The organism is Clostridium taeniosporum (assembly GCF_001735765.2).
GTDB classification, from domain to species: Bacteria; Bacillota; Clostridia; order Clostridiales; family Clostridiaceae; genus Clostridium; species Clostridium taeniosporum.
Window position 1 is genome coordinate 2090657 of record NZ_CP017253.2, and the last position, 922746, is coordinate 3013402.

General features: G+C 26.2%; 786 protein-coding genes, 3 tRNA genes, 13 pseudogenes, 7 riboswitches and 6 other annotated features (2 of these 815 only partly in view). Of the genes and pseudogenes, 139 read left to right on the forward strand and 663 right to left on the reverse strand.

The genetic code is table 11. From position 1 onward, the window contains the following. The 7 genes from BGI42_RS09625 to BGI42_RS16240 all read right to left on the reverse strand — a co-directional run. Positions 1-705: the 5' portion of a tetratricopeptide repeat protein gene (locus BGI42_RS09625; RefSeq protein ID WP_069680100.1), read on the reverse strand. Its footprint begins 384 nt before the window's first position; only the first 705 of its 1089 coding nucleotides appear in the window; its start codon is at positions 703-705; its stop codon lies off the left edge, out of view. Between the two features lie 99 nt (positions 706-804). Beyond that, positions 805-2532, reverse strand: coding sequence for a phospho-sugar mutase (locus BGI42_RS09630; protein WP_069680101.1), 1728 nt, complete (start codon positions 2530-2532; stop codon positions 805-807). A 163-nt stretch (positions 2533-2695) separates the two neighbouring features. Beyond that, positions 2696-3427, reverse strand: a complete 732-nt coding sequence (locus tag BGI42_RS09635) for a 2-thiouracil desulfurase family protein (protein WP_069680102.1) — start codon at positions 3425-3427, stop codon at positions 2696-2698. 48 nt (positions 3428-3475) lie between these two features. After that, entirely contained in the window at positions 3476-5833 is a 2358-nt protein-coding gene (locus BGI42_RS09640; protein ID WP_069680103.1) for an endonuclease MutS2, read from the reverse strand. Positions 5834-5846: 13 nt separating this feature from the next. After that, positions 5847-8192: a U32 family peptidase gene (locus BGI42_RS09645; protein WP_069680104.1), complete on the reverse strand. Its 2346-nt coding sequence runs from the start codon at positions 8190-8192 to the stop codon at positions 5847-5849. Positions 8193-8341: 149 nt separating this feature from the next. Beyond that, positions 8342-9958 carry a cell division protein ZapA gene (gene zapA, locus BGI42_RS09650; protein WP_069680105.1) on the reverse strand — a complete coding sequence of 539 codons (1617 nt, stop codon included), beginning with the start codon at positions 9956-9958 and terminating at the stop codon, positions 8342-8344. 442 nt (positions 9959-10400) lie between these two features. Further along, positions 10401-10547, reverse strand: a complete 147-nt coding sequence (locus tag BGI42_RS16240) for a hypothetical protein (RefSeq protein ID WP_192875371.1) — start codon at positions 10545-10547, stop codon at positions 10401-10403. A gap of 293 nt (positions 10548-10840) precedes the next feature. Between BGI42_RS16240 and BGI42_RS09655 the strand changes: the two genes are divergently transcribed. Then, positions 10841-12082 (forward strand): MFS transporter, encoded by a 1242-nt coding sequence (locus BGI42_RS09655; protein ID WP_069680106.1) that lies wholly within the window; start codon positions 10841-10843, stop codon positions 12080-12082. Positions 12083-12128: 46 nt separating this feature from the next. Here BGI42_RS09655 and BGI42_RS09660 read toward each other — a convergent pair whose 3' ends face one another. From BGI42_RS09660 to ytxC, 13 genes are all read right to left on the reverse strand, one after another. Further along, positions 12129-13358 carry a GGDEF domain-containing protein gene (locus BGI42_RS09660; RefSeq protein WP_084023870.1) on the reverse strand — a complete coding sequence of 410 codons (1230 nt, stop codon included), beginning with the start codon at positions 13356-13358 and terminating at the stop codon, positions 12129-12131. A gap of 51 nt (positions 13359-13409) precedes the next feature. Next, a complete protein-coding gene (locus BGI42_RS09665) occupies positions 13410-15086 on the reverse strand; it encodes a putative bifunctional diguanylate cyclase/phosphodiesterase (RefSeq protein ID WP_242984722.1) in 1677 nt (558 codons plus the stop codon). A gap of 480 nt (positions 15087-15566) precedes the next feature. Continuing rightward, entirely contained in the window at positions 15567-16454 is an 888-nt protein-coding gene (locus BGI42_RS09670) for a ComEC/Rec2 family competence protein (protein ID WP_069680108.1), read from the reverse strand. Between the two features lie 355 nt (positions 16455-16809). Beyond that, on the reverse strand, positions 16810-17727 hold the full coding sequence (locus BGI42_RS09675) for a S66 peptidase family protein (RefSeq protein ID WP_069681067.1): 918 nt from the start codon (positions 17725-17727) through the stop codon (positions 16810-16812). A gap of 272 nt (positions 17728-17999) precedes the next feature. Then, complete coding sequence (gene pheT / locus BGI42_RS09680; RefSeq protein WP_069680109.1) at positions 18000-20375, reverse strand: phenylalanine--tRNA ligase subunit beta; 2376 nt, start codon at positions 20373-20375, stop codon at positions 18000-18002. Between the two features lie 289 nt (positions 20376-20664). Further along, complete coding sequence (gene pheS, locus BGI42_RS09685) at positions 20665-21684, reverse strand: phenylalanine--tRNA ligase subunit alpha (protein WP_069680110.1); 1020 nt, start codon at positions 21682-21684, stop codon at positions 20665-20667. Positions 21685-21733: 49 nt separating this feature from the next. After that, positions 21734-21968 (reverse strand) — a binding site (T-box leader). A 56-nt stretch (positions 21969-22024) separates the two neighbouring features. After that, complete coding sequence (locus BGI42_RS09690; protein ID WP_069680111.1) at positions 22025-22807, reverse strand: TrmH family RNA methyltransferase; 783 nt, start codon at positions 22805-22807, stop codon at positions 22025-22027. Positions 22808-22821: 14 nt separating this feature from the next. Then, complete coding sequence (locus BGI42_RS09695) at positions 22822-23490, reverse strand: potassium channel family protein (protein ID WP_069680112.1); 669 nt, start codon at positions 23488-23490, stop codon at positions 22822-22824. A 13-nt stretch (positions 23491-23503) separates the two neighbouring features. Next, the gene (locus BGI42_RS09700; RefSeq protein WP_069680113.1) at positions 23504-24853 is read right to left on the reverse strand and encodes a TrkH family potassium uptake protein; all 1350 of its coding nucleotides are present in this window, start codon (positions 24851-24853) and stop codon (positions 23504-23506) included. Positions 24854-25000: 147 nt separating this feature from the next. Further along, entirely contained in the window at positions 25001-25360 is a 360-nt protein-coding gene (gene rplT / locus BGI42_RS09705; RefSeq protein ID WP_069680114.1) for a 50S ribosomal protein L20, read from the reverse strand. Between the two features lie 27 nt (positions 25361-25387). Further along, a complete protein-coding gene (gene rpmI, locus BGI42_RS09710; protein WP_003373773.1) occupies positions 25388-25585 on the reverse strand; it encodes a 50S ribosomal protein L35 in 198 nt (65 codons plus the stop codon). A gap of 21 nt (positions 25586-25606) precedes the next feature. Continuing rightward, the gene (gene infC / locus BGI42_RS09715; RefSeq protein WP_069680115.1) at positions 25607-26128 is read right to left on the reverse strand and encodes a translation initiation factor IF-3; all 522 of its coding nucleotides are present in this window, start codon (positions 26126-26128) and stop codon (positions 25607-25609) included. A gap of 155 nt (positions 26129-26283) precedes the next feature. Continuing rightward, the gene (gene ytxC / locus BGI42_RS09720; RefSeq protein WP_069680116.1) at positions 26284-27192 is read right to left on the reverse strand and encodes a putative sporulation protein YtxC; all 909 of its coding nucleotides are present in this window, start codon (positions 27190-27192) and stop codon (positions 26284-26286) included. Positions 27193-27341: 149 nt separating this feature from the next. Here ytxC and BGI42_RS09725 point away from each other — a divergent pair, with 149 nt between their 5' ends. Then, positions 27342-28046 (forward strand): DUF6873 family GME fold protein, encoded by a 705-nt coding sequence (locus BGI42_RS09725; protein ID WP_069680117.1) that lies wholly within the window; start codon positions 27342-27344, stop codon positions 28044-28046. A gap of 338 nt (positions 28047-28384) precedes the next feature. Here BGI42_RS09725 and hslO read toward each other — a convergent pair whose 3' ends face one another. From hslO to BGI42_RS09740, 3 genes are all read right to left on the reverse strand, one after another. Continuing rightward, positions 28385-29269 carry an Hsp33 family molecular chaperone HslO gene (hslO, locus tag BGI42_RS09730; RefSeq protein WP_069680118.1) on the reverse strand — a complete coding sequence of 295 codons (885 nt, stop codon included), beginning with the start codon at positions 29267-29269 and terminating at the stop codon, positions 28385-28387. Positions 29270-29286: 17 nt separating this feature from the next. Further along, positions 29287-30024 carry a class I SAM-dependent DNA methyltransferase gene (locus BGI42_RS09735; RefSeq protein WP_069680119.1) on the reverse strand — a complete coding sequence of 246 codons (738 nt, stop codon included), beginning with the start codon at positions 30022-30024 and terminating at the stop codon, positions 29287-29289. Positions 30025-30259: 235 nt separating this feature from the next. Further along, on the reverse strand, positions 30260-30529 hold the full coding sequence (locus BGI42_RS09740; protein ID WP_069680120.1) for an alpha/beta-type small acid-soluble spore protein: 270 nt from the start codon (positions 30527-30529) through the stop codon (positions 30260-30262). A 282-nt stretch (positions 30530-30811) separates the two neighbouring features. Between BGI42_RS09740 and BGI42_RS09745 the strand changes: the two genes are divergently transcribed. The 3 genes from BGI42_RS09745 to dapB are packed head-to-tail and all read left to right on the forward strand — an operon-like array spanning position 30812 to position 33467. Beyond that, entirely contained in the window at positions 30812-31804 is a 993-nt protein-coding gene (locus BGI42_RS09745) for an aspartate-semialdehyde dehydrogenase (RefSeq protein WP_069680121.1), read from the forward strand. 16 nt (positions 31805-31820) lie between these two features. Beyond that, on the forward strand, positions 31821-32699 hold the full coding sequence (gene dapA / locus BGI42_RS09750; protein WP_069680122.1) for a 4-hydroxy-tetrahydrodipicolinate synthase: 879 nt from the start codon (positions 31821-31823) through the stop codon (positions 32697-32699). Between the two features lie 9 nt (positions 32700-32708). Beyond that, positions 32709-33467 (forward strand): 4-hydroxy-tetrahydrodipicolinate reductase, encoded by a 759-nt coding sequence (gene dapB, locus BGI42_RS09755; protein ID WP_069680123.1) that lies wholly within the window; start codon positions 32709-32711, stop codon positions 33465-33467. Positions 33468-33530: 63 nt separating this feature from the next. On the opposite strand, the gene BGI42_RS09760 is transcribed toward dapB, so the two are convergent. From BGI42_RS09760 to BGI42_RS09790, 7 genes are all read right to left on the reverse strand, one after another. Continuing rightward, positions 33531-35183 carry a peptide ABC transporter substrate-binding protein gene (locus tag BGI42_RS09760; RefSeq protein WP_069680124.1) on the reverse strand — a complete coding sequence of 551 codons (1653 nt, stop codon included), beginning with the start codon at positions 35181-35183 and terminating at the stop codon, positions 33531-33533. A gap of 168 nt (positions 35184-35351) precedes the next feature. Beyond that, positions 35352-36332: an ABC transporter ATP-binding protein gene (locus tag BGI42_RS09765; protein WP_069680125.1), complete on the reverse strand. Its 981-nt coding sequence runs from the start codon at positions 36330-36332 to the stop codon at positions 35352-35354. Then, positions 36332-37342 carry an ABC transporter ATP-binding protein gene (locus BGI42_RS09770; protein ID WP_069680126.1) on the reverse strand — a complete coding sequence of 337 codons (1011 nt, stop codon included), beginning with the start codon at positions 37340-37342 and terminating at the stop codon, positions 36332-36334. Before BGI42_RS09770 ends, BGI42_RS09765 begins: the two co-directional genes overlap by 1 nt. 13 nt (positions 37343-37355) lie before the next feature. After that, on the reverse strand, positions 37356-38300 hold the full coding sequence (locus tag BGI42_RS09775) for an ABC transporter permease (RefSeq protein WP_069680127.1): 945 nt from the start codon (positions 38298-38300) through the stop codon (positions 37356-37358). Between the two features lie 17 nt (positions 38301-38317). Next, positions 38318-39244: an ABC transporter permease gene (locus tag BGI42_RS09780; protein WP_069680128.1), complete on the reverse strand. Its 927-nt coding sequence runs from the start codon at positions 39242-39244 to the stop codon at positions 38318-38320. Positions 39245-39776: 532 nt separating this feature from the next. Then, positions 39777-41450, reverse strand: a complete 1674-nt coding sequence (locus BGI42_RS09785) for a peptide ABC transporter substrate-binding protein (protein WP_069680129.1) — start codon at positions 41448-41450, stop codon at positions 39777-39779. Between the two features lie 557 nt (positions 41451-42007). Then, positions 42008-43153: a pyridoxal phosphate-dependent aminotransferase gene (locus BGI42_RS09790; protein ID WP_069680130.1), complete on the reverse strand. Its 1146-nt coding sequence runs from the start codon at positions 43151-43153 to the stop codon at positions 42008-42010. Positions 43154-43558: 405 nt separating this feature from the next. Here BGI42_RS09790 and dapD point away from each other — a divergent pair, with 405 nt between their 5' ends. Further along, positions 43559-44269 (forward strand): 2,3,4,5-tetrahydropyridine-2,6-dicarboxylate N-acetyltransferase, encoded by a 711-nt coding sequence (dapD, locus tag BGI42_RS09795; RefSeq protein WP_069680131.1) that lies wholly within the window; start codon positions 43559-43561, stop codon positions 44267-44269. A 64-nt stretch (positions 44270-44333) separates the two neighbouring features. Here dapD and BGI42_RS09800 read toward each other — a convergent pair whose 3' ends face one another. Together BGI42_RS09800 and BGI42_RS09805 are read right to left on the reverse strand one after the other, a co-directional pair. Beyond that, positions 44334-44984 (reverse strand): single-stranded DNA-binding protein, encoded by a 651-nt coding sequence (locus BGI42_RS09800; RefSeq protein WP_069680132.1) that lies wholly within the window; start codon positions 44982-44984, stop codon positions 44334-44336. A gap of 88 nt (positions 44985-45072) precedes the next feature. Next, complete coding sequence (locus BGI42_RS09805; protein WP_105165915.1) at positions 45073-45843, reverse strand: polysaccharide deacetylase family protein; 771 nt, start codon at positions 45841-45843, stop codon at positions 45073-45075. A 127-nt stretch (positions 45844-45970) separates the two neighbouring features. On the opposite strand from BGI42_RS09805, the gene BGI42_RS09810 reads away from it, so the two are divergent. Next, the gene (locus tag BGI42_RS09810) at positions 45971-46504 is read left to right on the forward strand and encodes a DUF4364 family protein (protein ID WP_069680134.1); all 534 of its coding nucleotides are present in this window, start codon (positions 45971-45973) and stop codon (positions 46502-46504) included. Here BGI42_RS09810 and BGI42_RS09815 read toward each other — a convergent pair. After that, positions 46488-47381, reverse strand: coding sequence for a YncE family protein (locus BGI42_RS09815; protein ID WP_069680135.1), 894 nt, complete (start codon positions 47379-47381; stop codon positions 46488-46490). The genes BGI42_RS09810 and BGI42_RS09815 overlap by 17 nt on opposite strands. A 168-nt stretch (positions 47382-47549) precedes the next feature. Between BGI42_RS09815 and BGI42_RS09820 the strand changes: the two genes are divergently transcribed. Continuing rightward, the gene (locus BGI42_RS09820; protein ID WP_069680136.1) at positions 47550-47807 is read left to right on the forward strand and encodes a TIGR03905 family TSCPD domain-containing protein; all 258 of its coding nucleotides are present in this window, start codon (positions 47550-47552) and stop codon (positions 47805-47807) included. Positions 47808-47830: 23 nt separating this feature from the next. On the opposite strand, the gene BGI42_RS09825 is transcribed toward BGI42_RS09820, so the two are convergent. The 7 genes from BGI42_RS09825 to BGI42_RS09855 form a co-directional block, all read right to left on the reverse strand. Next, positions 47831-49798 (reverse strand): HIRAN domain-containing protein, encoded by a 1968-nt coding sequence (locus tag BGI42_RS09825; RefSeq protein WP_069680137.1) that lies wholly within the window; start codon positions 49796-49798, stop codon positions 47831-47833. 41 nt (positions 49799-49839) lie between these two features. After that, positions 49840-51147, reverse strand: coding sequence for a bifunctional folylpolyglutamate synthase/dihydrofolate synthase (locus BGI42_RS09830; RefSeq protein ID WP_069680138.1), 1308 nt, complete (start codon positions 51145-51147; stop codon positions 49840-49842). Between the two features lie 192 nt (positions 51148-51339). Then, entirely contained in the window at positions 51340-51660 is a 321-nt protein-coding gene (locus BGI42_RS09835) for a putative heavy metal-binding protein (RefSeq protein WP_069680139.1), read from the reverse strand. Between the two features lie 383 nt (positions 51661-52043). Continuing rightward, positions 52044-54686 (reverse strand): valine--tRNA ligase, encoded by a 2643-nt coding sequence (locus BGI42_RS09840; protein ID WP_069680140.1) that lies wholly within the window; start codon positions 54684-54686, stop codon positions 52044-52046. A gap of 708 nt (positions 54687-55394) precedes the next feature. Beyond that, positions 55395-55751 (reverse strand): nucleotidyltransferase domain-containing protein, encoded by a 357-nt coding sequence (locus tag BGI42_RS09845; protein ID WP_069680141.1) that lies wholly within the window; start codon positions 55749-55751, stop codon positions 55395-55397. Between the two features lie 143 nt (positions 55752-55894). Next, positions 55895-56713 (reverse strand): alpha/beta fold hydrolase, encoded by an 819-nt coding sequence (locus BGI42_RS09850; RefSeq protein WP_069680142.1) that lies wholly within the window; start codon positions 56711-56713, stop codon positions 55895-55897. A gap of 42 nt (positions 56714-56755) precedes the next feature. Next, positions 56756-57616, reverse strand: coding sequence for a S66 family peptidase (locus BGI42_RS09855; protein WP_069680143.1), 861 nt, complete (start codon positions 57614-57616; stop codon positions 56756-56758). A 364-nt stretch (positions 57617-57980) separates the two neighbouring features. On the opposite strand from BGI42_RS09855, the gene BGI42_RS09860 reads away from it, so the two are divergent. Next, positions 57981-58952, forward strand: coding sequence for a glycosyltransferase family 2 protein (locus tag BGI42_RS09860; protein WP_069680144.1), 972 nt, complete (start codon positions 57981-57983; stop codon positions 58950-58952). 9 nt (positions 58953-58961) lie between these two features. Further along, complete coding sequence (locus BGI42_RS09865) at positions 58962-59441, forward strand: GtrA family protein (protein ID WP_105165916.1); 480 nt, start codon at positions 58962-58964, stop codon at positions 59439-59441. A gap of 101 nt (positions 59442-59542) precedes the next feature. Here the strand turns inward: BGI42_RS09865 and BGI42_RS09870 are convergent, their stop codons facing one another. From BGI42_RS09870 to BGI42_RS09880, 3 genes are all read right to left on the reverse strand, one after another. Beyond that, positions 59543-60706, reverse strand: a complete 1164-nt coding sequence (locus BGI42_RS09870; RefSeq protein WP_069680146.1) for an iron-containing alcohol dehydrogenase — start codon at positions 60704-60706, stop codon at positions 59543-59545. Between the two features lie 212 nt (positions 60707-60918). After that, a complete protein-coding gene (locus BGI42_RS09875; protein ID WP_069680147.1) occupies positions 60919-61605 on the reverse strand; it encodes a 23S rRNA pseudouridine(2604) synthase RluF in 687 nt (228 codons plus the stop codon). A 28-nt stretch (positions 61606-61633) separates the two neighbouring features. After that, positions 61634-64849 carry a ligand-binding sensor domain-containing protein gene (locus BGI42_RS09880; RefSeq protein ID WP_069680148.1) on the reverse strand — a complete coding sequence of 1072 codons (3216 nt, stop codon included), beginning with the start codon at positions 64847-64849 and terminating at the stop codon, positions 61634-61636. Positions 64850-65378: 529 nt separating this feature from the next. Between BGI42_RS09880 and BGI42_RS09885 the strand changes: the two genes are divergently transcribed. Genes BGI42_RS09885 through BGI42_RS16635 form a run of 4 tightly spaced genes read left to right on the forward strand, consistent with a single transcriptional unit; the run spans position 65379 to position 67893 of the window. After that, complete coding sequence (locus BGI42_RS09885; RefSeq protein WP_069680149.1) at positions 65379-65867, forward strand: hypothetical protein; 489 nt, start codon at positions 65379-65381, stop codon at positions 65865-65867. Positions 65868-65897: 30 nt separating this feature from the next. Next, positions 65898-66779, forward strand: coding sequence for a glucose-1-phosphate thymidylyltransferase RfbA (gene rfbA, locus BGI42_RS09890; protein WP_069680150.1), 882 nt, complete (start codon positions 65898-65900; stop codon positions 66777-66779). A gap of 44 nt (positions 66780-66823) precedes the next feature. Then, on the forward strand, positions 66824-67366 hold the full coding sequence (locus BGI42_RS09895; RefSeq protein ID WP_105165917.1) for a hypothetical protein: 543 nt from the start codon (positions 66824-66826) through the stop codon (positions 67364-67366). Positions 67367-67404: 38 nt separating this feature from the next. Then, positions 67405-67893 carry a glycosyltransferase gene (locus BGI42_RS16635; RefSeq protein ID WP_420825943.1) on the forward strand — a complete coding sequence of 163 codons (489 nt, stop codon included), beginning with the start codon at positions 67405-67407 and terminating at the stop codon, positions 67891-67893. Between the two features lie 104 nt (positions 67894-67997). Here the strand turns inward: BGI42_RS16635 and BGI42_RS09905 are convergent, their stop codons facing one another. The 12 genes and pseudogenes from BGI42_RS09905 to BGI42_RS09965 all read right to left on the reverse strand — a co-directional run bounded on the left by BGI42_RS09905 (position 67998) and on the right by BGI42_RS09965 (position 81013). Beyond that, positions 67998-68663: a glycosyltransferase family protein gene (locus tag BGI42_RS09905; protein ID WP_069680152.1), complete on the reverse strand. Its 666-nt coding sequence runs from the start codon at positions 68661-68663 to the stop codon at positions 67998-68000. After that, on the reverse strand, positions 68664-70367 hold the full coding sequence (locus tag BGI42_RS09910; protein WP_069680153.1) for a bifunctional glycosyltransferase family 2 protein/class I SAM-dependent methyltransferase: 1704 nt from the start codon (positions 70365-70367) through the stop codon (positions 68664-68666). It lies immediately after the preceding gene. Between the two features lie 14 nt (positions 70368-70381). Continuing rightward, positions 70382-71527 (reverse strand): glycosyltransferase, encoded by a 1146-nt coding sequence (locus tag BGI42_RS09915; RefSeq protein WP_069680154.1) that lies wholly within the window; start codon positions 71525-71527, stop codon positions 70382-70384. A 1021-nt stretch (positions 71528-72548) separates the two neighbouring features. Beyond that, positions 72549-72911 (reverse strand): annotated as a pseudogene (locus tag BGI42_RS16640) (hypothetical protein); the annotation flags it as partial. A 178-nt stretch (positions 72912-73089) separates the two neighbouring features. Beyond that, positions 73090-73899, reverse strand: a complete 810-nt coding sequence (locus BGI42_RS09930; RefSeq protein ID WP_069680155.1) for a DUF11 domain-containing protein — start codon at positions 73897-73899, stop codon at positions 73090-73092. Between the two features lie 258 nt (positions 73900-74157). After that, complete coding sequence (locus BGI42_RS16080; RefSeq protein ID WP_069680156.1) at positions 74158-75318, reverse strand: hypothetical protein; 1161 nt, start codon at positions 75316-75318, stop codon at positions 74158-74160. 43 nt (positions 75319-75361) lie between these two features. Further along, positions 75362-76171 (reverse strand): DUF11 domain-containing protein, encoded by an 810-nt coding sequence (locus tag BGI42_RS09940; RefSeq protein WP_069680157.1) that lies wholly within the window; start codon positions 76169-76171, stop codon positions 75362-75364. A 128-nt stretch (positions 76172-76299) separates the two neighbouring features. Beyond that, positions 76300-77541 carry an SPOCS domain-containing protein gene (locus BGI42_RS09945; protein ID WP_069680158.1) on the reverse strand — a complete coding sequence of 414 codons (1242 nt, stop codon included), beginning with the start codon at positions 77539-77541 and terminating at the stop codon, positions 76300-76302. Positions 77542-77556: 15 nt separating this feature from the next. Then, a complete protein-coding gene (locus BGI42_RS09950) occupies positions 77557-78039 on the reverse strand; it encodes a DUF3794 domain-containing protein (RefSeq protein ID WP_069680159.1) in 483 nt (160 codons plus the stop codon). 13 nt (positions 78040-78052) lie between these two features. Further along, positions 78053-78529 carry a DUF3794 domain-containing protein gene (locus BGI42_RS09955; protein WP_069680160.1) on the reverse strand — a complete coding sequence of 159 codons (477 nt, stop codon included), beginning with the start codon at positions 78527-78529 and terminating at the stop codon, positions 78053-78055. Positions 78530-78619: 90 nt separating this feature from the next. Continuing rightward, positions 78620-79087, reverse strand: coding sequence for a hypothetical protein (locus tag BGI42_RS09960; protein WP_069680161.1), 468 nt, complete (start codon positions 79085-79087; stop codon positions 78620-78622). A gap of 231 nt (positions 79088-79318) precedes the next feature. Further along, entirely contained in the window at positions 79319-81013 is a 1695-nt protein-coding gene (locus BGI42_RS09965) for a COG1361 family protein (RefSeq protein ID WP_069680162.1), read from the reverse strand. A 206-nt stretch (positions 81014-81219) separates the two neighbouring features. On the opposite strand from BGI42_RS09965, the gene BGI42_RS09970 reads away from it, so the two are divergent. The 6 genes from BGI42_RS09970 to BGI42_RS09995 all read left to right on the forward strand — a co-directional run bounded on the left by BGI42_RS09970 (position 81220) and on the right by BGI42_RS09995 (position 85035). Continuing rightward, positions 81220-81537, forward strand: coding sequence for a hypothetical protein (locus BGI42_RS09970; protein ID WP_105165920.1), 318 nt, complete (start codon positions 81220-81222; stop codon positions 81535-81537). A 769-nt stretch (positions 81538-82306) separates the two neighbouring features. After that, the gene (locus BGI42_RS09975) at positions 82307-82516 is read left to right on the forward strand and encodes a hypothetical protein (RefSeq protein WP_105165921.1); all 210 of its coding nucleotides are present in this window, start codon (positions 82307-82309) and stop codon (positions 82514-82516) included. Between the two features lie 9 nt (positions 82517-82525). After that, a complete protein-coding gene (locus BGI42_RS09980) occupies positions 82526-82933 on the forward strand; it encodes a hypothetical protein (protein ID WP_069680164.1) in 408 nt (135 codons plus the stop codon). Positions 82934-82944: 11 nt separating this feature from the next. Beyond that, positions 82945-83448: a hypothetical protein gene (locus tag BGI42_RS09985; protein WP_069680165.1), complete on the forward strand. Its 504-nt coding sequence runs from the start codon at positions 82945-82947 to the stop codon at positions 83446-83448. Between the two features lie 3 nt (positions 83449-83451). Beyond that, on the forward strand, positions 83452-84573 hold the full coding sequence (locus tag BGI42_RS09990; RefSeq protein ID WP_069680166.1) for a glycosyltransferase: 1122 nt from the start codon (positions 83452-83454) through the stop codon (positions 84571-84573). Positions 84574-84585: 12 nt separating this feature from the next. After that, positions 84586-85035 (forward strand): hypothetical protein, encoded by a 450-nt coding sequence (locus tag BGI42_RS09995; RefSeq protein WP_069680167.1) that lies wholly within the window; start codon positions 84586-84588, stop codon positions 85033-85035. 232 nt (positions 85036-85267) lie between these two features. Here the strand turns inward: BGI42_RS09995 and BGI42_RS10000 are convergent, their stop codons facing one another. From BGI42_RS10000 to BGI42_RS10020, 5 genes are all read right to left on the reverse strand, one after another. Next, positions 85268-85663: a hypothetical protein gene (locus tag BGI42_RS10000; RefSeq protein WP_069680168.1), complete on the reverse strand. Its 396-nt coding sequence runs from the start codon at positions 85661-85663 to the stop codon at positions 85268-85270. Between the two features lie 27 nt (positions 85664-85690). Beyond that, entirely contained in the window at positions 85691-86176 is a 486-nt protein-coding gene (locus BGI42_RS10005; RefSeq protein WP_069680169.1) for a hypothetical protein, read from the reverse strand. Between the two features lie 17 nt (positions 86177-86193). Next, the gene (locus BGI42_RS10010; RefSeq protein WP_069680170.1) at positions 86194-86664 is read right to left on the reverse strand and encodes an SPOCS domain-containing protein; all 471 of its coding nucleotides are present in this window, start codon (positions 86662-86664) and stop codon (positions 86194-86196) included. Between the two features lie 116 nt (positions 86665-86780). Next, complete coding sequence (locus BGI42_RS10015; RefSeq protein WP_069680171.1) at positions 86781-87194, reverse strand: hypothetical protein; 414 nt, start codon at positions 87192-87194, stop codon at positions 86781-86783. Between the two features lie 60 nt (positions 87195-87254). After that, the gene (locus tag BGI42_RS10020; RefSeq protein ID WP_069680172.1) at positions 87255-90770 is read right to left on the reverse strand and encodes a DUF11 domain-containing protein; all 3516 of its coding nucleotides are present in this window, start codon (positions 90768-90770) and stop codon (positions 87255-87257) included. A 153-nt stretch (positions 90771-90923) separates the two neighbouring features. On the opposite strand from BGI42_RS10020, the gene BGI42_RS10025 reads away from it, so the two are divergent. Genes BGI42_RS10025 through BGI42_RS10035 form a run of 3 tightly spaced genes read left to right on the forward strand, consistent with a single transcriptional unit; the run spans position 90924 to position 92394 of the window. Next, entirely contained in the window at positions 90924-91397 is a 474-nt protein-coding gene (locus BGI42_RS10025) for a hypothetical protein (RefSeq protein ID WP_069680173.1), read from the forward strand. 14 nt (positions 91398-91411) lie between these two features. After that, positions 91412-91909: a hypothetical protein gene (locus BGI42_RS10030; protein ID WP_069680174.1), complete on the forward strand. Its 498-nt coding sequence runs from the start codon at positions 91412-91414 to the stop codon at positions 91907-91909. A gap of 23 nt (positions 91910-91932) precedes the next feature. Further along, positions 91933-92394, forward strand: a complete 462-nt coding sequence (locus tag BGI42_RS10035; protein ID WP_069680175.1) for a helix-turn-helix domain-containing protein — start codon at positions 91933-91935, stop codon at positions 92392-92394. 77 nt (positions 92395-92471) lie between these two features. On the opposite strand, the gene BGI42_RS16245 is transcribed toward BGI42_RS10035, so the two are convergent. From BGI42_RS16245 to BGI42_RS10050, 5 genes are all read right to left on the reverse strand, one after another. Further along, complete coding sequence (locus BGI42_RS16245) at positions 92472-92615, reverse strand: CPC_1213 family protein (RefSeq protein WP_192875372.1); 144 nt, start codon at positions 92613-92615, stop codon at positions 92472-92474. A gap of 257 nt (positions 92616-92872) precedes the next feature. Then, positions 92873-93019, reverse strand: coding sequence for a hypothetical protein (locus tag BGI42_RS16250; RefSeq protein ID WP_192875373.1), 147 nt, complete (start codon positions 93017-93019; stop codon positions 92873-92875). 61 nt (positions 93020-93080) lie between these two features. After that, entirely contained in the window at positions 93081-94148 is a 1068-nt protein-coding gene (locus tag BGI42_RS10040; RefSeq protein WP_069680176.1) for a galactose ABC transporter substrate-binding protein, read from the reverse strand. Positions 94149-94391: 243 nt separating this feature from the next. Further along, positions 94392-94823 carry a UDP-N-acetylglucosamine pyrophosphorylase gene (locus BGI42_RS10045; RefSeq protein WP_069680177.1) on the reverse strand — a complete coding sequence of 144 codons (432 nt, stop codon included), beginning with the start codon at positions 94821-94823 and terminating at the stop codon, positions 94392-94394. A gap of 287 nt (positions 94824-95110) precedes the next feature. Next, the gene (locus BGI42_RS10050; RefSeq protein ID WP_069680178.1) at positions 95111-99415 is read right to left on the reverse strand and encodes a 2-hydroxyacyl-CoA dehydratase; all 4305 of its coding nucleotides are present in this window, start codon (positions 99413-99415) and stop codon (positions 95111-95113) included. Positions 99416-99607: 192 nt separating this feature from the next. On the opposite strand from BGI42_RS10050, the gene BGI42_RS10055 reads away from it, so the two are divergent. Further along, positions 99608-99961 carry a tetratricopeptide repeat protein gene (locus BGI42_RS10055; RefSeq protein WP_069680179.1) on the forward strand — a complete coding sequence of 118 codons (354 nt, stop codon included), beginning with the start codon at positions 99608-99610 and terminating at the stop codon, positions 99959-99961. Positions 99962-100010: 49 nt separating this feature from the next. On the opposite strand, the gene BGI42_RS10060 is transcribed toward BGI42_RS10055, so the two are convergent. Genes BGI42_RS10060 through BGI42_RS10070 form a run of 3 tightly spaced genes read right to left on the reverse strand, consistent with a single transcriptional unit; the run spans position 100011 to position 103014 of the window. Then, entirely contained in the window at positions 100011-101075 is a 1065-nt protein-coding gene (locus BGI42_RS10060; RefSeq protein ID WP_069680180.1) for a transglutaminase-like domain-containing protein, read from the reverse strand. A gap of 12 nt (positions 101076-101087) precedes the next feature. Beyond that, positions 101088-101726, reverse strand: coding sequence for a recombination regulator RecX (gene recX, locus BGI42_RS10065; protein WP_069680181.1), 639 nt, complete (start codon positions 101724-101726; stop codon positions 101088-101090). Positions 101727-101772: 46 nt separating this feature from the next. Continuing rightward, positions 101773-103014, reverse strand: a complete 1242-nt coding sequence (locus BGI42_RS10070) for a M16 family metallopeptidase (RefSeq protein ID WP_069680182.1) — start codon at positions 103012-103014, stop codon at positions 101773-101775. A 181-nt stretch (positions 103015-103195) separates the two neighbouring features. On the opposite strand from BGI42_RS10070, the gene BGI42_RS10075 reads away from it, so the two are divergent. Together BGI42_RS10075 and BGI42_RS10080 are read left to right on the forward strand one after the other, a co-directional pair. Next, positions 103196-103870, forward strand: coding sequence for a response regulator transcription factor (locus BGI42_RS10075; protein ID WP_069680183.1), 675 nt, complete (start codon positions 103196-103198; stop codon positions 103868-103870). Continuing rightward, positions 103867-105375 (forward strand): HAMP domain-containing sensor histidine kinase, encoded by a 1509-nt coding sequence (locus BGI42_RS10080; protein ID WP_069680184.1) that lies wholly within the window; start codon positions 103867-103869, stop codon positions 105373-105375. Before BGI42_RS10075 ends, BGI42_RS10080 begins: the two co-directional genes overlap by 4 nt. Positions 105376-105451: 76 nt before the next feature. Here the strand turns inward: BGI42_RS10080 and BGI42_RS10085 are convergent, their stop codons facing one another. From BGI42_RS10085 to BGI42_RS10120, 8 genes are all read right to left on the reverse strand, one after another. Beyond that, complete coding sequence (locus tag BGI42_RS10085) at positions 105452-107443, reverse strand: fructose-bisphosphatase class III (RefSeq protein WP_069680185.1); 1992 nt, start codon at positions 107441-107443, stop codon at positions 105452-105454. 278 nt (positions 107444-107721) lie between these two features. Continuing rightward, positions 107722-108582, reverse strand: coding sequence for an NAD(P)/FAD-dependent oxidoreductase (locus BGI42_RS10090; RefSeq protein WP_069680186.1), 861 nt, complete (start codon positions 108580-108582; stop codon positions 107722-107724). Positions 108583-108598: 16 nt separating this feature from the next. After that, positions 108599-108913 (reverse strand): thioredoxin, encoded by a 315-nt coding sequence (gene trxA / locus BGI42_RS10095; protein WP_069680187.1) that lies wholly within the window; start codon positions 108911-108913, stop codon positions 108599-108601. A 297-nt stretch (positions 108914-109210) separates the two neighbouring features. Further along, positions 109211-110917 (reverse strand): ABC transporter ATP-binding protein, encoded by a 1707-nt coding sequence (locus tag BGI42_RS10100; protein ID WP_069680188.1) that lies wholly within the window; start codon positions 110915-110917, stop codon positions 109211-109213. Positions 110918-110935: 18 nt separating this feature from the next. Next, positions 110936-111607 (reverse strand): ABC transporter ATP-binding protein, encoded by a 672-nt coding sequence (locus BGI42_RS10105; RefSeq protein WP_069680189.1) that lies wholly within the window; start codon positions 111605-111607, stop codon positions 110936-110938. Beyond that, complete coding sequence (locus tag BGI42_RS10110) at positions 111597-112361, reverse strand: ABC transporter permease (RefSeq protein WP_069680190.1); 765 nt, start codon at positions 112359-112361, stop codon at positions 111597-111599. Before BGI42_RS10110 ends, BGI42_RS10105 begins: the two co-directional genes overlap by 11 nt. Continuing rightward, on the reverse strand, positions 112336-113316 hold the full coding sequence (locus BGI42_RS10115; RefSeq protein ID WP_069680191.1) for an ABC transporter substrate-binding protein: 981 nt from the start codon (positions 113314-113316) through the stop codon (positions 112336-112338). Before BGI42_RS10115 ends, BGI42_RS10110 begins: the two co-directional genes overlap by 26 nt. Before the next feature lie 226 nt (positions 113317-113542). After that, positions 113543-113962 (reverse strand): YaaR family protein, encoded by a 420-nt coding sequence (locus tag BGI42_RS10120; RefSeq protein WP_069680192.1) that lies wholly within the window; start codon positions 113960-113962, stop codon positions 113543-113545. A 321-nt stretch (positions 113963-114283) separates the two neighbouring features. On the opposite strand from BGI42_RS10120, the gene BGI42_RS10125 reads away from it, so the two are divergent. Further along, positions 114284-114583, forward strand: coding sequence for a hypothetical protein (locus BGI42_RS10125; protein ID WP_069680193.1), 300 nt, complete (start codon positions 114284-114286; stop codon positions 114581-114583). A 56-nt stretch (positions 114584-114639) separates the two neighbouring features. Here the strand turns inward: BGI42_RS10125 and asnB are convergent, their stop codons facing one another. After that, positions 114640-116484, reverse strand: coding sequence for an asparagine synthase (glutamine-hydrolyzing) (gene asnB, locus BGI42_RS10130; protein ID WP_069680194.1), 1845 nt, complete (start codon positions 116482-116484; stop codon positions 114640-114642). Between the two features lie 252 nt (positions 116485-116736). Between asnB and BGI42_RS10135 the strand changes: the two genes are divergently transcribed. Next, the gene (locus BGI42_RS10135; protein ID WP_069680195.1) at positions 116737-118140 is read left to right on the forward strand and encodes a spore germination protein; all 1404 of its coding nucleotides are present in this window, start codon (positions 116737-116739) and stop codon (positions 118138-118140) included. A gap of 81 nt (positions 118141-118221) precedes the next feature. Here BGI42_RS10135 and BGI42_RS10140 read toward each other — a convergent pair whose 3' ends face one another. Together BGI42_RS10140 and BGI42_RS10145 are read right to left on the reverse strand one after the other, a co-directional pair. After that, on the reverse strand, positions 118222-119058 hold the full coding sequence (locus BGI42_RS10140) for a CvfB family protein (protein WP_069680196.1): 837 nt from the start codon (positions 119056-119058) through the stop codon (positions 118222-118224). A gap of 22 nt (positions 119059-119080) precedes the next feature. Beyond that, entirely contained in the window at positions 119081-119590 is a 510-nt protein-coding gene (locus tag BGI42_RS10145; protein WP_069680197.1) for a gamma carbonic anhydrase family protein, read from the reverse strand. 143 nt (positions 119591-119733) lie between these two features. Between BGI42_RS10145 and BGI42_RS10150 the strand changes: the two genes are divergently transcribed. Next, positions 119734-120729: a CehA/McbA family metallohydrolase domain-containing protein gene (locus BGI42_RS10150; protein WP_069680198.1), complete on the forward strand. Its 996-nt coding sequence runs from the start codon at positions 119734-119736 to the stop codon at positions 120727-120729. 246 nt (positions 120730-120975) lie between these two features. On the opposite strand, the gene BGI42_RS10155 is transcribed toward BGI42_RS10150, so the two are convergent. Next, positions 120976-121311 carry a hypothetical protein gene (locus tag BGI42_RS10155; protein ID WP_069680199.1) on the reverse strand — a complete coding sequence of 112 codons (336 nt, stop codon included), beginning with the start codon at positions 121309-121311 and terminating at the stop codon, positions 120976-120978. A gap of 230 nt (positions 121312-121541) precedes the next feature. On the opposite strand from BGI42_RS10155, the gene BGI42_RS10160 reads away from it, so the two are divergent. From BGI42_RS10160 to BGI42_RS10170, 3 genes are all read left to right on the forward strand, one after another. Beyond that, entirely contained in the window at positions 121542-122009 is a 468-nt protein-coding gene (locus BGI42_RS10160) for an Lrp/AsnC ligand binding domain-containing protein (protein ID WP_069680200.1), read from the forward strand. Positions 122010-122077: 68 nt separating this feature from the next. Continuing rightward, positions 122078-122278 carry a DUF378 domain-containing protein gene (locus BGI42_RS10165; RefSeq protein WP_069680201.1) on the forward strand — a complete coding sequence of 67 codons (201 nt, stop codon included), beginning with the start codon at positions 122078-122080 and terminating at the stop codon, positions 122276-122278. A 147-nt stretch (positions 122279-122425) separates the two neighbouring features. Continuing rightward, entirely contained in the window at positions 122426-123187 is a 762-nt protein-coding gene (locus BGI42_RS10170; RefSeq protein ID WP_069680202.1) for a putative ABC transporter permease, read from the forward strand. Positions 123188-123224: 37 nt separating this feature from the next. Here the strand turns inward: BGI42_RS10170 and BGI42_RS10175 are convergent, their stop codons facing one another. Further along, positions 123225-124976, reverse strand: a complete 1752-nt coding sequence (locus tag BGI42_RS10175; protein WP_069680203.1) for a phosphoenolpyruvate carboxykinase — start codon at positions 124974-124976, stop codon at positions 123225-123227. Between the two features lie 213 nt (positions 124977-125189). Between BGI42_RS10175 and BGI42_RS10180 the strand changes: the two genes are divergently transcribed. Beyond that, a complete protein-coding gene (locus BGI42_RS10180; RefSeq protein WP_069680204.1) occupies positions 125190-126077 on the forward strand; it encodes a ComEC/Rec2 family competence protein in 888 nt (295 codons plus the stop codon). 102 nt (positions 126078-126179) lie between these two features. On the opposite strand, the gene BGI42_RS10185 is transcribed toward BGI42_RS10180, so the two are convergent. Together BGI42_RS10185 and BGI42_RS10190 are read right to left on the reverse strand one after the other, a co-directional pair. Then, on the reverse strand, positions 126180-126905 hold the full coding sequence (locus BGI42_RS10185; RefSeq protein WP_069680205.1) for a ribonuclease H-like domain-containing protein: 726 nt from the start codon (positions 126903-126905) through the stop codon (positions 126180-126182). 14 nt (positions 126906-126919) lie between these two features. Then, the gene (locus BGI42_RS10190) at positions 126920-127648 is read right to left on the reverse strand and encodes an HAD-IB family hydrolase (RefSeq protein WP_069680206.1); all 729 of its coding nucleotides are present in this window, start codon (positions 127646-127648) and stop codon (positions 126920-126922) included. A 230-nt stretch (positions 127649-127878) separates the two neighbouring features. On the opposite strand from BGI42_RS10190, the gene BGI42_RS10195 reads away from it, so the two are divergent. From BGI42_RS10195 to BGI42_RS10205, 3 genes are all read left to right on the forward strand, one after another. Beyond that, positions 127879-128100, forward strand: coding sequence for a FeoA family protein (locus BGI42_RS10195; protein WP_069680207.1), 222 nt, complete (start codon positions 127879-127881; stop codon positions 128098-128100). Positions 128101-128115: 15 nt separating this feature from the next. Next, positions 128116-129879, forward strand: coding sequence for a ferrous iron transport protein B (gene feoB, locus BGI42_RS10200; RefSeq protein ID WP_069680208.1), 1764 nt, complete (start codon positions 128116-128118; stop codon positions 129877-129879). A 210-nt stretch (positions 129880-130089) separates the two neighbouring features. Further along, the gene (locus BGI42_RS10205; RefSeq protein ID WP_105165922.1) at positions 130090-130242 is read left to right on the forward strand and encodes a FeoB-associated Cys-rich membrane protein; all 153 of its coding nucleotides are present in this window, start codon (positions 130090-130092) and stop codon (positions 130240-130242) included. Between the two features lie 187 nt (positions 130243-130429). Here BGI42_RS10205 and BGI42_RS10210 read toward each other — a convergent pair whose 3' ends face one another. Beyond that, entirely contained in the window at positions 130430-131542 is a 1113-nt protein-coding gene (locus BGI42_RS10210; protein WP_069680209.1) for an AI-2E family transporter, read from the reverse strand. Between the two features lie 370 nt (positions 131543-131912). Next, positions 131913-133604: an arginine--tRNA ligase gene (gene argS, locus BGI42_RS10215; RefSeq protein WP_069680210.1), complete on the reverse strand. Its 1692-nt coding sequence runs from the start codon at positions 133602-133604 to the stop codon at positions 131913-131915. Between the two features lie 142 nt (positions 133605-133746). Next, positions 133747-133976, reverse strand: a binding site (T-box leader). A 158-nt stretch (positions 133977-134134) separates the two neighbouring features. Here argS and BGI42_RS10220 point away from each other — a divergent pair. Beyond that, entirely contained in the window at positions 134135-135640 is a 1506-nt protein-coding gene (locus tag BGI42_RS10220; protein WP_069680211.1) for a Ppx/GppA phosphatase family protein, read from the forward strand. A 100-nt stretch (positions 135641-135740) separates the two neighbouring features. Here the strand turns inward: BGI42_RS10220 and BGI42_RS10225 are convergent, their stop codons facing one another. From BGI42_RS10225 to BGI42_RS10235, 3 genes are all read right to left on the reverse strand, one after another. After that, positions 135741-136379 (reverse strand): site-2 protease family protein, encoded by a 639-nt coding sequence (locus BGI42_RS10225; protein WP_069681069.1) that lies wholly within the window; start codon positions 136377-136379, stop codon positions 135741-135743. Between the two features lie 205 nt (positions 136380-136584). Further along, entirely contained in the window at positions 136585-137616 is a 1032-nt protein-coding gene (locus BGI42_RS10230) for a dipeptidyl-peptidase IV (RefSeq protein WP_069680212.1), read from the reverse strand. 19 nt (positions 137617-137635) lie between these two features. Further along, the gene (locus BGI42_RS10235) at positions 137636-138685 is read right to left on the reverse strand and encodes a phosphodiester glycosidase family protein (RefSeq protein ID WP_069681070.1); all 1050 of its coding nucleotides are present in this window, start codon (positions 138683-138685) and stop codon (positions 137636-137638) included. Between the two features lie 253 nt (positions 138686-138938). On the opposite strand from BGI42_RS10235, the gene BGI42_RS10240 reads away from it, so the two are divergent. Next, a complete protein-coding gene (locus BGI42_RS10240; RefSeq protein ID WP_069680213.1) occupies positions 138939-139907 on the forward strand; it encodes a biotin--[acetyl-CoA-carboxylase] ligase in 969 nt (322 codons plus the stop codon). 46 nt (positions 139908-139953) lie between these two features. On the opposite strand, the gene asnA is transcribed toward BGI42_RS10240, so the two are convergent. Continuing rightward, positions 139954-140967, reverse strand: coding sequence for an aspartate--ammonia ligase (asnA, locus tag BGI42_RS10245; protein ID WP_105165923.1), 1014 nt, complete (start codon positions 140965-140967; stop codon positions 139954-139956). A 161-nt stretch (positions 140968-141128) separates the two neighbouring features. Continuing rightward, positions 141129-142079, reverse strand: a complete 951-nt coding sequence (locus BGI42_RS10250; RefSeq protein WP_069680214.1) for an L-lactate dehydrogenase — start codon at positions 142077-142079, stop codon at positions 141129-141131. A gap of 307 nt (positions 142080-142386) precedes the next feature. Here BGI42_RS10250 and BGI42_RS10255 point away from each other — a divergent pair, with 307 nt between their 5' ends. Further along, a complete protein-coding gene (locus BGI42_RS10255) occupies positions 142387-143001 on the forward strand; it encodes a 3'-5' exonuclease (RefSeq protein ID WP_069680215.1) in 615 nt (204 codons plus the stop codon). Positions 143002-143172: 171 nt separating this feature from the next. Further along, on the forward strand, positions 143173-143331 hold the full coding sequence (gene rd / locus BGI42_RS10260; RefSeq protein WP_069680216.1) for a rubredoxin: 159 nt from the start codon (positions 143173-143175) through the stop codon (positions 143329-143331). Between the two features lie 214 nt (positions 143332-143545). Here rd and pflA read toward each other — a convergent pair whose 3' ends face one another. From pflA to BGI42_RS10320, 12 genes are all read right to left on the reverse strand, one after another. Beyond that, positions 143546-144253 (reverse strand): pyruvate formate-lyase-activating protein, encoded by a 708-nt coding sequence (gene pflA, locus BGI42_RS10265; RefSeq protein ID WP_069680217.1) that lies wholly within the window; start codon positions 144251-144253, stop codon positions 143546-143548. A 198-nt stretch (positions 144254-144451) separates the two neighbouring features. After that, positions 144452-146680 carry a formate C-acetyltransferase gene (pflB, locus tag BGI42_RS10270; protein WP_069680218.1) on the reverse strand — a complete coding sequence of 743 codons (2229 nt, stop codon included), beginning with the start codon at positions 146678-146680 and terminating at the stop codon, positions 144452-144454. Between the two features lie 741 nt (positions 146681-147421). Further along, positions 147422-148096, reverse strand: a complete 675-nt coding sequence (gene pyrE / locus BGI42_RS10275; RefSeq protein WP_069680219.1) for an orotate phosphoribosyltransferase — start codon at positions 148094-148096, stop codon at positions 147422-147424. Positions 148097-148215: 119 nt separating this feature from the next. After that, positions 148216-149112, reverse strand: coding sequence for a dihydroorotate dehydrogenase (locus BGI42_RS10280; protein ID WP_069680220.1), 897 nt, complete (start codon positions 149110-149112; stop codon positions 148216-148218). A gap of 20 nt (positions 149113-149132) precedes the next feature. Then, complete coding sequence (locus BGI42_RS10285) at positions 149133-149876, reverse strand: dihydroorotate dehydrogenase electron transfer subunit (RefSeq protein WP_069680221.1); 744 nt, start codon at positions 149874-149876, stop codon at positions 149133-149135. A gap of 11 nt (positions 149877-149887) precedes the next feature. Then, positions 149888-150760, reverse strand: a complete 873-nt coding sequence (gene pyrF / locus BGI42_RS10290) for an orotidine-5'-phosphate decarboxylase (protein ID WP_069680222.1) — start codon at positions 150758-150760, stop codon at positions 149888-149890. Positions 150761-150894: 134 nt separating this feature from the next. Further along, positions 150895-152091, reverse strand: coding sequence for a dihydroorotase (locus tag BGI42_RS10295; protein WP_069680223.1), 1197 nt, complete (start codon positions 152089-152091; stop codon positions 150895-150897). A 23-nt stretch (positions 152092-152114) separates the two neighbouring features. After that, a complete protein-coding gene (locus tag BGI42_RS10300; RefSeq protein WP_069680224.1) occupies positions 152115-152546 on the reverse strand; it encodes an aspartate carbamoyltransferase regulatory subunit in 432 nt (143 codons plus the stop codon). A gap of 1 nt (position 152547) precedes the next feature. Further along, positions 152548-153471 carry an aspartate carbamoyltransferase gene (gene pyrB, locus BGI42_RS10305; protein WP_069680225.1) on the reverse strand — a complete coding sequence of 308 codons (924 nt, stop codon included), beginning with the start codon at positions 153469-153471 and terminating at the stop codon, positions 152548-152550. Between the two features lie 486 nt (positions 153472-153957). Then, entirely contained in the window at positions 153958-154815 is an 858-nt protein-coding gene (locus BGI42_RS10310) for an undecaprenyl-diphosphate phosphatase (RefSeq protein ID WP_069680226.1), read from the reverse strand. Positions 154816-154883: 68 nt separating this feature from the next. Beyond that, positions 154884-156011: a hypothetical protein gene (locus BGI42_RS10315; protein ID WP_069680227.1), complete on the reverse strand. Its 1128-nt coding sequence runs from the start codon at positions 156009-156011 to the stop codon at positions 154884-154886. Between the two features lie 253 nt (positions 156012-156264). Further along, a complete protein-coding gene (locus tag BGI42_RS10320; RefSeq protein WP_069680228.1) occupies positions 156265-158037 on the reverse strand; it encodes a tetratricopeptide repeat protein in 1773 nt (590 codons plus the stop codon). Between the two features lie 368 nt (positions 158038-158405). Between BGI42_RS10320 and BGI42_RS10325 the strand changes: the two genes are divergently transcribed. After that, positions 158406-159767, forward strand: coding sequence for a Mur ligase family protein (locus BGI42_RS10325; RefSeq protein ID WP_069680229.1), 1362 nt, complete (start codon positions 158406-158408; stop codon positions 159765-159767). 20 nt (positions 159768-159787) lie between these two features. Further along, positions 159788-160522, forward strand: coding sequence for a type 1 glutamine amidotransferase (locus tag BGI42_RS10330; protein WP_069680230.1), 735 nt, complete (start codon positions 159788-159790; stop codon positions 160520-160522). Between the two features lie 68 nt (positions 160523-160590). Here BGI42_RS10330 and BGI42_RS10335 read toward each other — a convergent pair whose 3' ends face one another. Then, positions 160591-161334 (reverse strand): polysaccharide deacetylase family protein, encoded by a 744-nt coding sequence (locus BGI42_RS10335; protein ID WP_069680231.1) that lies wholly within the window; start codon positions 161332-161334, stop codon positions 160591-160593. A gap of 224 nt (positions 161335-161558) precedes the next feature. Here BGI42_RS10335 and BGI42_RS10340 point away from each other — a divergent pair, with 224 nt between their 5' ends. Together BGI42_RS10340 and BGI42_RS10345 are read left to right on the forward strand one after the other, a co-directional pair. After that, positions 161559-162836 carry a D-alanyl-D-alanine carboxypeptidase family protein gene (locus tag BGI42_RS10340; RefSeq protein ID WP_069680232.1) on the forward strand — a complete coding sequence of 426 codons (1278 nt, stop codon included), beginning with the start codon at positions 161559-161561 and terminating at the stop codon, positions 162834-162836. A gap of 205 nt (positions 162837-163041) precedes the next feature. Further along, positions 163042-163650 (forward strand): flavin reductase family protein, encoded by a 609-nt coding sequence (locus tag BGI42_RS10345; RefSeq protein ID WP_069680233.1) that lies wholly within the window; start codon positions 163042-163044, stop codon positions 163648-163650. Between the two features lie 48 nt (positions 163651-163698). Here BGI42_RS10345 and BGI42_RS10350 read toward each other — a convergent pair whose 3' ends face one another. The 3 genes from BGI42_RS10350 to BGI42_RS10360 all read right to left on the reverse strand — a co-directional run bounded on the left by BGI42_RS10350 (position 163699) and on the right by BGI42_RS10360 (position 167611). After that, complete coding sequence (locus tag BGI42_RS10350; protein ID WP_069680234.1) at positions 163699-164037, reverse strand: arsenate reductase family protein; 339 nt, start codon at positions 164035-164037, stop codon at positions 163699-163701. A gap of 285 nt (positions 164038-164322) precedes the next feature. Next, entirely contained in the window at positions 164323-165660 is a 1338-nt protein-coding gene (locus tag BGI42_RS10355) for an MATE family efflux transporter (RefSeq protein ID WP_069680235.1), read from the reverse strand. Between the two features lie 160 nt (positions 165661-165820). Further along, on the reverse strand, positions 165821-167611 hold the full coding sequence (locus tag BGI42_RS10360; RefSeq protein ID WP_069680236.1) for an N-acetylmuramoyl-L-alanine amidase family protein: 1791 nt from the start codon (positions 167609-167611) through the stop codon (positions 165821-165823). 283 nt (positions 167612-167894) lie between these two features. Between BGI42_RS10360 and BGI42_RS10365 the strand changes: the two genes are divergently transcribed. Further along, positions 167895-168779: a 5'-nucleotidase, lipoprotein e(P4) family gene (locus BGI42_RS10365; protein WP_069680237.1), complete on the forward strand. Its 885-nt coding sequence runs from the start codon at positions 167895-167897 to the stop codon at positions 168777-168779. Between the two features lie 749 nt (positions 168780-169528). Next, the gene (locus BGI42_RS10375) at positions 169529-170686 is read left to right on the forward strand and encodes a dicarboxylate/amino acid:cation symporter (protein ID WP_105165924.1); all 1158 of its coding nucleotides are present in this window, start codon (positions 169529-169531) and stop codon (positions 170684-170686) included. 152 nt (positions 170687-170838) lie between these two features. Here BGI42_RS10375 and BGI42_RS10380 read toward each other — a convergent pair whose 3' ends face one another. From BGI42_RS10380 to BGI42_RS16575, 3 genes are all read right to left on the reverse strand, one after another. After that, the gene (locus BGI42_RS10380; RefSeq protein ID WP_069680238.1) at positions 170839-172065 is read right to left on the reverse strand and encodes an MFS transporter; all 1227 of its coding nucleotides are present in this window, start codon (positions 172063-172065) and stop codon (positions 170839-170841) included. 186 nt (positions 172066-172251) lie between these two features. After that, on the reverse strand, positions 172252-172764 hold the full coding sequence (locus BGI42_RS10385) for an EFR1 family ferrodoxin (RefSeq protein WP_338028388.1): 513 nt from the start codon (positions 172762-172764) through the stop codon (positions 172252-172254). Positions 172765-172772: 8 nt separating this feature from the next. After that, positions 172773-173012, reverse strand: a complete 240-nt coding sequence (locus BGI42_RS16575; protein WP_338028389.1) for a flavodoxin family protein — start codon at positions 173010-173012, stop codon at positions 172773-172775. 216 nt (positions 173013-173228) lie between these two features. Between BGI42_RS16575 and BGI42_RS10390 the strand changes: the two genes are divergently transcribed. The 5 genes from BGI42_RS10390 to BGI42_RS10410 all read left to right on the forward strand — a co-directional run bounded on the left by BGI42_RS10390 (position 173229) and on the right by BGI42_RS10410 (position 177161). Beyond that, a complete protein-coding gene (locus BGI42_RS10390) occupies positions 173229-174257 on the forward strand; it encodes an ABC transporter substrate-binding protein (RefSeq protein ID WP_069680239.1) in 1029 nt (342 codons plus the stop codon). 21 nt (positions 174258-174278) lie between these two features. Beyond that, positions 174279-175046, forward strand: a complete 768-nt coding sequence (locus tag BGI42_RS10395) for an ABC transporter ATP-binding protein (protein ID WP_069680240.1) — start codon at positions 174279-174281, stop codon at positions 175044-175046. Continuing rightward, positions 175039-175839 carry an ABC transporter permease gene (locus BGI42_RS10400; protein WP_069680241.1) on the forward strand — a complete coding sequence of 267 codons (801 nt, stop codon included), beginning with the start codon at positions 175039-175041 and terminating at the stop codon, positions 175837-175839. The genes BGI42_RS10395 and BGI42_RS10400 overlap by 8 nt, the downstream gene beginning before the upstream one ends. 238 nt (positions 175840-176077) lie before the next feature. Next, positions 176078-176464, forward strand: a complete 387-nt coding sequence (locus BGI42_RS10405; RefSeq protein ID WP_069680242.1) for a CidA/LrgA family protein — start codon at positions 176078-176080, stop codon at positions 176462-176464. After that, entirely contained in the window at positions 176448-177161 is a 714-nt protein-coding gene (locus tag BGI42_RS10410) for an LrgB family protein (RefSeq protein ID WP_069680243.1), read from the forward strand. The genes BGI42_RS10405 and BGI42_RS10410 overlap by 17 nt, the downstream gene beginning before the upstream one ends. A gap of 87 nt (positions 177162-177248) precedes the next feature. Here BGI42_RS10410 and BGI42_RS10415 read toward each other — a convergent pair whose 3' ends face one another. The 11 genes from BGI42_RS10415 to polA all read right to left on the reverse strand — a co-directional run bounded on the left by BGI42_RS10415 (position 177249) and on the right by polA (position 195193). Next, positions 177249-179405, reverse strand: a complete 2157-nt coding sequence (locus BGI42_RS10415) for a type IA DNA topoisomerase (protein WP_069680244.1) — start codon at positions 179403-179405, stop codon at positions 177249-177251. Between the two features lie 157 nt (positions 179406-179562). Then, the gene (locus tag BGI42_RS10420) at positions 179563-180063 is read right to left on the reverse strand and encodes a TspO/MBR family protein (RefSeq protein ID WP_069680245.1); all 501 of its coding nucleotides are present in this window, start codon (positions 180061-180063) and stop codon (positions 179563-179565) included. 175 nt (positions 180064-180238) lie between these two features. After that, a complete protein-coding gene (locus tag BGI42_RS10425) occupies positions 180239-182272 on the reverse strand; it encodes a sensor histidine kinase (RefSeq protein ID WP_192875374.1) in 2034 nt (677 codons plus the stop codon). Beyond that, positions 182265-183734 (reverse strand): sensor histidine kinase, encoded by a 1470-nt coding sequence (locus BGI42_RS10430; protein WP_242984724.1) that lies wholly within the window; start codon positions 183732-183734, stop codon positions 182265-182267. The genes BGI42_RS10425 and BGI42_RS10430 overlap by 8 nt, the downstream gene beginning before the upstream one ends. Before the next feature lie 743 nt (positions 183735-184477). Then, positions 184478-186760, reverse strand: coding sequence for a YhgE/Pip domain-containing protein (locus tag BGI42_RS10435; protein WP_069680247.1), 2283 nt, complete (start codon positions 186758-186760; stop codon positions 184478-184480). Between the two features lie 11 nt (positions 186761-186771). Then, positions 186772-189048 carry a YhgE/Pip domain-containing protein gene (locus BGI42_RS10440; protein WP_069680248.1) on the reverse strand — a complete coding sequence of 759 codons (2277 nt, stop codon included), beginning with the start codon at positions 189046-189048 and terminating at the stop codon, positions 186772-186774. Between the two features lie 642 nt (positions 189049-189690). Further along, positions 189691-189774, reverse strand: a tRNA-Leu gene (locus tag BGI42_RS10445). Positions 189775-189798: 24 nt separating this feature from the next. Then, positions 189799-190911: a glycosyl hydrolase family 8 gene (locus BGI42_RS10450; protein WP_069680249.1), complete on the reverse strand. Its 1113-nt coding sequence runs from the start codon at positions 190909-190911 to the stop codon at positions 189799-189801. A 36-nt stretch (positions 190912-190947) separates the two neighbouring features. After that, a complete protein-coding gene (locus BGI42_RS10455; protein ID WP_069681072.1) occupies positions 190948-191514 on the reverse strand; it encodes a lytic transglycosylase domain-containing protein in 567 nt (188 codons plus the stop codon). A 441-nt stretch (positions 191515-191955) separates the two neighbouring features. Beyond that, on the reverse strand, positions 191956-192555 hold the full coding sequence (gene coaE / locus BGI42_RS10460) for a dephospho-CoA kinase (RefSeq protein WP_069680250.1): 600 nt from the start codon (positions 192553-192555) through the stop codon (positions 191956-191958). Positions 192556-192577: 22 nt separating this feature from the next. Further along, the gene (gene polA / locus BGI42_RS10465) at positions 192578-195193 is read right to left on the reverse strand and encodes a DNA polymerase I (RefSeq protein ID WP_069680251.1); all 2616 of its coding nucleotides are present in this window, start codon (positions 195191-195193) and stop codon (positions 192578-192580) included. Between the two features lie 435 nt (positions 195194-195628). Between polA and BGI42_RS10470 the strand changes: the two genes are divergently transcribed. After that, the gene (locus BGI42_RS10470; RefSeq protein ID WP_069680252.1) at positions 195629-196858 is read left to right on the forward strand and encodes an aminopeptidase; all 1230 of its coding nucleotides are present in this window, start codon (positions 195629-195631) and stop codon (positions 196856-196858) included. Positions 196859-197224: 366 nt separating this feature from the next. Here BGI42_RS10470 and BGI42_RS16255 read toward each other — a convergent pair whose 3' ends face one another. The 6 genes from BGI42_RS16255 to BGI42_RS10495 form a co-directional block, all read right to left on the reverse strand. Beyond that, complete coding sequence (locus tag BGI42_RS16255) at positions 197225-197362, reverse strand: clostri-philic family protein (RefSeq protein WP_192875375.1); 138 nt, start codon at positions 197360-197362, stop codon at positions 197225-197227. An 82-nt stretch (positions 197363-197444) separates the two neighbouring features. Beyond that, entirely contained in the window at positions 197445-197966 is a 522-nt protein-coding gene (gene dcd, locus BGI42_RS10475) for a dCTP deaminase (protein ID WP_069680253.1), read from the reverse strand. A gap of 151 nt (positions 197967-198117) precedes the next feature. Further along, the gene (locus BGI42_RS10480; RefSeq protein ID WP_069680254.1) at positions 198118-199326 is read right to left on the reverse strand and encodes an NADP-dependent isocitrate dehydrogenase; all 1209 of its coding nucleotides are present in this window, start codon (positions 199324-199326) and stop codon (positions 198118-198120) included. A gap of 174 nt (positions 199327-199500) precedes the next feature. Then, positions 199501-200511 carry a YeiH family protein gene (locus BGI42_RS10485; protein WP_069680255.1) on the reverse strand — a complete coding sequence of 337 codons (1011 nt, stop codon included), beginning with the start codon at positions 200509-200511 and terminating at the stop codon, positions 199501-199503. A gap of 125 nt (positions 200512-200636) precedes the next feature. Then, positions 200637-201512, reverse strand: a complete 876-nt coding sequence (locus BGI42_RS10490; protein WP_069680256.1) for a LysR family transcriptional regulator — start codon at positions 201510-201512, stop codon at positions 200637-200639. Positions 201513-201785: 273 nt separating this feature from the next. After that, entirely contained in the window at positions 201786-203555 is a 1770-nt protein-coding gene (locus tag BGI42_RS10495; protein WP_069680257.1) for a methyl-accepting chemotaxis protein, read from the reverse strand. Positions 203556-203988: 433 nt separating this feature from the next. On the opposite strand from BGI42_RS10495, the gene BGI42_RS10500 reads away from it, so the two are divergent. The 3 genes from BGI42_RS10500 (at position 203989) to BGI42_RS10510 (ending at position 207223) form a co-directional block, all read left to right on the forward strand. Next, positions 203989-205281, forward strand: a complete 1293-nt coding sequence (locus BGI42_RS10500) for an ABC transporter substrate-binding protein (RefSeq protein WP_069680258.1) — start codon at positions 203989-203991, stop codon at positions 205279-205281. Between the two features lie 134 nt (positions 205282-205415). Then, the gene (locus tag BGI42_RS10505; protein ID WP_069680259.1) at positions 205416-206282 is read left to right on the forward strand and encodes a carbohydrate ABC transporter permease; all 867 of its coding nucleotides are present in this window, start codon (positions 205416-205418) and stop codon (positions 206280-206282) included. Next, complete coding sequence (locus BGI42_RS10510; protein ID WP_192875376.1) at positions 206282-207223, forward strand: carbohydrate ABC transporter permease; 942 nt, start codon at positions 206282-206284, stop codon at positions 207221-207223. Before BGI42_RS10505 ends, BGI42_RS10510 begins: the two co-directional genes overlap by 1 nt. A gap of 89 nt (positions 207224-207312) precedes the next feature. Here BGI42_RS10510 and BGI42_RS10515 read toward each other — a convergent pair whose 3' ends face one another. The 11 genes from BGI42_RS10515 to BGI42_RS10565 form a co-directional block, all read right to left on the reverse strand. After that, entirely contained in the window at positions 207313-207999 is a 687-nt protein-coding gene (locus tag BGI42_RS10515) for a DNA alkylation repair protein (RefSeq protein ID WP_069680260.1), read from the reverse strand. A gap of 145 nt (positions 208000-208144) precedes the next feature. After that, positions 208145-210196, reverse strand: coding sequence for an N-acetylmuramoyl-L-alanine amidase (locus BGI42_RS10520; protein WP_069680261.1), 2052 nt, complete (start codon positions 210194-210196; stop codon positions 208145-208147). A gap of 178 nt (positions 210197-210374) precedes the next feature. Continuing rightward, positions 210375-211004 (reverse strand): PilZ domain-containing protein, encoded by a 630-nt coding sequence (locus BGI42_RS10525; RefSeq protein ID WP_242984767.1) that lies wholly within the window; start codon positions 211002-211004, stop codon positions 210375-210377. Positions 211005-211708: 704 nt separating this feature from the next. Next, positions 211709-212317 (reverse strand): DUF554 domain-containing protein, encoded by a 609-nt coding sequence (locus tag BGI42_RS10530; RefSeq protein WP_338028390.1) that lies wholly within the window; start codon positions 212315-212317, stop codon positions 211709-211711. 62 nt (positions 212318-212379) lie between these two features. Further along, complete coding sequence (locus BGI42_RS10535; RefSeq protein WP_069680264.1) at positions 212380-213198, reverse strand: MerR family transcriptional regulator; 819 nt, start codon at positions 213196-213198, stop codon at positions 212380-212382. 248 nt (positions 213199-213446) lie between these two features. Beyond that, positions 213447-213629 (reverse strand): (2Fe-2S)-binding protein, encoded by a 183-nt coding sequence (locus BGI42_RS10540; protein ID WP_069680265.1) that lies wholly within the window; start codon positions 213627-213629, stop codon positions 213447-213449. Positions 213630-213772: 143 nt separating this feature from the next. Further along, positions 213773-215230 carry an N-acetylglucosaminidase gene (locus tag BGI42_RS10545; protein ID WP_069680266.1) on the reverse strand — a complete coding sequence of 486 codons (1458 nt, stop codon included), beginning with the start codon at positions 215228-215230 and terminating at the stop codon, positions 213773-213775. A gap of 459 nt (positions 215231-215689) precedes the next feature. Next, complete coding sequence (locus tag BGI42_RS10550; protein WP_158523402.1) at positions 215690-216595, reverse strand: Na/Pi symporter; 906 nt, start codon at positions 216593-216595, stop codon at positions 215690-215692. Between the two features lie 93 nt (positions 216596-216688). After that, positions 216689-217537, reverse strand: a complete 849-nt coding sequence (locus BGI42_RS10555; protein WP_069680268.1) for a hypothetical protein — start codon at positions 217535-217537, stop codon at positions 216689-216691. Between the two features lie 866 nt (positions 217538-218403). Beyond that, positions 218404-219459: a hypothetical protein gene (locus BGI42_RS10560; protein ID WP_069680269.1), complete on the reverse strand. Its 1056-nt coding sequence runs from the start codon at positions 219457-219459 to the stop codon at positions 218404-218406. A 242-nt stretch (positions 219460-219701) separates the two neighbouring features. Then, complete coding sequence (locus BGI42_RS10565) at positions 219702-220262, reverse strand: restriction endonuclease (protein WP_069680270.1); 561 nt, start codon at positions 220260-220262, stop codon at positions 219702-219704. A gap of 231 nt (positions 220263-220493) precedes the next feature. Between BGI42_RS10565 and tnpA (BGI42_RS10570) the strand changes: the two genes are divergently transcribed. The 3 genes from tnpA (BGI42_RS10570) to tnpC all read left to right on the forward strand — a co-directional run bounded on the left by tnpA (BGI42_RS10570) (position 220494) and on the right by tnpC (position 222885). After that, entirely contained in the window at positions 220494-220826 is a 333-nt protein-coding gene (gene tnpA / locus BGI42_RS10570; protein ID WP_069679809.1) for an IS66 family insertion sequence element accessory protein TnpA, read from the forward strand. Further along, positions 220814-221164, forward strand: coding sequence for an IS66 family insertion sequence element accessory protein TnpB (tnpB, locus tag BGI42_RS10575; protein ID WP_069679810.1), 351 nt, complete (start codon positions 220814-220816; stop codon positions 221162-221164). Before tnpA (BGI42_RS10570) ends, tnpB begins: the two co-directional genes overlap by 13 nt. 170 nt (positions 221165-221334) lie before the next feature. Further along, positions 221335-222885, forward strand: coding sequence for an IS66 family transposase (gene tnpC, locus BGI42_RS10580; RefSeq protein WP_069681052.1), 1551 nt, complete (start codon positions 221335-221337; stop codon positions 222883-222885). Positions 222886-223093: 208 nt separating this feature from the next. Here tnpC and BGI42_RS10585 read toward each other — a convergent pair whose 3' ends face one another. From BGI42_RS10585 to BGI42_RS10605, 5 genes are all read right to left on the reverse strand, one after another. After that, on the reverse strand, positions 223094-223258 hold the full coding sequence (locus BGI42_RS10585; RefSeq protein WP_012449630.1) for a CPCC family cysteine-rich protein: 165 nt from the start codon (positions 223256-223258) through the stop codon (positions 223094-223096). 2 nt (positions 223259-223260) lie between these two features. Then, complete coding sequence (locus tag BGI42_RS10590) at positions 223261-223494, reverse strand: hypothetical protein (RefSeq protein WP_069680271.1); 234 nt, start codon at positions 223492-223494, stop codon at positions 223261-223263. Continuing rightward, positions 223472-223981 (reverse strand): DUF3990 domain-containing protein, encoded by a 510-nt coding sequence (locus tag BGI42_RS10595; protein WP_069680272.1) that lies wholly within the window; start codon positions 223979-223981, stop codon positions 223472-223474. The genes BGI42_RS10590 and BGI42_RS10595 overlap by 23 nt, the downstream gene beginning before the upstream one ends. Next, on the reverse strand, positions 223971-224192 hold the full coding sequence (locus BGI42_RS10600; protein ID WP_069680273.1) for a DUF3791 domain-containing protein: 222 nt from the start codon (positions 224190-224192) through the stop codon (positions 223971-223973). The genes BGI42_RS10595 and BGI42_RS10600 overlap by 11 nt, the downstream gene beginning before the upstream one ends. A gap of 141 nt (positions 224193-224333) precedes the next feature. Next, a complete protein-coding gene (locus tag BGI42_RS10605; protein ID WP_069680274.1) occupies positions 224334-225038 on the reverse strand; it encodes an N-acetylmuramoyl-L-alanine amidase in 705 nt (234 codons plus the stop codon). A 126-nt stretch (positions 225039-225164) separates the two neighbouring features. Here BGI42_RS10605 and BGI42_RS10610 point away from each other — a divergent pair. Continuing rightward, positions 225165-225758 (forward strand): annotated as a pseudogene (locus tag BGI42_RS10610) (sigma-70 family RNA polymerase sigma factor). 102 nt (positions 225759-225860) lie between these two features. Here the strand turns inward: BGI42_RS10610 and BGI42_RS10615 are convergent. From BGI42_RS10615 to BGI42_RS10650, 8 genes are all read right to left on the reverse strand, one after another. After that, on the reverse strand, positions 225861-226211 hold the full coding sequence (locus BGI42_RS10615) for a hypothetical protein (RefSeq protein ID WP_069680275.1): 351 nt from the start codon (positions 226209-226211) through the stop codon (positions 225861-225863). Between the two features lie 63 nt (positions 226212-226274). Then, on the reverse strand, positions 226275-226997 hold the full coding sequence (locus BGI42_RS10620; RefSeq protein ID WP_084023873.1) for a hypothetical protein: 723 nt from the start codon (positions 226995-226997) through the stop codon (positions 226275-226277). A 172-nt stretch (positions 226998-227169) separates the two neighbouring features. Beyond that, positions 227170-230136, reverse strand: coding sequence for a type I restriction endonuclease subunit R (locus BGI42_RS10625; RefSeq protein ID WP_069680276.1), 2967 nt, complete (start codon positions 230134-230136; stop codon positions 227170-227172). A 106-nt stretch (positions 230137-230242) separates the two neighbouring features. Then, positions 230243-230656 (reverse strand): hypothetical protein, encoded by a 414-nt coding sequence (locus BGI42_RS10630; RefSeq protein WP_069680277.1) that lies wholly within the window; start codon positions 230654-230656, stop codon positions 230243-230245. After that, the gene (locus BGI42_RS10635) at positions 230649-231479 is read right to left on the reverse strand and encodes a hypothetical protein (RefSeq protein WP_069680278.1); all 831 of its coding nucleotides are present in this window, start codon (positions 231477-231479) and stop codon (positions 230649-230651) included. The genes BGI42_RS10630 and BGI42_RS10635 overlap by 8 nt, the downstream gene beginning before the upstream one ends. A gap of 96 nt (positions 231480-231575) precedes the next feature. Continuing rightward, on the reverse strand, positions 231576-232931 hold the full coding sequence (locus BGI42_RS10640) for a restriction endonuclease subunit S (protein ID WP_069680279.1): 1356 nt from the start codon (positions 232929-232931) through the stop codon (positions 231576-231578). Positions 232932-232936: 5 nt separating this feature from the next. Further along, entirely contained in the window at positions 232937-235063 is a 2127-nt protein-coding gene (locus tag BGI42_RS10645; protein WP_069680280.1) for a type I restriction-modification system subunit M, read from the reverse strand. Positions 235064-235159: 96 nt separating this feature from the next. After that, positions 235160-237025: an N-6 DNA methylase gene (locus BGI42_RS10650; protein WP_069680281.1), complete on the reverse strand. Its 1866-nt coding sequence runs from the start codon at positions 237023-237025 to the stop codon at positions 235160-235162. A gap of 573 nt (positions 237026-237598) precedes the next feature. On the opposite strand from BGI42_RS10650, the gene BGI42_RS10655 reads away from it, so the two are divergent. Continuing rightward, positions 237599-238321, forward strand: a complete 723-nt coding sequence (locus tag BGI42_RS10655) for a site-specific integrase (protein ID WP_242984725.1) — start codon at positions 237599-237601, stop codon at positions 238319-238321. Between the two features lie 167 nt (positions 238322-238488). Here BGI42_RS10655 and BGI42_RS10660 read toward each other — a convergent pair whose 3' ends face one another. Further along, positions 238489-239490 (reverse strand): GGGtGRT protein, encoded by a 1002-nt coding sequence (locus tag BGI42_RS10660; protein WP_069680282.1) that lies wholly within the window; start codon positions 239488-239490, stop codon positions 238489-238491. 25 nt (positions 239491-239515) lie between these two features. Beyond that, entirely contained in the window at positions 239516-240208 is a 693-nt protein-coding gene (locus BGI42_RS10665) for an iron-sulfur cluster assembly scaffold protein (protein WP_069680283.1), read from the reverse strand. A gap of 238 nt (positions 240209-240446) precedes the next feature. Between BGI42_RS10665 and BGI42_RS10670 the strand changes: the two genes are divergently transcribed. Next, positions 240447-240529, forward strand: a tRNA-Leu gene (locus BGI42_RS10670). A gap of 212 nt (positions 240530-240741) precedes the next feature. Here BGI42_RS10670 and BGI42_RS10675 read toward each other — a convergent pair. After that, entirely contained in the window at positions 240742-241452 is a 711-nt protein-coding gene (locus BGI42_RS10675; RefSeq protein ID WP_069680284.1) for an MBL fold metallo-hydrolase, read from the reverse strand. A 297-nt stretch (positions 241453-241749) separates the two neighbouring features. Here BGI42_RS10675 and BGI42_RS10680 point away from each other — a divergent pair, with 297 nt between their 5' ends. Continuing rightward, positions 241750-242286, forward strand: coding sequence for a GNAT family N-acetyltransferase (locus BGI42_RS10680; protein ID WP_069680285.1), 537 nt, complete (start codon positions 241750-241752; stop codon positions 242284-242286). Between the two features lie 244 nt (positions 242287-242530). Here the strand turns inward: BGI42_RS10680 and BGI42_RS10685 are convergent, their stop codons facing one another. The 14 genes from BGI42_RS10685 to trxA (BGI42_RS10750) all read right to left on the reverse strand — a co-directional run bounded on the left by BGI42_RS10685 (position 242531) and on the right by trxA (BGI42_RS10750) (position 253131). Continuing rightward, positions 242531-243130 (reverse strand): hypothetical protein, encoded by a 600-nt coding sequence (locus tag BGI42_RS10685; protein ID WP_069680286.1) that lies wholly within the window; start codon positions 243128-243130, stop codon positions 242531-242533. 346 nt (positions 243131-243476) lie between these two features. Beyond that, a complete protein-coding gene (locus BGI42_RS10690) occupies positions 243477-244940 on the reverse strand; it encodes a SulP family inorganic anion transporter (protein ID WP_069680287.1) in 1464 nt (487 codons plus the stop codon). Positions 244941-245083: 143 nt separating this feature from the next. Then, entirely contained in the window at positions 245084-245485 is a 402-nt protein-coding gene (locus BGI42_RS10695) for an iron-sulfur cluster assembly scaffold protein (protein WP_069680288.1), read from the reverse strand. Between the two features lie 34 nt (positions 245486-245519). After that, complete coding sequence (locus BGI42_RS10700; protein WP_069680289.1) at positions 245520-245966, reverse strand: DUF134 domain-containing protein; 447 nt, start codon at positions 245964-245966, stop codon at positions 245520-245522. After that, positions 245959-246408, reverse strand: a complete 450-nt coding sequence (locus BGI42_RS10705; protein ID WP_069680290.1) for a Fur family transcriptional regulator — start codon at positions 246406-246408, stop codon at positions 245959-245961. Before BGI42_RS10705 ends, BGI42_RS10700 begins: the two co-directional genes overlap by 8 nt. A 17-nt stretch (positions 246409-246425) precedes the next feature. Beyond that, positions 246426-246782: a NifB/NifX family molybdenum-iron cluster-binding protein gene (locus tag BGI42_RS10710; protein ID WP_069680291.1), complete on the reverse strand. Its 357-nt coding sequence runs from the start codon at positions 246780-246782 to the stop codon at positions 246426-246428. Positions 246783-246878: 96 nt separating this feature from the next. After that, a complete protein-coding gene (locus tag BGI42_RS10715; RefSeq protein ID WP_069680292.1) occupies positions 246879-247238 on the reverse strand; it encodes a C-GCAxxG-C-C family (seleno)protein in 360 nt (119 codons plus the stop codon). A 36-nt stretch (positions 247239-247274) separates the two neighbouring features. Then, positions 247275-248120, reverse strand: coding sequence for an ATP-binding protein (locus BGI42_RS10720; protein WP_069680293.1), 846 nt, complete (start codon positions 248118-248120; stop codon positions 247275-247277). After that, on the reverse strand, positions 248111-248941 hold the full coding sequence (locus tag BGI42_RS10725) for a P-loop NTPase (RefSeq protein WP_069680294.1): 831 nt from the start codon (positions 248939-248941) through the stop codon (positions 248111-248113). The genes BGI42_RS10720 and BGI42_RS10725 overlap by 10 nt, the downstream gene beginning before the upstream one ends. Positions 248942-248958: 17 nt before the next feature. After that, positions 248959-249324, reverse strand: coding sequence for a NifB/NifX family molybdenum-iron cluster-binding protein (locus tag BGI42_RS10730; RefSeq protein WP_069680295.1), 366 nt, complete (start codon positions 249322-249324; stop codon positions 248959-248961). Positions 249325-249438: 114 nt separating this feature from the next. Further along, entirely contained in the window at positions 249439-250278 is an 840-nt protein-coding gene (locus BGI42_RS10735; protein ID WP_069680296.1) for an MBL fold metallo-hydrolase, read from the reverse strand. Between the two features lie 37 nt (positions 250279-250315). Beyond that, positions 250316-251143, reverse strand: coding sequence for an Mrp/NBP35 family ATP-binding protein (locus tag BGI42_RS10740; protein ID WP_069680297.1), 828 nt, complete (start codon positions 251141-251143; stop codon positions 250316-250318). 382 nt (positions 251144-251525) lie between these two features. After that, the gene (locus BGI42_RS10745; RefSeq protein ID WP_069680298.1) at positions 251526-252812 is read right to left on the reverse strand and encodes a cytochrome c biogenesis protein/redoxin; all 1287 of its coding nucleotides are present in this window, start codon (positions 252810-252812) and stop codon (positions 251526-251528) included. Between the two features lies 1 nt (position 252813). Then, positions 252814-253131 carry a thioredoxin gene (trxA, locus tag BGI42_RS10750; RefSeq protein WP_069680299.1) on the reverse strand — a complete coding sequence of 106 codons (318 nt, stop codon included), beginning with the start codon at positions 253129-253131 and terminating at the stop codon, positions 252814-252816. Positions 253132-253407: 276 nt separating this feature from the next. On the opposite strand from trxA (BGI42_RS10750), the gene BGI42_RS10755 reads away from it, so the two are divergent. Further along, positions 253408-255225: a thiol-activated cytolysin family protein gene (locus tag BGI42_RS10755; protein WP_069680300.1), complete on the forward strand. Its 1818-nt coding sequence runs from the start codon at positions 253408-253410 to the stop codon at positions 255223-255225. 142 nt (positions 255226-255367) lie between these two features. Here BGI42_RS10755 and BGI42_RS10760 read toward each other — a convergent pair whose 3' ends face one another. The 5 genes from BGI42_RS10760 to BGI42_RS10780 form a co-directional block, all read right to left on the reverse strand. Next, positions 255368-257488: a methyl-accepting chemotaxis protein gene (locus BGI42_RS10760; RefSeq protein ID WP_069680301.1), complete on the reverse strand. Its 2121-nt coding sequence runs from the start codon at positions 257486-257488 to the stop codon at positions 255368-255370. A 407-nt stretch (positions 257489-257895) separates the two neighbouring features. Next, on the reverse strand, positions 257896-258060 hold the full coding sequence (locus BGI42_RS10765; protein WP_069680302.1) for an aspartyl-phosphate phosphatase Spo0E family protein: 165 nt from the start codon (positions 258058-258060) through the stop codon (positions 257896-257898). Positions 258061-258187: 127 nt separating this feature from the next. After that, on the reverse strand, positions 258188-258994 hold the full coding sequence (locus BGI42_RS10770; protein WP_069680303.1) for an EcsC family protein: 807 nt from the start codon (positions 258992-258994) through the stop codon (positions 258188-258190). Between the two features lie 80 nt (positions 258995-259074). After that, a complete protein-coding gene (locus BGI42_RS10775; RefSeq protein ID WP_069680304.1) occupies positions 259075-259578 on the reverse strand; it encodes a GNAT family N-acetyltransferase in 504 nt (167 codons plus the stop codon). Between the two features lie 102 nt (positions 259579-259680). Next, complete coding sequence (locus BGI42_RS10780) at positions 259681-259908, reverse strand: hypothetical protein (RefSeq protein WP_069680305.1); 228 nt, start codon at positions 259906-259908, stop codon at positions 259681-259683. A gap of 322 nt (positions 259909-260230) precedes the next feature. On the opposite strand from BGI42_RS10780, the gene BGI42_RS10785 reads away from it, so the two are divergent. Continuing rightward, the gene (locus tag BGI42_RS10785; RefSeq protein ID WP_069680306.1) at positions 260231-260710 is read left to right on the forward strand and encodes a hypothetical protein; all 480 of its coding nucleotides are present in this window, start codon (positions 260231-260233) and stop codon (positions 260708-260710) included. Positions 260711-260829: 119 nt separating this feature from the next. On the opposite strand, the gene BGI42_RS10790 is transcribed toward BGI42_RS10785, so the two are convergent. Both BGI42_RS10790 and BGI42_RS10795 read right to left on the reverse strand, forming a co-directional pair. Further along, a complete protein-coding gene (locus BGI42_RS10790; protein ID WP_069680307.1) occupies positions 260830-261732 on the reverse strand; it encodes an EamA family transporter in 903 nt (300 codons plus the stop codon). A 316-nt stretch (positions 261733-262048) separates the two neighbouring features. After that, a complete protein-coding gene (locus BGI42_RS10795; RefSeq protein WP_069680308.1) occupies positions 262049-262576 on the reverse strand; it encodes a hypothetical protein in 528 nt (175 codons plus the stop codon). A gap of 236 nt (positions 262577-262812) precedes the next feature. Between BGI42_RS10795 and lepB (BGI42_RS10800) the strand changes: the two genes are divergently transcribed. Then, positions 262813-263352, forward strand: a complete 540-nt coding sequence (gene lepB, locus BGI42_RS10800) for a signal peptidase I (RefSeq protein ID WP_069680309.1) — start codon at positions 262813-262815, stop codon at positions 263350-263352. Between the two features lie 294 nt (positions 263353-263646). Here the strand turns inward: lepB (BGI42_RS10800) and BGI42_RS10805 are convergent, their stop codons facing one another. Together BGI42_RS10805 and BGI42_RS10810 are read right to left on the reverse strand one after the other, a co-directional pair. Next, a complete protein-coding gene (locus tag BGI42_RS10805) occupies positions 263647-265380 on the reverse strand; it encodes an oleate hydratase (RefSeq protein WP_069680310.1) in 1734 nt (577 codons plus the stop codon). A 332-nt stretch (positions 265381-265712) separates the two neighbouring features. After that, on the reverse strand, positions 265713-265931 hold the full coding sequence (locus tag BGI42_RS10810; protein WP_069680311.1) for a DEAD/DEAH box helicase: 219 nt from the start codon (positions 265929-265931) through the stop codon (positions 265713-265715). 221 nt (positions 265932-266152) lie between these two features. Here BGI42_RS10810 and BGI42_RS10815 point away from each other — a divergent pair, with 221 nt between their 5' ends. Then, a complete protein-coding gene (locus BGI42_RS10815) occupies positions 266153-267196 on the forward strand; it encodes a serine hydrolase (protein WP_069680312.1) in 1044 nt (347 codons plus the stop codon). Positions 267197-267324: 128 nt separating this feature from the next. Here the strand turns inward: BGI42_RS10815 and BGI42_RS10820 are convergent, their stop codons facing one another. The 7 genes from BGI42_RS10820 to BGI42_RS10850 form a co-directional block, all read right to left on the reverse strand. Further along, entirely contained in the window at positions 267325-268596 is a 1272-nt protein-coding gene (locus BGI42_RS10820; protein ID WP_069680313.1) for an ABC transporter permease, read from the reverse strand. Then, entirely contained in the window at positions 268587-269324 is a 738-nt protein-coding gene (locus BGI42_RS10825) for an ABC transporter ATP-binding protein (protein ID WP_069680314.1), read from the reverse strand. The genes BGI42_RS10820 and BGI42_RS10825 overlap by 10 nt, the downstream gene beginning before the upstream one ends. After that, the gene (locus BGI42_RS10830; RefSeq protein ID WP_069680315.1) at positions 269317-270762 is read right to left on the reverse strand and encodes an HlyD family secretion protein; all 1446 of its coding nucleotides are present in this window, start codon (positions 270760-270762) and stop codon (positions 269317-269319) included. Before BGI42_RS10830 ends, BGI42_RS10825 begins: the two co-directional genes overlap by 8 nt. Before the next feature lie 18 nt (positions 270763-270780). Then, positions 270781-271986: a viral A-type inclusion protein gene (locus tag BGI42_RS10835; RefSeq protein ID WP_069680316.1), complete on the reverse strand. Its 1206-nt coding sequence runs from the start codon at positions 271984-271986 to the stop codon at positions 270781-270783. Between the two features lie 305 nt (positions 271987-272291). After that, a complete protein-coding gene (locus BGI42_RS10840) occupies positions 272292-272780 on the reverse strand; it encodes a biotin transporter BioY (protein ID WP_069680317.1) in 489 nt (162 codons plus the stop codon). 364 nt (positions 272781-273144) lie between these two features. After that, positions 273145-273687: an NADH peroxidase gene (locus tag BGI42_RS10845; protein ID WP_069680318.1), complete on the reverse strand. Its 543-nt coding sequence runs from the start codon at positions 273685-273687 to the stop codon at positions 273145-273147. A 365-nt stretch (positions 273688-274052) separates the two neighbouring features. Further along, entirely contained in the window at positions 274053-274595 is a 543-nt protein-coding gene (locus BGI42_RS10850; RefSeq protein WP_069680318.1) for an NADH peroxidase, read from the reverse strand. 322 nt (positions 274596-274917) lie between these two features. Between BGI42_RS10850 and BGI42_RS10855 the strand changes: the two genes are divergently transcribed. Beyond that, positions 274918-275790 (forward strand): DUF5685 family protein, encoded by an 873-nt coding sequence (locus BGI42_RS10855; protein WP_069680319.1) that lies wholly within the window; start codon positions 274918-274920, stop codon positions 275788-275790. 47 nt (positions 275791-275837) lie between these two features. On the opposite strand, the gene BGI42_RS10860 is transcribed toward BGI42_RS10855, so the two are convergent. Continuing rightward, the gene (locus tag BGI42_RS10860) at positions 275838-277862 is read right to left on the reverse strand and encodes a methyl-accepting chemotaxis protein (protein ID WP_069680320.1); all 2025 of its coding nucleotides are present in this window, start codon (positions 277860-277862) and stop codon (positions 275838-275840) included. A 445-nt stretch (positions 277863-278307) separates the two neighbouring features. After that, entirely contained in the window at positions 278308-279324 is a 1017-nt protein-coding gene (locus BGI42_RS10865; RefSeq protein ID WP_069680321.1) for a pyruvate kinase, read from the reverse strand. 178 nt (positions 279325-279502) lie between these two features. Here BGI42_RS10865 and BGI42_RS10870 point away from each other — a divergent pair, with 178 nt between their 5' ends. Both BGI42_RS10870 and BGI42_RS10875 read left to right on the forward strand, forming a co-directional pair. Next, positions 279503-279988, forward strand: coding sequence for a DUF4883 family protein (locus BGI42_RS10870; protein WP_069680322.1), 486 nt, complete (start codon positions 279503-279505; stop codon positions 279986-279988). Between the two features lie 171 nt (positions 279989-280159). After that, positions 280160-280990: a PHP domain-containing protein gene (locus BGI42_RS10875; protein ID WP_069680323.1), complete on the forward strand. Its 831-nt coding sequence runs from the start codon at positions 280160-280162 to the stop codon at positions 280988-280990. 98 nt (positions 280991-281088) lie between these two features. Here BGI42_RS10875 and BGI42_RS10880 read toward each other — a convergent pair whose 3' ends face one another. The 4 genes from BGI42_RS10880 to BGI42_RS10895 all read right to left on the reverse strand — a co-directional run bounded on the left by BGI42_RS10880 (position 281089) and on the right by BGI42_RS10895 (position 284435). Continuing rightward, positions 281089-281343, reverse strand: a complete 255-nt coding sequence (locus tag BGI42_RS10880; protein WP_069680324.1) for a phage holin — start codon at positions 281341-281343, stop codon at positions 281089-281091. A gap of 245 nt (positions 281344-281588) precedes the next feature. Continuing rightward, positions 281589-282980, reverse strand: a complete 1392-nt coding sequence (locus tag BGI42_RS10885; protein ID WP_069680325.1) for an aminopeptidase — start codon at positions 282978-282980, stop codon at positions 281589-281591. 336 nt (positions 282981-283316) lie between these two features. Continuing rightward, positions 283317-284231, reverse strand: coding sequence for an HPr(Ser) kinase/phosphatase (hprK, locus tag BGI42_RS10890; RefSeq protein WP_069680326.1), 915 nt, complete (start codon positions 284229-284231; stop codon positions 283317-283319). Positions 284232-284246: 15 nt separating this feature from the next. Next, the gene (locus BGI42_RS10895; protein WP_069680327.1) at positions 284247-284435 is read right to left on the reverse strand and encodes a DUF896 domain-containing protein; all 189 of its coding nucleotides are present in this window, start codon (positions 284433-284435) and stop codon (positions 284247-284249) included. Between the two features lie 413 nt (positions 284436-284848). Here BGI42_RS10895 and BGI42_RS10900 point away from each other — a divergent pair, with 413 nt between their 5' ends. Further along, positions 284849-285064: a hypothetical protein gene (locus BGI42_RS10900; protein ID WP_069680328.1), complete on the forward strand. Its 216-nt coding sequence runs from the start codon at positions 284849-284851 to the stop codon at positions 285062-285064. A 442-nt stretch (positions 285065-285506) separates the two neighbouring features. Here BGI42_RS10900 and BGI42_RS10910 read toward each other — a convergent pair whose 3' ends face one another. From BGI42_RS10910 to BGI42_RS11015, 22 genes are all read right to left on the reverse strand, one after another. Continuing rightward, positions 285507-285905: a hypothetical protein gene (locus tag BGI42_RS10910; RefSeq protein ID WP_069680329.1), complete on the reverse strand. Its 399-nt coding sequence runs from the start codon at positions 285903-285905 to the stop codon at positions 285507-285509. Positions 285906-285916: 11 nt separating this feature from the next. Beyond that, positions 285917-286171, reverse strand: a complete 255-nt coding sequence (locus BGI42_RS10915) for a DUF1292 domain-containing protein (protein WP_069680330.1) — start codon at positions 286169-286171, stop codon at positions 285917-285919. A 118-nt stretch (positions 286172-286289) separates the two neighbouring features. Further along, positions 286290-288575, reverse strand: coding sequence for an RNA polymerase recycling motor HelD (gene helD / locus BGI42_RS10920; RefSeq protein WP_069680331.1), 2286 nt, complete (start codon positions 288573-288575; stop codon positions 286290-286292). Between the two features lie 216 nt (positions 288576-288791). Beyond that, positions 288792-289337, reverse strand: coding sequence for an ECF transporter S component (locus BGI42_RS10925; protein ID WP_069680332.1), 546 nt, complete (start codon positions 289335-289337; stop codon positions 288792-288794). A 201-nt stretch (positions 289338-289538) separates the two neighbouring features. Beyond that, a complete protein-coding gene (locus tag BGI42_RS10930) occupies positions 289539-291950 on the reverse strand; it encodes a homocysteine S-methyltransferase family protein (protein WP_069681075.1) in 2412 nt (803 codons plus the stop codon). After that, positions 291940-292629: a methionine synthase gene (locus BGI42_RS10935; protein ID WP_069680333.1), complete on the reverse strand. Its 690-nt coding sequence runs from the start codon at positions 292627-292629 to the stop codon at positions 291940-291942. Before BGI42_RS10935 ends, BGI42_RS10930 begins: the two co-directional genes overlap by 11 nt. Then, entirely contained in the window at positions 292619-293074 is a 456-nt protein-coding gene (locus tag BGI42_RS10940) for an S-ribosylhomocysteine lyase (protein WP_069680334.1), read from the reverse strand. Before BGI42_RS10940 ends, BGI42_RS10935 begins: the two co-directional genes overlap by 11 nt. Positions 293075-293095: 21 nt before the next feature. Further along, positions 293096-293974, reverse strand: a complete 879-nt coding sequence (gene metF / locus BGI42_RS10945; RefSeq protein WP_069680335.1) for a methylenetetrahydrofolate reductase [NAD(P)H] — start codon at positions 293972-293974, stop codon at positions 293096-293098. A 269-nt stretch (positions 293975-294243) separates the two neighbouring features. After that, a riboswitch (SAM riboswitch) is annotated at positions 294244-294345 on the reverse strand. Positions 294346-294425: 80 nt separating this feature from the next. Next, complete coding sequence (locus BGI42_RS10950) at positions 294426-295376, reverse strand: MraY family glycosyltransferase (protein ID WP_069680336.1); 951 nt, start codon at positions 295374-295376, stop codon at positions 294426-294428. Between the two features lie 203 nt (positions 295377-295579). Then, entirely contained in the window at positions 295580-297310 is a 1731-nt protein-coding gene (locus tag BGI42_RS10955; RefSeq protein WP_069680337.1) for a 5'-nucleotidase C-terminal domain-containing protein, read from the reverse strand. Between the two features lie 297 nt (positions 297311-297607). Continuing rightward, positions 297608-298249 (reverse strand): V-type ATP synthase subunit D, encoded by a 642-nt coding sequence (locus BGI42_RS10960; protein WP_069680338.1) that lies wholly within the window; start codon positions 298247-298249, stop codon positions 297608-297610. A gap of 3 nt (positions 298250-298252) precedes the next feature. After that, positions 298253-299632 carry a V-type ATP synthase subunit B gene (locus BGI42_RS10965; RefSeq protein ID WP_069680339.1) on the reverse strand — a complete coding sequence of 460 codons (1380 nt, stop codon included), beginning with the start codon at positions 299630-299632 and terminating at the stop codon, positions 298253-298255. After that, on the reverse strand, positions 299625-301403 hold the full coding sequence (locus BGI42_RS10970) for a V-type ATP synthase subunit A (protein ID WP_069680340.1): 1779 nt from the start codon (positions 301401-301403) through the stop codon (positions 299625-299627). The genes BGI42_RS10965 and BGI42_RS10970 overlap by 8 nt, the downstream gene beginning before the upstream one ends. A gap of 17 nt (positions 301404-301420) precedes the next feature. Beyond that, on the reverse strand, positions 301421-301732 hold the full coding sequence (locus BGI42_RS10975; RefSeq protein ID WP_069681076.1) for a V-type ATP synthase subunit F: 312 nt from the start codon (positions 301730-301732) through the stop codon (positions 301421-301423). Next, positions 301725-302726, reverse strand: a complete 1002-nt coding sequence (locus tag BGI42_RS10980; RefSeq protein WP_069680341.1) for a V-type ATP synthase subunit C — start codon at positions 302724-302726, stop codon at positions 301725-301727. The genes BGI42_RS10975 and BGI42_RS10980 overlap by 8 nt, the downstream gene beginning before the upstream one ends. A 12-nt stretch (positions 302727-302738) precedes the next feature. Further along, entirely contained in the window at positions 302739-303329 is a 591-nt protein-coding gene (locus BGI42_RS10985) for a V-type ATP synthase subunit E (RefSeq protein WP_069680342.1), read from the reverse strand. Between the two features lie 34 nt (positions 303330-303363). Next, on the reverse strand, positions 303364-303849 hold the full coding sequence (locus tag BGI42_RS10990; RefSeq protein ID WP_069680343.1) for a V-type ATP synthase subunit K: 486 nt from the start codon (positions 303847-303849) through the stop codon (positions 303364-303366). 14 nt (positions 303850-303863) lie between these two features. Beyond that, positions 303864-305828, reverse strand: a complete 1965-nt coding sequence (locus tag BGI42_RS10995) for a V-type ATP synthase subunit I (RefSeq protein ID WP_069680344.1) — start codon at positions 305826-305828, stop codon at positions 303864-303866. Next, the gene (locus BGI42_RS11000; protein WP_069680345.1) at positions 305815-306141 is read right to left on the reverse strand and encodes an ATPase; all 327 of its coding nucleotides are present in this window, start codon (positions 306139-306141) and stop codon (positions 305815-305817) included. Before BGI42_RS11000 ends, BGI42_RS10995 begins: the two co-directional genes overlap by 14 nt. Positions 306142-306356: 215 nt before the next feature. Further along, positions 306357-308021, reverse strand: coding sequence for a B12-binding domain-containing radical SAM protein (locus tag BGI42_RS11005; protein ID WP_069680346.1), 1665 nt, complete (start codon positions 308019-308021; stop codon positions 306357-306359). Then, on the reverse strand, positions 307996-308550 hold the full coding sequence (locus tag BGI42_RS11010) for a hypothetical protein (protein WP_069680347.1): 555 nt from the start codon (positions 308548-308550) through the stop codon (positions 307996-307998). Before BGI42_RS11010 ends, BGI42_RS11005 begins: the two co-directional genes overlap by 26 nt. A gap of 182 nt (positions 308551-308732) precedes the next feature. Next, a complete protein-coding gene (locus tag BGI42_RS11015; RefSeq protein ID WP_069680348.1) occupies positions 308733-310040 on the reverse strand; it encodes a PQQ-dependent sugar dehydrogenase family protein in 1308 nt (435 codons plus the stop codon). Between the two features lie 195 nt (positions 310041-310235). Here BGI42_RS11015 and spoVB point away from each other — a divergent pair, with 195 nt between their 5' ends. After that, positions 310236-311735, forward strand: coding sequence for a stage V sporulation protein B (gene spoVB, locus BGI42_RS11020; protein ID WP_069680349.1), 1500 nt, complete (start codon positions 310236-310238; stop codon positions 311733-311735). 372 nt (positions 311736-312107) lie between these two features. On the opposite strand, the gene BGI42_RS11025 is transcribed toward spoVB, so the two are convergent. The 5 genes and pseudogenes from BGI42_RS11025 to BGI42_RS11045 all read right to left on the reverse strand — a co-directional run bounded on the left by BGI42_RS11025 (position 312108) and on the right by BGI42_RS11045 (position 320457). After that, entirely contained in the window at positions 312108-313715 is a 1608-nt protein-coding gene (locus BGI42_RS11025; protein ID WP_069680350.1) for a putative polysaccharide biosynthesis protein, read from the reverse strand. A 9-nt stretch (positions 313716-313724) separates the two neighbouring features. Continuing rightward, positions 313725-314693 (reverse strand): RluA family pseudouridine synthase, encoded by a 969-nt coding sequence (locus BGI42_RS11030; RefSeq protein WP_069680351.1) that lies wholly within the window; start codon positions 314691-314693, stop codon positions 313725-313727. Positions 314694-314723: 30 nt separating this feature from the next. Beyond that, entirely contained in the window at positions 314724-315905 is a 1182-nt protein-coding gene (locus BGI42_RS11035) for a M20 metallopeptidase family protein (RefSeq protein ID WP_069680352.1), read from the reverse strand. Positions 315906-315930: 25 nt separating this feature from the next. Then, positions 315931-318054, reverse strand: coding sequence for a cell division protein FtsA (locus BGI42_RS11040; RefSeq protein WP_069680353.1), 2124 nt, complete (start codon positions 318052-318054; stop codon positions 315931-315933). Positions 318055-318451: 397 nt separating this feature from the next. Then, a pseudogene (locus tag BGI42_RS11045) lies at positions 318452-320457 on the reverse strand (ATP-dependent helicase). Between the two features lie 181 nt (positions 320458-320638). Between BGI42_RS11045 and BGI42_RS11050 the strand changes: the two are divergent. Further along, entirely contained in the window at positions 320639-322117 is a 1479-nt protein-coding gene (locus tag BGI42_RS11050; protein WP_069680355.1) for a nicotinate phosphoribosyltransferase, read from the forward strand. Between the two features lie 78 nt (positions 322118-322195). Here BGI42_RS11050 and BGI42_RS11055 read toward each other — a convergent pair whose 3' ends face one another. The 3 genes from BGI42_RS11055 to BGI42_RS11065 all read right to left on the reverse strand — a co-directional run bounded on the left by BGI42_RS11055 (position 322196) and on the right by BGI42_RS11065 (position 323527). Next, on the reverse strand, positions 322196-322402 hold the full coding sequence (locus BGI42_RS11055; protein WP_069680356.1) for a hypothetical protein: 207 nt from the start codon (positions 322400-322402) through the stop codon (positions 322196-322198). Between the two features lie 252 nt (positions 322403-322654). Then, the gene (locus BGI42_RS11060) at positions 322655-322972 is read right to left on the reverse strand and encodes a hypothetical protein (RefSeq protein ID WP_069680357.1); all 318 of its coding nucleotides are present in this window, start codon (positions 322970-322972) and stop codon (positions 322655-322657) included. A gap of 237 nt (positions 322973-323209) precedes the next feature. After that, on the reverse strand, positions 323210-323527 hold the full coding sequence (locus BGI42_RS11065; RefSeq protein WP_069680358.1) for a hypothetical protein: 318 nt from the start codon (positions 323525-323527) through the stop codon (positions 323210-323212). A 290-nt stretch (positions 323528-323817) separates the two neighbouring features. On the opposite strand from BGI42_RS11065, the gene perR reads away from it, so the two are divergent. Together perR and BGI42_RS11075 are read left to right on the forward strand one after the other, a co-directional pair. Further along, a complete protein-coding gene (gene perR / locus BGI42_RS11070; protein ID WP_069681077.1) occupies positions 323818-324228 on the forward strand; it encodes a transcriptional regulator PerR in 411 nt (136 codons plus the stop codon). Positions 324229-324341: 113 nt separating this feature from the next. Beyond that, positions 324342-325238 carry a hypothetical protein gene (locus BGI42_RS11075; protein ID WP_069680359.1) on the forward strand — a complete coding sequence of 299 codons (897 nt, stop codon included), beginning with the start codon at positions 324342-324344 and terminating at the stop codon, positions 325236-325238. A 321-nt stretch (positions 325239-325559) separates the two neighbouring features. Here BGI42_RS11075 and BGI42_RS11080 read toward each other — a convergent pair whose 3' ends face one another. From BGI42_RS11080 to BGI42_RS11155, 16 genes are all read right to left on the reverse strand, one after another. Beyond that, positions 325560-326147: a hypothetical protein gene (locus BGI42_RS11080; RefSeq protein ID WP_069680360.1), complete on the reverse strand. Its 588-nt coding sequence runs from the start codon at positions 326145-326147 to the stop codon at positions 325560-325562. Positions 326148-326259: 112 nt separating this feature from the next. Continuing rightward, positions 326260-326526 (reverse strand): hypothetical protein, encoded by a 267-nt coding sequence (locus BGI42_RS11085; RefSeq protein WP_069680361.1) that lies wholly within the window; start codon positions 326524-326526, stop codon positions 326260-326262. 30 nt (positions 326527-326556) lie between these two features. Next, the gene (locus BGI42_RS11090) at positions 326557-327027 is read right to left on the reverse strand and encodes a hypothetical protein (RefSeq protein ID WP_069680362.1); all 471 of its coding nucleotides are present in this window, start codon (positions 327025-327027) and stop codon (positions 326557-326559) included. Between the two features lie 183 nt (positions 327028-327210). Continuing rightward, positions 327211-327807: a ribosome biogenesis GTP-binding protein YihA/YsxC gene (gene yihA, locus BGI42_RS11095; RefSeq protein ID WP_069680363.1), complete on the reverse strand. Its 597-nt coding sequence runs from the start codon at positions 327805-327807 to the stop codon at positions 327211-327213. Then, positions 327797-330130 (reverse strand): endopeptidase La, encoded by a 2334-nt coding sequence (gene lon / locus BGI42_RS11100; protein WP_069680364.1) that lies wholly within the window; start codon positions 330128-330130, stop codon positions 327797-327799. Before lon ends, yihA begins: the two co-directional genes overlap by 11 nt. Positions 330131-330408: 278 nt before the next feature. Then, on the reverse strand, positions 330409-331698 hold the full coding sequence (clpX, locus tag BGI42_RS11105) for an ATP-dependent Clp protease ATP-binding subunit ClpX (protein ID WP_069680365.1): 1290 nt from the start codon (positions 331696-331698) through the stop codon (positions 330409-330411). A gap of 39 nt (positions 331699-331737) precedes the next feature. Beyond that, complete coding sequence (gene clpP, locus BGI42_RS11110) at positions 331738-332337, reverse strand: ATP-dependent Clp endopeptidase proteolytic subunit ClpP (protein ID WP_069680366.1); 600 nt, start codon at positions 332335-332337, stop codon at positions 331738-331740. Positions 332338-332496: 159 nt separating this feature from the next. Further along, on the reverse strand, positions 332497-333780 hold the full coding sequence (gene tig / locus BGI42_RS11115; protein WP_069680367.1) for a trigger factor: 1284 nt from the start codon (positions 333778-333780) through the stop codon (positions 332497-332499). 92 nt (positions 333781-333872) lie between these two features. Next, positions 333873-334679 (reverse strand): hypothetical protein, encoded by an 807-nt coding sequence (locus BGI42_RS11120; protein ID WP_069680368.1) that lies wholly within the window; start codon positions 334677-334679, stop codon positions 333873-333875. A gap of 98 nt (positions 334680-334777) precedes the next feature. Then, positions 334778-334984 (reverse strand): hypothetical protein, encoded by a 207-nt coding sequence (locus tag BGI42_RS11125; protein ID WP_069680369.1) that lies wholly within the window; start codon positions 334982-334984, stop codon positions 334778-334780. Between the two features lie 190 nt (positions 334985-335174). After that, the gene (thiI, locus tag BGI42_RS11130) at positions 335175-336332 is read right to left on the reverse strand and encodes a tRNA uracil 4-sulfurtransferase ThiI (RefSeq protein WP_069680370.1); all 1158 of its coding nucleotides are present in this window, start codon (positions 336330-336332) and stop codon (positions 335175-335177) included. Then, the gene (locus BGI42_RS11135; protein WP_069680371.1) at positions 336332-337477 is read right to left on the reverse strand and encodes a cysteine desulfurase family protein; all 1146 of its coding nucleotides are present in this window, start codon (positions 337475-337477) and stop codon (positions 336332-336334) included. The genes thiI and BGI42_RS11135 overlap by 1 nt, the downstream gene beginning before the upstream one ends. A gap of 238 nt (positions 337478-337715) precedes the next feature. Next, positions 337716-338153, reverse strand: a complete 438-nt coding sequence (locus BGI42_RS11140) for an ACT domain-containing protein (RefSeq protein ID WP_069680372.1) — start codon at positions 338151-338153, stop codon at positions 337716-337718. Then, positions 338153-339049 (reverse strand): homoserine kinase, encoded by an 897-nt coding sequence (gene thrB, locus BGI42_RS11145; protein ID WP_069680373.1) that lies wholly within the window; start codon positions 339047-339049, stop codon positions 338153-338155. The genes BGI42_RS11140 and thrB overlap by 1 nt, the downstream gene beginning before the upstream one ends. A gap of 3 nt (positions 339050-339052) precedes the next feature. Further along, positions 339053-340516 (reverse strand): threonine synthase, encoded by a 1464-nt coding sequence (gene thrC / locus BGI42_RS11150; RefSeq protein ID WP_069680374.1) that lies wholly within the window; start codon positions 340514-340516, stop codon positions 339053-339055. A gap of 117 nt (positions 340517-340633) precedes the next feature. After that, a complete protein-coding gene (locus BGI42_RS11155) occupies positions 340634-341572 on the reverse strand; it encodes a DUF6414 family protein (RefSeq protein WP_069680375.1) in 939 nt (312 codons plus the stop codon). A 205-nt stretch (positions 341573-341777) separates the two neighbouring features. Between BGI42_RS11155 and BGI42_RS11160 the strand changes: the two genes are divergently transcribed. Then, on the forward strand, positions 341778-342761 hold the full coding sequence (locus BGI42_RS11160; protein ID WP_069680376.1) for an alpha/beta hydrolase: 984 nt from the start codon (positions 341778-341780) through the stop codon (positions 342759-342761). 274 nt (positions 342762-343035) lie between these two features. Here BGI42_RS11160 and BGI42_RS11165 read toward each other — a convergent pair whose 3' ends face one another. The 9 genes from BGI42_RS11165 to BGI42_RS11205 all read right to left on the reverse strand — a co-directional run bounded on the left by BGI42_RS11165 (position 343036) and on the right by BGI42_RS11205 (position 352973). Continuing rightward, complete coding sequence (locus BGI42_RS11165; protein ID WP_069680377.1) at positions 343036-343593, reverse strand: DUF3867 domain-containing protein; 558 nt, start codon at positions 343591-343593, stop codon at positions 343036-343038. A 327-nt stretch (positions 343594-343920) separates the two neighbouring features. Then, entirely contained in the window at positions 343921-344718 is a 798-nt protein-coding gene (locus tag BGI42_RS11170) for a sirohydrochlorin cobaltochelatase (RefSeq protein WP_069680378.1), read from the reverse strand. Continuing rightward, a complete protein-coding gene (gene hemL, locus BGI42_RS11175; RefSeq protein WP_069680379.1) occupies positions 344708-345991 on the reverse strand; it encodes a glutamate-1-semialdehyde 2,1-aminomutase in 1284 nt (427 codons plus the stop codon). The genes BGI42_RS11170 and hemL overlap by 11 nt, the downstream gene beginning before the upstream one ends. A 75-nt stretch (positions 345992-346066) precedes the next feature. Next, complete coding sequence (hemB, locus tag BGI42_RS11180; RefSeq protein ID WP_069680380.1) at positions 346067-347032, reverse strand: porphobilinogen synthase; 966 nt, start codon at positions 347030-347032, stop codon at positions 346067-346069. Positions 347033-347181: 149 nt separating this feature from the next. Next, positions 347182-348657 carry a uroporphyrinogen-III C-methyltransferase gene (cobA, locus tag BGI42_RS11185; RefSeq protein WP_069680381.1) on the reverse strand — a complete coding sequence of 492 codons (1476 nt, stop codon included), beginning with the start codon at positions 348655-348657 and terminating at the stop codon, positions 347182-347184. A 117-nt stretch (positions 348658-348774) separates the two neighbouring features. After that, the gene (gene hemC, locus BGI42_RS11190) at positions 348775-349647 is read right to left on the reverse strand and encodes a hydroxymethylbilane synthase (RefSeq protein ID WP_069680382.1); all 873 of its coding nucleotides are present in this window, start codon (positions 349645-349647) and stop codon (positions 348775-348777) included. Positions 349648-349819: 172 nt separating this feature from the next. Continuing rightward, on the reverse strand, positions 349820-350497 hold the full coding sequence (locus tag BGI42_RS11195) for an NAD(P)-dependent oxidoreductase (RefSeq protein ID WP_069680383.1): 678 nt from the start codon (positions 350495-350497) through the stop codon (positions 349820-349822). Then, positions 350455-351660, reverse strand: a complete 1206-nt coding sequence (gene hemA, locus BGI42_RS11200; protein ID WP_069680384.1) for a glutamyl-tRNA reductase — start codon at positions 351658-351660, stop codon at positions 350455-350457. Before hemA ends, BGI42_RS11195 begins: the two co-directional genes overlap by 43 nt. A gap of 455 nt (positions 351661-352115) precedes the next feature. Then, positions 352116-352973, reverse strand: a complete 858-nt coding sequence (locus tag BGI42_RS11205) for a 4Fe-4S binding protein (protein ID WP_069680385.1) — start codon at positions 352971-352973, stop codon at positions 352116-352118. A gap of 213 nt (positions 352974-353186) precedes the next feature. On the opposite strand from BGI42_RS11205, the gene BGI42_RS11210 reads away from it, so the two are divergent. Beyond that, positions 353187-353828, forward strand: coding sequence for an undecaprenyl diphosphate synthase family protein (locus tag BGI42_RS11210; RefSeq protein ID WP_069680386.1), 642 nt, complete (start codon positions 353187-353189; stop codon positions 353826-353828). Positions 353829-354112: 284 nt separating this feature from the next. Continuing rightward, on the forward strand, positions 354113-354382 hold the full coding sequence (locus BGI42_RS11215) for a DUF1294 domain-containing protein (protein WP_069680387.1): 270 nt from the start codon (positions 354113-354115) through the stop codon (positions 354380-354382). A 230-nt stretch (positions 354383-354612) separates the two neighbouring features. Here BGI42_RS11215 and BGI42_RS11220 read toward each other — a convergent pair whose 3' ends face one another. The 3 genes and pseudogenes from BGI42_RS11220 to BGI42_RS11230 form a co-directional block, all read right to left on the reverse strand. Beyond that, positions 354613-355965, reverse strand: a complete 1353-nt coding sequence (locus BGI42_RS11220; RefSeq protein WP_069680388.1) for a sodium-dependent transporter — start codon at positions 355963-355965, stop codon at positions 354613-354615. Between the two features lie 211 nt (positions 355966-356176). Next, on the reverse strand, positions 356177-357394 hold the full coding sequence (locus BGI42_RS11225; protein ID WP_069679528.1) for an IS701 family transposase: 1218 nt from the start codon (positions 357392-357394) through the stop codon (positions 356177-356179). A 255-nt stretch (positions 357395-357649) separates the two neighbouring features. Then, positions 357650-357859: pseudogene (locus tag BGI42_RS11230) on the reverse strand (homoserine O-acetyltransferase/O-succinyltransferase family protein); the annotation flags it as partial. A gap of 373 nt (positions 357860-358232) precedes the next feature. Between BGI42_RS11230 and BGI42_RS11235 the strand changes: the two are divergent. Then, complete coding sequence (locus tag BGI42_RS11235; protein WP_069680390.1) at positions 358233-359291, forward strand: lactonase family protein; 1059 nt, start codon at positions 358233-358235, stop codon at positions 359289-359291. Between the two features lie 102 nt (positions 359292-359393). Here the strand turns inward: BGI42_RS11235 and yidA are convergent, their stop codons facing one another. After that, the gene (yidA, locus tag BGI42_RS11240) at positions 359394-360203 is read right to left on the reverse strand and encodes a sugar-phosphatase (RefSeq protein ID WP_069680391.1); all 810 of its coding nucleotides are present in this window, start codon (positions 360201-360203) and stop codon (positions 359394-359396) included. Positions 360204-360451: 248 nt separating this feature from the next. Between yidA and ytaF the strand changes: the two genes are divergently transcribed. After that, entirely contained in the window at positions 360452-361075 is a 624-nt protein-coding gene (ytaF, locus tag BGI42_RS11245; protein ID WP_069680392.1) for a sporulation membrane protein YtaF, read from the forward strand. A 333-nt stretch (positions 361076-361408) separates the two neighbouring features. On the opposite strand, the gene BGI42_RS11250 is transcribed toward ytaF, so the two are convergent. The 25 genes from BGI42_RS11250 to BGI42_RS11370 form a co-directional block, all read right to left on the reverse strand. Continuing rightward, positions 361409-362914: a cobyric acid synthase gene (locus BGI42_RS11250; protein ID WP_069680393.1), complete on the reverse strand. Its 1506-nt coding sequence runs from the start codon at positions 362912-362914 to the stop codon at positions 361409-361411. A gap of 50 nt (positions 362915-362964) precedes the next feature. Continuing rightward, on the reverse strand, positions 362965-363618 hold the full coding sequence (locus BGI42_RS11255) for a Dph6-related ATP pyrophosphatase (RefSeq protein ID WP_069680394.1): 654 nt from the start codon (positions 363616-363618) through the stop codon (positions 362965-362967). A 60-nt stretch (positions 363619-363678) separates the two neighbouring features. Continuing rightward, positions 363679-364755: a threonine-phosphate decarboxylase CobD gene (gene cobD, locus BGI42_RS11260; protein ID WP_069680395.1), complete on the reverse strand. Its 1077-nt coding sequence runs from the start codon at positions 364753-364755 to the stop codon at positions 363679-363681. Continuing rightward, a complete protein-coding gene (gene cbiB / locus BGI42_RS11265; RefSeq protein WP_069680396.1) occupies positions 364748-365698 on the reverse strand; it encodes an adenosylcobinamide-phosphate synthase CbiB in 951 nt (316 codons plus the stop codon). The genes cobD and cbiB overlap by 8 nt, the downstream gene beginning before the upstream one ends. 28 nt (positions 365699-365726) lie before the next feature. Then, complete coding sequence (locus BGI42_RS11270) at positions 365727-366329, reverse strand: histidine phosphatase family protein (RefSeq protein ID WP_069680397.1); 603 nt, start codon at positions 366327-366329, stop codon at positions 365727-365729. Next, complete coding sequence (locus tag BGI42_RS11275; protein WP_069680398.1) at positions 366322-366702, reverse strand: bifunctional adenosylcobinamide kinase/adenosylcobinamide-phosphate guanylyltransferase; 381 nt, start codon at positions 366700-366702, stop codon at positions 366322-366324. Before BGI42_RS11275 ends, BGI42_RS11270 begins: the two co-directional genes overlap by 8 nt. Positions 366703-366998: 296 nt before the next feature. Next, positions 366999-367754, reverse strand: coding sequence for an adenosylcobinamide-GDP ribazoletransferase (locus BGI42_RS11280; protein ID WP_069680399.1), 756 nt, complete (start codon positions 367752-367754; stop codon positions 366999-367001). Between the two features lie 23 nt (positions 367755-367777). Continuing rightward, positions 367778-368317, reverse strand: coding sequence for a bifunctional adenosylcobinamide kinase/adenosylcobinamide-phosphate guanylyltransferase (locus BGI42_RS11285; RefSeq protein WP_069680400.1), 540 nt, complete (start codon positions 368315-368317; stop codon positions 367778-367780). Between the two features lies 1 nt (position 368318). Next, on the reverse strand, positions 368319-368849 hold the full coding sequence (locus BGI42_RS11290) for a cob(I)yrinic acid a,c-diamide adenosyltransferase (RefSeq protein ID WP_069680401.1): 531 nt from the start codon (positions 368847-368849) through the stop codon (positions 368319-368321). 621 nt (positions 368850-369470) lie between these two features. Beyond that, the gene (locus BGI42_RS11295) at positions 369471-371045 is read right to left on the reverse strand and encodes an ABC transporter permease/substrate-binding protein (RefSeq protein WP_084023875.1); all 1575 of its coding nucleotides are present in this window, start codon (positions 371043-371045) and stop codon (positions 369471-369473) included. A gap of 1 nt (position 371046) precedes the next feature. Then, positions 371047-372174 (reverse strand): ABC transporter ATP-binding protein, encoded by a 1128-nt coding sequence (locus tag BGI42_RS11300; protein WP_069680403.1) that lies wholly within the window; start codon positions 372172-372174, stop codon positions 371047-371049. A 99-nt stretch (positions 372175-372273) separates the two neighbouring features. Continuing rightward, entirely contained in the window at positions 372274-372903 is a 630-nt protein-coding gene (locus BGI42_RS11305; protein ID WP_069680404.1) for a GntR family transcriptional regulator, read from the reverse strand. 210 nt (positions 372904-373113) lie between these two features. Further along, positions 373114-373596 carry a thiol peroxidase gene (gene tpx, locus BGI42_RS11310; RefSeq protein ID WP_069680405.1) on the reverse strand — a complete coding sequence of 161 codons (483 nt, stop codon included), beginning with the start codon at positions 373594-373596 and terminating at the stop codon, positions 373114-373116. A gap of 146 nt (positions 373597-373742) precedes the next feature. Then, positions 373743-374840 carry a nicotinate-nucleotide--dimethylbenzimidazole phosphoribosyltransferase gene (gene cobT, locus BGI42_RS11315; protein WP_069680406.1) on the reverse strand — a complete coding sequence of 366 codons (1098 nt, stop codon included), beginning with the start codon at positions 374838-374840 and terminating at the stop codon, positions 373743-373745. A gap of 181 nt (positions 374841-375021) precedes the next feature. After that, complete coding sequence (locus BGI42_RS11320) at positions 375022-375786, reverse strand: cobalt-precorrin-6A reductase (RefSeq protein ID WP_069680407.1); 765 nt, start codon at positions 375784-375786, stop codon at positions 375022-375024. Further along, a complete protein-coding gene (cobJ, locus tag BGI42_RS11325) occupies positions 375786-376523 on the reverse strand; it encodes a precorrin-3B C(17)-methyltransferase (protein ID WP_069680408.1) in 738 nt (245 codons plus the stop codon). The genes BGI42_RS11320 and cobJ overlap by 1 nt, the downstream gene beginning before the upstream one ends. Before the next feature lie 12 nt (positions 376524-376535). Next, positions 376536-377603: a cobalt-precorrin 5A hydrolase gene (gene cbiG, locus BGI42_RS11330; RefSeq protein ID WP_069680409.1), complete on the reverse strand. Its 1068-nt coding sequence runs from the start codon at positions 377601-377603 to the stop codon at positions 376536-376538. Continuing rightward, complete coding sequence (gene cobM / locus BGI42_RS11335; RefSeq protein WP_069680410.1) at positions 377600-378358, reverse strand: precorrin-4 C(11)-methyltransferase; 759 nt, start codon at positions 378356-378358, stop codon at positions 377600-377602. The genes cbiG and cobM overlap by 4 nt, the downstream gene beginning before the upstream one ends. Positions 378359-378441: 83 nt before the next feature. Beyond that, the gene (locus BGI42_RS11340) at positions 378442-379107 is read right to left on the reverse strand and encodes a cobalt-factor II C(20)-methyltransferase (protein WP_069680411.1); all 666 of its coding nucleotides are present in this window, start codon (positions 379105-379107) and stop codon (positions 378442-378444) included. 3 nt (positions 379108-379110) lie between these two features. Continuing rightward, positions 379111-379689 (reverse strand): precorrin-6Y C5,15-methyltransferase (decarboxylating) subunit CbiT, encoded by a 579-nt coding sequence (gene cbiT / locus BGI42_RS11345; RefSeq protein WP_069680412.1) that lies wholly within the window; start codon positions 379687-379689, stop codon positions 379111-379113. Between the two features lie 10 nt (positions 379690-379699). Continuing rightward, a complete protein-coding gene (cbiE, locus tag BGI42_RS11350; protein WP_069680413.1) occupies positions 379700-380302 on the reverse strand; it encodes a precorrin-6y C5,15-methyltransferase (decarboxylating) subunit CbiE in 603 nt (200 codons plus the stop codon). A 7-nt stretch (positions 380303-380309) separates the two neighbouring features. Next, positions 380310-381455 (reverse strand): cobalt-precorrin-5B (C(1))-methyltransferase CbiD, encoded by a 1146-nt coding sequence (gene cbiD, locus BGI42_RS11355; RefSeq protein ID WP_069680414.1) that lies wholly within the window; start codon positions 381453-381455, stop codon positions 380310-380312. A 317-nt stretch (positions 381456-381772) separates the two neighbouring features. Continuing rightward, positions 381773-382399 (reverse strand): precorrin-8X methylmutase, encoded by a 627-nt coding sequence (locus BGI42_RS11360; protein WP_069680415.1) that lies wholly within the window; start codon positions 382397-382399, stop codon positions 381773-381775. A 74-nt stretch (positions 382400-382473) separates the two neighbouring features. Further along, on the reverse strand, positions 382474-383790 hold the full coding sequence (locus BGI42_RS11365; RefSeq protein WP_069680416.1) for a cobyrinic acid a,c-diamide synthase CobB: 1317 nt from the start codon (positions 383788-383790) through the stop codon (positions 382474-382476). A gap of 165 nt (positions 383791-383955) precedes the next feature. Further along, positions 383956-384786 carry a sirohydrochlorin cobaltochelatase gene (locus tag BGI42_RS11370; RefSeq protein ID WP_069680417.1) on the reverse strand — a complete coding sequence of 277 codons (831 nt, stop codon included), beginning with the start codon at positions 384784-384786 and terminating at the stop codon, positions 383956-383958. Positions 384787-384955: 169 nt separating this feature from the next. Beyond that, positions 384956-385208, reverse strand: a riboswitch (cobalamin riboswitch). Between the two features lie 125 nt (positions 385209-385333). Between BGI42_RS11370 and BGI42_RS11375 the strand changes: the two genes are divergently transcribed. Continuing rightward, entirely contained in the window at positions 385334-385882 is a 549-nt protein-coding gene (locus tag BGI42_RS11375) for a DUF4200 domain-containing protein (RefSeq protein WP_069680418.1), read from the forward strand. A 129-nt stretch (positions 385883-386011) separates the two neighbouring features. Here the strand turns inward: BGI42_RS11375 and BGI42_RS11380 are convergent, their stop codons facing one another. Beyond that, positions 386012-387325 carry a sodium-dependent transporter gene (locus BGI42_RS11380; protein ID WP_069680419.1) on the reverse strand — a complete coding sequence of 438 codons (1314 nt, stop codon included), beginning with the start codon at positions 387323-387325 and terminating at the stop codon, positions 386012-386014. A 267-nt stretch (positions 387326-387592) separates the two neighbouring features. Next, entirely contained in the window at positions 387593-387757 is a 165-nt protein-coding gene (locus tag BGI42_RS16260) for a hypothetical protein (RefSeq protein ID WP_192875377.1), read from the reverse strand. A gap of 208 nt (positions 387758-387965) precedes the next feature. Between BGI42_RS16260 and BGI42_RS11385 the strand changes: the two genes are divergently transcribed. Continuing rightward, positions 387966-388040: transfer RNA gene (locus BGI42_RS11385), tRNA-Glu, on the forward strand. 77 nt (positions 388041-388117) lie between these two features. On the opposite strand, the gene BGI42_RS11390 is transcribed toward BGI42_RS11385, so the two are convergent. The 3 genes from BGI42_RS11390 to BGI42_RS16265 all read right to left on the reverse strand — a co-directional run bounded on the left by BGI42_RS11390 (position 388118) and on the right by BGI42_RS16265 (position 389586). Then, positions 388118-388315, reverse strand: coding sequence for a hypothetical protein (locus BGI42_RS11390; protein ID WP_069680420.1), 198 nt, complete (start codon positions 388313-388315; stop codon positions 388118-388120). A gap of 66 nt (positions 388316-388381) precedes the next feature. Next, complete coding sequence (locus BGI42_RS11395; RefSeq protein ID WP_069680421.1) at positions 388382-389074, reverse strand: hypothetical protein; 693 nt, start codon at positions 389072-389074, stop codon at positions 388382-388384. A 344-nt stretch (positions 389075-389418) separates the two neighbouring features. After that, complete coding sequence (locus BGI42_RS16265) at positions 389419-389586, reverse strand: hypothetical protein (protein ID WP_192875378.1); 168 nt, start codon at positions 389584-389586, stop codon at positions 389419-389421. A gap of 403 nt (positions 389587-389989) precedes the next feature. On the opposite strand from BGI42_RS16265, the gene BGI42_RS11400 reads away from it, so the two are divergent. Genes BGI42_RS11400 through BGI42_RS11410 form a run of 3 tightly spaced genes read left to right on the forward strand, consistent with a single transcriptional unit; the run spans position 389990 to position 393423 of the window. Further along, positions 389990-391123, forward strand: a complete 1134-nt coding sequence (locus BGI42_RS11400) for a tyrosine-type recombinase/integrase (protein WP_192875379.1) — start codon at positions 389990-389992, stop codon at positions 391121-391123. After that, the gene (locus BGI42_RS11405; RefSeq protein ID WP_084023876.1) at positions 391110-393047 is read left to right on the forward strand and encodes a tyrosine-type recombinase/integrase; all 1938 of its coding nucleotides are present in this window, start codon (positions 391110-391112) and stop codon (positions 393045-393047) included. The genes BGI42_RS11400 and BGI42_RS11405 overlap by 14 nt, the downstream gene beginning before the upstream one ends. Then, complete coding sequence (locus BGI42_RS11410) at positions 393037-393423, forward strand: DUF6262 family protein (RefSeq protein WP_069680424.1); 387 nt, start codon at positions 393037-393039, stop codon at positions 393421-393423. The genes BGI42_RS11405 and BGI42_RS11410 overlap by 11 nt, the downstream gene beginning before the upstream one ends. A gap of 97 nt (positions 393424-393520) precedes the next feature. Here BGI42_RS11410 and BGI42_RS11415 read toward each other — a convergent pair whose 3' ends face one another. Next, the gene (locus BGI42_RS11415) at positions 393521-393799 is read right to left on the reverse strand and encodes a helix-turn-helix domain-containing protein (RefSeq protein WP_069680425.1); all 279 of its coding nucleotides are present in this window, start codon (positions 393797-393799) and stop codon (positions 393521-393523) included. 218 nt (positions 393800-394017) lie between these two features. Here BGI42_RS11415 and BGI42_RS11420 point away from each other — a divergent pair, with 218 nt between their 5' ends. After that, complete coding sequence (locus BGI42_RS11420) at positions 394018-394224, forward strand: helix-turn-helix domain-containing protein (RefSeq protein WP_069680426.1); 207 nt, start codon at positions 394018-394020, stop codon at positions 394222-394224. Between the two features lie 83 nt (positions 394225-394307). On the opposite strand, the gene BGI42_RS11425 is transcribed toward BGI42_RS11420, so the two are convergent. From BGI42_RS11425 to BGI42_RS11630, 46 genes are all read right to left on the reverse strand, one after another. Continuing rightward, positions 394308-395048 (reverse strand): N-acetylmuramoyl-L-alanine amidase, encoded by a 741-nt coding sequence (locus BGI42_RS11425; protein WP_069680427.1) that lies wholly within the window; start codon positions 395046-395048, stop codon positions 394308-394310. A 42-nt stretch (positions 395049-395090) separates the two neighbouring features. Next, positions 395091-395510, reverse strand: coding sequence for a phage holin family protein (locus tag BGI42_RS11430; RefSeq protein WP_069680428.1), 420 nt, complete (start codon positions 395508-395510; stop codon positions 395091-395093). Positions 395511-395608: 98 nt separating this feature from the next. Continuing rightward, positions 395609-395905, reverse strand: a complete 297-nt coding sequence (locus BGI42_RS11435; protein WP_069680429.1) for a hypothetical protein — start codon at positions 395903-395905, stop codon at positions 395609-395611. A 32-nt stretch (positions 395906-395937) separates the two neighbouring features. Further along, positions 395938-396312, reverse strand: a complete 375-nt coding sequence (locus tag BGI42_RS11440; RefSeq protein ID WP_069680430.1) for a hypothetical protein — start codon at positions 396310-396312, stop codon at positions 395938-395940. Between the two features lie 11 nt (positions 396313-396323). Next, on the reverse strand, positions 396324-399707 hold the full coding sequence (locus BGI42_RS11445) for a hypothetical protein (protein ID WP_069680431.1): 3384 nt from the start codon (positions 399705-399707) through the stop codon (positions 396324-396326). An 18-nt stretch (positions 399708-399725) separates the two neighbouring features. Next, complete coding sequence (locus BGI42_RS11450; protein WP_069680432.1) at positions 399726-401573, reverse strand: phage tail spike protein; 1848 nt, start codon at positions 401571-401573, stop codon at positions 399726-399728. Then, the gene (locus tag BGI42_RS11455; RefSeq protein ID WP_069680433.1) at positions 401570-402238 is read right to left on the reverse strand and encodes a phage tail protein; all 669 of its coding nucleotides are present in this window, start codon (positions 402236-402238) and stop codon (positions 401570-401572) included. Before BGI42_RS11455 ends, BGI42_RS11450 begins: the two co-directional genes overlap by 4 nt. 10 nt (positions 402239-402248) lie before the next feature. Beyond that, positions 402249-404987, reverse strand: coding sequence for a phage tail tape measure protein (locus BGI42_RS11460; protein WP_069680434.1), 2739 nt, complete (start codon positions 404985-404987; stop codon positions 402249-402251). Positions 404988-404991: 4 nt separating this feature from the next. Next, on the reverse strand, positions 404992-405297 hold the full coding sequence (locus tag BGI42_RS11465) for a hypothetical protein (RefSeq protein WP_069680435.1): 306 nt from the start codon (positions 405295-405297) through the stop codon (positions 404992-404994). 2 nt (positions 405298-405299) lie between these two features. Further along, on the reverse strand, positions 405300-405599 hold the full coding sequence (locus BGI42_RS11470) for a hypothetical protein (protein ID WP_069680436.1): 300 nt from the start codon (positions 405597-405599) through the stop codon (positions 405300-405302). Then, on the reverse strand, positions 405600-406163 hold the full coding sequence (locus tag BGI42_RS11475) for a hypothetical protein (protein ID WP_069680437.1): 564 nt from the start codon (positions 406161-406163) through the stop codon (positions 405600-405602). Further along, positions 406163-406516 carry a hypothetical protein gene (locus tag BGI42_RS11480; protein WP_069680438.1) on the reverse strand — a complete coding sequence of 118 codons (354 nt, stop codon included), beginning with the start codon at positions 406514-406516 and terminating at the stop codon, positions 406163-406165. Before BGI42_RS11480 ends, BGI42_RS11475 begins: the two co-directional genes overlap by 1 nt. After that, positions 406517-406927 (reverse strand): HK97-gp10 family putative phage morphogenesis protein, encoded by a 411-nt coding sequence (locus tag BGI42_RS11485; RefSeq protein ID WP_069680439.1) that lies wholly within the window; start codon positions 406925-406927, stop codon positions 406517-406519. Further along, the gene (locus tag BGI42_RS11490; protein WP_069680440.1) at positions 406920-407234 is read right to left on the reverse strand and encodes a hypothetical protein; all 315 of its coding nucleotides are present in this window, start codon (positions 407232-407234) and stop codon (positions 406920-406922) included. The genes BGI42_RS11485 and BGI42_RS11490 overlap by 8 nt, the downstream gene beginning before the upstream one ends. A 4-nt stretch (positions 407235-407238) precedes the next feature. Then, positions 407239-407556 carry a phage head-tail connector protein gene (locus BGI42_RS11495; RefSeq protein ID WP_084023877.1) on the reverse strand — a complete coding sequence of 106 codons (318 nt, stop codon included), beginning with the start codon at positions 407554-407556 and terminating at the stop codon, positions 407239-407241. Positions 407557-407594: 38 nt separating this feature from the next. Continuing rightward, on the reverse strand, positions 407595-408482 hold the full coding sequence (locus BGI42_RS11500; protein ID WP_069680441.1) for a phage major capsid protein: 888 nt from the start codon (positions 408480-408482) through the stop codon (positions 407595-407597). A 19-nt stretch (positions 408483-408501) separates the two neighbouring features. Next, the gene (locus BGI42_RS11505) at positions 408502-409110 is read right to left on the reverse strand and encodes a phage scaffolding protein (protein ID WP_069680442.1); all 609 of its coding nucleotides are present in this window, start codon (positions 409108-409110) and stop codon (positions 408502-408504) included. 172 nt (positions 409111-409282) lie between these two features. Next, positions 409283-409450, reverse strand: coding sequence for a hypothetical protein (locus BGI42_RS16085; RefSeq protein WP_158523403.1), 168 nt, complete (start codon positions 409448-409450; stop codon positions 409283-409285). A gap of 2 nt (positions 409451-409452) precedes the next feature. Beyond that, positions 409453-410961, reverse strand: a complete 1509-nt coding sequence (locus BGI42_RS11510) for a minor capsid protein (protein ID WP_084023878.1) — start codon at positions 410959-410961, stop codon at positions 409453-409455. Continuing rightward, entirely contained in the window at positions 410951-412417 is a 1467-nt protein-coding gene (locus BGI42_RS11515) for a phage portal protein (RefSeq protein WP_084023879.1), read from the reverse strand. The genes BGI42_RS11510 and BGI42_RS11515 overlap by 11 nt, the downstream gene beginning before the upstream one ends. A 29-nt stretch (positions 412418-412446) precedes the next feature. Then, positions 412447-413847, reverse strand: coding sequence for a phage terminase large subunit (terL, locus tag BGI42_RS11520; protein ID WP_069680443.1), 1401 nt, complete (start codon positions 413845-413847; stop codon positions 412447-412449). Beyond that, positions 413840-414319, reverse strand: coding sequence for a transposase (locus BGI42_RS11525; protein ID WP_069680444.1), 480 nt, complete (start codon positions 414317-414319; stop codon positions 413840-413842). Before BGI42_RS11525 ends, terL begins: the two co-directional genes overlap by 8 nt. Before the next feature lie 56 nt (positions 414320-414375). Beyond that, positions 414376-414891 carry a YfbU family protein gene (locus BGI42_RS11530; protein ID WP_069680445.1) on the reverse strand — a complete coding sequence of 172 codons (516 nt, stop codon included), beginning with the start codon at positions 414889-414891 and terminating at the stop codon, positions 414376-414378. A gap of 418 nt (positions 414892-415309) precedes the next feature. Continuing rightward, on the reverse strand, positions 415310-415546 hold the full coding sequence (locus BGI42_RS11535) for a hypothetical protein (protein WP_125461020.1): 237 nt from the start codon (positions 415544-415546) through the stop codon (positions 415310-415312). Beyond that, positions 415528-416052, reverse strand: coding sequence for a hypothetical protein (locus BGI42_RS11540; RefSeq protein WP_069680447.1), 525 nt, complete (start codon positions 416050-416052; stop codon positions 415528-415530). The genes BGI42_RS11535 and BGI42_RS11540 overlap by 19 nt, the downstream gene beginning before the upstream one ends. Before the next feature lies 1 nt (position 416053). Next, entirely contained in the window at positions 416054-416233 is a 180-nt protein-coding gene (locus BGI42_RS16270) for a hypothetical protein (RefSeq protein ID WP_192875409.1), read from the reverse strand. Between the two features lie 3 nt (positions 416234-416236). Next, positions 416237-416554 (reverse strand): hypothetical protein, encoded by a 318-nt coding sequence (locus tag BGI42_RS11545; RefSeq protein ID WP_069680448.1) that lies wholly within the window; start codon positions 416552-416554, stop codon positions 416237-416239. Then, positions 416554-416805: a sporulation transcriptional regulator SpoIIID gene (locus BGI42_RS11550; RefSeq protein WP_069680449.1), complete on the reverse strand. Its 252-nt coding sequence runs from the start codon at positions 416803-416805 to the stop codon at positions 416554-416556. Before BGI42_RS11550 ends, BGI42_RS11545 begins: the two co-directional genes overlap by 1 nt. An 87-nt stretch (positions 416806-416892) precedes the next feature. Beyond that, entirely contained in the window at positions 416893-417093 is a 201-nt protein-coding gene (locus BGI42_RS11555) for a hypothetical protein (protein WP_069680450.1), read from the reverse strand. Positions 417094-417105: 12 nt separating this feature from the next. After that, positions 417106-417507: a single-stranded DNA-binding protein gene (locus BGI42_RS11560; RefSeq protein ID WP_069680451.1), complete on the reverse strand. Its 402-nt coding sequence runs from the start codon at positions 417505-417507 to the stop codon at positions 417106-417108. Positions 417508-417525: 18 nt separating this feature from the next. Next, complete coding sequence (locus BGI42_RS11565; RefSeq protein ID WP_069680452.1) at positions 417526-417921, reverse strand: RusA family crossover junction endodeoxyribonuclease; 396 nt, start codon at positions 417919-417921, stop codon at positions 417526-417528. A gap of 235 nt (positions 417922-418156) precedes the next feature. Continuing rightward, complete coding sequence (locus BGI42_RS11570) at positions 418157-418543, reverse strand: DUF6262 family protein (RefSeq protein WP_069680424.1); 387 nt, start codon at positions 418541-418543, stop codon at positions 418157-418159. After that, positions 418533-420470: a tyrosine-type recombinase/integrase gene (locus BGI42_RS11575; RefSeq protein ID WP_084023876.1), complete on the reverse strand. Its 1938-nt coding sequence runs from the start codon at positions 420468-420470 to the stop codon at positions 418533-418535. The genes BGI42_RS11570 and BGI42_RS11575 overlap by 11 nt, the downstream gene beginning before the upstream one ends. Continuing rightward, positions 420457-421590, reverse strand: coding sequence for a tyrosine-type recombinase/integrase (locus BGI42_RS11580; protein WP_192875379.1), 1134 nt, complete (start codon positions 421588-421590; stop codon positions 420457-420459). Before BGI42_RS11580 ends, BGI42_RS11575 begins: the two co-directional genes overlap by 14 nt. A gap of 152 nt (positions 421591-421742) precedes the next feature. Beyond that, positions 421743-422063 (reverse strand): hypothetical protein, encoded by a 321-nt coding sequence (locus tag BGI42_RS11585; RefSeq protein ID WP_069680453.1) that lies wholly within the window; start codon positions 422061-422063, stop codon positions 421743-421745. Positions 422064-422066: 3 nt separating this feature from the next. Further along, a complete protein-coding gene (locus BGI42_RS16090; RefSeq protein WP_158523404.1) occupies positions 422067-422237 on the reverse strand; it encodes a hypothetical protein in 171 nt (56 codons plus the stop codon). A 39-nt stretch (positions 422238-422276) separates the two neighbouring features. After that, entirely contained in the window at positions 422277-422780 is a 504-nt protein-coding gene (locus BGI42_RS11590) for a hypothetical protein (RefSeq protein ID WP_069680454.1), read from the reverse strand. A gap of 29 nt (positions 422781-422809) precedes the next feature. Next, entirely contained in the window at positions 422810-423553 is a 744-nt protein-coding gene (locus tag BGI42_RS11595; protein ID WP_069680455.1) for a hypothetical protein, read from the reverse strand. Positions 423554-423563: 10 nt separating this feature from the next. Then, on the reverse strand, positions 423564-424142 hold the full coding sequence (locus BGI42_RS11600; protein WP_084023880.1) for an ERF family protein: 579 nt from the start codon (positions 424140-424142) through the stop codon (positions 423564-423566). Positions 424143-424154: 12 nt separating this feature from the next. Next, on the reverse strand, positions 424155-424667 hold the full coding sequence (locus BGI42_RS11605; protein ID WP_069680456.1) for a host-nuclease inhibitor Gam family protein: 513 nt from the start codon (positions 424665-424667) through the stop codon (positions 424155-424157). A gap of 13 nt (positions 424668-424680) precedes the next feature. After that, entirely contained in the window at positions 424681-424872 is a 192-nt protein-coding gene (locus BGI42_RS11610; protein ID WP_069680457.1) for a hypothetical protein, read from the reverse strand. Between the two features lie 58 nt (positions 424873-424930). Further along, on the reverse strand, positions 424931-425101 hold the full coding sequence (locus tag BGI42_RS16275; RefSeq protein ID WP_192875380.1) for a hypothetical protein: 171 nt from the start codon (positions 425099-425101) through the stop codon (positions 424931-424933). Further along, positions 425076-425288, reverse strand: coding sequence for a hypothetical protein (locus BGI42_RS11615; RefSeq protein WP_069680458.1), 213 nt, complete (start codon positions 425286-425288; stop codon positions 425076-425078). The genes BGI42_RS16275 and BGI42_RS11615 overlap by 26 nt, the downstream gene beginning before the upstream one ends. Before the next feature lie 17 nt (positions 425289-425305). Beyond that, positions 425306-426136 carry a phage antirepressor N-terminal domain-containing protein gene (locus tag BGI42_RS11620; RefSeq protein ID WP_069680459.1) on the reverse strand — a complete coding sequence of 277 codons (831 nt, stop codon included), beginning with the start codon at positions 426134-426136 and terminating at the stop codon, positions 425306-425308. A 24-nt stretch (positions 426137-426160) separates the two neighbouring features. Beyond that, positions 426161-426403, reverse strand: coding sequence for an excisionase family DNA-binding protein (locus BGI42_RS11625; RefSeq protein WP_069680460.1), 243 nt, complete (start codon positions 426401-426403; stop codon positions 426161-426163). Further along, positions 426403-426615, reverse strand: a complete 213-nt coding sequence (locus BGI42_RS11630) for a helix-turn-helix transcriptional regulator (RefSeq protein WP_069680461.1) — start codon at positions 426613-426615, stop codon at positions 426403-426405. The genes BGI42_RS11625 and BGI42_RS11630 overlap by 1 nt, the downstream gene beginning before the upstream one ends. Positions 426616-426839: 224 nt before the next feature. On the opposite strand from BGI42_RS11630, the gene BGI42_RS11635 reads away from it, so the two are divergent. The 4 genes from BGI42_RS11635 to BGI42_RS16540 all read left to right on the forward strand — a co-directional run bounded on the left by BGI42_RS11635 (position 426840) and on the right by BGI42_RS16540 (position 429592). After that, positions 426840-427352 carry a helix-turn-helix domain-containing protein gene (locus BGI42_RS11635; RefSeq protein WP_084023882.1) on the forward strand — a complete coding sequence of 171 codons (513 nt, stop codon included), beginning with the start codon at positions 426840-426842 and terminating at the stop codon, positions 427350-427352. 13 nt (positions 427353-427365) lie between these two features. Further along, the gene (locus tag BGI42_RS11640) at positions 427366-427839 is read left to right on the forward strand and encodes a hypothetical protein (protein ID WP_069680462.1); all 474 of its coding nucleotides are present in this window, start codon (positions 427366-427368) and stop codon (positions 427837-427839) included. A 14-nt stretch (positions 427840-427853) separates the two neighbouring features. Beyond that, entirely contained in the window at positions 427854-429026 is a 1173-nt protein-coding gene (locus BGI42_RS11645; RefSeq protein WP_069680463.1) for a tyrosine-type recombinase/integrase, read from the forward strand. 437 nt (positions 429027-429463) lie between these two features. Continuing rightward, positions 429464-429592, forward strand: coding sequence for a hypothetical protein (locus tag BGI42_RS16540; protein ID WP_275542682.1), 129 nt, complete (start codon positions 429464-429466; stop codon positions 429590-429592). Positions 429593-429913: 321 nt separating this feature from the next. Here the strand turns inward: BGI42_RS16540 and BGI42_RS11650 are convergent, their stop codons facing one another. From BGI42_RS11650 to BGI42_RS11705, 13 genes are all read right to left on the reverse strand, one after another. Beyond that, positions 429914-430426 (reverse strand): GrpB family protein, encoded by a 513-nt coding sequence (locus tag BGI42_RS11650; protein ID WP_069680464.1) that lies wholly within the window; start codon positions 430424-430426, stop codon positions 429914-429916. A gap of 154 nt (positions 430427-430580) precedes the next feature. Continuing rightward, positions 430581-431627: a galactose ABC transporter substrate-binding protein gene (locus BGI42_RS11655; RefSeq protein WP_069680465.1), complete on the reverse strand. Its 1047-nt coding sequence runs from the start codon at positions 431625-431627 to the stop codon at positions 430581-430583. Positions 431628-431980: 353 nt separating this feature from the next. Beyond that, positions 431981-432154, reverse strand: a complete 174-nt coding sequence (locus BGI42_RS15980) for a hypothetical protein (protein ID WP_125461021.1) — start codon at positions 432152-432154, stop codon at positions 431981-431983. An 82-nt stretch (positions 432155-432236) separates the two neighbouring features. Continuing rightward, entirely contained in the window at positions 432237-432905 is a 669-nt protein-coding gene (locus BGI42_RS11660; RefSeq protein WP_069680466.1) for a response regulator, read from the reverse strand. Further along, positions 432902-434473: an ATP-binding protein gene (locus BGI42_RS11665; RefSeq protein WP_069680467.1), complete on the reverse strand. Its 1572-nt coding sequence runs from the start codon at positions 434471-434473 to the stop codon at positions 432902-432904. The genes BGI42_RS11660 and BGI42_RS11665 overlap by 4 nt, the downstream gene beginning before the upstream one ends. A 192-nt stretch (positions 434474-434665) precedes the next feature. After that, complete coding sequence (locus BGI42_RS11670; RefSeq protein ID WP_069680468.1) at positions 434666-435664, reverse strand: 2-hydroxyacid dehydrogenase; 999 nt, start codon at positions 435662-435664, stop codon at positions 434666-434668. Positions 435665-435696: 32 nt separating this feature from the next. Further along, on the reverse strand, positions 435697-436755 hold the full coding sequence (locus tag BGI42_RS11675) for an AEC family transporter (protein WP_069680469.1): 1059 nt from the start codon (positions 436753-436755) through the stop codon (positions 435697-435699). A gap of 128 nt (positions 436756-436883) precedes the next feature. Next, positions 436884-437564, reverse strand: coding sequence for a hypothetical protein (locus tag BGI42_RS11680; protein ID WP_069680470.1), 681 nt, complete (start codon positions 437562-437564; stop codon positions 436884-436886). 374 nt (positions 437565-437938) lie between these two features. Next, positions 437939-438892 (reverse strand): carbohydrate kinase family protein, encoded by a 954-nt coding sequence (locus BGI42_RS11685; protein WP_069680471.1) that lies wholly within the window; start codon positions 438890-438892, stop codon positions 437939-437941. 48 nt (positions 438893-438940) lie between these two features. Beyond that, complete coding sequence (locus tag BGI42_RS11690) at positions 438941-439327, reverse strand: VOC family protein (protein WP_476695890.1); 387 nt, start codon at positions 439325-439327, stop codon at positions 438941-438943. 37 nt (positions 439328-439364) lie between these two features. Next, positions 439365-440414: an NAD(P)-dependent alcohol dehydrogenase gene (locus BGI42_RS11695; protein WP_069680472.1), complete on the reverse strand. Its 1050-nt coding sequence runs from the start codon at positions 440412-440414 to the stop codon at positions 439365-439367. Positions 440415-440571: 157 nt separating this feature from the next. Continuing rightward, positions 440572-441699, reverse strand: a complete 1128-nt coding sequence (locus BGI42_RS11700; protein WP_069680473.1) for a PTS transporter subunit EIIC — start codon at positions 441697-441699, stop codon at positions 440572-440574. Positions 441700-441956: 257 nt separating this feature from the next. After that, on the reverse strand, positions 441957-443084 hold the full coding sequence (locus BGI42_RS11705; protein ID WP_069680474.1) for an ROK family transcriptional regulator: 1128 nt from the start codon (positions 443082-443084) through the stop codon (positions 441957-441959). 273 nt (positions 443085-443357) lie between these two features. Here BGI42_RS11705 and BGI42_RS11710 point away from each other — a divergent pair, with 273 nt between their 5' ends. Beyond that, positions 443358-443846 carry a flavodoxin family protein gene (locus BGI42_RS11710; RefSeq protein WP_069680475.1) on the forward strand — a complete coding sequence of 163 codons (489 nt, stop codon included), beginning with the start codon at positions 443358-443360 and terminating at the stop codon, positions 443844-443846. A gap of 214 nt (positions 443847-444060) precedes the next feature. On the opposite strand, the gene BGI42_RS11715 is transcribed toward BGI42_RS11710, so the two are convergent. The 4 genes from BGI42_RS11715 to BGI42_RS16095 form a co-directional block, all read right to left on the reverse strand. Then, positions 444061-445287, reverse strand: coding sequence for an IS256 family transposase (locus BGI42_RS11715; protein ID WP_069680476.1), 1227 nt, complete (start codon positions 445285-445287; stop codon positions 444061-444063). Positions 445288-445450: 163 nt separating this feature from the next. Continuing rightward, on the reverse strand, positions 445451-445918 hold the full coding sequence (locus tag BGI42_RS11720) for a chemotaxis protein CheX (protein WP_069680477.1): 468 nt from the start codon (positions 445916-445918) through the stop codon (positions 445451-445453). After that, positions 445900-446775: a response regulator gene (locus BGI42_RS11725; RefSeq protein ID WP_069680478.1), complete on the reverse strand. Its 876-nt coding sequence runs from the start codon at positions 446773-446775 to the stop codon at positions 445900-445902. The genes BGI42_RS11720 and BGI42_RS11725 overlap by 19 nt, the downstream gene beginning before the upstream one ends. Positions 446776-446953: 178 nt before the next feature. Beyond that, the gene (locus BGI42_RS16095) at positions 446954-447094 is read right to left on the reverse strand and encodes a hypothetical protein (RefSeq protein WP_158523405.1); all 141 of its coding nucleotides are present in this window, start codon (positions 447092-447094) and stop codon (positions 446954-446956) included. A gap of 546 nt (positions 447095-447640) precedes the next feature. Here BGI42_RS16095 and BGI42_RS11730 point away from each other — a divergent pair. Beyond that, positions 447641-448771 (forward strand): iron-containing alcohol dehydrogenase, encoded by a 1131-nt coding sequence (locus BGI42_RS11730; RefSeq protein ID WP_069680479.1) that lies wholly within the window; start codon positions 447641-447643, stop codon positions 448769-448771. A gap of 128 nt (positions 448772-448899) precedes the next feature. Here the strand turns inward: BGI42_RS11730 and BGI42_RS11735 are convergent, their stop codons facing one another. The 5 genes from BGI42_RS11735 to BGI42_RS11755 all read right to left on the reverse strand — a co-directional run bounded on the left by BGI42_RS11735 (position 448900) and on the right by BGI42_RS11755 (position 455131). Then, positions 448900-450165 carry a uracil-xanthine permease family protein gene (locus tag BGI42_RS11735; protein WP_069680480.1) on the reverse strand — a complete coding sequence of 422 codons (1266 nt, stop codon included), beginning with the start codon at positions 450163-450165 and terminating at the stop codon, positions 448900-448902. 331 nt (positions 450166-450496) lie between these two features. After that, positions 450497-451387: a glycine betaine ABC transporter substrate-binding protein gene (locus BGI42_RS11740; protein WP_069680481.1), complete on the reverse strand. Its 891-nt coding sequence runs from the start codon at positions 451385-451387 to the stop codon at positions 450497-450499. 769 nt (positions 451388-452156) lie between these two features. After that, entirely contained in the window at positions 452157-453047 is an 891-nt protein-coding gene (locus BGI42_RS11745; RefSeq protein WP_069680482.1) for a glycine betaine ABC transporter substrate-binding protein, read from the reverse strand. Positions 453048-453108: 61 nt separating this feature from the next. Beyond that, positions 453109-453939, reverse strand: a complete 831-nt coding sequence (locus tag BGI42_RS11750; RefSeq protein ID WP_069680483.1) for an ABC transporter permease — start codon at positions 453937-453939, stop codon at positions 453109-453111. Position 453940: 1 nt separating this feature from the next. Next, complete coding sequence (locus BGI42_RS11755; RefSeq protein ID WP_069680484.1) at positions 453941-455131, reverse strand: quaternary amine ABC transporter ATP-binding protein; 1191 nt, start codon at positions 455129-455131, stop codon at positions 453941-453943. Between the two features lie 322 nt (positions 455132-455453). Here BGI42_RS11755 and BGI42_RS11760 point away from each other — a divergent pair, with 322 nt between their 5' ends. After that, entirely contained in the window at positions 455454-456656 is a 1203-nt protein-coding gene (locus BGI42_RS11760; protein ID WP_069678787.1) for an IS701 family transposase, read from the forward strand. Positions 456657-457032: 376 nt separating this feature from the next. On the opposite strand, the gene BGI42_RS11765 is transcribed toward BGI42_RS11760, so the two are convergent. The 5 genes from BGI42_RS11765 to BGI42_RS11785 all read right to left on the reverse strand — a co-directional run bounded on the left by BGI42_RS11765 (position 457033) and on the right by BGI42_RS11785 (position 464356). Beyond that, positions 457033-457815 (reverse strand): lysozyme, encoded by a 783-nt coding sequence (locus BGI42_RS11765; protein WP_069680485.1) that lies wholly within the window; start codon positions 457813-457815, stop codon positions 457033-457035. Positions 457816-458183: 368 nt separating this feature from the next. Next, the gene (locus tag BGI42_RS11770) at positions 458184-459047 is read right to left on the reverse strand and encodes an MBL fold metallo-hydrolase (protein ID WP_069681081.1); all 864 of its coding nucleotides are present in this window, start codon (positions 459045-459047) and stop codon (positions 458184-458186) included. Between the two features lie 16 nt (positions 459048-459063). After that, entirely contained in the window at positions 459064-459897 is an 834-nt protein-coding gene (locus BGI42_RS11775; protein WP_069680486.1) for a methyl-accepting chemotaxis protein, read from the reverse strand. A 399-nt stretch (positions 459898-460296) separates the two neighbouring features. Beyond that, complete coding sequence (locus tag BGI42_RS11780; protein ID WP_069680487.1) at positions 460297-462132, reverse strand: ABC transporter ATP-binding protein; 1836 nt, start codon at positions 462130-462132, stop codon at positions 460297-460299. Further along, positions 462125-464356, reverse strand: a complete 2232-nt coding sequence (locus tag BGI42_RS11785; protein ID WP_069680488.1) for an ABC transporter ATP-binding protein — start codon at positions 464354-464356, stop codon at positions 462125-462127. The genes BGI42_RS11780 and BGI42_RS11785 overlap by 8 nt, the downstream gene beginning before the upstream one ends. Before the next feature lie 270 nt (positions 464357-464626). Here BGI42_RS11785 and BGI42_RS11790 point away from each other — a divergent pair, with 270 nt between their 5' ends. Then, complete coding sequence (locus BGI42_RS11790; protein WP_069680489.1) at positions 464627-465085, forward strand: MarR family winged helix-turn-helix transcriptional regulator; 459 nt, start codon at positions 464627-464629, stop codon at positions 465083-465085. 550 nt (positions 465086-465635) lie between these two features. Further along, positions 465636-466418 carry a zinc transporter ZupT gene (zupT, locus tag BGI42_RS11795; RefSeq protein ID WP_069680490.1) on the forward strand — a complete coding sequence of 261 codons (783 nt, stop codon included), beginning with the start codon at positions 465636-465638 and terminating at the stop codon, positions 466416-466418. A gap of 225 nt (positions 466419-466643) precedes the next feature. Here zupT and BGI42_RS11800 read toward each other — a convergent pair whose 3' ends face one another. Then, positions 466644-467420: a DUF4931 domain-containing protein gene (locus tag BGI42_RS11800; RefSeq protein ID WP_069680491.1), complete on the reverse strand. Its 777-nt coding sequence runs from the start codon at positions 467418-467420 to the stop codon at positions 466644-466646. Between the two features lie 468 nt (positions 467421-467888). Between BGI42_RS11800 and BGI42_RS11805 the strand changes: the two are divergent. Together BGI42_RS11805 and BGI42_RS11810 are read left to right on the forward strand one after the other, a co-directional pair. Further along, positions 467889-468867 (forward strand): annotated as a pseudogene (locus BGI42_RS11805) (DUF1002 domain-containing protein). Between the two features lie 296 nt (positions 468868-469163). Next, entirely contained in the window at positions 469164-469631 is a 468-nt protein-coding gene (locus BGI42_RS11810) for a hypothetical protein (protein ID WP_069680492.1), read from the forward strand. Between the two features lie 113 nt (positions 469632-469744). On the opposite strand, the gene BGI42_RS11815 is transcribed toward BGI42_RS11810, so the two are convergent. The 27 genes from BGI42_RS11815 to tlp all read right to left on the reverse strand — a co-directional run bounded on the left by BGI42_RS11815 (position 469745) and on the right by tlp (position 506059). After that, positions 469745-470419, reverse strand: coding sequence for a nitrite/sulfite reductase domain-containing protein (locus tag BGI42_RS11815; RefSeq protein ID WP_069680493.1), 675 nt, complete (start codon positions 470417-470419; stop codon positions 469745-469747). 565 nt (positions 470420-470984) lie between these two features. After that, positions 470985-471530, reverse strand: a complete 546-nt coding sequence (locus BGI42_RS11820) for a folate family ECF transporter S component (protein WP_069680494.1) — start codon at positions 471528-471530, stop codon at positions 470985-470987. A 60-nt stretch (positions 471531-471590) separates the two neighbouring features. Next, positions 471591-471690, reverse strand: a riboswitch (THF riboswitch). Between the two features lie 58 nt (positions 471691-471748). Further along, positions 471749-472816: an HD-GYP domain-containing protein gene (locus BGI42_RS11825; protein WP_069680495.1), complete on the reverse strand. Its 1068-nt coding sequence runs from the start codon at positions 472814-472816 to the stop codon at positions 471749-471751. A gap of 281 nt (positions 472817-473097) precedes the next feature. Next, complete coding sequence (locus BGI42_RS11830; RefSeq protein WP_069679135.1) at positions 473098-474708, reverse strand: IS1182 family transposase; 1611 nt, start codon at positions 474706-474708, stop codon at positions 473098-473100. A gap of 120 nt (positions 474709-474828) precedes the next feature. After that, on the reverse strand, positions 474829-475719 hold the full coding sequence (locus tag BGI42_RS11835; protein ID WP_069680496.1) for a DUF368 domain-containing protein: 891 nt from the start codon (positions 475717-475719) through the stop codon (positions 474829-474831). Positions 475720-475885: 166 nt separating this feature from the next. Beyond that, positions 475886-476044, reverse strand: a complete 159-nt coding sequence (locus BGI42_RS16280) for a hypothetical protein (RefSeq protein WP_192875381.1) — start codon at positions 476042-476044, stop codon at positions 475886-475888. A 216-nt stretch (positions 476045-476260) separates the two neighbouring features. Next, the gene (locus tag BGI42_RS11840; RefSeq protein WP_069680497.1) at positions 476261-476668 is read right to left on the reverse strand and encodes a cytidine deaminase; all 408 of its coding nucleotides are present in this window, start codon (positions 476666-476668) and stop codon (positions 476261-476263) included. Positions 476669-477009: 341 nt separating this feature from the next. Continuing rightward, on the reverse strand, positions 477010-477963 hold the full coding sequence (locus BGI42_RS11845; RefSeq protein ID WP_069680498.1) for an ABC transporter permease: 954 nt from the start codon (positions 477961-477963) through the stop codon (positions 477010-477012). 1 nt (position 477964) lies between these two features. Further along, a complete protein-coding gene (locus BGI42_RS11850) occupies positions 477965-479110 on the reverse strand; it encodes an ABC transporter permease (protein WP_069680499.1) in 1146 nt (381 codons plus the stop codon). After that, positions 479107-480630 (reverse strand): ABC transporter ATP-binding protein, encoded by a 1524-nt coding sequence (locus BGI42_RS11855; RefSeq protein ID WP_069680500.1) that lies wholly within the window; start codon positions 480628-480630, stop codon positions 479107-479109. Before BGI42_RS11855 ends, BGI42_RS11850 begins: the two co-directional genes overlap by 4 nt. Positions 480631-480850: 220 nt before the next feature. Next, positions 480851-481954: a BMP family lipoprotein gene (locus tag BGI42_RS11860; RefSeq protein WP_069680501.1), complete on the reverse strand. Its 1104-nt coding sequence runs from the start codon at positions 481952-481954 to the stop codon at positions 480851-480853. 129 nt (positions 481955-482083) lie between these two features. Further along, positions 482084-483103 carry a LacI family DNA-binding transcriptional regulator gene (locus BGI42_RS11865; protein ID WP_069680502.1) on the reverse strand — a complete coding sequence of 340 codons (1020 nt, stop codon included), beginning with the start codon at positions 483101-483103 and terminating at the stop codon, positions 482084-482086. A 488-nt stretch (positions 483104-483591) separates the two neighbouring features. Beyond that, on the reverse strand, positions 483592-484761 hold the full coding sequence (locus BGI42_RS11870; protein ID WP_069680503.1) for an aminotransferase class I/II-fold pyridoxal phosphate-dependent enzyme: 1170 nt from the start codon (positions 484759-484761) through the stop codon (positions 483592-483594). Then, positions 484758-485237, reverse strand: a complete 480-nt coding sequence (locus tag BGI42_RS11875) for an Lrp/AsnC family transcriptional regulator (RefSeq protein ID WP_069680504.1) — start codon at positions 485235-485237, stop codon at positions 484758-484760. The genes BGI42_RS11870 and BGI42_RS11875 overlap by 4 nt, the downstream gene beginning before the upstream one ends. A gap of 514 nt (positions 485238-485751) precedes the next feature. Next, positions 485752-486001, reverse strand: a binding site (T-box leader). A 106-nt stretch (positions 486002-486107) separates the two neighbouring features. Further along, complete coding sequence (pulA, locus tag BGI42_RS11880) at positions 486108-488057, reverse strand: type I pullulanase (protein ID WP_084023884.1); 1950 nt, start codon at positions 488055-488057, stop codon at positions 486108-486110. Between the two features lie 245 nt (positions 488058-488302). Continuing rightward, positions 488303-488416: a MetS family NSS transporter small subunit gene (locus BGI42_RS11885; RefSeq protein WP_105165926.1), complete on the reverse strand. Its 114-nt coding sequence runs from the start codon at positions 488414-488416 to the stop codon at positions 488303-488305. A 22-nt stretch (positions 488417-488438) separates the two neighbouring features. Beyond that, positions 488439-489935 carry a sodium-dependent transporter gene (locus BGI42_RS11890; RefSeq protein ID WP_069680505.1) on the reverse strand — a complete coding sequence of 499 codons (1497 nt, stop codon included), beginning with the start codon at positions 489933-489935 and terminating at the stop codon, positions 488439-488441. 573 nt (positions 489936-490508) lie between these two features. Then, complete coding sequence (locus tag BGI42_RS11895; protein ID WP_069680506.1) at positions 490509-491936, reverse strand: aminotransferase class I/II-fold pyridoxal phosphate-dependent enzyme; 1428 nt, start codon at positions 491934-491936, stop codon at positions 490509-490511. A 241-nt stretch (positions 491937-492177) separates the two neighbouring features. Further along, complete coding sequence (locus BGI42_RS11900) at positions 492178-493383, reverse strand: M16 family metallopeptidase (protein WP_069680507.1); 1206 nt, start codon at positions 493381-493383, stop codon at positions 492178-492180. A 396-nt stretch (positions 493384-493779) separates the two neighbouring features. Next, positions 493780-495459, reverse strand: a complete 1680-nt coding sequence (locus BGI42_RS11905) for a methyl-accepting chemotaxis protein (protein WP_069680508.1) — start codon at positions 495457-495459, stop codon at positions 493780-493782. 448 nt (positions 495460-495907) lie between these two features. Next, positions 495908-497263, reverse strand: coding sequence for a thioether cross-link-forming SCIFF peptide maturase (gene scfB / locus BGI42_RS11910; protein WP_069680509.1), 1356 nt, complete (start codon positions 497261-497263; stop codon positions 495908-495910). Positions 497264-497327: 64 nt separating this feature from the next. Next, positions 497328-497465: a six-cysteine ranthipeptide SCIFF gene (gene scfA, locus BGI42_RS11915; protein WP_003371542.1), complete on the reverse strand. Its 138-nt coding sequence runs from the start codon at positions 497463-497465 to the stop codon at positions 497328-497330. Positions 497466-497864: 399 nt separating this feature from the next. After that, positions 497865-499793 carry a molecular chaperone HtpG gene (gene htpG / locus BGI42_RS11920; protein WP_069680510.1) on the reverse strand — a complete coding sequence of 643 codons (1929 nt, stop codon included), beginning with the start codon at positions 499791-499793 and terminating at the stop codon, positions 497865-497867. 341 nt (positions 499794-500134) lie between these two features. Beyond that, on the reverse strand, positions 500135-503677 hold the full coding sequence (locus BGI42_RS11925; protein ID WP_069680511.1) for an AAA family ATPase: 3543 nt from the start codon (positions 503675-503677) through the stop codon (positions 500135-500137). Further along, positions 503664-504884: an exonuclease SbcCD subunit D gene (locus tag BGI42_RS11930; protein WP_069680512.1), complete on the reverse strand. Its 1221-nt coding sequence runs from the start codon at positions 504882-504884 to the stop codon at positions 503664-503666. The genes BGI42_RS11925 and BGI42_RS11930 overlap by 14 nt, the downstream gene beginning before the upstream one ends. 15 nt (positions 504885-504899) lie before the next feature. Further along, complete coding sequence (locus BGI42_RS11935) at positions 504900-505457, reverse strand: GNAT family N-acetyltransferase (protein ID WP_069680513.1); 558 nt, start codon at positions 505455-505457, stop codon at positions 504900-504902. Positions 505458-505831: 374 nt separating this feature from the next. Continuing rightward, on the reverse strand, positions 505832-506059 hold the full coding sequence (gene tlp / locus BGI42_RS11940; protein WP_069680514.1) for a small acid-soluble spore protein Tlp: 228 nt from the start codon (positions 506057-506059) through the stop codon (positions 505832-505834). A 278-nt stretch (positions 506060-506337) separates the two neighbouring features. On the opposite strand from tlp, the gene rpsD reads away from it, so the two are divergent. The 3 genes from rpsD (at position 506338) to BGI42_RS11955 (ending at position 509160) form a co-directional block, all read left to right on the forward strand. After that, entirely contained in the window at positions 506338-506934 is a 597-nt protein-coding gene (gene rpsD, locus BGI42_RS11945; protein ID WP_069680515.1) for a 30S ribosomal protein S4, read from the forward strand. Between the two features lie 103 nt (positions 506935-507037). Next, positions 507038-507739 (forward strand): hypothetical protein, encoded by a 702-nt coding sequence (locus BGI42_RS11950; protein WP_069680516.1) that lies wholly within the window; start codon positions 507038-507040, stop codon positions 507737-507739. 374 nt (positions 507740-508113) lie between these two features. Beyond that, the gene (locus tag BGI42_RS11955) at positions 508114-509160 is read left to right on the forward strand and encodes a YdcF family protein (RefSeq protein ID WP_105165927.1); all 1047 of its coding nucleotides are present in this window, start codon (positions 508114-508116) and stop codon (positions 509158-509160) included. Between the two features lie 129 nt (positions 509161-509289). On the opposite strand, the gene surE is transcribed toward BGI42_RS11955, so the two are convergent. From surE to BGI42_RS11970, 3 genes are all read right to left on the reverse strand, one after another. Beyond that, on the reverse strand, positions 509290-510045 hold the full coding sequence (gene surE, locus BGI42_RS11960; protein ID WP_069680517.1) for a 5'/3'-nucleotidase SurE: 756 nt from the start codon (positions 510043-510045) through the stop codon (positions 509290-509292). Between the two features lie 373 nt (positions 510046-510418). After that, positions 510419-512101 carry a methyl-accepting chemotaxis protein gene (locus tag BGI42_RS11965; protein ID WP_069680518.1) on the reverse strand — a complete coding sequence of 561 codons (1683 nt, stop codon included), beginning with the start codon at positions 512099-512101 and terminating at the stop codon, positions 510419-510421. 321 nt (positions 512102-512422) lie between these two features. Beyond that, complete coding sequence (locus BGI42_RS11970) at positions 512423-513217, reverse strand: Cof-type HAD-IIB family hydrolase (RefSeq protein WP_069680519.1); 795 nt, start codon at positions 513215-513217, stop codon at positions 512423-512425. A gap of 121 nt (positions 513218-513338) precedes the next feature. Here BGI42_RS11970 and BGI42_RS11975 point away from each other — a divergent pair, with 121 nt between their 5' ends. Then, complete coding sequence (locus tag BGI42_RS11975) at positions 513339-514103, forward strand: DeoR/GlpR family DNA-binding transcription regulator (RefSeq protein ID WP_069680520.1); 765 nt, start codon at positions 513339-513341, stop codon at positions 514101-514103. Between the two features lie 342 nt (positions 514104-514445). Here BGI42_RS11975 and BGI42_RS11980 read toward each other — a convergent pair whose 3' ends face one another. The 8 genes and pseudogenes from BGI42_RS11980 to BGI42_RS12015 form a co-directional block, all read right to left on the reverse strand. Beyond that, positions 514446-515882, reverse strand: a complete 1437-nt coding sequence (locus BGI42_RS11980; protein WP_105165928.1) for a 6-phospho-beta-glucosidase — start codon at positions 515880-515882, stop codon at positions 514446-514448. A gap of 153 nt (positions 515883-516035) precedes the next feature. After that, positions 516036-517439 (reverse strand): annotated as a pseudogene (locus BGI42_RS11985) (PTS transporter subunit EIIC); the annotation flags it as partial. Between the two features lie 212 nt (positions 517440-517651). Further along, positions 517652-518449: a MurR/RpiR family transcriptional regulator gene (locus BGI42_RS11990; protein WP_069680521.1), complete on the reverse strand. Its 798-nt coding sequence runs from the start codon at positions 518447-518449 to the stop codon at positions 517652-517654. A 235-nt stretch (positions 518450-518684) separates the two neighbouring features. After that, complete coding sequence (locus BGI42_RS11995; RefSeq protein WP_105165929.1) at positions 518685-519926, reverse strand: endonuclease; 1242 nt, start codon at positions 519924-519926, stop codon at positions 518685-518687. A gap of 226 nt (positions 519927-520152) precedes the next feature. After that, entirely contained in the window at positions 520153-520842 is a 690-nt protein-coding gene (locus BGI42_RS12000; RefSeq protein WP_069680522.1) for a radical SAM protein, read from the reverse strand. Beyond that, a complete protein-coding gene (locus BGI42_RS12005) occupies positions 520835-521398 on the reverse strand; it encodes an ECF transporter S component (protein ID WP_069680523.1) in 564 nt (187 codons plus the stop codon). The genes BGI42_RS12000 and BGI42_RS12005 overlap by 8 nt, the downstream gene beginning before the upstream one ends. Before the next feature lie 91 nt (positions 521399-521489). After that, complete coding sequence (locus BGI42_RS12010) at positions 521490-522470, reverse strand: nucleoside hydrolase (RefSeq protein WP_069680524.1); 981 nt, start codon at positions 522468-522470, stop codon at positions 521490-521492. A 270-nt stretch (positions 522471-522740) separates the two neighbouring features. Next, positions 522741-522786: riboswitch (PreQ1 riboswitch) on the reverse strand. A gap of 77 nt (positions 522787-522863) precedes the next feature. Beyond that, positions 522864-523745, reverse strand: coding sequence for a DMT family transporter (locus tag BGI42_RS12015; RefSeq protein WP_069680525.1), 882 nt, complete (start codon positions 523743-523745; stop codon positions 522864-522866). A gap of 1003 nt (positions 523746-524748) precedes the next feature. Between BGI42_RS12015 and BGI42_RS12020 the strand changes: the two genes are divergently transcribed. Further along, complete coding sequence (locus BGI42_RS12020; protein WP_069680526.1) at positions 524749-525291, forward strand: NADH peroxidase; 543 nt, start codon at positions 524749-524751, stop codon at positions 525289-525291. 47 nt (positions 525292-525338) lie between these two features. Beyond that, a complete protein-coding gene (locus BGI42_RS12025; RefSeq protein WP_069680527.1) occupies positions 525339-525656 on the forward strand; it encodes a DUF1540 domain-containing protein in 318 nt (105 codons plus the stop codon). 120 nt (positions 525657-525776) lie between these two features. On the opposite strand, the gene BGI42_RS12030 is transcribed toward BGI42_RS12025, so the two are convergent. The 7 genes from BGI42_RS12030 to BGI42_RS12060 all read right to left on the reverse strand — a co-directional run bounded on the left by BGI42_RS12030 (position 525777) and on the right by BGI42_RS12060 (position 533924). Continuing rightward, positions 525777-525950: a FeoB-associated Cys-rich membrane protein gene (locus tag BGI42_RS12030; protein WP_084023887.1), complete on the reverse strand. Its 174-nt coding sequence runs from the start codon at positions 525948-525950 to the stop codon at positions 525777-525779. 60 nt (positions 525951-526010) lie between these two features. Then, entirely contained in the window at positions 526011-528161 is a 2151-nt protein-coding gene (gene feoB / locus BGI42_RS12035) for a ferrous iron transport protein B (protein ID WP_069680528.1), read from the reverse strand. Positions 528162-528232: 71 nt separating this feature from the next. Further along, positions 528233-528454: a FeoA family protein gene (locus BGI42_RS12040; RefSeq protein ID WP_069680529.1), complete on the reverse strand. Its 222-nt coding sequence runs from the start codon at positions 528452-528454 to the stop codon at positions 528233-528235. A gap of 13 nt (positions 528455-528467) precedes the next feature. Further along, a complete protein-coding gene (locus BGI42_RS12045) occupies positions 528468-528677 on the reverse strand; it encodes a FeoA family protein (protein ID WP_069680530.1) in 210 nt (69 codons plus the stop codon). Between the two features lie 411 nt (positions 528678-529088). Then, positions 529089-530423 (reverse strand): CoA-disulfide reductase, encoded by a 1335-nt coding sequence (locus tag BGI42_RS12050; protein WP_069680531.1) that lies wholly within the window; start codon positions 530421-530423, stop codon positions 529089-529091. A 647-nt stretch (positions 530424-531070) separates the two neighbouring features. Then, positions 531071-531700, reverse strand: coding sequence for an HAD family hydrolase (locus tag BGI42_RS12055; protein WP_069680532.1), 630 nt, complete (start codon positions 531698-531700; stop codon positions 531071-531073). A 211-nt stretch (positions 531701-531911) separates the two neighbouring features. Next, on the reverse strand, positions 531912-533924 hold the full coding sequence (locus BGI42_RS12060; protein WP_069681084.1) for a M13-type metalloendopeptidase: 2013 nt from the start codon (positions 533922-533924) through the stop codon (positions 531912-531914). Between the two features lie 262 nt (positions 533925-534186). Here BGI42_RS12060 and BGI42_RS12065 point away from each other — a divergent pair, with 262 nt between their 5' ends. From BGI42_RS12065 to BGI42_RS12075, 3 genes are read left to right on the forward strand one after another with little or no spacing between them, the layout of a single operon-like run. Further along, entirely contained in the window at positions 534187-534339 is a 153-nt protein-coding gene (locus BGI42_RS12065) for a spore coat associated protein CotJA (protein WP_242984769.1), read from the forward strand. Positions 534340-534353: 14 nt separating this feature from the next. Next, positions 534354-534605, forward strand: a complete 252-nt coding sequence (locus tag BGI42_RS12070; protein WP_069680533.1) for a spore coat protein CotJB — start codon at positions 534354-534356, stop codon at positions 534603-534605. Positions 534606-534621: 16 nt separating this feature from the next. Next, on the forward strand, positions 534622-535185 hold the full coding sequence (locus BGI42_RS12075; protein WP_069680534.1) for a manganese catalase family protein: 564 nt from the start codon (positions 534622-534624) through the stop codon (positions 535183-535185). Positions 535186-535278: 93 nt separating this feature from the next. On the opposite strand, the gene BGI42_RS12080 is transcribed toward BGI42_RS12075, so the two are convergent. The 33 genes from BGI42_RS12080 to BGI42_RS12235 all read right to left on the reverse strand — a co-directional run bounded on the left by BGI42_RS12080 (position 535279) and on the right by BGI42_RS12235 (position 574614). Next, complete coding sequence (locus tag BGI42_RS12080; RefSeq protein WP_069679528.1) at positions 535279-536496, reverse strand: IS701 family transposase; 1218 nt, start codon at positions 536494-536496, stop codon at positions 535279-535281. Between the two features lie 397 nt (positions 536497-536893). Next, on the reverse strand, positions 536894-538285 hold the full coding sequence (gene gltA, locus BGI42_RS12085) for an NADPH-dependent glutamate synthase (RefSeq protein WP_069680535.1): 1392 nt from the start codon (positions 538283-538285) through the stop codon (positions 536894-536896). After that, positions 538285-539172: a sulfide/dihydroorotate dehydrogenase-like FAD/NAD-binding protein gene (locus BGI42_RS12090; protein ID WP_069680536.1), complete on the reverse strand. Its 888-nt coding sequence runs from the start codon at positions 539170-539172 to the stop codon at positions 538285-538287. The genes gltA (BGI42_RS12085) and BGI42_RS12090 overlap by 1 nt, the downstream gene beginning before the upstream one ends. Positions 539173-539344: 172 nt before the next feature. Continuing rightward, positions 539345-539815 (reverse strand): SsrA-binding protein SmpB, encoded by a 471-nt coding sequence (smpB, locus tag BGI42_RS12095; protein ID WP_069680537.1) that lies wholly within the window; start codon positions 539813-539815, stop codon positions 539345-539347. 104 nt (positions 539816-539919) lie between these two features. Next, positions 539920-542130 (reverse strand): ribonuclease R, encoded by a 2211-nt coding sequence (gene rnr / locus BGI42_RS12100; RefSeq protein WP_069680538.1) that lies wholly within the window; start codon positions 542128-542130, stop codon positions 539920-539922. A gap of 400 nt (positions 542131-542530) precedes the next feature. Next, positions 542531-544558, reverse strand: coding sequence for a sodium-translocating pyrophosphatase (locus tag BGI42_RS12105; RefSeq protein ID WP_069680539.1), 2028 nt, complete (start codon positions 544556-544558; stop codon positions 542531-542533). A 304-nt stretch (positions 544559-544862) separates the two neighbouring features. Beyond that, the gene (secG, locus tag BGI42_RS12110) at positions 544863-545096 is read right to left on the reverse strand and encodes a preprotein translocase subunit SecG (protein ID WP_069680540.1); all 234 of its coding nucleotides are present in this window, start codon (positions 545094-545096) and stop codon (positions 544863-544865) included. A 246-nt stretch (positions 545097-545342) separates the two neighbouring features. Further along, a complete protein-coding gene (eno, locus tag BGI42_RS12115) occupies positions 545343-546638 on the reverse strand; it encodes a phosphopyruvate hydratase (RefSeq protein WP_069680541.1) in 1296 nt (431 codons plus the stop codon). A gap of 384 nt (positions 546639-547022) precedes the next feature. Beyond that, positions 547023-547607, reverse strand: a complete 585-nt coding sequence (locus BGI42_RS12120) for a protein kinase (RefSeq protein WP_069680542.1) — start codon at positions 547605-547607, stop codon at positions 547023-547025. Positions 547608-547933: 326 nt separating this feature from the next. Beyond that, a complete protein-coding gene (gpmI, locus tag BGI42_RS12125) occupies positions 547934-549472 on the reverse strand; it encodes a 2,3-bisphosphoglycerate-independent phosphoglycerate mutase (protein WP_069680543.1) in 1539 nt (512 codons plus the stop codon). Positions 549473-549872: 400 nt separating this feature from the next. Continuing rightward, positions 549873-550475 (reverse strand): HD-GYP domain-containing protein, encoded by a 603-nt coding sequence (locus BGI42_RS12130; RefSeq protein ID WP_069680544.1) that lies wholly within the window; start codon positions 550473-550475, stop codon positions 549873-549875. A 250-nt stretch (positions 550476-550725) separates the two neighbouring features. Continuing rightward, on the reverse strand, positions 550726-551472 hold the full coding sequence (gene tpiA, locus BGI42_RS12135) for a triose-phosphate isomerase (RefSeq protein WP_069680545.1): 747 nt from the start codon (positions 551470-551472) through the stop codon (positions 550726-550728). A gap of 122 nt (positions 551473-551594) precedes the next feature. After that, positions 551595-552785 carry a phosphoglycerate kinase gene (locus BGI42_RS12140; protein WP_069680546.1) on the reverse strand — a complete coding sequence of 397 codons (1191 nt, stop codon included), beginning with the start codon at positions 552783-552785 and terminating at the stop codon, positions 551595-551597. Between the two features lie 115 nt (positions 552786-552900). Beyond that, positions 552901-553917 (reverse strand): type I glyceraldehyde-3-phosphate dehydrogenase, encoded by a 1017-nt coding sequence (gene gap, locus BGI42_RS12145; RefSeq protein WP_069680547.1) that lies wholly within the window; start codon positions 553915-553917, stop codon positions 552901-552903. 82 nt (positions 553918-553999) lie between these two features. Continuing rightward, a complete protein-coding gene (locus BGI42_RS12150) occupies positions 554000-555031 on the reverse strand; it encodes a sugar-binding transcriptional regulator (RefSeq protein ID WP_069680548.1) in 1032 nt (343 codons plus the stop codon). 233 nt (positions 555032-555264) lie between these two features. Next, positions 555265-556635 (reverse strand): RNA polymerase factor sigma-54, encoded by a 1371-nt coding sequence (gene rpoN, locus BGI42_RS12155; RefSeq protein ID WP_069680549.1) that lies wholly within the window; start codon positions 556633-556635, stop codon positions 555265-555267. Positions 556636-557099: 464 nt separating this feature from the next. Then, positions 557100-557936, reverse strand: coding sequence for a DegV family protein (locus BGI42_RS12160; protein WP_069680550.1), 837 nt, complete (start codon positions 557934-557936; stop codon positions 557100-557102). A gap of 18 nt (positions 557937-557954) precedes the next feature. Further along, on the reverse strand, positions 557955-558416 hold the full coding sequence (locus BGI42_RS12165; protein ID WP_069680551.1) for a tRNA (cytidine(34)-2'-O)-methyltransferase: 462 nt from the start codon (positions 558414-558416) through the stop codon (positions 557955-557957). A gap of 193 nt (positions 558417-558609) precedes the next feature. Then, positions 558610-560139, reverse strand: a complete 1530-nt coding sequence (locus BGI42_RS12170; RefSeq protein ID WP_069680552.1) for a VanW family protein — start codon at positions 560137-560139, stop codon at positions 558610-558612. A gap of 210 nt (positions 560140-560349) precedes the next feature. Next, positions 560350-561291 carry a glycoside hydrolase family 25 protein gene (locus BGI42_RS12175; protein WP_069680553.1) on the reverse strand — a complete coding sequence of 314 codons (942 nt, stop codon included), beginning with the start codon at positions 561289-561291 and terminating at the stop codon, positions 560350-560352. Between the two features lie 81 nt (positions 561292-561372). Further along, positions 561373-562899, reverse strand: a complete 1527-nt coding sequence (locus tag BGI42_RS12180; RefSeq protein ID WP_069680554.1) for a sensor histidine kinase — start codon at positions 562897-562899, stop codon at positions 561373-561375. After that, positions 562889-563599 carry a response regulator transcription factor gene (locus BGI42_RS12185; protein WP_069680555.1) on the reverse strand — a complete coding sequence of 237 codons (711 nt, stop codon included), beginning with the start codon at positions 563597-563599 and terminating at the stop codon, positions 562889-562891. Before BGI42_RS12185 ends, BGI42_RS12180 begins: the two co-directional genes overlap by 11 nt. 463 nt (positions 563600-564062) lie before the next feature. Continuing rightward, a complete protein-coding gene (locus BGI42_RS12190; RefSeq protein ID WP_069680556.1) occupies positions 564063-564968 on the reverse strand; it encodes a D-alanine--D-alanine ligase in 906 nt (301 codons plus the stop codon). A 459-nt stretch (positions 564969-565427) separates the two neighbouring features. Next, positions 565428-566054, reverse strand: a complete 627-nt coding sequence (gene nth, locus BGI42_RS12195; protein ID WP_069680557.1) for an endonuclease III — start codon at positions 566052-566054, stop codon at positions 565428-565430. 18 nt (positions 566055-566072) lie between these two features. Further along, a complete protein-coding gene (locus BGI42_RS12200) occupies positions 566073-566777 on the reverse strand; it encodes a lysophospholipid acyltransferase family protein (protein WP_069680558.1) in 705 nt (234 codons plus the stop codon). A 47-nt stretch (positions 566778-566824) separates the two neighbouring features. Further along, entirely contained in the window at positions 566825-567826 is a 1002-nt protein-coding gene (gene queG / locus BGI42_RS12205) for a tRNA epoxyqueuosine(34) reductase QueG (RefSeq protein ID WP_069680559.1), read from the reverse strand. 11 nt (positions 567827-567837) lie between these two features. Further along, positions 567838-568422: a serine O-acetyltransferase EpsC gene (gene epsC, locus BGI42_RS12210; RefSeq protein ID WP_069680560.1), complete on the reverse strand. Its 585-nt coding sequence runs from the start codon at positions 568420-568422 to the stop codon at positions 567838-567840. A gap of 270 nt (positions 568423-568692) precedes the next feature. Next, complete coding sequence (cysK, locus tag BGI42_RS12215) at positions 568693-569604, reverse strand: cysteine synthase A (RefSeq protein WP_069680561.1); 912 nt, start codon at positions 569602-569604, stop codon at positions 568693-568695. Between the two features lie 248 nt (positions 569605-569852). Further along, positions 569853-570105: a binding site (T-box leader), on the reverse strand. Between the two features lie 113 nt (positions 570106-570218). Further along, positions 570219-570905 (reverse strand): ABC transporter ATP-binding protein, encoded by a 687-nt coding sequence (locus tag BGI42_RS12220; protein ID WP_069680562.1) that lies wholly within the window; start codon positions 570903-570905, stop codon positions 570219-570221. A gap of 1 nt (position 570906) precedes the next feature. Continuing rightward, positions 570907-572070 (reverse strand): ABC transporter permease, encoded by a 1164-nt coding sequence (locus tag BGI42_RS12225; RefSeq protein ID WP_069680563.1) that lies wholly within the window; start codon positions 572068-572070, stop codon positions 570907-570909. Next, positions 572063-573196 (reverse strand): ABC transporter permease, encoded by a 1134-nt coding sequence (locus BGI42_RS12230; RefSeq protein ID WP_069680564.1) that lies wholly within the window; start codon positions 573194-573196, stop codon positions 572063-572065. The genes BGI42_RS12225 and BGI42_RS12230 overlap by 8 nt, the downstream gene beginning before the upstream one ends. A 2-nt stretch (positions 573197-573198) precedes the next feature. After that, entirely contained in the window at positions 573199-573357 is a 159-nt protein-coding gene (locus tag BGI42_RS16100) for a hypothetical protein (RefSeq protein ID WP_158523406.1), read from the reverse strand. 6 nt (positions 573358-573363) lie between these two features. Beyond that, positions 573364-574614, reverse strand: a complete 1251-nt coding sequence (locus BGI42_RS12235; protein WP_069680565.1) for a magnesium transporter MgtE N-terminal domain-containing protein — start codon at positions 574612-574614, stop codon at positions 573364-573366. Between the two features lie 655 nt (positions 574615-575269). On the opposite strand from BGI42_RS12235, the gene BGI42_RS12240 reads away from it, so the two are divergent. Beyond that, positions 575270-577291 carry a YgiQ family radical SAM protein gene (locus BGI42_RS12240; protein WP_069680566.1) on the forward strand — a complete coding sequence of 674 codons (2022 nt, stop codon included), beginning with the start codon at positions 575270-575272 and terminating at the stop codon, positions 577289-577291. Between the two features lie 298 nt (positions 577292-577589). Here BGI42_RS12240 and BGI42_RS12245 read toward each other — a convergent pair whose 3' ends face one another. From BGI42_RS12245 to BGI42_RS12255, 3 genes are all read right to left on the reverse strand, one after another. Beyond that, a complete protein-coding gene (locus tag BGI42_RS12245) occupies positions 577590-578045 on the reverse strand; it encodes a DIP1984 family protein (RefSeq protein WP_069680567.1) in 456 nt (151 codons plus the stop codon). 97 nt (positions 578046-578142) lie between these two features. Further along, entirely contained in the window at positions 578143-578799 is a 657-nt protein-coding gene (locus BGI42_RS12250; protein ID WP_069680568.1) for a hypothetical protein, read from the reverse strand. 68 nt (positions 578800-578867) lie between these two features. Next, positions 578868-579746 (reverse strand): YegS/Rv2252/BmrU family lipid kinase, encoded by an 879-nt coding sequence (locus BGI42_RS12255; protein WP_069680569.1) that lies wholly within the window; start codon positions 579744-579746, stop codon positions 578868-578870. 208 nt (positions 579747-579954) lie between these two features. Between BGI42_RS12255 and pssA the strand changes: the two genes are divergently transcribed. Continuing rightward, the gene (gene pssA / locus BGI42_RS12260; protein ID WP_069680570.1) at positions 579955-580476 is read left to right on the forward strand and encodes a CDP-diacylglycerol--serine O-phosphatidyltransferase; all 522 of its coding nucleotides are present in this window, start codon (positions 579955-579957) and stop codon (positions 580474-580476) included. Between the two features lie 55 nt (positions 580477-580531). On the opposite strand, the gene BGI42_RS12265 is transcribed toward pssA, so the two are convergent. The 23 genes from BGI42_RS12265 to BGI42_RS12375 form a co-directional block, all read right to left on the reverse strand. After that, positions 580532-580888, reverse strand: coding sequence for a hypothetical protein (locus tag BGI42_RS12265; protein ID WP_069680571.1), 357 nt, complete (start codon positions 580886-580888; stop codon positions 580532-580534). Between the two features lie 230 nt (positions 580889-581118). Beyond that, positions 581119-581523, reverse strand: a complete 405-nt coding sequence (locus tag BGI42_RS12270) for a hypothetical protein (RefSeq protein WP_069680572.1) — start codon at positions 581521-581523, stop codon at positions 581119-581121. 14 nt (positions 581524-581537) lie between these two features. Further along, on the reverse strand, positions 581538-582083 hold the full coding sequence (locus BGI42_RS12275) for a rubrerythrin family protein (protein WP_069680573.1): 546 nt from the start codon (positions 582081-582083) through the stop codon (positions 581538-581540). 298 nt (positions 582084-582381) lie between these two features. Then, complete coding sequence (locus tag BGI42_RS12280) at positions 582382-583752, reverse strand: SpoVR family protein (protein ID WP_069680574.1); 1371 nt, start codon at positions 583750-583752, stop codon at positions 582382-582384. 4 nt (positions 583753-583756) lie between these two features. Further along, positions 583757-584932 (reverse strand): sporulation protein YhbH, encoded by a 1176-nt coding sequence (gene yhbH, locus BGI42_RS12285; RefSeq protein ID WP_069680575.1) that lies wholly within the window; start codon positions 584930-584932, stop codon positions 583757-583759. 8 nt (positions 584933-584940) lie between these two features. Then, positions 584941-586863, reverse strand: a complete 1923-nt coding sequence (locus BGI42_RS12290; protein WP_069680576.1) for a PrkA family serine protein kinase — start codon at positions 586861-586863, stop codon at positions 584941-584943. Positions 586864-587034: 171 nt separating this feature from the next. Next, complete coding sequence (recQ, locus tag BGI42_RS12295) at positions 587035-588798, reverse strand: DNA helicase RecQ (protein ID WP_069680577.1); 1764 nt, start codon at positions 588796-588798, stop codon at positions 587035-587037. 229 nt (positions 588799-589027) lie between these two features. Continuing rightward, positions 589028-589540 carry a hypothetical protein gene (locus BGI42_RS12300; protein WP_069680578.1) on the reverse strand — a complete coding sequence of 171 codons (513 nt, stop codon included), beginning with the start codon at positions 589538-589540 and terminating at the stop codon, positions 589028-589030. 3 nt (positions 589541-589543) lie between these two features. After that, positions 589544-589945 carry a DUF4430 domain-containing protein gene (locus BGI42_RS12305; protein ID WP_069680579.1) on the reverse strand — a complete coding sequence of 134 codons (402 nt, stop codon included), beginning with the start codon at positions 589943-589945 and terminating at the stop codon, positions 589544-589546. Between the two features lie 518 nt (positions 589946-590463). Continuing rightward, positions 590464-592440 carry an ABC transporter permease gene (locus BGI42_RS12310; RefSeq protein WP_069680580.1) on the reverse strand — a complete coding sequence of 659 codons (1977 nt, stop codon included), beginning with the start codon at positions 592438-592440 and terminating at the stop codon, positions 590464-590466. Then, complete coding sequence (locus BGI42_RS12315; RefSeq protein ID WP_069680581.1) at positions 592433-593200, reverse strand: ABC transporter ATP-binding protein; 768 nt, start codon at positions 593198-593200, stop codon at positions 592433-592435. The genes BGI42_RS12310 and BGI42_RS12315 overlap by 8 nt, the downstream gene beginning before the upstream one ends. Positions 593201-593456: 256 nt before the next feature. Next, on the reverse strand, positions 593457-594473 hold the full coding sequence (locus BGI42_RS12320; RefSeq protein WP_069680582.1) for a sensor histidine kinase: 1017 nt from the start codon (positions 594471-594473) through the stop codon (positions 593457-593459). A gap of 1 nt (position 594474) precedes the next feature. Beyond that, the gene (locus tag BGI42_RS12325) at positions 594475-595149 is read right to left on the reverse strand and encodes a response regulator transcription factor (RefSeq protein ID WP_069680583.1); all 675 of its coding nucleotides are present in this window, start codon (positions 595147-595149) and stop codon (positions 594475-594477) included. Between the two features lie 40 nt (positions 595150-595189). Further along, complete coding sequence (locus BGI42_RS12330) at positions 595190-595636, reverse strand: MarR family winged helix-turn-helix transcriptional regulator (RefSeq protein ID WP_069680584.1); 447 nt, start codon at positions 595634-595636, stop codon at positions 595190-595192. Positions 595637-595838: 202 nt separating this feature from the next. Next, entirely contained in the window at positions 595839-596462 is a 624-nt protein-coding gene (locus BGI42_RS12335; RefSeq protein ID WP_069680585.1) for a class I SAM-dependent methyltransferase, read from the reverse strand. A gap of 197 nt (positions 596463-596659) precedes the next feature. Next, positions 596660-597016: a hypothetical protein gene (locus tag BGI42_RS12340; protein ID WP_069680586.1), complete on the reverse strand. Its 357-nt coding sequence runs from the start codon at positions 597014-597016 to the stop codon at positions 596660-596662. A 196-nt stretch (positions 597017-597212) separates the two neighbouring features. Further along, positions 597213-597824 (reverse strand): fasciclin domain-containing protein, encoded by a 612-nt coding sequence (locus BGI42_RS12345; RefSeq protein WP_242984726.1) that lies wholly within the window; start codon positions 597822-597824, stop codon positions 597213-597215. Positions 597825-598226: 402 nt separating this feature from the next. After that, positions 598227-598589 (reverse strand): response regulator, encoded by a 363-nt coding sequence (locus tag BGI42_RS12350; RefSeq protein WP_084023889.1) that lies wholly within the window; start codon positions 598587-598589, stop codon positions 598227-598229. A 35-nt stretch (positions 598590-598624) separates the two neighbouring features. Beyond that, entirely contained in the window at positions 598625-601474 is a 2850-nt protein-coding gene (locus BGI42_RS12355; protein WP_069680587.1) for a response regulator, read from the reverse strand. 16 nt (positions 601475-601490) lie between these two features. After that, on the reverse strand, positions 601491-602561 hold the full coding sequence (locus BGI42_RS12360; protein WP_069680588.1) for an HD-GYP domain-containing protein: 1071 nt from the start codon (positions 602559-602561) through the stop codon (positions 601491-601493). A gap of 415 nt (positions 602562-602976) precedes the next feature. Continuing rightward, the gene (sdaAA, locus tag BGI42_RS12365) at positions 602977-603855 is read right to left on the reverse strand and encodes an L-serine ammonia-lyase, iron-sulfur-dependent, subunit alpha (protein WP_069680589.1); all 879 of its coding nucleotides are present in this window, start codon (positions 603853-603855) and stop codon (positions 602977-602979) included. A gap of 1 nt (position 603856) precedes the next feature. Then, positions 603857-604537, reverse strand: a complete 681-nt coding sequence (gene sdaAB / locus BGI42_RS12370; RefSeq protein ID WP_069680590.1) for an L-serine ammonia-lyase, iron-sulfur-dependent subunit beta — start codon at positions 604535-604537, stop codon at positions 603857-603859. Positions 604538-604980: 443 nt separating this feature from the next. After that, positions 604981-606621, reverse strand: coding sequence for a nucleoside kinase (locus BGI42_RS12375; protein WP_069680591.1), 1641 nt, complete (start codon positions 606619-606621; stop codon positions 604981-604983). Between the two features lie 134 nt (positions 606622-606755). On the opposite strand from BGI42_RS12375, the gene BGI42_RS12380 reads away from it, so the two are divergent. The 5 genes from BGI42_RS12380 (at position 606756) to argH (ending at position 612095) form a co-directional block, all read left to right on the forward strand. Then, positions 606756-607454: a DUF421 domain-containing protein gene (locus BGI42_RS12380; RefSeq protein WP_069680592.1), complete on the forward strand. Its 699-nt coding sequence runs from the start codon at positions 606756-606758 to the stop codon at positions 607452-607454. Continuing rightward, on the forward strand, positions 607454-607834 hold the full coding sequence (locus BGI42_RS12385; RefSeq protein WP_069680593.1) for a DUF4363 family protein: 381 nt from the start codon (positions 607454-607456) through the stop codon (positions 607832-607834). Before BGI42_RS12380 ends, BGI42_RS12385 begins: the two co-directional genes overlap by 1 nt. Positions 607835-608025: 191 nt before the next feature. Continuing rightward, on the forward strand, positions 608026-608958 hold the full coding sequence (gene fba, locus BGI42_RS12390; RefSeq protein ID WP_069680594.1) for a class II fructose-1,6-bisphosphate aldolase: 933 nt from the start codon (positions 608026-608028) through the stop codon (positions 608956-608958). A 513-nt stretch (positions 608959-609471) separates the two neighbouring features. Then, positions 609472-610695 carry an argininosuccinate synthase gene (locus BGI42_RS12395; RefSeq protein ID WP_069680595.1) on the forward strand — a complete coding sequence of 408 codons (1224 nt, stop codon included), beginning with the start codon at positions 609472-609474 and terminating at the stop codon, positions 610693-610695. Positions 610696-610697: 2 nt separating this feature from the next. Next, complete coding sequence (argH, locus tag BGI42_RS12400) at positions 610698-612095, forward strand: argininosuccinate lyase (protein WP_069680596.1); 1398 nt, start codon at positions 610698-610700, stop codon at positions 612093-612095. A 261-nt stretch (positions 612096-612356) separates the two neighbouring features. Here the strand turns inward: argH and BGI42_RS12405 are convergent, their stop codons facing one another. Further along, positions 612357-613397 (reverse strand): nucleoid-associated protein, encoded by a 1041-nt coding sequence (locus tag BGI42_RS12405; RefSeq protein ID WP_069680597.1) that lies wholly within the window; start codon positions 613395-613397, stop codon positions 612357-612359. Positions 613398-613715: 318 nt separating this feature from the next. Between BGI42_RS12405 and BGI42_RS12410 the strand changes: the two genes are divergently transcribed. Further along, positions 613716-614276, forward strand: a complete 561-nt coding sequence (locus BGI42_RS12410; protein ID WP_069680598.1) for a class IV adenylate cyclase — start codon at positions 613716-613718, stop codon at positions 614274-614276. Positions 614277-614599: 323 nt separating this feature from the next. On the opposite strand, the gene BGI42_RS12415 is transcribed toward BGI42_RS12410, so the two are convergent. The 10 genes from BGI42_RS12415 to BGI42_RS12460 all read right to left on the reverse strand — a co-directional run bounded on the left by BGI42_RS12415 (position 614600) and on the right by BGI42_RS12460 (position 623592). Then, entirely contained in the window at positions 614600-615577 is a 978-nt protein-coding gene (locus tag BGI42_RS12415; RefSeq protein ID WP_069680599.1) for a type I phosphomannose isomerase catalytic subunit, read from the reverse strand. A gap of 276 nt (positions 615578-615853) precedes the next feature. Further along, entirely contained in the window at positions 615854-616780 is a 927-nt protein-coding gene (locus BGI42_RS12420; RefSeq protein ID WP_069680600.1) for a 1-phosphofructokinase family hexose kinase, read from the reverse strand. Positions 616781-617107: 327 nt separating this feature from the next. Next, entirely contained in the window at positions 617108-617965 is an 858-nt protein-coding gene (locus BGI42_RS12425; RefSeq protein WP_069680601.1) for a tagatose bisphosphate family class II aldolase, read from the reverse strand. A gap of 36 nt (positions 617966-618001) precedes the next feature. Continuing rightward, entirely contained in the window at positions 618002-618433 is a 432-nt protein-coding gene (locus BGI42_RS12430; protein WP_105165930.1) for a PTS sugar transporter subunit IIA, read from the reverse strand. Between the two features lie 132 nt (positions 618434-618565). Beyond that, complete coding sequence (locus BGI42_RS12435; RefSeq protein ID WP_069680602.1) at positions 618566-619729, reverse strand: SIS domain-containing protein; 1164 nt, start codon at positions 619727-619729, stop codon at positions 618566-618568. 48 nt (positions 619730-619777) lie between these two features. Continuing rightward, positions 619778-620506: a GntR family transcriptional regulator gene (locus tag BGI42_RS12440; RefSeq protein ID WP_069680603.1), complete on the reverse strand. Its 729-nt coding sequence runs from the start codon at positions 620504-620506 to the stop codon at positions 619778-619780. Positions 620507-620790: 284 nt separating this feature from the next. After that, positions 620791-621639 (reverse strand): PTS system mannose/fructose/sorbose family transporter subunit IID, encoded by an 849-nt coding sequence (locus BGI42_RS12445; protein WP_069680604.1) that lies wholly within the window; start codon positions 621637-621639, stop codon positions 620791-620793. Next, positions 621629-622396: a PTS N-acetylgalactosamine transporter subunit IIC gene (agaW, locus tag BGI42_RS12450; protein WP_069680605.1), complete on the reverse strand. Its 768-nt coding sequence runs from the start codon at positions 622394-622396 to the stop codon at positions 621629-621631. Before agaW ends, BGI42_RS12445 begins: the two co-directional genes overlap by 11 nt. A 56-nt stretch (positions 622397-622452) precedes the next feature. Next, positions 622453-622929, reverse strand: coding sequence for a PTS N-acetylgalactosamine transporter subunit IIB (gene agaV, locus BGI42_RS12455; RefSeq protein WP_069680606.1), 477 nt, complete (start codon positions 622927-622929; stop codon positions 622453-622455). A 105-nt stretch (positions 622930-623034) separates the two neighbouring features. Continuing rightward, a complete protein-coding gene (locus BGI42_RS12460) occupies positions 623035-623592 on the reverse strand; it encodes a hypothetical protein (protein WP_069680607.1) in 558 nt (185 codons plus the stop codon). 173 nt (positions 623593-623765) lie between these two features. Between BGI42_RS12460 and nagA the strand changes: the two genes are divergently transcribed. Then, positions 623766-624896 carry an N-acetylglucosamine-6-phosphate deacetylase gene (gene nagA, locus BGI42_RS12465; RefSeq protein WP_069680608.1) on the forward strand — a complete coding sequence of 377 codons (1131 nt, stop codon included), beginning with the start codon at positions 623766-623768 and terminating at the stop codon, positions 624894-624896. A 283-nt stretch (positions 624897-625179) separates the two neighbouring features. Here nagA and BGI42_RS12470 read toward each other — a convergent pair whose 3' ends face one another. The 13 genes from BGI42_RS12470 to aroF (BGI42_RS12530) all read right to left on the reverse strand — a co-directional run bounded on the left by BGI42_RS12470 (position 625180) and on the right by aroF (BGI42_RS12530) (position 640155). Next, the gene (locus tag BGI42_RS12470; protein ID WP_069680609.1) at positions 625180-627756 is read right to left on the reverse strand and encodes a helix-turn-helix transcriptional regulator; all 2577 of its coding nucleotides are present in this window, start codon (positions 627754-627756) and stop codon (positions 625180-625182) included. Positions 627757-627959: 203 nt separating this feature from the next. Then, positions 627960-628931, reverse strand: coding sequence for an ABC transporter permease (locus BGI42_RS12475; RefSeq protein WP_069680610.1), 972 nt, complete (start codon positions 628929-628931; stop codon positions 627960-627962). Further along, positions 628925-629665 (reverse strand): ABC transporter permease, encoded by a 741-nt coding sequence (locus BGI42_RS12480; protein WP_069680611.1) that lies wholly within the window; start codon positions 629663-629665, stop codon positions 628925-628927. The genes BGI42_RS12475 and BGI42_RS12480 overlap by 7 nt, the downstream gene beginning before the upstream one ends. A gap of 11 nt (positions 629666-629676) precedes the next feature. Beyond that, positions 629677-630615, reverse strand: a complete 939-nt coding sequence (locus tag BGI42_RS12485) for an ABC transporter ATP-binding protein (RefSeq protein ID WP_069680612.1) — start codon at positions 630613-630615, stop codon at positions 629677-629679. Between the two features lie 331 nt (positions 630616-630946). After that, positions 630947-631780 (reverse strand): prephenate dehydrogenase, encoded by an 834-nt coding sequence (locus BGI42_RS12490; protein ID WP_069680613.1) that lies wholly within the window; start codon positions 631778-631780, stop codon positions 630947-630949. 17 nt (positions 631781-631797) lie between these two features. Next, positions 631798-632811 carry a 3-deoxy-7-phosphoheptulonate synthase gene (gene aroF / locus BGI42_RS12495; protein ID WP_069680614.1) on the reverse strand — a complete coding sequence of 338 codons (1014 nt, stop codon included), beginning with the start codon at positions 632809-632811 and terminating at the stop codon, positions 631798-631800. A 174-nt stretch (positions 632812-632985) separates the two neighbouring features. Continuing rightward, positions 632986-633483, reverse strand: a complete 498-nt coding sequence (locus BGI42_RS12500) for a shikimate kinase (RefSeq protein ID WP_069680615.1) — start codon at positions 633481-633483, stop codon at positions 632986-632988. Between the two features lie 12 nt (positions 633484-633495). Beyond that, on the reverse strand, positions 633496-634308 hold the full coding sequence (aroE, locus tag BGI42_RS12505; RefSeq protein ID WP_069680616.1) for a shikimate dehydrogenase: 813 nt from the start codon (positions 634306-634308) through the stop codon (positions 633496-633498). A 26-nt stretch (positions 634309-634334) separates the two neighbouring features. Further along, on the reverse strand, positions 634335-635477 hold the full coding sequence (pheA, locus tag BGI42_RS12510; protein WP_069680617.1) for a prephenate dehydratase: 1143 nt from the start codon (positions 635475-635477) through the stop codon (positions 634335-634337). Positions 635478-635613: 136 nt separating this feature from the next. Continuing rightward, a complete protein-coding gene (gene aroC, locus BGI42_RS12515; protein WP_069680618.1) occupies positions 635614-636687 on the reverse strand; it encodes a chorismate synthase in 1074 nt (357 codons plus the stop codon). Then, a complete protein-coding gene (aroA, locus tag BGI42_RS12520; RefSeq protein ID WP_069680619.1) occupies positions 636665-637966 on the reverse strand; it encodes a 3-phosphoshikimate 1-carboxyvinyltransferase in 1302 nt (433 codons plus the stop codon). Before aroA ends, aroC begins: the two co-directional genes overlap by 23 nt. A gap of 43 nt (positions 637967-638009) precedes the next feature. Then, a complete protein-coding gene (aroB, locus tag BGI42_RS12525) occupies positions 638010-639074 on the reverse strand; it encodes a 3-dehydroquinate synthase (RefSeq protein ID WP_069680620.1) in 1065 nt (354 codons plus the stop codon). Positions 639075-639141: 67 nt separating this feature from the next. Then, positions 639142-640155 (reverse strand): 3-deoxy-7-phosphoheptulonate synthase, encoded by a 1014-nt coding sequence (gene aroF, locus BGI42_RS12530; protein WP_069680621.1) that lies wholly within the window; start codon positions 640153-640155, stop codon positions 639142-639144. Between the two features lie 850 nt (positions 640156-641005). Here aroF (BGI42_RS12530) and BGI42_RS12535 point away from each other — a divergent pair. Next, positions 641006-642874, forward strand: coding sequence for a glycoside hydrolase family 18 protein (locus tag BGI42_RS12535; RefSeq protein WP_069680622.1), 1869 nt, complete (start codon positions 641006-641008; stop codon positions 642872-642874). A gap of 151 nt (positions 642875-643025) precedes the next feature. Here BGI42_RS12535 and cls read toward each other — a convergent pair whose 3' ends face one another. Both cls and putP read right to left on the reverse strand, forming a co-directional pair. After that, positions 643026-644459 carry a cardiolipin synthase gene (cls, locus tag BGI42_RS12540; RefSeq protein WP_069680623.1) on the reverse strand — a complete coding sequence of 478 codons (1434 nt, stop codon included), beginning with the start codon at positions 644457-644459 and terminating at the stop codon, positions 643026-643028. A gap of 455 nt (positions 644460-644914) precedes the next feature. Further along, positions 644915-646381 (reverse strand): sodium/proline symporter PutP, encoded by a 1467-nt coding sequence (gene putP / locus BGI42_RS12545; protein WP_069680624.1) that lies wholly within the window; start codon positions 646379-646381, stop codon positions 644915-644917. 236 nt (positions 646382-646617) lie between these two features. Beyond that, positions 646618-646835 (forward strand) — a binding site (T-box leader). Positions 646836-647115: 280 nt separating this feature from the next. Between putP and leuS the strand changes: the two genes are divergently transcribed. Next, positions 647116-649566 carry a leucine--tRNA ligase gene (gene leuS / locus BGI42_RS12550; RefSeq protein ID WP_069680625.1) on the forward strand — a complete coding sequence of 817 codons (2451 nt, stop codon included), beginning with the start codon at positions 647116-647118 and terminating at the stop codon, positions 649564-649566. Between the two features lie 94 nt (positions 649567-649660). Here leuS and BGI42_RS12555 read toward each other — a convergent pair whose 3' ends face one another. From BGI42_RS12555 to BGI42_RS12565, 3 genes are all read right to left on the reverse strand, one after another. Continuing rightward, positions 649661-651763 (reverse strand): methyl-accepting chemotaxis protein, encoded by a 2103-nt coding sequence (locus BGI42_RS12555; protein ID WP_069680626.1) that lies wholly within the window; start codon positions 651761-651763, stop codon positions 649661-649663. A gap of 104 nt (positions 651764-651867) precedes the next feature. Beyond that, positions 651868-652605 (reverse strand): acyltransferase, encoded by a 738-nt coding sequence (locus BGI42_RS12560; RefSeq protein ID WP_069681087.1) that lies wholly within the window; start codon positions 652603-652605, stop codon positions 651868-651870. Between the two features lie 287 nt (positions 652606-652892). Further along, positions 652893-652984: riboswitch (cyclic di-GMP riboswitch) on the reverse strand. 290 nt (positions 652985-653274) lie between these two features. Beyond that, positions 653275-654030: a polyamine aminopropyltransferase gene (locus BGI42_RS12565; protein ID WP_069680627.1), complete on the reverse strand. Its 756-nt coding sequence runs from the start codon at positions 654028-654030 to the stop codon at positions 653275-653277. Positions 654031-654296: 266 nt separating this feature from the next. Here BGI42_RS12565 and BGI42_RS12570 point away from each other — a divergent pair, with 266 nt between their 5' ends. Beyond that, positions 654297-654626 (forward strand): HesB-like protein, encoded by a 330-nt coding sequence (locus BGI42_RS12570; RefSeq protein ID WP_069680628.1) that lies wholly within the window; start codon positions 654297-654299, stop codon positions 654624-654626. 50 nt (positions 654627-654676) lie between these two features. On the opposite strand, the gene BGI42_RS12575 is transcribed toward BGI42_RS12570, so the two are convergent. The 5 genes from BGI42_RS12575 to yjbM form a co-directional block, all read right to left on the reverse strand. Next, on the reverse strand, positions 654677-655363 hold the full coding sequence (locus tag BGI42_RS12575) for a hypothetical protein (RefSeq protein WP_069680629.1): 687 nt from the start codon (positions 655361-655363) through the stop codon (positions 654677-654679). A 22-nt stretch (positions 655364-655385) separates the two neighbouring features. Further along, positions 655386-656717, reverse strand: a complete 1332-nt coding sequence (locus tag BGI42_RS12580; protein ID WP_069680630.1) for a vWA domain-containing protein — start codon at positions 656715-656717, stop codon at positions 655386-655388. Between the two features lie 90 nt (positions 656718-656807). Next, the gene (locus tag BGI42_RS12585; RefSeq protein ID WP_069680631.1) at positions 656808-657896 is read right to left on the reverse strand and encodes an AAA family ATPase; all 1089 of its coding nucleotides are present in this window, start codon (positions 657894-657896) and stop codon (positions 656808-656810) included. A gap of 252 nt (positions 657897-658148) precedes the next feature. Further along, positions 658149-658928, reverse strand: a complete 780-nt coding sequence (locus BGI42_RS12590) for a hypothetical protein (protein ID WP_069680632.1) — start codon at positions 658926-658928, stop codon at positions 658149-658151. Between the two features lie 91 nt (positions 658929-659019). Next, a complete protein-coding gene (gene yjbM / locus BGI42_RS12595) occupies positions 659020-659811 on the reverse strand; it encodes a GTP diphosphokinase (RefSeq protein WP_069680633.1) in 792 nt (263 codons plus the stop codon). Positions 659812-660064: 253 nt separating this feature from the next. On the opposite strand from yjbM, the pseudogene BGI42_RS12600 reads away from it, so the two are divergent. Then, positions 660065-660746 (forward strand): annotated as a pseudogene (locus BGI42_RS12600) (DUF2225 domain-containing protein). A gap of 45 nt (positions 660747-660791) precedes the next feature. Beyond that, positions 660792-661757, forward strand: a complete 966-nt coding sequence (locus BGI42_RS12605) for a methyl-accepting chemotaxis protein (RefSeq protein WP_069680634.1) — start codon at positions 660792-660794, stop codon at positions 661755-661757. Between the two features lie 366 nt (positions 661758-662123). Here BGI42_RS12605 and BGI42_RS12610 read toward each other — a convergent pair whose 3' ends face one another. The 7 genes from BGI42_RS12610 to BGI42_RS12640 all read right to left on the reverse strand — a co-directional run bounded on the left by BGI42_RS12610 (position 662124) and on the right by BGI42_RS12640 (position 670149). Continuing rightward, positions 662124-662816, reverse strand: coding sequence for a metallophosphoesterase (locus BGI42_RS12610; protein ID WP_069680635.1), 693 nt, complete (start codon positions 662814-662816; stop codon positions 662124-662126). A 31-nt stretch (positions 662817-662847) separates the two neighbouring features. Then, a complete protein-coding gene (locus BGI42_RS12615) occupies positions 662848-663108 on the reverse strand; it encodes an EscU/YscU/HrcU family type III secretion system export apparatus switch protein (RefSeq protein WP_069680636.1) in 261 nt (86 codons plus the stop codon). A 33-nt stretch (positions 663109-663141) separates the two neighbouring features. Further along, on the reverse strand, positions 663142-665028 hold the full coding sequence (locus tag BGI42_RS12620; protein ID WP_069680637.1) for a hypothetical protein: 1887 nt from the start codon (positions 665026-665028) through the stop codon (positions 663142-663144). A 344-nt stretch (positions 665029-665372) separates the two neighbouring features. Continuing rightward, entirely contained in the window at positions 665373-665804 is a 432-nt protein-coding gene (gene tnpA / locus BGI42_RS12625) for an IS200/IS605 family transposase (RefSeq protein WP_069679164.1), read from the reverse strand. Positions 665805-666017: 213 nt separating this feature from the next. After that, positions 666018-667238 (reverse strand): tyrosine--tRNA ligase, encoded by a 1221-nt coding sequence (tyrS, locus tag BGI42_RS12630; RefSeq protein ID WP_069680638.1) that lies wholly within the window; start codon positions 667236-667238, stop codon positions 666018-666020. Positions 667239-667633: 395 nt separating this feature from the next. Next, complete coding sequence (locus BGI42_RS12635; RefSeq protein WP_069680639.1) at positions 667634-668752, reverse strand: Ger(x)C family spore germination protein; 1119 nt, start codon at positions 668750-668752, stop codon at positions 667634-667636. Then, positions 668752-670149, reverse strand: coding sequence for a spore germination protein (locus BGI42_RS12640; RefSeq protein WP_069680640.1), 1398 nt, complete (start codon positions 670147-670149; stop codon positions 668752-668754). The genes BGI42_RS12635 and BGI42_RS12640 overlap by 1 nt, the downstream gene beginning before the upstream one ends. 330 nt (positions 670150-670479) lie before the next feature. On the opposite strand from BGI42_RS12640, the gene BGI42_RS12645 reads away from it, so the two are divergent. Continuing rightward, a complete protein-coding gene (locus BGI42_RS12645) occupies positions 670480-671565 on the forward strand; it encodes a GerAB/ArcD/ProY family transporter (RefSeq protein WP_069680641.1) in 1086 nt (361 codons plus the stop codon). A gap of 166 nt (positions 671566-671731) precedes the next feature. On the opposite strand, the gene BGI42_RS12650 is transcribed toward BGI42_RS12645, so the two are convergent. After that, a complete protein-coding gene (locus tag BGI42_RS12650; RefSeq protein WP_069680642.1) occupies positions 671732-672280 on the reverse strand; it encodes an ECF transporter S component in 549 nt (182 codons plus the stop codon). A gap of 239 nt (positions 672281-672519) precedes the next feature. Between BGI42_RS12650 and trpS the strand changes: the two genes are divergently transcribed. After that, a complete protein-coding gene (gene trpS, locus BGI42_RS12655; RefSeq protein ID WP_069680643.1) occupies positions 672520-673536 on the forward strand; it encodes a tryptophan--tRNA ligase in 1017 nt (338 codons plus the stop codon). A 42-nt stretch (positions 673537-673578) separates the two neighbouring features. Here trpS and BGI42_RS12660 read toward each other — a convergent pair whose 3' ends face one another. From BGI42_RS12660 to galU, 3 genes are all read right to left on the reverse strand, one after another. Further along, positions 673579-675600 carry a methyl-accepting chemotaxis protein gene (locus BGI42_RS12660; RefSeq protein WP_069680644.1) on the reverse strand — a complete coding sequence of 674 codons (2022 nt, stop codon included), beginning with the start codon at positions 675598-675600 and terminating at the stop codon, positions 673579-673581. Between the two features lie 629 nt (positions 675601-676229). Then, positions 676230-678230 carry a methyl-accepting chemotaxis protein gene (locus BGI42_RS12665; protein ID WP_069680645.1) on the reverse strand — a complete coding sequence of 667 codons (2001 nt, stop codon included), beginning with the start codon at positions 678228-678230 and terminating at the stop codon, positions 676230-676232. Positions 678231-678612: 382 nt separating this feature from the next. Beyond that, entirely contained in the window at positions 678613-679485 is an 873-nt protein-coding gene (gene galU / locus BGI42_RS12670) for a UTP--glucose-1-phosphate uridylyltransferase GalU (RefSeq protein WP_069680646.1), read from the reverse strand. A gap of 353 nt (positions 679486-679838) precedes the next feature. Here galU and brnQ point away from each other — a divergent pair, with 353 nt between their 5' ends. Further along, complete coding sequence (brnQ, locus tag BGI42_RS12675) at positions 679839-681110, forward strand: branched-chain amino acid transport system II carrier protein (protein WP_069680647.1); 1272 nt, start codon at positions 679839-679841, stop codon at positions 681108-681110. A 55-nt stretch (positions 681111-681165) separates the two neighbouring features. Here brnQ and BGI42_RS12680 read toward each other — a convergent pair whose 3' ends face one another. The 10 genes from BGI42_RS12680 to BGI42_RS12725 all read right to left on the reverse strand — a co-directional run bounded on the left by BGI42_RS12680 (position 681166) and on the right by BGI42_RS12725 (position 693919). After that, a complete protein-coding gene (locus tag BGI42_RS12680; RefSeq protein WP_069680648.1) occupies positions 681166-682269 on the reverse strand; it encodes a Gfo/Idh/MocA family protein in 1104 nt (367 codons plus the stop codon). A gap of 68 nt (positions 682270-682337) precedes the next feature. Then, the gene (locus tag BGI42_RS12685; protein WP_069680649.1) at positions 682338-682943 is read right to left on the reverse strand and encodes a sugar transferase; all 606 of its coding nucleotides are present in this window, start codon (positions 682941-682943) and stop codon (positions 682338-682340) included. Between the two features lie 137 nt (positions 682944-683080). Continuing rightward, positions 683081-684301 carry a glycosyltransferase family 4 protein gene (locus tag BGI42_RS12690; RefSeq protein ID WP_069680650.1) on the reverse strand — a complete coding sequence of 407 codons (1221 nt, stop codon included), beginning with the start codon at positions 684299-684301 and terminating at the stop codon, positions 683081-683083. 438 nt (positions 684302-684739) lie between these two features. Further along, positions 684740-686725 (reverse strand): methyl-accepting chemotaxis protein, encoded by a 1986-nt coding sequence (locus BGI42_RS12695; protein WP_069680651.1) that lies wholly within the window; start codon positions 686723-686725, stop codon positions 684740-684742. 36 nt (positions 686726-686761) lie between these two features. Then, positions 686762-688000, reverse strand: coding sequence for an extracellular solute-binding protein (locus tag BGI42_RS12700; protein ID WP_069680652.1), 1239 nt, complete (start codon positions 687998-688000; stop codon positions 686762-686764). Positions 688001-688184: 184 nt separating this feature from the next. Further along, the gene (locus BGI42_RS12705) at positions 688185-690200 is read right to left on the reverse strand and encodes a methyl-accepting chemotaxis protein (protein WP_084023890.1); all 2016 of its coding nucleotides are present in this window, start codon (positions 690198-690200) and stop codon (positions 688185-688187) included. 228 nt (positions 690201-690428) lie between these two features. Next, positions 690429-691067 carry an NAD(P)-dependent oxidoreductase gene (locus tag BGI42_RS12710; protein WP_069680653.1) on the reverse strand — a complete coding sequence of 213 codons (639 nt, stop codon included), beginning with the start codon at positions 691065-691067 and terminating at the stop codon, positions 690429-690431. 25 nt (positions 691068-691092) lie between these two features. Then, positions 691093-691698, reverse strand: coding sequence for a DsbA family oxidoreductase (locus BGI42_RS12715; protein ID WP_069680654.1), 606 nt, complete (start codon positions 691696-691698; stop codon positions 691093-691095). A 152-nt stretch (positions 691699-691850) separates the two neighbouring features. Beyond that, on the reverse strand, positions 691851-692282 hold the full coding sequence (locus tag BGI42_RS12720; RefSeq protein ID WP_069680655.1) for an Rrf2 family transcriptional regulator: 432 nt from the start codon (positions 692280-692282) through the stop codon (positions 691851-691853). A gap of 386 nt (positions 692283-692668) precedes the next feature. Further along, on the reverse strand, positions 692669-693919 hold the full coding sequence (locus tag BGI42_RS12725) for a glycosyltransferase (protein WP_069680656.1): 1251 nt from the start codon (positions 693917-693919) through the stop codon (positions 692669-692671). 264 nt (positions 693920-694183) lie between these two features. Here BGI42_RS12725 and wecB point away from each other — a divergent pair, with 264 nt between their 5' ends. Further along, positions 694184-695248, forward strand: a complete 1065-nt coding sequence (gene wecB, locus BGI42_RS12730) for a non-hydrolyzing UDP-N-acetylglucosamine 2-epimerase (protein ID WP_069680657.1) — start codon at positions 694184-694186, stop codon at positions 695246-695248. Between the two features lie 41 nt (positions 695249-695289). On the opposite strand, the gene BGI42_RS12735 is transcribed toward wecB, so the two are convergent. The 4 genes from BGI42_RS12735 to BGI42_RS12750 form a co-directional block, all read right to left on the reverse strand. Next, complete coding sequence (locus BGI42_RS12735) at positions 695290-696780, reverse strand: O-antigen ligase family protein (protein WP_069680658.1); 1491 nt, start codon at positions 696778-696780, stop codon at positions 695290-695292. A gap of 2 nt (positions 696781-696782) precedes the next feature. Then, on the reverse strand, positions 696783-698645 hold the full coding sequence (locus tag BGI42_RS12740) for a polysaccharide biosynthesis protein (protein ID WP_069680659.1): 1863 nt from the start codon (positions 698643-698645) through the stop codon (positions 696783-696785). 64 nt (positions 698646-698709) lie between these two features. Then, on the reverse strand, positions 698710-699693 hold the full coding sequence (locus tag BGI42_RS12745; RefSeq protein WP_069680660.1) for a glycosyltransferase family 2 protein: 984 nt from the start codon (positions 699691-699693) through the stop codon (positions 698710-698712). Between the two features lie 231 nt (positions 699694-699924). After that, positions 699925-700806 carry a LicD family protein gene (locus tag BGI42_RS12750; protein WP_069680661.1) on the reverse strand — a complete coding sequence of 294 codons (882 nt, stop codon included), beginning with the start codon at positions 700804-700806 and terminating at the stop codon, positions 699925-699927. Positions 700807-701005: 199 nt separating this feature from the next. On the opposite strand from BGI42_RS12750, the gene BGI42_RS12755 reads away from it, so the two are divergent. Continuing rightward, the gene (locus BGI42_RS12755; RefSeq protein WP_069680662.1) at positions 701006-702013 is read left to right on the forward strand and encodes a glycosyltransferase family 2 protein; all 1008 of its coding nucleotides are present in this window, start codon (positions 701006-701008) and stop codon (positions 702011-702013) included. A gap of 384 nt (positions 702014-702397) precedes the next feature. Here the strand turns inward: BGI42_RS12755 and BGI42_RS12760 are convergent, their stop codons facing one another. The 13 genes and pseudogenes from BGI42_RS12760 to BGI42_RS12820 form a co-directional block, all read right to left on the reverse strand. Continuing rightward, positions 702398-703309: a carbohydrate ABC transporter permease gene (locus BGI42_RS12760; protein WP_069680663.1), complete on the reverse strand. Its 912-nt coding sequence runs from the start codon at positions 703307-703309 to the stop codon at positions 702398-702400. A 292-nt stretch (positions 703310-703601) separates the two neighbouring features. After that, entirely contained in the window at positions 703602-704489 is an 888-nt protein-coding gene (locus BGI42_RS12765) for a carbohydrate ABC transporter permease (protein ID WP_069680664.1), read from the reverse strand. Between the two features lie 277 nt (positions 704490-704766). Further along, on the reverse strand, positions 704767-706086 hold the full coding sequence (locus tag BGI42_RS12770) for an ABC transporter substrate-binding protein (protein WP_069680665.1): 1320 nt from the start codon (positions 706084-706086) through the stop codon (positions 704767-704769). A 424-nt stretch (positions 706087-706510) separates the two neighbouring features. Further along, positions 706511-707491, reverse strand: a complete 981-nt coding sequence (locus BGI42_RS12775) for a DMT family transporter (protein ID WP_069680666.1) — start codon at positions 707489-707491, stop codon at positions 706511-706513. 382 nt (positions 707492-707873) lie between these two features. After that, positions 707874-708581, reverse strand: coding sequence for a collagenolytic protease (locus BGI42_RS12780; RefSeq protein WP_069680667.1), 708 nt, complete (start codon positions 708579-708581; stop codon positions 707874-707876). 172 nt (positions 708582-708753) lie between these two features. Then, a complete protein-coding gene (locus BGI42_RS12785) occupies positions 708754-710220 on the reverse strand; it encodes a flippase (RefSeq protein ID WP_069680668.1) in 1467 nt (488 codons plus the stop codon). Positions 710221-710302: 82 nt separating this feature from the next. Further along, positions 710303-711001, reverse strand: coding sequence for a sugar phosphate nucleotidyltransferase (locus tag BGI42_RS12790; protein ID WP_069680669.1), 699 nt, complete (start codon positions 710999-711001; stop codon positions 710303-710305). Positions 711002-711014: 13 nt separating this feature from the next. After that, positions 711015-712874 carry an NTP transferase domain-containing protein gene (locus BGI42_RS12795; protein ID WP_069680670.1) on the reverse strand — a complete coding sequence of 620 codons (1860 nt, stop codon included), beginning with the start codon at positions 712872-712874 and terminating at the stop codon, positions 711015-711017. A gap of 511 nt (positions 712875-713385) precedes the next feature. Beyond that, a complete protein-coding gene (locus tag BGI42_RS12800; protein ID WP_242984727.1) occupies positions 713386-713937 on the reverse strand; it encodes a YcxB family protein in 552 nt (183 codons plus the stop codon). Between the two features lie 952 nt (positions 713938-714889). Continuing rightward, positions 714890-717853 carry a cadherin-like beta sandwich domain-containing protein gene (locus BGI42_RS12805; protein ID WP_069680671.1) on the reverse strand — a complete coding sequence of 988 codons (2964 nt, stop codon included), beginning with the start codon at positions 717851-717853 and terminating at the stop codon, positions 714890-714892. 646 nt (positions 717854-718499) lie between these two features. Further along, complete coding sequence (locus BGI42_RS12810; RefSeq protein WP_069680672.1) at positions 718500-720515, reverse strand: N-acetylmuramoyl-L-alanine amidase; 2016 nt, start codon at positions 720513-720515, stop codon at positions 718500-718502. Positions 720516-720905: 390 nt separating this feature from the next. Continuing rightward, the gene (locus BGI42_RS12815; RefSeq protein ID WP_069680673.1) at positions 720906-722777 is read right to left on the reverse strand and encodes an N-acetylmuramoyl-L-alanine amidase; all 1872 of its coding nucleotides are present in this window, start codon (positions 722775-722777) and stop codon (positions 720906-720908) included. A gap of 500 nt (positions 722778-723277) precedes the next feature. After that, a pseudogene (locus BGI42_RS12820) lies at positions 723278-725514 on the reverse strand (N-acetylmuramoyl-L-alanine amidase). A 320-nt stretch (positions 725515-725834) separates the two neighbouring features. Here BGI42_RS12820 and BGI42_RS12825 point away from each other — a divergent pair. The 3 genes from BGI42_RS12825 to BGI42_RS12835 all read left to right on the forward strand — a co-directional run bounded on the left by BGI42_RS12825 (position 725835) and on the right by BGI42_RS12835 (position 728428). Next, complete coding sequence (locus BGI42_RS12825; protein ID WP_069680674.1) at positions 725835-726104, forward strand: ATP cone domain-containing protein; 270 nt, start codon at positions 725835-725837, stop codon at positions 726102-726104. Between the two features lie 261 nt (positions 726105-726365). Beyond that, positions 726366-727193: a Cof-type HAD-IIB family hydrolase gene (locus tag BGI42_RS12830; RefSeq protein ID WP_069680675.1), complete on the forward strand. Its 828-nt coding sequence runs from the start codon at positions 726366-726368 to the stop codon at positions 727191-727193. 407 nt (positions 727194-727600) lie between these two features. Beyond that, on the forward strand, positions 727601-728428 hold the full coding sequence (locus tag BGI42_RS12835) for a pyridoxamine kinase (RefSeq protein WP_069680676.1): 828 nt from the start codon (positions 727601-727603) through the stop codon (positions 728426-728428). 159 nt (positions 728429-728587) lie between these two features. Here the strand turns inward: BGI42_RS12835 and trxA (BGI42_RS12840) are convergent, their stop codons facing one another. Both trxA (BGI42_RS12840) and BGI42_RS12845 read right to left on the reverse strand, forming a co-directional pair. After that, on the reverse strand, positions 728588-728899 hold the full coding sequence (gene trxA, locus BGI42_RS12840) for a thioredoxin (protein ID WP_069680677.1): 312 nt from the start codon (positions 728897-728899) through the stop codon (positions 728588-728590). 143 nt (positions 728900-729042) lie between these two features. Next, the gene (locus BGI42_RS12845) at positions 729043-729909 is read right to left on the reverse strand and encodes an NAD(P)/FAD-dependent oxidoreductase (RefSeq protein ID WP_069680678.1); all 867 of its coding nucleotides are present in this window, start codon (positions 729907-729909) and stop codon (positions 729043-729045) included. 405 nt (positions 729910-730314) lie between these two features. Between BGI42_RS12845 and BGI42_RS12850 the strand changes: the two genes are divergently transcribed. After that, the gene (locus BGI42_RS12850) at positions 730315-731112 is read left to right on the forward strand and encodes a histidinol-phosphatase HisJ family protein (RefSeq protein WP_069680679.1); all 798 of its coding nucleotides are present in this window, start codon (positions 730315-730317) and stop codon (positions 731110-731112) included. A gap of 219 nt (positions 731113-731331) precedes the next feature. Here BGI42_RS12850 and gltA (BGI42_RS12855) read toward each other — a convergent pair whose 3' ends face one another. The 22 genes from gltA (BGI42_RS12855) to BGI42_RS12960 all read right to left on the reverse strand — a co-directional run bounded on the left by gltA (BGI42_RS12855) (position 731332) and on the right by BGI42_RS12960 (position 769899). Beyond that, positions 731332-732723 (reverse strand): NADPH-dependent glutamate synthase, encoded by a 1392-nt coding sequence (gene gltA, locus BGI42_RS12855; RefSeq protein WP_069680680.1) that lies wholly within the window; start codon positions 732721-732723, stop codon positions 731332-731334. Next, positions 732723-733610, reverse strand: a complete 888-nt coding sequence (locus BGI42_RS12860) for a sulfide/dihydroorotate dehydrogenase-like FAD/NAD-binding protein (RefSeq protein WP_069680681.1) — start codon at positions 733608-733610, stop codon at positions 732723-732725. Before BGI42_RS12860 ends, gltA (BGI42_RS12855) begins: the two co-directional genes overlap by 1 nt. A gap of 291 nt (positions 733611-733901) precedes the next feature. Beyond that, entirely contained in the window at positions 733902-735068 is a 1167-nt protein-coding gene (locus BGI42_RS12865; RefSeq protein WP_069680682.1) for an iron-containing alcohol dehydrogenase, read from the reverse strand. A gap of 337 nt (positions 735069-735405) precedes the next feature. Next, positions 735406-737316 carry a sigma-54-dependent Fis family transcriptional regulator gene (locus BGI42_RS12870; RefSeq protein WP_069680683.1) on the reverse strand — a complete coding sequence of 637 codons (1911 nt, stop codon included), beginning with the start codon at positions 737314-737316 and terminating at the stop codon, positions 735406-735408. Between the two features lie 265 nt (positions 737317-737581). Further along, a complete protein-coding gene (locus tag BGI42_RS12875) occupies positions 737582-738025 on the reverse strand; it encodes a 3D domain-containing protein (protein WP_069680684.1) in 444 nt (147 codons plus the stop codon). Between the two features lie 178 nt (positions 738026-738203). After that, positions 738204-739799 carry a peptide chain release factor 3 gene (locus BGI42_RS12880; protein WP_069680685.1) on the reverse strand — a complete coding sequence of 532 codons (1596 nt, stop codon included), beginning with the start codon at positions 739797-739799 and terminating at the stop codon, positions 738204-738206. Positions 739800-740355: 556 nt separating this feature from the next. After that, positions 740356-741114, reverse strand: a complete 759-nt coding sequence (locus tag BGI42_RS12885) for a MurR/RpiR family transcriptional regulator (RefSeq protein WP_069680686.1) — start codon at positions 741112-741114, stop codon at positions 740356-740358. Positions 741115-741514: 400 nt separating this feature from the next. After that, a complete protein-coding gene (locus tag BGI42_RS12890; protein ID WP_069680687.1) occupies positions 741515-742840 on the reverse strand; it encodes a 6-phospho-alpha-glucosidase in 1326 nt (441 codons plus the stop codon). A gap of 188 nt (positions 742841-743028) precedes the next feature. Then, a complete protein-coding gene (locus tag BGI42_RS12895) occupies positions 743029-744606 on the reverse strand; it encodes an alpha-glucoside-specific PTS transporter subunit IIBC (RefSeq protein WP_069680688.1) in 1578 nt (525 codons plus the stop codon). A gap of 559 nt (positions 744607-745165) precedes the next feature. Beyond that, on the reverse strand, positions 745166-749221 hold the full coding sequence (locus BGI42_RS12900) for an InlB B-repeat-containing protein (protein WP_069680689.1): 4056 nt from the start codon (positions 749219-749221) through the stop codon (positions 745166-745168). 96 nt (positions 749222-749317) lie between these two features. Continuing rightward, positions 749318-749884 (reverse strand): hypothetical protein, encoded by a 567-nt coding sequence (locus tag BGI42_RS12905; protein WP_069680690.1) that lies wholly within the window; start codon positions 749882-749884, stop codon positions 749318-749320. A 209-nt stretch (positions 749885-750093) separates the two neighbouring features. Further along, entirely contained in the window at positions 750094-752181 is a 2088-nt protein-coding gene (locus BGI42_RS12910) for a sensor domain-containing diguanylate cyclase (RefSeq protein WP_069680691.1), read from the reverse strand. A gap of 43 nt (positions 752182-752224) precedes the next feature. Then, on the reverse strand, positions 752225-753652 hold the full coding sequence (locus tag BGI42_RS12915; RefSeq protein WP_242984728.1) for a cadherin-like beta sandwich domain-containing protein: 1428 nt from the start codon (positions 753650-753652) through the stop codon (positions 752225-752227). A 629-nt stretch (positions 753653-754281) separates the two neighbouring features. Then, positions 754282-755508: an N-acetylmuramoyl-L-alanine amidase family protein gene (locus BGI42_RS12920; protein WP_069680693.1), complete on the reverse strand. Its 1227-nt coding sequence runs from the start codon at positions 755506-755508 to the stop codon at positions 754282-754284. Positions 755509-755658: 150 nt separating this feature from the next. After that, a complete protein-coding gene (locus BGI42_RS12925) occupies positions 755659-756711 on the reverse strand; it encodes an N-acetylmuramoyl-L-alanine amidase family protein (protein ID WP_069680694.1) in 1053 nt (350 codons plus the stop codon). A gap of 97 nt (positions 756712-756808) precedes the next feature. Beyond that, complete coding sequence (locus BGI42_RS12930) at positions 756809-757726, reverse strand: N-acetylmuramoyl-L-alanine amidase family protein (RefSeq protein ID WP_069680695.1); 918 nt, start codon at positions 757724-757726, stop codon at positions 756809-756811. A 572-nt stretch (positions 757727-758298) separates the two neighbouring features. Then, on the reverse strand, positions 758299-759915 hold the full coding sequence (locus BGI42_RS12935; RefSeq protein WP_069680696.1) for a collagenolytic protease: 1617 nt from the start codon (positions 759913-759915) through the stop codon (positions 758299-758301). A 496-nt stretch (positions 759916-760411) separates the two neighbouring features. Continuing rightward, on the reverse strand, positions 760412-760729 hold the full coding sequence (locus BGI42_RS12940) for a collagenolytic protease (RefSeq protein ID WP_069680697.1): 318 nt from the start codon (positions 760727-760729) through the stop codon (positions 760412-760414). Between the two features lie 146 nt (positions 760730-760875). Next, the gene (locus tag BGI42_RS12945) at positions 760876-762636 is read right to left on the reverse strand and encodes a PspC-like choline-binding domain-containing protein (RefSeq protein WP_069680698.1); all 1761 of its coding nucleotides are present in this window, start codon (positions 762634-762636) and stop codon (positions 760876-760878) included. A gap of 778 nt (positions 762637-763414) precedes the next feature. After that, on the reverse strand, positions 763415-765649 hold the full coding sequence (locus BGI42_RS12950; RefSeq protein WP_069680699.1) for a cadherin-like beta sandwich domain-containing protein: 2235 nt from the start codon (positions 765647-765649) through the stop codon (positions 763415-763417). A gap of 342 nt (positions 765650-765991) precedes the next feature. Further along, complete coding sequence (locus BGI42_RS12955) at positions 765992-767710, reverse strand: cadherin-like beta sandwich domain-containing protein (RefSeq protein WP_069680700.1); 1719 nt, start codon at positions 767708-767710, stop codon at positions 765992-765994. Between the two features lie 242 nt (positions 767711-767952). Further along, positions 767953-769899, reverse strand: coding sequence for a PspC-like choline-binding domain-containing protein (locus BGI42_RS12960; protein WP_069680701.1), 1947 nt, complete (start codon positions 769897-769899; stop codon positions 767953-767955). Positions 769900-770391: 492 nt separating this feature from the next. On the opposite strand from BGI42_RS12960, the gene BGI42_RS12965 reads away from it, so the two are divergent. Then, positions 770392-771858 (forward strand): DUF2334 domain-containing protein, encoded by a 1467-nt coding sequence (locus BGI42_RS12965; protein WP_069680702.1) that lies wholly within the window; start codon positions 770392-770394, stop codon positions 771856-771858. 178 nt (positions 771859-772036) lie between these two features. Here BGI42_RS12965 and BGI42_RS12970 read toward each other — a convergent pair whose 3' ends face one another. The 18 genes and pseudogenes from BGI42_RS12970 to BGI42_RS13060 all read right to left on the reverse strand — a co-directional run bounded on the left by BGI42_RS12970 (position 772037) and on the right by BGI42_RS13060 (position 795826). Then, positions 772037-774076: a M13 family metallopeptidase gene (locus BGI42_RS12970; protein ID WP_069680703.1), complete on the reverse strand. Its 2040-nt coding sequence runs from the start codon at positions 774074-774076 to the stop codon at positions 772037-772039. A gap of 491 nt (positions 774077-774567) precedes the next feature. Next, positions 774568-776283, reverse strand: coding sequence for a methyl-accepting chemotaxis protein (locus BGI42_RS12975; RefSeq protein WP_069680704.1), 1716 nt, complete (start codon positions 776281-776283; stop codon positions 774568-774570). Positions 776284-776633: 350 nt separating this feature from the next. Further along, positions 776634-776762, reverse strand: a pseudogene (locus BGI42_RS16645) (PD-(D/E)XK nuclease domain-containing protein); the annotation flags it as partial. 35 nt (positions 776763-776797) lie between these two features. Beyond that, entirely contained in the window at positions 776798-777766 is a 969-nt protein-coding gene (locus BGI42_RS12985) for an RpnC/YadD family protein (protein WP_069680705.1), read from the reverse strand. A 110-nt stretch (positions 777767-777876) separates the two neighbouring features. Beyond that, positions 777877-778800 carry a phage replisome organizer N-terminal domain-containing protein gene (locus BGI42_RS12990; RefSeq protein WP_069681090.1) on the reverse strand — a complete coding sequence of 308 codons (924 nt, stop codon included), beginning with the start codon at positions 778798-778800 and terminating at the stop codon, positions 777877-777879. A 343-nt stretch (positions 778801-779143) separates the two neighbouring features. Continuing rightward, positions 779144-780079, reverse strand: a complete 936-nt coding sequence (locus BGI42_RS12995) for an Rpn family recombination-promoting nuclease/putative transposase (RefSeq protein ID WP_069680706.1) — start codon at positions 780077-780079, stop codon at positions 779144-779146. 219 nt (positions 780080-780298) lie between these two features. After that, positions 780299-780601, reverse strand: coding sequence for a nucleotidyltransferase domain-containing protein (locus tag BGI42_RS13000; RefSeq protein WP_069680707.1), 303 nt, complete (start codon positions 780599-780601; stop codon positions 780299-780301). 513 nt (positions 780602-781114) lie between these two features. Next, positions 781115-781975, reverse strand: coding sequence for a hypothetical protein (locus BGI42_RS13010; RefSeq protein ID WP_242984729.1), 861 nt, complete (start codon positions 781973-781975; stop codon positions 781115-781117). 58 nt (positions 781976-782033) lie between these two features. Continuing rightward, positions 782034-783233, reverse strand: coding sequence for a Coenzyme F420 hydrogenase/dehydrogenase, beta subunit C-terminal domain (locus BGI42_RS13015; protein WP_069680709.1), 1200 nt, complete (start codon positions 783231-783233; stop codon positions 782034-782036). Between the two features lie 12 nt (positions 783234-783245). Continuing rightward, entirely contained in the window at positions 783246-784334 is a 1089-nt protein-coding gene (locus BGI42_RS13020) for a polysaccharide pyruvyl transferase family protein (protein ID WP_069680710.1), read from the reverse strand. A 19-nt stretch (positions 784335-784353) separates the two neighbouring features. After that, on the reverse strand, positions 784354-785337 hold the full coding sequence (locus tag BGI42_RS13025) for a glycosyltransferase family 2 protein (protein WP_069680711.1): 984 nt from the start codon (positions 785335-785337) through the stop codon (positions 784354-784356). Positions 785338-785391: 54 nt separating this feature from the next. Then, entirely contained in the window at positions 785392-786945 is a 1554-nt protein-coding gene (locus BGI42_RS13030; RefSeq protein ID WP_069680712.1) for a glucosyltransferase domain-containing protein, read from the reverse strand. Positions 786946-787017: 72 nt separating this feature from the next. After that, a complete protein-coding gene (locus BGI42_RS13035) occupies positions 787018-790119 on the reverse strand; it encodes an HAD-IA family hydrolase (RefSeq protein WP_069680713.1) in 3102 nt (1033 codons plus the stop codon). Between the two features lie 23 nt (positions 790120-790142). Further along, on the reverse strand, positions 790143-791327 hold the full coding sequence (locus BGI42_RS13040) for a class I SAM-dependent methyltransferase (protein WP_069680714.1): 1185 nt from the start codon (positions 791325-791327) through the stop codon (positions 790143-790145). A 26-nt stretch (positions 791328-791353) separates the two neighbouring features. Continuing rightward, complete coding sequence (locus tag BGI42_RS13045) at positions 791354-792613, reverse strand: ABC transporter ATP-binding protein (RefSeq protein ID WP_069680715.1); 1260 nt, start codon at positions 792611-792613, stop codon at positions 791354-791356. 12 nt (positions 792614-792625) lie between these two features. Then, positions 792626-793420 carry an ABC transporter permease gene (locus BGI42_RS13050; protein ID WP_069680716.1) on the reverse strand — a complete coding sequence of 265 codons (795 nt, stop codon included), beginning with the start codon at positions 793418-793420 and terminating at the stop codon, positions 792626-792628. Between the two features lie 37 nt (positions 793421-793457). Next, complete coding sequence (locus tag BGI42_RS13055) at positions 793458-794837, reverse strand: hypothetical protein (RefSeq protein ID WP_069680717.1); 1380 nt, start codon at positions 794835-794837, stop codon at positions 793458-793460. Continuing rightward, positions 794810-795826 (reverse strand): glycosyltransferase, encoded by a 1017-nt coding sequence (locus BGI42_RS13060; protein WP_069680718.1) that lies wholly within the window; start codon positions 795824-795826, stop codon positions 794810-794812. The genes BGI42_RS13055 and BGI42_RS13060 overlap by 28 nt, the downstream gene beginning before the upstream one ends. A gap of 265 nt (positions 795827-796091) precedes the next feature. Between BGI42_RS13060 and BGI42_RS13065 the strand changes: the two genes are divergently transcribed. Next, a complete protein-coding gene (locus BGI42_RS13065; RefSeq protein WP_069680719.1) occupies positions 796092-797522 on the forward strand; it encodes an undecaprenyl-phosphate glucose phosphotransferase in 1431 nt (476 codons plus the stop codon). An 18-nt stretch (positions 797523-797540) separates the two neighbouring features. Next, a complete protein-coding gene (locus tag BGI42_RS13070) occupies positions 797541-798677 on the forward strand; it encodes a glycosyltransferase (RefSeq protein WP_069680720.1) in 1137 nt (378 codons plus the stop codon). 58 nt (positions 798678-798735) lie between these two features. Here the strand turns inward: BGI42_RS13070 and BGI42_RS13075 are convergent, their stop codons facing one another. The 3 genes from BGI42_RS13075 to BGI42_RS13085 all read right to left on the reverse strand — a co-directional run bounded on the left by BGI42_RS13075 (position 798736) and on the right by BGI42_RS13085 (position 800473). After that, positions 798736-799074 carry a type II toxin-antitoxin system PemK/MazF family toxin gene (locus BGI42_RS13075; RefSeq protein WP_069680721.1) on the reverse strand — a complete coding sequence of 113 codons (339 nt, stop codon included), beginning with the start codon at positions 799072-799074 and terminating at the stop codon, positions 798736-798738. Continuing rightward, complete coding sequence (locus BGI42_RS13080; RefSeq protein ID WP_069680722.1) at positions 799074-799319, reverse strand: AbrB/MazE/SpoVT family DNA-binding domain-containing protein; 246 nt, start codon at positions 799317-799319, stop codon at positions 799074-799076. The genes BGI42_RS13075 and BGI42_RS13080 overlap by 1 nt, the downstream gene beginning before the upstream one ends. Before the next feature lie 338 nt (positions 799320-799657). After that, entirely contained in the window at positions 799658-800473 is an 816-nt protein-coding gene (locus BGI42_RS13085) for an RpnC/YadD family protein (protein WP_069680723.1), read from the reverse strand. 413 nt (positions 800474-800886) lie between these two features. On the opposite strand from BGI42_RS13085, the gene BGI42_RS13090 reads away from it, so the two are divergent. Then, entirely contained in the window at positions 800887-802728 is a 1842-nt protein-coding gene (locus BGI42_RS13090) for an O-antigen ligase family protein (protein ID WP_069680724.1), read from the forward strand. Positions 802729-802911: 183 nt separating this feature from the next. Here BGI42_RS13090 and hepT read toward each other — a convergent pair. The 3 genes and pseudogenes from hepT to BGI42_RS13105 all read right to left on the reverse strand — a co-directional run bounded on the left by hepT (position 802912) and on the right by BGI42_RS13105 (position 808161). Next, positions 802912-803287 (reverse strand): annotated as a pseudogene (hepT, locus tag BGI42_RS13095) (type VII toxin-antitoxin system HepT family RNase toxin). A gap of 83 nt (positions 803288-803370) precedes the next feature. Further along, positions 803371-805170 carry a PspC-like choline-binding domain-containing protein gene (locus tag BGI42_RS13100; protein WP_069680725.1) on the reverse strand — a complete coding sequence of 600 codons (1800 nt, stop codon included), beginning with the start codon at positions 805168-805170 and terminating at the stop codon, positions 803371-803373. A gap of 675 nt (positions 805171-805845) precedes the next feature. After that, positions 805846-808161, reverse strand: coding sequence for a cell wall-binding protein (locus tag BGI42_RS13105; RefSeq protein WP_069680726.1), 2316 nt, complete (start codon positions 808159-808161; stop codon positions 805846-805848). Positions 808162-809450: 1289 nt separating this feature from the next. On the opposite strand from BGI42_RS13105, the gene BGI42_RS13115 reads away from it, so the two are divergent. Then, entirely contained in the window at positions 809451-809702 is a 252-nt protein-coding gene (locus BGI42_RS13115; RefSeq protein WP_069680728.1) for a hypothetical protein, read from the forward strand. Between the two features lie 396 nt (positions 809703-810098). Here BGI42_RS13115 and BGI42_RS13120 read toward each other — a convergent pair. After that, positions 810099-812266 (reverse strand): annotated as a pseudogene (locus tag BGI42_RS13120) (MBL fold metallo-hydrolase). 647 nt (positions 812267-812913) lie between these two features. Beyond that, complete coding sequence (locus tag BGI42_RS13125; RefSeq protein WP_069680730.1) at positions 812914-814203, reverse strand: M18 family aminopeptidase; 1290 nt, start codon at positions 814201-814203, stop codon at positions 812914-812916. 961 nt (positions 814204-815164) lie between these two features. Between BGI42_RS13125 and BGI42_RS13130 the strand changes: the two genes are divergently transcribed. Then, positions 815165-816340: a cation diffusion facilitator family transporter gene (locus tag BGI42_RS13130; protein WP_069680731.1), complete on the forward strand. Its 1176-nt coding sequence runs from the start codon at positions 815165-815167 to the stop codon at positions 816338-816340. Between the two features lie 129 nt (positions 816341-816469). After that, entirely contained in the window at positions 816470-816805 is a 336-nt protein-coding gene (locus tag BGI42_RS13135; protein WP_069680732.1) for a hypothetical protein, read from the forward strand. Positions 816806-817172: 367 nt separating this feature from the next. Here the strand turns inward: BGI42_RS13135 and BGI42_RS13140 are convergent, their stop codons facing one another. The 16 genes from BGI42_RS13140 to BGI42_RS13215 form a co-directional block, all read right to left on the reverse strand. Then, positions 817173-818804, reverse strand: a complete 1632-nt coding sequence (locus BGI42_RS13140; RefSeq protein WP_069680733.1) for a thiamine pyrophosphate-binding protein — start codon at positions 818802-818804, stop codon at positions 817173-817175. Next, positions 818791-819258: a hypothetical protein gene (locus tag BGI42_RS13145; RefSeq protein WP_069680734.1), complete on the reverse strand. Its 468-nt coding sequence runs from the start codon at positions 819256-819258 to the stop codon at positions 818791-818793. The genes BGI42_RS13140 and BGI42_RS13145 overlap by 14 nt, the downstream gene beginning before the upstream one ends. 442 nt (positions 819259-819700) lie before the next feature. Further along, entirely contained in the window at positions 819701-820072 is a 372-nt protein-coding gene (locus BGI42_RS13150; protein WP_069680735.1) for a hypothetical protein, read from the reverse strand. Positions 820073-820261: 189 nt separating this feature from the next. Continuing rightward, entirely contained in the window at positions 820262-820633 is a 372-nt protein-coding gene (locus tag BGI42_RS13155; RefSeq protein ID WP_069680736.1) for a hypothetical protein, read from the reverse strand. A gap of 336 nt (positions 820634-820969) precedes the next feature. Beyond that, positions 820970-822442, reverse strand: a complete 1473-nt coding sequence (locus BGI42_RS13160; protein ID WP_069680737.1) for a methyl-accepting chemotaxis protein — start codon at positions 822440-822442, stop codon at positions 820970-820972. Positions 822443-822846: 404 nt separating this feature from the next. Beyond that, the gene (tnpA, locus tag BGI42_RS13165; RefSeq protein ID WP_069679164.1) at positions 822847-823278 is read right to left on the reverse strand and encodes an IS200/IS605 family transposase; all 432 of its coding nucleotides are present in this window, start codon (positions 823276-823278) and stop codon (positions 822847-822849) included. Positions 823279-823475: 197 nt separating this feature from the next. Continuing rightward, complete coding sequence (locus BGI42_RS13170; protein ID WP_069680738.1) at positions 823476-824198, reverse strand: amino acid ABC transporter ATP-binding protein; 723 nt, start codon at positions 824196-824198, stop codon at positions 823476-823478. Further along, positions 824185-824844: an amino acid ABC transporter permease gene (locus BGI42_RS13175; protein ID WP_069680739.1), complete on the reverse strand. Its 660-nt coding sequence runs from the start codon at positions 824842-824844 to the stop codon at positions 824185-824187. Before BGI42_RS13175 ends, BGI42_RS13170 begins: the two co-directional genes overlap by 14 nt. A 65-nt stretch (positions 824845-824909) precedes the next feature. Further along, positions 824910-825722, reverse strand: coding sequence for an ABC transporter substrate-binding protein (locus BGI42_RS13180; RefSeq protein ID WP_069680740.1), 813 nt, complete (start codon positions 825720-825722; stop codon positions 824910-824912). A gap of 759 nt (positions 825723-826481) precedes the next feature. After that, positions 826482-828593: a HelD family protein gene (locus BGI42_RS13185; protein WP_069680741.1), complete on the reverse strand. Its 2112-nt coding sequence runs from the start codon at positions 828591-828593 to the stop codon at positions 826482-826484. 425 nt (positions 828594-829018) lie between these two features. Further along, a complete protein-coding gene (gene ftsH / locus BGI42_RS13190; RefSeq protein ID WP_069680742.1) occupies positions 829019-831100 on the reverse strand; it encodes an ATP-dependent zinc metalloprotease FtsH in 2082 nt (693 codons plus the stop codon). A gap of 45 nt (positions 831101-831145) precedes the next feature. Then, the gene (locus tag BGI42_RS13195) at positions 831146-831364 is read right to left on the reverse strand and encodes a DUF3006 domain-containing protein (RefSeq protein ID WP_069680743.1); all 219 of its coding nucleotides are present in this window, start codon (positions 831362-831364) and stop codon (positions 831146-831148) included. Between the two features lie 133 nt (positions 831365-831497). Beyond that, a complete protein-coding gene (lepB, locus tag BGI42_RS13200) occupies positions 831498-832025 on the reverse strand; it encodes a signal peptidase I (protein ID WP_069681091.1) in 528 nt (175 codons plus the stop codon). 76 nt (positions 832026-832101) lie between these two features. After that, positions 832102-832620 (reverse strand): signal peptidase I, encoded by a 519-nt coding sequence (gene lepB / locus BGI42_RS13205; RefSeq protein WP_069680744.1) that lies wholly within the window; start codon positions 832618-832620, stop codon positions 832102-832104. A gap of 357 nt (positions 832621-832977) precedes the next feature. Further along, entirely contained in the window at positions 832978-834273 is a 1296-nt protein-coding gene (gene lysA, locus BGI42_RS13210) for a diaminopimelate decarboxylase (RefSeq protein WP_069680745.1), read from the reverse strand. 225 nt (positions 834274-834498) lie between these two features. Beyond that, positions 834499-834666, reverse strand: a riboswitch (Lysine riboswitch). Positions 834667-835608: 942 nt separating this feature from the next. Then, the gene (locus tag BGI42_RS13215; RefSeq protein ID WP_069680746.1) at positions 835609-836376 is read right to left on the reverse strand and encodes a peptidoglycan recognition protein family protein; all 768 of its coding nucleotides are present in this window, start codon (positions 836374-836376) and stop codon (positions 835609-835611) included. Between the two features lie 462 nt (positions 836377-836838). Between BGI42_RS13215 and BGI42_RS13220 the strand changes: the two genes are divergently transcribed. After that, positions 836839-838023: a pyridoxal phosphate-dependent aminotransferase gene (locus tag BGI42_RS13220; RefSeq protein WP_069680747.1), complete on the forward strand. Its 1185-nt coding sequence runs from the start codon at positions 836839-836841 to the stop codon at positions 838021-838023. A 175-nt stretch (positions 838024-838198) separates the two neighbouring features. Here the strand turns inward: BGI42_RS13220 and BGI42_RS13225 are convergent, their stop codons facing one another. From BGI42_RS13225 to BGI42_RS13310, 18 genes are all read right to left on the reverse strand, one after another. Further along, entirely contained in the window at positions 838199-840637 is a 2439-nt protein-coding gene (locus tag BGI42_RS13225; RefSeq protein WP_069680748.1) for a vWA domain-containing protein, read from the reverse strand. A gap of 57 nt (positions 840638-840694) precedes the next feature. Next, positions 840695-841240 (reverse strand): PilW family protein, encoded by a 546-nt coding sequence (locus BGI42_RS13230; protein WP_105165931.1) that lies wholly within the window; start codon positions 841238-841240, stop codon positions 840695-840697. Between the two features lie 16 nt (positions 841241-841256). Next, positions 841257-843719 carry a pilus assembly PilX N-terminal domain-containing protein gene (locus BGI42_RS13235; RefSeq protein WP_069680749.1) on the reverse strand — a complete coding sequence of 821 codons (2463 nt, stop codon included), beginning with the start codon at positions 843717-843719 and terminating at the stop codon, positions 841257-841259. An 11-nt stretch (positions 843720-843730) separates the two neighbouring features. Continuing rightward, complete coding sequence (locus tag BGI42_RS13240) at positions 843731-844678, reverse strand: type IV pilus modification PilV family protein (RefSeq protein ID WP_069680750.1); 948 nt, start codon at positions 844676-844678, stop codon at positions 843731-843733. 9 nt (positions 844679-844687) lie between these two features. Further along, a complete protein-coding gene (locus tag BGI42_RS13245) occupies positions 844688-845941 on the reverse strand; it encodes a pilus assembly protein PilO (RefSeq protein ID WP_069680751.1) in 1254 nt (417 codons plus the stop codon). Positions 845942-846101: 160 nt separating this feature from the next. Next, entirely contained in the window at positions 846102-846662 is a 561-nt protein-coding gene (locus BGI42_RS13250) for a PilN domain-containing protein (RefSeq protein ID WP_069680752.1), read from the reverse strand. Positions 846663-846677: 15 nt separating this feature from the next. Continuing rightward, the gene (pilM, locus tag BGI42_RS13255) at positions 846678-847841 is read right to left on the reverse strand and encodes a pilus assembly protein PilM (protein WP_069680753.1); all 1164 of its coding nucleotides are present in this window, start codon (positions 847839-847841) and stop codon (positions 846678-846680) included. A 202-nt stretch (positions 847842-848043) separates the two neighbouring features. Further along, positions 848044-848502, reverse strand: a complete 459-nt coding sequence (locus BGI42_RS16545; RefSeq protein ID WP_069680754.1) for a prepilin-type N-terminal cleavage/methylation domain-containing protein — start codon at positions 848500-848502, stop codon at positions 848044-848046. Positions 848503-848697: 195 nt separating this feature from the next. Next, complete coding sequence (locus tag BGI42_RS13265) at positions 848698-849117, reverse strand: prepilin-type N-terminal cleavage/methylation domain-containing protein (RefSeq protein WP_069680755.1); 420 nt, start codon at positions 849115-849117, stop codon at positions 848698-848700. Positions 849118-849136: 19 nt separating this feature from the next. Further along, on the reverse strand, positions 849137-850318 hold the full coding sequence (locus BGI42_RS13270; RefSeq protein WP_069681092.1) for a type II secretion system F family protein: 1182 nt from the start codon (positions 850316-850318) through the stop codon (positions 849137-849139). 271 nt (positions 850319-850589) lie between these two features. Then, entirely contained in the window at positions 850590-852281 is a 1692-nt protein-coding gene (locus tag BGI42_RS13275; RefSeq protein WP_069680756.1) for a GspE/PulE family protein, read from the reverse strand. 222 nt (positions 852282-852503) lie between these two features. Beyond that, positions 852504-853262 (reverse strand): prepilin peptidase, encoded by a 759-nt coding sequence (locus BGI42_RS13280; RefSeq protein ID WP_069680757.1) that lies wholly within the window; start codon positions 853260-853262, stop codon positions 852504-852506. A 326-nt stretch (positions 853263-853588) separates the two neighbouring features. Continuing rightward, a riboswitch (cyclic di-GMP riboswitch) is annotated at positions 853589-853672 on the reverse strand. A gap of 583 nt (positions 853673-854255) precedes the next feature. Continuing rightward, positions 854256-855215 carry a hypothetical protein gene (locus tag BGI42_RS13285; RefSeq protein ID WP_069680758.1) on the reverse strand — a complete coding sequence of 320 codons (960 nt, stop codon included), beginning with the start codon at positions 855213-855215 and terminating at the stop codon, positions 854256-854258. A 261-nt stretch (positions 855216-855476) separates the two neighbouring features. Further along, positions 855477-856124: an ABC-2 transporter permease gene (locus tag BGI42_RS13290; protein WP_069680759.1), complete on the reverse strand. Its 648-nt coding sequence runs from the start codon at positions 856122-856124 to the stop codon at positions 855477-855479. Next, positions 856124-856984, reverse strand: coding sequence for an ABC transporter ATP-binding protein (locus BGI42_RS13295; RefSeq protein WP_069680760.1), 861 nt, complete (start codon positions 856982-856984; stop codon positions 856124-856126). The genes BGI42_RS13290 and BGI42_RS13295 overlap by 1 nt, the downstream gene beginning before the upstream one ends. Next, positions 856984-857361: a GntR family transcriptional regulator gene (locus BGI42_RS13300; protein WP_069680761.1), complete on the reverse strand. Its 378-nt coding sequence runs from the start codon at positions 857359-857361 to the stop codon at positions 856984-856986. The genes BGI42_RS13295 and BGI42_RS13300 overlap by 1 nt, the downstream gene beginning before the upstream one ends. A gap of 336 nt (positions 857362-857697) precedes the next feature. After that, positions 857698-857997, reverse strand: a complete 300-nt coding sequence (locus tag BGI42_RS13305; RefSeq protein WP_069680762.1) for a hypothetical protein — start codon at positions 857995-857997, stop codon at positions 857698-857700. A 138-nt stretch (positions 857998-858135) separates the two neighbouring features. Continuing rightward, the gene (locus tag BGI42_RS13310) at positions 858136-858318 is read right to left on the reverse strand and encodes a hypothetical protein (RefSeq protein WP_069680763.1); all 183 of its coding nucleotides are present in this window, start codon (positions 858316-858318) and stop codon (positions 858136-858138) included. Positions 858319-858648: 330 nt separating this feature from the next. Here BGI42_RS13310 and phnD point away from each other — a divergent pair, with 330 nt between their 5' ends. Then, positions 858649-860532, forward strand: coding sequence for a phosphate/phosphite/phosphonate ABC transporter substrate-binding protein (gene phnD / locus BGI42_RS13315; RefSeq protein ID WP_069680764.1), 1884 nt, complete (start codon positions 858649-858651; stop codon positions 860530-860532). A 298-nt stretch (positions 860533-860830) separates the two neighbouring features. Here the strand turns inward: phnD and BGI42_RS13320 are convergent, their stop codons facing one another. Genes BGI42_RS13320 through BGI42_RS13330 form a run of 3 tightly spaced genes read right to left on the reverse strand, consistent with a single transcriptional unit; the run spans position 860831 to position 863816 of the window. Beyond that, positions 860831-861034: a heavy-metal-associated domain-containing protein gene (locus BGI42_RS13320; RefSeq protein ID WP_069680765.1), complete on the reverse strand. Its 204-nt coding sequence runs from the start codon at positions 861032-861034 to the stop codon at positions 860831-860833. Positions 861035-861083: 49 nt separating this feature from the next. After that, positions 861084-863513, reverse strand: coding sequence for a heavy metal translocating P-type ATPase (locus tag BGI42_RS13325; protein WP_069680766.1), 2430 nt, complete (start codon positions 863511-863513; stop codon positions 861084-861086). Positions 863514-863549: 36 nt separating this feature from the next. Beyond that, a complete protein-coding gene (locus BGI42_RS13330; RefSeq protein WP_069680767.1) occupies positions 863550-863816 on the reverse strand; it encodes a metal-sensing transcriptional repressor in 267 nt (88 codons plus the stop codon). Between the two features lie 224 nt (positions 863817-864040). On the opposite strand from BGI42_RS13330, the gene bcp reads away from it, so the two are divergent. Continuing rightward, a complete protein-coding gene (bcp, locus tag BGI42_RS13335) occupies positions 864041-864502 on the forward strand; it encodes a thioredoxin-dependent thiol peroxidase (protein ID WP_069680768.1) in 462 nt (153 codons plus the stop codon). Positions 864503-864645: 143 nt separating this feature from the next. Here bcp and BGI42_RS13340 read toward each other — a convergent pair whose 3' ends face one another. The 47 genes and pseudogenes from BGI42_RS13340 to BGI42_RS13570 form a co-directional block, all read right to left on the reverse strand. Continuing rightward, positions 864646-865872, reverse strand: a complete 1227-nt coding sequence (locus BGI42_RS13340; protein ID WP_069678411.1) for an IS256 family transposase — start codon at positions 865870-865872, stop codon at positions 864646-864648. A gap of 427 nt (positions 865873-866299) precedes the next feature. After that, positions 866300-867985: an esterase/lipase family protein gene (locus tag BGI42_RS13345; RefSeq protein ID WP_069680769.1), complete on the reverse strand. Its 1686-nt coding sequence runs from the start codon at positions 867983-867985 to the stop codon at positions 866300-866302. Between the two features lie 105 nt (positions 867986-868090). Further along, positions 868091-869422, reverse strand: coding sequence for an esterase/lipase family protein (locus BGI42_RS13350; protein WP_069680770.1), 1332 nt, complete (start codon positions 869420-869422; stop codon positions 868091-868093). A gap of 955 nt (positions 869423-870377) precedes the next feature. Beyond that, a complete protein-coding gene (locus BGI42_RS13355) occupies positions 870378-871286 on the reverse strand; it encodes a PLP-dependent cysteine synthase family protein (protein ID WP_069680771.1) in 909 nt (302 codons plus the stop codon). Then, positions 871270-871722: an S-ribosylhomocysteine lyase gene (locus tag BGI42_RS13360; protein WP_069680772.1), complete on the reverse strand. Its 453-nt coding sequence runs from the start codon at positions 871720-871722 to the stop codon at positions 871270-871272. Before BGI42_RS13360 ends, BGI42_RS13355 begins: the two co-directional genes overlap by 17 nt. Continuing rightward, entirely contained in the window at positions 871715-872866 is a 1152-nt protein-coding gene (locus BGI42_RS13365) for a trans-sulfuration enzyme family protein (RefSeq protein ID WP_069680773.1), read from the reverse strand. The genes BGI42_RS13360 and BGI42_RS13365 overlap by 8 nt, the downstream gene beginning before the upstream one ends. Positions 872867-872883: 17 nt before the next feature. Continuing rightward, positions 872884-873510 carry a class I SAM-dependent methyltransferase gene (locus tag BGI42_RS13370; protein WP_069680774.1) on the reverse strand — a complete coding sequence of 209 codons (627 nt, stop codon included), beginning with the start codon at positions 873508-873510 and terminating at the stop codon, positions 872884-872886. Between the two features lie 227 nt (positions 873511-873737). After that, positions 873738-873988, reverse strand: a binding site (T-box leader). A gap of 256 nt (positions 873989-874244) precedes the next feature. Further along, a complete protein-coding gene (locus tag BGI42_RS13375; RefSeq protein WP_069680775.1) occupies positions 874245-875009 on the reverse strand; it encodes a pseudouridine synthase in 765 nt (254 codons plus the stop codon). Between the two features lie 96 nt (positions 875010-875105). Continuing rightward, positions 875106-875222, reverse strand: a pseudogene (locus tag BGI42_RS13380) (helix-turn-helix domain-containing protein); the annotation flags it as partial. Between the two features lie 283 nt (positions 875223-875505). Then, positions 875506-876324: an FAD binding domain-containing protein gene (locus tag BGI42_RS13385; RefSeq protein WP_069680776.1), complete on the reverse strand. Its 819-nt coding sequence runs from the start codon at positions 876322-876324 to the stop codon at positions 875506-875508. Further along, positions 876318-876794 carry a (2Fe-2S)-binding protein gene (locus BGI42_RS13390; RefSeq protein WP_069680777.1) on the reverse strand — a complete coding sequence of 159 codons (477 nt, stop codon included), beginning with the start codon at positions 876792-876794 and terminating at the stop codon, positions 876318-876320. Before BGI42_RS13390 ends, BGI42_RS13385 begins: the two co-directional genes overlap by 7 nt. Beyond that, entirely contained in the window at positions 876791-878923 is a 2133-nt protein-coding gene (locus BGI42_RS13395) for a xanthine dehydrogenase family protein molybdopterin-binding subunit (RefSeq protein WP_069680778.1), read from the reverse strand. Before BGI42_RS13395 ends, BGI42_RS13390 begins: the two co-directional genes overlap by 4 nt. A gap of 140 nt (positions 878924-879063) precedes the next feature. Further along, positions 879064-880431 carry a 23S rRNA (uracil(1939)-C(5))-methyltransferase RlmD gene (rlmD, locus tag BGI42_RS13400; RefSeq protein ID WP_069680779.1) on the reverse strand — a complete coding sequence of 456 codons (1368 nt, stop codon included), beginning with the start codon at positions 880429-880431 and terminating at the stop codon, positions 879064-879066. Positions 880432-880593: 162 nt separating this feature from the next. Continuing rightward, the gene (locus BGI42_RS13405) at positions 880594-880962 is read right to left on the reverse strand and encodes a DUF1540 domain-containing protein (protein ID WP_069680780.1); all 369 of its coding nucleotides are present in this window, start codon (positions 880960-880962) and stop codon (positions 880594-880596) included. Positions 880963-881566: 604 nt separating this feature from the next. Further along, positions 881567-882982, reverse strand: coding sequence for a pyruvate kinase (gene pyk / locus BGI42_RS13410; protein WP_069680781.1), 1416 nt, complete (start codon positions 882980-882982; stop codon positions 881567-881569). 59 nt (positions 882983-883041) lie between these two features. Continuing rightward, positions 883042-884004, reverse strand: coding sequence for a 6-phosphofructokinase (gene pfkA / locus BGI42_RS13415; protein WP_069680782.1), 963 nt, complete (start codon positions 884002-884004; stop codon positions 883042-883044). Between the two features lie 364 nt (positions 884005-884368). Further along, complete coding sequence (locus tag BGI42_RS13420) at positions 884369-887980, reverse strand: DNA polymerase III subunit alpha (RefSeq protein WP_069680783.1); 3612 nt, start codon at positions 887978-887980, stop codon at positions 884369-884371. Between the two features lie 59 nt (positions 887981-888039). Next, on the reverse strand, positions 888040-888324 hold the full coding sequence (locus tag BGI42_RS13425; protein ID WP_069680784.1) for a Dabb family protein: 285 nt from the start codon (positions 888322-888324) through the stop codon (positions 888040-888042). 35 nt (positions 888325-888359) lie between these two features. After that, on the reverse strand, positions 888360-889307 hold the full coding sequence (gene whiA / locus BGI42_RS13430; RefSeq protein ID WP_069680785.1) for a DNA-binding protein WhiA: 948 nt from the start codon (positions 889305-889307) through the stop codon (positions 888360-888362). 15 nt (positions 889308-889322) lie between these two features. Beyond that, positions 889323-890684 (reverse strand): gluconeogenesis factor YvcK family protein, encoded by a 1362-nt coding sequence (locus BGI42_RS13435; RefSeq protein WP_069680786.1) that lies wholly within the window; start codon positions 890682-890684, stop codon positions 889323-889325. Continuing rightward, the gene (gene rapZ / locus BGI42_RS13440; protein WP_069680787.1) at positions 890681-891565 is read right to left on the reverse strand and encodes an RNase adapter RapZ; all 885 of its coding nucleotides are present in this window, start codon (positions 891563-891565) and stop codon (positions 890681-890683) included. Before rapZ ends, BGI42_RS13435 begins: the two co-directional genes overlap by 4 nt. 311 nt (positions 891566-891876) lie before the next feature. Beyond that, complete coding sequence (gene murB, locus BGI42_RS13445) at positions 891877-892791, reverse strand: UDP-N-acetylmuramate dehydrogenase (RefSeq protein WP_069680788.1); 915 nt, start codon at positions 892789-892791, stop codon at positions 891877-891879. Between the two features lie 72 nt (positions 892792-892863). After that, entirely contained in the window at positions 892864-894738 is a 1875-nt protein-coding gene (gene uvrC, locus BGI42_RS13450; RefSeq protein ID WP_069680789.1) for an excinuclease ABC subunit UvrC, read from the reverse strand. A gap of 204 nt (positions 894739-894942) precedes the next feature. Next, complete coding sequence (locus tag BGI42_RS13455) at positions 894943-896421, reverse strand: peptidoglycan D,D-transpeptidase FtsI family protein (protein ID WP_069680790.1); 1479 nt, start codon at positions 896419-896421, stop codon at positions 894943-894945. Positions 896422-896423: 2 nt separating this feature from the next. Further along, the gene (locus BGI42_RS13460; protein ID WP_069680791.1) at positions 896424-897614 is read right to left on the reverse strand and encodes an FtsW/RodA/SpoVE family cell cycle protein; all 1191 of its coding nucleotides are present in this window, start codon (positions 897612-897614) and stop codon (positions 896424-896426) included. A 51-nt stretch (positions 897615-897665) separates the two neighbouring features. Next, positions 897666-898109 carry an FHA domain-containing protein gene (locus BGI42_RS13465; protein ID WP_069680792.1) on the reverse strand — a complete coding sequence of 148 codons (444 nt, stop codon included), beginning with the start codon at positions 898107-898109 and terminating at the stop codon, positions 897666-897668. Between the two features lie 380 nt (positions 898110-898489). After that, on the reverse strand, positions 898490-901312 hold the full coding sequence (gene uvrA / locus BGI42_RS13470; RefSeq protein ID WP_069681093.1) for an excinuclease ABC subunit UvrA: 2823 nt from the start codon (positions 901310-901312) through the stop codon (positions 898490-898492). A gap of 4 nt (positions 901313-901316) precedes the next feature. Next, entirely contained in the window at positions 901317-903290 is a 1974-nt protein-coding gene (gene uvrB / locus BGI42_RS13475) for an excinuclease ABC subunit UvrB (protein WP_069680793.1), read from the reverse strand. 276 nt (positions 903291-903566) lie between these two features. Then, the gene (locus BGI42_RS13480) at positions 903567-904853 is read right to left on the reverse strand and encodes a PDZ domain-containing protein (protein WP_069680794.1); all 1287 of its coding nucleotides are present in this window, start codon (positions 904851-904853) and stop codon (positions 903567-903569) included. 10 nt (positions 904854-904863) lie between these two features. Continuing rightward, complete coding sequence (locus BGI42_RS13485; RefSeq protein WP_069680795.1) at positions 904864-906123, reverse strand: S41 family peptidase; 1260 nt, start codon at positions 906121-906123, stop codon at positions 904864-904866. A gap of 186 nt (positions 906124-906309) precedes the next feature. After that, complete coding sequence (ftsX, locus tag BGI42_RS13490) at positions 906310-907206, reverse strand: permease-like cell division protein FtsX (protein ID WP_069680796.1); 897 nt, start codon at positions 907204-907206, stop codon at positions 906310-906312. Continuing rightward, positions 907196-907882: a cell division ATP-binding protein FtsE gene (gene ftsE, locus BGI42_RS13495; protein WP_069680797.1), complete on the reverse strand. Its 687-nt coding sequence runs from the start codon at positions 907880-907882 to the stop codon at positions 907196-907198. The genes ftsX and ftsE overlap by 11 nt, the downstream gene beginning before the upstream one ends. Before the next feature lie 117 nt (positions 907883-907999). Further along, positions 908000-908851 carry a YitT family protein gene (locus BGI42_RS13500; RefSeq protein WP_069680798.1) on the reverse strand — a complete coding sequence of 284 codons (852 nt, stop codon included), beginning with the start codon at positions 908849-908851 and terminating at the stop codon, positions 908000-908002. Positions 908852-909520: 669 nt separating this feature from the next. Further along, positions 909521-910465 (reverse strand): transketolase family protein, encoded by a 945-nt coding sequence (locus BGI42_RS13505; protein WP_069680799.1) that lies wholly within the window; start codon positions 910463-910465, stop codon positions 909521-909523. Continuing rightward, positions 910465-911289: a transketolase gene (locus BGI42_RS13510; RefSeq protein ID WP_069680800.1), complete on the reverse strand. Its 825-nt coding sequence runs from the start codon at positions 911287-911289 to the stop codon at positions 910465-910467. Before BGI42_RS13510 ends, BGI42_RS13505 begins: the two co-directional genes overlap by 1 nt. 403 nt (positions 911290-911692) lie before the next feature. Next, the gene (locus tag BGI42_RS13515) at positions 911693-912046 is read right to left on the reverse strand and encodes a type II toxin-antitoxin system PemK/MazF family toxin (RefSeq protein WP_069680801.1); all 354 of its coding nucleotides are present in this window, start codon (positions 912044-912046) and stop codon (positions 911693-911695) included. A gap of 9 nt (positions 912047-912055) precedes the next feature. Then, on the reverse strand, positions 912056-912310 hold the full coding sequence (locus BGI42_RS13520) for a hypothetical protein (protein ID WP_069680802.1): 255 nt from the start codon (positions 912308-912310) through the stop codon (positions 912056-912058). Positions 912311-912663: 353 nt separating this feature from the next. Continuing rightward, complete coding sequence (locus BGI42_RS13525; protein WP_069680803.1) at positions 912664-913293, reverse strand: germination lipoprotein GerS-related protein; 630 nt, start codon at positions 913291-913293, stop codon at positions 912664-912666. A 65-nt stretch (positions 913294-913358) separates the two neighbouring features. Continuing rightward, positions 913359-914858, reverse strand: coding sequence for an NAD(P)H-hydrate dehydratase (locus BGI42_RS13530; protein ID WP_084023892.1), 1500 nt, complete (start codon positions 914856-914858; stop codon positions 913359-913361). Then, positions 914859-915230 carry a holo-ACP synthase gene (gene acpS / locus BGI42_RS13535; protein WP_069680804.1) on the reverse strand — a complete coding sequence of 124 codons (372 nt, stop codon included), beginning with the start codon at positions 915228-915230 and terminating at the stop codon, positions 914859-914861. A 73-nt stretch (positions 915231-915303) separates the two neighbouring features. Next, positions 915304-915618, reverse strand: a complete 315-nt coding sequence (locus BGI42_RS13540) for a DUF6514 family protein (protein WP_069680805.1) — start codon at positions 915616-915618, stop codon at positions 915304-915306. A 537-nt stretch (positions 915619-916155) separates the two neighbouring features. Further along, a pseudogene (locus BGI42_RS13545) lies at positions 916156-916510 on the reverse strand (single-stranded DNA-binding protein). A gap of 75 nt (positions 916511-916585) precedes the next feature. Next, positions 916586-917428, reverse strand: a complete 843-nt coding sequence (locus BGI42_RS13550) for a YihY/virulence factor BrkB family protein (RefSeq protein WP_069680806.1) — start codon at positions 917426-917428, stop codon at positions 916586-916588. A gap of 371 nt (positions 917429-917799) precedes the next feature. Next, positions 917800-919116, reverse strand: a complete 1317-nt coding sequence (locus BGI42_RS13555) for a nucleotide sugar dehydrogenase (RefSeq protein WP_069680807.1) — start codon at positions 919114-919116, stop codon at positions 917800-917802. Then, positions 919117-919707, reverse strand: a complete 591-nt coding sequence (locus BGI42_RS13560; RefSeq protein WP_069680808.1) for an acyltransferase — start codon at positions 919705-919707, stop codon at positions 919117-919119. It abuts the gene before it with no gap. A gap of 14 nt (positions 919708-919721) precedes the next feature. After that, a complete protein-coding gene (locus BGI42_RS13565; protein ID WP_069680809.1) occupies positions 919722-920906 on the reverse strand; it encodes a DegT/DnrJ/EryC1/StrS family aminotransferase in 1185 nt (394 codons plus the stop codon). 539 nt (positions 920907-921445) lie between these two features. Beyond that, positions 921446-922036, reverse strand: coding sequence for a DUF1836 domain-containing protein (locus BGI42_RS13570; RefSeq protein WP_069680810.1), 591 nt, complete (start codon positions 922034-922036; stop codon positions 921446-921448). 613 nt (positions 922037-922649) lie between these two features. On the opposite strand from BGI42_RS13570, the gene BGI42_RS13575 reads away from it, so the two are divergent. After that, on the forward strand, positions 922650-922746 hold the start of the coding sequence (locus BGI42_RS13575) for an AbrB/MazE/SpoVT family DNA-binding domain-containing protein (RefSeq protein WP_003369321.1). The gene runs 149 nt beyond the window's last position; the window shows 97 of its 246 coding nt (coding positions 1-97); the start codon lies at positions 922650-922652; its stop codon lies beyond the right edge, outside the window.

Genomic DNA, 922746 nt, shown 5'->3' on the forward strand with positions numbered 1-922746 from the left:
TGCTTTTTCTGGCTTTTCATTTAAAAGTTCTATTGCTTTTTCATATTGACTTACATTATTAATATCATTAATTATTTGCTCTATATCTTCAGTCTTTACTCCACCTTTATTTAAATAAGCATTTATTTCTTCTTTAGCATTTATAAAGTCACCATCATCTCTTAAAATAAGTGCATTATATAAATATGGTTCAGGCATATTCTTAAATTTAATTTTTCCTTCCTCAATATCTTCACTTAATACAGATTTAAATTCCGAATTTTTCTCTCTTATAGCTTCTCCAGTTAATAATAAATTTTTAAATACTTCTTCTTCCCTATTATATTTATACAATCCTTTTAATAATACATATGCATCTTCTAATCTATCCTCTTTAATCCTATTTGCTATAAGTCCCTTTGTAGACTCTTCTGCATTAGGGATATATGTTAAAATAACGCCATAATCATCATTGAATCTTAATTTTTCATCACAAGCAAAACATATAAACATACCCTCAATAAAATAATATATAGGTAAATTTTTCATTTTTATTTCATCATTAACATTAGATGTTATATATTCTGAACTTATAGGCATATATAAATCCTTATTTTTAAATGTTACATATTCAGGAATATTTATAGTTTTCTTAAAACCGTCTATATCCATTTCTAAAAATAATATTTTGCCTAATTTTTCTTTTAACATTGTTTTATAATCCATTACGTTACACCACCTAAATTTATCTTGATAGTATTTAAGAACAAAAGCTGTCTTAAGTGATTATTATATCACTTAAAACAGCTTATTTGTAGAATTAATTTAGTTTAATTTCTCATTAATTAAGTTCATAACATTTTCTTTAAATTCTGATATTTGTTTTTCTGCGTCATCTAAGCTATTTCCTTTAATAGCTAAGTAAACTTTCATTTTAGGTTCAGTTCCTGAAGGTCTTACTACAAAATAAGAATCATCTTCAAGTATAAATTTTAATACATTAGATTTTGGTAAATTGATTGATGCTTTACTTTCTTTTATTAAATCTTTATCTATGCTTAATTTATAATCCAATTTTCTAACAACTTTTACATTATTAACATCTTTTATATTACTATTTCTCATAGCATCTATACAAGAAGCTATTTTTTCTTGTCCTTCTTTTCCTGCTAACTCTAAAGATACAAGAGTTTCTTTGAAATATCCATACTTTTCATATAATTCTATTAATGCATCATATAAACTCTTGCCATGTTCTTTATAATATAAACACATTTCACATACTAGCATTGAAGCTATTACTGCATCCTTATCACGAACAAAATCTCCCCCAAGATATCCATAACTTTCTTCAAATCCAAATAAATAAGTATATTCTCCTGATTCTTTAAATTCTCTTATTTTCTCTCCTATATATTTGAATCCAGTTAACACATCTAAAATTTTAATATTAAAATCATCAGCAATGGCTTTTGCACCTTCTGTAGTTACTATTGTTTTAATAACTACTCCATTTTCAGGTAATTTATTTGTTTCTTTTAATGAACTTAATATATAATGAGTTAATAATAAACCTGTTTGATTACCAGTTAAAACTTTATATTCTCCTTTGCTGTCTTTTACAACAACGCCTATTCTATCGCAATCTGGATCTGTTCCAAATATTATATCTGGATTTGTATTTTTAGCCATATTTAAAGCTAACTCAAATACATCTGGATTTTCTGGATTAGGATAAGAAGCAGTTGGAAAATTACCGTTTGGTTCTTCTTGTTCTTTAACAACCTCTACATTTTTATAACCTAATTCTTTTAATACTCTTCTAACTGGAATATTACCAGAACCATGTATAGGAGTATATATAACATTTAAATCTTCTGCTTTTTTATCAACTAAATCTTTTCTTATTGTTAATGATTTTACTTTTTCCATATATATCTTATCTAATTCTTCACCAACATAATTTAGTAAGCTCTTTTCTAAAGCAATCTTTTCATCTATAGATTTTATTTGTGAAAAATCTTCTATTGCATTAACACAAGTTATTATCTTATTAGCTTTAGCATCTGTAACTTGTCCTCCAAATTCATCATATACTTTATATCCATTATATTGTTTTGGATTATGTGAAGCAGTTATAACTATTCCTCCACTACATTTTAATTCTCTTGTAGCAAAAGATAACATTGGAGTTGGTCTTAAACTTTCATATAAGTATACTTTTACATCATTTGCACACAATGTAAGTGCTGCCGCCTTTGCAAATTCTTTTGACATATTTCTAGAATCATATGCAATAGCAACTGCTGGTTTATTAAAGTTTTCATTTAAATAATTAGCAAATCCTTGAGTAGCTTTTGAAATAGTATACACATTCATTCTATTGCTTCCTGCTCCAATCACACCTCTTAATCCACCTGTACCAAATTCTAAATCTTTATAAAATCTGTCTTCTATTTCTTTTTCATCACTTACAGCTTTTAATTCATTCTTTGTCTCCTCATTTATACTTTCTGAATTAAGCCACAAATCGTATTTTTCTTTGTAGTTCATATATATTCCCTCCCATTGTATAAATCATTAGCTAAACATTTATACCGACTTAACAAAATTTTACTTAATACTTCTATTATTATACAATACTTATCCTTATTTAAAAATACTTTTTTAATATTTTATAGTATTTTTGAATAAATTTTTCCAATTACTAGAATGTTTATTTCTCACATTCATTTTTTATTTTTACTATTTCATCTATAGATAAACCTGTGGCTTCTGATATCTCATCTAATTCAACAAATCCAAGAAGATCTTCTGCTAAAGATATCACAAGCCTTTTTACATTGTTTTTAACCCTTTCTGGCAAATCCGAAACATCATCTATACATTCAGTTAAATCTAATGCTTCATCATAATAAAATTCATCATCATCTAATTCTAAAAATTTCCTTCTTTTTAACTTATTCTTAAAATATTCATCTAAATATACTAATTTTTCATCATTAGGTTCTATATCTTCTTCTGAAAATACTTCTATTCCTTCTTTTTTTAATAAATAAGCCGTGATCCCTATTCCATAAATCTTATTACCATTAAAAGTACCATCATATACTTTATTCACCCCACATGATGGGCTCTTTTCTTTTAATATAGCTTTTGCCGCTCCTGCTTCTTTAGCAATTTTTAATGTTTCATAAGCTCCTTTTACGAATTTTTCTGTAACATCTATACCATCTTTTGTAATAGCAATTCCATTTCCACTCAATATATCACAAGCTGAAGATTTTAACTCCACTGGTGTTCTTGGAGTACTTAATCCTCCAAGTTGTTCTGGACATACTAAAATAGCTTTTCCTTTTCTAAATAAATCCATACACTTTTCATTTAAATTATTTTCACCATTATATTTACAGTTAACTCCACATAAACATGCACTTATAATATACATGTGCTCACCTCAAAATTTCATCATATTTATTTTTTAATTAACATGACCTTATTTTAGTTCAACTATTGTTGCACCATTTCCACCTTCACCATAGCCACCTAATCTATAACTTTTAACATGAACATGTCTCTTAAGCATGTCATTTATAGCTTTTCTAAGTATTCCTGTACCTTTTCCATGAACTATTGTTACTTCTCCTAGATTACCCATATAAGCATCATCTAAATATTTATCTACTCTATAACAAGCCTCTTCTGCATCTAACCCTCTTAAATCTATACGACTTTCAACTTTACTAAAATGTAATTTTAATTCTCTTTTTTTCTTTACTTTTTCAACTTTAGATTGTTTAGTTTTTCTTAAATCTTTTAATTTAACTGAAACTTTCATAATTCCAGCTTCAACTTGTACTTCGCCCTTATTATCAGGCATAGAAATTACTACAACATTTTGATTTAGTGATGGTAAAAATGCTTCCATTCCTAGCTTTACTTTTTCAATTACTTCACCATCATTTTCTTTCATTTTATAAAGATTTTTTTCTTTTTCTTCTAAACTATCTTTAAGTTTTTTACGTTCGTCTTCTAATCTTTGTCTTCCACCACTTGCTATACCCATTTTTTCAAGTTCTCTCATTGCCTTTAATATATCATCTGCTTCTTCTTTTGCATCAGCAATTATCTTTTTAGCCTCTTCTCTTGCATCCATATAAGCTTTATCCTTAACTTTTTCAAGCCTTTCAAGTTTTTGCTCATATTTTTTCTTTAATTCATCTGCTTCTTCTCTAATTATTTTTGCATCTCTTGCATCTTTTTTTGCAATAATACTCTTTTCTTGAAGATCTCTTATTAAACCTTCAAATTCTAAATTTTCTTTAGACATATACTTTTTAGCACATTCTATAACATCTTTATCTAATCCTATTCTTTTTGAAATTTCAAAAGCATTAGATTTTCCTGGAATACCAATTAATAATCTGTAAGTAGGTCTTAAGGTATTAATATCAAATTCAACTGATGCATTTTCAACCCTATCTGTTTTTAATGCATATGCTTTTAATTCACTATAGTGAGTTGTTGCTATTAATTTTGCACCCTTACTACTTAAATTTTCTATAATAGCCATTGCAAGTGCTGCACCCTCTGCTGGATCAGTCCCTCCACCTAATTCATCAAATAAAATAAGTGATTGCCTATTATCATATTCCATAATATTTACTATGTTAGTTAAATGAGACGAGAAAGTAGATAAACTTTGTTCTATACTTTGTTCATCTCCTATATCTGCAAATATTTCTTTAAAAAATGATATAGATGAATTAGCGCTTGCAGGTATAAGAAGACCACTTAGTGCCATTATATGAAGTAAACCTACAGTTTTTAGTGTGACAGTTTTACCACCTGTATTAGGTCCTGTTATCATTAAAGTATCAAAATCATCACCTAAGTTTACACCTAAAGGTACAACTTTATCTTTTTCAATTAATGGATGTCTACCAGACATTATATTAAATATTCCATCTTCTCTAACAGCTGGTTTTGTAGCATTTAATTCACATGCATACTTTCCTTTTGAAAAAATAAAATCTAAATTTGTAAGTATCTTAAAATTGCTTTCACAATGATCTGAGCTCATCTTTACTTTTAATGATAATGCTGCAAGTATTCTATCTATTTCAGCCTTTTCTTTAAGCATAAGTTCTTTTATTTCATTATTTAAATTAACTAATCCCATTGGCTCTATAAAAAGAGTAGCACCAGTTGAACTTTGATCGTGTACAAGTCCAGGTACTGCTCCCTTATATTCTGCTTTTACTGGAATTACATATCTGTCTCCTCTCATTGTATATAAAGAATCTTGTAAATACTTAGAATTACTTCTAACTATAGAATTTATCTTCTCTCTAACAGAAGAATTTTTTTCTTTTAAACTTCTTCTTATGTTATATAATGTAGTACTAGCATTATCACTTACTTCATCATCTGATAATATAGATCTTTCTATTTCTTTTTCTAAATCATTAATAGGCATTAATATATATGTTAAATCTTCTAATCTTGGAAAAGCTTCTTCCTGTTCCTCTCTTTTGAAAAATTCTTTCATTTTTCTAGTTGCTGTAAGCATCCCTAGTACTTTTAATAATTGTTCTGGAGTTAATGTTCCTCCTTTTTTGGCTCTTTGAAGTATATCATTAATATCACAAAGTCCTTCTATAGGCGGATTTCCTTTTTTCATCAATATTTCAAGTGCTTCGTTAGATTCTTCCAATCTATTATTTATTTCATATGTATTATCATAAGGTACTAGTTCATCTACTAATTTTTTAGCAGATCTGCTATATGCATACTTCTTTAATATTTCTTTTACTTTATTAAATTCTAAAACTTTTAAAGATCTTTTATTCATTTATAGTTCCCCTCTATTCTACACCTCGTTTATAATGACCTTTAGTATAGACTCTATTTTCGCTCTTTTTAAGCTTTTTAATTTCTGATAAAATTGTTTTTACCTCACTATACTTTTCATCTTTAAAATCAACTCTAAACGTAGATATATTAAATGTTTTTAACTCTTTAATTTCTTCTACTAAATTTAAAGCAAGTGAATTTAATATATGGCTTCTACATCTATTATCACCTAATACTTTAAACTCTTCTTTTTTTCTATCTATTAGTGTAAACTCATCTCTCATACAAGCACCATTACACTCTTTAGAATTAGATTTATTTCCAAAGGTACTTCCTATTGGACAATATTCACTAACCATCAATTCAGTTTTTCCATAAACTCCAATTGCAACATTATAATCAACTGTTTTCATAATTTCTTTAATTTCTTTTCTATTTAATTCTAAGCTTAATGTTGGAATATCTATATCTTCCCTATAAAAATTTAAAGCTTCTTTATTAAATAAATTTAATTTATAATCTCCTATTATAAATAATTTATCTTTATATAAACTAATTATTCCTACGTTAGAAGTTATTAAACCCTTTATATATGGAAGAACTTCATCAATTTGTTTTACTATATTTTCAAACTCTTCTTTTATTATATTAGGAGTCATAAAAAATAGGTTTTTATTTTTTATATTTTTAAAATCCTCTATATTTAATGCACCTTTATGCTTAGTATATGATATATCTAATGCAATATTTTTAACAGTATTATCTTCTAATAATGCTTTTAATTGATCTTTGTTTATACAACTATAAACATATCCCAAATCTTCTCCTATTTTTAATTTCTTTTCTGAAATATCACATTTAAATCTTTTTCTTCTATATGAAGATGTCTCTTCCTTTGATATTTTTTCAAATAATTCTCTTCTTAAATTATTTAAGGAAGATATTCTTATAAATCCATCTTCAAAAGTATTAAATAATATTTTTTTAAATTTATATGGAATTTCTCCAGACTTCATTAAACATTCTTCTACTCTACTCATGTCTAGTGGTGATTTTTGAGCTACCTCTACTATATCTCCTAAAACTTCATATTCTTTGTTATTAAATTTGGTTTTAAGCTTTAAAGGTAAACCAACTTTAAATTCTAATTCTCCTTGAAGTAATATCTTTCTTTTATATGGCTTAACATAGTCTTTTAATTCATCATACATCTTTTTATCAGACATTCTATATATTAAATCACCTTTTTTATAACCACTAGGTACTAACTTAACTTTATCACCTTTAAAAGCTTCTTTCACTTCTTTACCTTTTCGTATTATTTTTCCTAATACAAATCCGTCATCTTTATATCTTATCCCATCACCAATACTTATATTTCCATCTAATAAAACTTCATTTTTATCAATAGCTTTACCTATAAGAATTCCAGTATTTTTAGGAAAATTATAACTCATCATATCTCTTCCTATATTTCTATAAAGATATGCTTTTGAAAAACCCTCTCTATTAAACAATTGTGTTAATTTATCTCTTCCTTTTTTTAAATCAAATTTTTGCTTATAAATTACCTTATCAATTGCTCTTCTATATGTATCTACAACTCCAGCTACATATTCTGGTCGTTTCATTCTACCTTCTACCTTTAAAGATGATGTTCCACTTTTTATTATTTCTTCCACATCATCAATCAAACACATATCCTTTGGACTAAGTAAATATGCTTTTTTAGAAGAAGTCTTTTCACCTTTTAAAGTATACTCCATTCTACATGGTTGAGCACATCTGCCTCTATTTCCACTTCTGCCACCTATCATAGAACTCATTAAACATTGGCCTGAATAACATACACAAAGTGCTCCATGTACAAATATTTCTGTTTCTATTCCTAAATCTTTTGATATATGCTTAATTTCCTTTAGAGAAAGTTCTCTTGATAAAACTATTCTTGATAAACCTTTTTCAGTAAAATATATAGCTCCTTCACCATTATGTACTGTCATTTGAGTTGATGCATGTAATTCAAAATCTTTATATGTTTTTTGTATTAAATTAATTAATCCTGTATCTTGTATAATTAAAGCATCTACTCCTATATCATAAAGATACCCTGCATATTTTAAAGCTTCTTTTATTTCACTTTCTTTTAATAAGGTATTTATTGTTACATATACCTTAACTCCATAGCTATGTGCATAATCTACTGCTTTCATCATCATTTCATTATCAAAGTTAGATGCATATGCTCTTGCTGAAAACTTATTTCCCCCTAGATAAATGGCATCAGCTCCTCTATTTATAGCTGCTATTAAACTTTCCATACTACCTGCTGGCGCCAACAGTTCTATTCTTTTCATTAACTTCCTCCTGATGTTTATACTTAAACTCATTTTAAACAAACATTAATATTTTAATATACATATTATTTTTATAGATTTACAAACCTTTAAAAACTGCTATTTAAAAATAGCAGTTTTTAAAATTATAATAATTTTATTATATTATCCTACTTTTTATGTGAAAGTGGTGCTATAACCTTTTTAGTCTTACTATTTAAAAATTGTTTATTCTTTAACGCTGCTAATTCTATTTCTGCATTTAATAGTTTATCCGTTAATTCCATAACTTTATACTTAGATGTTCTAAGATTATTATTGACTGTTTTACTTCTTTCCATAAGCTTACTCTTATGATCATTTAATTCTTTAATTTTATTTTCTAATTCAACTACAGAAGCATCTTTATTAAGTAAATTCTCTCTTAAATCTTCTAATAATTTTTCTTTTTCATCTAATGTAAGTTTTAAATTTTCTAATGAGTTTTCTTTACTGTCTAATACTTCCTTAATATCAATTAAAGACTTTTCTTTGTTGTTTAAGTTATCTTTTAATTCCTCTATTTCTTTATGTTTTATATTAATAGTTTCCTTGCTATTATCTTCATCAATAAGTAACTTAGAATTTTTTTCTCTTAATATTTCAAGTTCTTTATTTAATTTTTCATTTTCTTGTTCAAACTTATTCTTTTCAGTACTTACTAAGTTAATATCATCATTTAACTTTTTAACGTTGTTTTCTAATTCATTTCTATTTTTTATCTCTAAATCTAATCTAGAATTTAATTTTTCTTTTTCCTCATTGATTCTTTCTATGGTTTCTTTAAATCCTATAACCTCTTTATCTGCTTCATAATAAATGTCCCTTATATCTTTAAGTTCTTCTTTACATTTTATATACTCTTCTTGAATTAATTTTTTATTATTTTTTTCATTAGAAACTAAACTTGTCAATTGTTCTATTTCACTCTGTAATTTCAAACACTTTTCTTCTAAAGATTTAGTATTTTTAATTAAAACAGAATTTTCTTCTTCTAGAGAAGATTTATCTTTTACTACTCTTTCAAGTTCTAATGAATTTTCTGAATTTAATTTACTCAATTTATTAAATTCATTATTTAAGTCATCAAAATTATTTTCCAAAGAAGTTGTCTTATTTTCTAATTCTTTAACAGTATCATTTGAAACCTGTAATTTATCTTTTAATTCAAGTTCTTTAACTTCAAATTCATCTACTTTTTTGTATAGTACTTTATTTTTTTCTTTAATATCTTCCACTTCTTTATTTAATACTTCATTTAAATTATTAGATTCTTTTAATTCATCTTTAAAATTCTTATTCTCTTCTAATAACGATTGTTTTTCTTTTTGTAAAGCAGTTGCTTCTTCTTTTAATGTATTAAATGCTTGTTCTAATTCCGAATATTTTTCCTTTAAAGACTGCTCTGTATTTACTAATTGTTCTTGAAGTTTTGTTTTTTCAACCAATGTTGTTTTTAAATCTTCATTTAACTTGTCTACTTTTTGTATTAATTCATTCTTTTCACTTTCTGTGCTTTTCTTTTTATTAATGGCATTTCTTAAATTAAAATCACATTCATAAAGTTCATCTGCTATATTTACTGCTGCTAATACCGTTGCTGCACTAGTACTTAATCTAGAATTTTTACTCATTATCTCTTTTACTTTACTATCAACAAAGTCAGCTAAATCAACTAAATATTGTTCACTTTTATCACCTTTTAAGTTGTAATCCATACCATTTATATTAACTGTTACCTTAATCATAAATTACACCTCTTAAAATTTCTTTCTCATTATTTAATTATATTCTATATTGGCACATAACACAATTGTATTAACCTATACTTATAGTATAAAAATATTTACTTTTTTCTTACTTTTTCTAATATTAAAAGTCTTTTTATATCTAATGTGAAAACTTAATATTTTTTATAGTCGAATAATGGTTAGTCACATTCAAATAAATAACTATTTTTTTGTGCATTACTTCTTTCTTGGAATATACTAATAGTACAACTATTAGTATATTCCAAGTCATTGTATTTCACAAAATATCTATCACATCTTTGTATTATTTATTTTCATATCTCTTATTAAATTTAACAGACAAAATAGATAATTAATTGTTAATATAAAATTATAAGAACCAAGATACAAATCTAAAAATTTTATACCTTGGTTCTCATAAAAATTTCAATTTAAAATTCTATAATTTATTTTTTAAATTATTAGCATGTTCTTTAATTATATCTCCACTTTCTTTTGTTTTTCCTTTTATATCTCTTGCAGTTTCTTTTATTTCACTTGTAACTTTTCTTGCTTTATCTTTTATGTCTTTTCCTAATATTTCCATGTTTTTTCTCCTTTCATAAATAAATTTATACATTAAAAGTTTGTGCAAAATTGTAGATATTATTAATAAATATTTATATTGTTTATTAAATGTATTTATTATTATGGATTTTTTTATAATAATTTGAATATTAAACCATATTATTGTATAATTTAATGATTATATTTATAATAGAGTTTTAAAAAAATTAAAGTAAATTACAAAAATTATAATTATTTAAAAACTTTCAATAAATATTAATGCTAAAAACTTAAATTTATTCCAAGTAATATACAGTTAAATGAGGTTAAATAATGAATAAAAAAAATAATTATAAAAAAATGCTTTCTATATATTCCGGACTTCCAAAAGAAATTTATATTTTATTTTTAGGCAAGATAATAAATTGTATAGGTTCATTTATACATCCTTTATTATCATTAATACTGATTAAAAAAATTGGATTAACAATATCTCAAGCTGGTGAATTCGTAACATTTTTAGCCGTGTTACAAGCTCCATGTATATTAATAGGTGGCAAATTAGTAGATACTATAGGTAGAAAAAAAATAATTCTAATATTTCAAGGCTTATCTGCTTGTACTTTTATTATTTGTGGTTTTTTGCCATTATCCAATATATTAACTAATTTTATATTAATAGCATGTTGTTTTTCCTCTGTATCTTCTCCTGCATATGATGCCTTAGTCTCTGATCTTACAAATGCAAAAAATAGGCGTGCTTCCTTTTCTTTAATATACATAGGATTAAACTTAGGATTTTCAATAGGTCCATTGCTTGGAGGATTTTTATTTAATAATTATTTAAACTTAATCTTTATAGGAGATGGAATTACTACAATAGTTTATCTTTTATTGATAACATATTTTGTAAAAGATATTAAACCAAAAATTTTATACAATTCAATACAAGAAAATTTAAATCCATTGGAAAAATTTGAAAATTGTTCTGTGTTTAGAATATTTCTAAAAAGACCTATTTTAATTTATTATTCATTTTTACTATTAATATTTCAATTTGCTTATTCACAATGGAGTTTTGCAATTCCAATACAATTAAATGAACTTTTTAGTTCTAATGGTGCTAAATATTTTGGTTTTTTAGGTAGCTGTAATGGTATAGTTGTAGTTTTATTCACTCCATTAATAGCAAGTTTAACTAAAAAGTATAAAATTCTTTCAATTATTTCAATGGGTGGCATATTATATTCAATATCTTTCGGTTTATGCAGTTTTATTTCTAAATTTTTATTATTTATTATAGTGATCATTATAATGACTATTGGTGAAATAGCTATTTCTATTAATTCACAAACTTTTATAGCTAATCTTAGTCCAGCATCTCATAGGGGACGAATTAATTCTTTTTTACCATTAATATATGGTATGGGTAATGGTATAGGCCCTATTCTAATGAGTAAAATAATATCTGCTACTGGAATACGAGAAGCTTTTTTAATAGTTAGCTTAATTGTTGGTATTGGTGGATTATTAATGTATTTTCTTAACTATATTAACACATCCATATATAATTAAAGCATTATGATATAGCTAATCCATATCATAATGCTTTTAATTTAAACTAATAATTTTCTCTGGATTTTTTATTATTTTTTTTAAATTTATACATTCTCTTATCTGCTAAATCTATAATATGCGATGGTGTTACATTCTCATTTTTGTTTACATGAGTTACTCCATAACTTATAGACATAACATATTCTTTTTTTATATTTTTTGATTGATAAACTACTCTTTCAAACAAATCCTTTGCTCTTTTAAGTGCTGATTTCTCATCGCAGTTAGGAAGTAATATTAAAAATTCATCCCCACCAATTCTACACACTCTATCATCACCATAAAATTCTATAGAAATAATATCAGAAATTGTTTTTATGTATTCATCACCCTCATTGTGACCTAATATATCATTTACATATTTAAGTCTATCTATATCTATAAAACAGATAGAAAATTCAAAATTATTTTCTAATAAATATTCTAAACTAAGCATTGCAAATCGTCTATTATAAATTCCTGTTAATTCATCAACAAACGCTATTGATTCTAATTGTCTTTGATTCGCTTTATTTTTAATAAGTTCATATTCTAAATTTATTGATTTTCTTTTATATTCACCCATAACAACTATTTTTAGAGTTCTATTTAAAAGGTTATATAAAGCTAAAAATATCATTATTGATGTTGATAAAATCAATATAGATACTAAATTATTAACAAAATTTTTATTATATAATATACTAGTAATTACTATATATAAATTCATTATAATTAAAAATATATCTAAATATTTTAATTGTTCCTTATTTTTAATTATTAATTTTATATTTTTTGATTTAACTATAGAATTAAAAATAACTAAAAATATGCTTAATAAAATTGTAGATATTATTATAGACATAGTATATAAAATTTTATTATCTAGTATGTTATAAATACTACTATCAAATATTATAGAAAATATACTTAATACTAACATTCTTACTAAAGTAATATGTAAAATAAAATTTTTAACTCCAAATACTATTGCCATTACTTCTGAATCATATAATATTATAAATTCAATAAATAGAATAACTATAAATATTAAATACATGAATGCTACAAAAATTCTTAAATACAATACTAAATAAATTAATTTTATATTTATTATAGATACAATTATATATGGAACTTTTCCTTTAAATCTTCTATCAATAATAGTATCTGAATAAAAAAACATTTGTAAATTATATATAAATATCATTATAAATGATATTACCTTTAACATTATAACTAAATTTGTATTCATATTTATTCCCTACCTTTTAATAATACAAATTAGTGAATTTTAAAATATATTTTAAATTTTTACCAATAATTGTTCTTTGGTATTTATAAATTTTTCATAGAACACCTTAGTACTCTCAGGTTTTCCAAACAAATATCCTTGAATATAATCTGGATTTACTTTATTTATAATTTCAAATTCTTCTGATGTCTCAACACCTTCAATACATACTCTAATATTTATACTATGCATAAGCTTTACTACATACTCTATAAATGTGAAATTATAACTTTTTTCAGTAAGTTGCCTTACAAAAGATCTATCTATTTTTACAATATCTACCGGCAAATTTCTAAGATAATTTAAAGATGAATACCCCGTTCCAAAATCATCTATAGCCATATTTATTCCATATCGTTCAAAATCATCAAACTTTTTAATTAAAAATTTAAAATCCGATGCCCAACAACTTTCTGTTAGCTCCAAAATAATAGAATTCTTTTTTATTTGAAATTCATTTATACATTTATCTAAATATATTTTAAAATCTTCTTCTTTTAATTGAATATAAGATACATTTATACTTATCTTGAAGTCTTCAACTATACTTTGCCAATATCTACACATTTTTAATGCTTCTCTAATAACCCATTTTCCAACCTGTATAATTAACCCGCTTTCTTCTAAAAACGGAATAAATTCCAAAGGAGATATTTGCCCAAATTCAGGTGAATTCCATCTAAGTAAAGCTTCAGCCCCTTTTAATTCGTAGTTAGATGCTTTAACTTGTGGTTGATAATATAATTGAAATCCCTGAAAATTATTTCTTATGCTTTCCCTTAATTGTTCTTGAAGTGTTAATAATCGTATTTTTCTACTATATAATTTCTTTGAAAAGAACTCCAATTTATTTTTTCCCTTTATTTTAGCAAATTCCATTGCACTATTGGCCCTTTCAAATAGTTCCATACTTTTAACAGCATCATTAGGATATAATGCAACACCACATGATACAGTACAAAAATAATAATTATTATCGATTTCATGAAATGCATTCATATATTCTTTAATGCTCTTAAATAGTGATTTTATCTTTTGCTTATTTGTATCTTTATAAAAAACGGCAAATTTATCCCCATCTATCTTGTATACATTTGCATTTTTAGGAATAATAGAAGCTATTTTTTCACCTACACTTCTAATAACTTTATCCCCAAATAAATACCCATATTTCTCATTTATATTTTTAAAATCATCAATTCCAATAACCATTATAGAGCTAATAAAGTCAAACCTCTTATTAAAAAAATTTATCATATCTTCTTGAAGTTTGCTCCTGTTTAATAATCCCGTTATAAAATCTATCTTTGTATTTTTTCCTATATTAGTTATATATCCAAATATAATTTGAGAATGTCCATTTTTATCTTTTAATGAACTTCCACGAAAAGAAACCCAAATTATTTCATTTTTTTTATTTAAAAGACGACATTCAAAAAAATTCATATCAGAAGTTCCTAATTTTATTTTATTCATGCTATAAAAAAACACTTCTTTATCTTCATCATATATAAATTTATCCCAATACTTTTTTAAATTATTAGTTGTTGTTCCTTCTAAATCAAATTCTTTTAAAATAGATGGAGATATTTTAAATATATCATTTATAATATCCCAAACAAAAAAATAATCTTCAGTATTATTATCAAGCAAATCGCATATTGTAGAAGCTTGATCAAAATTTATCATTTTAGAATTGTACTCCATCCGCATCACTTCTTTCTAAAATATTTAAGTTTAATTATATTTCTAATAGAAAAAACATACTTTTAAAGATATTATATCATATAATGGAATATTTTTATATAAATGTGTCAAAAAATATCTATTTCTGTTAATAGCACTATTCAAATTCATAATTAACCATTTTATACTTATATATTCGTATATATAAATGAAACTTTTATATAAATAAACAAATTAATAAAAAAAACAGAATTTAATTGAACTATTTTATAAGTTCATTATAAATTCTGTTTTTCACTTAATAACTATTTATTAACATTTTTTATTAAGGCGCATTCAAATCAATAACTAGTCAGTATGCTAGTTTATTTTGTGAACTACTTCTTCCTTTAAACCTACTAATAGTAGAACCCAAATCATTTTATTTCACAAAATATCCGTCATATCTTTGATTTGTTATTTATTTTCATATGCTTAAATTGATTATTTTTCAGTTTTTATTGATATATTTTTTCCATCAGATGTTAAAGTTATTTCACCTTGTAAATCTGTTCTATAAGCTTTTATTTGATTTTTAGAAATCTTATTCATAGTTTCTTTATGTGGATGTCCATAACTATTATCCTTACCACAGCTTATTATTCCATATTTAGGTGATACAGCTTTTAAAAATTCATTACTTGAAGAAGTACTTGACCCATGATGTCCAAATTTTAATACATCTGATTTAAGATCTTTTAAATGTCTTGATAAAGCTTCTTTCTCTGCTAAAGTTTCTGCATCCCCAGTAAACATTAATTTTGTCTCCCCGTAAGTTAATTTCATTATTGGTGAATAATTATTAAAATCATCATATGAATCTTTGATAGGAGAATATACATCAAATTTTGCACCATCACCCAAATTAAATTGCATACCTTCTTTTAAGGTTTGAACTTTTAAACCTTGTTTTGAAACTGATTTTAACATATTTTGAAATGTCTTTGTTGTATGTGTAACTTTAGGCATATAAAAATTTTCTACCTTGTATTTCTCGAATACTTTACTCATTCCCCCTATATGATCTTCATGTGGATGAGTAGCTATTACCATTTCAAAATCATCTATATTTTTATCTTCAAGTTGTTTTAATAAATGATCTGATTCACTTTTCGGACCAGCATCTATCAATATATCAAAATCATTAATTCTTATATATTCAGCATCACCTTGTCCAACATCCAAATAATAAACTTGTAAATTTCCACTTACTTTTTTTGTATTATTAAAACTAAAGTCATTTCCAAAAATAAACTTCATTAGTCCTATAATAACAAAAAGTACTATTGTTATAAATTTAGTTATTTTAAATTGTCCATTATTATTACCCAAATTATTCCCTCCATCTTAAGAATTCAAAATTCTTTTTATCTTATTGTTAAACTATTTTTAAATAAATATATGTTTTAAATATGCTTATATAAAAACTTTACTAAAATATAGTATACAACTTAAAACATACGTTCGTCAATTTATTGCATAAACTTATAAAGTATAAAATAAAAACTCTTATTTTAGGCTATGTTTTAAATATTTGTTTATATAATAAATAAAGTTATATTATAAATTAAGCTTTATTTATACATATATAAACAATTTCTTATAAAGCATAGCCTTATTTTAAATAATAAATGTATATTTTCTAGTTATTCTAATAAAAACAAAAGGTATTAATCCCTAGCTAAGTTTATTCAAGTATATTTATTTCTCTATTAGTGGCATTAATTTTTACTTTAGCTCCTAACGGAAGAGTCATTGTAGGTAAGCAATGTCCACAACAAAAATTATATATAATTGGCTTCTCTTCTTCTCCTATTAATTCATCAAATATTTGCATTAATGATAAACTGTCTCTTCCCTTAGGTGGTAAACAATCTGTCCACTTCCCTAAAATTATCCCATTAGCATCTTTAAATTTATTGCATTGTTTTAATTGCATTATCATTCTATCAATTTTATATGGATACTCATCAATTTCTTCTAAAAATAATATTTTTCCCTTTGTGTCTATTTCATAGGGTGTTCCTAAAGTTGAACAAATCACAGAAAGATTTCCTCCAACTAATTGTCCTTCTGCCTTTCCATTAACTAGTGATTTCATTTCCATTCCCTTTATGTTAATTATTTTCCCTAAAGGTTTTGATTTAAAAATACTTTTTTCGAAATAATATTCACTATATTCATCTAAACCTTTGTAAATTTCAGTAGCAGGCATTGGAGCATGAAATGTAATTAAATCACATCTACAATTTATTACATTGTGTATTGCTGTTACATCACTATATCCTGCAAATACTTTAGGATTTTTCTTTATAACATTATAATCTAACTTATCTAATATTCTTGTTGCTCCATATCCTCCTCTTATAGCAAAAATTCCAGATATAGATTTATCAAAAAACATTTTATTTAAGTCATTAGCTCTTATTTTATCTTCTCCTGATAAATATCCATAATGAGATCTACAACTTTCACCAACTATAACTTCAAATCCTAAATCTGTCATAACTTTGATTGACAAATCCAATCTCTCTTCTGTCGTTGGACTAGATAATCCTAACAATGCTATTTTATCTCCTTTTTTTAATGGTTTAGGTCTTCTCAATGCATTTCCATCCTCTATAATTACTTTAATATCAATATATTTTAAATTAAGCTTATTTATCATTAAAGTTTTTATATTTTTCTTTCTTTATTATATTTTATAAAAATTCTATATTAATTTTCTTCTTAATTCTCCACTTTTTACTCTTCTATCTAAACTAATATTTAATTTAACTTAGATTTTATTAGCCTTCAAGCTTTAATATTTATATACATAAAAAGAGGATTAAATCTTATAAATTTAAGATCTAATCCTCTATATTTTAAATATAATTAGTCTCTCAAAGTAGCACCTAATTTATATTCTAAAGCTCTTAATATTTTATCATGTACTTTATTAACTTCCTTATCAGTTAATGTTTTATCAGCTCTATATGCAATAGCATAAGCTATACTTTTCTTACCATCTGGAATTTGCTTTCCTTTATATATATCAAATAGTTCTACTTTTTCTACTAAATTTCCGCCAGCTTTTCTTATGCAATCTTCAATTTCTTGAACTAATATGCTATCATCTACAAGCAATGCAATATCCCTTGTAACAGCTGGAAATTTAGGTAATGCCTTGTATTTTCTATCCATATCGGCACTTTCATATAATACATCTAAGTTAAGTTCTGCAATAAAACAAGGTACATCAATACCATAATTTTCAGTTACATCTAAATGAACTTCACCTAAAGTACCTGCTACATTTTTTCCAATAACAAGTTTTGCAGTTTTACCTGGATGATAACTTACATTTTCACTTTCTCTTTCATACTTAGAATTCTTTATTCCTAAACCTTCAACTATGTTTTCAACAGCACCTTTAAGGTCTAAATAATCACAATCACCATACATACCAATTGTTAATATATTTCTTTCAGTTGGAATCTTAGTTTCATCTTCATTTTTAATATATACTTTAGCCATTTCAAATAGTCTAACATAATCATTATTTCTTGAATAATTTCTTCCTAAACATTCCATCATTGAAGGTATAGTTGTAGTTCTCATAACACTGTAGTCTTCACCTAAAGGGTTCTTAATTTTCACTACATTTCTAAGCTCACTATCTTCTGGTACATTGATTTTATCAAATACTTTTGGAGATACAAATGAATAGCTTATAGATTGATTTAATCCACTACCTGTAGCAAGCATTACCACTTTGTCATCTAATAATCTTTTTCTATATTTAGGCTCTCTTGATGTAGAAACACTGAAAATTGTTGCAGGTATAACATCATATCCATAAATTCTAGCTATTTCTTCTGCAACATCTTCTCTAATAGCAATATCAATTCTGAATGTAGGGGCTGTTACAACTAAACTATCCCCCTCTATTTCTGTAAATAAATCAACACTATCTAAACATTCTTTCATTTCTTCTTTAGAAAGATTTGTTCCTAAAAATTTATTAACCCAACTAGAATCAACAATTACTTTACTTTCTTCTTTTTTCTTATTATAAATATCTATAGTGCCTTCTATAACTTCTCCTGCTCCTAATTCACAAATCAAAGCACACGCTCTATCTAAGGCAAGCTTAGCTAAATTAGGATCTATATCTTTTTCAAATCTTCCAGAAGCTTCACTTCTTAAATTTAACTTCTTAGAATTAACTCTTATATTTGTACCATCAAAGTTTGCACATTCAAAAATAACTTCTGTTGTATCTTCTTTTATTTCTGAATTTAATCCACCCATTATTCCTGCTAATCCAACAATCTTATTGTCGTCTTTTATACAAAGCATTGAATCATCTAATTCTCTTTCTACTTCATCTAAAGTAGTAAATTTTTCTCCTTTGCTTGCTCTTTCAACTACTATTTTATTAGTAGAAATTTCTCTAGCATCATATGCATGCATTGGTTGACCTAATTCAAGCATAACGAAATTCGTAATATCAACTATATTATCTATAGGTCTTATTCCTGCTTCAAGAAGTCTTTCTTGCATCCAACTTGGTGATGGTTTTACTTTTACATTTTTAATTTTTCTTGCCATATATCTTAAGCATAATTCATCTTTAACTTCAACTTTTAATTCATTATTAACATCTTCTTTGCAACCTACTTCATATTCTAAATTAGGCATTTTATAAGTTGTTTTTAATGCTGCGGCAGTTTCTCTAGCCATACCAACTATACTTAAACAATCAGGTCTATTTGATGTTATCTCAAAATCTAATATAGCTTTATTTAATTTTAATAATTCTTTAAGTTCCACTCCAAGTTTAGTATCAGTAGGTAATATCATTAAACCATGAACTGGTTCATCACCTGCTATACCTAATTCTTCTTCTGAGCAGAACATACCATTTGACGGAACTCCTCTAAGCTTACCTTTTTTTATCTTACTTCCATCTGCTAATGTTGAACCATGTAAAGCTACTGGAACTACATCTTGTTCTTTCATATTTGTTGCTGCCGTAACTATTTGAATAGTTTCAGTTCCAATATCAACTTGACAAATACTTAATTTATCTGCATCTGGATGTTTTTCTATTTTAGTAATTTTTCCTGTAACAACTTTATTTATAACATCACCTTGAATTATTAATTCTTCTAATTGTGATCCAGTTAAAGTTAATTTATCCCCTAATTCTTTAGGACTAACATTTATATCAACATAATCTTGTAGCCAACTAAATGGTACTTTCATATTTTTTCCTCCTTATTTCCCTTAATTAAGAATATAAAATTAAAACTTTAGATTTTATATTTTGTTAGTTAAACTTTCCTCATAAGGGTATTTTATATTTGTCTCTTTGAACATACTTATAAAATATATATAAAGAAACTTACATATTCTCTTAAAATCACATTCTACAAGTAAATTCTTAACTTCTTATATTCTAAAATTCTTTAGAATTTATATTTTTATATTATTAATAAATATATTTATAAAACTTATGATAATTTCATAATAATCTATTAACTATAAATTATATTTAGAATTGATTTAAAAATCTCATATCACTTTCGTATAATAATCTTATGTCATCTATACCATACTTAAGCATTACCATTCTATCAACACCAAATCCGAAAGCAAATCCACTATATACTTCTGGATCTATTCCACAATTTCTAAGTACATTTGGATGAACCATACCACAACCTAAAAGTTCTATCCATCCGCTATTTTTACATACTCTGCAACCTTTTCCTCCGCATACAAAACAAGTTGCATCCATTTCAGCTGATGGTTCTGTAAATGGGAAGTGATGAGGTCTAAACTTAGTTTGCACTTTATCACCAAACATTTTTTTAGCAAATAATTCTAAAGTTCCCTTTAAATCAGCAAAGGTAACTCCCTTATCTATAACTAATCCTTCCATTTGATAAAATATAGGTGAATGTGTAGCATCAACTGAATCTGATCTATAAACTTTACCTGGTGAAATCATCTTAATTGGTGGTTTTTGATTTTCCATAGTTCTAACTTGAACTGGTGAAGTTTGAGTTCTAAGAACTATATTATCATTTATATATAATGTATCTTGCTCACTTCTAGCTGGATGATTTTTAGGTATATTTAATGCCTCAAAGTTATAATGATCATATTCAACTTCTGGACCTTCTTCTATTGTAAATCCCATTGATATAAATATGTCTTCCATAGTTTGAAGTGTTAATTCTAAAGGATGTCTCTTCCCTATAACTTTCTTTTTACCTGGAAGTGAAATATCTATAGTTTCACCAGCAAGTTTTTCAGCTTTTTCTTTATCTTTTATCTTCTTTATAGCTATTTCTAACTTTTCTTCAACTTTAGCCTTTGCTTCATTAACTAACTTTCCTACTAAAGGTCTTTCTTCAGGAGCTATTGATCCCATACCTCTCAATATTGTAGTAAGTTCTCCTTTTTTTCCTAAGAACTTAACTCTTATTTCTTCTAATTCATTACTATTCATTGAATTTTCAATTTGCTTTAATGCAAGTTCTTGTAATTCTATAAGTCTTTCTTTCATGTTATTTCTCCTTTCAGATATTTTTTTACAATAAAAAAATCGTCCCTATAAAAGGGACGAATTATCCGCGTTACCACCCTAATTGAAACGTATAATAATACCTAAAAATACATCATACGAATCCAACTTAAAATTTAACGGCATTTACCGCTAGCTACTACTTAATTTCACAGCTAGAACTCCTGAGTGAACTTCAATATTATTCCATTTGAATAAGCTTACAGTCTATGACTTATTCTCCCTTAAAACTTTCTAATATCTACTCTCTCATTCACAGTTTATAATTATTTAATTCCCTATAATTATACAAATAAACTAATTAAAATTCAATACCAAAAATTTAATTAGAATTTTGTCTTACTTTTTCAAAAATTATAATTGAAGTAGCTATAGCTACATTTAGAGATTCTGCCCCACCTGGCATTGGTATTTTAACCCTTCTATCAGCTAAGTCTAATATCTCATTAGAAACACCATTTCCTTCATTACCAACTGTAAGAATTGTTTTTCCTTTTAAATCTTCTTTAAAAAAATCTTTACTACTTTCTAATGATGTAACCACTAATTTAAAGCCATCTTTTTTCAATGATTTAATTAATGAAAATTTGTCATCATCATAATATATTGGCATATAAAAAAGTGATCCCATTGTAGATCTTATTGTTTTTTCATTGTATATATCTACTGTTCCTTTTGAAAGTATTATTCCATTTACTCCTGCTGCATGAGCAGTTCTTATTATAGTTCCTAAATTTCCAGGATCCTGTACTTTATCACAAAGCAAATAAAAATCTCCATGAAAATCTAAATTTTTATTTTCCATATTAACTATAGCAATAATTCCCTGTGGATTTTCTGTTGATGTTAAATCCTTAAATAAATTATCAACTATACAATACTTTTTTTTATTCTCTACTTTATTTATATCTATATAATTATTTAACTTTTCATATCCAGCTTGTGTTAATATTAAATAATCTATATCTAAATTAGCTTTTATAGCCTCATCAACAAGTCTAAAGCCTTCAATTACATATTTATTTATTTTATTTCTATTTTTTCGTTCTTTAAGTTTTTTAGCTTCTTTATATACAGTATTTTCTTTACTTTCGATAAAAATCAAAGTCTACACCTCAATTAATTTAATCTTACTATCATACCTTCAAGTTTACTTAAATCTTCTGCTGAACCAATTGCTACTATTATATCATTAGAATTTACAATATGATCTGCTGATGGTGATATATTTATATCTTCACCTGTTTTAATTGCCATAACATTTATTCCATATTGACTTCTTAATTTTATTTCTCTTAAACTTTTTCCATTCCATTCATCTAATGCTTGAATTTCCATTATACTATAATCTGAAGATAACTCAATATAGTCTAATATACTAGAAGAAACTAAGTTATGTGCAACTCTAACTCCCATATCTTGTTCTGGTAAAATTACTCTGTCAGCACCAATTTTATATAAAACTTTAGAATGTATCTTATTATTAGCTTTTGCAATTATATATTTAACACCTAACTCTTTAACAAGTAAAGTTGCCATAATACTAGCTTGTATATTAGAGCCTATAGTTACAATTGCAACGTCAAAATTTCTAATTCCTAATGTTCTTAAAGCATTTTCGTCATTAGCATCCATTTGTACTGCATGAGTTACATTATCAGAAATGTCTTGAATTATGTCTTCATCTTTATCTATTACTAAAACATCATTTCCTAAATCATATAAAGTTTTAGCTACCGAAGCACCAAATCTTCCTAATCCAATTACTACAAATTGTTTATTTACCAAAGCTAAACCACTCCTATCCTATCAATATCTTACCTTCTGGATATCTATATCCCTTCTTTTTCTTTCTATTTAACAATGCTAAAATTACAGTTAATGGGCCTACTCTTCCACAATACATTGTAATCATTATAACAATTTTCCCCGTAAATGATAATTGTTGAGTTACACCTGTTGTTAACCCTACTGTACCAAAAGCTGAGGTTGCCTCATAAAGCAAATTTATAAATGATTGATTCGGTTCTACTATTGTAAGAATCATTGTCACAACAATGACAATCATCATTCCTATAAAGAATAAAGTAAAAGCTTTATATACCAAATCTTTAGAGAATCTTTTTTCAAAAACTTCAGTATCTTCTCTTCCTTTTAAAATAGAAATAACAGTTAAAACTAAAATACCAAATGTAGCAGTTTTTAGACCACCTGCTGTAGATCCTGATGATCCACCTATAAACATTAATAGAATAGTAATTAATTTTCCAGACATAGTCATATCATCAGTTGATATACTATTAAAACCTGCTGTTCTTGGAGATACTGATGCAAAAAATGAGTTTAGGATTTTATCCTTTAAAGACATTCCACCTATTGTTTTCATATTATTATATTCAAGTAGAAATATGCATATAAAACCAAAAATAATCAATGATATAGTAACTAATAATACAAATTTAGAATTAATAGAAAATTTCTTAGAATTTTTATTATAATTATAGACTTCAAGCCATACGGTGAAACCTAAACCACCAATTATTATTAATGCACTTAAACTTAATATTACTACTATATTACTAGAATATCCAGTTAGACTAGTGAAATTTCCAAACAAATCAAACCCTGCATTACAAAATGCTGAAATAGAATGGAAAAAACTATAAAATAATCCCTTTAAGAATCCAAACTTTGGTATAAATTGAGTTGATAGTAATAATGCTCCAAAAAATTGAACTGAAAATGTTAATGCAAATACATATTGAACCATTCTAACTAATCCTTCAATATTAAAAGTATTCATAGCTTCTTGCACTAATAATCTATCTCTTAAGGTTATTTTCTTTCCAAGTAGTATTGCAATAAATGTGGTAAAAGACATAAAACCCATACCACCAATTTCTATTAAAATTATAATTACAACTTGACCGAAAGTGCTCCAATAAGTACCTGTATCCAACGTAACTAGACCAGTAACACATACTGCTGATGTTGAAGTAAAGATAGCATCTATAAAATTTGTACTTTCACCACTCACAGAAGAAATAGGCAGTGTTAATATAAGTGCACCTACTAAAATAACTAAAGCAAATCCTATAGCTAATACCTGAACTGCATTAAGTCTTGATTTTTTTGTTAAAACTTTTGCCATATACTCACCTCAAAAGGTTAATTTAAAATCGCTTAATTTTATTTTATCTATTTAATATAAGATTTATGTAAACTAAATATATTTAATAACTCTAAAATATAATATTTTCCAATATATAAAATAAAATGCGACCTAAGTCGCATTTTATTAAGCGTTTAATTGTTTTTTAGCTACTTCTACTAAATCAGCAAATGCTTTTGCATCATTGATAGCGATTTCTGATAACATTTTTCTGTTTATATCTATTCCAGCTAATTTAATTCCGTTCATGAATTTAGAATATGAAAGACCATTCATTCTAGTTGCTGCATTTATTCTAGCAATCCATAATCTTCTGTAATCTCTCTTCTTATTCTTTCTTCCAACATAAGCATTTCTTAATGCTCTTATTACTGATTCATTAGCTGTTTTAAATAACTTACTCTTTCCACCGTAATATCCTTTTGCAAGTTTTAAAACTTTTTTATGATTCTTACGAGCGTTTTTTGCTCTCTTTACTCTTGCCATGCCTTAAACCTCCTGTAATCTCTTCAATTATAGATATGGTAATAATTTTTTCATTACTTTTTCTTCTGATTTTGATACGTATCCACCTTTTCTAAGATTTCTCTTAGTCTTAGGACTCTTCTTTGTTAATATGTGGCTTTTAAATGCTTTTGCTCTTTTAAGCTTTCCTGTACCTGTTTTCTTAAATCTTTTTGCTGCACCTCTGTGGCTTTTCATTTTTGGCATAAATAAAATCCTCCTCTCAAGTTATCCCTTTTTAGGGCCTAAAACCATTATCATATTTCTGCCTTCTCTTTTTGCTGGCTTTTCTATTTGACAGACATCTTGTAATTTATTTGCGAAGTTATCGAGAATCTTTGCACCAAGATGAGTTAATTCCATCTCTCTACCTCTAAATCTAACAGTGATTTTAACTTTGTCTCCCGCTAACAAGAATTTTCTAGCATTTTTTGCTTTTATAGCAATATCATGTTCTTCTATTGTAAGACTTACTCTTACTTCTTTAATACTTACTACTTTTTGTTTCTTTTTAGCTTCTTTTTCTTTTTTAGATTGTTCATATATGAACTTACCAAAGTCCATTATTTTACACACTGGAGGGTTTGCATTTGGTGAAATCATCACTAAATCTAATTCTTGTTCCTCAGCCATTCTCATAGCTTCTCTTGATGAAATTACACCTAGTTGTTCTCCATCATTTGCAATTGCTCTTACTTCTCTTTGTCTTATTTGTTCATTAATAAAATAATCTTTACTAATACTTTTCACCTCCGAGGAATTTTATACATAATAAAAGACGGCAACAAGCCGTCTTACACTATCACTTTTAATAAAATCTAGAGATATAACCATACCAGTAATTAAAACTGTACGGTGAGAAACGGCTATGTTTCTTCTTTACGAACTAAATTATATCAAGCATATCATAATGTGTCAATACTTTTTATTATTATTTTTTTATTTTCACATTTTATACATCCTTCACAGTATTCGACTCTCTCTCCAAACACACTATTAATAGTATCTAAAAACTCTCCATTAGTAGAATTTTTCTTATTATGAACTATTATTTTTTTAGGAGTGTTGGTAATTAATCCACTAATTAATATATCTTCTGTACTCACATCGCTCATCTTTCCGCACTCTGAAAATTCTTCCTTAAAGATTTTTAATAAATCTGTTCCCTTATTGTCTTTTACTGTATAGTTTCCATCTTCTTCTATTAAAATATCTATTAACTCAATTTTGCAATCCTGTATATCTACAAAATATTTTAATAATTTTACAAATTCCTTATATTCTTTTTCAACGATATAGTTTTCAACTACTTTTTGTATTATTTTCTCTATATCACCTCTAAGTTTTTTCATTCTAAATGTTATAAATCCATTTATATTAATTTCTTGTTTTTCCTTTATACATTCTTTTATTTCTTCTATAATTCCATTCATTTTATTTAAATAATAAATAGAGTTGCCATCTTTTAATCCATTTTCACATTGCAAAACTTTAATAACAGCATCTTCTATTTCTAATATTTCATCTTGCTTTAAGAAAAAATAATTTTCTGTTAAAAATTCTAACATTTCTTTTTTTCTATAATTATCAATAACTATTTTATATAAAATATTACTTACATATAAGTTAATAATATCTTTTACCTTTTCATTATAATACTCTTCTTCACAAATAATCTTTACAATATGAGTAGTATCTTCTATGCTTTCCACCAATCCTATTATTATACCTTTTTTCTTTAGCAATTCTCTTAGATCTTGTAATTCACTAACAAAATCTAATTCATCATTATAAGCTAGTTTTAAAACAAGCATGGATTTCACTCCCTTCTTACATTAGTATGTAATAAACTTAAAGCTCTTATACTCATAAAAATGCTAAATTTAGATTTTAATATCTATTGTTTTTTTTTAATTCTATAGTAATTTTTTATTATAAATTACTATATTAAAGGAGTATTGCTATGTATTGTTTTATTGATTATAGAACTACAAAAGAAGAAATTAATAATTTATACAAACTTAATCTTGAGCCAATTTTAGTTCCAAAATCTGATGAAGTATACGAGGCTATAAATGGTCATCCTGATATTCAACTAAATATATTGAAAAATAATTCTGAAAATAAGATTATTGTACACAAAAATATCTCCTCTAATTTTTTAAATATATTAAATAATAAGAATATCAAATATATTGTTTCTGAATCATCCTTGTCTAATACATATCCTAAAGACATTATTTTAAATTCTTTAATTTTAGATAATTATTTTATTCATAACTTAAAATATAGTGACAATAACCTTATGCTTTCTCAATCAGATAAAATAAAAATTAATGTTAATCAAGGATATACTAAATGTTCCATACTACCTATTAGAGATAAAGCTCTTATAACAAGTGATATTGGTATTTATTCTACACTAATAAATTATGATTTTGATGTTCTTTTGCTCCCTTCTGGTGATATACTTCTTCCAAACTTAAATTATGGATTTATTGGTGGTACTGGTGGATTAATTTCTGATAGCAAAATAGCTTTCTTTGGTGAACTAAGTCATTATGAATGGGGAAATGAAGTGAATAATTTTTTATATAAGTATGATGTTTGTCCTATTTACTTAAGAAAAGGTAAATTAATAGATAGAGGTAGTTTATTGGTACTTTAAATATGGCTTACAAATTTATTATATCCACTATTAATAATATGATTTTATTTTTTTTGTGTTCCTATTTTATTAAGGTACATTCAAATAAATAACTAGTTCGTATAATAGTTTATTTTGTAAACTACTTCTTCCTTGAAACATACTATTAACACAACTATTGGCAGAACACGGGACATTTTATTTCACAAAATATCTGTCCAATCTTCGACTTGTTATTTATTTACATATACTTAACTATACTGATTATTTATAATTTTAAAATAATATTAAATAAAAAAATGTACTTTAGCTTAAAACTAAAGTACATTCTTATAATATCTAACATATTATCTAAATAATTATTTTGTTGAAGATTTTAATAATTCGCCTACATTTTCAGTTGTAAATATATATTTTGTATTACAGAAATTACATATTATTTCTTCATTTTTTCCATCATCATAAATTTCTTGTAAATCTTTCTTTCCTATGGAAGCTAAAGCTTTTTCTACCTTTTCTCTTGAACAATCGCATTTATATGATGGTTCAATAGAATCTAATATATTTAAATCCATACCTTCAAATATAAATTCTAATACTTCTTCTATAGTTTTTCCTTCAGATATTAAAGTGGTTATAGGTGGTATCTCTTCTAACCTGTAAGTTACTAAGTCTGCTAATAATTCATCAGCATCCGGCATCATTTGAACTATAAATCCACCTGCTGCCTTTATAGATAAATCTTTATCAACTAACACTCCTAAAGATACTGCTGATGGTGTTTGTTCAGATACTGTAAAATAGTAAGCAAAATCCTCCGCAATTTCTCCTGTATATATAGGAACTTGACCTACATATGGTTCTTTTAACCCTAAATCTTTAATTACATATAATAAACCATCTTTCCCAATGGCTCCACCAACATCTAATTTTCCTTTTACATTTAATTCTCTATTAACATAAGGATTACCTATAAATCCTTTAACACTTGCATCATTATGTGCAGTAACTGTAATACCTTTTGCTTCTCCACCACCATCTATCTTTAATGTAACAGATTCTTTTTCACTCTTTAATGTAATTCCAATCAAAGTTCCAGCTGTAAGCATTCTTCCTAATGCTGCTGCAGCTAATGGAGTACATTCATGAATTTTACTACCTTCATTAACTAGATTTGTAGTAATTCCCCCTATTATCCTAACCATTCCGTTTTTAGCTGTTGCTCTTACAATTTTATCTTTCATACAAAATATCGCCTCCTCTATTTACTAACAACATAAACTATTCTTTCGCTTTGTTTAAATACAGTTTTATCATTATAACTATCAAACTTACCTACTAATTTAAATTTGCAATCTTTTAAAGCTTGTTCTAGTTCTTCTTCTTTATAAGCTCTCTCTATATGTTGCTCTTCAAATTTTTCATATAAGTCTTCTTTGCTTTTTACAAAAAAAGTTAAATACATGTTAAGTATATTTTCTTCAAATACATTTTCCCATGTATAAAAAATATCTTCTGAATTATATGTATAAATATTATTTCCCAATATATTTGATAATTTGTAATATGAATTTATATCAAATACAAATATACCATCATCTTTTAAATGTTGATACACCCTATTAAGATAACTAATTAAATCATCATATTCTGTTAAATAATTTGTTGAATCAAGAACAGATGTTATTAAATCAAATTTATGATTTAGCGATAATTCACACATATCTTGACATATTATTTTCGCTTTAACTTTGTTTTCCTTAAATTTATCAAATGCTACATTTAACATTTCATCTGATAAATCAACTGCATATGTATTTTTAAAATATTTTGCTACATTTATTGAAACATTACCTGTCCCACATGCTAAGTCTAAATAATCTTCATATTGAATATTATTTTGTTTACACAATTCTATAATTCTATTACTTACTAATTCATAATTTATATCTTCATATATTAATTTATCATAAATATTTGCAAATTCGCCATAAACCATAAATATTACCCATCCTTAAAATATCATATATATTTCCAACAATTATATTATATCTTAATAGTTAATTCGTCAACTTTAATAAATATTAATAATATCATCACATATACAAATTACGTTTATTAATATACACTTTAGATACTTAACTTATAACAAAACATAAATAAATATATACTTAATTGTTAATATTGCTCTTACTTATCAAATACATTTTCATATCTTAACTTTAAAATATATATTATTTTTTCTTATTTTTACTAGATTTTTGTAATATCTGATTATTAGTTGGCATATTTAGCATTTTCTTTCTTTTTGTCATAAGACCACCTATACGACCTGTTTCTTCTGCTGAAAGTCCACCCCAACCTTCTTCATCAACTTTATCTTTTAATCCAAGTTCTTCTGCAATTTCATACTTCAATTTTTCTCTCATCTTTTCTGCTTCAGTAAGTTCTTTATTAGATTTTATCTTGGATTTTATTATTTTTTTTAATGGTGTACCACTCATGGTTATACACTCCTTTCAAAAAACAAATTATTAATACTATATAATATCTAATAAAGCGTATATTATTTTCTTAATTTGTTTTATAACACTATTCACTTATAATATGTTCTGAATATATTGTTAGTATGTACAAAATTCTTTATTTATATTAATTATATTTAATTTTTTAACTTATTTTGTACATCTACTTGATATTTTTATCATATTTAACTATAGTATTTGTATATTAAATAATTTTTAATAATAAATTATACTTAATAAAAATAATTAGGAGGGATTAATGTGTATAATGTCGCAATAGTTGGGGCTACTGGAAATGTAGGAAGAAAATTTCTAGAAATTCTAGAACAAAGAAATTTTCCAGTAAAAAATTTATATCTTTTTGCATCAAAAAGATCTGAGGGAAAAACTTTAAAGTTTAAAGGAAAAGATTATTTAGTTGAAGAAACTTGCGAAAAGAATATAAAAAATAAAAAAATAGACTATGCACTTTTTTCAGCAGGTGGAGATGCTAGTAAAGAATTTGCGCCTATATTTGCTTCAAACGGAGCTGTAGTAATTGATAATAGTAGTGCTTGGAGAATGGATCCTGAAGTACCTTTAGTAGTACCTGAAGTAAATCCTGAAGATATAAAACTTCATAAAGGAATAATTGCTAATCCAAACTGTTCTACTATACAAGCCATGCCTGTAATTAAGGCATTACATGATAAGTATGGACTTAAAAGAATAGTATATTCAACTTACCAAGCTGTATCAGGTGCTGGAATTCAAGCTATAAAAGATTTAGAAGATGGAGTAAAAGGAATCGCTCCAAAGAAATTTCCACATCCTATAGCTGGTAATATTTTACCTCATATAGATGTTTTTTTAGATAATGGATACACTAAAGAAGAGGAAAAAATGATTAATGAAACAAGAAAAATTCTTCATTGTCCTGATTTAAAAATAACAGCTACAACAGCTAGAGTTCCAGTATTAAATGGGCATAGCGAAAGTATAAATGTAGAATTAAATTCTCCATTTGAAATTGATGATATTTTTAAATTATTAAGAAACACTACTGGTGTAACTGTATATGATGATGTAAGGGAATTAAAATATCCTACCCCTCTTATGGTATCAGGAAAAGATGATGTCTATGTTGGTAGAATTAGAAGGGACTTCAGTATTGATAACGGCCTAAATCTATGGGTTGTTGGAGATAATATAAGAAAAGGAGCAGCTCTTAATGCTATTCAAATTGCTGAAATAATGATCCAATCTAACAATTAAAAATGGAGGAATTTTAATGTCAGTATTTGAAGGTTCAGGTGTAGCTATTGTTACTCCTTTTAACGACAAAGGAGTAGATTATAATAAATTAAAAGATTTATTAGAATGGCATGTTAAAGAAGGAACAGATTCTATAGTTATTTGTGGAACTACTGGTGAAGCAACTACAATGACAGAAAAGGAGAAAAAGACTGTAATTAAATTTACAGTTGATACTATAAATAAAAGGATACCAGTAATTGCTGGTACAGGGTCAAATAATACTTTATCAGCTATTGAAATGAGTAAATATGCTGAAAGTGTTGGTGTTGATGCCATACTTGTAATTACTCCTTATTATAATAAAACTTCTCAAAAAGGATTATTTAAACATTTTAAAGCAGTAAATGATTCTGTAAATATACCTATAATTCTTTATAATGTACCAGGCAGAACAGGTGTAAATATAACACCTAAAACTTTAGTAAAAATATCAGAATTAAGAAATGTAGTTGCTATAAAAGAAGCTAGTGGAAATATAAGTCAAATTGTAGAAATGAAAGCATTGTGCAAAGATAAAATAGATATTTATTCAGGCAATGACGATCAGATAGTTCCTATAATGTCTCTGGGTGGCAAAGGAGTTATATCAGTTTTAGCTAATATTATTCCAAAGGAAGTTCATGAACTTACTAAAAAATGTTTAGAAGGTAATTTTAATGAAGCACTAGATATTCAATTAAATAGATTAAAATTAACAAATGCTTTATTTATGGAAACAAATCCTATTCCTGTTAAAACAGCTATGAATCTTATAGGATTTAAAGTTGGTTTTCTAAGACTTCCATTATGTGAAATGGAAGATACCAATTTAGAAACACTAAAAGCTATTTTAAAAGAAAATAAATTAATATAAGGTGATTAAATGATAAAAATAGTATTAAACGGTTGCTGCGGCAAAATGGGTAAAGTCATAACTGAATGTGCTGGCAAATTTAATAATTTACAAATTATAGCTGGTATAGATAAAGTTCCTTATGAAACATCTTATCCTATATATAAAACACCTGAAGACTTAGACATAGATTATGATGTGCTGTTAGATTTTTCAAGAGCAGATGCTTTAAAAGATTTATTATGTTTAACAGAAAAAACTAAAAAACCATTAGTTATTTGCTCAACAGGATTTTCTAATGAAGAGTTATCATTAATAGAAGAAAAAAGTAACACTCTTCCATTATTTCGATCTGCTAATATGTCACTTGGAATAAATTTAATAAATTCATTATTGAGAAAAATAACACCACTTCTTTATGGTAATTATGATATTGAAGTTATAGAAAAGCACCATAATCAAAAAGTAGATGCCCCTAGTGGTACTGCTGTTTTACTTGCAGATACAATAAAAGATTCTATAAGTGAAGAAACAAAGTTTGTTTATGGACGTTCAGGATTATCTAAAAGAGAAGAAAACGAAATAGGAATCCATGCTATTAGAGGTGGTTCTATAGTTGGGGATCATGATGTAATCTTTGCCGGAGTTGGTGAAGTAATAGAATTATCCCACAAAGCTATATCTAGAGAAGTATTTGCTATAGGAGCTTTAAAGGCTTGTGAATACATGGGTAATATATCAAATCCTGGTTTATATACCATGGATGATGTTATAGGTATAACTAAATAAAACTATAATGATATTTAAATTCAAAAAGAGGAGATTTTAAAATCTCCTCTTTTTATTTAAATTTTATTTTCCTTCTATATATGCTTTATCAAAGTAAACATGTCCAAATGGTGATACTTTAACACCTTTTACATAATCTTTGATACCTTTAGTTTTTATTTGATAATTTAATGGAATTACTGGCATATCATCCATTAATATATCTTCTGCTTGATGTAACATCTTAAATCTCTTATCTTTATCTTGTTCAACTTTAGCAGCTCTTATTAACTTATCATATTCTGCATTATTATATCCTGCACAATTTTGTCCTGATGTACTTTCCCACATATCTAAAAATGTCATTGGATCTATATAATCAGCACCCCAAGCATGGAATGCAATTTCATATTGTTTAGCATTTCTAGTAGTTTGGAATACTTTCCATTCTTGACTTTGAAGTTCAACATTAATTCCTAAATTATTTTTCCACATATTTTGAAGAGCTTGGGCAACATCTCCATTTGGATTAGTTGGGTTAATAAGTGTCACAAGTGTTGGAAATCCCTCTCCATTTGGATATCCTGCTTCTGATAATAATTTCTTAGCTTCTTCTATATTACCTTCAGGTTTAAAATATTGTTTATTTGCGAAATCTGAACCATCTGAATCCTTAATCCCTTTTGCTACAAAACTAGTTGCTGGTGTTTGTCCACCTTTTAATATATTCTTAATTATTGAAGGTCTATCTATTGCAAGATTTAAGGCTTTTCTTACTCTCTTATCTTGTAATACTTTTGTAGCATTAGAGTCAATTGCATTTACTGTATCAGAAACGTTTATTACATAAAATCCTGTTCCTAATAATGGGAAGTTTTTCCCTGTTCCATCAGCTAATGCAGACTCCATTTCTGATGTTGGGACAATATCTACCATATCAAAATCTCCTGTTTGGAAACTAGCCCATGCAGATGTAGCTTCAGTAACAAGTTTTACATTTAACTTATCAAGTTTTATATTATTAGAATTATAGTAATTTTCATTTTTTTCTAATACTATTTCATCTTTCATTCCATATTTAGTCATTTTGAAAGGACCATTTGAAATATAAGTTTCAGCATTAAGAGCCCAACTATCTTTATTAGCTTCAACCGTAGCCTTATTTACTGGAAAATAACAAGGAAATGCTGTTAATTCTAAAAAGTATGAACATGGAGCAACTAATGTTACCTCTAAAGTCTTATCATCAATTGCTTTAATCCCAACATCCTCTAAACTTCCTTTTCCTTTGTTATAAGCTTCTGCTCCTTTAATATATGACATTTGGAATGCATATTTTGAAGCTGTTTCTGAATTTATTACTCTTTTCCATGAATATTCAAAATCATTTGCTGTAAGTGGTTCTCCATTAGACCATTTAACACCATCTCTTAAATGAAATGTATAAACTGTTCCATCTTCTGAAACATCACATTTTTCAGCGATTCCTGGAATTGCCTTATTATTTTCATCTAACTTATATAATCCTTCAAATGTATTTACCATAATAGTTGAACTATCAATAGCTTCACCTAATGCTGGATCTAAAGTTTTAGGATCAGCATTTAAATTATAAGTTATAACTTGTCCATTAGAACCATTTTTGCTAGATCCGCTTCCACAACCTACTAAAGTTGAAAGACCTAAAGTTAATGCTAATGTTATTGCACATAACTTTTTAATTTTACTAGTTTTCATTAAAACTTTCCCCCTTAAAATCATAAAAATCCTCTTTACAAGTAACTATCTTTTAAAATAACAATGGCAACCTATAAACAGTATTTTAAAGATTCAGATAAAGTTTTTAAAACTTTATCTGAAAGCTTAAAATTTAATTTTATTATAATTATCTATTAAAGATATTTATTAATCATATAAATGACATGCTACGAAATGCCCTGGTTTCACTTCCTTCAATTCAGGATCAATTTCTTTACAAATTGGCTTAGCATATCTACATCTCCCTTGAAATCTACATCCTGGTGGTGGATCAATTGGAGATGGTATATCGCCTTCTAATATTATTCTTTCATTACTCTTAGCTTCTTCAGGATCTGGAATTGGTACAGCTGAAAGAAGTGCTTGAGTATATGGATGTAATGATTCTGAGTATACAGCGTTACTTTCTCCTTTTTCAACCATTCTTCCTAAATACATAACTCCAATATGCGTTGATATATGTTTAACCATAGAAAGATCATGAGCTATAAAAAGATAAGTTAAGCCTAATTCTTTTTGAAGATCTTCAAGCATATTTATAACTTGAGCTTGAATAGAAACATCAAGTGCAGATATTGGTTCATCGCACACAATTAAAGATGGCTGAACTGCTAAAGCTCTTGCAATACCTATTCTTTGTCTTTGGCCACCTGAAAATTCATGTGGGTATCTATTTATATGATCACTTGCAAGACCAACTTTAGTTAATAAACTTCTTATTCTTTTAGTTCTTTCTTTGCCTTTATATAAACCATGAATATCAATAGCTTCTCCTATAATATCACCAACAGTCATTCTTGGATCTAATGATGCATATGGATCCTGAAATATCATTTGCATCTCTTTTCTTAATGAAACCATATCTTTTACAGAATACTCTGTTATATCTTTTCCTTTAAAAATCACTTTTCCCGATGTTGGATTATATAATTTTAATATTGTTCTTCCTGTAGTTGTTTTACCGCAACCTGATTCTCCTACTAGTCCTAAAGTTTCACCTTTATTTATTGTGAAAGAAACTCTATCAACAGCTTTAACATAGCTTTTTCCTTTAAATAAGCCTTTGCTTACTGGGAAATATTTGCATAAATCTTTTACTTCTAAAATTACTTCTTTATCTTTTCCCACTATTCTTCCCTCCTCTTTATAGGTGATTCTACCTTAGGTGCATGTTCATGACATAACCAACATGCTACCTTGTGATTTTCTCCCATTTCAAATTGTGGAGGTTGTTTTTGTAAACAAATTTTCATTGCATAATCACATCTAGCTGCAAATGGACAACCTACTGGTGGTTTTAATAAATCTGGTGGTTGACCTTCAATGGGTCTAAGCTTTTCTTTAGAATTTTCCTTAGGATTCGGAACACTTCTTAAAAGACCCCAAGTATAAGGATGTTTACCTCTATAAAAAATATCTTCTGTAGTACCTGTTTCTACTACTATACCACCATACATTACATTTATTCTTGAACAAAGATCTGCTACAACTCCTAAATCATGCGTAATTAATATTATAGAAGTATTAAGCTTTTCCTTTAAATCTTTCATTAAATCTAAAATTTGCGCTTGAATTGTAACATCTAATGCTGTTGTTGGTTCATCAGCAATTATAAGTTTTGGTTCACAAATTAGACTCATTGCGATCATAGCTCTTTGCCTCATACCACCTGAAAACTCATGTGGGTATTGTTTTATTCTTTTTTCTGGACTTGGTATCCCAACTAATTGAAGCATTTTTATAGCTTGCTTTTTAGCTTCTGATTTACTCATACCTTTATGTTTTATTAATGGTTCTATCAATTGATCACCAATAGTATAAACTGGATTTAAAGATGTCATCGGATCTTGGAATATCATTCCAATGTCATTCCCTCTTATACTTTCCATATCTGATTCTTTTATATTTGATAAATCTTTACCATCAAATTTGATTTTTCCACCTACTAATCTTCCATTATCAGCAAGTAACCTCATAATTGACATCATGGTAACACTTTTACCACATCCTGATTCTCCAACTATTCCTAAAGCTTCTCCTTTATCTAAATAAAAAGATACACCTCTTACTGCATGCACTTCTCCTACATTAGTCTTAAAGGAAGTTTTCAAATCTTTTACTTCTAATAATTTTTTCATTTATCTCTTCCCCCTATCTCTTATTCTTAGGATCTAGTGCTTCACTTAATCCATCTCCAAAAAGATTAAATGCTAATATTATCAAACAAATTGCTAATGCTGGGAATAACAATTGGTATGGATATTGATATATTGCTTTCATAGCTTCGTTAGCTAAAGTACCTAATGATGCTTTAGGAGGAACAAGTCCTAAACCTATAAAACTTAGAAATGCTTCTGTAAATATTGCTTGTGGTATAAGTAATGTCATAGTAACCATTATTGATCCAATACAGTTAGGTATTAAGTGTCTTATTAAAATCCTAGTATTAGAAGCACCTAAAGCTTTTGCTGCAAGAACGAATTCTTGTTGTTTTAACTGTAAGACATCTCCTCTAACTATTCTTGCCATTCCTATCCAATAAGATATAGAAAGTGCTATTATAATAGTTGTAATACCACTTCCACCACTTCCTGGTTTATTTAAAATAGTCATTAATATTATTACATAAATAATTAATGGAATTGAATATAATACATCAACAATTCTCATCATAAAATTATCTATTTTTCCACCCAAAAATCCTGATATTCCACCATAGATTACTCCAATAAATAAATTAATAAATGCTGCTGCTACGCCGATCATTAATGAATATCTAGCTCCAAAAAATACTCTTACAAATATATCTCTTCCTAATTGGTCTGTTCCGAACCAATGTTCTGCTGATGGCTTTAAATTAACAGCAGATAGTATATTTTGATCATAAGAATATTGTGATATTCTAGGAACTAAAATTGCTGCTGATGTTATAATTATTATTCCTATTAATGATATAATAGCCATTTTATTCTTCTTTAATCTGTTCCATGCGTCTTTCCAATAACCAATACTAGGCCTTACAATAACCTCTACCTTTTTTTCATCTGCAGTTAGAGGAGTAAATAAGTCCTTTTCTAAATTTATTTTTTCTTCCATCTCTTTTCTCCTCTCTATTAAACTTCTGCATCTTCTAATTTTATTCTTGGATCTATTATTACATACATAATATCTACTAAAAAGTTAAATATTATAAGTAATGCACAATAAAATACAGTAACTCCAAGTAACATAGTATAATCTCTGTTTGTAACTGATTGAACAAATTCATTTCCCAATCCTGGAATTGCGAATATTTTTTCTACAACAAAACTCCCTGTTAAAATACTTGCTATTAACGGTCCAACATAAGTTACTATAGGAATTAAAGAATTTCTAAGTGCATGTTTTAATATAACTTTTTTCTTACTTAATCCCTTAGCTTTTGCTGTTCTTATATAATCAGATTTTAATACATCTAATAATTTGTTTCTTGAAAGTCTTGTGATAAAAGCCATTGATGCTAATGATAATGCTATTACTGGCATTATATAATTCTTCCAACTACTAAACCCTGTTGCTGGTAACAATCTCAACTCAACAGTTAAGAAATAAATTAATACAGCTCCTATTACAAAACTTGGTATAGTAATTCCTAAGGTAACTAAAAGCATAATTAATGAATCTGCCCATTTACCTTTTTTTAATGCTGCTACTATTCCTAATCCAACTCCAACCAGAACTGATGAAGCCACACTCACTAAACCAATTTCTGCAGATGCTGGGAATGAATACGATATTGTTTCCGATACCCTTCTTCCTTTGAATACCATAGATTCACCAAGATCTCCTTTTACTAAGTTCTTCATATACATTACATATTGCTCACTTAGTGGTTTGTCCATTCCATATTTTGCTTCCATATTAGCTTTAATTTCAGGTGTTAATTTTTCACTATCGAAAGGTCCACCTGGCATAAGTCTCATAAGGAAGAATGTTAACGTTATGACAACCCATATTGTTAATATACTTGCTAATAACCTTTTTCCAATATATTTTAGCATTTTTCTCTCTCCCTTTTTACAAAATTCGATATTTAAAATAATATCAATTTATTTAATAATTATATAATAATATTAATTTTTGTCAATAAATTAGAACCATCTCTATTGATCAATTAATAATTCACTATGTTTTTTTATACACCTTAGCCCTTGTATTTCAACGAAAAACACTTGTATTTCAAAATGTTTATTATGCATTTTTTAAAGTATTTTTTTATAAATATACACATATAAAAATTAATACATGTATCATTGTATTAATTTTATTTATATTTTTTTAACATTTCATTATTTTTAACATTTTTAATTAATTAAATTTCTTAAATCTTTTAATTCTTTATAAATTCTTTAATACTTCATAAAATTAAATAACCTATAATTATACAAGAAAATATTATTTTTATAGACTAAAATTTTCTTAATTTATATAATCAAATAAAACTTGATATAAAATTTAAAATTCTATTTTCCATAATAATTAAAAATTGCTTCAAATATAATCCATATATATTTGAAGCAATTTCAATCTAAGTTACTTTCCTTCTATATAGGCTCTATCAAAATATACAAATCCTAAAGGTGATACTCTAACATCTTTAACATAATCTTTTATACCTTTTGGTTGAGTTTCATAGTAAACAGGTATTATAGGCATATCTTCCATTAATAAATCTTCTGCTTCATGCATTATTTCTAATCTCTTATCTGGATCTTTTTCCGTTTTAGATGCTTTTATTAGTTCATCATATTTTGGATTATTATATCCTGCATTGTTTTGACCTGAAGTACTGATCCACATTTCTAAGAATGTCATTGGATCAACGTAATCTCCAACCCATCCATGTCTAGCAATTAAATAATCTTTATTGTCTCTAGTTGTTTGGAATACCTTCCACTCTTGACTTTGAAGTTCTATATTTATTCCTAAATTATTTTTCCACATGTCTTGTACTGCTTGAGCAATAGTTCCATTTCCTTTTTCAGGATTAAATGTTAATACAATTGTAGGGAATCCTTCTCCGTTTGGATATCCTGCTTCTGCTAATAATTTCTTAGCTTCTTCTACATCACCTTCTGGTTTAAAGTACTTTTTACTTGCAAAATCTTTTCCTTTACTATCTAAAATACCCTCTGGAACAAAACTATGTGCTGGTATCTGTTCTCCTTTTTTTACATTATTAACTATTGAAGGTCTATCAATAGCTAATGCTAACGCTTTTCTTACTCTTGCATCAGACAATGCCTTAGCAGCTTCTGGATTCAAAGTCTTAGCCTTTTCAGATACATTTATACAATAAAAATAAGTTCCTAACTGTTCAAATATTTTAGCACTACCATCCTTAACAGCAGTTTGGATTTCTGATAATGGAACAATATCTACCATATCAAAATCCCCTGATTGATAACTTGCCCATGCAGAAGTTTCTTCTGTAACTAATTTTACATTAAGTTTGTCAAGTTTAACATTATTTGTATCATAATAATTTTCATTTTTTTCTAATACTATTTCATCTTTCATTGCATATTTAGTCATTTTAAACGGACCATTTGAAACATATGTTTCAGCATTGTTAGCCCAAGTTGGAGTTGATTCAACTAAATCTTTGTTAACTGGAAAATAACATGGAAATGATGTTACTTCTAAGAAGTAAGGACATGGTTCATTTAAAGTCACTTCCAATGTTTTATCATCAATAGCTTTAACACCAATTTCATCTGCTGTAGCTATTTTTCCATCCCCATCAATATCTTTATTTTGATTATATTCATCAGCATTTTTTAAATAACTCATTTGATATGCATATAACGCTGCTGTTTTTGGATTTAATACTCTTTTCCATGCATATTCAAAGTCTTGAGCTGTAACAGACTCCCCATTTGACCATTTACTATCTCTTAAATGGAATGTATAAACCGTTCCATCCTCTGAAACATCCCATTTTTCAGCTACCCCCGGTATAGCTTTATCATTTTTATCTAATTTACATAATCCCTCAAATGTATTTACTAACATTATTCCTCCATCCAATGAGTTATTTAATGCTGGATCTAGAGTTTTGGGATCTGCATTTAAGTTATAAGTCATAACTTGTTCATTAGATTTCGTTTGATTATCAGTTGATTTACCACAACCTGCAAAAACTGTTAATCCTAAAGTTAAAGCCAAAGTTAAAGAAAGTAACTTTTTAAGTTTATTCTTTTTCATAAATTATATTTCCCCCTTATTTTTATAAGGCACCTTCAAATAACTAACTAGCAGTATGCTAGTTTATTTTGTGAACTACTTCTTTTTTGGAACCTACTAATAGCACAACTATTAAAAGAACGCAAGTTATTGTATTTCGCAAAATATCCATCGCATCTTTTTCTTGTTATTTATTTCTATGTGCCTAAATGATATAGTACCTACTTATAACAATGCACCAATATCATTTTTTTATTTTTATTTATTAATATTTATTAAATTATATAATATTTAATGCTTTTGTCAAATATTATTATTTTTTAAAAGCATTTAATTAATATATTAATAATATCAATTCATTAATAATTTTTAATATTAATGATTTTTTTTCTTATATCTAATATTTGTTTAACTGTTTTTTAACAGTTTAGTATATTTTAAAAAATTGCCCAATATTTATAATTATTTTTAAAAATAACTATTAAACAATAATATTGTAAATATGAATCAATTTAATAGAAAATCTAAAAAATACTTAATTATATAAAATTTAAATATATAATATAATAATCTTATATTTAATAGTTATTATTTAATTTTTTTATAAATTTTTCTAATCTATTAAAAGCTTCAGACAAAACTTCATTGCTATAACAATAAGATATTCTCATATAGCCTTCTCCTAGTGTTCCAAAAGCAGTTCCTGGAACACAAGCTAATTTTTCTTCTTTTAAAAGTCGAGTACAAAAATCTTCTGAGCTCATATTAAACTTTTTAATAGATGGAAATATATAAAATGCTCCTTTAGGTTCAATAACTTCTATTCCAATATCATTTAATCTCTTAATACAATATCTTTTTCTTAATTCAAAAGTTTTTCGCATATTTTCTACATCATCAAGAGATTTCTTTAATCCTTCTAAAGCTCCCCATTGTGCTATAGACGGTGCACAAGAAACAGCATATTGATGTACTTTTATTATTTCTTTCATAAATTTATTTTTACATGCAAAATATCCCACTCTAAGTCCTGTCATAGAAAATATTTTTGAAAATCCACTTACATATATAACCTTATCTAATATTTCACTTTCTTGAGCTACAGAGTAATATTCATCAAATATTATAGCTGAATACATTTCATCAGTTATTACAATAATATCATTTTCTTTTATAAGCTTTATTAATTCATTTCTATTTTCTTTAGATAATATTGCACCAGTAGGATTAGACGGAAAAGAAATCAATAAATATTTAATATTTTCTTCTTTTATTTTTCTCTTTATTTCATCTACATTTAATGTAAAATCATCATTCAAAGAATAATTTACTACTTTTGCCCCTATTATATTTGATATACTCTCATAAGCTGGATATGCTGGAGATGGTATTAATATTTTATCTTCTTGATTAATTATGGCAGATAATACTGCAAATAATCCTTCACTGCCTCCAACTGTTATACATATTTCTTCCTTATCATAGTTAATATTAAATTTTCTTAAATAATTACTTATTTCTTCTCTTAAAGGTTCTATGCCGGCATTAGAAGTATATGTAGTTTTATCTTTTTTTATAACATCTATCATTGCTTTTTTTATATCAATTGGAACATTAAAATCTGGTTGCCCTATTGTTAGTGATATTGCCCCTTCAACTTTTTGAACTTTTTCATAAAATCTTCTAATTCCAGAAATTTGTATTTTTTCTACTCTACTATTCATCGTAACTCTCCCTTGTACTCTATTTTCTATTTTTATTTTAATAAATATTTGTAACAATAGTTATTAAAGATTACTACTATAAACTATAGTATATATTTTATAGATTCTTACCATTCATTAAGTTTAACATTTTAAACTTAATGAATGGTAAGTAAATCTAAATATTTTTACATTATTTTAATGTATATACTTTTAATTACATCATCAATCTTTGAAATTATATTAACATATGTAATAATAAATAAAAATATTTATTATTATTCTAATACATATTTTAAATAGATTATTATCACATAATAAAACATAAATATTTTTATTTATATTTTATTATAAATCTTCCCCTTTTATTTTCACTATTTTTTTATTATAATTAACTTAATTGTAATTAAAGAAAGGATGATAAACTTGTCTTATAATTTAACAGATCCATATGAGATTGCTAGATTTATTAAGGAGTCAAAAAAATCTACTCCCGTTAAAGTATATGTTAATGGAGATTTAAGCAAAGCTTCAATGGATAATATTGAATGGTATGGCTCAAATGGTTTTTATATATTAATAGGAGAATCTGATTTTATTGCACAAATCATTTTAGATAATAAACATCTTATAAAGCATTTTAGATTAGAAAATGATAGAAGAAATTCTGCAATTCCTATGCTTGATTTACTTGAAGTTGATGCTAGAATTGAACCTGGTGCTATTATCAGAGATAAAGTAACTATAGGGAAAAATGCTGTAATAATGATGGGTGCTGTAATTAATATTGGTGCTGAAATAGGTGATGGCACTATGGTAGATATGAATGCTGTAATTGGAGCACGTGGTAGATTAGGTAAAAACGTTCATCTTGGTGCTGGTGCTGTTGTTGCAGGTGTTTTAGAACCACCAAGCAAAGAGCCATGTACAATAGGTGATAATGTTTTAATTGGTGCTAACTCTGTTATTTTAGAAGGAGTTAAAATTGGTGCTGGTTCTGTTGTTGCTGCCGGTTCTGTTGTTGCTGAAGATGTTCCTGAAAATGTTGTAGTAGCGGGTTCTCCTGCAAAAATAATTAAGTCAGTTGATGATAAAACTAAAGGTAAAACTCAATTATTAGATGATTTAAGAAAATAATACATATGAAAAGAGGATTTCATAAAGAAATCCTCTTTTCATTTTCATTCAAATATTAATTACTCTAGACTGCTCCTTCTTCTTTTGAAGAATTATCAGCCTCTACTTTTTCCATCTTAGAAATGGATACTTCATAAGCAATCTTCTTCACAGTTTCAGTCTCAGAAATTTTCTTTTGATATTCCCTACTTTGAACTCTACCCCATACTCTTATATTATCTCCTACATTTAGACTTTGACAAAATCTTGAATTTCTTCCCCATGCAATTGTTGGAATATAATCTGATTTATTATATGCCCTGTTTACTGCAAGTAATACATCTGCAATTTCACGACCAAAAGGTGTTGTTCTATAAACTGGTTCTTTGCAAATATAACCATCTAAGAATATTTCATTTGGGTTTTTACTTCTTTCTAAGCATGGTTCAATATTTCTAGCAAATACAGTAAGTATAAGTTTATTAGATCCATCTATAAATTTATTGTATGATCTTAATTGACCATCAATAATAACTTCTGCTCCAATACTTAAATCAATATTTGTAATTAATCTTTCTGATATGGTTATATTTAACCTATCAACTGAATCGCTTAATCTCATAACATCTAAATTAAAAGTATAAAATCCTTCTCCATACATTTCATGACTATATTCTAATTCAGAAGCTATTTTGCCTTCTAGATATATCTTGTTATTTAACATTAAATTATCCATTGTTACCCCTCTCTCTACTGTTAATAATTTGGTAAACAGTACTCCCACTAGCACTTATTACCATTATAATACAAATCCTGGTTTATTTTCAATCTTTATTATTTTTTTTGTGCTGAATACCATTTTCGTCTATATAATATTCCTTAGAATATATTAAATCTCCTATTGTTTTAAATTCATATCCTTGAGATTTTAATTCTTTTATTATTCTTTCTAAATTAGCTGGAGTATATTTCGCATTATTATGAAAAAGTAATATTGCTCCTGGTGCTACTCCCTTCATAACTCTACTATACTCTTTTTCTTGCCCTCTTTCTCTCCAATCTACTGAATCTACATTCCATTGTATTGGAATGTAGCCTAATGTTTTTACTCTTTGCACAGCTTGTTTATTATAAGATCCACTTGGAAATCTAAAAAGTTTAGGCTTTTTTCCTATATTATTTTCTATAATTTCATCAGTTTTTTTAAGTTCTTCTTCTAACTTTGTTTCGTTTATCTTTATAAAGTCAGGATGTTTATAACTGTGATTACCTATCTCATGCCCCCCTTCGTTAATTTCTTTTAATTTTTTAACATTATCACTACTATGATTAACCCATCCCCCCATTATAAAAAATGTTCCTTTTACATTGTATTTATCTAATATTTGTAATATGCTTTTAAGATTATCCTTTTCTGCCCAATTTATATCAAAAGTTAAACTAATAGCTTTTTCTTCTGTATCAACAGAATATATAGGATGCTCATCTAGATTTACAGAAATTGCATTTACATTTTTTTTAGATTCTATTGATATAAAAATTACTATTATTATTAAAAGTAAATCTAAAACTATTCTTAGCCTTCTCCAACTCACCTCAGAACTCTCCTTACTTTTTTGTTTTTTTATTCTACTTAACTATTATTAATATTAACTATATTCAATAAATCATATTTTATGATATAATATATATATTATTTAAACGATCATGGGGGTTTAGTTTATGTACGAAAGTTCAGCAGAATTAGCGGAGAATAAATTATTAATACTCTATGTATTAAAAGCAATAAAAGATCCAATATCTAATACTCAGTTAACTGAAATAGTACTTGAAAACAATTTTATTAATTACTTCACACTTCAACAATACTTATCTGAATTAGAAAGTGCTAATTTTGTTGTTTACAAAGAAAATAATGAGAAAAAATTATTGTGTTTAACAAAAAAAGGAGATACAGTTCTAACTTTATTTAAAGATAGAATATCTCCTTCAAAAATTTCAATCATACAACAATATATAACAGAGAAATTAGAACTTATAAAAAAAGAGCTTACTATACATAGTGATTATACACTTGATAACAATGACAATTTTTTAGTCGATCTAAAGGCTATAGAAAATGATGGTGTACTTATGGAATTAAAGTTAACTGTTCCAACTAAAAAGCAAGCTATTCTCCTTTGCAATAAATGGAAGAAAAACCCATCTAGTATTTATAATAATATAATAAGTATGTTATTTAGTGAAGATTCTTAATTAAAAGCATAGCATTAGGTTCTTTTCCTATTGCTATGTTTTTTATTTCTTTATCTTTTAAATTAATAATTTTTAATTTTCCATTTAAATAATCTCCAACAAAAATTTTTTTATTAACTTTAATTATTCCTCGTGGCATACCCGATATATATATTTTACTTTCTTCTTTTAATTTTTTTATATTCACAACACTAATTGATCCTTCTACAAAATTAGAAACATAGAGATAATTGTCTTCCTCCCAAAAATCAACTGGTCCATTACCAACTTTTATAGTTGCCTTTAAAGAAAAATCTTTTAATGATATTATAGCTATACTCCCCTTTAAAGCATAACCTATATGGCTTTCACATATATATAAATATTCTCTGTTATTAGATACAGCTATCTTTGTAGGATATTTATTGCATTTTATCCTTTTTATTTCCTTATTATATATACAATCAACAACAGATACTGTATCATCTCCCATATTACTTATAAATACTTTGTTTTGTTCGTTATAAAGAGCTATGCTATGAGGAAATACTCCTATTGGTAATTCCACAACAACTTCCCTTTTAAGTAAGTCATATATTGTAAGAGAATTAGCCTCTCCACATAAAACATATAACTTATTATTGTAAATTGTTAAATCATTAGGATGGGCTCCTATATATATATTTCCTTCTTCTTTAAAAGTCCCTGGATCTATTAATGATATAGTGTTGCTATAATTATTAGCTACTAAAACTTTTTTATCATACAATGACAATCCATGAGGTCCACTCTCTTTTTCATCTAGAGATAAATTTAAAGTTTTAATCTCCAAATTTTCAACATCAACTTTACTAAGTGTACTTGACCCAGTATTACATATAATAATTGATTCTTCCATCTCTTTCTCCCCCCCCTTGGATAATCATTCTTGTATTTATAATATATTCTCAAAAGATATTAATGATACTACTATTTTTCTGTAATATCTTTATTTCTTGACAAAATACTACTATAATTAAAATATTAATTTGTTTTTATTAAAAATATAAAGGGAGAGATAGTTAATATGTTTTCATACAAAACTCGTGGTGTTTGTTCAAGTACTATAAATATTGAAATTGAAAATAATGTAATAAAATCTGTAAATTTCATTGGTGGCTGTGTTGGAAACCTCTTAGGTATTGGGGCTTTAGTTAAAAATATGGACATTGATATAGCAATAGAAAAATTAAAAGGTATTAAATGTGGAAATAAATCTACTTCTTGTCCTGATCAATTAGCACAAGCTTTAATGGAATGGAAAAAAATCAAAGGTGTATCTTAATTAAGATACACCTTTAATTTATCTTATTGTAGGTATTTTCCTTTCTTATTATATAGTAATGACATTGTATTAGTTATTTCATCTATTACATCCTTATAACTCAAATAAATCATAATATCAATTTTCTCAAAATCTCCACTTACTTTACTTATTAATGCATAAAAATATTTACCATTATCAATCATATTTTTTATTATTAAATTATATCTCCTAGGAATATATCCTAAAACATATCCTTGTTTAGTCACTATTTTTATAGCATTTTCATCATAAGGATTACCATTATCTCTAAATAAATAAAGCATTTCTTCTTCTAAATTAATATTTTTTATAACACTTAAATCTCTATATCTTATATCATCTATATAAGTTGACATAAGATATATATCTTTAACATGGGGTATTATTTTTTGAATATTGATTTCCATATACTCTCTTTTTTTATTAGAACCACTGTCTATTAATGATAGTAATGAATTTTTTAAACTTTCCTCTGTTAATTTTTCTTCTATAAATTTCTTATCTTCCTTAGAAAATTCATCTTTAATTTTTATAAGGTTATTAGTAGCTAATTTATAAGTTTCTACTAAACTAGCATTTAAAGCATCAAAATTAATTCTCTTATATTCTTTTGGAAGTTCATCATATTCAATACCTTTAACCAAAAAATAGAAACACAGATGATACATGGGTTTAATTATAAGATCATCTAAATCTATAGTTTCTTTTTCTCTATTGCAAATATCTTTCATTGGAAGTCTGTTATATGCAGCATCGTAAATACTTTTTTTAAGTTCCTTATTCCCTTTTTCTAAACCATATCTATATAAAGCTGGATTAGTATAATCTCTTTCTAATAATCCTATAAATTCATCGTTAGAAATTTCAAAATTAGTTTTTTCCATTGCCTCTACTAAAACTTCAATATCTAAATCTATATTGCCTATTTCTTTTAAAATAACTTTTCCCCAAATACTTTTTATATATATTTCCCCAGCTAAATCACATAACTTATCATACTGTGGAACTATTGATGTTATTTTATCTATTGAATCAAATCCATACTCCTGAAATATAAATGTATCAATTGAATAAATTCCACTTATAACACCATATAAACTATATATATCTTTTCCATACATATTAACTAATTTAAAGTATTCAAAACATACATTAATTCCATTTTCTATGTCATTTACTGCATATTCTGAAAACAACACACTAAAAGATTTAGATAAAAGTCTGATATTACTTTCATTTATTCTTCCTGATTTTAAATATTTTAAAAGATTAACCGATAACATTGAATATTCTAATGATTCTAAATATCCAAAATTATCTTCTAAGCCATATAATATTAACCATTCGATTATTTCATTACTTACAGGTTGTAATTCATGTACACATATAGCTTTTCCATATCCTCTTGAATTTTGAGCTAAATAAAAAACTCTTTCATTACAATTATTCATTGTTTCATATACTTTTATTACATAAAATATATATTCATTGCTTATTGATAAAACTCTTAAAACTTCTTCTATATTATTTATTTTTATTGTGCATGACATCATAAGTCCAAGTTTTATTTCATCATGAGAATTACCTTCAAATATTAGTTTCTTTAAGAATAAAGTTAAATCATCTTTAAACTGTTTAAAACTTTCTATAAGTGCTTTAAAACTTTTAATGAATTCTTCATAATAATCACTTACTGGATTCAGTGCCATATATCCTTTTATATTTTCAAATACTTCTTTTTTAGGTTCTCTTATATAATCTATCAACAAATCAATAAGTTCATTACCTAGTTTTACTCTTTGATTTTTTTTCAATGGTTTTATTTTATTATATAGAACCTTAAATTCTCTTAACCCTGTAATTTCAAAATCTTGATAACTAAATGTTACTCCAGGTTTATCATGGTAAAATCCTTTTAAATCCTCATATATGTTTTTTTCTTTATTTTTACATATATTAAAATCAAACATTTAAATTCTCATCCCCTTCATACATAAAAAATAATTGTTAACTAAATAATTATTTTCTGTGTTATTATTTTTCTCATATCTCCAATCATATATAACGAACCACTTATCAATATTAAATCTTCAGCATCGGCTTCATTTAATGCCTTTTTAACGGCTTCTTCATAACTATCTAAGGCTACAGTATTTTTATTATATTTTAAGATTTCATTTCTTAATTCTGTATTTAATTCTGCTCTATCGCTATGAGGAGTTAATGCATAAATCTTATATGCTATAGGTGTTATTTCTTTAATTATTTCTTCCACTTGTTTATCAGCTAAAACTCCTAATAATAAATAAATTTTATTGTACTTAAAGTATTTTTCAACATTAGTTCTTAGCATTTTTATTCCTTCTATATTATGTGCTCCATCAATCACAATGAAAGGTTCTTTTCCTAATGCTTCTAATCTTCCCTTCCATGTTACAGATTTAAGTGAGTTTTCTATAACCTCTTTATTAATCTCTAATTCTTCTATTTTACATAATATCTCTACAGTAGTTAAAGCTACGCTTAAATTTAAAATTTGATGTTCACCCATTAATGGTAATTCTATATTATATAATCCATTAATAGTTCTAATTTGAACTCTTTGATAAAGTTTATCATCATAATTTACTTCTATAAATGTTCCACTGTTCCTACTAACTTCATAAATTTTGCTGTTTTCTTTTATAGCCTTTTCTTTTATAGCTTTCATAGCTTCATCTTTTTGTGGATAAACTACTACTGGAATATCTTTTTTTATTATTCCTGCTTTTTGCATAGCGATTTCATATAGAGAATTCCCTAAAATATTCATATGATCAAAACTAATTGATGTAATAACACTAACTAGGGGAGTTATCACATTTGTTGAATCTAATTCTCCTCCAAGTCCTACTTCAATCACAGCATAATCAACATTTTCATTATAATAATATAAATACATAACAGTTGTTAAAATCTCAAATTCAGTTGGATGATCATATCCTTCTTCTATAACTTGATCTACAGATTTCTTAACTATATTAATTAAATCAGTTAACTTATCCTTAGGAATATTTTTACCATTAATCTGAATTCTTTCTTCAAACTCTTCTAAATATGGTGATGTATACATTCCAACTTTATATCCCATTTTTATTAAAATTGAAGTTATCATTGATGTTGTAGAACCTTTACCATTAGTTCCTGCTATGTGAATTAATTTTAACTTTTTTTGAGGATCTCCTAATATCTCTAATAACCGATACGTCCTTTTAAGACCATAATTAGATCCAAATCTTCCCACACTATTTATATAATTCATTGCTTCTTCATAATTCATTTCATTCGTTTCCCCTTTAATTATTTATCAAATTTGCTTATTTAACTTATACAATTAAATGTATTATTACTTATTTCCTATTTAATATATAAGAACAAAAGTGGCTACGCCACGCTTTTTTAGCTGATAGTGGATAATTTTTTTTGAAAATAGAAAGATATAAATTTCTACTTAATAAAAACTCTTTCCATATTACTCACAATAAACAGCAGTTCCTGAAGCAGTAACCATAAGCATCCCGTTATCTGCACCTAATACTTCATAATCAATGTCTACTCCAACTACGGCATTAGCTCCTAGTTTTGCTGCTCTACTTTCCATTTCTTTCATAGCGTTTTCTCTAGCTTCTATCAATTCATCTTCATAAGTATTAGAGCGTCCCCCAAAGAAATTAGTTAATCCTGCTGCAAAATCTTTTATAAAATTAACTCCTGATATTACTTCTCCAAATACAACTCCTTTATATTCTAAAATATTTTTTCCTTCTATAGATGGTGTTGTTGTTATAATCATTTGAAAACTCTCCTTTTTTTATAATTATTAACTTATCATTTTATATTTATTATTAAAATGATTATAATATATTCTTTAACATTAAACCATATTTTACACTTATCTTAAGATTTAAATAACAAAGTGCTATAAAATTATTTTGCTAGTTGAAAATTAACATTTTAGTGGAAATTCTTTGAAACTTTCTAAAATATATATTTTACAATTGCACTATAATTTTTTTTGATTGTACTGTTTCTATACTCAATTTTTAACTGATATTTGTTTATAAACTTTAATTTTATTAGTCTCTAAAATTAAAGTTTTCTATACAAAAAAGTTGTACACACATTAAAATATGTGTACAACTTTCTACTTAAAATTATTTACTTGAATGTGCCTAATTAATTTAAAGCTTCAATTCTTACTTTAACTGCATCAAGCATTTCAACATACTTTTCTCTCTTTGCTTTTTCTCCATCTACAACAGCTGCTGGAGCTTTAGAAACGAAACCTGCATTTCCTAACTTTTTATCTATTCTTTCAATTTCGCCTTCTAATTTCTTAAATTCTTTATTTAATCTTTCAAGTTCCTTATCTTTATCTACAAGATCAAGTAATGGCATAAATAATTCTCCACCCTTAACTACTAGTGACACTGCATTTTCTGGAACCATTGCTTTGTCAGTTATAAATTCAACTTCTGAAGCTGATGCCAACTTTTCCATATACGCTTTACCAGCTGTGAATGCTTGCTTTGCATCTTCTGCAATATGGCAAATAACTTTGGCTTTTCTTGATGGTGGTACATTCATTTCAGCTCTTACATTTCTTAATCCTTTAATAGCTTCAATAACATAAGCCATATCATTTTCTGATTCTTCGCTTACTAAAGCGTCATCAAATACCGGCCAAGAAGATGTTGTTATTGTTTCTTCGTCTGTTAAATGAGTGAATATTTCTTCTGTTATAAACGGCATAGCTGGATGTAATAATTTTAATCCTGTAACTAATACAGTATTTAATACATTGTAAGCTACTCCTTTAGCTTTTTCATCTTCACCATAGAATACTGGTTTAACAAGTTCTATATACCAGTCACAAAATTCAGTCCACATAAAGTCATAAACCTTTTGCATAGCAATTCCAAGTTCATATTTATCCATATTTTCTGTAACTTCTTTAACTAATGTGTTCATTTTTGATAATATCCATTTATCAGCTAATGAATACTCTTTGCAATTCTTATATTTGTTCATAATTTCTTTATCAAGGTTCATCATAACAAATCTTGAAGCATTCCAAATCTTATTAGCAAAGTTTCTTGAAGCTTCAACTCTTTCAGGATAATATCTCATATCATTTCCTGGAGCATTACCAGTTGCAATCATAAATCTTAACGCATCAGCACCATACTTTTCTATAACTTCAAGTGGATCAACACCATTACCTAATGACTTACTCATCTTTCTTCCTTGAGAATCTCTTATAAGTCCATGAATAAGTACAGTATTAAATGGAGTTTCTCCCATACAGTGTAATCCTGAGAATATCATTCTAGCAACCCAGAAGAAAATTATATCGTGTCCAGTAACTAATACATTATTTGGATAGAAATATTCTAAGTCTTCTGTTTTGTTTGGCCATCCTAAAGTTGAGAAAGGCCATAATGCTGAAGAGAACCATGTATCAAGTACATCTTCATCTTGTTTTATATTAGTAGAACCACATTTAGAGCATTTAGTTGGAACTTCTTCAAGCACCATCATTTCACCACAGTCTTGACAGTAGTAAACTGGTATTCTATGTCCCCACCATAATTGTCTTGAAATACACCAATCTTGAATGTTTTCCATCCAGTTATAATATATTTTATCAAATCTTTCTGGAACAAATTTAGTTTTTCCATTTTTAACCACTTCTATAGCTGGTTTTGCTAAAGACTCCATCTTAACATACCATTGTCTAGATATTATTGGTTCTACTGTAGTACCACATCTATCATGTGTACCAACATTATGAGCATGGTCTTTAATCTTAACTAAAAGTCCTAAGCTTTCTAAATCCTTAACCATAGCTTTTCTAGCTTCATATCTATCTAAGCCTTTATATTTTCCACCTTTTTCATTAATAATACCCTTATCATCCATAACTCTTATAATTTCAAGATTGTGTCTCTTACCTACTTCAAAATCATTAGGGTCATGGGCTGGAGTCATTTTAACTGCACCAGTACCGAATTCTAAATCAACATAGTCATCTCCAACTATAGGAATTTCTCTATTTACAAGTGGTAATATCACAGTTTTTCCAATAAAATGTTTGTATCTTTCATCATTAGGGTTAACAGCTACCCCACTATCTCCAAGTAATGTTTCAGGTCTCGTTGTTGCAATTTCTAAGAATCCACTTCCATCAGCTAATGGATAGTTTATATGCCAGAAATGACCTGCTTGTTCTTCATATTCAATTTCAGCATCAGAAAGTGCTGTTTGACAGTGAGTACACCAGTTAGTTATCCTATTTCCTTGATATATTAAACCTTCATTATAAAGCTTAACAAATACATGCTTTACAGCTGCACTAAGATTTTCATCCATTGTAAATGCTTCTCTTGTAAAATCAGCAGAAACCCCTAGCTTTTTAACTTGATTTCTTATTGTAGCTCTGTACTTATCGCTCCATTCCCAAACTTTTTCAAGGAAAGCTTCTCTCCCCATTTCCTTTTTGTTATATCCTTGCTCAGCAAGTTGATTTGCAACCTTAACTTCTGTTGCAATAGATGCATGGTCTTCACCTGGAAGCCATAACGCTGCATAACCTTGCATTCTCTTAAATCTTATAAGCATATCTTGAAGTGTATCATCAAATGCATGACCTAAGTGAAGTTGACCAGTTATATTTGGTGGTGGCATGATTATTGTAAATGGCTTCTTCTTTTTATCTATAACAGGGGTAAAGTAACCTTTTTCCTCCCATGTCTTATAAATTCTGTCTTCAAATTCTTTTGGATCATAAGTTGTTGCAATATTTTTTGTTTCTGACATTTATTTTCCTCCCTATTATTTAAATTAGCTAAATTATTTTAAACTAATTAATTATCATTTTTATAGTCTTGTTTTAAAACGTGTTTATATATACATAAATAAAATGAACTAAGTAATTTAACTTTATCTATTACATATATTAAAACATATTTAAAATAAAAAAAGCCCTCAATCCAAAAAGGACGAAGACTCGCGGTACCACCTTTATTTCCACGCAAACATAATTTAATGTTTTTAATGGACTCTTAATTAATTAACGATTTAGACAAACCGTCCTTAGCTACTCTTATTTCACTAAAGAAGCTCAAAAGCTACCTTCAAAACTTTCCATATAAGGGCTTTCACCTATTCCCTCTCTCTTACTTGTTCTTTTTTATCGTATATTACTAATAAAAAAGAACCATACTCCTATGCTTATGTAAGCTAGTTTCCTTTAATATTTTCAGTTTCTACTCCTCTTTTTCATTGCTTTTATTATTAATTTGTATTTTCTTTATCTTATAATATATTAATGGTCATGTTTTGTCAATAATCGTAGTTTAAATACTTAAACTGTTTTTAGGATTATATATTGTTCCTTATTTCTTTTAATTCTCCTAATAATTCATAAAAATTATCTATATATTCTTTATACTCATCATCACTTAAAAATTCATAATCATCTGAAGCATATCTTCTACTAAAATAAAAATCCTTTAAATCTCTACTTTACCAACCTCCTATGTCAACTAAATCTTTAAGTATTGCTTGCTCAAAACAAGGCTTCTTACAAAGCTCATTATATCGTTCTTTACTATAAAGTTTAATATCTACATCCCTTTCCAATCTAAACGTATCTAAAACATCTTCTATTTCATGTCTTAATACTCTTAACTCCTTAGTGGATTTATTTTCATCAATTATAACAAGCAAATCTATATCACTTTGCTTTGAATATCTACCTTTTGCTATTGAACCAAAAAGATATATATCAGTATTATATAATTTAGATAAAATTATATTTTTAATTTTAATTATACTACTTTTTAAATTTTCATCTAATGAATAATCAACATCATTTTTCAATTAAATTCATCCTATCTTAAATTAAACTATTATATTATTTTATAATATTTTAATCATTATTGTAAATAAAAGAAATCCTATAATTATAAAGAAAACTATATTTTCTAAATTAAATTTTATTTTTTGTTTTAAACAATACTAAGTTATAATTCATCTACTTTATTTAACCATTCACTTACTAGTGAATTAAATACTTCACTTTGCTCTATTTGTAAATTATGTCCTGATCCATCTAACACAGCAAAAGTTCCTCTTGCAAAGTTATCTAATATACTCCAAGCATCTTTATATCCTACACAAGAATCTTGTTTACCTAATAAGATAAGTACAGGTTTCTCAAACTTTTTATTTAATTTATCAACATCAAAAGATAATTCATAGCCCTCTTCTTGGAAATTCTTTAAAAACTCCACATCCCCTATTCTTATAGGCTCTAGAACTTCATTTTTATATCTTTTGTAAATTTCTTCATTTTGTGTTACTAAACAATTATTAATTTCTTTTGCTTCTTCAAAACTAAGTTTAGATAATAATACCTTATCTTTTTTTACGACAACATGTTCTGGTACATTTCTATTTTTCTTATCAGGTTTTATAACTGGGCATATTAATATAACTCCATCTACTTTATCTATCATCTTATACACTATTCCTCTTGATATATAACCACCATATGATTGACCTATAATTAAAAAATTTTCATTTGGAATAATTTCATTTATAAATTCAATTAAAATATCAAGCATAACATCACAATTAATAATCCATTTAGCACTATCGGATTTTCCCATACCTGGTAAGTCTACATATATACGTTTATATCCTTTCCTCTTTTCAAATATATTTTCCATACAACCAGTCATTAATCTATGATCCACACAGTATCCATGTAACATTATAATTGGTTTGCCTTCACCTATTATTTCATAATTTATATTAATATCTTTTACTTTACATATCATAATTTCACCCTCATAACCTTTATAAAATTTACTTCAATATTGTTATTTCAGTTCTATATTCTTTCCTATAACAATACACTTTGAATCTGAATCATGACCAATTTCACTTGTCTTTACTATAGGTATATTAGGATTATTTACTATTTCTTGTACTAATTCAATAATACTAGGACTATACTTCTTATTTTCCATTTCTGTAAAACTGCCTAATATTATTCCTTTTATATCTTTAAATACACCTAGCTGTTTATACTGAGTTAAATATGTAGTCATTTTTGCTACATCACCACTTAAGCTTTCTAATAATAAAATTTTATCTTTAAAGTTAGGAATATATTCTGTTCCAGCAAGTTTTAAAAAACAGCGTATATTTCCTCCTACTACTATTCCATTCATAAATTTTCCTTGTATCCATTCATATTCAAATTTAAAAAGACTTTTTTTATTTTCCATAAATGTTTCTATAAAATCTTTAATTTGAATTTTAGAATTATCTCCAATTAAATTTCTTATTTGATATAAATACGTTTCAACACCACTTTTAGCATATAAGGCATTTATAACTACTGATAAATCACTATATCCAAAAAATAACTTAGGATTTTTCTTAATAATATCAAAATCTAAATATTCTAAAATACCATTAGATAAATCTCCACCTGAAATATCAAAAATAGCTTTTATACTCTTATCTTGAAAAAATTTCATAAGTTCAATTGCTCTTTCTTTTCCACTTCCATTAAATATAGAATATTTTTTAAATATTTTATTTGAAAAAACAACTTTTAAACCAATTTCATTTAAAATCTTTTTTAATTTATTTATTTTTACTTCCATATTTTTATCAAGTCCATTAGAACACGCTAAAATCCCAACTTTATCACCATAATTTAATCTTTTCATAAAATTCTCCTTTATTTAATTTTGACTATATTTTAACAGAGTGTTGATATATTTAAAATAGGACCTTAATTTTATATGACACTAAATTCGCTTTTTGTATTTTTTTATTATATATCTCTTTACTTTCACTCTAAATTATTCATAAATCTAAGATTTTTATATTTTCCGAAAGAATAGTAAAATATTCACATTTTAAAACATGATTATTTGAGTTTATTTCTTACACACTCTTGATTTAAAGTAAAATTTTGTTTACAATTTGAATATTATGATTTATAGTTATTTTTGTATTTTTAAACTTATATAACCATTTATGAATATACATAAATAAAATTTATATGTTAACAATTTGGAGGTATTATATATGAAAGGTTGCCTATACTTGGTAATTCCTTGTTATAATGAAGAAGCTGTATTACACGAAACAGCAAAAAGATTATTAATAAAAATGAATTCTATGATAGATAAAGACTTTGTGTCAAGTGACAGTAAAATTCTATTTGTCAATGATGGTTCAAAAGATAAAACATGGGATATAATTAAAGAGCTTAATTCTCAAAATTCCATTTTTAGTGGAGTAAATTTATCTAGAAACAAAGGGCATCAAAATGCTCTACTAGCTGGTTTAATGACTGCGAAAGATTGTGCTGATATAACAATATCATTAGATGCTGATCTTCAAGATGATATTGAAGTAATTGATAAGTTTGTTAATGAATATTATTCTGGAAGTGACGTTGTTTATGGGGTTAGATCATCTAGAAAAACGGATACTTTCTTTAAAAGAACAACTGCTTTAGGATTCTATAAATTCATGAACGCTCTTGGCGTAAATATTATGTACAACCATGCTGATTATAGACTTATGAGTAAAAGAGCCTTAGAAGGATTAAGTCAATTTAAAGAAGTCAATTTATTCTTAAGAGGCATTGTACCTTTAATAGGTTATAAATACTCCGTAGTAGAATATGAACGTCATGAACGATTTGCTGGTGAATCAAAATATCCATTAAAGAAAATGCTTGCTTTTGCATTAGATGGAATTACATCTTTTAGCATAAAACCAATAAGAATAATTACTGAATTAGGTTTCTTTATATTTTTTGTTAGTTTTATAGCTTTAATTTATTCACTTATCGTTAATTTCTTAGGCAAAACAGTTACTGGTTGGACTTCTTTAACTTTATCAATTTGGATGCTTGGTGGAATACAACTTTTATCTTTAGGAGTAATTGGTGAATATATAGGAAAAATATATAATGAGACAAAACAAAGACCACGCTTTATCATTGCTGATAAACTAATAAAAAATAATAAAGATAAAATTGATATGTAGGTGAATTTATTGGATAAGCTTATATTAAAAATAAAGAATACATTTTTTACAAAACAATTTTTTATTTTTGTAACTATAGGAGTCATTAATACATTTATTGGTATAATATTTGCTTATATATTTTCAAAATTTTTAAATGAAAATATAGCTTTCATTGTAGGATATATTTGTGGATTATTTGTGTCATACTTATTAAATAGTTTCTTTACATTTAAAGAAACTCTAGATTTGAGTAAATTCATAAAATTTGCAATCTCATACATTCCAAATTTTATTATACAAAATATAGTTGTGCTTATAGTATTTAATATTATGGGATTATACAAGCTTATAGCCTATATTTTAGCTGCTATAATTGGAGTTCCTTTAACATTTATATTAATGAAATTTTTCGCATTCAAACATAGGGAAAAAAAAATATTTAAATTAAATAAAGTTACTACATTTAGAATATATTTTAAATGTAGTAACTTTTATTTGAATTATTAAATAATCCTCCATATTATATATGTTTTAAATATATATTTTATAAATTCACTTACGCAGATTATCTTTGATTATTTATATATAAAATTTATCTAAAAACATATTTATAATGAAGCTTTATATATATTTACTACATCTTGTGAAGTAAGTGGTTTAAATCCATATTTTAATCCAGATTTAACTGCTTTTTGTGCCATTATTTCAAAATTTTCTTCTCCAATCCCTACTTCTCTTAATGTTGATGGAATTCCTATTTCTTTAAAAAACTCAGCAGTTTTATCTATTGCAGTATTAGCTATAGTATATTTATCTAAAGTTTTATCTAAATCCCATACATTAATTCCATATTCAACGAATTTATATAAAGTATCATCATTTAAAACATATCTCATCCAATGAGGTGTTAAAATAGCTAATCCAACACCATGAGTTATATCATAAAATGCACTTAATTCGTGTTCCATTGGATGTACTGACCATGTACCTTTAGTTCCATATGATATTAAACCATTAATAGCTAAACTAGATGCCCACATTAAATTTGCTCTTGCCTCATAATTATTAGGTTCTTCTATTGCTATTTTTCCATACTTAATACATGTTTTTAGAAGTCCTTCTGCAGTTCTAGCTTGAATAAATGCTTCTTTAGTATTATTAAAATAATTTTCAAATATATGACTCATTATATCTGCTGTTCCTGCGGCTGTTTGATTTTTAGGAACAGAATAAGTATATTCTGGATCTAATATAGACACCTTAGGTTTCATTTTGTCATTACCTATACCTAGTTTTTCATTTTTGCTCATATCTGATATTACTGCAAATGGATCCATTTCTGAACCTGTAGCTGATAAAGTTAAAATAGTTATTATAGGTAATACTGTTGTAATCTTACTTGAATCTAATACAATATCCCATGGATCATTATCATAGTTAACTCCTGCTGCAATGATTTTAGCACAATCTATTGTACTTCCTCCTCCAACAGGTAAAACAACTTCTATATTATTTTCTCTACAAAGTTTTATACCTTCTCTAACAGATTCTATTCTAGGATTTGGTGCTATATTTGAAAGTTCAACAAATGATATATTATTTTCTTTTAATATTTTTATCATTTCATCATATAGACCTATTTTTTTAATACTTCCCCCACCATACACTACAAGTACTTTATTACCATATCTCTTTATTACATTTCCTAAGTTTTTAATTTGGCCTTTTCCAAAATAAACTTCAGTAGGTATTGAATAATTAAAATTTTCCATATAAACCTCTCTCCTTACAATTATATTTATATATTTATACTTGGCTATATTTTCAACATATATTAGTATAATTTAGATGTAATTATATGAACTTTAACATTATATCTAAATTATTGTTTATCAATAACTTTATACTACTTATATTTATTTACATATTAACTAATACCATAAAAAAAAATACAGCCTTATATGTATATACTTAAAAATTTATTTTATTCTATAATATTTTTTAACCCCTTTATCTCATCACTAGTTAAATAACGCCATTTACCATATTCTAACTCTCCAAGTTTAATGTTAAGAATCCTTATTCTTTTTAGCATATTAACATTATATCCAAATGACTTGCTCATCCTTCTTATCTGCTTATTAAGACCTTGAGTTAAAATAATATTAAATGTGTTTTCTGAAACTCTTCTTACTTTGCATTTCCTTGTTTTAACATTGCATATATCAACCCCATTTGACATTCCTAAAATAAACTCATCGTCAAAAGATTTATCTAAAGTAACTATATATTCTTTTTCATGTTCATTTTCTGATTCTAAAATTTTATTACCCAGATCGCCATCATTAGTTAATAAAATCAATCCTTGCGATGCTTTATCTAATCTACCTACTGGAAATATATATTCAGGATAATTCATAAAATTTATTATATTGTCTTCAACCTCTTCTGCTGATGTACAAGTTATTCCTATAGGCTTATTTAATGCTATATATATTTTTTTCTTTATAGGAAGTGGCTTATTATCAAAAAGAATTTCATCTTCTAATTCCACCCATTGGCCTTGTATACAGGAAACTCCATTTACTATTATCCTATTTTCTTCAATTAACTTTCTAGTTGCTTTTCTTGAGCAGATTCCTAAGTTACTAAATAATTTGTTAATTCGCATATTTTATCTTCCAATCTTAATATTAAAATCATTTTATATTTGTAGGTAATATTATAACAAATTCACATCCCTTTCCAATATCGCTATTAACATATATTTTCCCCTTATGTAAATCTATAATATGCTTGGTTATAGTTAATCCTAATCCACTTCCACCTTTTACTTCTGAATTAGCATCTACAATTTGATTAAATCTATCAAATATAGCTTTATGGTACTTGGGATCTATTCCTATTCCGTTATCTTTAACTATAATTACGACCTTATCATTTAGGTCTTTTAAGATTACTCTTATCTCTCCACCTTCTGATGTAAATTTAGCTGCATTGCTTACTAAATTAACTATACATCTTTCAATTTCATAACTGTCACACATTATAATTTTTTCTTCTATTTCTGGATCTATGATTAAATTTATTCCCTTATTTTTAATATAATCTTTTAAACTTAAAGAAGTTTCTTCTACTAAATATACTATATCATGTTTTTCCAAATTTATCTCATATCTTCCACTTTCAATTTTATTTGTATCTATTATATTATTTATTAATCTTAATAATCTACTAGAATTTCTTTTTATTATTTTCATATAATAATTTAGTTTTTCTTTACCTATTCCAGATTCTTGCTTATTTAATTCTGAAATCAACTGTTCTGTTGATGATATTACATTTAAAGGAGTTCTTAGCTCATGAGATAAATTAACAAAATAATTATTTTTTCTTTTTTCTAAATCTATTACTTTATCAAATAATTTTCTGTTTTTCTCCATTTGTTCTCTTAATTGCTTTGTTCTTTTTTCAACCATCCTATCTAAATTCTTTAATTTAGTAATGCTTAAATATATTATTAAGACAATTAAAAGAATATAAATACTTATAGCTCCTGAACTTTTCCATAAAGGAGGTTTTATAGTAAATGTAACTTGACTTTCTTCACTTATACTACCATCTGGCATTTCAATTTTCACCTTTAATGTATGCTTTCCTGGCTTTATATTATTATACGTAAATTCATTAAAATTCCCCATATTCCAATCGTTATCTATTCCCTCAAGCTTATAAAAGTACTTTATAGCATCTATATTCTTATAATCTGGAACAAACATTTTAACTCTAAACATGTTTTCATATGAATTGAATTTTAATCCATCTATATTTTTATACTCTTTTCCCTTTACTTCAAATTCTTCAAAAAAGACTTTAGGTACACTTCTATTTTTATTTATTTCTAATGGATTAAATATATTTAATCCATTAATCCCACCAAATAAAAATTCTCCATTACTATTTTTAAAATAACTATTTCCATTAAACTCATTACTTTGAAGTCCATTTGATATATTTAAATTAGTGAATATATTATTGCTTAAATCTAATTTCGATATTCCATTATTAGTGCTTACCCAAGGATTACCTAAATCATCTATCAAAATTCCATAAACATTATTATTAGCTAGTCCATCTTTTTCTGTGTATCTTGTAAATTTTTCTGTACTCTTGTCTAATTTATTTAATCCATATTTAGTTCCTATCCATATATTATTTTTTTCATCCTCTACTATTGAAGCTATAGCATTACAACTTATTGTATTGTTATCACCTTTAACTTTAGTATAATTTTTTATAGTCATATCATGTGGATCTAATCTTACTAATCCTCCATTCATATACAACCCTATCCAGTAAATCCCTTCTTTATCCTGATATATACTATCAACATAAGTATCTACTATATTATTATTTTTTAAAATATATGTCATATCCACTACAGTATCATCTTTTAAATTTAAAACATTAATTCCATCTGCTGTTCCTATCCATAAACAATCTTTATTGTCTATGAATAAAGTTCTTATTTGGTTATTTGTTAATCCATTTTCAGTTGTATATACTTTAATTTCATCAGTATTTTTATCAATTTTATTTAGACCATTATCTGTAGCTATCCAAACTTCATTTTCTTTTCCTGTTATAAATTTAATTTTATCACTTACAAGATCACTATTTTTAGAATTTATCCTTGTTACATTTTCAGTTTTAGGATTCATTATATTTAATCCTTTATTAATAGTACCTATCCAGACTAATCCGTCATCATCTTCATAAATACCTTGTATGGAATTATCACTTAATGTATTAGTTAAAAAGGGATGGTGTTTATAATGTTTTATTCCATTATTAGGATCGAATCTACTTATTCCACCAGATGTACCTACCCATATCAAGCCTGTTGAATCTTCCATTATAGAAAAATTGCTTTTATTTATTGAACTAAATTTATAATATTCCTTATTTATATAAGTAATAAAATTATCCTCATCTTCATTGTACATAGATAGTCCGTAGTCTGTACATACCCATACAACGCCCCTAGTGTCTTTTAATATATCTTTAACTACTCCACCTTTTAAATTTCCTTTTTTACATCCTTTTTTTATTTTAAAGTGCTCAGGTTTATATTCAACTATATTATTTGTTTTTATATCCACTTTTAATAATCCTGCTCCAGATGTACCTACCCATACTTTCCCATCATTATCTGAATATACTTTATGTATAGAATTTTTATAAGTATTATTAGTATTATATAAAAATTCTATTTCTTTAGTTTCCATATTTACTTTATTTAACCCATTCTCAGTTCCAATCCATATATTATGATCTTCATCTTCATCTAAACTGTATATAACTTGATTTGTAAGAACTTTTTTATTATCATCATATAGAATTCTTTCAAATTTATCTTCAGCTTCATTGTAAATATTTAAACCATCAGCTGTTCCAACCAATATTTTTTCATCATGAGTAATTAAAATATCGCAGATATTATAATTAGATAAATTTCCTTCTGCTTTCTTATCATAATAATTTTTAATCGTATCATCTTTTAAATTAATCTTACTTAACCCATTTGCTGTCCCGACCCATAAATTTCCTAAATCATCTTCTTTAATTACAGTTATACTATTACTTGCAATACTCTTACTTGAATCTTCTTCATATTTATAAACTTTAAATTCTTTTCCATTATATTTATTTAATCCATCATGAGTACCTATCCAAACGTATCCACTGCTATCTTGAAAAATATCTTCAACACTAGATTGAGATAACCCATCCTCTATACTAATGTTTTTAAAATTAATATTATTATATGCCTTAACATGGTTTTTAGCATTTATTACAAAACTAAAAAATATTACTAAAATTATTATTTTTTTCAATATCAATCTTTTTTTCATTTTTACTTCCTTTTCGACAATATTTATACAATAATTATACTACAATATTATTTTTTAATACAATATTTTATATTAATAACTCAATATTCCTATTGAAATTCATGTTATTTTTTATTTTTTAATTATTTATATAAATATAATAAAAATCAGTTTATATTAAAACTAATTATTCTAACTTTAAAGATTAATACATAATTTTAATATAAATTATATAATCATCTTTTACTTTTATACCAACTAGATATCCATGCTCCTATTAAACATACTATAATAAATATTATTAAAATCATATACCATGGCATAAATAACACATCCTTATTAAAAATTTCTTCATTAAAAATTTCTTCTTATTTATAATGATTTGTTATTTTAATTATATTTATTCCTATATAAACAGTATTTTCAACTTAAAATTCAATTAAAAATATATTTTTTTAAATTAATTATTATTTTTGTAACACATTATTGTTAAAGTTTATATTATATAACGAAATAGATTTTAAAAATATATTGAAAGAAGGGTGTTACTATGAATGAAAATGATTTTAAACATGATGAAATAAACTATATGAATGAAGAGATTGATGATAACTATTTAGATAATGATATACCTTATAATAAAGATAATTACTTAAATAATAATAATAATAACAATTCTTACTTACTAGGAAACAGCGTTAATTTCTCAGTCAATGATAATGATAATGAAATTAAAGCTGATATGATTGTACAACCTAAAAAAACAGTTAGAATATGGGGACAAATTATGGATTGCAATGGTAATAAAATACCTTGTGCTTATGTAAAGTTATTGAAAGTCACTCCTAATGGATTAATTGGTGTTGCACATACTTTAACAGATTTTGAAGGATTTTATCAATTTGATATTTGTGCATGTAAAAATGGAAATAAATACACAGTTGTAGTTGGTAAGGCTGCTACTGGATGTGAAAGAGTTGTCTCAACAGGCTTAACACCAAAAAACTGTGATTGTGATGATTTTAAAGATTGTTACTAGAATCTTTAAACTTGAAAGAAGGGATTATTTTTGACTAAAGGCATAATCTTAGCTGGTGGAAGTGGTACAAGACTATACCCTTTAACTATGATAACATCAAAACAATTTTTGCCTATATATGATAAACCAATGATTTACTATCCTCTTTCAACATTAATGCTTGCCGGTATCAAAGACATCTTAATAATTTCAACTCCCCACGATCTTCCTAATTTTAAAAAATTATTAGGTGATGGTACCTGTTATGGAATTAATCTATCATATAAAGAACAACCTTCTCCAGATGGATTAGCCCAAGCTTTTATATTAGGTGAAGATTTTATAGGTAATGACAATTGCGCAATGATACTTGGTGATAATATATTTCATGGTAATGGCTTTACAAAACAATTAAAAAAAGCAGTAGAAAACAATAATGGTGCAACAATTTTTGGATATTATGTAGATGATCCTCAGCGTTTTGGTGTTGTAGAATTTAATAAAAAAGGTCAAGTACTTTCATTAGAAGAAAAACCTAAAAAACCAAAATCAAATTACGCTATTACAGGACTTTATTTTTATGATAACAATGTATGTAGTTATGCAAAGACTTTAACACCATCTAAACGTGGTGAATTAGAAATTACTGATTTAAATAAAATTTATTTAAGTAAAAATAAATTAGATGTAATAACTTTGGGACGTGGATATACTTGGTTTGATGCCGGAACTGTAGATAGCTTAACTCAAGCTACTGAATATGTAAAAATCATAGAATTGAAACAAGGTCTTAAAATAGCTTGCCTAGAAGAAATTTCTTATAAAAATAATTGGATTGATAAAAAAACATTGCTTAAGAGTGCTGAAGCCTATGGCAAAAGCCCTTATGGTGCTCATTTAAAAAATGTAGCTAATGAAAAAATTATTTACTAAAGCATTAAACAAATTTTAAATATTCGTTAGAAAGTGAGCCCTCTATGAAAAATTTCACATTATTTTTATCAAATATAAACAATTCTCTTCTTACAAAAGATGTTGGTGTTATACCATTTGTTATGCAAAAATATTATGGTTACAAATCCAGCATTATTACTATGCATAAAGAAGATAGTTTAATTGATAATAATCTATATTTAGATAATATGGATGTTAATCTTATAACAGATGAAGACTACTTAGTGCAATCATTAAAAAAAACAGATGTACTTATGCTTATTGGAATTTATGATTTTAATCTAAATATTATAAATAAATATAAAAACATAAATTCTACAGGTAAAATATATCTTAAACTTGATGCTAACAGATATTGGATGAATAGACTAAATGAAAATATAAATCCGACAATACTTAAAACTTTAAAAAAATGCGACTTAATAACTGTAGAAGATAGCAAACTTCAAAAGTTTTTAAATCTAAATTGGGGATTAAATGTACAAGTTTTCCTTAATGGATATTATGATTTTGTACCAGAAAAAATAATAAATTATGAAAATAAAAAAATACCATTTTATTTGTAGGTAGAGTTGGTGCCCCTGAAAAATCTAATGAAATTTTAATAGAGGCATTCAAAATCATACAAGATAAAATAAGTAATTGGAATGTAGAACTAGTTGGAAATATAGATCCAAATTTCTCAAATTATTTAAATAAATATTTTAAAGAAAATCCTAATTTAGTTGATAGGATTATTTTAAGTGGAAGGTTAGATAAAAGATTATTAAAAAAAAGCTATGAAGATGCTAAAATATTTTGTTTAACTTCCCAATGTGAAGCATGTGCTAATGTATTTGCTGAGTCCTTATCAAACGGATGTTATTTAATCTCTTCTGATGTAGATGGTGTATTAGATATTACTGATTTTGGACACTACGGAAAGATACTTCCAACAAACAATGCATATGTACTTGCTCAAATTCTGTTAGAAACTTGTAATAATGATAATTTGCTAAAAACAAATTGTAAAAATTCTCAAATATATGCAAAAAGTAATTTAAAATGGATTGATATTTGTCATAGATTAGATAATTTAATTAAGTATGTATAAATAAAGTGGACAGAATGTAAAACAAACCAAACTTTAAAATAAGCTGTATTAAAATAGAATTTCTAATTACTATTTTAATACAGCTATTTTAATTAATTTATATATTAATTAAGCTTTTTATAAGTCTTAATAAATAAATCTCTATCTGAATAAAAACCATTTGAAGTATTAACTATACCACAATCATGAGTGCACCATGGTATATCTTGTTTAGGGACAACAACTTTATATTCTTTATTTTTAAATTCTAAACATTGAGATATATCATAAAAATGCCATCCTTTAAAGATGTCTTCTCTCCAATGAAGATCATATTGTGTTATCATAATTAGCCCATCAATACATTCTACCTCTTCATACAATTGATTCGGATTTTCAAAATCTAACAGTGCAAGTACTCCTGTACTGCTTTGATAAATTTTTCCAAATTTATTTATTCCTTCCCACCATATACCACTATCAGGTATAGTTTTAACACCGCACATTCCAATTAATCCTATTTTTTCATCTGAATTAAATATATTTAATATATCTTCTATAAAGTTTTTATTAATTATCATTACATCTTGATGGAGATAAACCTTATACTTAGAATCACAATTCTCTATAGCATAATTATAGGCTTTTGTTATACTTTCTGCATTTCTGATAGGTAATATTTCAATATCAAACCCCACTGGTACTGTAAGATTATCTATATAATACTTACTTTCTTTATATGCTAATTCATCATTAACAGTAATTATAAAGCTTATTTTATTATTATTCATTTACATTAATCCCCCTAAAGAAATAATAAGTTCATCTAAATTTCTATTAGAAGCTTCTTGTTTTATTTTATCAATAACTTTTTCTTTATTGATAATCTCTTTATTAATAAAATACTTAATATCATATATAAAATAATCTTCATTATTTTCATACATATTAAATATATAATCGATAGTTTCAATATCATAAACATCATTATCAATTCTCATAAGCATATATTTTAACTTAATTAACTCTGGTTTAATATACCTATTAGGATCTATAATTTTACCCGCTTTTATACGATACTGATATATATAATATTGACTCCTCATTTCTTCATTTGTAATTCTACAAAGTTCGTTTATTAATTGATGATCTGGTTCATTTACATAAATATTATTATATTTTATATCATTAATTTCATATCCAGTCACAGTAAATAATTTTCTTATTTCTTCTAAAGTAAAAAATCTTAAATGTGTTCTATCTAAAATTCCTTGATCTGTATAAGTAAATTTCCCATTAAGAATATCTCTAATAATCGTTATATGGATTAAATTTGGAATACTCGCTATAATTTTTCCTGATAATTTCAAATATCTTTTCAACTTACCCATAACTTCCCACGGATTTATTAAGTGTTCTAATACATCTCCTAAAATTATATAATCAAAAAAATTTTCTTTATAGCTAATTTCCATGTTTTCTATATTACCTACTATAATATTAGAAATTCCTTTAGCTATTTCAGCTGCTTTTTCATTTATCTCAATTCCATAGGTTTCTACATTTTTAAATTTATTTTTTAATTCTATAAGTGTTGCTCCTGCTCCACACCCTACTTCTAATACCTTTATTTTTTTTCTTATATCACAATCCATCATTTCTATCAAATCATTTCTTGCATTATTACTATAACTAACATTAAATCCCCACTTATAATCTAATTTAGCCCTATTTATTGAAAAGTACATAGAAAATTTATTCATATCTTTACTAAAAGAAACACTTCCAAAATGATGTATAAAACAATCATTACATAATAATAAATAATAACCTTCTTTTAATATCCTTAAAGATATATCATCATCTTCATAATTTCCTGGAGTAAATAAAGGATCTAATAAGCCTGTTTTGTTTAAAACTTGTTTTTTTATAAGATAACAAAATCCTATCAATTTAGTTTTGTAAAGCCATTTTTCTTCATTTGATATATTGATTTTGTCAGAAAACTCTAACATTTCTTGTATATCATTATATGCTACACCAATTTGCTGTCCATTAGAGCAATTATTAGTTATTGCCCCAACAGCACCTATATTATCTTTACTATATAAAGCCTTATCCAAATTATTTAACCAATTAGGAGTAACTATTGTATCATTATTTAACAGTAGTATATTTTCTCCTTTAGCTACATTTATCCCTTGATTACACCCTACTGGAAATCCCAAATTCATTTGATTTAATATTAATTTTAAATCTTCTTGTTCATTTAACCACTCTACAGTTCCATCTGTGGAATTATTATCTATTACTATTATTTCATAATAATTTTCAGGTGTAAATTTTCTAATACTTTCAATACATAATTTTGTATATTCTAATTGATTATAAGTTAAAATAATTATGCTCGTAAATCGTACTTTTTCAGTAATAACAACATTATAATCTCTTATATAATTTAACGTCTCTATACCTGTACTTATATTACCATTCATAAATAAAAAACTCCTTATAAATATTTAATGTAATCACTTATTTTTATTGGATATTCTATTTTTGGTGGAAATACCTGTCTTCTTTTAAATTCTCCTTTAAAATATTTTCTATTATATTCAATCTTATCTAAATCTGGTACAAATGTTGCTGCTAACTCATTAAAGAAATAAGAACAGTTTAATTTCCCCATTTGAAAGTAACATACACATAATTGAAGACTTGGGATCCATGTATAGTAATCTTTAAAATCAATTGCTGGATTTTCTTTTTCATGCCTACAATCTAAAGCTGTTCTGTACCAAAATGCTGCTTGTTTAAATTTAGATTTTTCTAAATAATATTCTCCAAGTGAACAACAAATATCTGCTCTAGGAATATCTACTTGAAAACATTCAAAAATTATTCTTGGTATCTTATCTTTCATATCCATTAATTTATAACAATCAACTATTTTGGAATACGCTGTTTTTACATCTTCTATCCACCCTTGTTTAGTTTCTAAAAATTTCCTGTAATTTTTAACAGCTTCTTTATAATATCCATTATCCTTTAATTCATTTGCATAATATAAAAGATCCCTTGGAGTAAAAATAACCTTCTTCTTCTCCATATCTCTAAATATTTGAAGATTTCTATCTGTATATTCTTTTACCTTACCATGCTCTATTGCAAACTCTCCAACCAATCTTTTTCCATAAACTTCTAAATATTCATGTACATGTCCTATCCATTTAAAATTCATAGATCTTTTTACAATTCTATTTCTTCTTAAAGAATAATTAATTTCGCCATTAGAATTTCGTCCTAAAATATATTCAGCACTTACATAATCATAACTTTTATTAAAGCTTGATAATAAATTCTCAATAATTTTTATATTCTTTTGATCTATAAAATCATCACCATCTAACCATAAAATATAGTCACTAGTTGCTTTACTAAATGAAAAATTTCTAGCTTTAGAAAAATCATTTACCCATTTGAAATCATAAATTTTAGCATTAAATTTTTTTGCAATATCTTTTGTAGAATCCTTAGATCCAGTATCAACAATTATAATTTCATCAATAAAAGATTTTACTGAATTTAAACAACGCTCTAATGTTTTTTCTTCATCTTTTACTATCATGCATAAACTTAGTGTTATTTTCTTTCCCATATAATAACTCCCTTCATTTAAAATCGTTCTGTTAATTTATATGAACATTAATCTTATCAATCTTATAAAATAGAATAAATTTAACAAGAAAACAATATTCCTATTAAAAAAATCACTTATTTATAATATGAAACTTAATCAAAATATGTACCATAAATTTTTTCTTTTATGTTGCTGTCATTCTTTGTCAACTTACAAATAGCACTCTATCTCCCACACTAACTAGAAGTATTAATCCTGATTGTCCTCTAGTAGATACTGTATTTAAAGATGTTATTGTTGTATGACGTTCTTATGGGGCTTGCCCATAGAGTCTTGGATTTTCTAAATTATATAAACCTTTTAATACAGGAATAAGTCGAATACAAATCTGCTAAATCCATCTCCTCTACAAATTCACTTAGTAAACGTACTGAATCATTAACTGGTATCATATAATTAATATTTAATTGAAGTTTTAATTGATATAACTCTGAGGAGTTTGAGATTTATTTTTTTGCACTAAAAAAGAGCTTCGCACTATTTTTTAGTGCGACAGCCCCATTCATTGGTTTTATAAATCAAATACAACTCTATTTAATCTATATCTAATTTATTAAGCTAATTTTACAATAGAAATTTGAACGTCATCAAATGTTCTAGTTCCTCCAGATGCATTTATTAGTTGTAAAATATTTGGTCCAGCTCCAGTGTTTACAATAGCTGTTCCAGTCATTTCTGGACTAGGAGGTGTTCCAGTTGAAGTAGAACCTGCATCTGTTCCACCAACCAAAATTCCATCTAATGTTAAATTAAGATTATAATAACTACCTGCTGGTAAACCTGTATCAAACCCAACGGCTCTATAAACGACCAAATATTGTTGATTTGGTGCTAATACAATATCAGTTGATCCTGCAGTATGAGTAATTGCTGTTCCATTAATTACTACATTTGTAGTAAGTGGAATAGGAGTTGTATCTGCTATTGCTTGAGTTGGCTGTTCACTTACTATAAATGCATTATTTGAAGTTATTAATGGACCGGTTGCTCCGGTTGCTCCGGTTGCTCCTGTTTCTCCGGTTGCTCCGGTTACTCCTGTTTCTCCTGTTTGTCCTGTTACTCCTGTTGCTCCTGTTGGGCCTGTACAACATGGACCTGTTGCTCCTGTTAACCCAATTGGACCTGTTGCTCCTATTGCTCCGGTTACTCCTGTTGCTCCTGTTGGACCTGTGCAACATGGACCTGTTGCCCCTGTTAACCCAATTGGACCTGTTGCTCCTATTGCTCCGGTTACTCCTGTTGCTCCTGTTGGACCTGTACAACATGGACCTGTTGCTCCTGTTAACCCAATTGGACCTGTTGGACCTATTTCTCCTGTTGCTCCTGTTGGGCCTGTTGATCCCTTAGGACCTATAGGACCTGGAGGACATACTCTAGTAACACCATTAGAACTGCAACAAATATTACAGTCATTATATCCTTTATTACAGTCATTATATCCTGTATTATTTCTATTATATAAATATTGATTTCTCATATAATAACACTCCTCTTAATTAAAATCATCACTTTGTTTTTCATTAGCATTGTAAAATACTATCAAGAACTTTAGTTATTACCTCACAACTACAAGCTTCGCCTAAAGAAGTTACTGGAATTCCATTATCTAAAATGGTATAACTAAATTCTATTGTTGAACTATTCTTTAATAATTTCGAATTCGGTAATGAAACTATTACAACTTGGAAACTTATCATAATACTTGAATAAGCATTTAATGTTCCTAAAGGTATTCCACCATCAAAGTTTTCATTATATTGAGGCTCTAAATTTATTAAAACACTTGCTGGTAATAATTGTACTTCTTCTGGTAATGAATCATAAAATACAACATCGTCAATTTTGATATTACTATTATTAGTAATTAATACAGAATAACTTACTATTTCACCAACTTTTGCAGTGCATTTATCAACTGTCTTTTTCATCCCAACATTTATTCTAATTACAGGTATTGTTAACACTTGACTGTAAGCAGTTAAAATATTAGTATTTTCGTCACAATAAGTCACTATAGCTTGATCTTCTATTTGTGATGGTGGATTATACTTTACTACCTCAACATCAAAAGTAACTATTATATTTGAACCTGGTTTTATTGATCCTATATTAATATTGCTATTAATTTCATTTATATCTGTACAGCAACCATTTATTGTAAAAGTGCCTGGTATAAAGTATGCTCCTTTGCTCATTATATCTCTTATTTTTACACAATTAGCTTTTGTATCTCCTACATTAGTTATAACTATAGAATATTTTACCCTATTTGATATACCAAAAAATATATAGCTTTTATCAGCGCTTTTTACTACTTTTAAATCTACCACGTGTTATTTTTCTCCTTTCTAAAGCATTTCTAATTATAAATAAACTAAATTTAGTTTATTTATTCTAAGCATCATAAATCATTATATGATTTCTTATATCCATTTGTTCTTCTTCATTTCTATAACACTGATACCTTATTTACTAATAATTTATATTACTAAAAAGCACATGTCTTAAATAAAACATGTGCCTTAAAATTTATTTTTGATTATCTATATTTTAATAATACTAAATTATATTTTCAATTTATATATTTTCTATACTGATGGTCCATCTGCAAATTTAAATACACGTAAATCAGCTGCAGAACCGCCACCAACTCCTGAGATAGTTCTAGTTACACCACTAGTATTAACTAAAGTAATAGTAACTGGAGTTGTTGTTACATTAATTAATGTTCCACCTGCTATATTACCTCCACCATTAGGTCCTAGTACAGGCTCTGGAGCTGCAACAGTTATATTACCATCTACAAATAAAGCAAAAGAACTTGGACCATCTGGCTCAGTGACACCGACAGAAAAATCTGCATAATAAAGACCTGGTTCATTAATAGTTATAGTATCTGTACCATTAAAGCTAAGAGCAGTTCCTGCAGTGCTTACAGGTGTAAAATCAACTGTATCATTAGCATTCAAAGTTTGATCTGTATTACGTGAAACCTCAATAAAACTAGATAAAAATGGGCCTGTAGGTGCAGTAGGGCCTGTAACTCCAGTTGCTCCTGTTGGACCTATTTCTCCTGTTGCTCCTGTTGGACCTGTACAGCATGGACCTGTTGCTCCTGTTGGACCTATTTCTCCTGTTGCTCCTGTTGGGCCTGTTGGACCTTGTGCTGGAACTCCAGTGTCTACTCCACCAATAAACCAATTTCCATTAGGTCCTATAACTGGACTATCTCCTGTCGCTCCTGTTGGGCCTGTACAACATGGACCTGTTGCTCCTGTTGGGCCTTGTGCTGGAACTCCAGTGTCTACTTCACCAATAAACCAATTTCCATTAGGTCCTATAACTGGACTATCTCCTGTTGCTCCTGTTGGGCCTGTTGGGCCTTGTGCTGGAACTCCAGTGTCTACTCCACCAATAAACCAATTTCCATTAGGTCCTATAACTGGACTATCTCCTGTCGCTCCTGTTGGGCCTGTACAACATGGACCTGTTGCTCCTGTTGGGCCTTGTGCTGGAACTCCAGTGTCTACTTCACCAATAAACCAATTTCCATTAGGTCCTATAACTGGACTATCTCCTGTTGCCCCTGTTGGGCCTTGTGCTCCTGTTGATCCCTTAGGTCCTACAGGACCTGGAGGACATACTCTAGTAACACCATTAGAACTGCAACAAATATTACAGTCATTATATCCTTTATTACAGTCATTATATCCTGTATTATTTCTATTATATAAATATTGATTTCTCATATAATAACACTCCTCTTAATTAAAATCATCACTTTGTTTTTCATTAGCATTGTAAAATACTATCAAGAACTTTAGTTATTACCTCACAACTACAAGCTTCACCTAAAGAAGTTACTGGAATTCCATTATCTAAAATGGTATAACTAAATTCTATTGTTGAACTATTCTTTAATAATTTTGAATTTGGTAATGAAACTATTACAACTTGGAAACTTATCATAATACTTGAATAAGCATTTAATGTTCCTAAAGGTATTCCACCATCAAAGTTTTCATTATATTGAGGCTCTAAATTTATTAAAACACTTGCTGGTAATAATTGTACTTCTTTTGGTAATGAATCATAAAATACAACATTATCAATTTTGATATTACTGTTATTAGTAATTAATACAGAATAACTTACTATTTCTCCAACTTTTGCAGTACATTTATCAACTGTCTTTTTCATTCCAACATTTATTTTAATTATTGGTATTACTAACTCTTGACTTTCAGCTACTAATACATTCCCATTCTCATCACAATAAGTTACAATAGCCTTATTTACTATTTCTGATGGAGGGTTATATTCTACAATCTCAACATCAAAAGTTATTATTGTATTGGATCCTGGTTTTATTGAGCCTACATTAATGTTTCTGTTAATTCCATTTATATCTTGGCAGCATCCATTTATTGTAAAAGTACCTGGTATAAATTGTGCTCCTTTGCTCATTAAATCTTTTACTTTTACAGAGGTAGCTTTAGTATCCCCTATATTAGTTATAGAGATAGAATATTTTATTCTATTTGATATTCCAAAAAAAACGTAGCTTCTATCAGCACTTTTTAAAACTTTTAATTCTACCACGCGCTATTTTTCTCCTTTCAAAGCATTTATAACCAATACTAATAACCAAAAAATTATTGTTTTGATTTGCTTTATAGATAATATATTATATGATTACATAATATATTTTGTTACAAATATTTTATTGATTAACAAGACATTATTTTAGCATTAATTAAAATTGTAATATTTTTAAAGAAACATCTAGAATCTATTTTCTTATAATAAATATCTTCAACTTTACCCTCTATATCTATTTTACTTCCAACTACATAAGTTGATGGTAATATTAAAAAACTTGAAAATGGTATTGAATAATGTGCTGAATGTACTGATTGTTCTTCAGTAGCAGATGTATATTCAACTAATTCCTCTAACACACCTCTAACAATTAATTTATATCCTGATAATATTTGTCCTTCATTTGATATAATTGATGGAGTGCTTATAACATGACATTCTAATATTTTGGCTTCCACTTTCATATCATTTATTTCTTCTATATCTGGTTTTACACATGGTATACATAATTTATCATCTATTGATATTTGTTTAAACGTACTTATTCCAAGACTAACTTCACTTGTTTCATATTCATTACATCTAGAAATTTTTTTACCAAAATCCCCATTGCATATATTATAATCAAAATTTACTGAAGCTTTGTTTATAATTAATCCACTGCAATTTGAAGATTTAACAATAACTCTATAAGTTACTATAATATATTCTCCAGGATTTATAGAGCCTACGTATACATCTATATCATGACCTATATTATTAATTGGGTTTCCATTCACTTCAAAAGTATCATCAACTAAACAAACTTCAGGCGGTAACTTATCGGTAAATAAAATATTTCTAGCTTCCAAAGTTCCAACATTTATAAGTTTAACTTCATATGATACAATATCTCCTCTAGATGCTATTTTTTTATCTGCAGTTTTTATTATTTTTACTTCAGCAACATCTATTTTTATAGATACTATATTACTAGTCTCATCCATTGTCTTCAAACAATTATCTAAATTGGCATCATAATTAAACTTTGCAATAGCACTATTTTCTATATATCCGCTACTAGGCCTGCATATAACTCTAGCTTTAAATGTTAATGTCTTAATTTGTCCTGGTTTAAGACATCCAATATCAATTCCAGATAATACACTCTCATCTGGTAATGGTATATCACATAAAACTACACTACCCATTTTAAATTCTAATTCACTTACTAAAGTATCTATAATTGTAACATTATTAACTAATATATCACCTTGATTAATAATAGATATATTATATTTTATAATATCTCCTACTACTGCATTTTCTTTATCTACACTTTTTTGCAATATTATATTACTATTACATTCATCTATATTATTAACAGCCATAACTTCCTCTCCTTTCTAACAGAACTTTACATCTATAAATAAAAGTATACATTTAAATATATTTCTACAATCTAACTTTCTTGTATGAACAGACTCTACATAACTGTTTACGCTTATTCTGTTAGCTCGAAGTAAATCACATACATTATGTCCATCTATTTCATTAGGTACTATGACAAAAAAACTCTTAAGATTTTCATAATGAGCTGCATGAACAGATTGCGTTGGCTCATCTGCTACATAAGTTATTTTTTCTTTTAATCTTAATTCAATTACAAGTTTACTACCTGTAAGAACTTGACCTTCATTTGATTTTCCCACTTCAGTTTCTACAATTCTTAAATCTTCAATTTCTGGTGAAACAATAACTGATAATATATTTTCTATATCTGGTTTTTCACATGGTATTGTTAAAATTTCTGATATCTCTTCTTCCTTAAAATAAGTTGCCTCTTTAGGTAATATACCTTGTGTACAGGTTCCTTTAAATATTGCCATTTTTGATCCTCCTTTAACAACTTATATCCGCAATTAGTAATAGATTTATATTTCCATATACGCATCTTTCATCCATTTGTTCTACTGATATATCTTCTACTAATGCTGATGGATTAATATATGAATCTTTATTAAATTTTTTTGGTAAAACTATATACCCACAAAATGGAATACTTTCATGAAATGTATGCACAGATTGGGTAGTTTCATCTGCAACGTATTGTATTTTGTAATTTATATCACCACTAACTAATAATTTATAGCCTGTTACTTTTTGGCCTTCTAATGATAATCCTACAGGTGTTTTCACTATTTCATATTTTAATATTTTAGTATCCGCTGATACCTTTATAATTTGTTCTATATCAGGTTTTTGGCATGGTACACAAAAAGTACTTTCAAAATTAACTTGTTTGAAATTTTTCATACGACTTCTTATGCAATTATCAATTCCATTATACTCAATTAATCCCCTAACAACAGATGCCATATTCATCCTCCTTACAATCTCTATCAAATTTAAACTCATAAAATGATTTGCTAGTATTAATATACCAGCAAATCAGTTTTGCATTATAAGCTATCTACAATCACATTTTGGTGTTCCACATGGTACACATGGATTGCAATTTGTTCCATCTAATCCTGTTGAAACTATTTTTTCTTCTCCACCAGTAGATGCCTTACCTACTAATAATCTAAATGATGTTCCATCTGTACATGGACAAATATCAAATTGGTAGAAACCTAAGCAGTCTGCTATTGTATGAGCAACTCCAACATATTCACCATTGCTTGTAACTTTTATTAATTTTAAATATGCATATGGTACTGGTTGACATGAACAATCTCTTACTTGTCCCCAAACTCTTACACTCTCTCTGTAACTAACAGTAACATCTGCTTTGATTTCGCTATCACAATTATCAATAGTAAAATCAATACTATTTCCTACCACATATGAATCATCTACACATTGTTTTGCCCCTGAATTAGATGGAGCTCCATATTTCATATTTTCACCATAATTATAATAATTTTTACTCATAACTAACCTCCTAAAGTTATCTTTGCATTAATAATATATTCTTTTTTTATTTTATTGTTACAATATAACAATTAATAATCTCTAAATTGTTATTACTGTATTCTCATAATAATTATTGTATTAAAATATTTTTAAATGGTGATTATAAATTATAAAAAAAAATTAGGATACTTAAATTAATAAGATATCCTAATTTAGTATTTTATTATTAAATTTTAATTTTAAATATTTTTAAGACTTTATAGATATATATGGTCTTATTTTGGCTACAAACAACAAACATATATTAGTATATACAGATACCTTATTTCTCCTTTCAAAACTTATATCTTCTATACTATAATCTATGTTTATTTTACTGCCAATTTTAAAGTTGTCTGGCAACACAATAAATGTTGAGAACGGTATATGTTCATTTGTTATATAAATTGATCTGTTGCATTCATCTGACGAATATTCTATTACTTCTTTTATTATTCCCTGCAAAACTATCTTATATCCAGTTAATTTTTGTCCTTCATTTGATTTTCCTTCTATTGTTTTAACTATATGATATTCTAATATATCTATATCTGCACTTACATTATCAACTTCTCCGATAAATGGTTTATCCTTTTCTTTGTATATTTTTTCTGATCTAGATAAATACTTAAATGTAGAAATTGTTGATGTAACTTCTAATTTATTTTCAATCTCTTTTCCTCTAAATACTAATCCTGTACTTTGTTTATAATCAAAATTAACCTTTGTAGTATTAATAATTCTTCCATAACTACTAGCTTTATCATATTTAACACTATAACCTATAATTCTTTTTTCTCCAACCTTTAAATTGCCTATTAATATCCCTTTAGATAAATCTATATTATTTACAACTTGATTATCAATATTAAATTTACCATCAATTAATGTTAGTGATTCTTCAATTTCTTCTTTTACTACTATATTTTCAACTTCCAAAGTTCCATCATTCTCTAGATTAATTATATAAGTAATTTCATCACCTAAAGATATATTATCTTTATTACATTTCTTAGTTATCATTATACTTGCCAATTGTATTAAAATACTATTTTCATTACTTACGGCATTACCTTCTCTTAATTTATCTTCACCTGGTATACTGTACTGATACTGACCAATAGAAACATTAGTTACTATTCCCGATTTTGGTCTTGAGATTATTTCTGCATCAAATGTTATTTCCTTAGTACATCCTACTTTTAATAAACCTATATTTATTCCTGACAATATGCTTTCATTAGGTTCACTTAATCCATTAATTTTAATAGTATTATCTAAGAATTTTAATTCTGGTTTTAGTATATCCCTAATTATTATATTATCTAGGTCTACATTTCCTTCATTCTCTGCTAAAATCTTGAATTTCACTATATCTCCCACTATAGCTTCTACAACTAACGATTTTTTTCTTATTATTAATTCAGGTTTTATTAAATTAACAAGGCATGTATTAGAATTAGCTATTATATTATTTTCTTGTTTATTTTCTCTATATTTTCCTTCCAATTTTATTTCACTTAAAATATTTTCCTTATCATTAGCACTTATAACTTCGACTATAACTTCTATTATTTTAGTATCTCTAGCTTTTATTTTATCTATATAAAAAGTTATAAATTCATTGTAACTATCTACAGTTTTTAATTTTATAGAACCCATGGTAATATCACATAACCTTAATTTTTTTTCTATCTTTTGTGCTACATTTACATCTATCAATTCACAATCACTATTATTTTCTATCTCTATTATATAAGTAAACATTTGTCCTAAACCTATATCTATATTACTAGATTTAAGTTGTATGTTAATCAAATTATCTAAATCTATATTATTTTTTAAGTTTAGATCATTTTCAATAACTTTGTTTTGTTGAATTGTATTATCAAAATCATTTTCCATTAATCTCCTTCTCCCTTTTAAGTTTTTAATTAATATACATTGTCTTAATTACAACACATAATCAATATTATAATTATTCAAATTACAATCTCTTTATTACAAAATATATTTGCTATTTCATGTATCTAAATATTTTTATAATTACTTATATTTTATAAATCCATTACATAAATATTAATATAGTTAATTTTTATAGGGGGGATTCAGTGTTTTTAGATAATTCATTTAATTATAATCAAAATAATATGGATTTTAGCTCTATTAAAAATATTAATATAAAGTTAGAAGACATAGACAATATCAATATTATTTCTTATAATTGCGATAAAATCATTGATAATTGGGATGTCATTAACAATACCCTAATATTAAATATCTCCTTTATACTTAAAATTTTATATACCAAAGAAGGGTCTTCATCATTAAATGTCTTAAAATATAAATCTTATTCTCATGAAATTATTAATTTACCTAACAAAATTGATGGTTTTGATTTACATAAGATTAATGTAAAAAAAAATTAAAACCTACTTGTGATATTCTTTCACTTTCATTAATAAATATGACTTCTTCTTATATTTGTTTTTCATTATTACTATTTAGTCAGATTAAAGTTTTATATTCATTAAGTATTATTTATAAAATAAGTGATAATAAAAAAATAATTATTTATATTCATCTAATATTTTTTTTGATAATTTAGTTCAGCTTAATTTTATACCCAAAACTTATGAATATATTTGTTTCTCTTCTTATGATGATGTTTTTTTTTATTATAACAACAACAGTATTTACGAATATTCATTAATAAATAACAATGAAACTTTACTATTCACTGATAAATATTTAAAATGGTTTTACCCTATTTCAAAAAATAAGTTTATTATTTATAAATCCTATGAAAATAGTAATTGTATCTCTCTTATAGATATAACTGATAAAGAAATTTTACTATATAAATACAATGGTAAATGTAAATTTAAATGTTTTAATTTTAATTCTAATATATTAAGCTTCATAATTCATAGTGATAAAGAAAAGCAACTAGTAGCTTTAAATATATACAATGAAATTCTACTTAATATTAAATGGGAGTTCGATAATTTATTTCTTAGCCAATTTACTCCTATATTATTAAGCTGCAATAAAAATAATTTAAAGATAATTAATATATTAAATAAATCAATACAGGAAATTCTAATTCCATTTGATGATTTTATTTTAAATAATATAGTATTTTTTTCTGACAAAACAGCTATTATTTCGGGTGTCTCTAATAATACAAGCTATTTATTGTCATTTAATATTGAAAATTTAACATTTAATGAATTATTTAAGGGAGAGTTCATAATTTCAAATATAGATACTGATAATAGAGGAAACTTAATATTTTCATCTAATGAACTTAATCTTTTTAATATATATACTCTTAAACTTGGTGAAAAACCTAAACTATCTTTAAAATTATTTTCTCAAAATTTAAATTTTTTAGTTAGAAAGTAGGGAGACTTTATGAATACATTTTCCAAAGATTTACCAATTGAATATTATGGTATAGATAATGAATATAACGATCTTAATGCAACTATAACAGAAAAAATAATACATCTTCCTGATAATGTTAAGCCTAAAAATATTATTCGAGTATATTCTAACTTAGATTTAATTTTTAATAGTGAAAATAATACATTTAAAAATATATATTATTGTATTTGTAATGTTTCATTGAGCATAGAATATATAGATTATAATGATGATAGTACTATAAATATATTTAATGATTATATTTATTGTCCTCTACATTTTTCTATTGCTAATAGTTTTGACATTAATAAATTTAATCCAAAAATTTCACATATTCACTTAAAGCTATTAAATACATCTACTATTTATATATATTTATCTATATCGCCTTATTGAAAGTTAATAATATGAATAAATCTATTTTTATTAAAGGTTTAACAGATAAAGAAACTTTAAGTGATAAACTTCTTCAAAATATGTCAATAGATATAGTAAAAGATACTATTACAACTACAACTTCCATTAATGATTTATTTGAAATCTCTATTAATTCAAGTATAGTTGATACTTCATCTATACTATTTCAAGATATGAATTTAAATATATTTAATTGTGAATTCAAATTTAATATCATAGGAATAGATGCTTTCAACAAAGGAATTTTTTATAATTATACTTACAATTTTATACTAAAATATAAATCATTTAATAAAATTTCTCATTGTAATTTACTTTTATTAGATGGATATGCTTATAAGACTTCTGATTTTAGTATAGATTTTAATATAGTTACTGCTTTAGATTTTTCCATTGAGCATAAAATTAATACTAAACAGATTGTTAATCCAAACATTAATAATGATGTTACTGACCCTAGAATTAAATTATTATTTGATAAGGAGTTTATCTAATTTATGAATATTTTATATTATGCTTTGCCATGTTTTTTAGGATATGGTGAATCCTTTAAATACTCTATTAGTCATTTAAAAACATTATTTACTTATAGTTCTTTAAAAAATATTAATCCTGTAATTATAAAAGAAAAGAACCTTTCTGAAAAACATTTAGATAATATTAATAATACACTTCCTAAAATTAAATCACTTGATTTTTCTTTATCAAATAACAATTTATTAATGAACTTTATAAATAATAACAATATAAGTATATATCATTGTTTTCACAATGGTTTTTCGTTATGTAGAGATTTTAATACAAAAAAAATATCTACTATATATACTACTCTACCATTAAATATTTCAAGCTCTTTAGATGATTTATATTGGAAAATTTATTTAGATAGGATTATAAATACTCTAAATATTTCTGATTATATTATTGTTCCTTATAGATTTATGAAAAAAGATTTATGTGATTTTTTTTCAATCTCTGGTGAAAACATATATGTTATTCCTCCTGCCATTACATTTGACTTAATTGGGAAAAGTAAACTTTTAAGTAAAACTTATGTGAAAACTAAATTTAATATTAACTGTGATTACTATATCTATATTGGTGAAATAAATACTAGAAATACCCTTATTGATACCTTAAAATTATTTAAGCACTATTCTGAGAATAGAGATGTAAAACTTGTTTTATCCCTGAAATATCTCAATAAGAATAGCTCTATATATTATGAATTAATTTCTTTTATTGATCGTATTAATTTAACATCAAAAGTAATTTTTATAAATTCTTTGTGTTATAACGATTTAATCAACTTAATAAATGCATCTTTATGCTTTATAAATTTAAATACCTTTAATGAATTAAATGTAACTACCTTATATGCACTATTTTTAAACACAAAAATATTAACATATCAAACTTATAGTAATTTAGAATTTTTAGAAAATTACCCTATATATATTTCTGATTATTCAGATGCATACAATATTGATTTTCACTCTGATAATTATGAAGAAAATAATATTGATAAAGAAGAATTCTATTCTATTTTAGATAAATTTAACATAGATTGTATATTTAATTCTATTTTTGATATTTATAAAACTGTTTTGAAAATATAAGGAGATGATTTTATGGAATGGCAAAGAGTAGAAAATTCGTTTATATTAACTATTGATAATATAAAAAATATTAATAAATCTAATAATTTTAAAACTTGTTCTAATATATGTGATCTGAATTATTCATTAGATTTTTCCTTAGATGATATTACAAATATATCATATGATCTATCTATCTCTAAATTATCATCTCCAATATCATTTTATGATAAAAGTATAACTTCTTCTAATACATCTAAATATATAAATAACTTAAAAATATTGATTTCACTAAGAATTGAATATAAAATCAATTCTGGTATTAAAATACGTAATTTGTATTCCTCAATTGGAAATTTTATAGTCTCTGATAACATTAATTCAAATATTAATATATGCCCTAAATTAATGTGTTTGTGGAAATCTAATTATAATGATCTTTTTTTAACTATGATTTATGAATTAGTAGAAAATACTTTTTAATTTTATCTTCTCTATTTAGGTATATGAAAATAAATAACAAGTCAAAGATGCCACGGATATTTTGTGAAATACAGTGGCTTTGATTCTGCTAATAGTTGTGCTATTAGTAAGTTCCAAAGAAAAAGTAGTTCACAAAATAAACTATCATACTGACTAGTTGTTTATTTCAATGTGCCTTAACAAAATTGGATGTATATTTATTTTTACTTTAAATATACATCCAATTTTATAATTATAAAATACATGAATCAAAATTCTTATATTTATTCTTATTCATTATCATATTTATGGATATGTTTATAAATATAGTATTCCCTTCAATTAGTCTAAAACCTTTACTAACTATTTCCGTATTTTCTATATTATTTTCTTTATAGAATATTGAATTGTCTAAATTCACAAGTTTAGATATTCGCTTTACAATTTCTAAATTCCTAATTTCTAATTCTCCTTTTGGTATATATTCTATATCAAAGATTATCTCTCCTGTTATTATTACACTTCTATTAATATTTTCAACATAATTATATTTTATATTCCTTAACTCAACTTCCATATTAATTAATTCTTGTATTTCTATTTTATCATCTAATACTTTATGCATAAATTCTATATCTATCTGTATCATCTATTTCCTCACTTTATTAATAATAATTTAACTTTCATTAAAATCAGCAATTATTATTGCTGATAAATTTGTATATAATATATTTTTTTCTCTTAATTCACAATATATATCTTCTACATATGAATTTATTATTATTTTTCTTTTTCTTAATAAATCAATCATATTTGTATTATTATATTCTAATGGAAGAACTATATATATGGTTTTTATTATTTTATCTTTACTCAATCCTAAAGTATTTTCATACATATACTTTATTTTCATATCAATTATTAATTCAACCTTCAGTTTATAACCACTAAAAAATACTCCTTCATTTGATAACATTATTGGTGTTTTTATTATATCGAAATCCCCTATGTTTATATTAACATTAATTGATAAAATTTTTTCTACTATTATCCCCTGTAATTCTTTATTTACTTGAAAATCAAATTCTTTAAAATAATTAGATCTTATGTCTATACAATCAGCTACTCCAAAAACTTCTATACCATTATCTAAGCTATTCATTTTATCTCTCCTTTAAGTTACACTTCAACTGTTGATAGTAATGTAGTAATTACTAATGCCTGTTCATTACTTAATAATTCTGCATTAATTTGTTCTATAAAAATAGATGGTATAAGTATAGAATTATTTACTATATTTCTATGTAAAATTATACCACTAGAAAAGTTCTGTTTATAACGAGTACAATGTACTTTATTATCTTCAGTTTCGCTTAAATAATCTATTCTTATATTAACTTGTCCTTCAATTATATATTTTTTTCCTGTTAGCTCTTGACCTTCTAATGATTTTCCTGTTGGAGTATTAATTATTCTTGTACTATTTATTTTAGGTTTTATGCTTGTCTTTATTATTTCTTTCATTTTAGGTCTATCAAAAGATAAATTTATTACACTTTCTAAATTAAATTCTTTATAACAAGAAATATCTTTAGGAATATACTCTGATACTCCTGAATATTCAATTAAATTTTCATATATGTTGATCATTACATCCTCCTTTATTTATATACTAATATGTTTCTTATCTAAATTGAGACTAACGTGTGAATTAATAAACTAAAAACCCACACGTAATCTAAAATTCAAATAAAAAATATACAAAATTATCCATTTAAAACTTTCACTATATAATGAGTATTTGTATAATCCTCCTCTATTAATGCTTCATATAACCCTCTTTCATCTGTAATCATATCGCAAACAGGAATATATTCAGTTTTATAATTCACTAACTTACTTTTAAATAAAGTAATTTTCTTATTTTTAACTATATTTCCTTTTGAATCTTTAAGTGTTCCAAATATTCTAATATATTTTAATTCATCCATTTGTATATCTAAATACTTTTCATTACATGTTACTTCTAAATTTAAATCTATATATTTACTTTTATAAATCTTCTCCTTTTTTACTTTTAAATCATAAATATAATTGTCTTCTTTTTTTTTCTTCTTATAATTTTTGTACTGGTTATAATATCCTTCATCACTTATGTGTTCATTATATATAACAGCCATAATTCCACACCCCTTATTTCTTTATCAATATACTGCTCCACCATATTAATATATGATATTTTATATATTTGTGTTTATTAATATATTCGCATTAATAAACATCTTAGTTTCATCTATAACTTTATAGCTTGTATCTAATACCTTTAATTTAATATGGAATTCTTCCCCTTCCATAAAATCATATGGTAACAGCATACTTGAAGTAAAAATATTTTCATTTGAAAATAAATGTATTTCCTCACTATCTTCATATGATATATACTCTATTGTATAGTTTATTTTTCCAATAAACTCTACTTTATATCCAATAACTTCTTTAGAATTATAACCGTAACATCTTTGTATCTTTCTAATCTTCTTATTAATTATACTTGGTGTTAAATATATTTTTATTATTTCATATATCTTAGGCTTTATAGTTGTTATATCTATTACTTCTTCAACTAAAAGCTCCTTAAATATTGTATTAGTTATTTGCGTCTTTAATAATTCCGTTTTTATCTCTTTATACTTTTCATATTGACTATCATTATTTTCATAATATATATTTGCAATACCTTGCAACAATACTTCATTAATACCCCTAGTTCCTTTATATCTAAAAGTTTTTTCTATGACAATACCATCATTAGGGTTTATTTTCATTAAACCTCTTAATTCCCCAGAAACTTTACCATTTAATATAGTAGAACCTTTAACCTCTTCTAACTCTTTACCTTTATCTAACTTGTAATTAATACTTATAGGTAATGTTCCATCATTAATTAATGTAGATGTATACTTTATTTTTTCGCCATTTAATAATATGTTTTTGTCCGCTGTTAAAAATGCTTTTAAACTAATCTTCTCTATCTTATTAATTAATGTATTGCTCTTATATTCCTTATATATCTTATTATTATTGTTATTTATATTGTAATAACCTTCTATTTTATAATATGTGTTAATTTCTTTTTTAAGATTTATTTTCTCCATTTTTCCTGAATATTTTATAGATACTTTCTCATCTGCCAATATACTTCCTATTCTTATTCCTTTTGTTATATCAAAATAACTATATGGCTTATTTTTAATATATATTAATTCTTCTATAACTTTTATTTCTTTTGGTATATATATTTTTAAAAAGGCTTCTTCTAAATCATGATTTCCTATATTATCTATAGTAATATTAAATTGCACGATATCATCTACTAGAAAATCACTTTTATCACTTTCTATTGTACATTTTACTTGTTCATCTATTGTTTCTATCTCTATCCCATTAATCTCCTTATTTATAATGATATCTTTTTTATTTAATTTATAATTAGCTTCTAAATCAATGCTAAAATTTATATTCTTTATTTTATCAAAATCATCTAGGATTATAGATAAAGGAATAGTTATTTTATTATTAGGACTTACTATTTTTTCTAAATATTCACTTTCTTCGTTCACTATTTTTAATCTATCCATATATTTACTTTTGTATGAATTAATTTTTATATCATACAGCTCAACATTTCCTATGTTTTCAATTTCTATAATTCCTTCTGTTTTTTTATTATTTAACATATATGGTTTATCTATTATTACTTTTGCATTAAAATCTCCATAGATAATATTATATTTTTGATTTTTTAAAATTAATGTACCAAATTCTTCTTTTCCATCTACTCCAAAATAGCTAAATGTTACTTGTCCATTTATTTCAAATTCATAATTTGCCTTTCCTTCAATGAAATTTAATTCTATTTCTATATTTTTCTCTTCATGTTTTTGTATAATTGGAATCTTTAATATATTGTTGCAAAAATAATCTTGATCAACTTTTAATCCATCAATTTTTATATTCTCAAAATTTATATAATCTGGTTTTTTTAAATCTATTTTTATATTATTAAGCTGGGTATTTCCTATATTTTTTAACTTAATAACATAATTTTCTATATTTTCTTTTTTACTATAATGTATTTCATCATCATTATAAACTTCAATTAATTCTGGATATATTATTCTAGTTTCTTTACAAGTAGTATCTACTATCTTAGGTATTTTTTCTTCTATATACTCTAAATGTGAGGTACTTATTAACCAATCTATCTTTGCAATTTGTTTAACTTCTAATTTATATGATATATCTAAATTCTCTCCTATATCTAAATCTCCTATATATACTCCTTTATATATATCTGCTTCAGAAATAAATTCATCATTTACATTAAACGAGTCTATTACAAAATCACTATTCTCATTAAATTCTTCTTTAAATTTTAACTTTTTACATTTTCTATTACCACTATTCTTTATACTTAAAGTATAATTTACAACATCACCAATTAAGCAAGCTTGTTTATTACATTTTTTACATAATTTATTGCCATTTAAATCAGTCAAAATGGCACCGTATCCTTTCACACTTACTTCATTAGATTCATATACTTTTTTTACATATTCATTTTTTTCCTTATTAAAATATTCGTATTCTATTAAAACTTTAATATATTTTTCTTCTATACTAAAATCATTTACCTCAATATTAGCATCAAAACTTATTTTCTCACCAGAATTAATATTATTTAATTCTATTCCTTTTAATATGTCTTCTTTATCTTCTTTAATTTCTTTGTTTCCAATTATTAAATCTAATACATTAATACCATTGGATATTTCCAACTTAATAAAAGCATGTTTTATAGATAAGTTTCCTATATTATATGTTTTAAAACTTAATTTTGTTGGTTTATTAAACCATATTCTATCACTATATAATTTTAATGAGTTTTTTTCTATTGATTTATTTCCAATATGAGCCTCTTTTATATAAATTGGTATACTATTTTCTATTTGATTTTTTAGTATATAATTATCTTTATAATCATCAAAATAATCATAATTTAAAATAGTTTTTATGTCTTCAACAATTTTATTTACGCCTATTACTTTTCCATAAAATTTAATTTCTACTGATTTTGATGGTTCTAAATTTCCTATAGGAATGCTATTATTAGTACCTATAATCTGATTATTATTTATCACAATAGATTCTAACATTATATTTTCTGGTACTATTTCTTCTAATGTTATATTAAATGCCTTTATATTGCCTTCATTTCTTATTATTATATTTTCAGATATTTTATCATTAATACATATTTCTTCCTTGTCTAACTGCTTAATTATATCTAACTTTACACCTTTTATTTTTGTAATAATTTCATTACTCTTTATTTCATTAATATACTCATCATTATTTTCTGAATATGCTATACTTATATGATTGTTTATCCCACCACTTTTAGGTATTTTCTTTACATATACTTTATAACTTACTTTTAATGAATCTCTAGATTTAAATATTGGTATTTTAAATATTCTGCTACTGTCTAAAAAATAACTAATATTATTTACATATAAACTTTCTTCTTTATATTTTGTATCCTTTGGGATATTTATAAATAAAGTTAAATTATATATATCTATTGGTAACTTATTTTCAAAATATATATTGTATTCTATCTCACTATATAATGTTGCATTTTTTTGATTTGTATTTATTGATAACCCACTTGCTAATAAGTACTTTTTATCCACTATTCTCACTCCATTTTGATAAATATAATTACATATTAATTTTTATTTTGTAAACTTCCTCTCATATTAAAAAATATATGCTTAAAGATACTTAAATTAGTATTATTTTCATAAAATAAATAGTAAACATATATAAAAGGAGATGAACTTAAATTGGAGAATAGCTTAAATACACATTCAATAAAATATATTGGTATATCCTCCCCTTATAAATATAGTACCTCTAACTTTAAATTATTTAACGTGTTTCATTTAGCTAAGATAAAAATTAAGGATTATCATATAGAAAATATAATTCAAATTAAGTCTGATATTAACATATTAAATCATAATATTATAAAAACACCAAAAGGTACTTCATGTGAGGGATGTATCTTTACTGGTAATAAATTATTTTTTACTGGTAATATTGATTTTTCTATTCAATATGTTCTAAATAATGATTTAAATAAAATTTGCATTTATAAATCTAGAGAGTTTTTTGTTGAATCTATACAATTGCCAGAATATTTTTCTTGTAATTCTAATATTACATTATCGACTAATATAATAGATATAGATTGTACCCAATTAGATAGTTCAAAAATCTATTTAACTTTTACATTATATGTAGAGGCCAATCTCTAAAGGAGGATATAGATGTGGATTTAAACAATATTTTTAAGGCCAATTTAGAAAATTCAAAAGAAATTAAATATTTTAAAGAAACTAGTGTAAGTGATTATATATTACTTCCTGATAAGTTTGAAGATATAAAAAAACCAATGAATTTATTTAGCAATGTATGTTTAAATTCAGTCAAACTTTTTTCAAGTAATAAATTAGTATCTAATGAAGGACAAATGTTGAATAATAAAATTTTACTTATTAATTATTCCTTAAAGGAGAACTTAAAATATATTGGCTATAATACGTTTAGTAATGTATTCTTTTTTTCATTTCCAGAAATATTAAGCTCTTGTTATATAGTTCTTCCCGATACTATTAATAATATAAATATTGAAGAAATAGTTAGTAAGAATTTATATAATATTTCATATTACTTAGAAAATATAGAGCTTTATTGTATAAATAAAAGAACTTTTTACTATAATATAACCATTCTTTTTAATTTTTGTCCTATTATTAATTATATTTAAAAATATAGATAGGAGGTTTTGTTTTGTGTAATGATAAAAACAACTTAAATAAATCTAATACTTCAAATAAAAATAAATTTAACAATTTAAATAAAGATACAAAATACTATATTGCAATAATTATATTTTCCCTTTGTTTTTTGCTTAATGCTATAATTATAAGCAACAGTATACAAAGCTTAGAATATTCTTGTAGTAGAGGATTTCATTCAATATCTAACCAAGTCTCTAACCTATCATATTCATTAAATTCTCTACATTCATCTAACAATAAAGAAAATAAATCTGTTTCACAACATACTTTATCAATTCAAGATGCTGCTACTTATTTAGGCATTGCTCCTGATGAATTATGGAAAGTAGTTAATGATCCTAAATCTAAAATCCCCCACTTCCAAGTTGGTAAAAGCAGATGTTTTTTTACTGAAAAAGGTTTAGATAAATGGTTAGAGGGTACTTATACCCTTAATTTTAATATAAAATAAAAATATTTTACATGTATTTAGATAAAACATGAACAAATTAAATTTATTCATGTTTTATCTTTTAATTCTTTTCTTATTTAAATCTTAAAGTCTGTTGGATCATATGTTTTTGCTTTTGGTTCTCCAAAAACTGCTTTTACACTTTCAGCCTGAGGATTATGATTTACATTTTTCTTTTTTCTTTCATTTTTTGCTTTCATTTTATTACTTTTGTTACTCATTAATATCACCTCAATTTTATGATATACACTTGTACTTAATTTATACTTTTTATATGTTACTTTAATTTATTTTTTAATTATATTTTTAAATGGTATTAATATTTTAATAATTATTATATTTTATTCTTTATTGTTACTAATTAAATATAGTTGGCAGCTTATATATTAAAAAATACCTAAACTAAAAAAAGTATAGCTAAATCTTATTAGATATTTTTTAACTATACTTTCTTTTTTAATTAGATATTATTATCTTTTTAAAAATGATCTTTTTCCTTATGTGGTGGAGCTCCTATTTTTTTACCATCAATAATTCCTAAATCAGAATTATCTTTAGGATCCATCTTTCTACGTTTAGCATTAGACTTTGGTCTATCTTTTAATCTGTTTTTGTTATTATCCATTTATCTCACCTCACTCATTAATATAATGTTCTTATAATTATAATTTATTCTAATAAATATATTATTTTTTATTAATGTTATTTTGTGAATTATAAGTATACGGCTGATACGGTAAGCGAATTGTAACTCCTGAATCATCAAACTTATATTCTGTATTTTCAATAGCATTTTTACCTGAAATCAAATTCATACCTAAATTATAGAGAACTACTGCTTCTTCTTTAGCATCTTGAAAAACAGTTCCTGCCATAAATCCTTTTTTTATTAATTCTTGTGCTTCTGGTATTGCATCAACTCCAACAACAGTAATTGTCTTATTTTTATCATACTTATTATAATTTTGTTCCTGTAACGCTTCAATAGCACCTATAGCCATTTCATCATTATTTGCAATTACAACTTCAATCTTATTACCATATTGATAAAGTAATGAAGTCATAGCTTGTTTTGCTAAGTTTCTATCCCAATTAGCAGGTCTCCTTGCAAGTTCTTCAATTTTTATTCCATTATTCTTAATAGTTTCAATGGAATACTTAGTTCTAGAAATAGCATCTATACTAGTAGGTTCACCAACTAATATGACATATTGCATTATATTATCTCTATTTTTATCTATCTTAAATCTTTCATTTTTCCATAAATTAGATACAATTTCTCCTTGTAAAATTCCTGCTTCTGGTTCTCTTGCTAAAACAATAGCATTTTCATAAGATTTTATAGGAATTTTACTTATTGGTTCTCTGTTAAACATGATTACTGGAATGTTCTTTTCTTTAATCTTATTAATTACTATCTGTGTTGACTCTTCACTTGTATCAACTAAATTCACTAATAAAAGGTCTATATTTTCTTGTAATAATTTGTCTATCTGTTCATTTTGTTTTTTTTGATCCCCATTAGCATCAAGAAAAACAAATTCTACTGTTCCTTTGTTTTCCTTTTGAATTTCGTCTAAGTCTTTTTTTACTAAAGAAATATATTCATCACTTAATTTATATAATAACACTCCTATTTTAGCCGATTTTTCTACTTTTAAATTATTAGTAATTATTATATTTTTACTACATCCTAAAAATATTAAAGTAATAATAATAAATACTATACTAATGTTTAAAGTCTTTTTTATCATAAACCTGCCTCCATATAATTTTACTTATATTGATTATTTAGTATTTACTTTTCAAATATAGTTTTTTCATAAAGTACTTTACACTATCTAAATTTATATTTTTCTATACTACTAAAACTAATATTATTAATATTATTAGTTTGTTAAATTAAATTATCCATAAAAACAATAAATACCCCGTTAAATACTAAAATCAGTCTTAATATTTAACAAGGTATTTCATAATAATATTTTTAAATAATTTTATTTTATAATATCTATAATTTCATCCATACTATCTTTTATAGTAAATATAATATTTTCATCAATTCGTAATTTACATTCTTTTTCACTAACTTTTATTTCATTTTCATCTATTTTATTTTTACAAGACAACTCTATATATTTAGTAGGAGATATATCTACATTAAACTTCCTTCCTTTAGCTCCAATAATTTTTATTATATTGCCTTTATCATCATTATCTTTACTGTTCTTTATTTTTATATCTATAATATTATTTCCTTTATTATTGCAACCTAAAGTTAATGCTGGTACTTTTTCTATAATAGCATTTCCTGTAAATGTCATCCATCCACCACTTAAATTTGATTTAACTAGCAAATTTAATTCATATTTTGTTTCTAATTTTTTCAAAATTTGTCCTAATTGAAATATTGTTAATTCTAATTTCATTTAACGTTCACCTCTTCATTTTCCAATAAGTTCATTTAACGTATACCTTAGTCATATTAAAATAAATAACAAGTCAAAGCTGCAACGGGTATTTTGTAAAATACAATGACTTAGGTTATGCTAATATTTATGATATTAGTAAGTTTCAAGAAATAAATAGTTTACAAAACAAGCTATCATACTTACTAGTTATTTATTAGAATGTGCTTAACCTGAAACTAATTTAAATATAATCAAACTAATAAAATACTTTGATAAATATAAGTATCAAAGTATTTTATTTATATTTAATTATTTTTTTCTAGTGTTAAACTGACCTCTTTTTTTAATTTTTCTTGATTAGTTTCTATGTCCTTACATAATAAATCTTTATTTTCTATATTTTTAAATGCAACTGAAAGCATTAATTTAATTCTATTTAATTGATTTACATTTGATGCCCCAGGATCATAATCAATTGCAACTATATTAGATTCAGGATATTTTTCTTTTAGTGCTTTTATCATTCCTTTTCCTGTAACATGATTAGGTAAACATGCAAATGGCTGCATACACACTATATTTTTAACATCACTCTCAATTAATTCAATCATCTCTGCTGTTAAAAACCATCCTTCACCAGTTTGATTTCCAAGAGACACTATCGGCGATGCCATTTTAGCTAATTCTGTTATATGTTTTTGTGATGTAAATCTCTCACTCTTATCCAAATATTTTTTCATACATTTTCTAAATGTTTCAATATAACCTATTGCAACTTTACTAATTATTTTGTTTTTTAAACTACCAGCAAGATAATCATGTTTAAAAACATCGTCATATGCTGAGTATAAGAAGAAGTCTAATAAATCTGGAACTACAGCTTCTGCTCCTTCTCTCTCTAATATTCCCACTATATCATTATTAGCTGTTGGATGAAATTTAACTAATATTTCTCCTACAACTCCAACTTTTGGCTTCTTAATATCTAACAATGGTAGTTTATCAAAAGCTTCTATTATTTCTTTTATATTTTTTTCAAATTCTTTTTTACTACCAGTCTTTATATTTTCTTCTGCTTTTTTATTAAATTTTTCATATAAAGCATTAGCAGAACCCTTTTCTTTTTCATATGGTCTAGTTCTATACAAAGTTTTCATAAATAAATCACCATATATTAAAGCCATAATTGATTTATTTAAAAATTTAAAAGTAATTTTAAATCCTGGTTGTTTTTCCATACCTACTGCATTCAAAGATATTATAGGTATATTTTCAAATCCTGCATGCTTTAAAGCCATTTTTAAAAATCCTATATAATTAGTTGCTCTACATCCACCACCAGTTTGACTTATCATAACTGATGTATTATTCAAATCATATTTACCTGATTTTAGTGCATTAATCAATTGACCAATAACTATTATAGATGGATAGCACGCATCATTATTTACATACTTTAATCCTTCTTCAATTGCTTTCGTATCCATAGAAGGTAATACTTCAACATTATATCCACTAGCCCTTGCTGCTTCTTGGATTAATTTAAAATGAATTGGTGACATTTGTGGCACAAGTATTGTATGATTTTTCCTCATTTCTTTTGTAAATACTGGATTCTTATATTCTATTTTTTCATCTACAGGCTTATAATTTTTTCTTATTCTTTCTTCTATTGCTGCTTTTAAGGATCTAATTCTAATTCTTGCTGCTCCTAAATTATTTCCTTCATCTATCTTAAGCAAAGTATATATTTTCCCTTTAGAACTTACAATTTCAGAAACTTGATCACTTGTTACTGCATCTAATCCACAGCCAAAAGAATTTAACTGTATAATTTCAAGATTATTGCTATCGGCTACTACTTGTGCTGCTCTATATAATCTTGAATGATACATCCATTGATCTACAACTCTAAGTTTACTTTTTAAATTTCCTAAATGCGATATACTATCCTCTGTTAGTACAGCCATTCCATAAGAAGTTATAACATCAGGAATTCCATGATTTATTTCTGGATCTATATGATATGGTCTACCACATAAAACTATTCCATATTTATTGTTATCTTTAAGATATTTTAAAACTTCTTCACCTTTTTTTTGAATATCTTTTTTATATATTTCCATTTCTTTCATTCCTAAAGAAACAGCTGATTCTGCTTCTTTTAATGTGACATTATAATCTTTAAATTCATCAACTATTCTTTTAGCTAATTCTTTTTCATTATCTAAAGAAAAGAAAGGTGCTATATATTTTATATTCTTATTTTTTAATTCATCAACATTATTTTTTATTACTTCTGGATATGATGTTACCATAGGACAATTGTAATGATTATCTGCATCACTAAATTCTCTCTTTTCATATGGTATACAAGGATAAAAAATAGTTTTTACTCCTGAATTTATAAGTGACATTACATGCCCATGAACTAATTTTGCTGGATAACATGCTGATTCAGATGGTATTGTTTCTATTCCTTTTTCATATACTTTTTTACTTGATGAAGGTGATAATTTTATACTAAATCCAAGAGAAGTTAAAATTTTAAACCAAAATGGATAATTTTCATACATATTTAGCACTCTTGGAATTCCTATTACCCCTCTTTTAGCTTCACTTTCTTTAAGAGAAATATAATTAAATGTTCTTTTATACTTATATTTATATAAGTTAGGAATGTCATTTTTAATTTTATTTACTCCAAGTGCTCTTTCACATCTATTACCTGAAATAAATTCCTCATCAGTAGAAAATTTATTAACAGTTAAAAGGCAGTTATTTCCACATTTCCCACATCTTTTGAATACTGTGGTAATATTGAATTTATCGATTTTATCTTTAGACAAAATTTTAGATTTTGTTCCTTCAAGATATCTTTCCTTTGATATTATTGCACATCCAAAAGCCCCCATAAGCCCTGCTATATCTGGTCTAACTGCATTTCTGCCTGAAACAAGTTCAAAACTTCTAAGAACGGCGTCATTATAAAATGTTCCACCTTGTACTATTACTTTATCGCCAATATCTTTTTCATCTCTTAATTTAATAACTTTGAATAAAGCATTCTTTATTACCGAATATGATAAACCAGCAGATATATCAGAAACTTCAGCACCTTCTTTTTGAGATTGCTTAACTCTTGAATTCATAAAAACAGTACATCTTGAACCTAAGTCAACAGGTGCCTTGGATTTAATTGCTTCTTTTGCAAAATTTTCAATTTTCATGTTTAATGATTTTGCAAATGTCTCTATGAAAGAACCACATCCAGACGAACAAGCTTCATTTAATAATATACTATCTATTGCTCCGTTTTTTGTTTTTAAGCATTTCATGTCTTGTCCACCAATATCTAAAATAAAATTAACTCCTGGCAAAAAATATTCCGCTGCTTTATAATGAGCAATTGTTTCTATTTCTCCAATATCAATATGTAGTGCTGATTTAATTAAAGCTTCTCCATAACCTGTTACAGTAGCATTTACAATTTCAACTTCATTAGGTAATTTTGAATATAAATCCTTTAACATTTGTATCACTTTTTTAAGTGGGTTTCCTTCATTGCTCTCATATAAAGAGTATATAAGTTCACTTTTGTCATTTATTAATGCAATTTTAGTAGTTGTAGAACCTGCATCTATACCTAAAAATGCTTTACCCTTATAAGTATTTAAATCTCCTCTTTTTACCTTAGATTTTTCATGTCTTTTTTTAAATTCTATATATTCCTCTTCATTTTTAAATAAAACATCTAACCTATCTACATTATCATCTTTTATTTTAGATAAACTCTTTACTTTTTTTACTATAATTTCAAGGTCTATAAAATTATTCTTTTTAGATAATAATGCTGCTCCTTGTGCAACAAATAATTGAGAATTCTTAGGGAAAATAACTTGTTCTTTTTTTAAATTTAATGTTTCTATAAATCTTTGTCTTAATTCTGATAAAAAGAATAATGGTCCTCCTAAAAAGGCAACATTTCCTTTTATAGGTTTTCCACATGCTAGTCCACCTATTGTTTGATTTACTACAGCTTGAAAAATAGATGCAGAAATATTCTCTTTACTTGCACCTTCATTTATAAGAGGCTGTACATCTGTCTTAGCAAAAACTCCACATCGTGAAGCTATTGGATATATAACATTAAAACTTTTAGCATATTCATTTAATCCACTTGCATCAGTATTCAATAAAACAGCCATTTGATCTATAAATGCACCTGTTCCACCTGCACAGCTTCCATTCATTCTTTGCTCAAGTCCACCTCTAAAATAAGTTATTTTAGCATCTTCCCCACCTAATTCTATTACAACATCTGTTTCAGGGATTACAGTTTCAACTGTTTTTGAACATGCAACAACTTCTTGTACAAACTCTATATTAAGCCACTTAGAGACTGAAAGACCTCCTGAGCCTGTTACAGATAATGTACAAGAAATATTTCCAAATACTTTATATGCTTCTTCTATTAATTTTATAATGGTATTTTTTATATCTGAATAATGTCGTTTATACTTGCTATAAACTAATTCGTCTTTATTATCAAGAACAACTAATTTAACTGTTGTTGATCCAATATCTAACCCTATTCTATAGTTCTTCATCTTTAAATTCACCTACTCTAAATTAAAATACAAACTCTCTATTAATATTTTTATTTGTATACAACATTATTATTTTAATTTTATTTCATTTATGTATAGTAGTTATTCTACATGTCTATAATTTAAATGTATTTAATTAGTATATTTGTTTTTATTTTAATAACTTATAAAATAATGTATTTGGAGGTTAAAATGAACTATTTTAATGAAGGAAATAAATTATACAATACTCAAGATTATTTAAGAGCCATTGATTGTTATAAAAAATCTGCTACTCAAAAACAAAATGAGGCTTGTTCATATTATAATGCTGGTGTTTGTTTTATTAAATTAAAAGAATTTGATAAAGCAATAACTATGTTAAAAAATGCTATTACTATTCAAAATCAAAGTAAATATTATTTTAATTTAGGTTATTGCTATACAATGAAAAATAAATTAGATAAAGCCCTTCAATTTTTTAATGTTGCTTGGGCAATTAATAATAATGATAATGATTGTGAAAAAGCTATAAACTTAATACTATCAAAACTATCAAAAAAATAATATACTTCTTATATTTTATAAGAAGTATATTATAAATATGCCTCTTAACCTACCATTCCCCAGCAATATTATCATTTATATGTATATCACTAAAATTTTTAGAATCAAAATAATCTCCTGCATTGTAAAATGTTGGATCAATTTTAATCCATTTATTTTCATCGCTTAAATATACTTCATTCCATGCATGACTTATATAATTTTCTCCATTATAAGCTTCCCCAGTTACTAATCTCACCTTAAAATTTGTGGCTCTTGCCATAGCTACATAAAGACAGGCATAATCAAAACATATACCATTTCTTTCTTCATATGCACATATAGCTCCGCTATTTTTTACATTTTCTGAATTTAAAACTCTTCTAGCTTTATCATAATCATAAGTTATATTAGAGCCAATCCAAGAGTATAATTTTTTCGCCTTTTCTCTGTCGCTATTACTTGATGAGACTATTTTTTTTGCCTTTTCGTTAATCGCATTATTAGACTTTACCCCTTCATCTAATGTAACTCCATTATAATAGATAATTCTATTAGATGCTATATCTTTAATCAATCCATTATTTACAATTTTTGATTTATTTTTATCTATAATCTCTTCAACCTTGTTATAAGCAGAGAAATCATTAAAAATATTTATTTTATAAGGATTATTCTGAATAGAATTAAACATTATTATTGGAACAAATAATATTAATATAAAAATACATGCCCTAACAATACCAAATATAACTGAAAAAATAATTAATAAAGTTTTACTTTCATTTATAACTTTCTTTCCACCACTAAAAATAGTTGATTGTATTATTGAAATTGTAAATTTTATTATAAATTTAATAATTATAAACAAAATTATAATTCCAATTATTTTGATTATTCCATTATTTAAGTATAAATCTCCTAAAATATTTTTAATACAGTATAATAATATATTATTAATATTCTCATATTTTAGCAAAATCAGCACAAATGTCAATATGCTTGCTATTGTGTCTATTATAGGAGATATAATATAATCAATATCAGAATTTCTTACTGACTTTATTATGCTAAACAGTATTGACATGCCTATTATACCAAAAATTATAATTTTGTATAAAAGAATTTTTTCCATTTCCTTTCTCCTTTAATCTACAAATTCAAACTCAATTATTTCTTTAACTATTTCTTTAATAATCTCATAATTATATCCCTTTGATAATAGAAATCTATACAGCTTATTAGATAATTTATATTTATCATTTTCAGTTTTTTTTAGATTATTTAATTTTTTGTAAGCTAAAGAATGTGCTATTTCCTTCTCGTTTTCTTTGTCTATACTATTTAATTCTTCTTCTATCAACTCTTTTGCTATTCCTTTTTGCATAAGAGAATACTTAATTTTATTACTACCTTGAGATTTCAACTTATCTTTTATAAATTTCTTAACATAATCTTTGTCATCTAAAAAATTATACTTCTTTAAAAAATCTATTGACTTATTTATTGCTTCTTCTTCATATCCCTTTAAATTTAGCTTATCTCTAACTTGTTTTTCAGTTTTTAAGCTTCTTTCTATAGTTCTTATTGCAGCCTCTCTACATTTTATAATACCATCTTTTTTAGCTAAATCTTTAAGTTTTTCTGAATTTACTTCGTCTTTTACCTTAATTCCTTCTTTATATATGAGTTCAGTACTTATAGAAAATGCATACTCATAATCTAGAAATACATTAACTCTTTCTTTATTTCTTTTTTGTACTTCTAATTTCGTTATTTTTTCCATTAAAAATTCTCACCTTAATCTATTTTTAATTTAAACTATTTGTATATTAACTAGACTTTAATATATGAATAGTTGGATTTTTTAATACTTTTTTGCTAACTTCATTTATCTTAGCTTTATCAATATTATTTAATCTCTCCATATCTTTTACAAATTCAAATATATCTTCACCTTCTAGCTCTTGATGTAATATATAATTACAAAGTTCCAAAGAATCTTCTAATGTTGAAATTACTGCAGTTTTATGAACTTTTTTCATAACCTCTAAATCCCTATCACCAATTTGAATTTTTCCATTAATAATATTATTTAATGTTTCTTCTATTGCACCTTTAGCTTCTTCTAGATTTTCTTCCGCTACAGAAGTATATATATATATTGTTTTTATATTACTACTTATTTCTAAATTAGTATATATATCATAAGCAAGTCCTCTATTTTCTCGTACTTCTCTAAATAAAAGAGAATTGGCACTTTCACCAAGTCTATGATTTAATATTCGTAGAGGTAGTTCATCTTCTTTTTCCAAATCATTAAAAGTATACAAATAAGTTATTGTACTTTGTTCTATATCCTTTTTGTATGTGGTTTTTATTATCTTATTATTTTTTTCTTTAATAACATTTATTTTTTCTGGCTTTTCTCCACTCCAATTTCCAAAATTATCTTCTATTAATTTTATTGCTTCATCATGGCTTAATGAAGAAACCATTGTAATTAATGAATTTTTAGGCGTATAATACTTTTCATAATAGTTTTTAATATCTTCCCTTGTAAATTTCATAACATTCTCTTCAAGACCTGCAACTTCATACTTTAAAGGGCTTTTAGTAAATGCTATATTATTTACATTCTTAAAACTATAATCTTCTAAATCATCTTTACCCATTCTTATTTCAGCTAAAATCACTCCCCTTTCTTTCTCTATTTCATTTTCTTCAAATTTTGAATTTATAATCATATCACTCAATATAGATATACTATTTTTAAATTCTTCCATTAAACAGCTAATTGTATACACAGTAGCTTCATAATCGGTATATGCATTATATTCTCCCCCTAAGGCCTCTAAATCACTATTAAGTTCTTCATCATTTCTTGTATATGTTCCCTTAAATAAACAATGTTCAATAAAATGACTTATGCCTTTTTCGTCTAAACTCTCATATAATGCTCCTACTTTAACTCCTATATTTATAGAAGCTATTTGTGTGTCCTTCTTTATAGTTATTACATCTAAACCATTTTTTATCTTATGCCTCTTTATATCAAAATTTAATTTTATCATTCATTCTTCTCCTATTAAATTATAACTAAATATATATATATTCTATATCTAAAATAAAATTATAACACATTATTTAAACTTCATTAATATAAAGCTACTCTTATATAGATATATTCTTAAAGTAATGCTAAAATATATAAAAAGTGTATAATTCTAATTTTAAAGGAGTGAAATATAAATTATGAAAAAATCAATCTTAATTGTGGAAGATGAACTTAAAATTAGATTTTTAATTAGGGACTATCTTTTAAAAGATGGTTTTAATATTTTTGAAGCATCAAATGGTGAAGAAGGTTTATTTCAGTTTAGTAGAGAAAAAATTGATTTAATAATATTAGATATAATGATGCCAAAAATGAATGGACTTGAAATGCTTGAAAAACTTAGAGATGTATCAAATGTTCCTGTTATTTTGCTTACAGCTAAAGGCGAAGAGGAAGATAAACTTGAAGGTTACGAATTTGGGGCAGATGACTACATGACAAAACCCTTTAGCCCCAAAGTTCTAGTTGCAAAAGTTAAGGCATTACTAAAAAGGACAAGAGATGACTTAGACTCAAGTATTCAAAATTTCAATGGATTAAGTATAAATCAGCTTTCACATGAAGTTAAAGTAGATGATAAAATTATTACTCTATCCCCTAAAGAATATGAACTTTTAATTTATTTAATAAATAATGAAGGTATTGCCTTGAGTCGTGATAATATACTAGATAATGTATGGGGAATTGATTACTATGGTGATATTCGCACTGTAGACACTAATATTAAAAGACTTAGAGAAAAATTATTAGATAAATCATCATATATAATCACTGTTCGTGGTAGTGGTTATAAATTTGAGGTTAAACAATGAAACATAGTTTATCAAAAAGATTATTTATAATAACTCTTTGTCTTATATTTGGATTATTGTTATTAATTTACTTTACACAATCTTTCTTATTTGAAAAGTTTTATTTTTATAGAAAAACTTCCTTTTTAGTTAAAGAAATAAGTAAAATTCAAACTTTATACTCTTATCAAAACACTGATGATTATGCTTTATATCAAGTTCTTGATAAATTTGAAAACGACAATAACTCAAAGGTTGCAATTTTCTCTCTTAATGGTGAACTTATGTATTTACCTAGTAAAATTGAAAGTAAAGATAATATAGCCATATTAACTAAATTTTGTGATGAACTTATAAATGATAAAACTTTAATTTTAGATGTAATAAAATCTTCTAAAATTAGAGTTACTCGATTTTACAAGCAAGGATCTGGAAATCAAAAAATTGGAATAATATCTCCTATGTCATTAAAATCTCAAAATGATAGCGTCATAATTTCAGTTTCGTCAATTCAACCTATTGAGGAAGCTTCAAAAATAATAGATGAATTTTACATCTATGTGTTTTTAGGTTTAACTATAATAGCCTGGATACTTTCTTCTATTTATTCTAATTTAATATCTAAGCCTCTTACCAATTTAAATACTGTAGCAAATAAAATGTCTAATATGGATTTTACTGTTTCGTGTGATATAGACAGAGAAGATGAAATTGGTAACTTAGCTAGAACTTTAAATTTTCTATCTAATAATTTGCAAAATGCTTTAACTGATCTAAAACAAAAAAATCAAAAGTTAGAAGAAGATATTGAAAAAGAAAGAAAACTTGAAAATATGAGAAAAGAATTTGTTGACAATGTAAGCCATGAATTAAAAACTCCAATAGGTATAATTGAAGGTTATGCAGAAGGACTTAAGGATGGAATAGTAGCTGGAGATGATGCAACTACTTACTTAGAAACTATTATTAGTGAATCTCAAAAAATGAGTACTTTAGTTAAAAATATGTTAGAATTATCAAAGCTTGAATCTGGAACTATCAAACCAAAACCAGAATCTTTTAACATAAATAGATTAATTTCTAAAATATTAAAGAATAATCACTTAAAATTTGAAGAAGCAAATTTAACTGTAAATTTCACTTCTAGTAATCCATATAGCTATGTTTATGCAGATATCTTTCAAATGGATCAAGTAATAACTAATATTATAACTAATGCAATAAAATATACACCAACTAATAATTTAATAGATATATGTGTAAATGAAGAAAATGATAAATTTAAAATATCAATAAAAAATATGGGAACAAATATTCCTGAAGACGATATTAAAAAATTATTTGATAAATTTTATAGAGTTGATAAATCAAGAGAAAGAACAAAAGACAGCACTGGTCTTGGGTTATCTATAGTGAAAAATATATTAAAGCTTCATAATAGCGAATTTAATCTTATAAATATAAAGAATGGAGTTGAATTTTATTTTTATCTAAATAAAATTGTTGTAAATAATAATTCCGAATAACTTAAATATAATTTATATATTCTAGAATGAAAATATATACTAGAAATAAAAGAAATAAAATAAGGTCAAATAAACCTTATCTTATTTCTTTTATTATTCCTTTTCTGTATATTGATAATAACTCTTTTAAATCTTTAATTTGATCCTTTAACTCTTTTCCTATATCTGTGTCTCCTACAGTTTTTCGTTTAAGCTTCTGCTCCACTATTAGAGTTGTTGATAAAATATCTTTTTCTTTCATTATACACTCTTCAGTAGATGAAAAATGTTCATGTGAAACTAGTTGTAACCCATAAGAATTATAAATCAAAGTATATCCTGCAATACCCGTTTGTTTTTGATAAGCCTTAGAAAAGCCACCATCAATAACTATAAGTTTACCATTAGCCTTTATTGGACTTTCTCCATTTTTTCTCTTTACTGGAACATGTCCATTTATAATTCTTGATTCATTGGGATCTAACCCAAATTCCCTAAGTATCATATCACATATTTCTTCTCTATCCCTTAATTTATAATATTCAGTTTTACTTTCTATATGAGTAATTTCATTATCTATAAAGTATCTCTCAAAGGTTGCCATTTGTTTCTTACCAAATAATGGTGATGCTGACCCTGTCCATAAATACCACATTATATCCATTCCATAAAGCTTTTCTTCGCTTCCATTTTTTTCAAAATACCCTTCTCTTGATAACGAATCGAATTTTTCTAACAATCTTCTTCCCTTATATTCTTGTCCTTGGATACAAACACTGTTTAAATTTCCATCTTTATCTAAAGGTATACATCCATGAAATAATAAATTAGAATTAAATTTTAAATACATATTTCCCTTAGAAAATAAAAATCTAACATGTTTTTGCAACTTATCACTATTTACAAAAGAATATACTAATTTATCTATCAATATTGATTCTTCCTCGGTAAGCTTATATGGTTCTTTAGGATCTATAGTTGGGAAATTAGTATCTTTTAATTTATATTCTTTGCCATTTAATAATATAGTTCCCTTTTTATAATCTATTTTATCTAATAATAACCTTTCTTCTAACTTAAACTCAGGTCTTCTATCTATTACTTCCTTTTCTAATTTAAACTGTAGTATAGTTATTGCCTTGTGCATCTTAGACACTAAATCAACATCTTGATTAGCTGATGGATTCTCTTCTTTTACTTTTGGAATAAATGATTCACATGAATCATCCTTATAATATTTCAAAGCAAATGTAGCTAAAGGTAAAAGATTTATTCCATAAATTTCTTCTACCAAATCTAAATTAGCATATCTTGTAGATATTCTAACAACATTGGCTACACAAGTTCTTACACCAGCAGCTGCTCCCATCCAAAGCATATCATGATTTCCCCATTGAATATCAACTGAATGATAATCCATAAGTGTATCTATTATAATATCTGGCCTTGGTCCTCTATCATATATATCACCTATTATATGAAGCCTATCAATAATCATTCTTTGAATAAGTTTTGATAAAGCAATTATAAACTCTTTTGCTCTTCCTATATCTATAATTGTAGTTATTATTCTATCATAATATTCTTCTTTATCTATTCCATTAAATTGTTCATGTAATAACTCTTCTATTATATAAGCAAAATCTGTAGGTAAAGCTTTTCTTACTTTTGATCTTGTATACTTAGAAGAGCAGAATCTGCAAACTTCTATAAGTCTATTTAAAGTAATCTTATACCAATCATCGATATCAGTTTCTTCTTTCAATACTATATCTAATTTTTGTTCCGGATAGTATATTAAAGTTGCTAAGCTTTTAATATCACTTTCTAATAAAGATTTACCAAAAAGGTCCTTTATCTTTCTTTTTACTACTCCAGAACCATTTCTTAATACATGAACAAAGGGTTCATACTCTCCATGTATATCACTTAAAAAATGTTCTGTACCTTTTGGTAAATTAAGTATTGCTTCTAAATTTATAATTTCTGTTGCTGCTAAAGCTATATTCGGATACTGCTTAGCCAGTAATTTAAAGTATTTTAACTTCTTAATGTCTTCCTGTTCATTATTATTCATTTTACCCTCCATAATTCACATAAAATATAATATTTTAATTACCATAATATTTAAAGTACCCTTATATAAAATATTAAACCATTTTATACAATTTTTGTCTACGTATACATTGATAAGTATTTATTATTTTTATGATATACTTTTTCGTGTAAATTGGTTCATTAATAGCCATTTTTAACATTCTATATAATACATTCTAAATATTTTACACTATAAATTTTATATTTAAATATAATAAGAACACACCTTAAACTACAAACATTTAAAATGTGTTCTTATTATATATTAACTTATTTTAATGAATCTAAATATTTAATAGCACTTAATACTGCAACATTACCTTCTCCTGCTGCTTTAATATACTGATAAGGCTTACCAGTGCAGTCTCCTGCTGCAAAACATCCTTTTATATTAGTTTGCATATTCCTTTTAACTTCAACATGTCCATCAATTATTTTTAATCCCGGAACTAATTCTTTTGGTGATACTGAATCCTTAAGTAAGAATACTCCTTCTGTTTGTAAATTATTTTCTTTTAAAATTAATTTTTCTACCTTTTTTTCACCTGTAATTTTTATAGGCTTATCTTTTATTATAGTGATATTATCATTTATATCATATATTCCTTTATACATAGGTATATAATATACTGTTTTAGCTAATTCACCCACATAATTAGCATCTCTTTCACCATTTTTATTATATGAAATTATTGATACAACCTTATCTCTATATAAAGGTGCGTCACATGTTGCACAATAGCCTACTCCTCTACCTAAAAACTCTTCTTCTCCATCTAGTGCTTTAGTATATTCTATTCCTGTTGCTATTATTACAGTAGTAGATTCATATATTTTCCCATTACTCATCAAAGTAAAATAATCACCCATAGCATAAACATTATTTATTCTTTCATCTTTTATATTTATTTTCATAGATTTTATATGATCCAAAAATATATCTTTTAATTCTTTACCGCTTATGCTATAAAACCCTAAATAATTATTAATTTTAGGTGCTATTTCTAATTTTTTACTCAAATTATTATTTCCAAAAATAATAAATTTTTTATTCCTTATCTTAGCATTTAAAGCTGCTGACAGACCTGCTGGACCACTTCCTATTATTGCAATATCATAACGTTCTTGCATAAGCTTAACTCCTAAATTATAAATTTTCTCTAATTATAGCTGATAAATCTTCTTTAGGTAAAAAGCCTATTGATGTCTCTATTGGTTTTCCATTTTTAAATAATTTTATAGTTGGTATACTTCTTATTTCATTAACCCTAGAAGATAATGGATTTTTATCAATATCTATTTTAGTAAACTTAACATTTTTAAATTCACCTTCTAATTCTTCTAATACTGGTGATAACATCCTACATGGTCCGCACCAAGTTGCCCAAAAATCTACTAAAACTAATTCATCACAATTTAAAACTTCATTTTCAAAATCCGAATCATTAATATGCTTTATCATAATTTTCCTCCTAAATTATTTCAAATACTTAAAAATTAATATTCTCTATACAAACTATTCACCTACTAATACTATTGTTCTTATTAAAATATTGATAAATTCACTTTTTAGTTGAAAGTTTTAATTAAAAACCTTTAGTAATTTCTAAAATTATATATTTAAAAACTTTATTATAGATATAATTTTCTATACATAACAAAGTACCTATAAACGAAGCACTTTTTTCAAAGTGTCCTGTTTATAGGTACCATTTTAATCTAACTTAATTTCATTAACTCTCTTTATCATATATATTTTTTAAATAGAAGCTATTTTTTGTAATTTGCTATACTCTCCATTTAACTTCATTAATTCATCATGACTTCCTTTTTCTATTATTCCCTTATTCCCTATAACAACTATTTCATCTGCATTTTGAATTGTAGACAGCCTATGTGCTACAACTATAGTTGTTCTTCCTTCACATAGCTTCTTAAGTGATTCTTGAATAATATGCTCTGTTGTATTATCTAAAGCTGATGTTGCTTCATCAAGTATCAAAATAGAAGGATTCTTTAAAAATACTCTAGCAATTGATATACGTTGCTTTTGTCCCCCTGATAATTTTACGCCTCTTTCTCCAATATAAGTATCATATCCGTCTGGTAAACTCTCAATAAATTCATGAATATTGGCCATTTTAGCTGCTTTTATAATTTCACCATCACTAGCATCAGATTTACCATATAATATATTATCTCTTATAGTTCCAGTAAATAAAAATACTTCCTGCTGTACTATTCCTATATTTTCTCTTAATGAATCTAATGTAACATTATATATGCTTTTTCCATCTATGAAAATATCACCATCATCAACATCATAAAACCTAGGAATTAAATTACAAATTGTTGTTTTTCCTCCTCCAGAATGTCCAACTAAAGCTAACATTTTTCCATTGTCTATATTAATTGAAAAATCATCTATCACCTTTTCACCTTCATAGCTAAAACTAACATTCTTAAATTCTATATTTCCTTTTACATTTTTTAATTTTACAGCACCTTTTTTATTCTTTTCTTGAGATTCATTCATTATCTGCATATATCTTTGAAATCCAGTTATTCCATTTTGAAATTGTTCCATAAAATTAATTAACTTCTTAATAGGATCTGTAAATAATCTTATATATAACATATAAGCCATAAAATCTCCAATATCTATTATTCCCTTAAAAGTAAATAGTCCACCTCCTATTAGACCTACATAATTTAATATATCTATTCCAAATCCTGCACCTGAAAAATATTCAGCCATAACTTTATACGCTTTTTCCCTTGCAGATATAAATTTATTATTTCCCTTTTCAAATTTTTCTTGTTCTACTTCATGACTAACAAAAGCTTTAGATATGCTTATTCCTGAAATACTATTTTCAAGCCTTGCATTTATTGCACCTGTTTTTACCTTTGTATCTAAAAAAGCTTTATTCATCTTTTTTCTTTCATACATAGTAAATAAAATAATAAAAGGTATAAATATAAAAATCAATACCGTAAGCGGAATATTAATAGTACACAATATTACAAATGATCCTATAAGCATAACTATTGATATGAATATATCTTCTGGTCCATGATGTGCTAATTCAGAAATTTCCATTAAATCATTTATTATTCTAGACATAATATCACCAGTTTTATTATTATCAAAATATTTATTAGGTAATCTTTGAAGATGATTAAATACATCTCTTCTCATATCACCTTGCATTCTTACACCCACAACATGTCCCCAATATTGCATAAAGTAACCACATAATGCCTTAATTAAAAATATAATTAATAAAGTTATTGCAAATACTACTATTAATCTTATATTTTTATTAGGAATCGAATCATTTATTAATGTTCTCGTCATCATTGGATAAACTAAATCACACATTGCTAATATAAATGCAGCTATTAAATCTATAAAAAATAATTTTTTATATGGTTTATAAAAACCAATAAATTTTTTTAACATGAAAGTCTCTCCCCCTTATTACTTAATTAAATCAATAATCTCACTTTTGTAATCTTTCAAGTTTTCTCTAAAGACACCTTTAATTTCAACTGGTCTCTCACCTAAAACTATTATATTTCCATTAAAATATATAGCTTCATCAACATCATGTGTAACTAACACTACTATTCTATTTTCATCTAATATGATATTCTTAAATTCATCAATTATTTTATATTTTAATGTATAATTTAATGATTTAAATGGTTCATCCATTAATATAACTTTAGATGGTTTTCCAAAGGCTCTTGCTATATTCACTCTTTGCTTCATCCCACCACTTAATTCTTCTGGATATTTATCTTTAACTTTTTCCAAACTAAGAGATGACAAAATAGATTCTATTTTCTTAGTTATTTCTAATTTTTTATAATATTTCTTCAAAGCAAACTTTAAATTTTCTTCTACGGTAAGCCATTCTATTAACCTATCTTCTTGAAATATGTAACTGACTTCATTTTTTGATATTCCTAAAATCTTACCATTATCAAAATTAAGAATTCCAGCCAGTATATTAAGTAAAGTACTTTTACCACATCCTGATTTTCCAACTATACAATTTACTTTACTGTTTTCTAAAGTTAAATTAAAATTTTCAAAAATTTTCTCTTCATTATAAGTTTTACTTAAATTTTTAATCTTAATTTCCATTTTCCTTCCACCTATATACCCTAATTCTAAATAAGTTATTTATTATTTCAAAAATTAATGATAATAAAGCAATTATTACTATCCATGCAAATATTCCACTAGTATTAAAATTTATTTTTTCTAATTGTATAGCAGATCCAATTCCATACTTAGGTTGTCCATGAACTTCTCCTGCAATAACTACTTTAAAAGCTAAAGAAAATGTTGATACAAATATACTTACCAAATGAAATTTTATAACAGGTAAATATACTGTTTTTATTTTTTCAATAATTGAAACTTCATATATATCCATCATATCTATTAATTTCTTATCTATACTATTAAGACTTCCTAATATCCCTTCATATAGTATTGGAAGTGTTATAGCAAATCCAACTATAAATGGTGTATTTTCTTTATTAAACCAAACTAATACTAATACAACTAATACCATAGTTGGTATGGTCTTTGCAAAAGAGTTTATCGGTGTTAATAAGTATTTAAAAAAGGGATACATATATGTAAGTACCCCTAAAAGTATAGCTAAAGCTATAGCTAGAATATAACATAATATTGATCTATATAAACTACTCATAAGCATTAAATTAAAATCATCTTTCTTTACAATATTAATAATCTCGGTTAATACTTGTTGGATTTTAGGTAAATATATATCATTGTTTATAAAAATGGCTAAGCTTTGCCATACTGCTAAAAAGAATAAACATGATGCTAGAATATAAATTCTATTTTTCCATGTATATTCCTTCATCTGGTATTTTCCCTCCTACAGTTTTGCTATCAAAATCATATAAATTTTTAAAGTAGGTGTTATATTCATTAATAGAATCTTTTATATTAATATATTTTATATTAGCTCTTTCCATTGCAGATATTATTATATCTTTATTAGCTGTTACCCCTATTTCTTCACAATAATCTCCTAAAGCTTCTTTATCTTTGTATGCCCATAAAGTACTATTTTCTATTTCTCTTAATATATTTTCAACTAATTTTTTATCATTTTCTATTAAATCTTTTTTTACTATTACAGTGGCCTGAGGATAGCCATATTTAGAATTATTTTCTTTTTTCCACTCTTCATTTAAATTTAAAAGTATATTTAAACCTTCTTTTTTATTTAATACTGTTGATAATGCTGGTTCTGGTAATACTGCATAATTAGCTTTTCCTGATAAAATTACAGGAGCTATTTCCGTTACTCCTCCTACATAACTAAGATTAATATCAGTATCTGGATTTATATTATTATTCTTTAAAATAGATTTTGCTATAATATCTGGTGTTAATCCTTTTCCAATATTGTAAAGTTCCTTTCCCTTTAAGTCCTCTATACTTTTTGAATCATCAGTAGATACTATATAAAAAGAACCGAATCCTACTGTTCCTGCTATTTTATAATTTCCATTTTTATCATAAGATATAGCTGATACATTTGATGGAACTATTGCTATATCAGCTTCACTTTTCATTATAGAAGTAACTATATTTTCAGGTACTTTTTCCATATCATAATTTATACTATATCCTTTTTGAATTTCTGGTTTTTCTTTTATCATCTTAGCTACAGATATTGCTGGAAGTCCATCTGGAACTACAAAATTAATTTTTTTAACTTCATCTAAATTTGCAGTATTGCTTTTATTACATCCTACAAACATAAATATTGATAAAATTGTTATTAAAAATATAGATAATTTCTTCATTAAACATCACCTTCCTTAAATTTTACTATAATCATCATAACACAATAATTATAAAAAACCATCAAATTAAGTATATCCATAATTTGATTTTAAAATGTAATTTTTCTTTAGGCATATGAAAATAAATAATAAGTAAAAGATGCTACAGATATTTTGTGAAATACCATGAACATAAATAAAGTTTAACACTAAAAAATTTTAAATTAGTGTTAAACTCATATGTACTTTATCTATATATGTCTACTATTAACCCTTGAATTTCATCTATGGTTGCTGCTAAATTTAAGTTTTCTTTTTCTTCAGATAATAACATATTTGTAAGCTCTTCTAATTTCTCATCTATAGTTTCAACAGTAACAAAATATTGAGTTTGCCAAAAACTAATATCTTTTTTGGTATCATACATAAATTTTAATATTGATTCTAAATATTCTTTTATCATTTTTTTATACATAACAACATCAACATAGGTCTTAGTTAATACAAGTTTATTTCCTCTTTTTTTAATATCATCCATCAGCTTACGAAGTTGTTCTTCTGATTTTCTTTCTCTAGCATGATTAAAACTTTGAGAAAAATCTTTTTTTTCCGATACAATTTTTCTTTCAGTTGATACATTACCCCTTTGTACTCTTCCAATTTCCATTACTGATCCATCCTTTCTTTGATAATCATTATATCAAAAAAAACATTACTTCTCTATAAATTATAATTTTTTACTATTTTTAATTGTTTTTTTTATGATTTCTTCTAGTATAAATTCCAAAAATTTTATACTACTATTTAGTTAAGGCATATGAAAATAAATAATAAATCAAAAATGTGACGGATATTTTTTGAAATACAATGACTTAGGTTATGCTAATAGTATATTCTGAGAAAAAAGTAGTTCACAAAATAAACGGGCATACTGACTAGTTATTTATTTGAATGTGCCTAAAGTTTTAATACTAGGAGGAGATTTTAAATGATAGTTAAATGTATAGATAATAATTTATGCGAAGATTTAACTTTAAGTAAAGATTATTTAGTTATAGAAGAAGCACCTGAATACTTTGTATTAATAAGTGATAAAAATGAAGAAATAACTTGTAGAAAATCTAGATTCAAAGTAATTCAAGATGGTGAATTAGCTAAAAAAACTAAAGCTACTATTAATGAATTAACTTATCAATTAAATAATGAATTTTCTGATATAAAACAATTTAATATAAGAAAAAACTCTAAAGGTGAAATTAAAGAAATTTCTATTAAATTTAAATATTAATATAACATTTAGTAAAAAATGATTACCTAAAATTTATGGTAATCATTTTTTTATCATCAAATTAATATATTAATTTTATATTCTTCTAACCACATATTTACTTGAATTAAATAAGCTATTAATTGAGGACCTGTCATCAATTGACCATACCAAGGTGACTTATATGATTTCCCTCTTGTTTCTACAATTTTTCTTACTGTATCTTCATCAATAATTTCATGAATAGGTGATGACTTCTTTTGTAATATTTCATCCATCATATTACAAACTATATCTGTATATATAGGATTATGAGTTTTAGGATACGGACTCTTTTTTCTATAAATAATCTCATTTGGAAGAATTCCTTCTAAAGCTGCTCTTAATAACCCTTTTTCCCTTCCCTCATACAATTTTATTTCTGATGGTAAATTAAATGCATAATCTACTAATCTAATATCCGCGAAAGGAACCCTAACTTCTAAACCATTATACATGCTAACTCTGTCTTTTCTATTTAAAAGATTAACCATAAACCATTTTAAATTCAAATATGCCACTTCTCTCATTCTATAATCTCTTTTGTTTTCATTTTCCAAATGTGGAACCTTACTTAATGACTTTTCATATTGATACCTTACTGTATCTTCTACTCTTATATTTTTTAACCTCTTATTAATTATAACCTCTCTATTGTTAACAAACCTTGACCATGGAAAAGTATCTAAATAAAACATTTCTTCATTTGTATACCATGGATATCCTGCAAATATTTCATCTGCACATTCTCCTGAAAGACCTACCACAAAATTTTTACGAATTTCTTTGCAAAATAATAATAATGATGAATCTATATCTGCCATACCTGGTAAATCTCTAGCTATTACTGCATCTTTTAAAGCTTTAGCTAAATCTTTATGATTTAAAGTGATTTTTTTATGATTGCTTCCTATTTCTTTTGCCATAACTTCTGCCCAATATTCATCAGAAGTAGGTTGAAATAATGATGACTTAAAATATCTATCATTATCCTCATAATCTATAGAATAAGTAGTTAATTTTTTTCCCCTCTTATTAAATTCTTCTGCTGCTATTGCAGAAATTGCAGATGAATCTAATCCTCCTGAAAGAAATGTACATATTGGCACATCACCTACTAATTGTCTTTTTATTGAATCCTCTAATAAATATCTTACATGCTCTATAGCTTCATCTGTTGTTTCTTTAAACTCCCTTGCTTCAACGCTCCAATATTCCCATGTTTTTATATCTCCATTTTTAGAAATTAATAAACAATTAGCTGGTGCTACTTCTTTTATATTTTTAAATATTGCTCTTCCTGGTGTTATAGATGGACCTAATGCAAATAGTTCTGTTAATCCATCCTCATCTATCTCTCTTTTTACACTTGGATTTGCTAAAATTGTTTTTATTTCTGATCCAAATATAAAAATCCCATTACACATTGTATAAAATAATGGTTTTACTCCCATTTGATCTCTAGCTAAAAAAACCTCATTATTTTTTTCATCAAAAATAGCAAAGGCAAATATTCCATTTAATTTATCAATGCATTTTTTTCCCCAACATATATATGATGTAAGCAATACTTCTGTATCTGAATATGAATCAAAATTAAATCCTTCACTTTTTAATTCTTTTCTTAATTCTTCTGTATTATATAATTCGCCATTATACACTAAGACATATTTATTACCTTCAACAATCTTAATCATTGGTTGATTACCACCGTCTGGGTCTACAACCACTAATCTTCTATGGCCTAATAAAACATTTTTATTAATATAATATCCTTTGTTATCTGGTCCTCTTTTTTTTAATGTTTTTACCATATCTTCTAATACATTTTTATATTTTGATATATCTTCTTTGAAATTTACTAATCCGGCAATACCACACATAATGTTCATCTCCCATATAAATATAATTTGTATTTCAGTATTATATCTTCAATACTTCGCATTATAAAATATGATTAATTAAAAATTTTGGTGCAAACTTTTGATTTTTAATAATTAATTATTGAATAATTAAATTTTGTATATTATTACATAAATTATTTTATTAGAAATACTTTGCATATTTTTTTTTATATATCACATAATATTTCATGAACCTACCGTTATCATAAAATATGAAAGAGGTGTAGTTTTTTGAAAATAACATCAAATTTTGATAATAATATATCACTAGTAAAATCAAAACTCAAAGTTAAAGAGAGTTTTGATATTATTCAAAGAAATATAATTATTGGTAATAAAAAAACAACTATGTTTTATATAGACGGATTTACTAAAGATGATGTAATGGAAAGAATAATGAATGGCTTTTTTAGCATAAAACCTGAAATAATGAATTCTTATAAAACATCAAATGAATTTATTGATAATGCTATTCCTTATATTGAAGTAGCTGAAGAAGTTGATTTAGATAAAATAATTGATGCTGTGCTTTGTGGGCAAACTTCAATGTTTATTGATGGATATGATAAATGTATAATAATGGATATGCGTACTTATCCTGTACGTGGACTTGCTGAACCTGAAAAGGAAAAAACCTTAAGAGGTGCAAGAGATGGATTTGTTGAAACAATAGTTTTTAATACTGCATTGATTCGTAGACGAATTAGAGATTCTAGGTTAGTTTTTGATATGCATACCATTGGAAGTATCTCAAAAACCGATGTTTGCATAGCTTATATGGATGGAGTTGTAAACAAACGTGGTTTAGATATTGTGTTAAAAAAAATTAAAAATATTAATGTAGATACTCTTACATTAGGAGATCAAAGTTTGGTAGAAACTTTGAGTAATAAAAACTATCTTAATCCATTTCCTAAAGTTAGATATACAGAAAGACCAGATGTAGCTTCTTCTCATCTAACTGAAGGAAATATAATTATTCTTGTAGATAATTCTCCTACTGCTATGATTTTACCAACTTCTATTTTTGATTTTTTGCAAGATGTAGATGACTATTATTTCCCTGTATTTACAGGAAATTATTTAAGAATCATTAGAAATATAATAACTATATCAACAATTGTTTTGACACCATTATACTTACTTTTCGTTAATGGAAATATACATTTACCACCTAATTTTAATTTTTTGTTTCCAAAAGATAGTTATTATATTCCAATTTTTTGGCAATTTCTAATACTAGAAGTAGCTATTGATGGCTTAAAATTAGCATCCTTAAATACTCCTAATTCTCTTGGAATGTCTTTATCAGTTATTGGCGGACTAATACTTGGAGAATATACAGTAACTGCTGGATGGTTTATACCTCAAACAATACTTTATATGTCTATAGTTGCCTTAGCTAGTTTTGAGCAATCTAGCGTAGAATTAAGTTACGCTTTAAAATTCATGAGAGTATTATTATTAATTTCAAGTGGATTACTAGGATATTGGGGATTTATAGGTGGATTAATATTAATTTTAATTATTATGTATTCTACTAAAACTGTTACAAATGATCGTTATTTTTATCCTTTGATTCCTTTTAATTGGAAAAAACTAAAGAATTTATTATTTAGAACAAGAATTAAATAATTTTTTAAACCAAAAGTGTAAAATGTAAATATATAAAAAGATATGCTCTTAACTAAAAAGCATATCTTTTTTATGTATTTATTATATTAATCTTGTTCCTTCTTTATCTTGAGCTATTAATTTTTGTTTCATTAATCCACCAAGAGCTATTTTAAAATAATTTTTACTAGTGTTAAAAGTATTCTTTATATCTTCTGGAGAAGATTTGTCATTAAATGGCATAAACCCTCCATTTTCTCTTAAATATTGAAGTATTTCTCTTGATAATAAGTCTCTTTCATCCAATCTTGTTTTTCTTGTTGTAATACCTATTACTCCATCTTCATATATTCTTTTAACTCTTGCTTTTACTTCTTGACCTGGATACAAATATTCAAAATGTTCATTTCCTAATATTATCCCTTTATATTTTTTATTAATTGCTACTTTTAAAGTTCCGTTATATCCACTTTCATACACTACTGCTTCTATTTCATCTGAAACTTTAAATTTTTCTTCTGGTGCAAACTCTAAATATGCATCAATTTTTGTTGTAAGTGCTATTCTATCTGTTTTATCTAAATACATATAAAATAAATATTTTTTTTCTGTTTTTAATTTAAATATTTGTTCCTTAATTGGTATAAATGCATCTCTTTCAAGTCCAAAATCTGCAAATGCACCTATTGCGCTTTGACCTACTACTTCTAAATAACCTATTTTTCCAACTGTTAAAAGTGGAGTTTTTAAAGTTGATATTACTCTATCTTTAGAATCCCTATAAACAAAAGCTTCTATTTTATCTCCAATTTCTATTTTTTTATTATTTAAAGATCCATTAGGTAATAGTACTTCCTCTTCCATTTCATTTTCTAAATAATATCCAAAATCAACTTTTTTGCTTACCTTAAAATTATTATATTCACCTATTAGTATCATATTTCCTCCATTTATTTGTTTATTAGTTGCTCTTTTTCATATTTTCAGCTAATTTAGTATAAGTTAAAGAACTAATTTCATTAGATTTAATTTCTTCATCAGTTAATTTTCTTATAACCTTTGCTGGATTTCCAAGTATTAATGATCCTTCTTCAAATTCTTTATTTTGAGTCACTAAACTTCCAGCAGCAACAATAGAATTTTTGCTTATTTTAGCTCCATTTAGTATTATAGCTCCCATTCCAATTAACACATTATCTTCTATAGTACATCCATGAATTATAGAACCATGACCTATAGTAACATTATCCCCTATAGAAACTCCATTATTTCCATCACCATGAACAACAACATTATCTTGTAAATTACTTTCTTTACCTATTGATATAGATTGCTCATCTCCTCTAATAACTGCGCCAAACCATACACTAGAATATTCTTTAATTGCAACATCGCCAATAATAACAGAAGTTTCTGATATATAAGCTTTCTCTGATATATTGGGAACATTATTCAAAAAATTCTTTATCATTATTTTTCCCACTTTCTTCTTTTTCTATAATTAAATTTTACTAAAAATATCTAAACTTATTTTATCATTACATTTAGTTGTTGTCATTATTTTGCCTAAGAAGATATATTATATACTGTAAGCAATTTTATAGGTAGAATAATTTGAGTAAAAAAAAGGCAAATATAAATTTTAAAAACTTAAAATTTTACTATGGTATTCCTCATGCACATTGTGGATTTTCTACTGGAAGAGGTACACCTACAGAAGCTTTTGATTATGCGCGTCATAACGGATTAGATTTTCTAATTTTAACAGATCATAATAACTATCTTACTAAATCTGTTCGCATTAATGGAAATGAAGTAACTAAATGGGAAGCTTTGAAATACTTAAGAACAAAATATAGAAAAAAACATAATAATTTTCTACCAGTACTTGGTTTTGAAAGTAAAACAGATAGTCTAGGGGATATGAATATAGTAAATTCTAATAGATTTTTTACTGGTACAATTAATAATCTAAAACTACTAATCTTATGGATGTTTAATAATCCAAATGCTTTTATAAGTCTTAACCATCCTCATAAAAACATAAATTACTTAGAATATAATCCGTTATTAAATAAATTAATAACATCTATTGAAGTTGGTAACGGCTCTTATCCAAATAAATATTCTAGGTATGATAAATATTACTATAATCTCTTAGATAAAGGTTGGAAACTTGGTGCTATTAATTCACAGGATAATCATAGAATGAATTTTGGTGATGATGAAAATTTAACCTGCATAATTTCTAATGAACTTACTTTAGATTCTTTAATAACTGCATTTAGGAACAGACATACTTATTCAACTGAATCTAAATCTCTAGTTATGTACTTTACTATAAATAACGCTTTTATGGGCGAGACTATACCTCTTTCTAATACTGAACTTGAATTTTATATATTTGTTGAAGATAACAATTATAAGATTAAAGAAATAGACATAATCTCCTTTTCAGGAACTATAATAAAAAAAATAAATAATTTGGATTTAAATCGTATAAAATATATTTATAGGCATAAAGCTGAAACCAAAGAACATTGGTATATTATAAAAATAATATTGGAAAATGGGAAATTTGGTATTAGTTCTCCTATTTTTCGTGTTTAATCTTAATATTTAACATTTTCTTAGTAAACATATATTTAAATTATATTGACTAATTTTTATTAATTAACATTTGTTTTTTATATTAAAGTAAATTGTAATTATCTATAAAAAACTCTATACAATTATAAGGGATACTATTTAAAACAGTATCCCTTATAATTTTCAGCATTTAAATTATGTTGTTTAATGTTTGTCTATTCTTAAATAATAAAAATTTTTTATAAAAATATAAATGCTTAAGTAGTTTTATTTTCCATTATTTCTATGCTTTACTCTGTTAGGTTTAGCTTTCGGTTTTATAACAATTTTCTTTTCTTGCTTTTTAGGTCCACCAGTTTGAAGTATATCCATAAACCACAAGAAAAATATCACAGATAAAACTGATAATAACATTTGTAATGGAATTACTTGTTTTATAGTTGTAAAAAACATTTGAACTAAAAATAACACAATTGCTATTGAAAGGGGGACCCATTTATTCACTCTTACTTTTTTAAATATATACTTTCTACACCCCCAATAAATTAAAAGGGTAAATGCTAAAACACCTATAAAAGTAAGAATCATCATAAAAATACCCATATGTCCATTCCTCCTTAAATGTATCTATTAAATAGTTTATTAGATATTATATATATAATCAAGTTTTACTGGCATTTTTTTATTTTTATGAAAATTTTATTATGATGTAAATTATTACTTTAATAAAATTTTTTTAAAATAATTAATAAATTTATTGATTTTTACTTTTATAATCCTCCAATATTTGATAAAATTAAATTTGGATTTTATGATTATTAAGAGGTGATAATATGAAACTAGTTGCAAATGCTCATTTAGATGAGTTAGATTTACAAATTTTGGATTTATTAATAAAAGATTGTCGAACCCCTTATTTAGAAATAGCAAGAATATGTCATGTTAGTGGAGGTACAATTCACGTAAGAATGAAAAAAATGGAGGATTTAGGTATTATAAAAGGTACTAGAATTCTTTTGAATCTTCCCAAATTAGGTTATGATGTTTGCTGTTTTGTTGGTATATATGTAGACAAAGCTTCTTGCTTTAATGCTGTATTTGAGGAAATGTCTAAAATAAATGAAGTTGTTGAACTTCATTTAACTACTGGAAACTACTCAATGTTTGCTAAAGTAGTTTGTACTAATATTTCCGATTTACAAGACCTTTTACTTAATAAAATTAATAATATAGATGGAATTTCAAGAACTGATACATTTATATCATTATCGCAACCAATAGATAGAAATATTTCTTTATAAATTATTTCTGTTTACAAGTAATAAAAACATACTTATTGATGAATACTATTAATAAGGAGTGTGATTTTATGAAAGCATTAGATTATATTGCGCTTATTTTAGTTATTATAGGTGCAATTAATTGGGGTTTGATTGGATTTTTTCAAATAAATATAGTAGATATCTTATTTGGATATGCTACAATTTTTAGCAGAACAGTCTATTCTTTAGTTGGAATAGCTGGAGTATATTCTCTTTCTTTTTTTACAAAAGAAAGAGTTACTGCATAAATTAATTTTAAGCATCATTCCTTTCAGGAAGGATTTGATGCTTAATTTTTATATTAATTTAAGAAAAATTAATGTAAAATTAATCTTTTTATAGTATATAATATTTAAGTTATATACTATAATTTAAATGTTACATTAGGAGGTATTATGCATATATTGAATAATTTTAGCTTATATAATTTAATTTACTTTTTTATGATATATTCTTTTTTAGGATGGTGCGTAGAAATAAGTTATGCTTATAAAAATAATCATTATTTTATAAATAGAGGATTTTTATATGGTCCATTTTGCCCTATTTATGGTTTTGGAATTGTTTTTATGTTAGTTACATTACATAATTTCACAGATAACTTATTGTTGTTATTTATTTTAGCTACATTATTGACTTCATTTATAGAGTATCTAACTGGTTTTATTTTAGAAAAAGTCTTTAAATCAAAATGGTGGGATTATACTGAAGACCCTTTTAATCTTCATGGAAGAATTTGTCTTGGTTTTTCACTGCTTTGGGGTGCTGCATCTGTAATAGTTATTAAAATTCTTCATCCTATAATTGAATACTTAATTGATAATTTGCCTATAACTATCGGAACATATATTTTTCATATTATAATAATCTATTTTATTATTGATTTTATTTTCACTATAAATTCTTTAGTTGATTTCAAAAATCTTCTAATTAAACTTCAAACTGATAAAAGTGGTTTACTAGAAAAATGTATAGAATTTATATCTTTTACTAAAAAGAAAGCTAGTAATAAATCAAAAAACTTAGAAGCTAAATTTTCAAAATTTATCTTAAAATTAAATCACATAAGATTAATCAAATCTTTTCCAAATGTTTCTTCAAAATCATTTGATTCAATTCTAAAACCATTAAAAGAAAAGATACTAAAAAAAGATTAAAAATCTTTTTTTAGTATCTTTTAATTTTATATTGATATTATAATTTTTTAATTTCTTCAAATAATTCCAATGCTGCTTTCTTAGGACCGTTCTTTTCTTCTCCACATATTCCTAAACAAGTTTTTATTTGTCCAACCTTAACATATTCTGATTTAAACATAAAATTAAAATATTTTTCTATAAGTATATTAGTTTCATCTTGTTTTTGAACTGGACCAAATGGATTTGCAAAAAATGATTCTACTAGACCTTTCTCACTTGTAGTTCCCTTTGCCATTCTTGCACCTGAACTAAATACTTTTATAGCTTCTTCTACAGAATTAAAATATTCTAAATGTTTTTCATTTTCTTTTACATCTTCATAATTATTTGCATAAAAGAAGAAATCTACTTTATATCCTTCCATTATTTCTTTATAAGATGCTACTGGCATAACTAATCTAGCATTTACCTTATCAGGATTCATAAATATACTTCTATCCATTTCTTTAAATGCATAACCTTGATCTAAATCATCTAATCTAACAAATGCTCCTATTTCTGTTCCATACCCTTTAATTGTGCCATCTTCTAATTTAAAAGTTCCCATATCATCAAATATTATAGTCATATCAGATATATAATCTTCACTTAAACTTCTAAATGCCTCTAAACTTTCAGATTTCCCTGCGCCACTATCTCCCATAATAACAACATTAGCCGTTTTTCCATTTTTTAATATAATATTTACCATAGCTCCATGGATTGGTAAATATCCTTTTTTAATCATTATTAAATTGTGAAGAGTTAATGACATTTTCTTCATGTATCCAAAATAGTCAATTTTATCTGAATGATTTATATATCCAAGCATTATATCATTCTTTGTATCATTATAAAATACAGTTTTTAATTCTTTTCTATTTTCATCATTAGCTCCAAATACATATACTATATCTGGTCTTTTACCTCTTATTTCTTCTGTTCTAGCCATTTCAAATAAGTTACATAAAGTTATTCCATGTTCCATATAATCTCTATGAAAATATATATATGCTAATGATTCTCCTATTTTAGCTGGATAACAGAACCAATGTTCTTTATTTATATTTGCATACTTCAATGGATTTTCATCTATTTCTGAAAATACACCATCTCTTGTATTTCTTTTTGGATAAGTTATAAATGGTGTCTCTAATAAAATATTATCTATAAAAGGTATATCTTCTAATATTTCATATCCTCTAGGAATTGGCCACTCCATTTGATGAATCATAATACAAGCATTTCCACCAGCTGGTATTTGTCTATAAACTTTAGGTTGATAACCTAATATATTTTTTTCTACCTTTCTATATAATTTAAGTATAATTACTGAAAATTCTGCATTTGCTTCTGTAAAACTCATAGCTGCTAAGCCTTGTCTTATTTTATATCTATGAATTATTGTATATCTTTCTAATCTTCTCCAATAAGAATAAAATTCTTCTACAAATCTAATAAAACTATCTTTATTATTAAGTAGAACTTCAAATCCTGGACTTAATTCTATAATTTCATCTGAACCCATTATAGTTAAGAATTTTATAGCCTTTATTAAAGATTTACAAATTTTAGATATGTCATTAGATTCTAATGAATCTATTAAAAATCTATATGTTAAGGTATTTTTTCTTTTAGATTTTTCCAAGAAACTATTTAATACCCTTCTAAAACCTTCACTTTCTAAAACTGAATCAATATTATTGCAATACTTTGTAGTAAAATTAATCATTACCTTATCATTGCTCATAGAAAATTCTTTTTTCATTTATTTGCCCCCTATATGAATTTTTAGACACGACAATATTGCATTTTTTTTATAAAAACTGCATATTGATTTAATTATAACACAATTTTTGCAATATTCAACCTTGCAATTTTTCATTTTTAAGTTTTTATACATATTATTTTTAATGAAATCCTTATCTTTTTTAAGATTTGTTTTACATTTAATGGTAGAATAATTTAAAGGAGTGTTATTATGAGAATTAGAAGAAATTTAAAATTTAATCTATTACTACTATTTATAATATTCATTATATTATTTATGATAAAACACCTGAATTTTAACTCAAAAAACTATACTACTACTAATAATATAGTTATACATTACATTGATGTTGGCCAAGGTGATGCATCTCTTATACAAGTAAATAATATGAATATGCTAATAGATTCGGGTCCTAAAGAATCTAGAAAAAAGATTTTAAATTATCTTAATTCATTAAATATAGAAAAATTAGATTATGTTATTGCAACACATCCTCATGAAGATCACATAGGAAATATGGCAAAAATTATACGTAACTTTAAAGTGGATAAATTTTATGCTCCTAAAGTAGAAAATTCTTCTTCCTCATTTGAAAAAATGGTTGATGCTTTAAAAGATAAGAAGTTAAAGATTAATGTATTAAATAAAAATACAACTTCATTATATTTAGGTAATAACACACGTATTACAGTATTTTCACCTACTAAAAATTCATATGATAATTTAAATAATTATTCACCTGTTATGAAAATTCAGTATGGTAATACTTCATTTCTATTTACAGGAGATGCTGAAAAAGAAATAGAAAATGAAATTTTATTAGATTCAAATAATAATATAAAAAGTGATGTTATAAAAATAGGACATCATGGTTCTTCTACTTCTTCTACTAAAACTTTTATCGAAAAAGTAAATCCATCAATAGCTATAATCTCTGTAGGTAATGATAATAAATTCAATCATCCTAATAAATCAGTAATAGATCGTTTAAAGAAAAATAACACAAAAATTTATCAAACAAATAAAGAACATACAATTATTTTATCTTCTAATGGACATAAAATAATAAAAAATAATAAAACCCCTCTTGCATATTAAATAATTATGCAAGAGGGGTTTTTAAGGTACTGTATTATTTAATTATTTAGATTTCTTAACTTTAAAACATAGAATTAAAGCTAAGAAATCCTTAATTTTAATTTAGTGATTTATTATTGACTTATTTTCATAATTAAACTCATTTATATCTTCAATATTATTATCTAGTTGTTCTATTTCATTATCAAATATATATTTTTTCCATTTTACATAAATATGATATAAATTTACAACATCTTGTTCATTATAAAGAAGAATTTTTTCTATTTTTTCTTCTGGCATTCTCTTAAAATAATTCTTATCTTTTAATACTTTATGAAAGGTTTTAGCTAAATTTGATCCACTAATAACTTCTCCTTCTCTTATAATATCAAATAATTTTTCTAAATTCTTTAATCCTATAGAAGTAGGTTTATTTTTTTCATATTCTTTTTGTATATCTATAGAATCAAATTCTTTATCAAAATCATATTCTATTCCATATTTTTTAAAAAGATAATTTATAACAGTAAAATCATTATTTCCTGAAAATGTAACAATAGCTTTTTTCCCAAACTGTTTCATTCTAATAAAATAACTTTTAGCTAAATATAGTATATCAATTGCTTCATCTCTATCTTCTATCATATATTGAGTAACTAAAATTTCATTTCTTTTTTCACTAAATTCACATGCACCAAATACTCCAATACATTTTGGTTTTTTATAAACATAATGTTCAAGATCAAAAAATATTAGTTCATTTGGGGAATATTCTCTATTTTCAGGTTTTATCATAAATTCATCACTAAATTCTTCTACCTTTACGTTGTTCTCACGAATAATCACAGTACCACTCTTTCCTATACAAATTGTATATCTTCAATATTTAAGTTATATATTACATCCTTTCTTTCTACTACAACATTAACTTTTTTGGTTAACTCTTTGTCATTCTTAACTTTTTGTAAAAGTTCTTTTGTAGGATTAATACAAAATGGATGTCCTACATACTTAAACATAGTATAATCTCCAGATGTATCTCCATAAGCATAACTTTTGTTAAGATCTATATCATATTTTTCTACAAGTTCATTTATAGCTTTAGATTTACTATTACTATCCCACATTGCTACAACTTCGCTTGTATACATATTATTTTTGTCTATTTTATAAATTGTTCCTTTATAATCATTAAAATTATATTTCTTAGCCATTTCACTAACAAGCTCAGATGGTGAACCCGATATTATCATTATAATATGCCCCTGATCTTTATGCCACTTTATTCTATCTCTTGTAAAAGTGTAGACTCTATCACCTTTTTGCTCAACTACTTTTTGTGCAATATGCTCTACTTCATATTTTTGTAACCCTTTAATAGCTTCCAAATAAACATCTACCATTTTTAAAAGATAATTGTCATAATCTCCTTGTCTTTTATCCCATTTTAAAAAATGAGGCTTTACTTCATTATACCATCTTTCAGGCGCTATAATCTCATATTTAACCATTTTTTTAAATACTTCTGTAATTAAACCTTCCCTATATAATGTTCCGTCCAAATCAAAAAATGCTCCTATTTTTGACATTATCTCACCCCTTGTTTCACACTATAGTGTATTTTTTTATATTTTATTATACTGTATTTTTTTTATTAATTAAAGATTATATCATATTTTTCTTATTTCTCTTCAATTATTTATATTTTTTCCATTATATAATATATTATGTTTTTAATCTTCAACTATTGACTAAACAGCAAAAAAGATGCTATTATTATATACTGAACGATAATAATTTTCAATTAGAGGTGATTTTCATGTGTATTTGTGATTTAAAACCTGGCGAAAAAGGAATTATAGATTTTATTGAAGGTAATTTAAAATTAAAAAAAAGATTATCTGCCTTAGGATGTATTAAAGGTACTGAAATTGAATTTAGGAGAAAAGCTCCTTTAGGTGATCCTATAGTTATAAATTTTAGAGGATTTGATTTAGCTATTAGAAGAAAGGATGCTAAAAATATATTTTTATCGGTATAGGGAGGACTTAAACTTATGACAAACATAGCTTTGCTTGGAAACCCTAATGTAGGAAAAACTACTTTATTTAATGCTTTAACTGGTTCCAATCAATATGTTGGAAATTGGCCTGGAGTAACTGTTGAAAAAAAAGAAGGATACATAAATGACGTAAAAGTTGTAGACTTACCAGGAATCTATGCAATGGATACTTTCTCAAATGAAGAAAAAGTAGCAAAAGATTTTTTAAAAAATGGACAAGTCGATTTAATATTAAACATAGTAGATGCTTCTAATTTAAATAGAAATCTTTACTTAACTACTCAATTAAAGGAATTCAATAAACCTATAATTTTAGCAGTTAATATGATTGATATCGCAGAATCTAAAGGTATTTTTATAGATTATAAAAAGCTTTCAAAATTATTAGATGTTGAAATAATACCTATATCTGCTGGTAAAAATATTGGTATAGAAAAGATTTCTCATGCATTACAAAATATAAATTTTAAAACTCCAGTAAATAATGATAAATTTACATTTTCTAGTGAAGAAGATGCTTATTTATTTATTGAGAATGTATTAAAACAATGTATAAAATCTGAGCCTAAAGAAAAAATAACTATTACAGAAAAAATAGATAAAATTTTACTTAATCCATATTTTGCTTATCCAATATTTCTAATGATAATTGCTTTAATGTTTCAAATCACATTTTCTTGGATTGGGCAACCATTATCAGATTTATTAGATGAATTTTTAAATGACTCTTTTGTCCCATTTGTAAGTAATTTATTATCAACTACTAAGCCGTGGTTTCAATCTTTAATAGTTGATGGAATAATTGCAGGAGTCGGGGGAATACTAGTACTATTGCCAATAATACTTGTTTTATTTATATGTATAACCTTATTAGAAGACAGTGGTTATATGTCTAGAGTAGCATTTTTAATGGATAAACTAATGAGAAAAATGGGTTTATCAGGGAAGGCATTTATCCCTATGTTAATTGGATTTGGGTGTACTGTCCCTGCAATAATGACTGCAAGAACTTTGGAAAGTGAAAAAGATAGAAAACTTACATCTTTACTCGTTCCTTTAATGTCATGCAATGCTCGTTTACCTGTTTATGTTGTATTCGCTTCTGTATTTTTTACAAAGCATAGAGGGCTAGTTGTTGCATCATTATACTTTTTAGGAGTTTTATTGGCATTCTTATTAGGTATATTATTTAAAAATACATATTTCAAAAAAGACGAAGAACCATTTATAATTGAAATTCCTGAATATAAAATGCCAAAGTTATCATCCGTTTTAAGACAAACAGGAGATAAAGGAAAAGATTTCTTAAAAAAAGCTGGAACAATAATATTTGCTATGAGTGTAGTAATATGGTTTTTATCAAATTTTAATTTTAGTGGTATGGTAAACGAAATAAATGATAGTATTTTAGCCTCTATAGGTAATACAATTGCCCCTATATTTTCACCATTAGGATTTGGAAATTGGCAATCCGCTGTTTCATTACTTTCAGGTCTACTTGCTAAAGAATCTGTTATAGCTTCAATGCAAGTGATTTTCGGAGGTAATCTAGATGTGGTTTTAACTTCACATTTCACAGCGTTATCTGCTTATACTTTCTTAGTATTCATATTACTATATACACCTTGTATTTCTGTAATAGGAACTATGAAAAAAGAATTTGGAGTTAGATTTACTTTATTTTCTATATTTTATCAATTGGTTCTTGCTTGGATAGTTTCATTTTTGATATTTAATATAGGAAATATGATTATTTAAATTTATGAGTCTATATTTTAACTAAGACATATGAAAATAAATAATAAGTCAAAGATGTGACGGATATTTTATGAAATAAAGTATCTTGGAACCTGCTAATAATTATGCTATTAGTAGGTTCCAAGAAGGAAATAGTTTACAAAACAAACTAGCACACTGATTAGTTATTTATTTGAATGTGCCTAATTATTACATAAGGTGATGTTATTTATGATAGAAATAATTTGTACTATACTAATTGTTTTATCTTCACTTTTTATAATTATAAAATCTATAAAAAGTTCATCTAAAGGTAATTGTAATTGTAGTAGTAATTGTAAAAATTGTTCTAAAACATGTGGTGATATTTTAAATAAAAAATAGATTATATTCTAGAGTGTTGATATATTTTCAACACTCTTTTAAATATAATCTATTTTTGAGTTATATTTATGTAGTATATTAACATATATAACAAAAGCAATAAAATGAATCAACTTAATAATTTAAAATTATAATACCAATTTATCTATTCATACATGAGCATCTATTAAAAACGTAATGCTTCTTTTTATAATTTTTTAAATAAACTTGGATCTTTACGCTTATAGTATTCTACTAGTCTAATATAATAAATATTAATTGTAGCTAATGTAGGTGATGCCAATAACATTCCTATAGGCCCCCAGAATGCACCCCCTATTATTACCCCCATTATAATCCAGAATGGTTTTACCCCTACTTTTGCTCCTATAAGTTTAGGGTCAAGATACCATGCATCAAATTGTTGAATTAAAAGTAAAAGTATAAATACTATAAGAGCCTTCATAGGTGAAACAAAAATACACATTACAACTCCAACTATTTCTCCTATAAAAGGTCCAAAATACGGTATCATATTAGTAACGGCTACTATAATTGATAATAGTAAAGCATATGGTGATTTAACAATCACTAAACAAATCAGAGCTATAAAACCTATTATAGCTGAATCTATAGCCTTTGTTCCTATATATACACCTATCATCTTATTATAAATTTTACAAGCTTTAATCAATTTATCAGCTTTCTTTTCTTTTAAAATTATATGCATTAAAGTTTTTAACCCATTTATTAACTGCTCTTTATCATTTAATACATATACAGCTATTAAAAATCCAAATATTATTTTTACTAAATTTCCCGTAAAAGACAATAGATAACTTAACATTCCTTGCAATAAGGTTACTGTAAAATTCCCCATTTTAATTGATAAAAATTCAATTTTATCAACTAAACCTGCATTAATTATTAATTGGCTTATTTTAGGATTTTTTATAGCCTTATCAATCCATTCTTGAATTGTGTCCATATAATTTGGTACTTCTTTACTTATACTACCTATACTATCTATTAAGCTAGGTATAGTAAAAAAGAAAAATATTATTACTATTCCTGTTATAATTGCATATGTTGCTAAAATAGATTTTCCCCTTGACATTTTAAACTGCCTTTCTAAAAACATCATTATTGGATTTAACATATAAGCAAAAACTATGGCATATATAAATGGTGAAATAATGGACATAAAACGATTTGTTATTTTAAATAAAATTTCATAATTATCTATTAATTTGTATAAAATAATTGCTATTATAGCAATTGTTAGTATATCTCTATATTTTACATTCTTATTTATATTCATTTTTTCCCTCCCTTCCAAAAGTAATTATTACCAAATATTATATCATATATTATTTTTATAAAAATTAATTCTTTGTTAATTTAAGTTTAGTAATTTATAAAATATCTACACCATGATTTTTTAATTGAAAGTAGATAATTGAGAGTTTAGAATTTTAATTTAAAATCGTAAAACTTTTCTAAAAATACATATTTAAAAATTTCCCAAGAAATTTTTTCATTAACTCTTAACCTTTTGTTCTCCTCTCTCAACTAATATTTGATCTAACTTAAATTTTATCAATCTTTCAAATTTTGAGAATTCTATGCTTTCATAAACATTAAAAAGCAGCTAGAAACCTAATTAAAACTTCTAACTGCCCTTGATTTTGTTACATTTTTTCTACTACATCAATTCCTAATAATTCCAAACCATTTTTTATGACTTGTAAGCTACTCTTTACTAAGTTTAATCTAGTTGCTTTTAAAACTTCATCTTCTAAATTTAATACTGAATGTGCATTATAAAATTTATTAAATGCTTTTGCAACTTCTATTACATATCTTGTTAAGATTGAAGGCTCTAATTTATCTATAGCAAGTTTAATTTGTTTATTAAAATTAGCTAAAACTTTAACTAATTCAAATTCTTCTTTTGAAGATAATTTACTGTAATCAACTTCTGAAGAAATATTTTCAGCCCTACTTAATATACTATTAGCTCTAGCATATGAATATTGAACGTATGGACCTGTTTCTCCTTCAAATGATAATATTTCCTTCCAGTCGAATACAATATCTTTTTCTCTTGAATTCTTTAGATAAGTGAATATAACAGCTCCGACACCAATTTTCTTAGCTACTTCTTCTTTATTTTCAAGATTTGGATTTTTTTCATTTATAACATCTAAAGTTTTTTCTATTGATTCTCTTATTAAATCATCAAGTAATACAACTTCTCCCTTTCTTGTTGAAAGTTTTCTATCTGCAAATTTAACTAATCCAAATCCTACATGAACACAATCCTTTGCCCATTCATGTCCTGCAAGTTCTAATACTTTAAATACTTGTTTAAAGTGTAATGCTTGAGGAGTTCCAACAACATAGATACTCTTATAAAAATCATAAGTTTTCTTTCTATACATTGCTGCTGCTAAATCTCTTGTTGCATATATAGAAGCACCATCACCTTTTAAAACTATACAAGGAGGCATATTGTAATCATCCAACATCACAACTTGTGCTCCATTACTTTCAACAAGTAGCCCTTTATCTTTTAATTCATTAACTACTACATCCATTTTATCATTATAGAATGCTTCTCCAGCTAAAGAATCAAATTTAACACCTAGTATATCATAAACTCTTTCAAATTCTTTTAAACTTAAATCTCTAAATCTCTTCCATAAAGCTTGTGCTTCTGGATCTCCTGTTTCTAGCTTTTTAAAATACATTCTACCTTCATCTTCTAAGCTAGGATCTTTTTCAGCTTCTTCATGGAATTTAACATATATTCTTAAAAGTTCATCAATTGGAGCTTTTTCTAAAGCTTTTTCGTCTACCCATCTGTTATAAGCTGATATAAGCTTACCAAATTGTGTTCCCCAATCTCCTAAATGATTTATCCCAACAACATCATAACCTTCTTTTTTAAACATCTTATATAAAGAATTACCAATAGCTGTTGTAAATAAATGACCTACATGGAATGGTTTGGCAATATTTGGTGAAGAATACTCAACACAAACAGTTTTTCCTTCCCCTATATTAGATTCTCCATATTTTTCTTCTTCTTTTAATATATTGCCTATAGTATTTTCAGCAAATATTCCTTTATCAACAAAGAAGTTTAAATATGGTCCTAAATTTTCAATTCTCTCAAATCCATCTTTGTTAATAGCATCTTTTAAAGTTTCAGCTATCATATTTGGTGCTTTTCTCATTACTTTTGAAAGTTGGAAACATGGAAAAGCGTAATCACCCATTTCAGACTTAGGTGGTATTTCAATAAGTTTCTCTATAGTAGCAACATCTAATTCTACATGTTCTTTTATTAGCTGTGCAATTTTATTTTTATAATCCATTAATATATCCTCCTAGAGTTTATTGATTTTAATCATATTCAAATAAATAACTAGTCAGTATACTAGTTTATTTTCATATGCCTTAATAGTATCAACAAAAAATTATGTATTTTTATAAATAAAAAAATCCCCCTCTAAAAAATTAAGAGACGAATTATCCGCGGTACCACTCTAATTGTATTTTTATAATATATTTATACTACAAAAATACCACTTAACTTTTAACGCAAGTTGTTGCGATCATCCCTACTTTTTTAAAATTTCAGGTGATTTCTCCAAGGCTCTTTTCCTATAATATATCTCATAAGGCTTACACCATCCCTTACTCGCTTTAAGAATCAACTATAGTACTCTCCTCTTCACAGAAATTCTCTATATTAATCTTCATTCATTATACAAATCCACCTTAAATTTGTCAATGTAAAAACAATAAAAACCAACTCATCATATGAATTATTTTTTAAATGATGTATAATGGTAATATTAATTTAATAATTAATATTAATATTAGTACTTTAAGGAGTTATAAAATGAAAAAAATAGGTGTTATATATATTGGTTCTAATTCAGTTAAATTTACATTAATGAATGTAATGGAAAATGGATATTACAAAATTATTGGAGAATCTAGTAATGATATTAAACTTGCTTTAGATTTATTAGATGATACTAAAATATCGGATAATAAAATAAATGAAACACTATCAAATGTTCGTTCATTTAAATCACTATGTAACTTTTCAGAAGTAAAAGAAATTATAGCAGTTGCTACTTGTGCTTTAAAAGAAGCCTCTAACTGTAACGAATTCCTTCAAAAAATTAAAGATCAATTTAATATAACTGTTAATTTATTATCATATGAACAAGAAATGCATTATAGTTATCTTGGAGTAACAAGAAGTATTTATGTAAAGAATTCTCTTATAGTAGATATTTGTGGCTCTTCTACTCATTTAACTTGGGTTAAGAACGGCAAAATGGAAAAGAACACCACAATACCACTAGGTTCTTTAACTTGTACATTTAAATATAATTTACAAGATAGAGTATGTTACGAAAATTTAGAAAAAGCTATTTTATATTTAACTAATATACTTAATGATATTGAATGGTTAAAAAAAGAAAATTTTGATTCTATAATCACTGTTGGAAGTACGGCTAGAACTCTTTGTAAAATTGATAAAGCTAAAAAAAGATATCCTTTTGATATTCTTCATAACTATAAACTAAATGAAAATGATGTTTACAAAATATATAATTTAATAAAATGTAAAGATTTTAAACAAAGAACTAAAATTGAAGGATTAACTGTAGAAAAATCCGATTTAATAGTTGGTGGTTTAAGTATTTTAAATACTATAATTGAAAAAGTGCCTTGTGACGATATAATAATTTCAGGTCGTGGTTTAAGAGAAGGTATAATGTTTGAATATATAAATAATCATTATAAACCTATTGATGATATATTAGATTATAACTTAAATGGTATAATTGAATATTTAAATATAAATAAAGTACATGCTGAACATGTTTTTAATATAACTTCAACTTTATTTAACGAATTAAAGCCTCTCCATAAATTAGGAGATAAGTATAATAACATATTAAAAACTGCTACATTATTACATGATTCAGGAATTAGTATTGATTATTATCATCATCATAAACATTCTTTTTATGTAATATTAAATTCAAATATTAACGGTCTTAGCCATAGAGAATTGTTTATGAGTGCAGCTATTGCGGCTACTAATAATGAAAGAGATAAAATAGCTTTACCCCCTTTCTTCTCAATAATAAATAAATTAGATATAAAAGCTATAAATTACATAAATATATTACTTATGATTGCTGAACATTTAGATTTAAGTCTTGAAAGAGCTGTAAATTATTTAAGTATAGATATAAAAGGTGATGCTGTTTTAATTAATTTATCATCTCATTTAAATATAGATTTAGAAATTAAACAAGTTCTTAAGTTTAAAGATAGATTTAAAGAGATTTATGGTAAAAACTTAGAAGTAAAACAAATTTAAAAAAAATAAGTTCGAAAACAGTTTAAAGTTTTCGAACTTATTTTTAAGTTATGTTGAATACTTAATTTCTTTATGTCATCTATTGTAATAAATTTTATAATTAAAATAAAGTAAATACAAATGATGCTAAATTCATTAACTGACCATATAAAAAATTTACTGGTGTTCTAATTATAAAACCACCAAAAAACACTATTCCTATTAACATTAATATTTGATATTTATATAATTGATCTCCCATTTTACGAAATTTCTTTGGCATTAAATCCTGTAATACCCTAAATCCATCCAATCCCGGAATAGGTAATAGGTTAAATACAGCAAAGCTAATGTTAAGATATATAATATTCAAAATCATACTATATATAACTTCATAATATGATTTAGATAAAATATTAAGTGCAAATCTAACAAATATACCAGCTATAATTGAAAATATTAATGCTATAAGTAAATTAGCACATACCCCTGCTATGCTAACTTTTAAGTCATCTTTATAATAATTCTTATATGCAGATGGATTAGTTCTAATTGGTTTTGCCCATCCAAATTTAAATAATAATAACATCAAAAATCCCATGGGATCAATATGATATATAGGATTTAACGTTAATCTTCCTTCATACCTTGGAGTACTATCTCCTAACATATCTGCTATCTTTCCATGAGCATATTCGTGAAATGTAAATGCAAGTAATATTCCAGGCATTACTAAACATACCTCAAGTATTTTTTCCATTGCAAATTTAATATCAAGACTATACATATGCTTTCTCCTTACTTTTTTAATCTGAGACTATAATTGTCCACAAATTAAAGACTTTATATTATTAAACATTTTTTAAGATTTATAAACAATAAAATAATGAAATTATCTCTAAATTGAATTTTTAACTAATAAAGCATAAAATCAATATTTTAGAGATAATTCCATTAAAAAAATTTTATTCTTCTGTTAAACTAGTGTATGATAATTTTTCATCTACAACAGTTGCAATAAACTTTTCTTTTATTTCAATTAATTTTCCATCATATGAAATCATCTTACCAGTTGTAAGATTTTTAACTATTCCTTGAAGATTATCATTAATTAATATTTCACTCTTACTATTAAAGTATATATCAGTTGGATTTACTACTTCTGCTAGCTCCATATTCTTCCATGTAGATGTATCTTCATCTACTGTTCCATATATTATTTTTGATACCTTATCAGCTGTTATTTCTCCTATATATATAACTCCTTCAGCATCAATTCCAAGTAAGGCTAATTCTTTATCTGACTTAATTACTAATCTCTTGCTAGGACTTGTAGCATAAAATGTATTATTAAGTTCATCTTCATAAATCAACCTATCATAACGTGGAATAACTTTCATATTTCCTAATACCTCAGATCTAAGGTTTACTCTTGTTAAATCATGATTTATATCTATTCTATATACAGTACTTCTCATTCCACCTCTGTCTATATCAACATAATACACACCCGTTAAAACTGAAACACTTATTTTCTTAACTTCCATATCATCTCTATATCTACATACTTCACTTACATCACTTTGAGTTTTATTAGTGGGATCATATGTTACAAGTTTTATCTTTTCTATTCCATCTATATGAACTTTTTCAGCTATAACTATTCTATCTCTATCAGATAACCATTTATAATATAATATTTCTCCCTTATTTTCAGTTTTTATTTCACTTTTCTCATTTGTTGATGTATCTTCTATGTATACTTTATTATTAAGATTATAAGTTAAGTATCTTCCATCATAAGATATCTTTACATCCTCAGCTTCTGATGAAATTGTTGCATTTACATTCTTAGTATCTGCTACATTAGTTTCAACCTTTTTCATTTTAAAATCTGAAGAATGTTTAAAAACAAAACTATCTAAAATGAACAAACCAGCAAATTGTAATATTAGAGATAGAATTGCCCAAGAAATCAGTCGTTTAATAACTTTCATTAACTTTGTCTCCCCTTTTTTACTCAACAATAATTGCTGTTGGTATTGCTCTTTCTCCTAAACTATCTGATGGATTATTTATTATTTTATCATTATAGTACATTGTTGTAGATTTACCACCATCTAAATTTATAGCATTTACAGCTCCACACTTATATATTACCTCTTGTGCTTCTTTTAATGTAGCACCTAAACTTGTTGCACTTCTACCATCTATAACCAGAAGAAGAATTGCTCCATCTGCTCTTTGTCCTATAACGGTTCTTGGAGCTACACCCCAACCACCATCACCAGCCATTGGAGTCATTTTACCATTTACAACTAAAGTTGGTGTAAAACTCAAAGCTTCCTCTACATTTAGTTTTTTAAGTTCATTTACAGAATACTTTCCTACTATTAATTTTCCTTCTTTAGTAACTCCTAATAAATCTGCTTTTCCGTTCTCACCTTTATCATTGAATATTACTTTTCCTTTACTCATTATTATTCCAGTTGGAAGACCCCCATTGCCAGTCCACTTAGCTGTTGAAGAACTATCTGTAAATCCACCTCCATTTATTGCTGCTATTGCATTGTTATTCTTTGCAATTTGTGAAGTGGTTTCTCCTTCTACATTTAATTTAGAAGTGTATCCAACTTTAATTCTAGTAGGATCTTTTATTGTTAAAAGATATCCATTATATTTAGGATTTTCTATTGTATGTAATTCTATATTAGAATCTTTTATTTTTGGTATTTCTACTTCATCCACATTGGTATTTTCAGAAGTTTGAGTTTGCTCCATTGATGAAGTACCTAAAATTTCAGCTATCTTTTCATCTGATAAAAACCATGTTGCTAAAAATTGATGATTCATAGATGTCATTGCTGCTCCAACAAATGTTCTTTTTGCATTTTCAAAAGGGCCATACAAAAGTACAAAAGGGCCTGTACAAGCTGTAAAAGCAATCATAAATACTAAAAATCCTAAAATTCTTTTAAAAGAAGACTTTTTTCTTTTTTTCTTTTTTTTAGAATTATTTGGCCTAGCTTTTACTGCTTTCTTTTGCTTTTTTATGTTTTTATCCATGAAATTTTTCCTTTCTTTTTCATTTCTAAAAATATTTACATTATTATAAATTAAAATTAGACTATCTGTATAATTATATAATACGATTTTTAAAAATTCAATAATTATGTCACTAATTATTTTCAACATTCATCTTTATTATATATAATTTAAAATTTTTTTCTTATTATGATATAATTTATTAAATAATTATAAGTTAATAATTATTTTTATAATAAAAGTAAATTTAAATAATTTAAGGAGATTTTAAATTATGGAAAATAAAATTTTAAATAAATTAAAAAATTCTTCTGAATATATTTCTGGAGAAATATTAAGTTCAGAATTAAATATTTCAAGAAGTGCTATTTGGAAACATATTAAATCATTAAAACTTAAAGGATATGTAATAAAAGGAGTTTCAAATAAAGGTTATAAATTAATTTCATCTCCTAATACATTATTTCCAAATGAAATACTTCCATTTTTAAAGACAGAAAAAATAGGGAAAGAAATAAAGTATTTTTCTGATCTTGCTTCAACAAACAAAACAGCTAAACAATTAGCTGATAATAATAAGGCTATTGATGGAACTTTAATTGTAGCTGAAAAACAAACTTTAGGTAAAGGTCGTTTTGATAGAGAATGGATTTCTCCTCCAAGCGGAATTTGGTTTAGCTTAGTATTAATGCCTAATATTCCTCCATCAGAAGCGTCAAAAATAACACAAATAGCAGCAGCATCTGTTTACAAAGCGCTTAAAATTTTTGGAATTAAATCATATATAAAATGGCCTAACGACATCTTTATTAATGGTAAAAAATTATGTGGAATATTAACTGAAATGAAATGTGACATAGATAGAATACATTATCTTGTATTAGGTATAGGATTAAATGTAAACTTAGATGATAACGAAATTCCAGCTGAACTTAAAAACATTGCAACTTCATTAAAAATAGAATTCAAAAAAATATTTAATAAAAGCTTATTACTTGCAGAAATTATTAATGAATTTGAACCTCTTTACGAAAAATTTATATCAAAAAACGATATATCAGAAGTTATACATATATGTAGAAAAAATTCTAACCTTTTAAATAAAAAAGCACGACTTATAACTTATCATAAAGAAGAAATAGTAACTTGTATTGGAATTGATGATAATGGTGAACTTATAATAGAGGATTCTAATGGAAATAAAAAACCTGTAACTAGTGGCGAAATTAGTTTTAAGATTTAGAAAAAATAGGCTCTGTATAAAAAACAGAGCCTTAAAATATATGTTTTTATAATAATCTTATATTGTGTTTTTCACATATTGTTAGATTTTTTTCATCCCAAATTGAAGCCTGAACTTCTCCTATATGAGCTTTTCTTAAAAAGAACATACATATTCTTGATTGACCTATTCCTCCACCAATTGTGTATGGTAACTTTCCATCTAATAACATTTTATGAAATTCAAGATTTTTTCTTTCTTCGCAGTTAGCTTCTTTTAATTGTCTTTCTAGAGCTTTTTCATCAACTCTAATTCCCATTGATGATACTTCAAATGCTCTATCTAAAACTGGATAGTAAAAAATTATATCTCCATTCATAGTCCAATCATCATAGTCAGGAGATCTCCCATCATGTTTTTCTCCTGATTTTAATAATCCACCAATTTGCATTATAAATACTGCGCCTTTTTCTTTTGCTATAAGATCTTCTCTTTCCTTAGCTGTTTTTCCTGGATACATATCTTCTAACTCTTGGGTAGTTATAAAGAATATATCTTCTGGTAAAAACTTTTCTTGATCTAATAATTCTTTGCAAGCAAAATCTTCAGCTTTTTTAAATACACTATAAATTTTCTTTACTGTATCTTTTAATGTATTTAAGTTTCTATCTTCTTTATTTATTATTTTCTCCCAATCCCATTGATCAACATATATAGAATGAATATTGTCTAAATCTTCATCTCTTCTTATTGCGTTCATATCTGTGTATAGGCCTTCTCCTGGTTTAAATCCATATCTATGTAAACTATATCTTTTCCATTTAGCCAATGAGTGAACTATTTGTACATCTTTTCCTGTTGCTAAGACATCAAAACTTACGGGTCTTTCAGAGCCATTTAAATTATCATTCATTCCTGTTTCAGGTTGAACAAACAAAGGTGCTGATACTCTAATTAAATTTAAACTTTCCGCAAGAGCTCTCTCAAAAAAATCTTTAATCTTTTTAATGTGAATTTCTGTTTCTATTAATGAATTCTTACTTTTATATCCTTCTGGTACAATAATATTTTCAATCTTCATATATAAATTCCCCCTTAAATTTTTTATATTACTTATACTTTTATATTTAAAAAAGTTTTAATAAAAAGGAGGTCTTAGAATGCATTCGCATACTCGACCTCCTAAACATCCAAATTCTCTCATTTAGTATAATGAATTACTAATAACTTGTCAAATAAAATTTAAATTTCACATTTTGATATATGTTCTTTTAAAACATTAGCTGAATTTCTTAGGTTTATTATCTCTTTCTCAGTTATATTGGGATCTACTATTCTTACTGCTCCATTTCTATTAACTATAGTAGGTATAGCTAAATACATATCATTAATACCATATTCCCCTTGCATTAATGATGAAACAGTCAAAATAGCATTTTCATCTCTAAGTATTGATTCTGCTATTTTAGTTATAGCCAATGCAATTGCATAATAAGTAGCTTTTTTTCTACTTATTATTTCATATGCTGCATTTTTAACATCACTTTCAATAACACTTTTTATCTCTTCATCCCATTCTAATGAGAATTTCTTTGTATAATCATCAAAACCTTCTCCTGCAATGCTTGCAGTACTCCAGCTTATAATTTCACTATCTCCATGTTCACCTAAAACGTAAGCATGAATATTATTATTATTTACATTTAAATACTTACCTATAACATATTTTAATCTTGATGTATCTAATACAGTACCTGTTCCTATAACCCTTTCTTTAGGAAATCCTGATAATTTATATGTAATATATGCTAAGATATCTACTGGATTAGATGCAACTAATAATATAGCATCTGGACTTACCTTAGCTATTTCAGGAATAAATCCTTTAAATATTTTATAGTTCTTTTCTATTAAATCTAATCTAGTTTCTCCTTCTTTTTGAGCTGCACCAGCTGTTATTATAACTACATCCGAATCTTTAGTTTCAGCTATACTACCTGCATATATATTAACTGGCTTTACAAATGAAGTACCATGAACTAAATCCATAACTTCTCCTATAGCCTTATCCATATTTATATCACATATACAAATTTCTGTAGCAACCCCACTATTCATTAGCGCGAAGGCTGTTGTTGAACCAACAAATCCTGCACCTATAATTGATATCTTACGTTTTCTTTCCCTTACCATATCTAGTCCTCCTAAGTATTCTATTCTTTAATATATTATTATCAAAAAATTTGTAAATTATTATTTTTTCTATATTCAACTAATAAACTAATTTAATTTTAAAATTTCGTTTTATTTCTTTAGCAATAGTATACATTAAATAATAATTAAATTCAATAGTACTTAATAATAATTATTATTTATTTAGATGATTGAAAAACTTTCAAAATACTATATAATTAAGTAAATGAATTAATTTAAATTAATAGATTTTTCTGACTATGAATATCTATTAATTTTTAAAACTACTAAGGAGGTTAATTATATAATGAAATTATTATTTTTTGACACAGAAACTACTAGCATAAAACCAGGTAGTATTTGTCAATTGAGTTATATAACTGTAGATGCAAGTGCTAAGCCACAAATAACAACGGGAAAAAATTTCTTTTTTACAGTTGATGAAATGAGTCCTTCAGCTCAACAAGTTCATGGTTTTTCTTTAGAAAAATTATATGAATTATCAAATGGACAATACTTTGAAGATTTAGTGCCTGAATTTTTTAATGATTTTAGAGAAGCAGATTTTTTAATAGGACATAATGTAAACTTTGATATTAAATTTTTAAAGCATGAACTTTCCTTACTTGGAGAAGAATTTCTACCAAAACATTCTTTTTGTACTATGTCTCACTATAAGGATATATGTAAAATCCCCAAGGCAAATGGCGAAATAAAAAATCCAAAATTAGAAGAAGTAATAAATTTTCTTGGAATAACAAAAGAAAAAATAACTAAAACTTCCGATAATTTATTTAAAGGTAGTGGAAATTATCATGATGCAAGATTTGATACAGCAGCAACTTACTTAACTGTAATTGAAGGATTAAAAAAAGGATATCTTCCAAGAGGATATTTTACAAATTTGTTAAAAAACAGATAATAACTGCTTTTTATTTGCCTTATAAATTCATACGTTTAAATATTTGCAGTATATTTATTGCTATATTAACTTAAATATTTAGAGGATTACATTAATTTTTATTAACATTAATGTAATCCTCTAAATATTATATATTATCAACAAATATTCTATTGAATGAGGTGAATTCATATGAAAAAATATATTTGTGATATTTGTGGATATATATATGATCCTGAAATAGGTGATGTAGATAGTAATATCAAACCTGGTGTAAAATTCGAAGATTTACCTTCTAATTGGATTTGTCCTATATGCCATTTTGAAAAAGAACACTTTTCCTTGTTATAATCTTTCTTATTATAATCTTTCTTAAAAATAATTAAGCTATCTTTTTATTTAAAAGTGGAGAGTAAATAATTAAAATATTATATTTTAGAATTACGAGATTATGTAAATCAAAATTACTCTTAAAATTAAATAATTTATACTCTCCACTTTTTAAATTAATTATATATCTTTACCACATTAATAAAAATAGTCATATTTAAAATTATTTCTTATTTTATTCTTTAATAATATTTTCATATTTTTTAATTATTTCTTTATCCATAGCAGGTATACCTTCTAATGGATAATCAATATTTAAAACATCATATTTATTTTTTCCTAGTAAATGATATGGTAATAATTCTATTTTTTCTACACCTTTTATATTTGATATATATTTCTTAAAATTTCTTATATGATCTTCTCCATCAGTTAAACCCGGGACAACAACATGCCTAATCCAAATAGGAGTTTTTGTTTCCTGAATTTTCTTTAAAAATCTCAATGACTCATCAATATTCATATTAGTTACATTTTTATACCCATCTTTGTCATAATGTTTTATATCAAACAAAACTAAATCCACATACTTTAATATCTCAGCATAATTTCCTACACCAAATCCTGAAGTATCTAAACAAGTATGAATCCCTCTTTCTTTACATAATTTCAACACTTCTAGAAGAAATTCTGGCTGCCTTAATGGTTCTCCACCGGAAAAAGTAACTCCACCATTAGAACTTTTAAAATAAGTCTTATATCTTTCCAATTTCTTTACTAACTCTTCTGGCGTATATTCCTCTCCCCCGTCATATGTCCAAGTATCTGGATTATGACAATACTTACATCTTAAAGAACATCCTTGAAAAAATACAACTACTCTAATCCCCGGTCCATCTACTAATCCCATTGTTTCTATTGAATGAATTCTTCCTTTAACCATATTTTATCCTCCTAGAACTACACCCCTGTCAATTAAAGACAGGGGTATTAATTAAATTATGTTATGAACTTATAGTAATTTTATACTATATTTTATTAATATGCTTCTACATATATAAACAAAGTGAACTAATTAAAATACCACTTATTTATTGGATCTATAGACTAATATTTAAAATATAACTTTAATTATCTAATCTTAAATACTTTCATGGAAAGTTCTGCTTATAACTTCTAATTGTTGTTCTTTTGATAATCTGCTAAAGTTAACAGCATATCCAGAAACTCTAATTGTTAATGTTGGATATTTATCTGGATTTTCCATGGCATCTATTAATGTTTGTCTGTTAAGAACATTAACATTTAAATGGTGTGCACCTTGTACAAAATATCCATCTAATATTGAAACTAAATTAGATATTTTTTGTTCTTCATTTTTTCCAAGTGCGTCTGGAACAATTGAAAATGTATTTGATACACCATCTTGACAAATTTCATTATAAGGAATCTTAGCAACTGAATTTAATGATGCTAATGCTCCATTTTTATCTCTTCCATGCATTGGATTAGCTCCTGGTGCTAATGGTTCACCTTTTTTTCTTCCATCTGGTGTCGTACCTGTCTTCTTACCATACATAACATTAGATGTTATTGTAAGTGCTGATAATGTATGTTTAGCATCTCTGTATAAAGGATGTTTTTTAAGTTCACTTGAGAACTTAGCTACTAATTCTACCCCTATATCGTCTGCTCTGTCATCATCATTTCCGTATTTAGGGAAATCTCCTTCTACTACAAAGTCTATAGTTATTCCTTCTTCATTTCTTATAGGTTTAACTTTTGCATATTTGATAGCTGATAATGAATCTATTGCAACTGAAAGTCCTGCAATACCAAATGCCATTAATCTTTCTACCATAGTATCATGTAAAGCCATTTGTCCAGCTTCATAAGCATATTTATCATGCATATTATGAATTATATTCATTGTATCTACATAGATTTTGGCAACATATTCCAAAACTTTAAAATAGTTTTCTCTAACTTTATTAAAATCTAAAACTTCATCACCAATGGGTTCAATTCCTGGAACTACCTTCATACCTTTTAATTCATCATAACCACCATTTATAGCATATAAAAGTGATTTAGCCAAATTACATCTAGCTCCAAAAAATTGCATTTGTTTACCAACCTTCATTGCTGATACACAGCAAGCAATTGCATAATCATCACCATAAATTGGTCTCATAATTTCATCATTTTCATATTGAATCGCATCTGTCTTTATTGATATCTCTGCACAATACTTTTTAAAGTTTTCTGGTAATCTATCTGACCATAAAACTGTTAAATTAGGTTCTGCTGACGCACCTAAATTAATTAAAGTATGTAGATATCTAAATGAATTCTTAGTTACTAATGACTTGCCATTTATACCTATTCCACCAATTGATTCAGTAACCCATGTTGGATCTCCACCAAATAATTCATTATATTCTGGAGTTCTTAAATGTCTTACTAATCTTAATTTTATTATAAGTTGATCTACTAATTCTTGAGCTTCTTTTTCAGTTATTAATCCTGCCTCTAAATCTCTTTCGATATATATATCTAAAAATGTTGAAGTTCTACCAAATGAAGTAGCAGCTCCATTATTTTCTTTAATTCCAGCTAAATATCCAAAATATAATCCTTGTACAGCTTCTTTTGCATTAGATGCTGGTTTAGATATATCAACGCCATATTTAGCTGCCATCTCTTTGATTTCCTTTAAAGCTCTAATTTGCATAGATACTTCTTCTCTTTTTCTTACTAATTCATCAAGCATATCTCCTTGAAGATTATCAAGATCGTTTTTCTTTTCTTCTATTAAATAATCTATACCATAAAGAGCAATTCTTCTATAATCACCTATTATTCTTCCTCTACCATAAGCATCTGGAAGACCTGTTAAAAGTCCTGCACTTCTTGCAAGTCTTATTTCTTTTGTATATGCATCAAAAACACCCTCATTATGAGTTTTTCTATATTGAGAAAAATATTTATCTATATCTTTATCTAATTCATAACCATATTCCTTTAATGAAGTTTTAACCATTCTCATTCCACCAAAAGGATTTACTATTCTCTTAAGTGGAGCATCAGTTTGTAAACCTACTACTACTTCATTATCTTTATCTATATATCCTGCTTCATAGTTGTTTATTCCTGAAACTCTATCAGTTGCAACATCTATTATTCCTTTTTTAACTTCTTCAACAATTAATTCATATGCTTTTTCCCATACCTTTGTTGTTTTTTCACTTATACCCTCTAAGAAGCTCGAATCACCTTCATACAATTTATAATTTTTTTGTATAAAATTTCTTACATCAATACTTTCTTGCCAAGTACCAACTTTAAAACCTTCCCATTCTTTAAACATAATTTTGCCTCCTTTTTAACATATACCATTTCGAAAGTTTGTTAAATCTTTCTCAAGATTATTATAATATAAAATCATAAAAATTCAAAGTTTTTTCTTATTTTTTCTTAAAATATATGTTATATATGCTAATTAAGTATTTAAATTACTTATTTTATATTTTCTCTATTTTATTAACTTATACTCTTATTTATGGAATTTTTCTCATATATTACTCTGTAAAGATTGTTAAATTTTTCTCAATTGAATTTACCTTTTACTAATTATAATCTAATATATAATATTTTTCAATATAAAATTATTCTCAATTGATATTTATTACTAATAACTATTGATTTATTTATTTTTAATTATCATCATAAAATTAAGCACCTATTTTCTTATTCCTTATAATAATATTACCAAAAAAAAAAAAATTAACTATTATAAACAATAAAATGCATTCAAATTTGTTACTAACAAGCAATTAAAAAAATACTTATATATCAAAAACTAAATTTCATGATATTCCTGTTAAAGATGTGTCTGATCTAACTTTAAATATTTGAATTAAAAAATCTTATAAACAATTTAATTAGGGGTTACCTTAAATATAATTAAAGGTAACCCCTAACTTTTATTATTTATATTGCTACATACATTCTAATCTAATAAACCCTGTGAAATTAAAATTTTAGGACTTTTAACATCTATATATTTTCCTTTTATATAATTAATAAATATTATTTTAAGATTACCACACTACTTAGTTCCATATTCTTTATAGTATTCATCTATTCTAGCTTTTATTTCATCATTAATTATTACTTTCCCATCAACTTCTTTATTATGTAAATATTGTACAACTTCATTCATTGTAACTATTGAACAAGCTTTAAACCCATACTTTTCTTCTAACTCTACTAATGCAGATTTTTCACCTTGACCTTTTTCCATTCTATTAACAGATATAACTAACCCTATAACATCTACATTTCCTTGTTCCTTTAATATAGGCATTGTTTCATAAATAGATTTTCCTGATGTAGTTACATCTTCTACTATTAAAATTTTATCCCCATCATTTAATTTACCTCCAAGAAGTATGCCTTTGTCTCCATGATCTTTAACTTCTTTTCTATTTGAACAATAGCTTACATCTATTCCATATTTATCACTTAAAGCCATTGTAACTGTAACGCTTAGTGGAATTCCTTTATACGCTGGTCCAAATACTATATTATAATCTTCACTATAATTTGCTTTTATAGCTTCTGCATAATATTCTCCTAGTTTTTTTAATTGACTTCCAGTTTTATAATTACCTGTATTAACAAAGAATGGTGTCTTTCTTCCACTTTTAGTTATAAAATCTCCAAAAGTTAAAACTCCACACTCTATCATAAATTCAATAAACTCTTTTTTATATGCTTCCATTCTCTATTCCTCCAAAATTTCATACTGTATTTTAAATAATACATGTTAGTGTGTTTGTATATCTTAAATAATTAAATTTCTTTGTTCATCAAACCATATATTCTAACATTAATAACCCTTTAAATTACACCAACAATTTCATTTATGTCTTTTATTCCTTGTTCTTTGCAGAAAGATTCCATTTCTTCTATGATTTCTTTTCCTGCCATAGGATTTACAAAATTTATTGTTCCTATTTGAATAGCTCTAGCTCCTGCCATCATAAACTCTATTGCATCTATTCCATTAGATATTCCACCAAGCCCTATTACTGGTATACTAACGGCTTTGCTTACTTCGTGCACCATTCTTAATGCTACTGGTTTTACTGCTGGACCTGAAAGTCCTGCATACACATTATTGAATATAGGTTTTCTCTTATATGGATCTATTGCTAAACCTTTTAATGTATTTATTAAACTTAACGAATCTGCTCCTGCTTCTTCACATTTAGCTGCCATTTCAACTATATTTTCAGCATTGGGTGATAATTTAACCATAAGTGGTTTTTTACAAATTTGTTTTATTTGTTTTACAAATTCATAAGCAACCTCTGATTTAATTCCATATGCCATTCCACCACATTTTACATTTGGGCATGATATATTTAATTCAATCATATTTACTACAGTATTATTTAATTTTTCAATAGCTTCTGCATAATCTTCAAAACATCCACCACCAACATTAGCTAAAATATTAGTATTTAATTCTTGCATTTTAGGTAGCTCATTTTTTATAAATCCATCTATTCCCGGATTTTGTAATCCTACTGAATTCATCATTCCTGATGGAGTTTCATATACTCGTAATCCATCATTACCTGCTTTAACATTAAGAGTTAACCCCTTAGAAGATATTCCACCTAACATACCTACATCGTAAAAATTGTTATATTCTGCACCAAAACCAAAAGTTCCTGAAGCTGCTATAACTGGATTTTTAAATTCCACACCATTTATATTTACTTTTAACATAACTTCAATCTCCTCCTGATTTATAATTCCACATAATATCCATCAAATACTGGACCATCTTTACATGTTCTTTTATTTCCATCTTTAGTTTTACAAGTACAAACTAAGCAAGCCCCTACGCCACAAGCCATATGCTTTTCCATTGAAACATGCACTTTAACATTTTTTTCTTTACACATTTCAACAACTTTCTTCATCATGATTTCTGGTCCACAACATAATACAATATCATATTCTTCTGGCTTTAATATATCTGTAACAAAACCCTTATGACCATGCTTTCCTGTATTAGTTGTTACTTGTACTTTATTAGCATATTTAGATAGCTCATCTATTAAGTAAACATCATCTCTAAATCCTGCATAAACATCTATAAGTCCATATTTATTATTTCTTCTAAGAACCTTGCATACCTCAACCATAGGCGCTGTTCCAATTCCTCCTGAAACAACTGCAACTTTTCCTAGATATTCATCTAAATCAAATCCATTTCCCAGAGGTCCTGTAAGATTTATAAAATCTCCTTCTTTAAGTTTTGCAAATTCTTCTGTGCCTTTTCCTACTACTGCATATAAAAATGTTACTTTATTATCTTCTTTTTCGCATATACTTATAGGTCTTGGAAGCAATGTTTGACCATTAATCTTAAGCATATAAAACTGCCCTGCTTTTATGGCATTATCATCTTCACATACCATCTTATATATATTATCAGTCACTTTTTCATTGGAAAATATCTTTGATTTTTTATAATTTGTACTCATTCTATCACCTCTTAAAGACTGTCTACCGCTTTTCTTATTTCATCTCTCATTCTTATAGCTTCTTCTCTTGCACACAATGCAAAATCTTTTTCTCTATTTTGTTTTTTATAAGCAAGTAATATTCCTCTTGATGAATTCACAACTCCACCATTCCCATTATTTAAATACATCGCTACATCTTGTGCCTTACCACCTTGAGCTCCATATCCAGGAATCAAAAAGAACATTGAACTAAATCTTTTTCTTAATTCTTTTCCTTCTTCAACATGAGTACATCCAATTACTCCACCTAATGGGTTATAACCACATTTTGAAATCATATTTTTTCCCATTTCCATAAGTTTATCGCCAACCACATGATATACTTTCTCACCAATAATAGTATCTAAGTATTCAATATCTTCTGCTCCCTTATTTGATGTCCTAACTAAGCTAAACACACCTTTTTTACCATTTTCTAGATATGGGATATATGGTTCTATACTATCCATTCCCATATAAGGACTTAAGGTTATAAAATCCGCTTCAAAATCTCCCTCAAAATGAGCTTTTGCATACATTTTGGCAGTAGCTGCTATGTCTCCTCTTTTTATATCTGCTATTATAATTTCATCTTTTTCTCTTAAATATTCCAATGTTTTTTTATAAGCTAATAATCCTTCTAATCCTAAAGCTTCATAATAAGCTATTTGAACTTTAAAACACGCTGCTATATCAGAAGTAGCATCTATAATTTGTCTATTAAATTCAAATATAGCTTCACTTGATGTTTTATCTTCTTTTATATGATTAGGTATATAATCTAACGAGGTATCTAATCCAACACACACGACTCCTCTTTTTTCAACTCTACCATATAGCTTATCCATTATATTAATCATCATAGCAACTCTCCTCAAATTTATATTAAAAATCGTAAAATTTTAAATTTATATTGATATATGCAATAGACATAATGTAATTTCAGCTTACTTCGCTTATGCATATATCAACATTCTCTTAAACTAGCACCCTTCTCCTATTTCTTATATTTAATTTTTCCACCCTTTATTGTTGAAAGTATTTCTCCATAATACTCCATTCCTTCAAATGGTGTATTCATACCTTTTGATGCAAATTCTTGTGAATTTATCTTTATCTTTTTATCTATATCTATCAAAACCAAATCTGCATCTAATCCTATACTAACCTTTCCTTTATTCATTTTAAGCAGGTTAGATGGATTAAGTGACATAAGTTTACTTAACTCATTTAATGAAATATTATTTTCTTTTACTAATTTTGTATAGCATATAGAAAAGGCTGTTTCTAATCCAACCATTCCAGGAGAACCTTTAGCTTTTTCTTCTAATGTATGCGGTGCATGATCTGTTCCTATTGTATCTATCATTCCTAATTTAATTGCTTTAATAATCTCTTCTACATCCTCTTTTTCTCTTATTGGTGGATTAACTCTATAATCATTTATTTCCTTAGTTAAACCTATGTGATGTGGTGTTATTTCTAATGTAATGTTAATACCTTTATTTTTAGCATCAATAATGTATCTTAATGCCTCTTTAGTACTTACATGACACATATGTAAATGTGCACCTGTTAATTTTGCAAGTTCAACATCTCTAATAGTCATCATATTTTCAGCTATTCTCATATCAACTTTTGAAAACTCAGAACTTTCAGCATGTGACATAAGTACCCAATTATTTTCTTTTGCAATTTTCATAGCTTCAAGCATTGTATTTGAATTTGATATTCCAATACCATCATCTGAAATAGCCCTTACTTCATTATCATTTTTAAATTCATTTAAATGTTCTAAAGTTTTTCCATCAAAATTATGTGTTACTGAAATACATTGATGTATATCAATTAAATCTAATTCTTTTGATTTATTTCTAACATACTCCACTACTTCCCTTGACGAACATATAGGCTTAGTATTTGCCATTAAGCAGACACCTGTATACCCTCCTCTCAGAGCTGATTTAGAACCACTTTTTAAATCTTCTTTCCATGTAAGTCCTGGATCTCTAAAATGAGCATGTGTATCAACAAATGATGGCATTAATATATTTTCTTTACAATCAAGTATTTCAACATTTTCTTTATTTATTTCTTTACCAATTTCATTTATCAATCCATCTTTTATATAAATATCACCATGAAAATCTTGAATTGCATCTATAATTCTTGCATTTTTAATTAAAAGTTCCACTGTAAATCACTCTCCCAACTCTATTAAACTTCAGATAGTTTTGTTATTTCATCACAATATTCACATCTGTAAGTACCTTTTTCTTTATCTAATAGTACAAAAGAATGAGCCACATATTTTTCGTCTTGAGTTATACATCTTGAATTTTTACATTTTAATATGTTGTTTACCTTGATAGGTAATTTAGGTTTTATCTTACCTATTATTTTTTCATTTTCAACTTCGTTTATAGTTATGCTTGGTGAAAGTAATCCTAATATTGTATAATCTAATTCTTTGCAGTTTTCTATTTTTATTATGTCCTTCTTGCCTAGTATTTCACTTTTTGCATTAATTATTAAGGCAACACTATAATTGCTTTTATCCAGTCCTAAATAGTTAAATATTTTTATTCCCATACCTGCTTCAATATGATCTATAACTAATCCATTTTTCAAACTTGTAATTTCTAACATTTTATAACACCCCCAAAAGTTTAGCCATTAATGCCATTCTTACATACATTCCATATTCAGCCTGTTTAAAATATGCCGCTCTTTTATCATTATCAACTTCACATGTAATTTCGTTTACTCTTGGAAGTGGATGCATAACTATCATATCTTCTTTTGCTAAATTCATTTTTTCTTTATTTAAAATATAACTATCTCTTAATCTTAAGTATTCTTTTTCATTAAAAAATCTCTCTTTTTGAATTCTAGTCATATATAATATATCTATATTATCTATAGCTTCTTCTAATCTTTCTACTTCTAAAAACTCAATATTATTCTTTTTAAGTATTTCTTCTCTTATATAATCTGGTATTCTTAATTCTTTTGGGGAAATAAGTAAGAATTTATTACCTTTATATCTAGACATTGCTTTTATTAAGGAATGAACAGTTCTTCCATATTTTAAATCACCACATATACCAATTGTGTGATTATTTAAACCTTTTTTAAGCATTTCTATTGTTAATAAATCAGTAAGAGTTTGAGTTGGATGTTGATGACCACCATCTCCTGCATTAATAATTGGAACACTTGAATAAAGACTTGCTACTTTAGCTGCACCCTCTTTAGGATGTCTCATTGCTATTATGTCTGTATAAATTGATACCATTTTTATTGTATCAGATAAAGTTTCACCTTTTGATGTTGATGATGAATTAGGCTCAGAGAAGCCAAGAATTTTTCCACCAAGTCTCATCATAGCAGCTTCAAAACTAAATCTAGTTCTTGTACTTGGTTCATAAAATAATGTTGCTAATATTTTTCCATCACATACATGTGAAAATTTTCTAGGATCCAAAATTATCTCATGAGCTAAATTAAAGATCTCTTCTAATTCTTCTACTGTAAAATCCATTGGATCTACTAAATGTTTGTTTTTTATCATATTGATATCACTCCTTTTTAAGTATACAGAAAAACTTATAAAAAGTTATATCAAATCTATCTAAACCTCCTATAGATAGCGCCATATATCCTGGATTTAATTAATTTTATTATTTTACACTCTTAATTATTTCAAATAACCAACTACACTTTTATATAATTAATTGTATAAAAAAAGCCTTCTTCACATGTGAAGGAAGGCATAACGAACCCTATAAATATGGTATTATATAACTTCCTTGCTGATCTCTCTGGATCAAATTAAAGGTTATTCTTTGTGTAAAAGAATAACATTTATTTTTTCTCATGTCAAGAAAATTTTTTTCCTTCACTCCATACTTGAATTTTAAAAATTTAGCCAATTCTCTTTAATAAATTTCTATACAAAAAAACAAAAAGATTGCACCAATGAATCTTAAACCATTCACTGATACAATCTTATGTTATGCAATTCTTATAATTATTATAATTCTTTAAACTATTTTTCCTATAAATGTGGTGTTACTATTCCTTTATACATAAGTATTGCAAATACTATACCTGCAATCACTCTATATACTGCAAATACTCTCATAGGCTTCTTCTTTAAGTAAGCAACAAATCCTTCCATTACTACTAATGAAACTATAAACGCTACTATAAACCCTACAATTAAAGCAACCCAAGTATTTAAGTTCATAAGTGAAAAATCAAATTCAAAAAGATCTTTTGCTGATGATCCAACCATAGCTGGAATTGCTAAAAAGAATGAAAATTCTGCTGCGACTGGTGTTGAAAGCCCAGCTACCCAACCACCCATAATTGTGGATGCACTTCTTGACATTCCAGGCCACATTGATAATACTTGAAATAATCCAACTTTTATAGATTGCATTGGAGTTATTTTATCAATATTCTTAACAGCATGTCTTTTTTTTCTAAATATATTTTCTATTACTATTAACAAAATACCACCAACTATAAATGCAACAACTACAGCTTGAGGTTTAAATAAAGCTTTTATTTTACTATAAAATAATATCCCTATTACCCCTGCTGGTATTGATCCTATTAAAACATTTATTCCAAATTTAAATCCAACTTCACCTTTTTTTCCACCTGTAAATATATATGCAAAGAATTCAATAACACTATCTTTTATCTTTTTCCAATATAATACTACAACTGCAAGTATTGCTCCTAATTGTATTACAATTTCAAACATCTTAACAAATTCCCCTCGGAAATTAATTAAATCTGATGCAAGTATCATATGCCCCGTTGATGATACAGGAACAAATTCAGTAATACCTTCAACTATTGCTATAATAATTGCTTTAAGTATGAACAAAAAGTCTAATCCCATCTTTTTTTACCACTCTCTTTCTAATAAGTTTCCAATTTAAATTATAATACTTATTATGTTATATATTATTAATTTTTCCTTAAAATTATCTTGCCTATTGAATTTATTCCATCTATAGAAAGATTTAATTCTGTTTCACCTTTTGATATTTCAATTTCTTTATATTTATTAATTTTTTCATATTCAGAATTATTAATGCTTAAATAATATTCATTCATAATTTTACCGTCTTTAAATGCCCCTAAAATCATAAACGTACTATCTTTATTTTGATCTTTACCTTGATTGTTTTCAGTAATTTTGACCAAATCTTGTTTTTCCATTAAAATTAAATATGCTTTTTCATCTTGTCCTATATTATTTTCTTTTGGACTCTTATCAAAAAGTTTTGTATCCTGTGTAAAAATTGTTGGTGGAGCAAATTTATCCTTAAATTTAATATTTAAAGCTTTTTCATTTTTCACATAAGTTACTAATGTATTACTTTTCTTGTTTTTTATAGTATTATCTATTTCTATACTATACGTATCTAAATATTTTTTTAAATTCTTTTTGTAGTCTTTTTCTTTAGTTTTACCAACATAAAATATTGGATTATAATCTTTAGTCATTACCTCTGTTGCTGATAATAAGGTGTCTTTTTCTCTAAAATAACCTCTATCTAAAGGATCTATCATTATCCATTTATTATTTTCATTACTCCAATATTCTACAACATAATAGCTATATTTATCTTTAGTAGCAGCATCTTTATTTCTAAAAATCCCCACTCTACTCTTCAAACCATATGAAGCTAATAAATCACGTTCTATTATTGACATATCTTTAGCAGATACTTTTTTTCTTCCACCCATTTTTTGGAAAATATCATAAGCAGATCTTTGATTTAAATCATCTATATCATCATATTGACAAATGACATGTAAAATATCTACACTTTTTAAAACTTTATCTATCTCATTATCACATTCATTTAATACTTGCTTTACTTTATATGTATTATCTAAAGATTTAATTTTTTCATTATTTTCATCATCATAGAAAAAAGCTATATTATTCTCATTGTAATAATTATTCCAAGTTAACACTTCAAATTCTTTAACTTTATTAGTTTTAGAAAAATATACAAAAAATAAAGCTATAAAAATTAAAAATACTAAAATTGCTTTCATACTATTTTTAACTTTCTTATTCACAATTTTGTTCCCCCTTAGATTCATCATTTTTAACATTTAGGCACATTCAAATAAATAACTAATCAGTATGCTATTTTATTTTGTTAAACTACTTCTTCCTTGGAACTTACTAATAGCACAACTATTAGCATAACCCAAGTCATTATATTTTACAAAATTTCTGTCGCATCTTTGACTTGTTATTTATTTTCATATGCCTTAAATATATTTTAAAATCAGAGAATTACTCTTCTGATTTTAAAATATAATAATATTAATTTTCTATTAATTTAAATTGAGAAATAGTTAATACACTACTTTTATCTTTTTTATATGTTTTAATCCTATTATAATTATCAGTTATCATCTCTTTTACCTTACTATCAGTGTCTTCCTTGATATCCTTGTAAGCTGCTTTAAAATTAACTAAAGCTCTATCAGCATCACCTTCAACACATATATAATAATATCCTGCATTATTTAAATTTATTATGTCATTTTCATCAATGGCATAAGCTGATCTTATAGCATTTATGGCTTTTTCATTTTTACCTTTATTTAAGTATACGCTTCCTAACATTCTATAGTATTTTGCATTACTACTATCTAATTCAATACTCTTATTTAATAACTCTATTCCTTCATCTTCTCTTTGATTATTTATTTTTATCAATGCAGAACTATAATATATATCAGGATTTTTAGAATCTATTTTAGAAGCAAGTTCATAATATTCTAGGGCTTTATTTGAATCTTTAACTATATCTTGATAATACTTTGCTGTATTTATTAAGATTTCTGGATTAAATAATTCTTTTTCCAAAGCAGTTCTAAAATATGATATTGTATTATCAATTTTTCCTTCTTCTGCTTTCTTAGATTCTTTTAATAATATGTTTGGAATTAATTCTCCATACACATTAGGATAATCCTTATTTAGTAATATAGATTTTTTAGCATTTTCAAAAGCATCTTTGTATCTTCTACATTCATAATCATATAAAGATAACATATACCAATTTATGTACGATTCATCATCTCTATCAATAATTTCTTTTAAACAATTAATAGCAGTCTTATTGTCATTTATATTCTTATATGCAGTATATTCTATAAAATCAAGACTAAACTTTTCTGTTTCATTTAAATTTTCGTTTTTTAATTTATTAATTATGTCAATGCTTTTTGATACATTTTTTTTATCTAATGAATAAATTTGAGCAAGCCATATTCTATATATTTTTTCATCGTTATATTTATCTTGTAATTTTAATATCTCTTTTACTATTCTGTCTTTATCACATAGTGATAGTTGTTTTACAGCATCTAAAGTAATCAATGGATCTTCATTTTTATCACATGCATCTTTTAATAAAGTTAAACCATTTTCCCAATTTCCAAGTAAGATATTCATTTTCGAAATAGTTATAAGGTCTTCTTCACTATTTGAATTATCGTAACTTTTTAAGATTTCTTTTGCTTTTTCTTTTTCATTGTTACTGATATAAATGGTAAACATAGTGTTTTTTAAAGTTTTATATGTAGGATTATTTTTTAAAAACAATTCTCCATAGTCTATAGCCTTTTTACTTTCACCATTTATAAAACTTGTTAATACCACTTCATTAGTAATTTTTTCATCTTGTTCTTTTAATTCTTCCCTATTATTAGAATCTATTGACTTGTTTCTTGCTTCATAAACTTTACTTATTAATTCATTTGATTCTACATAATCACCTTTTATAGAATATATCTCTGCAATCTTCATATCATATTCTGGCCAAAGATTTTTACCTTGTAATTTTGTATATTCTTCAATAGCTAAATTATAGTTTCCATTAAAGAAAGCTTCTTCTGCTGGATTTGTTCCTATTGTTATAGTTTCTTCGCCTGGCATTAAATTTTTTACTACAATAACAATACCAAGAGCGGTTACTAAAGTTAAAATCATTGTAATTATAGAAGTAAAGTATTTATTTGATTTAGCAATTTTTTTATATGTACAAATTATTCCTTTTAGAAAAGAACTTTTATTTGTGTTTTCCATATGTACACTCCTTACATATTTCTAATACATTTAAACCTTCTTTCTATTTTAACAAACCTTTATACAAAAATCTACATTTATTGATATATTCAAAAATGTTAAATTACTTGGCATATAAAAATTTTGTGCTATACTTATATTTGTTTTCATGAAATTAAGGCACATTCAAATCGATAACTAGTGAGTATACTCGTTTATTTTGTGAACTACTTATTCCTTGGAACCTACTAATAGCACAACTATTAGCAAAATCTAAGTCATTGTATTTCACAAAATATCCATCGCACCTTTCATTTGTTATTTATTTTCATATGCCTAACAACTGATTTATGATAAAATTTTATATTATTAAATAAAATAATTAGGTGGTGACTACAATAAATATTAAGTCGATTTTAAGTATAATTTCAGCTAAATGCATAGCATTTCTTTCAAAGCATCTAATAAAAGGGGGAAGTACTTTTCCTGGTAAAATAGCACTAAAATTTGATAAAAATATTCTAAAAAAAGTTAGTGATGGTTACAAAGTAATTCTTATAACTGGTACAAATGGTAAAACTACTACTACTAGTATGATAACAAATGTCTTAAGAGAAAATGGATTTGATGTAATAACTAATAATACAGGTGCCAATTTATACCCTGGAATTACAGCTTGTTTTATATCTAATTATAATTTTTTTAGTAAACCTAAAAATAAATATGCTGTAATTGAAGTGGACGAAGCAAATGTTAAATTTATTACCGAACATATTTCTCCTGAAATAATAACCATAACAAATCTATTTAGAGATCAATTAGATAGATATGGTGAAGTTTATACAACTTTAAATAAGATTTTAGAAGGTATTGTTAAAGTTCCAGATTCAAAATTAATTTTAAATGGTGATGAATCATTACTAGGAAAATTAGATTTAAAAAACCCTATGTTATATTATGGTTTTAATACTTCTATTAATGAAAATACCTCTATTGATATAAATGCTGATTCGAAATTCTGTAAAATTTGTAAAGCAAGGTATTCTTATAATTTTGTAACTTATAATCATCTTGGTGATTTTTATTGCCCTGAATGTGGATATAAAAGACCAAAACTAAATTATGCTGTTAATAAAATATTTGATTTAAATCCTGAAAACTCTTCTGTTCTTATTAATGATACTGAAATTTTAATAAGTCAGTCTGGAGCTTATAACATTTATAATGCTTTATGTGCTTATTCAGTGGCTAAAGAACTTGGAGTTACTGATGATGTTATTGCAAATTCTTTACAAAACCAAAATTCAAGTTTCGGTAGACAAGAACAAATTACCATTGGAAATAAACATGCTGAAATAATTTTAGTAAAAAATCCTGCTGGTTATAATCAAGCATTAGATACTCTTTGTCTTAATAAACATGATTTTTCAGCAACTTTCTTATTAAATGATAATTATGCTGATGGAAGAGATATTTCATGGATTTGGGATGTTAATTTTGAAAAAATATCTTCACTTCCAATAAAAAATATATTTATATCTGGTACTAGAATGTATGATATGGCTGTAAGATTAAAAATTGCCGGACTTAATAAGGATAGTTTTTTATTAGAAGAAGATTATGAAAAATTAACTGAGTTAATTAAAAATAATTCTTCTGCTAATAAAGTATATATATTAGCAACTTATACTGCTATGATAAATTATAGAAAATACCTTCATTCAAAAGGTTACATCAAAAAACTATGGTAATTATAAAGGAGGTAAATACTTTGGAGTTAAATATTTGTCACTTATATCCTGATTTGCTAAATGTATATGGTGATGTAGGAAATGTATTAATTTTAAAACATAGAGCTGAAGAAAGAGGAATAAAAGTAAATTTAATAAATGTCTCTATAAATGATGTTATTAATAAAGATCAAATAGATATCATATTTTTTGGTGGTGGTCAAGATTATGAACAATCAATAGTATCTAATGATTTAAATACCGTAAAAAAAGATTCTTTAATATCTTATATTGAAGAAGGAAAAGTTTTATTAGCTATTTGTGGTGGTTACCAATTATTAGGTAAATATTATACAGCTCCAAATGGAGAAAAAATAAACGGTTTAGGCTTATTAAACATTTATACTGAAGGTGGAGACAAAAGATTTATAGGTAATACAGAAATTTATAATGAATTATTTGACCAAACTTATGTTGGTTTTGAAAATCATTCCGGAAGAACCTACATAAACAATCATAAACCTCTTGGGAAATGTATTCATGGATATGGAAATAACGGAGAAGATGGATATGAAGGATGTATATACAAAAATACTTTTTGCTCATATTTTCACGGTTCTTTCCTTTCTAAAAATCCAGAATTTGCAGATAAACTTTTAAGTTTAGCATTAAAAAATAAGTATGGAGATGAAATTGCTTTAGATTCTTTAGATGATGACTTTGAAATTAATGCAAAAAAATCTATTCAAGATAAACTAAATTCAACATCTAATTAATTTTAAAAATAATATAGAACAATATTGAATCTTAAATATTATTCTATATTATTTTTTTATATTTCAAATTACCTATTTATAACTCTTCTATCTGTTAAATATTCAACTTCCCACTGTTCCATTTCATCAAAAGTTTTGAATTCATATCCTAAATCTTTATATTTATTTATAATATGTTGTAACGCATTAGTTGTTGTAACTTTATTTTCTAAATCGTGCATTAAAATAATCTCTATATTATGAGTACCTGCTTTACTTTCAATATTATTAGTTATTTCTTCTTTAGATACCATAGCTGCACATGTATCTCCACAATCTATATTCCAATCTATATAATCTATTCCTCTTTTTTTTAATTCAATTTTTATATTCTGCAAAGTTTGATAATCACTTACTGTATTACTTGATCCTCCTGGCATTCTTACAAATCTAAAATTTCTATTTTTTCCTGTAACATCATTTATGATTCTAATACATTTATCAAGATCATCTATGTAATATTCTGTAGATGAATATAGTTTCTTGTATTCATGATTATTACAATGAGGTATAAGTCCCATATCATATTTATTTAATTGTCTTAAAATCCCTTTATATTTCAACGCATTAGAACCAACTATACAAAAAGTAGCTTTAACATTATTTTTATTTAATATTTGTAGTATATTTTCTGTATTGTTAGGTGATGGACCATCATCAAATGTTAAATAAACAATTTTCTTTTGAGTCTGATCTAACGCACTAATATTATACGTATTAAAAAAAAGTAAAATAATAATAAATAATGCTAAAAACTTAAGATATTTTTTCATATATTTCACCCCTCTCTTAGCCTATTTATAGTTTGTTCCAAAAAATAAAATATATAGGTGTAATTTATAGGTAAATACTAAAAAATCCTGTTAAAATAAGTATTTTTAAAAGATTTGCTTATAAAAAACCTATATTATCCCCTGTATTTTATTGTTATTAAATAGCATAAATGATATACTTATGTTGATTTAAATATTATTAAATAGAGATGGGGAGATTTTACTTGAAAAGAAATTTAATCTTAAAAACACTTGCATTAACTATTACTCTTTCGCTCTTTGCTCCTTTTTCAGTAAAAAGTTATGCAACTGAAAATACTACACAAAGTTTACCTAGTATTCAAGCTGAATCAGCTTTAACTATGGATTATGAAACTGGTGAAATAATTTATACTAAAGATGCTGATAGTAAAAGGTATCCTGCAAGTACTACAAAATTATTAACAGGTTTATTATTAGCTGAAAAATTTGAAAAAAATTCTGAAATTACATTCACTCAATCAGCAAAGGAACAACCTGAATATTCATTAAATATAAATTACATGCACAACAGAATGCAAATTGGAGACAAAATGCTTGCTGATAATGTTATGAAAGGATTATTACTTTTCTCTGGAAATGATACTGCATATATGATTGCAGATAACGTTGCTGGTAGTGCTGAAGCATTTTCAGAATTGATGAATAAAAAAGCCAAAGAACTTGGAGCTAATAATAGTAACTTTATTACTGCTAATGGACTTCATGATCCAAACCATTATACAACAGCTTATGATTTATCTTTAATAACTAAAGCTGCTTTTGAAAATCCATGGGAAAGAGAAACTATGTCTCTAAAAGAAGCTCCTATAGACATAAATGGTTCTAGAATTATATTAGAAAATAGAAACCTAGGATTAGGTAAAAATGGAAATCTTGGTGGTAAAACTGGATTTACCAATGCTGCTGGCGGTTGTTTAGCTGCTGTATATGAAAAAGATGGTCGAAAAATAATAGGTGTTGTTTTAAAAAGCAGACAAATTAATAATGCCGACATGACTAAGTTTAATGATATGGATTCTATTATTGATTATAGCTATTCTACTAATAAAGAGATTTATAAAAAAACTAATGAAGAAGTAGGTACTACTGATTTACAATATAAATCTTTTGGTTTTTTTGGACCTACAAGAACAATTACTGTTCCTATAGTTTTAAGTCAAGATGTTATGTATTATAAAAATGATATTAATGATGCTGAATCTTCAATAACTTATAATGCTTCAAATAATAGTGCTTGGAATTTAGCATTTAACAAGAACACTAATTTAACTTATTCAACTAGAAATCACGTTGAAGAAGTTAAGGGTATGATAGATATTTCTGTAGGAAAAATATTAAAAGACAATATATTATTATATTCAACGGTTTTAGTAATTGCTATAATTATGATTACATTAATAATACTTATAAGAAATATGGCTAAAAATAATAGAAAAAGACGTTACAGAAGAAGATATTAGGTATATTCAAATGAATAACTAGTCAGTATGCTAGTTTACTTTGTGAACTACTACTTTCTTGGGTTCTACTAATATTAATGCTATTAGCAGAACCCAAGTTATTGTATTTAACAAAATATTCGTGGCATCTGTCACTTGTTATTTATTCTCTCATATGCCTTAATAAAAATATTTTAAAATTTTATTAGTACAATAGGTGAAGAAAATGAATAAATTAAATTTTAAAGGTAGTGTTATGTTAAATCCTACACCAGTAGTGCTTGTTACTTCTAAAAATAAAGAAGGAAAAATAAATGTATTTACTGTTGGTTGGATAAGTACAGTTTGTACAAAAGCTCCTATTCTTGCAATGGGAGTAAGACCTGAAAGATTATCTTATGATTATATAAAAGAATCTGAAGAATGTGTTATTAATTTACCAAATAAGCAAATGGTTAAAATAGTAGATTATTGTGGAGTTAGATCTGGAAAAAAAGAAGATAAAATAAAAACTCTTAATTTAAAATTAAATGAAGGAGTAAAAATAAATACACCTTCATTAGAAGATGCTCCATTTGCGCTTGAGTGTAAATTAAAATCTATAACACCATTAGGTACTCATGATTTATTCTTACTAGAAGTAGTTAATGTTAAAGTAGATGAAAATCTACTAGATGAAAATGGTAAAATAGGATTTAATAAAGCAAATTTAATATGTTATAATCACGGAGAATATTTTGAAGTTAATCCCAAACCATTAGGATCATTTGGCTATTCCGTAAGAAAAAAGACAAACAAAACCTCAAAAAAGAAATTCAGAAAAAAATCTAAATAATCTTACTAAAAATGCTTACATGACTTCATTTAATCATGTAAGCATTTTTTATTCCCAATTGTTCCATACATCTGGATTATATCCAACTGTGGCCTCTTTACCATTTCTTACAATTGGAGTAGTTATTACTTTAGGATTTTTTAATACTATTTCTTTTTTTATATCAGTACTTCTTATATTATTTAAATTCAATTTACTATAATCTTTGCACTTACTATTTATTAAATGATTAATTGATACTGAATTTAAAACACTATTAAGTTCACCTTTACTTATTCCTTTTTCCATTAAATCAATAAATTGAAATTTAATTCTTCTTTCTTTAAAATATCTTTCTGCTTTTTTTGTATCAAAACATTTCTTTATTCCAAATATCTGTATATTCATTACAATCCTCCTACATTTAATTTTATAATATATTACTTTATCCTAAATTTGGGCAAATTTAAATAAATAACTAGTCAGTATGCTAGTTTATTTTGTAAACTAATTCTTCCTTTGAACCTACTAACAGCACAACTATTAACAAAGCCTACGTTAATGTATTTCAAAAAATATTCTACCTTCTTTGCTCTTTGACTTTTTATTTATTTTAATATATCTTAATTACAATTTTATTTTAAATCAAAATTACAAGAAATAAAATACTTGCAAAGCATTAAATTTTATTTCTTATACAAGCTTACCCATTTTCCATTTTCCACTTCTATACCTCAATACAGATATTGTAGATGCTAATATCCATCCTAAAGGTATAGCCCACCATATGGCTTTTGACCCAATAAAATATGATAAAACATATGCAGCTATTACTCTTAATGATAAATTACATAATGTACTTATCATAAATACTTTAATATCTCCTGCTCCTCTAAGCACTCCATTTGTCGTTATCATAATTCCCATAAGTACATAAAAAACGGAAACCACTGTAATGTATTGTATACCTATATTAATAGCTTCCTTATTAATATCTGAATCAATAAATATTCCTATTACATTTTCAGCATATTCATGTAATAAAATTGCAATAATAAAACAAAATATTCCTATCATCTTCAAAGCAGCTTTATATCCGTTTTTTACACGCTCTATTAAGCCTGCTCCAATATTTTGAGCTGTAAATGTAGATACTGCACTACTTATATTAACCATAGGCATAATGATTATAGAATCTATTCTTGTTGCTGATGTATATGCTGCAATAGTTACAACGCCATAAGTATTCACTAACACTTGAACAAATAAGTTTCCTATTGATACTATTGCCTGTTGTATTATTGATGGTATAGCTATCTTACAAATTTTTTTTAATATATAGATATCAAATATTCTATATATATCATCATCTTTTATTCTTTTTAATTTTATTAAAAGATAGGTTAATGAAGCCATTGCAGAAATTCCTTGAGCTATTAAAGTTGCATATGCAGCTCCTACTACTCCACTTTTAAACTTTACTACAAATAAAAAGTCCAATACCACATTCAAAATAGAAGAAAAGATTAAAAAATACAATGGTATTTTAGAATTTCCTAAAGCATTAAATACTCCTGTATTAATATTATAAACAAATAAAAAAACTACTCCTATCATATATATTTTCATATAATTATCGGCATCTGTTAATATCTCCTCTGGAGTTTTCAGAATTTGTAGTACAGAATTACTTGTAGTTATTCCTAAAATCATTAATATTGTGCTAAATATTGTTATGGATATGATTGATGTATAAATTGCAGTTTTCATATCACCTATTTGCTTTGCACCAAACATTTGAGATATTATAACTGAACAACCAATACTTGCTCCTGTAGCAATTGTTATAAATAAAAAAGCCATAGGATATGATGCACCTACAGCAGCTAATGCATTTGCTCCTATAAAATTTCCTACAATTACAGAATCTACAATATTGTAAACTTGTTGAAATATATTTCCTATAACCATTGGAATAGCAAATAAAAGTACTATTTTTCCAGGTTTACCCTTTGTCATATCCCTTACCATTTAACTCCTTCTTTCAAACTTCTTAATTATTGTATCGTTTATTTATAATAAAAATTTTTTTTCTAAATATAATAAAAAAAATCAAAGGAGAAATTTAAAATATATTTCATCCTTTGAGATTTATAATTAAATATATGATTATTTTGTACTTTATATACTTTTATCTTATCCAAGCTCCATTATAACCTAATCTATATCCATTAATAGTTGTATTACTAACCATTGCTCCTGAATAATCTAAATAATACCATTTGCCACTATAACAAACCCAACCTGTTAGCATTTTTCCATCTTCACTTAAATAATACCATTTACCATTTATATTTTTCCATCCAATTACCATATCACCGTTATAGTTTAAATAATACCAAGAACCATTTAAATTAACCCATCCTCTTTGCATTATTCCAAAAGAATCCATATGGTACCATCTTCCATTTATAAAGTTCCATCCAGTAATCCTTTTTCCACCTACTATATATTGCCAATTACTATTATTAAACATACTCCATCCTTCATTAAATGATACTGTAGTTGAAAGAGGAGTTTCACTTAATACATAATCTGAGCAATGAGTTATTGTAAATGACACTTTATCATATTTTACTTTAACATCTGATTCAACTAACTCTAATGATTTTGTATTTTTATTATAGTAATAAACATACATATTTTTACCATTATATTTAGAACCTATTTCAGCTTCAATCTTTGCTTTTCCAGGTAATTTCCCGTCATATTTTAAATATAAATTAACTACATTTACTCCATTTAAAATATTTTTTATTTCTGATTCATTAGGAGAAGTTGTATCAATAGTTGTATCTAGCTTATTATCCATTTCTGAAACATTGTCAATATCATCTCCATCAAAAGTCCAACTATAATCATCACCTTCAAGAATTAAGGTCTTATCATCATTATCCTTTAAACATTCAAAAACATCCTTTTCTACCTTTGGATAATCTGAAACATCATAAGATATATTATCAGCTCGTGAGTCTTCAATTTTATCATTTATTCTATCAGTATCAACAGTACTTCCTGATCCCCTACCTGATGATCTATGATGCCTTGAAGATCTTTTTTCATCAATACTACTTGTTCTATCACTCATTACTTTTACTTCTTCACCATCTATAGTAACTATTACTTCTACTTTTATATACTTATCTTCATCACTACTTCTTAATTTATATTCATTATCTGTTTCACCAGATATTTTACTAAAGTCTTCATCTTTATGCTTTGATCTATACCATTGATACTTTACTTTATCTGGAGATATAATCTTACCATTTTTATAAGCTGTTACATTAGCCTCTAATTCTCTTCCAACTCTTTCACTTCCTGAAATTGATACTGTAGCATATTTTTCTCTTTGAACAACTACTTTTAATGATGTTTTTACTAAAACTTCATTTTTATCATTAAGCCACTCATATTTATATAAGTCATTTTTATAAGTATTTACTGTCGGCTCCCATACACTTCCTTTTTTGATTGCTACAGGTATATATTTAATGTAACTTCCACCCTTTACTTCATTTGAACCAGATAATAATACATATTCTTTGTTAGAAGATAAATCTTTTATTTTAGATGGTTTAATACTTGCTGGAGTAATAAGTTTCACCCCTATATAGGCAGTGTTAGCTGTTGAATCAATAGTTCCTTTTAAACCTCCTAATTTTTTGCTTTGTTCAGTATTAAAATTATTAGGCAAATTAATAGTTATAGTTCCTGATGTTGTAGTAGTTACATTTATTCCTGTTCCTTTAACATTTGAATATGGCTCTATCTTTTGATTAACTTCATTAACTGTACTAGCTTCATCAGCATAGGCTTTAACATTAAAAAGTGTGGAATTTGGTACAATTGCTCCTGCTTGCATTCCAGTTATAGCTGCAAGAACTAATGCTATAGTCTTTGAATGCATATTTTTTTTCATTAATATCTCCCCTGTCTTTTCTTACCATTAAAATGTAATTTTTTATTTGTACTATGTATAAATAAAAATATAAGTTTAATAATACTTAATAATTTAATTATATACACCTTTCATATAATTATAACATTATTGGAAAATTTTTTCATACCTTTTAAATAACACAAAACTTATTAAAAATTAATTTAATCTTATATAAAATAATTAAACTCAAATGAAGGAAAAAAATTAAATACTTAGAATATATATTATATATGGTATTATTTGGAAATAGGAGGTTTTTATTATGTTAAAAAATAAAAAGAAATTTATAATGTCTATGGCACTAAGCCTTGTACTTATGTCATCTTCTGTACCGGCATTAGCAACTACTACACAAGATAAAGACACTAATCAAAAAGTAACTTCAGAATCTTCTTATGACTTAAAAGATTTAAATGAACAACTAGTTATGGGAGTAACTTGGATGCAATCTTCTGCTGAATACAGAGCATTATGTTATCAAGCTTACAATACCGGGAAAACAATTGTAAATGAAGCTGCCTCAAATTTTAAACAAGGTGACAAACCTTTAGCAATAATTACTGATTGTGATGAAGCTGTTATTGATAATAACGAATATGAAGCAGGTTTAATAGGTCAAAAAGCTGGTTATAGTGAAAAAACATGGACACAATGGGTAGATCATGCTGATGCAAAAGCCATGCCTGGAGCAAAAGAATTTTTGAATTATGCTGCTGATAAAGGTGTTGAAATATTCTATGTGACCGGTAGAAATGAAAAAACTTGCCTTGATGGAACTATTAAAAATCTAAAAAAATTAGGCTATCCATGTGTAGATAAAAAACATATGCGTTTGAAAACTGATAGTAGTAATAAACAACCTAGGATGGATGAAATAATCAAAGACTACAATGTAATAATATATATGGGAGATGATGCTGGTGATTTTCCTATAAACTCTTACGGTAAAGATGTAGAAGACAGAAATCAATTAGTTGATGTAAACAAAAATAATTTTGGAACACATTTTTTAATATTACCAAATCCAGTATATGGACATTGGGAAAGTGCTCTTGCTAAAGATTATTTTAAATTAAGTCCAGCTGAAAAAGATAATGTAAGAAAATTACACTTAAAAACTTGGACATCTAATGAAAATAATAATTAAATAAAAAAATCCTAAAATGGAAAATTAATTAATAAAAATAGTAGATTAGTTTATTTACATAAAATAACTAATCTACTACTTATATAATTCCTAATAAATTAAAATGATGCGTTTTAAGAGATTCAACCCCCTAATCCATACCTTAGAGAGGCGTTACTCTATCCAACTGAGGTAAAAACGCATATATTCAATACACAAGTATCTACATAAAACTACTATAAACAATTTGCTCGTTTATTACATGTTACATAATTAAAATTGTCAATATTATTTTATTAAAATATTCAATGTAATAAATATTTCATCTAGAATACTTCTTCTTTATAAGCATTTGACTTGTTAAAAAGAAAATTATGTAAAATGTGGATAATAGTATTGACTTAAAAACTAAAATTGTTTATACTATATCATAGTAAAACGATAAGAATTAAATGCAATGATTAGAAAAGTAGATATATATACTTTACACAGAGATAGTCTTATTTGCTGAAAAAGACTTTAAAGTAATTTATCAATGAGTGCATCTATGAGCTATTTTTTCGAAAAGCTAAAGCTAAGTAGATCAAATCGGTTAAACACCCGTTATAGTGTTATGATATGTTTGTATCTAATTAGAACGAGTTATATGTATTTTAAATATACATATAAACAGAGTGGAACCGCGGAGTATATAACTTCTGCCTCTGTAATTAAGAGGTGGAAGTTTTTTTATACATTTTATACATATTAATAAAAAGGGGAATTTAACAATGAAAAAACTTTTTAATAACTTTATTTTCAAACTAGTTATAGCTGTACTAATAGGTGTGTTAATAGGAACTTATTCTAGCACTAATTTAATTCAAATTATATCTACTATTAAGTACGTGCTTGGACAAATAATATTCTTTTCTATACCATTAATAATATTAGGTTTTATTGCACCTTCTATTTCAAAACTTAAAGGAAATGCTAGTAAATTACTAAGCTATGCAGTAGTAATTGCATATTCATCTTCTGTATTTGCAGCAATTTTCTCTATGTTTGCAGGATATAGTATTATCCCTAAATTATCAATAATTTCTAATAATACTGTAACAAAAAAATTACCTGAATTGCTTTTTAAACTTGACATACCACCAATTATGAGTGTTATGAGTGCATTAATACTGGCACTATTCTTAGGACTAGCAACAGCATGGACTAAATCTGATTTAGTTGAAAAATTATTAGAACAATTTCAAAATATAATATTAAGTATTGTTGAAAAAATTATAATTCCTATACTACCTTTATTTATTGCTACAAATTTTGCATGTTTAGCTTATGAAGGTGGTATAAGTAAACAATTGCCTATTTTCTTTAAGGTTGTAATTATAGTAATTATCGGACATTTTATTTGGCTTACTATTCTATATTCAATTGCTGGAATTATATCAAAAGAAAATCCATGGCAAGTTTTTAAAAATTATGGTCCAGCTTATTTTACTGCTGTTGGTACAATGTCAAGTGCAGCAACATTGCCGGTTGCATTAAAATGTGCTAAAAAATCTAAAATTATAACAAAAGATATTGTGGATTTTGCCATACCTTTATGTTCAAATATACATTTATGTGGATCAGTTTTAACAGAAGTATTCTTTATAATGACAGTTTCACAAATTCTATATGGTAATTTACCTAATATTTCAACTATGATTCTATTTATAGTATTACTTGGAATATTCGCTATAGGTGCACCAGGGGTTCCAGGTGGAACTGTTATGGCTTCATTAGGACTTATTACAGGTATACTTGGATTTAATGAAGCTGGAACTGCTCTTATATTAACTATATTCGCACTTCAAGATAGTTTTGGAACAGCATGTAATGTAACAGGAGATGGAGCTATTGCCTTAATGCTTACAAGAATAAGAAGTAAAAAATAATTTTTATAATAATATATAAAAGAGACCGTAAACGTATAAGTCAATATGTTTATTGTCTCTTTTAAAATATAATATTTAGTTAAAGCATAACTTCATATTTTGAAAAACTTATACTTTAATAAAAGCTTAAATATTTAACTTTTTATATTAGATTAAGTTCTCTTATGTTTTAGTACACCTATACTAAAAAGCATGATAATTGGAAAAACAATAGCACATAATAATCCTACTTTTAATCCAACGTTATTTGTACTAATATTAGATATGAAATTTATAATATTAGAACTCTCCTTTTCAACTGAGCTAGAAACCATTCCAACTAATCCTGGACCTACAGCACAACCTACATCCCCAGCTAATGCAAGAAATGCAAACATACTTGTACCACCTTGTGGACAATATTTGGCAGATAAACTAAACACACCTGGCCACATAATACCAACTGATAAACCACATAGTCCACATCCAATTAATGATACAATAGAAATCGGAGCAAATACTGCAATAAAATAACTAACTACACAAAGCATACTACTAAATGAAATAAATTTTTCTAAATTAATTTTTTCACCAAAATTTCCATAAAATGCACGAGACACTCCCATAAGAGTTGCAAATAAGCATGGCCCAAATAAATCACCAATTGTTTTTGAAACATTAAGTCCTGCTTCTGCAAAAACAGATGCCCATTGGCTCATAGCTTGTTCAGCTGCACCTGAACATATCATTAACAACAAAAATAAACAAAAATATTTAAGCTTAAATATGCTTTTCATAGGAAGCTTTATTTCTTCTTCACCAAATATATTAATAGGCACTCTTGTAAAGCATATAGCATTTATAAATGGAATAGTAGCCCAAATTATAGCTAAATAATTCCATTTATTTATTCCAAATATGACAAAATAAATGGTAGAAATAATTACAACAAATACATGTCCCCAGCAATAAAATGAATGGAGTAAACTCATTGCAGAAGCTTTTGCATCATTAGGTAATGCTTCTACAATTGGGCTTATTAGAACCTCAATTATCCCACCACCAATTGCATATAATATAATAGAAATTACTAGCCCAATAAAAGGATTAGAAAATATGTATGGAAATACACCTAAGCCAATTAACCCTAATGCTGAAAAAATATGAGCACCAACTATTGATACACGATAACCTATTTTATCTACATATCGTGCTGATAAAAAATCAACGAAAATCTGTGTGCCAAAATTAAGGGTAACAAGCAAACTAATTTGATCTAAGGATATTTTAAATTCCCTTTGAAAGGTTAAAAATAATAATGGTACAAAATTATTTACAATTGCTTGAGTAATATATCCTACATAACTAGCATACATAGTCTTTTTATAATTATTTTTCATATAACACCTCTTATACTATAATTTTAGTTCTTACTACGTTTTTTCTAAAACAATTCTTTAATATAATTCTACATTTTCACATATACTCTGAAAATAAATTACCTATTAAATTTATATTTCGCATCATAATATATTTTAAATTATTAAATCTTAAACAATAAAAATCCATAGTATGTTTTTTTAATATTATAAATAATTATCAACTCTATATTGTTCATGTACTTTCTTTCCTAATAAAGTAATTGCTTGTTTTGGACAACTGCTTATACATCTATAACACATAGTACATTTTTCTTTTACTTCAATTTTACCATTTAGTAATTTGAGGTTACCCATTGGACATAATTTTACACAAAGGCCACAACTTGTACACTTCGTTTTTTCTATCTTTAATTTATCAGAATAATTTTTTGTTTTATTAAAAAACCATAATCGCTGACCAAACAATCCTGCAATATGATAAAAAGCATTAATACCTTCTTTGGGAGGCCTTCCCTCTTTTAATCTTTTCACAGCATCATTAATTTTCTCATCAGCTTCTTTTATAATCTGCTTATTCTGTTCTAATGATTTCTTCAATAATTTTACATCACAAATACAATCAGGCATTTTTAAGTGAAGTCCACCTACAACTTTTGCACCATATTTTTTAAATAAACGTGCTGAACATCCTGCTCCATCTCCACTAAAAAGTCCCATTGTAACAATTATAAAAATTTTTTTATCCTTAAATTTTTTTTGTTTTCTTTAATAAAATCATTAATAATTTTTGGAAGATTGCTATAATAAATAGGATAAGCAAATACAATAAAATCATTTTTCTTTATTTCATTAACCACAGATGGTTCTTCTATTGAAATTATAGAATTAGCAGCACTATACTTTTTTACAAATTTAGATATACAATGTTTTGTATTTCCTGTACCACTAAAATATATGCCAACCATATAAATCACCTCATTTATAAATTATTATATACCTTGTGAATATTTTACCATATTTTCCAAAATACCGTCACTTAATTTTCAAAGTTTAACACTATTTTATATAAAATTTCATAATATACAACAGAAAGACTTTAGACTTAATAAGATGTAACTTAAAGTTTTGAACAAATTTAATCACATTAGGTCTAATTATTACTTTATAGGAGATGTAATTTAATGAAAAAAGGCTTAAAACTAGTACTTTCTTTAGCTATGATTATTACATTGACTCTTTCTTTAACTGCTTGTAATTCTAATAACACTTCTAAAACTCAAGAGGAAAATGCTAAAATTACTGTTCGCTTAAATGAAGTTACTCGTTCTGTTTTTTATGGTCCAATGTATGTTGCTATAAGTGAAGGATTCTTTGAAAAAGAAGGAATTGCTATCAATCTCCAAACTGGACAAGGAGCAGATAAAGTTATGCAAGCTGTTTTAAGTAAAAATGCTGATATTGGCTTCTGTGGTCCTGAACAAGTAATTTATATTAACAATCAAGGAAGAGAAGATTATCCTGTAGTCTTTGCTGGGCTTACACAAAAAGATGGTTCTTTCTTAGTAGGAAGAAATAAAGAATCAAACTTTGATTGGAATACATTAAAAGGAAAAGAAGTTATTGGTGGAAGACCTGGTGGGGTTCCTGCTATGGCTTTAGAATACGCTATGAAAAATAATAATATAACTCCTAATACTGACGTTAATATGATAACTAATATAGACTTTGCTGCTGCTTCTGGCGCATTCAAAGGTGGTACTGGCGATTATGTGGCTTTATTTGAACCTACTGCTTCAATGCTTGAAAAAGAAGGTAGTGGAAGTATACTTGCATCTATTGGAGAAAACTCAGGAGTTATTCCATATACTTGTTTCTTTACAACTAAATCATATTTAGACAATAATAAAGAGACAATAGCAAAATTCACAAAAGCTATATATGAAGGTCAAAAATGGTATTTTTCACACACACCTGAAGAAATAGCTGATTCAATAATTAAATACTTTCCTGGAACTGACAGAGATATAATAATAAGAGTTATTAATAATTACAATAAAATAGATGCTTTAGCTCATGAACCTTCAATTAAAGAAGAAAATTTAAATAGATTAATAGAGATAATTCAAGAGTATGATGATTCATTAATTCCTTCAAAACCTGATTTTAACAAAATTGTAGATAATAGTTTTGCTGAAAAAGCAACTAAATAAATTTAACTTTGGTGATTTATTTTGAGTTTGCTTAAAATCTCTAATTTATCTATGAATTATCACTCACTGAAGGGTGAAACTAAAGCATTAAATAATATTAGTTTTGAAGTAAATGATGGAGAATTTATATCAATACTAGGACCATCTGGATGTGGTAAATCTACTCTTCTTAATATAATAAGTGGATTATTAGAAGCTTCTAGTGGAACTATACTTTATAAAAATGAAGATATAAAAAACAACTTAAATAAAATAGGTTATATGTTTCAAAAAGATCATTTATTTGAATGGCTAAATGTATGGGACAATGTATTAATAGGATTAAAGATTAAAAAGCTAATCACTAAAGAAGCTATAGAAAGAGTAACTGAACTGTTACAAACCTATGGATTATCAAAATTTAAAGAACATTATCCTAGTGAATTATCAGGAGGAATGAGACAAAGAGTTGCTCTTATAAGAACTTTGGCTCTTAACCCAGAAATACTATTTTTAGATGAACCTTTTTCAGCTTTAGATTATCAATCAAGACTTTTAGTATGTGATGATGTATTCAAAATAATAAAAAAGGAAAAGAAAACTGCCCTAATGGTAACACATGATATCTCAGAAGCTATTTCTACTTCTAGTCGAATTCTTGTATTATCTCAAAGACCTGCACAGATAAAGAAAGATGTAGATATAATATTCTCGAAAAAAGATATTACTCCTTTTGAAAGAAGAAAAGAACCAGAGTTTAGAGGTTACTTTAATGATTTATGGAAGGAGCTTGATCAAAGTAATGAGTAAAGAACATGATATGTATTTAAAAAAAATAAAATACAATAAAATAAAACTTATAGTTACCAGAATTTTAATATTAGTTCTTTTTATAGCTCTTTGGGAAATTGCAGGTGACTTAAAATGGATTGATCCATTCTTAACTTCTACTCCTTCTAGAATGTATAAATCCCTCCTATCTTTTTATAATGATGGAACCTTAATGCGCCATATTTGGGTAACATGTTATGAAACCATACTAGGTTTTACTTTAGGTACTGTTCTTGGAACTGCCATTGCAGTAATACTATGGTGGTGTCCTTTTGCCTCTAAAGTATTAGACCCTTATTTAGTAGTATTAAATGCCTTACCTAAAGTTGCTTTAGCACCAATAATTATATTCTGGGTTGGTAATGGTACTACTGCAATAATTGTAATAGCTCTATTAATCTCTATTGTTACTACAATTATAAGTGTATTAAGTGGTTTTAATGAAATAGATAGAGATAAAATCATGTTAATGAAAACTTTTAGGGCATCTAAACTTCAAATCTTAAGACATTTAATTTTTCCTTACTCTATTCCAGTATTTATATCTGCACTAAAAATCAATGTTGGATTATCATGGGTTGGTGTGATAATGGGTGAATTTTTAGTAGCTAGAGAAGGCTTAGGTTTTTTAATTGTATATGGTGGCCAAATTGCTCAATTAGATATGGTTATGATGAGTATAGTAATACTTTCTGTAATTGCTTTTATAATGTATGAAATAGTGGCTTTTTCAGAAAAACGTTTAATTAAAAATAAGTCTTTAGAAAAATAATTAGATTTCATGTCTAAATCTTCAAATTAATTAATAATTAAGAGTTTTTTGTAGAAAAAATACCTTTACTTGCTCTAATAAAAGATTTTTAGAATTATTTCTGAAAATCTTTTATTATTTTGGCTTTATATACCTTTTACTTATTGCTCAACAAGTGATAAATTATAGTAGGTGAATTTATTGTTTAATAATTATATTTATAAATTTAAAATTAAATATATAGTTGGGGGAGGAAAAGATGAAATTATTTAAAGAAGCATTAGTTATTTTAGTTATCTATCTACTAGGAGAATTTTTATCATCTTTCTTTAAATTACCTGTACCAGGTAATATTTTAGGAATGATTATATTATTCTTATTATTATGTTTTAATGTGATTAAAGTTGATAAGATCTCAAATGTATCAAATTTTTTACTAGATCATTTAGCATTCTTCTTTATTCCTGCTGGAGTAGGACTTATGACGTCATTAAATATAATAAAATCTAATTGGTTAAAATTACTTGTAGTTTGTTTATGTACAACCACGATAATTATAGCCTCTACAGGTTTAATAGTTCAATTTGTATCAAAGAAATCAAAAAATGAAAAAAAGGGACGTGGAATAATTGGACATAATAATTAATAATATTTTATTTGGATTAGTACTTTCTTTAATTGCATTTGAAATAGGAATATTCATAAATAAAAAAACAGGAATAGCCTTATTAAATCCATTACTTATAGCAATTGCATTTATAATTTGTTTCTTATTTGCATTTAACATAGATTTTAATACTTATAATGAAGGTGGACAATTTATTAATATGTTTTTAGGACCTTCAACAGTAGTATTAGCTGTTCCACTTTATAAACAAATAGAATTACTCAAGAAAAATGCTATAGCTATTTTTTCTGGAGTATTTATAGGAAGTATCATAGGTATGTTTTCTGTAATGGGTATTTCTTATTTTGTTGGTTTAGATTCTACTATAATAAAATCTTTAATTCCAAAATCTGTAACAACACCAATAGGTATTGAAATAAGTAGCCAGTTAGGTGGACTAGTTCCTGTAACTGTACTTGCAATTATAATTACTGGAATTATAGGAGCCATATTTGGACCTACTATATGTAAATTATTTAAAATTAAAGATAAAGTAGCAATTGGTATTTCAATCGGAACTGCTGCTCATGCTGTTGGTACTACAAAAGCCTTAGAACTTGGAGACACTGAAGGTGCTATGAGCAGTCTTTCAATAGGTGTTGCTGGGCTTATGACAGTATTTATGGCTCCATTAGCTTATCATATAGCCTTATTTATGTATGGTTTTATAAAATAGTTAATATAAATTATTATTACAAAAAATAGTATGCATCTAACAAAAAAGACGTTGCAAAATCTATGCAACGTCTTTTTTATTTTACGTTTAAATAAACTCAATTTTCCAATTATAATAACCTGTTTTTTCATTTCTCTCATATCTAAAATAAGCTGAAAATGTATTTCCTTTTTTACTTTTTAAATTTCTAAAACCTACTTTTCCATTTTTAAGTAATAAAGCAATCATTTGTTTTGAAACTTTCTTACCAAAAGATAAGATATATTTATCATTTTTCCATATTGTAAATTTACATCCATTTTTCCAATTAGTACATCCGAAGTTTTTTTCAGTTTCCACTACTGGATTTCCACATACAGGGCATTTTCCTATTTCTTCTATACCTTCTGGAATTTCAATCTTAAATCTTGATAATGCTGAAATATCTTTTTTTATCTTATCCACAGCATTATTCGTAAAATCATATATTAAATTCATAAAATCGCCTTTTTTAAATTTGCCCTTTTCTATATCAGATAAAGTACTTTCAAGTCTACCTGTATACTCAAGATCTAAAAGTTCTTTAACTGGAAATATTTCAACTATATTTCTACCAAGCTCAGTACATATAAGACTTTTCCCTTTTGATTTTATATATCCGATATCTTTAAGTTTTTTAATTGTTTCAGCTCTAGTAGCTGGAGTTCCTATACTAAATCCATTTAAAATACATTGCATCATTTCATCAGAATCTTCTTTTCCTTCTATACCCTTACCACAAGTTTCCATAACTCTAAGTAATGTTTTTTCTGTATGGTGCTTTGGTGGCTTTTTTGTGACTTTATTTATTTTATTTGATACTATATCAACTTTTTCTTCTATATTTACCATAGGAAGAATAGTATCTTTAGTATCTATTTTTTCAACTACTCTCCACCCCTCTACAAGCTGAACTTTTCCCTTAGATATAAATTCACCTTTTACCTTTTCATTAGATGACTTTAAGCGTATTTTTGTTTCTTCAAATTCTGCAATCGGCATAAATTGCATTACAAATCTATTTTTAATAGCATTATAAACTATTTCTTCATCTTTACTAAGTCCACTTGGTTTAATATATGTTGGAGTTATAGCACTATGACTTTCAACTTTTGAATTATCAAAAACCCTTTTACTCTTTACAAATTTAATATCTTTTTCATAAGGTAAACCTGCCTTTAATGTATTTAATACTTTCCTTGCTCTATCCTCTAAACTCTCTTCTAAGACCACACTTGCTGTTCTAGGATAAGTTGTATACTTCTTTTCATAAAGACTTTGTGCTACCTTTAATACTTTGTCTGATGTCCATCCTTTGTATTTGCTTGTTATGTATCCCTGTAAATTAGATAAATTAAAAAGATATGGTGGGTAGTCCTTCTTCTTTTCAGTTTGCTTATCAATTATAGTAGCATTAGTTCCATCTAATAACTTTGCTATATTATCTAAAACACCTTTATCTTCAAATTTTTCTGTTTCTTTTTCATAATATAATCCATTAAATTCTTCATTGTTAGAATTTTTAAAAGTAGATGTTAATTTATAATAAGTAGTAGCCTTAAAATTTTCTATTTCTTTATCTCTATCATATATTATCTTTAATGTTGGTAGTAATACTCTACCTATATTAATTGTTTTGTTCTCTTCAAATTTATATTTTAATGTACTAACTGAAGTTAAATTTATACCAATTACCCAATCAGTCCATTGTCTTCCAATCCCTGCATCTTGTAAGAATTGCATTTCTTTATTGTCTTTTAAATTATTCATACCATTTTTAACTTCATCTGGAGTCCATTCATTTAATAATAGTCTGTATATTGGCTTTTGAATATTTAAATAACTAAATAATTCATCTGCAATTACTTGACCTTCCCTATCAAAATCTGTTGCAGATATAACTCCATCTACATCATCTTGCCCTATTAAAGATTTTATTATATTAATTTGTTTTGCAGCACCCTTATCTTCTACTGTTCTATCCATACTATCGCATTTTACTTTGTATCGAAACTCTTCAGGAATAAACGGAAATTTTTCCATTCTCCAACCCTTCATATTCTCATCATAGTCTTTTGCGTCATATAATTGTAAAAGATGTCCAAAAGCCCAAGTAATATAATAATCTTCTCCTTTAAAATAACCATCTTTTCTGATTTTTATATTTAACGCATCTGCAATATTTTTTGCAACAGAAGGTTTTTCTGCAATAATTATCTTTGCCATGCCTTACCTCCTTAAAATCATACTTAAATATATCTTTTACCAACATATATATTAACATTAAAACAAAAATAAGGCTAGTTGATTGCATTTTAGTACATTCCAACTAACCTTGGTTACAATTGATTAAATCTAAATTATTAATTTTATTTCTAAAAAACTACATCTCATTTAACATCCATATATAAAAATTTAGTACTCCTGCATATATAATCCATATTAAATATGGAATAAACAAAAATCCAGAAATCTTATCTTTATTATAAAATTTTATAAATGTTAAAGTAACAAATAATAATAATATCAAAATCTCAATAAAAGCTATTCCATATAATCTTAATCCAAAAAATATAAAAACCCATAAAAAATTTAATAATAATTGTATGGAATAAGTAAATACAGCAGAGCTTGTATCAATACCCTTATATTTAAATATATAAACCCTATAACAGGCTATACCCATCAATATATAGATTACTGTCCATACAATAGGGAAAATGCCCTCTGGTGGTGCAAAAAAAGGCTTATTTAAACTTTTATATAACTCTCCCATGTAAGGCATTATTATATTTATAATCCAAGCTACAAATAAAGGTATACCTATAGACAATATTAGAGGTATAAAAAATATCTTTTTAGTTTTAATTTTTTCATTTCTCATATTAACACTCCATAATTTAGAAAAATAATAAGTATTGTTACTTTTAATGTATATGTTGATTTTTTTAAAATTATGTTTTTTAGTTAAAAATCTTAACTGGTATTTACTAAGGCATATGCAAATAAATAACTAGTCAGTATAGTATGCTCGTTTATTTATTTTCATATGCCTTAAATCAATCCATATATATATCTGAAAATTCTATATCTACCTTTTCCTCTATATTTTTAATCTCTAAATCACAATTTATTTCTGAATAATTAACATCATCAGTAATAGGAAAATTTATTACAAATAAATTTTCTTTTTCATCCAATTCTAAAGTAAGCTCTCCCCCTTGTAATTCTGTTAAAGATTTACTCAAAAATAATCCTAATCCACTTCCCTCTTTAGGTCTATTAAGAGATTTATTGATTCGTGTAAATTTATCAAATATATGAGGTATTGTATTCTCATCAATTCTACGTCCATTATTCTCTATCTTTATTTCAACTAAATTATCATTATCTATTGTGCTTATTAATACATTTATATGACTATCCTTTTGACCATATTTAACAGAATTAGATAAAATATTTAATATAATTCTTTCTATCATATCTTTATCACATTTTACATAGATTTCTTCTTTTTCAGAATCAAAAGTTAAACCGATTTCTGCTTTATCTATATATTTATTACATGCAATAGTTATATTTTCTACTACCTCAACAATATTATAAGTTTTAAAATCAGGCTTAAGATATCCTTCTGAAACTCTATTAGTATCTATAAAATTACTAATAGTTCTTATTAGCCTTAAAGAATTTTGCTTTATTATTTCATTATTCTTACTTATATTATCTACTTTTTTCTGCTTTAAATAAATTTCATTAAGTTGTATAGCTGAGTATATTAAATTTATTGGAGTACGTAACTCATGTGAAATATTAGAAAAAAATTGTTTCTTTAATTCCTCTTCTTTTAAATATTTCTCTAATTTATTTTTCATATCCTTAGTTTTATTAAATTCAGTTACATCATGAACATATAATAATTTATTATTCTCGTCTATATCTATTATAAACAATGTTACTAATATATCTGTATTTTTTAATTTAATATCATTTATACATATTTCTTTTTTATTACTACTTGAAAAAGTAACCTTAAAATTATCTAAAATAAATTTTTCTAAACTAATTCCTAAAATATTTTCTTTATCTATATCATCTAACAACTTTAATCCAGCTTTATTTATGTATTTAAGCTCATTATTAAAAAATAAAAGAACACCATCATATACTGAATCTATTAGTTTATTATAATTGCTTTCGCTTTTTTCTATCATAATATTAGTGTCATTTAATATTCGATTACGTTTTTTTAGCGTTCTATGAAGTTCTAAATTCACCTCATGTGTACGTTCTAAACTTATCTTCATGTTTTTCATAGGATTATTAATCATATAATTTACTACTCCTTTAAATAAAACATAAAATGCTAGTAGCTTTAATCCTCCATTTACTATTGTGGATTTATTTGTGCTGATTAATACCATACTGGCTATATAACCTAAATACCTCAAAATTACATATATCTTTAGATCTTCTATAAAATCTTTGCTAGTTAAATTTTTAAAATTTTCTAAAGCTTTTATTATATTTATAAGTACACAGCTAATTATAAATGTACTTACTATAGAAAACATAATTAAAATTTTTATATTATCATATATAAATTTATGAAAATTACAATTCATTATTGTAAATGTTATAAGAAATATTATTATAAAAATTGGGAGAGTTGTTCTTATATCTCGTTTCTTATTTGTAAAATAAAATCCTAAACATTGTAATGTAAGTTCAAAGTAATATATTATGATACCCAAATATATATACCGATTGTTTGAAGTCATATTAAATTTTAAAATTAGTCCTGATAACTTTAGTGCTAATATCACTCCTACCAAAAAAAGTTCAAATGATATATATTCAATAAATAAATTTTTAATTATATTTTCTTTAATTAAACATATATAAAAAATAGCTAATGCAATTGCTAAATATATTAATGTATTAACTAAAAAATATAATTTATACTGTTTGCTTAAATAAAAATATATATTGTAAATTAAATAGATTATCATTTCAATAGATAAAAAATTTATTTTTTTATCTTTATCTATGTTTAAACTAAATAAAGATAAACATTGTTCTATTTTACTCATTTAAATTCTCCTTCGGAAATGTTATTGTTATCTTTGTTCCATTGCCAAGTTTACTTTTTATATCAATTTCACCTGATTGCAACTCAACTAATTTTTTAACAACATACAATCCTATACCTGTCCCATTTTTAGCATTTTTAGCGTATTTATCCATAGAATATTTACAAAATGCTTCTTTTATAAATTCTTCACTCATTCCACAGCCATTATCTATTATATATATTTTAACTTTATCTTCTTTATCTAATATATCAATTATTATCTTTCCATTGTTTAAAGTATATTTTATAGAATTAGATATTAAGTTTAAAATTATTCTTTGTAAAAACTCATAATCTAACTGTAAGTAACTCTCTTCAGTATTAGTGTTAAATATTATTTCTACATTATTACTTTGTGCATAATCTACAAGTGATGTAACTATGTCTTCTGTTGTTTCAATAACATTAATTTTCTCCAAATTAGGCATTAAAAAATTTGAGTTTATCTTTGACATATCAATTAAATTGTTAGTCAATTTTATTAATGATATACAATTCATTTTAGATATGGAATTATATTTTTCTAATGACTTTATATCATTTTTATTACTATATATTCTTTGAACTTGTATAGATGAATATATAACGTTTATTGGAGTTTTTAAGTCATGACTTATGCTTGATAAAAATTCTGTTCTTATTCTCTCCTCTACCATTCTACTTTCAACTTCTTTTTTTATTTCTTCTGTTAATACTTTTGATGTATTGTCTTCTATTAAAATTAAATCTTCTAATCTATCTTTATACATTGATAAAAATTTAGCATTAACAAATCTTTCTTCAGTTTTAGAGCTTAAAATAGCATTAAAAGTAAGGCTACTATTATTATTATTATTAGAAGTTACAAAATGTATATATTTGTTTATTTTTTTATTAATTACATCCCTTAAGTTGTTTACATTAATTAAATTCAAAAATGCTTTATTAGCAAATAATATTCTATTATTTTCTAAACTAATTAATATTATAGGATGAGGCATAAATCTAAAAAATGTTTCATATAAATATTCCTTATTTTTTAAATTTAAGATAGATATCTCTAATTCCTTATTCTTTAAAAATATATCTTCTGACAATTCATCTAATATTTTATTCTTCTTGTTTAATGATTCAGCCAATTCTTTGTAAGGATTTCTCATAAAATTTTTAAAAAATACACTAAAGAATACATTAAATACACATAAAAGCAATATTTCTCTAAACCTTAACAAGTATCCATTTAATGGATACATAAATAAACTAAAAAAACATGTTATTGGTATTACTGCTACTAATACTAAAGAAATATTTATACTTATGGAATTATATAATTTAGAATCATCATTAATAAAAATTTTGTATATTAAAAAACATTCAACACAGCTTAAAAAAATAACCATTGATATTATGTCAAATATTTCATAGTATAAAACTAAGCCCAATATGCTAAATATTTTTAAACAAGTAAAAAAAATATTATTTTCATCTTTAAACTTACTACTATATTCTATAGTCTTAAAACCAAAATACAATTCAAATAATATGATAAAATTAGTAAGGATATGAGAACTATAATTACTATAAGCTGAAAATTGTATACTACATCCAAATAAAATTACATATGTAAGAGAATATATATACATATAAATATAATTACGGTTATTATATTTATATAAATGTAACACTTGCTTTGATAAAATACTAAATATAACTAACCCTACAAAATAATAAATTCTCAAGACTATTATTATTTTGTTAATTCTAAATGAAAAAATTAAATTTACCAAAAAATAAATAATTAAGGTAGCCAAACAAATTTTTATCATATTTTTTTCATCTATCGATATAATATTTATTTTTTTTCTATAATTATCCATAAAATCACCTTTAATATCAATTTTACTGTATTAGACCATAAATGTACATATTTTTTTGTTATTTTTTACATATATAACTTTTTTTGTTGATATATGAATAATAGTTATGATTTTGTAACTATTTAATATTCTTCTTTTTATATGAATGTTATTTTAATAAATTTAATCGTTTAAATTTAAATTAAGTTTAAATTTATTTAATAAATTAAACTTAATTCCTAATTTACATAAATAAATTTATAATAAAAAATATAATAAGAGATGAAAGATTTATAATTATTCTTTCATCTCTTATTATATTCACTATATTAATGTCTTAATATTCCACTTTCATATAATTTACCCATTAATTTAGCAGTATTTTTATTTAATGTACCTTTTAAAGATATACCTAAAATTAATGATACTACCATAAAAATACTTAGTATTTTTATATCTCTTAGTAATATAGGATATACTATCCCCGCCATTATTTGCCTCATTCCACTTATTGCATAAGTAAATGGTAAATAAGGATATATTTTTTGGAATAATACTGGTGTAACTTCTATTGGAAAATTACCACCTGTTCCTCCAATTTGTAATACTAATATAACTACTATCAAAGCTTTTCCTGCATCATCTAGTAAACTTCCTGCTGTATATATCATAGTCATAAATACAGTACTAACGAATATAGAATAAAATATGTACATTATTGGATGCAATGAGTAACTTCCTAGCATAAATAATGCACCTAAACTTGCAACTAAAGCTTGACATAGTGCTAATGATAAAAACATTAATAATTTTCCTAAATACATCTCATATGGTTTAATTACAGTTCCATCATTAAATCCATGTGCCTCTAAAGATAATAATGCTGATGCTAATAAACCTCCAACCCATAAACACAATACACTATAAAAAGGTGTAGCTGTGGATCCATAATTTGGCCATGGAAATAACCTATTATCTTCAATCTCAACAGGACTAGTCATAAACATACTTTGATAATCCCAATTATTAGTTATCATATCTAATAATTCATCTATTTGTTCCTTGTCATCTACCGCTTTAAGTTTATGTGCTAATTTATGCACTTTATCTTGTATATCTGGAAATTTATCTTGTAATTTAACTAGTTGTTCATTAGATAAGTCAGTTATTTTAGTAAAATCTCCAAGTAAATTTTCTACATCTGGTAATATTCCCTTACCTTGTTCTAATAACACTAAACCACTATCGGATATTTCTCTAATTGATTTAAATCCATCTTTAATTGTTGGTACAAGTTCCGAATCATAATTATCTACTAAAGTTACTACTAATGAATGTATATCATCTAATATTTTTCTTGTATCTGTTAATGCATGAACATCTATTCCATCAGTATCTACTTTTTCTACTTCCTCTTTCGCTCTATCAATTACTACATCAAGTCTATCATAAATTAAATCTAATTTATCAATAACATTTGAAATTTTTCTACTTACACTTTTTAAGTCTTTTTGAATACTGTGTAAATATTTTAGTTCTTTGTTATCCTTCTTTATTAACTCTTCACCTTCACTCTTCTCTTCTGATGTTTGTTTTAATTTTATTTCCATATCACTTATTTTATCTATGTTAGATTTTATAGTTTTTAAATCATATTTAGCAGTCTTAACTATCTTCTGTAAATTCTTCGATGAATCTGATAAAGATATAAAAGTTTTCCTAAAGGCATCTGGTAATACTTTTTCATCAAAATTTGCCAAAGTTACTCCTAAAACATCTAATGAATTTTCACCATTAACAAGTTCTTCTCCTATTAGTGGTGATAAATCATAAAGATTTCCTTCTATTTCATCTAAATAATACTGACTACTATCTATAAGTTCTTTGGTTGCATCAATACTATCATTAACTACTGGTATCATTTCTTCTGATTTCTTTATTAATTTAGAAGTATTTGTAGTTCCTTCTATTGAATCATACAACAGTTCTTTTATTTCTGGCATATTTTCATCTAATTCATATATACCATCAATTATTCGTCTAAGATGTTCTCTATTATTTTGAATATCTATACCAGCTTCATTACAAGCTCTAAACATGGCTCCCGATATAGTTCTAGTAATATTATTGTCAAGTTGTTCTTTTAATACTTTTATCCCTGCATCAGTCATTTTAGGTGCTATTATGTTTTTCTTTTCATTTACAGTATATATCAATTTAGGTTTTTTAACGTCTTTTTCCACTAATGTTGTAAGATCCTTTGAAAAATCTTCTGGTATTTCAATAGTTGCGTAATATTTTTCTTCCAGTAATCCTTTTTTACCTGTTTCTTTATCTACAAAGGTCCAACCCATTTTATCATTTTCTTTTAACTTGTCTACTAATTCTTCTCCTAAATTTATGTCTTTTTCTTTAAATACAGTTCCTTTATCTTCATCGATTATAGCTACTTTAATTCCATTTGTATTTCCATATGGATCCCATGATGCTTTTATATTTATTAATGAATATAAAGATGGAACTATTATAAGCACTATAATCATGATTAATGCTGCCCAATTAGTTGCTATTGTAACTATATCTCTTTTATAAATTCTAAATATATTTTTCATATTTGATTACCTCAACCATTCATTATTGTGCTTTCTTTTAGCTTTTCAACAAACTTTTCATTCTTTTTATTCATTGTTTTTCTAAGGGTTAATCCGATAATAAGTGATGCAATCATAAATATGCTTAATATAATCATATCTCTAAATAATATTGAATAAACTATTCCTACCATTATTTGCCTCATACCACTTATTGCATATGTAAATGGTAAAAATTCAAATATTTTTTGAAATATTTCTGGATTAACTTCTATAGGGAAGTTTCCATTTGTTCCTGCAACCTGAATTACTAATAAAACAACACCAAATATTATTCCTGCATTTCCAAAAACACTTACAGCTGTATAAATTATTATCATAAATATAATACTAACAAATACAGTATATAATATAAATAATACGGGATGTAAGCAATATGAACCTAAAATAAACAGTGCGCCTGTACTAGCAATTATTGCTTGTCCTATACCAATAAATAAGAATAATAATAATTTACCAAAATATACTTCATAAGATTTTAATTTTTTACCTTCTTCAATAGGATTTGCATCTGTTTTTAATAATATAGATAACATATACCCACCTATCCATAAACATAAAATGGTATAGAATGGTGTAGCTGCTGAACCATAATTAGGCCATGAAAATAATCTATTATCTTCAATTTCAACTGGACTTGCTAAAAAATCACTTTGAATTTGCCAATCATTAGTTATCATATCAAATATTTCATTAAATTTATCTTCTTCATCAAATTCCCTAAGTTTATCAGCTAATTCATGTACTTTATCCTTCATTTCTGGAAATTTATCTTTTAAATTAAGTAATTCTTCATTTGACAAATCTGCTAATTCCGATGATACACTTAAAATTTCTTCAATATCTGGAATAGTATCTCTACCTTCTTGTAAAATACTAGATGTATTATCTAGTATAACTTTAATTGAACTAAATCCATCTTCAATTGATGGCACAAGTTCTGAATCATAATTATCTATAATTTCAGTAACTTCTTTATGAAGATCATCTAGTATCTTTTTCATATCAGCAATAGCTTGAGTGTCTAATTCTTTCCCATTATTCAATTCATCTATTTCATCATCAATTCTGCCTTTTACTATACCCAATCTATCACTTAATAACTCTAACTTATCTATAGCCTTTGATACCTTTCTACTAATATCTTTTAAATTTCCTTTTATACCATCTATTGATTCGGCACGCTTTTTTAATTCATTTATATAGTTTTCATCACTACTATTAAGTGTAAATTTTGAAAGATCTAATTTATTTACTTTATCTAAAAATTTCTTTATATTTTTAAGTTGAGACTCAACCCCATCAACTGCTGTATTTGCAGAATTAATTGTATTAGATGTTGATATTAATGTTTTTTTAGCTACTTCTGGTATTATGTTTTCCTCAAGATTTCCAAGCTCTACACTTGTAGTATCAAGTATGTTTTCTGCTAACAATAAATCATTCTTTACTAATGGTGATATATCAGATAATCCACCTTCTGTTTTATCAAAAAAACCTCTAACATTTTCAAAAAAATCATCTGTTATATCAATTGTGTTAGATATATTAGGGAGTATTTCATTAACCTTTACAATTAAATCTGATAAATCTACTGTACCTTTTATAGAACTATCTAATAATTTTTCAAGTTCTGGCATATTTTCATCTAATTCATATATCTCATCTATTACATCTCTATACTCTGATCTATGTTTGTCCATCTCAATTCCTATTTCATCTAAAGCTCTAAACAATACTCCTGAAGCAGTTTTTACTATATTATCATCAAGTTCACTTTTAACACTCTTAACTTTAGCATCAGTTATTTTAGGAGCTATAGCATTTTTTTTCTCATTGACAGTATATATAAGCTTAGGTCTTTTGACTTTTTTTTCAACTAATGTAGTTGCATCTTCTGAAAAATTTTCAGGTATCTCAATCATGGCATAATATTGCTCATTTATAAGCCCGTTTTTTGCTGTTTCTTTATCAACAAAAGTCCAACCCATTTTATCATTATCTTCTAAATTTTCAACCAGTTCATTACCTAAATTTATATCTTGATCTCTAAATATAGAACCCTTGTCTTCATTTACAACTGCAACCTTAATGCCACTAGTACTTGAATATGGATCCCATGACGCTTTTATATTAATTAATGAATATAATGATGGTATAATCATAAGTCCTAGTACCACTACTGTTGCTATCCAGTTTTTAAATATGTTTAGAAAATCACGTTTAAAAATTCTTATTATATTTTTCATAACTACTCTCTGATTAATATTTATAATATAATACTAATTACATTATAAATATCAACTAACCCCTCCTATCATTATTATATAAATAATAAATTCTTTATCTTAATGTTAAACTTTACCTAAAGCATTAATAAAAAAATTCTTTCTTAACTAATTATTTACTTAAATCTAAATCACGAACATTTTTTAATATTTGAAGATCAAATATACTACAGTTAAGAATTATGTTTATATTATAATTGAAAGTTTTACGCTTTTAAATACTTTTAATACCTTTAATTATTACTTCACTAAAATGACTATAAGTCATTTTAGTGAAAAATGCAATACCTGAAAACATTTTCTTAAATATTTTATTTATTAAACACTAAGTAAAAAAATCCCTAAGAGACTTTAAAGCGTTGATTTTTTTAGCCATGCACCCTTTCCAAACATAGTGCAGGAATAATTGTACAGCATATGATTATTTTTTATTCTTTATATATACTTATAATATCTTTAAAATACAGTATTTTATAAGTTATCCATAGATATTGCAACGATATAATTGCCCCAAAAATAAAAAACATACATGTAATTATTAAGTAAATAATTACATATATGTTTCATTAAAATTATAAAATATTAAAGACAATAATCTATTAGTGCAGGCAACGAGACTTGAACCCGTACATTAATATTAACACGCGCCCCTCAAACGCGCCTGTCTGCCAATTCCAGCATACCTGCAGTTTATATTCTATATTTTAAATATTAATATTTAAAATATCTATATGCAAATAAGGCATTTAAGTTATCATAAGAATAAACTTGTGATCCATCTTCCATTCCGTATCCACCATATACTACACTTTTTTTATTTTTCACTTGAAATGCATTTATCTTTTTCATAGCTAAAGTAGCTAGTTCTTTATCATCTACTTTAGATGCTATCTGTACTATAAATGAATATATTGATGTTGATTCTATCTTACTCAAGCTTTCTCCATTAATAGAATATAGAGTTGAGATAAAACCATCTTTTTTTAATCTTTCTTTTATACAAGTTATACTTTTACTTATATCTTCACCATATTCTTGCTTATTTAATAATACAATTAATGATAAAAGGGTATCAATATTTTCATTATCATAACTTTCACTTTCTCTATAAAATTCTTTTTTATATAAAGGTACTTCATCACTTATATATCCATTATTTAAAATTTGTAAAGATGAATCTAATACTTTTTCCCATGAAGAATTTAGTTCTGATAGCATCTTTAATGTTTGTAAGTCTAAATAACATAAAGTAGTAGTTTTGCTTTTAGAAATACCATCATTAAAATCTACAAGAATATTATCCTCTACTAATTCTTTTGATATCCCCTTTGATATTCTAATAGCCAGTCCTCTATAACTTTTATCATTCCATTTTTCTTCTGCCAAAAGTAGTGCTTTAATTATTCTTAAATCATCTATGGTAGCAGATATTTCTGATTTTGATTTTTCTTCTACTCTCCAACTTATAAGGTAATTATTTAATACCATATAGTTTCTTATATAATCTAGAGTTCTATCAAATGTTATCCTATCATTTTTCTCCAAACTATATAAAAGCATCATACCTTGTGACTCAGATAATACTGAATGACCTTTAGTTATATCCCCTTGAGATCCAAAATTAATATAATTAGTGTATACTCCACCTTCATCATTCATTAATTCATTTTTCACAAAATTAATTAATAAATTTTCCTCATCAGTAGACTGTAATTGTAACCAAACTTTTCCTGTTTCTACATGCCTAAAATATGGTGCTAAATTATAATAAATTGTAAAACCTGCTATTAATAATATTAAAATTATTATTATTTTCCTTTTCATTCTAACCCCTTCTTTTTATCTATACCACTAATATACTTATTTTTTAGAATTAGAATATAGATATTTATAAACATTATAATAAGTGGTCACTTTATCTAAATATTTTTTGGTTTCATTAAAAGGTATATAACTTAAATCTTTACCATTTTGTGAAAGACTAGAGTTATTAAGCCATTTATTTACATTGCCTGGACCAGCATTATAACCTGCAATCATTAAAGCTAAATTTCCATCAAACATATTCCTAAGTTCATTTAAATACCAGCAACCCATTCTTATATTATATGATTCATCAAATAACTTTTCTTTTGAAAACTCATCTAACCCCATTTGCTTTGCTGCCCATTCCCCTGTTTCTAATGTAATTTGCATAAGACCAATTGCATTTTTATGAGATTGTGCCTTATTATCAAAATTACTTTCAGTCTTCATAACAGATAAAACAAAAAATGGATCTAGATTATATTCTTTACTGTACTCATTTACATATTCTTTGTATTTATAAGGGAAAAAAATATCTCTCATTAAATATTTTGAACTTGAAGCTAACACTACTATTATTATTACCCCTAATATAAGAAATTTATTTTTCTTAGATTTCATTACTTTCTCCTTATTTAAAATTATTTTTCTCATAGCTATCATCCATGACATATTTTATCATCTAATAAAATCTTCTCTTCCCCTTCTTTTATAAGGCATATTCAAATAAACAACTAATTAATATGTTAATTTATTTTGTGAATTACTTCTTCCTTAGAACCTACTAATAGCACAACTATTATAAGAACCCAAGTCATTGTATTTCACAAAATATCCATGACATCTTTGACTTGTTATCTATTCTCATATGCCTAATGCAACAGATGTAAGCTCTTTAAGTAACGATTTCTAATTCTTTAGATACCTTCTAAATCCATATCTATAATCTTAGAATTCTATTTATAAAACTATCATCACATGGTACTTTATATTAAATAACATAATTTTACATATCTATGTTTTAAATCTTCTATTAATACTATTTAAAACATACTATTGTTTTTATACTATTGAATTAATATAATCAATCAAATCATATACTTGCTTTTGTGTTTCTAATAAATCACCATTATTATCTATGATTACATTTGCAAAATCCTTCTTCTCATTCAAAGACATTTGTGCATTTATACGACTTACAACTTCTGTTTTAGTTAAATTATCTCTTGATATTACTCTCTTTATTTGAGTAGAATTATCAGCACAAACAAGTACAACATAATCCATATCTTTATGCATATTGTTTTCTATTAGAGTAGGTGCATCTATTATTACCACTTTCTTACCTTTTTTTTCATATGAATCTATTTCACTACTTATTGCTTTTTTTATATATGGCATAATTATAGATTCATATTTTACTCTTTGCTTTGAAAATTTAAATATATGATTTCCAAACTCTTTTCTTCTGAATTCACCCCTCCAATCAAAAAATCCTGATCCAAATTCACTTCTAATTATATCTAAAATTTGAGGATTTTTTTCTAATACATCTCTTGCTGTTACATCTGCATCAATAATATTAAAGTTTTCACTTCTAAATATATCTGATATAGTACTTTTTCCTGTTCCTATACCCCCTGTTAACCCTATCTTTATCATTTACAAAGTTCATCTCCCATTTTTATTTTGCATCATACCAAGTAGTACCATATTTTAAATCTACATCAAGTGCTACATTTAATTTTATGGCATTTTCCATCTCGTTAATAACCAATTGTTTAACTATGTCAAACTCATCTTTCTTAACATTTAATATAAGTTCATCATGTACTTGAAGAATTAACTTACTTTTTAACTTCTTTTCCTGTAATTTATTATAAACATTAACCATTGCAATCTTAATTATATCAGCTGCACTTCCTTGTATTGGTGCATTCATAGCTAATCTTTCTCCTAATGCTTTTACAATTTTATTGGAAGATTTTATTTCTGGTATAAATCTTCTTCTACTTAATATTGTCAATACATATCCTTTTTCTTTAGCATATTCGCTTACATGATTTAGATATTCCTTTATCTTAGGATATCTTTCAAAATAAATAGCCATATATTCTGCTGCTTCTTTTTTAGTTATTTTTAAATCTTGTGCCAAACTAAAATCACTTATTCCATATACTATACCAAAGTTTACTGCCTTTGCATTACTTCTCATAATAGATGTAACTTCATCTACCGGAACCTTAAATACTTCTGAAGCAGTCTTTGTGTGTATATCACTATGATGAGCAAATGCATCAATCATATTTTTATCATCAGCTACATGTGCAAGCACTCTTAATTCAATTTGTGAATAATCACAAGATATCAATATGTCATCACTCTCTTGAGGTATAAATACCTTTCTTATTTCTTTTCCCATTTCATATTTTATTGGTATATTTTGAAGATTTGGTTCTGTACTTGATAATCTTCCAGTAGTTGTAACAGTTTGATTGAAATTTGAGTGTATACAATTATCTATATCTATTACATTCTTAAGTCCTTCTACATAAGTAGAATTAATCTTAGTTATTTGTCTATAATACATAACTTTTTCTATTATAGGATGTTTATCTATTAACTTTTCTAAAACTTCTTGATTAGTTGAATATCCTGTTTTGGTTCTTTTAATTACTGGTAGATCAAGTTTTTCAAATAATATCTTTCCTAATTGTTTTGGAGAACTTACATTAAATTCTTCATCTGCTAATTCATATATTTCTTTTTCTGTCTTTTCTATCAACTCTTTAAATTTTTCTCTAAGTTCATCTAACTTTCCTTTATTAATCTTAAATCCTATACTCTCCATTGAAGAAAGAACATATATTAATGGATGCTCTACTTTATAATATAATTCATCCATATTTTCTTTATGAAGCATTTGCTTTAATTTATCAGATAAATTTTTTAAATAACTACTACATATAGCTTTTATATTCTCCATATCAGATTTTATATCTTTTTCTAAAAATCTATTTATTAAATCTAAAACCTCATAATTTGCTTTTGATGAATCTATTAAATAAGCAGCTATAGCTGTATCAAATTCGAATCCTTTAATTTCTATATTATTCTTATTTAAAAATGTGATTAAATTTTTACTATCATGTATAACCTTTTTAATAGAATCATTTTCCATAAAATCTTTTAATAAATTAAATGCTTTCTCTCCATTTGACATACTTACTAATTTAAAATCTATAATATATGATAAGCTCTTATCACCTAATATTAAATATTCTAATTCCATTGTAGAATATTTAGAAGCATCATTTAATGTAAATAAAATATAACTGCTTTCTTTAATATTAGATAATACTTCTTCCATGCCATCTATTGTTTCTATCTTATTTATTTTAATGCTAGCTAATTCTTTTAATTCTTCTTCATTATTATCTAAATCATATTTTGAAAGTATTGATTTTAATTTAAGACTTTTAGCTAATTTTTTAAGTTCTATTAAATTTACTTCATCAATATCTTCTATATCTGATAAATTAATATCTAATGGTACCTCTCTCATTATTGTAGCTAACTTCTTTGAAAATATTGCTTGTTCCATATTGTTTTCTAGATTTTCTTTTAACTTCTTACCACTTATATCTGGAATATGTTTTAATACTTCTTCAAGTGACCCATACTGTTTGATAAGTTTAAACGCTGTTTTTTCTCCAACACCAGGTACACCTGGTATATTATCAGATTTATCTCCCATAAGACCTTTTACATCAATAAATTGAGTTGGTGTTATTTCAAATTCATCCATAAATGTTTTATAGTCATAAATTGCTGTTTCAGTAACACCCTTCTTAGTTATAAATACTTTTGTTTTTTCTGATGCTAATTGAAGTGCATCTTTATCTCCAGTCACTACATAAACTTCCATACCATTTTCTTCTCCAAACTTTGATATGGTTCCTATTATATCATCTGCTTCAAATCCATCTATTTCAAAAGTTTTTATTCCCATATATTTCAATAAATCTTTTATAATTGGAAATTGCTCACCAAGTTCTGGGGGCATTTTCTTTCTTCCAGCTTTATAATCAGCATATTCTTTATGCCTAAAAGTTGGAGATTTCTTATCAAATGTTGCAATTATATTATCTGGATTTATTTCGTCTTTCATTTTAAATAACATATTTGTAAAGCCATAAATAGCATTAGTATTTACACCATCATCATTTGTAAGAGGAGGTAAAGCATAAAATGCCCTATTCATAAGTGAATTCGAATCTAAAATTAATAACTTTTTCATTGATTAATCCTCCTGTAATCTTTTAAAATATTTTTATTATGTATAAAATTAGTCATACATTAATATTATACTATTTTTACAAAGTAAAATCATTATTCTTTAATAAAGGTAACCATATTTTCTAATATTAATTCATATATTATGCACATAAATAAATAAACTAATCAGTATGCTAGTTTATTTTGTCAACTACATCTTCTTTAAAATCTACTAATAGCAAAACCATTACCAAAACCCAAGTCATTGTATTTCTCAAAATATCCGTTGCATCTTTGACTTGTTATTTATTTTCATATACTTTAATAAAACTTACTATTATCATAGTATCTTAAATATTCTTAGACAAATATTATAAATAGTGACATAATTATTATAAAAATATCAGAAAGGAAAAGTATAGTAAATTTTGATTAATTTATTATACAAGGTGATTACATGAATAAAGATCTATTAAAAAAATATGCTAAACTTACTGTTAACAAAGGTGTTAATCTTCAACAAGATGGAATTTTAGTTATTAATTCCCCAATAGAATGTTATGAATTTGCAAGACTTATGGCTAAAGAAGGTTATTCATCTGGCGCTAAAGATGTTTATATAAATTATTCTGATTCTAGCTTTAATAAAATAAAATTAATGAATGCATCTAAAGATGTTCTTAATAATGTTTATGATTTTGAGCGTGATAAATACGATTACTTTGCAGAAAATGGTGCTTCTTTTATAAGTATTTCAGCTGCTGATCCTGATCTTTTAAAAGATGTTGATTCTTCAAAAATTTCTATATATCAAAAAAGTAGAAATATTGCATTAAAAAATTATCGTAATAAATGCTCATCAAATAAAAATGCTTGGTGCATAGTTTCTATTCCCACAGATGGCTGGGCAAAAAAAGTATTTCCTAAACTTTCAACTGAAGAAGCTGTTGAGAAATTATGGGATGTAATATTTAGCATTATGAGGGTTAAAGAAAACGATCCAATAGAAGCTTGGAACAAACATACAAAAACTCTTAGCGATAAAGTTCATAAACTAAATAATGATAGATTTAAATATCTTAAATTTAAAAATTCTCTAGGTACTGATTTACAAATAGAATTAGTCAAAGATCATCTTTGGTGTGGTGGAGCGGATAAATGTGAAAATGGTGGATTTGATTTTATTGCAAATATGCCTACTGAAGAAGTATTTTCAACACCTAAATATAATGGAGTTAATGGAATAGTATTTAGCTCTAAACCTTTAAGTTACTGCGGAAACATAATAAATGATTTTTCTTTAACATTTAAAGATGGTAAAATTGTTGATTGCTCTGCAAAAGAAGGGCTTAATGTATTAAAAGAACTTCTAAACACTGATGAAGGCTCAAAATACTTAGGGGAAGTTGCATTAGTTCCTTATGATTCTCCTATTTCTAATTCTAATATTATCTTCTATAATACTCTTTATGATGAAAATGCTTCTTGCCATTTAGCTCTTGGAAGTTCATATGCTTCTTGTATTAAAAATGGGGAAAATATTTCAGAAGATGAATTATTTAAACTAGGATGTAATAAGTCTTTAAGTCATGTTGATTTTATGATTGGTACAAAAGATACAAGTATTATTGGAATTAAAGAAAACGGAACAGAAATTGAAATTTTTAAAAATGGTAACTGGGCTTAATTAAGCCACATTCAAATAAATAACTAGTCAGTATGCTAGTTTATTTTGTGAACTACTTCATCCTTGGAAACTACTAATAGCACAACCATTCGCAGAACCCAAGTCATTGTATTTCTCAAAATATCCATGGCATCTTTGACTTGTTATTTATTTTCATATGTCTAAAAAAGGTAGATACACCACCTTTTTTAGTTGAGAGTGATAATTGAGAGTTGAGAGTTTTGATTAAAAGCCTTAAAGACTTTTTAAAAGTATAATTTTAAAAAGTCTTTAAGGAATTTTTTACTTAACTCCCCACTCTCGATTCTCAACTATTATTTCTTTCACTCTTAATTCTGAAATTAATTCAGATATGAGTTATTAACATTATTCTATTGGTTCACCATTAAAATTTTTATAGTAAGATGGTTTTTTAGCATCTCCAACATTATTTTGATTTTCATTTAATTTTTGTCTTCTTTTTCCCTTTTGCATTGGATTAATTGATCCTTCTTTATGTACCATATATCAAACACATCCTTTCCTAAATATTTTGTGCTTATAAAGAATTTTAATTCCCTTCAAATTTAGTTAAGAATGTAAATTTTTATTTTTGAAAATCTTTGTACATAAGGCTTGGTTGTATTCCTTTATTATTTTGATACTTGCCACTATTATACAAATCATATTCTCCATCAATATTATGATAATATATTTGACATATCTCTGTATTAGGATATATTTTTATAGGTTGAACACAAAATATTTCTAATGTCCAATATCCTGCAAATCCAATATCTCCAAACCCAGCAGTAACATGTATAAATAATCCTAATCTTCCAGTTGATGATCTTCCTTCTAGCATGGGAACATATTTGTCAGTTTTTGTAAATTCATTTGTTCTACCTAAATATAATTTTCCTGGCTCTAATATTAATCCATCCTCTGGAATTATAATTTTTTCAGTTTCATTTGGAGTTTTCATATCTAACGTATTATTCTTATATACTAACAATTCATTAAATAAAGTTAGATTATAACTATTAGGATTTATTTTAGTTTCATCAAATGGTTCTATAATAATATCTTCACCTATATTTCTTAATATCTCTTTTCCTGATAATATCATTTATAGTATCCTCTCTTTCGTAATTCATCGTTTAAAATTAATTTTCTAAATAATAATTTCTTAGTTGAAACTACTATTTCTAATTTATTATAATATAATAGACCAAATCTGAAAATCAAATTTGGTCTTTATATATAAAAATAAATATCTATTATAAAATTTCTTCTAAATTCTTTCTTATTTCTTTTATAAAATCAAGTGTATTTACGCATCTTACATTATTAGTTTCTGCAAGCGCAGCTAAATCTTCTGTCATAGTTCCATCTTCTATAGTTTTTATTGATGCTTTCTCTAATCTATTAGCAAAACTAATCAATCCATTATTACCATCTAATTCTCCTCTTTTTCTCAATGCACCTGTCCATGCAAAAATAGTTGCTATAGAGTTAGTTGAAGTTTCTTCACCTCTTAAATGTTTGTAATAGTGATCTTGAACTGTTCCATGAGCTGCTTCATATTCATAGTTTCCTTCTGGTGAAACTAATATTGATGTCATCATTGGAAGTGATCCAAAAGCAGTTGCTATCATATCACTCATTACATCACCATCATAATTTTTGCAAGCCCATATTATTCCACCTTCGCATTTTATAATATTAGCAACAACTGTATCTATTAAAGTATACACATATTTAAGACCTAGCTTTTCAAATCTTTCTTTATATTCATTTTCAAATAATTCTTGAAATATGTCCTTAAATGTATGATCATATTTTTTAGAAATAGTATCTTTAGATGCAAACCATAAATCTTGCTTTACATCTAAAGAGTAATTAAAACAACTTCTAGCAAAACTTTCAATTGATTTATTCAAGTTATGCATCCCCATAACAACACCGTCACCATTGAAATTATGTATAAGTTCTCTCTTTACTTCACCATTTTCTGAAGTAAATACAAGTTCACATTTACCTTTTCCTGCTATTTTCATTTCTACATCTTTATAAATATCTCCATAAGCGTGCCTAGCAATTGTTATTGGTTTTTTCCATGTTCTTACATATGGTTTTATTGGATCTACTATAATAGGAGCTCTAAATACAGTTCCATCTAAAATAGCTCTAATAGTTCCATTTGGACTTTTCCACATTTCTTTAAGGTTATATTCTTTTACTCTTGCAGCATTAGGAGTTATTGTTGCACATTTTACCCCTACTTTATGCTTTTTTATTGCTTCTGCTGCTTCTACTGTTACATTATCATCTGTTTCATTTCTATGTTCCAAACCTAAATCATAATACTCTGTATTTAATTCAATAAATGGATTTAACAACTCATCTTTTATAATTCCCCAAACTATTCTTGTCATTTCATCTCCATCAATTTCAACTATTGGTTTAGACATTTTTATTTTTTCCATATAATTGCCCCCTATTTAACTGCTTTTATAGTAATACTATTATAAATTATCCTTTTTTACAGTTATATATTCTTTATTTTGTATTACTTTTTAGCAAAGAAATTTTATAAATATTATAACATTATTAATATTCTATATACAACTTATATAATATTAATAATAATATAGATTAATTTAAAGTAAAAACTTTATTAATGTAAGTGCAAGTATCATCTGAAAACTTCCAACTATTAACCCATATATCATTGCTTTTAATCCTTCTTTTTTCAAATCTTCAAATTTAACTCTCATACCTATTGCAGCTAAAGCAATAATTTCAAAATTACTACTTATTAATTTAAATAATTTCTGAATTGAATCTGGTACAAAACCTAAACTATTTATTATGCAAAGTATAAAGAATCCTATTATATACCAAGGTATACTAACTTTTGTTTTCTTTTTTCTTTCAACTATTCTCTTTTCTGACATGTCTTCATTTGTTTCAACTTTAATTCTAGAAAATGCTATAACAACAATTATTAAAAATATTATTCTTATTATCTTAAATATAGTTGCCAATGTAACAACATCTTCATTTATAAATTTAGCTGATGCTATTACTTGTCCAACAGATTGTAATGTTCCACCTATCATAGCTGAAGTTTCTATTAGACTATTTTTATATATTGCCATTGTTATTATTGGAATTAAGAACATTAAAATAGTACCAGTTAGATTTATAATAGTTACTGAAATTGCTTTATCCTTAGAATCTGCATTAATCGTAGGCGCTACTGCTGCTATTGCAGATGATCCACATACAGCATTTCCAGATGCCATAAGTAACGAATATTTTTTAGAAAACCCTAATTTCTTTCCCATAAAATATGTAAATAATATAGTAAACATCATTTGAATTGATATAAATAAAACACCTCTAAATCCAAGTGATTTTATTTCTATAAAGCTTATTGTTGATCCCATAAGTATTATTGAATATGCTAAAAGATCTTTTTCTGAGAACTGAGAACCCTTGCTATATTTAGATTTATTAAATATTGTATTACCTAAAATAATTCCTAATATAATTGCAAAACTTGCTCCACCTATAGAAGGAACAAAGCTACCTAACACCTTTCCTAATAATGCTATAACAACACATATTAAAAAACCTGGAATAATATCTATTATTTTTTCTTTCATCAATAATCACCTCTAAATCACTGTTTTTATGCAAATTTTCTTTGATTTGAGTTAATTATAATAAATCTAATATTAAAAATGAAATACTTATTATAATATGATATCAATAGGTTTTTACTTATATATTATTCAAATGAATAATATATAAAATTTTTCATGCTCTTACTTAAAAATTTGTCACGATGATAAATCAATGTTAAATCTCTTGTTATTTTTCCTTCTTTTAGCCTATATCCTTTTAAGGCTCCACTTTTTATTTTTTCATCTACACTTCTGAAGGATAAACAACTAACCCCTAAATTAGCTTCTACACTTTTTTTGATAGCTTCAGTATTCCCAAGCTCCATAAAAACCCTATAATCTATATTGTTATTTTTTAAATATGATTCTATTATTTCTCGCGTACCACTTCCTTGTTCTCTCATTATAAGTTTTTCTTTTATTATATCTTTCTTACTTAAATTTTTTTTTGTTGCCCAAGAATGATTTAAACTAGATATAAATATAAGCTCATCTTTCCATACTTTCGATTGAACTATTTCATCAAAACTAGTTGTACCTTCAATATAAGCAAAATCAACTTTATTTTCTAATATTAACTTTTCTATATTTGCAGTATTATCTATTGCTAAAGAAATTTCTATTCCACTATGTTCTTTTAAAAATCCTTTTATTATATCAGGCAATATGTATATTCCTATAGTTGTACTAGCACCAATCTTTATTTTTCCCTTTTCATTTGTATTTATATCATTAATAGTTCTTATAGATTCATCATATAAGTTAAGTATTCTTCTTGTATAATTTAAATAAGTTTCTCCTTCATAAGTTAAATAAAGTTTTTTACCTATTCTATCAAACAATTTTACTTCTAATTCATCTTCTATCTCATGTATGGCCTGACTTATTGAAGGCTGGCTTATATATAATTTTTTAGCTACATTAGTCATATTTAATTCTGTTGCTGTTTCATAAAATATTTTTAATTTTCTAAAATTCATCCTATGCACCTCATTTAAGTTTATTTATTATAAAACTTTCTATATTTATTATTATCTCTACATAATTATATAAAGAAAAAAATAACTAAACCACCTTAAGTTTGTACAATTTATATAAAAAAGAATGCCATATATAATTCTGGCATTCTTTGTTACTTTATATTTAGTTTTGATTCAAAATGTAAAAACTTTATAAAAATTATATTTTAAAATTTAATCAAGGAATTTTTCCTTTACCCTCAACTATTCATCATCAATTAAAGCATCCTATATTTATACTACAAAATTTTTTATAAGATCATCAATTTTTAATGCTATATTGGCTTGCTCTTCTGCTGCTACTAGAACTTGTTTCATTGCAAGTGAAGTATCATTTAAACTGTTTTGAATATTATCAATATTATTAGCTGATTTATTGCTATCTATTCCTATATCGTATATAGCTTGTCCTACTTCTTCCATATTTGTATCTACTTCTTTTGATAAAACTGCTAATTCCTTTGACATATCAGTCATAAAATTACCATCTTCAATATATTTATTACTTATTTCTGAATAGTCATTTAGATTTTTATTTATATCTTCTCCTATAAATTTTAATATATCATTACTGCTTTCTAATAAATTATTAACTGAAATTTCAACTTTATTTATTGTGTTTTTAATAGTAGCAACAGCATTTGATGATTCTTCTGCAAGTCTTTTTACTTCATTTGCAACAACACTAAATCCTTTTCCTGCTTCCCCTGCTCTAGCTGCTTCTATTGATGCATTTAAAGCTAAAAGATTAGTTTGTTTTGAAATATTATCTATTATATCTGCCATTTTCTTAATTTCACTTACTACTCTTACTTCTTCAATTGCTTTTAAAATTTCAGTTTCTTTATTAGAATATATATCTGAAATATTGTTAATTGCTTTTTCACTATTTTCTTTAATTATTATAGCTCTACTTTTAATTGTATTAGCATTAATGTTTCCTTCTTCAGCTTTATCGGATAACTTTTCCATATTGTCATTAACATTGTTAATAGAATTATTTATTTCATTATAAGTTTCACTAGTTTGCTTCATTGAAGTATTTATTTCATTTGTTGATACATTTACTAATTCTACTTTTGAGTTTACTTCTTGAACAGTAGCAGATAATTCTTCACTTAATGAACTTAGTTGATAAGACTCTTGCATTACTAAAGATATAAGACCTCTCATATTGTCTTGTGATCTATTTAATAATTCACCAGTTATTCCAAATTCATCTTTACTTGTTAATTCTATATTCTTTGAAATATCATACTTAGACATTCTTTCTGCTAAATTTTCTATTTCTCTTAGTGGTCTTAATATAAGTTTTCCAATTAAAATAATCAATACAAAAGAAACTATTAAACCTATTAAAGCTATTATTATTGTACTTATTAAAACTTCTTTAAACACTTTGCTATTTTCCATATTACTTTTCTTAGCATTGCTTTCAGATAAATTAGCAAGTGTTTTTAATAAGTCATAAGAACTATTCTTTATTCTAATCATATCTGCATTATACATTTTATTTGCTTCTTCCAAATTTCCTGAATCTATCAATTCAATTATATCTAAAGAACATTTTTTTAAACTGTTTATATAATCTTTTAATTGAAGAAATTTGCTTTTTTCAAATTCAGTTGTATCAATATTCTCATAGCTATCTAAAAGTCTATTTGTTTGTTGTAATAATATTTTTATCTTATTTGAATATTTGTAACTTTCATTAGTATCTGAACTCATAAATATATTCATAAAATATGAATCAAGTTCTTTTACATTTGAATTTATACTATCTACATTTTGTATTGATTTAAAATTTATATTATAAATTCTATTAGAATTTTTATTTACTATATCTATACTCTTAATAGAAATTAAAGCTGTTAAAAATATTAACAAAGATAACATTATATACGATGATCTCAATTTAGTTTTCACACTTAAACTTTTTAAAAATCCAATATTCTTTTTATAATTCTCTTTTTTACTCTTTGTATAAAATATATCTTTTATCATGTGATATTCCCTTCTAATTATTTAAGTATAATTTATTAAATTTGAATTTTATAATAATTAGAATCGTTTCCAATTATTATATTATCATTATAATAACTTTTTTTCAATTAACTTTTATCATTTTTTTCTATATAAGTAATTTTAACTTATTTTTTCAAGTGTCTTATAATTTATGAATTTTTTCTTAAATACTACTTGAAAATTGAAATTTCTGGTGCTATACTTAACTCAAGAAAACGATTTATAGAGCAATTTAGTACAAGCTTACATCGTTTTCAGGAATCGTTTCCGGTATTTTGAATTAATGATATTAATACAATATTAACTAGGCATATTTTAAATATTTCTAGTATATACTTTAATAACATATATTTCGGAATCGTTTCCACAGTATATATTATATAGTTAAATTATTTTATTGGAGGGGTATGGAATGAAACTTAAAATGAAAAAAACTTTATCAGCAGTATTAACAGCTTCACTTCTACTTGGGACTGTAGCTGGATGTTCATCATCTGGTAATAAAACTGCTGCGAAATCTGAAGGAGGCAAAACAATTAAAGTATTCCAACTAAAAGTTGAAATCAATGATGCACTTCAAAAATTAGCTAAAAAATATGAAGAGGAAACTGGTGTAAAAGTTGATATCACTTCTGTAGGTGGAGGTGCTGACTACGGTGCAGCTTTGAAAGCTGAATTTGCAAAAGGCACTGAACCTGATATCTTTATGATACAAGGTGCTGGTGATTATAAAGTTTGGAAACATAAAATAGATGAATTAAATGATCAGCCTTGGGTAAAAGATGCAGTTCATGGTACATTAGATTCAGTTACATTTGATGGTAAAATTTATGGTATGCCTGCTGCAACTGAAGGTTATGGATTAATGTACAATAAGGATATATTAGATAAAGCCAAAATAGATCCTAATTCTATAGATACTTTTGATAAACTTAAAGCAGCATTTGAAAAATTAGATTCTATGAAAGGTGATTTAAAAATTGATAATGTTGTTTCTTATACAACTAAAGAAACTTGGGTTACTGGTAACCATACATTTAATATTCCTTTAGCTGTTCAAGATAATCCAACTCAATTTGTTAAAGATTATGTTGCTGGAAAAGCTGATTTAGTCAATAATCAATCATTTAAAGACTGGATGAACTTAGTTGAATTACTTGTTAAATACGGTGGTGGTCCTACTCTAGATACTATTGATTATAGTACTCAAGTTGGTAACTTTGGATTAGGTAAGACTGCATTCTTACACCAAGGTAACTGGACTTCTGGAGATTTAGCTAAGTTAGATGCAAAATTCCCTAAAGGATTTATTCCATTAGCTATTAATAATGACCCTAAAGTAAGTGGAAGTATTCCTGTTGGTGTTCCTATGTACTGGGCTGTTAATAAAGATTCATCTGTTAATAAAGAAGCTAAAGACTTCTTAAATTGGATGGTAACTAGTCAAGCTGGTCAAGAATCTATAGTTAAAGACATGAATATGATTCCTGCATTTACTAACTTTAAAGTTGAACCTGAAGATGAGCTTGCTAAATCTATCATGAAATTTAGTAAAGCTGGTAAGACTCTTCCTTGGGCATTTACAAATCTTCCAGATGGATTTACATTACAAAATGTTGGTCCTGTATTCTCTAAATTTGCTAAGGGCGAAATTGACAAAACTCAAATGCTTCAAGAATTACAAGATGCTACTGCTAAGCAATAGATTTTAGAAAATTTAAATCCATAAGGGGTATTCTCCTTATGGATGTTTATTACCTGATAAATACATACGGCAAAGTATGGAGTATAAATCACACTACAAATTCACAATAATTTCTATCACAAAGGAGTGAAAACATGAGTAAAATACGTAAAGAACAAAGGGATTTTTGGCTTTTCTTAGCACCGTGCCTATTTTCTCTTATTATGGTAGTGTATATTCCTTTTATAACTGGAATTTACTACACTTTCACAAACTGGAATGGTGCTAATCCGGAATATGGCTTTGTTGGATTACACAATTATTTAGCACTTTTAAAGGATGCTCAATTCCTTTATTCTTTTAAAATAACAATTTTTTATACTATTGCAAGTGTAATCAGTATCAACTTAATAGGTTTTGGTTTAGCCTATATTGTTACTAGAAATTTAAAAACTAAGAATTTTTTAAGAACTGGTTTCTTTATGCCAAATTTAATTGGTGGTTTAATTTTAGGATTTATATGGCAATTTTTATTTAACTCTGTATTTACATCTATGGGAGAAAATATAGGTTCAAAGCTTCTATCTACTTCACTACTTCAAGATACCAATAGTGCAATGATAGCAATGCTTATTGTTGCTTCATGGCAATATGCTGGGTATATAATGGTTATATATGTTGCTGCACTTGAGAATGTTCCTACTGATTTATTAGAAGCTAGTCATATTGATGGTGCTAATGGATTTCAGGCATTTAGGCACATCACTATACCAATGGTAAGACCAGCTATTACAGTATGTTTATTCTTAACATTAGCAAACTCATTTAAAATGTTTGATTTAAACTTTTCATTAACACCGTTAAAAAATACGGAAATGTTAGCTTTAAATATATATAGAGAAGCCTTTACTTCAAATAATATGGGTGTTGGACAAGCAAAAGCTATTATATTCTTTATATTTGTAACAGCAATTTCTTTAACTCAAGTTTACTTCAATAAGAAAAAGGAGGTAGAAGCTTAATGGAAACAGATGTTGTTAAAAATAGTAAAATCACTACTAATAATAGTAGTAAAACAACCACTAATATAAGTTCTAAAAAATCTAAGAAATTAACAACTTTGAATGGATATAATAAAAAATTAGGTTCTTTAGAAATTCTAACATGGTTACTATTAATACTTTATTTAACTCCTTTTTATCTAATGTTTATAAATTCATTTAAAACAAGAAGAGAAATTTTTGCTAATACTACTGGGTTACCATCTATTTGGAATTTTAGCAACTATTCTGATGCAGTATCAAGAATAAATATGGGAAGTGCGTTTATAAATTCTATAATAATAACAGTTTTAAGTGTCTCTCTAATAATTTTATTTTCTTCAATGGCATCTTGGGTTTTAGTTCGTAATAATTCTAAAATTAGTAAATTTATATTCTATCTATTTGTTGCTGCCATGGTAGTTCCTTTCCAAGCTGTAATGATCCCTCTTGTTAGATGGATGGGACTTTTAAGTATCGACTCTATTAATTTTAGTATGATAGGTACACATTATGGATTAATATTCATGTATATCGGATTTGGATCTAGTATGAGTATTTTCTTATATCATGGTGTTATCAAAGGTATTCCTAAAGAAATTGAAGAAGCTGCTATTATAGATGGTTGTAGTAAATGGAAAGTTTATACTAATGTAATACTTCCACTTTTAAAACCAACTACAGTAACTGTAGCTGTATTAAATGGAATATGGATATGGAATGATTTCTTACTTCCTTTCCTTACAGTTAATGGTAATATAAATACAATTCCTCTTGCTATGAATAACTTCTTTGGAGCTTTCTCAAAACAATGGGAACTTGCAATGGCTGCTTTAATACTTGCCATTATTCCAATAATTATTTTCTACTTCTTTGTGCAAAAACAAATTATCAAAGGAATTGTCCAAGGTTCTATCAAGTAAAATATTGCATAAAAAAGATGTTCTTATTTTTAAGAGCATCTTTTTTTTATAATTATAAATATTATTCATCTATTAATTGCTCTTCTACCCTATTTTCTTTTCATACTTTTAATTATAATCTTTTCATTTTTATCAACTCTATATGATTCAATAATCTTTTGTAATGCTTTATTATAAGTAAAATCATCTAATTTATTATCTTTTAAATAAATTATTGTCTTTTCTGGATATTTAATATAACATATTGAAATAGCCCAAGCTACTGCCATTTTTACATAATACCCATGATGATGTATGTCATCTAAAATTTCTATCACTCTATCTATGTACTCATCTACAATATAAAAATCTAATAACATTACAATTGCAAATCTAAGTTCAAATTCCCTTTCTGAATGTAAATATTTCTCTAAAAAATCAAAAGCATATTTCTTATTTGATTTAATACTTTTTAATCCTGCTGTAAATACATCACAAATAGCCCAGTTATAGATTTTAGGTATAAACTCCTCAATATATTTAAATCTTTCTTCAATATCCATCTTTGCTAATCCAATAACCATACCTTGTAACATTATTTCTTCATAATATTCATTAGAAGCCTCTTTTAAATATTCTCTCCATTCTCCTCTAGAAATTTCTTTTGCAAATTTTCTAAGTACAGGCACTCTTACTCCTACAATATTATTAGTGTTAGGACATAGTTTACTATGAAATTCTTTATACTTAACATCTGATAACTCAAATATTTTATTTCTTATATATTCTTTATTCATAAATTATAACCCCTCTTATATATTTATTCTCACATACATATTATACAAGAAAATATTTCTTTACATTATAATTGTTTCCTTATTATTAAAACTTTAAAATATTAAACCCCATAAATAGTTTTTCACCACTATTTATGGGGTTATATTATTTGTTTGATATCATATTAAAATTTTCATCAATAGCTTCTGCAATTGCTTCTGCAACTTTTTGTTGATAATAAGAATCTGCACATCGCTCTGCTTCTTCAGGATTTGTTATAAATCCAACTTCAACTAATACTGCTGGCATATTAGTATTTTTAAGTACAAATAACCCACGTTGTGAATCACTTTTAGCACCACGATTTTTAGCATCAATTTTTTCAACAATACTATCATTTATTATCTTAGCCATTTTTTTACTCTTTTCAATTCTTTCATAATCTAAATTTCCACCATACTTATCATCCTTAGGTGTTATGCTGTAATAACTTTCGACACCTTTGGCAGTTTCTACTGCTGAATTATGATGTATACTTATAAAGAAATCTGCCTTTTCATCATTAGCTGTATCTACTTTATGAGAAAGACTAGCATTCAAAGATCCATATGATGGTCTTTCTTTAGCTTCTCTTGTCATTACTACATTAAATCCTCTATCTTCTAATTCATCCTTAAGTTTAGATGCTACTTCTATATTTAAATCTGTTTCACTATATGTTACTCCATCAATTTCTTTTTCAGATCCATAGTCTTTACCATAGTCATGTCCTGCATCTACTACAATAATTTTCTCATCTGAAATCTTTTCATGATTTTCATTGTCTTCATCATTTAAAATCTCATTACTTTTAGTATTTTTATCATTTTCAGAATCCTTATCAGAAGATTTATCTATTCTTTTTCCATCCAAACCAATAGTATATCCATCAATTACTGTATTAACTATCAATTTTCCTGTATTATTATCTAAATAATAATTATCTCCATTAGTTGAAATCCAACCTTTTACTACTGCTCCATTCTCATTTAAGAAATACCAGTTATTATTAACATTAATCCATCCTTTTGCCCTTGCCCCTGTATCATACAAATAATAAGTTACTCCATTAACTGATAACCAACCTGTTTTCATATCACCATTTGAACTAAAATAATACCAATAATTATTAATTTTTTCCCAACCAATCTTCATAGAACCACTATTATCAAAATAATATATTTTATTATTTATTTTATTAAGTCCATTCACCATAGCTCCACTATTTTTCAAGTAATACCATGATCCATTAATATTTACCCAACCTTTGGTCATTGTTCCTGAACCTTTTAAATAATACCATATATTATTTAAATTTATCCATCCTGTTTTCATATATCCATTTTGATCTAAATAATACCAATTACCATCTGGATTTATCCATCCTGTTGCTTTTGCCCTATTTGATTTATAATAACACCAATATCCATTTTCATATTTCCAACCAATATTAGACCAAATATTCACATTATCGCCATTTGGATTATTAATTATTTCATTTACATTTGGTAAAATAGGTTTAATTTCTGGAATTCCTGGTTTAGGTAATAGATTGGATGAATCTTTATTATCCTCTACTTTAATTCCGCAATATCTTAATAAATCATTATAAAGTGCATTCACTTCCTCACCATATGTAAAACTTGGAGCCCAAACACCACTTAATGACTCAATTGTTTTTGCCTTTCCTTTTATAGTTATAAATTGTCTCGGATCATAACTATCATCTTTTGGATATCCATCAGCTCCTGCATATAGTGCTAAATGATCTAAATGAGCTTGTACACCTTCATCCCAATCATCAAATTTTTTATGGGCTTTTTTATCATTATCATCTCCACCTTTTTCATTCTTAAGCCCACAAGGATTATGATAACTTTCATCTAGTACTCCTGTAAATTTTCCATATCCAGTTTCCTTAGCTGCTTGTACATATGCTATTGCTGGATTTACTCCTCCACAATCAGATGAATATTCCCAATACAAATCTGCTAAATCAATAAAGTCTTTAGTTGCACCTTTAGATTCCGCCCAATTTTTAGCTTCTTCTAATTTAATATCAGCTTCAGATATTATTTTATTATCATTTGTTGCAGCTTCAACATTAATTTTTGGCATTCCAATTAATAACAATATAAAAGTAATTATTGTAATAAAAATTTTATTTTTAATCTTCAATATTTTCATCCCCTTTATGTTATATTTTAACATTATAAACATGTTTTAACTACATAATTTCTCATTTGAAATATTAATTTTTTGTTAAAATTCTCTTATAAACAAAAAAGACCATAAATTCTCAATTTATCGTCTTAAAGTTATTATTAAATTTATATTTAATTATTTTATGTATATACTATCTATTATTAGGATAATACTTAAAAAATTTAGTATTATAATTTTTAAGAATATAATTTTCTAATAAAATATTTTTAGTTGTATCTTTTAGTACAAATTCACAACCATAATAATATAAATTATTTTTTTCATATTTTCTTTTTGTAGTAGTTTCTATATAAATTTTAGCATTTTCTATTGGCAACTCCATCAAAAAGTTAATATCATTAGGGATATCTAATTCACATTCTAGTAATATTCCTCTAATACTTAAATTTTTTCCACTCATAAAAATTGGTTTAGATAATTGTATAGCTTTTTCAGAGATACTTCTTATTTTATTCACCTTTAAAGGTATATTTACATTTATTCTATTATTATTTCTTCTTTCTTTATCAAGTAAATATTTTACATTGTTAATCGTTATTGTATTTTGTAATATATTACTTATAATTCCGTTATATAGATAAATACCTTGATTTTTATTAAAAACATTTATAAAAATTTCTTCACCAACTTTTAACTCCGTTTTATCATTAGCACATATAATTAAATTATCTTTCTGTAACTTTTTAACTATTCCTATAGTTGTTACCTTTTCATCAATAGAAGTTATTTTTGCTGAAGAATATTCAATATTATTTTTCATTATCAAATTTATTAAACTCCTTCTTAAGTATTTATAGCTTCATTAGTTTTAAGGCATATTCAAATAAATAACTGATCAGTATAACTATTTATTTTGTAAAAATTTTTCCTCCTTGAAATCTATTAATATAACAGCTATTAGCAGGACCTAAGTCCTTGTATTTCACAAAATATCTTTGGCATCTTTAACTTGTTATTTATTTTCATCTACCTAATGAAATATTATAAATATAAATTTCTATATGAGATTAATATTTCCATTATATATTCGTGCTAAAATTTACTAATATTAATGGCAAATTATAATAATTATGAATTTAATAAAAATTTTATTTATGAAAAATGAAATTTTATATAAAACAACATATTTTAAGATTAAATTATGAAAATAGTGGTATTTACTTTAACATGAAATTAAAATAAACATAGATTATAACAATGCAAAATTAATTTTCATTATATATTTTAATAATAATATAAAGCGATTATTACTTAAATAGATTTATAATAACCGCTTAATATAAAAATATTTTAACAAGTTTATAAGATTTATATTTTTATATTTATTAACTATTTATTTTTTACTACTTTTATAATTATTAATTATAAGTTTATTAACATTAATACCTAATGTTTATTGACATAATCTCTTAATAATAAAGAAAATAATAGGAATCAATAAAGATGGTAATAAATTCAATACCTTTATTTTTTTATTTTTAATATGTTAATTCCTGAGCTTAATATTAACATACCACCAATTATTGATAGCTCATTTAATAAGTCCATAGTTATATATGGTTCTACTATATTAGCAGATAAATAAATTAAACCTTGCCATAAAAATAATATAATAGATGACATCATAATTCCTATTCCAAAATTCGAAGCCAGAACAATTGAAGTAATTCCATCCAATATAGAATTTGTATACAATAATGTATTATCCCCCTTTAGAGCACTTTCAAGGGGCCCTAAAATAGATAATGTACCAACACAGAATAATAATACTGCTGTACACAATCCTTCAATTAAATTATTTTTATAAAATTTCTCTGATATCTTATTAACTTTCTCTTCTAAATTAAAAGTTTGACCAATAAATCCACCTAATGCAATACTTATAATAAATAAAACAGGATAATTACTCTTAGGAATACTATTAACAGCTGAACTAATACCTAAAACACTTGCTGACAATCCCATTGCCTGTAGCATTATATCCTTATGTTCTTCTTTTATTCCTTTTTTAAAAATTGCGCCTAAAATACTTCCACTAATAATAGAAATGCAATTTACTATTGTTCCTATCAATTTATCACCTCCAGTTATATATTTTAAAAATTATAAAGTGTCCAGTAACTGGAGAGTCAATATTACTTTACCAGTATTTGAATTTCTGTTATAAATTCTGATTTTTCATTAGTTAATCCAAAATCAATAAGTGTTATTTCTATGGGATCACTCATAATCTTATATCTTTTTTCTTCAATATATTTTAGAAGCTTATCATAATATTGTGGAGAACTTTTATGTGTTCCATTAAAACGAATTGTAATATAAATACCATTTGGTAGTACTTTTATCAAATTTTTGTTTTCCACTTCATCATCTTCTGTAAATAAAAAAATTGAATCATATTCATCAAATATTTTATCTTTCAATTTATCTATACAAATAGATAATCCTACTTTACCAATAAAAATAGAAGCATTTTTGTTAGCTCTATTTTCTAAATGCCTAATTGATAATTCTAAATCATTATTTGATTTTATCTTCTGCTTTAATAAAACAATAGTTCTTTCTTCAAATTCAATCTCCTGAATTATATCTAATTTATCATATTGTCTTGCATAATTAATTTGATTTATTCTATTTTCAATTTTTTGCTTTATAACTTCTAGCTCTTTTATCTTTTCCTCAGTGGTTTTTTTCTGCCTTTCTAATAACTCAGTAATATTATCAATACTCCGCTTTTTTAAATGAAAATTTATTGTGCTTAAAGGCATTTTAAGTCCTTTTAAATATATTATTGTATTTAATTGTTCAAATTGTTCAGTTGAATAATACCTATAATTATTACTTTTATCTATAAATATTGGTTTAAATAAATCTATTTCATCATAATACCTTAATGTCTTTATATTAATATTAAACAGTTTTGATATTTCTCCAATTGTAAATAAATCTTTCATATAATTTTTCTCCTAATTATCAAAAATATAATTTCTATAATAATATATCATGAATACATGTTTAAATTTATATAGATGATAATAGTCTTGTATATTTATCATACATATATTAATAAATATGATGTCTAAATAATAAAAAAACTATCTACATAAAGATAAATTTATATCTCTACATAGATAGTTCTTCATTATTATAGTAAAAATACTCCATCACATATAATAGATAATTTATTACTTAAATTTTATGATTATTGTTTTTCTAATAATTCATCTACTATTACTTTAACACTATCTACACAAGCTCCACAGCCAGTACCAACACTAGTAACTTCTTGCACTTCTTCAAATGATTTAGCACCATTTTTGATAGCATCCTTTAAATCTTGTACAGTAACATTAATGCACGTACATACTACTTTATCATTATCCATTTATACGACCTCCTTATAATATGTAATTCCTTTAAATAGCAGTAATTGCTTCACAAGTCCTATATTATAATTACAGAAGCATTACTTTATTAGTTTCACCAATTTTAATTTTATAATGTATACATTTTAAATATTAAAACAAATTATTGAACAAATTTAGGTATTTCATAATAAAAAGTAGAATTACTCATTTTACCTATAATATTTTTCATTATTTGTGATTGTTTATAAGCCCAGCCTATATCTGTAGCATATTGATGAGCATATTGTACATTTGATATTTGAGATAAAGTCTTCATATCCCATCTCATCTTATATAATGTGTTTTGATTATACACTGCATTATTTATATATCCTTTAGATATATATTTAGCTCCTCCAATAATAGCTTGTTCTACACTAAACCATTGATCATTATAAGCTTTTTCTGAACCCCAAAGATCAGGATTAGAATCATAAGCTCCACATCCATAAACATTATATACTTTAAAATCTTTATTTAAAGAGATTAATTTAGAATTTATATCTCCAAATGTTTCATGTATTGAATTTAGCAAAATACCTGTAGCTAATTTTGAAGTTCCATTTCCAGTCTCTAAAAGTGAATGTGCTACTAAATATACTGGATTTACATTATATAATTTTCCTGCATCTAAAAAAGCTTGTCCTTTTCCTTCTAAAACTCCTTTACCCACTAATGCTGCATTCAAATCTTGTACTGTAATCCCATCCATATAGTTTAATTTTAAAAACTGATTTATTCCATTATCATTTATGAAATTATTTGGATTTAAATAATATTGTGCTTGATCTTTTAAGGCATCGACCCAAACTCCATTATTCCATGTTTGAGGTTTAGTTAAAAGATTCATTTGACTATTTAAAAGTCCATCTAAAGTTATATTAGTATTTATATAATTTACCACTTTGTTTTTTGATAATGGTTGTATTTCAATAGGGTTAATTACTGTAAAGTTTGTTTCTAAAACAGCATCTGAATTTCTTAAAGAATTTGCTTCCTTAACATCAACTCTTAGTTTATAAATTCCAGCCTTAGTTGGTTTCCATATACATGATTTATCATAACTATAATCCTTAAGCGCACTCCATGTATTCCCATCAAAAACTGAATATTTGTATAAGACGTCTGTAGATAAATTAGTATTGGTTGTAAGTTTGATCTCTTTATGTATTTCCTGAGGTGATTTTTTATCTGTAACTATATTTTGTACCTTTACATTGCTATAAACCTCATAGCTTATTTCTTTTGAATCGTAAATTTTCTCAGAATTTTTATCCTTTACCTCAACCTTTATCTTAGATGTAGATGCTCTATAAGGTTTCCATATAGTAGTGCTTTTACTTGAATAATTTTGAAGTACATACCATTTTGCTCCATCATATATTGAAAACTGATAAAGCAAATTTTTGCTTCCAGTAGCAGAAGCATTTATAGTTATAGTTTCTCCTACTTTAGCTAATTGTTTACTTACATTTAAACTGTTAACCTTAATACTAGCTGCATATACATTAATGCTAGATATGAAAAATACAAATATTAATGTACGAGCAAATAAACTAATTTTTCTCTTAAAATTCAAAGAACTCCCCCCTTTTTTATCTTTAGTTAAATAAAGCCATGTTTAACATAATATATTTCTATAAAATTCAAACATGACTTATTAATACTATCGTAAATAAATTATGGGATTTAAATGTTTTCTGCTAAATAAAATTTATGATTTTAGTGGTAATCTAGTATATTTTATCCATAGAAAGATTGATTATAGGTTATTATTCTTATTCTAATCTAGAAAAATCTCTATTAAAATATTCATTTTCCTCTGAAGCCCTCATTTTTACTTATTTTAATGCTCTTCTTCATCCGAACATTCTTTTAAAAAACATAAAAAAGCCTTATACCTAGATTATTTTCTAAATACAAAACTAATTTACTAGACTTGTACAGTTATTTAAATCACTCCATATTCTACATTATAATATTGTATTTATATATTATAAGAAACAATTTCTTTCTCTAATAATCTCCTTGCAAGTTATTACTCATGTACTCTCTTTTTCCAAACTTTATTAATTACCCAATTAATAACCATTAAACAGCTTATCAATATTAATATTTCAATTATAATATTACTACCAAATATTGATTTCAATCTTACAATTTGTACTACTATATCTTCACTAATTAAATTAACATAATTAATTGTTGCTTTGATTAATGGAATTTGAATCAATACTATCACTGTATTAAAAAACAAACATAATAATGTTGTTTTCTTCGCTTCTTTATTTAAATTACTAGTAACTATGTTTGATAATAAAATTGGAATAGATGTGGCAACACTAAACCCTATTAAAATTTGGGATATAGTCTTGATATCAATATATCCTGTTGCACTTAAAGCTATTAATATTCCTACGCTGTAAGATGAGCTCCAATACAATGTACCCATACATAAACCAATTAATATATTACAAAAACAACTTTTTCCAATGATAGTCATCAACAAACTACTCATCAAATCTTCTTGCATAGCAAAATTAATTAACAATAGCCCAATTAAAAGAATCACATAGCTTAGCACTATACTTACTATGCTCTTTTTATTTTTACTTTTAATAATCATAAATAATATTAGAATTATTAATATAAATGTATATAAATATGGACTAATATTAAAGTTCAATTGTAATGCTATTGTTACCCCAAGAATAATACTAAAGGCTTGTCTTAAACTCATTAGTTCAGAATTAACTAATATTATTGCTGAAATTGCAACTAAACTACTATTTTGAAAAACTATAGATGCTATTATACCTAAAGCTGCCCCAATAAATTCATTTCTTATTACTTTATCTATAATTCCTTTGAACTTTTTTATATACTCATCTTTCATACTAGAACTTAATAATTTTATTCCTGCAAAAAATAAAATTAGTCCCATAAGCATTTTAATTATTAGTAATATCATATTTTAAATAAAACCTTTCTCATTATTTTTTTATTTTTACCATATATCCTTATATATTAATTTAAACTAATCTTCTATACAGCTATTTAATACATTTAAAGTTCTTTTTGTTATATCTCCATTTGTATAACCACCAATTAAAATTCGATTTCCATCAAATTCTGCTAACACTTTTACTGAATCTAATGCTTTGACACATTTAGCTTTAGCAATCTTATCACACATTCTGCCAAGTACATACTCATCTTCTTTTAAATTTAAATAAGGAATAAGGCTTTCTACATACTTGTCCGGTATTATCTTAGTAATACAAAATCCAAGCTGTTCGTATATAAAACCGCCTATTTCATTATCATGATATTCCTTTTTATCCCATATATTTATTAAATTTTGAGCAATCTCATAATTCTTTTCAACTTCTTTTTTTGAAAGTTGTCTTCTATTATTATCAATTACATTATTCCAAATCTTATATTCGTAATAATCACATACACTTTCAAAATACTCCTCATCTTCTTCATAGCCTTCATCTTCATCAAAAGATAAACCCATTTGAAAAACTACAGAACAATAATCATAGAAATCCTTTAGCAACACAAATTTAGGTGAAATATCTACTTCCTCATGATTTACATAAAATATCATACCTTGTAATGGACCATCATAATAATATCCAATAAAAGCAGAAAGATTATATCCCTCCCATATAGGAATCATTTTTCCTCCCGGAAAATCATCATATTGACTCATATAATCAGAGTATTTACACGATTCTTTATAAGTCATCATTATTGGTAATGCATATTCTTTTTCCATATCCTTATATTGTTCATACCAACTATTTAATATTTCATCATCTCCATCTTTAAATATAACTCCATTTTTTATATAATCATCACAAAATTTATTAGACATAGTTAAACCACCTTATATACGTTTATTTTATAATTTCATTTTTAAAATATTATATTTTAAATTTTTAGTCACACATTTTTAATTTCGTTTAATACTAATAAATATTTCCCCTTTTGTATATATTTTCTTATATTTTTTTTATAGCCATCGTAATTTCTAATAAATAAACTTAATTTTTATTTAATAAATGATAAATTACAAGATCAAGTGCAACACTAATAAATAAAAAAATACCTACATTTATAGATCCTAAAATCTATAAAATGTGAGTATTTATATTGCTAATTAATTAGCTTAAAATGAACAGTCAAAAGACTATTTGCTCATACCTTCTTCAACATCAACAGCTACTACAACAGTACATCCTACCATTGAGTTGTTACTGTTACAAAATATAGAAATAACATTTGCAAATAACTATGTGACATTGTAATGCATTGATTTTACTAGGTTTTAGGTGTTATGTAAAATTTTGTAACACTACATTTCTTTTATTATTACACTCAAAAATTTATTTAGAGTTGACAAAAAATAAAGCTAAAATACTATCATTTAGTTTTATTATAATCTTAAAATTGCTAAAAATCTTTTTTAAATATAAAGACCAAGATTTAATTTTTGGGTCTTTATATGTCTGTAATAAAATATATTTTCTTTATAATTTTGGGGATACAATAAAATTATAATACCTTTTAACTAATTTACTTTTACTTCTGTATGGCTTACATATTATAGACACGATAAAGTTATAATACCTCCAAACTTGATAAAGAAAATATGTAATAACTTTAATGTTAAATTAGAATATTTATATGTTACTTCTTCTTTTTTTAAAATATATGTCCTACTATTAGTTGTCCTTAGTATTATCTATCATTATTATCATTATTTTCATATGCTGTCACAGTTACTTGGGTTGACTTTACAATTTTCAAAGTCCTTTCTGGATATTTTGAAAAATAATAATTTCCATCTTTGTAGCCTACCAATTTTCCATCAAAAGTAATTTCATTATTATTTTGTACATATATAATCTTTTCCTTTGGTAATGTATTACAACATCCACCATAGAAATTCCCTATTCCAACAAAATAGTTAGGTATACTAACCATAATAACTCCAGCTGCCCCTATTATACCTATTAAAATTATTAAGCAAAAACTCAATTCTAATTTATTATACTCTTTCCTCTCATTAATAATAATATCTTCTCTGTGCTTATCATCAAATATGCTTTCTATAAAAGATATAGCAATTGCAACTAATGGCACATTCAATAAAAAGAAACTTGTGATTGCTATAGTAAATAACTCATTATTTCTTAATACCTTTTTTATTAGAATTAATAAACTAATTTCTAATAAAAATATTATAACCCCAATTGTAACTATCTTTATTATGTTTAATTTCTTCTTATTCATATATTGTATTATATATATGATTGCTATAAAAAATAATGGACAATACATTGGCACAAATAAAAGATAAAAATCACTTAACACCAAATTCAAATTTCCTGTCATTAATAACTTTATTATATTAATAACTATAAAAGAAAAGAATAATATTATAATTAAACTCAAACCTTTATTTTTTAATTTTTTATTATAATAAATCTCTTTTATCGGTAATATTAATATACAATTTACAAAAAGCACTACTATACCTATGATTGAAACAAATTTAACATTTATAGGTACTATATCTAAACCTATTTCTAATATGGAATTAGCATAATTATTTCCAAAATAAAATCCATATAAAAATGAATATCCTAGCATATAAAAAAATAATAAACCTAAAGTTCCTATTATACCCAGAATTGATTTTCCTTTAATATTAAAAGTTCCATCATTATTTTTTAATTTAGATATGATTAAACTCATTTTATTTTTATAATATAAAATTTCAAATTTATCCATATTGTCCCTCGTTTCTTCTATATACTGCATGTCTATTTTACTATATTATGTATTATATTGAAAACAATAACTTTTATTAAAGTTACCTACTCTAAATTCATAAAAAACACCTACTTCAAAACCAAGTAAGTGTTCTAAAAAAACTGTTTTATTCTATTTAACATAAATCATATTCTTATATTTAACCATACTACACGCTCAATACTATCATTAAATTTACTAATAACTATGTTAATACAAATCTAAGCTTCTTCACATTTATCAGTTTTATTATTTATTATACCAAGTACTCTAAATACTTTCTTACTATCAAGTTCTGAACATAATTCTAAAAATTCTGTAATATTTATACATTCAATTGAATCTATTTTAACTGTTTTCCCTCTAATAGATTTACAATAATCATTACAATTTTTATTAACACCATTTACTGATAAAATTACTCCTTTAGAAACATTATTAGCAACCATTGCTCCACATAGTTTTTGTGCCTCTGGTCTTCCTATAGAGTTATGTTTAGTATGATTTTTACATTCTACAAATATTTTCTCACCATTCTTATTTATGACTATATCCCGTCCTCTATCATTTGTTGCATTAGTTAAAATAACTTTATATCCTAATAATTTATATACTTCACTACTAAATATTTCAAATTCTCTTCCTGACAAATCTTTTATTCTACTTTTTATTAAAGCTTTTTCTTTATTTGTTAATGGATTAATCTTTTCTGGTGCATCCTCTTTAGTACATAAATAACCTAATAAACACGAAAAACATATTACTCCTAATAAATATGCCATGTCTCCCTCCTAACTAATTATATATATTATTCTATTTTTAAATATGATATTTACATCTTAAATATGTTAAATCTAAATAAATACATACATTCAAAACACTTTTTATGAAAATTCATTTATAAAATTTTATAGTACATATCAGAAAAATCGTAAGCGTAAAAAAATTACTGTCTAGATAATACCAAACCTTCTTGTTAAAATTGCATTAAAATATAACAAGGAGGAATTGTTATGGTTAAAAAAGGAACAGATGTGAAATGGAGAGAACTTGTAGAGAAGTTTTCTTCTTACGAAGGGACGTTAGATAGTTTCTGTAAAGAAAATAGTATTAGTAGAAGTCAGTTTTACTATTACAGAAAGAAATTTGAGAAAGAGAATAATACGACATTTCAAGCTATAGCTTTAGAAAACAATAATACAAATATATTAACAGTAACTAATAATATTAAATCAGCTACTGAGATTAAGATAGAAATTGGCAAAGCTAAAATATTTATACCGGCTAATGAAATAGCTTTGTTATCAAATATACTTAGGGAATTTAGTAAAACATGCTTAATATAGATAAAGTAGATACTGTATATTTAGCTTGTGGTATAACAGATTTACGAAAAAGTATAGATGGTTTAGTTATGATCGTTCAAACACAGTTAAAGTTAGATCCCTTTGAAAAAGCTCTATTTGTCTTCTGTAACAGGTCGATGAATAGATTAAAAATATTACATTTTGATGAAGGTTTTTGGCTATATTATCATAGACTTGAAAATAATAGGTTGAAATGGCCTATGACTAAAGAAGAAGCAATGAAAGTAAATAAAGAAGAATTAAGTTGGCTACTTAAAGGATATGAAGTTAGAACTACATCAAAATTTAAGCCTATAAAAGAAAAAAATTGTTACTAAAACATTTGAAATTACAAATAGAAACTCTTGATTTAAAAGTGAGCAAGCTCTTCTAAAATCAAGGGTTTTATGGTATAATATACCTATAAAAATTGTTGAGAGGTAACAAAATGGATGGCTTAAATTTAAACAATCAACTTGATGAAAAAACACAGTTATTGATTTCGAAAATGGAAAGAGAAATTGAGTTAAAAGATTCAGAAATTCAAAATCTTAAAACTGAATTAGCATTTTTGAAAGGTCAAATTCTTAATAAAAATAGAAAGATATTTGGAAAATCTAGTGAACAGGTAGATTCTAATCAAATGTCTCTTTTTGACGATGCTGAAAATAACTGTGACTTTAAAATGGCTGAGCCAACAATGGAGGAAATTGCTTATACAAGAACTAAGTCATCTAAACACATTGGCAAGAAAGATAATTTAGCAAATTTAGAAAGAATCATTGTTGAACATAAGCTTGAAGAAAATGAAGCAATATGCAGCAAATGTAATAATTCTTTAGTTGTTATTGGACGTAAATCAAAGGAAGTATTAAAATACATACCAGCAAAACTTTATATAGAAGAACATATTACATATAGTTATGCTTGCAAATCTTGCGAAGCGGAAGCAGGTGTTGCAAACATAATTTCAACAAAATTACCTAATACTATATTTTATAAAAGTATGGCATCAAATGAATTAGTAGCTCATGTCATAAATATGAAGTATCAGCATGCAATGCCTTTATATAGATTAGAAACCTACTTTAAGATGCTAGGTGCAAATCTTTCAAGACAAACATTATCTAATTGGATAATGAATAGTGCTACTGAACTTCAAGTTGTATATGATATTATGAAAGAACAACTTTTAAAGAAAAATTATATACAAGCTGATGAGACTACCGTTCAGGTTATTAATGATAGCGGTAAGGATTCAAAGTCCAAGAAATATATGTGGTTATATAAATCTGGAGCTTTAAAAGATCCAATTATTTTATATGACTATCAGAATACAAGATCTAGCTCTTGTCCTAAAGAATTTTTGAAAGGATTTTCAGGATATCTTCAAACAGATGGGTATACCGGATATAATAGAGTCGAAAATGTGAAACGATTATATTGCCTAGCTCATATCCGAAGAAAATATCATGAAATAATAGTAAACTTAGATGAAGAAGCCCTAAAAAAATCACGTGCTATAATAGGGTTTAATTATTGTGAAAAACTTTATAAAATAGAAAAAGACTTAAGGGAAACTTATAGCAAGGACGAAGATTACTATAAAAAACGATATAAAATAAGGCTTAAAAAGTCAGCGCCAATTCTTAATGAATTTCAAGAATATGTGGAGAGAGAAATAAAAAATGCTCTTCCAAAAAGTCCGTTAGGTAAAGCTCTTGACTATACTAGAAAGCTTCTATCTGATATGAAAACACTTTTAGAAGACGGATCTTTAGAAATAGATAATAATGGAGCTGAAAGAGCAATAAAACCATTTGTTATTGGTAGAAAAAACTGGCTTTTCTCAAATACAGCAAAAGGTGCAAAATCAAGTGCTTTAATTTATAGCATAATTGAAACCGCTAAAGCCAACGGTTTAATAGTAGAAAAATATTTAGTATATTTATTTGATATGTTAGCTAATACAGAGTCTAAAGAAAAAGAAACTTTAAATAATTATATGCCTTGGTCAAAGGCTCTTCCCGACGTGTTGCGCATTAAGGTTGGTAAATAACTACTACTAAATATAATATTAAATTTTCAAACCCAACAGAAGCATTTTCCACTTCTATTGGGTTTATTTTATCATTATGGAATTATAATTGCTATGCGTCGAATTTTTGACCCTTACGAAAAATCTTAAATAATCTGCATCTAATAGAAAATTGGATAATATAAAAAGCCTAAAATAGAAATTTTATGTTTCTACTTTAGGCTACAATTCATATATTTTTTGATTTTTTATAAATTTCTCTTGCTTGTTTTAATGTCATACTATTAGGCCCTTTTAAATCATTTTCACTTTCCTTAGGTCCATTATTTTGCCAGTTACAATTATCACAAATATCAAATATCTCAACTTCATTTCCGCACACTGGACATTTCATATTTACTTACTTTCCCATTCTCTAAATAATTCATCAACAATATATTGAGAACTTTCAGCCCATAAAACAGATTCTGTATTTTGCAATGCCTTATATGTGTTAGATTTATAAAATTTTTTAAGAACTTCTTCAAATGTTTCCCCTGTTTTTTCACATATAATGCTAATAATTTTTTCAACCTTCATTATAATATCTAAAGTTATATCTTGTCCTTTATATGAATATTTGTTTGTCATATTCATCTCTCCCCAAAAATTCTAATTTACTCAATGCTCTTACTGTATGAAGTGATACTTGATTATTTAACTTTGAAAATTTCAATTGTTCTATAGCCATACTTTCATTATAAATTCCTTCAACATATAATGCTACTGTTCTCATTGTATTGTCATCGGCTACTGGTCCAATAACAACATCATAATCATGTTGAATTCCTCCATTAAGTCTATTATTTTTTATCATGTTAAGCCATTCTTCATCTAAGCCTTTGAACTCTTTTACCTTTAAATCAGATATGTCTTTAAGCTTAAATTTCATTACATAAATGCCACTTCCACCATATCTAATAAACATATTTTGTGCCCAACTTTTAGATTGTGCTTCTAATGTAGTAGTATAGAAACCCTTTCCAAAATCCCTTTTATCTTTAGACCTTTTTAAATCTATTTTATCAAATACTGTATTAGTTCCATGAAATAATACTAATTCATTATTAGTTAGCATATCCTTTTCTCCTAACTACATCTTCAACAAAGTTTATACTTTCCTCTAAACTTTGAGTATGCAAAACATCATATTGAGAACGTATTAACTTAATAATATCATATTTATTAAATATATCTAACGCTTCACTACTACTTAGGTTATGATTATATGCAAAACCTTCAATTGCTTCTATTACTAATAAATTTTTATCATGTTCTATACCGTTCATATTAAGCCTCCAGCTACTATTTATTACACATATAATAACATTAAAAGTATAACTATTCAAATATATTACCATATAAAAAAACACCTACTCAAATTGATTAAGTAAATGTAATAAAAAATTCTATTTTTATTAAAATAAATTTTATTTTATTCTAAGATCCTGTCCAACATAAATCAAATTTTTGTCTTTAATTTCATTAAGTTCTACTAAACTTTCAACTGTAGTATTAAACTTTTGAGCAATTTTATATAATGTATCTCCTTTAACTACATTATAATAAACTTGATTTTCATTAAATGAACCTGATAAATCTTTCTCACTATCAAATATATTGCATATACCATTAAAAATAGCTCCTGCAACTCTTTCTGGCTTATAACCATTCATATCACTTGCACTATCACAAAAAGCACATTCTATTAGTAATGCTGGCATTATAGTTTGATTAATCACAAATAAATCTCTTCTATTTTTAACCCCTCTATTATATAATCCTAACCTTTCAACCTCTTTTAATATTGATATGCCTACCTTTTCAGCTATTCCTCCAGTAAGGCATAACCCTTCTACCCCTCTTCCTCCTGGACATGAATTATGATGAATTGATAAAAAGAAATCTGCCTTTCCTTTATTTGCTGCAACTACCCTTTGGTTTAATGAATCATGTAAACTTACTGCATTATATGGAGTACAGTTAATAACATTAATAGAAGTATTCTTAAATTTATCAATTAATGCCTTTCCAACCTCCATATTAAGTTCATTTTCTGTTCTAACTCCAACAGCTCCAGTATCAAAATTAACATTATGACCAATATCAATAGCTAAAGTATTTAATTTTTCCATTTTTATACGCCTCCAACTAAGATATATGGTTTTAAATACATATATACTATATATAGAAATATTTTTTATCCTAAACACTATATATAGATATTTAAATGTATTTCAAGTAATTTCAAGGAGGGTTATATGGATTATAATTATATTGAGAATTTAGTTAGAAAATCTAAAGATTGAGATAAATTATCTAAAGAAAAACTTATTGAAGAGTTTAGACCTTTTATATTAAATCTTTCAAAAAGAACTTTTATAGATGGATATGATCTATCTGATATACAACATGAATGTTTTAAAAATCTACTAAAATGCTTAAACTCATATAACTTACAAAAACATAGATTTGTTGCTTATGCTACTAATGGAATTAAAAATAATCTAAATGATCTTATAAAAAGATCTAAAAATAGAAGCTCTGCTGAAGGATATGAAGCCCTTACCTTATGTGATAATTTAGAACATATATTACCATCTGATAATCCTAACTTAGAAGAGATACTCTGTGATAAATGCAATTTTGAAACTTTAAAATTAGCTATTAATAATTTAAGTGAAGAGGAAAAAGAACTTATAGATTTTGTTTTCTTTAAAAATAATACAATTAAACTTTACTCTGATTTAAAAGATATGTGCTACTCTACTGCTGTTAATAGAAAGACTAGTTCTTTAAGGAAAATTGGTAGCTATATTGGTACACTTAATAATTCTATTCAAAGTATTAATTAAATACCCTAAGGTAAAATTTCTTACCTTAGGGTATTCTTTTATTTTGTGAATATTTTTATATCTGTATTAATAATAATATTTAAATTATTAAGCAATTGACTTTTATTTATATAATAATATTTCAATATTATTCAAATAATCTAAGTATTCATCTTTAAATTTTTGATAAAATAACCCATCTGTAAAAACCAAAATTTTCCTTTTAGTTTTTGATAGAGTTAACAAATAACATTTTTCGAAAATTGCCGCTCTTTGACCTGCTTTTATTTTTCCCTCTTGTAGCTTATTAGTACAAACAAATATGCATATTTCATTATCACTAGAAAGTCCATGAAATTTTCTACATTCTTTATTTTCAATTATACTACCTTCATAAAATTCTTTATTAAATTCTTGTCCTAATCTTTTAACAATATCCCTAATATCTTTCTTTACTTGTGAAGTATCTGCCATAGCCTAATCACTTTCCTTTATTAAAAATTATAATATTTTCTTAGAATTTTAGATTATAGTTCTTTAATGTAGCTCACTATAATCAGCTCTTAAATATATTTTGAAAGCACTTACAGAAATCTTATATTCCCTTAATATATTAATTACAATATTTCTTATACTATTGGCACTATGATTAGTTGAAACATATAAATCTAAATTTTCAATTTTTCTTGGTGCTCTTACTATGTCTTCTTCCTTATACGCAAAATATGTTACTTTCTTACCATTCATTCTTTCATTTTTAGGAAAACTCATTATTAAATCTTTATTTATATTTGCTATGATATTACATGTTTGTAAAAGCATGTCCTTCCAATCTCTAACATCATGTTTTTCTCCATTTAATTCAAAAGCAACTGGTCTTTTATGTGTAAAATCTTCATATAAAGTATGTTGAACATTGGAATCTACAAGGTACTTATTATAATTAGGTATTTCTTTTTCTTCTTTCTCTTCTATTGTTAAATTTTCTTCTGGTTCTGTTTCTATACTTAGGTTGTCCATTACCTCTTGAAGCTTCAATGCTATTGTGTTAAGAATACTTTCTTTTTTTCTATATTCATCTGCTTTACTAAAATCTCTTTCTTTTTTAATTGTTTCTCCTGATTTCTCTTCAATAGTATCAATAGTACTTTGAATTATATTTTCTAGTAACTCTATACCCTCTTTTAAATCATTTGCACATTTAGGAAACTTCTTGTTTAAAAAATCATAAAGTTCTTGATCTATTAAATTATTCTCCATAATTCTACCCTTTTCTTAGTTATATAATTACTAATTATATATTTATTTTATGTCCTAATATATAAGCAAATTCAGCAAATAGAACACTATTTACTGAACTTACTTCTTTGTCTGATGCAAAATATACAATGCATCTTTGACTTATTATTTTATTTCATATGCATAACAAATCTTATATTTTAGGTTGTCCTGAATAAACATTTCCATTTTTATTATAAGTAAGATTAAACACCATGTCTGATAACCACTTTTTGAAAGAGTCATTATCATTAAATTGTTTAAAAACTTCCATATTATCTGCCATTAAATTTATTATAGTTTTATTTAAAGCTTTATCACTCTCAATCTTAGCATTTTGTTTATCAGAATTTTTCATTGCATTTTGATATCCTTTATCTTTTGCTACAATCTCAGGTATATTTGCAATATGTTTTTTAACTTGATCTTCATCATTCCAAGGGATATTTCCAAATAAATCATGGAAATTTGCTAATATATTGCTTAATAAATCAAGCTCTGCTTCACCTTTTCCTCCTACAGCTGAAGTTGGAACTGGCGCAATTTCATATTCTGCATTTTCCTCTAATATAATGGACATTGTTGATTGAACTTCTGCCCTATAGCTATCTAAATCTATTGATTCTAAGATTCCTTTTGATAAATCTTCTTCTTTTGGTGCAGGCAATTTAGGTAAAAGCATATTTAAAAATATAGATAGCTTTTCCCATTCAACATTTCCATAAGGTAAAATTGAAGCTAAAAATCCATAGGTTCTCACAAATGCTTTAGCCTTACTCTTAAAATCAATTTGTGCATCTTCGTCTAAATCTTCTTTATAGTTTTGAGCACATATATCAAGAATAGGATCAAGCTTATCTCTTTCTGCCCCATTTAAATAAAGTTCTACCAATGATTCTACATGATAATCTGTAAATACATGATGATTAATAATATCACTTTCTAAGTCATTAAGTTTATCTGGATCTGTTTCTTCTGATAAAATTGTTGTTTGATAATACTTAGAAAAAGCTTCTTTAATTGTATCTACATCATTAGCAAAATCTAAAATAAATGTATCATGTTTTTGTGGATGAGATCTATTTAATCTTGATAAAGTTTGTACAGCCTTAATGTCAGTTAATACTTTATCTACATACATAGTGTGAAGTAATGGTTCATCATAACCAGTTTGAAATTTATTAGCAACAACTAAAATTCTATATGGATCTTTCTTTAACTTCTTCTCAATTTCACTACTTGGAAATTCATTGATAATACTTTCAGTTAATTTTTTACCACCAAATTCATATTCACCTGAAAAAGCAACAATAGCTTTATATGGGCTTTTTCTCTTTTTTAGATATTCTGTTATGGAATAATAGTACTCAATAGCTCTTTCTATACTGCTTGTAACTACCATAGCACGAGCCTTCCCACCTACTTTTCCTTTTGCTATTACTTGATCATGAAAATGGTCAATCATAATTTCAGATTTTATTTCAATAGCGGTTTCATTAGATTCTACATATTTTCTTAATTTTTTCTGTGATTTTTTCTTATCAAATAAAGGATCATCCTCCACTACTTTTGCAATCTTATAATAACTATTTATTGGTGTATAATTTCTAAGTACATCAACAATAAATCCTTCTTCAATAGCTTGCTTCATAGTATATACATGGAATGGTCTATGTTTTACTTTTCCTTCTGAAGGATATGGAACTCCAAACATCTCTAATGTTTTATTCTTAGGAGTAGCTGTAAAAGCAAAATAACTTGCATTAGTAAGCATTTTTCTTCCTTCTAATATTTTAAGGATCTTATCTTCAGTGCTCTCTTCATCATCTTTATTATAATTTTCAGATAAAGCCATATTCATTTTAGCTGACATATCTCCACTTTGGCTTGAATGAGCTTCATCAATTATAATTGCAAAATTATTTTTTCTTTGTTCATTTTCAATTTCATTAAAAATATATCCAAACTTGTGTACAGTAGTAATAATTATCTTTTTGCCATGTTCTAAAAGTGTTTTTAAATCTCCAGAACTATCTGCATGACCTACAGTATTTGCAACTTGCATAAAGCTTTTTATTGTATTTTTAATTTGCTTATCTAAATTAACTCTATCAGTTACAACAATTATAGAATTAAATAAGCTTTTACCATCCTCTTCAATAGATACAAGCTGATGTGCAAGCCAAGCTATAGAGTTTGACTTACCACTACCTGCACTATGTTGAATTAAATATTTTTGCCCTACTCCATTATCTTTTACATGCTTTAGAATTGACTTAACTGCACATAATTGATGAAATCTTGGAAATATTTGTTTTCTACTTTTCTTCTTAGTTTCTTCATCTACTTCAGTAACTATTTGAGCATAGTTTTCTATAATATTTGATAATTCATGTTTGGTTAAAATTTGTTTCCAAAAATAATCTGTCTTTATTCCATCAGGGTTTGGAGGGTTTCCTGCTCCATCTTTATATCCCTTATTGAATGGTAAGAACCAAGACTCCTTACCATTCAGTTTAGTACACATTCTAATTTCATTATCATCAACTGCAAAATGGACCATACATCTACCAAAATTAAATAATAATTCTCTTGGATCTCTATCTGTTTTATATTGATAAACAGCATCCTCAACATTTTGCTTTGTTAGCCTATTTTTAAGCTCACATGTAATTATAGGAAGGCCATTTATAAATACTGCAAAGTCAAGAGCAAGCTTTGTATTATCTCGTGAATACATTAACTGCCTTGTTACACTAAAAATATTTTTATCATAAAGTGCCTTTGCTGCTGGATTTTGCTCAGATGGCATACCATAATACAAATCTAACGTTACTGGATATACTTTTACACCATTTCTAAGTACATAAATAATTCCATTCTTTGCAATCTCACCTTGTAATCTATTCAAAAATTTAACTCTGTTTATATCACTATTGAAAACCCCAAGTGTTTCAAGCTTTTCTGGTTGTGTATCCTGTAAAAATCTAAACAATCTAGTTTCATCAATCGCATACTCTTTGTTATAATCACTATTTTGACCTTGCTTATAACCATTATTATTAACAAGATAATCTACTATAAGACTTTCTAATCCTACTTCTTTAGTATTAGTTGGCATCCTTCTCCACTCTCCTCTATACTTATATCCTCCTCATTTTTAATGATTTTATCTTTTGTTTAAAACTCTACTATATTTAAATGAACCATGAGTTCATCTAAATGTACTAGAAATTTTTACTTTTTGAGTAAAGTACCGTAATAATTTCAGTTACTTCTTCTGATCCTAAAATTTTTGATAATGTATCAATAAATTCTTTTTCATTATTGCAAGTATGGTCAATATCTATATAATCTTTGTTATCATTTAATGAAATACCTACTGGATAATTAGATTCTGGATTTGAATATACTGTAAATAAAACATAAGTATAATTGTCTAAAGTTGGTGATACTATACTAAAATTTGTAGCAAGTTTATAGTCTGATGACATAAACTCTTTTAATTTCACATTAGCAATTCTTGCATACAAGACATCTTTTACATTTTTTTCAAAATACTTTGCTTGTTCCTCTAATATTAAATTTGGAGAGTTTGATGCTTTCCTATCGATATCCTTTAAATTCCATAAATTATTCATTGTTTTTAGTTACCTCCAGTTCAAGTTTAAATTTTATTGGTAAATGATCTGATATCTTCTTTTTATTTGGTAAATTATTTCTAGTTAATAAGCTTTTTTCATTAATAATACTTAATACTTCCAATTCGTTAATATCAAACTTATCTATTAGTTCTGGTCTTATTATAACTTGGTCATAAGTATACCAGTAATAGCTTTTAGTTGCTGTTGGATAATAAAATGTACCTTTGCATGAATTAAAATAATTACCCATAATGTGCCACATAGGATTATAATAAAACTTTCGTTCTTCATTAAGAACTTTTCTTGATTGTTTTTTAGCAATTGTTGGACACATAACAGCATTAAAGCCTAATGCAGAAACCATTCCATCATCAAAAGGGTTCATATTAAAATCACCAACAACTATACTTTTTTCAGTTTTACGCTCTTCTTCAAGTTGTTCAAATTCTCTTAATATCTGAGATGTATACATATTTAAATCGCTACGTTCCTGAGCATATTTACTTGGAAGATGTAGAGCAAAAATTAAAAATCGTTCATCTTTATCTTTTAAGTTAAATGTAGAATAATATTTGCTTTCTTTTATTACATTTATTTGTCCTTTTGTATTGTGTAAAAGCAGTATTCTTGAATGTGGAACTATTTTTTCAACTTTAAAGAATAAGTTATTTTCTTTTAACTTACGTCTTAAATAATCTATATCTATATTTTTATTTTCTGATAATATCAACACATCTATTTTATTTTCTAAGCATGCTTCAATAATATATGATGAAATATTATTGTTATTAGTATTCCAATAAAGAAAATTTATCTTCATCACCTTCTTACTTGCTTTAAAGCTTATTTTTTAGTATCTAATACTTATAAATCTAATTATCATCTTTAGTATGTATGAAGTTAACTGACACAACTATTACTCTTCACTATCTAAAACTTCCTCAGTATCTATTTCTTCATCTTCTATTTCATCAATTTCTATATCTTCTTCTATTATATTGTCAATTTTAATGTGCCTAACATCTACTTTTCCTGTTACTACATCTGAAATTAAAGAGTTTTTAAATTCCTCTAAAAGTATACGTTCATTTTCAAATTGATTTTTAATTCTTTCATATTTTTCTATAAGTTTGCGTATTTTTATTACTGTTTTTTTAGGTGGTATTGGAAGTAAAATTTTAGCAAAGTCTGAATAATTAATGTTTTTACCATCTCTAATTCCTGAAACAAGTGTATTTAGTACAGAAATAAATATTTTTGTCTTAAATAGATATTTATAATACATTTTATACTCATATGAAGAATATTCTTTTCTTAAGCAAAATACATTATATGCTGGAGATACGATTCCCTCTATTTCTGAAAACTCTATTCCACCTTGAAATGATCTTAAACTAATTACAAAATCTCCATTTCTAACTAATTTTAATGCACTTAAATCACCAGCTGGAGATACATAATTTTGTTCACAGTCCCTTTTATATACTACCCCTCTATCTTGAGTTACAGCTAAAAGTTCACTTCCAACATTATTTTTTATACTTATTTCCTTAGTTAGTCTACTTGATTTAATAAATAACCACTCTTTTGGAAAAGCAGTATCCCATGATTTTATTTCATCTACAAGAGTTTTATCTTCATTCCCAAATACATAGCATTCAATTTGCTCTTTTAATGCTTCAATAAGCTTTTTCTTTGATTGTATAAACTTATTTATCTTAGCAAGCTGAAAATCTAAATATTTTACTATTTGGTCTTGCTCATCTAATGGTGGTTTAATTATTTTCATTTGCTTAAAATCTTCATAACGCAAATTTAACTGATCATCACACATACCATATGAATACCTATGAGATTCTTCAATATAATCTGGTGTTCTCATTAAGTAATGATAATAATTAGGATTCAACTCACTAATTGGTTTTAAAACAATATATGCTGGACTTACAATTCCTTTATATTTTGAGGAACCCACTGCACCTTGCCACATTCTCATTTTGTTATAGGCTATATCTCTTGGTAAAACTAGTTTATACTTTGATTTATCTAAATTAGATGAATCTTTTTTTGATGTATTTTTAAGTAAATCAGATTGTTTAATTATACCTTTCTTAATTGTTACTGAAAATAATTCTTCATCTATACAATTTTGAGTTTTTCGTTCAGCCCAGAGTGTTCTATTTCCAACTACTTTCCACTGCTTAGGTATTTTGTCAATCCATAATAAATCAACTTTCTTATACTCTCTATAAGGTCTAAGTTCATTATTCATTTCCCTTAACCCCCTATTATTTCATTTAGAAGACCATCTGTTTCTGCTTCTAATGCTTTAATATCTGATGTTATCTCTTGAAGTGTTCTAAGTTTTACTGGTTTATAGAAATATTTCGTAAAGCTTATTTCATATCCTATTTGTGTTTTGCTTTCATCTATCCATGCATCAGGTGCAAAAGATAAGACTTCATCTTTAAAGAACTGTTCTATTCCGCCCTCATGTAATAATGGTATTTGTTCTGTATCTCTTAAGTTAGAATCTACTTCATATTCTACGATAAATTCCTTACCATCAACTGTTGCATTAAATAAACCGTATAAAGAATTTGCTTCTACTTTTCCATTCTTGTGCATCTTCTTTATTACTTTTTCTGCATTTTCATCAACTGTTGCAAGATTGTTTTTAATTAAATTTAGTCTTTTAGTAGGAAGTTTTATACTTAAGCTATTAGCTACTTTAGCTAATTCCTTTATAAATAAATTATAATCATTTAACTTAGAATAATTTAATTTCTCTGCTACTTCTGAAACAGCACTCATAACTTCCATATCCTTTTGCTCTGCACAAACCTTTCCAAAGCTTTCAATATTCTCTTTTGATAAATCTACACTTAAACGTAGTGGTCTTTCTACTGTTATCTTATGATATCCAAACTCTTTATTATCAAATATTTTTGACTGTTCATTTTCTTCAAAGTTAAGAAGCATATCTGAAATTTCTTTTCTAATTTCAGGTGTTAATTCACAATTCTTATTTCCTAAATTCTTTCTAAGTGGACTTTTTAAAGCTGTTGCATCAATAAGTTGAACTTTTCCTTTTCGATTATCAGCTTTTCTATTTGTAACAACCCAAATAAAAGTTGCAATACCTGTGTTATAAAACATATTTTCAGGTAATGCTATAATAGTTTCAAGCCAGTCATTTTCAACTATATATCTTCTTAAGTTACTTTCTCCTTGACCTGCATCTCCAGTAAATAATGATGAACCATTATGGACTTCTACAATACGGCTACCAAGCTCTGTATTATGTTTCATTTTGCTTATTTTATTTGCTAAAAATAACATTTGACCATCACTTGAACGTGGTATCATTTTAAAATCTGGTTCTTCATTATGAGATACAATAAAACGTGTATCGCATATATCTGTCTTACCACCTAATCTATCTAAATCAGTTTTCCAACTCTTACCATAAGGCGGATTTGAAAGCATAAAGTCAAAATTAGTTGTAGGGAAACCATCATTTGAAAGTGTAGAACCATAAGCTACATTTTCAGCTTGCAGACCATCTCCTTTTAAAAGCATATCTGCTTTAGTTATAGCGTAAGTTTCTGGATTTATTTCTTGACCATATAAATTTATAGAAATCTCTTTTTTATTATCTTTAGCAAGTTCTTGCAGTCTTTCTTCTGCTATAGTAAGCATTCCTCCTGTACCACAAGCACCATCATAAACTAAATAAGAACCATCTTTAATCTTATCAACTACAGGTAAGAAAGTAATATCTGCCATAAGCTCAACAACATCACGTGGAGTAAAATGTTCTCCAGCTTCTTCGTTGTTTTCTTCATTAAATTTACGAATTAATTCTTCAAAAATTGTACCCATTGTATGATTATCTAAAGCTGGAATCTTTATTTCTCCATTATCATCAAGTACTGGCTCAACACTTAAATTAATAGTTGGGCTTACAAACTTTTCAATAACTGCTCCTAAAATGTCAGCTTCAATCATTGTATCTATTTGATTTCTAAACTTAAATTTTTCAAGTATTTCTTGTACATTAGGTGAAAATCCATCTAAATATGCAATAAAATCTAACTTTAACTGTTGCTTTTTAGCTCTTGACTTTAAATCCTTAAGCATAAATGGTGATGAATTACAAAAAGCCTGACCAGAAGCATCACATAAAGCAGCAGTTTGGTTTACTATTCCAGCAACATCTAAATTCTTTTTCATTTCTAAAACAGCTTCTTTTGTTGGTTCAAGTACAGCATCAAGTCTTCTAATTACCGTCATAGGCAGTATTACATCTCTATATTTTCCTCTTACATATACATCACGCAAGCAATCATCTGCTATACCCCATATAAAACTAACTATTTGATTATAAGTTTGATTATCCAAATTAAATTCCTCCGTTAATCACATTTTATTTTATCTATAGGTTGATTTTTGATTTTTAAAATCAATCTAATTGTTCATTAAATTTCTAAAATTAATTTATCCTATATGGAAAATACTTCTTATTCCCATTTCATCATATAATTTTAACTTTGTTTCTTTAAGCTCATTTTCAAGTCTATCTATTTCATTTCTTATAGCAATTTCATGATCTTTATAATGTTGAATTACATTTAATTGTTCTTTTAAAGGTAATAGTAGGATTGGAATCTGTTTTAAATCCTTAGTATTTAAACTTATAATACTTGTTCCTACCTGCTTATTTGATATAAGAAATTGCCCTAAAGGACTTTCTAAGAACTCCTTAACATACTCTGGTGAATTATTGTTTCTAAGCTTTATACCAATAAAGTTTTGAGATAATAAAATATTATCTTCACATTTTGGTATCACACAAATTTTTGTTGTCATCCCCCTACTTGAGATAATAACATCACCTTCTTGAACCATATAAGCTTCAACTCTAGCGTTATTTTTAATTGTATATCTTGTCAATGAATCTATATCTACTTTTCCATCTTGTACATCAGCTAAATTTATAATCTTATATTCACCATTTTCATCTGGAGTATTTTCTCCAACTATATTTATTCCTCTATAAAATTCACTTATATCTCCTAATTTTTTGCATTCTTTTAACTCTTTAAGCTTATTAGAGTTAAACTTAACTTTTCCAAAATCTTCTGTATTTATTTCTGTCTTAAAAACATATCTACTCGGCAATAAATTACTATTTTCTAAGTCTTTTCTATCAACAATAATGCTAAATTCATCAATTTCTCGTTTGTTTTTATAAACATCTACTATCTTGTTAATATGGTCTTCAGATAATGTTTTTTGACCTTTATTTAAGTTTTCATACATATTCTCAGCATTTATAAATAATATTTTTTCTTTAAAGTCCTCATCTTTATCCATATTTAAAACAATCATATTCACTGGTATACCTGTATTTAAAAATAATCCACCTGGTAATGAAATTACAGCTTCTATACACTCTGAACTTAAAATATTCTCTCTTACTACTACATCTGCTCCTGACCTAAATAATGTTCCACTTGTTGTAATTACTGCAGCTTTACCTTTTTCTTTTAAGGATTTAATAGTATGAGATATAAATAACCATTCCGAACTTAATTTAGTTGGCTTTCCAAAAATAAATCTATTAAATTTATCATTTTCTATACAGCGTTCTTCCGATCTCCATGGTAAACCGAATGGAAAATTCATCATTATAGAATCAAATTGTTTTATCTGACTATTATTTTCTGCAAATGCTGGTTTTTCAAGTGTATTCCCTAACTGTACTTCTGCATTATTTATACCATTTATAAATAATCTTATTTTTAATATTGCCCAAGCTATTTCATCAATTTCTTGAGCATAAAGTTCTAAATTTTCTCCATATTCATTAGCTTCTATTAAAGTTCCACCTATTCCACAAACTCCATCATAGAAACTTCCCTTTTTAGGATCTAATAAATTAATTCCTAATTTATTTAAACACTTTGGAGTTACCGATTGACCCTTCGTCTTTCCTGTATTTTCATATATTCTATAAAGCGCTTCTTCTAAAGCATACTTCCACTCATCTTTAGTAAAATTAGAATTTTTGATTAATGATAATAATTGATAATAAGTTTTATCAGTTATTTTATTATCAACCATTAAATACTTAAATACCCCTTGCAATGTTGGAACCTGTTCCTCTATTAAACGAAAAGCATTTTCAACCTCTTTTTTTATATCCGAACTTCTTAAAATTGAATCAATATTAATAAGCTCAATTTCACTACAATATCCTAATGCATAATTTTTTGCTACATTAATATGATATTGTTCTACTGTGTATTCACTTCTCAATATGTTAAAAAAATTACTGTTAAAGTCTAAGATTTTTTTCATATATACTCCCTTACTTTTTATAGTAACTCAATTACTATTTTTTAATTTTTAAATTAGTTCTTTTTAATATTATGTTTATATAATATATAATATTATTGTGCTTGTCAATCATTTCTAGTAATCAAATTACTATTTTTTTGATTTTTATACACTCACATAATAAGTGAATAGTTCTTATATATTTTCATTAATAATTAACATTACACCTTTTACTTAATCACATACATACATTCTTAAATAATCACTTTTTTAATACTTAATACCTTCACATACTCTTACTCAATATTTTAATAATCCCTATTTACATTAAATAATCAAATCTTATTACTTCACATTAATATTTTATTCTACTACTCTCCCTATACCATCTATTAATAATCCTGATATTAATACTCCTGGCACTTATGCCAACACCCAAAATAGTACAGGATATTACCTGTTATTTCTAAGCATCTATGAGTTTTACGGCAAGCTCCAACCTCATATCTACTAAGAAACTAACAAGGATTAATCTAGTCCTATGTTTAGGTACCCGTTGGAGTGCTTATGTAGAACGCTACGCTAACTGGTCTTATGGCTGCTGTAAGATTACCACTTCCTAGAGCTATTCCAAATACTCCAACTCGCAAAAAAGAAAAACATATAGTTACTAAAGAACAAATGGGAAAAATACTTGAAAGATTCCCCTTTGGACACTCCTGCTATTTGCCTTTACTTCTTGCATATAGATGTGGATTAAGGCTTGGTGAAACTTTTGCAATTACATGGGAAGATATTAACTTTGAAGATAAAACTTTAAATATAAATAAACAAGTTCAATATAATGATAAACATTGGTACTTTACTGATACCAAATATAAAAGTGATAGAGTTATTGATATTGATGATTTTATCCTTAATATTTTAAAGAAATATAAAACTCAACAGTTAAAAGACAAAATCTATTATGGTGAACATTATACAAAATTAAGAGTCAATGATAAAAAACAAATAAATGAAATTGAAGGTAGTGAAATACATTTAGTAAACATAAGGGAAAATGGAACTTATATTCAACCAAGAGTTATGCAACATTGTTTTCGTATAATTCATTATAAATTAGGATATGAAAAACTAGACTATCATAGCTTAAGACATACTCATACTACTATGCTTTTAAGTGCAGGTGCAAATATAAAAGCAGTTCAAGAAAGATTGGGGCATAAAAAATTAGATATAACGTTAGATGTATACACTCATGTTACAGATGAAATGAGAAAAAAGACTTTAGAAATATTAAATAAAAATATTAATTAAAAAAAGAGCAACTAAAAAGTCACTCTTTTATCATCTGTCAACGTGAGTTGTCAACGCATATAAAAATCCGTTGACAATCCGTTGACAAAATGCATTTTTTAATAGTTTTTCACACTTATTTTATATAAATCTAAAACTTATATAAACCTTGTAAAGCGTTGGTATTACTATTTGTTCATACCTTCTTCAACAGCAACAGCTACTGCAACAGTACATCCTACCATTGGGTTGTTACCCATTCCGATAAGACCCATCATTTCAACGTGAGCTGGAACTGATGATGATCCTGCGAATTGTGCATCTGAGTGCATTCTTCCCATAGTATCAGTCATACCGTAAGAAGCTGGACCTGCAGCCATGTTATCTGGGTGAAGAGTTCTTCCTGTACCACCACCTGATGCTACTGAGAAGTATTTCTTACCTTGTTCGATACATTCTTTCTTGTATGTTCCTGCAACTGGATGTTGGAATCTAGTTGGGTTAGTTGAGTTACCAGTTATTGATACGTCAACACCTTCCTTGTGCATTATAGCAACACCTTCTCTAACATCGTCAGCACCGTAACATCTTACTTTAGCTCTTTCTCCGTTTGAGTAAGCTTTTTCTTTAACTACTTTAACTTCTCCAGTGTAGTAGTCAAATTGAGTTTGAACGTAAGTAAATCCATTGATTCTTGAAATTATATAAGCTGCATCTTTTCCAAGACCGTTTAATATAACTCTTAATGGTTCTTTTCTTACTTTGTTAGCTTTTTCAGCTATTTTGATAGCACCTTCAGCAGCAGCGAAAGATTCGTGTCCTGCTAAGAATGCGAAACATTTAGTTTCTTCTCTTAAAAGCATAGCTCCTAAGTTTCCGTGTCCTAAACCAACTTTTCTATCATCAGCAACTGATCCTGGGATACAGAATGCTTGTAATCCTTCTCCGATTGCTTCAGCAGCTTCAGCAGCTTTTTTGCAACCTTTCTTTATAGCTATAGCAGCTCCTAAAGTGTAAGCCCATCCAGCATTTTCGAATGCGATTGGTTGAGTTTCTTTAGCTATTGTACATGGATCAATTCCTATTGATTCACAAACTGCTTTCGCATCTTCTAGAGTTTTCATTCCGTACTTTTCTAGTACTGGAGTGATTTGATTAATTCTTCTTTCATAACTTTCAAATAATGCCATAATAAAAATCCTCCTTTACAAATAATTATTTATGTCTTGGGTCCATTAATTCAGCAGCATCAGCAACTCTTCCGTATTGTCCCTTAGCTTCTTCTAATGCTTTATTAGCATCCATACCCTTGCTTATGTTTTCCATCATTTTTCCTAAATTAACGAATTTATATCCGATAATTTCTTTATCTTCGTCTAAAGCTACGTCAGTAACGTATCCTTCAGCCATTTCTAAGTATCTAGGTCCTTTAGCAAGAGTTCCATACATAGTACCAACTTGTGATCTTAGACCTTTTCCTAAATCTTCAAGTCCTGCTCCTACTGGTAGTCCACCTTCTGAGAACGCAGTTTGGCTTCTTCCATAAACTATTTGTAAGAATAATTCTCTCATAGCTGTGTTTATAGCGTCACAAACTAAATCTGTGTTTAATGCTTCTAATATAGTCTTTCCTGGTAATATTTCTGAAGCCATTGCAGCTGAATGAGTCATTCCTGAACATCCTATTGTTTCTACTAAAGCTTCTTGGATTATACCATCCTTAACATTTAGAGTTAATTTACAAGCTCCTTGTTGTGGTGCACACCAACCTATACCATGAGTTAATCCTGATATGTCAGTTACTTCTTTTGATTGAACCCATTTTCCTTCTACAGGAATTGGTGCTGATCCGTGATTAGGACCTTTAGCAACTACACACATTTCTTCAACTTCTTTTGAATACATCATATAAATTTGCTCCTCTCCCTAATTGATAGATGCTTACTATAATAAAAATTTAAGATTCCTTTTTAATATAGTACTGGGCTAAAAAACATCCCACTGGGATATCAACGCCCTATTCCTATTCTAGCAAATGATTTATTATGTAACAACCTTTATTTTAAAATTTTGATAAAAAAATATCGAAAATTTTAACTTGAATTATATTTTATAATATGGTAAAATATTTCTTGTTCGATAACATGCCGATATGGCGGAACTGGCAGACGCACATGACTCAAAATCATGCGGGAAACCATGTGGGTTCGAGTCCCACTATCGGCACCATTTTAAAAGAGAAAACCCCTTGAGGTATTGAAACTACTAGGTTTCTTTACTTTAAGGGATTTTAATTTTATATAAAGTAGTGTAACTAGAAATAACTTCATTTTTTATTGAAAATTTTTTTAATATCTATTAATCAACTTATATAGATATATTTATCTTTATTGTATTTATATTATCTATAATAAAACTTTAAATAAATTGACATTTATTGTTTAGCTTTTATACCCTTTTGCAATAATTTTTTTTAAATCTTCTTTTAAATTGTTGCTTTTATACTCGCCACCATGGAAACATATAATTTTTTCAATATCTAGATTAACAATTTTTTTTAGTGAATTTATTTCCGCCTCTTTATCTAACACAAATTGTTCATCAGCAATACCTAACACACCATCTTCTAAAATTAACATATCTCCACTTATTAAGGTTTTCATTGATTCAATATAAATAGAAATATGCCCTGGCATATGCCCTGGTGTTTTAATAACTTTTACTCCATCACATATAATTTCATTATCTGTTACTTTTAAAACAGAATCCAAATACTCTACACTTTTCATCATTTGTATAAATCCAGTATCTGCTCCTAATTTTTCAGCTTGTTCTAACCTAAGTGATTTCTTTTTTCCTAAAACATATGGAATTTGCTCTTCAGAACACTTCACCTTTACATACGGATATTTTTTTACAAGTTCCTTTACTGCCCCCATATGATCGTGGTCGTGGTGGGTTAAAATAACTTGTTGAAGATTTCTGATATCCAACCCTTTTTTATCAAAAGCTTTTTCTATTACTGACAAAAACATAGGATATCCTGTGTCAATTAAAATTAAATCATCATTGCTTTTAATTACAACTGGATAAATATAAAATTTAATTTCTCCCATTTCAAACAATAATTTTAGCGTTATTAGTTCAGTCATCACATCTCCCCATTTCCTCATTTTTTAAATAAATTACTATTTATCTTTTAATAAATTGTAACATATTGATTAATATTATTTTTCAATGCAATCATACCTCATATCCTTAATTTATAAGCAAATTCTTAAATTCTAATATTCTTTAATTCTAAATTTTATTTCTTCTTTAATTCTAATATTCTAAAATTCTTTTATTCTTAATAATTTTAATTTTTTAGAATTTAGTACATACTATTTTACAAAATATGTTATAATTACCTAATAATTATTTATAATGGATTATGAGGTGGAAAGTATATGAAAACATTAATAACTGAAAGATTAATATTGAGAGAATGGGAAAAAACTGATAGCAAAGATTTATATGAATATGCTAAAAATGAATTAGTAGGACCTAGTGCTGGTTGGCCACCACATAAAAATGAAGAAGAGAGTAAAGAAATAATAAAAATGTTTATTAAAAATAATGATACATATGCTATTGTTTTAAAATCAGAAAATAAAGTCATTGGTGGAATTGGTCTTCATGATAGAAAACCAGATAATACTGTTATTGAATTAAAACAAAAAGAGATTGGATATGTTTTAAATCCTAAGTATTGGGGAAAAGGTATTGTTCCAGAAGCTATAAATCGTTTAATTAAATATTGTTTTAATGAGTTGAATTTAGATTTAATTTGGTGTGGACATTTTGACTTTAATAATAACTCAAAAAGAGTAATTGAAAAATGTGGATTTAAATATAAATTTAGAAAAAATAAAAAATTAAAACTCTTAGATGATAAAGAAGTTACTACTTTATATTATTGCATATTAAAATCTGAATATATTTAACATAACTAATAATCATTCAGTTAGCTAATAAGTACATTACTGCTTATGTATTAAAAAGAAAAAATAGATATAACTGTTAATTTTTTTATTCTGATGTGCAATACAACAAGTACTTGAAAATCCATAAAATTATATCAAATAAGATGATTCATATTAATGATCATAATTTGAAGTATATAGCTATGCTCATTAATATGTTTTTTTATAATACTTAAAAAATTATTATTTCACTAGTATTATACAGTTAATTAATTGGATCTTCTGAAAAAGTGACTGTAACTGCATTTACTATATCATAATCTTTTAGCTTGTCAGTATTATAAAAACCATCCATGGAAGCTTCAATTTCAGATGAATTTGATATTATTTGAATAAATAGAGGAATCTCTTTTTCATAAACTACATCTGACTCTTCTCCCCACACCATAGCTCGTCCCATTTCTTTTAAATTTTTATATACTTCAGAATTAGATTTAAAATTAGCTATAGAACCTCCATTTTGAATAGAAATTTGTAAATTCCCATTTTCTCCAACACTTGAAATAGCTATTCTACCTGTTGGATTACTAATCTCAGAAGATGCTCCACCATTTTCTTTCCACTCATTATTCGAATTTAATGTCAAAAAATTTATGTGTACTGATTTAACTTTATCATTTAACACATAATCATAAATTTTATACTCAGAATTTCCTTTAACTAGTTTTAATAAATTTTCTTCTTTTTGTGTTAATTTAGCAGATTTAATTTTTATTACTTTAGTATTATCTACAGTATTACAAGCAACTAATGATAAAATTAAAACAGATGATATTATGATAAAAATAAATGTTTTTTTACTCATAGAATCCCCCTATTCTTAAAAACATTACTAATATCTATCTTGTATTATATGTAAATTATAAACTATTTATAAATATAATTCATTAATTTTATTTATAATATTTGATTTCCAGTATCAATAGGTACATAACTAATTATAATTTTTTGTAATATAGACTTATTTAACTATTATATTTTATATATTCAAATGTGAAAATATCCTTGAATAAATCCTGATATAGGTATAATAAAAATCCCCCAATAAATAGATACAAAATTTTTAATTGTATCCACTTATTAGGGAATAACTTAATTTTATTTGAATGTGCCTAAAAAAACACTTAAATATATACTTTTTTCTAGTACTATTAGCTATTAGCTATAACCTCTAGTCCTCCTGGTTTATTATGTATAGCCATTTTATCTATTAATTCTTTACATTGACTACTCATTCCTATTAAATTAGTCTTAACTCCATTTTTATGAAATTTCATTACCACTTTATCTATAGCATCAACAGCTGATTCATCCCAAATTTTAACCTTTGAAAGATCAATGTGTACTGTTTCTATCTTCTCTGAAAAATCAAAACTATCTATAAACTTTAAAGTAGATGCAAAAAATAACTGCCCATGTCCTATATACTTAATTACATTATTTTCTTCTATTCTTTTAATGCTGATTTCTGATATTTTAGCTACAAAGAATATTGCACTTAAAATTATACCAACTATAACACCATAAGCTAAGTTATGAGTTAATAATACTATTATAACTGTTGAAATCATTACAGCTGTATCTGTTTTAGGTACTTTTCTTATTCTTTTTATAGAATCCCAATTAAAAGTACTTATTGATACTACTATCATAACTGAACCTAATGCAACCACTGGTATTTTTACAACAAATTCATTTAATAATATTACTGAAATTAACATTGCTGTTCCAGAAGTAAGAGTTGATAATCTTCCTCTTCCACCATAAGTTTGATTTATTATAGTTTGACCAATCATTCCACAACCTGCTATTCCACCAAAAAAGCCTGATACTATATTTGCTATTCCTTGCCCTACACATTCTCTATTTTTGTCACTTGTGGTATCTGTTAAATCATCTACTAATTGAGCTGTTAATAAAGATTCCATAAGTCCAACTATTGAAAGAGACATTGAATATGGCAATATTATTTTTAATGTTTCTATATTAAATGGTATATTAGGAATTAAAAATTTAGGTAATTCATTTGTTATCTTTCCCATATCCCCTAAAGTAGCTACATCAATTTTGAATATGGTAACTATTAATGTAATAATAATTATTGCTATAATTGGTGATGGTATTGCTTTAGTTAATCTAGGTAATAAATAAATTATTGAAACTCCTATAGCACCTAAAACTAATAAAATAATTCCACCCTTAAAATGTGGTACCTGTGATTTAAACATCATTATACCTAATGCATTTACAAATCCAATCATAACAGATTTAGGTATAAATTTAAGTAAATTACCTATTTTAAGAAAACCTAACACTATTTGAAATATTCCTGTAAGTATTGTTGCTGCCAACATATACTCTATACCATAATCTCTTACTAATGCGGCTAATACTAACGCCATTGCTCCTGCTGCTGCTGATATCATTCCTGTTCTACCACCAAAAATTGATATGATGAAAGAAATACAAAATGATGCATAAACACCAACCATAGGATCTACTCCTGCTACTATTGAAAATCCTATTGCCTCTGGTATTAATGCCATACATACAACTATTCCAGCTAATAAATCTTTTCTACTGTTTCCAAACCATTCTTTTTTTGTTTTGTTCATATCTTACCTTCCTTCTTTAGTTATTAATAAAAACTGATATTTATAATAATATAATTTCTTAATCTTTAATCAAAAATATAATTTCCTAAAGAATTAAAAAAGCTTTGGTTATATTTCACCAAAGCCTCTTTATAATATCATCTTTAATTATTATGGTCAACTTCTTTAACATTATCTTTACAATAATTATTAATAGCATTTCTCAATGCTGTAACACCAAGATTAGAACAATGCTTTTTATTTTCTGGTAATCCTCCTAAAGCATCTATTACATTATCTTCAGTAATTTTTAATGCCTCTTCCAAAGTCTTTTTCTTTGCCAATTCAGTTGTCATACTGCTTGTAGCTACTGATGCTGGACAACCATAAACTAAAAAACTTATATCCTCTATGACATTATTTTCTACTCTTATATAAATATTTAAATAATCTCCACACTTAGGATCACCATTTGTGCCTTCTCCATTGGAATTATTTATTACACCCATATTTCTTGGACACATAAAATGATTCATAACAATATCTGAATATTGTTCATCAAACATATAAATTACTTCCTAACTTAAATTATTAAACATTTTATTCTTTATTATTTCCTTTGCACCATTCTTTACAAAATTCTGCTTTTTTATTACACATAACTTTTTTTGAACCACAATTAGGACAAGTAAATCTATCTTGATCATAATTTATCTCATAAACTGTTTCACATTCTAAACATTTAAATTTACACAGTTTTGTAGTATAGTGTCCCCCACTTATCTTTATTGCTTTTCCTTCTGTTAAAGCAATTGCTATCTTGTTTCTAGCACTATCTATAATATTTTGAAATGTTTGCCTTGATACTTCCATTTTTTCAGCACATTCTTCTTGATTCAATGCTTCAATATCTTTTAATCTCATTGCTTCAAGCTCTTCTACTTTTAAAATAACTTCTTCAAGTTTACATTTAGGTTTTCCCCATGGTACAAAATAATTCTCTTGTGGAAAAAATTCTACTCTTCTGAATTTTGTTGGTCTAGCCATTTATATCCTCCTTGCATTTACTGCATATTCCAATTAGCATAATATTTAAATCATCTATTTCTAGATTATTCTTTTCTTCGATTTTTCTATTTAACTTAATATAATCTAAATTTAAATCTTTATCTTCAATATCTATTATACTATTACATTTAGAACATTTAAAATGGATATGAAGAGGATCTCCACTAAAAATTTTTATCTCATAATAATTTGTACCATCAACATTTATCTCTTTCACTATTCCTAATTCATTAAAAACTTTCAAGCTTCTGTATATTGTAGTTATACCAATCCGCTTATTTTTAACTCTGTCATAAATTTCTTTAACAGATAAATGTGTGCTAGAATTAATTATCTCTTTTAATATTATTCTCTTTTGTAAAGTAAACTTATACCCATGCTTTTTAATTAAGCTTTTATAAAAAGATATGTTTTTATCCATTTGTTTTTTTCCATATATTAATCATTACAATGTCCTTCATGTGCATGTTCAGTACATATACTACCTGTTGATTTTAGTTCACTTTTTATAAACTTTTGAATAATATCATCACATAATCCTTCAATTCCTACAATAACTTCTATATTATTTTCTTTGAAAAGTTCTTGGGCTGTTGCTCCCATTCCTCCTGCAATTATTACATTTACATCATGTCCTTTTAGAAATACTGGTAAATAACCTGGTTTATGTCCTGGATTAGGTATAAATTCTTTCTTTGAGATTTCTTTTCCTTCTAAATCATATATTGTAAATCCTTCACAATGTCCAAAATGTCCACTCACATATTTTTCTTCACTTGCAATAGCTATTTTCATTTTTATTTCCTCCTAATATCTTTCTTTAATTTATATTAACAACCTTGCAATTAAACATATATTAATTACAAAATTGTGTTTATGGCTTCTATATTATTATTTTGAATATTCTTTTAATAAATCATAGGTATACTTTATCATTTCATCACAAGTTATACCTTTTTTCTTAAGTTCAATACATTCCAAAGTTCCATATTTTTCTTTTACCTTAGTTATTACTTCTTTAGCAAAAGTTCTTGAATTATTTCTTTCTTCATTTGTATTTCTTCCTTTTAATGCACCTACTACCATTAATGCTCCAGTAATTGCTCCACAAGTACTTCCTACAGTCATACCTGAACCGAAAGGACTAGCAAGTGATACTGGAATATTAAGTTCATTATCCTCATTAAATGCTTTAAGTATTGATTCAGCACAATTATATCCTTCTTTGTGCAATTTTACTGCTCTATCCATTAATCTTCTCCCTTATACTATTTTTCTTCATTGGTATTAAAAAATTCTCTTTATATTACTCCACATTTCTTTAATAGCTTTACATGCTATACTATCTGGATAATTAATAATTGGTTTTAATTCATTTATAGATTTCATAACAACATCATCATATGGAATTTTTCCAACTAAAGATAATTTCTTTTCTCTAATAAAATCTTCTATCTTTTTACTCATATCTTCATTTATATCAAATTTATTTATACAAACCATTGTAAAAACTCCAAAATGTTCACATAATTCTACTACTCTCATTAAATCTTCAAGTCCAGATTTTGTAGGCTCTGTAACAATTAAAGCAGCATCACTACCTGTTACTGATGATATAACAGAGCATCCTATTCCTGGAGAACCATCTACTATTGTTAGTTTTTCATCTTTATTGAATTTTTTTCCGTTCTTTCTTAAATAACTTATTAATTTTCCTGAACCGTCACTGCCTATTTCCATTTCTGCCCTTGATAATATTCCATTATCTAATTCAGTTATAAAAGTATCTGCTGTTTTTTCATCATCTAATTTTATAGCTTTTTGTGGACATACTAATGTACATGCTCCACATCCCTCACATAAAAAAGAGTTTATTTTAAAATCTTCTATAGCATCAAATTTACATACGCTCTCACATTTTCCACATTGAACACATAATGCTTCGTCTATAATAGCTTTTTTACTACCTAGAAATTTATTTTTTTCAATATCTTTTCCCTTATAAAACATATAAAAATTAGGTGCATCTACATCACAATCTATCCTTATTACATCTCCTACAAGTTCTGATAATGAGGTTGCAATTGTAGTTTTTCCTGTTCCACCTTTTCCACTTAAAACTACTAATTCCATTTTAAAACCTCCTTCACTTGTTCTGACAATTTATCAAATAAAACTTTATGTTGTAAGTTATCATATAGTACTTCTCCATTTGAATAAAGAATTGCTGTGTTTTTACTGTAAGGTATAACACCAATTAAATTTATTTTCTCATCTATACAATATTTTTTTATAATATTGTCTTCTCCATCATCTTTATTTATAATGATTCCAAATGGTATATTATATGTTTTTACAAGTTCCACAGCCATTTTTAAATCATGAAGTCCAAATTCTGAAGGCTCTGTAACAAGTATAGCCCCATGTGCATACTTTAAAGCAGTTACTACATTGCAAGATGTTCCTGGAGGACAATCAATCAAGTTAGTATCATTAGGTAAATTTTTAAGAAGTTCACGTATAACTGGTACAGCCATTGGTTCACTTATATTTAAAATCCCTCTACTACAGCTTATATCTCTTGTGATTCCAACTTGAATTTTACCTAATTCTCTTTTCTTATAAGTTAATGCATCATATTCACATGCAATTTTACAAGCACCACAACCATGACATAACTTATTAAAAAGCACTATGTCATCTTTAACCTTTGCAAGAGAATTAAACTGACATACATCTACACACTTTCCACATGAAACACATTTCTCATCATTTATAAAAGGATAATCTACCATAACCGGTTTAGTTTCATTTATTTCAGGTTTTAAAAATATAAATCCGTTAGGTTCTTCTACATCACAATCAATGTAATTTGACTTTAAAGCAAGAGCAAGATTAGTAGAAACTGTAGTTTTTCCTGTTCCTCCCTTTCCACTAAGAACTGCTATATTCATCGCTTTATTCCTCCTATCTAATTATGCATTCCATGATGTCCCATACCTGCAATTTTTATTTCTTCAAGTTCATTATTGTTGTATTTATTTAATGCAGATTCTATAGAAACACTTTCACACTTATATGCCTTAATTTCTGCTTTATCTATAAGTTCAAAAGCATTAGGTCCAAGGTTTCCTGTAATAATTACCTCAACATTTTCATCTATTACTTGATTAGCTGCTGCTATACCAGCTCCTCCACTTGATGATTGTCCTTTATTCTCTAAAACTTTAAAATTTTTATCTTCTGTATCAAAAATTTGAAAATATTCACATCTTCCAAATCTTGCATCAAGTAAATCGCTACTTGTTTTTCCTTTTGCTGAAATTGCTATTTTCATTTAATCATCTCCTATTTCATTATTGGCATTTGCTAATTACTATACTACTCTACTTTTTGATTATTGTCAAATGCCAATAACTATTTTGGATAAATTTTTTTAAATCAGATCTTTCTAAATAATTTCAATTACATTTCCTGTGTTATTGTATATAAAATTATTTCCAAACTCATATTGAAATTTTTTAATAGCATTTTCACCAGTACAATGGGATAAAGCTAACAATTTTATGTTATTTTCTTTAAAGAATTCAATTGTATTATTTAATCTTAATTCATCCGCTTCAATAAGATGGCTTCCTCCAATGACGGCATAAATAGGCATATTAGTCCTTTTAATTATTGTCTTTAGAATATTTACAACACCAATATGAGAACATCCTAGTACAACAATTAAGCCTTTTTCATGTTTAACAGCTAATACTATCTCATCTAAAAAATCATCTTTTACATATTGGTTATCTTTTTTTATATAAAATTTTTTATTAATCATTTCAAAATCTGTATTCTTTTCGAAGTTAGAAAAGAAAATTATATCTTTTGTAATTTTAAATAAATCATTATTAACATATCTAATAGAAATATTATTTTTATCTATAAATTTTTCATCAAAAGAATTACCATTAAACTTATATTTATCTTCTTCTAATAACTTATATTTTTTGTTGAAAAATCCATTTCCTACTATAAGATCAAATGATTTATTTGTATTTTCTACAAGACTTTTAAAACCACCACTATGATCATAATGTCCATGGCTTAATATTACATAATCTAAATCGTTTAAATTGATTTTTAATTTTTCAGCATTTTTAATAAAATCTCCACTTTTTCCTGTATCAAATAAAACCTTAATTTTGTCAATTTCTAGATACAAAGAAAGTCCATGCTCACTAAGTAAAAGATTGTCTTTATCAGGATTATTTTCAATAAGAGTAGTTATCCTTAAATCCATTTAATTTTTCTCCTTATTGCAAAAATTAATTTTAATATTATCCTAATTCATTAATAATTCCTTTTATTATAGGATCAAATATTAATTCTAAACTTTCATCTATCTTTTCATCTCCATATTGTGACAGATTACTTATACTTTTTATCATTGGAAGTTCACCTAAAAGTTTTAAATTCATTTCCTTTAAGAACTTTTCAGTACCTTCTCCTTCAAACAATTTGGTTTTTTCACCACATTTAGCACAAGTTATATAACTCATATTTTCAATAACTCCTAAAACATTAATATTCATTTTTTTCGCCATATTTACCGCTTTAGAAACGATCATAGAAACTAAATCTTGTGGAACAGATACCATAACCACTCCACTTATTGGCATAGATTGCATCACTGTTAATGCAACATCTCCTGTTCCTGGTGGCATATCTATTACTAAATAGTCAAGTTCTCCCCAAACTACATCAGTCCAAAATTGTTTAACCATTCCTGAAATTATTGGACCTCTCCAAATTACTGGATCTTCTTCATTTTCCATCAATAAATTTAAAGACATAACTTTTATACCATCACTATTCTCTGCTGGTAATATCATTTCGTTATAACTACCCGCTTTTTTATCACTTAACCCTAAAAGTCTTGGAATACTTGGACCAGTTATATCAGCATCTAAAATACCAACATTATATCCAAGTTCCTTTAAATATTTTGCAATAATAACAGAAATTGATGATTTTCCAACTCCACCTTTTCCACTCATAACACCAATAACTTTTTTAACATTATTTAAAGGATTATTTTCAATCATACACTGTTCTTTATTTTTACTACATCCATTATTTAATGCACATGAATTACAATCTGACATAAAATCATCTCCTTATCTTAATTGGCATTTGCCAATATAATGTTATTCCTATTTTTTGTTATTGTCAAATGCTAATAATTTTTTCAAAAATATTTACTTTTTCTATTCTTTATCATTTAAATCTCTTTTTTAATACAGAATAAAAATATTTATTATATAAGAAAATCGATAAGCAACTGTGGCGCGTCGATTTTTTTACGCATCTAGGTTTTCGAATGTATGTGAGAAAAATCTGGCAAGCGAATATATTTTCTTTTTATTCTTTAGGTTTTATTCTTAGTCTTTAAGCAAAAATATAATCTAACTCATCTACAGATTTAAAGAAATATAATTTCTTAAGGAATAAAAAAATCACCTGAGAAATAAAATCTCAGGTGATTCTTTAATTTTTTTTAGTTTCATCTATTATATTTTTCATTTGACCTTTGCTTAAAGCACCATTTACATAACCATAAATATTTCCATCTTTATTTATCATAAAAGTGGTTGGTAAAGACATTATTCTATAATCATTAAATACATCGTTTCTTTCATCAAAAACTACTGGAAATGTATATCCTTGTTTATTCAGAAACTCTTTTATTCCTTCTATATCTTTTTCTTCTCCACCAGGTTGTGCTACACCTAAAATTATAATATCATCTTTATTATAATTAAATTCCTTATACAATTCTTCTATATGAGGCATTTCCATACGACATGGGGGACACCATGTTGCCCAAAAATTTAAAAACACTGTTTTTCCTTTATAATCGGATAATTTATGAGTATTTCCATATTGATCTTTTAATTCAAAATCAAATGCTGGCTGAAGAACTTTATTATCTAACGTCTCATTATTTGAACTTTTATTTTGTTCTATTTCACTAAGATATTCTTCTTCCTTTTTAATTTCTTCTTTTTCTTCTGAAGATATCTCAGTAGTTTTATCATTTCCTAATTGATTTAAATAGCCTGTAACATTATTTAACCAACCTGTATAAGTGATTATACCCATAGTTATCATTAAAGCTCCACCAGCTTTTATTGTGTACTTCATTATTTTTTTATTTTTCTTTATAAAATTTAAAGCTTCAGTAGTAAAAATACCTAATACTAAAAATGGTATAACAAATCCTAAACAGTATATTAAAACTAATAAATTTCCTACAAAAAAACTTTTAGCACTTGAAGCAAGAATTAAAACTGATGATAGAGCAGGACCAACACATGGTGTCCATGCAAAACTAAAAGTAAATCCCATTATATAAGCTATTAATGGATTTACTTTTTTCCCATTTAAATTTAATTTAAGCTTACGTTCTCTCTGTAAAAATTTAAATTCAAAAAAACCAATTTGAAATAATCCTAAAACAACTATTATAATACCACTAATTTTAGTGAAAATTATTTTTTTGTTATTAAGAAATGTTCCTATTGATGTAAATGAAATTCCCAGTATAAAGAATGCTGTTGAAATTCCTAAAACAAAAAATATAGTACGAAATAATACTTTTTTTCTTTCATAAATATATGTTCCATCATAGTTTTGTTTTTTTGCATTTCCTGCTAAATATCCAATATAAAGTGGAATTAATGGTAATACACAAGGGGATAAAAATGAGAATATCCCCTCTAAAAAGACTAATAAATAACTTATGTTATTTAAAGTGCCTATTCCTTCAAACATATTATAAATAAGTCTTTAATTTATTAGTTATATTTTCTTTTGGCATAAATCCTGTTAAATTTTCTACTGCTTTTCCATCCTTAAATATTATCATAGTAGGAATAGAAAAAACTCCATACTTTTGTGCTATATCTCCACTTTCATCTACATCTAATTTAAACAATTTAGCCTTATCATTAAATTCATTGCTAACCTCTTCAAAGATAGGGGCTAACATTTTACATGGACCACACCAATTTGCAAAAAAATCAACTATAACTACTCCTTTAGTATTTTCTACTTGTTCTATAAAATCCTTACTATTTATAATCTTAGCCATAATAAAGCCTCCCTTAATTTTAAGTTTAATCTATTGTATTTATTATATACATATTTATCTAATATTTAAGTGACTTAATCACATTAAATAACTATATTAGTAAATTCGCTTTATATGATAATGATTATCATTGATTATTCAAAATTAAGCTTAATCTTTTATTGAATTGGTATTTTTATTATATTTTCTCTTTTTTTGCTAAAGTTTTATTGTTTTTATCCGTATAAATAATCAGCACCAAATATTGAAAAAAAATTATTTAAGGGGGAAAATTAAATGAAAACTACTAAAAAACTTTTAATGTCGTTTGCACAAGGATTATTAGCTGTTATGCTTATACATGGATTTTCATACATTGGTGATTTTAAAACTACTAATAATGTTTTTCTATCAAATGGAGTTGAAAATAATCTAGCTAAAGAAAAAGAAAATGCTAATAATAATGAAACAAATGATATCTTAAAAGAAAATGCTAATGAAAATATAATTACTAATAATAATGAAGCAAAAGACATCTTAAAAGAAAACACTAATGATTCATCAGAGAATTCTTCTGAAAAAATCTCAGTAGATCAATGTACTCAAACAGATGATAACTTACTTTCTGATAATATGGTTAAAGATACTAATATTATTAAAGAACCTAGAGTAGAAAATATTCCTATTGTAAGATCTACATTAAAAGCAGATTTTAATGATATAGATAAAAACATCTATAGATTGTCTTACAATCCTAATGAGATATTATCTTATAACGGAGAAAGTGCTGAGAATTTTATACCAGCTGAAGGTTTTGATAATCCTAATAAATATATTGTAGTTAAAAGAGAAAAAAGACGTCTATCTGATTCAACTTCAGATATTTCCATAATAGACTCAATTAACGATAGAACTTATCCTGGTGCTATTCAACTTGCAAATAGAAATCTTATAGAAAATAGGCCTGATATTATTTCTTGTAAAAGAAAACCAATAACTATAAGTGTTGATTTACCTGGTATGCGTGATGATGGTAGAAAAGTTGTTAATTCTCCAACATACTCTACTGTTAATGCTTCAATAAATTCTTTATTAGATACTTGGAACACAAAATATGCCTCTAAATATACTATTCCTACAAGAATGAGTTATACTGATGCTATGGTATATAGTAAATCTCAATTATCTACAATGTTTGGTTGTAACTTCAAAATTTTAGACAAAGCATTAAATGTAGATTTTAATTCTATATTTAAAGGTGAAAAACAAGCAATGGTGGTTGCATATAAACAAATTTTCTATACTGTTAGTGTAGATGCGCCTGAAAACCCTTCTGACTTATTTGATGATAATGTAACTTTTGATGAATTATCTTTAAAGGGTATAAATGATAAAAATCCACCTGCATATGTTTCTAATGTAGCATATGGTAGAACAATTTATGTAAAACTTGAAACAACATCTAAAAGTGCAAATGTTAAAGCAGCATTTAAAGCTTTAATATCTAATCAAAATATAAGTGGTAATACAGAATTTGAAGATATACTACAACAAAGTTCATTTACTGCTACAGTTCTTGGTGGCGGTGCTGAAGCACATAATAAAGTAGTTACTAAAGATTTTAATCAAATACAAAATATTATACAAAATAATTCAGTATATAGTCCAAAAAATCCTGGCTATCCTATTTCATATACAAGTACATTTTTAAAAGATAATAAAATAGCCACTGTAAATAACAAAACAGAATATATAGAAACAACTGCAACAGAATATACTAATGGAAAAATAGTTCTTGACCATAGTGGTGCCTATGTTGCACAATTTGAAGTAACTTGGGATGAAGTTAGTTATGATGAAGAGGGCAATGAAATAATAGAACATAAAGTATGGTCTGGAAGTGATAAAGATAGAACTGCCCATTTTAACACTGAGATATACTTAAAGGGAAATGCTCGAAATATTTGTGTTAAAGCTTGGGAGTGTACAGGCCTTGCATGGGAATGGTGGAGACAAGTTATAGATGCTAAGAATATACCACTAGTAAAAGAAAGAACTTTTTCAATATGGGGTACTACACTATATCCAAAAAAATCTATTGAACCAGAAATTTAAAGTAAAAATCACCCAAATCTTAGTTGGGTGATTTTTTATTATTTAAAATTTATAATACGGTTAAATCTATAAATTTCTTATTATTGAAACTATTATTCTCATTTTTTTCTTGTTCTCATAATAATTCATCTTTAACTATTTTTTATTCTTGTACTCTAAACTTTGATACTAATGCTACAAGATTATTATTTCCTTGTTTAGCACACTCAAAAAGTTTTTTACATTCCTGTGCTTTTTCTACTATCGTAGTAGATTTTTCAGCAATATTGGAAGTTCCATCTGCTGCTGTACTTGTTGCATTTGTCACTTCTTTAATCATCTCTGACATATTTTTAATTGAATCAAGAATTTCAATTGAATTATCCTTGAATTCTAGAGCCATATTTTTAACAAATTCAGCATCCACACTATATTGGTACGTTGCATCAAGCATTAGTTTATAATCTTTGCTTACATTATTTGTCATATGATCCATCATACCATTGGCACTATGTATAAGGTTATTTACTGAATTTATTACCATATTAGTTATATCTTGAATTTTTTCAACTGCATCCTTAGAATCCTCTGCAAGTTTTCTTATTTCATCTGCTACAACTGCAAAACCTTTCCCAGCCTCTCCAGCCCTTGCAGCTTCTATTGCAGCATTAAGTGCTAAAAGATTAGTTTGAGAAGTTATTTCCATTATTGCATTTGAAAGTTCTTTAATTTCATTTACGGATTTTGATTCTTCTAGAGCATTCTCAAGTTTTTTTCTTGTTTCTTCATAAATTTTTAATCCCTCTTCATCTGACTTTAAAAAATTCATTCTAAGATCTTTTGCTCTATTATCAATCTCTTTAGCTGATAATGCTCCTTCTTCAGCCTTATCCGTTATTATTTCTACTGTTCTTTCTATCTTCTCTGCCGTAGCATTCATTTCTTCTGTAGATGCTGCTGTTTCTTCCATATTTGCTAATAGTTCTTCAGTAGTTGATGAAATATCTTCTATATTTAAAGTTAGTTCTTGAATATTATTTTCAGCATCATCAACTGACTTTTCTACATATAATGACTCTGACTTAACTCCTTCAACAAGATTTTTAATAGAACTTTGCATTTTATCAATAGATTTTGCAAGTCTTCCTAATTCGTCTTTTTTATTTAAATAAATTTTAGGAACTTCCTTAGTAAAATCTGCTTCTGAAATAACCTCTAAATGATTGCATGCAAGTTCTATAGGATGCATGGCTTTTTTAATAGCTATAAACATTATTGTTATTATAGCTAACGTAATTATTATATTCATTCCCATTGTTATTTTAAAAAGCTTATTATATTCAGAATACATTTTCTCATCAGTAATTACTGATATAAATACCCATTTATTATCAATGCCGTTTAAGCTTATTGGAACATAAGTTTTTAATGCTAATTCTCCTGTTTCTTCTAGTTTGGAATAATCTTCAAAAATTTCACCATTTAAAATTTTCTCAAAAATACTTGCTTGTCTTTTATCTATATCAAATATATTTTTATTAATAAAATCTGCATTTTTGCCATGGGTAACAAATTTTCCTTGTTCTGTAACTATAGCTACATATCCCCCCATTGGTTTTGATTTAACAGTCTGTTCCTGAAATGTTTTTAATTCAATATCTGCTCCCACAATACCTAAAAATTCACCATTGTCATCAAGTATAGGAACAACTAACGATGTAATTAATTTATCTTTACCACAAGTTGTATATATATAAGGTTCTATTAAAGATGGTTTCTTTGTCTTTTTAGGAATAAGATAATAATCTCCTTTTCCTTCTTTATTATATTCTGTAAGAGGCTCTATTTTTATATTTTTATTTTCTCGTACAACATAAGGAATAAACCTTCCTGTTTCATCATAACCTTCTTTATTTATATAATAATTATCATTTCCATCAAATGTATTAGGCTCCCACAATGTATATACTGCTAATAATCTTTTATTTTTTTCTAACATACTCTTTAAAAAATCAATGGCTTCTTCTCTGCTTAAAGATCCTGATTTTTTAGAAAGCATAATAGAAGCTTTTATTCCATCTACCGTAGATTTCATTACATCAAAATCTCCTTTTAGATCCTTTGATAAAGTAGTTGATACTTGTTTTGCCTGTAATCTTGCCTGATTGAAAGAACTTTCTTTAACTCTTTTAAATGTAATTCCTTCAATTAAAATAATTCCTAAAAATATTATTATACCAAGTATAATACTCAGCTTTTTTGCTAGATTTAAATTTTTAAACATACTATTTTCTCCTATTTTATTATGTTAATATACTGTGCTAAAATATAAATTTCCTTTTAATTTTATATGAATATTTTTTGCATAAACAATAAAATCATTAGAATTTTATATTAAATGAATAATCTAAATAGTTAAGTATCATAGCACTTTAAGAATATATTATAAAGTATTACTAATTGCAAACCATAATATATATTATCAGGTATTTAATTACATTTTAAATCGAGTAGTTTTATGTAACTTTTAAATTTATACTATAAGATATTAAAATAAATATTTATAAAAAATTTTCTAATATATCTATTTAATTGTTACTTATTTATCACTGATCTTTTATATAATTTCCATATTTTAAATATTTCTTAATATAAAAGGAGGAATAAAAAGTATTCCTCCCCTTTTTCACTTTACTTCTTTAGTTCTTTAAGTAGCTTATTGTACTCATTTAGAACTTCATCAAGCTCTTGACTAGCTGCAATAACTTTAGGGTCTAATAAGTTATCTTTTTGACTTATTAACTCTTGCAATGCTTGTCTTAATTTTATGATTCTGTTATTCATTTCTTCAACCATTGTAATATCACACCTCCTTTCGCAATTTAATTATTCGCGTCTGAAGGCCTTTTTACTTTAAAATATTATTAAAATAAAAAGAACTCTATTCAATCAATAGAGTTCTTTTTACATAATATTTTAATTATTATAGTTTTCTTAAATATCTTTTTTTATATTTTATTTTTGCAATCTTACTAACATCTTTTATAATTTTATAATTAGTAACACTTCCTACAACTCCAACTATAGGTAATCCTTGTATGAATTTACTAGTTAACATTGAAGTTGCCATTTTATTTGATGTTTCATTAATTAATTCATCTATATCATATTCTAATTTAATTCCATTATCTATTTGTTCTCCTATTTTATCAATTTTATTAAGATAGTATTTTTTTTCTTCACCTTTAGTTGTAGCACTACAGATAATATTTAAAATATATATCTTTTCATAATCATTTTCATAAGAAAAGCCATAACCTAAACTTATCTCATAAATGGTTTTAAGAATAACTGCCGTAAAAATCGGTATATCTGGTAAGCCTATTCCTAAAAAACCTAATATTCCACCTTCCAATACCCCTATTGATTTATTTAGTAATATTTTTCTACCTGTTTTTCTATCAATTTTTTTTATATTTTTTTTATTAGTTTGTAAATTAACTGCATAATTATCTATATTAAAATCTTCATTTATCTTTTCTTTATCAAAACTTTTTTCAATTATCTTTATACCTTTTTTAAAAACAATATTAAATCCTTTTTCAAAAGCTGTTTGTAATGTATCTTTAAGTTTATCAGGAATCTTTTCTTCAATTTTTCCTCTATAAGGCGATATTTTTTTATTAAAAAAGCTTTCTTTTTTTTCTACTAATAATTTATCTTCTTTTTTACTTATTACTTTTAATTGCTTTTCCAATACCTTTTCTTTTTTTGATAAAATCTTTCTCATTACTCTCTTACTCCTCATCAATAAGAAATTTTATTCTTATAAATTTTTCTTTATAATAAATTACCTTTTTATAAAAATACTTATATTATTTTTTCAAAGGCTATTCTTTTACTTTTATCTTCTAAATATATTGTACCGCAGTACTTAAAATTATTTTTCTTAATCACATTTTGCATAGATTGATTTTCTATATGTGTGTCTATTTTTATGCTATGTATACCTTTATCTAAACATTTTCTTTCTACATATCCTATAACTTTAGAAGCTATATCTTTTCCTTTATATTCATCTTTTACCGCCATTCTGTGAATAACTACATAATCATAATTACTAAGCCATTTTCCATCATAAATAATATTATATGTTTCTTCTCCATCAAAAGAAATTGCTACTGTAGCAATAATTTCTTCATCTTCTAATAGTACATATGAATAACCTTTTTTAATATCTTCCATTATAGTATCTACATTAGGATAGTTATTCTGCCACTGATCTACACATTGCTCTTTTAATTGTTGTTGTGCTTGATTAATAATCTTCATTATACTATTTATATCTTTTTCAATTGATTTTCTAAATTGCATGTTTCCCTCTCTTTCATAAACAAAAATACATTCAAGCTATTAAGTAACTTAAATGTATTTTTATTTACTAAACTTTAAATTATGTGATTATATTATAACCTTTTATTTTAAAAGCTCCAAAATTTTTTTCCAATCAATATCATGTTTTTTACAAAATTTAATAAATTCTTCCTTATATTCGTCTTCTGTCATATTAATGTTTCTTATAAATTTATCAACTAAACCATTTTCTGATTTAAAGATACAATCGCCTTTTGATGTTTTTCTAAATAATCCATTTTTTAAAATAATATCAATACATCCAAATTGATTATTAACAATATATTCCATACAATTCCCCCCTTATTTAAATTATAAATTTATCTTATGAATAATTCTTAAACTATTTTTACATTATAATTTATTTCCTTTTATTTCCATGTGCTTATAATAAAATATTTTATCATAATTATAGTTTTTTACAACTACAAAACTTGCTATTATTAAATTAATTTCTATATATTATTATCTTTTAAATACATTAGTTTATTTAAGGAAAATTTTACATATAATATAAAGTAGGTTTATATTTCTTCGATAATATAAGAAAATATTAATTTAAGTTTTTAGATAAAAACTAATATTAAAAATATTATAGAAAGAATGTGTTTGTATGGAATTTATAAATATAAAAAATATTGATTCTGATGTTAATAGTTCTTTAAATGTAGATAATAAATTAAAAAGTAGATATTATCATTCTGATTTTATTAATTTTATAAATAAATCAAACAAAATATTAAATCAATTAAAAGTCCCAAATAAAGTATCGCCTGAAGTCCAAAGAGCTTTGCATACTATAGAAAAGGTATTAAGCATGAACATAAGTCCTACTAATTATAAAGATAACGGCAAATTGGATATTATTGGTATTTTAAGAACGCATGGTGATAAACTATCTACTAGAAATACAAAAGCATTTAAAGATAGTTTAATGGTTTTATTAAATCAAGGATTGATTGAAAGTCACGATTATTTTGAAGCTATAAAGTGGATTTCTCTAAAATTAGATTGCAAGAAATTAGATAATAAGTGTGAAGATGAATTAATTAAAAGTATTGATGAATTGGACCCAAAAGCTGAATATAAATAAATATTTTCTAACCAAAAATAGTAACTCCAAAAATAAATTTGAAGTTACTATTTTTATTAAGGCATATTAAAATAAATATCTGGTCAGTATGCCTAAATTTAATTCATTTTCAGAATTATTTAAGCATTTTGCATTACTATATTATCATTATTATCATTTTTTAAATTTGCTAATTGAGGCACTGCAACTCCTATTAAAATTATTATAACGCCTATCCACTTTATTATAGAAACTTCTTCTTTTAAAATAATAATAGATGCTATAATTGCTATCGGCAGTTCCCCTGCTCCAAGAATAGTTGATAAACCTGTAGTTAATTTAGGTGTACCTATCGCAAAAAATAATACTGGCAATACAGCACCAAATACCCCTAATATAATTCCATATTTCCATATTCCTTCTAATAAACATCCATTAAAAAAATAATTAGGGCAAATAGTAAATGCTACTATTAAAGCTCCTGTCGTAATAGAAAAGCTTCTATTAATAGAAGGTATCCCTGTTTCTACTCTCCCACTAAAGAATATGAATAATGCGTATGAAAGCGCTGCCATAAATCCAAATAGTATTCCATTAAAATTCCACTTAAAGTTATTATTATTAAGTAAGCCACTAGCTAAAATAGTTCCAACAAATAATATTATGATTGATATAATATTTACTTTCGATGGTAATTTTCTGTCTACTATCGATTCAATTAACAATCCTATCCAAGTAAATTGAAATAATAATACAACTGCAAATGAAGCTTGTATACTTTCTAAAGATAGATAATAAAAAATAGTTGTAGCACAGGTACTTATTCCAATTAAAGCTAAAGATATGAACTGCTTTAATTTTATTTTTTTCCTAGAAAATATAATCATTATAATTAACATCGTTAACCATCCAAATAAAAATTGGCTCATAACCACATCTTTAAATACAAATCCATCATTATAAGCTAACTTTACTATTGTAGATAATATTCCATAGCAACAAGCTCCTAAAAATACAAATAAAGAATTTTTAAATAAATTCATATTAAACATCCTTTCTATAATACATAAAATTTATCATAAGTAATTTTTTGATATTAGATATATTTAATATGTACTTTTCTCATCTCCTTTCACTTAAAAATATAATAACTAATGAATTATAAGCTTATACAAAATAAAAAAACCATATATTCTCCGTTTTGAAACCAAAAAACTGAAAAATATATGGCCATTAGGCAATGTTTATTTTATTACCTTCATTATATTATCAATATATATTTTTTTCAAGTATTTAAACAAAACTAACTCTTTGTAAACTTTTGCAAAGAACTGGCTTTATTTAAATTATTAATCAAATTTATTCATCATAACTGAGGCTTGTATTAATAAATGATATAATCTTAAATATTCTATATTTCTCTTTTATAATAAACTGTTGAAATTTTTCTTGTCCTTCCCATAACTTTACATCAACTTTTAATTCATTATCATCATTATAAATTATAATCTCCCCAATTATATTATTAAACTTCATTAAATCTACTACTTGTTTATCAAATTCATCACAGTATTCTTTATTAAACTCAGCTTTTATATCCTTAGGTAAATTATGAACAAGTATTTCAACAATCCCATTTATATTATCCTTAACTTCATTTATTCTTATATCATTTATTTTATCTTCTATTTCTTCTGTTCTAACCCTTTCTTTATTTATATTTTCTTCTAACATAATCATATCTTGCTTTATAGAATTCATTTCACTAATTACTATATTCATTCTTTTAGCTAATTCATCACTGGCTTTAATTATTTTACTAAATTTCCCTATATTATCTTTTTCTTCCGTTAAAATTGAATAGAAATCAACAACTTTTTTATTCATACCCTAACACCCTAACTTTACTTATTTTTAGAATTAAATAAAACATTATCATTCTTAACTATCTAAATATCTATAATTATTTAAAAAGATTCCTTTTATAAATATGTTATTAAAATATATGATTATGAAATTAAATTTATCACCTTAACATAAATAATTTGACAATAACATTATGTAATGATATATTTTAGTTAAAATATGGAAAATATCTTACCTAAAATGTGGGGGTACTTATTGTGGAAAAAATAAAAAAACAAAATACATCAAACAAAATTGCTTTTCTAAAAGATTGGCTTATACCTATACTAATCGCACTTATATTAGGAATTTTAATAAATAAATTTATATTTTTTAGTGTTTTTGTTCCAACAGGATCTATGATTCCAACTATAAATAAAGATAATAAAGCTCTTGTAACTAGAGTTAACAATATTAATTCTCTTAAAAGAGGAGATATAGTAGTATTTCAATCAGATGAGCTTAATAAAGTATTAGTTAAAAGATTAATTGGTTTACCTGGCGATAAAATAAAAATAAAAAATGGAATTGTATTTATAAACGGCAAAGAATTAATTGAAGATTATGTAAAAATCAAAGATTATTCTTATTCTAATAATTTTGAAGTTCCTAAGAATAAATATTTCTTTTTAGGTGATAACCGTCCTGATTCAAATGATGCTCGCTTCTGGGAAAATCCATATATTGATGCTTCTGATATAAAAGGAAAATTTAAATTCATTTTTTATCCATTCAAAGATTTTGGATTTGCAAAATAAAGTTTAATAAAAAAATCGCCAAACAACTATGGATCGTTAGTTTTTTTACCATGTATTCTTTCCAAATATAGTTGTAGCAATAATTATGCAATATATAGTTATTTTTTTATTCTTTGTTTTTACTCATAAACCTTTTAAAATACAGTATTTTATAAATTAGCCATAGATTTTTAATAATATAATTTCTTAAAGAATAAAAAGCTATGTTTTAAATATATATATAATTAATATTTATTTAAAACATAGCTTAATTTTTACCGTTCAAATATATTATTATTTTTAAATAACTCTAAATTAACTATAAGATTTTTTTAATACTTTTTTTAATACTCTAGGATCTTTTTTATATTGCGTTACTGATCTAATTTTTTTATGCTTTACATTAAACAATTCATATATTGCCATTCGTGCTGCACGAACAGAATACTCTTCTGTAAATACCATATCTTCTGGAATTTCAACAAATTGACCAATCATTGCAAAGTTTGTTGATCCATCAGGTATCACTTTAGGACGATCACTCATTTTTCTTGGTTGAAATTGTGAATCTATATATGGCATCATACAAGGAATAACATTAACTATTGTTTTCTTTATTTCATCAATTTCTTCCTCTAAATGTAAATGATACAATAATTCTGTTAATATTTCTTCACCAGTACAATCACGCATAGGCTTTTTTATATAATCCCCTTCTCTATCTGTATATAAACCATATCCCCAAAAAATAGTAGTATCAAGCGGTTGATTTTTAAAATGAGGTTGAGCAGCTACCACTATGCTCATTAGCCAACTTGAATCCTTAAAAGTCATTAGTGCACCACTTCCAGGGATATTTCCTGAAAAATGTTCTATTAATTTTAATAACTTATTACCTTTACAAGTAACTGTAAAACTTTCCCAATTGGTTTGCTCTGGATGTTTAAAGAAAGGCTCTGGATTTCCAAGCCCTACTTTCTTTTTAGCTATTCTTTCCCAAAGTTCACCAGACATTGGATGAGCAGTCTTATATTCTGGAGGCGTACTATAATCACCAAGAGTTGCATTATCAGTCATACAACCATTAGTCATAATACACACATCTCCCTCTTTTAACTTTATTATCTTTTCTTCCTCACCTTCTTTTATGTGTATTGCTGTAACTGTAATTTCTTCTCCCTCTTTAAACTCCAAATCTATTACTGGAATGTTTATCATAAAATCAACTCCAAAGCTATCTAAATAAGCCTTCAAAGGCATAATAAGAGATTCATATTGATTGTATTCTGTACGAGTTACACCCTCCAAAGTTTCAATACGAGAATATTCAAATATCATACGCTCCATATACCTTTTAAATTCAAATAAACTAGACCATTTTTGAAATGCAAATGTTGTTTGCCACATATACCAAAAATTTGTTTCAAAGAAATGTGGAGTATGTTTAAACCAATCTTCAATTGTCATATCATCTAACTTTTCTTCTGAAACTGTCATTAATTTTGCAAGTGCCATACGATCCGCATTATTAAATCCCATACTTTTTACATCTTGTATTGCTCCATTTTTATCAACTAATCTAGCTTGTGAATGAGTTGGATGTAAATGATCAAAATTTAGTATTTCTTCTGTTACACTCTTTTCAGGGAATTCTAATGATGGAATACTAGAAAATAACTCCCAAAAGTTTTCATATGTCTCTTCGTTAAGCATTCTTCCACCACGACATATAAATCCATTTACATGATTACCTCCTCCATCATTACTTCCTCCAAAAATTTTTGTTCCTTCTATAACATGTATGTTTTCTCCCTTAAAATTACAATCTCTTATAAGATAAGCTGCACCAGCTAAAGAAGCTAATCCACCACCTATAAAATATACTTGTTTATCTTCATTATCCATATATTCAAATGATTCTGTAAAAATTGTATTTTTAGCTTTATTTTTAATTTTATTTAATCCTAAAGTAGCTACTGTTGCTACACCTGTTATTGCTCCTAAAGTAAGTAATATCTTAATATTATTTTTTTTTAATTTCTTACCCATACAATGCTCCTCAACTTTCACTTTTAAATTATTTATCAATATTATATTTTAATCCAATTAAATTATAATTATACAAATTATATTATTGTTTATTATAAAGTATTCTAATTATTTAATGTTCATATTTACTGCTTATCTTAATTTTATATTTAAAACAAACTAAAATGATACTATGCTCATTTTAGTTTTACTAATTTCAATTATTCATTACAATTTGTTTATAAATATATTAATACTATATTAAAGCACAGCCGAATAAAAAAAGTTTAAGCTATAAAAACATTGCTTGTTTTATAGCTTAAACTATTTTTCAATATTTATATATTTTTTTCTTAGACACCTTCAAAAACTATCATACCATCTTCTTGTGCTATCAAACCTTTTTCTTCTAATTTTTTTAGTTCTATATCTAAATCAAATTTTTTATTCATTTTATCGTCTTTTTCATTCTCATATTTTGAAAAAATTTTCTTAAGTTCATAATAACTTATTTCTTTTGCCTCACTTATTTTATTAATTAATTTTAAAGAATAACTAGAATGTTTATTCATAATATCACTCCTTATTATAAATTTAGTATATAGTTTATGTAATTAAGTAAGGCTTAGTTAACATTTTCTTTTGTTGTTATATTATACTAAACAAGGTAATGAAATTATTACTATATTATTAATATTACTTACTATATGAATAAAATCATAAAAATTTATTGACATCATTTTATATATTTCATACAATTTTTACAAGGAAAATTTTTATTAGGAGATAAAATATGAGAATTTTAAAGGATTATTTTGTAACATTTTTTATTTTAGCGCTATTAATTATCACATTATTTTTTTGCATTAATTATTTTCCACAAGAATCTAATAATGTAGTACAAGCTCAGGATATAACCTCAAGTAAAACTCATGAGGCTTGTAATAATTTCAATATTAATGACGATAATTCTCATAACTCTACTACAGAAAAAAACAATGTAATTAAACCCACAAAACTTATTACTGGAACTAAAATAAGTGAAGATATATTAAAATCGACTTTAAATGACAAAGAAAAGTTACAAATATTAAATAATAATAAGTATAACCTTGAAGATAGAATTCTTTATTATCTAGGATATGATAAAGACAATGTTGGATTTATTTATTATGATTTAGATACAAATAAATATATTGAGCTTAATGAAAATAATACTTTTATTGCTGCAAGCACTTATAAAGTAAAACTAAATGTATTAACATATGAAAAAAATAAAGTAGACCCTGGATTACTTAATAAAAAATTAACTTATAAAGATAGTGATTATGAAGAGGGGACGGGAATATTACAAAATTTATGCAAAATTCCTCCCACTCCAGTTAGCGAATTATTAGATTTATCTATAATTAATTCAGATAATATTGCTACTAATATGGTAGGTTCATATTTAGGTGGCCATGATCAAGTTAGAAAAGAAATCAATGAAATGTTTAATATTTCAATCCCATATGATGAAAATATAACAACTCCAAAAGTAGAACTTAAAATATTAAAACATATTTATGATAATAGAGATGATATAAATTATTCACATTTAATTAATGCTTTAAAATCTACAGATTATCATAATAGGATAGATAAATATATACCACATAATTTAGTAGCTCATAAAGTAGGCTCTAGCAATGAGTACATACATGATATTGGAATAGTATTTTCGGACAATCCTTACATATTTATAATTTATACAAAAGGTATAGAAAATTCAGAAGAAAAAATGGCTCAAATTTCAGAAGCAATCTATAATTATCAAGTTAATGAACATAAAGAATAAAAAAATTATAGGGAAAAATTCTACTAAGGAATTTTTTCCTATAACTCTCCACTTTCTACTATCAATTAATATTTATTTTACATTCCTAACTCTATTAGCTTTCCGAATTAAAAAAATATTACCTTTTCTTATTCATATCTTAGAGCTTCAATCGGATCAAGTTTTGCAGCTTTATTTGCTGGATAATATCCAAAAAATACACCAATGCACATAGAAAATGTAAAACTAATTAATATTGTAGGAATAGATATTGATATTGGTGATTTTAAAACTAATGAAGTTATAACTCCCATTCCAACACCTAAAATTATACCTATTGTCCCACCTATTGCACATATTATAGCTGATTCTACTATAAACTGCATTTTTATATGAGAACTTTTTGCACCTAATGCCTTTCTAGTACCTATTTCTTTTGTTCTCTCTGTAACAGATACTAGCATTATATTCATTACTCCAATACCACCAACAAGTAATGATATTGCTGCTATTACCGAAATAGCCAAAGATACTTTTCCAAGAGCGGAAGTCATTTCTTTTAGCTCACTTTCCATGTTATGTACAGCAACTTGCCAGTTCTTATTATTTTTATATAATTTATTAAAATATTTAGTAAGATCAGCTGTTAGTTTCATTATATCAACATCAGATTTGGCTTTTATCGTAAAATACGTGTAATTTTTATCCTTGTCTGACTCTTTTGCAGTAGTTACTGGAATATATAGATCAGTTTGCATATCCTTTTCTGTACCTCTACTGCCACCATGAAAAGGTGGTAATTCAAATTTATACACTCCTATAACTATATAAGTCTGTATATCATCTCCCACATATACCTTAATCTCTTTTCCTAAGGGATTTATATTTTTTTTAAAAATATTATTTACAAATTTATCAGATACAACAGCAAGTTTTCTCTTACCTTTTACATCCTTATCATTTATAAATCTACCTTTTAATAGCTTTATATTTTTCGCATCTTTATATCCATCATTTACACCATTTATAGTTACATTTGCATATAAATATCCTTCTTTTGCTCTTCCTGATCCACCGTGTTGAGACAAACTTACTTGATCAATTTCTCCATTAAATCTTGTTTTGCATTCTTCTATTTGCTCCATAGAAAAACAATCTTCTTCTTTCATATTATCCCATGCATTTGGATCATAACTTATTCCATTTTTTTCATCCACTTTAGGGGAAATGTATACCTCTATATTTGTTGCCCCATTGCTAGCTAATGTACTTGTTAATGATGCAGTTAGTGCATTTCCAATGGATACTATTCCTATAACAGAAGATATTCCAATGATTATTCCAAGCATTGTAAGAACAGAACGCATTTTATTTGATTTAATTCCAGCTATGGCAAGCATTATATTTTCTTTTATAAACATAACTTTTCACCATCTGGAAATTTTTTAGAATAATTTTTATTATATTCATTTGATACTATCTTTCCATCCTTTAATGTTATAATTCTTTCAGTTTCTAATGCTAATTCATAATTATGAGTTATAAATACAATAGTTTTACCTTCTGTTTCATGTACTTTATGAAATAAATCCATAACTAATCTTCCTGTTTCTGAATCTAAAGCACCAGTAGGTTCATCAGCAAGTATTATACTAGGATCATTAACCAAAGCTCTAGCTATAGCTACTCTTTGTTTTTGACCACCTGAAAGCTCGCTTGGAAGATGATTAACTCTCTCTTCCATGCCAACAAGCTCTAAAAGTTTTTTTGCACGCTCTATTCTAGTTTTTTTATCTACTCCTGCATAAAGCATTGGTAACTCAACATTTTTTAATGCTGTGCTTCTTGGTATTAAATTAAAAGTTTGAAATACAAAACCTATTTTTTTATTACGTATTTCTGATAATCCATTATCCGATATATCATTTATATTTGTGTTATCTAATATATAATTTCCTGATGTGGGTCTATCAAGAGCACCTATTATATTCATCAAAGTACTTTTTCCAGATCCTGATGCTCCAACTATTGATACAAATTCACCTTTCTTAACACTTATATCAATATTCTTTAAAATATCTAATTGATTTTCAGTTCCTATATAAAAACTTTTCACAATATCATTCATTTCAATTATATTATCACTCAATACCTTCACCTCCACTTAATTCAACTATACTTCCAACAGTATAGTTACTTGGTTCTGAAAGTACTTTCAATCCTTCTTGTAAATCATCTCCATATATTTCAACATTAAAATCTGTTTCCATTCCCTTATTAACAGGTATTTCTTTAATTATATATTTATTATCTTCTTGTGGTTCTGCTACATATATATCAAGTCCATTTTCATCTTCAACTATACTTTCATGTGGTACTGCAAAAACATCATTCTTTTCATCTAAAATAATCTTTAATCTTGCTTTCATTCCACTCTTTATATTATCATTCTTATCATTAATTTTTACCTTGGCTTCAAAAACAACATCTCCATTATTTGATGGTGCATTACCATTAGATATAGCTGCTTCCTCAGTCTTAGCAGTAGGGTTTATTTCACTTATTTCTCCTGAAAATTCCAAATCATCTGTAGCATCTGTTTTTATAGTAGTTTTTTGACCAACTTTTACATTAGCAATATCTACTTCTTTAATTGATGCTTTTATAATTAAATTATTCAAATCTTCTATCTTAAATAACGTACCTGTACTTGCATTACCTACTAAAGCATTAACATTAGTTATTGTTCCATCTACTGGTGCTTTAATTGTACATTCTTCTACTTCTTTCTTTTTGTTTTCAAGAGCAATACGTTCACTTTTATTTTCATAAGCTATTTTGGCACTCTCATAACTATTTTTAGCATTTTTTAAATCTTCTTCTACTTTTAATTTTGCATTTTCTAATTCAACTACTGCTTTATCATAATCATCTTTAGCTTTCGTATAATCATTTTCTGACTTTCTAAATTCTTCATTAGATATTTCTCCATATCCTAAAATTGTCTTATTATATTCATATAATCTTTTTGCATCTTCCATAGCTATTGTTGCTGTTTTTAAGCTTGATTTAGCATTTATAAGGTCTGTATTTAAATTATTTTCATTTATGTAAACAGCATTATCATATGCTCTTTTTTTACTGTCAAGATCTAACTTATTATTAGCTTCAGAGGCACTTAAAGTTTGTTCTAATTGTTCTATTTCTTTTTCTAAATTTTCACTATCCAATATAGCTAAAACATCTCCTGCTTTAACAACGTCTCCAACCTTAACCTTAACTTCTTTAACTATATTATTTGAATTTGTATAAACATTTGTAGAATTTTCACTTTGTACTTCTCCTAAAACATTAACACTATTGACAATATTAATTTTATTAAGAACCAAACTCTCAGCTTGCATATTAGGAGCCTTTGTGAAAAACACCTTAGATACAATACCTAAAATTATTGCAACTACTATAATTATAGTAATTAATTTCTTCTTACTCATAGGTTTTTTAGAACTCTTTTTATTGGTAGTTTTCTTAGAACTCTTTACTTTTGAAATAATATTCTTAGGATTTAAATTTTTTATTTTATTCATAATTTATACCACTCCACTCTAATATCCATCTTTCATTTTCATGTAACTTAAATAATCCATATATAAATTGTTAACTTGTGATATAAAATCCTGATTTTTATTATTTAAATCTACATCCAATTGTTCTAATTGCTTTTTTGAAGCAAATCCATAATCATATTTTGTTTGCATAATTAGAGAATCATTTTCAGTTCTACTTAATTTATCATTATGGGCCTTTACTAAGTCTGTTGAGAAAATAAGATTATTATATTTTTTTTGAAACTCCATTTTTATCTTTTCTTCTTCTTGTTTTAATGAAATTTTATTATTTTTAATCTCATAATCACTTATTTTTGTATCATCTCTATCTGATTGATCTTCTGCTTTATCATTTTCTATATCTTTTATTTTTAAATCTATATTATTTAATAGCATTTCATCTAAATCTTCTCTAAAATTTATCTTTGAAATCTTATCAATATCAAAGCCTATATTAACATCAAATTTTATATTATTTTTATCTTTAATTCCTAAAGAAAATAATAAATCTTCTAATTGATTCTTTTCTTTAATTTCTAATTCATTTAATTCATTATTGAAATCTGTAATATCATCTATATTTTTTTCATATTCTTTTTTAGATATAAAACCATTTCCATACTTTAAATTATTTATTTCAATTTGTTTATTTTTGATTTTAGATTCTGCTTGTTTTAAATCTTTTTTTAATAAAGTATCTACATATTGTACATATTGTTTTTGTGTTGATTCAACTAATACTTTTAGTTCTTTTTCATATTTAATTCTAGATATCTGTAACTCATGTCTTAATTCTTTCTTTTCATATTTTAATGAATCTAATTCATCTTTTTTCTTTTTCAATTTATCTTTGTCCTTTTTTAGATGATCATTTGATTTAGATTCATTATTTTTCTCTTTACTATCTTTAGATTCAGGCTGTTCTTTATTATCTAAAGGTTTAGATTCTTCTTGTAATTTAATCTCATTTTCTAGTTTACGGATATCATCTTCTGTATCATCAATTTCATCTTCTTTATCTTCATACCTCTGTTCATCAGCTTTTAAATTATTTTTAATCATCTTATACTCTGGACTATATTCTATTATTATATCTTCTATATTACTCATAGAAAGTTTTATAGTATCTTTTGTTGCAGCTTGTACACTTGTCTGATTTATAAATAAAAACAATACAAGTAAAATTCCTGTTAATCGCTTCAAATTTATTCCCCCTAATATAATTTAAATTTATTATATAAGTTAATTTTAAAAACAAAAACTTATTTTTATACACAATTCAGTATATATTCAATGTATTAAATAAATCTTTAAATAAACCTTAAGATAATATTATTTTTTAGTTTTTATTGACTTTTTTAATATAGCAATGATATAAATTTAAAATAAAAAAAAGATGATTTCTATTTATACAGAAATCATCTTTATACTTTACTATATTTCTAATATGTATTTATGAATATTAATAAACACCTATAATATATCAATGCACTTTTAACACATATCAATTAAATAGACATTCTCTTTTTTATATTAATTCCTAAAAATATTCCTAAAAATATTTTTACTAAATCAAATATTATAAATGGTATTACTCCTATTTTTAATGCATTTAAAAATGTCCAGTTTAAAATTATTGATAATTGAAATGTACCTATAATATAACAAATCATAATTCCTAATATACTTGAAAAACCAATAATAAAATAATTTCTATCATACTTTTCTGAAAAATATCCAATAATTAATGCCATTAATACAAATGAAGTTATATATCCACCTGTAGGTCCTAAAATACATTGAATTCCACCTTTAAATCCTGCAAAAACAGGTAATCCTATTGCCCCTAATAATATATATATTATTTGTGATATAAATACTCTTTTATACCCAAGAATAACTGCTGACAACACAATTGCAAAAACCTGCATGGTAAATGGCACTTGAAAAAATGGTATTGAAATTTGAGCACATATAGCTGTAATAATAGCAAACATTGCACATACAATTTGATCTTTTAATATTAACTTACTAGATATAATTTTCTCCCCCTTAATAATTTCTTATATTATATAATTATCGCCTTTAAATTGTCAACTATATTTTTATTTTAAGTTTACAATATGAGTAAAAAATATATTTACATTAGTTTTATTTATCAAAAATGTATAATGATATAAATAATAAATTTCTACATAATTTTAAATTTATAAATTTCATAATCTCTTTATTGCTATAATTAAAAATAGACCTATAGGATCAATTCCCATATGTCTATTTTTAGTAAATAAATATTATTATAATATTTGATTTAGGTATAATTTAATTTTATTTCTAATGATAATATAATTAGTGATTGTATTATCCAAAATATCTATCTAATAATCCTTTAAATGCTCTTCCATGTCTAGCTTCATCTTTACACATTTCATGTACTGTGTCATGGATTGCATCTAAATTTAATTGTTTAGCTAATGTTGCTAAGTCTTTCTTTCCTTGACATGCTCCATGTTCTGCATCTACTCTTAATTGTAAGTTTTTCTTTGTATCTGCATTTACTACTTCACCTAATAATTCAGCGAATTTTGCTGCATGTTCTGCTTCTTCAAATGCTATTCTCTTATATGCTTCTGCCACTTCTGGGAAGCCTTCTCTATCTGCTTGTCTTGACATTGCAAGATACATTCCCACTTCTGTACATTCTCCAGTAAAGTTTGCTTGTAATCCTTCTACTATTCTTGGATCAACGTCTTTTCCTACTCCTATTACGTGTTCATCTGCAAATGCTAAGTCTCCACTTTGTTCTACGAATTTTTCTGCACCTACTCCACATACTGGACATTTTTCTGGAGCTGCTTCTCCTTCATATACATAACCACATACTGTACAAACAAATTTTTTCATAATTTAATTCCCCCTAATTTTTTAATTTATACACACTCTTATTTATTATTTAAATTTTTCTTTTGTCTTATCTTTTCTACAGATATTATTATATAATAATAATTATTACTTGTAAATAGTTTTTATAAAAAAATTTAATAAATTTTAACTAAAAGTTATTACACTTCTATAAATGAACAATAATACTTTAAATAATAAAACAACTAAATTTAATATAAATTTATTATAAAAACCTTAAATTTATACATTACCATATTATATCGTTGATATAATTATATATATCAACGATATAAAATAGGTATTGAACCACTTTATAATATATATTTTTAATAAAGTTCTGAGGTTAATGAGCAATTTTTAATGTATTATCCAAAATATCTATCTAATAATCCTTTAAATGCTCTTCCATGTCTAGCTTCATCTTTACACATTTCATGTACTGTGTCATGGATTGCATCTAAGTTTAATTGTTTAGCTAATGTTGCTAAGTCTTTCTTTCCTTGACATGCTCCATGTTCTGCATCTACTCTTAATTGTAAGTTTTTCTTTGTATCTGCATTTACTACTTCACCTAATAATTCAGCAAATTTTGCTGCATGTTCTGCTTCTTCAAATGCTATTCTCTTATATGCTTCTGCTACTTCTGGGAAGCCTTCTCTATCTGCTTGTCTTGACATTGCAAGATACATTCCCACTTCTGTACATTCTCCAGTAAAGTTTGCTTGTAATCCTTCTACTATTCTTGGATCAACGTCTTTTCCTACTCCTATTACGTGTTCATCTGCAAATGCTAAGTCTCCACTTTGTTCTACGAATTTTTCTGCACCTACTCCACATACTGGACATTTTTCTGGAGCTGCTTCTCCTTCATATACATAACCACATACTGTACAAACAAATTTTTTCATAATTTAATTCCTCCCTATTTTCTTTCAATTTTATATTCACACTCTTAATTACTATTTTTTATTTAAATTTTCTTTTGTTTTATCTTTTCTACAGTTATTATTATATAATAATAACTATTACTTGTAAATAGTTTTTATAAAATAATTTAATTTTTTATTTTTTAGGCATATAAAAATAAATGACAAGTCAAAGATGTGGCGTATATTATTTTTCTAACGATCACCATCAAATTACTTTTTAGGAAATAGTCCTTTTTGATATATGTATTTTTTTTACAATAATGATATAATACTCTTATACTAATTTATAAGGAGCATTTATTTGTTTGGTTATGTTACTCCATTAAAAAATGAATTAAAAGTAAAAGATTTCAATTTATTTAGAGCTTATTATTGTGGTCTTTGCCATGAAATAAAAAAGAATTTTGGTAATATACCTAGGATTACATTAAATTATGATATGACATTTCTTGCTATATTATTTGATTCATTAGATGATATAGATATAAAAATAAATGAAGTTAGATGTTTTTTTCATCCTATATATAAAAGAAATATTCTATTTAATGATAGTTCATTATCTTATGCTTCATTTATAAATACATCTTTAACATATTATAAATTAATAGATGATGCTCAAGATGATTTATCAGTAATAAGTAAACTAAAAGCTCTTTTTTTATTGCAATATAAAAGAAGATTTCCAAAATCAATAAATTCTATTAATTTAAAAATTAAGAACAATTTATATAAACTATATTCATTAGAAAGAAATAAAAATTTTCATTCAATAGATGAAATTTGTGATCCCTTTGCATCTTTAGTTGGATATATTTTTAAAGATTATCCTTATACTATAAAAAATGATTCTTTTGAATTAAGAGGTGTACTATACAGATTAGGATATTTTTTAGGTAAATGGATTTACCTTATAGACGCATTGGATGATTTAAATGAAGATATGAAAAAAAACAAATTTAATCCTATAAATTTCCTTTATAACAAAAATAATATTAATTACGATGAATTTTTAAAACTTATCAAACCTAAAATGGAATTTTTAATTTTAAGCTGTGCTTGTTCTTGTAAAGATAACTTATCTAAACTTACTTTATATAAAAATGAAGAACTTTTAAAAAACATATTAGAACTTGGATTGACTCATAAATATAATCTAATAATAAATAATTTATAAGTTAATGCTATCTTAAAATTTTACTTTAAGATAGCATTAACTACTTATTATTCTACTTTAAATACTTTTAAATTTTCATCCATTTCATTAGTAGAAAAACTTAAATCTTGTGCTGAAGTTGATACTTCTTCACTTGCTGAATTTAATTCTTGAGATGAAGCTGATATTTCTTCTGCTGTAGCTGATATTTCCTCTGAAATTGCTGATATATTTTCAACTCTGTATAATATATTATCTTTCTTTTCATTTATATTATTAAATGTTGTTGAAACTAAATCTATTTTTGGCATAACCACTTCAACACCTTCTGAAATTAAATTAAATGCTTGTATAGTTTTATCTACTACTTCATTTTGTTTTTTAATATCTTTGTTCATTAAATCAGTTTGTTCTACAATAACTCCAGTATTTTCTAAAATATTTTTTATAATATTATAGATATTGTTTGATGAATCTTTACTCATTTCTGCAAGCTTTCTTATCTCATCTGCTACTACAGCAAATCCCTTTCCAGATTCACCTGCTCTTGCTGCTTCTATTGCTGCATTTAAGGCTAAAAGATTAGTTTGTTCAGATATATTATTTATTAAATCCGTCATTTCATTAACTTGCTTTATATCTAATTTCATTTTTTCTAATGACTTACTAAAACCATCAAAATTATTATTAAGATCTTCTATTACTTTTGATAAATCTTTTAATTCATTATTACTACTTTCAGACCTTTTTCCCATATCATTAAATAAATCATTTAAAATATTTACTTCTTCGTTTACTCTAGTAATTTCTGTACCGAATTCATTCAGATCTGATGATATATCTGTTAAATCACTAGCTTGATTAGTAGTTCCTTCTGCAACATCATTTATAGCCGATACTATATTAGCAGTTAATGCTGACATTTCTTCCGAAATAGCTGCTAATCCAGTTGCTTGTCCGTCAATTTTATTAGAATTATTTTTAATATTAGATATTATTGACACTATAGAATTTAATGTCTTCATTAACGATGAACATACACTTCCTATTTCGCTTTTATCTTCTAAATATCTTTCGTCTACTTTTTTAGTAAAATCTCCTTGTCCAACATCTCCCATAATATCATTTATCATTACTACAGGTTTTGATATTTCTAATGATTTCCTCAAAATTACAATCATAAGTATTACTACTGTAATAACTGCTATAATTATCAATGAATAATTCATACCTTTTAATTCATTTAACAATTCATTTTTATCAATTGTAATCCCAATTGACCATCCTAAATCCCCTATTGGAGCATAGCCCACAAAAAAATCCTTTGAATTTTTTTCTACTTCTAAAACATCATTTCCACCTTTAATCATTAAATTAAATGCTTGTATTAATTCTTTATCTTCTTCCTTAGCAGAAGTAATAACATTATAAGCTGAATCCACTTTTTCTTGTTCTTTATTTGCAATATATGTACCTGAATTATCAATTAAAAAAGCTTCTCCACTTTGCAAAATCTTTATCTTATTAGTTATATTTGAAAAATCATTACCATCTCTAAGTGCTACTAATACTCCTATAACACTACCATCATCAGATTTTATTGGTGTTGATAATGCAACTATAACTTTATTATCTATTCTACTAATAAATGGCTTTGATATGTATGATTTACCTTTCATTGCTTCAATATAAAAATCCCTATCATTAATGTCCACTACTGAACCATCTGAGTAATTTATTATTCCATCACTTGAATAAGCTATTCCTATATTATTATGATTTTGTATTTCTTTATCTTTTTCTAAAATATCAATTTTATCTGCAAGAGGTCTATTTTTATCTGCAAATATTGGATTACTTGCCAATGCAGTAACACCAAGAAGTTTTTCATTTAAAACATTGTCAACATTTTCTCCTGCTATTCTGCTTGTCTCCTTTACTAATGACTTAGATGTACTAATAAGAGCCTTTTGTGAAAAATACATTGCTCCCCATAACAGTAAAATGCAAGCTAACAATGTTATTGGCATTAATGTATACGTCATCTTTTTTCTTATAGAATTAACTTTAAAACTATACTTCTTGATATTCATAATTAAAATTCCTCCATTGTATATAATATTTTAACTATATAATTTTTTGATTAAGCTTAAAATAAATATAAAAAATATTAGTTTTATAAAAATTTCTTCGTTATCGTTATTAATTAATGAATTAATTAATTTCTATAAATTTAATATAGTTTCTATAATTCCTATAATTTTAGCAAGAAATTATTATATAATAAAAAAAATATATATTTTTTAAGCCTTTATTTACCTTAATTATATATTATTTGAGAATATCATGTCAATTTTTGTTTTAAATATCTTATTTTCTGCATAAAAATAGAGGTAAATAATTTTTTATTTACCTCTATTTTAAATTAATATTTGAAAATAAATATATTGTAAACCATATTTAATAATTGAAAAATAATTATATAATTATTCATACTATAGACACTAATCCATCTTTTAATAGATTATACATTTTTCATCACTCATACTTCTTTATTAAATCTTTTAAAAATTTAACTGTCTTTATAGGAGCTCTTCCTACCGAAGTTTCTCCTGCTAATAAAAAACCATTAACCCCTTGTTTAATAAAATTATATATACTCTCAACTTCACTTACAGAAGGCATTTTTCCTCTCTTCATACTATCCAATACATGAGTTGCTATTACAATTTCTTTGTTATAATATTTTTTTACTTTTTTTATTATAAATTCTTCATGAATTGGAGTATCTTCTATAGATGTTTCAGCTATTAAATCTCCTCTTCCTATAACTATTCCATCTACTTTTGTTAAAATTTCATCTATATTCTTTATTCCCTCTATAGTTTCAATTTTTGCCCATATTTTAGGACTATAATTTTCTTCTTTGGTTAAATTTATAAATTCTAATACCTCATCTATGCAACCAACATTATCAACAAATGATTGACATATTATATCTACTTTATTGTTTATTCCAAATTTAATATCTTCTCTATCTTTTGAACTAAGTCTCATTTTGCTTCTATCAAATCCTCTTATGTTGCATCCTTTGCCTGCTCGTATAATTCCACCTCTTATGGTTATTGCCTTTAAAAAATCATCTTCTTTTTCCAATATATTAAACATCATAGTATTATCTTTAATACTTATATTCTTATAATTATTTTCTAACAATATAGTATTTTCTATATTTAACGGTATTATTTTATTATTATTTTTTAATTTTTGATTTACCTTTTTATATCTATCCTCACCGCAAAAATAAACTTTTTCTTCATCATATACTTTATATACACCACGAAGCTTATTTGAGACTCTTATTTTATTACCACATAAATCTAATATTATAACTACATCCTCTTTTACTGATTTTGCCATTTTAATATATTCTAAAAATTCGTTACTATTACCATGTGAAAAATTAAATCTTAATGAATTGGCACCACTATAAAATATATCTTTTAATACTCTTTTATCCATTATATTAGGTCCTACTGTAGCAATAATATACATATATCCTCCTTAAAATTATTCCCCTTCTTAATAATGAATACTCATTAAATTTATAAATATAACAACGATATACTTATTTAGTAAAAATTTAACTTCAATAACATAACAATTGAAGTTCTAAACATTATAAATTTGAATAAATTTATTAAATAAAAGTAATTTTCAGGAGGTTTATTCATTGAAAAAATTTATTGTTGTATTATTAATTTTATTAATTCCTACCACTCTAATTGGCTGTAATTTATCCAATGCTAAATACATAAATTTTTCTAAAAAACCTAATAATCATTATTACACAGATCAACTCACAAAAAAAATATTAAATAATGAAGATTTTAAATTCTATGTATTTGACAAAAATTTATATAAAGAAATTGAAGTTAACTCTGATGAAAAAATTATAATAGAAAATTTCTTAAATAATTTAGTTCCTGATAATTATTTAAATACTTCTGATTCAATTAATGAAAAAGAACCTTTTAGAATTAAAATAGTATTCAAAAATAATATATTTTTACTAAAAGTATTTAATTCAAATCTTATAACTATATCTCCTTGGGACGGTAATTATACAGAAGATATAATATCCATGGAAAATCTACCTATTGGATATAACTTATATAATTTTTGTGTTCATATAGAATCAAAACCTATAGAAAAATAAAATAAAGGGATATTTCATAATTAAACTTATTGAAATATCCCTTATTTTATAAAAATAATTTTAAAATCTTCTCAAGTATTGTATAGTATTCTTATATCAATGATACTATAATTATTAATTTAAATAATTAATAATTTATTTGAAATCATATACAAAGAAAGGAGTCTATATATGTATAAAATAGATTTTCATGTACATACTTCATGTTCAGATGGTTTATTATCTCCTTTAGAAGTGGTTAAACGTGCTAAAGAAAATTCTGTTTCTTATCTAGCAATAACTGATCATGATACTTTATCTGGATTAAGTGATAGCATAAAATATGGTAATGAACTAAATGTTAAGATTATACCTGGAATAGAACTATCTACTCAACACAATAATGAAAGTATACACCTTCTTGGGTTTTTTAGAGATAATAATTTCACTAATACTAAGCTGATAAATGAGCTTAATAAAATTAAAAATCATAGAATTATTCGTGCTAAAAAAATTATTCAAAGATTAAAAAGTGAATTTAACATAGTAATTAATTTTGATGATGTAGTATCTAATGGTAAAGATACAATAGCTCGACCACATATTGCTAGAGCCATAATAAATGCTGGTTATCCTTATGATAATGAATATATATTCAAAAACTTCATTGGCAAAGATTGTAAAGCTTATGTTCCTACATTAAAGCTATCTACTAAAGATGGTATAGCACTTTTGAAGTCATATAATACATTAGTATTTTTAGCTCATCCAAAACTTATAACAAATTCTAAAATTAGTGAATTTTTAAAAATGAATTTAGATGGATTAGAAGCTGTATATTTTCAAAATACCAAAGAAGAAGAAGAAAAATTTATAAGAATAGCTATAGAAAATGACCTTTTAATATCTTGTGGTTCAGATTTTCATGGTAATTTAAAAGATGATAAAAAACATGGTGATATTGGAAGCATGAGTTTATCTGATGAACATTTAAATAAATTATTAAATAAATTAAATACTTGATTTAAAATATTAATACTGATAAAAATATACTAAAAATAAAAGTCTATATTAAAAATCAAAATTTAATATAGACTTCTTTTATTGATTATAACTATTTTCTATTTATCATTATTTTTATTGTTTAGTCCTATATTTTTAGAATTTGTCAAAACTTTATCATCATTAAACCATTTAGTTTCTGTAGTTGGATTACTTACTATTCCCAACATTACAAGAATTGATAATATAGCTTCTACTATTTGCTCGTAATCTCCTTGTATTACTTCAACTCCAAAACATTTAAGAACTAATGGAATTAAAGACGCAATAGATATCCATAATCCATAGTTTTTAAATCTAGATTTATCTAACATAAAAAGACCTCCTTTATGTTAAGACATTATTTTTAAATATCTTAATTTATAATATTCTTTAAGAATATTTTTAGTCACAAAAAGATCTTTTTACATACGTATTTTTTAATTAGTCTATGTTTTAGTAGAGTGTTGATATATACATAAGTGAAGTGGCATTGTATATATCAACACCTATTTAAAACATAATCTTTAATTAAAATGTCAATATTCATTTTAAAATTAATAATAGTTTTTATTTGTTTCTATGCTTCTATTAAAAATGCTCTATACCCTCTCATAGTTTCATATATATCAGCCTTACTAGCCAATTCCCAAGGTGCATGCATATTTAAAAGAGCCACACCACAATCTATAACTTCCATATTATATTGTGCTAATATATATGCGATAGTTCCACCACCACCAGCATCAACTTTTCCAAGTTCAGCTGTTTGTATAGATACTTCATGTTTATCCATAATTCTTCTAAGTTCAGCCATATATTCCGCATTTGCATCATTACATCCTGATTTTCCTCTAGCACCAGTATATTTATTAAATACCATACCTCTACCAAAGAATGCTGAATTCTTTTTTTCCATTACAGATGGGTAGTTTGGATCAAAAGCAGCACTTACATCAGAAGATAACATCTTTGAATTAGTAAGACATCTTCTTAACTTAATATCAGAAAATCCTTCAACTTTATCAAGAACTTCTGCAACTATATTTTCAAAGAATTTAGATTGCATTCCTGTTGCACCTATGCTTCCTACTTCTTCTTTATCAACTAAAAGACAACAACAAGTCTTATCACATTCATTAATATCAAACATAGCCATTAATGAAGTATATGAACATACTCTATCATCATGACCATAAGCCATAACCATACTTCTATCTAATCCATAGTCTCTTGCTTTACCTGCTGGTACTATTTCTATTTCAGCAGATAAGAAATCTTCTTCTTCAAAATCATATTTTTCTTTTAATATTTTTAATATATTAGCTTTTACACTTTCTTTTTCTTCACCTTTTAAAGGCATACTACCAACTAACACATTTAGATCTTCACCCTCAACTACTTTATTTGCTTTTTTAAGTAATTGATCTCCAGATAAATGTACTAGTAAATCTGATACTCCAACAACTGGATCATTTTCATCTTCTCCAATACAAATATCAATTATTGAACCATCTTTTTTAACTACTACTCCATGTAATGCTAAAGGTAATGTAACCCATTGATATTTCTTTATTCCACCATAGTAATGAGTATCCAATAATACTAATTCATTATCTTCATAAAGTGGATTTTGTTTAGCATCTAATCTAGGTGAATCAATATGAGCCCCCAAAATTTTAAGTCCTTTTTCCATAGATTCTGTACCAATAATAAATAAAGCAATTGTTTTACCTTTATTATTTGCATATACCTTATCTCCAGCTTTTAAAGCTTTCCCACTTTTTATTATATCCTCTATGTTTTTATAACCATTATTTTCAGCCATTTTAATAACTTCTTTTACACATTCTCTTTCTGTCTTACATATAGACATAAAATTTTTGTAACCGTCACAAAATTCAAAGATTTGTTTAATTCCTTTGTCATCATACTTATTCCATACATTCTTGTTTTTTGTTTCTGATTTCATATTTAGCCCTCTCTTCTCTATTTCTTTTAATAAATTCTATGTAAAATAAGAGTTGGTATCTTAGTATAAATGTTTTAAAACAAAAACTTATTTTTAATTATTAGCTCATACTATTATATCAACACTCTTTTAAATAAAACTTATCTATATATTTTGAATAAACTTAGGCATATGAAAATAAATAACAAATCAAAGATGCAACGGATATTTTGTGAAATACAATGACTTGAATTCTACTAATAGTTATACTATTAGTAGAATTCAAGGAAGAAGTAGTTCACAAAATAAACTAGCATACTGACTAGTTATTTATTTGAATGTGCCTTAATTTTAATTTTAAACTTCATCACTCACTGAACTAATTCTGTTCTCTATTATGTCAACAGGAGATACTTTAGACATTAAAGAATATCTATAATTAACTGCTGCTGCTTCTATTATTACTGCAATATTTCTACCCGGTCTAACTGGTACAGTTAATTTTTTGACTGGAATTCCTAATATATCCATATATTCATTATCTATTCCTAGTCTATCATAATCATTGTCATCTTTCCAATGTTCAAAATGCATTATTAATTTTATTTCTTTTTCTTCCAGTACAGAACTTAATCCATAAAGCTGAGTAACATCAATAATACCTATTCCTCTCACTTCTAACATACCAATAGTAATTTTTGGAGAGCTTCCTATTAATGTTCCATCACTTTCTCTAATATCCACTGCATCATCAGTAATTAATCTATGACCTCTTTTTATAAGTTCTAATGCCGTTTCACTTTTTCCTATACCACTTTCACCTGTAATTAATATACCAATACCTGAAACATCAACTAATACTCCATGAAGTCTAGTTTGTGGAGCTAATTTATCAGCTAAATATAACGTTATCTCACTGATAAGTTTAGTAGTTACTGATTTACTTCTTAATACCCATATATTATTCTTTCTTGCTTCTTTAATAAATTCTTCGTGTGGCTCTAATCCTCTACTTATTATTAAACAAGTTATATTAAAACTCAAATATTTTTTTACTCTTTTCTTTCTTACCTCAATTTGCATATCTTGTAAGAAACTCCATTCTGCTTTACCTATAATTTGTATTCTTTCTGGAGCAAAGTAATTGTAAAATCCCGCTAATTGTAGACCTGGTCTATTCACATCATTTACTTCGATTTTTATATCTTCTTTTCCTTCAACTAATACTTCTAAATCAAAATCATTTATTAGCCTTTTAACTGAAACTGACACTCTCCATCATTCCTTTTATTTATTTTTCAGTTCTATACCATCTAACTGAGCTCTAAAATTCTTTTTAACATTATCTATATATCTTCTTCTTAATTTTTGTTGCAAATCTTTTTCTTCTGGTGTTAAACCATGCTCTTTACTTTTTTTATATAATAAATTAATTTGTTCTATTACTTCTTCTATTTTCATATTTTCAATATTCACTCTAAAATACATCCTTTCTCTTTCTATATCAATAATTTTACCTATTTTTAAAAATATAATCAACAAAAAAACTTACGACATTATTTTTATTTTATTGTGTAATTATAAATATATTTATTGTACTATATATTCTAAATCTTTTCAAAATTGTGTAATTTATTGACTTTTTGAAAACGATTTTTTTATTGAATTTTTTTCTTTTTTTGTTCTTTTTTGCTATTTTTGTAATTTTGTGTATGAAGGTGCTAATTTTTTGGTAATTAATGTCGGTAATTGTATAGCGAAATCTTTTTACAAAAGGCTACATTTTGTTTATAATTAATTTACATAAATTACTTAATTGACCTAAAATTCAATTCTTGTTTGAAAGAGTATTAGTGTGTTATTAATTTAGTATATAAGAGGTGATATAATTGAAAATTAAAGATTTGATAAAATTAAAAAGAAAAATTATTATTAGAAAAAAGTTGCTGAATTTATTACTAGGTTGGTTTAATCCAAGAAATGCTTTAATGATTATTCTATCTAAAAATTTAGACAAACATATTGCTAAATATCAACAAATACTCTCTCTACAACATAAACATAGAAAATGTAGATTTGATAAGGTCAGATTAGCAATTGCTTAATTCAACTTTATATATTGTTTTTACTCTCTCTAAAAATTAACTTTTATGTTAAAATAAGTCATTGATACAAAGATTAACACACTAAATTCATTCTCATATCAATGACTTATTTTTTTATTAATAAATACTTATAAAAATATTTTTATACAACAAAAAACACCTCAAAACGAGGTGTTTTAATTCATATATAATAGCCCCCAAATATGCCGTTTACTTACATATTCATACCTGCGCCTCGCAGGTGGGTTAAGTTCAACTTAATCTTGCCTTCTTCTGTAGTTTTTAATGAAGCCTGACAGACATAAGTATGTTACAAATCCCGAAAATGTCCTGTAGGTTGAATATAATAAGCTATGCGAACATCCTAGGAAAACTATACTTTTATTATATCATAACTTTATTTTAATTCAATAGAATTATATTACTTATTATCTATTTATTTTTAATCATTAAAATCATTCAAAACTTCATCTAAATCTATTTCGCTATCAATTTTAGTAAACACTACTATAAACTTTATATATCCTAAACTCTTAGAATCATTTTCCATTTGCCTATACTTGCCTTCAATATCTAACTCTTCCATTGCATCCTCTATAATACCTTCTACATTATCTAAAGCAATATCTTTTAAATAAGGCATATAAAATTCATCATACCATTCATCACTATCAGCTTCAAAATCACATTCCTCATTAGCATAATTTTCTGCTGCTTTTACTTCATCTTTATCAAAATCATAGAAAAATTTAATTAATATATATTCATCATTTTGTTCTAATTGTTCTACTTCTTCTAATCCGTTTTGTTCTAAATATTCTATTATGTCAGAACTTTTCATTTATATTCCTCCTAATACAATAATTTTTTATATTCTTTTTTTATTGCTTCAAACTCTTTATCATCTTCTACAATATTCAGTTCTTCTTTACCATCTTTATTTTTATCTACTCTAAATGCAAAAATGTTAGCATCTTCTTTCTTTGCTTCATCAACTGGTGATAATAACAGATACTCCTTTTTATCTAAATAAATTCTAGCTATCGCCTCAAAATCAACTTTATTTCCTTCTTCATCTTTAAAAGACATTATTTCTCTTTCTTCCATCTTGTTCACCTCTTAATTTTTTATAAAACATATAAGTTTATTGCATATAATAATATCAACTTCCCATATTTGATATTATTATATGCACTTTTTATTTTTAATGAATATATTTTTTATTTTAATTATTTTCTTCAATAAGATTAGTTAATGAATCAAATTTTATAATATATTCATAGTGTAACGCTCTAGTTAACATAACATATAATAACCTCTGATCTAATATATTATCTTTATACACTTCCTTACTTGGATTATATATAATTGTACAATCGAATTCTAATCCTTTAGTAAGATAAGATGGTATTATAACATTATCCTCTAAAAAGCACTTTTCTTTTCCCTTGATACGCTGAAATTTATATGCACTCTTGTTTTTTAAATTTTTTTCTACTTTTTGTGCTTCTTTAGAGTCTTTAGTTATTATAGCTATACTAATTTTACCTAATTCTCTGATTTTTTCAATTATTTTATCTATAATTTTATAAATATTTTTTTCACTTTCATTAAATTCTAATATTTTAGGCTTTTCCCCATGTCTTAATACCGCTTTTGCATCTTTAAGTCCTAATTTTTGAGCATTTAACGTATACCTTGCAAAATCTATTATCTCAACCGTTGATCTATAACTTTGGGTTAATTGAACATAAGTAGCTTCATCTTTAAATAAATCTTTAGTTATATCTTCCCAACACTTTAACCCCTTATAATAATAAATACCTTGTGCTAAATCTCCCACTAAAGTTAATGAGTTACCTTTTGAAAAAGAATTTATTAAATATATTTGAAAAGGACTATAATCTTGTGCCTCATCCACTACTATATGTTTGAATTTTTCTTTTTCTTCAATTCCTTCTAACAAATTTCTTATATATAAAAGAGGTGCTAAATCATCTTCATCAATAACCTTATTTTCATAATTATTTAAGAAGTCATTTTTCATAAATTCTAATAAATTTTTCGAAACATTTTCTGGAGCTACAAAATCAAAAAGTTCGTCTGTAAAAAACTTATAATATATGTGGCTAACCCCCATTCCTTTCCAGTTCTTAAAATATTCATTAAATTGTTTTTTGTAAGTTTTTGAAATATGATTTTTTATATCATCTCTTTTGTCATACTCTTTTATTAATAATTTTCTTCTTTCTTCTACGTCTTCACATGTATTCTTTATATGCTTTATTTTACTTTCCCATTTAAAATCAATAGAATATAATAACATCTCTATTTTTTCTTTTAATTTTAAAGATAAATATCTTTTAATTTCATCTTTTCTTTTATTTATAGCATAAGATTTCATATCTTTTAAATATAATTTAACGATTTCTCTCTTTTGAAATACAACATATCCATCTATTGTTATATCATCGATTTCCATTGTACTACTATCAACCAATGCGATGTATCTATCTATCATATCTTTAAATTCCATAGACCCTCGAAAATGTGCTGATTTTATTATAAATTTCTTTTTATCATCATCATTTTCTTCCATTATTTCTTTTAATTTATCATCCTTACTGTAAATTTTACCTTTGAGTTTAAATTTAGATTTTACAAGTTCTTCAAATGTATTTTGTTTTACCTCTTCAGCTCCCAAATTAGGAAGTGTTTCTGAAATATAATCTAAAAATAATTTGTTAGGTGCTAAAACTAATATATCTTGTCCTTTCATGCTTTCTTTATATCTGTAAATAAGATATGCTAATCTATGTAATGCTATTGTTGTCTTTCCTGATCCAGCAGATCCTTGCACTATTATTGGAAAATTTTTAGGCCATCTTATAATTTCATTTTGTTCTTTTTGTATAGTAGAAACAACTTCTTTTAACTTTTTTCCTCTACTTTCTTCTAAAGTAATCTTTAAAAATTCATCTACTAATTCCGTTCCCTCTTCCCCATTTACCATTAATTCATTTAAAGAATCATCAAAAATATCTTTAATTTTCCCATCTTCAAATAAGAACTTTCTTTTAAGCTGTAACTTACCTTCAATTAATCCTGCTGGTGCTTTATAATATGCATCTCCTCCAGTTGAACTATAATAGAGATCCGCTATAGGTGCTCTCCAATCCACTATAACTTCTTCGCCTCTTAGATTGTTGGTAATTCCCTTTTTGCCAATATATATACTTTCTTCAAATCCAAATTTTTCTGCAAAATCTACTCTTCCAAAATAAGGTGTTTCAAGTGCTTCTTCATATCCATATATATCTTCTTGTAAGACACTATAAATCCTCTCAGTAGTTTCTTTTTCTTCATTGTAACTTCCTTTTGATTCCTTAGATAAATATCTTATTTTTTCATTTACTTTTTCTCTATTTATTTTCTTTTCATTTAATTCTTCTAAAATCAAATTTCTCTTTTCTTTTAATATTTCTTCTTCATATAATAATTCACTTTTCATTATTTTACCTCTTATAAAAATACTTAATATATCAATTATATCCAAATATTATTGATAATAATATAGTATCCTTAGTAAATTATAAAACATTAGTTTTATTTATATATATCTTTAATAATTCTTTTAAATTTAAATAACCAACCCTATAGTTTTATAGAAAAAGATAAAGAGGTATTCTAAAATTTTTAGAGTACCTCTTTCTTATATTTAATATTTTTAAGATTGTGCTTGTATATCTTTATCCTCAAAAAAATCTCCAAAGACATGATATATATCTGTTTTTTTTGTTTTAGACATAGCTTTTACTAATGAATATGCAATAGCACTATCTATAAAATGATGTATAATAGTTCCTACTGCAGTAACTATTAATAATTGAAAAAGATTAAGTCCTATAAATGGAATCACAACTATCATCTCTGCTATACCATGAATAGGAGCTGTAATTATTGTGGCTTTCATATAGTTTCTATTCTTCATTATAATTTTAGCTCCAACGTATCCTACAATTATATGGGTTGCAGCTCTAAATACTACTACCATAGGTAGCCCTGATATTAAAAATCCTAATGTCGACCCAATTCCTACTACTATAGCTACTGCTGGTGATATTAACATAGATAACATCATTGGCACGTGAGACGCTAATGTAGCAGTAAATGGAGGTATAACTATTCTCAAAAATCCGAATTGGATTGGTATTATTATTGCTAATGCAGTTAATAAAGCTGTATAAACCATTTTTCTTATTTTATTATTCATTATAACCCCTCCTTGTGTATATACATTAGTATATATTAATATTAAACTATAGTAAATACTTTAAAACAATTATGTAAACTTTATTTTGTGATTTTAAATTATTTATAGTATTCACTTTTTATAATTTCCTAAATAATAAAAAAAATTTCCTTAAATCAAGAAATACTTTTCTCAATTTAAGAAAATTTATACAATTATTAATTATCCTAATATTTTTTTAGCTATTTCAACTGATTCTTTTGCATCTTTAGCATAATAATCAGCACCTATTTCTTTTGCATATTCATTGGTTAATACAGCTCCACCTACAAATACTTTTCCTGTATATCCATCATCTTTCAATGCTTTAATTGTTTCACCCATACTTTTTAATGTGGTAGTCATTAAAGCACTAAGACCTATTAATTTAACATTGTTTTTTAGTGAAACATCTACAACCACTTCTATTGGAACATCCTTACCTAAATCAATTATCTCATATCCATAATTCTCAAGAATTACTTTAACTATGTTTTTTCCTATATCATGAATATCTCCTTTTACAGTTGCTAATACAATCTTACCTTTCGATATTTTTTTTGATTCATTAAAAACTAATTTCTTTTTTATAACTTCAAAGGCTTTTTTAACAGTTTCTGCAGATTGTATTAATTGTGGTAAAAATATTTCACCTTTTTCGTATCTTGAACCTACTTCATCAAGTGCTGGTATTAATATCTTATTAACTACACTTAATTCATCCATACTTTTTAGAATATTTTTAGTAGCTTCTTCTGCTTCATCTTTTAACCCCTTTATAACCATGTATTTTAAATCCATATTATTATTTTTAACATCTTTATTTTTAATTAATTCATTTTTTTCTTTAGAATTATATCTTGATCCACTCTCAACATTTCTATTTCCATATATAGAAATATATTTTTCTGAGCCTTTATCTATATTAGCTAATACATTGTATGAATTTACTACATCCATCATTCCAGTACTATTAGGATTCATTATAGGAAGATCTAATCCATTAGCTATTGCCATAGCTAAAAATGTTTCATTAATAAGTTCTCTACAAGGTAATCCAAATGATATATTAGAAACTCCAAGTAATGTTTTTACACCTAATTCTTCCTTAACTCTTCTTAATGCTTTTAATGTTTCTTGTACTTCAGCTTGTTGTGCTGAAGCTGTCAATACTAAACAATCAATAAATACATTACTTTTATCTATTTTGTATTCTTTAGCTTTCTTTACTATCTTTTCTGCAATTTTAAATCTTTCATTTGCTGTTTTAGGTATACCATTTTTATCTAAAGTAAGTCCTACCACACTTGCACCATACTTTTTTACTAATGGTAGTATATTTTCTAAAACATCCTCTTCCCCATTTACAGAATTAACAATGCATTTTCCATTATAATGTCTTAATCCTGCCTCAATTACATCTATATTGGATGAATCTATTTGTAATGGTACATCTATAATTCCTTGAATTTCTTTTACCACTTTAATCATCATTTCTTTTTCATTTATTCCTGGTAAACCTACATTAACATCCAGTATATCTGCTCCTGCTTCAACTTGTTCTATTGCTTGCTTTAATATATAATCAATGTCATTATTTTTAAGTGCTTCTTTAAATAACTTTTTACCAGTTGGATTTATTCTTTCTCCAATTATTTTTACTCCTTCAATTTTAACTACTTTTGATGGTGTACACACAGCTGAATGTTCTTTTTTTTCTCTTTTCACTCTTTTATTTGTATCAGCAAGTAAACGTAATTCTTTAATGAACTCTGGAGTAGTTCCACAACATCCCCCAATTATACTTACTCCCTCTTTAATAAATTCATCTAACCAATATTTAAATTCTTTAGCTGTAATATCGTATATAGCTTCCCCAAAGGATAATTTAGGTAAGCCTGCATTGGGTTGTGCCATTATAGGTATATTTGCTACATCTCTTATTCTTTTTACTATTGGAAATAATTCTTTAGGCCCTAATGAACAATTTATTCCTATAGCATCTGCACCCATTCCTTCTAAGGTAATTACCATACTTTCTGGAGTACAACCTGTAAAAGTTCTTCCAGTTTCATCAAATGACATAGTACAAAAAACAGGTAAGCTTGTGTTTTCTTTTGCTGCTAAAAGTGCTGCTTTAGCTTCATATAAATCTGTCATAGTTTCAATTAATATTAAATCTGCACCTGACTTTTCCCCTTGTATCATTTGTCTTTTAAATATATCATAAGCTCTTTCAAAACTTAAAGTTCCCATTGGTTCTAATAGTTCACCTATAGGTCCTATATCTAATGCAACATATACATTATTTTTTTCTATAGCATCTTTTGCTATAGAAACTGATGCATCTATAATCTCTTCAACAGTATAATTCGTATTTTCTAGTTTTAATTCATTTGCCCCAAAAGTATTTGATGTTATAACCATTGCTCCATTTTCAATATATTGTTTATGAATTTTTTTTACTTTTTCACTTTCCTCTATATTGAATATTTCTGGATTTTCTCCAAGTTTTAGTCCTTCTTTTTGGAGCATTGTTCCCATTGCTCCATCAAACACAAGTATATTATCTTTTATAAATTCTTTAAGCCCCACAATTAGTCCCCTCTTTTCTAAATCTACAATTATTATAATTCTTACATAATTCACATCCTCTTTGCTTCTGTTCTTTTTCTTTTGGAATCAATCCAATTATTGCAGTAACTGATTTCCTAGGAAATAACAAATGATGTGATGATACTGTAAGCCCTATTGCTTTATCCGCTTTTAAAGTATTTACTATATCCTTTTGAATATCGAGTGGTAAATCTCCATATCCTGGGCTATATCTAAATGTTATAGCAAGATTTTCTTTTCTTGCATCTAACTTTATTTTCTCTTCTAATTCATCCAAAAATTCTTCTATTGCTACTGTTGCACAAGCATCTAAAATTAAAGCTTTTGTCAAATTTACTGTTTGGTACAATCTAATTTTTTGTTCTATTTTATTTCCAACAGTAGCTGCTATAATAAATATCTCATTTGCATAAAGAAGATGATTTTTAATATCTTCTCCTTTTAAAATTAAGCTTGTTCCCTCAACATATACCCCAGCATCTTTAGTATTTTTTTTATACTTAGAATAAACATGTTTGGGAGTAACTAAATTTCTACATTCACCTATGGTTTCTTCTATTAATGCATACATTTCTTTTGTTAATTCTTGCTTTTTATAACCTAAATACCTAAGGACCTCGTCCTTAGGTATTTTAATTTCTTTAATATTACTCTTCATATATATTAAGAGAAAATCCTCTTTCTAATGCTTCTTTAGCATATTCTTTTGCACCAAATAAAGATAAATCTCTATAATTTCCACATTGAATATCATTAGCTGCTGGTATTTCCTTTGCTTCTAAAACTTTTTCTAATGACCACTCTATTGCTTCTTTTATTTCTGATGCTTCTCTATCTCCCCATATGCTTAAATAGAATCCTGTTCTGCAACCCATTGGTGATAAATCAATTATTCCTTCTAATTTTGATCTAAGTTCATGTGCTAATAAATGTTCAAGACCATGCATTGCTGCTGTTCCAAATTGTTCTTTATTAGGTTGAAGAAATCTTATATCAAACTTTGTAACCTTATCTCCATGCTCTCCATCAAGTAAGCAGCATCTTCTTATATATGGTGCTTTAACCTTTCTATGATCTAATTCAAAACTTTCTACTTTTTCCATTATTATATCCTCCTAAATAAATTAAATTTTGTTTACTGTTAATAAAATACTTTCTATACTTTTAGTTATTTTTTGAGCTATATATGGATTATTCATTATATACAAATGAATTCCATCCACACCTGTAGAAATTAAATCCACAATTTGTTCTACTGCATAAGCAATTCCTGCATCTCTTAATGCTTCTGGATTATGCTCGTATTTATCTATTATTTTTTTGAATTTATTAGGAAACGATGCTCCACTTAAAGATAAAATTCTTTCAATTTGTTTTTTATTTGTTACAGGCATAATACCAGCTTCAATTGGCAAATTTATATTAGCAGCACGAACCTCGTCTTGAAAATTATAATACAAATTGTTATCAAAAAACAACTGAGATATAAAATAAGATGCTCCTGAATATTCTTTCCTTTTCATACTTTCAATTTCTCTATAAAGTCCTTTATGCTCTATATGACCTTCTGGATAACAGGCTGCTGCTATATTAAAATTCCCATTATCATTTATATACTTAATTAATTCATTAGCATGATCTAACTCTCCTATAATTTTGCTTCCTATATCAATATCTCCTCTTAATGCAAGTATATTTTCTATATTGTTTTTTTCAAACTCTCTTAAATAATATTTTACATCTTTCTTATCTAAATTAATACAAGTTAAATGTGATACTGCTTCAATTCCATATTTATTCTTTATTAAAGAAGATAATTCAATAGTCTTACTATTTTTAACGCTTCCACCTGCCCCATAGGTAACGCTTATATAATCTGGACTTAATCCCTTCAAATCTTCTAATGTGTTATAAATAGTTTGTATGGATGATGTTGTTTTAGGTGGAAAAATTTCAAATGAAAAAACCGCCTTTTTATCTCTGAATAAATTTTTAATATTCATTTTTTTGCCCCCTTTTTATAAAAAATCGCTAAGCGACTGTAAAGAGTCGATTTTTTTAGCCATGCACCCTTTTCAAACGTAATTCAGTAATAATAATGATGCTACATATGATTATTTTTTATTCTTTAGGGATATTCCTAATATCTTTAAAATACAGTATTTTATAAGTTATCCACGGATCTTTCAATGATATAATTTCCCAAATAATAAAAAAATGCCTAAAGGATATTTCCTTTAGGCATAATAAACTTCTACACTAAATAAAATTACCCTTATCTATCAGTCACTTACTGCAGGATTTAGCACCATATATAAATTATATTGGTTGCCGGGTTTCATCGGGCCAGTCCCTCCACCACTCTTGATAAGAAATTATTTCTAATTATATAGTAATATAATTGCTTTGTAAAGTTTTATTTCAAATAAATTTTTTCTATTTTTACTTTTATTGTTAAGTTTTAATCAATAAAAGTACAATAGATATTAAACTAAAAACAGAACTTATTATCATTATGTAATTTACAACTTGTTTAGGTGTGAACCCTTTTTCTTCAAGCCTAAAATGTATCTGACTTCTATCTGCTTGATAAACAGGTTTTCCTTCTGAAAATCTTTTAAAAATAACAAATAAATTATCAAATATTGGTACAGCTAATGCTAAAATAGGAATAAACAAACTTAATACAGTAGCTTGTTTAAATGCACCATCTAATGCTATAACACTTAACATGAATCCTAAAAAATTAGCACCAGAATCTCCCATAAATACTTTTGCAGGATATCTGTTATAAAATAAAAATCCTACTATAGATCCTAAAAGTATTATGGATGTTTCAGCTGATACTTGCTGATTTAATACTATTGCAGCAATAAAAAAAGTTATGGATGAAATAAGAGAAATTCCCCCTGCCAACCCATCCATACCATCAGACCAGTTTATTACAGTTGTAACTCCAAATATCCAAGTAATCGTTAATAAAAACTGTATAGTCTTACTTAGCGCTATAAATTCCCCAGTGAATGGATTAGTAAATCCCAAAAATGCTATTCCTGCTTTAAAAACAAGCACAGCTGATAATAACTGAATGATTAGTCGTGGAAGTATAGCAAATTCTTTAAATCTTGTTTTATAATAATCATCTATAAGTCCTATTAATAGTATTGCTGTTGCTGCTATAAATACAACTATTTGTTGTTTTATATCATCCTTTACAAATAAGAAAAAAGAAATAAAAAAACATATGTATAGTACTATTCCTCCGCATAATGGAGTTTCTTTTTTATGTTGCTTCCTTTTGGTCGGCTTATCTGTAAATTTTAATTTAATTGCTAGTTTCATTACTATTGGCATAATTAATAGCGATAAAAATAATGTAACTACCATAGCTAATATATATTGCATTTTATTATCTACTCCTTAGCTAAATAAAAATACTATTAGTTAAAGTTATCCACATTTGATTATACTATTAAAGATATGTCTTATCAATTACAAAATTATTAAGGTTTTTTAAATTTATATATTATATCTAAATAAAATATTAAAAAAGTAGAAATATTTTTTAATATCTCTACTTTCTTAATATTTTTATTGTTTGATAAAAACTATGCTGGAATTTTAATTTCATCTCCAACAAATATCAAATCTGGATTTTGTAAATTATTATATTGAGCTAATACTTGCCATGTAGTATTATTTCTTCTAGCTATTTTAGAAAGATTATCACCTGCAATTACTGTATATATAGTTTCTTTTTTAATAGAAGCTTGAACTGCTTGATTATCTGCTACATTTTCTTGATTCTTTACTAGTTCTTTAGCTTTTTGTTTAATTTGTATTCTGCCTAAAGTATTAGCATTCTTAGTTCCTTTATTATTTAAATACTTTGCAAAAATATCGTCATATGTTTCAAATTCTCCTATAACAGTAGTTTTAAACATAGTATATCCATCTCCACCTTGAGATAAGAAATCATTTATAGCTACAGTGTATTCTTTATTTAAATCAATTGGGTTTTCACCTACTTTTACATCAAAAACTCTATTTCCCTTGTTCTTTGTTGGATCAAATGAAAATGCTATTCCACTTACTTGTAAAAATCCACCTTGTTCTGTTGGATATGCTCCTACTGACACTTCAAGTGCCTTAACTATATCTCTACCTGATAATTTTATAGTTTGTACTACGCTTCCAAATGGAAATAATTCTGCAAGTTTTCCTTTGGTTATTTCTCCTGATTCTATTGAAGTTCTTAGAGAACCCCCATTTAAAAATGCTATATCTGCTTTAGTAATTTCTCTAGTTGCATCAGCAGTTATATTCCCTAAGTTTGTTTCTTTAGTTCTTACATCGCCCCTAGCTCCATCTAATAATACATCTGTACTTGCAACAACCTCTGAAAAAGTTTTATCGTTTTCAGTCTGAATATCTTTTAATAAATCTACTACTTTTTCATCTTCTTTTAAATCTTTATAATCTTTTGAATTTAATAATTTAGCTTTTTTGTTTGTAACTTTCTTATCTTTAACTTCTAATTCTACTACGCCAAGATTTTCATCATATTCACCAGTTTGTGCTATTAATGTATTATTAACTACCAAACCATCACTTAAAATTGTATGACTATGCCCATCAATTATCACATCTATTCCTTTAACTTTTTCAGCAATTTCTTTTGACGTAACTACTGAACTATCATCTACTCCTACATGTGCTAATGCTACAATAACATCTGTTTTATCTTCTAATTCTTTAACCATTTGTTTAGATACTACTATTGGATCTTCAAAAGTTATGTCCTTTACATTAGCAGGATTTGTTTTATACGCTGTTTCTGGAGTTGTTATTCCAAAAATACCTATTTTAACATGCCCTTTTTCCACAATTTCATAAGGTGGTAAAATATCTTTTCCATTCTTTTTAACATTAGCATCTAACATTTTAACATTTTTAGCAAGCTTACTTAACTCAATAAGCCTTTCATTTCCATAATTAAAATCGTGATTCCCTGGTACCATATAATCGTATCCTACTGCATCTAGTATTCTAATAGCATTTTCCCCTTTACTAACATTAACTATTGGTTTTCCATGTAAAGTATCACCTGCATCAACTAGTAATGTATTTGGATTGTCTTTTTTAGCCTCATTAGCTATTGTAGCTATTTTAGCAAATCCAAACCCTCCATCTTGTGATAATACTCTACAATGGGTATCATTTGTATGAAGTATTGTTATTTTAGTGCTATCATTATTACTAGCTGCCCATACGCCTGTGGTATTTAAACTAAAAATTAATGTAATCGATAACACAGCGCTTAAAAGCTTTTTTTTCATAGTTAATCCCCCCTGATTAATTTTATGTTATACATTTAATTATGGTATATATTTGAAATTATTTCAAGGTTTTATTACATAATTTTTTATATAAAAAATCGCTAATCAACTGTAAAATATCATTTTTAGCCTTGCACACATTTCAAACTAGTTCAAGAATAATGGTATTGCATATGATTATTTTTTATTCTTTAGGAGTATTCATAATAAATATAATATTTTAGAAGTTATCTATAATTATTTCGTAATATAATTTCCTAAAGAATTAAAAAAGGAACGCTTACGCGTTCCTTTTTATTAACCTCTTTGTTCAATCATACTCTTAACTTTCATTAATCTAGTTGTAGCAGATCTTTCATTTTCATCAAGTCTCATTCTAATATACTTTATAGTCTCTTGAAGTTGAGGAATTGTCATATATTCAAGAGCATTAACTCTTCTTCTAGTACTTTCAATTTCGTTAGCCATTAATTGACATGACTTTTCTACTTCTGCAAGTTCTAGTAATTGTGGAAGAATTCCATAAAGCTTAGAAAGTGTATCATCAAGTTCTGATGATGTATTAGCAAAACCATATGGGTATATGCTTCCTTCATCACCTTCAAGTTGTCTCTTAAAGTTCATGACAGGAACAGATACACTCATTACGTTCTTTTCGCCAACCTCAACACAAATATGTTCCTTAGGATAAACAATAGCTTCTTCTAAGAATTCAGAACTCATAACAGCTCTAGCCATAACGAAATCCTTAAGGGAACCTTGAAGATTACCTTCTACTTCTTTTCTTAGCTTATTATTATATTTAACAAGATTAATGAATTGTCTCATTAACTCATCTTGTTTATCTTTTAAAAGTTTATGACTTCTTGTTGAAGTTGCTAATCTTTTTTTAAGCTTAGAAAGTTCCATTCTAGTAGGATTGACATTTAGCTTTGCCATAGACTACTCTTCCTCTCTTGGCATGTATTTTTCAAGGTATTCATCTCTAATTCTCTTAAGCTCAGTTCTAGGAAGCATTTTTAATAATTTCCATCCTAAGTTTAGAGTTTCTTCAATTGTTCTATTTGTAGTAAAGCCTTGAGATACATACTCTTCTTCAAAAGCTTCTGCAAATTTAGCAAGTTTCTTATCAGTATCTGATAAAGCTGATTCTCCTAAGATTGCTGATAATTCTTTTGCTTGCTTACCTTGTGAATATGCCGCAAATAATTGGTTCATAGTATCTGCATGATCTTCTCTAGTTTTTCCTTTACCAATACCCTTATCTTTAAGTCTTGAAAGTGATGGTAAAACATCTATAGGAGGCATTATACCTTTCTTATATAATTCTCTTGAAAGAATAATTTGACCTTCTGTAATATATCCAGTTAAGTCTGGAATTGGGTGAGTTTTATCATCTTCAGGCATTGTAAGTATTGGAATTTGAGTGATTGAACCTTCTGTTCCTCTAAGTCTTCCTGCTCTTTCATATAATGTAGAAAGGTCAGTATAAAGATAACCTGGATATCCTCTTCTACCTGGAACTTCTTTTCTAGCTGCTGATATTTCTCTTAATGCTTCAGCATAGTTTGTAATATCAGTCATTATAACAAGAACGTGCATTCCTTTTTCATAAGCTAAGTATTCAGCACAAGTAAGAGCCATTCTTGGTGTAGCTATTCTTTCGATAGCTGGGTCAGATGCTAAGTTCATGAATAGAACTGATCTGTCTATAGCTCCTGTTCTCTTAAATTCATCTTGGAAAAATTGAGCTTCTTCGAAAGTTATACCTATTGCAGCAAATACAACGGCAAACTTAGAATCTGAATTTAAAACTTTCGCTTGTCTTGCTATTTGAGCTGCAAGTTCTGCATGTGGAAGTCCTGATGCAGAGAAAACAGGTAACTTTTGTCCTCTAACTAGAGTATTAAGTCCGTCAATTGCAGAAACTCCTGTCTGAATAAATTCTGATGGGAAGTCTCTAGCCATAGGGTTAATAGCTTCACCATTTATATCTACTCTTTTTTCTGGTATTATGTCTGGGCCATTATCGTTTGGTCTACCCATACCATCAAATACTCTTCCTAACATATCTTCAGATACACCAAGTTCAAGTGGTCTACCTAAGAATTTAGCCTTAGTACCTTTTAAATTTATTCCTGAAGATCCTTCGAAGATTTGAACCATTGCTTTTGATCCATTAACTTCTAGAACCTTACCTCTTCTTTTTTCACCAGTATGAAGTTCAATTTCAACTAGTTCGTCATATTTAACGCCTTCAACACCTTCAACAACCATCAAAGGGCCAACAACTTCTGTAACTGTTCTATACTCTTTAAGCATTTGCTACCCCTCCTTTGCTTATTAGGTCATCAATTGCATTTTTTAAGTCTACAGCGATTTGATCCATTTTATCTAAATCATCTTCGTGTATGTACTTACTTCTAGCAATTCTATCTTTTAAGTCTTCCATAGCTAAGATATCATTTAAGTATACTCCAGCTTCTAAAGCTCTTTCAGCTTCTTTTTTATATCCTAATATAAGACTTAGCATTTTATATTGTTTCTTTAAAGATGTATAAGTATCAATTTCATGGAAACCATTTTGTTGTAAATAGTCTTCTCTAATTGATTTAGCAACATCTAATTTTAATCTATCTTTTTCAGATAATGCATCAATACCTACAAGTCTTACTATTTCTTGTAATTGAGATTCATCTTGAAGTATAGTCATAGCTTCTAATCTTAATGCTCCCCAGTTATCAGCAACATTTTCATCCATCCATTTATCTATTGTATCAGCATATAATGAATAAGATGTTAACCAGTTAATAGTTGGGAAATGTCTTTGATATGCAAGTTGTGCATCTAGACCCCAGAAAACTTTAACTATTCTAAGTGTTGATTGTGATACTGGTTCTGAAATATCTCCTCCTGGAGGTGATACTGCACCAATTGCTGTGATAGAACCTATTCTTCCATCATTACCTAAACATTGAACTTTACCAGCTCTTTCATAGTAGTCAGCAAGTCTTGATCCAAGGTATGCTGGATATCCTTCATCTCCTGGCATTTCTTCAAGTCTACCAGACATTTCTCTTAATGCCTCAGCCCATCTTGAAGTTGAATCAGCCATGATTGATACTGAGTATCCCATATCTCTGAAGTATTCAGCTATTGTAATACCTGTATATATAGAAGCTTCTCTAGCTGCAACTGGCATGTTTGAAGTATTAGCTATAAGAACTGTTCTCTTCATTAAGCTTTGGCCTGTCTTAGGGTCAATAAGTTCTGGGAACTCATTAACAACGTCTGTCATTTCGTTACCACGTTCTCCACATCCAACGTAAACAACTATTTCAGCATCTCCCCATTTAGCAATTTGGTGTTGTGTTACTGTTTTACCAGCTCCGAATGGTCCTGGAATAGCAGCCGCTCCACCCTTAGCAACAGGGAAGAATGTATCTATAACTCTTTGTCCTGTAAGCATTGGTTCAACTGGATTAATTTTTGCTGAATATGGTCTTCCTTTTCTTACTGGCCATTTTTGCATTAATTGAACTTCTTTATCACCTTTTGCAGTTTCAACTATAGCAATTGTTTCAACAACTGTGAAACTACCAGCTTTTATTTCTTTTATCTTTCCTTCAATACCAACTGGAATCATTATTTTTTGTTCAACAACAGGAGTTTCTTGTACTGTACCAATTACAACCCCTGGTTTAACTTCATCTCCAACTTTTGCTGTTGGCTTAAACTCCCACTTCTTTTCTCTATTTAATGAAGGAACTGATACCCCTCTAGTTAAGAAACTAGACTTAGCAGCCTCCATAAATGCATCTAGTGGTCTTTGTATTCCATCAAACATTGATTCAATAAGTCCTGGTCCAAGTTCAACACTTAAAGGTTCCCCAGTTGTAACAACTGGATCCCCAGGTCCTATTCCTGAAGTTTCTTCATATACTTGGATTGATGCCTTATCGCCTCTCATTTCGATGATTTCTCCGATAAGACCTTTTTCTCCAACCTTACAAACGTCATATATATTAGCTTCATCCATACCTTCAGCAACTACTAAAGGTCCTGAAACCTTAATTATCTTTCCGGTCTTCACCTTACCAACCTACCTTTCTATAAAATATTAACGCCTACAGCTTTTTCTACGTTATCACTAATTTTTTGCATACCTATATTTAATGTTCCTTGATTGCTTGGAATTAATATTACAGCAGGAAGTACTTCTTTATTGTATCTTTCAATTGTTTCTTCGATACCTTGTGCAACATGCTCTGTTACAAAGATAACTGCGTAATCATTCTTTGCTAATCTATCAACAGTTTTTTTTGCTTCTTCTTCTTCAACAATTGGAAAAACGTCAATTCCTAAAGCTTTGAAAGCTAAAACTGAATCCTTATCACCAACTACACCTATTTTTTTAAACATAAATATCACGCAGCCTTTCTCTTATTACTTCCGCAGAAATATTATTGAGTTTGCCAACCATTACGATTCTTATAATCTTTATTTCTGTTTCTTTTGCATAAACATAAGCTAATAAAGGTTCGACTCCAAAAGGTATTATTTTAGCGTCTTTCATCATATCCATAATGTAGTTATCAACTAATTTTTCTAATAAACTCACAGAACCTGTTTTTGTATAGTACTCTATACCTGATTTTATTAAATCATTATACTCAGTAAATGAAAGTTTATTAGCTATATTTTCTACTGCATCATTTAACATTCCTAATAACTTATCTTTATCTAAAGAACCTCCTTCAATAATAACTGAAGTAAAGAATTCCCTGCCTTTGTTTTGTTTTTTTACTCTTAAAAGAGTTTTTAAATTTGTAGAATCAATAAGTGCTTCTACATATTTATTAACAAAGTTATCTTCTATTTCATTCTTAATTTGTACTAATTGTTTAAACATATACTTATCTAAAATAATATCAAGTATTTGAGGATCTTTAGTATCTTCAAATTTATTTTTTGACTCTTCAATAGCTTCCCTCATAATTTGAGATAAGTCTCTTAAGTCATTATTTTCTATTAAATACTTTAATCTTGAAGCTTCAATAGTTCCAACATCAATTAATAGATAAGATAAATCTTTTTTAAGAAAAATTCCCTTTAATATTACTTTTATATTTTGATAATCATATTTAATACTCATTAAGTCTACAAGAGATTTTACTGGACTAATTTCATACATTAAATTAAATAATCTTTTTAATTCTTCACTTAATATAATTTCATAGTCCTCAGCTCTTTTAACATTTGTCATAACATTGGCATATTCTGTTTCTTGAAGCACTTTTAATGCTTCACTGGCAGAATTGGAATCAATCATTCTGTCAATCTTTGATTTATCAAGGAGTTTTGTTTCATATACTCTTAGTCTAGGTATAACTTGACTAAATTGCATCATATCCATTAGTTAACCTCCTTAACTAAACAATACTCTTGCTACTTCAAGACCCATTTCATCTTTTAATGAATTTACTAAAGCTTCAAAAGTATTATTTATTTCTATGCCGTCTTTCTCTAATATGAATCCACCTTTAAAATTTCCAGTTTTATCAATTAGAGTTATATTTCCTTTTGAACCAATTTCTCTATTTAATTCTGATATAAAATCAGAATCTATAATTTTCTTACCTTGTTCATTTAATATTAAATTTTCATCTCCTGAAATATCAGTATTTAATATTACTGTCTTCACAAAATCTCTAAAATCATCACTTGATATATTACAAAGCTCTTCTATTGTAGTTTTAAAAACTTCACTAATAACAGTTTGTTTTGATTTTAGCTTTTCATTTCTTACTTGTAATTCTGCACTAGAAATAATTCTTTCTTTTCTTGATACAGCTTCTGTTTCAGCTTTTTCCATAATAATCTTTTCTTCTGAAGCAGCTTTTTCTTGCTTTTTAGCAATAATTCTATTCTTTTTCTCTTCAGCTTCTGATAAGATTATTCTCTTTTTATCTTCTGAATCTTTTACGATTTTAGAAGTTAAATTATTTATGTTAGACATAATCTTCACATCCTAATTCTATAATAAGCTACTATTAAAATACACCATTTACTAATAAGAATGATACAACGAATCCTAATAATGCATAAGTTTCAACCATCGCTGCAAGAACCATACCTTTAGTATTGTGTTCTGGGTTTTTAGCTAATATTTGAATACCAGCAGCTGCTGCTTTACCTTGAGCAATTCCTGACCATAAACCAGTGATAGCAATTGGTAAACAAGCAAATAATAAATATAAACCTTGTGAGAAAGTTGTGTCTGGTTTTAATTGTAAAAATACTAATAATCCTATAACGAATCCATAAAGACCTTGTGTACCTGGTAATAATTCAAGAATTAATGCTTTACCAAATTTTTCTGGTTGTTCTGATAATAATCCTGCTGCTGATTGACCAACTATACCAACACCTTTAGCTGATCCTATTCCTGACATTCCTACTGCTAAAGCAACACCTAGTGCTCCCATAACAAATCCACCGTTATTTTCTAAAAAAAACTTAATCCAACTCATATCCATTTTAAATTGTCCTCCTACTCTTCTTTTAAATTAATGTATTGATTTTTTGCTGTAAGTGGTTTAAATGCTTTTCCACCACCATCGTAAAATTTTGAAAAATATTCTACATAAGTAAGTCTTAATGTATGAACATATCCACTTAATAATGATAATAATAAGTTTACTGTTTGGAAAATAATAAATATTAATGGTGCAAATAATATAGTTCCTAAAAGTGAATTACCATTATCTGATACCATTCTCATAATCATATTTATAGCTCCAGCTATAGATCCACCTGATAAACCTATTGCCATAAGTCTTGTATATGATACCAAATCACTTACATATCCTGTAATACCATATAATTCATAAAGACCTTGACCTATTTTTCCACCTGCTGATTCCATTTGTCTTCCTTGTGTTAAAACAATTAAGATAGAACCAATAATAGCACCAGCTATTGATACTGTCTTTAATGATGGTATATTAAGCATTGATCCTGCTGCTATTCCACCAAAAGAAAATAATGTTATAAGCCATGATCCTGCATCCATAAAAGCATCTAGTTTCTTTCCTGCTCTTATTAATACTCCAGCTTTTATAAATAATCCAAATAAAATTTGAATCGCACCAAATACTACTGACATACCTAGTATTGTCATAACATCTGTACTTGTATTAATAAGTCCTTTTATTGGAAGTAAATCTCCAAAGAATGATCCATAAAGAAATCCAAACAATATTGTTGGGAAACTTAAGTACATAAAGAACTTAACCATTTTTTTTGCTTCTGCATCAAAATTAAATAATTTTAATGCTGCAAGTGTTCCTAATAACATTAATAATCCATAACCTGCATCTGCAACCATCATTCCAAAGAAAATCAAATAGAATGGTGTAACAAATGGAGTCGGGTCTATGTCATTATACTTAGGTAAAGCATACATTGATGTTACTGATTCAAATGATGCATTTAAATCGTTATTTTTTAATTTAATAGGTACATCATCTATTTCTTCTTCTTTAACATCTTCAAATACTAAATAATAATCTTCACCTAATACTTCCTTAGTAATTTGAGTTAACCTATTATTTTTAGCACTAGGAACCCAACCTTGTAATAAAACAGTTTTATCTGTTTTTAAGAATCTATTAGAAATAGATTTTCTGTTTACTAAGTTAGCGTAATATTCATAAGCTAATTTCAAGTTTTCTAAATGTTCTTCAAATCCTGATAATTCTTCTTTTACTAAGAACTTTTCAGAATCAATTAAAGACATTCTTTCATTGTATTCTTGAATAAGCTTTAAAGGGAGTTCTTTTTCATCTGTTTTAAACGGACTAAATCCAAACCCTCTTAGTACCTCTTCCACTTCTTCTTTATTATCCTTGTGAGTTAAAAGGAAAAAGTAAGTGTCTTGATTGTCTTTTGATATAATTTCTAAATGACAATCATTTAAATCATTTTTCAATGCTTCCTCATATTGATTAGCAATGCTTCCTAAGAAATATTCAGTTACTTTTAATTCACCTAAAGAACCTAATGGAGAATCAAATTTCTCATAAGGTTTTAAGCTTTGAACATTTCCTTGTAATTTAGTCTTTTCATTATCTAATGAAGCTAAAGTATGCTCTTTTTCTTTAACCTTTTCATAGATGTCTTTCCATTCTCCATTTAAAACTTTTTCTTCTAGTTGTTTAGGAGTTAAAGAAAGCTTTTCTGTACGTAAAGACTTCATTAATGATTGTTTAGGCACATAGTTCCTTAAGAACTCTAGGGCAAATTTAGCTTTTGATAATTCTTCTTCCCACCTTGATATATCAGAATCAATTTCATCTTTATCTAGATTATTAAGAACTTCATTATTTTCTTGAACATTCTCATCTTGTAGATTGATAAATTCAACTTCTGCAAAATTTTGTATTCTTTCAAGAAGTTCATTTTTCTTTGATTCAAAGGATAACAAGGTGAACTTATTCATCTTAACTATTGCCATGAATCTTCACTATCCTCTCAATCACTAATTTAACAGCATTATTCTTCTTTTCTTCAGATATATGTAATATATCTTCTGCTTCTTTTTTGCCCTTATTTATTATAGGCTCTGCTTTTTTATTTGCTGATTCTACAGCATCTGAAATAATTTTATTTGCCTTTTCCCTTGCAGAAGATAACTTAGCAAGATATTGTTTTTCTGCTTCATCTGTAGCTTTCATAACTATATCTTTAGCTTCATTATTAGCTTCTTTAAGAATTTCTTCTGCTTGAACTTCAGCTTTTTTTATTTCTTCAATTGCTTCTAATGCCAAAATATCACCACCTTCATGCCCTTAAATATAAAAATAATATATATATTAATACTTTATATAGTATTAATTACTTTGTCTCTATTTTATTATACACTCTTTTTGTATATTTTCAAGAATTTTAAATATTAAATACTAAATCCAGTCAAAATTCATCAAAGATGCCTTTATGTAAATGATACCTTAATTTTATATTCATTTGCTTCTCTGTACTTCTCTTAACTTATTTTTATACTTATATAATCACCAGTATTATTAAATAAATAATAACTTTCTAACATTTGTATGCTTCCATTTAAAATATATTCTTGAATATTTATTGAGAATTTTTCTAAATAGTATTCTTTAAATGAATATTTATGCTTTAATTTATCTTTTATCTCTTTTTCTTCTTCTCTTTTAATATTACTTCTTAAAAAATCAGGTAATCCTCGCTTTTTATTAAAGATTAAATAATCAAATTTTACTATTTCATTTAATATATCGTTACTATCTTTCAAAACTTCATTATTAAAATCTAAAAATACTTTATAATACTCTATATTTCCTATATTTCTATTAAAATATCCTTTTCTATGAAAAAATTCTCCCAATGAATAATAAAATTCAAATGGTGTCTTAAATTTGCTTTCCAAAAATCTAATTATATTATTAAACTTTTTAGAATTATAATACTTATCTACCATTGCTTCTACTTTTTTTAGTTTTAATAATTCATCATAAGTAATACAATTAGTTCTTAATATTTCATATGGTGGATAAGGTGAAAACTTCATTCCATATTTTTTTGCTTCTTCTCTCATTGAAGAACCCTTTAATAATTTTAAGAATCCTAATTGAATTTCTTCTGGCCTTATTTTATAAACATCATTAAAAGAATTAACAAAAGAACCATAATCTTCTTCTGGAAGTCCTGCTATTAAATCTAAATGTTGTTGAATATTTTTTATAGCCATAAGTTCATCAACTTTTTCTTTTATATGTTCAAAGTTAACAAATCTATTTATATTGTTAAGCACTCTATCATTTGTTGTCTGAACTCCAACTTCAAATTGAAATCTTCCTTTTGGAGCTTTTGATAATAGCCTGATTTCTTCATCTTTTAAAATATCTGCTGATATTTCAAAGTGAAACTTTGTTTCTGTATGGGCTTCTATCAAAAATTTCCATATAGCCATTGAAAATTTATAATTACAATTAAATGTACGATCTACAAATTTAACTAACCTAACTCTTTTATCGATGAAATATTGTAATTCCTTTAGTACTCTTTCAATATTTAAAAATCTTACTCCATGACTTGTTGATGAAAGACAATATTTACAATTAAATGGACATCCTCTTGAAGCTTCATAATAAACTATTTTATTATCTAAATTATCATCATCCTCATATGGAAATACCAGTTCTTCCATAGACATAAGAGGTCTTTTTTCATTTGAATATACCTTTTCTTCTAATTTATAATGAAGACCCTTAACTTCATTTATATCTTTTAAACCTAGCTTATATGAAACGAAATCTCTATAAGTTTTTTCTCCCTCTCCTTCAATAACATATTCTCCAACATTACCTTCTAAAAACTTATGTGAATCAAATGAAACTTCTGGTCCCCCATATAATATTTCAATATTTTCATTAACATTCTTAATAAGATTAGAGAGCCTTATAATCATTTCTACATTCCATATATATACAGAAAAAGCAACAACATCTGGTTTTTCACTAATAATTTCTTCTAATATTTTTTCTTCTCTATCATTAATAGAAAATTCTCTTATTATATTCTCATAATCCATATCTTTAGTAAAATTTCTTAAATATCTAACTGCTAAATTGCTATGAATAAATTTAGAATTAATTGCTGTAAGTAATATCCTCATTTGTATTTGTCTCCTCTACTTTTTTAGAGTTTATTTCTTTTTTAGCTCTTATAAAAAACACGTCTTCCCATACCTTTATTTCTTCTATATTAAAGTATTTTAGAAGTATCTTTTTTATATCATCCACATTAGAACTTATTATAGGATTTAAATTTTTAAATGTAAATTCTTTTATCTTTCCCTTTGGAAGTATCACTCTTATTTTATTATTAAATATTTTTCCTCTTTCTTTATTAATATCCCAAATTAATATCTCACCATTTTCTTTTATATAACAATTAATTTCTTTAATTAATTTTTCTTTTTCTATGTTACTCCAAAATCTATTTAAATTAAAAAAAAGTGTACATGCATCATATTCACTTCCTTTTAACTCTTCTTTATCATTACTTGAAACATAATCTAATGATAATTCCGCCTCTACCTCTTTTGAAATACTATATATTATACCAAAGTTTTCTTGACCTACATCTAATATGTCACCCTTTAAATCAATATTCTCTAAATTAATAACTAATGTTTTCCCCATAAAATTCCCTCTTTTCCTTCTAAGTATATATTTTATCATTATTAAACCTATTATTAAAGTTATGAAAACAAACTTTTTAATAATATTAAGTCTAAAATTTTAGAATTCATATAAAATATAATTAAAATAAGAAACTGTTCTATAATTATTTTATAGAGCAGCTTCTATCTATCTTTAAGATTTTATCTTTTAATACTATTTTTTTTATTATTAAATCTTATTATGTTTAATACAACTAAACTAAAGAAAAAAATTATTATAAATATCCAAACTGGCTTAGGTAAATCAAATTTCAACCCCATATTACCACTCTCTAACTTATATATACAACCAATTCCTGAATCTAATATATAAATGCTTCCTCCTGAATATTTTATTCCTTTTATATCACTTTCACTTTTTAATTTTAATAACTTACATAAAACCCCATTTGAATTTATTGAATAAATTATGTTGTCTTTTTTATCATAAAATATATTTGAATCTTTTTCTAATATAGTTCCTTCTTTATCTATTGCCAAACATTTTATAATACCCACCTTTGAAAATTGATATTCTGGTCCTTCTACTATTTTATTTGGTGGATTACTTATTATTGGTGTTAATTTATTTTTATCACTAAATCTTGGTGAACTTATGGGATCACCTCCACTAAAATCCGGCCACCCATACCAATTTCCTTCATTTATTTTATATAAATAATCAAAATCTCTCTTTACACCCCTTAAGCCCTTATCTTCCATGCCACCTACTATGGCTATTAAATTATTATTACTATCTAAATCCCAACCTGTTATGTTTCTTATTCCACATGCATACAAAGATGTCTTATTAGTTTTTAAATCTACTTTTATAATAGATGCATTTCCAAATTTGTCAGCAGTTATTTTTTGTCCTCTAATGCTAGAATTGCTGTACGGCATATAAGCCCCTGTTTTTTCTTCACCATAATTTTCTCCATTAAGTGTAATATTTATTGGGCTTTTGTCATAAGGTATTTTACTAAAATCAGATTCTCCATTACTTTCAGCAATTCCAGAATTAGTAGCTGCACCAATAGACAAAAATAAATTTGAATCCTTAATAATAAGATTTCTATCAAGATATTCACCTTTTGTTGGTATTCCTTTTAAAATAACTTCTAAAAATTTATTACTAATATTATAATGATAAAGTTCATCATTTGAAATAAAATACATATCATCATTATTACAAACCAAACTATCTATAGAAAATGATTTATCTTGAACTAAAATTTCTTCTCTACCATCATCTTTTAATAATTTTATATAGTTCTTATATGCTACATATGTATTCTCATATTCACCTCTGTCAAAAGCTACTGCTCCCTTGCAATTTTTAGAAGAAATACTCCAATCTATATTATCTTTTAAAATGCTTACTCTATAAATTCCAGAAAATTTAAAAAGCAAAAAAGCTAAACTCACTATTATGACTGAACTAAATAGAAATTGACAAAACCTTTTCAAAATTTAACCCCCTTTATATAAATTTAATCATATATTTTCCCTTGTTAAATTTATATTTTAAATCTAACAAAATATACCCTAGGCTTTACCTTTTATACTAAAATGTTCATTCATTCTTAACTTTAAATTTAAAATGTTCATATTTAATAGTTACTTTGAATATGATTTATTGTAACTTAAAGGAGTGAATTAGATTTGAGTAAAGACAACTTTTTAAAGAATTCTTTTTTACTGACTGCTTCTAATATTACAACAGGAATTCTAGGCTTTATATTTACTATATATTTATCTAAAATACTTGGACCAGAAGGGATGGGCCTCTATAACTTAGTTATGCCAATTTATAATTTATTCATATGTCTTATGAGTGCTGGAATTGTAGCTGCAATTTCTAAAATCTCTGCTATTTATAAACAAAAAGGCGAATACAAAAATATAACAAGGACTATAAAAATAGTTTCACTTTTTAATATAACTTGGGCAGCACTTATTGGTATAATGGTCTTTTTTGCTGCACCACTCATAGGAAAATATGGTGTTAATGATGTAAGAACTGTTGACGCCATACGTGTTATATGTCCAGCAATGGTTTGTATTGCTATATCCAACATATTTAAAGGATATTTTTATGGAACATCAAATATAAAAGTTCCTGCTATTATAGATATTTTAGAAAAAGCTATGAGAATTGTAACTGTAAGTGTATTGATATTTTTCTTAAAAGCTAAAACCCTTCAAAATATGGTTACATTGGCTACTGTCGCATTATGTATTGGAGAATTTCAAAGCTTAATATGCTTATTTGTATATTATAAATATGCAATAAAAAAAGTCCCAAAATCTTATGAAAAGCCTGAAAGTAGATTTCAATTATTGTTTGATGTAATTATAGTAGCTATTCCTTTGTGTTTAAATGGATTCTTAAGTAATATTTTAGCTACACTTTGCACTTTAGTTGTGCCTAGACGATTAGTATGTGCAGGATTTAATTATTCTGAAGCCTTAAGTTTAATAGGTAAATATAATGGTATGGCCATGGGATTAATTGCTATTCCTCTTATTGTTGTCTCAACTATAAATACTTTACTTATACCAGATTTATCTCAAACTCTTAGTCAAGGAAATCAATATAAGGCTTCTCTTCGTATTAGAAAAGTAATTAAAATGGCATTTTTACTAGGACTTTCAACAACCATAATATGTAATATAGTTCCTAATGAATTAGGGCAAATTTTTTATGGTAGAAATGATTTAGGCTCTTATATAAGAATTGCTTCACTTGCAGCACCAGTCTTTTTTACATCTACAACTATGTTTGGAATTTTAAATGGATTAAATAGACAAGGTATTATTCTTAGAAATTCATTAATTGAAGCATCAATAGAACTAGTATGTTTATATGTATTTACTGCAATACCTTGTATAAATATTTTTGGTAATAGTATTACCTTATTTATAGCTTGTGGCATTGGATTATCTCTTAATTTACACGAAGTAAAGAAACATATTAATGTAACTTTAAATTTTACAAATGCAATAATATATATACTACTTGCTATGCTAAGTTTTTTAGTTATAAATATTTTCTCTAAAAATGTTTTAATAAATCTTCCCATAGTAAATAGTTTTTCAGTTATTGCTTTGACATTTATAATATTATCATACCTTGGAACTTTTGGAGAAAGTGATATTTAATAACATTAATTTAGATTTTATTTTAGACATATATTCATTCATACAATGGCTAAAATAACTTTGTAATTTGACTTGTAGAACTCTTTATGAGTATAGTTCCATTTTCTTTATCACAAATTTATATTGTAAATAAACTAAAATAGACTATACTCATTTTAGCGTTCTTAAATTAGAATTGAAAATTTATATACAATATTTTTTATTGTTAGGCATACGAAAATAAATAATAAATCAAATATGCGACGGATATTTTGTGAAATACAATAACTTGGATTCTGATAATAGTTGTGCTATTAGTATATTGGAAGTAATAAGTAGTTCACAAAATAAACTAGCATATTGACTAGTTATTTATTGAAATGTACCTTAATATTATTTTAATTTTATCCTTAAAAATCTTGGTAATATATTATATGCTTTCTGAGAAAATGATGTAATATCATGTTTTCTAATACCACCTAATATTATCATTAAATATAAGTAAAAAAATCCCCCTACAGAAATCATAAGTAAAGTTACTACTCCCTGTAAAATTCCTCCTACATTTAATAGTATAGACAATACACCAAAAGGCTCTTTAATTAAATATATACCAGCAACCATTCCCATTGATGATACAATAGGCTTTAATATATGTTTAAACATTGGTAATCTCATTTTTAATGTTTTGGTAAGTTTTCTTTGATTTAATACAAATGGTATAACAAACCATAGAAAATTACCAAAAACCGCACCTAATACATTAACATTTGGCATTCCAACTAATATGTAATTTGTAGTTATTTTAGCTACTATACCTATAAGAAATGTTCCTAACACAAAATAAAGTTTGTTCATACTTTGTAATATAACATTTTGAATTTGTACAGCTGCCATAAGTATTACAACAACAGAACCATATATCATTAATTCATGTCCTCTATCTGATCCATATAGCAACAAATAAATTTCTTTACTTAAAACTGCAAGTCCTACAGCTGCTGGTATTGTAACAGCATAAGTTATTCTAAAAGCGAAATTAACTTTTCTTCTAATTTCTTTTTTGTTTTTTACTGCAACAGCCTTTACTATTGCTGGTAATACCGTTGTTGCTAGAGCTGTAACTACCACTAAAGGTACAGAAAGTAAAGTTTTATATGTACCAAGTATTCCATAAAGCTCATTTGCTTGTTTTTCCACAAAACCAGCATAAGCTAATCTATTATTTACATTTATCATATCAATTAAACTACCTAAATTTTGCAAACCAGCACTTAATGTAATAGGTACTCCATATTTAACTAATTTCCTAATAATTCTCTTATTACTTATTCTTTTAACAGATGATTGATCATCAAAGGCTTCACCTTCATAATTTTTTTTATAGTATATATAGACCATATAAAGGCAAGCTATTATCGCTCCTAAAGTAGTACCAACTGTTCCTCCCGCACTACCATAAGGAACACTTATTTTTATTAAAACATAAGCAAAAGCCAAACTTACTACAACATTTATTATTTGCTCTAACACTTGTGATACAGCTATAGCTGTCATATTATTTTTTCCTTGAAAATATCCTCTATATGCAGACAATATAGATGTTACAAAAATACTAGGTGCTAAAAATAATAAACCATATGCTGCTTTTGGTGTACCTATTGCATTAGCTATAGATGTAGAAAATATCATAATTATTATACTTATTAATCCACCAACTCCAGCATAAAGTATTGTAGATATCTTTAATGCCTTAATTGCATCTCTTTTGTTTTTTATAGCTGTAAGCTCAGCTACAACTTTTGCAATTGCTGGCTGAGCTCCCAATGTAGTTACTGCGTATGCAAATATAAATACTTCATAACACATTTGATATATTCCAAGACCCTCAAGCCCTATAGTTCTTCTTAATAATGGAACATAAAATACAGACATTAGTTTAGCTAAAAGTCCTGCTGCTGAAAGAATTATAAAGCCTTTAGTAGATGATTCTTCTTTCATATAAAACCCCTATCTAAGTGAAAATTTAAATATATCACTCTTTATCTTCTTCAATATTGGAGGTAATGCCTTAACTACAGTTTTATTAGTTAAATAAGACATTTTCCCCTTCATTTCTTTAAAAATCAATTTATATGCATATAAATATTGATATTCTAATCCATACTTATTTTTAAAGAATGAATTTAATTTTCTATCACCATATTTATCATCACCAATTATAGGATTTCCTAAGTATGATAAATGCGCTCTTATCTGATGACTTCTTCCTGTGATTAAATTGATTTCAAGTAATGAATATGCACCATTTGTTTGAATAGTAGTAACTTCCATAGCTATTTTCTTAGAATTTGGTACTTCTTTTTCATATACCTTAGATATATTCTTCTCTTGATTTTTTAATATATATCCTGTATATAATCCATTCTTTACTTTTCCTTTAACTAAAGCTACATAGTATTTTCTTACTCTATCTTCTCTTATTGTTTCATTAATAGACTTTAATCCTTCAAATGTTTTTCCAAACATAACCAATCCAGATGTGTTTCTATCTAGCCTATTACATGGTGCAGGTGTAAATGTAATCTCATTTTCTGGAACATATGCTCCTTTTTCCTTTAAATATGAAAGTACATAATCTGTTAATGTAGGTTCTTTTTCATCTTTATCAGGATGCACTAATATACCAGGCCATTTTTCAACAACTAATAAATTTTCATCTTCATATGCCGTTTGCATTCCATTAAAATTTACTTGAATAAATCTTTCTTTCTTTTCTTGATTACTCTTTATATATTTTATTTCTACTATATCTCCTTCTTCTAGGGAATATTTTTCATTTTGCTTCTTTCCGTTAACTCTTATGTCTTTTTTTCTTAAAGCTTTAAATATAGCACTTAGTGGAACATCCTTTAATAACTTTCTTAAAAATTTATCTAGTCTTTGACCGGCTTCATTAGCTCCTATTTCGATTTTCAAATATTATCACTCCTATAATTTTTCTTTTGGTTATTTTGTTAAATAATTAAATGCTGTTAAACATTGAATTGCCACCCCAAGAGGTATACAATCCTCATCTATATTAAATAGACTACTATGTGCAGGTTCTGTAGTTTTCTTTTGTTTATTTCCTGAACCTAGGAAATAAAATGCTCCTGGTCTCTCCATTGCAAAATATGCAAAACTTTCAACGCCCATATGAGGTGCCTTTTGTTCTAGAACATTTTCATTTCCTAGTATTTCACTTGCAGATGCCTTTAATAATTCTACCATGCTATCATCATTATATAAGCACGGATAACTTTCTTCTATTTCTATTTCTGCTTTAGCTCTTGATGACAATGCTATCCCATTTACTACTTCTTTTAATCTCTTAATTGTAAAACTTCTATCTTCTTTTGTCATTGTTCTAATTATTCCACTTAATGTAACTTCACCTGGAATGATATTTTGGGCTGTACCACCATTTATTGTTCCAACAGTAATTACTGCTGGATTTACAGGTGATATCTCTCTACTAACTATACTTTGAAGTGCTACTACCATATGACTCGCAATAACAATGGGATCAACAGTAGTATGTGGCGCAGCGCCATGGCCTCCTTGACCAGTAATTTTTATTTTAAATGGATTTGATGCTGCATTAACAACACCTTTTTTAATTTCTATATTGCCAATACTTACATTTTCATCTACATGAAGTCCTAAAACATAATCAACTTTTGGCTCTTCCAATACTCCATCTTTTATCATGTATTGAGCTCCTCCAACAGTTTCTTCAGCTGGTTCAAACAATAATTTTACATTTCCACTAAATTCATTTTTATGCTTATTTAAAATTTTAGCTACACCTAAAAGTATTGTTGTATGTGCATCATGACCGCATGCATGCATCTTACCACTTACTTTAGAACTGTACTTACAAGTCTTCATATCCTGAATAGGAAGAGCGTCCATATCAGCTCTTATCGCTATTGTCTTATTTTCTCCTGTTTTTTCTCCCCTTATAATCCCACAAACTCCAGTTTTTGATATCTCTTTAAACTCAATGCCTTCTGCCTTTAAAAAGTTCTTTATACGCTCTGAAGTTCTAAACTCTTCAAAACCTACTTCTGGATGTTCATGTATATCTCTTCTAATGGAAATCAAGAGATCTTTTATCTCATTAGCCTCTTTTTTAAAATCTATCATAAATACATACTTCCCTTCTATGATGTTATGACCAATAAACTTCTATAACATCTCCTTCAACTATTTTAGCAGTATAAGATGAATTTTCCCCATTAATTTTAGTATTTATTGTTCCCTTCGATACTGTTAAATCAAAATCTATATAATCAAATATATCAACAAAAACATATTCTTTTTTGCCTTTTAATACTATTTCTTTATTATTTATAACAACCTTTATTTCATCAAATTGTTCTTTAATCTCTGTAGTATTTTCATTTAAATCATATGCTGACTCTAATTCATCTAAATCTGATTTTTCCAACTCATTTTCTCTAGTTTTTTCAATTTCTACAATCTTTTCTACATCTTTATTTTCTTCCATGTTATTCTCTTCTACGCTATCTTTCATTACTTGTGTTTCAACTAATGTAGTATCCTTCTTTATAAGTTTTTCTCCATCTTGAACTTCATATTCCTCATCTAATAAAATATCTTCTTTAAATAAACTAAATCTATCATTCTTTAAAATATATTCTTTTATTTGAGAAACTTTATTCGGTATAAATACTTCAAGTACATCATTATTTGATAAAATGAAGTTTATATCTTCTATTTTATTATTAACCATTATTATTGGTTCTAAATTTATAAGTTCATCATCGATATAAATAGATATAGAATTTATATTATGAATATGATCACACACTTTAGGTTTTGCATTATTACCATTTTTAGCATATTGTACTACTATATTATCATTTGCTCTAACTTCTGTTTCTAGTGCAGCTTCATTTCCATTTATAAATATCTTAGCACTAGTTCCATATTCACCAAAAGCAATTCTCTTACGTCCATTATATTTAAATCTTACGCTTTTACCATTTTTAGCTATTAATAATGATGGATTTATTCCAGCTTGAAGTAAAACATCCATTACAGTATGTTTATGTGAATTAAATAAGCTAACTGGTGTGTCATTAAATATAACATCAATAAAATCTGTTCCAAGATTTCTTAATGCTATAAGTCCTATTCCAAGAACTGTTACCCCTGCTGATCCTAATGAATTATCAGATATACATTCAGTAACAGCTTTTCTATCTTTTATAGCAATTCTTTGAGGTGGTAAATTTAAATTTACACTTATATTTTCTAAAAGTCTTGGAGTATGAGCCCCTCCTCCAACTAAAAATACAGCACTAGGGGATTTTCCACCGTTTAATTCCAGTATTTTAGTTGAAATCTCTTCTGATATTTTTTTTACTGATGGTTCTATTAATTTAATAACATTTGATGATAAAATAGTGTTCTCAAGACCTAATACATCAGTATATACAATTTCTTCTGACTCATTTACAGATTTTTTTATAAACTCTGCAGTATTAAAATCAACTAAATATTCTTGAGCTATTACTTCTGTAATCTCATCTCCAGCCATAGGAACCATACCATAAGCTGATATTGTTTCCTTATTACTTATAGCTATATCTGATGTTCCTGCACCAACGTCTATAAGGGCTATATTTAATAATCTTAAATTTTTAGGTATAGCAGCTTCTATTGCTGCAATTGGCTCCAATGTTAAGTTAGTTACTTTTAAATTAACTCTATTCATTACAGAATAAAGAGAATCAACTACTGATCTTGGTAAAAATGTAGCTATTACTTCTGCTTCAATGCTTTTTCCTTTATGTCCTATTAAATTAGATATAACAAAACCATTTAAGTAAAAACTTTTAACTGAATATCCAACACAATATAATTTTCCATCAGCACTACTTTCTATTTCTTTCTCTGCATTTTTAACAACACTAAGTTCCAAGCTCCTCACAATTTCTTTATCTATTTCTTGCTCTTCATCTATTTCTATTTGTGATCTAGAAATTACAGTTCTTAAAAATCTTCCAGCAGCAGCTATAGATACTTCTGTAAGTGTAATACCAATTTTTTCTTCTAATATTCTTTTCACTTTTTCAACAACAGAAGACACTAAACTTATATCATGAATTTGACCATCTACCATCGCTCTTTCTTCATGTTCCATGTATTCTTCACAAACTACTTCAAACTTTTTATCTCTTATTATACCGACAGTTCCTATTATTGACCTTGTTCCTATATCTAATGAAAAAATTATATCTTTAGGATTAAAATTTTTTAATTCCATTTAAACACAACCTTTATCCTACAAATTTAATAATACTCCGCTTAAACACATTATAAATTATATATTATAATCTAATTACATTCAATTAATCTTAATTTTTACAATTTCTTTATTATCTAAATAATTATACTATACATTTAATAAAAATAGCATAAAAATGAAGTTTAAAACTTCATTTTTATGCTATTTTATCTTCTTTTTTTATATTTTTCTCTTTGTTCTTTTGGATTTATCATCTTTCCAACAGCAATAAGTATAACAGTTGCTATAACTAATATAATAAGCCACATTTTAACATTCATAATATAATCACCTTATCTCTATTATTATAATAAATAAATGTTTATTCAAAGTACTATATTCTATAAATTAACATAAAACCCTTCTTATATGAGTATTAAACAACCTTTTCAATTAAATTATTCTCTACTAGTACTTTTAGAGAAAAGCTCCTTATAATACCATCATTGAAATTTATAGTGACTTTATCTTCATCAATAGTAGTTATTTTTCCTAATCCATAAGTCTTTTGACTTATATTATCATCTACTTTATATCCATAAGTATCCTTAGGCAATCTATCAAATCTCGCTTCACTTATAAATCTAGATATTTCTTTAAATTGTCCTCTTCTATTTCTAGGTGCAAATAAATAAAGGTTCTCTATAGCTCTTGTTATTCCAACATAAAAAAGTCTTCTTTCCTCTTCTAAATTTTCTTCCTTGCTAGAAGAATGTGGCATAGTATCTTCATTGCAATTTATAAGATATACATTTTTAAACTCCATACCCTTTACACCATGAATAGTACTAAGTATTACCCCTTCTCTTTTGTTTTTATTTTTACTTACCTCTATCTCCTCTTTTATATTTTCAATATGAGCTAAAAAATCAAATATATTTTTAAAGCCTTCTGCTGATAATTTAAATTCTTCAATAACATCTTCTAAATCATCTAAACTTTGGCTAAACTTTTCACAATAAGATTTTAAATGATCTATATACTCTAAGTCCATAACTATATAAGAAATAGCTGAACCTAAAGAAATTCTATTTAAATAATTAAAATCTTTTTTTAATTCATCAAGTTTCTTTTTTTGAAAAGGTGGTGTATCATCTTTGCTTATTAAAATATCTATTGGATTTTCCTGTATTACATAGCTTTTTACATAATCCACATTATGTTTGCTTATATATCTAAATGGTTTATTAATAATCTTAAGAAAACTTTCTTTATCAAAAGGATTTACAGAAAATTTTAGATAGGCAATTAAATCTTTACATATAAAATGTTCGAAAAAATTATATTGTTTATCTAGTAATTTAAATGGAATATTACTTTTAGTAAAACAATCTATTACACTCATCGCTTCCATATTAGTTCTATATAAAATAGCATTTTTCTCATAATCTACATTGTATTTCTTTTCTCTTTTAATTAAATCAACCAAAATTTCTCCCTGAGATTTTTCATTATATGGTGTATAAAATTTAATAATTCCATTATCTTTTTTATTTGATAATATTTTTTTGTTATTCCTCTCTTTATTAAATTTTATTAATTCTTTAGATTTTTCAACTATATTATGTTTACTTCTATAATTAATAGATAGATAATGTTTTTTACCATCATTAAATATTTTATCAAATGTAACCATGTACATAGGTTTTGAACCTCTAAATGAATAAATACATTGATCTTCATCTCCTACTGCAAATAAAAAATTATCTTCACCATCATTTATTAATTTCAAAAATTCTACCTGTAGTTCATCACAATCCTGAAATTCATCAACCAAAATATACTTAAATAATCTTCTATAATAAATTAATGCTTTCTCATTATTTTGAAGCAATTCCAAAGTTTCTATTGCTAAATCATCAAAATCCATCTTTCCATTTTCTTTTTATAATGTTCATAACTCTCTAAAGCATCTTCAAATATTTCTCTAGAAATGGATGGCTTAAATGTTCCAATACTTACTCTTGCAGTTTTATATAAGGATATATTGTTTAAGACTTCCTTTATTTTATCTTCATTAACATCATCAAAATATTTTTTTAAAACCTTATTTATAAGTTTATTTATAATACTTCCATCAATTATATCTATTTTTCTACCTACCCTTAAGAGAATTTTATAAAAGAGACCATGAAATGTGCCAAAGAATGGTGATATGTTTTGTTCAAATTTACTTTCATATCTTTCCTTCATATTTTTTGCTGCTGCTTTAGTAAAAGTAAGTACTATTATTCTACCATTACTAATTTTTAATTTATTAACTAAATAGTATATTCTATTAATTATTACAGTAGTTTTACCTGATCCAGGTGCTGCAATAATTAATGCATTTTTATCATTAGTTACCACTGCATTGTTTTGATATATATCTAGATTATACATTTACTTCCTCTTCCTTATATTTGTTTGCTAAATTATTATATACTAACCACAAATAACTATATTGTAATAATTATATTATAGATGTACAATAATTTTATTATATACTTTTATCTATACTTTCACAAACTATAGAAAATAACTTAATTATAGTATTGTGGATTTTACTTAAAGGAGACTATTAATGGAAAATAAATTTAATATTAGAAATGAAAGAAATCTTACAATGTTAGTAGATTTTTATGAATTAACTATGGGGAATGGTTATTTAAATAAAAATCTCCAAAACAAAATTGCATATTTTGATATGTTTTTTAGAAGGGTTCCAGATGGTGGTGGCTATTGCATCATGGCTGGAGTAGAACAACTAATAGAGTATTTAAATAATTTAAGATTTACTGATGACGATATAATATATTTAAAAAACAAAAATATTTTTTCAGAAGATTTTCTTAAATACTTAAAAGATTTTAAATTTAATTGCGATGTTTGGGCTGTTCCAGAAGGAAATCCTGTATTTCCAAATGAACCATTAGTAACAGTAAAAGGACCTGTGATTCAAGCTCAACTTGTAGAAACAATGATACTTTTAACTATTAATCACCAGACTCTCATAGCAACAAAAGCTAATAGAATTTGTAGAGCGGCTGGAAATCGTCCAGTAATGGAATTTGGTTCTAGAAGAGCTCAAGGATATGATGGAGCTATCTATGGAGCTAGAGCTGCAATAATTGGAGGGTGTGACTCAACAGCATGTACTATATCAGATAAAATGTTTAATATTCCAGCTATAGGTACAATGGCTCATAGTTGGGTTCAGTTATTTGATAATGAATATGAAGCTTTTAAGTCTTGGGCTGAACTTTATCCTGATAATTGTTTATTATTAATAGATACTTATAATGTTATAAAATCTGGTATTCCTAATGCAATAAAAGTTTTTGATGAGATTTTAAAACCTCTCGGCAAAAGACCTACTGGTATTAGAATAGATTCTGGTGATATAACTTATTTAACTAAACAATGTAGAAAAATGCTAGATGAAGCTGGATATGAAGATTGTAAGATAGTAGTTTCTAATTCCTTAGATGAACATATAATTCGAGATGTTATAGATCAAGGTGCTTGTGTAGACTCATTTGGTGTTGGTGAAAGATTAATAACTGCAAAATCAGAACCAGTATTTGGTGGTGTATATAAATTAGTAGCAATAGAAAATGATAATGATCTTATTCCCAAAATCAAGATAAGTGAAAATGATGAAAAAATAACAAATCCTGGTTTTAAAAAAATCATTAGAATTTTTGATAAATCATCACATAAAGCTTTAGCTGATTTAATTGCTTTAAAAAATGAACATATAAATGAAAGTAAACCATTAACTATTTTTGATCCTGTTCATACTTGGAAAAGAAAAAAATTAACTAATTACTATACTAAAGAACTTCAAGTTCAATTATTTAATAATGGTAACTGTATTTATAATTCACCAAGTGTATTAGACATAAGAGATTTTGCTAAGATTGAAACAGATAAATTATGGCCAGAAGTTCTTAGATTTGAAAATCCTCATAACTATTATGTAGATTTATCTGAAAATTTATGGTCATTAAAGCACTCTCTTCTTCATAAATATACGAAATCATATGAAACTCAAGAATAATCAGATCAATAAACGCTTTATTTATATAAATAAGTTTAATAAAAAAACATCCTATATTCATTTTAGGATGTTTTTTTATTAATAACTAGTTTTATCATTATAAATAGATTTTTTTATAAAACTATAATCTTCTTTTATCATATCTTTAAAATTTATTCTATTTAATAATAAATATTCTTTAAAAACACATTGTCCATCTTCTTCAATGCCATTTAATAACATTGGACAAGAATCATAACATTCATGATATTCTTTAGAACTTGACCAAAATGGACATTTACCCATAAACTCACACCCTTTTTCAAAAAAATATTACCATTAAAATCATTATATTATAAAATATAACAAAAATAAAGTTTTTTAGAATATTTACATATTTTTATGTTATACAAAGCAAAAAGCTATATCATTAAATCTTAATGATATAGCCAATAATTTATATACTATTTTAATTATTGGGAGATTTATTGATTTAAATCGAAAAGGAGCGTCGCTCCTGATTAAAATTTAATCATTTCGCAACAGCCCCTTTTAATTTTAATTATTTTTATTTACTGTTATATTTATAATTTCATTTTGAAATGCCTTTAGCAATGCTTTTTCTAACACTTTTTCTTTATCAAAATTTTTTATATCCTTACATATAGCAAATACTTTATTAGTCTCACCTTGGATATTCATATAAGTCAAAGTTACATTTGGCTTATCATATTTTACATCTATAACTTTTATCCCCCAAGATATTTGTGCAAAATCATCCTCTATATTTAACTTATTTAATTCTTTTATTTTTTTAACTTCTTTGTTTGGATCTGCTATTATAATTAACTCATCTCCAACTTTGTATTTTGCCATAAATTTTCCTCCTTATGTTTAATTATAAATAATTTTATACTCAACGTTAATTAATTAACAAAATGTATAAATTATATTATATTATTTGATTTTTATCATTATATCATATATTATATACAATAAAACAAAAAAGTGAAAAAACATTAATTTACTTTATGGAAGATTTTCTCCCAATATAATAAATTAAAGTTTTTTCACTTTAAAGCTATTATTAAATATATTATAAGTTTTATAAAACTAACTATTTTTATCAACTGTTATATTTATTATTTCATTTTGAAATGCTTTTAATAATGCTTTTTCTAATACTTTTTCTTTATCAAAATTTTCTACATCCTTGCATATTGCAAATACTTTATTTTCTTCACCTTTAAAATTTATATATGTCAATGTTACATTAGGCTTATCATACTCTACATCTAAAATCTTTACACCCCATGATATTTGTGCAAAATCTCCATCTATTTTTAAGCAAGTTAACTCTTTTAATTTTTCCATTTCTTTATTAGGATCAGTAACTATTATTAACTCGTCTCCAACTTTATATTTTGCCATATTGTACTCCTCCTTTATTTATACATAATCTAGAAATAGATTGTTAATTAATTAACAACTCGTCCTACTTATATTTTAGCAGAGTTTACTAAAGTATACAATAGATAAATTACAAAATATTTATAATATTATATTTTTTATACATGTTTTATAAGTATTTCTTATTATTTAATAATTACTACTACTTATAGCGTTATTAAGTAATAACAATAATTGGTTTATAATAATTATTGACTTACAATAATTATTAATATATAATCTAAATATATTAATAGACGGAGGTGTTTACAATTAGTGAAATAGCTTCAATTTTCAAAGAAAAAAAGCTTAAATTAACACCACAAAGATTAGCTGTATACAATTATTTATTGAGCACTACATCACATCCTTCTGCTGAAATTATATATAAAGCTATTCATGAACAATATCCAACCATGAGTTTAGCTACAGTATATAAGACACTTAGAACTTTAGTTGATGTAGGACTTATTCAAGAAATTAATGTAGGTGAAGGTAATTTTAGATATGATAGAAATGCTAATTCTCACCCTCATATACAATGTTTAACTTGTGGAAGAATTGATGATTTTGATGATTTAAATTTAGATAATCTTAATAAATTAGCTGAAGAGCACTCTGAATATACAGTTTCTTATAATAGAGTTTATTTTTATGGATACTGTAAAGATTGTCGAAAATAAAATTCTAATTAATTTTTATATACTTAATTTATTATTTAATAAATTAAGTATATTTTTTTATTTTAGAATTAAAAAAATATTATGTACATATAATTTAATTGAGGTGATACATAATGAAAAAAAATTTTTTTCTAACTTTATTATTATTAATGGTTGTACTCTCAACTATTATTTTTATAAAAAATACTGCTTCTATGCAAACAATTGCTCCTACAGATTTAAATAAAAATATGGATATTGATTTAACTTCTGACGGTAAAAATGAACATTTAGAATTTATAAAAAAAGATAATACCATTGATTTAAATATTTCTCACAATAATAGTAATACCTATTTATCAAACAAAATTAATGATAACACACTATTTTCTCTAAATAATCATTGGTCTCCAAAAATTTATCTCTATGATCTTTCTAGAGATTTAAAACCTGAAATTATTTTACAAGGTATAAAAGGAAATAAAAGTATATGTTATATATTTTCTTGGAAAGATGGAGATTTTCACAATCTTTATTCAAGTGATAAAAACATCTTTGGAATACTAAATTCAAAAAACAATAAAACTCCTCAATGTTTTTCATTATCAGCATCAAAAGGAAATTCTTCTTTAAATAGTTTTATGATAGTAAATAATGAATATTTAGATACAACAAGAGATTCTTCTATAATACCTTCTTTAAACAATATTAACAATTTTATTAGATTAATAGAAACACCATATGAGCTAGATGATTTGCCTGATATATTTTCATCTAAAATCGACAGCAATGACTTAGTTACTCTTTGGAATTTAGATAAAGAAAATAATTCATATTCTTTTCAAGATGCATTTTTTTATGATTATGAATGGGATAATTTTAATAATCCAACTTCTCTAAAATGGAGATTGACTTTTGAAAAAAACAAATTAAAAGGAGAAGAAGGTGATAAAAGTGAAGTGATTTTTTATATTGATTCTAATTTAGGGGATAATTCTTTTAGAATTTCATCATTTAAAAAAATCAAGTAAAAAAATCACTAAACTACTGTGAAAGATAGATTTTTTAGCCCTACACCCTTTCCAAACGTAGTGCAGGAATAATACTGCGGCATATGATTATTTTTTGTTCTTTGGGGATACTCATAATATCTTTAAAATACAGTATTTTATAAGTTATACACAGTTTTTTCAACGATATAATTTTCTAAAAATAAAAAGGCCGCTATTGCGGCCTAAAAGGGGGATGGGGGGAGCTTAATAAAAAACAAACTTTTTATTAAGCTTTTGGAGAATATCTTCTCCACTACATTAGTATTATTAACAACATTTCTCATTGTTATACATAGTAATTTAAATATCTTTAAATGCTCCATCTTTGTATAAATCTATTATTTTATCTATAAAATTCACTTTTTCTGGATGAACAAACCCCTTTAACGATATAAGCATTTCTAAATTACTATCCTCTTCAATTTCTATTCCTTTTTTATGATGATTGTTAGATTTTTTTCTCTTCTTATCATTTATGTTTTTTTCGTGCAAATTCACTCCATTAGGTGGATCATCAAAATTAGACATACTTTCGAAATCATTTGCAGAATTATTCATATTGTTTATGTTGTTATTTCCATTCATCGAATTCATATTCATGTTATTTGTGTTATTCATATCATTCATCATATTGTTCATATTCATGTTTCTTTGATTTAAATTACCTAAGTTTATTCCTGCCATATTTGCTAATGGTGCTAAACTTGCTAAATTTAATCCGTCCATATTCATAGATGCCAAAAGACTATTTATATCAAAATTACCACCTAACATATTCATTAACTGAACAGGATCTATTCCAAACGGATTGGCATTATTATTTCTAAAATTATTGCTACCCATGTTATTATCAATTGGCTGTTTTTCTTTACGTTTATGTTTAGCCATTAAAAATCCTCCAATTATAATTCTCCTAATTTAATATATGTATAATGCAATAAATGTGTTTATATTTTTAAGCATTTTTTTGGAGGGCTTAAATAAGCCCTCCATCCACTATCTAGCAACAGCAGCAAGTATTTCCGCAATCTTTATTTCCTGAATTGAAGAAACATCCACCAAACAATATAAATAGTAAGATAATTAAATATGATGAATTACAGTTTAATAACCCTGATCCACATGCTATTAATAAGAATATAATTGGTGCTACACCACAACCTCCACCTAAGAATCCAGTTCCGGCATTATTGTTTGTGCAACAAGGCATGCAACAATATTCATCCATTTTCTTTTCACAGCAACATTTATTCTTCTTTTTAGACATATATACCTCTCCTTCCTAAAAATTTAGATTCTAGCAACAACAATTACCTAAATTTGATGAAAATGGGCTTACTCCACCACATCCTGTATTATTTCCACCCCATCCATTACAAAGGAATAGAATTACTAATAAGAATAAATATGCACTACAGTTTCCTAGCAATCCACCGTTATATGCATTTCCTGCTTTATTACAGCAGCAACAACAGCATTCCTTTTCTTTCTTTGGACGTTCACAGCATACACAACAGTTGTTACCCATAGTTCCGCCACCTAACAAGCCATTACCTCCGCAGCCACATCCACAATAGAATAATATTAATAAAATCCAAATCCAGCTACCTAATCCACAATTTGTGCCAAATCCACCACAGCCATTACCTGGATTGAATCCTGGATTTCCTCCAATGTTATTTCCAAAACAACAATTATTGTTAGCTTCTGAATCGCAACAATTATCATCACATGAATTTAAGCCATTTAGGATATCATTCATCTCCATATATATTCCTCCTTGGAAATTTTTTATTCTTGATACTATATACTATTCACTAATATTTAATTTGACACTATTTTTAAAATAAAATAAAACTCCAACAAAAAAATTAATTTTGGTGGAGTTTTAACTCTTTTACCTATTAAATTTTAATCTTAATTCCTATATAAATATATTATCTAGGTATATTTAATCAGTATCTGTTGCAAATTCTAAAAAAAGCTTGTCAATTAACTCATCTGTTCCTTTTTTATTTAATGATGAATAAAAATATAATTTATCATCTTTTGTTAATTTTAAAGTATCTCTAATTACTTTTTCACTTTTTTTTAATTCAGAATTTTTAAGTTTATCACTTTTTGTGGCCACAACAACTACATCATACCCAAAATGTTTAGCCCATTCATACATCATGATATCATCACTAGTTGGCTTATGTCTTGAATCTACAAGACAAACTATTCTTTTTAGTTGTTCCCTATATGATAAATATGTTTCAACAGTTTTTCCCCAACTGTCCTTTTCACTTTTTGATACTTTTGCATATCCATATCCAGGTAAATCAACTAAATAAAAATCATTATTTATTAGGAAAAAGTTTATTAATCTTGTCTTTCCAGGTGTTCCACTTACTTTTGCTAATTTTTTTCTATTAGTTAAAGAGTTTATTATTGAACTTTTTCCAACATTTGATCTACCTACAAATGCAACTTCATTTCTATTATCTACTGGGTATTGATGTGGCTTTACAGCCGAAATAATAAATTCTGATTGTTTAATTCTCATTAGTATCCTCTCCAATTAGTGCATTTTTTAATACCTCATTTACTTGCCTTACAGGTATAATATTTAATTTTTCTCTTATTGAATTTGGTATCTTTTCTATATCTTTCTCATTTTCTTTTGGAATTATTATAGTATCTATACCAGCTCTAAATGCTGCCAATGATTTTTCTTTTAATCCTCCTATAGGAACAACTCTACCAGTTAAAGTAACTTCACCAGTCATTGCTACATTGTGTTTAACTTTCTTGCCTGATAGTGCTGACACTAGAGCTGTAACCATAGTTATTCCAGCTGATGGCCCATCTTTAGGAATCGCTCCCTCTGGTGCATGTATGTGAATATCCTTATTTTTATAAAAGTTTTCTTCTATTTTAAACTTATCTGCATTAGCCCTAACATAACTATAAGCTGCTTTTGCAGATTCTTTCATCACATCACCTAGTTTTCCTGTAAGCTCTAACTTTCCGCTTCCTTTCATAGCCATTACTTCTACTGGCAATGTATCTCCACCATATGCAGTCCATGCCATTCCAGTAACTACACCAATCTTATCTTCTTTATCTATTTTATCAAATTCAAACTTTCTCTTACCCAAAAGTTTTTCTACCATATTTTTATCAATTATTATATTATTTAAATTTTCTTCTAACATTCTGGCTAAAGCTTTTCTTATTATAGAATTTAAATTTCTTGAAAGGCTACGAACACCAGATTCTCTAGTATATCCTTCTATTATTTCATTAATTGCTTCATCTTTGAATTCTATCTTATCAGAACTAATTCCTATTTCATCAAGTACTTTTAATATTAAATGATTTTTAGCTATGTTCAATTTTTCTTCATAAGTATATCCTGATACTTCTATTATTTCCATTCTATCTAATAAAGGTCTAGGAATAGTTTCTAAAGAATTTGCAGTAGCTATAAACATAACTTTTGATAAATCTATATCAAGCTCTAAATAATTATCTCTAAAAGTTTTATTTTGTTCACTATCTAAAACTTCTAGAAGTGCATCAGATGGTTCTCCTTTATAACTTGAACTTATTTTGTCGATTTCATCAAATAATATTAATGGATTCATAGTTTTAGCTTCTTTTAATGCATAAGCTATTCTTCCTGGTATAGCTCCAACATAAGTTTTTCTATGCCCTCTAATTTCTGCTTCATCTTTCATTCCACCAAGAGATATTCTTGCATATTTTCTATTAGTAGAATTAGCTATTGATTTAGCTATTGATGTTTTTCCTACACCTGGAGGACCAACTAAACATAAGATAGGACCTTTAGAACTTTTGCTTATTTGTTTTACAGCTAAATATTCTACTATTCTATCCTTTACATCCTCTAGTCCATAATGCTCATTATCTAATACGTCTTTAGCTTTTTTTACATCTATATTTTCTTTAGTTTTTTTATTCCATGGTATATTAAATACCCAATCTAAATATGATCTTATTAGATTTCCTTCTGAAGAAGATGAAGGCATACTTTTAAGTCTACTTAATTCATATTTTACTTTTTCTTTGACTTGCTTTGGAATCTTTGTTTTACTAAGTAACGTTTCATATTTATCTAATTCTTTCTTTTCTTCATCATCTATTCCCAATTCTTCTTGAATTGCCTTTAGTTGTTCCCTAAGATAAAATTGTTTTTGTTCTTCATCGATATGTTTTTTTACTTTTTTAGAAAGTTTATTCTGAATTTTTAATATATCTGTTTCTATTTTAACTTGTTCTACAACTAATTCTATTCTTTTATTTAGATCGATTGTTTCTAATGCTTCTTGTTTTTTATCATCATCTTCAATAGCATAAGAAGCTACTATATCTACAAATCCACTTGGATCTTCCAATGGTTCTGCTAACTTTACAATCTCTAAATAATTATCACCTGCTAAACTAACTAAATTCACAAAATCTTTTTCTAATAACTTTATATAAGCTTCGATTTCTTGATTTATTTCTATGTTAACTTCTAGTATTTCTACAGAACCTTTTATATAATCTTCTTCATCCGCTATATATTCAACTAGACTTCCTCTTTCCATACCTTCAACAAGAACTCTAATTGTCTTATCTGACATCTTAAGAATTTGTTTTATTTTACAAAGTGTTCCTACATTATATATATCTTCCCTCTCTGGATCCTCTATTTCAGAATCCTTTTGAGGAATAAGAAAAATTTCTTCATTATTTAACATAGCTTCTTCAATTGCAGCTATTGATTTTTTTCTTCCTACATCAAAATGTGCTACTACATTTGGAAAAATAGTTAAACCTCTTAAAGGTATTAACGGAAGTGTATATAAATTTTTTGCCATTCAAACGCCCCTCCATCTTAATTACTTCATTTAGTATACACACATTAAGTGTATATTTCAATAAATATACATAAATTAGGATTAGTATATACAATAAACTTATTATAACTAACCCTAAACATCATTATTATAAATTATTCTTTAGTGCATTTCTAGTTTTACTGTTAATACAAACTTTAATATTAACTTTTAATTTATTATGTTATTATACCATAGTAAATTATTTTTTGCGTTAAGAATAAAAATACTGATATCTTAAACAGATATCAGTATTAAAATTAAGCTGATTCAATATCTTTTTTAACTCTATTAGATGCTAAGGTTCCTCTTGTTTTACCTTCTGGTAATTTCTCTACTTTCGGATTTTCCTTGTTCTTAATACATTCTTCAGTTATAACAACTTTTGTTATTTGCTCATCTGAAGGTATCTCATACATTATTTCTGTCATCATTTCTTCTATAATAGCTCTTAAACCTCTAGCGCCTGTTTTTCTTTCTATGGCTTCTTGAGCAATAGATGTTAATGCTTCATTATTAAATTCAAGTTCAACATCATCTAATTCAAATAACTTCTTGTATTGTTTTACAAGAGCATTTTTTGGTTTAGTTAAGATATTTATTAGTGCATCCTTATCTAGGGATTCTAATGTTACCAAAATAGGTAATCTTCCAATAAACTCAGGAATCAATCCAAACTTAAGTAAATCTCCTGGCATTATTTCCTTCAGAAGTTTACCAATGTCTTTTTCATGTTTCCCTTGAATTTCAGCACCAAATCCCATAGAACTTTTTCTAGTTCTATTTTCTATTATTTTATCAACACCATCAAAAGCACCACCGCAAATAAATAATATGTTAGATGTATTTATTTGAATAAATTCTTGGTGTGGATGCTTTCTTCCTCCTTGTGGTGGTACTGAAGCAGTAGTTCCTTCTAATATTTTTAATAATGCTTGTTGAACGCCTTCACCAGATACATCTCTAGTTATTGAAGGATTCTCAGATTTTCTTGCAATTTTATCTATTTCATCTATATAGATAATACCTCTTTCTGCTTTTTCAACATCATAATCAGCATTTTGTATTAATTTAAGAAGTATATTTTCAACATCTTCTCCAACATACCCTGCTTCTGTTAATGTAGTAGCATCTGCTATTGCAAATGGAACATTCAAGAATTTAGCAAGAGTTTGAGCTAATAATGTTTTACCAGATCCTGTTGGTCCTAATAGTAATATATTACTCTTTGATAGCTCAACATCTGAATCCTGTTTTTTTGTATTAATTCTTTTGTAATGATTGTAAACAGCTACTGACAAAGACTTTTTAGCTCTTTCTTGACCAATTACATAAGAATCTAAATATTCTTTTATTTCATTAGGTTTAGGTACACTTTTTGTATCGAATTCAACAGTTTCTTCAAATTCATCTGCTATAATTTCTGAACATAAATCTATACATTCATCACATATATATACCCCTGGACCAGCTATTAATCTTTTTACTTGATCCTGAGTTTTTCCACAAAATGAACACTTTAACTGTTTCTTTTCATCATATTTAGCCATATATTCACCTCACTTAGTACAATAAATTAAATTATAATCTTATTTATCTTTTCCTGTTTCATTCTTAGTTATTACTTTATCTACTAATCCATATGCCTTAGCTTCATCTGCAGTCATAAAATTATCTCTTTCAACATCAGCTTCAATAACATCTAAAGGTTGCTTTGTATTTTCACTTAAAATCCTATTTAAAGATTCTTTAATTTTTATTATCCTGTTAGCATGTATTTGAATATCTGTTGCTTGACCTTGGAATCCACCAAGTGGTTGGTGAATCATTATCTCTGAATTTGGCAAAGCATATCTTTTACCTTCTGCACCACTAGATAATAAAAATGCTCCCATAGAAGCCGCCATACCTACACATATAGTACAAACATCTGGTTTTATATATTGCATAGTATCATATATAGCCATACCAGCAGTTATTGAACCTCCTGGACTATTTATATATATATATATATCCTTATCTGGATCTTCACTTTCTAAGAATAATAATTGTGATACTATTAAATTAGAAGAGTCATCATTTACTTCTCCACTTAACATAATTATTCTTTCTTTTAATAATCTAGAAAATATATCGTAAGAACGTTCTCCTCTACTTGTTTGTTCTACAACCATTGGAACTAAACTCATATAATTCCCTCCTTTTTCATATAACAATATTTCAAATTAATTCTTATCTTATATAAATTATATAAAAAAATACCCAAAATGTTAATTATAAATTTGAAATAATTGCCAGAAATACTTCTGGCAATTATTTTTCAAACTATAAAGTTGTATAATCTTTTACTATTTGCAAGATTCCTTTATTAATTTAAGAGTATTTTCTATAATTATATCTTTTTCAACCATACCTTTTTGAGCTTTTAATAAAATGTTAGCCATCTTCTTAGGATCCTTAGGTCCATACATTCTACCTAATTCTAATGCTCTTTCATTTAATTGTTCGTCAGTTACTTTTACATCTTCAACTTTAGCTATTGCTTCAAGAATTATGTCAGCCTTAACCTTTCTTTCAGCATTTTCTTTCATGAATTCTCTCATTTTTTCTATTGTATTTCCTGTGAATTCCATATATTGATCTAAGCTTAAACCTTGATATTTTAATCTTGATTCAAGATCTTTCATCATAGAATCTATTTCTTTTGTTAACATTACTTCTGGAAGATCCATTTTTGAAGTTTCAATTATTGAAGTTAAAACCGCTTCTTCAAATTCTCTTTCAGCTCTTTCACCATTAGATTCTTCTAATCTTTTCTTTATATTTTCTTTTAATTCTGCTAATGTATCAAATTCAGATACTTCTTGAGCGAATTCATCATCTAATTCTGGTAATTCCTTAACTTTGATTCCTTTTATAGTTACTTCAAACATTGCTGCTTTATTATTTAATTCTTCTTTACCATAGTTTTCTGGGAAAGTAACATTAATTTCCTTCTTATCTCCTATAGATAAACCAACTAATTGTTCTTCAAAATTATCAATAAATGTACCTGAACCTATTTCTAATGGATAATCAGTACCTTCTCCACCTTCAAATGCTTCTCCATCTATAAATCCTTTGAAGTCAATTACAGCTATGTTTCCATCAGCTATAGTTCCATCTTCTTTAGTTTCTATTCTTGCATTTTTAGATTGCATTTCTTTTATTTGCTTTTCAACTTCATCTTCTGCTACTTCATATGAAGGCTTCTTAATATCTAATCCTTTATATTCTCCTAGTTCTACTTCTGGATATGTAGTAACAGTCGCTGTATAAACAAGCTCTTTACCTTCTCCAATTTCAACAATATCAACCTTTGGATAATCTACTGGTCTAATGTCTTCTGTTTTTAATGCTTCATTATAACTTTCATCTATAGCTATATTAACAGCATCATCATAGAAAATTTCAATGCCATACATTTTCTTTAGTATTGCCATTGGAACTTTTCCTTTTCTGAATCCTGGTACGTTATATCTACCTTTATTTTTATTATATGCTTTAGTTAATGCGGCATCGAATTTTTCTGCTTCAACTTTTATTTCTAACTTAACCACATTTGTTTCTATCTTTTCAACTTTAGCTTCCATTTTATTAATTCCTCCTAAAATAGTATACATCTAATTTAACTAGGTTATTATACCATAAATCCCTGTTTCTTATCAAATTATTTATATAAATATTACTGTTTAACGATATTACCATTTATATCTATGTAATAAATATTACCATCTACAGCAATTTTTATTCCTTTTTCTTCATATTCAGCAATTTCTATTTTTTTTGCTGCTAAATCCCACTGTACTATATCACTATTATCATTTAAATTAGTCATCCATAAATATTGTTTTGTTGCTGCTGTTCCAAAATATGGTCTATTACTAACAAAAACTATCATATCATCATTAACAAATTTAGGATTATAATTCCATAAATATTGAGGGTTATTCATAAGAATTGCTTCTTTTGTGAAAATATCTCCCTTTGATGATTTATATTCTTCCTTTGACACAAGTTTAGAAGTACCATCAACATTATATAATTTAATACTTTGATCATTCTCTAATATTAATAATTTTTTTCTTGAAGGACTAATATCATATACCAATCCTTGTTCTTCAGACTCTAATCCCTTAAATTTAGACTCTCCATTCTCATTAATATATGTGGCTTTCACCTTTTGACCATTCTTTAAAGTTATTTCAAAAAATTCTTCTTCTGATTTAGGAAGTTCTGGTTCTTTTTTTACTTGTTTTACTTGATTAGACTCTTCTTTTGGTAAATTTTCTTCTTTATTCTGACTTGAATCGCTGTCTATCCATGCCTGTATCTTTTGCTTTACAGCTGAATAATCTGTAACATTATTTAAAATTTTAACTGTTGATATAATAATACCTATACCTATTATTATAAATATTATTAGAAAATTTCTTCTTCTTTTTTTCATGCGTTTTTCATATTCTCTACTAAAAATACTTGGTTTAGCCAAAACTTTCCCTCCAAAATCTATATATTATAACTAACCAAATTAATTATATATTATTATTTAATCCAAATCTACTCATTAAGTCATATTTAATATTTTCTTTATAATTTATTCTTACTACACTTATTCTTTCCACATCCAGTACATTCTTTACATTTATCAGAATTCTTTTTTTTACTACAACATCCACCACATCTTAAAATTCCAATTTCTCTAAGTTCTTCTAATGATAGATTATATATATTTTCTGAATAATCCTCATAATCTGGAGTGTTTTTTAATAAGTCTTCTTTTTTTATTTCTATCATATTTTTTATTTCTCCTAATTAATTGTATCGTTATATTCAATATATTTATACACTAATAAATTTATATTTAATTTATTATACCAAAAATAAATATCTAAAAGATATACTTCTATATATTTTAAGTTAATGATATCTTTAGATAAAGTAATGTTAAAATTAAAAATATTTAATACTAAATCATAACTTGGTATTAGTAAACAATAATCTCCATATCATTAATAGCTTTTTTTACAAGTTCATCAACATTTAAATTACTTTCTTCTTCCCTTATTAGATCAACTCTTGGTTTTGTTTTAGGATGTTTAGGAACAAATATAGTACAGCAATCCTCATATGGTTGAATTGATGTTTCATAAGTTTCTATTTTTCTTGCTATATCCATTATATCTGTTTTATCCATTGCAATTAAAGGTCTGAAGACAGGTCTATCTGCACAATCATTACTTACTATAAGACCTTCCATAGTTTGACTTGCAACCTGCCCTATACTTTCTCCTGTTGTTACTGATTGAATTTCCTTTTTTTCTGCTATTTTGCATGCAACCCTCATCATAAACCTTCTCATTATTATTGTAAGTTCATCTTCTCTACACTTATCTAATATCTGCATTTGAATTTCTGTAAATGGAACAATATATAAAGTTATTTTTTCAGTATACGAAGCTAAAATTTTGGCTAAATCCTTTACCTTATCTTTTGCTCTTTCAGATGTATATGGATGGCTATGATAATAAACACAGTTTAGCTCAACTCCTCTTTTAGCCATAAGATATCCTGCTACTGGAGAATCTATCCCTCCTGATAACATAAGCATTGTACTACCATTCATCCCATATGGAAGACCTGCTTCACCTTTTTTTATATCTTTATTTGACCATACATATGCATTTTTATTTCGTATCTCAACATTTATTAAAACATCAGGTGATTTTACATCCACACTTATTTCTTTCTCACAATTATTTAATATATAAGCACCTATATCTCTTGATATATCTGTAGAATTCCCTTGAAAATTCTTATTTGCTCTATTAGTATTTACTTTAAAAGTCTTACCTAACAAGTTATTAATTTTCTCAAGAGCTACCTTTTTTATAGAATCTATATCTATTTCTAAAACATCTACCACTGCTACTTCTGATACACCAAAAACATTACTTAATTTTTTTACACTTTTATCTATTTTATCAGTTTTTATGAAATATCTCCCACTATCTTGTATGAATTCAATTTCTATTCCTTCTAACCTTTTTCCTATATTATCTCTTAATTTCTTTTCAAATTTATTTCTATTAAGACCTTTTAAAAATATTTCTGGAGCATATTTAACTAAAATTAATTTTCCCACTATCTATTCACTCTCCTTAAAAATCTAAGACCTTTTTCCAAAATATCGATAACACAATCTACTTCCTCTTCAGTATTATCTTTTGAAAATGAAAACCTAATTCCCCCCATAATCTCATCTTGTGTTAAATTTAGAGCCTTTAAAACATAACTCCCCTTATTTATTCTTGCTTTTGAGGAACATGCTGAACCTGTAGATACATATATATTTTCCTGTTCTAAAAAGTGTAATAATACTTCCCCTCTAACACCTTTAAAAGATACATTTAATATATACGGTGAAAACTCATCATTTAATAAGCTATTAATTCTAATATTTTTAAATGAACATATTTTTTCTATAAATCTTTGTTTTATTTTATAAACTTTATTATAATTATCAAGTAAATTATCATTTGCTATTTTAGCAGCTATTGTCATCCCCATAATTCCTGGTATATTTTGAGTACCAGCTCTTATTCCAAATTCTTGTTCTCCACCCTCGATTAATGGATTTAATATGTTGGGTTTTTTTATATATATAAATCCACACCCTTTTGGTCCATGAAATTTATGACTGCTAGCTGTTAGAAAATCTATATTCATTTTCTTTACATCTAATTTAAGTTTTCCATAACTTTGAACTGCATCTACATGAAACTTAGCTCTATTACTAATTTGTTTTATTACGCTGCCTATTTTACTTAAATCCTGTATTATGCCAAATTCATTATTAACATGCATTATTGATATAAGAACCGTTTCTTTAGTTATAGAATTTTTAAGATGCTCTAAATCTACCTTTCCTTTATTATCTATCTTGAGATGTGTTATTTTTATTCCCTGTTTCTCTAATTTCTTTATTGTATTTAAAATTGAACTATGTTCAAATGGTGTAGTTATTAAATGTGTTCCTTTTTTTAAAATGCTTTTAAGTATTTGATTATTACCTTCACTCCCACCAGAATTAAAATATATTTCATTTTCATCAGAATTTATTGTTTGTGCTAGAATTTCTCTACATTGTTTAAGTTTCTTTTCACTTTTTAATCCTAAATTATGAAGAGAAGAAGGATTACCGTAATATTCTTTCATCCCACTAACTACTTCTTCAACAACTTTATCTAAAGGTTTTGTAGTTGCACTATTATCAAAATAAATCTCCATCAAAATATTTTTTCCTTTCATAAAATGTATTAATTCATAATTTTTATAATATAATTATCTGCAATTAAAAAACTCTTTTTAATTAAATTATATGGATATCATAATAAATTTTCTCTGTATATTTTGTGCTAAACATATTATTTTATTTCTTATAACAAAAAATAGCTAAATTTAAATTAATAATAATTTAAATTTAGCTATTTTTATTAAGATTGTTTTTATCATATAACTTTTAAATTTATTCCATTGCTACAAATTCTATCTTTTTAACATTTGGTATTTCTGACAAACCATTTAAAAGTGTTTTTATATCTCCTATTAATGTAGACATATCAATTGTGACACTTATATTAGCTATACCATTTATAGGTATACCTTGATTTATAGTTAAGATATTCCCACCTTGTTCTGAAATATAATTTATTATTCCAGATAAAACTCCTGTTTCATCTTTAACAATTAAATTAAAAGTTACTTTTTTGCCTTGAGACGTTTCTGCAAAATCAAATATATAATCTTTATACTTATAATATACACTTCTACTTATTCCTGCTATTTTAGTAGCTTCAGTAATTTCCTTGACCTTGCCATCTTTTAATAGCTTCTGAGCAAAAATAACTTTTTCATAAACATCCGGTAAAACTCTTTTGTCTATAACTAAGTAATTTCCTTTCATCAACAATCTCCTTTTATTACAACAGCCCCTTTGTTATCTGCTTGTAATTCAAAAACTTCCCATTTTATATTTTGGTTTTTCAAATATTGCTTAATACTATTGCTAAAGCCATCAGCCCCATTATCGATTATAGCCATAATAGTTGGTCCTGCTCCACTTAAATAACAACCTAATGCTCCTAGTTCATAACATTTATTATAAACTTCATCAAAGTGAGGTATCAACTGTTTTCTATAATTTTGATGAAGTGCATCATTACAAGCACTTCTTATTAAATCATATCTATCCGTAAAAAAGCAAGAAAACATTAAAGCTGCTCTACCAATATTATAAATTCCATCAGCTCTAGAAATTTGTTTTGGAAGAACTTTTCTTGCTTCTTCAGTAGATAATCTAAAATCAGGTATTATCGTTACAAATTTAACTTTATCTTTAATTTCTATTTTATTATATAAGGTTTTGTTATCTTCATCTATTGCAACAACTATTCCCCCAAATAAAGCTGGTGCAACATTATCCGGATGACCTTCTATTTCAACAGCCATTTCTAGTAATTCATCCTTAGAAAATTTTCCTTTTATAATTTCATTAGCTCCAACTAAGCCCCCAATTATACAGCTGGAACTACTTCCGAGACCTCTTGATATAGGTATATGTTGATTAAGCACAGATATAGTAAGCCCCTTAAATCTATATCCTGCTTTATCAAAACAATACTTCATAGCCTTATATATTATATTATCTTCATTACAAAATTCTTTTGGTATTCCATTAAAATTTAATCCATCATTTGCTTCATCAAAAGCAAATTCATTATACAATTTCACTGCCATTCCTATAGAATCAAAACCCGGTCCCATATTAGCAGATGTAGCTGGTACTTTAACTTTAATCATAATTTATCCTTCAATCCCCAGATAAGAAAGTAATATCTTTTTCATTTCTGACCTATCACAAACTTCATTATGAATAATTTGATACTGTGATAAATTAGCTAAACCATCTGGTATATTATTTTTTGTAATTTCAGATAACTTTTTTAATACCTCAAAATCATCAATTTTATCATTTGGAATTTTTAATGCCTCACAAATACTTCTTGGAAATTTAAATGGACTTGCAGTTGATGCTATTAGTACTTCTTTAGTATCATTAGTTTCTAATTGATATTTCTTTTTAACAACATAACCAACTGCTGTGTGAGTATCCATTAAATAATTATCTTTTTCATATACTTCTCTTATTGCATCATGTACTTCTTCTGTTGTAGCATATCCCCCATAAAATTCTTTCATAAACTTTTTCATTTCATCATTTATTTCATATACACCATTTTCACTTAAAGAATTCATAAGATCTTTTATAATTTCTGGATTCCGTCCACTTGCTTCAAATAATAATCTTTCAAGATTAGATGATACTAAAATATCCATTGATGGTGACTCTGTTAGCACAAGTTCACGCCTCTTATCATAAATACCACTATTAAAAAAGTCTGTTAAAACCTTATTTTCGTTTGAAGCACATATAAATTTATCTATAGGAAGCCCCATTTGTTTTGCATAGTATGATGCCAATATGTTTCCAAAATTGCCAGTTGGAACTACCACATTAATCTTATCACCTTGTTTTATAACCCCTTTTATAACCAAGTTGAAATATCCATAAAAATAATATACTATTTGAGGAACTAATCTCCCTATATTTATAGAGTTTGCAGAAGATAATAGAAATCCTTGTTTTAATAATTCTTCTTTGAAATCATTATCTCCAAACATTTGCTTAACAAATCTTTGTGCATCATCAAAATTACCATTTATACCAATTACTTTAACATTATCGCCTTTTTGAGTAATCATTTGTCTTTCTTGTATAGCACTCACACCTTTTTTAGGGTAATATACCACCACTTTAAAACCTTCTATATCTTTAAAACCTTCTAAAGCTGCTTTTCCTGTATCTCCTGATGTAGCTGCCAATATTACTATCTCTTCTTTTTTATTACAAACCTTTTTAGCTCTTTTCATAATTTGAGGAAGAAATAACAATGCTGCATCTTTAAATGCACAAGTTGGCCCATGATATAATTCTAAAAAATTATTATGTACCTTAATCTGAAATCTGTCATTATAAGCTTCATTAATTGCCTCTATAAGCTCCTTATCATGGATATCAGTAAAATATTCCCTAATAATTTCAAATGCTAATTCTTCATAACTAAACTCTTTTTTATTCCTTAATAGTTTATATATATTAGGAAAACTATCAGGCACGTAAAGCCCACCATCTTTAGATATCCCATTTATTATTGCTCTTGTAGAATCTACGCCATATTCTAGACCTCTAGTACTCCTAAAATTCATTCAATCACCCCAATTTTTAATTTAAATTAAATCTCTCTTTGCTTAATATATATATTATCATGTCTTTATACAGAAAACAAGTGTTTTTATTTTAAATACAAATAAGCATAACTATCGTTAAATAGAAATGCTTATCGGCATTAATTGTATTCCTTTATTCTCCAATTTACAACACGGTCTTTCTGGTACCATTATACCCTGATCTTTTAAACATCCTAAAAGTGAATCACAATAAATTAAAAGATCTTCATAAAATTTTTCTGTTCCAGTTTTTCTTAGAAAATTTATACACTCTGATCCACAACATGTTTTTACTACCTTGCCAATTACTTTGCATTCACAATTTATCTTATCAAAAATATTATAATCATTATTCATAAAATTATTCATATTTACAGTTAATACATTAGTACAATCCCCTGTTTTCATAACTAAATCTTGAGTATTATTTAAAATTAATTTTCCCTTTAAATTATTTAATAATTTTAAAAGAACAGAAAAATTTATAAATTTATATTTCTCTTTATCTAATAAAGGGTCTAAATTTTCACATCCTATAGCATCCAATAAAGCAATTAAAGTTTCTACATAACATAAAAGTGATTGATTTGTTATTTGTCCAGTAATCTCTACTAATTCTCCTGATTCAACTTCATCATTTAATATATTAATATCATTTCTCGAATGCAAAATCTCTCCATTTTGTAGAAAATTATTAAGATTTCCATTAAGAACAAATGTAGTATATGTTCTACGTATCTCTTCTTCTAATCTTATATTTCCTGTACCATTAAAATCTCTCCATACCTGATTATGTTGTTCTGCATTTACGAGGTTTCCTTTATTTTCATCTCTATATCCTTCTCTTTCATTTTTTCCTTCAGTTTCTTGTTGAAAAGAACCATTTCTACTATCTAAATGTACTCCTTCTGAAACTTTTGCATCTCTAATTCTCTTTTGAATTCTAGTATCAATATAACCTGATAAGACTAGAGAAGATAAATTTCTAACTAGATTTTCATCTAAGTATATAAGTATATCGAAAGGATTGTTCATATAATCTCTCCTTACAAAAAATCACTGATTATATACTATCTCTATTTATTTTTATTATACATAAATTGGTTATATGATTTTTATAAACATATTATTTTTTAATTTCATAATAAATTATATATACTTATTTAATCAATACAAAGTATAATCATTATTTAGTTATGATATAATAGTTATTATATTAATTTTAAGTTGTGGTGTTTTTATGAATGTTATAAAAAAAATTTTAAAATTATCATTAATTATTATATTAATTTTAAGCATTAGCTTAGGAATAATTTTTAGAAAAAAAATTCAATTAACCTATACAATCTTTAAAGACATAATATCTTTAAAAAATAATTTTTCTTTAAATAATGAATTTGAACTCTCTCCTATTGATAATGCAGACTACAAAGATATAGTTTATAAAGATGCTAATAATGTAAAATTAAAATTAGATATTTATAAACCATCGAAAAAAATGTATAAAACTTCTCCTGTACTTTTATATGTCCATGGTGGAAGCTGGGTATATGGTGATAAAAGTATTCCAAGAGCAATCAATCCAATTTTAGATATTTTTAGAGATAACGGTTTTACTATAATAAGTACTGAATATGAACTTATGCGTTCTAATGAAAATTTTCAAAAGCAAGTATGTGATGTAAAAGATACTATAAGATGGATATATAAAAACAGTTCTAAATATAATCTTAATTCAAACCAAATTGGAATTATAGGAATGTCATCTGGAGCTCATTTATCATTAATGAGTGCTTATAGTCCAGATAATGAGTTTACTGATGACTTAGATTTGGCTAATTATCCATCAAAAGTAAAGTATGTTATTGATTTTTTTGGACCAACAAATCTTAACTTACTAAAAACTTCTGGACTAAATTGGGACTTGACCAATATACTTAACTCTATAAAAGACAAAAACTTAGTTGCTTCTGAATTTAATCCAATTAAATATGTTAATTCAAATATTCCAAAAACATTAATAATTCATAGTAAGAATGATTCTCTAGTACCTTATGAAAGTTCTCTGGAGTTATATAATAAATGTATAGAAGAAAAAGCTTCTGTTAAATTAGTTTCTTTAGAACAAACATCTCATGATATGTCAATTATATTTACACAAGATATAAAAGATTTAACTAAAGAGGTATTAAAATTTATAGTAAACAATTCCCCATTATATTAAATTGATATAATGGGGAATTTAATTCTTCTTGATTATTTTTCCTAAATTCTTTATTACTTATAATTTTTATTTTTTATTATTTATTATTATGTACCTCTTATTTTTTCATTTTTAAGACTTTCAATTAAAATTCATAAATCACTTTCATAATTATTTTTCATAATAAAGATTAGTTTACTATAATACTTTCTATTTTTTATTTCCATATAAAAAGTCCCTCTTCTAAACAATTGTTTCAATACATTCTTTGTTTAAAAGAAGGTTTTATACATATTTAATATTCATATAATTTTATATTCTCAGATATTACAACTTTTAATTTCTTATTCTCTATAATTTTTTTGTATGAACATATAAATTCATTCAGTTCATTATCACTTAAGTCTATCTTTTTTTCACTTATTAATCTCATTTTATCATCTTCTATTAATATAGTTAAATCATTCTTTTCATTATTTATTATATATTCAGATATTGTCTTCATTTTTATTCTACTTTTATATTTTTCTTTAAAACCTATAGTTTTTCTCATGGAGTCATAATTATTAGGCATTTTATTCAAATTTATTCCTGCCATTTTTAATTGATCTTCAAACATAGATGGATCAACTCCATATCTTTCTAAAAACTTTTTTTGAATATTTATTAATTTATCTTGTGAAATATTATTTTCTTCCATATATGTCATAATATTTTTAGAAAAATCTTGCATTGTTAAGTTTCCTGCAGCTAATTCATAATACATAGAATAAATATAACTTTCAAATTTATCTACATCTTTATCTTTAGCTTTATTTTTAAGTTCATTAAAATCTATAATTTTGTCATTCATACTACTGCCTCCTTATTATAATTATATACAACTATATTTATTTATATATTAACAAAACTATTTCTTAGTGTAAAATTTAAGTTTTTATAACCTATTTAAAAGTATAAACTATATAAATTCTAAGGTAAGCGCATATAATAACTACAACTTATAAAACAATAAAAATTTATGATAATTTGTATCCCTAAATACTTAATAAATCTGAATAAGGTTATGTAGTTGATGATATTAACAATAGATAAAATTACATTTATAAGATATATCATATGATATATCTTATAAAAAATGAACTATATTCTATATTGGATATAGTTCATTTTTTGCTCTTTATAATTCATCTACTAATTCTTTAATATTATCTAAATATAATTTTTTTATACTTAAAAACTCTGTTAAAGATTTTCTAAAACACTTTACCTTTACCCCTCTAGCTTCTATTATTCTTTTCCATGAGTATTCATTTTCTCCAAAAATATCTCTATTTATATGTTTTCCTGCCATAGATAAAAAAGGAACTATAGTTATTTCTTTTATTTCTCTTATTATAATTTTATCTATAATTTCATTTATAGAAATTTTTCCTTCTAAAGTTCCTATGATTATATTTTCATAATTCATTTTTGATAATTCTTTTTCAAATAAACTATAAACTATATCAGATTTATTTGTTGTTCCATGACCTACTAATAATAAATTTTTATCTTTAGGCAGTTCTTTTTTTATTCCTTCTATTATGTTGCTAGATACTATCTCTTTAGTTTCAATGTCTAATTGTAAAATAGGCTTTCCAAGTAAAATTCTGCTGAATTCATGATTATATTTAAGAGCAAACTCTTTTATTTTCTCATATTCATTTCCATGAAGCACATTTAAAGGCATTATTAAAATTTCTGTACATCCCTTTAATTTTGCACATCTTAAAGCTTCTTCAAAATGTAGTATATTAACACCAAAATCATTTGATAATTTTCTCAATATTATTTTAGATGTAAAACACTTAAAAACTAAAAATTCTTCTCCAAAAACTTCTCTTATCTCATTTTCTATTGGATCTATACATTTTTTAATAGCTACAATATTAGCTGTGCCAAAACCAACTAATATTATAGCTCTATTATTTTTCATTCACTGCAAACCTCTCAAATGCTTTTAAGAACATATCAATGTGTTCTTCTGTATGTTTTACACTTAAAAACATAGCTTCAAATTGTGATGGAGCAATATTAAATCCTTCATTTATCATATGTTTAAAATATCTCTTAAACCTTTCACCATTACAAGTTTTTACATCAGCATAAGTATTTACTTCTACTAAATTTGTAAAAAATAATGTTAACATACCTCCAACTCTATTAACTACTAAAGGTATATTATTTTCTTTCGAAATCTTTATAAGGCCTTGTTGAAGTTTTGTACCTATGTATTCTACATGTTCATAAAACTCTGGATTGCTTTTTAATTTATTTAATGTAGCAATACCAGCTGCCATTACAATAGGATTTCCTGACATAGTTCCTGCTTGATAAACTCCACCACACGGAGATAACTTTTCCATAATTTCTCTTTTACCTGCATATGCACCACAAGGAAGTCCACCACCCATTATTTTAGCATAGGTAATTAAATCTGGTTTAACATCGAATAATGTTTGAGCCCCTTTAAATGCAACTCTAAACCCAGTCATTACTTCATCAAATATAAGTAAAGCTCCATATGTATCACATAAACTTCTTAGTTCTATTATAAAATCATCATTAGCTTTTATTACTCCCATATTTCCTGCAACTGGTTCTATAATAACTCCCGCAATTTCATTTCCATACTTTTTAAAAAGTTCTTTTATTTGATTTTTATCGTTATATAAACCTATCAATGTATTTTCAACACTTTCTTTTGGTACTCCAAGCGAACCTGGAATTCCTTCTGTTAGTACTCCTGAACCAGCTTCTATTAAAAATCCATCAAAATGACCATGATAACATCCTGCAAATTTTACTATTTTGCTTTTTCCTGTATAGCCTCTAGCAAGTTTTACTGCACTCATAGTAGCTTCTGTACCTGAATTAACCATTCTTATCATATCAGCATTATCTAAATTCTCACACATAAATTTGCTTAACTCTAATTCTAATTTAGTGGGAGCTCCAAAAGCTAATGCATTTTCAGTTGTTTCTTTTATTGCTTTTACTACATCATCATCGCAATGACCTAAAAGTAATGGTCCCCATGCCAAAACAAAATCTATATATTCTTTTCCATCCTCATCTTTAATAATTACATCTTTTCCAGATTTTATAACTGGAGGAGTCATTCCCATATCCTTAAAACATCTTACAGGACTATTTACTCCACCTGGCATATACCTTTTTGATTCTTCAAATATCTCTAAACTATTCATTATATTCACTCCCTACTCATTTGAATACTTCTAAATGAAAATTTACTGAATGTACTCAATAACAAAATGGCTAAGCTATCTATTTAAAATTTCTGCCGCTTCTAATGCATGATAAGTTATTATTATATCTGCTCCAGCTCTCTTTATTGAAGTTAAAATCTCCATAATTATTCTTTCTTCATCTATAAGACCTTGTTTCCCTGCCGCTTTAACCATTGCATACTCACCACTTACATTATAAGCAGCAAGAGGCATATTAAAATTATCTCTACATTCTCTAATTACATCTAAATAAGATAATGCTGGCTTAACCATTATAATGTCACAGCCCTCTTCTATATCTTTTTCAGTTTCTCTCAATGCTTCTAATCTATTAGCTGAATCCATTTGATACGTTTTTCTATCTCCAAATTCTGGTGCTGATCCTGCTGCTTCTCTAAATGGTCCATAAAAAGCTGAACAATATTTTGCAGAATAACTCATTATGCTTATGTTCTTAAATCCATTATCATCTAATGTTTTTCTCATAAAACCAATTCTACCATCCATCATATCTGATGGTGCTACCATATCAGCTCCTGCTTTTGCATGAGATACTGCTATTTTCCCTAAATACTCAAGTGTCTTATCATTTTCTACATCACATTCATGTATTATTCCACAATGTCCATGAGATGTATATTCGCACATACAAACATCAGTTATAACTAATAAATCCTTATTTAATTTCTTGATTTTTTTTATAGCTTTTTGAACAATACCATCATCATTATAAGCTTCACTTCCACATGCATCCTTATGTTCTGGAATTCCAAATAAAAGTACTCCTGCAATATCAGCTTTTTCAACTTCTTCAATTACCTCATGCAATCTATCTATTGAATAATGATAGTTATTAGGCAAAGATGAAATTTCTCTTTTTATATTTTCGCCTTCTACAACAAATATTGGATATATAAAATCCTTAGTATGCAATATAGTTTCTCTCACCATATCTCTGATAGCAGATGTTGCTCTTAATCTTCTACCTCTTTTTATCATATTAAATCCCCCTAAAATACAAGATCTTATTTTTAATAAAATGTTTATATATGCATAAATAACTTTTTACTGAAAATTTGAATTATAAATATAGTTTCTATTTTATTACATATATCAAAACATTTTTAAAACCTAATCTAATTTTTATGTTATAAACCCATATCTTTTACAAATGATTCAATCTCATTTAAAAATCCCTCTTGCGAATGTTCTTTACAAACATATGCCTTAATGCCTAATTCCTCAAGTGGTCTATTAGTTTTAGTTCCTATTGCTATAACTTTTTTTTCTTTAATAGCATCTAAACCAACCATATCTATCATGTTATGTACAGTTGATGGACTTGTAAAAAATACTATATCAACTTCATTAAAAGCTTTTTTATTTCTTACTCTTCCTTTTACTGTATCATAAATAAATGCTCTATCTACATTGGCGCCTACATTTGTTAATTCATCAGCTATATCTGATTTTGATAATGATGAACATGGTATAAACACTCTTTCATTTTCTTTAACATGTGGTTTTAATACCTTTATTAAGCCAGAACCAATAAATTCCCTAGCTTTCACAAAACATATTATACCTCTTCTCTCAAGTGCTTGCCATGTAGCTTTTCCAATTGCTGATACTTTAGCCTTCAATTTTCTTATATCATATTTCTTTTCTATTAAATAATCAAAGAATATATCAACTGAATTCACAGAAGTAAATACTATATGATCATAGTTTTCTAAATCATTCATATAATTATCTAAATTATTAGCTGTGCTTTCTATTTCTATAGCACTTAAGGCAGTAACTTCAGCCCCCATATCTCTTAGCTTTTGCTTTAATGTAGCTGCTTGTTTTTTTGACCTAGTTACACAAATATTTTTTCCAAACAAAGGTTTATGTTCATACCAAGCTAACTCTTCATTTAAGTTAACTACTTCGCCAATAACAATTATGCATGGAGATTGCAAATTAGCTTCTTCTACCTTTTTACTTATATTTTCTAAAGTTCCGATTACCTTCTTTTGCTTGCTTGAAGTGCCTCTCATTATAACTCCACAAGGTGTAGATATATCTTTACCATTTGCTATAAGCTCACCTACTATGTTTTCCAAGTTACTTAGCCCCATCATAAAAACTAAAGTGCCTTCCTCCATAGCTAAAGCTTTAAAATTAGATTTAATATGTTTTGCTGACATTCCTGTTACAACATGAAAACTTTGAGCTATTCCTCTATGAGTTATAGGAATACCTGCATAATTTAATACAGCTATTGGAGAGGTTATACCTGGTATTACTTCAAAAGGAATATTTGCTTGTTTTAAAGCTAATACTTCTTCTCCACCTCTTCCAAAAACATATGGGTCTCCCCCTTTTACTCTTCCTACTACGTGACCTTTTTTTGCTAAATTTACTAACATCTCATTTATTTCTTCTTGTGTTTTATAATGAGCTCCAGGCTCTTTTCCGCAATAATAAATCTCACAAGAATCACTTAAATAATTTAAAATATTATTAGAAACCAATCTATCATATAAAACAGCTGTACATTCTTTTAATTTATTAACAGCCTTTACAGTTAATAATTCTTCATCTCCAGGTCCTGTGCCTATAATATATACTTCACTCATAATCTACTTTTAATAAGATGTTATGCTTATTACATAAAATTCTTATTACCACTAACCTACCTTTCAATTGAATTTTCTATATACCTAATTTTAATACTTTGGTATTTTAAATACATACTATCCTAATATTTTTTGTGCTAATTTCTTTCCTAATTCAATATTGTCATTTTTGCATCCTAAAATATCTTTTTTAATCATTTTTCCACCTACATCATATATTCCAATCATATACAAATCATTACCTTTAATTTCTGAATAAGCTCCTATAAGACTGTGACAATCTCCATTTAATTCCTTCATAAAGCTTCTTTCTGCATTTACTGTCAAAGTTGCTTCTTCATCTATTAAAGCTTTAAAATACTCATTAGTATCCCCATCTTTTAAACACTCTATTCCTAAAGCACCTTGAGAAACTGCTGGTAAAAATTCTTTTGGATTAAAATAATCTGTTATTAAATCTTCATCTCCCAATCTTTTAAGACCAGCAGCTGCTAAAACAATACCATCTAAATTTTGCTCTTTCATTTTTTTTAATCTAGTTTGAACATTTCCTCTTATAGGAACTATTTCTAAATCATTTCTTAAAAGTTTAAGTTGAGCTGCTCTTCTTATACTGCTTGTTCCCACTTTTGCACCTAGTTTAAGGTTTTTAAATGAAACATGTCCATTTGAAATAAATACATCTCTGATATCTTCTCTTTCTGTTATTGCTGTGATTTCAAATTCACCGCTAACTTCAAAAGGAACATCTTTCATGCTATGAACAGCGGCATGTGCTTGCTTATTTAAAAGAGCAAGTTCTATATCTTTAACAAACAATCCCTTTCCCCCTATTTTATTTAATGATACATCTAACTTTCTATCACCTTCAGTTACTATAAGAAGTTTTTTGCTATTTATATTAAATTCTGATTTTAATTTATTCATTATTATTTCAGTTTGAACTTGAGCCAACTTACTTTTTCTTGTTGCTATTATTATTTCATTCATAAATTTAATACTCCTTCTATATTAAGGCTCATTCAAACAAATAACTAATCAATATGCTAGTTTATTTTGTGAACTACTTCTTCATTAGAACATACTAATGGAAATTATTAGCAGAACCCAATTCATTGTATTTCACAAAATATCCGTGACATCTTTGACTTGCTATTTATTTTCATATGCCTAATTCTTTTAATATTTCTTCATCAAAATATAGTCTTAATATTAATGTTTCTTTGTTATTATCATAGAAAAATTTAAAATCATCACATGATATAAAATCTATAATTTCTTTTTTATATTTTGAAAGTTTTTTTGCCTTATTTCTAATATTAGTAGTTAATTTTATAAAATCATCATAGTCTTTTAATAACTCCTGAACTTTATTTGCAAGCATTACTGCCCCTTTAGGATTTCCACCATTTGTATTTATAGCAAAAGTTATATTATTAAGCTTTCTTTGAACAGGTACAACCCCCATACCATCTTGAAAATTTGATGATTCTATATATATCTTAAAATTTTTATTGCAATATCCCTTTATATTATCATTTATTCTTTTGTCATCTATGGTTATTAAGATTAAATGCTTATTTAATAAAAATTCATAATTAAATTCACCTTTTATTAAAGTTAATTTTTCTTTAAACTCTTTTGATAAATTAATTACCTCTTCACAAAAATCTTTTGAAATAACTTCAATATAACATCCTGTGTTTAAAAAATGTTTAATTTTTATAAACCCAGCTCTTCCCCCTCCGATTACACCAACATTTATTTTATTTGAAAGTAATGAAATAAACGAATAATTTAATTTTGGGTCATGAATATACTCTTTATTATTCTTAAACATTCCTCTTCACTTCCCTTTAATGTTTCTTCTTTCATTATCTCTATAGCCCTGTTTACATAATAATCAGATGTACTCTTTATCATTTTATTTGCCAATTCAATGTCATCTTTATCTTTACACTTATTTTTAAAAGTGCTTATCCTACTATCATATACTTCTTTAGAACTAATTTTTAAATCCTCTATTATTGGTACAATGCTTCTAAGTCTTTTCCATTCATAATATTCATTTAAATATTTTTCTAATATAAATTTACTAGAATCCATTTTATCAAATCTCATTTTTTTATTTCCATCATTTATATAACTTATCTTATCTATATTATATACTTCTGCTCTATGTATATTATTTATTTCCTCATCCACATCTCTTGGCACTGCTAAATCATAAATTAATATTTTATTTCCCCACTCATTTATATCTTGTTTTTTTATAACTATATGAGGTGCTGATGTACATGATATTACACAATCCATATCATTTATGTACTTATTTTTTTCTTCAAATTTTATTACTTTTACTTTATCATTACTAAATTCATTTTTTATTTTAGTATTTCTAACAGCCAAATATACATCCTCTATATTATGGGCAAGTAAATACTTCATAGTTAATCTACCAACATCACCATAGCCTAATATCATATATCTTTTACACTTTTTATTAATAGATTCATTAACAACTATTGAAGCTGATGACACTGGAATTTCAAATAATCTTGATTGACTTTTGAATTTTTTACCACATGTTATTGCATATTGAAATAACCTTTGTAAGTCTAAATTTAAAGCATTTGCATTTAAGGATTTAAAATATACATCTCTTACTTGACCTAAAATCTGATCTTCACCTAATATTTTTGAATGAAAACCACAAGTTACTTCAAATAAATGCTTACATGCTCTTTTATCTTCTGATATAAAAATATAATCTTTATATATATATTCCCATTTTAACACTTCAAAAATCTTTTTTAATAGTTCTTCATTAATATAAGAAACATTAAAATAAATTTCTGTTCTATTACAAGTTGCAAGTATAATAACCTCATCTAAATATTTTAATAATCCTTCTAAATACTTATCATATTTGTTTGATTTTATAGTTAATTTTTCTCTAATTTCTATTGGTGTATTCTTTTTAATACCTAATACTGCTATCATTCTTTTTCCACCTTGTATACTTATTTAAATATTCATACGTTCTAATTTAACATACTTTATTTTATATTAAAATGTACAATAAAAAAAGTCATTTTTAATTTGTAATGATTATTCTTTAATATAAATTATATTTTAACATTTTATTTGTAACTTTTATAGTTAAAAGTGGTTAATAATAATTCATAAGTTACATTGTTTCATTCCCTTTTAATCCTTAATCTAGTTTAAAACTTTTCCCCTATAAACCATTTTCAAATTTAGTATAGAAATAACTGTTATTCATGTAATTATTTTTATTTTTTTAGAAGTACTCATATAATACTTAAATACAACATTAAAAAATTATCTATATATTCTTTAAAAATATATATTCCTTCCATATATAAAATACCAAAAGTTCAAGTTGTATCAATTATTACTACTTGAACTTTTTAATATTTACTTACAGATACATATTATCTTTTTAAAACATTATTTATAAATTCTTCTTTTCCTATTCTATCCATAACTTTAGAAATTCTCTCGCCTGGTTGTCCTACTTCTCTATAATAATCTACAATTTTATGAATCATCGGGGTTATATCTTCTTCTTTAAATATTTTCCCTAAAGAATCTCCTATTCTTATTCCTCTACCAAATCTTCCTCCAACAAATATCTCTCCACCTTTTTCTTTTGCAATAGCTGCACCTAATTTACATGCTCTTACGCATCCACCACAATTAACACATAAATCTTTATTATGTACTATTTTTTTATCTACTACTTCTAAAGCCTTTTGTCTACAAGCTCTAACACACAATCCACATCCAACACAATTTTCTAAAACAAATTCTGGTATTGTTCTTCCCATTATACCAATATCATTTATATTAGCCTTTGCGCAGTTATTAGGACAACCGACAACTGCAACTTTACATTTATGAGGAGTATCTGTTCCAAAATATTTATCTTCTAATTGTCTGCATATTTCCTGAGTATTAATGTTTCCATGAAGACACACAGTACCTTTACAAGATACTAATGGTCTAAATTTTTGACCTGTACCACCATGTCTTAGTCCTAAATTCTTGGCTTCTTCAATAACTTTTTCTACATCTTCATCTTTTATCCAAGGTACTTCTATTTGAAGTCTTGTTGTCATTCCACAATAATTTCTACCATATTTCTTAGCAATAAAATTTATATTATTTAATTCTTCTGCTGTGTAATTACCTGCTCTACCTAAAAATCTTACTGAAAAATGTTCTTTATCCTTTTGTAATAAAAACCCTAACGCTTTTAATTGTTTTTGTCTTTTTGCATTAACTGCCATGTATGTATCCTCCCTAAAATATATTTACTTACAAACAAACTCTTCCTATACTATATTAATAAATGTTTTAATTATACTCTAATACTTTTTAATATATATTTACCATAAGTAAATACTTATATGTGAATTTTTATGTGTATTTTTAACTATATTGGATATACTTATATTTATAGATTTAATATATAAAAATTTACTATATTAGGAGATAACAATATGCGAATTCCAAAACATATAGGCATAATACCAGATGGAAATAGACGCTGGGCATTAGCCAATGGATTTACTAAAGATAAGGGATACTCCTTTGGAATAAATCCTGGACTTGAAGTTTTTAAGTTATGTCAAAAAGAAGGCATATCAGAAGTAACCTTCTATGGTTTTACAGTAGATAATACTAAAAGACCTAGCGAACAAAAAATAGCTTTTACAAAAGCTTGTATTGAATCAGTTCTATTGCTTACAAAAGAAAATTGTGAAATATTAGTTTTAGGAAATACACAATCTAAATTGTTTCCTAAGGAATTGCTTCCATTTACAAAAAGAAGTACTTTTGGTACTGGTGGTATAAAAGTTAATTTCTTAATTAATTATGGATGGGAATGGGATTTAAACATACTTAAAGAAAATAACTCTTCCTATAAAGGGATTATACCTTATATAAATTCTAAGGATATTTCTAGAATAGATCTAATCATAAGATGGGGAGGAAGAAGAAGGCTTAGTGGATTTTTGCCTGCTCAGTCTGTTTATTCAGATTTTTATGTAATAGATTCATACTGGCCAGCATTTAAAGAAAAAGATTTTTATGATGCATTAAAATGGTATAATCATCAAGATATAACTCTTGGTGGCTAAACATAAAAAATATTATATGAAATTTCAAAAACTGTTTTTAATGTATATGAAATAGTTTTCATTTATTTTTACTTAGGTACATGAAATAAAATAATAATTTTAAAACTGCTATGAATATTTTTCAGCAGGCAAGGGACAAAGTATTATCATAGTGTACCTATTATGGTATTTTGTTGACGCAGTATGATGAAAAATATACTGGCATATGTACTTATTATTTTTTTTGATTGTACCTTATGCTAATATAAATAATATAATTTATTATTTATAAAGAGGTGAAAATTATGATTAAAATTTTTCTTATATATTTATTTTTTATAAATTTTGTTGGTTTTTTTATTATGTTTATTGATAAAAAACGTGCAATAAATAAAGAATGGAGAATTCCTGAAAAAACTCTAATTGGAATTTCTATAATTGGTGGTTCTATAGGAGTTCTTTTTGGTATGCATACTTTTAGACACAAAACTAAGCATTTAAAATTTACATTAGGAGTACCTAGTATTCTTATAATTGAAATTTTACTAATTTCTTATTTCTATACTTTATACTAAAATCTATATTATTAAACTCTAATTTAACATAAACAATAAAAATAAGGCTTTACTATTATTGCAATGCCTTATTTTTATTAAAATTATATATGAGATCTAATCCTTTTTTTAATTTACAATTTTATATTGAGAGCAATCTAAAATAAGAATATAATCATATTAATATCCTAGTTTAATTACTCAATATAATTTAGTTGCACATATATATGTACTCTACTAAAATATAAACTTTAAATAAATGATTTTAAAAATACTATAATTATAAGTATTGGTGATATATATTTCATAATGAAAATTAAAGTTTTAATTGTTAATTCATTATTTAATATTCCATTATTGCTTAATTGATCTGTTAAATACTTCTTATTTATAAAATATCCCGTTAATAATATTATTAACAATCCATTTATAGGTAATAATATCTTAGATACAAGAGTATCAAATAAATCAAAGAAAGTTAATCCAAAAACTAATTTATTTCCTAATATTCCATTAGGATTACCTGATAAAGCTGCTAATGATCCAACTAATGCTATTATTATTACATTCATTATTATAGCCTTTTTTCTTTCCATTTTTAACTCTTCTGTAAAAACTACAATCAAGACTTCTAATAATGATATCATTGACATTGTAGCTGCCATTGCTGCAAGAACAAAAAATATAATTGATAAAACCCAACCACCTGGCATTTTAGCAAATATTAAAGGTACCGTATTAAATAGCAGGCCTGGACCACTACTCGGTTCTAATCCAAATGAAAAAGCAGCTGGAAATATAGCAAGACCTGCTGTTAATGATACTAATGTATCTGATATTGCAACCTTTCCTGCTGTACCAATTAAATTATTATCATCAGTATAATAGCTACTGTATGTAATCATTGCACCACTTCCAACTGATAATTTAAAAAATGCTAATCCTAAAGCTGAAAGCACAACTCCAATATGTACCTTTGAAAAATCAGGTTTAATCAAAAAATTTATACCTTCCATAGCTCCTGCTAATGTTAAACTTCTAAATGCACAAATTCCAAGAAGTAAAATTAATACAGGCATTAATGTTTTAGTTAATTTTTCAATTCCCCCCTTTACTCCTAAAACTAATATTGTTCCTCCAACTAACAAAGCTATCATCTGCCAAATAATTGGAGCTATTGGTCCTACACTTGTGTTGTAAAATAGAATACTTGTAGTTTCTGAAGTTACTCCTTTTAATGCTCCTATAACTGCCTTATATAAATATGAATAAACCCATCCCACAACTACTGTATAAAAAGATAGCATAAAGTATGTTGCTAATATTGCAAAAACACTTATAATCTTAAATCTATTTTTATTTGTAATTTTTGAAATTGCTCCATGTACATTCCTTCTCGTACCTCTACCTATTATGAATTCACTAATAAGTACTGGTAATCCTACTAATGCAACACATATTAAATATATAATAATAAATGCTGCCCCACCATTTTCTCCTGTAATATAAGGAAACATCCATATATTACCTAAACCTACAGCAGAACTTAATGTAGCTAAAAAAACTGCTAAACTTGATGAAAATTTTTCTCTCTTCTGTTCCACACTATTCCTCCATTTGTTTTATAGATTAATCATATTAACCCATTTATTAATATCTTTTTTAATAAAAAATCATTTATATTTTAACATCAAACACTACTTTTTGTAACATTTTTAGATAAAATAGATTGTTTTTTTTAATCTATAAAAAATAAATTTGAAGAAAGATCCTTTTTTTATTAATTACTAGACTTGTGCAGTAAATAGGAAAAATTTAAGCTACTAGTCCTAATTTGGAAATAGTAGACTCTAGATTAATCCCGTTATCTGCACATTCATGTGCAAAAGCAACTATTTTTACCAAATAGTTGTTTCGGAAGTGTAATATTACATCACCGATATTTTTCAATTTATATAATTTACCATATTTAACTCTGAAAAGCTCAAGGAAAGTATACGTTAAAAATATCATACTCCAATATCTATGTATTGATTCTAAAGATTGAATTTGAAATTCATCAAAACCAAGAGCTGTTTTATGATATCTATAACTTACTTCAATATCCCAACGCTTTTCGTAGTATGAAATTATTGTTTTATTATCAAGTGAAACATCAGTACTTATAATGAATGCTGGCTTATCAGATAAATCACTTTTAGTCCAGCTTATAAGTACAACGGCATTTTCTATATCGTTGAGTTTTCCTTCATATCTATAAACGTAGTACTTGTTGTTACTAGCGGTAACTAAGCTAGTTTCATTAGTTCTAATGTATGAAGAAAACTCTTTTACATTTGTTTTAATGCCAGCAGGATATATCACTCTGTTAGATTTTATTCTACCGATAGTGTGACAACCATTTATTAAACCGTGAAGCAAAATTTTTGCTGAAGTATACCATGAATCAACTAATAAATAGTTGTTTTTAGTTGCAGGAGCAAATTCATTTATTAGTTCCATTGCAAGTTCATTTTTATCTAGAAATTTTTTAGATAGCTTTTTACTAGATTCCTTTCGGTGATATTGTTTGAAATTCAGAGGTATAGAATAATCATTAATCTTATAGTGGGATGTAACTAAGCAGTGAGACCACTTCGGTTTGTTACCATCAGCATGAGAATTGTGAAAATCTAAACCTTCAATTTTTTTACTTGAAGTATTTTTCTTACTCAAGGTATCATCAATAATTAGGAATCCAACATCACTATCTTCACAAGTATTGGAAATTTCAGAGATTGCATGAAATATGCATTCTTCCGTAACATATTCATGATTCCATGAATATGAACTTAGGAATCTTGAACCAGTACTTCTGTGTCGGTTAGATGTAATCTTATTGTAAGCTGAAGAAATAGTCTTATTTCCTTCGGTTACGATTATTCCAGATGTTAAATTTACCATATGATTCTTTAACGCAGAAGAATATGGAATATTTAACTCTAAAATATAGTTGCTAATAAATTCGTTTTGGTTTAATATTGTTGTCGGCATATAAATCTCCTTAGGTTTTAGTTTTGCAACAATAAATCTAGCATGTTTGAGGTTTATATGCTACTTTTTTATATAATTTTTCTTTTGGTAAAATATGAATTATAAACCAATGGTAAATTTTCTTAAATCAATGCACAAGTCAAGTTAATTATTTTAAATATTTAATAAAATCATATTATTATAAAAATATTTAAAGCGTTAAATATTTTTCTACCACATTCAGTATGTCTCATAAAAATATTTTTCTTCTATTTAAATAAGTTTTATTTCAACTTGTAACGGTGTATTAGATAAATGCCTTAACAACTCATTTTCTGCTAATATTTTTTTTGGCATCAAATTAACAATTGCAATTTTCAATGGTCTTATATCTTGTGTATTTGCTCTGTTATCATTCATTACAAAGATATTCCCATTGGATAATACTTTATATTCTGGTAATCCTGTCGGAATTTTTATACGCACTAATAACTCTCCCTTTTTATTTGTGCTTTTTATAAATTCTTTAAAATTATTAAGTACTTTTTCTTATTTGTAAATTATTATACCAAAAAATTCATATTTATTAATAATTATAAAATTTTAATATTTAATTATCAAAATAAAAAAATTATATTATTATAAAATTAAATTTATTTTAGAATAGTAAATTTATAACAATATATTTATTGAGTTTATTTTACTCCCATACTTTTATTGATATTTAATTATTAAATTGTAATTATTTTACTATTTTATTAATTTTTATAACTAATTTTATAGATTTTTTGGATATTTAATATATTTTATTTATGATATACTTATAATTATATAAAATAATATAAGGGGGCATTACTTTATGATAGTACATAAAGATATAATAATTGGCTTTATTGGAACTCATACTAATAATGATAGTAAAGGTATTTATAAATTTAATTTTAATTCATCATCAGGAAAGATAGATAGAATCAATTTAGCTTATGAAATTAACAATCCTAATTATCTAGCGATTGACAAAGAAAGAAACATTTTATATTCTACTTGTAGTATAGGATGCCAATCAGGAGTTTCTTCATTTAAATTTTTTGGTGAAAAAGATACTGTTGATTTAATTAATTATAATGTTGAAGATGGTAAAGAACCTTGTCATGTAAGTATAAGAAAAAATAAACAACTTTTAATTTCTTCAAATTACAATGAAAATGAAATTAAAGTTTTTAATACTTTAGATGGTATAATTCTAACATCTCACGCTACAGTTAATAATGATAATTTTGAAAAAAATTCAAATGAAGAAGAATCTCATATAAATTGTTCTATTTTTTCTCATGATGAAAAATATATATTATCAGTTGACTCTGGAAAAGATGTTTTAATGTTATACACTTTTAATAATGATGAATTAATAGCTAAAAAACATTTAAGTTACTCTTTTCCTAAAGATTCAGCACCAAAACATATAACTTATTCAAAATCAAAACCATACTATTATGTTTTAGCAGAAAAAAGTTGTGAAATTTTTGCATTAAAATACAATTCAAAAAAAGAAAATCCATTTGAAAAAATTGAGTCAATTAGTATTTTACCAGAAGAATATAAAGGTAAAAAGTTAGCTTCAGCTATACACATCCACCAAAACAATAAATTTCTATATACTTCTGATATAATAAATAATAATATTACTTTATTTTATATAAATGATGAAAATGGTAAATTAGAGTATGTGGATGTATTTGACTGTAAAGGGCAATGTCCTCGTGACTTCCAAATAGACCCTACTGGAAAGTATCTAATCTGTGGTAATGAATTATCTAGCACATTATCTATTTTTTCAATCCAGCAATCAAATGGAGCACTAAAATTTATGGGACTAGAAAAAGTTCCATCACCAACCTGTGTAAAATTCATTGAATAATAAAAAAATCCAACTAATTTCTAGTTGGATTTTTTTATTATTATTTTCTCAAAACTAAATTCTATTTTAAACAATTTAATAAAATAATATAATCTAAAAGTTTTATTCACCTAAAACAAATTTTTCTATTGCATAAGCTACTCCATCTTCGTCATTACTTTTTGTAATAAATTGAGCATTTTCTTTAACTTCAGGAAATCCATTTTCCATAGCAACTCCAAGGCCTGCATATTTAATCATAGATAAATCATTACCAGCATCTCCCATAGCAATTACTTCTTCTCTCTTTATTCCTAAAGACTGTGCTAATCTTTTTAATCCTTCACCTTTATCAACTTCTTTATTCATAAATTCTAAAAAGTAAGGTGTACTTCTTAATACAGTATATTTTTCATAAAGTTCTTTAGGTAATTTTTTTATTGCTTCTTCTAATACTTCTTCTGGATCTATAATCATTACTTTTACTATATTTTCATCATCATCTATAATATCAAAATCTACTATACTTATATTGATTTTATTTATATCTGCTTCTACCTCTGTATATTTACTTATTTTAGGAGTTATTAAACCTGATTTTTCAGAAAATGCATGTATATTTACATTTAACTCCTTAGCTATATTGTTTATGTATTTTAAATCTTTTCCTTTTAAAACAGTTCTTGATATTACTTCACCACTTTTGGTTTTTTGAGATACTCCTCCATTAAAACTAAGTACATAATCATCTTCCTTTAATAATTCAAGTTCTTCTAAATAGTATCTTAAACCTTCAGCCGGTCTTCCTGATGCTAGTACTACTTTAACCCCTTTTTTTTCTGCTGCTTTTATAGCTTCTTTATTTCTCTCTGAAACCTTTTTATCACTTGTAAGTAATGTTCCATCCATATCTAATGCTATTAACTTATACATATTTTTCCTCCAATTTATTTAAAATTAACGCTGTTTTCTTATATAAAATAGTTATCATATTTTATTCTATCATAATTGATTTATCATTAATAATATAATATTTTAAATTTTCTTCAAAAATAAAAATATCATCTACAAAAGGTAATATTAATGTAATATTAATTACATTTCACTCATATTTTGTAACTATTATGAACTTCTTTCATAATATAAAATATATATCAGTAAGTATTTTTTGAGGTATTACTATGCTTGAATCAATTTTATTAGTATCATCTATTTGTATAGATTCCTTTGTTGCAAGCATTGCTTATGGTACATCTAAAATTAAAATTCCTCCAATATCTACTTTGATAATAAATTTGGTGTCAACATGTACATTAGGTATTTCATTATTACTTGGAGCTTTGGTAAAAAAATTCTTGCCAGGTAATTTACCTATATTAATAGGATTTATTCTGTTAATGGGGCTTGGTATATATCGTTTATTTGAATGTATATTTAAATCCTATATATCTAAATATTCTAAAATAGATACTCCATTAACATTTAAATTATTTGATTTTAAATTTGTACTTGAAGTCTATGCTGATGAAACTAAAGCAGATTTTGATAAATCAAAATCTTTGAATCCAAAAGAATCATTTTATCTAGCCCTTGCTCTTTCATTAGATAGTTTAGCAGTAGGATTTGGTTCTAGTTTAACAAGTATAAATTATATTCAGGTCATAATACTAAGTTTGATTATTGGTTTTTTAGCTGTATCAATTGGTGTTATAATTGGTAAAAAGTTAGCTGATAATATAAATATTGAACTTTCTTGGCTATCTGGAGTACTTCTTATAATACTAGCTATTATAAAATTTCTATAGATTATATCTAAAGAAAAGTATGTACATTTTGTTAGTTGAAAGTGAAGAATTCATAATTAAAATGTTACTTAAATATTTGATAAAAAGTTTTTATCTACTCTTCACTTTCCACTTCCAATTTTGTTTCTTAATATTAAATTAACTAGTATTTTAAAACATATAAAAACTTATATAAAAAATATCAATACAACTTTAAAGTATATTTTTTTTATTCTTTAATATATATTTAAAATAAAAAACTAGAGCTGAATTTTCACATACAGTTCTAGTTAAATTTTAAATGTATATCTTAACTATATAATAAAATATTATTATATACACACCTAAAAATTTTTAAATACCAATTATTTGTTTTATCTTATCTACATCTATATTTTCTAAAAATACTTTAGCCAATTTTTCATATTGCTCATTTTTATAGTCTGATACTTTATTTAATTTGTCTACTTCACATAAATCAAGATTATTTTTCTTTTTCAGTGCATTAATAAATGTGTTAGTAAAATCTTCTGAATCAAATATTCCATGTAAGTAAGTCCCTGCAACTGTTCCCTCTTTATTGCAGGCTCCAATAACTTTTTCTTTAGAATCCTTTATAAATGGTTTTACGTTTTTTCCAACCTTACTTATTCCATTGTGTATTTCATACCCAACTAATAATTTATTTTCTATTTCATTAATATCTTTTAAGTTAGACACTACTTTTGCTTCAACTTGTTTAGTTACTTTTCTTTCATTAAATCTAGTCTTTATATCAAGTAACCCTAGTCCTTCTTCTTGAAAAGTCTTTCCTTCCACCCCTTGTTGATCCAAAAGTAATTTTCCAAGCATTTGATATCCACCACAAATCCCTAACACCAAAGTACCATTATCATGTAATTTAATTATTTCATCAGCCAATTTACTTTCTTTTAATAATCTTAAATCTTCAATGGTATTTTTAGTTCCTGGAATTATTATTACATCTGGATTTTTTAAATGTTTTATACTTTCTACATATCTTACATTAACTCCATTTATTCTATTAAGTACATTAAAATCTGTAAAATTAGACATATGCGATAGTCTTATTATTGCTATATCTATATTTTTTCCATCTTCAGCTTCTTTATTATTTATTTTTTCTGTAACACTATCTTCATCATCAATATCAAAATCTTCATAAGGCATTACTCCAATAACTGGTATTTTTATTATATCTTCTAGCTGTTTCACACCTGATTCAAAATATTCTTTTTTTCCTCTAAATTTATTTATTATAACACCTTTTACTCTTTTTCTTTCATTCTCTGATAATAATTGAAGCGTACCAACTATAGACGCAAAAACTCCACCTCTATCAATATCAGCCACTAATATAACAGGTGCATCAACACTTTCTGCCATATTCATATTAGCTATATCACTTTCTTTTAAGTTTATTTCGGCGCATCCTCCAGATCCTTCTAAGACTAATATTTCATAATCCTTGCTTAACTTTTCATATGATTCTTTAACAAATCCCTTTAACTTTTTATTTATTTCTTTGTACTTATAAGGTTCTATATTATCATAAACTTTTCCATTTACTATAACTTGAGTATGTCCTCCACTTGGTTTTAATAATATAGGGTTCATTAGAGCACTAGGTTCTATTTTGCATGCTTCAGCTTGTGCGACTTGAGCTCTCCCTATCTCTTCTCCATCTTTAGTAACATAAGAATTTAATGAAATATTCATTGCTTTAAATGGAGCTACTTTAAAATTATCGTTCTTTAGTACTCTACATAATCCTGCTACCAAAGTACTTTTTCCTACTGAAGATGCTGTACCTAAAAACATTATATTTTTTTTATTCATACTACCCTCCAAAACCATCCTTTAAAGTTTTAATAAAATACTTTAACTGTTTATTTTATTATTAAATATCCATAGTTATCATAAATTTGTTTATTTATTATATTAAATTCTATCTTATTATTAAATATAGGTCCATCATACACAAATGTATGATATTCTCCATTTTCTCCACTTACATCGCAGCCTGTTTTTTTCAATTCCTTGATGACATCAAAATCTAACTTTAATCCAAGGAAACTTTGATTTAGTAAATCTAAATTCACTTTTTTTATTACTGTACTAAAACCTGCTTCTAAAAACTCTTTAGTAAGTTTCTCCCTATTTTCATTCCATAAAGGGAATTCAGCCTTCATTCCAGCCTCACGGCATACATCTAAGCACCATTTTCTATGATTTTCTATATCTATATCTCCAAATACACATAAATTAATATCTTCTTTTTCTTTAAGCTTTTTTAATTCTTCAGAAAACTTTTTTGAATAATTATTTCCATCAAAACATTCTACTTCTATTAATGGTATATTAAGTTCCTTTGAAGTTTTTATAAACAGTTCTTTAGGAACTTTATGAAACCACGATGTATTATCTTTATCAAAAGTAACTAAAATCCCTGCTGGCTTATATCCCTTATTAATCATTCTATATAAAGATAAAACACTATCTTTTCCTCCACTATATGAAGTCACAAATTTAAAATTTTCCATATATACCTCTTTATCTTTTACAATATTTTAATATATTAAAACATTAATTTATTTTTAATTTTACTTTTGTTTATCAAATATACTCTTTAAGCAATTAATTAATTTAGTATTATTTTCTCTATTTTTAACTGCTACTCTATAATAATATTTATCTAAATTATCATAATTACTACAACTTCTTATTAAAATATTATATTTTAATAACTCTGATTTTAAATCAATATCAAAATCACATTTAAAAAATATAAAATTAACGCTAGGCTTATATACCCTTAAATTTTTAACTTCCTTTAAACCATTATATAAGAAAGCTCTCTCTTTTTCCATATATTGTATTGTTTTTTTTATATAATTTTTATCTTTTAAAGAAGCTCTTGTTGATATATCTGCAAATGCATTTATATTCCAAGCAGGAGTTATCTTATAAACTTCACTAACAATATCTTTGCTTGAACATAAGCTATAACCTATTCTTAAGCCCGGAATAGCAAAAAACTTAGTAAGTGATTTTAAAATTATTAAATTATCAAAATTACTTAAAGCATTAATCATAGAAAAATCTTCTTCTACAAAATCCATAAAAGATTCGTCAATTAACACTATAATATTACTTTCTTTGGATTTTGTTAAAATTTTCATTAATAATTCTTTATTTGTTAATACTCCTGTTGGATTATTCGGATTACATATAAATATTATGTCAATCTCTTCTGTAATTTTTTTTAAAATATCTTCATCTATGCAGAAAAATTTCTCTTCTTTAAGATTATATAATTCTACCTCTGAATTTACACATTCCACAGCTTCCTTATATTCTGAAAAAGTAGGAGATGGTATTAATACTTTTTTAGGTTCTAACGCTTTAACTATATTAAACAATACTTCTGCTGCACCATTTCCTAAAATCAAATATGATTCATTAACACCTTCGTATTCAGATATTGACCTTTTTAACTCTGCGTAGCTTATATCTGGATATATTTCTATATCATCCATTGAATCTATTATAACTTTTTTTACTTGGTTTGACATACCTAAAGGATTAATATTGGATGAAAAATCTATTATATCAGTATATTTAATGCCTTTTTCTCTTGATATCTCTTTTATGTTTCCCCCATGTCCTAAATTAGCCATAGATATACCCTCCAATAAAAATTAATATAATTGATAATATGTATGATAAAATAGTACTACAATAAAGTACTCTCGATGTTATATCAACATCGAGAATTTCTATATCTTTAAAACTATCCCCTATAGTTGGTTTTTTAACTAACTTTCCAAAATAATAATTTGAACCACCTAACTGAATTCCTAATATTCCTGCCATTGCTGCTTCTGGATGTGCACTATTAGGACTTGAATGATTGTATCTATCTCTTTTATATGTTTTAAAACTTCTTTTATAATCATAACCTAAAATCATAGCTGATATTACTATTAATATCCCTGTAATTCTTGCTGGAATATAATTAAATACATCATCTAATTTTGCTGAAAAATAACCAAACTCCCTATATTTTTCATTTTTATATCCAAACATAGAATCTAATGTATTTACAGCCTTATATGCCATAGCTAATGGTGCTCCTCCAAGTCCTGCATAAAGAATAGGTGCTATAATACCATCTGACATATTTTCTGCTATTGTTTCTACAACAGCTCTTATAATAGCTTGCTTATCTAATCTTTTAGTATCTCTTCCTACTATAAATGACAATTGCTTTCTTGCCCCTAAAATATCATCTTTTCTAACTAAAGAAATAACTTTATATCCTTCTTTTACTAATCCCTTAGCAGAAATACAAAAATATATTATTACACCACCTAATAAAATTTCAACATATTTGTTAAACTCACCTACAATTTTTAATATAAAATAATTAATTAGAAAAGTAGTCATTACAACTGTAAACCAAGTAATAAATCCACCTATTTTTAGGCTCTTCTTAAATAGCTTTCTAGTTAAGCTTTCTAATTTACTAGCAAAACTTCCAATTATTCTAACTGGATGTATTGGATTTTCAGGATCTCCAATTAATAAATCCAAAATAAATCCAATGGTTAATTCTATCATTTTATAAACCACCCTTAGTATACTCTCCTTAAAAAATTTCTTTAACACTTGCTATTTCTATATCATTTTCTAATGATACTACAAGCTTATATCCTGCTCCACCTTGTGGTTGCCACTCTATAAAACTTTTTTTATTGTCATATAATTCTTCTAATAATGTTCCTATAGTACCACCATGTAATACAGCTAAGGCACTTTTTATATTATTATTCTTTAAATTAAATATTAAATCAAAAAAACCTTTTAATATCCTTTCTTTAAATTCTTTTTTGCTTTCACCATTAGGACATTTAACATCTCCTACCTCATCCATAATCCATTCTTGATATTTAGGATTTTCTTTTAAATCTTCATAAGATTTTAATTCAAATTCCCCAAAATTATATTCACATAATTCTGGAACTAAATCATATTCTTCATTAGGATATAAAATCTCAAAGGTTTCATTTGCTCTTTTTAAACCACTTGTAAAATATTTTTCACACAAAGGATAAATACTATTTTTTTTCTTATTAATAAGTTCAGTAATTCCTTCACAACATAATGATACATCAGTTTTTCCATAATATAATCTTTCCTTGTTACAATAAGTCTTTCCATGCCTAATTAAATACAATTCTATTTTACTCATCTTTTAACACCTCTTCCAAACCAAAGAATATTCTATATACCTTATTGGAATTTTGGGATAAAAATTGCAACACCTTTCCACATTCTTCTCTCCATAGCCTATCTTCCTTAATTAATGGAACAATTCCAGAACCGATCTCATCACATACAATTATCTTATCCTTAATAATATCTAAATTACCTTTTATTATATCTAATGCACTAATATTTTTTAAAACACAATGTTTTATAAATACATGAATACCAACTATACTTTTATATGAAAAATCTAAATTAGAATCCTTACAATAAAATAAATCTGAGTCATTTAAATTATATTTTTGCCTCATAAATTCAGTTTTTCCGTTATATGCACCACCATAAATTAAAATCATTAATAATATTTCCTTTCTTTTATATCTCGTGGTAATAATCTTACATCTCTTATATAGTCTTATTTCTCACATTGATTATATATACTTATAGCAAATGATTTTTGCATCATAATATTGTAAATCTCAACCATTAATACTCAAGGGTATATAAACTCTTCATACTCGTTCTTTATTATTAATAGTTTTGATAATTTTAATCTCTAAGAGAAAAACCTTATAGTATAACCTTTAAGGTTAATTACTATAATTATCTATACCATATTTTTTAGTACTCTATGTTAATAAGTAATACTTTTTTAAAATATACATGCTGACAAAAGCCCTACAACTTCTCCTACAACAAGAGAAAATCCTGCTACATCTCCAGATATTCCACCAAACTCTTTAAAACATTTCCTTACACACCAACTTATAGCAACTATAACTATAGGTAAAATAACTATTCCTATATAACCAAGTACCAGTCCAAAAAATATATATGCTAAAATTAACTCTAATATTAAAATAACTCTATCTTGAATGTTTGTCCCTTTTTTAAAATAACTTCCTAATACACTCTCTTTAATTGTAATTGTACTAATTAAAAAATATGCTGCTATACTCCTACTTATTATGGGTAAAAATATCAGTATATATGGATTTTTATTATATTCTAAAAATGAATACATTGCCCCAAATTCTATAAAAAATAAAATTATCACAGATACAACTGCAAATGCTCCAGTAGCCGAATCTTTTAATATTCTCAATTTTTCTTCTCTATCTCGTCTTGATAAAATAGCATCACAAACATCCATAAAGCCATCTAAATGAAGCATTCCTGTAATTATAAATGGTATTATCATTATCAAAATACTTTTTAGTACCATTGATATATTTAAATAATTTATTAACTTATATCCTACAAACCATATTATTCCTATAATAAAACCAATAATAGGATAAAATTTCATCATATTCTTAGCTCCATCTTCATCCCATTCTACATATGGCATTGGTATTATAGTAAACATGGTTAAACACATAATAAATCCCTTAAATAAATTTTTCATATTTTAATTTATCCCTTCTTAATTTATCTAATAAATCTTTTATTTCCTTTGTGTATTTTTATATTACCAAAACTACATTCAATAACTATATCACATATTTTAGCTAATTCCCTATTTATCTTTCCAAGTTCTTTTTTATAATTCTCACTTACATCATCATAATTTATAGAATCATTAAATATATAATCTGATACAATTACAATATTTTTAGCTTTATCAGTTATTTCATTAATATTATTTAATATCTTTAATGACGGAGTTTTTATTATATCACCTTTTATAAACATTTCATTAGTTAAAAGAGAGGTTATACTATCAATTAAAATAGTATCTTCTTTCTCTATATATTTTACTATTTCATTTAAATTTCTAAATTGTTCTAAAGTTATAAATCCTAAACCCGTTCTACTGTTTATATGATTTTTTATTCTAAGCTTATCTTCATCATCATAAGGGATCATTGTAGCTACATATATTACTTTAACTTTGTTTAATGATAAACTTATATTTTCACCAATGTTAGATTTTCCACTTTTAGATCCTCCAATTATTAAACACTTCATATTATTTCTCTATTCCTATTCTTGAATTAATACCTTTTTCATAAGGATGTTTTATTGCTTTAATTTCAGAAACATAGTCTGCAAGTTCTATTAATTTTTCGTTTGGATTTCGCCCTGTCAATACTACCTCAAGACCTTTGGGTTTATTCTTTAAAAATTCTATAACATTATTTAACGACACTAAGTCTAAATTAGTAGCTGCAATTATTTCATCTAAAATAAGAATATCAAACTTTTCTTCTATTGCCTTTAATATTATATCTTTAAATCTTTTTTCATGTTCTAATTTTGTATGTTTTTGTTCCTGCTTTGTCATAAATTTAAAAAACTTTTTAACTGGTTCACCTTTTATCACTTGAAAATTCGTCCCAATTTTCTCTATAGAGATTAATTCCCCTGTATTGTTATCTTTTAAAAATTGAGTGAGAAGTACTTTTTTATCTCTCCCTGCTGCTCTTATCCCTAACCCCATAGCAGCTGTAGTTTTTCCTTTTCCATTTCCACAATAAATATGTATAAGTCCTAAATCCATAATTTTCATTCCTCACTTTTTTGTTAAATAGTAATTATTTTATATTCTTAATTTTCCTATATAAATAAAAAAATCGCTAAGCGACTTTGGAGCGTCGATTTTTTTTACCCATGCACCCTTTCCAAACGTAGTGCAGGAATAATGGTGCGGCATATGATTATTTTCTATTCTTTAGGTTTGATTTCTTAACCTTTAAGCAAAAATATAATCTAAGTTATCCACAGATTTAAAAAATATAATTTTATAAAGAATAAAAAATTATTATCTTAAACAACCTTTTATTAGAATTATCTAAATTCATTTAATTATGCTCATTAAATATTTTTACTAAAGCACATTCCAATATATTATCATATTATTATATAATTAAATTCAAAGTAATTATAACATAAGCCAATGATACATTTTATTAATATCATTGGCTTATTTATCTTTTCCTTAATTATATTATTTTAATCTTTAGGCACATGAAATAAAATAACAAGTCCAAAACTGCTATGAATATTTTTCATCAAGCAAGGATACAAAGTATTATCACAATGGATCTATTATGGCATTTTGTTGACGCAGGATGAGAGAAAGTATACTGGCGGATAGACTTATTATTTTTTTGATTGTGACTTAAGCATTTAATAAATTATGTTCTTCTAAAAATTTTCTTGCAACATCCTTAGGATCTTTTCTAAGTTCATCTACTTGATAATTTAAATCAATCATAACATCATTAGTTAACAAAGGTTCTATGTTTTTTACAATCGGTAATATTTCAGGATATTTTTTTAGTGTATCTTCTCTAACTAACGGAACAGGATAATATGGTGGAAAAAAGTGTTTATCATCTTCTAAAGTTTTTAAATCAAACTTTTTAAGTAATCCATCAGTTGAAAATGCATCTATAATATCACTTTCATTATTTATTAATGCAGCATATTTGGGACTACCATCTATTCCAATCTCATCTTTGAAATTAAGATTGTATTTTCTTTTTAACCCAATAATACCATCTTCTCTATTAAGAAATTCTAAACTTGTAGATATTCTTAGCTTGTCTGATACTTTTGCAAGATCACTTATAGTTTCTAAATTATATTTTTTCGCAGTATCTTTTCTAACTGATAAAACATAAATATTGTTAAATGCAACTTGTCCTAATGTTTCTATATTATACTTATCTTTAAAATCTTTCTTAACTGTATTATAAACCTTTTCTACATCAGATATAGGTGGATATTTCAATGTCTCTGTATAACATGTCCCAGTATAATCAAAATACATATCAAGATCTCCTCTTTTTAAGGCAGAAAAACAAACTTGTGTTCCTCCAAGAGACATTTTTCGTTCAACAGAAATATCTGTATTATTTTCTATAGCTTCAGCTAAAATATTAGAAAGTATCTCTTGTTCCGTAAAGTCTTTACTTCCAATAATAATTGTCCTATTACTTTTAGCTGATACACTAGTTACTATAAATATTCCTAATATTATACTGGCTGTACATGCTAAAACAGCCTTTTGCTTTCTCTTAGTATTTAATTTGAAAATTCCTTTTTTAAAACTTCTTTTCTGAATGCTTTTAGGTGTGACTAAACTTTCAATTAATCCAAATAAAAAATCGACTACCAATGCTAATAGACAAGCTGGAATTGCTCCTCCTAAAATTTGATAATTATTAACAGTTCTTATTCCTGAAAATACCAAATATCCAAGTCCTCCTCCGCCAATAAAGGCAGCTATTGTCATAAGTCCAACAGCTGTAACTGCTGAAATTCTAACTCCAGACATAATAACTGGTAATGCTAAAGGCAATTGAACTTTTGTTAATATTTGAAACCTTGTAAGCCCAATCCCCCTTGCTGCTTCTATAGTCTGTGAATTTATATTCTTAATTCCTGTATTTGTATTCTTTATTATTGGTAATAGTGAATATAAAACAACCATTACTATTGCAGGTATTTTACCTATTCCTAAAAACGGTATTGCAAAACCTAACAATGCCATACTTGGAATTGCTTGAATTATATTAGCTATAGCTAATACTGGTTTACTCATTTTCTTTATATAGCTTATACATATACCCAAAGGCATTGCAATTATAATTGCTAATCCTACAGACAATGCTGTAAGTTTTATGTGATCAATTAATAACATAAATATTTGAGATTTAGCTTCTATTAAATAATTAAAAAATCCCATAATATTAACCTACCTCCTCAGTATCTAAAAATTGTTGACTTAATGTTGTAACTAAACTACTTTTGGTTATTATTCCTTTTAAAAATCCATTTTTATCAACAACAGGTAAACTAAATATCTTATTTTCTTTTACAATTTTAAGTATATCTACTATGGTATCATCTGGTGATAACTTAATAAAATCAGAATTCATTATATTCTCTACAGATATATTTCTATCCGGTTTATTTTGTATTTGTTTAGCAGTAACGATTCCTAAAATAACATTTGATCTATCTATTATAAACAAACTATCAACTTTTAAACTTCTCATTTTTTCCATACATTTTAAAACTGATGTATTTTTATAACAAGTAACTGGATTTTCAATCATTATATCTTTTGCTCTTATAAATTCTGGTGAAGACCATATTCTATTTGTACCTATAAATTCACTTACAAAGTCATTACATGGATTTTTAAGAATATTTTCTGGCGTGTCATATTGAACTATTTTTCCTTCATTCATTATACAAATCCTATCTGCTATTCTTATAGCTTCATCCATATCATGCGTAACAAAAACAATAGTTTTTCTTAATTTCGACTGTAAATCAATTAATTCATCTTGGAGTTGTAATCTAGTTATTGGATCTAACGCACTGAATGGTTCATCCATAAGTATTATTTCTGGATCTATTGCAAAAGCTCTTGCAACACCTATTCTTTGTTGTTGTCCTCCACTAAGTTCTGTTGGATATCTATCTAAATACTCATCTGGATTTAATCCAACCATGTCCATTAATTCATAAGTCTTCTTTTTAATACTATCTTTATTCTTTTTCTGTATACGTGGAATTAATTCAATGTTTTCTCTAATTGTCATATGAGGAAACAATCCTGTTTGTTGAATAACATAGCCCATATTTCTTCTTAATTTTATTACATCTTTAAATCCAATATCTTCACTATCAATTAAAATTTTTCCTGAAGATGGTTTAATAAGGCTATTTATCATTTTTAAAGTAGTAGTTTTACCACAACCACTCTCACCAATAATACTTACTAATTCTCCTTTTTCTATTTTAAAAGAGATATCTTTTAAAACAGTTTTATTTTTAAAAACTTTACTTACGTTTTTAAACTCTATCACTTAAAAGCCCTCCTTCACAAAGTAACAACTTTATTATACCATAAAGTTGTTACTTTTGTAAAAAAATGAAGACAATAGCTATAATTGTCTTCGTTGGAATTATTGGGGATATATAAAATTGTTTACCCTTTCGTAACATTCTTCATTTCCTACAAAGTAAAAAATATCACCTTCCATAAATGTTGCATATGGGCCTGGAGACATAATTAAAGAATCACCTCGTTTTATCGCAATTATAGTTGCAAATGTATTATGCCAAAAATTAATTTCAGATATATTTTTTCCTGCATAAGGCGTATTCTTATTGATAGTTATTTTAAAAGGTATAAATGGATTAATTGATTTAAATCTATCTGTCTTATCTATTAAATCTAATAAATTTTCTTTAAGTTGTTTACTTTCTTGTGCTTGACGTTCTAAGCCCTCTAATATCTCTTTTTTTAAATCACTTACTGTTTGAATATCTTCACATTGCTTTACAAATTTAATTGCATTTTCACAGGATTTTATTTTAACTCCACTTCCCTTAGTCGTATCTACTATATCCATATCCGACAAAATACAAATAGCTCGTCTAGCTGTTTCTGATGAAACACTATATTGAGCTGCTAATGCCGAACGAGCATATATTTTTTCTCCAACCTTATAATGTCCATTGGCTATCTTAGAAGCAATATCTGCTGCAATACGTTGATATACCGGACTTACTATTTTTAACTTTCTTTTCATTTTTATATCCTCTTAATTTAATATATTAAGTAATTAAATATATTAAATTTTAATACAATATTTAATCACTTTTCAACATGTATTCTACCACAATAAATTTATTTATTCTAATATTTACACTAAATTATATGCAAATAAAATATTATAAAAAATTTTTACCTACATATAAAATAATTTATAATATTTTATTTTAACATAAATAGAATCTTATTATAAAAATTTCAAAACTTCATCATAATTAGGATGTGAACTTATTTCTTCACAATATTCAACATATATAACTTTATTATTTTCATCAACTACAAAGACAGCTCTTGTTAACAATCCTAATTCTTTAATGTATGTACCGTATTTTTCACCAAACTCTCTATCTTTATAATCAGATAATGTTTTAACCTTATCTATCCCTTCACTTCCACACCATCGCCCTTGAGCAAAAGGTAAATCCATTGATAATACATATATATTTACATTAGAAAAACTTGTAGCTTCTTTATTAAATCTTTTTACTTCTAAATCACATACTGGTGTATCTAATGAAGGAACGCTTACAAAAACTTTTTTACCTTTAAAATCTTTTGATGATACTGGATTTAAATTATTGTCAATAGCTGTAAAGTCAGGCGCTAAGTCCCCAACTTTTATAATTGTTCCTTCTAGTGTCATTAGATTTCCTTGAAACTTAACATTCATATTGTCAACTCCTGTTTAAAAATTATTTACTATACTATAATATGTAAAACATAAAATATATATACAAAATAGATTATTTTATCATGTATCTTTATATATATTTTAAATATTAATTATACTAATTTTATCTATTACTAAAGAATATTTTAATATGTATTATTTATTTTTCTTAATTCATCTAAATAACTATCATTTATTTCTGCATCTTTAAATGTAGCCATATTATTCATAGCAGCACATGCTGAATCCATTATCGAAAATGCCAAAGGACATCCACTTCCCTCTCCAAGACCCATATTTAAATTTAATATAGGTTCTAAATTAAGTTCATTCATAGCAAATTTAAAACCTTTTTCTTTTGATGCATGAGATGTAAACATATATTCTCTTACTTTTGAATTTAATTTAAACGCTAAAAGTGCTGATACTACTGAAATAAGTCCATCAATTACTACTGGAATTTTATAATATGCTGCCCCTAAAAAAACTCCTGTCATTCCTGCTATATCAAATCCTCCTACTTTGGCTATTATATCTATAGGATCATCTTTTTTAGGTTTATTTATTTCTATTGCCTTTTTTACAATGCTTATCTTATTGCTATAAGCTTCATCTAAAAGCCCTGCTCCTCTTCCAACTAATTCTTCAACATCTAAATCAATTAAAGAAGCCAATACACTACTACTAGTTGTTGTATTGCCAATCCCCATTTCTCCAACACCTATAATTTTATAGCCATTATCTTTAACATTTTTTACAGCTTCAACTCCAACCAAAATTCCTTCAATAGCTTCTTCATAGGTCATAGCATTTTCTCTAGAAATATTATTAGTTGACTTTCTTATCTTTTTATTTATTACTAAAGGATGTTTTAAATCAGAATTAATTCCAATATCTATAACTTTTAAATCTGTATTATTAGCTTTTGCAAGTACTGCAACACCTGTAAAACCTTTGGTAAAATTTATTGTTTGAGATAAAGTTACAGATTGTGGACATGATGATACGCCTTCTTCAACAACTCCATTATCTGCACACATTATTATAATTGCTCTTTTATCTAAAGTATTTTTTATTTTACCTGTAATTCCTGAAAGCCTTATTGAAATTTCTTCTAGTTTTCCTAAACTATTTAATGGTTTAGCAAGAGAATCCATTCTTTCTTTTGCTTTATCCATAACAATTTTATCTACATCTTGTATATTATTTATAATTCCTCTAAGAATTTCTTCTTTACTCTTCATAATTTATCCCCCGATTTATAATTTTATATATAAAAAAATGGCTAAGCGACTGTTAAACGTCGATTTTTTTAGCCATAATCCCCTTTCAATCCTAGTGCAAAAACAATGGTGTGTCATATAATTATTTTTTAGTTAAAAAATATTCCTTATTTCAATTTGTTTGTGTACTTCTTAAGCACTGTTATAAAACATAATCTACTAAAAAAGAAACTAAGCTCTCTTCATCATTAAATTCTAAATCATACTTAAACTTAGGTTTTTCTATAACTATTAATTTTATATTACATTTCTTTACTGCTTTTAATTTTTCTAAAACACCGCCTTGTATGCCACTATCCTTAGTTATAATACCTTTAATATCATATTGATTAATAAATGCCTCTTCCAACCCTGAGGATATTGGACCTTGCATAGCTATTATATCTTTAACTTTAACGCCATTATCTATCATCTTCTTTAATATTTCAGGAGATGGTAGAATTCTATGAATGATTCTATGATTAAAATCTAAATTTAAAAACTTTAAAAAATTATTGCTCCCAGTTGAATTTAATATATTTCCATTAATTTTTTTTATAATATCAGTAACTTCTTCATAATTACTAACTCTTATTATTTCATCATCTTTTAAATTTTCTAATGCACCTAACCTTTCATACCTTATGTACTTTATATTAAGTCTATCACAACATTTTAACGCTGTTTTTGTAACTTCTTGAGCATAGGGATGTGATGCATCTACTAATACTTTTATATTATTATTATTAAGCCAAGTTAACATTTCTTCTTCATTTAATGGTTTAGTATTTAAACATTTTATATTAAATTCTTTTAAAAGTTCACCACCATATCTAGTCGCTGTACTTACTGCTATATCATCTGTATATCTGTTAATTAAAGATATTATTTTTTTGCCTTCAGAAGTTCCTAATATAAATCCAATCATTACTTCATTGCATCTCTTTTCTTACAAGCATATCCTCTTGGAGTTATAAAATATCCATCTTTAAGAAAACTTTTTGAATTTCCTACAATTACAATAGACATCATATCAACAATACTATCATCAAAGTCTTTAATTTCAAATAATTTATAACTTTCATCATCTCTTAATGCATTTCTAACTACTGCAACAGGAGTATTATCTTTTCTAAATTCTCTTATTATATCAATGCACTCTTTTAAATATTTATCTCTTCCCTTACTTCTAGGATTATAAAGAGAAATTATAAAATCACCTTCTGCTGCTAATCGAACTCTTTTTTTAATATCTTCATAAGATGTCATTAAATCACTTAAACTTATATTACAATTATCATGCATAAGAGGTGCACCAACTACTGATCCTGCTGAACTTGAAGCTGTTATACCTGGAATTATTTCAACATCTTCATCATTTTTCATTTCAAGAATTAATCCTGCCATTCCATAAATTCCAGAATCTCCAGTACTTATTAAAGCTACATTTTTATCTTTAGAAAGATTTAAAGCTTCTCTACATCTAGCTTCTTCTCCCATCATTCCTGTTGAATAAACCTCTTTATCTTTAACTAATTCTTTTATCATATCTATATATTTTGTATATCCTACAATTATGTCGCTTCCTTCAATAGCTTTTTTAGCTCTTATGCTCATATTATCTATTGACCCTGGTCCTATTCCTATAACTTTAAGTACTCCCAACGTTTGTTCCTCCTACAATTCATCTTTCTTTATTCCTATACATAAAGTGATTCCATTATCCTTTATTTTGTTTATTATTATTTCTGCACCTTCTAAGTACACACAAGGTTCACATACTGAAGATACTCCTACACTTTTTAACACAAAAGGACTTCCTTCAAATTTATCTTGAACTGTTCTTACTTCTTCTATTGAAAAAGTCTCAAAACAACACTCTAATTTATTACTTAAATCAATTATTGCTTTTTCATCTTTTTTTAAATCAATGGATACAATTTTCTTCACGGCCTTAATTTCTAAATTATTAAGTAAAAGATGTTTTCTTACACACTGTTCTAATTTTTCACTAGGCGTATCTCTTCTGCATCCTATTCCAAGTATTAAATTTTTCTTTATAAGCCTTAATATCTTTGAATAATCTAAATTTGGATTTTCAATTATCTTATTAGTTATCCATATAGAATTTTCTTCTAAAACATTTAGTTTTTTATATCCCTTATTAATTTTTATATTTTCATAATCATCTTTTAAACCAACAATCTTTTCATTCACTAAAATAGACGCTATATATTTAGCTTTTTTTAAATCTTCTATAGTAAGATTATTTTTCTTTGCTAAAATATCCGGTGCTATAATTCCCATATTATCAGTAGCAGTAGTTATTATAGGAGTGTTATTTAATATTTTAGATGCTTTTAATGCCAAATCATTTCCTCCACCTAAGTGACCTGCTAATAAACTTATAGAATACTTATTAGCTAAATCTACAACAACTACTCCCGGATCTATATCTTTACTTTTAATAAATTGTGACATTGCCCTTACTGCTATTCCTGTTGATGATATAAATATAATTTTATTAGAATGTTTAACAGCATATTTTGTTATATTATATAAATTAAAATCACCTGTTTTAAATATATTATTAATTAGTTTTATTTCACTATTACTGCATAAGTTTTCTTTATCTATGGTACTATTTAATCTTTTTTCTTTTATATACAAACTACATTTCAACTTTTCTTTTAGGATATAAGCAATCTCCTTCCCCTTAGGAGATGGACATATAATGCTTATCATTTTTCATTCTCTGCCTTTCTAAACATATGAGAAAAATTCTTATCATATAATAAACTTTTTTCAAATTCACTATTTATAAAATCTCCAACTAATATTTGAGCACATTTAGTTATGTTATTTTCCTTTACCTTTTCAACAATATCATCTAATGTTCCTATTATCGCTCTTTCATCATCCCATGTTGCTCTTTCAACAACTGCTATTGGAACATTTTTCTTATATCCTTTTCTTAATTTATCTACAACTTTATCAATCATAGAAACTGATAAAAATATAGCCATAGATGCCCCTATAGATGCTAAAACTTCAAGATCCTCAGTTTCTGGCACAGGAGTTCTTCCTTCAACTCTTGTTAAAATAACTGTTTGCGTAATACTTGGAAGTGTAAATTCCTTCTTTATTGATGATGCTGCCGCTGTAAATGAACTTACTCCTGGTACAACTTCATATTTTATATTAATTTTATCAAGTTCCACCATTTGTTCTCTTATAGCACCATATATTGATGGATCACCAGTATGTAATCTTACTATTATGCTATCTTCCGTTTTTTCTGCTTTAATTACCTCAATAACACCATCTAAAGTCATAGACGCTGAATTATAAAACTTAGCTTCTTTTTTACAATATTTTAAATGATCCTTTGACACTAAAGATCCTGCATATATAACAACATCTGCTTTTTCTAGAATATCTCTTCCTCTAACTGTAATTAAATCAACAGCACCAGGTCCTGCTCCTATAAAATAAACCATTTTTCTCCTCTTTTCTTTATGTTTTAGGCATATGAAAATAAATAATAAGTCAAAGATGTGACGGATATTTATTTTAATGTGCCTTATTCTTTGCTTGCTATAACTAACGACATGTAATCACGAAGTTTTAATATTTCTTCTCTATTTTTTAATACAGTTTCTCCATCTCTTCCAACTCTACTAATATAAGTATAGTCAAATCCCTTTTCTTCTAATACATCTAAAACCTCTTCTTCGTGCTTGTACATCTTCATGATTACAATATATTTTTCATCTGTTATTTCTCTTATTTTACTTGCAGGAAGTATAACTAATTTTTCATCTCCAACCACTAATGTTTTATCTATTAAGCTTGCTGCTGCACAAAATGAAGTTATTCCTGGTAAAGTATTAACTTCAAACCCATGTTCTTTTACATGACTTAACATATGAATATACGTACTGTACACATAAGGATCTCCAATAGTTAAAAATGCAACATTTTTTCCTTCCTTTAATTTATTTTCAATAAAATCATAAGCTTCTTTTGATTTTTTTAGCCTATCCTTTCCCCCCATAGGAAAATGCATTATTGCTACTTCTGCATTATCTCTAACATATTCTTTTGCTGTTTCAAAAGCAATACTTTCTCCACCTTCTGTAGCTGTTGGTGCAACTATAACATCACACATATTTATAGTTTTTGCACCTTTTACTGTTATAAGTTCCTTATCCCCTGGTCCTACACCTATTCCATATAATGCTGCCATTTTTTACTCTTCTCCTCTTCTACATTGAATTATATATATTGGATTAAGAGATATCATCATTAATGTATCTCCTTTGTTTTTACTTACATTTATCATAGAAATATCTACTTTATAATTTAATTCCTTCATTTTTTCTATTGCTTTATATGCATTGTCTAAAGTAATAAAATTCATTACAATTGTTCCATCATTAGTTAAAAGTCCATTACAAATTCTTAATATTTCTTCTAACTCACCTGAACTTCCACCTATAAATATAGAATCAAATTCTACTTCTTCATCAGCTAATGCATAAAGTGCACTAGTAGCTTTCTTATTTAAAATCATAACGTTATTACATTGAAATTTTTCTATATTACATTTTGTTATATTATAGGCTTCTTCTTCTTTTTCTATAGCTAAAACTTTTCCTTGTTTTGCAATTTTAGCAGCTTGAACTGTAATACTCCCAGTTCCACTTCCTATATCAAGTACAAAAGAATTTTCTTTTAAATTCATCTTACTTATTGAAAGTACTCTAATTTCTTCCTTTGTCATAGGGCATTTTCCTCTTATAAATTCATCATCTCTTATAAACATCATACTAACACCTTTACTCTCTATTAATTATTAAAATACTAAGTTCACTAAATTGTTTATCTATAAACTCTTCAGGTTTTCCTATATTTATAATTTCGTCCTCATAAGAAAGATTTTGACCTATAATTACATTACAATCTATTGAGTTAGAATATAATATTTCACATAATTTTCTAGGATTATTTTCTTTATCAGTTAACCAGACAGTCATCTCATGCTCTTTTACCTTATTTAAAAATTCTTCATTTCTTCCATGCAAACTACCTAAATGTGCATTATTCCAAGGCAATTTAACCTTTGAAGCTAAATATTGGAAGGAGCTTATACCAGGTATTACTTCAAAAGCATCCGTTACGTTATTTTTTAAATAATTCACTATGCCATAAAACATTGGATCTCCTGAAGCCACTAGTGAAACATTTAAATTTTTATTCTCTTTTAATAGTTCTTCTAAATCCTTTAAACTATGTAAATAGATTTTTTTACTATCAATAAAATCAAGAGAATCTATTGCCCTTTTAAATCCTATAATTACATCACATTCTTTTAACATTTTTATTGCTCCACCTATGATATAATCTTTATGTCCTGGACCAATTCCAACTACAAATAACATATACTTATCACTCCAAACATGAACTCCAAAGTAATATTGGATTTGATGCACCATAATACATAATTCCATCTACTTTTAATTCATCATAAACATAATTTTTCATACTATTTATTATCTTTTTACCTATATTAGCATACAACTTTTCATATCCATCACCTAATAACTTTACAGCACCTTCGCAAGTTTTTTCATTTAAGACTTTATTTATTAAAGAAATATCATATCCTAAAAGTGCTAATTCTAAAGCTATTACTTCTAATCTCACTCCACATACTCTGCTATGAGTATTAAAGCACCCATAAGCTATTTTGCTCATCTTTCCTATATGTCCAACTATAATTATACTCTTTACATTACATGATACACAGCATTCTAATGCAAATCCTATAAAATTTGAACATATTATAATTTGTTCTTCATTGTATCCTAAGTTTTTACAGTAATTTTCTCCTAAATTTCCAAAGGTAAGTATAAGATTCTTATTCTTTAAAGACTTCTGATTTATCTCCAACTTTATAGAAGACTTTAATGCATCTTCTGACATAGGATAAACTATTCCAGATGTACCTAATATAGATATTCCCCCTTCTATACCTAGTCTTGGATTAAAAGTTTTTTTGCCTATTTCTTCTCCTTGTGGAACAGAAATTGTTATCTTTACACATTGTTCTTTAGGTAAAACATCTTCAACCTGTTTTATAATCATTTTTCTAGGAACTGGATTTATAGCTGGTTCACCTTTGGCCACAAACAAACCTTCTTTTGTAGCTCTTCCAACTCCAATTCCACCATCTAATACAATAGTATTGTTTTTATTGCTAATTAAAGATTCAGATAATTTTCCTGCTTCTTTTTTGCTAATTTTCTCTACCTTAGCTTGTATTTCTAATCCCATTGTGATATCTTTATCATCACCACTAAATTTTAATATAGTACACTGAACAAAATCTTTTCCTACTAATACCTTATCTATTGGCATCTGAATCTTTATACTCTTTGGTGTATCTATCTCTATTTCATTTAATTCTTCTTCATTATCTAATAAATCAAAAAGTAACATAGTTGCTGCTTTAGCTGCTCCTGTAGCGCATGATCCAGTTGTATAACCACACCTTAATTTATTCATTCCACTTTCAATATACATTTCAAACATAAAATCTACCTCCAAATTACGGTCTTTGAAATGTGATTATTCATTTATCTTTTTACTTAAAGCACATTCAACTCAATAACTAGTCAGTATACTAGTTTATTTTGTGAACTACGTCTTCCCTGTAACCTACTAATAGCACAACTATTAGAAAAACCCAAGTCATTGTATTTCAAAAAAATATCCATTGCATCTTTGACTTGTTACTTATTTTTATATGCCTAAAAGCTCTAAAAAAGTCATTCCAAAAGTTATTCCTAATGGATGATAAATATGATCTAATATGTTGACTTCATTTTTAATTAAATAAGTTAATTTTATTATTTTCTTCTAACGATCATATATAAAAGTGCATTTACAATTGCTGCTCCTACAGTACTTCCACCTTTTCTTCCCTTTACTCTTATATACGGAATTTTTAATTCATCTAAATTTTCTTTACTTTCTGCTGCTCCAACAAAGCCTACTGGTACTGCTATTATAAGTTTAGGATTTGCTTTTTTTTCTTTGATAAGCTCCTTAAGTTTAAATAATGCAGTTGGTGCATTTCCAAACACAAATATATCTACATTATCACTGCAAGCTTTTTCAACTGCTGCCATACTTCTAGTAATTCCTTTTTCCTTTGCTTCTTTATGCACATCAGGTTCATTTACATAACAAATCACCTTACTATCTGTTTTAGCTAAAGCCATTTTATTTATTCCATTTAAAGCCATATTAGTATCTGTATATATTGTAGCACCTTTAGATAGAATTTCCTTTCCTTTATTTATAGCATCATCGCTTATCTCAATTAAATCTTTATATTCAAAATCAGCCGTTGTATGTATAACTCTTTTAACTATTAAAAGCTCTTCTTCAGTAAAAGAATGTTGTCCTAATTCCTCACCTATTATTTCAAAACTCTTTTCCTCTATCCCCATAGGATTCTTCAAATAATCCATATTCTCTCCTTTTCTTATCACAAAATTAATTTAATCTATATTTTATTTAAATTTAAGTTAATATATACATTAATTTATCTATTTATTAAACTTTCTAATAATTTAATATTTCCCAAGAAATTAATATGAGCGTAACCTGCTAATGTATTATTTTTTAAATATCCACACTGCCAAGTTAACTTTTCGCCATCATATTGTGTTTTTTCAACATTATATATTTCATTTTCATTTAAATTAACATCTGATTTATGAAATTCATGGGCATTTATTTTAATGTCTTCTCCAAAATATTTTCTATCTATATTTACTGTGCAATATCCAAATCTTTTAAGACCTTTGGTCACTTCACTTTTTCCATCTAAAAAACCTACCATACTATATCCATCAATTTCTTCTGTTAAATACATAAGACCCCCACATTCAGCATAGCACTTTAATCCTAAATTCAAAGCATCTTTAATACTTTTTCTCATAGATATATTTTTTTCTAATTCTTCTTTAAAAACCTCTGGATATCCTCCTCCTATATATAAAAAATCCAAATCATCTGGCAATTTCTTATCATTTAAAGGACTAAAATAAATTATATTTCCTATAGATTTTAAAAGTTCTATATTATCTTTATAATAAAAGCTAAATGCTTTATCTAAAGCTATTCCAATATTTAGATTATTATTTTTTATATGAAGTTTTGTTTCATAATTATATATAGGATTCTTAACTTCTAACATATTCCCTAAAATTCCATCTATATCAACATATTGATTTATTAAATTACTACATAATAATAACTTTTCTTGTAAATTATCTATTTCCATACTTTGTACAAGACCTAAGTGTCTACTAGAAATTTTTAATTCTTCATTTTTAGGAATATATCCAAATACTTTTATATTGCAATTTTCTTCTATAGCATATTTTAAAAGTTTATAATATTTTTCACTTACACAATTTAATACAACTCCAACAATATTAGCATTTCTATAACTTTTAAGACCATTTATTTCTGCACATAATGTTGAACTTTGTCCTTTTGGAGAAAGAACTAAAAGTATAGGCATGTTTTCTAATGTGTTAGAAACATCATAAGTTGATGAATTAGTTGTTGTTCCTAGTCCATCATATAATCCCATTACTCCTTCAATTATTCCAACATCACCTTTACCATTAAAATAACTTTTTCTAACCCCATCCTTACCCATTAAAAATATATCAAGATTTCTCGACTCTATTCCTGTGGCTTCTTTATGAAAAGCTGTATCTATATAATCTGGCCCTACTTTATAGCCTTGTACACATAATCCTCTTTCTTTTAATGCTTTCATAATTCCTAAAGTAAATGTTGTTTTACCTCCACCACTACAATTAGATGAAATAATTATTGATTTCATATACTTAACCCTTCTTTTACATATGCACCTTTTCAAAACTTAATCGAACTAATAATGATGCCTTATATAATTATTTATTAGGCACATTCAAATCAATAACTAGTTAATATGCTAGTTTATTTTCATATGCCTTATTGTTGAATTTATTTATATATTAGTATTACACTAAACAGAATGTAATTTTTTTGTATTACCTACATTTAAATATCTATTTTCAATAAGATCATAAATCCTTGAAATATAAAGCTGTACAAATTCATCTATCTCACCTAAACCATGAACATATGCTTCAACATTTATTCCTTCATTTAATAACATACTTTTCCATGAATCTTCTTCATCTGATGCCATATCATTTTTAACATGATCACCTGCAACAACCATTAATGGTACCAACATAACATTTTCAATATTTCTTCTTCTTATTCTTTTTAATACTGTTTCAAAAGTAGGATAGCCTTCTACAGTTCCAACAAAAACATTATCGTATCCTTCATCTACTAGAACACTTTGAAGACAGCCATATACTGAATTACAACAATGAGGTGTACCATGTCCAAATAATATAGTGCATTCATTTTTCTTTAATAATCCTTCTATACTATTAATAAATAATGAATAATCCTCTGGAGCATCTTCTATTCCTTGATAATAAAATATTGGTCTTCCAAGTTTAATAGATGAAAATTTATCTTTAAAAGTATTTACTACTCCCTTTACATAATCAAACTCTTCACCTGGAATTATATGTAGAGGTTGAATTATAACTTCCTCAAAACCATCTTTATATAATTTCTCTAAAGCTTCTTCTGGTGTATCTATGTATAAATTATGAACAGTCTTTAATTTCTTTATTATTTTATGTGCTGTAAAAGCTCTGAATATTTCATACTCTTTAAATTCATCCCTAATTTTATTTTCTATTCTTTCAATAGAATTTTCTAATGCATCCATATGGCTTGTGCCAAAACTAACTACTAAAATTGCTTTTTTCATCTTATCTACTCCACCTTATTAATTTATTTTTTACCTTCATTCTATAAATTCCTCTATACAATAAAAAAATCCATACTAAATGCATTAGTAAGGACTCATTTAAATACATAACAAACTAAGAAAATAAACCTATATTTTCTTTAACTTTGCTATTGTCCTTCCCTCCGAAAGATAGCATAAATTTTAGGCAGGTCTCCTGACTTAGGGATCATCCTAAACATTCTTTTCCTTCCCAGATAAAATTCCAGTGGATATTAGGCACATTCAAATAATTAACTAGTCAATATGCTAGTTTATTTTCATATTCCTTAAAGAACTAGTCACCCTTTACAGTAGCGGGGGCTGTAGTGGCTTTTAACCACTTTCCCTATTAATCTCAAGTAAAATCAATTACTTATAGAACCTAAAACATAAATATTTTATTATGGATAAATTATAAAGTACTAATTACTTTTATTCAACCTAAAATTATATCCATAATTTTAATGTTCACTAAATTTATTAATTGAATAATATATTATAAGTGTATTTGTGTAGGAGTGATAAAATGGATTTTAATAATTTTGACTTTAATGACTTTTTTAATTACATACAAAATAACTGTAATTCATCAAATAATAACTATAAATATAACAATGAAAATTCTTCATCAGATACACAACAATGTAAAGATAACTTAAATTGTAATGATATACCTGGTGGGTTTCAAGATTTAGCTCCTGGGCTGTTTCCATTATTAGCACAAATAGTTGGTATAGTTATATCTGGAAACTTGCCTTTCAATTTGCAAAATGCAATTGGGAATTGGTTTGAATTACTAGGTCAGATTATCTTAACTTTTAATTCTCAACAACAATATTTTCAAAGTGGACCTGGAAGATACTATAACCCAATGTATAAGAATGTCTCTAATCCATTCTGCCAAACATCAACAACTGAAAGCACTACTAATGAATCTAATGATCATACTAATCCTTCGTCTATGAATTCAAATAATAATAAATCATCAAGTATATATGAAAAAGAAATTAAAGAACTAAAAAATAGTATTGAAGAATTAAAAAAAGAAATTAATAAACTTAAAAATAATAAATAAAAAGTTACCTTACAGAATTATTCTATTTAAGGTAACTTTTTATCTTTAATTTTCTTTTATATAATTATACTTAATCATATTCAAATAAATAACTAGTAGATATGCTAGTTTATTTTCATATGTCTTAATTTAACCAATTCCTCCATATAAAATACCAAGAATTATTATAATTATTGTTGCAGGAACAAATATGTATTTACCAAATTTAATAAATCCAATACCCAATTTATGTTTTGCTCCCTTATTTACTTCATTTAATGCTTTTTTATTATCTACTATATAATAAAAAATAAATGCTGTTATTACTGCACCTATTGGTGATAATACGACGGTTATGAAATTGGTAAATTTATCAAATAATTCACCATTAAGACCTAATGGAATAGCAAAAATAAATGCTACACTTGCTACAATTATTGTTGCCTTCTTTCTACTCCACTTAGTTACACTTAAAATTGCTTCTACTGGTCCTTCAAGCATTGCTATGGATGAAGAAATTGAAGCAAATATTATGCTTAAGAAAAATAATGCACTTAATAAACTACTTAAAGGCATTGTTTGAAATATACTTGGTATAGTAACAAACATCAATGCCGGGCCTGCTGTTGGATTTAATCCTAATGCAAATACTGCTGGCATAATCATAAATGCTGCTAGTATTGCTGATAATGTGTCAAATGCAGCTGTATTTAAAGCACAATTAGGTATGTTGAATTTATCACCTGCATAACTTCCACAAGCAACCATACAACATCCTGTTATTGATACTGTAAAGAATGCTTGTCCCATAGCCATAACCCATGTATTTGGTTTTAATAAATATCCCCACTCAGGTTTTAATAAATATTCTACCCCAGCAAGTGAATTAGGTAAACTTAACGATTTTATTATTAATACTATAAAAATTACAAATAGTAATGGAATAATTATTTTATTAATTTTTTCAATACCCTTTGCTACACCAAAACTCACTATTATTAATGTTATTATTACTGCTAAAGCATGCCATATAACAACATTAGGACTATTGGCAAAATTTTTAAAATATACTTCTGTATTTATTGATGATATTTCTCCGGTTAAACTTATAAAAAAGTACTTTAAAACCCATCCTACAACAACAGTATAAAACATAAATATACCTGTTAATCCCAAAGTAGGAATTACAGATATAATTTTTCCTCCTTTTATATTTTTTTCTTTAAGAGCTTGTCTTATGCCTCCCAATGAACCTTGCTTATACATTCTTCCAAATGAAAATTCCCCCATTAATCCAACTACGCCTAAAAGAATTACAAATAAAAAATATGGGATTAGAAATGCTGCACCACCATTTTCTCCTAGCTTATAAGGAAACATCCATACATTTCCTAATCCTATTGCAGCTCCAACGCAAGATATTATAAAACCTAATTTGCTTGAAAAGCCTTCTCTTTTACTCACTGTTTTCCTCCTCAAATTGTTAAATTTAAACATTATAATTAATACACATCAACTATTATATGGAAAAAATATCATTATGTAAACAAATTATGTGATTTTTTTATATTTTTTTCATTATAATATTATATTTTTTAACATTTTATCATATTTAATTCCTTAATTCAAAAACACTTTTCGACGAAATTGTGGTCAAAAGTAAAAAAACAGAGTTAATATTATTTTTTACTTATTTATATCAACTCTGTTTTTTACTATATTTTAATAAAATTAATTTCCAAAACGATTATAATGTTGACTAGAAAATCCTTCTCTTTTTACAGATTTATGTTTTGCATTAGGGTTATGATTATGTCCTTCTTCTGTTATTGGTGTTTGATAATTACATTTTTCCATTCTTGCTTTCTTATTATCTGGTTGACTATCTTTTGCCATCAAAATCTCTCCTAACTTAAATTTATAATTATTATAGATTTAGTATGTGCTATAAACTTAGTTATTATTATTTTGTTAAATATTAAATTTTTATACTTTAATATTCAATATAAAGCCATTTTAAATTTTATAAAATATGTAAAATAAATTTATTTACAGAAAATATTGACACAAAAAAAATAAAAGCGTATAATCAAACTTGTAATAAGGCCCATTGGTCAAGAGGTTAAGACGCCACCCTCTCACGGTGAAATCATGGGTTCGATTCCCGTATGGGTCACCATTGTAGTAAACATCAGTATTTAAGGTAATTAAATCACTGATGTTTTTCTTATTTTAACAACATTTTAACAACATTTATTATTTATAGCTTATTTTCTTCTTAAGTTCTTCCATAACATAATCTAGCCCCTCTGGTCCTAAACTCTCCTCTAATATAGTAAGCATTACTTTTGCTTGACTTGCTTTTAACTCCTCAATACCTTCGGGTGTAGTTGGGTAGTGTACCCTTACTTTTATATTCTGTTTTTTTCTTTTTGGTGGTCTTAAATTACCCATACTAATTCTCCTTTATAAACAACCTTGTTTTAATTTCAAAAAATATTATTTAAATTTATATCCGTTCTACTTATTCCAATCATCTTTTGGTGAACTACCTAATTCCCAATTACTTGTAAACTTCTTATCTTCTATTTTAAAATAAACTGATAACATTTTGACTTCTGTTTCAGTTCTTGCTAACCCAGCATCTGTAAAATAGTCATATATATTTCTTGTTATACTAGTTAATTCACCTTTAGTTATATCAGATAATTTTATACTATTATCAAAATCAATGCTTACAAAAGATTCAAAAACAGTAAGTTTATATTTATTAGCGAATTTAGAATTATCTAATCTTTTTCGTATTAATGATTCTACTTCTTTGATAGCTGCATCCTTGTTCTCAGCTACTTTTACGTGACTATACATACTATCCATTTCTATTTTCTTCTCTGCATTTCTTTTATCATCTATTTCCTGTTTTTGTTTCTTTAATGTTTCTACTCTATCTTTATACTGAGAATCATAGTCTGTTTCACCTCTTATTAATTTATTCATATAAAGGTAATTGACGCCTTGTTCTTCATTGTCTAATTCCTTATAGGATTTATCACTGTTTAATATATAATCATATTTTTCTTTTTCCTTCTGTAATTGTAATTCTTCCTTAGTTGGCTCTTTAGCTTGAGTTTTTGAGGTATTATTAGAACCACATCCCATAAAACTAAATACAACTAAACTACACAGTAAAGCACTTATTATTTTCTTTTTCATATAATTAAACCCCTCTCGTTTCCGATAATATAATTGTATATTATATGTAAATTTTGTCAAATAGATTAATACTGTTACAATGTGAACAGATTTTCTCTATATACATATATACGTGTATTAGGCATGTGTATTATATGTGTATATGCCTATTTATAAAATATACTATATAAATTATATTTTGTTAACATTGTTCACAATATAGCTTTAAAGCTTTATCGTTACTAAGTTTGAGGTGTGAACAGAAATGTATACACAGTAATAAATTCCGTTAACATTGTTCACACCTCAAAATGTATAAGTGTGAACAAAAAAAGACCCAGATAATAAAATCTAGGTCTATTGAATTAAGCTGTTTTTATTTTACTCATAATATCTCTAACAGCTACATATCTAAAAAATAAGTACTTATCTTCTCCAACTAAATGATCTGATAATCTATTTATTAATCTTTCTTCTTCATCTTCTAAAATATCTAAATAAAATTCATTATTAGTTTCATGCAATTTTCTCATTTTTAATTTTCCCTCCACATTAACTCACTAATCTATAAAATAGATCATGTAATTATCCGTTATTAATATTTTAGAAGCGCTCCATGATTCAATTATAGCAACTCGAATATTTCTGTCAACCCTTGATATAACTGCATTTGACAGCTGTATCAAGTATAGTTGTTCGCAATATGCAGTAAGTACGAAATATTTAAATTATGTAAACTTATGTATAATCTAAATAATATGACTATTTAAAGAAATTGTGTAGCTTCACAATACAAATACTAACTATATCTATAAATATGACTGTATTTATAGTATAGAAAGATAACTTATTACACATCATAATATCAATAAATACTAGATAACTATATTAAGAATATATAGTATGTTAAGTAAAGAATGAATGAGGCTTGATGTTATGAGAGTTGAGACAGTTATTAGTAAACAGATTAAAAGAAGATATATTTTAATAGATGACAATGGAGAAATTGTAGAACCAGTATTAAAATTTCTTAAGTATAGAGATAATATTGGAAATGCTAGAAATACACTAAGAGCTTATTGTTATCATTTAAAATTATACTTTGAATTCTTAAATCAAATTAATGTTAATTATTTAAATATAGATATTGATCAAATGGCTAAATTTATAGGATGGCTTCAAACTCCTGAAGGAGTTTATAACGTTAGTTATCTTAATATTCAAGAAAGTAAACGTAACAATAGAACAATTAATACAATTATTAATACTGTGTTATTATTTTATGATTATTTATTAAGACATGATGAATCTCAAATATCTATATTAGGAAATTTAAAAGAAAAGATGTCATATTCAAAGCGTGGATATAAAGATTTTTTATATCACATTAATAAAGATAAAGGTTTTATGGCAAACATAATTAAACTTAAAGTTCCAAAATCAAAGCCAAAGACATTAGATAAACAACAAATTCAAACCATATTAAATAATTGCACTAATGTACGAGATTATTTCCTTTTAAGATTACTATGGGAGAGTTCAATCCGAATAGGCGAAGCCTTAAGTTTGTGGATAGAAGATTTTAATATCTCAGAAACAAAAATTGAAATAAAAGATAGAGGTGAACTTGAAAATTATTCTGAAATAAAAACAGTTAATAGTCCAAGATGTATTGATGTTAGTTGTGAACTGATGAATGACTTTATGAATTATATTGCTGAAATGCATGATGATAATGTAAATACAAATTTTGTGTTTATTAAACTAACGGGAATAAATAAATATAAACCTATGGAATATCAAGATGTTGTATCTCTCTTTAATAGATTAAAAAAGAAAACTAAAATAGATGTTAATCCTCACATGTTAAGACATTCTTCACTTACCGAATTGAAAAGATTAGGATGGGAAGCTGAATTCTTAAGAATTCGAGCCGGACATAAACATATTCAAACAACGTTACAAATGTACATCCATCTTAGCGACGATGATTTAAGAAAGGAATGGGAAGAAGTTGAGAAGAATATGAAGATTAAATCTAATAGGAGTGATACAAGTGAATTTGAATAATTTAAGTAATGGAATTTCAAGTTATTTATATGATTTAGATGAACCTTGGAGTGCTGATATATGGAATTTACAAGACTTGCTAAAAGAAATATATAATCCAAAAAAAATTAAATTATCAGGTAGCTTGAATTTTACTATATTAAAAAATGAAAATTTAAAAAAAGAAATAAAAATTTTTCTGTCAAAAAGAATTAGGAATAGAATCGTAACCGCAGGTTCAATTGAATATAAGTTTAAAGTTTATAATAATTTATTTGAATTTATGTCTAAATATAAAAAATATAAAACATGTATAGACATTGACTATTTAAAAATAGATATTGAGTTGAACAGTTATTATATAGATAAAAAAATTTCAAAATCAGATATAAAGAGTATTAACTCCACACTTAGGCAACTTAAGAAATATTGGTTAGAAACATATGATACCCGAAGTGAATACGAGAAGGATTTGTGGGATATTAGGAAGATAAATCCTAAGAAGGTTTCTTTAAGTCAATCAAAGTATCATTTGAACTTTACAGAAGTTCCTGAACCATATAAAAATTTAGCAAAAAAATATATGAGAGTATATATACACAAAGATAGTTTTGGATATTGTGAAAAAAGATTATATAGTATTAGAGTATTTTTTACATTTATTTTTGAATCTCATAACGATTGGGTCGATTTAAAATTATTACAAAGAAAAGATATTGAAAATTTTATTGAATGGGTTCACGAATGGTTTAAGAATAGAGGTACTCAAAGAATCGATATGCAAGTGTGGAATGTTTTAATAGATGCTAAAAATTTCGTTGAATACATTCAATTAGCAGAATATGAGGAAGCTCCATCTAAATTGGTAAATAGATTATTTTTTAAAGAAGATAGACCTTCTAAACCAATTTGGAATTTAAACAATGAAAAATATATACCTCAAAATATATTGCATCAATTAGAAGAAAATATTGAGTATCTTGATAGTGCATATATTCCTATAGTTATTATATTACGTGCAACCGGATTAAGAATTAGTGATGTATTAGGTATAAGATATAACAAATGTCTTGAATTAATAAATGATGGATGGTACGTCGTAATGGATATTAGTAAGACTAAAATTGAGAATCATAGAATTCCAATTACAAAAGAAGTAGCTTTCATATTACAAGAACAAATAAAGATTGCAGAAAAACTTTATGAAATGAAAGAAAATCCTAATAAATATATTTTTGTCAGAGAATCAGGGGTGCGTGCTGGGCTACCGCCGTCAGCGAGATCGCTTGAACTTGCTTTAAATAAATTGGCAAGAGAAAGAAATATAGTTGATGATAATGGGAAGGTTTTTCACTTTAAGAATCACGCATTCAGGCATACCAAAGCGGTTGAACTTATAAACAATGGAATGAATTTATTACATGTTCAAAAGTGGTTGGCACATTTAAGTCCTGAAATGACATTAAAATATGCTCAATTATTAGATACTACATTGAGAAAGTCGTGGGAAGCAGTAATGCAATCGGGTTTATTTAGAATAAATACCGATAATGGTGCAATTGAAAAAATTGATTTAAATATAGAAAATAGTGATTTAATTGAATGGGAATATATACGAAAAAATTTAGATGCTGTTAGAATCCCGTTGGGATATTGTTTAAAACCTAATAAAGTTCAATGTAATCATCAACTAAATCCTTGTTTAACATGCAGTAATATGTGCACTAGTCCCGAATTTATTCATGAGTTTGAAATCGAGATAAATGAAACATTAAATCAAATTGAAAGAGCAAGACAATTAGGCAGATTAGTTTGGGTGGAAAAGAATGAGATTGTTTTAGAAAAATTAAAAGCAATATTAGATGTTTTAAATGAAGGGAAAGTATATCATAAAGCAGGTAAACAAAGACGTGAGTTTGTAGGTGATGAAAGGAATGTCAAATAAAACTAATATCAATATAAATGGATTGCAAAAGTATGCAAAAGAGAAAAAAGAGAAAACCTTAAATAAAGTTGATTTAGCTATAAGAACTTTAATAAAAAATCAGAAAAATATCAATTTTAATTCTGTAGCTCAAACGTCTGGAGTGTCTAAAGCATATTTATACAACAACAAAGATGTAAGAAATCGTATAGAAACATTACGAGAAAAGGGATTTAATACAATAAGTTCTAAACGGTCATCTAAAATAACAACCGAATCTGCTAAGGATATTATTATAGCATCTAAAAATAAAAAAATTAAAGATTTAGAGACAGAAAATAGAAGATTGAAAGAAGAACTTATGATTTTGAGAGGTAAGTTATATGATTCAATATAACTTACCTATATGAATATATAAACAAAGCATAAAGCATTGAAAATTGTACAAATATTATTAACTAGTATAGATAACTAAAATATTGCGAAGAAAGTAATTATTTTAAAAATTTTTCATAAATCTTTAAACAATCATTGACATATGATGATTTTCTTTTATCTTTAATATATTGCTCTCTTATATTTGTGTATCCACATAAGAAATCTATACTTACATTATAAAAACTAGCAATATCTTTTAGGACAGATATTCCTGGTTCAGCTCTTCCTGTTTCATAATTTGCATAAGTGCTTCGTCCCATATTTAATTTAGCTGCAACCTCTTCTTGTTTTAATTCTATTTCTTCTCTTAATTCTTTTAATCTCTCACATAACATATCTAAATCACCTCTAATTCTAGATTTTACAAGAATTAGAATTATGATATTGATTTAGTGCTTTATAAAAGAATTTTGCGAATATATTCTTCGTTTTTACACATAATAAGCTTAATAAAATAAAATTTATCTATATGAGCGCTTCCTGCAAACTATTATAACTTAAAATTTGTTCACTACCAGTAAACTTTCGACAATGAAATTTTTAAGGTGAGTATATGCTAAAGAAGAAAAGAGTAGAAAAAAATCTAACAGAATTAGAATTTGCAAAAAGAATAGGAATAAGCAAGAGTTATGTAAGTAAATTAGAAAATCATCCAACTGAATGTAATCCAACTATAAATTTAATTATAAAGATATCTAAAGAATTGGATGTAACTCCCTTTTTTGTCTTTAAGTTTTTTATAAAAAATAGAAAACGCTAAAAAGCAATACACAGAACTTAATCTACATACTGCTTTTTAGCGTTTTCTAATTTTATGTGTAATTTAGCAATATTTATTATATACTATTTTATTGCATAAAACCAACTTCCTAAAATGTTTTTGAGTTCTAAACACTTAGAATAAGGTAATATTTGCGTTTCTATCCACACGCCTTTAGAATCAGCTTTAGCATAACATCTGACACCTTCAAAATAACTTAATACATATTCTAAGTCAATTCCTTCAAATTCATTATTTCCTCTATATCCATTAGGCAAATAACCTGTTACTATATATCCCTTTGTATTAGTTACTGTTTGCCCTACTAAACCTTTTACGATTGCATCTGCTATATTTTCTGCACCAATACTATTATATAAATCTATGTCCGATTGAGTATCTATAAAACATATTTCTATAAGCATAGATGGTGCATTAGTATGTCCTGTTACATATAGATTGTTGCTCTTTATTCCTCTATTTTTAAAACCTAGATTAACTAGATTATTTAATACTGCTCTAGCCTGTTCTAGTTCCTTTCCCCTATAAGTAAACACCTCTGAGCCTATCCCACCCCCAGCATTAGCATGAATTGATGCAAACAAGTCCACACTTTCAAAATTAGCTTTATTGGTTCTTTGTTCTAAAGCATCTGTAACACAAGCTGCTGCAACTGGTCGTGTTTCTATTACTGTATGTCCTAGTCCTTTTAATTTACTTATTACGAGTTTACCAACATTATTAATAATTGTTTCCTCTGCTATAATTCCAACTGCTCCCCTGTCTGGAGAACATCCATGACCTAAATCTATTGCTATTTTCATAAAATCATATCCTTTCTTTTTTGTATAAAAATAGAGCAACCACTAAAGCTGCTCTTTTATCTCTTTTTTTTCTCCATCTTTAAGTTGTGCTAGTGCATCTAATAATTTTTCAGGAACTGGTGCACCAAGTGCTGCACAATTTTCTATTAAACTTAATCCCTCATTGGATATATAAAAATAGCATACAAGCGTTCTAAATAACCAATTGCCAGTATTAAGTAGCCTGTCTAATGCAACTGCGACTATAAGAACTATAAATATTACTGCTTTTCTTGCGATACCCTTTAATCCTATATCACTACTTAATTCCTTATTGACATACCCTCTAAGCAATCCTGTAATATAATCTAGTACCATAAATAATACTAATACTTCTAATGCTAAATCCCACGCTCCAAATAGCCAAGTGAACCAGGTTCCTACTGCTGCAATTATTGTTTTAAAAATATTTCCTTTTTCCATATTTTAACCTTCTTTCTGATTTTGAAGCAATAAAAAAAGACCTATATGGTCCTGATCTATTGCTTTTAATATTTAATTTAATTTTTCATCCTATCTGTCTATTGTGTAATTTCTTCGTTGTTTTCTTCTATTTTAGTTTCTACTACATCTTCTACCACATCTTCATTAGTCTCAGTTTTAGTTTCAATAGATTCATTTTCTACTATCTTTTCTTCTTTAACATTATCAACCTTGACGTCTTCTTTCTTTTCAACTGGATTAATCATAGCTAATAATTCTAAATATTGACTTTCTGTTATTTGATTAACTAGCATAAATACATTTAATTTATTAGTCATATCCTCTCTTTCATAGTAATTGTGATTAATTAAATTTTTAATTATGTTATATAACATTTTACATCTTTCCTTTCTTTTTTATATTTATTTTATAAAGACTTTTCTAAGTCCTTATTTGTTAATTTATATTGTAATTCTAATATCATATTTTGAGTTTCTAATAGTTGTTTTTGTAATATTTCTTCTTTACTAGGTTCTACTGGTATAGGTGGAAATAATTTTCCTTTTTCATTTTCTACAAGTTCTATAAGCTCATTATTAACTAGCTTATAATTACATCTACCTTGATTGTCCATTAAAGGCTTATCTAAATAATTCCCTTGAGCGTGAGCGTATTTATCTCCAAGCCCTTCATCTATTTGTATATAATTATCTATATTATCTATAAATATAGATGAATTAATATCTATAATACAATTATTTTCATCTATCTTCACATAAACTTTTATTTTGCTTTCTTCCATATCACCACCTCCTAATATATCTCTGCATCAAGTTTAACGTTTGCCATACCTGAAGAATTATTATTCTTTGCACTAGATTGATTTACTGAACACATTAGATTATTAGGTATCTGAATTTTAGTAGATGAACTTTCCATAAAAAATGCACTATCACCTAATGCGATTTTAGTAATGTTATTACCAAAATCATAAACTTTACCTTTTCCGTCATGTAAAAAAATAGATGGATTTTCGGTTAATGAAGGTTTTGCCCTCATTTTATTTTGTAATGGTACACATATAGCTATTTGATTTTCGTCACACATAACCATTTGAGTAGGAACAGTTGCAACTTGATAATATCTTTGACATAACATCAATTCTTCCCCATAACTTCTAGGAACAAAAGGTGTTGCTACTGAACCTAGTTCAAGTTTTATATATTCTATATCTAAAATACCTTCTGATAATTTTTGTAAATAAAAAGTAAATTTAGTGCAATTAGAAGAACAAACTGGAACGGTTGTTGTCCATGTATAAAAATCCTTGCTTTTCGTATTAACTATTCTTTTAGAGTTATCGGGATATGCTCTCAATCCAATATAGTTTATCAAACTTTTATTTTTCAATTTGATACTTATAGTTACTTGTTTTCCCTTTAATTTTTCGTATAAATCTAAATCAAAGTGATACTCCATATTAAGATATGTTCCTTGAAATTTTGTTACATTCAATTTTAATCCATTACTTTTACTAACTTCATAATCACTACCATCACCACAAAAATACCATCTGTCAGCAGTAAATGTTCTATTAGGTGAATCAAACCTTTCTCCTCTTTGCCAAACTTGAAAACTATCATTTATAAGTAAACTTGGATTACTTAATTGTGTTATATTTTTCGTATCTTCCTCTAATCTTTTATTAAGAGTAGCTTTACCTTTTCTAGCTTCGTCTAATTCTGCATCCATATCACTAATAGTTATTTCCACATTAGTAACATCATCTACTAGCTTATCAGTAATTTGAGTTAATCCATCAAGAGCACTAGGAAGGTTCGTACTATATTCCAAATGCGTAACTGGTGTTATTGCATTATCTAGTTGCATATATCCATCTGTGAATGTTTGCAACGTGTCTTTTATATCTAATTTTTCAGTAATTGGATTAGCTAGTCTATAATATACTTCTAATTTATTATCTTTTATCCATTTTTTAACCCCCGCTATATCTAATGTAGATAATTCAGATTTTGGAATCCTAAGTGCAAATTTATTATACTCTGACCATTGAGCTATTACTGGAGAATCCCATTCTTCATTATTTATAGAAACAACGGATTTTGCAGTCGGAAGCTTATTACAAATTACTGGATTTTGTGAGTAATAATCTACATTTCTAATTAATGGATTAAAATATATAACACCTAATGTTTTTTTAGTATCAGAATTTCTCCACAATTCATAATTTCCAGCTTCATCTAACATCATCTGCCCAACATTTACAGTTCTCTCATTCTTCTCAACATCAATAATATCAGCAGTTCCATCAGGTAATCCTTTAAGTGGCTCATTTCCAACTAAAATTGTTGTTTTATCAGTTTTTGGTTCTACATAATTAGTGTCGTCACTATTTGCTACTATGATAATATCTGTATATTCTGTCTTTCCTAAAGCTTCAGTATCACCTGTACTATAAAAAATAATATTATAATAGTCAGTATTAGGAACAGTAAAATTAGTTTTTGGATTTGCTTTAGTAATATAACCATTATTTAATGTTTTAATATCGCACATTCGTATACCTGAAATAATATTAGGCTTAAAGTCTATTTTATAATTTACACCCTTATATAATTTAATTTGAAAGTAGCAAGCAAAGTATCTAGCTGGTTTATCTCCAGTATCTACTACCAATTTATTTCCGTCCCACGAACAATATCCGTTGGGATTAAGCCTTAGTTTTACATCATTATTAGTATCTAGTAGATTTTTTGATTTACTTAAAATACTAATTTTATTACCTTCGGCTTCTCCTGTAGATTGTATTCCTTTGAAGTATGGTGGGATTTCTTTTACTTCCCCTTCTAATATCATTACATCTGATACTATTATGTTAGCTGTACTTTTAATAGTTTCTATATAAGGGTATTCAATATTAGAAATAGGCTCTGTTTTAATTACTTTTATTATAGTACCTGTTTCACCCCCATATATTTTAAAATATCCTCTGTCCTCTGTGTTATAGTTATTTAAATTAAACTTTAAAGCAAGCTCCCCTTTTGGGTAGTCATTTTTTTCTACAGTAAGGATAACAGTATACAAATGATTATCTTCAATTAAGCCTTCAGAGAAGATTAATCGAGAATCTTTTTTTGTATTACTTTCACCTTTAACAATCCACTTACTACCCTCTACAATAGAGTTTGAAGGAACGGCTTTTGCTCCTACTAAATTTTGCAAAGTTTTACCCAATATCTGCATATTGCGAACAAAACTATTCTCGCTGTTAGGCAATTTAGTTAGGGTAGAATCTGTTGTTATAGATGTTAGTGTATTTTCTAAGACCTTAGTTTTCAAAGTAGTTACGTCCTTAGTTAATTGACTTGCATCACCGAAACTGTTTAAAGTTTCAATATTTTTTTCAGCTTGTACATTGCTTTTATCTAATTTTATTTTCTTCGATGTAGCTATTGTAGAACTATTATCTATGTCTTTTTTTATTTTATTTCCTGTACTAACTAAATTATCTTTAATAGAATTTGCATTTTTTATAGCTGTATTAACTTCTTGCTTTTTATTATTTATTGTATTAGCTAAACTATTTTTAGTAGCATCAGCATTTTTTATAATTCCTTCTACTTCTTTTTTCTTGTTATTAGCTGCAGTAGTAACTTGTACTAGATCCTTTTTACTTTTATTAGCTGTATTAGTTTTTATAACTAGATCATCTCTTGTTTTTTTAGATTCTTCTAATACATCTCCTATGTTTTCTACTTGTTCTAATTTTTTATCTATTATTTCTAATAATGTGCAAGTTGGTGTACTAATAATTCTATCTATACCCAAAACACTTGCTACAACTTCTATATTGATATAAAAAGTACTTTTCTTTTCTCCTGTTGTTTTATTGATAAACTGTAATTCTGCTTTTACAGTTCCTTGTGTTGTTGTTAATTGTTTACTAGCTTTTATTGTTACAACATTACCTTTAATACTAATATTAGTATTTTGTATAACTGGAACTTGATCTGCTTTAAATGCTTTTAGTCTACAATTATAATTACTTAAGTCAGCAGGCAAACTCTTATCATAAACTATTATACTTAAAATAATATCATCAAGCTGTTTACAGCTAAAATCAATATTATATTTATTATTAATATCTAATATACCTGTCTGTAATTCTTGTATCATTTAATCATTCCTTTCTTTTTAGATTAAGCCTTGACTTTTAAGCATTTGATGACATTTTTTTTCAATATATTCGTCTAGGTTATACCCTCTATTAATATAAAATGTGTCAGAATTACAATTTAGACGACTTCCAATTCCGACTTCATTAAACCAAACACTCTTCATATTTGCTAATGAACTATAAAATGAACTTTCTACATCTAATTTATCAATACTTAAATCATTTATATGTGCAAAATTTACATGACAATTTCCATTTTTATCAAACCACATAAGGTCATGCCCTCTTCGATCTTTAACTATAAGTCCTCCATCATATATTGCAATTCCATCTGATGTTATTTCGGTCTTCTGACCACTTGCTTTGTTAAATAAAAATTGAAAAGTAGTTACATTTTGTCTCATCTCACTAGAAAATTCTTCTCCCGAACTAATTTTTTGACTAATTTCTTTTGAAGTTTGTCTTTTGTAAGAACTAAAATCATCTTCTGTTACTCTATTTTCTATTTTCCCATCTAATATTTCAATAGCTGTTTCTCTTGCTTTTTTTTCGTTTTTAACAGATAAATCAATTTTACCGTCTAAAACTTCTATTGCACTTTTTCTTTTTTTCGCTTCATTTTCAACCGATAATTCAATTTCATTATCTTTTTTTTCCATAGTTACTTTAAGATTATTAGTTTTTTTGCTTAATTCTTCTTTAGCCTTTTCTAATCTACTATTAGTATCGTCTATCTTACTATTAGTTTTGTTTAAAGTATCAGCTAAATTTCCACGTTTATATCCTATTTCACAAGATATTAATCTACCAGTTATTGCGTCTCTTGTGAGCCTATAAATACGTCCTTTTTGTGTTAAGCCAAATGGTTTAATATTAACATTAATAGTATCTCCTATTGCTACCCTAGAATTAATATCAGAATAGTCATTTTCTTCAAAATTAATACAATCACATAACTCTACAAAATTAAGGTTAAGATTAAAATTAATTTCATTGACATGTTCTATATTAAATTTATCTAAACAGGCTTTTCTTAATTTCTTTATAGCTTGTTCTTCTGTACATATCTCATCTTCATTAGTAATATTTCCATCATTATCTTTTTGTGCTTCAACAACCCCAATATTACTAAATTCAATTACACGAGTATATGGATTATTAACATCAAAATTACTTGCTTTAACAGATTTTTCAGGAATCATCAAACCATTAGCTCCAACTGGAATTATTTCTGTAATTAAATCTATATCCCCAAAAGTTGCTTCTGCACCAGTTATATTTTTGGCATAAGTAACTTTAATTCCAGTATATTTACCTCTTTTATTTACAAAATCTACAGTAAAGTTATCAGGTACTAACTCACCACCATATCTATTTTTTATAGTATTATCTTTAGATCCTATTAAAGCGTCAAGCACAGAATACCTAACAATTCTTAAATTATTAGTATCTGTGCTCTTATCTTTATTCCCTATATTAAATTTATGTGGATTAATGGTATTATTAAGTATTTGTTGTACAGCTTGTTTTCTAGTTTTTCCTTCAATAAATGTGTCTAATACAACATTTCCATCCATTTTACTAAAAAATATATGCTGTGCATATACACTAATACTATTATTTAAACTAGGCTTAAATCTTCTTATAACAAATAATTGTTCCTTTCTATCATCCCAAGATGGAACTTTTACAACTTCACCAGGAACAAATAAATTGCTAAAATTCTTGCTATCATGTAATGGATATTCCAGGTTAATCTCATAACTATTATTTATTTCTTCCGTAATTTCACATTTAATAGTTTCATTAAGTACATAAGCATTATGTTTAAAATTAGTTTCATTCTTTTCATATAGATTTATCATATCCAAGTCCTCCAGTAAGGGGTTATAATTACTTCTGTAACACTACCAGTCCAGGAAATATTGTTCTCTCCTGGATCTAAATAAGGGAATTCACCTTCCATATATTCTCCTCTATCATTTGATACACTTTCCTTTTCACTATTAATAGTAATTTCTCCATTGATATTAGTAACTTTAAAACTTCTATTATTTATAATAAAAGTAGCTGATCCAGTTCCTTTTATTGTTATAGTAGGTAAGGACTTATAAGTACATTTAACATTATTCAATTTAGTTTGTTTAGTTATCGTAATTGGTATGCCCCCATCTAATAAATAACCGAAAGGCTTACAGGTAAAAATCACAGGAAATTTATATAGCTTATTTCTTAAAATTTGTTCTAAAGGTATCTTATTTCCTATATAAGATTTATAATATCTATCTTTAAGATTACCAAAAATTACTTTTCCACTACCTCTAAGCCATTGTAATAATTTATCTAGATTATTTCCTTCATAATGGCAAGTGCAAGGTTTTTCTAGTAAGCCATGCCCCCAATTTTGTAATATCGGAACTCCACCTGGAATATCTAATTTATTTAGTGTTTCCTCTGGTGAAGATATAGGCGGTAGTTCTCGCACTACTAATCCCATATCTTCACTAGATATATTATTAAATTTAAACATAATATACCTCCTATACTGTACAAGTCTTTCTATAAAATTCAAACTCCTCTGCTAATTGCTTAACATCTGTATTTCTATTATTGTTAAAATTCTCGATCTTAAGAGTAAGCCCATTATTAGATGTGTTATTTCCTTGTATATATTCTTTATTTTCTTTAGCTGTTAGTACCCTTTCACCCTTGTGTAAAGTAGCATTATAGCCATCAAATGGGACGTAATTTAAACCATTATAGTGACTTCCATTTTGCTTATAGCCATTAATATTTAAGTTTTTAACCTTTTCTTCTGTTTCGTCACTTTTGCTAAATAACCACGTGAAAAATCCGGATACCTTTTCTTTTAACTTATCATAAGAATTTTTTATCTTACCTGTTTGAGTATCAACTTCTTCTTCTATTCCTGGTGTAGCATTACTTATTTCTTGTTTTACTCCATCACAAGTTTCTGTTGCCGACTTTATGCTTTCATCCTTTGCTTCTTTAGCTTTTGTAACCATATCATTATATTCTTGCTCAGTTATTAATCCAGCTTCTTTTAATCTAGCTGCTTGTTTTATTATTTCTTCATACTTTTCATTAGCAGCTTTTATTTCACCATCTCTTGCTTCATTAGCTTTTTGTATCATCTCACTAGCCATTTCTGCACTTAATCTTCCTTGATATTCCTTCATTCTTTCTCTTATAACAGCTGCTTCTTCTTCTGTAGAGCTTAATGTTGTTATAGCATTATCTCTCATTTGTTGTTGAATTGTATTAATCTCTTCCATTTCTGATTGTGTTATTTCTTGATTCTTATTTTTTGCATTAGTATATATTTCTGTAATTCTAGCCATAGCATCATCTACGACCTTTTGTCTTTCTTCATGTTTAGTAGTAATATTTGATAATATTTCTGCTTCTTTTTCTTCTGTTAGTACGCTATTTGAAACAAAGAAATTAGCTGTACTATTATACATTTCGTCATAACCCTTTTGTTGACTATTTTTAATTGTCTCAGCCATGTTTTGAAACTTATTTATAGTATCATTTGCTATATCAGACGTTATAACAGCATGGTTAACCTTTTGACTGTATAATGCTTGAGTAGTTTGATTATCCATATCCATATAGGCCTGAACAGCTGTTTGAGTAGCTTCACTTATAGTAATAGTACTGTTAGTAGCATTAGAAGCCATGCCTGCATAGCCCATAGTTACCTGTCCAGATGCAGTAGTTACTTTATCTGCAAATAAGTCTACAGTTGGGATAACATCTTTACTAAGTTCTTTATGAATTTCATATCCTGCTATTGCTACAGCTCCTACTGCTAATGCTGCTGGGGCACATGCTACTGCTACACTTCCTAAGCTTGTAGCAAGTCCACCAAGTGCTGTTGCACCCCCAGCTGTTGCAGCTGCTGTTGTTACTCCTTCTGTTGCAACACTTGCTACAGTTGCACCAGTTTTAAATAATCCTAAAGCTGTAGATACTCCACTTACTGTATTTTTTAATATAGAAAATGTAGAAATACCTTTACCTATTATTTTTAATACTGGTCCAGCTGCAATTGCTATTGTTCCCCATTTTAATATGTTTTCTTGTTGCTCTGCTGTTAAGCTGCCAAACTTATCTGCTAGCTTTCCTATTAAATCAGCACCTTTATTGACCATCGGAATCAAACTTTCACCTAATTTAATACCGGCATTTTTCAGTTTATTAAGTGATCCTTTTAATTGTTCTGCTGGAGTTGCATCTATTTTATTAAATGCTTCTTGAGTTGCTCCAGCACTACTTCCCATATCTTTTAATATTTCATTATATTCTTTTCCGTCTCCTGAAGCTAAAACCATAGCAGCAGAACCAGCTTCTACAGAACCAAACATATCTTTAAGAGTTATATTATTTTTCTTAGCATACTCATTTAGCATATTAAATATTTCAGTAGTACTTTTGCCTTCTTTTTTTAAGTCAGCAAAACCTTTATGGGTAAGTTCCCTTAATGCTTTGTCAGTAATACTTCCACTCTTAGTTATTTCACTAAGCATAGATTTAACATATGTTCCTGCTTCACTCGTAGCAATACCTTTCTTAGTCATAAGAGCATAAGAAGCAGATAATTCATCTATGCTATAATTAGCAGCTGAAGCTACTGGAATAACAGAACCCATACTACTTGCTAATTCATCAACTGTAGTTTTACCAAGGTTTTGAGTAGTAATTAATAAATCACTTACTCTTGTGGCATCTTCTGTTTTTAATTTGTAACCGTTAATTGCTGTAGTCATTACATCTACAGCTTTAGATCCACTAGTAAATCCACCCTTAGCAAGTTTCATTGCATTTGTTGTAAATTCTATAGCTTTTGTTTGGTCAACACCAGCAGATATGGAACTATAAACAGATTCACTAAATTCATCTATTGCAATTTTACTATCATCACTAGCTTGTAATAAATCTTTCTTATAACTATTAAAATCAACAACATTAGAATCTAAAAGAGTTGATACTTTAGCAAAGTCACTTTCAAAGTCCATAGCCATTTTACCTGTAGCAACTCCTATTCCAGCTAAAGGTAAAGTAACATGTTTAGTTAAGTTACTTCCTACTGTAGATAATCCTTTTCCTATATTTTTCAGCTTATTATTTACTTTAGTTGTTACTTTATCAGCTTCTTTTATTGCCTCTTGAGTCGCACTATACATTCCACTTTTAAATTCTGTGGCATTAACTATAAGTTTAGTCTGTAATGGAGCTAATTCAATTCCCGTCAAAGTATCACCTCCTTGTTTGGAATTCTCTTATTGCTTTTGTATCTGCTTTAGTTTGTTGTAATCTCCATAAAGTTTTCAAGAATTCTTTACCTTCTTCTGTTCTACCAAAGCTATAAATCCAACTTTCTTTTCTGTATAACAAAAACAGGCTCAGTGGTAGTTCTTGAACTTCATTAAAACTTAAGCCTGTATATTTGCTAATTCTTTTAACTTCATTTGTGCATAAATAAAATGCCCTTTCCCAATCTTCTGTAGGAAAGTACTTATTAAAAAGTGCTTTCCTTATCCTAAGATCATCTGGAAGGGGCATTTTTAGTTTGGGTTCTCAAGAGCTTTTCTAGTAAGCATTCCAACTTCTTGATATACTCTAATAACAGCTGCTTGAGGTAATTCCTCTATATCCTTAGTAGTAAATTTAATTCCTTCTTTATTTCTATTTAACTGTTCTAATACTAATTTTCTTTGTTCTTTAATTGCTTCTTTATTATCTGTTATAGCCTCATAATTAATCATTTTCTCGTATAGATTATTAGAAGCCTCTTTAACACTAACTGTTTTATTACCTATCTTAAATTCTATTGTTCTATTTTCATAATCATTTAAATTTATCATCTATGCTTCCCCCTCTATTTCAGCAGCTTCTTCATCTGTCAATTCTTCTTCAAAAGAAGCTAAGAAGCCCTTAATATATTCTATTGCTGTTATTTCACTATCTACTGTTAACTCTTTATCACTAAATTCTAAAGAGAACCCATTTCCACCCTGACCTATCATGGTAAATCTTATTTTCTTACCATTTTCTTTTTTATGAACAAATCGTAGTAAAACAGTTTTAAGGGAACCACCACCACCAAATGTTAATGTCCTAATTTTCTTAGTCTTATCTTCTTTAAATTTAGCTGTAGAAAGTAAAGCTAAATTCTTTAAGGCCCATGTTAATATACCTGTTTTAGCTGTTAGTTCTTCTTTAGTTATAAAACTCTTAACTGTTTTTCCATAAGAATTTACTACATCATATTTTTCTGGCTTATAATCTATAGAAAATCCTCCAGAACAATGTCCTACATTATGTTCATCTTTTTCTATCTCTGCATGTTCTGGTATTGTTGTTCCTGAAAATTCATACATAAATAATTCTCCAGCACCTAATACTATTTCATTATTATCTTTAGACATTACTTACACCTCCACTTAATAATAAAAATGCAGGATACTTCCCACATTTGAATACTGTCATTATAAAGAGAACCTCCACCAGCTAAACCACTTCTTAAAACAATATCGTGGTCCACTAATGAAGGTTCTCTATCTTCCATATCTAATTTTTTTAATACCTTTTCCCTTAATTCTAAAGCATTATCAAAGTCACTCTCTATAATTTTAACTTCACATTGACTTTGCTTAACTACACCACCATTTATAGGAATTATCGTATAAGTAATAAAAGGTCCTTCACCTACTCCAAATACTGGAGTAACCTCTAGACCTGTTACCTCATCTAATATATTTTTAATTGCTATTTCTAGCATCTAATCACCTGCCAGTATTCTAGATATTTTATCTTTATTACTGTCTCTTGCCTTTTGTAAGAATGGCTGTGGCTTCTGTCCTCTAGTAATATGCCATCCTTTATATTTACCTGCCTTAACTTCATACTTCCATGGTGTTTTACGACCATTCCCATCTTTAGCATATATACCTGTTCCCTGATGTACATATGGAGCATACTCGGAACTATTAGAGATAATTCCTGTTATTTCAGAATCACTTATCTGAATATCATGCTGCATACTTGCTCTTAAAGGTCCCTGGTCTACTGGACACCCTTTCTTTGCTTCACCTTCTATAAGTAAACATGCTATCTCCATATTTTTAGAAACTTTCCCTATAATCTCTAAAGTGGCACTTTCCATACTTCTAATAAATTCACTATTAGACATTAGTATCAACTACCTTTAATAATAAATTATTTAATCTACCTTGTGGATTAGCACTAGTTACGTTATATACAAGCTTATCTTTAACTAATCTATTTATTCCTTCTTTTACATCTTTGTAAAATGTAAGGCCTGTATGACTACTCTCATTATACTTAATACTATTTGTATTCAGCATATCATTAGTTTTGTATAAGGCAACATTAATAATCTTAACATCCACCCATTGTTCTTTTTTTGCTCCAGTAGGAGATTTAACCATTTTTTTCTTTTGTAACATTATAGGCTTCATATCTGCGTTAATACTCATAACATCACCTTGGTAGCTTTCTACATCTTCTTAGTTTTCTTAGTATGTCTTTAGGAATATCTTCAATATAAGATTGACTTACACCACTATAACTTTCACTAGATACACCCTCAGAGCCTAATTTATTGATTTTAATAACAACTATATCTTTAACAATACTAATACATTTTGTAGGAAGTTCTTTTCCATCTTCAAGGTTAATATATTCTGATACATCATCAATAATATCTTGAACTATATCTCTTAACAATACTTCGTTCATGTCAGATATTCCTGGTCTTAATTTTATAGATTCTATTATCTTCTCTACTATTTTAATCACATCCTAAATTAAGGTGTTCGTTATGAACACCTTTTTACTTAAGCTCCTGTTACTTCCTTTGTATTTACAGGATTTTCTTTAGTATTTGCAATTTCAACTTTTGTTGGTATTACTTGATCTGTTGGTATTATATTATAATTTAATATTGCAATTGCATCATCTCTTAAAACTTTTGAGCCATACATGCACAATCCTCTAACACCATCAGCAAAACTTGTTTGAAGTCTCATAGCTTCCATTTCATCTAGCTGTTTAGCTGCACCAATAGCTCCTTTGTAATGTGCTATTATTTGACCTGCTGGCTTTTCTTCTGAACAAACTACTTTCATTCCATTAATGGTTTGTCCATCAACAAAACCATTAGCTAAAACACTTGGATTAGGAGTAAATCTTCTATCCTTTGATAATAACCCTAGTATTTCTGAATCTACAGTTACATATCTATCAGCTTTAGGTATTTTATTCTTTGAAAGTATAGTTCCTAGATCCACTATATAATCATATATATTAGCAGGTGATACATCTTTCTTTGAAGATTTAGAACCAATTATATTTTGAGTTTTTGCTCCACTAGCTAACGTAATAAAGAAATCTTTATCATAAGTTTCTGCTAATACTGCTGCATGTTCTGCTGTAGTTGTTGCCATAACATCTAATACAAGTTGAACCTTGTCACAATCATCTAAAGAAAAGGCAAAATACTTTTTCTTATCAAAAGTCATTTCAATAGGAGTTGTATTAATATCATCCCATGAAATACTACCCTCATAATCTTTAATAGTACCTGCTCCTACTCTATTAAAAATAACTTTGTTTCCTTGAATTTTAGTTGGTTTTGTTGATACTGAATTAGCTACTGATACAGTATGAAAATTAGCTAATAATGCACCTTCCCATAATGTTGCTTTAAAATTATTTACTGACATTTAACATTCCCTCTTTCTTCTATTTATTTTCATTCATTTTCATAAATTGAGCTGCTACTTCTTCTGCTGTCATATTATCTGCATTGTTTACTAAAGCTTCAAAAGTATTATTTGATAATGAACTTTCTGTATTTACTGGTGGTTTACCACTTAACTTTTCTTCAAATAGGTCTTTATAACTCTCTTTTAATCCTTTAAGCTGTTCATCTAAACCACTAACCTTACCATCTTCACTGATTACTAATTTTTCTCTATCAATCTTAGTTGCTAGTAAATCAGTATGTTTTGCTTTTGATTTAATTAAAGCTTTTTCGATAGCTCCATCTAAAGTAATATTTCTTATTTTAGCTTCACTATCTTTCTTAAGAGTTTCAATAGTAGCCTCATGGTCTTTAATAGTCTTTTGTAAAGCCTCGTTATCACCATTATTTTTCTTTAAATCCTTAATAGTAGTATTAGCCGTTTTAAGTTGACTCTCAAGATCTTCCTTTTGACCTTTTAACTTTGTGTACCTCTCCTCAATATTTTCTTCTTTAGTTGTATAAATTTTTTCATCCGATATGCCTTTAATAATTTTTTGAATCACATCATCAGCGATTCCTAACTTTTTTAATAAAGCTTCTAACATTGTTTTATTCCTCCCTATAATTACGCCTTTATACGTGAGTTGCACCACTTTATATGGTTTTACTAATCCATTCTTTTACGCCTTGTGTATAGTAATAAAAGGCAATAATAAAAGCACCTACCTAAGTAAGTGCTTATTTAATCAATATTAATTATTTTAATTCTTTGTTTAATTAATAATCCGCCTTCTCATCATATTCAACTTCAAAAGGCTTATTCTCTTTAATACATTTCTTTATGCTATCCATTATTTGCTCATCCTGCCAATCACAAGGTATGCTTCTAATAGGATAATTATCTTGAAATTTTTCTTCATATTCCATCAATAATTTATCTAACATTTCTAAATACCACCTTTATTAATTTCATCTAATATTTCTTCAAATACTTTATATGACTTAGGAAAATATTTTTTTATACTTTCTAATGAACCTGGATTACACATTGTAGCTTGAAACATTTCTGCAAAGGCTTCTTTACCATTATCTCTTTCTTTCCAGTAGCTTTTGCCATGACCAAAACCACCTCTTACCTTCGCACCAGTAGCTCCCTCAAACATATCAGAAATATCCGCTCTATCCTTAGCTTCTAATTCTCTTATTTCTTTTGACAGTGCATCATAGGCTCGTGCTTTTATTGGCTTTCTTAAATCATCATCCCAAGTTGCCTTTATTTCTTTAAATATTATATCTACTCTTTTCTTAGCCTCTTCTTTTAGAGTTTTTCCTAGTAGTCCATCTTTAAATGTTTCTGAAATTGTTCTAAATTTTTGGCTATCCCCTATAATCATATTAGCTTCATAGTCAATATTATGACCAAATTCATGAAATGAAACACCATAAGGTACTTCAAAAGATGATCCTTGTGAATCCTTCTTAATATTTATCTGAACGCCATCATAAAATCTATTATAATTTGCTCCACCATTATGTGTACTACTTCTTATTTTAAGCTTATTTTCAAAAGTATTCCACACTTTTTTAACATTATCTGGTGAATTATCAACTATATCTCTCATTAAGTTATAATGTTGTTCCCCATATTTCTTATACAAATCATTTTCTTTATATTCTTCTTTTTTATCATCTAACTCTACTATTGGCAAGTAAGTACATCTACAATTAGCATGAAGTGGTAATATAGGTCTTTTATCTATATCATATGGTTTTCCATGCTTTGGTCCACATCTTTCACATACTCTTTCATCTTCTGCCGCCCAATATTGAACTTTCTTGCATCCAGCATCAACATAACCTTTAAATGCACTCTCATTAAGATAATGCATTATTTCCGTTCTTACTAATCTATGGGATACATTAAATCCCTCATTCATCCTATTATTAAGCTGTATAGCCATTTCTGTTACTGTTTTACCTTGTGTTAATCCATTGTTGATTATGTCATTTAGATTAGATGCTAATACTTGTGTATTTTTCCATAGCCTTGTTGAAAAATCAGAACCTCGCCAAGGTCTATTTAACATTTCTTCCATAACCTTTTTAGGTACCATATCAAATTCAATATTACCTAATTCAATCATAATATTAGAATAAATATCTTTAAACCCTTCCATCATATTGTTTCTTCCAAAAGCTTCAACCTTTTCTCCAAGATCCCTAATGATGTTCTCCATATTCTTTTGTAAACCACTAAGCCTATTAAATTTATGCATATCTGATAACATAAGAGTACTTGTTTTCATCTTTTCAGCTACTCTATATAATTCATCTGATATACTTAAACTAGCTTCTTGATACATTTCTAATAAAGCTCTATTCTTTTCCTCTAAATTATTATAGGTAGTCCAGGTATTATTAGCTATTCTTTTTTCCCAATACTCACTATTCTTCATCAGATCCACCACCATTTATAGGAACTTTATCCTTGAAGGGTAGATTAGCTTCAGTTTGTTCTTCTAGTTCTTTTTCTTCTGCTTCAACGTCTTTAACCCAAGGATGGTTAGCTAATATAGTCTTATCAGACGTTATACCCTTAGATTTTGTACAATTCTCTATAACCTCCGATTCGTTTATCTCCATATTTCTATTAAATAATATATCTGCATCAGTTTTATCAGTAGAAACTCCTGTTTCTCCTAGATAAATATTAATGAAATATAATAAAGTTTCAAAAGACATTTTAAACTCAGTTTCTATAAGATTACATTTTAAATCTAATCCACTATACATGAATTTTAAAGCTATTCCTGAAGGTGCAGAACCAAACCTATCTAAATCCTTATTTAAAGATTGTCCATCTTCAATTAAATCTCTCTTAAGTTGTTCATAATGCTCCTTCAATGCTGTAATATCCATTGTAGGTGTTAGCGTATCAACTCCTCCATCTTCTGGATCATCAATTGGGATAGCTCTATCCTCATTTAATCTTCTCATAAATTCAGATATATCTTCTCCACCATAACCTTTAAGTATAAAAATAAGATTTTTAACTTCTTCCACATAATTAGCTGCTTCACTTCTACTTAAATCATAAGCATCTAACAAAGTCTTAATAAATTTTATATCTGGAAGCTCTATTCTATTATTCTTAAAAGATATAAAGGGCACCTTACCCCAAGCTAACCAGTCATCACCCTTTTTATAGTGTGCTACTGGACCATTATCGTCTTCATTCTTATCTGTATAAGGTATTAGCATCTTACCATCTTGCCTGTAATAAGTAACACCTTCAGAAGTCCATACCTCAACATTAGTTATAGTCTTTTTCTTATCATACTCCCATATAACAGTTTCATATACTCTTATCATTGTATCTAGTTCTGTATGGCTATTATCTTTCCATATTGGTATACATTGCTCACTAGGTATAATCATTGTTTTAAATTTTCCCTGTTCATCAATGTAAGCTTGTAACCATGCAATCCCTTTATTACTTGCCTCATAACCTAATCCACTAAGTTGATATTGAAAGTGTTTTCCTAATACCTCTTTTACCTTGGTAATATAAAAATCATCATCACACTTTAAGCTATAATCTCTTGATAATATATAAGCTACTTTTTCATCAACCATATTCTTATATTTGGAGTGAGCTAGTTTATTATTAGCTTTGTATGTTTCTTCAATTTCTGTTCCTTTTACTTTTTTAGTTATCTTTCTATTAAATATATCATTTTCAACTTCATAGTATTTCTGACCTGTTATCATCCATTTTCTTTTATCTGATACATTAAAATCATTTATCAATTCTATTATTCTAGCATCTGTTAATGAACTATTATCCTGTATTGCCATAATTCCTGCTTTCACTCCTTTCCTAAGTTTATTCCATATATCTTTAACTCCCAACATATCACCTCCAGTAAACAAAAAAAGACCTAGAATGTTCTAAGTCCTCTCTTTTCCATATTCTCAGCAACTCCTGTTGTTGCATCTGGTGCATCATCATGCTTATTTTTACCTTCACGTTGATATTTAATCATAGCATCATAATACTCAGGCCATCTTTCTCTCCAATTCTTAGGATAGTATATGTGATCCATAACCCATGTCGCATTAGAAAGTATTCTAGCAATTTTATTTTGACTTTGATGAAACCACTTAATTCTAGTCTTATTAGATTTATACTTTTCCTTAAGTATTCTTTCAACAGCTCTTGCAAATCCTTTACCACCATTATTAGATTCTATCAATGCCTTATTAACAAAATTATCATATAAAGATTTAGCAACTTTATCTTCTGTTATTTCCATAGGTTCTTGTGTATATACTATATCTAATATATAGGCTTCTTTATTATAAGTTCCATATATAATATTACACAACCAATCTGAACCATCATCAGCAGTATCACAATATGCATGTATACCTGTAAATAAACTATTACCTTTTTCATCTCTTGGAATATCAATATATGTTTTAAAGCTATTATATAACCTACCTTTTAAATCAATAGGTTCTTGTTGATAGTTAGCACTTGCTATATCTGCTCCCATAGCTTTTTTCTTTGCTTCATATGATTTTCTCGATAATACTTCATCACATAACATTGTGCCATCATCTTGCAATGCTTTCATACTAATATGTTTAATCTTTGCACCCTGTTCTTTGTAATGCTCTAATGCTTTACCAGCTAAATCATCACTGGCCCATCTAGTCATTATTATAATTATTTTTCCGCCTTCTTCTAAACGTGAAAGCATTGTATTAGTAAACCATTCCCAATGTTTTTCTTTGACATCTGCATTATTTGCTTCAAGTGAATTCTTAATTAAATCATCTATAATCATAAGACTACAACCAAAACCTGTAGCAGTTCCAGTAGGACTTGTAGCTAAATAATTATTATAACCACCTTCTAAACTCCAAAGGTTCATAGCTCCATCACCACGTTTGATTTTAACAGTAGGAAATACATCACTATAAACTGGTTTGTACTGGTCTGCTTTTTCTTCTTGGATAGAGTTTCTCACATTCTTTGAAAACATAGTTGATAAGGTTTCATTGTATGATCCTGTCATTATCTTTTCATTTTGATTATTGCCAAGTACCCACTGAACAAATAGACCTGCTGTTCTTGATTTACCATGTCTAGGAGGTTCATTTATAACTAATACTTCATCATCACTTTCATAAAACTCCTGTAAGTCGTTACACAGTTCTACTAGATATTCTCTATTTTTCTTATAAAAATTAGGTGCTTTTAAATTACAATAAAAAAAGAACTCACGTCTTGCAAGTTCTATCTTAGCACCTAACTGTATTAATCTTTTATCCATCATCTTCACTAGCTATAGTTAATAACTGTTCCTTTGTTAATCCTTCATATGGATTATTTATATTTCCACTATGATCTATTTCTTTTCTATCTCTCCAATCTTTCGGCTTTCTATTCTTTAACCAAAATATCTGAGCTGTAGTGTCTGGCTGAACTTCTTTAGTAATTATCTTAGTTACTTGTAATTCATATTCTTCAGTTTCTTTATTAAATACTTTTTCTTGTGTTATTTCATTGTATTTATAGCCCAATGCTCTTTTTAAGAGTGCATTTTCAACTTCTATGTCTACTACTTCTTTACCTCTTTTTAAGGCGTCAGAAAACTCGGCATGTTCTCTTTTATATTTATAGAATGAATCTTTACTTATACCTAAATTCTTTCCAATTTGTTCATCAGTGAGCCCATTTCTAGCCCACGCTTCTACTAATAACAATTTATCTTTTACATTAGTTTCATATTTTGACTTTGCCATGAACTCACCTACATTCTTATTATTAAAAAAGAACCCTATTTCTAGAGTTCATATTATTAATATCTACTTACTATATATCTTATATTTTCTAACGATAACTTATCATACTTGCCTGTCCTAACCTCTTTCCACCTACTTATCATTCCTGTATATCTATCAATTTTGTTCCAATGAGAATTAGTGTCTATTTTCCCATCCTTATAACTTTCCTCATAAATCTTTAATTTTTGAAGAAGAAAACATGCATACCAATAATATTGTGGTTCTTCATTTCCATCAAACCCTTCAAAAGTTGTATTTAGCTTATTATATTCTTCTTTTTCTTCATCACATAAACTATAATATGAATCGTTTATACATCTATACATTTGTAAAACATCATAAACAAATTCTGATACTTCTTCTGGCGTTTCTTCACCAAAGTGTTCTATTAAATTATTATAGTTATGCTTAAATCCATTATAAACAATTTCTTGATTTTTCTCATAATCTTCTTTTTCTTCTGGATTTAAATGTTTAAGTATTTCATATTGATTATAAAGAAATAGTCTTTCTTTTTTAGTAAGTTCCATTTTAATCATCTACCTTTCATATAACATAATTATACAAAAGAAGGTAAATTCCTCCTATAAATTACAAAATATATAAAAAAGCCAGTAGAGTTTGTGTACTATATATCGTGTCCGGAGGTTTACACCTACCTTTCACAATTAAATTAATTAGGAGGATAAAACCCTACTGGTCTATAAGCATAACAAAAATACCCCATATCGTGAAAGGATATAGGGTATTTTTTATGAGAGGTTTAAATTTAATTCTTTACACTTACTATTTTAAAACTTTAATCTTAGAAAATTATTCTTTTTTTATTCCTTTTTTATTCCATGATTTAATATTTCATTTTTCTTCCTTTCTATTATTGATGAAATTATTGTTAAATACAAAAATACTTGATGCAACATTCCTTGAATTTAGTATCGTGAATTACTCTTAACTTAAAATAACACCATTTATAGTTATTGATAATTCCATAATTTTAACAGTTTTATCATAATGAGATTGTGCTTCTTTTGCTCTGTTTATATCTTTATACTTAACAGCTTGCAAGACATTATCATTCCAAAAACTCATAGATGATAAATACGTCTTATCTTCTATACAGTAAAGAACATAACATTTAATATATTTATCCATTATTTTCACCATTTCTAATTCCACTTTTCCCACATGAATATCTGCTCCAATATCTTATTCTTTCTCTTATTAACTTGACTTTGACTTAGATGTAATTTAAAAGATATTTGAATTTCATTCATGTTATCCCTGTATATCATAGAAAGCATTCTTTTATAATTATCCTTAAGTTGTCCTACTTTCCATTCCATTTCTGCTACTATTGATTCAAGATCACTTAGTTGACTCAATAAGATTTCTCTTTCTAGTTCTTTTTTTTCTTTTCTTCTCAACTTCATATCTGTTAATTTAATCACTTGGCTTTCAACATAACTTGTACAACTAGATGATGTTTGTACACGTTCATCAAATCCTGGGGATGATGATTCTTCATCTACATTTATATATTTACAATCTTTTAGTTCATTGTTTAGTTTATCAATTTGATTATTTAAGACATTTAATTGATTAGTTAAACCTTTATTTATATTTTCTTTATTGAAATATTTATATAATTTATCTTCTGTTTCCTTGTAAAGTATTCTTTTAAATTTTTGCATTCTACCACTCCATTAATTTATTTATAAGATACTTACCATCTATATCCACCAAACCTAACATTACAGGATTTTTTTCTTTTACTCCACTTTCTTTTTGATAACCATAAAATTCTCTATCCGCTTTTTCTCTTTTAGCTGCTATATCTTTAATTGTTTTCTCTGCTAATTCTTTGGGAGACATTCGTTAGTCCTCCTTAACTCTAGGTCTATCTTTTAGTTTAGCTAAGTGCTTAGAATATCCTTTCATTACTTCATCAGCCTTTATACCTAACTTATCTAATACGCCTAAGTTAGCTTGTACTATATCCCAAAATTCCTCTATAACATGATGCTTTGCTTTTTTAATATTTTCATTTTGAGGATTAATATTTGAGTACATATATACAAATAATGCTTCTTGAAGTTCTTTTGATTCTTCATCCACTTTATTTAATTCTTCTATAAATGTTATTCCACTTAAATCTATATTTTTAAGCTGTATACTTAAATTTAATTCTCTCACTACATCATCCCCTTAAATTTACTTTGAGTAGCTTTTCCACCTCTAATATGTCTTTGAGCCTTGTTTTCTTCTAATACACTGTGTACTTGTTTATATAAAACAGTATCTATACAACTTAAACGTTCTGTTAAATCTTTGTGTATTGTAGCTTTTGAATACATAAATGCTCTTGCAGTTTCTCTTACTGTAGATTTAGTTTCTACTGTAAACTTAGCTACTTCCTTTACTCTATTTTCTATATAATCTTTCATTTTTTATTGCTCCCTTCTTGAAATTGATAATTATTTGAGAATAAAAGTTTATAACTATAATGCTATTTGCTCTTATTCTCTATTAAATTATCTTAAAACCTTAACTATCCTTATATCACATTTAGAATTATATTTTCCTGTGTTTCTTTTTCTATGATTGTATTCGGATGCTCTTATGCAACCATCAGTTACATTTAATTTTTTAGCTAATTTTTCGGATGTTTCTTCAACTATAAGTGGTAATTCATATTTATCTGGACTTACTGCCATCCAAAGGTATTTATTCATGCTAAGTACCTTCTAGAAAGGACAATCTCCATCATCCACAGGATTTATATCTTCTTCAAAATTTCCACCATCAAAAGGACTTGATGATTTATTCTTCTTTCCTCCTAATAATTTAATTCCTCCATACATATCAGCTGTAATTTCTGTTGCATATCCTTTAGTACCATCTTGCTTATCCCACGATCTAGTACTTATCTTTCCACTTACAGCTACCTGTGTACCTTTTGTTAAATAGCTAGATAAGTTTTCAGCACTTTTACCCCATAAGATTATAGGGATAAAATCTGTCTTCTTATGTTCCCCATATCCATCATCTATAGCTATCTTAAATTTTGCTACAGCTGTTCCTTTACCTGCTGTAAATTGTAATTCTGCATCTGATACTAATCTTCCTATACCAATCCATTTATTCATTTTAAATTCCTTCTTTCTTTAATATTCATTTATTTCAAAAACTACACATTCTTCTTGATCAGTCCATTTTTTAGATACTATAAGCCTAACTACTTGTGAATCATCTTCAAATGCCACTTTATTTAAACCATCTAAAATTATCTTTCCTATATTATCTATATCAGGCTTAATTGTAGGGTGTATATCACCATTTCTAATGGCTTCTTTTATCTTTTTGGTGTAACTCTTCCTAATTTTAAAATAAGCTGTTATATTAATCTTTATAGGTGTTTTAAAACATGTACCATTTTCCTCTAGATAAGCCTGTTTAACCTTTTTTTCATATTCTTTTGTAGCTGGTGGTGTTACTGCATGACCTTTCCAAAAACGTGGTCTGCCTTTGCCAGTTATCTTACCTTGTACCACTATTTGCATTTAATACTTTCTCCTTATTCCTTACTTTTCTAGTTTGGTAGGTATTGTTTTTACAAAATCCATATATACCACCTCTTTAATATTGATTTTTATTTGAGAATGAAGTTTTATCGCAATAGTTCCACTTCATTCTCATATTTAGTTGTTTCATCCTGTATTTGTTATCTATACTAGTTAATAATATTTGTACAATTTTCAATGCTTTATGCTTTGTTTATATATTCATATAGGTAAGTTATATTGAATCATATAACTTACCTCTCAAAATCATAAGTTCTTCTTTCAATCTTCTATTTTCTGTCTCTAAATCTTTAATTTTTTTATTTTTAGATGCTATAATAATATCCTTAGCAGATTCGGTTGTTATTTTAGATGACCGTTTAGAACTTATTGTATTAAATCCCTTTTCTCGTAATGTTTCTATACGATTTCTTACATCTTTGTTGTTGTATAAATATGCTTTAGACACTCCAGACGTTTGAGCTACAGAATTAAAATTGATATTTTTCTGATTTTTTATTAAAGTTCTTATAGCTAAATCAACTTTATTTAAGGTTTTCTCTTTTTTCTCTTTTGCATACTTTTGCAATCCATTTATATTGATATTAGTTTTATTTGACATTCCTTTCATCACCTACAAACTCACGTCTTTGTTTACCTGCTTTATGATATACTTTCCCTTCATTTAAAACATCTAATATTGCTTTTAATTTTTCTAAAACAATCTCATTCTTTTCCACCCAAACTAATCTGCCTAATTGTCTTGCTCTTTCAATTTGATTTAATGTTTCATTTATCTCGATTTCAAACTCATGAATAAATTCGGGACTAGTGCACATATTACTGCATGTTAAACAAGGATTTAGTTGATGATTACATTGAACTTTATTAGGTTTTAAACAATATCCCAACGGGATTCTAACAGCATCTAAATTTTTTCGTATATATTCCCATTCAATTAAATCACTATTTTCTATATTTAAATCAATTTTTTCAATTGCACCATTATCGGTATTTATTCTAAATAAACCCGATTGCATTACTGCTTCCCACGACTTTCTCAATGTAGTATCTAATAATTGAGCATATTTTAATGTCATTTCAGGACTTAAATGTGCCAACCACTTTTGAACATGTAATAAATTCATTCCATTGTTTATAAGTTCAACCGCTTTGGTATGCCTGAATGCGTGATTCTTAAAGTGAAAAACCTTCCCATTATCATCAACTATATTTCTTTCTCTTGCCAATTTATTTAAAGCAAGTTCAAGCGATCTCGCTGACGGCGGTAGCCCAGCACGCACCCCTGATTCTCTGACAAAAATATATTTATTAGGATTTTCTTTCATTTCATAAAGTTTTTCTGCAATCTTTATTTGTTCTTGTAATATGAAAGCTACTTCTTTTGTAATTGGAATTCTATGATTCTCAATTTTAGTCTTACTAATATCCATTACGACGTACCATCCATCATTTATTAATTCAAGACATTTGTTATATCTTATACCTAATACATCACTAATTCTTAATCCGGTTGCACGTAATATAATAACTATAGGAATATATGCACTATCAAGATACTCAATATTTTCTTCTAATTGATGCAATATATTTTGAGGTATATATTTTTCATTGTTTAAATTCCAAATTGGTTTAGAAGGTCTATCTTCTTTAAAAAATAATCTATTTACCAATTTAGATGGAGCTTCCTCATATTCTGCTAATTGAATGTATTCAACGAAATTTTTAGCATCTATTAAAACATTCCACACTTGCATATCGATTCTTTGAGTACCTCTATTCTTAAACCATTCGTGAACCCATTCAATAAAATTTTCAATATCTTTTCTTTGTAATAATTTTAAATCGACCCAATCGTTATGAGATTCAAAAATAAATGTAAAAAATACTCTAATACTATATAATCTTTTTTCACAATATCCAAAACTATCTTTGTGTATATATACTCTCATATATTTTTTTGCTAAATTTTTATATGGTTCAGGAACTTCTGTAAAGTTCAAATGATACTTTGATTGACTTAAAGAAACCTTCTTAGGATTTATCTTCCTAATATCCCACAAATCCTTCTCGTATTCACTTCGGGTATCATATGTTTCTAACCAATATTTCTTAAGTTGCCTAAGTGTGGAGTTAATACTCTTTATATCTGATTTTGAAATTTTTTTATCTATATAATAACTGTTCAACTCAATATCTATTTTTAAATAGTCAATGTCTATACATGTTTTATATTTTTTATATTTAGACATAAATTCAAATAAATTATTATAAACTTTAAACTTATATTCAATTGAACCTGCGGTTACGATTCTATTCCTAATTCTTTTTGACAGAAAAATTTTTATTTCTTTTTTTAAATTTTCATTTTTTAATATAGTAAAATTCAAGCTACCTGATAATTTAATTTTTTTTGGATTATATATTTCTTTTAGCAAGTCTTGTAAATTCCATATATCAGCACTCCAAGGTTCATCTAAATCATATAAATAACTTGAAATTCCATTACTTAAATTATTCAAATTCACTTGTATCACTCCTATTAGATTTAATCTTCATATTCTTCTCAACTTCTTCCCATTCCTTTCTTAAATCATCGTCGCTAAGATGGATGTACATTTGTAACGTTGTTTGAATATGTTTATGTCCGGCTCGAATTCTTAAGAATTCAGCTTCCCATCCTAATCTTTTCAATTCGGTAAGTGAAGAATGTCTTAACATGTGAGGATTAACATCTATTTTAGTTTTCTTTTTTAATCTATTAAAGAGAGATACAACATCTTGATATTCCATAGGTTTATATTTATTTATTCCCGTTAGTTTAATAAACACAAAATTTGTATTTACATTATCATCATGCATTTCAGCAATATAATTCATAAAGTCATTCATCAGTTCACAACTAACATCAATACATCTTGGACTATTAACTGTTTTTATTTCAGAATAATTTTCAAGTTCACCTCTATCTTTTATTTCAATTTTTGTTTCTGAGATATTAAAATCTTCTATCCACAAACTTAAGGCTTCGCCTATTCGGATTGAACTCTCCCATAGTAATCTTAAAAGGAAATAATCTCGTACATTAGTGCAATTATTTAATATGGTTTGAATTTGTTGTTTATCTAATGTCTTTGGCTTTGATTTTGGAACTTTAAGTTTAATTATGTTTGCCATAAAACCTTTATCTTTATTAATGTGATATAAAAAATCTTTATATCCACGCTTTGAATATGACATCTTTTCTTTTAAATTTCCTAATATAGATATTTGAGATTCATCATGTCTTAATAAATAATCATAAAATAATAACACAGTATTAATAATTGTATTAATTGTTCTATTGTTACGTTTACTTTCTTGAATATTAAGATAACTAACGTTATAAACTCCTTCAGGAGTTTGAAGCCATCCTATAAATTTAGCCATTTGATCAATATCTATATTTAAATAATTAACATTAATTTGATTTAAGAATTCAAAGTATAATTTTAAATGATAACAATAAGCTCTTAGTGTATTTCTAGCATTTCCAATATTATCTCTATACTTAAGAAATTTTAATACTGGTTCTACAATTTCTCCATTGTCATCTATTAAAATATATCTTCTTTTAATCTGTTTACTAATAACTGTCTCAACTCTCATAACATCAAGCCTCATTCATTCTTTACTTAACATACTATATATTCTTAATATAGTTATCTAGTATTTATTGATATTATGATGTGTAATAAGTTATCTTTCTATACTATAAATACAGTCATATTTATAGATATAGTTAGTTTTAGAATTACGAACTAATCCCAATCAAGTTTTTGTCCACATTTTGGGCAATAATTAATAGTTTTATCCTTTACATTAGATAAATAATTACCACACTGACAATAGAAGTCAAATCCACCATTTGTGCCTTCTTCAACTTTTACAAGTGTTTCATTCCCAAGCTTTTTTATTTTTACAACTGCATTGATTATATTACTTCCTTCTTGCACTGTAGGATTTTCTCTATTAAATTTCAAATCACAGTATCTGGAAGGTGCTATTTTACACATTTCAGCAAACTTTCTTGTAGTTATTTTGTTTTGCTTTCTAAAATTTTCTATTGATGTTAAATCCATATTTTATTCCTCCACATTCTTTACAATTAACTCGTCTTTAAATACTGTATATTCACTTCCGTCATATGTTTCAACTTCATAAGTATTTCCATACTCGACTAACGCTGTTACTTCTGTACCGTTGTATTTGCTTAAATCAACTTCATAAGTATTTTCACTGTTTATATTTCTCAAATTTAATATACCCTTCACTTAATCTGACAAGTACGTACTTTACATATAAGCAAAAGTTGCTTTTAATTCTTCTATCCTAGCATTAAATGCTTTTAACTCTTCTTTCTTGTAAGCTTCCAATGTTTCTAAGTCCTTAAAATATTCTTTACCTGCTTGTACACCATTTTTAGTTATTTTATATATTCCAAACTTTCCTTCTAAAGTTATTTCTTTAGAGATAATCCTAAAGGTATCTTCTATAACCTTCTTGTTAGTTTCTACAGGCTTTTCTACTTCTTTAGGTATAATTGCATTACTTGTTTTTTGTTTCTCTTTATAAGCCTTATTTTTAGCTTTAATCTTTTCTCTATCATCTTTTGTTAATTCAGCACATTTTTTGCACCATTCTTCTTTAGTTTCCTTGAAAATATAAACTAAATCTTTAGTTGGAATATCTTTAAATTCTTTTTTTAATGATTTAACACTATCTGCTTGATTAAAATTATCATCTAGTAATGCTTTTGACATTGCTTGTATTCTTGGTTTTAATTCATTAATTTTCATATCAATCCTCCATGCACTGTATATACATATTATTTACCTTCTTTAATTACAACTTCTTTATTAGTTAACATTTTTATAGCATCTAAAAATCTATCTTGTATTACCTGTTGCCTAAATTTTTCTTTAACAGTTATAGTTACACATTGATCTATAGTTTCTATTGTTGAATCTATAAACCATGTTTTATAAGTAACATCTCCAAATTGATTAAATATTAATTCATGAATCGGAGTAGGAAAAGAAAGGGGGAGTTGAGTTGTGTATATTTCTTTTCCTTCTTCATATTCTTTGTCATTATTATTATTCTTTATATTCTTATCATTCTTGTTAGTTGTTACCTCTTTGTTAGCTCTTTGTTGGCTCTTTGTTGGCTCTTTGTTAGTGCTTTGTTGGTCGTTTGTTACCTCTTTGTTAGTTTGTTTGTTACCTTCATCTTTTCCAACTTGGTAAAGCCCCCAATTTACTATGGTTATAAGCCTTCCTGTCTTTGTTACTTCCTGTGTTAGAAATTCGTAATTTTCAAATTTTTTTAATGCACTACGTACATTTTGTATTGAAATTCCTTTACCACACTTGTTACAAATACTTTCAAGTGAAGTTACTAACATACCTGGTTCAGCCTTAAATTGTTTACCCTTCCACTCCCATTCTCTACCAGAATGATTAGCCATTCCTAGAAGGGTGATAAGAATGGTCTTATGCTCTGGTGTAGAGTTTTGCCATATTGCTTTTTCAAATAAACACCTATGAAGTTTTATCCACCCTTCATTCATTTGGTTTCACCTACTTATTTTTCTTTTGACAATCCATGCAAAGTATTTGTTTATCAAATTTTTGATAGCTATACTTAGCAACATTTTCTGGTACATTAGAACCACAGCATTTACACTTATAAGTTTTATTTGAAGATGACTTCCTAGTTACTGCTCTATTTCCTGTATTTCTACCATCTGGATCATCACCATCTGTTGGTGCTTGAAAAAACTTAAGAATGAAATATCTTTCTGAATAAGTTAATGCCGAACCAAAAGCTTTAGATATATCATCTTGAGCACCATAATACTTCCATGGCACTGATATTGTTTCTTCTGGATTATCTGCATTTTGCCATGTATAAGTCATATCTCCATTAACTATAAAATCAGTTTTTTCCTTTCCTTTATCATTTGTGTAATCAAAAGTTTCATGGTTATCTAAACCAACACATGAAGGAATTAATAGAACTCCTAACTCGTCCATCTTGGTTCTAATTTTTCTTATAGCTTGACTTCCACTAACATATTGATATCCATATCCTTTTGTATCTTTAGTAAACTCAACTACATCTTTTCTTATTTCTATTAATTTTTGTTGCAAATTCACAAAATCAACTCCTTACTCTGCTTTAACTGTAATAGTTTCAGTTTCTTCAATTCTTACTCCTGGAAGTATTTCACCTGTTTCAGTATTAACTCCATCTTTACAAATCTTCTTAAGAGCTGTTTTATTAAGTTCCTCTTTAACTTTAATAGCTTCTATTTCATTTTCCTTAATATAACTCTTTAATGTTTCTTCATCTTCATAAATCCATTTTTTAGATTTTCTGCTGTTAACTTTTCCATATGGTGTAGATAACTTAAACTTCTTATCTTTTGCTTTTTCATCAACATAATAAGAACTTAGTAAACCTTCAAAATATTCTTTATCAGCTTCATATTGCTTGATTTCTTGTTGTTCCCATGAATCTATCCTTGCTTTTTCTTCATCTGCTATAGCCTTAATTTCTGCCTTCTTATTTTCTATTGCTCTAAGCTTTCTAAAAGCCCATGTTGCACCTTCTAAATTTTCTATTTTAAAACCTTCTCTTCTTTCCTCTTGTAAATCTTGTTTTAATAATGTATTTTCCATAATAAAATCCTCCTTATTTTTCTATATCTGAGGTAAGAACATCTAAAGTCTCAGATAAATCTAAAATCATAGAATAAAGTTCACCATGATTATTTTCTAAGTCCTCGCCCAGTTCTGGGTTTTTAACTGATAATTCATTTACTACATCTTCTACTATGCTATTAACTACTGCTGACTTTTGTTTTAATATTTTAAGACTTACCATTGCTATCCCTCCAATATGTGATATAATCTAATTGAATTATTTGTTGTGCTATCTTGGACTACTTGCCGGTGTCCTTGGTAGCTTCTTCTTTTATCTTGTCTATTTCCTCCTGTAGAATATCTCCAAATCTTCTACATTCTTTAGTTCCTCTATAAATGACTTTATTAGTTATTTCTTTCGCTTTTTTTATATCATCTGTAATTTTATTTATTGCTAAGATATTCCCCATATTTACCTCCAATTCTTAAAATCAATCTTGCACATCTTGTGCAAATTTTTATATAGGTTCTAGAATTAGTTTTTTTACCAAACCCAATTCTGTTAAATTTAATATCTTGGTCTGTTGCTTCTAAAATCTCCTTAAATTCTTCTTCTGTTACATTTGCTTTAAGCTGTTTTAGAAACTGAAATACCATAATTACCTCCTTACAATTTATTTATTCTGTAAACCTCCAACCCCATATTTAATTGCTAACTTACTAATAATGTTTATATAGCCATTAATAAGTTTCTTATCTTCTGCTATAACATCTAAGTAATTAATTTTATTAACTTTATACTTTGGTGTACCTTCTAATGCCATTTTCTTTTGTTTATTTAAAAGCCTAATCTTAAGATTTACACCATAGCTATTATTCAAAAGCCTATATGCTTCTTCTCTAACTGGTTTAATATGTTCAAACCCTCCTAGCTTATTAGCAATTTTATTTATTAAAGCTGCTGTATCTTTTCTCCATTGATTAGGTTCTAATGTAACTGCATCTCTTATTCCTTGTATTTCTTCTTTGGTTTCTACATTTGCTTGTTTTATAGCTTCTACATCACCCTTAATTGCTTTCATTTCCTGTAAACTAGATATTAAAATATCTTCTATACAAGTTGGTTTGTTATGAATAAATGTTTGAGCTAGTATATCTTTAGCCTTTAATTGATAATTTACTAATTTCTTAGCAACCTGAGGTTGTTCTTCTTTCATGTTCGGAGTAATTGAAATCTTTGCTAACCATAGTGGCAAAAAATCTAATTCTATTGCTAGAACCTCATTATTAGGATCAATTACCCCTGCTTCAAATTTCAGGCACCCCCTATTTAAGATTTCGTCTTCCTGAATATTCTTTACTTGTCTATCTTTTTGACCTTTAGTAAACCCTATTCCTTTGCATATATAACTTACTCCGGTATAAATTTTTCCTGTTTCCTCATTTTTTATTGCTATCAATTGGTCTCCTAAAAAATCTACAGGCCTTATTATTAATTCATTCATTTTTCTTCCTCCTAATTTATTCATTTATAATTTTCTATGTTCTTTTGCTATACTCTCTATCCATAAATCTAATCTAGTCTTGTCAATTAAAACTTTTGCACCAACTTTAAAGTATGGAAAATCTGTATTAACTTTATTAACTAACTCCCTGATTTTATCCTTACTTACATTCATATACTCAGAACATTCAATAACAGTCATTGTTGCTTTAGGCTGACTATTTTTTAATGTCCCTAATATTTCTTGTAGTATCTCGTGTAATTTCATTACAGTACGTCCTCCTTTTTAAACTCTTCTGGAAATACATCATCTAAATTTCTTTCTAAAACTTCACAAATTCTTCTTGCGTTCGCTAAACTAGGAATAGATTTTCCATTCATAATATCATAAAATGACGACTTAGCAAGTCCGACTTTATCTAAGACATAGCTTATCTTTAATCCTTTTTCTTTAATAATTGTATGGATTTTGTTCTTCATTATGTCCACCTCCTGTATATAATATTACCTGTTTACCGAACATAAGACAAGCAGTATTTTACCGTAAAAACGAACATTTTTTACCTTTTTGGCGAACTTATTCTATGTTTTAAGGTTTTTGCTCTAATTTGCTTTAATTTTCTTTAATTTACAGGTTTACTTTCCCGAACGCAATGGTATAATAAAAGTACGGTAAACAATACTTTATGTAAGGAGTAATAATTATGTCATTAGGTGAAAATATACGTAATATAAGAAAAAATAAAAGGTATTCAATGATGAAAATCAATGAACTTACTGGACTTTCTAAGTCAACTATTAGCGATTTAGAAAATGATAAAAGTAGTCCAACAAGTGAAACACTTCAAAAGTTAGCTAATGCTTTAGACGTATCTATAAGTGATTTTTTTGATTCAGACATTCCTAAAAGTCAATCTAAAAATCAACTTGGGTATTTAATAGAACAGTACTTGTGTAATCTAAACTTTAATATTATATGTGATTCAGAAGGTAATATTATTTTAGATGCTAATGATGCACAATATGAAATATCAGAACTGGATATTAAAGATCTTCAAAAATGTGTAGATTCTTTTATAAAGTTTAAAGTATCTGAAATAACAAATAAGAGTAGAAAAATATCTAAAATTAATAATATACCAATTGCTGCTCATAATGATTTTGCCAGTGATGAAGAACAACAAAAACTTATGAAAGAAGATTTAGACGAACTATAAAGGGTGTTGGCGTATGAATAAATTCGAGAGACTACTAGCTGAAAGTGAAAAAGATAATATTATTGTGGTTGAAAAATATTTTAAATCAAAAGCACTAGGTCTGTGTAAAGGAAATAAAATAGGGCTAAGTAAGAAACTTACTACAATCGCAGAAAAAGCCTGCATCTACGCCGAAGAGTACCATGGACACTTTAAAACTACTGTAGGAAATATAACAGATTTAAAAGATATAAGCAATGCTAAACAAGAAGCAATAGCTCATGCTAAAGCTATTGAGAGATTATGTAGTATATCGCATATAGTTGCAGCTATTAAATCCGGAGCTAATGATAGATATGAGATTGCTGAATATCTAACAATAACAGATTCTTTTTTTGATGAATCTATACAGTATCATAAAAGGAAACATGGTATTTATTGTGAATGTGATGATATAGTTTTATATTTCAATAATGGATTGGGAATTATAAGAAAGGATATTAGCTAAAGGAGTTGATTAATATGGCTAAAAGTGGCCCCAATTACAAAGTAAATGGTAAAGAGTATTATAGAGTCTCTTTAGAGATTGGAAGGGATGCAACAGGTAAACGTAAAACTAAATTTTTTACTGGTAAAACTAAGAAGGAAGCTAATCAAAAAAAACAAGAATATATAAATAAACAAATTTTAGGTTTAAAAGACACTAAAACTCTATGGTTTGCACAAACATTTAACTCATGGCTTTTTGAAGTGGTTAAAATGTCTGACATAAAACCTACTACATTTGCAAGATATGAAGGCCTATATAGAAATTATATAAATGATTCTCCTCTTGCATGTATAAGTATAGATAAAATCGAGCCTATGTCTATTCAACGTTATTATAATGATTTGTTTAAAAAACAAAAAAAGAGTAGTTCGCAGATAAGTTATTTAAATAAATTTATCAGAAAGTTTTTTAACTATTGTGTGGATTGTGGCTATATAGTTAATAATCCATGTTCAGGTAATAAAATTTCATTACCAAAAGAAAAAAGAAGCGAAGCTATTGCTAAAAAAGTTGAAATTTTTACAGATGATGAACTGAACAAAATGCTGAATTCTGATGATTGCAAAATTAAGTATATTTCTTTATTCTCACTTGCTACTGGAATGAGACGAGGTGAGGTTATTGCCTTGAAAGAAAGTGATATTGATATTAAACATAATGAAATTCACATAAGAAGAACTATAGCAACTACTGCTATATTTGACGAAAATAATATTAAAACAAAACAAACTATTGTTCAAGAACCTAAGACAAAAAATTCAATTCGAGATATACCACTTCCAAACTCACTAAAATCCATAATAAAAAAAGCTAAACTTATAAGAAACGAAGAAAAGTTTAAAGCTGGAGAAAGTTACTCCACTAAAAATTTAGATTATCTATTTTTAAGCGAACGCGGTAATTTTATTAATGCTGGAAACCTGGATAAAACTTGGGCAAAATTTTTAAAAAATATAGATATACCACATAAAAAATTTCATACTCTTAGACATACTTATGCTACAAAACAGTTCGAAAACGATATCCCACTAAAAACTGTTTCAACTTTGCTCGGACATGGTGATATCGGAATAACAGCTGATATTTACACACATGTATTAAAAAAACAGAAAGAAAAATCAGTTGATATATTAGAAATAATTTAACAACATTTTAACAACATTTTTTAACAACATTATAGATATTTATAGATATAAAATTACTTATAGTGTTAGTATCACTATATTTATAAATACTTATATACATTTATTCTTATATTAGTGTGAAATCATGGGTTCGATTCCCGTATGGGTCACCATTGTAGTAAACATCAGTGTTTAAGATAATTAAACCACTGATGTTTTTCTTATTTTCCCGACTTTTTCCCGACCTAGTTTTTTATTAAATTTTTAGGTTTGATTCTAATAATTACTTTATATAAAATAATAGAAAATTATTGATACTATAAGAAGCCAAAGTAGAAATTTTAAATTTATAATAAAAATCTCTGATCAATTATGCTAATTTTATGTAACATATTTTAATTGAATTCATACATTATTAATATAACAAATGATAATGATGAACAAAGGAGTAATGAATTATGAGAAATTGTTGTAACTGTTATTGCAATTGTTGTTGTAATAACTATTCTAGATATAGAAATTGTTGTGGATATGGATATGGATTTAATAATGCTTGGTTCTTATTGCCATTCTTATTTTTCTTATAAAATATTCTAACAACAGCTTTATTCTAAAAATTATTATTATGCTATAAATATAAATTTTAATAATATTGAATTAAATTTAATTAATATATTGTATAAAAATGGACCTAAAAGATAATTAACCCTACTCTTTTAGGTCTTATTTTTTAATTTTGGCATATGAAAATAAATAACAATTGAAAGATGCGACAAATATTTTGTGAAATACAATGACTTAGGCTATACTAATAGTTAATCTATTAGTAAATTCCAAAAAAGAATTAGTTCACAAAATAAACTAGCATACTGACTTAGTTATTTATTTGAATGTGCCTTATATTATATTTATAATCCACATTTTATATATATTTCTTCTATGCATGGACTTTTATATTTAATATAACTATCTATATCTGTAGGATAAAGCAAAGCTGCTTCTTCTTTTACTTTGCTATATCTTATAACATCCTCTTTATGCTTTCGCAAATAATCTCTAAACAAAATATGTCGTTTAAGCTCTTTTGAATTTTCAGGACATACATATAAATGATGTTGCATTAAATGAGGTTTATTAGTATATTTAAATACCTCTCTATCCTTAATTCCTAAATCACCTTCATGCTCATATCCTATAGTTGATAATCTCTCAACCACTTTTTCAAAATACTTATAATCAGGGATAACAACATCAATATCAATAATAGGTTTAGCTGACATTCCATCAATTGATGTACTTCCAACATGTTCAATATATATAACATAATCACTAATAACTAACATCAACTCACTTTTTATTTTTTCAAATTCAAGTACCCAATTATTATCATATGGTAATACTATAATATTTTTTGTTCTCATAAAATCTCCTCTGATTTTTATATTTATTGTTCATATTATTAATATAATATACTTCTAAAATTACCATAAAAATAAAAACAAACGATATATATTTTTATGGTAGTTATCAAATTATTTTTTAATTCTTGTCTTAATACTTGTTCTTCAATTTTTATTACTTTTTATATTCTTTGTACGGCAATCGAATTACAACTCCTTTATCATCAAATTTATAATTTGTATTCTCAAGAGGAGGTTTTCCACAAGCTAAATTCATTCCAACCTCATAAAGAGCTTTAGCATTAGCATAAGGATCCTGAATAACAGTACCTGTCATAAACCCCTTTTGTATTAAATCTTTTGCAGCATCTATGCCGTCTATTCCAACAACTGGAATAGACATTGATTTGTCACCTTTGTTATATCCATATCCCTGTAAAGCTTCAATAGCTCCTATTGCCATAGCATCATTATTTGAAATTATTGCTTCAATTTTGTTACCGTATTTTAAAAATAAAGATTCAATAGCCTTCTTAGCTATATTTTTATCCCACTCACCATGGACTGATATAAGTTCTTCTGTTTTTATTCCAGCTTCATTAAGTGTTAAAATAGAATACTTTATTCTTTCATCTACTAATGGATTGCCAACTCTGCCTTTTAACATAATATATTGCAATATGCTATCACCATTTTTATCTATAACTTCTTTATGCTTCTCCCATTCATTTACAAGAATTTTTCCCTCTAGAATACCTGATTCCTTACCAGAAGTTGCTATAAAAACACCATAAGGCCTAACAAATTTTATCAGATTTTCATCCGGTTCATTAAATAAAATTAATGGTATATTAGTCTTAATTATTTTGTCTAAAGTATCCCCTACTTTATCTAATTTTATGGTATGTAAATTTACAATTAAAAGATCAAAATTTTCTGTAAGAGCTTTATCAATGCTTGCATTTTGTATAGCCTGATTTTCCTTTGCATCAAAGAAAGTAAATTCAACTTTATCTTGATTTTCTTTTTGAATAGCTTCTAAATTTTGTTTTACAAGAGAAATATATTCATTAGAACTATGTAGAAATACACCTATTTTAACAGGATATTTTTTACTAAAATTTGAATTAGCAAATGTATTATTCTTAGAAATTTCTATTGGTAAAACCATTATTATAATTAAAAACATAATAAATATTAATAATTTTTTTAAAATCTTCATTTCACTCTCCATAATATTTCTTTAATTATTCCAATTAATCTTAGTATGTGTCTTTAATGAAAAAATATTATACTACGTTTACTTAGATACCTATAAATAAAGAACAAAAAAGTCATCCAGACCACTGTAGAACCGTGGATTTTTTTACGCATCTGCCTTTTCCAACGTATATGAGAAAAACCTGACAGGCAAATTTATTTTGTTTTTTATTCTTTAAGGGTACTAATAACCTCTTTGAAATACAGTATTTTTCAAATTATTCACAGATATTTCAACCATATAATTTCATAAAGAATAAAAAAATATGCTCACAAGTACGTTGAAAAAACGTTCTAGTGAGCTAAAATAAATCTCTAAGCTAAAGCTTTATTATTTTTATATACTATGCTATTTTCATAAAAAAATGTAAACCATGCAAAGTTAATAAAAAATATACACCATAAATAATTTTCAGTAATGAATCCTTTAAGTCCTATTAATGATATTAATCCTAAAAATCCTAAAAATTTATGCTTTTTAAAATTCATTATAGTTCCCCCTCAATAAATGAATCTATATTTCTTTTTTGTACCATTATACCATAATAATTCTTTTATTCCATATTTTATTCTATAAATTTATGTAATACTTCATTTCCGGCCTTCCTATATTACCCATATTCATTTCAACCCATACACTGTTTATACTTTCAAGATAGTCCATATATTTTTTTATAGTTACATTACTAATACTTAATTCATAAGATATTTCTCTTAATGTCCAAACCTTATTATCACTTTCTTTCAAAAAGCTTATAATTTTATCCAAAGTTCTTTTATTTAAACCTTTTGGTAATAATACTTCATTTGCTGTATTAACAAAAATAGAATCTAGTTGTTCTTGATTTACTTTAACTTTCTTAGATAGTATATTCTTCTTCATTTTATATTTATTAATCGCTTCTTCAAATCTTTTAAATTCAAATGGTTTAATTAAATAATCAACAACTCCATAAGCATATGACATCTTTAATTCTTCTACACTATTAGCAGCTGTTATCATAATAACATCTTGAATATATTTTTTACTTCGTAAACTTTTTAATATTTCTATACCACTTTTCTCTGGTAAAAATACATCTAATAATATTAAATCAATCTCTTCTTTTTCTATTATATCTATTATTTCTTTTTCATATATTGCTGGTCCAAAAATTTTTATACCCTGAATTTTTTCTAAATAAGTCTTATTTATCAATGCTACCATTGGATCATCTTCAACAATTAAAACCTTTATCATTCGTTTTCTCCTTTAGAAATTATTATAACAAATACTTTTGAATGTCTAAATTCATCAATCTCTATTTTTCCATTATATAATTCAACCCTATTTTTTACTAAATAAAGACCTGTACCTCTTTCCCCTCCTTTAGAAGATATACCTTCATTAAAAATACTTTCTCTTATATCTTTATTTATTTCTATTCCATTATCTTCAACTTGAATTTCAATAATTTTATCATCTTCATATAATGAAATTTTTACAAACATGTTATTTTTATCACTTTGTGAACAAGCTTCAAAAGCATTCTCAATCAAATTACCTATAATAGTTATCAAATCTAAAGAGTCTACAATTTTATGATTTTCAAATAAAAATGACTCTTCTGTTAAAATTAACGTAATTTTTCTTTCTTTAGCTACTAACTCTCTACTTAACAATAAAGCTCTTACATAATAATCATCAATATTATTAAATTTATCTGAATTATTCTTTTGTATTTGCCTAATTTTCAAAATATATTCTTCTGCATCATTATACTTTTTCAACTGTAATAATCCTAAGATTACATATAAATTGTTTTTAAACTCATGTACATTTGCTCTCAGATTTTTAATTACTTGGTCTACTCCAGTTATTTCTTTAGCAAGTTTACTTATATTATTTTTATCTATTAATGTAATAACTGCTCCTAAATACTCTTTATGATTTTTTATACTCTTAATACTTATAAATAGCTTCTTTCCTTGTATTATAAATTCCTTCATTTCAAATTCATCATGAGAATTTATATACTTTTCTAACTTTGAAATCACCTTTTCAGCATCAAATCCATCTATTAATTCATAACAAATTCTATTTATTTCAGTTATTTCATTATTCTTATTTAGTGCTATTATTCCTTCATTTACAGTATTTAAGATTATCTTTTTTTCACTATATAGCTTACTTATTTCATATGGCTCCATATTATGCATAGCTTTTTTTACTTTAACTGCAAGTAGCTTTGAAGCTATAATTGCTATTCCTAATATAAGAATAAATTGTATTGTATATGTAATTTTTATCTTGGAATTTATTATCACTATATCTTTGTAATACTTTCCAACCATAACAAATCCCACTTGCTTGTCTTTATTATAAATTGGTTGAAACCACCTTAAAGTTTTTCCCATAGATCCTTGCATTAAAGAATAGTACATTTCACCACTTTCTAATACATCTTTTTTATCTTTTCCAATAAATTTTTCACCAATTTGATTTTCATCAAGATGTGAATATTTTTCACCTGTAATATCTGCAATTACAATTATATCGATATCTTTAAAATTTCTTATAATATCTTTAGTATACTTTTGTATTGTATAATCATTCTGTCTAAATTCCAACTTATTTTTTACTAAATCACTTCCACCAATATAATTAGCAATTTCTTGTAATTCTGTTTTGGTATTATTTTCAATATCCTCCAACTTAGAAAATAATAAATTAGTATATGATAAAATTAATGGCAAAGAAGTTATTAATAAAGCTATAGCAATTAATTGTTTTTCAAATGTAATTTTCCTTTTTATATTAATCTTCATTTGTTACTCCTTAGAACAAAGTATCTATTTTATTTAGGGTTATTAAAAAAATTTAAAAACTATGTCGAAATATATTTTAATATAAATTATATATAAATTCCACTTTATTATAAAAAAATAAAAGACTATATTATAATACAATTTTCGTTAATTGTACTTTATAATATAGTCTCATTTATTTTATTCAATTTTTTATGCTATGCTATTTTTGCATGTTCCTTCATTTAAGTAGTCTCTTAAATTTTCATATGAAAATTCAATCATGTTACTTAATGCTTCATCTGTATAAGAACCCATATGTGGTGTTAATAACACTTTAGGATATAAGCTGATTAACTTTTCAAAAACTTCATTAGATAATTCTTGATTTTTTAAATCTTTAAAGAATATTTGTGATTCTCCTTCTAAAACGTCAGTACCAAAACCGCCAAGTTTTCCACTTTCAATTCCTCTAACAATGGCTTCTATGTCTTGAACTTCCCCTCTAGCTGTGTTCACTAAAATAGCTCCATCCTTCATTTTGCCTATAAATTCATCATTAATCATATGATAATTTACACCTTTAATGTATGGCATATGTACTGAAATAATGTCTGCTTGTTTTAATAACTCATCTAATTCCATAAATTCAACAACTTCTTTAGCTGCATCACTTTGATATACATCATATGCAATAACTCTTGCTCCTAATCCTTTAAATAACTTAGCTGTTGTTAAACCAATTCTTCCTGCTCCTAAAACTGCTACAGTACAATTTCTAATTTCTTTACTAAACATAAATGCATCCACAGTAAAATTCTTTTCTCTAGTTTTGTTTACTGTATAAGCAGTGTGTCTTAATAACATCATTGCTAGTGAAACTGCAAGTTCTGAAATTGCATTTGGTGAATAGCCTGGTACTCTAGCACATTTTAAATCTAAATCCTTAACTGCCTCTAAATCAACATGATCAAAACCTACAGTTCTTGTTAATAAATATTTAAGTCCATTTGCTTTAAGTAATTCTAGATTTTGTCTATCTGCCATACAATTTCCTCTAACCATGACAGCTTCAGCACCAATAGCTTCTTTAACATTTTCATGATTTAGTCCCAATGTAACTAGTTTTATATCATACCCGAATTTTTTATTTATTTCTTCAAAATATGGAACTTCTGTTTCTCTTACTCCATAACAAACTAATTTAACCATAATTAATCTCCTTTATCATCAGCTACTTAACTCTAAAATATTCCTAAACTTTTTATAACTTCTAAAATAACTATCCAAACTGGCATTGCAAATACTGCAAATACAGTAGATAATAATGAACAATTTGATGTAAATAATGCTTCTCTATCATAACTAATAGCATATGCTGCTGCCACTGTAGCAGTTGGTGCTGCCATCATTATAACAGTTGCTGCTAAACCTTCAAATGAAACTGGTAAAATGTTTAATTTATTTAATACCATTAATAATACTAAATTCAATACTGGTACTAACATAACTTTAATTACACTGTATACCCAAGCATCTTTTTGTGATACGGCTTTCTTGAATGGTACTTCTGCTAAAGTAGACCCTATTGATAACCAAGCAAGTGGTGATGCTAATGTTTTTAAATAAGTAAGTGGTTTATATAACCATGGAATTGTTTGGTCAATTCTTAAGAAAGCAACTTCTTTTACTTCTCCCTTAACTTGAACCGCTACTTGTGGTAAATTTTCTTGGAATAGCCAAATAAATAATCCTAAAAATGTTGCAATAATAATTGGATTTAAGAAAATTTCCTTCATATTCTTCTTGAAATTATCCTTGTCCATTTTTGCTCCTGACATTTTAATAAATGCATATGAATACAAGAATACTCTATAAGCAATATTAAATATATTTGCATACATTACTCCTACTACACCATAAACTACAGCAATAATTGGAGTAGAAAAGAATGTAGTTGAACCAAATATAGTTAAAACTCTGTATACGTCTTGCTTATCTCCCTTTACTTTTAAATAAATAAACTTAGTAATTGGAATTAAAATAATATAAATTGCAAATCCCCATACTAATATACTTAAACCTTCTCTTAATTGCTTTCCGTTTATATCCTTCATAAAAGCTGTAAATGCTAATGCTGGTAGTGAAACGGAAAGAACAACTTTAGTAAGCATCTTAGATGCAACTGAATTTAATATCTCTTTCTTTCTTAAATAAAAACCTAATAAAATAATAAATATTGATGAAAAAATTGCTCCTAAAATTGCATTATCTGTTATTGTATTTTTTATAATTCCTAACACACTATCTTCTCCTTTGTTTATTTTTTAACATTAATTCGTAAATTCGTATAATGTTCTCTCTACAAAAGGATTTTATTATTTTTATTCATCAAATACAATTTTTCAAAGTTTTTAAATAATTATTTAAGTTATTTAAATAATTTTTCCCCTGTAATAAAATAATCGACAATATTCCCATAATTTAATTTTGTTACTTGATTAAAAGTTAAATTACAGTTTATATCTATATATTCTTTAATAGCATCTTCTATATAACTAATATCTTGCAAATCAAATTCATTTTTCGAATATATTGTAACTATATAGTTTTTACTATTATTTAAAAATAATAAATTATTTAATATATTTAAAATCATTCCACCAACTGGGTTATTAACATCCTCTTCGCCTATAATTGCATAATTTTCATACTTTCCACTTTTTATTTTATATAAAATACTTTCATTAGAAATTATTGTTATTAACATTCTTAATTTTATCTTTTCCCCATTTTTTAAAGCACTTATAAAAAGCGTATTTTTAAATTCTTCTTCTGTTAAATTCTCCCCTGCAACTATTAATATATTCTTTTCTCTAATCAAGCTTTTAATTTTAATTATATTATTATTAGTTATTTTATTAACTAATAATATAGTTTCTCCTCTATTTTGTTTGAAATTGTAATTTTCTAATTTATCTAAATAAATTACTTCTATAATATCATTATCTACTCTATAATAATTAATATTATTATCTTCTAAAAAAGAAAGTGCTGGACTACTCTCCTTTAACTCTATATTGTTTCCTAAACAAATAACTTTGTACTTCATAAATCTTACTACCTTATCCTTAATTATTATTAAATTTATAATCTCAACACATTTAAAATACCACTGTTATATAAACATTATATAATATTTTACTTTTATATTTATTTATATTTTTCTTATTATGTAACTTTCTCTCAAAAATTTCAGTATTAAATCACTATTTTTTATACATATACCCTTTCCAAACGTAATAAAGGAATAACGATATAGAATAAAAAAATAGTTTACTCTTAATAGTATTATCTATAAATTAAATACTATTAAAGTAAACTATTTTTGTACTATATAAGTTGCATTAAAGATTTCACAACATATTATTAATATTTATAATTAATTGTAATATAAAGTTATTATTGCAACTTATATATATTATACTATAACATTATATTTTCAATTTCTTTTAATTCTGGTAATGCTGATATAGCACCACTTCTTGTTGTTGTAATAGCTCCTGCTACATTAGCAAATTTAATGATATCTTCAATTTCTTCTCTTGTCATTTTTTCAATATCTGCTAAACTTTTTCCTATTAATTTATAATGTAATGCACCAAAGAAGGAATCCCCTGCTCCATTTGTATCTATTGCTTTAACTTTGTAAGGTTCAACTAATCCATAAATATCACCTTTTCTATAAAATGATCCTTTTTCTCCAAGTGAAATCAGTACTAAAGTCGCACCATTTTTTGATAATTCCTTTGAACCTTTTATTAAATCTGTTTCACCAGTTAATAACTCTAATTCCTCATCTGAAACTTTGATAATATCTGCAAATTTTAATCCTTCTAACATCATCTTTTTGGCATATTCATTATTATCCCATAAAAGTGGTCTATAGTTAGGATCATAACTTATAATCTTCCCTTTTTTCTTTGCATATTCAACTGATTTTAAAGTTGCTTCTTGAGATGGACCTTTTGTTAAAGATACAGATCCAAAATGAAAAATATTACACTGATCAATGACTTCCTTATTGACCTCATCATATTGTAGCATCATATCTGCTCCTGGATTTCTATAAAAACTAAATGAACGTTCCCCGTTCTTATCTATATTTACAAAAGCTAAAGTTGTATTTACCTTATTAGTTCTTACTAATCCCTTTATATTAATATTTAAATTTTCAAGTGTTTCTTTTAAAAATTCTCCAAATGAGTCTTGTCCAACTTTTCCTATAAAAGCTGTTTTTCCACCTAATTTACTATTTGCAGCTAAAACATTTGCTGGTGCTCCACCTGCTTTTTCACAAAATATAGTATTACCAGCATCATCTTTCCCACCAAATGTAAAATCTATTAATAATTCACCTATTGCCACTACATCAAACATTTATACTACCTCTCTTTTTACGACTATTTTTTGATTATTTCTGTAATATTATAATTTTTGGCAAAATTCTATTTTCTCTTCTGAAGGACCTTTTATCATAAAGAACTTAACACCATTGTCCCAAAAAGGTAAATATTGAATACTATCATGTAATAAATAATAATCTCTACTTTTAATTTCATTAAATAAATCTTCAATATTATTAACACTTATAGCTATATGATCTACCGCCCCTGATTTTCCAGCTACATTTAATGTTTCATATGTTTCTAAAACCATATCATTTAGTTGAAGAAATGCTACTTTTTCTTTTGCTTCTTCATTAAATGTTTCCATTAAAGTTTTAAAACCTAAACTATTATAAAATTTCTTAGTTTTTTCTATATCTTTAGTTGGAATTCCTATATGGGCCATCCCTAGAATGTTCTCAGTCAATTTTGTAACCTTCTTTCTTAATTTCTTTAAGCACTTTCTATTTAGAAATTTTTACTACTGCTTTTACAATTTCAGCTTTATTCTTTACGCTATAATCCATTGCATTTTGGACATCATCAAATTCAAAAATATTTGTAACAATTCCCTTTAAATTTACTGCTCCACTTTCTACAGCTTTAATTGCCATTGGATAAATATGTCTATATCTAAATACAGTTTTAAATGTAATTTCTTTATCTAAAGCTAAACTCATTGGCATATTAATCATACCAGTTTTACCATATCCAACTAATACTATGTTTGAACCTTTCTTAACCATACTAACTGCTTGTTGAGAAGTAATATCTGTTCCAGCTGTTTCAAATGCCAAATCACAACCTTTGCCATTAGTTAATTCTAAAATAGCCTTTACTGCATCTTTTTCTTTTCCATTTATTACTGCTGTTGCTCCTAATTCTAATGCTTTATCTAATCTATTTTTCATAATATCTACAACATATATTTCTGTTACGCCCATTGCTTTTAATGCAAGCATTGTAACAAGTCCAATACAACCTGCACCTAATACTACTGCACTTTGTCCTGCATGAGCATCCCCTTGTTTTGCTGCATGGAAACCTACAGCAAGTGGTTCTATTAATCCACCTTCCATAGTACTCACATTATCTGGTAACTTAAAACAAAGATCTGCTTCATGAGCTACATATTCTTGAAATGTTCCTCCAACTGGTGGTGTTGCAAAAAATATTACATCTGGACAAAGATTATATCTTCCAGTTTTACAAAATTCACATTGACCACATGTCTTTCCTGGTTCTAATGCTACTCTATCACCTACTTTTAGATGTGATACATTTTTACCAACTTCAACTACAACTCCACCTGGTTCATGTCCTAATACAAATGGTGGTTCAACTATATAATCACCTATTCTTCCTGTTTCGTAATAATGAAGATCTGATCCACAAATTCCAACATAATCTATTTTTACAAGGACTTCATTATCTAATACATTAGGTATTTCTCTTTCTTCAAAGCCCATTTTTCCAATTCCATTCATTACTGCTACTTTCATTTTTCCCTTCATCTTTAATCATCCTTTCAAATTTTCATATTATGCTATGTCTTAATATTGCTCATCATACTTTTCTTCTGAGAATATAAATACATTTCTAAAACATAGCAATTCATTTATAATTAATAATTCATCTATTTCTAGATAAAATATTTTTCTATTTAACTTTTTAATTTTGATTTTCTATATCTTTAAATTTAAATGCTATTGTTAATAAAAAACTTATTATAAAAGCAATTATGCATCCAAGTAGAAAACCTTTAAATCCCATTCCTAAAAAAACTGGTATTGTTCCTAAGCCTGGAAATGCAAAAGACATAGCACTTGAACCACTTGCTCCAACTATAGCACCACCTATTCCACCAGCTATACAAACAAAAAGTAATGGTCTTTTTAATAAAAGGTTTACACCAAATAATGCTGGCTCTGTTACTCCAAATATGGCTGAGATTGATGCCGATGCTGCTACTGTCTTTAATTTTTTATTTTTAGTAATAAAAAATACTGCTAAAGCTGCTCCAGCTTGTCCAAAAACAGCTGGCCCCATTAAAGCTAAAATTGTATCAGATCCATTTAAGGCAATATTATTAATTGCTAAAGGAACAAGACTCCAATGAAATCCAAAAATAACCATAGGTTGAATCAAAAATCCTAAACATGCTCCTGCTAAAGCTGAATTTAATTGGTAAATATTTGTGTATGCATTTGCTAAAACATTTCCAATTACAGTTCCAATAGGTCCAAATATTATAAATGTTATTGGAACTACTACTAAAACAGAACATAATGGAGTAAAAAATTCTTTTACTACATTTGGTATAATTTTGTTAAAAATACATTCAACATAATGCAAAAGTGCAATTGCTAAGATTATTGGAATTACACTTGATGAATAAGTTACAGAATTAATATTAATTCCTATGAAATCTATTATACTTTTCTCTTTAAATAAATTTGTTATATTAGGATGTAGCATTATAACTGCTACAAAAACTGCTGTATATTTATTAGCTTTTAATTTTTTAGCACAAGTAAATGCTAAAAATACTGGAATATAATAAAAAAATGCATCTGCTATACCATTAAAAATTACATATGTATCACTACTTGGTGATATTATATTAGTAGCCTGTAATATGGCAACAATTCCCTTTAAAATTCCTGCTGCGCTCATTACATTAATAATAGGTATGAACATACCGGATATAATATCTATAGCTTTCTGTAGTAAATCGTTTACTTTTAATGCATAATTATTTGACATAATTGTTCCACTTCTTATTTTTTCAGTTCTCATTTTAATCCCCTTTGCCTCGTACTTTTTAAAGTAGTTTTATAAAAGTTCTTTAATATTATATTAAAAACCTTTTCTTTATTTGTCAATAGTTTTTTATAAAATAATATTTTTTTATTCTTTAACAATGCTCTTAAAACCTTTCAAACACAACATTCCAAAGTTTATTAAAAAATTTAGTATTTTTATAAATTTATAAAGAATAAAAAATAGCCATTATGTATAATGACTATTTTCTTGAATTTTTATATATTTTATTTTTAAATTTGCTTTATAAAATCTTCTATATGTAATAACGCTGCCCCTACTGCACTAGATTCTAATTTATAATGACAAACTCTTAAATACTTAATATCTATTTCAAATGTATTATATTTAGATATACTGTTTTTGACTTCATCAATATGTTCATCTAAATATGCTCCTACATATCCTCCTAATATAATATTACAATCAAATGCCATTCTTAAATTATTAATAACAATAGCAAGCTTATTAATATAATCTTTCCAAATTTCAACCTGTTCTTTGTTACTATTATTAAGCAAAGTAAAAAATTCTGATAATTTTCCCTTAGTACTATCTGACAATACTTTTGCTGAACAATACGCATCTACACATCCTTTCTGTCCACAATAACATTGTTTTCCATTTGGCATTATTACCATATGACCAAATTCTCCAGCACGCTCATTATCTCCAAGATACATTTTTTCATTATAATATATTGATCCTCCTACACTATTACTTAGTGAAAGATATATTATATTTTTTTCACTATCTTCATTCCAAAGTTCTGCTTTCCCTGCTGCATTTGCATCATTACAAAATATACATTCATAAGGTATATGTTTAATTAATTCTTCACATCTTGTATTCTTTATATGTAAAACATGAGAATCTATTATTTCTTTCTTATCTGAAGAAATAATTCCAGGAATAGAAATTCCAACACCTAAAATTTTTGAATTTCTAAATTCACTATTTTCTATAAATTCACATAATATACCTGCAACATTCTTATAATATTCATCACTATTTTCAAAATGTTTTTCTATTCTTATGTTCTTTAAAATATTTCCTCCTAAATCAACTAAAACTATACTTATATGATTTTGAGTAATATCCAGACCTGCCGAAATTCTTGAATCCTTAACACAAACTATAGCCTTTGCTTTTCTTCCACCAGTAGATTTAAACTCTCCATCTTCACTAATTAATCCTTCTTCTGATAAAGTCTTTAAATGTTGGGCAATAGTAGGTAAACTAACGCCCAAATTTTTAGCTATTTCTTGTTTTGATGTTTTTTTACTATTATATATAAATCTATAAATAGTATTTCTATTGTATTTTCTTACTTCTATATTAGTGGTTTTTTCATATAACATAAAAATACTCTCTCCAATATCTTTTTACTTTAATATAAATTTTAATTATTAAATAAAAACATTATTTACAATAATATTTTAACATACAATTTTACAATAATATAATTATTATCACCTTAATGTAAATATATGTATCCTGTGAATAAAATTATTTATTTTACTAAATATGATACAATATTCATATATTGCATGAAATAGTTTTAAAACTAAACTGCACAGAAAGGAAGTGAATTACTAGAAAGTTTACTCAATTATACTTTCTAGTTATAAATTATGAAAATATCAATAATTTATTTTAGTAAAACAGGAAAAACAAAAGAAATGGCAGGAGTTATTGCTTCTGGGATGAAATTAGAAAAAAATATTGAAGTAGGAATTTTTCATATTGATAATATTGATTATAATTTTGTTGATGAAAGCAAAGCTGTAATATTTGGTACCCCAACTTATTATGCTAATACATGTTGGCAAATAAAGAAATGGTTTGATGAATCTTCTGGATGCAATCTTAGTGGGAAAATTGGTTCTGTATTCGCAACAGCTAATTATGCACAAGGTGGTGCAGATACTGCTATACTAACCATTATTAATCACCTTATGGTTAAAGGTATGTTAGTTTATTCAGGTGGTTCTTCTTTAGGACAACCGTATATTCATTTAGGGGCTGTTGCACTAAAAGAAAATTTTGAAGAAAGTAAAGGAATGTTTAAAATATTTGGAACTCGTATAGCTAAAAAAGCAATTGAATTATTTACAAACTAATATATAATCCTTAATAATAAACTTAAAAAGAACTGTGTGATAGAGAATGTAGAATAATTTGTGTAAATTAAATATTTTAATATATTGTATAACTGGAAATTATGTTTCCAGTTATATTTTTAATATTTTTACAAATACTAAAACTACGTGGTTTCATAATTTTAGTATGCACTAAAATAAGTATTATATACTGTAATTTTCTAATAAGTACAAGCTATATTGCTAACGCTTCCTCGATTCTATCTTTGAACATTATTTCTAATTTTAAAAGAGTTATTCCCCAATTAGCTATTGGTGAAGTCCATTTTTTCATAACTTGATCTGTTGCTAAATATAATGATTTTCGCAAAGAATCATCTGTTGGAAATACTGTTCTAATTTTAGTGAATTTTCTTAATTGCCTATTAAATCCTTCTAGTGCATTAGTAGTGTAAATCATTTTTCTAATTTCTTTAGTATATGAAAAATATGTAGACAATCTATCCCAATTTTCATACCATGAATCTGTTACAGTACTATAAACATCATCCCATTTATTCTTTAGCCTATCGAGCTGCGTTAGCGCTATCTCCTCTGTATCTGCTTTATACACCAGTTTTAAGTCTTTCATAAATTCTTTTCTATTTTTATATGATACATATTTCATTGAATTTCTTATTTGATGTATTATGCAATTTTGAATACATACTTTTGGAAAAACAGCTTTAATAGCATCTGGTAATCCTCTTAAACCGTCCATACATGCAATTAATATGTCTTTAACACCACGATTATTTAAATCATTACAAACGCTAAGCCAAAATTTTGCTCCTTCGGCTTCGCCAATCCATATTCCTAATATATCTTTATAGCCTTCCATATCAACACCCATGCAAATATAAGCAGCCTTTGTAACTATTCTATGTTCGTCTCTCACTTTAAAATGAATAGCATCCATATAAACTATAGGATACACAGGATCTAACATTCTATTTTGCCATTCAGCAGCTGCAATCATTACTTTATCTGTTATTTTAGATATCATTGATGGAGATACATCTATTCCATATAATTCTTCCAGTTCGGATTGAATGTCTCTTGTAGACATTCCACGAGCATATAAACCAATTATTTTTTTATCTAATTCATTACAATCAGTTTCATATTTTCTTATAGTTCTTGGTTCAAACTCTGATTTTCTATCTCTAGGAATATCTATAGGTATCTCCCCGTAGCTGCTTCTAACATCTTTTTTTGAATACCCATTTCTATAATTCTTGTCACTATCGTTATCGGTTCTCTCATATTTTTCTCTACCTAAATGTTCTTCCATTTCAGCTTCAAGTAGTTGTTGCATAACATCTTTTAATAATCTTTGCATTAACCCATTCTTACCCACAACATCGTCCATACTTTTGCATTTCTTTATTTCTTCTTGATAATTTATATCTGGTACTCTCATTTGTAATCCTCCTCTAATATTCATAAGTATATTATTCCAAATCTACCATAAAACCATTCAAAAAAAGATGTAGTAGATTTGCTTTTACACAAATCTCACTACATCCCCGTGTGATATTAAATTTTCTAATTCAAATTCACATAGTTCTTATTGTTTATAATTACTAAATTGTATTTTTTTCTAAAGATATATTAACATCTATTATGCATCCATTTATCTCCATGGATATGCATGCTACTTTATCAGAACTAGAGTTTGTAGTAAACTTTCCATGTATAAGTGTTGGCGTAGATATATCTACATTTACATCATTATTAGAAAAATTAGTTGAGGCATTTGCAGTCAACATATTAACTAGTTCAGAAATAGCACTTTGTGCTAATTCATTAAATTCATCTACAGGCATACCCATCATCATAGTTGATGCAATTTTTTTAGCATCTTCTTCATTCATAGTATATATAATATTCCCTTTGATATCACCAATAAGTCCTATTATAATTATAACACCTGGACTTTCTATAAATCTCCCCTTTAGACTTACTCCCTTTTTTTTAACATCACCTAAACCTAACTGAGGCATTACATTTGTAAATGCATCTAATATAGGATTTATATTATTGACATCCATTCACTTTCACCTCTTTTAAATCCTATATTTATTGACAAATATCCAAACTGAGTTTTAACTTTTGCAGAATAATCATTATCTACTTCCACTCTTGATATGTTCATTGATTCTCCATGAAAAGTAGTTGGTGGTGCAACTCTTAATCCAAACACCTTATTATTCTTATTTATCATTGAACATGCATTTCCTGCAAACATATTAGCAATTTCGGCTACTACATTAAGTAATTCTTTTGTATCTTTTGCCTCTCTTTTTAATAATATTTTTACAAGATTTTTAGCTGTTTCAAATGACATATCAAAAATCATTCTTCCTGAACATTTTCCAATAATACCGACAATGACCACAATACCTTCACTATGTATTTCTTTGTCAATATTATTTTCATCAATAACTTGAACCTCTGTTTTTGTCAGTCTATTAAATAAATTTATTATAGATTCTTTAAATATATTTGGATACAAATTTTCTAATTCAGAATAAAGTTCTTCATCCCCCATAACTCTATTTATTAATAAAGTTAATTCTTCCGAATCAACTGGTTTTTGAATATAACCTGATATATTAGTCTTTTTAGCTTTCTTTATAAGTTCATCATCCATCATTGCACTAACAACAATAACTTTAATATTTTTATCAATTTTATGAATCGCTCTTGTACATTCGAAACCATCAGTACCTGGCATAGTCATATCCATGGTAACTAAATTAGGTTTCTCTTTTTTTATAGATTCAATGGCTTCTTCTAAAGATTGTGCTTCACCAACAACATTAAATCCATTTTCTGTTAATACATCTCTAAGTAATGCTATTTGAAATGGTGAATCATCAACTATTAAAATTTTTATATCTTTCATATATTACTCCACCTCTTTTATTATATAATATAAGAATATTTAGCATTTAATAGAATTTTTTTACTTTAACCATAATTAAATTGCTCATATAATTCATATTTAATATTTCGAGTATATTCAACATTTCTTGATACTTTGAGTTTGTATAGCATTACTTTTTTACTAATTTATAATTTTATTAATAATTTTTTTCGTTATTATTTTTTATTTGTTTAAATATATATTTAGCTTTTTCATCTGATTTACTAGATATCTTGCATAAGCCTAATATAAAAAATATAGTTATAATTGTTACAGATATAATAATTATTTTCATCATCTTAACGTCCTCTTTAAATAAATTTTGTATTATTATAATTATCGAAAATATAAAACTTTTTTTAATGTATATAGTAATTATTCCTAATTAAATTAAAAATATACATTATAAGCTACTTATACTAATTTAGATAATTCAATGCTAAATTCTTTACCATTACTAATATAACTTGCAAATTCTACAATGATTTTACCTAGCTTTTTCTTATGTTCATTTACTTTTGTTGGCTTGATATGCCTACTTAACTTTATTGATAAATATACAAATAAATTTTTATTAGTAAATTTAACCTTTTATCTATTTTATATACTAAGCATTCATCATTTAAACTTAACATTCATACGTTCTTTAAAATTCAAATGTTTATTTTTACATAATTTTGTGTTATGATTTTGGTTGTCCATATTGATTATCCTAGGTGTTTAATTTTGTTTATATATTAAATCATCATATAGATAATCCACTATGGATTTTTTGTTAGTTCGATTCATTATAAAAATATTCATTTAAAATATATTACATATTATTCAAGGGGGAAATTTTAATATGAAATTTAATTATAACCTTCCAATAAATCTTTTATTTGGAAGAGGTAAAATAAATGAAGTAGGAAAAGAAGCAGCTAAATATGGAAAAAAAGTTCTTATAGTAACTGGTAAGAACAGTACAAAAAAAAGTGGATTACTTGATAAAACAATTAATTTATTAAAACAATCAAAAATTGAAGTTGAAGTTTTTGATAAAGTTAGTCAAAATCCAGTTACTACAACAGTATATGAAGGAGTTGAAGTTGCAAAAACAACAGGATGTGATGTCATTTTAGGACTTGGTGGTGGAAGTATTATGGATGCTGCAAAAAGTATTGCATTTTCAACTAGAAATCCTGGTGATATATCTGATTACATATTTGGAATAAAACAAGGAACAGAAGCATTACCAATAATTTTAGTTCCAACAACATGTGGAACAGGAAGTGAAGGAAATAGTTTTTCAGTTCTTACTAACCCTGAAACTAAAGACAAAAAATCTCTTAGAACCAATGCTATTATTGCCAAAGCATCAATTGTTGATCCAGAACTTATGGTTACAATGCCAAAACATATAATTGCATCAGTTGGATTTGATGCATTAGCACACAATATGGAAGCCTATGTATCAAAAGCAGGACAACCATTAACTGATATACAAGCCCTTTATGGAGTTAAATTAATCGCTGAAAATTTACCTAAAATATATAATGATCAAACAGATTTAGATGCCTGGGAAAAAGTAAGCTTAGGAAGTACTTTAGGTGGTATGGTAATTGGGGTAGCAGGGGTAACAGCCCCACATGGACTAGAACATCCTGCAAGTGGATTACGTGACATTGTTCATGGAAAAGGTCTTGCTGCATTAACACCCATAATTGTTGAAAAATCATGGCAAAGTGACATAGAAAAATACACTAATATATCAAAATTATTAGGTGGCACAAATGCTGAAGATTGTTCAGATGCTATAAGAAATTTCTTAAAGAAAATTCACTTAAATATAACATTAAGTGAACTTGGAATAGAAGCAAAAGATATTGATTGGATGGTAAAAAATTGCATGAAAGTTTCAAAACCAAGCATTACAAATCATCCTAAAGAATTTACATTAGAAGAAATAAAAGATATTTACTATAAATCATTATAATAAATTAAAATATTCTTGAATATTAATAATTCTATTATAATAACAAAAAACTATATCATATTATAACTAATAATTATAAAAATGATATAGTTTTTATATTATAATATCGTCACTAATTTAAATATAGACTATCTTCTAAACTTAATTTTGTTTAATACTAGATTAAGTATTACTCCAACAATTGCTGCAAAGCTTAATCCAGATATAGATACTGCATCATTTATTTTTATACCTATTAAAATTCCAAATTTCTTTTCTATATATGTTCCTAAAAAACCTATTATCAATATGACTGCAATTATAATTATATTTTTCCAATTCATTTTTACTTTTTCGTATTTCAAAGTTTTAAATCCTACTAATGCAATCATAGTAAATAGCATTAAACTAATCCCACCCATTACAGCTTGTGGAATAGTGCTTATTACTGTACCAAATTTAGCTATAAAACTTAATATTATTGCAAATACAGCTGCTAATCTTAAAATTGAAGGATCATAATTTTTTGTCATTGCTAAAACTCCAGTGTTTTCTCCATATGTAGTATTAGCTGGTCCACCAAATAATGCTGCTGTCATAGTAGCTAGTCCATCACCTAATAATGTTCTATTTAAACCTGGTTCTTCAATAAAATTTTCTCCTACAACTTGACCATTAGTAGTTATATCTCCTATATGTTCCATAAATGTAGCTAATACTACTGGTACAATAATCATTATAGCTCCTAAATCAAATCTAGGTAATGTAAAGTTTGGAGTTGCTATGAAACTTGCTTCTGCAATTGCTTGAGTATCTACATATCCAGTAAAGTAAGATATTAAATATCCTACAAATACACCACATAATATTGCAATTTGTGATATAAAGCCTTTTCCTAAATATTTTACTGCTAATGTTACTCCTAGTGTTACAACTGCAATCATTATATTTTCTTTTGCCATATTAAATGCTGTAGGAATCAAATTTAATCCAATTACCATAATCATAGGTCCAACAACCTGCGCTGGTAATATGGCTTTTATTTTATCAGTACCAATTTTTTTGATAATAAAAGACATTAAGACATAAACTAGACCTGCTATCATTATTCCACCTTGTGCATATCTCAAATCTCCATATGATTCTTTAACTGCACATATTACAGGAATAAATGCAAATGATGATCCTAAAAAGACGGGAACTTTCATCTTGGTACAAACATGAAATATTAATGTTCCAATACCAGCACAAAATAGTGATACAGAAATATCAAGACCTGTTAATATAGGAACTAAAACCGTTGCGCCAAACATTGCTATTAAATGTTGTAATGCTAAAACTAACTTTCTAGCAATCCCCTTTGAAGAAACTTCTTCCAATTGTTCTTTTTTATTGTTACTTACGATTTCTGACATAAAAAAAATACCTCCTTAAAAATAAGAGGAAAATACTATTATCTATCTCCCCTTTTTAGCCTCTCTGGACTAAATTAAAAGTTTTTGTTAAAATTTTAATTTTTTAATAATCTAAATTACTTTTAAATCGTTCTTTATTTTATTATATCTAAAATTTTTTAAAAGTAAATAAATTCTTTTAAATTCTTCTAGAAATTTATTTCATTATTTTGTATTTTTATTCTAAACTTATATAAAAAACCTATAAAGTAAATATTATTTTCAATATTTACTTTATAGAAAATATTGATTAGTAAAGTTATACGTTTATATTATAAATGAGAATAAAATTTTATTCTTTAGGTATCCAACTATTTACTAAATCTTCATTATTTTTCATCCAATCTTTTGCAATTTCTAAAGGATCTTTATCACTATTATCTTGAATATCACCCATTAAAGATCCTAGTTGTTTACTATCCACCTTAAAATTATTTAAGAATTGTGCAACCTCTGGCATTTCTTTTGAGAAACCTTTTGTTGCCACTGTATAAATATCCTGAGCTTCACCATAAACTTTTTTTGGATCTTCTAAGAATTTAAGATCCCAACGAGCAAACTTCCAATGTGGTTTCCATCCTGTTACAACAATTGGTTCCTTTTTATCTATTGCTTTTTTAAGCATAGCTGTCATTGTAACGCCACTACCTTCTACAAGCTCTAAATCTAAGCCATACTCTTGTATTCCTTTATCTGTAGCTTTCATTATACCTGCACCTGGATCAATACCTATTATTTTTCCTTCTAATTGATCTTTAATTTTATTTAAATCTTCTATACTGTTTATATCCATATATTCAGGAACTACTAAACCTATCTTAGCACCTTCAAAATTAGTTCCTATTTTTTCTATATTTTCTCCATATTTATCCATATAATCTTTATGAGCAAGTGGTAACCATGAATCTAAAAAAGCATCCATATCACCAGTTGATACTGAAGTATATACCATACCTGGTTCTCCTTGCTTCATTTCAACTTCATATCCCATTTTATCTTCTAATACAGCTTTAGCTAAATTAGTCATAGCTACTCCATCTGCCCAGTTTACATATCCTAATGTTACTTTTCCCTTTGAATCTTCTGTTTTTTGTGTTGAATTTTTCCCACATCCACCTAGCATTCCTACAGCTAATACACCAACAAATGCTAATGACATAATCTTTTTTAAACTTTTGTTCATTACTATTCCTCCTTTATTATTAAATCTCTTTTTAAAGAGATATGTGTAACTAAATTAATTATTTTCTCTTAAAACTTAAGTAATTCTATATAATATCATAACTAAAATAAATACGACTAACTCATGTTTTGAAAACCTATACCTAAGTTTGTTTAAGTAATACCATCATATATATGCATATCTGTCAAATATAATTATCTCTTATGATAAATTCAAAATAGAGTATTTTTATTAGTAAATTTTAATGTTATTAAAGTAAGCAATATTATTATAACCATACTTGGTATAATTAATAACAAATCTTTTAATCTATATGTTTACATTGTATTTATGCTTTTTATAAAATTATAAAACATTCAATTTTAATAAAACTTATCTTGGTTAACATATTGTATTATTACTTATAAATTTATATGATATAAAAAAAATCCTCCTTACTTAAAAATAAGAGGAAAATACTATTATTTATTTTCCCTTTTTAGCCTCTCTGGACTAAATTAAAAGTTTTTAAAAATTTTTAATAATATAAATTGCTTTATGATTATTTTTTTATTCTTTATGGGGTACTCATAAAACCTTTAGAATACAGTATCACATAAATTATCCACAGATATTTAGTAATATAATTTCATAAGAATAAAAAACCTATAAAGTAAATATTATTTTCTTATATTCACTTTATAGGAAATATTTCTTAATAATGTTATTTGTTTATATTAATATAATATCTTCATTTTGAATAAGAATAAAATTTTTATTCCTTAGTTTTTTACTCCTTAGGTATCCAACTATTTACTAGATCTTCATTATTTTTCATCCAATTCTTTGCAACTTCTAAAGGATCTTTCTTACTATTTTCTTGAATATCCCCCATTAAAGATCCTAATTGCTTATCATCCATTTTAAAATTATTTAAAAATTGTGCAACTTCTGGCATATCTTTTGCAAAATCTTTTCGTGCAATTGTATAGATGTTTTCAGCTTCACCATAAGCTTTTTTTGGATCCTCCAAGAATTTAAGATCCCAACGAGCAAACTTCCAATGTGGTTTCCATCCTGTTACAACAATTGGTGTCTTTTCATCTTCTGCTTTTTTAAGCATAGCTGTCATTGTAGCTCCGCTACCTTCCATAAGTTCTAAATCTAATCCATAATCCTTTATTACTTTATTGGTAGTTTTCATTATACCTGCACCTGGATCAATACCTATTATTTTCCCATCTACTTTATCTTTAATTTTATTTAAATCTTCTATACTATTTATATCCATATATTTAGGAACTACTAAACCTATCTTAGCACCTTCAAAATTAGCTCCAAGTTTTTCTATACCATCTTTGTATCTTTCCATATAATCCTTATGAGTAACTGGTAACCATCCATCTAAAAAAGCATCCATATCTCCAGTTGATAATGAAGTATAAATCATTCCAGCTTCACCTTGCTTCATGTCAACTTCATATCCCATTTTATCTTCTAATACAACTTTGACTAAATTAGTCATAGCTACTCCTTCTGCCCAGTTTACATATCCTAGAGTTACTTTTCCTTTTGAATTTTCTGCTTTTTGTGTTGAATTCTTTCCACATCCAGCTAACATTCCTATAGCTAATACGCCAACAAATGCTAATGACATAATCTTTTTCAAGTTTTTATGCATCATTATTCCTCCTTTATTTATTAAATCTATTATATTTATTAAATAAATATTTGTAGTTAAATTATTTATCTTTTTTGTTTTTTCCTAAAGCTTGAGTAATCCTATCTAATACCATAGCTAAAATAACTACGGCTAACCCACTTTCAAAACCTGTACCTACATCCATTTGAGTAATACCATTATATACTTCTCTACCTAATCCACCAGCACCTATCATAGCAGATATAACGACCATTGATAATGAAAGCATTATTGTTTGATTTACTCCTGCTAGTATAGTTGGTAAAGCAATAGGTAATTGTACTTTATATAACATTTGATTTTTTGTAGATCCAAATGATTTTGCTGCCTCAATTACATCTTCTGGAACTTGTTTAATACCTAAATTTGTAAGCCTAACTGCAGGTGGCATAGAGAAAATAACAGTAGCTATAGCTCCTGGAACTTTTCCCATTCCGAAAAATAAAACTGCTGGAATTAAATATACAAAAGCTGGCATTGTTTGCATAAAATCTAATATAGGTCTTAGTATTTTAGCAACTCCATCATGCCTAGCCGAAAAAATACCAAGTGGTACACCTATTAGTAAAGAAATAAATGCTGATACCAATATAAGTGCAAGTGTTTCCATTGTTTGTGGCCATAATTCCATAGCATCAATAAATAGTAATCCTACTAATGTAAAAATAGCAGTTCTTTTATTAGTAAGTTTAAATGTTATTAAAGTAAGAGCTATTATTATAACTATACTTGGTATAATTAATAATAAACCTTCTAATCCAGATATTAATGCTTCGTTTATAACTTTTATAAAATCAAAAAAAGGCTCAATATTATTTTTTAACCAATCTATTATAAGTTCTATATATGATCCTATATGTAAAGTAAACATATTATTCTACATCCTCCTCTCCAGCAATTCCAGCAATTATTGTAGATCTTTTTATAATTCCCATTAAAATATCATTTTCATCAATAACTGCAATAGGATATTGTGTATCCTTAGCTACAGATAATAAATCAGAAATTGCTTCATCTGGAGATGCTTTAGGAACATCTTTTATTATTATATCTTCTACAGTCTTTATATTTTTCTTTGCAAGTTCTAATGCATCATCAATATTTACAATTCCTCTTAGTTTTCTTTCTTTATTAATTACATAAATACTAGAAATACCTTCATCTTTCATGATTCTAACAGCTGCTTTCGGACCATCTTTTTCAATTCTTATAGCTTTTGCCATTTCCATAATAGTAGATGATGTTATTACTTTTGTTCTATCTACATCTTGAACAAATTTTCTTACATACTCACTAGCTGGATTAGTTAATATGTCTTCTGACGTACCTATTTGTTCTACAACACCATCTTTCATGATTGCTATTCTATCACCTAATCTTAAAGCTTCATCTAAATCATGAGTTATAAATATTATAGTTTTTTGCATTTTAGCTTGTAATTGTAACATTTCTTCTTGCATTTCTTTACGTATTAATGGATCTAATGCACTAAAAGCTTCATCCATAAGAAGTATTTCTGGATCTGTAGCTAATGCTCTGGCCAGTCCAACTCTTTGCTTCATACCTCCGCTCAATTGATCTGGCATGCTTTCCTCGTATCCTTTTAAGCCTACCAATTCTAAGCATTCATATGCTTTTTCTTTTCTGGTTTTAGAATTTACTCCTTGTATTTCTAAACCATATGCCACATTATCAGCAATTGTTTTATGAGGGAAAAGTGCAAAGTTTTGAAAAACCATAGCAATCTTTTTTCTTCTTACTCCTAAAAGTTCATTTTCATTACATTTTAATATGTCTTTTCCATCTATTAAGATCTGTCCACTTGTAGGTTCAATAAGACGATTTAAACATCTTATTAATGTTGATTTTCCACTACCCGACAATCCCATAACTACAAAGAACTCACCTTTGTCAACTTCAAAATTAGCACTATTTACGCCAACAGAATTTCCTGTCTTACTATGTATTTCAAGTTTATCCATTCCTTTTTCCAACATAGGAATAACTTTTTTAGGATTTTTTCCAAAAATTTTATATAAATCTTTTACTTGTAATTTTGACATATTTACCTCCTCTTATAATTATTTTTAACTTATATTTAATATTATATTTAATATAAATTAAAAATTTCTTTAACTTATCCTTAGTAAATAATCATTTTTAATTTTAAATATTAACAATATTAAATATGATATAACATTTGTTATCAACTAAGTAGCAACTTTAATTTATCATAAAGTTGTTACTTTTGTCAAATTAATATACTATAATAGTGCAAAAATGCTTGAATAATTTTACAACTGAATAAAATAAAAAAACATTTATGATAAATCCTTGTTATAATTGAGTTCCCACACAACAACGACAGCAAGGAGCTATACATAAATGTTTCAGAACACAATTATATCAGATGAACTATCAATACACAATTTTTTTAAACAACTAAATTTTGATTTATATCTAACTAAGCCACAATTAAATCATCTAGAAAGTATCATGAATGCAATGATTTCAAGAGGTTACAATGGTAAAGTGTCTGATATAGCGGAGCTTGCTTCGCATACGCATCGAACAAGTATCACAAGATTTTTATCAAAGAGTACTTGGAATGAAACACTTTTAAGCAAATCATTGAAGTCCCTAGTTTTACAACTAATATGGAATAAATCAAAAGAAACTAAAAAACCTATATATTTTATTATTGATGACACTATTTCAGAGAAAACTAAGCCCTCGTCAAAGGCTAAAAATATTATTGAAAAGTGTTCATTTCATAATTCTCATTTAAAAGGTAAAACAGTATATGGTCATCAAATTTTAGTTTCATTGCTTTCTTGTGATGGGTTAGTACTTCCTTACTCAATAGATATCTATGATAAAGATTCTATGAGTAAAATAGAATTAACTCAAAATTTAGTTGAATCACTACCTAAACCTGAAAATAAAGGTTATGTTTTGTGCGATAGCTGGTATAGTTGTAAAGCTATTTTTAATAGTTCCATAAAAGCTGGTTACAGCTATATAGGAGCTTTAAAAACTAATAGAGTTATTTATCCCGAAGGACATAAAAGATTAGGAATCAAACTTCACAAATTTGCAACAACTTTAAATATAGATGATTTTAACCTTGTCACCGTTAAAGATAAACAATACTATATTTACAACTATGTTGGTGATTTAAAAGATAGAAAAAATGTTTCAATTGTTCTTAGCTACCCTAAAGATTCATTTCAAAAAGAAGGAGCATTAAAAACATTTATTTCTTTAGATACATCACTAAATCCTTTAGATATCTTAACTCAATATACTGACCGATGGGCGATTGAGCCATTTTTTAGAGATTGTAAATCTTATTTAGGTCTTAATGGATATCAAGTAAGAAGTGAAAAGAGCATCAACAGATATCTTACAATAATGATAATAAATTATACCTATTGTAAATTGTATTCTAATAGCTCATACCACTTTAATACTGGATATAACTGTGCTAAGAAAGATTTAGAAAAATCTAAAATTATATATATCTATAAGGCTGCCGCTAACGGAAAGCCGTTAGACGAAATTTTTAAAACATTAAAAATAGCTTAGAAATCTATTTGGTTATTCAACTGTAAAATTATTCAAGTAAAAATGCACTATCATAGTAATATAAATAATCAATACAATAAATACAAATTATAGAAATATATTCATATTGATTATCCATATATTCAAAAATAATATCCTAATAAATATTTATATATTTTAACTTCAAACTTATTATTTACTTTATTTCTAAAAATATTTATTAAAATAGAACATTTAAAATAAAAATCTAAAATTATATAAGTATAAAAATCTTATTCATATAAATAACGATATTACATAAACATCAAATAAAATTTTTAGATAAATAAAAAGGAGTAATTCTCAACTTTAGAATTCTCCTTTTAATTTATTTTTATAATTTAATCATATTTTTTATTTATATATTTCCTGTATAATCTTCGTTTAAAAACATTGCTGCTTCTTTATTCCTTCTTCTGTATAATCCTTCTAATCTCCTTCCTCCTGCATTACTCCATGCTTGAAAATTAGACGTAATTATATCTTTATCTCTTATTCCAGAAATAATGTTTTTATATAATGTAGATACAAGTAATCCTGATATTCCACAGTTGTATGCAAACGAAACCAAAGCATCAAACTGATTTTGTTTTAAAAATATCCCTTTATAATCTAAATCTTTCTTTATTTCTTTAGCATATTTATTATTAACTAATTTTTTTAACATTTCACTTGCTTCACTTTCAGTTATACTAGATAATCCTTTTATTTCATCTCCAGTCATACCATATCCTATAGTTAATACCCCCACAGAATCATAATACGGAATAGATGAAAATCCCTCCCAAGACTTTATAAAATTGATACATTTATCTGATACCAAATTATCTTCTATCATATGACCATTTTTATCAAAAGTATATTTTTTACCATCAATAGTTGCAGTACAATCTATATAACATTTACCTTTATAGCCATTACTAGCTTCCTCAAGATAATACCAATTACCTTTTAATTGTATCCAACCTATCTGCATTACTCCATTTTTATTCATATAATACCATGAACCATCTTTATCTTTTACCCAACCAGCTTGCATTATACCTTCATCATTTAAATAATACCATTTGCCTTTTTCCTCATACCAACCTTTTATAAGTTTTCCATCATCACCTTCAACACACCATCTCCATTGCGCCATATGATTTTATCCTCCTTAGTTTAAAATAAAGGTAATCTAATTCTTATTTTTAAAATATTAACCTCTAAAATTAAAAAAATTTCAAGGAATTGAGAATCATATATAGTTTATAAAACTTATACTACATAATATGAACTCACTTATTAATTAGTTCACATTAAAAATATATATTTTATTAATTTTTTTTCTCAAACTATATATTTTATTATTAATTATAAATTAGAGAGTATATAATTTACACTTTCATAACCAATATTTATACTAAATTAGTTTTTATCTATTTTTTAAGCTTCAAAGATTTTATAATTTTTTGCATACTTAAGAGTGGAAATCTATTAAAATTTCCACTTCTTTAAATATATATTTTCTTAGTTTAACTCTAAAATTGTACCAGTTCTATTTGTAAATGATGTTTTACATTCTCTGTTAAAAATTTCAACAGCTTTTTCTCCAGTACAATGAGATAATCCTAATATTTCAACACCAGATTTCTTTAAATATTCAACCGACTTCTTAATCCTTTCATCATCTGCTTCTATAAGGTGTGTACCACCAATTATACCCACTATTTCTTCATTAGTTCTTTCTTTTATAGTTTTTACCATATTTAAAAATCCTGGATGAGCACATCCAAGTAATACTACTAAACCTTTTTCTGTTTTTATTCCTAAACATATTTCTTCATCAAATGTATCAACTACATATTCACCATTAACTTTACGTTTCATATTAGAATTTATTTTTTCAAAATCATAGTATTTATTAAAATTAGAAAATACAAAAATATTATCACATATTTCTAAAACATCTTTTTGTAAACTTTCTATTGAAAGTCCTTTACTTTCAATATAATTTTTATCAAAATTAGTTCCTATATAAGCATACCCAGGTTCTTTAGAAAAATCTGATTTAAGAGTTCCATCTGAATAATGATATTTATCTGTTCTATCAAAAAAATTATGGTTTACTATAAGTTTAGGCTTTATATTATAAGTTTCCAATAAACGTTTAACCCCACCGCAATGATCATAATGAGCATGACTTAAAATTAAAATATCAGTCTTTTTAAGATCAACATTTAATTTGGCAGCATTTTCAATAAAATCACCTGTTTTTCCTGTATCAAATAAAACATTACAATTATGCCCTTCAATAAACATAGAAAGACCATGTTCATTTTTTAATTTTTCTTCTTCATCCTGTGTATTTTCTATTAATGTAATTATTTTCATATTAACATCTCCCATTTTATATTGTAGCTGCAAACTCCTTTAAAAGTGCTGCAGTAGAATTAAGTTCTTGAACTGTTGCAGTAATTTCTTCTAATCCTGATGCTTGTCCATCCAATAATGAATTTGAAGCATTAAATCTATTATATATTTCATTTATTGAATTTTGTATATCACTTAATATTTCATTAATCTCACCTATAGATTCGCTACTTGATCTAGATAATTTTCTAATTTCATTAGATACTACACTAAATCCTTTTCCATATTCTCCAGCTCTTGCTGATTCTATAGCTGCATTTAATCCTAGCATATTAGTTTGTTTAGCTATACTCTCTATAAATTTTAATACATCATCCGTTTTCTTATAATTATCATTTGTAATCTCTATAAATTTTTCTATATCTGTATTAGTTTCAGATATTTTTTGAAGTCCAGATGACATATCAAATAAATTACTTCCTATTTGTTCTAATGATTCTGATAAATTATTTGACATATGTACCATTTTTTCTTTTCTTTCTACACTCATTCCAATTACTATTGTTCCAGCCATTTCATTATTTTCAAAAACCGGAATTGCTATAGTTTTTAGTGGTACACCAAAAACATTTTCAGGAACCATAACAGATACTTGTTTCTTAGCTTTTAAACATACATCAGCTGCACACCCTTCTGGTATTGTATCTCCTGTTTTAGAATTCATTTTTAAATTTTCACTCTCTTTAACTAATAAGAAATTTTCAGTATTAGAGATTGTAAAGATTAATTCATCCTCAAAATAATACTTAAAATAAGGCATTAACGTGTAAAATGCTTGCATTAGTTCATTGTCCGATATTTTGTTTATCATTAAAAATCACTCCTAAATTACTATTTATTTTAATAATGCACCTTTTGGAAAAATAGTAGTAAATTATACCGTTTTAAATTTAAATAATACTACTCATATAATTTTAATATCGTCCAAATCACTTTCAATATTATATCATCTTTTCATTTTTTTTAATAATTCTTTCATTATTAACATATTTGTTTAAATGTGTAATATCTCTTTACATCTTTAAAAACTCTATATTTTACACTGTATAATAGTTATTGTACCTGTTTTTTATAATATTTAATCTGTTGTTTTATACTTCCTAATATTTACTTACAAATAAATAGACCTAAATATTATTTAAATTAACATTTAGATCTATTTATATTAGGCATATGAAAATAAATAACAAGTCAAAGATGCCCAGGATATTTAAACTGCTTCTGATTTTTCAAATTGTGAATTATAAAGATTCGCATAAAATCCATTTTTACTTAACAGAGTTTCATGATTTCCTTGTTCGATAATATCTCCATCTTTCATTACAAGAATTAAATCAGCATCCTTTATTGTTGATAATCTATGTGCTATAACAAAACTAGTTCTTCCTTTCATTAGATTATCCATTGCTTTTTGAATAAGTATTTCTGTTCTTGTATCAACTGAACTTGTAGCTTCATCAAGAATTAGAATCTTTGGATCTGCTAATATAGCTCTTGCTATTGTTAATAATTGTTTTTGTCCCTGAGAAATATTACTTGCTTCCTCATTTAATTCCATATCATATCCATCTGGTAAAGTTTTTACAAAATTATGCACATGAGCTGCTTTAGCTGCTTTAATTACTTCTTCATTAGTTGCATCTAACTTCCCATATCTTATATTTTCCATTATGCTTCCATTATATAACCATGTATCTTGTAATACCATCCCAAAAGCTTCTCTAAGCTCACTTCTATTAAAGTTTCTCAAATCATTACCATCAATTAATATTGCTCCATCATTCACATCATAAAAACGCATTAAAAGCTTAATCATTGTAGTTTTACCAGCTCCTGTTGGCCCTACAATTGCAACTTTTTGTCCTTCTTTAATTTTAGAACTAAAATCATTTATTATAATTTTCTCTGGATTATATCCAAAATGTACATTTTTAAACTCTACACTACCATGAATTTCATTAATAGATACCGAATTTTTTACAGATTGCTCTTCTTCTTCCTCTTCTAAAAATTCAAAAACTCTTTCAGATGCAGCTGCTGTTGATTGTAGTAAATTTGAAACTTGAGCAATTTGACCAATGGGTTGAGTGAAATTTCTACTATATTGAATAAATGATTGAATATTACCAACTGTAATTCTTCCCTTAATTACAAAATATCCACCTAAAATTGATACTACTACATATCCAAGATTACCAACAAAAGTCATAATAGGCATCATAAGTCCTGATAAGAACTGTGATTTCCACGCTGATTTATATAGTATATTATTAGATTTTTCAAATTCATCAATTACCTTTTGTTCCTTATTAAATACTTTAACTATATTCTGTCCACTAAAAACTTCTTCAACTTGACCATTTACATGACCTAAATATTTTTGTTGTTCTTTAAAATATTTTTGAGATTTTTTTACTACAAAACCAATTATAATCATAGAAATTGGCAATATGCATAAAACTACTAAAGTCATTATCCAATCAATACTAAACATCATTACCATAATCCCTATAACTGTTGTAATTGAAGTTATAAGCTGAGTGGCACTTTGATTTAAACTTTGAGATAAAGTGTCTATATCATTTGTGAATATTGATAAAACTTCACCATGTGTTCTACCATCAAAGAACTTCATTGGCATACGATGTATTTTTTCTGATAGTTCTTTTCTTAATCTATATGTTAACTTTTGAGAAACATTTGTCATTAATATTCCTTGTATAAAAGAGAACACTGCACTAACAATATATAAACAAATTAAGATCCCTAATATCTTTGCAATTTTATCAAAGTCAATACCAGGCCCTCCAGAAATTTTTCTCATAAATCCTTCAAATAATTCCGTAGTTGCATTACCTAAGATTTTAGGACCTATTATAGAAAATATTGTACTTCCAATAGCAAAAATAAATACAAGAATAATAGATATTTTATATGTACTTAAGTATTTCATTAATTTATTCATAGTACTTTTAAAATTCTTGGCTTTTTCGCCTACCATCATTTTTCCACCCATTGGACCTTTTCTTTGCATATTCCTATTCATTTTCAAGCTCCTCCTTTGAAAGTTGTGATAAAGCAATTTGCTTATAAACCTCACAGGATTTTAACAATTCTTTATGGGTACCTTTTCCTACTATTTTTCCTTCATCTAAAACAATAATTTGATCAGCATTTAATACAGTACTAATTCTTTGTGCTACAATTAAAATAGTACTATCTTTTATTTGTTCATTTAATGCTTTTCTAAGAACAATGTCTGTCTTATAATCAAGAGCTGAAAAACTATCATCAAAAATATATATTTCTGGTTGTTTTGCAATGGCTCTTGCTATTGATAATCTTTGTTTTTGACCTCCTGATACATTATTTCCTCCTTGAGAAATTGAACTATTATACCTATCTTCCTTTTTCTCTATAAATTCAGTAGCTTGTGCAATCTTAGCTGAATTTATCATTACTTCATTTGAAGCATTTTCAACACCATATTTAATATTTGATTCTATTGTTCCTGAAAATAAGATTCCTTTTTGAGGTACATAACCAATCTTATCTCTCAAATCATGTTGAGTAACATTTCGTATATCTACACCATCAACTAATATCTCACCTTCTGCTACATCAAAAAAACGAGGGATTAAATTAACTAATGTTGTTTTACCAATGCCTGTACTTCCTATAATTGCTGTAGTTTCACCTGGTTTTGCAATAAAATTAATATTACTTAAAACATGTTCTTCTGCATTTGGATATTTAAAACTAACATTTTTAAATTCTATATAACCTTTTTTATTAACAGCAAATGACTTAGGAGAAATAGGATCTTTTATAAGTACTTCTGTATCTAGCACTTCTGCAATACGCTTTGCTGATACTTGTGCACGCGGCATCATAATTGATATCATTGAAATCATTAAAAATGCCATTATAATTTGCATTGTATACTGAATAAATGCCATTAAATCTCCAACTTGCATTGTTGCATTTTCTATTTTGCTAGCACCAACCCATACAATTAATACCGTAATTGCATTCATAATAAACATCATTGCAGGCATCATACAAGTCATTATCTTATTTACAAATAAATTAACATCTGTTAATTCTCTATTTGCCTTGTCAAAACGTTCTTTCTCATGATTTTCAGTACTAAATGCACGTATTACAGGAAGTCCTGTTAATATTTCTCTAGCAACTAAATTTATTCTGTCAACCAATTTTTGTAATTTTCTAAATCTAGGCATAGCTATTACAAATAATACAAGTACAAGACTTAATATCGAAAGTATTGCTACACCAATTACCCAAGACATTGTGCTATTAGTATTTAATACTTTTATAAATGCACCTATTCCAAGGATTGGCGCATATAATACAAATCTAAGTACCATTACTGCAAGAGTTTGAACTTGTTGAATATCATTAGTACAACGTGTAATTAATGATGCTGTTGAAAAATCATCAAATTCTTTATTTGTAAATCCAACAACTTTTTTAAATACGCCACTTCTTAACTTACGGCTAAATATAGCTGCTACTCTTGAAGCTAATAAAGTTACAAGTATTGTTGCCATCATACTAATTAATGCAAATCCAATCATCTTTGTGCCAGTTGAAAATATATAATTAGTCTGATATTTATCCATATTAATGCCAATTTTAGTATATTCACCTCTTACAAATGAAACTGCCATTTGATTAATGCTGCTATTATCTAATTTACTAAGCATTTCATTCATATTTGATGTTATTTCTTTTAATTGTTCCTTGGACATAATTGCAAATGCATCAAATATATCAGGGTTTTCTGGCAATGCTCCAGTAGGAAATGAACTTATTATTTTATTTTCCATGATTTTAACTTCATCTGATTCACTTTGAAAATTTTCAAGGATAACCATTGGTTTTGCAAATATTAAATTCAATTCTTCAATTTTATCTTTATCAATATTTTTACTTACATAAATATTTTCTTTTTCTAATATAGGATACTTATCATATAAATTTGATCCTCTGCTAATCAAATCATAATTTTTTAATACTATTTCATAATCTTTATCATCCATAAATAAAGAAAGTTTTTTCATTTCACTTTCTCTAATTACATCTGGAGTTATTTTCTCTACCCCTTGATGTTGAATTCCTACATTAACAATATTTGAAGTATATTTAGGTAATGTTAAATCGCAAATTGATTGTACTACCAATAAGATTATTATTGCTAAAATAGGTAAAGTTGATTTTTTTAGATATTTTAATAATTTAAACATATCTCTTTATCCTTTCTTCAGTTGTTTATGCTTAGATAACTTTATCAATATTATTTGTAATATAAATGATATTAATATTTCTAAATAAATGTTGTTGGTTATCTTTTTACAATTATCAATGTTTGTTTACTATGTCATTCATCTTACAACGAAAATCAATGTATGTCAATAAATATTTACTATAAACATTTGTTGACATATATATAATTAGTGTATAAACTTAATATAACTATAATGTATAAAATCTTAATGAAATGTTAGGTGATTTTCTTGAAAAATAAAGATACTTTAGAAATTTTAAATGAATTAATGGAACTTTCATCTTTTATGAAAAAATTAATAATTAGGCCCACAGAAACAAACTCCGAAATAAATATTAGTCGATTACAAATGCAAACATTATCTGTATTATATAAATTTAATTCTATCAATATGACCAATTTAGCTAAACAACTTATGGTTACTAAACAACAAGCTACAGGTATAGTAAATAACTTAGTTAAAAAGGGCTATGTAAGTAGAGCAGTTAATCCTGAAAATCGTAAAGAAATCTTACTTAATAATACAGAATCTGGTGAAGAAATGATTAAAATGGTTAGATCTCATATGACAGATCGATTATATAAGTATTTTGATATACTATCACCTGAAGATAAAATCAAAGTTCTTGAAGCTTCAAAAGCAATAAATGAAGTTGTCAAAAAAATAGAACCAAAACCTTTAACTTAGGAGAGAATTTTATAAATTTTCAAAATATTTTCTGAATTATGAAAATGCCCTTGTTTTTTAATTTAAATCTGCTAAAATATAATTAGAGTTAGTAATAAACTAAAAAATAAATATATTCTTATTTGAATATATGAAAATTTATTTAATTATTTGAAAATAATAAATTACGACTCCTTTTTAATATTATTTAAAAGAGCAATGCTCACTATGTTAAAAAATCTTTTTAATTTAGTGAGCATTGCTTTTTTATTTCTAACAAATTAAATTTCTCTTATAAAAAAATATTTATAAAACCTTAAATTTAACTAAAATATATATCTATTTGTAATTTTATTACTCTTATAAGAATATATAAAAATATATGACTAAGGCTTATGAAAATAAGTAACAAGTCAAATATGTAACGGATATTTTGTGAAATACAATGACTTAGGTTCTGATAATAGTTGTGCTATTAGTAAGTTCCAAGGAAAAATTAATTCATAAAATAAACTAGCATACTGACTAGTTATTTATTTGAATGCGCCTAATTAAAAGAGGTGTAAACGAAATGGATAATAATGCAGTAATCGCTTTATTACTTTCTTTTTTGGCTGGTACATCAACAGTATTAGGAGCTATTTTTGTATTATTTATAAAAAAGAAAAGCGATAAAATAATAACTTTTGCTCTTGGTTTTTCTGGTGGAGTAATGATTTGTATTTCTTTTACAGACTTGTTTCCTAATGCGAAAGAATCTTTAATAAAATATTATGGTAATGTTTATGGTATATTAATAACAATCTTTTATATGCTAACTGGCGTTATCTTTGCCTTGCTTATTGACAAATTTATTCCAAACGAACCAAAAAAATTTATGATATATGGTAGTGATAAACATTTAAATCTTTTCAAAGTAGGATTTGTATCAATGATTGCAATTACACTACATAATTTTCCTGAAGGTATCGCTACTTTTATATCAAGCTACCAAAATATCACTCTAGGAATTTCTATTTCTTTAGCTATAGCCATGCATAATATTCCTGAAGGAATTGCCGTTGCTATGCCAATATACTATTCTACTGGTAACAAGAGGAAAGCATTTAAGTATACTTTATATTCTGGTTTATCAGAACCTTTAGGTGCTATCATTGCTTTTTTTCTTTTAAAGCCATTCATTAATGATTTTATTTTAGGATTAATTTTTGCATTTGTAATGGGAATAATGTTATATATATCTTTTGAAGAATTAATACCATCATCTCGTGAATATGGATACAATAATCTATCCTTATATTCAATTTTTTTAGGAATATGTATAATGCCTATAACTCATATTTTTTTAAATTAAATATATAAATTACACTTTTAATTATTCATTAATTTTTAAACATATACTAAATTATTTTTTAATTTATGTGTAACCGATATTCTGTACATTAAAATATATATTTTCACATTTATCACTTTTAACTATTAAATTTTAGATTCAACTTTTTGTTTACAAAACTAAAAGGATGTATCTTAAAATAATTTATTTAACAATATTAGATACATCCTTTTAATTATTTACCTATTAATTTTTAAAATATAAATCTTTTAACTTTCCTGCAATCTCTTCTAAACTATTAGAAACCTGTTTTAATGAATACCCAAGTAATAATGGTGAAGTAACAAAGCGTGGAGTTATCTTACATATAATTTTTTCATTCCAATGATAAAAAAATAAATTGAAGCTATCGCATTTAGCAAAATAATCATTTAATATATATTGAACTATTTTTCTTATTCCATTAGATAAACTACATATATTTTTTAAATCATCACTTATTATAATATTAAATTCACTAAAACCATTTATGGGTTTTGTAGATAGATTTATCTCACAACATTCATTTTTAAATATTTCTACACCTTCAAAATATTTTTCATCTATATTCTCTCGATAATCTATATTATTTAACCCAACAATTTGCATATGAGCATGCTTTATGCTTCCCCCTGAATGTGGTCCATGATTCTTATAAAATATTACTGACTTATATTTATTGCTTTTTTCTATATTAAGCCAATGGCGTAAACTAAATCTAATTAGCTTTTCCATATATTCCGAATCATAATTTCCCATATTTAATTTACAGTCATACGTCTCTATAATGACTAATTGAAGAGTATCTTTTAATGTTGGAAATTTATTTTTTAATAATACAAATGGTCCATTTTCTTCAATAACATCTGTAAGTTTTTTTCTTTCACAAAAAGGACATTCTGTATTTTTATTATTAAAACTATTAGGTTTATTTTTTCCAATATCATTTATAAATATTATATATTCATCATTATGTTTAATCATAAATTCACCTGCAATTCAACCAAAAATTCAAATTTTTAATTTATATTAAAATACCTTAATATCACTAATTATATTATATTTCTATATAAGTTACAATTTTAGAAACTTCTAATTTATACTTCTACTGTTAATATTGTAAACTTATTTAAAATATTCTATCCAAAATTCTTAAAAATATTAAATTTTAATTTAATATTAACTTAATATAATTGAAATTAACATAATTATACTGTATGTTATAATATAACTGTAATTATTCTTTTTAGTTTAATTATATTTAATATATAAGGTACAATCAAAAATAATAAGTCATCTACCAGTATATTTTACCTCATGCTACGTCAACAAAATATCATGATAGATCCACTATGATAATACTTTGTCTCCTTACCTGCTGAAAAATATTCATGGCAGTTTTGAACTTATTATTTTATTTCATGTGCCTAATAACAAAAGGAGATTAAAATTATGAAATTTATTAAAACTATTTCAAGTAAATTTTTGATTATATTTATAACATTATGTTTATTTATTTCTTTTAGCCCAAAAATAACAGCTTTCGCTGATTCTTTTAAAGTCGTTACATTAGGTGGGGATTTAACTCAAGATCAAAAAAATCAAATGCTTAATTATTTCAAAGTCGGTAAAAATGATGCAAATATTTTAGAAATTACAACAAATGAAGAAAAAAATATCTTGGAAATGTTGCATCCCCTGCACAATTAGGTAATAAATCCATCTCTTGTTCTTACGTTGAACCCAAAAGTAAAGGTGGACTAACTATTTCTACATATAATCTTACATGGGTTACTGAGGGGATGATACGAAATGCTTTAATTACAGCTGGAGTTGAAAATGCTAATGTAATAGCTGCTGCACCATTTAAAGTTTCTGGTACTGCTGCTCTTGCTGGTATATTAAAAGGATTTGAAAATAGTTCTGCTGGTTCTAAAATAGATGAAGAAAAAAAGAAGTAGCTAATGAAGAAATTGTTGTTACTGGTTACCTTGGCGATAAAATAGGACAGGATGAAGCTGCACAACTAATAAATGATGTAAAAAAATATGTAGTCAAAGAAAAACCTGAAACTGATACTGAAATAAAAGAATTAGTTGAAAAGGCTATTAAAGAATATAAAATTAATTTAAGTAATGAAGATAAAGAAAGTATAAATTCTTTAATGACTAAAATAAATAATTTAGATCTTAACTATAGTAAAATAAAAGATCAATTAAATGATGCTGCTAATAAATTAAAAGAAGCCTTAAATAGTGAAGAAGCTCAAGGATTTTTCGCTAAATTAAAAGAATTCTTCGCTAATTTATTCCAATCAATGGCAGATTGGTTTTCAAAGGACTCAAATACTAATGAAGAACAATCAAAAAACAGTGATACATTAACAAATACTGAAAATTCTAATAAGGACAATACTTTAGATGGAAATTAAGATATAGATAAAAAATTTATCTTTTAAAATAACTAATAAAATTAAATTTAGAAAATAAATGAATAATATAAATTAAATTTAAATGTTATATTTTAAATTAATTTATGAAATAAATAATTTGGAGTGATAATTTAGCTATACATTTAGTATTTTTAGGTTAAATTATCACTTCTTTTTTTCTTGTTTATACATGAATACTCTTATAAAACATAAATTGCTAAAAAAAATAATAAATTTCTTAAATGTTTCACATACTAATTATGAAATTTTAAATAAATAAAAAGGAGATTTATTATATGAAAAAAACATTAATAAAATCTATAGCTTGTTATCTTTCTATAATTAGTATTACTGCTGTTATTCCTCAAAAAGTTAATGCTACAACTTTAACTTCAAGTGTAAGTTCTTTTAATAATGATTCTGCAAAAGATAAACATACTGGTAGTTGGATTTTTGATAAAGATAATTTAAATTATCTTTCAAAAAAGCAAAAGAAACAATTAGAAGAAATTAAAAAACTTAAAGATAATTGTAAGGAACTTTCTGAGGAACAAAAACAACAATTAATTGACATCAAAGAAACTGTTTTAAAGAAAAAATTAGGTGATGAAAAATATAAAGATTTTAAAGCATTAATAGAAAAGAAACATTGTAAGAAAGAACTTACTGAAGATGAGAAAGCTAAACTAAAGGAATACAAAGACATTATAAGATCATCAAAAAAAGATTCTAATCGTGCTACATTTAAAGACTTTTTAAGATAGTCATAAAGCAGAGAATAGTTTTTAGCTAGTTCTCTGCTTAATTTTTATAAATATTTATTTCAATTTTATTCTAAATATTATGAAAAATTTCTCGAATATAACTATTATATTTATTATAAATAACTTTCAATATCTATTTGATTCTTAACTTCTTCAAGGCCTACTCTCTCTATATAATCTCCTAATCTTTCTCTAGCTGTAGCATTTTCTGAATAAACTTTAATTATTTTTTCAACTAGTGGAAATAACTTTTCTTCTGAAACGTTAACCACAATTTTATCTGCAAGCCTTGGTTTTAATCCTCCTTTTCCACCAATTTGAACTGTCCATCCTTTAGGCATTCCAAATATTCCAATATCCTTTATATGGTTATCAGCACAACTTTGTGGGCATCCGCTAACACCAATTTTAAGCTTATTAGGTAAATCCATTCCATGATATAGTCCATCTAATTTACTACCAATTGCTACCGAATCTTGTAAACCTTTTTTACAGAAAGTTGTACCTGGACAAACCTTAACACTTCTTACACATAATCCAACAGCAGCTCCTGGCTTCATTCCTAAGTCTTTCCAAGCACTATCAATTTCTTCTTCTTTTATTCCAACTAATGCTATACGTTGAGCTCCTGTAACTTTTATAGCTTTAGCATCATACTTTTCTGCAACATCAGCTAAAGTTCTCAATTGACCTGGAGTAACAAGTCCAGCTGTTAAGTGAGGTGCTATAGCATATGTCTCCTTATCTCTTTGCAAAACTGCTCCCTTATCTAACAAATCTTTCTTCATGTCCATTGCCTCCCTAAGTAATACTATAAATAATTATTTAAAATTATTATTTTCATTTTTCTTAAATCAAATTATTGCTAAATCCTTATTTTAATAAATAAGTCTCTATTTATACATTTTACAAAGTACTAAGCTATAGGTGGTTAGTACTTTATAAAAAAATTCATTTTTAATTTAAAAATTCCACTAATATTTTATCATATTAATTTTTATCGGTAAATAATTATTTTTTACTAAAGTATGTTTAATAACAATTGTTTTCTTTTAAATTTGATTTTCTTTATTATATTTTTTACATTTAAAAAGATTTATATTCTCTTTAAATTTTTAATTTCCTATTATATATTTTAAAAAGCAAAGTGGCTAGCCATGTACCCTTTTCAAACGTAGTACAAGAATAGTGGTACAGCATATGATTATTTTTTATTCTTTAGGGATACTCATAATATCTTCAAAATACAGTGTTTTATAAATTATTTGCGGACCTTCCTAACGATATAATTTCCTAACTAATAAAAAAATGTACTCTGTATATTCCAGAGTACATTTATAATAAAATATTTATCTAACTAAAATTTTCTTTTTTAATTTTATTTACTAGATTCAAAACAAAATATATCATTATTATATTTATAGGAATCATTGTCAAATTCTTGAAAACCCTTAAATGAAGAAGTGCATAAAATCCCTTACCAAATAATATAGATAACCAAAAAGTATTCATCATTATATCTACAAAAATAACTGATATAATATTAGCAATTGCACATCTTGTCACTGTTATTTTCTTTTTGTATAATATACTTCCATATATTAATCCTGACATCATTGCGGATAATGTAAAACCAACAAAAAATGCACCTTTAGGATTTATTAAATAATTAAGTATATCCGATAAACCACCACACATTGCACCTACTATAGGTCCAAATAACATACTTATAGTTACAGATGCTAAAAATTCAAAACTAACATGTAAAAATGGTGTAATTTGGATTGTAAATAAATCTAAAATAAGTTTCATAGTTATTAATAATGAAGCTATAACTAGATTTCTTACATTTTTTAGTTCCTTTGATGAATTTAGAAATGTTGTATAAAAATTTCTCAAACAGAATCCCCCCCTTTTATTATATTTGCTGAATAAAAAAGAGAATTACTCTTTAATATTAACAGCGGAATGCAATATTTACACCGCAAACAAAAAGTTTTTCGTTTAAGAGGCAACTTCCCGTCCTCCTAACACTTAACGCGCAAATATCTACTCTGTCAATCAAGAAATTATGTGCTAATTCTATCAAAGTGGATTAACCTTGTCAATATAAAATATCATAAAATAAATTCTTCTACAATTAATCCCTTATCTTCTCTTAAATCAAGAAATTTATTTTCTAAAAATATAAGTGGTTTATCCAATTCATTAATATTCATTTGTACTATTTTACCTGTTTTATTGTTATTTAATTTAACTTTCCTACCAATATAATAATTTAATATATGCTTTAAAAATATATTACAATATTTATAATTTAATTTACCAAAACTCTCATCTTTAATTATCTTTATTGCTTCAAAAGGATGTTTTTTATTTCTATAACATCTATTAGAATTTATAGCCTCAAAAACATCTGCTATAGCAATTATCTTAGCAAAATCCGGTATCTTATCTCCATTTATTCCTAGTGGATATCCACTTCCATCCTCTCTTTCATGATGTAATAATACAGATTGACAAACAGATTTATCTAAAAAATTAATTTTCTTAATTATATTATAACCTAATACAGGGTGTTCTCTTATTTTCTTTAAATCATTAGAATTCAATCTTGTACTTTTATTAATTATACTATCATCTATCTTACATTTACCAATATCATGTAATAATGCTGAATATATTAATAATTTTATTTTATTATTTTCAAACCCAATCCAATTTCCAAGCAAACTGCTTATATATGCTACATTTAGGCTATGCCTATATATTGAATCATTCTCACTACCATAAAAGAGTAAATTGTTTATTAATACATCTGGTTCCTTAATAACATTTTTTAGCTCTGATATTAATTCTCTAAGCTCTTTAAGAGAATCTTTTTGTAACTCAGCAGTATTATCTAAAACATAATGTAAATCCTCACATATTTTATTTAATCTAAATTCTACTTTTTTAAGTTGTTTTTCTGAATCTTTTTTGCTACTTTCAGCTTTTTCTAATGTATCTTCTCCATAAACCCATACTTCATATATATTATATAAAGTTTGTAATTTTTTTAGTATTTTCTCCGTTACAATAACATTTTTTGATAATAATATATTCTTATTGTCTTGTATATCCTGTCCTATTACCATTCCGATTTTTAATTCACTTGTCTTTAAAAGCATTAAATTTTTTTTCACATTAATCACCTATAATTCAATTATCTATGCAATATCAGCAACTTATTTTTAAATTAATATTCTATCAATATATTATTATATTCTATAATTATTAATAATTTTCCTTTCATTCATAAAAAGCAAAAAGGGGCTGTTGCGAAATGGTTAAATTTTAATCATGAGCGACGCTCCTTTTCGATTTAAATCAATAAATCTCCCAATAATTAAAAGAGGATATAAATTATTGGGAGATTTTTTAATTTTAAACGCACTTAAATAAGCCTACTTAATATATTCCATAATTAGGCAGAGATTTTTAATTCATGAAGATGATTTTGAGTTCTTTCATTTTGGATTTTAGAATGTAATTTATTAATATTAAAACCAAAACAAAGCAAAATAAATTCCGTTTTAACGCTATTTTTTCCACGTGTTAAAAATCTATTGAATTCATAGTCACTTTTTAAAACTCCAAATGCTCCTTCGACCTGAATAGATCTATTCATTCTTAGTTTAGCACCTTTTTCAGTAGTAATATTTTTATAAGATACTTCACGCTTTTCTATAAAAGTTTTTGAAACTTGCATCTTTCTATTTGCTTTCGCTTTCGTACATTTTGCTTTGTAAGAGCAGTTATCACAACTTTCACATTCATATACAGTAACTTCGGCTTCATATCCACTTGCAAACTTTCTATGAATGATTGAAAAAGGTTTTAATTTCTTGCCATTATGACAAGTATAAGTATCTGTTTCTGAATTATATTGCATATTTTCACGTTTGCTTATATCATTTTTAAAACTTCTCTTTTTCCACTTTTCATAAGTTTGTGGTTTTATATATGGGATTTGATTATTACTTTCTAAAAACAAATAATTTTCTTCACTTTCATACCCTGAATCTGCAATTACATTGAGATGTTTACGTCCCAGCTTTTCCTGCATATTGTTCAGCATAGGTATTAGTGTTGCTATATCATTTCTATCTTGAAATATTCCGACACCGGTCACGTATTCACTTTCAACAGCTATTTGTACATTATAACCAGGTTTTAATTGACCATTTCTCATATGATCATCTTTCATATGCATGAAAGTTGCGTCAGTATCGGTTTTAGAATAACTATTTCTTTTTGATAATATTTCCTTGCTTGAATCATATTTTTCTTGTCTTTGCTTGTATTCAATCAATTGTTCTGTCCACTTTTGAATCTTACTTTTTCTTTTTCCAATTCCATGAACAAATTCTATGTTTCTATTTTGTTTTTCTAATGAAAGCCAGTCAAGAATTGCATCAATATTTTCTATCAATGTTTCTTTTCCTATAATAAAGTCTTTTAGCTCTTCAACATTGACATCTTCGATAAGTGCAACTATTTTATCAAACATTTTTTCTTCATTTTTATAAATTGATTTCTTCCAAACAAAAGTATAACGATTAGCATTCGCTTCGATTTTAGTACCATCTATAAATACATTTTCAAATAATATTTCCTTTTGCTCTGCTAAATATTTAACTTGCTGATAAAATAAATCTTCAATTACCTCATTTGAAAGATAATCTTTACGAAATCTACTAATTGTAGCATGATCAGGTGCTTTATAGCTTTGAAGCAACCACTTGAAGTTTATATCTCTTTTGCATGCCTTTTCTATTTTTCTGCTTGAATAAATATTTTGAGAATAAGCATAAGATAATATTTTGAACATGATTTTAGGTTCCACTGCCGGTTTTCTTCCAACGGAAGAGTACGCCTTATACAACTTTGTGTAATTTAATCCCTCCAATACATGGCTTAGCAAGCGGACAGAATCATCTTCTGGTATTAAGTTTTCTAAATTTAATGGTAATATAAGTTGAAAATTATCATTAAATTTATTATAATTTTTAATGTATGATTTGTTTATTAGCATAAGTTAATTATACAACTAATGTGAGTTCTTCGGAATTCACATTTTTTTATTTTCATAAAAAAATGAGCCGCTACAAAACTAACTATGTTAGTTTTGCAACAGCCCCTCTTATGTTAAATATTAATTTTTTCCTTCAAGATAACATTTTAATTTTTGAAGCATTAATATTATAGCTCCACCAATTATAAAAAACAATATATTAAAAGTATGTAAACTCATAGGTGGTTTAGGTACTTTTAGTGATGTAGGACCCATAAATACTGCATATATTGATCCAATCATAAGACCTAAAATTAAATATATTGTTTGTGATCTATAATTACTTAATAAATATTTTACTCCTTTTATTGTAATTAATATTCCAAAAAGAATACCAAATCCAAATACAATGCATACAAGTAAATAATCAAAATTTAATTTTAATACCTCTTTTACTGCATTCATTATAGGTGCATATAATCCAAATATTAAAAGTAAAGTTGAACCTGATATTCCTGGAAGAACCATTGCAGAAATAGCTATCATAGCTACTAAAAATATGTATATGCCTAATCCTAAAGTTAAATTATCTAACGACATGCCTACCGTATCTTTACTTCCTGCAACTGGATTAAAATAAGTTATTAATACAACTATACCTATACCCACTAAAGAAAAAAATATATTCTTATATTTATTTATAACAGAACTTTTTTCTTCTTTTATAATTACAGGTATAGCAAATATTATAAAACCAATAAATAGTGAACTTATTTTATAAATTTCCTTATCAAAAATTAATGTTAAAAACAATACAGAAGAAACAAAACCTGCAACCCACCCTATTCCTAATTTAAATAAAAATTTGAATGATTCTATCTTTTCTTCTTTATTTCCTGAAATAATATTACTTAATGAATTAATAAATTTATCATAAAATCCTAAAATAAATGCTATAGTTCCTCCTGACACCCCTGGAACACTATCTGCAAGAGCCATGCAGAATCCTCTTATAAAGTTTATTATATACATTACTAAATCTCCTTGCTTTTATTTAATACTTCACAATTACATAATTATACTATAATTACATAGTATTTTTAATAATTTTAATCTATTTTTAATAAATATATTTATATATAGGATTATAAAAAAATAACTGTCTAAAATAGAAATACTATTTTAGACAGTTATTTTTTTAATATTTTATAGGATTGGTTTTTTTATTCCCTGTTTTTGCTTTACCTTGAATTTCTGGTACAGGTTCAACATCATTCTTTTTATAATGTTGTTTATGATTACTTTCTGTTCCATGTGCATCATTAGGATCTGGTCTTCTCATTCCTGCTTTTGCCATGTTTTTCCCTCCTAGCAAATATATAATCTATCTATTTTAGTATTATAAAAAACTCTAAAGACTATACATTGAATGAAATTGAAATTAATATAATAAAAATAGAAGATAATAATATGCTTTTTAGTATTGCATCTTCTGGTACATTAAATTTATAAATATTCAATTCTCACTTCCATATATTCTAATTTTTCAACCACAAATGTTTTTTGATTCAAACTATCTATTATTCTTATCTAAATCTTCTTTTGTAAATGCACCTGGTAAAATTTCTCCCATATTTGTTACTATAAAATCATCTTCGCCTTTTGCAAGTATTACTTTTATTTCTGAACCTCCAAATTCACTTATAACTTGACGACAAATTCCACAAGGATAAGTATTTTCTTCTAAGCTTCCAACTACGGCAATAGCATTAATTTTAGTTTCTCCTTCTGCTATTCCACTAAAAATAGCTGTTCTTTCAGCACAGTTAGTTGCTCCAAAAGAAGCATTTTCAATATTACATCCACCATACACTTTTCCACTATCAAATAATACAGCTGCTCCTACTTTAAAATTAGAATATGGTGCATATGCCTTTTCTCTATATTTTAATGCTATTTTAACAAGTTCTTTATTCTCCATTTTTCATAACTCCTTCTATTACAATTTATTTTTTACAATATTAAAATATTTTTAGGTATATAAAAATAAACAATGATTCAAAGATGCCAATGATATTTTTTGAAATACAATGACTTGGCTTCTGCTAATAGTTGTGCTATTAGTAGGTTCCAATTGATAATTAGTTCAGAAAATAAACTAGCATATTGACTAGTTAGTTATTTGAATGTGCCTTAAGAAATATATGATGAATTTCTTATATTATTATAATTTATTTTAGGCTAGATAAGCTAACAGTATTATAAATAATACTATTAGCTTATCTTAAAAAATTAAACTTTCTTTTTCATATTAGTATTTTATTATCTCTTACCTGAATCAAATGGTTCTCCAGATGCTCTTGGAGCTTGTGAAGATTTTGAGAATAATACTAATGCAATTAAAGTAACCACATATGGGAATACTTTTAATATTACTGATGGTATAGATTCTAATGCTGGAATAACTTGAGATACATTAGCAACTGTAGTTGCAAATCCAAAGAACAGTGTAGCTCCAAGTATACCCAATGGTTTCCATTGACCAAATATTAATGCTGCTAATGCTAAAAAGCCTAGTCCTGCAACACTACCATTAAATTCCCCTGAATATGTTACAAGTATTATTGCTCCTCCAAGAGATGATAATCCTCCTGAAACTAATACTCCAATATAACGCATACGATAAACATTAATACCTGCTGCATCTGCTGCTTGTGGATGTTCTCCACAGGCTCTTAGTCTTAAACCAAAACTAGTTTTATATATTAAGAATATACTCACTACAAGTATTAACAAAACTATCCAAGTAGTAATGTATGTTTTTTTAAAAAATAAATCTCCTATTATAGGAATTGATGATAAACCTGGGATATCCATTGGATAAAACCCTGTTTGAATTCTTATACGACCACTACCTGAAATAGTTCTAGCTAAAAATACAGTTAATGCTCCTGCTATCATATTAATAGCCGTACCACTTATTACTTGGTCTGCATTTAAATTTATACTAGCAAATGCATGTAATAGTGAAAATAACATTCCAACTACAATAGATACAAGTAATCCAATCCAAAGAGGAAGAGTACTATTTGGCATTGATTGTTGTAATTTAAATATTGTTAAAGCTCCTGAGAACGATCCTATAATCATAAATCCATCAAGTCCAATATTTACAATTCCACTTCTTTCACAATATAATGCACCTAGTGAAGTAATTAATAGAGGAATTGTGTATGCAATAGCATAAGGAAAAACTTGTTGTATTATTTGCCACATATTATCTATCCTCCTTATTATTTATTTTATTGGTATTATTATTCGATTCATTGTTTGGCAATATACCTGTTCCTGTACTGCCTACTTTTTGTTCATTTTTTAATTCTCTTTTATGTTTAAACTTATTATATAACATAGGTACAACTGCACTTGTAGCTGCAAAATATATAATAGTTGCTATTATAGTATCTGCAATTTCTGGTGGAATACTTGTATTGGCATTCATAAATCCTTTTCCTGAATATAATAATCCAAAGAATATTGCTGATATAAATACACCAATTGGATTGTTGGCACCTAATAATGATACTGCGATACCATCAAAACCTTGAGTTGGCATTACACCAATTTGAATGTTAGATGCATTTCCTACATATTGAGTTACACCTGCAAGGCCTGAAAGTGCCCCTGCTATCATCATAGAATAAATTACGTTTTTATTTACAGACATACCTGCATATTCAGCAGCATCTCTATTGAATCCTACAGCCTTTAATTCATAACCTAAAACTGTCTTTGTTAATATAAATCCAACTATAATAACTGATAAAATTGCTATAAATATACCTAAGTTAATATAAGACCCATCAAATAATTTAGTAAGTATTGGTGTTTTTAATGATGCTACTTCTGGAAGTAATCTTGATTCAGTCTCTAAAGATTCTCCTTTAAAATAAGCTGGTATAGTATAATAAACTACCCAATAACAAGCCCAATTCATCATTATAGTAGATACAACTTCGTTTACATTAAATTTAGCTTTTAACAAACCGGGTATAAATGCCCAAAGTGCACCTGCAATCGCTCCCACAATTATCATAAATAATAATAGTATTGGTCTTGACATACTGTTACTATATGTTAAACCTATTGCTGTAGCAGCAAATCCACCAAATAACATTTGTCCAGGTGCTCCGATATTAAAAAGTCCTGTTTTAAATGCAAAAGCAACTGAAAGTCCTGTAAGTATTAATGGTGTAGCTGTAGCCAACGTATTACCAATTCTTTCTATATTCATTAATCCACCTCTAAATAGATATGAATATCCATCTACAGGATTATCTCCAATAAGAGCCATTAATATTGCACCTGCAATTAATCCTAATACAACTGCAAGTATAGAATTTAAAGCTTCTTTTTTACTCACGCTTCTTTCCCCCTTTGAACACCAGCCATCATTAAGCCGACTTCATTTTCGTTTGTTTCTGAAGCATTTACTGTTCCTATTAATTTACCACTATTAACGATTGCAATTCTATCTGATAAATTTAAAACTTCACTTAATTCTAAAGATATAAGTAAAACAGCTTTTCCTGCATCTCTTTGTTCTACAAGTCTTTTATGAATATATTCTATAGAACCTACATCTAATCCTCTTGTTGGTTGAACTGCTATTAATAATTCTGGATTTAATTCAATTTCACGACCAATTATAGCTTTTTGTTGATTCCCACCTGACATAGTTCTAGCAAAAGATGCTCCACCTTCACCTGATCTAACATCAAATTCTTTAATAATTTTATCAGCATAATTGTGTATAGCTTCTTTGTTTAACAGTCCATACTTAGAAAATGGTTCCCTGCCATAAACTTCAAGAACTATATTATTTTCAATAGTATAATCTAAAACTAATCCTCTTTTTTGTCTATCTTCTGGAATATGTGCTATCCCACTATCTATACGATTACGTATAGACATATTAGTAATATCCTTACCTTTAAAATATACTTTACCAGATTCTACACTTCTCATTCCTGTAATAGCTTCAACTAGCTCAGTTTGACCATTGCCTTCAACTCCAGCAATACCAAGAATTTCACCAGCTTTTACTTCAATTGAAAAATCCTTAAGACCAAGCACTTTCTTATTATTTAATACTGAAACATTATCAACTTTTAATATTACATTTCCTGGTTCTTTTTCTTCTTTATCAACCTTAAAGCTTACAGGTCTTCCAACCATCATTTCTGCCATTTTAGCTTCTGATGTTTCTTTTACATTAACTGTCCCTATATACTTTCCACGTCTAATAACAGTACAATTATCTGCAACTGCTTTAATTTCCTTAAGCTTGTGAGTTATGATAATTATAGATTTTCCTTCTTTTATAAGATTTTTCATAATTTTCATAAGTTCATCTATCTCTTGAGGTGTAAGCACTGCTGTTGGTTCATCTAAAATTAATACTTCAGCATTTCTATAAAGCATCTTTAGAATCTCAACTCTTTGTTGCATACCAACAGAAATATCCTCTATTTTAGCATATGGATCAACATTTAATGAATATTTTTCAGATAATTCTTTAATCTTCTTGGCAGCACTTTTAATATCAATAGTTAAACCTTTTTTTGGTTCACATCCTAAAATTATATTTTGAGTTACTGTAAAATTATGAACTAATTTAAAATGTTGGTGTACCATTCCTATGCCTAAATCATTTGCAACATTAGGATTAGAAATCTTAACTTCTTTTCCTCTTACCTTTATAACTCCTCTTTCTGGTTGATACATACCAAAAAGAACTGACATTAATGTAGATTTACCCGCACCATTTTCACCAAGTAATGCATGAATTTCGCCTTTTTTTAGTCTAACAGTAATGTTGTCATTTGCTACTATACCTGGGAATTCTTTACGGATATTTAGCATTTCAACTACATATTCCATAGTAGAGTCCTCCTTTTTTAGATTAGCAATTTCTAATTGCCAATTGATAATATACAATACTTCAATTCTAACTATTGTACATTGTCAATCATCAATATGTAGAAATTTAATACTTTTAATATAATATTTAACAATGAAGAAAACTACTTATTTTACTAATCCAATAATAGTTTTCTTCACTGTTATTATTCAAAATAGTATCTATTTAATAAATTAGAAATTATTTTATTAAATTTCCTTTTTCACCTGAAACTTTTATTGTTCCATCTTTAATTTTTTCAGTTACTTCTGCAACAGTTTTCATTGTTGCTTCTGATAAATTAGGATTCTTTCCTGGAATACCTACAGCATCTTTTGTAACATCAAATGTTAAAGTTTTACCACCAGGGAATTTATCTTCTTTAACTGATTTTACCATATCAAAACTTGCTGCTTCTACTTTTTTAACTGCTGAAGTAAGGATTACTGATTTACCTTCTGAATATACACCATCATCAAATTGGTCTCTATCAACACCAACAACCCAAACATTTTGTCCAGTACCTACTCTAGTTTTAGCTTCTGTTATAACACCATTACCAACACCACCAGCTGCGCAGAATATAGCTTTAACTCCTCTATCATACATTTGAGCTGCTAATTGTTGTCCTGCTGCTGTATCATTAAATGTACCTTGATATATTATATTATCTTCTTTTAATGTCATCTTAGTTCCTAAATTTTCATTAGCATAAGCAACACCTTGTTGGAAACCCCAATTAAATTTTTGTACTGCTGGTATTTCCATACCACCTATAAATCCTAAGTCTCCTTCCTTTAATTCAACACATGTAGCAACACCTGCTAAAAATCCTGCTTGATGTTCAGCAAATAATATTGAAACACTGTTTTCATCTACTTTAAACTCTGGATCTTTTCCACCACTATTTGGAGTACCATCAATTAAAACAAATTTTGCATCTTTATATTTTTCTTGTGATTTATATATAGCAGTTTCAAATTTAAAACCTGGAGTAGCTATCAATCTGAATCCAGCATCATAAAGGTTTCCTATTTCCTTCATATAATCTGCTTCAGTTTCACCATTTGGTTTTAAGTATTTAGGTTGTGCAATTCCAAGTTCTTTTTCGGCTTTCTCTATTCCTTCCCAAGTACCTTGGTTAAATGACTTATCGTCTATGGTTCCTGAGTCAGTAACCATACCTACTTTAAGTTTTTCTCCACCCTTTGAATCACCAGCTCCTGTACTTGATCCTCCACAACCTGCAAACATCGATACTGTTATTGCAGAAATAGCTAATAATGATAATAATTTCTTTTTCATTGCTTTTCCTCCTATTATCTTTAATAATATATTTAAAGTTATAAATTAAATCTATAACCCAAATTCAAATTCTCAATTAAATAAATTCTTATTATAATAATTTTTGTAAATAGTCTATATACTATTCATTTAATAAATCTTTTTTTCTGAACCTTTACAGATTATTCTTGGAGTCATTATAGATCTCCTTACTGATTTATTATTTTTATCACTTATTATTTCCCAAAGCATATCCATAGAGCTTTTTCCAAGTTTTATTGGTGAATCTTCTACATATGTAACTTGTAAGCCTACTATATCTAAGAAATCAACCCTATTAATTCCTACAATAGATATATCCTCTGGTGTTTTCTTTTTTAAATCTATAAGTGCCCTTACTACTCCCATAGTCATCATATTACTGCAAATAACTAGTGCAGTCGGTTTATCTTCCATATTCAAAATATCATTAGTTAGTTTATAAGCTATTTCTGCTTTAAAATCTGCATTAAAAATATATTTATTTAAAATTTTAATACTATTTTCTTTAAGTGCTTTTTTATACCCACAGAGCATGTCCATAGTTGCATCAGAATTTATATTTCCTGTCATTATAGCTATTTTTTTATGCCCTTCTTTTATCAATAGGTTAGTAGCATCTAATCCACATTTTATATTATCTACAAAAACTCCACTTAAATTACTATGCTTTATATCTGCTGATACCAAAACAACTGGTATATTTAATTCTTCTATTAGATCTGTGTATTTATTCTTGAAGTTGCCATCTCCAAAAGCCGGGGTCATTATTATCCCTTTAATTCTTTGAGCTTTTGAAGACTTTAAAGCTTTTAATTCTTTTTGTAAAGAATTATCTGTATTGAATAAAACTATATTTAAATTCTTTTCTTCTGCGACTTCACTTATTCCCTTTATTATTTCTCCAAAATAATTGTTAGTTATGTCCGGAACAATAATTCCTATAGTATTGGTTTCACTTTTAGAAAGGCTTCTAGCAATATCACTTGGAGTATAATTCATTTTTTTTATAACATTTAAAACCTTTTGTCTAGTTTCTTCTTTTACATACCCTGAATTATTTAATACTCTTGAAACTGTTGTAGACGATACATGTGATATTTTAGCAATATCATTTATAGTAAGCCCCATCAAAATCCTCCCTTAATACTTTCACATAACTATAAAACTATTTTATGCTTTTTGTAAACGATTAATTAATGATATTAATAACTTATTTAAATCTTTTTAATACCTTGCAATGTTACCGGTTACACAAATATAGTATTATATTATTTTAACAATGTCAACGATACGATAACCTTTTCGCTATTAAAGCACTATAAATCATTTTGTTTTTTTCTTAAATTAATATTTTATAAGTTTATTTTTGTGAATTTATTATTTTTTCATATAATTTCCATTGTTTTTTATAATATTGAATATTTATATATAAGTTACTTAATTTAAATAAAAGTAACTTTACTAAAAAATTACTTTTATGTATAATATTTAATTTGAATATATAATATCACTTTCCAAATATCAAGTCAATATATATGTATATTATTCGCCTTGTTTTATAAACAATAAAATAAGACTACTTTTAAATTAAGTAGTCTTATTTCTAATATATTTCTCTATTTATTTATTTTATTAATAAATCTTTCTATTCTTTTAAGAGCTTCTATTATATTTTCCATAGATGAAGCATAACAAGCTCTAATAAAACCTTCACCACAATCACCAAATGCGTTTCCTGGAACTGTAAGTACTTTTTCGTTTATAAGAAGTTGTTCACAAAATTCATCTGATGTCATCCCCGTTGATTTTATAGATGGAAATACATAAAATGCTCCTAAAGGTTCAAAACAGTCTAATCCCATTTTTCTAAACCCCTCAACTAATACTCTTCTTCTTCTATTATATTCTCTTACCATTTTTTCTACACTTTTATCACATTTTTTCATGGCTTCTATTGCAGCATATTGTGATGTTGTAGGAGAACACATTATAGCATATTGATGTATTTTTTTCATTTCTTCTATTAATGTCGGATGACCACATAAATATCCCAATCTCCATCCAGTCATAGCATAAGCTTTAGAAAACCCATTTATAACCAATGTCTTTTCTCTCATTTCAGGAAAAGATGCAATAGAAATATGTTCTTTATCATAACAAAGTTCTGCATATATTTCATCTGAGATAACGATTATATCTTTATCCTTTAAAACTTCTACTATTTTGGCTAATTCATTCTTAGTCATAATTGCACCAGTTGGATTATTGGGAAATGGAATTATTACCACCTTAGTTTTAGGCGTTATTGCTTCTTTTAAAAGTTCTGGTGTAAGTTTAAATTCATCTTCTTCTCTAAGATTTATAACTTTAGGTGTTGCACCTGTAAAAGTTGTACACCCTTTATATGCAACAAAACTTGGTTCTGGAATTATAACTTCATCACCAGGTCCTACTAATGCTCTAAGTGCTATATCTATTCCTTCACTTCCACCAACAGTTACTATTATTTCATCAGTTGGATTATAACTAAGATTAAATCTTCTATATAAATATTTAGATATTTCATGTCTAAGTTCTATAAATCCAGCATTTGACGAATAATGAGTATGACCTTTTTCCAATGAATAAATTCCAGCTTCTCTAACATTCCATGGAGTAACAAAATCAGGCTCTCCAACACCTAAAGATATAACATCTTCCATTTCATTAATCATATCAAAATATTTTCTTATTCCTGAAGGTGGCATTTCTCTTACATTCTTCTTAATCATATTCTCTAGTATCATATAAATATTGCCTCCCTATCATCTATTTTCTCTTCTTTAAATATTGTTCCATGATCTTTATATTTTCTTAAAACAAAATGTGTGCTAGTACTTACCACATATTGTTGTATTGCAAGTTTTTCTGATACAAAAAGAGCTACTTCCTTCATAGTTTTTCCTTCTACTATAACTGTTAAATCAAATCCACCAGACATTAAATAACAAGCTGTAACTTCTGGAAATTTATATATTCTTTCTGCAACTTTATCAAAACCTTCTCCCCTTTGAGGAGTTATTCTAACTTCAATTAATGCTGTTACAATTTCTTTACCTGTATTCTCCCAATTAACCAAAGTAGTATATCCTGCTATAATGCTTTTATCTTCATAATCTTTAATTGCTTCTTTAACCTCATCAACACCTTTTCCAGACATAGTTGCTATCTGTTCATGAGTATAACGACTATTTTGTTCTAATATTTCTAGTATTTCTTCCATAAATAAATACCTCCTTAAAATTAATGACTATTAGGCCTATGAAAATAAATAACAAGTCAAAGATGCCACGAATATTTTATGAATACAATGACTTTAATTCTACTAATAGTTGTGCTATTAGTAGATTTCAGGGAATAAGTAGTTCACAAAATAAACTAGCATACTGACTAGTTATTTATTTGAATGTGCCTTAGATAAAATTTTAATTGTAATATACATCTCTAAAACTTAATTCTTTATTTAATTAGCTTTTCAAACTAAAAAAATTTTATACTTTTCTATATAAAAAAGTGGGTATATCACACTTTTTAGTTGAGAATAGAGAGTTGAGAATTTTAGCTGGAAATCTTAAAGACCTTATAAATATATATTTTTTTATATATTTTTTAAAACTCCACTACCCCCATTTATAAGTATACATTTGGTGATTATATATTTAAAATACAGTATTTTATAAGTTACCCAAAGACCTTCCAGCTACATAATTTCCTAAATAAAAAAACCCCCATCCCCAACAAGGGACGAAGGATAAACTACGCGGTACCACCCTAATAAGTATAACTACTCACTCCATAGAAGTGTTATAAACACTTCAACCTCTATAACGTAAGGAACACGTCATCATCTAATTAAGAATATTAATTCTTATTTTTCAATGTGAAATTCAAAGGCTGCTTCTATAAAGTTTACTTACTGGACTCCCACCGCATATCCAACTCTCTGAAAAGCTTACTAAATATACTCTTCCTTATCACAATTTTTAACATATCATTTTAATATATTATACCTATACATTGGTTTAAATTCAATAGTATATCATGTTATTTTTATTAATTTGCTAATTAGCTTAGATAAAATTACTTTTTACTTTTACTTTTTAACTAACACATAACAACTTAATTTAGGTATTTTTAACACATTTCCTTCTATATATGTTAATTCCTCTATTCCTGCTTTATTCTCATTAACTATTACACTCCAACTGCTTTTATCTAACTTAATTTCTTCAGAATTAAAATTTGCGTTATATATTATACATATTTCTTTCCACTTACTTTGTAAATTATTTAAATTTATTTTAAAAGCAACTATCTTATCATTATAAAAATTTATATTTTTCTCTAAAAATCTTAAATTTTCTCTTATCTCATTACTACTATTCATCCTAAATCCTTTGCAAAATTTTCTTAACTTTATAAGACCTTTATAATAATCTAATATATCTTTATATTTTATCCTTCTGCTCCAATCTAATGCATTGACATAATCAGGAGCATTATAACTATTACTATTTAAGCTTCCATCTTTATTTTTCTTAGTTCGCAAAAATTCTTCTCCTGCTTGAAAAAAAGCAATTCCTTGAGATGTTAAAACTATAGCTGCTGATAATTTATTCATTGATTTTAAATCTTCTTCTAAATAATTTCTATTAGCCATACACAATTTATCCCATAACGTATAATTATCATGTGATGAAGTATACGTAACTGTTTGATAGGGCTCATTTGCCCATGGAAATTTACTATATCTTAATTTATCATATTTTATCTGATCATGTTTTACAGAAGCAACTACTCCAAATTTTATAGTTTCTTCTAAATTATATTCTCCACTTATAAACCCTTTTGAGTTTGAGTCAAAAACATTTCCTTTTATTCCATCTCTAATATCATCACTAAAAACTGCTAATTTCATATCTCCAAATTTACTTATATTAAATTTAATAGTTTTATCCCAATCTGGTAAAGGTGATACTCCCCCAGTCCATCCTTCTCCATACATAAGTATAGACTTATCTATCTTATCTAGCTTTCTCCTTATATCTTTCATAATTTCTATATCATATAACCCCATTAAATCAAATCTAAATCCATCTATATGATATTCTTTTGCCCAATAAATTATAGAGTCAATTATAAATTTCTTAACCATATTTCTCTCAGTAGCTAGTTCATTTCCACATCCTGATCCATTTGAAAACCTACCATCACTATTTTGCCTATAGTAATAATTAGGAACTATACAATTTAAATTAGAATTATAACCTGAATGAGTATGATTATAAACAACATCCATGACTATTCTTATTCCATATTCATGCAAAGTTTTAATCATATTTTTAAACTCTATTATTCTCTTTTCTCCATTAAACGGATCTAATGAATATGAGCCCTCTGGTACATTAAAATTTTTAGGATCATATCCCCAATTATAATTTTTAGGATTTGATTCATCTACTGTAGCATAATCAAATATAGGCATTAAATGAATATGAGTTATTCCCAGATCTCTTATATATTCTAAACATGTTGGAATATTAGTTCCCGGTATATGGGTTCCTTTTTCATATACACCATCATACTTACCTCTAAATTTCTCAGTAACACCAGAGGTTTCACTTACTGAAAAATCTCTTATATGCATTTCATATATAATAGCATCTGTTGGACTTATAAATTTAGGCTTAATATCATTCTCCCATCCTTCTGGATTTGTGGATTGCAAGTCAATTACCATTCCCATATTTCCATTTACATTAACTGCTTTAGCATATGGATCAACAACTTCTATTTCATTTTCTCCATTATTAACTATATAGTTATAATAAACCCCATTTAAATCTTCATAAATTTCCAGACTCCATATTCCTTTTTCTTTTTTTTCCATATCCAAAATCTTATTTTCTTTTTTATAATATAAAACTATTTTTACAGTTTTAGAAACTGGAGCCCATAATATAAACTCTGTTTTTTCTTTTGAATAAATTGCACCTAACTTACCACAATAATTTTCATGTTCATATAATATGGATTGCATCATAATTCTTAGCACCTCTAATACTTTTAATAAATTTATATTTAAAACCTTATTTTTAAATATATGGATAATATTTCAAAACATATACTTATATTATAACATTTTTGAAAATTAAGATACGTAAAATTAATAAAAAAATAGTCAAAGTAACTATAGATCTAATAAAATATAATCTAAATTATCTACATATACTTTAAAAATAAAAAATGACTAAGGATACTCATATAAATCCTTAGTCATTTTTAACTCTATTGTAATTTTAATTTTTTCTCATTATAAATTGTTATACCTAAGGTTAATGTTAAACCTCCCCATAAAACTATTGCTCCTAATGCAAAAAACGTAGTTGCTATACTATTCATTAAAAATTCCTCCTATAGATTATTAATCATTCAAATCATTTATATTTTTATTTTTCCATGTTTTTTTACTTATAATAATTGCTCCCAATATTCCAATTAATATTGCACTCCATCCATACATAAATAATGCTTTTAATGGATATCCTCCATATGGAGACTTAATTTCTGTAATCACACTTTGTATTAACATAAATATTAATATTGCAGGAGTTATATATTTAACTGTAGCATCCCACCATTTACCAATTCTAAAATATGATATTTCATTGGTGTGTTCTCTTATTATATATGGTTTTAATATCCAGCCTACTAAAAGTACTTCTAATAATCCCACAACAACTATTCCATAATTATTTATAAAGTTATCTATTATATCTAACAGATATAATGCTCCTCCAGTTGCAAAAATTATGCTCATTAAAAAGCCTATCATACAAATCACTGTTATTACCTTATTACGTTTCCATCCAAATTTATCTATAAACGGAGCTGATACTGCTTCTGTTAAAGAAACAGAAGATGTTATCCCTGCAAATATTAAACAAGCAAAGAATAATACCCCTAATATTGTTCCCCACAATCCCATAGCATTGAATACTGTTGGAAAAACTATAAATGCAAGCCCAACTCCACTTGATACTACTTCTGATACTGGAACTCCTTGTACTGTAGCCATATATCCCAATATTCCAAATACTGCTATAGCACATAAAAATTCAAAACCACAATTAGCAAAAGCTGTCATAAATGCGCTATTGTTAATATCTGTTTTCTTAGGTAGATAACTTGAATATGTCACCATTATTCCCATTGCTAAACTTAATGAAAAAAACACTTGCCCATACGCTGCTACCCAAACTTTTGGATCTAATACCTTCGACCAATCTGGTGTAAATAATGTATTTAATCCTAAAGTTGCTCCTTCTAATGTTGTACCTCTGATAGCTATAACAATCATAATTCCTATTAAGGTTGGTAATAATACTTTATTTACTTTTTCTATTCCACCTTTTATTCCCTTATAACATATAGTCCAGTTTATTATCCAAATTAAAGATATTCCTATTAATATAGGCCATACCATACCACCAATTTCAAATGGTGATGATGTTAATTTTAAAAAATCACTATAGAAAAAAGAATTAGAATCACTTCCCCAACTCTTATTAAAACTAAATTTTAAATAATTAATAGCCCAACTTAAAATCATCGAGTAATAAGACAATATCATAAATGCGCTAATTGTAGGCCACCAACCAAGCCACTCCCATTTTTTATTAGCTCTTGACATTGCAAGTGGTGTTGAACCCTTATATTTATGACCCATTCCATATTCTAATATTAATAATGGTATACCTGCAGTAAAAATAGCAAAAAAATATGGAATTAAAAATGCTCCTCCACCATTTGAATATGCTACATACGGAAATCTCCATATATTACCCAAGCCTACTGCTGAACCTACTGCTGAAAGAATAAATCCTAATTTTGTACCCCATTGATCTCTACTTTCATTCATGTCAACTTTCCCCCTTTGTAAATAATAAATAAAGCCTCTAATCTTAATTGTATTTATATAATATAATAATTTAATATTTTTTTCAATGCTTTATTGAAAAAAAAATATTTTTATAGTGTTTATATTGAAAATATATTTTTAAAATAAGTATATTTTTGCGTTTTTGTTAATTGATTTATTGAAATTATTTTTTGTTTTTACATATTATGTTACTTTACTAAAGAACTAATAATTATAAAAAAAATTTTTATTAAGCTATGTTATTAATCTATAATAGTAGTTTCTACATTATTAGCATCTATATCCCTTAATGTTTTTACAAATACGAAGAAATATACCCATTCTTGGAAAATAAAAAAGGTAATATAAATAGTTCTAAAATTTATTTACATAATTTAATAATCAAACTAAATATAAAAAAAATGGTTAAATAGATAAAAGCTGACTTTTGTTAAATACAAAAATCAGCTTTTATCTATTTATATAATTTATAATATACAGGCACGAGTGTTTACATAAGAGTTATGTTTAGAATTAATTATTTATTTGAATGTGCCTTATCTTATTTTTCAATTATTCAGTTATATAATCAACAACCTCTATGATATTATTTTCTATTCCGATTATACTTTTTTCATTCAAAATATAATCTTCTATTATGTTAATAGCATCTTTAGTAATTACTTCTCCAGGACAAACTAAAGGTATTCCTGGTGGATAAGGTATTATCATGTTTTTAGATATTTTATCTTTACTTCTTTCAATTTTACATTTTATTCCTTTTAACTTAAAAACTTCATATGGTTCTAATTTCTTATCCGGAATAAAATTATAATATTTAGCATCAGTACTTCTATCATTTTTTAATATTTCTAAGTCTAAATTTTCTATTACCTTATAAATACATTCAAAATTACTTTCAGTATTAAATGGAGATAATATTAAAATTACACCTCTAGAAAAACTCATTTCTGCTTGTATTTTATTTTCTCTTAAATAATTTAAAAACTTATGTCCACTATATCCTTTTGGTAATATCATAATATATCTAGTTATATCTATATCATATTTGGCTTGTAAATCTTCCTTAGAAAGTATAATAACTTTATTTAAAGCATTAATTTGATTTTTATATTTTTCACAATTATCTATTAAATTTTTATAATCATATTTTCCATAATTATCTAAATAGTATCTAGCATAATCTAAAGAAGCCATAATTAAATATGATGGTGAAGTACTCATAAAGCTTTTTAAATAAAACTCTATACTTTCACTATCATTATTAACCAAAAGATATGCACCTTGAGTTAATGCTGGTAAAGTTTTATGTGCACTTAAAACTACATAATCTGCCAAATAATAAATATCTTTAGGTAACTTTTCATTTTGTCCAAAATGTGCTCCATGAGCTGCATCTATAATAATTTTTAAGTTTTTATTCTTTAAATCTTTTATAATTTCTTCAATATCATATGTTATTCCAAAATAATTGGGATAAGTTAAAATTATGCCTTTAGGATTAATAATTTTCTGTAACGTATTATATATATTTTCCTTATTAGGTGGTAAAAATATATCTTTCTCAAAATCTATTATAGGTTCTATATATTTAACTTTTAATTTTCTTAATATTAGTGCATTGTATATAGATTTATGGCAATTTCTTTCTACTATTACTTCATCACCTTCATCAAATGCATCAAATATTGAAGATAAATTTCCACATGAACTTCCATTAACTAAAAAATACGCTTTTTTTGAATTATAAGTTTTACTTAAAAGCTCTTGTGCTTCCTTTATAACTCCTTCTGGACAATGTAGATTATCCAAAGGATCTACTTCAGTAATATCAAGTGAACCTAATTTTTCCTCAAATTCTTTTCCAATATCATCTCTTAAAAATCCTAATCCTGCTTTATTGCCTGGCATAGAGAGTAATAAATTATTTTCTTTATGATATTTTATTAATTCTTTTAACAATGGAATACGTCCCTTCATACTACTTTTCCTTCCTTTTTATGTTTTTAATTAACATTTTATCTTTCAGTTAGAAGTGGATATTTTCATAATCAATGTGGCATTGTAATTTGATTTTGACAATACTTAATGAGTATTGTCACATTTGCTACTTGTATCAATTTTATATTGAAAACAAGCTAAAATGGCACTATAGGCATTTTTAGTATTCCTAAGTTCAATTACTCAGTCCACTTTGAGTACTTCATATATCAACTACTTTTCAAGATATAATTTCTATAGATGCATTTTTTAATATTTTTATTGCTACATCAAATATCTCTTCTTTTGTTATATTCTCTAAGTTTTCATTTGTATATATTTTATAATCACCAAACATAGTATCATAAGTTGAAATTTCTTTTGCTAATACAATACTTTTTTCTTCTTTAAATAACTTCTTTAATTTATAAGACTTTACTAATTGCTCAAAATCTTCTAAAGTCATCTTATTTTTTATTTCACTTAATTTATTTATACAATCATCTATTAGTTCTATTGCTGTATCCACATTTTTCTTTGCAGTACTAAATGTAATTTTATAGAGTTTTATATATTTTTCATGAGCTATATTTGTAATAACATCATAAACTAGTCCATTCTTAGTTCTTAGTGTATCAAATAATACTGAATTTACTCCTTGTCCAAAATATTCATCAAATATTCTTAAATATTTAAGTTCATAATTACTTAATTCATGTATAGGATACACCATTTGTACTTTACATGTTTTTATTCCATCTCTTTTATTTGTAAACTTATTACCTACATTATTTTCATAAAAAACATCTTTTATTTTATTATGTTTTGCTTCCCATATTCCGAAATATTTTTCTACTATTTTTTTAACTTCTGCAAACTCTAATGAACTTATTACAGCAATAGACGCATTTCCTGGAAAATAAAATTCTTCATAGAATTTTTTAACATCTTTTAATTTTATAGATTTTAATTGTTCTTGAACTCCTATTATAGGATATTTTATTCTTCTATTTTCAAAAGAATTAAAAAATAATTTATCTTCACAGTATTGTTCAACTTCTTCATCCCACTCATTAAGTTCTTCTATTATAACATTCATTTCTTCTTTAAATCCCTCTTCAATAAATTGTGGATTTATGATTATGTCTGAAAATATTTCTAAACCTTTTTCAAGTTCCTCACTAAGTAAAGTTCCATAATATATAACATAAGGATAATTAGTCATTGCATTATGAAATCCAAATATAGAACTTAAATCTTTATTTATTTGCGCTTCATTTCTTTTTTTAGTATTTTTAAATACCATATGTTCAGTAACATGAGCTATTCCTAAAATATCTCTTTCCACACCAGCTCCAGCTTCTAAAGATATACAAATAGATGATAACTCAGACTCACTTTTTTTATATATCAACTTTAAATTATTTTCAAAAATATATTCTTTCAAAAAGTCCTCCCCCTAAAAGATATCTATTTAAATATATATCTTTTTATCATAAATAAAAAATATATACTAAAGTTTAAATTACTTCTACAATGATTTATTATAACATTACGATGTTTTGAAAAACAAAATATATATTATATTTGCACAAATTATATATAATACTAAATCAAAAAACTCCAGTAATAAATAATTACTGGAGCAAATATCATAATTTTTAAAATATATAATTAAACATAAACTAGTAGGTATATGAAAATAAATACGACGGATATTTTATGAAATACAATAACTTGAACCTACTAATAGTTGTGCTATTAGTAGGTTCAAAGGAAGAAGTAGTTCACAAAATAAACTAGTATACTGACTAGTTATTTATTTAAATGTGCCTTATATTAACTAAAGTTTAAATTTGTTTACTTCTTCTGTAAGAATATTTGAATATTCCTGTAACTTTTCAACTTCAGCACTTAGGCTTCTCATACTTAATAATTGTTCTTTAGATATACTACTAATTTCTTCAGTAGATGCAGTTGTTTGTTCTGATGCTGCAGAAGTATTTTGAATTATATCTAAAATATTATCCTTATTTCCTATCATAGTTTTATTATACTCTACAATTTTATCTATAATTTCTGATAAGTTAAATAACTCTCCAGAAAGTTTATTGAAGATTTCTTCAGTTTCTACCACAGCTTTATTATTTTTATTAACTACAGCAATATTTTCTTCAACTGAAATAACTGCATTATTAGATTTCTCTTGTATTGAATCTATTTTTCCTCTTATCTCATTAGTAAATTTACTAGTTTCTTCTGCTAATTTCTTAACTTCTTCTGCAACTACAGTAAATCCTTTTCCACTTTCCCCTGCTCGTGCTGCTTCAATAGATGCATTTAAAGCTAAAAGATTTGTTTGATTTGCAATTTCATTAATTGTATCAACTATGCTACTTATTTCTTTAGAATGACTGTCTACATCCATAACTATAGATTTTATATTATTAGAAATTTTTTTATTTTTTTCTGAACAATTAGATAAATTGTTCATAACACTAATGCCTTGATCACTTAAAGCCTTAGTATAATTTATTTTATCGAAAGTTATTATTGTTTCATCAGATATATTATCTATTTCATTGCTTAAGTCATTTATTTGTGAAACTTCTTCTTGAATATCTTCTGACTGTTTTTGTGAACTACTGGCTATTTCTGATATTGCATTCGAAATTCCATCTAATGAATTAATAGACATTTCTGTAGTATTTACTAACTTATTTGAAAATTCATTTATTTCATTAGAAGTATGTTTTATTGATGAGGCCATTGTTTTAAGCATATTTCTCATATTTAAAATGGATTTTGATATATTACCTACTTCATCTTGTCTTAAAGCATACCTTTCTAATAAATTATTTTCTGTAAAATTTAAGTTACTTGTATCATCAATAATCTTCATAATCTCCTTTAACGGCTTTAAAAGTTTATTTAAAAGAACAACTAATAATATGGCAAGCACAATTATTGATACAACTGTAATTAAAATTTGTACTTTTGCAAAATCATTTATAACTGAATTAATACCTGTTATAGGTATTCCTATATCTAATGAACCGTATATTTGTCCATTTATATTTATAGGAACCATAATATCATATGTCCATACCTTTTGAACATCCGCATAAAATTTGCTTGATGCTATTTTACCATTCTTAACAACATCTACTGTATAATCATCATCATATACTTTCCCTATCTTTTGTTTATCACTATGTGCTATTGCTTTAATATTTTTATCTATTATAACCATATATGCAATGTTATCTAAATCAGCTTTCTTATTAACTAATTCTTGCAATTTTTCAATAGGATTGTCTTCATTCTCAATTATATACTCAACTAATGAATTCATTTCATTTGCTACTTCAATTGATTTATCTAATAATACCTTAGTCATACTTTTCTTTATATTGAATATACTTATTATCGTTATTAACGAAAAAATAACTAATAAAGATATTAATATAACTCCTGTGAGTAAATTTTTTATTGACTTTTTATTAACTTTATCATTTTTCATATTTTTGCCCCCTATATCTTCTTTATTTTTAATTATCGAACATATTTTAGCATAAATTTATATACTACTTATTTTTTATAAATAAAGTTACATTTTAGCAAAATTTTGCATTATTTTTTCAGAATTTATTTTTGTTCTATTTAAATAAAATAAAAATATATTATAAAACAATTATTTATAATATTTAATAAATAAAAAATGGAGCTTCGTTTTTTAGTCATACCCACTTTACAAACGTAGTGCAAGAATACTGGTTAGCATATGATTATTTTTTATTCTTTATGTAATACTTATAATACCTTTTAAATACAGTATTTTGTAAATTGTCCACATATTCGTTTCATAAAAAATAAAACCCATGAATTAACAAGATTCCTCTCTATATTAATACATGGGTTTATATCTACACTAAACATTTATAAATTATATAATAACATATTTATATATTCTATTCAGCTTTAAGTGCTATAGCACACTCAATTCTCTTCTTTTGCATTTTACATCCTATTTCATATGGAATTTTCATGTCACCATTAAAGTTAAAGTTATTAGCTTGGCAACCACCACTACAATAGAATTTAGCCCAACAATCTTTACATTTAGGCTTATTATATATATGTGCTTTCTTAAATTCCTTACCTAAGTCAGCATCATAAGTATCATCATATATACTTCCTAATTTGAATTCTTCTCTCCCAACAAATTGATGACATGGATAAACATCACCTTGAGGAGTTATTGCTACATATTCAAATCCTGCACCACAGCCTGAAATTCTCTTATAAACACAAGGTCCACCTTGAAGATCTATATTAAAATGATAGAAGTTAAATTCATCTTTTCCTTCTCTCTTTCTCTTAGCCATTTCTTCATATAGCTTGTCATAATTTTCAAAAATAGTTTCTAAATCCTCTTCTCTTAAAGAAAGTGCATGCTCATCTGGTAAAACTACTGGTTCAATTGATATTTCATCAAACCCTTCATTTATCATAGCCATAACATCTTCATAAAAATCTGTATTATTTCTTGTAAATGTTCCTCTAACATAGAATGTTTTTCCTTTAGTTCTTCTCTTTATCATTTCTTTTATGTTAGGTATTATATCATCATATGATCCACTTCCGTCTGCCTTAATTCTAACATTATCATTAACGCATTTTCTTCCATCTAATGATAATATTATATTTCCCATTTCTTTATCCATAAAATCCATCATTTCAGGATTTAAAAGAGTAGCATTAGTTGTCATTGTGAATCTTATGTTCTTATTCCATTTCTTTTCATTATCTCTAGCATATTTAATAATATCTTTTATAGTGTCCATTATCATAGTTGGTTCTCCACCAAATAAATCTATTTCTATGTTTTTTCTTGGACCACTTCTCTTTACAACATAATCAATTGCTTTTTTAGCAACATCAAGGCTCATTACACCTTTATGCCCATGATATTCTCCTTCATCTGCAAAACAATATTTACATCTTAAATTGCATCCATGAATAATATTTAGACAAACAGCTTTTATGTAATCTCTATCATCCATAGAGCTATGAGCTATTTCTTCATATTGATCTTTAGAATAAAGTATTCCATTATCTATAAGTTCAAGTATTTCATCATATGCTTCTAAAATAACATTTTCTTCATATTTATTATTTAAAGCCTTAATAAGCTCTTCTTTAGATTTTAATTTATCATCATCAACTAAGTCATATACTAATTCATCAACTACATGTACAGCACCTGTATTTACGTCTAAAACAAAAAAGTTTTCACCTTGTTTAAATTTGTGTATTAAAGCCACAATCTTTTCCTCCTAAATATATAATAAAAAGTAAGCAGTAACTACATAGTTACTGCTGTAAAAATTAGTTTTCGCATTCTAAGTTTGCAACTGTGCAAGATGTCTTACATGCTGATTGACATGAGTTAGCACATTCTTTGCATCCTGGTTTGCATAAACTGTTCTTTATATTTGTTTTATTGATTGTTTTAATGTGTTTCATTAAAAAATCCCTCCATTCAAAAATATACGGTGTAATTATACCATAATAGTTCAAAGTATTAAAGCTTAAGCTTTCCACCTTTTTAATTTATACTCAAATTATAGAATTAATATTCTTTAATTATACCACTTATGTAATAATTGATAAGTTTAAAATTACACTTCTTCGTTGAAAATGGATAATTGAGAAGTTTGATTAAAACTGTTAAGACTTTCTAAAAATATATATTTAAAATTCTATAACAGATTTTTTCCCAGAATTCCCAATTAATATTTGATTTAGCTTAGATTTTATCAGTCATGCTTTCCTAGACACTAAAAAAGGTACTAGACTTTTTTCTAGTACCTTTTCTTAAACTTAAAATTTAATTATTACTTTAAATATTAAGTTTATTTAATATTATAATAGTATTCTGCTTAATAACTCATTATTTCTCTTTATAAATTCATCCATATCTTCTGGACTTAATTCCTTATTAGCAATCTTAGCTAAATCAAATATGTGTTCGCAAATAAATTTAACATCCTCTTTTTCAGATTCATCTTCTGATAAAGTTATAAGTTTTTTAACAATAGGATTATTGTGGTTTATAACTAAAGTTTTTTCTTCTGCAAACATTCCTGCTGGCATATTCATATTTGCATACATTTTACTCATTTCTGCCATTCTTCTTGAATGTTCAGATATTAATATCATAGCTGGAGTTCCTATATCCTTTAATCCTTCTACTGATATATTTTTTATCTTTTCACCAAGATTAGTTTTAAATGTTTCTTCTATTTTTTTATTTAATTCTTTTAATTCTTCTGTATTAGAATCTTCATTAGATTTTAACACATCTGATATATCTGAATCTATTCTAGTAAATTGTACTCCACTTTCCTTCATTTCTAAGAAAGATACTAAATGATTATCTAAGCTTGCATCTAATATAATAGCATCTAATCCATATTCTTTAAATAATTTTATATATTGAGATTGTTGCCTTTCATCATTTACATAGAATACTTTGTTTTCATGTTTTTCTTTAGCTGTTTCTAAATAATCTTTCAATGTAACATATTCATCATTAATTGTTTTAAATATTAATATATCTTTAATTTTTTCATAGAATTTTTCATCTCTTAAGCATCCATATTTAATGAATATTTGTATATCATTCCAGAATTTATTATACTCATCTCTACTATTTTTAAATAATGAAGTTAACTTATCAGCAACTTTTTTAACTATATGATTAGATATCTTAGCTACATCTCTATCATTTTGTAAAAAGCTTCTTGAAACATTAAGAGGTAAATCTGGACAGTCTATTGCACCTTTTAATAATAATAAAAACTCTGGAATTACTTCTTTTATATTATCCGCAACAAAAACTTGATTGTTATAAAGTTTGACTTGACCTTCTGTTGCTTCTAATTCATGTTTTAATTTAGGAAAATATAATATTCCTTTTAAATTAAATGGATAATCTACATTTAAATGAATCCAGAATAATGGTTCATTAAAATCAGTAAATACATGTCTATAAAAAGCTTTATACTCTTCATCTGTACATTCACTTGGTTTTTTCATCCAAAGTGGATTAGTGTCATTTAATGGCTTTGGTTCTTCTGGTTTTACAAGCTCCTTATACTCAGTTCCATCTTCATTTTTCTTTGTTTCATATTTAGGTTCTTCTTTTGGTTTATTGGCATTTTCTAAATATATTTCTATAGGTAAGAATGAACAATACTTAGTTATAATAGTCCTAAGTTTAAATTCATCTAAAAATTCATTACTTTCTTCATTAATATATAAAGTTATTGTTGTACCTATTTCATTTCTAGCGTCTGAGTTAGAAATTTCAAATTCAGTACCACCTTCGCATATCCATCTTGTAGGTTCTGCACCTTCTTTATATGATAGTGTATCAATTTGAACTTTATCAGATACCATAAATGCTGAATAGAATCCTAATCCAAAATGACCTATAATATCATTTCCTTCGTCCATTTTATCTTTGTATTTTTCTACAAAATCTTCTGCTCCTGAAAAAGCTACTTGATTTATATACTTTTTAACTTCTTCCTCAGTCATTCCGATTCCGTTATCGATAAATTTAATAGTTTTTTCTTCTTTATTTACTACGACTGTTACTTTAAATTTTTTATTTTCATCTATATTTGCTTCACCTAAAATTGATAATCTTTTTAATTTACTTATAGCATCACAAGCATTACTTATAAGCTCTCTTATAAAAATATCTTTATCAGAATATAACCATTTTTTTATAATAGGGAATATATTTTCTGTATGAATTGAAATATTTCCATTTTCTTTTATCATAAAAAATCACTCCTTTTCTAGTAAATATTTTAATTAATATATCTAAATAATGTCAATACCAAAAAGATTAATACTTTTTAAAAATTCTTTAATTTCTTAAATATTTCAGTATAAATCTAAGTTTTTCTTTAAATTAGACTTTCTTTGACCTTTGTTAATTTTTCTATAAGGCATATGAAAATAAATATAAGTTAACGCTGCAACGGATATTTTATGAAATACAACGGCTTGGGTTATACTAATAGTTGTGCTATTAGTATAACCCAAAGAAGAAGTAGTTCTCAAAATAAATTAGCATATTGACTATTTATTTATTTGAATGTACCTAATAATCAATATGTTTAACTTTTCTCTAACCTTACCTTACTCCCTCCTCTCCCACATTCAGCAGGAGTAAGTATTAATTTTACGGGGACCCTATTTTTAATAGCTTCAACATGACTAATTATTCCAATTTTTAATTTTTCATTATGCAATCTTTCTAATGAATTCATAACTACTTCTAATAAATTGTCATCTAAAGTTCCAAAACCCTCATCTAAGAAAAATAATTCTAATGGTGCTGTTCCTTTAAGCTGTATTTGTGATGATAAAGCTAATGCTAATGATAGAGATGCCAAGAATGTTTCTCCACCTGATAATGTAGATGGGTCTCTTTCAGCGCCACCATTTTTATAATCTCTTATTATGAATTTCCCATTTTCATCTACTTCTAAACCATAATTTCCATTAGTTATTTCTCTTAATTTTTTAGATGCTTCTAATGATATATATTTTAATTGAGTTATAGCCACAAACTCTACAAACTTCTTGCCTTTAAATAACTTATCTAAATCATCTAGTAAAGCTAATTTATGATCTATCCTTTCCTTTTTAGTTAATAGTTCTTTAAGTTCTTTAAGTTTATTATTTAAAAATTTATATTCTTCCTCTAATTTAATCTTTATTTCAGTTAAATTTTCTACTTCATTTTTCTTTTCCTCTATGTTATTCTGTATACTTTCCCATCGCTCTTTTGTAATCTCTCTGCCATTTAATTTTTTTAATGAGCTTTCTATTGCTCCTTTAATTTTAGATAATTCTTCTTTATACTTCTCTATTTTCTCTTTTAATCTTTCAATTTCACTTTGACTGATAATATTTTCTTTAAGTTCCTCTATAGATTTAAATTTCTCTTCTTTTAAAATTTCACTTAACTTCTCTTTTTCAACTTTACACCTTTTTATAAGTTCATTTTCCCTAGTTACTAAAGATATATATTCTTCATTACATTTTTCATATTTTAAATAAATCTTATCTTTTATTTCATTAAATGATTTAAACTTTTCTTCCACAAAATTTATTTTTTCCTTTATTTCATTTAATAAGTAAATTAATTTTTCTTTATCAATATTTTTAAACTCCTCTACTTTATTAAATTCATTTTTTAATTTATCTTTTATTATATTGATCTTTTCTTCTCTGTTTTTAATTTTTTCGTTTAATGAAGTACGTGCATCTGTACCTTTTTCCATAATTAACTTTAAATTATCTTGTAATATATCTTTTTCTTTTATTAAATTTTCAAAATCATTTCTAAGTTCTTTTATTTTAATTGATACCTTATTCCTATTTTTTTCTATTTCAATAATCTCTTTATTTTTTTCATGAAAATTAGTAACCTTAGTTTCTTCTTTTATATCATCTAATTTTTCTTTTAATTCACTAAAATCTTTTATACTAAAATTCAATTCCTCTGTTATTAAATTTATTTGATTTTCTTTTTCCTTTAATACAGTTGATATTTCGTTTATATGATTTTCCAATTTATAATTTTCTTCTTTTAACTTCTCTAGTTCTTTTTCTAAAAATTCTTTTTTACTTTCATAATTATTAATGGAATTTTTTAAATTATTAAATTCTTCCTGAATATTTTTAGGTTCTAACTTTTTAAATTCTTCTCCTAATGCTTTTATTTGAAGATTTTTTTCTTTGATTCTTTCTTCTTCTGCATTAATTTTAGTATTGTATATAGTTATTTCATTTTCTAATTTCTTTAACCTTTTTTCATTTTCACTTATTTTATCGTTTAATTCATTTATCTTTTCATCATCTATATCACAAGCTACATCATCTTTAAAATTTATTTTATGTTCTGTAGATCCACATACCGGACACGATTCCCCCTGTTCCAAATTTTTTCTTATTTTTAAAGATAAATTTTCTATTTCATAATCTCTATATTTTTCTTTTAATAATAATATCTTTTCACTAAGAGTATCTGTCTTTTCATTTTCTAATTTTAATAACTCTTGGTATTCCCCAATTAATAATTTAGACTTTTTAATTTCTTCTGAATACTGATTGAAATCGCTCCATTTTTCATTACAATCAGTTAATCGTTTTTGAAAATCTAATAAATCTTCTTGCTTACCTGGTGAATTTTTAATAAGTTGTTCTAAATTTTCTTTGCTTTCATTTAGTAATTCATATTTTTCACTATATAATTTTTTTAAGTTACTAATATCTAAATTTAACTTTTCTTTATCATTATTTAAATTATCTAATTTCTTTTTATTAATTGCTATATTCTTTTCAAATAAATTATATTTTTCACTAATTAAAAGACCCTCTTGTATCTTAGATTTAAACTCATCATCTAATTTTAAACTTTCAAATTCTTCTTCCAACTTTTTAATACTAGTATCTGTATTTTTAATACTTTCACTTACAATACCAAGTTTATTATTTTCTTTTTTATACTGTTCTCTAAGTGTTTCAACTTTATAAGAAATATCCCCTATTTCTTTTTCTAATATATCTAACTTATCTTTTTCTTCCATTGCATCTTTTATTTTTTGTTCTCTTAGTTTTAATTCTGGTATCTCTTTATCCTTTTTTTCTGTTATTTGTAATAACTGTCTTTCTGAATTTTCTTTTTCTAATTTAATTTCTCTAAAATCTATTTCTAATTTTTCCTTTTGTTTTTTTATTTCACAACTTTCATTTAAAGTATTTTCATAACATACTAAGTAAGGATTAACTTTTAATGCTGATTCTCCAAATTTAAGTTTAACTTTATCCTCTTCTATTTCATTAGCTCTATAATTTAAGATTTCTTCTCTTTCTTTATAGGACTCTAATTCAAGTTGCAAATTCCAAATTTCTTCACTAGATTTATAAGTTTTTTCTATATCTCTAAATTCTCTAACCTTATAATCTAATTGTTTTTTAGCAAGTTCTAATTCTTCGTTTTTTAAATTAAGCTTTTCACTGCTAACATCTTCATAACCTTTCAATTCTCCAGTTAAAAGGTTACTCTTAATTTTTTCTTCTTTTATGCTCTTAGATAATTTTATAGAAAGTTCATCTCCATACTTTTTAAGATTAAATAATCTTTCAAGCATTTCTCTTCTATTTCTTCCTTCTAACTTTAAAAATTCACTGAATTTTCCTTGTGGTAATACAACAGTTCTAGTGAAATCATCTATTCCAAGTCCTATTATTTCTTCACACTTTTCTGTAACCTTTTGAACCTTATCAGCTAAGACATCATCTAATCCATTAGTTGTATCAATGATTTTAGCTCTTGAAGTTCTAGGATTTCCAGTTTTATTATCACGTTTAAACTCCCTACTTACAACATAAGTTTTCCCATAAGCACCTGATATTTGAAATTTAAAACTTACATTTAATGAATTACAATTAATATTTATATAATTAGAACTTTTTCTTGAAACCTGTCCATACAAAGCTAATGTAATTCCATCTAATATAGTTGATTTTCCACTGCCAGTTGGACCAAATATTCCAAATAAACCTCTTTCAGTTAATTTAGTAAAATCTACAGTTTGCTCTTCTATAAAACTATTTAATCCCTTAACTTTAAGTTCAATGGGTCTCATCTTCTTCACCTTCTTCTAACATTACGTTTAAAAATAGTTCAACAACTTCTTCGTCTGCTTCAACGCCTCTTTCCTTTTTATAAAATTCCTTAAATATTTCATCAAAAGATTTTTCTGATATATTTTCTATATTATTCTCTTCAATATTTACTTTTATTTTAGGAATTATCTCTAAAATATCTTTTTTAAAATCTTTCATTTGTTTAATTTCATCTTCTCTAACATACCTGTCTGTTTCTATTTCAAGATAAACAAAACTTTCTCTATCTGAATTTTCTTTACACTTTAATATAGCTTCATCAATACTTCCACATTTCCATACTTCTATTGGCTTATATACTTTTAATTTAATCTCCTCTATCTTTGGCTCCTCTTTACTTTTCAAATCTATAACAAAACATTTTTTATCAAAACTTATTTCCTTTTTATTATAATGAATAGGGGAACCACAATATCTTGCTCTCTTATTTGTTCCTGGAACAATTTGTGGTTTATGAACGTGCCCTAATGCTATATATTGTGCCTCACTTGGAAAGCATTTTCCATCTACTATATAACTTCCTCCTAGCTGAATGCTTCTCTCTGAACCACTTTCTTCACTTCCCATTGCAAATAAATGAGATACCACTAAATTAATAGTATCATCTCTATAATAAGTCTTTAAAGAATTAAATAATGAATATATTCTCTCACTATAAGACTTAACTCTCTCCTCCTCACTATCCATTTCTCCATATAAAACTTCATTTAATCTCTTTTCACTAGGATATGGAACAGTTAATACAACGGCTTTTTCACCGTTTATTTCCAACTCTATATATCCTTCTCCAGATTCTAATACTTTATGTTTTCCATAATCTCCACATTGAACTATAGTCTTCGGTGTACCAACCATAATTATTCCATGATCTCTTGCAAGAGGTCCTGCTGATACAAGTCTTTCTGGACTATCATGATTACCTGATATAACTAATGTAATTCTTTCTCCATCTGATGATATTTTTTTTAAAGTATCATAAAACATTTTTTCTGCTCTTGCTGGTGGATTACTAGAATCATAAACATCTCCAGCAATAATAACTAAATCTATATTATTCTCTTTCACTAAATCAACAAAATCATCTAAAAATAATTCTTGCTCATCCATTCTACTTTTTCCTTCTAAGTTTTTACCTAAATGCCAATCACCAGTATGCAATATTCTCATATTAATCCTCCCAAATTAGCGTAAATATTTTATTAAAACATATCTTCTTAATCCACCATATTTTAATTTATCCTTACCAATTTTATAACCTATTGATTCAAATGTATTTAAACTATATTTATTATAGGGAGACACTGTAGCTGTCATGATTGAAACTTTATCATTTAACCCTATTTCCTCTAAAATTTCACAAAGAATTCTTTGAAGTTTATTTCCTCTAAAATCCTCTCTAACTATAGTAACTTCAACTTGACCTGTTTCTAAAAGTTTTTCTCTCTCTATATTTAAATCATATCCATAATTTTCTTTTTTATATCCTAATTTTCTATATACTCCTAAGGCTATTAATTCATCAGAATCCAAAGTAACATATCCTATTACTTTTCCTTCACCTTGAATATATTCTATAAATTCTTCTTTTGTTGATAAAACATATAATTCCTTATTTTCTAATGACATATCTACATATTCTTGTAATTCCATTATTTTTTCAATATAACTCTCATCTAATATCTTTAGTTGTGCTTTTAAATTAATACCATCTTTTCTTTTTAAATCTATTATATTTTTCATCTTTTCTCTCCATTTCATTTATATAAAAAAAACGCACTAAAAACATTGTGCGTACTCTATATTAATTTTATAATAAAATCTATTTATATACAATTTTAAGTAAATTTAAAATAACACTATTTAAACCCTGCTATGATAAAATATTTGTGTATTGCTAAATAGTTTAATAAAAAAAATAATGTGTTGCTTTTTATTAAACAACACATTATTTTTTAGATATTAAATATATATTATTTTTAGTTACTGTGAAGAGTTATTTTTATTATTGCACTTTTAAAAATTTTTATTCATATAAAAATTAAATTTTAAAATTTTTATTTAAATGGTAACTATTACAGTAGTTAATTTTTTAGTTATATTTATATACATTTTACTTATTTATATCCATTTTGTTTATCCATTGCTTCATCTTTAATTTCTGATCTCATAGCATTGAGAGATTCTTCTCTTCTACGATTTTTATCACTTAATATTTCTTTCATATTTTCATCATCTGTTTCTTCAATCATTTCATTTGCACGATGAATATTTTGAATGGTATTACTAATATTGTGTTGAATTCTATCTACATTATTTCTTCTATCATCTGGATTATTTTTCATATTCTATCTCTCCTTTATTTTTAAAATAAACATCTTCTTTCTTTATTGTATCTATAAGTATATTTATTATGTAGTAAAAATATTTGTTTAATTTCTTATTTCTTCAAATTGTATTAATATCTTTTATATTTAAAAATTATTTCAGTTAATTTTTAATTTATTCTGTAAAATTTTGAAATTTGATAATGATTTTCATTTACAAATAATATCTTCTATGTTATATTATTTTCAGGCTTAATTTTATCGCGGCAAATCTTTTTATCGGAGATGATATTATTATGGCAAAAATTAAACAATCAAGATTTAAATTATGTAGAAGATTAGGATTAAATGTTATAGGTCATCCTAATGCAATGAAAAGAGCCAATAATGGTAGTGCTAGAAATGCAAAAAAACTTTCAGCTTATGGTATTCAACTTCTTGAAAAGCAAAGACTTAGAGCATATTATGGGGTAATGGAGAAACAATTTTCAAATTATGTTAAAAAAGCACTTAAAGATAAAGAACAAACAGGTTATGCTTTAGTAAAATTATTAGAATGTAGACTAGATAATTTAGTTTATAGATTAGGTTTTGCAACTTCTGTTGCTCAAGCTCGTCAAATGGTGGTTCATGGACATATTTTAGTTAATGATAACAAAGTAGATATACCTTCATTTAATGTAAAAATTGGAGACATAATTTCTTTAAAAGAGCATTCTCAAAAAAATAAACTTTTTAAAGAAAACTTTTTATCACAAATTCATAATGTATATCCATACTTAAATAAAAATGAAGATAATTTTTCAGGTGTTCTTATGAGATATCCTGAAAGATCTGAAGTTCCAATACAAATTAATGATTCACTCGTAGTAGAATATTACTCTAAACTTTAATAACTAATAGACTATATTTAATATATAGTCTATTAGTAAAAATACATATATCTATGATTAAAAATAAATCATATTAGTTTTTTGTTGAAAAGAGGTGTCTTATGTGAGAAGTAATATTAATAAAAACCTAAAACAAAGAAATAATTATAAGGAATACTTATTTTGGGAAAATAAAATCTTAAATGATTATCCATTATGGGAAGGATACTTTAATAATAGATCTATAACCACAGAATCCAAAATCGCTTATACGGGAATATTAGATTCAGAAAAAGGTATTTTAAAATGTGGTTGGGTAGTTTATCCTTCTACATATGCTCTTTTAGGTTTTTTACAGCATGTATTCTTACCTACTTCTTTTTTGACTTATTTTGATCGTACATGTGAAGGTTTTTTTATTCCAGTATCAACATTTAATATTGTAACTGAAGAAGTAATCAAAAATAATTCTATAAGTATAAATAATCTTGATCTAATGATAAATTCCTATAATTTTCTAAATTCACTTTGGGAAAATAATGAGGACAAACTATTATTAAACTTAAATTCATTTTGTGATGAGTTTAATAAAAACTGGGACAATGATCCTAAAAGAAAATTATTTATTAAAATTTTCAATTCACCTTCTGAAACATATGACTTTATAATCAACTCAATTGGATGGGATTTTAAAGAATTTATTGAAGAAGAACTTTCTATGAATTTAGATGATTTTAAATTTACTTGCAATAATGTATTTAATGAGCCTTTAATTAATAAACGGTTTATTGATATATTAAATATAAATATACCAATATTATTTTAAAAACTATAAAAATTTAAAATAATTAACCTAATCATTTTAGTAAGATATAACAATTATAATTATCAACATAAAATTGTTATGCCAAAACAATATACACCTTCTATTACAATGATTATTTATCTTACTAAAATGTAAAACTATAAAAATATATTAATAATATTATAAAAAAACTTAAAAATAAGAGAAGATGATTTTTTAACATATAAATTGTCTTCTCTTATTTTTATATCATGATTATAAAAATTTTACCAATACTATGATTTTAAATTATTATCAGCAATTAAGATTATTAAAGTAATATTTTTACATTGACTTTTAATTTAATGCCAAATAATATCAATATAACAACTAAAAAATTTATATGGAGGTATATAATGTTCTTTTTATTAGGTTTAACATTAATTACATTGTTAATTTTTATAACATCATATCTAAAAGATTCAAGAAAATTAATTAATGGTTTTTTGTTTAATATTTTCTTATTTTCAGCAATGATAACAACTATTGATATAGCATTCGAAACACAAAATCGTTTTTTAATTCTTCTAGTTATTGCTTTTGTTATAATAATATTATTAGTACTTACATTTGGTATTTATGCATTGATTTTGGCATTACTTATAAATGCTAAAATTGTTCTAAAACGTGAAAGTAGAACACGTGCTAATTCATTAACTTTCTTTTTAGCAATAGGATTGATTTTATACTTAATCTTTTCTACTATTATAAGTAAAAAAATTTTCCCTAATGAAATAAATATGTTTTTAGGTGGTTCTAGTGTTATTGTATTCTATTATTTATTTGATATTTTTAATTTCTTAATGATATCTTTTCTTTATCAATTTAATCGCCCAAAATTGAACCAGGATTTCATTATTGTGTTGGGTAGTGGACTAATTGGAGATAGAGTACCTCCTTTATTAGCTAGTCGTATTAATAAGGCTATAGAGTTTTATAATAAACAAAAACTTATTACTAATCCGCCAAAAATCATTTTCTCTGGTGGTCAAGGACCTGATGAAAAAATTTCAGAAGCATTGGCTATGCAAAGATATGCAGTTAAAAACGGTATCCCCTTTGAAGATACTATTTTAGAAGATAAATCTATTAATACATTACAAAATATGATATTTTCTAAACAAATAATAAACAATTTAATTTCACAAAATTCTGCTAGTATATTTGTAACAAATAATTTTCATTTATTCCGTGCCGGAATTTATGCAAAAAAAGCTGGTTTAAAAAGTCAAGGAATTGGTTCAAAAACAGCTCTATATTTTTTACCAAATGCCATGATTAGAGAATATATTGCTTTTGTAGTAATGTATAAAAAAAGACATGCAATTATTGTTTCTTCATTAGTAATTATAAATTTAATTTTATCTATAATATATCATTTCTTTGTTATATCTTATTTATAAATTTTATATTATTATTTTAAATAAGCATTTATTTTATAGTATAAAACTTACAGATAGAACTTTTACTCTAAAAATCCCCAAATAAGGCTATATAAAAAGTAGCCTTATTTTTTAATATAGCAAAAAATTTTATTCAAATATTTTCTTAACTTTATCTAATTCCTTAAAATTAGTAAAATCAAAATGCAATGGTGTTAATGTTACATATCCTTGAGATAAAAAATATAGATCACTTTCTTCTTTCTCAATTTGATTTCTAACTCCCCTAGTTTGATAAACTTTATCTTCTTCTTCACTTAAAAGAATATATTCTGTTTTATATGTTGATTTACCAATCTTACATACTTTTAATCCTTTTATGTCTTCTTCATTAATATTCGGTACATTAACATTTAAAACTACATTCTTTTTTAAATATTTTTGTTCTGCTAAACCAACAATTTTATTTACCCAATTAGCAGCGTTACTATAATCTTCATCATTCCTGTCCCAATCTACATCCATAGATACGGCAATTGATGGTATATCATAAATTGCTCCTTCTATTGCAGCAGAAACAGTTCCTGAGTAAAGAATATCAGTTCCACTATTAAAACCTCTATTTATTCCTGAAATAACAATATCAATATCTTTAGCTAATAATGATATTCCTGCTTGAGTACAATCAGCAGGTGTTCCAACAAGACTATATGCCTTACAATCAATTCCTGTAATTTTTTCTTCTTTAATTTTAATTGGTGTGTTAATAGATATAGAATGACTTGATGCGCTTTTTTGTTCTCTTGGTGCAACAACTATTATATTGTGCTTTTTTGACATCTTTTCTGCTAAAGTCTTTATTCCTCTAGCATTTATACCATCATCGTTAGTAATTAAAATATTCATATCTCTCCTCCACTACTAAGCACATTCAAATAAATAAATAGTCAGTATGTTAATTTCTTTTCTAAACTACTTCTTCCTTGTAACCTACTAATAGCACAACTACTTAGAAGAACCCTAGTTATTATATTTTACAAAATATACGTCGCATCTTTAACTTATTATTTATTTTCATATGCCTTAAACCCTATATTTTTATTAAATGGTAATTATGTTATTTATTATACACTATAATTTTATTCTAATTAAATATACTAATATTCTTTAAAATAAATTAATAATTACATCATTTTATTAATTACAATATTCTAATAAATTAACGAGGCTTAATTACATCAAAAGCCTCGTTTATATATTTTAAACTTATTATCTTATATTAAATTTGTTCTCTCAATTTAATTCTTTGCATCATTGTATTTAAAGTTTCTGCTTGTGCTGTTAATTCTTCACTTGCAGCAGCACTTTCTTCTGAAATTGCTGAATTAGATTGAATAATATCTGAAATTTGAATAATACCATTATTTATTTGAGAAATTGATTCAGCTTGTTCTTCTGATGAAGACGCTATATCACAAACTAATCCTGTAACTTTATTTGCCTTGCTAACTACTTCTAATAAATTTTCAGCTGTATTATTTGCTAAACTCTTTCCATTAGTTATATTATTTATTGCCTCTTCAATTAATATGGCTGTTTGTTTTGAAGCTTGTGCACTTTGATTTGCTAATTTTCTTACTTCTTCAGCCACTACAGCAAATCCTTTTCCTGCTTCCCCTGCTCTAGCAGCTTCTATTGCAGCATTTAATGCTACTAAATTAGTTTGTTCTGCAATATCATCAATAGCTTTAATAATATTATTTATATCTTTAGATGATTTTTCTATTTTATTCATTGATATTAACATATTTTTCATTTCTTTATTACTTTTTTGCACATCTTCAAGAAGTTTAATAGTTATTTCATTAGTATTATCTGCATTTTCAGCATTATTTTTCACTTGTTCATTTATCTTTTGCATAGATAATGAAAGTTCTTGAACTGAATTTGCTTGATTTGTAGATCCCTCTGATAAAACTTGTGCAGTTGTTGAAACTTGCTCTGCTCCACTATTAACTTGATTAGATGCTTCTCTAATTTCACCAAACATTTCATTTAATGATTGTAAAATATTATGTAATGAATTTTTTATTTCAATAAAATTTCCTTTATACTCTACTTCAGTTTCTACCTTGAAATCTCCATTTGAAATACTTCCTAAAACATTTTTTATATCATCAATATAAACCTTTAAAGATTTAATCATTTTAGATAATTCAAATGCTAATTCTCCAATTTCATCTTTTGACATTGACTCAATTGAAACATCTAAATTTCCTTCTGATATATGTCTAGCAATCTTTACCATATCATTTATAGGTTTGCTTATTAATTTTGAAATATATTTTGCAACTATTATAGATAATACAAAAGAAATTATTATACATAATATTATTAAAAATATTGCAATAAAAGATGCTATTCTTAATTTATTAGAGAATTTATTATATTCAACAATATTACTATTTAAAAGTTCATCTGTTAATGTAGTTATATTTTCTATAATAGGTTTACTTTCTTTTTTTAATAAGTCTACTGCTTCCTGATCTTTATTGTCTAATCCTAATTGAATTACCGTATTTATAATACTATTATACCTTTGAACTGAATCCTTAAGTTTATTACATATATCTTTGTTTTCTATACTTTTACTTTCAACTTTTTCCAAAGATTTAATTATTTTATTTTCGCATTCATTAAGTAATTTTTGAGATTCTAATAATTGATTTTCATTTTCTAAAAATACAATATCACGTGCAATTGCCCTAGCTTTTTGAATTTCCATACTTAACTTTCCAATTTCACCTTGTAAAGTACCATAATTAACAAAAGCATATTGATACTCTTTATTATTTTTTATTAAAAAACCAACCCCAATGGAACCTGATATAATTGAAATTATTGCTATTCCAACAAATGAAACTATTAGCTTCTTATATATTGGCATGTCCTTAATATTCATAAAGTCCTCCTTAGTATTTTTTACAATCTGTTAAGTTATTTTTATTGCAACTTATTGAGAAAATTTTTCCATTAAAAATTAAATCTAAAAATAATATAGCACATATTTTTTCACTTGTAAATGAAATCCATTATCATAATGTAACTTCTTTTATTGTAACAAATATGAAATTTAATAACTATATTTATGAAATAATGTGAATTATGATAAAAATAGCTATATTAAATCTGTACAATAAAAGAACATCTAAAGTTTTATTAAGTTACTTTAGATGTTTTTTTAATTTATAATTTATTTATCATGTTCTACAAATGATTTATCTTAACAAACTACATATTTTTCTATTCCTAATGCTACACCATCATTGTGCACAGTATCAGTAACTTTCTTCGCATATTTTTTAACCTCATCACATGCATTTCCCATTGCTATTCCACATCCAACTGTTGATAACATTTCTATATCGTTTTTTCCATCTCCAAATGCATAGCTATTTTCAATTGAAATATCTAAATACTCTAAAGCTTTTAATATTCCAGTTGCTTTAGTGTTTTTCTTTGCATATAGTTCAAAAGATTTTTCATCTATGCTACTAAAATAATCATACTCAGAATTACTTTTTATTAATGATAAGCATAATTTTGACGCTTCTTCATCAGTACATAGCATTTCTACTTTATGAACATTAATTTCTTCAATATCATAATTACTTTTTATATACCTTCTTGAAATACCTAATCCATCATAAAAATTATAAAATTCTTTAAAACCTTCTTTCATATATGAGTAAAGCTCACCTTCTAAAATATATTGAATATTATATTTTTCAAACTCATCTACTAATTTTTTAACAAACTTTTTGTTTATTGGATCACTATATATAGTCTTATTATTAATTATCACTTGAGCTCCATTGGCTAAAATAAAACCATCAAATCCAAAATCTAATATAGCTTGGCTTAAAAATGCATAAGGTCTACCTGAAGCAATAAAAACATAATCTCCGTTCACTTGTAATAAACGAATCACCTTTTTAACTTTTGGTGTAATATCTAATAATCCGTTAAAACAATCTAATAATGTACCATCTATATCTAAAAATATAACTTTCTTCATAATCCCATCCCTTTATTTTCTTATTTATTCTGATTTTATATCGTTTATTCCCATTTGTCAATTGAATTTATTATAATTTTATATTAAAATAATAATAAATAATAATTTAGGAGATTGGAAAATGTTTATTGAAGAACGTTATAAATATATTTTAGATCTATTAGATAAAAACGGAAAAGTATTAGTTAAAGATTTAAGTAAAAAATTCAATGTAAGTGAAAGTATGATTAGAAAAGATCTTCAAGCTTTAGAGAAAAAAAATCTATTACAACGTACTTACGGTGGAGCCATAAATGTAAGACATTCACTTGTTAATTGTCAAAGCTTTAGTAAGCGTGTAGTAGAAAATATTGATTTAAAAGAGATTGTTGCTGAAAAAGCTTTTGATCAAATAAGTGAAAATGATACTGTTTTTTTAGATGCATCAACTATTTCATATATGATTGCAAAATTAATAGTAAAAAATAATAAACCTATGACTTTAATCACAAATATGTTTGAAATATCATCATTAATTCCTGAAAATTCAAAAACACATTTTATTTTTATTGGTGGCGACTATAATTCATTTGTAGGTGGTAGTATTGGATCATATTCTATTGAGCAAATAAAAAAATATCGTTGTAATAAGGCGTTTTTAGGTTGTACTGGAATTGACCTTAGTGACGGTAGTATAAGTACTGCTATTTCAGAAGATTCAAGCACCAAAAAGGCTATAATAAGCATATCAAAAGAATTATTTTTAGTAATGTTAAATGAGAAATTTAAAACAAATGGTAGCTATATATTTTCAAATGCAGTAGATTTTCATGGTATTATTACTGAAACTCTACCTGATAAATCTATAATTAATTTGCTTGAAGAATATTATGTTAATTTGATATAGTGTTTTATCTAGTAAATAAATTGCATGATTAATAATATATACACAGTTTATGTTTTTTGTATTTTAGAGAATGTAATTTTATTTATGTAAATTTTTTATAGCTTTGTCCTATTTTTAAATAGCTTGTCTGAATTTCTAATCACTGTAAACACTTAATATAACAGTCTTATAGCCTGGTATTGAAATTAATTTAAAATTCAGGTTTTTAGGTAATATAAAAGGACAAAAACAAATTTACACAAACTTATTTATATTCCAGCATTTAATATAACAAATATAAAGAAATACACTTAAAAACTTAATTAGTTTATAAGTGTATTCTTTATCTTTGCTATGTTCTAATTATAATATCTCTCCATTTGACTTTATAACATTCTTATACCAGAAAAAACTCTTTTTCTTCCTTCTTTCTAAAGTTCCATTGCCTTCGTTATCTTTATCTACATATATAAATCCATATCTCTTCTTCATTTCTCCAGTTGAAGCTGATACTAAATCTATACATCCCCATGGAGTATATCCTATTAATTCAACACCATCTAAAATAGCTTCTTTCATTGCCTTTATGTGTTCTCTTAGATATTTAATTCTATAGTCATCTATTATTGAACCATCTCTCTCAACCTTGTCCACAGCACCAAGTCCATTTTCTACTATAAATAATGGTTTTTGATATCTATCAAATAAAGTGTTACATGTAATTCTTAATCCTAGTGGATCTATTTGCCATCCCCATTCTGATGCTTTTAAATATGGATTTTTAACACTAGCAAATACATTTCCTTCTGTTAATTTATTTATTACTTCCGGATCTGCACTTGCACACCTACTTGAATAATAACTAAATCCTATATAATCAACAGTATACTTTTTTAATAATTCTTCATCTCCAGGTTCCATTTTTATTTCTATATTATTTTCTCTAAAAAATCTTTTTGCATATCCAGGATATTTACCTTTTGATTGAACATCTATAAAGAAATAATTTTCTCTGTCCACTTCCATAGCTCTTTGAACATCTCTTGGATTACATGTATGAGGATAACTTACTCCAGCTGCTAACATACATCCCACCATTACGTTAGGAATAATCTCATGTGCTGCTTTTGTAGCTAACGCACTTGCTATTAATTGATGATGTGCTGATTGATATTTTATTAAGTTTTTGTCATCATCTTCTTTGAATCTAATTCCTGCTCCAAGGAAAGGCAGATGTAATAACATGTTTATTTCATTAAAAGTCATCCAGTATCTAACCTTATTTTTGTATCTTTCAAATATAGTTCTTGTATATTTTTCATAAAAATCTATAAGTTTTCTGTTAATCCAACCACCATAATTTTTTATTAATGATACTGGAATATCAAAATGACATATAGTAACTACAGGTTGTATGTTATACTTTAACATTTCATCAAACATCTCATCATAGAATTTTAATCCTTCTTCATTTGGTGTCTTATCATCACCATTTGGGAATATTCTTGCCCAAGAGATAGATACTCTTAAACACTTAAATCCCATTTCAGCAAATAAAGCTATATCTTCTCTAAATTTATGATAAAAATCTATAGCTTCATGTGATGGATAAGTTTCTCCATCTACTGTAGTTAGACTTTTTACATCTCCAAGCATAACTTTTAATCTATTTTCTCCTGATGGACAAATATCTACATTAGTAAGACCTTTCCCACCTTCTAAATATGCACCTTCGCATTGATTTGCAGCTAATGCTCCTCCCCATAAAAATTCTTTTGGGAAACCAATATTATTAATCATATTAATTCAATCCTTTCTAAAATTTATTTCATTATTAAACTCTTTTTACAATTATTTATTTTAATTAATCTTCTTGTTTCTTTAAATTCCTATTAACATTAATTATAATTTATAACTGTGCCTGTGTTGTTATAAATACCGTACTAATTTTTATTCATCCTCTACTTTAGTAAAAAACATTAATATAAATCCTAATACAAATGATACTAACATTGCAATTATCATACCATAAAATCCTGTAGTTATCCCTTCTTTAGGACTTATAAATGAAGGTATTCCAAATATACCAAGTCCACCAATCATATATACAAAAGAATTTGCAAAACCTAATATTCCTCCACCTACTGCACCTGCAACACAACTTAATATAAACGGTTTCTTTCTTGGTAGTGTTATTCCATAAATTGCAGGCTCTGTAACTCCAAATATTCCTGAAATAAATGATGACATACACAATGATTTTAGTTTTCTATTCTTTGATTTAAACATTATAGCTAGTACAACACCTATTTGAGCAAATGACGCCCCAAACATCAGTGCAAGAATCGCATCAAAGCCATTTGTTGATAAGTTATTAAATGCTATTGGTATAATACCCCAGTGTAATCCAAAAATTACAAACACCTGCCAAAATGCTCCAATTAATACTCCTGCAATTACTGGACTTAATTTATAAAGTGATAATGTACCTACACCTAATAATTGACTAGCCCATGTTGCAATTGGTCCAATAAGTATAAATGTTAATGGTATAGTTACTAATAACGTGAAAAATGGAACTGTAAAATTCGCTACAACTTCTGGAATTATTCTCTTAAATAACTTTTCAATTTTAGCTCCTAAATAAGTAGCAATTATTACTGGTACTACACTTGAAGCATAATTCATTAAGATAACTGGAATACCTAAAAAAGTTAAATATACTGGTGATTGAATTATAGTTCCTTCAAATAGAGTGTATAATGGGTTACCTGCCATCAATCCAGAAATAGAAGGATATACAAGGGAACCTCCTATTGCAATACCCATAAATTTATTTAATCCAAATTTATTAGCTGATGTATATCCTAGTAATACTGGAAAGAAATAAAAGCAACAATCTCCCACTATATTTAACATCTGGTATGTACCTGATGTTTGAGTTAATAAACCTAATGCTAAAAATAATGCATTTAAACCTTTAATCATACCTGTGGCTGCTATTACTCCTAAAACCGGAGTAAAAACACTAGAAATTATATCTATAAACTTATTAAAAAGACTTACATTTTCTTTTAACTCTTCATTTTTTTCTGGTTCTTTATCTATAGTAAAATTATATAACTTTACAACATCCTTATATACCTCAGAAACGTTATTCCCAATAACTACTTGATACTGTCCTCCACTTCTGACAACGCTTACAACTCCATCAAGATTTTTTATAACCTCTGTGTTTGCTTTACTTTCATCTTTTAATTTAAAACGTAAACGAGTAATACAATGAGTTAGACTATTTACATTCTCTTTTCCACCGATATTTGTCATAATGTTTTTTGCTAAATTCTCGTACTTCATAGCTCTCTCTCCTTTGTTTAATTATATTAATCTAAAACTGTTCCTTTTAGGTAAACCATTACATCGATGTTTTGTTGTGTTTTTATACTTTTATATTAGCATAAAAAAAATGTAGAATCTTGCTTAACATCTGAAAGCAGATTCTACATTTAAAATAAAAATCAAATTTTGAAAATAAAATCAGATTTTAAATATTCTCTTGACTTTTTTTATTAATTATATTTTAAATAGTATCTATTAATAAGTACTTCTGAGAAAACATGAAGTTTATATCGTCCATTTTTAGCATTTTTATAATTTCCAAGATAAATCACTTTATCACATTGCTTAGCTAGTTTTAATGCAGGATTTTGAGTTATTAAAATAATTTTTCCACCTTTTTCTTTAAGAGTATAAAATACATTATATTTCTTATTTAAATAATTTCCGTCAACTGAAAAAATAATTGAAACACTGTCTTCATTACTTTGCTTTGCTAATCTTTCTTGTTCCTGTTCTCCTTGTGCAAAATTAATGTATTTTCCTATATTAAAGAAAAGATATTGAAGATGTTGCATAAAATATCCTGGCAATTGAAATCCAAAAAAATATATATCTTTATGCTCATATATTAAATCTATTAAGTTATCGATTGCATCCAAATCTAAATTTTCAATAAACTCTTTTAAAGAAACATTTATTGACTGAACAAAGCTATTTAAAATCTCTTTATCATTCTTAAAATCAAAATTCATATTCTCTAAGTTATCATTTAAAAGTTCTGCACCTATTTGTTTTCTTTCTATAAATTTCTTTTTAAGCTCATTAAAGCTATCATATCCTAAACTTTTTATAAATCTACTTATTGTTGATATAGATGTATAACATCTATCGGCTAAATCATTAATTGTTAGATCATTAATATCATTTTTAATACTTTTTAAAAGTACTTTTGCTATAGTAAATGATATATTTTCTTCATCGGATGTATTTACAATTATTTGAAGCTGTGTTATTATATCGTGTTCCATTTTATCCTCCAATCTTTCCTTTGTTGTAATTAAATCTATTTAATTGATTTATAAAATACTTACTTTAAATAAAATTATAACATAATCTTTTTCTCTATAAATTGATGATATATTTTTATAATGTTATTTTTAATAAAATCTAAATATTAATTCTTATATTCTAAATTTACTTATAACGCGGCATTTCCACTTATAAGACTATTTTTATATAGGTAAACTTAATTGTATGCTAGTTTTAACCCCAAATTTTATTTACCCATTCTGGATGATCAATAAACGGATTTCTATTATGTTGGTATTTTTTGTATATTATATCATTTCTTCTTCTTTCAAATTCATCAACAGGATCTTCCTTATTCCATTGAATCAATGTACTTATTTTTCCAAAGTATGGATCAAATCTATTATTAACTTTATCATTTAATTCTAAATCAATTTCTCCATTATCCCCTTCGTACCTTACATCCATATAAAATAACATTCTAGCTACATCACCTTTTACCTTATCTCTTGGTTCCCATGAATCATTATCATATTTACATAAAACAGCTTCACTATGTGGAATCCCACCGTTATCAAAATCTAAATTTCCTCTTGCACTATTTACAGATGCATCTGTTGGTCTTAAATGGTGCAAATCTGTTCCTGGACCTGCTTTAGTTCCAAAATGACCATGTGACTTTGCCCACACATGCTCTCTATTCCAATCATCTACTCCTGATCCTTTCGTAGTTTTTGCTTGTGAACGGCCTGTATATAATAGTATTATGTTATTTGTATTATTAGGATCTTCATCTGTATCCATTAATGCTTTCCAAACATCAGAGTATGATAATTTTTTATTATCATCAATTATTTCATGAAGTGATGACTTTAAAGCTTTTCCTGTCTTTCCAATAGCATCTACATAATAAGTACTATCATATGAAGTTGTAGTATCAATAGTAATTAAATCACCACTTTCATTAACATCTTCATCCATACTATCCTCTGAATTACTATGCCCTGAAATATTTATATCTGATGATTTTACTTTTATTATGTTAGTAATATTTTTTAATCCATTGTGTGAAAAATATGAAGTCAAATACCCTGTAATCTTAACTTGTGTTCCTTCTAAATTAGGATTTGATTTTAGTCCAAAAGAACCTCGATATTTTGTTGGAATCTGAACATAAATCATATTTAAAGTATTTGTTTCTGCTAAACTATCTGCAATTGCAATAGCAGTATCACCTGTATATTTGCTTGTTAAAACTTTATTAACAGCTATGGGTTGTCCAATTATATAACCCTGAACAGTTTCTAATGTATTATTTTGACTTTGTATAGCTTGCATTACTGTATATGGATTTGTAATCATTCCATTTTCTGTTATAGCATATGTGGTTTTAGTTATAGAAAAAGAAAAAACTAAAACTAAACTAAGTATAAATGATAATGTAATCCTTTTAATTTGGAACTTTTTATATTTCAAAGTTACTCCTCCTAAAATATTTATTAATACTCATTTTCATTTCTAATTGCTATCACTAAATCAATACATTTAAATAAATCTGGATTATCCTGTTTTAATATATTCTAAATCTTTAATATATATTAATAATTTTTATCATCATAATTATATAAATATAGACACCTTTAAAAATTTATATAAATATAAAAAAATAGCTAGTAAAATATACTTTTACTAGCAAACACTCCTAATCTCCAACACCGAAATCAGTGTTTTCAAATAATATTTCTATTTTTTCAATATCTCTTAAAAATTGATATTCTTTTATAAACCACCTTATTAACTCTTCGTCCCTTTTTACTTCAGTAGTGTTTTCTGTAAATATATTTATTGTTCCATAGTCAAAATGATGTAATACTATATCTATATCCCTTTTTACCATTTCTTTAGTTTGCCCTTTTATACCAACCAAAAGACAAACTGATTGAAAATATTTTTTTACATCTTTATATGTTTTAAAGTTAGCATTTTTGTTTAAAACTTTATTTCTAAAACCATTATCAAAACTTTCTACACCTATTTTAAAAACTACTTCTATTCCAAAAAAATCTTTCATTTCTTTAAGCCTATTTTTATAACACCAATGACTCTCCAAAAATAATTTTTTTATATCGTTTTTAGTTATTACTTCTTTTATCTTCTTTAATGTTTCTTTTGGTAATTCAAAACAGCTACCTGAGTTTATTACCTCTAAAGTTTTATAAGCACCATTTACATTATTAAGGACTTGAAAATTTAATTTATTTATTTCATCTTCTTTTATTGAGTTATCATCTATATAATCACAAAATGTACATTTACCCCAAACACATGGAAATCCCTTTAATAAAACAATTTCTCTTCTATTTTTTCCTTCTATAATATTATATCTATCCATTAACTTCATTCCCAACTAAGTTCATAATAATTTTTATTGGTATAGCCTTTATTACTGAAAATACTAATATAAAACTAACAGCTTTATCTAATAAATCAGTAAATATTTGAGTCGAAAATACTGCTGTAATTGTACTTATCCCTAAATTTTTAAATATAGCAACAAATATACTAGATCCTGATGAAGTAACTCCATTAAATACAAATGATGCTACTATTGATGCAGTTATTGATCCTAAAATTGTAATTAATATAATCAAAAATACTGATTTAATTCCTTCAAATTTAGAATTTTTAAAACATATACCTGTACTTAAACCTACAATCAATTGTACTGGCATAAAATAAAATGAAATTGGATCAAAAGTCGCCCCATTTACTATTGAAGTCATTCCACCAACTATTCCTCCATTAATCGGTCCTAATAGAACTGCACTTAATAAAGTTCCTATTGTATCAATATATATAGGTAATTTAAAAGTTAGTGCTATAAATCCGCCTACAAGATTTATCACTATACATAAAGACATAAATATCATTATATTTAATTTTTTCATATTTTAAATTCCCCTTTTAATCTATTTTTATAACAACTTAATATTGTTTATGATTCATAAATTTAACATTTAGTTATATTTTTAATATTGCTTAATTACCGTACTTTGAATTATTTAATATATTTAAAATATCTTTTTTATATTCTGGGAATAATTTTGTTAAAAACATTTCCATAAAAGCTTTTGAATTTACTTCCGTTAATACCAAACAATTTGGTTTCTTTCTATAAAAATCCCCTTCATCTACTAAACTCATGCCAATTGCTTTTCCCTCTGTAACTATATCAACATAATATTCTTTTCCACTACAAAGACTTGTATCTATAAAATAAGCTATTGCTAATGGATCATTTATTACGCACCCCAAAGTTTTTTCTTGCTTCCAATGAAAATCAACATAAAATCTTGTTATTTTAACAATTAAATCAGCTAATGAATTTTTAAATTGCTTTAACATTTCTATATAGTTAGGAGTTAATATAATTTCTCTTGTTACATCTAATCCAACCATAGTAATTTTTTTATTAAGTTCATTAAAAACTTTCTCTGCCCCATGTGGATCTACCCAAAAATTAAATTCAGCTACTTGAGAACAATTTCCAAAGCTCTTAAAAGCTCCCCCCATCAGAACTAACTCTTTCATTTTTCTTGTTGTTTCTTTATCCTTTTCTAAAGCTTTAGCAATATTAGTTAATGGACCTATAGCTATTATTGATAATTCATCCTCTTTTTTTAAAGATTCTAAGATAAATTCTACTGCACCTTCTCTATAACTAACCTCTTCTACTTTTGGTAAAAATGTTTCCCCAAGTCCATCTTCTCCATGAGTGTCTTCTGCTGTGATTAATTTTCTTATTAAAGGTTCACCATCGCCTATGTACACAGGAATATCTAACCTATTAAGTTCCTTTAATATTTTAAGAGCATTTTCTGCACCTTTTTTAGCATGAACATTTCCAGAAACAATAGTTATTCCTTTTACTTCTACTTCCTCTGATTTTAGTGCAAGCATTATTGCTAATGAATCATCAATTCCAGGATCACAATCTATTATTACTTTTTTCCTTTTCACTAAAATTTCTCCTTTCATAATTATTGTTTAATAATTCTTGATTACTTCTTAAGATTTAATAAGTAACTATTAATTTTCTGAAATTAAAAACACTCATAACTTATATAAAATAAAAGCTATGCCTTAAACGTGTATTAATATATATAAAAGCAAAGTAACATTGTAATTAGGTTTGTAGAATCCTTAACTTTACTTAAAATATAAACACGCTACTAAAACATAGCCAAACTAAAAAGTCGCACCAACCATGCGACTTATTAAATCTTATTTAATTGCCTAGTTTTTTATAGAGGGATGGTCTTCGAACCTCTACCACTTTTTTGATAAAGTGGTTTTTTTTATTAAATTTTCAAATTGAGTATATCAAATATTTAAATTATTTTCAAGTAATATTTATTTATTTTCAACCTTATCTAATTTTTTATTATACATAAATATATATAATGAAGCTGTAAATACTACTAAATATCCTATAACGCTTAAATAATCTGGTAATGCTCCAAATATAACTAAACTTATTATGGCTGAGAATAATATATTTGAATAATCAAATATTGATATTTCTTTAGCTGGTGCATATTTATACGCTAAAGTTATTCCAAATTGACCTACACTTGCAAAAACCCCTGCAAGTATTAAATAACTTAACTGTATTACTGTCATTGACTTATATGATATCATCATAAATGGAAACAATACTACTGCTGAAAAAGTTGAAAAATAAAATACTACTGTATAATGTTTTTCTTTCCCTCCAAGTACTCTAAGGCAAGTATATGCTGCTGCTGCAAATATAGACCCTCCAACTCCTACTAAAGCTGATATTGCTTCAAGATTAAATGATGGTTTTATTATAAATAACGCTCCTAAAAATGCAATTATTAAAGATATAATTTGTTTTGTATTTATCTTTTCTCTTAAAAATAATGCCGAAAAAATAATTACGAAGAAAGGACTTAATTTATTTAACATATTAGCATCTGATAAAACTAACTTATCTATTGTATAAAAATTTAATACTATTCCTAATGTTCCAAATAAGGATCTTAATATAAGTATTTTCTGATTTTCTATTTTTCCAAAAAACCTCTCTTTATGTTTAATTATTAAACCTAATGCAATTAAACTTGCAACTAAATTTCTAAAAAAAGCTTTTTGAAAAGATGGTAAATCACCTGAAAGCTTAACAAAAGCTGACATCATTGCAAATCCAAATGCTGATAATATTATAAATATTATTCCTTTACTTCTATTACTTAAATTTTCTAAACTCATAATTTCCTCACTTTCTTAACTAAATAAAACTCTCTATATATTTTTTATATAATTTATTTATATTTAATTATTTTCATTAACTATCATAACATATTAAGTTCTCTTCTTTTAAATTTAGTGAAAATTTAAAATTGTATTTATCTTAACATCTCTTAATTGTTGTATTTAATATTGACTATTTATAATGAGCATTTTTTGAAAATATATCTTAAAATAAAAACTGTTGATAATCAAGTTACCAACAGCTTTTATTTTAATACGTATGATTTAATTTTAATATATAATTTGATGAAATGTACTTTATTCTTAGGGAGAACAGAAAAAATTCATAACTAAATGATATGGTCACGCAATTTCTCATTTAGTATATTAGTATTTTGAGTGTGTGCTTTTATACTTTTTAATTTATTTTTTTCTTAGTACACTTCATAAAATTTTTGTGATTTTTTTGTGTATAGCAATAATTTTTCTCACATGTCATTGAATGAGTTTTTGTTTTTGAGATTGATTCTCAATTACAATATTATAATATCTCTATTTAATGATATTGTCAATACTTTATTTGAATTTTTTTATTTTATTTTTAATATAATAAAAAAACAAAAATTCATACTATAACTATACGTTTAATTGCTAAATCAAATCTAACATTATAATATCGATTATATTAATCTAAAATATTAAAATTTTTTCATACTTAAGTCTAATATTTTAGCTGAATAAGTTATCCACCCTACTGATATATAATCTACTCTAACTTAGCTATTTTTATATTATATATACTTGCGTTACTACCATTTTTTATCTTCAATACATCAACAATATAAAACAATTTAGAGTTACGATATTTAAATAAATATTTTTTGCTTTTTAAGGGAATACTTTTATTGTGTGTTAATAAATAGGTTAATAGATTATTATTTAATCTTCACTCATATTAAATTAATCTAAATATATATTTAGATTAAAATTTATAATAAATATTTTTTAGGAGGAACGTTTGATGAAAAAGTTTGTTTGTACAGTATGTGGTTATATTCATGAAGGAGATACCCCACCTGAAATTTGCCCTGTTTGTAAAGTAGGTGCAGATAAATTTATTGAAATGAAAGATGATATGGCTTGGGCTGATGAGCACAAAATAGGAATAGCAACTGGTATCCCTAGTGAGCTTATAGATGATTTAAGAGCTAATTTCACTGGTGAATGCACTGAAGTCGGAATGTATTTAGCAATGTCTCGCCAAGCAGACAGAGAAGGCTATCCAGAAGTTGCAGAAGCTTATAAGAGAATTGCTTTTGAAGAAGCTGAACATGCTTCTAAATTTGCTGAAATACTAGGCGAAGTGGTTGTTCCTGATACAAAAGCAAATTTACAAGCTAGAGTTGAAGCTGAATTTGGTGCATGTGATGGTAAAAAGAAATTAGCTACATTAGCTAAAAAAGAAAATTTAGATGCTATACATGATACTGTTCATGAAATGTGTAAAGATGAAGCTAGACATGGTAGAGCCTTTAAAGGACTATTAGATAGATATTTTAAATAAAACCATTTAAAAATATATAAAATATTATTTTAAGAGGAGTGTTTTTAATGCAAAAAATTAATTGTGACGTAAATAATTGTTCTCATAACTGTTCTGGTACTTGTTATGCTAACCGTGTTGATATAGGTGGAAATTCTGCACAAAAAGATTGTGATACTTGTTGTGGATCTTTTTTAGACAAAAAACTTTATAGTGATTTAACCAATAACTCAAATAGCTCTGGAGAATGTGATTGTTTAGTTTGTACTGTAAAAACTTGTACTCACAACCGTAATAATCTTTGCGATTTATCTTCAATACATGTTAGTGGATCAAAGCCAAATATGTATACAGAAACTAATTGTGCAAGTTTTAAAAATAAATAATAGTTAATATAAAAATAAGCTCTAAATACTTTTAAAAGATTTAGAGCTTATTTTTTATATTAATTATTTTATAAAATTTAAAATAATTTACTATTATAGATTTAATAAAACAACTAAATTTTATTTTATAGTTATACCGTTATTACCTTTACTGTGGCAAATAGCTGCTGATGAACATCCTGAACATCCACAACCACATCCACCTTCACCCTTTTTAGATTTTCTTATACGGTTTACTATTACTAGCGCCATTAAGAAAAATATGATACCAGCTATTATAATTGTAGCTAACATAAATACCACTTCCCTTTATAAAATTTATTAGTAGATAACCTGTCTACAATTATCTACTAATTATTTTGTATAGCTTAGTTGAACTTTACCATTCATACTTGTTTCCTTTTTAGCTGATAATAAAATTCCTATTATTATTACTAATACTATAGCAATTGATATAACTGCTCCTACTACACTTCCACTATAGAACAATGCATTACCTACTTGATTTATTAATAATGCAACAAGATATGCTGTTCCTGTTTGGAATCCTAATGTAATCCAAGTCCATTTCCATGAACCCATTTCTCTTTTTATAGCACCAATTGCTGCAAAACATGGTGCGCAAAGCATATTAAAGGCTATGAAAGCAAATGCACTTACTGCTGTAAACATTCCTGCTACATTCATAATAAGTGTTGGATCTTCTTCTGTTGCTTCTGCAATACCAAATAATATTCCAAAAGTAGCTACAACATTTTCTTTTGCTACAAGTCCAGTAATTGTGGCAACAGCAGATTGCCAATTTCCAAAACCTAATGGTGCAAAAATTGGTGCAAAAACACTTCCTATACTAGCTAATATACTTTCACTAGCATCTACCATTTCTAATGACCAATTAAATGATTGCATAAACCAAATTGCTCCACAAGCAACAAATATAATTGTACCAGCTTTTATAATAAATGCTTTTCCTCTATCCCACATATGCATAAGAACACTTTTTAAAGTTGGAATATGGTATTGTGGAAGTTCCATAACAAAAGGAGCTGGTTCTCCTTTAAATAATTTAGTTTTCTTTAAAAGAATTCCACAAATAATTATCATTATAATTCCTAAGAAATAAACTGACGGTGCTACCCATGATGCTCCACCAAATATTGCACCTGCAAACAATGCTATTATTGGAACTTTAGCGCCACATGGTATAAAAGTTGTTAACATAATAGTCATTTTTCTATCTCTATCATTTTCCATAGTACGAGTCGCCATAATTCCTGGGACTCCACATCCAGAACTTATAAGCATAGGTATAAAAGATTTTCCTGAAAGTCCGAATTTACGGAATATTCTATCCATTATAAACGCTACACGTGACATATATCCACAGTCTTCAAGAAGTGATAATAAAAAGAATAATATCATAATTTGTGGTACAAATCCTAATACTGCTCCTACGCCACCAATTAATCCATCAACGACTAATCCTTGTAACCAATCTGCTACACCTAAACCTTCAAGCCAAGTTGAAACATTTCCACTTATAATATCTCCAAACAATGTATCATTAGTCCAATCAGTAACTATAGTTCCAAGTGAACTTACTGCTATGTAGTATACTCCCCACATAATTAATGCAAAAATAGGCAATGCCAAAAATCTGTTTGTAACAATCTTATCAATTTTATCTGATGTAGTTTCATCATTTTTGCTATTTTTTCTTACTGTTTTAGAAATTACTTTTCCAATAAAATCATATCGTTCTCCAGTGATTATACTTTCACTATCATCATCAAATTCATTTTCACATTTTTTAGTTATATTTTCTGCTTTCTCCAAGATTTCTTTTGAGAATTTATTCTTTTCTAGAATGTTCTTATCACGTTCAAAAAGCTTAATTGATAACCATCTAGAATTTATTGTTTTATTAAAATCACTTCTACTTAAAATATTTTCAATATTATTAATTGGATTTTCTACTTCTTGTGATAGTTCTAATTTAAAATTATTAATATTTGATTCTTTTGAAATTTCAATTGCTTTTTCAACAACTTTTTTGATACCTTGTCCTTTTATAGCAGATGTTTCAATAACTGGACACCCTAATGATTGAGAAAGTTTTTCTATATTTATCTTATCTCCATTCTTTTTAACAATATCCATCATATTAAGTGCTACAACTGTTGGAATTCCTAATTCTAAAACTTGAGTAGTTAAATATAAATTTCTTTCAATATTAGATGCATCAACTATGTTAATTATTGCATCCGGTTTATCATTTACCATAAAATCACGTGTTACTACTTCTTCAAGTGTATAAGGTGAAAGTGAATATATCCCTGGTAAATCTACAATTTCAACTTCCTTATTCCACTTTAATTTACCACCTTTTTTTTCAACTGTTACCCCTGGCCAGTTACCTACATATTGTGTTGATCCTGTTAGGTCATTAAACATAGTAGTTTTTCCACAATTGGGATTACCCGCAAGACCTATCTTTATTGACATTTGTCTTCCCCCTTAATTTATATAGATTATCATTCTCATTGAATAACTTTATAAAATTAACTTAATATTTCTTATCCTACCACTATCATTTCTGCATCAGCTTTTCGAAGTGATAATTCATAATTTCTAACTCTTACTTCAATAGGATCTCCAAGTGGTGCTACTTTACGTACAAATATTTCACATCCTTTAGTTATTCCCATATCCATAATACGTCTTTTTATAGGACCTACCCCTTGTATTTTTAGTACATTAACAGTTTGTCCACATTTAACATCTTTTAATGTATTCATTAATATTTCCTCCCTAAACTATTATTCTACTAGCTATAGATTTATCTAATGCTACTCTACTGCCTTTTACTTTTATTATTAAACTGCCTGCTATTTCAGAAATAATATTTACAGTTTCTCCTACAATAAATCCTAAACTTGATAGAAACTTTTTTGTTTCATCATTACCTCTAATTTTTTTAATTGACATATTTTGTCCTGTATTTGCTAATATTAATGGCATATTTGTTCCTCCTCATATTGTGTATTATACAAAAAATATATAATACAGTTATTATGAAAATGAATGATCTTTTCTATTGATAATTATTATCATGATATGATTATAGCACTTTTGTCCAGGATTGAAAATGATTTTCATTAATTTTTCTGCATTTTTAACTTTTATTCATAAAAAAGGTTTTATAACTATAATATTAATATTTTAATAACCTAATATATACACTTTTCATAATTTTTCTAATTAAGGTAATCTATATAGATGAGAATTTTTAAATTAATAAAGAGTATTAACTAAAAATATAGTTAATACTCTTTGATTCTAAACCTCATTTACATATATAATATCAATACGGTTATATTACTTATTAAAATTTATTCTTATATTAATATTTAAGTTTTATCATGTTATTTATTACTTGCACACATTTCCTGCAACATTTAGTACATCCCACGTTCTTGAAAATGGAGGCGAATAACATAAATCAAGCATACCTAGTTCTTTGGTGGTTAGTTTTCCAAATATACATGCAGCAATAATGTTAACTCTTTGCACAGCATCCTTATATCCTGCCACTTGTCCTCCTAATATCTTTTTACTTTTAGATTCATAAATTAACTTAACATATATCTTATTTTGACCTGGATAATAATTTGTTTGATTCATATCGGTTATAAATTTAGCTTTATAGTCTATTCCTATCTCTTTAGCCTTTTCTTCTGTTATACCTGTTCTCCCTGCTTCCATATCTAAAATTTTTATACAACTAGATGATAATGATCCTTGAAATGTCAAATTAGCTCCACCTAAGTTTTCCCCAACAATACGTCCAAGTTTATTAGCTCCTGTCGCAAGTGGAACATAACTTCTTTCATTTGTAATTACTTGATTTATTGTAGCGCAATCCCCTGCTGAATACACGTCTTCAATTGAAGTTCTACCATACTCATCTACAATAATTGCTCCATTGGGTAGCATATCTATACCACTGTCTTTAATAAATTCTGTGTTAGGTTTAACTCCAGTGGCTATAATTACTATATCAACATTTATTTCTCTTTTATTGGTACGTAATTTACTTACTTTATCATTTCCTATAAGTTCACTAACTGTTTCTTGTAAATATAAATTTACACCTTTATTTTTTAATTCTTGTTCTAGCACATCAGTAATTTCTTTGTCAAAAACATCTTTTAATATTCTATCTTCTAATTGAAACACCGAAACTTCTTTTCCATAACTTTTAGCTGCTTCTACTGCTTCTAACCCAATAAATCCTGCTCCTATTATTGCTATACTTTTGTTATTCTCTTCCATTAAAAGTTTTTTTAATACTTTTCCATCATCCATGTTTTTTAATGTGTATACATTATTCAAATTAATATTTTTGATTGGTGGAACTATACTACTTGCTCCTGTAGCTATCATCAACTTATCATATTTATCATCAAATATAGAATCTGAATTTAAATTTTTTACCTTAACTAATTTATTTTTAAAGTCTATATTAATAACTTCATGATTGTTTTTTACATCTACTCCACTTTTTATGAATTCTTCTGGTGTTCTTGCAATCATATTTTGTGAATTTTCGAAAAAATTTCCTATAAAATAAGGTAAGCCGCAAGCACCAAAAGACACTATATTAGATTTTTCATAGATTACTATTTCTGCATTTGGATTTACTCGTCTCAATTTGGCAGCTGCACTAGTTCCAGCTGCTATACCTCCAACAATTATTACTTTCATTTTTTCCTCCTATATATTAAATATTGAAACTTATCTTAATTATTATTTTTTATTAAATAATAATAATTTTTATTTAATTAGTCAATATTCTTATCAAATTACTCATATTTATTTTTAATGATTTCTATTCTTCAATTGAAAATATTAGTTTAAAAGATAAAAAATATATTTCTTACAAACTAAAACATTTAAATAATATTATAAATAATTTGTACTAAAAAATTCATATGTAAACTCATAATTAAGTTATAAATAAAAGATCAACTATATAATATACATAAATATTCTGTCTTCTTTTAAATTAATTAGTATGCTAAAATAATTTATATGGTAAATATTTTAAAAAGAGGTGTTGATTGTGGATCGCATGAAATCAATGTTAGTCACTGTTGGTATTATACTGGTATATTCAGTGGGCGTTGCATTAATCTATAAGTTATATAAAAAATTTTCTCCTCCAAAAAAGTAGATATACTTTTTATAAATATAATTATTTTAAAAAAGATATGGAATCAATGAAAACGATTAATTCCATATCTTTTTATTTACTATGTTTTATAAAATATTTATATATGGATAAATAAAATATATTAATCAATTAAACTTTACCTATCCATATATATATAAATATTTAAAACATATCATTACTAATATTTTGTATTATTAATATTTAATAATTCTTTAAAATTATTAATCTTATAATCATATTTATCTACATCTCCAAATCCATAACTTGCATATATAAAAGGAATCCCTGCTTTTTCACTTGCTACTTTATCCCATTTAGTATCCCCCACATATGCTGAATTGCTTAGTCTATTTCTCTCCATTACTATTCTTATATTTTTAGCCTTTTCTAATCCTGTTCTACTTGGGTCTTCAAAATCTTTAAAATATTCCTTCAAATTATGTGTTTCTAAAAAACATTGTATATATCCATTTACACAATTACTAACTATAAATAATTTATACTTTTTTGATAACTCTTTTATTGTATTTTGTAATTCAGGATATAATTTTCCACCCTTTTTCAGCAAATATTTCAATTCAATCCTAGTACACTCATCTATTAATTCTTTTCGTGTTTTGTCATTTAAAGTTGGAAAAAACTTTTCTAAGATATCTTCCATAGTCATTCCCATAACACTTTTAATTTCTTTTAATGTCATGCCTTGTTTTGTCTCTTCATATTTTGAAAAAACTTCATTCCAGCATATATAAAAAGCTTCTGTAGCATCCCACAAGGTTCCATCTAAATCAAATATAAGACTATCCATAATCTCGCCTTCCTTCTGTGCCTAAAAATTAATACTTTTTTATAAGTAAATAATGATTTTCTTCTTGACCATGAACATATAATATTATTTTTCCTATATTATTAAGTATAATACTACTTATAATTTTAAATTTTTTAATAAAAAATAATACTGACCTTATTTTATAATGTGAATTAATTTTAAATTTTATTCTAAAAACAATCTACTATAACTACCATATTTTTAATCTATCTTTTACTTTTAAATACATACCATCATTTTCAGTTACATTATAAAGTTTATAAAATTTTTCAAACTGTTTTAAAACTGTATTTACTCTAATCTCACCAGGAGAATGGCTATCTGTTTTTAATAATAATGTCTTATATTCATCACTAGTTACATCTCTCCAAATAGTAGCAAAATTTCTAAAGAACTCATCATAATTTGCATTAGGACTTTTCTCTAAAATATCAAGCATACAAGTCATAGAACCAATATCTGCTATATTTTCTCCTAAAGTAATCTGCCCATCTAATTTCATTCCAGGTAAAACTTCTATATTACCATAAAACTCTTTTATTTTTTTAATTCTATCTTCATACTTTCTATAATCCGAATCTGTCCACCAATTTTTTATTTCTCCATTTTCATCAAATTTAGCTCCGTTATTGTCAAATGCATGAGTAATTTCGTGTCCAATGATAATTCCTAATCCACCTAAATTCTTTTCCTTACTTTCATTTATGTTATAAAAAGGTGATTGCAATATAGCAGCAGGAATTGTTATTTCGTTAGTGTTAGCATCATAATACGCATTAACATCTTCTGGTGATATTAAATTAAAAGGTTCTTTGGAGTTAATTGGCTTTTTGTATGAAAATTTTTCTAAACTTATTATGTTTTCTAAAAGTGATCCCCCATCTTTGTATGATTTTATTTCCAGGTTTGAATAATTTGGCCATGTTTCTGGGCATCCTATATTTATTTTTATATTATTTAATTTTCTTATAGCATTCTCTTTAGTTGAATCACTCATCCAATCTAGATTTTTAATTCTATTTGTATAAACATCTATTATTTCTTCAGTGATTTTTTTAACATCATTTTTTATATTTTCATTAAAAATACTTTCTACATACAATTTACTTAAAGCTAAATTAAAATTTTTATTTACAAATTCTTTAGATTCCTCCCCTAAAGATGCTGGCTTAATTTCATATAATGATTTTTGTAAATTTAGATATTCATTTCTAAAACCTTCACTTAAATATCTACTTGCAGCAGAAATCATACCAACTTCAATATAATCTTTTATAAAACTTAAATTTTCTTCTGCATAAAGTTCATTTAATTTTTCTAACCATTTAGGTTCAAATACTACAATTTCATCTATATTATCATAATTAAGATTTTTTATTATACTAGCTAAATCTACATTATTTGAAAGTTTATTAATCTCATTAATACTATAAGTTTCATGATTTTTATCTCTATTATTATAATAATCTGCAAATTCTGTAACTCCAATTATTGATGATGCTAATTTGCTTTCAAAATAGAATGAATTTTCTACCTTTTTAATTGTCTCTTCTTTAGAATATCCACTTAACTTTAATATATTAACTAAATATTGCTTCATAATATCTTTATTTTTATTATGTTCCACTTGATTTTTATATTCATCTGAATCTCCTAAAGTTAATGTTGATGATGAAATATATAAAATATTTTTTTCACCATTATTTATATCACTTCCAACACTAAAATTAATTAAATTACTAAATATATTTATACTTGGATCTCCTAATAATTTTGTAATTTCATCTACACTTTTAGCATTTTTTATCTTATCTACATACTTTTTTATTGGTTTTGAACCTTGACTATTTCTTTCTTCTAAATTCATATAATTATTATATAAATTTATTATTTTCTTTTCATTAGTGTCATTAGAATACTTATCTTTATGTATTAATAAATTATCAAATATTTTTTTCACCTTAATATTAACTTTATCCTTAACTTCTGTAAATGTACTTTTAGCATCTTCATTATCTTTAAGTACTGAGTTTTTAAGCCACTCTTTATTAACAGCCTTATAAAAATTATCTTGTAATCTTATTTCATCATTACTTTTTGTAATTACTTCCCTTGCAAATACATTATAATTTATAAATGAATTTATAATAAATGCAAATAATATTAAAGTTAATGTACGTGTTGTTTTCTTATATTTTCTCATATTTATTCCTTTCATGATCCATAAATCTTACCATTTTATATTATATGTTAATTATACAAAAAACATCTACTTAATAATAGGATTGTTAAGCAGATGTTCAGTTATTTAAGATAAAATTAATATTTATATATATATATAGGTTATCTACAAACCTTCCAACGATATAATTTCTTAAATAATAAAAAAATCACTTTACGAATGCATATGCATATAATATTTATTGAGCAATCAAAATGAAAGGATAAAATATTTCATGTATAACATGTATAACTTTAAATTAAAAGAATATGCGCGTGCATATATATTACCTCAATGTTATGAAAATTTATTCACTTGTGTAGATGGATTTAAAAAAGGAACTATTTTTAAAGATCTTTATAAACCCTATAATGAAAATAAAAAATATAACTGCTAAGGAGGTAATATATTATGTATGAAAAAGACTTATTAGATAGTATAATGATTTATCAATTTTCTGCTATTGATCTAAATTTATTCCTTGATAATTTTCCTGATAATGAGGATGCAAAAAAAGACTATGATATAGTATCATCTAAATTAACTTGTTTAATCAATGAATATGAAAAAAACTTTGCTCCTTTAACCAATTTTGGTACTTCTGTTAAAGAAAATCCTCATGCTTGGGTAGAAAAACCTTGGCCTTGGGAAAAAGAAAATTAGGAGGGAATATTAACTTATGTGGTATTATGTTAAAACATTGCAATATCCAATAAATTTAAAATGCAAAGATCTTACTATGGCAAAATATCTTATTTCTCAATATGGTGGCCCTGATGGAGAATTAGGTGCTGCTCTTAGATATTTAAATCAACGTTATACTATGCCTACTGGAAAATCTAAAGGATTACTTACAGATATAGGTACAGAAGAAATGGGACATGTAGAGATGATTGCTACAATGGTTTATCAACTTATGGAAAACGCTACATTAGATGAACTTAAAGAAGCTGGTCTTGGAGGACATTATGTTGATCATGGTAAAGCACCATTTTATACAGATGCTACAGGAAACCCTTGGACTGCAACTTATATACAAGCAAAAGGTGATGTAATTGCAGATTTACATGAAGATATGGCAGCAGAACAAAAAGCTAGAGCAACTTATGAGCATTTAATTCAATTAACTGATGAACAAGATATTAAAGATATTTTAAAATTCTTAAGAGAGAGAGAAGTAGTACACTATCAAAGATTTGGAGAAGCTTTAATGAATGTTCAAGATCATTTATGTAAAAAATAAACATTCTTTAAATGATCAATTATTTTTAGTTCAAATCTAAATTAAATGCGTATTAATCTATTTTACTAGACTTGTGCAGTAAATAGGAAAAATTTAAGCTACTAGTCCTAATTTGGAAATAGTAGACTCTAGATTAATCCCGTTATCTGCACATTCATGTGCAAAAGCAACTATTTTTACCAAATAGTTGTTTCGGAAGTGTAATATTACATCACCGATATTTTTCAATTTATATAATTTACCATATTTAACTCTGAAAAGCTCAAGGAAAGTATACGTTAAAAATATCATACTCCAATATCTATGTATTGATTCTAAAGATTGAATTTGAAATTCATCAAAACCAAGAGCTGTTTTATGATATCTATAACTTACTTCAATATCCCAACGCTTTTCGTAGTATGAAATTATTGTTTTATTATCAAGTGAAACATCAGTACTTATAATGAATGCTGGCTTATCAGATAAATCACTTTTAGTCCAGCTTATAAGTACAACGGCATTTTCTATATCGTTGAGTTTTCCTTCATATCTATAAACGTAGTACTTGTTGTTACTAGCGGTAACTAAGCTAGTTTCATTAGTTCTAATGTATGAAGAAAACTCTTTTACATTTGTTTTAATGCCAGCAGGATATATCACTCTGTTAGATTTTATTCTACCGATAGTGTGACAACCATTTATTAAACCGTGAAGCAAAATTTTTGCTGAAGTATACCATGAATCAACTAATAAATAGTTGTTTTTAGTTGCAGGAGCAAATTCATTTATTAGTTCCATTGCAAGTTCATTTTTATCTAGAAATTTTTTAGATAGCTTTTTACTAGATTCCTTTCGGTGATATTGTTTGAAATTCAGAGGTATAGAATAATCATTAATCTTATAGTGGGATGTAACTAAGCAGTGAGACCACTTCGGTTTGTTACCATCAGCATGAGAATTGTGAAAATCTAAACCTTCAATTTTTTTACTTGAAGTATTTTTCTTACTCAAGGTATCATCAATAATTAGGAATCCAACATCACTATCTTCACAAGTATTGGAAATTTCAGAGATTGCATGAAATATGCATTCTTCCGTAACATATTCATGATTCCATGAATATGAACTTAGGAATCTTGAACCAGTACTTCTGTGTCGGTTAGATGTAATCTTATTGTAAGCTGAAGAAATAGTCTTATTTCCTTCGGTTACGATTATTCCAGATGTTAAATTTACCATATGATTCTTTAACGCAGAAGAATATGGAATATTTAACTCTAAAATATAGTTGCTAATAAATTCGTTTTGGTTTAATATTGTTGTCGGCATATAAATCTCCTTAGGTTTTAGTTTTGCAACAATAAATCTAGCATGTTTGAGGTTTATATGCTACTTTTTTATATAATTTTTCTTTTGGTAAAATATGAATTATAAACCAATGGTAAATTTTCTTAAATCAATGCACAAGTCAAGTATTTTAATTAACATAGACTATATGCATAAAATAAATTATAAAACTTTCATAATTTGAAGTTTTAAAAAATCTCTATAGGTTTATATCTATAGAGATTTTTTAATTATTTAATTAAATATTTGGTAGATTTAAACTTATATTCTAATATTATCTTTTAATTTTACTTGTAAGAAGGATTCATACTTTAATGAACACTCTAAAAAAATAAAATAACAATAATTTAATACAACCTTTCTTTATTTTGCTAGATGTTTATTTGCTTTGTAAATATTCATCTATAGCTTCTGCTGCTTTTTTACCAGCTCCCATTGCAAGTATTACTGTTGCAGCTCCTGTAACAGCATCTCCTCCTGCATAAACTCCTTCTTTAGTAGTTAAACCATTATCATCAGCAACTATACATTTCCATTTGTTAATTTCTAAACCTTCAGTTGTTGAAGAAATTAATGGATTTGGTGATGTTCCAAGGGACATTATTACTGTATCAACATCCATAATAAATTCAGAGCCTTTAATTTCCATTGGTCTTCTTCTACCAGAAGCATCTGCCTCTCCAAGTTCCATTTTTACACATCTCATTCCTTTTACCCATCCATTTTCATCAGTTAAAATTTCTTTTGGATTAGTTAATAAATCAAATATTATTCCTTCTTCTTTGGCATGATGTACTTCTTCAACTCTTGCGGGAAGTTCTGATTCACTTCTTCTATAAACTATATGACTTTCTGCTCCAAGCCTTAATGCAGTTCTAGCTGCATCCATAGCAACATTTCCACCACCAACTACAGCAACTTTTTTACCATTCTTAACAGGAGTATCATATTCATCTAAATATGCTTTCATTAAATTAACTCTTGTTAAAAATTCATTTGCTGAAAATACTCCATTTGCATTTTCACCTTGTATTCCCATAAATTTAGGAAGTCCTGCTCCTGAACCTATAAACACAGCTTCAAATTTTTCATCTTTAAAAAGTTCATCTATAGTTATAGTTTTACCTATTATAACGTTAGTTTCAATTTTCACACCTAACTTTTTAATATTTTCAACTTCATTTTTTACAACTTTCTCTTTAGGCAATCTAAATTCCGGAATACCATATTCTAAAACTCCACCTGCTTTATGAAGTGCTTCAAATATAGTAACATCATATCCTTTTTTTGCTAAATCACCAGCACAAGTTAATCCTGATGGACCACTTCCTATTACTGCAACTTTTTTACCATTTGAAGGAGCAGTTTTACTCAAATCAATATTATGTTCAGCTGACCAATCTGCTGTAAATCTTTCTAATTTACCAATTGATACTGAATCTCCTTTTATTCCAAGTACACATCTACCTTCACATTGACTTTCTTGAGGACATACTCTACCACAAACAGCTGGAAGTGCACTATACTTAGCTATTTCTTTTGCAGCTTCTTCAAACTTTCCATCTTTAACATGTGAAATAAATCTTGGAATATTTATAGATACTGGACACCCTTCTACACATTTGGGATTTTTACAATTTAAACATCTTGAAGCTTCTTTTTTAGCTTCTTCCTCATTGTATCCTAAACATACCTCTTCAAAATTTGTTGCTCTAACTTTTGCATCCTGTTCTCTTACAGGAACTTTAACCATTCTATCTTTCATATCCATTACTTATCACCTCCACAACCACAGCCACCATGACTATGCGTATCTCCTTCTTCAATCTTTAATTGTTCTCTACCTTCTTCTGTCTTATACATAGCTTGCCTTCTCATTGATTCATCAAAATCAACTAAATGTCCATCAAATTCTGGTCCATCAACACAAGCAAATTTAACTTCTCCACCAACAGTAACTCTACAAGCACCACACATTCCTGTGCCATCTACCATTACAGGATTTAAACTTACAGTTGTTTTTATACCAAGCTTTTTAGTTAATACAGCCATAAATTTCATCATTATCATAGGCCCAATAACCACTGCATGATCATATTTATTTCCTTTTTCAACTAAATTACTTAGACAATCAGTAACTCTACCATTAAATCCATAACTTCCATCATCAGTTGATATATATAAATTCCCAGCTACAGCTTTCATTTCTTCTTCTAATATTAACAGTTCTTTATTTCTAGCACCAATTATTACATCTACATCAATACCATTTTCTCGCATCCATTTAACTTGTGGATAAACCGGTGCTGCTCCAACTCCACCTGCTACAAAAATAATTTTTTTCTTTTTTAATTCTTCTAATTCTTCATGAATAAATTCACTTGGTTGTCCTAATGGTCCAACAAAATCACTTACATAATCATTAACTTTATATTGTGCTAATTCTTTTGTACTTTTCCCAACAGTTTGAAAAACTATTGTTACTGTTCCTTTTTTACTATCATAATCTGCAATAGTTAAAGGAATTCTTTCACCTTTTTCATCATTTTTTATTATTATGAATTGACCAGGTTTTGCTGATTTTGCTACTCTTGGAGCTTCTATATCCATTAAAAATATATTATTTGTAAGCTCCCTTTTACTAACTATCTTATACATCTCTATTCCCCCTGTTCAGATTTTATATCCATACTATAAATATACACCAATTTAACATTTTTTTGAAGTTGTCTTTGTTATTAATTTACTTAAATGTATATATTTAATTTGTAGGTTTACCTGTAAAATAAAAAAACTAGCTTAATGAAAACATCATTAAACTAGTTTTTTACTAATATCTATTTCTTTCTTTCATAGCTCTTTGCATTTCTCTATTATGAGCCTTTTCTAACATGGAATTTCTCTTATCGTAATCTTTTTTACCTTTACAAATTCCTAGGGATACTTTAACTTTTCCCTGCTTTAAATATAATGCTAATGGTATTAAAGTATATCCTTCTCTAGATACTAAACCCGCTAATTTAGCAATTTCAGCCTTGTGTAATAGTAACTTTTTTTCTCTTAATGGATCAACATTAAATATATTTCCTTGTTCATATGGACTTATATGCATACTTAATATGAAAATTTCTCCATTTTTTATATCCGCATAAGATTCTTTTAAATTAACTCTACCATTTCTAATAGATTTTACCTCAGTACCAACTAATGCAATACCAGCTTCAATAGTTTCTTCAACAAAATAATCATGCCTTGCTTTTCTATTTTCAGCTAAAGTATTTGAATTTTTTTTTCTTACCATTTAATCACCCACACATAATTATAAATTTTAATGCATAATTTAGGTTTAATACTAACTTATATAAAATTATAATATAACTAATATTTTTAATCAATGAATAGTATTTAATTAAGAATGGGCTCTTCTTCTGAAGACAATACTTCTTCTATAAATTCTTTACTATCTTCATTTTCCTCTTCATCATTTTTTTCTTCATTCTCTGCTAATATTAATTTAAAATAAACTTCTCTATTATCCAGATCTACTCTAACACATCTTACTCTTACATCATCACCAAGTTTATAAGTACTTTTAGTTCTTTCTCCAACTAATGAAAGATGTGCTTCATCAAATACATAATAATCATCATCTAATTCTGTAACATGGACTAATCCTTCAATTGTGTTAGGTAATTCAACAAATATGCCAAAAGATGTAACTGAAGATATCATTCCATCAAATTCTTCTCCTATCTTATCAAGCATATATTCAGCTTTCTTTAAATCATCAACTTCTCTTTCTGCTTCTTGAGCAACTCTTTCCTTTTCTGATGATTGTTTTGCTGCTACATCAACTATAGGAATTAATTTCTTATGTCTTGATTCGTCAATTTCTTTATTTAGATACTCTTTTATTATTCTATGAATTTGTAAATCTGGATATCTTCTTATTGGAGATGTAAAGTGACAGTAATACTGCGCTGCTAACCCAAAGTGTCCTATACATTCTGGAGCATAGCGAGCTTGCATCATTGATCTTAATAATAATGTACTTACAACAGTCTCTTCTTTCTTACCCTTAACTTCTTCTAATATATTTTGGAATGTGCTAGGATTTACTTCTTCATTCCAGTTAAATGTATATCCTAAATTATATATAAATTCTTTAAATTTAGTTAACTTTTCTTCATCTGGATTTTCATGAACTCTATATACAAATGGTAATTTACTCCAGAACATATGCTCCGCAACTGTTTCATTACAAACTAACATAAATTCTTCTATAATTCTATTAGCAATTTCACGTTCATAAGGTTTTATATCTATAGGTTTACCCATTTCATCTAATATTATCTTTGATTCTTCAAATTCAAAATCAATGGCTCCCCTTCTCATTCTTTTATTTCTTAATATAATACATAGCTCTTCCATTGATTTAAAGTCTTCATAAAGATAATCATATCTTTTTATTAACTCTTCATCATGATCTCTTAATATCTTAGTTACATCAGTATAAGTCATTCTTTCATTTGTTTTAATAACACTTTCCATAATTTCATGATCTATAACTTTTCCCTTATTATTTATTATCATAAAACAACTTAATGCTAATCTATCAACCTTTGGATTTAATGAACATATACCATTAGACAATTGTTTTGGTAACATAGGAATAACTCTATCTATTAAATATACAGAAGTACCTCTTTTTAAAGCTTCTTTATCTAATATATTATTTTCTCTAACATAATGAGTAACATCTGCAATGTGTACTCCTAATTTAAATGTTCCATCTTCTAATTTTTCTATAGATACAGCATCATCTAAATCTTTAGCATCCTCACCATCTATAGTTACCATTCTAATATTTCTTAAATCTGTTCTTCTTTTACATTCTTCATCACTTATAGTTTCAGGTATTTGATCAGCAAATTTTAAGACCTTTTTACTAAACGCTTCAGGTAAGCCAAATTTTCTTATTATAGTTAAAATATCAATACCTTTATCACCTTTTTTGCCCAATATATCTTTTATTATTCCTTCTGGACTTCTTTTTCTGTCAGGCCATTTAGTTATTTCTACTATAACTACATCCCCATCTTCGGCACCATTTCTATCTTTCTTAGATATAAATATATCTTGAGTTATTCTTGTATCTTCTGAAACAACAAATCCAAAATTTTTACTATCTTCATATATTCCAACTATTTTAGTAGTATTTCTTTCAAGAATTTTAACTACTTGCCCTTCTCTTTTTTTAGTATTTGAATTTTCTCTAGTTATTTGAACCTGTACCCTATCTCCATTTATTGCTCCCTTCATGCATGAGCTTGGAATAAAGACATCTTTTTCTCCTTCTGCATCTGGTATAAGAAAACCAAATCCCTTTGAGTGTGTTTGGAGTTTTCCTATAATTAACCCTACGCTTTCTGCTATAATATATTTATTATTTTTAGTTGTTGAAATCAAGCCTTCATTTTCCATAACTTTTAGTATCTTTTTAAAATCACCATATTCATGTGATTTTATATCAAAAACAAGAGCCAAGTCTTCAATAGTCATTGGATTGTATGCTGGTTCTCTCATAAAACTTAATAATGTTTCTTTTATTGTCATGACATTTCCTCCTGTTATATTAACTGATAGTAAATATTTCTATTATATTAAGTATATAGTACCATAATAACATTTTATAATATATATTTTTTATAATTATATTTATATTTAGTATTTGCTTATAAGCTTAAATTTATTTTATTATAAAAGAAAAAACTGCAAATTATTAATTTTTAGTTAAATCTAATTTGCAGTCTTCCTATTTATAATTAGACACATTCAAATAAATAACTAGTCAGTCTGCTAGTTTATTTTGTGAACTACTTCTTCCTTGGAACCTACTAATAGCATAACTATTAGCAGAATTCAAGTCATTGTATTTCAGAAAATGTACGTTGCATCTTTAACTTCTTATTTATTTTCATATGTCTTATTACATTATTATTTTAAAATATACTATTTATTTAATAAATAAATCTATCAAAACACCACCATATTTCAATATTACAGGAGCAAATACTACTGAAACTATTGTCATAAGTTTTATTAAAATATTCATAGACGGTCCTGATGTATCTTTGAATGGATCTCCAACTGTATCTCCAACAACTCCTGCTTTATGTGCATCACTACCTTTTCCTCCATGTACTCCACTTTCAATATACTTCTTAGCATTATCCCATGCACCACCTGCATTAGCCATCATAATTGCAAGCATAACACCAGTAACTACTCCTCCACCGATTAAGCCTGCTAAAGCTTCTGTTCCTAATAAAATACCTACTAATAATGGTACTAATATTGCTAATAATCCTGGAATTATCATTTCTTTCAACGCTGCATTTGTTGATATTGCAACACACTTTGAATAATCAGGTTTTTGAGTTCCCTTTAATATTCCATCATTTTCTTTAAATTGTCTTCTTACTTCTTCTACCATTTGTGTTGCAGCTTTTCCTACTGATTCCATTGTCAATGCTCCAAATAAGAATGGCAACATACCGCCAATAAAAATTCCAACTAATGTCAATGGATTAAGTAAGTTTATAGTCTCTAATTTTACTATTTGTGAATATGATGCAAAAAGTGCTAATGCAGTAAGTGCAGCTGAACCTATAGCAAATCCTTTTCCAATTGCTGCTGTAGTATTACCAACAGAATCTAGCTTATCTGTTATTTCTCTAATACTTTCATCTAGTTCACACATTTCTGCTATTCCACCAGCGTTATCTGCTATTGGACCATATGCATCAACTGCAACAGTTATTGCTGTTGTTGATAACATTCCTACAGCTGCTAATGATATACCATATAAACCCAAAGCAGTATCTCTAGATCCCCCTATAGCAAAAAATGATATTATTATTCCTATAGCAATTAATAATATTGGAATAACTGTAGACCTCATTCCTACAGATAATCCAGCGATTATATTCGTTGCAGGTCCAGTCTCTGATTCATTTGCTATAAATTTAACATACTTATAATCAGCTGAAGTATAATATTCTGTAATTTTACCTATTATCAACCCTACAAGCAATCCTGCTATTACAGGTAAAAATATTTTATAATTTCCAACTAAGTATTTACAAGCTATAAACCCTGCTATTAAAACTATTACCCCTGAAATTGTACTACCTAAATTTAAAGCTTTTTGTGGGTTATCTCCTTTATATCCTTTTACAAATATAATTCCTATTAATGATGCTATTATTCCTATTGATGATAAAACTAACGGAAAAATTACTATTTCTTTTCCTAATGTACTAGCTAATGCAGTTCCTAAAGTTAATGCAGATATAATTGAACCTACATAAGATTCAAATAAATCTGCTCCCATACCAGCTACATCTCCAACATTATCTCCAACATTATCAGCTATAACTGCTGGATTTCTTGGATCATCTTCTGGAATACCAGCTTCAACTTTCCCAACTAAATCAGCTCCTACATCAGCTGCTTTTGTATAAATTCCGCCACCAACTCTCGCAAATAAAGCAATAGACGATGCACCTAATCCAAATCCAGTTATATACTCTACATTTAAATCAAATGCAATTGAAAAAATACTCAATCCAGTTATGCCTAGGCCTACTACACATAAGCCCATTACTGTTCCACCTGAAAAAGCAACTGATAAAGCTTCTTTTATTCCACTTTTAGCTGCTTCTGTAGTTCTAACATTTGATTTTACAGCTATTCTCATACCAATATACCCTGCTGTTATTGAAAATAATGTACCAACTACAAATGCTATTGCTGTTCTATAATTTAAAAATAATAATATGGCAATGGCAACTACTATTATAAATACGCATAAATAAGAATATTCCTTTTTTAAAAATGCCATTGCTCCTTCTTCAATATAACCAGAAATTTCAACCATCTTTTTATTTCCAGGATTTTTTTTCAAAATATCCTTTACTAAAAAAAATACAACAATAAGAGCAATTAAACCAGCAATTAACGAAACGTATAATAGATTCATAATCTCCTCCTTATATTTTATTGGTTTATATATATATCATTTATTCTTACGTATATTTTTTATATTTTATGATAAAAAAAGATAATTACATCTGTCTATTTACTATAAATTATCATATTATCTGTCTATTAATATATAATTTTGTTTTCATATTTTTATTTAAGTAAACATGTATTATTTATAGATCGACCCAATTAAATTATAGATGAAAAATTTCTTAAAACAATATAATATATTATATGTAAACAAAAAATTTTTCATATAAAAAAAATAAGAACCACTTTACAAAAAGTAGTCCTTATTTTTATTTAAGAAAATTTAATATTAATGTATTAAGTGCAAATAATCCTGTAAAAATCCAAGTTAATCTTACAAGCATTACTTCTTTAGTTCTTGCTTTATTTTTTGAAAAGAATGTATCTTTTGATCCACCTTGTATTAATCCACTTAAAGCATCCGCTTTACTAGGTTGCATAAATATAGTTATTACTATTAACAAACCTAATAGTATTTCTATACCCATTAACATACTTTGCATAGGTAATCCCTCCTATATAATTAACTCATTACAAAATAACATATTTATTAAAATTGTAACATAACATTTATTTTATTACAACTTTACACTAATGTAAAGCTTCTATATTTATACAAAATAAATTCTTTCTATAATGTATTCAGTAATTGTAAACTAATAATTAAATTAAGAAATAGCTACAAAAAAATTGTAGCTATTTCTTAATTTTATTAGATGCTATATCATTTTTTTACTTTGTTTTATAGATTATTTTTTTACATTAAAGAATGCTTTTCTTCCTCTGTATTCAGCTACCTCAGCTAATTCTTCTTCTATTCTTAATAATTGATTATATTTTGCAACTCTTTCAGATCTAGCAGGTGCTCCTGTCTTTATTTGTCCTGCATTAACTGCAACAACTAAATCAGAAATTGTAGTATCTTCTGTTTCTCCAGATCTATGAGAAATAACTGCTGTATATCCTGCTCTATTAGCCATTTCTATTGCATTTAAAGTTTCTGTTAATGTACCGATTTGATTTAATTTAATAAGTATTGAATTTCCTGCTCCAATATCTATTCCTTTTTCTAATCTCTCAGTATTAGTAACAAATAAATCATCACCAACTAATTGAACTTTCTTTCCTAGTCTTTCAGTTAATAAAGTCCATCCTTCCCAATCTTCTTCTGCCATACCATCTTCAATTGAAATAATTGGGTATTTATTTACCCATTCTTCAAAGAAATCGACCATTTCTGCTGATGTTAATGTCTTTCCTTCATTTTCTAATACATACTTACCATCTTTATAATATTCAGATGATGCTGCATCTATAGCAATGAACATATCTTCTCCAGCTTTATATCCAGCCTTAGTTATTGCTTCTATAATTACATCAATAGCTTCTGCATTTGATTTTAAATCAGGAGCAAATCCTCCTTCATCTCCAAGACCAGTAGCATAACCTTTTTCTTTAAGAGTATTTTTTAATGTATGATATACTTCTGCACACATTCTTAATGCTTCACTAAAACTTGGTGCTCCTACTGGCATAATCATAAATTCTTGTAAATCTACTGAGTTATCAGCATGTGATCCACCATTTATTATATTCATCATTGGTACTGGTAAAACTTTTGCATTTACACCACCAACATATTTATATAAAGATAATCCTAATGCGTTTGCAGCGGCATTTGCAACAGCTAGTGATACTCCTAATATTGCATTAGCACCTAACTTTCCTTTATTATTAGTTCCATCTAATTCTATAAGCATTTTATCTATATATGGTTGATCAAATACATTACATCCTATTAATGCTTCTGCAATTGTCTCATTAACATTTTTTACTGCTGTCAAGACACCTTTGCCTAAGTATTTATCTTTATCACCATCTCTTAATTCTACAGCTTCATACATACCAGTTGAAGCACCTGATGGCACTGCTGCTCTTCCCATTGTTCCATCTTCAAGATATACTTCTACTTCTACAGTTGGAAAACATCTTGAGTCTAATATTTGTCTAGCCACAACGTCTATTATTTCTAAGTAATCGTTCATTTAATTATCCTCCTCAAGTTTTATAATGTCATTTGATAATGTTTATCAATATCATTTTAATACATAAAACACAAAATGAAAAGATTTTTTTTATTACCTTAATATTATTACTAAAATAAAGACTTAATATTCAAAAACATTTTTCCGATATTTTGTTCTTTGTAGATTAAATTTTTTATACTCATATTAACACTTTTCTGAGCATCTTAAGCAGTTATACTAATTGAAGATATTTTAGTTTTAGTAACCCAAAACTCTTAATTACCTATATCTTTTCACTTTAATTTTCTTAATAAAAAAAATAATTTAATGTTTTATATTAAATTAGAAAAAGCCCTTAATCTAAATAATTAAAAATTATTTAAATTAAAGACTTTTAATTCTTTATTGTTCATTATTAAAATATCTGTCAAATTTAATTCTCCATTGACTTGCTTTTTTCTTATTTATATATTTAATTCCTTCAAGAAATTCATCTAAAACCCCAATTTTTTTTAACCCTTTCATTAAATGTCTTGGATAATCTACTTTTCGAGAATATGCTTTTTTAGGATCAATTATCATTATTTTCTCATCTTCTGATACAAAGATATCTTTACATCTAGTATCTAATTTAGTAAATTTAAGTCTTTTAAATTCTGTTAACAAATTGTATATTTTCTTTATTAAACTTTTACTTAATCCATTTTTCTTAATATAATAATCTAATCTTTCTCCATTAACAATCTCTCTTACTACATATAACTTTCCTCTTTTATAAAGTTTAGGAAAATACTTAGAGCCATTTGTTCTATAAAGTATTCCTCCCTCATCTTTACATACCCTTTGAGTTAAAAAAATTTTTACTACCTTATTTCCTGGAAGTTCATAAACTATTCCATTATTTCCTTGACCAAGATATTTTCCTTCTCTAAATAGTTTTTCAGTCTTTTCATCAAAATCAGCAGAATAAGCAAAATTTTTTTTCATTTCATCAACCCTAAGTCTTTTTTATAAATATATTATCTAAAGTCTAAATTTATGCAAAAACAAATTTACTGTTCCATACTTTTCAATTACTAATTAATAGATAAATTGAAAATTTTTGTTGAAAACCTTGAATATTTTTTACAATATATATTTTAAAATTCTACTATAAGTTTTTCATTAATTATTCATTTAATATTTTTAATTTTTAACTAATACTTGCTTCAAATTAAATCATATTTGCTTTAGAATCTTTAAAAATATTATGATTTTTCACATAAAAAAAGAGTTTAGTAGATTAATCTTCTAAACTCTTTTAAAACTATCTATTATTTAGCTTTTACTAAATTTTCTCCTGTCATTTCAGCTGGAACTTCTAATCCTAGTTTAGTTAACATTGTTGGAGCTATATCAGCTAATTTTCCATCTGTTAATGTTCTTCCTTCAGTATCATTTGCAACCCATACGAAAGGTACTGGATCAGTTGTATGAGCAGTAAATGGATTTCCTGTTGAGAAATCTATCATTGTTTCAGCATTACCATGGTCAGCTGTTATAAATAAACATCCATCTTTTTCTAACATTTTATCAGCAATTTTTCCTAAACATTCATCAACAGATTCTATTGCTTTTACAGCTGCTGGAATAACCCCTGTATGTCCAACCATATCCGGATTAGCAAAATTTAGGATTACCATATCATATTCATCTGGATCTAATCTCTTTAGTAATTCTTCTGTTACTTCGTATGCACTCATTTCTGGTTTTAAATCATATGTAGCAACTTTTGGTGATGGAATAACAATTCTTTCTTCTCCTGGATTTTCTTTTTCTACTCCACCATTAAAGAAGAATGTAACGTGAGCATATTTTTCAGTTTCAGCAATTCTCAACTGCTTTAATCCTTTTGAACTTACATATTCACCAAGAGTATTAACTAAAGTTTGTGGCTTGTAAGCTATTTCAACACCTTCTAGAGTCTTATCATATTGAGTCATAGTTACAAAAGTAAGATTTAAAGTTTCTCTTTTAAAACCATCAAATACTTTATCATTAATAGATCTTGTTATTTCTCTCGCTCTATCTGGTCTAAAGTTAAAGAATACAACTGAATCTCCATTTTTAATTGTAGCTGTTGGAGCTTCATTTTCTAAAACTACTGTTGGTAAAACAAATTCATCTGTTTTATTATCATGGTAAGAATTTTCTATTGCTTCAACTGCACTATTAGCTGTTTCTCCTTTACCTAATACTAATGCATTATAAGCAAGTTCTATTCTTTCCCATCTGTTATCTCTATCCATAGCATAGTATCTACCACTTATAGTTGCTATCTTACCTACACCTATTTCCGCCATCATAGCTTCAGTCTTTTCTATAAATTCTTTACCTGATGATGGTGCAACATCTCTACCATCCATAAATGCATGAACATATACATTTTGAATTCCTTCTTTTTTAGCAAATTCTAAAAGTCCTCTTAAATGTTGAATATGTGAGTGAACTCCACCATCTGATAATAATCCCATTAAGTGTAATGCTGTATTATTATTTTTAGCATTATTCATAGCTTTCATTATTGCTTCATTTTCAAAGAAATCTCCATCTTTTATAGCTTTAGTAATTCTAGTTAATTCTTGATATACTATTCTACCAGAACCAATATTTAAATGCCCTACTTCTGAATTCCCCATTTGTCCTTCTGGTAGTCCAACTTCTAGTCCACTTGCTTGTAATTCTGATGTTGGATAATTTGCTACTAATCTATCAAAATTAGGTTTTTTAGCTAAACTTACTGCGTTTCCTTCTGATTTTGGTGCTATTCCAAAACCATCTAATATCATTAACATAACTGGTCTTTTTGACATATTCCTATCCCTCCAGATTTATTATTAAAATATCATAATATACTACTATTATCTTTTATTCACTATATTTTTAACCATTTTAATTATATTATTTTTTGAAATGTATTGCAACTTGTAAAACCTTCAAGATTATATATACTACAATGTATATACCTTAATATATATAAATTTCTTTTTTTAAATATATTTTTCCTTTAATTCTTAAATGTAAAAAAAGTCAACTCTAAAATTATATTTTCGCTTTTAATCTTAAATTAAACTTATATGTATATCATTATAATTATATATATTAAAGATTAATAAACATATTTTGATTTATTTAATGCTTTTCTAGTTAAAAAATATTTTATCTAAGTAAATTTAGCAGTAACTCAATATTTATAAAATTCTATAATTATATCTATAAATCTTTATAATATTTAGTTACTATATTATTCCAATTATCTAATATACACTCTACAATTTCAGGATCATACATTCTTCCACTATTTTTTGAAATTTCATTAAAGCACTCTTTATCACTTAATAAATCTCTATAAGGTCTATTAGTCTTCATTGCATCTATAGAATCACAAATTGCTATAATTCTAGCTCCTAAAGGAATTTCATTTTGTTTTAATCCACTAGGATATCCTTTTCCATCCCATCTTTCATGATGATGTAATACTATGTAAGATATATTTTTCAAACTTTTAGCTTTACTAAGAATTTCAAAACCTATTTCAGGATGTCTTTTCATCATTTCCCATTCTTCAGTATTTAGTTTTCCTTGTTTATTTAAAACATTATCTGAAACTCCTATTTTTCCTATATCATGCAAATGAGCAGCCATATGATACATTTCCAATGTATCTTCTGATACTCCTAAAGTCTTACATAATTTATAAGTCATATCACTTACTCTTGTAGAATGTCCTGATGTATATAGATCTCTAGCCTCTAATGCGGCAACCATACTTTCTATTATATCATGATATATTATATTTTCATTTATTGTTGACATTTTTATTACCTCTTTATTTCATTGAATATGCTAATATTTACTAATATGTTATCATATTATCACTCTATAATAAATAATTAATTTGATAATCATTATCAAATTAGTCTTATCTATTTTAATTAGCATAATTAATGTAATAAATTATTTATTAAAACTGATGCTGAAATTATATTTTATCATTTATTTATATTTAATAATTTTACATATAAAAAGAGACCATGATTTAATCATAGCCTCTTTTAATTAGTTCTTAGTAATTAACTATTGCAGAAAAATCTTCTGCTTTTAAGCTAGCTCCACCAACTAATGCTCCATCTATATCAGACATAGCCATTTGTTCTTTTATTGTATTTGGTTTAACTGATCCACCATATTGAATTCTTACTTTATCAGCAACTTCTTTTCCATACATTTCTGTAACAACGTTTCTGATTGCTAATATTGTTTCATTAGCTTGTTCTTTAGTTGCAGTCTTACCAGTTCCAATAGCCCAGATTGGTTCGTAAGCTATAACAACTTTTTCAGCTTGATCTTTAGTTAATCCAGCAATATCAACTTTAATTTGACAAGCAATGAAATTATCAGTAACTCCACTTTCTCTTTGTTCTAAAGTTTCTCCACAACAAACGATTGGAGTAATGTTATGAGCAAATGCTGCTTTAACTTTTTTATTTATAGCTTCATCAGTTTCATTGAAGTATTCTCTTCTTTCACTGTGTCCTAAAACTACATATTCAATTCCCATAGCTTCTAACATTCCTGGAGCAACTTCTCCTGTGAATGCACCACTTTCTTCAAAGTGCATGTTTTGAGCTGCAACTTTTATGTTTGAACCAGCTACTGCCTTTTTAACAGCATCTAAACATACAAATGTTGGACATACAACTACATCACAAGTAGCATCCTTAACTAATGGCTTTAATTCTTCTACCACTTTTACTGCTTCATCAACAGTTTTATTCATTTTCCAATTTCCTGCAATAATTGCTTTTCTCATCGTTTTCACCTCATAATAAAATTATAATAAAATATAAAGTTATGTAACTTTACAATAACTAATTCTACATAACAAGGTAAAACTCCTTTAAGAAGTTTTACCTATTATTAACTTATTTAATATTAATCATTTAATGCAGCTATACCAGGTAACACTTTACCTTCTAAGAATTCAAGTGAAGCTCCACCACCAGTTGAAATGTGAGTCATCTTATCTCCAAATCCTAGTATATTAACAGCTGCAGCTGAGTCTCCACCACCAATTATAGTAGTAGCATTTGAATCAGCCATTGCTTTAGCTACTTCAATTGTTCCTTTATTGAAGTTTTCAAATTCGAATACTCCCATTGGTCCATTCCAAATTACAGTCTTAGCATCTTTAACAGCATCAGCATATAATTTTTCTGTCTTTGGTCCAATATCTAATCCCATGCTTCCAGATGGAATATTTTGATCTTCTGTTACTACAGCTTCAACATCCTTGAATTCTGCTGCAACTCTATGATCTACTGGTAATAAGAATTTAACACCTTTTTCTTCAGCTTTAGCAATCATTTCTTTAGCATAATCAAGTCTATCTTCTTCAACTAATGAAGTTCCGATTTCATATCCTTGAGATTTTAAGAATGTATAAGCCATTCCTCCACCTATAATTATAGTATTAACTTTATCTAAAAGATTGTTAATAACAGCTATTTTATCAGAAACTTTTGCTCCTCCTAATATAGCTACGAAAGGTCTCTCTGGAGTTTCAACTGCATTTCCTAAGAATTTTAATTCTTTTTGAATTAAGTATCCACATACAGCAGTATCAATATAATCAGTTACTCCAACTGTTGAGCAGTGAGCTCTATGAGCTGTACCAAATGCGTCATTAACAAAGATTTCAGCAAGTGAAGCTAATTCTTTAGAGAATTCTTCACCATTCTTAGTTTCTTCTTTTCTATATCTAGTATTTTCTAATAATACTACATCTCCATCTTTCATTTCAGCAACTGCTGCTTTAGCATTTTCTCCTACAACATTGTTGTCTGGAGCAAATTTAACTTCTTTTCCTAACATTTCACTTAATCTTTTAGCAACTGGAGCTAAAGATAATTCTGGCTTTGGTTCTCCCTTTGGTTTACCCATATGTGAGCAAAGAATAACTTGTGCTCCATTATCAACTAAGTATTTTATTGTAGGAAGAGCTCCATTTAATCTATTTTCATCAGTTATAACACCATCTTTTAATGGTACATTAAAGTCACATCTAACTAAGACCTTTTTACCTTTTACTTGAATATCTTCAATTGTCTTTTTGTTAAAATTCATCTCGTTCACCTCTAATTGTTAAATCTTTTAATATTTTAAAATAGTCTGGCCTTATAGCCTTATACTACAAAACCAGACTTATTTATGCTTTAATTACTTTAACTAAAAACTTAAATTATTTTAAGAAGTTAGAGAAGTATTTGATTGTTCTAACCATTTGGCTAGTGTATGAATTTTCGTTATCATACCATGAAACAACTTGAACTTGGTATGTGTCTTCATCAACTTTAGCTACCATAGTTTGAGTTGCATCGAATAATGATCCGTATTTGATTCCTACGATATCAGAAGATACTAATGGTTCTTCAGTATATCCGTATGATTCATTAGAAGCAGCTTTCATAGCAGCGTTTACTTTTTCAACTGTAAGATCTTTTCCTTTAACTACAGCAACTAATATTGTAGTTGAACCAGTTGGAACTGGAACTCTTTGTGCAGAACCGATTAACTTACCGTTTAATTCTGGGATAACTAATCCGATAGCTTTAGCAGCACCAGTTGAGTTAGGAACTATATTTACAGCAGCAGCTCTAGCTCTTCTGAAATCGCCCTTTCTGTGTGGTCCGTCTAATACCATTTGGTCTCCAGTGTAAGCATGGATAGTTGACATAATACCAGTTTGAATTGGTGCTAATTCATTAAGTGCTTGAGCCATTGGAGCTAAGCAGTTAGTTGTACAAGAAGCTGCAGATATTATGTTATCTTCAGCAGTTAAGATATCTTGGTTAACGTTGAATACAACTGTTGGAAGGTCGTTTCCAGCTGGAGCTGATATAACAACTTTCTTAGCACCTGCATCGATATGTGCTTGAGATTTAGCTTTTGATACATAGAATCCAGTACATTCAAGTACTACGTCTACTCCTAATTCTCCCCAAGGAAGTTTTGAAGCATCAGCTTCAGCGTAGATTTTGATTTCTTTTCCGTTAACAACGATGCAATCATCTTTAACTTCTACAGTTCCTTCATATCTACCTTGTGATGAATCATATTTTAATAAGTGAGCTAACATCTTAGGATCTGTTAAGTCGTTGATTGCAACTACTTCATATCCTTCTGCTCCAAACATTTGTCTAAATGCAAGACGTCCAATACGTCCAAAACCATTAATTGCTACTTTTACATTTGCCATTAAAATTACCTCCTAAAATAATGCTTTTTAATGCTTTTTTATAAAAATAAATTTTACAAACTAAATTAATTTTATACATAAATTAATGACTTAATACTTCTAGTATTTTTTTACCAGTTTCTTCGTCAGTGACTAAGATTCCATTAATATCATTAAATTCTGTCGATATTATTGACTCTACTTTATTCTTTCCACCTGCAACAGCAATATGTGTTTTTATTTTTCTTGCTTCACTAATTTTTATTCCAATCGAAGTAGCTTCTGATATTATTTGAGAATCTTTGGTAAAATAGCATCCAAACGCTTCTCCAACTGCTCCATTATCTATAAGACTTTGAATTTTAGCTTCTGAAACTCCTCTTTTTTTAGCCATCTGTACTGCATTTCCTATTCCATACATTAATACATCAGCCTTATGTAAAGTATCTACTACTGTTTTTATTTCTTCTTCTTTAAGTAAAGTATCTAATACATCTAAACTTAAATTTTCTGAAACATGTAACATTTTATAACTACCATTTAACTTTTTTGCTAATAAAGCAGCTAATGTGTTTGCTTGAGTTTCAACATTTTTGCCTACTCCACCTCTTGCAGGTACTACTTGAATATTAGATAAATTGTTTATTTTCGGAAATTCTTCTACTACTGCTTTTAATGTACTTCCGCCAGTTAATGCAATAATATTATTATTAACTAGAACGTTTTTTACATAATGAGCACACGCTTTTCCTAAATCTTTTAAAATTGAAGGATTTTTATCTAAATCTCCTGGAACTATAATAACTTTCTTTACATTAAGACTTTTTCTTAATTCTTCTTCAAGTTCTGAAAGTCCTTTTATTTCATGGATAAAATCCTTTAATTTATTTATTATATTTTCACCATCTTTAGTGACAGTCATCCCTGGAGTATTTATTTCTATTAAACCTTGAGAGTTCAAAAAACTTACTTCATTTCTTACCACTCTTTCACCAATTTTCAATTCATTGGCAAGAACTCTTCTACCTATTGGTTGATTATAGTATATAGTTCTAAGCATATTGTATCTCTTTTCCAATGTTTCAACAAGCTCTGGAACTATCTTTTTCTGTAACTCTAATATTTCATGCAACATAAACACTCCCTTGGTCTTTATGCGTCCCATGCACTTAAATCATGTCCCACAAATAATATTATAAAACACCTTGTCAAATTTTTAAAGGCTTTAAGTGAAATTTTTTTATATTTTTAAAGTTGGTTATATTAATAATGAATTTTTAACACTTTTAAATATATTAAACATATAAATATTTAATTAATATTTATATGTTTAAATTTTCTAATCTCTAAATATGAATTTTCGCAAAACTAGATTCTTTTTCTCTTTGATGAAGATTTAATTCCTAATTCTTCTCTATATTTTGCTATAGTTCTTCTAGAAATATTTATATTTTTTTTATTTAATATTTCAGAAATAACTTTATCAGAAAATGGCTTTAATTTATTTTCTTCATCTATTATTCTTTTTATTTCATTTTTTATTCTATTTGTTCCAATATCGCCTTCAGTATTTAAAGATATACCGTTTTCAAACAATGTTTTTATCTTTATTGTTCCATAACTTGTAAGAACGTACTTATCCTTTATAGCTCTACTTACTGTTGATTCATGCATTTCTATTTCTTCTGCTACTTCTTTTAATGTTAAAGGTTTTATAAATTCATAACCTTTCTCAAAAAATTCCTTTTGCTTTTTTAACAAACACTTTAAAACATTATATAATGTGCTTTTTCTTTGATCTATAGATTTGATTAAAAACATTGCTTTATTAATCTTATCTTTAACATAACATACAGTTTCTTCATCTGTATTTTTTTCCAGAACATTTTTATAAGTTTTACTTATGCTAAGCTTAGGTAATACTTTATCATTCATTATAATAAAATATTCATTTGCTATTTTCTTTATTTCTGCATCAGGTATTATATAACCCACCTGTTCTCCTGTATAAAAACCTCTAGATGGTTTTGGTTCTAATTTTTTAATTAAATCCCCATATCTTTGAGCTTCTTTAGGTTCTATTCCAACATCTTCACCTACAAGCTTATATTTATTATCTGCTATATTACCTAAGTGATTCTTTATTATTTTCTCCATCTTCTCATCTAATATACCTAATTTTTTACTCTGAATTATAAGACATTCTTCTATATTTCTAGCACCTATACCATATGGTTCTAAATCTTGTACAATTTTTAATGCTTGTTCTACTTTTTCCTTATTTATATTAAGTTCATTTCCTATTTGGGTTGTTGATATTTCCAAATAACCTCTATTATCTAAAGATTCTATGATGTATTTTGATATTCCCACTAAATATGGATCACGATTAAGCTCAATTAATTGTTCTTGTAAAAACTCATTTAAAGATTTGCTTTTTTCAATATAATTCCAAGGTGTAGAATCCTTTTCCTTATTATCTATATAGCTATTATCAACTTCATTTTTATAATTACTAGATCCAAATTCCTTTATTAGACTTTTGTAATCATACTTATCTTTTAAAGAATTATTATCTGTTTCATTAATTTCTAATATTGGATTTTCTGCATATTCATTATCAATAAATTCTCTTAAATCATGCATAGACATTTGTAAAAGTTTTATTGATTGTTGCATACTTTGAGTTAATACAAGTTTTTGATCCTGGACAATTTTCATACCATAATCTAATTTCATAAACATCCTCTTTCCTTACACCATATTATAATTAGAATAAAATCACTGCTAATTTTAGTTAAACTAAAATTATTTAAACATATATACTTAAATTTAATAATTTGTATATTTATATATAAATTCTCTATAAAATAGTATACTCTGATTTCCTAAGTCAAAGCAAGTAATCCAATTTTCACTTTACAATATATTTCAAATCTAAAGTTTAATAACAATTAAAAATCGCTAAGCAACTGTGGAAAGTTGATTTTTTTTAGTCATGCATCCTTTTGAAACGTAGTGCAGCAATAATGATGCCACATATGATTATTTTTTATTCTTTAGGTATACTCATAATATCTTTAAAACATAGTATTTTATAATTTATCCACAAATCTTCTAACAATATAATTTCCAAAAAAATAAAAAACCATAATCTAAACAGATAACTTAACATCATGTTTAAATCATGGCTTATTCTAATTTTATTTAGATAAGTATACTAGTCCACAACAATTGGGTCCAGAATGAATACATACACTTGATCCTAATGGACATTCCGTATATTTTAAATTATTTGTTTGTAAATATTCTAAAAGAGCTGCTTTTATCTCTACATTTTTTGCATCTACTAATAATACCGGAACATCTTCATCTAAATTAGCTTGTTCAAATTCAGAAATTATTTTCTTAATAACTTTTTTATTTCCTCTTACCTTATCTTTAACAGACATTAGTCCATCTTTTATATCTAATATTAATTTTATTCCAAATACACTTCCAACCATTCCAGCTGTTTTGGATATTCTTCCACCTCTTATAAGATACTCTAAAGATTCAAAACACATTAATGTTTTCACATTATATTTAACAGAATCAATAATTTTAAATGTTTCTTCTAAACTATTTCCTTTTTCTAAAAGTACAGCTGCCTTTAAAACTAAAATCCCTAATGCTGGTGCTATATTTTGAGAATCTACTACTATTATATCATCACTTTCCAATGTGCTTTTTGCTATACATGCAGATTGATATGTTCCACTCATAGCAGACGACATGTGAATTGAAAATATTTTATATCCTGCATCTAAATATTTTTGATATATTTCTATAAATCTATTAGGAATAACTTGACCTGTAGTTGGTAATATATTTTCTTTTTCTATTCTTTCAAACACTTTATCAGCGTCTATTTCAACTCCATCTAAATAACTTTCTTCTTTAAAATTTATTAAAACTGGTAATACTTCTATGTCATATTTTTCATATATTTCTTTTGGTAAATCAGCAGTGCTATCTGTTATAATCTTTATCTTCTCCATTTGCCTAATTTCCTTCCCCTATTTCATATTTGGAAAACCAAATTGTCTTAAAGCTTCATATGCAACTATTGACACAGTATTAGATAAATTTAAACTTCTAGTACTTGATTGAATCATAGGTATTCTCATTCCAGAAATTACTTGATGAATTTCTTCTGGAACACCACTTGACTCTCTTCCAAACATTATAAAATCACCTTTTTGGAATGATATTTCATTATAACAGTCCCCAGCATGAGTACTTGATAAAAATATTCTTTCATTTTTATATTTTTCCATAAATGCTTCATAACTTTCATGGATTTCCAAGTCTAGATACTTCCAATAATCTAACCCAGCTCTTCTTACATGTTTTTCATCTATATCAAAACCTAAAGGTTTTATCAAATGTAGTTTACTATCTGTAAGTACACAAGTTCTTGCTATATTCCCAGTATTTTGGGGAATTTCTGGTTGATATAATACTATATTTAAATTCAAAAGATCACCTTCTCTTTGCTTACTATTATAGACTCAGTATAATTAAAAAGTATACTATATGGTTTATTAACTGTCTAGTCATTCATCTGTTTAATTTAACTTATTTTTACATTAATAATTAAATTAACCAAAATAAAAGGTATTTTTAAAATACCTTTTATTTATCTAATTAAAAATATCATTCTATTTCTAATTATTGAGCCACTGGTGGTGTAACTACATCTCCTGGTACTTGAGGTGCCGCCGGTGGAGTAGTTGGTGGTGTTTGACCTGGTGCTACTGGCTGCTGATCTGCTCCTGCTGGAGGAATTAAAGGTTGAGGTCCCTTTTTAACAATTATATCTACAGATGTATAATAATCAGTTGATATTAATTCTTTATTTACTTGAGTGCCATTTTCATATGTTAATTGATACGAATTAGCTTTATAACCAGTCATACCACCATTTTCTGTAACTTCTTTTCCTTCTGGTAAAGTAGGGTCTTCTACTACTTTTACAGTAGGTTCTATAGTTTGAATTATTTCATTTTCCATATCATAAGTCTTACCACCTAACGAGGCTACATCACCATATATATTATAAGTCATAACCTTATTATATGTACTTCCTTGTATATAAATTGGAGATCCATATGTATTCTTAAATTTATAATCTATATCTCCATAAGAAACAGTCGCATCTAATCCTGGTTTTGCATATCCTACAGACATAGAATGATTTCTTCTTTCTAAAGATCTTATATTAGCATGCATTGCTGCTCTATAAAGTGATGTTGAAACTTGGCAAATCCCTCCACCAATTCCTGGTTCAACTTTATTTCCAACATAAGTAGCTGCTTCTTTATATCCTCTTTTTACAGTTCTAGGTCCAACTACTTCATTAAAACTAAATGCTTCTCCTGGCATTAAAATTGTTCCATTTATTGATTTAGTTGCAAGTTCTATATTAGCACTTCTACCCTCTGATGATGTGCCATAATTTGAAGAATATGATCCAATAATTCCATTTATTTTTGATAGATCCTTACTTTTAATTTTGGGTTGTACACTTTCTAAATCTATTGAAACTACAACGTCCTCATTTATATCACTGCTTATAGCTTCTTTTAATTTTTTATGAAACTCATCTATATTTATACTTTTTCCAACCACATCATTAACTACCTGAAAGCTATTCCCATCAATGGAAAGCGTAGCATCTTTAGGCTTCTCTTCAACTTCATTTTTTATTTTCTCTTCATAAGATTTTAATTTTTCTTCATCATATGATAGATTTAAATCAATTTCGTGCTTATCATTTCCGTTATTCTTTATATAAGAATATTTTTTTAATACAGAATCATTCTTTCCAAAATTCAATGCTTCATTTACAACATTGTCAAGATCATAAACTGGAGATATCTCAGAATATAACAATTCAAATTCCGATTTACCTATTTTTACTATTGCTTTTTTATCGTTTATTTCTCCTTGAAGATCTTGAGCTAATTTTTCTCTTGCCTCTTCCTTAGTCATTCCTCCTATATTTACACCCTGTACTTCAACACCTAAATATATTTTATTGTTCCATTCTTTTACTATTTTATTGATAGATAAAAAATATCCAGTAAATAATGCTGAGATAATCACTAAAATAGTGCATACTAACATTATTATTTTCTTTTTATTATTACCAAATACTTTTTTTAGGACTTTCCCCCTTCTTTCATTATCTTGATTCATATTTATTCCCCTTTCAATAAATATACTGAATTAATAGTTAATACTACTAATGTTATTTATAAAAAATTATAAATTTTAAGCATAATTGCAAATTTATTATATCATATTATCTCTTATGCTTAATAAGAATATTATCGTAAAATTGACATAAAAATAAAGGCACCTTTAAATAAAATCAAGATACCTTTATTTAATTCCACTCTATTTCATTTATACTGTAACCTTAGCTCTATTTTTAGATGTTTCACCATCATAATCAAATGCTTCAATTGTAATATTTATAGGACTTCCTTTTGGTACATTAAGTTTTCTCTTATCTATAATATACTTAGTTGCTTTTTCGTCTACAGTAGATATCCAATAATTATTTACAAATATATTGTACCCTAATAAATCTATATCAGGTACACTATTCCATGATACGTATATATTATCTTTATCCATTGTTGCTCGTAAACCAGTTACATCACTTGGTTGAATTAACAACTCTATATGATCAGGTCCCCAATTGGCATCTACTGGATTACCTACTCCCATTACCTTTTGATCTTCACTATATTGCCAAATTCTCCATCTAGTCCAACCTCCAATGTCAGGTGGAAATGGTGGATTAATAGGAAGCTTAGTATACATAGCAATCCATAATGGCATATTCTTTAATGGATATCCTTTTCCTTTAACATAAAAATTATCATATAATTGTATGAAAAATAATCCAGTATAAAGCATAAGTCTTCTTCTAGTTTTTCTTTCAAATCTAACTCTAAATCTATCTATCCACTGAACTAATGTTTTTGTAGGTATAGATTTATCAATTGGAACTTCGATATCTAATACAGGAAATAGATCCCCATAGTTTTTAGTTCCAAAACCTTCTTGAAGTAAATTTATAAAATCATCACATTGTCTATCAGCATCTGTCAAATCATATGATGGTACTCCAAAGTGATATGCTCCTACAGGAATCCCATAGTTTCTGCTTTCTTTTGCAAATTCAATAAATTTTTTATCTACTCTAAATCTACCTGTTCCTGATCCAGATGATCTTAAGTATAAAAAGTCTATTTGGGTAGCTAAAACATTAAATTGGGCATTTTGAGTAAATTCATTAATATCTATTCCAAAAAGACTTTTCGGATTTTTATTTTGCATATTTCCTCCAAATAAAAATTAGTCTTATTATAAAATATTAAAGTTACTCAAAAAAAGTACCAATAAAATATAATTATATACTTACTCTAAATTTTCCAATTTTAACTTAACATAAAAACTTATATTATCACCAATACATTCTGCCCATATTTTACCTTCATGAAGATTTATTATATTTTTACATATAGCAAGACCTAATCCTGTTCCTCCTGTAGTAGTGTTCCTAGATTCATCAACTCTATAAAACCTATCAAATACCTTATCTAATTTTTCTTTAGATATATGTTCACCATTGTTTCTACATACAAAAGTAATATAATCGTCTTTTTGATACAGTCCTACTATTATCTTTCCTGGCTTAATAGAGTATTTTATAGCATTCATTATTAGATTTTCAAATACTCTTAACATTTTTACTACATCAATCAAAACATATGCTTTATCAACATCAAATTTTTTATTCATAATAATTGAATTTTCATCTAATATCGGTGTCATTTCATCTATTAGTTGTGATAATAATTCACATAAATTAACTTTTTCTTTACAAAATTTTATAGCATTATTATTTAACTTTGTATACTCAAATAAATCCTCAATTAATAAATTTAATTTTTGCGCCTTATTATGCGCTATGCCTAAATATTCATTCATTTCTTCTTTATTTTGATATCTACCTTCTTTTACAAGTCCTATATATCCCATAATAGAAGTTAAAGGAGTTCTTAAATCATGAGATACATTTGTAATTAAATCTGTTTTTGTCTTTTCTGCTTCTCTTTCAGCTTGAATTTTTTCTCCTATTTCTTTTGCCATATTATTTATATTATTAGCTATTTTTCTGATTTCATCTCTTCCCTTTTCTTCAATTCTATAATTTAAATTACCGTTTGCTATTATTTTTAATCCACCTGCTATTTCATCTAAATACTTCATCTTATTATTAGTGATTACTACAAATGAAATTATAAAAATTATCAATGTTAAAGATAATGCTAGTGATGAATTAGACATTTCAACAGTATTATATACTATCTCTGCTTTAGGAACTTTAGAATATATTAAATATAATCTTGAATCTCCTACTTTTAGTGGCATAATATGCACTCTTTCCCTAGCAGCATTGCTTGTATTATTCTCATTAGAAATTATATCTCTAAATACACTATATATATCTATTGTTTCCTCATATACATTTGAAGTTTTAAAAATAACTTTTCCATCAGTATTAGTAATGTACACCTTACTATTATTATATATAGGTGAATTTAATATTTCTTCTATTTCTTTTGAATCACTTATTTCTAGATTTTCATTTCTCTCTAATTCATTTAGAAGCATATTAGCTTCTTTTTCAGTTGATTCATAATCATAAAATACTTCTGGATTGTGGTATTCTTTTTTTAATAACACATCTGTAAAATTATAAAAAGTAAAAGATATTAAAAAACATATTCCAATTACCAACATCAATTCAAATCTAATACTTCTTTCAATGTTTATCCTTAATCTTAAACACGTATTTCTAAAAAATTTATATACTTTTAAAAATTCTAACTTTTCATTAAATTTCTTATATAAACTTTTAAGTTTTTTCTTACTTTTCAATTTTATATCCAACTCCCCATACGGTCTTTATAAATTTAGGGTTCCTTGGATCGCTTTCTATTTTTTCTCTTATCTTTCTTATATGTACCATTACAGTATTATCTGATGACATAAACTCCTGATTCCAAACACTTTCATATATATTTTCTATTGAAAAAACTTTGCCTCTATTTCTAGCAAGTAATAACAATATATCAAATTCTGTAGGCGTTAATTTTACTATATTATTATTTAACATAACTTCATGAGTTTCTAAATTTATAAATAACTCATCAATTTCTATCGTGCTTTCTTCTGACTCCTCATTATCAGAATGTTTTGTATTAAATTTACAAAATCTCCTTAATTGAGATTTAACTCTAGCAACAAGTTCTAAAGGATTAAATGGCTTAGTTAAATAGTCATCAGCCCCCATATTAAGCCCTAATATTTTATCTATATCTTCACTTTTAGCAGACAACATTATTATTGGCATTTCCTTTTCTTCTCTTATCTTTAAACATGTATCTATACCATTTAATTTAGGCATCATAACATCTAATATTACTAAATCTATATCTTTATTCCTAATTACATCTAATGCCTCTTCACCATTACAAGCTTTTACAGTAATATAACCTTCACTTTTTAAATATATTTCAACTAAATCTCTAATTTCTTTTTCATCATCAACAATTAAAATAGTTTTATTTTCTAGCATGTCCATCCCCCTTTTATGACTTTAAATAAACATAATATCCCTTAATTATATTTTAACTTAAATTTCTAAAAAAAACCTCCGTAAACTTCTTAAAATTTTCTAAACTTAATCCTTTCTTTTATTATCGGATGTGAATTATGATAATATAACTCATAAAATAAAAAAGTGGATAATTAAGAGTTGAGAGTTTTGGTTAAAAGTCTTAAGGCTTTCTAAAAATATATATTTTTAAATTTTACTAGGCATTTTTCATTAACTCTCCACTTTTCACTATTAATTTTCAATTAATATTTCATTTATACTTAAATTTTATTATCCTTTCCAAGCTTTAAATATTTTATTTATTTTTAACCAAAAATAAATAAAGATAAGACTTTAAGCAAGTCTTATCTTTATGTTATATTATTATCATTTTATAATGGTTAAAATTTGGTTAAAATTTTCATTTTTAACTAAAAATTGTTTATCTAACAACTTTCATTGACTCATCAATTATCATATCTATAAGTTCTGAAAATGATATATCAAGTCCGGCTGCACTCTTTGGAATTAAACTATTTGGAGTCATTCCAGGCAAAGTATTAACTTCTAAAATATAAGGAACTTTATCTTCTGTTACTATCATATCAACTCTTGCATAAACTTCACACTTTAAAACCTTATATGTTGCTAGTGCCATTTCTTTTACTTCTTCATGTAATTTTTTAGGAAGTTCTATAACAAATTCATCTGAACCTCCATCAGAATATTTAGCTGTAAAATCAAAGAATTCTGCTTTTGGTTTTATAGCTACAACTGGTAACATTTTATCTAAAAATACAGGACAAGTTATTTCATCACCTTTTATAAATTTTTCTATAATAACTTCACTATCCCATTCAAAAGCTTCTTTAACTGCATTTTTTATATCTTTTTCATCTTTTATTATAAATGTTGCAACACTTGATCCACCATGGGTAGGCTTTACTACTACTGGATACCCCATCTTTTCTATTTCTTGATAATTTATTTCATCATTTCTTCTTAAATTTATCCAAGGTGCTGTTCTTATATTAGAAGCTTTTAATATACACTTACTTATATCCTTATCCATACACATAGAACTACTTAATGGTCCACACCCTGAATATGGTATTCCTAATGTTTGAAGAACTGATTGAACTGTTCCATCTTCACCAAATTGACCATGTAATGCTAAAAGTGCAAAATCAATTCCTTTTACTTTATTTATTATATCTTCTTTTTCATCTATAACTATAGGTACTACTTCATATTTGTCTTTATTTATACTATCAACTATTGATTTACCGCTTTTTAAAGATATTTCTCTTTCTGATGAAATACCACCCATTATTACTCCAACTTTCATAAGTTCCCTCCAAAATCTTAGTTCAATATTTTATATTATGCTATTTTTTTATATGTGCTTATATTTGTTTTATAGTACAACATTGCAATTATACTATACTTACTTTCATATTTCTAAGCTTAATTACTTAATTTATTATTTAGACACATTCAAATAAATAACTAAGCAATATTCTATTATTTTGTAAACTACTTCTTCCTTGTAACCTGCTAATAGAATAACTATTAGTAGAACCAAGTCATTATATTTCACAAAATACCTGCCATATCTTTAACTTGTTATTTATTTTCATACGCCTTATAGAGTATAAATATTAAATAAAACTTAATCTAAGTCTTTCAATAATATATCCTATAAAATATATATTAATAAATTTCTCTATAAAATTAAAGAACCACTAATAATAACCTTTAAATTACTAGTGGTTCTAACTGTTTAAATTTTTCTAAAATAAATAAATTATTTTTCATCATCATATTTACATATATTATTTAATGGACACTCACTACATTTAGGATTTCTAGATGTACAACATCTTCTACCATGAAATATTAATAAATGATGAGTTAATGACCATTCACTTTTAAGTAATTCTTTTTGCAATTGTTTTTCAACCTCTAATACATTCTTAGAATTTGCAAGCCCTAATCTATTTGAAACTCTAAAAACATGTGTATCAACAGCTATAGAAGGTACCCCAAAAGCATTAGATAAAACTACATTTGCAGTTTTTCTACCTGCACCTGCAAGAGAAGTTATACCTTCCATGGTATTTGGAACTTCACCATTAAAATTTTCTTTTAATTGTCTAAACATAAGTATTAAATTCTTAGACTTATTTCGATATAATCCTATTTGCTTAATTCTTTCTTCTAATTCTTCATTTGTTATTTGCAAAAAAGAATCTAAATCTGGATAATCTCTGAATAAAGTCTTAGTAACTTCATTAACCTTTTTATCAGTAGTTTGAGCCGATAAAATAGTTGCTACTAATAATTGAAAAGGTGTTTTATAATTCAATTCACATTTAGCATCTGGATATGTTTCCTTTAAAATATCTAAAATCTTTTGTGTTCTTAATTTCATATTATTTTAAAAATCCTCCTATTTGTAAACACCCCTATATTCTTCTGGCAATAGGTTAGCTATACTCTTCATTAATATATGGAGACATCTATCATCGTATTCATGTTTATCTTCATCTTTATTTTTCTTTGGAAGTTCAATGTTTTTCCCGATGTTTATATATACATTAGCTTTATGCCATTTTTCTGCTCCCATATCACCAGTTTTGCTTATCGGAAGAAGTTTTTCTGTTCCACACATTCCAATTGGAACTATTTCTGCTTTTGACATTCTAGCCATTAATAAAATACCTTTTTTCCCTTCAATCATTGCACCAGTTCTACTTCTAGTTCCTTCAGGGAAAATCAAAACATCTTCACCAGATCTAAGAGTCTTAATAATGCTAGTAATTGCATCTTTGTCTGCCGAATTAGGTTTTATAGGAATATTTTTTACAATCTTTGTTCCTATTCTTGTTATTATATCATCACTTAATTTAGCTCCTGCAATAAAATACGGATCACTTTTCTCCTTTAATATTTTATCTAATACTAAACCATCTGCATTACTTAAATGATTACATATAAAAATTCTTGGTTTTTTAACCTTATCTATATTCTCAATTCCCGTTAATGTTATATTAGCATATTTTTTTATATAACCTGAAACTTTCATCTTTCCAAACTTAACAAAAAGACTTTCTGGTAACAGTTCTAATATTTTAGCTATAGTTGGTGACAACATTTTTTTCTCACTCCCAATCAAATATCTAAATCTCTTCATACTAATAATTATATTCTAGTTTTTTGGAAAAGTCTATTTATATACCCATTTAAATATGGTGACTCAAACTTCGGAATTTTGCTCAAGTCATCATTTTTTAAATAGATTTTCCTTCTAATTAAAGCATTTCTTTTTAAAACATTTTTTCCTCTCCATCCACAAGATGTATTTTTAAATGTTTCCTTAAACTGAGTATTTCCCATATTAATAACAAAATCATTATCATCACTATTCATAAAATCAAATGGTAAAAATTCTGGTATTTTAGATAACTCTTTTTCTATATTATAAGGACAGACTAACTGACAAGTATCACATCCAAACATTCTCCCTTGCAATTTTTCCATTTCCCAATCTTGCAACTCTTTTTTTTGTGTAATATAAGATAAACAGATATTACAATTTTTTTTATTAGCATTAATAGCTTTGGTTGGACATGCCACATAACATTTATTGCATTCCCCACATTCTTTAAATGAATTTAAATCATCTAAACTTCCATTGTCATCATCATAAATTTCTAAGTCAGTTATTATTTCACCTAAAAAAATATATGATCCATACTTCTTATTAATAAGTAAATTATTTTTTCCAATAAATCCATTTCCAGCTAAATAAGCTATATATCTTTCTGGTAACGCATTACTATCAACAAAGCCTTTAGCTTTTCCACCATGATATTCTATAATTTCACAAATAATTTTTAAATATTTACCAATTACATAATGATAGTCCATACCTTTTGTATATAAAGAAAAACCATTATTAGTATTTATCTTAGAAGTTAAATAAGGGAAAGCTATAGAAATTATAGTCTTCCCTTCTTCTAAATATTGATTTGGATTAATCCTCTTTTCAACATCATCCTCTTCAAATTCATTTTGTAAATTTAAAATTTTTCTTTCTTTGTAAAAACTCTCTAATTCATCAAATCTTCTACATTTTATAAAACCTATTGAATCTATTCCTAAAGAAGCACAAGTTTTAATTATTTGATTTTTTATTCCCATCGTATTTTCCTCTAAATTATCATTTCATTATATATTTTTTTCTTTCTCCCCTTTAAATCCTCTATTTCAATTATAGAAGTCTTGGTTCGAACAATATTCCTTGCTGAAACTCCTACGGTTGTTGCTCCTTTAGGAACATCATATAATACAACAGCATTAGAACCTATTTTAGCATTATCTTCAATTTTAATAGGACCTAGAATCTTTGCACCTGCCCCTATAAGAACATTATTTCCAATTGTCGGATGTCTCTTTCCTTTATCTTTTCCAGTTCCGCCAAGAGTTACTCCGTGATATAAAATAACATTATCACCAATTTCTGCAGTTTCTCCTATAACCACACCCATTCCATGATCTATAAACAGCCCCCTGCCTATAGTCGCTCCTGGATGAATCTCTATACCAGTAAAAAAACGTGCTAATTGAGAAATAAGTCTAGCTAAAAAGAAAAATTTGTGCTTATATAAAAAATGTGAAATTCTGTAATATATAAGTGCATGAATACATGGATATAAAAGTAATACTTCCACCTTGCTTTTAGCAGCAGGATCATTTGTTAAAACCCTTTCTAAATCATAATTTAAATTTTTAAACACAATCCCCTTCTCCTTTATTATAAAATTCAATGAAAAAATAACTATTTACACGTTTTTTAATTGAGAGTGAAGAATTGAGAATTGAGGGTTTTGATTAAAAGCCTTAAGACTTTTTAAAAATATATAATTTAAATTTTATCAAGAATTTTTTAATCTATTCTCCTCTTTCAATTCTCAATTAATCTTACCTAATCTTAAATTTTATCAGACTCTTATCATTTAAAATTTTTATAATTTTCCATAAGAACTTTTATAACCTAAGCTATTTTGCTAATCATATATACCCATTGATATATATTTTTCTCCTCCATCTGGTGCAATAGCTAATACTTTTTTTCCTTTTCCTAATTTTTTCGCCATTTCTATTGCTGCATGTATAGCAGCTCCAGCTGATATGCCTACTAAAACTCCTTCTGTTTGAGCAAATGCCTTAGTTGTTTTTAATGCATCTTCCTCTTTTACTAAAAATACTTCATCTATATACTTTTTATCATATATTCCAGGTATAAATCCAGCTCCTATTCCTTGTATTTTATGAGGACCTGGTTTACCTCCACTTAATACTGGTGATGTAAATGGCTCAACTGCTACTGATCTAATGTTAGAATTCTTATTTTTTATATTTTTAGATATTCCAACTAATGTTCCGCCAGTTCCAACACCAGCAACAATCATATCTAAATCTGGTATATCTTCATAAATTTCTTCAGCTGTAGTTTTATAATGTTTTTCCGGATTAGCTAAATTTTCAAATTGTTGAGGAATAAAATATTCATCTCCATTAGCTATTTCTATTGCTTTTTCTATAGCCCCCTTCATGCCTTTACTTCCATCTGTTAATATTAGTTCTGCTCCATATGCTTTAATTAGAGCTCTTCTCTCTTTACTCATTGTTTCAGGCATTACTATTATTACTTTATATCCTTTTAATTTTCCAATCAAAGCAAGTGCTATACCTGTATTTCCACTTGTAGGCTCAACTATTATTGATCCTTTCTTTAACAAGCCTTCTTTTTCTGCTTTTTCTATCATACCAAGTGCAGCTCTATCTTTTACACTTCCACCTGGATTAAATTTTTCTAATTTAACATAAACCTCAGCCATATTATCGTTATTAACTAATTTATTTAATTTTAAAATTGGTGTTTTTCCTATTAATTCTAGTATTCCATTATAAATCATCTTTTTTCCTCCTCTTTTTTATTTATTAATTTTAAACTATCATATATCCTTGAAAGTCTTCTTTGTTCACTAAATACATAAAGTACTGATCAAATCATCTTTTTTATTATTAGTAGAAACTCTAGTATATATAACTATCTTTCTATACACATTTTTAAATATTTTTAATAACTATTTGTTATCTCCTTGATATTTTAATATTACTAATTTTTTATATTTTATATAAAAAAAACCTCATCCCTATAAAATATAGAGACGAAGTTATATCCGCGATTCCACTCTAAATTGAATTAAAACTTTAATTCCCCTCAAATTTAGCACAAATCTATGCATCATCACTGTAACGGGTGATTCCGAAAAATCTTACTATAAGTAAAAAACTCAATTCAGATTTCAACTCCAAAGTGCACTTCACATAAATTCTTGATAAAAAGATTTCAGCTAATTCCTTTCTCTCTGTAAACTATCCTTTATGCTACTTTACTTTTTCACAGTTTTTAATTCTGAGTAAATTGATATGTTTTATATTTTTATTATATGTTATTTTTGAAAAAAGTCAATACTTTTTATAAATTTTTCTCTAAAAAGTATTGACTCTAAACATATAAATTTTATTAAATAACTATTTCTCCATCATCTATTTTTATGATTTTATCGCACAAATTTGCAATTCTTTCATCATGTGTGACTATTATTACTGTTTTTCCTAAGCTGTTAAGCTTTTTAAATATTTTCATAACTTCTTTTCCATTCTTCGTATCTAATGCTCCTGTTGGTTCATCTGCTAAAATAATTTTCGGATCATTAATAAGAGAACGTGCTATAGAAACTCTTTGTTGTTGTCCCCCAGATAACTCTGTTATTTTCTTATTTTTAAGATTCTCTATATCTAAATCTTTTAATAAATTTAAAGCTTTTTCTTTTATAACTTTTTTATTATGCTTAGTATTTCCTAATAAATTAGAATATATTGCTGCAAGTTCAACATTTTCAATCACCGTATATTCTGACAATAATGCAAAGTTTTGAAACACAAAACCAATATTTTTATTTCTTAATTTTGCTCTTTTCTTTTCATCTATATTATCTATCTTTTCATTGTCAATTATTACTTCTCCTGACGTTACTTTATCTATACCACCTAAAATATTTAACAATGTAGATTTTCCCGAACCAGAACTACCAATTATAGCAATTAAAGAACCTTCTTCAATTTGTAAATTTATATTTTTTAATACTAATACTAAAGTATCATCTTTACCATATTCTTTATATACATTATTTAATTTTATAAAACTCATATTAATTACCTCTCATTAAGCTATTTATGGTTTTTCTTTTAATGAATAATATATATGTAGTAAGAAAAATAATAAATATAAATATTGAAACTAAAAGGCTAGGTATTAATGCCACTAAGCTTATATAAAAAGGTTTTACTGACAATATTATATTTATACTAATTGATATTATTGCTGATATCAAAAATGATATAACAATTGATATTCCTATTTCTCCACATATTAAAATACTTAATTCCTTTAATGTTGAACCCATAGTTAACCTTATAGCATATTCTTTATTTCTAAAAGATATATATGAAATTACAACTCCAATAAAACCTATAAGTGATAATATACTTATCACTATTGCAAAAATTTCCATCAAAAATACAGTTTGACTATTTTGATTTTTAATTTGTTTAACAAAATCATACATAGATATATACGCATTAATTATTCCTTCATTTTTTATTTTTTCTAAAGCATTAATATCACTTTGTTTATCTATTTGAACTATAATTCTATTAAACATTCTATATTCTAAATTCTTATTGTAATAACAATTTTTATCAAAAGGTATTATTATTGAGTTTTCTATTTTTTCTAATGATTTATCATTACCTATTCTATCACTCCAAAAATTATCATTTTTATTTAAATAACCTATTATCTTTCCTTTAAACTTATCATTGTTATAATCAATCTCTACTGTATCATTTATCTTATATTGTTTTTTTAAATCTTCAGATATTATTATTGGTATATATTTTGATTTTTTAAATATATTTTTAGAGCCATCTATATTAAAATTATATATATTCATAGCTTCTTTATCTAGAAAAATACCACCTATATTTTCATCATTTATTAAAACTTTATCCTTATAATATCTACTCACTGCTTTTATCCCATTAGTTTTCTTTATTCTATCTAATTTTTCATTTAAAATTTTATTAATGTCCACATTATCATCATAATTTTTATTTATAGATACCATTACGTTATTTTCTATACCTATTAATTTTTTTAAATTATTTTTACTACATTCAGCTTTAATTAACAATGAAAAACAAAAATTTAAAGATATAAATACAATAATGAATTGAAACAATAAAATTTTAAACTTAAAATTTTGTTTTCTTATAGATTGAAATATTAATTTTCCTCTTAATATATTAGTCATTTTTAAGCTCCTTACTTAAATCTTCCTTATATATACTTCTCACAGAAAGTATTGCAATTATTAAACTTATAATAATTATTCCTACAAGCACTATAATAATATTTAATGAACTTATTCTTATTTGGCTTATATTTAACACTCTTGTTAAATTATTTTTAAGTAATGGTATAAGCATATATTGCATTATTAAAGCTATTAAACTAGAAAAAATAGATAATATCATAAGTGTATAAAATAATTGCTTAATTAAAATTCTATCACTCATTCCCATAGCTATAGAAACAACTAAATTTCTTCTATTTTTACTTATCATAAAGTAAATTAATGTAGATATATTAGCTATTGCAATTATCCATATTAATAATGTTAATATTCCATTTCTGCATAACTGTGAATAATATTCTTCATTGTTTGATAAAACATCTATTTCATTAACATATAATTCAGAGTTTGTCCTTAATTCATTTAATAATAGTTCTTTTTGTTGTTCAATAGTTCCATTATCATTATATAATTTAATTTTAATAGTTTTAATATTATTCTTTAGTTGATTTGGTAAACAATTGATTGGTAAAAATACAGTTCCTAAATAATCAGAAAAATCTTGTATTTTTCCAACGCTTCCTATTACATTAAACTTTTCTCCCAATATATCAATTTGACTTTCATTGCCTATTCCATTCAAGATAACTCCAGTACCAACTACAGCTATTTTTTTATTTCCCTTAGACTGTTCTGGTAAAAAATACTGTCCTTCTACAACTTTCGGTATCCATGAAGGTATTTCATTAAATGTAACTAATTCTACTGGTACAATCCACGATTCATCACTATATTTATCTATTACTTTTCTATAAGATATTCCACTTATTGTTATAGCATTATCTATACTAAATTTCCTTGTAACTTCAATTATTTTATCTATATCAATATTTTTATCTGAATTAACCTCTATAATTCTTTGCTTATTTAAATCTCCTTGATTAAAATCTATAGTTATATCCTTACTAATCTTTATTAAACTTGCACTAATAGACATAGTGAATATAGTAGCAACATATCCCAATAATATTAAAAAATAATATATCTTATTATTTTTTAAATTTTTCAATATTAATGTTAGCATTTTTATTCTCCTATTACCTTAATTCTATTTGAAAAACATCTTTCATGATTATTATTTCCTATTGGTACAGCAACTAAAATATACTTATTTTGACCTTTTTCTATCTTGTTTATAGCTATACTTGATCCTTTTAATTTATTATCATTGCAATTTATAACCATTAATTTCTAATTTTTCTTTTTCCAAAGAGGATATAAAAACTCATCTATCAAATCATGTATAATTACTATTCCTACAAGCTTATCTTTATCATCTACTACTGGTACTGTAACTAAATCATACTTAGCCGCAGCTTCAATTGCTTCATTTATTTCATCATCATGTTTTACGCGAGAAACAGTTTCATCCATTATATCTTTTATTTTTTTATCATTATCATTTATTATTAAATCTCTTAAAGAAATCATTCCTTCTATTCCATCTTCTTCATTTGTTATATATATATAATACATAACTTCTTCATCTGGTTCCATTTCTTTAAGTATATCTAATGCATCAGAAATAGTTATATCTAAATTAAGAGATATGAATTCTTTACTCATAATACTACCAACAGTCTCATCTTCATATTCTAATAACTCTTTTACTTCTTTAGCATCTTCTTTTTCTAAATTTATTAATATCTTTTCTCTTTCTTCCTCATCTAAATCATCTAAAAGATCTGCTATCTCATCATTAGCCATATTTTCTAGTACTTCGGCTGCCTTAGTTTCTGATAAATCCTTAATTATACTTCCTTTATATTCTGATTCAATTTCTTCTAATGTGTCTGCAGCTAAATCCTCATCTAATGATTCAAATATTTGTTTTCTAGATCTTTCATCTAAGTCTTCTAATATGTCTGCAAGATCAGCCGGGTGAAGTGTTGATAATTTTTGATATGGAACTACTAATTTTAAATTATTATCAACCATTTCTAGAGATTCAACATCTTCCCACATTAAAACTTTATCTTCATAATCTTTACCTAAAATTTTATATAAACATTTAGCTAAACCTGCTATCTTAAATCTTCTATATCTTGCAAGTGGTCCTGTTTCAACAGCTAACACTCTATATTCTCCAGCTATTTCAGCAATTCTCAAATCGTTAACTCGTACTACTTTCTTTCCATTTATATCTACTATTTTCTTATCTAGTAGGTTTTTTGAAAGAAGATAAGTATAAGTCATTGGTAATATTTCTTTACTACCTCTTGTTTTTATTTTCACACTACCATTATCATCTAAAAATTCTATATATCTAAATTCATAATGAAATGTAATTCCATCTTTTCTCACCTTATATCCTATTATTCTTGGATATCCTTCTTCTGTTGTTACATATATATCTTTTAACTCACCAAGAACATCTCCAAACTCATCATAGATATTTTTAGACAGAATACTTGTATATAAAAATACTGATAATTTTTTCATGAAAGATTCCTCCTTTATATTTTAGGAAGAACTCTCATTAATTATATAATATAGATGAATAGCTCTTCCTAAATATATTAAATTGTAATTTAAAGTAATTAATAATCTGAGGTCCAGCCTCCATCTTTTACACCACCTTGTAAATATAATCTAAATCTTAAACTAAATTTGTATTTACTAGTTTTATAAATACACCTAAAATAAGCATGAATATTTATCTCATAATTTAGAATTGGGAATTTTTATTCTATAAATTATAAGATAAACTATAAAAATTTAAATTACGTCATTACCTTGTTCTTTTATACTAATTATTATATTACATAGACGCAAAAAGGCAACAAATTTTTATTCTTTTATTATTAACCCATTTGTTCAATATAATAAATATTTAATCTTTTAAACAAAATATATTAGTACAATATTATTACTATTTCAAAATGTATAATTATACTGTATAAACACTAATTTGAACTTACGACTATTTTACTAAAATAATAATTATTGTTATTTGTAAAGTAATCTTCCCTATGTTAATATAAACACAGTCATTATTAATAGATTAAATGAATGTTAACCATTGGTAAATGGCTATTACATACTATTTATAAAATTAATATAAATTTAATTAATATGAATTGGAGTTAATTAATATATGAAGCTTTGTAAACAATTTTTACCTATTTGTAAGGAAGATCTAATAAAAAGAAATATCGATCAATTAGACTTTATAATTGTAACAGGAGATGCTTATGTTGATCATCCATCTTTTGGTACAGCTATAATTGGAAGAACTCTTGAATCACAAGGATTTACAGTTGGAATTATTGCTCAACCTAATTGGAATAACTGTGAAGATTTTAAAAAATTAGGACGCCCTAGATATGGATTCTTAGTTAATTCAGGTAATATAGACTCTATGGTTAATCATTATACTGCGGCCAAAAGACGTAGACGAGAAGATTTATATTCCCCTGGTGGTAAATCGGGACATAGACCTGATAGGGCTGTTATTGTTTATTGTAATAGAATAAGAGAAGCTTATAAAGATATAGCTATTGCAATAGGTGGTATAGAAGCAAGCCTTAGAAGATTTGCTCATTATGATTATTGGGATAATAAAGTTAGAAGAAGTATACTTTTAGATTCTAAGGCAGATTTGCTAATGTATGGTATGGGAGAAAAAACAGTAGTTCAGATTGCTGACTTATTAAGATATGGTGCAAATATAAAAAACATTAACAATGTTAGAGGTACATGTTATTTGACTCATGATATATCAAATATTGAAAATTCTGTTATTGTACCCTCTTATGAAGAAGTTATAAATGATAAAAACGCTTATGCAGAAGCTTACAAATTAGAATACTATGAACAAGATTCTATTAATGGAAGAACTGTAATTCAAAAATACGATGATAGATATTTAGTTCAAAATCCACCTCAAGAAAACTTAACACAAGAGGAAATGGATATTACATATAATTTACCTTACGCAAGAACTTATCATCCAATCTATGAAGCTGAAGGGGGAATACCTGCAATAAAGGAAGTTAAATTTTCAATTACAAGTCATAGAGGATGTTTTGGTTCATGCTCATTTTGTGCATTGACTTTCCATCAAGGAAGAGTAATTCAAAATAGAAGTCAAAACTCTATAATTAATGAAGCTAAATTACTAACTACCTTACCTGATTTTAAAGGATATATTCATGATATTGGTGGTCCAACAGCTGACTTTAGACATAGAGCCTGTAAAAAACAAGAGGTACATGGAACTTGTAAAGCAAAGCAATGTATGTTCCCAGCACCTTGTAAGAATTTAAAAATTGATCATACAGAGTACCTTTCCTTATTAAAAAAAGTTAGAAAATTACCTGGTATAAAAAAAGTATTTATTCGTTCTGGAATAAGGTATGATTATTTAATTCATGATAAAAATGATTCATTCTTTAAAGAATTATGTGAACATCATATAAGTGGTCAATTAAAAGTAGCTCCTGAACATGTTGTACCAAGAGTATTAAATCAAATGGGAAAACCTACTAGAGAAGTCTATGATAGATTTGTAAACAAATACTTTGATATAAATAAAAAGTTAAATAAGAAGCAATTCTTAGTCCCATATTTAATGTCTTCTCATCCTGGTTCTGACTTAAGTGCAGCTATAGAACTTGCACAATATGTTAAAGAAATGGGTTATACCCCTGAACAGGTACAAGATTTTTATCCTACTCCTGGTAGCTTATCAACTACTATGTACTATACTGGGTTCAATCCTCTTACAGGTGAAAAAGTTTATGTTCCTAAAACACCTGAAGAAAAAGAAATGCAAAGAGCTTTAATTCAATTTGCAGTTCCAAAAAATTATTCAAAAGTAAAGAAAGCTTTAATTAAAGCTCATAGAGAAGACTTAATAGGAAACAGTAAGAATTGTTTGATAGGTTTTGCTCCAGCAAAGCTTGGATATCAAGGTAAAAATAATAGAAATAAATCATCTAATGACAATACAGCCAACAATGCAAATAAGAATATCAATGGAAATTCTAATAGAACTAGCAACCAAAAGTCTATTTCTAAATCTAGTTCAAGTAGTAAAAATACAGAAAGCTATAATACTTTAAAGAAAAAATCTAAAAGTAATTTTAAACCTAAAACTTCTAATAGAAGAAAATAATTTCTAAATTTTAAAACATTTATCATATAATAAAAAAGCTCAAGAGCTTTTATGTCTTGAGCTTTTATCTAAATATATTTATTATCTATTCTATTTTTTATAACTATCCCAATCCCACCCTCATTTATAAGTCAGCATATGGTTATAACTTTAATTTATTACTTTACCCTTGTAACAATACTGAACTCAACTTTAACTATTTTCATACTGGTTCCGTATATGCTAATCAGAACTAATTCACACCTCAATTAGCAGAGCTTATGCTCGCCCTTATAAATTACCATCTAAAAATTATAAATTATTCGACTACATCTATAGTCCAATTTAATCCTTGAAGCTTAGTATCTATTATTCTATACTCTTTAGATAAACTATCTACTTCTGCTTGCTTTTCTGCTACATCAACTGTACTTAATATCTTTATTTCCTTATTAGAATATCTATCTATTTTTTCAGATGCTGTATTTACAAAGGTTCTTAAAATAGATAATTTTAAACCTATAACATCTCTTCTTGCAATAATATCTGCAATACTTTCATTTTCCACATATGTTATACTGTTAGTTTTATTTATTACCTTTATTAACTTTTCAAGTTCAACAATATTATTATCGAGTTCCTTTAAAAGCATAATCGGATCTTCTGATGGTGCATCCCCTTCTTGAACCTTTGCATTTCTAATTAGCCTTTCCTTAAGCGATGCAATTCTTTTTTGCAAATCAGCTCTTAAATTTAATGCTTCTGCTAACTTCATAATTTATCACCTCTTCATAACATCTCATTATCCATATCTTATAGCTTTCATTTTTTAATATAACTTCTGCTTATCCTATGATAATTAAATTTTTTTATCATATATCGCCCCTAATTTTCTTAAATCCATTGAGTACTAAACTCATAATTATAAGAAATATAAAATCTCCTATAACTGGATAAGGGAAAATTCTTATTCCACCTAAAATAATAATATCTTCAATCATTACAATTGAAATTGATAAAATTATAAACCATATACCTTTCTTATTTATAAAGGGTTTGTCTAAAATAATAACATTAAGAATAAGTAATATTCCTAATAAAATTAAGGAAAATAAAAACATTATTGTCTCAATATTTATTTTTAAAATAAACCCATATAAAGTATTAACTTGAACTGTAGCTTTAGATAAATACATTATTAAACCGTAAATAAGTAGTGTTATAATGGCAATAATATAATTATTACTAAATTTTAAACTTTCAGATCTAAGGTATACATAAGTTATAGCTAAAATCATTAATGGAACTGCTATGTGATTTAAAAAAACTATGGATTTAAAATAATGTATAACTGTACTATTTTTAAGTATACATAAAATAAACAAAGCTATATGTCTTAATAAAAATAATGTAATTACAATTGTCACATATATTTTTATTTTTTTAGGTGAAACTTGTATATTCTTTTTTAAAAGTATAATACATAAAAAAATTATAAGTAACAAAAATAAATAATATGCAAAATTCACAAATTACACTCCTATCAATACTCCTGTTACTTATATCTATTATTAAATTACATATTTTATACCTTTAACTATTCAATTCCTAAAACTTTAATTCCACCTTTTATACATTTAATATTTAATGGGAAATCTGGACCTCTTTCTCCATCAATATCAGTAACTATATTTTCATTACATTCAATATACAAATCATCAGTTTTAAAATAAACTACTTTATTAGAATCTAAATGTTCTCCTTTTAAAACTTTTATAAATAATGGTATTAATTCAATTATTGGTATAGCTTTAAATACAATTACATCTAAATTCCCATCAGTGACATCGGCTTTTGTTGCCAATCTAAAATTTCCAGCAGTTGCTCCATTGAATACTAATATAAGATACATTTCACCATCATAATTACATTCTTTAGATTGTATATTTACTTTTAATCTTCTAAAGTTAGGTAACTCTTCTATACCTTTTAAGTAATAAGCTAATTTTCCTATGGTATTTTTTAAATTTACATCAGTTTTTTGAGAAACATCAGTAAAAAGCCCAGTACTCGCCACATTTATAAAATACTTATCATTTATCTTACCAAGATCAATATCAACGGGCTTTGACTTTAAGATTTTATTGCACGCGTCCGTAATATTATTAGGTATATTAATAAATTTTCCAAAATCATTTGCAGTTCCTACTGGTAATATTCCAATTGGTAAATCTATTTTTCTTTTTTTCATAGAATTAACAACTGAGTCAACGGTTCCATCTCCACCAGCTATTAATATATATTCATAAGTATCATCTATACCTTCTAAAGCCTCATCTAAATTTTTTCCTTTTTGGATCCTATATGGAATGATTTGCAAATCAGCTTCTTCATGTATTTTTATAACATTATCTAGTTCATTAACTATAATATTTTCTCCTGAGTACGGGTTATATATAAATCTAACCTTTTTCATAAATATGAATTCCTCCAACTAAACTCGTTATACAGATGATTATATCACCTTGTACTTTTAATGTATATATTATCTTTTATGAATTTCATAGTATAATTTTCTTAATTTATAAATTAAGAAAATATTAATTAAATTATCTCTTATATTTTAATGGTATGTATGCTATAATAAATCGTAAATGATTTTTAATAAATTCAGGAGTGATTTTATGAGAAAAAGTTGTATTCCTAATATATTTACTTTTATAAACTTATCTTGCGGAGTTCTTTCAATTTTATCCGTTATGTATGATAGAATAGATTTAGCAAGTATTTTTATATTATTGGCCGGTCTAGTTGATAGATATGATGGAAGGGTAGCACGTTTTTTAAATGTATCTAGCGATTTAGGCAAAGAATTAGATTCTTTAGCTGATTTAGTTTCTTTTGGTGTTGCCCCATCTATACTAATATATATATTATTTGAATTTACACATTTAGGACCAAAAGGATCTATTGGAATATTGTTGTTACTATTATTCCCAATTTGTGGTGCATTTAGACTTGCTAGGTATAACACATCTAGCTTTGATGGTGTTTTTACTGGTATCCCGATTACAATTGCAGGATGTCTTTTAGCACTTTTTGCATTATTTAATTTAAAAGCTCAATTACCTATTTATATCGCAATTATACTTATGATTGTTTTTTCATATTTAATGATTAGCAATCTACAATTAAAGAAACTTTGATTAAAAAAGGTATATTAAGAGAATTTTCTTAATATACCTTTTTAAATTCTTATATTTAATCTTCATCATCATCTCTATTTTCACTATTCTGAAACTTTAATTCATTATCTATTTCTGTAAGTATAATATTTTTATCAGACTTTATTGATATATACTCATTTTTTATTTTACAATATTTTATATATCCATTTTCACATTTATCTAATGATACTATTAGTTTATCAATTAACTCACCTAAATCATTAACTCTGTCTAGAGCTTTTTTAACTTCACTCTTTTTAGCAAGATTTACATTATATAGTTCCGATGCTCCACCTATAAGTAATCTATACGAATCAACATATGTCTTAAGTAGTTGGCTTAAAACAGTTATATCTTGACTTTGCTCATTTATTAATTTTCTATATTTCATAAACTATTAACCTCTCATAATATAATATTAATATAATAATTTTTTCACATTTTTCTTTGATAAAAAATTACTATATATAATCTATAAATTAAAAATAGAAAGTGAAGAGTTTTACTTTAAAAATTAAAAATTTCCAAAATATAGTATACCAAGCCTTCACTTCCTATTGTTTACAATTTTAAATTATTTGAGATTTAAAACTGCCTAAATACATATATAATAATATTCTTCTATTTAGCCAATTGATTTTCTGAATATTCCTCATCTATTTCTTCCCATATCCTTTTCTTTTCAATATCTTTCAGTCCCTCTTCAATAATATCTTCTTCTTTTGTTTCAATTTCATTTATAATATCTTCCTTAGTAACTTTACATCCATCATTAATACCATTTTCATCAATAATTAAATGTTTGAACTCTTCATTACTTATTACTTCATCAATACCTTGTAACCCTCTTGTATTTAAAAATTCCTCTTCATTATTTTCTTTAATTTCATCTTCTATTATTTCAATTACCTCATCTTTGATTTCTTCATATTTTTCTTTTCTTAAACTTTCTAACTCCAAATTATCTGTCAAATTATTTACAGACTTAACAGGTACTGAAAAATCATTTGGAAAATTAAAATACATACTATATTATCCCCCTATTTTCTCTCATCTTTATCGCAAATTTTTTCAAAATATGCCCTAGGATATTTGCATAATGGACATACACTTGGAGCTTCTTTTCCTTCATAAATATATCCACAATTCAAACATCTCCAATAACAAGTTTCTTCACATTTAAATAAGATTCCCATTTTAACTTTTTCTGCTAAATCTAAATATCTTTTTTCATGTGATTCTTCAACCTCTCTAAGTTCTTTATAAAAATCAGCTATTTCTATAAACCCTTCATCTCTAGCTGTTTCTTCAAATTCCTTATAAATATTTTTGCTTTCATTTGCTTCTCCCACTGCAGCGGAAATTAAATTTTCTTCTGTAGTTTTTACATTTCCTAAAAATCTCTTAAATACTTCTCTTGAATGTGCATATTCATTTTCAGCAGTTTCATCAAACACATTAGCAATCCATCTAAATCCTTCTAATCTTGCTTTTTCTCCATATAAGTTATAAGTACTCCTAGCTCTACACTCTCCTGCAAAAGTCTTATATAAATTTTTTTCTGTTTTACTACCCTTTAAATTCATTCTTGTCTCCTAAATATTATTTAGACATTATTTTTTAATTTAATGTCACACCTTATATTACAATATTCATTTTTTTTCTTTTTGTTACATTAAATTTATGTAGACTTGGCTAATTAATTTTATATTATAATTGTTATTTAAAAAATAAGTAAAATAATCTGTACTCCACACTTTTGACTCTCAGCTAATATTTACTTAAATCTATATTTTATCAACTTTTTAACCTATAGAACTTCTATAATTTTCTATACAAAAATTAAGGATACAAGAAAAAATCTTATATCCTTTTATAATTTGCTTAACCAATTATAATTTCTTTGTCCGTATTGCAAGTCATAATAACTTCTTTTTTATCAGAATCCTTAGTAAATAATTTTACCTTCCTACCCCATAACTCTTGAATATACTTTAATGTCTCTTTTGCATAATTTAATTCTAATTCTCTTCCATCAAATACATGCTCTAATGTTAAAGTATAATCTTTTGTATTAAGGTCAATAACCCTAATATATGGAATCTCACCAATTCCACAAGTATAACTTAAATTATCTCTAATTACTTTCCAACCTTCTTCATCTGAAACTTCTTCAATAATAATATCGAATGTTCTTTTGTTATATTCAAATAAATTAAGCTCTTCACACAGTTCCTTAGTTAAATATCTTCTCAAGAATGAACTATCTCTTTCAATCTCCCTTACCTCAAATATCTTTTCTTTTCCATATCTCTTTTCTAAATCCTCAAATATTTTAAATCCTACATAATATGGATTTAACCCCCCTAAAATAGGAGCTATTACATCATTATGCCTCTTTAAAAATTCAAAATGCAATCCCTCTGGTAAGTTTAACTCTTTCAATATATTATAATGAGTATAACTTGCCCAACCTTCGTTCATTATTTTAGTTTCAATTTGAGGAAGAAAATATTCTGTCTCTCTCTTTACAATTCTTAAAATTGTCCTTTCCCATTCTTGTAAATTTCCATATTTTATTATAAATCCTACAACATCATCATCCGGTTCTATAGGAATTTTATCTAAGTCAGGGAATTTAATTTCTTCATGTTGATTTAATATATCTCTATTATCTAATTTACTTTCATAATCTTTTATCATGCTTTGTTTTATTTCTTCATCTGATAACTTTTTAGCACCAATAACTCTTCCTATTTGATACCTAATTGCATGAGCAGCATCTAATATTCTCTCCACTTTTTCATATCCAATACTTGGATTATTAATATATCTTCTTATAATATCTGCATCTAATTTGAACATTTCCATTGTATATTTAGCATTAGTTCCTTCTCTGAATAATCTATTATTTTTAAAGAAATCATTATGACCATAAACATGAGCCATAGTTAATATTTGAAGTAATAGTGTGTTTTCTTTCATTAAATATGCCAAACACGGATCAGAATTAATTACCATCTCATAAGGAAGTCCTGTAAGATTCAATGAATATAGCATTTTATTTTTTTCATAAGCTTTACCAAAACTCCAATGAGGATATCTTGATGGCATACCTACATAAGATTCATAACCTAGCATTTCATTAAAATCTATAAATTCAAATTCTTGGCTATAAAAATCTAATCCATATTCTATTACTTTTTTCTCTATTTTCTCATTCCATTCTTCAATCTCTCTTAAAGTGTAGCTCATTTTACTACTCCTCCTTTAATTCCTGTCTGAGCATAGTTTTAAGCGCTTCCCATAAATCCTTTTTCTCTTTAATTACAACAGAAACAAAATTCTTTTCTTTTATATCTTTATTAAATTTATGGTACATAGTTTGAGTATAGGTTGATGGTAAAAGTTCTGCATATCCAAACATATTACTAATTTCACATATTTCTTTTACCGATTCTATTGCCTTTACATTATCTTCAGACCAATTATCACCATCACTAGCATAAACAGGGTATATATTCCATTCATTTGGAGGATATTTTTCATCTATTAATTTTATAGCTTCCAATATACCACTTGATATATAAGTTCCTCCTGATTCAGATTTATGGAAAAACTCATATTCACCCACCCTTTTTGCAACAGTGGTATGATATATAAATTCAAATGCTATATTATTATATTTTCTTTTCAAAAATCTTGATAACACAAAGAAAAATGATCTTGCTAAATATTTCTTTGTTGAGTCCATAGAACCAGAAGCATCCATAATAAATATCATAACTGCATTACTTGCTTTTTTAGGTTGTAATTTTACCTTGTAATATCTAAGATCTTCTTCCCTAAATGGAAATCTCTCATCTTCACATTCTTCTCCTGCTTCTAAAAGCGCTCTCTTTTTACTTTGTTTTCTTGATATTTTAGCCATAACTGTTCTTTTTTTAGCAAGTCTAGGTCTTATACCATGTCTTTGATATCCTTTTTTCTTTCCACAGCTATCAGTTATTATTTCTGAATATTTCTTTTCATCTAAATTAGGTAAATTAAGCTCATCTGATATATATTCCATAAGTTCTTCAAGGGTAATTTCAGTTTCATAAACTTCATCTCCCTCTTCATTACCTGCACCTTTATTACCTTTTCCCATTGCTTTTTTAGATCCAGATTCTATTTTATCACCACGTTTTTCCTCACCTGTTCCAGTAGCTACCCCTTTACTATTCTTCCCATATACAAATTGATATTCTTTAATACTTTTTATCGGTATCTTAAATTTTTTATTTTTACTTTGACCAATTATACTTTCTTCAGATAAGATATCGCCTAAATTCTCCTTAATTGACTTTTCAACTAATTGCCTATGTCTTCTTTTATCTTCTATTGCTCTATCGTGATCTACTTGTTTATCAGTTCTATCTCTAAAAATTGCCATATGCTAAATTAATCCTTCCATAAGTTATTAGCAGCATATTTTAATATTACATCACAACAATGAAGACAATAACCATTTTGTTTCATTTCTTCTACCATAGAATTATATTTTTCTGCTTGTTCTTCATTTCTAACTTTAGATTTTGTTATAATTCTAGATAAATCTTTAACTGAAGCTATAAGTTTCTTTTCTATTGCATCCTTAAGAGGTTCATATGAAGTATAATCAATCTTTCCACCATTTCTAACAACATAGAACATATATGAAGTTACATCACTTCTAAAGCCCTTCGCTGATGCATCATATACTCCTATTTGTTCTTCAATACTTCTCATAAATTCTTCATCTGGATTTAATTCTTCTCCAGTAGATACATCTTTAATTTTTGTTTTATTTACAAAAGCTTCTGCATTATCTATATAATTATTAAATAAACTTTCTGCTTGTTCTCTAAATGAAACTATAAATGCCTTTGTAATTTCCTTTTCTAAAATTTTGTTGTATTCCTTTCTTATAGTATCTTTAATAAATCCTAAATATATCTTCTTTTCATCAGATGATATATCCATTTCTTTAACTGCTCTTATTAAACTTTCCATTATACTTAAAGGATTTATACAATCATACTCTGAATCAGAAAGAGCATTATCTATAACTTTTATGATAAATCTAGTACTAATCCCCTTCATACCTTCATATTGCCCTGCTTCTTCTTTTAGTTCTAATATATCAATTCTCTTAGTACTTCCTTTTTCTACTATTTCTTCTCCATTGTAAATCTTTAATTTTGTTATTGGATCAACTTTTACTGATGGTGCTAATCTTGATAATATAGCAAACATAGCAGCTATTTCAATTGTATGAGGTGCTATATGTGCTTTAAAATTACTTCTCTTTAAAATCTTTTTATATATTTTTACTTCTTCATCTAATTCCAAACAATAAGGAACTTCAATTTTTACTATCCTATCTAAAATAGCTTCATTAGTGTGATCTGATTTAAATTTATTCCATTCAGCTTCATTTGAATGCGCTAATATTACTCCATCAAAATAAAGCATTGAACCTTTACCTGGTGAAGGTATTGATTTTTCTTGTGTTGCTGTAATTATTGTATGAAGATATTCAACATCATTTTTAAATACTTCAATAAATTCAACTACACCTCTATTTCCAACATTAAATGCTCCATTTAAAGAGAATATTCTTGGATCATCCTCAGAATATAAGTCCATTTTAGATATATCTATAGAACCATTTAATATAGAAGTATCTTGATTATTTGGATCTACTGGTGGTACAACACCTACTCCCTTTCTAGACCTTACTGAAAAACCAGTTGTTTCTACTGGGAACTCTTCGTATTCTCCATTAAATTCATGACTTAATCTATACTTGCATATAGGACATAAGTCTCCTTCTATTTGAACACCTAACATTTCTTCAAACTTTGGTCTTAAATGTTTAGGTATAAGATGTAATGGTTCTTCATGCATAGGACATCCTTTTAATGCATATATAGGTTCACACTCTTCAAGGGCATTTTTAATACTTTCAACTAATGAAGATTTTCCTGCGCCAACTGGTCCCACTAAATATAGTACTTGTCTTGCTTCTTCACCTTTCATAGCTGCTGATTTAAAATAATTACATATTTTCATAATTACTTTATCAATACCATAAAACTCATCCTTAAAAAATCCATATTTTCTTATGGCATCATTACCATATATTTTTCTTATCCTAGGATTTTCATCTCCTCTTAGTTCCTCTACACCTTTTTTCAAAATCATATCGTAAATTCTCTTATGAGCAAGTTTAGTAATATCTGGATTTTTCTTTAATAATTCTAAATAATCTAAAAAAGTTCCTGAAAATTTATTTTTAGCATTTTTTTCTCTATCTATTTTTATAAACTCTTTAAAGTCCATATCCCCGCCTCCTTTTAATTAAAATATATTCAACAAAAAGGTAACAGTATGACAATTTTTTGTAAAATAATTAATATACTTAATAAAAAAAATGAAGTTTATACTAATTTAACTTAGTTAAACTTCACTTTTCTCTATCAACTTTACTTATGCTTATATAAATAACCTAGCTTAAAATATTTTGATTATTCTTAATAAATCTTCCCCATAATCCTGTATTTTCTTTTCACCAACACCTCTTATTTCTAATAACTTTTCTAAATTGTTAGGTTTAACATTACATATATCTATTAAAGTAGCATCTGAAAATATTATATATGGTTTTTTATTTTCTTTAAATGCTCTTTCTCTTCTCCAATTTCTTAATGCCTCAAATAATTCTTTATTTAAAATATTATCTTCTTTATCTAAAATTTTAAATATAACTTTTTCTTTATTTTTTAAAATATTGTATGATCGCTTATTAAGTTTTAGCATTGAATATGTTCCTTCTTTCAAATCAACATATCCTTCTTTTAATAAACTATTTATTAAATCTTTAATTAATGAACTTCCATATTCCCTCATTATTCCATATGTAGTAATTCTGTCTAAATTATCTTTTATTATTTTAGGGCCTTTGAATCCTTTTAATATATCTATAAGTACAGATATACCATACTTTTCTCTAGTTCTAAAAACAGTAGATAAAATCATTTGGCATTCTCTTGTAAAATCTTTTAATTCATCATCATTTAAACAATTACTACAATTATTACAATAATTTAATTTTCTGTTATTTCCAAAATAATTTAATATATATTTTCTATAGCACTCCTTAAAATTACAATAATCAATAATATCTTGTAATTTTCTAAGATGTACTTCTCTTGTATGAATAGATGAACTCTTATTTATTATATATTCAACTCTTCTTATATCACTTTCACAATAAAAAAGATAGCAATCACACTTTTCTCCATCTCTTCCCCCTCTTCCTATTTCTTGATAATAGTATTCTATATTTTGAGGAATTGTAAAATGTACTATAAATCTAATATTTGATTTATCAATGCCCATTCCAAATGCATTTGTTGCAACCATTACATTGAATCTTTCAAATAAAAATCCTTCTTGAAAGACTTCTTTTTCTTCATCATTAAGCCCACCATGATATTTTCCTACACTATATCCAACATCATTTAAATAATAATAAAGATTATCTACTTCTTTTTGAGACGCACAATATACTATACCTGATTGATCTTCATGATCTCTTATTATATCTTTAACCTGTTCTAATTTATCAATGTCTCTCAAGACTGCTAAATTTAAATTTTCTCTATTTATATCACCAACATATATATATGGATTATCTAATCTTAAAAGTTTTATTATATCCTCTCTAACTTCTTTAGTAGCTGTTGCTGTAAAAGTAGAAATTACTGGTTTATTTCTTAGCAGTTTATAAAATTCAGAAATTTGTAAATAACTTTTTCTAAAATCATGTCCCCATTGAGATATGCAGTGAGCTTCATCAATAGCAATTTGTGATATTTCCAAATCTTTTATCATATTCTTAAATATATTTGATTCTAATCTCTCTGGTGCAATATATATAATCTTATATTCACTCATAGACGCTTCTAGCAATATATTTTTAATCTGCTCCATTGTTTTAGAGCTATTTATGTAAGTTGCCTTTATACCACTTTCAATAAGATTGTCAACTTGATCTTTCATAAGTGATATTAATGGTGAAATTACAATAGTTACTCCTTTAAAAATCAAAGCTGGTATTTGATAACAAATTGATTTTCCTGCTCCTGTAGGCATAAGACAAAAAGTATCTCTTCCAGTAAGAATATTATTTATTATTTCATACTGTCCTCTTCTTAATGTGCTGTATCCATAATATTTTTGTAATACATAAAAAATCTTTTCTTTATTGTCCATAAACTCCCCCCTTAATTTCTCCTTATGAAATGTCACAAATAATCTACAATAATCAGATTAATTTTTATATAAATATTTAGTAGATAAAAATTTAAACCTTAAATACTTTCTAAATAAATAACATATATCTTAATATTATAATTAAAATTTTTTATTCTTTAGGTTTATTTCTTAATCCTTAAGCAAAAATATAATCTAAGTTATCCACAAATTTTAAAAATATAATTTTCTAAAGAATAAAAAAATACTTATTATTTAATTGTAATAGTAAATTATATATTTTCTCACCTAAAAAAAGCATGATAAAATAGTTTGCTACTCCATGAACTATATCATATGGAATACCTGAAATCCAATAAGCTATCCCTGCATTTATTCCTCCAAATATAGCATTGGGTATTGCATAAAAAAATCCAAATAATAAACCAAAAATCCCTGAATATAAAGATAAAATTAAATAGTTATCCTTTATAAATTTACTTAATAAACAACTTAAAATATTAAGTAAAGGCCATAATAGAATATATCCAAACCACCATGTTCCAAATCCATATATAAGCCCCATCATAATTACAAATATAAATACACTATAAATGGATCTCTTACCATAAATTAATGAATAAATTATTATAAATAAGGTAACAACTTCAACATTAGGAATAAAATTTAAAACTATTTGAGTAACTGTTAAAATTGCACCTAATACTCCAAACAAAATTAATTCTTTTATAGAAATCTTCATAAATTACCATCCAGTAGTTAAAATAAATTTTACTTCATCACCATCATGTATCATTACATCATCTATTCCTGTTGATGATGCTTCCCCATTAATGATTAAATTCCACCATTGCCTTTTAGATTCATCAGCTTTTTTACCATGAACTCCAACAACAAATCTTCCATAAGGACCTTTTTCTGATTCTATAAGATTTCTATCATCTAAGTCCTTCCCAAGAGATGTTTCCTCGGTCTCAATATTAAATTCATCATTAAATGTATTTTCTGTATCTGTAACTATAACCTTATATTCTTTAGTTCCATTTACAGATTTACTATTTATAGAAAACTTATATAAAGATAAACCAATAACAGCAATTGCAATAACAAGTACCGATACTAATATTTTTTTCTTTTTACTATTCATAATAAGATCTCCTTTCTTATGTTCATTATATAGTATATACCAGAGATAATAATTCTCAAACCTATGTATTCCTATTTTAAATATAATTTATATTTTATAACTCTACTAAGCTTTTTAATTAAAAGTGTATAAGAACACAAGTTGCTACTCCACACTTTTTAGTTTAGACGGGATAATTGAAAAGCTTGGAGCTTTAGCTGAAAACCCTAAAGATTTTCTAAAAATATATATTTTAAAATTCTATAATTTCTTATACATTAAAAAAGTAATATCTAGATAATTTAATATTTAGATATTACTTTTCCATATTATATATTTAAATTTTTTATTACTATATTTTAAATTGTTCATATTATAATATATAGTTTAGGTACATTCAAATAAATAATTATCCATTATACTAGTTTATTTTGTGAACTACTTCTTTCTTGGATTATACTAATAGCACAACTATTATCATAACCCAAGTTATTGTATTTACAAAATATCCTTGGTATCTTTGACTTATTATTTATTATCTAGTCTTCTTGTTCAACAATTTTATAATAAGTTTTAGCTGTTAACATATAAACTAATATATATACTATAGCAAAAACTACTACTGTTACTAATGTACATTTTAAAAGCATTTTCGTATCACTTATTATGAATAACGCTAATATTTTTTTCATTTCTTTAAACGCAAAAGCTATATGAATTACAGCTGTTATTAAGGGTAAGAAAAATACCATTAATATTTGCTTGTTTATACTCTTTTTCACTTCTTCCTTACTCATACCAACTTTTTGCATTATTTTAAATCTCTCGCTATCGTCATAACCTTCTGAAATTTGCTTGTAATAAATTATTAAAACTGTTGCCATTGTAAATAATAATCCTAAGAATACACCAATAAATAAAAATCCACCATTAAATGTATAAAGATCTTCTCTATCAGTATAAATACTAGTAAAATCTCCATTATACATTTTATTAACTTTGCTACTTATATCGCTACAAAAATTCATAATATAATTTTTATCACCGTTAACATCAAATAAAATATTATATTGAGTTTCTTCTAAATCTTTATTATTCATATCTTTATATATTGATTTTAAAATATTCATATCTTTTACAACAATAAAATAACCTTTTATTATGGCTGTATCTTGTTTGTTTATGAACTTCATATTATTAAGTTCATCTTTTATTTTATATTGTTTTTGTCCAATATTAATGAATTCTTTACCAAAACTTCCTTCTCGTGAAAATATCAATACTTCATTATTTTTTAAAGATATTTCTTTTTCTTCCATAGCATTATAATCATCAACAGTTAAAAAATCTAAACTAAATAATTTACTTATATTAGACATATCTTTTTTAGTAATTTTAAAACTATCTCCATCTTTTATTGTTAACATATTAATATAATTAAATTCTATTTTATTATCTAAATTTATATTATTGTACTTTACTTCTTCATTTATTACATGATTAATACTCTCTATATTTTCCTTATTTCCATTGTCTATAGATATATTTATATCTTTTGGATTGTGATTCTTTAAATTATCCTCTTGACCAATATATAAACATACTGTTGTAGATATTGTTAATAATACAGCTGTACTAAGAATACATATATTAGCAAGGCCTACTGCATTTTGTTTCATACGATATATCATACTTGAAATTGAAATAAAATTATTAGGCTTATAAAAAAACTTCTTATTTTTCTTTAACAATTTTAAAATCGCTATACTTCCTGCTCTAAAGGTACTATATGTTCCAGCCATAACTAAAAGTACAGCTATAAAAAACAATTGAAGTGCTTCTATTGGAGATTTTACTGTAACTGCTATACCATAACCTAAAATTAATTCAATAATCCCTGAAACAGCTAATATTTTTGATGTCTTTGGAACTTTTTCTCCTTTTTCTCCCCCTTTTAATAATTTTATCGGATTAGAAAATTTTACTTGTATAAAATTTTTAATTAATATGGCTGTAAAAATTAATGTAAAAATTTTTATTGTAGAAATTATTGCTGGTACTGATATAGAGAAAGCCAATGTCACTTTAAATTTTATTAAATTAAGCAATATTAAAAATAATAATTTTCCTAGTATTATCCCACCTATAAGTCCTAATATTAAGCTTAATATCCATACTATTAATGTTTCAAAAAAAATCACCTTATAAATATGCTTTTTTTCCATTCCAAGAATATTATAAAGTCCTAATTCTTTTGTTCTACGCTTTATTAAAAAACTATTAGTATAAAATAAGAATATTATAGAAAATATAGCAATAACATTTGAGGTAAATTCAAGCATCATTTTTACTTGTTCTGATCCTCTCATTACATTTAGCCCTTCATTTAATGCTATACCCTTCATTGTATAAAATGTAACTACAGCACAAATTGATGCTATAATATATGGAAAATAAGTTTTACCATTTTTCTTCAAATTAGTATTTGCTAACTTAAGATAAAATGAATTACTCAACTTCAGCACCTCCTGTTGTTAAAACAGTAAGACTATCTGAAATTTTTTGATACATTTCATCATTATTCATGGCACCTCTATAAATTTGATGAAAAAGTTTTCCATCCTTTATAAATAATACACGATTTGCATGACTAGCAGCTTTAGTACTATGAGTAACCATTACAATAGTTTGACCTGCTTTATTTATATCTGAAAATAAATTTAAAAGTTCTGTAGATGATTTAGAGTCCAAAGCCCCTGTTGGCTCATCAGCTAGTACTAATTTAGGATGAGTTATAAGTGCTCTTGCTACAGCTGCCCTTTGTTTTTGTCCACCAGAAACTTCATAAGGATATTTTTCTAATATATGTTCAATTCCCAATTTATTAACAATAGGTTGTAATCTATTATTCATTTCTTTATAATCTTTACCAGATAAAACTAGTGGTAAAAATATATTATCTTTTAATGAAAATGTATCAAGTAAATTAAAATCTTGAAATACAAAACCTAAATGATTTCTTCTAAAAGATGAAATTTCCTTTTCATTTATATCAACAATATTTTTTCCTTCTAATAAAACCTCTCCATTGGTTGGTTTATCTAATGATGCCAATATATTAAGTAACGTAGTTTTTCCTGAACCCGATTCTCCCATAATAGCTACATATTCATTTTCTTCTACTGAAAATGAAATATCAGATAAAGCTTCTACTTTATTTCCTCCAAATCTTGTAGTATATATCTTTTTTAAATTCTTAACTTCTAATAATGCCATCTTATTTTTCCTCCAAATCTTTATGCACATAAAATAAAATAATAAATTAAAAATGCATTGTATATTCTATGTCATACAAAGAAGCTTAAGTTAATAGCGAAGTATTAGCTGAATCAATATGACTCAAAATAGACAAACATACTAATCTGTTATTTTTTTGAATGTGCCTTATTACAAATTAAGTATAATAAAAAAAGAAATGTACTGCCTTAGCCTTGACTTACATTTCTCATTCTAATCTTACATCTATGTAAGGTTAATGTATTTCTATATCTTTTCTTGAAAAATCAATGGCAACTTTTGTTCCTTTTCCAATATCAGAATTAATAAATATATCATTAGAAAGGTTATTTAAAATTTTCTTACATAAATATAACCCTATACCTGTAGATTTTTTATCCATTCTACCATTATAACCTGTAAATCCTTTTTCAAATACTCTAAATATATCTTCTTCAGATATTCCTATACCTGTATCTTTAATTATTAAGGTATCTTTATTTTCTTTATCCATATAAATAGAAATCTTTCCCTCATGAGTATACTTTAAAGCATTAGATAAAATTTGTTCTAATACGAAAGTAAGCCATTTTTCATCTGTTACTATTTTATAATCTATTTTTTCTAAATCTAAAGCAATTTTTTTATTTATAAATATTATAGAATATTTTTTTACTACCTCATGTAAAATATCATTTAAATAATACTCTTCAAGCATTAAATCTGATGACATACTTCCTAATCTAATATAATGAAGAACCATTTCAGCATACTGTTCTATTTTAAATAATTCTTGATTCATAATTTTTTTGTACTCATTTGAATCCATAGACTGCAAAATCATATGTAATGCCGAAATTGGTGTTTTTATTTGATGAACCCACATTGTATAATAATCTATCATTTCGCTACGATTATTACTAAGTTTATGTTCTAACTCTAAGTTGCTTTTGTATAATGCTTTAATAATATTTTTATAATCCTTTTCTATTAAAGTTTTAGTTTCTGGTAAATTATCTAATTTTTCATCTATTCCATTTAAAATATCTTTCAGATATAAATGTTTATTATAAAATCTATAGAAATCATACAACATAAATAAAAAAGCTAATGTACAAGTTAATAAAATTGCATATAAAACCGGTTCTAATGTTAAATGATATAAAAGATATACAGTAAAAAATATAAGTATAAATATAAAAAATGCTACAATAGTTTTTAATTTCTCTCTAATATAAGAATATAGCATAAACCAATTAAAACTTTTATTCATATTAATCACCTACTATATATCCAATTCCTTTTTTAGTTTTAATAAAATTTTTAAGCTCTATATCTTCTAATTTTTTTCTAAGCCTAGCAACATTAACAGTTAAAGTGTTATCATCTATAAAACTATCACTATTCCATAGATGTTTCATAATATCATCTCGAGATACAGCTTTATTTTTATTCTCTAAAAGGATTTGTAATATTTTAAATTCATTTTTGCTTAATTCTAATTTTTTATTATTATATGTTATAGTTGTATCCCCTAAATTAAGTACAGCACCATCATTTTCTAAAATGTTTGTTTGTCCTTGAAATGAATAAGCTCTTCTAATCAAAGCCTGTACTTTAGCAATCACTACATTCAAATCAAAAGGTTTTGCTATAAAATCATCTGCTCCCATGTTTATGGCCATAATTAAATTCATATTGTCACTTGCTGATGATGCAAAAAGAATAGGAACTTTAGATATCTTTCTTATTTCTGTACACCAATAAAATCCATTATAAAAAGGTAAAGTAATATCCAAAATTACTAGTTGTGGATCATATTCAATAAATGAACTTAACACATTATTAAAATCAGATATAATCTCTGCTTCATGGCCCCATTTACATAAATGATTCTTTAAAATACTAGCTATAGTTAAATCATCCTCTACAATTAATACCTTATACATTAAATTACTCCCATATTTCATTTTATTAAAATTTAATTTCTTATTTTGAAATATTATTTGCTATTTTTCTTATTAATCTTAAAAATTCTTCTCTTTCTTCATATGTGTCTAAAGAACTCATTACCCTTCCATAAATATCTTCTTCAAATTTAATGTGTTCTTTTTGAATGTTTTTTCCTTCTTCCGTAAGTTGTAATTTATAAGATCTTCTGTCCTTATTGCTAATACTTCTAACAATAATACTTTTCTTTTCTAATCTATCAATTATACTTGTAAGTGTACTTTTAGGTATGTTTAAAGCATTTATTACATCTTTTATAATAACATCTTCTTTTTCTGAAATTATTCTAATTATTGATAATTCACTAGTACTTAAAGATTTGATTTTTGAATACTTATTTTCAATATCTTTATAATTACCTTTTATCAACATATAATGCCATAACTTATTTAATTCATTCACTTGTCTTTTATACTTACTATCCATATTATTACCCCATATAAATTAATATAATTTAACTTAACTTGTATGGTTGATTTAGTAAATTTTATGAAATTCACCAAATCACTGTACAAGTCTAATAATTTAATATTTTGATTCTATTTTAAATATGTGTTGATATTCCTAAATTTAATTACTCTGTCCAATTTATTTATGCATATATTATCATTTTTCTAAAATAGATTCACTATTTTTTTATATTTGCATTAATAACAAAACTTTTATAATTTATTTTTTTAAAATCAAATGTATTAAATCCGTATTTATTTAAAAGTTTTTTGATTGCATTTTTATTATATATTCTGTAATCACCACCACTGCTATTTTTACATAATAAATTTAGCACTTGTCTTATAAATAGAGGAGCTGTAGGATCTCCAATAATAAGTGTTCCACTAGATTTTAATAATCTTCTCATTTCCATTAAAACTTTTTCTGGATTTGGATAATGATGAAATGATGCATTACATAAAATAACATCAAAAGTTTTATTTTTCCATGGCATAAATTCCGAATCTCCTACCTTTAGCTCTGCTTTTGTTCCAATATTTCTTCTAGCCACCTCAATCATTTTTTCTGAAATATCTAATCCACTTAACTCTATATTAGTATTTTTTGATAATTTCATCAATATATTTCCTGTACCACAACCAACATCTAATAATTTTTTAGGTTTTAAAGAAACTATTCTATTAATAATTTCAGCATACATAGGCGCTACAAATTTTCCATCTCCACTTATATCATAAATATCTGCTTGATTATTAAAATTTATTTTTGATTTATTTTTGAAATTATTTTTATTATTCATATAATCCTCCTAGTATTAATTTCATTTTCGTATAATACGATATTCGTACTATATTGGTATTATATTCCTTAAATTGTAATAAATCAATATAAATATAATTTTTTTCAGTTAAAATAAATATTAATTCTAAAAGTATTAAAGTAAAAACTAGCAGTTTTAAAATTTATAAACTACTAGTCCTTATAAGTATAAATTATCTATTTTCTTTTCTTTTTAAATATTTTTCCTAAAACATCAAAACAGTTTATAAAATTAACACTTTCTTTAGCATTTTTTACAGACTGTCTAAACTCTTCATCTCTAAAATTACATCTTTCACATTTATAAACATCATTTCCACCGATTGATACAATAAAATTATACATATTGTTTTTTCCGTCTATTTTTATATATTCACCTTTTCTAAGTTGAATAATTACATTAAATATACTTACCTTTTTATTTCCTTCACTAATTTGTTTTTGTTCAGATTTTAATATTGTTCCTATTTTAGCTCTACTTACATAGTGATTTATGTCCTTAATTACTTGTGAGTTATATTTATTAAAGTCCATTAATATACCTCCAATCATGTATTTTGTAAATAATAATCTTTTTACAAATATATTCGCCTAAATATCTTTGTATTACAGTTATATTACTACTAAAAAAAACTCGTTGGTATAATATAAACGTTATTTTATTCAATCATAATTTAAGTCATGAAAAAAGCACTATTCTCTAAAGAATAATGCTTTATAAAACAATTATTTAAGGAATTAAAACAGCATCTATAACATGAATAACTCCATTTTTACCCATAATATCAGTAGTTGTAACTTTTACATCATTAATATATACTGAACCATCTTTAACTTTTATTTTTGCTTTTTTTCCGTTTGCCATTGTTATTTCTTTTCCATCTAATTTTATAACATCCTTTGAAGAAACCTTACTTGGCACTACATGATATTTTAAAATATCAACAAGAGCCTTTTTATTCTCTGGTTTTAAAAGTTCGTCAAGCTTTTCTTTTGGCAGTTTTGCAAATGCATCATCTGTAGGTGCAAATACTGTAAATGGTCCTTCACCTTTAAGTGCATCAACCAATTCAGCTGATTTTAAAGCAGTTACTAAGGTTTTAAATCTACCATCACTTATTGCTATATCAACTATATCTTTAGATGCTTTTTCGTCCCCCATATGTGATGATTTAACATTATTAATATTAGTTAAATAATTTTTATAGATAATACCTTCTGTTATTTCTTGTACTTTATATTTTTCAGTGCTAAATAACCCTTCAGCATTTGCACATAAAGGTATCTGAAGTATTGACACCACCATTATTAAAGTTGTTAAAATACCAATTCTTTTTTTCATAATAAAACTCCTTCTCTATTTTTATAATTATATCTTTTGTTCCATTTAAGTATTTGCATTAAAGGACATTATTATAATAAATTCTAAGTATTTTTATTTTTTATTTCTTCCTATTATGGTTCTTATATCTTTATTTTTATATTTTTTCTTAAAATTGCCCTATATATTTAAAAATTTTTTAATCTTAAAAAATAAATTTTAACTTATAAAAAAATTTTAAATATAAATTTACTTTTTTATTTAGCCATATAATTTTATGGAATATTATGTAACAAACATATTTCAAATAAATATATATTTATACAATTAACTATATACAATCCTAAACTTATGCATAAAAAATCCCCAACTAATCTAAACTAGATTAGTTGGGGTAAATATTATACAAAAATCTGTATACTATTATTTATACTCTTCTAATGTTCTTAATAACTCTTCAGTATCAAAAGGTTTTCTAAGATATCCTTTAGCTCCTAGTTCTATACATTGATCTTTTACACTTTCATACCCTACTGCTGATATAATAAATACAACTGCTTTAGGATTAATTTTCATCATTTCAGTTAACACATCAATACCATCCATTGTAGACTCGGACATGTTTAAATCAAGAAATACAATATCTGGATTTTCAGTATTAAATATTTCTATTGCATCTTCTCTACCTGATGCCTCAAATATTGTATGGAAACCTCCTTTTTCAATAATCTTTTTTACAAACATCCTCATAAAAGATGAATTATCAACAATTAAGATCTTTTTCACCTTAAAAACTCCTTTATATATGTTTTTTTAATTTCCTAGCAAAGTAAGTCTTTTATTTTACCAAAAAATCTAATACATTCATCCATTTCCTGTTTTAAAACTGCTTCTTCTAGCTTTATTGCCAATTCATAAATAGAAATTATTCTTAGATTACCAGAAGAACCTTTTAATTCATGAACTAATTCTTCTAATTTATGAAAATTACTATTATCAATAGCGTTATTAATATCTTCTAATAAATCTGGTAGATATTTTATATATTCTTCAAGTATTTCTTTTGCATCTTCTTTTTTAAGACCTGTATTTTCAACAAAATAATTAATATTATTTTCTATTATATTATTATAGTCGGTCACTTCATTACATTCTTTAATATTAGCTTCTATCATCTTAAACATAGTATCAAAATTTATTGGCTTACTAATATACTCATCCATTCCAGATTCAATACACTTTTCCAAATCACCATCCATAGCATTAGCAGTCATTGCAATAATTGTAGTATGCTTTTTAGCCTCTTCAATTAGCCTTATTTTAGATGTACATTCATATCCATCCATTACTGGCATCTGACAATCCATAAAAACAACATCATAATCTTTTTCTGATACTGCTTTTAATGCTTCACTACCATCAACAGCTATATCGCAATCCATATTACGAGATTTAAGCATACTTATAACAATTTTACGATTCATTTCATTGTCTTCAACCAATAAAATTCTTGGCTTTAATGACTTATTAACTTCTTTGACTATATGTTTCGTTATAGCTTCATGTTCTTCTTCATTTTCTTTTTTTAATCCTAATGTCATGGCAATACAAGAAAGTAAATCATCTCTTCTTACAGGTTTGCACAAATATGATGAAAATCCATATTCTTTTGCAACTTTAGCCTCTCCTTTTTGTGTTACTGAAGTTAAAAGTATTAGTTTAATATTCTTTGCAAAAGGTATTGTTCTTAATGTAGTTGCAAGTTCATAACCATTCATATCAGACATTTTGTAATTTATAATAGCAATATTTATTTTATTTTCTGTATTTGCATTTTTAAGAATTGTAGTGATTGCACTAGTACCGTCTTTTGCTTCAAATGCTTTAAAACCAGTACCTTGAAGATATGAACTAACAATTTCCCTGTTATTTGTATTACCATCAACAATTAAAATATTCACACCATCAAGCTTTTCAAATGCAAATTTCTGCTTTAAAGATTTTTTAGTAACCTTAAGCCTAACATTAAATTTGAATGTAGACCCTTCCCCTAATATACTTTCAACATGAATTTCTCCACCCATCATTTTTACCAATTCATTTGATATTGCAAGTCCAAGTCCTGTTCCTCCATATTTTCTAGTTGTAGAAGCATCTCCTTGACTAAAAGATTGAAATATTGTATTAATATGCTCCTTACAAATTCCAATTCCAGTATCATTTACTTGAAAATCAAGCATGGCTATTCCATTTTCTTCCCCTAAACAATCCGCTGTAATAGAAATCTCGCCACATTCAGTAAATTTTACTGCATTACTTATAAGATTATTTAATATCTGACTAAGTCTTGCTGGATCACCAACAACCTCTTCAGGAACACCTGGTTTAATCATAGTATAAATTTCAACTCCTTTTTCTGCTGCTTTAGGAGCAAGGAGTGAAACTGCATCTTCAATAGTATTTCTTAAATTAAATTCAATATTTTCCATAGTTAGCTTTCTAGCTTCAATCTTGGAGAAATCTAATATATCATTGATAATATGTAATAATACCTCTGAAGCAGCTTTTGCCTCACGTATAAACTCTTTTTGTTCTAAAGACAGATTAGTTGATTGCAACAACTCGAGAAATCCAAATATTCCATTCATTGGTGTTCTTATTTCATGAGACATATTGGCAAGAAACTGACTCTTTGCTATATTTGCTGCTTCTGCCTGTTCTTTTGCCTTGTATAACTCCATTTCTGCTTTCCTCTGCTCTGTAATATCTTCAGCAGTACAAATAAGATACTTAATATTACCTTCCTCATCTCTATATGGCTTACTTTTTATTTTAAGCAACCTAATTTCACCTTTATAATTCTTGATTTCAAGCTCTTTTTCTGCTAATTCATTTTTTTCAAATAGTTCCCAATTATTTTCAGAAAGTTTATTTGCAGTTTCTATATCAAATATATCATATAAATCCTGATATTCTAATTCTCTTTTCTTCTTACCAAAAAACTTTGCATGTGCTTCATTGACAGTTGCATAAGAAGTAACATTGCTCAAAGCCCAAATCTGCGATTCAGAATTATTAAGTAAAATCAATTGCCCATCAAGTGTTGATTCATATAATTTTTCCTTTGAAATCCTTAATTTTGTATGTAAAAAAGCCTTTGAAATATCTATTAATATATTAATTTGTTCTTCTTGCCATGTTATATGCTTTGATAAACTTTCAAATCCTATAAATCCAATTAACTTACTTTTGCTTTTTAATGGAACTATAAGAGAAGATTTTATTCCTTCACTTAAAAAAACTTCTGTTTCAAACACCGCTTCAGCAGGTAATTCCTCTATACTATTTATTGCAATAAAATCACTATTTTTAATCTCACGAATCAACCATGGAAGAGTATAAACTACCTCTTCCTCCTCTATTTCTCTTTTCGATCTTATATTTTCATTATTCCATTGACATTCTATTTGCATAAAAGTAGGATCTTTAGAAAAATAATAAATATAAATTCTATCTAAATCGAAAAATAAACCAATTTTCTCTAATGATCTTTTTAACTCAATCTGATAATTAATACTATCTACATCTAAAAATTTCTTAAATGTATTATTAATTAATTTTAGACAATCATTAGAATACTTAAAATTTGTGTAATCACCTTCACTACTCATAAAATCCTCCAATAATTTAAAGTTCACAGGTTTTTGTAATAAAAAGAGTTAATTCTTTTAATAAATCAATTTCATAAGGTTCTAAAAGTAAATTTCCAAGTTTATCATATATAACTTTTATCACTGGCCTAGTTGGCATTGAATTGTTTTGTCTTACAACTAACCCCTTTTCATTTGAACTTAAAATAACTCCACTTCCTGTTGGAAAAGCAGCTATATTACTAGTAAATTTTTCAACTATTTCTGCATCAAAATAAATGTTACTCATACCAATAAGATACTCAATAACTTCAGGCACAGTTTTACTTTCCTCTATATCTCTACCTGATATCAAATTATCGAATACATCACATATAGATACTATTTTTGCTATCTGGTTTATTTCATTACCTTGCAATTTTAAAGGATAACCACTGCCATCACTTCTTTCATGATGCATTAATGCAACCACCTTAACATATGAACTCCAAATATGCTGCTCTCCTAAAAAATCATACCCAACTTTTGGATGCATTAATCTAATATATTCATCTAATTCTTCCTTAGTCTTAAATTGTGATACAAGTTTCTTATCATTCATAATTTTTATCTTACCTATATCATGAAGTAATGCACCTGCAGCTATATCTTTAAGCTTTAACATACTGTATCCCATATGAGTTCCTATTATTGTAGACAATACACAAACATTTACTGAATGGGAATATATATTATTATCGCTTGCACTTATTTCTGCAACATTTATCAAAACACTTTTATTTGATAGTATATCTTCAATCACTGAATTAACTGAATTCATAACACTGCTATTATCAGTTTTACCCTCACGACAATGTCTTTTAATCATTTCCTTAACAGCATGTTTACTCATTTGCCTTGTTTTTTCAGAAATACTTTCTTCAATAACAACATCTTTTGATATATCATCATTAATGTATACTGAATTAATTCCCATTTCTTTAATTTTTTCAATATAATAAGGTTTTAATTTTACTCCAACATTAAGTAAAACCCTACCCAATTCATCATAAATCTGCCTTCCAAGGATTTCATCTCCCTTAAGGCTCGAGGTACTAACAACTCTCATAAATCCCTCCAACTAAAATAATTAATTTTTTACTGGATAGTATATTATATATTTCGTCATTTAATCTTTATCCTTGAAGTTCTTATCCTTAATTTTAAATATTTTATTTAATATAGTTTAAGATTAACATAAAAAATCATTAATAGACTTTTGACGTGGATTTTTTTAGCCATGCACTATTTCCAAACGTAAATCATGAATGATGGTTCGGCATATGATTATTTTTTATTCTTTATTGTTACTCATAATATCTCTAAAATATAGTATTTTATAAGCCCTCCACAAATCTTCCAACAATATAATTTTCTAAACAATAAAAAAATGTAGCCAAAAGGCTACATAAATAAATTATAAATTTTATATTCTATTTTTTATAATTTTAAATTATATGATTAATATAAAAAATCAATAAAATTTAATCTTCACCAAAAACTTGTTTTTTAAGTCTTAATCCTGTAGGGGTAGTTGCTATTCCTCCCATTGCAGTTTCTCTTAATTCTGATGGTAATTTTTTCCCAACTTTGTACATTGCAGTTACTGCTTCATCAAAAGGTATTTTTGCTTCAATACCTGCCATAACCATATCAGCAGTACAAAGAGCTGTTATAGCTCCTTGAGCATTTCTTTTAGCACAAGGAATTTCTACGAGCCCTGCAACTGGATCACATACTAATCCTAATATATTTTGAAGTATTATAGATCCTGCATCTAAGCTCATCTTAGGTGTTCCGCCCATCATTTCTACAACTGCTGCTGCACCCATAGCCGATGCTGAACCACACTCAGCTTGACATCCTCCTTCTGCTCCTGATAATGTGGCATTAATACCTATAATAAGGCCAACTGCTGCTGCTGCTAATAATCCATCTATTAATTGGTCTTCATTTAATTCAAGTACTTCACCTGCTGCTAAAATAACTGCTGGAAGTATTCCACATGATCCTGCAGTGGGGCAAGCCACTATTTTTCCCATTGATGCATTTACCTCTGATGAAGCAAGCGCCATAGCCATAGCTATATTAGTTGCTCTACCTGTTAATGTTTTTTTAGATTTTGAATATTTATATAATTTATGGCCATCTCCACCAATAAGTCCACTAACAGAATACACTTCATTTTCTGTTCCTTCTTTTGCTGCTGCTATCATAACATTTAAATTTTTTCTCATTTTCTCTATTACTTCTTCTCTTGTCACTTCTTTTTCTTCAACTTCACATCTTATTGCATATTCACTTAAAGATATATTATTTTCCTTGCAAATTTTTAATAATTCTTCTCCTGTTCTTGCTAGCATTTTACTCACCTTCCTTTGCTGGACTTATTGAAATAACTCTATACACTAACTCTAAACTTTCTATTTCATTTATGGCTTTTTTACTAACTTTATTATCCATTTCAAATATCATAGTAGCATCTCTCCCCTTATGATTTCTAAAAACTTTCATAAATGCTACATTAATATTTTCTTTTGATAAAATACTAGTTACACTATGTATAACACCTGGTAAATCTCTTTGAGAAATTATTAAAGTTTCATAATTTCCAGTAAATTCAACAGAATTTCCATTTACCTCTGTAATTTGAATATTTCCTCCACCTATAGATGATCCCAAAACTTCGCAATATGAATTATCTACTGTAGTCATTAAAAATTTAACTGTATTAGGATGTACATCACCTAAATCAGCTTCTTTAAATAAAAATATTATTCCCTTTTCTTTTGCAATTTCCATAGAATCTCTAAGTCTTTCATCACTTGGTTCCATTCCTAAAACCCCAGCAACTAAAGCCCTATCTGTTCCATGTCCTTTATATGTTTTTCCAAATGAACCATGTAATAAAAATGTTACTTCTTTTATATTATTACCAGCTATTATTCTTGCAATTTTTCCAAGTCTTGCAGCTCCAGCAGTATGCGAACTGGATGGTCCTATCATTATTGGTCCTAAAATATCGAAAATCCCTAAATTTTTCATAAATATTATTTAGTAAAATATAAAAATATTTTACTAAATACCCCCTTCCATTAATTCATTACACTATTTTTAGCATTATATCAATATATGTAATAAGTAAGTTCTACAAAATAAATATATCAATCCACATTAAAAACAGGGTATTTTATTTAAAATTTATTTACAAAAATTTAAATTCAATTTATTATCCATATATAGAATGCATAATTTAATTAATCTAGTCAAGAGGTAAAAAAAAGATATGTTTTAAATTTTAAAACATATCTTATGAAAGTAAGTCACATTCAAATAAATAACTAGTCAGTATGCCCACTTATTTTATGAACTACTTCTTCCTTGGAACCTACTAATAGCACAACTATTAGCAAAGCCCAAGTCATTGTATTTCACAAAATATTCCTGGCATCTTTAACTTGTTATTTATTTTCATATTCCTAATATACTTAATATTCATAAAAACAACTTCCCCCTATAAATTCTCTAAGTATTGAATTCATAGGTACATAACTTGAATCTACTTCTTTAAAGAAATTTAATATAGATTTTAATCGTGCTGCTTCTGTATATACTACGCTATTTTCTTTAACTTTATTTAATTCTTTTAATGCATAAGATTTTAATAATCCTAATTCATATACTAATGTAGAGTTAAACATAGCATCAGCCTGATCTTGATAAACAAATATATTATTTTTCTCACCTTTTTTTATTGAAGGCCACATTTTAAGTGTTGCTTCTGCATCATGTCCTCTGCTTAATGAATCTCTAACTATTCTTCTAACCTTTCTAACATCAGTGGTAGATATTCTATTATGATTATCTAAATTTAATTGAGTTAATGCTGAAATATATACTTTAAAAATTTTGCTTTGATCAACATGTGATGTTAAAATAGGGTTTAATCCATGTATTCCTTCTAATATCAATATTCCATTTTCAGCTAACTTTATTTTATTTCCATTCCATTCTCTTTTTCCTGTTAAAAAATTATAAGTAGGAATATCTACAGTTTCACCATTCATTAAAGACGTAAGCGACTTATTTATTAATTCTAAGTCTAATGCATAAATAGATTCATAATCATAATTTCCATTTTCATCTTTTGGTGTATTTACTCGTTCTACAAAATAATCATCTAATGATAAAGATTGTGGTATAAACCCATTAACTTTTAATTGAATAGAAAGTCTATTAGCAAATGTGGTTTTTCCAGATGATGATGGACCTGCAATTAAAATTACTTTTACATCTTTTTTATTAGATATTTGATCTGCTATATTTGCTATTTTCTTTTCATGTAATGCTTCTGATGTTAATATTAGACTTTGTAATTCTTTACTACAAAGTTTCTCATTTAAAGTTCCAACTTCTCCAATGTCTAATATAGTAAGCCATCTTTCTGTTTCTAAAAATATATTTCTTAATTTTCTTTCTTCCTTATATACAGGTAATTCATCCAAATTTTCTTTTTCTGGACTTCTTAATATAAATCCTGGCTTATAATAAATTAAATCAAAAGCCTTTATAATTCCTGTTGAATATGCCATTTGACTATAAAAATAATCATATCTTCCTTCTAATTCATATAAACTAACTTCTTTAAGATTAGAATTTTTTAAAAGTAAAACCTTGTCTTCCATTCCATATTTTTTAAATATATTAATAGCCTCATCTCTAGAAATTCTTATACTATTTATAGGTACATTTTTTCTTATTATTTCTTTCATTTTATCTTTAATTAAATTTATATCCTCTTCATTTAAAGGTTCATCCTTAATTATCTCTCCAAATAAACCTTTACTGATTGAATGTTCTATCTTAATCTTTGAATTTGGGAACAAATCTAAAGCTACCTTAATAAATATAAATTGCAAAGTTCTTGTATATATATTTAATCCCATTTCTGTATTAAAAGTTACTAATTCTATTTCACCAGATTCATTAATATTATCTTTTAATTCATGATATTTACCGTTTAGTTTACATAATGCTATATTATTAACATTTGTTATATTTTTAGATAGTACACTATAAAAAGTGTTCTTAGAATTCTCTTTTTTATTATTATAAACTATTGAATCCATTAAATATCTCCTTTCCAAATACTAGATATCCTAATTCTATTATATCTAAGTTCCCATAAAAAGATAAATTTATTTTTTATTTTGCATATTATAACGAAATATTACAAATATTATTTATGCGAGGTGTATTTAAAATGTTTATTATTTTTATTCGTACTGTAATTTTATATTCTTTAGTAGTTATAGTAATGCGTTTAATGGGAAAACGTCAAATTGGTGAACTAGAGCCATACGAATTTGTAATAACTATTATGATTTCAGATTTAGCTTCTATGCCAATGCAAGACTCTAGATTTCCTTTATTATTAGGAGTGGTTCCTATAATTACTTTATTGTTTTTAAAAACTATGCTTAGTGTAATAGATTTAAAATTTCAACATGCTAGAAAAATTATAGATGGTGAACCAACTATATTAATATATAATGGAAAAATAAACTATCTTGCATTAAAAAAACAACAACTAAATATAGATGAGTTATTAGAAGAATTGAGAATTGCTAATTACTTTAATATTGATGAAATACAATGTGCTATTTTAGAAAATGGAGGCCAATTATCAATTTTACCTAAAGATTATAATTCACAATCTCAATCACAATCTAGTGATAATACAGCTAAAACCAAAGAAGTAAAATTGCCTAAAGTATTAGTATGCGATGGAAAAATAAATAGGAATACTTTAACAAGTATGAAAAAAGATAAGGATTGGATACTTAATGTTCTTAAAAATCATAATATAAATTCAATTAAAGATGTTTTAATAGCAATGTATGATACTGAAGGTAATTTTAAATATCAGCTTTACAATGATTATTATGAGGAGGGTAATTGATGAAAAATGTTAAGATTTCAATACTATTATTTCTTCTTATAATTGTATTTATTTATTTCGCTAATACCTCAATATTAAAATTATGCAATAATATAGAAAATGTTACAGAAGAAATAGAACTTAATATTATTGAAGGTAAAAATGAAGATGCCTATATAAAATCAATTGAATTAATAGATTTAATTCAAAATAAAAATTTTATAACTTCAGTATACCTTAGTCATCAAGAGGTAGATATACTTATTACTGATTCTGCAAAATTATCTATATATTTATCTCATAATAATACATCAGAAGCAAATGCTACATTACACTCTTTGAAATATAATTCTAGAAATATGAGAAAACTACAAATACCCAATCTAGAAAATATATTATAATAACCAGCATTGTTATGTAAATATATTGAAATAATTAAAATATATTCTAAAAAATATCAAGTATATAATCTTTTTTTAAATTTTAACTCGTTAAATGTAGAAAAACTAACCAGTATGGTTTATAATTATTTTAACGGTTAACCTTAATCGTCAAACCATAATTTGAAAATTTGAAAGGTGGTACAATTAACATGGCATTAGTTACTACAAAAGAAATGTTTAAGAAAGCTTATGAAGGTGGATATTCTATCGGAGCTTTCAATATCAATGATATGGAAATAATCCAAGGGGTTATTAATGGAGCAAAAGCTAAAAATTCAGCTGTAATTCTTCAATGTTCAACTGGAGCAATTAAATATGCTGGAGCTAAATATTTAAAAGCAATGGTAGACGCTGCTATAGCTGAAACTGGAATAGATGTTGCTCTTCACTTAGATCACGGTCCAAGTTTAGAAGCTGTTAAAGAAGTTATAGATGCTGGTTTCACATCAGTAATGTTTGATGGATCTCACTTTGATTATGAAGAAAATGTTAAGAAAACAAAAGAAGTTGTAGACTACGCTCACGCTAGAGGAGTTGTTGTTGAAGCTGAACTTGGAGTATTAGCAGGAGTTGAAGATGACGTTGTTGCTGATTCTCACGTTTATACTGATCCAGAGCAAGCTGTTGATTTCGTTAATAGAACAGGAGTTGATTCATTAGCTATCGCTATCGGAACTTCTCATGGAGCTGTTAAATTCCCACCAGATGCTAAACCAGAATTAAAGTTTAACATCTTAGAAGAAATCCAAGCTAAATTACCTGGATTCCCAATAGTTCTTCATGGAGCATCTGCTGTTGATGCTAACACAGTTGCAACTTGTAATGAATTCGGTGGAAACATAGCAAACGCTAAAGGTATTCCAGTTGATATGTTAAGAAAAGCTTCTTCAATGGCTGTATGTAAAATCAACATGGATACAGATTTAAGATTAGCTATGACGGCTGCTATCAGAAAGACTTTCGGAGAAAAACCAGAAGTATTCGATCCAAGAGCTTACCTTGGTGCTGCAAGAACTGCAATCCAAGAAGTTGTTGAATCAAAAATTGATAACATATTAGGATCAGCTGATTCTATGAAATAATATCTTTTAAAGACGAGGTTATATACCTCGTCTTTTTTATTCTTTTCTTTTTAATATTATTCATTTATTTATATATTCATAATAATCATACCTTACTTATATTGTTATTTATTTTAAATTCTTATTAAACTTCAAATAAAATTATACTACTTATATGATACTTATGATATTAATAATTTTTTTCAAATATTTATACATATTTTTTGAATATTTTTATGAATATTATTACATATATTTTTATAATTATTAATTTAACTTAATTTTTCATTCAAAGAATTTTAAAATTATTTTTTATAGTTATTCTATTTAAAATAAGCTATTATTTAATAATTTTATATAAAAATAAAAATATAAACCTTTTATAAACTATTTTTAAAAATTTTTCAGGATTTTTTATTTTTATTTTTATGCATAAATCTATTGATTATTTATGCATAAAATTGTATAATTATAAAAAAGTTTTTAAATATAAGATTTAATATATATTTCAACATTAATTAAGGGGGCTTTTAAATGAACAAATTAAATAAAGTAGTTTTAGCATATTCTGGTGGACTAGATACTTCAATAATTATTCCTTGGCTTAAAGAAAATTATAATTGTGAAGTTATCGCTGTTTGTGGAAATGTTGGACAAAAAGATGAATTGGATGGATTGAAAGAAAAAGCAATAAAAACTGGGGCGTCAAAATTATATATAGAAGATTTAACCAAAGAATTTGTTGAAGATTATATATTCCCTACTATCCAATCCGGAGCTATTTATGAAGGAAAATATCTTCTAGGTACTTCCTTTGCTAGACCATTAATAGGAAAAAGATTGGTGGAAATAGCAAAATCTGAAGGTGCTGATGCAATATGTCATGGATGTACTGGAAAAGGAAATGATCAAGTAAGATTTGAATTAGCTGTTAAAGCTTTTGATCCAGATATGAAAATAATTGCACCGTGGAGAACTTGGAATATTAAATCAAGAGAAGATGAAATAGCCTATGCAGAAGAAAAAAATGTTCCTATAAAAATAAGCTATGACACAAATTACAGTAAAGATAAAAATATATGGCACTTAAGTCATGAAGGTTTAGATTTAGAAGATCCTAATAATGAACCTAAATACGACAATATATTAGAACTTTGTAATTCTTTAGAAAATGCACCAAATGAACCCACTTATATTACTTTAACATTTGAAAAAGGTAATGCCGTAGCCTTAAATGGTAAGAAAATGGATCCTGTTACTTTACTTGAAGAACTAAATATTATCGGTGGTAAAAATGCCATAGGTATAACTGATATGGTTGAAAATAGACTTGTTGGTATGAAATCAAGAGGTGTTTATGAAACTCCTGGTGGTACTATTCTTTATAAAGCTCATAAGGATTTAGAGGAAATTTGCTTAGATAAAGAAACTTCTCATTATAAAGAACAAGTTGCTCTAAAGTTTGCTGACTTGGTTTATAACGGTCTTTGGTTTACTCCACTTAGAGAAGCATTATCAGAATTTATAAAAAAGACTCAAGAAACAGTAAATGGAGAAATTAAGTTAAAACTATACAAAGGAAATATTGTAAACGCAGGTATGAATTCTCCTTATTCTTTATATAGTGAAGAATATGCTACCTTTGGTGAAGATGCTGTTTATAATCAAAATGATTCATCTGGCTTTATTGCATTATACGGACTTCCTACTGTTGTTAAAGCAAAAATGTCACAATATATAAAGAAAGAGGTTAAATAATTATGAAACTTTGGGGCGGACGATTTAATAAAGGTACTGATCAATTAGTTAATGATTTTAATTCGTCCATAAATATAGATTCAAGAATGTATAAAGAAGATATTGAAGGAAGTTTAGCCCATGCTGCAATGCTGGGTGAACAAAATATAATTTCAAAAGAAGCTAGTTTAAAAATCACATCAGGACTTTTAGAAATTTTAAAAAGAATAGATAATAATATAATTTCAATAGATTTAACATCTGAAGATATTCATAGTTTTGTAGAAAGTACTTTAACTGATTATATTGGTGAATATGGAAAAATGCTTCATACAGCTAGAAGTAGAAATGACCAAATAACTCTAGATTTAAGATTATATCTAAAGAAAGAACTTATAAAATTAGAAAAAGATATTTTTTATTTAGAGGAAATTTTATTAGAAAAATCTGAAGAACATATAAAAACCATCATGCCTGGATATACCCATATGCAAAAGGCTCAACCAATTACACTATCTCATCATTTATTAGCTTATGCTGAAATGTTTAAAAGAGATATAGGAAGAATTAATGATGCATATAAAAGAACTGATGAAATGCCTTTGGGAAGTGGTGCTTTAGCTACTTCTACTTATCCAATTGATAGAAATATGGTTGCAAAAAATCTTGGTTTTTCTAAAATAACATTAAATAGTTTAGATTCTGTTTCTGATAGAGATTATGTAATTGAAACTTTATCTGTACTTTCTCTAATAATGATGCATTTATCTAGATTTTCTGAAGAAGTGATTCTTTGGTGCACAGGTGAATTTAATTTCATAGAGCTCGATGATAGATACAGTACAGGCAGTAGTATAATGCCTCAAAAAAAGAATCCAGATGTTGCTGAATTAATAAGAGGTAAAACAGGCAGAGTTTATGGTGATCTTATAACACTTTTAACTATAATGAAAGGTATTCCATTAGCTTATAACAAAGACATGCAAGAAGATAAAGAAGCCTTGTTTGATGCTTTAGATACTGTTAGTTTATCATTAAAAACTTTTGCTGGAATGATTAAAACAATGAAGGTAAACAAGGATAATATGAAAAAAAGCGCTGCTTTAGGATTTACTAATGCAACTGATTTAGCAGATTACCTTGTAAAAAAAGGTGCTTACTTTAGGGATGCTCATGGAATAGTAGGACAAATAGTTCTTAAATGTATACAATACAATAAAATGATTGAGGATTTAACTCTTAATGAATTAAAAGAATTCTCTCCTATTTTTGAAGAAGATGTATATGATGCTATAAACTTATATACATGCATTCAAGAAAGAAAAGTAATAGGTGGACCTTCTAGTGATTCAATAAAACTTCAAATAAAAGAACTTAAAAAATTTATACACCAATTTAAAGAAAATAAATCTCATAGTTAAACTTGTAATAATTTAGTGAAAACTGGCGCTTATGATTAACTTATAAATAACACCTATATCACATATTGACTTATTTAATGAAAATTAGAAATATAAAAATATACTTAAAATGGATAGTTAATTTATAATAGTTAACTATCCATTTTTGTTTCCCTATTTTAAATATTAAGAAAATTATTTTACATTCCCTTATTTATCTTTCTAAAATATTGAGATTTCATAATTTATTTAATTAGATAAGCTATATTTTTATAATTACTACTATTTTTCTATATAATTATTAACATTTTTTACAACTAAATTTATTGTTCCATCACCATTTCTTTGAATTTCAAACTTACTGTCATCATGGTATACTTCTTCATTTAAATATATATCTATTTGTTTATCTATATTTAGTCTAACTCTTTTTAATTTCTTTTCAACCCAAGTTTTATCAACAATTACTTCTTCATCTAAACCTTTCCCCTTAACAAAGCTAGAAAAGTTTGATTTTTCTTCTGAATTTTCTTTAAAAAGCTCTTGTGATAATTCATCTATATTTATACTGTCTTTTTCTTTTAAACTACTCTTAACAGCTGTTCTAATTTCCTCAGCTTTAGATGCATCATTAGATATATTTTTTCTAGTCCAATCTTCAGCAGCCTTTAAGAAAGTTTTAGTCATATCTCTTTCATTTGTAATAACTTTAGCATATAAAAAGTCATTAACAAAATAATTTATTCCAAGTTCATTATCTTCTTTACTTTTTCTTTGTTTATCTAGTATCATCAAATTAAATTTATCATCTTCTCTAAAAGGTTTTATAAAAGCTGCCTTTTGTATTTTTTGACCACTACCAGGAAGTCCAGCACTTTGAGGAACTATTCCTATTCCTATTTTTTCATCTATAAACTGAATTTCATGTGTAAAATTTTTTATATAATCTAATTTAAGTATACCAATCATAGGTCCTTTATCTGTAGTTATTGATACAATTATCAAATCACACGATTCTATGTTTTCATCCATTTGCATAATTGCAAACATTTGTCTTGACAATCTTTTTGATAATTCTATAAAATCATCATCTATTCCATTTAAGTAACCTTGCACAGTTTCCTTAACACTATTAGTTCCTTGAATAAACACTCCTGATTTTAATTCCTCATCTTTAAAACATTTCTCTAAATGCTTATATAAATATTTATAAACATCATCATTTAATTCTAAAGTAAATTCATTTAAAACTGGCTCTGATGCATTTCTATCTAAAATATGTATTACAGCTTCATTTATATTAATTTCATTTATATATTCCATTATGGTTTACCCCCTATGTAATTATTATGAACATGAATATTAATAAATAATTCTCATGATACTAGCAATCTTAAGAATTATATTATAACATTAAATTATAAAAATAAATTTAAAACATAAATTTTAATCTAAGGCATATGAAAATAAATAACAAGTCAACGATACTACTGATATTTTGTAAAATACAATAACTTTGGTTTGCTAATAGTTATGCTATTAATAGGTTAAAATAATAAGTATTTCTCAAACTACTAGCATACTTACTAGTTATTTATTTGAATGTGCCTAATATAAAGTTTAATACAGGAGGTATATATCATGCAAGAAATTGAAACTAGAATTATGGATATAGATATAGATAATATTAGAAAAATTCTTATTGAAAATGGTGCAGAAAATATAAAAAAAGAAGATCAAATTAATGATATTTATGATTTTGAAGATGGAAAACTTTTAAGTAATAAAGGATATGCTCGTATAAGAACTGTAACTGACAATATAAATAATAAAGTGATTTATTATATGACAACAAAAAAAATGCTTTCTCAAGAACGCTTTAAAGTAATGGAAGAAAATGAAGTTATAGTTAACGATAAAAAAATGGCAGAAGGTATTTTTAAATCTTTAGGATTAAAATTAAAAGAATCAAATAAAAAATATAGAGAAAGCTATAAAATTTTTGACTCATTAGTTGAAATAGATATAAACGAAAAGAAATTTTGTCCTTTTCCGTATTTAGAAATAGAAACAACTTCTGAAGAAAATTTAAATAAAGTTGTCAAATTATTAGGATATACTTTAGAAGATACTACCTCACAAACAATTTACGATATTTTAAAAGAAAGAGGTTTTACTCCAAATTCCCCTAAAGGAATTTAAAAACAAACCAAGTTGGATATAAGTACCAACTTGGTTTGTTCTTATTTTTAGCTCTATTATAAATATGTGTTGATATATACAATAGATAAACTAGAATTATAATCGGATTTTGAGAATCGTTAAGTGAGAATCTAAATTTTATATTTAGCTTTTCGAACTTACTCAATGAAGTCGAGTTTCCTTTTATATTCACATTTAATGCTTATCTTAATTTTACATTTGAACCAAGCCAGAATAGAACTATACTAATTCTAACACTCCTAAATTAAAGTACTCCGTCCATTTTACTTATGTATATATCAACTTCTTACTAAAACACAGTCTTATTTTTTTATTACACTTAAAATCTCATTTTCTTCTTTTCTTACATCAGGAACATAACTTTTTAGCAATGTTAAGTTTCCTAATAATTCATATTCTCCCATAGTTGCTGGAATAAATATACTATCTCCCATTGCTATATTTTCTTCGCCATTTTTATATTTTATAGTTCCCTCTCCATCTACGCATGTAAATAAATAAAATCTATCTTTATCACTTTCTTCTTTAACATAATCATTTATTTCATATTTTTGAATTGTAAAATAATTACTTAAGCAAAGATAAGTTTTTTTATAATCTTCTTTTTCTATTAAAATTCCTTTTGAATTTTTTCCTTCTAAAGAAAAATCAATAACATCTAGAGCTTTTTCTACATGTATTTCTCTGCCTCTGTTATAATCATAAACTCTATATGTAATATCACTACTTTGTTGAATTTCTGCTATTAAAACGCCTTCACATATAGCATGTACCAATCCACTTTGTACATAAAAGAAATCTCCCTTTTTAACAGGTATTTTATTTAAATACTTATCTAAATCTCCACTTTTAATTGCCTCTTCAAATTTCTCTTTATCACAATCTTTAGTGCCGACTATTAAACTTGCATTTTCTTCAGCATCAATAACATACCATGCTTCCGTTTTTCCAAATTCATTTTCTACTCTTCTAGCATATTCATCATCTGGATGAACTTGAACTGATAACTTATCTCCAGATGTAATTAATTTAATTAATAATGGAAATTTCTCCTTATCAATTTTTTCACCTAAAAGTTTTTCTTTAAATTCATCAATTATTTCATTAAACTTCTTACCTTTTAAAGCTCCATTTTCTACTTCACCAATTCCATTTGGGTGACATGCAATATCCCAACTTTCCCCTATTACTTTATCTGGAATATTGTCCCTAAATTTTTTTAAGGCATTTCCACCCCATATTCTCTCATAATATAAATTCTTAAATTTTATTGGATACATATTAGCCTCCTAGTGAATATATTAGTATATTTAATTATTATAAATTATATTATATACCAACTGTAATATAATAACAAAGTGGCTCCAACATACTTCTTAGTTGAGAGTGAATAATTAAAAATTGAGAGTTTTAGTTCACAGTCCTAACGGTTTTCTAAAAATATATATTTTAAAATCCCCTAAGGATTTTCTCCTTAACTCTCAATTTTCCATTATCAATTCTCTACTTATTCTAAAATTATATACATAAACATTATCTTAAAACATAGTCATATATTATAATTCTTTAACAACAATTTTATCCAACAAATTCTCTACTTTATACTTGTCTATAAACCCTGTTTCTTTTTCCATTACATTGGCAGTTCCACAAGCTGATGCTAGTTTCAAAGTATTTACAATATCATATCCTCTTTCCATAGCTACTGCTATACCTCCAACATAAGCATCACCTGATCCTACTGGATTAACAACTTTTACTTTTGGAATATCTATCTTATAAACTTTATCTTTAATACCAACAATGGAACCATTTTCTCCTAATGAAATTGAAATAAACTCTATTCCTTTTTCACTTAAATATTTTATTTCATTTACAACATCTTCTTCACACAATATTCTTCTACCTGTTAAAGCTTCTATTTCATCTTTATTAGGTTTAATAAAATAAGGCTTTCCTTTAATGCCTTCTCTTAAAGCACCTCCACTAGCATCTAAAAAAAATTTCTTGTCTTTTTTATTAGCATATTCTATTAAATTTCTATAGAAATTATTAGATACATTTTTAGGAAGACTACCAGAAGCTACAATTATATTAGCTTTTTCTACTAAATCATTATACTTATTTATAAAATTCTTTTGTTCTTCATTTGTAATTTCTGGTCCAGGCTCAAGTATTTCTGTTTGAGCAGAATCATCTGTAATAAATGCCAAGCAATCCCTTGTCTCACCACTTATTTTTACAAAATCACTTTTTATCCCATAATCTAAGAGCTTTTCTTCGATAAATTCTCCGCTCTTTCCTCCAAGAAAACCTGTAACTATGCATTCTTCATTCAATATAGTAGCTACATTAGCTACATGTAATCCCTTACCACCTGGAGTATTATGAACTGATCTAGCCCTCATTACCTTTCCCTTTTGTATATCCTTTATCTCATATTTTTTATCTACAGAAGCATTAAGATTTATAACTAATATCATATATTTTGCTTACCTTTCTATATAATAAAATTATCGAACTATGTTTTAATTAAATATTTATATTATAGTATAATGACGAACTGGGATTGCAATTTGCTTTTTATAACTTTTAAGTGAGAATCTAAATTTTATATTTAACTTTTCGAACTTATTAAGTGAAGTCCAGTTTCCTTTTTACATTCATATTTACTGATTATCTTAATTTTATATTTATATTGGAAACAAGCTGAAATTGCACTATACTCATTTTAGTATTATTAAGTAAATTTCTCTGTCCATAAGATTTATACTATAATATAAGCACTATTTTAAAACATAACGTACACCTTAATATCTATTGGCACTTCCACAAACTTTTATTTTATCTTCTACTATTTTTGCCATAGCTTTTTTTCCTGGTGTCATATATTTTCTGGGATCATTAGCATTAGGATTATTTTTAAAATAATCTTTTACTGCATCTGAAAATGGTATTTTTAAATCTGTAGCTACATTTACCTTACATATCCCAAGTGAAATTGCCTTTTTAACTAACTCATCTGGGACGTCTGATGCTCCATGAAGTACTAACGGCACATGAACTTTACTTCTTATTTCTTTTAATCTTTCAAAATCCAATTTTGCTTTTCCTTTATACAAACCATGTGCTGTACCTATTGCTACTGCTAAAGAATCCACGCCTGTTCTTTTAACAAATTCTACTGCATCATCTGGATTTGTATACATTGAGTCTTTTTCAGATACTATCAAATCATCTTCTCTTCCACCAAGTTTTCCAAGTTCTGCTTCAACAGTGGCATCATATTTATGTGCATATTCTACAACTTCTTTTACTCTTGAAATATTAATCTCAAACTCTTCTTTAGATGCATCTATCATACATGATCTAAATCCAATATCTATATTTTTCTTTATTTCATTTACATCTTCAAAGTGATCTAAATGAATTGCTATTGGTATATCATATTTTTGTGCTGCAACTTCTGCCATTGCCTCTATATAAGATCCACCTGCATACTCTATTGTAGATGGTGTTCCAGCAATAATTACAGGTGATCTCATCTTCATTGCTGTATCAACAACCACTTGTAATGTTTCTAAATTGTGTATATTAAAAGCTGGAACTGCATATCCTTCTTTTTGAGCTTTCAATAACATTTGTTTTGTAGAAAGTATTTTATGCATAATATATCTCCTTTCTTATATCATTAATTTATATAGTTATATTCCATCATCATATTCAACACTTTGATTAATTCTGTTGTTTTTATATTCTTTAATCCCTTTAATTCCAGAATTTTTTATTACATCAACTAAATCATCTATATCATACACATCTCTTGACAATGTTGCTTCTAGAACCATAGGTAAATTCATGCCTGATATAACTTTAATTTTTTTATCTTTTCTTTTTTCACTAATGATAACAGACATGTTAAAAGGAGATCCCCCTGCTAAGTCTGCTAAAATCAATACTTCATCTGTATTAATATTATCAATTGCATTTTCAATATTTTCCTTTAATAAATCCGACCCTTGTCCACTTTCAAAATTTATACCTATAACTTTTTCTTGCTCTCCAGCAATTAGTTTTACAGAACTAAGTATTCCTTCTGGAAAAATTCCATGTCCCACAACAATTAACCCTATCACTTTAAAACCTCCCATAATTTCTCTACATTGCTATTACTTATTTCCTAATGCATAGTAATTTTAAAAATTAATCATTATTAATAAAGTTTATGATTTGAAGTATCGTTTACATAACCAAAAACATTTAATTATTTAAAAGAATTTCTTATGAATACGAACACCTTTTACTACTCTGTTAACTGTTCCATCTGGTCTTGGATTATCTGGAGATATCTTGTGTGTTATTGAATTAAATAATCCAAACATTTGTCCATATAAAATATAATTAAATACAGTATATATTTCTGGTATATTTTCACCATTTATCTCAATATATTGATCACAACTATTCTTTAATTTTTCATTTTTTTCATAACTTATTACTACAAGTTTATGGTTTCCAGAATCATTATATATCTCATTTATTAAGTCAAAATCATAAAGATTAGTATATTTATCTGTAGAAGTCATAATAATTATTAAAGTATTATCATTAATTATTGATTTTGGTCCATGTCTAAATCCCATAACTGATTCACATATTGTTGCTACCTTACCACTTGTAAGTTCCAAATTTTTCAATGCCATCTCTTGTGATAAATTTTTTAATATTCCTGATCCTAAATAAACTACTCTATCACATTTATAATTTACTAAGTTTAAAACTTCATTCCATTTATTTTCTAAAATATATTTTCCTTGTTTACATATTAAATCAACTATTTTTCTATTGTTTTTAATATTATCTATATCAAACATTAATATTGTTGCTAAAAGCATACAACTAAAGGAACTTGTCATGGCAAATCCTTTATCATTTGATTCCTTAGGCATAAACAAAACTAAACTATTACCATGATTAATAGCTCTTTTTGCTAGTTCTCCCTCTTCATTGCAGGTAATTACCACTTGTGATATATTTTTAATATTTTTTTCACATAAATCATATGCACCAACACTTTCAGGAGAATTTCCTGATCTAGCATATGATACTAAAATAGTTGGTGTATCTTTCTCTATATAATTTTTAGGACTTGAAACTAAATCTGTTGTTGCAATTGCTTCAACTCGTGCATCTACAGTATTCTTTACTTCCAATAAAGCTGTATCCCCTACATAGTCAGACGTACCTGCACCTGTTAATATTATCCTTGTATCTTTTGTTACATTTTTATTTAAGAATAATTTAATTTCATCTCTTTTTTTATAAATTATTTTATATGTCTCTTTCCATAAATCAGGTTGTTGCATTATTTCTTTTGATGTATTTATTGCTTTTGATTTTTCTAACTCTTCAATAGTTTTTCCAAAAATCATAATACCCTCCTTACTGGCTATATTGTAATTACCAGTATTCATAAATTTTTATTGATTATTTAGACATACTCTATATTTAAACTTATCTCCTCTTGCTATACTTACTGTATATTCAATAATTTTATTACTCTCATAAGTTATTCTTTCAATTTTTAGTCCTGGGTCTCCTTGTGATATATCTAAATAAATACTTTCTAATTTATTAATTAACACACTTTCAAGGACTTCTTCTGCTGATGTTATTCGAAGTTTAAAATCATTTTTAAAAACCTCATACATAGGATTTTCTTCTAAATCTTTTTTAGTCATACCATTAAACTTTTCATATGGTAAATAAGTTGTTTCATATATCATTGGAATATCATCTGCTATTCTTATTCTTGTTATTTTATATACTAATTCGTTCTCTTTTAACTTTAATTTTCTTATAATTTTACTATCAGGCTCTGCTATTTCAAAGTTTAATAATTTAGATATTGGTTTTTTCCCAAGTTTTCTCATTTCATCAGTAAAGGAATAGACTTTTATTAAATCTTGTTCAAATCTTCTTGATGCTATAAAATTTCCTTTTCCATGAACTTTATATATATATTTTTGCTTTTCTAATTCATCTAATGCCTGTCTTACAGTTGTTCTACTAACACCATATTTATCACAAATTTCTCTTTCTGAATCCAATTGTTCATTTTCTTCCATAGAGTTTTCTATCTGATTAATAAGAATATCCATTAATTGTGCATATAATGGAATTTTAGAATTTTTATCAATTTTATTCATCTAAATATACCTCTTTCTTCACTATCCTAATTTTTTCTAATTATAACATATTCTTATTAACTATAGAAATTATTCAGTATCTTTGAAAATTTAAAACATAAAAATTGCAAGTTATATAACGGTTTGCACACCAAACTTTTTAATTAGGAATTAATAATTTATTTAACTTAAATTTTATCATTCTCTTAACTTTAAAAATTCTATACTTTTCTATACATTAAATTTATAACTTATGAATTCCAGGTAGAGATAAAATCTCCACCTAAAATCCAAAAATTTATATTTTATAATATTGGGATATTTGTAATATATTCTATAAACTTTGCAATTAAACCTAAACAAATTGTAATTGTTATTAATTTAATTGGAGAATAACCTTTCTTTAATAATTTATACATTAAGAATGTATAACCTAAAGCTAACATATTAGGCATTACTTGATCTAAAACGCCTTCTTGCAATTTTATTGCTGAATCGCCACTTGCTGAACCTACTGAAATTACCAGTGTTGTCTTTAAATTAACCATTGAAGCTATCAATCCACCAACAACTGTTAAACCTAATATTGAAGCAGCATGAGCTATCTTCTTTGTTTGTTCTTTCAATGAAGAAAGTGCCTTAACTCCTGTATTATATCCATATTTCATCAAGAAAAATCTTAAGAAAAAATGTAATGTATTAAACATTATTAAGAAAACTATAGGTCCTGCAACATTTCCTTCCATGGCCATTGATGCACCTATACCAACACAAATTGGTAAAGCTGTTAGCCAAAATAAGGCATCACCAATACCACCTAAAGGTCCCATTGTTGCAACTTTTATTCCTCTTATTGTATCTCTATCTTCCTTATTTTCTTCCATTGCTAAGACTAACCCCATAATAAAAGTTACTAAAAATGGATGAGTATTAAAAAACTCCATATGATCTTTCATTGCTTGAGATAAATCTTCTTTATTTGTATGAATTTTCTTTAATCCTGGTATTAATCCATAAAGCCATCCACAACCTTGCATTCTTTCATAATTAAATGAAGCCTGTAAAAAAAGTGAACGCCAAACCATATGATTCAAATCTTTATTTGTAATTACCTTTTTTGTAGTAGGATCTTTATATGCTACATTAGATTCCATCTTCATATTCCTCCTCTGCAACTTTTACTACTTTTTTATTATTAGCTGAATAATAGTCATATAATGCTATACTTAATCCAACTAAAGCTAGTCCTAAAATTGAAATATGACCATATGTTACAAACAAGAAACCAATAATAAGAAATGCCATATATTCCTTCTTTAACATAATCTTTAATAGCATAGCAAATCCAATTGCTGGCATTACTCCACCTGCTACTTTTAGTCCATCAATAATCCACACTGGTACTGCTCTTACAATATCTGCTGCTTTGTCTGCTCCAAAGAATATTGGTAAAAATGCAATAACAAAATAAAATATAAATAAGAAAAGCATTCCCATATAATTTATTCTATCTATACCCCTTGTATCTGCATTTTCTGCATAATTATCAGCTTTATGCATAAAAAATGAAAATAACGTAAAAATAAATGTTATAGCAGCTTGTACAGCTACAGCAAACGGTATTGCTACACCTACTGCTGCTTGAGGTTCTAGTTTACCTAAAATAGCTATACTTGTTCCAATAATTCCTCCAATAACTACATTAGGTGGTTGTGCTCCTGCAAGAGGAACCATTCCCATAAACACAAGTTCTAATGCAGCTCCAACTATAAGTCCTGTTTTTACATCACCTAAAATTAAACCAACTACAAGTCCTGTTACTATTGGTCTGTGTACATGAGTTAATCCATCAAATAAATCTATTCCTGCAATACCTGCCCAAATAGCAATCAATAAAGCTTTAACAAACATAACTTCCTCCTTTATTAACATATTTTGTTATTAAGAATAATTTTTAATTTTATAACTTATATGTGTTTATAAATATCTTCATCTATTGCTTCATCAGGTACTCTTCTTATTTCCAATTCAATTCCTAATTCTTTAAGCCTTCTAAAAGCTTGTACATCATTTTCATCCATAAAAACTGTAGAAGAGATTTGTTTCTTTCCTTCACTAAAATGTAAATTACCTATATTTATCTTCTTTATAGGGATACCGCCTTCTACTAATCTAACAGCATCTTGTGGAGTTTTACATACTAAAAAAATTAATTGTCTTGGTGCTGCTTTGTTTATTATCTTTATAGTCTTTTGTATTGAGAAAAACCTTATTCCTATGGTATCTGGAATGACCATCTCCATTAAATTTTGTTGAATAGGATCTTTAGCCACCTCATCATTTGCTACTAATAATAAATTTGCTCCTAAATGATTTACCCAAGTAACTCCTACTTGACCATGTACTAGTCTGTTATCAATTCTAGTCAATAATATATTTGGCATTTCTCATCCCTCCTATAAATACCAATTTATTTTTCAGTAATTGGTAATTACCATACTTTAATGTTAAACCTTTACAAATATTGTGTCAATATGTTTTAAATAAATTTATTTATTTAAATTTTTATTACTTTTAAACATAAAAAAATACAATATACTAGTAACTATAGATACTAATATTATTATAAATATCATTCTAATAATTCCTAAAATTTTAAATAATACACTATATACAGCTAAACTTATAGTAAACATTAAAATAAATTTAAATATCTCTATAATATTATGTTTATTTCTTATTATCTCCATCATTTTATTTTCTGATAAATTACCACTCTTGTATTTTTTATTAAAATAACTACTAACTGTATTCGATAAAAATATTTTAATAATAAATTCTCCGATAAAAATTGTAAATATACTAACAAAAGATATAATGAATATTTTATAATTAGATATATATACTGGTAATATCCAGTTTGTTAAATTTAAGAATAAACTCATAACTATAAGTATAAATATAGCTATAGGAATACTAAATAACATTAATAAACTAGAAACTTTTAAATTCTCTTTTCCTGCACTTTTTAAAATAAATATGTTATATATATACATTGTTGAAAAAGCTAAAAAAGTTGCCAATAAAATAAAATTAACATATTTCATAAAAATTCCTCCTTTAAAATAATTATATTTTTTGACAAAAAAAATATAACTTACTCTTGTAATTTATATTGATTTATTAAATTATAAATTAATTTTTTATTTATTTTTTATTTTTATAACTTACATATTAAAACTTTTTTAATATTAAATTTGAATATTATGGAGGTAATAAAATGTTAATAAAAAATTGTAATATTATTTATTTAGATAAAATAGAATCTGGTTCTATTCTTATTGAAAATGGCAAAATAAAAAAAATAAATCCGCATAATCTTGAAGATAAAAACACTATAGATGCAAAAGGTTTGTACATTTCACCTGGATTTATAGATGTTCATATACATGGTGCTGGTGGATGTGATACTATGGATGGTACAACAGAATCTATTAATACTATTTCAAAAACAATAGCTAAACATGGTACTACTTCTTTTGTTCCTACTACTATGACTTTTTCAATAGAAGCTATTAATAAAGCTATGAAAGCAATAAAAACTCTAAAAAATAATAGTTCAGAAGGTGCACACGTTTTAGGCGTTCATTTAGAAGGACCTTTCATAAACCCTAATGCAATAGGAGCTCAAAATCCGGATTATATTCTACCACCATCAATATCTACTTATAAATCTATGGTTAAAAACTGTGAAGATTGTGTTATATCACTTACATTGGCACCAGAAATAAATGGTTCTAAAGAATTAATACAATATCTTTCTAAAAATGGAGTTGTATGTTCGTTAGGTCATACTAAAGCTACCTATGAAGAAACCATAGATGCAATTAAATATGGAGCCTGCCACTCAACTCATCTTTATAATGCAATGCCTGCTTTTAATCATAGAAATCCTGGAATTATAGGTGCTATCTTTGATAGTGATATAAAAACTGAAACTATTTCAGATGGAATTCATATATCATATCCAGCATTAAGAATTGCTTACAAACAAAAAGGAACAGATAATATCTTATTAATTACTGATTCTATGATGGCATGCTGTATGCCTGATGGTGAATATAAGTTAGGTGGTCAAGATGTGATAGTAAAAGAAGGTGTTGCAAGAGTTAAGAGTGGATCATTAGCTGGTTCTGTTTTAACTCTTGATAAAGCTGTTAGAAATGTCTATAGAAATTCTAATTTACCTTTAAATGAAATTATAAAAATGGCTTCATATAATCCAGCCAAGCATTGCAAAGTAGATCATCATAAAGGATTGATCAAAGAGGGGTATGATGCTGATTTAATATTGTTTGATGATGATATAAACATAAAAAAAGTATTCATTTCAGGCAAAGAATTTTATTAAAGGACCATTTTGATATATGCATAAGTAAAGGTGGACTTAGTAATTAAACTTAGAAATACTAAAAATGAGTATAGTCCTATTTTAGCTTGTTCCAATATAAAATTTAAACAAACAGTAAGTGTGATTATCAAAATGAAACTCCATTTCGCTGAGTAAGTTGGAAAAGCTAAATATGAAATTTAGATTCTCACTTAACTATTCTCAAAATCTAATTACAATGCCACCTTACATAAGGCATATATCAATATTTTACTAAAACACAGACTTTAAAAATTCTTTATCATCATCTTTTATTGTATATTTTATTAACAGCAGCCACTCTATTATTTACTCCAAGTTTCCCATAAATATTAATAATATGAGATTTTACAGTTGATAGTGAAATATAGAGATTTTCTGCAATCTGCTTATTGGTACTTCCTTTTGCTAATTCATTTAAAACTTCCTTTTCTCGTTCTGTTAAATCATATTGATTTTTTTTTATTTCTTTTATACCATTCTTACCATCTGAATTTAAAATACTTGAGATAAAGTCAATTTCTTCTGATGAAAGTTTATTTTTAAATTCTGCACCCATGTCTGCCATTACTTTCTTAGTTGTCTTCTTTTCAAACCAGAATGGAAGTGCAAGTCCATTTTCTGCTCCATAAGAAACTGCTTCTAAAAATAGATTTTGAATATCATTTTTGTTGCCTTCCATGTCCAATAACATACGAATTTTAAATAAATCACATTCTATAATCTTTAACTTATTCTGCATTTTTCTAGCTTTTTGAGTAATCTCATTAACAAGTTTCTTTGCTTTTTCTATATTGCCATTTTCATATTGAATTATAGAATATAGTAAATCACACTCCATTATCTTCAATGAATCATCAGCATCTTCATATTCCTTTAGAAATTGTTTTGCCAATTTTTTATTATTATCACGACAAATCGGATATCTTAAAAGCCTTGCAGAAAAATAAATATTCTTAAATATTTCCTTATTCATTATATCCGTCAATATCTTTTCTGTCATTTCATGATTTCCAACCAAATAATAATATTCTGCTAAAGTATATTGATAAGCAAAATCAACCGTTGATGAATCATTAATTAATAATTCTTTTACTTTTTCTAATGCCTCAAATGTCTTGCTAAGAGCAAGTTTTTTGGTATATGCTCCTGCAATTCCAATATAATAACAAGTTTCTACTAAGTTAAGCTTTGGAAGTATTAATTCCATTTCTTTATATAAACTAAAACATGTATCTAGGTCCCCTATATCCTCACAAATTTGTGCTTTTTCTGATAGTATAAAAAATCCTATATAAATATTTCCGGTTTGTTTATATACTTGATTTGCTGAATTTAAGTATTCTATTGATTCCTTATATTTTGAAGACGCAAATAAAAAATAAGCTTCCTTTATTAATAAAAATGCAGTAGTTACAGGATTAAGTGGTAATGAATCAATTTGATTTAATGAAAGAATCTTAACCTTATCTAATTCCAATCTATAATTTAAAAACATATCTGCATGTTTAAATGCCACAAATGTTTTATCATTTTTCATATATTTATTAATAAAATCATATATTTTTTTACATACTTCTGTATCAAAACTAGCATAGTAATAAAAAAAGTATTGATATGCAAAATCCTTATTTTTTATAATTTCCTTCATTGGTACTTTCATAATATAAGAAAATGTCAATGCTGTTTGTGGCATTTTAAGAATTAGTTCCATTATTTTTTCATATTCTTTAATAATAAATAGATGGTGTAAAGTTTCCTCATAATCTCCTAATCCATAATAAATATCTGCTGCAAGATTATGCAAGTATGCTTTCTTATCATTATCAAACTTATTGAAAATACCTTTTAAATATTCAGATAGAATAGAATGATATCTATAAACGCCTACATTATCATCAATATTTATAACCAAAAGATTCTTTTGCAAAATAGACTCAATCATACTCATAAAGTCAATTTTAGGTTGATAGTTATTACATATTTCTTTACTAAAGTATCTTAAAATTGATGTTTCTACTAGAAAATCTTGTTCTTCCTTAGTTAAAAATTCAAAAATCTCTTTTGTAATATAATCCTCAAGTAGACGATTAGAAAGTTTTATTGTTTTAATTGTTTCACTGTTTTTTTCTTTTGATGCTATTGCAAGTAATTGAAGTCCACCTATCCATCCTTCTGAAGCTTCTATCATATCATTAATCTTTTCTTCATTTTTATCAAGTTTCAATGTTTCCGTTAAAAATTTCAAACTCTCTTTTTGCGTTAGCCTAATTGCATCTTCTTCAATAATAATTACATTACCTTCTATAGCAAGTGTTCCAAGATATATATCTGGTATTTCTCTTGTAAGAAGTATTAAATGTATATTTTCCGACATATTTTCAATAAAATAATTAATCGTAGAAATAAGAAAAGAATCTGAAATCATCTGAAAATCATCAATTACTAAAAAAATATCTTCTTTTATAAATAATTTATTAATTAAAATAGATATAATTCTCCACAACTTATCTTTCTGCATATTACTATCAAAAAGAGTTTGAAAATCTGCTTTTGTATCTCCAAAATAATCCTTTAAAACTTCTATTGCATAATTCCAAAAAACAAAAGCTTGATCTGCATTTTCATCTAATGTAATCCATTTTACATTTTCCATCTTTGTTTCCTTGACAAAGCTTGAAAGTAAAGTAGTCTTACCGCATCCAGCACCTGCCTTTACAATAGTAACTTTATATTCTTTCATATTTTCTAATCTATGAAACAATTCTTTTCTTATAATATAATTTTTTCTTGGTTGTGGCATTTTTAGTTTTACAGATAAGATAGGTACTTCAAATTTCATAGATTAATCATCCCCTTACTTTATGCATATAAAAAAATAATACTTCAATACACTATTCTATTTTACTTTCAACTTGTTACTTTCATATCATGTATTGTAATTTTAACATAATTGTTCAAAATCATTCCATAAAATTCTATAAGTAAATGGAGATATAGGAACAAGCAACAAATGATACTACTTTTAGTACATATTAAAAATAATTATTCATGATATATATAATCTTTTCTAGTCTTAACAATAGCAAAAATAAATAATATTACTGAAAATCCAATAACATATATAAGCTGTAATTGAGTATTTTTAGAAACAACTCCTTTTTCAAGTGCATCTACAAAATTAATAAAATCTTTTTGTGGAATAATATTCAATAATTTATTAAATAAAATTTGTTTTCTTGCAAATGAATAGAAGCTACCTGCAAGTATAGAAGATAACACAATTATTGAAGTTCCAATCATATTAGCAGTATCTGCTACGCAAAACAATGAATTTAAAAATAATGCAAATGTTGTGGAGAGTATTCCTAATATTACTATTAATCCTGCATACTGAAGTAACGAAAAACCTATAGAAACTCCCACAATTTTAGCAACAACAATAATTATAAATGAAGGGGCAGATATCATTGAAATTATAAAAAATGAATGACCAAGTAAATATTTTACAAAATATATTGGAGACATAACTACCCTTTCTATCATATGTTTTTCTTTATCCTCTGCAAAGAATCTTGCATAAAGAACTCCCTGCATTAATAAAAACATCATCATATATCCTATAATATTTGTTCCGATTCTTCTTGATTTATCAATATTTGGAACAAAAGTATCAGGATGTTCTAGAGCATCATCAAGCATTGCTTTAAATTCATCACTTTTTATTGTATCAATGCTATATGAACCATCTTTTATTTTAACTACAGCATCATACCTATCTTGAACCAATTCTGATTTTGGTAATTCAGAGTCCAATTTTGTTATATTAAAATACTTACAATTCATAAATTCTATATTAGAATCTGTTGATACAACTGCAATATTTCCTTTTACTTCAATTTTATTAGTTAATATAATTGCTACTGTAACTGCACATATAGTAAGCATAATTGCAACAATTAAATAAGCTTTTTCTGCTAATATTCTTCTCCAGTTGTTATAAAATATTGCTAACATATACAATCCTCCTTTTTAAATGTTTTCTCAGAAACCACAAAAACTATTACAGTTGCAAATATTAAAACTAATGCTGTAATATAAAACATTGAAAAATTGTTATCATATATCATAGAAAATGTGGTTTTCATAACCCATTTTGCTGGAGAAAGATAACTAATACCGCGAACTATTTTTCCATACCCATCCATTGGAAATAAAAGTCCTCCAAATACAGCAAATAAATTAATTATCATACCTAATAGTTGATTTGCCATTGCTTCTGTCTTAAAGATGCAACAAAACATAACACCTAAAGCTACAGAAAAAAACTCTATTAAAACAAATAAAATCATGATTTCAAATGTTACAGTAATATGAATATGATACATTATACAAAGTACTATCATATCAAACAAATGACACAAACATGAAAACACAAAAGATGATATTATTTTCGAAATATAAATTGACTTAACACTTCCTGGTGCATAAACTATGCGCATATTTGGCTTTCTAATTTTCTCCTCCATAAATGCATTGGCTGAAGTCATTCCACTACTTAAAATAGAATAAATCATTAATGTAATTCCATAATAATCATAAGATGTCACATTGTTTCCATAACTTTCCTTTCCTAAAAAACCTAATATGGAAACAAATAAAATAGGAAATAGAGTTCCATAAAATATCCACATAGGATTTTTAATCAGATTCTTAAAATCTTCTTTGCTTATTAATAATAAATTTCTCATCTGTATCCCTCCTAATCTCTCAAACTTTTACCAGTTAAACGTAGAAATACATTTTCAAGACTTGCTGTTCTACAAAATAAATTTAGAATTTTAGCTTTACTTGATATGACTAATGAAATTATTTTTTCCAAATTTTCAACATTTTTTAATGTAGTAATTGTTAATTGATCTGCCTGCTTTTCTACTTTTTTAATTCCTTCAATATGATAAAAATCATCTATATTAAGATTTCTATCATCCTCTAATTCTAAAATAAATTGTCTATCATCAAAAATTTCTTCTTTAAGACTCTCCTTTGTGCCTTCTGCAATAATGCTTCCACTATCCATAATCAATATACGTGTTGAAATCTCCTCAACTTCCTCCATATAATGAGTAGTATAAATAATAGTTATGCCCTGTTTACTTAGCTTTTTAATAGAATTTAAAATATGATTTCTGGATTGAGGATCAATCCCAACTGTAGGTTCATCCATAATCACAAGTTCTGGTTCATGAGCTATTGCACAAGCTATATTTAATCTCCTCTTCATCCCTCCAGAAAAAGTCTTTGATTTATCTTTCCTTCTTTCTAAAAGCCCTACAAAATTAAGTGCTTTGGTTACCTTATCTTCTAATTCTTTTCCCCTTAATCCATATAATGAAGCAAAAAATTTCACATTCTGCTCTGCACTTAACTCCTCATAAATTGCTAACTCTTGAGGAACAACACCTAAATGTTTTTTAAATTTATTTAAGCATTCTTTAACATTTATACCTTTATATTTAATCTCACCAGCATCATACCCTAAAATTCCACAAAGAATATTAATAGTTGTACTTTTACCTGCACCATTTGGTCCTAAAAAGCATAATATCTCTCCTTCATTTACTTTAAAAGATATTTCTTGTACTACATGTTTTTCACCGTAACTTTTATCTAAATTATCTACATTTAATATTGAATTCATATTTTTTCATCCTTTCTAATATATCTAGTTTACAAACAAGTACACTAGATTTGCATTATGATTTAGGCACATAAAAAAATAATATACAAGCATGCTAATTTGTTATTTTTTAATATACTTCATGTACATAATTATATAGAAATGCAAAAAAAATAAATCAACCAAAAGGTTGATTTATAGGATTGATATTATATTCTATTTTTTATTAAGGTTGATTTACTTTTTAGTTATTTTAATAGCATAAAATAGTCCGTGCTACCTGAGTTCAATTACTAAACCCACCTTTACACATACTGCATATATAAACATATTACTTAAACAGATCCTTTAATTATAATTTTTCACGTCTTTTAGTTGATTTTATAAATAATTCTTTTAAATATTCTTTATTATCATCTTTAATTGCATTCTTTATTTTATCTAATTCATTTTCAAAAGATTCTATGGATTTAAGTAAATTTTCTTTATTACCTAGAAAAAGTTCACTCCATAAGTCTTCATTTATATTAGCTATTCTTGTTAAATCTCTATAGCTATCACCAATAAAATTCCCAGTATCTCTACCCTCTATATCGCTATTAATAAGTGCTACTGCTAGTGCATGAGGTAATTGACTTGTAAAACCTATCATTTCATCATGAAATTCTGGATTTATTCTTTTCACTCTTTTAAATCCTATTTCATATGCTAACTCTTCTATTAGTTTTAAATTTTCCTCTTTATTCTTTGAAGTAGGAGTTATTATATAATTTGCACCTTTAAAAACATCACTACTTGCAAAATCTATTCCTTTTTTCTCTCTGCCAGCCATGGGATGTCCAAATACAAAATCTACATTTGAAGGTAAAATGTCAACTATATCATTAATAAATAACTTCTTTATTCCAGTTGCATCAGTTATTACTGCTCCATCTTTAAGATTATCTATATTATTTCTAATAAAATTTTTAACAAGCTTAGGATATATTGATATTATAATCAAATCAGCTTCTTTCAAAACTTCATTTCCATCAGTATATCCTCTTCTTATTAAACTTAACTTTTCAGCTTTCAATAATGTCTCTTGATTATTATCTATTCCATAAACCTCTTTATATCCTGCATCTTTTAATGCCATTGCAAAGGATCCACCAATTACACCAAGACCTACTATTACTACTTTCATATATAGCCCTCCAAGAATTAAATTTCTTTTCCTTCTATTTTTGCTATTGCTTTAACTTTCTTCATAACTCCATCAAATTGATCTGGAGTAAGTGATTGTTGTCCATCACTTAAAGCATTTTCTGGATCATTATGAACTTCTATCATTAAACCATCAGCACCTGCAATTACTGCTGCCTTTGCCATTGGTTCAACTAAATATGCATATCCTCCTGCATGACTTGGATCTATAATTATAGGTAAATGGGATAGTCTTTTTATAACAGGTATTGCTTGCAAATCTAAAGTATTTCTAGTTATTGTCTCAAATGTTCTAATACCTCTCTCACATAGTATTATATTGTCATTACCACCTGCCATTATATACTCTGCTGACATTAACCATTCTTCGATTGTTGCTGATAAACCTCTTTTTAATAAAATAGGCTTTTTAGTTTTACCAATTTGTTTTAATAAATCAAAATTCTGCATATTCCTAGCTCCAATTTGAATTACATCTACTTCGTCTACAAATGTATCAATGTAATCAGTTGACATAATCTCAGTTACTATTGGAAGTCCTGTTTCTTGCTTAGCTGTTTTTAATAATTTTAATCCTTCAAGCTCTAGTCCTTGGAAACTATAAGGTGATGTTCTTGGCTTGAATGCACCACCTCTTAAAAAGTTAGCGCCTGATGCTTTAACTCTTTTAGCTACTTCTACTATTTGTTCTTCTGATTCAACAGAACAAGGTCCAGCCATTATTCCAAGTTTTCCCCCCCCAACTATTGAACCATTTATATCTATTATTGTATCATTTGGTTTGAAAATTCTATTTGCTTTTTTAAAAGGTTCTTGCACCTTCATTACTCTGTCTACACCCTTAAGTACTTGCAATTTTTTAGGATCAATTACAGCTGTATCTCCCACAATACCTATAATGTAATAAGTACTTCCTTGAGAAATATGTGTTTCTAATCCCTTACTTTCAACAAAAGACTTAACCTTTCCTATTTCTTCTTCACTTGCTTTTGGTTTCATAATAATAATCATTTAAAATCCTCCTGTACTTCAAAAATTTTTTTAATTCTACTATTCTACTATTCTTCATAAGGCACATTCAAATAAATAACTAGTTAGTATGCTAGTTTATTTTCATATACCTAAAATAACTTTATATTTAATCCTTTGATCTATCATAGATATATCAAATTTTCAGAATACATTTTAATTATCATAAATTATTTTTTTAATCTCTGTTACTACTTTATCTATAGTTTTATCATTAATAACTATTTCATGCGATGCTTTCTTATAAAGATGATATCTTTCATTATATAACTTAATAACTCTCTTTTTTCCATCTTTTAAAAGAGGCCTTTTTGAGACATCTATATCAGAAATAATTCTTTCAACTGGTCTATCAATAAAAATTACTAAGCCATTTTCTTTTAAAATATTTATATTAATATCTTTTTTTACTACTCCACCACCAGTTGATATTACCACATTATCATACTTTATTATTTCCTTACAAGCCTCAGTTTCTATATCTCTAAAATAGTTTTCACCTTTTTCAAAAAGCTCTGAAACTGTTTTTGATGTTTTTTCTTCAATATATATGTCCATATCTATAAATTTTAATGATAATTCTTTAGCTAGAATTTCTCCAATGGTAGACTTTCCACATCCAGGCATTCCAATTAAAAATATTATATTTTTCATAATATATTTTCCTTATTTAAATTCTTTATTTATATATGAATATAATTCTTCTTGTATATCAATATTTATAGACATATCATGCCAAATCTCTGACGACTTAATCCCTTGTCCTATAAGCATATCTAAGCCACCACAAACTTTTTTATTTAGTTTTTTTCCACATTGAAGAAATTTAGTTTCTCTTGGATTATATATTAAATCTATTAACACATCAAAATTATTAATAATATTTTCATTAACAGGACTATTATTTAAATTAGGATACATTCCTATTGGAGTTGCATTTATTAATATATCACCTTTTACATCATTTATATCTTCATAAGTTTCATATTCTATTCTTTCATCTTCACTTATTGATCTTGATTTTTTAGTTCTAGAAATTAAATATATCTTTTTAATTCCTTTATCTAATAATAATGTAACTACTGCTTTAGATGCTCCTCCTGTTCCTAATATCATAGCTACCTTTCCATTAACTTCAATATTATTTTTTACTAATATAGTATTAAATCCATAATAATCACTGTTAAAACCATATAATTTATTGTTACTTAAGAGTATTGTATTGACTGCTTTTATCTTTTTAGCTTCTAATGATATTTCATCTAAATACTTCATTATATCTTCTTTATATGGAATTGTTACATTGCAGCCCTTTATTTTTAATACTCTTAATGAATCTGCAAATTTACTTAAATCTTCTCTTTCAACTTCAAATATCTTATATGCTCCTTCAATATTTAAAAGTGAAAAAATTTTATTATGAATCATTGGGGATATTGAATGTGATAATTTTTCACCTAGTAATCCATAAAAATTCAATATACCTGCCCCCTTTCATTATTCTTCTAACATCTATTTTTTTCATATGCTCCTAATAACTTAAAATAAGCACTACTTTGTTCAATTAAGTTTAAAGCTTTCTTAACCTTTTCCCATAATAAATTACCTTCAAAATCAACATATAAAAAATACTTCCAAGGACCATTTTTCATAGGTCTTGATTCTATTTTAATCATATTTATATTATTTTCTGCAAAATGTCTTAACAATTTATATAGTGTACCAGCTTTATCCTCAAGTGAAAATACAACACTTATTTTATTAGAATTTTTGTTATCTTCTAATTCTTTAGATATTATTACAAATCTCGTAAAATTTTCAGATTGATTATTAATATTTTCTTTAATAATATCTAAATCATACATATTAGCAACCCTCTTACTTCCTATAGCAGCTTTAGATTTATGGTTTAAATCTTTAATTAGTTTTACACTATCAGCTGTACTATGAAAAGGAATTAACTTCCATTTATTATATTTCTTTAAAAAGTCTGAAGTTTGCTGAAAACCTTGAGTGTGAGAATACAACTCTTTAATTTCATTTAAATTACTTCCTTTTATTCCAATTAAATTTTGATTTATTTTTATGCAAATTTCTCCATTTATAAAAAATCCATACTTATATAATAAATCATATACACTAGAAATTGCTCCAGTTGATGAATTTTCTATTGGAAGTATTCCATAATTAATATCATTATTTTTAATTGCTAAAAATACATCTTCAAATTCCTCATAAGATTTTGAGTTTACGTCTTCTCCAAAATATTTAATCATAGCTTCTTCTGTAAAAGATCCCTGAACACCATAAAAACCAACTTTTTTATCTTCTAAATAATTTGATTCTATTTGGTTAATTTTCTCTTCTGATAATTCATCTTCATTCATCTTTCTACTTTGTAATTGTCTTGAAACTTCCATTAGTTTTTCAAAAAACTTTTCTGTTTCTTTAGTATAATCTTTATTTTTAAGATATCCTAAATTCTTTTTAATAACTTCATCTTCTCTATTCTTATTAAATATAGGTAAGTTATTTTTCTTTTTATATTCCCCAACTTTAAGGACTACATTCATTCGTTCTTCAAATAATGCTGTTATCTTTTGATCTATTTCATCTATACTCTTTCTATAATCATCTAAATTCTCCATATCTCACTCTCCCTTATTACTCAATTGACAATAAACTATTTTAATATAAACCTCTAGTAAATTTATATATTTTTAACTCCATTGGAGTTTTCTCTTTCATTGTTAATTATCCATTCTCAATTTCATTTCATCATTATTAAAGTATTAAATCAACTAATCCAATAGCTGCAACACTTTCAATTACTGGTACCGCCCTTTGGATTATGCATGGATCATGTCTTCCTTTAACTGTAATAATACCATTCTTTTTTTCACTAATATTTATACTTCTCTGCTCTTTAGATATTGATGGTGTTGGCTTTATAACTGTTTTAAATAATATTGGCATACCATTAGATATTCCTCCTAATATTCCACCATTATTGTTACTATAGGTTTTCACTTCATCTCCATCATAATAATATTCATCATTACATTCTGAACCTCTAAGTTTGCTCATTTCAAATCCTTTTCCGAATTCAACACCTTTTACTGCTGGAACAGAAAATAATAAATGTGCTAATGTAGATTCTATAGAATCAAAAAATGGATTTCCAATTCCTGCTTTTACACCAATAATTCCACATTCTATAATTCCACCTATAGAATCACCATCTTTTTTAGCTTCAAGTATTTCATTTCTCATCTTTTCTTCATTTTCTTTTATTAAAACTGGTAACTCTTCACTATTCAAATTTTCTATAAGTTCTTTAGTTAAATTTATTCCACTAAAATCCTTATCTTCAACATTTCCTATTCTTTTAATATGAGCACCTATATATATTTTTTCTTTTTCTAATATTTGTTTACATATAGCACCAGCAAAAACTAACGGTGCTGTTATTCTTCCTGAAAAATGTCCTCCACCTCTATAGTCATTATGACCATGATATTTTATTTTACCACTATAATCTGCATGTCCTGGTCTAATTAAGTCTTTTAATTCTCTATAATCCTTTGAATGCATATCATTGTTTCTAATCATTGCACATAATGGAGTTCCTGTAGTTTTTCCTTCAAAAAGTCCACTAAGAATTTCAGGCATATCCCCTTCTTTTCTAGCTGTAGAAAGCTTACTTTTTCCAGGTGCTCTCCTAGACATTTCTCTTAAAATATTATCAACATTAATTTCTAATCCACCTGGTAATCCATCTATAGTTATACCTATTGCATTTCCATGTGATTCACCAAATATAGAAATTTTTAATTTATTTCCCCAAATTCCACTCATCAAAATTTCCTCCTAATGATTTAAAATCTTCAAAAAATTGTGGATAAGATTTTGAAACACACTCATAATCTTCTATAATTATGGGCTCTTCACAAACTGTAGAAGCTATAGAAAGCATCATTGCAATTCTATGATCTTTATGACTCCAAACTTTTACTCCACCTTTTAAGCTTTTAACTCCATCAATTATTAAACTGTCTTCTTTTTCAATTATTTTTGCTCCTAATTTACTTAGCTCCATTGTAATTGCTTTTAATCTATCACATTCTTTTATTCTTAATCTTCCTACATTTACTATCTCTGTTTTTCCTGCACACAAACTAGCTGCTAACGAAACAACTGGAATTACATCTGGACATTGGGAACCATCAATAATAGTTGATTTTAAATTTTCTTTTGGTATTACTTTAACACCATTATCAACAATTTTTATCTTTACATTCATTTTTTCTAATATATCTATAATTTCTTTATCTCCTTGTAAAGATTTTAAATTCAAATCAGTTATTAAAACATCACTTCCCAATGTATCTGCCACTAAAAAAAATGCTGCTTGAGAATAATCTCCTTCTATCCTATAATCCACACTCTCATATGTTTGATTTCCTCTAATTATAAATTCTTTATAATCATTATTTATTATTTCAATTCCAAAATCACGCATAGCACTTAATGTTAAATCAATATAACCTTTGGATTCTAGTTCTGTGGTTATTATTATTTTTGAATCTCCATCTAAAAGAGGTAGAGCAAATAATAATCCACTAATAAATTGAGAACTTATATCTCCCCTTAATTTAAATTCTCCATTTTTCAACAAACCTTCTGTTTTCAAATCAAGTTTCCCTTTTTTATATGAATACTTAATTTTTTGATTATCAAATATATCGTAATATGTATCCAAAGGTCTTTTTCCTAAATTTCCTCTTCCAATAAATCTATTTTTTCCTTCAAAAACACAAGAAATTGGAACTAAAAATCTTAATGTAGAACCTGATTCATTACAATCTATTGTTCTATTTAAATCTATATTCTTTTTACATTGTTTTGAGTTTATTCCTACTATATAAAGATAATCATCTTCTTTAGTTATTATAGCTCCTAATGAACGCATAGCATTAATAGTTGCTATTATATCATCTGAATAACTAATGTTTCTTATTTTACTTATTCCATTTCCTAATGCTGCGCAAATAACCCCTCTATGTGCCATGCTTTTAGATGGTGGAATTTTAACTACTCCTTTTAATTTCCTCGGATAAATTTTAAAATTTCCCATTTTCATCCCCCTTTAGTTGTTTTATGCTAAAATAATGTATGAATTAAAATTTATTTGTTTTAAAAAAATCTATATTAGTATTTTGTAAAAATGCATCTCCAATTTCTTTAAGTAAAACTACTTTTAACACATTATCAATATTTTTTTTATCCAAAGAAATTGTTTCTAATATCTTATCTAAATTTTCAATATCTATATCATAAGGAAGTGAATAATTAACTAATATATCTTTTATTTCATTAGAAATTCCTTCTGATATAATTCCTTTTTCTTCAGATATTTTAGATATTTTATACATTCCTATTCCTACAGCTTCACCATGAGTATATTTATTAAAATTATAGTATGCTTCTATTGCATGACCTAATGTATGTCCAAAATTTAATAACATTCTTTCGCCCTTATCTTTTTCATCATTTTCAACAACTATTCTCTTAATGTTGCAACAAGTATAGATTATATCTTCTATATTTTCCATTACCTCACTTTTATAACTAAAACCCTTTAATTTATGAAAAAATTCTTTATCTTTAATGCAACCATATTTTATTACTTCAGCCATTCCATCTTTAAAAAATTTATCTTCTAAAGTAATTAAAACATTTGGGTCAATCAAAACTATTTTTGGGTGATAAAAACTTCCTACTAAATTTTTGCCCCTATCTAAATCTACTGCAACCTTTCCTCCAACACTACTATCAACTTGAGCAAGTAATGATGTTGGGAATTGAATAAAATCAATACCTCTTAAAAATGTAGAAGCTGCAAACCCTCCAATATCCCCTATAACACCACCACCAAGTGTAATAATCAAATCACTTCTAGTTAATCTAAAATCTAAAAATTCATTATATATTTTAGGAAGAGTATTAAAAGATTTAGTTTCCTCTCCAGGCTCTAGAACCATTTTCTTAACTTCATATCCAACACTAATTAACAAGTCTTTAACCTTATCACCATAATAATAATCTACATTTTTATCTGTTAATATAAAAATCTTCTTTCCATTATAAACCTTCTTAATCTCATCACCAAAATCATTAATAAGTCCCTTTTTAATTACTATTGAATAACTTTTTTCCTTTAAATCTACAACTAACTCCTTCATTTTAATACTCTCCTTATATATTTTAATTCAACTTTTCTGTTTAAATATAAATTTAACTTTATTTAAACTATATTTCCCTACCTACTGCATTTGCAATAACTTTTAGTTCTTCAAAAATCTTTTTATACTTACTTGGTTTTATTGATTGTGGACCATCACACAAAGCATTTGCTGGATCATTGTGTACTTCTATTATAAGCCCATCTGCACCAATTGCTATTGCAGCTTTAGCTAAAGGTTCAACCATCCAATACTTACCTGTAGCATGACTTGGATCAACAACAACTGGTAAATGACTTAGCTTTTTAACTGCTGGTATAGCACTTAAGTCTAAAGTATTTCTAGTGTAAGTCTCGAATGTTCTTATTCCTCTTTCACAAAGAATAATATTTTCATTTCCACCAGACATAATGTATTCTGCTGACATTAACCATTCTTCTATAGTTGCTGATAAACCTCTCTTTAATAATATTGGTTTATCTATTTTACCTAATTCTTTGAGTAAATCGAAATTTTGCATATTTCTTGCTCCAACTTGTATTACATCAACATTATCATTAAAAACTTCTATATCATATGGTGACATAATTTCAGTTACTATTGGTAAACCTGTTTTTTCTCTTGCTTTCTTTAATAATTCTAATCCTTCATATTTTAATCCTTGAAACGCATATGGTGAAGTTCTTGGTTTAAATGCTCCACCTCTTAAGAAGTTAGCCCCACATTCCTTTACTTCATTAGCAATTCCTATTATTTGTTCTTCACTTTCAACTGAACATGGTCCTGCAATCATTGCTATTTTCTTTCCGCCAATTTTTATTCCATTTACATCAACTATTGTATCCTCTGGGTGAAACATTCTATTGGCTTTTTTGAAAGGTTCTTGAACTTTCATTACTCTCTCAACTATTTCGCTTGCTTCAATATTAGAAGGATCTATTTTACTCGTATCTCCAACTAATCCTAAAACACTAATTTCAGTTCCTATAACAGGATTTACTATAACTCCTTTAGTTTGAATTTGTGCTGTTAGTTTTTCTACATCCTCTTGCTTTATATTTTTCTTTAATATTACTATCATTATATATTGCCCCCTTGTATTTTTTGTTCTTTCTTACATTAATTTGTATTTGAGTTATAAAAAATAGAGCTCATAATTAATGAGCTCTATAAAATATCAATGTTATTCACCTATTGAAAAAAATTTTATATGAATCTAATCACTCATTAAAAAGGTATTATTATTCAGTTTTCTGCAAAATAAATAGCCAGCGCTAAAATAAAAGCCCCAGAATATAAAATAAAAAAAGCTATAAAATTTTTGCATCATACATCTACAAATATCCTTTTTCATGTTTTTTCTCCATCCATTATAAATTTAATCTTTTTAACATTATATCAAATCATTATAATTTGTCAATATTATTTGATATATTAATATATTTATTTCTTGTAAAATAATTATTTATCAATATTTTATATTTAAAAAATTTAACGTATTAGCTATTTGTGATTAATAACTTATATATGTGTTAATCAAGCTCATTTTTCTCAAATATTCTTCAATTTCATTCCCATTTTTTGTTAAAAATTACAAAATATTTCATCATATTTTGTAATTATATTTTTATTGTAAACATTTAAATAAGTGATATAATAATTATTAAAGAAATATAAGTAAATTTATTGAATATAATACATATTTTTTCTTTTTAATTGTAATTATATTAAAATAAAAAAATATTAACTAATCTGTAATTCATAAAGAATTCAAGATAGCTTCAACTGGACAATCATTATTTTATAGTATCTTTATATTCTACAATAAATGATTTTCCTTCACTTCTCTAAAGTCCACTTTAATATCTTCATAATTATCAAATAAGGTAAATCCTTTAAAATATATTTTAAAATAATAAGGAGGAATTCACATGTCAAAACAAAAATTTAACAAATTAAAAAAATCTATTTTGGTATTCACAGTGATTCCATCAATTTTAGGAACTACATTGGTTGGCTTTCCTGGAATTCCTGTCAATGCTGCTACTAAAGTTAACGCTAAATATCAAGCTAAACAGATTAAACGTAATGTAATGTATTATGGAGATTGGTCTATCTGGGGTGGTCAAAACAACTTTTATCCTAAAAACATACCAGCTAATCAACTAACTCATTTAAATTTTGCTTTTTTAGACTTTAATGAAGATGGAAGCTTGCAATTTACAGATTCCGGAGCTGCACTTGATGCTCCAGTTGGAATGCCTGTACAATGGAACGATGCAAATGCAGGTTTATTAAATGCTTTTCAAGAATTAAGAGCTGAAAATCCAAATTTAAAAATAGGTATTTCCCTTGGTGGTTGGTCTAAATCTGGAGATTTTTCTAAAGTAGTTGCTAATAGCTCTACTAGAGCTAAGTTTGTTGAAAACATTATGAAATTTATACAATATACTAATATGGATTTTGTTGATGTTGACTGGGAATATCCTTGTTCTGTTAGAGAGCCAGATCTTGTAGATAATAAAAATGATGAAGGTACTATAAATTCAACTGCTGCTGATAAAGAAAATTACATTCTTTTATTACAAGATTTAAGAAACGCCTTAGATAAGCAAGGTGAAAAAATAGGAAAAACTTATGAACTTTCTGTAGCTCTGCCTGCACCAAAAGCAAAATTAGATTCAGGTATTGATATTAAAAAATTATTTAAGGTGGTTGATTTTGCAAACATCATGACATACGATATGAGAGGTGCTTGGGACGATACTAGTGGACATCAAACAGCTCTTTATGCTAATCCAAATGATCCACTAACTGAAAGTGGTTTATCAATTGATCAAAGTGTCAAATATCTTTTAAGCAATGGTGCTCCATCAGATAAAATAGTCATTGGTTCTGCTTATTATAGTCGTGGATGGCAAAAAGTGTCTAATGGCCCTGATTCTAAGACACCTGGATTATACGGTACAGCAGAAGTAGTTTCAAAAGATGCTGATGGTAACCCTGCAAAAGGAGCAAAAAATGAAGCACCATTAAAATCAGGAGATAGTGGCCGTGTAGGTGGAGTTTGGTCTTACAGAAGCTTAAATAAATTAAAGTCAGCATATCCTGGTATTAAAGAATATTGGGATGATATTGCTAAAGCACCTTATCTATATGATGAAAACAGTGGTGCATTTTTCACTTATGATAACACTAAATCTATAGGTGAAAAAGTCAATTATGTAAAGGAAAATAACTTAGGAGGTATGATTGCATGGATGGCTTCACAAGATGCTCCTACATCATCTGATAATCGTGATGAATTAACTAAATTTACAAAAAGTAAATTGTACGGTAATGACAAGCTTCCTGAATATAATATAGTTTATAATAATCTAAATGTTACTGCAACAATAACTCCATATGCTGAAAGTTGGGGAACTAGTGGTGGTTATAACATCACTATAACAAATAATGAAAAACTAGAAGAATCTGATGCAGTTTTAAAAGGTGTAGAAAGATGCGCTGAAACAATAAAAACTCCAAAAATTTATATAAAGAGTACAGATGGTCCTTTATCTTCTGGTGAATACACTACTGGAGCAGTTAGCTATGAGGATGGCTACACTGTAGTAGATATTTCTACTACTTATGACGGTAAAACTATAACTCCTGGTAAGAGCTATTCATTTAAATTAAAAACTAGTGTTGCACCAAAGGATACTTCTGCTATACAAAGTATAGAATTATCTCAACGTATCCATAAAAATGCTGTTGAAATAGGTAGACAAACCATCTTTACTCCTAATAACAAATAGATAATTATATTTAATACACGGAATGAATCATAATTAAGTTTTAACTTAATTATGATCCATTCCTCTTTTTATATCTTATTATTTTATTTAAACATTTGTTCGAAGTTAATGTAAAAAGTAATTTATATATATAATCCATAATTTAAAATCATTATAATATTGGTGAAAGTAATCGTGCTAAAGATTCTTTTATCTTTAAATAAGTACTTCTACAAGCATGAGATTCTTTAGTTATCTCTTCAGAAAATTTAATATCCTCCATAAATTGTTTTTCGTAATCACTAGCTACTCTGTCATCAAATATAAAAGCATTAACCTCAAAATTTAATTTAAAGCTTCTTATATCCATATTAGCAGTTCCTATAGATACCACAGTACTATCTGCAACCATAGCTTTAGCATGAATAAATCCTTTTTTATAATAATACATTTTTATACCTGCATCTAAAAGTTCTCCTATATATGAACTTGCTGCCCACTTCATGAAAAAATGATCTGGATTTCCAGGTATTATTATTCTTACATCAACTCCTGATAATGCTGATATTTTTAACGCTTCTAATATTGGTAAATCTGGAACTAAATAAGGCGTTTCTAAATATAAATTTTTTTTAGCATTATTTATAAGTTTTATATATGCATTTCTAATATATTCCTCTTCATGATCTGGTCCACTAGTAACAATCTGTATTCCAACATCACCAATTTCTTCATTTATTTCTGATAAATATTTTTTATAATCTATTATTTCTTCTCCAGATGCATAACACCAATCTAATAAAAATCTTTCATTTAAATCATTAACAGCTTCCCCTTCTATTCTTACATGAGTATCTCTCCAAAAACCAATTTTGGGATCCTTGTTTATATATTCTTTTCCAACATTAAATCCACCAACATACCCGTATTTCCCATCTATAACAACTATTTTTCTATGATTTCTATAATTTATACGAGTATTTATATGTGGTAAAATTCCTGGAAAAAATATAGCAAATTTACCTCCAGCATTTAAATATTCTTTAAGTGCTTTTTTAGTTAAAGTATATGATCCCATACTATCTGCTAATAATCTCACTTCAATACCATTAGCTGCTTTTTTAGTTAATTCATCTATTATCTTTTTTCCCAAACAATCATTACGAAAAATATAGTACTCTATATGTATATATCTTTTTGCGCTTCTTATATCTTCAATCAATTGTTTAAACTTATCTTCTCCATTTACATATACTTGAAGATCATTGTTTGTTGTATATTGTGATCCTGAATGATTATAATTCATTTTTCTTAAATCGAAAAATTTATCTCCACCATCATGACAATTACTACTACTATTATATCTATCACTTAAATTTTTTCTCTTTATTTCATCAATTTGAGTTTTTTCTTTAAAAATCTTTTGCCTACTCAAGTTTTGTCCAAATAAAAGGTATAATACAAATCCTAAGCCAGGTAAAATAATTAATATTAAAAGCCATGCCCATGTTGTAGTTGGATCTTTTCTTTCTATAAATATTAGTGATAATGAAAAGATTATATTAAGTATTAAAACAATCATACCTATCGCTAATAATATATTCATGTTTTTTCACTTCCTTTGTTTATACATTATTTAAAATAAAATCATTGCATTATAAATCTTTACTTAATATATAATTTATATTTACTATTTTATCATGTTATATAAAATACTGTATCAAAAATTTATAATCTAACCATTAATTTATATAATTTTAAAACTATATCCTTTTAATAGATATATGAAAAGAATTTTAATACTATTATAACTTCAATATGCTTTTGATTTTTCTAATATTCCTTATTAAATAAAATCTTCTATGAAATAATCTCTCTATTTCATTATTTTTAAAAATTCTATAATTTCTTGTACACAAAAAAATTCTCAAAATAATTATATTAATTCTGAGAATCTTTCTGGTATCTTTAAATAAAATCTAATATTATAAACTAACTTATGTTTTAAGTATATATAAAAATTCTAACAAAACACAATTACTGTTTTAATTATGTACTATTTTATTTAGTGCTTTTTGAATCTAATTTACTAACAATATATATTGCAATTAAAGCTAATAAAAATCCTGGTACAATTTCATAAAGTTTAAATATTGGTGCTGAAAAATAATTTTTAAATATTGGCCAAATAGCTGAAGTAAGTCCACCAATTATCATACCAGCTAAAGCACCATTTCTAGTGATGTTTTTCCAAAATAAAGAAAGTATAATAACTGGTCCAAATGCACATCCAAAACCGGCCCATGCATATGATACTAATTTTAAAACTGAGCTATCTGGATTAAGTGAAATACAAAATGATATAAGTGCTACAACTAATATTGATAATCTACTTATTCCTATAAGTTCTTTTTCTGACGCTTTAGGCTTAATAATTGATCTATAAATATCTTCTGAAATTGTAGATGAAATGACTAAAAGTTGAGAATCTGCTGTACTCATAATTGCAGCTAATATAGCTGATAATAAAACTCCTATAAGTATTAATGGAACACATTTATGAACTAATAATATAAATATAGTTTCTGAATCTGCTCCTACTAAATTATGAAAATAATAATGTCCAACAAGACCTATTGCTGTTGAAGCTGAAAGTGTTATTATAGCCCAAACTGTAGCTATTCTTCTTGAAATTTTAATTTCTTCTGGATTCTCTATAGCCATAAATTTAGTAATAATATGAGGTTGTCCAAAATATCCAAGACACCATGCAATAGAAGATATTATTCCTATAACTGCCATACCTATTGTTCCACTACTTGAACCAGTTATAAAACCAATATCTAATGGGTTTAAAAGAGATGAATCAAAAGACGATACTATATTTCCTATACCACCTGCTTCTATTACAACTATTACAGGTAATATAAGCAATGTAAAAAACATTAAAACACCTTGGATTATATCTGTATAACAAACTGCCATAAAGCCACCTAAAAATGTATAACTTACAACAACCAATCCACATATTATAACTGAAACTATGTATGGAGTTCCAAAAACTGTTGTGAATAACTTACCTCCTGAAACAAACCCTGATGCAGTATATGGTATAAAAAATAAAAGTATGAATAGTGAGGATATTAATTTTAATCCTCTTGATTTATCATTAAATCTATTTTCTAAATAAGAGGGCACTGTTATTGAATCTGAATATTTTTGAGTATCTATTCTAAGTCTTTTAGCTACCACCTTCCAATTTAAGTAAGTTCCTATGGCTAATCCTAAAGCCATCCATAAAGATCCCGATAACCCTGTTAAAAATGCTGCTCCTGGAAGACCAAGTAATAACCATCCACTCATATCTGAAGCTTGAGCACTTATAGAACTTGCCCAATATCCAAGTTTTCTTCCTCCCAATGTATAATCAGATAAATTATTAGTTTTACGATAAAAATGGAGTCCTATCCATAGCATTACTACTAAATATAATGCAAATATTCCTCCAATTATTATTTTTTCATTCATTTATATAAACCTCCTAAAATGTAACTAATTATTTTATACGAATGTAACGATTTTAACAGAAAATCCATATAAATTCAATTTTTCTAATCTAAATATAAGAGTCATATTTATAAATAAGTAAAAATTCATAAAAAATTATAACTAAATTACATTTTTATCCTTGATGATTATAATACATATTTAAACAATGTCTTGCATTTTTAAAAATTTTAATATATAATATTTCTAAAATTTTATATTTTGCTATGAATAGAAGTAGTAATAATAAATTGTATCTTTAGAGAGCTATTGGTTGCTGTAAAATAGTGTTACTTTATTATGAACTTGTCTAGGAGCTTACTTGTTAAAAACAAGTACGGGTAAATATCCGTTAAAAATATGAAGTGGGAAGATTAAATTATATTTTTTCTTCTAATAAGAGTGGTACCGCGGAAATTTTGCTTTCGTCTCTTAATTTTAGAGATGAAAGCTTTTTTTAATGTTCAAATTTAATACTTATTATATGTTTTAGGATAAACTATATATCTAAGTTCTAATAAATAATATTCATTGTATTAAAACTTCGTTGAAGTTTTTTAAGTAATTAATCATTTGGTATTGAACATTATTAATTGGAACATATGTATTTAAAATAAATCGATAAATTTAGTAAATCAAATTCAACTTTTTTCTATTTTTATCATAATATAACCAACCTAAAACATAAAATTATATTTTATCTAGGAGGATTTAATATGTCAAATTACAATACTAAAATTGATGAAAAGTGGCAAAAGATTTGGGAAGAAAATGAAACTTATAAATTCAATACTGAAAATTTAGATAAGAAACTTTATACTCTTGAGATGTTCTCTTATCCATCAGGTGCTCAATTACATGCTGGTCACTGGTTCAACTATGGACCAACAGATTCATGGGCAAGACTTAAAAGAATGCAAGGTTATAATGTATTCCAACCAATGGGTTTTGATGCATTCGGATTACCTGCTGAAAATTATGCAATAAAAACAGGTATACATCCTAAAGATTCTACATTTAAGAATATTGAAACTATGGAAAAACAATTAAAATCTATGGGTGCTATGTTTAATTGGGAAAATGAAGTTGTTACTTGCTCCCCTGATTACTATAAATGGACTCAATGGTTATTTTTAAAACTTTATGAAAAAGGATTAGCTTATAGAAAAAAAGCTCCTGTTAACTGGTGTCCTTCTTGTAATACAGTTTTAGCTAATGAACAAGTTGTTGATGGAGCATGTGAAAGATGTGATTCTGAAGTTATAAAGAAAGATTTAACTCAATGGTTCTTTAAAATAACTGACTATGCTGATGAATTATTAGATAAAATAGATGATTTAGATTGGCCTGAAAAAACTAAATCTATGCAAAAACACTGGATTGGAAGATCTTATGGTGCTCAAGTTACTTTCAAAGTTAAAAATTCAGATTTAAAATTTGATGTCTTTACTACAAGAGTTGATACATTAAATGGAGTAAGCTATGTTGTTCTAGCACCTGAAAATAAATTAGTTGATGAATTAACTCTTCCTGAATATAAGGAAGCTGTTGAAAAATACAAAGATGATGCTAGTAAGCAATCTGAAATAGAAAGACAATCATCATCAAAGGAGAAAACAGGTGTATTTACTGGATCATACGCTATAAATCCTATAAATGGAAAAGAAGTTCCTATATGGATAGCTGATTATGTCTTAGCTACATACGGTACTGGTTGTGTTATGGCAGTTCCAGCACATGATGAAAGAGATTTTGCTTTCGCAACTAAATTTAATTTACCAATTAAAAGAGTTATTACAAATAAAGTAGGAAATGAACCAGAACTTCCATTCTGCGAACATGGAATACTTGTTAATTCTGGTGAATTTGATGGTTTAACTACAGATGAAGCAAAAAAATCTATTGTTGCTAAACTTGAAAAAGATAACCTAGGACAAATGAAAGTTAATTTCAGATTAAGAGATTGGTTAATTTCAAGACAAAGATATTGGGGTACTCCAATTCCAGTTATATATTGTGAACATTGTGGAACAGTTCCAGTTCCCGAAAAAGATTTACCAGTAGAACTTCCTTATAATGTTGAATTTACTCCTGATGGTAAATCACCACTTGCAAAATGTGAAGAATTTATAAATACAACTTGTCCTCATTGCGGTAAGCCTGCAAAAAGAGAAGCTGATACTTTAGATACATTTGTATGTTCTTCTTGGTATTACTTAAGATATCCTGACAATAAAAATACTGATGCACCATTTAACCCTGAATTAATAAATAAAGTATTACCAGTAGATAAATATGTTGGTGGACCAGAACACGCTTGTATGCACTTATTGTATGCAAGATTTATAACTAAAGCTTTAAGAGATATGGGATATTTAAAATTTGATGAACCATTTTTAAGCTTAACTCATCAAGGATTAATCTTAGGACCAGATGGCTTAAAAATGAGTAAATCAAAAGGAAATACAATATCTCCAGATGATTACATTAAAGAATTTGGTGCTGATGTCTTTAGAATGTATTTAATGTTTGGTTTTGCTTATACTGAAGGTGGTGCATGGAGTGATGACGGAATTAAATCTGTTGCTAGATTTGTTGATAGAATTGAAAGAACTTTAGAAACATGTAGAGAAGTTATGAACTCTTCTGAAAATAGTAAATCTACTATAGATAGTGATGAAAAAGAATTAAACTTCTGGAGACATACAGCTATTAAAGGTGTTACTGAAGATGGCGATAAAATGCAATTTAATACAGCAATAGCAAGACTTATGGAATTTACAAATGCACTTAATAAATATCTTCAAAATAATATTAAAAATTCTAAATTCTTAAAAGAAACTTTAGTAGATTTCTTAAAATTATTAGCTCCATTTGCACCTCACTTTGCTGAAGAAGAATGGAACTTATTAGATCATACATCAAGTATTTTTAACGAAAAATGGCCAGAATTTGACCCATCTGCTTTAGTTAAAGATGAAGTTGAAATCGCTATACAAATTAACGGTAAAATCAAATCTAAAATAATGATTCCATCAAACCTAGATGAAGAAGGAATCAAAAAAGCTTCATTAGAAAACGAAACTATAAAAGCAAATACTGAAGGTAAAAATATAATAAAAGTAATTGTTATAAAAGGTAGACTTGTTAATATAGTTGTAAAATAGACAATTTATTAGATATATTTAAAAATTATCTAATAAAATAAAAAATAGTAACCTGAATATTTTTTCAGGTTACTATTTTTTAACACAGAATATGCTAATCTTCTTTTAATTCAAATTGTGAAACCATATAATCTAAACTTTCTGCTTGTGCTGTTAACTCCTCACTAGCTGCCGTACTTTCTTCGGCTATTGATGAGTTAGATTGAACTACATTGGCAATTGCTTCTATTCTATCATTTATTTTATTAATCGATGATGATTGTTCTTCAGCCAAATTAACTATATTTACAATTAATTCAGTAGCTCCCTTAGTATGTTCTACTACTTCTTTCAATGAATGTGCTGTATTATCAGCTATAACTTTACCTTCATTTACAGATTCTATAGAATTCTTAATAAGTTCAGTTGTCTTCTTAACTGCTTGTGAACTTTGTTCTGCTAAAGTTCTTACTTCATCAGCAACAACTGCAAATCCTTTACCAGCTTCCCCTGCTCTAGCCGCTTCTATTGCTGCATTTAGGGCTAAAAGATTAGTTTGCTCAGCTATATCTGCTATTGTTTTAATTATATTTTGTATATTCTTAGATGAAACATCAATATTACTCATAGCATTTAACATATCATTCATCTTTTTATTACTATCTTCAATGTAAATAACTAATTGATTTACAATGTCATTGGTTCCATTTGCATGATTAGCTGTATCTTTTAATTGTTCATTAATATGCCTAATTGAATGTGTTAAATCATCAATTGAACTTGCTTGATCAGATGCACCTTGAGCTAATACTTGAGCCACTGAAGATACTTCTTGAGATCCACTAGAAACCTGTTGTGTTGCTTCTCTTATTTGACTAAATGCATTATTTAATGAAGATACTATTTTTATTAAAGATTCTTTTATACCTATAAAATCACCTTTATATTCACCATCTACCTCTATATTAATATTTCCTTTAGATATACTACTTAAAACAGCATCTATTTCAGAAATATAAGTCTTTAAATATTCAGCTGTATTATTTAATGCTTTAGCAACATTTCCAAATTCATCATCAGAATTAATATTTATATTTGCACTTAAATTACCTGCTGCTACTTCATCTGCAAATATACTTATATCAGTTAATGGTCTAAGCATATTACTTGAGAATTTATAGATTGCAAAAATAACTGCTATTATCATTAATATTGCTATTATTAACATTAAAATTAATAGTTTAGTACAAATTGAGAAAAGTTCACTTTCATATACTACATTCACTACTGTCCAATTAGATACAGGTACTTTATGATAAAAAGCTAATTTCTTTCCAGTTCCCATACCAAGTTTAACTATACCTTTATCTTGTGATTTTATAGCAGAAGATAACTTTAGCATTTCCTTATCTTCTAATGTATTTATATTTTCTTTCATAACATATTCTTGATTTGGATGTGATATAAATGTTCCATCATCTCCTATCAACATTCCATATCCTTTTTCACCATATTTTAAATCTTTTACTTTATTTTCTACTACTTCTATTACTAAACTAGATGCTACCCCTATTTTAGCCTCTCCCATTTCATCTTTCTTCCAAGCAATCATCATAACAACATTTCTTTTATATGCTTCAGAATATGTTGGATTTAAAATTAAATCGTAAGGGCCATTGTTATCAGAAAATTTTTTAAAAGTTTCTTCTATAGCTGCTTTAGCCCATGGAGAAGTTTTACACTCATCTGCCTTTACATTATAATATCTTGCTAAAAGCTTTTTTGAATTATCTATATTTTTCCATTCACTAGATGGAATTCCCTTCAAAATATGCAAAGCTGCATATTCATTAGGATATGTATTATTAACAAAAGTCCAACGTGATAAATTTAATTGATCTATAAGAGCTATAGATTCATCATTATTTTCTAAATTCAAATCTGGATTAATTTCTAAGATTTGATCTAATATAGGACTATAAGCCTTTTCCTTAACTTCTGAAAGTCTTGAATTTAACCAAATATCAATATTATTTACAGCCTCAGTTTCCTTTTCTGACATAAGATTAACTAATTCTTTTTCTATCATATTTTTTGCAGCACCATATGTTATTGATGTCAATAATAATAGCCCTAAAGCAACTATTGGTATAATTATTAACATTAATTTTGATTTTACAGATGCTTTTTTAAAATAAGCCTGAATCTTATTTATCATCATTACCCTCCTAATGATATTATTTTAATTTTATAAATTTAGTAAAATTTATCAAATGATACTGTAATAATATTTTAAAATATATATAATTCCACTAAAAATATCTATTTATTTTGAAAACTTTTATTATGAAGCCACACATGATTTAGTTCATGTTCATTATTACCAAACGTATTTCTTTCTCTAAATTCTTTTGCTGGTATACCTGCAACTACTGTATTTTCCTTAACATCCTTGTTTACTAAAGAACAAGCTGCAACTATACCTTGCTTTTCAATTTTCACACCTAAAAATATAGTCACATTACAATATATCTTAGCATAATCTTCTATTATAACTTGTCTATATTCTCTTGATAAATGACTATGTTCTTTATGAGAATGAGTTAATATAGTCACTCCTTCTCCTATACCAACAAAGTTTCCAATTTTAATTCCTCCTTTAGAATCTATAAAGGTTCCTCTGTTAATAAACACATCATCTCCAATTTCAATATTATCTGGTATATTAAATCGAACATTTTCTTCTGCTATGAAATTTTTTCCACAAGATTTAAATAATTTTTGTGCTAAAATTCTTCTATATGGAATTGCAAAATTTGCTATAAGACACATAGGAGATTTATCCAATAAATCCCATAAAAAATGAAGATATCTCTTTTCCTCTGATACACCACTTTCCGCATTTTTAGGAAGATAATCTTCATATAACTTTATTTCATCTAATATTTCTAATGGAATAGAGCACTTTAAAATCTCTAAAATTTTTATAACCCCATTCTTATCTACACCACTATTAATAATATTTTCCACTTCGCATAGTAACTTGTCTATTTTTTTCATGATCATTAATAATTATTAATTAAACTAATAATTATTTTCGCTCCCTTCTTACATTTAATTTTCTCTTTTTTGTAATATAAATAAAACTATATAAATTATAATTCGCATTTTTATTTGTAAAAAACGTATTGTTATAACTTGAGAATTACTTAATATTTACTTATTATTTTCTAATTAAATTTTAGATTTTAATATAAAAATATTTTTATCTAGAAATTTACAATAAAAAAATATCTATATAAAACATAGATACCAAAACCTTAAATTATATGTTTAAAATTATATATTTTGGTAACCTGACGATCATAGAAAAAATATCTTTCCTTTAGACTCATAAGCTTTGCGACCTTATTTTTCAATAAGTGTGCCATTATCATTTATATTTTACTAAACACTTTTATGATAACATTTAATACCTTATAATTCAATAAAATATTACACTATATAGCAATATTTCTTATCATTCCCCATATAACTTTATATTAAACTGTAATTTTTATTATCATTTTAATTATTTTATTTATTGTTCAATATTTAATATAATAAAACCTATGTATAATCTATTACTATATAAAAACAATAGGCTCTGTTTTAGAATAGTGTTTATATATTTAAAACAGAACCAAGTAATAAAATATACATAGGTTTATTTTGATTAAAAACATAATATTATATTTCCATATCACTATTTAATATTTTTTTAAATTCCATTAATGTTTTTGTTACTTTATTTTCATCTAATTGTTCATAATTTCTTATATATCCTGATGTATTAAGAGAAATATATAACTTTTTACTCATTTCAATCCAATTTTCAGGAATATAAACCCAAAGTATTTCTTCATAATTACAGCTTAAAAGAAAATGCTCCATCCCCCAAAATGAATATTCTTGTATATCATGTAGCTTATTGAATATCTTATAATCTTCTACTACTCTTAAATCTAACTTATATTCATATATATCAACATAAAAGAAATCAAATGTTTCTGAACTAGCTTTAAATGCATCTCCATGTATAATTGTAACTTTGTCATTTTCTCCAAAGTTTTTTTTATACAGTTCTATTACTTCTTCACTAATTTCATACACTATAACTTGCTCTACTTTATTCTTTTTTGCAATCTTATCTACTACATATCCAAGCCCAAGTCCTACAACTCCAACTTTTCCTTTGGCAAATTTTATTGCTTGATATGAACTCTCTATCTCTTTTGGTGTAAGTCTCATAAGACTTTTATTATCCCTTAATAATTGTATTATAGGCAAATCATATTCTATTGTATTTTCATACATATATCCTTGTAATTTTATTCCCTTACTATTTTCTTTTTTTATACAATAATGTCCAAGGCTATATTCATTTATAAAAGAATTATATTCTTGTACTTCTTTTATTATAAAATCTTTGCTATACGGTTTCATAAATTTTTCCCTTCTAAAAACTAATATAAAAACTATTATATAAATTATTATTAATAATATAAACTCTTTTAATACTTATTTTATACTTAAAATTATAAACTTTACCCTTAATACTTTAAAGAGATAAATACTGGTAAATTATATCATACTTTGCGCTTACAAACTATATTTTCATTGATTTATAATCTTTTTATTTTATATTTTATATGATATACTTAATTCATTAACATAATTGTTAATTATTTTAATTTAAGTAGGTGATTTATTTGAAAAACATTACTATAAGTGAAGAAGCTTATAATGAATTTAAAGGATTTTTAGATGAAAATAATATAACTGATTTTAATATTAGAATAAATTTTGCTGGTGCTTCATGTAGTGGTCCTATATTTAACATATCAGTATCTGAAGCTACTGATACTGATATTGTAGAAAAAATAAATGATATATCTTTCATCATGGAAAAAACTCTAATTGATGAATTTGGTGGATTTATAATACTTTCTACAAACGAAAATGAAGGTAGAGGTCTTACCTTAAAACCAGTTATAGCACCTGAAGGTGGCTGTGGTGGCTCATGTAGTGGATGTCACTAATAATTTTAAATAATACAACTACTTAATTTAAGTAGTTGTATTTATTTATATTAATTTATAATATCCGAAATATTAGAATTTTCAATATCACTTATATGCCATTGAATACTAGTATATTGTTGATTTATATCATATATTCCTTGTAACATATCAATCCAATACTTATTTTTAATAATTTCCTTTTCTCTATCTGATCCTGTTAAATTCGATAACCTATTTGAATTAAAATCTTCGAAGTAATTATATATTTTTTCTGATACTTTATTCATTGCAATAAAATCATTTAAATAATTTTCATTTAATATTAACTTTGGTTCTTTGTTTTTCATAGCTTGGTTTAATAAAATAAACATACACTCTCTTATTTTTGAATTTATATCATTAGGTATTATTTTTTTTATCTCTATTTTTTTAGAAAATATTGAAAAGCTATTAGATTTATACTCTGCATATTGTTCCCATAATTCTATTATATCATTTGAAATCATCTCATAATTTTTATATAACTTTAATAATTCATCATTTTTTATGCATCCCTGATCTATACTCATTTTAAGGATATCCATATTACTTTCATTTCTTTGCCTTAAATCTTCAATATTAAGTTCAGATTCTTTTCCAATTCTATATTTATAATTTCTAATATTAACATAACTAAAAATATTTATTATTAAACTTAAAGAAAATAATATTGTCATAATAATTGCATACTCTTTTAGTTTTAAATTTTTAATCACCTATTTCCTCCTTAATTGATTTTTATCTTGCCCAATCATGTATCACTGAATTAACCATACGTAATCCAAGATTCCCTTCAACCACTTCTTCTTTATCACTACGTATCCTTTTTATTATTCCATAATGATTTTTTAATGAAAATTCTTCTTCTCCAATTAATACCCATATTATTTTTTTATTCAACGGCTTTATACTTAATTCCTTTTCCCCTACACCATCTGTAAAATAAATTAATACTGAATTTCTTAAGTTATTATCTAATATATACTTAAATACAGGTGTAAAAGCAGTTGAACCATTATTTTCAGATCTTTTTTTAATATCCTTTTCACTTCTTAATTTATATACTCTTTTTATAGAATCATCACACTCTATTACAGTTATAGTATTATTTATTGTTTTACTAATCTCTAGTATTTCCACTAAAATTTTATGTAAAGTACTATCATTCATGCTTGCACTTATATCAATTGCAATTATTAATTCAGATTCTTTTTTAGGTAACCGTCCTCTTAAATCAACTCTATGTGGTTGTCGTCTATTTCTTCTTGTTATAGTTTTTTTATATCCATTTTTAATAGACGGCAATAGGTTCTTTAATACCTTTTGCCAAGGTATTTCTGCTTTCTCACTATATCCTAGAATTATTTTTTCAATATCATTTGGCATATTAGAGTCATCTATACTAATAGCTGTTTTCTTTGTTAAACTTTCTATATCTTCTAATGATACATCAATTTCTTCCCAAATATCATGAACATTTTCTAAATTCATTTCTTCTAATGAATCTTCTTTATCAACATTTTCATGTTTTTCTCTAAGTTTAATTGATTTATAAATATCTTCTGCATATTCTTCTGCACTTCTATCTTCTTTTAGATTTAAATTATATTCCATATTTATAGAATTAACTTTCTTACTCCATGGTGGTAAATTTTTTATATATTGATTTATTGAAATATCTAATGCTGTATTTATAGCTTTCTTACTTAATCTCTCTCTCATTTTCTTTTCTCTAGAAAAATGTGAATACATTATATGATATATTTCATGTTTAAATAATGCTGCCATTTCTTTTTTATTACATTGAAGAAATAAAATCGGGTTAAAATACATATTAAATCCACTTCTTTTAGGAATTGTAGCTATAGGATAATTTAAATCCATTCTTATTTTTCTTTTTACTCTTAACATAAATTGCCCAAAAAAAGAATCTTCACTTTCTAATAACTCTAAAATTACTTGTTCTACTAATTGGAAAAATTTCTTTTCATACATATTATCAAATTCATCAATTCTTTTTATATTATATGCCTTTTTTAAAAGTTCCTCTTTTGTATTATTAAAATCCATATAACTTCCTCCTATCAATTATATCTAAAATTATTTATTTAAGATACTTTAAAATAGATATTAATGTATTTAATTATAATAAAGTTTAATCTATTTAATAAATATATTAAAAAAACTCTCTATAAATTCATCTTTATTTAATAGTAATTTATATAATACATCTTTATGATCTTTTTTTATTTCTTTCATAATTCCAAGTCTTAGATCTCTAGGATATAAATCTAACACTTTAGAAAATAATATTAAATTCTTGTCAGAATGATTTTTTTCAACAAATAAAATAGCATTTTTAACTAATATATATAGTCTTGAATGATTTTCATCTTCTATCTTTTCCTTTAAATCAAAACTCAAAATATCATTTTCAAATAAATCTTCAACTTTAATAATAGGTTTTCTTATATGAAGTATAAAGTCCGCAAAATCATTACATATATTAGACCCAACATTTCCTCTTACTGTATTTAAAAATATGTTAAAATCATACTTATCTTTGTTTTTTAAATAAACCTCATATGCCTTAGAGATTCTATGCCAGCTTCTTGGTGTTGCTTTTATATTTTCTATTGAATTAGGTGTATGTAAATATTGTGGAAAGGTAGATATAAATTCTATAATATGTTCATGGATATTTCCATTTTTACTCATACCCCACTTTATCCATTCTTTTATATCCGATTGCATCTCTAACCAGACAAATCTATCTTCTTGAGCTGGGTCCATATCTACTACTTCATATTGACTATTAGAAAATCCATCAAACTTATTAGATGGATTCATCGCAGCAATAACTTTAACTTTGTCATCTAATACATATCCATTTATTTCTCTATTTAATATAAGATTCATAATCTCTTGTGAAACTGCATGATCACATCTATTTAATTCATCAATAAATAATATAACTCCATTTACATTATCTTTATTTAGTAAGTTTCTAACTTCAACTAGTTTATTATGGGTTGCATATATTACTTGTCCTTTTTCAGTTAATGGTAATCCTCCTATTTCTCCTTCTTTTAAAAGATTTGCATCTATAGTAACTAATGAATAATTATTATTTTTTGCTACGTCTTTTACTAATGATGTTTTTCCTATTCCACTTTCTCCAATTATTAATGGTACATCATTTGAATTTATAACTAAATCAACTGTTTTTAAAGTTTCTGTATAATTCAAAATATCATCTCCTTTATTTCTATATTTTATTAAATAAATTTGTTACTTGAATATATTATTAGAATAAAGTACCTTTACTACGCTTTTTAGTTAGAAATAGTTAATTAAAAGTTTTTGTTAAAACTCTTAATATTTTCTAAATTTCCAACATTCTAAACTATATATATCAATTTACAACTAATTGTATTCTAATACTAATCTTTATTATCTATAATTGATTATAATTATCACTAGAAAAGTATAATTCATATCTTACATAGACAACTTGTAATCAACAAGTATTTTTTTTGATTTTTTAGATCCATATTCCCAAACAAAATTAATTTTATCCATTTCTAAAATTTCTAATTCTAAAAAATCTTTCATATATTTTTCATCTATATTTTCATCTTTTATCTTATCCATTACAACTTCTATAACTGTGTCTATCTCTATATTCTCATATATGTACTTAACAATATTTATATTTTTGTAAATAAATAGTTTAACTTCATCTAAATCATAATTAGAAATATAATTTATTCCTTCTGCATCTGATGAAATTGCTGCTATTTTTGCATTCAACGTTGGGTTTTTAATATATCTTATTGCAGAATAGTAATTTTCAATAGCTTTTAATTGTACCTTTTCTGATGGATTATCTATATATTTGATAGCATCATAATCTTTTTCAACAGCTAAAATTTGCAACTCTTCACTTGGATTTTTTATAAATTGAATTGCCCAACCTTTTGTATTAATAGCTTCTCTTATTATTTTTTCAGTGGGATTTTTTATAAGCTTAAGAGAATTCCATAAAGCTTTTACGCATATAATCCCAATTTCTTCACAAACATTATCAATATACTGTATAGATAATGGAGTGCTTTTTATTGCTTCCAGTTGAACAGCTTTACTCGGATTTTCGATATATTTTATATTATTTCCATTATTTTTAACTATAAATAAATTAAATTCTTCATTAACATCTTTAATTTCTTTAATATATTCTGGTGTTTCTTTTAATTTTTTAAATAATTCATTTTTTTCCATAAGTATTTAATCCTTTCTTTTTAAATTTTACCTATTATTTTTACCTATTATTAAAGCTATGTTTGGTAGTATTCCAAACATAGCTTTAATATTATTCTCTATACTTTTCAACATCTTTTTTAACATAAAATAATAAGTTATCCAATTCCCAAATTTCTCCATATTGAATAAGTTTGTTTAAAGTTCTTTCATGTCTTGCTGCTTCAGCCTCTTTACCTAATGAGCTTAAAGTCAATAAAGAGTTCATAATATTTGAAATTATGCTAGATTTTACTTCAAATAATTTCTGGGCATCCTTTATTTCATCTTTTATTTGTAACATTTCTTCATCCAACTTAAAAGCTGCATCAGCTGAACTCTTAAGTTTTTCTTTTAACTGAGTAGGTATATTTTGTTTATATTTATAATTAAGTGAATGTTCAATAGTAGCCCAAAAGTTCATAGCTAAAGTTCTTATTTGAAATTCTGCAAGAATATCTACTGGTCCTTCTGCCATATTTACTTGATATTTTATTATCATATGATAACTTCTATAACCACTCTCTTTTACATTTTTAACATAATCCTTTTCGTAAAGAATTTGCATATCTTTTCTTCCACGTAGCAATTCTACCACTTTAGTTATGTCATCCACAAACTGACACATTATTCTTATTCCAGCTATGTCTTCTAATTCATATCTAACTTGATCTATAGGTATTTCAAATTTATTAGCTTTTTCTAGAATACTAGAAACTTCTTTTACTCTGCCAGTAACGAACTCTATAGGCGAATATTCATTCTTTCTTCTATATTCTTTTCTTATAGATTTTAACTTTACCTTAAGTTCTTCTACTGCTTGCTCATACGGCATTAAAAAACTTTTCCAATCGTTTATTGCCATAAATACCATCCTTTTAAATATCATTCATCCTTATTATATCAAAAACTTAAGACTATGTATAATTATTTATATAATTAGAATTATTTTTTTTAACAACTATATTATGATATAATTTAATGGTTAAAACTATACATTTGATAAAATTAAATTACAACTACATGTGTATTCATATTAAGTATAATTTATATTTCAAGATTTTAATTTATTAAATATATTATAATGCATATGTGTTTATATTTATTGAGGTGAACAAATGCACGATACAGAAATAAAAAAACATTTATTTCTAAAAAAAGTAAAATGTCCTGTATGTGATTATAATTTTAAAGTTAATGCCGTTAAAGTTAATTCACCAAGAATACTATCTAAAGATTCTGATTTTTTTTATAAGATATTCTTCACCAAATCCATATTTCTATGATGTTTGGATTTGTAACAATTGTGGATATTCAACCATGAAAGCAGACTTCTTTAAAATAAAAAAACATGAAAAAGAAATTATTTTGAAAAAAATAAAACCCTTATGGAAACCTAGAACTTACCCAGAAGTAATTACTGCAAATTTAGCTATTGAAAGATATAAAATTGCATTAGCTAACTCTGTTATATTAAAGTCTAATTATAGTACAAAAGCTATGATTTCTTTAAAAATTACTTGGATGTATAGACTTTTAAATGATATAGAGAATGAACTTATTTTTTTAAAAAAATCGTTAAAAGGTTTTAATGAAGCCTATATTAAAGAAGCATTCCCAATGTATGGTCTTCAACGTGATTCTACAACATATCTTCTAGGAGAATTAAATAGACGTATTGGTAACGATTCAGAAGCACTTAAATGGTATTCAAAAACAATAACAACAATTGGAGCATCATATAAAATAAAAGAATTAGCTCGAAATGGTCGAGATTTAATAAAATCTAACGATAATTAATATAATCAACTACTTTATCACTATAAAAAAGGAGGATGAAATCTTATGGGATTTTTTCAAAGCAAAAAACATAGCGAAAATACTAATTTAGAAAATACTCAAAACATTAACTTACAAACAACTGATACTAACTCAGAATTTAATGAAATAGGTGAACGTCTTTCTGAATTAACTCTTGAAAGTTCTAGAATTTATAACTCTATTAATAATATTAATTCATCTGTATTACATTTGGCAGACTTATCTATATCTGAAAGTCAAGAAATTAATAATGCTAATGATCTTTTACATGATTTCAGAAATAATATGGAATATCTAGCTTTAAATGTAACAAATGTGCATGGTCAAGTTTTAGATACAGATAAACTAGCTGATAAAGGAATTGTATCCATTGAAAATTTAGATACTTCATTAAATGAATTACAAAATATGTTTACAATATCTACTAAAACTATTAACTCACTAGTTAGCAAACTAGAATCTGTAAATACAATTACTGACTCTATTAGTCAAATAGCTAGTCAAACAAATCTTTTATCATTAAATGCTGCTATAGAAGCTGCTAGAGCTGGTGAAGCTGGTAAAGGATTCTCAGTTGTTGCTGGAGAAGTAAGAAAACTTGCTGAAAATTCAAAATTAGCCGTTCAAAGTATAACAGATATCTTAGAGGAAATTAAAACAGACATAATACAAGCATCAGAAGCTATGAATTCTGGTAACTCAGCTCTTGCTACTCAACATTCTTCATTAGAAGACACAAAAGGTAGCTTTAATAACATAAAATCTTCTATTGAAGAGACTATTGATGAAATTACAGGTTGTATTGGAAATCTTACAACTGCTTCAAGTAAAAAAGATGAAGTTATTAATTGCGTCGAAAAAGTTAATGATATTGCTAAACAAAATTCAGAATTAACTCAACAAATATCTTCTCAATTAGACGAACAATCAAACTCTTTAGATAAATTTAATGATACTTTAAATAACTTAAGTAAGGATATTTCTAAATAATATATAAATATATGTTACTAATTGTAACTCTAATATTTGATTTAAAATCTTAATTTTAAAATAAATATAAAATTAATGATGCGACATATGGTTATTTTTTATTCTTTAGGAATAATCATAATACATTTAAAATGCAGTGTTTTAGAAGTTAGCCACAGATTCTTTAGTAATATAATTTCCTAAAGAATACAATGCTCCCTATAGAGTAGACAATTTTAAAATTTCTACCCTATAGGTTTTTTTTATTTATTAATAATATAATTTTAAAACAAAGATCTGTTTTAATGAAATGTTCATGTGATAAAATATTATAAACTAAATAAAAGCGTATCTGAGAATGATTTTAAATCATTCTCAGATACGCTTTTATTGTATAATAAGTTTAGGTGAAAAATTAAGATAATCTGCTGATGATAATATATATTCTATTCCATTAATATTCCCTTGAAATAACTTACCCTTTAACGATGGTCCATGTAAATGACCATATATAACTTTTTTTACATTATATTCTTCAAATATTTCTATAAAAGCTGACTTTTCAAATTTTTCATTAGTTGGTGGATAATGTATCATAACTATTATATCTTTAAATCCACTATTCTTTGCTGCATCTAAAGATAATTTTAATCTTATTTGCTCTCTATTATAAATTTTTTCATCTTTAGCTGAATATTTATCACTACCTGGACAAATCCAACCTCTTGTTCCACAAACAGCATAATTTTCATATACATAAAAATTATTTTGAAGAAACTTTGTATTATCATATAATTTATTTAATTTAGATATACTTCCCCACCAATAATCATGATTTCCCTTACTTATAATCTTTTTACCTGGCAAAGAATCTATCCAATCTAAATCAAATTTACTATCACTTTCTTTAAGTGACCATGAAATATCTCCTGCAATTAATACTGTATCATCATCTTTAATTTTTTCTAACCAATTTTTCTTTATTTTTTCACAATGATTAACCCAATTTTCCCCAAATATATCCATTGGTTTTTCAACATTCATTGCCAAATGCAAATCTGAAATAGTATAAAGTGCCATTAAATTATCACCTTTCTGTGTTTCATACGATCTAGAATGTTTTATCTACATCAGTTACAAATGCTATTACATGAGCTACTGCTTCATACAATTCTGTTGGTATTTCATCACCAACATCAACATTACATAATAAATTTGCAAGCTCTTTATTATAAACAACAGGGACCTCATTTTCTTCAGCTTTTTCTATTATTTTATCTGCTATATGTCCCATTCCTGATGCGGCTATAATTGGAGCATCAGTATTGTTTAATTCATATTTAAGAGCTGCTGCTTTCTTTCTTTCAGCCATACATATTCACTCCATATATAATTTACGTTTATATTATACCTTAATATCAATATTTGAGATACTTAAATCATCAAAAAACTTACCACAAGTTACTAAGTTTACCTCTTCTTCTCTTAATGAGACTTTTACATCTGCAATCAATCCTAATGTTTCTAATCCTGTCTTTAATTTATTTTTATTTTTACTTAATATATTTAAATGTTTATCATAACATTTTAAATTTATATCTATTTTATTATCTCTCAAAGACAAATATCCATCAACATTCCCTAAATTTATAGTTTTCACATTAACAACCATTTTTACATTACTTTTATCTATTTTCTTTCCATCTTTTCTATTATCTTTTATAATTAATTTGCAAGGATATTCGTTAGAACTTACTGGAACTTGAAAATTTAAATAATAATACTGCTCACTTATAGAATTAAACATCTTAAATTCTCCAATATTATTCTTTATCATTTCCATTATTTTTTCATAACCAGCAGTTTTATTATCAATATTATTTATTATATCTTTAACAATATCTCTTACTTCATTAAATTTATTTAACATTTCTTGTTTTATTATATCTTTATTAGAAGAACTTTCAATGTCTTTAGAATAAATATTGCTAAAATCATTTTTTATTTGATTTGAATTATTTTTATCAATATTAAACATATCAGTTTTTGTTTCATTTTCATCTATATGAGTTTGTAATTTATATTTAATAAAATCATTAAATCTTTTAAATTCATCATTAGTCAAAGTTATATCTTTATTTAAAATTCTTCCTAATGTATTTTCTAATATTTTTTTACCATCTATTGCTTTATTATCTAATCCATTAGCTTTTATGCTTTCATCAGATAATCCCCTATCTAGCAATTTCTCTTTAATTAAATTTACTATATCATCATCTTCAAACTTTGATGTTAATGAAATTAACCTATTAAACTCTTTTGTTGTTAAATTTTCTACTCTAGAATTAATTATATCATTTAAATAACTATTAAGAATTCTTTCATTTTCACCAGAAATACTTTTTAACAAAGATACAACACTCACTTTATTTTTTGAAACATCATTAGAATCATATATTTTTGATATTAAGGAAGTTCTATTGTTATTTCTTAATACTTCATTATTTATGTTTTTTTCATTTAAACATTCTTTTTCATTCATTATATTTTTATTTTGTATATCATCTAAAGAATTAGGTTGAGATTTATCTAATTCTTTAGATAATTTATATAGTAATTTTTCTATCGAAAAATCACCATTAAAAAGTTCATTAAAACTTTTTATATTTTCAGTTGAAAACTCTATATTATTTTCTAAAAATAATAATATTTCGTCACTAGACATATTTTTAAAATTATTAAAGAACTCTATAAGATTTTGTTTCATAAATTGTCCTTTGGTAGTATTAATATCAATTCCTTTACTTTGAATATAATTTTGTACAAAATCTTCTATATTATCAGAACTTAAATTTATATTTTCATTAAATTGAACTAACCCCTTAATCTTATTTATATTATCTTTTGTTAATGGGATATTATGTTTTATCATTTTTTCCAATATATTTATGTCTTCTTTAGATAAACCCTCTTTATCTATAACATCTTTAAATACCTCATTTGAAGTTTCTTCACTTTTTTGCTCATTGGGTATTAATTTTAATTTTAACTTTCCATCTTTGAAATCTTCTACCTCAAAATTCAATAATTTAAGATCTTCAGCATTAACATTACCATCGAGTTCTGCAATAAATTGCCACCCATCTGATAGTCTTATAGTAACATCTTTACCTTCACCTTTAGATACAATTTTTCCACTAAACTTTTCACCAACGGAAAAAGTTAATTTACTAGAAAATTTTCTAGTATTACTATTATTATAAACATTATTTACATTCCAAATTCCTGGCATTATTATTCTCCTCCTTCTGAAGGTAAACTATATTTAAATAAAACATTATTTTTAATTATACTATTTATTTATCGTTATAATAATGAATAAATTAACATATAAGAAATATATTTATAATATATTAAGTTTTTCATAACCATTAAATTACCCAAAAAAATAGGATTTGAATAATTTATCAAATCCTATTTTTGCTTATAATATATTAACTTTTAATTAAACTACTCACCTACTAAAGTAGGTGGATTTAAGGTATAAATACCTTAGACTGAAAGTCAATGCTCTTTAAGGATTAATCCTTCTGAAAGGACATTAGCTAAAGCAACCTAAAGAGCATTGACTAAAACTCATTCTTCTATCTTAAATATATTTTCGTTATTATTAAGTTCTTGACTTTCTATATATCTTTTTATTGTTTCTTCTGTAACACTTCCAACTGTTGCACAAAAGTATCCTCGTGCCCATAAATGCTGCCCCCAGTATCTCTTTTTTAATTCTGGAAATTCATCTTGTATTAATCTTGATGATCTACCTTTCAAATATTGCACAATTTTACTGGGAGCGATGCTCGGAGAACATCCCAAAAGCATATGCACATGATCTTTTCCAATACTTCCTCTAACAATTGTAATTTGCCTTGCTTCACAGCCTTGTCTTATTAATTCTCTTAATCTAGATGATATATGCTTATTTAATACTTTATATCTATATTTTGTTACCCATATTACATGATATTTTATATCATATACCGTATGACTTCTTTTATTATATTCCTCCATACTAATCACATCCTTTTTAATTAGTATGGTCACATTTATAATTTCTTAAAAGGCTAAAAGCTGATACCGTCTAAAGACGGTGGTTTTAAACCACGCGAATAGAAAATAAATATCTATATTTAATATAAATATACAGTAATATTAAAATTTATTTCTTACATCTATTAATTTACAATAATTAAATTAATATTCTATTAGAAGAATAAAATTTTATTATTGTATTTCTATTTTAGTATAATTCTTTTTACCTCTTTTTATTAATGCAGAACCATCTTTAAAATCTTCCTCATTTAAAGTTCTAGTTACATCAATAATTTTTTCTCCATTAATAGATAAACCACCTTGATCTATTAATCTTCTTCCCTCTTTCTTAGATGGAACTATTTTAGTTTTAGCTACTATATCTAATACTGTTGAACCTATTTCTTCTTTAGCTATAGTCACTGTTGGTACATTTGACATATCTGCTCCGCCTGAGAATAACGCATTAGATGCTTCTTGAGCTTTCTTAGCTTCTTCTTCTCCATGAACAAGTTTTGTAACTTCATAAGCAAGAATTCTTTTAGCTTCATTAATTTCAGCGCCTTCTAAAGCACCTAATCTTCTTACTTCATCCATTGATAAGAATGTTAATAATGCTAAGCATTTTTCTACATCTGCATCATCAACATTTCTCCAATATTGATAGAAATCAAATGGAGATACTTTATTAGGATCAAGCCATAATGCTCCTCCAACTGTTTTACCCATCTTTTGACCTTGACTATTAGTTAATAAAGTACAAGTCATTGCCATTGCATCACCTTGTGCTTTTCTTCTAACTAATTCAACACCAGCAATCATATTAGACCATTGGTCATCTCCACCAAGTTCCATTTTACAACCATATTTCTGATTTAAAACATAGAAATCATATCCTTGCATTAGCATGTAATTGAATTCTAAGAATGATAATCCCTTTTCTAATCTTTGTTTAAAACATTCTGCACTTAACATTCTATTAACTGAAAAATGAACTCCTACTTCTCTTAAAAAGTCAACATAATTAAGATCTAATAACCAATCTGCATTATTAACTATTAAAGCCTTATCATCAGAAAAATCTATGAATCTTTCCATTTGTTTCTTTATTGAATCAACATTATGTTGTATTTGTTCCTTAGTAAGCATTTTTCTCATATCAGTCTTACCACTTGGATCTCCAACCATAGCTGTTCCACCACCTAATAACGCTATTGGTCTATGTCCCGCTCTTTGCATATGAGCCATAAACATCATTGCAATAAAGTGCCCTACATGTAAACTATCTGCTGTTGGATCAAATCCTATATAAAAAGTTACTTTCTCATTTTCTAATAATTTTCTTGTTTCTTCTTCATGAGTAAATTGTTTTATGTAGCCACGATCAAGTAACTCATCTAATACATTTGCCATTAATATAAACCTCCTAAATTATTAAAGTAAATTCTATTATCTACTATATATATACATTTTTAACTAACAATATTTATAGTATATCGTTATCCTTATATTTTGGCAACAATTCAAATATCAATAATTAAAATAAGGCATATAAAATAAATAACAAGTCAAAGATGCCACGGATATTTTATTAAATATAATGACTTGGAACCTACTAATAGTTATGATATTAGTAGGTTCCAAATAAGAAGTCGTTCACAAAATAAACTAATATACTGAATAGTTATTTATTTAAATATGCCTAAAACCATACTTAAAGCTAATAACTTGTAATTTTATATATAATATAAAATCTAGTTTTAACTTAAAGCATGGTTTAGTTATTTATAATTATTATAATTTCTTACTTATAAGCTATTTTTATTTCTGCCGCTTCCATCTATATTTACTTCTACATCAACATTAAATTCTACTTTAGATAAATAATCTTCTTCCTTTTTATAACCATATTTCTGATTTAATAAATTTATTACCTGCAATATATCAATATTCTTCTCTTTATATTCATTAAAAGTATTTTCTAAATTTAGTTTTATACTTTCTTCTTCTAATGCACAAATATTATTAATAAAGTTTTTATCAGTAATAAATTTACTTTGAGATTCTGCTATATTGGTCTTTAACTTAAGCTTTTTATTTAATATAAATTTTCCATCAGAATAATCTACCGATGTTTTAATTTTTGAATTAAGTATTTTTAATGTTATAAAATTTTTTTTGTCATTTGGATTAGATACTTCTAATACCCCACTTTCCATATTATTAGTTAACATATTATAGCTTAATGTATTTAAATTATCTAATTTTCCAATCATTCTGTCATTTTGAATTATTGCTCCTCCACCTAGTTCTAATTTCTTATCACAAGCATCATCTTTTAATTTTAATGTACTCATAATAGATAACTTATTTGGAAGTAATCTTTCAATCATATAATTATTTGTATTTAATTTTATTACTTTAGAAGAGTTTTCATTTTTTTCTACTAAATCATCTAAAAATAATCCTAAATATTCTTCATCACTACTAGATAATTCTAAAAGCTTATCAATATCATCAAAATAAACAAACATATTCGGTGTTATTGGAAATTGAGGATCATTATTTATCAAGTCTATATATTTCTTTATTCCATTTTTAATTGCATTTCCAGTAAATATATAAGCTCTATTTTGAGTAAAATTTAATTTAAAACTAGCTGCCATATTAACATCTCTAATAGCTTCTAATGCTGTTTTTCCCTGACCTTTATAAATTAGTCTTTTTCCTTTTTCAACACTTTCATTTGCATTTCTAAAAGCTTTAACACAATCTAAATATAAAACAACATTAGAATTTTCATCTTCATCAAATATAATACTAGTTACAAATGTTAGTTTATTAACATCATTGTAATTAAAGCATGAAATCATAGAAAAGGGCATAATAGTTATTAGAAAAATTATAAAAAATTTTTTTAATTTCATTATTTCTTCTCCTTTCCTATTATTGTTTTAGATATCTTACTTAATCTACCTCTAAATATAGTATCTTTAAATTTATAAGTAGTATCTGTTGCAACAGGAAATAAGAATGAATATCCTCCAGTTTCTAAATCTGATATATTAGCTAATAAAATTATAAATGAAGTGAAAAATCCAGGTAATCCAAATAATGCACTTAATATTACAACACCTATTGACCAAATAGAAGTTGCTCCATATATTTTAGGAATCAAGAAATAACTTAATGTACTTAATGCAACTATAATTATTGTTATTCTTGATGATATACCTGCTCCTACAGCAGCATCTCCAAGTATTAATGCAGAAACTATACTCATAGCTCCACCGATTGGCTGTGGTAACCTTAATCCTGCTTCTTTAATAAGTTGAAATGCTAACATCATTATTACAACTTCAAAAAAAGTTGGAAATGGTACTCCAGCTCTTGCTACTGCTAACCTAAACGTAAATATAGGGGGGAGTAATGAAAAATGATGTGTAACAACAGCAACATATAATCCTGGCATAAATGTAGCTAAGAAAAAAGCAACCCATCTTAATATTCTTAAAAAATTTACAAAAATTCTATTTAGATAGTAATCATCTGGTGTTTGAAAATTTTCTAAAAAGAAATATGGAACTGTTATAACAAAAGGAGTTCCATCTACTAATACCGCTACTCTTCCTTCCATTATTTTAGCTGCTACTTCATCTGGTTTTTCTGTATATCCTACAGTATCAAAAAGCGAATTCTTTTTTCTAAGTTTAGCTTCTATATAATTAGTATCTAATATAAAATCTAAATTTAAATTATTTATAGTTTCTTTAACTTCATTTATTAAATTATCTGGTGCTACCCCTTCAATGTAACACATACATACAACAGTTTGAGATTTTTCTCCTACGTATAAGGGCTCAAATTTTAAATCTGAATTTTTAATCTTTCTTCTTATTAATGAAATACTATTAACAAATAATTCATTAAAACCTTCTCTAGGTCCTTTAACTACTGATTCTGTAACTGGAATACTAATTCCTCTTGTTGGAAAACCCTTTACCTCACAAAAAATCATTTTCTCTTCATTTTCAAATGTTAATACTATATCTCCTGACAATATATGTAACATAGCATCATCTAAATCCTTAACATCACCTACTATGTTAATTTCTAGCACTTTGGTAACAATATCATCTAAATTTTTACATTCGTAACTGCAATTTTTAAGAGGACTTACAATATAATCACTTATAAATTGCCCATTACATAATGTATCAATAAATATTAAAGTTGTTTTTCCAATTTTTGTATCAACTTCCCTGTACTTCACATCAAAGGATTTTTCAAATTTCTTTTTTAAATAATTCAAGTTTTCATTCATAAATTCATCACCTAAAAATATTATCTCTCCAAAATGGTTTAATATTCACTTTTTTGTTAATACTAAAATCAAGGTATTATTGTAAAAAATAATCAAAATATCTTTTTAGCCATTATTTTTTATTAAGGGATATAAAATAAATAACAAGTGAAAGATAGACCGGATATTTTGTGAAATATAATGACTTTGGTTCTGCTAATAATTGTGCTGTTAGCAGGTTCCAAAGAAGAAATAGTTGACAAAATAAACTAGCATACTGACTAATTATTTATTAGAATGTGCCTAATGATAACTATTATTTATATACATTTAAAAGGGGAGAATTATTAAATGAAAAATTTTTTATCAACTAAACATTTTATAATTTTAATATTAGCAACTACATTAATTAGTATAAGAACCTATAGTTCTTTTTTTATAAAATATGGTCAGCAAAATACTTGGATATACTTATTAATAGCATTATTAATATTAGTAATATTTTTTTATTTCATAATAAACACATTAAATAAGTTAGATAGTCCTGATTTTGTAAAATCAATAAAAAAATATTTACCCAAACCAATATCAACTATATTTCTATTTTTATTTGCAATTGGATTATTATTAAATGCTATAGAAAGTACTGCTGTAGAATCTAATTTTATATATACAAATCTATTTCTTGAATCATCTATTGGATATTATATATTGTTATTTATTATTCCTAGCATTTACTTGTTAACAAGGAAATTTTCTTCAGTATTAATTTTTATAATAGTATCTTTTTCACTTTTATTATTAAATGATGCCGTATTTGCTATTTTAATTGAACCATATAAGAATTACAGATATATTTTTCCTATTCTACATACTGATTTAAATATAGATTCAATTAAGTGTATATTGTTTTTATTAGGATCTTTATCATCAATTTGTATAGTACTTCCTTATTCAAAATTATTAAATAATAAAAAAAATCTGAAAAAAAACATAGTTATTTCGCTATTATTCATTTCTTTTATAACAGTATTTTCTACTATCGGAATAATAGCCACATTAGGTTCTGAAAGATGTGCTAATATATTTTATCCTGGATTTATCCAATCTGATGTAATTCATATATTAGAGTTTATAGAATTTGGAGAGTTCTTCTACATTTTTAGAGTTGTTATAGGATTCTTTATTAAATATATTTTATCTTCATATGCAATATTTTTAATTTATCACGATAAAATTAAAAGTAAAAAAGTATTTTTTAGCTTATTTTTAATAGTAGTTTTTGTATTGTCTTATTTGATTTCAAATAATAATTATAGATTATTTTACTTTTTTAAATACTTTGAAATAGCATCAATAATTTTATTATTATTAATACCACTAATATCCTGCTTTATAATTTCAATAAAATTAAGAGTTAATTCAAACCAAAAATAAACAATTAAATTTATCATATATATAATAGAAATCGGATATAACTATTTACATCCGATTTCTTACTTTTTTATTCATCTCTGTTTTAAATATGTATTGATAGGTGTATCAACATTATAATAAAACAGAAACTTTTATTATAATTTCAAAGTATATAACTAATCTAAAATTAATTAAATACCTCTTTTTTAGCTTTAATTAATATTCCACTTAAAGGCAATGCTATAACTACTCCTGTTGTAACTTGAATTATATTACCTACTATATCTTTTGAAGCATATATAAGACCTTGAACTATACCTATTTTTTCAGTTAAAAATCCAGCCATAATTGTTCCTGCAATAAAATAACCTATCACCATAAAAATTCCACTAATAATAAAAGCTACTGTGTAATTTATAAAAGAATTATTATTTTGCATTTTTTCTAAAATATATCCAGCAATATAGGCCATTATGCCTTTAATAATTAATGTAAAAGGAGCCCAGAAATAATAACCACCTAATATATCAACAAGAAACATTCCCAATGCACTTGTTATAGCACCCTTTTTCTTTCCAAGCAATATTACAGATAAAAATACCATGCAATCCCCAATGTGAACAAAACCTCCAATTGAAGGGATTTTTATTATACTTCCAGCTAAATATACCAGTGCTATCATAAGCCCCATTAGCACTAATTCTTTGACATTTAAAGTTTTACCTTCACTTTGCATAAATTTCTCCCCCTATATAAATTAAATTCTAATGAGATAATTATATATTTCAAAGCAAATCATAGCAAATGTATCGATACAAATAATTAATTGTATTTTCACCTTCAACTCTCAACTATCGAATAATTTACATTAGTCCACATAATATTTAAAAATACTAATTATTGTAATAATTGACTTACATCTATTCAATACCTATAATATAAGTATTATTATTTACCTTAGAAAGAGGGGTTTTTATGTCAGAAAACATAATTGAAAGTAAAAAAGTAATATTTAGTGGTATTCAACCTTCTGGTGATTTAACTTTAGGGAATTACCTTGGTGCCTTAAAGAATTGGGTAAAGTTACAAGATGAATTTGAAACTTATTATTGTGTAGTTGATTTACATGCTATAACAGTACGTCAAAAACCTGCTGATTTAAGAAGAAGAACTTTAGAATTATTATCTATTTATCTTGCTGCAGGGATAGATCCAAATAAAAATACATTATTTATACAATCACATGTACCAGCTCATACTGAAGCTTCATGGATACTTACTTGTAATTCTTATATGGGTGAGCTTGGTAGAATGACTCAATATAAAGATAAATCTCAAAAGTATGGCGATTCAATAGGTGCTGGTTTATTTAATTACCCAGTATTAATGGCTGCTGACATACTTTTATACAATACAGATTTAGTTCCTGTTGGCATTGATCAAAAACAACATTTAGAATTAGCAAGAGATATTGCTACGAGATTTAATAATACTTATAGTGATACTTTTAAAATTCCTGATCCATATATCCCAAAAGCTGGTGCTAAAATAATGAGTCTTCAAGATCCAATAAAGAAAATGTCTAAATCAGATGAAAATCCTAATGGATTTATTTTGATTATGGATCCACCAGATGTTATTAGAAGAAAAATTAATAAATCCGTAACAGATAGTCTTGGAATTGTAAACTATACCGATGATCAACCTGGAGTTAAAAACCTATTAAATATATTAGGTACTATAAAAGAGGTTGAACCGTCATCACTAGTTGAAAACTATAATGGAAAAGGTTATTCTGAACTAAAAAATGATGTGGCTGATGCTGTAATTGAAGAGTTATTACCAATACAAGAAAAAGTTAACGAATTATTAAAAGATAAGAAAAAACTTGAAGAAATTTATTCAGAAGGTGCTAAAAAAGCCTCTTATATTGCTAATAAAATTTTAAGAAAAATGCAAAAGAAGGTTGGATTTATTCCTAAAGCATTTTAAATATAAAAGAAGCCATTTTAGGCTTCTTTTATATTTAAATACCTATTTGAGATTAAACTGTTTTATTTCCGCTTTTAATTCATCAGATAATTGATTCAATTCATTAGCATATTTAACAAATTCATTTGAAGATTCAGAAACTTCTTCAGTAGAAGCTGCAACTTGTTGTGCACCAGCAGCAGTTTCTTCTGTTATTGCTGATAAACTTCCTATTTGACTCACAATATTATTTTTCTTATTTGTTACTTCATGAACAGCAAAACTAATTTCTTCGATCTTATTAGTTAAACTATTTACTGAATTTATTATATTATTAAATATATCTTGTGCTTTTAATACAGATTCTTCTTGATTTTCTACAGCTTTATTAGTTTCTTCAACTTCTAATGATGCTATTTCTACATTACTAGCCACTTCTTTTATTATTGTATCAATTTCTTTAGCTGAATCTGCCGTTTGTTCTGCTAGTTTTCTTATTTCGTCTGCAACTACTGCAAATCCTCTTCCTGCTTCTCCAGCTCTTGCAGCTTCTATAGCAGCATTTAATGCAAGAAGATTAGTTTGTTCTGTTATTTTTGCTATAGCTTCATTCATAAGTGCTATACTTTTAACACTTTCTACAACACTAGAAACCACTTTACTAACATCCATAGTACTTATTTTAGTTTTATTAGACTTTTCAATAACTGTTTCAATCATAGTAAGACCCTTTTGGCTTAAGTTATTAGTATCTACTGCTGATAAACTTATATTCTTTGTAGCACTATCAATTAAATTTATTTCACTTGATACATCTTCCATATTAATTGATAATGATTCAATGTTTTGTGCTGATTCAGTACTTCCTTTAGATATCTCTCCTATTGTTTGAGATACCTCTCCAATAGATAATGATACTATTTCACTAATGCTAGCCAAATTAGTTGATGTATTATTTACAGATTTAATGGATGTATCAACCTTTCCAATTAAATAAGAAATATTTTGTAACATTTTATTAAACCTTTTTCCTAATTCTTCAAGCTCATCTCCTGTTGAAATATTAATATTATCTGTAAAATCCCCTTTTGATGCTTTATTAATTACCTTTTTAATTTTATTAATATTATTAGATAATCTAATAGCAAAAGTTCTTCCTAAAATTATTACAAATACTAATAATAAAACTGCTGTTATACATAAAATCACTTTATAACTTTCTTGTGATTTCTTAAGTTCAAGTTCAGGCATTTTAAGTAACATTTTCCACCCTGTTAGATGTGAAGTTGTAAAACTTACACTATAATTTTTATTATTTTCACTAACCTTAGTAAAACCATTATCTGAATTCAATATGTAATCCCATTCTTGTTTTTTAGTTATGTCAGAATTTCCTATTAACTCTTTATTTGTATTTGCTAATATAGTACCACTCTTATCTATAATTGCTAAATCTCCATTATTTCCATATTTAATATTTGCTATAGAATCTGCAAGACTTGACAATTTAAAATCTATACACAAAGCACCTTTTACTTTACCATTTTCTATAATTGCTTTAGAAATTGTTGCTACATACTGTTTTGTTGCCATATCTACAAAAACATCTGTAAATGCAAAATCACCATTTGCTTCTTTAGCTTTTAAATACCATTCTTTTTTTGTATAATCCCCCTCCTCAATATCTACATCGGGATATATAACAAATTTTTTAGTATTTTCACTATAGTAATATGCATTTTCAATATCATTATTTCCATTTTTAAATAATTTTAAATCTTCATATAATGCATTATTATCAATATCGCTATTATCAAAATTATGCCTAGTAATGATATAATTTAACATTGTTTCAATACTATTAACTTTTGTATTTATAGTTTCATCTACTGCTTGCCCTAAGCTCACTCCACTTTTTTTAAAGTCTTTATCACTTGAAATTGAAAATTCTAATATAGATGTTATCCCTAATACAAATATTGGAATAACTGCAACTGCTATCATAATTGATATAAGTTTGCTCTTAAGAGTTTTAAATTTTAAAAATGAAGTTTTGTCTTTATATTGTACCTTTTTATTCCTCATTAAAATCCTCCCTTATACTAATATTGTAAATATTTTGCTTAAAATAAACATAATATGGAATAAAACTATGTTTATATTAGTATTTTCGTAAATACATATATATTCTTGATTTTTTTGTATACAATATTGTTTTTAATTTTAAATATAAAATTAATAAAAAAATCGCTAAGGGACTGTGGAGCGTGGATTTTTTTTAGCCATGCACCCTTTCCAAACGTAGTGCAGGAATAATGGTGCGGCATATTATTATTTTTTATTCTTTAGATTTTATTTCTTAATCTTTAAGCAAAAATATAATCTAAGTTATCCACAGATTTAAAAAACATAATTTCCTAAAGAATAAAAAAATCGCTAAGGGACTATGGAGCATGGATTTTTTTTAGTCATGCACCCTTTCCAAACGTAGTGCAGGAATAATGGTGCGGCATATTATTATTTTTTTATTCTTTAGGTTTTATTTCTTAATCTTTAAGCAAAAATATAATCTAAGTTATCCATAGATTTTAAAATATATAATTTTCTAAAGAATAAAAAAAGATATGATTTAAATTTAGTATAAAATCATTTATTTCCTACTAAATTAATCATATCTTTTTAATACAATACAAACTTGCTTTTTAAATATATTTTTACTTTAATTTAAATTGCTCTATTTCATCACTTAAAGTACTTGATAATCCTTTTAGTCCATTTGCATAATTTACAAATTTATTCGTAGATACTGAAACTTCTTGAGCTGATGCAGATACTTCCTCTGCAGATGCTGCTGTTTCTTCACCTATAGCTGATAAGTTTTGAACTTGAGTAACAACATTATCTTTCTTTGAAGTAACTTCATTAACTCCTGTAGCAACTTCCTCAACTCTACTTGTTAAATTATTTATGGCTGATATTATATTATTAAATATTGTTTCTGCATTTAATACAGATTGTTCTTGACTATTAACAGCATTATTAGTTTTACTAACTTCATCTACTGCTTTATTAACATTTGATGCAACATCTTTTATTATAGAATCAATTTCTTTAGCTGATACAGCTGTTTGTTCTGCTAGTTTTCTTATTTCTTCTGCAACTACTGCAAATCCTTTTCCTGCTTCCCCTGCTCTTGCGGCTTCTATAGCAGCATTTAATGCAAGAAGATTAGTTTGCTCTGTTATTTTAGCTATAGCTTCATTCATTAATGCTATATTTTTTACATTATCTGAAACCACAGTAACAACACTACTAACATCTAAAGTGCTTGTCTTAGTTTGAGCTGATTTATCCATTATAACTCTTATCATCTCAAGACCCTCTTTACTTAAAACATCAGTATCTATAGCTAACTTATTTATATTTTGTACCGCATCATTTATAGTATTTATTTCTTCAGATACACCATCTAAATTTTGTGATAAATCTTGAAGATTTTCAGCTGATTCCATATTTCCATTTGATATTTCATCAATTGTAGTCGCTACTTGATTAATTGTCAAAGAAACTTCTTCACTCATATTAGCTAGTCCCAAAGATGTATCATTAACACTTTGAACTGAGTTATTAACATTTTTAATTAAATTAGATATATTATTTTGCATATCATTTAAATCTTTAGCCAATTCTTCTAATTCATCACCAGATGAAATATCTATGTTTTCTGTAAAATCACCATCTGCAATTTTTTTAATACCAAATTTAAGTTTTTTAATATTTATTGATATTTTCTTTGAAAAAAGTATTCCTAATATAATTACAGCTATAAGTAACAAAATACCCGTTATAGTTAAAGTTAACATATATTGATTTTTTAATTTATTTATTTCTATTTTAGGAGATTGTATTAATACCTTCCATCCAGTAACTTTTGAAGTAACAAAGCTAGTAGTATAATCAGTATTATTTAAGTATAAATCAACAATTCCACTTTCTTCACTACTTATTTTGTTCCACCCAGAATTTTTAGTTATATTAGAACTACCTATTATATCTTTATTAGAATGTGCAATTACTACACCATTTTTATCAACTACAGATAATAGACCATTTTCTCCGTATTTAATTTTATTTATGGCATCAGCAAAATTATTTAAATTAAAATCTACACATAAAACTCCAGCAAAATTACCATTGATAATTATAGCTTTAGAAATAGTAACAACATAATTTTTGGTAATTATATCTTGATATACATCTGTTAATACAATCTCACCATTTGCATTTCTTGCTTTCTTATACCATTCTCTAGTTGTATAATCATCATTTTCCATGCTCTCATTTGGATACATAACAAAATCTTTATTTTTTTCACTATAATAATAAACATATTCTACATCAGAATTTCCTTCTTTAAGAGTTCTAAAATCCCATGATAGATTATTTTTTGATTGTTCACTATCATCAAAAGCATTATTTTTTGATAGATAATTCATTGCAGTATATATAGTATCAAATTTATTTTCTACATTTTGCTCTATAGCCTGCATTAGAGTTTTCGAATTTTTTTCAAACTCTGAATTACTAGATTTAGAAAATTGAGAAACTGAGCTAAATCCTAAAACTACAATTGGAATAATAGATACAAGAATCATCATAATAAATACATTACTAGATATACTTGATTTGAAGTTTATTTTATTATACTTCTTCATTTTTTAACTTCCTCCTTGATTAAATTAAAATTTGTGGTCCATAATTTTCATCATAAAACACCAATGAAAAAATTTTTCTTATATACAATTATCGAATTAATACTACTATATCTTAAATCTTTTTAAGGATTAATTTATTTATTTTAAAAATGTATCAAAAAAATATTAAAGTAATTATAAATTTGTAGTTTTTTGTAATTTATCTTTTGTTATGATTATTTTTTATTCTTTAGTGATATTCATAAAACCTTTAAAATATAGTATTTGAAGGTTATCCATAGATTCTTTAGTAATGTAATTCCACAAAAAATAAAAAATCTATTTTAAAGCTATAAAAATTACAACTTAAAATAGATTTTTATTAAAATATCAATTCTATATTTTATTTAGTCTCCCATGAATTACTCTTTAAATATTGTATAAATGGTTCTCTTAACTCTTCTCTCTTTAATGCAAACTCTACTGTTGCTTGTAGAAAACCTAGTTTATCCCCAACATCATATCTTCTTCCTTCAAAATTATACGCATACATTGCTTCTCTACTAATCAAAGTTTTTAATGCATCAGTTAATTGAATTTCTCCACCTTTTCCTGGCTTCGTATTTTCTAATATATTAAATATTTCTGGAGTTATTATATACCTTCCTAAAATAGCCACATTACTAGGAGCTTCTTCTACTGATGGTTTTTCAACTAAATCCTTTACTTTATAAACTCTATCTTCTATATGAATACCATCAACTATTCCATATTTTGATACGTTTTCTTCTGGTACAGTTTGAACACCTAAAATAGTAGTATTATATTCACTAAAGCAATTTATTAATTGTTTTAAACAAGGTTCCTTACTATCAACAACGTCATCACCTAATAAAACAGCAAAAGGTTCATTACCTACAAATGTCTTAGCACAATGAATTGCATGACCTAACCCCTTAGGTTCTTTTTGTCTAATATAATGTATATCAACCATATCTGAAATATTTCTAACTAATTCTAAAAGTTCTTCTTTTCCTGATTTTTCTAATTCAAATTCTAATTCTATAGATTTATCAAAATGATCCTCTATACACTTTTTATTTCTTCCTGTTATAATAAGTATTTCTTCAATACCTGATGCAACTGCCTCTTCAATTATGTATTGAATTGTTGGTTTATCAACTAAAGGTAACATTTCCTTAGGTTGTGCCTTCGTAGCTGGTAAAAATCTTGTTCCAAGTCCAGCAGCTGGTATAATGGCTTTTTTTACTTTCATCTTTATATCTTCCTCTCATAAAGTTATATTTTTAATTTTTAAATAAAGTCTTATCTATAATATTTTTAACTATTCTTATGTTATCACATATTTAGCAAAGTGTTAATATCTACTAGATACTCTTCTAGTAGACTTGCCTAAATTATAAATTTAAAAATGTTTTTTTAATATTTTTTCAAAATTATAATGTTTTTATTATGTTTTTTATTTAAGTTCCTATTAATATATTGTTATTTTATATTGAGCATAGACTAATGTTATGTTAATATCTAAAAGTATCACTTATTAATAAAAGTTAATAATTAACATTACATTATTATGAAAGTCTTAATAATTTAAGGAGGAAAATATTTATGAAGAAAAACACAAAAGATGTAATTATAATAGGCTTTGCTTTATTTGCTATGTTTTTTGGTGCTGGTAATTTAATATTCCCGCCATTTTTAGGTCACATGGTTGGTGATCAATATATTTTAGGTATTATTGGATTTGTATGCACCGGAGTTGGATTACCTCTTCTTGCTATTATAACTACAACAAAAGGTGATGGTACATTTGAAACAATGGCTTCTAAAATAGGTCCAAAATTTGCTGTAATATTTGCTACAATATTATTTATAGCAATAGGTCCAATGCTTGCAATTCCTAGAACTGCAGCAACTACATATGAATTAACTATAAATCCTTTAGTGCCTAGATTAACGCCTCTGATTTCAATGATAATATACTTTGGAATAAATTTAATTTTTGTACTAAAAAGATCTACTATAATTGATACTATTGGTAAATATCTTACCCCCATTTTAATAATTATACTAACATTTATAGTTATTAAAGGAATAATTTCACCTATTGGACATGTTGTTTCTACTGATGCAACTTCTGTACTATCTTCTTCTTTTATAGAAGGATATCAAACAATGGATGCACTAGCTGCATTATTATTTGCTTCAGTTATAACAAATACACTTAAAGCAAAAAATTATTCAAATAAAGAAATACTTCCTATGACAATAAAATCAAGTGGAGTTGCTATAATTGGGTTAGCATTTATTTACGGTGGTCTAATGTTTTTAGGTGCTCAAACAAGTGCAGTTGAAATTTCAGATTTATCCAAAACTGGACTGCTATTATTAATTTCAAATAATGTATTAGGAAACATAGGAACTACTATAATAGGAATTGCTATTGGTGTTGCTTGTTTAACAACATCTATAGGATTATTAACTGCTGGTTCTTCATTTTTTGAAAAAGTATCTAATGGAAAATTACCATATAAAATAAATGCAGTTATAATTTCATTAATAAGTATTATGATTGGTTCCCTTGGAGTTGATAAAATAGTTAAAATATCTGGTCCTATTTTAAACATTTTATACCCAGTAACAATAACTTTAATAGTAACTACATTATTAGATAAATACATAACAAATATAAAAGCTGTTAGACTAGCTATTTATACTTCATTAGTATTCGGTATATTAGAAATAATACCAAGCATTGATTTAAAATTCATTCCTCTTGCAAGATTAGGATTTGCATGGATTTTACCAGTATTAATATCCCTACTAATAGGATATATTATATTTCCTTTAAGAAATCAAGATGTGAGTTCTCTAGTATAAATAAATAATTTATTAAAACAAAATGCAGAAGGAAAAAATCCTTCTGCATTTTGTCTTATTTTCTTCCTTTAAATTCATCTTTCATATCTAAAGTACTAAAGTTTTCTAATGGAAATTGTATTGGCATACCAGTTTTCCTTGATTTATATGCTGCAAGAATTATAGACATAGCCTTTATTCCATCTTCGCCAGCTATTAAAGGCTTTCTATCATTATTTATAGCATCTATTACATCTTTAAATAATGGTGTGTGTCCTTCACCATATACATTATCTATCTTAACATTAACTTCTTGTTTAACAGCTTCTTCATTTTCACCGTCAAATCTCCAAGTTTCAAGTTCATTATTTGCAAGTCCACCTATACAAACGGCTCCTGTTTCTCCAAATATACTTAATGTTTCTTCTAAATTTTTTGGATAAACACAAGCTGAACCCTCAACTATACCAATTGATCCATTTTTAAATCTTATAATTATTGCACCAAAGTCTTCTGCTTCAATATCTCTTAAATAAGTATCACATTCAGCATATACTCTTTCGATTTCTCCACCCATCATCCATTGAAGTAAGTCAATATTATGTATACATTGATTCATTAATGTTCCACCATCTAATGCCCAAGTTCCTCTCCAAGGTGCTTGTTCATAATATCCCATATTTCTGTTCCAAAGAATTCTTGCTGTACCATTAACTAATCTACCAAATTTATTTTGTTCAATTGCTTCTCTTAATTTTCTAATTGGTTTATTAAATCTATTTTGATGGCAAACTGATAATTTAACATTATTCTCTTCTGCTACTTTAATCATTTCATTAGCGTCTTCAATAGACATAGCCATTGGTTTTTCAATTAATGCATTTATTCCTTTCTTCATACAATAAATAGCTATTTCAGCGTGATATCCACTTTCAGTAGCTATTGTAACAACATCTATATCTTCTTTTTCTACCATTTCTTTATAATCTGAATATGTATGAACTGTATTTTCTTGAACTTTACATTTTTCTATGTATTCAGCTTTTTTAGCTTCTGCTTTTTCTAAAATAACATCACATGTTGCAACTAATTCTGCTTCTTCAAAGTTCTTTGATAAAGCTTCAACATGTTTATAAGAAATTCTTCCACAACCTATAATCGCAAATTTTAACTTTTTCATAATACTACACTACCTTTTCTAAATATTTGAATTTCTGTTTCTTACACTAAATATTTACTATTTAACTATTATAGACATTTTAAAATAGTTTTTACTATTATATAAACATCAAAAAACACATTACTGTTTTTTATATATTCTAAATTTAACTCTAATTTATCAGGCATAATTGTATTTATGTAGAATTCTTCTGGATTTTTAGCTTTTCCAAGCAAAGCATTTTCATCTTTGTATCTTATAGATGCCAAATCGGTTATTCCTGGCTTTACATCTAGTACTCTTCTTTGTTGTTCATTATATAAATCAACATACCTTGGTACTTCTGGCCTAGGTCCCACTAAACTCATATCTCCTTTAAAGACATTTATTAATTGCGGTAATTCATCTAATTTATATTTTCTTAGAAATGAACCTATTTTAGTAATTCTATTATCATTTCCCACAGTTATCTGTTTTCCCAATTTTTCAGCATTAACTACCATAGTTCTAAACTTTAATATTTCAAAATCTTTTCCGCCTTCTCCAACCCTTATCTGTTTAAAAAATACTGGCCCATCTGATCCAAGCTTTATCATAATAGATATTATAATAAACACAGGGCTTAAAATTATTATTCCTAAGGTAGAGCATATAAAATCAAATACTCTTTTTACTGCCTTGTTAAAACTATTCATGAATACACTCCTATAAAATCAATTCTAGATTTAAATCTATAAAATTTTATAAATCTCTTAAAATATATTTATTAATTATTTTATCATTTTTAAATTACTTATGAGATAAACATATGCTTTCTTCATAAATTCTTAATTTATTTTTTTAACGAATTTAAAAATTTTACTGCTAATCCATGATATGTATGGTTACTTAATACATAGTCATTTCCATTTTGACCCATTTGCTTCTTTTCATCATCACTTAATGATTTTATCTTTAAAACTGCTTCTACTACTGCATCAGGATTTTCTGCTGGTACTGTTATACCACACTTAGAATCTTTAACTGGATCATTGGATGCTTCTATTGCATAAATTACTGGTCTTGCTGACATCATATAGTCAAATAATTTATTTGGACTTACTCCATAATTAAATAAATTTTGTTTCTTTAATCCTATATAGCAAATATCTAATAATTGTAATACATTATCCATATTATCTTTTAATACTGGATCTAAAAACTCTACATTTTTTACATCATTAGATTTTGCATAATTTATTAATTCATTCTTAACATTTCCTTTTCCAACTAAAACATATTTAACTTTTTCATCAGTAGTTTTCTTTGCTGCATCTATTAATGTATCTAACACATTAGCTGGTGAATGATTACCTGTATAACCCACTAAGAAATAGCCTTCTTTTTTTAATTCCTTAAGTCTTTCAATTGTTTTCTCCGTTGGTGGATTTTTCTTTTCACCAGGTATTATTCCATTTGGAACATATACAAACTTATCAGTTGAAAATCCTCTTTCTTTTATATGTTTATCTGCATTAGGTAGAATTGATACAATAACATCTGAATTTTTAAAAGCAAAATCTTCTGCTCTTTGAAGCATTACTATAGCTGGATTTTTTTCAGAAAATCCTCCTATTTCCATAGGACTAAGTGGCCATAAATCATGTATTTCAAAACAAAGTTTTGCATCACATCTTTTAGCTATTCTATTAGCTGGATATATATCTAAAGGATATGTTGAAGATGCTATCACAGCATCTGGCTTATACTTATCTGCAATCTTTTTATAATTCATTCTTAATTTATACATAAAAGTTGATATGTTCTTTATTCTTCCAATTCCATTTCCACTATATTCAGGGGTTTTAACCCATACATATGTAATTCCATCTATTACTTCTTCTTCAAAATCCTTTGTAATCTTAGGATTATTTTTTCTTAAATGTGAAAAATCAGCACCTAATATCGTAACATCGTGTCCCATGTTTTTCCACTCTCTAGCCATATAATATGGTCTAAATTCCATTCCATGATAATCAGATCCTGCATAATGATTTATAAGTAAGATATTCATCTTAAATTGCTCCTTTTACATTTTATAATGCTAATTAACCTCATAAATTATACCATAAGTAAGATTCAAAATCTATGATTTTGCCAGTTGAAGTTACTCAGCGAATACTTATTAAATTTAGTTTCTTAATTTATTTGAAATCTATGATTTTATGAACTTAATATACTCTAAAAAAACAAAAATGGCTATGCCACGCTTTTTAGTTGAGAGTGGATAATTGAAAAGTTAGAGTTTTAGTTGAAAATCATAAAGATTTTATAAAAATATACATTTTAAAATTCCACAAGTAATTTTCTCCTACCCCCTACTTTCACTATTATTTCAACTTATATTTACTTAAATGTAGATTTCATCAAGCTTTTAAGATTTAATAATTCTATAACTCCTGTACAAAAAAAGAGAGCATATTATATTAATGCTCTCTTTAAATATTACTTACTATTTTAATTTAAACTTATTAATTAATTCTTTTAAATTTTCAGATTGTAAAGATAATTCTTCTGATGCTGCTGCTGTTTCTTCTGATATTGCTGAATTTGATTGAACTACGTCAGATATTTGATTAATAGCAATAACTATCTGTTCAATAGAAACAGCCTGATTATTACATGAATTAGATATTTCATCAATAATACTTGTTGTTTCTTTTGAAGTATTTACTACCTTTGATAAAAATTTTGCTGTTTCATCTGTAATAATAGTTCCATTATTCACAGCTTCTATTGAATTATTAATTAAATTTTCTATATTCTTAGTTGCATTAGCACTTTGCATTGCAAGATTTCTTACTTCTTCTGCTACTACTACAAATCCTTTTCCTGCTTCTCCTGCACGTGCTGCTTCAATGGATGCATTTAAAGACAATAAATTAGTTTGCTCTGCAATGTCATTTATAGTTTTTATTATATTTATAATTTGCTTTGAAGATTTCTCAATTTTATTCATTGCAACTATTAATTCATTCATTTTTTCATTAGATTTTTCAACTTCAACAGATGATTTTAATGATAATTCACTTGCCTCATTTGAAAAATTTGCATTTTGTTTAACTTGTTGAAAAATTTCATCAAGGGTTGCTGAAAGTTCTTCAATTGTACTTGCTTGATCCATAGCCCCTTGTGAAAGTGTTTTAGAAGCTTGTTCTACTTGATCAGAACCAGTATAAACTTGATTAGAGCTCTCATTTATTTCTAAAAGAGTAACATTTAATGATGAAATTATAAGTTCCATAGATTTCTTTATAGATCCAAAGTCACCTATATATTCTCTGTTAATTTCTGGTGATAAATCACCATTAGCTAACTTATTAAGAACATCATCTATATCCTTAATATATACTTTTAAAAAACCAATAGTTTTAGCCAATGAATTTGAAAGTTCTCCAATTTCATCATCAGTATTTACTATTTTAACATCAGAAGTTAAATCTCCATTAGATAATCCTTGTAATCTATTAGATATAATCCTAATAGGATTTGATAATTTTTCTGCTAAGCATGATGCAATTATACATCCTATTGCTATTATTAATATTACAATAATAATATTTATTATTGTATTTACTAATAATGGTTTCATAAACTCATGTTTATTAGCTGTAATAATTATGCTCCATCCATCAGTCCCTAAAATAGGTGTATATGCTAAAAATCTGTTTATACCATCAATTTCAGCTACTCCAAAACCAGATTCACCATTAATCATTTTATTTTCATATTTTACAATATCTTTTAAAGAATTATCAGTTTTATATGTTTTTATATTATTTTGCCTAAATAAAACATTTTTTTGTTCATTATGAGCAATTATGTATCCGTCTTTATCTAAAATATATGATAATCCATTATCTCCAATATTTATATTTTGAACTATTTTGCTAAGAAAATCACAATAAATTCCAACGACTAAAACTCCTTTAAATTCACCCTTACTTTTAATAGGAGATGATATAACTATACCCATTATTCCATTATCAGTTCTTAGAAAAGGAGTAGAAACATATATATCATTATTATTTTTACAATAATAAAAATATTCTTCATTAGATAGATTTACATTTTTATTCACTCCTATACCATTACCGTCTAAAAGATCTATCGAAGTAAATACATTCCTAGCTTTAGTATCTTCTAAGAATTCTATTTTTTGTTCTAAAGAAAAACTTTCATCTGTAACAATAGGATTATTAGCTATCTCTTTTATAAGTTTTTTATAATCTTTGATTTGACTTGATACTCTATCAGAAGCTAACTCAACAGATTCTTCCATAGTCTTTTTTAATAGTTGTTTTGTACTTAAATTAGATCCTATATTAAAAATACAACCTACTATAAGTTGTCCAATAATAACAACTAATACTATACTAATTAAAATTTTATTTTTAATACTTTTAGAATAAACATTTTTTAAATTAAATAAATTCATATAATAATCTCCTAATCCCTATTATCCAAAATATCACTAATCATTTTCTAATAATACATCTAATTGTTCAGCTGCTTTATCAAGTTCTAATTTTATATCTGAACCATTTATACATTTTTCAAATGTTTTTTGTAATATACTATCTATAACTGTCCAATTAGGACTTGGAATTCTAACCCAAGCTGATTCTAATTGTTTAGAATATGTATTTAACATATTATTTTTTATTACACAATCTTTTTGCGCAGTCTTTTTATTAACTGGTAAAAATCCTAATTCTTCACAAAAAATAGTCTGTACTTCATCTGAAGCTAAAAATTGAATAAATTTACTAGCCATTTCTTTATTCTTGCTATTATTAAATATTACTGTATTTTCTCCACCCATTACAGAAATACTTTTTCCATTTATAGCTGGTAATTCTGAAATTATTACATTTTCTTTAAAGTCTTTATTACTACCAAACCACCAAGTTCCTTCATCAATCATTAAATATTTATTTTCTTTTAATCCATTCCACGTATCTATGTCTCCAAATGCAGGCTGTGCTATAAATTTACCGTTAGTTAAATCAACTATTTTTTGTAATGCTTCTATGCTTTCATTACTATTTAAAAATCCTGTTGCTTTTGTATTATCTTCATTAGTAAACTTTCCTCCAAGACTTAAGAAATAAGGACACCATGCCCAAACATCAGTCCTCTGAATAGATAGAGGATAAACACCATCATTTTTCAATTTTTCTCCAATAGATATTAACTCATCAAATGTTTTTGGTGCTTCTGTAAAACCTGCTTTTTTAAGTAATCCTTTGTTATATATTGAAACTTTAGTATTTGTATTTATTGGAATACCATAATATCGTCCATCAAATAAATTTGTTGATAAAGTATTTTCATAAACTTCTTCTTTTATTTTTTCAAAGTCTTTAAATTCATCAATTGGAGCTACAGCACCTAACTTTGCATATCTTTGAACAGCAGTAACATCAATTCTTGCTATATCTGGATTATTACCTTCTACTATGGATTCTATTAATCTTTTATCATACTCTGATTCATCTATAGTTGTTGCTTCAATTTTTACATTTGGATATTTCTCATTAAATTTTGGTATTATCTTATTTTTAAAAACTTCCGCTTCTTTATTTTTATAACCTGACCAAAACGTTAAAGTAACATTTTCATTGCTCTCATCTTTATTTAATTTACATCCTAATAAAATTACTCCACAAAAACTTAGTAGTAATATAAGTATAATTAATCTTTTATACATAATAATATCCCCCTTCTTCTCTTAAATTTTATAAACCCTCTCTTAACATTATCGTGGTCATAAAAGTCTACCTTAAATATATCATTTTAGTTGTAATATATCTTTAAAAATTAAATAAAAAAATTCTATTTAATTAATATCACATATGTATATATTAATTAAATAGAATATAATTATTTTTATATCATAATCTAAATTTATCTACTGTATTATTAAGTTTTTTAACTAATTCTTCTAATGTATAAGTTGAATCTACAATTTGATGCATAAAAGCAGTTTGCTCTTCATTAGATGCTGTTACTTCTTCTGTAGCTGCTGAATTTTCTTCTGTTACAGCTGCAACATTGTTTATAATATCAGATGTAACATTAACTTTTTTCTCCATTCTATTAGTAGACTCTGATACCTCTGATACAATATTATTAACTTCATTAAATACTTTATTTATTTCCTCAAAATCATCACCAATTAATGTTGACATTTTAACTCCGTGCATAACTTCACTTGTTCCATCATTCATTTTATTTGATATGATTTCAATTTGTTTTTGAATTCCATTAATAAGCTCTACTATTCTTTTTGAAGAATTACTTGATTGTTCTGCTAATTTCCTTACCTCATCTGCAACTACTGCAAATCCCTTTCCTTGTTCACCAGCTCTAGCAGCTTCAATAGCTGCATTAAGTGATAAAAGATTAGTTTGTTCAGATATATCACTTATCACATTAACAATTTGTCCTATTTCTTTAGATTTTTTTAATAAATTTTTAATTTCTTCGACATTATGTTCATTTGTTGTAGCTATGTTCTTTATACTATGTACAGCTTGTTGTACTCCCTGTGAAACTTTTTTGCTTCTATTAGTTGATTTTTCTACTATCTTAATCATATAGTTACATTTTTTAGATATTTCATTTATATCTTCAACCAATTCTTTTGTAACAATAGAGGCCTTGCTTGCCCCTTCTGCCTGAGATACAGCCCCTGTAGCTATTTCTTGCATACTTCGTGAAACCTCTTCATTCCCCTTTAACGATTCACTTGTTGATGATGCTAAACTGTTAGATATTAACATAACATCATCAGCTGAATTACTTATATCACCAATCATTTCCTTAAGACTTGAAACTGTATTATTTAATGCTTTTGTCACATTAGAAATTTCATCTTGTCCATGAACTTCTAATTTATTTGTAAGAGTTCCTTCTGATATTTCTTCTGCAAAATCAGATAACTTAATTAATGGTAATGTCATTTGTTTCGCTACAAATGTAATTACTATTGCAACAATAAATACAATCACTATTGTTATTAAAAGTAATATTAATATTAATTTATTTAAATAAGCAAATAAGTCCTTTTCAGATACAACACTTGCTACACTCCATCCTGATAGAGGAACTTTGTTATAAAATACAATTGATTTATTATCTCCATTTCCAAATCTAAATACACCTGATTCATTTTCCATCATTTCTTTTCCTAATGATTGTATATTTTCATCTTTTATTTCTGATATATTTGTTTTCATTACTAATGACTGATCTGGATGTTCAATAATAGTTCCATCATTTCCAATTAATAAACTATATCCTTTTTCACCAAATTTAAATTCCTTAACTTTTTCTTGAATATGTGAAAGATTTACAGCAGATATCATTGTTCCTATTGATTGTTCTGATTCATTCTTAATTGGAACTCCTATAACAACCAAAGCTTTACCAGTTCCCTTTGATATTACTGGATTAGATATATTATACGGTACTCCACTCATTAAATTCTTATACCATGTTTTTTCAGCTACATCACCATTTACGAAATCTCCATTTGAATATTGAGCTCTAGATTTACCATCATTATTAAATAAAGTTGCTGCTGCATTATCATATTCTCCTGGGTAATTTTTCTCTAAAAATTTGATTCTTTCTGCATTAAAATTATCCACAGCAGAAATATCTGTTTCTATTAACTTTGCCGTAGGTGTATTAGCAGCACTTTTTACTTCTAAAAGTTTTCCTTCTATCCAATTGTTTATATTCTCAGTTAATTTTTTTCCTTCCTCCAATTTATCATAGACAAGTTCACTTTCAATATTTTTTCTAAGTTCATAAAATGTTGTAAAACTCAAAATTGACATTCCAATTATTACAACTGGTAAAATCGTAATTAACAATTTCATTTTAAAGGATAGTTTTTTCAATATTTTTATCACTCCCATAATTTTATTTTTACAATACATATTACCATATAAATTACCTAAAATTTAGCAAGCATATTTATATAAATTATCGAATTACATTATTTACACTTAAGTATAAAATAAAAATTTATAAAATATAAATCATAATATACAATATTTATATTTTACTTATATTTACGTAGAAAGTCGCAACCTAATGGTTGCAACTTCATACATAACATTTATATTTTACTTATATGCCACTGTAAATCTACTTTTAATATGTTTAGGAGCTTCAATCTCATCCATAATAGCTACTGCAAAATCTTCAAAAGATATTTTACTTTGTCCTTTTTCATCTACAACCAAATATTCATCTCCAATTGTATATTTTCCAGTTCTTTCACCTGGCTCTATTAATGCTGCTGGACTTAAGTATGTCCAATTTACTTCTTTTTCACTTCTATATATATCTAAAGATTCTGAATGTGCTAAAGCTACTGGTTTCCAATCTGCTGGGAATCCTTCTGTATTAACTAATTCAGTACCATCTTCAACCTTTAAACTTCCAGCACCACCCATTACTACAAGTCTGTTAGTTCCTGATTTTTTAACCAAACTTATTAAATTATTAGTTGCTTCTATTAGTGTATTTTCTTCTCCAAATTTAGGTCCAAAAGCACTAACTAAAACATCTACCCCTTCTAATTTATTTTCTAATGTATCCAATTTAAAAATATCTCCATTTAAAACTGTTAAATTTTCATTATTGTCTTTTATCTTCAATTCATCTCTTACAATAGCAATAACTTCATGTCCTCTATTTATAGCCTCATTTAATATTCTCTTTCCTGCATTTCCTGTTGATCCAATTAAAGCAATTTTCATAATATCTCTTCCTTTCATTTATAAATTAATTATTTTTTAACAATTGTTTTTTTATTATTTCCTCTAAATTTTCTTTTGATGTAATACCTTGTAATACTTCATTACCTATAATCATGGCTGGTACTGCTGCAATATTAGCCTCTTCATAAGCCTTCTTTAATGCTTCTTCTTGCTTTCTCTTATATTTTCTAGTATTCAAAGCCTGACTAAAACTTTCTTTATTTAAACCTATTTCTTCAGCTAACTTAGACAACACCTCAATTTTTCCAATATCTAATTCTTCTTCAAAAAAACCTTTAAAAACTCTTTCAACATATTCATTTCCTTTTCCTAATTCAACTGCATAATGATATCCTTCAAAAGCTAAATTAGTGTATGGATGTGGTGAAAGCTTAGGTAACTTCATATCTATGCCTAAATTTTCTGCCATTGGCTTTATAAAATTGTTCCATGAATTTAATTTTGATGAATCATTCCAAGGATCAATTCTAGGTGATGGTTCTGGTCTTAATTCAAATGGCATCCACTGAACATTTATATTCTTTCCTTCTATAACTTGACTTAAAGTCTTTTCTCCTAAAAAACAAAATGGACAAACAAAATCAGAATATACTTTAATATTTAATGACATTTTAATAACCTCCTCTTGGTTTGTTGTAATCATTTTAGTTACAACATATCTAAAAAAATTATTTACTATGATAATTAGTTAATTTGCAACAATTTTAAAATTATTCAGCAGTTGTAACTTATAAAGTTACATCTGTTTTAAAAAAAATTGATTTACTCCTCAATTTTTTTTCTTATACCTTCTACTATATGTTTCATTGTTACATTTCCTAATACTTGTTCCATAGCTTCTTGAGCGCTTAGTAACACTCCTTCAAGTACTGCTTGAATGTTAGCACCAATGGGACAGTTTATATTTGGTGATTCATGTAATTGAAATAATTCTCCTTCTTTAACAACATGAACAGCTCTATATACATCTAGCAATGTTATTTGGTCTAGATCCTTTAATAAATAAGCTCCACCAGCGCCTGCTATAACATTAACTAAACCATATCTTTTTAACATTCCCATTACTCTTCTTATAACAACTGGATTAGTATTTACACTACCTGCTATCCATTCAGAAGTGCATAAATTGCTGTCTTCCATGGATAGTATAGATAAAATATGAACTGCTACAGAAAACCTACTGCTTATTTTCATTTTTATCACTCCCGTTGTAACCATTATAGTTTCATCGAATATTAAAGTCAATAGCTTTTATAAAATTTTTTAGAAAATTATAAATAAATACTTATTGTATTTTAAATCAATTTACTAAATAAAAAAATAAAACATGATTATTCTTATTTGGATCTTACCAAAACATAAAACAATCATGTTATAACACATATATTTTAACCTGTATATAAATCTACTTAGACACATTCAAATAAATAACTAGTCAGTATGCTAGTTTATTTTGTAAATTACTTCTTCCTTTGGTTTTACTAATAGCACAACTATTAGCAAAACTGAAGTCTTTGTATTTTACAAAATATCCGTAGCATCTTTAACTTATTATTTATTTCTATATGCCTTATATTAATTTATGGTTGTATTTCTCTAGAAAAGTTTTGAAAGTTTTTCTCTCCATAAAAATTATTTATCCATATTTCACGGCAATTATCACGAAATTCTTGCTTATCTTCTTTAGATAAATTAACCATATACTTTATTTTTTCTCCAAGAGTATTTATATTAAAATTACATTCTATTAATAAACCTGTTTCATTATTTTTTACTATCTCATTAGTTCCACCAACATCAGTTGCTATGGTTGGTATTGCAAATGAACATGCCTCCATAATACTAACAGGCAACCCCTCTGAACTACTTGTATTTACAAATAAGTCAACTGGATTATTAGAATAATAGTTCATCAATTCTTCATTTTTTACTGAACCTTTAAAATCTACTTCCATAAAACTTAAATTTTCTTTTGAGTATTCTTTTACTTCTTCTAATCCATCACCAGCTCCAAAATGAGTCCATTTTAATTTTAAACCTGAATCTTTTAATGTACCTAATGACTTTGCTAATAAATCTATTCTCTTTACAGGGGATACATGGCAACAACTAACTATTCTATATATTCCATCATTTGATTGATTTGAAATCCCATAATTTTTTGTTCCAAGATAAGCTGTCTTAATCTTTTCCTTATATGCTGGATATAATTTTTTTAAATAATTGCTACCATCATCAGAACAAGGATATACTTTATCCAATTTTTCAAGTAAGTAATATCTAAGTGGTAAATAATTCAATGAATTTTTATCAGCATAAAGATCATATCTATGAGTACGACTTACCACTTTGCTCATTGAATCTCCAAAATTTTCTTTTAATTTTATAGCTGCATATGCTATATCATATAACCAATAACTATAAAAAGTCTTTTTATCATAATTTTTTATATCATAATTTATAAGAATCTTTTCGCATTCTTTATATACACTTTCTGATTTAGATAAAAAATATGTTAAGTATCCTTTTCTTTTTAGTGAGCCTTTAACTTCATTTTTTTCTTCTTTAGACACACATCCATTATAATTTGAAAATGGAAAATATTTAATAGCATTTATAGGTAATTTATGCTTTATTTCTGACGCTTTAATTCTATGTATTTCAAAATTTCCAGGAACTTCTCTAGTTTGTACTGCACTATCAGCTGTGCTTGTTGCTATTAGAATTATTTTATCAAAAGCTTTTGAAAGCATTGGTATCTCATCTTCAATGAATTCTTCTCCCTTATCAAAAGGAAATACTTTAGTTAAAAGAACTAAACAGTTTTTCATTATTTTCCCTCCATTGTTGTAATAGTTTAAGAATAACATAGCAAATTATTGATTTCAACTCACCATTATTTACTCTAAAATAACTATTTAAAATTACTAATATATGACCTAAAACCTAAATTAAATTTCTGTTTCAACGTATTATTTTTAACCTGTATGTATAAAGCATAATTAATTTTTTATATTTAAGTTTGCTTAACAGTACCGATATGCTAAAATAATACTCATGAAAACAATTATTTAAATCTTAAGGAGGCGTACTATATGAAAGTACTAACTGTCATCGGAGCTAGACCACAGTTTATTAAAGCCGCAACAGTCTCAAACAAACTTAGAAAAAACGGTAATAGTGAAATATTAGTACATACTGGTCAACATTATGATAATAATATGTCTGATATATTTTTTGAAGAATTAGGTATTCCAAAGCCAGATTATAATTTAAATATCGGTTCTTCAAATCATGGAAATCAAACAGGAAGTATGTTATGTTCACTTGAAGATATATATTTAAAAGAAAAGCCTGACATGGTTTTAGTTTATGGAGATACTAATTCCACACTTGCAGGATCTCTTTGTGCTAGTAAGCTATTAATACCTGTAGCACACGTTGAAGCAGGTCTTAGAAGTTTTAATAAAGCAATGCCAGAGGAACAAAATAGAATTTTAACTGACCATATATCTGATTTATTATTTGCACCAACACTAACTGCAGTTAAAAATTTAGCTACAGAAAATATAACAAAAGGTGTTTATAATACTGGAGATGTAATGTATGATGCTATAAATTTATTTAAAGAAAGGGCTAAAGAAGTATCTAATATAACTGAAACTTTAGATTTAGCCCCTAATAGTTATATATTATCAACAATACACCGTGCTGAAAATACAAATAGTATAGAAAGACTTACTTCTATAATAAAAGCATTAAGTGAATGTGGTAAAAAAATAATCTTACCACTTCATCCAAGAACAAAGAAGTTCATAAATCAATATGATTTACATGTAGGTGACAATATAAAAATAATTGATCCTGTAGGATACTTAGAAATGATTTCTCTTCAAGAAAATTCTGCTAAGATTGTAACAGATAGTGGTGGAGTTCAAAAAGAAGCTTATTTCTTAAAGAAACCTTGTATTACAATGAGAGATGAAACAGAATGGATTGAAACTATAGAAAATGGTTGGAACGTAATTGTAGGAAGTGATTCTAACAAAATTTTAGATGCTATTGAAAACTTTAATCCAACTGGTACTCCTGCATCCGCTTTTGGTAATGGAGATACATCATCAATAATAACTGATATAATTCAAAACTATAAGAGATAATAAAAAGGACTGCTATAAGCAGTCCTTTTTATTATAACACTCTAAAAATGAAATTCTTTCATCTCTGAAGTTGGAGTATAATCATTATTATTCTTTTTATAAACTTGCATACATGCTACTGCAAATCCTATAAGTATCCAATATGAGAATACATAAGTTATTGAGCTTGGTCCAAAGCTTGCTGGAGCAAAAACAATAAGTCCTGTTGCTGCTGTAAAACAATATATGCTTCTTCTTTTAATTCCTAATATTATATTTCCTATAAGAAGATATAAATAATATATTCCATATAACGCTACTCCAGGTAATCCAAAATCACCTAATATCTCAATGGCATAACAATGTGGACTATATATATTTCCAGTATCACCTTGGTTTTTAATAAACTGTTCTACATTTCCAACACCATATCCAAGATAATTCTTTTCTTTTATAGTTCCTCTTAATACATCATTTATTATAGTAAATCTAACATTAACGGAACCTTCTCCACCTTGTTGTATTTGTGCATTTTCTAAACTTTGCACCTTATTATTAAGACTATTTTCTACAATTTTATGTCCTTCAACAGGTTTTATATTCATAACAAGATAATTATACTTATATGATAATCCTAAGGTAATACATAATATAAGTGGATATATTATATTCTTAATTCCAATATTTTTAATATTAAATATAGAATATATTAAGAAAACTCCTACTCCAAATGCAATTGAAGCAAATCCTGTTCTTGATGATGTAGTAGCTATTAATATAAACACTATTGTAGAAATAATTGTATACCATATCTTTACTGAATTTTTCTTACACTTATAAATAGCATAAAAGAAAAGTGGTGATAATATAGCAAGTGTGGCAGCTAAATTATTAGGATTAAATGAAAATGCCATTGGTCTTGCATTTATTTGATTTTGATCTTTTTCAGGTAATTGATCCATAAACGAATCAGCATAATGTTTTATTGGTAATTGCTTACCCAATAATACTTCTATAAAAGCAATTAAAGTAATAACAGATATTAAAAATAATAATAAATTAACAGTTTTCTTTAATCTATCTTTATTTATATTATAAACCATCATATTAAATATAAATGCAAACATCATTAAATATATTGCGATATATTTAATTGATAAACTCTTACTCATTGCCCAGAAAATACTTCCACACATATAAATAAACCATATAACATATATTCCTAAAATCTTCTTATCTATATGTTTTACAACTTCTATATCTTTTACTAATCTATATAATGACATCAATGTACATAATCCTAATATAATATGGAACATATATATACTTTCTACTCCTGGTGCATGAAGTGCATAATCATAAAATGCCGACACCAACAATGCACAATACATTTGATCATATATAGCTTTTTCCTTTATTATATTTGATGATATAACCAATGTGATTATATACATAATAGGTATTATATAATTACCATTAGCTATTCCAAAAACCATAGCAATTATGGATATAATTGTTATAAATATATTTCTATTTTTATCTTCTCTATTCATGATTACTCCTTATCAGCGTTTTCTGCAGCAACTTCATCCTCATTTTTATAGTGATATGTTGGAACAATTCGTTGCATTTGATGTTTAATTTCATTAATATCATTTAGTTCTAATAATTTACGTAATTGTTCAAGTTTATGATTTAATGTATCCATATCCTCAAATGTTGGTTTTCCTACATATATTTTTTTATGTGCTGTATCTTTTAATCCTTCTTCACTCATTAAAAGCTCTTCATATAATTTTTCTCCTGGTCTAAGTCCAGTAACTACAATTTTAATATCTTTATTAGGCTCAAATCCAGAAAGTCTTATAAGATCACATGCTAAATCATAAATCTTAACTGGTTTTCCCATATCTAATACAAATACTTCTCCACCTTCAGCAAAAGCACCAGCTTGAAGTACCAGTTGTGCTGCTTCTGGTATTAACATAAAATATCTCACTATTTTTTTATGAGTAAGAGTAACAGGACCTCCATTAGCTATTTGCTTTTTAAATAATGGAATTACTGATCCGTTACTACCAAGAACATTTCCAAATCTAACAGCAACAAATTCAGTTTTTGATTGTTTATCCATAGCTTGAACAATCATTTCACATAGTCTTTTAGTTGCTCCCATTATATTAGTTGGATTAACAGCTTTATCAGTAGAAATCATTACAAATCTATCAATATTAGCTTTACTTGCTTCAGTAGCTAAATTTAATGTTCCAAAAACATTGTTTTTAACAGCTTCTTTAGGACTATCTTCCATTAATGGTACATGCTTATGAGCTGCTGCATGGAATACAACATTTATTTTGTACTTAATAAATATCTCATGTAATCTTTGCCTGTCTCTTATAGAACCAATTAGTACAGTAAGTTTCATATCTGGAAATTCTTCTTTTAATTCATTTTGAATATCATATATATTATTTTCATATATATCAAATAATATAAGTCTTTTTGGATTATATACTGATATTTGTCTACAAAGTTCAGATCCTATTGAACCTCCTGCACCTGTAACTAATATTGTCTTTTCATTCAAATAATCTGAAATACCCTTGTTATCTAGTACTATTGGATCTCTTCCAAGTAAATCTTCTAAATCTACATCCTTAATCCTACTAACAGTTGCTTCTCCACTTAATATCTCATACATTCCTGGTATTATTTGAAGTTTACAATTAGTTTTCTTACATATATCAATAATCTCTGCCTTATTCTTTGAATCAAGAGAAGGAATTGCTATTAATATTAAATCAATTTCTTGTTCCCCTGCTATATATGGTATATCATATCTATTTCCTGCTATCTTTACTCCTGAAATTCTTCTTCCAAGTTTTTGTTTATCATCATCAATAAGAACTATAGGATTATACTTTAATTCTCTTCTTGCCATCATTTCATTAATAATCATAGTTCCAGCTGAACCTGCTCCAACTATCATTACTCTTCTTTGATCTGATGAATACTTAAACGGTATGTACAAAAGTGTTCTTCTATATACTCTGTATAAAATTCTATAACCTAATACAAAGAAAATACTTAAAAGAATTCCTACAACTGAAACATTTAATGGTATAACAGAACCCCAAAATCTAGTATATCCAATTGATAATATACCTGCTAAAATAGTTCCCCCAACACCTAATAAAAATTCGTCAGTTCCAGTTAAATGCCATAAACTTTCATACATCTTAAATAAATAAAAACATACTAAGTATATTAAACTTACAACTACAACATCCTGTGTGTATATTTTAGCAATTTCAGTAAATCTTTCACTTAAAGTTATATTTATAGAAAAAAGGTAAGCCATATTCACCATAAATATATCAATTATCATAATTATCAGTGTCTTGCATCTTCTCATTATAGTTTCCTCCCATCTGGAGAGATTCTTGCCATAAATTATAGCAAGTAAGACTCTATTTTAATTATCTCATTTTATTTAATAACTTTATTAATAGTTTTGGACAAAATCTCATGGCACTACATTGAATTAAATATCTTACATTGTTTCTATCAAAATTTTGAATTTTATAATTTTTTAGATATGATTTAACATCTTCTCTACTTAAAAACTCAAACAAATCTTCATGAAAATTAGAATCTTTACTCAAAATAGAAAAAACATGTGCTATTGAATATTGTATTTTAAATTCTAATAAGAAATTTTCTATTTCTTTTAAATTATTATTTTCTTTCACATAATTTAACAAATCTATATAAGAATAATAACAATCAAGATGTTTTAATGAAACATTTTGAGTTACAGAATTACCCCATATAACATAAAACGCTAATATCTCATTTACACTTATAACTTTATTTGAGTAAAGTAATGCTTTTACAACAAAGACCATATCTTCACCATATTTTCTATTACTATCAAATAATAAATTATTATTTTTAATAACAGAAGTTTTGTATATAGCACTTCTCATGCCTATAGTTATCTCGTCTTTTAATTGCAAAAGAGCTGCTTCTTTTCCTGATATGAAATCATTTAAATAATTAGTTCTATTCTTAACTAAAACATTTCCCGTACTATCTACTTCACTGTAATCACAAAATACAATATCGCAACAAGTTGATTTTGCCTTTTCATACATAAGTTCAACAAACCTTGAATCAATATAATCATCACTATCTAGAAATGTTATATACTCTCCATTTGCTATATTTATACCTCTGTTTCTAGCAGCACTAACTCCTGCATTTTCCTGCGTTATAATCTTAAAATTTATATCTGAATTTTCTAATAATGATTTTGCTATCTCAATACTTCTATCTTGAGAACCATCATCTATAAGTAAAAATTCAAACTCTTTACAAGTTTGATTTATGACAGAATTTATGCTTCTTTCAATACATTGTTCAACATTATAAACAGGAGTAATTATAGATACTTTAAACAAAATTATTCTCTCCCTTATTTATTATAATAGATTCTTCTAAATTTTTTAGAATGTTTCTATTTAAAAATTCTTACTTTTTTATTAAATTTTAAACATTAATATTTTTTACTATTTGAATTATACTAATATTGATACTTATATGCAATGTTTATAGATTAATCCCTATACTTAGAGTTTAATATTTAAATTTAGTAAATAGTATAATTCAAATATTAAATGTAAATACTCTTATTAACTATTCTTAATCTTTTTTATTTCTTTAGCATGCCATACTCTATCTTCTTCTTTTGGCAAGGTCATATAGTCTCCATAAAGCTGTGTTAAAATTGCATCGGCATTTTTAGGTCCATAAAAATTTTCACCTTCAAATTCTAATTTAATCAAATTAAAATAGTCTTCTTTTTTATACACATATTCACTCCATGCAGTATCAACACCATACCCCATATATTTTGAATTCTTATCATTCCAATTAACTAAAAATCCAAAAAATTTTCTTCTTCTTTTAGCAGTAAATATTTTAGTTATTATTCTATAAAAAGAAAAAGTAATCTTGTTTTTAAAAGTTAGCTTTTCTGGAATATCTCTTAATCTAACAAAACTTTTTAAGATAGTGCCACTTATTGCTCTTTGAACTTTATAAACAAAATTATACTTTGGTAAACTATCATATGTGAGTATATCTATGTATACACCATTATGCATTTTTTCATTTTCTCCAATTGCCTTTTCAATAAGAACTGTTCCATTATACCTAACTTTACAAGGAACTTGATAAATATCATAATATTTATCACTTTCAAATGTTTGTAGAAATAAATGACTAGGTAACTCATCCTTTGCTATTTTTAAAAATTTTTCATAATCATCTCTAAGCATTCCAATATCCATATCATCATCCCATGGAATAAAACCTTTATGTCTAACTGCACCTAATAAGGTTCCTGAATCTAAAAAATATTTAAGTCCATGTTTTTCACATATCTTATGAACATCTTTTAAAATGCTTACCATTAACATTTGAGCATCTCTTAAACTTAAATTTTCATACTCACAATTATTATTGTCTTTATTTTGATAATTTTCTTTTAATATATCATCTGTATTATCCATCTTTGTCACCTTCTCGATGTACTAATAAAATATAATGCTTATTTTAGCATTCATTTTAATGTTATTATCAAATTTGACTTATGTCAACAAAATGACAACATAAGTACATAAAAAGTAAATTTTATACTAACATATTAATGCATATAATGATAAAATAGTTTAAGAATCAATACTTAAGAAATAATGGAGATAATAAAATATGAATAGAAATGATAAAAACCTAAATGATAATATTAAAAACTCTGAAGTCTTAATAAGTATTATTATGCCAATATATAAAGCTGAAGATTACTTAAATAAATCTGTAACTAGCATACTAAATCAAACTCTTAAAGAATTTGAACTTATATTAGTTGATGATGGATCACCTGATAATAGTGGCGAAATTTGTGATAAACTTGCCTTAAATGATGACAGAATAAAAGTTATTCATAAAGAAAATGGTGGAGCTAGTACTGCTAGAAATGCTGGTTTAGATATAGCAAAAGGTGAATTCATAGCTTTTGTTGACAGTGATGATTGGATTGAACCTAATATGTTTGAAATATTATTTAAGTTAGCGAAAGAATATGATGCAGATATTTCACAGTGTAATTATATAAAAACAGAAAATGAAGATGAAAAAATTATAAATAATGAAACTGAAGTTATTAAAACTTTTAATAGTATTGAATCTTTAGGTAACTTATATAATGAAATGTATGTTTCAACAGTTGTACTTTGGAACAAAATTTATAAGAAATCCTTATTTAATGAAATTAGATTTCCTAATATGAGAATATTTGAAGATGAAGCTATAATGTATAAATTATTATTTCAATCTAATAAATTAGTTTATACAAATAAAAAGTTATATTATTATAGAAACACTCCAGATAGCATAATGAATGCCAAGTTTGATAAAAAGAGATTATGTATGCTAGATGTGTTTGATGAAAAAGTTGAATTCATGAGAAAATTAAATAACGAAAATATATATGCCAAAACTTTAAAATGGTATATGTGGTCAATTATAGATCTTTATTTTGGATGTATGAATACTATTCCTGATGATCATGAAACAATAAAATTAATCAAAAATAAGGCTATTACTATATCAAAAAAATATTCTAATAGCTCTAGTCATGAATTTAAATGGATTATATTATTCTCACTATTCAATAAAGCACCAAAACTTTATAAGAAATTAATGAACATATTAAATTAAATCATGTGCTTATATATGAATAATTGAATTCAATAGTTCTAATATAAGTATACTCTCATTTTAATTTGTTCCAAATATAGAAATGTACTTTATTAAAGTGAATGTTCAAAAATATAAAAAGTGAATATTCAAATTTTATATTTTTGAATATTCACTTTTTATAATTAATGAATGTAGCAATACTCATTAAAGATTTTAAAAGTCCAATTGTAATGTCATCTTTATTTACTGCATATATCAACTTACAATTAAAATAGTTATTAAATACTATTTTTTACTCAATGGAAAGAATGATTAATGCCATTACTATTAGCTTATTATATTATTAAAATTAATTACTACTTTCGGTAAACTTTATACTAAAATATTAAGATATTTATAAAACTATTCTTTTACTCCAGTATCACCAACCCCTTTCATAAACCACCTTTGGGCGATTACAAACAATATTAATAAAGGTAATATTGTTATTGTACTTGCAGCCATAACTTGTGGCCACTTTATTCCATAAGCTCCACCCTCAATAAAAAATTGCCTAAGTCCTGATGAAACTAAAAACTTTTCTGGACTTTTTAATATTAATGATGGATACATATAGTCGTTATAATACGTAACAAAATTTATTAATATTAAAGTTATAAATGTTGGTTTAGTTATTGGAAATACAATTTTCCATAATATTTTAAAATGAGAAGCACCATCTATTCTTGCTGCCTCTATCAAACTTTTATTAACTTGTAAAAATGATTGTCTCAATAAAAATATTCCAAATATACTAACTATATTACTTATTATTAATCCACTAAATGTATCTATTAAATTTAGATCTGAAAGTAATATATAACATGGAACGTATGTAACTGCTGATGGTAACATATACATTGACATTATTATTCCAAACAATAATTTTTTTCCCTTAAATTCTAATAAAGTTAATGCATAAGCTATCATAGCTGCTGTAAACACCTGAAGTGCTACTTCAATAAACGAAGTAAAAAAACTATTAAACATATACTGACCAAATGGATATTGTCTAAATACTTCTATAAAATTACTCCATTGAGGATCACTTGGTATCAGTTTAGGTGGAAAAGCAAAAATCTCATCTTTTACTTTTAATGCACTTGATACCATCCATAAAAAAGGGAAAAAAGCCGTAATACTTGCTAATACTATAAAAAAATATTTAACTATAGATAAAAGTAATCTCTTATGGAGTATTATTTTTTTATTTAAACCTCCCTTTATATCATCTAAATATATATCATTATCTTTATATACTTTTCTTTCAATCATATATGGTTTACCTCCTAAATAAAAAAGTAACTGCTATCAATTTTCAACTTCCCTATATTCTCTACTCTCAACTAATATTTAATTTATATTTTATCAGTCTCTCAAATTTTATAATTCATACTGCTTAGTTTTAGACATAATCAAAAAAATAATAAGTCCATCTGCCAGTATATTTTCCTTCATTCTGCGTGAACAAAATCCCATAATAGATCCACTATGATAATACTTCGTCTCCTTATCTTATGAAAAATATTTATGGCAGTTTTGAACTTGTTATTTTATTTCATTTGCCTTAATAATGCACCCATTTCTTTGAAATAATAAATTGAGCCAGTGAAAGTATACACGTTATAATTAAAATCACTGTAGATATGGCTGTAGCTTGACCCATATTAAAATTTTCAAAAGCACTCTGATAATACATATATAACAATGTTCTAGTACTTCCAGCTGGTCCACCTTGAGTTAATACTTGAATTTGATCATATGCCTGTAAGGAATTTATGGTAGTTATCACACTAATAAAAAATGTAGTTGGTGATATTAATGGTAATGTTACACTCTTAAATTTATTTAATGAATCAGCTCCATCAATTGAAGCAGCCTCATATAGATTGTTAGGTATTTTCTCTAAAGCAGTTAAATAAAAAACCATAGCCCATCCAACACTTTTCCAAACAGTAACAATAATTACACCAAACATAGCTGTATCTGAACTTTGAAGCCATTGTAATTTAGGTAAATTAAATAGAGTTAATATATAATTTGCAAATCCATATTCAGGATGAAATATCCAACTCCACACAATTGAAATAGCAACTGTTGGAGTTATCCATGGAGAAAATATTATAGATTTATATATAGATAATGATTTAAATTTTGAACTTAATAATAAGGCTAACCCCAACCCTCCAACTATTGTTGGAATTAAAGTTCCTAAGGTAAATAATAATGTATTTTTTAATGCATCATAAAATAGTTCATTACAAAACAACTCTTTATAATTTTTAAAACCAACAATATTATACTGTGTACTTATATAATCCCAATCCGTAAAACTTATAAATAAAGATTTAAAAATTGGAATAACCCAAAATATTATAAGCGGAATTATAGCTGGCAAAATAAATATAAGAAGTGTTATAATATTTTTTAGTTTTTTATTATTTAATGTTTCCATATCTTCTCCATATCCTCTCAACTATGTTTTTTAAGTTAGCTTTGCTTTAAATATATATTTATATATTCAATAGGAAAAATGGCAATGTATATATCAACATTTTACTGAAACATAGGCTTTAAATTAAATTTGCTTTATAAAAATTTATCCACAGTTAGGAAATACTTATCCACTATTTCTGTAAACGTTCTGTTGATATGTTTTTTAAATTTAATTTTACTATATTTTAATAATTATTAACCTACAATACAGCACATAAGATAGAATGATAATTGTATTAATTATTTAATACTTTATCTAATTTTGATTGTGCTATTTTTTGTGCTTCATCCAAAGCTTCCTTTGCTGATACATTTTCTATTTCAACCTTATCTGCAGCAACTTTTAACGCATCATATATTTTTCCGTTTGTTGGATCTATAAAAGCATTACTTGCATGTAAAGATTGTTTTATTGGTACAAGTGCTTGTGGATTTTTTTCTACATATTCTTTAAATTTTTTAGTATTACACGATTCTTTATTAACAGGAATATATCCTGATTCTATTGACCACTTTGCATTAACTTCTGGACTTGTAAAATATTTAATAAACTCATATGCACCTTTTTTAACTTCTTCATTTGTTATACTTGGAATTGCTAAAAGTCTTGCTTCTGCTATTGGTTTTGCCTCTTCTCCTTGTTTAAATGCTGGTTGCTCAATTGCACCTAACTTATTAAAATCTAAATCACCTTGATCTCCTGATGATCCTGTATATCCAGCAGCTCTATCTTGCATAACATCATCTATTGTTGAATACCAGTATTCCCATCCTTGTCCACCAGAATTAATCTTCATAATTTTATCTTCATGTATCCATTTTCTAAAATTATCCCAAACCTCTATCCATTGTGGTGAATTTATTAATACTTTACTTCCATCTTTACTTAAGATATTTCCACCGTTACTTAATGATGCATCAATTAAATTGTCAGCACCCCACATAGGTTCCCATCCATAAAATTTTATAGAATCACCATCTCTTTTCACTATTTTCTTGCTTGCTTTAGCTATTTCCCCCCAAGTTTTTAAAGATTCTATTGATACACCTTCATCTTCAAAAGCTTTTTTGTTATAATATAAAACTTTTGTTGTTCCAAACATAGGTAAAGCATATAATTTATCATCCTTTTTGCATGAATCTAAAAATGATTTTATATAATTTTCACTATTAAACTCACTATCTTGTGATGTATAATTGCTTAAATTCTCAAGAACACTTTTATTATTTAAAATCGCCGCTTTATCTGGTTCTAAAATCACAAGACCTGGAGTTTTCTTAGCTGCAATAGCTGCTTGTAAGTTTCTAAAAGTCTTATCATAATCTTCTTTTGAAACTCCTTTAACTTCATATTTATCTTGAGAATTATTAAAATCTTTTATTATATTCTCCATATTATTTCCAAGCTTTCCTCCAAAACCATACCAATATTCAACTTGAATTTTACCATTACTACTTAACTTTTCTTTGCTTGTTCCTTGATTACAAGAAATTAATCCTATAGAAATTATTAAAGTTAAACCAATACAAAAACTTTTCTTTAATATTTTTTTCATTATACATCCCCCTTAATTTTTTCAGCGTATTTTACACTATCGTTTTTTCATAGCACACTTTACGCTATTTTCATATTAAAATCTATAGTTCATTTTCTGAACATTTTCATACTATCACTGTTCACAGTTCAATACAACATGTTCATACCAATTTTATCTAAAAATTCTATATAGATACAAAAAAGAAGATGCAAACTAGAATCCTAGTTTGCATCTTCATACACTTTATATTTAAATCTGCATAAATTTTGTTAATATTTTTTATTAAGTGATTTTCCTATGTTATTCATAGAAATAGCTACTGCTATTGTTCCAATAACGCTTAAAATGCCTATAAATATCTCCATACCCTGCCTCCTGAAATAATAAATGTAAGTTTATATCTCTTAATACTATTATATACCAATTTAGTTTTTTTACTACCCTACTTTACAAATTCTAATTCTTGTACTTCTTGATCTGGTTCCTTTGCAATAAAATAAACACCCAATATAACTAAAATACTACTTGCAATAGTTAAAGTACTTATTTTATTTCCTAAAAATATAGTATCAAATATAATTGCCCAAACAACATAAGTTATATTCATCCCCATTGCTCTTGTGGCTCCAATTTTATATATTGCAGTATAATAAAATAAATACGATACCGTTGCTGCCAATGCTGTTCCTATAATCCAAAATATAACACTATCCTTAAATATTTCAATACTAAGACCAATTCCACCTACTATTGGAATAACAATTAATCCATAAGTAACAGCAGATGTAAATTGTCTTATCTGCAATGCAAATTCTGAAGTTACTTCATCACCCTTCATTCCATAAGCACATATAACACATTCACTACCCCATCCAAATGCACATACTAACGCAAATATAAAGCCTATTGGATTAATAGCACTTGTTGTAGAAGTATATTCTAATATAGAAATACCTAATATAGAAACACCTATTATAGTTACAACTAAACCTATCCATGCCTTTTTATTTATTCTTTCTTTTAATATAATAGTGGCAAGTATTGCTCCTATGGCAGGATACAATGAAGAAATAATAGCTGTATAAGATGGCCCTATATATTTTACAGATAATAAATATCCACTCATTCCAACTGGACCACCAAGTAATGCTGCAATAGCAACCCATAAAGCACTTTTGGTTTTTACAGCTTTAAAAAATTGTCCTAATTTTTTTCTTAACCCAAGATATATAAAAGTCCATATAGCTGAAAAACTATCATGTAAAAATGCTGTTATTACAGGTGCAAGTAGTATTGCTTGTCCTGTTTTTACGAATGGTGTTAATGATAATATAAATCCCATTAAAACAGTATCAGCCCCCCAAGATAAAGCAGAGATTACTCCACATCCTAATCCTTTTTTATGATTATTATTAAACCTCATTTTCATTCTCCCCTTATTTTTTTAATATTAATTCAAACCTATTTATTCGTAAACGATAATTATTATATTTATTAACCTTTAAATACAATTAATTCCTGTTCATTTTGTGAACTAGATAATAGTATCATTGTTCATTGTTCAAAGCAATATGTTCATAGGGAAAAAATAACATGGCTATTTTTCAACTAGTGTTTATTTTAATTAGATTTTATTAAGCTTTAAATATTTAAACTTCATATAATTTTTCCATATGAAAGAGGAGTAGAGTTATTAATAACTCTACTCCTCTTTCATTATGTCTTATTAAATCTTTTACATTTAATATTCTTTAAAATATATTTAATAAATAATTATAAAATAATTATACTATGTCATATTTAATCTAAACTCTCAATGTTCCATCTTCATTTAAATAATATAAATCGCCCTTTTCATCTTTTATAAATCCAGTTTGCATTACTCCTTTTGAATTTAGGTAATACCAATTATCATTATATAAAATCCAACCGTTTTTCATAACTCCATCTTCATCTAAATAGTACCAATGTCCATTATGAAGTAACCAATTAGTTTTTCTATCCCTAGTTGATGGATCTATAAAATACCATTGTCCTAAACTTTTAACCCATCCAACTTCATCATTATCATTAAAGTTTTTATTATAATCTATATATAGTTTACAAATCTCTTTTTCAGTTATCTTCTCTTTTATAATTACCTTAGTTAAACCTGCTTGAAGGTTATCTATTAGTATAACCGAATTTTTACTATCTAAAACATAGTTTGCAGATTTTTTATCATTATTAGGATTTAATATATCTATTTTTATATTATTTAATTTAATATTATCTAAAAATCTAAAATTGATTATACCTCTTCCTATATTATTATATACACTTGCTTTATATAAATTTTCTTCTTCACATACCTTAATGAATTTTTCACCATCTAATTTATTTTCATTAGTTGTTAATTTAGTATCTTCTAATGTTGTGGCATATACTTTTAAACCAGATTGAAATCCTAAAATATTTAAACAACATACTGTCATAAGTACTAATAAGCTTTTTTTTATAATTCTTTTAACCACAAAAATATCCCCCTCTTTTTTAGCTTTTGAATTATCATATAACTTTTAATTTACTTATTAATAACTTATGTAAAATTATTCCTTAATAGAACTAAAAGCGTGAAATTTTATTTCTAAAACTTCACGCTTCTTATTAGACACATTCAAATAAATAACTAGTCAGTATACTAGTTTATCTCTTTATTTTAAATTTTCTCAGTAACGTATCACTCAATTGCAAAAATACTTCATCTTTAGAAAACACTAATATTCCAACATAAACTATTCCACATATTAATACTGATAATCCTGAAACTAATAATATACTATTTATAAAATATTTTATTGCAAATATTAATGGAATAAATAATATTGAATAATAAAAATATTTAATATTTTCAAATGCAAATAAATTTATATCTATATTAATAACTTTTCTTGCAAATCTATATTCAAGTACTATTACAATGAGATTTGAAATAAGAGTTGTTATAATAGCATTTGTTGGTGTAAAATATCCCATTAATGCTAAAGCAACATTTAATATAACATTTAAAATTCCACCAATTAAAACTAATTTTACATCATCTTTTTCTCTTCCATTAAGATATATCATTTGATTAGCTATTATTCCCTCAACTCCAATAGTTAACATATAAATCGAAAATACAAACATTATTGGGATAGCCTTAACAAATTGTGATCCTCCATATAAAAGAATTATTTCTTTTGAAAGACATAGCATCCCTATAGATGCCGGAAATAAAAACATAAAATATATTTTTATAATTCTTCTTAAAAGAGAAATATACTCTTCCTTTGAATCATTCCCAAGATAGTTAGAAAGTCTAGGCATAGTCACTTGAATTATAGTAAGCATTAATATATTTATTATCGACATTATCTTTTGAGCCATATTATAATATCCAACATTAACAGTATCTGTTCCAAAAGTTTGGCTACCTAACATTATCTTATCTAATTGAGTATATAAAATATTCACATTAGATAAAATAACAACAAAAAACATTGGTTTAATATGCCTTTTAAATTGTAAATTTTTAAAATTAAATCTTACTCTTTTTTTTATGTATACAAAACTCAAGATATTATTTATAAAATTAGATCCTATTACTAAATATAAGTATAAATTAAAATTACTAATATCTCTTATACAAAATATAACTAACAAAGAATAAATTATTCTAACTACCATAGTCTTTGTTGCTATAAAATCATAATTTTCTAATGCTTCATTTATCCATTCAACATAAAAAAGATTAAATACAAGGTTAAAACCTAAAATCATACAAGTATAAAAATCTGGTCTGTTTCTACCTATTGTAAATACATATATCATATATATTGAAGAAACTAATATATTAGTAACTAAAGTAAATAAAAATAAACTAGTAAATGTTTGTTGAAGTTTTTCTTCATCATCTCTTACTTTACTTACTTCTCTTAATCCATATTGAGAAATCCCGAAACTTGCAAATATTAAAAACCATCCAGTTAAAGATTCGGCATATGATATCTGTCCATATGACTTATCGCCTAATGTTTGTGCTATAACTGGACCAACTAATATTGGTAATACAATATTAAATAAATTTAACGATCCCTTAAACAATGCATTTTTCGATATTGATTTTGACATGTTGTAGTCCTCCTATAATCCTAAATGGATTATTTTACTTCTACTATATTTTACACTAACTAAAGAAGTTGTCAAATTAAGTCTATTTTATACTAAGCTTGTTTTTTAGATATTCCAAATCCTTAATAGAATCTATTTCAAAAATATCATTAGAGCCTATTTTATTAACATAAACTTCTAAATCATTAAGGTTTTCAACAACTATATCATCCCAATATAAATTTTTAAAATCTCCACATTTAACTTTTTCATCTATTCTTTGTGCTATTATTTTTCCGTCTTTTTTGCTCCAATAAGATGCCCCTGACATTATATAAGAAGGTTCATCCCCTTCTTTTCCTATATCAACTCTTTGTAACTTATTATTTTCATCATACCTTAATATCCATTCACCAACTATATTTTCCTTACAAGCAGAATAATACTCTGAATTATCAGGTCTTTTATTAGGTAAAAAGTTTTTATTAATATAATTGTCTGCATCAATAACAAATGCATCTTGAAGATAATCTTTAGCTAAATACATAGTATAAATATTATTATAAACATCATACTTGTCATTAACTATTTTTATCAAATCATACTTCTTAACCAAATCATCAAACTTTTCATGTAAATATCCAGTCAAAACGATAATTTCATCTATTCCTATTTCTCTTAAGTTAAGTATTTGTCTTTCAAGTAATGATATCCCATTAACCTCAATCAAAGATTTTGGTATAGTATTGGTAAGTGGTCTAAGTCTAGTACCCATACCAGCTGCTACTAATATCGCTCTCATATGTTTTCTCTCCTTAAAATTCAGCTTCTAGTTTTTTTAGATTTTCTTTTCCTCTATTGTATCTATCAATGCCATATGTTCCGAAATCATCGCCTTCATTTTCCTTAATTAATGTCCATACAGCCCATAATATATCTTGACTTATTTGATGAATAAGTAATCTTTTTCTTGAATTTTCATCTGGCTCTCCATTAAAATAAAGTCTAAACATTAATTCTATATCATCTTCTGAAAAACTATTTTCTAAAGAAAGTCCTGCTAAATCCCACATATCATCATTAATTCCACTGTATTCCCAATCTATTAAATACATTCTACCATCTGTATCCTTTACTAGGTTTTCTGAAACTAAATCATTATGTGATGGTACAAATACTCTATTACAATCCTTTAAAACTTGTTCAAGTTTCATAAATTTTTCTCTTACTTCTTTATAATCATTAAAAAATACACCATCAGCTTTTTTTAAAATATCCTCATACTTTTCAAGTTCTCTGAATACATTAAATTCATTTTTCATTGAAAATTCATTATCTTCATGTAATTCTCTTAATATTTTAGTAACTTGTTTTAAATTTTCTTCCTTTTTAATACTTCTTGGAGTTAAAGTTTCTGCATTTTCTATAAAAGTAGATATTTTTATTCCAGTTTCAACATTAAAATACGGAGTTTCAACATTATATCCTCTATCAGAAGCAATTGAAGAATTAAACATCTCATTTTTTCTGCTTATCATACTTTCAGTACCAATCCCTGCAACCCTTAGGATATATCTTTTTCCTTTAACACAAACTCTATAATTCTTATTAGTCATTCCTCCAGCAGGCACAACTTCACTTATATCTTCTTCGTTTACTTTCATAGTTTCTCTAATTATAGTTTTTACAGTACTAATTTCATAGTTAAGTTCACGTCTTCTTATTGTTGGATATAAATGATTTAAAATATTTTCATACTCTTTCTTAGTATCAGCATCTCCCCAAGCAAGATCATCTATTTTAACAAAACCTATATTATAATCTCTTGCAACATCTAACAATACATATTCATAATTTAAATATGGATTTATATTACCTTTAAATTCTTCAAGCATCATTTGATATAACTTATAAGATACTTTGGTTATACCTATCATTTCACCATCAATTCTATTAAATTGATGTATATCTTTAGACATTTTAAATAAATGATTATCTCTTATTTCAACAAAAGCTTCATCACCAGAACCACTTTCATTAGTAAGAAGTATACAATCTCTATTCTTACTTTCTATAAGTTCTCTAATAGATCTTTTTTCAAAAATCAAATCATTTTCTATAAGTAAAAAATCGTCATTAATATATTCCTTAGCTAAAGATAGTGAATACATAGTTCCAGTCCATTTATATTTATCACTTTTAACTAAATTTATATTCTTATTATTTTTAAAATACTCTTCATAATAAACACTCTCATATCCTGTTATTATAGTAATTTTATTAATACCATTTTCTTTAAGTATATTTAATGTTCTATCTATTAACTTAAAATCTTCTATTTCAAGCATACCAACTGGCTTACCAAAATCCTTAGCTCTTCCAGCTGCAAGAATAACAGCTTCTTTAACAGGTTTATTATCATCTTCATGAATTTTTAATCTAGTATTCTTGGCAGAAGCAAGATTTTCTTCTAATATTTTCATTCCTTTTTCTGTTACTCTATATAAAATTCCTCTATTATTTACAATTCTTTCTATAGTTCCATCAGTAGTAAACTCTTTTAAAATAGCGTTTACCTTACCTAAAGAAATATTAGTTCTCCTTGATAACTCTCTTTGATTAATATTAAAATTGTTGTTTAATATCTTTAATATTTCTAATCTATCTTCTAACAATTCCCTTTCCCCCTTAAACTATATTTAAAATGCTAAAATTATCTTATCTAAAATCAAAATATTTAGGCTTAGACTTTTTTATTAAAAATTTTAATATTTTAACACATAAAATTACAAAAACATTATTCTTAATTTATATATTATTCAATTCCAAATCGACTAAATATATTGTTCATAAATTGAACTTATAATAAATTATAATATAATTTATATTGAAAGTAAATACATTTATTAAGTTTTTACCATATAATATAAAAAAGTGGATATGCCATGTTTTTTAGTTGAAAATCCTAAAGTTCTCTAAAATAAAATCATATAATTTCCTATACATGAACAAAGTTACTATGCCACTCTTTTTAGTTGATAATTAAGAGTTTAAAGTTATGGTATATCACAAATATATTTTTCATACTAGATTATTATAGACTAAGAAATCTTTATAAATTCACAAAAATCAAGCTATATGTTAAGTTAAAAATCAACTTAACATATAGCTTTTATTTTATCAATATTATTTTTTACCATTAGTTATAGCAACTTTAAAATTTACTCTATCATCTTGGTTTTTAAAAGCATCATTTGGAATAACTATTCCTGAATTATCTTTTGCAATTATATAAATACAATTATTTACTTCTTCAACATTTGTTATATTGCTTAATAAAATCTTTATTTTTTCCTTATTTCTGGTTATTATCAATGATTCTCTCTCTAATAAAACCTCTATTGTTCTTGCCAATACTCTTTCATTTTTTTTAAAGAAATCCTTAAAATTTTTCTTTGCTCTTTTAATCCAATATGTAGGCAATTTAAAATAACCAAATATGCCTATACCAGTAAAAACAATTCCCAAAATAATAGAAAATGCGGGACTATCACCTTTTTGATAATCTTGCATTGCTAAAATACAATATAGTACTCCAATTAAAATACCTATTCCCAAAAATAAATTTCTCCTTAATATGGCCAATCTATCTTTTTCACTTTGACTACTCATTTTATAAACAGAAAAATCCACCCATTGTTCTTCAGTATTTTTATATCTTACCTCAATCATTCTCATCCGTTGCCAAAACCTTATAAAACTTTATAAAGCTTGTTTAATTCCCTGTTCATCGTGTCCCATTTTGCTAAAAGCTACTTTAGTTTGATATAACACTCCAAGGGCTTAAATTCCCATACAACGCATGGTACATATACAAGATTACTTTAAAGTGTACGCTCTTGTATTTACTAATTTTGCTTGGTTCTCGCATATTTTAAACACTAACACCCTCAAGGTTCTATCCTATGATTACACCACTTTCGCAATGTCTGGGATTCACAATAGCTAATTAGTATTATACCACCTGCTCAAACGAATTTAAATATAAACTTTGGCAACTCCCTCCTTCCTTCTTTATAAAATTTTAATATACTTTTATAAGTTTATATAAAGTTTGTATTACTGTTGTTCAACCCACATAATTATATTATTACTGATTTTAACTTATATTGATTATTTAGTTATTTACTTTTTAAATATGGTTTTTCCATAGCGTACTTTACACTATCATTACCCTAATATATTAATTAATAGCTATTAAATATTATTTCTTTTCAAAACCAATTAATCTATAATTTAATTATATTACAACTTGTAAACATATCCAATAACATTTATTAAGACTTTTGCATAGTATAAAATTATAATTTTTCCTCTCATTTTATATAAATTTTAAAATAGGATATACACATATTGTTTTATACTTAATCAATAAAATTAATCAGCCATGTATATATCCTATTTCTTATAATATAAAAAAATTACTGCTCCACACTTTTAGTTGAGAGTTGAAAATTGTCCACTATCAATTCTAACTTATCCTTTCTCTTAATCAATATTTGTAAATCGTGATTTTATAAAACCTTTAAGCTTTAAGAATTATATAATTTACTATATAAAAATAAAGAACAGTAAATAGTTTTATTTTTTCTTAAAACTATCTACTGTTCCAATGTAATAAATAAAATTATTATTTATACATTATTCCAAAAGTAGAGAATGAATACCAATCACCATCTATATATGCCTTTTCATTTTGAAGCATTTTACCGCTTGAATCAAAATAATACCAGTTTCCACCCATATATAGCCAACCTACATGCATTGTTCCATTTCCATTGAAATAATATTGACTTCTACTATCTTTATCATAGAACCAACCAATTGTCATTCTACCATTTCTATCAAGATAGTACCATCTACCATCACTTTCTTTCTTCCATCCAGTTGTTCTATGTCCATATTTATTAACATAGAACCATTCACCTTCAACCTTTACCCAAGCGTCTTTAACTTGTCTTCCTCTCTTATCAAAGTAAATATATTTTCCTTTTATTTTTGCCCATTCCTCATATTTACTCATATCAATCCAAATTCTACTACTTTCATCGTAATAAGCATCGTCATCATCTTCTTCGTCATCATCGTCATAATCTGGATCTTTAATATCATCTAAAGAATCATTACTTCTATATATAATTAAAGTATATGTTTTTTCAGTACTTCTATCTTCTGCTATTACATCTATATCAATTTCTGTTTTCCATTGACCTTGAAGACTTACTGAAATTGCATCTCCTGTAAATTTTTCACCATCTACAATAATATTTGAATAATTTGAATCTACAGGTATTGGTTTAACTTTAATTTTTTTCACATCTTGATCAACACGTACTTTAATCTCATCATCATCAGAATCAAATTCATATTCTCCAGTGCTTAATTCAATATCTTTTAAATCAGCATTATTTCCTCTATCATCATGATTAATAACTACAGTGTACTTCTTTTTATCTTTACCATTTTCTGCTGTAACAACTATTTGTAATGTTGTTGTTCCACTTGCTTGTAATGGGATTTGACCTTTTGTACCTGAAGTTAAATTATAAATTTCTCCTGTTTCAACAACTTTTGCTTCAGTTATACTTGCTTTAGGTTCATCAACTATTGCTGTAACATCAACAATTTTAGTATCTGGTTTTACTAATAAATCATAATTTAATGTTTCTCTTAAAAAGCCAGAATTTCCATCTTCATTCTTTAAGTCTCCAGTACTAAAATTTAAATAGCTTAAATATGCATTTTGAGCACTTGGAAGTTCTCCTTCTCCATCATCTGAATCTCCTTGTACATTAAATATATACTTATCAGAGACTAAATTTCCATCCTTATAAACACTAATAGTTAATTGTTTACCACCTGATTTATTTAAATCAAATTCAGCTACCCCACCTATTATAGGAATATTTTCTGAAATTCCATTTACCTTAATCACCGCATTACTTTCAGGTAATCCAGTTTTATAAGTAATTGTAACCTTCTTTGATGGATCTGTTACATATAAATCATACTTATGAACTGATGAATTAAAGTTAACTTCTTTAGTACCACCATTAGCATCTTTTAAAATTGTATTACCAAATCCAAAATCAAATGCTGATTTTTCTCCTTCTAATACAACTTTTAACTCATAAGTTGCTAAAAGTGCTCCTAATTCATCTGAATTGTCAGATCCTTCATATACATCCATATATATTATATTTTCTTTATCACTATTATTAAATGATACAAACTTATCAAAGTCTTGTTGTTTTATTCTAATGTTGCCATATTCATCAATATAATGATTACTTAACTTTACTACATATCCACTTTCTTTACCAAACTGTGGTGTTATTTTAACTTTTCCAGAATTCTTATCTAAATGAATTTTTCCCTCATATCTCTTAGATTGTCCTGGCACAGTAACATCTTTAAATTCTTTTTCTATATAGTTAGTAGCATCTGTTATATCATTATACTTACTTTCTATATCTAATTTTCTTAATGTATAGTCATTACTAGCATTCTCATCTATGAATTTCATTTTAATTGCATAGTTTTTACCTAAAGTGTTATCATCACCACTGCCTCCACTACTAGTAGGCATTTTAATTACCATAATTTTTGAATCTGTTTTTTGTAAAGATCCAGTAATTACATTTCCATTACTAGTTATATCACCTTTACTAGCTCCATCCATCCATACTTTAGCTCCATTTAAATTAAATGACTCCTCAAAATTTATAGCATATTGTAAATTTTGTACTTGGTCATTTACTATATGTTCATAAGTAAAAAAGCTTTCAGTATCTGTAGTTAAAAGTTCTTTATCATATAAAAATGGAACCTTATTTTTTCCTCCATTATCAGGTTGGTTATCATAATTATCCTTTGATCCTACATAACTTTTAAAATCAATCTTTTTTATTTTACCTTGAGCATAATTTTCTGCATGCTCAATAGTTATAGGTGTTGGAGAACTTACTAGTTCTTCTTGTGTTTGACTTGTAGTAGGTCCTGAAATCAATGAAGTTGTACCATCAACATTTACCTTAAAAACTGTTTTTGTAGTAATAACAGTAGTCTTTTCAGTTATTTTATACATTACTTCATTAGTTCCTAGTGGAATATTGTCTATTCTAACACCATTAACAATATCACCTGAAATTGACTTAGTTTGAGTTTGTTCTGTTATAACATCAATATCTTTTAAATCTTCTTTTCCTATTCTGTTTATAGAATTAATATCTATCTTTCTATCTATTATTGTTTTTTGTTCAGTCTCAGTTATTTCTCCTTTAACATCGTCTCTTTCAGTCTTCTTTGGTTCAACTATTTCATTCTTATACTTTGGTAAATCTATTTGAAATTCTTTAAATCTACCTTGTGTATTATAAATAGTTTTAGTACTATCAACTTTTACACCAGTATCAATAGTATTACCTTCAAGCTTGGTACCAGTAACATTTAATGCATACTGAGAGCCATTAATATCTAAACTTGTAGCTGCTTGTACTTTTATTGTTCCAAACTGTACTGGCAATAAAGAAAACATACATGTTAATGCTACAAATAGCGATATAATTCTCTTTTTATTAATTTTCTCCCCCATGTTCATCCTCCTAATAATTTTTCCCAAATTTATAATATATACATATATATTATCATATTTTTGTAATAACAAAAGTGGCTACGCCATACTTTTTAGTTAAGAGTGGATAATTGAGAATTGAAAATTTTGGTTGAAAATCCTAAAGATTTTCTAAAAATATATACTTTAAAATTCTGCCAGGAATTTTTTCCTTAACTCTCCACTTTCCACTCTCAATTATCAACTAATATTTGCTTTAACTTAAATTTTATTAGACTTATTTCTAAATATTTCTCAGGAAATACTCAAGAATTTACACTTATTTTAAAAAAGTTAATCATACTATATTTTCGTTTAAATATATTGCATCTTTATATATAATTATCATTAAAAGCCAATATCTATATATGAAAATTATTCAAACAATTGTTATATTTATTAATTATACTAATTTTAGTTAAAGTTGTTTAACAGAATTTTTTCCTATAACTTTTAACCATCACTTCTTAACTAATATTAAACCTAGATTTTATAAGTTTTTCAATCTGTAAATATTCTATAATTTACTTAACATATAAAAAAAGAAGGCATAACACCTTCTTTTTAATGTCTAATGAATATAAAAATAAATAACTAGCATACTTACTAGTTATTTATTTAAATGTACCTAAAATGCATTTGATACTGCTTCTGCAATACCATCTGCTATTTTATGTTGATAATTTGAATTAGCACAATTTGCTGCTTCTGTAGGATTACTTATAAATCCTGCCTCTACTAATACTGATGGCATTGTTGTATTTCTACATACAAATAAATTATTATCTTTACCACCTCTATTAATAGCTCCTGTTTTATTTATAATTCTATTAGTAATGTTAGTAGCCATTCTTCTACTTATAGAAATTTTAGATTCACTATAGAATCCACCAAATTTTGAATCTTGTGCTCTTGTGCTATAATAAGTTTCTACACCATTTGCTGATGAAGCTTCTGCTGAATTATGATGTACACTTATAAAAAAGTCTGCATTAAGATTATTTGCTAACTCTACTCTCTTTGTAAGACTTTGAGTAACACTTAAAGTTTCTCTGTCAGTTTCCTCTCTTGTCATAACTACCTTATAACCTAAAGATTCTAGTTTTACTTTAAGCTTCATTGAAAGTTGCATATTTAAATCTCTTTCAGAATAAAGAACTCTATTATGAGTTGCATAAGCTCCGTCATCTCCTCCGTAATTATGACCTGGATCAATTACAATTAACTTAGAAGATGAAGGTCCATCATTAACCCTCTTTTGTATTTTTCCATCTGGAGCTACTTTCCATCCATCTATTACAGTATCTTTAAACATTTCTCCTGATGAAGGATTCAAATAATAAGTATCATTACCTATCACAGTCCATCCTGTTGCCATAGCACCATTATTATTTAGATAATACCATTTATCATCTTTAAGTTTTATCCAACCTTTTGCCATAGCACCATTAGAATGTAAGTAATACCAATGTTCATATGGTTTAATCCATCCAGTTAACATACTTCCATCAGTATTGAAATAATGCCAATTTCCACTTATTTCAAACCAACCAACTCTCATAGTTCCACTTACATCAAAGAAATAAGTTTTACTATTTATAGAACTGAATCCTGTAACCATAGATCCATCACCTTGAAGGTAATACCACTTTCCACTATCTTTTAACCAACCTTTTTTCATTGCTCCCCAATTTTGAAGATAATACCACTTATTCTTGGTTTTAAGCCAACCTGTAGCCATTGAACCATCGCCATATAAGTAATACCAATTTCCATCAGGATTTATCCAACCAGTTGCTTTAGTTCCATCTGATTTATAATAATACCAATTTCCATATTGTTGTTTCCAACCAATTGAAGATGAAATATTATTATTATCATTCACATTTTTAACAGGTTTTGATATTTCAGGTACCTTTGGCTTTGTTCCTTCTTTTGGGAATTGTGGAATGTATTCTTCTTCTTTGTTTTCTTTATCTTCCTCATCTTCTGAACCTGAATTATCTGGCTTTATGTTTTCTTCATATTCACTATCAATTCCTGAATAAGCTAATAAATTATTGTATAATGCATTAACTTCTTTCCCATATGCAGCACTTGGTGCCCATCTTCCACCTAATGCATTAACAGTAACTGCTTTTCCCTTAATAGTTACAAAATGTCTTGGATCATATGTATCATCTTTTGGGTATTCTTTAGCACCAGCATATAATGCAAGATGATCTAAATGAGCTTGTACCCCTTCATCCCAAGAGCTAAATATTTGATGTGCATTAGGATCTGTATCTCCTCCACCTTTTGACGTTTTCATACCACAAGGATTATGATAACTTTCATCTAATACTCCACCAAAATTCCCATATCCAGTTTCCTTAGCTGCTTGTACATATGCTATTCCTGGATTAACATTTCCACATTCTTCTGCATATTTCCAATATAGAGCTGCTAAACTTATAAATGTACTTGTAGCACCTTTTGATTCAGCCCATTCTTCTGCTTGCTCCACAGTAACTTCTGTATCTGATATAATATCCAAATCAGCAAATTCTTTAGTAGTACTAGCTTGTACATTCGTTGCTGGAACTATTGAAAATGTCACAGCTAAAACAAGAAATAGTGAAATAACCTTTTTATTAATATTCAAAATCTTTCTTTCCCTCCATTCCCTTCTAAGATGTGTTTTTTAAAACATTACTACAAAATTCGTCAAAGTTTTATATATGTAATATTCTAAAATCATCATAATTCTAACATATACTAAAAAAAAAGTAAATTGTATAGTATATATCTATGATTTGATTATTTATCCTATTTTTCTATGTTTTATTATAATGTTATAAATCTTTTTTAAAAATATTTTTAAAATATACCTATAATTTTATCGAAAATAATAATTTCATCAAAAAAAAGACCTAAATCAAAACATATCTGATTTAGGTCTTTAACAAGTTTTAAAAATTACATACTATAATAAAAATAATATTAAAATTTTTATTACTATACATAAATAATAATTATATATCCAAAGCTATACTTAAATTTCATTAGCTATAGCTTCTGCTATTCCATCTGCTGTTTTATTTTTATAAGTAAAATCAGCACATTTTTTTGCTTCTTCAAAATTTGTTATAAATCCTGCTTCAACTAATACAGAAGGCATATTAGTGTTTCTACACACAAAAAAGTTTGCATCTTTTGCACCTCTATTATAAGCTCCTGTTTTACTTACAATACTATTATTAATAGCAATTGACATATCTTTACTTAATTTAAGTTTATATTCACTAGGTCCATAACCAAATTTAAAATCTTGTTTATTTGAACTATAATAAGTTTCTACTCCATTTGATTCTGATGATTTTGAAGCATTATGATGTATACTTATAAAAAAATCAGCATTAAAATCATTAGCCATATTAACTCTATTAGTAAGGCTTTGTACACTTTCTAAAGTCTCTCTATCAGTTTCTTTTCTTGTCATCATTACTTCATATCCATTAGCTTCAAGTTTCGATTTTAATATTAATGATAGCTGCATATTTAAATCTCTTTCAACATACACTGTTCCATCATGTGTAGCATATGCACCATCATTTCCTCCAAAATTATGTCCTGGATCAATTACTATTAATTTTTTAGAACCTGAATTAGTTTTTTCTACTCTTTTACCAGAAGAGTCAATTTTCCATCCATCTATTATTGTGTCTTTTGCCATAGCTCCAGAAGTAGGATTAAAATAATAAATATCAGCACCTATTGTTTTCCAACCTGTTGCCATAGAACCATCATTATTTAGATAATACGAATTTTGTCCATCCGGGTTTACCCAACCTATTGCCATAGCTCCACTTCCTGAATAAAGATAATACCATTTTCCATCTGGTTTTATCCATCCTTTCAACATACATCCATCATTATTAAAATAGTACCAATGCCATCCTATTTTAGCCCAACCTATTTTCATAGCTCCACTTGAATCAAAGAAATATTTTTTATTATTAATTGAGCTTAATCCAATTTCCATGCTTCCATCACTATTTAAATAATACCATTTATAATTGTATTTCAGCCATCCTGTTTGCATAGCACCTGATGAACTCAAATAATACCATTTTCCTGATACATCTATCCATCCTTTTGCCATAACACCACTACTATATAAATAGTACCATTTATTATCATATTTTATCCAACCAGTAGCTAATTTACCATCTGATTTATAATAATACCAATTCCCCCATTTATATTTCCAACCTATAGAAGATTTGATACTTTCTGTTGAATTATTAGTATTAGATTCGCTTAAATTTGACTTCGAATAATTTAATAAATCTACATATAATTTATTAACTTCCTGTCCATATGTACTACTAGGAGCCCACTTTCCACTTAATGAATTTACAGTTATAGCTTTTCCTTTAATACTATAAAAATGTCTTGGATCATAAGTATCTTTTCTTGGATAACCTTCTGCACCTGCATATAATGCAAGATGATCTAGATGAGCTTGTACTCCTTCATCCCAAGAATTAAATCTTTGATGTGCATTTGGATCATAATTACCTCCTCCTGAAGATGTTTTAAGTCCACAAGTGTTATAATAACTTTGATCTATTACTCCACCAAAATTCCCGTATTTAGTTTCTTTAGCTGATTGAACATAAGCAATACCAGGATTTATATTACCATGATATTTAGCATATTTCCAAAAAAGATCAGCTAAATTCACAAAAGCACTACTGGCACCTTTTGATTTAGCCCACTTTTTAGCTTGAGCAGCTGTTACTTCTGTACTTGATATTATATTAATATCTTCTGAAATAGCTTGTACACTAATTGTTGGAATTATAGATACCATAATAGCTACGCCAAGAAAAAATGAAATTGTTTTTTTTGCAATTTGCAAAATTATCCCACCGCCTTTATATACCTAATTTATCATATTTAATATTCAGAACCGTTCTTGATTTGGCAATTATATATTTTAAATCAATAATCTAAGTATCTTAATACATAAATTAACTCAGCACCAAATTCTTAATTATTTTTCACACTAAAAAGCCCTAAATATAAATTCATAACAATTTTAACATAATTAAAAAAAACCATCAAACATAATAATTCATAAGATTATCCCCTTTAATCCATTGGTATAACAAGGATCATGCCCTGTTTTAAAATTATAACTACCACCATTTCCCTAAATAACTTTTATGGCAAAATTAGAATTTAATTTTAATTTTTATGTAATAATATTTAACATTTATATATATTATGGTACTTTTACCGAATTACTATTAATAAATGTACTATTTATTATTCTTGATATTTAAAAATTCAAATAAAAAAACTCCTCTATGCAAATTTCAAATTTACACAAAAGAGTCTTATCTTAAATATATTTTACTAATTTAATTCACTTTGAATTGCTTCAGCTATTGCCTCTGCTATAAGTTCTTGATAATCAGAATCAGCACATTTTTCTGCTTCATTAGCATTAGTTATAAATCCACACTCAATAAGTATTGCTGGCATATTAGTATTTCTACAAACATTAAGATTAGCATTTTTAGGTCCTCTATTTATAGCACCTGTTTTACTACTTATATTATTTACAACACTTGTTGCAAGTTCTTTACTTTTCTCAATTCTTGATTGGTCTGGTGCTTTTCCACCCATTCTATCATCTTGAGCATTAGTACTGTAATACACTTCCACTCCATTTGCAGATTTAACTTCTGCTGAATTATGATGTACACTTATAAATAGAGTAGCATTAAGATCATTAGCTAACTGAACTCTTTTATCAAGGCTTTCTTTAGCTGGTAATCTTTCTATATCATCTTCATTTCTTGTCATAGATACAGTATATCCTCTTTTTTCAAGTTCTGATTGAAGCTTTGATGCAACTTGCATATTTAAATCTCTTTCAGAATAAGTAATTCCGTTATTAGTAGCATAAGCTCCATCATCACCACCGAAATTGTGACCTGCATCAACTACAATAACATTGTTAGAAGCATTTTCAGAAGTAACATCATAACCATCTGATTCTCTTCTACCATTATTATCTATTTCATACCCATCAACTTTTGTATCGACAAGTAACTTTCCGTTTGCAGGAGATAAATAATAATAATATCCACCACTTTGTACCCATCCTGAACTTCTGCTTCCATCATTATTTAAATGATACCAGTCACCATCCAAATTTAACCATCCTGTTGCCATTGCACCATTATCATATAAATAATAATGTGTTCCATTTGAATTAATCCATCCAGTACATAATTCTGAATTTTCATTAAAATAGTACCAATAATTATTTACTTTAATCCAACCTGTTTTATTAGCTCCACTTTCATCAAATAGATAAATTTTATTATCTATTTGTTTTACTCCTGTGACCATGCTTCCATCACCTTGAAGATAATACTTTATTCCATTTTCAAAAAGCCAGCCTAACTTTAAACTACCACTGTTTTCAACATAGTACCATTTTGTATTAATTAAATTCCATCCTGTTTTTGAAAGCATAGCACCTGATGCATCTAAGTAATATAAACTATGTCCATTTTGTAAAAAGCCAGTTGCCATTATTCCACTAGTCTTTAAATAATACCATTTACTATTTACCTTCTTCCAACCTGTTATCATGTTTCCTTCAGAATCAAAATAATACCATGAATTATCTAATTTTAACCATCCTACACACATTTCTCCTGTAGATTTTAAATAATACCAATTTCCATTTGGATTTATCCATCCTGTGGCTTTATTTCCATTTGAATAATAATAATACCATTTTCCATCTTCTTTTTTCCAACCAATCTCTGAACTAACATTTGGTTCTTTATCAAGAGTTGGTTCAACAAAAGAATCATCAAACATGATTACTGAATCACCAATTAAAGAATTTGGTTTTTTCTCAATTGGTCCTGGTGGTGCAATATCATATGAATCATTATCATCATAATTATTAGAATCATCTTCATCTTCTTTTTTATCTTCTTTTTTATCTTCTTTTTTATACTCTTCATCAATTGTAACATCTGAATAATCACATAAATCTACATAATATTTATTTACTTCTTCTCCATAAGATAAACTTGGAGCCCACTTTCCTCCCAAAGAATTTACAGTTAAAGCTTTTCCTTTTATGCTTATAAAATGTCTTGGATCATATGTATCTCTCTTTGGATAATCATCTGCCCCTGCATAAAGTGCTAAATGATCCATATGTGCTTGTACACCTTCGTCCCAAGAATCAAATTTTTTGTGAGCAACTTGTCACCATCTGATCCACCTTGTGCTGTTTTCATTCCACAAGGATTATGAAAACTTGAATTTAAAACTCCTCCAAATCTTCCAAATGCTGTTTCTTTCCCTGCTTGTACATACGCTATGGCAGGATTAACTCCACCACATTCCTCTGAATATTTCCAATAAAGATCTGCTAAGCTTAAGAATTCTTCAGTTGCACCTTTTGTTTCAGCCCATTTTTTTGCGTCATTTGAAGTAACCTCAGTACTAGATATTATATTTATATCCTTTACAGATGCTTGTACCATGGTTGATGGCATAAATCCTAGTGTCACTAAAAATACAAATAAAAATGACACTATTTTACTTTTAATATTCAAAATATCAATCCCCCTTCCTAGTTGTCATGCTTTTACATTTTTTCCCACAATTCTTCTAAATATATTTTAATTTTATCATATCATGTATTCATTGTAAATTATAGTTCTTATGGATAATTGATCTAAAAAATCATTAATCGACTATAAATTTTTTATATTGTTGTTAATAAAACTTACACTTATTGCAAATCATAATATAAACAAAGTTGCTACACTAACTTAGTTATCAATTTTAAAACAATATAATTAACTAAACATTTACTTTACATAGTTTTTAACCGATAATATAAATAAACATTTATAAGTCAGGAGATGAACAAATGAACATAATAAAAAAAACTGGAAGAATTGAAGAATTTCAAACTTCAAAAATTAGACAATCACTACTTAGTGCATCACAAGAAGCTACAGAACCATTATCAGATGCTGAACTTAAATTAATTGAAAAAGAAATTAATAATATTTTAAGTAAATTAAATAAAACAGAAACTTCATCCTATGAAGTTTTCGCTATATGCTTAAATGTACTAAAAGAATTAGGATTTAAAGCAATATGTAAATCATATCTTGAAGGATCAATAAGCTTTTAATCATAAGCTTTGTTTTAAATATAGTTTAATATTTATAATTATAATGTTAAACTTTAAAACAGAGCTTAGGCACATTCAAATAAATAACTAGTCAGTATGCTAATTTATTTTGTGAACTACTTCTTCTATCTTGGAACCTACTAATAGCACAACTATTAGCAAAGCCCAAGTCATTGTATTTCACAAAATATCTGTAGTATTTTTGACTTGTTATTTATTTTCATATGCCTTATTTTATGTATTAAAGGGAGGATATTATTTATGAAATATAAATTAGTATGTATAGATATGGATGGAACTTTATTAAATGGTCATAGTAATATAAGTGACAGAAATAAAGAAGCTTTAAAAAAAGCTGTTAATAAAGGTGTGCAGATTGCTATAAGTACTGGAAGAATATTTGCATCTGCAGATTATTTTGCTGGACTTATAGGAATAAAAACAGATCTTATTTCATGTAATGGAGCTTATATAAAAAATAGATCAACAAATGAAGTAATATATAGTAATACATTAACTGATGAACAAGTATTAAAAATTCATGACACCATAAAAGATCATAATTTTAAAATTATTTATTATACTCACGACACAGCAATTGTCGATTCTAAATTTCCTGAAAATCACACATATAATATTACAAACAAATTAGTTAGTGACGATAAAAAAATTAAATTTTTCATCGAATCTGATATAAGTAAAATCCTTAAAAATTATAGTAATAAAATAATAAAAGTAATTTGCATAGATAATAGTGAAAATAAAAATACTTTGTTAAACGTTAAAAATAATCTTTTAAAATTCTCTGACATAGAGACTGTAAGTTCTGGAGATAACAATTTTGAAGTTATGCAAAAAGGTGTATCAAAAGGAAATGCTGCAAAAATTTTATCCGAAAAACTTGGAATTAAACAAGATGAAGTTATATGTATTGGTGACAATGAAAATGATTTATCAATGATTAAATTTGCTGGACTAGGTGTAGCTATGGGAAATGGCTCTGATATTGTAAAAAAATCTGCTAATTACATAACAGATACAAATACAAATGATGGTGTTGCAAAAGCAATAGAAAGATTTATACTGTAAAACAAGAGAAATGTAATAAAAGTATTCTATACCTTTATTACATTTATATTATCTTTAACTTTTGGAATAGGCTGAGTTTTGTTAGTTAAAGTCTTTTCATTAGTTTATAATATATTATATTAAATAATAATATAAATGTTATCAAAATTTTTTATTTTATTAATTACTTTATTGTTGATTAATAGTATATAAAATAAATTCTATCTATTAAAATTTATTTAAGGCAGATTTAAATAAATAACTAGTCAGTATGCTAGTTTATTTTGTGAATCACTTCTTACTTGGAACATAATAATAGTACAACTATCAGCATAATCCAAGTTATTATATTTCACAAAATATCTGTAACATCTTTTACTTGTTATTTATTTTCATATGCCTAATTACTTTTAAATTGAGGTGTTAAAATGAATAAAAATAAACAAAAAAGAATAGCTGTTATAAATGATTTATCTGGATTCGGGCGTTGTTCTTTAACTGTTGCACTTCCAATAATATCTGCTATGAAAATTCAGTGTTGTACATTGCCAACTGCAATTTTATCTACAAATACAGCATTTCCGAATTTCTTTTTTGATGACTATACAAATAAAATGAAAAACTTCACAAATCATTGGAAAGAACTGAACTTAGAATTTGATGGAATATCTACAGGTTTTTTAGGTTCTAAAGATCAAATTGACATTGTCATAGATTTTATAAAGAAATTTAAAACTGACACTACTAAAGTTTTAGTTGATCCGATAATGGGTGATTATGGAAAGATATATTCAACATATACAGATGAAATGTGTAATGAAATGAAATTACTAATAAAATATGCTGACATAATAACCCCAAACTTAACTGAAGCTTGTAAATTAATAGATATGCCTTATCCTGATAAAGCTTTAGATCAAGCCGAACTTGAATTTATCGCTAAGAATTTATGTGAAAATGGCCCTAAGAAAGTTGTTATAACAGGACTTCAAAATGATGATTATGTACAAAATTTTATTTATGAAATAGGTAAATCGCCTGAAATAGTTAGTGTAAAAAAGATTGGAAAAGATCGTTCAGGTACAGGTGATGTTTTTAGCTCAATACTAGCTGCTGATATGATAAATAATATAAATATCGTAGATAGTGTAAAAAAGGCTAGTGACTTCATAAGTAAATGTATAAAATACACATCAAAATTAGATATCTCAGCTTATGAAGGAATTTGCTTTGAGGAGTTTTTATGTGAATTATAAAAAAGTCGCTACAACACGCTTTTTAGTTGAGAGTTGATAATTGAGAATTGAAAGTTTTAGTTGAAAATCCTAAAGATCTTCTAGAAATATATATTTTAAAATTCCATAAAGAATTTTTTCATTAACTCTCAACTTTCCACTATCAATTCTCAACTAATTTTATATATATTTTTCTAAGTTTTCTTTTATTTTTTCTTTTGGTAAAAATCCAATTTCAGTACTTACATCCTTACCATCTTTAAATATTATCATAGTTGGAATGCTAGATACATTAAATTTAGTTGCTAATTCTCCACTTTCATCTACATCGACTTTAAAGAATTTGACTTTATCTTTCATTTCTTCTTCTAATTGTTCAAATATAGGTGCTAACATTTTGCAAGGTCCACACCAATTAGCAAAAAAGTCTACTATTACAACACCTTCTTTTATTTCATTATCAAATTCATCAACTTTTAATATTTTTGACATAATTTATTACCTCACTTTATAAATTTATTTTTATTTCTTAAATCTATATAAATATATAATTCAATTAACAATGTTCAACTTTTAATAATTAATCAATAATAACAAATTAGCTACTCCACACTTTTTAGTTGAGAGCGACATATTTATTCTTTATTTTTTTCATCAACATAAGAAGCTGCAGATAATGCTGCAATATTCCCCTCTCCTGCTGCTTTAATATATTGATAAGGTACACCTACTATATCTCCTGCTGCAAAACAACCTTTTATATTAGTCTTCATAAGTCTATCTACTTTAACATGATTTTCATATAAATCTAATCCTGGTACTAATTGACCTGGAGATATACTATCCCTTAATATAAATATACCATCTGTATCAATCTCCCTATTAGATAAAACTAAAGATTTAACTTTATTATCTCCATTTATTTTTATAGGTTTATCTTTTATAACTTCAATATTTGAATTAATATTCACTTCTTCATTATACATAGGTACATAATATACTTTAGATGCTATAGATGCTATAAAGTTAGCTTCATGTTCATCTTTTTTATTGTAAGCTATTATAGTAACTATTTTATCTTTATATAGAGGTGCATCACATGTAGCACAATATCCAACACCTTTTCCTAAAAATGCTTCTTCTCCTTCAAACGGCTTACCAAAATTTACTCCTGTAGCTAAAATTATAGAAGTTGCTTCATACATTTTTTCATTTATCATTAATGAAAAGTAATCTCCCATTGCATAAATATTATTTACTCTTTCTTCTGTAATTTCTATATCCATTGACTTTAAATGATTAAGAAACTCATCTCTTATTTCAAGTCCACTTTTTTCATAAAAACCTAAATAATTATTTATCTTAGGAGCTCTAGTTAATTTATTACTAATATTTTTACTTCCAAAAATAATAAAATTCTTTTTTCTAATCTTTAAATTTAAAGCAGCTGATAATCCTGCTGGTCCACTACCTACGATTGCTACATCATATCTTTCCGCCATGAGCTTACCCTCCTACATTTTCTCATTAATAATAATGAATCTAAAATATATTATTACTAAAAACTTACGTTTAAATACATTAACTTAATATAAATTTTCACCTTAAAACTTATATATTAGTTAATAAAATATATTTTGTAAAATTTAATTTAATAAAATTTATTTATTTGATTTATTATATATCTTTATTATTAATAATGTCAACTAAATTTATAAACACTAAAATTCTATACTTAGCTTGTCACTTCAAATAAGATTTTTAATTTTCATGGTTGTAATATATTAGAAGCAGTATTAAAATTATTTAAGGCATATGAAAATAGATTAGCATGCTGACTATTTATTTGAATGTGCCTAAAGTAATATATTAAAATTATATTTAAAATTTGCTAAGGAGGCTTTTTTATGATTTATTATGACTATCATATGCATTCTAATTTTTCTGCTGACTCTCAAACACCAATGGAAGATATGATAAAAAAATCTATTGAATTAGGACTTAAAGAAATTTGTTTTACAGACCATGTTGATTATGATATTTTAGAAAATCCAAATGTAAAAATTGATTATAATAAATACTTTGAAGATTTAAATTTTTATAAAAATAAGTATAAAAATAAAATTACTATAAAAAAAGGTATAGAAATGGGACTGCAAACTCAAGTTTTAGATCGTTGTTCTAATGAAATAAAAGAAAATGATTTTGATTTTGTAATTGGGTCTATACATACTATAGATAGATACGAACTATGTAAAGGTGGTTTCCACAAAGGAAAAACTCAACATGAAACTTATGAAGGATATTATAAAAGATTATTAGAAATAATAAACTTATATGATGACTATTCTATTTTGGGACATGTTGATTTGATAAAAAGATATGGAAATTATGATACTATTTTAAAAGATGAACTTTTCTTTGACTATTTAGAAGCTATATTAAAAAAAGTAATTCATTCTGGTAAAGGAATTGAAATTAATACTTCTTCTTTTAGATATAATCTTCCTGATTTAACACCATCAAAAAACATCATTAAAATGTATAAAGATTTAGGTGGTGAGATACTTACTATAGGTTCAGACTCACACAATCCAACTCAAATAGCTAATAAATTTAATTATATTCATGATGTATTAGGTTCTATGGGATATAAATATATCTGTAAATTTAATAAGATGAAACCTGAATTTATAAAAATATAACATAAAAAAGTGACTACGCTATTGCTTTTTTAGTTGAGAATGGATAATTACGAGTTGAGAGCTTTCATTAAAAATCTTAAAGACTTTCTGAAAATATAAATTTTTTAAATCACACTATCATATTTATAGATATAAATAATTTAGAAATTTTATATTTAAAATTCCCTAAGGAATTTTTTCATTAACTCTCAACTATCAATTCTCAACTTATCCTAAAGATTATTTTCCTTGTAAATAACCATCTATAGCTTCTGCTGCTTTTTTACCAGCACCCATAGCAAGTATTACTGTTGCAGCTCCTGTTACAGCATCTCCACCAGCATAAACTCCTTCTTTAGTTGTTAATCCACTTTCATCAGCAACTATACATTTCCATTTGTTAACTTCTAATCCTTCAGTTGTTGAAGAAATTAATGGATTTGGTGATGTTCCAAGTGACATTATTACTGTATCAACATCCATAATAAATTCAGAATCTTTAATTTCCACAGGTCTTCTTCTACCTGAAGCATCTGCCTCTCCAAGTTCCATCTTTACGCATCTCATTCCTTTTACCCATCCATTTTCATCAGCTATAATTTCTGTTGGATTTGTTAAAACATCAAAGATTACGCCTTCTTCTTTAGCATGATGTATTTCTTCAGCTCTTGCTGGTAATTCAGCATCACTTCTTCTATAAACTATATGTGTTTCTGCTCCAAGTCTTAATGCAGTTCTAGCTGCATCCATAGCAACATTTCCACCACCAACTACAACAACCTTTTTGCCTAATTTAACTGGTGTATGGTACTCTTCTTTAAAAGCTTTCATTAAATTAACTCTTGTTAAAAATTCATTTGCAGAAAATACTCCGTTAGCATTTTCTCCATTTATACCCATGAATTTTGGAAGACCTGCACCTGATCCAATAAATACTGCATCAAATCCTTCTTCTTTCATTAATTCATCTATTGTTATTGTTCTTCCTATAATTACATTAGTTTCAATTTTTACTCCTAATTTTTTGATATTTTCAATTTCAGACTTAACTACTTTTTCCTTTGGAAGTCTAAATTCTGGTATACCATAAACTAAAACTCCACCTGCTTCATGTAAAGCTTCAAATATAGTAACTTCATATCCTTTTTTAGCTAAATCCCCTGCACAAGTAAGACCTGCAGGACCACTTCCAATAACAGCTATTTTCTTTCCTTTTGCTTCCTCTGTTTGTGCTAAATCTATATTATTTTTTCTTGCCCAATCAGCAACAAATTTTTCTAATTTACCTATTGCTACAGCTTCACCCTTTATTCCAAGTACACATTTACCTTCACATTGACTTTCTTGTGGACATACTCTTCCACAAACTGCTGGAAGTGCACTGTATTTAGCTATTTCTTTAGCTGCACTTTCAAAATCGCCATCTTTAACTTTAGCTATAAATGCTGGAATGTTAATTGATACTGGACATCCCTCTACGCATTTAGGGTTTTTACAACCTAAACATCTTGAAGCTTCTTTTATAGCTTCTTCTTCATTATATCCTAAGCATACTTCTTCAAAATTTTTAGCTCTCTTTTCTGGTGCTTGCTCAGTAACAGGCGTTCTTTTCATTCTGTCTTGCATATTCATTATTTATCACCTCTACATCCACAACCACCATGGCTATGAGTGTCCCCTTCTTCTATTCTTAATTGTGCTTTTCCTTCTTCTGTTTTGTACATTGTTTGTCTTCTCATTGATTCATCAAAATCAACTAAATGTCCATCAAATTCTGGTCCATCAACACAAGCAAATTTAACTTCTCCACCAACAGTAACTCTACAAGCACCACACATTCCTGTTCCATCTACCATTATAGGATTTAAACTTACAGTTGTTTTAATTCCAAGTTCTTTAGTTAATGCAGCCATAAATTTCATCATTATCATAGGTCCAATAACCACTGCATGATCATATTTATTTCCTTTTTTAACTAAATCACTTAAACAATCAGTAACTCTACCATTAAAGCCATATGATCCATCATCAGTTGCAACATAAAGATTTCCAGAAACTTTTCTCATTTCTTCTTCTAATATTAGTAGTTCTTTATTTCTAGAACCAATTATTACATCACACTCAATTCCATTTTCATGCATCCATTTAACTTGTGGATAAACTGGTGCAGCACCAACTCCACCTGCTATAAAAATAATATTTTCTTTCTTTAAATCTTCTATATTTTCGTGAACAAATTCACTTGGTTGCCCTAGTGGTCCAACAAAATCACAGACATAATCTCCTTCTTCAAAAGTAGCCAATTGCTTTGTTCCTTGGCCTACTGTTTGAAAAACTATTGCTACTGTTCCTTTTTCTTTATCATAATCTGCTATAGTTAAAGGGATTCTTTCACCTTTTTCATCATTTTTTATTATTATAAATTGACCTGGTTTGGCTGATTTTGCTACTCTTGGAGCTTCTATATCCATTAAAAATATATTACTTGTAAGCTCTCTTTTACTAACTATCTTATACATCATTTGTCCCCCCACATTTTTTTATCAATTTTATATGTTTTTCCTTATGTAATCAATGTTTTTTTTACCTATTTATGTTATATAATTGATTTTATAACTTTTAATTACAATTTATAGTTAATAATAACAAAAGCTCTCTAAAACGAGAGCTATTGCTAATTAAAAATCAACTACAAACATATTATCATACAATTTTATTTTAAACCCACTAAAATTTCAATTTAGTCATTTTAGTATACATAATTTTAATTAATCAGTCTACCTTTAATTAACATATTAATAACTCTGATATTATAAGTTAACTTTATTTCCATAGAATGTACATTCAAATAGTTTTTCCATTGTTTTATCATCTATAGTTCTAGGATTTGATCCTGTACATGCATCTAATACTGCATTATGAGCTATAAATTCAAGATTAGCCTTAAAATCTGCTTCTTCAATACCATATTCCTTCATTGTATGAGGAATATTTAATGCATCATTGAAATCATTAATTAATTTAATTAATGAATCAGTTAATTCTGCATCAGTATTACCTTCTAATTTTAATAATCTTGCAATATCTGCATATCTATCTTCACATTCTACTCTATTATATTGCATTACATATGGTAAGAATATTGCATTAGCACATCCATGTGGAATGTGGAATACAGCACCTACTTTATGAGCCATAGAATGAACTATTCCAAGTAATGCATTTGAGAAAGCCATTCCAGCTAAACATTGTGCTTCGTGCATTAAGTTTCTAGCTTCTTTATCTCCTTCAAATGATTTAACTAAATTTTTATTAACCATTTCTATTGCTTTCATAGCTAATGGATCTGAGAAATTTGATCTTAAACCTGCAGTATATGCTTCAATAGCATGAGTTAATGCATCCATTCCAGTATGAGCTACTAATTTAGCTGGCATTGTTTGAGCTAATTCTGGATCAACTATAGCTATATCTGGAGTTATATTAAAATCAGCTAAAGGATATTTTATTTTTTCTGTGTAATTTGTTATTACTGAAAAAGCTGTAACTTCTGTAGCAGTACCACTTGTTGATGGAATAGCTACAAATTTAGCTTTTTGTCTTAATTCTGGTAATCCAAATGGAACAACAGCTTGTTCAAAAGTGAAATCTGGGTATTCATAGAATATCCACATAGCTTTTGCAGCATCTATTGGTGATCCTCCACCCATAGCAACTATCCAATCAGGCTCAAAGTTTCTCATAGCTTCTGCACCCTTCATTACAGTTTCTACTGATGGATCTGGTTCAACCCCTTCAAATAATTGTACTTCCATTCCTGCTTCTTTTAAATAGTCTTCAACTTTTTGAAGGAAACCAAACCTTTTCATTGATCCACCACCAACTACTACAAAAGCTCTCTTTCCTTTTAAAGTTTTTAGTGTTTCTAAAGCTCCTTCACCATGATATAAATCTCTTGGTAATGTAAAACGTGCCATAATCTGTTCCTCCTAAAATATATCTTTTAATTTCTTAATTACTTTTTTATTATTTTTAAGCTATTTTACAATTAAATAACTTACGTAAATATATGTAGCAAGAAACATGCCACATTGTTATTACTTTATCAATCTTTCTTATTTAAGCCATTTTTTAATAGATATATCTTTTTAAAAAATAATAATGTCCTAAAACAATACACTTTTTCTTATTGAAAACGTATTATTTTAGGACACCGTTCAAATTTATTACACTTTTATAATAAAATAATATTTTCTTACACAAAATTTATGTTAAAAATCATTTTATGTTTTACTAACAATACTAAAAATATCACTACATCTTATACTTTTTTATTTTTAAATATAATGTATTTCTACTTATCCCTAATGCTTGGGCTACTTTTGTCATGTTATGATTATATGCCTTAACTGCTTTTTTAATAGTTTCTTTTTCTAAATCTTCTAAATTAAAATTTTTATTTTCTAAATGAGATATTTTATAATCTTCATGACAACACTCATTTATATTATTTTTAGAGCATACTTCTTTTGTTTTATCATCATTATCCTCTCTTAAATCAAATGATAATATTCCATCTAAATTAACTATATTTTCAATATAATTTTCTAGCTGCCTTATGTTGCCTGGCCAATCATATGACAATAAATTTTTATATAATTCATAATCAATTTTAGGAATTCTTTTATTAAGTTTAAAAGACTTTATTCTTAAGAAGTATTCTATTAACTTTTCAACATCACCTTTTCTTTCACGTAAAGGAGGTAATGTTATTGGAATAACACATAATCTATAATAAAGATCTTCTCTAAATGTTCCTTTTTCTACCTCTTTCTTTAGCTTCTTATTTGTAGCTGCAATTACTCTAACATCAACAGAAATCTCTTTGCTCCCACCAAGTCTAGTTACTTTACCTTCTTGCAATACTCTTAAAAGCTTAACTTGCATATCTAATGGCATTTCAGCAATTTCATCTAAAAATAAAGTTCCTCCATTTGCTACTTCAAACTTTCCTGGTTTGCCACCTTTTTTTCCACCAGTAAATGTACCATCTTCATATCCAAATAATTCACTCTCTATAATATTTATTGGTATAGCGCCACAATTTATAGCAACAAACTTCTTAGTTCTCCTTAAACTATAATTATGCATAGCTTGTGCTAACACTTCTTTACCTGTTCCACTTTCACCTTGGATCAAAACAGTAGATGGACTATTTGATATTATTTTACTATTAGTTATTACGTTAACAATAGCTGCACTCTCTCCTATAATATCATTAAAAGTCCAAAAAGCTCCTGTTGGATTCTTTAAGTCACTTTCTTCATTTTCGTTTATCATAGTCACAACCATTCCAATTATTTTTTCTTTATGACTAATTCCCTTAAACTCTAATTTAGTCTTATACTTACTTGTATGCTTAAGCTTAACTTCTTTGATTATTTTATTTTTATTTATATCTAATTCTTCAAATACATTTCCTATATTAGGCAGAATATAATGAACTTTTTCATGTAATAAAAACTCTTTAGGTTTATTAAATATCTCTGCTCCAAAACTATTTATATTAATTATTTTTTGATCTTTATCTATAATCATAATCCCTTTATCAAAATTATCTATAATGCTTTCCATATAGTTATAAGTTTGCGTTAATATATTGTTTATCTTTCTATTATCAAATTCATTTTCTATTGCTTTTACCCCAAACATAACTAACCCTAAAGTATGAGGATGTTTCATATTGCTTCTAGCACTTAAATTTAATGTTCCTATTATTTTACCATCAGTATCATGAATAGGAGCAGCTGAACACGTTAATCCTTGAAGCCCTAAAATGTAGTGTTCATTAGCAGTTATTTGAATACAATTATTTTCTTTAATAGCAGTTCCCATAGCATTTGTACCAATACTTTGCTCATCCATATATGCTCCAACTTTAATGTTGATACAATCTAATTTATTAGCATTTTCTTCTGCCCCTTTTATATATAAAATACAGCCATTTTTATCAGTTAAAATAATAATAAACTGGTCATCTATAACAGCTGAAAAAAACATATCAATATATAATTTTGATATTTCTATTAACTCTTTATTAGCTGCTAAAACTTTTTCTAATTGTATTCCTGAAAGAATTTTCTTTGAATAACTTGATTTTTTTTCAATCCCATAATTTTTACTTCTTTTATGAGAATCTTCAACCAACATTCTTTTGCTCTTCATTTAAACTCCCCTATTCATTTTAAGTTAAAACACATTCAAATAAATAACTAGTCAGTATGCTAGTTTATTTTGTGAACTACTTCTTCCTTTGAACCTATTTGGCTTATTATTTATTTTTATATGACTAAATACATCCATGACAAACTATATTTTCATAAAATATTCTATAAATATTATATCTTATATAAACCCACTTAAAAATATATAAAAAAAATAACTAAGAATATTCTTTTTTATTTCTTAGTTATTTTTTTTGTTTAATTTTCTATTTTCCTGAAGAATCTCCAAGTAGTATAATTTTTACATCTTTTACTCCCCACTGATTACATTCTTCTTCGCTATTAAAATATAAATCAATCTTATTTCCTTTTATTGCTGGTCCACTATCAGCTGCCACTGCATAGCCATACCCCTCTATGTATAAAATTGAACCATAAGGAAATATACTTGGATCTACTGAAATTGTGCTAATTCCTTGAGGATTTCTTACGCACGGAATTCCACTTGATGTCATTCCTCCTGAAGAATACGCTGTAGATGAACATATCATCTCAATATTATGATCTGTTCCATTAGAAATATAAGCTTGTGCTTCATTATTAGAAAAAGTTATTGTAACAGCACAAATGCTTATCATAGCCATTGCAAATATAGCAAATTTTTTTCTAAGACTTTTAAGAAATATTATATCCTCATATTTCTTTAACATCCCATCTCCCCTTATCTTATATAATGTATTTTTCATTATACCATATTTAATATAACCACTCAATCAGTATAATTACACAATGTAAACATATACTGTGTTGCATTGTATTATATAAAATATAAAAATAGTAGCTTTACTTTTTTCAAGTCAGCTACTATTTAAAATTATTATATTTTAATTATTCTTCACTTTTACCCACATCTGAAAGAATAATATCTTTGTTATGATCTAAAGCCCAACTTATTCCCCAATCATTTTGGAATATAAGTAAGTTTCTATCTCTTAAGTCTTTAACTTTCTTAGTATCAGAAGTTAAGTTTAACTTATCCATATCAACATCTTTATTTTCTATCCATCTTACATATCTATAAGCTAATCTGTCCATTTTAATATCTACATTATATTCATTCTTTAATCTATATTCTAGAACTTCAAATTGAAGTACACCAACAACTCCAACTATAATTTCTTCCATACCTATATGTATTTCCTTAAATACTTGAATTGCACCTTCTTGAGCAATTTGAGTTACACCTTTTATAAATTGTTTTCTCTTCATAGTATCTACTGGTCTTACCCTTGCAAAATGTTCTGGTGCGAAAACTGGTATTCCTTCAAATTTAAATTTCTTTGATGGTGAACATAATGTATCACCTATTGAGAATATACCTGGATCAAATACTCCAATGATATCTCCTGCATAAGCTTCTTCAACAATTTCTCTATCTTGAGCCATAAATTGTTGAGGTTGAGCAAGTTTAATTTTCTTACCACCTTGAATATGATATACATCTTCACCTTTATTAAACTTACCAGAGCAAATTCTCATGAATGCAATTCTGTCTCTATGAGCTTTATTCATATTAGCTTGGATCTTAAATACAAAGGCTGAGAATTTATTTTCAAATGGATCTATAACCCCTTCTGATGAATTTCTTGCAAGTGGTGATGTAGTCATTTCTAAGAAATGTTCTAAGAATGGTTCAACACCGAAATTAGTTAAAGCAGACCCAAAGAATATTGGAGTTAATTCCCCTCTTCTTACTGCTTCTAAATCTAACTCATCTCCAGCTATATCTAAAAGTTCGATATCTTCCATTAATTTTTCATGAAGTGCTTCTCCTAAAATTTCTCTAAACTTAGGATCATCAACTGAGCCTTCTATAGCTTCAACTTCATTTTGACCATGATTTCCACCATTAAATGCTATAATTCTCTTATTATCTCTTTCATATACGCCTTTAAAATCTTTACCTGAACCTATTGGCCAATTCATAGGATAAGTTTTAATTCCTAATTCATTTTCAATATCTTCAAGTAATTCAAATGGATCTTTAGCTTCTCTATCCATCTTATTTACAAAAGTGAATATAGGCATTTCTCTTAAAGATGCAACATGGAATAATTTTCTTGTTTGATCTTCTATACCCTTTGCAGCATCTACAACCATTACTGCACTATCTGCTGCCATAAGTGTTCTATATGTATCTTCTGAGAAATCTTGGTGACCCGGAGTATCTAATATATTAATACAATGATCATTATAATTAAATTGCATAACAGAAGAAGTAACTGATATACCTCTTTGTTTTTCAATTTCCATCCAGTCAGAAACTGCATGTTTAGATGCTTTTCTTGCTTTTACAGAACCAGCAAGTCTAATAGCTCCTCCATATAATAAAAACTTTTCTGTTAATGTAGTTTTTCCGGCATCTGGATGGGAAATAATCGCAAATGTTCTTCTTTTCTCAATTTCTTTTATATAATCAGCCAAAAGTAGTCCTCCCTAATTTAAAATTTAATTTATTATATATAAACATTCTTACAAATTAATTATTTTTAGTTAAAAGTTCTAATACAAAATTTAAAGTTTTAATTGAGACTCTTATAAACTTTTTAAAATATATATTTAAAAAATCTAATAAAAAATTATTTTTCTTAGTCCAATATTGCACTTTCAATTCTCAACTAAAATTAAAGTTTCTAAACCCTTATCAAAAAATCTATAACTTCCTTTTTATAATTTTTATTTAATCTTTATAATCCTCTTTATATTTAAAATATATCTAAATAAATTAAATACATTCAATATATTAACTAATGTATTATATCACATATGTACTTTTTTTAACATTAATCTTTACTTTTTTAATGTTTTTTAAATTCTTTTTCTTCATCAATTATTAGTCCAAATTTTAAATAACTTAGGCATATAAAGATAAATAACAAATCTAAAGATGCAACAGATATTTTGTGCAATATAATGATTTTAGTGTGCTATTAATAGATTCCTCCGAATAAATAATTCACAAAATAAGCTATCATACTCACTAATTATTTATTTGAATGTATCTTAAATATTGCCTAAAAATTAAATCAACTAGCAAAAAGAAAAAAGCTGTTGTTTCATGCACTCTACCATTATCAAGATTAATCTTTGCTGTTGATATATAAAGATTATATTTACAATGCCTAGCTAACATATTATCACTAAATTTAGTCATTGATATAGTATTAATTCCGTGCATTTTAAAGTTATTTGTTATTCCTTTTAAAAGTTCATTTTTTCCAGATAATGATATTGTTATGAATACGTCTTTATCAGTTATATCTGAAACTACAGTTTTTAATTCTGTCTCTCCCTCAATTACATAAAGATATTTACTTACTATTAAAAATGTTCTTTGCATTTCTTTGGCTACAGCTGTTTGAGTCATTCCTGTTCCATATACAAATACTCTATCAGCTTTATATATTAATTCACATATTTTAAGGAGCTTTTTATTATCTAAATGTTTTTTAGTTTCTTCTAAATCTAAATAAAACTTACTTATATAATCTTCCTCATCTGTTTTTTCCTCTTCTTCTTCTTCCCATCTTAAAAATACCTTAAATTCACTATATCCTTTAAAACCTAATTTTTGAGTAAATCTTAAAATTGTTGTTCTTGATACATTACAATTATCAGCGAGATCATTTATAGATAAATTTCGACATTTATTTTTATTGTTATATATAAATTTCAAAATATATAAATCATTTTCATTAAGTTTTGAATAATTATTATTTACTATCTCTTCTAATTTCATCTCTAATACCTCCCACAACTATTATAATTATATCATATATTAATCAAATTATATTTTTTAAAAAAATTCAATAAAATACTACACTTGTTTAGTTATTTAGACATATATATAATTTAAAGTTTTAGTTGAAAATCCTAATATTTTTTAAAATACATACTTTAAAATTCCCTAAGGAATTTTCTCCTTAACTTTACATTCTCCATTCTCAATTCTCAACTTACCCTTTGCCTCAACTTATATTTAATTAAAGCTATATTTTATCAGTCTTCTAAATTTAAAAAGTCCTGTAATTTCCTTGTATAACAAAAAAAGATTGCTTAATTTTGAATAATTCAAAATTAAGCAACCTATAATTTATTATAATTTAATTATTTTATTAAAACTTTAAATAAATTAAAGTTTATTTTAATTCTGGCCAGTATTCTTTATTAGCTTCAATTAAATCATCAAGAATTTCTTTTGCAACTTTTGCACTTGGTACTGTCTTTGATAATGTAATTGCTTGCCATAGTTTTTGATATGAACCTTCTGCCCATGCTTCAACTGTTAATTTTTCTACTGAAACCTGTTGTTCCATTAATCCTTTTTGGAATTGTGGAATAGCTCCAACAACTAATGGTTCTGGTCCGTTATTTCCAACTATACATGGAATCTCAACCATTGCTGTTTTATCAAAGTTTTCAATAGCTCCATTATTTTCTACTATTAATAACATTCTTTCTTTAGTGTTATATGAAATAGCTCTTGCTAAGTCCACTATATATGAAGCATGTTCATCAACATGTAATTCGCATCCTTTTGCTGTTCCATTTTTAACAACTTTTTCACATTCACCAAATACAAATTTTTCTCTTCCATCCATAACTTCATTGGCTCTAGTGTATTCTTTATTAGAATGTTCTACAACATAATCTTGGAATAAGTAGTATTTTAAATATGTGTTTGGTAAAGTAGTTGGATCTACTGCAAATACATCTTTTGCTTTTCCAAAAGTATCATTCCAGCTAGCATCAGTATGTTGATATTCTTCAACATTAACATTATATCCATATTTAGCAACATGTTCTTTAATCTTTGGCATTAAATCATTTCCTTCTTTATCTTTAACACTTGTCCACCATCCAAAGTGATTTAATCCATAATATTTAATTTCCATTTCTTTTCTTGAAGATAATCCAACTATTTTAGCCATATGTTCTTCAATTCCAACTGGCATATCACATATATTTAATATCTTTGAATTAGGTCTTAACTTTCTAGTAGCTTCTGCAACTATTGCTGCTGGATTAGAGTAATTTAACATCCATGCATTTGGTGAATATCTTTCCATATAATCTATAATTTCAATTATTCCACCAATTGAACGCATTCCATATGCAATTCCTCCTGGTCCGCAAGTTTCTTGACCAACTACGTTATATTTTAATGGAATTTTTTCATCTAATTCTCTCATTGCATATTTTCCAACTCTGATATGAGCCATTACAAAATCAATATCTGTGAAAGCTTCTTCAGGTTTTGTTGTTTGCATAAATTCTATTTCTGGTGCTCTTTCTTTTAATATTATTTCACATGCCTTAGCAACTTTATCTTGTCTTCCAGCATCATTATCATAAAATTTAATCTTTCTAATTGGGAACTTTTCTAAGTTTTCAAGTAACATTAATACTATTCCTGGTGTAAATGTACTTCCACCGCCTGCTATTACTACTGAGAATTTTTTCATTTTTCATTCCTCCTAAAATTACTATATTGTATTAAATCTAATTTTTTAATTAATCTATATATTTATTATTTATATAATATGATCTATTACCTATATATAGGATTGATCATACATTTAACTTTTTAGTTTTGGTATGTTTTAAATTAATTTAATCTTCAAAACATACCATTAAAATATTTTTATAAGTTTTATAGTAAAGATTCAAATCTTTCTCTAACTTGTGGAACTGATAATCCTACTATAACTTGTATTGCTTTTCCTTTATTAACTAAACCATGTGCTCCAGATGCTACAAATACACTGTTATCTTTTACTAAGCTAGGATCTTTTACTGTAACTCTTAATCTAGTTGCACAATTAGTTACATCTTCAATATTATCTTTTCCTCCTAGTGCTTCTAAAAATGCCTTTGCTTTAACGTCTCTAGGATCTTCTCCACCTTCTTCTTTTTCTTGATTCTTTCTAGCTTTATAATCAGATTTTCTATATAATTTTTCTTCTCCATCTTTATTGTCTGTACGTCCTGGAGTTTTAAAATTAAACTTAAGTATTAAGAATCTAAATACAAAGAAGTACATTGCTATAAATATTATTCCTATTACTATTTGAGTTATATAAGTTCCTGGATGATATTTAAATAATGGTAACCAGTTTTGAACTACCCAATCTATTAAACCTGATCCAAAATTACCTGTTACTCCAAATGCAAATGATGTAGCTGATAATGTTGCTGCTAATAATGCATGTACTAAAAATAATACTGGTGCAACAAATAAGAATGTAAATTCAAGTGGTTCAGTAATTCCTGCAAATACTGCTGTTAATGTTGCTGGAATTAAAAGTCCTGCTACAATTTTTTTCTTTTCTGGTTTTGCTGTTGAATACATAGCTAATGCTATACCAATACATCCAAAAACTTTTGATAACCCATGTAATGAAAATCCACCTTCTGGGAACATTTGCTTTAATGAATAAGCTGTATTTGTGAAATCTTGTATATGTGCTGGCCAGTAAGATGCAATTCCTTCATTAACAACTGCTGGTCCAAATATAAATGGTGTATAAATAAAGTGATGTAATCCAGTTGGTATTAATATACGTTCTAAGAATGTGTAAATCCAAACCCCAAACACTCCTGAAATCTTTAAGAAATATTGCATTGAATTAATTCCATTTTGTATAATTGGCCATATAAAACATAGCGCTAATGCAACTGGTATCATTACAAAAAATCCAATTATGCATACAAAAGATGAACCTTTAAATACACCTAACCACTCTGGTAATTCTGTATCAAAATATTTATCATGAATAAATACTGTAATTGCTGAAATTAGTATTGCTCCAACCATTCCTAAATCCAATGTTTTTATATTAGCAATCATTGCTAGTCCACTTACTCCACCTGGTTCTAATGAATAATCTACACCAAATGTTGGTCCCCATAAACTAAGCATTGCTGCCATAAAATAATTAAAAGTTATGTATATAACTAGTGATTCTAAACAAGCACGTGCATTGTTTTTCTTTGCTAGTCCTATCGGAAGTCCAATTACAAATAATAATGGCAATTGTCTAAATACAGTCCAACACCCTTCTTCTATTACATACCAAATGTTGTACCACATAGTACCTTGTGTTGCTATTGAACCCATTATGTCTTGATTTTTAAATAATATTGATAGTGCTACCATTATTCCTGAAAATGAAAACAATAATACCGGTGTAAACATAGCCCCACCAAAGCGTTGAATTTTTTGCATCATAACGTTTTCCCCCTTGTCAATTTTATTTGTTGGATTGCTTTGTTGTGTATATATTATCATCCTAAGATTACGTTTACAATAGAATTTGATTATGTAGTTCTTTTTCACACGCATAGGTAACCGGTATCATTTGTGTGAAATTTCACACCCTTTATAAAATCGCCAAGGCCACTGTTGAGCCGTCAATTTTTTAGCCATGCACCCTTTACAAACTTGGTTAAAAATCCTAAATATTTTCTAAAAATATATACTTTAAAATTCTGCCAGGAATTTTTTCCTTAACTCTCCACTTTCCACTCTCAATTATCAACTAATATTTACTTTAACCTAGATTTTATTAACCTATCAAACTTTAAAATTTCTATAACTTTATTTTATCGTAAATAGAAATGCCCCATATTTAATCACAATTAAATGTAATATAATATGGGACATTCTTCTATAGTATATATGTTCTAATTAACAATGATCAATCCTCAATCATTAATCAATAAAAAAACTTCAATAAAGTTTTTTAATACTATGAATATTAATTATTAGAACTTATATATTACTTATATTATGAAATTGTTGAAGTAGATATTGTGTTTACTTGTTTAATTATTTCTTGTAAACTAGTTTTATTTATATTATCAGTTGTTAATTTAGATATTTCCTTTTTATAAGAATCTAAATTTGTTTTAACCACTCCTGTAAGCCCTACTTCTTCTAATTTTGAAATAGTTAATAAATTTACTTTATTATTCATAACATAACTTTTTATAGTTTCAATTACGCTACTTTCTGAATGCTTAACTTCACATATAACATCAATTGGAGTTGAAATACTATTAATTGCATATTTAAAATCAGTTTTTGAAGCTACATTTGTATCATTAGAATTTTTCCATGAATAAATTATCTCTTCTTTATCATTACTGCTTGCAGTAACTTTAAATAATAACTCCTTACCTGGTTTAGCAATTATAGAACTTCCATTAGATATTGATTTTCCATCATAAGTTGCTATAATACTAGCCCTTATTGATGGTGATTTTATAACATTATACTTTACTGTATAATAATTTATTATTTTAGATGTAACTAATGAATTTACATCTATAGTTTCTCCAATATCATAACCATTGATTGTTACTTTATAAGTTCCATCTGGAACATATACTTTAAATCCATCTGAAATCTCTGTAGCATGTTTTGATACTGTTCCTTGTAATTTAACATTTGATATTCCAGATTTCATTTTTCCGTTTTCATAAATTTCAATTTTAACTTCTCTTAATTTTGCATTACTTAAACTAGCTTTGGCATCTTCTAATGTTTTAACTGCATTATTTATATTATTTATAATTGCATTTACATTTGAATTAGTACTATTAGGTTTTGATGCATTTTCTATTTTTATTGCATCTTTTATAGCACTTTCATATTTATTCCAAATAGTGCTCTCATAAGTATCTTTATCAGCTATTAATTTTAATGTCTTTCTATTTTCTCCATCAATATATTCATCATTTATAGCTTCTATTAATTTTTCTTTTTGATTTTCAAACTCTTGTAAAGATAATTGAACATTAACAGCATCATTAAATGCTTTTTGAATTTTAGATTTTCCTAAATCATCTACAGTAAACGAATTAGTTTTTCCTGAATTATAAATAGCCTTTGCTACCTCTATTTTGTAATTATCATTATTTAATTTACTATAATCATCAAAGTTAAATTTAAAATAATCCTTATTGTTTTCAAGTACTGTTTTTATATCATTGAAATTATTATTAGTTATGGCTAAATTAATTTCATCTATTGCTTTTTTTAAATTTGGATCCACATTTTTAATTGATATAGCATTAGATATTTTTTCTATTCCATTAACGGTTATTTTCACTTTATAAAGACCTGTACTCACATTTCTAAATGTTACTTCTGCATAGCCTGAATTAACTTGTACATTATCCATAACATCTATTTGATTTTCACTAAAATCAAGTAACTCTATTTTTACATTACTGCCATTCCCATTAATAACTCTTGATTTAACTGATATATTTCCTAATTCGTCTGGAGTTGTAATTAAATTATCTATAAAAACATCTATAGGTTTAATTTCACACTTAACATCAACCTTATTTTCAAGTTTTTCTGTTCCATAAGTTGAAATTTTAGATAATTCTTTTCCATTATTATCTTTCCATGAATACTCAAAGCTATTGGTATTATCACTAACCCCTTTAACTCTTATAACTAATTCATTACCACCAAGTAATACATCACCGGATTTAATGTCTTGTCCATCATATTTAGCACTAATAATTTCACCATTAATAGAATCTGATCCTACTATAGAAAAACTTACAGTATAATAATATAATTTAGCAACTATCGGTTTATCATTTTCTAATTTGTCAGTTACACTTACTACTTTTCCTGTATCTATTCCATTAACTAAAATTTTATAATCACCCTCGGTTACTGCGGCTTTTCTTGCTCCATCTATAGCAAAATCTGTTACCACAGGATCATAATTTCCCTTCTTTAAGCTTACTTCTCCATTAAAATCACTCCAGATATTATCTCCATCTTTATAAAGAGTTATTTTAACTAATGAAGCTTTTTCTAAACCTTTATATGCTTTATTTAATGTGTTTATAGCACTATCTATAGTAGTAATAGAATTACTCATAGTGGTATTTTTAGCATATTCTATAGCATCCTTATATGCTTTCCAACTTATTGATGTATACTTATCTGAATTTAATATACCACTATTCTCTTCCCCTTGACACTTATCAATTAATTCTTTTAACGCCTTTCTCTTAGCTTCTAATTCTTGTTTTCTAGAATTAAAATCTTCATTTTCTTTCTTTAACTTAGCTTGTTCCATAACAGCATTATTAAATACCCTAACAATTCCAACTGCTGCATTCTCAAGTTCTTTTCTATATAAATTAGGTTCATCGTTATGATTTGATGATATCTCACTGTTAGACTTTAACTCCTTATAAACTGCTTTTGCTACTTCTAATTGATAAATTTGCTCTTCATCAGGTTTAGAACTTATATTTAAATCATTATATTTATCATACTGACTATTACTTACACCTATATTAACCATATGATTTGTAGTTAATTGATTTTTAATAGATAGTATTTTATCATCTTCACTATTTCCAAGTTTTAAAGCATTATTTATACTTTCTACAGCCTCACCTAAATTTTCATCAAAATTCTTTACATAAGCATTAAATTCTTTAGTTACTGATTTAGAATTTCCTTTTGAAACAGTTGCTGTTAATACTACTTTTTCAACCCCAGTATCATTTATAGACCTATTTAATTTTGCTAAAATAGAAGAATCTTCTGTATTATAATTTTCAGGTATTTTTATTATATTTGAATTTGATGATTTCCATGTAATAGTACTACCATGTGAGCCTTTAATAGGTAAGTTTAAATCATCTATGACTAAACTTAAATTTTCCAGCCTAAGTTCATTCATATCCTTTATAACATCATTATTAGATAATTCATCTTTTGATAATACAGTAAACTCAGATGAATTAACACTAACTTTTCCAACAGTTACTTTTGCATAATATGTTCCTTTTTCAATACCTGTAAATGTAAACCTAATATGTCCACTTCCACCTATATTAAGAGTTTGTGTCTTTTTAACCTTATTAGTTTCTTTATCTATTAAGTCGATTGTTGTATCTATAATTCCTTCATAATTTTTTGCCTTTGCACTTACTTTAACATTTCCAAGGTCTGATTCACTTTCTCCTACAGTTATTTGTATATTATTTACAATAACTGAGTGGCTATTTGAAAAAGATGAATTTCCTGAATTAGAATTACCAGACGAATCCTCTTTAATCCATTTTGCATATACTTTCATATTAGATCTTATTCTAGTATCTTCTGTAAACTCTCTATCAAAATCATCATCTTTATACCAACCATCAAATTTATACCCATCCTTTTTAGGCTCATCTGGTAAGTCAATAGTTTTTCCTGATTTAATATTAGTTATAGGAGACACTTTACTTCCACCATCAGTATCAAATTTAACTTTATATCTTACCTTTATAGTTTTAACATCCTTAAAAATTTCATCATCTGACTTAAAATTATCCGATGAATTATTTGATATGGCGTATGGTGGTTTAGAACCATATGGAAGTAAATTATTTGCCTTATCAAAAGTTTTCATAGGAGTTGGAATACTATCTCCTATTGCATAACCTTTATTACTAAATTTATAACTTTTACCATTTATAGATATATTACCTGTTTGCATTATTCCTTTATCATCAAAAGCATAAATTTTTTCATCTATTTCAATTATTCCTGTTTGTATTATTCCATTAGAATCAGCATAATACCAATATCCCCAATCATTAATCCAGCCAGTTCTCATTATTCCACTATAATCAAAATAATACCAATCTCCATTTATATTTTTCCATCCTATTGATTTTTGTCCATTTTCTGTCCAATTCCAATTTCCAAGATAATCTTTTTTCCATGACGCTGATGCCTTAATAGGTATAAATGTTATAACTATAGTTGCTGTCAATACTGATGCTAATACCTTTCTTAAAAGCACATTCTTCATTATAATCCTCCATCTGTAAACTTTTTCTCTAAAATATTCCTGTTTAATATTTAAATTACTAAACAGGAATATTTTATAATATAATCATATCAAATTTTATTTAACATTTGAAGGACATCCAATCAAAAAGCCTACACATCCACTAACAATATCTCTTAATTGAGATATTATTGGAATTTCTGAATCAGATATTTTAATAAAATCTCTTATTATAAGTAAAAGTATAAGAGAAATTAAACCTATAACAAAAACAATAATAATTTGAGCTCTTCTTTCATAATTTGGTCTTTTTTCTTCTTTTAATTGCTCATTAAAATTATCTATACTTAAATTCTTATTATCCTTTAAAGATAATTCTTCTTTATTATTTAAACAGAATTCTTCACTATTATTATATTTTAAATAATCATTGTGTTTATTTTTGCTGTGTCTTTTATTTCTCACAAAATTAGAACTTATAAAATATCCAAATACAGAAGCTATAGTAGTCCTTACCACCACATCTATTGCATTTATTATTTCTGTTGAATTTATTTTAATCTCACTTGTAAATATTTGAAATGTTATATGGAAAAATAAAATTCCCATAATTATAATTAAACATCTATCTCCTAAACATATTTTATTTAATATATTTTTTAAAAATAAAAATCTCTTTTTCAAAATTAAGCACCTCAATTATTAGAACTACTTTTAATTTTATTTTATGAAATAGATTTTTAAATGGTCTATTTAATATATAAAATTTATATTTTATGGGCAGATAGCATAATTAATTTTATTTAAACTTAGTTGGAATTATATAAAGTATATGAAAATAAATAAACGCTAAAAAACTCCTTAAGTTTTATTACACTTAAGAAGTTTTCTATTTATCCTGTATATTCTATAGCCATATTTCTACCTAATGATTTAGCCCTATATAGTGCTTTATCTGCTTTCTTTACTCCTTCAAAAAAGTCAAACTCATTCTCATCAAATTCATAAACACCAAGGCTTAATGTAATACGATTATGTTTTTTACTAGTTAAATAATAATATTTATTATCTTCTACACTCTTTCTAATTCTCTCTGCAATTTTTTTTGCTTCTACTAAGTTTATATTTGGTAATAATACCAGAAATTCTTCTCCACCATATCTGCCTAAAAAATCAGTACTTCTGATTTCATTTCTTATTATTTCACTAACATCTTTTAAAACAATATCTCCTATATCGTGTCCATAATTATCGTTTATTTGTTTAAAATAATCAACATCTATCATTATTATAGAGAAATTTTGTTTAGTTTCTAATTTATTATTTAAAATATTTTCACCTTTATCTAATATAACATTTCTATTAAACATTCCTGTTAATGAATCATATTTTGCAAAATGTTCTACTTTATTAAATAATTTACCATTTTCAAGAGCAATAGCTATATACGAAGATAAAATTTTAAGTTCATTTAAATCATTCTTAGTATATTCATTTTTCTTGTAACTTTGAACACTCATGACACCTATAGATTTATTTTTAATAATTATAGGAATATATAATATAGATTCAGGAATATTTTTATATTTTTTAACTGAGAATTCTTTTACATACTCTGTATATTCATTCTCAATATTATTAATTAAAATTTCTTGTTTAGTATTAAAACAATAAACACCAAAGCTATTTTTATTATCAATAGAAATAGAACATAGATTTTTAAATTTTCCATTATCTATGAATAGCTTATAATCTAATGAATTTTTTTCCTCATTAAATAATCCAATTCCAAATATATCTGTAGTAATTAATTTTTTTACTTCTACATAAATAGTATATAATAGCTTATCTATATCCAGTATTGATATTATTTCTTTTCCTAATTCTGAAATTCTTTCTATCTTATTATATAATTCTCTATATACATTAGCTTTTTCTTCTAAATTCTTATATTTAAAAATACTAAGCCAGCTACTACTGTGTAAGTCTTGTAGTGTCTTTTCATACTTATTATATTTTTTCATTGCTTCAAAAGCTTTTTTATATTCTTCCTGTTTCTCATAAATTGTTGTTAGTTCTTTATAAACTACTGATTTTAATTCAACAAAATTTGTTTTTTCTAATAATTGAATACATTCTAAAAATTTTTGCTCTGCTAACCAATAATTTTTATCATGTAAATTACAAATCCCCCATCTTATTAAAATCTTTATCCTTAAATAATCATCATTATCTTTAAGATTATCTAATGACTTTTTAAATAATTTTATTCCATCAGCTTCTTTTTTCTTTTTATATAATATATCTGCCGTTATAGATAAAAGCTCTGATTTATAAATTTTAGTTTTATTTTTTTCTATAATTTTTAATCCAACTTTAGAATAACTTAATGCTCGTTCTAAATCATTTATAAAAAGTGCACATTCTGCTAAAATAGTGCATATTAATATTTCATGTTTAAAATCTAATTCATTTTTATATGGTTTTACTCTTTTAAGTATATTAATAGACTCATCATAATTATTAAAATTAATATAAGCATATGATATATTAAGTAATAATACTACCGATAGTTTTCTATTTCCTAACTTTCTTGCTATATCTGCTCCTCTTAGTGCATTAATTATTGCTAAATCGAATTGTCCTATCTTTAAATAATCAACTAGTAGTGCATTGCAGGTTACACCAATTCCTTCTAAATCTTTTATTTTTTCAAAGTATTCCTTTGACACTGAATGTAAATTTATCGCTTTTTTAAAATTACCTTCAAGTTGTTCACACCATCCAATGTATATTAAACTCCAATATCTTGCTAACTTATAATTAAGTTTTTTTGAAATATACAAAATATATTCCATAACATTTTTTACATACTGTGTATCATTTTCAATATTACAGACTGCAAATTCTCTAAAGTATTTTATATAACTCTCATTTTTTATAAAAACTTTAATGTGCTCTTGTAATTCAGGAAACTTCATAAATAGTTAACCTCCATGTCAAATCATTAAGTCAATACACAAATTAGTTAAAATTTACTGAACCATCTTTATTAAAATTATAAGTATATCCATCTATGGTTTTAGTGGTTGTATTCATTGTTCCATCTTCATTAAAGTAATAATATTTATTATTTTTATATAGCCAACCTATTCTCATAGTACCAATATAATTTATATAGTACCAATTCCCTGAATAAAATAACCATTCTCCACTTTTCATACTTCCATCAGCATTAAAATAATACCAATCATTTTGGTTTTTTAGCCATCCCACAGCCATTCTTCCATCATTTCTTAAAAAGTATCTATTTTTATTATATGTTATCCAACCTGTAACCATTTCACCATTATTATTTAGGATATACCAATTTCCTTTATAAGGAATCCAACCTATTTGCATAGCACCAACAGAATCTAAGAAATACCATTTATCCTTATATAAGACCCAACCTGTCCTCATAATTCCATCATAACCTAAGTAATACCATTCATCATCTTCTAAAATCCAACCTGTTTGTCTTTCTCCATTAGAAGCTGAACAATACCAGTTACTATCTACACAAAACCAACCTGTTCTCATATTCCCTCTTCTATTAAGATAAAAATACTTACCATAATTAATATCATAAAACCATTTATCTGTTATAGGTTTTCCTAATGAATCGTTATATCTCCACCTACCATTAACAATTACCCATTGATTAGGTTTTATAACTGAATTTATAGCATTTGATACGTCTGGTGATATAGGTATTCCTACATACATATCTAAATTATATTCCTTAAATCTATTTGTCTCTTTATCAATAACTTTAATTTTAATTTCATATTTCCCTATACCACTAAATCTTATTCTAATAAGATTAGGGTAATCTAATTCAGTACCATTAACAATCACTTTATATTTTTCATCTTTTGTAACTGCTTTAAGAATAACTTTTGATGTATCATCATCTATTTCAATGTTATAAAAATTTTTATCTTTTTTAAATCCAATATTACTTGAATCAATATTTATATCATCTAAAAGATAATTATATTCATTACCACCCCTATATATATACAAAGTATACATAGCAGTTGTGGCACTATTATCGTCTCTAACTTCTATTTCAATTTTATTTTTTCCCATTTCTAAAGGAACTATTTCTCTATACTTATCATCTCTTGATATAATTTCTCCATTAATTCTAACAGTATCATCATGATCTTCGGGTCTAGCTCTAACAATTATTTCTTCAAGTGATTTATCTACATCTAAAACATATGAATACTTTTTTTTAGAAAAATCAATATCATATTTGTCACTTAAATATATATTATCTAAATATACTTTATTTGATGCATATACTTTTTTATTAATAAAATTTAGATATTCTGAAGGTTCTAATACTGAAAATAAATTAATAACTAAAAAGCAAATGATAATATTTCTAAAAAATTTCTTCAAACTTATTCACCATCCCCATAAATACTTGAATACTATTAATTTTAACATTTTAATGATTTATAGTAAATTAACATTAACTTAATATACTATTAATTTTTATAAATCATATTTTTTTTAATAATATATTAATATATACACAAATAAAGTAGCAGGAATAATTAATTTAATATTAAAATTAATTAAATATTTTGAAATCCACTTTAATATAACAAATTAGCTATGCCATACTTTTTAGTTAAAAGTTGATAATTAAAAGTTGATAATTAAAAGTTGATAGCTTTTGTTGAAAGTCTAAGGTTTTCTAAAATCTAATTTCCTAGACATGTAAAAAGGAAGGTCATATAAAAATATATGACCTTCCTTTTTTCTCTCTCTAATAATTAACGATATAATTGAAAATTTACTATAATTATATCATATTTTTTCCATGAATCAATGTATTTTAATAATATTCGTTTACAAATTGTAATTTTAATAAAAATTTTCCATAATATATAGTTTTTTAATATAAAATTATATAATTCAAAAATAAAAATGCCTCAGAGAAAATTTCATATCTCAAAGGCATTTTAACTTAAAACAACATTAAATTATAATCTAATAATAAAATATTGCTTTAAAATTTAATATTATCTTATCCAAGTACCAGTTGCTCCTAATCTATATCCACTAACTGTTGTATTTTTAAGCATTTTTCCTGAACCATCTAAGTAATACCATGCACCACTCCAGCTAGATTTTATCCAACCAGTTTTCATTGCTCCTGATGAAGTTAAGTAGTACCATTCATTGTTTATATAAGCCCATCCTTTTTGCATTTGACCACTATATGGATTTAAGTAATACCAAGTTCCTTTATCAGCAAACCAACCTTTTTTTGTAGTTCCATCCCATTGGAAGTAGTACCATGCACCAGTATTTCTATCTATAAACCATGAATTCTTAATAGGTTTTCCTGTTGCATCATTATACATTAATTGTCCATTAACAGTTACCCATTGATTTGGTCTAACAATTTTATTTTCATTATTTTTATCTTTATCTTCATCTTTATCCTTATCTTTATCAGAAGATCCTCTATTAATGATTAATGTATAAGTTCTTTCATTATCATCATCATCTTTAAGTCTTATTTCAATTTCATTTTTACCTTTATCTAAATCTATCTTTTCTTTATAATCATCGTCTTCATCAACATGAAATCCACCGATTCTAACTTTATAATCATCATCATCTGGCTCAGCTACAATTTTAACTCTATCTTTATCTTTATCAACATCTACAGTATAAGTTGTTTTGCTTTCTTTTAAGTGAATTTCATCTCCATCAACTTCAAGTTTGTCTAAATAAATATCATCATAATCGTCATCATCATCGTCATCATCATCATCTTTGTCTCTATCACGTTGTACGTATACTTTGTATGTTTCAGATGTATTCTTCTTATTATCTTTTTTCCATACTTCTATTTCTATTTTTGTAGAAGATGATTTTACTTTTATACTATCATCTTTATCGTATTCTTTAGATCCTTTACTTATTTCATAATCATATCCATCTTCAACTTCTGGTACTATATAAACCTTATCTCTAGATTTTATATCCACATAATATCTAGTTTTATCTGAATCAAAATCAACTTCATCTCTTCTCTTACATCTATCATCATCATAAAGTTGTAATTCACTTCCACTACGTGATTTTCTAACTTCTAATCCCTTAAGCTTAGCTTTTTTAGAAGTTTCAGCAGCATTAGCTTCTGTTGTAAATAAGCTTGTATACTTTACAGGACCAACTGCTGTAAAAGCTGCTACAGTAAGTAATGATGCTACTGTTCTTTTCAATATTTTATTCATTTAACCATTCCTCCCTTATATGTTGTATATTTTACCATGGTAATCACAGCAAATACATTAATATAAACTTAAGATATTCTTAATTATTTTGTCATAACTTAAGCTTCATTTAATAATACAAATACTAAGAAAATTTTGGGTACTTTTTTATTATCTTCCTATCCAAGCCCCATCTGAACCTAATATATATCCATTAATTGTTACATTAGATAACATCATTCCTGAAGAACTAAAATAATAATATTTTCCATTATCTACAATCCATCCATTACTCTTCATTACTCCAGTCTTTCTACTAAAGAAATACCACTTAGATCCACTTTTTAACCATCCTGTATACATAGTTCCATTATCGTTTAAATAATACCAATTATCATAAGAAAGTATCCATCCAGTTTGCATAGCTCCACTTTCATCTAAATGATACCAAGAATCTCCATATTCTATCCAACCTGTTTTCATATTTCCATTCTCGTCTAAATAATACCAATTTCCTGAAGACTTATCATTATACCATTTATTTTTAATAGAATTTCCAGTTGAATCATTATATTGCCAATTGCCATTAACTTCTACCCATTGATTATACTTTTTATTAGTATTAACTGGTGTATTTGGTTTAATTGTGTTTGAATTATTATTTGTTTTATCATTTAAATTTTCATTATTAGAAGTAGAAGTACCTTCCCTATTTGAATCACTATGCTGATCTAAATCAGTTCCACTCTTTACATATATTTTATAAGTTCTTAATACATTATCTTTAATATTATCTTCGTCAAATTCACCTGATTCATATAATCTTAAATAAAGAGTAGTTGTTCCTGAATTAATATCTATTTCATCACCAAGTTCGAAATAATCATCATCTTTTCCTTTAAATATATATGCTTCATAATCTTTATCAATATCTGCATTAATATTTACAGTATCTATACTTTTAGTAACTTTAATATAATAAGTTGTAGTATTAAAATTAAACTTTACTTCATCAGAATCTTTGAAATTTGAAGAATTATAAAGTTGTAATTCCTTTGAACTATCTCCTTTACATACAACCATATCACCAAAGTCATCTTTACTCATACTGACTGAAGCATAAGCTTTTACCATTCCTAAATTAATATATTTTACTGGAGCAATAGTTGTAAATGCACTTACTACAAGAGTAGTTGCAATTATATGTTTTAATCTTTTATTCATTATTTAATCCCCCTATTTCCATAATTATCCTTTTTGCACTATTATATCAAAAATAATATTAATAGTCATCTTATGATTTTGTTAACTCTAGTTGCAATTATTCAATTAATTCACCAGAAGGTGAAAAATAATACCATTTTCCATTATCCAATATTCTTTCATTCATCATTTTGCCTAATAAATTAAAATAATACCATTTTCCATCAATATTTTTCCAACCTATAGCCATTTCTCCATTTAAATCAAAATAATACCACTTATTATCTTTATTCAACCAACCAGTTGTCATGTTTCCATATGAATCTAAAAAATACCACTTATCATTAAATGTATCATGATTCCAGTCATATTTAACTGGATTTCCACTGTAATCATTATATTGCCATAATCCATTTACCTTAATCCATTGATTTCTTTTCTTATTATCTAAAACCTGATGATCAAATTTACTTAATGAATCTTTATTATTATTTTTTTCGTCACTTTCATAATCCACCAATTCTGTTATTGAATCACCTATATTATTTTTTAAAGAATTTTTATTATCTTCTAATGACTTTTTAACTGTTATTCTATATTCTTTTTTTACATTCTTATCATCATCTGCATCAGATTTTAAATCATAAGTTTTTATATAAATCTTTGTTATTCCATCAGATAGTAAAATATCTTTTCCTTTATAATTTCTTTTTCCATCATTTTTATATATTGCATAATATGATGCATTGGTAGATGTATTTATTGTAATAGAATTAACAGAGTTATCTACCTTAATACAATAATTTCTTTTAGATTTTTTGCTAAAATTAGTTTTTTTCCACTCACTATCTAATAACTGTATCTCTTCACCACTCTTAGATTCAAATACTTCTAATTTTTTAAGTAAAAATTCCTCATTATGTGTAGCTGCATATGCCTTAGCACTGTTAAATATATCATAACTTACTGGTGATACTGAAGAAATAGCTCCTATAACAAGCATAAATGCAATAGTTCTTTTTAATTTTCTATTCATTCTATCCTCTCTTCCATAATGTAATTCATAGATATTTTTCCATAATAATCTTACATATTAATATATTATACAACACATAGTTATGAATTCATAATTAAAAAAAGTGGCTACGCCACATTTTTTAGTTAAGAGTGGATAATTGAAAATTGAAAGTTTTGGTTAAAAATTCTAAAGATTTTCTAAAAATATATACTTTAAAATTTTCTAATGAATTTTATCCTTAACTCTCAACTTTCCACTATCAACTCTAACCTTATCTATCCTCTATTTTTAATTCTCGACTAATATTTCCTTCAACTTAAATTTCAACTAATTTCAAAAATTTAAAATTATACGAAGTACTTATAAATTCATAATTTTAAAAAGTGACTACTCCACGTTTTTTTAGTTGAGAGTGGATAATTGAGAATTGAAAGTTTTTGTTGAAAATCCTAAAGATTTTCTGAAAATATATACTTTAAAATTTCCTAAGGAATTTTCTCCTTAACTATCAATTTTCAACTTACCTATCCTCTCCACTATCAACTTACCTGTCCTATACCCTCTCAACTAATATTTGATTAATCTAGATTTTATCCTTTTAAACTTCCATCTGAATTAAAGTAATATTTTGTTCCATCTATATATCTTGAACCTTTAATCATTTCTCCATTTAAATTAAAATAATACCATTTTCCATCTACTAACATCCAATCACTCTTAGTCATTTTTCCACTTTCATCTAAATAAAACCATTTATTTTTATGATATATCCATCCTGTTTGCATAGCTCCAGTAGAATCTGCATAATACCAATTTCCATCATGTCTAAACCATCCTGTTTGCATCTTACCAGTTGATTTAAAGCAATACCATTTTCCATTAACTAATTCCCAATCAGTTGCTACCATTCCACTATCTTTTAAATAATACCATTCTTGATCATCATACACCCATTTTGAAGTTTCAATATATCCAGTAGTTTCATTAAAATAATATTTTTCATCTCTATTTACAGAATACCATCCTTTAGCTACTGTTCCATCAGCTTTTAAATAACATGTATTTTCTCCATCTTGAGCCCATTGAGATTTCCTTACTTCTCCTTTTTCATCAAGGCAATAAATTTTGTCACCATCTTTTATCCATTGACTATAAAGTTGATAACCCTTTTTAGGTGAAAAGTAACATCTCTTTCCATCAACAATTTGCCATCCTGTTTCCATAGCTCCATCAATTCTATTAAAATAATAATTTTTTCCTTTTATTTCATGAACGCCTCTATATTTAATACCATCTTCATCATAGTAATAAACATATCCGTCATGCTTGTCCCAACCTTCTTCTTTATCTATTTTATCAAAGAAATCTTCAGTACTATCATCTAAATCATCAAATAGATCAGTGATAGAATTAGAAACTCTATCTACAGAATCAGCTACATCATCTAAAGCTTCTGTAATAGTACTACTAATATCTCCTATTATTTGTTTAATATTTAATTTATCAACTATCTTTTTTAAAATATCTTCCCCTAAATTTTTTATTATTCCTTCTGCTTTATCTACTAATTCTTTAACTGAATTACCTATAGTGCTTAATTTAGTAGTATCAACATATATTATTTTATTTTCTTTTAATAACATTCCAGCTATTGGTCCTCCAATTACAACTCCACTTGCTAAAACTGTATTATCTGATTTTATACATGAGTATTTATAAACTGGTATTTGTTGCATTGCACTTTGCAATTTTGTAGTTGTTTCTGCAATGGCAATTGGTAACATTTTTTCAACTATCCCTTTAATCTTAGCATCAATCTCAGGCATTTTTGCTATTTGTTCATCTGATAATGCTGACAATTCAGGATGTTCTTTTTTAGCCTTAATAATTACTCCTTTTTTCACTTGCTCTGTAACCTCTTTAGTTACCATTGGAGTCACTATTTTCTCTATTAATTCTTTATTTAAATCTACTTTTACATATTTCATAAATGTAAGTCTTATATCATCTGCATCAGTATATACATTATCCTTTAAATATTTCTTTAAACCAGCTTGAACTTTAGCTTCATCAGATGCTGTCCATTGTCCTTCTGTTGTTGCTGCATAAGCAGTAATATTTCCTTTGAATATATCTCTAGGTGCTATTGCTACTAATGAAGTTGCAACAAGTAATAATGCCATAACTTTCTTAATTCTCTTTATCATCATTTTATCCCCCTTGATAATTTCAAAATTAAAAAATTTACTATAATAAAATTTCTAATTTATTTGTTATTTTAACCATTAAAATTTTTATTTTAATTTGTCCATATCAAAATTTATGTACTAAGTGATTTTCTAAAATACAATTTAAAATCCTTTTTATATTCTAAATTATATTTTACCTCATACTTAAAATATAAGAAACCATTCTATTAGGCACATCCAAATAAATAGCTAGTCAGTATGCTAATTTATTTATATTCATATGCCTTATATTATGAATATCTATTATTATACCACTTATACTCATTAGTTTAAATATAAAATTGACCAATGTTCATTTATAAAAAAGTGGCTAAACCACACTTTTTAATTGAGAGTTGATAATTGATTTAAATTATATTTTATAAGCTCCCCCCTTAGATTTTTAGTAATATAATTTGCAAAAAAATACACCCAAAGGTCATTATGACCCCTAGGTGCAATTTTTAATATACTTCTATAAAATAAGCTTTCCATCTTCAGAAAAATTATATAATTTTCCTTGAATAGTTACTTTTCCCTTTTGAATCAATCCATTTTTATTTGCATAATATGATGTTTCACAATCACATATCCATCCTGTTTGCATTACTCCTCTTGAGTTTGAAAAATATTCTCCTTCACCATCTTTGATCCAGCCTGTTTGCATTTCACCATCATCATTTAAATAATACCAAGCATGTCCATCCTGAATCCAACCTTTTTTTACAAATCCATTATAAAAAAAATGCCATTTACCTTTTAATACTTTCCAACCACTGTAATCAAACTCCATTAGTATATCCCCCCTACGATTAAAGTTTTATTTATAATAATCATCATTATTTTTCTATTATTTCACAACTAATTTAATACATTTGTATAAAAAAAGGTGGGGCAAAGCCCCACCATATTTTATTTATGATAATTATCTATTTATAATTATCTAATCCAAGCTCCGTTAGCTCCTAAAACATATCCGTTTACAGTTGTGTTAGAAAGCATTTTTCCTGAACCATTTAAGAAGTACCAAGTACCATTGTCATTTAACCAACCAGTCTTCATTGCTCCTGAAGCTTGCATGTAGTACCAAGTTCCGTTGTCATTGATCCAACCAGTTTTCATAGCTCCTGATGCTTGCATAAAGTACCAAGTTCCATTAACATTTTGCCATCCAGTTAACATAGCTCCTGAAGCATTAGTTAAGTACCAAGTTCCGTTATCATTGATCCATCCTGTTTGCATGTTTCCAGATGCATTTAAGTAGTACCAAGTTCCGTTGTCATTTAACCAACCAGTAGCTTTAGTTCCATCAGCTTTAACATAAGCCCAAGTTCCATCTGAATTCTTATTCCATCCAGTAACAACTTCTGGTTTTTCAGTTTCTTCAGTTTCATCAGTTGACTCTTCTTGTCCACCAATTACTGAATAAACTTCATCTTTTTCATTCCAAACAACCATGTTATCTTTGTTGTAAACTGACATTTTATCCATAGATCCGTCTACTTTATAAACTTTGTCCCAATCTTCTTCATTGTCAAATTTATAAATAGCTCCACCGTCTAATAACCACATGTTACCGTCAACATCTATGTCAAAAGCAATTCCTTCTTCTGTATCTACATCTTCAATTTCAGTGTAAGTATATCCTCTTTCAGTAGAGAATTTAACTGTTTTAACAGCAACTTCTATTCCTTCAGCAGTTTCTGTTGTTTTGTAAGCTACTAATTTTCCATCTACAGCGTTGAATGACATATCAGCTAATTCTGCAGTTGCATCTACGCCTTCTTCATCTGTTATAGCATAGTTATATACTGTCTTAGCATATTTAGCTCCATCTATATCATCAGAAGCTTGAGCTTTAGATATCTTTTGGATAACTTTTAATGTAACTTTTCCATCTTCAGCAGTTACATCAACATTGTTGATTTTAGCAACTGTATCAGTTCCAGCAGTTATTTCTATAGTTGCTGTTCTGTATATGTTAGCTGAATCTTGTGCAATTACTTTTGCATCAACAATTTTAGCTGAAACTTCTTGTCCATCTGTAATTGAATCTTCAGCATCTTCTGTGTTGTGTAAAGTAACTGATTTTGTGCTTGATCCAGTTGTAACTTCTACTCTAATTTTTCCTAAGTTATAATCAGCATCTATATACTTTCCTTCAAGATCTGTGTAAACATTCTTTCCATCATATTTAACACCATACCAAGCGTCAGCATATTTAGCACCTTCTAATAAAGTAAAATCATCAACTGATTTTAATTTATCGTGTTCAGTTTCATATCTGTCATCAGCTTTATCTTTCATTTGTTTTCTTAAAGCTACTGCTAAATCATCTAAGTTATCTTCTGATAAGTCTTCATCTATAACTTTACCTGTTTCTAAATTTATGTAGTAATCTCCACCTTCAACTGAAAGATATTTGTCAGAATATATTCCTTCAACATTTACTCCAGTATCAATGTCTTCTAATTCTGTATATTTTCCAGAATTTAAATAGTAAGCAGCATCAGTATCTCCATCTTTGATGTTACCATCAACAAAGAATTTTCCATCTTTAAATGCTACTGCATTATAGATTGAACCATCCTTTGATTCTATTCTTTCGTAGTCAGCAGCGCTAACCCCTGTTGGAACGATTGAAGCTACAGCTGTTGCAGCAACTAAAAGAGCAGTTAATTTGTTCATTCTTTTTATCATATTCTTTTCTCTCCTTGTTCTCTTATCATTTGTGATATTTAATTTATTAAAAGCTTTATCTTTTGTAACTACGGCTTTGCTGTATGTTTTCCATACTCCCTTGCCATGACTTTATTCTAGCATCTTTCGACACATTTGAAAATAGTTTTTTTCGAAATTATTACTAGATTATATTTCCTAGAGAAGAATTTAAAAGAATTGGATATTACAAAAACCATTTTTTTTTACATAATTTTATATATATTCATTATAATGAAATAAATATACTATATTTATTCATTTTTATTCTTTATATTCATTTAATTTTATAATAATATATAAATTTCCATTTTCCTTGTATCCATTATAAAATCAACAAAATTCCGATACTTTTAAACCAAAAATAACAATATATATACGTATATATATTGTTGTAAATTCTTATTAAACCTTAAATAAAGTGGCTACAACACACTTTTTAGTTAAGAGTGTATAATCCAAAAGATTAGCGTTAATGATCATTACATCACTTTATAGTTGAAAATCCTAAATATTTTCTGAAAATACATGTTTTAAAATTCACCAAGGATTTTTTTCCTCTACTTTTCATTATCTACTATCAACTTATCCATCCTCTCAACTCTTGTCTTACCAATCCTCTCAACTTTCAACTAATCTTTACTTTAACTTAGAAACTTTAAAATCTTCTAAATAATAAAAAAACGCCATGAGCAAAAACTCACAGCGTTTTTTATCATAATTACTAAATTAAAATAGTGAATATAATTCTTCAGTTAAACTAACTTAAAGCTCCATCTTGTCCTAAATTATACCATTTTCCATCTAGGAATATAAAGCCTGTCTTCATTTTTCCTGCTGAATCAAAATAATAGTCCTTACCATTTATTCTTTGCCAACCAGTTTTCATTACACCACTCTTGTCTAAATAATAGTAATACTTTCCGTCATATAACCAGCCTTTTCTCATGGTTCCATCATCATTTAAATAATACCAATTTAAATCATAATATTGCCATCCTCTTCTCATAGTACCATTATCTAATAAGAAATACCAATTACCCTTGTATAATTTCCAACCAGTCTCTAGCATTCCATTAGGTCCAAACATATACCATGTCTTATCATAATATGACCAACCTGAATTCTGCATAGCTCCATCGGCTTGAAGATAGTACCAATATCCATTATTTTTAAACCAACCAGTTTTCATGGTTCCATCTGCATTTAGATAATACCATTTTCCACTCTCATTTATCCATCCATCTCTTTCCATGTATCCACTGACATTTACAAAGTACCATTGCTTATCATACTTTACCCATTTATTTTTTACTTGAACACCTAATGCATCATAAAATGTCCAATCATCACCAGATAACACCCATTCATTAACAGCTTGTATTTTATCTCTAATTATACTAACTCTATATAGAGTTGTAGTTTTCTTATCTTCTGCTGTAACTTCTATATTAACAAGATTTGCACCTATTTTTAAATCAATATAATCAGATTCTTGTGAACTTGCATATTCTCTACCATCTATCTTTACTTTTGCTTTATCATTTTGAGCTGTAAATACAAGTTTAGTTCTTCTTACTGCTCTATCAACTTTTACAGTATAAAGATATGTTTCTGAATCAAATTTTGGAGATAATTTACCTTCCGTACTCTTAAGAGTTGAAAGTTTTACATTATCTTTTGAATATCTTCTTGTAATAACTATATTATAAGTGCTTGTATCACCTTTAGCATCAGTAACTTTTATTTCTACCTCATTAGCACCTTCATCTAAACTAATGTATCCGGTAGTTCCTCCACTTACAACTTTTTTTCCATTAACCCTAATAGTAGATGTAGAATACTCTGCTGTTGGAGTAATAGTTACAGCAGTGACTTTATTTTCAACAGTAGCTGTATAGTCAAAAGTTTGCTTATTAAATGATGGTGAAATTGTTGCTGATTTTATTTTTAAAGATTTTAAATATGAACTTCTTGGTGCTTCAGTTCTAGTAACCTCTATATTATAAACTTCAACTTCTCCATCTTGTGTAGTAACTTTAATAGCTATATCATTTTTTCCTTCTTTTAATGATATAGGTTGACTATTAGATCCACTTTTTACAATAACACCATTTATTCTTATAGTAGATGAATTATCTACTGCTGTTGGTTTTAATGTTATTTTTTCTGTTTTTGTTGGAACTTTAGCTGTATATTCTGTAACTTCTGAATCAAATCTTGGTGATAATGTTACTCCTGTTAAATATTTTAATTTAGGAGTTCCTTTTTTAGAAATTACAAGTTTAAATACTTTAGTACGTCCATTAACTGTTCTACTTATAAGTATTTCATTATCTCCACCACTTAACTTAAATGTTCCAGTCTTGCCATCTTTGGTAATTCTAACACCTGATGTTATAGATTTACCATTTTGATCTACTATACTAACCTTAGCAGTACTTACATCATCACCTAATCCTGATAGGTAATAATCATCTCCACCAGTATTATAATCTAAATCAAGATTCATTGTTCCACCACTACCAGATGCAACTATCATTATTTTATCAAATTTAAATTTATCTGCATTTTCTTCTTTAAATTTAAAATTCACATTATAAGATTTAACCTCTTGAGTTCCTAAATCTTTTACTTTTATAGTAGCATTAAAATCATTATACTTAGTTATAGCTATTTTATAGCTTGTAACTCCATTACTTATTGAACTTGCAATTTTAACACCACTGGAACTAGACGTTACCCCTTCAAGTTTATAATATGACGTATCACTTGATTTTATATTAATAGTTGATGCAGACATATCAATTTCATCTGTGTAATAAGAATTTGTAGAACTCTTATTAATATCTAAAATGGCTCCACCAGCTTCTACATTAAATCCCAAATTCAATTCTGCTGCATTAGCTGATTTAATATTACCAAGTTGAATTCCTGTAATCATAACTGTCAATACTAATAATTGTGAAATAATTCTTTTAAAATTAACTTTCATTATCTATTATATTGCTAATTAAATATTAATTTTAGCAATTTTCCTCCTCCCTTTTTGTTAGTAAATTAAACCTTTATCCTACAATAATTATCGTTTAAATCCATATAAAACTTTACATAAGCAATTATAGCAATTATAGGAATTTTTTTAAACACAAAAATCCAATTATTATGTCAAAATTTAATTTATTAAATACAAAAAAATCTCAAAGGCAACTATAGAGCCGTAGATTTTTTACATATCCACCTTTTCCAACGTATTTTAGAAAATTCCGGCAAACGTATAATTTTCTAAAGAACAAAAAAGCATAAAATGTAATTATGCTTTTTCATATAAAATATTTTATTGTATTAATTGACCATTAGCAGCAAAGTTATAATTAACTCCACTTATTGTCTTTTGTCCTTTTTGCATTGTTCCGTCAGAATTTAGATAATATTTTGTTTTTCCTTCTTGTAACCAGCCTGTCCTCATAGCTCCATCAGCATTTGAATAGTACCAGTTATCACCTATTTTATACCAACCAACTAACATTGATCCATCATTATTAAAATAGTACCAGAATCCATTTAACTTAATCCATCCATTAAACATTGATCCATCATAATTTAAATAATACCATTTATTATTATTTTTTAACCAGCTTGTCTTCATAGTTCCATCATCTTTTAAATAGTACCACTTATTATTAGCACCTTTAAACCATTTATTCTTTAAAACAAATCCATTAGCATCATAGTATTGCCAATTACCATCTGACTTTTTAACCCACTTATTTTTAATAGAGCTTCCTACTTTACTTGATGAATTACTATTATTTTTTCCATCTCCTGGTTTCACTGTTGTTCCAGAAGTTGAATTGCTAGAAGTTGAATTTCCACCTGGTGTTACTATTACTGGTTTACTAGTATTATTACTATTATTATTGCTACTATTATTTGATGAATTAACTACTCCTCTTGTTATATTTAAAGTATATATTCTATATTCATCATCTTCATTTTTTACCTTAACTTTTATCTTATTCTTCTTATTTAAATCTAAATTTACTGTTCTTTGATTTTTAGAATTTACACTTCTATTATCTATTGTTACATCATAATCATCATCTTCTGGCTCTGCTTCAATCTTTACTGAATCTATATTAGATGCAACTTTAACATCATATGATGTTACTTTTCTGCTAAAATCTAATTTAATATCTCCATTATTTAATGTTAAATCATCTAAATATACTGGATCTTGTCTATTATCTTCATCTTTAGAATCTGAGCTTGAAGAATCTCTTCCACCTCTATATATATTTAATGTATATATTTTTTCATTATCATCTTCATCTGTTACTACCACTTCAATAGTATTTTTACCTTTTTTAAGATCCACAGTTTCCTTATATCCATTACTTTCTCTTGCTTTCATACCATCTATTCTTACAGTATAATCTTCATCTGATGGTTTAGCTTTAATTTCTAATTCATCAACAGATGAATTTACATCTATATTATACTTTGTTTTATTTTTAGAAAAAGATATTTTACCATAATCTAAAGAAATAGTAGATAAATATAAGTCACTGTTATTTGAAGATCCTGATGAAGTTCTTTCTACATGAATTTCATATTCATCATAAACATCATTTTTAACATTGTTCTTGTCAAAACGTCCTTCTTTATAAGTTCTTACATGTAAAATTGTAGTTCCTTTTCCAAGTTGTATTTCTTCATCTGGTTCAAATGCAGTTGATCTCTTATTATCATCCACAAAAACATAAGTTTCATAATCACCATCTGTATCACAACTTACATTAACACTTCTTAATGAAGTCTTAGCATAATACTGACTTCTACTTGTCCTAAATTCTATACTTGAATCATAATCAGAATCTCTATATAAATCTAATTCTCTTGATGTATCAGTCTTATTTAATACTAAATTATCTATATGTCTACTTGAAGCATATGCTGTTGTAGTAAATAAATTCATATATTTTGTCGGTTGTATTGTTGAAAATGCACTAATTGTAAGTGCTATTGCAATGATCCTTTTCAATCTTTTATTCATTATTCTCCCTCCCATTACATATATACTAACATTTTACCATTTTCGCCTATAAAATGCATTAAATATTCCCTTAATTTTTTATTATGTTTTTATATATGGAAAAATATGGTTAATAACAAAATCTCTAATATTAAAAACAAAGTAACTATGCCAATTCTTTTGTTTTAAAGTGGATAATTAGGAATTTTTGCATAAAAATAAAGGACTCCCAAAAGGAAGTCCTTTAATATTTAAAGCTTAAATTATTTAACCCAAGCTCCGTTAGCTCCTAAAGTATATCCATTTACAGTTGTGTTAGCTAACATTTTTCCTGATGCATCTAAGCAGTACCAAGTTCCATTATCGTTGTACCAACCAGTTTTCATAGCTCCTGATGGTTGTAAGAAGTACCAGTTTCCTGAAACGATAACCCATCCAGTTTGCATAGCTCCTGAATTATTTAAGTAGTACCAAGTTCCACCAAGATTTTTCCATCCAGTTTGCATAGCTCCTGATTCATTTAGGTAGTACCAAGTTCCACCAACAGTTTTCCATCCAGTTTGCATAATACCAGCTTCATTAGCTAAGTACCAATTAGCTCCATCTTGGAACCAACCAGTTTTCTTAGTTCCGTCAGCATTAACGAATGACCAAGTTCCATCAGTTCCTTGAGCCCATCCAGCTTTAACTTCAACTTTATTGTCTTCTTCTTTATCTTTTTTATCTTCTTTGTTTCCGATTATTGAATAAACTTCATCATTTTCATCCCAAACGATCATGTTGTTTTTATCATAAACTGATAATTCAGTCATAGATCCGTCTACTTTGTAAACTTTGTCCCAATCTTCATCGTTGTCCCATTTATAAATATATCCGCCATCTAATCTCCAAAGGTTACCATCAACGTCAATATCTAATGCACACTTATCATTCTTTTTTACTTCTTCATCAGCTTGATCAGCAATATCAGTGTAGTATAAGTTATGATCCTTGTCTAAAGTTATTGTTTCAGTTTTTACTTTATCTTTTTTATCATCCTCATATGTTAAATAAGCAATGACTTTTCCCTTAGCAACTGTATATTTAACATCTTTATTATCTTTATAAATTAAAGATTTTTCAGATACTTCTTCTCCATTATCCTTAGAGATAACATAGCTAGTTACATCCTTAGCATAATTAGCTCCATCTACATCATGAGAAGCTTTTTGTTTTGATATCTTTTGAATTACATCAAAATGTACTTCTTCAGCACCAATCTTATTATCATTGTCCTTATCCTTTGTTAAACCGTCACATCTAAATGCTCCATTATTAACTACTTCAGGTTTTCCATCTTTCTTTTCTTCTTTACCAACTTTAATTCCATAAACTTCTGATATTAAAACACCATCTTCAGCTTTAATAGTAATTGTAGCTGTTCTATAAATATTTTTAGAATCTTGTCCTAAAATAGCGTTTTGTTTAACACTTGCAGATATAGCGTCATCTACTTTACCAATGTCTTCTTTATCATTTGTGTTTTCTATTTTAACTGAATCTCCACTAGTTGATTCAACTTTGATTTTTCCTAAGTTGTAATCAGCATCAATATAGTTTCCTTTTGCATCTGTGAATATGTTGAAATTTTGTCCTTCATTAACCTTATCATATTCTTCTGTTTTTGCTGGAGAAACTTCAGTTGTATACCATGTTTCTCCAAATTTATTTCCTGGAATACTTTTTATTGTATCAATACCAGCTTTATTTTCTTTTGCATCTTCTCTGTATGAAGAAGCATTTTTTTCTTCATATCTATCATCAGTATCATCTTTAAGGTTCTTTCTTAACTTTCCAGCAACTTCATCAATATCATCTTCTTTAACATCATCATCAGTTACTTTACCGTTTGTTAAATCAACAAAGTAATCTGCATCATCAACATTAACATATTTTTCACCATAAACTTCTACGTCTGAATCTGTATCTACCTTATCTAATTCAGAATATTTTCCTCCTGATAAATAATAAACACCTTCATCTTTATTGCTGATTTCATCACCATCAATGTAAGCGTGTCCATCTTTATAAGCTACTGCATTATAAACCTTTCCATCTTTTGATTCTATTCTTTCTACGTCTGCTGCATTAACTCCAGTAGCTGGAACTAATGAAACAACAGCAGCTGCAGCTACTAATAAAGCTGTCATTTTGTTTGCTCTGTTAAACATAATTTCTTTCCCTCCTAATTTTTAAAATCATCATAAATTATACCATTATAACATATTAATGTAAAGTTTGATATAAACTATGATAATATAATTATCTATTACTTTTTTGGATTTTTATGGTCAAAACCTACTTTTATCATTATACCAAAAACCTTGTTCCTGTCAATTGATTTTTTGGTATATAATTATCATATTAGAAAATTATATATTTTTAATACTTATTTTCTATATGTGTATTTTAATTCCATATATCTTACGTTATACAATACAATAATAATTTCTAATTTAGGTCCTTTTTTGAAAAAATTTATTTAAAATTCAATAATATTTATTTTATTAAATAAATTTGATTATATGGTTATAGTTGTAATTTTGACTTCTATTACATTTAATATATTTTAATAATCAGTATTATCTAAATAAAATCATCACTTTAAGTACAAAATATATAAATAACTTAAATTATTTATATATGGAGAAAGGATTTTATTTATGGTAAAAAAACATTACTTTTTTATTTTGTTATTATTTATACTTATTTTTTTAATAGGTTGTACTAATGAAGAAAATTTTACAACTAAAAATTTAACAAACCATGATAACAATATAATTACTAATAATAATGAAGAAAACTTAATAATTGATAATTCATCTAAAAGTAATGATTTGATTTCTAATAATTTTTCAAATTTTAAAGGTTTTGATATGAATGAAGATAATATAAGACTTAAATTAAATGGAAATAATTTAGATTTCACCTTGCCAATATACTTAAATAAAAATAGATATTATATTCCTTTAAATGAAGTTATATATAATTTAAATGGTAAGTTTACTAGAAATGATAACTCTTTATATTTAAATATTAATGATGAAACTTACTCAATTAATCTTTTAAACAATATCGTTAAATGTCCTAATAAAGAATTTAAATTAAAAAAAGATTTATTAAATAGTGATGATATATATTACATATGTTTTTCTGATTTATCTAATATGTTTAACTTATATACTAGATGGGTTAAAGATAACAAAATAATTAACTGCAAAATAACTTCTAATAATGAAATTAAAAATACCTCTGCAAATAATGATTTTATTAACAATCTTAATAATACTTCACAAGAAAATCAAAATAATACTACTTCTAAAAATACTCAAATAGGGCTAATAAGATTTGAAGATATATGTGTAACTTCTCAAGGTTATGATAAAAATTACTTTGAAAACCTTCGTATAATTGGAGAATATATGAATGAAGAAAATATTCCTTATCATATAGCTTGGATTCCAAGATATAAAAATCCTAACTTTAAAATAGATAATGATCCTTTAACTAAAAATAATTTTGAAATAGCAGAAATGGTATATACACTTGATTACTTAAAAAATAACAATGGTATTATTGGTTTACATGGATACACTCATCAAATTGGTGATAATGAATCAGCTGCTGGATTTGAATTTGGTAGATATGAACCTTCCACAACTATATTTAGAGAAAAAATAAAAAAAGCTATTGAAACTGCCAAATACTTAGATATACCAATAGACTTTTTTGAAGTACCTCATTATGAAATAACTCCAGAACAAAATAAAATTGCAGAAGAATATTTTAAAATACTTTATTATCCCTTTAATGATTATGGGGTTGATAAAGCTGATTTAAAAAAACCACAATTAAGTCCATATAATAATTCTTCATTATATATCTCTACCCCATTAGATTATATTGCAGAAAGCAAAGAAGAAATGTGTTTAGATAGAATAAGAAATTCAGATAATTCTAATATGGGAAGTGTGTTTTTTCATCCTTCTTTAGAAAATAAATTTATTAAACTAGATGAAGATTCTAATGGATGTCCAACATATAGCTATGAAGATAATTCTACATTAAAAAAATTGATAAATATATTAAAAGAAAAAGAATATAAAATGACTAAAGTTACAGAATTGTAGAAATTATTTCTAAATATAAAACATAATACTTTTATTTAAACATTTCTCATTTTTTTATATCTTAGAAGTAATTATAAAAGAAACCATGCATTTAATTATATTATTTATATTAATGCATGGTTTACTATTATTATTTAAACTTACATATTAAATAAATCTTTCAGCATTTTATTTAACACTACCAAATTTTTAATCTATCTTCTGGTTTCACATACATCTTATCACTTTCTTTTATTTTATATGTGTCATAAAATTTATCAAATTGTGATAATACAACATTAGCTCTTACTTTGTTAGGTGAATGTACATCATTTTGTAATTTTAAATCTGCGTATTCTTTTGTACTAATTTCACGCCATACATTAGCATTACTTTCAAAGAAATCTTTATAGTTAGCATTAGGCATCTTATTTAAAATATCTAATGCACAAGCAATTCCTCCTATATCTGCTATGTTTTCACCTACTGTAAGATCTCCATTTACATTTTTACCATTATCTAATTTCACATTATTATAAAAACTTCTTACCTTATTAGTTTTATCTTCGAATTTTTTATAATCTTCTTTGCTCCACCAACTATTTAAATTACCATCTCCATCAAACTTAGCTCCATTATTATCAAAAGCATGACTTATTTCATGACCTATAATTGCACCAATTGCACCTAAATTATGTTCTTTACTTGCCTTTGGGTTATAAAATTCTTGTTGAAGAATTCCTGCTGGAACTGTAATTGTATTAGCTGTTGGATTATAAAAAGCATTTACCATTTGTGGAGGACATGCAAATTCTGATTTATCTACTTTTTTGTTTAATTTACTTAATTGCTTTTCTTCTGTAAATTTTCCTAAATTCATTAAATTTTCTAAAAGTGATCCGCCTTCTTCATATGATCTTATTTCTAAATTAGAATAATCATCCCATTTTTTAGGATATCCAATTTGAATACCAATTTTATTTAATTTCTTTTTAGCACTCTTTTTAGTTGAATCGCTCATCCAATCTAAATTATCTATTCTCTTTTCGTAAGTTTTAATTATTTCATCAGTCATATTTTTAACATCATCTTTAGTGCTCTTTGAAAAATACTTTTCAACATATAACTTACCAAATGCCATTGGTAAAGCTGAATTAACTATACTAATAGCTTCTTCTTCTTTAGGTGTATCTCCTTTTGTTCCTAAACAAGCTTTAGAAAACTCATTTGCTGCTTTTTCAAAATCTTCTCCAAGACATGATGATAAACTAGCTAAATTATTAATTTCAATGTAGTCTTTAATAAGTGGTATATTTTCTTCTGTATAAATATCATTCATTGCTTTTAACCACTTTGGCTGTGTTAAAATTATCTTATTTGCTTTATCCATCTTAGAATCTTTAATAAAATCTTTTATCTTTAGATTTGGTGCTAATTCATCAAGCTTATCTAAAGTATATACATTATATTGATTATCTATAGCATTCGGATTTTTAGAATTTTCTTCTCTTCCTGTTATTGTTTTAGCTATCATATATTCTAATTTAAATAAGTTATCAACCTTAGTTTTAGCTTCTTCTTCTGTATTTCCTACTAAAGTTAATATTTTCTTATAATAATTTTCAACTAATCCTTTAATTCTTTTAGTATTTTCTGTTGGTTTTAAATATTCATCTGAATTACCTAAAGTAAGATGTGTTGGATAAACATAAGCTGCATATCTAGTTGCATCTTTTAAATCAACACTGCATCCTACATTTATTAATGGATTTCCTATATCATATTTACCAAGTTCTCTAATATCATCTAAAGTTTTAATATTATTAATTTTATCTAATATTCCCTTAATAGGTTCTATACCTTGTTTATTTCTTTCTTCCATATTTAAAATATTTTTATATAAATTAATAATCTTTTTTTCATCACTATCTTTTGAATAATTTTTTTCATTTGCTAATAATTCTTTCATTATCTCTTTCTTTTGCTCTGTTAAAGCTTTTTCAGCCTCATTAAAAGAAGAATTCGATACTTCCCCATCTTCAATTTTAGCAGTACTTAACCAATTCTTATTAGTTGCACTATAAAAATCATCTTGCAATCTTATGTTGCTGTCTACTGCTTTATTTTCTAATTTAACTGTGTTATTTACTTCAGCTGCTTTAACATATGTTGCTTGGGACATAAATAATGAACCTGCTAAAGCTAATGCTATAAGCCTAGTCTTCTTAAATTTTGCCATTTTAAGTCTCATCCCCTATATCTTATTTATTTTTAAATTGTAAATCTAATATACCATATTTCCCAATATAAGTATATTGACACAAATTCTTTTTGATTAAACAAATTATAAAAACCAACTTGTACATTGTTAGTTTACACAAATATAAAATTATTATTATAAGAAATCATATATTTATTAACGTTTTTTATGATTTATAGCATAACAAAATACTTCTGCTTTTTTAATTGAGAATGGATAATTTACAATTCAAAGTTATTGTTTAAAATCGCAGGTTTTCTTTAATTATATTTTTTAAAATCTTCCTGAGAATATTTATACTTAACTCTCACTTTCAACTTTTAATTCTCAATTTAACTCTTCCATATGTTTAATTCGTTTAACAAAGTTATCCATAAAAGTTCCAACAATATAATTTATTAGAGGATAAAAAAACAGATAAAATTATTACATCTTATCTGTTTTGAAAAAAATCACACCATAATGGTTCATTATATCTTAAATTTTTGAACTATATTATTAAGCTTTTGAGCAAGCTCTGCTTGACCTTGTGCTGTTAGAGCTACTTGTTCTATAGCTTTTGTAGTTTCATCCATACTCATCTTTATTGTTTCTGCTTCTTCACTTGATTTTTGTGAAGATAATGCCATAGTTTGAACAGCTTTACTTACTTGTCCAACTGTAATTGCTATTTCTTCAGACATATTAGCAAATTCCTCAGACATTTTATTTACCAAATCTGAATCATTATAATACTTGTTCCCTGTTTCCCCATAATTATTAAATTGCTTATATACATTTGTATTTATAAAATTCAATATATCACTACCTGTATCAATGCTACTTTTGAATGCTCCTTGTACTTTAGTAATAGTATCTTTAATATTTACTACTGCTTGCGAAGACTCTTCTGCAAGTTTTCTAACTTCTTCTGCTACTACAGCAAAGCCTTTCCCTGCTTCCCCTGCTCTTGCTGCTTCTATTGCAGCATTTAATGCAAGCAAATTAGTTTGTTCTGCTATACTTCCTATGGTGTCTGCCATAACTTTTATGCTATCTACTACTTTTCCATCTTCAATAGCCTTTTCCATATTCATTTGTTTTTCTTCAGTTATTTTTATAGTTTCATTAATAGCCTTTTCACCATTATTTTTAACTTCTAAAGCTCTTTCTTTAGATTTATTAGCATTATTACTTCCTTCTAAAGCCCTTGAAGAAAGCATATTAACACTTGCATCAACTTCTTCTGTAGATGCACTTATTTCTTCTGTAGTAGCACTAGATTCTTGCATACTAGAAGCAATATTATTTACAGCTTCATCTATAGTAACAGATTTTGAAGATAATTCTTGTACTGTTGCTGAAAGTTCTTCAGATGATGCACTTATATCTTGTGAATTTTCCATAATTACTTTTATTAATTCCTTTATATTTTCCTGTGCTTTATTTAAATCATTACCAGCTTGTCCAAGTTCATCTTTCCTTGTAATATTAATTGGCGCTGAAAAATCATAGCTTGATAATCTATTTGCAAATTCTTTTATTTTATTTAATGGATTAGTTATACTTTCTGTTAGTATGTATGCCATAAGAATTATAATTAAAAATACTATAATTGTATAAATTATAATTTTGTTTTTAGAGTGACTAAATTGATTTATATTATTTGAATTTGCTTTCTCTGCTAATTTTTCATTTATATCAATACACTTTTGTAAATCTTGAAACATAGACTCATTAATACTAAATAAATCTGAGTTAACAATTTTAACGGCCTCATCATAATTATTAGCTTTTACACACTCAATTACCTTAACTCTTGTCTCTCTATATTTTAATAAATAATTTTTAAAATCATTATAAGCTTTAGACTCTTCTGAAGTTAAATCTAAACTTTCATATTCCTTCATAATTTTTTCATCTTCTTTTGTTAGATCATCTATAATATTTATCTGTTCATCTAATTTAAAATTATCTATTGAATGGGCAATTTCAAGGAGATTAACTCTCATATAATTTATATTTCCTCTAATTTGTTCTAAATCTTTAATAGCTATTAAATTAGTACTATATATTTTTTTAGAACCTTCGTTTATCTTTGATGAGCTTAATATTCCTTGAAATCCTATTAAGAAAATAAAAATACATACTACTGAAAATACTAATAAAAGTTTTTTCTTTACTGCTAAATTAACAAAAAATTTCATTTTATCCTACCTTTCCTCTTTTTATAATATATTTTTAAAAATCATATACAATGAAAATACTACAAATATCAACTAAATATTGTTATATTATACCTCATTTTAAAAAAATTATAAATATGGTAAAATAAATGATTTAAAATTTCTTTATAACAAAAGTGCCTAATCAACGTTTTTAGTTGAGAGTGGATAATTTAAAAGCTTAGAATTAAGGAATTTTTTCATTAACTCTCCACTCTTAACTAATATTTAATTAAATCTATATTGTAACCTTTAAAAATTCTATATTTTCCTTAGTTAAAAAAAACAGATAAGAATTTTACATCCTATCTGCTTTTTAAAACATATTTAATCTATCCTTCAAAAACTTTAACTTTTTTCCCTTTAAAGACAATGGCAAGTTTTAATATATTATCTATATTTCTTTCCTTAAGTTCAGCTTCATACTTATTTTCTTCAATTTGATTTAACGCTTCTTTAATTTCCTACACTATATTCTCTTAAAAATATATTTTAACTAGTTAATTTGTTCTTTTCTAATATCATTTATTTGCTGCTGTGTTAATCCAGTTAACTCAATTATGACTTCATTACTCATACCTAACTTTATTGCTTTTACTGCTGTTTCTTTTGCTTTCTTTTCTATTCCTTTTTCTATTCCTTTTTCTATTCCTCTTTTTTCTACTTCTGGATCATATAATGTTTTTGTCATTGTATTCACCTCTTCTTCTAATCTCTCATCCTTAAAATAATTTCTATTTAAATATTCAATTAAATTCTGTATTGCAAGCAACATCTTATGAAAGTCCTCGCCTACTATTTCATTTTTTTCGAATAGCTCTTTTGACTCATTTGCTATCTTCAATGCAATGTCCTTTGCCTTAATTGATAATTCTTTTATATTTTCAATATCATTTTTTCTTCTAAAATACTCTAATTCTTTTCTAAGATTAAATAATTGTAATGGTAATAATGGATACATCTTATTTTCTATAAGTTCCTTATCAGTATATTCCCAATATTTCATTACAGGAACTGAATAAATAAAACTTTGTTCATCAGGTAAAACTATTCTTAATTTTATATCATCCTTTATATTATTATTACGCTCAATAAATATTACTTTTTGTTTAGGAAAATATATAGTTTTAAAGTCATCCCTATTTCCCGCTTGTTCTTTACCTTTTTTAAATCCATATTCAAACATTCTTATTACCATTGTACTATCATTTTTAGTCTGAAACTCTAAATGATAACTAACTTTATCTCTAGTTTCATTATTTAGTATGTCAAAGAATACATCTCCCCTTAAAGTATCAAATGTATCCATTATAAATTCATTATTACTTACTGATAATTCAACTTCATCATCACTAAAATTTTCTTCAAAAATTCCATTTAATAAATTAACCAATACTTTTTTAGATGTAGAAAATAAAAACTTTAGTATCTCATCAAGCTTTACTTTTTCATTACTTACTGTCAAATTATCACCTACCTTCCTCTAATTTAATTATAACCTATCTTTCATTTTCTTAAAACAAATAATAGCCTTAAAATTGTATCTATAAATTTTCACACCACAAAAGCAATTACCTAAACTTTAAATGTAGTAATTAATTTTCCTTCTGGCACCTCATCACTCAATCCACAAATATCCTCTATATCATCACCATCCCATATTGAAATAATATCACTCTCTTCCTCTTTCCTTTTTTGCTTCTTTGATTTATTTCTCTTTTTCTTATTGTCAGCTTTACTAAATACAAATTCTTTATCTAAATTAGCTTTATCTTTTACACTGACTTCATTATTTAATAAATTCTTATCCAAAACTGATTTATCAGAAATATTTTCACTCTGAATTTTGGAATTATCTTTTACATTAATAATAGCTAAATCAGCATTAGATTTTTTATCATTATTAAGCTCTATAACTTTAATATTATTATTTTTATTTTCTATATCTTCACTAATATTTAAAACCATGTTATTGTTATTTTGTTTTTCTTTTTCAAAATCAAATATACTCTTTCCAATATCTTTATTAACTATATATTCCACATCAGTTACTTTATCTTTTAGATCATTATTATCTATTTTCTCTATAAGATTTTTATTAACCTTAGCAGAATTAATATCACTTAATTTTTCTTCATTACATTCTACTTTTTCTGCAATATCAACTTCTTTCTTAGACTTAATATTTTGATGTTTAACAAAATTCTTCACTCTATAAACATTATCTTCAATTAATTCAACCATTTCTAAATCGATAAATACCTTTAAAGCTAATTTAACCTTTTCAGCACTTCTATTAAATTCTAAAGCTAGCGTTCCTACTGTATAAGGAATACTTTTTGAAAGATACAAATCTCCTTCTAAATTAACTTTACCTGCTAAAGTTAAAAGTCTAGTCCAAATATAATGAATAACATCCCTGTCCTCCATTGTATCTATTATCTTAAACTTAGTATCGTTATACATATCTACTCTTAACTTTACTATTTTTCTTTCCATATTAAAAACATCTCCTTTTAATTTTTTATCATATACATTAAGTTTTATTTTTAAATCCATACACATTTTCTTATCATTGCTAAGTTATGTATCTTAAGCTTCTAAACAATATATATGCATTAGAAAGAAATATTACATGAAAATATAAAATTTTTTATAAAAAAACAGATAAGACCTTTAAATCTTATCTGCTCTATGCATCCTATAACTTGTTACAAAATTCCCCTAAGGAATTTTTTCCTCCACTCTCAACTCTCCACTATCCCTTCTTAACTCAAAAAAGCCAGAGCTCTCACCCTGACTCTTAATTAATATTTCAATAATATAAATTTATCAATTTTAATTAATGACTAATTTCTTTTCTTATATCATTTATTTCTTGTTCCATCAATCCAGTTAATTCAATTATAACTTCATTAGTCATTCCCATTTTTATTGCCTTTATTGCTGTTTTTTTTGCTTGTTTTTCTATTCCCTTTTTCTCTATATTATCTAAAGTTTTTTCTAAATTATGAACCATAAAATCTACCTCCTCTTGATTACTCTTTTCAAGAACATTTTCAATTTCATCTTTTAAATCATCTCTAACTCTTGGTTTAACTATATTTTTAAGCCATTGCTTAAATACACTAAATTGCTCTGGTGATATCTTTTTCAAAAAATATATCATCTTTTTAAGTCTTCTTACTAATTCATCTTCTGTCATGTCCTGATCTAATAAAAATACTGCTGATATCATATTTGATATATTAAGCAATTCATTATCAGAATACCTATTAATATCAAATAACATATAATTAAAATCTAAGATATTATCCTCAAATAATTCATAACCACTTAATATTTCCTTAAAACTAACCTTTGCAGTCCATTTATTCTTTCCATTATATAAAACTATTGGAACAATTGATGGTAATTTAAAACTTTTTCTTCTTCTATCATTTTTATCTGTATTCTTAAGTATGTCTCTCCAAATTTCTGTCATATAGAATAACAATCTCATAGGCATTTGAAAATCTACTTTTGATTGAAATTCTAGTAATACATAAAATATTACTTCCTCATCATTTATATTTGCTTTATATAAAATATCAGATTCCTCTTCCTCAAAATCCGAAAGAACATAAGACTTATCTACCAAAATTAAATCTTCTTCTTTTATTAAATTAGCCCATTCTTTCTTAGTGAAGCTTCTTAAAAATTCTAAAAATGTTTCCTTATGTGAAAATATATGCTTATATCCTACATCGTGTTCATGATGCACATTACTATTTTTCAAAACATCACTCCTACTGTTTATTATCTTAATTATAACCTATCTTTTATTTTCTTAAAATAAAAAATAGATAAGATTTTTTATTTCTCTTATCTAGTTGATTTTTTATTATTGCTAAGTTATGTATCTTAAGCTTCTAAATAATATATATGCATTAGAAAGAAATATTACATAAAAATATAAATTTTTTATAAAAAAACAGATGAAATTTTAAATATTATTTCATCTGTTATATATGATCTTTCCATAATCATCTATATGTTTTTTTAATTTTTCATTGCTTATATTTTCATAATGCAATAAATCAAAAAAATATGGTATAGGACATACTTCATTTAAATAATCATAAAGTTCTCTTAATATATTATCATTTATTTCGCTTCCTACTATTGTCAAATCAATATCTGATCCTTTTTTATAATTTCCTATTGCTCTACTACCGAAAATCAGTGCTTTTTCTATTTGTAGGAACTTACTTAAACCCTTTAATATATATTCCAAATCCTTATCTAATAATCCATACATAAATTATACTTCCTTATGCTTTATTAAAATTTTCAAATCTTTGCTTCCATGTTATATCTTTAAATTCATTCATTAGTAAACTCCTCTAACAAACTCATAGTATTTGATTTATAAAATATATTAATTACTCTTATAATATTTTTCATTCTTAAGTTCATTTCTCTTATGCTTATATTATATCCCATGAAATACTTTTGATAAACAAAAAGCAAATAAGATTTTTATGTCTTATCTGCTTATATATGGTGACAGTCACCAACTTGCCTTATGTTCACTTTTCTGGACACCAAAAATTATTTCAGTTGTCCTAACTTCATTGCAATATATCTTATTCCAAAGTTAGGCAATAAGCTAAAAATCACTTTTATATTTTTATCTTCTAAAGCTCTTTTAAAGACATATTTAGCTAATGAAAATCCACTTTCATTTTGTTTATAGTTACAAAAATATTATTTATTACCCTTGTTAAACTTTATCTGGTTTTATTTGTTAATTTATTCATATTATTATAATTTAACTATTGTTTTGTTTTCTAAAAATTATATAACTAAATAAAAATATAATTATATCTCCAACAATTGTTATTATCCTATGTATTAACGAAGAGATAATTGCTACTGAAGTTCCTACTACACTTGACAATAATACTATTATAACAGTATCTCTAATTCCAATACCACCTGGTGCACCTGGAGTTATATATCCAATAAAAAAAGATAGTACATAAAATCCTATTATGGATGATGCATCATATAAATTAATCTTTATATTTAATACATTATTAATTACTATTACCAACAAACATCCTAATATAAAAAAATACAAAGCATATAAAATGAATAATTTTATACTTAGCTTGGCAAAATCTAAGGTTATAAATTTCTTAATTTGTTTAATATATTTGTCTGTTTTTACATAAATATACTTTTTATAAACAGTTATGACAATTAACAGAATAAATATTATTATTATTATGCTAATAATAAAAGAAAAATTTATATACTGATATATAATACTAATTATATATTTAATTTTGTGTATAGAAAATATTAATGATAAAATTATAGTAGTAAATGCAAAAAATATAATCTCAATAATTGTACTTATAGTTATATTAGTTTGTTTAAATCCTAGTTTACCTGCCATAACATTTCTGCCAATCAAATTCATAACATTTCCAGGCAAATATTTTGCTATATTTGCTTTTATATATACTGATGACAAAGTACTTTTTGATACATCTTTATATTCAATAAAATTTAATATATTAGCCCAAGCATTTGTAACTAGAAGAATTGATATGGCAGAAATAACTGTTAACATGCAAAATATACCCATTTTATCTTTTAGTATATTCCAATCAAATTCTATCAAAAATATTGTTCGTAAAATAAACAGAAAACAAATTAAACTAATAAGAAGTCCTAAAATATTAAATATTTTTTTTCTCATTTTTTCTCTTCTTTCTTAAAATTACTTTTTTTACTATATGAATAATTCTTGCCATTATAGTCATATATTTATGAGCTAATGATTCAAAAGATCTAGTGTTTATATCTTTAAAAAATATTTCTCTATATTCAGATACATATGAAGATTTAAGTAATGAAGGATTTCTTTTTACAGCTATATCTATATTACATTCAACATTATAAAAATCTTTTTTCAATTCATCAAATAAATTAATCCCCTTGTTAGTATTAATTAACATTAATGAAGTACCTTTTTTATCATATATTTCAGGATACATTGTTTTTACGCCCCAAAAATCAGCTATTGTATAATCAGAATAATATTTAGGTATACTTTTAAAATTACAGTCATGACAAGATGGTCTTAGATACAAGTCAGTTAAAAAACCATTCATATAAAAATCCTTGTATGCGGGAATATTTTTTATTATTATTCCACTTTTAAACTTTATAATTGTGCCCATCTGACCTAAATCTCTCCAACCTTTTTCCTTATTTCTAAACTTAAATTCAATAATTTTGTCATTATATTTTTCTTCTAAATATAATTTATACTTTTCAAATACTAATGGTGATGGTACACCATGACAAATAAAATCACATTTATATAATTTATCATAGTCTTTTCTTAAAAATGAATCTAAACCTGCACATTGACAAGGAGTTCCTACAAACAAAACTATTCTTCCATTTTTTAAATTTTCTTCTACTCTTAAATATGTATCTTTAATATCACTTTGAACATATTTTGAACCCCTAAGTTTATCTAGCTCTTCTATTTTTTCCACACTCATATGATTAACTTCTAAATTTTCATTAAAACCTGCTCCAAATACTATCCCTTTGTTTTTTAGTACAAATTCAGCTAATAATGTAAAAGCTCCACCTGATGAACTTTTTTTCCTTACTTCTTCATTTTTATGCCATCCCCCAATAGTTTTAGGTTTTGAGTCAGAATAAGTTGAATTCTTATTTTTTTGTTGTATTATTGGACAAACTTTCTCACACTTATTACATCCAATGCATTTGTCTTTCATGATTTGTGGATATTTAAACCCTTCTTCATCAACGGTCATACTAATACATTGAGTTGGGCATATTTGAACACAAGCATTACAACCACAACAATCATATTTTGTTTCTTTACTTATATTAATCATCGAACTCTCCTATTAATCATTAAATAAATTTTTCTTTAAAAATGAGATAGATTTTTGTCTTTCTTTATTCATTATTTTTCTTATTTCATTTTTATCATATGATTCTTTTTCTATAACATCTTTATTTATATCTTTTATAAGTTCTAAATTAAATATATTCATCAAATTTCCAATTCTAGAATTAAATCTTGTACTTGGTACAATAAAAAAGTTTTTCTCTAAAATCAATGAAAAGGCTAGTCCATGAAAAGAATTAGTGCATACATAAGACGCATTATTAAATAATCCCACAAACTCTTTAGGTCCAATATCTATACAAACTTCATCCACGAAATCCTGTTTAAATCCATACCTACTTATATCAATAACCTTTATGTTTAAAATTTCCTTGATTTTTCTTGCATATTCATAAACACTATCATTTTTTTGCATCATATATACAAGAATGTATGGTTCTTTATTTTTAGGTTCTTCTGCTATCTTAATCCATTGTTCCTTAGTTAGTAAAAATGTTGGATCTATTAAACATTCAGCATCTATTCCACTGATTTTCTTAACTAAATCTACACCCTCTTTTTCACGCACAGAAATTGCTTTAAATTGTTGAAGATATTTTTCTATATTGGAATAGTATTTTGAGTTTATTTCTGTTACTCCAAAACTAGCTGCATAAGATATTTTCTTTTCCTTATCTTTTACGAAATTTAAATAATACGGTGAACATACTCCTAATGTTATGATAGGATTCCATATTTGGTCACTACCACATATAAATTTATCACATTGAGGAGTACATTGATTTAATTTTTTTTCCGAAGTATATAATGATGAAGTTAAAAAGTTGTCATTATTAAATTTTTGAAATTTTTTGATTCTTCCTATTCTTTCTTTAAATGTTGTTAAACCAGATAAAACTTCTTTAACATTAGTGGTAATCGGAAATACTCTTATAAAATCTGTAAATCTAATAAACCAGTGTCTATAATCTATTATAATTGTTTTCTCTTTATTTAACTCTGTAACAACTTCTGATAAAGCGTATGTTTGTAATGCTCCTCCAAAATTATTTACAAAGTGAAATGTAACTATACCAACTTTCATTATTAATACCTTTCCTTATTTAATATATTTCTTCTATTTTATTTATTTGAACTTCATTTTTTTTATCATTATTCATTTTCTCTGTTTCTTTAATTATATAAATTGGTCTTGCTTTTGTTTCTAAATATGTTTTTGACATATATTGTCCAACAATACCTGTACAAAATAATTGAATTCCACTTACAAAAAGAACAATACATGCAAGTGATGGCCATCCTTCTACAGGATTATTAAAAATAATTGTTTTTATAATTATATATATAATAAATATAAAAGAAAGTACACAAAAAATTAATCCTAAAATAGATGCAATAGCTAAAGGCTTAGTTGAAAATCCAATAATTCCTTCTAATGAATACGTGAACAATTTCCAAAAAGACCACTTTGTCTCTCCTGCTACTCTTTCAATATTTTTAAAAGGCAACCACTTAGTTTTGAAACCTACCCAACCATAAATACCTTTTGAAAATCTATTATATTCTTTCATAGATAGTATTGCATCAGCCATCTGGCGTGACATTAATCTAAAATCACGTGCTCCATCTACAATATCTGCATTTGATATTTTATTAATTATTTTATAAAACTGTTTAGCAAAGAAACTTCTTATAGGTGGTTCACCTTCACGTGTTACTCTTCTCGTTGCAACACTGTCATACTCACCATCTTTAACATAACTATACATTTGCGGAAGTAAACTTGGTGGATCTTGCATATCCGCATCCATAATAGCTACAAAATCTCCATTTGAAGCTTCAAGTCCTGCATACATTGCAGCTTCTTTTCCAAAATTTCTTGAAAAAGATATATATCTTACTCTTTTATCTTCCACTTCGAAATTTTTAATTATATCCAATGTATTATCTTTAGAGCCATCATTAACAAATATAAATTCAAATTTCTGATCACTCATAATATCACATACTTGACAAATTGATTTATAAAGAAAAGGCAATGCCTCTTCTTCATTATAACAAGGAATAATCAACGATAATTTATGCATTTTAACACCTCCCGTTCATTCATATAGTACAATCTATTTTTTAATATTATAATACTAATATATACACCAATATAAAGTATCACCAACAAATACAAATTGCTCACTTGAATTAAAATAATTCCAATTCTTATTTTTAAAATATGTCTCAAAGATTTGATTATTCATTTTTACTTTATTATAATTTTCTCCTGAATAATAGTTAATCATATTTATATCAGCCCATGGAATAACATATCCTCTTGCATTTGTGTCATAACTGGCATAATCTATCCCTTTATAAACATATGTTGGTTTAACATCTAATTTAGTAGCTATATTATTTATTTGAATATTATTTGCATTTTCATATTTTTTAATTTCATTATTAATCAGTAAAGCATACTGCTTATCAATTTTATTTGTTGCAAAGTGATCTGTAATTATATTTTGTGTTGTTCTTATATTAGGAATTAAAAGAAGAATAACTATTATTAGTACTACAGATTGATATTTAAAAACTTTTTTTCCATCGTAAATACAAATAGCAATTATTGGTAATATACTTAAAAAATATGGCAATGCAACAATCATTCTAGGAGATAACCAAATATCAGTGCTAAAAAAATAGTTTGGATTAAAGATTACAATAAAACTAACTAATAATATAAAAATAATAAATGTAATACTAATTTTTTCTTTACTACTGCTTCTTTTTACAAATGCAAAGAATATAACCAATAACATAGCAACAAAAAAACATAACATCCAAGGTGCTTTCATTAAATTAATACCTTGTATCCATATTTGCTTTTGTAACTTTATAATATGAATAACATTTGAGTATATTGATGTAAGTGAAAAACCAGATGCTCTAAAGTTTATATCAGGTCGTAATAATTTTATAACATGATTTGTAATAAGAGAAGCTAACGCTGCAGAAAAGCCAACTAAAATACCTAAAACAATTTCTTTTATGGACTTCTTATTTATTTTAAACTCATTATTCATAGCAATTAACATACATACAACTATTATAAAAATATTTATATTTATCTGATACATATACATTGAACATAATGCACAAATACTTGATATACAAAAATTCCAACAATTTTTTTTCCTATCTGCAAATAATTTTGCTGCTAATACTGCTAATAACATTCCTATTGTATAAAACAAAACAACTTCTGGAAAAAGAAACCATTCAAGTATGATAAAATTAACTGTTGACAACATACAAGCAAAAAAAATAGTAAAAAATGATATATTAGTATTACTTCTTAATTTATTATAAAATGTAATAAATAATAATGTTGCTGTAACAGCAAGACAAAGAATAGATAAAGAAGTAGTAATCGGCTGTATCTCTATTATATTTATATTTAATTTATTATAAAGCAAACTAAAAAAATAAGGTATTATACGTCCATTCCAAATAAAAGCTCCACGAGCATTTGTATAAAATAAGTTATATGAATCAGTAGCATAATGTTCTCTACACAATGATCCATATATACAAAAATTTAAAATTAGATAACTTAAAAAAATATACAAATAATTTATTTTATATGTCTGGTTCCCCTCTACTAATACATTTTTTTCTTTTATAAATTCTTTAAATTTTCTCATTTATCTCACTTCCTATCCCTATATAATAATCAAATTTATATGAAATACTTTTGTTTTTAAGTATCCTACTTACTATTTATGTTTTAAACAATTTTTAATAGTTTTATATCCTTTTTTACATAATTTGAATATTATAGGTTTATCTTTTAATTTAATTTTCATCTTGTCCTTCAATGTTTTTCTATCAAAAATTGCATACACCATAAATTTTATAGTCTTACTTCTTCCCCATAGTATTTTTTCTATCATACTACTATAATCCATAATACTATCTCCAACTAAAGTAGGGTTTTCTAACATATTAACTTCATTTTTAATGAATTCATATATATTAATTCTATCTCTAGCACCATAAACTAAATCTTCAAAATATGACGCCTTGAAAATTTTTCTATCAAAATCTTTTGCATTAACAAGCATACCTTCGAAAACAAGTGATACTTCTTGACTTTTAAAAGAAATATATTCTATATACTCTCCAAAAGTTTCAATATAGTCTTTTGTAAAATCAAGTGCCCCTTTTTGAATTAAATCTACTATAAAGAAATCCTGAAAGTCTTTTTCTTCTGATTCAAAAATTGGGACTATCTCTCCTTCATTTCTATTAAATCCGATGCACGAAGGTCCTGGATCTGAAAGAAGATGTTCTCTAATTAATCCAGTCATATTTGGAGTAAAATCATAGAAACTTTTTATTTTGAAATTATGTTTTCTCTTAACACTATCTGATTTTTTACTATCACTATGTATAAAATATACATTTATTCCTTCTCCAGCTAGTTTAGAAACTGCACCTTGTATTCTTCCACTATATCCCAAATCAAAAGTAACATCTTTTTTGCTATTCAATTTTGAATAATAATCTTTTGCTATGTCATAAGCTACTTCATGCTTATTTTCATCATATAAGTTTTCTAAATAATATCTAATAAAATGATTATACTCATTTTCATTTTCAAAAGCCTTATTATATAAAATTCCGTTCTCTTTCAATTTTATCTCTATATCTTCACCTTTAATGTCTTCTGAACAAAACTTAAGTAAAGATAAAATTGTTTTTGGAGTATGATTTCTAAACTCAATAGGTAAGTCATAAAAATCTAACTTGTCCATAAGCATTCCTGGTAAAAGTGATTTTCTAGATGTATAAATATATTTAGCTTCTGGTGCATTTTTATATACTTGATGATACTTTTCATATATTTTCATAGGCAAATATCCATCTCTAGACATAAAATGAATATTGTCATATTCTTGTTCCTTTGATTGTTCTATTATCCATTTTACAACGCCTGCCATATGCATACCAACTGCATAATATCCCATAAAGTATGGATCAATATTAAAATCACTAAACTCATTGAAACTTATATATGGATTATCAAAATATTTATTTGCAACAAGAGCTAACATTGAACGAAATCCTAAAGAATTCATAAGTTCTTTTGTATTTTGTACACTTCCACATGTTAATTTAGCCATATATGCACAATTATTCGTACATATATCAGGAATTTTATTCTCAAATATTTCTACTGCTTTAGGAATAAACATTGCTTGAATTCCTACCGCTTGAGCATTTATAATATCACTTTGCCACGTATCTCCTAAATGAAGAATTTTATTCCCTTTAATATTCAAATCTTCTAACACTGATTTAAATAATGCGCCATTATGTTTTGTTAATCTTAATGTAGAAGATAAATACAGTTTTTCATAACCATAATATTTATTTTTATCTAATATTTCACAAATAGTTTCTTCATCGAGATACATATCTGAAACAATGATTACTTTCTTTCCTGAAATCAAAGCTACATCAAAAAGTTCCTTTACTGCCTTACGTTGACGGCAAAGTTGTACTTCTAAATGCTTTTCTTCCTCTTTCATCAAATCTGTAATAGTTTTAGGAATGTTATATTCCTTATTCATATACTCATAAATTTCATTAATATTAACATCTTGAAAAGAAGGATTTAATCTACCTTCTTTTTGCCTTGCTATAGCTTCTGTTGCAATCCTTATTTTAGAAAAACTAATATTAGTTTTATATAGTTCTTCAAATTTTTTATCTAGCATATAAAATAAATCTGTAGGATTATATAGTGGACGAGTAATCAACGTATCAAATATATCAAAACTAATATATTCATAGTCTCCGTTTATTATTTGCTCTTTTATATATTCTAATCCACCATTCCACTTTGTATTTATCGACTCAAAAAAATGATCATCTTCAGTTGTATGTTCTTTATATCCTGGCAAAAATTCATCCATAATTTTAGTAGCCTGTGTTTTTTTAGAACCAAAGAAAACTCTCTCTCCTAATTCTCTCCACATCCTAGAATAATATTTTTTAGTTTCTAAGAATTTATCTTTTATCCATTGCTCTGCATTAACATCTTCAAAAAAACTATTTATGAAATCAAATACACCTTTTATATCTTTTATGTTTTTTTCAAATTTTTCTATAGTTATATTATCTACATTTGTTGATGCATCTCCATTTTGGCAATAAAAATAACCTTCATTTTGTGTTGTAGTAACTTTTTGTGCAAAGTAAAATAGCAACGTTGAAAATGCAATGTCTTCCGTCATAATTAAATGTTCTGTAATTTTATTATAATATGTGAAACATTTATCCCATAATTCTTTTTTATATATTTTATTCCATATAGTATGCCAAGAATAACATAATCCTTTTTGATTGAAATATCTTTCTCTTACTTCTTTCCCATTTAATTCATTAAACAAAAAACAACAATCATGAAGATTATTAATATATCGTTCTTCTTTGCTTTTTTCAAAAATTGTTTTTCCTATTATAATATCTGAATTATATTCCACACCATTCTTTACTAAACTATGATAAAAATCCATAGTTACATAATCATCACTATCAATAAATGCAATATAATCACCAGTAGCAATTTCAGCACCTTTTAATCGTGCACAAAATAAACCTTTATTTTTTTCATATGTAACATATTTTATTCTTTTATCCTGTTTTATATAATTATGCACTATTTCTTCTACATTTCCCGGTGAACAATCATTTACAACAATGATTTCAATGTTTTTATAGCTCTGTTTTACTACACTATCTAAACAACGTTCTAAATATTTCTCAGTATTATAAACAGGTATTATAATAGAAATCAAAGTATCTTTCACTACAATCTACACTCCTACTCATCTTATCTTTTTATAAATTTTCCGAAAAAGCTTTTTTTAACTTTTTCTTCTATTTCATAAATATAATTTTCTTTTTCTGTAACTTTTTTTTCTAGTCCTTCTATATATATATCTTTTTCTTTTACCTTTAACTTATAACCATTTAAACTTTTCTCTTTTTCATCAATTTGTTGTTCTAATTCTTTAATATATTTATCCTTATCCTCTACATTTAACTGATAATCATTTAAACCTTTATCTCTTTCTTTAACTTGTTGTTCTAATTCTTTAATATATTTATCTTTACCCTCTACATTTAACTGATAATCATTTAAACCTTTATCTCTTTCTTCGATTTGTTTTTCTAGTTCTTTTATATATTTATCTTTTTCCCCCACATCTTCTTTGTAACTATTTAAATGATTATCTTTAATCTTTAATTGTTCATATAAACTATTGATATGAAATTTATTATCCTCTAGAATAAAATAATTTTTTCTCAATTCATCTTTATATTCCACAGATAAACTGTTATTAATTTGTTGATATTTTTTAATATCAATAGATTTTATAAATAAATTATATTTTTTTTCTGATAAAAATAATACTCCTAATCCATAACTAAAATCGAATTGAAATGTAAATGTGAATTTTTGTTTTAATTCTTCCCAAAAGCAATGAGATCCCATAATTTTTCCATACATCTTGTCTGCACTTATATCATGAAACATAATTATTCCATCATTCTTAACTTTAGAAAACCATGTTTCAAAATCATATTTAACATCTTCATAATGATGAGAACCATCAATATGAAGTAAATCTATAGAATTATCCTTAAAATGTACAATTGCTTCGTCAAAAGTTTTTCTTAACATATTAACATTTTGCTCTTTAAAACATTTCTTTACAACATCAGAAAATGCTAAAAATACATTTTGTTTGTAATCATCTTTTGTAAAATCATCTCCTGACCATGTATCTATACCATAAAATTCCAAATTTAAATTTTGGTCTTTTATAGCTTGCATAAAAGCAAATGCTGAACATCCATAATAACTTCCTAGCTCAACAATAGTTTTAGGTTTAAAAAAACTCACAAAATCATATGCAAAATTTCTATGTCCTGACCAAGGTGAATATCTTAATAGTTCATAATTTATCTTATCACATTCAAACTTTGGATTATGATATATCCAATCTTCCATTTTATATTACCATCCTTACTTTTTATCTACTTTAATAATTCTACTTTATATTCTTCAATAGGATTATTAAATATTCCAAATATTGTTTTGCCAATTGTACTTGAAATTAAATGTATTACATTATTAATCCAACATTCTTCGGTTTGATTTAAAACTTCTAATCCATTTCCAATTCCTAAAGTAATAAAATAATCTCCTTCTCTAACTTCTGGCCATGTAACTTTAAATGATATGATATTTCTTCCTTCTTGCAATTTAAATTGTTCTACTTGTGATGTTAATGATGTTTCACCAAAAATCTCATTTCCATATTTATCTCTTACTTGATATCCAACAATTAAATTATCAATACTTTTATTAGTTTTAACTATAATAGATATATCTATTTCATCATATTTCTTGCAACCCTCTGCAAAAGGTTCATTATTAATAGAATAAAAATATTTTTCAATTATCACATTATTTTTCCCGCTATATTGATTTTTATTTGGAATTTTATAATTTTTAAAATTAAATAATTTATTGTCTTTATCACAAATTAATAGTGAGTTATCTTTAACATTTCCTTGTTTGATTCTAAAATAATTAGCAATTGCCTCATTAGGTTCACCATCAAACTCTAAAACACCTTTATTCATAACAATTATTCTTTTGCAAAATTTTGTCATTGCATTTAAATCATGAGATACAATTAAAACTGTAGATTTTCCAGCTAATTCTTTAATCTTCTTATAACATTTTTGTTGAAAAAATACATCTCCAACACTTAATGCCTCATCTACAATTAATATATCTGGTTCTACATTAATAGCTATTGCAAAAGCTAACCTTACAAACATTCCTGAAGAATATAATTTTACTGGTTGATTAATAAAATCTCCAACATCTGCAAATCTTAATATATCCTGTAGTTTTTCTTCTGTTTCCTTTTTAGAAAATCCCATTATCATTGCATTAAGATATATGTTTTCAAGTCCAGTATATTCAGGATTAAATCCTGCTCCTAATTCTAATAATGCTGATACAGTTCCTAAAATTTTTACATTTCCTTCACTTTGAGTTAATACACCTGCTAAAATTTTCAAAAGTGTCGATTTTCCCGAACCATTTAAACCAATTATACCAACACATTCACCTTTTTCTATATTAAAACTCACATCATTTAATGCGTAAAAATCTTTATGATATTTTTTTCCTAATATTGAAAAAGCCTCTTTAAATCTATCTTTCTTATTTTCATATAAAGAATATATTTTTTTTACATTTCTTACTTCAACTACGTTCAAATTTTACACTCCTTATAATTCATCTGCTAGATGCGGTCTTAATTTTTTAAAAATAAAAGCTCCTATTATAAATAAAATAATAGTTATTACCCAAAAATAAATTGATGTGTTTATTCTATGCCAAAAAGGTATCTCATAAATAAAACTATCTCGATATCCTCTAACAATGTAATACATAGGATTTATTTTTAATATTTTTGATATCCAAGGTTCAATTTTATCTGAATTCCAAAAAATAGGTGTTATCCAAAATCCAATTTGTAATATCATAGATATTAATTGTGACATATCTTTAAAAAATACTGAAAGTGCAGATATAGCCCATGCTAATCCTATTGTAAATACGATTAATGCAAAAGTATAATAAAATGATTGAAAAAAATATATATTAATTTTATAACCATAAATTAAATATATAAAAAATATGAACATAATAAAAAATATATGTACAAAAAAAGCTGATATTATTTTTACAATTGGCAAAATACTAACTTTAAATTTTACTTTTTTTACTAAATAGTTATATTCATATAAACAGTTAGATGTAGACATAAGAATATCATTAAAAAATATCCATGGAACATATGCTGGTATAAACCATAATATGAATGGAAAATTATCAATCGGTGCTGATTTAAAACCCATTTCAAATACAAACCAAAAAACCAAAATTGTAATTAATGGCTGCACAAAAGCCCATATTATACCTAGTAAAGATCCTGCATATTTTGCTTTGAAGTCATTTATTGATAATCTTATTAAAAGTTCTCTATCTGAAATTAAAGACTTTAAATATTTAAAAAACATAAGTTCCCTCCCAAAAGCTAATAAAATTTTAATTATATTATTTTAACTTATATATTAAATAATGAATATATTCAGACAATATACAACCTAAATTAAATATTTTTTTAAATCTTATATTAGATAATTGAATAGTTCCATTAATCCAATATGATTCATGAAACTTTTCATTTTTTTTCTTTAAAAATAATTTTTTATATATTTTGTAAAATATATAATATTGATATAATTCTGCTTTATTAAGAATATCTGCTAAATTAAAAGTATATCCTTCTGTGAAATCATCACAAAAAGGAATACTTCCATATACACTTGCTTCTTCTTTACTTGGAAACATCATAAAACTTACAAGTAACGTTTTAATTATTTTATTTAAACAATCTATTTTGATTTCATTGCACTTATTTAAAGCTACAAATTTTTTGGTATATTTTTCTATAGTAATTAATTGAAGATTTACATTCCATTTTTCTTTATAATCTTTAAAAATTGGTTTTATAACTCCTTCATTACTACTATTATACCCAATAGTCATTCCATGATTTGCACTACACATACATTCAAATATATTGTTATTAAAAAGAATTCTTCTTGAGCTATTATTTTTTTTAGAAAAATAGAAACAATTATATTCTCCATCTTCCTTTTTTCCATCTTCAAACATTGCAAAATAATATCCTTTTATGGTTTTATTATATCCACTATATAAAAGAATTTGTCTTATATGCCTTTGCATTGTTCCTAACCAACCTACATCTACAATTGCATAATTTTTATTTTCTATTAATTTTTCTTGTTTAAAATATTTATATATTTCTTCATATTTAACTTTTGCGTACTTATATACTTCAGTAGTAAATAACAAATTTTTATTCAATTTTTCTTTTAATATTTTTAATTCTTCCTCATTTAACGATTTATCTTTTTGTTTTATACCTAACTGATTAATTATTTCATTTTGTATTGTTTCAGAAACTCCTGCACGCTGTAAAACTATTTTTATTGAAATTTTTTCTCCTTTTTCACAAATTTTTTCCATTGCTTCCTTCTTATCTATTAAATAAAGTGGAGCTCTTAAAGCTAATCTACTACAATATAAATATCTACACTCTATATCTATACCATAACTTTGGCACAATATATTAGCGATTTTATACATTATATAACCATCTCTTGAAAGAAAATATAATCTTTCCATTTTTTTATTCTGAGCATCTTTTAATATATATAATACGTAACTAACTAAAACAGGTGCCGTTACCATTATAGTAGTTTTATATATCACACTATCTTCATAACAAATACTTTCTGGTATATTTTCAAGCATAGTATTAGCACAATCATAAAAATTTGAATAGTTATCATATTTTTTTAAAACTTTTTTATAATAATTTATTTTCTTAGAATACTTTTCTTCCATATTCTTATTATTCTCCTTAACTTCTTTAAAAGAAACAATACAAAGGAAATTAAAGAAATTCCAAATATATTGATTAAATTATTAATTGTTTTATATTTTTTATTTTCTGTCATATTTAATACATATTGTGTTTCAATAAATAGTTTTTTAGCTCTTTTTCTACTCTTTTTATTTACTTCATAGATGGTAGCTAAATTTAAAATATATTCTATAATTAACTTTTCCTTCATTCTGTTAGAAAAAAATATATTACTGTTTTTTTCTAACAAATCTATACTTTCTTTTGTTATTATTAAATAATCATATATACGTTTTAAACTTATATTACTCATAATAGAAGTTTCTCTCCCTAACATATAACAATAATATGGATTATGATAAAAAGCTATATTATCACAGTTTATAAGTGTTTTTATTGAAAAATCAATATCTTCACATAAAAAACCATCTTTAAACTTAAAATTGTTATTATTTAAAAACTCTGTTCTATAAATAAAACGCCATGTATTCCAAAAACATCCATATTTTCTCAAAAATTCCATTATATAATCTTTGTCACAAATTAATTCTTCACTTTCATGTATTTGATTAATTCTATCTATTATTTCATTATTTGGTGAAACCCTAAAAAAATCACTTACAATAATATCAATTTTATAATCTTCTTTATTTTTTAATTTATTTACTAAATGATAGAAATTTTTGGTTATTATATAATCATCGCTATCTATAAAAGTAATAAACTCTCCTTTTGCATTATTAAAGCCAGTATTTCTTGCATTAGAAAGTCCACCATTCTTTTGATTTATAACCTTTATCTCTTTATATCTTTCTTTATATTGTATACATATATTATAACTTCCATCTGTGCTTCCATCATTAACTAAAATTATTTCATAATCTTTTAAATTACATTCCAGTATACTATTTAAACATCTTTTTAAATAATTTTCTACATTATATACTGGTATAACAATACTAAGAAACACAAATTCACCTCATTTTTGTAACTACTATCAATTATTTTAACATAAAGTATTAAATAAATAAATGAATTTACATTTATTTATCCTTTCTACATATTACCTATACTAGATTTCATGTACATTGCAAATTTATGTATACAATGATATTATCAAATTATATGTAAGCATGAAATAAATAATATAGATTAATCTTATATTAAATCATTGTAAATATAAACAAGCTTTTTGACATATAACCTCATATAATTTTATGTAAAGGAAGATGTTAATGATAAAAGAAAATCAAAATTTATTGAATAAAATTAATGCTTTTTCAGATATTTTAATTTTATTTATATCAATGATCTTAGCATATTTAATTCGTTTTCATATATTTTCACCTAATACTGATTATATTAGGTTACTTAAATATATACAGTTTACAATTATTATTGCTCCAATAAATTTAATTATATATAACTTTCTAAATTTATATCATTCATTTAGAACAACAGCTTTCAAAAAAGAATTTATTCAAATAATTAAGGGAAATACCATTTTAACAGCTTTATTATTATCATCATTATTTATTTTTAAATTAGTTAATATCTCTAGATGGGTTATTGTAATCTTTTATTTTGTAAATATTACTTTAATTTTATCTAAAAGATTAATATTAAGAAAAACATTATCAAAAATGCGTTCTAATGGAATGAATTTAAAACATGTAATAATTATAGGTGCTGGCGAAACTGCTAATGAGTATTTAAAAGTAATTAAAGAAAATAAGAGCTTTGGTTATAGTTATGCTGGATATATTGCTAATTCTTCTAACTTTGAAGGAAGAAAACTTGGAAACTTCAATGATTTATATAAAATTTTAAGTACATATAATGCTGATGAAGTTATCTGTGCTCTTGATATTGAAGATGCAAAATATCTAGAAAACATAGTTTCTGCTTGTGAAAAAAGTGGCACAAAGATTTCTATAATACCATTTTGCTATAAATATATTCCTAGCAAACCTTATATTGATCAATTAGGAAATATACCTATTATTAATGTAAGAAGAATACCTCTTGATAACTTTGGCAATGCATTTATGAAAAGATCTTTAGATATAATTGGATCTTTTATACTAATTATGTTGACAAGCTCTGTAATGTTAATTGCAGCTTTAATAATAAAGTGTACATCTAAAGGACCAATTATATTTAAACAAAATCGTGTTGGATTAAATAAAAAAATATTTACAATGTACAAATTTAGATCTATGAAAGTTAATAATGAAGAAAATACAGGTTGGAGTACAAATAATGATCCTAGGAAAACTAAATTTGGAGCTTTTATACGTAAATTTTCTATTGATGAATTACCTCAATTTTTTAATGTATTAAAAGGTGACATGAGTTTAGTAGGTCCAAGGCCTGAACTTCCTCATTTTGTTGATGAATTTAAAAATGAAATTCCTCTTTATATGGTAAAACATCAAGTAAAACCCGGAATAACTGGACTAGCTCAAATAAATGGTTTTAGAGGAGATACTTCTATTAAGAAGAGAATAGAATATGATATACACTATATCGAAAATTGGGACATGCTTATGGATATAGTGATATTATTCAGAACAGCTTTTAAAGGCTTTAAAAATAATGAAAAACTCATTATAAAGAATAAATCCATAATTAGTGATGTAGAAAATCTAAAATGCAATAAATAAAAATATTGGAGTGAAATTATGAAAAAAATACTTTTTGTAGCTTCTACTTTATCTCATATAGAAAATTTTCATATTCCTTATTTAAAAGAATTCAAAGAAAAAGGATATTCAGTTCATGTTATAGGGAGGGTAAACAATAAATCGCATATTCCTTATGTTGATAAAATAATACCAATTGAATTTGAAAAAAGCATATTTTCAATAAAAAATTTCTATAATTCAATTAAAATAAGGAAAATTCTAAAAAACGAAAATTATAATATAGTAAATTTACATACTACTTTAGCTGCATTTTTTACTAGGCTCTCTGTAATGATGCTATGTAAAAAACCAGAACTAATTATAAATACTGTACATGGATACTTATTCGATGATAATATACAATTTATAAAAAAAGCAACCATGCTTTCAGCTGAAAAGTTTGTAAAATCTGTTACTGATACCATAATAGTAATGAATTCAATAGACTATAATATTGCAAAAAAATACAATTTATTTAAAAAGAATATTTATTTAATAAAAGGCATGGGTGTTAATATTAAAAATTTTCCATCAATAAGTATAGAAAAAAAGTTATTGATTAGAAAAGAAAATAATTTTTCTTATAAAGATTTTATTTTAATATATGTGGCTGAATTTTCAAAACGTAAAAATCAAATATTTTTACTAAATTCATTAAAAAAATTAATAGATGATGGTGTCAAAGATATTAAATTATTATTACTTGGTGATGGACAAATGCTTGATGAAATGAAAAATTATTCAAAAAAGTTAGATATTAATGATAATGTGATTTTTACAGGATATACAAAAAAAACTTGTATGTATTATCAACTTTCAGATGTATGCGTTTCTCCAAGCAGAATAGAAGGTCTTCCTTTTAATATTGTTGAAGCAATGTCTGTTGGATTACCAATAATAGCATCAGATATTAAAGGTCATAATGATTTAGTTAAGCCCAATGAAAATGGTTATTTATTTAAATATAATAATATAAATGAATTTTGCAACTATATAAAAAAATTATATTCAGATAAAAATTTGCAATATATCATGAAAATTAAAAGTTCAAAATATGCAAAAAAATATTCTATAGATAATGTTTTATATAATACAGTTGATATCATTTGTAATGAATATAAATCTCATATTTAATAAAAGCATGTACTGCAAAACCAAACTCCATTTTACAGTACATGCTTATTTTTAATATTTATTCAAATTCAACAAATCCAACTATTATATCAATAACTTCTGCCAAAATATCTTGTGGCACTCTTTCTACAAACTCTGCATTTCTCATTTTTATATCTAATGATTTAACTTGATCACACATTACAACACCTGTAGTTTTAGTTCTCTCATCTAGTGGTACATGAATTGGTATATATCTATTTGTATTAGTAATAGGACAAACAACAGCTATACTTGTAAAACTATTAAAAGTATTATTACTAACAACAAGTGCTAGTCTTCTTCCTCTTTGTTCATGGCCAACTTGTGGATCAAAGGTTAAGAATATAATATCACCTTGCTTTGGATTATACTGCATTACCAAATCTCCTTACCTACTATTTTACCCGTATTCCATTCTTCTGCTTCATATTCACCATTAAAATTTTTCAATCTTTCTGCTAAAGTTTTATGCTTTATAGTTTTCGCTTTTTTTATAATAATTTGTTCTTCACTTGCAATAACTTCAACTCTATCATTTTCCTTCAAAAATGCACTTTCTAAAATTGCTTTTGGTAATCTAAGAGCACTACTATTTCCCCAACGTTGAATATTAGCATACATAAATATCAACTCCTTTATTATTAGTATATACATTGTATATACTTTTAGTCAATAAATGCTGACTTTTTTTCGCAATATAAGGCAATTGGGTTAGCTATTTTTTCTGTAATACTTGTTATAATAGCTAATAGCTTTATTTTTAATAAAAAAATTATTTGAAAAAGAGATAAATTTAATAAAGAACTGCTCTGATCATCCTTTAAATAATATGGATAATTATGCTAAATAAATACTTTCCCCTCTTCATAGCAGGAACAATAGATAATTTTGTGTAAATACAAAATTATCTATTGTTCCATCTAATATTCTTTATAGGCTGCAAATAATTCAAACAATTTTTATTCTTCAGTATATTCAAGAGTTTCTCTTATTCCTTGAATCTTTTCTAATGTTAATCCAGTTATAGAACTTATCATTTCATTGTTAAGTCCATTTTTTATGGAATTTTTAACTATCTCTATAACCTTTTTATTTTCTCCTCTTTCCATTAATCTTTTACCAAGCTCAGTCATACTTAATTCCTCCTCTACTTTTTCTAAATCTTTACCTTTTAAAAATTTATTTGCAAAAGCATATAAAATTGTTTCAACATCATATCTATATTCTGTATCAATACCTTTTACTATTTTTATAGCATTTAAGATTCTATCTACCTTATCGGATTGCCCTCCCATTATGGGTGTGAATGTTAAAGTTATTAAATCTTGTTTTTCTATTTTATGACCCTGTTTTATTTTATTCATAATTTCCTCAAATACTTTGTCACCATCTTTATTAGACATAGATATGGCTTTAACATTATAAGTATTTATTCCACTAGAATATGAACTTATTGGATTTTTTATATTTCCTGAATATATAACATAAGTAGTTATTTCTTTATTCATTTGAAGCTCAAATAATGCCTCATATGCCTTAAATCTTCTTAAATCTATTTTGCCTTTATTTGTAGTTTGAAATTCTATGTGTATATATGTATCGTCCTCCATCAGAAAAGTATAATCCATAAACATATTTTTAGCTTCTAAAACTATTATCTCAGTTGAACTCACTTCTTTGACCTTTTTTTCTATACCAAAAAATTTTAATCCTTCTTCAGCAAAAACATCCATGGCTCTTTTCATTATCATATCTTCATAATTTATACTTTTCATATCCACGCTCCTTACTGCAACAATCTATATTATATATTATATTCCACTTCCCTAATTCTTTAAACTTATTATTCTTATTTTTATAAAACCTTGTTCAACATTCCCATTCCTTGCAACACTTATCTTTACAATGATATAATATAAATTAATCTAACAAAAAATATTTAAATCAATTTATATTTTAGAAATATATTAATATATGTAATAGGTATAGTGGCATTGTAATTAAAGTTTGAGAATTCTTAATGAATATTGTCACATTTACTGCTTGTCAAAATTTTATATTTAGAGCAAGCTAAAATGGGACTATAATCATTTTAGTATTCCTAATTTTAATTACTTAGTCCACTTTACTTATACATATATTAATATTACTTTACTACATAAAAAATAATATTTTAGGAGTGTTAAATATGTATCTTCTTGAAAAAATTGAAGACAATTTAAAGAAAAAATCCCTTGGATTTTTCTTGCCTATTACATTTATTTTAACCATAATTCCTCTTATAGTAAGACTTAAATTGGTTAAATTAGATGACGCTGGTATAGATTTATATGCAGAAGCAAGTAAAGGTGACTTTTTTTCACAATATAAAGCCATTTGGTTAGCTATTTTTTCTGTAATACTTATAATAATAGCTTTATCTTCATTTAAAAAATTATTTAAAAAAAGAGATAAAACTACTACTGCAATTTTAATTTGTACTGGTATTTTTTTAATTTGTACTTTTCTTTCAGCTATGCTTTCACAACATAAAGAAGTTGCCTTCTTTGGATTTTATGATAGAGCTGAAGGGTTTATAACCATTGCATGCTATATGATTATTTTTCTATATTCTATATATGCATTTAAAAGTACACATTGTTATAAATACATGATTATTCCTATACTAATTGTAATTTTAATCAATTCATTCCTAGGAATATTTCAATACATAGGAAATGATTTAATTAACAGTAAATTAGGTATTGCTTTAGTTGTTCCTAGTAAATACAAAATTGGTGAACAAGGATTAGGCTTACTATATGAAAAAGGAAAACTTTATGGTACTCTATATCATTATAACTATGTAGGTAGTTTTGTAGGGCTTGTATTACCTATATTATTTTCTTTAACTATATTTGAAAAGAAAGTACTTAACAAAGTTATTTTAGGTGTATTTTCATTACTTTCTGTTTGGTTACTATTTGGTAGTACATCTCGTGCTGGTATAATAGGTATATTGGTAGCTATTATTTTAGGGCTTATTATATTTGGAAAAGTAATATTTAAAAGTTGGAAACCTCTTGTTATAACTTTAGCTTGTGTTGCTATATTAGCTATTGGAGGTAATGTTGCTACTAAGGGACAACTTTTTCAAAGAGTACCTTCTTTAGTTTCTGATATATTTAGTGTATTTAATAACACAAGTAGTGTAGATTACAGAGCTGAAACTCCTATAAGTGATATAAAACACGTTGATAAAGATATTGAAATAACAGTTCCAAAGGATATTTTAAAGATATCTTTTGAAAATGGAATTTATGTATTTAGAAATTCTAATAATGAAACTGTTCAATATGATATGGTAGATGGAGTTTACAAAACTAATAATGAAAACTTTAAAAATATTTCTTTTAGATTTGGTAAGTCAAGTAAATCTTCTACCAAAGCAGACTTCTTCATGTTACAAGTTAATAATAATCCAACATTTATGTTTAAATTAAAGACAGATAACAGTATACATTTAAGAGATGCAAATGGAACTAAATATATTGATGTAGAATATCCTGAAACTTTTGGTTTTAAAGGAAAAGAAAAATTAGGTTCTGCAAGAGGATATATTTGGTCAAGATCAATTCCTATTATGAAAGAAACTTTATTATTAGGTAACGGACCTGATACATTTGCTTATATATTCCCACAAAATGATTTAATGGGTAAATACTACGCTTATGGTAATCCTAACATGATTGTAGATAAACCACATAATTTATATATGCAAATAGCCCTAAACGATGGTGTAATTGCTTTAATTGCATTCCTTGGAATAATGTTAATTTACATTATAGATAGTATTAAATTATATGCATTAAAGAAAGAATATAATGAATCGCAAATATTAGGTGGAATAACTTGCCTTGGAATTGTAGGATATTTATTTGCAGGTATGTTTAATGATTCAGTAATAAGCGTTGCACCAATGTTTTGGATAATACTTGGTGTTGGTGTTTCACTAAACTACTTAAACAAAAAAAGAAATCAAATAAATTAAAATTTATCTATAGTTTTAAATATTATTAAAATAAGGGATGTAGTGAGATTTGTGTAAAAGCTAATCTAATGCATCCTTTCTTTGAATATTATTATGGTAAGTTTGAAATAATATAAAATTCCAGAATTAATCACTTAAGATTCTCTGGAATTTTACTTTTTAGTTTTAAACATTTTATTTTACCTACACTAGTTTATTTACATGATAAATATATTCTTTAAAGTCACCTAAATGATTTTCTATAATAGCTTGAACAATTTTCATACTAACAGCTTTATAATCATGTACAGCTATATTTCTAAAACCTACCATAGATTTCATCTTTTTAGTTAATTCATCATCAAAAATGTTATTAGTATTAAGTACTTCAAAATCATCTCTACTATTTTGTGGAATTCCTAGGTTTTTCAGATACAATATGCATTGCTAAATCAATTGTAGCTTCACAAGCCCTTTGTATATTTAAAATTATAGAATCTTGCTTAGTATAATCATTTAAATTATTATGATCATTATCATAAACTTCATTTATTCTATTTAATGCTCTATCAATTCTCAACTAATATTTTATTCAAAAAAAAGCACTCCCACATGGGGAGTGCCTATATATAATATTTAATATGATAAAAATATTAACTTAAATTATCTGATCCAAGCTCCGTTAGCTCCTAAAACATATCCGTTTACAGTTGTGTTAGAAAGCATTTTTCCTGAACCATTTAAGAAGTACCAAGTTCCATTGTCGTTTAACCAACCAGTCTTCATAGCTCCTGAAGCTTGCATGTAGTACCAAGTTCCGTTGTCATTGATCCAACCAGTCTTCATAGCTCCTGATCCTTGCATGAAGTACCAAGTTCCATTAACGTTTTGCCATCCAGTTAACATAGCACCTGAAGCATTAGTTAAGTACCAAGTTCCGTTGTCATTGATCCATCCAGTTTGCATGTTTCCAGCTGCATTTAAGAAGTACCAAGCTCCATTGTTGTTTAACCAACCAGTTGCTTTAGTTCCATCAGCATTAACGAAAGACCAAGTTCCGTCTGAGTTCTTAGCCCATCCAGTATTAACTTCTGGTTTTTGAGTTTCTTCAGTTTCTTCAGAATCTTCTTTTCCACCGATTATTGAATAAACTTCATCATCTTCATTCCAAAGAATCATGTTATCTTTATCGTAAATTGACATTTTATCCATAGATCCGTCTACTTTGTAAACTTTATCCCAATCTTCATCGTTATCAAATTTGTAAACATATCCACCTTGTAATCTCCAAAGATTTCCATCAACATCAACTTCTACAACTTCAGCTTTTTCTTCATCAGCTTTTGTAATATCAACGTAGTTGAATCCTCTGCTTGTTTTTAATTCTATAGTTTCAGCATTTACTTTTTCTGAAGCAAATGTATGAGCTATAACTTTTCCACCAACTATGCTAAATTTAGCATCAGCAAGTAATTTTTCAGTTTCTGCATCATCATTAGCTATAACGTAGTTAGTTACTGATTTAGCATATTTAGCTCCATCAATATCTCCTGAAGCTTGAGCTTTAGATATCTTTTGGATTACTTTGAATGATACTGTTTTGTATCCATCAGTAGATTCAAATGCAGTTGCATCTTTAGTTACATCTTTTCCATTGATTTGAACAACAGTGTTAGTTCCAGCATCAACAGTTATAGTTGCAGTTCTGTATATGTTCTTAGAATCTTGTCCTATTTCTTCTGCATCTGTAACTTTTGCTGTTAAATCATTTTTAGCTATTGAATCAAACTTATCATCAGTGTTATCAACTGTTACTGATGAACTTGTAGTTTCTCCATTGTTAACTTTAACTTTTACTTTTCCTAAATTGTAATCAGCATCTATGTAGTTACCTTTAACATCTGTATAAACATTTAATTCAACACCAGTTGTTGTTCCATTAGTTATTTCTTGAGATTTATAAGTAGTTTTGTACCAAGTTTCACCAAATTTGTTTCCTGGTATTGCTTCTAATGATTTATCTTTAAATGAATCATAATCAGAATATCTGTCATCAGCATTTCTTTTCATTTCTTTTCTTAAAGTTGTTGCAACATCATCAATTTCATCTTCTTTTACTTCTTCATCTTTTACTTTACCGTTTGTTAAATCAACATAGTAATCATCAGTATCAACAGCAACGTATTTTTCTCCGTATGCTTTTAAATCTGATCCAGTATCAACATCTTCTAATTCAGTGTATTTTCCTTCATTTAAGAAGTATACAGCATCTGTATCTCCATCTTTGATGTTACCATCGATAACGAAAGTTCCATTCTTATAAGCTTGTGCATTATATACAGAACCATCTTTAGATTCTATTCTCTTGTAATCAGCAGCGTTAACTCCAGTAGCTGGAACTAATGATACTACAGCTGCAGCAGCTACTAATAAAGCTGTTGCTTTGTTTGCTCTATTAAACATATTTTCTTCCTCCTAGTTTTCCACTTTTTTAATTTTTATCCTTGGTCAATTTAAAGTTTTATCTTTAAATTGTTTGTGGAATATTATTCACTTTTTTCTTTTCGTAATACAATACATCCACTTTTTAATATTTCGGTACTTTTTTTGTCCTTCTTTATATTTTTTTGTAATATTTTTAAGTTTTTTTAACTTTTTTTATATTTTTTTCTTATAAATTTTATCTATATTAAAAATAATTTCATAATATGTAATAAATATACTTGTTATTTTAATTAAAATTATCAAGTATATAGAAATATTTTAATTATATTGAAATACTTTAATTAAATTGAATTTTTGTATTCTTTTAATAGAAAAAGGTGGCTACACCACTTTTTTAGTTGAGAGTTGATAATTGCTCTAACTTATTTTTTTCAATCCTCTAAACTTTAAAAACTCTATACTTTTCTATGTATTAAAAAAGAGAACACCCATAAAAAGTGTTCTCTTTTATTATCTATAGATCGATATCTAATTACGAGGGAAAGCTGTAATTTAAAATAATATCAACGCTATTGTTAGGCACATTCTTATGCCTTAGTGTAGATTTTTTAAATATATATTATAGATTTAAATATGCTTAATATTGAAATATAATTTTATTTATGCATATATTAAACGCTTTATGCTTGTATTTTATCTAATCCAAGCTCCATTAGCTCCTAATCTATATCCATTTACAGTTGTATTAGAAAGCATTCTTCCTGAACCATCTAAATAGTACCATGTTCCTCTATCATTTAACCAACCAGTTTTCATTGAACCATTGCCGTTTAAATAATACCATGTTCCGTTGTCATTGATCCAACCAGTTCTCATAGCTCCAGATGCTGTATCCATGTAATACCATGTTCCATTTAAAATTTGCCATCCAGTTAACATGTTTCCATTGTAATTTAGGTAATACCATGTTCCTCTATCATTTAACCAACCTGAGCTTGCCATTGATCCATCAGCATTTAAATAATACCAATTTCCAAAAGGACATACCCATCTATTAGATTGCATTATACCGTATTCGTTAAGGTAATAATATTTTCCTCCATCATTAACCCAGTCATGTTTAACTTGATTTCCATTAGCATCGAAGAATATCCAATTTCCATAGTTGTCTTTATCCCAACCTACTTTTTGGTTAGAATCATTGTCTTTGTCTTTATCTTCTGATGAATCTTTTTCTCTTATAATTGAATATACATCATCATCTTCATTCCAAGTAACTATATTGTTTTTATCATAAACTGATAATTTTTCCATAGAACCATCTACTTTATAGATCTTGTCCCAATCTTCATCATTATCAAATTTATAGATAGCACCACCATCTAAAGCCCATATGTTACCATCAACATCTATATCATAAGCATCTTCATTTTCTAAATCTCTGTCTTCATCATCAGATATATCAGTATAATAATGTCCATGTTTTGATTTTAATTCAATAGTTTGAGCATTTATATTATCTCCATCTACTTTATATTCAACAAGTTTTCCTTTTACTGCTGTAAAATTACCACCTAATAGATCTTCGTGTTTACCATCTTCATCAGAAATAACATAAGTAGTTACGTCCTTTGAATAACGAGCTCCATCTATATCCTTTGAAGATTGTGATTTTGATATTTTTTGTATTGTTTCAAAACTTACAGATCCATCTGAGTTTTTCTTAAATACATCACTATAATCACTTATTTCTTTTCCATTAATTTCTTCTATATTAACACTAGAAGTACTCTTAGCTTTAACTTCATTTACTGCTTTTTCAATTTCTTTTGCATCAGCTATTACTTTTTCTTTTTCTTTTTTTGCCGCATTAATTGCTTTTGCATCTTTATTTTCTGTTGCTTCATTATATGCTTTTTCTGCTGATTTAATTATTGTATCTTGAACTGCTTTTATAATTCCGTTTTCTGATTTTGTTTTAGCATTTTTAATACCTGCAAGTGTGTTTATTGAATCTGCTGTTAATTTATCAGCTTCTCCTTTTACAAGACTTACTGCTGAAGCTGTTGTCTTTACTTTGTCAATTGTTGCACCTTCTAAATCTGCAGCCTTATAAGCTTCATCTTTTATAGCTTTTTTAACACTACCTTCTACTTCAGTTCCTTCTACATTATCTACTGCTGATTTTATATCATTTATTGATAATACACCATCTTTAACAAGTGATGAATTTATATAAATTGTTACTGTTGCTTTTCTATATATATTCTTAGAATCTTGTGCTATAACATCTTGGTCTGTTACTTTAGCTCTTAATGCATCTTTAATATTTCCTACATCAAATTCTTCATCAGTATTATCAATCTTAACATTATCTCCGTTAGCTGTTACTTTGATTTTTCCTAAATCGTAGTCAGCATCAATATAATTTCCCTTCATATCTGTATAAACTGTTAATTGTTTTGGTGTTTCACCATCTCCACCATTAGTATATTTATCATCAGCAGTATAAGTAGTTTCAAACCAAGCTTCACCATATTTTGAACCCTTAAGTTCTGTTAGGTCATCCTTGTATTTATCATCATCTGAATATCTGTCATCTGCTTTATTTCTTATTTTTTTTCTTAATTCAACTGCTGCATCATCAATTTCATCTGCCTTAAAATCCTCATCATCATGTACCTTACCATTAGTTAAATCAACAAAGTAATCTCCATCTATATCAAGATATTTTTCATTGAAAACATCATTAAATTCAGATCCACTATCAACGTCTTCTAATTCTTTATACTTTCCATCATTAAAGAAATATACGCCTTCTGTATCGTTGTCTTTTATATCTCCATCTATAACGAATTTTCCTTTATATGCTTGAGCGTTATAAACTGTACCGTCCTCAGATTTTATTCTCTTGTAATCAGCAGCATTTACACCAGTTGCTGGAACTAATGTAGTTACCGCCGCCGCTACTAATAATAATGATGTTATTTTATTTGCTCTTTTTATCATATTCTTTCCCCTTTCGATGTGCGTATTCTAAAATTCAAATATTAAACTTGTACGATTTACATTTTAATTTACTCTTTTTATTAATTCTTCTTATATATATCTTCTTGTCATCTCTTATTAATTTTTTATTAATTTTTCTTATTTTATTTTTATCCCATTTTATTGTATTTTTCTTATTTATCTTTTTATTTTTATCTTTTTTATTAATATTCTGTTTTATCTTTATTAAGGCACATTGTCTAATCAATAACTAATCAATATACTAGTTTATTTTTTTAACTACTTATTTCTTATAACCTACTAATAGCATGGCTATTAGCAGAAATTAAGTCATTGTATTTCACAAAATATCCGTAGCATCTTTGACTACATATTTATTTTCATATGCCTAAATTGTTCTTTGTAAATAATAAATTTAATTTTCTAAATATCCTAATCTAAATTATTATATAGATATGGTAAGTCTAGATTATTAAAATTTATATTATTTCTTTATCTTTTTTGCATTATCTTAAAGCCTTAACTCTATATTTATTTTTATATATTAAAGCTTAATCATTTATCTTAAATTGTTATTTTTTTATAATAGTTAATATTTTTATTTATAGCTCTACCTTAAGTAAAAACAAATATTAAGTACAATAACTAAAGGTACTGTCACCTTCCGTTTTTAAAGCGCTAATGTAATAGTTATTTTACTATAATGTTTATATTTCAATAAAAGTATAGCTTAATTTGTAAAGTTTAAATTCATAATAGTTATTTAATTATTATAGGATATAGCTTAATTTACCATCATGTTAACTATTATAAGCAAATACTCTTATTTGGTACCTAAAAATTTTTCTTGATTTTTTTGTCGACAATTCTAAATTAGAATTATTACTTATAAATAACTCTAAACAGATTTCTTAACCAGTCTATAATCTTAAAAAGATTATACTTAAAATGACTTTAAGATAAGATTTAAGATAAGAAAAATAAATAAATTGTTTTTATTTACACTATACATTACAAATTTGATTTTTTATTTCGGTACTTATTTTTGGATTTTTTTCTCTATTAAGGTTTTCTTAAGAAAAAACTCAAGAAATATTAACTATTAAATTTATTTTTTGGTACAATTTCTTTTTACAAATTTAACCTAGTATTAATTCTGAATTTATCCAAATAATATTATTGTAAATATTAATGCCTCCAAATAAACATTATTTTTAACTTATTTTAATTTCTTTAATATATTATTTTAATATATTACTTTTTTTAAAATATTAAGGAAGTGATATTCTATGAATAATGAAAAATCACCTTATCTACCAAAGGTGAGAACAGACTACCATCCAACCCAGGACAAAATAGAAAGTGTTTCTGAAGATGGAACAGTTGCTGTTAATCTACCTAATCCAGCTGTAGACGATATTGTAGTAAACAATATTGCTTCAATGGAATTTGACTATACTCAAGATATGGAATCTAATGAATCTTCTGATTTAAACAGCAATGATCCAGAAAAAAATTATTTTAAAAATTATAATGAATAATTTAAAACTCACAAAATAAAAACAGAATACTAAATGATGTAAAAATCATTTAGTATCCTGTTTTTTATTTTTCTATACTTATTTTAAAATATATAAGTTACAGCATCTTTATCTCATATATATTCAATGTTAATTTATTCTTTGTACTTAAATATAAGGATGTAATGATGTTGAAATTTAATTGTTTAGTATTATTAAGTGATAACCCAATTTTACATTTGGATTTTAGAACTTACTTATCCAAGTAGAGTTTCCTTTTAACAATCACATTCATTGCTTGTCCAAGTATTAATTATAACTCACATTAATTAGACTAATCTTTATTTTTAGAACTCTTAAATTAAATTTCTCTATCCATTAGCATTATATTAAAACATAAGTCCCCTTGAAATAAATTTAATATTGAACATTCCATCCATCTTCTGTTGCATATAATGATACGCCATCTTTAAGACCAGTCTCAAATAAAGTTACTCCACCTGTTATTAAATTGTTATAAGCATTATTTTTTACTATTTCATCAGTTGCTCTAGGAATTACTCCTATATCTGGTTTAACATAACTTACAAATGTATAACTTGAAGATGTATCTATTCCATGATGTGGAACCTTTAATACATTTACCTTTGAATTTTCTAAAAGATCTGAATCTACTATATCTTTTTCTGCTAACCATTCTATATCACCAGTAAATAATGCACCTAAATCATGATATTTTAAGTATACTACTGCTGATTGATTATTTATTTCCCAATACTTTGCTGAAACTCTTTTATCAAGTGGCTTAACAAATAACTTGTCTTCATTGATAAATTTTAAAATGCCTTCTTCATCTATTTTTTGTCCATTTACTGCATTTATAACTTCTATACCAAGATCATCTATCAAATCCATAGTCTTTTTAAATACTTCGTAATCTTCTTTCATTATCTTTTTATCATTTGATTCTGATACAACTACTTCTAATTCTGAAGAATCTTCTAAATCTGAGTAATCTTCCAAATAACTCTTTTTAGGCATATATATTTTCTCTACATTAAATGTTTTAAGAATTTTATATAATCCTCCAATATGATCTGAATGAGGATGGGTTATTATAACATGATTTATTATTTTATTCCCATCTTTATCTTCTTTTAAATCTTGATCATCTAAGAAATTAATTACTTTGTTTTCACTCTCTTTTGTATTTAATCCAGTATCAATTAATGCTGTTTCTCCATTTGGTAGCTTAATAAATATACAATCTGCATTTCCAACATCTAAATATTTCACATAAAGGTACTCATCTATTTTTCCTCTAGCTTTATATAAACCACTTTCAGTAAAACTTTCAATTTCACCATCTATAATTATATTTCCTATTGCTAATTCTCCATTTGCTTTAACATAATACTTGTTGTCATTATTTTCTATCCATTTATTACATAACATTTCACCATTTTTGTTAGAATAATATTCTTTACCATCTCTTGTGTAAAATCCTGTTTGTAATATACCACTTCCATTGAAATAATACCATTTATTATCTATATTCATTTTACCTCTAGCCATTTCCCCTGTTTTATATAGATAATATTTATCATTTCCTACCTCTATCCAACCTCTTTGCATTTCACCATCAGAATCAAAGTAATACCATTTATAGTCTACATAATTCCAATTAGTTCTCATTGCTCCATATTCATTAAAATTATACCAATTACCATTAAATTCTTTCCATCCAGTAGTAACTGAGTAATCATCATTAAAATAGTAAGTATCTTCATGAAGTACATAATTAGGATCTTTGCTTGGATCTACTACTTCATCTTCATATTCCTCATATTCTTCAATACTTGTACTATATGAATCTATATCATTTTCTTCATCTATATCATTTTCTTCTTTATTTTTTTCTTCAATATCTTCATCTTCTTGTTCATTTATATTATCCAAATCAGTATTTTCTTCAGAATTTTTATTTTCTTTTTCTATTTTATCATCATCTGTTTTGTCATTATCTTTTATTTTTTCTTCTGATTCTATATCTGATTTAATCTTCTTCTTATTTTTATTTTTATTTTTTTAGTTTTAACATCCTCTTTTTTCTTTAGACTTGGTTGATAAACTTGAGGATTATATTCAGTTCCTTTAACTATGTATTCTTCAATTTCAAACCATCCTGTTTTTTGTAACATACCATCTTCTGTGAAGTAGAATCTTTTCCCATTTATCACATGCCAACCTGGTGATGGTTTTTTATCTTCTTCATCTAAAGTTTCATCAGTATCTTCTTCTAAATTATCTTCTTGTGTTTCATTATCTTCTATTAAATTGTCTTCTTGTGTTTCTTTTGTAGATAATTTATCATTTTCTAAATTATCTTTTTTTGATTTATCTTTATTTTCTTTATTTTCTTTAACTTTATCTTTTGGTGATTGATTTTCTAATAAACTTTTTTCTTCATTAGTTGAAATATCTCTTGTAGCAGCATATACATTTACACTTGGACATATACCACTTATAAATGTTATTGCCATAACAAATGCAATAATCTTTTTGCTTAAATTAAAAATAATAATCCCTCCCCTAAAACTTTTTCCTCATATATTATACCCCTGAGGTGTAACATTTTCCATATACATAAGAAAAAAAGTGACTATGCCACATGTTTAGTTTTTCAAACTCTAAAAATTCTATACCTCTACGCAGATCTTCCAACCATATAATTTCTTAAAGAAGAACAAAGTGGCTGCGCTACGTTTTTTAGTTGACAGTGGATAATTGAGAATTGAAAGTTTTGGTTGAAAATCCTAAAGATTTTCTAAAAATATATACTTTAAAATTCTGCCAGGAATTTTTTCCTTAACTCTCCACTTTCCACTCTCAATTATCAACTAATATTTGCTTTAACCTAGATTTCATCAGCCTTTCAGACTTTAAAAATTCTATAATTTTCTAAAGAATAAAAAAAGCGTGAAAACCACGCTTTTTTTATTATAAATATTTTTTAAAATTATAGAAAAATACTGTAACATTATGAGATTTTAATCCTCTTATGCTACAACAACTTTTTTATTTCATAAATCATATTTTATTTGAAATTAATTTTTTAATATGATTTAACATAGTAGAATTTAAATTTAATTCCTAGAATTATTAAACTAAATTTCAAGTCCATAAACTTAATCCTACAATATAAACACTAGATTAAATCATATTTATTATTTTATAATGAAAGAAATTCTGTAAATGCCTTTATTGTATATTCATTATCTTTAACACTTGCAAGTTCTCTTATTGAATGCATTGAAAGTAATGGTGCACCCATATCTATAACAGGTATGTTTAATTTAGATGCTGTTATTGGTCCTATTGTTGTTCCACCTTTAACATCTGATCTATTTACAAATTCTTGACATGGTACATTTGCTTTTTCACAGACTTGTTTAAATATTGTTGCTTCATAACTATCTGTTGAATAACTTCCTGATGCAGCAATTTTTATAACTGGACCTTCTCCAATAAGTGGTCTATTTGTTGGATCGTGTTTTTCTGCATAGTTTGGATGAAGAGCATGAGCTAAGTCTGCTGATATCATAACTGAATTTGATAATGACCTTTTGAAATCTTCTCTATCCTTTCCAAGAGCTAATGTTATTCTCTCTAGTATATTTTCAAGTAATGAAGAATTTGCACCTTGAGATGTTAAACTTCCTATTTCTTCATTATCAAGTGCAACTAATACTTTAGTAGCTTTATTATTTTTACTTTGAAGTAATGCTACAAGACCTGCATATACCATCCATAAATCATCTAATCTTCCTGATGAAATAAATTCTTCATTCATTCCAAATAAGCATCCTTTTTCATATTCATATAAAAATAAATCAAAGTCTACTATTTCTTTTTCATCTACATTTAAACTTTCAGAAATCAACTTAATTAAGTAACCATCTTTTTCTAATTTTTCAGTAGCTATTGTAAGTAATGGTAATGTATCTTTTTGTCTATTATATTTATAACCTTCATTAATAGACCTATTCATGTGTATTGCTAAACTTGGTATTATTAATACTGGCTTATTTAAATCTACTAACTTAACTTCTGGTTTTAAAGGATTATTTCCTTTTAATGTAACTCTACCAGCTACTGATAAAGGTCTATCAAACCAAGTGCTAAGTATTGGACCACCATAAACTTCTGTATTTAATTTTACATAATGATTTTCTACTGTGATTTCTGCATGTGGCTTTATTCTAAATCCTGGTGAATCTGTATGAGCTCCTATTAACCTAAATCCTTCTTCAGCTATATCTCCATTTCCAATTTCAAAACCAATTATAGCTGATTCATTCTTCATAACATAATATTTTCCACCATGTTTTAAGTTCCATTTATCACATTCTTTTATTTCTATAAACCCTTCTTTATCTAGAATTGATTTAACTTCATGAGCACCATGAAATGCACTTTTACTATTATTTATAAAATTTAATAATTGTTTTGCTTTATTCATAATTTCTTCTCCTCTCCATATAATAAGCATAAAACGTTACATTATACTATAAGCATAATCATAAAAATATATTTTTAAAACATATAAGGCACATGAAATAAAATAAAAAGTCCAAAATTGCCATGAATATTTTTTCACCATCCAAGAAGACAAAGTATTATCATAGTGGACCTATTATGGTATTTTGTTCAGGCAGGATGATGGAAAATATACTCATAGATGATCTTATTATTTTTTTCATTGTGCCTAAAATAAATTTTTAAGTAATCATTTACTAATATTTATTACATATACAATAAATGTATGAATATAGTCATATTATCAAATAATGCAACTTAAATCAAACAATGAGAAATCTAAAATCCAGACTTAAATATTACATTATTATCTAAGTTATAATAGATTAATATAAGATTTTTAATGTTTATTAACTTAATACTAAAATATAGCATATAAAAATCAAAAAAATCGCCAAGGCCACTGTGGAGCCATCGTTTTTTTAGCAATGCACCCTTTCCAAACGTAGTGCAGGAATAATGGTGTGGCATATGATTATTTTTTATTTTTTAGGTTTTATTTCTTAATCTTTAAACAAAAATATAATCTATAAAAAATATACTTTTCTAAAGAATAAAAAACTTAATTAAAGACTATGATACTAATTAATATATGTAATAAATAAAATAGTATTTTATTTATTACATATATTAATTCAAACGTTATAGTAATATTATGTTTTACAAATATTACTTACTATATTAGAATTAAAATGTTTAAGGCACATTCCAATAAATAACTGGTGAGTATGCTAGTTTATTTTTTGAACTACTTTTTTCTTAGAACCTACTAATAGCACAACTATTAGCAAAGCCAAAGTCATTGTATTTCACAAAATATCCATAGCGTATTTAACTTGTTATTTATTTTCATATGTCTAATATAAATATATAGAGGTGATTTTATGTTTTCAAAATTTCTCGTTAGTAAACTTATTAAAAATAGTGATAATACTAATGATGATAAAGTAAGAAATTCTTATGGCATTGTTGGAGGACTCATAGGAATTCTTATTAATTTTATACTATTTTTAATAAAAATCTCTGTTGGAATCTTATGTTCCAGTATTGCTATCATTGCCGATGCATTTAATAACTTATCTGATGCGGCATCATCTCTTATAACTATAATAGGTTTTAAGATGGCAAGTAAACCTGCTGATAAAGAACACCCTTTTGGACATGGAAGAATAGAATATCTTTCTGCATTAATTGTTGCATTTATGGTTATGCTTGTTGGTTTGCAATTTATAAAATCATCATTAACTAGAATCATAAACCCTGAATCAGTTAATTTTGAAACTATACCATTTATTCTTCTTTTAATATCAATTGGACTTAAATTTTGGCTTTCTGGTTTTAATAAATTTATGGGAAATAAAATTAATTCTTCAGCACTAAAAGCTGCTTCTGTAGATGCATTAGGAGATGTTTTTACTTCCACTACTGTTGCTATTTCTTTTTTAGCTTCTAAATTTACTACAATTCCTATTGATGGATTTATTGGACTTGTAGTTGCTGGATTTATAGTTTATTCAGGATTCTCTTTAATAAAAGAAACTCTTAATCCATTATTAGGTGAAGCACCTGATCCTAAACTTGTTAAAGGAATAATTAATATGGTATTGTCTTATGAACATATTACAGGAACTCATGATTTAATTATACATAATTATGGTCCTGGAAAATGTATGGCTTCTATCCATGCTGAAATCCCTGCCAATATTGATATAATGAAAATTCATGAGATAATTGATAAAGCTGAAAGAGAAATTTCTGAAAAACTAAAAATTTACCTTGTTATACATATGGATCCTGTATGTATAATTGAAGGTGAAGTTAAAGAAGCATATGATGAAATATTAAAGTTAATAACTGAATATGATTATATTGATTCTATTCACGACTTTAGAATTGTTGGTGATGGTGAACATAAAAATTTAATTTTTGATTTGGTTTTAAGCGATTCTTCAAAAGCTACTTACAAAGATGAAGATATAATAAATACTGTATCATCAAGAGTTAAATCAATCCATCCTCAATATAATTGCATAATTACCTTAGATAAGCACTACTTTTAATGTAACATATACCTTTTATAAAGCATAAAATACTTTATAAAAGGTATATTTTTTTTATTTCTATACTATATATGTTATGACTTTATTTATAAAAATCAGTTAATTAAATTATAAGGGGAGGTGAATCTTATGAAATGTCCTTATTGTAATAAAGAACTTGGAGAAAAAAATGAATGTATAACTTCTGGGTGTTATGCTTTTGGAAAGATATTTCCAAGATATGATTTAGAAGAAAAACCTGTAGGAAAATTTTCAAATTCACATAAAAATCAGAAAGAAACAATTAAATCTCAAGAAAAAATTGATAATTCTACTATCAATTCAAAGCTCGAAGAAATTGAAAAAAATGCAAAATCTCAAAAAAATATTCCTGAAGAAAACGATGTCGGTACTAGTACTAATGCAGGGCTTTACATTTTGATTGCAATAATTATTCTATTAATTATTGGATTCCTTTATTTCTAAAACATAACTTGTGTCTTAAAAAATGTCTACGCCACGCTTTTTATAATTCCATGTTTTAATATATGTTGATATATACTAAAAAAAGTGGCATTATAATTTATCTCTTAGAATCCTTAACGAGTATTGTCTAAATTACTGCTTGTCTCAATTTCATATTGAAAACAAGCTATATTTGGACAATACTCATTTTAGTATCCTTAAGTTCAATTATTCAATCCACTTTTTGTAATTCCATGTTTTATTAGGTAAAGTGATATTCTAGTATAATGACCTAATAACATTAAACTTTGCTTTTTAGAATTCTTAAAGCAAAATTCTCAATCTATGAGCTTTATACTAAAATATAATATTTTTCTAAAACATGTTCTTACTTTTTATTTTTTAATGTTTTAAATCTATCTGCTGCTGCAACTTTCTCTGAGCCATCAGTTATTATTTCAACTATTATAGGTTCATTACATGAATATAATTCATCTTTTATTTCATTAAGCTTAGTTAAATCATTTATTTCAAATGATTTTATCCCTGCTGCTTCTCCAATTGCTTTTATTGAAATTCTGTCTTGAACTACACCATCAATAGTTCTTCCGAACAAGAATGTCATACCTTGATCAACATAATTTAATTTAGCATTATTTATTACAAAATATACTATTGGTAATGAATATTGTTTTGCTGTTAGAATTTCACTACCATTCATAAATACTGATCCGTCTCCAACAATTACAGCATATTTTTCTGTATTTCCACTTAAAGCAGCGCCTATTGAACCTGCAACACAGTTACCCATGGCACCATAATTTAAGCTAGCAATAAAATCAGCTTCTTTTGGAATAAATAAATATTTGTATATATAATTCATAAATTCACCAATATCACACATATAAGTAGTGCTTGGATTTAATACATTTGGAAGCATCTCTGCTAATTTTCTAACAGATATTCCTGTATGATCTTTTACATAATTATTATTTAATTTTCCCACTTTATTTAAAGATACTTTTTTATCTATAACTTTTTCATTCATTATTGATAATGCTTCTGATAATTCATAGTAAACTTTAAGTCTATCAATATGATTTTTATTTAAACTCTTTTTATTATTATCTATTTGAATAACCTTATTTCCATCATTAAATAGAGCATTGTTAAAGTTTCTTGTTGCACTTTCTCCTAAACTTGAACCTAATACTAAAACACAATCTATTTCTTCTGTATCTGCATAGTTTTGAGCAAAATCAGTACTATTAAATCCATAGTTTCCTATATTATATTCAAATTCACCTTCCACTGAACTTTTACCTTGAGGGGTAGTAGCTACATACCATCCTAATTTTGATGATAGATTCTTTATAAGTTCATTATTTCCTTTAGCACCTCTACCAACTAATATGACACCTTTTTTAGCCTCATTTAGCATATTAATTGCTATATTTAAATTTTCTCTATCGTAATTATAATCTATTTTTTCAGAAACATAAGTTTTTAAATCTTCATCACTTATTTCTGTTGTAGGTAAATCCATAGATATTGATAAATGGACAGGACCTTTAGGATCTTGCATTGATAATTTTACTGCTTTATCTAATTCAGATAAAAGATCCTCTTTTCTTGTTATTGTTTTACTGTATTTTGTTATGCTTTCAGTTATAGGTGCAGTGTCTAATTCTTGAACACAACCTTTCCCTATACTATCACTTGCTGCATATCCACTAATAACAAGCATAGGAATATTATTTATGTATGCATCTGCTATTCCATTTATAGCATTTGTAATTCCTACACCTCCACATAAAATTGAACAGCTAAGTTTTTTACTTAAATCTGAATATTTTCCAGCTGAATAAGTTGAACCTGCTTCATTTTTAGTTACTACAAATTTAACCTTAGTATCATTAAGTGCGTCATAAATACTTGCTACATTTCCTGATGGTATACCAAATACATATTCAACACCACAACTCTCAATATATTTTGCTATAGCTTTAGATAATTTCATTTTTAAACATCTCCTCAATACATAAAATATTATTATATTTTTTTACAATATCTATTGCCTTTAACTTTTCTTCTTCTGAATATTTATGTTCTTGTTTAAATATTGGCATAGTAATAAAAAATACTATTTCATCATTTAAGAAAAATGGTATAAGGCAAGTTGATACTATTCCAAAATCCCTTAAGCAACTTGGCTTATTTTTATCTACAGAAAGCTTGTCTATAAATAATGATTTTTTAGTGTTCATCATTTCTGATAAATACATATCATCAACTATTTTAAGCATTTTTGAAGCATGATATTTGCTCCATTTTTCAAATGAAATATCTGTTAATTGTTTGTAATAAGGTTTTATATAAGAATCATCAATTATTTTATGAATTCCTACATCTTCATAATATATTACATCTTTTAACTCTTTGAATAAATTATCTAGCAGTTCTCTCGTACCCATAATATACTCCTTTCTAGAATTTAATAATCTAATCTGTACTTAAAATAATTATTAACTTTTTTAATATAAAACTTTATTTATATAATTGGACTTATTAAAAAACTGATTATTTTAATTCATACAGCATCACTCTTATTATTTTACCATAATGTTTCATACTTTGTATAAATATTACAAAATAATCATATTAAAACATATTTTCTTTTTAATACAACATATTATTTTATTGTTAAATTTTTTTCTTTATTTTTTATAATCAAATAAAATTTAAATATACCAAATATATAGCTTTAAATAGTAATGTATAAAAATAATAGAAGTAGCAATGTAACTACTTCTATTATTCTTATATATTAAATTATACTCTGTAAATTAATTTTATATCTAGTAAACATTTACAAAAAGCAGAGTACTAAAAATTTAAATATGTTAACATTATTTTCTAAATAGCTTCATTGATATTTGAAATCATTTTTATTTCTTTAAAGAATTTTTCATCTAATTTTTTTATTTGCATTCCAGCTATTGCACTTTCTGGCATAAGCATATATTTCTTTTTAAAATTTGAATTAATATAAAGTTCACTCATTTTTTCATAAAATGGCTTTACATCAGGAAATGATGTTTTTAATTCTGCATTTTCTATAACTAATATTAAAGAAGATGTATTATTAGATCTTGTAAAAGTAACAAAGTCCTTTATATAATTTTCAGCATCTTCTTTGGAAAACATCCCTTTTGAAGAAAGTATAGCTTTATTTCCTATAACCTCCATAGAATAGTTAGACATGTTATTTTTCTTTTGTATTTTCATCTATTATCCCTCCAAAATTATAATAAAACTGAACACTAGTCAGTTATTTTATAATTGTACCATATTATACTATATTATCCCACAATATTTTATTTTTTTCACAATTATTATATTTTAAATAAATTTTGTGGCTTATAAATAATAAAATAATAATTAGATGAAATGTACTTTTATAATAAGAATATTATATTATTCAATAACATTTATATCTGAAATAACTTTTATATAATCAAAAATTCTATCAGCATTTTTCCTTATTTGAATTTTAGCTATATCATTTTCCGGCATTATTATATATTTCTCTTTAAATTCAGCATTTATATATGCATTACAAACATTTTCATAAAATGATTTAGTATCAGGAAAACTCATTCTAAATTGACCATTATCTATAATAAGTATTAAATCTTTTACATCAGTTGTTTTAATAGCATTTTGAAAAATTTTAATATAATCTTCAGCATCTTCCTTAGAAAATAATCCATCGCCTTTTATTATAAATTTATTTTTCTCTATATTTATACTATATTTACATAATACATTTATTTTTTCTATTTTCATAATTCCCCCTAATGATTAAATATATATTTTAATTGTCAATTAGTTTTAAATGTACAAAAATAAATTTTTTATGTTGCTTTTGATTCTTTTTGAATTAAATTAAATTTTTTTGATTATTTTTACTATATGTACTACATCAACAATCCACTTTTTAAAGAAATAATACCATATTTTCTTATATTTTTCCATGTTTTTTTAAATTTCTCCATATAAACTCTTATTTATATCTTATTTTATTTTATTCTATAAACAATTTTATATAAAAAAGTAATTATAGGACAAAAAATACCATATGTTTATACATATTTAATTACAACATATGGTATTTAATTTATATTAATTAGAATTTTGAATTTTACTAAGTTTACAACTTAATTCATCTATATTCTTATATGCATTAGATATTTCATCTATATTATTATTAAGTTCACTAATATTAGCTGATATTTCTTCCATTGCTGATGCTGTATTTTCTACATTTTCACTTATACTATCAACTTCTTTTGTTGTGCTTGAAAATATAGTAACTAATCCTTTAACTTGTTGATCTACATTTTTAGAATGTTCTAATACATTTGTTGTATTATCATTTATGTTTTTAAACAAATCTTTTACTATATCAGTATGTTCATTACATGTTTCTATTGAATTCTTTTCTTTAATTATTTTACCAAATACATCTTTAGTTCTTTGAGATATACTATTTAATATTGTTGCTATTTGATTAGTAGATACTTTTGAATTTTCTGCTAACTTCTTGACTTCATCTGCGACAACTGCAAATCCTTTTCCATGCTCACCAGCTCTTGCTGCCTCTATTGATGCATTCAATGCTAAAAGATTTGTTTGCTCTGCTATCTCACTTACAGTATCTATAATTTTTATTATCTTTGAATTTTCTTCATTTAAATTATCAATTAAGTTTACAGTACTCACAATATTCTCTTTAACTTTAGTCATTTCATTTGACAAATCATTAACTTTACTAACACCTTGTAAAACACCATCTTTTGTAGATGATGATAATTTAGACATAATTTCTACTGCATCTGTAACTTCCCTTAATCCTTGTTCTCCAAGTTGCATAAATGACTGAATATTATTCATAGTTTCTACTTCCTTTGTAGCTTTATTAGCTACCTCATTTGAAGCAGTTGATATTTGATTTGAAACTTCTGCAGTAGTATTAATTCCATTGCTAATACCATTACTTGATTCATTTAAAGATTCTATTGTTTCTGTAAGTCTGCATAATAAAAGTTCTGTTTTAGATTTAGCTTCATTACTTTCTTTTATTTTTTCTTCTAATACCATATAAGTACGCTTTGTTAATACACATAATAGCGTACATATAACTAATCCACTAAAAATATAAAGAATTAAGAATACTAATTGATCAAATCCCATATTAGAAAATATTGTTTCTTTATTCTTTATAAAAAAATAACTCATGAAAAAAGTACTAACTATACATTGAATAATTATTGGAATTGCTTCTTGATATAATATGATCATAAACAGGGCTGCATAAAATATCATTAGATTAGATATTGTTGGTGAAGTGCTCATTAATATTACACCTATTACCGATATTGAAAATATCATAAAATACATTGATTGAGTAGTATATTTTTTCTTTATTAAAATAAACTGTATAATGCTTAATATAAGACCCGAACCTACTACTGCTATAACTGATTCTATAGGAGCTTTTAAATAATAATCAAATGCACCTCTTAATAATATTGAACTTAAAAACAGTGCAAGCAAAATTTTATTTTTCACTGCTATAATTTTCTTATTGTCCATTTATAGTTTCCCCCTTATGTAAAATTTTTTTTATTCTAAATATTAATTCCTAAAATAAATTAAAAGCTGATTTTCGTTAAAAACGATTAACTTATCTATGTGTATAATATTAACATATTTTATTATATGTGTATATAATTATACATTTAACTAGTTTTTTTTACACTTTTCTTATAATATGTAATAATATATAATATTAATTGAAATAAAAAAAACCAATAAATAGTAGTACATTTATTTTTCCTACTATTTATTAGCTATACTTATTGTTAATTAAACTACTCACCTACTAAAGTAGGTGGATTTAAGGTATAAATACCTTAGACTGAAAGTCAATGCTCTTTAAGGATTAATCCTTCTGAAAGGACATTAGCTAAAGCAACCTAAAGAGCATTGACTAAAACTCATTCTTCTATCTTAAATATATTTTCGTTATTATTAAGTTCTTGACTTTCTATATATCTTTTTATTGTTTCTTCTGTAACACTTCCAACTGTTGCACAAAAGTATCCTCGTGCCCATAAATGCTGCCCCCAGTATCTCTTTTTTAATTCTGGAAATTCATCTTGTATTAATCTTGATGATCTACCTTTCAAATATTGCACAATTTTACTGGGAGCGATGCTCGGAGAACATCCCAAAAGCATATGCACATGATCTTTTCCAATACTTCCTCTAACAATTGTAATTTGCCTTGCTTCACAGCCTTGTCTTATTAATTCTCTTAATCTAGATGATATATGCTTATTTAATACTTTATATCTATATTTTGTTACCCATATTACATGATATTTTATATCATATACCGTATGACTTCTTTTATTATATTCCTCCATACTAATCACATCCTTTTTAATTAGTATGGTCACATTTATAATTTCTTAAAAGGCTAAAAGCTGATACCGTCTAAAGACGGTGGTTTTAAACCACGCGAATAGAAAATAAAACATTAACTATTACCATTTTTTGTTATATGAAACTTTAATTTTTATCTTACTAATATTAGATTAAATTTAGATTTTATACTAATAAATCAAAGTACTTTAGATAAAAAATCTATTGTTCTTGGATTTTTAGGATTTTTAAATATCTCATCTGGTGTACCTTCTTCTATTATATTTCCACCATCCATAAAAAGTATTTTATCACCAACTTCTCTTGCAAATCCCATTTCATGAGTTACAACCACCATAGTCATTCCTTCTTTAGCAAGATTTTTCATAACATTTAAAACTTCCCCTACCATTTCAGGATCTAATGCTGATGTTGGTTCATCAAAAAGCATAACATCTGGTTCCATAGCTAATGCTCTAGCTATTGCTATTCTTTGTTTTTGTCCACCAGATAATGATGATGGATAAGCATTTGATTTATCTTTAAGCCCCACTTTATTTAATAAATCCATTGCATTTTTTTCTGCTTCTTGCTTAGATATTTTTTTCACTTTAATAGGTGATAATGTTATATTATTTAAAACAGTTTTATGAGGAAACAAATTAAATTGTTGAAAAACCATTCCCATTTTTTCTCTCATGTTATTTATATCTACTGAATTTGATGTTATATCTTTTCCTTCAAATTCAATTATCCCCAAACTAGGTTCCTCTAATAAATTTAGACATCTTAAAAATGTACTTTTCCCAGAGCCTGAAGGTCCAATTACAACAATAACTTCTCCTTTTTTTATATGATAATCTATCCCTTTTAAAACTTCATTGTCCCCAAAATTTTTGTGTAAATTTTTAACGTATATCACTTACCTTCATTCTCCTTTCTACATATCCTAATGTTCTTGTTAAAGTAAATGTAATTATAAAATATATAATTGCTGCTACTATAACAGGTTCTAAACCTAAAGCGGTATTCCCCTTAACAGTATTTGCATTGTACATAAGTTCAGCTACCCCAATTACTGAAACCATTGAAGATTCTTTAATTACTGATATAAATTCATTTCCTAGTGCAGGTAATATATTTTTGAATGCTTGTGGAATTATTATATTAAACATAGCCGTTTTTTGATTCATACCTAAACTTCTAGCTGCCTCCATTTGACCTTTATCAACAGCTTCAATACCTGCTCTAATTATTTCAGATACATATGCAGATGAATTAAGTGCTAATGCAATTGCTCCTGTAGTAATATCAGGTAAATCTATACCTATTAATTTAGGTAACCCAATATAGATTATATATATTTGAACTAGAAGAGGAGTTCCTCTAACAAATTCTACATAAGCTGTACCTATAGCTCTTAATATTTTAAATCTTGATCTCCTTAAAAGAGTTAAACCAAGCCCCATAATTGTTCCAAAAAGTACAGCAAAAAATGCTAATACTATTGTAATTTTTGCTCCATTCAAAAAAAATCCATAATATTTATCTAAAAATGTAAAATTCAAAATTTCTACCCCTCTCTCTTTCTACTGATAAGACTCAATTTTTTTGAATCTTATCAGTACATTAATTATTCCACCATTTCATTTGCTTCTATTACAAACTTTTCTATTTTACCTTCATCTTTTAATTTTTTTATAGTTTTATTAACTTCATTTTTTAAATCATCTGATCCTTTACTCATAGCTATTGCAGCTCCGCCTTCTTCATCTTCTAAGATTACATCAGTTAAAGCTATATCTGAATTTTTTTCACAATTAAATTGCGCTACTGGTAATTCTACTAATATTGCATCTACTTTATTATTTTTTAAATCTAATACCAAGTCAGTAACTTTTCCTAAAGCTTTCTTTTTAGCATCTGGTAATTTTTCATTTGCTAACATTTCTTGAATTGATCCTTTTTGCACTCCAATCTTCTTGTCTTTTAAATCATCAATTGATTTTATATTTTGTTCTTCACCTTTTCTAACTATAAATCCATGTTTAGCTGTATAATATATATCTGAGAAATCTGCATTTTCTTTTCTCTCATCAGTTGGTGTCATTCCTGCAAACACCATATCTACTTTTCCAGCTTGAAGTGCTACAAGTAATCCATCAAAATCCATATCATCTATTTCTAATTCAACACCCAAATCTTCAGCAAATGATTTTGCCATACTAATATCAAATCCAACTATTTTGTCTTTTCCATCTACTAGCTTATGAAATTCATATGGTGGATAATCTGCGCTTGTACCAACAACAAGTTTTCCCTTTTGTTTAATTGATTCCAATGCTGATTCATTTCCTGCTTTATTTCCTCCACATCCAACTATGCTTATTGCCATAGTTCCAATTGCTACAAATAATCCTAATTTTTTTAATAATCCTTTACTCATTATTAATTCCCCCTATTTACTTATATAAAATTCTTTTCCTAATCGCTTCGTTAGAATAATTATACACTATAACTTTATATTTATGCAATAGGTAATGTATAAATATTTAATTTTTATACATATAATTTTAATCCACCTATTCATATTATTGTATAAAACACAAATATAATTGATTATTTTTAGTATTTATTCATTTATTATTAATATTTATTCTATTTTATTGTTTTTAAAATAATCTTATTGTATTTTTATTCTATTAATATGTATATTAAATAATTCTATGTCTTGTTTTTTTGCATAAACAACAAAAAATAATGTATAAATAATTATATGTGTATCTTTTATAAAACAACTATCTAACGCTTTGTAGTTGAAGATGGCTAATTGAGAGTTGAGAGCTTTGCTTGAAAGTCTTTAGACTTTTTTAATATATATTTTAAAATTTCAATATTAGAATTTTATATTTAAATTAATTACGTAATTTTTCCTAAACTTTAAACTATCATTTCTCAATTCTCAACTTACATATCTCCTATTAATTAGTATTTGTTTTAACTTAAATTTTATTAGAATTTTAAGCTTTAAAATTTTTTATAATTTTATATGGGGAGAAAGTGGCTACACCAAACTTTTTAGTTAACAGTAAATAATTAAAAGATTTAGACAAGTCTTTTAATTTTAAAAAATTCTACAATTTTTTATATATCAAAAAAAGTGACAATTACCAAACAGTAATTGTCACAAAAACAATAAATATTTTTATTTTTTCTTGATAAATGAAAGTCTATGAAGAGCTCTTGTGCACATAATATATTTGACTAATGGATCAATTTCATGATTTTCTATTACTATTACTCCATCAAATTCTAATCCTTTTGCTAAATATGCTGGAATTAATACTTTTCCACCTTTATAAAGTATATCTTCTCTATCAAAACTTTGGATATTAATTCTTTCTTTAATAAGATGAGCAAATTTAGCTAAATCTTTATTTCCATTAAATATAATAGCTATATTTTCAAGACCTTCTTCTTCATAATCATCAATTATTGAAATAATAGTTTCTATAAACTCCTCATCTAAAGAAACTTCTTCCTCTATTACAGCTTCTCCATGTCTAACCAACGGAACTATCCTATGGTCATTTAAGAATTTAGTTGCATATTCCATTATTTCTTGAGTAGATCTATAACTCTTATTTAATCTATACTCTTGTACTTCTACTTGTATTTTCTCTTCATTAAATAAAGGTTGTAAATTTAACATAGCTGGTTCTTCGTTATTATTTATTAATCTTTGATTAGAATCACCAACTATTGTATAACTTTTACACCCTGTAAGTCCTTTTATTACTTCAAATTGTAATATACTATAATCTTGTGCTTCATCTATAACAATATGTCTTATTTCTTCCTTTATCTTCTTTCCTTCCAACTTAACCATTAAATATAATATTCCACTTAAGTCCATATAATCAAGTTCATTAGTATCTGTTATATATTTATAAATATTTATTATAGATTTATGGTTAATCCAAGAATCTAACTCTTTTCTTGAATTAATTACATTCCTTATAACCTCTCTAATTTTTATTTTCTTTAAATAATGTAAGTTGTTCTTTTCCATTTCAAATTCATCAGGTGATAATGATGCTCTTTTTTCTTTTATTTCCTGATTTATTTTATAAACCTCAGCATCTCTTTTATCTTTTATTTTAGATATAAGTACTCTTTTTATTTTTTCACTTCTTCTAAATAAAGGCATATATTTATAATGAATATTAAATAAATCTTCAATTTCTTTAATTCCAACTATTTCTTCACCATTAAAAGTTACTGGTTTTATCTTAAAATAATTGTTATTTAATTTATCAATCTCTTTATTTAGTAAATCTAAAAATCTTTTAGAACTCTTATATTTATATTCTTTAAGAGCCTCTTCATTTCCACTCATAGCTTCTTCTATATATTTACTGAAACTTTTAACATATCTATTTTTTAATCCTATTTCTCTTATAGCAAAGTTTTCAAAAGTCATTTGTTTTATTCCTTCTTCTCCTAAAGAAGGAAGTACCTGAGCAATATAATCCATAAATATATCATTAGGCCCAAATATAAGAACCTTATCACCAAATTGCTTTCTATAATTATAAAGAAGATAAGATATTCTATGTAATGCAATAGTTGTTTTCCCTGAACCAGCAACACCATTTACTACTATTACTTTATTCTTATCGCTTCTTATTATCTCATCTTGTTCTGATTGTATTGACATTACTATATCTTTTAACTTATCTGATGAATTCTCAGTAAGAACCATTTGTAGTATTTCATCTTTAACATCCACTTCTGAATCAAATATTCCTTTAAGCTCACCTTTTTTTATTATTATTTGCCTTCTTGAAAGTATATCTGTTTCAACTTCACCAGTTGGACATGTATAACTTGATTTTCCTAATGTACCCTTATAGAATAATGATGAAATAGGAGCTCTCCAATCTACAATTACAGGCTCATAAGTTTTTTCTACAGTCAAACCATATCTACCTATATAAAGTTCTTCTGGTAAATTTTCTTCTTCCATGAAAGTTACTTTACCAAAATAAGGTGATTCCTTTAACATAGTAAATTCTTTTAATCTTTTGTCTATTGTCTTATAAGCTTCTTCTTTTACATAGTTTTCATGATCAAAATAATCTATAACTTTATCTTCATCATCTTTAAATTCTTCAACAAACTTTTTTCTTGATTGAAGTATCTGATTAGTTATATCTTTTCTTTTTTGTATATAATTAAGTATTTCATCACTTAAAATTTTTTCAACTTCTTCTAACTTATTTTGTTCCATAAAAAAATCTAAATTTTGATTCAAATCATCTTTCCCCTTTGCTTAAGCACATTCAAATAAATAACTAGTCAGTATACTAGTTTATTTTGTGAACTACTTCTTCTTTAGAGCCTACTAATAGCATAACTATTAGCAAAACCTAAGTCATTATATTTTACAAAATATTCATCACGTATTTGACTTTTTATTTATTTTCATATGCCTTATTAAGTAAATTTATTTATCTATAATCTTTATTTATTCTTAGCATCATTAAAAATTATAACTTTTAACACTAAAACACTATCACTCATATCAATTCTATATGTATATATAATGCTTACAAAAACAAAAATCAAATTTATAATATGAACATATCATATTTTGAAAATATAAGGTTCAGATAATTTAACTAAAATCAAAGTTAAATCAATCTAAACCTTATATATTAAATATTATTTTTCTATCTTCTAATTATCTTTTAATTCATTTGTTTCTTCTAATAATTCTTGAGCTAATTCTTTTTCAGATTCAGTTGAATCACTAACTTCTTTATCTATATTTATACCAACTGTTTTTAAGAATTGTGATTTTTCTTTTTCTTCATTTTCTTTTCTTATTCTATCAAATTCCTCTTGTTTCTTTTTTTGTCTATCTTTAAATTCTTTTTCCTTTAGTTCTTTTTCCTTTAATTCTTTTTCTTTCTTTTCTTTAATTTCTGGATATTTTTCATAAACCATTTCCATGAATTCATTACCAAAAAGTGTTTCTTTTTCTAATAAAATATTAGCTATCTTATCTAATAAATCTCTATTTTCTCTAAGTATTTTTCTAGCTCTTCCATGAGCTTCTTTTATTATCTTTAATGATTCTTCATCTAATATAGTAGATGTTTCTTCACTGCAATTTCTAACTGCTCTTCCATCTAAATATCTATTTTGCATTGATTCAAGAGCCATCATATCAAATCTATCAGTCATACCATATACTGAAACCATACTTCTAGCTGATTGAGTTGCTCTTTCTATATCATTTGAAGCACCTGTTGAAACAACATTAAATACCTCTTCTTCTGCAGATCTACCACCTAAAAGAACTGTTATTTGATTCATTAAATCTTCTTTAGATATAAGATATTTTTCTTCTTCAGGAAGTTGCATAGTATATCCTAATGCTCCCATTGTTCTAGGAACTATTGTTATTTTATGAACAGGATCTGAACCCTCTAATAATGCAGCTACAAGCGCATGACCAACTTCATGGAAAGCAACTAATTTCTTTTCCTTAGGAGAAAGAATTCTATCTTTCTTTTCCTTACCTGCAATTATAACTTCCACTGCATCTCTTAAATCCTCTTGAAGTACAAATTTTCTTCTATTTCTTACCGCCCTTAAAGCTGATTCATTAATTATATTAGCAAGGTCAGCTCCTACTGCTCCTGGAGTACCTTTTGCTATTTCATCAAGGTCAACATCTTCTCCCAAGTTAACATTTTTAGCATGAACTCTAAGAATTGCTTCTCTACCTTTATAATCTGGTCTATCAACTATTACTCTTCTATCAAATCTACCTGGTCTTAAAAGAGCTTTATCTAATATTTCTGGTCTATTTGTAGCTCCAAGTATAACAATTCCTTTAGATGAATCAAATCCATCCATTTCAGAAAGTAATTGATTTAATGTTTGCTCTCTTTCATCATTACTTTGCATTTGATTATCTCTACTTTTACCAATTGCATCTATTTCATCTATAAATATTATACATGGTGCTTTTGCCACTGCTTCTTTAAATAATTCTCTAACTCTTGAAGCTCCAACTCCAACAAACATTTCAACAAAGCTTGAACCTGAAAGTGAGAAAAATGGAACTTTTGCTTCTCCTGCAACAGCTTTTGCAATAAGTGTTTTACCTGTTCCTGGAGGTCCTACAAGTAATGCTCCTTTAGGTAATTTAGCACCTATTTCTGTATATCTCTTTGGACAATTTAAAAAGTCAATTACTTCTTTTAATGACTCCTTAGCTTCTTCTTGGCCAGCAACATCATCAAAAGTCACTCCAATTTCGTTTTCAACATAAACTTTAGCGTTACTTTTTCCGATTCCCATTATTCCTCCGCCGCTGCCCATGCCTCCACTTCCCATTCTAGAGAATAAGAATTTCCACATTAAGAAGAAAAATAGCATTGGTAAAATCCAACTAAGTACAAAATCCATAATCGGACTTTGTTTTGGATTTTTACCTGTAAATATTATTTTAGGATTCGCATTATTTAATTTACTTATTAAATTTTCATCTTTAATATTAGCAGTATATAAAGTTTTACCCTTATATTCACTATTATCTGATGGTGTAATTATTAAATTATCACCTGTTATTACTACTTTTGATATTTTATTTTGATCTATCATTTCATAAAACTGATCATAGGATATTTCTTTTGTAGTTGCTGCTTCTCTAACATAATGTGCAGTACCTATGAACATAAAAACTATCAAAAAATATATTATCATTGTAATATATCCTTTTTTCTTCTTTTTATTGTTACCTTGCATTATATCATCCTTTCTTTACAATTCGTAAAAATATATAAAACGTTCTTATTCCCACATATTTTTCATCATATTGTTTATTGCTTGTTTTCTTTTTAAAGTCTCTTCCTTATCTATAATAAATACATCTTCCTTTTTAATCAAAACATCTCCATCTCTTATATTCCCTTTAATATTAGAAAGTGATACTTCTATAATTTCACCTTCAGATGACTCAATTACTACATAGTTTTCTTCAATTCTATCAACTATATATTTATCTACCATATTATAATATCCTCTCTTTATTTTCTCTATATTTAAGTTAACAATACTAAATAAAATTAACCTAAAATAAAACCTTAATCTAAATAAAATATCTTAAGAAATAGTATACCATATTATTAAGAAATAAGAACTATTAATTCAAAGGACCAAAATCCTTAAGAGGCCAAATTTTAATTTGTGCTTTTCCTTTTATATCATCTCCATCTATGTACGGATTAATCCATTTTCTTGCATCATTTGACCTTGCTCTATTATCGCCTAAAAAGAAGTATTTGCCATCTGGCACATCAAATATTCCATCGTAGTCTTCATTATTTTTCACATAATTCTCAGTTAATTGTTGTCCATTCACACTTACTATTCCATGCTTTATCTCTATATGATCTCCTGGTAAACCTATAACCCTTTTTATTAATGTTTCTTGAAGTTCATCTGAATAAAATACTATTATATTTCCATGTTCTATTTTCTCTAAATTATATATCTTAGTTACAAATAATTTATCTCCTTTATTTAATGTAGGAACCATTGATTCACTAGGAATGTATACATTGTAAACTAAAAATTTATTCACCAAAAATGCTATTATTAATGCTGCAAATATTGGTACTACCCATTCAGTAAAAAAATTTTCTTTTTTTATCATATTAATTTTCTCCATAAATTTATTCATAAATATATTCTCCTTTGAGGACAAAAAAATAAAGTCCTTTTATAATTAATTAGCAGTTTATAAATTATTTATACACCTTAAAATCAGTTATAGGATATATTTTAACTTTAGCTTTTCCTTGTATTTTTTCTCCTTTTATATAAGGATCTTTCCAATATCTAGAATCATCTGAATTTGCTCTATTATCTCCTAAAAAGAAATATTCACCTTCTGGAACATCAAATGTTTTATTACAAACTTCATTGTTTTTTACATAATCTTCATTTAATTGTTCCCCATTTACACTTACTATTCCATCTTTTATTTCTATATGATCTCCAGGAAGCCCTATTAATCTTTTTATAAGAATTTCCTTAAGTTCATCCGAATCAAAGATTACTATATCTCCTCTATTTAAATTTTCAGGATTATAGACTCTTGTCGCAATAAGCCTGTCTTTAACTTCTAATGTTGGTTTCATTGATGCACTTTTAATCCACACAGTATAAATCAAAAATTTCCAAACTAACAACCCTATAACTATGGCTCCTATAATCGTTAATCCCCATTCTTTAAAAAAATTATTTTTACTACTCGCCTCCATATAACTTCCACCTTCCTAAATAAATTTACATATACTAAAATATTTATTTTAAACTAGAGTCTCTATTTAATAATAAAACTTTAAAAATTGCATTTCATTAAAATATTAACTATAATTTACAATTTAATTAATTAAAAACAAAACATTATATTTCATCTTAATAGTATAACATAAAGCATTCTATTGAAACATTAAGGATTTATAACAAATTTGTTACTTAAAAATTTAAATATTATACATTATTTATAAGCAAAAAAATGTGTATCAAAATTAATAAATCAATTTGATACACACTAAGATATATATATTATCTTGGGAAAGAATATTAATAAAAAGCTAATTTTATTTAAAGATAATTTAGACTATTTCATTTTTTATAAGATCTTCATATGTTTCTCTCTTACAAATAAGTCTTGCTTTATTATCTTTTATCATCACTACTGGTGGTCTTGGAATCTTATTATAATTATTAGACATTGAATATCCGTATGCACCAGTTGTCATAACTGCTAAAATATCATTTGACTTTGGTACAGAAATATTAATATCATTTAATAGTATATCTCCTGATTCACAACATTTACCACAAATAGTTACTAATTCTTCTAGGTCTCTCTTAACTTCGTTAGCTAACATACATTCATATTTAGCATTATACAAAGCTGGTCTTATATTATCCGACATTCCACCATCTACTGATATATACTTTCTTACTCCGGAAATATTTTTTATTGATCCTACTGTATATAAAGTTATTCCAGCGTTACCAACTATACTTCTACCTGGTTCTATTATTAATGATGGCTTTGATTGACCTGTTCTAGAGCAAACTTCATCAACCTTATTTAATATTGCTTCACAATATTCTTTAGTTGTTTTTGGTTTATCCCCTCTATTATAGTATATACCAAATCCACCACCTAAATCTAGTTCTTTTATTAAATATCCTGTATTTTGTTTGATTTTCTTTATTAAATCTAGCATAATTTCTACTGCATCTTCATATGGTTCAATTTCAAATATTTGAGATCCAATATGACAATGTAGTCCAACTAACTCTATATTAGGAAACTCCATGGACTTATTCACAGCATCTTCTATCATATTATTAACAGGTGGAAATCCAAACTTAGAATCAATTTGACCAGTTTTTATATATTCATGAGTATGGGCTTCAATGCCAGGAGTTATTCTTAAAAATATTTTTTGAATTTTATTATACTTTGCTGCAATTTTATTTAATGATTCCATTTCATAATAATTATCTACAACAAATCTTCCAACACCTAGCTTAACTCCAAAGTCAATTTCATCTAATGTTTTATTATTTCCATGAAACATTACCCTTTCTAAGGGAAATCCTGATTTATAAGCTGTAAAAAGTTCCCCTCCAGATACAACATCTAATGATAACTTTTCTTCATTTATTATTTTACACATTTCAATTGTCAAAAATGCTTTCCCTGCATATGCAACTCTGTTTAAAGATTCCTCACATTTAAAATATTTGTAATAATCACTACAGTTTTGTCTGATTAACCCCTCATCCATAACATATAAAGGTGTACAATACTCCTTTACTAAATCAGTAGTTTTAATTCCCCCAATTGTTAATTCATTGTCTATAATTTCCATATTTCCGAATAATTTCATCTTTCTACCCTCCAATAATTTGTCTAAAAACAAAAGTCACAGATATTAATCTGCGACAGGTAGAGTCTACTTAATTAGGATTTTTGTTGCTCATTGCTTATTGCTAAAGTTATTTTAAATAGTATTTATTAATACTATTATTAGTATAATTAATATAAATTAAACATAAAAATATAAATTAATTTATATTTTTAGTGTAAATTTACTAATTATATTGCAACTATTCCACCTTGTAGCTCTCCACGTTAGTGACAGTTATGTATATATTCTATACACCCCCAAAAATAATTTTTCGCATAAAAATTATTTCTTCGGCTACAATGCCTTTTTTTATAAATCAATATCTGCCGACTCCTTATAAATACTCATCATTATAGCACCTCTACCTTAGGTTTTATTCTATATTTTATTATATTAAAATTTATTATTTTTGTTAAAGATATGATATCATAAATTCAATCTATTTCAATACTTTTGGGTCTATTTTTTTTAACTTTATCAATTTATTAATTTTTTTCAAATAATTACTAATCAATTACTAAATTCGTTAATTTTAAAATAAAATTTTAATTAGCAAAGTATAAATTTTTTTAATATTTAAATTTATTTTTTATTTATCCCTGTTATAATTAACAGTTTTCAAATATGAAATAATTAATCAATAAAGAAACTTCAATGGAGCCTTTAATACTATGAATATTAATTATTATAGTTTATATAATAAGTTTATTTTTACCGTTATTAATTTAGTGTATTTACAAGTTTCTTTCAACTTATCCACATTATCCACATATTTTATCCACAACAATGTTAATTTTGTTAACAAATATTTATTAAGAATATTTATTATAGATATAATTATTTTTTAATAATATGATATCGTATTTAATTTTACACTTTTCTATATATAGTTACATTTTATTTGGTATATACTGTATATCCATACCATTGCATAATATATTTTTTTAGTTATCCACACATTTATCAACAAGTAATTATTTAATCAACACTTTGTGTACATCTATGTGTTTATTAGGTATGCCAACACCTTTCGTATGTACTGAAAAGATTTTAATCCACAAAGTTATACACAACTTTTTTACAAAATAATAGTCCTTAAAAATTTTTAAGTTTTTTGTTATATTTTATATTAATTTTGTTTATTTTAACTATACATATTATAGTTTTACTAATTAAATAAAACTTATACTATCATTTTCACTATAAAGATAACTCTAAATTCCATATTATATTTTTTAAACTACGGATTTAGAGCTATTTAATCAACCAAATATATCTTTAATATATAATTAGTGCTTTTTTCATATAATCATTTTAATCATTAGACAACTCTTGCATTTCATTTATTATTGCTTTTTTCACATTTTCCATAGGAAAATTTTCTCCTGGACATAAGGTTTCATAAGTATCTCCATGCCCTTGTACCTTAGATATATTGTATTTTATTATAAGATATGTTGATAACTTTTCTAATGCATCAATTTCCTGTTCTGTGGGCTCATCTTTTTCTAAATTTCCCTCAATACATATTCCAAGAGTATTTTTATTCTGTCCTTTTATATGTGCACCAATTGCTTCTTCGGGTCTCCCCCTGTAGATTGTTCCATCCTTTCTTATATAAAAATGATATCCTATTCCACACCATTTTTTTCTCACATGCATATCATGTATTTGATTTGCTGTTAAATTACTAGATGCTGCATGATGAAATACTAATAACATTGGATTATTGTCATATTCTAGATCTCCAGCCCAATTATAATGTATATCTCTTATTCCTAATTCATCTTTTAGACTAGGCAATTTACTCTGTAATACACTTATTTTTATCTTATTTCCTGTATAATAAGGGTTATCATTTAAGAACCTTACATATCTGCATTTTCCTAAATATCCAATTGTAAAAGATAGTGCTACTAATATTACTAATGAAACTATAGCCTTATTTCTAAAGGATTGTTTATTTATATTTTTTTCTATTTCTTTATATCTTAAATTATATCCTGATTCTAAATTACCTCTATCTCTAACCTTTTTTTTATATTTATTCTTATATCCATTCTTTCCTGTTATACTTATCATAATATAATCCCCCGTTATTCTTATAGTTTACATAATATATTATAAAACATTTCTAACTATTTTCCAAATAATGGATATATGGTGACTCCTTTCTAATTATAATTATGCTTAAATTCAATAAACTTTTAATATGATAAATTAATATTTCTTTTAATTTAGATTTTATCAACTTATCAGTATTTAATTAAATCCCTTAAATTTTTATATTTTTCTATATATAAAAAGTATCTACTTTAGACTTTTTAGTTAAGAATAATATTAAATTTGTAAATATTAATTAAAGTATAACTCTTTTTTTTCGAAATTATGTACAAGTATAAATGATTACGTTAAGCTTAAAACTATTTAACTACAATTTTATACATTATACTCTTAAGTTCTTTTTCGTTTAACAATTTTAAACACAATTTCAAATTTTATGTTAAAATATCTATATGAGTAAATTTATAAGGAGTGAAAAATATGATTTCAGACAAAATGAAAAACTTAGTAGCAAATAATTCTGCTATAAGAGCTATGTTTGAAGAGGGGAAACGCCTTGCAAGTATTTATGGAGAAGAAAATGTCTTTGACTATAGTATTGGAAATCCAAATGTTGAACCTCCTGAAAATATAAAAAATGCAATAAATGAAATATTAAATGAGGAATCTCCAAACTTTGTTCATGGATATATGAACAATTCTGGTTATGAAGATGTTAGAGATGAAATAAGTAAATTTTTAAACAATAAATATAAATTAGATCTTTCTAATAAAAATATTGTTATGACTTGTGGAGCTGCTGGTGGATTAAACATTATGTTAAAAACCCTTTTAAATCCTGAAGATGAAGTTATTACTTTTGCTCCATATTTTGGTGAATACAAACATTACACTAATAATTTTGATGGAAAATTAGTTATTGTTAAACCAGATACATCTACATTTGAACCTAATATGGATGAATTAAGAGAAAAAATAACACCTAAAACAAAAGTAGTAATAATAAATACTCCTAACAATCCAACTGGTGTTATATATTCAGATGCAGCATTAAAAAAATTATCTTCTATACTTGAAGAAAAACAAAAAGAATTTAATACTAATATTTACTTAATATCAGATGAACCTTACAGGGAAATTGTTTATGATGATGTTGAAGTACCTTGTATCTTAAAATATTATAAAAATTCATTTATTGGGTATTCATATAGTAAATCTTTATCATTACCAGGAGAACGTATTGGATATGTTGTTATAAATGATGATATGAATGATTTCGAGAATATAGCATGTTCTTTAAACATAGCAAATAGAATCTTAGGATTTGTTAATGCACCATCATTATTCCAAAGAGTTATTGGAAAATCTTTAAATACTGAAGTTGATGTAAATATATATAAAAGAAATAGAGACCTTTTATATAATCATTTAATCAATTTAGGATTTGAATGTTTAAAACCTCAAGGTGCATTTTATCTATTCCCCAAAACTCCAATTGAAGATGATAAAAAATTCTGCGAAGATGCTAAGAAATTCAATTTATTATTAGTTCCTGGTTCAAGCTTTGGCTGTTCAGGTTATGTAAGAATATCATATTGTACATCATATGAAAAAATTGAAAGATCATTATCTGCATTTGATAAACTAATGGCATTATATAAATAGAAAAGCCAAGTGGCTATGCCACAATTTTTAGTTAAGAATGGATAATTTAAAATATGAATTTAGGTTTTAGATTTTTAATACTTTCTAAAAATATATATTTTAAATTCTATACTTTCCTAGACATTGAATAATGTATAATATGCATTAAAGTGACTACCAAGGGGTAGTCACTTTTTTAAAATAATTCTGGTATTTCTTCATCTATAACATTAATAGTAGCATTTACAGACGGAGAAGCATCTACTTGTATTGCATTTGTAAATGTTCCTGATATATTAGGAGCATACTCATTATATAGAATTAAAACTTTATCCCCATTATTTAATCCAAATTTATTTAAATCAATTTTATAATTCTTTTGTTCTGCTGTTTTATCAATACTATATAATAAATTTAATTTATTTCCATATAACTTATATATTTTAATTGGTCCATCAATGTAAATATTTTTATCAACATTTAATTGAACTATTCTTTGGCCATTATATATAAAATCAGCTCCTAGATTAATTCTGGCTTCCTTAGGATATGATTTTGTAGTAGTATTTATATTTACTGTTCCATCATTATTTATCCCATTATATATACCATGTCTTAAACTAAAACCTTCAAAATTAACAATAGGTGTATTTATATTATTTATAATTCTCTTCTCATTAAAATTAGTATATAATATTGTATTATTCTTTTCTTTACCAAAACCTAATTTTCCATAACCTGAGTTTGTTGCTTTTTTTATTTTAAATTTAACTTCTATAGGTTTTGTTTGAATCCATTGACCTTGATCCTCACCTTCTTTTTGTAATTCATACTCAATTTTATCTAATTGAACTTTATATTTATTTCCACTTTCATCTATTTTTTCTAGATTTCCAGATTCTATTAATTTAAAATTATCCCCTAAATCAAAGTTTAATTGAGCATCAGAAATTGTTAAAGGTGAATCAATATTATATTTAAATGGCTTAGTCATTATTTCATACTTAACTTCTATTTCTTCATTTATATTTTTGGAATTTATATTTTCTTCACTAATTAATTTTACTTGTATATAAGGTAATTCATTAGCTCTTATTTTAATTACAAAATCATCTGATGTTATTATTGGTATAGATATCACATTATCTTTCCATAAAAATTCACCCTTAGAATTTTTAAATATATTTTCATATTCTCCAACTTTACTACCTTTAATAACAAATTCAAACGGAACTTCATTTGCTTCATATCTTATTTTTCCATTATTTTCAGAAACCTTTTTATAGATAACATTATTAAGTTTTACTGTATTTCCACCAACTTTTAGAGTAAAACCATCTTCTGATTTAAAATTCATATCCATTTCTAAATTATCAATAGTATAACTTTCTATTATTTTATCAGCAATTTTATCAAATATATTGTTTATTACACCTGCATCTGTTGCAAAAAAATCTTTTTCTAATCCACCCATAGAATCATGTATTTCCCTCATAATTTTATTAGATTTACTATTTTCATTACCTAATCCATACCCTATTGAAAATACATTACTCTTACTATTTTTAATTATTTCTCCAATCTTTTTTGCATAGTCCTTACAGTAACCTTTATCATCTGAATTTCCTGTACCAGCATAATTAGGATATGTGTCGTCTATTGATGTATAATAATCCCAATAATACTCATTTTCCCAATAATATTCCTTGCTCCAGTAATAACCATATTCCAAAGAATATTTTTTTACCCAATGATACTTTTTTACCTTTTCATTAGTTTTATATGCAGAATAAAAAGTTGGTAATCCATCTGACATAAATACAATTGTCTTTTTGGCATCTTTATCTCCTTGTTCTAACATATATTCAGCTTTTCTCAATCCCTCACCTGTATTTGTTCCTCCTAATGCTTTTAATTTATTCACCATATCATGTAATCTACTATCTTTAGAATCTAAAAACTCTTTTCCTAATGATTTATAATCCGGAACCTCATGTGAATAATATTGATCTATACTTTTACTATTTTTATATCTATAATATCCAAATGGATTTATTGTAGCTTCACTTGAATAATTTACTATACCTATTTTTAAATCAGGTATACCTTTCATTTTATCAATAAAGTTGTTTGCTGCCTTTTTTAACTCTGCCATTTTAGTTGTATAAGAAGAATAATGTTCTTCTGCAGTGCCATGTTCTTCACAGTAGTTATCTATATAGTAAGGATCTACCCATACTTTATAGTATCCATGCCATTCATAATGGCCATCTACCTTATGTCTTACTCTTTTATGAGTACATATTTTTGCAACTTTTTCATCCATACTACCAGAAGTATCTAATACTAAAACTATTTCTTTTTTTTGCCTCTCTATCTCCATTTCAAATGGTTTTGGTATTATCTTTCCTTTAATACAAATATCTTCTCCTAATAAAGCTGGATTAGGGTCTGCCTTATCTATTTGAATTTGAAATGATGGCTTATCTCCTATTGAATTATCTGCATTTGCATTAATCAATCTAATATTTACAAATGTAGCTATCAATATAACCACTAAAAATATACTTAAAACTTTATATGCTTCTTTTCTTTTTTTATAATAGTTTATAAATACCTCTTTAATTTTAGTCACATTATCTCCCCCATAACTATTCTGATAAAAAGTTATAAGTATCAAAACTATTTAACTTTATCTATTTCTAAATGTAACTTTAACATTCACAGTATAGTCTATTTTTTTCTTAGACAATGTGAAATCCATTTGTGCAGATTTATTTTCTTTAACTTCTATATTGATTTTATTTATATTACTTGACAACTTTTTCGTAGAAATTTTCTTTTTTTCTTCTTTTCCATCAATAATTATTACTCTATATTCACTTATATAAAGTTCATTCTTTTGTTTTTTTATTTCAAATTCACTTCTACTACTATCTTCATTTAATACTGTAAATTTTATTAATTTAACTTTTTTCTGTTGTTTGTCATCAACTAAATAATCAGAATCTAAACTATCTTCAATATAATCAATACTACTTGCTTCCATTCCTATCTTACTCAAATTTTCTTGAATAGCTCGTCCTTCTGCTTGTAAAGTGGATTTAATGTCTACATATGAAATGATCTTCTTATTAGTATTAAACATTTGAAATATCATACCTAATATAACAATGGTTAAAGTCATTGCTAATATAGTTTCAACTAATGTAAAACCTTTTTCTTTTTTATTTAACATTAAATCCACCTCCAAATCATTTTATTATTTTCCATAATCTATTATCTAAAAACTTATTTAAATCATAATCTACATTTAAAAATGTTTTTTCAACAGCTTGATTTTTATTATTAGAAAATACTAAATTAAATAGTTCTATATTTTCTTCATAAATTTTATTTATAATATCTTGATTATATTCTATATTTTTTTGTCCACTTCCTCGAATAATTAAATCATCCTCGGTAATTATATTTCCTCTTAAATGTACATTTCCTTCAATATATACCCTACTATTTGTTGCTATAAATATATCTAACACTTCTCCACTACTTACTTCTATAATAATTTTATCTTTTGCCTCTTTTTCTTGTTTATCTTCATTATCATAATATTTATAATCATTTTCATCATAGTTTAAATCCTTGCTTTTAATTACTATAACTTTATTTGAATCATTATTGAATATAGCCTTTTTAGCTTTTTCCTTTTGTTTATTTATATCATAATCCTCAGGAATATTATAAAGATTCATTATATTCTCTACTGGATTAGCATTATTGCCATTATTATTATATAAATTTTGAAAATAACTAATATCCTCTTGTGATTTTGATTGATTTAAATTATATACTTTTTGAGCATATTCTAGCCTTTTATTCTTTATCTTTGTACTATCATCAATTGTGTAACTTCCTTCATCAATATGTGGATTATTATCTTTATCTCTATATACTATTGCCCCAATAGTATGAATACTATTTTTATTATCTGGTAATTTAATTCCACCTGTGTTTACTAATTCTTTTCTACAATTCCAATAAGTTGTAAAAATTTCATCCTTTTCTTGAATATTTTTTGAATAATAATTTTCTATATTATATGGATTATTTTGATCTGTTGCGTATGCTATATAATTTCCTTTTATAGATATGGATTCTGCTGTCTGATATGGTTCTTTTTTCCCATCGATATGTGCTACCCCCATAATATAAGCCTCATCTGTAATTTCCACTCCAGAATTTTTATTTCCATTTACTATAATACTACTAGAGGTTCTCACTGGATTTTTTAAAAAATCTTTATTATTGTCTGAAATATTTTTATCATTAAGACCATAAAAGTTCTTAATTTTTATATTAGTATTATAAGCTTTAAGTGCTAAATCATTATCAACTAATACACTTCCATTATTTATATTTAAACTTGAGTTGCCTCCAAATTCATTTACATATTTACCCTTTTCAACTTTTCCCACATATACATTTAGTGCATATAAATTTCCACCTGTTTTTCTTTTTTCTGTTGGTTTATCATTTTCATTAATATTTACATTAGTATTATCTTCAATAAGAAAAGTACTTGCTGTAGATACATCTCCATTAAACTCAACATTACTATTATTTAAACTTATTCCACCTTTATATTTATCGTAAACTTTATTTTTAATTATTTCCTTATTACCCTGAACAAATATATCTCCATTAATATTTAGATTAACTTTATTTACAGAATCATTACCTTTAACCTTCATATTTCCACCAACTAATAGTTGTCCATATTTTGTAGTATCTGGATTAATAACAATATTACTTTCCTTAAAGGTTACATCTTCATAATTAGGCACCTTTACTTTAAAAATAGCTTGCACTATTCTAAGATTATTTTTAGTAATTTCATTACTTTTACCTTTATCAATAAATGTTGATGTAACTTTTACTTTAAATGTATTATTATCTAAATTATAAGTAATTCCATTAAAATTATCTTTTATATCATTTGATATGCTATCATATTTACTTAATTTATTTAATTCATTTACCTTACTATCTTCGCATACAAAAAGTTTTGGAATAGAATTAGAATCCTTAAATTCTATTTTTTTATTATTAGAAAATTGTTTCTTATTTAATAATATATTTGAAACATCTTTTTCTTCTAAATTCATATTAATATAAGAATTATTACATATAGATTGTCCTAAAACACTTTTGGGTATATATTCTTTTTCACTTACTGCATCAGAATCTCTCTTTAAAAATACTTTAAAACATCTTTTAAATTCAGCTTCTGTAAGCCTTTTTACTTCTTCAGCAAATTTCTTTTGAGCCTCTTTCTTTCTTTTACTACATTTACATCTTCCTGTACCATTATTATGATTTTTGTGATCTGTATCTATAGATTTAATTTTACTATCTAATTCATTTTCAGCTTTTTCATATAATTCTGCATTAGGTCCAACTCTATTATCTTTTACCTTTAATTGTCTTGCTTTAAAATCTCCAAATTGTACTGCTTCATCAAAAGTTTTTACAATGATATCATATGCAACATCTAAACCTGAATCAGCTGCATACAAATTTTGTACCCTTCTACTTTCTTTTATTCTCATTTTGTAGTCTCCAACTGTCATAGATAACATAGCTGTTCCTACCGTAATTAAAATAGTAAAAATTATAACTACGGTAATTAAACTAGATCCTCTTTTCTTTTTTCTCATTTAATCACCGCCTAATTAAAATCTATATTTTGACTAGCTTGTCTAAAAAATTCAGTTTTTTCTTTATTTTTTACTTCTACAGTAACATCATATAACTCACCTAATTTAATTTGATTTAAATTTTCTGATATAGTATTAATAAAAGGCTTTATTGTACCTTCTTCACATACTAATTTTACATTTAATTCTTCTGGTTTATTAATTGATATATATAAGCTTTTCTTATCTTTATTAGATACATAAATTTTTACATCCTTATATTTATGATTATTTTCATAAGTCTTATATCCATCAAAATTTAAATTTAATTTTATTACTCCATCTTTAATCAATTTTTTACTAAGTTTTAAATTGTTTTTTTCTCCAAATACTTCAACTATTTTTTCATTATCTCTTGTAATAGTTTTTATTTTAAATTGTATTAAATCTTCTATTCCACTATTTAATATAATGTTCTTATAATTTGATATGTTTTCTAGAATAACTTTATATCTTTCTGATTTAATATCAAATTTAAAATTGTAAATTCTATAGTCATTACTAATTTCACTATTAATACTTTCTTCATTTAAATCCTTATCCATAATAATAGACGTATTTCTTTCTATATTTAAATAACCTTTATATTCATTTCCAAAATCTATTTCACCTTTAAATTTTAATTTTTTCCCATGAGAAATATCTAAAAAACTCAAAGTTCCTACTTTATAAACATTATCTTTAATTTTAATTGGTCCACTTTTTATATCTTCAAATATTTGTTGACCATATAACGCAGCTTTTTGTTTTACTTCTCCTGCTTTGTTATTTTTCATGGCCGACAAAACAATCCCATATATTCCACCCATAACTATGGCAAAAATTGCGAATGCTAATATTACTTCTACTAACATAAAACCTTTATTCTTATGATTTATTTTCAAAATATTCTTTTTATATTTCTTATAAAAATTCTTCATAAATCATCCCTACTTATTATTAACACTTATATTTTTACTATCACCATTTATTATTACCCTTTGATTTTTTGAATCATCATTATCTATTTCTACATTAACCAATTTATCAGTTTTATTTATAATATTTATCTTAATTCCTGATTTATCATCTAAATTAACTCTATTTTCACTTAAAATTTTTATATTTATATTGTCTGAACTAGGATTAAATTCTTGTCCCATATCATCATAACTAGATGGATAACTATCATTTGATGTTTTGTATTTATAATAGTATTTATCGTTAACTTTTGTTATTGTAAATTCTGCTTCTTCTATATCATTTTTATTTGCATATACATAAGTAGATTTTGATTTATCATTACTTTTTCCAATTATAATACTTGGTAATTCTGAAGTTATTGATTTTACTGAAACTAAAAAATCACTATCTAAATTATCAGATTCTGAAGTTACATCACCAACTGCACCATCTAAGCTAAAAGGAGATGCTTTACCATAAGTATTATTTACTGTCCAATTTAAATATTTTTCTAAATCATCATTTATTTTAGGTATAGCATATACTTCCAAATTAATTGTTCCTGTTACTTTATCTAAAGTTTTTTCAGATATTGTTATAGAATTAACCATTATTTTTCTTTCATAATTTCTAATAGAATTTAAAAATGTATTTAAAGAAGAGTAGCTTCCCAAAAAATTCAATTCAAGTTTTATTTGTTCTACATTATTTTTATTATTATTTGAATTACCCTTATCATTATCAAAAGACTCTTTTGAATTATCTTTAGGAACATCACTACTTAGCGTTGAAGTATTTTTCTCAATAATTTTATTAATCTCATTATTATATTCTTCAGTCATTTGTTTAATAGTACCTTCTTTTAAATTTTCTTTAGATTTTTCTATTACTGGTACTTCTGCAACTTCTATATTATTAAATACAAATCCACCTTCTAAGCCACTATCTTTTAATAGCTTATCTAATTCTAATATCAAATGTTCTTGACTTATAGTTGGATAAAAAGAAACTGATCTATCTAGTACCTTAGCATTTAATATTTTTATTTGACTCTTTTTATCATCTAATGAATTTATAGTACTAACAATACTTTTATATTTCTGTTCTAATTCATTTTTAGTTTTACTTTTCACTTCTATTTGCTTAATTTGATTTAAATATAAAAATTTATAATAGATAAATCCTACAAAAATAATTGCAAGTATGCATAACATTATTTTTTCTCTTTTACTTATCTTCATCTCATATTTACCTCCTTTAAGGCACATTCCAAATAAATAACTAGTGAGTATACTAGCTTATTTTGTGAACTACTTCTTCCTTGGAGCCTACTAATAGCATAATTATTAGCAGAACTCAAGTCATTGTATTTCATAAAATATCCATGGCATCTTTCACTTATTATTTATTTTTATATGCTAATACACATTTAATATCAAAGGAATATTGACCTTCTACCGAATCATCAATATCTATAGAATTAACAAATACATCTTTCATCATTGATAATTCTCTTAAATTATGTTGGAACTCACCTACGGCATCTCTACTTGATGTTATTCCTTGAATTGTTAAAATATCATTGCTAATTTGTAGGTTTTTAAATGAAATTTGAGATGGTATTGTTGAATTTACATCGTTTAAAATTAAATCTGAAACATTATTTCTATTATTTATCTTATCTACTACATCATCTAATATGTCATTATATTTAGTTAAAGTACTTATTTTATCATTTATTTTTTCAGCTTCTGAAAATTTTTGTTTTATTTCTGAATTATTTAGTTGTTCTTCATAATAAGATATATTTTTATTTAAAATAAATATCCTAACACTATTAAAAATTAAAGTTATAATTATTAAACCACCGATAACGCCCATAACCCCATAAATGTAAAGCAAAGTACTCTTTTTTTCTTTATCTTTTCCTTTATAAGGAGCAAAAAAATTTATATCTCTCATATTAAAACTAACCCCCTATAACCTTATAAGTGATCCAATAACATTAATAAAATTATCTATATTTTCACCAACATCAATACTAGAACCTCTCATTATTTTAGGAATATTTTTTATTTTTACAGTCTCTATCCCAATTCTTGATGTTATATATTCTTCTAAATTTTTTATTCTGGAAGTTCTACCGTATATAAATATTTTATTAACATCATCACCAAAATTTTTTGTTTTATAAAACTGTATTATTTTTTCTATTTTATCTATCCATTCATCTAAAGTATCTACAATTATACTATTTTGAAAATCTAATTCTTTTTCATGTAAATCTATATTATGCGTTTTAAAATACTCTATATCTTCTAATGGTATATTCATACTTTCATATAAAATATCATCAATATACTTTCCACCAGCTTTTATTATCCTTGTAAATTTTAAAGTTCCATTATTATATATATTTACATCTAAACTAGAAGCACCCATATCAATAAAGGCAACCGACTCTTGTAAACTTAGTTCATATTCGTTTATTGAATCTATATAGTTAAGTAATTTATTTAAAGCATTATAATTAACATCCAAAGCAAGCGGCTTTAAATTTAAAGCAATTAAAAGATCATAATATCCTCTAGCCATTTTTTCTGGATAAGCAATTGCTCTTACCTCTAATTTTTTACCATCATCAGAAAATTCTTCACCTATCATAGTCATCTGTAATACATAATCATCTAAATTTATAGGTAAATATTGTTGTATTTCGTATCTTACAACAGTATCTAACTCTTCTTCTTTTACATCAGGAATAAGAATTTCTCTATTTATAATTAAAGATGAATTATTGGTACATATTCCTTCCTTTGCAGTTATTCCATTGTCAGTTAATACTTTTTGCAAAGTAGAAACAAGTATTTCTTCTTTTTCAATACTTCCATCAATAATAGCTTTAGATGATATAGCAACATCTATTAATTTTTCAACTGATAATGTTCCTTTATAATACATTCCTTCTGCTATCTTTATGTTGGTACTTCCAATATCAAATGCTACAACTCTTCTCTTCTTTTCCTTCTTGATTTTAATAGACTTATTTTTTTTATTTATAATTAATTTATTTCTTAAATCTTTGATATCCATATTCATAATGTCTTTTAATTTGCTAAAATCAAAATTTAATTTAACCACTTTATTTAAAATTCCTCCCTTATTAAATAATCATGTTTGAATAATATATTTAATTTGAAAAATCCCTACTTTAAATTTAAAATTAAAAATTATTTGCTTTTAAATAACTTTATAATAATAACTTTAATTTTTAATACTATGTATATATTAAATTGCAAAGTTAAAATATACTTTACAATTTAATTAAAAAGTTTGTTGCTATTTATTTGCTATCTGCTTTACCAAAATCTTTATATATACCTTCACCATATGGATATACTTCTATTACCTTATCTCCAGTCTTATTAGTAGTTGCAAATACCTTTATATCATCCATTCTATAAATCCCTACTGCAAATTCATATCCATCTAATGCTTTAACCTTAGGATATTTTTCTCCATCAAGTCTAGATTCCACTGCTTTTGTTACATTATCTGGGTACTTTCCTGTATCTGGTTTTATTGTGATAGTTCCATCTGCTATTAATGTAGCAGCTATTCCATGTAAAGTTTTAGCACTAGCAATGTCTGCTTTTACATTTGCATTTTTAGTTATTTTTCCGAATTTAGGAATAGCTATTCCTGCTAATATTCCTATTATTGCAACTACAATAATAAGTTCTACTAACGTAAATCCATCTCTTTTTTTTGATTTCAATTTTAATAATTTATTACTAAACATTTTTATATACCCCTTTAACTATTGTTTAAAATTATCTTGTATTCAAAAATTAATAATATTTATTAAAAATTAATCGAAATATAACGTGTATAATTTAAATATTAGAAAGTGTAAAGCCTACTTAAAAACTTTACACTTAATTATTATTATTTAATTATTAATTTTTTCTCCATATTACACCTGATTTTGTGAGTTTTAATCATTACTTTCATCTTTATTAGCTGTCTTCCCATATTTCTCATAATCAGGATAAACTTCCTTACCTGCTGCCTCAACTACTATATTATCCTTATCATCAATTGTAACAACAAACTCTCCTGAAACTGCTTTAGGATTAGGAAGTTTTTCTCCATCTATTCTTTTAGTTACTAAACCAGTAACATCTCCATCCTTTGGTATTTCAACATTTTCTGCAATCAATTGTGCTGCTATTCCATGAAGATTTTTAGCATTAGCAATATCTGCTTTTATATTTGCATCCTTAGTTACTTGTCCAAATTTAGGAATAGCTATCCCTGCTAATATTCCTATTATTGCAACTACAATAATAAGTTCTACTAATGTAAAGCCCTTTTTCTTTTTATTTTTTAGTGATTTGATTGATAATTTGTTCATAAAAAATCCCCCTTATAAGTTATTGAATTTTACTATAACTATCAAACATTGGAATCATTATTGAAATTATTATAAATCCTATTACAAGACCCATTATAACTATTAAAGCAGGCTCCATTAAAGAAACTGTAGTTTGAATTGTTGTTTCAAGCTCTTCATCATAAAAATCAGCAGTTTTATTTAATATATCATCTAAAGCTCCTGTTTCTTCACCAATTTTAATCATAGAATACAACATTTGTGGAAATACTCCTGTTTCTTTTAGTGAAGAATTTAATGTTTCTCCTTTTACTACTAATTCTTTAACTTTTGCTATTGCATCTTTAGCTATTTTATTATCAATTACCCCCATAACTATATCTAAAGCCTGAACTAATGGTAATCCACTTGAAAGTAATGTTGATAAAGTTCTTGTAAATCTAGACACTATAATCATTTCATTAAGTTTTCTAATGACTGGTAGTTTGAGCTTTAATTTGCTTAATACAATTAAGCCCTTTTCTGTTTTTAAAATATATTTAATTGCAACAATAATTCCTATTATTGCAATTAATATCATAAAAAAATTTTCTTTTAATGAGCTACTTAACCAAAGTAAAAACTTAGTACTCAATGGTAAATTTACTCCATTTTCACTAAACATGTCGGTAAATATAGGCATAATATAAGTTAATATAAAAATAACTATACCTATTGCTATTAATCCTAATATTATTGGATATATCATTGCATTTTTTACTTTATTATTTACTTTATTCTCTTTTTCATAATGATTAGACATTCTAAGCATTATCACATCTAAACTACCACTTGCTTCTCCTGCTGCAATTAAACTTACTAAAAGATTAGGGAAAACTGACTTATGCTTTTTCATAGCATCAGAAAGTATTCCTCCTTTTTCAACATCTCCTTGAACCTCTTTTAAAGTTTCCTTAAGCTTTATATTAGTAGCTTGATTGGTTAAAATTTCTAAGCATGTAAGTATTGGTACTCCTGCATCTAACATAGTATAGAATTGCCTACAAAATATTGAAAGATCTTTAAACTTAACTTTATTATTAATCTTAAATTGTATCTTCTTACTTTCGATTATTTCTTCTACTAATAATGGATAATATCCATTAGATGAAATAAATTCTATAACTTCATTCTTAGAATCAGCTTCACGAGTACCTTCAATTTTTTCATTATCTGTATTCATAGCTCTATACTTATAAATCCCCACTCTATCTATGCCCCCTAAAATTACAATCAAGATATTAATTAATTCAAATATAAATATATAAAAAGTTTAAAATTAACTTGTTCCACACTTTTCAAGTTAAAAATTAAATAATGTAGAATTAAAAGTTTTAGTTAAAAGTCTTAAAGACTCTCTAAAGATATATATTTTAAATTCTACAAAAATTTTTTCCTTAACTCTTAACTCTCAACTCTCAACTATCAATTCTCAATTAAATATCTATATATCCTTAGTATTCTTTTATAAGTGTTATTGTTGCAAGCTCTGTTATTGTGGTTATACCTTTTATAACTAAATCTATACATTCTATTCCTAATGTTGTCATACCATTTTTTAATGATATATCTCTTAAAATATCAAAATTTGCACCAGCATTAATAGCTTCTCTATGTTCCCTTGTCATTTCCATAATTTCATATACACCAATTCTCCCTAAATAGCCTGTACTATTGCAATATCCACACCCATCACCCTTATATAAAATTAATTTTTCAGAAGCATCTACTCCTAATATCTCTTTTTCATATTTATTTGCTTCATAAGATACCTTACATTTATTACATATCTTTCTCACTAACCGCTGAGCTATTATTCCTACAATTGAAGTAGAAACTAAATATGGTTTTACACCCATATCTATAAGCCTTATTATTGATGAAGGTGCATTATTGGTATGAAGTGTACTTAATACTAAATGTCCTGTAATAGCTGCTTTTATAGCTATTTCAGCAGTTTCATTATCTCTGATTTCACCTATCATAATTATATCTGGATCTTGCCTTAATATACTTCTAAGTCCATTTGCAAATGTTAAGCCTGACCTTGTATTTACATTAACTTGATTAACTCCTTTAAGAGTATATTCAACTGGGTCTTCTACTGTAACTATATTTACATTATTAGAATTTAATTCATTTAAAATACTATATAACGTTGTTGATTTTCCACTTCCTGTTGGTCCCGTAACTAAAACTATTCCATATGGATTAGATATTATTCTATCTATTTTTTTTAGATTTCTTTCATTTATTCCTAATTGTTCTTTACTTACATTGTAGCTTGATGTATTTAATATCCTTATAACTACTTTTTCTCCATATACTACAGGTAATATTGAAACTCTAAAATCTACATCCTTATTCTCTATTGTTGTCATTATTCTTCCATCTTGAGGTATCCTTTTCTCTGCTATATTTAATCCTGCAAGAATTTTTATTCTAGTTATTAATGGTGCTAAACTATCTATATTTAACACATTTACAGTTTGAAGTTGTCCATCTATTCTATATCTGATTCTTATTTCATTTTCAAATGGTTCTATATGTATGTCTGATGCATTCATTTCTATTGAATTTTTAAATAAATATTCAACCATTTTCACTACAGGAGCATTTTTTACATCATCTATTTCTTCTATGTTTATAAAATTTTTTTTCTTTAACTGAGAACTTTCCTTAGCTAATTGTTGAGCGGCTATACTAACTTGTTGACTACTGTAGTATATTTCTATAAACTTTTTTATATCATTCTTTTTAGATATGAAAGTTTCTATTTCAAATCCTGTTGATATTGCAACATCATCTATTGCAAAAATATTAAGTGGATCTGCCATAGCTACTTTTATTTTATTCTTATCAAATCCAAATGGTATCAATAAATATTTATTACATAAATTCTTAGGTATTATAGATATTGCTTTCTTATCAAAAGTTATTGTGTTTAAATCTATTTTTTTTATACCTGTTTGTTGTTCAACAGATTCTAAAATATCTTCTTCTGTAATAATATTGCTTTCTACTAATATTTCGCCTAATTTCTTTCCAAGAATTTTTTGTGATTTTAAAGCCTCTTGTAATTGATAACTATTTATTTTTCCTGCATTAACTAAAATATTACCTAGTCTTTTCTTTTCAATAGCCATAAAATCTTCACCACTCTTTTCTAATTTTATCTAATATAATATAAATAAATTTTTAATAATCTTAGGCAAATTCGAATGAATAACTAGTTAGTATACTAGTTTATTTTGCAAACTACTTCTTCATTGAAATCTATTAGTAGCACAACTATTATCAGAACCTAAGTCATTGTATTTCACAAAATATCTCTTACGTCTTTGACTTGTTATTTATTTTAATATGCCTTATATAATTCCAACTAAGTTTAAATAAAAATTAATTATGCTATCTCCCCATAAAATATACATTAGTGCAGCTATTGACAAACATGGTCCAAAAGCCATTGCATCTTTTGCATTTTTAAGCTTCAATATCAAAATAATAATTGCTACTATTCCTCCTATTATAATCCCTAAAAATAAAGTGAAAATAACTCCTTTAATTCCTAAAAACAAACCACAAACTAAAGTGATTTCTGCATCACCAATACCCATTCCTTTTGTTATAATTACTATAATTGCTAATGCTAAAAATCCAATTATTGCTCCTAAAATATAATTTGAAATTGAGCCTTTATTAATAAAAAAATCTAATGTCATAAATATTATTCCAACAATTATTCCAAACATTATTGTTGATGTATATATGTCTTGTGTTTGATAATCTATCATTCCTATTACGATTAATAATGAGCTTAATAAAGTATATTTAAAAAATTCAAAAGTTAATCCATAATTACAAAAAATAATTAAATATAAAATAGCATTTAATATCTCTATTAATGGATATCTTATTGAAATTCCTTCATTACAATATCTACACTTACCTTTTAAAAACAAATAACTTAATACCGGTACTAAATCTATAGAATTTAATTTATGATTACAATTCCCACAATGTGATGGTGGATAACAAATTGATTGTTCTAAAGGAATTCTATAAATGCATACATTTAAAAAACTTCCTATAACTAGTCCTATAATAATTACTAATAAATAATCCAATTCTTATCATCCTTTCACTCAAAAATCAAAATATATACACCATATTTTAATTAATAATTGATAGTTCATACTACATTAATTACATATTAAAAATTTAAATACTTCTAAAAAAATAAAAAAATCGCCAAGGCGACTGTGGAGCCGTCGATTTTTTTAGCCATGCACCTTTTCCAAACGTAGTGTAGGAATAATGGTGCGGCATATGATTATTTTTTATTCTTTAGATTTTATTTCTTAACCTTTAGCAAAAATATAATCTAAGTTATCCACAGATTTTAAAAAATATAGTTTCCTAAAAAATAAAAAAAACCACCAATTAAATAAAATTAATTGCTGGCGGGTTGCACCACTAACTCATAGCTCTCAAGGTGCCCAAATTAAGAGAACTAATCACAGTTTCCAACTTCACTATCAAATTATTATAAAAAAATCGCTAAACGACTGTGGATCGTCGATTTTTTTAGCCATGCACCCTTTCCAAACTTAGTGCAGGAATAATGGTGTGACATATGATTATTTTTTATTCTTTAGGTTTTATTTCTTAATCTTTAAGCAAAAATATAATCTAAATTATCTACAAATTTAACAAAATATAAATTCCTGAAGAATAAAATAACTTTTATTCCTAAATTATATCAAATATTTTCTAATATTAGAATACATTCTATTTAAATTTATTTTTTTCTAATAAAATCAAATATAGACAATATCTTAATTAAATTTTTCATTTGTTTTTTGAATACGAATTTTTATTATATTAGATAGCTTATATGAAATCTATAACAATTGCATAATTTCATACAAACCATTTATTGAAAAATATAATAATTTATTTCAAACTAAAATTCAAAGTTTGTATTTATACTTTAATATTAGATTTATTTTAAGATATAAAAATAAACCCATTTAAACTGAACAATTTATCAATTTAAATGGGCTTATTTAATATACTAACATAAATATTATCTATATTAATAATACATATTTATTTTATTATGCTGCTGTAGCATCATCATTTACATCTTGTGGAGTCATTAATTTCATTAATTCATCTTGTTTAAGAATAGTTTTGCTAGCTGGAATTTCAATATCTTTTCCTTCTGCTTTAACACTTGTAGCATTTATTTTTATATTTACTTTTGCCATATCTTTTACTTGTAAATTAATATTCATTTCTGATTTATAATCATTATCTGTAAAAGTTGCTTTTGTAGATAATGTTGATCCTTGAATTAAAGTCTTAGCTTGGTTTAATGTAGTATCAAATGATGGATCTTTTATAGCTGTTTGAATTTCTTTTATCTTTTCAGCATCAAATCCTAAATTTAATCCTGAATTACTAGAATCTAAATTATTTGCCATTGCCTTTGCTGCTTTTGAAAACAAATCAATCATTTCATCTGAATTCATGTTAATAGAGTATTCTCTTCCATTTTTAACTAAAGGTAATCCTATATTACTATCTCCGAAAATCATTTTACCTAAATTATCTAAATAATCTGGTGATTTTGCTATTTCTGTTATTGCTTTCATATCCATTCCTGAATCTATTGCTATATATTCATATGGTAAATTAACAAGAGCTTCTGGTGCTGATTGTCCATTACCAGTAAATGTATCTACATAATAACTTTTATTCATATAAGTTACGCCTTTATCAATATATGCTTTTAATTCTGGAATATTAATTTCGCCACTTGGATCATTAAATTTGAAATCTACATAAACTTGATCTTGTCCTTTATTATAGCTTGTTCCAGTAAATGTTAATTTTTTTGATTCTCCTTGGGCTTCAACATTAACTTCACCTGTAAATTGTGAACTTACTGCCTCCCATTTAGCTAAATTATTAACTTCCTTTGAATAACTCATAGCATCACTACTACATCCTGCAATTGTAAACATTGATAGAGTAGCTGCCATAACAACTGATAATGTCTTTTTTAATTTCATTTTTTTACCCCCTATTTATACTTATATTTTAAATTAATCCAACTTATAATATCTTAAATTTAATATAAAACATATTAAAAATCGAATAAATTCTTGCCTTTTAAATAAACATATTATTTACTTTTAAGTGATTTTATTTAAAATATAATAAAATATTAATACCATTTAACATTTTATTGTATTTATTATAATATTATAACTCAATTTTTCTGATATATATATCAATATTTTCTTAAATTAAACTTAATTTTATAATTATTGTTATATATCCTTATTTTTACAAATAGAGCATGATATTAAATATGATATTACACCTACAATTACTATTGTAATTATAGATATAATCGCTACTATAGCCTTGTTAGCTATAATAAAATTTAATATATTATTAGGAATAGATTTTTTACTTAATATAACTGGTAATGCAAATATAAAAAATGCTGGAATCATATATACTAACATTAAAATAGCTTTCCCTTTTTCTATTCCAAATTTATAATAAACACAATATTGTATCATACCTATAATGGTAGTAATTATTCCTGTAAAACCTATTATAATAATTTCATACATATTAATTAAACCTTCATTATAAAAATGAAACATTGTGAAAATTCCTATTATCCATACACTAACATTTAATACTATTAAATATAAAAATCTTCCCATTACCATACTTGATACTTTAGATGGAAACATATAATACATTTCTTTACTTTTTTGATTTCCCTCAGAACTAAATGGTAATACTCCAACAATCACTAAAATAAAAAATAGGTAACTTAATGAATTAACACTTATTTGTCCTAAAATCATAGATATAGAGAATGCTATTAAAAATAATGAGTAATATTTCAAATTTCCTTTTATTATCCTAAAATCAAATTTTAAATAATTTAAAGCATTCATTACTTACACTCCTTCCCTTTATTTATATAAAATATAATTATTTCCTCAATAGATGGTTTTTCAATTAATAATTCATCATTTAAATACTTCCTATCTTCAGCATATATCAATCCTTTGAATCCAACATTTGATTCTTTATATCCTACTAATTTTTCTTTTATATTAGAGGTTAAATCCTCTTTTCCTCCCTTTACTATTAAATATTTTTCTAAAATACTATCCTTTGTATCATTAAACATCATCTTTCCTTTATTTATAAAAAATATATAATCAGCTATCTTTTCTAAGTCACTTATAATATGCGTAGAAAATAATACACTCTTTTCTCCATCTTCTATATATTCTTGTAACAAATCTAAAATCTCACTTCTAATAACAGGATCAAGTCCACTTGTTGGCTCATCTAATATAAGCAATCTAGTTTTTCTTGCAAATATACTAGCAAATGTTAACTTTATTTTCATACCTTTTGAAAAATCTTTGATTTTTTTATCCTTTGGCAATTCCCATGAATCTATATAATGATTAAATTTGTCTATATTAAATGATGAGTAAAAATCTTTCAATGTATTAATTACATCTTTCATCTTAAAGCAACTTGGAAAATAACATTCATCACCTATAAATCCAATCATATCTTTAAATATAATTTCATTTCCTTTATATTTCTTTCCAAATACACTTATTTCTCCACTATCTGCTCTTAGTTGTTGCATAATAAGTTTTATAGTTGTAGTTTTTCCTGCTCCATTTTGACCTACATATCCTAATATATATCCCTTAGGTAAAATTAAATTTATGTCTTTTAAACTAAAATCTTTAAACTTTTTATTTAAATTTTTTATTTCAAGTGCATTCATTACTTATCGTCCTCCATTAAATTTTCTAAAATGAGAATAAGTTCACCATTTGAAACATTTGCTAATTCTGCATTTTCAATTGCTATAGTAAACGCTTCTTCTATTCGTTTTAAATACTGCTCTCTTACCATTTCATTATCTTTAGGAAGTACAAAACTCCCCTTTCCTCTAATAGTTGCTATAAATCCTTCTTCTTCTAAATCTGAATATGCTCTAGTTGTTGTAATAACACTTATACCTAAATCTTTAGCCAATCGTCTTATTGAAGGTAAAAATTCATTTTCAGCAATTTTACCAGACATTATTTGTTCCTTAATTTGTGTCTTTATCTGCTCATAAATAGGTAAATCAGACTTATTAGATAATAATATCTTCAATCAAATTTCCTCCTTAAAGTATATATACTGTATATATTGTATTATATACAGTATTAACATTATAGTCAATAGTTGGTAAAAAAATAAACCTTGTTATAATTCAAGGTTTATTCTAAAACTCAAAATTTTTATTTATGTACTTTGTAATATATTATGAAATTTATCCCATAATTAAAATCTATAAATAATACTCAAACACTTTTTGATAATAATTTTTAACCCTTAGCTTAAAATAACTATCTCTATTAATATATGCTTTAATTAAAAATTCCTGTTCATGAGCTTTATACTAAAATATCGAAGTTATTTTAAAACATATATATCCATAAAAGTATATTAAGCTTTTAAATTATATAATTCATTAACTGGTAATCCTATAACATCTGAAATTTCTTCTACTTTTAGTCCCATTAATAATAATCTATTTGCAATTTCTAAAGATTTCTCCCTTTTTCCACGTTCTTCTCCTCTTTTTTCTGCATCATTAATTATATTAGTACTTTCATATACGTAACTATCTTTCCACCATAAATCAGTATTGATTTCTTTTTTATCAAAATTTTTTATTACTTTCCTTATTGCTAAGTCCATCCCCATTACTTCTTTCAATGTTATTTTAGATTTTTTAGTTTCCATTATAATTAACCACCTTTCAATATATACATTTCCTAAAGAACAAAGTAGCTGTGCACGCTTTTTAGTTAAGAGTTTAAAATTTTGGTTGAAAATATTAAGGCTCTCTAAAATATATATTTTAAAATTCCACTACCCCATTTATAAGTATAGATTTAATAATTTTATATTTAAAATTCCATAAGGAATTTTCTCCTTAACTCTCAACTTTCCACTATCAATTCTCAACTTACCTATCAACGCTCTGATCTCAACTAATATTTGATTTAACTTAGATTTTACAAGTCTTTCAAACTTTAAAAGCTTTATACTTTGACTAGACATTAAAATTAACTTCTCATATTATATTTAAATTCGTATAAATATATCGTACATATGTTCGCTTATTTTTGCAAGTTAATATAATAATATAAAAATTAATTATTCATATATTTTTCTAGTTTTATCTAGTTTTTTCTTTGTTTTTCTAACAAACAAATTCTAATAAAAAAAGTTTTTCATCATATTAATTAATAAATGTATATTTTTAAAATCAATACTATTTTTATACATAAGTAATTTACTGTTAATATTGAATTTAAATTACCTTTATGGGATAATTTATGTGTGCTTATACCTTACTCTTATTCTTACATAACGCAGGGGGTGGAAATTATGAGGTTAAACAAGTACTTATTTCCAATAATATTAGGTGTACTATGTAATATTTTTATTGCTTTTGGTACAAATAATCCTATTTTAGAGTTATTTTTATCAATGATTACTTTGTTCATAATAATTGGATATTCATATTATTGCAATAAATCAAAATTATCAATTGTTAATTTCAATGATAACGATTTATCAACAGATAAAGATAAAATATTTAAAAATATTCATTCTATGATTGAAACAATAGGATTTGATGTTGAACATCTTTTATGGATTTCAAAACAAAGCAAAGAAGCATTTTGTCATTTAGTAAAGAAAAATAAAGTTATTTCTGATTACTCTACTACTAATTTAGCTTGTATCGAAACTGTTGAATCTGGTATACATGAAGTTGTATCTAGTTGTGAAAAAATTGATGAAAGTATCCAAACTGTAGAGACTGAAACAAATGATACTATTTCAGTTCTTGAACAAAGTAAAAATTCTATAAATAATATAATTTCATTATTAGCAAATATGAAAACAATTTCTAATGATTCTTTAGAAATAAATTCAAAATTACACCACTCTTCAAAAAGTATAAATAAATTTGTGAAATATATACATGATATTTCTAGCCAAACAAATTTACTTGCTTTAAATGCATCAATTGAAGCTGCTCGAGCTGGTGATGCTGGAAAAGGTTTTGCTGTAGTAGCCAATGAAATTAGAAAACTTGCAGATGAAACAGATAAATTTGCACGAGAAATAGATGATATAGTTAAAGATCTTCTTAATAATATAATCGATACTAATTCTTCTACTGAAAATTCTAAAAAAACAATAACTAAACTCGATTCTATTTCTAATGAAACTATTAAAATTTTATCTGACAGTTATATTGCTATGAAACACATTAAAAATTCCATTTTAAACTTAACAAACGTATCAAAATCAAATACCCAAGTTGCATTTGATATCGAACAAGCTCTTACTCATTTAACACATACTATAGAAGAAACTAACAAAGAAACACTAGATTCAATAGATATGATTGGAAGACATGAAAATAAAACTGATCAATTACTTGATTATTGTTCAGCTTTAAGTAATGTTTCAGAAAATTTACAATATCAAATGAGTCATTTAAAAGGGGAAAATGAAGTTATAATTGGAATTAATCCTTTTACTTCTCCTGCTGACATAAAAAAAATGTATGTTCCTATACTAGAAAGATTATTTAAAAAGCTTAACCTAACTCCAAGAATTATAATAGTTAAAGATTATGATGCCCTTAGTGATCAAATAAAAAAAGGTATTATTGATATTGGATGGTTCTCACCATTTGCTTATGTTATAGCTAGAAATAAAGCAAATGTTATTCCACTAGTAACCCCTAGAGTACACGGTAAAACTTACTACAATGGATATATAATTGCTAATAAAAATTCTGGAATTAAAACATTAGAAGACTTAAAAAATAAGCGTTTTGCTTATGTTGATAAGAATAGTGCTTCTGGATACTTATATGCTAGACATATTTTAAAAGATAATAAAATAAATCCTGACAATCTCTTCTCTAATGTTTCATTTGCTGGAAGCCACGATAATGTTATAAATGGTGTTTTAAATGGATCATTTGATGCTGGTGCAACTTATAATGAAGCACTTGATAAAGTAAAAGAAAATGGAATTAATTTAGATGATTTAATTATTGTTTCCATGACTGACAATATACAAAAAGATGCCATTGCTATTAGTCCAAATATGAATTTAAATAGAGCTAACGCTATAAAAAATGCTTTGGTAAATTTCAAAGATTTCCAAGGTATAACTACACCAGTTGATGGATTCATAGAAGCTAACGATAATGACTATAATTTAATTAGAACAGTTATGAAAAACTAAAAAGTAGCTACACCACACTTTTTAGTTGAAAGTGAATAATTAAGAATTAAAAGTTTAGAATGAACTTAACAATAAAGATGAATTAATAAAAATTGCAGAATCTATAAAATAATAAATATAGTCTGTCATATTAGGGGATTAAAGTCCGTTAGTAAACTGTGAACCAATTTATGTAAATTGAATATTTAAGTTTAGATATAACTAGAAATTTGATTTCCAGTTATATCTTTATTTTCTTTTTGAAATACTAAAACTGTATATTGTTATATTTTTACTTTATACTAAAGAATATAACCCATTATTCAATTCTTACAACATCATATCCTTCATCTTCTATTGCATCTTTTAAAACTTCATCACTTTCTGTTGTTTCTACTAAAGCATATTTATCCTGTAAGCTTACCTCTACTGAAGTTACTCCGTCTAACCCTTCTAAAGCATTCTTTACATGACCTACACAGTGATTACAACTCATACCTTCAATTAAAATTTTCTTTTTCATACTCTCAATTCCTCCTAAATTATCTATATTTTGATTAAGTGTTAATATTTTAAGCTTTGAAATTTCTAAGCCTTAAAGCGTTTAATAATACTGATACTGAACTAAAACTCATTGCTCCAGCTGCTATCATTGGATTTAAAAGTGGACCTCCAAAAATATGAAGTATTCCCATAGCTACTGGTATTCCCAATATGTTGTATCCAAATGCCCATGATAAGTTTTCTTTAATGTTTCTAATAGTTGCTTTACTTAACTTTATGGCAGTAGGAACATCCATTAGGTCGCTTTTCATAAGAACTATATCTGCTGATTCAATTGCAACATCTGTCCCTGATCCTATGGCTATACCTATATCAGCTTTAGCAAGAGCTGGAGCATCATTTATTCCATCTCCCACCATTCCAACCTTATCTCCATCTTTTTGCAACTTAGCAACTTCATTTGCTTTATCCTCTGGTAATACTTCCGCTAAAACTATATCTATCCCTACTTGTTTAGCTATTGAATTTGCAGTATTTTTATTATCTCCTGTAATCATAGCTACTTTTATTCCCATTGAATGTAATGTTTCTATAGCCTTCTTACTGTTTTCTTTAACAGTATCTGCTACTGCTATTACACCTTTTAATTCAGAATTTATAGATATATACATAGGGGTCTTACCTTCATTAGATAATCTTTCTGTTTGTATTTCTAATGATGATATATCTACATTTTTTTCTTTCATTAACTTCTTATTTCCCAGGAAAATATGTTTTTCGTCAATTAATACCTCTATACCATGACCTGGTATTGCATTAAAATTAGAAATCTCTTTTAATTTTAGCTTTCTATCTTCAGCTTCTTTTACTATTGCTTCACCAAGTGGATGTTCTGAACCTTTTTCAGCACTAGCTGCTAATAGTAATGCTTCATCTTCTGTAATATTATTAACTAAAATATCTGTGACTTTAGGTTTTCCTTCAGTTATAGTTCCAGTTTTATCAAAAACTATTGTATTTAATTTATAAGTTGTTTCTAAAGCTTCTCCACCTTTTATTAAAACTCCATTTTCTGCACCTTTTCCTGTACCAACCATAATTGCTGTTGGCGTTGCAAGACCTAATGCACATGGACATGCTATTACTAATACTGATATAAATATAGTTAATGCAAATATAGTTGATTCTCCTGCTATAAGCCATGCAACTGCTGAAACTATTGCTAAGCTTATTACAATTGGAACAAAATATGATGCGATTATATCAGCTAATTTAGCTATTGGAGCTTTTGAACCTTGAGCATCTTCTACTAATTTAACAATTTGAGCTAACGCAGTATCTTTTCCAACTTTAGTTGCCTTATATTTAATAAATCCAGTTTTATTTATACTTGCACCAATTACATTATCTCCTACTGACTTTTCTACAGGAATACTTTCACCAGTAAGCATTGATTCATCAATTGATGTATTTCCTTCTATCACTTCACCATCTACAGGTAGTTTTTCACCTGGTTTAACTAAAATTATATCTCCAACAACTACTTCTTCAATTGGGATAATGGTTTCTTTTTCATTTCTTATAACTGTAGCATTCTTAGGTGCTAAACCCATTAATGCTTTTATAGCTTGTGATGTTTTTCCTTTTGAGACAGCTTCTAAATATTTTCCTAGTGTTATTAATGTTAATATTACAGCTGCTGATTCAAAATATAAATGCATTGCATATTCAGTATTTCCTTGATTTATATTAAATATTGCAAATATTCCATATAAAAATGCTGCCAAAGTTCCTATTGATATTAATGAATCCATATTAGGACTTAATTTAAAAAGATTCTTTATTCCTATTTTATAAAACTTATATCCAACTAGCATAACAGGAAACGTTAATGCTACTTGTATTAAAGCAAAATTTAATGGATTTATCATTGGATCAATTATGCTTGGAAGATGTATCCCAACCATATGTCCCATACTAATTATTAATAATGGAACTGTTAATGCAGCAGAAACTATAAATCTATTAATTAATTCATTAGCAGGATTAAGTTCTTTCTTATTTTCATTAATAGTATTTTGTTTTTCAAGTTTATAACCTGCTTTTTCTACAGCTAATTTTATATCAGAATATCCTATTAAATCTTCATCAATTGATATAGTTAACTTTTCTGTTGCAAAATTAACATTGGATTTTTCTACTCCTTGTAATTTTTTAGTTACTTTTTCAACTCTGTTAGCACATGCTGAGCATGACATTCCTGATACTTTTAAATTATAAGTTTTTATATTTTTCTTAATTCCATAACCAGCTTTTATAACCTTTTCTTCTATATCTTTATCTTGAAGTTTGCTTTCATCAAATTCAACATTAAGAGTTTCTGTAGCAAAATTAACATTAGATTTTTCTACTCCTTGTAGTTTTCCAACAACTTTTTCAACCCTATTAGCACATGCTGAACATGTCATTCCTTCAATTTTAAATGCTCTTTTTGACATATTAACGCCTTTCTTTTTATAAATTTTGTTCTAAACTTACTTAGAAATTATTTTTTCTAATACTTTATTCATTTCTTCTATTTTTTCATCTGGATTATTATTTAGGCAAGCTTCCTTAAAACAATGACGTAAATGTCCTTGTAATATCATTAAATCAGCTTTTTTAAGTAATGATTGAGATGCCAATATTTGATTAGCTATATCTATGCAATATCTCTCATCTTCTATCATTTTTATTATGCCTTCTATTTGACCTTTAGCCGTCTTCAAATATTGTAATGCTTTTTTTCTTTCTTCACTCATGGTTTTCCTCCCTCCCCCAGGGTGGGGTTGTTTATTTATATAAAATTATAAACTTCTATTTATATTTGTCAATGTAATAATTAAAATTAATTACTAATTTTAATGTTATAATATTCATTTTCATTATATAAAGTATACTTATATATAAATTATTTTATTATAATATAACTATTGATAGTTAATAATAATTATTATATAATATTAAGTGTACGGAGGTGGATATTATGATTAAAGTAGGTGAATTAGCTCCTAACTTTTCTCTTAAAGGATGTGATGAAAAAATTCACAGTTTAAATGATTATAGAGGTAAAAAAGTTATCTTATATTTTTATCCAAAAGATAATACTCCAGGCTGTTCAACTGAAGCTTGTGATTTTAGAAATAATTACAGTACTATCCAAGATAAAAACACAGTAATTATTGGAATAAGTAAAGATAATATAAATTCACATAATAAATTTATAAATAAATTCAACTTACCATTTATATTATTAAGTGATGAAGAAAAAATTGTTTGTGAATTATATGATGTAATAAAAGAAAAGAATATGTTTGGTAAAAAAGTACTAGGTATTGAACGAAGCACTTTTTTAATTGATGAAAATGGTATACTTATTAAAGAGTTTAGAAAAGTTAAAGTAAAAGGCCATGTTGAAGGAGAATGTAGAATAATTTGTGTAAATTAAATATTTTAATATATTGTATAACTGGAAATTATGTTTCCAGTTATATTTTTAATATTTTTACAAATACTAAAACTACGTGGTTTCATAATTTTAGTATGCACTAAAATAAGTATTATATACTGTAATTTTCTAATAAGTACAAGCTATATTGCTAACGCTTCCTCGATTCTATCTTTGAACATTATTTCTAATTTTAAAAGAGTTATTCCCCAATTAGCTATTGGTGAAGTCCATTTTTTCATAACTTGATCTGTTGCTAAATATAATGATTTTCGCAAAGAATCATCTGTTGGAAATACTGTTCTAATTTTAGTGAATTTTCTTAATTGCCTATTAAATCCTTCTAGTGCATTAGTAGTGTAAATCATTTTTCTAATTTCTTTAGTATATGAAAAATATGTAGACAATCTATCCCAATTTTCATACCATGAATCTATTACAGTACTATAAACATCATCCCATTTATTCTTTAGCCTATCGAGCTGCGTTAGCGCTATCTCCTCTGTATCTGCTTTATACACCAGTTTTAAGTCTTTCATAAATTCTTTTCTATTTTTATATGATACATATTTCATTGAATTTCTTATTTGATGTATTATGCAATTTTGAATACATACTTTTGGAAAAACAGCTTTAATAGCATCTGGTAATCCTCTTAAACCGTCCATACATGCAATTAATATGTCTTTAACACCACGATTATTTAAATCATTACAAACGCTAAGCCAAAATTTTGCTCCTTCGGCTTCGCCAATCCATATTCCTAATATATCTTTATAGCCTTCCATATCAACACCCATGCAAATATAAGCAGCCTTTGTAACTATTCTATGTTCGTCTCTCACTTTAAAATGAATAGCATCCATATAAACTATAGGATACACAGGATCTAACATTCTATTTTGCCATTCAGCAGCTGCAATCATTACTTTATCTGTTATTTTAGATATCATTGATGGAGATACATCTATTCCATATAATTCTTCCAGTTCGGATTGAATGTCTCTTGTAGACATTCCACGAGCATATAAACCAATTATTTTTTTATCTAATTCATTACAATCAGTTTCATATTTTCTTATAGTTCTTGGTTCAAACTCTGATTTTCTATCTCTAGGAATATCTATAGGTATCTCCCCGTAGCTGCTTCTAACATCTTTTTTTGAATACCCATTTCTATAATTCTTGTCACTATCGTTATCGGTTCTCTCATATTTTTCTCTACCTAAATGTTCTTCCATTTCAGCTTCAAGTAGTTGTTGCATAACATCTTTTAATAATCTTTGCATTAACCCATTCTTACCCACAACATCGTCCATACTTTTGCATTTCTTTATTTCTTCTTGATAATTTATATCTGGTACTCTCATTTGTAATCCTCCTCTAATATTCATAAGTATATTATTCCAAATCTACCATAAAACCATTCAAAAAAAGATGTAGTAGATTTGCTTTTACACAAATCTCACTACATCCCCTGTTGAAGAAGTATTAGCTAATTTATAATTATTTTTATTACCCAATATATAGTTCTCTAATTTTACAAATAAACTTTTTAAAATTAATTGCCAACTAAAATTACTCTCTATGTAATAGCTGACTTTTTGTCAGCTATTACATTTTTTATCTAAAATATTTTATTAATACTTTTATGATCTATCCATTCTATACAAATAAAAATGCACCTCAAATATTAAAGAATCAGCTATTATCTTTAATATTTAAGATGCAATCAAATCATTTTACATATATTTACTTATGAATACATAAACATTATATTAAAACATATTTTATTATTTATTTTGGTAGTTCGCTTAATTGCTCTGCATAATCAATATACCATGATTTAACATTTCCAAATGTTCCTACTATATCCATATGATCTGTATTTATAACTGTTGGCATAACATTCCATTGACCAACTTTAGGTTGTCCATTGAATTTTTTTATTATATCATTAGAACCTAATCTAGGACCTTCTTGACTTATTGAATTTACAATACCATCATTATCAAACCATTTTTTATCTATAACTGGAAGTCCAGCTTTATGACGTGTATATCTTCCCATTAAAGTTGCTGTACCATAAAATAGTGGATTCATAGGACCTATTTGTGGTAAAGAATGATCTGAAATTAATGACTCACTAGTAGCTTTTGTTACCCAAGAAAAATAATATACATCAGGTTGAGCTTTTACCCATTTGTTTAACTCTTTTGCACCATATGTTGATAAATCATAAGGAGCTATATCCTTTGTATCTGACCAAATATTGCTTGACAAAACTTTTCTTACATACTCGCTATATGATTCATCATCTTGTTTCTTTAGTCCAAATTGATCTAGTTTAAAATCATATACAGAACCAAACAAATCATTTTCACCAGTCATTGTTCCTAATACACCAAATGTAGTATTTATTAATTCTTTTGCTGGAATTGCATCTGACAATGTTGTTCCATCATTAGGAGTTGATATTGTAGTAACACTTCTTACCCAATGTTTACCTCCCATAAATAATGGTGAAATATTTTTTTGATCACAGTTTCTTTCTTCTTCACTACCTTCACTTAATAATTGAGTTAAAGTACGTACTGTTTGTCCACCCATACTGTGACCTATAAGATGAATTTTATTAATATCGCTTATGTCTTTATATATTCCTTCAAAAGTTCTTCCATATCTTTGATGATTATATTTTTTAGAATGTGCTTCACCATAATCCACTGTTCCACCAACTATGTAGGCATATAATTCACATGCTCTATCCCAGTTACTTGAAACAGGACCTACTGTTGCTGTATAAGTTTGATATCCTTTATCTCTTAATTTTTCTTGAATATCAACTAAACCTCCCCAATATTTATAACCTAATAATTCATCTCTTCCAAATCCCATAAATCCATGTACTAATACTATAGGATAGTCATTTCCTTCTTGAATAATATCACTTTTTATTTCTGGATATTGTATTGGAGCCTTTTCAGTAGTCTCTATTGGAGTTTCGACAACTGATTTATTATTAAAATCTTCACTATTAGGTAATTGTATTTTGTCTGGTATATCTTTATCTTTAGATTCAATTTCTGTTTTTGATTCTACTAGATTTTCTTTAACTTCTTTAACTTCTTTAAGCTGTTTCTTATCTTTTTCTTTATTTGATTCTTCATTTAGTTTTTCTTTATTATTTTCTGTAATTACTTCATTTTTTGTATTATTGTTAGCTTTCTTTGTGTTATTTTCAACTTCTTTTGTGTTATTTTTAATATCTTTTTTATTGTTTTCAACTTCTTTTTTATTGCTTACATCTTCTTTTTTATTATTTTTAGCTTCATTTAATATAAAATCATTAGATGCTTTAATATCATCTACAACAGTAGAACTTGTCTGTTCAACAGCCATAACAGGTGCTGAAAAACTTGTAAAAGTAACCGAAATTGCTAACATAGTAATTCCTAAAATTTTTACCAAAGATCTTTTCATTATACTTCACCTCATTAAAATTTAATTTAGATACCATTTTAATCAAAGGTATCGTTTTAATTATTTAGAGAGAATTTACATTCTCTCTAAATCTAAAAGTTATAATTATTGTGGTAGTGAATTTAATTGCTTGCAAAGATTTAAATACCAACCTTGAACATTAGCAAAACGTCCTATTATATCTTCATGGTCCATATTCATAAGTGTAGGCATTGCATTCCATTCTCCCTTTTCAGGAGTACCATCATAGTCAACAATAGTATCATTTGAACCTAATTTAGGTCCATTTTCACTTATGCAGTTTACATAGCCATCATTTGGCCACCAACTTTTATCTATGACAGGTTTCCCTGACTTATTACGTGTATATTTACCCATTACAATAGCATTTGGATAAAACATCTTATTCATTACTCCTGGTTGTGGAATATGATGTCCAGTAAGAATTCCTTCTTTTGTTGCACAAACTGTCCAGGAGAAATAATAAACATCTGGTTGAGCTTTTACCCATTTATTAAGTTCCTCTGCACCATATGTTGTTAAATCATATGACGAAATATCTTTTGTATGAGTCCATATATCACTATTTAAAACACGTGTTACATAATGTAAATGCGATTCATTATCTTGCTTTTTTAATCCCCATTGATCTAACTTAAAATCAAAAAGAGAACTTGTAATAGAACTTGTACCTGTTGTTGCAGCTAGAGCCCCAAACGCAGAACTTGCAAAATTAACCATCGGGTTTCCGTCAGCTGCTGTTGTTCCATCATTTGGTGTTGCAATAGTTGTCACACTATAGATCCAATGTTTTCCACCCTTAAATAACGGAGAAAGATTTTCTTGTGGATAATCTCTTTCTTCTTGATAGCCTTCACTTAATAATTGTGTAAGTGTACGAATAGTTTGTCCACCCATGCTATGTCCAACTAAATGAATTTTATTAGTATCACTTATTTTCTTATATAATCCTGAATATGTTTTACCATATCGTGCATGTCCGTATTTCTTTGAATGAGCTGCACCATAATCTACTGTACCTCCTACTATATAAGCATAAAGTTCACAAGCTCTATCCCAATTACTAGATACAGGACCTACTGTTGCTGTATAAACTTCATATCCTGCATCACGCATCTTTTCTTGAAGATCATTAGTACCTCCCCAATACTTAAATCCACCTACTTCATCTCTTCCCCAACCCAGGAATCCATGAACTAATACTATTGGATAATTATTAGATTCTGAAGTTTCATCTAAATCAAATGCTTCTGATGTCTTTATTGGTTCTTGTGATTCAACAGTATCTGATGATTCTATTAAAACTGATGGATTTTCTGTAATTTGAGCAGCATTAACTCTTGCAGTAAAATTAGTTCCGGTCATAGCCACTGATAACAATGAAATTCCTAATAATTTAGTTAAATATCTCTTCATCTCTACACCCCTATACAATATTTTTAACATAATAACTCTTAATTTTTTCTCTTGTTAAAGTACTGCATCAAATTAATAAATTAATACATAAAATACATATAAAAATAATTTTTAATATTAAATGTAATAATATTAATTAATTCTTATTTATTAAATACGTTAAAAATTTAAATATATTTATTCTCATAAAATAAGTTAACTTTAATTTTTAATTAACTGTGGTATTTAATTTTATACTTTATTGGAAATTTAATTTTTAAGAATGCTTCTAAATATTTATTGATCGGATTTTTAATTAATTTCTAGTTAGAAATGTTTATGTCAAGATGAATGTTAAAGAAATTTCAAAATTATTAGCTCTTAATTAAAGTTTATATAAAATTTCACTAACACTTTAAACCTTTTTTATTATTAATAAATTTTAAATCTCCCCCCTTTTTGCGAATTATTAACTATTTATATCTGATAAACTTTAACATTAATAAATTCATTTAAACGTTTACTAAGAAAAGCGTATTTATTAATTGCTTAATCTATCAATTATTAATATAATAGCTAACTTAATTTTTAGAATAATTATATGAAATTTTTAAAATATATTTAATCAATAATAAAATTAAATTTAAAAACTTCAATTTTATTTAATTATATTACCAAATTATTTAAATTTCAATATTTTTTGTATATTTTATTAAAAATATGTATATTTTCTTATATATTCTACTGTATTTTCTATTATACGGCAACCTTTTTACCGTTTTTCGGATCAATATTAGTTTAATTAAATAGTATAGATACTAATTTATATAAAAATTACAAAAACAGTTAATAGCATAAAATAATTATGTGATTTACTTAAATTCAAGCTAATTCAACATACAAATAGGGCTTAGAAATTTTGTCATCTCTAAGCCCTATTTGTAATAATTATATATTTTTTATTATTATAGGTAAATTAATATATATTTTTACTAAAATATCTTTCTCCTCTATCTGGTAATAAAGTTACAATATTTCCACTATCTATTTTGCTTGCTAATTTCAAAGCCGCTACCACTGCTGCCCCTGAAGATGCTCCAACAATTAGACCTTCTTTTAAAGCAAGTTGTTTTACCATATAAAATGCTTCTTCATCATTAACTTTTATAACATCCTCCACATAAGTCATATCCATAGTTTCCGGAATAAAATTATTTCCTATACCTTCTATATTATAACAAGTCTCCTCTCCTCCTCCCATAGTTGAACCTTCTGGATCTACTAGGATTCCTTTTATATTAGAATTTTTTTCTTTCAAATACTTTAATATGCCAGTATAAGTTCCTCCACTACCTGCTCCACAAATGAAATAATCTATTTTTCCATCTAAATCTATATATATTTCAGGAGCTGTAGTTTCATAATGAGCTAATGGATTAGCTTTATTCTCAAATTGCTTTAATGTTAAAGAATTCTTTATTGATATTAAAAGTTCATTAGCCTTTTTAACAGCTCCTAGCATTCCATCTTCTCTTGAAGTATTTATTATTTCTGCACCAAGTGCTTTCATTAAAGTTTGCTTTTCTATAGAAAATTTTTCTGGTACAACAAATATAACTCTATATCCTTTATTTATAGCTGCTAAGGCTATACCTATTCCTGTATTTCCTGCTGTAGCTTCTATTATTGTATAACCTTCCTTAAGCAATCCTTTCTTTTCAGCATCTTCTATCATATACATACCTATTCTATCTTTAACACTTCCACCAGGATTTAAAAATTCTAATTTAGCAAATACATTTACTCCAGGCTTTATTCCTATATTATTTAGCTTCATAATAGGTGTATTTCCAATATGACTTCTAATGTCATCTATATATCTCACTACTAATCCCCTCTTTTAATACTAATTTAATATATTCTTTTGCTGCAAATAATGAATGATCTCTATAATTTCCACATTGAAACTTGTTTGTTGCTGGTATTTCTTCTGTTTCTAATATTTTATTTAATGAATAATTTAATGCTTCTATTATTTCTTCAACTTTTGGATTTCCCCATGCAACCATATAAAATCCTGTTCTGCATCCCATAGGAGATATATCTATTATTCCATCTAATTTTTCTCTCATATATCCAGCTAATAAATGTTCTAATGTGTGCATTGGTCCTGTTGGCATTTCTTTTTCATTTGGTTGTAAAAATCTTAAATCAAATTTAGAAACTATATCACCATTATCACCTTTTTCTGAGCCACACTTTCTTACATATGGCGCTTTTACCTTTGTATGATCTAATTCAAAACTTTCTACCTTAACCATTAATTTTTCCCCCTTCTAATGCTTTTTCTAAATCATTAATAATATCATCAGCACTTTCTATTCCAACTGAAAGTCTTATCAAATTATCAACAATACCAACCTTTTGTCTTATTTCATATGGTATTGCTCCATGAGTCATACTTGCTGGGTGGCATACTAAAGATTCCACGCCTCCTAAACTTTCTCCAAAAGTTATAAATTTTAATTTTTCAAAAAATTGTTTATAGTCATATTCATCATTTAATACAAAAGATATCATCCCACCATATCCTTTTGCCTGTTTTGATTGAATATCATACCCTTGATGCTCTTCAAATCCTGGATAATAAACTTTACTTATTTCTGGTCTACTTTTTAAAAATTCTGCTATAGATTTAGCATTTAAATTATGCCTATCCATTCTAATTGCAAGAGTTTTTATCCCTCTTATAAGTAAGAATGAATCAAATGGAGATAGTATTCCCCCTGTAGAATTTTGTATAAAGTGAATTTTTTCTTTTAATTCTTCATTATTAACTACTACCAATCCAGCAATCAAATCGCTATGTCCTCCTAAATATTTAGTAGCACTATGAATAACTATATCTGCACCTAATAATAATGGTTTTTGCAAATATGGTGTCATAAAAGTATTATCAACTATTGTTAATAAATTATTATCTTTAGCTATCTTAGCCACTTCTTTAATATCCGTTATATCCATTAATGGGTTTGTTGGTGTTTCTATATATATTGCTTTTACAGTATCATCAATAGCTTCTTTAATTTGCTTTAAATCTGTTGTATTCACTATCTTATATCCTATATTAAAATTCTTAAAAATTTTATCCAAGACTCTAAAACTTCCACCATATAAATTGTCTGGAATTATTATATTATCTCCTGATTTAAAAAGAGATAATACTGCTGTTATAGCTGCCATTCCTGAAGAAAATGCAAATCCACTAGTTCCTTCTTCTAGATCAGCTATAAGCTTTTCAAGAGCTTCTCTTGTTGGATTTCCTGTCCTTGAATATTCATATCCTTTATTAACTCCAATACCCTCTTGTTTATAAGTAGATGTTTGATATATAGGAACATTTACGGCTCCTGTAAACTTATCTCCATCAATTCCTCCATGGATTAAAATTGATTCAAAATTCATAATAATTATCCCCTCTCTTATAATTTTTTAGCACTTGCTATAAATATTTTTGTTTCTGTATATTCACCTTTACTTGAATACCCTTTGCAATATAAGTCTGTATTTTCTATCTCTATATTTTTAAAATTATATTCACTTAACCAAGTATTTATTTGTTCATTTGAAAATCCTAACCATTCATCATGCATCTCTTCTTTTGCCCATTCTCCATCATGTTCTGTTACATCTGAAATTACTATACTTCCACCTTTTTTTAATACTCTATAAATTTCTGATAATGCTTTTTCTATATTAACTACATGATGTAATGCCATATTTATAAATACAGCATCAACTGATTCATCAAATAATACAATGTTTTCTAAGTCAGATCTTATTGGATATATATTAGTTATATTTCTCTTATAAACTTCTTTTTTTAATTCCTTTAACATATTATTAGATTGATCTAAAGAAAATATCAAATTTGCTTTTTCTGATAAGGCTAAAGATATAAAACCTGTACCACATCCTAAATCTGCTGTAATTTTATTTTCTATTGATACTTTAGATAAAACTTTATACTTTAACTTTTCCTCAAAATATTCACTTCTTATTACATTCCAATTAGCTGCTATAGAATCAAAGTAATTTACTGATTTCATAATTAATATTCCTCCTATTTTTATAAATCTTAATTCTTAAATATTTTTAATTTATTGTGCTATATGGTCTGTGTAAATTATCAAAGATTTAGCTAAATATTAATAATTACTTTTAAATAAAATTTATTTAAATTCTAAAATTACTAAATAAGCTTATATTATTAAATACGTATTATTTATTCTTACAAATTTTACATGTTTATATAAACAAAAAAACTCCTGCCTCATTTAGAGGCAGAAGTTATATTCCGCGGTTCCACTCTAATTATTATATAAAAAAATATATAATATCTCATTTTTGGTACAATCATACCTCAACGCTATAACGTGCGTACACGCTGCCTCCTACTAAAAAATATTTTTTCGGGACAGTGCTCAAAGATGCATTCTCATAAGTTACAACTAAAGTCTTTTTCAGCCTAGAAGACTATTCTCTGAAAATTTCCCTTATGATACTATTTCTTTTCTTCACATATAACATTATAATATTTTTAAAACACACTATTCATATAAGATTACTCTGTTTTATATTTAATAATATATCTCTATTATTTTAATTTGTCAATATATATTTTAATCTAACTTAAAACATATATTAAAATATAATTACCAATATACAATATTTACTCTTATATAAGAAATATTGTACCTATTTATTATATTGATTTAAAATTATCTTAAATTAATTTAATTAAATAAATTACAATTTAATAATTTTTTCCAATGTAATATTTTTATTTAAATATCTTCTTAATTTCTGCTTCTGTTAAATTTCTATAATTACCTTTTTCTAATGATTCGTCTAACATTAAGTCACCAATAGAAATTCTCTTTAAATATATTACATAACATCCTACAGCCTTTAACATTCGTTTAACTTGATGCTTTTGTCCTTCTGAAATAGTAAGATATCCAGAAATAACAGGCTGACAATCTTTATTTTCTAAATCATCAATAGGTATCTCATCTTTAAATTCTTTATATACTCCTGATTTATATATATCTATTTTGGCAGGTTTAGTTAATATCTTACCTTGTCCTATATAGACACCCTCTTCTAATTGTCTTTTATTTTCCTCACTTAAACAACCTAATGCCCAAAAGAAATAGGTTTTATCAACATGTTTTTCTGGATACATTACTTTATGTTCAAATTCTCCATCATTAGTGAATAATAATAAACCTTCAGTATCTTTGTCTAATCTTCCTACATGAAATACTCCACTCATATTTTTATCAAAATAATCAAATACTGTTTTATGTACATTATCTTTTGTGGCAGTAATACATCCAGCTGGTTTATTAAACATATAATAAACTTTTCCCTTATGAATAACTTTTTCATTAAGGTATTCAATAATATCACTATGTTCATTAATATCTACTGCAGGTTCAGTTATAACATTACCATTTACTTTTACTAATCCCTTTTTAATATAAGTTCTAACAATTTTTCTTCTACCAATAGCTGATTCTGCTAAAAATTTATCTAATCTCATATACTTATAATTTCTCTTTCTTTGTAAATTTTCATATTTCTCAAAATAATTATTGTGTAATTTATATCTTATACAATTTAACTACAAAATTTTTATTTAATCTTCTACATATTCTAAAATATCACCTAGCTGATACTTAAGTTCTTTACATATAGATCCTAAAATAGAAAATCTTATTGCCTTTCCTTTATTGTTTTTTAATATTAATAGATTTGTATAGTTATTCCAACTTTTTCAGATTCCAATATTTTTTATCGAAAAGCAATATATTTTTATCTTAATTTAATATTATCAGATTTATAATGTTTCAGAAAATAATTTTTTATAACTCCTAGGATAATTATTAAGTTTATTCAAAACCTACTCCTATACTAAAAAGGATAGTAAAATCAAATTACTATCCTTAATTACTTTATATATTTATATATTAAACATCATTCTTATCTTATAATTAATAATGCTAATATTATAATTTCCTATTGTTCTAACTCACCTTTTATATACCCTTCTCTTCTAAGAAATCCTTTAATAAATTAAGACATACTTTTTTTCTATATTCTGATGAAACTCTGCCTCTGGTAGGAATAATTTTTTGTTCATATGCTTTAATAAAATCTTTTTTTATCTTATTTGCTTCATGTAGTGTTTTACCTATCATAATTTTTTCTAATTCTTTAAATCTTAATACTGTACCTGATACTGCTCCAAAAGCAATTGCAATATCTTTTATTTTTTCATTATCAATTTTTATTACTCCAGCAAATGAAACACGAGATATAGCTAATGCATTTCTAGCACCTACTTTTTTATAGTAATAATTCTCTAATCCAGTTTTAGGTAGTAAAATTTCTACAATCAATTCATCTTTTCCTAAATCTAACTCTTTCCTCCCTTTATAGAAATCATCAATTTTAACTATTCTAGTATTTGAAGAAGATGCTAATACCAGTTTTGCATCTGCAACATATTCGATCAATACAGAATCCGCCTTTGCCGAACCATTTCCTATATTACCCGCCATTGTCCCAGCATTTCTTATAGCAGGTGCAGCAATTTTTGATACAGCTTGTTTCATAATTTCAGGAACAATATCAGATTCTAACACTTCAGTAAAAGTACAAGAACCTCCTATTCTAATATACTCATCATCTTCAACAATTAATTTCATTTCAGGAACTTTATTTAAGAATAGATACTTAACATCGTTTTTTCCTTGAATCATTAAATCTGTTCCTCCACCATAAGGAACAACATCATATTTAGAACGAATATCTAAAGCTTCTTTTAAAGATCTAGGCATAAAACCATTTACCATAGTCCTTTTCCCTCCTTTTCTGAAATTTTAATCGCCTTTACAATAGCATTATATCCTGTGCAACGACATAGATTCCCAGAGATTCCTTCTCTAATTTGTTCTAATGTAGGATCTGGAGTCTTAGATAATATAGCCTCTGTTGCTAGTACCATTCCTGGAATACAATATCCACATTGCACTGCTGAAACCTCAGCATAAGCCTTATCAATTACTTTAAAACGTTCTGTTTCTCTAAACCCTTCTATAGTCATGATTTCGCTTCCTTCACATCGTCCCATGGCTACCATACAAGAATTAATTAACTCACCATCCATAATAATAGAACATGCTCCACACTCACCTTCTTTACAACCACATTTTACACCTTTTAAGCGATAATAATCACGGAGCACATCTAATAATCTATCAGTAGCTTTTCCATCATATATAACCTCTTTGCCGTTTAATTTGAATGTTATTTCATTATTCATTTTATTCTTTCCTCCATTAAGACTTTTATTGTATCCTCAGCTGTAAATGGTACATGATTAACCTTTACTCCATGTCCAAGTGCCTGTTCAATGGCTTCAGCATAAGCTCCTGCTGCTCCAACTAAAGGTAGTTCTCCTGCTCCCTTAGCTCCATAAGGTCCATAAGGATATTTTTCATCTACATACATATCCACCTTAAGATTAGGTACATCAACTGCTGTTGGTATAATATAATCTGAAAAAGAGTTGTTTCTAATACGGCCTTTAGTATCTGCTACCATATATTCTGTTGAAGCATATCCTATACCTTGTAAAAATCCACCTTCCATTTGACCAATAACAATGTTGTAATCCATAGGTGTTCCTATATCAAAACATCCATATGCTCCTAATATATTTGTAAATCCTGTATAAGTATCAACTTCAACTTCTATTGCATTAACTGCCCATGAATAAGTTGGATAAGCATCTCCTTGGAATTTATCAATATAAAATGGAATCATAAAATCTGGTTCTTTATAATACTCTTCTATAATTTGATCTTCTCCTTCTATCCACTGATTACGAAGTTTTATAGCTGCACGACGTAAAAGTTCTCCAACTGTCATTAAACTACGAGAAGCAACTGTAGGACCTGAATCTGGTACAATATCAGTATCTGGATATTCATAAAATACCTTTTCTATAGGAAGATTTAGCTCTTTTGCTACTATTTTAGGAAAAGTTGTACGAAGACCCTGTCCTATATCTGTGTTTGAAGCAAGTATTTGAATTCTTCCATCAGGATATTTATGCAGTTTAGCTACAGCTTTAATAATGTCTCTTTCACCTGAACCTGTAAAACCTGCTCCATGAAAATACATGGATATTCCTATACCCTTTCGATATCTTCCATTTTGATCTTTATAATATTCTTTATGTTTTCTTCTAAAATCGCACATGTTATCAATACGTTCAATCATATTTGGAATTGGTACTGGAAAATGATATTTACCAGAAGTTGAAGTACTATCTCCTTGTTTTACTAAATACATTTCCTTAAATTCCAAAGAGTCCTTACCTAAATCTTTTGCAATATGATTCATCATCATTTCAGCAGAAAAAAATGTTTGTGGTGCTCCGAATCCTCTATATGCTCCACTAGGAGTTGTATTAGTTTTTACAGCTCTTCCACGTACTTTAAGATTTGGAATGTTATAAATTCCATTTGAACATATAATTCCTCTTTGAAGAACAACTGCTGATAAAGTTGTATATGCCCCTCCATTGAATTTTATATCTATATCCATAGCTGTGATTCTTCCATTCTTCACTGCTACTTTGTAGGTATTTAATGAAGGATGTCTCTTTGATGTAAACTCTAAATCTTCTCTTCTATCAAAGATACAACGAACTTTTTTCCCGGTCTTTTTTGCAGCTACAGCAACTTGACATGCTAATATAGATGGGAATGCTTCTTTTCCTCCAAACCCTCCTCCCGTAGCATCTTGTGCTATTCTAACTTTATCTGGGCCAAGATTCATAGCTCTCATTACTGCACCCTTAACATAATAAGGACATTGCATAGAACCATGCACGTAAACCTTTCCATTTTCAAGTATCTCAGCCATAAGTCCTTGAGTTTCTAAATAGGTTTGATCTTGATAACCTGTTTCAAACTCTTCTTCATATATTCTATCTGCTTCGGAAAATGCTTTTTTAACATCTCCTTTTCCAAAGTTATAATCAAAAAAAACTGTATCAAAGTCTCTTATATTAATAATAGGTTTTAATTCTTCATAGATAACTTCAATTTTAGATAATATCTTATTTACAATTTCTTCATCAGGTCCACAAACCATACCTATAGGTTCTCCAATATATTCTACAGTATCTCTAGCATAAACTGGTGTATCATCTCTAACTATATTTACATTGTTATCGCCTGGGATATCTGTTTTATCCACATAATAATATCCATCTAGTAATTTAGGTAACTTTACATCAATAATTTTTGCTTTTGCCTTTGTAGACCTTAGCATCTTACCTATCAAAATATTATCTTCTTCATAATCTCCTACGTAAATAGCTTTTCCTGAAATTTTTGAGTTATGGTCTCTTTTAACCACAGATTGACTAATCTTATCCACATCTATCTCTCCTTAACCCTTTTAACATTCTAACTTATTTGTTAATATATGTTAATTATATTGCAATAAAAAAATAGCAGCAAATTCTTCTTCAAAAGAACTTGGTGCTATTTCTCTTTAATTTAAATCTAAAAATAATTTTATTTCTTAATTAGATATGCTACATTTTCAACATGACTAGTTTGAGGAAACATATCCACCGGTTGTACTTCTACTGTTTTATAACCTTGCGCTTCTAATATTTTTAAATCTCTAGCTAACGTACTTGGATCGCATGAAACATAAACCACTCTTTCAGGTTTAACCTCTCCAATAGCTTCTAATAATTTAATATCGCATCCTTTTCTTGGTGGATCTACAACTATTACATCAGCTTTTATACCTTCGTTTATAAGATTAGGTATTACTTCTTCAGATTTACCCACAAAGAATTCTGCATTATCCACATTATTAAGCTTTGCATTTTCCCTTGCATTAATAATTGCAGGCTCTATTATCTCAACACCATATACTTTTCTTGCTTTTTGAGATAAAAATAAAGTTATAGTTCCAGTTCCACAATATGCATCAAATACAGTTTCACAGCCTGTTAATTTGGCATATTCTAACGCCTTATTATATAATACTTCTGTTTGAATGGGATTAACCTGAAAAAATGATAGTGGCGATATATTAAATTTAAATTCTCCTATGTAATCTTGAATAGTATCTTCTCCATATAAAGTTATACATTCCTCACCTAAAATAACATTTGTATTTTTAGAATTTATATTTAATACTATACTTTTTATTCCTCTTATATTTTCTAATATAAGATCCCTAAATTCTTTTAAATGTGGAATATTAGAAGTAGTTGCAACAAGAACAACCATGACTTCATTAGTTTTAAAACCTCTTCTTATCATTAAATGTTTTAAAATGCCTTTAGCATTAAATTTCCCGTCTAAAGTTGCTGGTTCAATATTATTCTTCTTAATCCATTCTTTTGTAAACTTTGCTACTTCATCAGCAACATTATCTTGAATTAAACAATAATCTAAATCTATTATATTATGACTTCTAGGTGCATAAAAACCTATTACAACTTCACCATTTACTTTTCCAATAGGAAGTTGAACTTTGTTTCTATATCTATATGGGTTAGATTCCATTCCAATTGGATACTTAACTATGTCCTTTGATAATCCACCAATCTTGTCTATGCAGTCTTTTACTCTTTCCCATTTAAAATCTAATTGTTTTTTATAATTCATATGTTGAATTGAACATCCACCACACCTTTTATAATTTGAACATTTAGGTACTTCTCTATCTTCTGATGAATCAATAATTTCTTCAATTTTACCATATGCATAAGTTTTCTTTACCTTTATGATTTTTGTTCTAATTTTTTCCCCTTTTAAAGCTCCTTGAATAAATATAGGGTAACCATCTATCTTAGCTACACCTTCACCTTCATATCCTTGCGATAATATATCTAAAATATATTCTTTATTCTTTTCTATCAACTTAAATCCACCTTTTTTTCATTATAGCTTTTATAAATTATATCATATAATAAGTTTTATATAACAGATATTAAAAAAGATTTAAATTTGCAAATTTAAGCATTTATATTAAAAATATCTTTATAATAAAATTTTAAAAATAAAAATATTAATTATTATAAGTTATGTATTATTTGATTTCACAAAAGTTTCACACATAACTTTAGATTGATTGCTTTTATCAATTGAAATTGCTACGTTTCTTGATTCACATTTTCCTGAAGAATTAAAAAAACACTTTGATGCCTGACAATTAATTTGAGGATTCATTTTAACTTTATCCATAGAAGAAAATAATTGCTTTACTTCTCCAACATAATTAGTATTTACAAGAGCTTTAACTTGATTAATAAATTTATTTGGCTTGTAACTAGAACATTTTGTTTCTGTCGTAATAGTTGAGTCTTTTCCTTCTATTAATATATAACCTGCTTGACACATACCTGCTTCATTATGTACACAACTCATAGCTGCACAATTTAAAATAGTCATAATTATCACTCTTTCTTGTATTTTCCTTATGACTTATTTTGCTCCATTATAACAAAACTTATTCTTTGCCTAATACAATAACAATCCCTTAATATTTAATTACATTTTCAAAATTTTAAAATAAAATCTTTCATATATAAGTTATACATAGATTTTAAAAAATATAGTTTATTAAAGAATAAAAAAATCGTTAATTGACTGTGGAGCGTCGATTTTTTTTTAGCCATGCACCTTTCCAAACGTAGTGCTGGAATAATGGTGCTGCATATGATTATTTTTTATTCTTTAGGTTTTATTTCTTAACCTTTAAGCAAAAGTATAATCTAAGTTATCCACAGATTTTAAAAATATAGTTTCTTAAAGAATAAAAAAAGCACCCTTAAGGGTGCAGATAAAGAACCAGTTGCCAATTAATTCCTTATTATGATTATAGTCTAATACAATAAATAATATACATTTTATCATAACATAACAAAAATACCTTGTAAATTATTTGTAAAAAAATTTTCTATTTAATAATTAAATTTAATTATTAAATAAATCACTAATAAAATAAATAAAAAAGCTCTCGAATAAACTCGAAAGCTTTTTTATTATAAATTTATTATTCTCCTACTACACTAACTTTTAATAGGTTAGTAGTTCCTGTTTTATCAACTGGAACTCCAGCAGCTAAAACTACTGTGTCACTATTTTTAACATAGTTATGTTCTTTTGCTATTTCAACTGATTTTGTCATCATTTCATCAGTTGAACACATTTTATCAGCAACAATTGCGTAAACTCCCCATGAGAATGCTAATTGTTTTGCTACTACTTCATCTGGAGTAACAGCTATGATTGTACTATCTGGTCTACATTTAGATATTCTCTTAGCAGTAGCTCCTGTTTGAGTTGAAGAAATTATAGCAGCTGCTTCTAATTCGTTAGCTGCATTACATGCTGCTCTTGAAATTACTTCTGACATAGAAGATTTATCTTGAGAGTAAGCAACTTTATGATTTAATTTCTTTTCAGTTTCTTCAGCAATCTTAGCCATAGTTCTAACAGCTTCTACTGGGTAAGCTCCGTTAGCACTTTCTCCTGATAACATTATAGCATCAGTACCATCTAAGATAGCATTAGCTACGTCTGAAACTTCTGCTCTTGTTGGTCTTGGGTTTCTGATCATAGAGTCTAACATTTGAGTTGCAGTAACAACTGGTTTTCCAACTGCATTACATTTTTGAATAATCATTTTTTGAACTGCTGGTACTTGTTCTATTGGAATTTCAACACCTAGATCTCCTCTAGCTACCATTATAGCATCTGAGATTTCTAAGATTGAATCTATGTTATCAACACCTTCTTGATTTTCTATCTTAGGGCAGATTAATATGTTTTTTCCACCATTTTCATCAAGAACTTTTCTTATAGCTAATACGTCAGCTGCTTTTCTTACGAATGAAGCTGCTATCATAGTAACTCCCATTTCACAACCGAATATTAAATCAGCTTTATCTTTTTCAGTAAGAGCTGGTAATTGAATAGAAACTCCTGGTACATTAACTCCCTTGTGAGTTCCAACTAATCCTGTATTTTGAACTTCACATTTAATTGCGTTTCCTTCTACTGATTTAACTGTTAATCCTACTAAACCATCATCTATTAAGATAGTGTTTCCTGGTTTAACATCATTAGCTAGTCCTTCATAAGTAACAGCACACTTAGTTGTATCTCCTATTACTGACATATCTCCTGCATATACAGTGAATTCTGAACCTTTAGCTAATTCAACTTTGTTTGGTTCGAATTTACCAGTTCTGATTTCTGGTCCTTTTGTATCAAGGATAATAGCTATTTCTTTGTTAAGTTTCTTAGATAATTCCTTAACTTTTTCTATTCTTCCTCTATGTTCTTCATGATCACCATGTGAAAAGTTATGTCTTGAAGCATTCATTCCTGCTAACATTACTTGTTCTAAGATTTCTCTGTCTTCACTTGCTGGTCCAATAGTACAAATCATTTTAGTCTTTCTCATGTACTTACACTCCTCTTTATTCTAATTAGTTTATAAAAATTTATATAAATAAAAATTTATTAGCGTGATAATATTTCGGCTACATTATATAGATCTATATCAAACTTACTTTCGATAGCTAATGCTTCATCTATATCTTGGTCTATAATTTGATTATCTTTAATTCCTATTACTTTTGATGTTCCACCTTCTAAAAGTACATCTACAGCTTTTGCTCCTAATCTTGAAGCTAAAACTCTATCTGAAGCTGATGGTGCTCCACCTCTTTGAATATGACCTAAGATTGTAGCTCTTGTTTCTACTCCTGTTACTTCTTCAACATATTTTGATAATTCTTCTGCTCCACCAATACCTTCTGCAAGAATAACTATATTATGAGTTTTTCCATGATTTTTTCCTTCTAATATAGTTCTGCAAAGAGCATCTCTATCAAATTCTCCCATTTCTGGAACTATTATAGCTTCTGCTCCGCTTGAAATACCTGCATGAAGAGCTAAATCTCCACAATCTCTTCCCATAACTTCAATTATTGAAACTCTTTCATGAGAAGTTGAAGTATCTCTTATTTTATTTATTGCATCAACAATAGTATTTAATGCTGTATCAAATCCTATTGTAAAGTCTGTATAAGCTAAGTCATTATCTATTGTTCCTGGTAATCCTATAGTTTTGATTCCTAGTTTTGATAGTAACTTGGCTCCCATAAAAGATCCATCTCCACCAACAACAACTAGTGCATCTACGCCATAAGCATTTAATATTTTAACTGCTCTTTTTCTTACCTCTTCTTCTTTGAACTCTGGGCATCTAGCAGTTCTTAGGATTGTTCCACCTCTTTGAATAATATCAGATACTGATGATCTACTCATTGCAAATAACTCACCATTAAGTAGCCCACTATAGCCTCTTTGAACTCCCATGACTTCAAGTCCTCTATCAATGGCTGTTCTTACCACTGCTCTTATAGCTGCGTTCATTCCTGGTGCATCTCCACCACTTGTTAAAATAGCTATTTTCTTCATAATATATTCCTCCTTAAACACTAACTAGGACACCCAAAGTCCTACTTGTGCATGATTTATGCAATCTTATTAACCAATAATAATTGTACATAAAAATGTAATATTTATCAATCATATTTAGATAACTTTTGATATTAATATATTTTTATGTAAAAAATCCATGGTTTATTTAGTTAATTTTTAGACAATATTCTATTAAATTCTTGATTTACCATTATAAATTATTATCTAAAATATTGACAACACATTAAATTATATGTTAATTTCATATTTTTTTAAATAGCATTCAACTTATATTATAACCAAGTAACATTAAAATCATATCATTATTATAATTTTTTTCTTATTTTTAAGAAAAAAGTAACTATAATTCTACCACTTTTACATTTTCATCCCCAACAAATTTTCTTAATAAATTTAATGCATCCTCATTAATATTTACCCATCTGTCTCTTGGCACTCTAAATTGTTGCCTTTGTTCTTGTGAAAAAATATAAATAGGTGTATCACCATTATATTCCTTTAATAATTCTTTTAAATTTAAACTTAATTCTTTTGCTTTAATAGTATTTTCTACCCTTAAATAAACCTTGGTAGAATTTATTTTTTCTAATGGTTCTATGCTCTCACATATTAATTTAGGTAATTCATCTGCTTTTAAACTTATTCTTCCTTTAATTATTACTAAGGCATCCTCATAACACAATTCTCTCACTCTATCTAACACTTTTGGAAATACTATAACTTCTATAGTTCCTGTTAAATCTTCCAATTGTATAAATGCCATAATAGTATTATTTCTTGTAACTTTTTTATTTACTTGAGTTAATATTCCACCTAAAATTACCCTATCATTATCTTTAATTCCAGATTCATTATTAATAACAACATCATCTGCCATAGGTATTTCTAAAGTATTATCTAACATTTCATTATGAGAAAATATTTTTCCTATTTCATTTGAAGTTTGAAATTTTAAACTCTGTACATAGTCATCTAATGGATGCCCAGATATATATAATCCTGTCATTTCCTTTTCCATTGCAAGTAATGTTTTTTTATCAAATTCTTTTATATTAGGATAATTAATTTGTGGTACATATATATCGTCAGCTGCAAATAGACTTATTTGACCATCTATATTTCTCTTTCTATCACTTGAAATGCTATCAACCATTTTTTCATATACAGCTAATAACTGTGACCTATATATTTTAAAACTATCAAATGTTCCAGCTTTTATTAAACTTTCAATGGTTCTCTTATTTATAGCTGATAAATCTATCTTATTAATAAAATCATATAATGAATCAAACTTATCTTTAACTTCTCTTGTTTTTACAACACTATTTATCAAGTTCATACCAACATTCTTTATTGCTGCTAAACCAAATCTAATAGTATCACCTTTAACAGTAAATTTAGCAAAACTTTCATTTATATCTGGTGGAAGTACCTGTATTCCCAATTCTTCTGCCTTAGAAATATAATATACCACCTTATCACTGCTTCCCATAAATGAGTTCAACATAGCAGCTATCATTTCAACTGGATAATATCTCATTAAATAAGCTGTTTGATATCCAACTACAGCATAAGCAGCTGCATGAGATTTATTAAAAGCATAAGATGCAAAGTCCATCATATTATCAAAAATTTTATTTGCTACTTCTTCACTAATTCCATTTCTAATACAACCTGGAACTACTACTTCATCATTTTCTATAATTCCATGCATAAAGTTTTTTCTTTCTTCTTCCATAACTTTGTGCTTTTTCTTAGACATGGCTCTTCTAACCATATCACTTCGTCCCATAGAATATCCTGCAAGCTTTCTAACTATCTCCATAACTTGTTCTTGATATACTATTACCCCATAAGTTACATCCAATATATCTTCTAATTCTGGTGTATCATATTTAACTTTATCTGGATTCCTTTTACACTCTATATATCTTGGTATTTCAGCCATAGGACCTGGTCTATATAATGAAATTCCTGCAATTATATCTTCTAATGAATCAGGTTTTAATTCTTTCATAAAAGATACCATTCCTGGTGATTCTAATTGGAATACTCCTGCAGTCTTACCTTCCCCTATCATTTTATAAACTTCTTTATCATCAAAATCTATTTTATCTAAATTTATTTCGATATTTTTATTATCCTTTATAAGTTTAAGAGCTTCACTCATTACAGTTAAAGTTCTTAAGCCTAAAAAGTCCATTTTCAATAATCCTAACTCTTCTAGTGTTGTCATTCCAAATTGAGTTACTATCATTTCATCATTTTTTTGTAGAGGAACATACTCAACTAATGGATTAGATGCTATAACTACTCCTGCTGCATGAGTTGATGAATGTCGTGGAAGACCTTCTAAATCCTTTGACATATCTATTAACGATCTTATTCTTTCATCCTTATCATATATCTCTTTTAGTTCAGGATTAAGATTTAATGCCTTTTCTATTGTGATTCCAAGCATTGTAGGTATCATCTTACATATTTTATCTACTTCACTATAACTATAGTTCATAGCTCTTCCTACGTCTCTAATACACGCTCTAGCAGCCATTGTTCCAAAAGTTATAATTTGTGATACATTATCTTCTCCATACTTTTCTACAACATAGTCTATTACTTCTTGTCTTCTTTCATAGCAAAAATCACTATCTATATCAGGCATAGATACTCTCTCAGGATTTAAAAATCTCTCAAATATCAAACTATACTTTATTGGATCTATCTTTGTTATTCCTAAAGTATATGCTACTATTGAACCCGCTGCACTCCCACGTCCAGGACCTGTTGGTATATCATTGTCATTTGCAAACTTAATAAAATCCCAAACAATTAAAAAGTAATCTACATACCCCATTTGTTTTATTATTTGAAGTTCATATTCAAGTCTATCTAAAAGTTCTTTAGCAGAATCATTTTCAAATTTCAACTCTTCTAACTTACTATAATTTAAATCTTTTCCTCTAAAATCTTTAAACTCATCATACCTATCTATTAACCCAGTATAACAAGTTTTTTTAAGATAGCTATAAGGCTCTTCCCCTTCTGGTAATGGGAATTTAGGTAATTTTGATTCATGAAATTTATATTCATAATTACACTGCTCAGCAATATTTGTAGTATTTTCTAATGCTTCTGGAATATAAGAGAACATTTCCCACATTTCTTCTGGAGACTTTAAATAAAACTGATCAGAAGGATATCTCCTTCTATTAACATCATCTACAGTTTTACCAGTTTGAATACACATCAATATATCATGGGATTTATATCCATCTTTTTTTATGTAATGAACATCATTAGTAGCAACCAATGGTATTCCTAATTCCTTAGATAATCTTATATTATCTTCATTTACTCTTCTCTGTTCATCCATTCCATGATTTTGAATTTCTAAATAAAAATTCTCCTTAAATATATCTTTATATAATAAGGCTGTCTCTTTAGCTTTTTCATAATTCTCCTTTAATTCATAAGATTGAACTTCTCCACCTAAACACGCACTAAGCGCTATTAGTCCTTCACTATGAGATCTTAAATAATCATGATCTACTCTAGGTTTATAATAAAATCCTTCTATAGATGCTATAGAGACTATCTTCATTAAATTTCTATATCCAACTTCATTTTTTACCAATAAAACCAAATGATATGTTGAATTATCTTTATCCGGTTGTTTTATTTTCATAGATTTTCCTGCAACATATACTTCACAACCTAATATTGGTTTAATTCCATATTCTACAGCTGCTTTATAAAAATCTACAAGTCCATATAAAACTCCATGATCAGTTATAGCAATACTGTCCATTCCAAGTTCTTTAGTTTTAGCCATAATCTCTTTTATTTTTCCTGATCCATCTAACAAGCTATATCCAGTATGAAGGTGAAGATGACAAAATTGTTTTTTATTATTATGAATTGTATCTATATTTTTATTGTCATTAGTTAACATAATAAAATATATACCCCCTTTCATAAAAGAGCAAATTGGCGTAGCTTTTCTAACTCATATTAAAAATCTAATGACTTACTACATTCCAAATAAGGTCCAATAACTTTTTTAACTTTTTCTACATGATATTCATTTACATCATAAGCTAAACAGTCTTCCTTAGAAGCAAATCTAGTTATAATTCCAACATCAAAGCTTCTTTCACTTCTTATAACATCAACACCAACTTCTAATTCCTTAAGTTCTTCAATCTTTCCATTCATACTTAATAAAGTTTCTTCAACAAACTTTACATTTTCCTTAGTTGGATCCTTTAATTTAAAGAGTACTATATGAGTAAACATAAATTCATCATCCTTTTTAGTATATATTTTTGTATTTAGTTTTCACTTCTTAATTCTTCTGCTATTTTTTCAATCTTTCTTAATCTATGATTTATACCTGATTTTCCAACTGGTGGATTAAGCATTTGACCTAATTCTTTTAATGACTCATCAGGATAATTTAACCTTAATTCTGCAACTTCTCTAAGATTTTGTGGTAATCTCTGTAATCCAATTTTTCTTTCGATTAATCTGATACTTTCAACTTGTCTAACTGCTGCATTAACTGTTTTAGATAAATTAGCTGTTTCACAATTAACAAGTCTATTTACATTATTTCTCATTTCCTTCATTATACGTATATTTTCAAGTTCTAATAAAGATGAATGAGCCCCTATTATATTAAGTAGATCTACAATCTGTTCTCCTTCTTTAATATAAATTATATGGCTACTTTTTCTCTGAATAACTTTAGAATTTAATCCAAAAGTATTTATAAGATCTCTTAGATCCACAGCATACTCTTCACTATGAGTAACAAATTCTAAATGATATGTTCTTTCTGGATTACTTATACTTCCACCACCAATAAAAGCTCCTCTTATATATGCTCTTTTGATTTCTTCAGTTTCAATCATATCCTTATTAATTCTGTAATTTAAGTTCATTATACCATCAATATCTTGCAATATACCTGTCTCATATAATAACTCTCTAACACCCATATCTTCTGAGATAACAACCATGTAAATATTGTTCTTTTTTAATGAATTACTTTTTTTAACCATAAGTTTTGAGTGTATATTAAAATGATCTTTTAATAAGGTAAATATTAATCTTGCACTTCCTGGATTTTCTGTGGTCATTTTGAAGCTTAAACCACTTCCACTAAAAGCTATGGTTCCACTCACTTTCATTATGGCAGATATCTCTGCTAATGCTTCTTCCTTAGACATATCCACATATCTACATATTTCGCCTTTAACTTTAGATGAAAATGACATCTTCTTTCCCCTTATCTATAATTTTTTTATAATTGATTTAGTCTTTTCTTGTCTTACTCTTTTTTTTATACGTTGAGATAAATACATATACTCTATTATCTTCTTCTTATCATATAATAATTTCTTTTCCATAATTGTATCAACTAAAACTTGAGCTAATTTATCTGCATCATGTTTTATAAATCCCTTATTTACTTTAACTAAATTATCACCAATTATCTTTATCCCTAAGTTATTTACAACTTCTTTATCTAATTTAACTAATTCGGCTCCCTCTAATTGGTATTTTTCTTCTAACTCATTTTCTACTTTACCAATATTAGCAATAACATAATTAACTATATCTTTCCCACCATATTTTTGTAATACTTCTAAGTGATCTGATACTTTAAACTTTGTAGTTTCACCAGGTTGCGTCATTATATTAGATATATAGAACTTTAAAGCTTCACTTTTCTTTACTTCCTTAGCTATATCTTTTACTAACAAATTAGGTATTATACTTGTATATAAACTTCCTGGTCCCATAACTATAGCATCAGCTTCTCTTATAGCTTCTATGGCTTCTTTTAATGGTTTAGCATCTTCAGGTATAATTCTAAAATCTTTAATTTTTGAATTTTGTTTAATAGCTTCTTCCGGTATTTGAGACTCACCTCTAACTACGTTTCCATTTTTTAGGGTTGCTTCAAGTTCCATATTATCTAATGTTACAGGTACAACTTTTCCTGTAACTGCTAATACAGAACTCATTTTTTGCACTGCTTCTTCAAAATTATCAGATATACCATCCATTGCTGCTAAAAACAAATTACCAAAACTTTGATTTTTTAATTTTCCCTCTTTAAATCTATATTGTAATAAATTTTCCATTATAGGTTCTGTATCAGCTAAAGCCAATATACAGTTTCTTATATCACCTGGTGGTAACATTCCTAAATCTTCCCTTAAATCACCTGAACCTCCACCATCATCAGCAACTGTTACTATTGCTGTTATATTTGATGTATAGTACTTCAAACCTCTAAGCATTGTAGAAAGTCCAGTTCCTCCACCTATTACTACTATCTTAGGGCCTTTTATTAGTAATCTTTTTTCTTCTATAAAACTTTCTATTTTCTTACTATCAAATGATACTTTTATATATCCCCTATTCACTAATGCTATTATCGATTTCATACTTTCAGTCACAGAAATATATAAAACAAAAATTCCTGTAATATTTAAAAATATATAAAATATCTTATAATACAAATCATATACTCTATGCGTAACCAATTCTGTAAATCCAAATGCAATTAATAATATTCCAAATATACCAAAGAAAAGCCACCTTTTAACTTTGATTCCTGGTTTAATTAATTCTTTTATCCTCATAGTTTCTTTTCTCCTCTATGAAGATCTTCACCAACATCTCTATGCTCTATTTTTACTTTATAATTTTCATCATTCAATCTCTCATAAATTTCATTAGCGATTGCTACTGAACGATGTCTTCCCCCAGTACATCCTATTGAAATTATAAGTTGTCTCTTTCCTTCTTTAATATAATTAGGAACCAAATATTTAAGCATATCTTGTAATTTATCTATAAAAGTAATGGTTTCTTCTTGCTTTAACACATAATCTTTTACTGACTTATCATTACCTGAATATTGCTTAAGTTCAGGTATATAGAATGGATTTGGTATAAATCTAACATCAAAAACCAAATCTGAATCTACAGGTATACCATATTTAAAGCCAAAACTTAAAACTGTTATTGATAATTGCTTCTCTGTTTCAATATTTTCACCATAATGTTCATTCATTTTTTCTCTTAAATCTCTTATGGCATATTTTGATGTATCAATTATTATATCAGCTCTATCTTTAATTTCTCTTAATTTACTTCTTTCTTGAATTATTCCATTTAAAACTCTGCCGTCTGGTGATAATGGATGACTTCTCCTTGATTCTTTGAATCTCTTTATAAGTACCTCATTTGAAGCTTCTAAAAATAAAATTTCATATTTAAATTCATTCTCTTTTAAGTAATTCAAAGTTTCAAATAAGTCGTCAAAAAAGACTCCTCCTCTTATATCAATTACTAATGCAACTTTATCAATCTTTCCATCAGTTTGAGAACATAACTCGGCAAATTTATTTATTAATTTAGGTGGTAAGTTATCTACACAAAAATATCCTAAGTCTTCTAAACTTCTAGTTGCTTGTGTTTTACCTGCACCTGATAATCCTGTAACTATAACAAATCTCATAAAAATCCCTCCTTATCAAAAAAGATAATATAAATTAATAACTTTCATCTTAAAATTATAACATATATTAAAGTATACATTACACTAAAAAAGTGGTATATATGTTTTTAATTAATAAATTTATTTTTTTAATCAACATTTTTTATCTTCAAAATTATCTTCATTTTAAACGTGCCTTTATATATTCAATAGATGAAGTTATATATATGAAAATTCTACTACAACATAGCTTAAAATTTATATAACTTCAAAAAAATAATAGTTCAAAAATACTAAAACTTTTGAACTATTATTTTTATTATATTTTATAATTAATCTTCGCCTATTATTCTAACTTCTGGATACAAATCTACACCAAATTGTTTTTTTACTTCTTTTTGAACATGTTCTATTAAATCTAGAATATCTTTAGCTGTTGCATTTCCTTTATTTATTATAAAACCAGAATGTTTATCAGACACAGCAGCTCCCCCTAAGGTAAATCCTTTTAATCCTGCATCCTGAATTAATTTACCTGCAAAATATCCTTCTGGTCTTTTAAATGTACTACCTGCAGATGGAAATTCTAAAGGTTGCTTATTTTCTCTCCTATGTGTTAATTCAGATACTCTTCCTTCAATTTTATCTTTTTCTCCATATTTAAGACTGAAGGTTGCACTTATTACTACATAGTTTTTTTTCATTATTATTGAAGTTCTATATCCTAACTCCAATTTATCTTTTGATAAAGTGATTACATTTCCTTTTTCATCCATTACTTCTGCTTCTTTAATTATAAATGAAATTTCTCCATCATATGCTCCTGCATTCATAAATACAGCACCACCTACACTGCCTGGAATTCCACATGCAAATTCAAATCCAGTTAATGATGCCTTTAAAGCTTCATCTGATACATCTTTTAATAATGCGCCACTTTCTGCTTTTATTATATTTCCATTTCTAACTATATTATTAAATTCTGATAGTTTTATAACAACTCCGCTTATTCCAGAATCTTTTACTAAAACATTAGATCCATTTCCAAGAATATAAAAAGGTATATTATTTTCTTTACATATTTTTATAGTTTCTATTATTTGCTCTTTAGTATTTGGAGTTAAAAGTATATTTACTGGTCCCCCAACTCTAAAATTTGTATATTCACTCATTTTTGCATTTTCATGCATTTGTACATCTTTGTATAAATTACTAAATAAAACTTTATAGTTTTTATTTCGATTCATGATAAAACTCCTCAAATACTTATATTGATTTTTTAAGTAAATATTATTATTTCCGTACTATTATAGCATAAATTAAGAATTATGTTCATGTTTTTTAAAATAAGATATTATACTATTTGCAGCCTTATTGTCTATTGATTCTGTAGATAATAATTCTTTAAATTTTGCATTTTTTATATTCTCAACACTACCAAACTTCATAAGTAATGCTCTTCTTCTTTTTGTGCCAACATTAGGTATGTCTTCTAAAATTGAATGAAGAGTTCTTTTATCTCTTAAACTTCTATGATATGTTATAGCAAATCTATGAACTTCATCTTGTATTCTTCTTATAAATTGCATAAGACTAGAATTTCTATTTATAATAATCTCTTTATTATTATAAATAATCCCTCTTGTTGAATGGTAATCATCTTTTACTAATCCACAAACAGGTATTTCTATACCTAATTTATTTAATATTTCTTTAGCCACATTTACTTGACCTTTTCCACCATCCATCATAATTAAATCAGGAAAGTTAGAGAATTTTCCATTTGAAAACTGGAGATTTCTCTCTTGTATCTCTTTTATTTCTCTTAATCCATGATTAAATCTTCTTTCTAAAATTTCTCTCATGCTATCATATTCATTTCCATTTTTAACCGATTTTATACTAAATCTCCTATAATCACTATTCTTTGCTTTTCCATTTTCAAAAACTATCATAGAGCCAACTGAGTCTACCCCTTGAATATTAGATATATCAAAAGATTCTATTCTATTTGGTATATCATCTAAATCTAATAGATCTTTTAATTCTTCTAAACAACGTTTGTTTAACTCTTTGTCCATTAATAGTTTTTCTTTAAATTGATCTAAAGTAAGCTTTGCATTATTTTTTACTAATTCCAACATTTCTTTTTTAGTACCTTTTTTAGGCACCTTTACATTAACTTTAGAACCTTTTTTTATCTTTAAAAATTCTTCTAAAGCTTCAGTATCTTGTTCTTGAGGAACATAAATATTTTTTGGTACCTTAGCTGTTCCTCCATAAAAAGAAATCATAAATTGAGATAAAATACTACTTTCTTCTTGATATGTACTATTTTCTAATATAAAATGTTCTCTGCCTGTAACTTTTCCTTCTCTAAGAAAGAACACTTGAACACAGCAGTCTTTTTCATCTTTATACAAGTTAATAAAATCTTCATCTCCAGCTTGAGATTTAAATATCTTTTGTTTTTCTACTATATTCTCTATAGCTATTATCTTATCTCGTAATGAAGCTGCCTTTTCAAATTCTAATTTTTTTGAGGCTTCTTCCATATCTTTTTGAAGTTTACTCATCAAATTTTTATTTTTTCCACTAAGAAGATCCATCACCTCATTTATCATATCTCTGTATTCCTTTTTAGAAATATATCCAGCACAAGGAGCATTACATTTCTTTATATGATAATTTAAACATGGCCTAGTTGGTGTTCCACCTTCTGTTATAGACTTTTTACATGTTCGTATTGTAAATATCTTTTTTATTAGATTCATAGTTTCATAAACAGATGCTATATTAGTATATGGTCCAAAATATTTATTTCCATCCTTAGCATATTTTCTGGTAATAAAAACCTTAGGAAATTCTTCATTTAAAGTTATCTTTATAAATGGATAAAATTTATCGTCTTTTAAAAGAATATTATACCTTGGACTATATTTTTTAATTAGATTACATTCAAGTATTAATGCTTCCATTTCTGAGTCAGTGATTATATATTCAAATTCTGTAATATTCTTTACCATAGCTTTTACTTTTTCAGAATGATTTTTAGAATTTTGAAAGTATTGTCTTACTCTATTTTTTAAAATTTTTGCTTTTCCAACATAAATAATTTCTCCAAGAGAATTTTTCATTAAATATACTCCTGGTTTATCTGGTAAAACTTTAAGTTGATTCTTTAAATCAAACATTTAAATCACCTCCACAATATATTCTCATGTATTCTAATAATATTTATACTATAATATAATATCGACATTATATTATAAATATTTAATTAACGCTATGTCTAAAATAGTTATAAACTATTTAAACATAGCGTTAATTTAATTATATTTTATTTTTAACTTAATAAAGTTAATAAATTGTTACATAAATTAATTTAAAACAATTTATTATTGAGATAATGAAGATTGTATAACTTTCCCCGCTACTTGTGCAGCTATTCCAGCACCAAATCCTCCATTTTCAACAATAACAGCAACTGCAACTTTGGGATTATTTTCTGGTGCAAATCCTATAAACCATGAATGTGGTTTAGCATCTCTACCATTTGGTAATTTATAGTCTGCTGTTCCTGTTTTACCACAAGCTTCTGTACCACTAAATACTCTCCAACTTCCATTAACTCTAGAATCAACTAGATTTTTCATATAATCAGTTATTATAGCTGCTTCATTTGCATCCATAACCTGTTTAATTTTTTTAGAGTTAACTGTTTTAACTGTATTTCCATCTTTATCAATAACTTTATTAACTAATTTAGGTTTCATCATAACACCATCATTAGCTATGGTACTAGTAACTAAAGCCATTTGCATAGGCGTTGTTAAAATGCTACTTTGACCTATACCAGATTGAGCTATACTACCTACTTCATAACTTTTAAGAGTTGGAAATTTACTCTTTTGTATTATAAAGCCATCTGCTTCTATTGAATTATTAAATCCAAACTTTTCTGCTGTAGTTTTTAATTTGTCATTTCCTAGCTCCATGGCTAATCCTCCAAAAACAACATTACTTGAAACTCTGAAAGCTTCTTTTAAATCTAAACTTCCATAAGCTGCTCCACCTGCATTACTTAATGAATGACTATCATTAAATACAAGTTTACCATCATCTTGGAACTGTCTATCAGTTATTCCTGCGATATTCTCTAAAGCACTTGTAAGAGTTACTGTTTTGAATGTTGAACCGGGTGGATACAATCCTCCTGTGGCTCTATTTATAAGTGGACTATCATCCGCACTGCCCTCATTAGCTGCTTCCATTGATGCTTTTAAATTGTTAGGATCATATGTTGGTTTAGATACCATAGCAAGAACTTCTCCTGTCTTAGGATCTAAAGCCACTACTGCTCCTTTATTATTTCCAAGAGCATCATATGCAACCTTTTGAATATCCGTATTCAATGTAGTTATAATACTATTACCTATCTTGTTTTCTTCTTCTTTTCTATTATTAAATGCATTCTTTAAATTTTCCATTGAAAAATCTTTAGTTAAATTTAAAAATGTATTACTTATAGAACTATATGTTGATAACTCTTTGTCATATGATGCTTCTAATCCTGTAGCTCTATATACTGGATCAACATATCCTAAAACATGAGTATATAAGTCACCATATACATATTCTCTTTTTTGAGTGAGAGCATTTTTTCTCTCACTTTTAGTTAACGGATTTTGATTTCTATCATATATCGTTCCCCTTAGGACCTCATTTCTTCTTGCATTTAATCTTTTATTTCCCTGTTGTTCTGCTATTGCTGGTGCATTAAACACTTGAAAATATGCTATATATGAAATAAGTGCTACAAAACAAAATAGAAAAACTATCATTACTTTTTTTACACTATCTGAAATATCTTTCATAATTAGTCCTCCTCTGATATTTTTTGCAGTATTGAAAGAGCAAAAAACATAGTTATAACTGAGGAACCACCATAACTGATAAGTGGTAAAGTTATGCCTGTTAAAGGTATTACTGCAAAAACTCCGCCTATAATAACTAATACCTGACAAGCTATCATTGCACTAAAACCAACTGCAGTTAATTGAGAAAATCTATCTTTTATAAAAACTGCATATCTCATTCCTCTATAGAACATTAAAAAATATATTATCATAATTCCAAGACCAATTATTATTCCAAGTTCTTCACAAATTACTGCAAAAATAAAATCTGATGTATTTATAGGAATAAACCCTGGATATCCTTGACCAAGTCCACTACCAAATAACCCACCTGATGATATAGCATACATTCCTTCAACTATTTGATAACCTAATCCACTTGGATCACTCCATGGATCTCTCCATATTTCAACTCTTTGTCTTACATGACCAAATAATTTATATGCTACAAATGCACCAATTAAAAATAATATAAGACTTATTACTACATATTTCTTTTTACCGGTTCCAACATAAAGCATAGTTACTGATATTCCAAAGAATATTAAAGCAGAGCCTAAATCCTTTTGAAGTACCATAGCTCCTAATGAAAACATTACCACCAAAGCTGGCTCCCAAAGTTGCTTAAAATCTCCTTTTATATTGTTTTTGTCTTCATATTTTTGAATAGCTGATGCAATATATAATACAAATACTATTTTCCCGAATTCTGATGGTTGGAAACTAGTTCCTGCAATCCTAACCCAGTTTCTAGCACCATTAATTTCTGTTCCATGTATTAATGCTAATGGCATTAATATTAATGTTAGAATTAAAAATACATTTTTATATTTTGCAAATTCCCGTATATCAGGTATTAAAATTACTATAAACATATATACTATTATTCCAATTATAACCCAAATTAATTGTTTTATAGCAACTGCAGAATTCAACCTATATAACATAGAAATACCTATAACCGATAATATGCATGAAAATATAAATAAAAACCTATCTCCATTAGGATAAAATTTGTTCATCAAAAGCTTAGCCACTGTTATTAACACACATATTATTGCCCCCATATATATTGCACCTTTATCTATTGGATCTTTTAAAATAGCTAAATTCACAAAAAGAGACATACATAATATATATGTCAATATCATTAACTGGGTATCACCTTTTCGTTTCACTTTATCACCTCATCCGTTGATTATCTAGCTAAGAACTTTAAATATAGAAGTACCTATTCTTATTTCATCTTTATTAGATAATTTTTGTTTCCCTTTTATTCTATTACCATTAACATAAGTTCCGTTAGTACTATTTAAATCTTCTACAAACAGTCCAGTATTTCTTATAAATACTCTCGCATGATTGCCTGAAACATGCTGATCTGAAAGAGAAATAGAATTTTCACTTTTTCTTCCAATCGTTAAATCATTTCTTATTGGAATTACCGAGCCCTCTTTTAAATCTATAGATTCGCCTAACTTTAATACCTCTAATCCAAAACTACCTCTAGAATGAGATGGTCTTCTTCTTCTTCCTCCACCTTTTATATCTTTATACATTATTTTTAAAGCATAATAAATTATAAAATATAAAACCACAATGAAAATTGTTGCAAATATTCCTGCGGATATTTTTGAAAAATCCATAATTTCACCTCAATACATATTTACTACATCATAATAATGATTATACAACAAAAATAGTAATTATGATATTATAAACATACCATTTTAAATTTATCATTAAATCCTTTATTCTGAAAAATTCCTATATTATTTATAATCATCATTATCTTAATATTATATTTTAAACTTATATTCATATTTTAAAATTTATCTTATACAAATGTCTATATTATGAATATCATTATAATAATATCTTAATGAAAAATTAATAAATCAAATTAAAATGTCTAAAATTTATTAATAACTTACTACAAAATATAAAAAAATATTTTGTGTAAGTTATTAATAAATATTATAAATCTCTACTTTTTTTAATTTATACTAATCTTATTTTATAAATTCTATAGTAATTTTTTTAAGTACTTGCCTGTATATGATTTATCACATTTACTTATTTGTTCAGGAGTTCCTGTCTTTATAACAGTTCCACCCTTATCTCCACCTTCCGGTCCTAAATCTATTAAATAATCTGCACATTTTATCATATCCAAATTATGTTCAATAACAACAACTGTATTACCTGCATTAACTAATCTTTGTAATATTTCTATAAGTCTATTAACATCGTCTATATGTAAACCTGTTGTTGGTTCATCTAATATATATAACGTCTTTCCCGTACTTCTTTTAGATAATTCAGATGCTAACTTTATTCTTTGAGCTTCTCCTCCTGATAATTGCGTAGATGGTTGCCCTAATCTAATATATCCTAATCCAACATCATTTAATGTCTTTAATTTATTCTTTATTCTTGGTATGTTTTCAAAGAACTCTAATGCTTCCTCTACTGTCATATTCAAAACATTATCTATGTTTTTACCCTTATATTTTACCTCTAATGTTTCTCTATTATATCTTTTTCCTTTACATACCTCGCAGGGTACATATACATCCGATAAAAACTGCATCTCAATTCTTATTATTCCATCACCAGAACAAGCTTCACATCTTCCCCCTTTAACATTAAAACTAAATCTACCTTGTTTATATCCTCTCATCTTAGCTTCATTAGTTTGAGAAAATAATTCTCTAATTACATCAAATGTTCCTGTATATGTTGCTGGATTTGATCTTGGAGTTCTTCCTATTGGACTTTGATCTATATCTATTATTTTATCTATATTTTCATATCCAATTATTTCTTTATGATTTCCTACTGGATTTTTGCTCTTATTTATTAGTCTATTTAATCCTTTATATAATATTTCATTAACAAATGTACTTTTACCAGATCCAGAAACACCTGTTACTACAGTAAATGTTTCTAATGGAATAGATACATTTATATTTTTTAAATTATTTTCTTTGGCACCAATTACTTTTATTTCTTTTCCATTACCTTTTCTTCTTTCTTTAGGAACCTTAATATACTTTTCTCCTGTTAAATATTGACCTGTTATAGATTCTTTACATTCTTTTATTTCATCTACAGTTCCTACTGCTACAACTTCACCACCATGTTCTCCTGCTCTCGGTCCAATATCAACAATGCAATCAGCTTCCTTTATAGTGTCTTCATCATGCTCAACTACTATAACTGTATTTCCTACATCTCTTAGATTTTTCAAAGTATTTATAAGTCTATCATTATCTCTTTGATGTAATCCAATACTAGGTTCATCAAGTATATATAATACTCCCATAAGTGATGATCCTATTTGAGTTGCTAATCTAATTCTTTGAGATTCTCCACCTGATAATGTACCTGATTTTCTTGATAAATTTAAATAATCTAATCCTACATTAAGTAAAAATTGAAGTCTATTTCTGATCTCTTTTACAATTTGTTCACTTATTATTTTATTTTTAGGTGAAAACTCTAAACTATTTAAAAATTCTAATTCCTCGTTTATTGGCATTTTAGTAAATTCATATATATTTTTTTCTCCTACCTTAACAAATAAAGCTTCTTTTTTTAGTCTAGCACCTTTACATTTAGGACAATAATTATCACTCATATATTGTTCTACTTCATTTTTTATGTAATCTGAATTAGTTTCTCTATATCTTCTCTTTAAAGAATTTATTTCTCCTTCATATGAATAATTATAAGTAGCTTTTACCCCTTCTTTTACATAATCAACCTTTATTCTTTTTCCATTAGTACCATACAATAATAAATTTACTTCTTCTTTGCTTAAATCTTTTATAGGTACATCAAGTCGTAATCCAAATTCTCTTTCTAATGCTTTTAATATAGCAAATGTCCAAGATTCTTCTTTTAATCTTCCTGCTCCCCAACTTGCTATAGCACCTCCCATGATGCTTAACTCTTTATTAGGTATAACTAAATTTTCATCAAATTCAAATAATGTTCCTAATCCATCACAACAATCACATTTTCCAAAAGGCGAATTAAATGAAAATAATCTAGGCGCCAATTCACCTATACTAATACTACAATCTGGACATGCAAAATTTTCACTAAATAATATGTCTTCGTCTCCTACTATATTAGCTATTACTAGACCATCTGCAAGTTTAAGTGCCATTTCTACTGAATCAGTAAGTCTTTTTTCAATATCTTCTTTTATCACTATTCTATCTATAATAGCCTCAATGTTATGTTTTTTATTTTTATCTAATTTAACTTCTTCTTCAGTTAAATCATACATTTCTCCATCAATTCTAGCTCTTATAAATCCATTTTTCTTAATATTTTCTAATATTTTTTCATGAGTTCCCTTTCTACCTCTAACTATTGGAGCTAAAATTTGAACTTTTGTTTTATCCCCATATGAAATTATTTTATCCACTATTTGATCCACAGATTGTTTAGCAATTTCTTTTCCACACTTAGGACAATGTGGAATACCTACTCTTGCATATAACAATCTTAAATAATCGTATATTTCTGTTACAGTACCTACAGTAGACCTTGGATTTTTACTTGTTGTCTTTTGATCTATTGATATAGCTGGTGACAACCCTTCTATATATTCCACATCTGGCTTATCCATCTGTCCTAAAAATTGTCTTGCATAAGAAGACAGTGACTCTACATATCTTCTTTGACCTTCTGCATATAATGTATCAAATGCTAAAGATGATTTTCCTGATCCTGATAATCCTGTAAACACGATTAATTTATCTCTTGGTATCTCTAAACTTACATTTTTTAAATTATTGACTTTTGCCCCTTTAATTATTATCTTATCATTCATCTTATCACTCTTTTCCATTTAATTCTTCTATCTTATCTCTTAATTGTGCCGCTCTTTCAAATTGAAGATTTTTAGCTGCAAGCATCATTTCATCTGTATATTCTTTTATAAGCTTATCTTTTTCCTTCTTTGTTAAAGGTTTTGTTTCCTTAACATCATATTCTGTAGCTTCTTCTGAAACCTTTGTAGCCTCTATTACTTCTCTAACCTCTTTATTAATTGTTTGTGGAATTATTCCATGTTTTTTATTATATTCAGTTTGTATTTTTCTTCTTCTTTCAGTTTCACTAATTGCTTTTTTCATTGATTTAGTAATATTATCTGCATACATTATTACTTTACTTTTTGAATTTCTTGCAGCTCTTCCTATTGTCTGAATTAATGATGTTTCTGATCTTAAGAATCCTTCTTTATCTGCATCTAATATAGCAACTAAAGCCACCTCTGGTATATCCAATCCTTCTCTTAAAAGATTTATTCCAACTAAAACATCATATTCACCTAATCTTAAATCTCTAATAATCTTCATTCTTTCAATGGTATCAATATCAGAATGCATATATGTTGCTTTTATTCCAAGGTCTATCATATATTTAGTTAAATCCTCGGCCATTCTTTTGGTTAAAGTCGTAATTAATATTCTATATCCTTTTGATATTGTTTCCTTAATTTCTGCATATAAATCATCAATTTGACCTTTTACTGGTTTAACAATAATTTCTGGATCTAATAATCCTGTTGGTCTTATAACCTGTTCTGATATAACATCTGAATTATCTAACTCATATTGAGCTGGAGTTGCACTAACAAATACTACTTGATTTATTTTTTTCTCAAATTCTTGAAATTTTAATGGTCTATTATCATAAGCACATGGTAATCTAAATCCATAATCCACCAATGTATTCTTCCTTGATCTATCCCCTGCATACATAGCTTTTACTTGTGGCAATGTAACATGACTTTCATCAATAAATAATAGAAAATCTTCTGGAAAATAATCTATTAATGTTTTAGGTGGAGTTCCAGACGCCCTTCCATCAAGTATCCTTGAATAATTTTCTATTCCACTACAATAACCCATTTCTCTTATCATCTCTATATCAAAATTAGTCCTTTGTCTTAATCTTTGTGCTTCTAATAACTTTTCTTGAGAATTAAGTTCTCTTAATCTATCTTCTAACTCACTCTCTATCTCTGATAACGATCTTTCTAAAGTTTCCTTTGAAGTTGCAAAGTGAGATGCTGGGAAAATTGAAACATGATTTCTCTCTCCTATTATTTTTCCTGTTAATACATCGAATTCTCTAATCCTATCAATTTCATCACCAAAAAATTCTATTCTTATTCCTTTGCTTGATGTTGATGATGGAATTATATCTAACAAATCTCCTCTTACTCTAAATGTACCTCTTGAAAAATCTATATCATTTCTTTCATATTGAATTTCTATAAGCTTTTTTATTATTTCATCTCTCTCTTTTTCCATTCCTTTTCTTAAACTTATAGTTAACTTCTTATATTCATCTGGATTACCAAGACCATATATACATGAAACTGATGCAACTATAATTACATCTCTTCTCTCAAATAATGCAGAAGTAGCTGAATGCCTAAGTTTATCTATTTCATCATTTATAGATGCATCTTTTTCAATAAAAGTATCAGTTTGTGGTACATATGCTTCTGGTTGATAATAATCATAATAAGATACAAAGTACTCAACTATATTATCTGGAAAGAAGTCTTTAAATTCAGAACATAATTGTGCTGCAAGAGTCTTATTATGAGCTAAAATAAGAGTTGGCCTTTGCAATTTTTCTATTATATTAGCCATAGTAAATGTTTTACCTGACCCTGTTACACCAAGTAATGTTTGACATCTATTATTATCTTTAATTGACTTTACTATACTGTCAATAGCCTGTGGTTGATCTCCTGTAGGTTTAAATTTTGAATGTATTTTAAATTCTCCCATAATATAACACCTCATTTTGCGAACAAACATTCGTATTTACTTATTTCTATTTTACTTTTCATTATAATCTAAGTCAACATAAACTCATTTAATAATTTATCTATAAATACACTAAGATTTCTTTATTATAAATTTAAATTGCTAATTTCCTATTAGTTTTTTCAACTTATAAACATTTTATAAATCAATCTAAAATAAAGTTTATATGTTATTTTTTTACACAATAAAAAAGCCAATAATTCTTATTTAATTATTGACTTTAAATTTATATTATATTTAATGTTTTTCTTTTATATTATTTAATATATCAGAAAACTTATTTTCCTCTACACATATTTTATCTTTTTCTTTTATAGCTCTTGGAACTAAAATCATACCAAGTCTTTTTCCTTTTGTAGTTTTAACAGGTATATCTTTTATATTACCCTTTGAATCTTTAATTGTAAAAGTCGCATTATATAAATTTTCTTTTAAAATAATTAATACATCCGATTCACAATTTACATTATTATTATTTACTGAAATTAATTTATTTCCTGATTTTATACCTAAATTGTAAGCTATTCCATTAGGTACAACTTCTAACACAACTAGTCCTTCTTCATCACTCATAAATTTAGGTTCATATTTATTTTCATTATTTCTTTGAACTTTAATCATCATTTCATGAGCAAAAGGTGCAAAAACTATAACTAACACCTTAAATAACAAACCAAATCTAGCAATTTGAGCTACTATTGCTAAACATATCCCATAAATTAATATAGAGATTCCTGAATGTAATACTTTTTCTTTTTTCCCTTTTGTAAATGTAATTGATGAATAACCTACAACAGCATAAAGTGGCATTACAGAAATTGTAGCTAAAGTTAATAATTTATCACTTAACTCTCCAGATATGAATGGCCATCCATTAGGAGTTTGTATAGTAGTTGTTATGTAATTGCTTGTATCCTTATTTGATAAAGCTAACATTAATATTGCTATAGATAAAACCCAATATCTATTAAAAGAAAATCCACCTATTATTCTTCCATTTTTATTACTAAAAATAGGTATTGATCCTCTATCTCCATCTATCATAACCAAAAAACCTTCAACAATATGTAGTACACCTATAAATGTCATAAGATATATTATATCAATATTGAAAATATTAGTATTTTTCAATAAAGGAATAAAATTAGACAATAATTTTACTATTATGCTAATAGCCCCTAATAATGCTCCTGAATAAGAAAAACAAATAAATCTAGGTTTTATAAACATTAAAACTATAGAAATCATAAATAAATATATTATTCCTGAATTTTCCCAAAATCTTATTCCTAAAACACTCAATATTAAACTACCTATAGAACCTGCTAATATTCCTAGTACAATTTGCGATAATGTAAGTTCTAGAGGAGTATTTATATTATCCCCTAGGATTAATTTTTGCATAATAACTAAATTTTTATTTTTTAAATATAATATTATTCCTAAAAAAACCAGTACAATCATTAAGGCTGGATTTACTATTGCACCAGCCACACCTCTTAAAGTATAAAATATTAATTCCATATTAATCCCCCTAATCAAGCTTCTGCGTTATTACTTCTAAAGCTTTATTAAATTGAGGATCTATGTTTCTATCATATTTTTCTTTAAATAAATCTTTAGGTATTTTTACTTCATAATCAGGTAGTATCCCCTTTTTATGAATGTTTTCTCCATTAGGAGTATAGTATTTTGAAACTGTTACTTTAAGTCCACCTATGTCATTTGAAAATCTTATAGGTTGTTGAACTATTCCTTTTCCAAATGTAGTTGTTCCAACTATAGTTGCAGCTTTATAATCTCTTAATGCTCCTGTAACAACCTCTGATGCACTTGCACTTCCTCCATCAACAAGTAACACTAAAGGGAAACCTTCAGCTATTCCACTAATAGCTGGTGATTCTGCTTTATTATTATATTTATCTATAGTATAAGTTATTATTTTTCCTTGTGGTATAAATTGAGATGCTACTCCAACTGCTTGTGAAAGTAATCCACCTGGATTTCCTCTTAAGTCTAGTATTAAACCTTTCATTCCTGAGTTTTTCAATTCTGTTATTTTATTTTTAAAATCATCTGTAATATTTTCATCCATAAAAGAAGTTAATTGTATATATCCAACAGATGAATTAATCATTTCTCCTCTTATTGACTGTACCTTTATAACATCTCTAGTTACATTTACATCAAATGTATCATTTTCTCCTCTAGCAATTGTTAATTTCACTTCTGCTTTTTCTTTTCCACTAATCATAGATATTGCTTTATCAAGTTCTTCTCCATTTAATTCAATATCATTTACTTTTTGTATTACATCGCCAGCTTGTAATCCTGCTGAAGCTGCTGGTGATCCTTCTATTGGAGATATAATTGTTATTTTATCATTCTTTACTCCAACTTGAACTCCTATTCCCATAAAACTACCTGTAGTTTGTTCCATAAATTTACCAAACTCTTCTTTATTCATAAATACTGTATAAGGATCTTTTAAAGATGCTGTCATACCTTTAATTGCTCCTTCTAATAAAACATTATCATCTATTTCACCATCAAATTTTGATATTAACGCTTCTCTCACTTGAAATAATGCTGAATATTTATCCACATCTTTCATTTGTTTTAATTCACTTGAAACTTTTGATGAAGCTGTAGTTAATATTATACCTTTTGTAGCTAAATAATTTCCTACAAATACGCAGCCTATACCACTAACAACTAACATGGCAGTAATTATAATTATTTGCCATACTTTATTTATTCTACGCTTTTCCTCATCTCTTTTTAAATAATTCACCGCTTTAGACTCCCTTTCGTATAAAAAAAATAATAAACCACTACTCTTTAATATATTTTACTTATTTATATTATTAGAATAAATAAAGTATTAATACTCTATTTATTCTAATAATTAAAAATATCTAAAGAATACTTGGTCCATTATTTCTATTTATAAACTAATTCTATTCTTATTTATGTTAAATTATACTATTAAGAATTTTCTTAAAGCCGATGCACTAGCAATTCCACCAACTAAAATTCCACCTATTACAAATTCCAATAGCATAACTTTTAAAATGTACATAGGAGGTACAAGTGTAACAAACATCATCATTGATGATATCCAACTAAATAATCCTTTATAAGCAAAGAATAATATTACACATGATAATGTAGAACCTAAAATTCCAATTACCATACCTTCTATTATAAAAGGCCATCTTATAAACCAATCGGTAGCTCCTACAAATTTCATTATTCCAACTTCTCTTCTTCTTGAATAAACCGTTAATTTTGTTGTATTCATTATTAAGAAAATAGATACCCCAACTAATATTATAAATAATGCTCCACCAACTATATTTATACCTTTTACAAATTTAACTATTCCATCAACAACCTGTTTTTGTTTTTGATTATCTATCTTTTCAATTCCTGTAAACCCCTCTAAAGCTTGGCTTATATTATTCGCATATTCAGGTGATTCAAGCTTTACAGTAAATGATGCTGGAAATGGATTATGTTCTAAAGTATACCCTTGTAATAAACCTTCATGTTCACTTGTTGTTTCTTTAACTTTTTTATAAGCCTCTTCTTTTGATTTATATACAACATCCTTTACACCATCTAATTCTCTCAACTTTAATTCTATTTCTCTTTGATCAATAAGTTTTATATCATCTTTAAGAAATACTTCAAGCTCAACCTTATCTTTTACACTATTAATAGCTTCATTTACGTTTCCAGCTAATAATATAAATGTCCCTAAAACAAAGAAGGTTATAAGTACTGTAAGTATTGAGGCAAAACTTATAGTTCTATTTCTTTTTAAACTAGTAAATGCATCTTTTATAAAATATGTAATTGTATTAATTCTCATCTTTATACTTACCTCTCTTTTCGTCTCTTACTATTTCTCCTCTATCAATTGCTATAACTCTCTTTTTCATATAATCAACTATATCCTTTGCATGAGTTGCCATCAAAATAGTTGTCCCAGATTTATTTATATCATCTAACAATTCCATTATTTCTCTAGCTGTCTCTGGATCTAGATTTCCTGTTGGTTCATCAGCTATTAAAACTGATGGATTATTTACCAATGCTCTTGCAAGAGATACTCTTTGCTGCTCTCCCCCAGATAATTCGTTAGGGAACATTTTATATTTATGAGATAAACCCACTAATGATAATACCATAGGTACTCTTCTTCTTATTTCTCTTGGTGATGCTCCCACTACCCTCATAGCAAAGGCAACATTTTCATATACATTTAAATTAGGTATCAATCTAAAATCCTGAAACACCATACCTATTTTTCTTCTATAATAAGGTATTTGTCTTCTAGTTATAGTTGATAAATCCTTCTTTCCTATTATTATCTTACCATTAGTTGGTTCTACTTCTTTCAATATCATTTTTATAAATGTTGATTTTCCTGATCCACTTGGTCCTACCAAGAAAACAAATTCGCCTGCATTTATTTCTATATTTACATCACTTAATGCTTTAACATTATTATCATATATTTTCGATATATTCTTAAACTCAATCATATTAACTCTCCTTTGGATGAAATTATACAATTTCTCTGTAAAACTTACAAAGTAATTATATCATAGAAGAGTTTTTAATGTTATACAAATTTATTAAATATACAACTTCTATTATTTTTAATCTTTTTGAATATCTTTAAAACCTTCTCCTAAAACTTCATGAACTTCTCCTACAGATATAAATGCTCTTTTATCAGTTTCTTGTATAAATCTTTTTAACTTTATAAATTGATTCCTACTTAATACAGCATATAAAACTGTAGAATCATTTCCAGTAAAACCACCAACCCCCTTTAAAAAAGTACATCCTCTCTCTAATACTTTTATTATATATTTACTAATTTCATCATTTTTTTCGCTAATAATAACCACTTGTTTACATATATTAAAACCTTCTATAAATTTGTCTATAAGTGTTCCTAAGATTATTACACTAAGCATAGAATACAACCCTATATCTATAGTAAATACTAACGCTGCTACAAATGTAATAATAAAATCTACTATTAACAAAGATTTTCCTATATCTAAATTTAAAAATTTATTTAGTATCTTAGCTAATATATCAGTTCCTCCAGTAGAGGAATTTTGATTAAATACTAAGGCCATACCAATAGCTGCTATTATCGTTCCAAAAACTGTAGCTATAATTAAATCTGTGGATATCGCTACTGGATTAAAGAATTTTTCTATAAACCACATTATTATTGATAAACCTAGACTTGCATATATTGTTTTAACCCCAAAATCCCCATTTATAAATATAAAAGATACAATTAACAATACAGCATTTAATATAAAAGTTATACCTCCTACTGACATATTAGGTGCATATTTATTTATTATAATACCTATTCCTGTTACACCACCACCAGCAAGATTATTAGGTATAAAGAAATATTCATTTCCTAATGCAACTAATATTATACCTAATGTTATTATTCCATACTCTTTCATGAAATTTTTCATAATTATCCCCCCTATTTACCGGAAAATATATTTTTTATTAATTTTAACTATTATTAAATTATTAAATTTTGCATTTTATTTTTCTATAGTATGTTAATAAATTTATATTTCCACAATTGCCTTTTATTATTCAAAATATGTAATAATCACTCTATATTTTCCCATTTTTTTCTTTTAATATCAACACTTAAACATTCAATAGTTCTTGTAAACATAAAAAATTCTACTTTAAAGATTTTCTAAAAATATATATTTTTAAATTTTATAAACGAATTTTTCCTCTAATTATCAACTTTCCACTCTCCACATCTTAACTAATATTTAATCTAAGTTAGATTTATAAGCTTTTTAATCTTTAAAATTTCTATAATTTTTTATTCTTTAGGTTTTATTTCTTAACCTTTAAGCAAAAGTATAATCTAAGTTATCCTCAGATTTTAAAAAATATAGTTTCTTAAAGAATAAAAAAAGGTAGCAATAAATACTATTGCTACCTAATAAGGCACATTCAAATAAATAACTAAGAGTATTCTAGTTTATTTTTTTAACCAATTCTTCCTTGAAACCTACTAATAGCAAAACCATTAACAGAACCCAAGTCATTGTATTTCACAAAATATCCGTCGCATCTTCACTTATTATTTATTTTTATATGCGTAATAAATTTAATTATCTTTTAATTGATACTGCCTTTTTAGCCTTTTCAACTATATTTTCAGTTGTTAATCCGTATGCTTTTAATAATTGTTCTGGTTTTCCACTTTCACCAAATGTATCTTGAATTCCAACTTTTAATACTGGAACTGGCATTTCTTCAGCTAATACTTCTGATACAGCAGAACCTAATCCACCAATTATGCTATGTTCTTCTGCAGTAACAATAGCACCTGTTTCTTTAGCTGCTTTTACTAATAATTCTGAATCTATTGGTTTTATAGTATGAATATTAATAACTCTTGCATTTATTCCATCTTTAGCTAACTCTTCCTTGGCTTCTAATGCTAATTTAACCATTATTCCTGTTGCTACTATAGTAACATCAACTCCTTCAGCTAATGTTATGCCTTTTCCTATTTCAAACTTATAATCAGCATTATTATTTACACTTTCAACCGCCAATCTACCAAGTCTTACATAACACGGTCCTTTATATTCAGCTACTGCTAAAATAGCAGCTTCTGTTTCAATTCCATCAGCTGGATTTATTACTGTCATGTTAGGAACACTTCTCATTAATGAAATATCTTCAACTGATTGGTGAGATGCTCCATCTTCTCCTACTGTTAATCCTGCATGAGTTGCACAAACTTTAACATTAAGATTTGGATAACAAATTGAATTTCTAATTTGTTCAAATGCTCTACCTGCTGCAAACATTGCAAATGTACTAACAAATGGAACTTTTCCACAAGTTGAAAGACCTGCTGCAACTCCCATCATATTAGCTTCTGCTATTCCCATATTTATAAATCTTTCTGGTGAAGCAGCTTTAAAATCTGCTGTTTTTGTTGACTTTGATAAATCTGCATCTAATACTACAACATCTTTATTTATGTTTGAAAGTTTTACTAATGCCTTACCATAAGCTTCTCTAGTTGCCATTTTATTACCCATTAGTTTTCCCCTCCAATTTCTTTTAATGCTTGATCACGTTGTTCTACGCTAGGTGCCGTTCCATGCCATCCTGCTTGATTTTCCATAAATGAAACACCTTTTCCTTTTACTGTTTTACATACTATAACAGTTGGTTTTCCTTTTGTATTTTTAGCTTTTTCAATTGCTTCTAAAATTTGATCATAATTATGACCATCTATTACTAATGTATTCCATCCAAAAGCTTCAAATTTTTTATCAATCGGAGCTGGATTCATTACATCTGAAATATTTCCATCTATTTGTAGTCCATTATAATCTACAAAAGCAGTCAAATTATCTAATTTATAGTGAGCTGCTGACATTGATGCTTCCCAAACTTGACCTTCCTCAAGCTCACCATCACCCAATATAGTATAAACTCTATAATTTTTATTATCTAATTTACCTGCCAATGCCATTCCAACAGCTGCTGAAATTCCTTGACCTAATGAACCTGTTGACATATCAATTCCTGGTAAGTCATTCATGTTAGGATGTCCTTGTAATTTAGATCCTATTTTTCTTAAAGTTTTTAACTCTTCTACATCAAAATAACCTTTTCTTGCTAAAGCACTATATAATGCTGGTGCAGCATGTCCTTTTGATAATACAAATCTGTCTCTATCAGGATTTTTAGGATTTTTAGGATCAATGTTCATTTCATTAAAAAATAATACACTCATTATATCTGCTATTGATAAAGATCCACCTGGATGTCCTGATGCTGATTCAGTAAGCATAGTTACTATGTCTTTTCTTATAAGCTTTGAAACTTCTTGAAGCTTTTCTTTGTTATTATTCATACTATAATCCTCCTATGATTAAATTCCTTACCTAGAACATATTTTTTCTTTGTTACATACAATTTATTCTATCATAATTATTTATATTTGTATATATATGTACATATATAAATATAATGATATACTAATAAATTATATATTGCTATATTTGCTATACAATTTATCAGTATTATATATATCACTAATTAAAAAAATATATATTTAGCAATTTCATATTTAAATTCCATTAAAAAGTTTTTTCCTTAAATTTAAACTATCACTTCTCAACTTACATCTGTTATCACATATCAACTAATATTTATATTAACTTAAATTTTGTCTCTTTTCTGATGTTTAAGAATTCTATAATTAGTATATACAAAAAGGAGTAGATATTGAATCTACTCCATAAATTTTTTATATTTTAGTTAAGATTTAGACTTATGATTAAAGATTTATTAACTTTTTTCATGTCACAATCAGTCATATGTCCAATTTTTTCTTTTAATCTTCGCTTGTCTAAAGTCCTTATTTGTTCTAATAATACAACTGAATCTCTGTTTAAACCATACTCTTCTGAAGATATCTCAACATGAGTAGGTAATTTAGCCTTATTTATTTGTGAAGTTATTGCTGCCACAATAACAGTAGGACTATATCTATTTCCTATATCATTTTGTATTACAATAACTGGGCGTATTCCGCCTTGTTCAGATCCTATAACCGGACTTAAATCAGCATAAAAAATATCTCCTCTTTTTACTACCATAGTTGCCATTTCAAATAATCACTCTCCGCAAAGCCATATCTCGTATTCATTAATATCACTTAATAGCTTTTCAATCCCATCTCTAGAAAGTTCCAAATTTAACTCTGCCATATCTTGATAACCTTTTATCATTGAGTATTCAAAATCGGCTAAACTCATATCTTCAATCGTATCATCAATATATAGTATTATTGAATCACTCATAAATTCACTCTTTTTTTTATTTGTACAAAATATATCCTGATTTTTTTTATTTTTATTAAAATGTGACATAATTTCTCCTCCATAGTAGCAAAAATCCTATGTATATATTTATTATATTGCAAATTATGTCAATTTGTCAAAAGAATTGTCCTTTTTTTGTGATATATTTTTTATTAAATTAAGAGTTTTACTGTTTTATATTATATATAACAATTAATTAACTAAAACGTATGTATCTTTCGATACTTTCTATGAAATAATCTTAAGCTAATTCTCGGATATTAATATGGCTTAATTTTATTTAAATCTAATATTTTAATAATTTATTGGAAGAATATTAACTATATAGATTAAAAAATATTTTATTTTTAGGTTGTCCATATCCTTCCACATAATAGTTTGCTTTCAAAAAAATATATTGATTAAAATAACTCATCACTTAAATTCTGTTCAATCTTAAAATCTTTATAAGTTGCAATAACTCTTTCATTTCCATTAACATCAAATATCTTCAACAATATAGGTGATTTTGTTTTTTTATCTATATAAAATTTTCCTTTTTCAAAATGTTTGTTATTCATATCGTATTTTAAATCAACTTCTAAATAGTTGCCATCCCCCCATTCTTTAACACCCTCTTTTATCTCTCCTAACATTTTATTTGATAAAACATTATTTATTGATGTTAATGGATAAATAACATCAATATTTCCATCAAGTTTAAATTCTTCTCCTTGAAAATCTTTTACTTGTATTTCTCCTTTATTGTAAACTTTTACTGTTTTTTTATCTTGTCCAAATTCAATTCTTAATCCTTTGTTACTACTATAATATTGTGTTGTTAATTCCTTTATCTCGCCTCTAGAATTTTTAAATGTATACTCTACGCCTGTACTATATTCTTTTATGTTCTTAACATAATTCAAAATTTCTTCATTTGTAGGAATTAAAATATGCCTAAATAAAACTATTAATAAAATAGTTATAATTGGTATAAGTAATAAAGTAGATAAAAGCATTTTTCTTTTTAATGTATTTTTTTTCTTATCCATTACTCCTCCAAAGCTTTATTAATACCTTATTACTATTATGAAAAGTTTTTTTATTTTATTCTTAATTACTTAATAATATTATTAATTTTTCTTGGTAAACTGCTTATAATATCTCTTGCATTAACTATAAATGCATCTTTTGATATTTCATCAGCTATTTTTCCATGTATATAAGATCCTAAAATAGCTGCTTCTTCAATTTTTGATCCTTGAGCTACTAATCCTGTTATTATACCTGTTAATGCATCTCCCATTCCACCAGATGCCATTTTACTATTACCAGTTTGATTTATGTAAGTTTTGCTATGAGTACAAATTACTGTTCTATAACCTTTTAACAATAAATTTATTCTGTAATCCTCAAAGAATTTTCTTGATATACCAACTCTATCATTTTCGATTTCACTAATACTTAAGTCCAAAAATCTTGCCAATTCTCCCGGATGTGGTGTCATAATTGATCTATTCTCTAAATATTGGGTCAATGACTTATTTTTTGATAACAAAGTTATTGCATCTGCATCAATGACTATAGGGCAAGTTGTTTTTTTTACAACTTTTTCAAATAATTTTCTTTCTTTTTCTCCAATTCCAAGGCCAGGACCAATTGCTATAACTTGAGCTTTCTTTAATAGGTCATCTAATTTATTATCTTCTGTATTCAATGTCATAGCTTCTATTAGTTTGTTAGATAATATTGATTGTACTTCTTTAGGACAAACCAAAGTAACTAACCCTGCACCACTTCTTACTGTACATTCAGTAGTTATAAAAGCTGCTCCTGTAAACCCTACATTTCCTGAAATAATAAGTGCTCTACCATAGTTCCCTTTGTGTCCATAAATATTTCTTTTAGGAATTAATTCTTTATATTCAAAATCACTTAATATACAAATTCCATCACTATTTTTTTCTTTTATTTTTTGAGGAATACCTATGTTTACAACTTTAAGATTTCCTAAATATTTAATAGCTTCATAATTTAAAAATCCCATTTTAACAACTTCAAATGTATACGTATAATTTGCCTTTATTGAAATTCCTTTAGGTATCCCCTCATCACAATCTAATCCCGATGGAACATCTACTGATATAATTCTTTTTGAACTAATATTTATTTGCTCTATAACAGTTTTAAAAATACCTGTAAGTTCCCTGTTTAATCCAACACCAAACAATGCATCAACTATGACATCTGAGTTCTTAATATTAATAACTAAATCATTAAATATATCTTTTTCAGATTTAATCTTTTTAATTTCTATGTCTTCTAAATTACTTAATATACTTAAATTCGTTCTAAAATCACTACTATAATTTTCACTAATTCCAACGATATATACTTTTACTTTTTTGCCTTTATTAAACAAATGTCTGCATATAGCTAAACCATCTCCACCATTATTTCCTTGACCACATATTACAATAAAACTTTTTCCCATATCACATATTTCTTCACTTATTGATTTAGCTGCATTTTCCATTAAAACAATACTCGGAATCCCTATCTCTTTAATTGTTACTTCATCAATTAATTTACACTTCTTAGAAGACATAACTTCCACTTATATCACCTCTATTATTGCATATGCTATAGCATCAGTATTACTATGAGATATACTAACAAAAATATTATGATTTTTTAAATCGAATTTTTCATACAGTTTATTACTTAAATTTACTATTGGCTTCCCTAAATCATCCCTTAATATTTCTATATCTTTTAATCCAAATCCTCTAAATCCACTTCCTAATGCTTTACTTATAGCTTCTTTTCCAGCAAAATTTCCAGCTATTGTATTAGCTTTAAATTTTCTTGATTTAAAATATTGAATTTCATTTTCTGTAAAATACCTACTTATAAAATTTATATTATTTTCAATAGCTTTATTCATTCTTTCTATTTCTACTATGTCCGTTCCAATTCCTTTTATCAAAATGTTACTCCTCCTAATGAAAGTTACTTTATTTAGTATATACTAAATAAAATATTTAAGTAATATTTTACAATTAATTTGCAGCCTCTTTAGTAATAAAATTGTCAAATTCATATACATGCTTGTCTACATATTCTCCAATTATATCTATAAGATGTATTGGTGAAACTCTATTTTCATATAATTTAGTAAGTAAAGTTTTTACATTATGTCTATTCGTTGAAACTAAGTTGACTGAATCCTTTTCATAAAATACATCATTTGGACTTTTGCTTTGTACTTCTATACCATATCCTACTTTTCCCTTATATAGTGATTTGGTTAACCTATATTTGTACTCAAAATTATTTTCATTATCTACAGATGTGTACTCTTCTATGATATTCATATAATTCTTCAACCCCTTATTAATTTATAACACATGTTTATATTATCACATTAATGTTTTATAAAATGTCAAAGCATGTCCTGATATTTAGTTATTTATATATTTTTTATTGACAATAAATTTTGAAACTTGCTATTTATTAACGTATAAATAAATATATTTGAAATTAAATTTAAAGTATTTGTCGAATATTAATTAAATTATATAAATTTAATTTTAATTTTAGTCTATATTTGTATATACAATTTTATACATTATTCTAAAATAAAAAATAAGCTATTTTAAGTAAACCCACTCTACTTAAAATAGCTTATTTTTTCTCATTTTAACCTCATAAATTTCATTATAACCATAATTGAAAATTGAAACTGAAAACTTTTTAGTTATCGTTTACATTATTTATTATATCACATTTATTTATTAATTCAACATTTGGAAAATAATTTATTAATATTTTCCTTAAATTTTATTTTTAACTATATTATTATTACTTAAATATTTATCTAATTATGAAAGTGCCCTTTATATATTTTATTTTTAACTTAAATTTTCCTCTGAAACTTTTTCTGATCTTTTATTTCCTAAAAATTTAAAATTTTCTCCAACAACTTCTGCTCTATATCTTTTATTACCTTCTTTATCTTCATAACTACCAGTTCTTAATCTACCGCTTAAGCTTATACTATCTCCTTTTTTCATATAACGACATATAACCTCTGCTTTTTTTTCCCCACACCACTATAGGTATTAAGTCAGCTTTCCTAGTTCCATCTAAACTTTTAAATGGTCTATCTACAGCAATTATAAATTTACTATAAGTTTTATTATCTTTTTCTGTATACATAAGTTCAGGGTCCTTTATGAAGTTTCCTACTAATACTATGTTATTCATTATATTACACCTCCTGAATATTTCTTTTATGATTATATCCAGTTTATGTAATTATATTCAGAATACATAATTAACTTATAATTGATTTTTAAATTCTCCTAAAACACAATTTATTTCTACACCCAAAATAAATAGAATAGAAATTAAAAATAACCAAGTCATTAATACAAAAACAGCTCCAACACTACCATAAAATCTAGAATAATTTCCAAAATTATCTACATAAAAAGAAAATCCATAAGATGTTATCAACCATCCTATTGTACTAAAAATTGCTCCTGGAATTACCTCTTTCCATCTTAATCTTTTAACAGGAGTAAATCTATATATTGATGCAAATACAAATATCATTATAATTACTACAAAACTATATCTACATATGTTCCAAAAAACAATAAATGCTTTTGTAAAAGGAATAAATTTAATAATATAATTTACTATTACATTTCCAAATACAAACATTGATAATGCTAATATTATTGTTAACGCTAATGCTATTACACTAAACATAGAAATTATTAATCTTTTTATAAATGATCTGTTTTCCTTTAAGGCATAAGCTTTATTTACACCTTTAATTACTGCTCTAAATCCTGAAGATGATGTCCATAAAGCCAATAAGATTGAAATTTCTAGCAATCCTGTATATTTATTATTAAAAACCTCTATTATTATTGAAGAAGTCAATTCAAATACGGCTTCTGGAACTATAGATTTTATTCCATTTAATATTTGTAAATAATCTAGATTGCTAACTCCTACTAATGTGATTAAAAAAATAATAAATGGGAAAAATGATAATAATAAGTAATATGCTAGTTGAGATGCTAATGCAAAAATATCGTCATTTTTTACTTTTATAATTAAATGTAATAATAATCTTAATTTCTGTCTTAAATCAATATTCGTATCACCCATCAAATCACCATTTCCTATCTTTAGATATTATTTCTTGTTTAATTCTTATATCAAATTATATTAATAAACTTGTTAATTAAAATCGTAATCTATTTTTATATTTTATAGATAAATCTTATAAAATATTCATTACACATTAAAAATAACTAAATACAATTGCATTTCTTTATAAAATTTTTCTTATTAAATATTTTATATTTAATTGTAAATTATGCATAGTTAATTGTTTATTTTTAAAAAATATTATCTACTTTAAATGTTAAAACTCTATATTTTCTTGCAAATAAATATAGGATTTAGTGAGTTAAATTCTCACTAAATCCTAATAATAAAATTAATATGTTAACACACATTTAAATAATTATTATTTTTTATAGTTTATATATCTTATCTCTGTTATTAACTACATCTTTAGTTGCATTTCTTGTATCATATACAACTTTAGCTTTACTTACTATTTCTTCATAATCATAGCAACTATGACTAGTTGTTATAACAACAATATCACTTTCATCTATAACTTCTTTCCAATCTACAGAGTTATAAACTTTATTCTTATACTTAGAAACTTCACAATATGGATCATTTACTATTACATTGGCTCCATTCTTTTCAAAAAGCTCTATAACTTTAAATGCTGGTGATTCTCTATAATCATCAATATCATTTTTGTAAGCAACTCCTAATACAAGAACTTTTGAACCATTAAGTGCTTTTTTATGTTTATTTAATATTTTCATTACATTATCTAATACAAATTCAGGCATTGAATCATTTATTTCTCCTGAAGTTTCTATTAATCTTGTATGATAATCATATTCCTTTGCTTTCCATTCTAAATAAAATGGATCAAGTGGTATGCAGTGTCCTCCTAAACCTGGACCTGGGTAAAAAGGCATAAAACCATATGGCTTAGTTTTTGCTGCATCGATAACTTCCCATACATCTATTCCCATTCTATTACATAAAATAGCCATCTCATTAGCTAATCCAATATTAATATTTCTAAATGTATTTTCTAATATTTTCTCCATTTCAGCTACTGCTGGTGATGAAACAGTATGTATTTCACCTTCTAAAATATTTTTATATAATGCTGCTGCAACTTCTGTACAATCTTCGCTACAACCACCAACAACTTTTGGGGTATTTTTAGTATTAAAACTCTTATTACCTGGATCAACTCTTTCTGGTGAAAATGCTAAGAAAAAGTCTTCTCCGCATTTTAATCCACTTTCTTCCAGAATAGGTTTAAGTACTTCTTCAGTAGTTCCTGGATAAGTTGTACTTTCAAGAACTATTAACATACCTTTATGCATATATTTTGCAACGCTTTTTGTAGACTCTACAACATAAGATAAATCTGGTTGTTTATATAAATCAAGTGGTGTAGGTACACAAATACAGATAGTATCTACATCTTTTACAAAACTAAAATCTGTAGTAGCTCTCAATATTTTGTCATTAACTAACATTTTTAATTTTTCATCTACTACATCACCTATATAATTTTGTCCTTCATTAACCATTTGCACCTTTTTGTCTTGAACATCAAATCCAATAGTTTCATATCCAGCACTTGCTTTTTCTACAGCTAATGGTAAACCAACGTATCCTAATCCAACTACCCCTACTTTAGCAGTTCTATTATTTATTTTATCTAATAATTGTTGCTTTAACTCTGACATTTATTTTGTACCTCCTAAATCTACACACTCAACTTTTTCATTAGATTTTATATATTCCTCATTACAACTTTCACAAATCGCCTTATCGTTCTTAAAATCTAATTTTGAACCACATTTGCATACATATCCTTTAACTATTCCCGGATTTCCAACAACTAAAGCATAATCTGGTATATTTTTAGTAACTACAGCTCCAGCTCCAATTAAAGCATATTTACCTATATTATGACCACATACAATTGTTACATTAGCCCCAATTGACGCACCTTTTCCTATAATAGTTTGTTTATATTCATTTTTTCTTTCTATAAAACTTCTAGGATTTATAACATTTGTAAATACACACGATGGTCCTAAAAACACATCATCTTCACAAATAACACCAGTATATACAGATACATTATTTTGTATTTTAACTCCATTTCCTAGTTCTACTCCAGGAGACACAACAACATTTTGACCTATATTACATCTTTCGCCTACAACTGAATTACTCATTATATGAGAAAAATGCCATATTTTAGTTCCTTCTCCTATCTGAACATTATCATCTACATAACTGGATTCATGCACAAAATATTTTTTATCCATAAATTATACCCTCTCTATTCGCTCTTTATAGAATCAATTATATATTTTATTTGTTCCTCTGTTAATTCTGGATAAACAGGTATAGCAAATGTTCTATGTGAAAGATGTTCTGCAACTGGCATATCCCCTTCTTTATATCCAAGATCCTTATACACTTTTTGTAAATGTAATGGAACAGGATAATATACTCCAGTAGCTACACCCTTATTTTTAAGTTTATTTAACATTTTTTCTCTATCTTCTGTTTGTAATACATATTGATGATATATAGATTCATTTTCATCCCTAACACTTGGTATAACAACATTAGAACATTTAAGTTCTTCATCATATACGTGAGCTATTTCTCTTCTTCTTGCATTCCATTTGTCCAAATGAGGTAGTTTAACCTTTAGTATGGCTGCTTGAATAGCATCTAATCTAGAATTATATCCAATTAAATAATTATAATATTTTAATGGATTATATACTGTATCATCCTCAATGTTAGATTTTTCTATATCCTCATTTATATTATTTAATAAGTTATATGCTTTTTGTCCTGTTTCACCACTTCCATGAGTTCTTAGTGCCTTTGCTATAGTAGCAATATTATCGTCAGAAGTAACTATCATACCTCCATCACCAGCACATGAAAGATTCTTTGTTGGAAAGAATGAAAAACAAGCTATATCTCCTATTAAGCCTATCATCTTTCCTTTATATTTTGATCCAACTGCCTGACAGGCATCTTCAATTACTTTTAAATTATATTTTTTAGCTATATCATTTATTTTATCCATATCAGCACTTTGACCAAATATATGTACTGGTATGATCGCTTTTGTTTTTTCTGTTATTTTTTCTTCTATCTTACTTGGATCTATATTAAAAGTATCTTTTTCTACGTCTACAAAAACTGGCTTTGCTCCTACAGCTGATATACATTCAGCAGATGCAAAGTAAGTAAATGTTGAAGTTATTACTTCATCACCCTGGCCAATTCCTAAAGCTTTTAATGCGATAACTAATGCATCTGTTCCATTTCCTACTGAAATAGCATGCTTAACTCCTACATAACTTGCAAAATCCTTTTCAAATTCAGATACATTTTTTCCCATTATGTAATTTGCAGAATATAGAACTTCTTTAGTTACTCTATCTAACTCTTCAGAAACAGACTTATATTGAGCTTTTAAATCAATTAATGGAATATTCATTTTCCTCGCTCCTTCAATTTTACTTATATTACCAATTTATTATTTTGATAATTCATCCTCACTAAATTATAACAAATATTTAACTTCTAAATATTAATTATTTATAAAAAATATCTTATCTCATTAATTTAGTTACCATAAAGCTACTTATTTTGATAAACTAACATGAATATTTTAACATACTTAAATAGATAAATAAACTTTTTATTTTACATGAATAAAAAACAAATTGCTATTAATACTACTTAAATTTAGTGTACATAAAAATATGTTTTATAACAGTAATTATTATATGGCATATAACTAAAGAGGCACTTACTCAAATAAAAGCATTTTATTTGAGTAAGTGCCTAATAACTCTCTTCATACTCTTGTTTAATTAGGTACATTCAAATAAATAACTATTAAGTATATTAGTTTATTTTGCGAACTCCCTCTCCCTTAGAATATACTAATAACACAACTATTAGTGAAACCCAAGTCATTATATTTCACAAAATATCCGTCACATCTTTGATTTGTTATTTATTTTCATATGCCTAATCTGCATGATATTCATTTACTATTCTTTGAACCAATTTTTTAATTACACTAGCTTCAGCTATTAAAGATAAAACTAATAAAAATACAGTTATTCTTTCTTCCTCAGATTCTTTTAAGTTTAAACATTTAACTCTTTCTTTTAGTTTTTGCTCATTTTCTAATGATGCTTTTAAATACTCATTTAAACTTTCTTCTTGTATTTCAGAAAATATTTTATAAGCATCTTGCCAACATATTATGTCATCATTTCTTTCATTTATTTCATTAAAAGCTAAACTAAAAACTTTTTTTATTTCCTCAGTAGTTAATACTGGTCTCATATAACTTAGTAACACCAATTGAACTAAATGTATTTTAGTATATCCTCTTTTTTTGCCATCTTCTGGCTTAGTAATAACTTCACTTTTTATATAATTTTGAACTATATTATTTGTAAACTTTTCATCAATAAATTTATCATTTAAGTAATCTATAACTTGAGATAAAAATAAATCATATTTTGGTAAATCTTCATATGAAATTAAACTATTTTCGGATATCTTTTCAACTATTTCTTTTATATAAGACGACTCCATATGATTATCCATATAATATCCCACACTTTCTTAGTATATTTACATACAGTATATAGTAAAAATAAACTTATTACAAGTTATTTTTACCATTATAATCTTTTCAATACATTTCTATTATATATTATAATTCAAAAATTTAGTATATATAATTTAAAATACCACTTTTTATAGTTTTTTTGTTTTTGCTTTATTTATAATAATTTTAAATTATAATTTTAAAAAATTATTATTTTTTGTATTATTAAGACAATATATATTATTTTTATATATATTTTTAAGATTTTTTATATTTTTTAATCTTTATATAACAATTTGGTAATTATCCAATTTTTCTAATTATTACTAATTGTTTTTGATTTTTTATTTAAATATAGGCTTATCCTATTTAACCTCAGTAATTGTGCAATTTTTCATATTAAAATTTCCTTATATTACATGCAAAAAAATTCTAGAAATTCTATTGACATTTCTAAAATATGGTAGTATATTTTATATATAATGTTTATTAAAGTTGAAATTTGTAACTTATTATACAAAAAACATAAAATATATATTGACTTTATATTACATACTTGGTAATATGTCAGAGTAGAATGTCGAACATTGTAATTAGGAGGAATTTTTTATGAAATCAACAGGTGTAGTTAGAAGAGTAGATGAATTAGGTAGAATTGTTATTCCAATAGAATTAAGAAGAACTTTGGATATCGCTGAAAAAGACG

Coding starts and splice junctions, on each gene's coding strand:
- cobM (WP_069680410.1), bottom strand. CDS start 378,358: ATGGTTTATTTTATAGGAGCAGGACCTGGTGCTGTTGATTTAATTACA.
- phnD (WP_069680764.1), top strand. CDS start 858,649: ATGAGGTTAAACAAGTACTTATTTCCAATAATATTAGGTGTACTATGT.
- BGI42_RS11420 (WP_069680426.1), top strand. CDS start 394,018: ATGCTAAAGAAGAAAAGAGTAGAAAAAAATCTAACAGAATTAGAATTT.
- cbiT (WP_069680412.1), bottom strand. CDS start 379,689: ATGATGTTTATAAGAGATGATGAATTTATAAGAGGAAAATGCCCTATG.
- BGI42_RS10505 (WP_069680259.1), top strand. CDS start 205,416: ATGAGTAAAATACGTAAAGAACAAAGGGATTTTTGGCTTTTCTTAGCA.
- yihA (WP_069680363.1), bottom strand. CDS start 327,807: ATGAGAATTAAACAATCAGAATTTATTATTTCGGCTGTAAAGCCACAT.
- aroF (WP_069680621.1), bottom strand. CDS start 640,155: ATGATAGTAATATTAAAGAAAAATATAAAGCAAGAGGATGTAGAAAAA.
- BGI42_RS13245 (WP_069680751.1), bottom strand. CDS start 845,941: ATGAAGATAAGTAAAAGAGAAAAAATAATGTTATGCATACTTGCAATT.
- lepB (WP_069681091.1), bottom strand. CDS start 832,025: ATGGAGAAAATTAATATGATAAAAAAAGAAAATTTTTTTACTGAATGG.
- BGI42_RS12080 (WP_069679528.1), bottom strand. CDS start 536,496: ATGCCGACAACAATATTAAACCAAAACGAATTTATTAGCAACTATATT.
- BGI42_RS12765 (WP_069680664.1), bottom strand. CDS start 704,489: ATGGAAACATTAAATAATAAAAAACTAAAAAATATTATAACACTTCTT.
- BGI42_RS13570 (WP_069680810.1), bottom strand. CDS start 922,036: ATGGATAATCATATGGAGTCGTCTTATATAAAAGAAATAGTTGAAAAG.
- BGI42_RS09985 (WP_069680165.1), top strand. CDS start 82,945: ATGAATAAATCTATTTTTATTAAAGGTTTAACAGATAAAGAAACTTTA.
- BGI42_RS09810 (WP_069680134.1), top strand. CDS start 45,971: ATGTACGAAAGTTCAGCAGAATTAGCGGAGAATAAATTATTAATACTC.
- BGI42_RS12280 (WP_069680574.1), bottom strand. CDS start 583,752: ATGAGCTACACTTTAAGAGAGATTGAAGAATGGAATGAGAAAATAGAG.
- cbiG (WP_069680409.1), bottom strand. CDS start 377,603: ATGATAAGCATTATATGTCCATCTCCTAAGGGGAAGGAGATTGCTTAT.
- BGI42_RS10995 (WP_069680344.1), bottom strand. CDS start 305,828: ATGGCAATAGTTAAGATGAATAAGTTCACCTTGTTATCCTTTGAATCA.
- BGI42_RS10875 (WP_069680323.1), top strand. CDS start 280,160: ATGTATAAAATAGATTTTCATGTACATACTTCATGTTCAGATGGTTTA.
- BGI42_RS10115 (WP_069680191.1), bottom strand. CDS start 113,316: ATGAAGAAATTATCTATATTTTTAATAACAATTTTATCAATATTTATG.
- BGI42_RS12760 (WP_069680663.1), bottom strand. CDS start 703,309: ATGATTGAAAGAAAAGTATATAAAGATAATGATATATATTTAGATGAT.
- BGI42_RS10250 (WP_069680214.1), bottom strand. CDS start 142,079: ATGGTAAGGGAAAGAAAACGTAAGATATCAATTATAGGTGCAGGATTT.
- agaV (WP_069680606.1), bottom strand. CDS start 622,929: ATGCCAAATATATTATTGACTAGAATTGATAACAGACTAGTACATGGT.
- BGI42_RS09875 (WP_069680147.1), bottom strand. CDS start 61,605: ATGCGAATTAACAAATTATTTAGTAACTTAGGAATCTGCTCAAGAAAA.
- BGI42_RS12480 (WP_069680611.1), bottom strand. CDS start 629,665: ATGAGAAATTTATTATTAATAAGCAAAGAAGATTTTAAGAATCTGATT.
- htpG (WP_069680510.1), bottom strand. CDS start 499,793: ATGATAAAAGAAAATGGAAATATTTCAATTCATACAGAAAATATATTC.
- BGI42_RS12735 (WP_069680658.1), bottom strand. CDS start 696,780: ATGAATAGAGAAGATAAAAATAGAAATATATTTATAACAATTATATCC.
- BGI42_RS13460 (WP_069680791.1), bottom strand. CDS start 897,614: ATGATATTGACATATATATTATGTATGTCTCTTTTTGTGAATTTAGCT.
- BGI42_RS10110 (WP_069680190.1), bottom strand. CDS start 112,361: ATGAAGGAATATACATGGAAAAATAGAATTTATATTCTAGCATCATGT.
- BGI42_RS12690 (WP_069680650.1), bottom strand. CDS start 684,301: ATGAATATCTTACTTATAAATCATTATGCAGGATCTGATTATCATGGA.
- BGI42_RS12380 (WP_069680592.1), top strand. CDS start 606,756: ATGTTTATTATTTTTATTCGTACTGTAATTTTATATTCTTTAGTAGTT.
- fba (WP_069680594.1), top strand. CDS start 608,026: ATGGCATTAGTTACTACAAAAGAAATGTTTAAGAAAGCTTATGAAGGT.
- BGI42_RS12270 (WP_069680572.1), bottom strand. CDS start 581,523: ATGTATTTTAATTTTCCAAATGATTTTTCAGTACCTGTTAAGTCTGTA.
- BGI42_RS12865 (WP_069680682.1), bottom strand. CDS start 735,068: ATGGCACGTTTTACATTACCAAGAGATTTATATCATGGTGAAGGAGCT.
- BGI42_RS10910 (WP_069680329.1), bottom strand. CDS start 285,905: ATGAAAAGTTCTGACATAATAGAATATTTAGAACAAAACGGATTAGAA.
- BGI42_RS12935 (WP_069680696.1), bottom strand. CDS start 759,915: ATGATAAAGAGAATTAAGAAAGTTATGGCATTATTACTTGTTGCAACT.
- BGI42_RS11400 (WP_192875379.1), top strand. CDS start 389,990: ATGAGAGTTGAGACAGTTATTAGTAAACAGATTAAAAGAAGATATATT.
- BGI42_RS11010 (WP_069680347.1), bottom strand. CDS start 308,550: ATGGGGAAAACATTAGTTATTAATTTAGAGAATATTGATTTAAAGGGT.
- recQ (WP_069680577.1), bottom strand. CDS start 588,798: ATGGACAATAAAGAAAAGATTTTTTATGTATTACAAAAATATTATGGA.
- BGI42_RS12410 (WP_069680598.1), top strand. CDS start 613,716: ATGCAAGAAATTGAAACTAGAATTATGGATATAGATATAGATAATATT.
- BGI42_RS09915 (WP_069680154.1), bottom strand. CDS start 71,527: ATGGGAAAGAAAATAACACTAAGTTTATGCATGATAGTAAAAGATGAA.
- BGI42_RS11235 (WP_069680390.1), top strand. CDS start 358,233: ATGATAGTACATAAAGATATAATAATTGGCTTTATTGGAACTCATACT.
- BGI42_RS12375 (WP_069680591.1), bottom strand. CDS start 606,621: ATGGATTCAATAGTTTATAATAATAAAAAAGAGAATTCTAAGAACACT.
- BGI42_RS11640 (WP_069680462.1), top strand. CDS start 427,366: ATGAATAAATTCGAGAGACTACTAGCTGAAAGTGAAAAAGATAATATT.
- BGI42_RS10860 (WP_069680320.1), bottom strand. CDS start 277,862: ATGAATATCAAGAAGTATAGTTTTAAAGTTAATTCTATAAGAAAAAAG.
- BGI42_RS12130 (WP_069680544.1), bottom strand. CDS start 550,475: ATGTCAACAATAAATGAAAATATAATATATCATGATATAATAGAAAGT.
- BGI42_RS10630 (WP_069680277.1), bottom strand. CDS start 230,656: ATGAATAATTTATGGAATTTAAAGGATATCGATAGGAAAGCATCAAAC.
- thrB (WP_069680373.1), bottom strand. CDS start 339,049: ATGATTAAAGTTAAAGTACCAGCTACATCTGCTAATATGGGACCGGGT.
- BGI42_RS11625 (WP_069680460.1), bottom strand. CDS start 426,403: ATGAAATTACACGAGATACTACAAGAAATATTAGGGACATTAAAAAAT.
- BGI42_RS12580 (WP_069680630.1), bottom strand. CDS start 656,717: ATGGATTTTAATAATACAAAAGAGGAACTTTTAAAAAAGGCATATAAT.
- cbiB (WP_069680396.1), bottom strand. CDS start 365,698: ATGATAGAATTAACCATTGGATTTATTTTGGATTTATTAATTGGAGAT.
- tig (WP_069680367.1), bottom strand. CDS start 333,780: ATGGAAGCTAAAGTTGAAAAGATAGAAACAAATGTGGTTAAGTTAGAA.
- BGI42_RS12490 (WP_069680613.1), bottom strand. CDS start 631,780: ATGAAAGTAGTAATAGTAGGTCTTGGTGTAATTGGTGGATCCTTTGCA.
- BGI42_RS12850 (WP_069680679.1), top strand. CDS start 730,315: ATGATTTATTATGACTATCATATGCATTCTAATTTTTCTGCTGACTCT.
- BGI42_RS12645 (WP_069680641.1), top strand. CDS start 670,480: ATGAAAAATTTTTTATCAACTAAACATTTTATAATTTTAATATTAGCA.
- BGI42_RS13455 (WP_069680790.1), bottom strand. CDS start 896,421: ATGAAAGATATTTCAGATAGTGTAAAAAAAGTAATGATAGTTTTTCTA.
- tnpA (WP_069679164.1), bottom strand. CDS start 823,278: ATGGAGGAATATAATAAAAGAAGTCATACGGTATATGATATAAAATAT.
- BGI42_RS12240 (WP_069680566.1), top strand. CDS start 575,270: ATGAAGCTTTGTAAACAATTTTTACCTATTTGTAAGGAAGATCTAATA.
- BGI42_RS10365 (WP_069680237.1), top strand. CDS start 167,895: ATGTTAAAAAATAAAAAGAAATTTATAATGTCTATGGCACTAAGCCTT.
- BGI42_RS10455 (WP_069681072.1), bottom strand. CDS start 191,514: ATGAAATCTAAGAAAAATAAATTTCTTATATTAGGGGTAATAATAATA.
- BGI42_RS10190 (WP_069680206.1), bottom strand. CDS start 127,648: ATGTCAAAAATAGGAGCATTTTTTGATTTGGACGGAACATTATATAGG.
- BGI42_RS13505 (WP_069680799.1), bottom strand. CDS start 910,465: ATGGGTAATAAAATGGCAACTAGAGAAGCTTATGGTAAGGCATTAGTA.
- BGI42_RS16270 (WP_192875409.1), bottom strand. CDS start 416,233: ATGTCTCCCAAAGAATTAGCAGAGAAAACAATTAAAGATATAGCAGCT.
- BGI42_RS11905 (WP_069680508.1), bottom strand. CDS start 495,459: ATGAAAAATGATAAAGTTAATAAAAAGTCAATAAAAAATTTACTCACA.
- BGI42_RS13075 (WP_069680721.1), bottom strand. CDS start 799,074: ATGCAGTATAATCCAAAGCAAGGTGATATTATATTCTTAACCTTTGAT.
- BGI42_RS12615 (WP_069680636.1), bottom strand. CDS start 663,108: ATGGCTGAAAGAAAGAAAGCAGCAGCTCTTAAATATGAATTAAACAAT.
- tnpC (WP_069681052.1), top strand. CDS start 221,335: ATGGAAAGAGAAATTGAGTTAAAAGATTCAGAAATTCAAAATCTTAAA.
- BGI42_RS09895 (WP_105165917.1), top strand. CDS start 66,824: ATGAAAAATTTCACATTATTTTTATCAAATATAAACAATTCTCTTCTT.
- sdaAA (WP_069680589.1), bottom strand. CDS start 603,855: ATGCTAGCAAGAACAGGAGAAGAATTATTAAAAATTTGCAAGGAAAAT.
- BGI42_RS11085 (WP_069680361.1), bottom strand. CDS start 326,526: ATGTCTAAAAAGAAGAATAAATGTTGCTGTGAAAAGAAAATGGATGAA.
- BGI42_RS12970 (WP_069680703.1), bottom strand. CDS start 774,076: ATGGCAAAATTTAAGAAGACTAGGCTTATAGCATTAGCTTTAGCAGGT.
- BGI42_RS13290 (WP_069680759.1), bottom strand. CDS start 856,124: ATGAATGCTTTAAATTATTTAAAATTTGATTTTAGGATAATAAAAGGA.
- BGI42_RS10085 (WP_069680185.1), bottom strand. CDS start 107,443: ATGGAGGGTAAAATGAATAATAATGAACAGGAAGACATTAAGAAGTTA.
- BGI42_RS10515 (WP_069680260.1), bottom strand. CDS start 207,999: ATGAATAAAGAATATATAAGAAATAAAATATTTGAGTTATCAGATGTT.
- BGI42_RS10560 (WP_069680269.1), bottom strand. CDS start 219,459: ATGGATAAATTTGAAATTTTATATTATAAAAATAAAATGAGTTTAATC.
- BGI42_RS11195 (WP_069680383.1), bottom strand. CDS start 350,497: ATGTTTAAGAATAATAAAGAGTATATTCATGACCCAAAATTAAATTAT.
- BGI42_RS10280 (WP_069680220.1), bottom strand. CDS start 149,112: ATGTTAAAAGTAAATATAAATGGTGTGGAATTTAAAAATCCAGTTATA.
- BGI42_RS11555 (WP_069680450.1), bottom strand. CDS start 417,093: ATGAATAAATACCTTTGGATGGCAGTAAGTCCAGATAAATATGAATTA.
- BGI42_RS12680 (WP_069680648.1), bottom strand. CDS start 682,269: ATGAAAAAGTTAAAATTTGCGATTATAGGTTGTGGAAGAATTTCTTAT.
- cls (WP_069680623.1), bottom strand. CDS start 644,459: ATGAATATATTATTAGCGATAGGTATGATTGTTTTAATACTTAATATA.
- BGI42_RS10850 (WP_069680318.1), bottom strand. CDS start 274,595: ATGAAAAAATTTGTTTGTACAGTATGTGGTTATGTATATGAAGGAGAA.
- BGI42_RS13515 (WP_069680801.1), bottom strand. CDS start 912,046: ATGGCAACTATGGTAGTAAAAAGAGGAGATATTTTTTATGCTGATTTA.
- pheA (WP_069680617.1), bottom strand. CDS start 635,477: ATGGAGAATTTAGATGATTATAGAAAGAGTATAGATGAAATAGATCAA.
- BGI42_RS10655 (WP_242984725.1), top strand. CDS start 237,599: ATGGCTGCTGTAAGATTACCACTTCCTAGAGCTATTCCAAATACTCCA.
- sdaAB (WP_069680590.1), bottom strand. CDS start 604,537: ATGAAAAATTTAGGGATTTTCGATATTTTAGGACCAATAATGATAGGA.
- BGI42_RS12335 (WP_069680585.1), bottom strand. CDS start 596,462: ATGAATAATAAAAATAATTTCAAAAATAAATCAAAAATAAATTTTAAT.
- BGI42_RS12025 (WP_069680527.1), top strand. CDS start 525,339: ATGCAAAAAATTAATTGTGACGTAAATAATTGTTCTCATAACTGTTCT.
- BGI42_RS09840 (WP_069680140.1), bottom strand. CDS start 54,686: ATGTCAGAAACAAAAAATATTGCAACAACTTATGATCCAAAAGAATTT.
- BGI42_RS10355 (WP_069680235.1), bottom strand. CDS start 165,660: ATGGTAAGGGATATGACAAAGGGTAAACCTGGAAAAATAGTACTTTTA.
- rpoN (WP_069680549.1), bottom strand. CDS start 556,635: ATGAAATTAGATTATGGTATGAAAATTGTCCAGGATCAAAAACTTGTA.
- BGI42_RS11210 (WP_069680386.1), top strand. CDS start 353,187: ATGCGAATTCCAAAACATATAGGCATAATACCAGATGGAAATAGACGC.
- BGI42_RS11785 (WP_069680488.1), bottom strand. CDS start 464,356: ATGTTTAAATTATTAAAATATCTAAAAAAATCAACTTTACCTATTTTA.
- smpB (WP_069680537.1), bottom strand. CDS start 539,815: ATGGTAAGAAAAAAAAATTCAAATACTTTAGCTGAAAATAGAAAAGCA.
- BGI42_RS09885 (WP_069680149.1), top strand. CDS start 65,379: ATGAATGAAAATGATTTTAAACATGATGAAATAAACTATATGAATGAA.
- BGI42_RS13065 (WP_069680719.1), top strand. CDS start 796,092: ATGATAAAAGAAAATCAAAATTTATTGAATAAAATTAATGCTTTTTCA.
- BGI42_RS11895 (WP_069680506.1), bottom strand. CDS start 491,936: ATGAAGGGACGTATTCCATTGTTAAAAGAATTAATAAAATATCATAAA.
- BGI42_RS10830 (WP_069680315.1), bottom strand. CDS start 270,762: ATGAATAAAATAAAAAATTTAAATCCTAAGAATATTATTTCAAAAGTA.
- BGI42_RS10720 (WP_069680293.1), bottom strand. CDS start 248,120: ATGGAATTAGTAGTTTTAAGTGGAAAAGGTGGAACAGGAAAAACTACA.
- BGI42_RS11275 (WP_069680398.1), bottom strand. CDS start 366,702: ATGATTTTAATTTATGGTGGTGCATATAACGGAAAAACTGAATTTATG.
- BGI42_RS11065 (WP_069680358.1), bottom strand. CDS start 323,527: ATGGCAAAATATAAAGTTGGAGACGAGTTAATAATAGTTACTGATCCT.
- BGI42_RS10740 (WP_069680297.1), bottom strand. CDS start 251,143: ATGTCAGATTGTAATTCATGTGCATTAAATAATGGATGTAGTAAAAAT.
- BGI42_RS12220 (WP_069680562.1), bottom strand. CDS start 570,905: ATGAGTTTTATAAAATTAAATAATGTATATAAAGAATATGGTAAAGAT.
- BGI42_RS10820 (WP_069680313.1), bottom strand. CDS start 268,596: ATGTTTATAAAAGAAAATATAATGCTTGCCATAGCTGGAATTAAATCA.
- BGI42_RS10080 (WP_069680184.1), top strand. CDS start 103,867: ATGAAACATAGTTTATCAAAAAGATTATTTATAATAACTCTTTGTCTT.
- BGI42_RS10755 (WP_069680300.1), top strand. CDS start 253,408: ATGAAAACTACTAAAAAACTTTTAATGTCGTTTGCACAAGGATTATTA.
- pheS (WP_069680110.1), bottom strand. CDS start 21,684: ATGAAAGAAAGACTTATAGAATTACAAGAACTTGCATTAAAGCAAATT.
- BGI42_RS12770 (WP_069680665.1), bottom strand. CDS start 706,086: ATGAAAAAAATATTAAAGAAAAGTTTTTGTATTGGTTTAACTTTAATA.
- BGI42_RS16245 (WP_192875372.1), bottom strand. CDS start 92,615: ATGAGTAACAAAAGTAATAAAATGAAAGCAAAAAATGAAAGAAAAAAG.
- BGI42_RS12740 (WP_069680659.1), bottom strand. CDS start 698,645: ATGAGAAGATGCAAGACACTGATAATTATGATAATTGATATATTTATG.
- BGI42_RS10710 (WP_069680291.1), bottom strand. CDS start 246,782: ATGAAAATAGCTATTGCAAGTGAAGAAAAATATGTGAGTGGACATTTT.
- BGI42_RS12230 (WP_069680564.1), bottom strand. CDS start 573,196: ATGCTAACATTAATATTGAAAAATTTAAAAAATAATAAGATATATTAT.
- BGI42_RS10805 (WP_069680310.1), bottom strand. CDS start 265,380: ATGGGTAAGAAATTAAAAAAAAATAATATTAAGATATTACTTACTTTA.
- BGI42_RS10585 (WP_012449630.1), bottom strand. CDS start 223,258: ATGAAATGTCCAGTGTGCGGAAATGAAGTTGAGATATTTGATATTTGT.
- BGI42_RS12245 (WP_069680567.1), bottom strand. CDS start 578,045: ATGAAGTTAGCAGAAGCATTAAATTTAAGAGCTGATTTGCAAAAAAGA.
- BGI42_RS10985 (WP_069680342.1), bottom strand. CDS start 303,329: ATGTCTAACATAAATAATTTAACTTCTAAAATCGTAAAAGATTCAGAA.
- BGI42_RS12805 (WP_069680671.1), bottom strand. CDS start 717,853: ATGGGGGAGAAAATTAATAAAAAGAGAATTATATCGCTATTTGTAGCA.
- BGI42_RS11285 (WP_069680400.1), bottom strand. CDS start 368,317: ATGAAGTGTTTAATAATTGGAGGATCTAAAAGTGGAAAATCTAACATT.
- BGI42_RS13565 (WP_069680809.1), bottom strand. CDS start 920,906: ATGAATATTCCATTAATTGATTTAAAAGCTCAATATAAGTCTGTTTCT.
- BGI42_RS13160 (WP_069680737.1), bottom strand. CDS start 822,442: ATGGACAATAAGAAAATTATAGCAGTGAAAAATAAAATTTTGCTTGCA.
- BGI42_RS12555 (WP_069680626.1), bottom strand. CDS start 651,763: ATGATAAATAAGATTCAGGCTTATTTTAAAAAAGCATCTGTAAAATCA.
- BGI42_RS12315 (WP_069680581.1), bottom strand. CDS start 593,200: ATGGCATTATTAGAAGTTAAGAATTTAAAAAAGATATATACTACAAGA.
- BGI42_RS11080 (WP_069680360.1), bottom strand. CDS start 326,147: ATGGCTAAACATAAACGTAAAGAAAAACAGCCAATTGATAATAACATG.
- terL (WP_069680443.1), bottom strand. CDS start 413,847: ATGGATAAAAGATTAATACAGTTAGGTGCTAAGATAGAACTTGCAAGA.
- BGI42_RS12500 (WP_069680615.1), bottom strand. CDS start 633,483: ATGAAAAATATAATATTTTTAATTGGAATGCCTGGATGTGGAAAGTCT.
- BGI42_RS10840 (WP_069680317.1), bottom strand. CDS start 272,780: ATGTTTGCTATTATTACAGCTATATGTGCTCAAATTTCAATACCATTT.
- BGI42_RS10640 (WP_069680279.1), bottom strand. CDS start 232,931: ATGAATAATGAACTTAGACCTTATAGAGAGTATAAGAAAGTTGATTTA.
- BGI42_RS09790 (WP_069680130.1), bottom strand. CDS start 43,153: ATGAATAGTAGAGTAGAAAAAATACAAATTTCTGGAATTAGAAGATTT.
- BGI42_RS13465 (WP_069680792.1), bottom strand. CDS start 898,109: ATGGATTTTTCAAAAATATCCGCAGGAATATTTGCAACAATTTTCATT.
- BGI42_RS10865 (WP_069680321.1), bottom strand. CDS start 279,324: ATGTATATTATTGCTACAGTAGGACCTAATATAATGGATAAAAGAGTA.
- ytaF (WP_069680392.1), top strand. CDS start 360,452: ATGCTTGAATCAATTTTATTAGTATCATCTATTTGTATAGATTCCTTT.
- BGI42_RS10790 (WP_069680307.1), bottom strand. CDS start 261,732: ATGAATTTATTTAAAAATTCTTTATTTGTATTTTTAGGAGCTTGTTGC.
- dapB (WP_069680123.1), top strand. CDS start 32,709: ATGATAAAAATAGTATTAAACGGTTGCTGCGGCAAAATGGGTAAAGTC.
- galU (WP_069680646.1), bottom strand. CDS start 679,485: ATGAAAGTAAAAAAAGCCATTATACCAGCTGCTGGACTTGGAACAAGA.
- BGI42_RS12710 (WP_069680653.1), bottom strand. CDS start 691,067: ATGAAAATTGCTTTAATTGGATCAACAGGAAATGCAGGAAAGAGAATA.
- BGI42_RS11280 (WP_069680399.1), bottom strand. CDS start 367,754: ATGAAAAATTTATTTAAGGGATTTATTATGTGTTTAACCATGTTTACT.
- BGI42_RS13070 (WP_069680720.1), top strand. CDS start 797,541: ATGAAAAAAATACTTTTTGTAGCTTCTACTTTATCTCATATAGAAAAT.
- BGI42_RS11615 (WP_069680458.1), bottom strand. CDS start 425,288: ATGGTATTTCAGTTTCTAAAACAGCTTAAAGCAAATGTAACAGAAGAA.
- BGI42_RS13435 (WP_069680786.1), bottom strand. CDS start 890,684: ATGAGGATAAAAGAATTAATTAAACCAGGAATCAAAGTTAAAAGGTGG.
- BGI42_RS16080 (WP_069680156.1), bottom strand. CDS start 75,318: ATGAGAAATCAATATTTATATAATAGAAATAATACAGGATATAATGAC.
- BGI42_RS13055 (WP_069680717.1), bottom strand. CDS start 794,837: ATGGAAGAAAAGTATTCTAAGAAAATAAATTATTATAAAAAAGTTTTA.
- BGI42_RS11980 (WP_105165928.1), bottom strand. CDS start 515,882: ATGATTAATAATATTGGTTTCCCAAAAGAATTTTTATGGGGAGGAGCA.
- BGI42_RS10235 (WP_069681070.1), bottom strand. CDS start 138,685: ATGGATAAAAACATAAAAAAGCAAAAGAAAGCAGTAAAAGCTAGGCCA.
- tnpA (WP_069679164.1), bottom strand. CDS start 665,804: ATGGAGGAATATAATAAAAGAAGTCATACGGTATATGATATAAAATAT.
- BGI42_RS12790 (WP_069680669.1), bottom strand. CDS start 711,001: ATGAGAGCGATATTAGTAGCAGCTGGTATGGGTACTAGACTTAGACCA.
- BGI42_RS10795 (WP_069680308.1), bottom strand. CDS start 262,576: ATGAATAAAAAAGTTGTTGATTTCTATTCAATTTTAACGGAAGAAAAA.
- BGI42_RS10960 (WP_069680338.1), bottom strand. CDS start 298,249: ATGGCAAAGCTAAATGTCAATCCTACTAGAATGGAACTTTCTAAGCTT.
- pyk (WP_069680781.1), bottom strand. CDS start 882,982: ATGAGAAAGACTAAAATGATTTGTACTATTGGACCAGCAAGTGAAGAC.
- clpP (WP_069680366.1), bottom strand. CDS start 332,337: ATGAGTTTAGTTCCAATGGTTGTAGAACAAACAAGTAGAGGAGAACGT.
- BGI42_RS16575 (WP_338028389.1), bottom strand. CDS start 173,012: ATGGTTGGCATATATTTTAGTGGTACAGGAAATACAAAACATTGTATA.
- BGI42_RS10785 (WP_069680306.1), top strand. CDS start 260,231: ATGGAATTTATAAATATAAAAAATATTGATTCTGATGTTAATAGTTCT.
- BGI42_RS13350 (WP_069680770.1), bottom strand. CDS start 869,422: ATGAAGAGATATTTAACTAAATTATTAGGAATTTCATTGTTATCAGTG.
- BGI42_RS10780 (WP_069680305.1), bottom strand. CDS start 259,908: ATGGAATATATTGTTAATAATCAATTTGGATGTATTGATATTATTTTA.
- BGI42_RS10345 (WP_069680233.1), top strand. CDS start 163,042: ATGAATAAATTAAATTTTAAAGGTAGTGTTATGTTAAATCCTACACCA.
- BGI42_RS12060 (WP_069681084.1), bottom strand. CDS start 533,924: ATGAGAAAATATAAGAAAACAACACGTACATTAACTTTAATATTATTT.
- BGI42_RS10385 (WP_338028388.1), bottom strand. CDS start 172,764: ATGGGACTTTTTAGTGGAGATGGAGCAGGATGTTCAGCACGTTTATTT.
- BGI42_RS11340 (WP_069680411.1), bottom strand. CDS start 379,107: ATGGCAGCATTATATGGAATAGGTGTAGGACCAGGGGATAAGGAACTT.
- BGI42_RS12715 (WP_069680654.1), bottom strand. CDS start 691,698: ATGTCATTAAATATTAAAGTATATTCTGATTTTGTTTGTCCATTTTGT.
- BGI42_RS10495 (WP_069680257.1), bottom strand. CDS start 203,555: ATGATAAAAGATATATTTTATACAAAGAGTAAAAAAGAGAATTATAAA.
- BGI42_RS10180 (WP_069680204.1), top strand. CDS start 125,190: ATGAGAATTAGAAGAAATTTAAAATTTAATCTATTACTACTATTTATA.
- cobA (WP_069680381.1), bottom strand. CDS start 348,657: ATGAGTGAAGTATATATTATAGGCACAGGACCTGGAGATGAAGAATTA.
- BGI42_RS13310 (WP_069680763.1), bottom strand. CDS start 858,318: ATGTCTAGTCAAAGTATAAAGCTTTTAAAGTTTGAAAGACTTGTAAAA.
- BGI42_RS16095 (WP_158523405.1), bottom strand. CDS start 447,094: ATGATGAAAATAATTATTATATCTGTAACAATTATAACTATATTTTTT.
- aroC (WP_069680618.1), bottom strand. CDS start 636,687: ATGAGTGGAATTTGGGGAAATAAATTAAAAATTTCTATATTTGGTGAA.
- BGI42_RS13100 (WP_069680725.1), bottom strand. CDS start 805,170: ATGTTTAATAGAGCAAACAAAGCAACAGCTTTATTAGTAGCTGCTGCA.
- argS (WP_069680210.1), bottom strand. CDS start 133,604: ATGGATTATAAAAATAAAATTGCACAGCTAATAAAAGAACATGTAGAA.
- BGI42_RS12460 (WP_069680607.1), bottom strand. CDS start 623,592: ATGAAATATGTTAATTTTATTTTATTGGCAACTTTTTTAGCTTTTTCA.
- BGI42_RS11375 (WP_069680418.1), top strand. CDS start 385,334: ATGGATTTTAATAATTTTGACTTTAATGACTTTTTTAATTACATACAA.
- BGI42_RS16240 (WP_192875371.1), bottom strand. CDS start 10,547: ATGGAAATATTAGGAAAAGACATAAAAGATAAAGCAAGAAAAGTTACA.
- BGI42_RS11565 (WP_069680452.1), bottom strand. CDS start 417,921: ATGCAAATAGTGGTACAAGGTAAGATAACTGGCAAAGGCAGACCACGT.
- BGI42_RS11570 (WP_069680424.1), bottom strand. CDS start 418,543: ATGTCAAATAAAACTAATATCAATATAAATGGATTGCAAAAGTATGCA.
- BGI42_RS11755 (WP_069680484.1), bottom strand. CDS start 455,131: ATGTCAAAATTACAAGTAAAAGATTTATATAAAATTTTTGGAAAAAAT.
- BGI42_RS12030 (WP_084023887.1), bottom strand. CDS start 525,950: ATGTTAGCTACAATTATAATAGCTGGTATCATATTTTTCTTAATGGCG.
- BGI42_RS12255 (WP_069680569.1), bottom strand. CDS start 579,746: ATGAAAAAGGTTAGATTTATATATAACCCGTACTCAGGAGAAAATATT.
- BGI42_RS10060 (WP_069680180.1), bottom strand. CDS start 101,075: ATGGAAAAAATTCTTTTATACAAAATTATAATTTTTGGTATAATAGGC.
- BGI42_RS13115 (WP_069680728.1), top strand. CDS start 809,451: ATGAATAATGAAAAATCACCTTATCTACCAAAGGTGAGAACAGACTAC.
- BGI42_RS10220 (WP_069680211.1), top strand. CDS start 134,135: ATGAAAAAAATAGGTGTTATATATATTGGTTCTAATTCAGTTAAATTT.
- BGI42_RS12685 (WP_069680649.1), bottom strand. CDS start 682,943: ATGAATAGTTTTAACAAGGCAGTAAAAAGAGTATTTGATTTTATATGC.
- BGI42_RS09630 (WP_069680101.1), bottom strand. CDS start 2,532: ATGAACTACAAAGAAAAATACGATTTGTGGCTTAATTCAGAAAGTATA.
- ftsX (WP_069680796.1), bottom strand. CDS start 907,206: ATGAGAATTAATACAATTACATATTTTATAAAAGATGCATTTACTAGT.
- murB (WP_069680788.1), bottom strand. CDS start 892,791: ATGAATCGAAATAAAAACTATAAAGTTTTATTTAGTAATTTATACAAA.
- BGI42_RS12170 (WP_069680552.1), bottom strand. CDS start 560,139: ATGAATCAAGATAATGAAAGAAGGGGGAAAGTCCTAAAAAAAGTATTT.
- BGI42_RS13540 (WP_069680805.1), bottom strand. CDS start 915,618: ATGAATATCATAGAAGAGTACACATCTGTAGATAATGAAAATAATTTT.
- ytxC (WP_069680116.1), bottom strand. CDS start 27,192: ATGCTTGTTTTAAAACTAGCTTATAATGATGAATTAGATTTTGTTAGT.
- BGI42_RS11735 (WP_069680480.1), bottom strand. CDS start 450,165: ATGTCAGAAATCGTAAGTAACAATAAAAAAGAACAATTGGAAGAAGTT.
- BGI42_RS11935 (WP_069680513.1), bottom strand. CDS start 505,457: ATGAAAAATATAATAGATTTAAAAAGAAAAGATGGTATTAATTTAAAA.
- BGI42_RS10680 (WP_069680285.1), top strand. CDS start 241,750: ATGAAAACATTAATAACTGAAAGATTAATATTGAGAGAATGGGAAAAA.
- cysK (WP_069680561.1), bottom strand. CDS start 569,604: ATGATTTATAATGGAATACTAGAATTAATAGGAAAAACACCAATTTTA.
- BGI42_RS13080 (WP_069680722.1), bottom strand. CDS start 799,319: ATGTATGCTAATATTCAACGTTGGGGAAATAGTAGTGCTCTTAGATTA.
- BGI42_RS11435 (WP_069680429.1), bottom strand. CDS start 395,905: ATGTTATATAACATAATTAAAAATTTAATTAATCACAATTACTATGAA.
- BGI42_RS11225 (WP_069679528.1), bottom strand. CDS start 357,394: ATGCCGACAACAATATTAAACCAAAACGAATTTATTAGCAACTATATT.
- BGI42_RS12065 (WP_242984769.1), top strand. CDS start 534,187: ATGTATAACTTTAAATTAAAAGAATATGCGCGTGCATATATATTACCT.
- nagA (WP_069680608.1), top strand. CDS start 623,766: ATGTTAATAAAAAATTGTAATATTATTTATTTAGATAAAATAGAATCT.
- pfkA (WP_069680782.1), bottom strand. CDS start 884,004: ATGAAGAAAATAGCTATTTTAACAAGTGGTGGAGATGCACCAGGAATG.
- rplT (WP_069680114.1), bottom strand. CDS start 25,360: ATGGCAAGAGTAAAGAGAGCAAAAAACGCTCGTAAGAATCATAAAAAA.
- BGI42_RS13220 (WP_069680747.1), top strand. CDS start 836,839: ATGATTTCAGACAAAATGAAAAACTTAGTAGCAAATAATTCTGCTATA.
- BGI42_RS09825 (WP_069680137.1), bottom strand. CDS start 49,798: ATGTTTGATTTTAATATATGTAAAAATAAAGAAAAAAACATATATGAG.
- BGI42_RS10690 (WP_069680287.1), bottom strand. CDS start 244,940: ATGAACAAAACAAAAAAAGAATGGTTTGGAAACAGTAGAAAAGATTTA.
- BGI42_RS12305 (WP_069680579.1), bottom strand. CDS start 589,945: ATGAATAGTAAAAAGAAAAAAATATTAGTATCGGTACTTGTTATTGCA.
- BGI42_RS11370 (WP_069680417.1), bottom strand. CDS start 384,786: ATGAAAAAAGCAATTTTAGTAGTTAGTTTTGGCACAAGCCATATGGAT.
- BGI42_RS12045 (WP_069680530.1), bottom strand. CDS start 528,677: ATGCCATTAATATTAGCAAATACAGGACAAAATATGTCAATTAAAAAA.
- BGI42_RS11680 (WP_069680470.1), bottom strand. CDS start 437,564: ATGAAGTACAAAGTTATTTGTTTAGGAAACAATATAGAGTTAAAGGAG.
- hslO (WP_069680118.1), bottom strand. CDS start 29,269: ATGAAAGATAAAATTGTAAGAGCAACAGCTAAAAACGGAATGGTTAGG.
- trpS (WP_069680643.1), top strand. CDS start 672,520: ATGTCAGAAAACATAATTGAAAGTAAAAAAGTAATATTTAGTGGTATT.
- BGI42_RS12175 (WP_069680553.1), bottom strand. CDS start 561,291: ATGCAAAATAAAAATCCGAAAAGTCTTTTTGGAATAGATATTAATGAA.
- BGI42_RS12725 (WP_069680656.1), bottom strand. CDS start 693,919: ATGAAAAACTGTTTAGTTCTTTTAACTAAAGTATTTCCTTTTGATAAG.
- BGI42_RS11715 (WP_069680476.1), bottom strand. CDS start 445,287: ATGAGAGTACCAGATATAAATTATCAAGAAGAAATAAAGAAATGCAAA.
- yhbH (WP_069680575.1), bottom strand. CDS start 584,932: ATGGCAATTTTTAGAGATAGAACTGATAAACAAGTAGATCACGATAGA.
- zupT (WP_069680490.1), top strand. CDS start 465,636: ATGGATAATAATGCAGTAATCGCTTTATTACTTTCTTTTTTGGCTGGT.
- BGI42_RS13360 (WP_069680772.1), bottom strand. CDS start 871,722: ATGGTTAAGGTAGAAAGTTTTGAATTAGATCATACAAAGGTAAAAGCG.
- BGI42_RS10005 (WP_069680169.1), bottom strand. CDS start 86,176: ATGAATAGCTTAGATAATGGTATAGAAGTTTTTGGAGTAGCTGATTGT.
- BGI42_RS11700 (WP_069680473.1), bottom strand. CDS start 441,699: ATGAGAACTGAAAAAATAAGAAGTGGAACAATTATGTCAAATAATTAT.
- BGI42_RS13390 (WP_069680777.1), bottom strand. CDS start 876,794: ATGAATAATGAAATAACATTCAAATTAAACGGCAAAGAGGTTATATAT.
- BGI42_RS11775 (WP_069680486.1), bottom strand. CDS start 459,897: ATGATAAACAAAATATCGGACAATGAACTAATGCAAGCATTTTACACG.
- BGI42_RS11445 (WP_069680431.1), bottom strand. CDS start 399,707: ATGATACAAGAATTACAGACAGGTATATTAGATATTAATAATAAATAT.
- BGI42_RS09655 (WP_069680106.1), top strand. CDS start 10,841: ATGAATAAAAAAAATAATTATAAAAAAATGCTTTCTATATATTCCGGA.
- BGI42_RS11415 (WP_069680425.1), bottom strand. CDS start 393,799: ATGTTATGTGAGAGATTAAAAGAATTAAGAGAAGAAATAGAATTAAAA.
- BGI42_RS12610 (WP_069680635.1), bottom strand. CDS start 662,816: ATGGCACTTTATACTATTTCAGATTTGCATTTGGCAATGAATGTTGAA.
- BGI42_RS13480 (WP_069680794.1), bottom strand. CDS start 904,853: ATGGAATTAATATTTTATACTTTAAGAGGTGTGGCTGGTGCAATAGTA.
- BGI42_RS09870 (WP_069680146.1), bottom strand. CDS start 60,706: ATGGAAAATTTTAATTATTCAATACCTACTGAAGTTTATTTTGGAAAA.
- feoB (WP_069680528.1), bottom strand. CDS start 528,161: ATGTCAATAAAGATAGGTCTTGCGGGTAATCCCAATTGTGGAAAAACT.
- BGI42_RS12895 (WP_069680688.1), bottom strand. CDS start 744,606: ATGATGCAAAAAATTCAACGCTTTGGTGGGGCTATGTTTACACCGGTA.
- BGI42_RS09815 (WP_069680135.1), bottom strand. CDS start 47,381: ATGGAAGAATCAATTATTATATGTAATACTGGGTCAAGTACACTTAGT.
- BGI42_RS11430 (WP_069680428.1), bottom strand. CDS start 395,510: ATGGAAAAAGGAAATATTTTTAAAACAATAATTGCAGCAGTAGGAACC.
- BGI42_RS09855 (WP_069680143.1), bottom strand. CDS start 57,616: ATGAAAAGATTAAATTATGGTGATAAAGTTGGGATTTTAGCGTGTTCT.
- BGI42_RS11695 (WP_069680472.1), bottom strand. CDS start 440,414: ATGAAGGGAAAAATGAAAGTAGCAGTAATGAATGGAATTGGAAAAATG.
- BGI42_RS16265 (WP_192875378.1), bottom strand. CDS start 389,586: ATGAGAAAATTGCATGAAACTAATAATGAATTTTATTTAGATATTTTA.
- BGI42_RS09775 (WP_069680127.1), bottom strand. CDS start 38,300: ATGGAAGAAAAAATAAATTTAGAAAAGGACTTATTTACTCCTCTAACT.
- BGI42_RS09645 (WP_069680104.1), bottom strand. CDS start 8,192: ATGAAAAGAATAGAACTGTTGGCGCCAGCAGGTAGTATGGAAAGTTTA.
- BGI42_RS11780 (WP_069680487.1), bottom strand. CDS start 462,132: ATGAATAGGAATATGCAAAGAAAAGGTCCAATGGGTGGAAAAATGATG.
- BGI42_RS11590 (WP_069680454.1), bottom strand. CDS start 422,780: ATGAAAATTAATGAATTAAAACCAAGAATACAAGCAATGTCAAAAGCA.
- BGI42_RS13560 (WP_069680808.1), bottom strand. CDS start 919,707: ATGGATAAAAAATATTTTGTGCATGAATCCAGTTATGTAGATGATAAT.
- BGI42_RS12290 (WP_069680576.1), bottom strand. CDS start 586,863: ATGGACTTTAAAGAGTTTATAAAAATAGATAGAGAAAAAAATGCTAAA.
- BGI42_RS10765 (WP_069680302.1), bottom strand. CDS start 258,060: ATGGTTGAAGAAATGAATAACAGAATCATAAAATTAAGACAAGCATTG.
- BGI42_RS10700 (WP_069680289.1), bottom strand. CDS start 245,966: ATGGCTAGACCAACAAAATTCAGAAGAGTAGAATTTTTTCCACAAGAG.
- BGI42_RS12425 (WP_069680601.1), bottom strand. CDS start 617,965: ATGCATAAAATACTTTCTACAAAACAAATGTTATTGAAAGCTCAAAAA.
- BGI42_RS13240 (WP_069680750.1), bottom strand. CDS start 844,678: ATGAAGAATTTTTATAAGAAATATAAAAAGAATATTTTGAAAATAAAT.
- BGI42_RS11970 (WP_069680519.1), bottom strand. CDS start 513,217: ATGAAGAAAGTTATATTTTTAGATATAGATGGTACATTATTAGATTGT.
- BGI42_RS13405 (WP_069680780.1), bottom strand. CDS start 880,962: ATGACTATTTTAAATTGTGCAGCTATGAGTTGTGTACATAATGAAGCA.
- secG (WP_069680540.1), bottom strand. CDS start 545,096: ATGCAAAGTATGTTAATGGGTATAGAAATACTATTAGGTTTGTTAATA.
- ftsE (WP_069680797.1), bottom strand. CDS start 907,882: ATGATTGAGTTTAAGAATATATCGAAAATATATGATAATAATGTTAAA.
- BGI42_RS10210 (WP_069680209.1), bottom strand. CDS start 131,542: ATGAATATAAATAAGAATGTAAAATATAGAGATATACTAACAATTGCT.
- BGI42_RS10440 (WP_069680248.1), bottom strand. CDS start 189,048: ATGAAAAATATAATAAGAATTTTTAAACGTGATTTTCTAAACATATTT.
- BGI42_RS12140 (WP_069680546.1), bottom strand. CDS start 552,785: ATGAATTTTAACAAAAAGACAATTGAAGATATTCAAGTAAAAGGTAAA.
- BGI42_RS11525 (WP_069680444.1), bottom strand. CDS start 414,319: ATGGCAAAGTCAAAATATGAAACTAATGTAAAAGATAAATTGTTATTA.
- BGI42_RS10165 (WP_069680201.1), top strand. CDS start 122,078: ATGAAAGCATTAGATTATATTGCGCTTATTTTAGTTATTATAGGTGCA.
- BGI42_RS11650 (WP_069680464.1), bottom strand. CDS start 430,426: ATGAGAACAAAAAATATTATAGTATTACCATATGATAATAATTGGGTA.
- zapA (WP_069680105.1), bottom strand. CDS start 9,958: ATGATTAAGGTAACAGTTAATATAAATGGTATGGATTACAACTTAAAA.
- BGI42_RS11830 (WP_069679135.1), bottom strand. CDS start 474,708: ATGCTAATAAACAAATCATACATTAAAAATTATAATAAATTTAATGAT.
- BGI42_RS11725 (WP_069680478.1), bottom strand. CDS start 446,775: ATGAAAGATATAAAAATTTTAATAGTTGATGATTCACCATTTCAAATA.
- BGI42_RS10070 (WP_069680182.1), bottom strand. CDS start 103,014: ATGATAAAATTAAATTTTGATATAAAGAGGCATAAGATAAAAAATGGT.
- BGI42_RS12800 (WP_242984727.1), bottom strand. CDS start 713,937: ATGAGAATGATTGAGGTAAGATATAAAAATACTGAAGAACAATGGGTG.
- BGI42_RS09760 (WP_069680124.1), bottom strand. CDS start 35,183: ATGAAAACTAGTAAAATTAAAAAGTTATGTGCAATAACATTAGCATTA.
- queG (WP_069680559.1), bottom strand. CDS start 567,826: ATGGGAATAAAAAATCAAATAATTAAAACTTGTGCTTCTTTAGGAATA.
- BGI42_RS11165 (WP_069680377.1), bottom strand. CDS start 343,593: ATGAATGACAAAATTATAGATTTTAATGAACTTAAAAATAAAGCTAAA.
- BGI42_RS10470 (WP_069680252.1), top strand. CDS start 195,629: ATGAATAAAGATCTATTAAAAAAATATGCTAAACTTACTGTTAACAAA.
- clpX (WP_069680365.1), bottom strand. CDS start 331,698: ATGGCTAAATATGATGAAAAGAAACAGTTAAAGTGTTCATTTTGTGGA.
- BGI42_RS09955 (WP_069680160.1), bottom strand. CDS start 78,529: ATGGCATCTGTTGTTAGGGGATTAATTGAGTATAATGGAATTGATAAT.
- BGI42_RS11255 (WP_069680394.1), bottom strand. CDS start 363,618: ATGGAAAATTTTAAATTTGTGACTTCATATAGTGGAGGAAAAGATAGT.
- BGI42_RS11140 (WP_069680372.1), bottom strand. CDS start 338,153: ATGAAAGGAAATTACTTAGTTATAGACAAAAGAGTTTTACCGGATGTT.
- polA (WP_069680251.1), bottom strand. CDS start 195,193: ATGAAAAAGTTATTAATTTTAGATTCGAATTCACTTATGAATAGGGCA.
- BGI42_RS10140 (WP_069680196.1), bottom strand. CDS start 119,058: ATGATACTAATAGGTGAATATAATAATTTTAAGGTAAGCAAAAAAGTT.
- BGI42_RS10565 (WP_069680270.1), bottom strand. CDS start 220,262: ATGGCATATTTATTAGGAGTAATATGTTTTTCGTGTTTATTAGGTTAT.
- BGI42_RS12620 (WP_069680637.1), bottom strand. CDS start 665,028: ATGCCAGGAATTTGGAATGTAAATAATGTTTATAATAATAGTAATACT.
- BGI42_RS10880 (WP_069680324.1), bottom strand. CDS start 281,343: ATGTTAGATAAATCTAGATTTAAAAACTATGGATTATGGATATCTATT.
- uvrA (WP_069681093.1), bottom strand. CDS start 901,312: ATGAATGATAAGATAATAATTAAAGGGGCAAAAGTCAATAATTTAAAA.
- BGI42_RS09635 (WP_069680102.1), bottom strand. CDS start 3,427: ATGTATATTATAAGTGCATGTTTATGTGGAGTTAACTGTAAATATAAT.
- BGI42_RS12190 (WP_069680556.1), bottom strand. CDS start 564,968: ATGAAAGTTGGAGTAATAATGGGTGGTATTTCATCAGAAAGAGAAATA.
- BGI42_RS12635 (WP_069680639.1), bottom strand. CDS start 668,752: ATGAAATTAAAAAAATTTTTTATAATTTTTCTAATAACTATTATGCCC.
- BGI42_RS13320 (WP_069680765.1), bottom strand. CDS start 861,034: ATGAAAAAGAAAATTTTAATTGAAGGTATGAGTTGTAATCACTGTGTA.
- BGI42_RS09740 (WP_069680120.1), bottom strand. CDS start 30,529: ATGAGTGGTACACCATTAAAAAAAATAATAAAATCCAAGATAAAATCT.
- BGI42_RS16255 (WP_192875375.1), bottom strand. CDS start 197,362: ATGGTACATAAAGAAGGATCAATTAATCCAATGCAAAAGGGAAAAAGA.
- BGI42_RS09965 (WP_069680162.1), bottom strand. CDS start 81,013: ATGGAAAATGATTTTGATAATACAATTCAACAAAACAAAGTTATTGAA.
- rpmI (WP_003373773.1), bottom strand. CDS start 25,585: ATGCCAAAAATGAAAAGCCACAGAGGTGCAGCAAAAAGATTTAAGAAA.
- BGI42_RS10615 (WP_069680275.1), bottom strand. CDS start 226,211: ATGGCAGATACTTCACAAGTAAAGAAAGATATTAGGGATATTGTTAAA.
- BGI42_RS12920 (WP_069680693.1), bottom strand. CDS start 755,508: ATGAATAAAATATTGAAAAGAACAGTAGCATCATTACTTACTGTAGCA.
- BGI42_RS13295 (WP_069680760.1), bottom strand. CDS start 856,984: ATGAATGCACTTGAAATAAAAAATTTAAATAAAAAGTTTAAAGATTTT.
- BGI42_RS11215 (WP_069680387.1), top strand. CDS start 354,113: ATGATTAAAATTTTTCTTATATATTTATTTTTTATAAATTTTGTTGGT.
- BGI42_RS11455 (WP_069680433.1), bottom strand. CDS start 402,238: ATGTTTAAATTTAATAATATATCTAGTGAAGATATGGGATTAGTAGTG.
- BGI42_RS12695 (WP_069680651.1), bottom strand. CDS start 686,725: ATGAATTTATTTAATTTAAAAAATGTTTATTCTAAAAGTATTAAAAAT.
- BGI42_RS12415 (WP_069680599.1), bottom strand. CDS start 615,577: ATGTATCCAATAAAATTTAAGAATTTATATTATGAGAGAATATGGGGT.
- surE (WP_069680517.1), bottom strand. CDS start 510,045: ATGAATATTTTAATTACTAACGATGATGGTATAAATGCTAGAGGAATA.
- BGI42_RS10100 (WP_069680188.1), bottom strand. CDS start 110,917: ATGTTAAAAAAATTTATTGGTTTTTATAAACCATATAAAAAATTATTT.
- BGI42_RS11975 (WP_069680520.1), top strand. CDS start 513,339: ATGTTTATTGAAGAACGTTATAAATATATTTTAGATCTATTAGATAAA.
- BGI42_RS13555 (WP_069680807.1), bottom strand. CDS start 919,116: ATGTCAGAGTTAAAGCAACAATTATTAGATAAAATAAATAATAGAACT.
- BGI42_RS11540 (WP_069680447.1), bottom strand. CDS start 416,052: ATGCAAAAATTTAAAAGAATACTTTACAAGGAAACAGAAGATAAATTA.
- BGI42_RS13180 (WP_069680740.1), bottom strand. CDS start 825,722: ATGAGTAAAGGATTATTAAAAAAATTAGGATTATTTGTAGCAATTGGA.
- pflA (WP_069680217.1), bottom strand. CDS start 144,253: ATGGTTAAAGGAAGAATTCATTCAATAGAAACAATGGGATTAGTAGAT.
- BGI42_RS10745 (WP_069680298.1), bottom strand. CDS start 252,812: ATGTTTGAAGGAATAGGCACTTTAAATAACATAAGTTATTTATTAGTC.
- BGI42_RS10975 (WP_069681076.1), bottom strand. CDS start 301,732: ATGTTTAAAAAAATAGGTGTAGTTGGTGATAAGGATTCAGTTTTAGCT.
- BGI42_RS11055 (WP_069680356.1), bottom strand. CDS start 322,402: ATGGGTAAATGTCCATTTTGGTCAAGTTCTAAAGAATATCATGAATGT.
- BGI42_RS10310 (WP_069680226.1), bottom strand. CDS start 154,815: ATGGGATTAGACTTTTTGTTCATACTTAAAGCAATTATTATAGCAATA.
- BGI42_RS09960 (WP_069680161.1), bottom strand. CDS start 79,087: ATGAGTAAAAATTATTATAATTATGGTGAAAATATGAAATATGGAGCT.
- gpmI (WP_069680543.1), bottom strand. CDS start 549,472: ATGTCAAAAAGACCAGTTATGTTAATGATATTAGATGGTTTTGGAATA.
- BGI42_RS13270 (WP_069681092.1), bottom strand. CDS start 850,318: ATGAATACAGATAATGAAAAAATTGAAGGTACTCGTGAAGCTGATTCT.
- BGI42_RS10500 (WP_069680258.1), top strand. CDS start 203,989: ATGAAACTTAAAATGAAAAAAACTTTATCAGCAGTATTAACAGCTTCA.
- BGI42_RS10525 (WP_242984767.1), bottom strand. CDS start 211,004: ATGAAAAATAATATTGAATATTCTTCAGCAAAAATAACTTCTATTGAT.
- BGI42_RS12200 (WP_069680558.1), bottom strand. CDS start 566,777: ATGTTGTCACCAACTATAGCTAAAATATTAGAACTGTTACCAGAAAGT.
- BGI42_RS12890 (WP_069680687.1), bottom strand. CDS start 742,840: ATGAAAAAATTCTCAGTAGTAATAGCAGGCGGTGGAAGTACATTTACA.
- BGI42_RS11965 (WP_069680518.1), bottom strand. CDS start 512,101: ATGAATATTAAGGACATGCCAATATATAAGAAGCTAATAGTTTCATTT.
- BGI42_RS13030 (WP_069680712.1), bottom strand. CDS start 786,945: ATGAGAAAATTTAAAGAATTTATAAAAGAAAAAAATGTATTAGTAGAG.
- BGI42_RS10660 (WP_069680282.1), bottom strand. CDS start 239,490: ATGGCATTATTTGAAAGTTATGAAAGAAGAATTAATCAAATCACTCCA.
- BGI42_RS10490 (WP_069680256.1), bottom strand. CDS start 201,512: ATGAATTTTAGAAAATTAAAAATATTTTATGAAACAGCAACAGAATTA.
- BGI42_RS10775 (WP_069680304.1), bottom strand. CDS start 259,578: ATGCAATTTAGAAAATCAATTGAAAAAGATATAAATAGTATAATGAAG.
- argH (WP_069680596.1), top strand. CDS start 610,698: ATGAAACTTTGGGGCGGACGATTTAATAAAGGTACTGATCAATTAGTT.
- pyrE (WP_069680219.1), bottom strand. CDS start 148,096: ATGGAAGCATATAAAAAAGAGTTTATTGAATTTATGATAGAGTGTGGA.
- BGI42_RS10090 (WP_069680186.1), bottom strand. CDS start 108,582: ATGCAAGAACGTTATGATATTGCAATAATAGGAAGTGGTCCAGCAGGT.
- hemB (WP_069680380.1), bottom strand. CDS start 347,032: ATGATAAAAAGAGGTAGAAGATTAAGAGCAACATCTGCTATCAGAGAT.
- BGI42_RS11390 (WP_069680420.1), bottom strand. CDS start 388,315: ATGGGTAATTTAAGACCACCAAAAAGAAAAAAACAGAATATAAAAGTA.
- BGI42_RS12185 (WP_069680555.1), bottom strand. CDS start 563,599: ATGCTAGAAAATAAAACTATTTTAATTGTTGATGATGAAAAAGAAATT.
- BGI42_RS12590 (WP_069680632.1), bottom strand. CDS start 658,928: ATGGAAAAAAATGAATTATTTAAAAAATTAAAAGAAACACCAGAATAT.
- BGI42_RS10705 (WP_069680290.1), bottom strand. CDS start 246,408: ATGGATAAAAACATATCTTTTTATAAAAGCTTAATTAAAAAGCATGGG.
- cobD (WP_069680395.1), bottom strand. CDS start 364,755: ATGGCTAATTTAGGACATGGGGGAAACATAAAAGAGATATCAAGAGAA.
- BGI42_RS10620 (WP_084023873.1), bottom strand. CDS start 226,997: ATGGAGAATAATTTAATAGATCAAGAACTTTATGATTTTTTAAACAAG.
- BGI42_RS11125 (WP_069680369.1), bottom strand. CDS start 334,984: ATGATAGAAATAAAAAAAGAAGACTTATTAAAAAACACTCCAGATTAT.
- BGI42_RS10055 (WP_069680179.1), top strand. CDS start 99,608: ATGAACTATTTTAATGAAGGAAATAAATTATACAATACTCAAGATTAT.
- gltA (WP_069680535.1), bottom strand. CDS start 538,285: ATGGATATGAAAGATAGAATGGTTAAAGTTCCTGTAAGAGAACAGGAT.
- BGI42_RS13135 (WP_069680732.1), top strand. CDS start 816,470: ATGAAATGTCCTTATTGTAATAAAGAACTTGGAGAAAAAAATGAATGT.
- BGI42_RS11365 (WP_069680416.1), bottom strand. CDS start 383,790: ATGAAATCAATAATTATTTCATCTAATTGTAGTGGTGGAGGTAAAACA.
- BGI42_RS10375 (WP_105165924.1), top strand. CDS start 169,529: ATGAAAAAACTTTTTAATAACTTTATTTTCAAACTAGTTATAGCTGTA.
- BGI42_RS11480 (WP_069680438.1), bottom strand. CDS start 406,516: ATGCTAGAAATAGCAATTAAAAATATATTAGATGAGGTAACAGGTCTA.
- nth (WP_069680557.1), bottom strand. CDS start 566,054: ATGAAATTAAGAACACAAAAGATTTTAGATATTTTAAAGGAAACATAT.
- BGI42_RS13195 (WP_069680743.1), bottom strand. CDS start 831,364: ATGGTAGATAAATATATAGTTGATAGAATTGAAGAAAACTATGTAGTA.
- BGI42_RS16260 (WP_192875377.1), bottom strand. CDS start 387,757: ATGGCAAAAGATAGTCAACCAGATAATAAGAAAGCAAGAATGGAAAAA.
- BGI42_RS13325 (WP_069680766.1), bottom strand. CDS start 863,513: ATGTCAAAAAGAGCATTTAAAATTGAAGGAATGACATGTTCAGCATGT.
- trxA (WP_069680299.1), bottom strand. CDS start 253,131: ATGGCTAAGATTATAAATAGTAAGGATTTTATAGAACAAGTAGAAAAT.
- scfA (WP_003371542.1), bottom strand. CDS start 497,465: ATGAAACACATTAAAACAATCAATAAAACAAATATAAAGAACAGTTTA.
- BGI42_RS13525 (WP_069680803.1), bottom strand. CDS start 913,293: ATGGATAAGAAAAAAAATACATTAAAAAGAAAAATGCTTTTATCTACT.
- BGI42_RS09640 (WP_069680103.1), bottom strand. CDS start 5,833: ATGAATAAAAGATCTTTAAAAGTTTTAGAATTTAATAAAGTAAAAGAA.
- BGI42_RS13365 (WP_069680773.1), bottom strand. CDS start 872,866: ATGAATTTTGAATCAATTTTAATCCATGGAGGAATTGATGGAGATAAG.
- BGI42_RS10145 (WP_069680197.1), bottom strand. CDS start 119,590: ATGATAAAGAATTTTTTGAATAATGTTCCCAATATATCAGAGAAAGCT.
- BGI42_RS11270 (WP_069680397.1), bottom strand. CDS start 366,329: ATGAGTAAAATAGAATTGTATTTAATTAGGCATGGAAAGACTTATTGT.
- BGI42_RS10240 (WP_069680213.1), top strand. CDS start 138,939: ATGGAAAATAAAATTTTAAATAAATTAAAAAATTCTTCTGAATATATT.
- BGI42_RS12340 (WP_069680586.1), bottom strand. CDS start 597,016: ATGGACTTTAATAAATATAACTCACAAGTAATTAAGGACATAAATCAC.
- BGI42_RS11890 (WP_069680505.1), bottom strand. CDS start 489,935: ATGAATGAAAGTAGAGATCAATGGGGTACAAAATTAGGATTTATTCTT.
- BGI42_RS12750 (WP_069680661.1), bottom strand. CDS start 700,806: ATGGATAATACAGATGATATATTAAAAGAAAATTATCAAAATAAAGAC.
- hemA (WP_069680384.1), bottom strand. CDS start 351,660: ATGATAGCAGTATTAGGTATTAAAAAGAATACACCAATAGAAATTAGA.
- BGI42_RS11635 (WP_084023882.1), top strand. CDS start 426,840: ATGTCATTAGGTGAAAATATACGTAATATAAGAAAAAATAAAAGGTAT.
- BGI42_RS10010 (WP_069680170.1), bottom strand. CDS start 86,664: ATGATCAACATATATGAAAATTTAATTGAATATTCAGGAGTATCAGAG.
- BGI42_RS10225 (WP_069681069.1), bottom strand. CDS start 136,379: ATGGAAAAAATACTTGAGGTATGTTTAGTAATGCCTGGAATATTACTT.
- BGI42_RS13130 (WP_069680731.1), top strand. CDS start 815,165: ATGTTTTCAAAATTTCTCGTTAGTAAACTTATTAAAAATAGTGATAAT.
- gltA (WP_069680680.1), bottom strand. CDS start 732,723: ATGAATATGCAAGACAGAATGAAAAGAACGCCTGTTACTGAGCAAGCA.
- BGI42_RS10625 (WP_069680276.1), bottom strand. CDS start 230,136: ATGCCAACTAATACTAAAGAAGTAGGATTAGAAAGTCTTATAGTAGAT.
- BGI42_RS11760 (WP_069678787.1), top strand. CDS start 455,454: ATGTTTCAGAACACAATTATATCAGATGAACTATCAATACACAATTTT.
- BGI42_RS12005 (WP_069680523.1), bottom strand. CDS start 521,398: ATGAAAAAATTAAATATAATGATATTTATGTCTTTATGTATAGTGATA.
- BGI42_RS13420 (WP_069680783.1), bottom strand. CDS start 887,980: ATGTTAACTAATGACAATAAAAATATAGATACAATTCATAATAATAAA.
- BGI42_RS11990 (WP_069680521.1), bottom strand. CDS start 518,449: ATGGAACACGATATAATAACACAGCTTCAAATAATTGTAAATACATCC.
- BGI42_RS11815 (WP_069680493.1), bottom strand. CDS start 470,419: ATGAAGAAAGATTTGTTAGATAAGGGAGCAGTTTTGCAAAGAGATAAG.
- BGI42_RS11885 (WP_105165926.1), bottom strand. CDS start 488,416: ATGAATAGTATAGCAACTACGTTTTTTGCATTAGGAGCAATAGTTTTA.
- BGI42_RS12640 (WP_069680640.1), bottom strand. CDS start 670,149: ATGAATGAAAACTTGAATTATTTAAAAAAGAAATTTGAAAAATCCTTT.
- BGI42_RS10405 (WP_069680242.1), top strand. CDS start 176,078: ATGAAATTATTTAAAGAAGCATTAGTTATTTTAGTTATCTATCTACTA.
- BGI42_RS10550 (WP_158523402.1), bottom strand. CDS start 216,595: ATGGGACTAATTTTATTTTTTGCAGGAATAAAATTATTAAGTTCTAGT.
- BGI42_RS12975 (WP_069680704.1), bottom strand. CDS start 776,283: ATGAAATTTTTTGTTAATTTAGCAGTAAAGAAAAAACTTTTATTAGTA.
- BGI42_RS12870 (WP_069680683.1), bottom strand. CDS start 737,316: ATGAAGAGCAAAAGAATGTTGGTTGAAGATTCTCATAAAAGAAGTAAA.
- putP (WP_069680624.1), bottom strand. CDS start 646,381: ATGAATGAAAAAATAATAATTGGAGGAATATTTGCATTATATTTAGTA.
- BGI42_RS11530 (WP_069680445.1), bottom strand. CDS start 414,891: ATGGAACTTACTAAAAAAGAAAGACTATTTCTTTATAATCAATATGAA.
- BGI42_RS11610 (WP_069680457.1), bottom strand. CDS start 424,872: ATGGTAAGTCTTAAAATATTAAAACAAAAGTCAGCAGTAGTTAATAGC.
- BGI42_RS10845 (WP_069680318.1), bottom strand. CDS start 273,687: ATGAAAAAATTTGTTTGTACAGTATGTGGTTATGTATATGAAGGAGAA.
- BGI42_RS11490 (WP_069680440.1), bottom strand. CDS start 407,234: ATGAGTATTAACGCAGATATGAAGCCTATAATGTTACAAAAGAAAAAA.
- BGI42_RS12265 (WP_069680571.1), bottom strand. CDS start 580,888: ATGAAATATAGAAAATTAATAAATGAGCAAAGTCAAGATATAACTGTT.
- BGI42_RS12605 (WP_069680634.1), top strand. CDS start 660,792: ATGGGATTTTTTCAAAGCAAAAAACATAGCGAAAATACTAATTTAGAA.
- BGI42_RS10915 (WP_069680330.1), bottom strand. CDS start 286,171: ATGGAAGAAAGAGAAATAATGTCTTTTAAAGATGAAGAAGGAAATAAA.
- BGI42_RS12535 (WP_069680622.1), top strand. CDS start 641,006: ATGTCAAAACAAAAATTTAACAAATTAAAAAAATCTATTTTGGTATTC.
- BGI42_RS10760 (WP_069680301.1), bottom strand. CDS start 257,488: ATGTTTAAAAATTTAAATCTAGCAAAAAAGCTGAGTATTATACTTGGT.
- BGI42_RS12330 (WP_069680584.1), bottom strand. CDS start 595,636: ATGGATAGTAAGTATAAAAGACAAGTGAATGAATTAAATAAGTTATGG.
- uvrB (WP_069680793.1), bottom strand. CDS start 903,290: ATGGGAGAATTTAAAATACATTCAAAATTTAAACCTACAGGAGATCAA.
- BGI42_RS10155 (WP_069680199.1), bottom strand. CDS start 121,311: ATGGGTATTTTTATGATGATTCTTACTTTTATAGGTGTTTTAGCATTT.
- BGI42_RS11025 (WP_069680350.1), bottom strand. CDS start 313,715: ATGAAAGAAGAATCATCTACTAAAGGCTTTATAATTCTTTCAGCAGCA.
- BGI42_RS11765 (WP_069680485.1), bottom strand. CDS start 457,815: ATGGCGCAATGGAGATGGTGTGTTGAAGGTGATGATGGAAAACTTATA.
- BGI42_RS11630 (WP_069680461.1), bottom strand. CDS start 426,615: ATGAAGAACAAAATCCATACAATTATTAAAGAAAAAGGATTAAAGATA.
- BGI42_RS11800 (WP_069680491.1), bottom strand. CDS start 467,420: ATGATTAAACATAATGATGAATATATAATATTTATAAATGATATTGGA.
- BGI42_RS13155 (WP_069680736.1), bottom strand. CDS start 820,633: ATGAAAATAGAAAAAATAAATGTATTATGTAAATATAGTATAAATATA.
- lon (WP_069680364.1), bottom strand. CDS start 330,130: ATGGCAAAAAATTTATATACACTTCCGTTAATACCTTTAAGAGGTTTA.
- BGI42_RS13215 (WP_069680746.1), bottom strand. CDS start 836,376: ATGATAAGTATAACAGGAAAGAATGGATATAAGAATAAATATAAAAAA.
- BGI42_RS12485 (WP_069680612.1), bottom strand. CDS start 630,615: ATGAATTCAATATTAAATGTAGATAATTTAGATAAAAGTTACGGTGAA.
- BGI42_RS12835 (WP_069680676.1), top strand. CDS start 727,601: ATGAATAAAAATAAACAAAAAAGAATAGCTGTTATAAATGATTTATCT.
- BGI42_RS13040 (WP_069680714.1), bottom strand. CDS start 791,327: ATGGAAGATTGGATATATCATAATCCAAAGTTTGAATGTGATAAGATA.
- BGI42_RS12105 (WP_069680539.1), bottom strand. CDS start 544,558: ATGAATCTATTATACGTTTCGTTAATTGCTGGTTTAATTGCTCTTATT.
- BGI42_RS12225 (WP_069680563.1), bottom strand. CDS start 572,070: ATGACTAATATATTAAGAGGAAAATTAATATTTCAATCTATAAGAAAA.
- BGI42_RS10195 (WP_069680207.1), top strand. CDS start 127,879: ATGTGTATTTGTGATTTAAAACCTGGCGAAAAAGGAATTATAGATTTT.
- BGI42_RS11450 (WP_069680432.1), bottom strand. CDS start 401,573: ATGATAAATCTATATGAAAAGAATGAAACTAATTTTAAACATAATGCT.
- pulA (WP_084023884.1), bottom strand. CDS start 488,057: ATGATGCAATCCATATTATATGAACATGAAAATTATTGTGGTAAGTTA.
- BGI42_RS12940 (WP_069680697.1), bottom strand. CDS start 760,729: ATGGAGTTTGATTACAGTGGTTGGAAAGTATTAAAAGGTAAATGGCAT.
- coaE (WP_069680250.1), bottom strand. CDS start 192,555: ATGATAAAGATAGGGTTAACAGGGGGTATAGGAACAGGAAAAAGTACT.
- BGI42_RS11705 (WP_069680474.1), bottom strand. CDS start 443,084: ATGTTATATGAAAAAACCACTAATATAGAAGTAAGAAAATACAATAGA.
- BGI42_RS12150 (WP_069680548.1), bottom strand. CDS start 555,031: ATGTTGCATGAAATATTAGAGTTACAGAAAAAGATAGTTCCAGAGCTT.
- BGI42_RS10285 (WP_069680221.1), bottom strand. CDS start 149,876: ATGAGTACAAATTATAAAAAATCAAAGATATTTTCCAATGAAAAAGTG.
- BGI42_RS11500 (WP_069680441.1), bottom strand. CDS start 408,482: ATGTCAGTAAATAATTTTAAAGCAACATTATGGGAAGGTGCATTATTA.
- BGI42_RS11665 (WP_069680467.1), bottom strand. CDS start 434,473: ATGAAGATTAATATAAAAAGGAAAATTACATTTGAAAAACAATTAATT.
- BGI42_RS11305 (WP_069680404.1), bottom strand. CDS start 372,903: ATGAAAAGAAAGTTAAAAATAGTAAGTCCGGTATATCAACGTATTGCA.
- BGI42_RS10205 (WP_105165922.1), top strand. CDS start 130,090: ATGATAGAAATAATTTGTACTATACTAATTGTTTTATCTTCACTTTTT.
- rd (WP_069680216.1), top strand. CDS start 143,173: ATGAAAAAATATATTTGTGATATTTGTGGATATATATATGATCCTGAA.
- hemC (WP_069680382.1), bottom strand. CDS start 349,647: ATGAATGAAATAATAATAGCAACAAGAAAAAGTAAGTTGGCTCAAGTT.
- BGI42_RS10600 (WP_069680273.1), bottom strand. CDS start 224,192: ATGAACGGTATAGAACATGATAAAAATTTATTAGTAATAGAAGCAATT.
- BGI42_RS13150 (WP_069680735.1), bottom strand. CDS start 820,072: ATGAAAATACAAAAGAAAAATAACATGTCTAACTATTCTATGGAGGTT.
- BGI42_RS09780 (WP_069680128.1), bottom strand. CDS start 39,244: ATGCTAAAATATATTGGAAAAAGGTTATTAGCAAGTATATTAACAATA.
- BGI42_RS10925 (WP_069680332.1), bottom strand. CDS start 289,337: ATGAATAATAAAATAAGAAAAATGGTTTATACAGCTTTATTAACTGCA.
- BGI42_RS12960 (WP_069680701.1), bottom strand. CDS start 769,899: ATGTTTAACAGAGCAAACAAAATGACAGCTTTATTAGTAGCTGCAGCT.
- BGI42_RS13510 (WP_069680800.1), bottom strand. CDS start 911,289: ATGAATAATAACAAAGAAAAGCTTCAAGAAGTTTCAAAGCTTATAAGA.
- BGI42_RS13305 (WP_069680762.1), bottom strand. CDS start 857,997: ATGGAAACTAAAAAATCTAAAATAACATTGAAAGAAGTAATGGGGATG.
- BGI42_RS12700 (WP_069680652.1), bottom strand. CDS start 688,000: ATGTATAAAAGATTAATTATACTTATATTACTACTAAGTTTTTGTGGA.
- BGI42_RS11595 (WP_069680455.1), bottom strand. CDS start 423,553: ATGAATGAAGGGTGGATAAAACTTCATAGGTGTTTATTTGAAAAAGCA.
- BGI42_RS15980 (WP_125461021.1), bottom strand. CDS start 432,154: ATGAATTTTAAAAAGCATAAATTTTTAGGATTTTTAGGATTAATATCA.
- BGI42_RS12385 (WP_069680593.1), top strand. CDS start 607,454: ATGAAAAATGTTAAGATTTCAATACTATTATTTCTTCTTATAATTGTA.
- BGI42_RS12665 (WP_069680645.1), bottom strand. CDS start 678,230: ATGAAGAAGTATAATAAAATAAACTTCAAATCAAGTATATCTAGTAAT.
- BGI42_RS12885 (WP_069680686.1), bottom strand. CDS start 741,114: ATGAAATTAGAAGAGATAGTAAATAATAATTATTCAAAACTTAATGAA.
- BGI42_RS10510 (WP_192875376.1), top strand. CDS start 206,282: ATGGAAACAGATGTTGTTAAAAATAGTAAAATCACTACTAATAATAGT.
- BGI42_RS13020 (WP_069680710.1), bottom strand. CDS start 784,334: ATGAAAGTTGGTATAGTTACATTTCACTTTGTAAATAATTTTGGAGGA.
- BGI42_RS12845 (WP_069680678.1), bottom strand. CDS start 729,909: ATGGCGGAAAGATATGATGTAGCAATCGTAGGTAGTGGACCAGCAGGA.
- BGI42_RS13025 (WP_069680711.1), bottom strand. CDS start 785,337: ATGCATAAATTATCGTTGATTATTCCTTGTTATAATGAAGAAGAGGCA.
- aroA (WP_069680619.1), bottom strand. CDS start 637,966: ATGGGAAATTTTAAAATTTATCCGAGGAAATTAAAAGGAGTAGTTAAA.
- dapA (WP_069680122.1), top strand. CDS start 31,821: ATGTCAGTATTTGAAGGTTCAGGTGTAGCTATTGTTACTCCTTTTAAC.
- BGI42_RS10980 (WP_069680341.1), bottom strand. CDS start 302,726: ATGGATATGATGCAATTTAGTCAAGTTATACCTAGACTAAGAGTATAT.
- BGI42_RS10725 (WP_069680294.1), bottom strand. CDS start 248,941: ATGAATATAGCAGTTCTTAGTGGAAAGGGAGGAACAGGAAAAACTACA.
- BGI42_RS10815 (WP_069680312.1), top strand. CDS start 266,153: ATGAGAATTTTAAAGGATTATTTTGTAACATTTTTTATTTTAGCGCTA.
- gap (WP_069680547.1), bottom strand. CDS start 553,917: ATGGCAAATGTAAAAGTAGCAATTAATGGTTTTGGACGTATTGGACGT.
- eno (WP_069680541.1), bottom strand. CDS start 546,638: ATGAACGATTACTTAGAAATAATAGACGTTGTGGCTAGACAAATATTA.
- BGI42_RS09910 (WP_069680153.1), bottom strand. CDS start 70,367: ATGAATGGTAATATAAGTACAGGTATAGAGACGTTAAATTATATAAGA.
- BGI42_RS11955 (WP_105165927.1), top strand. CDS start 508,114: ATGTTCTTTTTATTAGGTTTAACATTAATTACATTGTTAATTTTTATA.
- BGI42_RS10730 (WP_069680295.1), bottom strand. CDS start 249,324: ATGAAAATAGCAATTTCAGCAAAAGGAAAAACAAGTAGCGATTTACTT.
- BGI42_RS12925 (WP_069680694.1), bottom strand. CDS start 756,711: ATGAATAAAAGATTAAAACATATAATTGCAACTACTCTTGTAGTAAGT.
- BGI42_RS10595 (WP_069680272.1), bottom strand. CDS start 223,981: ATGCTAACTAATAATGAATTAGTATTATTTCATGGAACTAATACAGTA.
- BGI42_RS10635 (WP_069680278.1), bottom strand. CDS start 231,479: ATGAAGATAAATTTTCTTTATTGGAATACTAATAACAATAATATTTCA.
- BGI42_RS10170 (WP_069680202.1), top strand. CDS start 122,426: ATGCATATATTGAATAATTTTAGCTTATATAATTTAATTTACTTTTTT.
- BGI42_RS13015 (WP_069680709.1), bottom strand. CDS start 783,233: ATGATTAATATAAGTAAAGAAACAAAATATGATTGTTGTGGTTGTAAT.
- BGI42_RS10685 (WP_069680286.1), bottom strand. CDS start 243,130: ATGAGTAAAAAAACATTTATTTTTATCATAATATCATCTGTTTTAATT.
- leuS (WP_069680625.1), top strand. CDS start 647,116: ATGTCAAATTACAATACTAAAATTGATGAAAAGTGGCAAAAGATTTGG.
- tpx (WP_069680405.1), bottom strand. CDS start 373,596: ATGAATGTTAAGTTTCAAGGAAATCTAATGACACTAGAAGGAACAATT.
- BGI42_RS10120 (WP_069680192.1), bottom strand. CDS start 113,962: ATGGAAATTGGAAGAGTACAAAGGGGTAATGTATCAACTGAAAGAAAA.
- BGI42_RS11160 (WP_069680376.1), top strand. CDS start 341,778: ATGAATGTTATAAAAAAAATTTTAAAATTATCATTAATTATTATATTA.
- BGI42_RS11290 (WP_069680401.1), bottom strand. CDS start 368,849: ATGGATTTAGGACTTATACATATTTATTGTGGAAATGGAAAAGGAAAA.
- BGI42_RS11720 (WP_069680477.1), bottom strand. CDS start 445,918: ATGGATGTCAATAATATAAATCCTATATTAGATGCATTTACAAATGTA.
- BGI42_RS12955 (WP_069680700.1), bottom strand. CDS start 767,710: ATGAATAAAAGATTGAAAAGGATCATTGCAATAGCACTTACAATTAGT.
- rnr (WP_069680538.1), bottom strand. CDS start 542,130: ATGACAATAAAAGAAACATTATTAAGTTTTATGAGAGAACCAGCATAC.
- agaW (WP_069680605.1), bottom strand. CDS start 622,396: ATGTTTGTTAAAGCTTTATTGATTGCTATTTGGGCAGGTATTGCAGGA.
- BGI42_RS10605 (WP_069680274.1), bottom strand. CDS start 225,038: ATGGAAAAATTAAATACTTTAGCTATTGATATTGGTCATAATGTTAAT.
- BGI42_RS11845 (WP_069680498.1), bottom strand. CDS start 477,963: ATGTGGCAAATAATACAACAAGTTTTTCCTTATGCTATTGCATACACA.
- BGI42_RS10415 (WP_069680244.1), bottom strand. CDS start 179,405: ATGGCAAAGATAATTATTGCAGAAAAACCTTCTGTTGCAAAAAATATT.
- BGI42_RS11135 (WP_069680371.1), bottom strand. CDS start 337,477: ATGGAGATTTATTTTGATAATAGTGCAACTACAAAACCTTTAGATAAA.
- BGI42_RS12945 (WP_069680698.1), bottom strand. CDS start 762,636: ATGATAAAAAGAATGAACAAATTAACTGCTCTTTTAGTTGCTGCAACA.
- BGI42_RS11060 (WP_069680357.1), bottom strand. CDS start 322,972: ATGGCAAAATACAAAGTTGGAGATGAGTTAATTATAATAGCAGATCCA.
- BGI42_RS11660 (WP_069680466.1), bottom strand. CDS start 432,905: ATGATAAAGGTTTTAATTGTTGAAGATGATCCAATGGTAGCATTGATA.
- BGI42_RS13275 (WP_069680756.1), bottom strand. CDS start 852,281: ATGGCTATTGAAAAGAAAAGACTAGGTAATATTTTAGTTAATGCAGGA.
- uvrC (WP_069680789.1), bottom strand. CDS start 894,738: ATGTTTGATTTAAAGAATCAACTTAAAGTTTTACCAGATAAACCAGGA.
- BGI42_RS12345 (WP_242984726.1), bottom strand. CDS start 597,824: ATGAAAAAAAGAATTGGTATTTTAACAACTTTAATAATGGTGGTGTCA.
- BGI42_RS09980 (WP_069680164.1), top strand. CDS start 82,526: ATGAATACATTTTCCAAAGATTTACCAATTGAATATTATGGTATAGAT.
- cobT (WP_069680406.1), bottom strand. CDS start 374,840: ATGAAGAGTAAAGAAGAAATTCTTAGAGGAATTATAAATAATATACAA.
- BGI42_RS11860 (WP_069680501.1), bottom strand. CDS start 481,954: ATGAAAAAGAAATTATTATCATTATTAGCTATTTCTGCAATAACAGTA.
- pssA (WP_069680570.1), top strand. CDS start 579,955: ATGAGAAAAAGTTGTATTCCTAATATATTTACTTTTATAAACTTATCT.
- whiA (WP_069680785.1), bottom strand. CDS start 889,307: ATGTCATTTTCATCTAAAGTTAAAGGCGAAATATGTAGATATGTGGAT.
- rpsD (WP_069680515.1), top strand. CDS start 506,338: ATGGCAAAAATTAAACAATCAAGATTTAAATTATGTAGAAGATTAGGA.
- BGI42_RS11605 (WP_069680456.1), bottom strand. CDS start 424,667: ATGGAAAATACATTATTAAAACAAGATTTACAAGAGGAAAGAAGAGAA.
- BGI42_RS09835 (WP_069680139.1), bottom strand. CDS start 51,660: ATGATTATAACAACAACACCATCTATAGAAGGAAAAAATATTTTAGAA.
- BGI42_RS12355 (WP_069680587.1), bottom strand. CDS start 601,474: ATGAGTAGTGAAGGTGATTACACAAATTTTAAGTATTCTAATGATTGT.
- BGI42_RS16540 (WP_275542682.1), top strand. CDS start 429,464: ATGAGAAATTGTTGTAACTGTTATTGCAATTGTTGTTGTAATAACTAT.
- trxA (WP_069680677.1), bottom strand. CDS start 728,899: ATGTCAAAAATATTAAAAGTTGATGAATTTGATAATGAAATAAAAGAA.
- BGI42_RS10935 (WP_069680333.1), bottom strand. CDS start 292,629: ATGAAGAGTAATATTAAAGAAATTAAAATACCTAAGGACGAGGTCCTT.
- BGI42_RS13345 (WP_069680769.1), bottom strand. CDS start 867,985: ATGAAAAGATCTTTGGTAAAAATTTTAGGAATTACTATGTTAGCAATT.
- BGI42_RS10665 (WP_069680283.1), bottom strand. CDS start 240,208: ATGATGTATTCAAAAGAAGTTGAAGAAATGTGTGTAGTTGCTAAAGGT.
- BGI42_RS09860 (WP_069680144.1), top strand. CDS start 57,981: ATGAAAGGTTGCCTATACTTGGTAATTCCTTGTTATAATGAAGAAGCT.
- tlp (WP_069680514.1), bottom strand. CDS start 506,059: ATGAAAAATAATCCAGATGATAGAAGAAATAATGTAGATAGAATTCAA.
- BGI42_RS11645 (WP_069680463.1), top strand. CDS start 427,854: ATGGCTAAAAGTGGCCCCAATTACAAAGTAAATGGTAAAGAGTATTAT.
- BGI42_RS13340 (WP_069678411.1), bottom strand. CDS start 865,872: ATGAGAGTACCAGATATAAATTATCAAGAAGAAATAAAGAAATGCAAA.
- BGI42_RS12860 (WP_069680681.1), bottom strand. CDS start 733,610: ATGTATAAGATAGTTAGTAAAAGAGAGCTTACAAGTAATATATTTTTA.
- BGI42_RS11810 (WP_069680492.1), top strand. CDS start 469,164: ATGAAAAAAACATTAATAAAATCTATAGCTTGTTATCTTTCTATAATT.
- BGI42_RS10650 (WP_069680281.1), bottom strand. CDS start 237,025: ATGAAAAAAATCTTAGACTTTAACAGTAATTTTTTTAACATATTGAGA.
- BGI42_RS11040 (WP_069680353.1), bottom strand. CDS start 318,054: ATGGAATTAAAAAATTTTAATCCTAAAGATATAATTTTTTCATTAGAT.
- BGI42_RS11685 (WP_069680471.1), bottom strand. CDS start 438,892: ATGTTTGATGTAGTGGCAATAGGTGAATTATTAATAGATTTTACATTT.
- wecB (WP_069680657.1), top strand. CDS start 694,184: ATGAAAGTACTAACTGTCATCGGAGCTAGACCACAGTTTATTAAAGCC.
- rapZ (WP_069680787.1), bottom strand. CDS start 891,565: ATGAGATTTGTTATAGTTACAGGATTATCAGGTGCAGGTAAAACACAA.
- BGI42_RS13385 (WP_069680776.1), bottom strand. CDS start 876,324: ATGGTAAATGGTTTTATGCCTAGATCTTTAAAAGAAGCTTTAGATATT.
- BGI42_RS10695 (WP_069680288.1), bottom strand. CDS start 245,485: ATGTTTGATGAACAATATTCAGATATTGTTATGAATCATTTTATGTGT.
- BGI42_RS13230 (WP_105165931.1), bottom strand. CDS start 841,240: ATGTTAAATAAAAAAGAAAAAGGTTTTACATTAGTTGAAACTATATTA.
- BGI42_RS09945 (WP_069680158.1), bottom strand. CDS start 77,541: ATGGCTGTTAATAATATAGATGAATGTAATAGTAATATAATATTGCAA.
- BGI42_RS11620 (WP_069680459.1), bottom strand. CDS start 426,136: ATGAATGAATTAATAATAAGGCCTGTAGATTTTTTAGGAGACCAATTG.
- BGI42_RS10420 (WP_069680245.1), bottom strand. CDS start 180,063: ATGAGAAATGAAAAAATTAAAACTAAAAAGATATTTTTTATACCTCTA.
- BGI42_RS16085 (WP_158523403.1), bottom strand. CDS start 409,450: ATGTTAGATAAATTATTGATGGAATATGAAGAAAAATTTCAAGATAAT.
- BGI42_RS11505 (WP_069680442.1), bottom strand. CDS start 409,110: ATGTTAGAAGCTTTATTAAAAAAGTTAGGAATCGCTGATGATGTGATT.
- BGI42_RS11360 (WP_069680415.1), bottom strand. CDS start 382,399: ATGGATTATTTGAAGAATCCTATGGGGATAGAGGAAAAGAGTTTTGAA.
- BGI42_RS10350 (WP_069680234.1), bottom strand. CDS start 164,037: ATGAATATACAGATATTTGGAATAAAGAAATGTTTTGATACAAAAAAA.
- BGI42_RS11835 (WP_069680496.1), bottom strand. CDS start 475,719: ATGTATATAATAAACTTTATAAGAGGATTCTGCATGGCTCTTGCAGAT.
- BGI42_RS10105 (WP_069680189.1), bottom strand. CDS start 111,607: ATGGAAATTAAGATTAAAAATTTAAGTAAAACTTATAATGAAGAGAAA.
- BGI42_RS10050 (WP_069680178.1), bottom strand. CDS start 99,415: ATGAAGAACTATAGAATAGGGTTAGATATTGGATCAACAACAGTTAAA.
- BGI42_RS12120 (WP_069680542.1), bottom strand. CDS start 547,607: ATGAAAAAAAATTTTGCTTATTCTGCTGATTTTGATGAAAAGACTGAA.
- BGI42_RS12000 (WP_069680522.1), bottom strand. CDS start 520,842: ATGGATAGATATAATATTATAGAAGGAAAAAATAGAAGAGAAATTGTT.
- BGI42_RS09830 (WP_069680138.1), bottom strand. CDS start 51,147: ATGAATTATGAAGAAGCAATGAATTATATAAATAGTGTGGGAAGATTT.
- BGI42_RS12015 (WP_069680525.1), bottom strand. CDS start 523,745: ATGAGTTTAGAAAATTTAAGTAATAGAAGTAAAGGAATAATATTTATA.
- BGI42_RS11870 (WP_069680503.1), bottom strand. CDS start 484,761: ATGATACTAGAGAATATGATTAAGAAGAATGTAAGAGAAATGCCACCT.
- BGI42_RS13235 (WP_069680749.1), bottom strand. CDS start 843,719: ATGAGAAAAAAGAAAAGAGGATCTAGTTTAATTACCGTAGTTATAATT.
- BGI42_RS16100 (WP_158523406.1), bottom strand. CDS start 573,357: ATGGTTATAAATTGCAATGATAATAAATTAAAAGGATCAAGTATAGCT.
- BGI42_RS12325 (WP_069680583.1), bottom strand. CDS start 595,149: ATGTATAAGGTATTAATTGTAGAGGATGATTTAACTATAGCTAGTATT.
- asnA (WP_105165923.1), bottom strand. CDS start 140,967: ATGAAGATTGAAAATATTATTGTACCAGAAGGATATAAAAGTAAGAAT.
- BGI42_RS13285 (WP_069680758.1), bottom strand. CDS start 855,215: ATGAAATTAAAAAAGACATTATCAGTTGTTATGGCAGCTACTCTATCA.
- BGI42_RS10590 (WP_069680271.1), bottom strand. CDS start 223,494: ATGACAAACAAATATTCATATAAAGGACAAGATATAACTTTAGATATT.
- asnB (WP_069680194.1), bottom strand. CDS start 116,484: ATGTGTGGTATTGCCGGATTAGTAAATTTCAAAGAAGATATATCAAAA.
- BGI42_RS11485 (WP_069680439.1), bottom strand. CDS start 406,927: ATGTCTAATAGTGAATTTATTAGAAGTATGGAAAGTGCCACTTTAGAG.
- BGI42_RS09800 (WP_069680132.1), bottom strand. CDS start 44,984: ATGGATAATTTAATGTTAAATAACAAGATATATCTAGAAGGCAAAATA.
- BGI42_RS13050 (WP_069680716.1), bottom strand. CDS start 793,420: ATGTTTTTTAAATATTTAAAGTCTTTAATTTCAGATAGAGAACTTTTA.
- BGI42_RS11750 (WP_069680483.1), bottom strand. CDS start 453,939: ATGTTTACTTTACATATAGGATCATATATAGAACTTATAATAGATTGG.
- BGI42_RS10300 (WP_069680224.1), bottom strand. CDS start 152,546: ATGTTAGAAATTACAAGTTTGAAAAATGGATTAGTTATAGATCATATT.
- BGI42_RS10360 (WP_069680236.1), bottom strand. CDS start 167,611: ATGAAAAAAAATATGCATTCAAAGACTATAGCATTAGTTCTTGCAGCT.
- BGI42_RS13425 (WP_069680784.1), bottom strand. CDS start 888,324: ATGTTTACTCATATAGTACTCTTTAAATTAAAGGATCCAACTAAGGAA.
- BGI42_RS12020 (WP_069680526.1), top strand. CDS start 524,749: ATGAAAAAGTTTGTTTGTACAGTATGTGGTTATATTCATGAAGGAGAT.
- BGI42_RS09880 (WP_069680148.1), bottom strand. CDS start 64,849: ATGAAAAAAAGATTGATATTGAAAAAAATAATAATTTTAGTAATATTT.
- BGI42_RS09725 (WP_069680117.1), top strand. CDS start 27,342: ATGTATTGTTTTATTGATTATAGAACTACAAAAGAAGAAATTAATAAT.
- BGI42_RS11470 (WP_069680436.1), bottom strand. CDS start 405,599: ATGATAAATTTAAATGATTATGAAAATAGAACAATAGAATTTAAGATA.
- BGI42_RS09770 (WP_069680126.1), bottom strand. CDS start 37,342: ATGAAAAAATTATTAGAAGTAAAAGATTTGAAAACTTCCTTTAAGACT.
- hemL (WP_069680379.1), bottom strand. CDS start 345,991: ATGAATAGTTTAGAGATATTTGAAGAATCAAAAAGGTATATGCCAGGT.
- BGI42_RS11005 (WP_069680346.1), bottom strand. CDS start 308,021: ATGAGGATATTACTTACAGCAATTAATTCTAAATTTATTCATAGCAAT.
- BGI42_RS13375 (WP_069680775.1), bottom strand. CDS start 875,009: ATGAGATTAGATAAATTTTTAGCAGAATCAGCTATTGGTAGAAGAAAA.
- BGI42_RS11865 (WP_069680502.1), bottom strand. CDS start 483,103: ATGGGGCTTACTATAAATGATATTGCTAAAATATCACATGTATCGTCT.
- BGI42_RS10940 (WP_069680334.1), bottom strand. CDS start 293,074: ATGGAAAAAGTAGAAAGTTTTGAATTAGATCATAGAAAGGTTAAAGCA.
- BGI42_RS12040 (WP_069680529.1), bottom strand. CDS start 528,454: ATGAATACATTAAAAGATGTTAAATGTGGACAAACTGTTAATGTACTA.
- BGI42_RS13000 (WP_069680707.1), bottom strand. CDS start 780,601: ATGTATGGATTATTAGATAAGGATTTGGAATATATATTAAAGGGTTTA.
- cbiE (WP_069680413.1), bottom strand. CDS start 380,302: ATGTTATTTGTAGTTGGAATTGGTCCAGGACATAAAGATTATATCATA.
- BGI42_RS11035 (WP_069680352.1), bottom strand. CDS start 315,905: ATGATAGATTTTAAAAAAGAGGCTAATGAGATAAAAGATCTCTTGATT.
- BGI42_RS12775 (WP_069680666.1), bottom strand. CDS start 707,491: ATGAGGTTTAATAATAATCATAAAAAAGGATTAGGATGTGGAGTAATC.
- BGI42_RS10555 (WP_069680268.1), bottom strand. CDS start 217,537: ATGTCTAATAAATTTTGTGATGATTATATAAAAAATGGAGTTATATTT.
- BGI42_RS11740 (WP_069680481.1), bottom strand. CDS start 451,387: ATGAACAAAAGTTTAAAAAAGATTATGTCATTAGCATTTGTTGGTGTA.
- BGI42_RS10810 (WP_069680311.1), bottom strand. CDS start 265,931: ATGAATAAACATTCTAGTTATTCTTTAAAATTAATTAATAAAATAAGT.
- BGI42_RS13265 (WP_069680755.1), bottom strand. CDS start 849,117: ATGAACAAATTATCAATCAAATCACTAAAAAATAAAAAGAAAAAGGGC.
- BGI42_RS12070 (WP_069680533.1), top strand. CDS start 534,354: ATGTATGAAAAAGACTTATTAGATAGTATAATGATTTATCAATTTTCT.
- BGI42_RS10040 (WP_069680176.1), bottom strand. CDS start 94,148: ATGATAAAAAAGACTTTAAACATTAGTATAGTATTTATTATTATTACT.
- BGI42_RS10125 (WP_069680193.1), top strand. CDS start 114,284: ATGATAGTTAAATGTATAGATAATAATTTATGCGAAGATTTAACTTTA.
- BGI42_RS11395 (WP_069680421.1), bottom strand. CDS start 389,074: ATGAAAAAGAAAATAATAAGTGCTTTACTGTGTAGTTTAGTTGTATTT.
- BGI42_RS12300 (WP_069680578.1), bottom strand. CDS start 589,540: ATGAAGATTTCTATAAAAGAATTAATTTTGTTTGGAGTATTAGGTGCA.
- tnpA (WP_069679809.1), top strand. CDS start 220,494: ATGGTTAAAAAAGGAACAGATGTGAAATGGAGAGAACTTGTAGAGAAG.
- BGI42_RS10435 (WP_069680247.1), bottom strand. CDS start 186,760: ATGAAAAATATATTTAGAATTTATAAAAGAGATATAGTTACAATAGCA.
- BGI42_RS12440 (WP_069680603.1), bottom strand. CDS start 620,506: ATGAATAAAATTGATAAAAATTCTAAAATTCCATTATATGCACAATTA.
- tpiA (WP_069680545.1), bottom strand. CDS start 551,472: ATGAGAAAAGCAATTATTGCAGGAAATTGGAAAATGAATAAAACTGTT.
- BGI42_RS13145 (WP_069680734.1), bottom strand. CDS start 819,258: ATGGGTACGAGAGAACTGCTAGATAATTTATTCAAAGAGTTAAAAGAT.
- BGI42_RS09820 (WP_069680136.1), top strand. CDS start 47,550: ATGTTTTCATACAAAACTCGTGGTGTTTGTTCAAGTACTATAAATATT.
- BGI42_RS10485 (WP_069680255.1), bottom strand. CDS start 200,511: ATGAAAGAAAAAATAATAGATATTATTCCAGGTTTTTTAATATGTGTT.
- BGI42_RS09785 (WP_069680129.1), bottom strand. CDS start 41,450: ATGAAAAAGAATAAACTTAAAAAGTTACTTTCTTTAACTTTGGCTTTA.
- metF (WP_069680335.1), bottom strand. CDS start 293,974: ATGAATATTAAAAATTTATTCAGAGATAAAAAGGCGGTTTTTTCATTT.
- yjbM (WP_069680633.1), bottom strand. CDS start 659,811: ATGGCAATAAACGATTGGAAAAGTTTTTTAATGCCGTATGAGCAAGCA.
- BGI42_RS11250 (WP_069680393.1), bottom strand. CDS start 362,914: ATGAATAAAAAAAATATAATGTTTTTAGGTACAGCATCTTCAGTAGGA.
- BGI42_RS12650 (WP_069680642.1), bottom strand. CDS start 672,280: ATGCAAAGTGAAGGTAAAACTTTAAATGTCAAAGAATTAGTGCTAATG.
- BGI42_RS13250 (WP_069680752.1), bottom strand. CDS start 846,662: ATGAGAGATATAAATTTTTTTGCTCCTTATAAAGGAAAAGATAAAGAA.
- BGI42_RS11560 (WP_069680451.1), bottom strand. CDS start 417,507: ATGAATAAATGGATTGGTATAGGAAGATTAGTATCAGATGCAGAATTA.
- BGI42_RS11075 (WP_069680359.1), top strand. CDS start 324,342: ATGAAAAAAAATTTTTTTCTAACTTTATTATTATTAATGGTTGTACTC.
- helD (WP_069680331.1), bottom strand. CDS start 288,575: ATGAAAAGTGAATTATTATATGAAGAAGAAATATTAAAAGAAAAGAGA.
- BGI42_RS11710 (WP_069680475.1), top strand. CDS start 443,358: ATGAAAATATCAATAATTTATTTTAGTAAAACAGGAAAAACAAAAGAA.
- BGI42_RS09905 (WP_069680152.1), bottom strand. CDS start 68,663: ATGAATAATAATAAAATAAGCTTTATAATTACTGTTAATGATGAATTA.
- pheT (WP_069680109.1), bottom strand. CDS start 20,375: ATGAAAGTACCATTTAGTTGGCTACAAGATTATGTTGATATAAATGTT.
- BGI42_RS12320 (WP_069680582.1), bottom strand. CDS start 594,473: ATGAATAAAAGTTTTAATTGGTTTATGCTATATTCTTATATTAGAGAG.
- BGI42_RS11475 (WP_069680437.1), bottom strand. CDS start 406,163: ATGTCTAAAGATAATAATGAAATAGTATTAGGTGCTGGAGAATTATTT.
- pflB (WP_069680218.1), bottom strand. CDS start 146,680: ATGTTTAAAGAATGGGAAGGTTTTAAAGTTGGTACTTGGCAAGAAAGT.
- BGI42_RS11440 (WP_069680430.1), bottom strand. CDS start 396,312: ATGGAAGAAAGCAAAATAAAAGTTTATGTGAAGATAGATGAAAATAAT.
- BGI42_RS12785 (WP_069680668.1), bottom strand. CDS start 710,220: ATGTCAAAATCAATATCGAAAAATGCATTGTTTAAGGGATCGTTAAAT.
- BGI42_RS11155 (WP_069680375.1), bottom strand. CDS start 341,572: ATGAACAATCCTTTCGATATACTTATATACTTAGATGAAAATCTAGTT.
- BGI42_RS16275 (WP_192875380.1), bottom strand. CDS start 425,101: ATGGGGAATATCTTAGCAATAAATAAAATTACAGATGATATAAAAAAA.
- BGI42_RS10255 (WP_069680215.1), top strand. CDS start 142,387: ATGAAATTATTATTTTTTGACACAGAAACTACTAGCATAAAACCAGGT.
- BGI42_RS10770 (WP_069680303.1), bottom strand. CDS start 258,994: ATGAGAAAGATTTTATCAAAAAAAGAAAAGGTATTGGAAAAGCAATTA.
- bcp (WP_069680768.1), top strand. CDS start 864,041: ATGATTAAAGTAGGTGAATTAGCTCCTAACTTTTCTCTTAAAGGATGT.
- BGI42_RS11550 (WP_069680449.1), bottom strand. CDS start 416,805: ATGAAAGATTATATAGAAAATAGAGTAAAGGAAGTAGCTAAGTTTACA.
- BGI42_RS10450 (WP_069680249.1), bottom strand. CDS start 190,911: ATGAAAAGGAAAATAATAATAATTTTAATATTATTAATAGCAGGTTTT.
- BGI42_RS12235 (WP_069680565.1), bottom strand. CDS start 574,614: ATGAAAAAATTATCAGTATTTTTATATACAAGTATTCTGTCTAAAAAT.
- BGI42_RS09995 (WP_069680167.1), top strand. CDS start 84,586: ATGGAATGGCAAAGAGTAGAAAATTCGTTTATATTAACTATTGATAAT.
- BGI42_RS13105 (WP_069680726.1), bottom strand. CDS start 808,161: ATGATAAAAAGAGCAAATAAAATAACATCATTATTATTAGTAGCGGCG.
- BGI42_RS13370 (WP_069680774.1), bottom strand. CDS start 873,510: ATGAAATCAGTAAATTACTTTGATTCTATAGCAGCTAATTGGAATGTA.
- BGI42_RS10015 (WP_069680171.1), bottom strand. CDS start 87,194: ATGGCTGTTATATATAATGAACACATAAGTGATGAAGGATATTATAAC.
- BGI42_RS10380 (WP_069680238.1), bottom strand. CDS start 172,065: ATGAAAAATAATTATAAAAAGACTATGTATGCTAGTTATGTAGGATAT.
- BGI42_RS12830 (WP_069680675.1), top strand. CDS start 726,366: ATGAAATATAAATTAGTATGTATAGATATGGATGGAACTTTATTAAAT.
- yidA (WP_069680391.1), bottom strand. CDS start 360,203: ATGTATAAGTTAATAGCATTAGATATGGATGGAACATTACTTACAAGT.
- BGI42_RS12910 (WP_069680691.1), bottom strand. CDS start 752,181: ATGAAGTTTCCTGAATTACAAGAGCACATTAAAGTTTTTATAAAAAAT.
- BGI42_RS10000 (WP_069680168.1), bottom strand. CDS start 85,663: ATGATACAGATAGATATAGAATTTATGCATAAAGTATTAGATGATAAA.
- BGI42_RS11050 (WP_069680355.1), top strand. CDS start 320,639: ATGGAAAATAAATTTAATATTAGAAATGAAAGAAATCTTACAATGTTA.
- BGI42_RS12360 (WP_069680588.1), bottom strand. CDS start 602,561: ATGAGAGTTGTTAGTACCTCGAGCCTTAAGGGAGATGAAATCCTTGGA.
- BGI42_RS12990 (WP_069681090.1), bottom strand. CDS start 778,800: ATGGAAAGAAAAATAGTAAAGTTAAGAGTAGATATGTATAACGATACT.
- BGI42_RS09850 (WP_069680142.1), bottom strand. CDS start 56,713: ATGATATGTAAAGTAAAAGATATTAATATAAATTATGAAATAATAGGT.
- BGI42_RS12475 (WP_069680610.1), bottom strand. CDS start 628,931: ATGTTAGCAATATTTTATAACAACTGGAGAAGAATATTAGCAGAAAAA.
- BGI42_RS10675 (WP_069680284.1), bottom strand. CDS start 241,452: ATGACTGAACTAATAACGCTAAAATTATTGTTTGAAATGGGAGAAATT.
- BGI42_RS12930 (WP_069680695.1), bottom strand. CDS start 757,726: ATGAATAGAAAATTAAAAAGAACTATTGCATTTATGCTTGTTATAGGA.
- BGI42_RS13330 (WP_069680767.1), bottom strand. CDS start 863,816: ATGAGTGAAGAAAGAAAAAAAGCATTACAATATTTGAAGACGGCTAAA.
- BGI42_RS16545 (WP_069680754.1), bottom strand. CDS start 848,502: ATGTTTAGTAATAAATTATTAAAATTGAAATCAAAAAAAAGAGATGGA.
- BGI42_RS10045 (WP_069680177.1), bottom strand. CDS start 94,823: ATGAAATTAGAATTAACAATATTTCAATTAGGACAAATTTTGAAAAAA.
- recX (WP_069680181.1), bottom strand. CDS start 101,726: ATGGAAAAAATAACGAAATTAGAAGTACAAAAAAGAAATAAAGAAAGA.
- BGI42_RS12055 (WP_069680532.1), bottom strand. CDS start 531,700: ATGGATAGTCTTATATTTGATTTAGATGGAACCTTGTGGGATGCTACA.
- BGI42_RS11580 (WP_192875379.1), bottom strand. CDS start 421,590: ATGAGAGTTGAGACAGTTATTAGTAAACAGATTAAAAGAAGATATATT.
- BGI42_RS11770 (WP_069681081.1), bottom strand. CDS start 459,047: ATGAAAATAATTACATTAATAGAAAATACACAGGATGAAGAAGAAAAA.
- BGI42_RS10715 (WP_069680292.1), bottom strand. CDS start 247,238: ATGGATAGAGCAGTAAAATTGCACAAAGAAGGATATAATTGTGCTGAA.
- BGI42_RS13500 (WP_069680798.1), bottom strand. CDS start 908,851: ATGAAAAATTTCATGAAAGAGTATGGAATAATAACATTAGGTATAATA.
- BGI42_RS11205 (WP_069680385.1), bottom strand. CDS start 352,973: ATGGCAGTTAATGCAAAAAGACAAAAACAATTAAAAGCGTTAGGGTTT.
- BGI42_RS10535 (WP_069680264.1), bottom strand. CDS start 213,198: ATGAAAGATTTATTTACAATTGGAGAAATATCAAAACTGTTTAATATT.
- ftsH (WP_069680742.1), bottom strand. CDS start 831,100: ATGCAAGGTAACAATAAAAAGAAGAAAAAAGGATATATTACAATGATA.
- BGI42_RS11855 (WP_069680500.1), bottom strand. CDS start 480,630: ATGGAATATGTAGTTGAAATGCTAAATATCCGTAAAGAATTCCCAGGT.
- BGI42_RS11670 (WP_069680468.1), bottom strand. CDS start 435,664: ATGGTTAAATTAGTTTGTTATGGAGTAAGAGAAACAGAAGTTCCATAT.
- BGI42_RS11875 (WP_069680504.1), bottom strand. CDS start 485,237: ATGGAAGAAATACTAGAAATATTAGAACAAAATAGTCGTTATACTCAT.
- BGI42_RS12560 (WP_069681087.1), bottom strand. CDS start 652,605: ATGAAAAAAATAGACAAGTTACTATGCGAAGTGGAAAATATTATTAAT.
- BGI42_RS12720 (WP_069680655.1), bottom strand. CDS start 692,282: ATGAAAATAAGCAGTAGGTTTTCTGTAGCAGTTCATATTTTATCTATA.
- BGI42_RS10425 (WP_192875374.1), bottom strand. CDS start 182,272: ATGAGTAAAATAGAACAATGTTTATCTTTATTTAGTTTAAACATAGAT.
- BGI42_RS10540 (WP_069680265.1), bottom strand. CDS start 213,629: ATGGATAATGATAAAGTAGTATGTACGTGCATTAATGTTACTGTACAA.
- aroF (WP_069680614.1), bottom strand. CDS start 632,811: ATGATTATTATTATGAAACCAAAAGCAAGTGAAGAAGAAATAGGAAAG.
- BGI42_RS12875 (WP_069680684.1), bottom strand. CDS start 738,025: ATGTTAAAGAAATATGAGGATATAATATTTCTTAAAAGTCTTAGAAAA.
- BGI42_RS12900 (WP_069680689.1), bottom strand. CDS start 749,221: ATGAAGAATGTGCTTTTAAGAAAGGTATTAGCATCAGTATTGACAGCA.
- BGI42_RS09660 (WP_084023870.1), bottom strand. CDS start 13,358: ATGAATACAAATTTAGTTATAATGTTAAAGGTAATATCATTTATAATG.
- BGI42_RS13520 (WP_069680802.1), bottom strand. CDS start 912,310: ATGTCACATTTTAATAAAAATAAAAAAAATCAGGATATATTTTGTACA.
- BGI42_RS12075 (WP_069680534.1), top strand. CDS start 534,622: ATGTGGTATTATGTTAAAACATTGCAATATCCAATAAATTTAAAATGC.
- BGI42_RS10735 (WP_069680296.1), bottom strand. CDS start 250,278: ATGGATTTAAGGATAACTACTCTTATTGAAAATAATCCTGATAAAGAC.
- BGI42_RS11465 (WP_069680435.1), bottom strand. CDS start 405,297: ATGCCCCTTCCAGATGATCTTAGGATAAGGAAAGCACTTTTTAATAAG.
- BGI42_RS11170 (WP_069680378.1), bottom strand. CDS start 344,718: ATGAAAAATAATAGAGCTATAATATTAGTTGGTTTTGGCACAGCTAAT.
- BGI42_RS12405 (WP_069680597.1), bottom strand. CDS start 613,397: ATGGAATATATAAATGAAATTAATATAAATGAAGCTGTAATACATATT.
- BGI42_RS12660 (WP_069680644.1), bottom strand. CDS start 675,600: ATGAGGAATAAAAAGGTACAATATAAAGACAAAACTTCATTTTTAAAA.
- BGI42_RS10965 (WP_069680339.1), bottom strand. CDS start 299,632: ATGCTTAAAGAGTATAGAACAGTTACAGAAGTTGTTGGCCCTTTGATG.
- BGI42_RS10075 (WP_069680183.1), top strand. CDS start 103,196: ATGAAAAAATCAATCTTAATTGTGGAAGATGAACTTAAAATTAGATTT.
- BGI42_RS11840 (WP_069680497.1), bottom strand. CDS start 476,668: ATGGAGAATAAAGAACTTGTTAAAATAGCATTAAAATATAGAGAAAAG.
- BGI42_RS11510 (WP_084023878.1), bottom strand. CDS start 410,961: ATGAAGAATAGTGAGTATTGGGAAAAAAGAATAGCTAATAATACCTGG.
- BGI42_RS10390 (WP_069680239.1), top strand. CDS start 173,229: ATGAAAAAAGGCTTAAAACTAGTACTTTCTTTAGCTATGATTATTACA.
- BGI42_RS12275 (WP_069680573.1), bottom strand. CDS start 582,083: ATGAATTTAAAGGGTAGTAAAACAGAAAAAAATTTATATAAGACTTTT.
- BGI42_RS10990 (WP_069680343.1), bottom strand. CDS start 303,849: ATGGATATGAGTTGGATTAAGTTTTTTTTAGAAAATAACGGTGGATTT.
- BGI42_RS10230 (WP_069680212.1), bottom strand. CDS start 137,616: ATGAAAGTTATTAAACGACTGATTTCTTGGGCAATTCTATCTCTAATA.
- BGI42_RS10160 (WP_069680200.1), top strand. CDS start 121,542: ATGAAACTAGTTGCAAATGCTCATTTAGATGAGTTAGATTTACAAATT.
- trxA (WP_069680187.1), bottom strand. CDS start 108,913: ATGATAAAGCATATTAATGATTCGGATTTTGAAAATGAAGTTTTAAAT.
- BGI42_RS11410 (WP_069680424.1), top strand. CDS start 393,037: ATGTCAAATAAAACTAATATCAATATAAATGGATTGCAAAAGTATGCA.
- BGI42_RS13085 (WP_069680723.1), bottom strand. CDS start 800,473: ATGAAAAGTATAAATTATGAAGATATGATAATGAAAAGAGCCATGGAT.
- brnQ (WP_069680647.1), top strand. CDS start 679,839: ATGAAGAAAAACACAAAAGATGTAATTATAATAGGCTTTGCTTTATTT.
- lysA (WP_069680745.1), bottom strand. CDS start 834,273: ATGAAATTATTCGGAAATATGGAAATTATAGACAATGAATTAACAATT.
- BGI42_RS13550 (WP_069680806.1), bottom strand. CDS start 917,428: ATGGGTGATACGAATATTGATTTAAGACAGAAATTAAGATTATTATTA.
- BGI42_RS12160 (WP_069680550.1), bottom strand. CDS start 557,936: ATGGAGAAGATAAAGATTATAACAGATAGCACTGCTGATTTACCAAAA.
- feoB (WP_069680208.1), top strand. CDS start 128,116: ATGACAAACATAGCTTTGCTTGGAAACCCTAATGTAGGAAAAACTACT.
- thrC (WP_069680374.1), bottom strand. CDS start 340,516: ATGAATTTTAGGAGTACTAGAGGTCTAGAATATGGCGTAGATTCTACA.
- BGI42_RS10400 (WP_069680241.1), top strand. CDS start 175,039: ATGAGTAAAGAACATGATATGTATTTAAAAAAAATAAAATACAATAAA.
- BGI42_RS10885 (WP_069680325.1), bottom strand. CDS start 282,980: ATGAAATCAGAAACAAAAAACAAGAATGTATGGAATAAGTATGATGAC.
- cbiD (WP_069680414.1), bottom strand. CDS start 381,455: ATGTTTGAAATGTATATTGAAAGTGGAATGAATAAATTAAGGTGTGGT.
- pyrF (WP_069680222.1), bottom strand. CDS start 150,760: ATGATGATTAATATAATGGATAAGCTATATGGTAGAGTTGAAAAAAGA.
- BGI42_RS09950 (WP_069680159.1), bottom strand. CDS start 78,039: ATGGCAATATTTAAAGGAACCTGTACACAAGGTATATTACCTAAAGAG.
- BGI42_RS11585 (WP_069680453.1), bottom strand. CDS start 422,063: ATGGATTTAACATCAATAGAAAATTTTAGAAAGCAAAACAAAATAACT.
- BGI42_RS11655 (WP_069680465.1), bottom strand. CDS start 431,627: ATGAAGATTTTAAAAAAATTATTAATATTTATTATGTTTTTAATTATA.
- BGI42_RS12090 (WP_069680536.1), bottom strand. CDS start 539,172: ATGTATAAGATAGTTAGTAAAAGGGAGCTTACAAATAATATATTTTTA.
- BGI42_RS12950 (WP_069680699.1), bottom strand. CDS start 765,649: ATGAAAGTTAATTTTAAAAGAATTATTTCACAATTATTAGTATTGACA.
- BGI42_RS12420 (WP_069680600.1), bottom strand. CDS start 616,780: ATGATATTAGTTATAAATCTTAATGCTTCTGTAGATAAAAAATATGAG.
- BGI42_RS09735 (WP_069680119.1), bottom strand. CDS start 30,024: ATGGTTTATGGCGAATTTGCAAATATTTATGATAAATTAATATATGAA.
- aroB (WP_069680620.1), bottom strand. CDS start 639,074: ATGAAGGAGTTAGTTGTAGATTTAAAGGAAAAAAGTTATTCAATAGTA.
- pyrB (WP_069680225.1), bottom strand. CDS start 153,471: ATGATAAAAAACAAACATTTAGTAGATCCAATGGATTTTACAGTAGAA.
- tnpB (WP_069679810.1), top strand. CDS start 220,814: ATGCTTAATATAGATAAAGTAGATACTGTATATTTAGCTTGTGGTATA.
- BGI42_RS11745 (WP_069680482.1), bottom strand. CDS start 453,047: ATGCATAAAAACTTGAAAAAGATTATGTCATTAGCATTTGTTGGCGTA.
- BGI42_RS11425 (WP_069680427.1), bottom strand. CDS start 395,048: ATGAAAATAGCAATAGATTTAGGTCATGGATGTTCTCCAGACAGGGGA.
- BGI42_RS10335 (WP_069680231.1), bottom strand. CDS start 161,334: ATGAAAAAATATCTTAAGTTTTTAGCATTATTTATTATTATTTTACTT.
- BGI42_RS10955 (WP_069680337.1), bottom strand. CDS start 297,310: ATGAAAAAAAAGCTTTTAAGCGCTGTGTTATCGATTACATTAATTTTT.
- BGI42_RS12470 (WP_069680609.1), bottom strand. CDS start 627,756: ATGAAATTTGAAGTACCTATCTTATCTGTAAAACTAAAAATGCCACAA.
- BGI42_RS12965 (WP_069680702.1), top strand. CDS start 770,392: ATGGTAAAAAAACATTACTTTTTTATTTTGTTATTATTTATACTTATT.
- BGI42_RS16250 (WP_192875373.1), bottom strand. CDS start 93,019: ATGGATAATAACAAAAACAGATTAAAAGATAGACCAAAGTCTAATGCT.
- lepB (WP_069680744.1), bottom strand. CDS start 832,620: ATGGAGGCGAGTAGTAAAAATAATTTTTTTAAAGAATGGGGATTAACG.
- BGI42_RS16280 (WP_192875381.1), bottom strand. CDS start 476,044: ATGGCAAAAGCAGGAATGAGAAGACCAGATCCTAATGATGCACATGGA.
- BGI42_RS10950 (WP_069680336.1), bottom strand. CDS start 295,376: ATGCAATATATATTAGCTATGGTAGTTACATTATTTTTATCGCTATTA.
- BGI42_RS12395 (WP_069680595.1), top strand. CDS start 609,472: ATGAACAAATTAAATAAAGTAGTTTTAGCATATTCTGGTGGACTAGAT.
- BGI42_RS12565 (WP_069680627.1), bottom strand. CDS start 654,030: ATGAAACCGTATAGCAAAGATTTTATAATAAAAGAAGTACAAGAATAT.
- BGI42_RS10320 (WP_069680228.1), bottom strand. CDS start 158,037: ATGGAAAACACAAATAAAAGTTCTTTTCTAAAAGGAATAATTTGTACA.
- BGI42_RS12445 (WP_069680604.1), bottom strand. CDS start 621,639: ATGGAATCTAATGTAGCATATAAAGATCCTACTACAAAAAAGGTAATT.
- BGI42_RS11320 (WP_069680407.1), bottom strand. CDS start 375,786: ATGATTGGATTTATATTAGGAACTTCTGAAGGCAAAAAAATAATATCT.
- BGI42_RS12050 (WP_069680531.1), bottom strand. CDS start 530,423: ATGAAAGTAATAATTGTTGGAGGTATAGCAGCTGGAACTAGTGCAGCT.
- BGI42_RS09665 (WP_242984722.1), bottom strand. CDS start 15,086: ATGATAAATTTTGATCAAGCTTCTACAATATGCGATTTGCTTGATAAT.
- BGI42_RS11090 (WP_069680362.1), bottom strand. CDS start 327,027: ATGGAGATGAATGATATCCTAAATGGCTTAAATTCATGTGATGATAAT.
- dcd (WP_069680253.1), bottom strand. CDS start 197,966: ATGATATTATCAGGAAAAGAGATATTAAGAAATATAGGTGAAGATATT.
- BGI42_RS09700 (WP_069680113.1), bottom strand. CDS start 24,853: ATGGCAAAAGTTTTAACAAAAAAATCAAGACTTAATGCAGTTCAGGTA.
- BGI42_RS12435 (WP_069680602.1), bottom strand. CDS start 619,729: ATGATTTTTGGAAAAACTATTGAAGAGTTAGAAAAATCAAAAGCAATA.
- BGI42_RS13140 (WP_069680733.1), bottom strand. CDS start 818,804: ATGAAATTATCTAAAGCTATAGCAAAATATATTGAGAGTTGTGGTGTT.
- BGI42_RS12755 (WP_069680662.1), top strand. CDS start 701,006: ATGAATAGAAATGATAAAAACCTAAATGATAATATTAAAAACTCTGAA.
- BGI42_RS11730 (WP_069680479.1), top strand. CDS start 447,641: ATGAAATTTAATTATAACCTTCCAATAAATCTTTTATTTGGAAGAGGT.
- BGI42_RS13090 (WP_069680724.1), top strand. CDS start 800,887: ATGTATCTTCTTGAAAAAATTGAAGACAATTTAAAGAAAAAATCCCTT.
- BGI42_RS12825 (WP_069680674.1), top strand. CDS start 725,835: ATGAACATAATAAAAAAAACTGGAAGAATTGAAGAATTTCAAACTTCA.
- BGI42_RS13125 (WP_069680730.1), bottom strand. CDS start 814,203: ATGAATAAAGCAAAACAATTATTAAATTTTATAAATAATAGTAAAAGT.
- BGI42_RS10480 (WP_069680254.1), bottom strand. CDS start 199,326: ATGGAAAAAATAAAAATGTCTAAACCAATAGTTGAAATTGATGGAGAT.
- BGI42_RS11925 (WP_069680511.1), bottom strand. CDS start 503,677: ATGAGACCCATTGAACTTAAAGTTAAGGGATTAAATAGTTTTATAGAA.
- BGI42_RS10175 (WP_069680203.1), bottom strand. CDS start 124,976: ATGAAAAAAGAATTTTCTATGAGCAATGATAAGGTAATGATTAATTTT.
- BGI42_RS09990 (WP_069680166.1), top strand. CDS start 83,452: ATGAATATTTTATATTATGCTTTGCCATGTTTTTTAGGATATGGTGAA.
- BGI42_RS11930 (WP_069680512.1), bottom strand. CDS start 504,884: ATGAGAATATTGCATACTGGTGATTGGCATTTAGGTAAAAACTTAGAA.
- tyrS (WP_069680638.1), bottom strand. CDS start 667,238: ATGGCAAATGTATTAGATGAGTTACTTGATCGTGGCTACATAAAACAA.